The sequence below is a fragment of the Micromonospora haikouensis genome (genome assembly GCF_000876225.1).
In the GTDB taxonomy this organism is placed as follows: Bacteria; Actinomycetota; Actinomycetes; order Mycobacteriales; family Micromonosporaceae; genus Micromonospora; species Micromonospora haikouensis.
Window position 1 is genome coordinate 1,336,189 of sequence record NZ_JXSX01000003.1, and the last position, 922,746, is coordinate 2,258,934.

755 protein-coding genes, 10 pseudogenes and 2 riboswitches (2 of these 767 cut by a window edge) are annotated in these 922,746 nt (G+C 74.4%); of the genes and pseudogenes, 470 read left to right on the forward strand and 295 right to left on the reverse strand.

Going from position 1 to position 922,746, the window contains the following annotated elements; translation table 11 throughout:
- Positions 1–540, forward strand: partial view of a putative Ig domain-containing protein gene (locus TK50_RS27160; protein WP_043968226.1) — the 3' end only. It extends 2,850 nt beyond the left edge of the window; 540 of the gene's 3,390 nt are visible here — the last part of the coding sequence; the start codon falls outside the window, past its left edge; it ends in the stop codon at positions 538–540.
- A gap of 59 nt (positions 541–599) precedes the next feature.
- Here TK50_RS27160 and arfA read toward each other — a convergent pair whose 3' ends face one another.
- The 5 genes from arfA to TK50_RS27185 form a co-directional block, all read right to left on the reverse strand.
- Positions 600–2,117, reverse strand: a complete 1,518-nt coding sequence (gene arfA / locus TK50_RS27165; protein WP_043968229.1) for an arabinosylfuranosidase ArfA — start codon at positions 2,115–2,117, stop codon at positions 600–602.
- 33 nt (positions 2,118–2,150) lie between these two features.
- The gene (locus TK50_RS27170; RefSeq protein WP_144420414.1) at positions 2,151–2,771 is read right to left on the reverse strand and encodes a hypothetical protein; all 621 of its coding nucleotides are present in this window, start codon (positions 2,769–2,771) and stop codon (positions 2,151–2,153) included.
- A 29-nt stretch (positions 2,772–2,800) separates the two neighbouring features.
- Positions 2,801–3,679 carry a carbohydrate ABC transporter permease gene (locus TK50_RS27175; RefSeq protein WP_199486147.1) on the reverse strand — a complete coding sequence of 293 codons (879 nt, stop codon included), beginning with the start codon at positions 3,677–3,679 and terminating at the stop codon, positions 2,801–2,803.
- Complete coding sequence (locus TK50_RS27180) at positions 3,676–4,677, reverse strand: carbohydrate ABC transporter permease (protein ID WP_082106670.1); 1,002 nt, start codon at positions 4,675–4,677, stop codon at positions 3,676–3,678. The genes TK50_RS27175 and TK50_RS27180 overlap by 4 nt, the downstream gene beginning before the upstream one ends.
- Before the next feature lie 82 nt (positions 4,678–4,759).
- Positions 4,760–6,049 (reverse strand): ABC transporter substrate-binding protein, encoded by a 1,290-nt coding sequence (locus TK50_RS27185; RefSeq protein ID WP_199486148.1) that lies wholly within the window; start codon positions 6,047–6,049, stop codon positions 4,760–4,762.
- Between the two features lie 359 nt (positions 6,050–6,408).
- Between TK50_RS27185 and TK50_RS27190 the strand changes: the two genes are divergently transcribed.
- Complete coding sequence (locus TK50_RS27190) at positions 6,409–7,476, forward strand: LacI family DNA-binding transcriptional regulator (protein WP_043968238.1); 1,068 nt, start codon at positions 6,409–6,411, stop codon at positions 7,474–7,476.
- Positions 7,477–7,732: 256 nt separating this feature from the next.
- On the opposite strand, the gene TK50_RS27195 is transcribed toward TK50_RS27190, so the two are convergent.
- Positions 7,733–8,821 carry an IS630 family transposase gene (locus TK50_RS27195; RefSeq protein WP_043968239.1) on the reverse strand — a complete coding sequence of 363 codons (1,089 nt, stop codon included), beginning with the start codon at positions 8,819–8,821 and terminating at the stop codon, positions 7,733–7,735.
- 94 nt (positions 8,822–8,915) lie between these two features.
- Here TK50_RS27195 and TK50_RS27200 point away from each other — a divergent pair, with 94 nt between their 5' ends.
- The 7 genes and pseudogenes from TK50_RS27200 to TK50_RS35225 all read left to right on the forward strand — a co-directional run bounded on the left by TK50_RS27200 (position 8,916) and on the right by TK50_RS35225 (position 18,833).
- Complete coding sequence (locus tag TK50_RS27200; protein WP_082106342.1) at positions 8,916–9,695, forward strand: transposase family protein; 780 nt, start codon at positions 8,916–8,918, stop codon at positions 9,693–9,695.
- Between the two features lie 248 nt (positions 9,696–9,943).
- Positions 9,944–10,990: a right-handed parallel beta-helix repeat-containing protein gene (locus TK50_RS27205; RefSeq protein WP_043968240.1), complete on the forward strand. Its 1,047-nt coding sequence runs from the start codon at positions 9,944–9,946 to the stop codon at positions 10,988–10,990.
- Positions 10,991–11,051: 61 nt separating this feature from the next.
- On the forward strand, positions 11,052–11,708 hold the full coding sequence (locus tag TK50_RS27210) for a carbohydrate-binding protein (RefSeq protein ID WP_052503949.1): 657 nt from the start codon (positions 11,052–11,054) through the stop codon (positions 11,706–11,708).
- 1,171 nt (positions 11,709–12,879) lie between these two features.
- Positions 12,880–13,014, forward strand: a pseudogene (locus TK50_RS35760) (tyrosine-type recombinase/integrase); the annotation flags it as partial.
- A 796-nt stretch (positions 13,015–13,810) separates the two neighbouring features.
- On the forward strand, positions 13,811–14,830 hold the full coding sequence (locus TK50_RS27215; protein WP_199486150.1) for a CehA/McbA family metallohydrolase domain-containing protein: 1,020 nt from the start codon (positions 13,811–13,813) through the stop codon (positions 14,828–14,830).
- A gap of 391 nt (positions 14,831–15,221) precedes the next feature.
- Positions 15,222–17,876, forward strand: coding sequence for a M14 family zinc carboxypeptidase (locus tag TK50_RS27220; protein ID WP_241774125.1), 2,655 nt, complete (start codon positions 15,222–15,224; stop codon positions 17,874–17,876).
- Positions 17,877–18,125: 249 nt separating this feature from the next.
- On the forward strand, positions 18,126–18,833 hold the full coding sequence (locus tag TK50_RS35225; RefSeq protein WP_241774126.1) for a hypothetical protein: 708 nt from the start codon (positions 18,126–18,128) through the stop codon (positions 18,831–18,833).
- 507 nt (positions 18,834–19,340) lie between these two features.
- On the opposite strand, the gene TK50_RS27230 is transcribed toward TK50_RS35225, so the two are convergent.
- Positions 19,341–21,446: a HelD family protein gene (locus TK50_RS27230; RefSeq protein ID WP_043968243.1), complete on the reverse strand. Its 2,106-nt coding sequence runs from the start codon at positions 21,444–21,446 to the stop codon at positions 19,341–19,343.
- Positions 21,447–22,191: 745 nt separating this feature from the next.
- Between TK50_RS27230 and TK50_RS27235 the strand changes: the two genes are divergently transcribed.
- From TK50_RS27235 to TK50_RS27245, 3 genes are all read left to right on the forward strand, one after another.
- Entirely contained in the window at positions 22,192–22,527 is a 336-nt protein-coding gene (locus tag TK50_RS27235; RefSeq protein ID WP_043968244.1) for a hypothetical protein, read from the forward strand.
- A gap of 287 nt (positions 22,528–22,814) precedes the next feature.
- Positions 22,815–23,465 carry a hypothetical protein gene (locus TK50_RS27240; RefSeq protein WP_043968246.1) on the forward strand — a complete coding sequence of 217 codons (651 nt, stop codon included), beginning with the start codon at positions 22,815–22,817 and terminating at the stop codon, positions 23,463–23,465.
- A gap of 300 nt (positions 23,466–23,765) precedes the next feature.
- Positions 23,766–27,881 (forward strand): hypothetical protein, encoded by a 4,116-nt coding sequence (locus TK50_RS27245; RefSeq protein ID WP_043968247.1) that lies wholly within the window; start codon positions 23,766–23,768, stop codon positions 27,879–27,881.
- On the opposite strand, the gene TK50_RS27250 is transcribed toward TK50_RS27245, so the two are convergent.
- From TK50_RS27250 to TK50_RS34240, 3 genes are read right to left on the reverse strand one after another with little or no spacing between them, the layout of a single operon-like run.
- On the reverse strand, positions 27,870–28,142 hold the full coding sequence (locus TK50_RS27250; protein WP_043968248.1) for a DUF2610 domain-containing protein: 273 nt from the start codon (positions 28,140–28,142) through the stop codon (positions 27,870–27,872). The genes TK50_RS27245 and TK50_RS27250 overlap by 12 nt on opposite strands.
- A 1-nt stretch (position 28,143) precedes the next feature.
- Positions 28,144–28,965 carry a hypothetical protein gene (locus TK50_RS32390; RefSeq protein ID WP_052503950.1) on the reverse strand — a complete coding sequence of 274 codons (822 nt, stop codon included), beginning with the start codon at positions 28,963–28,965 and terminating at the stop codon, positions 28,144–28,146.
- Positions 28,966–28,968: 3 nt separating this feature from the next.
- Positions 28,969–29,340, reverse strand: a complete 372-nt coding sequence (locus tag TK50_RS34240) for a hypothetical protein (protein ID WP_158499198.1) — start codon at positions 29,338–29,340, stop codon at positions 28,969–28,971.
- Between the two features lie 54 nt (positions 29,341–29,394).
- On the opposite strand from TK50_RS34240, the gene TK50_RS27260 reads away from it, so the two are divergent.
- Positions 29,395–33,123 carry a CHAT domain-containing protein gene (locus TK50_RS27260; RefSeq protein ID WP_043968249.1) on the forward strand — a complete coding sequence of 1,243 codons (3,729 nt, stop codon included), beginning with the start codon at positions 29,395–29,397 and terminating at the stop codon, positions 33,121–33,123.
- 149 nt (positions 33,124–33,272) lie between these two features.
- On the opposite strand, the gene TK50_RS27265 is transcribed toward TK50_RS27260, so the two are convergent.
- Complete coding sequence (locus TK50_RS27265; protein ID WP_043969444.1) at positions 33,273–34,148, reverse strand: ATP-grasp domain-containing protein; 876 nt, start codon at positions 34,146–34,148, stop codon at positions 33,273–33,275.
- 146 nt (positions 34,149–34,294) lie between these two features.
- Entirely contained in the window at positions 34,295–35,143 is an 849-nt protein-coding gene (locus TK50_RS27270; RefSeq protein WP_043968250.1) for a helix-turn-helix transcriptional regulator, read from the reverse strand.
- A 129-nt stretch (positions 35,144–35,272) separates the two neighbouring features.
- Here TK50_RS27270 and TK50_RS27275 point away from each other — a divergent pair, with 129 nt between their 5' ends.
- From TK50_RS27275 to TK50_RS27285, 3 genes are all read left to right on the forward strand, one after another.
- Entirely contained in the window at positions 35,273–36,259 is a 987-nt protein-coding gene (locus tag TK50_RS27275; RefSeq protein WP_043968254.1) for an aldo/keto reductase, read from the forward strand.
- Positions 36,260–36,481: 222 nt separating this feature from the next.
- Positions 36,482–37,909, forward strand: a complete 1,428-nt coding sequence (locus TK50_RS27280; protein WP_043968256.1) for a hypothetical protein — start codon at positions 36,482–36,484, stop codon at positions 37,907–37,909.
- Positions 37,906–39,090 (forward strand): ARPP-2 domain-containing protein, encoded by a 1,185-nt coding sequence (locus TK50_RS27285; RefSeq protein WP_043968258.1) that lies wholly within the window; start codon positions 37,906–37,908, stop codon positions 39,088–39,090. The genes TK50_RS27280 and TK50_RS27285 overlap by 4 nt, the downstream gene beginning before the upstream one ends.
- Positions 39,091–39,106: 16 nt before the next feature.
- Here TK50_RS27285 and TK50_RS27290 read toward each other — a convergent pair whose 3' ends face one another.
- From TK50_RS27290 to TK50_RS27300, 3 genes are all read right to left on the reverse strand, one after another.
- Positions 39,107–40,555 (reverse strand): MFS transporter, encoded by a 1,449-nt coding sequence (locus tag TK50_RS27290; RefSeq protein WP_082106672.1) that lies wholly within the window; start codon positions 40,553–40,555, stop codon positions 39,107–39,109.
- Positions 40,556–40,575: 20 nt separating this feature from the next.
- Positions 40,576–41,364, reverse strand: coding sequence for a class I SAM-dependent DNA methyltransferase (locus TK50_RS32395; protein WP_082106674.1), 789 nt, complete (start codon positions 41,362–41,364; stop codon positions 40,576–40,578).
- A gap of 140 nt (positions 41,365–41,504) precedes the next feature.
- Complete coding sequence (locus TK50_RS27300; RefSeq protein ID WP_043968262.1) at positions 41,505–42,713, reverse strand: MFS transporter; 1,209 nt, start codon at positions 42,711–42,713, stop codon at positions 41,505–41,507.
- A gap of 527 nt (positions 42,714–43,240) precedes the next feature.
- Between TK50_RS27300 and TK50_RS27305 the strand changes: the two genes are divergently transcribed.
- From TK50_RS27305 to TK50_RS27340, 8 genes are all read left to right on the forward strand, one after another.
- Entirely contained in the window at positions 43,241–44,050 is an 810-nt protein-coding gene (locus TK50_RS27305; RefSeq protein WP_082106676.1) for a LuxR C-terminal-related transcriptional regulator, read from the forward strand.
- A 5-nt stretch (positions 44,051–44,055) separates the two neighbouring features.
- Positions 44,056–44,895, forward strand: coding sequence for an aminoglycoside phosphotransferase family protein (locus TK50_RS27310; protein WP_052503952.1), 840 nt, complete (start codon positions 44,056–44,058; stop codon positions 44,893–44,895).
- A 216-nt stretch (positions 44,896–45,111) separates the two neighbouring features.
- Positions 45,112–48,339, forward strand: a complete 3,228-nt coding sequence (locus TK50_RS27315; protein WP_043968263.1) for a non-ribosomal peptide synthetase — start codon at positions 45,112–45,114, stop codon at positions 48,337–48,339.
- Complete coding sequence (locus TK50_RS27320; RefSeq protein WP_158499199.1) at positions 48,332–50,626, forward strand: beta-ketoacyl synthase N-terminal-like domain-containing protein; 2,295 nt, start codon at positions 48,332–48,334, stop codon at positions 50,624–50,626. Before TK50_RS27315 ends, TK50_RS27320 begins: the two co-directional genes overlap by 8 nt.
- Entirely contained in the window at positions 50,626–50,892 is a 267-nt protein-coding gene (locus tag TK50_RS27325) for a phosphopantetheine-binding protein (RefSeq protein WP_043968264.1), read from the forward strand. Before TK50_RS27320 ends, TK50_RS27325 begins: the two co-directional genes overlap by 1 nt.
- Complete coding sequence (locus TK50_RS27330) at positions 50,892–54,356, forward strand: non-ribosomal peptide synthetase (protein ID WP_052503954.1); 3,465 nt, start codon at positions 50,892–50,894, stop codon at positions 54,354–54,356. Before TK50_RS27325 ends, TK50_RS27330 begins: the two co-directional genes overlap by 1 nt.
- A complete protein-coding gene (locus TK50_RS27335; protein ID WP_052503955.1) occupies positions 54,353–57,244 on the forward strand; it encodes a type I polyketide synthase in 2,892 nt (963 codons plus the stop codon). The genes TK50_RS27330 and TK50_RS27335 overlap by 4 nt, the downstream gene beginning before the upstream one ends.
- Positions 57,241–59,280: an amino acid adenylation domain-containing protein gene (locus TK50_RS27340; RefSeq protein WP_052503956.1), complete on the forward strand. Its 2,040-nt coding sequence runs from the start codon at positions 57,241–57,243 to the stop codon at positions 59,278–59,280. Before TK50_RS27335 ends, TK50_RS27340 begins: the two co-directional genes overlap by 4 nt.
- A 37-nt stretch (positions 59,281–59,317) precedes the next feature.
- Here the strand turns inward: TK50_RS27340 and TK50_RS33255 are convergent.
- The 3 genes and pseudogenes from TK50_RS33255 to TK50_RS27350 form a co-directional block, all read right to left on the reverse strand.
- Positions 59,318–59,443, reverse strand: a pseudogene (locus TK50_RS33255) (YnfA family protein); the annotation flags it as partial.
- A 15-nt stretch (positions 59,444–59,458) separates the two neighbouring features.
- Positions 59,459–60,403 (reverse strand): NADP-dependent oxidoreductase, encoded by a 945-nt coding sequence (locus TK50_RS27345; protein ID WP_043968266.1) that lies wholly within the window; start codon positions 60,401–60,403, stop codon positions 59,459–59,461.
- A 91-nt stretch (positions 60,404–60,494) separates the two neighbouring features.
- Entirely contained in the window at positions 60,495–60,863 is a 369-nt protein-coding gene (locus tag TK50_RS27350; RefSeq protein WP_043969452.1) for a MerR family transcriptional regulator, read from the reverse strand.
- 229 nt (positions 60,864–61,092) lie between these two features.
- Between TK50_RS27350 and TK50_RS27355 the strand changes: the two genes are divergently transcribed.
- The 11 genes from TK50_RS27355 to TK50_RS27405 all read left to right on the forward strand — a co-directional run bounded on the left by TK50_RS27355 (position 61,093) and on the right by TK50_RS27405 (position 82,647).
- Positions 61,093–61,839 carry a phosphotransferase family protein gene (locus tag TK50_RS27355; protein ID WP_043968268.1) on the forward strand — a complete coding sequence of 249 codons (747 nt, stop codon included), beginning with the start codon at positions 61,093–61,095 and terminating at the stop codon, positions 61,837–61,839.
- 423 nt (positions 61,840–62,262) lie between these two features.
- On the forward strand, positions 62,263–63,324 hold the full coding sequence (locus TK50_RS35640; protein WP_338390914.1) for a cellulose binding domain-containing protein: 1,062 nt from the start codon (positions 62,263–62,265) through the stop codon (positions 63,322–63,324).
- A gap of 563 nt (positions 63,325–63,887) precedes the next feature.
- Positions 63,888–65,186 (forward strand): ABC transporter substrate-binding protein, encoded by a 1,299-nt coding sequence (locus TK50_RS27365; protein WP_043968272.1) that lies wholly within the window; start codon positions 63,888–63,890, stop codon positions 65,184–65,186.
- Positions 65,187–65,298: 112 nt separating this feature from the next.
- Positions 65,299–66,216: a carbohydrate ABC transporter permease gene (locus tag TK50_RS27370; RefSeq protein ID WP_043968274.1), complete on the forward strand. Its 918-nt coding sequence runs from the start codon at positions 65,299–65,301 to the stop codon at positions 66,214–66,216.
- A gap of 4 nt (positions 66,217–66,220) precedes the next feature.
- On the forward strand, positions 66,221–67,141 hold the full coding sequence (locus TK50_RS27375; RefSeq protein WP_082106680.1) for a carbohydrate ABC transporter permease: 921 nt from the start codon (positions 66,221–66,223) through the stop codon (positions 67,139–67,141).
- Between the two features lie 2 nt (positions 67,142–67,143).
- On the forward strand, positions 67,144–69,132 hold the full coding sequence (locus TK50_RS27380) for a glycoside hydrolase family 127 protein (RefSeq protein ID WP_043968277.1): 1,989 nt from the start codon (positions 67,144–67,146) through the stop codon (positions 69,130–69,132).
- Positions 69,129–73,865: an Ig-like domain-containing protein gene (locus tag TK50_RS27385; protein WP_241774128.1), complete on the forward strand. Its 4,737-nt coding sequence runs from the start codon at positions 69,129–69,131 to the stop codon at positions 73,863–73,865. Before TK50_RS27380 ends, TK50_RS27385 begins: the two co-directional genes overlap by 4 nt.
- A 70-nt stretch (positions 73,866–73,935) precedes the next feature.
- Positions 73,936–77,109, forward strand: coding sequence for an OmpL47-type beta-barrel domain-containing protein (locus tag TK50_RS27390; RefSeq protein ID WP_241774129.1), 3,174 nt, complete (start codon positions 73,936–73,938; stop codon positions 77,107–77,109).
- Positions 77,110–77,150: 41 nt separating this feature from the next.
- A complete protein-coding gene (locus TK50_RS27395) occupies positions 77,151–77,780 on the forward strand; it encodes a hypothetical protein (RefSeq protein WP_043968278.1) in 630 nt (209 codons plus the stop codon).
- Between the two features lie 166 nt (positions 77,781–77,946).
- Positions 77,947–81,336, forward strand: coding sequence for a beta-L-arabinofuranosidase domain-containing protein (locus TK50_RS27400; RefSeq protein ID WP_043968279.1), 3,390 nt, complete (start codon positions 77,947–77,949; stop codon positions 81,334–81,336).
- 282 nt (positions 81,337–81,618) lie between these two features.
- The gene (locus TK50_RS27405; protein ID WP_043968282.1) at positions 81,619–82,647 is read left to right on the forward strand and encodes a LacI family DNA-binding transcriptional regulator; all 1,029 of its coding nucleotides are present in this window, start codon (positions 81,619–81,621) and stop codon (positions 82,645–82,647) included.
- Positions 82,648–82,719: 72 nt separating this feature from the next.
- On the opposite strand, the gene TK50_RS27410 is transcribed toward TK50_RS27405, so the two are convergent.
- From TK50_RS27410 to TK50_RS27425, 4 genes are all read right to left on the reverse strand, one after another.
- Entirely contained in the window at positions 82,720–83,712 is a 993-nt protein-coding gene (locus TK50_RS27410) for a LacI family DNA-binding transcriptional regulator (protein WP_199486151.1), read from the reverse strand.
- 23 nt (positions 83,713–83,735) lie between these two features.
- Positions 83,736–85,259, reverse strand: coding sequence for a family 43 glycosylhydrolase (locus tag TK50_RS27415; protein ID WP_043968287.1), 1,524 nt, complete (start codon positions 85,257–85,259; stop codon positions 83,736–83,738).
- A 64-nt stretch (positions 85,260–85,323) separates the two neighbouring features.
- A complete protein-coding gene (locus tag TK50_RS27420) occupies positions 85,324–88,614 on the reverse strand; it encodes an MGH1-like glycoside hydrolase domain-containing protein (RefSeq protein WP_052503957.1) in 3,291 nt (1,096 codons plus the stop codon).
- A gap of 810 nt (positions 88,615–89,424) precedes the next feature.
- Positions 89,425–90,675 (reverse strand): cellulose-binding domain-containing protein, encoded by a 1,251-nt coding sequence (locus TK50_RS27425; RefSeq protein WP_043968289.1) that lies wholly within the window; start codon positions 90,673–90,675, stop codon positions 89,425–89,427.
- 995 nt (positions 90,676–91,670) lie between these two features.
- Here TK50_RS27425 and TK50_RS35765 point away from each other — a divergent pair.
- Positions 91,671–92,090 carry a peptidase inhibitor family I36 protein gene (locus TK50_RS35765; RefSeq protein WP_422119969.1) on the forward strand — a complete coding sequence of 140 codons (420 nt, stop codon included), beginning with the start codon at positions 91,671–91,673 and terminating at the stop codon, positions 92,088–92,090.
- A gap of 147 nt (positions 92,091–92,237) precedes the next feature.
- Here TK50_RS35765 and TK50_RS27440 read toward each other — a convergent pair whose 3' ends face one another.
- From TK50_RS27440 to TK50_RS27460, 5 genes are all read right to left on the reverse strand, one after another.
- Positions 92,238–92,816: a hypothetical protein gene (locus TK50_RS27440; protein ID WP_043968296.1), complete on the reverse strand. Its 579-nt coding sequence runs from the start codon at positions 92,814–92,816 to the stop codon at positions 92,238–92,240.
- A 352-nt stretch (positions 92,817–93,168) separates the two neighbouring features.
- Complete coding sequence (locus TK50_RS34245) at positions 93,169–94,425, reverse strand: outer membrane protein assembly factor BamB family protein (protein ID WP_043968297.1); 1,257 nt, start codon at positions 94,423–94,425, stop codon at positions 93,169–93,171.
- Positions 94,426–94,688: 263 nt separating this feature from the next.
- Positions 94,689–96,152, reverse strand: coding sequence for a family 43 glycosylhydrolase (locus tag TK50_RS27450; RefSeq protein WP_082106857.1), 1,464 nt, complete (start codon positions 96,150–96,152; stop codon positions 94,689–94,691).
- 239 nt (positions 96,153–96,391) lie between these two features.
- Positions 96,392–96,781, reverse strand: coding sequence for a hypothetical protein (locus TK50_RS27455; RefSeq protein ID WP_043968298.1), 390 nt, complete (start codon positions 96,779–96,781; stop codon positions 96,392–96,394).
- Positions 96,782–97,120: 339 nt separating this feature from the next.
- Positions 97,121–97,381: a hypothetical protein gene (locus tag TK50_RS27460; RefSeq protein WP_043968300.1), complete on the reverse strand. Its 261-nt coding sequence runs from the start codon at positions 97,379–97,381 to the stop codon at positions 97,121–97,123.
- 386 nt (positions 97,382–97,767) lie between these two features.
- Between TK50_RS27460 and TK50_RS27465 the strand changes: the two genes are divergently transcribed.
- From TK50_RS27465 to TK50_RS27495, 7 genes are all read left to right on the forward strand, one after another.
- Positions 97,768–98,769 carry a LacI family DNA-binding transcriptional regulator gene (locus TK50_RS27465; RefSeq protein ID WP_043968302.1) on the forward strand — a complete coding sequence of 334 codons (1,002 nt, stop codon included), beginning with the start codon at positions 97,768–97,770 and terminating at the stop codon, positions 98,767–98,769.
- Between the two features lie 491 nt (positions 98,770–99,260).
- Positions 99,261–100,616 carry an ABC transporter substrate-binding protein gene (locus TK50_RS27470; protein ID WP_043968304.1) on the forward strand — a complete coding sequence of 452 codons (1,356 nt, stop codon included), beginning with the start codon at positions 99,261–99,263 and terminating at the stop codon, positions 100,614–100,616.
- A 74-nt stretch (positions 100,617–100,690) separates the two neighbouring features.
- Positions 100,691–101,602, forward strand: a complete 912-nt coding sequence (locus TK50_RS27475; RefSeq protein ID WP_052503958.1) for a carbohydrate ABC transporter permease — start codon at positions 100,691–100,693, stop codon at positions 101,600–101,602.
- 11 nt (positions 101,603–101,613) lie between these two features.
- Positions 101,614–102,588: a carbohydrate ABC transporter permease gene (locus TK50_RS27480; RefSeq protein ID WP_082106686.1), complete on the forward strand. Its 975-nt coding sequence runs from the start codon at positions 101,614–101,616 to the stop codon at positions 102,586–102,588.
- A gap of 59 nt (positions 102,589–102,647) precedes the next feature.
- Positions 102,648–104,297: a glycoside hydrolase family 13 protein gene (locus tag TK50_RS27485; RefSeq protein WP_199486152.1), complete on the forward strand. Its 1,650-nt coding sequence runs from the start codon at positions 102,648–102,650 to the stop codon at positions 104,295–104,297.
- 197 nt (positions 104,298–104,494) lie between these two features.
- Positions 104,495–107,368 carry a galactose-binding domain-containing protein gene (locus TK50_RS27490; protein ID WP_043968312.1) on the forward strand — a complete coding sequence of 958 codons (2,874 nt, stop codon included), beginning with the start codon at positions 104,495–104,497 and terminating at the stop codon, positions 107,366–107,368.
- Positions 107,369–107,523: 155 nt separating this feature from the next.
- Positions 107,524–111,186, forward strand: coding sequence for a discoidin domain-containing protein (locus TK50_RS27495; protein WP_043968314.1), 3,663 nt, complete (start codon positions 107,524–107,526; stop codon positions 111,184–111,186).
- A 341-nt stretch (positions 111,187–111,527) separates the two neighbouring features.
- Here TK50_RS27495 and TK50_RS27500 read toward each other — a convergent pair whose 3' ends face one another.
- From TK50_RS27500 to TK50_RS27530, 7 genes are read right to left on the reverse strand one after another with little or no spacing between them, the layout of a single operon-like run.
- A complete protein-coding gene (locus TK50_RS27500; protein WP_096761713.1) occupies positions 111,528–112,535 on the reverse strand; it encodes a sensor histidine kinase in 1,008 nt (335 codons plus the stop codon).
- A gap of 5 nt (positions 112,536–112,540) precedes the next feature.
- Positions 112,541–113,251 carry a response regulator transcription factor gene (locus TK50_RS27505; protein ID WP_052504056.1) on the reverse strand — a complete coding sequence of 237 codons (711 nt, stop codon included), beginning with the start codon at positions 113,249–113,251 and terminating at the stop codon, positions 112,541–112,543.
- A 10-nt stretch (positions 113,252–113,261) separates the two neighbouring features.
- Positions 113,262–113,753 (reverse strand): hypothetical protein, encoded by a 492-nt coding sequence (locus tag TK50_RS27510; RefSeq protein ID WP_144420418.1) that lies wholly within the window; start codon positions 113,751–113,753, stop codon positions 113,262–113,264.
- Positions 113,750–114,964, reverse strand: coding sequence for a molybdopterin-dependent oxidoreductase (locus tag TK50_RS27515; protein ID WP_241774130.1), 1,215 nt, complete (start codon positions 114,962–114,964; stop codon positions 113,750–113,752). Before TK50_RS27515 ends, TK50_RS27510 begins: the two co-directional genes overlap by 4 nt.
- On the reverse strand, positions 114,961–115,602 hold the full coding sequence (locus TK50_RS27520; RefSeq protein ID WP_043968318.1) for a methyltransferase domain-containing protein: 642 nt from the start codon (positions 115,600–115,602) through the stop codon (positions 114,961–114,963). Before TK50_RS27520 ends, TK50_RS27515 begins: the two co-directional genes overlap by 4 nt.
- Complete coding sequence (locus TK50_RS27525; RefSeq protein ID WP_043968319.1) at positions 115,599–116,294, reverse strand: TIGR04282 family arsenosugar biosynthesis glycosyltransferase; 696 nt, start codon at positions 116,292–116,294, stop codon at positions 115,599–115,601. The genes TK50_RS27520 and TK50_RS27525 overlap by 4 nt, the downstream gene beginning before the upstream one ends.
- Positions 116,291–116,950 (reverse strand): glycosyltransferase family 2 protein, encoded by a 660-nt coding sequence (locus TK50_RS27530; RefSeq protein ID WP_043968320.1) that lies wholly within the window; start codon positions 116,948–116,950, stop codon positions 116,291–116,293. The genes TK50_RS27525 and TK50_RS27530 overlap by 4 nt, the downstream gene beginning before the upstream one ends.
- A gap of 153 nt (positions 116,951–117,103) precedes the next feature.
- On the opposite strand from TK50_RS27530, the gene TK50_RS27535 reads away from it, so the two are divergent.
- Both TK50_RS27535 and TK50_RS34560 read left to right on the forward strand, forming a co-directional pair.
- Complete coding sequence (locus TK50_RS27535) at positions 117,104–118,153, forward strand: NAD-dependent epimerase/dehydratase family protein (RefSeq protein ID WP_043968321.1); 1,050 nt, start codon at positions 117,104–117,106, stop codon at positions 118,151–118,153.
- Positions 118,150–119,529: a hypothetical protein gene (locus TK50_RS34560; RefSeq protein WP_043968322.1), complete on the forward strand. Its 1,380-nt coding sequence runs from the start codon at positions 118,150–118,152 to the stop codon at positions 119,527–119,529. Before TK50_RS27535 ends, TK50_RS34560 begins: the two co-directional genes overlap by 4 nt.
- Positions 119,530–119,591: 62 nt before the next feature.
- On the opposite strand, the gene TK50_RS27545 is transcribed toward TK50_RS34560, so the two are convergent.
- Positions 119,592–119,963, reverse strand: coding sequence for an ArsR/SmtB family transcription factor (locus TK50_RS27545; RefSeq protein WP_043968323.1), 372 nt, complete (start codon positions 119,961–119,963; stop codon positions 119,592–119,594).
- A gap of 299 nt (positions 119,964–120,262) precedes the next feature.
- On the opposite strand from TK50_RS27545, the gene TK50_RS27550 reads away from it, so the two are divergent.
- The 10 genes from TK50_RS27550 (at position 120,263) to TK50_RS27595 (ending at position 132,119) form a co-directional block, all read left to right on the forward strand.
- On the forward strand, positions 120,263–122,974 hold the full coding sequence (locus TK50_RS27550; protein WP_158499202.1) for an alpha-L-rhamnosidase: 2,712 nt from the start codon (positions 120,263–120,265) through the stop codon (positions 122,972–122,974).
- Positions 122,971–123,951, forward strand: a complete 981-nt coding sequence (locus tag TK50_RS27555; RefSeq protein ID WP_052503960.1) for an ABC transporter permease — start codon at positions 122,971–122,973, stop codon at positions 123,949–123,951. Before TK50_RS27550 ends, TK50_RS27555 begins: the two co-directional genes overlap by 4 nt.
- Complete coding sequence (locus tag TK50_RS27560; RefSeq protein ID WP_043968326.1) at positions 123,948–124,838, forward strand: ABC transporter permease; 891 nt, start codon at positions 123,948–123,950, stop codon at positions 124,836–124,838. The genes TK50_RS27555 and TK50_RS27560 overlap by 4 nt, the downstream gene beginning before the upstream one ends.
- Positions 124,835–125,866, forward strand: coding sequence for an ABC transporter ATP-binding protein (locus tag TK50_RS27565; RefSeq protein WP_043968327.1), 1,032 nt, complete (start codon positions 124,835–124,837; stop codon positions 125,864–125,866). The genes TK50_RS27560 and TK50_RS27565 overlap by 4 nt, the downstream gene beginning before the upstream one ends.
- Positions 125,863–126,855, forward strand: a complete 993-nt coding sequence (locus TK50_RS27570; protein WP_043968329.1) for an ABC transporter ATP-binding protein — start codon at positions 125,863–125,865, stop codon at positions 126,853–126,855. Before TK50_RS27565 ends, TK50_RS27570 begins: the two co-directional genes overlap by 4 nt.
- 79 nt (positions 126,856–126,934) lie before the next feature.
- Positions 126,935–128,527 (forward strand): ABC transporter substrate-binding protein, encoded by a 1,593-nt coding sequence (locus TK50_RS27575; protein ID WP_144420420.1) that lies wholly within the window; start codon positions 126,935–126,937, stop codon positions 128,525–128,527.
- 47 nt (positions 128,528–128,574) lie between these two features.
- Positions 128,575–129,372 carry an SDR family oxidoreductase gene (locus TK50_RS27580; protein ID WP_043968334.1) on the forward strand — a complete coding sequence of 266 codons (798 nt, stop codon included), beginning with the start codon at positions 128,575–128,577 and terminating at the stop codon, positions 129,370–129,372.
- Between the two features lie 48 nt (positions 129,373–129,420).
- Positions 129,421–130,350, forward strand: coding sequence for an NAD(P)-dependent oxidoreductase (locus TK50_RS27585; protein WP_043968336.1), 930 nt, complete (start codon positions 129,421–129,423; stop codon positions 130,348–130,350).
- 3 nt (positions 130,351–130,353) lie between these two features.
- Positions 130,354–131,286: a zinc-dependent alcohol dehydrogenase gene (locus tag TK50_RS27590; protein ID WP_043968337.1), complete on the forward strand. Its 933-nt coding sequence runs from the start codon at positions 130,354–130,356 to the stop codon at positions 131,284–131,286.
- 113 nt (positions 131,287–131,399) lie between these two features.
- Positions 131,400–132,119, forward strand: coding sequence for an MBL fold metallo-hydrolase (locus TK50_RS27595; protein WP_228986735.1), 720 nt, complete (start codon positions 131,400–131,402; stop codon positions 132,117–132,119).
- Positions 132,120–132,177: 58 nt separating this feature from the next.
- Here TK50_RS27595 and TK50_RS27600 read toward each other — a convergent pair whose 3' ends face one another.
- Together TK50_RS27600 and TK50_RS27605 are read right to left on the reverse strand one after the other, a co-directional pair.
- On the reverse strand, positions 132,178–133,035 hold the full coding sequence (locus TK50_RS27600; RefSeq protein ID WP_043968340.1) for a fumarylacetoacetate hydrolase family protein: 858 nt from the start codon (positions 133,033–133,035) through the stop codon (positions 132,178–132,180).
- 1 nt (position 133,036) lies between these two features.
- Positions 133,037–133,825: an IclR family transcriptional regulator gene (locus tag TK50_RS27605; protein ID WP_052503961.1), complete on the reverse strand. Its 789-nt coding sequence runs from the start codon at positions 133,823–133,825 to the stop codon at positions 133,037–133,039.
- A gap of 169 nt (positions 133,826–133,994) precedes the next feature.
- Between TK50_RS27605 and TK50_RS27610 the strand changes: the two genes are divergently transcribed.
- Genes TK50_RS27610 through TK50_RS27620 form a run of 3 tightly spaced genes read left to right on the forward strand, consistent with a single transcriptional unit; the run spans position 133,995 to position 136,878 of the window.
- Positions 133,995–134,768 carry a (Fe-S)-binding protein gene (locus TK50_RS27610; protein WP_241774131.1) on the forward strand — a complete coding sequence of 258 codons (774 nt, stop codon included), beginning with the start codon at positions 133,995–133,997 and terminating at the stop codon, positions 134,766–134,768.
- On the forward strand, positions 134,765–136,213 hold the full coding sequence (locus TK50_RS27615; RefSeq protein ID WP_043969462.1) for a lactate utilization protein B: 1,449 nt from the start codon (positions 134,765–134,767) through the stop codon (positions 136,211–136,213). The genes TK50_RS27610 and TK50_RS27615 overlap by 4 nt, the downstream gene beginning before the upstream one ends.
- The gene (locus tag TK50_RS27620; protein WP_241774132.1) at positions 136,210–136,878 is read left to right on the forward strand and encodes a LutC/YkgG family protein; all 669 of its coding nucleotides are present in this window, start codon (positions 136,210–136,212) and stop codon (positions 136,876–136,878) included. The genes TK50_RS27615 and TK50_RS27620 overlap by 4 nt, the downstream gene beginning before the upstream one ends.
- A 46-nt stretch (positions 136,879–136,924) precedes the next feature.
- Here the strand turns inward: TK50_RS27620 and TK50_RS27625 are convergent, their stop codons facing one another.
- Positions 136,925–138,505, reverse strand: a complete 1,581-nt coding sequence (locus TK50_RS27625) for a long-chain-fatty-acid--CoA ligase (protein WP_043968345.1) — start codon at positions 138,503–138,505, stop codon at positions 136,925–136,927.
- Between the two features lie 74 nt (positions 138,506–138,579).
- A complete protein-coding gene (locus tag TK50_RS27630) occupies positions 138,580–139,236 on the reverse strand; it encodes a TetR/AcrR family transcriptional regulator (protein ID WP_199486153.1) in 657 nt (218 codons plus the stop codon).
- Between the two features lie 92 nt (positions 139,237–139,328).
- On the opposite strand from TK50_RS27630, the gene TK50_RS27635 reads away from it, so the two are divergent.
- A complete protein-coding gene (locus TK50_RS27635; RefSeq protein WP_043968348.1) occupies positions 139,329–140,546 on the forward strand; it encodes an acyl-CoA dehydrogenase family protein in 1,218 nt (405 codons plus the stop codon).
- On the forward strand, positions 140,543–141,562 hold the full coding sequence (locus TK50_RS27640; RefSeq protein WP_043968350.1) for a phosphotransferase family protein: 1,020 nt from the start codon (positions 140,543–140,545) through the stop codon (positions 141,560–141,562). The genes TK50_RS27635 and TK50_RS27640 overlap by 4 nt, the downstream gene beginning before the upstream one ends.
- A 12-nt stretch (positions 141,563–141,574) precedes the next feature.
- Here the strand turns inward: TK50_RS27640 and TK50_RS27645 are convergent, their stop codons facing one another.
- A complete protein-coding gene (locus TK50_RS27645) occupies positions 141,575–141,802 on the reverse strand; it encodes a hypothetical protein (protein ID WP_043968353.1) in 228 nt (75 codons plus the stop codon).
- 275 nt (positions 141,803–142,077) lie between these two features.
- Between TK50_RS27645 and TK50_RS27650 the strand changes: the two genes are divergently transcribed.
- The 3 genes from TK50_RS27650 to TK50_RS27660 all read left to right on the forward strand — a co-directional run bounded on the left by TK50_RS27650 (position 142,078) and on the right by TK50_RS27660 (position 149,138).
- On the forward strand, positions 142,078–145,212 hold the full coding sequence (locus TK50_RS27650) for a glycoside hydrolase family 2 TIM barrel-domain containing protein (protein ID WP_052503962.1): 3,135 nt from the start codon (positions 142,078–142,080) through the stop codon (positions 145,210–145,212).
- Between the two features lie 166 nt (positions 145,213–145,378).
- A riboswitch (cobalamin riboswitch) is annotated at positions 145,379–145,589 on the forward strand.
- 136 nt (positions 145,590–145,725) lie between these two features.
- Positions 145,726–148,101: a ribonucleoside-diphosphate reductase subunit alpha gene (locus TK50_RS27655; protein WP_043968355.1), complete on the forward strand. Its 2,376-nt coding sequence runs from the start codon at positions 145,726–145,728 to the stop codon at positions 148,099–148,101.
- A 59-nt stretch (positions 148,102–148,160) separates the two neighbouring features.
- Positions 148,161–149,138, forward strand: a complete 978-nt coding sequence (locus TK50_RS27660) for a ribonucleotide-diphosphate reductase subunit beta (protein WP_229406069.1) — start codon at positions 148,161–148,163, stop codon at positions 149,136–149,138.
- Positions 149,139–149,164: 26 nt separating this feature from the next.
- Here the strand turns inward: TK50_RS27660 and TK50_RS27665 are convergent, their stop codons facing one another.
- Positions 149,165–150,205 carry a LacI family DNA-binding transcriptional regulator gene (locus tag TK50_RS27665; protein WP_043968359.1) on the reverse strand — a complete coding sequence of 347 codons (1,041 nt, stop codon included), beginning with the start codon at positions 150,203–150,205 and terminating at the stop codon, positions 149,165–149,167.
- Positions 150,206–150,514: 309 nt separating this feature from the next.
- Between TK50_RS27665 and rhaI (TK50_RS27670) the strand changes: the two genes are divergently transcribed.
- Genes rhaI (TK50_RS27670) through TK50_RS27680 form a run of 3 tightly spaced genes read left to right on the forward strand, consistent with a single transcriptional unit; the run spans position 150,515 to position 154,501 of the window.
- The gene (gene rhaI / locus TK50_RS27670; protein ID WP_052503963.1) at positions 150,515–151,696 is read left to right on the forward strand and encodes an L-rhamnose isomerase; all 1,182 of its coding nucleotides are present in this window, start codon (positions 150,515–150,517) and stop codon (positions 151,694–151,696) included.
- Positions 151,689–153,488, forward strand: coding sequence for a D-apionate lactonase family protein (locus TK50_RS27675; protein WP_043968361.1), 1,800 nt, complete (start codon positions 151,689–151,691; stop codon positions 153,486–153,488). The genes rhaI (TK50_RS27670) and TK50_RS27675 overlap by 8 nt, the downstream gene beginning before the upstream one ends.
- The gene (locus TK50_RS27680; protein ID WP_043968364.1) at positions 153,485–154,501 is read left to right on the forward strand and encodes an aldo/keto reductase; all 1,017 of its coding nucleotides are present in this window, start codon (positions 153,485–153,487) and stop codon (positions 154,499–154,501) included. The genes TK50_RS27675 and TK50_RS27680 overlap by 4 nt, the downstream gene beginning before the upstream one ends.
- 81 nt (positions 154,502–154,582) lie before the next feature.
- Here the strand turns inward: TK50_RS27680 and TK50_RS27685 are convergent, their stop codons facing one another.
- Positions 154,583–157,192, reverse strand: coding sequence for a glycoside hydrolase family 78 protein (locus TK50_RS27685; RefSeq protein ID WP_043968366.1), 2,610 nt, complete (start codon positions 157,190–157,192; stop codon positions 154,583–154,585).
- 247 nt (positions 157,193–157,439) lie between these two features.
- Here TK50_RS27685 and TK50_RS27690 point away from each other — a divergent pair, with 247 nt between their 5' ends.
- Complete coding sequence (locus TK50_RS27690; protein ID WP_052503964.1) at positions 157,440–158,828, forward strand: hypothetical protein; 1,389 nt, start codon at positions 157,440–157,442, stop codon at positions 158,826–158,828.
- A gap of 69 nt (positions 158,829–158,897) precedes the next feature.
- On the opposite strand, the gene TK50_RS27695 is transcribed toward TK50_RS27690, so the two are convergent.
- From TK50_RS27695 to TK50_RS27725, 7 genes are read right to left on the reverse strand one after another with little or no spacing between them, the layout of a single operon-like run.
- Positions 158,898–159,284, reverse strand: a complete 387-nt coding sequence (locus TK50_RS27695; RefSeq protein WP_043968368.1) for a cupin domain-containing protein — start codon at positions 159,282–159,284, stop codon at positions 158,898–158,900.
- Positions 159,281–159,700 carry a cupin domain-containing protein gene (locus TK50_RS27700; RefSeq protein WP_043968369.1) on the reverse strand — a complete coding sequence of 140 codons (420 nt, stop codon included), beginning with the start codon at positions 159,698–159,700 and terminating at the stop codon, positions 159,281–159,283. Before TK50_RS27700 ends, TK50_RS27695 begins: the two co-directional genes overlap by 4 nt.
- A gap of 25 nt (positions 159,701–159,725) precedes the next feature.
- Positions 159,726–160,550 carry a phosphoenolpyruvate hydrolase family protein gene (locus TK50_RS27705; RefSeq protein ID WP_043968370.1) on the reverse strand — a complete coding sequence of 275 codons (825 nt, stop codon included), beginning with the start codon at positions 160,548–160,550 and terminating at the stop codon, positions 159,726–159,728.
- 1 nt (position 160,551) lies between these two features.
- Positions 160,552–161,802 (reverse strand): Tm-1-like ATP-binding domain-containing protein, encoded by a 1,251-nt coding sequence (locus tag TK50_RS27710; RefSeq protein ID WP_199486154.1) that lies wholly within the window; start codon positions 161,800–161,802, stop codon positions 160,552–160,554.
- 1 nt (position 161,803) lies between these two features.
- On the reverse strand, positions 161,804–162,262 hold the full coding sequence (locus TK50_RS27715; protein WP_043968372.1) for a carboxymuconolactone decarboxylase family protein: 459 nt from the start codon (positions 162,260–162,262) through the stop codon (positions 161,804–161,806).
- A complete protein-coding gene (locus tag TK50_RS27720) occupies positions 162,259–163,035 on the reverse strand; it encodes an SDR family NAD(P)-dependent oxidoreductase (RefSeq protein WP_052503965.1) in 777 nt (258 codons plus the stop codon). Before TK50_RS27720 ends, TK50_RS27715 begins: the two co-directional genes overlap by 4 nt.
- Before the next feature lie 40 nt (positions 163,036–163,075).
- Positions 163,076–164,014 carry an NAD(P)-dependent oxidoreductase gene (locus TK50_RS27725; protein ID WP_043968373.1) on the reverse strand — a complete coding sequence of 313 codons (939 nt, stop codon included), beginning with the start codon at positions 164,012–164,014 and terminating at the stop codon, positions 163,076–163,078.
- Positions 164,015–164,400: 386 nt separating this feature from the next.
- Between TK50_RS27725 and TK50_RS27730 the strand changes: the two genes are divergently transcribed.
- From TK50_RS27730 to TK50_RS27785, 12 genes are all read left to right on the forward strand, one after another.
- The gene (locus tag TK50_RS27730) at positions 164,401–165,735 is read left to right on the forward strand and encodes an ABC transporter substrate-binding protein (protein ID WP_199486155.1); all 1,335 of its coding nucleotides are present in this window, start codon (positions 164,401–164,403) and stop codon (positions 165,733–165,735) included.
- Between the two features lie 93 nt (positions 165,736–165,828).
- Entirely contained in the window at positions 165,829–166,713 is an 885-nt protein-coding gene (locus TK50_RS27735) for a carbohydrate ABC transporter permease (RefSeq protein WP_043968375.1), read from the forward strand.
- Positions 166,714–166,715: 2 nt separating this feature from the next.
- Positions 166,716–167,636 carry a carbohydrate ABC transporter permease gene (locus TK50_RS27740; protein WP_043968377.1) on the forward strand — a complete coding sequence of 307 codons (921 nt, stop codon included), beginning with the start codon at positions 166,716–166,718 and terminating at the stop codon, positions 167,634–167,636.
- 4 nt (positions 167,637–167,640) lie between these two features.
- Positions 167,641–168,495, forward strand: coding sequence for an amidohydrolase family protein (locus TK50_RS27745; RefSeq protein WP_043968378.1), 855 nt, complete (start codon positions 167,641–167,643; stop codon positions 168,493–168,495).
- Entirely contained in the window at positions 168,492–169,583 is a 1,092-nt protein-coding gene (locus TK50_RS27750) for a hydroxyacid dehydrogenase (protein WP_052503966.1), read from the forward strand. The genes TK50_RS27745 and TK50_RS27750 overlap by 4 nt, the downstream gene beginning before the upstream one ends.
- 88 nt (positions 169,584–169,671) lie before the next feature.
- Positions 169,672–171,243: a malate synthase A gene (gene aceB / locus TK50_RS27755; protein ID WP_043968379.1), complete on the forward strand. Its 1,572-nt coding sequence runs from the start codon at positions 169,672–169,674 to the stop codon at positions 171,241–171,243.
- Between the two features lie 163 nt (positions 171,244–171,406).
- Positions 171,407–172,270 (forward strand): phosphogluconate dehydrogenase C-terminal domain-containing protein, encoded by an 864-nt coding sequence (locus TK50_RS27760; RefSeq protein ID WP_043968380.1) that lies wholly within the window; start codon positions 171,407–171,409, stop codon positions 172,268–172,270.
- Positions 172,267–174,015, forward strand: coding sequence for a dihydroxyacetone kinase family protein (locus TK50_RS27765; protein ID WP_043968382.1), 1,749 nt, complete (start codon positions 172,267–172,269; stop codon positions 174,013–174,015). The genes TK50_RS27760 and TK50_RS27765 overlap by 4 nt, the downstream gene beginning before the upstream one ends.
- On the forward strand, positions 174,012–174,485 hold the full coding sequence (locus TK50_RS27770; protein ID WP_043968385.1) for a ribose-5-phosphate isomerase: 474 nt from the start codon (positions 174,012–174,014) through the stop codon (positions 174,483–174,485). Before TK50_RS27765 ends, TK50_RS27770 begins: the two co-directional genes overlap by 4 nt.
- 4 nt (positions 174,486–174,489) lie before the next feature.
- A complete protein-coding gene (locus TK50_RS27775; protein ID WP_063838630.1) occupies positions 174,490–175,341 on the forward strand; it encodes a triose-phosphate isomerase family protein in 852 nt (283 codons plus the stop codon).
- On the forward strand, positions 175,326–176,123 hold the full coding sequence (locus TK50_RS27780; protein ID WP_043968387.1) for a sugar phosphate isomerase/epimerase family protein: 798 nt from the start codon (positions 175,326–175,328) through the stop codon (positions 176,121–176,123). Before TK50_RS27775 ends, TK50_RS27780 begins: the two co-directional genes overlap by 16 nt.
- Positions 176,124–176,331: 208 nt before the next feature.
- Positions 176,332–176,652 carry a hypothetical protein gene (locus TK50_RS27785; protein WP_043968389.1) on the forward strand — a complete coding sequence of 107 codons (321 nt, stop codon included), beginning with the start codon at positions 176,332–176,334 and terminating at the stop codon, positions 176,650–176,652.
- A 99-nt stretch (positions 176,653–176,751) separates the two neighbouring features.
- On the opposite strand, the gene TK50_RS27790 is transcribed toward TK50_RS27785, so the two are convergent.
- Genes TK50_RS27790 through TK50_RS27800 form a run of 3 tightly spaced genes read right to left on the reverse strand, consistent with a single transcriptional unit; the run spans position 176,752 to position 178,739 of the window.
- Positions 176,752–177,381 carry a class I SAM-dependent methyltransferase gene (locus TK50_RS27790; RefSeq protein ID WP_043968391.1) on the reverse strand — a complete coding sequence of 210 codons (630 nt, stop codon included), beginning with the start codon at positions 177,379–177,381 and terminating at the stop codon, positions 176,752–176,754.
- Positions 177,378–178,382, reverse strand: coding sequence for an alpha/beta hydrolase (locus tag TK50_RS27795; RefSeq protein ID WP_043968393.1), 1,005 nt, complete (start codon positions 178,380–178,382; stop codon positions 177,378–177,380). The genes TK50_RS27790 and TK50_RS27795 overlap by 4 nt, the downstream gene beginning before the upstream one ends.
- 51 nt (positions 178,383–178,433) lie before the next feature.
- Complete coding sequence (locus TK50_RS27800; RefSeq protein ID WP_043968394.1) at positions 178,434–178,739, reverse strand: putative quinol monooxygenase; 306 nt, start codon at positions 178,737–178,739, stop codon at positions 178,434–178,436.
- A gap of 297 nt (positions 178,740–179,036) precedes the next feature.
- On the opposite strand from TK50_RS27800, the gene TK50_RS27805 reads away from it, so the two are divergent.
- Positions 179,037–179,639: a ferritin-like domain-containing protein gene (locus TK50_RS27805; RefSeq protein ID WP_144420422.1), complete on the forward strand. Its 603-nt coding sequence runs from the start codon at positions 179,037–179,039 to the stop codon at positions 179,637–179,639.
- Here the strand turns inward: TK50_RS27805 and TK50_RS27810 are convergent.
- The 5 genes from TK50_RS27810 to TK50_RS27830 form a co-directional block, all read right to left on the reverse strand.
- The gene (locus tag TK50_RS27810; protein ID WP_043968398.1) at positions 179,575–182,340 is read right to left on the reverse strand and encodes an ATP-binding protein; all 2,766 of its coding nucleotides are present in this window, start codon (positions 182,338–182,340) and stop codon (positions 179,575–179,577) included. The genes TK50_RS27805 and TK50_RS27810 overlap by 65 nt on opposite strands.
- 139 nt (positions 182,341–182,479) lie before the next feature.
- Complete coding sequence (locus tag TK50_RS27815) at positions 182,480–183,388, reverse strand: AraC family transcriptional regulator (protein WP_043968400.1); 909 nt, start codon at positions 183,386–183,388, stop codon at positions 182,480–182,482.
- Positions 183,389–183,513: 125 nt separating this feature from the next.
- Complete coding sequence (locus tag TK50_RS27820) at positions 183,514–184,038, reverse strand: sigma-70 family RNA polymerase sigma factor (protein ID WP_043968401.1); 525 nt, start codon at positions 184,036–184,038, stop codon at positions 183,514–183,516.
- Positions 184,039–184,148: 110 nt separating this feature from the next.
- The gene (locus TK50_RS27825) at positions 184,149–184,910 is read right to left on the reverse strand and encodes an SDR family oxidoreductase (protein WP_043968402.1); all 762 of its coding nucleotides are present in this window, start codon (positions 184,908–184,910) and stop codon (positions 184,149–184,151) included.
- A gap of 209 nt (positions 184,911–185,119) precedes the next feature.
- Positions 185,120–185,524 (reverse strand): ester cyclase, encoded by a 405-nt coding sequence (locus tag TK50_RS27830; protein WP_052503968.1) that lies wholly within the window; start codon positions 185,522–185,524, stop codon positions 185,120–185,122.
- Positions 185,525–186,025: 501 nt separating this feature from the next.
- On the opposite strand from TK50_RS27830, the gene rhaI (TK50_RS27835) reads away from it, so the two are divergent.
- From rhaI (TK50_RS27835) to TK50_RS27865, 7 genes are all read left to right on the forward strand, one after another.
- Positions 186,026–187,204 (forward strand): L-rhamnose isomerase, encoded by a 1,179-nt coding sequence (gene rhaI, locus TK50_RS27835; RefSeq protein ID WP_043968403.1) that lies wholly within the window; start codon positions 186,026–186,028, stop codon positions 187,202–187,204.
- Between the two features lie 36 nt (positions 187,205–187,240).
- Complete coding sequence (locus tag TK50_RS27840) at positions 187,241–189,274, forward strand: bifunctional rhamnulose-1-phosphate aldolase/short-chain dehydrogenase (RefSeq protein ID WP_043968404.1); 2,034 nt, start codon at positions 187,241–187,243, stop codon at positions 189,272–189,274.
- Positions 189,271–190,728 carry a rhamnulokinase gene (locus TK50_RS27845; protein ID WP_043968405.1) on the forward strand — a complete coding sequence of 486 codons (1,458 nt, stop codon included), beginning with the start codon at positions 189,271–189,273 and terminating at the stop codon, positions 190,726–190,728. Before TK50_RS27840 ends, TK50_RS27845 begins: the two co-directional genes overlap by 4 nt.
- Positions 190,707–191,486: a (Fe-S)-binding protein gene (locus tag TK50_RS27850; protein WP_043968407.1), complete on the forward strand. Its 780-nt coding sequence runs from the start codon at positions 190,707–190,709 to the stop codon at positions 191,484–191,486. Before TK50_RS27845 ends, TK50_RS27850 begins: the two co-directional genes overlap by 22 nt.
- Positions 191,483–192,913 carry a lactate utilization protein B gene (locus TK50_RS27855; RefSeq protein WP_043968409.1) on the forward strand — a complete coding sequence of 477 codons (1,431 nt, stop codon included), beginning with the start codon at positions 191,483–191,485 and terminating at the stop codon, positions 192,911–192,913. The genes TK50_RS27850 and TK50_RS27855 overlap by 4 nt, the downstream gene beginning before the upstream one ends.
- Entirely contained in the window at positions 192,910–193,527 is a 618-nt protein-coding gene (locus TK50_RS27860; RefSeq protein WP_043969474.1) for a LutC/YkgG family protein, read from the forward strand. The genes TK50_RS27855 and TK50_RS27860 overlap by 4 nt, the downstream gene beginning before the upstream one ends.
- 98 nt (positions 193,528–193,625) lie before the next feature.
- On the forward strand, positions 193,626–194,006 hold the full coding sequence (locus TK50_RS27865; protein WP_043969475.1) for a VOC family protein: 381 nt from the start codon (positions 193,626–193,628) through the stop codon (positions 194,004–194,006).
- 77 nt (positions 194,007–194,083) lie between these two features.
- Here the strand turns inward: TK50_RS27865 and TK50_RS27870 are convergent, their stop codons facing one another.
- Both TK50_RS27870 and TK50_RS35520 read right to left on the reverse strand, forming a co-directional pair.
- Positions 194,084–196,927 (reverse strand): glycosyl hydrolase family 95 catalytic domain-containing protein, encoded by a 2,844-nt coding sequence (locus tag TK50_RS27870; RefSeq protein ID WP_043968410.1) that lies wholly within the window; start codon positions 196,925–196,927, stop codon positions 194,084–194,086.
- 21 nt (positions 196,928–196,948) lie between these two features.
- Entirely contained in the window at positions 196,949–197,071 is a 123-nt protein-coding gene (locus TK50_RS35520; RefSeq protein WP_277814348.1) for a hypothetical protein, read from the reverse strand.
- A gap of 580 nt (positions 197,072–197,651) precedes the next feature.
- Here TK50_RS35520 and TK50_RS27875 point away from each other — a divergent pair.
- On the forward strand, positions 197,652–199,214 hold the full coding sequence (locus tag TK50_RS27875) for a glycoside hydrolase family 43 protein (RefSeq protein WP_241774133.1): 1,563 nt from the start codon (positions 197,652–197,654) through the stop codon (positions 199,212–199,214).
- Positions 199,215–199,246: 32 nt separating this feature from the next.
- Here the strand turns inward: TK50_RS27875 and TK50_RS27880 are convergent, their stop codons facing one another.
- Positions 199,247–200,641 (reverse strand): short-chain fatty acyl-CoA regulator family protein, encoded by a 1,395-nt coding sequence (locus TK50_RS27880; protein WP_199486157.1) that lies wholly within the window; start codon positions 200,639–200,641, stop codon positions 199,247–199,249.
- A 228-nt stretch (positions 200,642–200,869) separates the two neighbouring features.
- On the opposite strand from TK50_RS27880, the gene aceA reads away from it, so the two are divergent.
- Positions 200,870–202,141, forward strand: a complete 1,272-nt coding sequence (aceA, locus tag TK50_RS27885; RefSeq protein ID WP_043968411.1) for an isocitrate lyase — start codon at positions 200,870–200,872, stop codon at positions 202,139–202,141.
- The gene (aceB, locus tag TK50_RS27890) at positions 202,138–203,748 is read left to right on the forward strand and encodes a malate synthase A (RefSeq protein WP_043968413.1); all 1,611 of its coding nucleotides are present in this window, start codon (positions 202,138–202,140) and stop codon (positions 203,746–203,748) included. The genes aceA and aceB (TK50_RS27890) overlap by 4 nt, the downstream gene beginning before the upstream one ends.
- Positions 203,749–203,796: 48 nt before the next feature.
- Here aceB (TK50_RS27890) and TK50_RS27895 read toward each other — a convergent pair whose 3' ends face one another.
- The 9 genes from TK50_RS27895 to pcaH all read right to left on the reverse strand — a co-directional run bounded on the left by TK50_RS27895 (position 203,797) and on the right by pcaH (position 211,427).
- Complete coding sequence (locus TK50_RS27895) at positions 203,797–204,576, reverse strand: IclR family transcriptional regulator (protein WP_043968414.1); 780 nt, start codon at positions 204,574–204,576, stop codon at positions 203,797–203,799.
- A gap of 142 nt (positions 204,577–204,718) precedes the next feature.
- Positions 204,719–205,900: a thiolase family protein gene (locus tag TK50_RS27900; protein ID WP_043968416.1), complete on the reverse strand. Its 1,182-nt coding sequence runs from the start codon at positions 205,898–205,900 to the stop codon at positions 204,719–204,721.
- Positions 205,897–206,667, reverse strand: a complete 771-nt coding sequence (locus tag TK50_RS27905) for a CoA-transferase subunit beta (protein WP_043968417.1) — start codon at positions 206,665–206,667, stop codon at positions 205,897–205,899. Before TK50_RS27905 ends, TK50_RS27900 begins: the two co-directional genes overlap by 4 nt.
- Positions 206,664–207,482: a CoA transferase subunit A gene (locus tag TK50_RS27910; protein WP_043968418.1), complete on the reverse strand. Its 819-nt coding sequence runs from the start codon at positions 207,480–207,482 to the stop codon at positions 206,664–206,666. Before TK50_RS27910 ends, TK50_RS27905 begins: the two co-directional genes overlap by 4 nt.
- A 121-nt stretch (positions 207,483–207,603) precedes the next feature.
- On the reverse strand, positions 207,604–208,020 hold the full coding sequence (gene pcaC, locus TK50_RS34565) for a 4-carboxymuconolactone decarboxylase (RefSeq protein ID WP_077939722.1): 417 nt from the start codon (positions 208,018–208,020) through the stop codon (positions 207,604–207,606).
- Complete coding sequence (gene pcaD / locus TK50_RS27920) at positions 208,010–208,792, reverse strand: 3-oxoadipate enol-lactonase (protein ID WP_043968421.1); 783 nt, start codon at positions 208,790–208,792, stop codon at positions 208,010–208,012. The genes pcaC and pcaD overlap by 11 nt, the downstream gene beginning before the upstream one ends.
- A complete protein-coding gene (gene pcaB, locus TK50_RS27925) occupies positions 208,789–210,156 on the reverse strand; it encodes a 3-carboxy-cis,cis-muconate cycloisomerase (RefSeq protein ID WP_082106708.1) in 1,368 nt (455 codons plus the stop codon). The genes pcaD and pcaB overlap by 4 nt, the downstream gene beginning before the upstream one ends.
- The gene (gene pcaG, locus TK50_RS27930) at positions 210,131–210,703 is read right to left on the reverse strand and encodes a protocatechuate 3,4-dioxygenase subunit alpha (RefSeq protein WP_043968424.1); all 573 of its coding nucleotides are present in this window, start codon (positions 210,701–210,703) and stop codon (positions 210,131–210,133) included. Before pcaG ends, pcaB begins: the two co-directional genes overlap by 26 nt.
- Positions 210,696–211,427, reverse strand: coding sequence for a protocatechuate 3,4-dioxygenase subunit beta (gene pcaH / locus TK50_RS27935; protein ID WP_043968425.1), 732 nt, complete (start codon positions 211,425–211,427; stop codon positions 210,696–210,698). The genes pcaG and pcaH overlap by 8 nt, the downstream gene beginning before the upstream one ends.
- 137 nt (positions 211,428–211,564) lie before the next feature.
- On the opposite strand from pcaH, the gene TK50_RS27940 reads away from it, so the two are divergent.
- Both TK50_RS27940 and TK50_RS27945 read left to right on the forward strand, forming a co-directional pair.
- Entirely contained in the window at positions 211,565–213,100 is a 1,536-nt protein-coding gene (locus TK50_RS27940; protein WP_043968427.1) for a gamma-glutamyltransferase, read from the forward strand.
- A gap of 85 nt (positions 213,101–213,185) precedes the next feature.
- Complete coding sequence (locus tag TK50_RS27945) at positions 213,186–214,205, forward strand: phosphotriesterase family protein (RefSeq protein ID WP_043968429.1); 1,020 nt, start codon at positions 213,186–213,188, stop codon at positions 214,203–214,205.
- Positions 214,206–214,235: 30 nt separating this feature from the next.
- On the opposite strand, the gene TK50_RS27950 is transcribed toward TK50_RS27945, so the two are convergent.
- Together TK50_RS27950 and TK50_RS27955 are read right to left on the reverse strand one after the other, a co-directional pair.
- The gene (locus TK50_RS27950; RefSeq protein ID WP_144420423.1) at positions 214,236–215,492 is read right to left on the reverse strand and encodes an MFS transporter; all 1,257 of its coding nucleotides are present in this window, start codon (positions 215,490–215,492) and stop codon (positions 214,236–214,238) included.
- Positions 215,489–215,989: a RidA family protein gene (locus TK50_RS27955; RefSeq protein WP_043968433.1), complete on the reverse strand. Its 501-nt coding sequence runs from the start codon at positions 215,987–215,989 to the stop codon at positions 215,489–215,491. The genes TK50_RS27950 and TK50_RS27955 overlap by 4 nt, the downstream gene beginning before the upstream one ends.
- 64 nt (positions 215,990–216,053) lie before the next feature.
- On the opposite strand from TK50_RS27955, the gene TK50_RS27960 reads away from it, so the two are divergent.
- Positions 216,054–216,557: a RidA family protein gene (locus tag TK50_RS27960; protein ID WP_043968436.1), complete on the forward strand. Its 504-nt coding sequence runs from the start codon at positions 216,054–216,056 to the stop codon at positions 216,555–216,557.
- Positions 216,558–216,615: 58 nt separating this feature from the next.
- On the opposite strand, the gene TK50_RS27965 is transcribed toward TK50_RS27960, so the two are convergent.
- Positions 216,616–217,377 (reverse strand): sulfite exporter TauE/SafE family protein, encoded by a 762-nt coding sequence (locus tag TK50_RS27965; RefSeq protein WP_144420469.1) that lies wholly within the window; start codon positions 217,375–217,377, stop codon positions 216,616–216,618.
- A gap of 158 nt (positions 217,378–217,535) precedes the next feature.
- Between TK50_RS27965 and TK50_RS27970 the strand changes: the two genes are divergently transcribed.
- From TK50_RS27970 to TK50_RS28020, 11 genes are all read left to right on the forward strand, one after another.
- Complete coding sequence (locus TK50_RS27970; protein WP_043968440.1) at positions 217,536–219,263, forward strand: gamma-glutamyltransferase family protein; 1,728 nt, start codon at positions 217,536–217,538, stop codon at positions 219,261–219,263.
- Positions 219,264–219,296: 33 nt separating this feature from the next.
- Positions 219,297–220,652, forward strand: coding sequence for an amidohydrolase (locus TK50_RS27975; RefSeq protein ID WP_043968442.1), 1,356 nt, complete (start codon positions 219,297–219,299; stop codon positions 220,650–220,652).
- 226 nt (positions 220,653–220,878) lie between these two features.
- Positions 220,879–221,754: an ABC transporter permease gene (locus tag TK50_RS27980; protein WP_144082784.1), complete on the forward strand. Its 876-nt coding sequence runs from the start codon at positions 220,879–220,881 to the stop codon at positions 221,752–221,754.
- 1 nt (position 221,755) lies between these two features.
- The gene (locus TK50_RS27985) at positions 221,756–222,604 is read left to right on the forward strand and encodes an ABC transporter permease (RefSeq protein WP_052503969.1); all 849 of its coding nucleotides are present in this window, start codon (positions 221,756–221,758) and stop codon (positions 222,602–222,604) included.
- A complete protein-coding gene (locus TK50_RS27990; RefSeq protein ID WP_043968446.1) occupies positions 222,601–223,662 on the forward strand; it encodes an ABC transporter ATP-binding protein in 1,062 nt (353 codons plus the stop codon). Before TK50_RS27985 ends, TK50_RS27990 begins: the two co-directional genes overlap by 4 nt.
- A gap of 28 nt (positions 223,663–223,690) precedes the next feature.
- Complete coding sequence (locus tag TK50_RS27995) at positions 223,691–224,749, forward strand: phosphotriesterase family protein (protein WP_043968449.1); 1,059 nt, start codon at positions 223,691–223,693, stop codon at positions 224,747–224,749.
- The gene (locus TK50_RS28000) at positions 224,739–226,187 is read left to right on the forward strand and encodes an aldehyde dehydrogenase family protein (RefSeq protein WP_043968451.1); all 1,449 of its coding nucleotides are present in this window, start codon (positions 224,739–224,741) and stop codon (positions 226,185–226,187) included. Before TK50_RS27995 ends, TK50_RS28000 begins: the two co-directional genes overlap by 11 nt.
- A 136-nt stretch (positions 226,188–226,323) precedes the next feature.
- Complete coding sequence (locus TK50_RS28005; RefSeq protein ID WP_158499203.1) at positions 226,324–227,562, forward strand: aminotransferase class V-fold PLP-dependent enzyme; 1,239 nt, start codon at positions 226,324–226,326, stop codon at positions 227,560–227,562.
- On the forward strand, positions 227,559–228,671 hold the full coding sequence (locus tag TK50_RS28010) for an FAD-dependent oxidoreductase (protein WP_043968453.1): 1,113 nt from the start codon (positions 227,559–227,561) through the stop codon (positions 228,669–228,671). The genes TK50_RS28005 and TK50_RS28010 overlap by 4 nt, the downstream gene beginning before the upstream one ends.
- Before the next feature lie 79 nt (positions 228,672–228,750).
- Positions 228,751–230,667 carry a primary-amine oxidase gene (locus tag TK50_RS28015; protein WP_043968455.1) on the forward strand — a complete coding sequence of 639 codons (1,917 nt, stop codon included), beginning with the start codon at positions 228,751–228,753 and terminating at the stop codon, positions 230,665–230,667.
- A 10-nt stretch (positions 230,668–230,677) separates the two neighbouring features.
- The gene (locus TK50_RS28020) at positions 230,678–231,688 is read left to right on the forward strand and encodes a phosphotriesterase family protein (RefSeq protein WP_043968458.1); all 1,011 of its coding nucleotides are present in this window, start codon (positions 230,678–230,680) and stop codon (positions 231,686–231,688) included.
- Positions 231,689–231,737: 49 nt separating this feature from the next.
- Here TK50_RS28020 and TK50_RS28025 read toward each other — a convergent pair whose 3' ends face one another.
- The 3 genes from TK50_RS28025 to TK50_RS28035 form a co-directional block, all read right to left on the reverse strand.
- Entirely contained in the window at positions 231,738–232,406 is a 669-nt protein-coding gene (locus TK50_RS28025) for a cysteine hydrolase family protein (RefSeq protein WP_043968459.1), read from the reverse strand.
- Positions 232,403–232,759, reverse strand: coding sequence for a cupin domain-containing protein (locus TK50_RS28030; RefSeq protein WP_043968460.1), 357 nt, complete (start codon positions 232,757–232,759; stop codon positions 232,403–232,405). Before TK50_RS28030 ends, TK50_RS28025 begins: the two co-directional genes overlap by 4 nt.
- Before the next feature lie 73 nt (positions 232,760–232,832).
- Entirely contained in the window at positions 232,833–233,552 is a 720-nt protein-coding gene (locus TK50_RS28035) for a GntR family transcriptional regulator (RefSeq protein ID WP_198956737.1), read from the reverse strand.
- A gap of 216 nt (positions 233,553–233,768) precedes the next feature.
- Here TK50_RS28035 and TK50_RS28040 point away from each other — a divergent pair, with 216 nt between their 5' ends.
- The 7 genes from TK50_RS28040 (at position 233,769) to atzF (ending at position 242,155) form a co-directional block, all read left to right on the forward strand.
- Positions 233,769–234,716, forward strand: a complete 948-nt coding sequence (locus TK50_RS28040) for a PDR/VanB family oxidoreductase (protein WP_043968463.1) — start codon at positions 233,769–233,771, stop codon at positions 234,714–234,716.
- Positions 234,717–234,811: 95 nt separating this feature from the next.
- On the forward strand, positions 234,812–236,140 hold the full coding sequence (locus tag TK50_RS28045; RefSeq protein ID WP_043968464.1) for an aromatic ring-hydroxylating dioxygenase subunit alpha: 1,329 nt from the start codon (positions 234,812–234,814) through the stop codon (positions 236,138–236,140).
- The gene (locus TK50_RS28050; protein ID WP_199486159.1) at positions 236,133–237,659 is read left to right on the forward strand and encodes a glutamine synthetase family protein; all 1,527 of its coding nucleotides are present in this window, start codon (positions 236,133–236,135) and stop codon (positions 237,657–237,659) included. The genes TK50_RS28045 and TK50_RS28050 overlap by 8 nt, the downstream gene beginning before the upstream one ends.
- Before the next feature lie 284 nt (positions 237,660–237,943).
- Positions 237,944–239,005 (forward strand): extracellular solute-binding protein, encoded by a 1,062-nt coding sequence (locus tag TK50_RS28055; RefSeq protein WP_043968466.1) that lies wholly within the window; start codon positions 237,944–237,946, stop codon positions 239,003–239,005.
- 119 nt (positions 239,006–239,124) lie between these two features.
- On the forward strand, positions 239,125–239,841 hold the full coding sequence (locus TK50_RS28060) for an urea amidolyase associated protein UAAP1 (RefSeq protein ID WP_043968468.1): 717 nt from the start codon (positions 239,125–239,127) through the stop codon (positions 239,839–239,841).
- Positions 239,838–240,461: an urea amidolyase associated protein UAAP2 gene (locus TK50_RS28065; protein WP_043968469.1), complete on the forward strand. Its 624-nt coding sequence runs from the start codon at positions 239,838–239,840 to the stop codon at positions 240,459–240,461. The genes TK50_RS28060 and TK50_RS28065 overlap by 4 nt, the downstream gene beginning before the upstream one ends.
- Positions 240,458–242,155, forward strand: coding sequence for an allophanate hydrolase (atzF, locus tag TK50_RS28070; protein WP_199486160.1), 1,698 nt, complete (start codon positions 240,458–240,460; stop codon positions 242,153–242,155). Before TK50_RS28065 ends, atzF begins: the two co-directional genes overlap by 4 nt.
- 20 nt (positions 242,156–242,175) lie before the next feature.
- Here atzF and TK50_RS28075 read toward each other — a convergent pair whose 3' ends face one another.
- The 4 genes from TK50_RS28075 to TK50_RS28090 all read right to left on the reverse strand — a co-directional run bounded on the left by TK50_RS28075 (position 242,176) and on the right by TK50_RS28090 (position 246,425).
- Positions 242,176–242,775: a DUF5134 domain-containing protein gene (locus tag TK50_RS28075; protein WP_043968474.1), complete on the reverse strand. Its 600-nt coding sequence runs from the start codon at positions 242,773–242,775 to the stop codon at positions 242,176–242,178.
- 205 nt (positions 242,776–242,980) lie between these two features.
- Entirely contained in the window at positions 242,981–243,808 is an 828-nt protein-coding gene (locus tag TK50_RS28080) for a hypothetical protein (protein WP_082106862.1), read from the reverse strand.
- Positions 243,805–244,848, reverse strand: coding sequence for a WxL protein peptidoglycan domain-containing protein (locus TK50_RS35525; RefSeq protein ID WP_043968476.1), 1,044 nt, complete (start codon positions 244,846–244,848; stop codon positions 243,805–243,807). Before TK50_RS35525 ends, TK50_RS28080 begins: the two co-directional genes overlap by 4 nt.
- Before the next feature lie 68 nt (positions 244,849–244,916).
- Positions 244,917–246,425: an HtaA domain-containing protein gene (locus tag TK50_RS28090; RefSeq protein WP_043968478.1), complete on the reverse strand. Its 1,509-nt coding sequence runs from the start codon at positions 246,423–246,425 to the stop codon at positions 244,917–244,919.
- A gap of 193 nt (positions 246,426–246,618) precedes the next feature.
- On the opposite strand from TK50_RS28090, the gene TK50_RS28095 reads away from it, so the two are divergent.
- The 23 genes from TK50_RS28095 (at position 246,619) to TK50_RS28205 (ending at position 269,160) form a co-directional block, all read left to right on the forward strand.
- Positions 246,619–247,452, forward strand: coding sequence for a hypothetical protein (locus TK50_RS28095; RefSeq protein WP_043968480.1), 834 nt, complete (start codon positions 246,619–246,621; stop codon positions 247,450–247,452).
- Positions 247,449–248,504: a heme/hemin ABC transporter substrate-binding protein gene (locus TK50_RS28100; RefSeq protein ID WP_241774135.1), complete on the forward strand. Its 1,056-nt coding sequence runs from the start codon at positions 247,449–247,451 to the stop codon at positions 248,502–248,504. The genes TK50_RS28095 and TK50_RS28100 overlap by 4 nt, the downstream gene beginning before the upstream one ends.
- The gene (locus tag TK50_RS28105; RefSeq protein ID WP_241774136.1) at positions 248,501–249,598 is read left to right on the forward strand and encodes a FecCD family ABC transporter permease; all 1,098 of its coding nucleotides are present in this window, start codon (positions 248,501–248,503) and stop codon (positions 249,596–249,598) included. Before TK50_RS28100 ends, TK50_RS28105 begins: the two co-directional genes overlap by 4 nt.
- A complete protein-coding gene (locus TK50_RS35250) occupies positions 249,595–250,515 on the forward strand; it encodes a heme ABC transporter ATP-binding protein (RefSeq protein ID WP_229405992.1) in 921 nt (306 codons plus the stop codon). Before TK50_RS28105 ends, TK50_RS35250 begins: the two co-directional genes overlap by 4 nt.
- On the forward strand, positions 250,516–251,196 hold the full coding sequence (locus TK50_RS35255; protein WP_043968483.1) for a biliverdin-producing heme oxygenase: 681 nt from the start codon (positions 250,516–250,518) through the stop codon (positions 251,194–251,196).
- Positions 251,193–251,564, forward strand: a complete 372-nt coding sequence (locus TK50_RS28120; RefSeq protein ID WP_241774137.1) for a DUF2470 domain-containing protein — start codon at positions 251,193–251,195, stop codon at positions 251,562–251,564. The genes TK50_RS35255 and TK50_RS28120 overlap by 4 nt, the downstream gene beginning before the upstream one ends.
- A 129-nt stretch (positions 251,565–251,693) precedes the next feature.
- Positions 251,694–253,706, forward strand: coding sequence for an oxidoreductase (locus TK50_RS28125; RefSeq protein WP_043968484.1), 2,013 nt, complete (start codon positions 251,694–251,696; stop codon positions 253,704–253,706).
- A 94-nt stretch (positions 253,707–253,800) separates the two neighbouring features.
- A complete protein-coding gene (locus TK50_RS28130; protein ID WP_043968486.1) occupies positions 253,801–254,877 on the forward strand; it encodes a class I SAM-dependent methyltransferase in 1,077 nt (358 codons plus the stop codon).
- Positions 254,877–255,188 carry a hypothetical protein gene (locus TK50_RS28135; protein WP_043968488.1) on the forward strand — a complete coding sequence of 104 codons (312 nt, stop codon included), beginning with the start codon at positions 254,877–254,879 and terminating at the stop codon, positions 255,186–255,188. The genes TK50_RS28130 and TK50_RS28135 overlap by 1 nt, the downstream gene beginning before the upstream one ends.
- Positions 255,188–255,571, forward strand: coding sequence for a nuclear transport factor 2 family protein (locus tag TK50_RS28140; RefSeq protein ID WP_043968490.1), 384 nt, complete (start codon positions 255,188–255,190; stop codon positions 255,569–255,571). The genes TK50_RS28135 and TK50_RS28140 overlap by 1 nt, the downstream gene beginning before the upstream one ends.
- A gap of 126 nt (positions 255,572–255,697) precedes the next feature.
- Positions 255,698–256,810, forward strand: coding sequence for an ABC transporter substrate-binding protein (locus tag TK50_RS28145; RefSeq protein WP_043968491.1), 1,113 nt, complete (start codon positions 255,698–255,700; stop codon positions 256,808–256,810).
- Positions 256,811–256,836: 26 nt separating this feature from the next.
- Complete coding sequence (locus TK50_RS28150; protein ID WP_199486161.1) at positions 256,837–257,661, forward strand: ABC transporter ATP-binding protein; 825 nt, start codon at positions 256,837–256,839, stop codon at positions 257,659–257,661.
- A 12-nt stretch (positions 257,662–257,673) separates the two neighbouring features.
- Positions 257,674–258,528, forward strand: a complete 855-nt coding sequence (locus tag TK50_RS28155; protein ID WP_043968492.1) for an ABC transporter permease — start codon at positions 257,674–257,676, stop codon at positions 258,526–258,528.
- A complete protein-coding gene (locus TK50_RS28160) occupies positions 258,525–259,265 on the forward strand; it encodes an SDR family NAD(P)-dependent oxidoreductase (protein ID WP_043968494.1) in 741 nt (246 codons plus the stop codon). Before TK50_RS28155 ends, TK50_RS28160 begins: the two co-directional genes overlap by 4 nt.
- 17 nt (positions 259,266–259,282) lie before the next feature.
- Positions 259,283–260,647: a M20/M25/M40 family metallo-hydrolase gene (locus tag TK50_RS28165; protein WP_043968496.1), complete on the forward strand. Its 1,365-nt coding sequence runs from the start codon at positions 259,283–259,285 to the stop codon at positions 260,645–260,647.
- Positions 260,644–261,468 (forward strand): alpha/beta fold hydrolase, encoded by an 825-nt coding sequence (locus TK50_RS28170; protein WP_043968498.1) that lies wholly within the window; start codon positions 260,644–260,646, stop codon positions 261,466–261,468. The genes TK50_RS28165 and TK50_RS28170 overlap by 4 nt, the downstream gene beginning before the upstream one ends.
- A gap of 9 nt (positions 261,469–261,477) precedes the next feature.
- Positions 261,478–262,455 carry an EamA family transporter gene (locus TK50_RS28175; protein ID WP_043968500.1) on the forward strand — a complete coding sequence of 326 codons (978 nt, stop codon included), beginning with the start codon at positions 261,478–261,480 and terminating at the stop codon, positions 262,453–262,455.
- Positions 262,456–262,501: 46 nt separating this feature from the next.
- Positions 262,502–263,314, forward strand: a complete 813-nt coding sequence (locus TK50_RS28180) for an IclR family transcriptional regulator (RefSeq protein ID WP_043968503.1) — start codon at positions 262,502–262,504, stop codon at positions 263,312–263,314.
- Between the two features lie 5 nt (positions 263,315–263,319).
- On the forward strand, positions 263,320–264,534 hold the full coding sequence (locus tag TK50_RS28185; RefSeq protein WP_043969489.1) for a CaiB/BaiF CoA transferase family protein: 1,215 nt from the start codon (positions 263,320–263,322) through the stop codon (positions 264,532–264,534).
- Positions 264,535–264,567: 33 nt separating this feature from the next.
- Entirely contained in the window at positions 264,568–265,407 is an 840-nt protein-coding gene (locus tag TK50_RS28190; protein ID WP_043968505.1) for a cyclase family protein, read from the forward strand.
- A complete protein-coding gene (locus TK50_RS28195; protein WP_043968507.1) occupies positions 265,400–266,833 on the forward strand; it encodes an MmgE/PrpD family protein in 1,434 nt (477 codons plus the stop codon). The genes TK50_RS28190 and TK50_RS28195 overlap by 8 nt, the downstream gene beginning before the upstream one ends.
- Positions 266,834–266,837: 4 nt before the next feature.
- On the forward strand, positions 266,838–268,301 hold the full coding sequence (locus TK50_RS28200) for a dihydroorotase (RefSeq protein ID WP_043968509.1): 1,464 nt from the start codon (positions 266,838–266,840) through the stop codon (positions 268,299–268,301).
- Between the two features lie 4 nt (positions 268,302–268,305).
- A complete protein-coding gene (locus TK50_RS28205; protein ID WP_043968511.1) occupies positions 268,306–269,160 on the forward strand; it encodes an HpcH/HpaI aldolase/citrate lyase family protein in 855 nt (284 codons plus the stop codon).
- Between the two features lie 14 nt (positions 269,161–269,174).
- Here TK50_RS28205 and TK50_RS28210 read toward each other — a convergent pair whose 3' ends face one another.
- Positions 269,175–271,499: an exo-beta-d-1,3/1,6-glucosidase gene (locus TK50_RS28210; protein ID WP_241774138.1), complete on the reverse strand. Its 2,325-nt coding sequence runs from the start codon at positions 271,497–271,499 to the stop codon at positions 269,175–269,177.
- 142 nt (positions 271,500–271,641) lie between these two features.
- Between TK50_RS28210 and TK50_RS32400 the strand changes: the two genes are divergently transcribed.
- The 3 genes from TK50_RS32400 to TK50_RS28225 all read left to right on the forward strand — a co-directional run bounded on the left by TK50_RS32400 (position 271,642) and on the right by TK50_RS28225 (position 273,749).
- A complete protein-coding gene (locus tag TK50_RS32400) occupies positions 271,642–272,241 on the forward strand; it encodes a DUF5134 domain-containing protein (protein ID WP_052503972.1) in 600 nt (199 codons plus the stop codon).
- Between the two features lie 131 nt (positions 272,242–272,372).
- Positions 272,373–273,206 (forward strand): alpha/beta fold hydrolase, encoded by an 834-nt coding sequence (locus TK50_RS28220; protein WP_043968513.1) that lies wholly within the window; start codon positions 272,373–272,375, stop codon positions 273,204–273,206.
- A 75-nt stretch (positions 273,207–273,281) separates the two neighbouring features.
- A complete protein-coding gene (locus TK50_RS28225; protein ID WP_043968516.1) occupies positions 273,282–273,749 on the forward strand; it encodes a Dps family protein in 468 nt (155 codons plus the stop codon).
- A 149-nt stretch (positions 273,750–273,898) separates the two neighbouring features.
- On the opposite strand, the gene TK50_RS28230 is transcribed toward TK50_RS28225, so the two are convergent.
- Positions 273,899–274,621, reverse strand: a complete 723-nt coding sequence (locus TK50_RS28230) for a hypothetical protein (protein WP_043968518.1) — start codon at positions 274,619–274,621, stop codon at positions 273,899–273,901.
- 345 nt (positions 274,622–274,966) lie between these two features.
- Between TK50_RS28230 and TK50_RS28235 the strand changes: the two genes are divergently transcribed.
- From TK50_RS28235 to TK50_RS28255, 5 genes are all read left to right on the forward strand, one after another.
- Positions 274,967–275,821: an ABC transporter permease gene (locus tag TK50_RS28235; protein ID WP_199486162.1), complete on the forward strand. Its 855-nt coding sequence runs from the start codon at positions 274,967–274,969 to the stop codon at positions 275,819–275,821.
- Complete coding sequence (locus tag TK50_RS28240) at positions 275,818–276,540, forward strand: ABC transporter ATP-binding protein (RefSeq protein WP_043968520.1); 723 nt, start codon at positions 275,818–275,820, stop codon at positions 276,538–276,540. Before TK50_RS28235 ends, TK50_RS28240 begins: the two co-directional genes overlap by 4 nt.
- A 104-nt stretch (positions 276,541–276,644) precedes the next feature.
- The gene (locus TK50_RS28245; protein ID WP_043968521.1) at positions 276,645–277,667 is read left to right on the forward strand and encodes an ABC transporter substrate-binding protein; all 1,023 of its coding nucleotides are present in this window, start codon (positions 276,645–276,647) and stop codon (positions 277,665–277,667) included.
- 7 nt (positions 277,668–277,674) lie between these two features.
- Positions 277,675–279,162, forward strand: coding sequence for an MFS transporter (locus tag TK50_RS28250; RefSeq protein WP_052503973.1), 1,488 nt, complete (start codon positions 277,675–277,677; stop codon positions 279,160–279,162).
- A 33-nt stretch (positions 279,163–279,195) separates the two neighbouring features.
- On the forward strand, positions 279,196–280,098 hold the full coding sequence (locus TK50_RS28255; protein ID WP_043968523.1) for an ABC transporter substrate-binding protein: 903 nt from the start codon (positions 279,196–279,198) through the stop codon (positions 280,096–280,098).
- A 71-nt stretch (positions 280,099–280,169) separates the two neighbouring features.
- On the opposite strand, the gene TK50_RS28260 is transcribed toward TK50_RS28255, so the two are convergent.
- The 12 genes from TK50_RS28260 to TK50_RS28315 form a co-directional block, all read right to left on the reverse strand.
- Positions 280,170–282,227 carry a hypothetical protein gene (locus TK50_RS28260; RefSeq protein ID WP_199486163.1) on the reverse strand — a complete coding sequence of 686 codons (2,058 nt, stop codon included), beginning with the start codon at positions 282,225–282,227 and terminating at the stop codon, positions 280,170–280,172.
- A gap of 35 nt (positions 282,228–282,262) precedes the next feature.
- The gene (locus TK50_RS28265; RefSeq protein WP_043968525.1) at positions 282,263–283,333 is read right to left on the reverse strand and encodes a glycoside hydrolase family 130 protein; all 1,071 of its coding nucleotides are present in this window, start codon (positions 283,331–283,333) and stop codon (positions 282,263–282,265) included.
- Between the two features lie 2 nt (positions 283,334–283,335).
- Positions 283,336–284,196, reverse strand: coding sequence for a carbohydrate ABC transporter permease (locus TK50_RS28270; RefSeq protein WP_043968527.1), 861 nt, complete (start codon positions 284,194–284,196; stop codon positions 283,336–283,338).
- 1 nt (position 284,197) lies between these two features.
- Positions 284,198–285,160 (reverse strand): carbohydrate ABC transporter permease, encoded by a 963-nt coding sequence (locus tag TK50_RS28275; RefSeq protein ID WP_082106718.1) that lies wholly within the window; start codon positions 285,158–285,160, stop codon positions 284,198–284,200.
- Positions 285,160–286,443 (reverse strand): extracellular solute-binding protein, encoded by a 1,284-nt coding sequence (locus tag TK50_RS28280; protein ID WP_043968529.1) that lies wholly within the window; start codon positions 286,441–286,443, stop codon positions 285,160–285,162. Before TK50_RS28280 ends, TK50_RS28275 begins: the two co-directional genes overlap by 1 nt.
- A gap of 104 nt (positions 286,444–286,547) precedes the next feature.
- Positions 286,548–287,579: a LacI family DNA-binding transcriptional regulator gene (locus tag TK50_RS28285; RefSeq protein WP_229406014.1), complete on the reverse strand. Its 1,032-nt coding sequence runs from the start codon at positions 287,577–287,579 to the stop codon at positions 286,548–286,550.
- A 281-nt stretch (positions 287,580–287,860) separates the two neighbouring features.
- Positions 287,861–288,184, reverse strand: a complete 324-nt coding sequence (locus TK50_RS28290) for a CU044_2847 family protein (RefSeq protein WP_043968531.1) — start codon at positions 288,182–288,184, stop codon at positions 287,861–287,863.
- A 20-nt stretch (positions 288,185–288,204) separates the two neighbouring features.
- A complete protein-coding gene (locus TK50_RS28295) occupies positions 288,205–289,575 on the reverse strand; it encodes an ABC transporter substrate-binding protein (protein WP_043968532.1) in 1,371 nt (456 codons plus the stop codon).
- Complete coding sequence (locus TK50_RS28300) at positions 289,572–290,687, reverse strand: hypothetical protein (protein ID WP_052503974.1); 1,116 nt, start codon at positions 290,685–290,687, stop codon at positions 289,572–289,574. Before TK50_RS28300 ends, TK50_RS28295 begins: the two co-directional genes overlap by 4 nt.
- Positions 290,684–292,117, reverse strand: a complete 1,434-nt coding sequence (locus TK50_RS28305; protein ID WP_052503975.1) for a vWA domain-containing protein — start codon at positions 292,115–292,117, stop codon at positions 290,684–290,686. The genes TK50_RS28300 and TK50_RS28305 overlap by 4 nt, the downstream gene beginning before the upstream one ends.
- An 11-nt stretch (positions 292,118–292,128) precedes the next feature.
- Positions 292,129–294,345, reverse strand: coding sequence for a serine/threonine-protein kinase (locus TK50_RS28310; RefSeq protein ID WP_043968536.1), 2,217 nt, complete (start codon positions 294,343–294,345; stop codon positions 292,129–292,131).
- Complete coding sequence (locus tag TK50_RS28315) at positions 294,345–296,006, reverse strand: trypsin-like peptidase domain-containing protein (protein WP_082106720.1); 1,662 nt, start codon at positions 296,004–296,006, stop codon at positions 294,345–294,347. The genes TK50_RS28310 and TK50_RS28315 overlap by 1 nt, the downstream gene beginning before the upstream one ends.
- A 175-nt stretch (positions 296,007–296,181) precedes the next feature.
- Between TK50_RS28315 and TK50_RS28320 the strand changes: the two genes are divergently transcribed.
- The 5 genes from TK50_RS28320 (at position 296,182) to TK50_RS28340 (ending at position 304,412) form a co-directional block, all read left to right on the forward strand.
- Positions 296,182–297,423: an MFS transporter gene (locus TK50_RS28320; RefSeq protein ID WP_199486165.1), complete on the forward strand. Its 1,242-nt coding sequence runs from the start codon at positions 296,182–296,184 to the stop codon at positions 297,421–297,423.
- Between the two features lie 105 nt (positions 297,424–297,528).
- A complete protein-coding gene (locus TK50_RS28325) occupies positions 297,529–301,494 on the forward strand; it encodes a non-ribosomal peptide synthetase (RefSeq protein WP_052503976.1) in 3,966 nt (1,321 codons plus the stop codon).
- A gap of 2 nt (positions 301,495–301,496) precedes the next feature.
- Positions 301,497–302,876 (forward strand): serine hydroxymethyltransferase, encoded by a 1,380-nt coding sequence (locus tag TK50_RS28330; protein WP_082106724.1) that lies wholly within the window; start codon positions 301,497–301,499, stop codon positions 302,874–302,876.
- 82 nt (positions 302,877–302,958) lie between these two features.
- Positions 302,959–303,642 (forward strand): flavodoxin family protein, encoded by a 684-nt coding sequence (locus tag TK50_RS28335; RefSeq protein ID WP_043968539.1) that lies wholly within the window; start codon positions 302,959–302,961, stop codon positions 303,640–303,642.
- Positions 303,643–303,647: 5 nt separating this feature from the next.
- A complete protein-coding gene (locus tag TK50_RS28340) occupies positions 303,648–304,412 on the forward strand; it encodes a thioesterase II family protein (RefSeq protein ID WP_043968542.1) in 765 nt (254 codons plus the stop codon).
- A gap of 104 nt (positions 304,413–304,516) precedes the next feature.
- Here the strand turns inward: TK50_RS28340 and TK50_RS28345 are convergent, their stop codons facing one another.
- A complete protein-coding gene (locus tag TK50_RS28345; protein WP_082106726.1) occupies positions 304,517–305,431 on the reverse strand; it encodes an alpha/beta fold hydrolase in 915 nt (304 codons plus the stop codon).
- A 316-nt stretch (positions 305,432–305,747) separates the two neighbouring features.
- On the opposite strand from TK50_RS28345, the gene TK50_RS28355 reads away from it, so the two are divergent.
- The 5 genes from TK50_RS28355 to TK50_RS28375 all read left to right on the forward strand — a co-directional run bounded on the left by TK50_RS28355 (position 305,748) and on the right by TK50_RS28375 (position 317,101).
- Positions 305,748–311,624 (forward strand): non-ribosomal peptide synthetase, encoded by a 5,877-nt coding sequence (locus TK50_RS28355; protein WP_052503977.1) that lies wholly within the window; start codon positions 305,748–305,750, stop codon positions 311,622–311,624.
- A gap of 99 nt (positions 311,625–311,723) precedes the next feature.
- Positions 311,724–312,620 carry a VOC family protein gene (locus TK50_RS28360; RefSeq protein WP_043968547.1) on the forward strand — a complete coding sequence of 299 codons (897 nt, stop codon included), beginning with the start codon at positions 311,724–311,726 and terminating at the stop codon, positions 312,618–312,620.
- On the forward strand, positions 312,617–314,677 hold the full coding sequence (locus tag TK50_RS28365; RefSeq protein ID WP_052503978.1) for a prolyl oligopeptidase family serine peptidase: 2,061 nt from the start codon (positions 312,617–312,619) through the stop codon (positions 314,675–314,677). The genes TK50_RS28360 and TK50_RS28365 overlap by 4 nt, the downstream gene beginning before the upstream one ends.
- Positions 314,678–314,701: 24 nt before the next feature.
- Positions 314,702–316,048: an MFS transporter gene (locus tag TK50_RS28370; protein WP_043968548.1), complete on the forward strand. Its 1,347-nt coding sequence runs from the start codon at positions 314,702–314,704 to the stop codon at positions 316,046–316,048.
- Between the two features lie 105 nt (positions 316,049–316,153).
- Positions 316,154–317,101 carry an alpha/beta fold hydrolase gene (locus TK50_RS28375; RefSeq protein ID WP_052503979.1) on the forward strand — a complete coding sequence of 316 codons (948 nt, stop codon included), beginning with the start codon at positions 316,154–316,156 and terminating at the stop codon, positions 317,099–317,101.
- Between the two features lie 472 nt (positions 317,102–317,573).
- On the opposite strand, the gene TK50_RS28380 is transcribed toward TK50_RS28375, so the two are convergent.
- Positions 317,574–319,121 (reverse strand): MFS transporter, encoded by a 1,548-nt coding sequence (locus tag TK50_RS28380; RefSeq protein WP_158499204.1) that lies wholly within the window; start codon positions 319,119–319,121, stop codon positions 317,574–317,576.
- A 185-nt stretch (positions 319,122–319,306) separates the two neighbouring features.
- On the opposite strand from TK50_RS28380, the gene TK50_RS28385 reads away from it, so the two are divergent.
- Positions 319,307–320,278, forward strand: a complete 972-nt coding sequence (locus tag TK50_RS28385; RefSeq protein WP_043968549.1) for a LysR family transcriptional regulator — start codon at positions 319,307–319,309, stop codon at positions 320,276–320,278.
- A gap of 11 nt (positions 320,279–320,289) precedes the next feature.
- Here the strand turns inward: TK50_RS28385 and TK50_RS28390 are convergent, their stop codons facing one another.
- Positions 320,290–321,846, reverse strand: coding sequence for a condensation domain-containing protein (locus TK50_RS28390; RefSeq protein ID WP_052503981.1), 1,557 nt, complete (start codon positions 321,844–321,846; stop codon positions 320,290–320,292).
- 159 nt (positions 321,847–322,005) lie between these two features.
- Between TK50_RS28390 and TK50_RS28395 the strand changes: the two genes are divergently transcribed.
- Genes TK50_RS28395 through TK50_RS28405 form a run of 3 tightly spaced genes read left to right on the forward strand, consistent with a single transcriptional unit; the run spans position 322,006 to position 325,502 of the window.
- Complete coding sequence (locus TK50_RS28395) at positions 322,006–323,427, forward strand: phenylacetate--CoA ligase family protein (RefSeq protein ID WP_043968550.1); 1,422 nt, start codon at positions 322,006–322,008, stop codon at positions 323,425–323,427.
- Between the two features lie 33 nt (positions 323,428–323,460).
- Positions 323,461–324,915: an anthranilate synthase component I family protein gene (locus tag TK50_RS28400; RefSeq protein WP_043968551.1), complete on the forward strand. Its 1,455-nt coding sequence runs from the start codon at positions 323,461–323,463 to the stop codon at positions 324,913–324,915.
- Positions 324,912–325,502: an anthranilate synthase component II gene (locus TK50_RS28405; RefSeq protein ID WP_043968552.1), complete on the forward strand. Its 591-nt coding sequence runs from the start codon at positions 324,912–324,914 to the stop codon at positions 325,500–325,502. The genes TK50_RS28400 and TK50_RS28405 overlap by 4 nt, the downstream gene beginning before the upstream one ends.
- Before the next feature lie 128 nt (positions 325,503–325,630).
- Here TK50_RS28405 and TK50_RS28410 read toward each other — a convergent pair whose 3' ends face one another.
- Complete coding sequence (locus TK50_RS28410) at positions 325,631–326,749, reverse strand: AMP-binding protein (RefSeq protein WP_043968553.1); 1,119 nt, start codon at positions 326,747–326,749, stop codon at positions 325,631–325,633.
- Positions 326,750–327,037: 288 nt separating this feature from the next.
- Between TK50_RS28410 and TK50_RS28415 the strand changes: the two genes are divergently transcribed.
- Positions 327,038–330,514 carry a non-ribosomal peptide synthetase gene (locus tag TK50_RS28415; RefSeq protein ID WP_052503982.1) on the forward strand — a complete coding sequence of 1,159 codons (3,477 nt, stop codon included), beginning with the start codon at positions 327,038–327,040 and terminating at the stop codon, positions 330,512–330,514.
- A 94-nt stretch (positions 330,515–330,608) separates the two neighbouring features.
- Positions 330,609–331,706, forward strand: coding sequence for a 3-deoxy-7-phosphoheptulonate synthase (gene aroF / locus TK50_RS28420; protein ID WP_063838631.1), 1,098 nt, complete (start codon positions 330,609–330,611; stop codon positions 331,704–331,706).
- Between the two features lie 61 nt (positions 331,707–331,767).
- On the opposite strand, the gene TK50_RS28425 is transcribed toward aroF, so the two are convergent.
- Genes TK50_RS28425 through TK50_RS28435 form a run of 3 tightly spaced genes read right to left on the reverse strand, consistent with a single transcriptional unit; the run spans position 331,768 to position 334,490 of the window.
- On the reverse strand, positions 331,768–332,430 hold the full coding sequence (locus TK50_RS28425; protein ID WP_043968554.1) for a response regulator: 663 nt from the start codon (positions 332,428–332,430) through the stop codon (positions 331,768–331,770).
- A complete protein-coding gene (locus tag TK50_RS28430) occupies positions 332,427–333,512 on the reverse strand; it encodes a sensor histidine kinase (RefSeq protein WP_052503983.1) in 1,086 nt (361 codons plus the stop codon). Before TK50_RS28430 ends, TK50_RS28425 begins: the two co-directional genes overlap by 4 nt.
- Positions 333,513–333,536: 24 nt before the next feature.
- On the reverse strand, positions 333,537–334,490 hold the full coding sequence (locus tag TK50_RS28435; RefSeq protein ID WP_043968555.1) for a UbiA family prenyltransferase: 954 nt from the start codon (positions 334,488–334,490) through the stop codon (positions 333,537–333,539).
- 228 nt (positions 334,491–334,718) lie between these two features.
- On the opposite strand from TK50_RS28435, the gene TK50_RS28440 reads away from it, so the two are divergent.
- Together TK50_RS28440 and TK50_RS28445 are read left to right on the forward strand one after the other, a co-directional pair.
- Complete coding sequence (locus TK50_RS28440) at positions 334,719–335,573, forward strand: AfsR/SARP family transcriptional regulator (protein ID WP_052503984.1); 855 nt, start codon at positions 334,719–334,721, stop codon at positions 335,571–335,573.
- A gap of 101 nt (positions 335,574–335,674) precedes the next feature.
- Positions 335,675–336,628, forward strand: a pseudogene (locus tag TK50_RS28445) (hydroxyacid dehydrogenase); the annotation flags it as partial.
- A gap of 77 nt (positions 336,629–336,705) precedes the next feature.
- Here TK50_RS28445 and TK50_RS28450 read toward each other — a convergent pair.
- A complete protein-coding gene (locus tag TK50_RS28450; protein WP_043968557.1) occupies positions 336,706–337,938 on the reverse strand; it encodes a PucR family transcriptional regulator in 1,233 nt (410 codons plus the stop codon).
- A gap of 84 nt (positions 337,939–338,022) precedes the next feature.
- On the opposite strand from TK50_RS28450, the gene TK50_RS28455 reads away from it, so the two are divergent.
- The gene (locus TK50_RS28455; RefSeq protein ID WP_043968561.1) at positions 338,023–339,114 is read left to right on the forward strand and encodes a ferredoxin reductase; all 1,092 of its coding nucleotides are present in this window, start codon (positions 338,023–338,025) and stop codon (positions 339,112–339,114) included.
- A 14-nt stretch (positions 339,115–339,128) separates the two neighbouring features.
- Positions 339,129–340,298: a fatty acid desaturase family protein gene (locus TK50_RS28460; RefSeq protein ID WP_043968562.1), complete on the forward strand. Its 1,170-nt coding sequence runs from the start codon at positions 339,129–339,131 to the stop codon at positions 340,296–340,298.
- A gap of 53 nt (positions 340,299–340,351) precedes the next feature.
- Here the strand turns inward: TK50_RS28460 and TK50_RS28465 are convergent, their stop codons facing one another.
- The 4 genes from TK50_RS28465 to TK50_RS28480 form a co-directional block, all read right to left on the reverse strand.
- Positions 340,352–340,531, reverse strand: coding sequence for a hypothetical protein (locus TK50_RS28465; protein WP_043969511.1), 180 nt, complete (start codon positions 340,529–340,531; stop codon positions 340,352–340,354).
- A gap of 148 nt (positions 340,532–340,679) precedes the next feature.
- A complete protein-coding gene (locus TK50_RS28470) occupies positions 340,680–341,387 on the reverse strand; it encodes a polyamine aminopropyltransferase (protein WP_229406038.1) in 708 nt (235 codons plus the stop codon).
- A 124-nt stretch (positions 341,388–341,511) separates the two neighbouring features.
- Entirely contained in the window at positions 341,512–341,880 is a 369-nt protein-coding gene (locus tag TK50_RS28475; protein ID WP_043968564.1) for a DUF4180 domain-containing protein, read from the reverse strand.
- On the reverse strand, positions 341,873–342,334 hold the full coding sequence (locus tag TK50_RS28480; protein ID WP_229406039.1) for a helix-turn-helix domain-containing protein: 462 nt from the start codon (positions 342,332–342,334) through the stop codon (positions 341,873–341,875). Before TK50_RS28480 ends, TK50_RS28475 begins: the two co-directional genes overlap by 8 nt.
- Before the next feature lie 125 nt (positions 342,335–342,459).
- Here TK50_RS28480 and TK50_RS28485 point away from each other — a divergent pair, with 125 nt between their 5' ends.
- Positions 342,460–343,017 carry a histidine phosphatase family protein gene (locus tag TK50_RS28485; protein WP_043968567.1) on the forward strand — a complete coding sequence of 186 codons (558 nt, stop codon included), beginning with the start codon at positions 342,460–342,462 and terminating at the stop codon, positions 343,015–343,017.
- A gap of 36 nt (positions 343,018–343,053) precedes the next feature.
- Here TK50_RS28485 and TK50_RS28490 read toward each other — a convergent pair whose 3' ends face one another.
- Positions 343,054–343,323, reverse strand: a complete 270-nt coding sequence (locus TK50_RS28490; protein ID WP_043968569.1) for a metal-sensitive transcriptional regulator — start codon at positions 343,321–343,323, stop codon at positions 343,054–343,056.
- Positions 343,324–343,491: 168 nt separating this feature from the next.
- On the opposite strand from TK50_RS28490, the gene eccB reads away from it, so the two are divergent.
- On the forward strand, positions 343,492–344,880 hold the full coding sequence (gene eccB / locus TK50_RS28495; protein ID WP_043968572.1) for a type VII secretion protein EccB: 1,389 nt from the start codon (positions 343,492–343,494) through the stop codon (positions 344,878–344,880).
- 22 nt (positions 344,881–344,902) lie between these two features.
- Here eccB and TK50_RS28500 read toward each other — a convergent pair whose 3' ends face one another.
- Positions 344,903–345,505 (reverse strand): class I SAM-dependent methyltransferase, encoded by a 603-nt coding sequence (locus TK50_RS28500; RefSeq protein WP_043968573.1) that lies wholly within the window; start codon positions 345,503–345,505, stop codon positions 344,903–344,905.
- Between the two features lie 151 nt (positions 345,506–345,656).
- On the opposite strand from TK50_RS28500, the gene TK50_RS28505 reads away from it, so the two are divergent.
- Positions 345,657–346,487 (forward strand): sugar phosphate isomerase/epimerase family protein, encoded by an 831-nt coding sequence (locus TK50_RS28505; RefSeq protein WP_043968574.1) that lies wholly within the window; start codon positions 345,657–345,659, stop codon positions 346,485–346,487.
- A complete protein-coding gene (locus TK50_RS28510; RefSeq protein WP_043968577.1) occupies positions 346,484–347,833 on the forward strand; it encodes an MGH1-like glycoside hydrolase domain-containing protein in 1,350 nt (449 codons plus the stop codon). Before TK50_RS28505 ends, TK50_RS28510 begins: the two co-directional genes overlap by 4 nt.
- Positions 347,834–347,870: 37 nt before the next feature.
- Here the strand turns inward: TK50_RS28510 and TK50_RS28515 are convergent, their stop codons facing one another.
- The 4 genes from TK50_RS28515 to TK50_RS28530 all read right to left on the reverse strand — a co-directional run bounded on the left by TK50_RS28515 (position 347,871) and on the right by TK50_RS28530 (position 350,601).
- Positions 347,871–348,575, reverse strand: a complete 705-nt coding sequence (locus TK50_RS28515; protein ID WP_043968579.1) for a CBS domain-containing protein — start codon at positions 348,573–348,575, stop codon at positions 347,871–347,873.
- 127 nt (positions 348,576–348,702) lie between these two features.
- Positions 348,703–349,110, reverse strand: coding sequence for an arsenate reductase ArsC (locus tag TK50_RS28520; protein ID WP_043968581.1), 408 nt, complete (start codon positions 349,108–349,110; stop codon positions 348,703–348,705).
- Positions 349,111–349,135: 25 nt separating this feature from the next.
- On the reverse strand, positions 349,136–350,203 hold the full coding sequence (arsB, locus tag TK50_RS28525) for an ACR3 family arsenite efflux transporter (RefSeq protein ID WP_043968583.1): 1,068 nt from the start codon (positions 350,201–350,203) through the stop codon (positions 349,136–349,138).
- Positions 350,200–350,601 (reverse strand): ArsR/SmtB family transcription factor, encoded by a 402-nt coding sequence (locus TK50_RS28530; protein WP_043968585.1) that lies wholly within the window; start codon positions 350,599–350,601, stop codon positions 350,200–350,202. Before TK50_RS28530 ends, arsB begins: the two co-directional genes overlap by 4 nt.
- Before the next feature lie 88 nt (positions 350,602–350,689).
- Between TK50_RS28530 and TK50_RS28535 the strand changes: the two genes are divergently transcribed.
- Positions 350,690–351,163 (forward strand): GNAT family N-acetyltransferase, encoded by a 474-nt coding sequence (locus TK50_RS28535; RefSeq protein WP_043968587.1) that lies wholly within the window; start codon positions 350,690–350,692, stop codon positions 351,161–351,163.
- A gap of 40 nt (positions 351,164–351,203) precedes the next feature.
- Positions 351,204–352,598, forward strand: coding sequence for an FAD-dependent oxidoreductase (locus TK50_RS28540; protein WP_043968588.1), 1,395 nt, complete (start codon positions 351,204–351,206; stop codon positions 352,596–352,598).
- 71 nt (positions 352,599–352,669) lie between these two features.
- Here the strand turns inward: TK50_RS28540 and TK50_RS28545 are convergent, their stop codons facing one another.
- The 7 genes from TK50_RS28545 to TK50_RS28575 all read right to left on the reverse strand — a co-directional run bounded on the left by TK50_RS28545 (position 352,670) and on the right by TK50_RS28575 (position 359,183).
- Positions 352,670–353,149 (reverse strand): hypothetical protein, encoded by a 480-nt coding sequence (locus TK50_RS28545; protein WP_043968590.1) that lies wholly within the window; start codon positions 353,147–353,149, stop codon positions 352,670–352,672.
- Positions 353,150–353,261: 112 nt separating this feature from the next.
- Positions 353,262–354,119 carry a hypothetical protein gene (locus tag TK50_RS28550; RefSeq protein WP_043968593.1) on the reverse strand — a complete coding sequence of 286 codons (858 nt, stop codon included), beginning with the start codon at positions 354,117–354,119 and terminating at the stop codon, positions 353,262–353,264.
- Between the two features lie 50 nt (positions 354,120–354,169).
- On the reverse strand, positions 354,170–354,646 hold the full coding sequence (locus TK50_RS28555; protein ID WP_043968594.1) for a macro domain-containing protein: 477 nt from the start codon (positions 354,644–354,646) through the stop codon (positions 354,170–354,172).
- 400 nt (positions 354,647–355,046) lie between these two features.
- Positions 355,047–355,652 carry a response regulator transcription factor gene (locus tag TK50_RS28560; protein ID WP_043968596.1) on the reverse strand — a complete coding sequence of 202 codons (606 nt, stop codon included), beginning with the start codon at positions 355,650–355,652 and terminating at the stop codon, positions 355,047–355,049.
- Entirely contained in the window at positions 355,649–356,809 is a 1,161-nt protein-coding gene (locus TK50_RS28565; RefSeq protein WP_052503986.1) for a sensor histidine kinase, read from the reverse strand. Before TK50_RS28565 ends, TK50_RS28560 begins: the two co-directional genes overlap by 4 nt.
- A gap of 20 nt (positions 356,810–356,829) precedes the next feature.
- Positions 356,830–358,899 (reverse strand): carboxylesterase/lipase family protein, encoded by a 2,070-nt coding sequence (locus TK50_RS28570; RefSeq protein WP_063838632.1) that lies wholly within the window; start codon positions 358,897–358,899, stop codon positions 356,830–356,832.
- Positions 358,899–359,183, reverse strand: coding sequence for a hypothetical protein (locus tag TK50_RS28575; RefSeq protein WP_241774139.1), 285 nt, complete (start codon positions 359,181–359,183; stop codon positions 358,899–358,901). The genes TK50_RS28570 and TK50_RS28575 overlap by 1 nt, the downstream gene beginning before the upstream one ends.
- A gap of 323 nt (positions 359,184–359,506) precedes the next feature.
- Here TK50_RS28575 and TK50_RS28580 point away from each other — a divergent pair, with 323 nt between their 5' ends.
- From TK50_RS28580 to TK50_RS28630, 11 genes are all read left to right on the forward strand, one after another.
- The gene (locus tag TK50_RS28580) at positions 359,507–360,274 is read left to right on the forward strand and encodes a DUF5753 domain-containing protein (protein WP_043968599.1); all 768 of its coding nucleotides are present in this window, start codon (positions 359,507–359,509) and stop codon (positions 360,272–360,274) included.
- Positions 360,271–360,465 (forward strand): DUF397 domain-containing protein, encoded by a 195-nt coding sequence (locus TK50_RS28585; protein WP_199486166.1) that lies wholly within the window; start codon positions 360,271–360,273, stop codon positions 360,463–360,465. Before TK50_RS28580 ends, TK50_RS28585 begins: the two co-directional genes overlap by 4 nt.
- A gap of 743 nt (positions 360,466–361,208) precedes the next feature.
- On the forward strand, positions 361,209–364,931 hold the full coding sequence (locus TK50_RS28590) for an AMP-binding protein (protein ID WP_043968601.1): 3,723 nt from the start codon (positions 361,209–361,211) through the stop codon (positions 364,929–364,931).
- Positions 364,928–368,080 carry a thioesterase domain-containing protein gene (locus TK50_RS28595; protein ID WP_082106734.1) on the forward strand — a complete coding sequence of 1,051 codons (3,153 nt, stop codon included), beginning with the start codon at positions 364,928–364,930 and terminating at the stop codon, positions 368,078–368,080. The genes TK50_RS28590 and TK50_RS28595 overlap by 4 nt, the downstream gene beginning before the upstream one ends.
- Positions 368,077–370,386, forward strand: coding sequence for a lantibiotic dehydratase (locus TK50_RS28600; RefSeq protein WP_043969516.1), 2,310 nt, complete (start codon positions 368,077–368,079; stop codon positions 370,384–370,386). The genes TK50_RS28595 and TK50_RS28600 overlap by 4 nt, the downstream gene beginning before the upstream one ends.
- A complete protein-coding gene (locus TK50_RS28605) occupies positions 370,383–373,925 on the forward strand; it encodes a non-ribosomal peptide synthetase (RefSeq protein ID WP_043968604.1) in 3,543 nt (1,180 codons plus the stop codon). Before TK50_RS28600 ends, TK50_RS28605 begins: the two co-directional genes overlap by 4 nt.
- Positions 373,926–373,936: 11 nt before the next feature.
- Positions 373,937–379,444 carry a type I polyketide synthase gene (locus tag TK50_RS28610; RefSeq protein WP_043969517.1) on the forward strand — a complete coding sequence of 1,836 codons (5,508 nt, stop codon included), beginning with the start codon at positions 373,937–373,939 and terminating at the stop codon, positions 379,442–379,444.
- An 82-nt stretch (positions 379,445–379,526) separates the two neighbouring features.
- Positions 379,527–380,480 carry a TauD/TfdA family dioxygenase gene (locus TK50_RS28615; protein WP_043968606.1) on the forward strand — a complete coding sequence of 318 codons (954 nt, stop codon included), beginning with the start codon at positions 379,527–379,529 and terminating at the stop codon, positions 380,478–380,480.
- Positions 380,480–380,668, forward strand: a complete 189-nt coding sequence (locus tag TK50_RS28620; RefSeq protein WP_043968608.1) for an MbtH family protein — start codon at positions 380,480–380,482, stop codon at positions 380,666–380,668. Before TK50_RS28615 ends, TK50_RS28620 begins: the two co-directional genes overlap by 1 nt.
- Entirely contained in the window at positions 380,665–383,787 is a 3,123-nt protein-coding gene (locus tag TK50_RS28625) for a non-ribosomal peptide synthetase (RefSeq protein WP_043968610.1), read from the forward strand. Before TK50_RS28620 ends, TK50_RS28625 begins: the two co-directional genes overlap by 4 nt.
- Positions 383,784–389,354 carry a non-ribosomal peptide synthetase/MFS transporter gene (locus TK50_RS28630; protein ID WP_043968612.1) on the forward strand — a complete coding sequence of 1,857 codons (5,571 nt, stop codon included), beginning with the start codon at positions 383,784–383,786 and terminating at the stop codon, positions 389,352–389,354. The genes TK50_RS28625 and TK50_RS28630 overlap by 4 nt, the downstream gene beginning before the upstream one ends.
- 81 nt (positions 389,355–389,435) lie before the next feature.
- On the opposite strand, the gene TK50_RS28635 is transcribed toward TK50_RS28630, so the two are convergent.
- Complete coding sequence (locus TK50_RS28635) at positions 389,436–390,740, reverse strand: hypothetical protein (RefSeq protein WP_043968614.1); 1,305 nt, start codon at positions 390,738–390,740, stop codon at positions 389,436–389,438.
- A gap of 106 nt (positions 390,741–390,846) precedes the next feature.
- Between TK50_RS28635 and TK50_RS28640 the strand changes: the two genes are divergently transcribed.
- Positions 390,847–391,341, forward strand: a complete 495-nt coding sequence (locus TK50_RS28640) for a type II toxin-antitoxin system PemK/MazF family toxin (RefSeq protein ID WP_043968616.1) — start codon at positions 390,847–390,849, stop codon at positions 391,339–391,341.
- Positions 391,342–391,386: 45 nt separating this feature from the next.
- Here the strand turns inward: TK50_RS28640 and TK50_RS28645 are convergent, their stop codons facing one another.
- The gene (locus TK50_RS28645; RefSeq protein ID WP_043968618.1) at positions 391,387–392,037 is read right to left on the reverse strand and encodes a GGDEF domain-containing protein; all 651 of its coding nucleotides are present in this window, start codon (positions 392,035–392,037) and stop codon (positions 391,387–391,389) included.
- A 263-nt stretch (positions 392,038–392,300) separates the two neighbouring features.
- Between TK50_RS28645 and TK50_RS28650 the strand changes: the two genes are divergently transcribed.
- From TK50_RS28650 to TK50_RS28690, 9 genes are all read left to right on the forward strand, one after another.
- Positions 392,301–392,540 (forward strand): DUF397 domain-containing protein, encoded by a 240-nt coding sequence (locus tag TK50_RS28650; protein WP_043968620.1) that lies wholly within the window; start codon positions 392,301–392,303, stop codon positions 392,538–392,540.
- Between the two features lie 198 nt (positions 392,541–392,738).
- Positions 392,739–393,572 carry a helix-turn-helix domain-containing protein gene (locus TK50_RS28655; RefSeq protein ID WP_043969518.1) on the forward strand — a complete coding sequence of 278 codons (834 nt, stop codon included), beginning with the start codon at positions 392,739–392,741 and terminating at the stop codon, positions 393,570–393,572.
- Between the two features lie 110 nt (positions 393,573–393,682).
- Entirely contained in the window at positions 393,683–394,531 is an 849-nt protein-coding gene (locus tag TK50_RS28660; RefSeq protein WP_043968621.1) for an SAM-dependent methyltransferase, read from the forward strand.
- A 79-nt stretch (positions 394,532–394,610) separates the two neighbouring features.
- On the forward strand, positions 394,611–396,140 hold the full coding sequence (locus tag TK50_RS28665; RefSeq protein ID WP_043969519.1) for a serine/threonine-protein kinase: 1,530 nt from the start codon (positions 394,611–394,613) through the stop codon (positions 396,138–396,140).
- A gap of 119 nt (positions 396,141–396,259) precedes the next feature.
- Positions 396,260–397,120: a DedA family protein gene (locus tag TK50_RS28670; RefSeq protein ID WP_043968624.1), complete on the forward strand. Its 861-nt coding sequence runs from the start codon at positions 396,260–396,262 to the stop codon at positions 397,118–397,120.
- Between the two features lie 557 nt (positions 397,121–397,677).
- Positions 397,678–398,280, forward strand: a complete 603-nt coding sequence (locus TK50_RS28675; RefSeq protein ID WP_043968626.1) for a hypothetical protein — start codon at positions 397,678–397,680, stop codon at positions 398,278–398,280.
- 267 nt (positions 398,281–398,547) lie between these two features.
- Entirely contained in the window at positions 398,548–399,402 is an 855-nt protein-coding gene (locus TK50_RS28680; RefSeq protein ID WP_229406842.1) for a hypothetical protein, read from the forward strand.
- Positions 399,403–399,417: 15 nt separating this feature from the next.
- Positions 399,418–400,389: a pirin family protein gene (locus TK50_RS28685; protein ID WP_043968627.1), complete on the forward strand. Its 972-nt coding sequence runs from the start codon at positions 399,418–399,420 to the stop codon at positions 400,387–400,389.
- A 66-nt stretch (positions 400,390–400,455) separates the two neighbouring features.
- Positions 400,456–401,118 (forward strand): hypothetical protein, encoded by a 663-nt coding sequence (locus TK50_RS28690; protein WP_043968628.1) that lies wholly within the window; start codon positions 400,456–400,458, stop codon positions 401,116–401,118.
- Between the two features lie 215 nt (positions 401,119–401,333).
- Here TK50_RS28690 and TK50_RS28695 read toward each other — a convergent pair whose 3' ends face one another.
- The gene (locus tag TK50_RS28695) at positions 401,334–401,981 is read right to left on the reverse strand and encodes a DUF1345 domain-containing protein (protein ID WP_043968630.1); all 648 of its coding nucleotides are present in this window, start codon (positions 401,979–401,981) and stop codon (positions 401,334–401,336) included.
- 38 nt (positions 401,982–402,019) lie between these two features.
- On the reverse strand, positions 402,020–402,289 hold the full coding sequence (locus TK50_RS28700) for a DUF2795 domain-containing protein (RefSeq protein ID WP_043968632.1): 270 nt from the start codon (positions 402,287–402,289) through the stop codon (positions 402,020–402,022).
- A 186-nt stretch (positions 402,290–402,475) separates the two neighbouring features.
- Between TK50_RS28700 and TK50_RS28705 the strand changes: the two genes are divergently transcribed.
- Complete coding sequence (locus TK50_RS28705) at positions 402,476–402,889, forward strand: DUF2267 domain-containing protein (protein ID WP_043968634.1); 414 nt, start codon at positions 402,476–402,478, stop codon at positions 402,887–402,889.
- Positions 402,890–402,957: 68 nt separating this feature from the next.
- Here the strand turns inward: TK50_RS28705 and TK50_RS28710 are convergent, their stop codons facing one another.
- Positions 402,958–404,157 (reverse strand): CaiB/BaiF CoA transferase family protein, encoded by a 1,200-nt coding sequence (locus TK50_RS28710; protein ID WP_043968636.1) that lies wholly within the window; start codon positions 404,155–404,157, stop codon positions 402,958–402,960.
- 260 nt (positions 404,158–404,417) lie between these two features.
- On the opposite strand from TK50_RS28710, the gene TK50_RS28715 reads away from it, so the two are divergent.
- From TK50_RS28715 to TK50_RS28745, 7 genes are all read left to right on the forward strand, one after another.
- The gene (locus TK50_RS28715; RefSeq protein ID WP_043968637.1) at positions 404,418–405,437 is read left to right on the forward strand and encodes a TerC/Alx family metal homeostasis membrane protein; all 1,020 of its coding nucleotides are present in this window, start codon (positions 404,418–404,420) and stop codon (positions 405,435–405,437) included.
- Positions 405,438–405,513: 76 nt separating this feature from the next.
- The gene (locus tag TK50_RS28720; protein ID WP_199486167.1) at positions 405,514–406,104 is read left to right on the forward strand and encodes a sulfite oxidase-like oxidoreductase; all 591 of its coding nucleotides are present in this window, start codon (positions 405,514–405,516) and stop codon (positions 406,102–406,104) included.
- Positions 406,101–406,847 (forward strand): ferredoxin reductase, encoded by a 747-nt coding sequence (locus TK50_RS28725; RefSeq protein WP_229406846.1) that lies wholly within the window; start codon positions 406,101–406,103, stop codon positions 406,845–406,847. Before TK50_RS28720 ends, TK50_RS28725 begins: the two co-directional genes overlap by 4 nt.
- A gap of 19 nt (positions 406,848–406,866) precedes the next feature.
- The gene (locus TK50_RS28730) at positions 406,867–407,139 is read left to right on the forward strand and encodes a DUF6510 family protein (protein ID WP_043968643.1); all 273 of its coding nucleotides are present in this window, start codon (positions 406,867–406,869) and stop codon (positions 407,137–407,139) included.
- 135 nt (positions 407,140–407,274) lie between these two features.
- The gene (locus TK50_RS28735) at positions 407,275–408,432 is read left to right on the forward strand and encodes a ThiF family adenylyltransferase (protein WP_199486168.1); all 1,158 of its coding nucleotides are present in this window, start codon (positions 407,275–407,277) and stop codon (positions 408,430–408,432) included.
- Positions 408,429–409,694 carry a hypothetical protein gene (locus TK50_RS28740; RefSeq protein WP_043968648.1) on the forward strand — a complete coding sequence of 422 codons (1,266 nt, stop codon included), beginning with the start codon at positions 408,429–408,431 and terminating at the stop codon, positions 409,692–409,694. Before TK50_RS28735 ends, TK50_RS28740 begins: the two co-directional genes overlap by 4 nt.
- A 260-nt stretch (positions 409,695–409,954) precedes the next feature.
- On the forward strand, positions 409,955–411,154 hold the full coding sequence (locus tag TK50_RS28745) for an alpha/beta hydrolase-fold protein (protein ID WP_144420427.1): 1,200 nt from the start codon (positions 409,955–409,957) through the stop codon (positions 411,152–411,154).
- Positions 411,155–411,173: 19 nt separating this feature from the next.
- On the opposite strand, the gene TK50_RS28750 is transcribed toward TK50_RS28745, so the two are convergent.
- Positions 411,174–412,496, reverse strand: coding sequence for an FAD-dependent oxidoreductase (locus TK50_RS28750; RefSeq protein WP_043968649.1), 1,323 nt, complete (start codon positions 412,494–412,496; stop codon positions 411,174–411,176).
- A gap of 162 nt (positions 412,497–412,658) precedes the next feature.
- Here TK50_RS28750 and TK50_RS28755 point away from each other — a divergent pair, with 162 nt between their 5' ends.
- Both TK50_RS28755 and TK50_RS28760 read left to right on the forward strand, forming a co-directional pair.
- Positions 412,659–414,323 (forward strand): L-lactate permease, encoded by a 1,665-nt coding sequence (locus TK50_RS28755; protein WP_043968651.1) that lies wholly within the window; start codon positions 412,659–412,661, stop codon positions 414,321–414,323.
- 287 nt (positions 414,324–414,610) lie between these two features.
- Positions 414,611–415,912 (forward strand): NAD(P)/FAD-dependent oxidoreductase, encoded by a 1,302-nt coding sequence (locus TK50_RS28760; protein ID WP_043968653.1) that lies wholly within the window; start codon positions 414,611–414,613, stop codon positions 415,910–415,912.
- A 36-nt stretch (positions 415,913–415,948) separates the two neighbouring features.
- Here TK50_RS28760 and TK50_RS28765 read toward each other — a convergent pair whose 3' ends face one another.
- The 6 genes and pseudogenes from TK50_RS28765 to TK50_RS28790 form a co-directional block, all read right to left on the reverse strand.
- The gene (locus TK50_RS28765) at positions 415,949–416,983 is read right to left on the reverse strand and encodes an AI-2E family transporter (RefSeq protein WP_043969522.1); all 1,035 of its coding nucleotides are present in this window, start codon (positions 416,981–416,983) and stop codon (positions 415,949–415,951) included.
- Positions 416,984–417,109: 126 nt separating this feature from the next.
- Positions 417,110–417,901, reverse strand: a complete 792-nt coding sequence (locus tag TK50_RS28770) for a spermidine synthase (protein WP_043968654.1) — start codon at positions 417,899–417,901, stop codon at positions 417,110–417,112.
- An 85-nt stretch (positions 417,902–417,986) separates the two neighbouring features.
- Positions 417,987–418,661: pseudogene (locus TK50_RS28775) on the reverse strand (DUF2267 domain-containing protein); the annotation flags it as partial.
- Between the two features lie 371 nt (positions 418,662–419,032).
- Entirely contained in the window at positions 419,033–419,986 is a 954-nt protein-coding gene (bla, locus tag TK50_RS28780; RefSeq protein ID WP_422119960.1) for a class A beta-lactamase, read from the reverse strand.
- Positions 419,987–420,159: 173 nt separating this feature from the next.
- Complete coding sequence (locus TK50_RS28785) at positions 420,160–420,516, reverse strand: STAS domain-containing protein (protein WP_043968657.1); 357 nt, start codon at positions 420,514–420,516, stop codon at positions 420,160–420,162.
- Between the two features lie 46 nt (positions 420,517–420,562).
- The gene (locus TK50_RS28790; RefSeq protein ID WP_241774140.1) at positions 420,563–420,970 is read right to left on the reverse strand and encodes an STAS domain-containing protein; all 408 of its coding nucleotides are present in this window, start codon (positions 420,968–420,970) and stop codon (positions 420,563–420,565) included.
- Positions 420,971–421,187: 217 nt separating this feature from the next.
- On the opposite strand from TK50_RS28790, the gene TK50_RS28795 reads away from it, so the two are divergent.
- The 5 genes from TK50_RS28795 (at position 421,188) to TK50_RS28815 (ending at position 425,671) form a co-directional block, all read left to right on the forward strand.
- The gene (locus tag TK50_RS28795) at positions 421,188–422,927 is read left to right on the forward strand and encodes a PP2C family protein-serine/threonine phosphatase (protein WP_052503987.1); all 1,740 of its coding nucleotides are present in this window, start codon (positions 421,188–421,190) and stop codon (positions 422,925–422,927) included.
- Positions 422,928–422,968: 41 nt separating this feature from the next.
- Entirely contained in the window at positions 422,969–424,018 is a 1,050-nt protein-coding gene (locus TK50_RS28800) for a cobalamin B12-binding domain-containing protein (protein WP_043968662.1), read from the forward strand.
- A gap of 85 nt (positions 424,019–424,103) precedes the next feature.
- Positions 424,104–424,451 carry an STAS domain-containing protein gene (locus tag TK50_RS28805; RefSeq protein WP_043968663.1) on the forward strand — a complete coding sequence of 116 codons (348 nt, stop codon included), beginning with the start codon at positions 424,104–424,106 and terminating at the stop codon, positions 424,449–424,451.
- Positions 424,452–424,519: 68 nt separating this feature from the next.
- Positions 424,520–424,966 (forward strand): response regulator, encoded by a 447-nt coding sequence (locus TK50_RS28810; RefSeq protein ID WP_043968664.1) that lies wholly within the window; start codon positions 424,520–424,522, stop codon positions 424,964–424,966.
- Between the two features lie 165 nt (positions 424,967–425,131).
- Positions 425,132–425,671, forward strand: a complete 540-nt coding sequence (locus tag TK50_RS28815) for a hypothetical protein (RefSeq protein ID WP_043968666.1) — start codon at positions 425,132–425,134, stop codon at positions 425,669–425,671.
- A gap of 6 nt (positions 425,672–425,677) precedes the next feature.
- Here TK50_RS28815 and TK50_RS28820 read toward each other — a convergent pair whose 3' ends face one another.
- The 4 genes from TK50_RS28820 to TK50_RS28835 all read right to left on the reverse strand — a co-directional run bounded on the left by TK50_RS28820 (position 425,678) and on the right by TK50_RS28835 (position 429,202).
- On the reverse strand, positions 425,678–426,520 hold the full coding sequence (locus TK50_RS28820; protein ID WP_387160284.1) for a hypothetical protein: 843 nt from the start codon (positions 426,518–426,520) through the stop codon (positions 425,678–425,680).
- Between the two features lie 297 nt (positions 426,521–426,817).
- Positions 426,818–427,243: an OsmC family protein gene (locus TK50_RS28825; RefSeq protein WP_043968668.1), complete on the reverse strand. Its 426-nt coding sequence runs from the start codon at positions 427,241–427,243 to the stop codon at positions 426,818–426,820.
- An 11-nt stretch (positions 427,244–427,254) separates the two neighbouring features.
- The gene (locus TK50_RS28830) at positions 427,255–428,226 is read right to left on the reverse strand and encodes a serine/threonine-protein kinase (protein WP_043968670.1); all 972 of its coding nucleotides are present in this window, start codon (positions 428,224–428,226) and stop codon (positions 427,255–427,257) included.
- A 145-nt stretch (positions 428,227–428,371) separates the two neighbouring features.
- Positions 428,372–429,202, reverse strand: coding sequence for an FAD:protein FMN transferase (locus tag TK50_RS28835; RefSeq protein WP_052503988.1), 831 nt, complete (start codon positions 429,200–429,202; stop codon positions 428,372–428,374).
- Positions 429,203–429,355: 153 nt separating this feature from the next.
- Here TK50_RS28835 and TK50_RS28840 point away from each other — a divergent pair, with 153 nt between their 5' ends.
- The 4 genes and pseudogenes from TK50_RS28840 to TK50_RS28855 all read left to right on the forward strand — a co-directional run.
- Positions 429,356–430,096, forward strand: coding sequence for a response regulator transcription factor (locus tag TK50_RS28840; protein WP_091284281.1), 741 nt, complete (start codon positions 429,356–429,358; stop codon positions 430,094–430,096).
- Positions 430,074–431,567 carry a sensor histidine kinase gene (locus TK50_RS28845; RefSeq protein ID WP_043968674.1) on the forward strand — a complete coding sequence of 498 codons (1,494 nt, stop codon included), beginning with the start codon at positions 430,074–430,076 and terminating at the stop codon, positions 431,565–431,567. Before TK50_RS28840 ends, TK50_RS28845 begins: the two co-directional genes overlap by 23 nt.
- A gap of 44 nt (positions 431,568–431,611) precedes the next feature.
- Positions 431,612–433,753, forward strand: coding sequence for an ArnT family glycosyltransferase (locus TK50_RS28850; RefSeq protein WP_043968675.1), 2,142 nt, complete (start codon positions 431,612–431,614; stop codon positions 433,751–433,753).
- A 4-nt stretch (positions 433,754–433,757) separates the two neighbouring features.
- Positions 433,758–434,981, forward strand: a pseudogene (locus TK50_RS28855) (bifunctional glycosyltransferase family 2/GtrA family protein); the annotation flags it as partial.
- Positions 434,982–435,416: 435 nt separating this feature from the next.
- On the opposite strand, the gene TK50_RS28860 reads toward TK50_RS28855, so the two are convergent.
- From TK50_RS28860 to TK50_RS33270, 10 genes are read right to left on the reverse strand one after another with little or no spacing between them, the layout of a single operon-like run.
- A complete protein-coding gene (locus TK50_RS28860) occupies positions 435,417–436,451 on the reverse strand; it encodes a LacI family DNA-binding transcriptional regulator (protein WP_043968678.1) in 1,035 nt (344 codons plus the stop codon).
- A 40-nt stretch (positions 436,452–436,491) separates the two neighbouring features.
- Positions 436,492–437,154, reverse strand: a complete 663-nt coding sequence (locus TK50_RS28865) for an SDR family NAD(P)-dependent oxidoreductase (RefSeq protein ID WP_082106738.1) — start codon at positions 437,152–437,154, stop codon at positions 436,492–436,494.
- On the reverse strand, positions 437,151–437,933 hold the full coding sequence (locus TK50_RS28870) for an HpcH/HpaI aldolase family protein (RefSeq protein ID WP_052503990.1): 783 nt from the start codon (positions 437,931–437,933) through the stop codon (positions 437,151–437,153). Before TK50_RS28870 ends, TK50_RS28865 begins: the two co-directional genes overlap by 4 nt.
- Positions 437,933–439,015 (reverse strand): ABC transporter substrate-binding protein, encoded by a 1,083-nt coding sequence (locus TK50_RS28875; RefSeq protein WP_082106740.1) that lies wholly within the window; start codon positions 439,013–439,015, stop codon positions 437,933–437,935. The genes TK50_RS28870 and TK50_RS28875 overlap by 1 nt, the downstream gene beginning before the upstream one ends.
- Entirely contained in the window at positions 439,012–439,881 is an 870-nt protein-coding gene (locus tag TK50_RS28880; RefSeq protein WP_144420428.1) for an ABC transporter permease, read from the reverse strand. The genes TK50_RS28875 and TK50_RS28880 overlap by 4 nt, the downstream gene beginning before the upstream one ends.
- Positions 439,878–440,669, reverse strand: a complete 792-nt coding sequence (locus TK50_RS28885) for an ABC transporter ATP-binding protein (RefSeq protein ID WP_043968683.1) — start codon at positions 440,667–440,669, stop codon at positions 439,878–439,880. The genes TK50_RS28880 and TK50_RS28885 overlap by 4 nt, the downstream gene beginning before the upstream one ends.
- 1 nt (position 440,670) lies before the next feature.
- The gene (locus TK50_RS28890; RefSeq protein ID WP_043968684.1) at positions 440,671–441,609 is read right to left on the reverse strand and encodes a polysaccharide deacetylase family protein; all 939 of its coding nucleotides are present in this window, start codon (positions 441,607–441,609) and stop codon (positions 440,671–440,673) included.
- A complete protein-coding gene (locus TK50_RS28895) occupies positions 441,603–443,081 on the reverse strand; it encodes an MmgE/PrpD family protein (protein ID WP_043968685.1) in 1,479 nt (492 codons plus the stop codon). Before TK50_RS28895 ends, TK50_RS28890 begins: the two co-directional genes overlap by 7 nt.
- Positions 443,078–444,109: a zinc-binding dehydrogenase gene (locus tag TK50_RS28900; protein WP_052503992.1), complete on the reverse strand. Its 1,032-nt coding sequence runs from the start codon at positions 444,107–444,109 to the stop codon at positions 443,078–443,080. The genes TK50_RS28895 and TK50_RS28900 overlap by 4 nt, the downstream gene beginning before the upstream one ends.
- Positions 444,106–445,083, reverse strand: a complete 978-nt coding sequence (locus TK50_RS33270; RefSeq protein ID WP_052503993.1) for an asparaginase — start codon at positions 445,081–445,083, stop codon at positions 444,106–444,108. The genes TK50_RS28900 and TK50_RS33270 overlap by 4 nt, the downstream gene beginning before the upstream one ends.
- Before the next feature lie 228 nt (positions 445,084–445,311).
- On the opposite strand from TK50_RS33270, the gene TK50_RS28910 reads away from it, so the two are divergent.
- A complete protein-coding gene (locus tag TK50_RS28910; protein WP_043969531.1) occupies positions 445,312–445,992 on the forward strand; it encodes a helix-turn-helix domain-containing protein in 681 nt (226 codons plus the stop codon).
- A gap of 54 nt (positions 445,993–446,046) precedes the next feature.
- Here TK50_RS28910 and TK50_RS28915 read toward each other — a convergent pair whose 3' ends face one another.
- Positions 446,047–446,448: a VOC family protein gene (locus TK50_RS28915; protein WP_043968687.1), complete on the reverse strand. Its 402-nt coding sequence runs from the start codon at positions 446,446–446,448 to the stop codon at positions 446,047–446,049.
- A gap of 205 nt (positions 446,449–446,653) precedes the next feature.
- Here TK50_RS28915 and TK50_RS34575 point away from each other — a divergent pair, with 205 nt between their 5' ends.
- The 4 genes from TK50_RS34575 (at position 446,654) to TK50_RS28930 (ending at position 451,829) form a co-directional block, all read left to right on the forward strand.
- The gene (locus TK50_RS34575; protein ID WP_165949904.1) at positions 446,654–446,803 is read left to right on the forward strand and encodes a hypothetical protein; all 150 of its coding nucleotides are present in this window, start codon (positions 446,654–446,656) and stop codon (positions 446,801–446,803) included.
- A 17-nt stretch (positions 446,804–446,820) separates the two neighbouring features.
- On the forward strand, positions 446,821–448,251 hold the full coding sequence (locus TK50_RS28920) for a class I SAM-dependent methyltransferase (protein ID WP_043968688.1): 1,431 nt from the start codon (positions 446,821–446,823) through the stop codon (positions 448,249–448,251).
- Positions 448,244–450,304: a sulfatase-like hydrolase/transferase gene (locus TK50_RS28925; RefSeq protein ID WP_043968689.1), complete on the forward strand. Its 2,061-nt coding sequence runs from the start codon at positions 448,244–448,246 to the stop codon at positions 450,302–450,304. The genes TK50_RS28920 and TK50_RS28925 overlap by 8 nt, the downstream gene beginning before the upstream one ends.
- Positions 450,305–450,545: 241 nt before the next feature.
- Complete coding sequence (locus tag TK50_RS28930) at positions 450,546–451,829, forward strand: citrate synthase (protein ID WP_043968690.1); 1,284 nt, start codon at positions 450,546–450,548, stop codon at positions 451,827–451,829.
- A 72-nt stretch (positions 451,830–451,901) separates the two neighbouring features.
- On the opposite strand, the gene TK50_RS28935 is transcribed toward TK50_RS28930, so the two are convergent.
- Positions 451,902–453,320 carry a glycosyltransferase family 4 protein gene (locus tag TK50_RS28935; RefSeq protein ID WP_043968691.1) on the reverse strand — a complete coding sequence of 473 codons (1,419 nt, stop codon included), beginning with the start codon at positions 453,318–453,320 and terminating at the stop codon, positions 451,902–451,904.
- Positions 453,321–453,642: 322 nt separating this feature from the next.
- On the opposite strand from TK50_RS28935, the gene glgX reads away from it, so the two are divergent.
- The 3 genes from glgX to treZ are packed head-to-tail and all read left to right on the forward strand — an operon-like array spanning position 453,643 to position 459,864.
- Positions 453,643–455,763, forward strand: coding sequence for a glycogen debranching protein GlgX (gene glgX / locus TK50_RS28940; RefSeq protein WP_043968692.1), 2,121 nt, complete (start codon positions 453,643–453,645; stop codon positions 455,761–455,763).
- A gap of 4 nt (positions 455,764–455,767) precedes the next feature.
- Complete coding sequence (treY, locus tag TK50_RS28945; protein WP_043968693.1) at positions 455,768–458,134, forward strand: malto-oligosyltrehalose synthase; 2,367 nt, start codon at positions 455,768–455,770, stop codon at positions 458,132–458,134.
- Positions 458,131–459,864 (forward strand): malto-oligosyltrehalose trehalohydrolase, encoded by a 1,734-nt coding sequence (gene treZ, locus TK50_RS28950; RefSeq protein WP_043968694.1) that lies wholly within the window; start codon positions 458,131–458,133, stop codon positions 459,862–459,864. Before treY ends, treZ begins: the two co-directional genes overlap by 4 nt.
- Before the next feature lie 234 nt (positions 459,865–460,098).
- On the opposite strand, the gene TK50_RS28955 is transcribed toward treZ, so the two are convergent.
- Positions 460,099–460,332, reverse strand: coding sequence for a GntR family transcriptional regulator (locus TK50_RS28955; RefSeq protein WP_043968696.1), 234 nt, complete (start codon positions 460,330–460,332; stop codon positions 460,099–460,101).
- An 85-nt stretch (positions 460,333–460,417) separates the two neighbouring features.
- The gene (locus TK50_RS33275; RefSeq protein WP_082106744.1) at positions 460,418–460,654 is read right to left on the reverse strand and encodes a GntR family transcriptional regulator; all 237 of its coding nucleotides are present in this window, start codon (positions 460,652–460,654) and stop codon (positions 460,418–460,420) included.
- 390 nt (positions 460,655–461,044) lie between these two features.
- Here TK50_RS33275 and TK50_RS34580 point away from each other — a divergent pair, with 390 nt between their 5' ends.
- The 4 genes from TK50_RS34580 (at position 461,045) to TK50_RS28970 (ending at position 465,181) form a co-directional block, all read left to right on the forward strand.
- Complete coding sequence (locus TK50_RS34580; RefSeq protein WP_199486169.1) at positions 461,045–461,209, forward strand: hypothetical protein; 165 nt, start codon at positions 461,045–461,047, stop codon at positions 461,207–461,209.
- Positions 461,196–462,410 (forward strand): helix-turn-helix domain-containing protein, encoded by a 1,215-nt coding sequence (locus TK50_RS28960; RefSeq protein WP_043968699.1) that lies wholly within the window; start codon positions 461,196–461,198, stop codon positions 462,408–462,410. Before TK50_RS34580 ends, TK50_RS28960 begins: the two co-directional genes overlap by 14 nt.
- A 416-nt stretch (positions 462,411–462,826) precedes the next feature.
- The gene (locus TK50_RS28965) at positions 462,827–464,473 is read left to right on the forward strand and encodes a pentapeptide repeat-containing protein (protein ID WP_043968700.1); all 1,647 of its coding nucleotides are present in this window, start codon (positions 462,827–462,829) and stop codon (positions 464,471–464,473) included.
- A 144-nt stretch (positions 464,474–464,617) separates the two neighbouring features.
- A complete protein-coding gene (locus TK50_RS28970) occupies positions 464,618–465,181 on the forward strand; it encodes a hypothetical protein (protein WP_052503994.1) in 564 nt (187 codons plus the stop codon).
- 99 nt (positions 465,182–465,280) lie between these two features.
- On the opposite strand, the gene TK50_RS28975 is transcribed toward TK50_RS28970, so the two are convergent.
- A complete protein-coding gene (locus TK50_RS28975) occupies positions 465,281–465,703 on the reverse strand; it encodes an SUKH-4 family immunity protein (protein ID WP_052503995.1) in 423 nt (140 codons plus the stop codon).
- 76 nt (positions 465,704–465,779) lie between these two features.
- The gene (locus TK50_RS28980; protein ID WP_043968701.1) at positions 465,780–467,258 is read right to left on the reverse strand and encodes a glutamate-cysteine ligase family protein; all 1,479 of its coding nucleotides are present in this window, start codon (positions 467,256–467,258) and stop codon (positions 465,780–465,782) included.
- A gap of 181 nt (positions 467,259–467,439) precedes the next feature.
- Here TK50_RS28980 and TK50_RS28985 point away from each other — a divergent pair, with 181 nt between their 5' ends.
- Positions 467,440–467,778 carry a DUF3817 domain-containing protein gene (locus tag TK50_RS28985; RefSeq protein ID WP_043969534.1) on the forward strand — a complete coding sequence of 113 codons (339 nt, stop codon included), beginning with the start codon at positions 467,440–467,442 and terminating at the stop codon, positions 467,776–467,778.
- A 50-nt stretch (positions 467,779–467,828) separates the two neighbouring features.
- Here the strand turns inward: TK50_RS28985 and TK50_RS28990 are convergent, their stop codons facing one another.
- Positions 467,829–468,365 carry a hypothetical protein gene (locus tag TK50_RS28990; protein WP_043968703.1) on the reverse strand — a complete coding sequence of 179 codons (537 nt, stop codon included), beginning with the start codon at positions 468,363–468,365 and terminating at the stop codon, positions 467,829–467,831.
- Positions 468,366–468,554: 189 nt separating this feature from the next.
- Here TK50_RS28990 and TK50_RS28995 point away from each other — a divergent pair, with 189 nt between their 5' ends.
- The 4 genes from TK50_RS28995 to TK50_RS29010 all read left to right on the forward strand — a co-directional run bounded on the left by TK50_RS28995 (position 468,555) and on the right by TK50_RS29010 (position 474,201).
- On the forward strand, positions 468,555–469,679 hold the full coding sequence (locus TK50_RS28995) for a baeRF2 domain-containing protein (protein ID WP_043968705.1): 1,125 nt from the start codon (positions 468,555–468,557) through the stop codon (positions 469,677–469,679).
- The gene (locus TK50_RS29000; protein WP_043968707.1) at positions 469,672–471,432 is read left to right on the forward strand and encodes a thiamine pyrophosphate-binding protein; all 1,761 of its coding nucleotides are present in this window, start codon (positions 469,672–469,674) and stop codon (positions 471,430–471,432) included. Before TK50_RS28995 ends, TK50_RS29000 begins: the two co-directional genes overlap by 8 nt.
- A gap of 283 nt (positions 471,433–471,715) precedes the next feature.
- Positions 471,716–473,068, forward strand: a complete 1,353-nt coding sequence (locus TK50_RS29005) for a hypothetical protein (RefSeq protein WP_043969535.1) — start codon at positions 471,716–471,718, stop codon at positions 473,066–473,068.
- 278 nt (positions 473,069–473,346) lie between these two features.
- Entirely contained in the window at positions 473,347–474,201 is an 855-nt protein-coding gene (locus TK50_RS29010) for a SigB/SigF/SigG family RNA polymerase sigma factor (protein ID WP_043968709.1), read from the forward strand.
- Positions 474,202–474,284: 83 nt separating this feature from the next.
- Here TK50_RS29010 and ctaD read toward each other — a convergent pair whose 3' ends face one another.
- The 5 genes from ctaD to TK50_RS29035 all read right to left on the reverse strand — a co-directional run bounded on the left by ctaD (position 474,285) and on the right by TK50_RS29035 (position 480,143).
- On the reverse strand, positions 474,285–476,291 hold the full coding sequence (gene ctaD, locus TK50_RS29015) for an aa3-type cytochrome oxidase subunit I (RefSeq protein WP_043968710.1): 2,007 nt from the start codon (positions 476,289–476,291) through the stop codon (positions 474,285–474,287).
- A gap of 163 nt (positions 476,292–476,454) precedes the next feature.
- Positions 476,455–477,186: an ATP-binding protein gene (locus TK50_RS29020; RefSeq protein WP_043968711.1), complete on the reverse strand. Its 732-nt coding sequence runs from the start codon at positions 477,184–477,186 to the stop codon at positions 476,455–476,457.
- A gap of 78 nt (positions 477,187–477,264) precedes the next feature.
- A complete protein-coding gene (locus TK50_RS29025) occupies positions 477,265–477,717 on the reverse strand; it encodes a DUF4383 domain-containing protein (protein ID WP_043969536.1) in 453 nt (150 codons plus the stop codon).
- Positions 477,718–477,886: 169 nt separating this feature from the next.
- Complete coding sequence (locus TK50_RS29030; protein WP_043968713.1) at positions 477,887–479,041, reverse strand: glycosyltransferase; 1,155 nt, start codon at positions 479,039–479,041, stop codon at positions 477,887–477,889.
- Between the two features lie 121 nt (positions 479,042–479,162).
- On the reverse strand, positions 479,163–480,143 hold the full coding sequence (locus TK50_RS29035; protein ID WP_241774176.1) for a glucosyl-3-phosphoglycerate synthase: 981 nt from the start codon (positions 480,141–480,143) through the stop codon (positions 479,163–479,165).
- A 229-nt stretch (positions 480,144–480,372) separates the two neighbouring features.
- Here TK50_RS29035 and TK50_RS29040 point away from each other — a divergent pair, with 229 nt between their 5' ends.
- The 6 genes from TK50_RS29040 (at position 480,373) to TK50_RS29065 (ending at position 487,134) form a co-directional block, all read left to right on the forward strand.
- Positions 480,373–481,398, forward strand: coding sequence for a Gfo/Idh/MocA family protein (locus TK50_RS29040; protein ID WP_043969537.1), 1,026 nt, complete (start codon positions 480,373–480,375; stop codon positions 481,396–481,398).
- On the forward strand, positions 481,391–482,479 hold the full coding sequence (locus TK50_RS29045) for a zinc-dependent alcohol dehydrogenase (RefSeq protein WP_043968716.1): 1,089 nt from the start codon (positions 481,391–481,393) through the stop codon (positions 482,477–482,479). Before TK50_RS29040 ends, TK50_RS29045 begins: the two co-directional genes overlap by 8 nt.
- Before the next feature lie 43 nt (positions 482,480–482,522).
- Positions 482,523–484,817 carry an accessory Sec system translocase SecA2 gene (gene secA2 / locus TK50_RS29050; protein WP_043968718.1) on the forward strand — a complete coding sequence of 765 codons (2,295 nt, stop codon included), beginning with the start codon at positions 482,523–482,525 and terminating at the stop codon, positions 484,815–484,817.
- 142 nt (positions 484,818–484,959) lie between these two features.
- Positions 484,960–485,700 carry a GAF and ANTAR domain-containing protein gene (locus tag TK50_RS29055; protein ID WP_043969538.1) on the forward strand — a complete coding sequence of 247 codons (741 nt, stop codon included), beginning with the start codon at positions 484,960–484,962 and terminating at the stop codon, positions 485,698–485,700.
- Positions 485,701–485,827: 127 nt separating this feature from the next.
- A complete protein-coding gene (locus TK50_RS29060) occupies positions 485,828–486,328 on the forward strand; it encodes a DUF2231 domain-containing protein (protein WP_043968720.1) in 501 nt (166 codons plus the stop codon).
- 44 nt (positions 486,329–486,372) lie between these two features.
- Positions 486,373–487,134 carry a class I SAM-dependent methyltransferase gene (locus TK50_RS29065; RefSeq protein ID WP_043968721.1) on the forward strand — a complete coding sequence of 254 codons (762 nt, stop codon included), beginning with the start codon at positions 486,373–486,375 and terminating at the stop codon, positions 487,132–487,134.
- 89 nt (positions 487,135–487,223) lie between these two features.
- On the opposite strand, the gene TK50_RS29070 is transcribed toward TK50_RS29065, so the two are convergent.
- A complete protein-coding gene (locus TK50_RS29070) occupies positions 487,224–488,174 on the reverse strand; it encodes a DUF3500 domain-containing protein (protein WP_043968724.1) in 951 nt (316 codons plus the stop codon).
- A 92-nt stretch (positions 488,175–488,266) separates the two neighbouring features.
- On the opposite strand from TK50_RS29070, the gene TK50_RS29075 reads away from it, so the two are divergent.
- From TK50_RS29075 to TK50_RS29110, 8 genes are all read left to right on the forward strand, one after another.
- On the forward strand, positions 488,267–488,650 hold the full coding sequence (locus TK50_RS29075; protein WP_043968725.1) for a cupin domain-containing protein: 384 nt from the start codon (positions 488,267–488,269) through the stop codon (positions 488,648–488,650).
- A gap of 114 nt (positions 488,651–488,764) precedes the next feature.
- Positions 488,765–489,226, forward strand: coding sequence for a cysteine dioxygenase (locus TK50_RS29080; RefSeq protein WP_043968727.1), 462 nt, complete (start codon positions 488,765–488,767; stop codon positions 489,224–489,226).
- Positions 489,227–489,264: 38 nt separating this feature from the next.
- A complete protein-coding gene (locus tag TK50_RS29085; RefSeq protein ID WP_043968728.1) occupies positions 489,265–489,762 on the forward strand; it encodes a rhodanese-like domain-containing protein in 498 nt (165 codons plus the stop codon).
- Positions 489,763–489,814: 52 nt separating this feature from the next.
- The gene (locus tag TK50_RS29090; RefSeq protein ID WP_043968730.1) at positions 489,815–490,522 is read left to right on the forward strand and encodes a winged helix-turn-helix domain-containing protein; all 708 of its coding nucleotides are present in this window, start codon (positions 489,815–489,817) and stop codon (positions 490,520–490,522) included.
- A 331-nt stretch (positions 490,523–490,853) separates the two neighbouring features.
- Positions 490,854–491,459, forward strand: coding sequence for a winged helix-turn-helix domain-containing protein (locus TK50_RS29095; protein ID WP_043968732.1), 606 nt, complete (start codon positions 490,854–490,856; stop codon positions 491,457–491,459).
- 82 nt (positions 491,460–491,541) lie between these two features.
- Positions 491,542–492,180 carry a nucleoside/nucleotide kinase family protein gene (locus TK50_RS29100; RefSeq protein WP_043968733.1) on the forward strand — a complete coding sequence of 213 codons (639 nt, stop codon included), beginning with the start codon at positions 491,542–491,544 and terminating at the stop codon, positions 492,178–492,180.
- A gap of 187 nt (positions 492,181–492,367) precedes the next feature.
- Entirely contained in the window at positions 492,368–492,766 is a 399-nt protein-coding gene (locus TK50_RS29105) for a TraR/DksA family transcriptional regulator (RefSeq protein ID WP_043968735.1), read from the forward strand.
- Between the two features lie 50 nt (positions 492,767–492,816).
- On the forward strand, positions 492,817–493,692 hold the full coding sequence (locus TK50_RS29110; RefSeq protein WP_043968737.1) for a DUF72 domain-containing protein: 876 nt from the start codon (positions 492,817–492,819) through the stop codon (positions 493,690–493,692).
- 294 nt (positions 493,693–493,986) lie between these two features.
- Here TK50_RS29110 and TK50_RS29115 read toward each other — a convergent pair whose 3' ends face one another.
- Positions 493,987–494,229, reverse strand: a complete 243-nt coding sequence (locus tag TK50_RS29115) for a hypothetical protein (protein WP_043968738.1) — start codon at positions 494,227–494,229, stop codon at positions 493,987–493,989.
- A gap of 136 nt (positions 494,230–494,365) precedes the next feature.
- On the opposite strand from TK50_RS29115, the gene TK50_RS29120 reads away from it, so the two are divergent.
- A complete protein-coding gene (locus tag TK50_RS29120) occupies positions 494,366–494,989 on the forward strand; it encodes a hypothetical protein (protein WP_144420429.1) in 624 nt (207 codons plus the stop codon).
- 16 nt (positions 494,990–495,005) lie between these two features.
- Here TK50_RS29120 and TK50_RS29125 read toward each other — a convergent pair whose 3' ends face one another.
- From TK50_RS29125 to TK50_RS29140, 4 genes are read right to left on the reverse strand one after another with little or no spacing between them, the layout of a single operon-like run.
- Positions 495,006–495,716: an ABC transporter permease subunit gene (locus tag TK50_RS29125; RefSeq protein WP_043968740.1), complete on the reverse strand. Its 711-nt coding sequence runs from the start codon at positions 495,714–495,716 to the stop codon at positions 495,006–495,008.
- 5 nt (positions 495,717–495,721) lie between these two features.
- A complete protein-coding gene (locus tag TK50_RS29130; protein ID WP_043968741.1) occupies positions 495,722–496,681 on the reverse strand; it encodes an ABC transporter ATP-binding protein in 960 nt (319 codons plus the stop codon).
- Positions 496,678–497,559: a hypothetical protein gene (locus tag TK50_RS29135; RefSeq protein ID WP_043968742.1), complete on the reverse strand. Its 882-nt coding sequence runs from the start codon at positions 497,557–497,559 to the stop codon at positions 496,678–496,680. Before TK50_RS29135 ends, TK50_RS29130 begins: the two co-directional genes overlap by 4 nt.
- Complete coding sequence (locus tag TK50_RS29140) at positions 497,552–498,466, reverse strand: ABC transporter ATP-binding protein (RefSeq protein WP_043968743.1); 915 nt, start codon at positions 498,464–498,466, stop codon at positions 497,552–497,554. Before TK50_RS29140 ends, TK50_RS29135 begins: the two co-directional genes overlap by 8 nt.
- A gap of 192 nt (positions 498,467–498,658) precedes the next feature.
- Here TK50_RS29140 and TK50_RS29145 point away from each other — a divergent pair, with 192 nt between their 5' ends.
- Both TK50_RS29145 and TK50_RS29150 read left to right on the forward strand, forming a co-directional pair.
- Complete coding sequence (locus tag TK50_RS29145; protein WP_052503996.1) at positions 498,659–499,336, forward strand: hypothetical protein; 678 nt, start codon at positions 498,659–498,661, stop codon at positions 499,334–499,336.
- A 347-nt stretch (positions 499,337–499,683) separates the two neighbouring features.
- Complete coding sequence (locus TK50_RS29150) at positions 499,684–500,112, forward strand: DUF2267 domain-containing protein (protein ID WP_043968744.1); 429 nt, start codon at positions 499,684–499,686, stop codon at positions 500,110–500,112.
- Here the strand turns inward: TK50_RS29150 and TK50_RS29155 are convergent.
- The gene (locus TK50_RS29155) at positions 500,102–501,436 is read right to left on the reverse strand and encodes an MFS transporter (RefSeq protein ID WP_052503997.1); all 1,335 of its coding nucleotides are present in this window, start codon (positions 501,434–501,436) and stop codon (positions 500,102–500,104) included. The genes TK50_RS29150 and TK50_RS29155 overlap by 11 nt on opposite strands.
- A gap of 210 nt (positions 501,437–501,646) precedes the next feature.
- On the opposite strand from TK50_RS29155, the gene TK50_RS29160 reads away from it, so the two are divergent.
- The 3 genes from TK50_RS29160 to TK50_RS29170 all read left to right on the forward strand — a co-directional run bounded on the left by TK50_RS29160 (position 501,647) and on the right by TK50_RS29170 (position 504,879).
- A complete protein-coding gene (locus tag TK50_RS29160; protein WP_043968747.1) occupies positions 501,647–503,134 on the forward strand; it encodes a glycoside hydrolase family 10 protein in 1,488 nt (495 codons plus the stop codon).
- 155 nt (positions 503,135–503,289) lie between these two features.
- On the forward strand, positions 503,290–503,595 hold the full coding sequence (locus TK50_RS29165) for a hypothetical protein (RefSeq protein ID WP_043968749.1): 306 nt from the start codon (positions 503,290–503,292) through the stop codon (positions 503,593–503,595).
- Between the two features lie 9 nt (positions 503,596–503,604).
- Complete coding sequence (locus TK50_RS29170) at positions 503,605–504,879, forward strand: cupin domain-containing protein (protein WP_043968751.1); 1,275 nt, start codon at positions 503,605–503,607, stop codon at positions 504,877–504,879.
- A 14-nt stretch (positions 504,880–504,893) separates the two neighbouring features.
- Here TK50_RS29170 and TK50_RS29175 read toward each other — a convergent pair whose 3' ends face one another.
- The 5 genes from TK50_RS29175 to TK50_RS29195 form a co-directional block, all read right to left on the reverse strand.
- Positions 504,894–505,559 (reverse strand): hypothetical protein, encoded by a 666-nt coding sequence (locus TK50_RS29175; protein ID WP_043968752.1) that lies wholly within the window; start codon positions 505,557–505,559, stop codon positions 504,894–504,896.
- A complete protein-coding gene (locus TK50_RS29180; protein WP_043968754.1) occupies positions 505,556–508,240 on the reverse strand; it encodes an FtsK/SpoIIIE domain-containing protein in 2,685 nt (894 codons plus the stop codon). Before TK50_RS29180 ends, TK50_RS29175 begins: the two co-directional genes overlap by 4 nt.
- Positions 508,233–509,276, reverse strand: a complete 1,044-nt coding sequence (locus TK50_RS29185; protein ID WP_229406889.1) for a hypothetical protein — start codon at positions 509,274–509,276, stop codon at positions 508,233–508,235. Before TK50_RS29185 ends, TK50_RS29180 begins: the two co-directional genes overlap by 8 nt.
- A 9-nt stretch (positions 509,277–509,285) precedes the next feature.
- On the reverse strand, positions 509,286–509,546 hold the full coding sequence (locus TK50_RS29190; RefSeq protein WP_007076395.1) for a hypothetical protein: 261 nt from the start codon (positions 509,544–509,546) through the stop codon (positions 509,286–509,288).
- Positions 509,547–509,826: 280 nt separating this feature from the next.
- Positions 509,827–510,204, reverse strand: coding sequence for a PIN domain-containing protein (locus TK50_RS29195; RefSeq protein ID WP_043968756.1), 378 nt, complete (start codon positions 510,202–510,204; stop codon positions 509,827–509,829).
- A 276-nt stretch (positions 510,205–510,480) separates the two neighbouring features.
- On the opposite strand from TK50_RS29195, the gene TK50_RS29200 reads away from it, so the two are divergent.
- From TK50_RS29200 to TK50_RS29205, 3 genes are read left to right on the forward strand one after another with little or no spacing between them, the layout of a single operon-like run.
- Complete coding sequence (locus TK50_RS29200; RefSeq protein WP_043968758.1) at positions 510,481–513,036, forward strand: ATP-dependent Clp protease ATP-binding subunit; 2,556 nt, start codon at positions 510,481–510,483, stop codon at positions 513,034–513,036.
- A gap of 17 nt (positions 513,037–513,053) precedes the next feature.
- The gene (locus tag TK50_RS34255) at positions 513,054–513,227 is read left to right on the forward strand and encodes a hypothetical protein (protein ID WP_158229503.1); all 174 of its coding nucleotides are present in this window, start codon (positions 513,054–513,056) and stop codon (positions 513,225–513,227) included.
- Positions 513,227–513,577 carry a DUF3140 domain-containing protein gene (locus TK50_RS29205; protein ID WP_043968760.1) on the forward strand — a complete coding sequence of 117 codons (351 nt, stop codon included), beginning with the start codon at positions 513,227–513,229 and terminating at the stop codon, positions 513,575–513,577. Before TK50_RS34255 ends, TK50_RS29205 begins: the two co-directional genes overlap by 1 nt.
- A 97-nt stretch (positions 513,578–513,674) precedes the next feature.
- Here TK50_RS29205 and TK50_RS29210 read toward each other — a convergent pair whose 3' ends face one another.
- The 3 genes from TK50_RS29210 to TK50_RS29220 all read right to left on the reverse strand — a co-directional run bounded on the left by TK50_RS29210 (position 513,675) and on the right by TK50_RS29220 (position 515,682).
- A complete protein-coding gene (locus TK50_RS29210) occupies positions 513,675–513,911 on the reverse strand; it encodes a hypothetical protein (RefSeq protein ID WP_043968761.1) in 237 nt (78 codons plus the stop codon).
- Between the two features lie 19 nt (positions 513,912–513,930).
- Positions 513,931–514,944, reverse strand: a complete 1,014-nt coding sequence (locus TK50_RS29215; protein ID WP_043968762.1) for a LysR family transcriptional regulator — start codon at positions 514,942–514,944, stop codon at positions 513,931–513,933.
- Between the two features lie 123 nt (positions 514,945–515,067).
- Positions 515,068–515,682, reverse strand: a complete 615-nt coding sequence (locus TK50_RS29220; protein ID WP_043968763.1) for a hemerythrin domain-containing protein — start codon at positions 515,680–515,682, stop codon at positions 515,068–515,070.
- Positions 515,683–515,877: 195 nt separating this feature from the next.
- Between TK50_RS29220 and TK50_RS29225 the strand changes: the two genes are divergently transcribed.
- The gene (locus TK50_RS29225) at positions 515,878–517,206 is read left to right on the forward strand and encodes a M20/M25/M40 family metallo-hydrolase (protein WP_043968764.1); all 1,329 of its coding nucleotides are present in this window, start codon (positions 515,878–515,880) and stop codon (positions 517,204–517,206) included.
- A gap of 60 nt (positions 517,207–517,266) precedes the next feature.
- The gene (locus TK50_RS29230; protein WP_043968768.1) at positions 517,267–517,932 is read left to right on the forward strand and encodes a hypothetical protein; all 666 of its coding nucleotides are present in this window, start codon (positions 517,267–517,269) and stop codon (positions 517,930–517,932) included.
- Between the two features lie 66 nt (positions 517,933–517,998).
- Here TK50_RS29230 and TK50_RS29235 read toward each other — a convergent pair whose 3' ends face one another.
- Together TK50_RS29235 and TK50_RS29240 are read right to left on the reverse strand one after the other, a co-directional pair.
- Positions 517,999–518,190 carry a DUF5703 family protein gene (locus tag TK50_RS29235; protein ID WP_043969542.1) on the reverse strand — a complete coding sequence of 64 codons (192 nt, stop codon included), beginning with the start codon at positions 518,188–518,190 and terminating at the stop codon, positions 517,999–518,001.
- An 81-nt stretch (positions 518,191–518,271) separates the two neighbouring features.
- Positions 518,272–519,243 carry an aldo/keto reductase gene (locus TK50_RS29240; RefSeq protein ID WP_043968769.1) on the reverse strand — a complete coding sequence of 324 codons (972 nt, stop codon included), beginning with the start codon at positions 519,241–519,243 and terminating at the stop codon, positions 518,272–518,274.
- 183 nt (positions 519,244–519,426) lie between these two features.
- Between TK50_RS29240 and TK50_RS29245 the strand changes: the two genes are divergently transcribed.
- Entirely contained in the window at positions 519,427–520,479 is a 1,053-nt protein-coding gene (locus TK50_RS29245; RefSeq protein WP_043968772.1) for an LLM class F420-dependent oxidoreductase, read from the forward strand.
- Complete coding sequence (locus tag TK50_RS29250) at positions 520,476–521,312, forward strand: undecaprenyl-diphosphate phosphatase (RefSeq protein WP_043968773.1); 837 nt, start codon at positions 520,476–520,478, stop codon at positions 521,310–521,312. Before TK50_RS29245 ends, TK50_RS29250 begins: the two co-directional genes overlap by 4 nt.
- Before the next feature lie 124 nt (positions 521,313–521,436).
- On the opposite strand, the gene TK50_RS29255 is transcribed toward TK50_RS29250, so the two are convergent.
- Entirely contained in the window at positions 521,437–522,045 is a 609-nt protein-coding gene (locus TK50_RS29255; protein WP_043968775.1) for a hypothetical protein, read from the reverse strand.
- A 757-nt stretch (positions 522,046–522,802) separates the two neighbouring features.
- Here TK50_RS29255 and TK50_RS29260 point away from each other — a divergent pair.
- The 4 genes from TK50_RS29260 (at position 522,803) to mshC (ending at position 526,396) form a co-directional block, all read left to right on the forward strand.
- Entirely contained in the window at positions 522,803–523,516 is a 714-nt protein-coding gene (locus TK50_RS29260; RefSeq protein ID WP_043968776.1) for a histidine phosphatase family protein, read from the forward strand.
- A 121-nt stretch (positions 523,517–523,637) separates the two neighbouring features.
- Positions 523,638–524,222 carry a DUF3090 domain-containing protein gene (locus TK50_RS29265; RefSeq protein ID WP_043968778.1) on the forward strand — a complete coding sequence of 195 codons (585 nt, stop codon included), beginning with the start codon at positions 523,638–523,640 and terminating at the stop codon, positions 524,220–524,222.
- Positions 524,219–525,037: an SCO1664 family protein gene (locus TK50_RS29270; RefSeq protein ID WP_043968780.1), complete on the forward strand. Its 819-nt coding sequence runs from the start codon at positions 524,219–524,221 to the stop codon at positions 525,035–525,037. The genes TK50_RS29265 and TK50_RS29270 overlap by 4 nt, the downstream gene beginning before the upstream one ends.
- A 120-nt stretch (positions 525,038–525,157) precedes the next feature.
- Positions 525,158–526,396 (forward strand): cysteine--1-D-myo-inosityl 2-amino-2-deoxy-alpha-D-glucopyranoside ligase, encoded by a 1,239-nt coding sequence (gene mshC / locus TK50_RS29275; RefSeq protein ID WP_043968782.1) that lies wholly within the window; start codon positions 525,158–525,160, stop codon positions 526,394–526,396.
- A gap of 201 nt (positions 526,397–526,597) precedes the next feature.
- Here the strand turns inward: mshC and TK50_RS29280 are convergent, their stop codons facing one another.
- Positions 526,598–527,389 (reverse strand): GntR family transcriptional regulator, encoded by a 792-nt coding sequence (locus TK50_RS29280; protein WP_043968783.1) that lies wholly within the window; start codon positions 527,387–527,389, stop codon positions 526,598–526,600.
- Between the two features lie 119 nt (positions 527,390–527,508).
- On the reverse strand, positions 527,509–528,378 hold the full coding sequence (locus TK50_RS29285; protein WP_043968784.1) for a PAC2 family protein: 870 nt from the start codon (positions 528,376–528,378) through the stop codon (positions 527,509–527,511).
- A 212-nt stretch (positions 528,379–528,590) separates the two neighbouring features.
- Here TK50_RS29285 and metH (TK50_RS29290) point away from each other — a divergent pair, with 212 nt between their 5' ends.
- Positions 528,591–532,106, forward strand: coding sequence for a methionine synthase (gene metH / locus TK50_RS29290; RefSeq protein WP_199486170.1), 3,516 nt, complete (start codon positions 528,591–528,593; stop codon positions 532,104–532,106).
- On the opposite strand, the gene TK50_RS29295 is transcribed toward metH (TK50_RS29290), so the two are convergent.
- On the reverse strand, positions 532,088–533,041 hold the full coding sequence (locus TK50_RS29295; RefSeq protein ID WP_043968785.1) for a ketopantoate reductase family protein: 954 nt from the start codon (positions 533,039–533,041) through the stop codon (positions 532,088–532,090). The genes metH (TK50_RS29290) and TK50_RS29295 overlap by 19 nt on opposite strands.
- Positions 533,042–533,113: 72 nt before the next feature.
- Between TK50_RS29295 and TK50_RS29300 the strand changes: the two genes are divergently transcribed.
- The 7 genes from TK50_RS29300 (at position 533,114) to TK50_RS29325 (ending at position 537,449) form a co-directional block, all read left to right on the forward strand.
- A complete protein-coding gene (locus tag TK50_RS29300; RefSeq protein WP_241774141.1) occupies positions 533,114–533,701 on the forward strand; it encodes a TetR/AcrR family transcriptional regulator in 588 nt (195 codons plus the stop codon).
- 213 nt (positions 533,702–533,914) lie between these two features.
- The gene (locus TK50_RS29305; RefSeq protein ID WP_241774177.1) at positions 533,915–535,063 is read left to right on the forward strand and encodes a helix-turn-helix domain-containing protein; all 1,149 of its coding nucleotides are present in this window, start codon (positions 533,915–533,917) and stop codon (positions 535,061–535,063) included.
- A gap of 169 nt (positions 535,064–535,232) precedes the next feature.
- Positions 535,233–535,403, forward strand: coding sequence for a hypothetical protein (locus tag TK50_RS35260; RefSeq protein WP_229406898.1), 171 nt, complete (start codon positions 535,233–535,235; stop codon positions 535,401–535,403).
- On the forward strand, positions 535,390–535,764 hold the full coding sequence (locus TK50_RS35770; protein ID WP_043968788.1) for a helix-turn-helix domain-containing protein: 375 nt from the start codon (positions 535,390–535,392) through the stop codon (positions 535,762–535,764). The genes TK50_RS35260 and TK50_RS35770 overlap by 14 nt, the downstream gene beginning before the upstream one ends.
- Positions 535,765–535,768: 4 nt before the next feature.
- Complete coding sequence (locus TK50_RS29315; protein ID WP_043968789.1) at positions 535,769–536,014, forward strand: hypothetical protein; 246 nt, start codon at positions 535,769–535,771, stop codon at positions 536,012–536,014.
- A gap of 32 nt (positions 536,015–536,046) precedes the next feature.
- Positions 536,047–536,226 carry a 50S ribosomal protein L32 gene (gene rpmF / locus TK50_RS29320; RefSeq protein ID WP_043968791.1) on the forward strand — a complete coding sequence of 60 codons (180 nt, stop codon included), beginning with the start codon at positions 536,047–536,049 and terminating at the stop codon, positions 536,224–536,226.
- Positions 536,223–537,449, forward strand: coding sequence for a GTP-binding protein (locus TK50_RS29325; protein WP_043968792.1), 1,227 nt, complete (start codon positions 536,223–536,225; stop codon positions 537,447–537,449). Before rpmF ends, TK50_RS29325 begins: the two co-directional genes overlap by 4 nt.
- 93 nt (positions 537,450–537,542) lie before the next feature.
- Here the strand turns inward: TK50_RS29325 and TK50_RS29330 are convergent, their stop codons facing one another.
- Both TK50_RS29330 and TK50_RS29335 read right to left on the reverse strand, forming a co-directional pair.
- The gene (locus TK50_RS29330; protein ID WP_043968793.1) at positions 537,543–537,803 is read right to left on the reverse strand and encodes a type B 50S ribosomal protein L31; all 261 of its coding nucleotides are present in this window, start codon (positions 537,801–537,803) and stop codon (positions 537,543–537,545) included.
- The gene (locus TK50_RS29335; protein WP_043968795.1) at positions 537,800–539,113 is read right to left on the reverse strand and encodes a CobW family GTP-binding protein; all 1,314 of its coding nucleotides are present in this window, start codon (positions 539,111–539,113) and stop codon (positions 537,800–537,802) included. The genes TK50_RS29330 and TK50_RS29335 overlap by 4 nt, the downstream gene beginning before the upstream one ends.
- A gap of 272 nt (positions 539,114–539,385) precedes the next feature.
- On the opposite strand from TK50_RS29335, the gene rpmB reads away from it, so the two are divergent.
- The 4 genes from rpmB to TK50_RS29355 all read left to right on the forward strand — a co-directional run bounded on the left by rpmB (position 539,386) and on the right by TK50_RS29355 (position 540,994).
- Positions 539,386–539,622 (forward strand): 50S ribosomal protein L28, encoded by a 237-nt coding sequence (rpmB, locus tag TK50_RS29340; RefSeq protein ID WP_043968796.1) that lies wholly within the window; start codon positions 539,386–539,388, stop codon positions 539,620–539,622.
- A complete protein-coding gene (gene rpmG, locus TK50_RS29345; RefSeq protein ID WP_013287204.1) occupies positions 539,622–539,789 on the forward strand; it encodes a 50S ribosomal protein L33 in 168 nt (55 codons plus the stop codon). The genes rpmB and rpmG overlap by 1 nt, the downstream gene beginning before the upstream one ends.
- Entirely contained in the window at positions 539,789–540,094 is a 306-nt protein-coding gene (gene rpsN, locus TK50_RS29350; protein WP_043968797.1) for a 30S ribosomal protein S14, read from the forward strand. The genes rpmG and rpsN overlap by 1 nt, the downstream gene beginning before the upstream one ends.
- A gap of 63 nt (positions 540,095–540,157) precedes the next feature.
- Positions 540,158–540,994: a class I SAM-dependent methyltransferase gene (locus tag TK50_RS29355; protein WP_043968798.1), complete on the forward strand. Its 837-nt coding sequence runs from the start codon at positions 540,158–540,160 to the stop codon at positions 540,992–540,994.
- 63 nt (positions 540,995–541,057) lie between these two features.
- Here the strand turns inward: TK50_RS29355 and TK50_RS29360 are convergent, their stop codons facing one another.
- Complete coding sequence (locus TK50_RS29360; RefSeq protein WP_043968799.1) at positions 541,058–542,356, reverse strand: glycosyltransferase; 1,299 nt, start codon at positions 542,354–542,356, stop codon at positions 541,058–541,060.
- Between the two features lie 252 nt (positions 542,357–542,608).
- On the opposite strand from TK50_RS29360, the gene TK50_RS29365 reads away from it, so the two are divergent.
- From TK50_RS29365 to TK50_RS29380, 4 genes are all read left to right on the forward strand, one after another.
- On the forward strand, positions 542,609–543,715 hold the full coding sequence (locus TK50_RS29365) for a calcium:cation antiporter (RefSeq protein ID WP_043968801.1): 1,107 nt from the start codon (positions 542,609–542,611) through the stop codon (positions 543,713–543,715).
- 163 nt (positions 543,716–543,878) lie between these two features.
- Positions 543,879–544,628: a neutral zinc metallopeptidase gene (locus TK50_RS29370; protein ID WP_043968802.1), complete on the forward strand. Its 750-nt coding sequence runs from the start codon at positions 543,879–543,881 to the stop codon at positions 544,626–544,628.
- Between the two features lie 166 nt (positions 544,629–544,794).
- On the forward strand, positions 544,795–545,448 hold the full coding sequence (locus TK50_RS29375; protein ID WP_043968803.1) for an HAD family hydrolase: 654 nt from the start codon (positions 544,795–544,797) through the stop codon (positions 545,446–545,448).
- 375 nt (positions 545,449–545,823) lie between these two features.
- The gene (locus tag TK50_RS29380) at positions 545,824–547,002 is read left to right on the forward strand and encodes a Cmx/CmrA family chloramphenicol efflux MFS transporter (protein ID WP_043968805.1); all 1,179 of its coding nucleotides are present in this window, start codon (positions 545,824–545,826) and stop codon (positions 547,000–547,002) included.
- A gap of 147 nt (positions 547,003–547,149) precedes the next feature.
- Here the strand turns inward: TK50_RS29380 and TK50_RS29385 are convergent, their stop codons facing one another.
- The 5 genes from TK50_RS29385 to TK50_RS29405 all read right to left on the reverse strand — a co-directional run bounded on the left by TK50_RS29385 (position 547,150) and on the right by TK50_RS29405 (position 553,622).
- On the reverse strand, positions 547,150–549,708 hold the full coding sequence (locus tag TK50_RS29385; RefSeq protein WP_043968806.1) for an ABC transporter permease: 2,559 nt from the start codon (positions 549,706–549,708) through the stop codon (positions 547,150–547,152).
- Positions 549,708–550,481 (reverse strand): ABC transporter ATP-binding protein, encoded by a 774-nt coding sequence (locus TK50_RS29390; protein WP_043968807.1) that lies wholly within the window; start codon positions 550,479–550,481, stop codon positions 549,708–549,710. The genes TK50_RS29385 and TK50_RS29390 overlap by 1 nt, the downstream gene beginning before the upstream one ends.
- A 208-nt stretch (positions 550,482–550,689) precedes the next feature.
- On the reverse strand, positions 550,690–551,379 hold the full coding sequence (locus tag TK50_RS29395) for a response regulator (protein WP_043968808.1): 690 nt from the start codon (positions 551,377–551,379) through the stop codon (positions 550,690–550,692).
- 52 nt (positions 551,380–551,431) lie between these two features.
- Positions 551,432–552,628, reverse strand: a complete 1,197-nt coding sequence (locus TK50_RS35530) for a sensor histidine kinase (protein ID WP_043968810.1) — start codon at positions 552,626–552,628, stop codon at positions 551,432–551,434.
- A gap of 76 nt (positions 552,629–552,704) precedes the next feature.
- On the reverse strand, positions 552,705–553,622 hold the full coding sequence (locus tag TK50_RS29405) for a RecB family exonuclease (RefSeq protein WP_043968812.1): 918 nt from the start codon (positions 553,620–553,622) through the stop codon (positions 552,705–552,707).
- Positions 553,623–553,709: 87 nt separating this feature from the next.
- Here TK50_RS29405 and TK50_RS29410 point away from each other — a divergent pair, with 87 nt between their 5' ends.
- The 3 genes from TK50_RS29410 to TK50_RS29420 are packed head-to-tail and all read left to right on the forward strand — an operon-like array spanning position 553,710 to position 556,494.
- Positions 553,710–554,867, forward strand: a complete 1,158-nt coding sequence (locus TK50_RS29410; RefSeq protein ID WP_043968813.1) for a M50 family metallopeptidase — start codon at positions 553,710–553,712, stop codon at positions 554,865–554,867.
- On the forward strand, positions 554,864–555,925 hold the full coding sequence (locus tag TK50_RS29415) for a tRNA (adenine-N1)-methyltransferase (protein ID WP_422119962.1): 1,062 nt from the start codon (positions 554,864–554,866) through the stop codon (positions 555,923–555,925). Before TK50_RS29410 ends, TK50_RS29415 begins: the two co-directional genes overlap by 4 nt.
- Complete coding sequence (locus tag TK50_RS29420) at positions 555,922–556,494, forward strand: hypothetical protein (protein WP_043968814.1); 573 nt, start codon at positions 555,922–555,924, stop codon at positions 556,492–556,494. The genes TK50_RS29415 and TK50_RS29420 overlap by 4 nt, the downstream gene beginning before the upstream one ends.
- A gap of 93 nt (positions 556,495–556,587) precedes the next feature.
- Here the strand turns inward: TK50_RS29420 and TK50_RS29425 are convergent, their stop codons facing one another.
- Positions 556,588–556,881 (reverse strand): ferredoxin, encoded by a 294-nt coding sequence (locus TK50_RS29425; protein WP_043968816.1) that lies wholly within the window; start codon positions 556,879–556,881, stop codon positions 556,588–556,590.
- A gap of 177 nt (positions 556,882–557,058) precedes the next feature.
- Between TK50_RS29425 and arc the strand changes: the two genes are divergently transcribed.
- The 8 genes from arc to TK50_RS29465 all read left to right on the forward strand — a co-directional run bounded on the left by arc (position 557,059) and on the right by TK50_RS29465 (position 564,917).
- Positions 557,059–558,840: a proteasome ATPase gene (arc, locus tag TK50_RS29430; protein ID WP_043968817.1), complete on the forward strand. Its 1,782-nt coding sequence runs from the start codon at positions 557,059–557,061 to the stop codon at positions 558,838–558,840.
- Between the two features lie 175 nt (positions 558,841–559,015).
- Positions 559,016–560,533: a depupylase/deamidase Dop gene (gene dop / locus TK50_RS29435; RefSeq protein ID WP_043968818.1), complete on the forward strand. Its 1,518-nt coding sequence runs from the start codon at positions 559,016–559,018 to the stop codon at positions 560,531–560,533.
- 107 nt (positions 560,534–560,640) lie between these two features.
- Positions 560,641–560,856 carry a ubiquitin-like protein Pup gene (locus TK50_RS29440; protein ID WP_036375672.1) on the forward strand — a complete coding sequence of 72 codons (216 nt, stop codon included), beginning with the start codon at positions 560,641–560,643 and terminating at the stop codon, positions 560,854–560,856.
- Between the two features lie 6 nt (positions 560,857–560,862).
- Positions 560,863–561,531 carry an endonuclease VII domain-containing protein gene (locus TK50_RS33285; RefSeq protein WP_043968821.1) on the forward strand — a complete coding sequence of 223 codons (669 nt, stop codon included), beginning with the start codon at positions 560,863–560,865 and terminating at the stop codon, positions 561,529–561,531.
- On the forward strand, positions 561,450–562,289 hold the full coding sequence (prcB, locus tag TK50_RS29450) for a proteasome subunit beta (protein ID WP_043968823.1): 840 nt from the start codon (positions 561,450–561,452) through the stop codon (positions 562,287–562,289). The genes TK50_RS33285 and prcB overlap by 82 nt, the downstream gene beginning before the upstream one ends.
- A 62-nt stretch (positions 562,290–562,351) precedes the next feature.
- Entirely contained in the window at positions 562,352–563,164 is an 813-nt protein-coding gene (gene prcA / locus TK50_RS29455) for a proteasome subunit alpha (RefSeq protein WP_043968824.1), read from the forward strand.
- Positions 563,165–563,301: 137 nt separating this feature from the next.
- Positions 563,302–564,660, forward strand: a complete 1,359-nt coding sequence (pafA, locus tag TK50_RS29460; protein ID WP_043968825.1) for a Pup--protein ligase — start codon at positions 563,302–563,304, stop codon at positions 564,658–564,660.
- A gap of 68 nt (positions 564,661–564,728) precedes the next feature.
- Entirely contained in the window at positions 564,729–564,917 is a 189-nt protein-coding gene (locus TK50_RS29465) for a hypothetical protein (protein ID WP_043968826.1), read from the forward strand.
- 63 nt (positions 564,918–564,980) lie between these two features.
- On the opposite strand, the gene TK50_RS29470 is transcribed toward TK50_RS29465, so the two are convergent.
- Entirely contained in the window at positions 564,981–566,066 is a 1,086-nt protein-coding gene (locus TK50_RS29470) for a DUF3866 family protein (RefSeq protein ID WP_043968828.1), read from the reverse strand.
- 45 nt (positions 566,067–566,111) lie between these two features.
- Entirely contained in the window at positions 566,112–567,089 is a 978-nt protein-coding gene (locus TK50_RS29475) for a cation diffusion facilitator family transporter (protein ID WP_043968829.1), read from the reverse strand.
- A gap of 134 nt (positions 567,090–567,223) precedes the next feature.
- Here TK50_RS29475 and TK50_RS29480 point away from each other — a divergent pair, with 134 nt between their 5' ends.
- The 5 genes from TK50_RS29480 (at position 567,224) to tatC (ending at position 571,061) form a co-directional block, all read left to right on the forward strand.
- The gene (locus tag TK50_RS29480; protein WP_043968830.1) at positions 567,224–568,222 is read left to right on the forward strand and encodes a helix-turn-helix transcriptional regulator; all 999 of its coding nucleotides are present in this window, start codon (positions 567,224–567,226) and stop codon (positions 568,220–568,222) included.
- Positions 568,219–569,268 carry a helix-turn-helix transcriptional regulator gene (locus tag TK50_RS29485; RefSeq protein WP_043968831.1) on the forward strand — a complete coding sequence of 350 codons (1,050 nt, stop codon included), beginning with the start codon at positions 568,219–568,221 and terminating at the stop codon, positions 569,266–569,268. The genes TK50_RS29480 and TK50_RS29485 overlap by 4 nt, the downstream gene beginning before the upstream one ends.
- 10 nt (positions 569,269–569,278) lie before the next feature.
- Complete coding sequence (locus TK50_RS29490; RefSeq protein WP_043969546.1) at positions 569,279–569,527, forward strand: hypothetical protein; 249 nt, start codon at positions 569,279–569,281, stop codon at positions 569,525–569,527.
- 220 nt (positions 569,528–569,747) lie between these two features.
- Positions 569,748–570,089 (forward strand): Sec-independent protein translocase subunit TatA, encoded by a 342-nt coding sequence (gene tatA, locus TK50_RS29495; protein ID WP_043968833.1) that lies wholly within the window; start codon positions 569,748–569,750, stop codon positions 570,087–570,089.
- Positions 570,090–570,107: 18 nt separating this feature from the next.
- A complete protein-coding gene (tatC, locus tag TK50_RS29500; RefSeq protein WP_043968834.1) occupies positions 570,108–571,061 on the forward strand; it encodes a twin-arginine translocase subunit TatC in 954 nt (317 codons plus the stop codon).
- A gap of 103 nt (positions 571,062–571,164) precedes the next feature.
- On the opposite strand, the gene TK50_RS29505 is transcribed toward tatC, so the two are convergent.
- From TK50_RS29505 to TK50_RS29515, 3 genes are all read right to left on the reverse strand, one after another.
- A complete protein-coding gene (locus TK50_RS29505; protein WP_241774142.1) occupies positions 571,165–571,773 on the reverse strand; it encodes a Rieske (2Fe-2S) protein in 609 nt (202 codons plus the stop codon).
- Positions 571,770–572,282, reverse strand: coding sequence for a DUF6529 family protein (locus TK50_RS29510; RefSeq protein ID WP_228986843.1), 513 nt, complete (start codon positions 572,280–572,282; stop codon positions 571,770–571,772). Before TK50_RS29510 ends, TK50_RS29505 begins: the two co-directional genes overlap by 4 nt.
- Positions 572,283–572,815: 533 nt before the next feature.
- Positions 572,816–573,544, reverse strand: a complete 729-nt coding sequence (locus TK50_RS29515) for a hypothetical protein (RefSeq protein ID WP_043968835.1) — start codon at positions 573,542–573,544, stop codon at positions 572,816–572,818.
- 154 nt (positions 573,545–573,698) lie between these two features.
- Between TK50_RS29515 and TK50_RS29520 the strand changes: the two genes are divergently transcribed.
- A complete protein-coding gene (locus TK50_RS29520; protein WP_043968836.1) occupies positions 573,699–574,640 on the forward strand; it encodes a diacylglycerol kinase family protein in 942 nt (313 codons plus the stop codon).
- 43 nt (positions 574,641–574,683) lie between these two features.
- Here the strand turns inward: TK50_RS29520 and TK50_RS29525 are convergent, their stop codons facing one another.
- Both TK50_RS29525 and TK50_RS35280 read right to left on the reverse strand, forming a co-directional pair.
- Complete coding sequence (locus TK50_RS29525; protein ID WP_043968837.1) at positions 574,684–575,661, reverse strand: DUF2804 domain-containing protein; 978 nt, start codon at positions 575,659–575,661, stop codon at positions 574,684–574,686.
- Positions 575,662–575,729: 68 nt separating this feature from the next.
- Positions 575,730–577,430, reverse strand: a complete 1,701-nt coding sequence (locus TK50_RS35280; protein WP_144420430.1) for a pectinesterase family protein — start codon at positions 577,428–577,430, stop codon at positions 575,730–575,732.
- 197 nt (positions 577,431–577,627) lie between these two features.
- Here TK50_RS35280 and TK50_RS29535 point away from each other — a divergent pair, with 197 nt between their 5' ends.
- Positions 577,628–578,182 (forward strand): dihydrofolate reductase family protein, encoded by a 555-nt coding sequence (locus TK50_RS29535; protein WP_043968838.1) that lies wholly within the window; start codon positions 577,628–577,630, stop codon positions 578,180–578,182.
- On the opposite strand, the gene TK50_RS29540 is transcribed toward TK50_RS29535, so the two are convergent.
- The 8 genes from TK50_RS29540 to TK50_RS29575 form a co-directional block, all read right to left on the reverse strand.
- Positions 578,148–581,225, reverse strand: a complete 3,078-nt coding sequence (locus TK50_RS29540; protein WP_043969550.1) for an AfsR/SARP family transcriptional regulator — start codon at positions 581,223–581,225, stop codon at positions 578,148–578,150. The two genes, TK50_RS29535 and TK50_RS29540, sit on opposite strands and share 35 nt — an antisense overlap.
- A gap of 162 nt (positions 581,226–581,387) precedes the next feature.
- Positions 581,388–583,721, reverse strand: coding sequence for a beta-L-arabinofuranosidase domain-containing protein (locus TK50_RS29545; protein WP_043968839.1), 2,334 nt, complete (start codon positions 583,719–583,721; stop codon positions 581,388–581,390).
- Positions 583,722–584,071: 350 nt separating this feature from the next.
- Positions 584,072–585,079 carry a LacI family DNA-binding transcriptional regulator gene (locus TK50_RS29550; RefSeq protein WP_043968841.1) on the reverse strand — a complete coding sequence of 336 codons (1,008 nt, stop codon included), beginning with the start codon at positions 585,077–585,079 and terminating at the stop codon, positions 584,072–584,074.
- Between the two features lie 380 nt (positions 585,080–585,459).
- Positions 585,460–586,803 carry a LacI family DNA-binding transcriptional regulator gene (locus TK50_RS29555; RefSeq protein ID WP_082106747.1) on the reverse strand — a complete coding sequence of 448 codons (1,344 nt, stop codon included), beginning with the start codon at positions 586,801–586,803 and terminating at the stop codon, positions 585,460–585,462.
- Positions 586,804–586,922: 119 nt separating this feature from the next.
- A complete protein-coding gene (locus tag TK50_RS29560) occupies positions 586,923–589,652 on the reverse strand; it encodes a M48 family metalloprotease (RefSeq protein ID WP_144420431.1) in 2,730 nt (909 codons plus the stop codon).
- Positions 589,636–590,187, reverse strand: coding sequence for a hypothetical protein (locus TK50_RS29565; RefSeq protein ID WP_043968843.1), 552 nt, complete (start codon positions 590,185–590,187; stop codon positions 589,636–589,638). Before TK50_RS29565 ends, TK50_RS29560 begins: the two co-directional genes overlap by 17 nt.
- A 111-nt stretch (positions 590,188–590,298) precedes the next feature.
- Positions 590,299–591,186, reverse strand: coding sequence for a bifunctional helix-turn-helix transcriptional regulator/GNAT family N-acetyltransferase (locus TK50_RS29570; RefSeq protein WP_043968844.1), 888 nt, complete (start codon positions 591,184–591,186; stop codon positions 590,299–590,301).
- 71 nt (positions 591,187–591,257) lie between these two features.
- The gene (locus tag TK50_RS29575) at positions 591,258–591,857 is read right to left on the reverse strand and encodes a hypothetical protein (RefSeq protein WP_043968845.1); all 600 of its coding nucleotides are present in this window, start codon (positions 591,855–591,857) and stop codon (positions 591,258–591,260) included.
- Between the two features lie 173 nt (positions 591,858–592,030).
- Here TK50_RS29575 and TK50_RS29580 point away from each other — a divergent pair, with 173 nt between their 5' ends.
- The 4 genes from TK50_RS29580 to TK50_RS29595 all read left to right on the forward strand — a co-directional run bounded on the left by TK50_RS29580 (position 592,031) and on the right by TK50_RS29595 (position 595,152).
- The gene (locus tag TK50_RS29580; RefSeq protein ID WP_082106749.1) at positions 592,031–592,789 is read left to right on the forward strand and encodes an IclR family transcriptional regulator; all 759 of its coding nucleotides are present in this window, start codon (positions 592,031–592,033) and stop codon (positions 592,787–592,789) included.
- A gap of 256 nt (positions 592,790–593,045) precedes the next feature.
- Positions 593,046–593,738: an MOSC domain-containing protein gene (locus TK50_RS29585; RefSeq protein WP_043968846.1), complete on the forward strand. Its 693-nt coding sequence runs from the start codon at positions 593,046–593,048 to the stop codon at positions 593,736–593,738.
- Entirely contained in the window at positions 593,735–593,938 is a 204-nt protein-coding gene (locus TK50_RS29590; RefSeq protein ID WP_043968847.1) for a ferredoxin, read from the forward strand. Before TK50_RS29585 ends, TK50_RS29590 begins: the two co-directional genes overlap by 4 nt.
- On the forward strand, positions 593,935–595,152 hold the full coding sequence (locus tag TK50_RS29595) for an NAD(P)/FAD-dependent oxidoreductase (protein ID WP_052504000.1): 1,218 nt from the start codon (positions 593,935–593,937) through the stop codon (positions 595,150–595,152). Before TK50_RS29590 ends, TK50_RS29595 begins: the two co-directional genes overlap by 4 nt.
- A gap of 76 nt (positions 595,153–595,228) precedes the next feature.
- Here TK50_RS29595 and TK50_RS29600 read toward each other — a convergent pair whose 3' ends face one another.
- From TK50_RS29600 to TK50_RS29625, 6 genes are all read right to left on the reverse strand, one after another.
- Complete coding sequence (locus TK50_RS29600) at positions 595,229–596,260, reverse strand: nucleoside hydrolase (protein WP_043968848.1); 1,032 nt, start codon at positions 596,258–596,260, stop codon at positions 595,229–595,231.
- Complete coding sequence (locus tag TK50_RS29605) at positions 596,257–597,111, reverse strand: carbohydrate ABC transporter permease (protein ID WP_043968849.1); 855 nt, start codon at positions 597,109–597,111, stop codon at positions 596,257–596,259. Before TK50_RS29605 ends, TK50_RS29600 begins: the two co-directional genes overlap by 4 nt.
- A gap of 2 nt (positions 597,112–597,113) precedes the next feature.
- Positions 597,114–598,004, reverse strand: a complete 891-nt coding sequence (locus TK50_RS29610; protein WP_043968850.1) for a carbohydrate ABC transporter permease — start codon at positions 598,002–598,004, stop codon at positions 597,114–597,116.
- Positions 598,005–598,072: 68 nt separating this feature from the next.
- Positions 598,073–600,448 carry an extracellular solute-binding protein gene (locus TK50_RS32410; RefSeq protein WP_082106753.1) on the reverse strand — a complete coding sequence of 792 codons (2,376 nt, stop codon included), beginning with the start codon at positions 600,446–600,448 and terminating at the stop codon, positions 598,073–598,075.
- Positions 600,445–601,416 carry a ribokinase gene (locus tag TK50_RS29620; protein ID WP_043968851.1) on the reverse strand — a complete coding sequence of 324 codons (972 nt, stop codon included), beginning with the start codon at positions 601,414–601,416 and terminating at the stop codon, positions 600,445–600,447. The genes TK50_RS32410 and TK50_RS29620 overlap by 4 nt, the downstream gene beginning before the upstream one ends.
- 121 nt (positions 601,417–601,537) lie before the next feature.
- Complete coding sequence (locus TK50_RS29625; RefSeq protein WP_052504003.1) at positions 601,538–602,176, reverse strand: LOG family protein; 639 nt, start codon at positions 602,174–602,176, stop codon at positions 601,538–601,540.
- A gap of 174 nt (positions 602,177–602,350) precedes the next feature.
- Here TK50_RS29625 and TK50_RS29630 point away from each other — a divergent pair, with 174 nt between their 5' ends.
- From TK50_RS29630 to TK50_RS29650, 5 genes are all read left to right on the forward strand, one after another.
- On the forward strand, positions 602,351–603,322 hold the full coding sequence (locus TK50_RS29630) for a dihydroorotate dehydrogenase (protein ID WP_052504004.1): 972 nt from the start codon (positions 602,351–602,353) through the stop codon (positions 603,320–603,322).
- 82 nt (positions 603,323–603,404) lie between these two features.
- A complete protein-coding gene (locus tag TK50_RS29635) occupies positions 603,405–603,854 on the forward strand; it encodes a hypothetical protein (protein ID WP_043968852.1) in 450 nt (149 codons plus the stop codon).
- 24 nt (positions 603,855–603,878) lie between these two features.
- Positions 603,879–605,138 carry a Zn-dependent hydrolase gene (locus TK50_RS29640; RefSeq protein WP_043968853.1) on the forward strand — a complete coding sequence of 420 codons (1,260 nt, stop codon included), beginning with the start codon at positions 603,879–603,881 and terminating at the stop codon, positions 605,136–605,138.
- Positions 605,135–605,989, forward strand: coding sequence for an iron-sulfur cluster-binding protein (locus TK50_RS29645; RefSeq protein ID WP_043968854.1), 855 nt, complete (start codon positions 605,135–605,137; stop codon positions 605,987–605,989). The genes TK50_RS29640 and TK50_RS29645 overlap by 4 nt, the downstream gene beginning before the upstream one ends.
- Positions 605,976–607,220: a dihydroorotase gene (locus tag TK50_RS29650; RefSeq protein ID WP_043968855.1), complete on the forward strand. Its 1,245-nt coding sequence runs from the start codon at positions 605,976–605,978 to the stop codon at positions 607,218–607,220. The genes TK50_RS29645 and TK50_RS29650 overlap by 14 nt, the downstream gene beginning before the upstream one ends.
- Positions 607,221–607,258: 38 nt before the next feature.
- Here the strand turns inward: TK50_RS29650 and mmsB are convergent, their stop codons facing one another.
- The 3 genes from mmsB to chvE form a co-directional block, all read right to left on the reverse strand.
- Positions 607,259–608,512 (reverse strand): multiple monosaccharide ABC transporter permease, encoded by a 1,254-nt coding sequence (gene mmsB / locus TK50_RS29655; RefSeq protein WP_043968856.1) that lies wholly within the window; start codon positions 608,510–608,512, stop codon positions 607,259–607,261.
- On the reverse strand, positions 608,512–610,047 hold the full coding sequence (mmsA, locus tag TK50_RS29660) for a multiple monosaccharide ABC transporter ATP-binding protein (protein ID WP_043968857.1): 1,536 nt from the start codon (positions 610,045–610,047) through the stop codon (positions 608,512–608,514). The genes mmsB and mmsA overlap by 1 nt, the downstream gene beginning before the upstream one ends.
- Before the next feature lie 96 nt (positions 610,048–610,143).
- Positions 610,144–611,268: a multiple monosaccharide ABC transporter substrate-binding protein gene (gene chvE, locus TK50_RS29665; RefSeq protein ID WP_144420432.1), complete on the reverse strand. Its 1,125-nt coding sequence runs from the start codon at positions 611,266–611,268 to the stop codon at positions 610,144–610,146.
- A 249-nt stretch (positions 611,269–611,517) separates the two neighbouring features.
- On the opposite strand from chvE, the gene TK50_RS29670 reads away from it, so the two are divergent.
- On the forward strand, positions 611,518–612,546 hold the full coding sequence (locus TK50_RS29670; RefSeq protein ID WP_043968859.1) for a serine hydrolase: 1,029 nt from the start codon (positions 611,518–611,520) through the stop codon (positions 612,544–612,546).
- Between the two features lie 46 nt (positions 612,547–612,592).
- On the opposite strand, the gene metH (TK50_RS29675) is transcribed toward TK50_RS29670, so the two are convergent.
- Entirely contained in the window at positions 612,593–616,237 is a 3,645-nt protein-coding gene (gene metH / locus TK50_RS29675) for a methionine synthase (protein ID WP_277814349.1), read from the reverse strand.
- A gap of 150 nt (positions 616,238–616,387) precedes the next feature.
- Here metH (TK50_RS29675) and TK50_RS34590 point away from each other — a divergent pair, with 150 nt between their 5' ends.
- Complete coding sequence (locus TK50_RS34590; RefSeq protein ID WP_043968860.1) at positions 616,388–616,579, forward strand: hypothetical protein; 192 nt, start codon at positions 616,388–616,390, stop codon at positions 616,577–616,579.
- On the opposite strand, the gene TK50_RS29685 is transcribed toward TK50_RS34590, so the two are convergent.
- Positions 616,545–617,099, reverse strand: a complete 555-nt coding sequence (locus TK50_RS29685) for a dihydrofolate reductase family protein (RefSeq protein WP_043968861.1) — start codon at positions 617,097–617,099, stop codon at positions 616,545–616,547. The genes TK50_RS34590 and TK50_RS29685 overlap by 35 nt on opposite strands.
- A gap of 477 nt (positions 617,100–617,576) precedes the next feature.
- Between TK50_RS29685 and TK50_RS29690 the strand changes: the two genes are divergently transcribed.
- On the forward strand, positions 617,577–618,197 hold the full coding sequence (locus TK50_RS29690; RefSeq protein ID WP_158499206.1) for an FG-GAP repeat domain-containing protein: 621 nt from the start codon (positions 617,577–617,579) through the stop codon (positions 618,195–618,197).
- A gap of 116 nt (positions 618,198–618,313) precedes the next feature.
- Here TK50_RS29690 and TK50_RS29695 read toward each other — a convergent pair whose 3' ends face one another.
- Entirely contained in the window at positions 618,314–619,903 is a 1,590-nt protein-coding gene (locus tag TK50_RS29695) for a xylulokinase (protein WP_043968862.1), read from the reverse strand.
- 4 nt (positions 619,904–619,907) lie between these two features.
- The gene (locus tag TK50_RS29700; RefSeq protein WP_043968863.1) at positions 619,908–622,193 is read right to left on the reverse strand and encodes an aminotransferase class III-fold pyridoxal phosphate-dependent enzyme; all 2,286 of its coding nucleotides are present in this window, start codon (positions 622,191–622,193) and stop codon (positions 619,908–619,910) included.
- 141 nt (positions 622,194–622,334) lie between these two features.
- On the opposite strand from TK50_RS29700, the gene TK50_RS29705 reads away from it, so the two are divergent.
- Positions 622,335–623,501 (forward strand): PucR family transcriptional regulator, encoded by a 1,167-nt coding sequence (locus tag TK50_RS29705; RefSeq protein WP_043968864.1) that lies wholly within the window; start codon positions 622,335–622,337, stop codon positions 623,499–623,501.
- Between the two features lie 127 nt (positions 623,502–623,628).
- Here the strand turns inward: TK50_RS29705 and TK50_RS29710 are convergent, their stop codons facing one another.
- A complete protein-coding gene (locus TK50_RS29710) occupies positions 623,629–624,234 on the reverse strand; it encodes a TetR/AcrR family transcriptional regulator (RefSeq protein WP_043968865.1) in 606 nt (201 codons plus the stop codon).
- A 68-nt stretch (positions 624,235–624,302) separates the two neighbouring features.
- On the opposite strand from TK50_RS29710, the gene TK50_RS29715 reads away from it, so the two are divergent.
- Positions 624,303–624,794, forward strand: coding sequence for an FBP domain-containing protein (locus TK50_RS29715; protein WP_043968866.1), 492 nt, complete (start codon positions 624,303–624,305; stop codon positions 624,792–624,794).
- Positions 624,795–624,999: 205 nt separating this feature from the next.
- Here the strand turns inward: TK50_RS29715 and TK50_RS29720 are convergent, their stop codons facing one another.
- Positions 625,000–625,470: a hypothetical protein gene (locus TK50_RS29720; protein ID WP_043968867.1), complete on the reverse strand. Its 471-nt coding sequence runs from the start codon at positions 625,468–625,470 to the stop codon at positions 625,000–625,002.
- Positions 625,471–625,571: 101 nt separating this feature from the next.
- Between TK50_RS29720 and TK50_RS29725 the strand changes: the two genes are divergently transcribed.
- Positions 625,572–626,420 carry an alpha/beta fold hydrolase gene (locus TK50_RS29725; protein WP_043969559.1) on the forward strand — a complete coding sequence of 283 codons (849 nt, stop codon included), beginning with the start codon at positions 625,572–625,574 and terminating at the stop codon, positions 626,418–626,420.
- Here TK50_RS29725 and crcB read toward each other — a convergent pair.
- The 3 genes from crcB to TK50_RS29740 form a co-directional block, all read right to left on the reverse strand.
- Positions 626,417–626,779 carry a fluoride efflux transporter CrcB gene (gene crcB / locus TK50_RS29730; RefSeq protein ID WP_043968868.1) on the reverse strand — a complete coding sequence of 121 codons (363 nt, stop codon included), beginning with the start codon at positions 626,777–626,779 and terminating at the stop codon, positions 626,417–626,419. The two genes, TK50_RS29725 and crcB, sit on opposite strands and share 4 nt — an antisense overlap.
- Positions 626,776–627,315, reverse strand: coding sequence for a FluC/FEX family fluoride channel (locus TK50_RS29735; RefSeq protein ID WP_043968869.1), 540 nt, complete (start codon positions 627,313–627,315; stop codon positions 626,776–626,778). Before TK50_RS29735 ends, crcB begins: the two co-directional genes overlap by 4 nt.
- Before the next feature lie 246 nt (positions 627,316–627,561).
- Positions 627,562–628,254, reverse strand: coding sequence for a class I SAM-dependent methyltransferase (locus tag TK50_RS29740; RefSeq protein WP_043969560.1), 693 nt, complete (start codon positions 628,252–628,254; stop codon positions 627,562–627,564).
- A 341-nt stretch (positions 628,255–628,595) separates the two neighbouring features.
- Between TK50_RS29740 and TK50_RS29745 the strand changes: the two genes are divergently transcribed.
- On the forward strand, positions 628,596–629,030 hold the full coding sequence (locus TK50_RS29745; protein WP_198956763.1) for a DUF6766 family protein: 435 nt from the start codon (positions 628,596–628,598) through the stop codon (positions 629,028–629,030).
- A gap of 87 nt (positions 629,031–629,117) precedes the next feature.
- On the forward strand, positions 629,118–630,086 hold the full coding sequence (locus TK50_RS29750) for a zinc-binding dehydrogenase (protein ID WP_043968870.1): 969 nt from the start codon (positions 629,118–629,120) through the stop codon (positions 630,084–630,086).
- A 59-nt stretch (positions 630,087–630,145) separates the two neighbouring features.
- Here the strand turns inward: TK50_RS29750 and TK50_RS29755 are convergent, their stop codons facing one another.
- Entirely contained in the window at positions 630,146–631,258 is a 1,113-nt protein-coding gene (locus TK50_RS29755) for a hypothetical protein (RefSeq protein ID WP_144420433.1), read from the reverse strand.
- Positions 631,259–631,568: 310 nt separating this feature from the next.
- Here TK50_RS29755 and TK50_RS35645 point away from each other — a divergent pair, with 310 nt between their 5' ends.
- On the forward strand, positions 631,569–632,558 hold the full coding sequence (locus TK50_RS35645) for a glycosyltransferase (RefSeq protein ID WP_338390920.1): 990 nt from the start codon (positions 631,569–631,571) through the stop codon (positions 632,556–632,558).
- Positions 632,559–633,352: 794 nt separating this feature from the next.
- Here TK50_RS35645 and TK50_RS32415 read toward each other — a convergent pair.
- Positions 633,353–634,471 (reverse strand): annotated as a pseudogene (locus tag TK50_RS32415) (adenylate/guanylate cyclase domain-containing protein); the annotation flags it as partial.
- 188 nt (positions 634,472–634,659) lie between these two features.
- On the opposite strand from TK50_RS32415, the gene TK50_RS29765 reads away from it, so the two are divergent.
- The 5 genes from TK50_RS29765 (at position 634,660) to TK50_RS29785 (ending at position 643,323) form a co-directional block, all read left to right on the forward strand.
- A complete protein-coding gene (locus TK50_RS29765) occupies positions 634,660–637,581 on the forward strand; it encodes a helix-turn-helix transcriptional regulator (protein WP_043968871.1) in 2,922 nt (973 codons plus the stop codon).
- Positions 637,582–637,716: 135 nt separating this feature from the next.
- Complete coding sequence (locus TK50_RS29770; RefSeq protein ID WP_043968872.1) at positions 637,717–638,487, forward strand: DUF5995 family protein; 771 nt, start codon at positions 637,717–637,719, stop codon at positions 638,485–638,487.
- Between the two features lie 101 nt (positions 638,488–638,588).
- On the forward strand, positions 638,589–639,338 hold the full coding sequence (locus TK50_RS29775; protein ID WP_043968873.1) for a phosphotransferase: 750 nt from the start codon (positions 638,589–638,591) through the stop codon (positions 639,336–639,338).
- A 186-nt stretch (positions 639,339–639,524) separates the two neighbouring features.
- A complete protein-coding gene (locus tag TK50_RS29780; RefSeq protein ID WP_082106758.1) occupies positions 639,525–641,573 on the forward strand; it encodes an APC family permease in 2,049 nt (682 codons plus the stop codon).
- Between the two features lie 187 nt (positions 641,574–641,760).
- A complete protein-coding gene (locus tag TK50_RS29785) occupies positions 641,761–643,323 on the forward strand; it encodes a right-handed parallel beta-helix repeat-containing protein (RefSeq protein ID WP_043968874.1) in 1,563 nt (520 codons plus the stop codon).
- Between the two features lie 160 nt (positions 643,324–643,483).
- Here the strand turns inward: TK50_RS29785 and TK50_RS29790 are convergent, their stop codons facing one another.
- The 5 genes from TK50_RS29790 to TK50_RS29810 form a co-directional block, all read right to left on the reverse strand.
- Positions 643,484–643,693: a hypothetical protein gene (locus TK50_RS29790; RefSeq protein WP_043968875.1), complete on the reverse strand. Its 210-nt coding sequence runs from the start codon at positions 643,691–643,693 to the stop codon at positions 643,484–643,486.
- Between the two features lie 203 nt (positions 643,694–643,896).
- Entirely contained in the window at positions 643,897–644,946 is a 1,050-nt protein-coding gene (locus TK50_RS35650; protein WP_043968876.1) for a helix-hairpin-helix domain-containing protein, read from the reverse strand.
- Positions 644,947–645,112: 166 nt separating this feature from the next.
- On the reverse strand, positions 645,113–646,462 hold the full coding sequence (locus TK50_RS29800; RefSeq protein ID WP_043968877.1) for an FAD-dependent oxidoreductase: 1,350 nt from the start codon (positions 646,460–646,462) through the stop codon (positions 645,113–645,115).
- A gap of 17 nt (positions 646,463–646,479) precedes the next feature.
- Complete coding sequence (locus TK50_RS29805; RefSeq protein WP_043968878.1) at positions 646,480–646,830, reverse strand: TcmI family type II polyketide cyclase; 351 nt, start codon at positions 646,828–646,830, stop codon at positions 646,480–646,482.
- 94 nt (positions 646,831–646,924) lie between these two features.
- Positions 646,925–647,734 (reverse strand): AfsR/SARP family transcriptional regulator, encoded by an 810-nt coding sequence (locus TK50_RS29810; RefSeq protein WP_043968879.1) that lies wholly within the window; start codon positions 647,732–647,734, stop codon positions 646,925–646,927.
- A gap of 422 nt (positions 647,735–648,156) precedes the next feature.
- Between TK50_RS29810 and TK50_RS29815 the strand changes: the two genes are divergently transcribed.
- From TK50_RS29815 to TK50_RS29845, 7 genes and pseudogenes are all read left to right on the forward strand, one after another.
- Positions 648,157–648,489 (forward strand): TcmI family type II polyketide cyclase, encoded by a 333-nt coding sequence (locus TK50_RS29815; protein WP_043968880.1) that lies wholly within the window; start codon positions 648,157–648,159, stop codon positions 648,487–648,489.
- Between the two features lie 121 nt (positions 648,490–648,610).
- On the forward strand, positions 648,611–649,339 hold the full coding sequence (locus tag TK50_RS29820; RefSeq protein ID WP_043968881.1) for an SRPBCC family protein: 729 nt from the start codon (positions 648,611–648,613) through the stop codon (positions 649,337–649,339).
- Positions 649,332–649,763, forward strand: coding sequence for a cupin domain-containing protein (locus TK50_RS29825; RefSeq protein WP_043968882.1), 432 nt, complete (start codon positions 649,332–649,334; stop codon positions 649,761–649,763). Before TK50_RS29820 ends, TK50_RS29825 begins: the two co-directional genes overlap by 8 nt.
- Positions 649,760–651,013 (forward strand): annotated as a pseudogene (locus TK50_RS29830) (beta-ketoacyl-[acyl-carrier-protein] synthase family protein); the annotation flags it as partial. The gene TK50_RS29825 and the pseudogene TK50_RS29830, both read left to right, overlap by 4 nt.
- Positions 651,014–651,099: 86 nt before the next feature.
- The gene (locus TK50_RS29835; protein ID WP_043968883.1) at positions 651,100–652,389 is read left to right on the forward strand and encodes a beta-ketoacyl synthase N-terminal-like domain-containing protein; all 1,290 of its coding nucleotides are present in this window, start codon (positions 651,100–651,102) and stop codon (positions 652,387–652,389) included.
- Positions 652,386–652,703 (forward strand): antibiotic biosynthesis monooxygenase family protein, encoded by a 318-nt coding sequence (locus TK50_RS29840; protein ID WP_043968884.1) that lies wholly within the window; start codon positions 652,386–652,388, stop codon positions 652,701–652,703. The genes TK50_RS29835 and TK50_RS29840 overlap by 4 nt, the downstream gene beginning before the upstream one ends.
- A 401-nt stretch (positions 652,704–653,104) precedes the next feature.
- Positions 653,105–654,499: a class I adenylate-forming enzyme family protein gene (locus TK50_RS29845; protein ID WP_043968885.1), complete on the forward strand. Its 1,395-nt coding sequence runs from the start codon at positions 653,105–653,107 to the stop codon at positions 654,497–654,499.
- 50 nt (positions 654,500–654,549) lie between these two features.
- Here the strand turns inward: TK50_RS29845 and TK50_RS29850 are convergent, their stop codons facing one another.
- The gene (locus TK50_RS29850) at positions 654,550–655,215 is read right to left on the reverse strand and encodes a 4'-phosphopantetheinyl transferase family protein (RefSeq protein ID WP_043968886.1); all 666 of its coding nucleotides are present in this window, start codon (positions 655,213–655,215) and stop codon (positions 654,550–654,552) included.
- A gap of 15 nt (positions 655,216–655,230) precedes the next feature.
- Here TK50_RS29850 and TK50_RS29855 point away from each other — a divergent pair, with 15 nt between their 5' ends.
- From TK50_RS29855 to TK50_RS29910, 12 genes are read left to right on the forward strand one after another with little or no spacing between them, the layout of a single operon-like run.
- A complete protein-coding gene (locus tag TK50_RS29855; protein ID WP_043968887.1) occupies positions 655,231–655,497 on the forward strand; it encodes an acyl carrier protein in 267 nt (88 codons plus the stop codon).
- Positions 655,497–655,742 carry a hypothetical protein gene (locus TK50_RS29860; RefSeq protein ID WP_043968888.1) on the forward strand — a complete coding sequence of 82 codons (246 nt, stop codon included), beginning with the start codon at positions 655,497–655,499 and terminating at the stop codon, positions 655,740–655,742. The genes TK50_RS29855 and TK50_RS29860 overlap by 1 nt, the downstream gene beginning before the upstream one ends.
- A complete protein-coding gene (locus TK50_RS29865; RefSeq protein ID WP_043968889.1) occupies positions 655,735–656,829 on the forward strand; it encodes a beta-ketoacyl synthase N-terminal-like domain-containing protein in 1,095 nt (364 codons plus the stop codon). The genes TK50_RS29860 and TK50_RS29865 overlap by 8 nt, the downstream gene beginning before the upstream one ends.
- 44 nt (positions 656,830–656,873) lie before the next feature.
- Positions 656,874–657,410, forward strand: coding sequence for a beta-ketoacyl synthase chain length factor (locus TK50_RS29870; protein ID WP_144420476.1), 537 nt, complete (start codon positions 656,874–656,876; stop codon positions 657,408–657,410).
- A complete protein-coding gene (locus TK50_RS29875) occupies positions 657,407–659,023 on the forward strand; it encodes a class I adenylate-forming enzyme family protein (RefSeq protein ID WP_043968890.1) in 1,617 nt (538 codons plus the stop codon). Before TK50_RS29870 ends, TK50_RS29875 begins: the two co-directional genes overlap by 4 nt.
- Positions 659,020–660,288: a beta-ketoacyl-[acyl-carrier-protein] synthase family protein gene (locus TK50_RS29880; RefSeq protein WP_043968891.1), complete on the forward strand. Its 1,269-nt coding sequence runs from the start codon at positions 659,020–659,022 to the stop codon at positions 660,286–660,288. Before TK50_RS29875 ends, TK50_RS29880 begins: the two co-directional genes overlap by 4 nt.
- 59 nt (positions 660,289–660,347) lie before the next feature.
- Complete coding sequence (hppD, locus tag TK50_RS29885; protein WP_043968892.1) at positions 660,348–661,463, forward strand: 4-hydroxyphenylpyruvate dioxygenase; 1,116 nt, start codon at positions 660,348–660,350, stop codon at positions 661,461–661,463.
- Complete coding sequence (locus TK50_RS29890; protein ID WP_043968893.1) at positions 661,460–662,389, forward strand: phytanoyl-CoA dioxygenase family protein; 930 nt, start codon at positions 661,460–661,462, stop codon at positions 662,387–662,389. Before hppD ends, TK50_RS29890 begins: the two co-directional genes overlap by 4 nt.
- A gap of 2 nt (positions 662,390–662,391) precedes the next feature.
- Complete coding sequence (locus tag TK50_RS29895; RefSeq protein ID WP_043968895.1) at positions 662,392–663,189, forward strand: DUF3050 domain-containing protein; 798 nt, start codon at positions 662,392–662,394, stop codon at positions 663,187–663,189.
- Complete coding sequence (locus tag TK50_RS29900) at positions 663,186–664,157, forward strand: thiamine pyrophosphate-dependent dehydrogenase E1 component subunit alpha (protein WP_043968896.1); 972 nt, start codon at positions 663,186–663,188, stop codon at positions 664,155–664,157. The genes TK50_RS29895 and TK50_RS29900 overlap by 4 nt, the downstream gene beginning before the upstream one ends.
- Positions 664,157–665,128 carry an alpha-ketoacid dehydrogenase subunit beta gene (locus TK50_RS29905; RefSeq protein ID WP_043968898.1) on the forward strand — a complete coding sequence of 324 codons (972 nt, stop codon included), beginning with the start codon at positions 664,157–664,159 and terminating at the stop codon, positions 665,126–665,128. The genes TK50_RS29900 and TK50_RS29905 overlap by 1 nt, the downstream gene beginning before the upstream one ends.
- Complete coding sequence (locus tag TK50_RS29910; protein WP_043968899.1) at positions 665,128–666,486, forward strand: ATP-grasp domain-containing protein; 1,359 nt, start codon at positions 665,128–665,130, stop codon at positions 666,484–666,486. The genes TK50_RS29905 and TK50_RS29910 overlap by 1 nt, the downstream gene beginning before the upstream one ends.
- A gap of 46 nt (positions 666,487–666,532) precedes the next feature.
- Here the strand turns inward: TK50_RS29910 and TK50_RS29915 are convergent, their stop codons facing one another.
- The 4 genes from TK50_RS29915 to TK50_RS29930 all read right to left on the reverse strand — a co-directional run bounded on the left by TK50_RS29915 (position 666,533) and on the right by TK50_RS29930 (position 671,466).
- On the reverse strand, positions 666,533–667,216 hold the full coding sequence (locus TK50_RS29915) for an SGNH/GDSL hydrolase family protein (RefSeq protein ID WP_043969567.1): 684 nt from the start codon (positions 667,214–667,216) through the stop codon (positions 666,533–666,535).
- A 40-nt stretch (positions 667,217–667,256) separates the two neighbouring features.
- Complete coding sequence (locus tag TK50_RS29920; RefSeq protein WP_043968900.1) at positions 667,257–668,279, reverse strand: hypothetical protein; 1,023 nt, start codon at positions 668,277–668,279, stop codon at positions 667,257–667,259.
- 200 nt (positions 668,280–668,479) lie between these two features.
- Positions 668,480–669,748, reverse strand: coding sequence for an MFS transporter (locus tag TK50_RS29925; RefSeq protein WP_241774144.1), 1,269 nt, complete (start codon positions 669,746–669,748; stop codon positions 668,480–668,482).
- Between the two features lie 89 nt (positions 669,749–669,837).
- On the reverse strand, positions 669,838–671,466 hold the full coding sequence (locus TK50_RS29930; RefSeq protein ID WP_043968901.1) for a class I adenylate-forming enzyme family protein: 1,629 nt from the start codon (positions 671,464–671,466) through the stop codon (positions 669,838–669,840).
- 380 nt (positions 671,467–671,846) lie between these two features.
- On the opposite strand from TK50_RS29930, the gene TK50_RS29935 reads away from it, so the two are divergent.
- From TK50_RS29935 to TK50_RS29960, 6 genes are all read left to right on the forward strand, one after another.
- Entirely contained in the window at positions 671,847–673,118 is a 1,272-nt protein-coding gene (locus TK50_RS29935) for an SGNH/GDSL hydrolase family protein (protein WP_043969569.1), read from the forward strand.
- A gap of 69 nt (positions 673,119–673,187) precedes the next feature.
- Positions 673,188–674,405 carry a cytochrome P450 gene (locus TK50_RS29940; protein ID WP_043968902.1) on the forward strand — a complete coding sequence of 406 codons (1,218 nt, stop codon included), beginning with the start codon at positions 673,188–673,190 and terminating at the stop codon, positions 674,403–674,405.
- Between the two features lie 13 nt (positions 674,406–674,418).
- On the forward strand, positions 674,419–675,426 hold the full coding sequence (locus TK50_RS29945) for an alpha/beta hydrolase (RefSeq protein ID WP_043968903.1): 1,008 nt from the start codon (positions 674,419–674,421) through the stop codon (positions 675,424–675,426).
- Positions 675,419–676,567 carry an alpha-hydroxy acid oxidase gene (locus TK50_RS29950; RefSeq protein WP_082106762.1) on the forward strand — a complete coding sequence of 383 codons (1,149 nt, stop codon included), beginning with the start codon at positions 675,419–675,421 and terminating at the stop codon, positions 676,565–676,567. Before TK50_RS29945 ends, TK50_RS29950 begins: the two co-directional genes overlap by 8 nt.
- Before the next feature lie 20 nt (positions 676,568–676,587).
- Positions 676,588–677,946 (forward strand): aminotransferase-like domain-containing protein, encoded by a 1,359-nt coding sequence (locus TK50_RS29955; protein WP_043968904.1) that lies wholly within the window; start codon positions 676,588–676,590, stop codon positions 677,944–677,946.
- 61 nt (positions 677,947–678,007) lie between these two features.
- Entirely contained in the window at positions 678,008–678,268 is a 261-nt protein-coding gene (locus tag TK50_RS29960) for a hypothetical protein (protein ID WP_043968905.1), read from the forward strand.
- A gap of 131 nt (positions 678,269–678,399) precedes the next feature.
- On the opposite strand, the gene TK50_RS29965 is transcribed toward TK50_RS29960, so the two are convergent.
- On the reverse strand, positions 678,400–679,839 hold the full coding sequence (locus TK50_RS29965) for a glycine hydroxymethyltransferase (RefSeq protein WP_043968906.1): 1,440 nt from the start codon (positions 679,837–679,839) through the stop codon (positions 678,400–678,402).
- 18 nt (positions 679,840–679,857) lie between these two features.
- A riboswitch (ZMP/ZTP riboswitch) is annotated at positions 679,858–679,947 on the reverse strand.
- A gap of 84 nt (positions 679,948–680,031) precedes the next feature.
- Here TK50_RS29965 and TK50_RS29970 point away from each other — a divergent pair.
- Positions 680,032–680,880, forward strand: a complete 849-nt coding sequence (locus tag TK50_RS29970; protein ID WP_082106764.1) for a metallophosphoesterase family protein — start codon at positions 680,032–680,034, stop codon at positions 680,878–680,880.
- 78 nt (positions 680,881–680,958) lie between these two features.
- Here the strand turns inward: TK50_RS29970 and TK50_RS29975 are convergent, their stop codons facing one another.
- The 4 genes from TK50_RS29975 to TK50_RS29995 all read right to left on the reverse strand — a co-directional run bounded on the left by TK50_RS29975 (position 680,959) and on the right by TK50_RS29995 (position 687,028).
- A complete protein-coding gene (locus tag TK50_RS29975) occupies positions 680,959–681,459 on the reverse strand; it encodes a hemerythrin domain-containing protein (RefSeq protein ID WP_043968908.1) in 501 nt (166 codons plus the stop codon).
- A 189-nt stretch (positions 681,460–681,648) separates the two neighbouring features.
- Positions 681,649–683,133: a S8 family peptidase gene (locus TK50_RS29980; protein WP_043968909.1), complete on the reverse strand. Its 1,485-nt coding sequence runs from the start codon at positions 683,131–683,133 to the stop codon at positions 681,649–681,651.
- 134 nt (positions 683,134–683,267) lie between these two features.
- Positions 683,268–684,845 (reverse strand): NAD(P)H-hydrate dehydratase, encoded by a 1,578-nt coding sequence (locus tag TK50_RS35300; protein ID WP_082106766.1) that lies wholly within the window; start codon positions 684,843–684,845, stop codon positions 683,268–683,270.
- 68 nt (positions 684,846–684,913) lie between these two features.
- Positions 684,914–687,028, reverse strand: a complete 2,115-nt coding sequence (locus TK50_RS29995; protein WP_052504008.1) for an acyltransferase family protein — start codon at positions 687,026–687,028, stop codon at positions 684,914–684,916.
- A gap of 168 nt (positions 687,029–687,196) precedes the next feature.
- Here TK50_RS29995 and TK50_RS30000 point away from each other — a divergent pair, with 168 nt between their 5' ends.
- The 4 genes from TK50_RS30000 to TK50_RS30015 all read left to right on the forward strand — a co-directional run bounded on the left by TK50_RS30000 (position 687,197) and on the right by TK50_RS30015 (position 689,869).
- Positions 687,197–687,427, forward strand: a complete 231-nt coding sequence (locus TK50_RS30000; protein WP_043969572.1) for a hypothetical protein — start codon at positions 687,197–687,199, stop codon at positions 687,425–687,427.
- A gap of 171 nt (positions 687,428–687,598) precedes the next feature.
- Positions 687,599–687,925 carry a hypothetical protein gene (locus TK50_RS30005; protein ID WP_043969573.1) on the forward strand — a complete coding sequence of 109 codons (327 nt, stop codon included), beginning with the start codon at positions 687,599–687,601 and terminating at the stop codon, positions 687,923–687,925.
- A gap of 68 nt (positions 687,926–687,993) precedes the next feature.
- A complete protein-coding gene (locus TK50_RS30010) occupies positions 687,994–688,815 on the forward strand; it encodes an SAM-dependent methyltransferase (RefSeq protein WP_199486171.1) in 822 nt (273 codons plus the stop codon).
- 82 nt (positions 688,816–688,897) lie between these two features.
- On the forward strand, positions 688,898–689,869 hold the full coding sequence (locus TK50_RS30015) for a DNA polymerase domain-containing protein (protein ID WP_043968911.1): 972 nt from the start codon (positions 688,898–688,900) through the stop codon (positions 689,867–689,869).
- A 7-nt stretch (positions 689,870–689,876) separates the two neighbouring features.
- Here the strand turns inward: TK50_RS30015 and TK50_RS30020 are convergent, their stop codons facing one another.
- A complete protein-coding gene (locus TK50_RS30020) occupies positions 689,877–690,311 on the reverse strand; it encodes an Lrp/AsnC family transcriptional regulator (RefSeq protein WP_228986267.1) in 435 nt (144 codons plus the stop codon).
- A gap of 144 nt (positions 690,312–690,455) precedes the next feature.
- On the opposite strand from TK50_RS30020, the gene pdhA reads away from it, so the two are divergent.
- The 5 genes from pdhA (at position 690,456) to TK50_RS30045 (ending at position 697,525) form a co-directional block, all read left to right on the forward strand.
- Positions 690,456–691,682, forward strand: coding sequence for a pyruvate dehydrogenase (acetyl-transferring) E1 component subunit alpha (gene pdhA / locus TK50_RS30025; RefSeq protein ID WP_043969575.1), 1,227 nt, complete (start codon positions 690,456–690,458; stop codon positions 691,680–691,682).
- Positions 691,682–692,698: an alpha-ketoacid dehydrogenase subunit beta gene (locus TK50_RS30030; protein WP_043968913.1), complete on the forward strand. Its 1,017-nt coding sequence runs from the start codon at positions 691,682–691,684 to the stop codon at positions 692,696–692,698. Before pdhA ends, TK50_RS30030 begins: the two co-directional genes overlap by 1 nt.
- Entirely contained in the window at positions 692,695–694,095 is a 1,401-nt protein-coding gene (locus TK50_RS30035) for a dihydrolipoamide acetyltransferase family protein (protein ID WP_043968914.1), read from the forward strand. Before TK50_RS30030 ends, TK50_RS30035 begins: the two co-directional genes overlap by 4 nt.
- 278 nt (positions 694,096–694,373) lie before the next feature.
- A complete protein-coding gene (locus TK50_RS30040) occupies positions 694,374–696,053 on the forward strand; it encodes a right-handed parallel beta-helix repeat-containing protein (protein WP_043968916.1) in 1,680 nt (559 codons plus the stop codon).
- Positions 696,054–696,250: 197 nt separating this feature from the next.
- Positions 696,251–697,525, forward strand: a complete 1,275-nt coding sequence (locus TK50_RS30045) for a L,D-transpeptidase (protein ID WP_043969576.1) — start codon at positions 696,251–696,253, stop codon at positions 697,523–697,525.
- 163 nt (positions 697,526–697,688) lie between these two features.
- On the opposite strand, the gene TK50_RS30050 is transcribed toward TK50_RS30045, so the two are convergent.
- Positions 697,689–698,708 (reverse strand): SMP-30/gluconolactonase/LRE family protein, encoded by a 1,020-nt coding sequence (locus tag TK50_RS30050; protein WP_052504009.1) that lies wholly within the window; start codon positions 698,706–698,708, stop codon positions 697,689–697,691.
- A gap of 190 nt (positions 698,709–698,898) precedes the next feature.
- Here TK50_RS30050 and TK50_RS35655 point away from each other — a divergent pair.
- Positions 698,899–699,210, forward strand: a pseudogene (locus TK50_RS35655) (STAS domain-containing protein); the annotation flags it as partial.
- Positions 699,211–699,596: 386 nt separating this feature from the next.
- Here the strand turns inward: TK50_RS35655 and TK50_RS30060 are convergent.
- Positions 699,597–699,965, reverse strand: a complete 369-nt coding sequence (locus TK50_RS30060) for an FKBP-type peptidyl-prolyl cis-trans isomerase (protein WP_043969579.1) — start codon at positions 699,963–699,965, stop codon at positions 699,597–699,599.
- Positions 699,966–700,202: 237 nt separating this feature from the next.
- Positions 700,203–700,778 carry a DoxX family membrane protein gene (locus TK50_RS30065; protein WP_199486172.1) on the reverse strand — a complete coding sequence of 192 codons (576 nt, stop codon included), beginning with the start codon at positions 700,776–700,778 and terminating at the stop codon, positions 700,203–700,205.
- 216 nt (positions 700,779–700,994) lie between these two features.
- Here TK50_RS30065 and TK50_RS30070 point away from each other — a divergent pair, with 216 nt between their 5' ends.
- Positions 700,995–701,693 carry a CBS domain-containing protein gene (locus TK50_RS30070; protein WP_043968917.1) on the forward strand — a complete coding sequence of 233 codons (699 nt, stop codon included), beginning with the start codon at positions 700,995–700,997 and terminating at the stop codon, positions 701,691–701,693.
- 23 nt (positions 701,694–701,716) lie between these two features.
- On the opposite strand, the gene TK50_RS30075 is transcribed toward TK50_RS30070, so the two are convergent.
- Positions 701,717–702,844 carry a DICT sensory domain-containing protein gene (locus tag TK50_RS30075; protein WP_229405386.1) on the reverse strand — a complete coding sequence of 376 codons (1,128 nt, stop codon included), beginning with the start codon at positions 702,842–702,844 and terminating at the stop codon, positions 701,717–701,719.
- A gap of 191 nt (positions 702,845–703,035) precedes the next feature.
- Here TK50_RS30075 and TK50_RS30080 point away from each other — a divergent pair, with 191 nt between their 5' ends.
- Both TK50_RS30080 and TK50_RS30085 read left to right on the forward strand, forming a co-directional pair.
- Positions 703,036–703,929, forward strand: coding sequence for a DUF2726 domain-containing protein (locus tag TK50_RS30080; RefSeq protein WP_043968918.1), 894 nt, complete (start codon positions 703,036–703,038; stop codon positions 703,927–703,929).
- Positions 703,930–704,204: 275 nt separating this feature from the next.
- A complete protein-coding gene (locus TK50_RS30085; protein ID WP_043968920.1) occupies positions 704,205–705,491 on the forward strand; it encodes a hypothetical protein in 1,287 nt (428 codons plus the stop codon).
- A 212-nt stretch (positions 705,492–705,703) separates the two neighbouring features.
- On the opposite strand, the gene TK50_RS30090 is transcribed toward TK50_RS30085, so the two are convergent.
- Complete coding sequence (locus TK50_RS30090; protein ID WP_043968921.1) at positions 705,704–706,051, reverse strand: histone-like nucleoid-structuring protein Lsr2; 348 nt, start codon at positions 706,049–706,051, stop codon at positions 705,704–705,706.
- Between the two features lie 267 nt (positions 706,052–706,318).
- Between TK50_RS30090 and lon the strand changes: the two genes are divergently transcribed.
- Positions 706,319–708,649 (forward strand): endopeptidase La, encoded by a 2,331-nt coding sequence (gene lon / locus TK50_RS30095; protein WP_043968922.1) that lies wholly within the window; start codon positions 706,319–706,321, stop codon positions 708,647–708,649.
- A gap of 100 nt (positions 708,650–708,749) precedes the next feature.
- Here lon and TK50_RS30100 read toward each other — a convergent pair whose 3' ends face one another.
- Complete coding sequence (locus tag TK50_RS30100; RefSeq protein ID WP_043968923.1) at positions 708,750–709,259, reverse strand: MarR family winged helix-turn-helix transcriptional regulator; 510 nt, start codon at positions 709,257–709,259, stop codon at positions 708,750–708,752.
- A gap of 110 nt (positions 709,260–709,369) precedes the next feature.
- Between TK50_RS30100 and TK50_RS30105 the strand changes: the two genes are divergently transcribed.
- A complete protein-coding gene (locus TK50_RS30105; protein ID WP_043968925.1) occupies positions 709,370–709,741 on the forward strand; it encodes a DoxX family protein in 372 nt (123 codons plus the stop codon).
- A gap of 48 nt (positions 709,742–709,789) precedes the next feature.
- Here TK50_RS30105 and TK50_RS30110 read toward each other — a convergent pair whose 3' ends face one another.
- Entirely contained in the window at positions 709,790–711,514 is a 1,725-nt protein-coding gene (locus tag TK50_RS30110; RefSeq protein ID WP_043968926.1) for a DEAD/DEAH box helicase, read from the reverse strand.
- A 125-nt stretch (positions 711,515–711,639) separates the two neighbouring features.
- Here TK50_RS30110 and TK50_RS30115 point away from each other — a divergent pair, with 125 nt between their 5' ends.
- From TK50_RS30115 to TK50_RS30135, 5 genes are all read left to right on the forward strand, one after another.
- Positions 711,640–712,161 (forward strand): 2'-5' RNA ligase family protein, encoded by a 522-nt coding sequence (locus TK50_RS30115; protein ID WP_043968927.1) that lies wholly within the window; start codon positions 711,640–711,642, stop codon positions 712,159–712,161.
- Between the two features lie 175 nt (positions 712,162–712,336).
- Positions 712,337–714,565 carry a glycoside hydrolase family 9 protein gene (locus TK50_RS30120; RefSeq protein WP_043968928.1) on the forward strand — a complete coding sequence of 743 codons (2,229 nt, stop codon included), beginning with the start codon at positions 712,337–712,339 and terminating at the stop codon, positions 714,563–714,565.
- A gap of 421 nt (positions 714,566–714,986) precedes the next feature.
- On the forward strand, positions 714,987–715,952 hold the full coding sequence (locus TK50_RS30125; protein ID WP_043968929.1) for a DUF5715 family protein: 966 nt from the start codon (positions 714,987–714,989) through the stop codon (positions 715,950–715,952).
- A gap of 3 nt (positions 715,953–715,955) precedes the next feature.
- Complete coding sequence (locus TK50_RS30130; RefSeq protein WP_043968930.1) at positions 715,956–717,557, forward strand: asparagine synthetase B family protein; 1,602 nt, start codon at positions 715,956–715,958, stop codon at positions 717,555–717,557.
- A 126-nt stretch (positions 717,558–717,683) separates the two neighbouring features.
- A complete protein-coding gene (locus TK50_RS30135) occupies positions 717,684–717,917 on the forward strand; it encodes a DUF6289 family protein (protein WP_043968931.1) in 234 nt (77 codons plus the stop codon).
- Between the two features lie 49 nt (positions 717,918–717,966).
- Here TK50_RS30135 and TK50_RS30140 read toward each other — a convergent pair whose 3' ends face one another.
- Both TK50_RS30140 and TK50_RS30145 read right to left on the reverse strand, forming a co-directional pair.
- The gene (locus TK50_RS30140; protein ID WP_052504010.1) at positions 717,967–720,981 is read right to left on the reverse strand and encodes a carbohydrate binding domain-containing protein; all 3,015 of its coding nucleotides are present in this window, start codon (positions 720,979–720,981) and stop codon (positions 717,967–717,969) included.
- A 237-nt stretch (positions 720,982–721,218) separates the two neighbouring features.
- Positions 721,219–722,484 carry an ArsB/NhaD family transporter gene (locus TK50_RS30145; protein ID WP_241774145.1) on the reverse strand — a complete coding sequence of 422 codons (1,266 nt, stop codon included), beginning with the start codon at positions 722,482–722,484 and terminating at the stop codon, positions 721,219–721,221.
- A 150-nt stretch (positions 722,485–722,634) separates the two neighbouring features.
- Here TK50_RS30145 and TK50_RS30150 point away from each other — a divergent pair, with 150 nt between their 5' ends.
- Positions 722,635–723,636, forward strand: a complete 1,002-nt coding sequence (locus tag TK50_RS30150) for a linear amide C-N hydrolase (protein WP_043968933.1) — start codon at positions 722,635–722,637, stop codon at positions 723,634–723,636.
- Here TK50_RS30150 and TK50_RS30155 read toward each other — a convergent pair.
- Positions 723,633–725,036: an NsdA family TPR-like regulatory protein gene (locus TK50_RS30155; RefSeq protein WP_043968935.1), complete on the reverse strand. Its 1,404-nt coding sequence runs from the start codon at positions 725,034–725,036 to the stop codon at positions 723,633–723,635. The two genes, TK50_RS30150 and TK50_RS30155, sit on opposite strands and share 4 nt — an antisense overlap.
- A 258-nt stretch (positions 725,037–725,294) precedes the next feature.
- Between TK50_RS30155 and TK50_RS32420 the strand changes: the two genes are divergently transcribed.
- From TK50_RS32420 to TK50_RS30180, 5 genes are all read left to right on the forward strand, one after another.
- Complete coding sequence (locus TK50_RS32420) at positions 725,295–726,893, forward strand: glycoside hydrolase family 3 N-terminal domain-containing protein (protein WP_082106770.1); 1,599 nt, start codon at positions 725,295–725,297, stop codon at positions 726,891–726,893.
- A complete protein-coding gene (locus TK50_RS30165) occupies positions 726,890–727,936 on the forward strand; it encodes an Ldh family oxidoreductase (protein WP_158499207.1) in 1,047 nt (348 codons plus the stop codon). The genes TK50_RS32420 and TK50_RS30165 overlap by 4 nt, the downstream gene beginning before the upstream one ends.
- On the forward strand, positions 727,933–729,507 hold the full coding sequence (locus TK50_RS30170) for a radical SAM family protein (RefSeq protein WP_043968936.1): 1,575 nt from the start codon (positions 727,933–727,935) through the stop codon (positions 729,505–729,507). Before TK50_RS30165 ends, TK50_RS30170 begins: the two co-directional genes overlap by 4 nt.
- Entirely contained in the window at positions 729,504–731,594 is a 2,091-nt protein-coding gene (locus tag TK50_RS30175) for a glycosyltransferase family protein (protein WP_043968937.1), read from the forward strand. The genes TK50_RS30170 and TK50_RS30175 overlap by 4 nt, the downstream gene beginning before the upstream one ends.
- 206 nt (positions 731,595–731,800) lie before the next feature.
- Positions 731,801–732,634: a sugar phosphate nucleotidyltransferase gene (locus TK50_RS30180; protein ID WP_144420434.1), complete on the forward strand. Its 834-nt coding sequence runs from the start codon at positions 731,801–731,803 to the stop codon at positions 732,632–732,634.
- A 170-nt stretch (positions 732,635–732,804) separates the two neighbouring features.
- Here TK50_RS30180 and TK50_RS30185 read toward each other — a convergent pair whose 3' ends face one another.
- Positions 732,805–733,836: a hypothetical protein gene (locus TK50_RS30185; protein ID WP_052504013.1), complete on the reverse strand. Its 1,032-nt coding sequence runs from the start codon at positions 733,834–733,836 to the stop codon at positions 732,805–732,807.
- 270 nt (positions 733,837–734,106) lie between these two features.
- Between TK50_RS30185 and TK50_RS30190 the strand changes: the two genes are divergently transcribed.
- From TK50_RS30190 to TK50_RS30205, 4 genes are all read left to right on the forward strand, one after another.
- A complete protein-coding gene (locus TK50_RS30190) occupies positions 734,107–735,336 on the forward strand; it encodes a sensor histidine kinase (protein WP_043968939.1) in 1,230 nt (409 codons plus the stop codon).
- Positions 735,333–735,998 (forward strand): response regulator, encoded by a 666-nt coding sequence (locus TK50_RS30195; protein WP_043968940.1) that lies wholly within the window; start codon positions 735,333–735,335, stop codon positions 735,996–735,998. Before TK50_RS30190 ends, TK50_RS30195 begins: the two co-directional genes overlap by 4 nt.
- A gap of 151 nt (positions 735,999–736,149) precedes the next feature.
- Positions 736,150–736,938 carry an ABC transporter ATP-binding protein gene (locus TK50_RS30200; RefSeq protein WP_043969586.1) on the forward strand — a complete coding sequence of 263 codons (789 nt, stop codon included), beginning with the start codon at positions 736,150–736,152 and terminating at the stop codon, positions 736,936–736,938.
- The gene (locus TK50_RS30205; protein ID WP_144420435.1) at positions 736,935–739,415 is read left to right on the forward strand and encodes an FtsX-like permease family protein; all 2,481 of its coding nucleotides are present in this window, start codon (positions 736,935–736,937) and stop codon (positions 739,413–739,415) included. Before TK50_RS30200 ends, TK50_RS30205 begins: the two co-directional genes overlap by 4 nt.
- Positions 739,416–739,418: 3 nt before the next feature.
- Here the strand turns inward: TK50_RS30205 and TK50_RS30210 are convergent, their stop codons facing one another.
- Both TK50_RS30210 and TK50_RS30215 read right to left on the reverse strand, forming a co-directional pair.
- On the reverse strand, positions 739,419–740,681 hold the full coding sequence (locus tag TK50_RS30210) for a nucleotide sugar dehydrogenase (RefSeq protein ID WP_043968941.1): 1,263 nt from the start codon (positions 740,679–740,681) through the stop codon (positions 739,419–739,421).
- Positions 740,682–740,834: 153 nt separating this feature from the next.
- Positions 740,835–742,232 (reverse strand): serine/threonine-protein kinase, encoded by a 1,398-nt coding sequence (locus TK50_RS30215; RefSeq protein WP_199486173.1) that lies wholly within the window; start codon positions 742,230–742,232, stop codon positions 740,835–740,837.
- Between the two features lie 427 nt (positions 742,233–742,659).
- Here TK50_RS30215 and TK50_RS35535 point away from each other — a divergent pair, with 427 nt between their 5' ends.
- The 12 genes from TK50_RS35535 (at position 742,660) to TK50_RS30270 (ending at position 752,413) form a co-directional block, all read left to right on the forward strand.
- Positions 742,660–742,794, forward strand: coding sequence for a hypothetical protein (locus tag TK50_RS35535; RefSeq protein WP_255378751.1), 135 nt, complete (start codon positions 742,660–742,662; stop codon positions 742,792–742,794).
- Complete coding sequence (locus TK50_RS30220; protein WP_043968943.1) at positions 742,784–743,413, forward strand: RNA polymerase sigma factor; 630 nt, start codon at positions 742,784–742,786, stop codon at positions 743,411–743,413. The genes TK50_RS35535 and TK50_RS30220 overlap by 11 nt, the downstream gene beginning before the upstream one ends.
- A gap of 15 nt (positions 743,414–743,428) precedes the next feature.
- Positions 743,429–744,247, forward strand: a complete 819-nt coding sequence (locus TK50_RS30225) for a hypothetical protein (RefSeq protein ID WP_063838634.1) — start codon at positions 743,429–743,431, stop codon at positions 744,245–744,247.
- A 125-nt stretch (positions 744,248–744,372) separates the two neighbouring features.
- On the forward strand, positions 744,373–745,608 hold the full coding sequence (egtA, locus tag TK50_RS30230; RefSeq protein WP_043968944.1) for an ergothioneine biosynthesis glutamate--cysteine ligase EgtA: 1,236 nt from the start codon (positions 744,373–744,375) through the stop codon (positions 745,606–745,608).
- A complete protein-coding gene (gene egtB / locus TK50_RS30235; RefSeq protein ID WP_043968945.1) occupies positions 745,605–746,936 on the forward strand; it encodes an ergothioneine biosynthesis protein EgtB in 1,332 nt (443 codons plus the stop codon). The genes egtA and egtB overlap by 4 nt, the downstream gene beginning before the upstream one ends.
- 31 nt (positions 746,937–746,967) lie before the next feature.
- The gene (gene egtC / locus TK50_RS30240; protein ID WP_043968946.1) at positions 746,968–747,717 is read left to right on the forward strand and encodes an ergothioneine biosynthesis protein EgtC; all 750 of its coding nucleotides are present in this window, start codon (positions 746,968–746,970) and stop codon (positions 747,715–747,717) included.
- 55 nt (positions 747,718–747,772) lie between these two features.
- On the forward strand, positions 747,773–748,738 hold the full coding sequence (egtD, locus tag TK50_RS30245) for an L-histidine N(alpha)-methyltransferase (RefSeq protein ID WP_043968947.1): 966 nt from the start codon (positions 747,773–747,775) through the stop codon (positions 748,736–748,738).
- 231 nt (positions 748,739–748,969) lie between these two features.
- Positions 748,970–749,554 carry a TMEM165/GDT1 family protein gene (locus TK50_RS30250; RefSeq protein WP_043968948.1) on the forward strand — a complete coding sequence of 195 codons (585 nt, stop codon included), beginning with the start codon at positions 748,970–748,972 and terminating at the stop codon, positions 749,552–749,554.
- A 68-nt stretch (positions 749,555–749,622) separates the two neighbouring features.
- Entirely contained in the window at positions 749,623–750,060 is a 438-nt protein-coding gene (locus tag TK50_RS30255; RefSeq protein WP_043968949.1) for a DUF1622 domain-containing protein, read from the forward strand.
- Positions 750,057–750,362, forward strand: a complete 306-nt coding sequence (locus TK50_RS32425; RefSeq protein WP_052504014.1) for a hypothetical protein — start codon at positions 750,057–750,059, stop codon at positions 750,360–750,362. Before TK50_RS30255 ends, TK50_RS32425 begins: the two co-directional genes overlap by 4 nt.
- A gap of 41 nt (positions 750,363–750,403) precedes the next feature.
- Positions 750,404–750,610, forward strand: a complete 207-nt coding sequence (locus TK50_RS30265) for a hypothetical protein (RefSeq protein ID WP_043968950.1) — start codon at positions 750,404–750,406, stop codon at positions 750,608–750,610.
- Positions 750,611–750,937: 327 nt separating this feature from the next.
- On the forward strand, positions 750,938–752,413 hold the full coding sequence (locus tag TK50_RS30270) for a tyrosine-protein kinase domain-containing protein (RefSeq protein ID WP_043968952.1): 1,476 nt from the start codon (positions 750,938–750,940) through the stop codon (positions 752,411–752,413).
- Here TK50_RS30270 and TK50_RS30275 read toward each other — a convergent pair.
- Complete coding sequence (locus tag TK50_RS30275) at positions 752,394–752,948, reverse strand: arsenate reductase/protein-tyrosine-phosphatase family protein (RefSeq protein WP_043968954.1); 555 nt, start codon at positions 752,946–752,948, stop codon at positions 752,394–752,396. The genes TK50_RS30270 and TK50_RS30275 overlap by 20 nt on opposite strands.
- 114 nt (positions 752,949–753,062) lie before the next feature.
- On the opposite strand from TK50_RS30275, the gene TK50_RS30280 reads away from it, so the two are divergent.
- The 3 genes from TK50_RS30280 (at position 753,063) to TK50_RS30290 (ending at position 756,903) form a co-directional block, all read left to right on the forward strand.
- Positions 753,063–754,322 carry a glycosyltransferase family 4 protein gene (locus TK50_RS30280; RefSeq protein ID WP_043968955.1) on the forward strand — a complete coding sequence of 420 codons (1,260 nt, stop codon included), beginning with the start codon at positions 753,063–753,065 and terminating at the stop codon, positions 754,320–754,322.
- Positions 754,323–754,409: 87 nt separating this feature from the next.
- On the forward strand, positions 754,410–756,197 hold the full coding sequence (locus tag TK50_RS30285) for a DUF4012 domain-containing protein (protein ID WP_043969590.1): 1,788 nt from the start codon (positions 754,410–754,412) through the stop codon (positions 756,195–756,197).
- A gap of 16 nt (positions 756,198–756,213) precedes the next feature.
- Positions 756,214–756,903: a hypothetical protein gene (locus TK50_RS30290; RefSeq protein WP_043968956.1), complete on the forward strand. Its 690-nt coding sequence runs from the start codon at positions 756,214–756,216 to the stop codon at positions 756,901–756,903.
- 83 nt (positions 756,904–756,986) lie between these two features.
- On the opposite strand, the gene TK50_RS30295 is transcribed toward TK50_RS30290, so the two are convergent.
- Both TK50_RS30295 and TK50_RS30300 read right to left on the reverse strand, forming a co-directional pair.
- A complete protein-coding gene (locus tag TK50_RS30295; protein ID WP_255700149.1) occupies positions 756,987–758,417 on the reverse strand; it encodes an MFS transporter in 1,431 nt (476 codons plus the stop codon).
- Entirely contained in the window at positions 758,414–758,650 is a 237-nt protein-coding gene (locus tag TK50_RS30300) for a hypothetical protein (RefSeq protein ID WP_043969592.1), read from the reverse strand. The genes TK50_RS30295 and TK50_RS30300 overlap by 4 nt, the downstream gene beginning before the upstream one ends.
- 156 nt (positions 758,651–758,806) lie before the next feature.
- Here TK50_RS30300 and TK50_RS30305 point away from each other — a divergent pair, with 156 nt between their 5' ends.
- Both TK50_RS30305 and TK50_RS30310 read left to right on the forward strand, forming a co-directional pair.
- Positions 758,807–759,988, forward strand: coding sequence for a geranylgeranyl reductase family protein (locus TK50_RS30305; protein WP_043968957.1), 1,182 nt, complete (start codon positions 758,807–758,809; stop codon positions 759,986–759,988).
- Entirely contained in the window at positions 759,985–760,176 is a 192-nt protein-coding gene (locus TK50_RS30310; protein WP_043968958.1) for a hypothetical protein, read from the forward strand. The genes TK50_RS30305 and TK50_RS30310 overlap by 4 nt, the downstream gene beginning before the upstream one ends.
- 48 nt (positions 760,177–760,224) lie before the next feature.
- Here TK50_RS30310 and TK50_RS30315 read toward each other — a convergent pair whose 3' ends face one another.
- From TK50_RS30315 to TK50_RS30325, 3 genes are all read right to left on the reverse strand, one after another.
- Positions 760,225–762,048 (reverse strand): bifunctional metallophosphatase/5'-nucleotidase, encoded by a 1,824-nt coding sequence (locus TK50_RS30315; protein ID WP_043968959.1) that lies wholly within the window; start codon positions 762,046–762,048, stop codon positions 760,225–760,227.
- A gap of 142 nt (positions 762,049–762,190) precedes the next feature.
- The gene (locus TK50_RS30320; protein ID WP_043968960.1) at positions 762,191–762,853 is read right to left on the reverse strand and encodes a nucleotidyl transferase AbiEii/AbiGii toxin family protein; all 663 of its coding nucleotides are present in this window, start codon (positions 762,851–762,853) and stop codon (positions 762,191–762,193) included.
- On the reverse strand, positions 762,850–763,242 hold the full coding sequence (locus TK50_RS30325) for a hypothetical protein (protein ID WP_043968961.1): 393 nt from the start codon (positions 763,240–763,242) through the stop codon (positions 762,850–762,852). The genes TK50_RS30320 and TK50_RS30325 overlap by 4 nt, the downstream gene beginning before the upstream one ends.
- A gap of 566 nt (positions 763,243–763,808) precedes the next feature.
- On the opposite strand from TK50_RS30325, the gene TK50_RS30330 reads away from it, so the two are divergent.
- The gene (locus TK50_RS30330) at positions 763,809–764,408 is read left to right on the forward strand and encodes a hypothetical protein (RefSeq protein ID WP_043968962.1); all 600 of its coding nucleotides are present in this window, start codon (positions 763,809–763,811) and stop codon (positions 764,406–764,408) included.
- A 497-nt stretch (positions 764,409–764,905) separates the two neighbouring features.
- Positions 764,906–765,094: a hypothetical protein gene (locus TK50_RS30335; RefSeq protein WP_043968963.1), complete on the forward strand. Its 189-nt coding sequence runs from the start codon at positions 764,906–764,908 to the stop codon at positions 765,092–765,094.
- 69 nt (positions 765,095–765,163) lie between these two features.
- Here TK50_RS30335 and TK50_RS30340 read toward each other — a convergent pair whose 3' ends face one another.
- Together TK50_RS30340 and TK50_RS35310 are read right to left on the reverse strand one after the other, a co-directional pair.
- A complete protein-coding gene (locus TK50_RS30340) occupies positions 765,164–767,437 on the reverse strand; it encodes an ATP-binding cassette domain-containing protein (RefSeq protein ID WP_043968964.1) in 2,274 nt (757 codons plus the stop codon).
- A gap of 254 nt (positions 767,438–767,691) precedes the next feature.
- Entirely contained in the window at positions 767,692–768,906 is a 1,215-nt protein-coding gene (locus tag TK50_RS35310; protein WP_063838635.1) for a hypothetical protein, read from the reverse strand.
- Between the two features lie 364 nt (positions 768,907–769,270).
- Between TK50_RS35310 and TK50_RS30350 the strand changes: the two genes are divergently transcribed.
- The 6 genes from TK50_RS30350 (at position 769,271) to TK50_RS30375 (ending at position 775,178) form a co-directional block, all read left to right on the forward strand.
- The gene (locus TK50_RS30350; RefSeq protein ID WP_043968965.1) at positions 769,271–770,509 is read left to right on the forward strand and encodes a D-alanyl-D-alanine carboxypeptidase family protein; all 1,239 of its coding nucleotides are present in this window, start codon (positions 769,271–769,273) and stop codon (positions 770,507–770,509) included.
- Between the two features lie 65 nt (positions 770,510–770,574).
- Positions 770,575–771,771: an MGDG synthase family glycosyltransferase gene (locus TK50_RS30355; RefSeq protein WP_043968966.1), complete on the forward strand. Its 1,197-nt coding sequence runs from the start codon at positions 770,575–770,577 to the stop codon at positions 771,769–771,771.
- A complete protein-coding gene (locus tag TK50_RS30360; RefSeq protein WP_082106772.1) occupies positions 771,753–772,511 on the forward strand; it encodes a polysaccharide deacetylase family protein in 759 nt (252 codons plus the stop codon). The genes TK50_RS30355 and TK50_RS30360 overlap by 19 nt, the downstream gene beginning before the upstream one ends.
- Positions 772,508–773,398 carry a DMT family transporter gene (locus TK50_RS34260; RefSeq protein ID WP_043968967.1) on the forward strand — a complete coding sequence of 297 codons (891 nt, stop codon included), beginning with the start codon at positions 772,508–772,510 and terminating at the stop codon, positions 773,396–773,398. The genes TK50_RS30360 and TK50_RS34260 overlap by 4 nt, the downstream gene beginning before the upstream one ends.
- A 41-nt stretch (positions 773,399–773,439) precedes the next feature.
- The gene (locus TK50_RS30370; protein ID WP_241774146.1) at positions 773,440–774,252 is read left to right on the forward strand and encodes a peptidylprolyl isomerase; all 813 of its coding nucleotides are present in this window, start codon (positions 773,440–773,442) and stop codon (positions 774,250–774,252) included.
- Positions 774,253–774,320: 68 nt separating this feature from the next.
- A complete protein-coding gene (locus TK50_RS30375; protein ID WP_043968969.1) occupies positions 774,321–775,178 on the forward strand; it encodes a M15 family metallopeptidase in 858 nt (285 codons plus the stop codon).
- On the opposite strand, the gene TK50_RS30380 is transcribed toward TK50_RS30375, so the two are convergent.
- A complete protein-coding gene (locus TK50_RS30380) occupies positions 775,170–775,961 on the reverse strand; it encodes an alpha/beta hydrolase (protein ID WP_043968970.1) in 792 nt (263 codons plus the stop codon). The two genes, TK50_RS30375 and TK50_RS30380, sit on opposite strands and share 9 nt — an antisense overlap.
- 183 nt (positions 775,962–776,144) lie before the next feature.
- Between TK50_RS30380 and TK50_RS30385 the strand changes: the two genes are divergently transcribed.
- Positions 776,145–776,543: a hypothetical protein gene (locus tag TK50_RS30385; protein ID WP_043968971.1), complete on the forward strand. Its 399-nt coding sequence runs from the start codon at positions 776,145–776,147 to the stop codon at positions 776,541–776,543.
- Between the two features lie 104 nt (positions 776,544–776,647).
- Entirely contained in the window at positions 776,648–777,847 is a 1,200-nt protein-coding gene (locus TK50_RS30390; RefSeq protein ID WP_043968972.1) for an RtcB family protein, read from the forward strand.
- 29 nt (positions 777,848–777,876) lie between these two features.
- On the opposite strand, the gene smpB is transcribed toward TK50_RS30390, so the two are convergent.
- Entirely contained in the window at positions 777,877–778,365 is a 489-nt protein-coding gene (smpB, locus tag TK50_RS30395) for an SsrA-binding protein SmpB (RefSeq protein ID WP_043968973.1), read from the reverse strand.
- A 103-nt stretch (positions 778,366–778,468) separates the two neighbouring features.
- Between smpB and TK50_RS30400 the strand changes: the two genes are divergently transcribed.
- The 25 genes from TK50_RS30400 to htpG all read left to right on the forward strand — a co-directional run bounded on the left by TK50_RS30400 (position 778,469) and on the right by htpG (position 826,173).
- Positions 778,469–779,014, forward strand: a complete 546-nt coding sequence (locus tag TK50_RS30400) for an RNA 2'-phosphotransferase (RefSeq protein ID WP_043968974.1) — start codon at positions 778,469–778,471, stop codon at positions 779,012–779,014.
- 95 nt (positions 779,015–779,109) lie between these two features.
- Positions 779,110–780,414, forward strand: coding sequence for an MFS transporter (locus tag TK50_RS30405; protein WP_052504015.1), 1,305 nt, complete (start codon positions 779,110–779,112; stop codon positions 780,412–780,414).
- Positions 780,411–791,471 carry a hybrid non-ribosomal peptide synthetase/type I polyketide synthase gene (locus TK50_RS30410; protein WP_052504016.1) on the forward strand — a complete coding sequence of 3,687 codons (11,061 nt, stop codon included), beginning with the start codon at positions 780,411–780,413 and terminating at the stop codon, positions 791,469–791,471. The genes TK50_RS30405 and TK50_RS30410 overlap by 4 nt, the downstream gene beginning before the upstream one ends.
- A gap of 56 nt (positions 791,472–791,527) precedes the next feature.
- Entirely contained in the window at positions 791,528–791,941 is a 414-nt protein-coding gene (locus tag TK50_RS30415; protein WP_043968975.1) for a hypothetical protein, read from the forward strand.
- 254 nt (positions 791,942–792,195) lie between these two features.
- A complete protein-coding gene (locus TK50_RS30420; protein WP_043968976.1) occupies positions 792,196–792,762 on the forward strand; it encodes a GNAT family N-acetyltransferase in 567 nt (188 codons plus the stop codon).
- 527 nt (positions 792,763–793,289) lie between these two features.
- Positions 793,290–796,625: a non-ribosomal peptide synthetase gene (locus TK50_RS30425; RefSeq protein WP_052504017.1), complete on the forward strand. Its 3,336-nt coding sequence runs from the start codon at positions 793,290–793,292 to the stop codon at positions 796,623–796,625.
- Complete coding sequence (locus tag TK50_RS30430) at positions 796,618–797,718, forward strand: TauD/TfdA family dioxygenase (RefSeq protein ID WP_082106775.1); 1,101 nt, start codon at positions 796,618–796,620, stop codon at positions 797,716–797,718. The genes TK50_RS30425 and TK50_RS30430 overlap by 8 nt, the downstream gene beginning before the upstream one ends.
- Entirely contained in the window at positions 797,715–798,731 is a 1,017-nt protein-coding gene (locus TK50_RS30435; RefSeq protein ID WP_043969599.1) for a TauD/TfdA family dioxygenase, read from the forward strand. Before TK50_RS30430 ends, TK50_RS30435 begins: the two co-directional genes overlap by 4 nt.
- The gene (locus TK50_RS30440) at positions 798,728–804,124 is read left to right on the forward strand and encodes a non-ribosomal peptide synthetase (RefSeq protein WP_043968977.1); all 5,397 of its coding nucleotides are present in this window, start codon (positions 798,728–798,730) and stop codon (positions 804,122–804,124) included. The genes TK50_RS30435 and TK50_RS30440 overlap by 4 nt, the downstream gene beginning before the upstream one ends.
- Positions 804,117–804,872, forward strand: a complete 756-nt coding sequence (locus tag TK50_RS30445; protein ID WP_043968978.1) for a thioesterase II family protein — start codon at positions 804,117–804,119, stop codon at positions 804,870–804,872. Before TK50_RS30440 ends, TK50_RS30445 begins: the two co-directional genes overlap by 8 nt.
- A complete protein-coding gene (locus TK50_RS30450; protein ID WP_043968979.1) occupies positions 804,869–805,570 on the forward strand; it encodes a thioesterase II family protein in 702 nt (233 codons plus the stop codon). The genes TK50_RS30445 and TK50_RS30450 overlap by 4 nt, the downstream gene beginning before the upstream one ends.
- Positions 805,567–806,433, forward strand: a complete 867-nt coding sequence (locus TK50_RS30455; RefSeq protein WP_043968980.1) for an SDR family oxidoreductase — start codon at positions 805,567–805,569, stop codon at positions 806,431–806,433. Before TK50_RS30450 ends, TK50_RS30455 begins: the two co-directional genes overlap by 4 nt.
- On the forward strand, positions 806,430–809,372 hold the full coding sequence (locus TK50_RS30460) for an amino acid adenylation domain-containing protein (RefSeq protein ID WP_082106777.1): 2,943 nt from the start codon (positions 806,430–806,432) through the stop codon (positions 809,370–809,372). Before TK50_RS30455 ends, TK50_RS30460 begins: the two co-directional genes overlap by 4 nt.
- Positions 809,369–811,183 (forward strand): condensation domain-containing protein, encoded by a 1,815-nt coding sequence (locus tag TK50_RS30465; RefSeq protein WP_043968981.1) that lies wholly within the window; start codon positions 809,369–809,371, stop codon positions 811,181–811,183. The genes TK50_RS30460 and TK50_RS30465 overlap by 4 nt, the downstream gene beginning before the upstream one ends.
- Before the next feature lie 12 nt (positions 811,184–811,195).
- Positions 811,196–816,208, forward strand: coding sequence for a non-ribosomal peptide synthetase (locus TK50_RS30470; RefSeq protein WP_052504018.1), 5,013 nt, complete (start codon positions 811,196–811,198; stop codon positions 816,206–816,208).
- Positions 816,201–817,028 carry an AzlC family ABC transporter permease gene (locus TK50_RS30475; protein WP_052504019.1) on the forward strand — a complete coding sequence of 276 codons (828 nt, stop codon included), beginning with the start codon at positions 816,201–816,203 and terminating at the stop codon, positions 817,026–817,028. Before TK50_RS30470 ends, TK50_RS30475 begins: the two co-directional genes overlap by 8 nt.
- A 5-nt stretch (positions 817,029–817,033) precedes the next feature.
- Entirely contained in the window at positions 817,034–817,363 is a 330-nt protein-coding gene (locus TK50_RS32430) for an AzlD domain-containing protein (protein WP_141722304.1), read from the forward strand.
- Complete coding sequence (locus tag TK50_RS30485; protein ID WP_158499208.1) at positions 817,345–818,244, forward strand: carbon-nitrogen hydrolase family protein; 900 nt, start codon at positions 817,345–817,347, stop codon at positions 818,242–818,244. The genes TK50_RS32430 and TK50_RS30485 overlap by 19 nt, the downstream gene beginning before the upstream one ends.
- Complete coding sequence (locus tag TK50_RS30490; RefSeq protein WP_043968983.1) at positions 818,241–819,422, forward strand: trans-sulfuration enzyme family protein; 1,182 nt, start codon at positions 818,241–818,243, stop codon at positions 819,420–819,422. Before TK50_RS30485 ends, TK50_RS30490 begins: the two co-directional genes overlap by 4 nt.
- A complete protein-coding gene (gene pip / locus TK50_RS30495) occupies positions 819,422–820,414 on the forward strand; it encodes a prolyl aminopeptidase (RefSeq protein ID WP_043968984.1) in 993 nt (330 codons plus the stop codon). Before TK50_RS30490 ends, pip begins: the two co-directional genes overlap by 1 nt.
- Positions 820,415–820,497: 83 nt before the next feature.
- Entirely contained in the window at positions 820,498–821,295 is a 798-nt protein-coding gene (locus TK50_RS30500; protein ID WP_144420436.1) for a hypothetical protein, read from the forward strand.
- 125 nt (positions 821,296–821,420) lie between these two features.
- Positions 821,421–822,614, forward strand: a complete 1,194-nt coding sequence (locus TK50_RS30505; protein WP_043968986.1) for a helix-turn-helix domain-containing protein — start codon at positions 821,421–821,423, stop codon at positions 822,612–822,614.
- A 206-nt stretch (positions 822,615–822,820) separates the two neighbouring features.
- Positions 822,821–822,985 (forward strand): hypothetical protein, encoded by a 165-nt coding sequence (locus TK50_RS34600; protein ID WP_199486174.1) that lies wholly within the window; start codon positions 822,821–822,823, stop codon positions 822,983–822,985.
- A complete protein-coding gene (locus TK50_RS30510) occupies positions 822,972–824,171 on the forward strand; it encodes a helix-turn-helix domain-containing protein (protein ID WP_043968987.1) in 1,200 nt (399 codons plus the stop codon). The genes TK50_RS34600 and TK50_RS30510 overlap by 14 nt, the downstream gene beginning before the upstream one ends.
- Positions 824,172–824,259: 88 nt before the next feature.
- A complete protein-coding gene (htpG, locus tag TK50_RS30515) occupies positions 824,260–826,173 on the forward strand; it encodes a molecular chaperone HtpG (protein ID WP_043968988.1) in 1,914 nt (637 codons plus the stop codon).
- A 25-nt stretch (positions 826,174–826,198) separates the two neighbouring features.
- On the opposite strand, the gene TK50_RS30520 is transcribed toward htpG, so the two are convergent.
- The 4 genes from TK50_RS30520 to TK50_RS30535 all read right to left on the reverse strand — a co-directional run bounded on the left by TK50_RS30520 (position 826,199) and on the right by TK50_RS30535 (position 829,898).
- Complete coding sequence (locus tag TK50_RS30520) at positions 826,199–826,723, reverse strand: GNAT family N-acetyltransferase (protein ID WP_043968989.1); 525 nt, start codon at positions 826,721–826,723, stop codon at positions 826,199–826,201.
- 138 nt (positions 826,724–826,861) lie between these two features.
- The gene (locus TK50_RS30525; RefSeq protein WP_043968990.1) at positions 826,862–827,662 is read right to left on the reverse strand and encodes a polyphosphate polymerase domain-containing protein; all 801 of its coding nucleotides are present in this window, start codon (positions 827,660–827,662) and stop codon (positions 826,862–826,864) included.
- Positions 827,659–828,252, reverse strand: coding sequence for a DUF4956 domain-containing protein (locus TK50_RS30530; protein ID WP_043968991.1), 594 nt, complete (start codon positions 828,250–828,252; stop codon positions 827,659–827,661). The genes TK50_RS30525 and TK50_RS30530 overlap by 4 nt, the downstream gene beginning before the upstream one ends.
- A gap of 155 nt (positions 828,253–828,407) precedes the next feature.
- Complete coding sequence (locus TK50_RS30535) at positions 828,408–829,898, reverse strand: carbohydrate-binding domain-containing protein (protein ID WP_082106781.1); 1,491 nt, start codon at positions 829,896–829,898, stop codon at positions 828,408–828,410.
- Between the two features lie 645 nt (positions 829,899–830,543).
- Between TK50_RS30535 and TK50_RS30540 the strand changes: the two genes are divergently transcribed.
- The 3 genes from TK50_RS30540 to TK50_RS30550 all read left to right on the forward strand — a co-directional run bounded on the left by TK50_RS30540 (position 830,544) and on the right by TK50_RS30550 (position 832,484).
- Positions 830,544–831,017, forward strand: a complete 474-nt coding sequence (locus TK50_RS30540) for a TlpA family protein disulfide reductase (protein WP_229405449.1) — start codon at positions 830,544–830,546, stop codon at positions 831,015–831,017.
- 248 nt (positions 831,018–831,265) lie between these two features.
- Positions 831,266–831,706, forward strand: a complete 441-nt coding sequence (locus TK50_RS30545; protein ID WP_043968992.1) for a DUF4395 domain-containing protein — start codon at positions 831,266–831,268, stop codon at positions 831,704–831,706.
- Between the two features lie 250 nt (positions 831,707–831,956).
- Positions 831,957–832,484, forward strand: a complete 528-nt coding sequence (locus tag TK50_RS30550; protein ID WP_043968993.1) for a flavin reductase family protein — start codon at positions 831,957–831,959, stop codon at positions 832,482–832,484.
- Here TK50_RS30550 and TK50_RS30555 read toward each other — a convergent pair.
- Entirely contained in the window at positions 832,442–835,051 is a 2,610-nt protein-coding gene (locus TK50_RS30555) for an AMP-binding protein (protein ID WP_063838637.1), read from the reverse strand. The two genes, TK50_RS30550 and TK50_RS30555, sit on opposite strands and share 43 nt — an antisense overlap.
- A gap of 109 nt (positions 835,052–835,160) precedes the next feature.
- Between TK50_RS30555 and TK50_RS30560 the strand changes: the two genes are divergently transcribed.
- The 3 genes from TK50_RS30560 to TK50_RS30570 all read left to right on the forward strand — a co-directional run bounded on the left by TK50_RS30560 (position 835,161) and on the right by TK50_RS30570 (position 838,881).
- Positions 835,161–836,204, forward strand: coding sequence for an iron ABC transporter substrate-binding protein (locus TK50_RS30560; RefSeq protein WP_043968994.1), 1,044 nt, complete (start codon positions 835,161–835,163; stop codon positions 836,202–836,204).
- Positions 836,205–836,266: 62 nt separating this feature from the next.
- On the forward strand, positions 836,267–837,799 hold the full coding sequence (locus TK50_RS30565; RefSeq protein ID WP_043969607.1) for an ABC transporter permease: 1,533 nt from the start codon (positions 836,267–836,269) through the stop codon (positions 837,797–837,799).
- Positions 837,796–838,881 carry an ABC transporter ATP-binding protein gene (locus TK50_RS30570; protein ID WP_043968995.1) on the forward strand — a complete coding sequence of 362 codons (1,086 nt, stop codon included), beginning with the start codon at positions 837,796–837,798 and terminating at the stop codon, positions 838,879–838,881. Before TK50_RS30565 ends, TK50_RS30570 begins: the two co-directional genes overlap by 4 nt.
- 87 nt (positions 838,882–838,968) lie before the next feature.
- Here the strand turns inward: TK50_RS30570 and TK50_RS30575 are convergent, their stop codons facing one another.
- A complete protein-coding gene (locus TK50_RS30575; protein WP_043968996.1) occupies positions 838,969–839,547 on the reverse strand; it encodes a hypothetical protein in 579 nt (192 codons plus the stop codon).
- A gap of 226 nt (positions 839,548–839,773) precedes the next feature.
- Here TK50_RS30575 and TK50_RS30580 point away from each other — a divergent pair, with 226 nt between their 5' ends.
- The 9 genes from TK50_RS30580 (at position 839,774) to TK50_RS35315 (ending at position 851,317) form a co-directional block, all read left to right on the forward strand.
- Entirely contained in the window at positions 839,774–841,048 is a 1,275-nt protein-coding gene (locus tag TK50_RS30580) for an ATP-grasp domain-containing protein (RefSeq protein WP_043968997.1), read from the forward strand.
- Positions 841,045–841,896: a Rossmann-like domain-containing protein gene (locus TK50_RS30585; RefSeq protein WP_043968998.1), complete on the forward strand. Its 852-nt coding sequence runs from the start codon at positions 841,045–841,047 to the stop codon at positions 841,894–841,896. Before TK50_RS30580 ends, TK50_RS30585 begins: the two co-directional genes overlap by 4 nt.
- Entirely contained in the window at positions 841,893–842,966 is a 1,074-nt protein-coding gene (locus tag TK50_RS30590; RefSeq protein ID WP_043968999.1) for a PLP-dependent cysteine synthase family protein, read from the forward strand. Before TK50_RS30585 ends, TK50_RS30590 begins: the two co-directional genes overlap by 4 nt.
- The gene (locus tag TK50_RS30595; RefSeq protein WP_043969000.1) at positions 842,963–844,015 is read left to right on the forward strand and encodes an enolase C-terminal domain-like protein; all 1,053 of its coding nucleotides are present in this window, start codon (positions 842,963–842,965) and stop codon (positions 844,013–844,015) included. The genes TK50_RS30590 and TK50_RS30595 overlap by 4 nt, the downstream gene beginning before the upstream one ends.
- A complete protein-coding gene (locus tag TK50_RS30600) occupies positions 844,012–845,259 on the forward strand; it encodes an MFS transporter (protein WP_241774147.1) in 1,248 nt (415 codons plus the stop codon). Before TK50_RS30595 ends, TK50_RS30600 begins: the two co-directional genes overlap by 4 nt.
- Positions 845,256–846,083 (forward strand): methyltransferase domain-containing protein, encoded by an 828-nt coding sequence (locus TK50_RS30605; protein WP_043969001.1) that lies wholly within the window; start codon positions 845,256–845,258, stop codon positions 846,081–846,083. Before TK50_RS30600 ends, TK50_RS30605 begins: the two co-directional genes overlap by 4 nt.
- 121 nt (positions 846,084–846,204) lie before the next feature.
- Positions 846,205–847,770 carry an ABC transporter substrate-binding protein gene (locus TK50_RS30610; RefSeq protein WP_199486175.1) on the forward strand — a complete coding sequence of 522 codons (1,566 nt, stop codon included), beginning with the start codon at positions 846,205–846,207 and terminating at the stop codon, positions 847,768–847,770.
- The gene (locus tag TK50_RS30615; protein WP_199486176.1) at positions 847,767–848,717 is read left to right on the forward strand and encodes an ABC transporter permease; all 951 of its coding nucleotides are present in this window, start codon (positions 847,767–847,769) and stop codon (positions 848,715–848,717) included. The genes TK50_RS30610 and TK50_RS30615 overlap by 4 nt, the downstream gene beginning before the upstream one ends.
- Positions 848,714–851,317, forward strand: coding sequence for an ABC transporter ATP-binding protein/permease (locus tag TK50_RS35315; protein ID WP_241774148.1), 2,604 nt, complete (start codon positions 848,714–848,716; stop codon positions 851,315–851,317). The genes TK50_RS30615 and TK50_RS35315 overlap by 4 nt, the downstream gene beginning before the upstream one ends.
- Positions 851,318–851,439: 122 nt before the next feature.
- On the opposite strand, the gene TK50_RS30625 is transcribed toward TK50_RS35315, so the two are convergent.
- Both TK50_RS30625 and TK50_RS30630 read right to left on the reverse strand, forming a co-directional pair.
- The gene (locus TK50_RS30625; RefSeq protein WP_043969611.1) at positions 851,440–851,709 is read right to left on the reverse strand and encodes a transglycosylase; all 270 of its coding nucleotides are present in this window, start codon (positions 851,707–851,709) and stop codon (positions 851,440–851,442) included.
- Complete coding sequence (locus TK50_RS30630) at positions 851,706–852,161, reverse strand: STAS domain-containing protein (RefSeq protein WP_082106783.1); 456 nt, start codon at positions 852,159–852,161, stop codon at positions 851,706–851,708. The genes TK50_RS30625 and TK50_RS30630 overlap by 4 nt, the downstream gene beginning before the upstream one ends.
- A 152-nt stretch (positions 852,162–852,313) precedes the next feature.
- Here TK50_RS30630 and TK50_RS30635 point away from each other — a divergent pair, with 152 nt between their 5' ends.
- The 4 genes from TK50_RS30635 to TK50_RS30650 all read left to right on the forward strand — a co-directional run bounded on the left by TK50_RS30635 (position 852,314) and on the right by TK50_RS30650 (position 856,008).
- Positions 852,314–853,000: a response regulator transcription factor gene (locus TK50_RS30635; RefSeq protein ID WP_043969003.1), complete on the forward strand. Its 687-nt coding sequence runs from the start codon at positions 852,314–852,316 to the stop codon at positions 852,998–853,000.
- Positions 852,997–854,376 (forward strand): sensor histidine kinase, encoded by a 1,380-nt coding sequence (locus tag TK50_RS30640; protein WP_043969004.1) that lies wholly within the window; start codon positions 852,997–852,999, stop codon positions 854,374–854,376. The genes TK50_RS30635 and TK50_RS30640 overlap by 4 nt, the downstream gene beginning before the upstream one ends.
- Positions 854,373–854,948, forward strand: a complete 576-nt coding sequence (locus tag TK50_RS30645) for a GerMN domain-containing protein (protein WP_043969005.1) — start codon at positions 854,373–854,375, stop codon at positions 854,946–854,948. Before TK50_RS30640 ends, TK50_RS30645 begins: the two co-directional genes overlap by 4 nt.
- Positions 854,949–855,123: 175 nt before the next feature.
- Positions 855,124–856,008, forward strand: a complete 885-nt coding sequence (locus tag TK50_RS30650) for a ribosome-inactivating family protein (RefSeq protein ID WP_144420438.1) — start codon at positions 855,124–855,126, stop codon at positions 856,006–856,008.
- Positions 856,009–856,056: 48 nt separating this feature from the next.
- Here the strand turns inward: TK50_RS30650 and TK50_RS30655 are convergent, their stop codons facing one another.
- From TK50_RS30655 to TK50_RS30675, 5 genes are all read right to left on the reverse strand, one after another.
- Positions 856,057–858,345, reverse strand: coding sequence for an ATP-binding protein (locus tag TK50_RS30655; RefSeq protein ID WP_158499209.1), 2,289 nt, complete (start codon positions 858,343–858,345; stop codon positions 856,057–856,059).
- Positions 858,346–858,724: 379 nt separating this feature from the next.
- Positions 858,725–861,001, reverse strand: coding sequence for a glycosyl hydrolase family 95 catalytic domain-containing protein (locus tag TK50_RS30660; RefSeq protein WP_043969007.1), 2,277 nt, complete (start codon positions 860,999–861,001; stop codon positions 858,725–858,727).
- A gap of 50 nt (positions 861,002–861,051) precedes the next feature.
- The gene (locus TK50_RS30665; RefSeq protein WP_082106879.1) at positions 861,052–862,059 is read right to left on the reverse strand and encodes a LacI family DNA-binding transcriptional regulator; all 1,008 of its coding nucleotides are present in this window, start codon (positions 862,057–862,059) and stop codon (positions 861,052–861,054) included.
- Positions 862,060–862,108: 49 nt separating this feature from the next.
- Positions 862,109–864,592 carry a glycoside hydrolase family 3 C-terminal domain-containing protein gene (locus TK50_RS30670; RefSeq protein WP_043969008.1) on the reverse strand — a complete coding sequence of 828 codons (2,484 nt, stop codon included), beginning with the start codon at positions 864,590–864,592 and terminating at the stop codon, positions 862,109–862,111.
- 241 nt (positions 864,593–864,833) lie between these two features.
- On the reverse strand, positions 864,834–866,045 hold the full coding sequence (locus TK50_RS30675) for an ROK family transcriptional regulator (protein WP_241774179.1): 1,212 nt from the start codon (positions 866,043–866,045) through the stop codon (positions 864,834–864,836).
- Positions 866,046–866,283: 238 nt separating this feature from the next.
- Between TK50_RS30675 and TK50_RS30680 the strand changes: the two genes are divergently transcribed.
- The 9 genes from TK50_RS30680 (at position 866,284) to TK50_RS30720 (ending at position 878,789) form a co-directional block, all read left to right on the forward strand.
- Positions 866,284–867,945 carry an extracellular solute-binding protein gene (locus tag TK50_RS30680; protein WP_043969009.1) on the forward strand — a complete coding sequence of 554 codons (1,662 nt, stop codon included), beginning with the start codon at positions 866,284–866,286 and terminating at the stop codon, positions 867,943–867,945.
- Complete coding sequence (locus tag TK50_RS30685; protein WP_043969010.1) at positions 867,942–868,973, forward strand: ABC transporter permease; 1,032 nt, start codon at positions 867,942–867,944, stop codon at positions 868,971–868,973. The genes TK50_RS30680 and TK50_RS30685 overlap by 4 nt, the downstream gene beginning before the upstream one ends.
- Positions 868,970–869,944: a carbohydrate ABC transporter permease gene (locus tag TK50_RS30690; protein WP_229405463.1), complete on the forward strand. Its 975-nt coding sequence runs from the start codon at positions 868,970–868,972 to the stop codon at positions 869,942–869,944. Before TK50_RS30685 ends, TK50_RS30690 begins: the two co-directional genes overlap by 4 nt.
- A gap of 9 nt (positions 869,945–869,953) precedes the next feature.
- The gene (locus tag TK50_RS30695; protein ID WP_241774149.1) at positions 869,954–872,119 is read left to right on the forward strand and encodes a beta-galactosidase; all 2,166 of its coding nucleotides are present in this window, start codon (positions 869,954–869,956) and stop codon (positions 872,117–872,119) included.
- Between the two features lie 100 nt (positions 872,120–872,219).
- The gene (locus tag TK50_RS30700; RefSeq protein WP_338390915.1) at positions 872,220–873,653 is read left to right on the forward strand and encodes a cellulose binding domain-containing protein; all 1,434 of its coding nucleotides are present in this window, start codon (positions 872,220–872,222) and stop codon (positions 873,651–873,653) included.
- 122 nt (positions 873,654–873,775) lie between these two features.
- Positions 873,776–874,525, forward strand: coding sequence for an LmeA family phospholipid-binding protein (locus TK50_RS30705; RefSeq protein ID WP_158499210.1), 750 nt, complete (start codon positions 873,776–873,778; stop codon positions 874,523–874,525).
- Entirely contained in the window at positions 874,525–876,705 is a 2,181-nt protein-coding gene (locus tag TK50_RS30710; protein WP_052504025.1) for an MMPL family transporter, read from the forward strand. The genes TK50_RS30705 and TK50_RS30710 overlap by 1 nt, the downstream gene beginning before the upstream one ends.
- Before the next feature lie 9 nt (positions 876,706–876,714).
- Positions 876,715–877,410, forward strand: coding sequence for a response regulator transcription factor (locus TK50_RS30715; protein WP_043969013.1), 696 nt, complete (start codon positions 876,715–876,717; stop codon positions 877,408–877,410).
- Positions 877,407–878,789, forward strand: a complete 1,383-nt coding sequence (locus TK50_RS30720; protein WP_052504026.1) for a sensor histidine kinase — start codon at positions 877,407–877,409, stop codon at positions 878,787–878,789. Before TK50_RS30715 ends, TK50_RS30720 begins: the two co-directional genes overlap by 4 nt.
- On the opposite strand, the gene kynU is transcribed toward TK50_RS30720, so the two are convergent.
- Positions 878,782–880,041 (reverse strand): kynureninase, encoded by a 1,260-nt coding sequence (gene kynU, locus TK50_RS30725; protein ID WP_043969014.1) that lies wholly within the window; start codon positions 880,039–880,041, stop codon positions 878,782–878,784. The two genes, TK50_RS30720 and kynU, sit on opposite strands and share 8 nt — an antisense overlap.
- 217 nt (positions 880,042–880,258) lie before the next feature.
- Between kynU and TK50_RS32435 the strand changes: the two genes are divergently transcribed.
- Positions 880,259–881,251 (forward strand): helix-turn-helix domain-containing protein, encoded by a 993-nt coding sequence (locus TK50_RS32435; RefSeq protein WP_144420440.1) that lies wholly within the window; start codon positions 880,259–880,261, stop codon positions 881,249–881,251.
- Between the two features lie 48 nt (positions 881,252–881,299).
- Here TK50_RS32435 and TK50_RS30735 read toward each other — a convergent pair whose 3' ends face one another.
- From TK50_RS30735 to TK50_RS30760, 6 genes are read right to left on the reverse strand one after another with little or no spacing between them, the layout of a single operon-like run.
- Positions 881,300–882,199, reverse strand: a complete 900-nt coding sequence (locus TK50_RS30735) for an STM4011 family radical SAM protein (RefSeq protein WP_043969015.1) — start codon at positions 882,197–882,199, stop codon at positions 881,300–881,302.
- Complete coding sequence (locus tag TK50_RS30740) at positions 882,196–883,521, reverse strand: STM4012 family radical SAM protein (protein WP_241774150.1); 1,326 nt, start codon at positions 883,519–883,521, stop codon at positions 882,196–882,198. The genes TK50_RS30735 and TK50_RS30740 overlap by 4 nt, the downstream gene beginning before the upstream one ends.
- Complete coding sequence (locus TK50_RS30745) at positions 883,518–884,321, reverse strand: STM4013/SEN3800 family hydrolase (RefSeq protein WP_043969621.1); 804 nt, start codon at positions 884,319–884,321, stop codon at positions 883,518–883,520. The genes TK50_RS30740 and TK50_RS30745 overlap by 4 nt, the downstream gene beginning before the upstream one ends.
- Positions 884,309–885,427, reverse strand: coding sequence for an STM4014 family protein (locus TK50_RS30750; RefSeq protein ID WP_043969018.1), 1,119 nt, complete (start codon positions 885,425–885,427; stop codon positions 884,309–884,311). The genes TK50_RS30745 and TK50_RS30750 overlap by 13 nt, the downstream gene beginning before the upstream one ends.
- 1 nt (position 885,428) lies before the next feature.
- Positions 885,429–886,376, reverse strand: a complete 948-nt coding sequence (locus TK50_RS30755) for an STM4015 family protein (RefSeq protein WP_043969020.1) — start codon at positions 886,374–886,376, stop codon at positions 885,429–885,431.
- Positions 886,377–886,383: 7 nt separating this feature from the next.
- On the reverse strand, positions 886,384–887,316 hold the full coding sequence (locus TK50_RS30760; protein ID WP_043969021.1) for an STM4015 family protein: 933 nt from the start codon (positions 887,314–887,316) through the stop codon (positions 886,384–886,386).
- A gap of 184 nt (positions 887,317–887,500) precedes the next feature.
- Between TK50_RS30760 and TK50_RS30765 the strand changes: the two genes are divergently transcribed.
- On the forward strand, positions 887,501–888,004 hold the full coding sequence (locus tag TK50_RS30765) for a hypothetical protein (protein WP_043969022.1): 504 nt from the start codon (positions 887,501–887,503) through the stop codon (positions 888,002–888,004).
- Between the two features lie 85 nt (positions 888,005–888,089).
- On the opposite strand, the gene TK50_RS30770 is transcribed toward TK50_RS30765, so the two are convergent.
- The gene (locus tag TK50_RS30770; RefSeq protein ID WP_043969023.1) at positions 888,090–889,487 is read right to left on the reverse strand and encodes a coiled-coil domain-containing protein; all 1,398 of its coding nucleotides are present in this window, start codon (positions 889,485–889,487) and stop codon (positions 888,090–888,092) included.
- Between the two features lie 1,424 nt (positions 889,488–890,911).
- Here TK50_RS30770 and TK50_RS30775 point away from each other — a divergent pair.
- Both TK50_RS30775 and TK50_RS34265 read left to right on the forward strand, forming a co-directional pair.
- A complete protein-coding gene (locus TK50_RS30775; RefSeq protein ID WP_043969024.1) occupies positions 890,912–891,802 on the forward strand; it encodes a hypothetical protein in 891 nt (296 codons plus the stop codon).
- Positions 891,803–892,556: 754 nt separating this feature from the next.
- Complete coding sequence (locus TK50_RS34265) at positions 892,557–892,697, forward strand: hypothetical protein (protein ID WP_158499211.1); 141 nt, start codon at positions 892,557–892,559, stop codon at positions 892,695–892,697.
- Positions 892,698–892,727: 30 nt separating this feature from the next.
- Here TK50_RS34265 and TK50_RS30780 read toward each other — a convergent pair whose 3' ends face one another.
- The 4 genes and pseudogenes from TK50_RS30780 to TK50_RS35545 form a co-directional block, all read right to left on the reverse strand.
- The gene (locus TK50_RS30780; protein ID WP_229405477.1) at positions 892,728–893,684 is read right to left on the reverse strand and encodes a cyclase family protein; all 957 of its coding nucleotides are present in this window, start codon (positions 893,682–893,684) and stop codon (positions 892,728–892,730) included.
- Positions 893,685–893,810: 126 nt separating this feature from the next.
- A pseudogene (locus TK50_RS33320) lies at positions 893,811–893,909 on the reverse strand (DUF397 domain-containing protein); the annotation flags it as partial.
- A 101-nt stretch (positions 893,910–894,010) separates the two neighbouring features.
- Positions 894,011–894,109: pseudogene (locus TK50_RS35540) on the reverse strand (helix-turn-helix domain-containing protein); the annotation flags it as partial.
- A gap of 56 nt (positions 894,110–894,165) precedes the next feature.
- Complete coding sequence (locus tag TK50_RS35545) at positions 894,166–894,579, reverse strand: Scr1 family TA system antitoxin-like transcriptional regulator (RefSeq protein ID WP_052504028.1); 414 nt, start codon at positions 894,577–894,579, stop codon at positions 894,166–894,168.
- A gap of 480 nt (positions 894,580–895,059) precedes the next feature.
- Between TK50_RS35545 and TK50_RS30790 the strand changes: the two genes are divergently transcribed.
- The 3 genes from TK50_RS30790 (at position 895,060) to TK50_RS30800 (ending at position 897,581) form a co-directional block, all read left to right on the forward strand.
- Complete coding sequence (locus TK50_RS30790) at positions 895,060–895,854, forward strand: sodium:calcium antiporter (protein ID WP_277814351.1); 795 nt, start codon at positions 895,060–895,062, stop codon at positions 895,852–895,854.
- 83 nt (positions 895,855–895,937) lie between these two features.
- Positions 895,938–896,708, forward strand: coding sequence for a phytanoyl-CoA dioxygenase family protein (locus TK50_RS30795; protein ID WP_043969025.1), 771 nt, complete (start codon positions 895,938–895,940; stop codon positions 896,706–896,708).
- A 33-nt stretch (positions 896,709–896,741) separates the two neighbouring features.
- The gene (locus TK50_RS30800) at positions 896,742–897,581 is read left to right on the forward strand and encodes a TrmH family RNA methyltransferase (protein ID WP_043969026.1); all 840 of its coding nucleotides are present in this window, start codon (positions 896,742–896,744) and stop codon (positions 897,579–897,581) included.
- Here the strand turns inward: TK50_RS30800 and TK50_RS30805 are convergent.
- Both TK50_RS30805 and TK50_RS33325 read right to left on the reverse strand, forming a co-directional pair.
- Positions 897,566–897,976 (reverse strand): YkvA family protein, encoded by a 411-nt coding sequence (locus TK50_RS30805; RefSeq protein ID WP_043969623.1) that lies wholly within the window; start codon positions 897,974–897,976, stop codon positions 897,566–897,568. The genes TK50_RS30800 and TK50_RS30805 overlap by 16 nt on opposite strands.
- An 82-nt stretch (positions 897,977–898,058) precedes the next feature.
- On the reverse strand, positions 898,059–898,277 hold the full coding sequence (locus TK50_RS33325) for a hypothetical protein (protein ID WP_144420441.1): 219 nt from the start codon (positions 898,275–898,277) through the stop codon (positions 898,059–898,061).
- A 481-nt stretch (positions 898,278–898,758) separates the two neighbouring features.
- On the opposite strand from TK50_RS33325, the gene TK50_RS35775 reads away from it, so the two are divergent.
- The 3 genes from TK50_RS35775 to TK50_RS32570 all read left to right on the forward strand — a co-directional run bounded on the left by TK50_RS35775 (position 898,759) and on the right by TK50_RS32570 (position 902,069).
- Positions 898,759–899,271 carry a hypothetical protein gene (locus tag TK50_RS35775; RefSeq protein WP_199486178.1) on the forward strand — a complete coding sequence of 171 codons (513 nt, stop codon included), beginning with the start codon at positions 898,759–898,761 and terminating at the stop codon, positions 899,269–899,271.
- Between the two features lie 186 nt (positions 899,272–899,457).
- Positions 899,458–900,363, forward strand: coding sequence for a bile acid:sodium symporter family protein (locus TK50_RS30820; RefSeq protein ID WP_043969027.1), 906 nt, complete (start codon positions 899,458–899,460; stop codon positions 900,361–900,363).
- A gap of 515 nt (positions 900,364–900,878) precedes the next feature.
- Entirely contained in the window at positions 900,879–902,069 is a 1,191-nt protein-coding gene (locus TK50_RS32570; RefSeq protein WP_043969028.1) for a GH12 family glycosyl hydrolase domain-containing protein, read from the forward strand.
- A 78-nt stretch (positions 902,070–902,147) separates the two neighbouring features.
- Here the strand turns inward: TK50_RS32570 and TK50_RS30830 are convergent, their stop codons facing one another.
- Positions 902,148–903,878: an aminotransferase class V-fold PLP-dependent enzyme gene (locus TK50_RS30830; RefSeq protein ID WP_043969029.1), complete on the reverse strand. Its 1,731-nt coding sequence runs from the start codon at positions 903,876–903,878 to the stop codon at positions 902,148–902,150.
- A gap of 187 nt (positions 903,879–904,065) precedes the next feature.
- Here TK50_RS30830 and TK50_RS30835 point away from each other — a divergent pair, with 187 nt between their 5' ends.
- Positions 904,066–904,848, forward strand: coding sequence for an inositol monophosphatase family protein (locus tag TK50_RS30835; protein ID WP_043969030.1), 783 nt, complete (start codon positions 904,066–904,068; stop codon positions 904,846–904,848).
- A 139-nt stretch (positions 904,849–904,987) separates the two neighbouring features.
- On the opposite strand, the gene TK50_RS30840 is transcribed toward TK50_RS30835, so the two are convergent.
- Positions 904,988–906,172: an acyl-CoA dehydrogenase family protein gene (locus tag TK50_RS30840; protein ID WP_043969031.1), complete on the reverse strand. Its 1,185-nt coding sequence runs from the start codon at positions 906,170–906,172 to the stop codon at positions 904,988–904,990.
- Between the two features lie 238 nt (positions 906,173–906,410).
- Between TK50_RS30840 and TK50_RS30845 the strand changes: the two genes are divergently transcribed.
- Positions 906,411–907,160 carry a DUF899 domain-containing protein gene (locus TK50_RS30845; protein WP_043969032.1) on the forward strand — a complete coding sequence of 250 codons (750 nt, stop codon included), beginning with the start codon at positions 906,411–906,413 and terminating at the stop codon, positions 907,158–907,160.
- A gap of 162 nt (positions 907,161–907,322) precedes the next feature.
- Here the strand turns inward: TK50_RS30845 and TK50_RS30850 are convergent, their stop codons facing one another.
- A complete protein-coding gene (locus tag TK50_RS30850) occupies positions 907,323–908,186 on the reverse strand; it encodes a helix-turn-helix transcriptional regulator (protein ID WP_043969033.1) in 864 nt (287 codons plus the stop codon).
- Positions 908,187–908,315: 129 nt separating this feature from the next.
- On the reverse strand, positions 908,316–909,200 hold the full coding sequence (locus TK50_RS30855) for an alpha/beta fold hydrolase (RefSeq protein WP_043969034.1): 885 nt from the start codon (positions 909,198–909,200) through the stop codon (positions 908,316–908,318).
- Positions 909,201–909,310: 110 nt separating this feature from the next.
- Between TK50_RS30855 and TK50_RS30860 the strand changes: the two genes are divergently transcribed.
- The 4 genes from TK50_RS30860 to TK50_RS30875 all read left to right on the forward strand — a co-directional run bounded on the left by TK50_RS30860 (position 909,311) and on the right by TK50_RS30875 (position 913,474).
- Positions 909,311–909,649 (forward strand): YciI family protein, encoded by a 339-nt coding sequence (locus tag TK50_RS30860; protein ID WP_043969035.1) that lies wholly within the window; start codon positions 909,311–909,313, stop codon positions 909,647–909,649.
- Positions 909,646–910,905 (forward strand): RNA polymerase sigma factor, encoded by a 1,260-nt coding sequence (locus TK50_RS30865; RefSeq protein ID WP_043969036.1) that lies wholly within the window; start codon positions 909,646–909,648, stop codon positions 910,903–910,905. Before TK50_RS30860 ends, TK50_RS30865 begins: the two co-directional genes overlap by 4 nt.
- Positions 910,906–911,000: 95 nt before the next feature.
- The gene (locus TK50_RS30870) at positions 911,001–911,801 is read left to right on the forward strand and encodes an SDR family NAD(P)-dependent oxidoreductase (protein ID WP_043969037.1); all 801 of its coding nucleotides are present in this window, start codon (positions 911,001–911,003) and stop codon (positions 911,799–911,801) included.
- Positions 911,802–912,004: 203 nt separating this feature from the next.
- The gene (locus TK50_RS30875) at positions 912,005–913,474 is read left to right on the forward strand and encodes an MFS transporter (RefSeq protein ID WP_043969038.1); all 1,470 of its coding nucleotides are present in this window, start codon (positions 912,005–912,007) and stop codon (positions 913,472–913,474) included.
- A gap of 618 nt (positions 913,475–914,092) precedes the next feature.
- On the opposite strand, the gene TK50_RS30880 is transcribed toward TK50_RS30875, so the two are convergent.
- Both TK50_RS30880 and TK50_RS30885 read right to left on the reverse strand, forming a co-directional pair.
- A complete protein-coding gene (locus TK50_RS30880) occupies positions 914,093–915,634 on the reverse strand; it encodes a GMC family oxidoreductase (RefSeq protein ID WP_043969039.1) in 1,542 nt (513 codons plus the stop codon).
- 219 nt (positions 915,635–915,853) lie between these two features.
- Positions 915,854–916,504, reverse strand: a complete 651-nt coding sequence (locus tag TK50_RS30885; RefSeq protein ID WP_043969040.1) for a TetR-like C-terminal domain-containing protein — start codon at positions 916,502–916,504, stop codon at positions 915,854–915,856.
- Between the two features lie 96 nt (positions 916,505–916,600).
- Between TK50_RS30885 and TK50_RS30890 the strand changes: the two genes are divergently transcribed.
- From TK50_RS30890 to TK50_RS30900, 3 genes are all read left to right on the forward strand, one after another.
- Positions 916,601–917,947 (forward strand): carotenoid oxygenase family protein, encoded by a 1,347-nt coding sequence (locus tag TK50_RS30890; RefSeq protein WP_043969041.1) that lies wholly within the window; start codon positions 916,601–916,603, stop codon positions 917,945–917,947.
- A 170-nt stretch (positions 917,948–918,117) separates the two neighbouring features.
- Positions 918,118–918,711, forward strand: coding sequence for a hypothetical protein (locus TK50_RS30895; protein ID WP_043969043.1), 594 nt, complete (start codon positions 918,118–918,120; stop codon positions 918,709–918,711).
- Complete coding sequence (locus tag TK50_RS30900; RefSeq protein ID WP_052504031.1) at positions 918,701–919,306, forward strand: copper resistance CopC family protein; 606 nt, start codon at positions 918,701–918,703, stop codon at positions 919,304–919,306. The genes TK50_RS30895 and TK50_RS30900 overlap by 11 nt, the downstream gene beginning before the upstream one ends.
- Positions 919,307–919,385: 79 nt before the next feature.
- Here the strand turns inward: TK50_RS30900 and TK50_RS30905 are convergent, their stop codons facing one another.
- Complete coding sequence (locus TK50_RS30905) at positions 919,386–920,261, reverse strand: SDR family NAD(P)-dependent oxidoreductase (protein WP_043969044.1); 876 nt, start codon at positions 920,259–920,261, stop codon at positions 919,386–919,388.
- Positions 920,262–920,286: 25 nt separating this feature from the next.
- A complete protein-coding gene (locus TK50_RS30910; protein ID WP_228986231.1) occupies positions 920,287–920,847 on the reverse strand; it encodes a carboxymuconolactone decarboxylase family protein in 561 nt (186 codons plus the stop codon).
- Positions 920,848–921,212: 365 nt separating this feature from the next.
- Between TK50_RS30910 and TK50_RS30915 the strand changes: the two genes are divergently transcribed.
- Together TK50_RS30915 and TK50_RS30920 are read left to right on the forward strand one after the other, a co-directional pair.
- Complete coding sequence (locus tag TK50_RS30915; RefSeq protein WP_043969047.1) at positions 921,213–922,286, forward strand: carboxymuconolactone decarboxylase family protein; 1,074 nt, start codon at positions 921,213–921,215, stop codon at positions 922,284–922,286.
- Positions 922,287–922,739: 453 nt separating this feature from the next.
- A protein-coding gene (locus TK50_RS30920) for a helix-turn-helix transcriptional regulator (RefSeq protein ID WP_255700159.1) crosses the window boundary here: on the forward strand, positions 922,740–922,746 show its beginning. It continues 773 nt past the right edge of the window; only the first 7 of its 780 coding nucleotides appear in the window; the start codon lies at positions 922,740–922,742; the stop codon falls past the right edge of the window.

The following is a 922,746-nucleotide window of genomic DNA, read 5'->3' on the forward strand; positions in this document are numbered from 1 at the left end:
GACGTCACCGGAAGCGGCATCCTGCCGTTCACCATCGACTACATCACCGCCGGCGGCGTGACGGCGCCCTCGATCACCGCCAGCACCGACTTCACCGCCCTGTTCGCCTCGGACGACCGCAACCAGGTCAACCTCGCCACCGGCGGCACGTTGGTGACCGGCACCGGGACCGCGGACACGGCCAACGCCACACACGCCGCCCGGCTGTTCGACTCCAGCGTCACCACCTTCAGCGACGTGGCGCCGGTCAACGGGGCCGCGGCCCTCACCTGGGACCTCGGCGCCGGAAAGACGATCACGCTGGACCGGGCCGACGTGCTGGTCCGGCAGGACAACAACGGCCTCACCCGCCAGGTCGACCAGGCCCTCGAAGGGTCCAACGACCTGAGCACCTGGACCCGGCTCACCGGCACCACCGGCAAGTCACTGTCCTGGCAGAGCCTGCCCGCCACCGGCCACGGCCAGTACCGCTACCTGCGGATCCGCAACGGCAACTACCTGAACATCGCCGAACTGCGCGTCTTCGGCACCGTCCAGTAAGCCGAAAGGGCCGGGTGCCACCGACCTCCGCGAGGTTGGTGGCACCCGGCCTGCTGTGGTCAGACGGACAGCCGGATCGCGGTCCACGAGACCGGCGGCAGGACCGCGTGCAGCACCCCGTCGGTCACTGACACCTGGGCGGTCGGTCGCGGGACGACCCGGTCCGGCTGGTCGGCGGTGTTCACGGCGGCCGGGTCGTCGTCGGCCAGGGTCCACGATTCGGCCACCCGCAGCCCGGGGGCGAAGCCCGTCAACGGGACGCGGAGATCGGCGGATTCGCTCCGGCTCCGGTTGACCGCGAAGAAGACCAGCTCACCGTCCTCCGGATCGTGGGTGGCCACCGCATCCACCAGCGAGGCCTCGCCGTAGCGGGTCGTCTCGTAGGTGGGCGCGTCGATCTCCACGCGTAGCACTTCGCCCTTGGCCAGGCGTGACGTGATGGCGAACGGATGGAAGATGGTCTGCCGCCAGGCCGGGCCGCCAGGTTCGGTCATGATCGGGGCGATCACGTTGACCAGCTGCGCCTGGCAGGCCACGGTGACCCGGTCGCTGTGCCGCAGCAGCGAGATCAGCAGGCCGCCGACGACCACCGCGTCGGTGACGTTGTAGCGGTCCTCGATCACCCGCGGTGCGATCGGCCAGCCGGTCCGGTCTTCGGCGCGGCGGGCCGCGCCGAAGTCGGTCTGGTACCAGACGTTCCATTCGTCGAAGGAGATGTTGATGCGCTTGGTGTGCTTGAGGCGTGCTCCCACGCTGTCGGCCGTCGCCACCACCTTGTCCACGAACCGGTCCATGTCGACGGCCGAGGCCAGGAAGCTGTCGGCGTCGACCTTGGCGGGGTCGTAGTAGGCGTGTGCCGAGATGTAGTCGACCTGGTCGTAGGTGAGTGCGAGGACCTCGGACTCCCAGGCAGCGAAGGTGGGCATCCCGGAGTCCGAGCTGCCGCAGACGACCAGTTCCAGGTCCGGTTCGGCGTCGCGCATGGCTTGAGCCGTCTCGGCCGCGAGACGTCCGTACTCGTGGGCGGTCTTGTGCCCCGTCTGCCAGGGGCCGTCCATCTCGTTGCCGAGGCAGAACATCGTCACGCCGTACGGATTCGGTGAACCGTTGGCGGCGCGCAGCTCGGCGAGGCGGGTGCGATCCGGCTGGTTGAGGTACTCCTGCACGTCCAGGGCCTCCGGGAGGCCGCGGGTGCCGAGGTTGACCGCGTACATCACCTCGACGCCGGCCTTGCCCGCCCAGCGCATGAACTCGTCGATGCCGACCCTGTTGGTCTCCAGGCTGCGCCAGGCCAGGTCACGCCGTACGGGCCGGTCGACGACCGGCCCGATGCCGTCCTCCCAGCGGTAGCCGGAGACGAAGTTGCCGCCGGGGTAACGGACCAGCGAGACGCCGAGCTCGCGGGTGAGCGCCAGGACATCCTGTCGAAAACCGTCGGCGTCGGCCGTCGGGTGTTCCGGTTCGAAGATGCCGGTGTAGACGCAGCGGCCCATGTGCTCGACGAAGGAACCGAAGGTGCGGCGGGAGACGGGGGCGATGGTGAACGCCGGATGGATGCTGAGAAAGGCGGTGAACACGGTGCTCCAAGGCTTGCGTAGGTAGGGAATGGATCAACGGTTGACGATGCCTACCGCGGCCGCCCACGCGCCGGGCAGGAACAGGGTCAGGCTCGGGCCGAGCAACGGCGTCCGGCTGGCGGCGATCGCGACGACAAGCAGAAGGATCCATGCCATGGGTACGAGGGGACGCCGCCCGAGGGCACGAAGGACCGCCGTCACCAGGCCCGGCAGGTTGTCGCCCGGGGTCGGCGCCGACGTGGCCGATGCGCCGATGACGACGATGCCCACGATCGTCGCGGCCACTGCGACGGCCACCGTCGCGGCGGACGAGTCCGCGCCGTAGAGGGCGAGGTCGTAGGCCATCAGCAGGATCAGTACGGGAACCGTGTACCAGAGCGCCCGCAGCGCCGGCGTGGCATCGAGGACGGCGCGGTAGAAGCGGCGTATCGGCCGGCCCGGGTGCCCGCGCTCCGTCACGAGCGCCCGCGCGGACTCCATGAGCCCGCGCAGGGCCGGAGGCACCGGTGCCAGTGACAGCGTGCCGAGCCACAACGCGACATGGCTGGCCTGCCAGCCCACCACCGTCTCGAAGACGAAGTAGGGCAGGCAGGCCACGAGGAAGCAGAGCGAGATGACGAACACGTACCAGACCGCTATGGCGGTCTGCGCCACCGGGCCGTCAGGGGCGGACCACGCCCTGCTCATCCCTTCACGGCCCCGACCGAGATGCCCTTGATGAAGTACCGCTGGAACGCGGCGAAGATGACCATCGAGGGGATCAGCGCGAGGATCGCGCCGGTGTAGATCAGCTCCCACCGGGACGACAACAGGCCGACCATCCGGTTGATCGCGACGTTGATCGTGCCGGCCGAGGTGGAGTCCAGGAACACCAGGGGGATGAAGAACTCGTTCCAGAACGCCAGCGACTCGATGATGGCGAACGCGGAGGTCACCGGCAGCAGCATCGGGAAGACGATGGACCAGAAGGTGCGCAGGCGCCCGGCGCCGTCGATCTGGGCGGCCTCCTCCACCTCGATCGGGACGCCCTTGATGAAGCTGCAGTACAGCAGGATGCCGAAGGGCGCGGCGGTGCCCAGGTGGACCAGGATGACGCTGGTCAGGGTGCCGTACAGGCCGACGTCGTTCATTCCTTTGACCAGCGGGATCATGCGGACCTGGAACGGGATCATGAGCCCGACGATGAAGAACAGATAGAGCATCCGGGAGGACCGGCCGCCGAGCCGCTCGATGCCGTACGCGGCCATCGGTACCAGCACCAGCAGCAGCAGGACGGACGCGCCGGTGATGATCACCGTGTTGAGTACCGCCTGGCCGAAGTCGGTCTGCTGGAACAACTGCAGGTAGTTGGTGAACTCGAACGAGGTCGGCAGACCCATCGGGTCGCGGGTGATGTCGGCGTAGCTGCGGAAGGAGTTGAGAAACGCGTAGAGCACGGGGAAGGCGATGACCAGGATGAGGATCACCAGCACGGCCATCGAGGCGATCTCGCCGGCCGAGAAGCGTTTCCGTGCGGCACGACGCCTGCGCGTCTGCCGGGTGACAGCGATCTGGCTACTCATGCCTGAATCTCCCTGCGGCGCATGTAGTGGTTGGCGCCCACGGTGGTGGCCATGACGACGAGGAACAGCAGCACGGCGGCAGCGCTGCCGTAGCCGGCCCGGTATTCGCCGAAGCCGACCTTGTAGATGAAGAAGGCCATCGTCTCGCTGACGAAGCCGGGCCCGCCTGCGGTCAGGACCAGGATCTGGTCGAAGATCGTCCAGCCGGCGATGATGCCGAGCGTCATGTTGACGGTCACCGAGCCGGCCAGCATCGGCCAGGTCACGTAGCGGAAGACCTGCAGGCCGGAGGCGCCGTCGATGCGAGCCGCCTCGACCAGGTCCCGCGGGACCGACTGCAGGTTCGCGAGGTAGATGAGCGTCGTGTTGCCACCGAGGGTGAAGCAGAGGACGAACAGCAGAACCCAAATCACCAGCCCGCTGTCGCCGAACCAGTCCTTGGCCCAGGTCTCCATGCCGTGCTCGCGTAGCGTCGTGTTCACCACGCCGAAGTTGTAGTTGAGGATGTACTTCCAGATGGTGGCGGCGATGAAGCCGCTCATCAGCGACGGCAGGTAGACCAGTGTGCGGAACAGGCCCTGCCAGTGCCGCAACCGGTCGAGCAACAGCGCCACGCCCAGTGAGATCACGTTGATGATGACTGCGGAGCCGAAACCGAGCAGCAGCGTGTTGGTCACGGCGTTCCAGAACCGGTCGGCCTGCACGATGTCCGTGTAGTTGGCGAACCCGATGTAGTTGTAGGCCGCGTTCACGCCGTCCCAGTCGGTCAGGCTGATCTCGATCGACTGCAGCGACGGGGCGATGACCGTCGCGATGTACATGACAAGGGCGGGAACGATGAACAACCACAGCGCCATCCGCTGGCGCAGGCGTTCCGGCCGGGTATGGGGCGTCCGGGCGGTGTCGGGCGGCTGGCCCGCCGGTCCTGGCTCGGGCTCGGCACGCCGCGGATTCTCGAGCGCGGCAGTCGCCCCGGCCGCCGACTGTGGTTGCTGCATGTCCTCATGACCTCACGTTCATGCCGGGTGATGTACGGCGGAGCCGTCCTGGAGAGGACGACTCCGCCAGACCACCGGTTACTCAATTCTTGACGAGCTTGTTGAATTCGGTCTGGGACTTGGCCACGGCCTCGTCGAGCGTGATCTGGCCGGTCTGCATCTCGATCCGGGTCTGCCGGAAGAAGGTGTTGAACCCGCTGAAGGTGGTCGCCTTGGGGTCGTTCTGGTACCAGACCAGCTTCGGGTTCTTCAGCAGCGCGAAGTAGTCCTCGGCCCCGGGGATCGCGGTGTTGCGGGTGATCTGGTCGGCCAGCTTGATGTTCGGGGCCACCACGCCGGCCTTCTCCACGATGTTCGCGCCCTCGACGGAGTAGAAGAAGGTCAGGAAGTCCACCGCCGCGTCGTACTCTGCGCCGTTCTGTTTGGCCTGCGACGAGATGGCCAGGCCGGGTGCGGTGTCACCGTTGACCGCGTTCTTCAGCACGTCGATGTTGCCCGCGTCGTCCGGGATGATGAACAGGCCCGCCTTGAACTTCGGGTCGACCTTGTGGATGTCGTTGAGCCGGCCGATACCGGCCGACGATGTGGCCATGACAGCCTGGTGGTTGACCAGCAACGTCGAGGTCTGCGCGTCGGCGGTGGACTGCCAGCCCTTGAGCACGTAGTTGTTGGTGATGTCCTGCAGGCGGGTGAGAGGCTCACGGAGATCCTCGAGGGAGGCCGTCCCGTCCTGGACGGCGTTCCAGAACCCGCCCTTGTCGCTCCACTTGGCGAAGTAGGGGGCTGCCAGCGGCTTCCAGAGTTGGTCGCTGGGCCAGATGTCCCCTGCCGCGGTGGCCAGCGGCGTGTCGCCGTTGGCCTTGATCGCCTTGAGCAGGTCGATGAACTCGGTGTAGGTGGTCGGGACCTTCAGGTTGTGCTGGGCGAAGTAGTCCTTGTCGTAGACGATGTTGAGGCCGATCTCGCCGTTCAGCGCGCCCGAGGGGGTGATGTAGACGTTCCCGTCCTCGGACTTGGCGACGGCCTTGTCGTCGAGCAGGTCGGTGACCTCGCTCGGCAGCGGGGCCAGCTTGCCCGCCTCCACGTAGGTCTTGGTGTCGCGCATTTCGATGATCGCAGGCCACCTGCCGGTGCTGTCCAGCGTCTTCAAGGCGGTGGCATAGTCGGTTCCGGCAGGCAGCGGGTCGAGCTGCACCACGGCTGTCGTGCTCTTGGCGTTGAACGCGTCGGACACGGCCTTGACGGCCCCGTTCCAGGTCTCGTCGCCGGTGGCGTACGTGAAGCGGATCTTGGTCTTGCCCGATGCCGCGTCATCGCCGGATGAGCATGCGGCGGTGGTGGCAACCATGGCGGCAATGGCGACTGCCGCCACCGCACGTCTCGTCCGCGACTGCGGGACGGGTCGTTTCGTGTTCCCGTTTATCATCTCGTGCTCTCTCCTCAGCCTGCCGCTCTTCCGGATTGGCCTGGGCGTTGCCGTCCAGGCCATCACGTCACCGGGTACTCGCAGAAGCTCGTCCGGAAGGTCCATGTCCGGCCCATGTCCGTGCGTCGATCTGGGGCGCGGATGGAACTAGTTTCAGGCGACTGTAAACGCCCCCTACCAGGCCGTCAAGAGGCAGGCTTCATGTGCCTGCAACCTGTGCGAAACGTGCTGCCGGGACCGCGACCGCCGCCGGTGGAGGGCTCCTTGCCGTCAACACGGTGTGCGCATCGGCATACGATGGCCCCATGACAGCGCTTCCCAACGCCCCGCGGAACGGGAAGCGTGGTCCGAAGCCTGCCTCCCGGGCGAACCTGCGTGACGTGGCGAAAGCCGCTGGCGTGTCACTGACCACCGCCTCCCGGGTGTTCGCCGACCACCCCTCCGTGCGCCCCGCGACCCGGGACCGGGTCCTCGCTGCCGCCGACGACCTCGGGTACGTCGTCAACGCGCTGGCCCAGGCCATGATGGGCCTGGGCCGCCGCACAGTGGCCTTCGTCGCCGCCCACATGATCGGCTCGACCTTCGCCGACATGGCGGCCGGCGCGGAGAGCGTGGCCACGGCGGAGGGCAACCTCTTCCTGCTGAGCACCACGGGTGAGGACCCGGCACGTGAACGCGACCTGATGGAGACCCTCCGCGAGTACCGGCCGGCTGCGGTCCTGCTCGCCGGGTCGACACAGACCGGTGAGGAGTTCGAACAGCGGGCCGTGGCCTACGCCGAGGCGCTCGCGGCGGTCGGCGCCCGTCTCGTCCTGGTCGGTCACCCGGCCTGCCCGGGCTCGAAGAGCATCCTCTCTGTCGACTACGACCAGGTCGGCGGCGTCCGGCGGGCCGTCGAGCACCTCGTGACCGGCGGGCATCGACGGATCGCATTCCTCGGCCTGATCCCCGAGCGGACCACGCCGGCGGAACGCCTGCGCGGGTACGAACTGGGCCTGCAGGACGCTGGACTGCCGGTCGATCCGTCGCTGGTGATCGAGTGCGCCAACGACAGTGACGGTGCGCGGGTCGCCGCCCTGAGCCTGCTGAGCCGGCCGGACCGGCCGACGGCCTTGGTGTGCCTGACCGACGGCGTCGCCGTCGGCGTCTACCGCGCCGCGCGCAGCCTCGGCCTGGCAATTCCCGGTGACGTCGCCATCGTCGGATTCGACGACGCCCCGATCGTCGCTGACCTGACTCCGGCGCTCACCACGATCCGTGTCCCGTTCTGGGAGGTCGGCGTGCACGGGGCCCGGGTGGCGCTGGGGCTGGAGGAGTACGACGGACATGTGCAACTGCCGACCGAGCTGATCGTCCGCGAATCCTCGCCCTGACCGGGTCGCCGTCGCGTGGACGCTGACCGTGCGAGTGGTGGACGCTGCTTCAGCCGGCGATCTCGATCCCGTACGACAACGAGGCTGGTGCGGCCTCGAGTCCGGTCGCCCAGGATGGCCAGCGACGGGTCGTGCGAACGCCGGCAAGCTCGTGTGCCCGGATCGCCGTGGGTGGTGCAGATGATGCAGAGACGGCGCTGGGCGCTGCCACGGGTGGAGCTGTCCGGCCGGGCGGTGCTCGGCAGCGGCCGGGAACCTAGTGTCCTGAGTCGTTAATTCGGCCGCAGTATGTGGCGAGGCTGTTCAGGATCTCGTCGGCGGTTCTGGTCCAGGCGAACGGCCTCGGGTCGGTGTTCCATGCCTCGATCCAGGTCTGTACGTCGGTTTCGAGGTCGGCGAGGCTGCGGTGGCTGGATCGGCGGAGTTTGCGGTGGGTCAGTTCGGCGAACCAGCGCTCCACGAGGTTGAGCCACGACGCGGAGGTCGGGGTGAAGTGCAGGTGGAAGCGGGGATGCGCGGCCAGCCAGCGGTGCACGGCCGGGGTCTTGTGAGTGGCGTAGTTGTCCAGCACCAGGTGTAGATCCATCTCGGCGGGAGTGTTGGCGTCGATGACCTTCAGGAACTTGAGGAACTCCTGATGGCGGTGCCGCCGGTGCAGTTGCCCGATGACCTTGCCGGCGGCCGGGTCGAACGCGGCGAACAGGCTGGCCACGCCGTGACGGACGTAGTCATGGGTCTGCCTCGCCGCGACGGTGGGCATCATCGGCAGCATCGGTCGGGTCCGCTCCAGGGCCTGCATCTGCGACTTCTCATCGACGCACAGCATCATCGCCTTGACCGGCGGATCCAGGTACAGGCCCACGACGTCACGGACCTTCTCCACGAACATCGGATCAGCTGACAACTTCCAGGTGTCCACCAGATGCGGCTCAAGGCCGAACGCCCGCCAGATCCGCGACACCGCCGTCTGCGACAGCCCGGTCTCACGCGCCATCGACCGGGTCGACCAATGACTGTCCTGATTGGCCGGCTGCCGCTCGAGAGTCTTGACGATCACCTCATCGACCCGATCATCACTGATCCGGCGGGGCGCCCCCGGCCGCGGCTCGTCGACCAGGCCCTCCAACCGGCGGGCCAGGAACCGGCCACGCCACTTACCCACCATGTCCCGCGACACCCCAAGCCGCTGCGCGACATGCGTGTTCACCAGACCCTCGGCGCACAACAGCACGATCTTCGACCGCAACGCCAACGCCTGCGACGACTTACCCCGCCGTGCCCACCTGGTCAGGCACGCACGCTCATCATCAGTCAGTTCCACCACACCACGCGGACGACCAGCCACACCGACAGCCTACTATCTGACGGCGAATTAACGACTCAGGACACTAAGGGATGTCTCGTAACTCGGCGGTGGGTCCATGGTGGATCATGTTCTGGTGCAGGTGATCACGGCGGCTCGCCCGGAGTGGATCTTCCCGTTCACCGGGCTGCAGCCCGCCCAGTTCCGCAGGCTGGTCAGGCTGGTCGCCGAACGTGGCGGGGACGCCATCGCCGACGGGCGGCCGGGCCGGCAGTGGTCCCTCGACCTCGCCGACCGGGTGCTGCTGGTCGCCGCCTACTGGCGCACGAACCTGACCATGCGGCAGATCGGCCCGCTGTTCGGGGTGTCGCACTCCGCCGCCCACCGGGTCATCGACACCCTCGGCCCCCTGCTCGCCCTGGCCCCGGTCCGCCGACGCCGGATCGAACAGATCGCCATCGTCGACGGCACCCTGGTCCCGACCCGGGACCACCGGCTGGCCGCCCCGAGCAAGAACTACCGCTACTCGACGAACCTGCAGGTCGCCATCGACGCCCACACCCGCCTGGTCGTCGCGTTGGGTGACCCGCAGCCGGGCAACCGTAACGACACCATCGCCTACCGCACCTCCGGCATCGACCAGAAACTGGCCGGACGGCCCGTCATGGCCGACGGCGCCTACCGCGGCAACCCCGAGGTGATCATCCCGTACCGCAAACCCACCGACGGCACCGAACTACCCGACTGGAAGAAGGACCTGAACAAGCACCACCGCACGATCCGGGCGCAGGTCGAACACGCCCTGGCCCGCATGAAGACCTTCAAGATCCTCCGGGACTACCGACGCGCCGCCAGCACATTGACCGACACCGCTTCCGGCATCGCCCACCTCCACAACATCATCCTGCTCGGATGACACCGACACCGTTGACCGGCAACGCCATCACCGAGTTACGAGACATCCCTTAGCCTCCAGAAACGTTCTCTTTGTGGCCGATGTGTTGCGCCCAGCGGTCGATGTTACTAGTTTCATTGCTGCGGCCAGCGACCTTCGTCGTTTTTCGGGCGGCATGCCGCCTCGTGTGCTCATCCGTCCCGATTGTCACCCTGCAGGGCAAGCGATAGCGCCGCGATCCCCCACCCCCCACTGATCAGGGAGTATCTATGATCAAGAACAAACGCCGTCTGGCCGTCCTCTGCGTCGCCAGTGTCCTCGCGACCGCCGTACCTCTGCTGGTGACCGGCCCGGCGAGCGCGGCGACGGTGACCGTCTCCGCTGGCGCCGACCTCCAGGCGGCCATGGACCGGTTGCGGGACCTCGGTTGCGGAACACTGCTCGTCAACCCGGGCACGTACACGCTGGCCGCGAGCCTGAAGGTCTACGACGGCTGCACGGTGCAGGGAACGTCAGCCTCCGACCGCCCGGTCATCACCCTCGCAGTCGGCCGGGACGAGCCGGTCGTCACCAACGCCTCCGTGCCGTTCACCAATGTCGGCATCCGCAACGCGATCGTCCTGGGCGGCCTTGGCGGCGCCGAGCAGGCCTATCCCTCGTACTTCCACAAGGGCGGTGCCCAGTACAACGAGCGGATCAGCAGCGGCACGGAGACCAAGGCATCCCTGGACGCCCGGATCGAGGCCGCCCGGATCAACCGGATCGGCATCGACTTCTCCGACAAGCACCAGGACGTCGTCAACGTGGGGGCGGTGGTCGAGAACGTACTGGTCGAGCGCGCGGCCATGGGCATCATCATCGGCCGCGCCACCGGTGTGACGATTCGCGATACCGACGTGCAGTACAACGGTGCTGTCCAAGGCTACTTCCACGGCCTCTACCTGAGCATCGTCGACCAGGTCGTGATCGATGGCCTGAACGCGTCCCACAACGTGACCGGGATCGGCCTCAAGGTCACCGACTTCTACAACGCGAACACCGAGACCAGCGTCAGCATCCGCAACAGCGATTTCAACTACAACTACGACCGCGGCACGGCCGTCTACTACCTGCAGAACGCGGCAATCGTCGACAACGTGGCCCACCACAACGGCAGCTCCGGATTCAACATCCTCTGGAGCACGAACGGCTCACTGATCAACAACCAGGCATACGACAATCCGCTGGTGGCGAACGTTTCCTACGACATCTGGCTCAACGGCTGCAGCGGGTTCACGATCAGCGGCAACACCTACGGGTCCTCGCGAGGAATCTGACGATTCGCCGTTCCAGCAGCGACCGGGCCGGCGATCTCACCGCCGGCCCGGTGCCTCCGCAGTGATCTCCGGTGCGGTCACGGCCCCGGAGGTCTCCGAGTTCGTCGACGACGGTGCCCGACCCGGGAAACCCGACGTGCCCCCGCTGCCGGTCCGACGGCGGGGGCACGCTTCGGTGGCGGTGGAGAAGTTCACCTACCGGAGTGACGGCACGATCCCCAGCATGAACATGACCACGCAGGGGGCGCCGCAGGTCGGCACGCTGAACCCGTACGTGCGTCAGGAGGCCGAGACCATCGCCTGGTCCTCCGGCGTCGAGACGCAGCCCGCCAGCGGCGGCACGCAGAACGTGTGGTCGATCAACAACGGCGACTACATCAAGGTCAAGGGCGTGGCGTTCGGCACTGGGGCGGCCTCGTTCACCGCCCGGACCGCGTCCGCCGCCAGCGGCGGCACGATCGAGTTGCGTCTGGACAGCGCCACCGGGCCCCTGGTCGGGAATTGCCGGGTGTCGGGCACCGGGGGCTGGCAGACCTGGGCCAACACGTCGTGCGCGGTGACCGGCGCGACCGGCACCCGCGACCTGTACCTGCGCTTCACCGGCGGCAGCGGCGACCTGTTCAACCTCGACTGGTGGCAGTTCGCCACCGGCAGCACTCCCGCCACGTCCTACCGCGTCACCTGCCCCGCACCCAGGACGGCGGCGGCCTGCGCCTGACCATGCCGTCGTCCGGAGAAGTTGACCTTGACGGCGCGCGTTATGAGTGGTTTCGCCTTCATTGCGAGGACGGGCCGCTCCAGACTCTGTTCGTCTATAGGCATCGTCGTTTGCGTGGGTTGCTGTAAGTGTTGATGTCATCGGCTGCCGGACATCGAAATATTTCGCCTGACAGGGCGGTGATGCTGTTGGGGGTGGGGCTTTGGCCTACGGGTCTTGCGTCGGAAGACGCAGCATTTCAGACGTGGACCGGTAAGATGGAGCGAGAGCACGGATTTGCAGGCGTCCTTCCTGCGGACGCGGGTGGTAAAGGGTGGCGTCTCCGTTCGCCTTCAGTTCGGGCGTTCGAGGTGATCAGTGCAGCCGAATGGCGTCTTTTCCTACGTGTGATTGTGCAGTCTGGCGGTGACATTGTAGATGTCGCCAGGGCTATCCGTGCTAATGGGGGGCTGGTCAGCATATTCAGGCTGCTGCGGCGTTGCGTCAGGAGTTTGGCTTAGCGATCTCCGAAGCGCTTATAGTTGTTGGCTGGGCTGAGGGGACTGTTGACGACGATGAGTCTCTTGCGCGCCTTCGGGTCGAAGTTCAAACCCCGCTAAGGGCTGCCGACGCGAACCCGATGCCCGGTCGTGATGGTCAATCCGAGCCGGCTCGGCCCCCGTTTACCCCCCGAAAACCCCGGCCCAAGGATGTCGGTCAGTAACAACTAATGACTAGCGCTTGGCCGTGTTTGTGCAGCTCAGTGGCGGCTTGCGGCAAGCGATGACAAGTTCGATTTGGCTACGTTCCGTAACAAGGGGTCGTCGGTTCGAATCCGGCCGTCCCGACAGCACGTAGAGAGGCCGTCGACCGGGGCATATGCCCTGGCCAACGGCCTCTAATTCATTCTGGCCCGAACCGGCCGCTGCGCGAGATCACCGGTGATGAGCTCGGCCAGACCCTCACCCGGCTGTGGGGCACCGCCGCAGCGTCGACCTGGAACCAGCGCCGCGCCGCAGTCGGCTCGTTCCTCGCCTGGTGTGCCCGCAACGGGTACCCGGCGCCGATGCTGCCCGCCGGCGTCGAGCGCCAGCCCGAGCAGCGCGACGAGACCCGCGCCGTAGACCGCGCCGCCATCGAGCGGCTGCTGACCCGCCGGGACATCCCGCTACGGAAGAAGACCCTGTGGCGGATGCTCTACGAGACCGCTGCCCGCGCGAACGAGATCCTCGCACTGAACATCGAGAACCTGGAAGTGGACGCCCGCCGCGCCCGGATCACCGCCAAGGGTGGCGCCACCGAGTACGTGTACTGGGCCAGCGGTACGGCGCACCTGCTGCCCCGGCTCATTCGCGGTCGCGACCGCGGCCCGGTGTTCCTCTCCGAGCGCCGCCCGGGCCCGGCCCGCCGCCCCAGGCCAAAGACCTGTGCCCGCACACCGGCCGGGCCCGACTGGGCTACGACCGGGCCCGGATCCTGCTGGACCGCTCACCTCACCCGGCGAGGGTCGGCCAGGGTGGGATCTTCACCAGCTGCGCCACTCGGCCGCCACCCACCTCGGCGAAGCCAACGTCGGCCTCCAACTGATCATAGCCAAGGGGCGGTGGCGCAACCCCCGCACCGCCGTGCGCCACGTCAAGCCCGGCGGGGAAGCCGTCGCCGAGGTCACCGAACTACTCGACATCACCCCACCCCGACGCAGCTGAGCGGACCTACCCGCGTACCGCCGCGCGCCGGTGCCGGCTGCCCGGGTGTCGCCAACTGGCTAGCCAGAACGCCCGCACATCCGGCATCTGCCGACTGGTCACCCATCGGGCGATGAATCCGCTACCCCGCCCACAAGATCATCCTTAGCGCTAGTTCCTGTACGGATCTTCCAACCCCGGAGGCCTGCACGCGCTCAAGGACGAAGCGGCGTGGCCAACTGGCGAGTCTGATCCGAGTCGACCGTGCCGGTCGGCGGCTGGGCCGCTGGAGTACGAGACGTGGGCCCACACGTGGCTCTCGTCGACGTCCCCGACCCGCAGGCGTCGGCCGACGCTCTTGTCCCGACCGATCTCGCCGACTCGGGGTCGCGCCGCCGACGTTCGGGCGTTCCCGGATCCAGACCTGCTCATGCCCTGGTGATTCCCCGGCACGCCGACGAGGCGAAGCAGCTCTTCGAGCTGGAGAGCCGGTTCGCCAAGCGGGACCCGTTCCCGGCGGACCCGGGCCGCGACACCGAGGCCAAGATGGTGGAGTTCCTCCGGGTGACCCGGAACATGCCGCACAAGCCGCTGGTGATTGCCCACCACACCTCCCGCTCGGCGACCGGGCTCGGGGTGTACGGGCAGGATCTCCCGCACGAGTTCCGCAACGGCAACGATGCGGCCCCGGACGTGTACGTCGGTTTCGAGTGCGCCCCGGGCCACCAGGCGGGCCCGCTCAACGGCAGCGCGCGGGGCGGTTACGGCAACCACCCCACCTACGGCGGCTACGACCAGGCAACCGCCCGGGTCGGCGGGCTGTGGGACGCGCTGCTCGGCGAGGGGCGGCGCTGGTGGATCACCGCGATCTCCGACTCGCACGTGCACTGGACCCGGGGCGGCAGCGACTTCTGGCCGGGTGAGTACAGCAAGACCTACGTGCTGGCCCGCCAGGAGTATCACGACATCATGGACGGGCTGCGGCACGGGCGGATCTTCGTCACCACCGGTGACCTGATCACCCGGCTCGACGTCACCGCCAGCGGCCAGGGGCGAGCGGCCGGGGCGGGCGAGACCATCACCGTCAGCCGCCGTGACCGCACCGACGTGGACGTCGAGATCAGGTTCCGGCCGCCGGCCGGCACGAACGCCAACGGGGACCGGCCGCAGGTCCGCCGGGTGGACCTGATCGTCGGCCGGGTGACCGGCCCGAGCGCCGACCGGGACGCCGACACCAACCCGACCACCGCCGTGGTGGCCCGCTTCGGTCCGCGCGACTGGCGGCAGCAGGGTGCCCAGTACGTCATCCGGCACACCCTGCGCGACGTCGGGGCCGACAGCTACCTGCGGGTACGTGGCACCAGCACCGACGAGGCCGAGCCGCTGGCCGACGGGCTGGAGAGCCCGTGGAGCGATCTGTGGTTCTACTCCAACCCGGTGTTCGTCCGGGTGCGCTGACCGACCGGTCCCGGCCCGCCGTCGATGGGCCGGGACCGCCGGCACCGGGAAGCCGGGTCCACGGTGGACGCGCAGACTCGCCACCAAACGCCCACATTAGGCCGGGTGTGGGGCAGTTGACGAATCGTGTACCGGCCGCCGGTTGTGAATCTTGACCACCCGAAAGCGCAGGTCATACGCTCCGGGCACCCTTGATTCATTTCCCGGGAAGGGAAACGGGACACCCATGCGAACTGCCCCACTCCGCTCCACATTGCATTCCCGTAAACGGCTGGCGAGCGCCACCGCAATCGTACTACTGGCCGGAATGGCCCCTCTGGTGGTCGGCCCCTCGGCCGCCGCCGCGCCCCCGACAACCTGTAGTACCGATCCCACCGACCGGTTGGCCTCGGTGCCCAGCCCGGAGAGCTACCTCGGCTTCCCGCTCGGCACCGGCCAGGAACGGGTGGTCACCAACGAGGAGGTGCGGGGCTACCTCGACGCCGTGGACACCGCCTCCAAGCGGGTCGTCACCGGCGTGATGGGCACCAGCGTGCTCGGCCAGCCGCTGCCGTACGCGATCGTGTCGAACGAGCGCAACGTGCGGCCGGCCGTGCTCAAGGGTATCGCCGAGGACGTCCGCTCGCTGCGCGACCCCCGGGTGGTCAACCAGCAGCGGGCCGGGGAGATCGCCGAGGCGGCGCCGGCGATCGTCTGGGTCACCGCCAACGTGCACGGTGGCGAGAAGAGCGGCACCGACGCCGCCCTCAAGACGCTGTACGAGCTGGCCGCCGGGCTCTCCTGCGAGGTCCAGCAGCGCAACGACAACCTGATCACGATCATCGTGCCGACGCAGAACCCGGACGGCCGCGACGCCAGCCGCCGGCAGAACGAGTACGGCTTCGACATGAACCGGGACTGGTTCGCCCGGACCCAGCAGGAGACCGACGGCAAGCTCGAACTGATGCGCAGGTATCCGCCGCAGGTCTTCATCGACGCGCACGAGATGGGCGGCAGGCAGTACTTCTTCCCGCCCAACGCCGACCCGATCCACCACGAGATCTCCGGCGAGGCGGTCGACTGGATCAACCGGATCGGTGAGGCCAACAAGGCCGGCTTCGGCTACAACGGCGCGTGCGGCGGCGCGGTGACCACCGAGTGCTACTTCAACTACTCCACCTACGACCTGTTCTTCATGGGGTACGGCGACACGGTACCGGCCGCCGGCTTCGGTGCCGCCGGCATGACCTTCGAGAAGGGCAGTTCGTCGGCGGTGGCCGACCGGGTGCAGCAGCAGTTCCACACCCAGTGGTCGACGCTGGGTTGGGCGGCGACGCACAAGCAGGAGGTGCTCAACGGCTGGTTCAAGGTCTGGAAGGACGCCCTCGCCCAGGGGCGGGCCGGCACGTTGGAGCCCAACGAGGTGGTCCAGCCGACCAACACCGTCCAGTTCCCGGTGCCGAACCAGACCATCCGGTCGTACTTCCTGCTGCCCGACCGGCAGCTCGCCGACGCCCGGCAGCTCGTCGAGCGGCTGCGCCGGATGGACGTGGAGGTCTACCAGGTCCGCAAGGCCGTCAAGCTGCCCAGCGCGAAGATCTTCGGTGGCCGGTCGGCGACCAACCTGACCGTGCCGGTCGGGTCGTACTGGATTCCGATGAACCAGCCGCAGAAGCACTGGATCCAGGCGATCATGGGTGAGGACCCGTACACGCCGTTCCCGTACTTCTACGACGTGTCGTCGTGGAGCAACCCGCTGCTGATGGGCGTGAACGCCGTCTACACCGGCGCGGACGTCAAGCCCAACGCGGAGCTGATCGACAAGATCCAGAACACCGGTGGCGGCAAGATCCTGGCCGCGCCGCCGTTGAAGGGCTCCTACACCTACGAGCTGGACTCCGCCGCCGCGGCCGAGTTCACCTTCACCCTGCTGGGCCGGGGCGTGAACCTGGTCCGGGACCTCGACGACGGCCAGGTGGGGATGCCGGCCGGCGCGTTGACGCCGGAGCTGAACACCACGGCCAAGAAGTTGGGGGTGACCCTCACCCCGTACACCACGGCGGCCGTCGGCACCCCGATCAGCCGGCCGGACGTCGGCCTGTTCCAGGGCACCGGCATCTCCACCACCTCCGGCTCGCACGGCGAGGCCCGGTACGTGCTGGGTAAGCGGTGGGGCCTGGACCTCACCCCGGTCACCACCGCCGACATCAACGACAACACCCCCGCCTTCACCGGCCGGACGGTGCTGCTGGTGCCGGACGGCAGCAACGCGACAGGTGGGCTGACCGCGACCGGGCAGGCCAACCTGCGCAACTGGATCGCCCAGGGCCACACCTATCTGGGCCTGCGCAACGAGGGCACCCGGATGGCCCGCGCCGCCGGTCTCACCTCGACCACCGAGAAGCCGAAGCCGACCGGCTACACGGTGATCGGCTCGCACCTGCGGGTCGACGTGGACGCCGACAGCCCGGTCGGGCTGGGCCGGCCGGCGGAGGACTTCGAGTTCAACAACAACGACCCGATCCTCACCCCGAGCAGCACCGGCCGCAACGTGCTGCGCTACCCGAGCGGGGACACCTTCTGGGCCAACGGTTACACGGTGCAGGGTGACGCGCTCAAGGGCACGGTCGCGGTGGTGGACGAGCCGACCGGCGCCGGTCGGGCGGTGCTGTTCGCGTTCAACCCGCTGTTCCGGGCGTACAACGAGAGTGGCCTGCACCTGGTGGCCAACGCGCTGCTGTACCCGAGCAGCGGCACGGCGGCCCGGACCGCCTCGCCGGTCCGGGTCGACCCGGACCGCGCCGCCGCGGCGGCCACCCCGGTCGCCGAGAACCTCGGCGGCGAGTGGCGGCCGTTCACCATCCAGGTGGCGGCCGGCGACCTGGCCCGCACCGAGGCGGTCGTCGACCGGTACACCGACACCGCGCGGGTCTCGGTGGCACACGGCTCGGCGTACCTGGTGATCCCGAACCCGGAGGGTCTCCAGATCGACGAGCACCCGTTCCTGGGTGACCTGGTGCGGACCCTGCGGGCCGAACAGATCCCGCTGCGCTCCGTGGTGGGCTGACACCGGCGGGTGGGGGCGGCACCTGCGGGTGCCGCCCCCACCCACCCCGCGCGGAGCCGGGCGGGCCGCGTCGGCTAGGAACGGTGCATGCCCCGCTACCTGCTGTTTCCCGGCTGACATCACCTGCTGACCCGGTTCCAGGCCGACTATCTGCACCGGCTCGCCACCGCCGGTCACCACGACGCGCCGGACGGCGACCACGCCACCCCCGACGGCGGGCCGACCGCCACCTCCGGCGACGAGGAGACGGTGGTCTGGGCGGTCACCTCGGCCAACCACGAGAACACCCGCCGCAACCCGGTCCCCTACCACCGGCGGGAGGCGGTGATCGAACGGTTCAGCGTGCTGGCCGGGCTGCGCTCGGTGGTGGTGCCGGTCTTCGACACCGCCGAGACCGACCGGTGCGCCGAGGTGACCCTGAAGAACGTGGCGGCCACCGCCGGTCTGGAGCTGACCCCGGCGGACACCGTGGTCGCCTGTTCGACCCCGCAGGTCGCCGCGATGTACGCCCGACTGGGGTTCCCGATCGCCGGGGTGGAGGCCGACGTCGACCCACCTCCCGCCCGCCCGTGGGACGTGCTGCTGCGGCTGGCCGCCGACGACCCGACCTGGCGGGAGCTGGCCCACCCGGCGACCCTCGACGTCTACGCCCGCTACCGGCTCGACGACCTGGTCCGTGCGGTGGTGTCAGCCACTGCACCCCAACACCCCCGCCGCGCTGGTCCACTCCCTCGGCGTCCCGACCACCGCCGGCCGCGCCGCCGCGATCCGCCAGCACGTCCTCGACATGCCCGCCCCGATCGTCGCGACGGCGCTCGGCTACCACCATGCCACCACCGCCCGTCTCGCCACCGAGGCCGGCACCACCTGGTCCAGCTACGCCCCGGGCAACCACGGACAGTGAGAGCCATGACCATCCGACGGTGTTTTCACGACGAACTGGCGACGGTTGAATAGGCGGTCTTACCAGTCTCGACCCCGGCCCCCACGCGCGCGCCTCCTGGTCGTGTCCATCGACGGGCCCATCCGGCGCGGCCGGGGTGTGCAGCGACAGCGGAACGCCTCCGGCCGCGCGTCCCTGTCGACCGGCACGAGCGGCCCGACCGGGCCGCCTTGAGAATGTGCAGAAAGTCTGAACCACTTCTGAGCCTGACTCCGGGTGCCCAGGCGCAGTGCCGTACCCGGGCCGTCTGGTGGGCCGCTACCCGGGTGGGGTGTCGTCAAAATGGGCGAACCGAGCCGGGAGGATGTTGAGCGCGTCGGTGGGCAGTCGGTAAGGGCGCTGGTCAACTGGTCCACAAGGATCGTCGCGTCGTCGGTCCACTTGGCGTACGCGTCGGGGTAGGCCGAGACTTGGACCGTCTGGGCGGCCTGGGTGAGTGGCATCGATTCCCAGCCGGGGACGGTCAGGAGCTTGTCGAAGAACTTTCCTGCTTGGTAGCTGGGCTCTGAGAAGCAGCGTGGCTACGCAAGCACCAGCTGGCCGAGTTCCTGGGTGCAGCGGGTGAGTGCCACGTAGAGGCCGTTCCAGCCGCGTGGTTCGGCGGTGATGCCGTCGGGGTCGACGAGGAGGGTCGCGTCCCATTCGAGGCCCTTGGACTGGGCCGCGGACAGCACCGGCCCGTCGTCACCCACCGCGGCCTGCAGTTCGGCGATGCGACCGACCGGCGCGATGACGCCGACCGTGCCACCGTGCCATCGCTCGCGCAACTCGCGCACGGCTTCGGCGACCGCGTCGCTGAGCTCGGCGGGCGTCACCATGCGCTCCCAGGGCGAGATGCCGGAGGCGCGTACGGCCCGGGGCGGCTCATTGTGGCTGCCGGCTCGCCGCAGGAACGGTGCGGTGAGCTCCATGACCTCGCGTGGCGTCCGGTAGCAGATGGTGAGCTCCGCGGGGGTCCAGCGGTCGCCGAGAACGGCCTGTACCGCCTGGGCCCAGCTGGTGTGCCGGTGCGCCGCCTCCGCCTGGTCGATGTCGCCGACCGCAGTGATGGAGCGGCTGGGACACCGCCGCACGACCATGTGCCATTGCATCTCGGACAGCTCCTGCGCCTCGTCGACGGCGACGTGGCCGTACACCCAGCCGCGCTGCCGGCGGGCGCGGTCGGCGACGAACTCGCCCTCTTGCTGCGGGGCGTCGCTGTCGCCGAGCAGGTCGGCGACAGCGTCGAGCAGGGGGATGTCGCTCGACGCCCACGGCGCGGGCTCGGCCACGACGGCGGCGATCTCCGCCGCGGACAGCCGCGGGGCGAACCGGGCCACCAGGTCACCGTCGGCCAGGAGGTCGCGCAGCAGGGTCTCGGCGTCCAGGGTGGGCCACCAGGCCTCGACGAACCGGGCGATGGCCGCGTTCTCCGCGATGCGCCGGCGAAGGTCATCCACCTCCTCATCGGAGAGCAGGCCGTCGACGTCGCTGCCGGCGGCGGCATCGGGGTCGTAGTGCATGCTCCGGTCGACGCGGGCCAGGATGTCCTCGAAGCCCTCCTCCATCTCGTTCATCAGCGCCTCACGCTGCTCGACGACGGCATCGGCCAGGATGTGGTGCAGCTGCTCGGCGAAGACCCGGCGAGCCGGATGGTACGGCCGTCTGCGCACCGCGCCGAGCGCCTGTGCCACCGTCGCGGCGGGAATGACGTAGAACTCGCCCTCCCAACGCAGCTTGAGGTCGCGGGCCCGGGGCAGTAGCGACGCGACATAGTCCTCGAGCGCGGGCTGCCAGAGGGCGCGGCCCTTGATCTCGGCGAGCGCCCGGCTCTCGTCGCGGTCCACGCTGATCCCGGGCAGCAGGGTGTCGCAGGTCGCCGGGACGACAGCTGTCTCACCGAGCGCGGGCAGCACCTGGCCGATGTATTCCAGGAACCGCGGGGAGGGGCCGAGGACCAGGACCGCCTGCTCGGCCATCGTCGGGTGGGCGAAGAGCAGGTAGGCGACGCGGTGCAGGGCCACCACGGTCTTGCCGGTGCCGGGACCGCCCTGCACGATCAGCGGGCCGCTCGCCTCGGCCCGGATGATGTCGTCCTGCTCGCGTTGCAGCGTGGAGATCGCCGTGGACATGCGGCCGGTGCGCCGCTGGTTTAGGGCCGCCAGGAGGGCGCCCTCGCCGACGAGATCCGTCGTGATGGTCCCGTCGAGGGGCTCGTCGTCCACGCCGACGACGGCCGATCCCGTCGTACGGATGTGCCGGCGCCGGGCCTGACCTTGCGGGTCGACGGCGGTCGCGGTGTAGAACGGCCGCGCCGCCGGGGCGCGCCAGTCCACCAGCAGTGGCTCGTCGTCCTCGCTGCCCTCGTCGTCGCGGAGGCCGACCCGGCCGATGTGCCGCACGGTACCGTCGAGCCCGTCTAGGCGGCCGAAGACCAGCCCTTCGGTTGCTCGGCGCAGATCCTCGTACTGCTGGCGGAGCATGCGCAGCCGCGCCTGCTCCAGCGCGTCCAGAGCCGCCACCGAGAGCCCGGCCAGCAGGTGGTCGGCAAGCTTGTCGCGCCGGGCCGTGGCCTGGTCGAGAAACTCCTGTTCCTCGGCGATCGCGGCGGACGCCGTGCCGTTGTCCAGAGCAGAATTCCGGCGCATTCGCGAATCCTCGTATCGGCATCGGATCGGAGGTATTTCGCGGCCAGCATAGGGGCAGTTTTCCTGGGCCGCCCATGCTCACTCCCGGCGGAGACAAGAGTCTCACTGCCTTGCGACCGGCGCCTGGATGTGGCCTCGACAATGGTGGGAGCACCGAACGGCTACCCCGATCGAGCGGTCGTTGTAGCCACTCGATCGATCTATCTATAACGTGAATCTTCTGTCGAAGATTGAGTCGTCCGATCGCTATTGCCGGCGACAGCAAAGGAAGGGTCCATGAGCGTGCCCGAGCACTGGTGGGGTGCGAGTAGGAGTTACGTCTCGGAGGAGTTCTCCTGGAGCGGCCTGGCCGGCACCATGATCGAGGGCGGTCTCGACGGTGCCGCGTCCGCTGGTCTCGGGCGACTCGGGGGAGCGTTCGGGACCCGGGCGCTCGGCGGCGCCGCCGGCCGGCTGCCGAGCCTGGGCAGCCGGATGCCTGGCGGAAGCGCAGTGAAGGCCGGAGGCGGCTCCTCGGCCCGCGCCGCAGCGACCAAGAGCGGCGGAGGTCGGGGCGGGAGCGGTGGCGGTGGTTCGTCGGTGCGTACGGTCGACCGGTCCTCGGGTGGCGGCTCGCCGCAGGCGGGGTCGGGCCGCCGGCAGGAGAACTGCCACAGCTGCGACCCTTCGACCCGGGTCCTGGTCGAACGCCGGGCGCGGCGACGAGCCGGATGGCGGCGAGCGTGGCATCGCCGGACGAGGCTGGGTGACGCCGTCCGAGAACCGGACGGTCGCGAACCGCGTAGTCGCGCATCTGGTTCTACTCTGCTGGCACGGCCTGGTGATTGCCGCCTATCTCGCCGTCCTGGACCGGCAGTCGTCGCTGCGGGGGCCGTCGTACGGCAACTCGCCGTGGGAGGACATGGTGATCCTCGGCGTCTACAGTGCGCCGGTGTTCCTCGGCACCCTGCTGGCTGGGCTGTTCTGGCTCTGGAGTCTCCTGGCGGGAGACCGGATTAGGTCGGCCGTGGCGCTCGGCACCGTCGCCACGTCGCCGACGTTCCTGCTCGTGGCGATGGCCACGCTAGTGCACCTCTGGTGAGGATTGTTCCCACCCGATCGACATCCAACGATGCTGCGGCTTCAGCGGAAGGCCCACCTCGACTCCGTCGTGGAGCCTCACACCCGCCCGGTAGCAGTTCCGGCCGACGGCGGGCTCCTCGACCGGGGCGGTGACGGCCCCGCCAGAAGCACGCATGCTGTCGTGCACACGGCCAGGTCTGGTTTCGGCGGGCGTGGTCGTCCAGCGGATCGACCCGGTGCCGCACCGACGTGAGGCGGGAGGCTTGCGATACTCTGCGCCGACAACTGCTTCGGAGATCGGCACACATGATGGGAAGACCGTCGATCGACGGCGTACGACACACCGCGAGACTCGGCATCCTCGTCGTAGTGGCCGTGCTGAGCACAGTCGGGTGTTCGCGCTCTGCGGACACCGTCGAGTCGCGGACCTCGACCCAGCCCTCGCCTAGCCTCGGAACTGCGGCGATGCGCCTCGACAAGCCGGAGAGACTGCTCGGGCGCTGGAACGAGTCAGTCGATCGACGACTGATCGGGCTGGCCGAGAAGAACATGGGTTTCTTCAAGGGGTTTGTCCGGGGAGAGCCGACCAGTGCAGTAGGCACCGCCTATGTGGCAGCCAAGGAGCACTACTCTCCTGAACTCGGGGTCTATCGCGATGACGATCGGTTCATCCTCCTCAGCGGGGTGTCGGGAACCGTCACCGCTCCGGATGCCGTGTTGGACGCGGTGTTCGCCGGGCTGACGGCTGTCGACGATGTAGAGCCGGTCCCGTCCGGTCCGCTCGGAGGGAAGGCACGGTGCGGCGTCGGCCGGAGCAAGGATCTCCGCATCGATGTCTGCGTCTGGGCATCCGCACAGTCCCTCGGCATGATCCATTTCGGTGGCCTCACTGGAGCGGACGACCCAGGGGAGAAATTCAGGCAGATCCGCTCACAGACTGAGCACTCGGCAGGATAGAACCATCGGCCCGACGACGGCTGTCCGTTCGACCACAGGACCGGGCTGCACCGGGAGGCCGACCTGTGGGGCTGGCGATCAGGCTGATCGACTGCAGGAACGAGGCGACCACTGAGCCACCGTCGTGTGCGGCTGCGAGGGGGCCACCACGCACGGGGTCGCCGGGCGTACCCGGAGCGTGACGCTGGATCTCCCTGCCGCCGAGGCGGTAGCGTTCGGCTGGCATGCGCAGCTCACCGCGAGGCCCCTCAGGAGTTTGTCGCCGTGACATCGAGTTCCCATCCTGCCGCCATCGATCTCGTGACGGCACAGGAGCTGGATTCCGAGGACAACCACTGGCACGGGACCCGGACGCTGTACCGAGCCTCCCGGGACTGGCAGGACCGGATGCTGACCGGCCGGCGGGGTTCCGCGCGGCAGGTCGTCGAGGCCGTGGCCGGTCGGCTCCTGGAAGGGCGCATGCACGGGGTGCGCCAACTGCTGGAGAACGCCCGCGTCGAGCGGGCGCGGACGCCACCCGTCCTCCGGGTGTCGCCGTTCCTGCCGCCGTCGGTGCTGCCCCTGCGTGCGGCGCTGGCCGCGGATCCGGACGTCGCCGCCCGGATCATGGCCGAGCCGGCATGGAGCCGCGTCGTGCTGGTCCTCTACGGCGGTGTCCCGCTTCCCGAGGCGCGCCGACACGAGACCCTGCGGCTGCGCCTGACGGCGGACTTCGAGGACGAGGCCATGGGCAGTTCGCGGCGGGCACAGGCAGCTGTCGTCCTCGACCTGCTGACCGCCGGGGCCGACGGGTCGGATCCGGGCGTGGACGATGCGCGGATCGACCCCGCCGCGATCGTCGCCGACTCGCCGCTGACCTCCCGGCTCCTGGCCTGGTTGCGCGACGGCACCGACCTGGCCCTGGTGGGCGACAGCCTGATCGAGCTGGCGTCGGACACCGGCCAGGACGCCAGCCTGCGCGGGGACGCGCTGGTCGCGTGGGCGCTGCTCGGGCGACAGCCCGCGTCGTGGCCGCGGATGGTCGACGACGACGCCGTGATTCGGCGGGTGCGGTGGCGGCTGGGACGCGCGCTGCTGGTGCTCGGTGACGCGGCACGCCGGCTGACCCCGGGGCCGGTGGCCGGCGCGTTCGACGCGCTTCGGCTACCGGGTGCCCGCCAGCATGCGCTGGACAGTGCCGTCGTACGGGCGTTGACCGCGGTGAGCGGGCGGCGTAACGCCTGGACCGGGCTGATGGACGGGCATCTCCCGGTCGCGCTCGTCGAGAACGTCAACGGCCACTCCGAGGACCTGACCTACAACATGGCCGTCTACCTCGACAGCGCTGGCGCCGGGTTGGTCGAGGCGCAGGGGCAGGGTTTGGCGGCGCTGATCGCGACGATCGCCTTCCGGGCCGGCGGTGCTGGGGGCGCAGGCGTCCGCTGGCCGTTGGATCCCTTCGCGCCCCGTGCGGGGCATCCGCTGGCGGAGACGCTGACGGCTGTGCGGTCACTGCACCCGTCGCTTGCGTTCCTCCGCTGCTGGATCATCGACCGGCTGGCCGGCGAGCTGACGGAGGCCCAGTTCGTGGCCGAGGCGGCCTGCCTCGCGTTGCAGGATCTGGATCTCGATCCGGTCAGTGCGACCCGCACCCTCCACCGGCTGCGCCTGCACCCGGCGGGCGAGGGGCAGCCGGTGTCACCGCCGGCGGTCCTGCGGTCCGTCGAGTACCTGGCCGGCCGCGTCGCCGACAGCTACGCGAGGGCGAGGGTCCGGCTCCGGCTGGCGCAGTACACCGGGCAGCGGATCACCGCGGGCCGGCTGCTGGCCGACGCGGCGGAGATCGGCGACGTCCACGACCGCATACGGATGTGGGAGCTGGCCCTCGACCTCGGCGTGACCGACGAAGCCGCCGCGGTCGTCACCGCCCTCACGTCGCTGGTGCCGCAGCTCGTCTCGCCCACGGAGCGGGCACTCGCCGCGGTCCGGCTCGCCCGCCTCACCGGTGAGGACATCCTTACCCGCGCGGTGGCGCACCTGGGCCAGGTGCCGCCGGAGGAGGCTGCCGATCTGCTGTCCCGGCTGCCCGCCCCGCTCGACGACGACCAGGCGGCGGTGCGGGCCGCCGCCCTCGACAGACTGACGGCACCGCAGCTGCGGGCGCGCGCCGAGCAGCGCCTCGCCGAGCCGCTGCTGAGCGTCGAACGTGACCACCGTCCCCCACGGGGGTGGACGGAGAATCCGCACAACCGGCTGCCGCTGCGATGGAGCATCGTCAGCGCCGCGGCGGTGTGTGTCGACGGCCTGCGGGAGCTGGACCGGTCCGGGTCGGCGACCACCCTGCACGGTGATGCCGCCTGGCTGGCCCTGCTGACGCCGGGAACGCGGGCTGCCGCGCTGGCCGCCCTGACCCGGCGCGGCACGACGGAACTGCTCGCCCTCGGCCCGACGGCCGTCGCGGTTCTCGATCGGCTGCTGGCCAGCGGAGAGGCCGACACCGTCGCCGTGGTCCTGGCGCTGTCCCGGTCGTACGTACGCGAACCGGCGGTCCGCCGGTGGCGCGCCGACGCCACGACGGAGGTGGCCGATCTGGCCACCCTGATCAGCGTCGAGTGGGGCGAGGTCGACGCGGGGACGGCGGCGGCCGCCGCCCGGTTGTTCGCCCATCCCGACTCCGTGGTCCGCCGGCGGTTGGCGCAGGCGACCGGGCCGGTTCATGCCGGCCGACGGTCGGGCCCGTGGGCGCTGGCCGGCGCGGCCGGAGCCGTCGCTGTCGCCGCGCTCGCCCGGGCGCTCACCGCCGAGACGCGCCCCGCGGTGGCCGCCGGCCTGCAGATCATGCTGCGCAACGTCGGCCACGACGCCCCGTCGGTTCTGCACGACGCGCTGGGAGAGCTGTCCGACCAGCCGGAGGCACGGATCACGGTGCTGCGCGGGCTGCGCCGGTTCCGGGACTTTCCCGTGGACGCGCTGGTCGCGCTGGCCGCTTCGCTCACCGCCGGCGAGCGGTGGGCCCTGCTGGACGCGCTGCACGTCGTCGCCGAGGAGCCCCGGCGCTGCGGGGTGTCGCCGGAGTGGGTACGCGACCTGGCCTCCGTGGCGATCCACCTGGCAGCCGACGAGGACCCGGCCGTGGCGGGCTCGGCGATGGCACTTCTCGGCCGGTGTGCGCCCGGCGACGCCTCGGTGGTGGCCGCGCTCTGCACCGAGGCCGATGGCGCGGACCTCACCGACCGGCGCGCCGCGGGTGCCGCCACGGGCCTCGGGCATCTGCTCGCCGGCGGCGGGCTCGGACCCGACGAGCAGTCCCGGGCCGTCCAGGTGCTCTCCCAGCGGCTGAACTCGGCCCTGTCCGGGGCGAGCCCGCTGGCTGCGGGCATCCTGGCGGCTCTGGCGCACGCCGGCGCCGACGTCGCATCCCTGCCCGACGACGAACTCGCGGTCCGGGCCCTCGTCGTCGCGGCCAGCACCACGGCGTTCGCGGCCCACCAGCGGTGGCTTCCCGAAACGGCACGGCTCGTCACCCGCGACGCCGATCGGAGCCTGCGGCTGGCCGGCGTCCTGACCGACCTGGCCACCACGGCCGTGGACCGCACCGATCCGGCGGTGCTCGCCGGCACCGTACCGGCCCCGGAAACCCCGGATCTCGTGTCGGCGCTGGCCTCCCTCGCCGTGCTGGGCCAGCAGGCCCCCGACCTGGTACGACAGGCGATCGGCGACCGGGAGGGGCTGACCGGGCGGATCCGCGACGGGCTCACCGGCGGCAGCGTTGCCCTGGCCGAGCAGGCGGTGAGCCTGCTCGTCCTGCTGGAACCCGACGCGGCGACCATGACCGGAGTCCTGACGGCCGTCGCCGGGGCGCAGGCGCTGGAGGACGGGTTGGCGGACGCGGTCGCCGCGCTCGACCGGATCCCCGCGGACGCGGTCGCCGCGCTGGTCACCGCCGCCACCGGCCCGTCACCGACGATCGCGGTCCTGGCTGCCCGCCTGATCCGGGTGCTGGCATCCCGCGACCTGCTCGCCGGCGAAGCCCGGTTGGCGATCGCCGACGCGCTCGACCGGCCCGACCCGTCCACCGTGGCCGTTTCCCCGCAGGTCTTCGACGACGGTCTCCGTGACGCCGGCACCGTCGCCGAGGCGCTGGGCGACACCGCCGCGCAGTTGCGCGGCGGCAGCGTCGTCGGGCCAGAGATCCCGGTCGCCCGGCTGGTCGTGCCGCTCGGCGGCGAGCAGGCGCTCGAACTCGTCCTCCCGGACCGGGTGACGCCGCGGCGGGTCACGGTGGGTCGCCAGATGTCCGCTCTCGACGGACGCGTCGACGCCTCGGTGACCGGCGGGCTGTCCATCGTGATCGATTCCGTGGCGGCCGCGGCACACGAGCACGGTGTCGCGGTGCCCGAGGCGCTCGACGCCCTGCTCGCCTCGCTACGGCGGTGAGTCGGCGGCGGAGACGATCGCCGCCTCCCGCATGGCGTAGGCGACCAGGTCCTCCAACTTCGTGGACTGCTCCACCGCGAGCCGGTGGACCTGGGCGAGCGAGTCGACGACCTCCTGGGGTGCCTGGCCACCCCGCTCCCTGGCGAGCCACGCCAGCTGCTGTTCCAGCGGGTGGCTGTCGGCGCAGGGCTGCCCGACGACAAACGGGAACATCGCCGTCTCGCCGGTGTCGAACGTGCACGGCACCATCAGTCGCCGCACGTCACGCTCCCTTCGTGAGCCGGTCGTTGATCTGCCGGAAGTCCTCCCGGCTGATCCGACCCTCGACCAGAGCCACGCCGAACCGCTCCGCCAGCACGTGCTGCTGGCTGTCGACGGTCGACTCGGCGAGATCGGCGAGCGCACCCACCGCGGTGCGGGCCCGGTGCCGGGCCAGCAGCACCACGGCCAGCCCGATCAGCGCGGCCGGCCACCACCACCAGCCCAGCCCCACGAGCGCGGCGCCCCAGACGGCGAGAACGGCCGCGCTGTCCAGGCCCGCTCGGCTGAGCTCGATCGGGCCCCGCTCGTCGGGGGTGAGCATGAGCCACAGCCGGGGCCACAGCAGCCCGAGATGGGCCCCGTACTCGGCGTCGACCCGTTCGTGGGCCAGCCGGATCCGGTCCGCGACCTGGGTGGCCCGGGCCGGCAGGTAGCGGGCGGGCAACTCCCGCGTCCGGTCCGGCCACCGCCTACCGAAGTACGCCCGCCGGAGGCGGACGATGCCCTTCTCGATCCAGTGCAACGGCGGCGGCCACCGGTCGGTCCAGAGCCGCCGCAGCAGCGACCCCGCCATGTGCGCGGTCATGCCCACCAGATAGCCGAGCGCCGTGATCAGGACGGCGCGGATGATCAGCGCGGTGGTGCCGTCGATGCCGGCGACGAGGGCGTCGACACGGCTCAGCAGCAGACCGTGGTCGAGAGCGTGCCGCTGGCCGAGGGTGAGCGCCACCCACCCGACGCCGAGGAAGAGCACACCGGAGAGCGCGATCTGGATCCACTGCCCGGTCAGCCGTCTGCTGATCTCCCCGAGGATCGCGTCCATGGCCTAGTGATCCGCGCCGCGCCGCAGGCGGCGGTCGTACACGGCGCACTCCGGGACCACGCCCTCGCTGTCGCGCGGTTCGACCCGGCTGCACGCCGTGGCCGGACAGACATAGCTTCCGGGTGGCAGCCCGGCAAGCCCGCCGGGAAGTGGTGCGTACCCCGGATTCTGGTTCTGCGACTCCTCTCCCCGCTGGCTGCCGGCGGTCGGGTAGCCGATCGAGCGGCACACTTCCACCAGTGACGTGGTGCCCGACCGCAAGGACGCCAGGCCCGATTCCAGGAGCCGACGCCGACTCTCGGGAAGCTCCCGCCGCAGATGCGGTGTGTCCCGGCAGAAGGTCGCGAGAAACTCCCTTTCGGACGGACCGCTCATCAACCACCTCTTCGGTTGGCCACGCTCCCGATCGTGTATGCCAGCATAGGGGCCGTGAGCACGCCGGTGACCCGAGCCAGCGACGACGCGGCGCAGCGGTACGCCGCCACCGGCGAACGGTCCGAGCTGGACGAGTCGTCGCGCCGACACGGGGTCGCGGGCGATGCGAGTGCTGCCCTCGACGACCTGCACCGTGCGCTGTCCGCGCTGCGGGACACCGGTCGGGGCCCGTTGACCGCCGACGCCCTCGACGCCGCCGCCCACCAGTTGAACCGGGCCCTGGGGCGCGGGCCGGCACAGCTGCCCGACGGCTGGCTGGACGCGGTGGCCACCGCCTACCTGCGTCGCTACGAGCACAGTGGCGACGACCGTGACCTGCTTGGCGTCGCCGGATGCCTGCGCCGCCGCTCGGCGCCGCCCGCCGAACCCGCGCTGCGCCATGCCGCCGCATCGGCCTGGCTGCGGTCCTGGGAAGGGCGGGCCCCACCGGGCCGCCGGCACGGCGCGGGGATCCGGCGCACGGCCGAGTTGGTCGTGCAGGAGCTCGACGCCGTCCTGCGGGCGACGCCCGTGGACCACCCGCGCGGCGGGGCCCGAGCGATCGACGCGGGCGCCGCCCACCTGGCGCACTACGCGTTGACCGCCGACCGCTGGGATCCGGACCGGGCGACCGGGCCGCTCTGGCGGGGCATGCACAGCCCCGGTGACCTGCACCTGGTCGAGGTCCGCCGCGCGGCTGACGCCGTGTCGACGCTCTCGTCACATGTGCAACGCGACCGGGCCGGTGCGCTGACCGGGGCGCTCGTGGGCTTCCTGCGCCAGCAGACCGAGGCGCGGTCACCGCAGGACGCCGCGGTCGTACGGGCGCTTCTCGCCCGGGCGCTCGTCCTGCACCACGAACACGCCGGGGACCCCGCCCTGCTCGACGCGGCGGTGCACGCGGCAGACCAGGCCCTGTCGTCCGGGCAGCTCGGCGGCGACCTGGGTTGGCTGCTGGAGACCCGTGCGGGCTGCGCCGCGATACGCGGTCGGCAGCACGGCGACCCCGCCGACATCACCGCCGCTGTCGCGTTCGTCGAGCGGGCCCTGGCCGTGGCCTCCGGGCCCGACGAACGCGGGCTGCGCATGCAGATGGCCGGCGTGCTGCACCAGGAGCTGTTCGTCCTCACCGGGGACGAAGCCGACCTCGCCCGCGCCCTCGACTGGATCGACCAGGCGATCGACCAGGCCACGCCCGGCTCCTCCGAGCGCACCCACCGGCGCCTGATGCGCGCGGGTGTCCTCGCCCACCGGTTCCGCGTCTACCGGCGCACCGCCGACATCGACGAGGCGATCGGCCTCTATCTCGGCGGGCACTCCGCGGAACACGTCGGCGGCCTCGGCTCCGCCCTGCACGACCGGTTCGTCGCCACCGGCGACCTCGCCGACCTCGACGAGGCCGTCGCCGCGCTCCGGGAGGCCGCACGGCGCGAGCAGGACGTGCGGACGGTGCTCGGCCTGGCGCTGGCCGACCGCTTCTCCGTCACCGGCGACTCGGGTGACCTTGCGGAGGCCGTCGGGTTGTTCCGGGCGGCCCACACCCGCATCGACGTACCGCACCCCGGTGGCGACCAGTGCCGTCACCTGGCCGGCGCGCTGCTCACCGCCTTCGGGCGCACGCGCTCGGACGACGACCTGCGGCAGGCTCTCGCCTGCGCCCGGGCGGTCACCGCAGCCGCAGACCCCGCCGCACACGCCGGAGCGCACGGCGCGCTCCTGCTGGCCCGGACGCTCGGTGCGGCCGCCGCCGTGTGGGACAGGCCTGCCGACCTGACCGAGGCCCGTACGCTGCTGCTCGGCCTCCTCGGTCAAGACGATCTTCCCGACGACGTCCGTGGCACCGCCCTGCTGCTGCAGGCGGAGTTCGAAGCCGGACAGCACCGGACAGTCCCCATGGACATCGCCGTCACGATGCGGCTCGCCGAGCTGACCCGGTCGGCCCGTGGCCTGCTGCGCACCACCTCCGTCGACTGGGTCGAGGCCACCCTGCGCCTCGGCTCCCACCTCGGCGACATCGGGCTGCGCAGCGCCGACCCGGCGGCGCAGACCGAAGCGGCCCGCCTGTTCGGCGAGGTCGTCGGCCATGCCGCGGCGCGGCCCGCGCACCGACGCGAAGCCGCGATGTCGGCGGGTCGGCTGGCGTTGCGCGCCAACCCGCCCGACCTCGCCCGGTCGTTGGCCAACTATCGCCTGGCGGTCGACCTCACCGCCGATGTCGCCCACGGCTTGGCCGACCCCGACCGGCAGTTGCTCGCCGGGTCGGTCGCCAGCCTGCCCACCGAGGCCGCCAGCGCCGCACTGGAGGCAGGCGACGCCGCGCTGGCCCTCGAACTCTCCGAACGGGCCCGGTTCCTCAGCTGGGGCGCGGCGCTGCGCCGCCGGCATGCCCTGGCCGAGCTCGCCCGCATCGATCCCGACCTGGCGTCACGGATCGAGGCCATGACCCGCCAGCTGGACCGGCTGGCGCGGGTACGGCCGGCGGCCGAACCCCGCCGGTGGTGGGAACGCCCGGACGACGTCGTGGAGCCTGCCTCCGAACTGCGCTCCCGCGTCCGCCGCGTCCTCGCCGAGCTCCTGGACCAGGCCAGAGCCCTGCTCGGTCGTGACCTGTTCGGTGGCCCGGCCACGCTCGCGGAGCTGCGACAGTCGGTCGGCGCGGGTGCGGCCGTCCTGGTCAACGTCAGCCTGCAACGCTGTGATGCCCTGCTGGTCGACGCCGCCGGCCTGCGGGCGGTCCCGCTGCCCCGGCTCACCCTCCACGCCGCCGCCTCGATGGCGCAGCAGTACATCCAGGCGGTCCAGCAGTACGCGGAAGCCCTGAGCGGCCCCGCAGGCAACAGCCGGATGCCGATGTGGCGGGCACAGGAGGCGATGAGCGAGGTCCTGGCGTGGTTGTGGGAAACGACGGCCGAGCCGGTCCTGACCGCCCTAGGGCACTCGTCCGCCTCCGAGAACGAGCCACCACGCGTGTGGTGGTGCCTCACCGGCCCACTGACCATGCTCCCGATACACGCCGCGCAACGCGGGCACGGCTCGCCGGACGCCGTGCTGGAACGGGTGGTGTCGTCGTACACGCTGACCCTGACGCATCTCAGCCTCTCGGCCGGCCGCACGCCGACGAGAGCGGGCGTCACGGATGAACGGCCCTGCGTCATCACCATCGCGCAGCCGCCCGGCCTGCCGCCGCTGGTCGGCCCCGAACGCCAGGCCCGCCGGCTCGACGAGCTGCTCGACCCGGTGCCCGTGCGACTCGACGGCCGTGAGGTCACCCGCGACCGGCTCCTCCAGGCGTTGGGCAGCCACCGCATCGTCCACATCGCCGGCCACGGCCACCAGGATGTCAGCGAACCGCTACGCGGCGGCGTCGCCGCGTCCGACGGAGCCATGACCTTTCAGGACGTCGCCGCCCATCCCGTCGGCGCCGACCTCGTCTTCCTCGACGCCTGCCACACCGCCATCGGTGGCACCGACGTTCTCAACGAGGGAATCCACGTGGCCTCCGCGCTGCAACTGGCCGGCGGCCGCCATGTCATCGCCACGCTCTGGCAGGTCGTGGACCACGACCTCGTGACGCTCCCCGGCGAGGAGGAGTTCGTGACAGCCGTCTACCGGGATCTCGCGCCCGAGGGCACGGTGCTCGTCGACCGGGCGCCGTATGCGCTGCACCAGGCGCTTCGTCGGTGGCGCCGCGAGCGGCCGTCCGACGTCGGTGCGTGGGCGCCCTACCTGCACTACGGCCGGTAGGGCCGACGGAGCGCGGCCCCGACCGCTCGTCGACCGGGCCGTGCCCGAACTCAGGCGGGAGGTGTCGCCGGTGGGGACGGAATCCGCTCGTCGTCATGCGCGACGGCCGGCCCGATGTCCCGTGCCGGGCGTGTTCGTGGGCTTGATCCTCACCGGCCGATCCGGGAGCGGGCGTCGTCGGAGAGGCCGCCGTCGAGGAGTGTGGCGACGAAGTCGTACGGGCTGATGGAGTCGGGTCGGTCGCTGACCTGGCCGTCGCCGAGTTCGACGACGCGCCAGGTGCCGTCGTGGCGTTGCGCGAGATCGACGGTGACGAAGGGAAGGTCGAGGGCGGCGACCAGTGGCGTGAGCCTGGCCAGGTCGAGGGCAGGGGATGGCAGGTCGTCGGGGGTGTCGGGGTGGGCGCCGATCAGTGCGCAGGCGCCGTCGATCCACCAGGTGCGTACTTCGGCGGTGGTGAAGTGTTCGAAGGCACGCAGGACGAACCCGCCGGTGAAGTCGTCGGCGCGTAGTTCGAGGAAACGGGTGGCGACCTGCCAGGCGGCGGCGGAGTCGCCGAGGTCGGGGATGAAGGCCGCCTCGTTCCAGTGGTGCTTCATCGACTTGGTGTAGTCGCGCAGTACGGCGGCACCGGTGCCGAGTTGTGTCCGGGCGTGGTCGAAGGCGGCCCGCTCCGCGCTGGTGGTCCAGGTGGAGGTCGGCGTGACCGGGGCGAGCGGGTGGTACCAGCCGGGAAGTTCGTGGGCGCGGCGGTACTGGTCGCCGTTGGTGCGCAGGGACACGCCTCGGGCGGCGAGGGCTTCGGCGAAGGCGGCGTACTGGTCGCTGCGAAGCATCCAGCCGCGGTAGACCGCGACGCCGCCGGCGGGCACGGTGGCGACGGCGCGGTGCGGGTCGTCGCGGGTCAGCGCGTCGTGGTCGACCACCGCGACGGTGATCCCGGCCTCCCGGGCGGCGTGGGCTTCGGGCGCGAAGTGGTCGTCGGGCAGGCGCGGGCGTAGCGGGTTCGCGGGCACCAGCATCATCACCCGGGCATCGTGCCGGAGGAACGACGGCGGGATCCACCCGAAATCCGGCCGGGCGGTCGGGCAGGCGCTGAGCCGTCGGGAACGCCGGGGGATGCCGGCGGCGGGCCGGACCCGCCGGGAGGTGCCCACGACGGGCGTCTCCGTCAGTGGGGCACCCGGGCCGGGAACTCCTCGACCCCCAGCACGCGCAGCAGGTCGAGTTTCTCCCGGTCCCCGGCGTCGGCCGGGGTGAGCACCAGCAGTTGCTGGCCGAGGTCGGGGGTGACCAGGGTTTCGCAGTCCATCGTGACGCGGCCCACGCGCGGGTGCAGGAACGTCTTGCGGTCGGCCCGGCGTACCGCGACCTCGTGCTCGGCCCACAGCCGCCGGAAGTCGTCGCTCGCGGCCCGCAACCGTTCGATCAGGCCGGTCACGGCCGGGTCGCCGGCCCGCCGGCCGGCCACCGCGCGCAGGTCGGCGACCTGTTGGCGGGCGTGTCGCTGCCATTCATCGGGGCCGTGGAGGTCGCGGACGGCCGGGTCGGTGAAGTAGCGGTAGGCGACGTAGCGGCGGTCGCCGGTCAGCCCGGTGTGGTCGCCGCTGAGCAGGATCGACATGCGGTTCTGCGCCAGGATCTCGCCGAGGTCGGACAGGACCATGGCGGGGGTGTCGCCCACCAGGTCGAGCAGGCGGACCAGGCCGGCCCGGGCCAGGCGGGCGATGCCGTCGGCGGGCGGCGGCTGGTGGCCGGCCAGGTGGAACAGGTGGCTTCGCTCGTCGTCGGTCAGGCGCAGGGCCCGGGCCAGGGCGCCGAGCAGCTGGGTCGACGGCTGGCTGCTGCGGCCCTGCTCGAGGCGGACGACGTAGTCGACGGACATGCCGGCGAGCATGGCGACCTCCTCGCGGCGCAGGCCGGCGGTGCGGCGGCGGGGGCCGTCGGCGATGCCGGCCTCGGCGGGGCGGATGGCCTCGCGCCGGCGACGCAGGAAGTCGGCGAGCTGCTTGCGCTGCATGCCTCCATGCTGCCCCCGGGACCGGGCACGGAGCCAGGGAGCGGCGCTCCCACGACAAGCACTCCGCTGCCGGCGGGCCGGGAAACGGCGCAGGGTGGAGCCGAGATCGACCGACGAGGGAGAGTTTCGATGCAGACACGCACTCTGGGCGACACGGGTCCCACGGTTTCCGCGGTGGGGCTGGGGGCGATGAGCATGTCGGGCGCGTATGGCCCGGCCGATCGCGGGGAGAGCATCGCCACCGTGCGGGCCGCGCTGGACGCGGGGGTCACGCTGGTCGACACCGGTGACTTCTACGGCATGGGGCACAACGAGCTGCTGCTGTCGGAGGCGTTGCGGGGACGCGACCGGGACAGCTATCTGCTGAGCGTGAAGTTCGGGCAGCAGGTGGGGCCGGGCATGCGGTTCGCCGGTCAGGACTCCCGCCCGGCTTCGGTGCGGAACTTCCTGAGCTACTCGCTGACCCGGCTCGGCGTCGACCACGTGGACATCTACCGGCCGGCCCGGCTCGACCGGTCGGTGCCGATCGAGGACACGATCGGCGCGATCAAGGAGATGATCGACGCCGGTTACGTACGGTATGTGGGGCTCTCCGAGGTCGACGCGGAGACCGTCCGGCGGGCGCACGCCGTACACCCGGTTGCTGATCTTCAGATCGAGTACTCGCTGCTGTCGCGGGCGGTCGAGGCCGACGTGCTGCCCACGCTGCGGGAACTGGGCATCGGGCTGACCGCGTACGGGGTACTGGGTCGCGGCCTGCTCTCGGGGAACTGGGTGCCGGGGCGGGCGGACGACCCGCGTAACCACAGTCCCCGCTTCTCCACCGAGAACGCGTCACACAACCTCGCCCTGGTGGAGGCGTTGCGCCGGGTCGCCGACGCGAAGGGCTGCACGGTGGCGCAGCTGGCGATCGCGTGGGTGGCGGCGCAGGACCCGTCCATCGTACCGCTGGTCGGTGCGCGCACCCGGCAGCGGCTGGCCGAGGCGCTGCCGGCGCTGGCCGTGCAGCTGTCGGCCGACGACCTCGAAGACATCGAGGCGGCCGTGCCGAAGGGCGCCGCGCGCGGTGACCGTTACCCGGCGGCGTTCATGTCGAGCCTCGGCGTCGGCAACTAGCGCCTCGTCACGGCTTCGCCGGGGCGGTGGTGAGTGTCCCCACCTCGGGGCTCGGAGCGGTTTTCTCGTCGCGTCGTGGTGATCGTGGCGGGTATCGTGGCCGGGCCGGTCGCGGGACTTCGGTGCGACTTCCGGAACCCGCCTCTGAAGCGATGCTTCGCAGTTCGTGCCCCCAATCCCCGGCCGGCCCCATCAGCACCGTGTGGAAAGGCGGCTGCGGTCATGTCACGGGCGGATCGGGTCGCGTGCGAGGACGTGGTGATGTTCGTCAACGCCGCGATCGCCTCGACGGGCCAGCGTGAGTTCCGCTCCGGAGCCGCCACGCAGCGCCTGTCGTTGGCGTTCCTCCACGAGTACGTGCTGGGCAACTACCGTGACCTGTACGCCGCGACCCTGGCCCTGGACGTCAACCACTTCAACACCGGCATGGTCGTGACGAACCTGCTACGCACCGCCCGGGAGGCGAGCGACCAGCAGCGCGCGACGGAAGGGCGGCTGATCGCCGCACGGTTGCGGACGTTGCCGCCGCAGCGGGTGTACGGCGTGTTCCGCGAACTGCGCCGGCTGGGGATCAACAACCGGCGTACCCGCGCCATCGTGCGCGACTGGGTGGCCGCCCGGCCCGACCCGGCCTTCGACGCGGTCAAGTACCGCCGATCGTTGTCGGTCGCCGCCCGCCACGCCCACCTCCCACTTCCCGGCGAGGTCGGTACGGTGTTGTTCGACTGGCGCCGTCCGAAGCGCTACGAGACCCCGATCCTGGACGCGTGGCGACGCGCCCACTACGACCAGCGCGCCCTGTACGAGCTGCCGTACACCGTCGCCGAGGGACTGGCCGCCCAGCACGGCATCGACCGGACCCGGTTCCTGTCCGGCATCGCGCCCAAGCTCACCGACGGCGAACGGTTGCGTTTGCAGGGGGCCGCCGCACGGCACAAGGTCGCGGCGGTCGCCCTGGACCTGGCCACCGCGCCCCTGACGCGTCTCGCGATCTACGCGCTGTCACTGCCTCGCCCGGAACGCGCCCGGCGACGGGACGAGCTCACCGGAGCGCTGCGGGCCGCCGCGCGCCGCGCCGCCCGCCGGCAGGCGGGCACCTGGGGCCGGGTGGTGGCCGTCCTCGACGACAGCTACTCCGCTGCCGGCTCCGGCGTGAAGCGCGGCCGGCCGCTGGCCGTCGCCCTGGCCACGCACTATCTGCTGGAGGCCCTCGCCGCCGACTACGCCGGGCTGTGGCTGCACCACCGCGGCGAACCGTTGCTGGTACACCCCGTCGGCGCCACCGGGCTGGGCCTGCGCCTCGTCGACGCCCTCGAGCGTCGCCCCGACCGGCTCGTCATCGTCTCCGACGGCTGGGACAACGACCCACCCGGGCAGGCCGCCGAGGTGCTGCGGGTCTGGCGTACCCGCCTCGATCCCCACCAGGCCACGAGCGTCGTGCACCTCAACCCGGTCTACGACGCCGACACCTTCGACGTGCGTCGTCTCGCCGCCGGCGTGGCCACGGTAGGTGTCCGCGACGCCGAGGATGCCGCCGCGCTCGTCGAGCTGGCCCGCTTCGCCACCGGCAGTGCCGGCTTCGACGAGCTACGCCGCCACCTCGCCGACCGGGTCGAACGGTTCCTCAACGCCGAGCAGGCAGCGTCGTGACGGCCGTAGCCGGCGGAATCGATCTGACCGGGCTGGCCGCCGGCCCCGCCCAGACGTGGGGTGCGGTCCGCCTCGTCCCGCTACTGCGGCCGGTCCCCATCACCGACCTGCGTCTGCACGCCCGCCTCTACGACCCCGACGAACTGTCGATGGTTCGCACCGGGCCACGCACCGGGTACCTCTCCTACCTCCCGCACGCGTTCGTCGCCACCTGGACCACCGACGCCACCCCGGCCGCCGCGTACGGCACCCAGCTGCGTGACCCCGCCGACACCGGCGCTCCCACCGGCATCCGGCTGGCGTCGCGCCGCCGCATGGCTCGCCGTGAGGACAGGCAACGGCTGCGGTTCCTGCCGCTGCACCTGGCCATGGAGGGGTACCTCACGCTGCAGTTCGGCGGCCCGCCCGTCGCCTGGCAGGAATGGACCCGCGACGCCGTCACCCGAGGGCTGTCCCCCCGCGTGGAGGCCAGCTACACCGGCGCCACCATCACCGGCCTCGACGAGGCACTTCGCGTCTTCGAGATCCACCCCGACCAGTGCGGCATGCTGCTCTATGTCGCCGACGCGCTCGCCGCCGCGTTCGTCGTCCCGCACCCGGACGACTACCGCGCCCTGCACCCCACACTGTTGCAGGACTTCTACGGCGAACTGCTGTTCCACTACACCCAGCTGTATCCAGCCGTACCGGACTTCACCTTCCGTCTCGACGACACCCGCATCGCCAGCATCGCCGACCTGCGCGCCCAACTGGCCCGGGTGAACGCCGACTGGGCGGCGTCGCACGTCCTCATGGCCGACGGGCTGCTCACCGCCGAGCGACTCACCAGCACCCCGGTTCAGCGCATGGGCCGCTTCACCCTGTCCCGGTTCCTGCCCGCCTTCGACCCCGACGCCGAGAACCACATCGGCGAGACCATCACCGAAGAGGCCGGCGCGTTGGCGTACCTCAAGACGTTTCGGCTGTCGGCCGCGCAGACCCGCCGCGGACACCTGCTGTCCCAACTCGCCGCCACCGACTGGGACCTCGATGCCACCGCCGCCGCGCTCCGCACCGACCGGGACGGGCTGATCCGACGACTCGACCGCGCCGGATTCGGCCGCCTGCTCCGCCGCGACATCATCGATTCCAGTCGTCGGCATGAAGTCCCGGTGCGCGGCACCGGTAGGGGCGGGGCCTGACGGTGTCGCGCCGCCGTCAGGCTTCCGGTGCCCGTCGCGCCTCGCGCGGGGACCGCAGGGACGGCAGCGCCCAGAGGAACGCGAGCAGGCCACCGGCCGTCGCGAGGACGACCGCCGGCCGCAGCCCGACCGACTGCCCCACCAGCCCGCCGAGCACCGCGCCGACCGGGCGTACCCCGAAGCTGATCGTCTGGTAGGCCCCACGGACCTGGGCGCGCAGCGGCACCGGCACGGTGGCGACGAAGGTGGCGGCGACGCTGATGTCCTGCACCGAGCGGCCCACCCCGGACAGGAACGAGGCGACGAGGACGACGGTCACGATCACCACCGCCGGACCGGCCGCGACCGCGACGGCCGTCAGCGGCGCGGCGGAGAGCAGACTGCCGGCCACCAGACTCCGGGGCATCCCGAGGCGCCGGGCGACCGCCGGGAGTGCCATGGATCCCACCAGGGCCCCGGCGGCCTCGGCACCGAGCACGAGCCCGGTCACGGCTGCGGACAGGTGCAGCGTCCGGGTGAGGAACAGGACGAGGAGAGCGTGGAACATCAGGTTGAAGAAGTTGGCGGTGGTGGTGACGCCGAGCGCGCCACGTAGGGCTGGGCTGGCCATGATGAAGCGCAGCCCCGTGGTGGAGACCGGTGCGGTCCGTCGTGGCGGCGTCCGTGCCGCAGGGCGGTCGATCCTGGTCAGCAGGGCGGCCGACCAGAGGTAGGACAGCGCGTCCGCGGCCACCGCGACGGGGGCGGAGAGGACCGGGACCAGGAGACCGCCGGCACCGGATCCCGCCACGGACGCCACGGTGCGGGCGCTGTAGACCAGCGACTGGCCGGCGACGAGGCGGTCGTCGTCGAGGAGGGTGGGGAAGAGAGCGGCATCGGCCACGACGAACACCACGGACGCGCTCGCGACGACCGCGGTGAGCGCGTACAGGGCGGGCAGGTGCAACCAGCCCAGCCACCAGGCCGCCGGCAGCGACGCGGTCACCGCGAAGCGGACGACGTCGGCGCCGATCATGGGGGTCAGCGGGTGCCGGAAGCGGGCCACCCACCCTCCCGCCGGAATGGCGAACAGGACGCTCGGGATCCACGCCAGCGCCGTCAGCCAGCCCATCTGGGCCGGGCCCGCGCCGAGCAGCACTGCGGCGGCGACGGGCACCGCCACCGACAGCACCCCGTCCCCGGCGGTCGAGACGCTCACGGCGCCCCAGTAACGCCGGAACGCCGGCACCCGCAGCGGCGCCACGTGTGACGGGAGGTCGGTCCGCGTCCACCGGCGTCCCCTTCCCGGGGCACCCGGGGGCCCTGCGCGTGCCCGGTCCGTGGCGGGCCGCTCCTGCGGCCGGCGCGGGAGGCGACCCGCCACGGGACCGCGGGTCACTCGCTCCAGTCGGCGATCTTCATCGGACACCTCCTCTCGCCTCCAGGGGCTCCCCGGCACCGGCCCCGACCCGGTGCCGCACGGCATGCGGCGGCCTGGGCAAGCTTTCAGCCCGGCTTGCGCGCGACGACGAAACTCTTGCGGTGCAGCTCCTCGTCGGCGTTGTCGGTCAGCTCACCGAGGTGCAGCCCGTGGGTGGCCAGGTGCGTCAGGCCCACCTCGGCCAGCAGCCGCTCGACCACGTCCGGCGCGAAGTACGAGAACTCGTGCCGCTGGTGGAACCGCCGCCAGGTGATCCCGTCGTCGGTCGTGAACCGGTCGATCAGGTAGTCCGAGCCGTGCGGGTCGCGCCGCGACGACGCCCCGCGTACGACGGTGAACTCGTCCTCGCTGTCCTCCACGACCACGCGCGACGGGTGCCGCCGATGGAATCCGGCGGTGCCGAGGTCGAAGACGAACAGGGCGCCCGGCGCCAGCAGGGCGGACACCCCGCGCAGCGCGGCCGACAGCTCCTGCTCGTCGCGCAGGTAGATGAACGGCTCGCCCAGCGTCACCGCGACGTCGAACACCCCGAGGTCGGGCAGCTCCCGCAGGTCCGCGACGACGAGGCGGACCTGCTCGGCGCCCGGCTTCGCCCGTGCCTGCCGGAGCATCTCCGGCGAGACGTCGACCGCGGTGACCTGGTATCCCGCCTGCGCGAAGCGGATGGCGGCCTGGCCGGTGCCGGCGCCCAGGTCGAGCAGGCGTCGTCCGGCTGCGCCGTGGCGCCCGATCAGGTCCAGGTAGAGCGCGACCCAGCGGTCGTAGTCGTTGCGTCGGGTGACGTGGTCGTACGTGCTCGCGATCGAGTCGTAGATCGTCTGCACCGAGCGACCCGTCGAGCGTAGCTCTGTCACCGTGGGCCCCCTGTCGTCCGATGCCCTCGAAGCACTGGTGAAAGGCTAGGTGTGCCTTGTGGACAACGAGTGGACGACGGATCGGGGCAGCTCAGGAGAAGGGCGGGACGGTGCGGTGGCAGCCGCGCTGGCCGTGCCCGTCAGCGGCTGGTCGCCGGGGCGGGCTCGGGCTCGAGGGTGACCTGGCTGCGGTGCGCGACCGGGACGATCAACGCCGACGCGGCGAGCGCGGCGAGGGCGATGCCCAGCCACCCCCAGAACCCGAACGTGATGACCAGGCCGGAGAGCACCGCCGGGCCGACGATGTTCTGCGTGATGACGTGCAGGTCGAACGCGCCCAGGTATTCGCCCTGGGCGTGCTCGGGGGCGAGCCCGAAGGCGAGTCCCCAGCCGGAGGCGGCCTGCATCACCTCGGCCACCGAGAGGATCAGCACGCCGGCGACGATCGCCACGCAGGCGAGCGCCACGTTGTCCTCAAGCGCGGTCAGGGCGATGACCAGGCATCCGCCGGCGAGCCAGTAGCCGGAGCGCCGGGCGAGCCGGCCGGCTCCCGCCACGGTGTCCGCGCCGCGGCTGGCCCGGACCTGGAACAGGATGACGAACACGGTGTTGAAGATCAGCAGCAGTGGCACCAGGAAGTGCGGCAGCGTGGTGCGGTTGAGTGCCCAGAGCGGCATGGTGACCAGGATGACGCTGACGTGCGAGGCCAGGATCGTGGAGACGCCGATGACCGCGAGGAAGCGCGGATCGCGTACGGCGGCGAAGCGCTTGAAGCCCACCGGCACCGGCCGTGACGGCGCGTCGGGCAGGCGGGTGACCAGCAGCGCGGCGCCGACCATCAGCGCGGCGGTGGTGAGCGGGATGAGCACCAGCAGCCGCTGGCTGAGGGCGGCGACGGCGGCCACCCCGATGCCGATGCTGAAGCCGATGTTGAACACCGAGCGCATCATCGCCTTGAGCTTGACCCGTTCGTCGGCGGGCACGAGGTTGCCGACCAGGGCCCCGTTCGTCGGTCCGGTGCCGTACTCGATGAACCCGACGGCGACCACCAGGGCGTAGAACTGCGCCGCGCTGCCCACCAGGGTGTAGAGGCCGAAGCCGACCGCCAGGGTGGTGAACAGGACGATCAGCAGCCGCCGCGCGCCCACCCGGTCGGCGATCACCCCGAAGAGCACCGACGACACGAAGGCGGAGAGGCCGGCCGCGGAGAGGCCCAGGCCGACCTGCTTGGCGTCGAGCCCGACGCGGAGCGTGAAGTAGACGACGCTGCCGCTGAGGAAGACGCCCTTGCCGATCGACTCGGCCAGCCGGATCGCGATCAGTTTCCTGCGCAGCGGATCGGTCGGCACCAAACGGAACGAATAATCAATCAATCGCGAAAAGGGCATGTTCCCACATCCTGGTGTAATGGCGCGGTCGTCATCAATAATCGTGATCGGGGTGGCGGATGGACAGGGCCTGCGGGCGGCGGCGGGCGGGACGACTTCCCGGCCGTCCGGGAAGTTTTCCGCTGGACAACCCGGGGCCGCTGCGCTAGGCGTAGGCGCAGATCGGGGCGGATCCCGCCGGCCGGACGACCGTAGGCGCAGGTCGTGACCTTGGAATCCACCATCGGCGCTGAAATGTTTCTGACTGACAGTAGCTGCGATCCATCTTCGTTTACGTAATTGACCTCGGAAAATAGGTCGGATGATTGACAGGGGGGCCCGCCGATCGTGTATATGTGTTGTTCTAGTAGATGTAGGTAGCTGTTCACGCCGATGAGGCGATCCGTTCCCGCGACGCCCTCCCGCCGGGAGGCGTCGCGGGCTGCTTGGGGACGGGGTGAGGTGTGGCAATGGTCGGCGTTGGCTCGTCCACGGACCTGGCTCATACGATGAGTCGGGATCCGGAGGAGGTCGCGGACGGGGCACAACCCCGGGTCGTGACGGTGGTGCTGGCCGACGCTCAGCCGGTGGTGCGCAGGGGGCTGATCGCCCTGCTGTCCACCTCGACTGAGATCGACGTGGTGGCCGAGGCGGGATCGGCGCAGGCGGCGCTGCGGAGCGCGGCGTCGGCCCGCCCCGACGTGCTCGTGCTCGACATCGCGATGCCGGACTTCCAGGCCGGCACTCTTCAGGAGATCACCCGGGTCTCGCCGTCGACCGCGGTGCTGGTCTTCACCGCCGTCGAGGACGAGGCCGTCGTGGTCACCACCATGCGTGCCGGCGCCCGGGGGTACGTGCTCAAGAGCTGCCCCGGCGACGGCATCGTGCGGACGGTCCGGGGCCTGGCCACCGGCGAGGTGATCCTCGGTCCCCGGGTGGCCGACCTGCTCATCGGGCAGCTCGGCCGGGAGCCGCGCAACCAGCAGATGTTCCCGGAGCTGACGGAGCGCGAGCGGCAGGTGCTGGAGCTGATCGCGGCGGGCATGCGCAACGCCGCGATCGCCGCCCGGCTCAACCTGTCCCCGAAGACGATCAGCAACCACATCTCGACGATCTTCAACAAACTGAACGTGTCGGACCGGTACGAGGCGATCGAGGTGGCCCGCGAGGCCCGGTTCGCCCGCCCGCGGCCGTACCGGCCGGGGCTCGACCTGGTGGCCGGCGGCGGGAGTCCCCGCCTGCACGGCGCTGGCGCGATGCCGTTGCGCCGTGCGGGCGGCCCGGCGGCACTGGCCAGCCTGCGCTCGGTGGAGGGATGAACCGTATGACCCTGGACCTGGAGGCCATCGCCAACCGGCTGGAGCCGCGCTTCGGCAAGGCCGCCCACCGCTGGGCCGGCACCTTGCCGCAGCGGCTGACCGATCTCGTCGCCGAGTGGGGGCTCACCCTCGGTGAGCAGCTCAAGTCCGGCAACTCCTCGGTGGTGTTCCGCTGCACCGGCCCGCAGGGCGAGGCGGTGCTGAAGCTGTCACCGGACAGCTACGCGGTGCGCGAGGAGGTCGACATGCTGCGTCAGTTCGGGCCCAGCGGGCGGGTGCCGGTGGTGCTGGCGGCGGCCCGGGGCGCGGTGCTGCTGGAGTCGATCCGGCCGGGCACGCTGGTGGAGAAGATGGCGCAGCCGCCCACCCCCGCCGACTACGCCGGCTTCCTCACCGACCTGCACGCCGCCGGTGACCCGGCCGCCGCGCCCCGACAGCTCACCGACTGGATCGACGTGCTGTTCAACTCGGCGGTCCGGCGGGGCGCCGACCTCGCCGGGTCGAAGCGGCTGCGCGACGACCTCTTCGCGGTGCCCACCGAGACCGTGCTGCTCCACGGCGACCTGCACCTGGGCAACGTGCTCAGCGGCGGCGCCCGGGGGTTGGTGGCGATCGACCCGATGGCCTGCGCCGGCGACCCTTGCTTCGACGCCGTCGACTACGTGCTCGAGGGGCTGGATCGCGTGGAGATGGTACGCCGCCGCGACGAGCTGGCCGCCGCCGCCGGGATCGACGTCGACCGGCTCGACATGTGGTGCCGGGTCACCGCGCCGATCGGCGCCACGTACGTCAGCAACCCGGCGCACTCCGCCGAGCTGGCCGCCTTCGGGCGCGGCGAGTACTGACCCCCGGTCGGGTCCCAGGTCGGGGTGGCACCGCGCGCGGTGCCACCCCGACCTCGCGTAACCCTGGCTCCGCGGCGGTGGCCGGGACGGTGACCGTGGGCCCGCCGGCGGGCCGGGTCCGGCGGATCTGTCCGCCAGCCGACCGGGAGGTTTTCCCTGCCGGGGCGGGAAAGCCCGCTCTGTCGGGCGGGGTGCCCGGGCGGCCACGATCGGTGCATGGTTCGTACCGGTCGTGCTTCGTTCGCTCAGGAACGGCTCTACTTCCTCAACCAGCTGCAACCCGGCAACCCGGCCTACGTGGTGGCCTTCGGGGTGCACCTGCACGGCACGCTTCACCCCGAGGCGCTGCGCGCGGCCCTGCTGCGCGTCACCGCTCGGCACGAGGCGCTGCGTACCACGTTCGCGCTGGTGGACGGGGTGCTCGTCCAGCTGGTGGCGGACTCCCCGCAGGCGGAGATCGAGATCGAGGCCGGGGAGTGGGCCGACCGGGACACCCAGGAGGGGTTCCTGCGGACCCTGGTCGCCGAGCAGGCGCGTCGGGCGTTCGCGCTCGACGAGGGCCCGGTGCTGCGCGCGTACCTGCGTTCCTGGGGGCCCGACGAGCACACCCTGGCGGTGCTGGTCCACCACATCGCCTGCGACGGCTGGTCGGTCGGCCTGCTGCTGCGCGACCTCGCCGCCGAGTACAACGCCGCGCTGGCCGGGGCCGACGGCGCCGGCCACGCCGAACCCGCCGAGTCCTATCTGGCGTACGCGCAGCGGCAGCGCGCCGACTGGGAGCGGGACGGCTCCGGGCTGGACTTCTGGCGCACCACGCTGCGGGACGTCCCGCAGCTCGCGCTGCTCACCGACTTCCCCCGGCCGAGCGTGCTCGGCAACCGGGGCGCGGTGCTGCGCCGGCCGGTCGACGCCGGGCTGGTCGACCGGCTGACCGCGTGGGCACGGGAGCACGGCGCGACGCTGTTCGCGGTGACCCTGGCCGCCTACGCCGCGGTGCTGTCCCGCTACGCCCGCCAGGACGAGGTGGTGATCGGGGTCCCGGTGGCCAACCGGATGGACGAGGCCGAGGAGCGCCTGGTCGGCTGCCTGGTCAACACCCTGCCGATCCGGCTCGACCTGGCCGACCGGCCCCGCTTCGCCGAGCTGGTCGACCGGGCCCGCCGGGCCAGCATGGCCGCCTTCGCCAACCAGGACGTGCCGTTCGAGGAGATCGTGCGGGCCACCGTGGGGGAGCGGCAGCTCAGCCACGCGCCGCTGTTCCAGACCTCGCTGACCGTGCAGAACTTCCCGTTCGCCTTTCCCGAGTTCGACGGGGTGAAGCTGACCGAGGTGGACGTCGAGGTCGACGTCACGAAGTTCGACGTGGGGCTCACCCTCGACGTCTCCACCGACGCCCCGTTCCTGCGCGCCGAGTACAGCACCGAGCTGTTCACCGAGGAGACCGTCGCCACGCTGCTGCGGCACTACCTGACCTTCCTGCGCGCGATCGTGGACGAGCCGGACGCCGAGCCGTCCATGGTGGACGCGGCCGAGCACCGGCTGCTCGTCGAGGAGGTGAACCCGCCGCTGACCGCCGAGCCGATCGGCTACCCGTCGGTGCTGCGCCGCTTCGACGAGCACGTGGCGCGTACCCCGGACGCGGTGGCGGTGCGGCACCGCGACGCGACGGTGACCTACGCCGAGCTGGACCGCTGGGCCGGACGGATCGCCGCCGGCCTCGCGGACCTGGGGATCGGCCACGGCGACCGGGTCGGGCTGCTGCTCGGCCGCTCACCCGCGGTGATCGCGGCCATCGTCGGCGTGTGGCGGCTCGGCGCCGTCTACGTGCCGCTGGACCCGGAGTATCCCCGGCAGCGCCTCGACCTGATCACCGCCAGCGCCGGGCTGCGGATCATGCTGGCGGAGCCCGGCACCGCCGGGACCGCCGGGGCGCTCACCGCCGACCGGGGCATCCGGCTGGCCGACCCGCACACCCTCGACGGGGCCGCCGAGGTGCCACGGGCCTACCCCGCCGGGGACGACCCGGCCTACGTCATCTACACCTCCGGCTCGACCGGGGTGCCCAAGGGCGTGCTGGTCGGGCACGGCGGCCTGGACGCCCTGAACACCCCCACCCCCGGTGGTCTCGACGTCTCCGCCGACGACGTGTGGCTGGCGGCCAGCTCCTTCTCGTTCGACGCCTCGGTGTGGGAGATGTGGGGGGCGCTGACCACCGGCGGCCGGCTGGTCGTCGCCGACCAGGCGGACCTGGTCGACCGGGAGCGGCTCGCCGCCCTGGTGCACCGGGAGGCGGTCACGGCGGTGTTCCAGACCCCGGGCGCCCTCTACCGGCTGCTGCCGCCCTACCTGCGGCAGCTCGGCGGCGGGTGGTCCCGGCTGCGCTACGTCGTCCTCGGTGGCGAGGCGTTGAGCTGGGCCCGGCTCACCCAGCTGGTCGGCGGGGCGCCCCAGCTGGACACGGTCTTCGTGAACATGTACGGCATCACCGAGGGCACCATCCACTGCACGATCTTCGCCGCGCCCACCGCCGAGCTGGCCCGGGTCCGGGAGGGCACCATCGGCGTGCCGCTGCCCTCGGCCCGGTGCTACGTCCTCGACGAACGGCTGCGCCCGACCGGGGTGGACGTGCCCGGCGAGCTGTACTGCGGCGGGGTGCTCGTCGCGCACGGCTACGTGAACAACCCCGAGCTGACCGCCGCCCGCTTCCTGCCCGACCCGTACGGGCGGGGAGCCATGTACAAGACCGGCGACGTGGTCAAGTGGGGCACCGACGGCAACATGATCTACCTCGGCCGCAACGACACCCAGGTGCAGCTGCGCGGCTACCGGGTGGAGCTGGCCGAGGTCGAGAGCGCGTTCCTGAGCCACCCGGCGGTGCGCTCGTGCGCGGTGGCGGCCGAGGACGACCAACTGGTCGCCTTCGTCGTCGGCGGGACCGGCCCGGACACCGAACGCGAGCTGCGCGGCCACGTCCGGCAGACGCTGCCCGCCTACATGGTGCCGGCCCGGATCCTCACCGTCGAGGCGATCCCGCTCACCGCCCACGGCAAGGTGGACACCGCCCGCCTGCTGGCCGAGACCCGCGCGGCCCGGACGGCCGCCGCGCCGGCCCCGGCCGCCGACCGCGCCGCCGGCACGGACCTCCAGGAGCGGGTACGGGCCTGCTGGAGCGAGGTGCTCGGCCGCTCCGACGTGGGGCTGCACGACAACTTCTTCGACCTGGGTGGGCACAGCTTCGCGCTGATCGCGTTGCAGCAGCGGCTCGCCGACGAGGGGCTGGAGGTCTCCGTGACGGACCTGTTCCGGGCCGGCACGGTCGCCGGCTGCGCGGCGCGGCTGCGCGAGGCCGCCCCGGTGCTGGCCGACGCGCGGGTCGCCCAGCGCCACCAGGGGCGGGCCCTGCTCGCCGGTCGGCGGCGCGGTGCCGGAGGCGGCCGTGGTTGAGCCCGACGACGACGCCGCGGTGGCCGTGGTCGGCCTGGCCGTGCGCGTCCCCGGCGCGGACCGGGACCTGGACCGGTTCTGGCACCACGTGGTGCACGGCATCGACGCGGTCAGCTTCTTCACCCCGGAGCAGCTCCTCGGCTGGGGCGTGCCGAAGGACCTCGTCGAGCATCCCGACTTCGTGCCGGCCCGGGCGGTGCTGGAGAGCGCGGACCGCTTCGACCACCGGCTGTTCAGCTACTCGCCGTCGGACAGCGCGCTGATGGACCCCCAGCAGCGGGTCCTGCTGGAGTGCGCGTGGGCCGCGCTGGAGCACGCCGGCCAGCCACCGGTCGCCGCCGACGGCAACCGGATCGGGGTGTACGTGGGCACCGGGCTCAACGTCTACATGCTCGACAACGTCTGGCCCAACCAGCGCGCCGTCGAGGCGGCCGGCGGCCTCGGGCTGATCATCGGCAGCGACAAGGACTTCGCGGCCACCCGGATCGCGTACAAGCTGAACCTGCAGGGCCCGGCGGTCACGGTGCAGGCCGCCTGCTCGACCTCGCTGGTCGCGGTGCACCAGGCGGTGCAGGCGCTGCTGACGTACGACGCCGACGTGGCGCTGGCTGGGGCGGCGACGGTGGCGCCGCCGACGCGGCGCGGACACCGGTACGAGCCCGGCGGCATCTTCTCCGCCGACGGCCGGTGCCGGGCCTTCGACGCCGCCGCCGACGGGACCGTGCCCGGCGACGGGGCGGGCGTGGTGGTGCTCAAGCGCCTCGCCGACGCCCGCCGGGACGGGGACACCGTGCACGCCGTCGTCCGGGGGTCGGCGATCAACAACGACGGCCTGCGCAAGGCCGGCTTCACCGCGCCCGGCCCCACCGGCCAGGCGGCGGTGATCTCGGCGGCGCTGGAGGTGGCCGGCGTCGACCCGGACACCGTCGGGCTGATCGAGACGCACGGCACCGGCACCGCGCTGGGCGACCCGATCGAGGTGGCGGCCCTGCGGCAGGTCTTCGACAGCGACCGGCCCGACCGCGCCCCCTGCGCGCTCGGCGCGGTCAAGTCGGTCGTCGGGCACCTGGACACCGCGGCCGGCGTGATCGGGCTGGTCAAGACGGTGCTGGCGCTGAAACACCGGACCGTCCCGCCGATCGCCCACCTGAGCACCCCCAACCCCCGGGTCGAGCTGGCCGGCTCCGTCTTCGACCTGCCGGTGGCGGCGCGGCCCTGGACCCCGATCGACGGGGTGCTGCGGGCCGGGGTCAGCGCCTTCGGCATCGGCGGCACCAACGCGCACGTCGTCCTCGAAGCCGCCCCGGACCCCGCGTCCCGCCGCCGTCGGCACGTCACCGAGCTGGTCCTCGTCTCCGCGAAGACGGCCACCGCGGCCCAGGAGAGCGTCGACCGCGCGGTGGACTTCGTGGCCCGGACCGCCCCCGGCGACCTGGCCGACGTCGCGTACACGCTGCGGACCGGCCGCGCCGAGCTGCCCTGGCGGGCGGCGTTCCTCACCGGCCGGCACGCTCCGGCCGTCGGGGCCGGTGTGCCGGGGCCGGCGGCGCGGCAGGTCGACGCGAAGGCGCGGGCGCGGGGCGTGGGCCTGTACCTCACCGCGGCCGGCGAGCTGACCGGCAACCGGCCGAACTACGACGCCGACCCGGTCTACCGGGCCACCGCCGACGAGGGGGCGGCGCTGCTGCGCGGGCAGCCCCTCGACGAGCCGGCCCGGGAGCGGGTCAACCGGCTGGTCGCCTGCGTCGGCCTGGCCCGGTCGCTACACGGTCGGGGGATCGCGCCCCGCGAACTGGCCGGCACCGGCCTCGGCCTGCTGGCCGGCGCGGTGGTGGCCGGGGTGCTCACCCTGCTGGAGGCGGTGGCGCTGCTGCGCGGCGACCGCGACCCGGCCCGGCCCCGCCCCGCCGAGCTGCCGCTGCGGGCCGCCGGCGGGGAACCGCTCACCGACGCCGAGTGCGCCGATCCGACCCGCTGGCGGGCGGCGGCGCTCGCCCCGGCCGCGCCGCAGCCGCTCCCACCCGATGCGGACCGGCTGCTCTGGATCGAGGTCGGCACGAGCGTCACCCCCCGGTTCGGGCCGGACCCGTCGGCGCTGCCCACCGACCGGCACGCCCGGCTGCTGGCGACCGTCGGCGCGCTGTGGCAGCTCGGCCTGGCCGGCCCCTGGGATCCCGCGTACGACACGGGGCGGCGGCGGGTGCCCGCCCCCACCTACCCCTTCGCCGCCACCCGGCACTACCTGGACGCCCCCGCTACCCACCTGGACACAGAGAGGCACCACTGATGCGCGACGTAGACGACCGGACCTGGGTGGCCGAGTTCGAGGAGCTGTGGAAGGAGGTGCTCGGCGTCGACACGGTCGACGACGACGACGACTTCTTCGACCTCGGCGGCCACTCGCTGAGCGCGCTTCGGCTCAGCACCCTGATCCGCCAGGAGCTCAACCTCGCGGTGATGTTCGGTCACGTGCTGGAGAATCCCCGCTTCGCCGACCTGCGTGCGGTGGCGGGCCAGGTGTCGGCGGACCGGCCGGCGGCGGAGGCGGTGTGATGGACCGCCCCGACCTGGCCGCCTGGACGCCGCTGGCGGCCCAGGTGCTCGGCGTCGCGCCCGAGCACCTGCGTCAGGTGGCGGCCACCGAGTCCTTCGTCGGCCTGGGCGGCACCTCGTTGCAGGCCATCGCGCTGGTCGCGCTCGGCCAGCGGGAGCTGCGGGCGCACGTGGAGGCGGGCCGGCTGCTGTCCGCTCTGCCGCTGGCGCAGGTGCTCGCCGACGCGGTCGAGTACGTCGACACCGCCCCGCCGGTGCTCGCGCGGCGGCCCGCCGAACGGGACCTGCTGCCCGGCCAGCGGTCCATGCTCGCCGCGCACCTGCTCGACCGGGACGCGCCCTACCACCTGATGTTCACCCTGGAAGCGGACGGTCCGCTGGACCCGGCCCGCGTCCGCCGGGTGCTGGGGGAACTGGCCACCCGGCACGAGGCTCTGCGCACCCGCTTCGTCCACGAGCCCCGGCAGGTCCGGATCGTGCTGCCCGCGCCGTACCAGCCGCGGCTGCTGCACCAGGCGCTGCCCGGCGACGACGCGGTCCGCACCGTGCACGACCTGTACGGCACCGCGGCGGGGCGGCTGCTGCGCCCCTTCGAGGAGCCACCGGTCGTGTTCGTGCTGACCCGGGCGGGGGACCGGGACCTGCTGACCCTGCTGGTGCACCACGTGGTCAGCGACGGCTGGAGCATCGGGCTGCTCTGGCGGGAGTTCACCGCGCGTTACGCCGCCGACGCGGCGGGCGGCGCACCACCCGGCGACGACGTGGCGGCGACCGCGCCCGCGCCCTCCCCGGACTGGATCGGCAGCCGGCTGGCCGCGCGGGAGGCGGCCGGGGAGGTGGACGCCGCGCTGGCCCGGATCCGGGCCCGGCTGACGGGCGCGCCGGCCACGGTGGCCCTCGCCACCGACCTGCCCCCGCTGGCCGAGGCCGACGGGCGGGGCGCGCGCCTGCACTTCCACCTCGACCCGGCGACGGCCGGCGCGGTGACCGACCTGGCCCGCCGGTGCGGGGTGACCGTGACGTCGGTGGTCATGGCGGGCTGGGCGCTGGCCGCGTCCCGCCACGCCGGGCTGGACGACCTGGTCCTCGGGGTCCCCGCGGCGGGCCGCTTCGAGGCGGGCATGGCGGAGATCGTGGGCCTGTGCACCCGGGTCGTCCCGGTGCGCTGCGCGAGCGGCGACGCGCTGACCGTACGCGAGCACGTCCGGGGCGTGGCCGGGGCGCTGGGCGAGGCGGCGGCCGACGCCGACGTGCCGTTCGAGCGGGTCGTCGCGGCGCTCGACGTCCCCACCGACCCGGCGCGCAACCCGCTGGCGCAGCTCGGCTTCGCCGCCCACCACGAGCTGGTCCCCGACGAGCTGACCGGGGGCGGCCGGCGCTGGCGGCTGCACGAGGGGCACTGCCACGGGGCGGTCTTCGACGCCCTGCTCTACCTGCAGTCCTGGTCGGCGCGCCCGCGGCTGGCCCTGGAGTACGCGACGTCGGCGCTCACCGCCGCCGAGGCCGGCGAGCTGGTCGAGTCGTTCCGGGCGGCGCTGGCCGCGCTCGCCGCCGACCCCGACGCGCCCCTGGGCGAGGTCGGCACCCTCTCGCCGGCCCAGCGGGACCGGCTGCGCACCCTGGGCGGCGGTGGCCCCCACCACACCACCGACGACGTGTGGCACCGGTTCGCCCGCCACGCCCGCGCCGCGGGCGACCGGATCGCGCTGGTCGACCCGCAGGCCGGGCTCACCCTCACCTACCGCGAACTGCACGACCGGGCCGTCGCCCAGGCGGGCCTGCTGCACGCCCGCGGGGTACGGGCCGGCGACGGGGTGCTGCTGGAGCTGCCGCGCTCGGCGGCGGAGGCGGTGGCGGTGCTAAGCGTGCTGCGCCTCGGCGCGTACTACGTGGCGGTCGACCGCGACGCCACCGACGAGTGGCGGGCACACCTGGTCGAGGCGGTCGCACCCCGCGCCCGGCTCGGCGTGGACGCACCCGGACCGCACCGCTCCGGCGTGGCCGACTGCCCGCTGGTCGACCTCCACGACCCGGCCCCGGTCGTCGACGCCGGCCCCGAGGCGGCACCGGCCGGGCCGGACCGGACCGCGTACACCTCGTTCACCTCCGGCTCGACCGGCGTGCCGAAGGGCGTCGTCGTCCCGCACCGGGCGGTGCTGCGCCTCGCCGACGACCCGGGGCTCTTCGTCGACCGGCCGGGCATGCGGATGCTGCGCCTGTCGCCGCTGGCGTTCGACGCGTCCACCCTGGAGCTGCTGGTGCCGCTGGCCAACGGGGACACCGTGGTGGTCTTCCCCGCCGGGGAGCCGACGCCCAGCGCGTTGACCGGGTTCCTGCGCGCCGAGGCCGTCAGCCACGCCTGGCTCACCTCGGGCGTCTTTCACCTGGTGGCCGACCACCGGCCGGATGCCTTCGCCGGGCTGCGGCAGCTCTTCACGGGCGGCGGCGTGGTCTCCCCGGCGCACGTGCGCCGGGCGCTGGCCGCCTGCCCGGGGCTGCGGCTCACCAACGGCTACGGTCCGACCGAGAACACCACGTTCACCACCACGTACTCGGTCGACCACGCCGAGGCCACCCCGGACCCGCTGCCGATCGGCGGGCCGGTACGCGGCACCGACCTGCACGTCGTGGGTCCGGGCGGACGCCTCGTCCCGCCCGGGGCGGTCGGCGAGCTGTGGGCGGCGGGGACCGGGCTCGCCGACGGCTACCTCGACGACCCGGCCCGTACGGACGCCTCGTTCGTCCGCTCCGCGGAGCTGGGGACGCGCCTGTACCGCACGGGTGACCTGGTGCGCTGGGGCGCGGACGGGCAGCTGCGGTTCCTCGGCCGCAACGACCGCCAGGTGAAGATCGCCGGCCACCGGGTCGAGCTGGTCGACATCGAGCGCCGGCTGCGCGCCCGCCCCGGCGTACGCGACGCGGTGGTCTTCACCGTCGGCGACCCGGCGACCGGGGTGCGCCTGTGCGCCGCCCTGAAGCCCGACGCGGACGGCGTCGACGTGGCCGAGGTGCGCCGGGCGGTGGAGCCGGAGCTGGCCCCGTACGCCCGCCCGCAGCAGTGGCACACCGTGGCCGAGTTTCCGCTGGACCGCAACGGCAAGGTCGACCTGCGTGTGCTGGCCGCCCTGGTCGCCACCGCGCCCCCCACCGCGGCCGCCGCGGCGAACTCCCCGGCCTCCTCCTCGGCGTCGTCCCCGGCCTCGGCTTCGGCGTCGCTGACCGAGTTCGAGGAGCTGGTCGCGGGGGCGTGGGTGGAGGCCCTGGGCACCGACGACTTCGACCTCGACGAGGCCTTCTTCGACGTCGGCGGGGAGTCCCTGCGGCTGGCCGTGGTCCGCCGGCTGCTCCAGGAGCGGCTGTCCGGCCGGACCATCCCGCTGACCGACCTCTACCGCTTTCCGACCGTCCAGACGCTGGCCCGGCATCTGCACGCACAGACCGAAGGAGCAGGCGCACCCTCATGAACGGCGACATCGCGATCGTAGGCATGGCTGGCCGGTTCCCCGGCGCCGCCGACGTCTGGCAGTACTGGTCCAACCTGGCCGCCGGACGGATCACCATCAGCTCGCTGACCCGCAGCGAACTGCTGGCCGCCGGGGTGCCCGCCGACCGGCTGGACGACCCCGCGTACGTGCCGGCGCGCGGGATGCTGGCCGACCCGGAGCTCTTCGACGCCGCCTTCTTCGGCATCACCCCCCGGGAGGCGGAGACCACCGACCCGCAGCACCGCCTGCTGATGCAGACCGCCTGGGCCGCGCTGGAGTCGGCCGGGCTCACCACCGACGCGCCCTTCGGCCGGGTCGGCGTCTTCGCCGGCGCGGGCTTCAACTACTACGCGCTGAACCACGTCTTCGCGCGGCCCGGCCTGGTCGACGCGCAGGGGCTGCTGTCGGTGGTGCTCGGCAACGAGAAGGACCACCTGGCCGCGAAGATCGCCTACCGGCTGGGCCTGGGCGGGCCCGCCGTCACCGTGCAGACCGCCTGCTCGACCTCGCTCGTGGCGGTGCACCTGGCCGCGCAGAGCCTGCGCGCCGGTGACTCGGACGTCGCGCTGGCCGGCGGGGCCTGCGTGGCCGTGCCGCAGCACTCCGGCTACCTGTACGAGACCAAGGGCATCATGTCGGCCGACGGCACCTGTCGCCCGTTCGACGCCACCGCGGAGGGGACCGTGCCCGGCAACGGCGTCGCCCTGGTGGTGCTCAAGCGCGCCGAGGACGCCCGCCGCGACGGCGACACCGTCTACGCGGTGATCAGGGGCTCGGCGGTGAACAACGACGGCAACCTGAAGGTCGGCTACACCGCCCCCGGGGTCGCCGGCCAGATCGACGTGCTGACCCGCGCGTACGCCGCCGCCGGGGTGGAGCCCGCCACCGTCGGCTACCTGGAGGCGCACGGCACCGCCACCGAGGTCGGCGACGCCATCGAGCTGTCCGCGCTGACCGAGGTCTTCACCCGGGGCGCCCGGCCCTGCTCGCTCGGCTCGGTCAAGGCCAACGTCGGCCACCTCGACGCGGCGGCCGGCGTCGCCGGGCTCATCAAGGCCGCGCTGGCCCTGCACTTCCGCCAGATCCCGCCGCTGGCCGGCCTGAAGCAGGCCCGGCCCGAGCTGCTCGACGGCTCCACCCCGTTCACGGTGGACACCGTGGCCCGGCCCTGGGAGACCGACGGCACGCCGCGCCGGGCCGGGGTCAGCGCGTTCGGCCTCGGCGGCACCAACGTCCACGTGGTGCTGGAGGAGGGGGACGGGCCGGACGTGCCGGACCCGACCGTCCCGCCCGGGGAGCGCACCGAGCTGGTGGTGCTCTCCGGGCGTACCCCGGAGGCGGTCCGGGCCGCCGCCGAGCAGCTCGGCGAGCACCTGCGGCAGCGCCCCGACCTGCCGCTGGCCGACGTCGCCCGCACCCTGCAGTCGTACCGCCGGCACTTCCCGCACCGGCTCGCGGTGGCCGCCCGGGACCTCGCCGAGACGGCGACCCGGCTGCGCCGCGCCCCGGCCCGGGCGGCGGCCCGCCGGCCCAGCGTGGTCCTCCTCTTTCCCGGCCAGGGCACCGAGTTCCCCGCCATGTCCCGGGGCCTCTACGACCGTTACCCCTCGTTCCGGGCCGACCTCGACCAGGGGGCGCGGCTGCTCACCCCGATCCTCGGGCTGGACCCGCGCGACGTGCTGGTCGACGACGACCCGCACGACGTGGTGCACCGCACCGACGTGACCCAGCCCGTGCTGGCGCTGCACGAGCTGGCCCTCGGCCGGCTGCTGCTCTCCTGGGGGATACGCCCGGCCGCGCTGGTCGGCCACTCCGTCGGCGAGTTCGCCGCCGCCGCGCTGGCCGGGGAGCTGGCCGGCGACGACATGCTGCGCCTGGTGGCGACCCGGGGCCGGCTCATGCACGACGCACCCGAGGGCGGCATGCTGGCCGTCCTCGCCTCCCCACCCGTTCTCACCCCCCACCTGGCCGGCCTGGAGGAGCTCGACGTGGCCGCGCGCAACGCCCCCGACCTGACCGTGGTGGCCGGGCCGGTGGCGCAGCTCGACGCGCTGCGGGAGCGGCTGACCGGGGCGGGCGTGCACTGGCGGGCGCTGCCCGCCCGGCGGGCCTTCCACAGCCGGATGATGGCCGACGCGGCCCGGCGGTTCGGCGTCGAGGCCGACCGGGTGGACCGGCGTCCCCGCACCGTTCCGGTGATCAACACAGTGGACGGCGCGCTGCTCGGCAAGGGGCTGTCCCGCCCGGCGGGCTACTGGGCGACCCAGCTGCGCAGCCCGGTCGGCTACCACGACGCGCTGCTGACCGCGCTCGGCCTGCCCGACCCGGTCCTGGTCGAGGTGGGGCCGGGAAGCGCGCTGACCGGCGCCGCCCGGCAGACCCCGCAGGGCCGGCCGGTGCCCGGTTACGCCCTGCAGCCACGGCCGACGGCCCGCCCGGACGCCGGTGACGTGCTGGCCGGCATCGGCGCGCTCTGGACGGCCGGGGTGGGCGTGGACTGGCCGGCGCTGCGCGGCGACACCGGCAGCCGGCGGGTCGCGCTGCCCGGCTACCCGTTCGCCCCCACCCGGCACTGGCTCGACGCCGCACCGCCGGTCCCGGACGACCCGGCACCGGTCCCGGACCTCCCGGCGTCGCCGGCCGGCGGCGAGGACGGACTCGTGGGGGAGATCGTGGCGCTCTGGACCGACCTGCTCGGCGTCCCGGAGATCGGCCCGGACACGAACTTCTTCGCGGTCGGCGGCGACTCGCTGCTGCTCATCCGCATGATCAGCCAGGTGCGGCGCCGCTACGGGGTGCGGGTGCCGATCGACACCCTCACCGCGGACGCCACGCCGCGCGTGCTCGCCGGGCTGGTGACCGCGTGACCGGCCGTCACGACGACCTGGACCTCGCCGCCGCGGTGGCGGCCGTGCTCTGCCACCGGCTCGGCGGCGCGACCGAGGTCGCGGTGCACGGCCCGCGCGGCGAGCTGCGGCTGCGCGTGTGCCCCGAGCACACCCTCGACCAGGTACGCGCGCAGGCGCGCAGCCTGTCCCCGGCGGCGGCGGTGCCGGACGTGCTGCTGCCCGCAAGGGTGCCGGACGTGCTGCTGCCCGCACCGGCCGCCGCCGGCGGCGTCGCGGCCACCCTGGGCAGCCTACCGGTGCGCTTCCTGCGCCACCACGGCGACGCCCGGTGGCTGCCGGAGCGCCTGCGCACCCTGCACGCCTGGCTCACCGCCCACCCGGACCGGCCGGTACGGGAGGCGACGCTGGTCGGCCCCGAGGAACGCCGGACCCTGCTCGGCTTCAACCCCGCGCCGACGCCCGCCCCGCGCACCCCGGTGCACGAGCTGATCTGCCGGCAGGCGGCACGCACCCCGGACGCCGTCGCGCTGCGCGGCGACGGCCGCCACCTCAGCTACCGCGAGTTCCTGGACGAGGCGGCGGCGGTGGCCGGGCGGCTGCGCGCGGACGGGGTGGGGCCGGGGTCGGTGGTCGGGCTCTGCGCCGAGCGCAGCCCCGAGCTGGTGGTCGCGGTGCTCGGCGTGCTGCTGGCCGGTGCGGCGTACCTGCCGGTCGACCCGGCGCACCCGCGGCCCCGGCTGGACCTCATGCTCGGCACCGCCGGGGCGGCGCTGGTGCTGGCCGACCCGGCGGGGCAGGCCGCCCTCGGCGCCGAGCCGACCGTGCCCGTCCGCCCGCTGGACGGCGGCGACCGGCCTGCCCCGCCGGTCGACTGGCGCGGCCACCGGGCGCCGGAGGAGGTGGTCAACGGCCTCTCGTACGTGATCTTCACCTCCGGGTCGACGGGCGCGCCCAAGGGCGTGCAGATGACGCACCTGTCGCTGGCCAACCGCCTGGTCTGGATGCAGGACACCTATCGGATCGGCCCGGGTGACGTGGTGTTGCAGAAGACGCCGTACACCTTCGACGTCTCGGTGTGGGAGCTGCTCTGGCCCTTCCTCACCGGCGCCACCCTGGTGACGGCGCAGCCGCAGGCGCACCGCGACCCGCAGGAGATGGTCGAGGTGATCGCCCGGGAGTCGGTGACCACCGTCCACTTCGTGCCCTCCATGCTGGCCCTCTTCGTCGAGGAGGCGGGACTGGACCGCTGCGCCGACCTGCGCCGGGTGATCTGCAGCGGGGAGGCGCTGCCGCCGAAGCTGGTCAACAAGCTCACCGCCGTGCTACCCGGGGTGCGGGTGCACAACCTGTACGGCCCCACCGAGGCGGCCATCGACGTCACCGCCTGGCAGTGCCGCCGGCCCGAACCGGCGGACACCGTGCCGATCGGCCGGCCGATCAGCAACGTCGTCGCGTACGTGCTCGACGACCGGGACGATCTCGTCCCGCTGGGCCAGGTGGGGGAGCTGGTGGTCGGCGGGGACTGCCTCGCGCGCGGCTACGCCGGCCGGCCCGACCTGACCGCCGAGCGGTTCGTGGAGGTGACGGTCGCCGGCCGGCCGCAGCGGGTGTACCGGACCGGGGACCTGGTCTGGTGGTCGCCGGAGGGCCACCTCAACTACGTCGGCCGGGTCGACACCCAGGTCAAGATCCGCGGGCAGCGGGTGGAGCTGGGGGAGATCGAGTCGACCCTCAACCGGCACCCGCTCGTGGCCAACAGCGTCGTGCTGCTCCGCGAGGACCTGGGCGCCGCGCCGACCCTGGTGGCGTACCTGGTCGCCGAGCGCGACGCCGACCCGGCCCGGCTGACCGAGCCGGCGCTGCGCGCCTTCCTCGCCGAGGCGTTACCTGACCACATGGTGCCGGTACGCTACGTCCTCCTGCCCGAGCTGCCCGCCACGGCCAACGGCAAGGTCGACCGGCGGGCGCTGCCCCCTCCGCCGGCCCGGGTCCGCCGCCGCTCCGGCGTCCGTGCGGGCCGCCCCGATCACGTCGCCTCGCCGTCCGGCGCCTGATCCGTCGTGGTTCCGGCCCGTCATGGTCAGGTGTGCTGATCACGGCCGCCCCGATCGGGTGGATCGCCGCGCCGACGAGGTAGTGGCGTTCGGGCCGGAACCCTCCGATGAGCATCGCCCAGGCGAGTGACCCGGCGACGAAGACACCGCCGTAGGCGGTGAGAGGCGACGCCCGAAGCTACCGTGCCGGCTGGGGTGAGGCGGAGACGGTGAGGACCAGCTTTCCGGCGGTGTGACCGGTCTCCACGGCCGCTACCGCCTCCGCGCTCTGTTCGAAGGCGAACACGCGCGTGATGTGCGGGTCGACGGTGCCGTCCACCATCAGCGCGGCGACGGTCTCCAGCGATGCCCGGTCGAGGCGGCGGGGCAGGAACTCGCCGCCCAGTTCGCGCACGGTGTCGTCGGCGGCCGACAACAGCTGCCTGGGGTCCGTCGCCAGCGCGGCGACCGACCGCAGCGCGTCGCCGCCGACGAGGTCGATCAGGCCATCGACACCGGACGGGGCGAGCTGCCGTACCTGTCCGGGGACGTCACCGGCGGTGTAGCTGACGAAGGTCACGCCGAGAGCCTCGGCCCCGGCACGCTTGCTGTCGCTGCCGGTCCCGATCACCGTCAGACCCCGCGCACGCGCGAGCTGCGCGGTGATCTGGCCGGTGCTTCCCCCGACGCCGTTGACCAGCAGCGTCGCGCCCTCCGGCAGGTCGAGCCAGTCGAGTGCGTCGAGGGCGGTCGTGCCGGACACCGGTATGGTCGCCGCCCACTCGTAGGGCAGGGTCTCCGGCTTACGAGCCGCGTTCGCCGCCGGCAGGACCGTCGTCTCGGCGTACGTGCCGGCGCCGCTGAGCGCGAACCCGAACACCGCGTCGCCCACCACGAGGTCGGTGACGTCGGCACCGGTCGCGAGCACGTCCCCGGCGGCCTCCATGCCCATCACCTGCGGGAACGGTAGGTGTCCGTTCAGCGCCCGGACATGTCCGGACCGGAGAAGGGGATCGAGGCGCGCTACTCCCGCGGTCCGGACCCTGATGAGGACCTCCCCGACACCGGGCTGCGGATCGGGCCGGTCGAAGTGGAACTGGACCTCCGGGCCGCCGAAGGCGCGGTATCCAAAAGCGCGGCTCATTGTCGTACTCCCTCACTGGATGTCGACCGCCGACGCTAATTACTGACACCGGTGTCAGAAACAAGAGCGCGTGACCCGACTCACATCCGGCTCACGCGCTCGCGATCTCCCCACGGTGCGCCAGATTCGCGGCGATCAGATCGTCCAGCACCGCTCGGGTCCTGACCAGTTCATCGATGTGCTGATCGAGGCGGTCACGCTCCTGCCCCATGCGCTCCAGGGCCGCCTCGGAGGTGTCCGCACTCGGAGACTCGACGCAGGGCAGGAGGTCGACGATGGTCCGACTACTCAGGCCCGCCGAGAACAGCCGCTGGATCAAGCGGATCCGCTCGACCTGGCCCTCGAGGTAGCGGCGGTGACCGCGCGGACTGCGCAGGCTGGTGAGCAGCCCCTGCTCCTCGTAGTAGCGCAGGGATCGCACGCTGACTCCGGTACGGGCGGCGAGTTCACCGATCCGGATGGTGGCGGTCATCCTGACTTCCGTCCTGCCTCGCACATGGGTGAGGTCCAGGCTACCCACGCGTCGGAACGCGGCCAGTGACACCACGCGGCGGGCAGAGTTGCGTGGCCGACGCACCCGACAGCGCCGCCGACCTGGTGGCCGGGGTGGTCGACGACTCCGTTCGTGCGTTCGGGCAAACCCACGCCGGAGACGACGTCGGCGAGCATCCGCGGGATACTGGTCGCCCATGGATGAGGTCGAAGTCGTCGTCGCCCATTCCGAGCGTGCGACCCTGCGCGTCGGTGACGTGTTCCTGAAGGTCGACGCCGATCAGGCACGCATCGACGTCGAGGTCGAGGCGATGTCCCTCGCGCCCGTCCCGACCCCGGCGGTCCTGTGGCGCAAGCCGCCCGTGCTCGCGGTCGCCGCGCTCCCGGGGACGACGCTCGGGCGCCTCGGCGGTCCGTCGACCGGGTCGCCAGCGGCGTGGGCCGCGGCGGGCGCCACCATCCGAAAGCTGCACCAGGCACCCCTGCCGCCCCTGCCGGGCCGGGCCGGCCGGAGCGTCGTCGCGCTGGCGGCGGAACTCGACGACGAGTGCGAGTTGCTCGTGACGAGCGGTGTCCTTGCCGCTGACCTGGTCACCCGCAACCGCCAGGTCGCCGAGGCCGCGTTCCGGCCGTGGACCCCGGCGTTCACGCACGGCGACCTGCAGATCGCACACGTCTTCGTCGACGGCGACGAGGTCACCGGCATCATCGACTGGTCCGAGGCGGGCCAGGGCGACGCCCTGTACGACCTCGCCACCTTCACGCTCGGACACGAGGAGCACCTCGACGACGTCATCGCCGGCTACGGCACCGACGTCGACCTCGACGTGATCCACGCATGGTGGTCGTTGCGAAGCCTGCTGGCAGTGCGTTGGCTGATCGAGCACGGCTTCGACCCCTTCGCGCCGGGCTGTGAGGTCGACGTGCTGAGATCCCGAATGTGAGGCTGTGCAGGGCCGACCCGCGATGTAGCAGACGGTCGGGCCCGGGGGTCCACCGCTGTGGCGGGCCGGGCAGTCGGTTGCCGGGTGAGGCTGGGCAGGACTCGGTCCGGCAAACGGTGCTGCGCCTGGTCGCCGCGGCGGGCGAGGGTGGGCCGTAGCAGCAACCTGTGTGAGTGACAGACGCATGACGGGCCACCCGGTTGCGGCTTGCCGAAAACCTTTTCGTGAGGCATTGTGGGCGACATGCCCGCAGCTGTCGAGCGGGTGCCCTCCACCCTTCAATATCGATGGCTGTCGATGAAATGTGAGGGTGTCCGTACCGACAGCTGCGGTTGCGGCGACCGGCCGCAGCGTCCCCCTGGCCAGAGCTCGGAAAGGACAACGATGCGTCATCAACGATTCCGCGGCGGCTTGGCTGTCGCGATGGTGGCCACCGCGGCCGTGGCCGCGGCGGTCGGCACCGCGCCGGCCAGCGCCGCCGCCGCCGGCTGCAGAGTGTCGTACACGATCAGTTCGCAGTGGCAGGGCGGCTTCGGTGCCAACGTGACGGTCACCAATCTCGGCGATCCGGTCGACGGCTGGACCCTGCGCTGGTCGTTCGCCTCCGGGCAGGCGGTCACCCAGGCGTGGAACGCCACGGTCACCCAGAGCGGCGCCGCCGTGACGGCGGTCAGTGTGAGCCACAACGCCTCGCTGGCCACGGGCGCCACCACCTCGTTCGGCTTCAACGGTTCATGGACCGGCGCGAACCCGGTGCCGACCAGCTTCACGCTCAACAACACCGCGTGCACCGGGGGCGTGGGCCCGACGCCGACCCCGACCGTGAAGCCGCCGACGCCGAACCCCACGCCCACCGTGACGCCTGGTCCCACCGCCCCGCCGGCCACGCCCCCGGCCGGCACGGTCCGGGTCTTCTGGCTCAGGCCCACGGACGTCCCCTACGACCAGCGCTACCCCGACGGCATCGCGAACGTCGTGCGGGAGGCCCAGCGCTACTACAAGCAGGAGTTGGGCAAGACGTTCACCCTGAACAACCCGGTAGTCGAGGTGGTCACCGGTGAGCACGACTCCAACTGGTACATCAACACCAACTGCACGCCCGGCGGCGACCGCTACTGGTGCGTGGTGGGCAACATGCACCAGGAGCTGATGCGCAGGTTCGGCATCCGCAACCCGGACAACCGGTGGCTCAACGTGGGTGAGATCAGCGCCGAGGAGCCCGGTCAGTCCGGCGGCGGCGCCAGCACCGGCTGGGTGGTCCTCAGCGGCCACGACGCCGACGGCGCGGCGGGCATCAACGGCCCGATGAACCGCTGGTACGGCGGCATGGTCCACGAGATCGGCCACGGGCTCGGGCTGCCGGACTCCACCAGCACGGACGGCACGCCGATGTCCGGGTCGTTCTACAACTACCCGAACACCCACTTCACCCAGGCCCAGAAGAGCGCCATCCTGAACGGCCCCTACGGCAGCTTCTTCTCCTGACCCCGCGACCGTGAGGACGTGGCCGGCGGATCTTCCGCAGGCCACGTCCTTCGTTCTTTCGCCCGGGTGCCGCCGTCGGACGGGCCCCGCCGTCGGGCGCTGCCCGGTGACCGAAAGGCTTTCGCAAGCTTTTCAGTCCTGTCGTTGCTGCCCGCTCGTCGACTCTCCGCAGCAGCCATGCTGGCCAGACTGGGTACGGGCAGGCGCGAGGGCTCCGCCGAAGAATGATCGGGTTTCCTCCGTCCGGCATCTTGCCGAAATCGTTTTCGTGCGACACGCTATCCGCAGAACGGGACAGGCGCCACCTCGGCGGTAGCGACGTGCGGCACGGGCCGCGCCCCAGCCGGCGGACGACGGCAACGGGACGCACCCGGTACCGCGCCGAGGGGGCGCGCACCACGACGTCAACGAGTGAACCCGACCCCCTGCCGAGCGGTCAACGGATCGACGCCCTGACGACCCTCCACCCAGTTCAGCGGCCCGGCGTATGCCGACGCCGCAGCCCGGATACGTGGGCGTCGACAGCACCCGAGCGGTCCGACCGAACCCATCGAGGAGACATAATGAGGAGAATCCTGGGCAGACGCGTCGCCCTACGTGCGTTGGCCGGAGTCCTCGTGGCGACGCTGACCGTCGGCGTGGCCGCGTGCGGCGGCGACGAGCCGGGCGGCACCACCGCCGCGCAGGCCGGACCGAACGGCCTCGACGACGGCAGCGAGCTCACCATGTGGACCCGCGCCCCGCTGGAGCGGCAGGCGAAGCTGCTCGTCGAGGCGTACAACGCCAGCCACAAGAACAAGGTCAAGCTGACCGTGGTCCCCAACGACGACTATGTCGCGAAGGTCGGCGCGGCCGCCGGTTCGGGCGGCCTGCCGGATCTCTTCGCCGCGGACATCGTGTACGTGCCGAACTGGGTCAAGCAGGGGCTGTTCCAGGACATCAGCGCGAACATCGACGGCCTCGGGTTCAAGGACTCGATCAACAAGGGCCACCTCGCGGCTGGCACGGTGGACGGTAGGAAGCACGTCCTGCCCTTCGTGCTGGACCTGTCGATGCTGTTCTGGAACAAGCAGTTGTTCCGCGACGCCGGCCTGGACCCGGAGAAGGCCCCGGCCACGCTCGATGAGTACGCCGCGGCGGCCAAGGCGGTCCAGGCCCTCGGCAAGAAGGACGTCTACGGCACTGCGGCCGGCCTCAACTGCGGCGGATGCCTGGTCTTCACCTGGTTCCCCTCCATCTGGGCCGGCGGCGGTGAGGTGCTCAGCGAGGACGGCACCGAGGCCAAGCTCGCCGACGACACCGCCCAGAAGGTCTACGGCACCTGGCGTGAGCTGTGGAAGTCCGGTGCCGTGCTGCCCGCCTCGGCGGGCGAGACCGGCCCGACCTGGACCGCGGCGTTCACCGAGGGCAAGATCGGCCTGATGTTCTACCCGGCGACGCTGCTCTCGTCGACCAAGTTCGACGTCGGCGTCGCCGGCATCCCCGGCCCCAACGGCGGCGCCTCCACCTTCGTCGGCGGCGACGGGCTCGGGGTGTCCAAGGATTCGAAGAAGGCCGCCCAGGCCTGGAACTTCCTGAACTGGATGATGTCCGAGGACGCCCAGGTCGAGGTGCTCGCGAAGAACAAGGACGTGGTGTCGCGCGACGACCTCGCGAAGAACAAGTACGCCGCCGAGGACCCGCGGCTGGTCACCATCAACGAGGTGGCCGGCAAGGGCGACACCCCCGTCGCCCTCAACTTCCAGCAGGCGTTCAACGCGGCGAACAGCCCCTGGCTGACCCTCGTGCGCAACCAGGTGCTCAACGGCAGCGGTGACGTGCAGAAGGACAACGGCGAGATCACCGCCGTGCTCAAGCAGTAGTGGTTTCCCGCGGGCGTACGCCGACGGCTCCGCAAGGCCGGGGTACGCCCGCGGCCGAACCCGCCCCGGATCCGTCGACGCCTGCCCACCCCTCAACGGAAGGTCCGTTCCCATGAGCGTCACCGCACCGTCTCGCCCGTCCCGCGCGGCGAGGCGGGGCCGCGCCCGTCCCCGCGGACGTGAAGCCCTGCTCGGCTGGCTCTACGCGACACCGACAGCGGTGTTCGTGATCGCGCTGTTCGCCGTGCCACTGCTGCTGGTCTTCAGGATGTCGCTGTCGAAGTGGCCGCTGCTGGCCGGCGACCAGGGCGTCAACGCCCCCGACAACTTCGTCAAGGCGGTCGAGCACCGCTTCTTCGCCGACTCGGTGCTGTTCACTCTCAAGTACACGGCGCTCGCGACCGTGCTGCTGCTGGCGCTCGCGTTGGGGCTCGCCCTGCTCGTGCAGGAGTCGAGCCGGTGGAACAACCTGCTGCGGGCCTCGTTCCTGATCCCCAGCGCCCTCGGCCTGGCCTCGGCGTCGCTGCTGTTCTACGTGTTCTACTCGCCGTACGCCAGCCCGCTGTCGCCGGTGATGGAACGACTGGGCCTGAGCTTCCTCGACAGCCCGACCTCGGCGTTGCTCTCGACGACCTTTCTCATCGTGTGGCGGTATGCCGGCTTCTACATGGTGCTCATGCTGGTCGGCCTGCAGGGCATCCCGGCAGAGGTGTACGAGGCTGCCCGCACGGACGGTGCGAGCCGGTGGCAGACCTTCCGGAAGGTCACCCTGCCGTTGCTGCGTCCGACGCTGGCGCTGACCACGGTGCTCTGCGTGACCGGCTCCCTGCTCGCCTTCGAGCAGTTCTACATCCTGACCAAGGGCGGCCCGGACAACAGCACGATCACCGTCGTCCAGCTCATCTACATGGTGGCTTTCCAGGGGCAGAACGACCTCGGAGTGGCGGCCGCCATCTCCGTCATCGTCCTGGCGGCCCTCGTTTGCATCAATGCGTTGCAACTGCGCGCATTCCGGTCCGGGGAGAACTGAGCCGATGGTCTCCGTATCCAGCACCAGCCAGCCGACCACCGATCCGACCGTCGACCCGGCGCCGCCGGCACCCGCCGCCCCGACGCGGCGGCCGTCCGGCACGACCATCGCGGGCATCGCGCTGCGCACGCCGTACTGGGTGTTCACGGGCGCGCTCGGGCTGATCTTCCTCGCTCCGCTGCTCTGGACGGCGGTCGCCTCCGTCTCCCCGCACCCCGGCACGAACCAGGTGGAGGGCTGGGGACTGGGCAACTACGAGACCCTGGCCAACTACCAGGCCGGCGTCTGGCGCTACGTGGCGAACTCGGCGTTCGTCTCGCTGCTCACGGTCGCCCTGACGCTGCTCACCTCCTTCCTGGGCGGCTACGCGTTCGCGCGGTTCCGCTTCCCGGGCCGGAACCTGCTGTTCCTGGTCACGCTCGCCATCCTCATGGTGCCGTACGCGACGCTGCTGATCCCGCTGTACGTCCTGCTCAACGAGGTCGGGCTGCAGAACTCCCTGGTCGGGGTGGCCCTGGTGCTCACGATGTTCCAGCTGCCGTTCTCCACCTTCCTGATGCGGATCTCCTTCGAGGCGGTGCCGCGCGAACTCGACGAGGCCGCGCTGGTCGACGGATGCTCGTCGTTCGCCGCGCTGTGGCGGGTGCTGTTGCCGGCGGTGAAGCCGGGCCTGATCACCGTCGGGCTGTTCGCGTTCCTCAACGCCTGGAACGACTTCATGGCACCGCTGATCCTCATCAACGACACCGACCGCATGACCCTTCCGCTCGCGGTGTCCAACCTGCGTGGCCAGGTCCAGGGCGTCGTCGACTACGGGGCGACCGAGGCGGGTGTCGTGGTGCTCGCCCTGCCGTGCGTCCTGCTGTTCCTGCTGCTCCAACGACACTACGTGCGCGGCTTCATGTCCGGCGCGCTGAAGGGATGAACATGAGCGGGACCGCACCCACGGCCGCACCCGTCCTGCCGGCCCGGGGCCGGCTGCGGCCACTCGGCCTGGACGCAGTGCGGGTCACGGGCGGCTTCTGGGCCGAGCGTCAGTCGATCAACGCGGCTGCGACCTTCGCGCACATCGAGCACTGGCTCGACCGGGAGGGGTGGATCCGCAACTTCGACCTCGCCGTCCGGGGGGACGTGTCCGCGCAGCGCCGGGGCCGCGAGTTCTCCGACTCGGAGGTCTACAAGCTCCTGGAGGCGATGGCCTGGGAGATCGGCCGCACCGGTGACGCCGACCTGGAGTCGAGGTTCCGTGCCCTGGTGCGCCGGGTGGTGGCGGCGCAGGAGCCCGACGGGTACCTCAACACCAACTTCGGCCGGCCAGGGCAGGCACCCCGCTGGTCGGATCTGGAGTGGGGCCACGAGCTCTACTGCGCCGGTCACCTGATCCAGGCCGCGGTGGCCCGCGCCCGCACCCGGCCCGACACGGACGACGGACTGGTCGCAGCCGCCCGCCGTGTCGCCGATCTCGTGTGCGAGACGTTCGGGCCGGACGGCGTCGACGGCGTCTGCGGCCACCCGGAGATCGAGGTGGCGCTGGTGGAACTCGCCCGGACCACCGGCGAGGAGCGGTACCTCAACCAGGCGGCCCTCTTCGTCGACCGCCGCGGCCACGGCCGGCTGCGTGACGTGGAGTTCGGCCGGGAGTACTACCAGGACGACCTGCCGGTCCGGCAGGCGACGGCCCTACGGGGCCACGCGGTGCGGGCGAACTACCTCGCCGCCGGCGCGGTCGACGTCGCCGTCGAGCTGAAGGACGCCAGCCTGCTGGAGGCGGTGTGCCGCCAGTGGGAGACCACGGTGTCCCGCCGCACCTACGTCACCGGCGGGCAGGGCTCCCGGCACCAGGACGAGGCGTTCGGCGAGGACTGGGCGCTGCCGCCGGACCGGGCGTACTCGGAGACCTGCGCGGGGATCGGCTCGGTGATGCTCGCGTGGCGGCTGCTGCTGGCCGAGGGCGACCCCCGCTACGCCGACCTCATCGAGCGGACGCTGTTCAACGTGGTGTCGACCTCCCCGGCGGCGGACGGGCGCAGCTTCTTCTACACGAACACCCTGCACCGCCGTGAGCTGGGCACCCGGCCCGACCCCGACCGGCCCAGCCTGCGGGCGGCGGCCTCGCTGCGGGCGCCCTGGTTCGAGGTCTCCTGCTGCCCGACCAACGTCGCCCGCACCCTGGCCAGCCTGACGGCGTACGTCGCCACCGCCGACGACGCGGGCCTGCACCTGCACCAGTACCTGCCCGGCACGGTCACCCACCGGCTCGCCGACGGGCGGGACGTCGGCGTGCGTGTCGAGACCGGGTACCCCCACGACGGTCAGATCCGGGTGTGCGTCGACCGCGACGCCGACCTGCCGTGGTCGCTGTCGCTGCGGGTGCCGGGGTGGGCCACCGCCGGGGCGACGCTGACCGTCGACGGGCGGACCCGACCGGTCGGCCCGGGCTACGTCACCGAGCACCGGGCGTGGCGGCGCGGCGACGAGGTCGTGCTGTCCCTGCCGATGACGCCCCGGTTCAGCTACCCGGACACCCGCATCGACGCGGTCCGGGGCTGCGTCGCCGTGGAGCGTGGCCCGCTGGTGTACGCCCTGGAGTCGGTGGACGTGCCGGGCGTCGCCAGCGTCGACGAACTCCGGGTCGACACCGCCCGGCCGCCGCGCCTCGTCGACGGCCGGGTCACGGTGCGCTGCGTGCGAATCCGTCCGCCGGAGCCCGGGTGGCCCTACCGCGGCGACGCGGCCGAGGCGGTGTCGGCCGTCGACGAGCTGCTCGACGAGGTGGCGCTGGTGGAGTACCACGCCTGGGCCAACCGGGGCCCCTCCACGATGCGCGTCTGGCTCCCTACCGGCCCCGAGGCTTCGGGGTCGGCCGAGAACTCACGGGGTGTTAACGCTAACAACGACACTGAGGAGACGACATGACCCCTGGACGCGTGCGGAGGGGGCCCCTGTGGGCCGCCCTGGCCGCGCTGGTCGTGGGGACGGTCGCCGTACCGTCCCCGGCCCGGGCCGCCGGCCCGGTCCTGCCCGGCAACGAGGGGGACGTCGGCGTCTACACCGACGGCCAGAGCCACGCCATGGAGATCGGCGACCCGGTCTACGCCAACGTCGGCGACGTCGCCAACCAGCTCAAGCCCGGGGTGCCGTTCACCGCGGCGAGCATGCACCAGTCGATCTTCGAGAAGGACCTCGCCGCCGGCGGGACCGACTACTACCTCGACCGCGTCCTCGGCGTGAGCGGGACGCTGGGCTCGGCGGTGCTGATGACCCGGGGCCGCTCCCTGTACCTGCGGGGCGCGAGCAACAACAACTTCACCGTCATGGGCTTCGCCGGCAGCGCGTTCGTCGGCGGCCCGAACAACCTCGGCAACCTCTACACCGTCACCGTGCCCGGGCAGACCGTCACCGAGGTCAACGCGAACCGGTTCAACGCGCCGAGCCACGCCCGCAGCCACTACACGATCGGCACCACCGGCGTCACCGCCGACCTGACCAAGTTCATCACGTACGACAACGTCGCGGTCACCGCGGTCACCCTCACCAACCCCGGCGGCTCGGCGGCCAACCTCACCGTCCGCGCCGCCTCGCCGCTGGCCACCCAGGCCGGTACGGGCGACGCCACGCTCACCGGCACCCGCACCATCACCAGCGGCGCCAACAACGGCCTCGTCGACACCCCCTGGGACACGATCCGCGTCGACCTCACCGGCGCCGGATTCACCCGTACCGGCACCAACCTGGACCGGGAGGTCACCGTGCCCGCCGGCGGCTCGGTGTCGCTGTCGGTGGTCGGCGCGGTCTCCTCGCCCACGCTGCCCGCGACCGTGCAGAGCTTCCGCGAGTACGCCGAGCTGCCGCCGGCCACCGCCGTGCGCACCGGCATCACCGAGTTCCACCGCCGCTGGGCGCAGGACATCCCCTACATCGACGTGCCCGACCCGGCGCTGGAGAAGGCCATCGTCTACCGGTGGTGGGGCGAGCGCTACAACACCCTCGACGCCAACGCGTCCGGCCACGTCTACCAGTACCCGACGACGGTCGAGGGGTCGAACCTCTACCAGAACGCCGTCGCGCTGACCCAGCCGATGCACCTGCAGGACACCAAGTGGCTGCGCACCCCGTACCTGCCGTACGGGCAGATCCTCAACATCGGGGAGCTGTCCGGCTCGTCGGCGTTCCTGGACAGCCCGGGGCACACGAGCTGGAACAACCACTACTCGCAGTACCTCGGCACGGCCGGCCTCGAGGCGTACAACGTGCACGGCGGCGGCCGGGAGATCGCCCGCAAGTTCGCCGGGTACTTCGAGGGCGACGGCGTCGGCCAGCTCGAACACTACGACGGCAACGACGACAAGCTGATCGCCTACGACACCAACTACATGCCGGGCAACGACGCCGACGCGATCACCTTCGGCTACCCGAAGGCCAACGCCGGCGCGCCCGGGGCGCGCACCATCGAGCGCCCCGAGTCGGCGTACGTGTGGGGCGCGCTCGACGCCGCCCGGCAGCTCTACCAGCTCTCCGGCGCGGACCAGGCCAAGGTCGACCAGATGGGCGCCAAGGCCGACGAGGTCCGCAACGCGATCCTGACCCGGCTGTGGAGCCCGGACATGCGGATGTTCCTGGCGGGCACGTCGCACGGGGCCACCAGCGCGGCCAGCGCCAACGGCACGCCCAACCCGCTGCCCGAGTCGGCGCGCACCCTCATCCCGGCCAAGGAGTCGAACCTCTACGACATCTACGCCGAGAACCTCATCCCGACCGACCAGTGGCGGAAGTACGTCGACGGGTTCCGCTTCCTGACCTACGGCGACAACTTCCCGATCTTCCCGTTCTACACCGCCGACCAGTACGACCGGGCCGCCTACGGCATCGGTGGCTCCAACAACTTCTCCAACATCAACTTCACCGTGCAGTACCGGGGCGTCCGTTCCGCCCTGCGCCACTACGACCCGGAGCAGAAGTACGTCACCCCGGCGTACGCCAAGCGGCTCCTGGACTGGATGGCGTGGAGCGTCTACCCCAACGCGGACCTGCGGGCGCCCAACCAGGCCGAGTACTACTCGAACTGGAACCCGGCCACCAAGACCTACAACCGCAACAACCCGAACCACGTGATGCTCGGCAACATGAACTACATCTTCGTCGAGGACATGGCGGGCCTCCAGCCGCGTTCCGACGACAAGATCGAGCTGTGGCCCATCGACTTCGGCTACGGCCACTTCATGGTCAACAACCTTCGCTACCACGGCCAGGACGTCACCATCGTCTGGGACCCCGACGGCAGCGAGTACGGCCTGGGCGCCGGCTACAGCCTGTTCGTCAACGGCGCGAAGAAGGTCAGCACCGACAAGATCGGCAAGCTCACCTACGACCCGAAGACCAACCAGGTCCAGGCCGCGGCCGGCGTGACCGTCACCTTCACCGCCGCCACCGGGGCCGACCTGCCCAGCGCGGTGGACACCCCGATCGCCGACGACCGGGTCGTCGACTACCTCAGGACGGCCGGCGTCGACCTCACCGAGGACGCGCCGAACCTGGCCAAGGGCGCCCAGGTCACCTCGTCGTACACCCAGCAGGGCGTGCGGCCGACGCCGTGGCGGCAGTTCCACACCCCCGGCTGGAGCAGCACCTCGATGAACTACGCCCCCGGTGCCATCGCCCAGACCGAGCGGCCCGTGTCGCTGGCCGCCGTCACCGACGGTGTCACCGCCAACGAGCCGTACTGGGGCAACTACGGCACCACCGACCGCACCGGCTTCGTCGAGCTGGACCTGGGATCGGCCAAGTCGTTCGACAACGTCAAGGCGTTCTTCGTCAGCGACCGGCAGGCCGGCGGCTACCGCGAACCCGCCCGCTGGTGGGTCCAGGTGCCCGACGGCAACGGCGGCTGGAAGGAGGTCCCCGGCCAGTTCAAGAACCCGACCGTGCCGTCGGCGAAGTTCAACGAGGCCTTGTTCGGCACCGTGACCGCCAGCAAGGTGCGCATCGCGTTCACCAACAGCCCGACGTTCTTCACCGCGATCTCCGAGATCCAGGTGTTCGACTCCGGGCGGGACGTGCCGGAGGTCACCAACCAGGCTCCCGCCGTCACCGCCACCCGCGACGGCTCGGCCGACGGCAACCTGTCGACCCGGCTGGTCGGCACGGCCGCCGACGACGGCGTGCCCTACGACAGCGAGCTGACCTTCGGCTGGGAGACCGTCTCCGCGCCGCAGGGCGCGGGCGTCGTCTTCGCCGACCCCAAGGCGCTGGCCACCCGGGTCACCGGCACCGTCGCCGGCGACTACGTGTTCCGGTTCTTCGCCGACGACGGCGCGAAGCGGTCGACGGCCACCGTGGCGGTGAACCTCGCCAAGCGGGAGGTCAGCGCCGAGTTCGGCTCCTCGGCGACGATCAGCACCAGCGGCACCGCGTCCTGGGAGAACCACTCCCGGGTCAACGAGGCCACCACCCCCGCCAGCTCGAACCCGGGCGCGGGCAACGGCTGGGGCAACTGGGGGCAGACCCAGAACGGCACCAGCACCGAGCGGGAGGCGTGGATCCAGTACCGCTGGACCGCGCCGGTGCGGCTGTCGTCGACCGACATCTACTGGTACGACGACAACGGCGGCACCCGCCGCCCCACCGCCACCACGTACGTCGTGGAGAGCTCCACCGACGGCACCACCTGGACGCCGGTGAAGCTCGCCGCCGGGTCGTCATACGCGGACGCCCTGGCCACCAACACCTACAACCGCCTCACGTTCGAGCCGATCACCGCCAGCCACCTGCGCATCCGCATCTGGGGTCTGATGAGCGGCGGCGCGGGCACCGGCGTGCTGCGCTGGCGCGCCAACGGCGAGACCGTCGACTCGGTGCGCTCGCCGGTGCTCATCCGCACCGGCGTGGGCCAGATCCCGACCCTGCCGGCCACCCTCGACGCGGTCTACGCCAGCGGCGCGCGGGGCACCGTCGCCTTCAACTGGCAGGAGATCACCCCCGCGCAGGTCGCCGAGGCCAACGTGGACCCGTTCGTGGTCTACGGCACCAACGACGCGTACGGGCTGATCGCCGAGGCCCGCGTCTACGTGCGGCCGGAGATGTCCGACGGGGGCATCTCGATCCAGGGCGCGGAGACCTTCGCGCAGTCCGTCGAGGTGGGCGAGCTGCCGTACCTGCCGACGAAGGTGGAGGTCTCCTACAACGACGGCTCCCGGGACAACCAGGCCGTCGGGGTCCGCTGGAACTTCGACCGGGCCATCGTCGACAAGGCCGGTCGCTACACCGTCATCGGCGACCTGATCCTGCCCCCGTACGTCAGCCAGGCCGGCACCACCCGGACCACGCTGACCCTCACCGTGGGCGACCCCGGTCAGATCCCGACGTGGGACGTGCAGGTGCAGGCGCGCACCCAGTGCACCGGCGCCAGGGCGTACGTCGCGGTCAACGCGGTCAACGCCGACGACGTGCCGCTCACCATCGAGCTGGTCACCCCGTACGGATCACGCACGATGGCGAACGTCGCCCCCGGCAAGTCCGCCTTCCAGGCGTTCAACAGCCGGGCCGCGTCGGTGCCGGCCGGCACCACGACGGTGAGGGTCACCGGCACCGTCGACGGCAAGGCCGTCACGACCGAGATCCCCGCGCCGTACGGCGCGCTCTCCTGCGGCTAGCCCGCCCCGTGGTGGCGGCGTCGGCAGCGGCGCCGCCACCACCCTCTCCCCGAGCTAGGAGACAGACATCGTGAACACCACCGTGGGGCGCGGCACCGCCCCACCATCGCACCGGCCGGCGGGCCGCCTCCGCCGGGCGGTCGCCGCGGCGGCGGTAGCCGGGCTCGTCGCCGGTGGCGTGGCCGGCCCCGCCCCGGCTCACGCCGCCGAGCCCCCCTCGCGCACCTTCACCAACACCGTCAACCCGATCATCGGCGACGGCAGCTACTACTCGGCCGACCCGGCCCCGGTAGTCGTGCCGGCGGGCGCGCCCGGCAACGACACCGGCAAGGACCAGCTGTACGTCTACACCGGCCACGACGAGGCCGGGCCGTCCACCAACGACTTCATCATGAACGGGTGGGGGGCGTTGCGGACCACCGACGTCGCCTCGGGGCAGTGGACCCACTTCCCGTCGCTGATGCGCCCCGAGCAGGTCTTCTCCTGGGCCACCCCCGGCCGGGCGTACGCGGGTCAGGTCGTCCGGGGCGTCGACGGCCGCTACTACTGGTACGTCCCGATCCACGAGCGGGACAGCCCGGCGTCCGACAAGTTCGCCATCGGCGTGGCCGTCTCGGACAGCCCGACCGGCCCGTGGACCGATCACGCGGGTGGGCCGATCATCTCCCAGCGGGTGCCGACGGCCAACACCATCCACAACATCGACCCGACGATCCTCATCGACGGCGAGGCCCCCCACCAGCGGGTGTACGTCTGGTGGGGCTCGTTCGGCCAGCTGCGGATGCTCGAGTTCGGCCAGGACATGAAGACGCCGATCGGCACGCCGCGTACCGTCACCGGCCTGACCGGCTTCTTCGAGGGCGCGTGGGCGTTCGAGCGCAACGGCACCTACTACCTGGCGTACGCCGGCAACAACGCCGGCCCGACGTCGCCGTGCACCCCGGCGAACTACCACGCCTGCCTCGCCTACGGCACGGCGTCGTCGCCGGAGGGGCCGTGGACCTACCGGGGGACCTTCCTGCGGCCGGTCTCCTCCACGACGAGCCACCCGGGCGTCCTGGAGTTCGACGGCACGTGGTACCTCGCCTACCACACGGCCGACGCCGTGGGCGGCGGGCACTTCCGCCGGTCGGTGGCGATCGACCCGGTCGAATGGGACGACACCCAGACCCCGCCGCGGATCAAGCTGGTCACCCCGACCCCGGCCAAGGGGCGTGACCTCACCCCCCGGCCGAACATCGCCCAGGAGGCCCGGGTCACCGTCTCCAACGACCCGGTGCCCACCCAGTACTGGGTGAAAGCGCTCAACGACGAGATCGTCCGGTCCAACCCGCTGCCGCCGGACATGTGGGGCACCTGGACCGGCAACAACCCGCCGCAGCAGTGGGTGCAGTACACCTGGGACCAGCCGATGCGGATCTCCGGCTCGCAGATCGAGTTCTGGAACGACCAGCCGCAGGGCACCGGCGCGGGCGTCGCCGCGCCCGCCCGCTGGCGCATCCAGTATTGGAGGTCCGGCACCGGGCAGTGGGCCGACGTGCCCAACCCGAGCGGCTACCCGACCGGCACGCAGGGCTTCCAGAACACTACCTTCGACCCGGTCACCACCACCCAGGTCCGTGCCGTGTTCGACGCCTCGACCAACGGCAGCACCTACTCGGCCGTGGCGGTCGAGGAGTGGAAGGTCCTCGCCGCGCAGCCGCCGGCCGCGGTCGCCGCGCCGGCGGTGACCGTGGAGGTCGGCGAGACCGACCTGCCCGACACCGTCGCCGTGCCGTTCGGCGCGGAGACCCTGCGGGTGCCGGTCTTCTGGGACCCGGTGACGCCGCAGCAGGTCGCCGCGCCCGGCACGTTCAGCGTCGCGGGCACCGTGCTCGGCTACGCGGCGGGCCGGATCTCCGCACCGGTCACCGTCGTCTCCCCGGACGACGTCGAGGGTGACGAGACCGCGCCGACGCTGACCCTGACGCCGAGCGGCAGCGCCGGCAGCGCCGACTGGTTCCGGTCCGCGGTGCGGGTGCGGGCCGCCGGCGTCGACGACCGGGGCGGCCGGCTGACCATCTCGACGAAGGTCGACGACGGCGAGCCGGTCGTGGCGACCGACGTGCGGTACGCCGACGTCACCGTCACCGGGGACGGCCGGCACACCGTCACCGCCACCGCGACCGACCGCGCCGGCAACGTCTCGCCACAGGCGGTACGCGCCGTACGCATCGACGCCACCACGCCGGTCAGCACGGCGGCCGTGGGCGGCACCACCCGGGCGGTCACGGTCACCGCGACCGACGCGACCTCCGGAGTCGACCGCATCGAGTACGCCATCGACTCCGGCGCGTGGACCACCTACACGGGTGCCGTCGGGCCCCCCGACGCGAGCCGGCACACCGTGTCCTACCGGGCGCTCGACGTGGCCGGCAACGTGGAGACCGCCAGGACGGTCACCATTCCGGCCGACCTGTCCGGAGGGCTGACCGGCAACGTCGGCCCGATCGCCACGCCGACCGCCTCCTACACGGCGGGCTGGAACAGCGTCGCCGCGCTCAACGACGACGCCGACCCGACCAACCCGGGCCAGGCGCAGCTCTGGGGCACCTGGTCGGGCACCCGTCCGGCCAGCCAGTGGGTCCAGTACGACTGGGCCCGACCGGTGCGGATCACCGGCACGGCGCTGAAGTTCTGGCGGGACAGCGAGCAGGGCACCGGCAACGGCGTCGCCCAGCCCGACGGGTGGGTGCTGCAGTACTGGGACGAGGCCGGCTCAGCGTGGCGGGACGTGACCGGGGCGTCTGCCTACGGCACGAGCACCACCGCCTTCAACACGGTCTCGTTCGACCCCGTGACCACGTCCCGGGTGCGGGCCACGATCCGGGCCAACGGCAACGGCGACACCTACTCGGCGGTCGGGGCAACCGAGTGGCGGGTCTTCGCCGACGACCCGGGCGTCCAGGCCCGGGTGCCCGTCACGGCCACCGCGCAGGCGCGCTGCCTCGCCGGAAAGGCTTACGTCGCCGTGCAGGTGCGCAACGACCACGACAAGCCGGTGGACATCGCCTTGGAGTCGCCGTACGGCGAGCGGTCCTTCGTGGCCGTGGCGCCGAAGGCGAACGCGTACCAGTCGTTCGCCGTCCGTACCACCGCGGTGGCGGCCGGCTCGACGACGGTCCGCGCCAGCGGCCCCGTCGACGGGCGGGACGTGACCACGGTCCTCACCGCAACACACGCCGGCGTTACCTGCGCCGGCTGATCTCTCCGAGTTCAGCAACCACGAGAATCACGGAGCATCGAATGAACACATGGAATCGCACCCGGCTGGTCGCGGCGGGCGCCGCGAGCGCCCTGATGGTCACAGCGATGGCGCAGTCGCCCGCCGTGGCCGCGCCCGGCGACAACGCCGACGTGACGGTGACGGTCGAGATCGAGGAGCCCGACCAGCCGGGCGTGCTGGCCCTGTCGGTCGCCGCGGACTCGGTCGCGCTGTCCGAGGACGGCTCGACCCTGCTGGTGCGCCAGTTCGTCGGCACCCTGCCCAGGGTGACGGTCACCGACACCCGTACCGCCGAGGAGGTGCCCGCCGGCGCGGCCTGGGCCGTGCTGGGCAGCGCCACCGACTTCACCGGTGACGCCGGTCAGGCCCCGATCAGCGCCGCCCACCTGGGGTGGAAGCCGCGCCTGCTGGACGGCGACGACGACGGTCTGGTCAGCGAGGGCGAGGAGGTCGTGACCGTCCTCGACGAGCCGACCCAGCCGGGCAACAACGTGGGCCTGGTGGACCAGGAGCTGCTGGTGTCGACCTTCGACTCTCAGGCGGTGGCGAACGACGCGTACTCCGTCGACGCGGACCTGTTCCTGCGCACGCCGGCGGAGGTCGCGGCCGGCGCGTACACCTCGACGTTGACCCTGTCGCTGTTCGAGTGACGGTCCGGTGGGGGCCGTGGGAACACGGCCCCCACCTGTTCACCAGCCGACGACGTCGTCGGCGAATCGCCCAGCTTCTCGTCGACGCCCGCGACGAGGACCGGGCGGAAGCCCGTACCGCCCCAACGGCGCCGACCTCGGTGCCATCGTGGAAGGACGAAGCTGCATGACCGAGCTCGATCGACTGCCCGTCAGCCGCCGGCAGGTGCTGGCGGCATCCGCCATCGGGGCCACCGTGGCCGCCACCGCCGGTGGGCTGCCCGTCGGCGCGGCTGCGGCCGTGGCCCCCACCGGGGCGGCCGGCTCGACCCCCAGCGCCGCGATCCCGGCCGAGCCCGGTCCCGGCGGCACCGCGCCGGTGCGGCCGTTCCCGCTGCGGGACGTGACGTTGGGCAGCGGCCTGTTCCAGGAGAAGCGCGACCGGATGAAGAACTACCTGCGGCAGTTCGACGAGCGTCGCTTCCTCGTGCTGTTCAACAACCAGGCCGGGCGGCCGAACCCGGCGGGCGTCTCCGTCCCCGGGGGCTGGGAGGACGGCGGGCTGCTCAGCGGCCACTGGGCCGGGCACTTCCTGACGGCCCTGGCGCAGGGGTACGCCGATCTCGGCGAGCCGATCTTCAAGAGCAAGCTCGACTGGATGGTCGACGAGCTCGCCGCGTGCCAGGCGGCGATCACGGCCCGGATGGGCGCAGGTGGCCCGGGCGGCCCGGAGCCGGAGGAGCCGGCGATCGACCGGGTGCCGGGGCGCTTCGGCACCGGCCTTCGGCTCAACGGCCCGAGCCGGGCGCAGTACGTGACCCTGCCCCAGGAGGCGATCAGCCAGCTCACCGACTTCACCATCGCAGCCTGGGTGAACCTGGCCGGCACGGGAAGCTGGAGCCGGCTGTTCGATTTCGGGCAGAACACGACGGTCAACATGTTCCTGACCCCGCGGGCCGGGACCACCGGCAACGTGCCGAGGTTCGCGATCACGGTCGGCGGCAGCGGCGGGGAGCAGCGGATCGACGGCACCGCGGCGCTGCCCACCAACCAGTGGGTGCACCTGGCCGTCACGCTGACCCAGAACACCGGCACCCTGTACGTCAACGGCCAGCAGGCCGGCCGGAACACGGCCATGACGCTCAGCCCGGCCAACCTCGGCAATCCGGGCAACCGTTGGATCGGGCGGTCGCAGTACGGCGATCCGTACCTGGACGCCACGGTCGACGAGTTCCAGATCTTCGACCGGGCGCTCAGCCAGTCGGAGGTGCAGTCGCTGACGACCTCGGCGGCCGGAACCACCGGCGGCGGGTCGATCGCCTGGTACCGGTTCGAGGAGGCGGGCGGATCCACGATCCTCGACTCCTCACCCAACCGGCGTGACGGCGGCATCGTGGCGTCGCAGACCGGTCCGGGCACCATGTGGATCCCCACCCACCCGGGCTACCTGGGCGCGATCCCGGAGGACGCGGTGCTGCGGCTCGGGCCGCCGAGGTGGGCCGTCTACGGCAGTAACGCGGACACCAACACCTGGGCCCCGTGGTACACCCAGCACAAGATCATGCGCGGCCTGCTCGACGCGTACTACCACACCGACAACCGCAAGGCCCTCGACGTGGTCGTCCGGATGGCCGAGTGGGCGCACCTCGCCCTGACCGTCGGCGACAGGAACCACCCCGCGTACGGCGGCCCGATCACCCGGGACAACCTCAACTACATGTGGGACCTGTACATCGCCGGTGAGACCGGTGGCGCCAACGAGGTGTTTCCCGAGATCTACGCGCTCACCGGCGACGCGCGGCACCTCGTCACCGCCAAGCTCTTCGACAACCGGGAGTCGCTCTTCGGTGCCTGCGTCGCCAACCGTGACATTCTGGTCACCACGCCGCAGACCAACCCCGGACGTCGCCGCCCCGACCGGCTGCACGCCAACTCGCACGTGCCGCAGTTCATCGGCTACCTGCGCGTCTACGAGCACAGCGGTGAGGCCGACTACTTCCGGGCCGCCAAGAACTTCTACGGCATGGTCGTGCCGCACCGCATGTACGCCCACGGGGGGATCGGCGGCAACTACCCAGGGTCCAACAACAACACCGAGCTGTTCCAGAACCGGGGCAACATCGCCAACTCGATCGCTCAGGGCGGCGCGGAGACCTGCACGACGTACAACCTGCTCAAGCTGGCGCGCAACCTGTTCCTGCACGAGCAGGACCCGGCGTACCTGGACTACTACGAGCGGGGCCTGCTCAACCAGATCCTCGGCTCGCGCGCCGATACCACGAGCGTCGCCGACCCCCAGGTCACCTACTTCCAGCCCCTGACCCCGGGAACTGTGCGAAGCTACGGCAACATCGGTACCTGCTGCGGCGGGACGGGTTTCGAGAACCACACCAAATACCAGGAGACCATCTACTTCAAGTCGGCCGACGGCGGCACGCTCTGGGTCAACCTGTACGCGTCGTCGACCCTGGACTGGGCCGAGAAGGGCTTCGTCGTCACCCAGTCCACGGCCTATCCGCGCGAGGACCGCAGTACGTTGGTCGTCGACGGCAGCGGCCCGCTGGTCCTGAAGCTCCGTGTCCCGGACTGGGCGCGCAAGGGCTTCTCAGTCGCGGTCAACGGCGTGGCCCAGCAGGTCGACGCTGCACCCGGCAGCTACGCGACCGTGAACCGGAGTTGGCGGCCGGGGGACCGGGTGGAGATCCGCATGCCGTTCAGCATCCGGATCGAGCGGGCGCTGGACCGCCCCGACACCCAGTCGATCTTCTGGGGGCCGCTGCTGCTGCAGATCCTCGGCAACCCGGGCAGCGGCAACTACCGGCAACTCTCCCTGTACCGCCACCTCAAGCGGGATGGCGACTTCACCCGGGCGGCGATCACCCGCGCCGGCAGCACGGCGGCGGGGGACCCGCTCTTCGCCGTCCAGGGCCTGAGCCTGCGGCCCTACTACATCGCCGACACCCAGCCCGCCTCGTCCTACTTCCGCCGGGTGGAGCCGACGGTCGTGTTCGGGTCGATCGACACCGGGGTGCCCAACCGCAAGCGCGACGAGAACCTGCCGAACTACGACGTCCCGGTCACCGGCATCGTGTCGCCCGGTGACGACGGCCCCACGTTCCTCGACCTGCTCTGGGACGAGGCGCCCTTCGCCGACCACAGCAAGTTCGTCGCGGCCGTCACCCGGATCGCCCAAGCGTTCGCCGTGGCGGGCGTGTTCACCGAGGCGGAACGCGCGCTCGTCGTCACGCGCGCCGGGCAGGCGGACCGGGAACTGTCGCCTGCCCCGGGCTGGAACGTCGAGGTCGAGACCCGGATCCGGTGCACCGGCGGCAGCGCCTACCTCGCGATCAGCGCCCGCAACGCCGACGAGGTGCCGCTCACTATCGAGTTGATCACCCCGTACGGCTCCCGGACGGTGGTCGACGTGGCCCCCGGCGCCACCGCCTACCAGACGTTCAAGGCCCGCGCTACGTCGGTGGCGGCCGACACCGCGCTGGTCCGGGCCACCGGGACGGTCGACGGCAGTCCGGTGACCACGCAGGTCGGGTCCCCCTACGGCGTGACCAGTTGCGACTAGGTCGGGTGGTGGCGGCGGGACCAACTGCCGCCACCACCACGTCGCGATCTTTCGGTAACCCTTTCGGCCTGGCAGCCCGGAGGTGACCTTGCCGGCAACCGTCGGCGGGCCGTTCCGGTGTAGTGTTTGGCTACGTGAGAGGCTAGGTAGCGGTCGGCCTGAGCCATGATTAACCACACCGAAGCATCCTCGAAAAGGTTTGCCGGTCTACTCTTCCGTGAGGGAGTGCGCGGCGCTCGGGAGGCGGTGGGCCCCCGCGCGCTCGCCGGGAGGGAGCAGCACATGACCAACGAGCCGGAGGGCCCCGCCAACCGCACGCCCACGCTCACCGACGTCGCCAAACTGGCCGGGGTGTCGGTCGCGACCGCGTCCAAGGCCATCAACGGGCGCGGCGAGGTGCGGGCGACCACGAGAGTACGGGTGCTGGAGGCCGCGGAGCTGCTGTCCTTCGCACCGAATGCCCTCGCCCGTGGCCTGCTCAGCGGCCGCACCGGCACCGTCGGCCTGCTGACCAGCGACCTGGAGGGGCGCTTCTCGATTCCCATCCTGATGGGCGTGGAGGACGCCTTCGGGGCGGGGCAGGTCTCGGTCTTCCTCTGCGACGCCCGCGGCGACGCGATCCGGGAAAAGCATCATGTGCAGGCGCTGCTGTCCCGGCGCGTGGACGGCCTGATCGTGGTGGGTTCCCGCACCGATCCCCGCCCGCCGCTGGCCGGGAACATCCCGGTGCCGGTCGTGTACGTCTACGATCCCTCCGCCGATCCGGCCGACATCTCGCTCACCGTCGACAACGTCGGCGGTGGCCGGCTGGCCGTCGAGCACCTGCTGGCGTGCGGCCGGCGCAACATCGCCCACATCACCGGCGACGCGGTCTACCGGGCCGCCCGGGACCGCGCCGAGGGGGCGGCGGCCACGCTCGCCGCCGCCGGCCTGACCATGGTGGGCGACCGACCGTACTTCGGGTCGTGGGACGAGGCGTGGGGGCGCGCCGCGGCCCGCATGGTCGTCGAGCGGCATCCCGAGGTCGACGGGATCTTCTGCGGCAGCGACCAGATCGCCCGGGGCGTCCTGGAGACGTTGCGCGACCTCGGGCGTGACGTGCCGGGCACGACCTCGGTGATCGGGTTCGATAACTGGGAGGCGATCGCCGCGCACTCCCGTCCGCGTCTGACCAGCATCGACATGAACCTCAAGCACCTCGGCTCGGTGGCCGGCCAGCGGCTCTTCGCTGCCATCGGCGGCGCGGTGCCCACCTCGGAGCAGTTCCCCGGCCGCCTGGTGATGCGCGAGTCGTCCCTGCCGCTGGGCTGACCGTCGTGGCTCGACGGGCACCGCCGCCGGCGGGGCCCGTCGATGTCGGGCCCCGCCGGCCGGCGGCCCGGCTCAGCGCGGCGGCGGCGCCGTGCTGCCCCGGACGACGAGCCGGGGGAGCAGCAGGACCCGCTCGGGCGCTGCCTGGGGGCCCGCCGCGACCAGTCGGGCCAGCAGCATGTCGAGGCTGCGCCGGCCGAGTTCGGCGAAGTCCTGCCGGACGGTGGTCAGCGGCGGCAGGAAGTAACCCGCGTCGGGCATGTCGTCGAAGCCCACCACGCTGACCTCGTCCGGCACCCGCCGGCCCGCCTCGTGCAGGGCGCGGAGCACCCCCAGGGCGATCTGGTCGCTGGCGCAGAAGATCGCCGTGACGGACCGGTCCCGGGCCAGCCCCCGGCCCTGCGCGTAGCCGGCCCGGGCGGTCCACGCTCCCGGCGTGGCGTAGGGGGACGGGCGACCGGTGGCGTGCAGGGCGGCCCGCCATCCGTCGGACCGCTCGGTCGCCTCCGGCCAGTCGGCCGGACCCGCCACGTGGTGCACCGTGGCGTGCCCCAGGTCGAGGAGGTGCCGGGTGGCCAGCCCGGCGCCGGCGGCATTGTCGATCTGGACGCTCGGCACCGCCTTGTCCTGTCCGCCGCCCACCCCGACGACCGGCAGGTCGTCGGCCGCCTGCGCGAGCGTGTCGGCCACGACCGGCTTCGGGGCGATCGCGATGATTCCCTCGACCGACTGTTGCCGCAGCCGGTCGACAGCGTCCCGCACCGACCGGCTGTCCAGGTCACGCAGCCCCGCGACGGTGACGAAGTAGCCGGCGGACCGGGCCGCGCCCTCGATCGCGTACAGCAGGGAGGTCGGCCCGTACAGGGCGCTTTCGTACGCGATGATCCCCAGCGTCCCGGAGCGGCGGGTGACGAGCGTGCGGGCCGCCTGGTTCCGGCGGTAGTTCAGCGCCTGCACCGCCGCCAGCACCCGGCGGCGGGTGTCGTCCCGTACGTGCGGGTGCGCGTTCAGCACCCGGGAGACCGTCTGGTTCGACACCCCCGCCAGCCGCGCGACGTCGCGCATGATCGAGTGCCCCATGGGTCGGGTCAGCCGGTCGGCTCGCCGGACGGGGCCGGCAGCCGGACCCCGGCGGCGACCGGGGTGCCGAAGTTGGGTGTGCCGTCGGCGTTCCAGGTGAACTTCTGTGCCCGGGTGCTCCGGTTCATGTCGCAGCCGCCGGAGGCCGAGCTGTTCGCGTGGTAGACGATCCAGTCCTCGGTGCCGTCCGGGGACTTGAAGAACCCGTTGTGCCCGGGCCCGTACACGCGGTTGGCGTCACTGCGTTGGAAGACCGGTTGCGGCGACTTGACCCACGACGAGGAGTTGAGCGGATCGCCGCCGTTGTAGGTCAGCATCCCGAGCTTGTAGTCCGGGGTGCTGCAGTGACTGGCCGAGAAGATGATGAACGTCTTGCCGTTGCGTTGCAGGACCTCGGCGCCCTCGTTGACCGAGCCGCCGACGGTCTCCCAGCCGTAGGTGGCGGTGGAGAGCAGGTGGCGGGTGCCGGCGGCGGTCCACGGGTTGCTCAGCTCGCGGATGAAGTTGGGCTGTGCGCCGTTGTAGTAGGTGCCGAGCAGGTAGAGCTTGCCGTTGAGCCGCATGACGCTGGGGTCGAGCTCCCAGGTGTTGTCGGCCGTCGGGTCCAGCAGGTCGGCCTTGAAGGTGTACGGCCCCATCGGGTCGGTGCCGGCGCTCTCCAGCACGTGGATGCGTTGGGTGCCGAGGTCGAACGGTTCGCGGCCGGCGACGTAGTAGAGGTACCAGCGCTTGCCGTTGGGGCCGTCGAGCAGGTGGAACTCGGGGGCCCACATGGTGCCCGCCCCGTTGGGCCGGGTGAGGGTGAACAGCACGGTGTCGGCCGCGCTGGCCAGCCCGTCCAGCGTCCGGGACCGCCGCATGGTGACGGTGTTGTTCCAGGTCGTAGTCGCCAGGTAGTAGTAGCCCTCGTGGTAGGTCAGCCACGGATCGGGCCCGTTCGCCTTGATCGGGTTGGCGTACGTACGGGGAGCGGGGTTCGGTCCGCCACCCGGGTAGCCGGTGAGCCGCCAGGTCCGGTTCGTGGCGGTGGTGCAGGGCAGCTGGACGAGCGCGGTGTTGGCTGCGGGAGAGTCGTTGGCCGCGGCGACGCACTTGCCGCTGGCGACGGAGACCAGGTTCACGGTCCCGGCGGTGCCGTTGGCCGCGAGCCGGAACTGCTGGTTGGCGCCGCCGTGGCAGGTGTACTGGATGACCGCCGCGTTGTCGGCCGTGGACGCGCCGGAGATGTCGACGCAACTACCGGCGGTGAGGGTCGTGACGGTGTACCGGTCGGTCGTGCCGGCGACGGGCGTGACGGTGAAGGTCTGCCGGGTGCCCGCGTTGCAGCCGGCCTGGGTGAGTTGCAGTGCGTTCGTGGCGGCACCACCGGGCACCTCGACGCAGTTTCCGTTGGCCTGGTTGACGATGGTGGTGCCGAAGGCGTCGACGGCCTGGGCGGGTGTGCCGGATAGCAGGGGCAGGAGCGCGGTGACCAACAGCGCCGCGGCGGCGGCCCCACCGGTGCGCCGACGGGGGTGCCGGGACGGTTTCATGGCGTTCCTTTCGGTGGGGTGAGGAGGCGGGTGGGTGGGTGGTGGCCCCACCCACCCACCGCGGTCAGCCGATCTGGATCCGGTCGAGGTCGGGTGCCCAGCCGGCGGTGTTGCCGAAGGTGAGCGTGTTCGTTCCGGCGGCGAGGGTCACGGTCGCCGCGACCGTGCCGATGGTGTCCCAGCCGCCGCTGCCCGGTGCGTTCACGGTGACCGCGGTGCCGCCGTTGACGCTGATCTGCATCGACCTCGCCTCTGCCGAGGCGTAGGAGACGGTGACCGTGCGAGGGCCGGCCGTGTCCACGGTGACGTTGTTGAACCGCACCGTGTTGCCGGCGCCGTTGCCGACGTAACCGACCAGCGCGCCGCCCGACGCGCCGGCCGACGACCGCGTCGCGGCCTGGCCGGACAGCGTGTTGCCGGACGCCTCGGCCTCGTACGAGTTGCCGGCCGGTGGGGGTGGGGTGGTGCCGCCCCGGCGGTATGCCTGCACCTCGGTCAGGCCCGACCGGGAGCCGGCCGCATGGGTCAGCAGCACCCGGATCCGCTGGGCGGTCACGGCGGTGAACCTGACGTCGTTGTAGTTGCCCTGCGGCGTGGCCGGCGTGCCGACCTGCGAGGTGACGTTCACCCAGCCGCTGCCGTCGTGGTACTGGACCTGGTACGACGCCGGCGGTCGGTAGGTGGTGCTGGCCGGCCGGCTGTCCTTGACGTACAGCCGTAGTTCGTCCACCGTCTTCGCCGAGCCGAGGTTGATTTCGTACCAGTCCTGGGCGTTGGACCCGCCGGCACCCCAGAACGGCTCGTTGGTCGGGTAACCGTCGATCGCCGCGGTGGCGCTGGTGCCGCTCGCGGTGGTCGATGCCGTCACGGTGGCGCCGGCGGCCAGGTTGGGCAGGGCGGCGGTCAGGTCCACCCCGGCCTTGGCGAGCAGGTCCACCGTGCTGGCGTCGCTGAGGACCACCTGGTTGGGCGCCCGCATCCCGGGCACTGCGGTGCTGAAGGTGACGCCGGCGGTCGCGCCGGGGAAGCTCACCGTGCCGCCCGCCGGGTCGAAGACGAACGGGACCAGCCTGTCGACGGTGACGGCCCGGCTGCCGTTGACGTAGATCGAGTAGCCCTCGGGGACGCCGGGGTACTTCACGACGCCGTCGCCCGGGTCGTCCCAGACGATGGTCAGGTCGCTGTTGCGGTAGCGGACGTTGTTGACGGTGAAGTTGGGCCAGCCGATGGCGATGGGCGACAGCTCCACCTTGTTGTCGTTGCGCGGTCGCAGGCCGGCCACGTCCTCGATCACGGTCCAGTTGCTGCTGCCCAGGATGTTGTGGTGGATCCAGGAGCGGTAGTCGATGCGCTGGCTGCCCGGGTTCCAGTTGGCCCAGAACTCGTTGGCGTCGGGCCAGCGGGTGTCGCCGTTGACGTACTGCGCCCAGACGTTCCAGTAGAGCAGCTTCTTGTAGTCCTCGGCGCTCATCCACTGGTTGGGGTACTTGCGCAGCACCGAGGAGTAGAGCCGGAACTGCACGGTCGAGTTGATGGTGGAGAAGTTGTTGCTGCCCGGGTTGCCCGCGGCTGCTGCGGCGGCCTTGTCCCGCTGGTTGGCGGTGTAGAACGGGAAGATCGGGTACTCCGCCGGGTCGGCGAACAGCCGCAGCGCCTGCTTGTACTGGTCCGTCGCCGGCATCAGGCCGACCGCGTACGGGTAGTAGTTGTTGATCTCTTTCCACGGGACGTGGGCGTTGGTGGCCACGTGCCGGTGTTCCAGCAGGTTGTTCGACGGGTTCCAGAGCACGTTGACGATCGCGTTCTGGATCCGGGTGGCCAACGTGCGCATCTCGGCGGCCTTCGCGGCGTTGCCGACCGCGTCGTACGCCTGGGCGGCGGCCAGCGCGCCGCTGTACTGGTATGCGCCCTCGGCCCGGTCCAGGTTGCCGGAGCGCCAGTGGAACGAGACCGCGTCGGCGTCGTTGCCGGTCAACGCGCCCCAGTCGTACTCGATGATCCCATTGCCGTCGCGGTCGTAGTAGCCGAGCTGTCCCTTGACGTCGCCCTCGGCGTAGCGGGCCAGGCTCGCGGCGATGGCGGGTTGGCCGCCGTGCAACTGGTAGCTGCGCCAGGCCGCCTCGGCGATGTACTGGGTGTAGCTGTTGGACCAGTTCTCCGGGTCACCGGGGTTGTCCACGAAGCGGCCGCCCCGGGACACCTGGCCGACCGAGAGCCAGTCGCCGTAGGCGTACTTCGGATCGCGCAGGTACTTCAGGTCGTCGATGTGCATCGGCTGGGTCAGCGCGATCGCGTTGTTGTATCCCAGCGCGCCTTCGACCGACGTCGGGAACTGGAACGTCTGCCCCGGGATGTTGGCGTCGAGGCTGTTGAAGCGCATCAGCCACCAGCGGTAGTAGATGTTCTTCTTGATCGCCGGTTCCGGCACGTCGATGTAGGGGACGTTGTCGGCCCACCACTTGTGGTAGGCGCGGACGTGCGTGGCGAACGCCGCGTCGGGGGTGGCGTCGCGGTAGCTGGCGTAGTCGGTGGCCGACTGCGGGATCTCCCGCGCGGTGAACCCCATGACCACCTTCGTCTGCACGGTGGCGCCCGCGGCGATCGTGATCGAGCGGGTCAGCGCGCCGCCGGAGACGGCGAAGCCGTCTCCGGCGAGCCGGGTGGTGAGTGTGGTGAGACCGTTCTTCACCCCGGTCGACCCGGTCAGCTCGTTGCCGCTGCCCGACGAGGCGTACGGCGATGTGGCCCGCAGGGTGAGTGTGGTCGGCGCGCTGCCGCCGTTGCGGATGGCGAGGTTGGTGACCGCGACGTTGTTGTCGGTGATGAACTTCGTGACGGTGGCCTGCACCGAGCCGCTGGCGTAGACGCTCCGGAAGTGGCTGGGTGCCTGCCAGCGCTGGCTGCTCTGCTCGGTGAACGTCCCCGGGCTCAGCGCGATCGAGTACGCGGCGGCGTCGCTGATGCTCTCCCAGTACGCCACCCGGCCGCCGAAGCCGATCACCGCGGGGTCGTGCTGCTTCATGAACAGCGCCCGGCCGCGGGTCATCAGGATCCCGCCGTCCGCGTCGGACGGGTCGCTGCCGCCGGAGCGGGACAGGAGCCGGTCGATCCAGAAGTCGGTGCCCGACTTCTCCGCGTCGTAGATGGACCGCATCATGTCGCCGGTGGTGTACCCGACCGGCGGTGGCGGCACCGCCGGGCCGCCGAAGGTGGGATAGCCGATGGGCTGCGCGGCCTGTGCGGGGCTCGCGGTCACCGGGGTGAGCGCGGCGACGACCACCGTGGCGAGCGCCGCGCCGACGAGCCGCCGGGTCCGGGCGGGGGATGGCTTTCCGGGAGGATCCCACGTGTCCATGGGTACTCACCGAGACCTTTCGTTGTCGGGGTGGGAGGTGCGTCGTGACAGGTCGGACATCCGGTCCGTGACGGGGGTGGGGGTGGTGGTGACCTGCGGCGGCGGGAGGGGGCCGCCCTCCGGTGGTCGACGCCCGGCCGTCGACCACCGGCTCGCCCTGCCGGCTGCCCTACCGACCTGAGCCGAAAACCTTTTCAGGAAGATATCACTGGATCGGGAAGTGTCAACTCTTCACGCTGCTCGATGGCTGCTTCTGCTGCGCTCGACAACATGCCGAAGGTCCGCACTAGCCCGAAAACCTTTTGGTGTCGTGGATCAGCACGACTCCCGCGAGCGGCCGGTGTGGGTGATGCGAACGGATTCTCGAAACCCTCTTCAGAACCGGTCCTCCGGCTGCGGCGTCGTCCGGCATTTCGGCGGCGTGGTCGGCGGCGACTCCACCACCCCGGCCGGCGACCTCGGCGCCTTCGTGTCGTGCGCCGAACCGTGGGTGGCTGCCGGTCGCGCCCCTGAGGTGCGCAACGGTCCGGCCTCGACCGGCCCGACCCGCTCGGGGTCGGGCCGGTCGGCGGACAGCAGGTCAGGAAGGCGCCATGCGGGCCGGTGCGGGTCCGGGTACTCCCGTGCCCGGCGGTGTGCCGTCGCGGGGCAAGCGGCGCGGTCGGTGTGGGTGCCGGGTTGCCGGTCGGGCGCTGCGGGCTCGGCGAGGTGCCGCCGGACGCCACGTCGGCACCGGCCGGGACCACGGCGAGCGCCGCCGCCGCGGGACGGAAGGGATTCCTTCGGGTGCTATCGGTTGGCCGTCCTTCGTCAGTAGCCGTACCGGCTCTTGAGGTGCCGCCACCAGTCGCGCAACATCCAGGTGTCGAACTCGGTGATCGTGGTGGCGCTGCCGGCCTTCATGATGAACCCCTGGCCGGGCAGCGGATCCCAGTCGTAGAAGTCGTCGAGGCCGTAGGTGTGGCCGATCTCGTGCAGCAGGATGTGGATGTTGTCGCTGCCGAGGCTGCCCATGAAGTACTCGCGGCCGATCCGTTGCCCCCAGTCGCCGCCGGCACCACCGGCGAAGCCGTCGGTCAGCCAGAGCGAGTGGTCGTAGTGGTGGGCGGCGCCACCCGGGCAGTTCGGGTACTGGCCGTTCTGGTTGAAGTACCGGCCGCACGGCTCGCTGCACTGCGGCGCGTTCTCCCGGATGTTGTTGACGTAGATGTCGACCGAGTTGTCCGACCACTGCAACTGGTTGCGGTCCCGCACCGCCCAGCCCACCACCTTCACCGGCACGTCGGTGTAGGGGAAGCCGTTGTGGCCGACCATCACGCTGATCCACTTCTTGTACTGGCGGGCCAATGCGGCCTGGATCTGGTCGCGTTGGGCGGCCGTCACGGTGGCCGACGAGTCCCACCGGACGCAGTAGTTGATCGCGCCCCGGTTCGCGAAGAGCTGGTCCCAGCCGTAGTTGCGGAAGCCGAGCGGGTTGCCGTTGTTGTAGGTCTGCTCCACGTGCTGCCAGACCTGGTTGAGCGGGCCGGCCAGGTTCGCCGGCGGGTTCCAGCCGGAGGTGGGCGGTGGCGTCGTGGGGCCGGAGGTGGGAGTGGGTGTCGGTGTGGTCGGCGCAGGCGTGCTCGGCGTTGGCGTCGTCGGCGCTCCGGTGCACGTCGTGCCGTTCAGGGTGAACGAGGCGGGCGCCGGGTTGGTGCCGGAGAAGGTGCCGTTGAAGCCGAACGAGGTCGCGGCACCCGTGCCCAGGGAACCGTTGTAGGAGGCGTTCGTCGCGGTCACCCGGCTGCCACTCTGGCTGACGCTCGCGTTCCACGCCTGCGAAACCGTCTGGCCGGCTGTGTAGGACCAGGCGAGCGTCCAGCCGTCGACCCGGTCGCCGAGGTTGGTGACCGTCACGTCGGCGCCGAAACCGCCCGACCACTGGCTGGTCACTCGGTAGTCGACGCGGCAGCCGGCTGCGGCGGCCTGCGCTCCGGTGACCATGAGCGCCGCACCGGCGGTGGTGGCCAGCGTAGCGGCCAGGACGACCGCCAGCCGGGCGCCGTTCATCGGTGGAACCATGGGTTCTCCTCTCGGCCGGTGTGACGGCGAGGGGCGAACCGCCGTGCCGGCCAGGTTGAAAACGATGTGCATCGATTGACGTGTTCGTCGACCAGACTGGCCCCCGAAAAGGTTTTCGTCAAGACGTCGGCAGGGCCGCCAGGGGTGTTCGGCACGTACCTGCGGGCCGCGCACCTGCAGTTCCCGTACGGTCACGTCTCCTGGTTCGACGCCGGCCAGGTGCACGGGCAGCTGGGCCGGGCCGACCTGGCCGCCGAGTGCTACCGCCGGTCGCTCGCACACTGGCCGACCGGCGTGACGCCGCTGCGCCGGCTGCGCGACCTGCACCTGCGCGGCCGGCTGCCCGATGACGGGGGAGTGCTGGCAGTTGCCCCGCCTGGCCACCGCCATGCGGGCCGCCGCCGGTGCCGACGTGTGGCGGGCCCGGTCCGCCCCGGGCCCCCGAGCTGGTGTACACGCGGCCGAGCGGCCGTTCCCGGTGACCACGACGGGGCCGACATGCCGGCGGCTGGAGGTGGCCGGGGCGGCGCTCCGCGGCGTGGTGTACGCATCGATCGACTCGAACCGATGCCCGGGCCGTGATGGTCGGACCGCCGCCCCAGCCCCGATGAGGCGACCGTCCGAAGACCATCCACAAAAGTTGCGACTCGGCACCACATCGACTAGCAGCGATGATTGCGGAGCAATTGGTGCAAGTCCTGATTTACCGACACCGCAGACGCGCTGCCCGGAGCGTACTACTCCTACCCTCGGCAATCGTCAGTGGACGACTCGACTTTCTCGGACGTTGGTCCCGCACCCGATCAGGCGTCACCCGCGCACAACACTGAACGCAGTCCCTCAGCGACATGACGCCCGCCTTCCGTTGGAAGACCAACCTCAGCGCGTCTTCACTCGGCTTGAACCCGCCCGACCCGGGTTCGTCATCCGTCCGCGCCACCGCAGCCGAAGGTGCGGCATCGAGACCAGTCGGAGCAGAGAAAGGTATGGGGATGATGATTCAGTCTGTTCCACCGACCGTTCGGCGGCTGTCACACACCTTGGTGGTGTTCGGCCTCCTGGCAGCGCTTCTGGGTGCCGTCTCGGCCCCCGCCACGGCGAGTCCGGACCCCGTCGCACGTAGCACGCCAGCCGTTGACGCCTGCCCGTTCCCTAACACGCTCTGCCTCTTCGAGGGCACCAACTTCACCGGTGAGCAGCTCACCCTGAGCTCTCTGGTATCGCCCGGTACGTGCGTAAGTCTGGTGGACGCCGGTTGGGGAGACCGTGCGCGTTCCGCGATCAACACCAGCAGTCGGAGTGCTGCGATGTTCATGAACGACGACTGCGCCGGGGGGGCCTTCGAAGTCCCTGGCAACAGCTCCCTGCCGGACTTCGGAGGGTTCACGCCCGAAAGTGCCTGGGTGCCTCGGTAAGGCCACCACCGGGTGACACGCGACCGCGTGTCACCCGGTTCCTCCGGCTCAGCCGCACGGGTGTCGGTGCGACTGGTCAGCGAACGGGGCGCGTCCCCGGCGGCGGCCAGCGCGTACGTCAGCGCGGGCGGCGCCGGCGGGATGTGGTCACAGCCCGGCTGCGGCGTCGTACCGGCGGCGCAGGTCGGCCATCTCCTTGGCGGCCAGCGCCTCCTCCTGCGCCAACGTCGCGTACTTGGCCGGGAACATCTGCCACAGCCGGTCGATGAACCTGACGCCCTCTGTCGCCTCGACGACCTGGATGCCCAGGGGCTCGGTGGACATGTCCATGATCAAGGGTCCGGCCAGCTTGACCGCCACGTCCCAGGGGCGCTTCTGCTCGGCGATTCCGCAGAGGTGAAAGCCGTAGACCTTCTGGACGTCGGCGAGCGTCGTGGCCTCGGCCGGCTCGTAGCCGTAGACGCGGACCCCGCAGATCACCGGCGGCTTCTCCTCGGTGGCGCCCTGTTGGACGGTGTGTCCGGCGTGGTTGTGCTGCCCCGGGTCCGCCTGTTCGAGCGTGGTGCGCATCCGCGCCACGATCTGCGCTTGCAGATCCGCCGGCTCTGCCTCCTGACCGGCGGCCCGGTTGAGTGCGACCGCGCTGGCCGCCACCGCCAGCAGGATCACCGCCACCCACACCAGGCGGTGGCGATACCACCCCGCGAAGTTCGCTCGGGAAACCATGATCGCTTCTCACCTCGTTGCCGTTCGTGGTGTGCTGGCGGGCCGATCGGATGCCCCCGAGTGCCAGGCGTCGGGCGCGTCGGCCGTCGGGGGCATCTGCCGGGGACATGTGTGGCGGGCGGGAGCGCCCGCCCGGCATGGTGCCCTTCATCGGGGCGATGGCCCGGCGAGGTGACAGGCGAGCGTCCGCCGAAGCGGCGCACTGCCGACACTGCGATGCTCCCGTGCTGGCCGTGCTCAGCGCGGTTGCCCCCGCGCTGCGGCGATATGAGCTATTCCAACACGTATGGATCGGCCCTGGCAATATCGACGGGCGTCGGTGTGGGTTCGCTGGGCGGCACCGGCTGTTCGGTCAGAAGGCGCGCAGGTCCACCGCGAGGCCGTCGGGACCGGTGTGGCTGACCGCGACCCAGTCCTCTCCGGCTCCGGCGAGCCAGCCCGGATAGCGGCCGAGCTGACGGCCGGTGCGAGCCTCGTACACGAGCACGATCGGCCGGTCGTCCTCCGCCGCGCTCACCGCCACCAGCCCCTCGGTCACCGCCGACCGCCAGCTCGCCGACGCGCCCGACAGCATCGGATCCGGCGCTGTCCAGCGGGTCACGCCGGTGGACAGGTCCAGCAACGCCAGCCCACCCGTATCGGCGTTGCCCCGCACCAGCACCGACCGGTCGTCACCGTCGATCGGCACCCCGGCGGCGGCACCCTTCCAGACCGTCCGACCGGTGCGCAGGTCGACCAGTTGCGGCCGTCCGTCGGCGGTGACCGCGACAAGCCGGGTGCCGGTCCCGATCAGGGTCAGCCCGCTGTGGTGGTGGGCCAACCGCTTGCCGCACTCGCCGTCCTCCCTGCGTCCGCTGAAGACCACGCCGGACCAGCCCTTGTCTCCGGTGGCCGCGTTGACGGTGGCGATGCTGACCGTGCAACGCTGTTCACCCCGCGCAGGGTCGTTGTCGGTGGTCACCAGCAGGTCCCCGGCCACGAAGCCGTACCAGGCCCGGTTCGGCAGCCGTCCGGCGCCGACCCGACCGGTGGTGGGAGCGACCGGGGCGTAGGCGGCTGACCGGGGGGACGTGCTCAGCCGCACCGCGACGTACCGGCCGCTGACCGGCGCGTACGGCGTGCGGGCACCGAGGGTCACGTCGCTCACCCTGGCGAACCGGTCGGCGGGCCGTTCCCAGAGTTGGCGGCCGCTCGGCACGTCCCGGCCGACGATCGTGCACGTCGCGGAACCGCCGGTGCCGGCGCACTCCCTGGCGTAGACGGTCTGCTCGTGGACGACGACGTCCTGGCTCTCCGCCGTCCGCCACCGGGTGGCGCCGGTGGCCGCGTCGAGCACCTCCATGCCGCCGTCGTCGCTGTCGACGGCCACGATCGATTCATCGGCGATCACATACTGGTAGCCCGTGGTGAACGGATGACGCCACCGTTCCTGGCCGGTGGCGCGGTCCACGGCCCGCAGGTCCCTCGTGTCGGGGACCAGGATCACCGGACCGATCTCGCCCAGTTCCTGGTCGAGCCGCCGGAGCGGCACCGACCAGGCTGGCGGCGGGCCCTCGGCGGGCGACGTGACCCTGTGCCGCAGGCTCTCCTGGGTCTTCTCGACCCGCACGGATGGTCGATCCGTCCGCTCGGCCCCGGGCGCGGTGCAGCCGAGGAGCCCCGCGACCAGGCTCAGGACGAGGGCGGCGACACTCCAACGGGCTGGGTGGTGCGACGGCGACAACGTCTCTCCCTCGGTCGGCGGTCCGTGCCCACCGTAGGACCCGCCGGCACCCTCGCGCTGGACTCGCCGGCGGGCCCGCCGACGCCCAGCACGTTCGGGGCGAGCAGACGGAGCCGGCCCGCGCCGGGCACCGGGGGGCGGCTGCCGCGTCAGTACACGTAGGGCCAGGCGGCCGCGTCGTAGCCGATGCGGTTGATGCCGAGCAGCGACGCGCCGTTGTCGGCGTAGTAGTGGTAGAACAGGCAGTCGCCGTCGCTGTCGCCGAGGACCGCCTGGTGGCCGGGGCCGTGGATGCTGCCGTGCGAGGCGAGGATCTCGGTGCCCCCACCCGAGAGCATGGCGCGTCCGGCCCGGTCGACGAACGGCCCGGTCGGGCTCGCCGACCGGCCCACCATGACGCGGTAGGTGCTGCTGGCGCCCTGGCAGCAGCGGTCGAACGAGACGTACAGGTAGTACCAGGCACCACGCTTGACCATGACGGGCGCCTCGATGCCGGGACCGTAGCTGGCGAGGCTGTGCATCGACGTGCCGAGCCGGCGTCCGGTGGCCGGATCGATCTGGATCATCTTGATCCCGGACCAGAACGAACCGAAGCTCAGCCACCAGCGGCCCTGGTCGTCGACGATGAGGTTCGGGTCGATCGCGTTGAAGTCGTCCGACGTGCGCGACTCGATGACCAGTCCCTCGTTGGTCCAGCTTCCGGACGCGCCGGTGGTGCTGGTGGCCAGGAAGATGGCCGAGCGGTTGGAGCCGAAGGTCGACGCCGAGTAGTAGAGGTAGTAGCGGCCGTTGCGGTACGACAGGTCCGGCGCCCACAGGTTGCGTGAGCCGCCGGTGTAGGTGGTGGTCCAGGGCGCGCCACCGGGGAAGACCGTGCCGGCGTTGCGGAAGGTGGTCCGGTCGGGCGAGGTCTTCAGTGTGATGTCGTCACCGGTGTGCGCGACGAGGTAGGTGCCGTCGGGCCGCTTGACCACGGTCGGATCGTGGACGCCGACGTCCCCGGCGACCCTGCCGGGCTGCGGGTAGGCCGGCGGCGTGGTCGGCGTCCCGCCACCCGGGCGCACCAGCTGCCACTGCTGGTTGGCCCCGTCCACGTTGGAGTATCCGGCCAACCGGCCCCCGTCGGCCGTCGACCACTCCCACAGGTCGATCACCTTGCTCGACTGCCGGTTGACGAACCTCACGAACCCGCCGGCGGAGTCCTGCAACCGGAACTGCTGCGTGGCGGAGCCCCGGTCGGTGGTCTGCACCAACTGGGTGCCGTCGGCGGCGTTCGGCAACTCCAGCACCTTCCCGCTGTGCCGCGACCGCACCTTGTAGAAGCCGCCGCCGGCGTCGACGAACTGCCACTGCTGCACCGCGAGGTCGTTGCGCGTCCACTGGTTCACCGGCGCGTTCTCCGCCGTCGACCAGTCGTAGAGGTCCATCGCCTTGCCGCTGTGCCGGTTCACGAACACGTACGAGGCCGACGTGTCCACCGTCGCTGCCGAGGCCGACGGCAGGCCGAACACCGCAGTGCCCGCGAGCATCGTCGCCGCCGTGCCGGTGGCCAACCCGACCCGCCAGGCATGCCGCCGCGGGCCCACCCTCGGCAGTGGGTTCAACCTGGGCATCGAAGCCTCCTTCGAGTGGTCGGCCGGCCCGGGGCACTGCATGCGGGCGGCGACCGGTGCCACGACGGAACGAGCGGGAGCCGCTACTGGTTGCGTTCGGACGCAGTTCAAAGGGCTGCCCCGGGAAAGCGGGTCAGCCCTTTGTGGTGTGACGCCGATGATCGTCCGGCCGTCCGTGGACTGCTTCGCCGAAACAGCGGGGCGGGGCTCAGGTGCGGGACGTCAGCGCCCCGGCGGGATCAGCAGGTGCGCGGCTGCCAGGTCACCTTCGTCACGTACATGGGCACGTACAGGTCCCCGTCGCCGCCGGGGTAGACACAGATCGTGCCAGAGAGCGGCGATCCGAGATACGTGTAGGACCAGGTGATCTCGGCCTTCTTGGACGTGTAGTTGTAGAAGTTGAACGCCGGGACGTTGCCGGACCACTCGCTGTTGGTCGTCAGGGACGGGGTCGCCGTGGGGCCCTCCGGCGGGTGATTCCAGTTCGGCCAGATGCAGAGCATGCCCTGCGGGCAGTTGCCGGCTCCCCAGCTTTCGGCTGATACCTGAGAGGGTGCTGCCGAGGCGGCGGGGGCGGTGGCCAGCACGCCTGCGACGGACGCGGCGACGGCGATGGATTTCCACAGCATGGTCCACCTGCTTCGAGGGATATCGATCGATGGACATCAAAACTATCGCCGAAAAGTTGAGCGGTCAAGCACGTGGGAGGGCGCCTGCCGGGCGGTGACCGATCGGCGAGGTGGAACGGCTTCGTGCCCGGGTGTCCAGGGGGCGCGACCACCTGGCGCGGTGGTCTGGGCTGGGCGTCCTCGCGGGAGATCATCGGAAGGATTGCGGGGGCGTCCTCCCGTGTCGTGGCGGTCGCTCGGCGGGTGTGCCGGCTGCGGTCGACGGCCTCGGTGGCGGCAGGGCGGGACGCGCGAGCCCGGCCCGCGCTGCCGCCACCAGATCCGGTCGCCCCGGTGGTCCTACCCCGGCAGCCAGGCCCGGAAGTACCAGCCGTTGTATTCGCTGTCGGGCAGGGTGCGGTACTCGCAGCTGTTGCTTACCTCGCCCCAGTAGCTGGCCTGGATGCGGTAGGCCTCGCACTCTTCGTAGGTCGTGAAGTAGCCGTTCCAATCGAATGGCACGGCGACGGCCGGGGTCGGCTGGACTGTGAAGCTGACGGCTGCCGCGGCGGTGGCGACAATCGCGAGGCGGGTGAGCCGGCGGCGGAGCGGCTGGGGCATAGAGAGTCCTTCCGGAGCGGCGACTGACTGCCTGCCTACCGTAAATCCATAGCTGACGATTTGATGATCCGCCGTTCGGGTGGGCCGGAGCCGCCCAGATCCTCGGATGCTGCTGATGGGTGGACGAGGAGCACGCCATCGCCGACGCCGACCAGCCGGAGCTGGACGCGCGTTGATCGGCCCCGGGGCCGCCGCGCTGAACGTGCGCCCGGGGCTGCCGGAGTGCGGGTGGGGTTGCGTGACGCGCGGCGGCCCCGGGGGCCGATCAACCAATGCCGACCGCAAGCATGCGGGTCACCCGGAAATGGACGGATGACGTCAGGACGATGACTGCGCACGTCATCGGCTTGTTTATTTTTTGCAGCGCGATGTCGTAGCATTGCGGCGTGGCGAAGCGACTGACCGAGGTGGCCCGGAAGGCGGGCGTCAGCGAGGCGACGGTCAGCCGAGTGCTCAACGGCCGTGGCGGAGTCTCCGAGTCCACCCGCACCGCCGTGCTCACCGCGCTGGACGTGCTGGGCTACGAGCGGCCCACCAAGCTGCGGGGGGAGCGGGCGCGGCTGGTCGGGTTGGTGCTCCCGGAGCTGCAGAACCCGATCTTCCCGGCGCTGGCCGAGGTGGTCACCGGGACGCTCGCCCAGCGGGGCTACACCCCGGCGCTCTGCGCCCGCACCATCGGTGGCGTGTCCGAGTCGGACTACGTCGAGATGCTGCTCGATCACCAGGTGTCCGGCATCATCTTCGCGGGCGGTTCGTACGCGCTCGCCGCCGCCTCGCACGACCACTACCGGCGGCTGACCGATCGGGGGCTCCCGGTGGTGCTGGTGAACGCCGGCATCGACGAGCTGGACTTTCCCCGGGTCTCCACCGACGACGCGGTCGCGGTGGAACAGGCGTACGGGCATCTGCGGTCGCTCGGCCACGAGCGGATCGGCATGGTGCTGGGCCCGGAGGACCACGTGCCCTCCCGGCGCAAGCTGGCCGCGCTGGCCCGGATCGCCGGCTGGCGGGACCCGGACGAGTGTGTCGAGCGGTCCAGCTTCTCCATGGAAGGTGCCCGGGTGGCCGCCGCCAAGCTGGTGGACCGGGGCGTCACCGGCGTGATCTGCGCCAGCGACGTCGTGGCGCTTGGCACGATCCGCGCGGTGCGCCGGCTCGGGCTGTCGGTGCCCGACGACGTGTCGGTGGTCGGCTTCGACGACTCGGCGTTCATGACCTGCACCGACCCGCCGCTGACCACGGTGCGCCAGCCGATCGAGACGATGGGTCAGGCGGCGGTCGACCTGTTGGTCACCCAGATCGACGGCGCCGGCGTGCTGCGCGACGAGTTGCTCTTCGAGCCGGAGCTGGTGGTCCGCGGTTCGACGGGCCCGGCACCCGGGCGCTGACCCGCCGGGGGCGTTGACTTCGTGGCCCGGCGCTGAGCCCGACGGCGGCGGCCGGCGCTGACCCCGCCGCCGGGTAGTCCTGCCCCCGGTGCTGCCCGATCGCGTCCGCGCAGGGGCGTGCCCGGCGTCCCCCTGTGCGCGGCGTCCCCTCGCTGCCCGGCGTCCCGCCGGGCCGGCCCTCGCTGCCCGCCGTTCCGGCGTCAGCTCCCGGTGTTCCGGCGTCAGCTCCCGGTGTCCGGACCGGTGCCGCGGCACCCTGCGCGAACTCCGTGCGGTCGGGGCTGAGGCGACCGGACACTCGACAGGATCAATGCGACGAACCTGGTGGAGAGCCCGCGAATCCTCCCCGACGCGACCCAGGGTGAGCCCAGTCCTCTTTTTTCGCTTCGCCGTCTACTTCTTGCGGCAAGAGGTTCGACTTTGTATCGTCATCGCCACGAAACATGGCAGCTTTGAGAGTCGGATCACATTCGCCCAGGAAGGGTGTCTCCATGACCAGAACCAGCCTGCGCAGCGCGCTCGGGCTGCTCCTCGTCGCCGGGGTGGCGCTGTCGGCCGCCGGGTGCGGTGACGACGACGAGAAGTCGGCCTCCGGCGGCAAGGTCACCATCACGGTGAACGGGCTGCCGCCCGCCACCGAGGCGGCCAACCACCAGCGCTTCCTTGACAACGTCGCAGAGTTCGAGCGGCTGAACCCCGACATCGACATCGACGCCCGCGAGGGCAAGATGGACCCGCAGACCTTCTCCGCGAAGCTGGCCGGTGGGCAGCTCGAGGACGTCTTCTACGTCTACTTCACCGACCCGGCCAACCTGATCGCCAAGCGCCAGGTCGCGGACATCAGCACGTACGCCAAGGACTTCCCGGTCGTCGACCAGGTCAAGCCGGACCTGCGCAAGGTGTTCTCCGGCGCCGACGGCAAGCTGTACGGCCTGCCCTACAAGAACTACTCCTCCGGCCTGCTCTACAGCCGGCCCCTGTTCACCAGGGCCGGGCTGGACCCGGACAACCCGCCGAAGACGTGGGCCGACGTGCGCGTGGCGGCGAAGAAGATCGCGGCGCTCGGCAACGGCACCGTCGGCTACGGCGAGTACAGCAAGTCCAACACCGGCGGCTGGCACTTCACCACCGAGCTGTACTCCGTCGGCGGCGACGTCGCCGTCCACGACGGCGGCACCTGGAAGGCCGCGTTCAACAGCGACCAGGGCAGGCAGGTGCTGAACCAGCTCAAGGAGATGCGCTGGACCGACGACAGCATGGGTGCCCGGCAGTCCCTGGAGTGGGCCGACCTGCTCCAGCTGATGGGCTCCGGCAAGCTCGGCATGTACGTCGCGCCGGCCGACAACATCCCCACCATCGTCAACCAGTACAAGGGCAACTTCGCCGACTACGGCCTCGGCCCGATCCCCGACGGCAAGGGCACCCTCGGCGGCGGCGAGGGCTACATGTTCAACGCCAAGGCCACCCCGGAGAAGATCAGGGCCGGCCTGAAGTGGCTGACCTTCTGGTTCACCAGCGCCGAGCGGTTCGAGGCGGAGAACAAGTGGGCGGCGGAGAACAAGCTGCCGGTCGGGATCCCCGAGCCGCAGATCTTCACCGGGGAGGCCGCCGCGACCCAGGCCGCCGCGGACAAGAAGTACGCCAACGTGCCGCAGAAGAACTACGCGCCCTTCGTCGCCGCGATGGACTCCATCCCGGTGAAGTTCGAGCCGCCGAACGCACAGCAGGTCTACGCGGTGCTGGACGTGGCGATGCTCAAGGTGCTCACCGACCGTGACGCCAACGTCGACCAGTTGCTGGCCGACGCGGAGAAGCAGGTCAACACCATCCTGGCCGGCGTGAAGTAGCCGAGCCGACGACCGGTGAGGGCCCCCGCACGCAGCGGCTGGCTGGGGCCCTCCCGAGCACGAAAGGACATGGCATGGCGGTCGTCACGGCCGGTTCGCGCGGGCCGCGCGGCGCACGGCTCCGCCGCTCGATCTCCGACAACCTCCTGGCGTACGCCTTCCTGGCGGCCGGCATCGCCTGCTTCGCGTTGTTCTCCTGGTATCCGCTGGCGCGCGGGGTCCTGCTGAGCTTCCAGCAGGTCAACTTCGTCACCGACCCGTACTGGGTGGGGCTGGACAACTTCGAGGCGCTCTTCGCCGACCCGCTGTTCTGGACGGCGTGGAAGAACACCCTGGTCTTCACCGGGTTGGCGCTGGTGCTGGGCTACCTGGTGCCGCTGGCCCTGGCGATCCTGCTCAACGAGCTGCGCCACTTCAAGGGGTTCTTCCGGATCGCGGTGTACCTGCCGGTGATGCTGCCGCCGATCGTGGTGGTGCTGCTCTGGAAGTACTTCTACGACCCGGGCAACGGCCTGTTCAACACCCTGCTGCGTGGGGCGCACCTGCCGGAGTCGCAGTGGACCCAGTCCTCCGGCACCGCGATGATCTCCCTGGTCCTGGTCTCCACCTGGGCGAACCTCGGCGGTGCCACCCTGATGTACCTCGCGGCGTTGCAGAGCATCCCCGGCGAGCTGTACGAGGCGGCCGAGCTGGACGGCGCCTCGGTCTGGCAGCGGTTGCGGCACGTCACCATCCCGCAGCTGCGCTTCATCATGCTGGTCCTGCTGCTGCTCCAGGTCATCGCCACCATGCAGGTGTTCATCGAGCCGTACCAGCTCACCGGCACCACCAACCCGGACACGGTGACGGTGATGATCCTGATCTACCGGTACGCCTTCACCGTCAACAACGACTTCGGCCTCGCGGCGGCGATGAGCGTGCTGCTCTTCGTGGTGCTGGGCGCCTTCTCCGCCATCTACCTCCGGCTCACCCGCCGCGCCGACTGAGGGAGCCCGCCATGACACTCACCGCTCCGCCCGCGCCGCCGGTGCCGCCGGTCGCCGCGCCGGCCGACCAGAACCGGCGGGGCCGCCAGCGGCGCGGCGGGCCACCGGCCACCCGTACCCTGATCTCGGAAACCGAGCTGAGCCGGGGCCGGGGGAGGGTCGTCTACCTCGTCGTCCTCGGCGTGGTCACCGTCGTGTTCGCGCTGGTCTTCTTCTTCCCGCTCTACTGGATGGTGACCGGCGCGGTGAAGTCGCCGGCCGAGTTCGCCCAGACACCGCCGACCTTCGTGCCGGAGTCGTTCCACCCGCAGACCTACGCCGAGGCGTGGGACCACATGCAGATCCTGCGGTACTTCACCAACACCGTCTACTACGCCGTCGGCGGTTGGCTGATCCAGCTCGTCGTCGCGGTGACCGCCGCGTACGCGCTGTCCAAGCTGCGACCGCGCTTCGGCAACGTGGTGCTGGCCGGGATGCTGGCCAGCCTGATGCTGCCGGCCGCCGCCCTGCTGGTGCCGGCCTACCTCACGGTCACCGACGTGCCGATCCTCCACGTCAACCTGCTGAACACCCCGTGGGCGCTGTGGCTGCCGGGCGCGGCCAACGCGTTCAACGTCTACGTGCTGAAGCGGTTCTTCGACCAGATCCCCGACGACCTGCTCGACTCGGCGAGCCTGGACGGCGCGGGCCGGCTGCGGGTGCTCTGGTCGATCGTGCTGCCGCTGTCGCGTCCGGTGCTCGCCGTGGTCTCCATCTTCTCGATCATCGCGATCTGGAAGGACTTCCTCTGGCCGCTGCTGGTGCTCCAGGACACCGACGCCCAGACCCTCAGCGTCGCGCTGAGCCGCCTCTCCAACGTCAGCCAGGTGCCGCCCACCGAGATGATGGCCGGCCTGGTGATCGCTGGCATCCCGATGGTGGTGGTCTTCCTGGTCTTCCAGCGCAGCATCGTCAGCGGCCTGTCGGCCGGTGGCGTGAAGGGCTGACCCGCGCCGGCACCCCGACCCCACCGAGACAGCCGGTACGACTGAGAAAGCAGGTGTCCGTGTCCACATCAGCTGCTGGTCCGTGGTGGCGCAGTGCGGTGATCTACCAGATCTATCCGCGCAGCTTCGCCGACGGCAACGGCGACGGAATCGGCGACATCGAGGGGATCCGGGCACACCTGGACCACCTGTCCGGCCTCGGCGTCGACGCCGTGTGGCTGAGCCCCTGGTACCCCTCGCCGATGGCCGACGCCGGCTACGACGTCGCCGACTACCGGGACATCGACCCGGTCTTCGGCAGCCTCGCCGAGGCCGAGGAGTTGATCGCCGAGGCGCACGACCGGGGCATCCGGATCATCGTCGACGTGGTGCCCAACCACTGCTCCGACGCACACCCCTGGTTCCAGGCGGCGCTGGCCGGCGGCCCGGACGCCCCCGAGCGGGAGCTGTTCTGGTTCCGCCCCGGCGGCGGCCCCGGCGGCGACCGGCCACCCACCGAGTGGGTGTCCCAGTTCGGCGGGGGCACCTGGACCCGGACCACCAACCCGGATGGCACCCCCGGCGACTGGTACCTGCACCTGTTCGCTCCCGAGCAGCCCGACCTCAACTGGGACCACCCGAGGGTGCGTGCCGAGTTCGAGGACATCCTGCGCTTCTGGCTCGACCGGGGGGTGGACGGGATCCGGATCGACTCGGCCGCCCTGTTGATGAAGGATCCGGCGCTGCCCGAGGTGGTCGACGGCGCGCCCAGTCCCTTCGTCGACCTCGACGCGGTGCACGACGTCTACCGGGACTGGCGGCGGATCGCCGACGGGTACCCGGGCGACCGGGCGCTGATCGGCGAGGTGTGGCTGCCGGACCGGGAGCGGTTCGCCAACTACCTGCGCCCCGACGAGCTGCACTCGGCGTTCAACTTCGACTTCCTCGGCTGCGCCTGGGAGGCGGCGGCGCTGCGCCGGTGCGTCGACGACACCCTCGCCGCGCACGCCCCGGTCGGCGCACCCGCCACCTGGGTGCTGTCCAACCACGACGTGACCCGGCACGTCACCCGGTACGGCCGGGCGGACACCACGTTCAGTTTCGCCACCAAACGCGAGGGTGTCCCCACCGACCTGGAGCTGGGCACCGTACGGGCCCGCGCGGCGGCGCTGCTCACCCTGGCCCTGCCCGGCGCGGTCTACGTCTACCAGGGCGAGGAGCTGGGCCTGTGGGAGGTCGAGGACATCCCGACCGAGCTGCGCCAGGACCCGATGTGGGGCCGCTCCGGGCACGGCCGGGACGGCTGCCGGGTGCCGCTGCCCTGGTCCGCCGACGCGCCGCCGTTCGGGTTCAGCCCTGACGACGCGGTGCGGGCACCCTGGCTGCCGCAGCCCGCCGAATGGAAGGACCGCACGGTCCGGGCGCAGACCGGCGACCCGTACTCGATGTTGGAGTTGTACCGGGCGGCGATCGGCATCCGGCGTGCGGAGCCGGGCCTCGGCGACGGGGAGATGCGCTGGCTGGCCGCGCCGGACGGGGTGCTCGGCTTCGCCCGGGGGGCCGGCTTCGCCTGCCTGGTCAACCTGGGCGGGGCCCCGGTGCCGCTGCCCCCGCACGAGGCGCGGCTGCTCGCCAGCGGGCCGCTGGAGGGCGACCTGCTCCCGCCGGACACCGCCGTCTGGCTGCGTACCGCCGAGGATCCCGCCGCCGGTCCCACGTCGGCCGGCTGACCCGACCCGGCCATGGCCCCGGCCGGTCCGTCCCGCCCGGCCGGCGCCACCCACCCCCCACTTCGGCGTCCCGACCCGCCCTCGGCCTGCCGCCGCGGCCGGCGAGGACCACAAGCCCGACCCGAAGGAGAGGCAGCTACCGCGAACCGCCCAGTCCAGGGGGACCTGGCCTGATGACGAAACGGAGAACTTCCCGCATGGCCCACCACACCACCGGCACCACCGTCGCATCCCTCGGAAGACCCGCCCGTGCCGTGCTGGCCGCGTTCGCCGGCGTCGCGCTGGTGGCGGCGGCCGTATCGGTCGTCTCGTTCTCCACCGCCACCCCCGCCCGCGCCGCCGGGCTGTCCCCGTTCGACATCCCCGGACGGGGCGCGACCGTGCCGTTCGTCGAGCAGGAGGCGGAGCAGGCGGCGCACAACGGCACCCGAATCGGCCCGACCCGCTACTACGGCCAGCTGCCGTCCGAGGCGTCCGGCCGGGAGGCGGTCACCCTCGACGCCGTCGGCGAGTACGTCGAGTTCACCCTGACCGCCCCGGCCAACGCGGTGACCTTCCGCTACAGCCTGCCCGACAACGCCGCCGGCACCGGCCGGGACGCCAGCATCGACCTGCGGGCCAACGGCAGCCTGGTCAAGGCCGTGCCGGTGACCTCCCGGTACGGCTGGTACTACGGCGGCTACCCGTTCAACAACAATCCGGGCGACACCAACCCGCACCACTTCTACGACGAGACCCGGACCATGTTCGGGACCACCTACCCGGCGGGCACGAAGATCCGGTTGCAGGTCTCCTCGACCGCGCAGTCCCCGACGTTCACCATCGACCTGGCCGACTTCGAGCTGGTCGGCACGCCGATCGCCAAGCCCGCCGGGGTGCTCGACGTCGTCACGGACTTCGGCGCGGACCCGAGCGGGGCCACCGACTCCACGGCGAGGTTCCAGGCCGCCGTCGACGCCGGCAGGGCCCAGGGCCGCGCGGTCTGGATCCCGGCCGGGACCTTCACCCTCTGGGATCACGTCGTCGTCGACGGGGTGACCCTGCGCGGCGCCGGCCCGTGGTATTCGGTGCTCGGCGGCCGGCACCCCACCGACCGCAAGCGCGCCGCCGGCGTCTACGGCAAGTACGTCCCCGGCGGCGGCTACACGGGGGAGATCCGGCCGCACGAGGCCGGCGGCCCGAGCCGCAACGTCACGCTGCGGGACTTCGCGATCATCGGCGACGTCCGGGAGCGGATCGACGACGACCAGGTCAACGCCATCGGCGGGGCGATGACCGACTCGGTGGTCGACAACGTCTGGATGCAGCACACCAAGGTCGGGGCCTGGATGGACGGCCCGATGGACAACTTCACCATCCGCAACAGCCGGATCCTCGACCAGACCGCCGACGGGGTGAACTTCCACTGGGGCGTGACCAACTCGACGGTGACCAACACCTTCGTCCGCAACACCGGCGACGACGCGCTCGCCATGTGGGCGCAGAGCGTGCCGAACGTCAACAACTCGTTCACCCGCAACACCATCGGCGTCACCATCCTGGCCAACCACCTGGTCAGCTACGGCGGCCGGGACATCAAGATCACCGACAACGTGACGGCCGACTCGGTGACGAACGGCGGCGGCATCCACGTCGCGAACCGCTACCCCGGGGTGCAGGGCGACACCGCGGTCAAGGGCACCTGGACGATCGCCCGCAACACCCTGATCCGCAACGGAAACTCCGACTACAACTGGAACTTCGGCGTCGGCGCGATCTGGTTCTCCGCCCTCAACGAGGCGATCCAGGGCGCCACGGTCAACATCACCGACACCGACATCCTGGACAGCTCCTACGCGGCGCTGCACTGGATCGAGGGGCAGAGCAGCGGGATCAACCTCACCAACGTGCGCATCGACGGCGCGGGAACGTACGCGCTCCAGGTGCAGGCGCCGAGCCAGGTGTCGTTCACCGGCGTCCGGGCCACCGGGATCGCGCAGAGCAACCCGATGCACAACTGCGTGGGCAGCGGATTCCAGGTCACCCAGGGCTCCGGCAACTCCGGCTGGTACACCGCCACCCCGTACTGCGGGCCGTGGCCGACGCCGCAGTGGGGCAACGGGCCGACCACCCCGCCCACCGGCACCCCGACCACCCCGCCGCCCACCACGGCCCCGCCCACCACCCCGCCGCCCACCACGCCCCCGCCGGGCAACGGGAACCTGGCCCAGGGCCGGCCGGTGACCGCGTCGAGCGTGTCGCAGAACTACGTCGCCGGCAACGCGGTGGACGGCAACGCGGCAAGCTACTGGGAGAGCGCCAACGGCGCGTTCCCGCAGACGCTGACGGTCGACCTCGGCGCGGCGGTCAGCACCAACCGGATCGCGCTGAGGCTCCCGGCCGGCTGGGGGACCCGGACCCAGACCCTCGCGGTCGCCGGCTCGACGGACGGCTCGGCGTACGCGACGATCCTCGCCTCTGCCGGGTACACGTTCGACCCGGCCACCGGCAACACCGTGTCGATCACCCTGCCGGCCGGCAGCCGGCGGTTCCTGCGGCTGACCTTCACCGGCAACACCGGCTGGCCGGCGGGCCAGGTCTCCGAGTTCGAGGTGTACGGCGGCGGCTCGACTCCGCCGCCGACCACCGCCCCGCCCACGACGCCGCCGCCCACCGGGAACCTGGCGCAGGGACGTCCGGTCAGCGAGACCAGCCACGCCGACGTGTACGGCGGCGGCAACGCCGTCGACGGCAACGCCAACACCTACTGGGAGAGCGCCAACAACGCCTTCCCGCAGTCGCTGACCGTGGACCTGGGCGCCGCTCGGTCGGTGTCCCGGGTGGTGCTGAGGCTGCCCCCGGCGGCGGCCTGGCAGACCCGCACCCAGACCCTCTCCGTCCTCGGCTCCACCGACGGCTCGGCGTTCACCACGCTCAAGCCCTCGGCTGGGTACACGTTCGACCCGACCACCGGCAACACCGTGACCGTGACCTTCCCCGCCACCACCCGGCGGCACGTCCGGGTGACCTTCACCGGCAACACCGCCTGGCCGGCCGGCCAGCTCTCCGAGTTCGAGGTCCACTCGGCCTGACGGCGTCACCGGGCCCGACGGCGTCACCGCCAGCGCGCCAGCCCCGGCCGGTCGGTGCGTCCCCACGACCGACCGGCCCCGGCAGCCCCACCCCGCCGTGGCACCCCCGCCCACCGGCGGGCACCACCACCCCCGAAAGAAGGTGCAGCTCCGCCATGCCCGGAAACAGCACGAGACGACGTACCCCCGGCCGGATGTTGGCCGCCGGCCTGCTCGCCGCCGGCCTGCTGGTCCCCGGCGGGTCCGCCGGGGCCGCGCCCGCGACGGACGCCGAGGCCGCGCCGCGCGCCGGTGCCGCCGGGCCCGCGCCGGCCCCCGCGACGGCGGCGGCCCTCGCCGGCATCTCCGCCACCATGACCGCCAGCAGCGTCAGCCAGAACTACGGCCCGGGCAACGCCAACGACGGCAACGCCAGCACCTACTGGGAGAGCGCCAACAACGCCTTCCCGCAGTGGCTCCAGGCCGACCTCGGCTCGACCGTCACCGTGGACCGGGTGGTGCTGAAGCTCCCGCCGGCCGCCGCGTGGCAGACCCGCACCCAGACGCTGTCCGTGCAGGGCAGCACGAACGGCTCGACCTTCACCACCCTGAAGGCGTCCGCCGGCTACACCTTCGACCCGGCCACCGGCAACACGGTGACCATCACGTTCACCGCCGCCGCCAGCCGGTACGTCCGGCTGAACGTCACCGCCAACACGGGCTGGCCGGCCGGCCAGGTCTCCGAGTTCGAGGTCTACGGCAACACCTCCGGGGACACCCAGGCCCCGACCGCCCCGGCGAACCTGGCCTACACCCAGCCGGCCAGCGGCCAGATCCGGCTGACCTGGAGCGCCTCCTCCGACAACACCGGCGTCACCGGGTACGACGTCTACGCCAACGGTGCCCTGCGCGGCAGCGTCGCCGGGAACGTGCTCACCTACACCGACGACCAGCCGGCCAGCGCCACGGTCACGTACCACGTGCGGGCCCGCGACGCCGCCGGTAACCAGTCGGCGAACAGCAACCCGGTGACCCGCACGGGCACCGGCACCGCCGGCACCAACCTCGCCGTCGGCAAGCCGGTCACCGCCTCCGGGTACGTGCACACCTTCATGCCGGCCAACGCCAACGACAACGACACGGCGACGTACTGGGAGAGCAACGGCCTGCCGGGCACCCTGACCGTGCAGCTCGGGTCGAACGCCGCCGTCAGCGCCGTGGTGCTGAAGCTGAACCCCGACTCGACGTGGGGCGCCCGCACCCAGACCGTGCAGGTGCTCGGCCGCGAGCAGAGCGCCTCCGGGTTCACCGGCCTGGTCGGCGCGGCCGGCTACGCCTTCAACCCGGGCTCGGGCAACACGGTGACCATCCCGGTCTCCGCCACCGCCGCCGACGTGCGACTGACCTTCACCGCCAACTCCGGCGCCCCGGGCGGCCAGGTGGCCGAGTTCCAGGTGATCGGCGTCCCGGCGGCCAACCCGGACCTGACCGTCACCGGCATGTCGGCCAGCCCGGCCAGCCCGACCGAGACCGACGCGGTCACCGTGTCGGCCACGGTGCGCAACGCCGGCACGGCGACGTCCGCCGCCACCAACGTCAACCTGTACCTGGGCGGCGTCCGGGTGGGCACGGCCGCCGTCGGCGCCCTGGCCGCCGGCGCGTCGACCACCGTCTCGGCCGACATCGGCACCCGCGCGGCGGGCAGCTACCCGCTGAGCGCCAAGGCTGACGAGGCCAACGCCGTCATCGAGCAGGACGAGACGAACAACAGCTACACCCACCCCTCGGCGCTGGTGGTGAACCCGGTCGCCAGCTCGGACCTGGTCGCCTCGGTGGTCGGCTGGGCCCCGGGCAACCCGTCGGCGGGCAGCGTCGTCACGTTCTCGGTGACCCTGCGCAACGCCGGCTCCGTCGCCTCGGCGTCGGGCGCGCACGGCATCACGCTCACCGTGCTCAACGAGGCCGGCACCGTCGTGCGCACGCTGACCGGCTCGCACTCCGGTGTGATCAACGCCGGGGCCACGGTCGCCCCGGTCGACCTGGGCACCTGGACCGCCGCGAACGGCAAGTACACCGTGCGGGTGGCGCTCGCCGCCGACGGCAACGAGCTGCCGGTCAAGCAGGCCAACAACACCAGCGACCGGCCGCTGTTCGTCGGCCGGGGCGCGAACATGCCGTACGACATGTACGAGGCCGAGGACGGCGTGGTCGGCGGCGGCGCTGCCGTGGTCGGGCCGAACCGGACCGTCGGCGACCTGGCCGGCGAGGCGTCCGGCCGTCGCGCGGTCACCCTCAACTCGACCGGCAGCTACGTCGAGTGGACCACCCGGGCCAGCACCAACACGCTGGTCACCCGCTTCTCCATCCCGGACGCCCCGGGCGGCGGCGGGATCGACTCGACGCTGAACATCTACGTCAACGGCACGTTCCACAAGGCCATCGACCTGACCTCCCGTTACGCCTGGCTCTACGGGGCCGAGGCCAGCCCGGGCAACTCGCCGGGCGCGGGCGGCCCGCGGCACATCTACGACGAAGCCAACGTCATGCTCAACTCGACCGTCCCGGCCGGCAGCCGGATCCGGCTCCAGAAGGACCCGGCGAACACCACCACGTACGCGATCGACTTCATCAACACGGAGCAGGTCGCGCCGATCGCCAACCCGGACCCGGCGAGGTACACCACGCCGGCCGGCTTCACCCATTCCGACGTGCAGAACGCCCTGGACCGGGTGCGGATGGACACCACCGGCAACCTGGTCGGCGTCTACCTGCCCGCCGGCACCTACTCCACGGCGTCGAAGTTCCAGGTGTACGGCAAGGCGGTCAAGGTCACCGGGGCCGGCCCCTGGTACACCCGGTTCACCGCCCCGCCGGGCCAGGACAACACCGACATCGGCTTCCGCGCCGAGAACTCGGCGGCCGGCTCGTCCTTCGCGAACTTCGCCTACTTCGGCAACTACACCTCACGCATCGACGGCCCGGGCAAGGTGTTCGACTTCGCCAACGTGTCGAACATCGTGATCGACAACATCTGGAACGAGCACATGGTGTGCCTCTACTGGGGCGCGAACACCGACTACATGACCATCAAGAACTCCCGGATCCGCAACATGTTCGCCGACGGCGTCAACATGACCAACGGCAGCACCAACAACCTGGTCAGCAACAACGACGCGCGGGCCACCGGCGACGACAGCTTCGCGCTGTTCTCGGCGATCGACGCCGGCGGCGCCGACATGAAGGACAACGTCTACGAGAACCTGACCTCGACCCTGACCTGGCGGGCCGCCGGGGTGGCCGTCTACGGCGGCTACGGCAACACGTTCCGCAACATCTACATCGCCGACACGCTGGTCTACTCCGGCATCACGATCAGCTCGCTCGACTTCGGCTATCCGATGAACGGCTTCGGCGCCAACCCGCCCACCCGGTTCGAGAACATCTCCATCGTCCGGGCCGGCGGGCACTTCTGGGGCGCCCAGACCTTCCCCGCGATCTGGGTCTTCTCCGCGTCGAAGGTGTTCCAGGGCATCCGGGTCAGTGACGTCGACATCGTCGACCCGACCTACAGCGGCATCATGTTCCAGACCAACTACGTCGGCGGCCAGCCGCAGTTCCCGGTCACCGACACGGTCTTCACCAACATCTCGATCAGCGGCGCGCGTCGCAGCGGTGACGCGTTCGACGCCAAGTCCGGCTTCGGGATCTGGGTGAACGAGATGCCGGAAGCGGGCCAGGGTCCGGCCGTCGGTTCCGTCACCTTCACCAACCTGCGACTGAGCAACAACGCGCAGGACATCAAGAACACCACATCCACCTTCACGATCAACCGGAACTGACCCCACCATCGGGCGCCGCCGGAGGGCAACCACCCTTCGGCGGCGACCCGGCCTGCGGGTGTCGGTCCCCGTCTCCGGACAGACGTACGCGGAGACGATCGTCGAGGCGGGACCCGCGTCCGATGCGTCCGCCAGGTAGAACGCCCCACATGACGAATACGACAGCGGGCACTGATGGCCCAGACCACCTGCGCAGCGGCTCGGGTGTGAACGACAGGGAACCGGTTGAGCCCGCGCGGCTCGGCAGGCGCGGAACGCGAGCCCTCTGCCGGCGACCGTGATCCCACCGCCCGTACGCCGCTTCCGACACGGCCCTGCCCGGTAGCTTCGAGCACCCGGGATCAGGCTGCGGGGAGACGTACCTCGAACTGGCAGCCGCGGCCGGTGTTGCGCACGTCGACCCGGCCGCCGTGTGCCTCGACGAGGCCGCGCACGATCGCCAGGCCGAGCCCTCCGCCGCCACCGGAGCCGGCCGCGCCCGGGGTGCGCGCGCGCTCGCCGCGGAAGGCGACGTCGAACACCCGGTCCAGGTCCTCCTCCGGGATGCCGCCGCAGGTGTCGGAGACGGCGAGCCACACGGCGTCGCGCTCGTGGCCGGCCGCGATGTGCACGGTGCCGTCCTCCGGGGTGTACCGGACGGAGTTGATCAGCAGGTTGCTGACGACGCGGGCGAGTTCGCGTTCGCCGGCGCGGACGAGGGGCCAGCCGCTGTCCGCGGCGACCAGGTGGATCCGGCGGCGGGCGGCGAGCGGGGCGACGCCGGCGATCGCGTCGGACACGACGTCGCGCAGCGGCACGGTGGTGGGCGCGAGCCGCAGCGCGCCCGCGTTGATCCGGGACAGCTCGAACAGGTCGTCGACGAGCTGGGTCATCCGGTCGGTCTCGACCCGGATGCGCCGGTGGTATTCGTCGACGGTGGCCGGGTCGTCGATGATGCGGTCCTCGAGGGCCTCGGCCATCGCCCGCAGCCCGGCGAGCGGGGTACGCAGGTCGTGCGACACCCAGGCGACGAGTTCGCGCCGCCCGGCCTCCAGCCGCCGTTCCCGGTCCCGGGCCGCCTGCGCCCAGACCGCGGAGGCGGCCAGCCGGCTGCCGAAGACGGCGCCGACGGCGAGGCTGATCACCGCGGAGGCGCTCACGGTGACGAGGACGACCCACAGGTCGTGCGGGGACAGGAACATGGCCTGGGCGACCGTGGCGACGCCGACGACCACGGCGAGCACGGTGACGGTGAGCAGCACCAGCACGTGGACGAGGATGGACCGGCCGCGCAGCAGCCGCAGCGCCCCGGCGCCGGCCAGCCCGACGACGCCTCCGGCGACGAGGGCGTAGAGCCCGATGAGCAGCATGTCGGTCACCGCTGGGGTCCCCCGTCGAGCGGGTCGTAGCGATAGCCGACGCCCCAGATGGTGCGGATGCGGCGCGGCTCGGCCGGCTCGTACTCGATCTTCTCGCGCAGCCGGCGGACGTGGACGGTCACCGTCGACTGGTCGCCGAACTGCCAGCCCCACACCTTGTCCAGCAGATCGGCGCGGGACCACGCGCGCCCGGGGTGGCGCATGAGGAAGGCCAGCAGGTCGAACTCCCGGACGGTCAGCGCCAGCGGCGCGCCGTCGCGCTCGGCGACGCGGCGGGCGGTGTCGACGGTCAGCTCCGCATCGACGAGCCGGGTGAGGTCGGCCGGGCCGGTGGTGTGCCCGCTGGCGCGACGCAGCACCGAACGGATCCGCAGGACGAGTTCGCGGGGGGAGAACGGCTTGGTCACGTAGTCGTCGGCGCCGACCTCCAGCCCCAGGACCCGGTCGGCCTCCTCGCCGAGGGCGGTGAGCATGATCACCGGCAGGTCCGGCAGCTGCCTGCGGATCCGGCGGCACACCTCGAGGCCGTCGATGCCGGGCATCATGAGATCCAGCACCACGAGATCGGGCCGGTGGGTGGCGATCGCCGCGAGGCCGTCGGCGCCGTCGGCGGCCAGCCGGACCTCGCAGCCGTCCTGTTCCAGGTAGCGCCGCACGACGTCGCTGACCGTGGGGTCGTCGTCGACCACCAGCACCCGGTGTCCCATCCCGGCCACGCTACCGACCGGCGGGCGGCGGGCCGCCACCGCCGGGTCTTTCGGATTGCTTACGGCCCGCCGCCGGCCGGCCCCTCCCACGGCCCGCCGTCAACCGCCGTCGCCGGTCCGCCGTCAGGCCCCCCGCCAGTGCCGCGCCGGCGACGAGGAGCAGGACGGCGGCGAGGTTGCGGCCGTACGGCAGCGGCAGCACCGAGGGGTTGTCCGGGGGCCGGCCGAAGCCGAGGACGAGCGGCACCGCCACGACGGTGAGCGCGGCGGCGCTGACGGCGGCGGCACGCGCCACGGGCCGGTGCCGGCGCGGGACGAATCGGGCGACCGCCGCGCCCCCAGCCAGCAGCACGACCATCCAGACGAGGTCGTGACCGGCCAGCACCCCGGCCAGGAAGAGCAGCACGCCCGCCGGCTTCAGGTCGGGGTCGGCGCTGCCGCCCACGACGGCGTACCCCATCAGCAGGACGCCGACGGCGACGAGCACGCTGCGGACTCTCATCGCGGCTCCCGCACGGTGATCCTGGCGACCCACTTCGTCTGGAGCACGCCGGGCCGGTTCGGCGCGATCAGCCGCGCCGGGTAGCCGTGGTCCGGGTGCAGGGGCTCGCCGTCGAGCCGCAGGGCGATCAGCGTCAGCGGGTCGCGGGCGTGGGCCGGCGCGACGGTCGACGCGCGGTACCGGCCGGCGGCCTCCAGCGACTCGACGAGGACCTCCGCGCGGTCCGGGTCGCCGCCCACGAGGGCCACCAGGTCCCGCAGTCGCACGCCGGTCCACCGCCCGGTGGCGCTCCACCCCTCCACGCAGGCGATCGGCAGGTCGGCGGTGTGCTGCGCGAAGGCGTGCAGGGCGGCGAGATCCAGGTCGGCCCGCCCGGCGGGGCCGACGACCGCCAGCCGGTAGGACGGGTCGAGCGCCCGCGCGCGTACCCCGGCGTTGTCCGCGGTCTTGTTGACCGGCAGCCCCTGCGGCCCCACGTCCGGCCGGCGGGGCGCGAGCACCGCCAGGCCGGACAGCGGCCGGACGGTCTGCCCGACCGTGGTCAGGGTGATCAGCCCGGCCGCGGCGGCGACGCCGCCGAGCAGCCCGCGCCGGCTCAGCCGGTCCGGCGGCGTCCCGGCGGCGGTGCGGGCGAGCGCGCCGCGCACGGTCGGCAGGTGTACGCCGACGTGCACCAGCAGCGCGCCGACCGCCAGCCACGCCACCCAGTAGTGCCCGGCGGTGAAGAAGAACGGCATCGGCGCGTACCAGCGGGAGACGTTCAGGACGCCGCCGACCACCTGGAACAGCGCGGCGGCGACCAGGACGCCGACGCTGGCGCGTTCGAGCGCGTGGGCGACCGAGCGGACCGGCGGCCAGGCGAACAGGTGCGGGTAGGCCGACCACAGCTTGACGCCGAGCAGCGGCACCGTGGCGAGCCCGGTCGCCACGTGCAGGCCCTGGGTGAACCGGTAGAGCCCCACCGGGCGGGCCGGCCACCGGAACCAGCCCGGCGGATCCTGGACCAGGTGGCTGAGCAGCCCGGTGAGGAAGCAGACGGCGAACGCCACGCCGAGGGCGACGCCGAGCTGGCTGGTCAGCCGCGTCGACCGCAGCCGGGACGGGAACGCGCCGGCGCGCATGGGTCCCCGCCGCAGCGCCGCGGGCGGTGCCGGCAGCGGCGTCGACCACCAGCGGGCGAACCGCCGCAGCGCGGTCGGACGGCCGGTCACGCGGGGCCGAGGGTGGCGAACCATCGGCCCGCCGCCGTCCAGGTGTCGAGGATGCGCAGCGCCGTGGCGTCGGCCAGCGCGGGCAGGTCGTCGAGGGGCACGCAGGCCCAGCTCAGCGGGCTGCCGACGCCGCCGGGGGCCTGCACCATGGCGGTGCCGGACCAGGCGGGCGTGCCGGGCGGCGCGACCTCGGCGTGCAGCCGGCCGTCGGCCGTCAGGAGCCGGCGGCAGCGGCGCAGCAGCCGGTGCGGGTCACCACCGATGCCGATGTTGCCGTCGGCCAGCAGCAGATGCTGCCAGCGGCCGGTGCCCGGCACCGGGTCGAAGACGTCGCGTTGCAGCGCGACCGCGCCGCGGCCACGGGCCAGGCGGACGGCGGTGGCGCTGATGTCGATGCCGAGGGCGGGGCGGCCGGCGGCGATCAGCGCGCCGGTGAGCCGGCCGGGTCCGCAGCCGACGTCGAGGGTGGGCCCGGTGCAGCGGGCGAGCAGCGTCGAGTCCCCGGCGGTCGCGTCCCGGCACCAGACGGTCGGGTCGAACCGCAGCTCGCCGCCGCTGGAGTGCCGGGCCGTGAACGCGGCGGGGACGCCCGACGCGGCCCGGTCGAACACGGCGTCGAAGACCGCGACGGCGTTCACCGGCCGACCGCCGCCGCTGACGGCACGTCGGCGTCGACGGCGACGGCGAACCGGCTGCCCGGTGGGCACAGCGCGGCCACGGCGTGCGCGTCGGGCGCGGTGTCCACGTCGCGCAGGCGGGGGAGCAGGTGGACCCGCAGCCCGCGCTGGCGCAACGCGGCCAGGGTGAGCCGTCCGGTGTGCGCCGTCGAGGTGGGGATCGCGCGCAGGGCCTCGGCGTGGCCGGGCTCGCGCAGGCCCAGCGCCCACCAGCCGCCGTCGTCGGCCGGGCCGAGCACCGCGTCCGGCCCGTCCGCCGTGCCGAGCAGCCCCACGGCGGCGTCGAGGTGCGCGGCGGTGAGCTGCGGGGTGTCCATGCCGATCAGCAGGGTCGCCGCAGCCGTCCCGCAATGGTCGGCGACCAGGCGGGTGTCGGCGACCGGGCGGGTGTCGGCGAACGCGTTGGCGAGGCGGTCGCTGAGCGGGCCGCCGCGCTGGGCGAGCCGCGCCCAGCCCGCCGGGGCCGGATGGTCGCCGTCGACGACCAGGATCCGCGCGCCGGCCGTGGCCGCGGCGACGGTGTCGAGGGTGTCGGCCAGGGCCGCTGCGGCGATCCGGGCGGCCTGCTCGGGGGTGCAGGGCGGGCAGAGCCGCGTCTTGACCCGGCCGGGCTCCGGGGCCTTGGCCAGCACCAGCACCTGGGGGGCGCTCACCGGGCCAGCACCGCGCTCATGTCCCGGACGGCGCGGACGGTGCCGAGCACGGTACCGGTCACCTTCGAGCGGGTGCCGGCCGCCCGGGGGTGGTAGTCGACGTCGACCTCGACGACCCGCCAGCCGGCCCGGCCCGCCGCGATCAGCAGCTCCAACGGGTAGCCGAACCGGCGGTCGCGCAGCCCCAGCGCCAGCAGGTCGGCGCGGCGCACGGCCCGGATCGGCCCGATGTCGTGGATGTCGAGGCCGGTCGTGCGGCGCAGCCGACGGGCCAGGACGGCGTTGGCGACCCGGGCGTGCGCGGGCCACACCCCCCGCGCGGCCGGGCGGCGCCGCCCCGTGCCCAGGTGCGCCTCGCCGGCCAGCACCGGGTCGGCCAGCCGGGGCAGCTGCGCCGGGTCGAAGGACCCGTCGGCGTCCATCACGCACACCACGCCGTCGCCGGGGTCGGCCGCCAGGACACCGGCGTGTACGGCGGCGCCGTAGCCGGGCTCGGCGACGCTGATCACCTCGGCACCGCAGGCGCGGGCCACCTCCGCCGAGCCGTCGGTCGAGCCGTTGTCCACCACGATCGGCCGGTAGCCGGCCGGCATCCGGGCCAACAGGTCGGGCAGGGCCGGGGCCTCGTTGCGGCAGGGAAGAACCACATCGGTCATGCCGCGGACGCTAGGACCTGATCCGCCCGGAAATCCTTACCTGACGGTGACAGAGTCTTACGGAACGGTGACCCGGCCCGGAGTTCTTACGAACCGCTGACGGTAGGCCGCGGCCGGGGCGGATCGCCGCGTCCCGGCTCTACCGTCGGCGCCGTGACCCACGTACTCGTTACCGGCGGCGCCGGATTCATCGGAACCCACGTCGTGACCGCCCTGCACGACGCCGGCCACCGCGTGACCGTCGTGGACGCCGGCCATCCCGGCGCACACCGCCTGCCGCTGCCGGACACCGTGGCGGGGGCCCCGCTCGTCCGGCTCGACCTGCGGGACCGGCCCGCCGTCGCCGGCGTCCTGGCCGGCGTCGACGTGGTGGTCCACCAGGCGGCCATGGTGGGGCTCGGCGTCGACCTGGACGACCTGCCCGAGTACGTCGGCTGCAACGACCTCGGCAGCGCGGTCCTGCTCGCCGCGATGGCCCGCGCGGGCGTGCACCGGCTCGTGCTCGCCAGCTCCATGGTCGTCTACGGCGAGGGCGCTTACGCCTGCGCCGGGCACGGTGCGGTCCGCCCCGCGCCGCGAAGCGTCGCCGACCTGGCCGCCGGTCACTTCGAGCCGGTCTGCACGAGCTGCGGCGCCGCCGTCACCCCGGGACTGGTCGACGAGGAGGCCCCGCTGGACCCGCGCAGCGTGTACGCCGCCACGAAGGTCGCCCAGGAGCACCTCACGGCGGTCTGGGCCCGGCAGACCGGCGGCACCGTCGTGGCGCTGCGCTACCACAACGTGTACGGGCCCGGCATGCCCCGCGACACGCCGTACAGCGGGGTCGCGGCGATCTTCCGCTCCGCGCTGGAGGCCGGGCGGGCGCCGCGGGTGTTCGAGGACGGTGGCCAACGCCGCGACTTCGTGCACGTCCGCGACGTGGCGGCGGCCAACCTCGCCGCGCTGGAGGCGACCGGCACGCGCACGGGCTGGCGCGCGTACAACGTCGCCTCCGGTCGCCCGGCCACCGTCGGCCAGTTGGCCACGGAGCTGGCGCGGGCCGCCGGCGGGCCCCCGCCGGTGGTCACCGGCGAGTTCCGGCTCGGCGACGTGCGGCACGTGGTCGCCTCGCCCGCCCGGGCCGAGGCCGAACTCGGGTTCCGGGCCGCCGTGGGGCTCGCCGACGGGATCACGGAGTTCGCCCACGCGCCGCTGCGCGGATGAGCGTCCGGCTGCCGAGCGCGGTGTCGTCCCCCTCGACGGAGCGGGGGCGGCGTCCGCCGCGGGCCGACCTGATCGCCGCCGCCGTCGCGCTCGGCCTGTTCGCGGCGGCCGCCGTCACCGGCGGCGTGCTGTACGCGCTGGGCCGCCCGGTGTACGCCAGCGCGGCGCCGCTGTCGGCGCACTGGCTGCCGCACGCCGGCCCCGGCACACCGGCGGCGCTGCTGCTGGCCGCGCTGGTCTGCTGGCGCGGGCCGGCGCTGGCCGCCCGGCTGCCCTGGCGGCCGCTGCTGGCGCTGTCCTACGCCACCGCCGTGGCCTGGACGCTGTCGCTCGCCCTGGTCGACGGCTGGCGGCGCGGCGTCGCCGGCCGGCTGACCACCGTCCACGAGTATCTGCACGAGGTCCCCGGCGTCTCCGACATCCCCGCCATGCTGGGGGATTTCACCACCCGGATCCTCGACTTCCAGCCGGACTCCTGGACCACGCACGTGTCCGGCCACCCGCCGGGTGCGCTGCTCGTCTTCGTCTGGCTCGACCGGGTCGGGCTGGGCGGCGGCGGCTGGGCAGGGGTGCTGTGCATCCTGGCCGCGGCGCTCGTCGCCGTCGCCGTGCCGCACACCGTACGCCTGCTCGGCACCGGCGCGGCGGCCCGTGCCGTGCTGCCGTTTGTGGTGCTGTTCCCCGGTGCGGTCTGGTCCGGGGTGTCGGCCGACGGGCTGTTCGCCGGGGTGACCGCCACCGGCGTCGCCCTGCTGGCGCACGGCGTCACCCGGGGGCGTGCCGTGGGCGCGGTCGCCGGTGGCGCGCTGCTGGCCTTCGGCTGCTACCTCTCCTACGGGCTCGTCCTGATGGCCCCGGTCGCCCTGGCGGTCGTCGTGCTGGCGGGCCGGCACCGACGCACCGTGGGCTGGGCGTTCGCCGGGGCGGCACCGGTCGTGGCCGCGTTCACGGCCGCCGGCTTCTGGTGGCCCACCGGCTACCATCTCGTCGTCGAGCGCTACTACCAGGGCATCGCCGCCGACCGCGCGTACGGCTACTGGGTCTGGGCCAACCTGGCGCTCGTGGTCGCCGCGGCCGGTCCGGCGGCGGCCGTGCTGCTGCGCCGCGCGGCGCTGGCCGGCCGGCGGGCCGTCGCGCTGCGGCGGCCGGGTGCGGAGCAGGCGACCTGGCTGCTGCCCCTCGCCGCCACGGCGGCGATCGTCGCGGCGGACCTGTCCGGCTACAGCAAGGCCGAGGTCGAACGCATCTGGCTGCCGTTCACCGCCTGGCTCATGGCCGGGGCGGCGCTGATCCCGCCCGCCGACCGCCGCACGTGGCTCGCCGTGCAGGCGGGGGTGGCCCTGGCGATCAACCACCTGCTGCTGACGAGCTGGTAGGCGCGCCCGGCACCAGGTGCCGGCTGACGCCGGTTGCGCTCCGCCGCGGGCGGGTGCTCCGCTCAGCGGGTCTTCCGCGTCGCCCGCTTGCGGGGCGGGGTCAACAGGTCGGCGATCGCCGCGATCGCGGACGGCACCAGCCGGTAGTACGCCCAGACGCCGCGCTTCTCGCGTTCGAGCAGGCCGGCCTCGGTGAGGATCCGCAGGTGGTGGCTCACCGTCGGCTGGGAGAGCCCGAGCGGCGCGGTGAGGTCGCTGACGGACGCCTCGCCTTCCGGGGAAGACTGGATCAGGCTGAGCAGCCGCAGCCGGGCCGGGTCGGCGATCGCCTTCAGCACCCCCGCGAGCCGCTCGGCGTCGGCGCGCTTGATCGGCTCGCCGGTGAGCGGCGAGACGGCGGGCGGGGCGGTTCTCGGAGTTCCCACGCCTGTCATCGTCGCACCGACACCATCGATCGGGCGGTGGATCCGGAACTCGGGTGTCGCCACCAGCCTGCGGGGTGACGCCGGCCGGACATGCCGGCGACGGAGGGTGGCCGGGTCGGTCGGACGGTGGAGGCGCCTCCTGTCCGGTCGCGGAGCGCGGACGACGTTCCGGTGGAGTTCGGGAATGCGCTGGTCAGCGAGGAGCGGGGCGGGAGGTTCATGTATATGAACTTATGTTCTTATCCTTGACAGTCGAGCGCGGCCTGGCAGACGATGCCGGGCGTGTGCAAAATCCCTGTAAACAATCGGTGCCAACAACCGACATCGGCCGGCGCGCGATGACCGCCGAGCCGGGGTGCGGGCCGCGCGGGATGCGGGTCGGTGGGCGGGTCGCGCCACTCGGCGTGCCCGGCACGGCACCCCACCTGTCCTGGTCGGTGCCGGGCGGTGCGGAGATCGACCAGGATCGCGGGTTCCAGGTGTCCGTGGCGGCCTCCAGGCAGGCGGTCGAGTCGGACAGGGACCTCGCCTGGGCCACCACCTGCGCCCGGCCCTGGACGGTGTACGCGGGCCCGCCCCTGGCCTCGCGCGACCGCCGCTACTGGCGGGTCACCGCCACCGACCGCTCCGGCCGCCCGGTCAGCAGCGCGACGGCGGCCTTCGAGGTCGGGCTGACCGACCCGGGGGACTGGTCGGCCACCTGGATCAGCGCACCCGTGCCCACCTACCGGCGGGAGAGCTGGGACCCCTGCCCGTACCTGCGGCACGAGTTCGACGTCGACGAGGTGGGCACCGCCCGGGTCTACGCGAGCGCGCTCGGGCTGTACCGGCTGTGGCTCAACGGCGTCGAGCTGACCGCCGACGCGCTCTACCGCCCCGGCTGGACCGACTACCGCACCCGGGTCTACCACCAGACCTTCGACTGCGGGGCGGCACTGCGTCCGGGCCGCAACACCCTGGCGGCCGTCCTGGCCAACGGCTGGTACGCCGGACGCCTCGGACTGCTGCGCGAGCCCGGCTTCTACGGCGACCGGCCGGCACTGCTGGCCCAACTGGAGATCGACGGCAGGCCGGTCGCCTCGACCGGCGCCGGTTGGCGCGCCGGACACGGGGCCCTGCAGGCGACGGACCTGCTGCGCGGTGAGTCCCAGGACCTGCGGCAGGAGCCGCCGGGCTGGCGGCTGGCCGGCTTCGACGACGCCGGTTGGGCGCCGGCCGAACCCTTCGCCGGGGTCACGCCCCCGGTCGAACCGCAGCCCCACGACCCGATCACGACCTACCAGGTGCACACCGGCCGGCTCGTGCACGAACACGCCCGGGGCCCGGCCGTCTTCGACTTCGGGCAGAACCTGGTCGGTTGGACGAAGCTCACCACGAGATGCCTGCCGTCGGTCGAGTTGATCGTGCGCCACGGCGAGATCCTGACCCCCGAGCAGCTCGTCTACCGCGACAACCTGCGCGGGGCCTTCCAGGAGGACCGCTTCGTGGTGCCCGACGCCGGCCCGCACCAGCTCGCCACGTCGTTCACCATGCACGGGTTCCGCTACGCGGAGGTCTGGGGCCTGCCCAGCCAGCTGCCGCACCACAACTTCACCCTGCTGCCCGACACCTCGATCGAGGCGGTCTCCGTCACCGGACTGCCCAGCCCGGTCGGCGAGTTCGCCTGCTCCGACGAGCACCTGACCCGCCTCGCGGCCAACGTGGCGTGGACCATCCGTGACAACTTCCTCGAAGTGGCCACCGACTGTCCCCAGCGCGACGAACGCCTCGGCTGGCTGGGGGACGCGGGGGCGATCGCGCCGACCGCCGCGTACCACTTCGACGTGTCCGCCTTCCTGGCGAAGTTCGCCCGGGACGCGGCGGACACCCAGGGCCCCGACGGGGAGATCCGCAACTACGCCCCGGCGATTCCGCCCTCCAGCATGCGGCCCGGGGCGCCCGGCTGGTCCGACGGCTTCATCCGCCTCGTCCACCTGCTCGTGCAGCGGTACGGGGACCTGCCGACCGCCGAGCGGCTGTTCGCGTCGATGGTCCGCTTCCTCGACCACGTCGACCGGGCCAACCCGGCCGGGCTGCGGGTCAACGAGGTCGGGGCCGACTTCGGTGACTGGCTGTCGCTGCCGGAACGCGACGGCCTGGAGCTGCACCCGGGGTACGCCTACACCGGCGCCTACTCGACCACCCCGACCGCCATCGTCGACACCGCCCACAGCTACCGCTCCTTCGTCCAGCTCGCCCAGATCGCGGCCTGGCTGGGCAGGGACCGGGAGGCGGCCCGGCTGGCGGACCGGGCGGCGGAGATCCGCGCCGCGTACCGTGCCGCGTTCCCGCTCGCGACCGGCGGCGTCGAGGACGCGACCCAGGCCGCGTACGCGCAGGCGGTCGGATACGGGCTGCTCACCGGTGCCGAGGCCCAGGAGGCGGCGGACCGGTTGCGCGCGGCCATCGAACGGGTCGGTCACGTCACCACCGGCATCCACGGCGTGGAGCACGTCCTGCCCGTGCTCTGCGCGCACGGGCACGCGGACTTCGCGCTCGAACTCCTGCTGCGCAGGCAGATGCCGAGCTGGCTGTACATGGTCGACCAGGGCGCGACCACGATCTGGGAGAAGTGGGACGGCATCCGCCCCGACGGCACCCTCGCCACGGCCGAGATGAACTCCTTCAACCACTGCGCGCTCGGCGCCGTGGGCCGGTTCCTGTTCGAGCACGTCGCCGGCATCGACGCCACCGAGACCACCTGGACCGGGGAGATCACGGTGCGGGCCGCGTACTCCGCCGCGCTCGGCTGGGCCCGCGCCGCCTACGACAGCCCGGCGGGCCCGATCGGCAGCTCGTGGCGCTGGGCGGGCGACGTGGTCGAGCACGAGCTGCGGATCCCCGCGACCGCGTACGCCACCGTCCGGGCACCGGCCGGCGCCCGGCTCGTCGCGGCCGGCCAGGGCGGCGTCGGCGGCACCGAGCTGCGGCTCGGCCCCGGCCGGCACACCGTCGCCGTGCACGGGCTGGTGGCGCCGTGACCCCCGGGTGGCCGCTGGCCCGTACCGTGCTGCTGAAGCTCGTCCGGCTCGCGGCGGTGCTGTTCGTGGTGTCGCTGCTCTGCTTCCTCAGCCTCAGCCTGCTGCCCGGCGACCCCGCCCAGGCGATCCTCGGCGAGTCCGCGTCGCCGCAGGCGGTGGCCGCGCTGCACGAGCAGCTCGGGCTGGACCGGCCGTTCCTGGAACGCTTCCTCGGCTGGCTCGGCAACGCGTTGCAGGGTGACCTCGGCCGGTCCTACGCGACCAACCAGACGGTCGCCCAGATCATCGCCGAGCGGGCCCCGGTCACGATCGAGCTGATCGTGCTCAGCCAGCTCATCGCGATCGCCGCCGCGATCCCCGCCGCCGTGGCGGCCGCCGCCCGCCGCGGCTCGGCCGTCGACCGGGGGATGAGCCTGTGGGTCTTCACCGTCCTGTCGACGCCCAACTTCGTCGTCGGATTCGTCCTGATCTGGGTGTTCGCGGTCCAGCTCGGGCTCTACCCGGCGAACGGCTACGTCCCGGTCAGCGCGGGGATCGGCCAGCACCTCGGCTCCCTGCTGCTGCCCTCGCTCACGCTGGCCGCCGCACCGTTCGCGCTCTACCAGCGCGTGCTGCGCGCCGACCTGGTCGAGACGTACGGCCAGGAGTTCATGCAGGTCGCCCGGGCCAAGGGCATCTCGCCGCTCCGCGCCGCCATGCGGCACGCCTTCCGGCCGAGCCTGCTCAACCTCACCACCTCCGTCGGTGTCACCGTGGGGGTGCTGATCGGCTCGGACGTGATCGTGGAGACCCTGTTCAGCCTGCCCGGGCTCGGCGCCGAACTCGCCCACTCGGTCAGCGCCCGCGACTACGCGGAGGTGCAGGGCCTGGTGCTGGTGATCGCCGCCGCGTTCGTGCTGATCAACGCGGCGGTCGACCTGATCTACGGGCTGATCGACCCGCGGCTGCGGGCGCGGAGCAAGGCGGTGACCCGATGAGCCTCGACGTCGCACCCACGGCCCCGGCCACCGTCGCCCCGGCCCCGCCGAGGACCCCCGCGCGGTCCGGCCGACGGTGGCGGGTGACCGACCTGCTGTCCATGGCCTGGCTGGTGCTGCTGGTCCTGTCGATGCTGCTGCTGCCGACCGTGCTCGGCCTCGACGACCAGAAGATGGCGGCCACCGACCGGTTGAGCGGGCCGTCCGCCGCGCACCTGCTCGGCACGGACAACTACGGGCGCGATCTGCTCGCCCGGGCGCTGTCCGGGGCGCGGGTCTCCCTGTTCATCGGCTTCGGGTCGGTCGCCGCCGCCGCGCTCGTCGGGGTGCCGCTGGGCATGCTGGCGGGCTACCTGCGCGGCCGGTTCGACGCGGTCGTCTCGTTCGTGGTGGACGTGATCCTGGCCTTCCCGGGTCTCATCCTCGCCCTCGCCCTGGCGTCGTTCCTCGGCGCCTCGATCACCAACGTGCTGATCGCGATCACGGTGCCGATGACACCGGTGTTCGTCCGGTTGGCCAAGGCGCAGACCCTGGCGGTGGCCGGCCGCGAGTACGTGGAGGCCAGCCTGGTGATCGGCACACCGGCCCGGTCCATCCTCTGGCGGGACGTGCTGCCGAACATCCGCACCGCCGTGCTGTCGTACGCGCTGGTCAGCATCGGCACCGCGATCCTCATCGAGGGCGGTCTGAGCTTTCTGGGCCTGGGCGTGCCCTCGCCTCAACCCTCGTGGGGAAGCATGATCAATCTTGGCCGGTCCTTCATCGCGAACGACCCGTTGCTGATCGTGGTGCCGGCGGTGTTCATGCTGCTGACGATCCTCAGCCTGAACCTGCTCGCCGACCGGTTCCTGTCCGGGGCGGACGCCGTGACGGGCGGTGTGCGATGACCGGGGACGCCCTGCTGAGCATCCGTGACCTCGTGGTGGAGTTCCCGACCCCGGCCGGGCCGGTGCGCGCCGTCGACCAGGTCAGCCTCGACCTCGGCTTCGGCGAGCGGCTGGGGATCGTCGGTGAGTCCGGCTCGGGCAAGAGCGTCCTGGCGCGTACCGCGATGGGCCTCACCCGCACCAGGGTGGCCCGGGTCACCGGCCAGGTCCGGCTCGCCGGCCACGCCGTGCTCGATCTGAGCGAGCGGCGCCGCCGCGCCCTGTGGGGCCGGGAGGTCGCCATGGTGTTCCAGGATCCGCTCAGCGCCCTGCACCCCATCACCCCGATCGGGGAGCAGATCGCCGAGGCGGTGCGGCGCGATCCCCGGGTGACCCGCCGGCAGGCCGCCACCCGGGCCGTCGAACTGCTCGAAACGGTGGGCATCCCGTTGGCGGCGCAGCGGGCCCGGTCCCGGGCCCACGAGCTGTCCGGCGGGATGCGGCAGCGGGTGGCGATCGCCATGGCCGTCGCCGGTCGACCCAAGCTGATCTTCGCGGACGAGCCCACGACCGCTCTGGACGTCACCGTGCAGGCCCGCATCCTCGACCTGTTCGACGCCCTGTGCCGGGAGTTCGGCATCGGGCTGGTCATGGTGAGCCACGACCTGGGCGTGGTGGGCCGGCACACCGACCGGGTGGCGGTGATGTACGCCGGCCGGATCGCCGAGCGCGGTCCCGTCGCCGACGTCTTCGCCCGCCCCGGCATGCGCTACACCAGCGCCCTCATGGCCGCCATCCCGCGGGCGGACGTGGCGCGGCAGGTCCTGCCCAGGCCGATTCCGGGGCTGCCGCCGAACCTGCTGGACCCGCCGCCCGGCTGCCGGTTCGCGCCCCGCTGCGGCTTCGCGTCCGACCGGTGCCGCACGGCGCAGCCGCCGATGACGGCGCGTGCGGCGGGGGCCGGGCACGAGTTCGCCTGCTGGCACCCCGGCGAACCGGCGGTCGGCGCGGCGGTCGCGCCGCGCCAGGACAGGGAGGTGGCGGAATGACCGCCGAGCGCAGCGCCCCGGTGTTCGAACTCAGGGACGGCTCGGTCCGCTACGGCACCGGCTCGGTCGAGGCCGTCTCGCAGGTCTCGGTGCAACTGCACCGGGGCGAGATCCTCGGCCTGGTCGGCGAGTCCGGCTGCGGCAAGTCCACCACCGCCCGGGCCATGCTGGGCCTCGTCCCGCTCAGCGGCGGCACCCTGCTCCTGCACGGCGAGCCGGTGCGGCGTCACGACCGCCGGCTGCGCAGGTCCGTGCAGGCGATCTTCCAGAACCCGGCGGCGTCGTTCAACCCGAAGCGGTCCCTGCTCGACTCGGTCGCCGAGCCGTTGCGGGTGCACGGGCACGGCACCCCCGCCGAGCGGCGTCGGCGTGCCCTCGCCGAACTGGACCGGGTGGGCATCACCGAACAACTGGCCCACCGCCGGCCCCGGGAGGTCTCCGGCGGCCAGTGCCAGCGCGCGGCGATCGCCCGCGCCACCATCCTGCGCCCCGAGATCCTCGTCTGCGACGAGCCGGTCTCCGCGCTGGACGTCTCGATCCAGGCCCAGATCCTGGAACTGCTGGCCGAGCTGCGCGCCGAGCAGGGGCTGGCCATGCTGTTCATCTCGCACGACCTGGGCGTCGTCGCGTCGCTGTGCGACCGCACGGCGGTGATGTACGCCGGCCGGGTGGTGGAACAGGGCGGCGCCCTCGACATCGCGCACGACCCGCGCCACCCCTACTCCGTCATGTTGCAGGACTCCGTACCCTCCCTTGACCTGGCCGCCGCCCGGGCGCCCCGGGTCCAGCCCACCCCGGGCGCCGAGGACGTCGACGGCCGCCAGCTTGCCGGCTGCCGGTTCGCCACGCTGTGCCCGTCGGTGACCACCGCCTGCACCACGTCGTCGCCTCCGCTGCGGCAGATCGCGCCGCGCCACGAGGTGGCCTGCGTCCATCCCTTCCCGTCGACCACCCCGCGTGTCGCGGCGCAGCCGTCCAACACGGTCTGACCCAGCCTCCGGGCTGCCCGGTCGGCTCGCCGCGACACGGTTCCACCACCCCCGAACCCGTCATCCGAAAGGCCCCGACATGCCTTTTCCCCCAGCCCGCCGCCGCTTCGGCCGGGCGACAGCCCTGCTGCTGACCCCCCTGTTGGCGGTGGCCCTGACCAGTTGCACGACGAAGGCCGGCACCGGCGACACCGGTGGCGACACCGCGCCCCGGGCCGGCGGGACGCTGACGGTCGCCCTGGCGGTCGAGGTGACGACCCTCGACCCCAGCAAGGGATCCGCCAACGCGATGGCGCTGGTCGGCTCGTCGATCTACGACACCCTCATGGTCGTTCCCAAGCTCGGCGACCAGCCCCAGCCCAATCTCGCCAAGTCGCTGACCGCGAGCCCGGACAAGTTGACCTGGACGATGACCCTGCCCACGGGGGTCCAGTTCAGCGACGGCACGCCCTTCAACGCCGAGGCGGTGAAGTTCAACCTGGAGCGCGGCATGGCCAAGGGCTCCACGGCCGCGGCGCTGCTGTCGTCGGTCAAGTCGGTGGAGGCCCCCGACGAGACCACCGTGCTGCTGCGCCTGAAGGAACCCTTCGCCAGCCTGCCGTACGCCTTCGCCTACGACGGCTCCGGCACCGCGGGCTACATCGCCTCGCCCACCGCCCTCAAGCAGCACGGCGACGACTACACGGCCCACGCGGCCGGCGTCGGACCGTTCAAGCTGAAGTCCTGGTCGCCCGGCAAGCCGGTCGAGCTGGTGCGTAACCCGAACTACTGGAACAAGGACCGGCAGGTCTACCTGGACCAGGTCGTCATCAAGACGATCGCCGACCCGCAGAGCGCCTACCAGGCCCTGCAGGCGGGTGACATCGACCTGATGTCGACGGTCAACCCCACCCTGATGCAGACGGCCAAGGCCGACAGCCAGGTCAACTTCGTCCAGGGGGTGGGCGGCGACCAGGACGCCGTCATCCTCAACCTGACCCAGCCGCCGTTCGACGACCTGCGGCTGCGGCAGGCGGTGTCCAAGGCGCTCAACCGGCAGGAGATCGTCGACCTGACCACCGAGGGCTTCGGCAAGCCGGCGGTCAGCCTGTTCCCCGAGGGGAACGCCTTCCACGGCACGGCCGCCGACCCGGGCTTCGACCTGGCCGGAGCCAAGGCGCTGGTCAAGGAGTACGAGACGGCGACGGGCCGGAAGCCGAGCTTCTCCTACACGTGCAACACCATCCGCCCGGCCACGGACGTCATCGTCGCGCAGCTCAAGGCGGCCGGCTTCGACGTCAAGCTCGACGCGCTGGACTACTCGGCGTGGGTGGCCGCCTTCTTCGGCAAGAAGTACCAGGCGATCTGCTGGACCATGGCCGGCTTCCTGACGCCGGACCTGCTGCCCTACCGGTTCCTGTACTCCGGTGGCGACCTGAACACCGGCGGGTTCACCGACGCGACGTTCGACGCCCGGGTGACCGCGGCGCGCGCCGAGTCCGACCCGGCCAAGCGCAAGCAGCTGTGGAACGAGGCGGACACCGTGCTGACCACCCAACTGCCCTGGGTGTGGACGACCAGCGCGCCGATCGGCTTCATCTGGTCGAAGCGGATGCACAGCGCCGACTACGACGAGCCGAGCCGGCTGCGCTACAGCGTGCCCACCTTCGCCAACGCCTGGGTCACGAACTGACGCCGCCGCCGGTCACGCGACCGGCGGCCTGAGGAAGGGAACACCACATGGAGTGGATCGGTCGGGTCGGTGCCGTCACCGGGGCAGCCTCGGGCATCGGGGCCGCGACGGCGCAGGAGTTGGCGGCCCGCGGCGTGCACGTCGTCGCGATGGACATCGACCCGGCCGGTCTGTCCGCCACGGTCGCCGCGATCGAGGCCGCCGGGGGCGCCGCGACCGCCGCCGTCGTCGACGTCGCCGAGCGGGCCGCGGTGCAGGACGTGATCGCCGGTGTGGCGGCGGGGCACGGACGCCTCGACCTCGTCGTCAACTGCGCCGCGACGTTCCTGGCCCGTGGCCTCGACGTGACCGGCGCCGACTGGGACCACGTGCTGCGGGTCAACGTGCAGGGCATCAGCAACGTCGTGCAGGCGGCCCACCCCCTGCTGGCCCGCGCCCCGGGCGCGGCGGTCGTCAACACCGCCAGCATCTCGGCGCACGTCGCGCAGCGGTCCCGGTGGACGTACAACACGACGAAGGCCGCGATCGTCACGCTGACCAGGTGCATGGCGATGGACCTCGCCCCCGACGGCATCCGCGTCAACGTGGTCAGCCCCGGCTGGATCTGGACCCCCGAGGTCAGCCGGGCGGCGGGCGGCGACCGGGCCGCCTGGGAGCCGGTCTGGGGCCGGTTCCACCTGCTGCGCCGCCTCGGGGAGCCGGTGGAGGTGGCCCGCGCCATCGCCTTCCTGTGCTCCTCCGACGCCAGCTTCATCACCGGCACGGAACTGCCGGTGGACGGCGGCTACCTCGCCATGGGGCCCGAAGGGCTCGGGGACGACTCGTCCTTCGCCGGCTCCCGGTAGCACCGCCCGCCCCGCGGGGCGCATCGACTAGTGATTCGAGGAACGACAGTGACCACCAACATCGTCATCACCGACACCAACCTGGGGGACGGCTCGATCGAACGAGCCGTGCTGGCCGGCGACTTCGCGGTCAGCCGGTTCGACGCCAGGACCGAGGACGCCGTCCTCGACGTCGCCGGCGACGCCGACGGGCTGCTGGTGCAGTGGGCGCCCATCACCGACCGGGTGCTGGCCGGGCTGCCCCGGCTGCGTGCCGTAGTGCGCTACGGCATCGGCCTGGACAACATCGACCTGGCCGCCGCCGCCCGGCGGGGGGTCGAGGTGCGCAACGTCGACGACTACTGCCTGGCGGAGGTCGCCGACCACAGCATGGCGGCCGTCTACGCGCACAACCGCCGGCTCACCACGGCCAGCCGGTCGTGCGCCGACGTGGGGTGGACCACCGCGGGCATCGCCCCCGCGCTGCCGCCCGGGCAGGACCCCGTCGGTGTCGCCGGCTTCGGCCGCATCGGCCGCGAGGTCGCCTCGCGGGCCCTCGCCCTGGGTTTCCCGGTGCACGTGTGGGACCCGTTCGTCTCCGACGTGCCCGCCGGCGTCACGGCGCACCCGACGCTGGTCGAGCTCGCCGCTGCGGTCAACCACCTCACCCTGCACGTGCCCGCGACGCCACAGACGCGCGGGATCGTCGACCGCGCGGTGCTCGACGCGCTCGGGGCCGACGGCCACCTGGTGAACACGGCCCGGGGCGCCCTCGTGGTCGAGACCGACCTGCTGGCGGCGCTCGACGCCGGCACGCTGGGCTTCGCCTCGCTCGACGTGCTGGCCAGCGAGCCACCCGAGCAGACGTCCGCGAAGCTGGCCGGGCACCCGCGGGCCCTGGTGACCCCCCACCTCGCGTACCTGTCGACGGTGTCGCTGCCGCAGTTGCAGCGGCGGGCCGCCGAGATCCTGCGCGACCTGCTGACCACGGCGGGCTGACCGGTGCGCGCTCTCGTCTTCACCCGGCCGAACACGGTGGAACTGCTCGACGTCGCGCCGCCCGTACCCTCAGACGGTGAGGTCGTCGTCGCCGTCCGCGCCGTCGGCATCTGCGGCAGCGAGCTGCACGGCATCGGCGACTCCCACTTCCGCAGCCCGCCGCTGATCATGGGACACGAGTTCTCCGGCACCACGAGCGACGGGCGTCGGGTCACGGTGAACCCGCTGCTGAGCTGCGGCACCTGCGACCTGTGTGGCCTCGGCCGCGAGCAGTTGTGCCGCCGCCGGCAGATCCTCGGCATCCACCGGCCCGGCGCGTTCGCCGAGCACGTGGCGGTGCCCGAGCACGCGCTGCACCCGCTGGCGCCCACGATGTCGTTCGAGACGGCCGCGATGATCGAGCCGCTGGCGAACGCCGTGCACGCCCTGAACCTGGCCCGCCCGGCCGAGGGCGCGCGGATCGCGGTCCTGGGCGCCGGCACGATCGGCCTGGTCTCGCTGCTCGTCGCCCGTCAGTACTCGGACGAGGTGACGGTCTGCGACCTGTCCGAGGCCCGCCTGGCGGTGGCCGAGCGCCTCGGCGCGGCGGCCGTCGGCCCGACCCTGACGGGCGAGTTCGACGTGATCATCGACGCGGTGGGCGCCGCGGCCACGCACCGGCTGTCGGTGCAGCGCCTGCGTCCGGGCGGCACGGCCGTCTGGGTGGGCCTGCTCAGCGGCGACGCCGGCTTCGACGGACAGCAGATCGTCCGGGAGGAGAAGCACGTCGTGGGCTCGTACTGCTACACGGGTGCCGAGTTCGCCCACGCGGTCGCCCTCGCGGAGACGGTCGCGCTGGACTGGACCTCACCGTTCGACCTCGCCGACGGGGCCACCATCTTCACCGAGCTGATGCGGGGCCGCCAGGACGTGGTCAAGGCGGTGCTGCGGCCGTGACGGCGCGGCGACGACCCCAGCCGGCCGACCCCAAGGAAAGGAGGAACGCCATGTACGGCGTGCGGCTACTTCATCTCGGTGACGGTGACGTGCCGGGGCCCGAGGTGTACTGGATGTCGGACTGGGACCGCTGGTACCGGCTCGCCTTCCAGGCGGTCCTGATCCAGGGCCCGGGCGTCAACGCGCTGGTGAGCACCGGCCCGGCCCGGGATCTGGGCCCGATGAACGCGCGGTGGGCCACCTTCCTCGGCGAGCGGGCCGCCCTGCGGCGGGCCCCCGGGCAGTGGCTGCCCGACCAGTTGGCCGCCCATGGCCTCGCCCCCGAGGACATCACGCACGTCCTGCTCACTCCGTTGCAGCTCTACACCACGTCGAACGTGCCGTTCTTCCCCCGCGCGCAGATCTGCCTGACCGAGCGGGGGTGGACCCACTTCCACCGGACGACGAAGCACCCGCACGACGACCGCTGGTCCTCCCTGTCGCCGGAGGTGCTGCACCACCTCACCCACGAGGCGTGGGACCGGGTCCGGCTGCTCGCCGACGAGGACGAGGTCGTGCCCGGCATCCGTACCTGGTGGACCGGGTCGCACCACCGCGCCTCGATGGCCGTCGAGATCGACAGCACGGTTGGCGTCGTCACCGTCACCGACGCCTACTTCACCCGCCGCAACCTGGACTCCGACCATCCGATCGGGATCTGCGAGAACATCTACGAGGCCATGGCGGCGCACGAGCGGGTGCGACGGGTCGCCGACGTGCCGCTGACCCTCTACGACGCCGACCAGCTCACCGCGTACCCGGACGGGCTGGTCGCCGAGCCGCCCGGGCGGTGACGTGCCCGGGGTGCGCTTCCCGCTGTCCGGCCCGGCCGGACAGCGGGAAGCGGCGGGGTCAGCCGGCCGCCCGGTGCCCGACGACGGTCTGCTCCTGCCGGCCCAGGCCCTCGATCTCCAGGGCCACGACGTCGCCGACCCTGAGGTAGGGGAACCGGCCGGACAGCGCGACGCCCTCCGGGGTGCCGGTGTTGACGACGTCGCCCGGCATCAGCAGCATGTGCTGGCTGAGGTGGACGATCAGCTCGGGCACCGAGAAGATCATGTCGGCGGTGCTGGAATCCTGCCGGGGCTCACCGTTGACCCAGGACCGCAGCCGCAGCCGGCCGGGGTCGAGCTCGCTCGCCGGGCGCAGCACCGGCCCGAGCGGGTTGAACGTCTCCGCGCACTTGCCCTTGGACCACTGGCCGCCGGAGACCTCGATCTGGAAGGCGCGCTCGGACAGGTCGTTGGCGAGCGCGTAGCCGGCCACGTAGTCCAGGGCGTCGGCCGGGTCGGTGAGGTGGCGCGGCGTGCGCTTCATGACGACGGCCAGCTCGACCTCCCAGTCGGTCTTCGTCGACCCGAGCGGCAGGATGACGTCGTCGTCGGGGCCGACCACGCAGCCGGGGTGCTTGAGGAAGACCACCGGGTGCTGCGGCGGTGCGGCGCCGGACTCCGTGGCGTGGGCCGCGTAGTTCATTCCGATGCACACCACGGCGGGCGGTCGCGCGATCGGTGCGCCGATCCGCTGCCCGGCCGTGTCGACCGGGTCGAGCGTGCCGGCGGCGAGGGCGGCGGCCACCCGCTCGATGCCGTCGGTCTCGAAGAAGGAACCGTCCAGGTCGGCGGTCAGCCCGGTGAGGTCGTACTCCCGGCCCTCGTGGCGCACGGCCGGGCGTTCCTTGCCGGGAGCGCCGAAGCGGAACAACTCCATGTCAGTCCCTTCGTGTCGTGGGTGCGGCGCCGTCCCGGTAGCCCAGGCGCAGCGAGAGCTGGTGGGCCGTGGAGCAGAGCGTGTCGATGGTGCGCCGGATGAGTTCGGGTGTCTTGCGGACCTCGGGAATGGAGACGCTGATGGCGGCCCGGGTGGTGGCCCGCAGGCCGTTCAGCGGGGCGGCGACGCAGAAGACGCCCGGGGTGTACTCGCAGTTGTCGATCGCGTACCCGTGCGTGCGGGCCTGCCGGACGGCGGCGACGAGCTCGGGGAGCGAGGCGACGGTCTGCGGCGTGTACCGGACGAACTCCGTGTCGGCGAAGCGGTCCCGCAGGTCGTCCTCGTCGAGCTGGCTGAGCAGTGCCTTGCCGATGCCGGTCGCGTACGCCGGCAGGCGCACGCCGACCCGGGAGGCGAGGCGCAGGTGGTGATCCGGATCGACCTTGGCGATGTAGACGTTGTCGGTGCCGTCGAGGGTGGCGAGCTGGACCGTCTCGTTCAGCGTGTCCCGGAGGGTCTCCATGTACGGCAGCGCGACCTTCTCCAGGTCGTTGATCGCGACGTAGCTCTGGCCGGCCTGCCACAGTCGGATGCCGATGCGGAACCGGCGGGTGTCGGGGTCCTGTTCGAGGAAGCCCCGGGCCGTCATCGTCATGAGCAGCACGTAGGTGCTGCTCTTGGGGAACTCCAGGCGGCGCTGGACCTCGGTCAGGGTCAACCCGTCACGGTGCTCGGTCAGCAGGTCGAGGATCGCCAGCGTGCGGTCTGCCGACTTGACGAGAGTGCTCATAGGAACGGACCTGTTCATGTAGATGAACCGTGGTTTTGATACTGGTACCATACAACCTCGTCGCCGCCCGTGGGTCACCGGGTCGGGCGGCACGCCGAAAGGACATCGATTGGGCCAGGATGCCGGGCCTTGCGCCCGTACCGTCGCGTCAGCTCCGTCCCCGGTCCGGGTGGCGCTGTTCGTCACCTGCCTCGTGGACGGGCTGGTGCCCCGCGTCGGCGCCGCGACGGTCGCGGTGCTCGAACGGCTGGGCCTCGACGTGGCCGTGCCCCGGCGACAGACCTGCTGCGGTCAGCTCCATGTGAACTCCGGCTACCCGGACCAGGCGCTGGCCCTGGTCCGCAACCACGTCGCGGCGTTCGCCGACGCCGAGGCGATCGTCGTGGCCAGCGGCTCGTGTGTGGCGGCGATCCGGCACCAGCACGTCGAGCTCGCCCGGGCGGTCGGTGACGAGGGGCTGGCCGCCGAGGCGGCCGCCGTCGCGGCACGCACCTACGAGCTTTCCGAGTTCCTCGTCGACGTGCGCGGCGTGCTGGACGTCGGTGCGTGGTTCCCCCACCGGGTGACGCTGCACCAGGCGTGCCACGCGCTACGCCTGCTGCGCACCGGCGACCGGGCGCGACGACTGCTGGACCGGGTCGAGGGCATCGAGCTCGTGGACCTGCCCGACGCCGACTCCTGCTGCGGCTTCGGTGGCACCTTCGCGCTGAAGAACGCGTCGGTGTCCGCCGCCATGCTCGCCGACAAGCTGCGGGCGGTCGACGCGACCGGGGCGACCGTCGTCACCGCAGGGGACGCCTCGTGCCTCACCCACCTCGGCGGCGGGCTCTCCCGCGCGGCGGCGAGGGCCCGCACCGTGCACCTGGCCGAGATCCTGGCCGCGACCCGAGATCGACCGTGGGCACCGCCCGGTGCTCCGCCGCACCCGAGGAGACGACCGTGACGGTGTTCCTGGGCCTGCCCACCGCGTCGCCCGGCGTCGGCAACCTGCACGCCGCGACGCCGTTCCCGACCGCCGCCGCCGAGGCGCTGCGCGACGACCAACTGCGGCGCAACCTCTCGCACGCCACCCGCACCATCCGTGGCCGGCGACTGCAGACGGTCGCCGAGCTCGACGACTGGGAGCAGCTCCGGGCCGCCGGAGCCGCCATCAAGGACGACGTGCTCGACCACCTCGACCGCTACCTGCTCCAGCTCGAACGGGCGGTGACCGCCCGGGGCGGCACGGTGCACTGGGCCCGGGACGCGGCGGAAGCCAACGCCATCGTCGTCGACCTGGTCCGGCAGGCCGGCGCGACCGAGGTGGTCAAGGTCAAGTCGATGGTCACCGCCGAGATCGGCCTCAACGAGGCGCTGGCCCAAGGCGGCATCGGTGCCGTCGAGACCGACCTGGCCGAGCTGATCGTGCAACTCGGCCGGGACCACCCCAGTCACATCCTCGTGCCCGCCATCCACCGCAACCGGCGGGAGATCCGCGACATCTTCCGGCGCGAGATGGCCGGGGTGGACCCCGCGCTCGGCGACGAGCCGGCCGAGCTGGTCGAGGCGGCACGAGCCCACCTGCGGCAGCGGTTCCTCACGGCGCGGGTGGCCGTCTCCGGGGCGAACTTCGCGATCGCCGAGACGGGCACCCTGGCGGTCGTCGAGTCCGAGGGCAACGGGCGGATGTGCCTCACCCTGCCCCGCACCCTCATTACCGTCATGGGGATCGAGAAGGTCCTGCCGAGCTGGCGCGACCTCGAGGTGTTCCTGCAACTGCTGCCCCGCTCGTCGACCGCCGAGCGGATGAACCCGTACACGTCGATGTGGACCGGCGCGGTGGAGGGGCAGGAGTTCCACCTCGTGCTGCTCGACAACGGGCGCACCGCGACCCTGGCCGACCCGGCTGGTCGGGCGGCCCTGCGGTGCATCCGGTGCTCGGCGTGCCTGAACGTCTGCCCGGTCTACGAGCGCACGGGCGGACACGCGTACGGCTCGGTCTATCCCGGGCCGATCGGCGCGGTGCTCACCCCGCAACTGACCGGGGTGGCCGACCACCCCCACCTGCCGTTCGCGTCGACCCTGTGCGGGGCCTGCTTCGACGCGTGCCCGGTGGCGATCGACATCCCGCGCATGCTGGTGCACCTGCGGGCGCAGGCGGTGGCGGCGGGCGCGCGGCAGCGGCGGCTGCCGACGTCCGAGGCCGCCGCGATGTCGGTGCTCGGCTGGCTCATGTCCAGCCCGGGGCGCTGGTCCGCCGCCCTACGGGCGCTGTGGCTGGGGCGGGTCCTGGGCCGGCGTACCGGTTGGATCCGCCGGTTGCCGCCGCCGATGTCGGCGTGGACGAGGTCGCGGGACGCGCCCCGCCCGCCGCGCCGCCCGTTCCGGGCCCGGGGCAGGCGGCGGTGAGCCGCGACGTGTCCAGCGGCGGGACCGGACGCGACGCCGACGCCGCGCGGGCCGAGGTGCTGCGCCGGGTCCGGCTCGCCGTCGGGACGCAGCCGCCCGGCGTCGGGGTGCCCCGGGACTACCGGGGCGTCGGCGCGCGTCCGGCCGACGACCCGGTCGGGTTGTTCGTGGAGCGGCTGACCGACTACCGGGCGAGCGCGTACCGGTGCGGTGCGGACGAGGTCGGCGGGGCGATCGCCCGCATCCTGGGCGAGCGCGGCCGGACCCGCATCTGCGTCCCCCACGGCCTGCCCGCGCGGTGGACCGCGCCCGGTTGGCAGGTGATCGGCGGCGGCGCGCCACCGGACCCGGTCGCGCTCGACGCCTTCGACGGGGTGGTCTCCGGTTGCGCCCTGGCGATCGCGCTCACCGGCACGATCGTGCTGGACTCGGGGCCGGGCCAGGGCTGGCGCGCGGTCACCCTGGTTCCCGACTACCACCTGGTGGTGGTGCGTGCCGAGCAGATCGTGCCGGCCGTGCCGGACGCGGTCGCCCGACTCGACGCCACCCGGCCGATGACCTGGATCAGCGGGCCCAGTGCCACGAGCGACATCGAGTTCGACCGGGTCGAGGGGGTGCACGGTCCGCGCACGCTGGACGTGCTGGTGGTGGCCGAGGGCCGGTAGGCCCTCCCGGCCGGGCGGGGCCTGTCGAGTGCCGGCAGGCCCCGCCCTACCGGGCGGTGGCGCGCAGCTCGACCTTGCGAACCTTGCCGGAGGCCGTCTTGGGCAGGTCGCCGAACTCGATGCGGTCGGGCACCTTGAAGGCGGCCAGGTGGGCCCGCACGTGGGCGCGCAGCGCGTCCGGGTCGGCGGGCGCGCCGGGCCGCAGCGTCACGAAGGCCACCGGCCGCTCGCCCCAGCGCTCGTCGGGCACCGCGACCACGGCGGCCTCCAGCACCGCGGGATGACTGCACAGCACCGCCTCGACCTCTATGGACGAGATGTTCTCCCCGCCCGAGATGATCACGTCCTTGGCGCGGTCGCGCAGTTGGAGGTAGCCGTCGGGGTGCCGGACCCCGAGGTCGCCGGTGCGGAACCAGCCGCCCGGTCCGGCCGCCCGGGTCGCCGCCTCGTCCCGGTAGTAGCCGAGCATGACGTTGTTGCCGCGGATCGCGACCTCGCCGACCGTCTCGCCGTCGGCAGGGACGTCGCGGCCGTCGGCGTCCAGCACCCGCAGCTCGCACGAGACCACGTTGGCCACGCCCTGCCGGGCGCGCAGCGTCGCCTGCTCCGCGGCCGGCCGGTCATCCCACTCCGGCCGCCAGTCGCAGATCGCCGCCGGGCCGAAGGTCTCGGTCAGTCCGTACAGGTGCGTGACGTCGAAGCCGAGCGCCGCGCACCGGCGCAGCAGGCTGGGCGACGGCGGCGCGCCGCCGACCGCGACCGTGACCTGCCGGCCCGCGACGGCGCCGGCCGCGCCGGCCTCGGCGAGGGACACGAGCACCGTGGGCGCGGCGCACAGCATGGTGACCCGCTCGTCGCGGATCAGTTCCCAGACCCGGTCCGGCGCGACCCGGGGAAGGCAGACGTGGGTGCCGCCGGCCGCGGTCACCGCCCAGGTGAAGCACCAGCCGTTGCAGTGGAACATCGGCAGCGTCCACAGGTGGACGGTGTCGGCGCCCAGCCCGAAGTGAGCGACCATCGCCAGCGACTGGAGGTAGGCGCCCCGGTGGTGGTACATCACTCCCTTGGGGCGGCCGGTGGTGCCGCTGGTGTAGTTCAACGCCATCAGCGCACGCTCGTCGGTCACCGGCACCCGGCGCGGTGGCGCGGCGGCGAGCAGTCGCTCGTACTCCGCGCCGCCGTCGACCAGCCGCACCCCGGGCAGCGCCCGCACGATCGTGGCGGCGAACCCGGCGAGATCCGGGTCGTGCAGCAGGACCCGGCAGCCGGCGTGGTCGAGGATGTAGCGCAGTTCGTCGGCGGAGAGTCGGGTGTTCAGCGTGACGAGGACCGCGCCGCCGTAGAGGACCCCGAAGTGTGCCTCCAGCATGAGGTGCGTGTTCGGCGCCAGGACGGCGACCCGGTCACCCGGCCGGACGCCGAGGTCGGCCAGCGCGCCGGCCAGGCGCAGGCACCGGTCGTGGAACTGGTGGTACGTCAGCCGAAGCGCGCCGTCGACCACCGCCAAGCGGTCGGCGTGCACCGCCGCGGCCCGGTCGAGGAAGGCGGTCGGGGTCAGGGGTTCGAAGCTGAGGCTGCTGTGGGGCCCGTCCCGATCGGCACGGCCCGCTCGGGCGCTGCTCGCCATAACAGAGGGTTCCGTCTCGTTCGGCTGGAGAGTCCGGCCATTGTTTCCGCCTGTTCCAGATACTGTCAACAGGTTCAGATGTGTGAACCGGCCTGGTGGTCGTGCCCCGCGATCCGCAGGGCCATCTCCCCGTACTGGCGGACGACCTCGTCCTCGGTGAACTCGCCGTCGGGCCGGAACCACATCGCCACGCCGATGCCCATGTCGAGAATCGCGTACGAGGCGAGCCGGGCCGACGGGACCCGGAACCGGCCGAGGTCGACGCCGTCGGTGATGAGCTGGCGCAGCCGCCGCTCGTAGGTGGCGCGCCGGTCGAGAACGTCGCTGCGGTGCGGCTCGTCCAGGCTGTTGATCTCCCGGTTGCCGACGAACGCCTCCGCCGCGTGCCGGGCGTGGTAGCGCACGTGGGCCTCGGCGGCCCGGCGCAGCCGGCTCTCGACGTCGGTGCCGCCGTCCAGGGCGACCTGCTGGTCCTCCAGCAGCGCCGTCATGGTGCGCAGCATGATCCCGGCGAGCAGGTCCTGCTTCGAGCGCACGTGCTTGTACACGCTGGGTCCCCGGATCCCGGCGCGTTCGCCGATCTCGTCCATCGTGGTGAGCTGGTAGCCCCGGGCGGCGAACAGGTCGAGCGCCGCAGCCCGGACCCGCTCGCCCCGATCCGGTCGACCGCCCGCGGGGGTGGGGGCGGGGCCGTGCGGGCGTGCCTGGTCGTCCATCTTCCGGAATTCCACCGGCACATGTTGACACGCCCTCGCGAGCCTGCTTCCCTGTATCGGCTAGTGAGCGTTAGCTCAGTTTGATGGCACCGGAGGCAGCCTTGGCCGTGGATCTCACCCCCGACGACGCCGCCCGCTCCGTCGCCGAACGCACCCGGGCGTTCGTCCGGGACACGGTGCTCGCCGTCGAGCGCGAGCACCGGGGCAGCGCCCATGCGCTGCCGGAACAGGTGCGGCTCGACCTGCAGGCCGCGGCGAGACAGGCGGGGGTCTTCTGTCCGCACCTGCCCCCACGATGGGGCGGCCTGGGCATCGACCGGCGCGGACAGGCGCTCGTGTTCGAGGAGGCCGGCTACTCGCTGTTCGGCCCGCTGGCGCTCAACATCGCGGCCCCCGACGAGGGCAACATGCACCTGCTGGCGGCGGTTGCCGACCCCGAACAGCAGGAGCGATACCTCCGCCCGCTCGCGGCCGGGCTGATCCGGTCCTGCTTCGCCATGACCGAACCGGCGCCGGGGGCGGGATCCGACCCGAGCGCGCTCGCCACCACCGCCCGCCCGGTGCCGGGTGGGTGGGTCCTGAACGGGCGCAAGTGGTTCACCACCGGCGCCGACGGGGCGGCGTTCGCCATCGTCATGGCCCGCACCTCCGGCCAGCCCGGCGACCGGGGCGGCGCGACGATGTTCCTGGTCGACACCGACGTCCCCGGGCTGGAGCTGGTCCGGACGATCGAGACCCTCGACGAGGCGATGGTCGGCGGGCACGGCGAGCTCGTGCTACAGGACTGCTTCGTCCCGGCCGACCGGGTCCTCGGCGCGGTGGACCAGGGGTTCGACAACGCCCAGGTCCGGCTCGCGCCGGCACGCCTGACGCACTGCATGCGGTGGCTCGGCCTGGCCCGCCACGCCCAGGACATCGCGCTGGACCGCGCGGCCGGCCGGCGGGCCTTCGGGTCGGCGCTGGCCGACCTGGGCATGATCCAGCAGATGCTCGCCGACAGCGAGATCGAGATCGAGGCCAGCCGCGCCCTCATCCTGCGGGCGGCGTGGGAGCTCGACTCCGGGGGCCGCGCCGCGCAGTCCACCTCCGTCGCGAAGGCGTTCGTCGCGGAGGCGGTGTGGCGGATCGTCGACCGGTCGCTGCAGATCTGCGGCTCCCTCGGCGTCTCGGGCGACCTCATGCTCGGGCGCTACCTGCGGGAGGTGCGTCCGTTCCGGATCTACGACGGGCCGAGCGAGACCCATCGCTGGGCGATCTCCCGCCGGGCGGTCAAGCGCCGGGTCCAGGAGCGCGACGCGGCGGTGCGGGGAGCGCTGCCGGCATGACCGCCGATCTGCGTTCGCTGGACCTGCCCGCGCTGGGGGCGTACCTGGCCGACAAAATCCCGGGCCTCACCGGGGGCCTGCGGGTGGACTTCGTGGACGGCGGGCGTTCCAACCTGACGTACGCCGTCCACGCCGGCGACCGGTCGTGGGCGCTTCGGCGTCCTCCGTTCGGCACCATCGCGCCCTCGGCGAACGACATCCACCGCGAGTTCCGGGTCACCGCCGCCCTGGCCGGCTCGACCGTGCCGGTCGCGGCACCCGTGCTGTACTGCGCGGACCCGGCCGTGATCGGGGCGCCGTTCAGCCTCGCGGCCTGGGTGGACGGCGTGGTGATCCGCGACCCCGGGCAACTCGCCGTCCTCGCGCCGTCGACCGTGCGCGCCGTCGGGCATTCGATGATCGACCTGTTGCTGCGGCTGCACTCCGTGGCGCCCGCGAGCGTCGGCCTCGACGCCTTCGGCCGACCGGAGGGCTTCCTGCTGCGACAGGTGCACCGCTGGAAGCGGCAGTGGGACGTCGTCGCGACGCGGTCGTCCGCCGACGCCGACGAACTGCACCGACGCCTGGCGGCCGCCGTGCCGCCGCAGTCCGCGCCGGGCATCGTGCACGGCGACTTCCGGCTGGACAACATCATCTATTCGGCGGACCTGTCCGGGGCGGCCGCGCTGCTCGACTGGGAGATGGCCACGATCGGCGACCCGCTCACCGACCTGGGTCTGCTGCTGGTCTACACCGACCCGGTGTGCGCGCCCGTGCTGCCGCACGGCTGCCCGGTGACCGGCAGCGACCACTTCCCGACCCGCGACGAGCTGGTGGCGGGCTACGCCGCCGGCACGTCCCGCGACCTCACGCAGCTGACCTTCTACGAGGCGCTGGGCTACTACAAGCTGGCCGTGATCGCGGAGGGCGTGCACCGCCGGTTCGTGGAGGGGATGACCGTCGGCTCCGGTTTCGAGACGGTGGGTGGTGCCGTGCCCGGCCTGCTCGCCGCCGGGCTGGCCCGGCTCGGCGGGTGATCCGGGCATCCCTCAGGAGCAGGGGAACCGGATGTCCGTGCTGGCGGTCTCGGCGCCGCTGGCGACCGTCACCCGCACGACGTTGTCGACGTACGCCGAGCAGTGTCCGCTGCTCGCCGGGCCCTGGTCGTCGTAGAAGACCGTGATCGGGATCAGCGGCTGCCACGTGTAGTGGTAGCCGCTGGTGCCGCCGGTGGCCGACGCGGTGCAGTCGAAGTCGCACCGCAGGACGAGCCACACTATTCATCGACGTACTCCCATGTAACGATATTGACATCAGATGTCATACGAATTACGTTGGCCATGCTCCCGTCACCCTCCGCCGGGCGGGGGAGCGCACGTGCCGCAGCAGCCGTGCCTGCACCCGGACGGGCGTCGTCAAGCTGGCCGTCCCCGGTCAGGTCGGTGCTGGCGGCCACGCGGGGGTGAGGACGCCGATGTCAACTCCGGTGCCGGGCGCTGGTGCCCGGACGGCCCGGTTCTTCAACCCGCATTCCCGAGAGATGGGGAGGACAATGCGAAAGCTAGCCGCTGCCCTCACGGCGCTGGTCACCGCCGCCGCGCTCGTGCTGATCGGGCCGCCGGGACCGGCGTCCGCCGCCCCCTACGTTCCGCAGGGGTCCAACCGGTCCGTGCTCAACTTCAACACCAACTGGCTGTTCTCCGGTGACGTGTCCGGCGGCGCCGGGCAGGCCGTGGGGCTGGACGAGAGCGGGTTCGTCCCCGTGACCCTGCCCTACTACCGGACCCACCCGCACAAGGGCTTCCCCAAGGGCGACTTCGAGGTGCCCGCCTCGTGGTACCGCCGCCACTTCACGCTGCCCACCCAGTACGCCGGCCGCCGCATCGCCGTCGAGTTCCAGGGCGTCGCGAAGGTCGCCGACGTCTACGTCAACGGCACCTTCGTCGGCCAGCACAAGGGCGCCTACACGTCGTTCACGTACGACATCACGCCGTACCTCACCATCGGCGGCGCCGACAACGTGATCGCGGTGAAGGTCGACTCCATGACCCGCAACGACATCCCGCCGGAGGGCGGCGCGATCGACTACTACGTCTGGGGCGGGATCGTCCGCGACGTCAACATGATCGTCGCCGACCCGGTGCACGTGGACTGGACGTACCTCACCACCCCCACCACCAACACGGTCAACGCGCGGACCCGGGTGCGCAACGACAGCGCCCAGTCCCGGTCGGTCACCGTCGTCACCCAGGTCGTGGACGCCACCAACAACGTCGTGGCCACCGGCACGGCCACCCAGACCATCGGGGCGCAGTCGGCCGTCGAGTTCGCCTACGACACCAGCACGATCGCCAACCCCACCGCCTGGCACCCGGACCGCCCGTACCTCTACACCGTCTACACGCAGGTGCGCGACGGCTCCACCTATGTGGACGAGCACAAGACCCGGATCGGCATCCGGACCATCCAGTTCAACAAGAGCGACGGCAAGTTCTACATCAACGGCCAGGCGCTGAAGCTGCGCGGGCTCAACCGGCACGAGTCCTACCCCTACATCGGCCGGGCCGCGCCCAACCGGCTCCAGGCCAAGGACGCCGACATCATCAAGTACGAACTCGGCGCGAACATCGTGCGGACCTCGCACTACCCGCAGGACCCGGAGTTCCTCGACCGCGCCGACGAGATCGGCCTGCTGGTGATGGAGGAGATCCCCGGCTGGCAGCACATCGGCAACACCGCCTGGCAGGACATCGCGGTGGAGAACGTCCGCGAGATGGTGATGCGCGACCGCAACCACCCGTCGGTCGTGCTGTGGGGGGTGCGGATCAACGAGTCCGGCGACAACCACAACTTCTACACCCGCACCAACAACCTGGCCCGGCAGCTCGACCCGTCGCGTCCCACCGGCGGCGTGCGCAACTTCAAGGGCAGCGAGCTGCTGGAGGACGTCTACACCTACAACGACTTCTCCGGCACCGCCGAAGCGCCGACCGTGCTGCCGTGGCTGGTCACCGAGGCGGTCGGGCACACCTCCCCGCACAAGTCGTGGGACCCGGAGCAGACGCAGGTCAACACGATGCGGGTGCACCTGAACGTGCAGAACACCGCCGCCGGCAGGTCGAACATGGCCGGCGCGCTGGGCTGGGCGGCCTTCGACTACAACACCACGTTCGTGACCCCGCCGTCCTGCCAGGACTACACCTGCTACCACGGCGTCTCGGACATCTTCCGGATCCCGAAGATCGCCGCCGCCGCGTACGCCTCGCAGCGCGACCCCGCGCTGTACGGGCCGTACGTGTCGATCGCCAGCCAGTGGACGCCCGGCGTCTCCAGCGGCACCGTCTACGTCGGCGGCAACTGCCAGCAGGTCGAGCTGTTCGTCAACGGCGCGTCCCGGGGACGCATCAACCCCAACGCGTACACGAGCCTGCCGCACCCGATGTTCCAGTTCACCGGGATCACCGTGAGCACCGGGCAGCTGCGGGCCGACTGCTGGATCGGCGGGCAGGTCGTGGCCACCGACACCCGGCACACCCCGGGCGCGGCGACCCGGCTGACGCTGACGGCCGACGACTCCGCGATCAAGGCCGACGGCGGGGACATGACCCGCGTCGTGGTCAAGGCCCTCGACAGCAACAACCAGGTGGTACCCACCAACAGCGCCCCCGTGTCGTTCACCGTCACCGGGCCCGGGGCGGTCGTGGGGGAGAGCCCGCTGGCCCTGGAGGCCGGCACCGGCGCGGTGTACCTCAAGAGCGCGCTGGGCCAGACCGGCGCGGTGACGCTGACGGCGTCGGCGCCGGGCCTGACGTCGGCGAACGTCACCGTGAACACGACCGCGTCCACCGACCCGATCGTGCCGACCAGCGGCGCGTACACGTTCGGCTTCCCGGTCGACGTCAACGACCGGCAGAGCTTCACCTACGCGGGGAGCTGGCAGGCCGTCGGGGACAACCAGACCTTCAGCAAGGACTACACCCGCAGCGGCACGGCCGGTGACACGGCCACCCTCACCGTCACCGGCAACCGCGTGGTGCTGTTCGGGGTGCAGGACCCGTCGCACGGCTCGGCCGCCGTCTCGGTCGACGGCGGCCCGGAGCAGACGGTCAGCTTCCAGGCGTCCGCCCGTCGGGGCAACGTGGCGCTGTACAACAGCGGCACCCTCACGCAGGGGCAACACGTCGTGCGGGTACGGGTCGTCGGCAACGGCCCCGTCGCGCTGGACCGGGCCACCGTCGTGTCGGCCGCGCCGGCCGTGGTGGCGCCGCCGCCCCCGGCGAACGGCGGGAACGGCCAGCAGGGCACCATCGTCGGCACCCAGTCCAACCGCTGCGTGGACGTGCCGAACTCGACGACGACCAACGGCACCCAGGTGCAGCTCTTCGACTGTGGGGGCGGCAGCAACCAGCGGTGGACCTACACGTCGAGCCGCCAGCTCCAGGTGTACGGCAACAAGTGCCTGGACGCCTACGGCCAGGGCACCAGCAACGGCACCACGGTCGTGATCTGGGACTGCAACGGCGGCAGCAACCAGCAGTGGAACGTCAACGCCAACGGCACCATCACGGGCGTCGCGTCGGGGCTCTGCCTGGATGCCAGCGGCGCCGCCACCGCCAACGGCACGAAGATCGTCCTGTGGTCGTGCAACGGCGGCGCGAACCAGCAGTGGAGCCTGAAGACCTCCTAGCCGGCCGCAACCCCGGATCCGGGCCAGCCCGCGCACCTGCGGGCTGGCCCGTCGTCCGGCCGGTGGCCCGCGGTCGCCGCTCACCCGGCGCGAGGGTGGGGTCACGCTGCGCGGCGACTCGCCCGACACATCATCTGGTGTTGCCATCTTCGCCTTGCGCCCATATATGGTGTCACCCGTAGCTGGTTCGGCCATCGGTCCACGGTGGTCGAGGCAAGAGGGAACCCGGTGTGATTCCGGGGCTGCCCCGCAGCGGTGAGTGGGAACGACCGCCGTCAACGAAGCACTGGGCCCGGCCGGGCCTGGGAAGCGACGGCCAGTAGGCACCGAGCATGACGCCCGCGAGTCCGAAGACCTGCCAGCGTGCCGCACGCGACGCGTGCGGCGGTCGAAGGCCGCGTGGGACGGCCGACGCCATCAGCCGGCAGCGGCGGCGGGTTGTGCCGTCGCGGGTGTCCGGCGGCGTCCTCCCGCGCGCCCTCGACCTCGGGGACGGGCTTGAGGAGGGCGAACATGAGCGCGACGCGCGAACAGGCGGGGCCGGGGCAACGCCGGCACGTCATGCAGGTCCGTAAGCGGGACGGCGACACCGAGCCGGTGGACGTCAACAAGATCGTCGAGGCGGTGCAGCGCTGGGTCGCCGACCTGGACGAGGTCGACCCGCTGCGGGTGGCGACGAAGACGATCAGCGGCCTGTACGACGGGGCGACCACGGCCGAGCTGGACAAGCTGTCGATCCAGACGGCGGCGGAGCTGATCGGCGAGGAACCGCAGTACTCGAAGCTGGCGGCGCGGCTGCTGGCCGCGTACGTGGCCGAGGAGGTCCGCGGGCAGGAGGTGGACAGCTTCAGCCAGTCCATCCGGTACGCCCACGGCCTGGGCCTGATCGGCGACGGCACGGCCGCCTTCGTGGCCGCCCACGCCCGCGAGCTGGACGACGCCGTCGACCCGGCCGGGGACCTGCGGTTCGAGTACTTCGGCCTGCGCACGGTCGCCGACCGTTACCTGCTGCGGCACCCGCAGACCCGGCTGGTGGTGGAGACGCCGCAGTACTGGCTGCTGCGGGTGGCCTGCGGGCTGTCGCAGACGGCGGGGGAGGCGGTCGACTTCTACCGCCTGATGTCCGCCCTGGCGTACCTGCCCAGCTCGCCGACGCTGTTCAACTCCGGTACCCGGCACACCCAGATGTCGTCGTGCTTCCTGGTCGACTCGCCGCGCGACGAACTCGACTCCATCTACGAGCGCTACCACCAGGTGGCGAAGCTGTCGAAGTTCTCCGGCGGCATCGGCATCTCCTGGTCGCGGGTGCGCGGCCGGGGCGCGTTGATCCGGGGCACCAACGGCAGGTCGAACGGGATCGTGCCGTTCCTCAAGACGCTCGACGCCGGGGTGGCGGCGGTCAACCAGGGCGGCCGGCGCAAGGGCGCGGCCTGCGTCTACCTGGAGCCGTGGCACCCGGACGTCGAGGAGTTCCTGGAGCTGCGGGACAACACCGGCGAGGAGTCCCGGCGCACCCACAACCTGAACCTGGCCAACTGGATCCCCGACGAGTTCATGCGCCGGGTCGAGGCCGACGGCGACTGGTCGCTGATCGACCCGTCCGACGCCCCCGAGCTGCCCGACCTCTACGGGGAGGCGTTCGACGCCGCGTACCGGGCGGCGGAGAAGAAGGCCGTCCGCACGGTCCGCGCCCGCGACCTGTACGGGCGGATGATGCGCACGCTCGCGCAGACCGGCAACGGGTGGATGACGTTCAAGGACGCGTCCAACCGGCTGTCCAACCAGACCGGCGAGCCGGGCAACGTGATCCACCTGTCGAATCTGTGCACCGAGATCCTGGAGGTCAACGACGACGCCGAGACGGCGGTGTGCAACCTCGGCTCGGTCAACCTGGGCGCGCACGTCGGCCCCGACGGCGTCGACTGGGACCGGCTGCGCGCGACCGTCCGCACGGCGGTGGTGTTCCTCGACCGGGTGATCGACATCAACTACTACCCGGCCGAGCAGGCGGCGGCGTCGAACCCGCGCTGGCGGCCGGTCGGGCTCGGGCTGATGGGCTGGCAGGACGCGCTGTTCACCCTGCGCCTGCCGTTCGACTCGCCGGAGGCCCGCGAGCTGTCGACCCGGGTGCAGGAGGAGATCTTCCTGACCGCGCTGGAGACCTCCGCCGGGCTCGCCGAGCGGTTCGGCCCGCACCCGGCGTACGCCCAGACCCGGGCCGCCAAGGGCGAGCTGCACCCGGACCTGTGGGGAGCGCGGGTCACGCAGACGTCGCGGTGGGCCGCGCTGCGCGCGCGGATCGCCGCGCACGGCCTGCGCAACTCGCTGCTGGTCGCGATCGCGCCGACCGCCACCATCGCCTCGATCGCCGGCTGCTACGAGTGCATCGAGCCCCAGGTGTCCAACCTGTTCAAGCGCGAGACCATGTCCGGCGAGTTCCTCCAGGTCAACACGTACCTGGTCCGCGAGCTGAAGGCGCGCGGGCTGTGGACCCCGGCGATCCGCGAGCGGATCAAGCGGGACGAGGGCTCGGTGCAGGGCGTCACCGAGCTGCCCGAGGCGGTGCGGAGCCTGTTCCGCACGGCGTGGGAGCTGCCGCAGCGCGCGCTGATCGACCTGGCCGCCGCCCGCGCCCCGTACGTCGACCAGTCGCAGTCGCTCAACCTGTTCCTGAGCGCGCCGACCATCGGCAAGCTCTCCTCGATGTACCTGTACGCCTGGAAGTCCGGGCTCAAGACCACCTACTACCTGCGCTCGCGTCCCGCGACCCGCATCCAGCAGGCCACCGTCGCGGTCACCCCGGCCGCCGGGCCGGTCGTCGCCGTGAGCGCCGACGAGGCGCTGGCCTGCTCCCTGGAGAACCCCGAGAGCTGCGAGGCGTGCCAGTGACGACCGTTTCCGAACCCCGCTCCACCGCCGGCCAGCGGCACCTGCTGCTCGACCCCGGGATGGACCTGACCCTGCGGCCGATGCGCTACCCCCGGTTCTTCGACCGGTTCAAGGACGCGATCAAGAACACCTGGACCGTCGAGGAGGTCGACCTGCACTCCGACCTCGCCGACCTCGCCCGGCTCTCCCCGGCGGAGCAGCACCTGGTGTCCCGGCTGGTCGCGTTCTTCGCCACCGGCGACACGATCGTCGCCAACAACCTCGTGCTCAACCTCTACCAGCACGTCAACTCCCCGGAGGGCCGGCTCTACCTGTCCCGGCAGCTGTTCGAGGAGGCGGTGCACGTCCAGTTCTACCTGAACCTGCTGGACACCTACGTGCCGGACGAGCGGGAACGGTTCGCGGCGTTCGCGGCGGTGGAGAACATCCCGTCGATCGCCCGCAAGGCCGAGTTCTGCTTCACCTGGATCAACTCGATCCACGACCTGCGGGAGCTGCGGACGCGCGAGGACCGGCGGGCGTTCCTGCTCAACCTGATCTGCTTCGCCGCCTGCATCGAGGGGCTGTTCTTCTACGGCGCCTTCGCCTACGTGTACTTCCTGCGTTCCCGGGGGCTGCTGCACGGGCTGGCCTCCGGCACCAACTGGGTGTTCCGCGACGAGTCGATGCACATGGAGTTCGCCTTCGACGTGGTGGACACCGTACGCGCCGAGGAGCCGGAGCTGTTCGACGCGGAGCTGGAGCGGCAGGTGCGGCAGATGCTGGCCGAGGCCGTGGAGTGCGAGGTGCAGTTCGCCGCCGACCTGCTGGAGCAGGGGGTGTCCGGGCTGTCGCTGGCCGACATGCGCGAGTACCTGCAGCACGTGGCCGACCGGCGGCTGGCCACGCTCGGCATCGAGCCGATGTACCACAGCCGCAACCCGTTCGCGTTCATGGAGTTGCAGGACGTGCAGGAGCTGTCGAACTTCTTCGAACGACGGGTGTCGGCCTACCAGGTGGGGGTGACCGGGACGGTCGGCTTCGACGAGGACTTCTGACCGGGCCTGCGCGGCGGCGACCGCCGCTAGGAGGCGACCGACGGCTGCCGCGGTCGCCGCCGCGCAGGCCGGGCGCTGGACTCCCGCACGACGAGCTCCGGCTGGAAGACCACGTGCCGGTGCTGGTGCTGCCCGGCGTTGTCGACCTCCTCCAGGAGCAGCTGGGCGGCCGTGCGGCCGAGCTGCTCGCGGGGCTGCCGCACCGAGGACAGCGGCACCGCCGCGGCGGCGGCGTACTCGATGTCGTCGTAGCCGACGATGGCGATGTCCTGGGGGACCCGGATGCCCTGCCGGGTCAGCTCCTGGAGCACGCCGAGGGCGATCAGGTCGTTGGCGCACATCACGGCGGTGGGCCGGTCGGCCGCGGGCAGGGCGGTGAGCTCGCGGGCGGCGGACCGGCCCGCGCCGACGGTCAGGTTCGGGGTCGCGACGTTGATCAGCTCCGCGTTGCCCTCCAGCGCCTGGGTGACGCCCGCGCGCCGGTCGGCGACCTGCGCGATGCTGAGCGGACCGCCGACGAAGGCGATCCGCCGGTGCCCCTGCTCGACCAGGTGGTCGCCGGCGAGGCGACCGCCGAGCACGTCGTCGACCGCCACCGAGCACAGGCTGTGCCGGCCGGCTCCCCGGTCCACCAGCACGACGGGGGTGCCCCGGCGGATGAGCTGCTCCAGCCGGGAGCCGCGCGAGTCGTCCACGGGGGTGATCAGCACCCCGCGTACGCGCTGCTCCTCCAGCAGCTCCAGGTGCCGGCGCTCGCGCTCGTCGTCGTCGCCGCTGTTGCACACGACGACCATCACGCCGTGCTTGTCGACGGCGGCCTCGGCGCCCCGGATCACGTCGGTGAAGAACGGGTTGGTGACGTCGAGCACCACGATGGCGATCTGGCGGCTGCGCCCGGCGCGGAGCTGCCGCGCCGAGTCGTTGCGGACGTACCCCAGCTCGGCGATGGCGTCCAGGACGCGCCGCCGGGTGGCCTCGGCGACCAGGTCGGGCCGGTTCAGCACGTTGCTCACCGTGCCGATGGACACCCCGGCGTGGCGCGCGACCTCCTTGATGCTGGCCGTCATCGCCTCGCTCCTCGTCGCCTTGCCAGCCGGTCGCCGTCAGCCGGCGGCACCGGTGCGACCCCGGCAGGGAGCCGCCTTCTAAAACGTGTCAACTACGGTCGGGCGGGAAAACGCCGTCCCCCAGGTTACACGCAGGGCGAGTTGGCCGGACTCCTTGACGTGCCGTGCGTGGCGACCTACCGTGAGCGTAACAGGTGCATGAAACGTTTCACGACGCGTTTGCCGAGATCGGAGCGATGGTGGCCAATCCGCTGCTGCCCGGGACGGGCCCGGGATCCCCCGGCGCCCCCGCACCGGGGGAGGCACCCGATGCCTGAGCTGTCCCCGACCACCCGGGCCCGGGTGGCGGCGGCGCTGCGCGCCCAGCGCATCGAGACGGCGTCCTGGGCGTACGCCAACTCTGGTACGCGGTTCAAGGTGTTCGCGCAGGAGGGTGTGCCGCGGGATCCGTACGAGAAGATCGCGGATGCGGCGGTCGTGCATCGGTTCACCGGTGTCGCGCCTTCCGTCGCCCTGCACATTCCGTGGGACCGGGTCGGGGACTATGCGGATCTGGCCCGTCATGCGAAGGAGCTGGGCGTGGCCCTGGGCGCGATCAACGCGAACGTCTTCCAGGACGATGACTTCAAGCTCGGTAGCGTGACCAATCCGGACCCGGCGGTGCGCCGCAAGGCTGTCGCGCACCTGTTGGAGTGCGTCGATGTCATGGACGCGACCGGTTCGCGGGATTTGAAGTTGTGGTTCTCCGACGGCATCAACTATCCGGGTCAGGACGACGTGCGTGCTCGGCAGGATCGGCTGGCGGAGGCGTTGCGGGAGACGTACGGCCGGCTGGGCGGCGACCAGCGGATGTTGTTGGAGTACAAGTTGTTCGAGCCGGCGTTCTATGCCACGGATGTGCCGGACTGGGGCACGGCGTATGCGCACTGCCTCCAGCTCGGGCCGCGGGCGCAGGTGGTGATCGATACCGGGCATCATGCGCCGGGGACGAACATCGAGTTCATCGTGGCGGTTCTGTTGCGGGCCGGGAAGTTGGGTGGTTTCGACTTCAACTCGCGGTTCTACGCCGACGACGATCTGATGGTGGGTGCGGCGGATCCGTTCCAGTTGTTCCGGATCATGCACGAGATCGTGCTGGCCGATGCCCTGCGTCCGGAGGCTGGCGTCGCGTTCATGCTCGATCAGTGTCACAACATCGAGCCGAAGATCCCGGCGGTCATCCGGTCGGTGATGAACGTGCAGGAGGCCACCGCGAAGGCCCTGCTCGTCGATGCCGATGCGCTCGCCGCCGCCCAGCAGGCCGGTGATGTGCTCGCCGCCAACGCGGTGCTGATGGACGCCTACCACACCGACGTGCGGCCCGTGCTCGCCGAACTGCGCGCGGACGCGGGCCTGGACCCCGACCCGGTGGGCGCGTACGCCCGCTCCGGCTACTTCGAGAAGATCCGCGCCGAGCGGGTCGGCGGCCGGCAGGCCGGCTGGGGTGCCTGACACCGGCGGGGCCGACGAGCTGGCCTGGGGGGACCGGGAGTCGGCCGAACCGTGGCACGACCTCGCGCTGGGGCGGTGGTCGGCCCGGCTCACGGCGCGCGGGATCGAGGACGTCCGGCTCGACGGGCGGCGGGTGCTCACCCGCGTCCTGCACACCGTGCGGGCCACCGACTGGTCGACCGAGCGGGCGGCGCTGGCGTACACCCTCGCCCCGCCCGGCCGGGACGGGCCCGCCGCCACGTTCACGGCGCGCTACCCGGGGCACGGTCTCGACCTGCGCGGCGAGATCCGGGCCGTCCCCGACGGCTTCGACGTCGTGTTCGAGTCCCGGCCCGCCGGCCCCCGCACGGTGCGGGTCAACCGGGTCGGCCCGGCCGTCCTGCACCCCGGGGACCAGGCCGGACGCCCGGTGCGCGGGCACCCGGGCGGGCTCCCGGCCGGGTTCGCGTTCCCCCGGCACGTCGCCCGGTCGCCGGTGTTCGCCGCCGGCGCCCGGATGGAGCTGGGCCTCGCCCCCACCGGGGTCGTGCTGGAACTCGACGGCGGCGAGTTCGAGGTGGAGGACCACCGCGACTGGTCCGACGACGGCTTCAAGACCTACACGCCGCCGCTGGCCGCGCCCCGCCCGATCGTCCTGCGCCCCGGCGACGTGCTGCGCCACCGGCTCCGGATCACCGCCGCCCCGGGCCGGTCGAGCCCGGCCGGCGCCCGCCCCCGCCGGCCCGACGAGGCCACCCCGGCCGGCGTCATGCCCCCGCTGGGGCTGCAGCACTCCGGGGGAGCGCTGCCGCCGGCCGCCCTCGCGGCCGTCGCCGAGCTGCGGCCGGCCTTCCTCCACCTGACCACCGACCTCGCCCACCCCCGGTGGCGGGACCTGCTGGCCGCCGACGCCACGGCGGCCCGCGCCCTGGACGTGCCGGTCGTGCTCACCCTCGTCGCCGACCCCACCGACCCCGGGCCCGCCGCCGAGCTGCCCGGCCTGCTCGACGGCCGGCTGACCACCGTCCTCGCGTTCGACACGGGCACCGCCCGCACCTCCGCCGCGCTGGTGCGCGCCCTGCGCCCCCGCCTCGGCGCGGGCGTGACGATCGGCGGTGGCAGCCGCGCCCACCTGGCCGCCCTGCTCGCCGCGCCGCCGGTCGACGAACTGGACGTCGTCACGTTCCCGATCGCGTCCTGCGCGCACGACGTCGACCGGGCCGCCGTGCGATCGTCGCTCGACAGCCACCCCGCCGTGCTGGCCGCCGCCACCGAGCTGGCGGGCGGGCGGCCGCTGCTGGTCGGCCCGGTCGGTCACCTGCCGTACTGGGACTCGTGGGGGGCGGCCACGCCCGGCCCCGCGTACGGCTGGGGGCCGGGGCTGGCCCGGCAGCGGTCGGTGTTCCACGCCGCCTGGACGGTGGCCGCGCTCGCCGGCTTCGCCGCCGCCGGGGTGGCCCGCGTGTCGCTGTGCCACACCACCGGCCTGCGCGGCGTCGGCGAGCCGGCCGGCGACGTGTTCGCCGCGTACCCCGTGTGGTTCGCGCTGCGGGAGCTGGCCGGCACGGCCGGCTGGCGGCGGCTGCCCGGGGCGACGCCGCCGGGCACCACCGGGCTGCGGCTGCGCGGCCCGGCCGGCGGGCTGGACCTGCTGGCCTGCCTCGCCGACGACCCGCCCGCCGGCGGTTTCCCGCCCACCGCCGAGGTGCTGCACGCCGTGGCCGGCACGCTGCGCCGCGAACCGGCCCGCACCGCCGGCACGCCCACCCCCTGCGTGGTGGTCGACCGGCAGCCACGAGGAGGACAACCATGAGGTACGCGCTGCTCGGCCCGTCCGGTATCCGGGTCTCCCGGATCGCCCTGGGCACGGCGACCTTCGGCGTGGCGCCCGACGCCGCCCGCGCCGACGCCGTCGTCGGCGCCGCCCTCGACGCCGGCATCAACCTGGTCGACACCGCCAACGCGTACGGCAACCTGCCGCACTTCGACCGCCCCGGCGTGCCCCCGGCCGCCGAGCGGGAGTCGGCGGAGGAGATCCTCGGCCGGGCCCTGGCCGGCCGCCGCGACGACGTGGTGCTGTGCACCAAGGCGCAGGAGCCGGTCGGCCCGGGCGTCAACGACCGGGGACTGTCCCGCCGGCACCTGTTCGCCCAGCTCGACCGCAGCCTGCGCCGGCTGCGCACCGACCACGTCGACGTCTTCTACGCCCACCACCCCGACCCGGCCACCCCGTTGGAGACCACCCTCGCCGCGCTGGACGACCTGGTCCGCGCCGGCAAGGCCCGGCACTGCGCGCTGTCGACGTTCCCGGCCTGGCAGACCGTGCACGCGCTGTGGATCTGCGACGACCGGCGGCTGCACCCGCCCGTCGCCCTCCAGGTGCGCTACCACCTGTTCGCCCGGGGCGTGGAGGCGGAGATCGTCCCCCTCGCCGACAGGTTCGGGCTGTCGGTGGTGGCGTTCAGCCCGCTCGCCGGAGGGCTGCTCGCCGGGGCGGCGGCCCGCACCAGGGCGCACGCGGGGGAGTCCCGGTGGGGCGGCGGCGCGTTCACCCCGTCCCAGCAGGCCGCCGCCGCCCAGGTGGAGGAGATCGCCGCCGCCGCCGGGCACCGCGCCGACGAGCTGGCCGTCGCCTGGCTGCTGTCCCGGCCCACGGTGGCCGCCGCGATCGTCGGCGCGGAGAACCCCGAGGAGGTGGCCGCCGCCGGTCGCGCCGCCGCCCTGATCCCGGACGCGGAGGTGCTGGCCCGCCTCGACGCGATCGACGTGGCCGAGATCCGCGAGCCGAAGCCCCGGGTGGCGCGGCCCACCGCACCGGGCGTCTGACCGTCCCCCCGACCACGTGTCGGACCCGCCGGGCGCGGGGTGGCGGCCCGACCCCGCCCCCGGGGCCGGGCCGTGGGGCCGTCAGGCCGCCTCGCTCCAGGGCACGGTGAACCGGTGCGCGCCGGAGCCGACCTCCGTCGGCGCGGCACCGGGCAGCTCGACCCGCGCGGTCGCGCCGGCCGGCACCGTCACCTCGACGGCCAGCTCGCCGTCGGCCAGCCGCCAGCCCACCGCCGCCGGCCCGTACGGGGTCAGCAGCGCGGCGCGGGCGTGCCGCAGACCGCCGCCGGGCCGGGGCCGCACCAGCAGCCGGCGGTAGCCGGGCTCGGCCGGGGCGAGGCCGGCGACCGTGCGGTGCAGCCAGTCCGCCACCGCGCCCAGCGCGTAGTGGTTGAACGACGTCATCTGCCCCGGGTTCACCGTGCCGTCGGGCAGCAGGCTGTCCCAGCGCTCCCAGATCGTGGTCGCGCCGGTGGTCACCGGGTACAGCCAGGACGGGCAGTCGGTGCTCAGCAGCAGCCGGTACGCGGTCTCCACCTCGCCGTTGTCGGCGAGCGCGTCGCAGATGGCCGGGGTGCCGGCGAACCCGGTGGCGATGCGCCAGCCGGCCTCCTCGACCAGCTCGGCCAGCCGCCGGGCCGCCGCCCGGCGCGGGCCGCCGGCCGGCACGAGACCGAACCGCAGCGCCAGCGCGTACGACGTCTGCGCGTCGTTGTCGAGCAGCCCGGAGGGCAGCACGTACCGGCGCTGGAACGCCTCGGTGACGGCGGCGGCGAGGGCGGCGTAGCGCTGTGCGTCGGCGTGCCGCCCGAGCACCTCGGCCATCCGGGCGAGGACCCCGGTGGAGCGGGCGAAGTAGGCCGTGGCGACCAGGTAGCGGTCGGCCTTGGCGTCCTCCGGGTCGTCCGGCGGGGCGGTCGGGTCGAGCCAGTCGCCGAGCTGGTAGCCGCTGTCCCACAGGTGGTCCGCGCCGGCCCGCTGGTCGACCAGGTCGACGAACGCCTTCGCGCTGGCGTACTGCCGGGCCAGCACGTCGCGGTCGCCGTAGCGCTCGTAGAGCGTCCAGGGGGTGAGCACGGCGGCGTCGCCCCAGACCGCCGTCGGCTGCGGCGGCTCCCACCTCGGCGCGGGGATGCGGGGCACGAAGTACGGCACGGTCCCGTCGGGCAGCTGCTCGGCGGCCAGGTCGACCAGCCACGACGAGAGCATGCCCGCACAGTCGTACAGGAAGGCGGCGGTGGGGGCGAAGACCTGGATGTCGCCGGTCCAGCCCAGCCGCTCGTCGCGCTGCGGGCAGTCGGTCGGGATGTCCAGGAAGTTGCCCCGCATGCTCCACACGACGTTGTCGTGCAGCCGGTTGACCAGCGGGTCCGAGCACTCGAACGTGCCGGTGCGGACCATGTCGGTGTGGTGGACCCGGGCCACCACCGCCGCCGGATCGAACTCGCCGGGCCAGCCGGTGACCTCGGCGTAGCGGAAGCCGTGGAAGGTGAACCGGGGCTCCCACGTCTCGACGCCCCCGCCGCGCAGCGTGTACGAGTCGGTGGCCTTCGCCCCGCGCAGCGCCCGGACGAACAGCTCGCCGTCCTGGAGCACCTCGGCGTGGCGCAGCCGCACCGTCTGCCCGGCCGGGCCGGTGACCGTGATCCGCAGCCGGCCCACCAGGTTCTGCCCGAAGTCCAGGATGATCCGTCCGCCGGTGGCGTCGACCACCTCGGCCACGGGCACGTCCTGCACGCAACGCACGGGCGGGCCGGTCGGGGCGACCAGGGCCGACGCTGGGCGGGGCAGCACGCGCACCGGGGTCCAGCCGTCGGCGGCGAAGCCTGGCGAGGACCAGCCGGTGGGCTCGCGGCGGGCGTCGTGGTGCTCGCCGTCGAGCAGGCCGGAGGCGGTCAGCGGCCCGGTCGCGGCCCGCCAGGAGCCGTCGGTGGCGACGAGCTGCCGCCGGCCGTCGGCGTACTCGATCTCCAGCTGGGCGAGCAGGCCGATCCGGCTGCCGTAGACGGTGCGGTGGCCGCCGTGGAAGCCGAGGCGGCCCGCGTACCAGCCCTCGGCGAGCCAGCCGCCGACGGCGTTGCGGCCCGGCCGCAGCAGCCCCGTGACGTCGTAGGTCTGGTAGCGCAGCCGGTGGTGGTAGCTGGTCCAGCCCGGGGCGAGGATCTGGTCGCCGACGCGGGCGCCGTTGAGCTCCAGCTCGTAGACGCCGAGGGCGGTGGCGTAGACCCGGGCCCGGGTGACCTCGCCGGTGACGTCGAACTCGTGGCGCAGCAGCGGCGGGGGCTGCTCGACCGTGGGGTCGACCGCCCAGTCGCCGGAGACGAACTCCGCCTGCCAGTCGTCCGCGTCGAGGCCGGCCTCCACGGTGGTCGGGTCGCTGAACGGCGTGGGCTCGTCGGCGTCGGCACCCCAGACCCGTACGCGCACCTCGCACCGCTCGCGGGGGCGCAGCGGCGGCGCGGACCAGGGCACCAGCACGCAGTCGGCCGAGTCGAGGCGACCGCTGCGGTGGGCGGCCCGGTCCGGCCCGGTCACCTCGACCTCGTAGCCGACCTGCCGCCAGCCGGCGGGGGCGTCGGTGACGCGGAACGAGAGCCGGGGGGCGGGCTCGCCGATGCCGATCGCCGGGTCGACGTGCGCGACGCGGGGCGCCTGGACCGTCGTCCGGGGCGCGGGGTCGGCGTTGCTCATGGGCTTCCTCTCGACCGTCCGGTGGCACCGGGTACGTTACGAGTCAATGAAAGGTTTCACAAGTGTCTTGCCGCAGGGTGTCGAGTCGTAACGCCGCTTGACCGGCAGTGGTGACGGGCATAGCGTGGGCCCCAGATTGAAACGTCTCAGCCTCCGGTTCCGTCGCCGCCGTGCCGCTGACCCGCCCCGACGCGCGGTCCGCCCCACTGCGGGACGGCCGCGGGGCGCGCACCCCCGAGGAGAGCGTGTGGGGTCCCTGGTGGGAATCCAGATCGGTGCCATCTCCTTCGTCGACGAGGGCGTCGACCAGGTTCTCGACATCGTCGGCGAGGCCGCGGCGGTCGACGCCGTGTTCGTGGCGACCCAGTCCTTCGACCGTGGCCTGCAGGGCCGGCAGGTGGTGAGCCGCCCCTGGCCCGGCCACGGCGCCCGCGAACTCGACCACCACCACGTCGGCGGCTCGTACGTCACCCAGCACCCGGAGTTCTACGCCAACACCGCGCTCGGGCCGTTCCGCGCCCCGGACCGCGAGGTCGCCGGCTTCGACGTGCTGGAACAGGTCATCCCGGCCGCCCGGCGGCGCGGCATGAGGGTCTACTCGTTCGTCCTGGAGAACACCCACTCCGGGCTGACCCGGCACGTGCCGAACTGGCCGAAGGTCCTGCAGGTCGACGCCTGGGGCCGCGCCGACCCGTACGCCTGCGTGCGCAACCCCGACTACGTCGCCTGGTGGCTCGGCCTGATCGAGGACCAGCTCAAGAGCTACCCGCTGGACGGGCTCATGTTCGGCTCCGAGCGGCACGGCCCGCTCGGCAACGTCCTGGGCGACGGCGGCTTCGCCCGCGACGGCAACCCGTACTGCTTCTGCCCGCACTGCGAGGCCGCCGGCCACCGCCGCGGCATCGACGTGCGCCGGGCCCGCGAGGGGTACGTCGCGCTGCACCGGCTCGCCCACGGCGGGGCCGACCCCGGCGGCGACAGCGGCTTCGTGCGCTTCCTGCGCCTGCTCACCGAGTACCCGGAGATCCTCGCCTGGGAGCAGCTCTGGACCGACGGCTTCGAGGCCCTGCGCCGCCAGCTCTACGGCGCCGCGAAGTTCCTCGCCCCGCACGTGCAGGTCGGCTGGCACGTCTGGCACCACAACTCGTTCTCCCCGCTCTACCGGGCCCAGACCGACTTCACCGCCCTCGCCGAGTACGCCGACTTCGTCAAGCCGGTGCTCTACAACAACTGCGCCGGCTACCGGCTGCACCACCACATCCGGCAGGTGGCCCGGAGCATCTTCGCCGGGGTCGACGAGCAGACCCTCTACGACCTCTACCGGGGCGTGCTCGGCTACGACGAGGCCGTCCGGTTCGACGACCTGCCCGCCACCGGCCTGTCCGCCGACTACGTCACCCGGGAGACCCGCCGCACCGTGGCCGCCGTCGCCGGCCGGGCCGCCGTGTACCCGGGGCTGGACCTCGACGTGCCCACCCCGGAGCACGTCAAGAAGACCAGCCCCGAGGAGGTCCGCGCCTCGGTCACCGCGGCGCTCGACGGCGGCGCTGACGGCATCATCCTGTCCCGCAAGTACTCCGAGATGCGGCTGGACAACCTCGCCGCCGTCGGCGACACCCTGCGCGCCCGCGCCTGACCCGCTGCCGGACACGAATCGGGGCGGGGACCCGTGCAGGGTCCCCGCCCCGATCGTCGTGGCGACCGGTCAGCCGGCCGGCGGTCCGGGTCGCCCGACGTCGTGGCCCAGGGCGAACTCCGGCTCCCGGTGCAGGTGCCCGGCCGGCTCGCCCTCGGGAACGGCCGCGACGAAGAAGAACAGCCGCAGGTCGTCGGTGTACGCGCGCAGGATGTCGTGCTCCACCCCGGCCGGCGTGCAGACCAGGTCACCGGGGGCGACGTCGTACTCCTGCGCCCCGACGGCGACGCGGGCCCGGCCCTCGACCACCGCCCAGTACTCGGGGCAGGAGTGGTGATGCCGGTCGAACCGGAAGCCGGCCCGCTCCAGGCTGAACCAGCCGACCGCCGACAGGTCGCTCCAGGCCGGCCCGTCCACGGTCCACCGCTGGCCGGCGCCCAGCCGCAGGACGCTCACGCGCCCGGCCGCTGCCAGGCCACGACCTCACCCGCCGGGTGGCGGCAGAAGTCGGGCAGCCCGGTCAGCGCCTGCTCCTCGCCGCCCGGCGTGTACGTCACCAGCAGCCGCAGGGTGCGCCAGGTGGAGTTCATCGTCGAGTGCAGGGTGCCACGGGGGATGTAGACCATGTCGCCCTCGGCGATGGCGAACTCGTCGTCGCCGACGGTCTGCACCCCCGCCCCGGACACCACGTAGATCAGCTCGTCCGCGCCGGCGTGCAGGTGCCGGCCGTGGCCCTGCCCCGGGTTGATGATGACCTCGCCCTGGGAGTTGACGGCCCCGGGGATGGTCACCGGCGAGACGAACCACTTCATGGTGCCCCAGTCGAAGCTGAAGGTCTCCACGTCGTGCGCGGGGATGTGGGTGGGTGGCATGGGGGTCTCCGATCGGGGGTTGGCTTCAGGAGGTGGGCAGGGACTTGAAGGCGCGGACCTGGGCGGTCAGGGCGCGCTCCACCGGCAGGCGTTCCATCGACGAGGCGCCGAAGAAGCCGACCACGCCGGTGGTGTGGGCCAGCACGTACGCGGCGTCGTCCGGCTCGGCGATCGGGCCGCCGTGGCAGAGCACCAGCACGTCCGGGTTCACCGCCACGGCGGCGTCCCGCATGGCCTGGATCCGCTCGACCGACTCGTCGAGGGTCAGCGCGGTCCGCGCGCCGATGGTGCCGGACGTGGTCAGCCCCATGTGCGGCACCAGCACGTCCGCACCGGCCGCCGTCATGGCCGCCGCCTGCTCGGGGTCGAAGACGTACGGACAGGTGAGCAGGCCGCGTTCGGCGGCCAGCCGGATCATCTCGACCTCCAGGTCGAAGCCCATCCCGGTCTCGGCGAGGTTCTGCCCGAACACCCCGTCGATGAGGCCGACGGTGGGGAAGTTCTGCACCCCGGTGAAGCCGATCGCGGCCAGCTCGTCGAGGAACCGGGGCATCAGCCGGAACGGGTCGGTGCCGCAGACGCCCGCGAGCACCGGGGTGTCCCGCACGACCGGCAGCACCTCGGCGGCCATCTCGACCACGATCGCGTTCGCGTCGCCGTAGGGCAGCAGGCCGGCGAGCGAGCCGCGCCCGGCCATCCGGTAGCGGCCCGAGTTGTAGATGATGATCAGGTCGGCCCCGCCGGCCTCGGCGCACTTGGCCGACAGGCCGGTGCCGGCGCCCGCGCCGACGATCGGCCGGCCGGCGGCCGCCTGTTCCCGTAGCCGCCGCAGCGCCTCCGCGCGTTCCATCTCAGGCTCCCTTCTGGATCAGCCGGTGCAGGGTGTCGGCCATCGCCGCCGCGAACTCCGGTGCGTTGACGTGCGCGTCGACGCGGTGCAGCGTCCCGCCGTGCGCGGCGAGGGTCGCCGCGAGGGCGTCGCGGCACGCCGTGTCGGCCGCCGGGTCGGCGAACGGCTGACCGGGCGCGTCCAGCGCGCTCACCCCGCCGTCGGGCCAGAACACCTCGGTCGGGCCGGTCGCGGCGGCGGCCTTCGCGCCGATCCGCCGGCCCAGCTCGGCCATCTCGTCGGCGGTGGTGCGCATCAGGGTCACGGTCGGGTTGTGCACGAAGAACAGCCGGTCGGCGAAGCGCTCCGGCACGGTGTCGACCGGCCCGAAGTTGACCATGTCCAGCGCGCCGGGCGCGATCACCTGCGGCACACCGGCCGCCCCGGCGGCGGTGAGCCGGTCCGGCCCGGCGGTGAGCACCCCGCCCACCAGGTCGTCGGCCAGCTCGGTGGTGGTCAGGTCCAGCACCCCGGCGAGCAGTCCGGCCTGGGCCAGCCCCTCCAGGGCCCGGCCCCCGGCACCGGTGGCGTGGAAGACCAGCACCTCGTACCCCAGCTCCTCCAGCCGGGCCTTGGCGGCCTCGACGGCGGGGGTGGTGACGCCGAACATGCTGGCCGCGACGATCGGCCGGGCGTCGGTGGCGGTGTCGGCGCGGGACCGGTCGCGGGCCATGCCGGCCATCGCCGCGGCGGCGTTGCCGAGCACGAGCCGGGAGATCCGGTTGACCCCGGCGACGTCGACGACCGAATACATGATCGTGACGTCCTTCGCCCCGACGTACGGGGAGACGTCGCCGGAGGCCATGGTCGAGACCAGCAGCTTCGGCAGCCCGACCGGGCAGGCGGCCAGCACCGCCCCCGCGATCGACGACCCGCCGGAGCCGCCGGCGGCCAGCACGCCGTCGACCCGGCCCGCGGCGACCAGCCGGCCGACGACCGCCGCCGCGCCCCGGCCCATCGCGGTGACCGCCGCGCCCCGGTCGCCCGCCGCGAGCAGCTCGGCGACGGTGGTGCCGGCGGCCTCGGCGACCTCGTCGGCGGTGACGTCCGGGGTGAGGCCGCGCGGCGCGGCGGTGCCGGCGTCGACGACGAGGACGTCGACGCCGAGGGCACGCAGCCGCTCGGCCAGGTACGCGTAGTCGGGGCCCTTGGTGTCGAGGGTGCCGACGAGAACGACGGTGGGCATGCCGGCCTCCTTCGGGGCGGTGGACATGTCAGCTCCCTTCGGGCAGCGGTGGGGCGGGCGGGTCGGGGTCGTCGACGTCGACCCCGGCGTCGGCGAGCGCGGCGCGGACCACCGCGAGCGCGTTGATCGCCCGGGGGAACCCGACGAACTGCACGCAGTGGATCACCACCTCGACGATCTCGGCGGGGGTGAGGCCGACCCGCAGCGCGGCCTTGGTGTGCCCGGCGATCTGCGGGTCCGCGCCGCCCATGCCGATGAGCACGGCGAGGGTGGCGATCTCCCGGCGGGCCAGGTCGAGGCCGGGCCGGGAGTTGACGTCGCCGAAGTTGAACTCCAGCCCGAAGCGGGCCAGGTCGGCGCCGAGGCCGGAGCGGCGCTGCAGGAACACGTCGGCCGCGCCCGGCCCGTAGATCTCGTTGAACGCCCGCCGTCCCCGGTCGAGCCGGCTCTGTCCGGCCTCGGGCGTCCCGGTCGGTTCCGTGGTCAAATCGAGTGCCCTCCGTCCTGGGCGAGGGTGACGCCGGTGATGTACGCGGCCGACTCCTGGCACAGGAAGACCACCGAGGCGGCCAGGTCGTCGGGTTGGCCGAGGGTGCGGGTGGGGATCTGGGCGAGCAGCTCCTCCCGGCGCTGCGGGGTGTCCCGGTCCCGGCCCGGGGTGGCCTGCGCCCCGGGGGCGATGGCGTTGACGGTGATGCCGGTCTCGGCCAGCTCGATGGCCAGCGCCTTGGTCAGGCCGATCACCCCGGCCTTGGCCGCCGCGTACGCCGTGGCGTTGCGCACCAGCCGGCCGCCGCGCACGGCGGCGATGGACGACAGCGACACGATCCGCCCCCAGCCGCCGGGCAGCATGTGCGGCAGGACCGCCCGCGTGGAGGTGAACACGCTGGTGAGGTTGCGGTCGAGCTGGGTCTGCCACTCGTCGAGCGTCAGCTCGGCGAACGGCCGGACCAGGCCGCCACCGGCGGTGTTGACCAGGATGTCGATGCCGCCCCACTCGGCGGCGGTGCGGTCGGCCGCCGCGACGACGGCGGCGAAGTCGAGCAGGTCGACCGCGTCGTGCCGGGCGGTGGCCCCCCGGGCGGTGAGGTCGGCGGTGGTGGCCGCGGCGGCGTCGGCGGAGATGTCCAGGCCGGCCACGGCGGCGCCCTGGTCGGCGAGGGCCCGGCAGATGCGGCGGCCGAGGGCGCCGCCGGAGCCGGTGACGACGGCACGGCGGCCGGCCAGCGGGCGGGCCGACGGCGCGGGTGGGGCTGTCATGTCGCGGGAGGTTCCCTTCGGGTGGAGGTGTCCGGTTGGCTCAGGTGGGGTCGATGACCAGGTTGTCGGGTCGCCGGCCGTGGGCGAACAGGTCGATCTGCGCGGCGGCCACGGCCCAGGCGCGCGCCGCGATCCCCTCGGTCACCCCGGCGACGTGCGGGGTGAGCGTGACGTTCGGCGCGTCCCACAGCGGGTGGTCGGGCGGCAGTGGCTCGGGGTCGGTGACGTCCAGGATCGCGTGCAACCGGCCGCCGCCGGTCTCGCGCAGCAGCGCGTCGGTGTCGACCAGGGTGCCCCGGCCCGCGTTGACCAGCACCGCGCCGTCGCGCAGTCCGGCGAGGAACCGCGCGTCGGCGATCCGGTCGGTGTCCGGGCCGGCCGGCAGCGCGAGGACGACGACGTCCTGCTCGGCCGCGACGGCGGCGAACCCGGCGGTCGACAGGACGCCCGCGCGGGCGCGTCGCCCGACCAGGGTCACCTCGCAGCCGAAGGGGCGCAGCAGGCCCGCGACGTGCCGGCCGATGTCACCGGCGCCGAGGACGGCCACCCGGCTGCCGGCCAGCGACCGGCCGGTCCGGCGCTCCCAGCGCCGCCGGCGCTGCGCCTCGGCGAAGAAGGTCAGCTCCCGGTGGTGCGCGAGCAGCACCGCGACGACCCACTCGGCCACGACCGCGCCGTGCGCGCCACGGGCGTTGGACAGGCCCACGCCGGGTGGCAGCCGGCCGATCCAGCCGTCGTAGCCGGCGTTGAGGGTCTGCACGAGCCGGACGTGGGGGAGCCGGGGAAGCAGGGCGAGGGTGCGCTCCACCGGGTGGAAGCCGTGCACGAGGACGACGGCGTGGTCGCGCTGCCCGGCCGTCGGCTCCCCGCCGGGCCCGAGCAGCTGCGGGCGCAGCAGTGGGTACGCCGTCAGCGCCGCCGCGCCCTCTTCATCGGGCACGAGGACGCAGACACCTGCGTCGCCGTCACTGTCGGTCATGGCATCTGCACTCCGTGGTCGGTGGCGGGCAGGCGCGCCCGGACGGCGCGCGGCTGCTCCTCGTGGCCCCGGGGGCGGGACGAGGCCGACGGCGGCGGGCGGCGAGGGCCCTGCATGTATAACGTTTCAGAGCGGTGCTGGCAAGCCCGTCTGCCGGTGCGCCGCCCGCTGCCTGTCCGGCGTGCGCGCATTCCGCCCTGCTCCGTGTCGCTGTCGCCCCGTCGACCCGCGGAGCTGGGGCGGCGGCCGGGCCGCGTTACAAGCGGGAAACAGCCTGTTGACACTGCGGATGTGACGCAGGTAGCATCCGTCCGTTGAAACGATTTAAAGGCCGGCCGGCTATGCGCGTTGCTTCGCACGACCATCCCTGCCCCCGAGGAGCACCCGTGATCAGAACCTGGCGAGCCGCTCGCACGCACCCCACACTACGCACAGTAGCGGCTGTCAGCGCCGCCGCCCTGCTGGTTTCGGGATGCAGTGCGGCAGGCACCGGCACCAAGTCCGGTTCCGCCTCCAAGCCCACCGCGTTCTCGGCGCTGTTCACCACCGAGAACACCCAGATCCCCGCCGAGCTCAACCGGCTCGCCGCCGGCGAGTGCAAGGCCCAGAACGACGCGCTGCCGCTCAAGATCGAGCAGACCCCCAGCAGCAACATGCAGCAGAAGGTGCAGCTCCTCGCCGGCCAGGACGCGCTCCCGGTCCTGTTCGCCGGGGGTAACGCCCTGATCAACAAGGACGGGGCGCTGCAGAAGTCCGGTCAGCTCGTCGACGTCAAGAAGGCACTGACCGACCTCGGCGTCGCCGACAAGCTCACCCCGGCCGCGTCCGACACGATCGACAAGCTCTACGGCGGTGGCGTGTACCCGACCATCCCGTTCCAGTACAACATCGAAGGCATCTTCTACAACAAGAAGATCTTCGAGGAGCAGGGCATCGCCGTCCCCGCCACCTGGGACGAGCTGCTCGCCGCCGCCGCGAAGCTGAAGGCCGCCAAGATCACCCCGTTCACCGCCTCGGGCAAGACCGGCTGGACGATCAGCCGCTGGGTCGGCGCGTACATCCTGCGTGACCTGGGCCCCGACGCGCTGAAGAAGGTCGCCGACGGGCAGGCCAAGCTGACCGACCCCGAGTACGTCCGGGCCGCCCAGGCGATCGCCGACCTCGGCAAGGCCGGCTACTTCGTCGACGGGGTCACCTCCGTCGACTACGACACCGCCACGGCCAACCTGCTCAACGGCAAGGCCGCCATGATGTACATGGGCAGTTGGCTGCTGGCCAGCATCAACGACCCGAAGAAGAACCCCCTCGGCGACGCGATCGGGTTCATGCCCGTCCCCGCCGTCACCGGCGGCAGCGGCTCGATCGACCAGTACCCGGCCAACGTCGGCGCGCCGACGGCGATCTCCGCCAAGCAGTACAGCCCCGAGGTCGGCGGCTGGCTCAAGTGCATCGCCGAGAACTACGCCAGCGGGCTGATGGAGACCCAGGGCGCCTTCTCCGGCTTCAAGATGGGCAAGCCGGTGGCCAACGTCCCGCCGCTGACTCAGGACCTGCAGAAGCGCATCGACGCCAGCACCTCCACGGTCCTGTGGTTCGAGGCCCTGTTCAACACCAAGGCGACCGGCGACGCCAGCGCCAACGCCGCCCCGCTGCTCACCGGTGCCATGAAGCCCGAGCAGTACATGAGCCTGCTCCAGAACGACCTCTCTGCGGCACAGTAGTTCCGGCGGGCCGGTCCACCGGGCGGCGGCGGGTGACCGCCGCCCGGTGGACGGCCCCACCGGTCAGGCATCCTTGGTTGGGACGGGTAATCAATGGACCGAGTATTCGGTGACAAAAGGGCCATCGCGATCCTGCTCGGGCCCGCGTTGTTCATGTACACGGCGATCATGCTGGTGCCGTCGGTGTGGTCGCTGTTCTACGCCTTCTCCACCGGCAACGTGATCGAGGGCTTCCGCCCGGTCGGGCTCGACAACTTCCGCAAGCTCCTGGACGACCCGATCGTCCCGACCTCGCTGCGGTTCACCGTGACCTACGCCCTGGTCATCACGGTCGGGCAGATCCTGCTCGGCCTGGCGCTGGCCCTGTTCTACGTCTTCGTGCTGCGCCGGGCCTCCGCGCTCATCCGTACCCTGGTCTTCTTCCCGGTGGTGCTGCCCACCGTCGCGGTCGGCCTGCTGTTCTCCAAGATGTTCGCCATCGCGCCGCAGACCGGCCCGGCCAACAGCCTGCTCGACGTCCTGGGGTTCGGGGCGACCGACTGGTTCTCCACCGGCAGCAAGGCGTTCTGGGTCATCATCCTGATGGACCTGTGGCGCACCATGGGCTTCTACGCGGTGCTGCTCTACACCGGCCTGCTCGACATCCCCGGCGAGGTCCTGGAGTCCGCGCGGCTCGACGGGGCGGTCGGCTGGAGGCTGCTGCGGCACATCGTGCTGCCGCTGGCGCTGCCGGTGCTGATCTCCTCGATCATCTTCAGCCTGAACTCCTCGCTGAAGGTCTTCGACTCCGTGGTGGCGCTGACCAACGGCGGCCCCGGGACGTCGACCACCCCGCTGAACCTCTACATGTTCCAGACCTCGTTCTTCTACAGCGACTACGGCTACGGCAGCACCCTGGCGATCCTGATCACCACCATCTGCCTGACCGTCACGCTCTTCCTGTTCCGCTCCTCCCGACGAGACCTCACCAAGGGCTGACCATGGCGACACGTACGGACCCCTCCGCGCCGGTGGCGACCCGCGCGACCGCACCTGCCCCGCCCGCGCCGTCGCGCCGCCGCGGCGTCAACTGGCGTCGGGTGGGCAACCGCGCCTGGACCGGCCTGGTGATCGCCGTCCTGCTGGTGATCACCATCTACCCGCTGTTCTGGATGTTCGCCAGCTCGCTGAAGACCGAGAACGAGTTCATCACCGAGCCGCTGTGGTCGCTGCCCCGCGAGCTGAACTTCCAGAACTACGTCGACGCGTGGGAACTCGGCGGCATCGGCACCGTCATCCGCAACAGCCTGCTGGTGACCCTGCCGTCGCTGTTCTTCATCCTCGCCCTCGGCGCGGCGGCCGGGTTCGCCCTGGAGGTGATGGTCTGGAAGGGGCGCAACACCGTCCTGCTGCTCATCGTCGGCGGGATGATGCTGCCGCTGCAGCTGATCCTGCTGCCGCTGTTCACGATCTACTTCCGCCTCGGCCTCACCGACTCGCTGCTGCCGCTCATCCTCACCTACGTCGGGCACGGCCTGCCACTGACGGTGTTCCTGATGGCGGCCTACTTCCGGGCCGTGCCCCGGGAGCTGTTCGAGGCCTCGACGCTGGACGGGGCGGGGGTGTTCCGGGCGTTCTTCTCCGTCGGCCTGCCGATGGTCCGCAACGGCCTGCTCACCCTCGGCCTGCTGATGTTCTTCTCCGTCTGGAACGACCTGCTCATCGCGTTGACCTTCAACACCAGCAAGGAGCTGAGCACCATCCAGGTGGGCCTGCTCAACTTCAACGGCGAGTACGGCTCGACCCTCTACGGCCCGCTCTTCGCCGGCATCTGCACCACCGTGCTCGGCATCCTGGTCGTCTACGTGTTCATCAACAAGCAGATCATGAAGGGCCTGGCGGCCGGGTCGCTGAAGGGCTGAACCGGTGATCGTCGACGCGCACACCCACGCCTGGCCGCGCTGGCCGTACCGGCCGCCCGTGCCGGACGACGCCACCCGGGGCGGGGTCGAGGTGCTGCTGCACGAGATGGCCGCCGCCGGGGTGGACCGGGCGGTCGTGGTGGCCGCCGAGATCGACCGCAACGCCGACAACAACGACTACGTCGCGGCGGCGGTGGCCCGGCACCCCGGGCGGCTGCACCACTTCGCCGACCTGGACAGCCGGTGGAGCCCCCGGCACCACACGGCCGGGGCCGCCGACCGGCTCGCCGCGCTCGCCGACCGGTACCCGCTCGCCGGGATCAGCCACTACCTCGGCCCCGACAACGACGGGTGGCTGCGCTCGGCGGACGCCCGGGCGCTGTTCGCCGCCGCCGAGCGCCGGGGTCTGCTCATGGGACTGGCCGCCGGGCCGGCCTGGCACGCCGACCTGCGCGCGCTCGCCGCGACCGTGCCCGGCCTGCCCATCCTGTGCAACCACCTGGCGCTGGTGCCGGCCTGGCCCGGCGGCGTCGCCGACGCCCTGGCCCGGGTGCTCGACCCGGCCGCCCCCGCCAACCTGATCGTCAAGGTCTCCGGCCTCCAGTACGGCGCGGCCGACCCCTGGGACGTCCCGCACCGGGCGGCGCTGGACGTCGTCCGGGCGTACTACGAGACGTGGGGGCCCCGGCGCCTGGTGTGGGGCTCGGACCACCCGGCCTCCGGCGCGGCCATGACGTACCGGCAGTCGCTGGAGGCGGTGCGGCGGCACTGCGACTTCATCGCGCCGGCCGACCTGCCGCTGGTCCTCGGCGGCACCCTCGCCGGGCTGCTCGGCGACCCGGAAGGAGTCCGCGCGTGACCCCGCCGCCGCCCCGCCCGCGCGTGGCTCCGCCGCCCCGCCCCCGGGTGGGCGTCGCCTGCAACCGGGCGACCCGGGAACGCTTCGTCACCGAGGCCGCGCTGGCCCGCCTCGCCGGGGTCGCCGACGTGGCCTGGCTGGAGTTCGACGGACCGGACCGCTCCACCGCGCCGCCACCGACGGACCCGGCGACCGTCGCCCGGCTGACCGCCTTCGTGGCCGACCTCGACGCGCTGATCGTCAGCCACGGCTGCCCCCGGGTCACCGACGAGGTGCTGGCCGCCGCGCCCCGGCTGCGCCTCGTCGGCGACACCCACGGCGATCGCTTCGCCCACCGCGTCGACGTCGCCGCCGCCCGCGCCCGGGGGGTCTGGGCGGTGGACACCACCAACGGCTCCTCCGACCCGGTGGCCGAGTGGGCGCTCGCGCTGATGCTCGTCGGCCTGCGCAACGCCGGCGCGCTGTTCCGCCGCCTCGTCGCCGACGAGGTGCTCTGGCCCGACCGCAGCGTGTTCCTCGACGACCCCGGCTACCGCAACGGCGAGCTGACCGGCCGGACGGTCGGCATCATCGCGCTCGGCCACATCGGCCGGCGGCTGCTGGAACTGCTCGCCCCGTTCCACGTCAACGTCCTCGCCCACGACCCGTACGCGCCCCGGGTGCTCGCCGACGTCTACGACCTCACCCTGACCAGCCTCGACGGCGTGCTCTCCGGGTCCGACGTGGTGGTCTGCCTGGCCCCCCTGACCAGCGCCACCCGGGGCCTGCTCGGCGCCCGCGAGATCGCCCTGCTCAGGCCCGGCGCGGTCTTCGTCAACGTGTCCCGGGGCGCGGTCGTCGACTCGGCCGCGCTCCTCGACCGGCTCGCGACCGGCGACATCGTCGCCTGCCTCGACGTGTTCGACCCGGAGCCGATCCCGGCCGGGCACCCCGTTCGCGCCCTGCCCAACGTCTTCCTCAGCCCGCACATCGCCGGGGTCACCGCCGCCAGCGAGCCGCGCTTCTTCGACCTGATGGTGGACGAGGTGATCCGCGTGATCCGCGGCCACCACCCCCGCCACGAACTGGTCCCCCGCGAACCCGACTGAACCGCCCCGGCCGGGCGCCAGCGGCCCCGGCCGCCGAGAGCTGGTGCATGGCGGCCCTCTGGCCGCCGCCGAGACTGGAGGAGCCACCGTGACCGTTTCCTACTCCGCCGCGCCGCCGCTGAGCGAGCGTGCGCGGGCCGAGGTGCTCAGCCCGGCCGCCCTGGAATTCGTGGCCGAGCTGCACCGCCGCTTCGACCCGCGCCGGCGGGAGCTGCTGGCCGCCCGCACCGCCCGACCCGCGCCGACCGGCTTCCTGCCGGAGACCGCCGACGTGCGGGCCGGCGACTGGCGGGTCGCCGCGCCCCGCCCCGACTACGCCGACCGCCGTGTCGAGATCACCGGCCCCACGGACCGCAAGATGGTGATCAACGCCCTCAACTCGGGGGCCCGCGGCTTCATGGCCGACTTCGAGGACGCCAACAGCCCGACCTGGCGCAACCAGGTCGAGGGCCACCTCAACCTGACCGACGCGATCGACCGGACGATCACCCACGACGCCTCCGACGGCCGGCGGTACCGGCTGGTCGACTCGCCGGCCACGCTGCTGGTCCGCCCGCGCGGCTGGCACCTGGTCGACAAGCATCTGCTGGTCGACGGCGTCCCCGTCGCCGGGGCGCTGATGGACTTCGGGCTGTTCGCCTTCCACAACGCCCGCCGGCTGCTGGAGCGGGGCAGCGCACCCTACCTCTACCTGCCGAAGCTGGAGCACCACCTGGAGGCGCGGCTGTGGAACGACGTGTTCGTCCACGCCCAGGACGCGCTCGGGGTGCCCCGGGGCAGCATCCGGGCCACGGTGCTGATCGAGACGTTCCCGGCGGCGCTGCAGATGGACGAGATCCTGTTCGAGCTGCGGGAGCACTCGTACGGGCTCAACGCCGGCCGCTGGGACTACATCTTCTCGATGATCAAGACTTTTCGGGACCGGCCGGGGTTCGTGCTGCCGGACCGCACGGCGGTGACGATGACCGTGCCGTTCATGCGGGCGTACACGGAGCTGCTGGTGGCCACCTGTCACCGGCGCGGCGCGTTCGCGATGGGTGGCATGGCCGCCCTCATCCCGTCCCGCCGCGACCCGGAGGCCAACGCCCGGGCCGTGGCGGCGGTGGACGCGGACAAGCGCCGCGAGGCCGGCGACGGCTTCGACGGCACCTGGGTCGCCCACCCCGACGTGGTGCCGGTGGCCCGCGCGGCGTTCGACGCGGTGCTGGGGGAGCGGCCGAACCAGATCGACCGGCGGCGCGACGACGTCACGACCACCCCGGCCGACCTGCTCGACGTGGCGTCGACCCCGGGGTCGGTCACCGAAGCCGGGCTACGGGGCAACGTCAGTGTGACGTTTCAATACCTGTCGTTCTGGCTGACCGGTCGCGGCGCGGCCGGGATCGACAACCTGATGGAGGACGCCGCGACGGCCGAGATCGCCCGATCCCAGGTCTGGCAGTGGATCCGGCACGGCGCGCAGCTGCCCGACGGGCGGGTGGTCACCCGGGACCTGGTGGCCGGCATCCTCGCCGAGGAGACGGCGCGGATCGCCGCCGAGGTCGGCGACCGGGTGTGGCGACAGGGTCGCCCGGAGGACGCGCGGGAAGTCTTCGCGCGCGTCGCCCTCGCCGACGAGCTGCCGGAATTCCTCACCCTGGTGGCGTACGACCGGCTGTAGGTCGCCGTCGCGGGGCGGCCCGTTGACCGTCCCGCGCCATCTACTGTAACGTTTCATTTCGTCGGGCCGTGACCCCGTGGCATCCGCCCGGGACCGCCCGCCTCCCGCCGCCCGCCGGCCCCACCCTTCGCCAACCCTCTGCCACCCTCGTGAGGAGCCCCTCATGTCCACCTCGGACCTGGTCATCACCGTCGTCGGCGCCGGCGGCAAGATGGGCCTGCGGATCTCGGCCAACCTCCAGCGCAGCGGCCACACCGTCCGCTACTGCGAGAACCACCCGCCGGCCCAGGCCCGGGTGACCGCCGAGGGCCGCGAACTCAGCGACACGGCCACCGCCGCCGCCGACAGCGACGTCGTCGTCCTCGCCGTTCCCGACGTGCTGCTCGGGGAGATCTCCGCGCAGCTCGTGCCGCTGCTCAAGCCGGGCGCCGTCGTGCTCACGCTCGACCCGGCCGCCGCCTACGCCGGCGTCCTCGCCCGCCGCGACGACATCCACCTCGCCTGCGCCCACCCCTGCCACCCGTCGGTCTTCCTGGAGCGCACCACCGGCGAGGAGTACGCCGACACCTTCGGCGGGGTCGCCGCCGCCCAGGACGTCGTCGCCGCGCTCGAGTCCGGCGACGACGCCGTACGGGCGCGCGTCGAGGACGTCGTCCGCATCATGTACGGCCCGGTGCTCGACGTGCACTGGGTCACCGTCAAGCAGCTCGCCGTCCTGGAGCCGACCCTGGTCGAGACCGTCGCCTGCATGATCAGCGGCCTGCTCCGCGACGCGCTGCACGAGACCGTCCACACCGTCGGCGTGCCCGAGCCGGCCGCGAAGGCGATGCTCTTCGGCCACATCCAGGTGGCGCTGAGCAACTCGCTGCGCGGCTCCAACCCGTTCTCCGAGGCGTGCCTCATCGCCATGGACTACGGGCGGGAGACCATCGTGCGCGACGACTGGAAGCGCATCTTCGACGACGCCGAGCTGGACTCCGTCATCGCCCGGATGCTGCGTATCGACGCGGTGCGGCCGGCCCGATGACCCGCCTGTCCAACGACCCCGCCCGCTTCGCCGAGCAGGCCCTCGACGGCTTCGCCGCGGCCCACCCGGGGCTGGTGCGCCGGGTGAGCGGCGGCGTGGTCCGGGCGGCCGCCCCCGCACCGGGGCGGGTCGCCGTCGTCGTCGGCGGCGGCAGCGGACACTACCCGGCGTTCGCCGGCCTGGTCGGCGACGGCCTCGCCCACGGCGCGGCCGTCGGCAACGTCTTCGCGTCCCCGTCGGCCCGGCAGGTCCGGTCGGTGGCGCGGGCCGCGTCCGGCGGCGGCGGGATCCTGCTGGCGTACGGCAACTACGCCGGCGACGTCCTCAACTTCACCGCCGCCCGGGTGCACCTGGAGGCCGAGGGCGTCGACTGCCGCGCCGTCGCCGTCACCGACGACCTGGCCAGCGCCCCGGCCGAACAGGCCGACCGGCGGCGGGGGATCGCCGGGGGACTGGTGGTGTTCAAGGTGGCCGCTGCCGCCGCCGACCGGGGGCTCGACCTCGACGAGGTGGAGCGGATCGCCCGGCTGGCCAACGCCCGGACCCGTTCGTTCGGGGTCGCCCTGACCGGCTGCACCCTGCCCGGCGCGGCCGCCCCGCTGTTCGCGGTCCCCGGCGGGCGGATGGCCGTCGGCCTGGGCATCCACGGCGAGCCCGGCATCGACGAGCGGGACCGCCCCAGCGCCGACGGCCTGGCCGAGCTCCTCGTCGACACCGTCCTCGCCGAACTGCCGGCCGGGATCGACGCCCCCGCCGGCCAGCGGGCCGCCGTCCTGCTCAACGGGCTGGGCAGCGTCAAGTACGAGGAGCTGTTCGTCGTCTACCGGCGGGTCGCCGAGCTGCTCGCCGCCGCCGGTGTGCAGGTCGTCGCCCCGGCCGTCGGCGAGCTGGTGACCAGCTTCGAGATGGCCGGCGTCTCGCTGACCGTGTGCTGGCTGACCGACGAGCTGGTCCCGCTGTGGTGCGCCCCGGCCGACGCCCCCGGCTTCCGGCGCGGCCTGTCGGCCACCGCCGCCGCGCCGCCCGCGCCGGTCCTCGCCGAGGAGGCGGAGGAACCCGTGCCGCCCGCGAGCCCCGCGTCGCGGGCCGCCGGCCGCCGCCTGCTCGGCGCGCTCGTGGCGGCGCGGGACGCCGTCGACGCCCACGCCGACGAGCTGGGCCGCATCGACGCCCTGGCCGGCGACGGCGACCACGGCATCGGGATGAGCCGGGGCGTCAACGCCGCCGTGTCCGCCGCGGTGGCCGCCGTCGCCGCCGGAGCCGGGGTCGGCACCGCGCTGACCCGGGCCGGGGACGCCTGGGCCGACGCCGGCGGCGGCACCTCCGGCGCGCTGTGGGGGGTGGCCCTGCGCGGGGCGGCCGTGGCCCTCGGCGACGACCGCGAGCCGACCGCCGCGCGGGTGACCGGGGCGGTCTCCCGGGCGCTGGCCGACGTCACCCGGGTCGGCGGGGCCGCCGTCGGCGACAAGACCCTCGTCGACGCGTTCGCGCCCTTCGCCGCCACGCTGGCCGACCGCGTGCAGGCCGGACAGCCGGTCGCCGCCGCCTGGCGGGAGGCCGCCGCCGTGGCCGACGTGGCGGCCCGGGCCACCGCCGACCTGGTGCCCCGCGTCGGTCGGGCCCGCCCCCTGGCCCACCGCAGCGTCGGCGCCCCGGACGCGGGGGCGGTCTCGCTCGCCCTGATCCTGGCGGCCGTCGCCGACGCCGCCACCGCACCCACCCGTGAAGAGGAGACCGCGCGATGAGCGCCAGCAGACTGCGGATCGTCGTCGGCGCCGACGACGCCGGCTACCAGTACAAGGAGATGCTCAAGGCCGACCTGCGCGGCCACGAGCGGGTGGCCGAGGTGATCGACGTGGGCGTCGACGCGGACGGGCACACCGCGTACCCGATCGTCGCCATCGCCGCCGCCGAGATCGTCGCGGCGGGCCGGGCCGACCGGGCGCTGCTGGTCTGCGGCACCGGCCTGGGCGTGGCCATCGCCGCCAACAAGGTCGCCGGCATCCGCGCGGTCACCGCCCACGACAGCTACTCCGTCGAACGGGCCATCCTGAGCAACAACGCCCAGGTCCTCACCTTCGGCCAGCGCGTCATCGGGCCGGAGCTGGCCCGCCGGCTGGCCCGCGAGTGGCTGGGCTACGACTTCGACGACTCGTCGCCGTCGGGGGCGAAGGTCCGGCTGATGTCGACGTACGAGTCGACCGGGTCGTGCTGAGCCGATGCGCGACCGGCCGCTGACCGTCGGGGTCAGCCTCAAGATGTACTTCGGGCAACGCGAGACGCTGCGTTGGTGCGCGGACGTGGCGCGACTGGCCCGCGCCCACGACGCCGTCCAGGCCGGACGGGTCGAGCTGTTCGTGCTGCCGTCGACGCCGCTGATCGCCCCGGTCCGGGGCGTCCTCGCCGGCACCCGCGTCCACGTCGGCGCCCAGGACCTGCACCACACCGACCGGGGCGCGGTCACCGGCGGCACCAGCGGCGCGCTGCTCGCCGAGCTGGGCTGCCGCTACGCCGAGGTGGGGCACTTCGAGCGCCGTACCCTCTTCGGGGAGGACGACGCCGTCGTCGCCGCCAAGACCGCGGCGGCCCTGCGCAACGGCCTGACGCCGGTGCTCTGCGTCGGCGAGCCCGACCGGGTCGACGCCCCGGCGGCCGCCGCCGACTGCGTCGCCCAGGCCCGCGCCGCCCTCGCCGCCGCCCCGCCCGGTCCCGTGGTGTTGGCGTACGAGCCGTGGTGGGCCATCGGCCGGCCCGAGCCCGCCCCGCCGCAGCACATCGGGGCCGTCACCGGTCCCTTGCGCGACTGGATCGCCGACCAGCCGGGCCGGGCCGGCAGCCGGGTGATCTACGGCGGCAGCGCCGGACCGGGGCTGCTCGGCCGGCTCGGCGACCGGGTCGACGGGCTCTTCCTCGGCCGGTTCGCCCACGACCCGGCGGCCCTGGCCGCGATCCTCGACGAGGCGACCGCCCTCACCGGTGCCGCCGGGGACAGTGCCGCCACCGGGGACACCGCAGACACCGCCGGTGGCGCGCCGGCCCGCACCGGGGAGCCGCCGTGGCCATCGGCCTGAGCACGTACTCGTTCTTCTGGCGCTGGACGGCGGCGCAGCGCCCGCTGTCCCTGACCGACATGGTCGAGCGGACCGCCGAGGCCGGCGCGACCGTCTTCCAGGTCTGCGACTACCCGCCGATCGAGGAGGCGTCCGACGGGGAGCTGGAGCGGCTGCGCCGCCGGGCGTCCGCCCTCGGCGTCCGGCTGGAGCTGGGCACCCGGGGCGTCGCCGGCCCGCACCTGGCCCGCTACCTGGACCTGGCCGGCCGGCTCGACGTCGCCTTCGTGCGCACCATGCTGAACACCGCCGCGCACCGCCCGACCGTCGCCGAGGCCGTCGCCCTGCTCGCCGCCGCCCTGCCCGGGTACGCCGCCCGGGGCGTCACCATCGGCCTGGAGACCTACGAGCAGGTGGCCACCGACGACCTGCTCGCGGTGGTACGCGGAGTGGACGACCCGCACCTGGGGGTGTGCCTCGACCCGGCGAACTGCGTGGCCCGGCTCGAACTGCCCGCCACCACCGTGGAGCGCACCGCGCCGTACGTGGTGAACCTGCACGTCAAGGACTTCGCCTTCACCCGGGCCCCGGGCTGGGTGGGCTTCTCGCTGGTCGGCTGCCCGCTCGGCACCGGCCTGCTGGACTACGCCGCGATGGTGGCGTGGGTCCGTCCGGTCGAGCGCGGGATCAACCAGATCGTCGAGCACTGGCTGCCCCGGCAGGACTCGATCGAGCGCACCTGCGCGGTCGAGGACGAGTGGACCCGGCACAGCGTGGAGTTCCTGCGCCGGGCCGGGAGCTGAGCCCCCGGTCAACCCCCATGCGCCGGGTTCCCGCCGCAGGTGCTGCCCTCCGGCCGGGTGACACGTAGGCGAGCCCGTCGAATTCATCGGCTCGGGCAGATAGATCTGTCGAGTATCTCACCGGGCGCGATCGTTGAGAACTCATGCATCTCGATGGATGGTGGATCGGCAGCGCACAGACAGCTCGTCGAGCACAGGAGGCAGCAGCATGAGGAAGCGGATCATTCGTACCGTCATGGGCCTGGCCCTCGCTGCGGGGGCCACCGCCGCGATGGCGCTGCCGGCGCACGCAGCGCCGGCTGCGGGCCTTACCTTCTACCAGGGCACGTTCGCCACCCCGGTGCTGCACGTCGCCGAGCCCGACGGCGCCTGCACGGCGTTCCCGGCGGGCGCCGACTCCCTGGCCGCCGCCGGCGGTGTGGAGCAGGTCCTCGCGTTCCGCAGCGCCGACTGCGCGGGCGCGGCGGTGGGCCTGGGCACCCTGCGGACCTTCCCGGCCGGCGAGTACCACTCCTTCCGGGCGTTCTGAGCCGTTCCCGGGGGGTATGGCCACCGCCCCCTGGCGACCACCCCGCGCCGGACACGTCCGCTGCTCCCCATGGCCAACCCGTCTCTCGGGGTTCGGTTCTCAGCGGGCCAGGGACACCAGCGTGCGTGGCCGCGCGGTGGCCCGGGGCCGCCGGCAGAAGTACACGAAGGCCGGCGGTAGGTTGGCCCACACCGTGCGGCCGGTCACGACCTCCTCGAACCGGTCGCCCAGCGCCCGCCGCAGTCGTCGGGCTGCCGGGGCCCAGCGGGCGATCGTGTAGCCGAACGTGGTGAAGGCCCCGTCCGGGGTGAGCGCGTCGGTGACGGCGTGTAGAAGCTCGTCCTGCTGGCCCCCGGCGAACGCCGCCCACGGCAGCCCGCTCACGATCACGTCCGCCCGGCCGTGGCCCCGCTGCGCCAACACGTCGCCGAGGTCGCGTGCGTCGGCCACGGCGACGTCGAGCCGTGGGTGCCGGGCGGCCAGCAGGCCGGCGAACCGCTCGTTGACCTCGACCGCGAGGTGGCGGCCCCGGCCGGCGAGCCGACGCTGGATGGCAGCCGTGAACGCCCCGGTGCCGGGGCCGAGTTCGACCACCAGCGGCTCGCCGACGCCGGGCACGGGCGCGGTGACGAGATCGGCCAGCGGCCCACCGCTGGGGGCGACCGCGGCGACGGTGAACGGGTCACGCAGGAACTCGCGCAGGAACGCCACCCGGTGGTTGTCGTTCATCGCCCGGCTCGCTGCCCGGAGAGCTGCGGCCGGGCCGGCCCGGCGGCGGGGTCCAGGACCCGGGCGAGCCAGTCGGTGCGGGCGCGGCGGGCCTGGGCCGAGATCCGCGCCTGCGGGTACAGGGCGTCGAACCCGTGGAAGCCGCCCGCCCAGACGTGCAGCTCGGCCTGGCCGCCGTCGGCCCAGATGCGGGTGGCGTACGCGACGGCCTCGTCGCGGAACACCTCGGCGGTGCCGGCATCGACGTAGGCGTCCGGCAGGCCGGACAGGTCGTCGGCCGTCGCGGGGGAGACGTGACCGGGCACGGCGTCGTCGGCCAGGTCGCCGAGCACCGACCGCCAGCCGAACTCGTTCATCTCGCGCGTCCACACCCCGGGCTCGCCGGCGTACTGGCGGCTGGAGGTGGTGTCGTTGTGATGATCGAGCATGGGGCAGATGAGCACCTGGGCGGCGAGCGGCGGGCCGCCGCGATCGCGGGCCAGCAGGGCGATCCCGGCGGTGAGGCCGCCGCCGGCGCTGATCCCGGCGACGACGATCAGGCCCGGGTCGACGCCCAGCTCGTCGGCGTGCTCGGCCACCCACAGCAGGCCGTGGTAGCAGTCGTCGACCAGGCTGGTGCCGGTGGCTTCGGGGGCCAGCCGGTAGTCCACGGAGACCACGACGGCGCCGAACCGGTCGAGCCATTCCAGGGGGATGTCGAGCTGGGAGAAGCGGTCACCCATCACCATTCCGCCGCCGTGCATCCAGTAGACGCAGGGGGCCGGGGCGGTGTGTTCCGGGCCGGCGGGGCGGAAGACGGACAGCGGGATGTCCGTGCCGTCCGGGCCGGCGATGTCGACCTCGCGCCGGTCGATCGCCCGGCCTTCGAGCAGCGGCTCCACCGGCAGTGTCGAGAACTGCCGGATCTGCGGGAGCACCTCGCGGTTGAGCTCGGGTACGAGCGGCATGTCGGCCAGGAGCGCGCGCAGCTCGGGGTCGAAGGGGGGACGTGTCAGTGCCATGAGGGGTTTCCTGTCGTGTTCGATGTGGACGGACAGACGGGCGGGCGGGTTTCAGATGGCGGCCTTGCCGCCGACCGGCACCTCGTCGAGGTACGCCGGCTCGCCGACGATCAGCGGCTGGAGTTGCGCCACCAGGGCCTGTGCCTCGGCGGTGGCGAAGAACCGGTGGTGCGCCTCCTCGGTCGTCCAGCCCTCGGTGACGTGGACGATGTCGGAGGCGGTGGCGGACCGGCCGATCAGGAAGACGACGCAGTCCTCGTTCGCCAGCGACGGCGAGGCGAGCAGGAAGTCGACGAGGTCGTCGCCCTTGCCGGGCTGGGCGGTCATGGTGGCGTGGAATCCGTAGCTGATGCTCATCGGGCACTCTCCTCGGCGGCTGCCACCGGAGGTCGGCGGCGACGGTATTGCCTGCTGGGCTCCACTCTCGGTGCCAGCCGGTCGGCCTTCATCTGTCATCCGACTTCCGAAATGTGGGTCGCCGACCGTGGATGACCTAGCCGGTGGTGCCGCGCACGGCGGGCCCCGCCCCTGGGTGCGAGGGGTCACGCGATCCGGTCCGAAGCCGCGAGGGCCGCCCGGCGTCGATGCCTCAGCCCGTTGGTTAGGTCATTCGACAGATGCGCGGGCCGGGAGCCGCGCCGCACGATCGACGGCGTGACGCCACCAGGACGGGAACACCGCGCATCGCCGCCCACCGTGCTGCGGATGCGCGAGGTCCGCGACCGCGCCCTGTTCGACCTCGACGACGGGCCGGTCACGCCGTCGAACCGGGCCGACCTGACGGCGATCACGCGCCTGCTCAACGTGCTGCTGGCGAGCCTGGTCGTGTCCTCGTTGCAGTACGAGCAGCACGCGCTGGGCGTCCGCGCCCCGTCGGCCCGTCTGCTCGCGGAGCTTCTGTTCGCCGGGGCCGACCGCGACCGTGGCGACGCGCGGCTGGTCGCGACCCGGATCCGGCAACTCGGGTGCGTCGGCGACTACGACCCACAGCACCTGAGCGTCCGGTCGCGGGTCGCCTTCCGGGCGTTTCCCGACGGTGACGTCGTCGGTATCGTGACGCAGAACCTCGTCGGGGCGCGAATTCTCGTCCAGACGTTGCAGGAGGCGGTGCGCTGGATCGGCGACGACGACCCCACCACCCGCCGGCTCCTGGAGCGGCTGCTTGAGGCGAAGGAGACGCAGGCCGACGAGCTCAGCGCACAGTCTGCTCAGCAGCAGGCGACGACAGAGCGTCCCGGAGCGCGGCCCGCGACGTGACGCCCAGCTTGGGGAAGATCCGGTACAGGTGGGCGCCGACGGTCCGGTGGGACAGGAACAGGCGCTCGGCGATCTGCTTGTTCGTCATGCCGCTCGCCGCCAGCTCCGCGATCTGGAGTTCCTGCGCGGTCAGCGCGGTCAGGCCACCCCGCTGGCGAGGGACCGGTCGGTAGCCGCAGGCGCGCAGTTCCCCCTCCACCCGGGCGAGCCAGGGCTCGGCCGCCATGGCGGCGAACCCGTCCCGTGCGGCGAGCAGGTGCCGCCGCGCATCCGCCGACGACCGGGTCCGCCGCAGCCGCTCCCCGAGGGCCAACCGCACCCGGGCGCTGTCGAACAGCCACCGTCGGGTCGCGGCGTCGGCCAGCAGGACCTCCAGGCCGGCCACCGACTCGTCGTCGTCGAGGACGAGGGCCTCCGCGCCGGCCTGGAGCAGGGCCATCCGGGGCGACAATCCAGCCACGTCCGCGTCCCGCATCGCCTGGACGTGTGCCCGCGCCTCGGCCGTGCGCCCGGTGCGTACGGCCGCCTCGACCAGGTCGAACATGACCCAGGTGCAGTGCGGCACGTGGGAGGCGAGCACACCGGGCGGGCACATCGCGGCGGCGTGCCCGAAGGCGGCGTCGTAGTCACCCTGCCCCAAGGCGGCGAGCGCCCGGGGATGCTGCGCGAACAGCGCGGCGGCGGCCACCCCCCGGGGCAGCGCCCAGTGGGTGATCTCGTCGGCGAGCGCGTACGCCTCGTCGAACCGTCCCCGGCCGGCGGCGAGGATCGCCCGGTTGTACCGGAAGTACCACGCGAAGAACGAGAAGCCGGTGGTGTCGCAGACCCGCTGACCCTCGGCGGCGAGTTCCTCGGCCTCGTCCCACCGGCCGGTCAGGAAGTCGTCGAGGCACAGGTGCATCAGGGCCCCGAGGTGCCGGCGGGGCGCCCCGCCGTTGCGCCCGTGCTCGACCAGCCGCCAGGATGCCTCCCGCGAGTCGCCGAGACGATCGAGGTACACCGAGGCCGTGCCGATCCGCATGATGCGGGTGGGGTCCTCGTTCTCGGTCAGCGTGCGGAGCACCGCGTCGATCCGACCCAGCGCGGCCTTCCCGGTGCGCACCGGGTCGGCGAAGCTGTCGCTCGCCAGCGCGAGCACGTCCGGCGGCCGGGGCCGGATCCGGCGCAGCATCGCGAAGAACGGTTCCCAGTACTCCGGCGTGCTGCCGTACCAGCACAGCAGCAGCAGGGTGTGCATGGCCTCGACGAGCGCGGGGTCGTCGGCCCGGTAGCCGTGGTCGCCGGTCTCGATGGCACCCACCAGCAGCCGGTGGGCGGTGTTCACGTCGCCGTCCCCGTTGATCATGAGGAAGGCGGTCGCGTTGCCCGCGTGCAGCGAACCAGCCGAGTCGGGAGCCGCCCGACGCGCGTCGGTCAGCCAAGTCTTCGCGTCGTCGATGGTGCCGCTGGCCTCGGCGCCGATGTACGCGGCCTGGGCGAGCCGCCGTCCCCGGCCGGCGCTCGTGGTGCTCAGCTCGGCGGCGCGGACCAGGGCCGCCACCGCCGCGAACCCGTCCCCGCGCCCCATCACCCGGTGCGCCGCCTCTTCCAGGAGTTCCGCCACCGCCTCGTCCGGGCCGACGGAGGCCGCCGCGAGGTGCCACGCGCGGCGTTCCTCGTCGTCGACCAGGGCTCCGGCGAGGGCGACGTGTGCGGTGCGGCGCTCCTCGTGGGTGGACATGGCCACGATCGCCGAGCGGATCAGCGGATGCCGGAACGCGATCCGGGCCGTGGCGTCGTCCACCCGGACGAGCTGCGCCCGCTCCGCGGGGGCCAGGTCGGCCAGGCTGGACTGGTCGGGCAGCGCGGCGCGGAGCACCCGGACGTCGCCGGTGCCCTCGAAGGTGGCCAGCAGCAGCACCCGCCGAGTCGCCTCGGGCAGCCCCGTCAACCGGGCTGCGAAGATCGCCTGTAGCCGGTCGCTGAGGGGGACCACTTCGGGTTGCGTCCCCGTGCGCCGCACGGAACCCAGCAGCGCGGCGGGCAGCTCCATCAGCGCGAGGGGGTTGCCCTGGGCGAGGTCGAGCAGGCGGCGACGTACCCGCGCCGGCAGCTGCGGGTGGCAGGCGTCGACCAGCCGCCCCGCGGCCCCGTCGTCGAGCGGCCCGACGACGTGCTCGGACAGCCCTCGCAGGTCGAGGAAGCTCACCGATCCCGTCCTGGTCGACGCCAACAACCCGGCCCGGCGACCCGCCAGCCGCCGGGCGACGAAGCCGAGGACGACGGCGCTCGCGCGGTCGATCCAGTGCACGTCGTCGACCACCAGCACGACCGGCCCGTCGGCCGTGAGTTCGGTGACGAGCAGCAGGGCGGCGTTGCAGACCAGGAGGACGTCCGGTGGCGTGCCGACACCGAAGCCGAGCGCCACCGACAGGGCCTCGCGCGGACCGGGTGGGAGGCGGTCGAGGGCTGCGTGCACGGGCAGCAGCAGCTGGTGCAGGCCGGAGTAGCTGACGTCGGCCTCGAACTCCGACCCGGACGCCCGCAGCGCGCGCATACCGTCGGCGAGGGCGAGTTCCGTCGCGGCGGTCATCAGGGCGGACTTGCCGACCCCCGGCTCGCCGCAGATCAGTCGCGTGCCGCCGCCACGGCGCACTCCGTCGAGGAACTCGGCGAGCTGAGCCAGGTCGTCGTGGCGTCCGAACAGTTCGCTACCGGCCACCCGTACCTCACGCGCCCGTCGTTGTCCGTCGGCCCGGCCGACCTCGACCCTCTGCCCGGGCAGGCTACCGGCGGTGATCCGTCGTCCGGCCGTTCGTCGGGCAGGCGGGCAGGATCGGGCAAGAGAACGCGAGTTCCGGTCAACTGTCGCGGGGCGCGACCCGCGCGGCGGTGCCAGTGTGCAGGCGGGCCGCGTCCTGGCGGGGCGGGCCCCCGAACTGCCGGCGGTACTCGCGGCTGAACTGGGCGGGGCTCTCGTAGCCGACGCGGCGGCTGACCCCGGCGATGTCGCCGGGGTTGGCGGCGAGCAGCAGCCGGGCGCGTTGCAGGCGGATCTGCTTCTGGTACTGGATCGGGCTCATCGAGGTGACGGCCTGGAAGTTGCGGTGGAACGCGGAGACGCTCATGCCTGCCTGTTGCGCCACGTCCTCGACGCGGAAGGGCTGCGCGTAGTTGTCGCGGATCCACTGGACGGCCCGGGCGATGTGGCTGAGGCTGCTGTCGGGCAGGCCGAACTGGCGCAGGACGCCGCCCTGCTCGCCGGTGAGCAGCCGCCAGATGATCTCCCGCTTGATCAGGGGCGCGATCATGGGGATGTCGCGGGGCTGGTCGAGCAGGCGCAGCAGGCGGACGGCGGCGTCGAGCAGCTCGACGGGGGCCCTGCTGACGGCCAGGCCGGCCGGTGCGCCGGGGCCGGCTGCCGGCAGGCCCGCGGGGTCCGCCTGCAGCAGCACCTCGGCGACGGCGGCCGGCTGGAGGGTCAGGCCGAAGCCGAGCGCCGGCTCCTCCGGGCTGGCCCGGGCGAAGTGCGCGGTCACCGGCAGGTCGACCGAGGCGACGAGATAGTCGCCGGCCTGGTACTCGTACACGCGGTCGCCCAGTGCGAACCGTTTCGTGCCCTGCGCGACGAGGGCCAGCACCTTGCCGTAGGTGGTCGGCGTCGGCGGGTTGGGCCGATCGGCGCGGAAGATGCGCACGTCGGCGATGCCGGTGCTCAGGTCGGGGCGGGCGTGCCGGTCCAGCAGGGTGCGCAACTCGTCGAGCGGCATGGCCGCAATTGAACCACCGTGACCACGATCCGGGTTCCGGGCTCACCCGCCGCCGGCCAGCCGGGACCGCCGGCGACGGCAGTGCCGGGTACGCACCCGGGGGAGTGTGGCAGCCCCTGCCCCCGTCAGCCCTCTCCCATCGCGGCACGGAGGGCCCGCAGCGCGTAGTAGACACGGGAGCGCACGGTGCCGACCGGAATGCCCAGTTCGGCGGCGATCTCATCGACTGTCCGGTCACGGAAGTAGACCTCGTGCAACACCCGGCGGTGGTCTGCGCTGAGCCGAGCGACCGCCTGGCGTAGCGCCTGGCTCGCGATCGCCGTGCCGGCCGTCTCGTCGCCGGTCACGCCATACTCCTGGTCCGCCTGGGCGGCGACCTCGACCGGGCGAGCCTGCCGCCGCCGCGCCTCGTCGATGACCAGCCGCCGGGCGACGGTGAACAGCCAGCGCCGGCTGCTGCCCCCGCTGTCCGGCGGCAGCGAGTCGAGGTGGCGCCACGCCCGGATCAGGGTCTCCTGCACCACGTCCTCGGCGGTGTGCCGGTTGCCCATGGTCAGCCCCCGAACGAACCGGGCCAGCGGTGTGCCGTGCGCGGCGAGCAGCTCACGGATGCGGGTGTCGGTGTCGTGCTCACTGGCCAGGCAGCTCACAGGGTGGTCCTATCGCTGAGGCGGCGCGTCTTCGTGGTGCACGCGGTCCGACCCCGGACGCCGCGGGGCCGGACCGCCCGGACCGCGCCTCACCGCGCGGTCCGGCTGGATCACCTCGCCTGGTCGAGCCAGACGGCGTCGGGGCCGGCAGGGAACCGCAACTGGCCGGTGGTGTCGTGGACGGCCCGCCACACCGCCTCGGCGACGTCGCTCTCCCTGGTGAACAGGTCCTGGTTGACGAAGCCGCCGAGGGCCTTCTTCGCGAAGGGCTCGTAGGGCGCCGGGACCAGCCCGTCCAGCGACCCGGTGAGGTCGGCGTGACTCGTGGCCCCGGCGGCGAAGTTCGTCGTCAGGCAGGCGCCCGGCTCGACGGTCTTCGCCCGCACGCCGAACTCGGCGAGCTCCAGGGCGAGGGACGCGGTGAAGCCCTCGATGGCCATCTTGCTGGCCTTGTAGACCGCCGAGAGCGGCATGTGGCCGAGCACCACGCTGGAGGTCACGTTGACCACGACCCCGCAGCCGCGCTCGCGGAACTGGGGCAGCACCGCCTGGGTGGTGGCCATCACCCCGAAGGTGTTGGTCTCGAAGATCTCCCGTACCCGGGCCATGGGCGTGCCCTCGAACACGCCGATCAGCCCGACGCCGGCGTTGTTGACCAGGACGTCGACGGGCCCCGCCGCGGCGAACGCGGCGGTGATGGTGTCGGGCCTGGTCACGTCGAGTTCGAGGACGCGGAGCCGGTCCGACTCGGGCAGGACGTCCGCGCGCGGCGTCCGCATCGTGGCGATGACGTTCCACCCCTGCTCGAGGAAGTGCCGTGCGGTTTCCCGCCCGTATCCGGATGAGGCGCCGGTGATGAGAACTGTCTGCATGGCAAGGCTCCTGTCGCCCGTTCGGCTGATTGTCGAACCAATCCTGTTCGGCGAACTGGTGCCTCACATCGGTCATTCGACTTCCCGCCGGGGCCGTCACGGGAGCCGGTGACCTACGCGACGGCGGTCCTGTCTGTCCGGCTCCTGCGGGCGGCGGCCATGGTCGGGCCGGATGGTCGGCAGGACCCCGTCGTGGGCCGGTTGCCTGACTACGCCGGCAGGGCACCGATCTGCCGCATGATGGTCAACCGGTCCGGAGAGACCCAGAACTCCGCGATCCTGCCCGCCTCGATTCGCATGACGCCGATGCCGACCGCCGACACCCGCCGCCCGCTTGCGGGCACACCCAGCAGTTCCCCGTGGTGGGTGCCTTCGTATCGACAGCGCAGCGCCACGTGGTCGCCGTCCGCGATCAACTCGTCGAGGGGGTGCCGCAGATCGGGCATGCCGGCGAAGAACGCGTCGCCGAACTCCTTTACCCCCTGCCGGTCCATGGACGGCAGCCCGGCAGGGTGGAAGCGGTAGTCGTCGGTGCACAGGTGCAGCGGGGTCGTCCGGCCGCGGTCCAGTTCCCGGAAGTAGTCGCGGACGATCCGCTTGTTCTCCTCGGACATGGGGGTCCTCTCAGGTGGGGATCGGGATGTGCGGAGCCGGGGCGGAGCCCGCCGCGACGGCTCGCCGGTCAGTCTGGTGCGGAGGGCATCGTGGGGCCTCTGTCATTCGACTGCGTTTCGGGAGGACCGCGCGGTGGCCCGCCCCCCTTGCGGTGGCGGACCTGGGGCCTCCGCGCCGCCACCCCGACCCCCGGACACCTGAAGGTCCGCGCGGAGGTGCTGGAGATCGTCGGCCTAAAACGTTTTATGGGGTGCAAGGGTCTGCTGCCGGAATTGTGCTGACACGATCGGATCGCGAAGGCCGGCACCGCGGCGTGGGCCAGCCGGCCGTATGACGTCGGGAAAGCGCTTGAACCTCTTGACGTTCGCTGGCGCGCACCCTACGGTCCTATCTCGGGACGCGCATGAAACGATTCAGGTGCGTCGCGAGGCAGTCGGACGTGCCGTACGGCGGCTGGACCAACCCGGGGCGCAACTCGCCGCCCGGACGGGAGAAGCACCATGACGCAGACCGAAGCGACCCGCGACCGGGTCGAGCAGGCCCTGCGCGCCCAGCGCATCGAGACGGCGTCCTGGGCGTTCGGCAATTCCGGTACGCGGTTCAAGGTGTTCGCCCAGGAGGGCGTGCCGCGCGACCCGTACGAGAAGATCGCCGACGCGGCCACCGTGCATCGGTTCACCGGCGTCGCCCCCTCCGTCGCACTGCACATCCCCTGGGACCGGGTCGACGACTACGCGGATCTGGCCCGCCATGCGAAGGAGCAGGGCGTGGCCCTCGGTGCGATCAACGCCAACGTCTTCCAGGACGACGACTACCGGCTCGGTTCGGTCACCAACCCCGACCCGGCGGTGCGCCGCAAGGCGATCGACCACCTGCTGGAGTGCGTCGATGTCATGGACGCGACCGGTTCGCGGGATTTGAAGTTGTGGTTCTCCGACGGCATCAACTATCCCGGGCAGGACGACCTGCGCGCCCGGCAGGACCGTCTCGCGGAGGCGTTGCGGGAGACGTACGACCGGCTGGGCGGCGACCAGCGGATGTTGTTGGAGTACAAGTTGTTCGAGCCGGCGTTCTATGCCACGGATGTGCCGGACTGGGGCACCGCGTATGCGCACTGCCTCCAGCTCGGGCCGCGGGCGCAGGTGGTGATCGATACCGGGCATCATGCGCCGGGGACGAACATCGAGTTCATCGTGGCGGTTCTGTTGCGGGCTGGGAAGTTGGGTGGTTTCGACTTCAATTCGCGGTTCTACGCCGACGACGATCTGATGGTGGGTGCGGCGGATCCGTTCCAGTTGTTCCGGATCATGCACGAGATCGTGCTGGCCGATGCCCTGCGTCCGGAGGCCGGCGTCGCGTTCATGCTCGATCAGTGTCACAACATCGAGCCGAAGATCCCGGCGGTCATCCGGTCGGTGATGAACGTGCAGGAGGCCACTGCGAAGGCGCTGCTGGTCGACCGGGCCGCGTTGCGGGCCGCCCAGGACGCCGGTGACGTGCTCGCGGCGAACGCGGTGCTGATGGACGCGTACCACACCGACGTGCGGCCCGTGCTCGCCGAACTGCGCGCCGACGCGGGCCTGGACCCCGACCCGATGAGCGCGTACGCCCGCTCCGGCTACTTCGAGAAGATCCGCGCCGAACGCGTCGGCGGACAGCAGGCCGGCTGGGACGCCTGAGCGCCGGCCGAGAAACGCAGACAGGGGAAACAAGGAATGCACTCCGAGGTTCAGGCACTGGTGGCCCGCAGCAACCGGCTCGGTGCCGACCCGACCACGACCAACTACGCCGGTGGCAACACCTCGGCCAAGGGCGAGGCGACCGACCCGGTGACCGGCGGGCCCGTCGAGCTGCTGTGGGTCAAGGGCTCCGGCGGTGACCTCGGCACCCTGACCGAGGCCGGGCTGGCGGTGCTGCGGCTCGACCGGCTGCGCGCACTGGCCGACGTCTACCCCGGCGTCGACCGGGAGGACGAGATGGTCGCCGCGTTCGACTACTGCCTGCACGGGCGGGGCGGGGCGGCACCGTCGATCGACACGGCCATGCACGGGCTGGTCGACGCCGCGCACGTCGACCACCTGCACCCCGACGCCGGCATCGCCCTCGCCACCGCCGCCGACGGGCCCGCGCTCACCAAGGAGATCTTCGGCGACCGGGTGCTGTGGGTGCCGTGGCGGCGGCCCGGGTTCCAGCTCGGCCTCGACATCGCCGCCGTGGCCAGGGCCAACCCGCAGGCGATCGGGGTCGTTCTCGGCGGGCACGGCATCACCGCGTGGGGGGCCACCAGCGAGGAGTGCGAACGCCACTCTTTGGAGATCATCCGCACGGCGCAGGCGTACCTCGACCGGCACGGCCGACCCGAGCCGTTCGGCCCGGTGATCGCCGGGCACGAGCCGCTGCCGCCGGCGCAGCGGCGGGCCCGCGCCGCCGCGCTCGCGCCGGTCCTGCGCGGCCTGGCGTCGACCGACCGCCCGCAGGTCGGCCACTTCACCGACAGCGACGTCGTGCTCGACTTCGTCGCCAGGCAGCGGCACCCCGCCCTCGCGGCGCTGGGCACCTCCTGCCCCGACCACTTCCTGCGCACCAAGGTCCGCCCGATGGTGCTGGACCTGCCGCCGTCGGCGTCGCTGGACGAGACCGTCGCCCGGCTGAAGGAGCTGCACGCGGCCTACCGCGACGACTACCGCGCCTACTACGAGCGGCACGCGAGCCCGGACAGCCCGCCGATGCGCGGGGCCGACCCGGCGATCGTCCTCGTCCCCGGCGTCGGCATGTTCAGCTACGGCCCCAACAAGCAGACCGCCCGGGTCGCCGGCGAGTTCTACGTCAACGCCATCAACGTCATGCGCGGTGCCGAGTCCGTGTCGACGTACGCCCCGATCGACGAGGCGGAGAAGTTCCGCATCGAGTACTGGGCCCTGGAGGAGGCCAAGCTCGCCCGGATGCCGAAGCCGAAGCCCCTCGCCACCCGGATCGCGCTGGTCACCGGGGCCGGCTCCGGCATCGGCCGGGCCATCGCCCACCGCCTCGCCGCCGAGGGCGCCTGCGTGGTCGTCGCCGACCGCGACACCGCCGCCGCCGAGACCGTGGCCCGTGAGCTGGGCGGCGCCGACGTCGCGGTGGCCGTGCCGGTCGACGTCACCGACGCCGGGGCCGTGGCCGACGCGGTCGCTGCGGCGGTGCTCGCCTACGGCGGCCTGGACCTCGTGGTCAACAACGCCGGGCTGTCGCTGTCGAAGTCGCTGCTGGACACCACCGAGGCGGACTGGGACATCCAGCACGACGTGATGGCCAAGGGCTCCTTCCTGGTCTCGCGCGAGGCCGCCCGGGTGCTCGTCGACCAGGGCATGGGCGGCGACATCGTCTACATCTCCAGCAAGAACTCCCTGTTCGCCGGCCCCAACAACGTCGCCTACGGCGCGGCCAAGGCCGACCAGGCGCACCAGGTCCGGCTGCTCGCCGCCGAACTCGGGGGCCACGGCATCCGGGTCAACGGCATCAACCCCGACGGGGTGGTGCGCGGCTCCGGCATCTTCGCCGGCGGCTGGGGCGCGAAGCGGGCCGCCGTCTACGGGGTGCCCGAGGAGCGGCTGGGCGAGTACTACGCCCAGCGCACCCTGCTCAAGCGGGAGGTGCTGCCCGAGCACGTCGCCAACGCCGTCTTCGTGCTCACCGGCGGCGAGCTGTCCCACACGACGGGCCTGCACGTCCCGGTCGACGCCGGCGTCGCGGCGGCCTTCCTCCGGTGAGCGCCGTCGTCGATGTCGCCGCGGTCGACCTCGGCGCGTCCAGCGGCCGGGTCATGGTCGGCCGCGTCGGCCCGGGGCGGGTGGCGCTCACCGAGGCGCACCGGTTCCCCAACGTGCCCGTCCGCGTCGGCGGCACCCTGCACTGGGACATCCTCCGCCTGTGGCAGGGGGTCGTCGCCGGGCTGCGCGCCGCCGGCCCGGTGACGAGCGTCGGCGTCGACTCCTGGGCCGTGGACTACGGGCTGCTCGACGCCACCGGCGCGCTGCTGGGCAACCCCGTGCACTACCGCGACGCGCGCACCGACGGGGTCGCCGAGCGGGTCGAGGAGCACCTGGGCCGGGAGCGGCTGTACGCCACCACAGGGTTGCAGCGGCTGCCGTTCAACACCCTCTACCAGCTGGTCGCGGCGGCCGGCACGCCGCAGCTGGCCACCGCCGACCGGCTCCTGCTGATCCCGGACCTGATCACCTACTGGCTCACCGGCCGCCTCGGCGCGGAGGTCACCAACGCCTCGACCACCCAGCTGTACGACCTGCGCCGCCGGGCCTGGGCCACCGACCTGATGGCCGAGGCGGGGGTTCCCGCCGGACTGCTGCCGCCCCTGCACCCGCCGGGCACCCGGATCGGCCCGGTCCGGCCCGACCTGGGGCTGCCCGGCACCCCCGAGGTGGTGGCGGTCGGCTCCCACGACACCGCGTCCGCCGTCGTCGGCGTGCCCGCGGCCGGCGAGCGGTTCGCCTACGTCTCCTGCGGCACCTGGTCGCTGGTCGGCGTCGAACTCGACGCCCCGGTGCTCACCGAGGCGAGCCGGCGGGCCAACTTCACCAACGAGGCCGGTGTCGACGGCACCGTCCGCTACCTGCGCAACGTGATGGGCCTGTGGCTGCTGCAGGAGTCGGTGCGCACCTGGGGCGACGTCGACCTGCCCGCCCTGCTGCGCCAGGCGGCCGAACAGCCGGCGTTCCGGTCCGTGGTGGACCCCGACGACCCGGTGTTCCTGCCGCCCGGCGACATGCCGGCGCGGATCGCCGACGCCTGCCGGCGCGTCGGCGAGCCGGTGCCGGACACCCCGGCGGCCACGGTCCGCTGCGTCCTGGACAGCCTGGCGCTGGCCCACCGGCGGGCCGTGCGCCAGGCCCAGGAGCTGTCCGGCCGGTCGGTCGACGTCGTGCACGTGGTCGGCGGGGGTGCCCGCAACGAGCTGCTCTGCCAGTTGACCGCCGACGCCTGCGGGCTGCCGGTGGTCGCGGGGCCGGTCGAGGCCACCGCGCTGGGTAACATTCTCGTGCAGGCCCGGGCGGCCGGCGCGGTCGGCGGCGACCTGGCCGCGCTGCGGGGCCTGCTGCGTGCGACGCAGCGCCTCGTCCGGTACGAGCCGAGGGGCGACCAGGCGGCCTGGCGGGCCGCGCAGGAGCGGATGGGTGGTGGAGGATGCGCGTCGCGTTGTTCGTGACCTGCCTGGCCGACACCCTGTTCCCGCAGGCGGCGGTGGCGACGGTGCGGCTGCTGGAGCGCCTCGGGCACGAGGTCGTCTTCCCCGAGGACCAGACGTGCTGCGGGCAGATGCACGTCAACACCGGCTACCCGGACGACGCGCTGCGGCTGGTCCGCCGGCACGTGCGCGTCTTCGCCCCGTACGACGTGGTGGTGGCGCCCTCCGGGTCGTGCGTGGGATCGGTGCGGCACCAGCACGCCACGGTGGCCCGGCGGGCGGGCGACGAGCGGCTCGCCGGCCGGGCCGAGGAGGTCGCCGCGCGCACGTACGAGCTGTCCGAGTTCCTCGTCGACGTGGCCGGGGTCACCGACGTCGGGGCCTACTATCCGCACCGGGTGACGTACCACCCGACGTGCCACTCGCTGCGGATGCTGCGGGTGGGCGACCGGCCGCTGCGCCTGCTGCGCGCCGTACGCGGGCTGGAGCTGGTGGAGCTGCCGCAGGCGGAGCAGTGCTGCGGCTTCGGCGGCACCTTCGCGGTGAAGAACCCCGACACGTCGACGGCGATGCTCGCCGACAAGATGCGCCACGTGCTGGCCACCGGGGCCGACGTGTGCACCGCCGGCGACGCCTCCTGCCTCATGCACATCGGCGGTGGGCTGTCCCGGCTGCGCGCCGGCGTGCGCACCGTGCACCTGGCCGAGATCCTGGCCAGCACCGAGGCGAACCCGGCCGGCGGGGCGGTCGCGACGCCGGCCACCGGAGGTGCGCGATGACCGAGACCTTCCTCGGCATGCCGGCCACCGCCCCGCCCGGCGTCGGGCACCTGCGCGGCGACGAGCCGTTCCCGGTGGCCGCCCGGCGGGCGTTGGGTGACGCCCAGCTGCGCCGCAACGTGGGCCACGCCACCAGCACCATCCGCGCCAGGTCGGCGGCCGTGATCGGCGAGGTGCCCGACTGGCCGCAGCTGCGGGCCGCCGCCCGGGCGATCAAGACGGACACCATGGCCCGCCTGCCCGAGCTGCTGGAGCAGCTGGAGGCGGCGGTCGGTCGGGCCGGCGGGACGGTGCACTGGGCCGCCGACGCGGTCGAGGCCAACCGGATCGTCACCGACCTGGTCCGGGCGGCCGGCGCCGACCGGGTGATGAAGGTCAAGTCGATGGCCACCCAGGAGATCGGCCTCAACGAGGCCCTGGAAGCCGCCGGCATCGAGCCGGTCGAGACCGACCTCGCGGAGCTGATCGTGCAGCTCGGCGACGACCGGCCCAGCCACATCCTGGTGCCGGCGATCCACCGCAACCGGGCCGAGATCCGGGAGATCTTCCTGCGCACCATGCCCGGGGTGGACCCGGCGCTCACCGACGAGCCGGCGGCCCTGGCCGCCGCTGCGCGCCGGCACCTGCGCGAGACGTTCCTGAGCACCCGGGTCGCCGTGTCCGGGGCGAACTTCGCCGTCGCCGAGACCGGCACCCTCGCCGTTGTCGAGTCCGAGGGCAACGGGCGGATGTGCCTCACCCTGCCGGAGACCCTGATCACCGTCATGGGCATCGAGAAGGTCGTGCCCACCTGGCGCGACCTGGAGGTCTTCCTGCAACTGCTGCCCCGGGCGTCGACGGGTGAGCGGATGAACCCGTACACCTCGATGTGGACCGGCGTCACCCCCGGCGACGGCCCGCAGGCGTTCCACCTGGTGCTGCTCGACAACGGCCGCAGCGCCGTGCTCGCCGACCCGGTCGGCCGGGAGGCGCTGCACTGCATCCGCTGCTCGGCCTGCCTCAACGTCTGCCCCGTCTACGAGCGCACCGGCGGGCACGCCTACGGGTCGGTCTACCCGGGGCCCATCGGCGCGGTGCTCTCCCCGCAGCTCACCGGCGTCGCCGACAACGCCTCCCTGCCGTACGCGTCGTCGCTCTGCGGCGCCTGCTACGACGCCTGCCCGGTGATGATCGACATCCCGTCGATCCTCGTCCACCTGCGCGGCCAAGCGCCGCACCCGAGGGGCGAGGCGGCGGCGATGGCCGCCGCCGCGTACACGATGGACCATCCCGCGCTGTACGCGGCCGCGCAGCGCGGCGCGAAGCTGAGCCGGCTCGCCGGCCCGCGCGGGCGCGGCCTGCCCCCGCCGCTGTCGGGCTGGACGGCCAGCCGCGACCTGCCGGAGCCGCCGCCGCAGACCTTCCGCCAGTGGTGGGCCGACCGGTGACCGCCCGCGACCTGATCCTCGGCCGCCTGCGGGCCGCGCTGGCCGCACCCGCGCCCCCGCCGGCCGAGGTGCCCCGGGACTACCGGCCCGCCGGCGCCGTGGCCGCCGACCTGGACGTGCTCGCGGACCGGCTCACCGACTACCGGGCGACCGTGCACCGGTGCGCGGACGCCGACGTCGCCCGGGTCGTCGACGAGGTGCTCGGCGGCCGGCGGGTCGTGGTGCCGCCCGGGCTGCCCCCGCACTGGCTGCCGCCCGGAGTCACCGCCGTGACCGACGACGGCCTCGACGCCGCGCGGATCGCCGCGGTCGACGGCGTGGTCACCGCGGCGGCCGTGGCCGTCGCCGAGACCGGCACCATCGTGCTCGACGGGGCCCCGGACCAGGGCCGCCGGGTCGTCACCCTGCTGCCCGACGTGCACGTGTGCGTGCTGCGGGCCGACCAGGTCGTCGCCACCGTGCCGGACGCCCTCGCCCGCCTCGACCCGCGCCGCCCCCTGACCTGGATCAGCGGGCCGTCGGCCACCAGCGACATCGAACTCGACCGGGTCGAGGGCGTCCACGGGCCCCGCAACCTGCACGTGGTCCTCACCGGCGGGCCCGGCGAGGGCTGAAAACCCGTCGCGTCGGCCCACCCCGCCCGGTACGGTCTCCGGCGTGTTCCCGCCGTCGGGAGCGCGATGCTTGTTCCCCTCACTGTTAGGTGGCGTCGATGGCCTGTCGGATCAGCGAACTCGTGCTCAGTTGCCGCGACCCCGAGGTGCTGGCGCGGTTCTGGTGCGAGGTGCTGGACTACGTGGTGCTCGACCGCGAGGGCGACGGCAGCATCGAGATCGGGCCGCGCGAGGGGTTCGGCGGCCCGCAGCCGACGATCATCCTCGCCCCCACCGACGAGCCGGAGCGGGCGAAGCCCCGGCTGCACATCGACGTCAACGCCACCGACCGCGACCAGGACGCCGAGCTCGAACGACTGCTCGCGCTCGGGGCGCGCCGGGCCGACGTCGGCCAGACCGGCGAGGAGTCCTGGCACGTCCTCGCCGATCCCGAGGGCAACGAGTTCTGCCTGCTCAAGGCCCGCCTCAAGCCGCTCTGAGGGTGGGCGGGGCGGGGCGCGTCGTCGCGCCGGGCGGCGCCCAAGGCCGCCCGGCGCGACGACGCGCCCCGCGCCGGTCAGGTGGTGGTGCAGGTGAGGTTCGTCGGCGGGTTGTTGGTTCCGGTCGTCGTGGCGATGAAGCCGAACGTGGTGGAGGCGCCGGCGGCCAGCGCCCCGTTGTAGTCGACGTTGCGCACCGACACGTTCGACCCGCTCTGGGTGTGCGAGCCGCCCCAGATCTGGCTGATCACCTGGCCGTTGGGGAACGTCCAGGAGACCGTCCAGCCCCGGATCGCGGTCGCGCCGGCGGTGACGGTGACCTCGCCCTGGAAGCCGCCCGACCAGGACCCCGTCACCGCGTACGTCGCCCGCGCGCCGGACGACGGCGGCGAGCTGGTCGGCGGCGGGGTCGGCGTCGGCGTCGGTGACCCGGTGGGCGTGGTGGTGGGGGTGGGCGTGGTCGTCGGGGTGGGGGTCAGGGTCGGTGACGGCGTGACCCCGGGCCGCGCCGCCCGGTAGGTGTGGCCGGCGCGGACGGTGAGCGCGACGACGTCCGTCTCCGGGCGGGTGACGGCCGGCGTGCTGCCGTCGGTGACGTCGACGAGGGTGAAGCTGCCGGTGAGCAGCCGGGCGCGCAGCTTCAGCGTGCCGTCGCGGTCGGCGCGGATGGCGATCTCGTCGATCTGGCTGTTGGTCCAGGCCACGCCGACGGTGTAGCCGCCCCGGCCGCGCAGGCCCGCCACCTGCCCGGTGGGCCACGCCGTCGGCAGCGCGGGCAGCACGTGCAGCTCCCCGGCGTGGCTCTGCAGCAGCATCTCGGCGATGCCGGAGGTGGCCCCGAAGTTGCCGTCGATCTGGAACGGCGGGTGCAGGTCGAACATGTTCGGCGCGAGCCGGTCGGTGCGTACCAGGTCCTTGAAGAGCTTGTGGGCGCGGGCCGCGTCCTCCAGCCGGGCCCAGAAATTGATCTTCCAGGCGAGGGACCAGCCGGTGCCGTCGTCGCCGCGCAGCTCCAGCGTCTTGCGCGCGGCCTCGTGCAGGGCCGGGGTGCCGCGCTTGGTGATCTGGTTGCTGGGGTGCAGGCCGTACAGGTGGGAGACGTGGCGGTGGGTCCGCTCGGTCTCGACCCAGTCGGCCAGCCACTCCTGGACGTTGCCGCGCGAGCCGACGCGGCTCGGGGGCAGCCGGTCCTTCGCGGTACGCACCTGCGACCGGAAGGTGGTGTCGACGCCGAGTGCCTCGCTGGCCTTGGCCGCGGCGTCGAACAGGTCGCGCAGGATCTGGTTGTCCATCGTGGGGCCGGCGCAGACGCTGACGTTCGAGTGGTGCGGCAGCTCCGGCGAGTTCGACGGGTTCGTGACCAAGTAACCGAGCGTCGGGTGGGTGACCAGGGTGTCGAGGAAGAACTGCGCGGCGCCCTTCAGGGCCGGGTAGTTGGTCTGGAGGAACCCGAGGTCGCCGGTGAACAGGTAGTGCTCCCAGATGAGCGTGGCCAGCCACGCCCCGCCGGTCTGCCACATGCCCCACAGCGCCCCGTCGACGACCGACGCGCCCCGCCACGCGTCCGTGTTGTGGTGGGTGACCCAGCCGCCGGCGCCGTACTGGGCCTGGGCGACGCGCGCGCCGGTCACCGTCAGGTCCTTGATCATGTCGAAGACCGGCAGGAAGCACTCGGACAGGTTCGTCGTGTCGGCCGGCCAGTAGTTCATCGGCAGGTTGGCGTTGATGGTGTACTTCGAGTCCCAGGACGGCGCCAGGGAGTCGTTCCAGATGCCCTGCAGGTTCGCCGGCTGGGTGCCCGGCCGCGAGGAGGAGATCAGCAGGTAGCGCCCGAACTGGAACAGCAACGCGGCGAACTGCGGGTCGTTGGTGCTCGCGTGCTGGGCGATCCGCACGTCGGTGGGCTGGTCGGCGGCGGCCGTGCGCCCCAGGTCGATCGTCACCCGGTTGAACAGCGCCTGGTAGTCGGCGACGTGGCGGCTGCGCAGCTGGTCGATGGCCACGCCCTTGGCCGCGTTGAGCCGGGTGCGTGCGATGCCCTGGTAGTCGCCGTTGACGGTGCGGTAGTTGACGTAGCTGGACCCGATCGAGATCAGCACGGTCACGCTCGTGGCCCCGGAGACCCGCAGGGAGCCGCCGGAGCTGCTGACCGTGCCGCCCGTCGCGATCGCGTGGGCCAGGCCGAGGAACCGCACCGACCCGTTGATGCCCTCCATGTTGCCGGAGATGCCGTCGACGGCGATCGTGTTGGCGTCCGGGCTCGACATGGTCGTCCGTTGCGGACTGTCGAAGGTGGCGGTGAACGTGATCGAGTTCGCCCGATCGGCGGTCAGCCGCAGCACGATCACCTGGTCGGGGGCGCTGGCGAACACCTCACGCTGGTAGCGGACGCCGCCCAGCACGTACGTGGTGGTGACCGTGGCGGTGGTGAGGTCGAGGGTGCGGGTGTACTGCGACGCGCCGCTGGCCGAGCCGAAGGCGAGCCGGAGGTTGCCCACGGTCTGGTAGGCGAGCTGGCCGCCCGGCGTACCCATCATCGTCTGGTTGATCAGGTCCTGCGCCGAGGACCACTGGTCGGCGAAGACGCGGCGGCGGATCTCGGCCAGGTTGGCCGCGCCCCGGGTGTTGGCGGAGTCGTACGGGCCGCCGGCCCAGACGGTGTCCTCGTTGAGTTGCAGCCGCTCGGTGTCGACGTTGCCGAAGACCATGGCGCCGAGGCGTCCGTTGCCGATGGGCAACGCGCGCAGCCAGTCGGTGCCGGCCCCCTCGTCGTACCACAGCGCCATGTCACCGGCGGCCAGCGCCTGCGGCGGCACCGCCGAGTCGGCGCGGGCGACGGCGCTCCAGGCGGCCGGCACCAGCGCGGCCCCGGCCCCCGCCGCCCCGGCCTTGAGCACGTTCCTTCGGGTCACTTCAGACATGATCTCTCCAAGTCGTGCCGGTCAGAGGCTGACGCAGGTCAGGGACGTCGTCGTGGGCGTGCCGCCGACCATCGCAGCGCCTATGCCGAGGGTCAGCAGCACCGCGGCCGCGACGGATGTCGGCCGGGATCCAGGTGTGGACATCAGACGTCTCCTTCGTGCCGGGGCGGGCGGTGGTGTCGACGGCGAGCCGTTGTTGATAGCCCGGACGTGGCCGATCCGGCCGGGAGCGGTTCCCGGCAGGCTGACCTGCCCACGGTCGGGGCGTGTGTGGAGGGTGGCGTACCTGCCCGGTCGCTGGCGCTTCGAACTCGCGCTGACCCGGTGAAGCCCGTCGATCCGCCGACCGGTCACCCGTGCCGGTGCGGCGATCAGGACAGCGGGTGGAACGAAGCCGTTAACGTTAACAACGGCCACGTCCGGCGTCCTGACGCCGCCGTGCGCGGATGTCTGCCGGCGTCCGAGCTCCCGACGGCGCGCCAGCTTGCCCATATGGACTCTCGTGGATGCATGTGCCCGCCGTCAAGATATGACGTTTAGGTTTCGTGAAGTTCTTCCCCCGGCGGCGAGGGTGGCGGATGCCCTGGGTGCGGTCGGTGTCGCCGCGCTGGCAGGCGGCTCCACTTCGGCCAGGTGGCGCCCTAGGGCGCTTGAGTCCACCGGGGCTTTCTCGTAGCATCCAGTTTCCGAAATGTTATCGAGAACACTTTCGAAGGTGGTGCTCGTGCCCGGAGGCCCGTCCGCCGACCCGCACTACCGCAACCCGGTCGTCGCCGGCTTCTACCCCGACCCGAGCATCTGCCGCGTCGGCGACGACTACTACCTGGTCTGCTCCAGCTTCGAATACTTCCCGGGCGTGCCGCTGCTGCACAGCCGGGACCTGGTCAACTGGCGGCAGGTCGGCAACGTCCTCGACCGCCCGAGCCAGCTCGAACTCCCCGCGGACACCCCGGCCTCCCAGGGCGTCTACGCCCCGACCATCCGCCACCACGACGGCCGGTTCTGGGTGGTCACCACCAACGTCAGCCTGGGCCGGCACCTGATCGTCACCGCGCAGGACCCCGCCGGGCCGTGGTCCGACCCGGTCTACCTCGACCTGCCGCACGTCGACCCGTCGCTGGCCTGGGACGACGAGGGGAACTGCTGGCTGACCACCTCCGGGGTGAAGTCCTACCGGATCGACCCGGACACCGGTCGGGTGCTGGAGGGCCCGATTCCCCTCTGGTCGGGCACCGGCGGCCAGTATCCGGAGGCCCCGCACCTCTACCGCATCGACGGCTGGTGGTACCTGCTGCTCTCCGAGGGCGGCACGCACACCGGCCACGCCGTCTCGGTCGCCCGGTCGCGCAGCCCCCGGGGCCCCTTCGCACCCGCACCGACCAACCCGATCCTCACCCACCGGGGCAGCAACCTGCCGGTGCAGGCCACCGGGCACGCCGACCTGGTCCAGAGCCCCGACGGCAGCTGGTGGATGGTCCTGCTCGGCATCCGGGCCAAGGGCCAGTGGCCGCCCTACCACGTCCTGGGCCGGGAGACCTTCCTGGTGCCCGTGCGCTGGGTCGACGGGTGGCCCGTCGTCGACCCCGTCGAGGAGGTCACGGCCGCCCCGGCCGGCAGCGCCCCGGCGCTCGCCGCCCCGGCCGAGGCGGGCGCGTACCGCGACGACTTCGACGCGGCCGTCCTCGCCCCCGGCTGGGTCTCGCCGCGCTCGCGGCCCGACGCCGCCTGGTCGCTGACCGCGCGGCCCGGCTGGCTCACCCTGAACGCCACGGGGGCGACGCTGGACCGCGCCGGCGCGACCATCGTGGCCACCCGGCAGCGGCACCACGACTGCCGCGCCAGCGCGCGCCTGGACCCGGGCGGCGGCACCGCCGGGCTGACGATCCGCATCGACGAGGCGCACCACTACGACCTGGAGGTGTCCGCCGGCCGCGTGCGGGTCGTCGGCCGGGTCGGCCCGTTCCGGCAGGTCTTCGCCGAACTCGCCGTGCCCCCGGGGCCGCTCGTCCTGACGATCGCCACCCGGACCCACGACCTCCGGCCGCCGACCGTGACCTGCGCCGCCGACCTGTCGGCCGGGGCCGCGCCCTTCGGCGTACGCGCCGCCGCCTGCGACATGGTCGCCTTCGAGGTGCAGACCTCCGACGGCCCCCGGGTGCTGGCCGAGCTCGACGGGCGCTACCTGTCCACCGAGGTCGCCGCCGGCTTCACCGGCCGGGTCATCGGCATGTACGTCACCGAGGGCAGCGCGGCGTTCGACTGGTTCGACTACCGTCCGGCGGGCTGACGGCGTACGCCGGACCGGCCCGGCGGGCGGGGTCAGCCCTTCAGCGGGTACGGGATGAAGGTGCTGCGGTTCTCGTCGAGGTCGAGCCGGCCCGTGATCGGCGCGGCGGCGCGCTGCGGGCAGGTCATCCGCTCGCAGGTCTTGCAGCCGGGGCCGATCGAGGTGGTGGCGTCGGCCGCGTACAGGTCGATCCCGGCGGAGTAGACCAGCCGCTCGGCGTGCCGGGTCTCGCAGCCCAGCCCGATCGCGTAGACCTTCCCCGGCTGGTTGTAGCCGCCGTGGTGCCGGGTGATGGTGCGGGCGATCCACAGGTAGCGCTGCCCGTCGGGCATCGCGGCGACCTGCACGACGACCCGGCCGGGCGAGCTGAACGCCTCGTAGACGTTCCACAGTGGGCAGGTGCCGCCGGTCAGCGAGAACGGGAAGCCGGTGGCGGACTGACGCTTGGACAGGTTGCCGGCCCGGTCGACCCGGACGAACGAGAACGGCACGCCCCGCGCGCGGGGCCGCTGCAGGGTGCTGAGCCGGTGGCAGACCGTCTCCCAGCCCATCGCGAAGTGCTGCGTGAGCAGGTCGATGTCGTAGCGGCGCTGCTCCGCCGCCGCCAGGAAGCGCTCGTAGGGCAGGATCAGCGCGGCGGCGAAGTAGTTCGCCAGGCCGACCCGGGTGAGGATCTGGGTCTGCACGTCGTCGAAGCGTTCCTCCTCCACGATCTCGTCGATCACGTCGGCGAACTCCAGCAGCGCGATCTGCGCCGCCATCCGCATCGCCTCCTGCCCGGCCCGCAGCGAGGTCGACAGGTGCAGGGTGCGGGTCTGCGGGCGGTAGCGGTGCAGCTCGTCGCCGAGCAGGGTGGCGTCGTCGCGGCGCACCTGCACGCCGTGCCGCTCGGCGAGCCGGTCCTGCAACGCGGAGCGCACCTCGCCGCGGCGCAGCCCGATGGCCGCCGCCAGCCGCTCCGCCGCCTCGTCGAGGTCCGGCACGTAGTTCTGCCGCCGGTAGAAGAACTCGGTCACCCGGTCGTGCGGGCTGCGCCCGATCGTCTCCCGGTCGCCGAGCAGCTCGGCGAGCTGCTCGTCGGCCTGCCGGTAGCGCCGGTGCAGGTCGAGGACGGCCTCGGCGACCTCGGGCAGCCGGGTGGCCAGCTCGGTGAGGTCGGCGACGCTCGGCCGCCCCGGGAGCGCCTCGCGCAGCCCGGCGACCAGCCGCGGGGTGTCGCGCGGGGCGAACACCGTCGGGTCGACGCCGAAGACCTCGGTGATCCGCATCAGCACCGGCACGGTCAGCGGGCGCGCGTCGTGCTCGATCTGGTTGAGATAGCTGGGGGAGATGTTGAGCAGGCGGGCCAGGTGCGACTGGCTCAGCGCGCGGTCCTCGCGCATCCGGCGCAGCCGGGCGCCCGCGAAGGTCTTGCTGATCGCCCTCACCTCCTCGTCGGTCTTTCGGCAGCCCAGCGCCATTGGCAGGCTGCAAATATAACCCTTCGCAACTTCGCAAGACGGGGCGCGAACTTCTCAGAACTTGGCTTCTTCCGTCCCTCGACCGCACCGCCGACGCCGTGTGACCGTTGGCGACACGCCGGGACGGGCACCGCGGTCACGCCGCTGGGCGGCACGACGGAGCGCCGGCGTCACGACAGCCGAGGAGACGACATCATGCAGAACGCCGTGGAGAAGTTGCGGACCGAATGGGAGACCGACCCCCGCTGGCAGGGGGTGCGCCGCGGCTACCGCGCCGAGGACGTGGTGCGCCTGCGCGGGGCGATCCAGGAGGAGCACACCCTGGCCCGGCACGGGGCGCAGCGGCTGTGGCGGCTGCTGCACAGCGAGGACTACGTCCACGCCCTGGGCGCGCTCACCGGCAACCAGGCCGTGCAGATGGTCCGCGCCGGGCTCAAGGCGATCTACCTTTCCGGCTGGCAGGTGGCCGCCGACGCCAACCTCGCCGGGCACACCTACCCCGACCAGAGCCTCTACCCCGCCAACTCGGTGCCCGCCGTGGTGCGCCGGATCAACAACGCCCTGCTGCGCGCCGCCCAGATCACCACCGCCGAGGGCGACGAGAACGGGACCGACTGGCTGGCCCCGATCGTCGCCGACGCCGAGGCCGGCTTCGGCGGGCCGCTCAACGCGTACGAGCTGATGACCGCCATGATCGCGGCCGGCGCGGCGGGCGTGCACTGGGAGGACCAGCTCGCCGCCGAGAAGAAGTGCGGCCACCTCGGCGGCAAGGTGCTCGTCCCGACCGGGGCGCACATCCGCACCCTGGAGGCGGCGCGGCTCGCCGCCGACGTCGCCGGGGTGCCGTCGGTCATCATCGCCCGCACCGACGCCCAGGCCGCCACGCTGCTGACCACCGACGTCGACGAGCGGGACCGGCCCTTCGTCACTGGCGAGCGCACCGCCGAGGGCTTCTACCGGGTGCGCAACGGCGTCGAGCCGTGCATCGCCCGGGGCCTGGCCTACGCCCCGCACGCCGACCTGCTCTGGATGGAGACCTCCACCCCCGACCTGGAGATCGCCCGGCGCTTCGCCGAGGCGATCAAGGCGGAGCACCCGGACCAGCTCCTCGCCTACAACTGCTCGCCGTCGTTCAACTGGCGCAAGCACCTCGACGACGCCACCATCGCCAAGTTCCAGCGGGAACTCGGCCACATGGGCTACAAGTTCCAGTTCATCACCCTGGCCGGCTTCCACGCCCTCAACTACTCGATGTTCGACCTGGCCCGCGGCTACGCCGCCGACGGCATGTCCGCCTACGTGTCGCTGCAGGAGCGGGAGTTCGCCGCCGAGCCGGCCGGCTACACCGCCGTCAAGCACCAGCGCGAGGTCGGCACCGGCTACTTCGACCTGATCAGCACCGTGCTCAACCCGGCCGCCGAGACCACCGCCCTGCGCGGTTCCACCGAGGAGGAGCAGTTCGCATGAGGTACGAGATCATCGGCCCGATGGCCGACCGGTTCGACGAGGTCCTCACCCCGGCGGCGCTGGAGTTCCTGGTCGAGCTGGACAGCGAGTTCGCCGCCCGCCGGGTGGCCCTGCTGGACACCCGCCGGGCCCGCCGGGACCGGTACGCCACCGGTCAGCTCCCCGACTTCCTCCCCGAGACCGCCGCGATCCGCGCCGACCCGACCTGGCGGGTGGCCCCGCCCGCGCCCGGCCTTCTCGACCGGCGGGTCGAGATCACCGGGCCGCCCGACCGCAAGATGACCGTCAACGCGCTCAACTCCGGGGCGCGGGTGTGGCTCGCCGACTTCGAGGACGCCACCTCGCCGACCTGGCACAACGTGGTCTCCGGGCAGCTCAACCTCATCGACGCCCTGGACCGGCGCATCGACTTCACCGACGCGCGCGGCAAGCGCTACGCCCTCGGCGACGAACTGGCCACCATCGTCGTGCGGCCGCGCGGCTGGCACCTCGTGGAGAAGGGCATCGCGGTGGACGGGCGGCCCATCTCGGCCAGCCTGGTCGACTTCGGGCTCTACCTGTTCCACTGCGCGCGGCGGCAGCTCGACGCGGGCGCCGGACCCTACTTCTACCTGCCGAAGCTGGAGAGCCACCACGAGGCGCGGCTGTGGAACGACGTCTTCGTCTTCGCCCAGCAGCGCCTGGGCCTGCCGCGCGGCACCATCCGGGCCACCACCCTCATCGAGACGATCACCGCCGCCTTCGAGATGGAGGAGATCCTCTACGAGCTGCGCGAGCACTCGGCGGGCCTGAACGCCGGCCGGTGGGACTACATCTTCAGCGTGATCAGGAACTTCGGGCAGTGGTCGGACTTCGTCCTGCCCGACCGGTCCGAGGTCACCATGACGGTGCCGTTCATGCGGGCGTACACCGAGCTGCTGGTGGCGACCTGCCACCGGCGGGGCGCGCACGCGATCGGCGGGATGGCCGCGTTCGTCCCCAGCCGGGACCCGCAGGTCAACGAGGTGGCCCTGCACCGGGTGCGGGCGGACAAGCGGCGCGAGGCCGGCGACGGCTTCGACGGCTCGTGGGTCGCCCACCCGGGCCTGGTCGCCACCTGCCGGGAGGAGTTCGACGCGGTGCTGGGCGAGCGCCCGCACCAGCTCGACCGGCTCCGGGACGACGTCAGCGTCGCCGCCGCCGACCTGCTCGCCGTCGACAAGACCCCCGGCCAGGTCACCGCCGCCGGGGTGCGCGCCAACATCGCGGTCGCGCTGCGCTACATCGACGCGTGGCTCGGCGGCGCTGGTGCGGTCGCCCTGTGGAACCTGATGGAGGACGCGGCGACCGCCGAGATCGCCCGCTGCCAGGTGTGGCAGTGGCTGCACCACGGCACCCCGCTTGCCGACGGCGGCTGCGTCACCGACGAGCTGGTCCGGTCGATCCTCGCGCAGGAGCTGGCCGAGCTGGTGACGGGTCGCGGGGCGGCCGACCGGGAGCGCGCCGAGCGGGCCGCGCGCATCGTCGAGGACACGGCGTTCGGCGAGGACCTGCCGGCGTTCTTCACCACCGGCGCGTACGCCCGGCACCTCGGCCCGGGCCGCCGGCTCGCGGTGTCGGCGCGCTGAGGCGGAGCATCCGCCGCCGGCGCGGTGGCGGGCCGGTCCGGTGCCGGTTCACCGGCCCGGACCGGCCGCCAGGTCCTCCTCGACGCGCTTCGCGGTGGCCAGCAGGGGCGGCAGCAGCTCCGTGCGGATCGTCTCGGACGAGCCGCGGCTGGCGTGCGCGGAGACGTTGATCGCGGCGACCACCGACCCGTGCTCCCCGTGGATCGGCGCGGCCAGCGAGCGCAGCCCCTCCTCCAGCTCCTGGTCCACGATCGCGTAGCCCTGCGCGGCGATCGTGGTCAGGGCGGCGCGCAGCCGGGCCGGGTCGGTGACGGTGTGCCGGGTCAACGGCCGCAGCCGCGCCGTGGCGAGGTAGTCGTCCAGCCAGTCGGCGGGCTGCGCGGCGAGCAGCACCCGACCCATCGACGTCGCGTACGCGGGGAAGCGGCTGCCGACGCTGATCCCCACGGTCATGATGCGTCTGGTGGCGACGCGGGCGACGTAGACCACCTCGTCGCCGTCGAGGACCGACACCGAGCAGGACTCGCGCACCTGCGCGGCCAGCGCCTCCAGGTGCGGCCGGGCGACCTCCGGCAGGCCCAGGCCCGACAGGTAGGCGTAGCCGAGGTCGAGCACGCGTGGGCGCAGCGAGAACAGCCGCCCGTCGGTGTGCACGTAGCCCAGCTCGACCAGGGTGAGCAGGAAGCGCCGGGCGGCGGCCCGGGTCAGCCCGGTGGCCCGCGCCACCTCGCTGAGGGTGAGCCGGGGGTGCTCGGCGTCGAACGCGCGGATCACGGCCAGGCCGCGCTCCAGCGACTGGACGAACTCCCCGGATCGCGCCTCGGTCACTCGGTCTCCTGCCGCAGGGTCGCCCGGGGCGGCCTGGCGCACCCGGTCACCGTCGGTGGCCAGCGTAGCCGCGCCGCCCGCGGCGGCAGGCACCGGTGCCCCGTGGGTCGCGCGGCGTCGGCGCCCCGAACCGGTCGTCCCCTCACGCCTCCAGGACGACGGCCAAGCCCTGGCCCACCCCGATGCAGATGGCGGCGAGCCCCCGGCCCCCGCCGCGGCGGTGCAGCTGCCAGGCCAGCGACCCGAGGATGCGCGACCCGGAGGACCCGAGCGGATGGCCGAGGGCGATGGCGCCGCCCTGCGGGTTGACGATCGCCGGGTCGAGGTCGGGCCAGTGGGCCAGGCAGGCCAGGGACTGCGCGGCGAACGCCTCGTTGAGCTCGACCACGTCGAGGTCGGCCCAGCCGAGGCCGGCGCGGCGCAGTGCCTCCTCGGCGGCGGCCACCGGGCCGATGCCGAACAGGTGGGGCTCGATCCCGGTGACGGCCCGGGAGACGATCCGGGCCAGCGGCGCGCGCCCGATCTCCCGGGCGCCGGCCTCGTCGGCGATCAGCAGGACGCTCGCCCCGTCGTTCAGCGGCGACGAGTTGCCGGCGGTGACCGTGCCGGCGGGCCGGAAGACCGGCTTGAGCCGGCCCAGCGCCTCGGCGGTGGTCGTCGGCCGGATGCTCTCGTCCCGGTCGACGTCGGTGCCGGGCACCGGGACGACCTCGTCGGCGTACGTGCCGGCGCGCCAGGCCCGGTCGGCCCGCTGGTGGCTGCCCAGCGCGAACTCGTCCTGCCGCTCGCGGGTGATCCCGTGGCGCTCGGCGAGGATCTCCGCGCCCTCGCCCAGCGCCACCGTCCACTGCGGCGGCATTGCCGGGTTGACCATCCGCCAGCCCAGCGTGGTGGAGTGCAGCGTCTCGTGCCCCCGGGGGTAGGCCCCCTCGGGCTTGGGCAGCACCCACGGCGCGCGGCTCATCGACTCCACCCCGCCGGCGAGGCAGATCGACGCGTCGCCGAGGGCGACGGCCCGGGACGCGCCGATGACGGCCTCCAGGCCGGAGCCGCAGAGGCGGTTGACGGTCGCGCCGGGCACCGACGGCGGCAGGCCGGCCAGCAGGACGGCCATCCGGGCCACGTCCCGGTTGTCCTCACCGGCGCCGTTGGCGTCGCCGAGGAGCACGTCGTCGATGCGCGCCGGGTCGAGCCCGGGGCTGCGGGCGACGACCTCCCGCACCACGTGCGCGGCGAGGTCGTCGGGGCGTACGCCGGCCAGGCCGCCGCCGTGGCGGCCGATGGGGGTGCGGACGGCGTCGAGCACGTACACGTCGCGGGTCATGGCGTCGCCTTCAGCGTGGCCTGCAGGGCCCGCAGCGCGGCGAGCTCGTCGGGGGTGGGGGGCTCGTTGGTGGTCAGCCCGTCGGCGACGGCGAGTGGCCAGCCGGTGGCCGCCCGGGCCTGCTCGACGGTGACGCCGGGGTGCAGCCGGGTGAGGGTCAGCTCGCCGGTGGCCGGGTCGGCTTCGAGGACGCCGAGGTCGGTGATCACCGTCCGGGGGCCGCCGCCGCGCAGCCCGAGCCGGGCCCGGTCGCCCGGCCCCGCGCCGTAGCCGACGGAGGTGACGAAGTCGACGCGCTCGGTGAACGTGCGTCGGCTCTGCCGGACGATGACGACCACCTCGCCGCAGGACGCGGCGATCTCCGGGGCGCCGCCGGCACCGGGGAGGCGGACCGCCGGGTCGGCGTAGGAGCCGCCGATGACGGTGGTGTTGATGTTGCCGTGGCGGTCGAGCTGGGCCGCCCCGAGGAAACCGACGTCGATGCGGCCGGGCTGGAGCCAGTAGTTGAACACCTCCGGCACGGAGACGACCGCGTCGGCGGTGTCGGCGAGGATGCCGTCGCCGATGGACAGCGGCAGCCGGTCGGGCTTCGCGCCGAGGCAGCCCGACTCGTAGACCAGCACGAGGCCGGGGGCGTGGGTGACGCGGGCCAGGTTCGCCGCGGTGCTGGGCAGGCCGATCCCGACGAAGCAGACGGTGCCGTCGCGCAGCTGCCGGGCGGCGGCGACCGTCATCATCTCGTCGGCCGACCAGTCCGCCGCGCTCACGCCGGCACCTCCGTCGTCAGCACGTGCCGGGCGATCCAGGCCCGGAAGGTGTCGCGGTCCCGGCTGATCGCGTCCCAGTCGCGGTAGAAGTCGTTGTCGCGCACCGAATAGCCCTGCGTGTACGACGGGTGCGCGCCGCCGGGCACCCGGGCCACCGCCGTGATCGCCCACCCGGGCAGGACGACCTGCCCCGGCACCGGCGTCAGCTCGTCGACGAGCTCCTCGACGGTGACCAGGGACCGGCGGGCGGCCAGCACGGCCTCCTTCTGCACGCCGGTGATGCCCCACATCTGCACGTTGCCGGCCCGGTCGGCGCGCTGGGCGTGCACCACGGTCACGTCGGGACGCAGCGCGGGCAGCGCGGTCAGCGTCTCGCCGGTGAACGGGCAGTCGACGCTGCGGATGGTGGCGGTGTGGCGGGGCAGGTCGGTGCCGGTGTAGCCGCGCAGCACGGCGAACGGCAGGCCGGAGGCGCCCGCGACGTAGCGGTTGGCCATCCCCGCGTGGCTGTGTTCCTCCAGCTCCAGGGGCACCGGCCAGGAGTGCTGCACGGCGTCGCGGAAGCGGTGCAGCGAGCCCACGCCGGGGTTGCCGCCCCAGGAGAAGACGAGGCGGCTGGCGCAGCCGGCCCCGATGAGCTGGTCGTAGATGACGTCCGGGGTCATCCGCACCAGGGTCAGGCCGCGCCGCCCCTGCCGGATGATCTCGTGACCGGCGGCGAACGGGATGAGGTGGGTGAACCCCTCCAGGGCCACCACGTCCCCGTCGTGCACCAGCTCGGCGATCCCGTCGGCCAGTGAGACGATCTTCGCCATCGCCCTCCGCCTCCTGTGCTGTCGTCGTCCGCAAACGTGTTCGCTATGCGGACGGGTGTACTCATGTCGAACGTAGTGCCCGGCGGTGGAGGCCGTCAACGGGGACGTCGTGCCGCGTCGGTCACTCGTCCTCCTGCCGCAACGCCCGCCGGGCCACGGCGAACGCCCGGTTCGCCGCCGGCACCCCGGCGTAGACGCCGACCTGGAGCAGGACCTCGCTGATCTCCTGCGGGGTGAGGCCGTTGCGCAGGGCGGCCCGGACGTGCATGGCCAGCTCCTCGTCGTGGTGCAGGGTGGCGAGGACCGCGAGGGTGATCACGCTGCGGGTGCGCCGGTCCAGCCCGGGGCGCGACCAGATCTCGCCCCACGCGTAGCGGGTGATCAGGTCCTGGAAGTCGGCGGTGAACGCATCGGTGGCGGCGACGGCCCGGTCGACGTGGGCGTCGCCGAGGACCTGCCGGCGGACCGCCATGCCGGCGGCGTGCCGGTCGCGCTCGGGCGGGGGACCGGATGGCTCGGGTGCCGGTTCAGGCGTCACGGTGTGTCTCCTCGGCGAGGTGGTCGCGCAGCAGACGGCCGACCTGCCCGGGCTGCTGCACGTTGGCCAGGTGCGCGGCGTCGGCGACGATCGCCAGCCGGGCCCCGGGGATCCGTTCGGCGATCAGCCGGGCGTGCGGCACGGGGGTGGCCTGGTCGTCGGTCCCGGCGACGACCAGGGTGGGCGCCCGGATGCCGGTCAGGTCGTCGCGCAGGTCCATCGTGGAGATCGCCGCGCAGCACGCGGCGTACCCGTCGGCCGGCGTCGAGGTCAGCATGGCCCGCCAGGCGGCGACCGCCTCCGGCCGGGCGGCGGCGAAGCCGGGCGTGAACCAGCGGGCCACCACGGCGTCGGCAACGGCCGGCAGGCCGCCAGCGCGCACGGCCGCCGCCCGGTCGTGCCACATCCGCGCCGGGCCCAGGGCCGCCGACGTGCACAGCAGCGCGAGCCGGCCGACCCGCTCGGGCGCGTGGGCGGCCAGCCACATGCCGACCATCCCGCCGAGGGAGAGCCCGGCGTAGTGCACGCGCCGGGCGTCGAGGTCGTCGAGCAGGCGCAGCACCTCCCGGCCGAGCAGTTCGATGGTGTACGGGCCCGGCGGTACCGCCGAGCGGCCGTGGCCGAGGTGGTCGTACCGGACCACCCGGAAGTGGGCGGTCAGGGCGGCCAGTTGCGGTTCCCACATGGCGGCGGTGGTGCCCAGCGAGCTGCCGAGCAGGAGGACCGGCGCGTCGGGCGGGCCGTCGACGGTGGCGTGCAGGCGGGACGTCACGAGGGCCCGGCCCGGTGCGCGCGGTGGTCGGCCAGCGCCCGGTCGACGAGGAGCCCGGCGGAGCCGAGCCAGCCGTACGGGTCGAGCGCCTCGTCGATCTCGCGCGGACCCAGGTGCGCGCGGACCTCGGGGTCGGCCAGCAGCGCGGCGCGGAAGTCGGGCCCGGCCGCGGCCCGCGCGACGACGTCGTGCGCCGCGCCCCGGCCCAGGGCGGGCGTCAGCCGCGCGGCCACCGCCTCGGCCAGCACGAGGCCGCCGGTGGCGTCGAGGTTGGCCCGCATTCGGCGCGCGTCGACCCGCAGCCCGCCCAGCATCCGGGCGGTGCGGGCGGCCGCGCCGCCGGCCAGGTGCAGCAGGTCGAGCAGCGGCTCCCACTCGGCGTGCCAGGCTCCGGCGGCCCGCTCGTGTTCTTGCACGGCGGCGGCGTACAGGGTGGCGACCAGGCCGGGCCCGCGCCGCGCCGCTGCGCCGACGAGGACCGAGTCGACCGGGTTGCGCTTGTGCGGCATCGCCGACGAGCCACCCCGGCCCGGCCCGGCACCCGTGGCCGCGCCGCCCTCGGCCGCCTCGCCGACCTCGACCTGGGCGAGCAGCCCGACGTCCAGCGCGGTCTTGCCGGCGGCGGCGAGCAGCCCGCCGAGCGCGGCGGCGAGGTCGAGCAGCGGCTGGCGGCGGGTGTGCCAGGGCAGCGGGCTCGCGGCGAGGCCGAGGTGGGCGGCGAAGCGGGCGGCGACCGCCGGCCCGGCCGGGCCGAGCGCGGCGAGCGTGCCGACCGCGCCGCCGAGCTGCGCCGGCAGCGCCGCGCGGACCGCGTCGAGCCGGGTCCGGGCCTCGGCCAGGCCGACCAGCCAGCCGGCGGCCTTCAGGCCGAACGTGGTCGGCGCGGCCTGCTGGCCGAGGGTACGGGCGAGCATGACCGTGTCGCGGTGGGCGGCGGCCAGCCGGGCCGCGGCGTCGGCGGCCCGGTCCAGGTGGGCCAGCAGCGGCCCGGCCGCCCGCGCCGCGACCAGCATCAGCGCGGTGTCGAGGACGTCCTGGCTGGTCGCCCCGAGGTGCACCCAGGCGCGGGCCGGCTCGGGCAGGGCCGCGGTGAGCTGCCGCACGAGCGGCACCACCGGGTTGCCGGCGTCCTCGGCGGCCCGGCCGAGGGCCGCCGGGTCGAACAGGTCGGCCCGGCAGCACGCCCCGATCGCCTCGGCCGCCGCCCGGGGCAGCACCCCGCAGTCGGCCCCGGCGGCCGCGAGCGCGGCCTCGGCGTCCAGCAGCGCCCGCAGCAGCGCCCGGTCGGCGAGCTGCGCGTCGACCCCGGGGTCGCCGGACAGGCCCGAGAACAGGCCGTCAGACGGCGAAGAAGACGGTCTCATCGTCACCCTGGAGCCGGATGTCGAAGCGCACCCCGTCGGCGGATTCCCGGCCGACGAGGGTGCCCCGCCGGTCGGCGTCGACACCGCGCAGGACGGGGTCGGCGGCGTTGGCCGCCGGCTCGTCGGGGAAGTAGAGCCGGGTCACGACCCGGTGCAGCAGCCCGCGCCCGAACACCGACAGGTTCAGGTGCGGCGCCTCGGTCCCGCCGTCCGGCGCGGGCAGGGCCCCGGGCCGCACGGTCAGCAGCGCGTACCACCCCTGGTCGTCGGTCTCGCTGCGCCCGAACCCCCGGAAGCCGGCCACCGACGACGCCCGCGCGCCGCGTGGGTCGTCGGGGTGGTCGAACCGGCCGTCCGGGTCGGCCTGCCAGCTCTCGACCAGGGCGTCCACGACCGGCGCTCCCGCGCCGTCGGTGATCCGGCCGCGCACCCAGAAGGAGCCCGGGGTGCCGGGCGGGACCACGTGCGGGCCGTCGGGCCAGCGCAGGCCGATGCTCAGGTACGGCCCGACGGTCTGGGCCGGGGTCACGCCGTGGCGCTCACTCATCGTCGTCCCCGTCTTCGAAGGGCGTGCTCTCCCGACCCCGCAGCACGATGTCGAACTCGTACGCCAGGGCCCACTCGGGGCGGGTCGTCGCGTGGTCGTAGCGGGCGATCAGCCGCTGGCGCGCCGCCGGGTCGGGGATCGAGTTGAGCACCGGGTCCTGGAAGAACAGCGGGTCGCCGGGGAAGTACATCTGCGTCACCAGGCGCTGGGTGAACGCCCGGCCGAACAGCGAAAAGTGGATGTGCGCGGGCCGCCACGCGTTGTCGTGGTTGCGCCAGGGGTACGCGCCCGGCTGCACCGTGACGAACCGGTAGCGCCCCCGCTCGTCGGTGCGGACCCGGCCCACGCCGTCGAAGTGGGGGTCCAGCGGCGCCGCCCAGTTGTCCACCGCGTGCCGGTAGCGGCCGGCGGCGTTGGCCTGCCAGATCTCCACCAGGGTGTGCGGCACGGGCCGCCCGTCGCCGTCGTGGACCCGGCCGTGCACGATGATCCGCTGGCCGAGCGGCTCGCCGTCGTGCTGCCGGGTCAGGTCGTGGTCGAGCGGGCCGAGCCGGCCCTCGCCGAGCAGCGGCCCGGTGACCTCCGTGAGCCGCTGCGGCAGGTACACCAGCGGTTGGCTCGGCGCGCGGAGCACCGTCGACCGGTAGCCGGGGCTGAGCAGGGGCGGGTGGGCGTCGACGTCGTCACGCCGGTAGTTCGGCAGCGTGCTGACGTGGTGGTCCATGGGGCGGCTCCCCTCGCGGGTTGGATCCACGCATGCTACTTTTGGATCCCTTGATTGGAAAGTGGGGGCCGCGTGAGCAGACTCGACGACGTACCGCACGACGCTGCCACCGTCGCCGCGCGACGCAGGTCGGGGTCATGACCGTCGCCCTCGCCGCCCCGCACCACGAGGCCGTCCGCGCCGGCGAGCGCGCCGTCGCGGCCGGCGGCAACGCCCTCGACGCGGCCCTCGCCGCCGCCTGCATGCTCACCGTGGTCTACCCGCACCAGTGCGCCCTCGGCGGCGACCTCATCGCGGTGGTCCGCTCGCCCGAGGGGGAGACGACGGCGGTGGTGGCGGCGGGCACCGCGCCGCGCGGGATCGACCGGCCGGCGACGCGGTGGCGGACCATGCCGGGGCAGGGCGCGCACTCCGTCACCGTCCCCGGGGTCGTCGCGGGCTGGCTGGAGCTGGCCCGGCTCGGCGCGCTGCTCCCGCTCGCCGCGCCGCTGCGGGAGGCGGCGGCCGTCGCCGAGGCCGGCACCCGGGTCAGCGCGGGGCTCGAACGCGCGCTCGACAGCCGCCGCGACACCGTGTTGGCCGACCCGGGACTGCGGTCGGTGTTCGCGCCCGGCGGGCGGCCGCTGCGGCAGGGGGCGACGGTGCGCCAGCCGGCGCTCGCGGCCACGCTGCGCCGGCTCGCCGCCGACCCGCGTGATCTGTACGAGGGGGAGACGGCGCGGGCCATCGTACGGCTGCTGGGATCCCTGGGCGGTGCCCACACGCTCGCCGACTTCGCCGGCTACCGGCCGCAGACGGGCCCGGCGGTGACCCGGGAGATCGCCGGCCGCACCTGGTCGGTCGCGCCGCCCCCGTCCGTCGGGGCGGTCCTGCTCGGCGTCGCGGCTGCGGTGGCCGACGGCGACGGCGCACCCGACCCGGCGCGCCTGCTCGACGCCAGCCTGGCCGGGGTCGCCGCCCGGGCCGGGTTCCTCGGCGACCCCCGCACGGGCGGGGCCGACCTGGCGGCCCTGCTGCGGCTCGACGCCCCTGCGGCCGCCGCCGGCCCGGCCGAGCCGCCCGCCCACGGCGACACGGTCGCGGTGGTGGCCAGCGACGACGCCGGGTGGAGCGTCTCGCTCGTGCAGAGCGTCTACCAGACCTTCGGCGCGGGCCTGCTCGAACCGGAGACCGGCGTCGTGCTGCACAACCGGGGCTCGGCGTTCAGCCTCGACCCCGCGTCACCGGCGCGGCTCGTGCCCGGGGCCCGGCCCCCGCACACGCTCTGCCCGGTCATCGTCCACTCCGCCGAGGCCACGGTCGTCGCGGGCTGCCAGGGCGGCCGCGCCCAGCCGTGGATCCTGGCCCAGCTGGTCCCCGCGACGACGGACCTGGCCCGCCCGCTCGACGAGGTGCTGGCCCGGCCGCGCTGGGTGGTCGGCGACGTCGACCTGGGCCACGCCGACCTGACCCTGGTGGCCGAGCCGGGCGTGGACGACCGGGTGGTCGACGCGGCGCGGGCCGCCGGCCTGCCCGTCGCCTGGTTCCCGGGCCGGGCCGACGCCGCCGGCCACGTCCAGGTCGTGCGCAGCCGCGCCGGGCGCGACGGCGCGGCGTTGCAGGCCGCCAGCGACCCCCGCGCCGACGGCGCGGCCGTGGTGGCCCGGCCCCCGGGCCCCCACTCCCGAGCCTGAGCCCTGCCCGAGTCCGGGTCGAAGTCCGAGCCACCGTCCGGGTCGTAGTCCGAGCCACAGTCCGAGTCCGACCAGAAGGAGCATCATGCCGATCCACACCGTCCTCGGGCCGATCGCGCCGGAGCAGCTCGGGCCGACGTCCATGCACGAGCACCTGCTGAGCGATCTGCGCATCTGGTCGAAGCCGCCCCGGGAGCTGCCGCCCGTGGGCGTGCCGATGGGCCCGCAGCTCGCGTCGTACCTGCGGTGGAACGCGCTGTCGCTGGAGGAGAACCTGATCCTGCACGACCCCGACGTCGCCGCCGAGGAGCTCGCCCACGTGCGGGCGGCCGGCGGCTCGGCCGTCGTGGAGCTCACCCTGGAGGGGATGGGCCGGCGCGTCGGGGACCTGCCGGAGATCGCGCGTCGCGCCGGGGTGCACGTCTGCGTCGGCTCGGGCTTCTACGTGGAGGAGACGATGCCGGCGCACGTGCGGGCGGCGGGCGTCGACGAGCTCACCGAGCTGCTCGTGGCGCAGCTGACCGACGGCATCGGCGACACCGGCATCAGGCCCGCCCTGCTCGGCGAGATCGGCACGAGCTGGCCGATCACCGACGCCGAGTGGCGGATGGTGCGCGCCGCCGGCCGGGCCGGCGCCCGCACCGGCGCGGCCGTCTACATGCACCTGTCCTTCCGGGGCGCGGGCGGCGTACCGGTGCTGGCGGCGCTGCTGGAGGAGGGGATGCCGGCGGACCGCGTGGTCATCGGCCACCTCGACGAGCGGTGGGACCGCGGCTACCACCGCGAGATCGCCCAGGCGGGCGCCGTGCTCGCCTACGACACGTTCGGCTCGGACTTCTACTACGGCACGCCGGCCCTGCGCAATCCCACCGACGCGGAGCGGCTCGACATGGTCGGGTGGCTGTTGAGCGAGGGGTTCGGCGGGCAGCTCGTGATCGGCGCGGACGTCTGGACGCAGGCGAACCTCCGCCGCAACGGAGGCAACGGCTACGACCACCTCTTCCGCCGGATCGGCCCGGCGATCGCCGACCTCGCCGGGGGCGACCCCACCGTCGTCGACACGATCCTCGTCGGCAATCCCCGCCGCCTGCTGGACCGCCCCTGACCGCTGCCCGGCGGGGCCCGGGTCGCGTCGTCAGCCGGCGGCCGGCCCGGGTACCCCGTCGGCCAGGTCGGGTGCCGCGCCGGGCCGGCCAGGTGCCGCGCCGGGCCGGTCGGGCGGGGCTTCGCGGGCGAAGACCGCGACGACGACCAGCGCCGCCACCTGCAGCGCCGCGACGAGGAGGAACGCCCAGCCCGTCGAGGCGGCGGCGATGACGAGCCCGCCGACGAGCGCCCCACCGGCGTAGCCGAGGCCGGTGAAGCTGGAGAACAGGCCGAGGCCGAGGGCCTGGTTCGCGCCGTCCAGGCCCCGGGCGGCGAGCATCGTCAGCGACGGGTACAGCGGCGAGAACCCGATGCCGATCAGGACCTGGGCCGCTGCGGCCACCCAGAAGTTCGGTGCCAGGCCCATGGTGGTCAGGCCGGCCGCGAGCGCGCACAGCGAGACCGCGGTCGCGCGGACCGGGCCGATCCGGTCCGGCAGGCCCGCCAGGGCGATCCGTGCGCCGATGACGCTGACCGAGAAGACGGCGAACACGGAGGCCGCGCCCGTGACGCCGCCGGCCGGCACGCCCCGGGCCTGGAGGTGGACGAGGAGGAAGCCGAGCATCAGCCCCTCGCCGCACCAGGCCGCGGCGGCGACGACGCCCGGCACCCAGACCGCGCGGAAGGAGCCCCGCACCGCGCCCGCGCGCCGGCTGCGGGGGGCCTCCGGTGGCCGCGCCGGCCGGGGCAGCCAGGCGACGAGCACGACGGTGGCCACCTCCAGGGCGGCGCACAGCGCGAACACGCCGGCGGGCCCGACCGCCTGGTTCACCGCCACGCCGACCTGCGGGCCGACGGCGAGCCCGAGCCACACGCTCAGCCCGAAGACGCTCAACGCCCGGCCGCGTTGCCCGGTGGGCGCCAGCGCGACCAGCCAGGCCATGACGAGCGTCATCGCGGCGGCGTTGCCGAGGCCGAACAGCAGCCGGGCGGGGCCGGCGCCCCACAGGGAGGGCACCGCCGCCAGCAGGAGCATCCCGAGCGCCGCCGTGCCGCCGCCGGCCAACGCCACCGCCCGGTAGCCGCGCCGGTCGCCGAGCAGCCCGGCAACGGGCATGGCGACCATCGAGGCGACCGCGCTGAGCGAGATGAGCACGCCGGACAGGGACGCGTCGCCGCCGAGCACGCGTTCGACGTAGCCGGGGATGATCGGGGTGCTGGCGGAGTTGGTCATCGCGCCCAGGGTCGAGGCGGCGAAGAGGAGCCAGAAGGGTACGGTCCGGGTGACGTCGCGCGGCGACGTCATGACGCCGTCGGTTCCGGCGCGCACTCCAGGCTGAGCCACAGCTCGAAGCAGTTGCGCCGGGACAGCGCGGTCGCGCCGATCGACGCCCGGCCGACGCTGCCGATCTCGTCGCCGAACACCTCGACGAAGAGGTCGGTGGCGCCGTTGGACACCTCGTGCAGCGGCTCGAACCCCGGTGGGCAGGCCACGAAGCACAGGGCGCGGGACAGGCCCACCACGTTGTCGAGCGAGCCGAGCGCGAGCCGGATCATCCCGAGCGTGTGGATCGCGGTCAGCCGGGCCGCCTGGTAGCCCTGCGCGACGGTGACGTCGACTCCGACCACCCCGGGGTGCAGCCGCTCGCCGGCCCGGTTCTCGGGCGTGAGCCCGCTGAGTTCGAGCAGGTCGCCGATGCGGTGGAACGGCTTCAGCCGGCCGTAGCGCCGCCCGTACGGTGGGTCGGCGTAGTCGGGGATCTCCAGGCCGAGTTCCCGGACTCTCTGCTCCGCACTGGCCACAGACTCTCCCGCTTTGTATCCGAAGATGGTTAGAGTGGATCCACTTTAACCGGAGGAGGCTGGCATGACGACCCCGACCCCTGAGCAGCGCGTGGCCGAGCTGGGCCTGGTGATCCCCGACTACGCCGACCCGCCCTACGGCGAGCGGTACGGCGCGATGAAGCCGTTCCACCGGTCGGGCCGCACCCTCACGCTCGGCGGCATGACCCCGGAGGACCGGCAGGGCAACAAGGTGTTCCCGGGCCGGGTCGGCGCGACCGTCACGCCGGAGCAGGGCTACGAGGCGGCCCGCTACACCGCCGTCAACGTGCTCGGGCTGATCCGCTTCGCGGTGGGCTCCCTCGACGAGGTCACCTCCTTCGTGCGCACCCTCTGCCTGGTCGTGACGACCCCGGAGTTCAGCGACGTCAACCTGGTCGCCAACGGCGCGAACGACCTCTTCGTGGAGGTCTTCGGCGACCGGGTCGGGCGGGCCACCTCGGCGAGCGTCGGCGTGCTGAGCCTGTCGGGCGGCAACGTCTTCGAGATCCTCACCGTCGTCGAGACCCGCGGCGCGGCCGACTCCTGACCCGCCCTTCGGGTGGGGCACGCGGCCGGCGGCGGTCGCCCGCCCCGGCCGCGCGGGGTCAGAACGCCCGGACCAGCAGCACGCCGCCGACGACCGTGCCGAAGGCGATGATGACCGCGCGCAGCAGGGCGGGCGGCAGCCGGCGGGCGAGCCGGGCGCCGAGGAAGCCGCCGAGCATGGTCGCCGGCACCAGCACCCCGGTGGCGGCCCAGTTGACCGGCCCGAACGCGCCGTAGACCAGGATGGTCACCACGCCCACCGTCGCCGAGAGGACGTTCTTCAGCGCGCTGACCCGGCGCAGCGAGTCGTCGAGGACGAGCGCCAGGCCGGCGATGAGCAGCAGGCCGAGCGCCGCGTTGAAGTAGCCGCCGTACAGCCCGCAGCCGAAGACGGCCAGGTGCAGGGCCGCGCCGGCCCGGCGGGGGGAGTGGGCCCGGGGCTGCCCGGCGATCGCGCGCACCCGGCCCTGGAACGCCAGCAGCGCGGTCGCGCCGAGCACCAGGAACGGCACCACGACGTCGAAGACCGCGCGTGGCGTGACCAGCAGCAGCACGGTGCCGCAGAGCGCGCCGAGGACGGCCGTCGGCACCGCGCGGCGGATCCGCCGGCCCTGCCCGGCCAGGTCGGCGCGGCTGCCGAGGACGCTGGCGCCGTACCCGGGCGCGACGGCCAGCGCGTTGGTCACGTTCGCCGACACGGGCGGCAGGCCGATGCCCAGCAGCGCCGGGAAGGTGACCAGCGACCCGCCACCGGCGACGGCGTTGACGATGCCGCCGGCCAGGCCGGCGAGCAGCAGGAGGGCGGCCTGGGACGGGGTCACGATTGGCACTCGCGCATTGGATCCAATGTCATGTAGCATGGATACATCACTCGGGCGCGGAAGGCCACCCCGGCCTCCGGCGCCGGGCCCGCCCCCGCCGGGTCCCGCCGACCCGCCCTGTCCAGACGGCACAGGCGCCGCTGACGAAGAGGAGCCCGATGGGCCACGAGAGCGCTCCGGCTTGGCACGTACCCCACCCGACCGTCCTGGGCACCCGGCATGCCGTCTCGTCCGGGCACTACCTCGCCAGCTCCGCCGCCCTGGCGATCCTCGACGCCGGCGGCAACGCCGTCGATGCCGGCTGCTGCGCCGGCATGGCGCTGGCCGTCCTGCACGCCGACGAGGTCAACTTCGCGGGCGTGGCCCCCATCATGATCCGGATGGCCGACGGGACGACCGTCAGCATCGACGGCCTCGGCGTGTGGCCCGCGGGGATCCCGGCCGACCTCTTCCTGCGCGAGCACGCCGGCACGATCCCGCGAGGCCTGCTGCGCACCGTCGTGCCGGCGGCCCCCGACGCCTGGATCACGGCGCTGCGCGACTACGGCACGATGAGCTTCGGCCAGGTCGCCGAGGCCGCCATCCGGCTCGCCCGCGACGGGTTCGCGGCCTTCCCGCTGCTGGTTGAGGGGATCACCGCGCGGCAGCGCGGCTACCGCAACTGGCCGGCGAACGCGGCCATCTACCTGCCCGAGGGCCGGCCGCCCCGGGTCGGCGAGCGGTTCGTCCAGACCGATCTCGCCCGCAGCATCCAGCTCATGGCCGACGCGGAGGCGGCCACGACCGGCGGCCGGTTGGCGGGCCTGGAGGCCGCCCGCGCGGTCTTCTACGAGGGCGAGCTGGCCGAGCGGATGGTCGCCTACCACCGGGAGAACGGCGGCTACCTCACCGCGCGGGACCTCGCCGACTTCCGCTGCCGCCGCGAGCCCGTCCTGACCACCCGCTGGCGCGACTTCGCCGTGCTGACCTGCGGCGCCTGGTGCCAGGGACCCACGCTGGCCCAGACGTTGCAGATCCTCGAGGCGTACGGCCTGCAGGGGCTGGAGCACAACTCGCCCGGGTACGTGCACCTGGTCGTCGAGGCGCTCAAGGGCGTCTTCAGCGACCGCGAGCACCTCTACGGCGACCCGGCGTTCGTCGACGTCGACGTCGAGCGGCTGCTGTCGACCGCGCACGCGGCGGCCCGCGCGGCCGGCATCGACGCCGACCGGGCCCACCCGGGCCTGCCCGACCTGATCTTCGGCGCGCCGCAGCCGCTGCCCGAGCCCAAGGACTACGACGAGCTGCCGGTCGTCGGCGAGGGGGCGACCTCGTACGTCTGCGTGGTCGACGCCTGGGGCAACGCGTTCTCGGCGACGCCGTCGGACGGTGCCTCCACCTCGCCGGTGATCCCCGGCACCGGGTTCGTGCCGTCGCTGCGCGGCATGCAGTCGCGGCCCGACCCGGCGCACCCGTCGGGCGTCGCCCCGGGCAAGCGGCCCCGGCTCACCCCGAACCCGGCGATCGTGGTGCGCGACGACGGTTCGGTCATGCCGTTCGGCTGCCCCGGCGGCGACATGCAGGTGCAGGCGATGGTGCAGGTCTTCCTCAACGCCTTCCACTTCGGGATGCCGTTGCAGGAGGCCGTGAACGCGCCGCGCTTCTCCACCTGGAGCTTCCCCAACTCGTTCGCCCCCTTCGACTACCTGCCGTCCCGGCTGTTCCTGGAGGACCGGTTCCCCGCCGGGACCCTCGAGGCGCTGCGCGCCAGGGGGCACGACGTGCGGTCCTGGCCTCCGTTCACCCGGGACGCCGCGGCCGTGGAGGCGATCTACCGCAACGCCCGCACCGGCTTCCTGGAGGCGGCGGCCGACCCGCGCCAGCCGGCGGCGGCGTACGTGTCCTGACCGCCCTTCGAGCAGCTCCGTGAGGAGATCGTGGTGAACGTTGAACCCCCGTACGTGGTCGCCGGGCGGATCCACACGATGGACCCGGCGCGCCCGCTGGCCGAGGCGATGGCGGTGGACGGCGACCGGATCGCCGCCGTGGGCACCCTGGCCGAGGTGCTCGCCGCCTGCCCCGCCGGGGTCGGCGTCGAGGAGCTGGACGGCACGACGATCACCCCCGGCCTCATCGACACCCACCTGCACATGCAGCGCGGCGGCCTCAAGATCATCCATGACCTCGGCGACGCCACCCACGATCTCGACCTGGTGATCGCGACCATGCGGGAGAGGGGCTTCGAAGCCGGGTGGGGCCCGCAGCCACCGACCCCCGCCGACCGGGCCGCCGCCCTGCGGCTGGTGCAGCCGCTGATGCACCAGCTCGGCTTCACCGGGATCATCGACCCCGCGGCGACCCCCGAGGAGCTGCGTGGCTACCAGGAGAGCCGGCGGCGGGGCGAGCTGACCATGCGGGTGGTGGCCATGCCGTACCCCGAGGTGGGCGGGTTCGCCGACCCGGACGTCGACGGGGCGATCGACTGGCTCCGGGGCCTGGGCCTGCGCACCGGCGACGGCGACGACCTGCTGCGCGTCGGCGGCATCAAGGTCTACTTCGACGGCGAGGCGATGAAGGGCGAGGCGCTGCGGCGCACGCCGTGGCCGCACAACGGCTCCACCGGGCGGCAGCGCCTGCCCACCGCGCAGTTCCAGCGGCTGGTGGACTTCTGCGCCACCGAGGGCTGGTCGGTCGGGGTGCACGCGGTCGGTGGCGCCGCGATCGCCACGGTGCTCGACTGCTTCGCCGAGGCCGACCGCAAGCACCCCATCGCCGGCCGGCAGTGGCAGATCATCCACGGCTACCTGGAGGTCGAGCCGGAGTCGATGGCCCTCGCCGCCCGCCTCGGCGTCGTCCTGGCCGCCCAGCCGTCGATTCCGCTGCGCAACGCCGCCGGCCTCGTCGCGCAGCTCGGCGCGGGGGCGGAACGGATGAACCCGCTGCGCTCCTGGCTCGACGCGGGGGTCCCGGTGGTGCTCGGCTCCGACGGCCCGTTCTTCCCGTTCGACCCCCGCGAGCTGATCTGGTCGGCGGTCACCCGGCGGGTCCGGGGCCGGGCGGAGCCGCTCGCCCCGCAGGAGGCGATCACCGTGGCGGAGGCGCTGGCCGCGTACACCGCGACGGCCGCCGTGGCGGCCTTCGACGGCGACCGGCGGGGCCGCCTCGCGCCCGGCCGGCTGGCCGACTGGGTCGCCTTCGACCGGGACCCGTTGGGCGTGCCGCCCGACGAGCTGCCGACCCTGCGGGTGCTGCGCACGGTGGTCGGCGGCCGGACGGTCCACCGGGCGCCGGCATGAGCGCCGGGCCGGCACCCGCCGGGGCCCGCCACCTCCCGTCGACGGGACGGGTCGCGGTTGTTTACACATCGGCAACGCACGTGGGACGCTACGGGATCCATAAAGCAATACCGTGGATCCAATGCAGTTCGTTTCGGTGGAAGGGAAACCGGATGACTCATCGGCCGCAACCCCAGCTCGCAGCGTACGTCGGGGCAGCGCAGGCGGCGAAGCGGAGCGCGCCAAGATGACCATGGAACAGGCTCTCGCCGCGCCGGCCACCACCCGACGGCGCAGGCCCATGGCGGACGGCGCCGCCGCCGAGCGGCGCTGGCTGCTGTGGCCGCCGCTGGTGTTCTTCCTCCTCACCGTCGCCGGGCCCGTCGTCGCGCTGGTCCAGCAGGCGCTCTCCGGCGAGGGCAACGCCTTCGCCGAGTCCCTGCGGATGGAGGTCTTCGTCGACTCCGTGTGGCGCACCCTGCTGCTCGCGGCGGTGGTGACCGTGGCGACGGTCGTCGTCGGCACCTGCTACGCGTTCGCCATCGCCGTCGGGCCGGTGTGGGTCAAGGCGCTGCTCATGGGCGGCCTGCTGATCTCCCTCTGGACGTCGGTCATGGTGCGCACGATCGGCTGGATGCTCCTCGAACTCCCGACCGGCGCGCTCTTCTGGGTGCTGGAGCTGCTGCACCTGCGCAGCGAGCCGATCGACTTCTACCAGAGCACCGCGGCGATGTACCCGGCGATGATCGCCGTGATGCTGCCGTTCGCCGTGCTGCCGGTGCTGGCGTCCGTCATCGGCTTCGACCGCGAGCAGCTCAAGGCCGCCACCGTCTTCGGCGCGGGGCCGCTGCTCACCCTCGGCGCGGTCGTGCTGCCGGCGATCCGTCAGGCCATGATCAGCGGCGGCGTCCTGGTGTTCGTGATGAGCCTGGGCTTCTACGTGACCCCGCTGCTGCTCGGCGGGCCCGCCAACATGACCATGTCCGGCATCATCAACGCCCAGCTCAACACCGCCAACCGCGCCGACGTCGGCGCGGCGATGAGCCTGCTGCTCGTCGGCGGCACGGTGGCCATCTACCTGGTCGCCGACCGGCTGTTCAAGGTCAGCGAGAGGTGGGGCTGACATGACCGACTCCCCGCTGCGCCGCAGCCTCGGCTGGTACCGGCTGCCCATCCTGGTCGTCGCGCTCGTGACCAGCCTGCTGTTCTACGTGCCGTTCCTGGTCGTCGTGGCGACCAGCTGGACGGAGACCTCGTTCATCATCTTCCCGCCGGACGGCTTCTCCCTGCAGTCCTACTCCGGGGTGCTCAACGATCTGGAGTGGATGGACGCGTTCAAGGTGTCGCTGCGGGTGGCCGGGCTGGGCACCGTCATCTCGGTGGCGCTGGGCACCCTCGGCGCGCTGGCGCTGACCCGGCTGCGCTCGCGGGCGGCGCGCAGCTGGGTGCGCACGCTCTTCATCGTGCCGATGGCCATCCCGCCCGTCGCGTACGCCGTCGGCCTCTACTCGGTCAGCCTCCGGGCCGAGGCCCTGCAGGACAACCTCGCCCTGCTGGTCCTCGGCGAGGCGCTGCTCGCCGTGCCGTACGTCTTCGTGATGGTCTCCTCCGGCCTGAGCCAGGCCGACCCCGCGCTGCGGCCGGTGGCCAGCACGCTCGGCGCCTCGTGGCCGATGGTCATCTGGCGGGTCGACCTGCCGATGATCGTGGGCCACATGCTCGCCGGCGCGGTGTTCGCCTTCGCCGTGATCTTCGATGAGGTGGTCCTCTCGGTCTTCCTCACCCCGATCGGCGTCAAGACCCTCCCGTTGCAGATGCTTACCGCGTCGCAGGAGGAGCTGTCGCCGCAGCTCACCGCCGCCTCGACGCTGGTCTCGATGCTCGCCGTCGCGCTGCTCGGCGGCTACAGCCTGTTCTCCAACCGCCGGGCGGCCCGCGCCCGGCGTCTCTCCCGAAAGGCCGCGACCGCATGAGCATCGCGCTGTCGATCAAGGATGTCCACGTCACCCTCGGCCAGTTCGAGGTCCTGCGGGGGGTGAGCCTCGACGCCGAGCCGGGCACGTTCGTGACGCTGCTCGGTGCCAGCGGCAGCGGCAAGACCACGCTGCTCAACGTCATCGCCGGGCTGCAGCAGCTCGACTCCGGGCACGTGCTGTTCGACGGGGAGAACGTCGAGCGCCGGCCGCCGCGCAAGCGCCGGGTCGGGGTCGTCTTCCAGTCGTACGCCCTGTTCCCGCACATGAGCGTGGGGGAGAACGTCGCCTTCCCGCTGCGGGCGGCCCGCCGGCCGGCCGCCGAGCGGCGGCGCGTGGTCCAGGAGATGCTGGACCTGGTCGACCTCGGCGGCATGGTGGACCGGGCCCCGGCGTCGCTCTCCGGCGGCCAACGGCAGCGGGTGGCGCTGGCCCGCGCGCTCGCCTCGGACCCGAGCATCCTGCTGCTCGACGAGCCGATGGCCGCCCTCGACAAGCAGCTGCGCGAGCGGATGCAGGTCGAGATCAAGCGGATCCAGCAGCAGGTCGGCATCACCACCGTCGCGGTCACCCACGACCAGGCCGAGGCGATGACGATGTCGGACCTGGTGGCGATCATGCACGAGGGGCAGCTCGTGCAGGTCGACTCGCCGGAGAACCTCTACCGCCGGCCGGTCGACGAGTACGTCGCGAGCTTCCTCGGCGAGGCCAACCTCTTCCCGGCCGACCGGCAGGGGCCGCTGCCGGTCGACTCGGGCGCACCGGCGACCGGCACGGCGGTGGTCCGCCCGGAGGACCTGGTCGTGCTCGACGCCGGCCAGCTCGGCGACCGCTGGCACGTGCGCGGCGTGGTCCGCCTGCTCAGCTTCCAGGGCAGCCGCTTCCGGCTGGAGGTGACCACCCCGGCCGGGCGCAGCGTGGTCTGCTCGCTGCCGCCGCACACCGACGCCGGCGCGCTGCTGCCCGGCAGCGAGGTCACGCTCGGGTGCGCGGACTCCGACCGGGTCCACGTGATCCACCCGGCCGCCGTGGGTGAGCAGCTCAAGCTGGTCGCGTGATGGCGGCGGGCAGGCCGGGGCGGCGGCGATGATCGAGACGGTCCTCGGGCCCGTCGCGGCGGCCGGCGTCGGCCGGGTCAACATGCACCAGCATCTGCTCAGTGACGCCAGCGCGCTGAGCCGCCCCGGCGCGGAGCCGGCCCCCGCCGACCAGCGGGTGACGACGGCCAACCTGGGCTTCCTCCGGTGGAACGCCCTGGCCCTGGCCGACAACCTGCGGCTGGACGACCCGCGGCTCGCCGCCGCGGAGCTGCGGCACGCCGCCGGCGGCGTCGACCTCGTCGTCGAGGACACCAGCATCGGGCTGGGGCCGGACCACCCGGCCCTGCCGGCGATCTCGCGGGCCGCGGGCGTGCACGTCGCCGTGGCGTACGGCCTGTACGTGACGCCGACCCTGCCAGGCTGGGCGCGGGACCTCGACGAGGACGGGGTGCACCGCCTCCTGCACGGCGCGCTGACCGACCGGGTCCCGGGCACCGACTACCGCGCCGCCCTGCTCGGGATCATGGGCACCACCGCGGCGTTCCCCGCCGTCGAGCGGGCCCGGCTGCGGGCGGCGGCCGTCGCCGCCGCCGGTGCCGGGGCGAGCGTCGGCGTCCGGCTCGACGGCGACAGCCGCACCGGCGTCGAGGTGGTGGCCGAGCTGACCGGTGCCGGGCTGCCGGCCGACCGGATCCTGCTCACCAACGCCGACGAGTACCTCGACGCCGCCTACTGGCACGACCTGCTCGACACCGGTGCGACCCTGGAGATGTGCTTCGGCACCGAGTGCCAGCACGTCGGGCGGATGCGTAACCCGTCCGACGGGCAGCGGCTGGACTTCTTCGAGGCGTTCCTCGCCGCGCGCCCCGACGGCCGGTGGGTGCTCGGCGGCTCGGTGTGGACCAAGGCCCAGCTGCGCCGCTACGGCGGCGAGGGCTACGACCACCTCACCACCCGGGTCCTGCCGGAGCTGGTCCGCCGGGGCGTCGCCCCGGACCGGCTGGCGGCCATGGTGACCCACGAGCCGCGCCGGCTGCTGGACCGGCCGTCCCCGACCGTCGACCCGACCACCACCCCGGCCGAGGAGGCCCACCATGCGCGCTGAGCTGCCCGCCCTCGCTCCCACCCAGGCGCTGTTCGTCGACGGGGCGTGGCACCCCGGCGGCGAGCTGTTCGACGTCGTCGACCCGGCCACCGAGGAGGTGCTCACCCGGGCCGTCCAGGCCACCCCGGCTGACGTCGACGCGGCCGTGGGCGCGGCCCGGCGGAGCCTGGCCGACCGGCGCTGGGTGGGCCTGCCGCCGCTGGAGCGGACCCGGATCCTGCACCGGGTCGCCGACCTGATCGAGGCGGAGCTGGAGGAGCTCGCGATCCTGGAGACCCGCGACAACGGCAAGCCGATCGAGCGGTCCCGGGCCGACGTGGCCACCGCCGCGCGCACCTTCCGGCACTTCGCCGGCGCGCCGAGCCGGCTGCTGGGCAGCACCGTCCCGATCGACCCCGGCGCGCACCACGTCTACACCACGCTGGAGCCGGTGGGGGTGGCCGCGCTGATCCTGCCGTGGAACTTCCCGATCATGACCGGCGCTTTCAAGATCGCCCCGGCGCTGGCCGCCGGCTGTTCGGTGGTCGTCAAGCCGGCCGAGCAGACGCCGCTGACGATGCTGCGCCTCGCCGACCTGATCACCGCCGCCGGGGTCCCCGCCGGGGTGCTCAACGTGCTGACCGGCGACGGCCGCGTCGGCGCGGCCCTGGTCGACCACCCCGGCGTCGCCAAGGTCTCCTTCACCGGGAGCACGGAGGTCGGCCGGCTGGTCGGCGCCGCGGCCACCCGGCGGTTGGCGCGGGTCACCCTCGAACTGGGCGGCAAGAGCGCCAACATCGTCTTCGCCGACGCCGACCTGGACGCCGCCGTCACCACCGCGCTCCGCGCCTCGTTCGGGCACTCCGGGCAGATGTGCACGGCGGGCAGCCGGCTGCTGGTGCACCGCGCGGTCCTCGCCGAGTTCACGGGGCGGCTCGCCGAGGCGGCGGCGCGGGTGCCGGTCGGCGACGGGCTGGCCGGGGGCATCTCGGTGGGTCCTTTGGTCTCGGCGGAGCAGCGCGAGCGGGTCCTCGGCTACGTCGCGCAGGGGCGCGCCGAGGGGGCCGAGCTGCTCGTCGGCGGCGCGGCCCCGGCCGGCCCCGGCTTCTACGTGCCGCCCACCGTCTTCGCGGGGGTCACCAACGACATGGTCATCGCCCGGGAGGAGATCTTCGGGCCGGTGGTCGGCGTGCTGGCCTTCGACGACGAGGTTGAGGCGGTGCGGATCGCCAACGACTCGACGTACGGCCTCGCCGCCGGCGTCTGGACCACCGACCTGAGCCGGGCGCACCGCGTCGCGGCCCAGCTGGAGGTGGGGACGGTGTGGGTCAACAGCTACAACGTGTTCGACCCCGCGCTCTCCTTCGGCGGGCGCAAGGAGTCGGGCGTCGGCCGCGATCTCGGCGACGAGGCGTTGCACGGCTATCTGGAGTCGAAGGCCGTCGTCGTCAGCCTGTAGATCGTATCCATTCTGAGGGAGATAGTATCCATGAGGCTGGCGAGCGTGGGAAATCGTGCCGTACGATGGGATCCACATTCGGTCTTTCTGGATCCCATGTCGGGAGTTGGGGGAGCGGTCGACGGTGGAGCTCTCGGTGAACGCTGACCACGCGGACGTCGACCGGCTCGGCACCCTCGTGCGACCCGTGGACGTCGCCCGGGAACGGGCGCAGACGGTCGGGGTGCGCCACGCGCACCACCTCAACTCCGCGGGTTCCGCCCTGCCGACGGTCGCGGTGGTCGACGAGGTCGTCGCCCACCTGCGGCGCGAGGAGACCGAGGGCGGCTACGAGGCCGCCGCGGCCGTCGCCGGCCGCATCGAGGAGGTGTACGCCTCGGCGGCGCGTCTCGTCGGCGCCCGGGCCGAGGAGATCGCCCTGTCCGACAGCGCGAGCACCGGCCTGCGGGTCATCGTCGACGCGCTCCGCCTGGACGCGACCAGCCGCGTGCTGGTCGCCCGCTCGACCTACGTCAGCCACGCCCTGCACCTGCTCAGCCTGACCCGGGAGACCGGCGCGGAGCTCGTCGTCCTGCCCAGCGGCCCCGACGGCGCGGTCGACCTCGACCGGCTGGAGCGGGCGCTGACCGGCGGCCCGCGCGACGTCGTCTGCGTCGCCCAGGTGCCGACGTCGTCGGGCCTGGTCGAGCCGGCGCGCGACATCGGCGCGCTGACCCGCCGCTCCGGCGCGGTCTACCTGCTCGACGCGACCCAGTCGGTCGGGCAGCTGCGCATCGACGTCGACGAGATCGGCTGCGACGCCCTGGTGACGACCGGACGCAAGTTCCTCCGCGCCCCCCGGGGCACCGGCTTCGCGTACCTCCGCGGTGACTTCCTCGACCGGCTCACGCCCGTCGCGCCCGACGTGCGGGGCGCGGTGTGGACGGGGACGCACCAGTGGACCCTGGCGCCGACGGCCCGCCGCTTCGAGACCTGGGAGTCCTCCGTGGCCGGCCGGCTCGGCCTGGGGGTGGCGCTGACCCAGCTGCTCGACCGGGGCGTCGAGGCGACCGAGGCGTACCTGACCGCGTGCGGGGCCCGGCTGCGTCGGGGGCTCGCCGCCATCGACCGGGTGACCGTGCAGGACCCGCCGGCCAGCCGCTCGGGCATCGTCACGTTCACCGTCGACGGTCTCGGCAGCGACGCGGTCAGCCGGCGGCTGGCCGTGCGCGGCGTGCGCACGGTGTCGGTGCCGGCCAGCCACGGCCAGTGGGACCTCGGCCTGCGCGGCGTGCCCGCCGTGGTCCGGGCCTCGGTGCACGTCTACAACAACGACGCCGACCTCGACGCGCTGCTGGGCGCGGTGGCCGAGATCGCCCGGGGAGCGAACCCGTGAGCGGGCCGCCCGAGGTCGACGTCCTCGTCGTCGGGCTCGGCGTGCACGGCTCGGCCGCCGCCTACGAGCTCGCCCAGCGCGGCGCGGACGTCGTGGCGATCGACCAGTTCGCCGAGGACCACCACCGGGGCTCGTCGCACGGCCGGACCCGGATGATCCGCCGCGCGTACCCCAACCCGGTCTGGAACGACCTCGTCGCGCGGGCCTTCGCCGGCTGGGAGCGCTGGGAGCGGGCCAGCGGCGAGACCCTGGTGCGGCGCACCGGCGGCCTCTACGCCCACTGGGGGACGGCCCAGCTCCAGGGGCCCGGCTGCGAGGTCGTCGAGGACCGGGGCCGGCTGCGGGAGCTGATGCCCTCCTTCGCCGTGCCGGCCGGCTACCGGGCCGTGTACGACCCGTCCGCCGGGGTCGTCGAGGCCGGCACCGCCCTGGCGGTCGCCCGCGCCGGGGCCCGGGCGGCCGGCGCGGAGCTGGCCTTCGGCGAACGCATGCTGAGCTGGCAGGCGACCGGCGACGGGTGCCTGGTCGAGACCACCGCCCGCCGGATCCGGGCCCGCTCGCTGGTGCTCGCCACCGGCGCCTGGGTCGGCCGGGTCGTGCCCGAGCTCGCCGACCTGTTCGAGGTGTGGCGCATCGTCACCGCCACGCTCCGCCCCGACCAGCCGGCCGCCCTGCCGCCCCGGCTCGGCGCCTTCTCCGTGGACCGGCCCGAGGGCCTCGTCTTCGGCATCCCCGACGCCGCCGGCAACGGCTTCAAGGCCGGCGTCGACGCCGGTGAGGTCTGGGATCCGCAGCGGCCGGCCGCGCCGCCGACCGCCGACGAGATCGGCGACCTGTGCCACCTGATGGCGCGCTACGTCCCCGGCGTGGCCGCCGACCCGCGCCGCGACGTGGTCGAGGCCGCGTCCTGCCTCTACACGATGACCCGGGACCGGCGGTTCGTGCTCGGCCGGCTGCCCTGGGCCCCGCCGGTGGTCGTCGCCGCCGCGTGCTCCGGGCACGGGTTCAAGTTCGCCCCGGCGATCGGCGCGGCCGTCGCCGACCTGTGCGGCGGCGACGACCGCCGCGACCTCGACTTCGTCGGCGTACGACGCCGGCTCGACCCGTGACGCCCGCGCCGCCGGCCCCGGCGTCCCCCGCCGGTGGGCCGGTGCCCGCCGCCCGCATCCCGCACCCCGTGGAGGACTCATGACGACCGCAGCGCACTGGAACGACCCCCTCACCGCAGCCGAGATCGCCGAGGTCGTCGCGCTGGTCGGCGACGATCCGCGGATCGGCAAGCGCCCGCGCTACTGGGGGATCGCCGTCGAGGAGGGACTGGCCCGCGCCCTCGCCCCGGGGCAGGGCCGGCCGGTGCGGCTGGTGGTGATGAACCCCGACGCCCACGCCGCCTGGGAGGTCGGCGCGTGGACCTCCGGCACCGACCGGCCGGCGTCGATCGCCTCCTGGACGCCGGTCGACGCCGAGCGGCCCGGCGTCTCCAGCGAGGAGGCCCGGATGGTCGCCCAGGCGTGCCGCGAGGACGCCGCGTTCCAGGCGGCGCTGGCCCGGCGCGGCATCACCGACGTCTCGCTGGTCTGGGTCGACCCCGAGTCGATCACCGGCTTCGAGCCCGAGGACCTGGTCGGCCGGCGGCTGTCCTGGGGCACCGTCTGGCACCGGGTGAGCGAGGACGACAACGGCTACGCCCGGCCCGTCGCCGGGCTCGTGCCGATCATCGACCTGGAGACCCTCGAGGTGGTCCGGATCGAGGACCACGGGGTGCTCCCGATGGCCTCCGAGACGGGCAACTACCGCTCCGGCACCTGGGGGCCGGACCGGCACGTCGCGCCGCTGGAGATCGTCCAGCCCGAGGGGCCGGGCTTCACCATCGACGGGCAGCTCGTCACCTGGCAGAACTGGTCGTTCCGGGTCGGCTTCACCCACCGCGAGGGCCTGGTGCTGCACGACGTCGTCTACCACGACGGCGACGAGGCGCGACCGGTGGTGCGCCGGGCGGCCGTCAGCGAGATGTACGTGCCCTATCTCGACAGCGACCCGACCGCGTACCGCAAGAACTTCTTCGACTGGGGCGAGTACGGCGCCGGCCCGCTCACCGCGTCGCTGGAGCTGGGCTGCGACTGCCTGGGGGAGATCCGCTACTTCGACACCGCCGTGCTCAACGGCCACGGCGAGGCGCGCACCATCAAGAACGCGGTCTGCCTGCACGAGGAGGACTTCTCCATCCTGTGGAAGCACGTCAACACCCGCACCGGTGAGGCGGACGTGCGGCGCAGCCGCCGCCTGGTGATCTCCTTCTTCGCCACCGTGGCCAACTACGACTACGGCTTCTACTGGTCGTTCTACCAGGACGGCATGATCGACCTGGAGATCAAGCTGACCGGCGTCATGTCGGTCTCCGGCATCGACGACGGGCAGACGCCCCGCTACGGCCGGCTGGTCGCCCCCAACGTGCAGGCTCCCAACCACCAGCACTACTTCGGCCTGCGGCTGGACATGGGGGTCGACGGCCCGCTCAACCGGCTCTACGAGATCCACGCCGAGGTGGAGCCGGACGAGGCGCTCAACCCGTACGGCAACGCCTGCCGGATGGTGCGCACGCCGATCACCACGGAGGCCGAGGCGGCCCGCAACACCAACCCGGCGCAGGCGGTGCACTGGCTGGTCGAGAGCACCTCGCGGACGAACCGCTACGGCGACCAGACCGGCTACCGGCTCACCCTGCCCAACACCGCCCGGCTCTACGCCCGGCCCGGCAGCATCGTGGAACGGAAGGCGCCGTTCGTCGCCAAGCAGCTCTGGGCCACGCCGTACGAGCCGACGGAGCGGTTCATCGCCGGCGAGTACCCGAACCAGGCGCCGCTCGGCGCGGAGGGCATCACCGCCTGGCAGCAGGCGAACCGGTCGCTCGACGGCGTCGAACTCGTGCTGTGGCCGGTCGTCGGCGTGCACCACGACCCCCGCCCCGAGGAGTGGCCGATCATGGCGGTGCACCGCATCGGCATGCGGCTGGAGCCGGACGGCTTCTTCGACCGGAACCCGTCGCTGGACCTGCCGGCCCCACGCCGCCACGGTGCCGGCGCCGACGACGCCTGCTGTCACTAGGGGGCGCGGCATGGACCAGGTGTGGTCGGTCACCGGGCCCACCGGCCCGGAGGACCTCGGGCTGACCCTGCCCCACGAGCACGTCTTCGCCAACCTGACCCGCACCGAGTCGCGGGACGGGTTCATGACGGTGTGGGAGGAGCGGGAGCGCGACATCCGCCGGTTCGTCGAACGCGGCGGGAAGACCCTGTGGGACGTCACGAACGGTGAGCTGAGCGCGTACGCGGCGCCCGTCTACTACGACCGGGACCCGGCCCACCAGGTGCAGAACCCGGTCACCGGGTCGCGCTCGGTGGCCAACGTGCTGGCGACCAGGGAACTGGCCGAGCGCACCGGCGTCACCGTGGTGCTGGGCACGGGGCACTACTTCGAGGCGTACCTCGACCAGGGCTGGTGGGAGCGCACCAGCACCAACCAGATCGCCGACCACCTGGTCGCGGACCTGCTCGACGAGATCCCCGGCACCGGCGTGCGCGCCGGCCTGATCGGGGAGATCGCCTCCGACCAGCCGAGGATCACCGCCAACGAGGAGCGCTCGTTCCGGGCCGCCGGCCGGGCGGCGGTCGAGACCGGCGCGCTGGTGAGCACCCACGCGCCCACCTACCCCACCGGCGAGGCGCAGATCGACATCCTCACGGCCGAGGGCGTCGACCCGGAACGGATCGTGATCGGGCACACCGACACGGTCAAGGACGTGCGCTACTCGCTGGACCTGCTCCACCGGGGCGTCTACGTCCAGTACGACTGCATGATGGCCTGCAAGAGCGGCGGGCAGGTGGTCGTGCCGGAGCTGCGGCGGCGGGTGGACTACCTCCGGCACCTCGTCGACCGGGGCTTCGCCGCGAAGATCCTGCTGTCGCAGGACGTCAGCCAGCGGTCCCACCAGGCCGAGCTGGGCGGGCCGGGGATGTGCTTCCTGTTCGAGGAGTTCACCGAGTACGCGGTGGCGGCGGGCATCGAGCCCGAGGTGCTCACGATGATGACGGTGGACAATCCCCGGCGGGCGATGTTCGGCCGGTGAGGCCGGTGGCCGGGGCGCTCCTGCGGGGGCGCCCCGGCCACGTGCGTGCTCAGCCGGCGGCCGGCCCGCCTGCGACGTCGGCGGTCGGCCGCGTACCGTCGGCGGTCGGCTTGCCCGCGGCCAGCCAGGCGAAGACCTGGTCGCTGGTGACGAGGGCGTCGCGCTGGAGGTACCGCACGGCGCGCAGTGCGGCGTCGTGCGCCTCGCGGGAGGAGCCGCCGACGCAGTCGGTCAGCACCCGGACCCGGTAGTCGTGCTGGTGGGCGTCGACGGCCGTGTAGTGGATGCACACGTCGGTGAGCCCGCCGATCAGCAGCACCGTCCCGGCCCGGTACGCCTTGAGCACGATCTCCAGCTCGGTGCCGAAGAACGCCGAGTAGCGCCGCTTGCGGATGAGGAACTCCTCGGGGCGTGGCCGTACCCAGGGGGCGAGTTCCGTCTCGGGCCACCCCTCGACGCAGTGCGGGCCCTCGTCGCCGTCCAGTTCGCGGCCGATGTCGACCAGGCTCGGCTTGTGGACCTCCTGGATGAAGACGACCGGTACGTCGTGCTCGCGGCAGGCGTCGATGAGGCGTTCCACCCGGTCGGCGCGCTCCCGGCGGCCGCCCATGTGGGCGATCTCGGAGCGGGACTCCTCGTCGGGCACCGGGCCGCCCTGGATGTCGACCACGATGAGTACGGCGTTGCCCACGATCGCGGGCGGCGGCGGGTTCGTCATGGCTTGAACACCACGTAGACCTTGCGCAGCGTCTCGTGGACGGTCCACGTCCCGCACCAGCCGATCGGGAAGTACGCCGTGCTGCCGGCGGTCACCTCGGCCGGCTCCTCGCCGTCGCGCTGGACGGTCATCCGACCGGAGACGACGTGGATGATCTCGCCCCGGGTGAGGAACTCCCAGCGCGACGTGCCCGGGTCGCTCTCCCAGACGCCGGAGATCACGGTGCGCGCCTCGTTGGTGAAGTCCACCCGGCTGCGGACGAGGATCTCGCCGCTGAGCGGCTGCGCGCTCGGTGGCCCGAGGGGCTTCTCCTCGAGCCCCGTGGCCGTGCGGGGGACGGTGGTGAGCGTCATGTGACCTCCTGAGTGCGGGGAACAGGCCCAGGCTAACTCAGTGGATGCCATGACGGCTAGATTGTATCCAATCCTACCCGCGGAAGACGGTGGAGGAGCGCAGCTCGTACCAGCGGGCCAGCTGCTCGCCGGCCTTGATGACGTGCTCGCGCATCTGGTCGGCGGCCCGCTGGGCGTCGCCGTCGGCCAGCGCCTCCAGGATCCGCTCGTGCTCCTGGAAGTTCTCGTCGCGGTGCCGGCTGTCGTTGACGATCAACTGCGCCGACACGTTGCGCGGGAAGGTCTCGTTGATGTCGTTGATCGCCTTGCTCAGCCGGGCGTTGCCGGAGATGCTCGCGATCAGCGTGTGGAAGACGTCGTTGCTGCGCCGGTGGTCGTGCTGGGCGGGCACGCCGTCGCCGCGCCCGGCGACGGAGAGGTCGTACATCTCCTGGTTGGCCGCCCGGAGCTGGTCGATCTGGTCGCGGGTGATCCGGCGCACCGCGCGCGCGGCGGCCAGCGCCTCCAGCTCCGCGCGCACCTCGTAGGCCTCGCGGACGTCCCACGGCGCGGGGACGCTGACCACGGCGCCCTTGTTGGGCAGCACCTCGATCAGGCCGCTGGTCTGCAGCTGGCGCAGCGCCTCGCGGACCGGGGTGCGGGAGACGCCGAAGTTGCTGGCCAGCTCGGCCTGGCGCAGCTGGGCGCCGATCGGGATCTCGCCGGTCATGATCCGGTTGCGGATCTGCTCGGCGAGGTCGTCGACGAGGGCGGCGCCGGTCTTGCGGGTTGCCGCCAGTTCCTCGGTGGTCAACCGGCCACTCTCCCTCTGCGTCGATCGATCCGGGCCCCCCGGCCGCTCACCTGCGGCGGAGCATCGGAACGCCGCGTTGGCGACCAAACCTGCCCGTTGGGTCACACCACGATAGCAGGGTGGAGGATGCGTGGACCCACGTGACCCCGACATGGGTGTGTTTGCTTCCGTAACGGATCCGAAGAAAGTAACATTGGATCCAATGAGAGGGGGCCCGTGTCTACAGAACTACCCTTCGTCGTCCGCGCGCTCCGGTTGGAGGCGGCCGGTGTGCTGTCGGTCGAGCTGGTCCCGGCCGACGCCGCCGCGCCGCTGCCGGACTGGACCCCCGGGGCGCACGTCGACCTGGTGGTCGGCGACGGTTCCACCCGGCAGTACTCCCTGTGCGGCGAGCCCGGCGCCCCGTGGTGGCGGATCGCGGTCCTGCGCGAGCCCGCCGGCCGCGGCGGCTCGGCCTGGGTCCACGACCACCTGCGCCCCGGCGACCGGGTCCGGCTGCGCGGCCCGCGCAACCACTTCGCGCTGGAACCCGCCGGCAGCTACCTGTTCGTGGCCGGCGGCATCGGCATCACCCCGCTCCTGCCGCTGCTGGCCGAGGCGCGGCGGCGGGGGGCCGCCTCCCGGCTGCACTACTTCGGCCGGAGCCGGCGCGGCATGGCGTTCCTCGACGAGCTCGCCCCCTACGGCGACCGGATCCGGGTGCACGCCGCCGACGACGGGCCCCGGCCCGAGCTGCGCGACCTGCTCGACGGGCTGCCGCCCGACGCGCTGGTCTACGCCTGCGGCCCGAGCCGGCTGCTGGCCGGGCTGCGCGCCGCCACGGAGGCGGCCGGCCGCCCCGACCGGCTGCGCACCGAGCTGTTCTCCGCGCCCGTGCCGGCGCAGCCGCAGCCGGCCGGGGCCTTCACCGTCCGGCTCGACCGCAGCGGCGTCGAGGTGACGGTGCCCGCCGACCGGTCCGCGCTGGACGTCCTGCTGGAGGCCGGCGTCGAGATCGTCAACGACTGCCACGAGGGGATCTGCGGCAGCTGCGAGACCCGGGTCCTCGCGGGGGCCGTCGACCACCGGGACCACGTCCTCACGGCCCAGGAACGGGCGGCGGGGGACTGCCTGATGGTCTGCGTCTCCCGCGCCGCCGGCGACCGGCTGGTCCTGGACCTGTGAGCCGCCCCGAGGTGCCGCCCCTGCCGACCGCCGCCGGCGGGCGTCCGGCACCCGCTCCCCGCTCCACCCCCATTCCCCAACCGCGGAGGTAAGCAGTGCTGCGACAGGCAGACAACGAGAAGCTCACCCGGACCGGGCCCGGCACCCCGCTGGGCGGCCTCATGCGGGCCTACTGGCAGCCGGCCGCGCTGGTGTCGGAGATGCCCGACGACCGCCCGGTCAAGGCGATCCGGATGTTCGGCGAGGACCTGGTGCTGTTCCGGCGCGCCGACGGCTGGGGGCTGATCAGCCGCTTCTGCGCCCACCGCGGGGTCGACCTCTCCTACGGCCGGCTGGAGGACGGCGGGCTGCGCTGCCTCTACCACGGCTGGCTCTACGACGCGCAGGGACGCTGCGTGGAGCAGCCCGCCGAGCCCCCGCACAGCCAGTTCCTCGACAAGATCCGGATCGCCAACTACCCGTGCGTGGAGCGCAACGGCATCGTCTTCGCCTACCTGGGGGCCGGCGACCCGCCGCCCTTCCCGGCGTACGACTGCTTCACCGCGCCCGACGAGTACACGTTCGCCTTCAAGGGGCTGTGGGAGTGCAACTGGCTGCAGGGGCTGGAGGGCGGCATCGACCCGAGCCACGTCTCCTTCCTGCACCGGTTCGTCGGCGAGGACCCCCGCGACGTCTACGGCCAGCAGTTCAGCGAGGAGGTCGAGGGCACCGGCACCAAGCTGTCGAAGCTGGTCGGCGACCACTACCGCCCCGACATCGAGGTGGAGAGCGCCGAGCACGGGCTGCGGGTCTTCGCGATCCGCCAGCTCACCGAGCAGCTCAAGCACGTCCGGGTGACCAACCTGCTGTTCCCCAACGCCTTCGTGGTGCCGTTCGGCAACGACAAGGTCTTCACCCAGTGGCACGTGCCGATCGACGACGAGAACCACCACTGGTTCATGATCTTCTACGACTTCGCCGAGCGGACCGACAAGGAGACGCTGCTGCGCCAGCGGCTGGAGAACGTCTCCCTGCCCGACTACCGCCCGCTGCGCAACCGGTCGAACAACTGGGGATTCGACCCGGCCGAGCAGCGCGACCTCACGTACACGGGGATGGGGCTCGACATCAACGTCCACGACCAGTGGGCGGTGGAGAGCATGGGCCGCATCCAGGACCGGACCGTGGAGCGGCTCGGCGTGTCCGACCGCGCCGTCACCGCCAACCGGCGGCTGCTGCTGCGCGCGATCGACGCCTTCCAGGCCGGCGGCGCGCTGCCCGCGCACCCGCTCGACGAGGCGGAGGCGGCCGGGCTGGTCGGCCCGCTGGCCGTCGACATGGTCTCGCCCAGCGAGGGCTGGCAGGAGCGGTGGCGGGAGAAGGAGGCCGAACGCCGCAGCCGGTCGCCGTGGCACCGGCCGCAGCCGGAGGTGGCCGGTGCGTAACGCCGACGAGCGCGACGTCTCCGCCGGTGGCGGCGGGGCCAGCGCCCGACCGATGCTGGCCCAGGACCGGGGCGGCTTCGTCGACCGGCACGACCTGTGGTCCGAGGGGCAGTACGCCGCCGCCGCGCAGATGCGCCGGGTGATCGACGAACTCGGCATCGAGATGATCCGCTTCGGCTTCGTCGACCAGCACGGGATCGTCCGGGGCAAGACCATCGCCCGGTCCGCGGTCGCCGCGGTCATGCGTTCGGGCCTGACCGCCCCCAGCTCGCTGCTGCTCAAGGACACCTCGGGCAAGTCGGTCTTCCCGGTGTTCGCCGCCGACACCGGGGTCGGCGTCGCCGGCTTCGCCGGTGCCGGCGACATCGTCCTCGTGCCGGACCCGACCTCCTTCCGGGTCGTGCCGTGGGCCGAGCGCACCGGGTGGGTCCTGTGCGACGTCCGCTTCCCGGACGGCTCGCCGGTGCCCTTCTGCACCCGCAGCCTGCTGCGGGACCAGCTGGGCGCGCTGGCCGGGCGCGGCTACGGGATGACCGTCGGCGCCGAGCTGGAGTTCCACGTCTTCCGCGCGGCCGGCGCGGGGCTCACCGGTGACCGGGTCGGCCGGCCCGGCGCGCCCGGCGCGGCCGCCCCGGTCGGTCCGACGACGCCCGGCGCGCAACTCCTGCACGAGGAGGCGCTCGACGGCCTCGACGCGCTGGTGCAGGCGCTCTACACCGGGCTGACCTCGCTCGACCTGCCGCTGCGCTCGATCGAGCTGGAGTTCGGGCCGAGCCAGCTGGAGCTGACCATGGCGGCGGCCGACGCCGCGACGACCGCCGACGCGGTGGTGGTGTGCCGCAGCGCGGTGCGCCAGATCGCCCGGCGGCACGGCTTCCACGCGACGTTCATGTCCCGGCCGCAGGGGGCCGAGACGGCCTCCACCGGCTGGCACCTGCACCAGTCGCTGACCGACCTGCGCACCGGCCGGGCCGCGTTCGTGCCCGACGCCGACGACGCCGGGCCCCTGTCGGCGACCGGCCGGGCCTACCTGGAGGGGCTCCTGCGCCACGCCGCCGCGGCGGCGGCGTTCACCACGCCGACGGTCAACGGCTACAAGCGCTACCAGAGCCACTCGCTGGCCCCGGACCGGGTCGCCTGGGGGGTGGACAACAAGGGGGCCATGGTGCGGGCCGTCGGCGGCCCGGGTGACCCGGCCACCCGGCTGGAGAACCGCTCCGGGGAGCCGGCGGCCAACCCCTACCTCTACATCGCCGCGCAGGCGGTCAGCGGCCTCGACGGCATCACCCGCGACCTGGAGCTGCGGCCGCCGACCACGAACCCGTACGACGCCGCCGCGCCGCCGCTGCCCCGCTCGCTCGGCGAGGCGGTGGCCGCGCTGGAGGCCGACGGGGTGTTCCGGGCGGCGCTGGGCGACGTGGTGGTCGACTGGTACGCCCGCCTCAAGCGGGCCGAGTACGAGCGCTACCTGCTGCACGTCTCGGACTGGGAGCAGCGGGAGTACTTCGGGCTGTTCTGACTGTGCCCGGCCTGGCGGTGTCTGGCGGCCCCGGTCCGGCTGTGCTGCCGGCTCCGGTCCGTTGGCGCGGCCGACGGCGTCGCTGCGACGCCGCTGAGCTGGGCACGAAACACGTCCGTAGCCGTAGCGAGACCCGAGTTTAATGGATGCACATCTTGAGTTCGGGATCCAATCGGGTGTTCAATGGATCCACGGCGGCGGGGTGCCGGTGCGACAGCTGAACAAGCCACACCAAAGCACATGGAGGAACCTTGCGCATACTCCTGGTCCAGCCGGGTCGGCGAATGCGGGCGGCGCTTGTCGCCGGGGCAGCGCTGGCCCTCGTACTCAGCGGATGCTCGTCGGGCGGCTCCGACGACTCCGGCGACGCCTCGGGCTCCGGGTCGGACGGCCTGAGCGGTCAGGTCGTCTGGGCCGACTTCGGCGGCCCCACCAACAAGGCCCGGTACGGCACCTACTTCGACGACTTCACCAAGGACACCGGCGTCAAGGTCATCTCCGAGGTGGAGAGCGACGCCATCGCGAACACGATGCTCACCGGCGGCAAGGGCGCGTACGACGCGATCCATGTCGGCCTGGACACCGTCTACCAGAACAAGGCCAACATCGCCCGGCTCGACGACTCGGTCGGGCGCGACACCAACCTGCCCGAGAACATCCGCGATTACGCCTTCGGCACCTTCCTGGTCGGCCACGTCCAGGCGTACCTGACCGCGACCTTCCCCAACGGCGGGCCGAAGAACTGGGCCGACTTCTGGGACGTCGCGAAGTTCCCCGGCAAGCGGGGCTGGATGGGCAGCCCGGGCAGCTACGACGGGGCCTGTGAGATCGCCCTGCTGGCCTCCGGCGTCACCCCGGACAAGCTGTACCCGCTCGACCTGGACCGCTGCACCAAGAAGCTCGACGAGCTGCGGCCGAACATGGTCTTCTACACCTCGTACCCGCAGATCCAGCAGCTGCTGACCTCCAAGACCGCCGCGGTCGTGGCCGGCCCGTCCGGTCAGGCGGTCGCCCTCAAGAACCAGGGCGTGGACGTCACCATCTCGTTCGACCAGGCGCTCATCGCGCCCAACGTGATGGCCATCCCGGCCAGCGCGCCCAACATGAAGAACATCCAGGCGCTGGCCAAGGTCTTCAACGACCCGGAACGCCAGGCGGCGTTCGCCAAGCTGACCGGCTACGGCCCCGGCAACCCCGACGCGTTCAAGTACATGGACGCCGAGACCAAGGCGAAGGTCGTCAACGCCCCCGAGCACACCACGGTCGTCCCGTGGAACTCCGAGGAGCGGGCGAAGGTGAGCGACGAACTGCTGGCCTGGTACACGAAGTGGCTCGCAGGCAAGTGACCGACCGACCGGTGGGGCCCTGATCGCGGGCCCCACCGGCGTCGCCGGCCCGTCGACCAGAGAGGAAGTGACATGGACGTCGGACATCCCGTCCGCAGGGTCCGCGCGGCGGTGGCCGCGTGAGCGACCCCGGCGGCCACCGGCACGACGTGCCCGGCGGCGCCGCCTGGTCCCTCACCCTCGCCCGCGGCAGCACCCTGCGCCTGGAGGCGCTGGGCGCCGACGCGGTCGCCAGCATGCTGCTGTACGCGGCGGACGACCGGTGGGAACGGCTCAACGTGCCGGACACGCTGAAGGCGCAGATGTCGGCGCGGATCCACCCGCCGATGGTCCTGATGTCGGACATGGGCAGGGCGCTGGCCTCGGTGACCGGCTCCTCGTCGGACTGGCACGACGCGATCACCGGCCACAGCGTCGACGCCGACCTGGCCCGGTTCGGCCCGTCGGACTACGGGCGCGACCGCAACGGGTGGCGGCGCAGCGCCCGCAGCCTGCTGCTCGACGAGCTGTACGCGCACGGCCTCGGCGAGCGGGACCTGCACGCCACCGTCAACTGGTTCGTCAAGGTGCGCCCCGGCGGCGACGAGCGCGGCACCCTCGGCTATGTGCCCGGGCACACCACGGCCGGTGACTGGGTGTGCCTGCGGGCCGAGCAGGACCTGTTGGTGGTGTTCGCCACCGCCCCGCACCCGCTGGACCCGGTGGCGCACTGGCGGCCGGCCGGCGTACGGGCCGTGGTCGCCCCCGGCGCGCCCGCGCCCGCCGACGACCCCAGCCGGTCGTTCCGGGCCGAGTCCGCCCGGGCGCTGGCCGCCGCCGAGCGGAGCGCACGATGAGCGACACGGGGGACCCAGAGGTCCTGTTCGACGTGACCGTCGCGGCCGGCGACGGCTGGCTCGGCGAGATCCCGGCCGGCGGCCGGCTGCGCATCGTCGACCTGCACGGCAACCAGGCCGTGGACACCCTGCTGTACGACGCGCGGGACACCGCCAACCGGTACAGCGCCGTGGACACCGTCCGCGCCCAGGGCTCGGCGTACCTGACCACCGGCTCGGTGCTGCGCAGCGTGCGCCTCGACCCGCTGGCCACGATCGTCGACGACACCTGCGGCCGGCACGACACCCTCGGCGGCGCGTGCGCCAAGGAGAGCAACGTCGTGCGCTACGGCGAACACACCCGCCACCAGCACGCCTGCCGGAGCACGTTCCTGCGCTACGCCGTGGCCGGCGGGCTGGACAAGCGCGACCTCACCCACAACATCAACTTCTTCATGAACGTGCCGCTGACCGAGGCCGGCGGGCTCACCTTCGAAGACGGCGTCTCCGCCCCCGGCAAGCACGTCGAACTCCGCGCGGAGCGCGACATTCTGGTGCTGGTCAGCAACTGTCCACAGGTGAACAACCCGTGCAACGGCTACGACCCGACGCCGGTGCGGCTGCTCGGGTGGGCGTCGTGACGCCGCCACCGGAGCCCGCCGCCGGCCTGCCGTCCGCCGCCCCGGCCCCGGCCGACGTGGACCCCGACCAGCCGGTCTGGATCACCCGCTTCGCCCCGGAGGCGGTGGCGCGGTTCGCCGCCGAGGCGCCCGACGGGCCGCTGGCCGGCGTCCGGTTCGCCGTCAAGGACAACCTGGACGTCGCCGGCTACCCGACCACGGCGGCCTGCCCCGACCTGGCCGACCGGCCGGCGGCCACGTCCGCCACCGCCGTACGTCGCCTGGTGGCGGCCGGCGCGGCCCCGGCCGGCAAGACCAACATGGACCAGTTCGCCACCGGCCTCGTCGGCACCCGCAGCCCGTACGGCGCCTGCCACAGCGTCCACAGCCCGGCGCACGTCAGCGGCGGAAGCAGCTCCGGCAGCGCCGTCGCGGTGGCATCCGGCCTGGTGCCGCTGGCGCTGGGCACCGACACGGCCGGCTCCGGCCGGGTGCCGGCCGCGTTCAACGGCCTCGTCGGGCTCAAGCCGACCCGTGGGCTGGTCTCCACCCGTGGGCTGCTGCCGGCCTGCCGGTCGCTGGACTGCGTCACCACGTTCACCCGCACGGTGGCCGGGGCCGCGTCCGCCCTCGACGTGCTGGCCTGGGCCGACCCCGACGACCCGTGGTCGCGACCGGCTCCGCCCGCCCCGCCGCCCGGCGTGGCCACCCGGATGCGTACGGTCGCGGTGCCCGCCGGTGACCTGGACCTCGACCCGCCCCACCGGGCGGCCTGGGCGGCGGCGCTGCGCCGGCTCGACACGGTGGCCGCCCAGGTGGTGCCCGTCGACGTCGGCCCGTTCCTGGCCGCCGCCGCCCTGCTCTACGGCGGACCGTGGGTCGCCGAGCGGTGGGCCGGGTTCGGGACGCACCTGTCCGGTGCCGGCGTGGACCCGACCGTCCGGCGCATCGTGACACCCGGCCGGGACGTCGCCGGCCCCGACGTGTTCGCCGCGCTGGACCGGCTCGCCGCGCTGCGCCGAGCCACCGAACAGGTCTGGCTGGACGTGGACGCCCTGCTGCTGCCGGTCACTCCGGGGCACCCCACCCTCGCGGAGGTCGCCGCCGACCCGGTCGGCGTCAACAGCCGGCTCGGCACGTACACCAACTTCGTCAACCTGCTGGACCTGTGCGCGGTGGCCGTGCCGGCCGGAACCCGGGCCGACGGCCTGCCCTTCGGGGTGCAGTTCGTCGCGCCGGCCTTCGCGGACCTGCCGCTGCTCGACCTGGCCGCCCGCTGGTGCGGCGAGCCGCCGCGCACGGTGGACGCGCCGTCGCCGGGGACCGCGCTGGTCGCGGTCGCCGGGGCGCACCTGACCGGGATGCCGCTCAACCCGCAGCTCGTCGCGCTCGGCGGGCGGCTGCACGCCCGGGCCCGCACCGCCCCCGGGTACCGGCTCTACCGGCTGCCCGGCCCCGGGGTCGCCCGGCCCGGCCTGGTGTTCACCGGCGACGGACCCGACGGCGGCATCGCCGTCGAGGTGTGGCAGTTGCCGCAGCAGGCGGTCGGCGCGCTGCTGGGCAGCATCCCGCCGCCGCTCGGGCTCGGGCCGGTCGGCCTGGACGACGGCACGACCGTGACCGGCTTCTTGGCCAGCGAACACGGGGTACGCGACGCCCGGGACGTCAGCGCCGCCGGTGGATGGCGGGCCGCGCTGCGGGCGGACCGGGCCTGACCGCCTCCGCCGGGCCAGCCTCACACCATCGCCAGCAGCATCAGCCCCATCACCGCCCCCATCGTGGCGTGACAGAGGCCCTCCACCCGCACGGTGGGACCGGCCGGGGACGCGACCGCCCCGGCCTGGTCCGGCCACCGCGGCGTCAGCCGCAAGCCGCGACCGGCCCACCAGCCGGCGGTGAGCAGCAGGTATCCGCCCAGGGCGAGGCTGACCACCGAAGGCCACCAGGGTGGCCCCGCCGGGCCGCCGTGATGGCCCCCGCCCCCGGGGTGCCCGTTCGGCCAGGCCATCCAGGCCATCGCCGCCATGGAGACCGCGAAGTACCAGGTGACCGCCCGGGACCCGTGCGGCAGCCGGCCCGGCGAACGGGCGGCGAGCACCACGAACCACAGGGCGGCCGGCGCGAACACGGCCACCCACATCGCCCCGGGCACCGCGACCGTCCACACCATCGCCGTCATCGCCACCGCCATGAGCAGGTGCGCGGCGTCGCAGCCGCGGTGCCGGGCGGGGCGTGCCGGCCCGCCGCCGGCCGCCGGCCGCAGGAGCCGGGACGCGAAGTAGGGGGCCACGACGGCCAGCGCGAGCGTCATCGGCCAGCGCAGCGCTTCGCTCATCGGCGGGCGGTCCCTTCATCCGGCAGGGCGGGGGACAGTCAGGAAGGACGTCCGCCCGGGACCGTCGTGCCAACCGTCGTGGCCGCGCCCGGGACGGGTGCCGGGCGTGCGGTGCGCCGGGCTCTCCGACAGCCTTTCACCTCCCGCCCGCATTGGGAAGAGGCGAGTGACGCCGTCGGGACGGCACCCGAGCTGCGGAAACGGGTCACCGCGACGGTGTCCGGCCGCCCCGTCGGGCGAGCAGCAGCGCCGCCGTGAGGACCGCCGCGGCCACCGGCAGGCCCCAGGGCCGCCGGGCGGCCTGCACCGTGAACGCGACCGGGCGGCCGGGCACCTCGATCCGGCCGTCGATCTCGAACCTCCCGTACGGGGCCGCGCCCGTGGGCACCGTGATCAGGTAGTCGCGGGTCGCCCCGGCGGCGACGGTGCCGATCGCCGGGGCGGCCACGATGGTCCGGGCCCGGCCGGGCGGCCCGACGAGCAGCGTGAACGGCGGGTCGGTCACGTCCTCGGTGCCGGGATTGCGCAGGGTGAACCGCACGGCCAGCTCACCCGGCAGGCCGAACCACCCGCCCGGTCCGGACCGGTCGTCGGCGCGCAACGCGTCCAGGGCCAGCGCGGCCGGGACGCCCGGCGCGGCGGGCGGCGCGTCCACCCCGGTCAGCGGCAGGTCGGCGGTGGCGGCGGCCGTGCCGGTCGCCGTCCGGACGCGCAGCACGCAGGGGCAGGCCACCGGCGGGGCGGCCAGCAGCAGCGGCAGCCGGGCACGGCCGGACGGCGGCACCTGGGCGTGCGTGGCGTCGCCCGTCGCGCAGTCCAGCGCCCCGCGCCGGGCGGCGTTGCCGCACACCTCGGCCTGCACCGTGCCGGCGGGCCAGCCGTCGAGGCCGACCAGCACCCGCTGCCCGACGCGCAGCGGCCCGGCGGGCAGGGTGACGCCGGGCCCGTCCTCGGTGGCCCCGACCGCCCCGGGTGCCAGCGCCAGGGCCGCGACCAGGGCCAGCGGGGCGGTGGCGCGGGTCCGGGCGGTCATGCCGTCGCCCGGCCGGCGTCCACGGTGGCCCGCCCACCGTCGCCGGGGGCGCGGCGACGCCGCCACCACCGCAGCCCGCCCCAGCCGCCGGCGACCGCGAGCAGCGCCAGCGGCACCCACGGCGGGGCCCAGACCCCGGCGGAGCGCAGCACCGGTGGCAGGGCGGTGTCCGTGGTGGTCGCCGCGAGGTCGACCTCGGCGGTCAGCCGCAGCAGCGGGGGTACGCCGGTGATCCGCTCGGTGACGGTGAAGGTGCCCCCGGGCAGCAGCTCCGGCAGGTCGGTGGGGGAGGTGCGGGCCTGTTCCCAGCCGAAGGGCCCGGCGACGCGCACCGTGCCGCTGCCGGTGACCCGGACGTTGCCGGTGTTGCGCACCCGGTAGCGGACCACGAGGTCGCCGCCGGCGAACGGGTCGACCGGGTTGTCGTACGAGACGTCGACCGACTCGACGGTGACGGCGGGGCGGACCGGGCCGGTGACCCGCAGGTGGACCCGGGCGGCGAGGCGCTGGTCGACCAGGACCCGCTGCCCGTCGGCGGTGGTCCGGGCGCGGGCCACCGCGCCGATCACCCCGCCGGCGTGGTCGCCCGGGGTGGCGTCGGCCGGCACGGCGAGGCGGAACGGGATGTCGACCCGTTCGCCGGGCGGCACCGTCCAGGCCCGTCGCTCGAACCGGATCCACGAGCCCACGTCGGTGGCGGGCTGGTCGGCCGGCAGCAGCGCGAACGCGCCGTCGGCGGTGGTGTACGCGTCGGTGCCGTACACGTCGAAGGTGAGCGGGCGGTCGCCGAGGTTGGTGATGCCGACGTGGTCGGTCAGGGTGCTGCCCGGGGCCAGGTCGTAGATGAAGTAGTTGCGCCCGGTCGGTCCCTTGGCGCTGGACGGCTGCACCGCCCACCGGGCCGCGCCGGTGCGGTCGGCGCCGCCGGCGCTCGGTGACGGGGTGGGCGCGGCGTCGGCCGGCGCGGGCAGGGCCGCCGCCGCGAGCAGCGCGGCGGCGAGCGCGACGCTCGCCCGGGAAAGGGCGGTGGGCAGGGGCATGCCGGGCTCCGCATGTGGTCGGGCCGGTGGGACGGGCGCGGAGCCCGTCCCACCGGGTGGTGCCGTGATCAGGAGAGGGTGAGCGTCAGGACCGCGGTGTAGTCGCCCGCCGGGGCGGACGCCGGGATCCCGAGGTTGAGCTGGGCGCCGCAGCCGAAGGTGCCGTTGCTCGCGCCGCTGGCCGAGGTGCACAGCGCGCGCGCCGTGCCCAGGCCGGCCCCGGGCGCGGCGGTCGCGCCCGGGGTGACCACGCCGGGGGCGCCGGCGAGGCCGTCGGTGACGACGGACGCGCTCGGCACCCAGCCGAGGTTGTCCGCGTCGATGCTGCCGCCGCCGGCCGAGGTGAAGTCGGAGACCTGCCCGACCAGGCTCCAGCCGGCGTTGGTGCCGCGCAGGTCGGCCACCGTGGCGGTGTTCAGCGCCCCGCTGGCGACCTGCCCGTTGCTGACCGCCGGCAGCGCGACCGTGGAGCCGGCCACGCCGAGGGTCAGCGCGCCGCCGGTGACGGTGGCGGTGATCTGCTGGTCGGCGTCGCCGCCGCCCACCGGGGTGCTGCGGAACGTGACCGGGGTGAAGGTGTCCTGGCTCCGGTCGGCCGAGCCGCGGGCGGCGAAGGTGATCACGTAGCACTGCACCTGAGTGCAGTCGACCTGCGCGCCGGTGCGGTCGGTGTAGACCGCGCTGATCGGCAGGGTGGTGCGGAACGTGCCGTCGGCCTGGAGCCGGTCGCGGGCCTCCGTCGGCTCGTTCGTCTTGTTCACCCACTTGGTGACCTGGAGGACGCCGGCGTTCGTCCAGTGCTCGTCGACCTTCGGGCCGAACGAGACGTAGACGCCCGCCGCCCCGTTGGCCTCCGGGTCGAAGCCGCTGCCCTCGACCGTGATCGTCGCCCCGGCCGGGTCGACGCCGGTGGACGGGCTGACGGCGACCGCCGGGCCGGCCGGCTCGCCGCCGCCACCGGTGGAGAAGGTGAACGACAGCGGGTCGAGCGCCGCGCCGGCCGCGTAGAAGCCGTTGAACGCGCTGGCGCCCTCGGCGGTCAGCGTCGCCGCCAGGTCGGTCGCGGTCACCGTGCCGCCGCTGCCGCCCGGGTTGGCCCCGGTGACGGCGATGGTGGCGATGGTGGCCTGGCGGACCGAGACGGGCTCGGCGGCGGTGGTGGCCAGGTCGACGTCCGCCTTCAGGGCGGCGGTGCCGCCGGAGACGGCGACCGTCGGGTTGGCCAGGGTGATGGTGAACATGTGCGCCGGGTACGAGAAGACCACCGTCCCGCCGTACTCGGCGTTGATGGCGCCCGTGCCGGCGTCGTACGTGCCGCCCTTCGCGGGGAAGGTGAACGTGCCGTCGCTGTTGATGCTGGCCCCGTTGCTCGCCGCGATCGGCGGGTTGCCGTTGCCGGTGTTGACGTAGCTGCGGAACGACGACTTGAAGCCCCAGGTGAGGCTGCCGGTGCTGATGTCGGCCCCGGCCGCCGAGGCGGGTGCGGTGCCGACGAGTGCGGCCGAGGCACCGAGGAGGGCGACCGCCGCCCACCGCAGCGACCGCCACCGGCCGGCACCGGTTCTGGATCGGACCATGCTGTTCCTTTCTCACGCCCAATACGGACAGTGGTTGAGGTTAGGCAAACCTAACTGTCGCGGCACAGGGGCGAGGGGTCGAAGATCTTGGCCCGAAGAACCCCTTGTGAACTGGGGAAGTGTCGCTTAGGTTAGGCAAACCTTAGTCACGGTCGGTGCGTCAGCCGGCCGGACCCGTCATGTGGGGAGCCTGATGCGAGCACTGCGTCGCGCCGTCCTGACCGCAACACTGATCACCCTCGGTGTCGCCGCCGGCGCGGTGCCGGCCCACGCCGGAACCGGACGAGGGGCCGGCGGTCAGGCGCTCACCGTCACGCCCAGCAGCGGCATCGCCCGCTCGGGCGCGAGCGTCACCGTCTCCGGCACCGGCTACGACGTCACCAAGGGCATCTACGTCGCCTACTGCGTGGATAACGGCGCCGGTGCCGCGCCCAGCCCGTGCGGCGGCGGCGCCGACACCACCGGGAGCACCGGCGCCTCGCACTGGATCTCCTCCAACCCACCCTCCTACGGGGAGGGACTGGCCGTGCCGTACGGAGCGGGCGGGTCGTTCCGGGTCACCCTCACCGTCGGCACCCGCATCGGCGACGTGGACTGCACCGTCCGCCGGTGCGTGGTGGCCACCCGCGCCGACCACACCCGCCCCGCCGACCGGTCCCAGGACGTCCGGGTGCCGATCACCTTCGCCGCCGCGGCCACCCCGGCCCGTACCGGCGCCGCGCCGGCCACCACCGGGACCGCCGGCACGGGCGGCACCGGGCCCGCCGCGCGCGCCACCGCCCCGCCGGCCGCCACCACGGCCGCCGCCCCGGTCACCGCCGCGCCCGCCGGCAGCGCGGCACCGGCCGCCACCGGCGCCGACGCGGTCGCCGCCCCGGGCGGCACCGCCGACCCCGCCGCCCAGGTCACCCGGGTCAGCGCCGCCTCCGGCACCGGCGGCTGGTGGCTCGCCGCGCTGGTCCTGCCCCTGCTCGGGCTGACGCTGCTCGCCGGCCTGCGCCGCCGTCGGCGAAAGGCCACCCCGTGACCCGCCGTGCCGGGACCCACCACGCCATCGCGCCCGTCCGGGGCCTTGCGCCGCTGGCCGCCCTGCTGCTGCTCACCGGCACCCTGGCCGGCTGCACCGGCGCGGCGGCCGGCGGCGGAACCCCCTCGGCCACCTCCTGCGGCCCGGTCACCGCCGCCCTGCCCGACACCGACGTCACCCCGCTTCACCCCGCGCCGACCCCGGCCCTGCCGGTCACCGTCGCCTCCGCCGACGGCGTCGCCACCACGGTCACCGACGCGACGCGGATCCTGCCGGTCAACCTCTACGGCTCGATCGCCGAGATCGTGTTCAGCCTCGGGCTCGGCGGCAACGTCGTCGGCCGGGACACCTCGACCACCTTCCCGGCCGCCGCCCACCTGCCCGTGGTCACCCCCGCCGGGCACGACCTGTCCGCCGAGGCGGTGCTCGCCCTCGCCCCCACCGTGGTCCTCGCCGACGACAGCATCGGCCCACCCGAGACGCTGCGCCAGCTGCGCGCCGCCGGCATCCCCGTCGTCCTCGTCGCCGCCGAGCAGACCCTCGACGCCGTACCCGCGCACGTGCGGGCGATCGCCGCCGCGCTCGGCGTCGGCGAGGCCGGCGAGCGGCTCGTCGCCCGGGTCCAGGACGAGATCGCCGCCGCCCGCGACGGCGTGCCCGACGGCGCGTCGCCCCGCGTCGCCTTCCTCTACCTGCGCGGCACCGCCGGGGTCTACCTGATCGGCGGCCGGGGCGCCGGCTCCGACACGATGATCGAGGCGGCCGGCGGGGTGGACGCCGGCACCGCGATCGGCTTGGCGAAGTTCCGGCCGCTGACCAGCGAGGGCCTGATCAACGCGGCCCCCGACGTGATCCTGGTGATGAGCGGTGGGCTGGCGTCCGTCGGCGGCGTCGACGGCCTGCTCGCGCTCCCCGGGGTGGCGCAGACCCCCGCCGGGGCCACCCGCCGGATCGTCGACATGGACGACGGCGTCCTGCTCACCTTCGGCACCCGCTCCGGCCGGGTCGTGCGGGCCCTGGCCGACGCGCTGCACTGCCGGGACCGGACGTGACCGCCACCGACACCCCACCGGCCACCGTGGACGCCGCGCCGCAGGACGCCCGGCCCGGCGGGACCCGACGCGCTGCCCTCCTGCTCGCCGGGCTCACCGCCGGCCTGCTGCTGGTCGCCCTGCTCGCCGCCGGCCGGGGGCAGGTGGCAATCGCCCCGGCGGAGGTGCTCGGCTCGGTGCTGCACCGGCTCGGCCTCGACGTCGGCCCCCGACCCGCCGCCCCGCACGGCGAGAGCGCGCTGTGGCTCGTCCGCTTCCCCCGGGTGGCGCTCGCCGCCGTGGTCGGCGCGGCGCTCGGCTGCTCCGGGGCGGTGATGCAGGGCGTCTTCGGCAACCCGCTGGCCGAACCCGGCGTCATCGGCGTCTCCGCGGGCGCGGCCCTCGGCGCGGCCCTGGCCATCGTCACCGGCGTCACCGTCCTCGGTGGCTGGACGGTGCCGGCCGCCGCGTTCGCCGGCGGGCTCGCCACCACCTGGCTGGTCTACACCCTCGCCCGCTCCGGTGGCCGGACCGAGGTGGTCACCCTCGTGCTCACCGGCGTCGCCGTCAACGCCGTCGCCGGTGCCGCGATCGGGCTGCTGATGTTCGTCGCCGACGAGTCCGGCGTGCAGGCCATCGCGTTCTGGAACCTCGGCAGCCTCGCCCAGGCGAGCTGGTCGGCCGTCGGGCTGGCCGCCCCCTGCCTCGCGGTCGGCCTGGCCGCCACCCTCGCCGACGCCCGCCGGCTCGACCTGCTCGCCCTCGGCGAACGGTCCGCCCGCCACCTCGGCGTCGACGTGGAACGGCTGCGCGTGCGGATGATCGTGGTGACCGCGCTGCTCGGCGCTGCCGCGGTCGCCTTCACCGGCATCATCAGCTTCATCGGCCTGGTCGTGCCGCACCTGGTGCGGATGGTCGCCGGCCCCGGGCACCGGCTGCTGCTGCCGGCCAGCGCGCTCGGCGGCGCGATCGTGGTCGTCGCCGCCGACCTCGCCGCCCGCACCCTGGTCGACTACCAGGAACTGCCGCTGGGGGTGCTCACCGCGGTCGTCGGCGGGCCCGCGTTCTTCTGGCTGCTGCGGCGCACCCGGGACCGCGCGGGAGGCTGGGCGTGACCGGGCCCGGGAACCCGACCCCCTCCGGCGGCGCAGGACTCCCGCGTGGGCGAGCGCGGCTGCGCGTGCTCGCCCGGCGGTCGGCACCGCAGCCGCCGGCCCCGGCGACGCCGGGCAGCACCCGGATCCGGGTCGCCGGGCTGCGGGTCGAACGCGCCGGCCGGCCGGTCCTCGACGGCGTCGACCTCGCCGTCCGCGCCGGTGAGGTGCACGCCCTGGTCGGCCCCAACGGCGCCGGCAAGTCCACCCTGCTGGCCGCCGCCAGCGGCGACCTCCCGGCCGCGGCCGGGACCGTTGAGGTCGACGGCCGCCCCCTCGGCGGGTGGTCGGCCGTGGAACTGGCGATGCGCCGGGCGGTGCTGACCCAGCGGCACACCCTGAGCTTCCCGTTCGCCGTGGTCGACGTCGTCCGGATGGGGCGCGCGCCCTGGACCGGGCGGCCCGAACAGGCGCACGACGACGCGATCGTCGCCGAGAGCATGCGGCGTTGCGACGTGATCCGGTTCGCCGCCCGGCCGTTCCCCACCCTCTCCGGCGGCGAGCAGGCCCGCGCGGCGTTGGCCCGGGCGCTGGCGCAGCGGGCCGGGGTGCTGCTGCTCGACGAGCCGACCGCCGCCCTCGACCTGCACCACCAGGAGCTGGTCATGCGGATCGCCCGCGACCGCGCCGAGGCCGGGGACGCCGTCGTGGTGGTGCTGCACGACCTCGCCCTGGCCGGGGCGTACGCCGACCGGATGACCCTGCTCGCCGACGGGCGGGTACGGGCCACCGGGGCGCCGGCCGCCGTCCTGACCGCACCCCTGCTCAGCGAGGTCTACCGGCACGACATCGAGGTCGTGCCGCACCCGCGTACCCGCCTGCCGCTGGTCGTGCCCCGCCGGGGCCCGGCCCACCGCACCGCCGTTCCGGAGGAATAGATGAGCACGCCACCCATCCCGTTCTCGGCCCGGCTGCGGGCCGCCAGCCAGGGGGCCCACGCCGCCGCCGAGAGTCAGCGCTACGTCACGGCGCTGGTCGCCGGCGACGTGGACCTCGCCGGCTACGTCGACCTCGTGGTGCAGCACCACGCCCTGTACCAGGCGTTGGAGTCGGCCGCCGAGGCGATGCGCGACGACCCGCTCGCCGGGCCGTTCGTCGACGACGCGTTGACCCGGCTGCCCGCGCTGGAGGCGGACCTGACCCATCTGGTCGGGCCGGACTGGGCGCGGCGGAGCGCAGTGCATCCCGCGACGCTGGCCTACGCCGACCGGATCCGCGCCGTCGCCACCACGTCCCCGGAGCGCTTCGTCGCCCACCACTACACCCGCTACCTCGGCGACCTCTCCGGCGGTCGGCACATCGGCCGGGCCGTCGCCCGGCGATACGGGCTGAGCGGGCAGGCGGGGGCCGGCTTCTACGCGTTCGACCGGATCACCCGGCCGAAGGCGTACAAGGACGCCTACCGGGCGCGGCTGGACGCCCTGCCGCTCGACCCGGCGGCCGAGGTGGCCCTGCTGGAGGAGGTGCTGCTGGCGTACCGGCACAACACGGCGGTCTTCGCCGCGCTGGCCCGGCACGTGCCCGACGCCGACCCCGGGGCGACGGAGGCCGTGGCGTGACCGGCCGGCCGGACCGACCCGCGTCTCACGGTGCCGGGCAGCCGTTCGACGCCGACACCGTGCGCGCGGTCTGCCGGCACATGAACGCCGACCACGCCGACGACTCGCTGCTGATCTGCCGCACCCTCGGCGGCTGCCCGGACGCCACCCGGGCGCGGGCGACCGGGCTGGACGCCGACGGCATGGACTTCGCCGTCGCCGTCGCCGGCATCGAGGTGCCGGTGCGGATCCCGTTCGCCCGCCGGATCAGCGAGCGGGCCGAGATCCGCCAGGAGGTCGTCCGGATGTACGAGCAGGCGTGCGACGCGCTCGGCGTGCCGCCCCGTTCGGCTGAGAGAAACAGCAGGTCAAGGCAGGGTCTCAAGTGAAGTTACTGACTGGTAAGTCATTGACGGGAGATGAACGACAGCCCTAGCGTTCCTCTTGTTCGAACGGCGTACGGTTCACCCGAACGGTCTGCGGTCGGGGGTCGGTAGGTCCAGACAGGAGGCCCGCGCATGGTCGACGAGAAGCTGCGGCAGCTCCTCTCGCCAGTCCGCATCGCCTCGCTGACCCTGCGCAACCGGGTCTTCGTCCCGGGTCACACCACGAACTTCGGCCTGCACAACGAGCCCACGGCCCGACTCGCCGCCTACCACGCCGAGCGCGCCCGCGGCGGCGCCGGGCTGATCATCACCGAGGCGATCCGGGTGCACCCCACCAGCGCCGGACGCAGCATCAGCCTCGGCGCCTTCACCGACGCGTGCGTCCCGGCGTACCAGCGGGTCACCGACGCCGTGCACGAGCACGGCGCGCGGATCTTCGCCCAGATCATGCACGCCGGCCGGCAGGCCAACGGCGACGCCACCCGCACCGCCGCCTGGTCCTCCTCCCCGGTGGCGTGGGCCGCCGGGGCGCACGTGCCGCACGCCATGGGCCGGCGCGACCTGGCCACCGTCGTCGACGCGTTCGCCACCGCCGCCCGCCGGATGTGGCGGGCCGGCTTCGACGGGCTGGAGGTCCACGCCGGACACGGGCACCTGCTCCAGCAGTTCCTCTCCCCGCACACCAACCGCCGCGACGACGACTACGGCGGCGGCCTGGCCAACCGGATGCGGCTCACCCGGGAGGTGCTCGACGCCGTCCACGCCGCCACCGACCTGCCGGTCGGGCTGCGGATCAGCGCCGACGAGTTCCTCCCCGGTGGACTCGACCCCGACGCGATGGTGGAGATCGTCGCCCGGCTGCGCGCCGACCACCCGCTGGCCTACGTCCACGTCAGCCACTCCGCCTACCACGGCAGCTGGTCGCTGGCCACCCAGATGGCCGACATGAGCTTCGGGCACGCGCCCTTCCGCCACCACGCCGCCCGGTTCTCCCGGGAGTTCCCCGACCTGCCGGTGCTGGCGGTCTGCCGGCTGGACAGCCTGCCGGAGGCGGCCGAACTGATCGCGGCGGGCGAGGCGGACCTGGTCGGCCTCGCCCGCCCGCACATCGCCGACCCGCACCTGGTCCGCAAGGCCGCCGAGGGCCGGCAGCACGAGACCCGCTCCTGCCTGGCCTGCAACCAGGGCTGCATCGCCCGCGTCGAGGCCAGCCTGCCGATCACCTGCGTGGTCAACCCCGAGGTCGGCGCCGAACGGGAGTGGGCCTCGGCCCGGCGTCGGCCCGTGCCAGCCCGTCGGGTGCTGGTGGTCGACGGCGGCCCGGCCGGCCTGGCCGCCGCCACCGCCGCCCGCCGCGCCGGGCACCGGGTCACCCTCGCCGAGGCGGCTGACGACCTCGGCGGCCAGGTCCGCGTCGCGGCCCGGGTGCCCGGCCGGGAACGGCTCGGCCTGCTCACCCGCGACCTCGCCGCCGAGGCCCACGCCGCCGGCGTCGAGATCCTCCTCGGCCACCGCGTCACCGCCGCCGGGGTACGCGCCGGCGGCTACGACGACGTGGTGGTGGCCACCGGTTCCCGCCCTGCCCGCTGCGCCCTGCCCGGCGGGCCACCCGTGCTCGACCTGTGGCAGGCGGTCGACCTGCTCGACGCACCCGGTGCCGGCACCGGCGCGTACGTCGTCCTCGACGACGACGGCACCTGGGCAGCGTCCTCCGTCGCCGAGGCGCTGGCCCGGCGGGGCGCCCGGGTGCACCTGGTCTCCCCGACGGCGAGCCTCGCCGCCCGGATCACCACCTACTCCCGACTGGCGCTGCTGCGGCGCTTCACCGAACTCGGTGTCGTCGTCCATCCACTGCGGACCCCCCGCGTGGTGGGCGGCGACACGATCGCCCTGACCGGCCCACTGGCCGGCGCCGACGTTACCGTCGCCGGCGTCACCGCCGTCGTCGACGCCGGAGCGCCGGCCGCCGACGACACCCTGTTCCGCCACCTGGACGCGGCACCCGACGGACCCCGGATCCACCTCGTCGGTGACGCCAACGCACCCCGCACCACGCTGGAGGCGGTGTACGAGGGCCGGTTCGCCGGCGCGTTCCTCGGCCGCCACGACAGCCCCGACGCCGCCGCGGTGGCCCTCGCCTACTGACCACGTCGGTGGCGGACCCCCGCCGGCACCGACCCGAGCATCCCCTCACCGAGCCGCCCGCCTCACCGGGCCGGCGCGACGCAAGGAGATCCGCATGCTGGACATCGAGGATCGACTCACCCTGGACGAACGCTCCGCCGTGGACTTCGTCCTCGGCCTGCGCAAGCGCTGGGCGGACACCGTCTACCCCGCCCTGACGCGGGAGTACGCCGCCACCGGCGAACCGGCGGACACCATCGCCGACGCCGGCGCGACCCTGCGCGACCTGCCGCTCTACCCGTGGTTCAGCCACCTGGAGCGGGTGCAGCAGAAGATGCTGTGGAAGACCGCCGGGGAGGCCGTCCTGGGCCGCCGCGACCAGCTGGCCGCCCAGCTCGCCGAGGTGCCGGCGCAGCCGCTCGGCGCGCTCACCCTCGACCCCGACGTGGACCTGCCCGCCTGGTACACCGACTACGACATCCACATCCAGCCGGGCGGCTTCTTCTCCGACGACATGTCCGCCTACGTCTACGAGTTCGGCGCGCGCATCGTCATGCTGCGCGACAACGACGGCTACAAGTTCCACCGGCTGTTCACCGAGACCGCGCTGCCGGACCTGCCGGGGGCCACCCGGGTCGTCGACATCGGCTGCGGGTTCGGCAAGAGCACCCGCCCGCTGGTCGGCCGCTACCCGTCGGCGCAGGTCATCGGCGTCGACCTGGCCGCGCCCGGGCTGCGCCTGGCGCACGTCGAGGCCGAGGCGCAGGGGTTGGCCATCGACTACCGGCAGGCCGACGGGCGGGCCACCGGCCTCGACGACGCCTCCTGCGACGTGGTCACCGGCACGATGGTCCTGCACGAGATGCCCGCCGAGGCGATCCGGGAGACGATCGTCGAGGCGGCGCGCCTGCTCAAGCCCGGGGGCGCGCTGCGCTTCCTGGAGTTCCAGCTCACCGGCGACCCGCTGCGCGACGCCACCGTCTACGAGCACGCCGAGCGCAACAACGAGCCGTTCTTCCACGCGCTGTTCGGCTCCGACCTGCTCGCCGTCTGCGCCGAGGCCGGCCTGGTCGACGCGAGCTGGACCCCGTTCGACGAGCGCCGCGACGGCGTACGCCCCGAGGGCTGGGGCGACCGGGTCGAGTGGCACTTCCCCTGGGCCGTGCTGGCCGCGACGAAGCCGGAGGCGTGATGAGCACCGAGTTCGACTACTTCGGCGACCCCCGCTTCGGCAAGCTGCTCGACCTGGTGCTGCAGCTCTCCACCGAGCTGCACGTCGACCGGCAGCGGCTGCGGGCGCTGGAGCAGCTGCTCGTCCGCCGCGACGTGCTCGGTCCCGGCGACCTCGACGGCTTCACCGCCGACGCCGACGGGCAGGCCGTGCTCGACCGGGAACGCGACCTGCTGCTGACCCGGCTGATGCGCATCCTCACCGAGCAGGGCCCGGCCGAGCACCCGCTGCGCGACCAGTGGGAAGCGGCCCTCAGCGGCAAGAGCGGCTGATGGACGCCGCCCGGCTGGTCGACCACTACCTGCAACTCTGCGAGGACCGCGACCTCGACCGGGCCGGCCGACTGCTCGCCCCGGGGGCGCTGATCGTCTTTCCCGGCGGGCGTCGCTTCGCCACCCTGCCCGAGCTGGCGTCGGCGTCGAGGGGCACCTACCGGTGGGTGCGCAAGCACCGTGACCGGTACCTGGTCGGTGCCGCCGCCGACGGCGTCTCGGTGACCTCCCTCGGCCGCCTGTACGGGCAGTGGCCCGACGGCGAGCCGTTCGACGGGATCCGCTACGCCGACGTGTTCGTCCTGCGCGACGGGCTGATCGTCGAGCAGCACGTCTACAACGACCTCGCCATCGCCGTGGCGTCGCGGGACCCGTCCCGCTGACCCTCCCCGGGCCGCCCGGCCCACCGGCCGCACCACGGCCGGCATCACCGAACCGTCCCACCCGCCGCGTGGATCCCGCGCGGCCGATCTTCCCTACCCAAAGAACCCTGAGGACGAGGTGTCGATATGAAGCAGAAGTGGGGTGTGCTGCCGGCGGTGTTGGTCGCCGCGCTGGCCCTGGCCGGATGTGGGGGCTCCGGCGACGACGCGGCGGCCGAGGAGGGGGCGCCGACGAAGCTGACCTTCGCCATCGCCTCCGCGGTCATCGGTCCCAAGGAGGAGGTGGCCGTCTACGCGGTGGCCAAGGAGCTCGGCTACTTCGCGGAGGAGAAGCTCACCGTCGAGACGATCAACACCGACGGCTCCGTCGCCGCCCTGCAGGCCGTCGCCTCGGGCAGCGCCGACCTGACCGCCGCCGACAGCGGTTCCATCCTCGGCGCGGTCGAAAAGAACGTGCCGGTCAAGGCCATCGGCGGCCTGGTGCAGAACTGGCCGTGGGTGATGGCGGTGAAGCCGGACAGCACGCTCACCGGCGGCGCCGACCTCAAGGGCAAGAAGATCGGCGTGATCAGCCTGGCCTCCGGCTCCGCGCCGTACGCCCGGGCCTTCGTCGCCGCCGCCGGCCTCGACCCGGCCAAGGACGTGGAGCTGCTGCCGGTCGGCGTCGGCGCGCCGGCCGCCGCCGCGCTCAACGACGGCAAGGTCGACATGCTGGCGCTCTACACGCAGGCGTACGCGGTGATCGAGAACTCCGGGATCACGCTCAAGTACCTCGACAACCCCGACGCCTTCGACGGCATCCGGTCGCTGAGCTTCGCCGTCGGCGCCCGCAAGCTCGACGACAACAAGGACGTCTACACCCGGTTCCTGCGGGCGGCGTACAAGGCGATGCTCTTCTCCGCGAAGAACCCGGAGGCCGCCATGCGGATCGGCTACCAGGTGTTCCCGCAGATCCTCGCCGGCAAGCAGGCCGCCGACCAGTTGCCGGCTGACACCCGCAGCCTCACCGCCTGGCTGAAGACCGCCACCCCGGCGTCGGGCACGCCCGACCAGTTCGGCGACTGGGGCGCGATCAGCGACCAGGAGTGGACCAAGACCCAGGCGTACACCAAGGAGGCCGGCCAGATCACCGGGGACGTGCAGCTCGGCGACGTGTGGGAGCCGGGCCTGCTCGCCGGGGCCAACGACTTCGACAAGGCCGCGGTGCTCGACAAGGCCGCCAACTACCCCGCCAAGTAGCGGCAGCGGACGCGGAAGGGAATTCGATGGCCATCAAGGCGATGGGTCGCCGGACGCAGCAGCCGGCAACGGTGTCGGAGGACTCCTGGATCGAGGTCGCCGGGCTGGACAAGCAGTACCGGCCGCGCCGGTCGGCACCGACCCAGGCCCTGCACGACATCAACCTGACCGTACGCCGCGGCGAGTTCATCTCGGTCGTTGGCCCGTCGGGTTGCGGCAAGACCACCCTGCTCAAGATCCTCGCCGGGTTGAGCCCGAAGACGGCCGGCACGGTGCGGATCGCCGGCACCGAGGTGGCCCGCCCCCTCCGCGAGGTCGGGATGGTGTTCCAGGCTCCCACGCTGCTGCCCTGGCGCACCATCTTCGACAACGTCATGGTGCCGGCGGAGATCCAGAAGCTGGATCCCGCCCGGCACCGGGCCCGTGCCCAGGAGCTGCTGGACATGGTGGGCCTGACCGGCTTCGAGCGGAAGTACCCGCACGAGCTCAGCGGCGGCATGCAGCAGCGCGCCGGCATCTGCCGGGCGCTGGTGCACGACCCCGCCGTCCTGCTGATGGACGAGCCGTTCGGCGCGCTCGACGCGATGACCCGCGAGTACATGAACGTCGAGCTGCTGCGCATCTGGCGGGAGAGCGGACAGACCGCGGTGCTGGTCACCCACTCCATCCCGGAGGCGGTCTTCCTCTCCGACCGGGTGGTGGTGCTCAGCCCCCGCCCAGGCCGGATCGCCGAGATCCTCACCATCGACCTGGACCGGCCCCGCGACCTGGGCGTCATGTCCTCCGACCGGGCCGGCGTCTACGTCGAACGCATCCGCCGCCACTTCAACGCCGCCGGCGTCATCGACTGAGGAGGTGCCGCCATGACCGACACCGAGGTAGTGGACACCACGGCCCCGGCCCCGGCCCCGGGGCCGACGGCCACCCGGCGACGCCGGGTCGACCTGCGCGAACGCCCCCAGCTCTGGCTCGTCCCCACGGTCTTCGTCGTGGTCGTGCTCGCCTGGGAGTACGGCACTCGGCTGCTGGACGTCGACGAGTACGTGCTGCCCCGCCCCTCCCAGATCGTCGAGGCGCTGCACCGGCAGCTCACCGACGAGCAGTTCTGGGGCCACTTCTGGGTCACCACCCAGGAGGCGCTGCTCGGCTTCGCCATCGGCGTCGGCGCGGCCGTGCTACTGGGCACCTTCATCTCCCAGATCAAGGTGGTCGAGGCCACCCTGATGCCGTACATCGTGGCGTTCCAGACCGTGCCGAAGGTCGCCCTCGCGCCGCTGTTCGTGCTCTGGTTCGGCTTCGGGCTCACCAGCAAGGTGGTCATGGCCGCCGTCATCTCGTTCTTCCCGATGCTGGTCAACGTCATCGAGGGGCTGCGGGCCGCTGACGCCGACCGGATCCAGATGCTCACCGTATTCGGGGCCAGCCGGGCGCAGATCTTCCGGATGGTGCGGCTGCCCAGCGCGCTGCCGTTCATCTTCGCCGGCCTGGACATCGGCATCGTCTTCGCCATCCTCGGCGCGGTCGTCGGCGAGTTCATCGGCGCGAAGGAGGGCCTGGGCTACCTGCTGCTGCAGACCAACTACAACTTCGACATCGCCGGCATGTTCGCCGTGCTGGTGGTGCTGTCGGTGATGGGCCTGCTCGCGCACTTCGTCATCCGGCTGTTGCAGCGTCGGCTCGCCTTCTGGGCCGAGGACACCAAGGTGATCGGCGCATGACCGCCCCCGGCGACGTCAACCGCTTCGACGGCCGGGTCGCCCTGGTCACCGGCGCGGCGCGGGGCATCGGCGCGCGGATCGCCGCCACCCTCGCGGCCCGGGGCGCGGTCGTCGCCCACGCCGACCTGGCCGACGTCGACGACCCCGGCGGGCCGCACAGCCGCCACCGGGTCGACATTCGCTCGGCGCGCTCCTGCGCGGGCCTGGTCGCCGGGGTCATCGACCGGCACGGCCGGCTCGACCTGCTGGTCAACAACGCCGGCGTGGTCCGCCGGGGGCCGGCGGCCACGATGACCGAGGAGGACTTCACCACGGTCCTGGACGTCAACCTCACCGGCACGTTCCGGATGTGCCAGGCGGCGTACCCGGCGCTGCGCGCCGCCCGGGGCGCCGTGGTGAACCTCGGCTCCACCAACGGGCAGATCGCCGTGCTGAACACCGTCGGCTACTGCGTCAGCAAGGCCGGCGTGCTGCACCTGACCCGGGTGCTGGCCCTGGAGTGGGCGCGCGACGCCATCCGGGTCAACGCGGTCGGCCCGACCATCGTCCCCACCGACATGACCACCGACGTGCGCGGCGACGCCGCGTACCTCGCCGAGAAGCTGGCCACCATCCCGCTCGGACGGATGGCGCACCCCGACGACGTCGCCAACGCCGTCGCCTACCTGCTCAGCGACGCCGCCGCGATGGTCACCGGCCAGACCGTCTTCGTCGACGGCGGCGTCACCATCCACTGAGCCACGCGGAGGAACCCATGCCCCACCCGGACACCGCCGCCGCGCTCGCCGCGGTGGACACCCACTTCGACGAGTTCGTCGCCGAACTCCAGCAGCTCTGCCGCATCCGCAGCCGCCGGCAGGAGCCCGACCAGATGGCGGCCACCGCCCGGTTCATCGCCGACTCCGTGCACCGCTGGGGCGGCCAGGCCGAGATCATCGAGTGGGAGCAGTCCCACCCGTACGTGCTGGCCGAGATCCCCGGCTCGGGGCAGCGCCGGCTGCTGCACTTCACCCACTACGACGTCGAGGTCGAACCGGCCGGCGACGACGCCGACTGGATCAGCCCGCCGTACGCGGCCGAGATCCACGACGGCCGCCTCTACGCCCGGGGCGTCGCCGACGACAAGGGCGCGCTGATGTCGCGCATCCACGCGGTGGCCGCCTGGCGGCTGGCGGGCCTGACCCCGCCGGTCACCAGCCGGTTCATCTTCGAGGGCAAGCAGTGGCTGCACAGCCCCGGCCTCGGCTCGTTCTGCGCGGCGTACGCCGACCGGCTCGACAGCGACGCGGCGCTGTGGGAGAACTCCTGGCGCGACGGGCAGGACCGGCCGCTGCTCAAGCTCGCCGAGAAGGGCGTGCTCTACCTGCGGCTCACCGTCCGCACCCTGCCCCGCGACCTGACCAGCCAGAACACCGCGCTGCTGCCGGCCGCGACGGCCCGGCTCGCCGCCGCCCTGGCGCAGTTGCAGCGCCCCGACGGCACGGTCACCGTGCCCGGCTTCGCCGACGACGTACGCCCGCTCACCGACGCCGAACGCGACCTGCTCGCCGAGGTGGAGTTCGACGGTGACTTCCTGCGCGAGCGGGCCGGCGTGCGCGGCTTCACCGGCGGTCTCGACGACCGGCAGGCCGCCGTGGCGATCCGCACCGTGCCGACGCTGACCGTCGCGGGCATCGCCGGCGGCGACATGCGCGACGACGTCACCCTCGGCATCCCCGCCACCGCCGCCGCGAAGGTCGAGATCCGGCTGGTGCCCGGCCAGGACCCGCAGCGGGTCCTCGCCGCCGTCCGCGACCACCTCGCCGCCACCGGCTTCGGCGACGTCGACATCGAGGTGATGGCGACGAGCCGGCCGAACATGACCGACCACCGCGACCCGTTCGTCGCCCTGGTCGCCGACGCCGCCCGCCGCGCGTACGGCACCGAACCCGTGATCGAGCCGTACACCCAGTGGATCGGCAACCAGGGGGCCCTCGCCGCCCGGCCCATCGTCGGCGTCGGCGTGTCCCGCGCCGACTCCGGGGTGGACGGGCCCAACGAGAACATCCGCCTCGACGACTACCGCGACGGCATCAGGCACGTCATCGAGGTCATGGCCGCCCTGGCGGTGACCGAGTGACCCGGGTGCGGGGCCACGCCGCGCGCGGCTACGTCGACCTGCCCTGGGGCCAGGTCCACTACCGCCACGCCGGGACGCCGGGACACCCGACCCTGCTCGTCGTGCACCAGTCGCCGCTGTCGTCGGCGACCTACGACGTGGCGCTGGCCCCGCTGGCCCGGCGCGGGCTGCGCGTCGTCGCCGTGGACACCCCCGGCTTCGGGATGTCCGACGCCCCGCCGCAGCCGTGGACGATCCCGCAGTACGCCGCCGCGCTCTGGCAGACCGCCGACGCCCTCGGCCTGGACCGGGTGCACCTGCTCGGCCAGCACACCGGCGCGGTGATCGCCGCGGAGGCGGCCCTGCGGGCCCCGCACCGGGTCCGCCGGCTCATCCTGCAGGGGCTGCCGCTCTACGACGACGCCGAACGCGCCCAGAAGAAGGCGACGTACGCCCCCGGCTACACGCCGGAGCGCGACGGGTCGCACCTGCGGGTGATCTGGGACCGCGTCTGGGGGCTCTATCCCCGGCTCAGCCCCGACGAGGCGGACCGGCAGGTCGCCGAATACCTGCTGACCGGGCCGGACTACGCCACCGCGTACCGGGCCGTCTTCGACCACCGGCTGGACACGGCCGCCCTGGCGGCGGTGCCGACCGTGCTGCTGCACGGCGCCGACGACCTGGTCGACCGGATGACGCCGCAGGTGCGGGCCGCCCTGCCGCACGCCCCGCTGGTCACCATCCCCGGCGGCACCGACTTCGTGGCGGACGAGCAGCCCGAGGCGTTCGCCGACGCCGTGGCCGCCCAGTGCGACCTCGACGCCCCGGCGGTGACCCCGTGACCCGGTCCCATGTCCGGCGCTGAACCCACCGCCGCGGCGGCGCCGGTGGTGGGCCCACCACCGGTGGAACCGGCCGCGCTCGCCGCCGGGCTGGGCGCGGTCTACCTGCTGTGGGGCTCCACCTACCTGGGCAACCGGGTGGCCCTGGAGAGCCTGCCGCCGATGGTCTCCACCGCCGGCCGGTTCCTCGCCGCCGGGGCCCTGGTGCTGGCGGTGGTCGCGGCCCGCAACGGAGCGGACCGGCTGCGCCTGCCCCGCGACCGGTGGCCCGGCGTGCTGGCCGGTGGCCTTCTCATGGTCGGGGCGGGCAGTGCCCTGCTCGCCGTCGGCCAGCAGTACGTGTCGTCCGGCCTGGCCTCCCTGCTCGTCGCCGCGATGCCGCTGTGGGTGCTGGCGATCCGCCTCGGCGGCGGGCAGCGCCCCCGGCCGGCGGCCGTCGTGGGGGTCCTCGGCGGACTCGCCGGGCTGGCCCTGCTGGTGCTCGCCGGTGACCAGCGCCTGCACCTGGCCGGGATCGCCACCATCGTGGCGTCCACCATGGTCTGGGCGGCCGGCTCGACGCTGACCCAACGGCTGCCCGCCCCGGCCGACCACCTGGTCGGCACCGGCTGGCAGATGCTCGCCGGCGGCGCGGCCGTGGCGGTGGCCGCCCTGCCCGCCGGCGAGTGGCATCGCCTGCGCCTGGCCGAGGTCACCGGCCGCTCCTGGGTCGCCTGGACCTACCTGATGCTGGTCTGCACCGTCGTCGGGTTCAGCGTCTACACCTGGCTGCTGCGCCGCGCGCCGCTGCAACTCGTGGCCACGTACGCCTACGTGAACCCGGTGATCGCGGTGCTGCTGGGCATGGTGGTGCTCGACGAGCGGCTCGCCGGCCGGCAGGTGCTCGCCGGTGCCGTCGTGCTCGCCTCGGTGGCGCTCGTCGTCGCCGTGGAACGGCAGCGGCAGTTGCGAGGATTGCCGCCAGGCACCCCCGCGACACCACCGTGACCGGCGGTGACCCTTGCGCCCGCGTCCGCCCACAGTGAGGACAGACATGACCACCACCCACCTCGTCGCACCCGATGACCGGCGGGTCCGCTCCGGCCTCGGCCGGGCCCTCGACGTCATCAACATCATCGCCACCCGGGCACCGGAGACCCTCGGGGTGTCCACCATCGCCCGCGAGCTGGGGCTGCCGAAGGCGGTCGCGTACCGGATCCTGAAGGAGTTGGCCGCCGACGAATTCCTCGACTTCGACGAGGACACCAAGCGCTACCGGCTCGGCGCCGGGGCGCTCGCGGTGGGCCTGGCCGCCCTGCGCGCGCTGGACGTCCCGGAGATCGCCCGCCGGTACCTGGTCCGGCTGGTCCGTCGCACCGGCGAGACCGCCACCCTGTCGGTGCGGCAGGGCTCGATCCGGGTCTACATCGACCAGGTGCTCTCCCCGCACGAGGTCCGCATGTCGGTGTCTCTGGGCACCAGCCACCCGCTGCACTCCGGCTCGTCGTCCAAGGCGATCCTCGCGGCGCTGCCCGCCGTGGAGCTCGACGAGTACCTGGCCCAGCCGCTGGAGCGGGTCACCCCCTCGACCATCACCGACCCGGCCGTGCTGCGCGACGAGCTGGCCCACATCCGCCGGCAGGGCTACGCGGTGAGCATCGGGGAGCGGCAGAACGGCGCGGGCAGCGTCGCCGCCGCCATCCGGTACGGCACCGGCCAGGTCTTCGGCTCCATCTCCCTGTGCGGGCCGCAGGACCGGTTCACCCGGCAGGTCTGCGCCGACCACGGGGCGCTGGTGGCCGCCGCCGCCGCCGACATCTCCGCCGAGCTGGGCTACCACCCGCCGGCCGGCCGGGCAGAGGGGTGATCGCCGTGACCACACCGACCACGCCCGCCGACGGCCCGCTCGCCGGGCTGCGCGTGCTGGACGCCTCCACGATCCTCGCCGGGCCGCTGTGCTGCCAGATCCTCGGCGACTTCGGCGCCGACGTCGTGAAGATCGAGCACCCGACCGCCGGGGACAGCATGCGCGGGCACGGCAAGGCCAAGGACGGCCACCCGCTGTGGTGGAAGGAGATCTCCCGCAACAAGCGCACCATCGGGCTGAGCCTGTCCGCCCCGGAGGGCGCGGCGCTGCTGCTGCGCCTGGCCGCCCGGGCCGACGTGCTGGTGGAGAACTTCCGCCCCGGCACCCTGGAGCGCTGGGGGATCGGCCCGGCGCAACTGCACGCGGTCAACCCTGGCCTGGTCATCGCCCGGATCACCGGCTTCGGCCAGACCGGCCCGTACGCCTCCCGCGCCGGCTTCGGCACCCTCGCCGAGGCGATGAGCGGCTTCGCCCACCTCACCGGCGCCGCCGACGGCCCGCCCACCCTGCCCGCGTTCGGCCTGGCCGACAGCATCTGCGGCATCGCCGCCTCCTCGGCGGTGCTGATGGCGCTGCGCCACCGAGACCGCACCGGCGAGGGTCAGGTCGTCGACCTGAGCCTGCTGGAGCCGATCATGACGGCGGTCGGTCCCGGCCCGACCGTCTACGACCAGCTCGGCGTCGTCGAGCAGCGCAACGGCAACCGGTCGGTCAACAACGCGCCCCGCAACACCTACCGCACCAGCGACGGGGCGTGGGTCGCCGTCTCCACCAGCGCCCAGGCCATCGCCGAACGGGTGCTGCGCCTGGTGGGCCACCCCGAGGTCATCGACGAGCCCTGGTTCCGCACCGGCGCCGGCCGCGCCGGGCACGCCGACGAACTCGACGGGTACGTCGGCGGGTGGATCGCCCAACGTACCCGCGACGAGGTCAGCCGCGCGTTCACCGAGGCCGGCGCGGCCGTCGCCCCCGTCTACAGTGCCCGCGACATCGCCGAGGACCCGCACGTGCGGGCCACCGGGATGCTCACCACCGTCGACGACGCCGACCTCGGGCCGGTGCGGATGCACAACGTGATGTGGCGGATGTCCGCGACCCCCGGACGGATCCGCTTCACCGGGCGCGCCCTCGGGTCCGACACCGAATCCCTGCTGATCGACGAACTCGGCTGCGACCCGGCCGAGATCGCCGATCTCCGAGCCCGCCACATCGTCGCCTGACGGCGTGGCCGAACCGCTGAAACGTGAGGAACCGTGACGACCACCGCCCGCCACGCCGACCGGCTGCTCCACGCCGTCCGCGCCGGAGTCGAGATCTACGACCTCGGCCGGCTGCTCTCGATCGGCATGCCCCAGTCGCCGAACCACCCGCCGTTCTGGCTGACCATGCCGCGCCGGCACGGTGACATGGTCCGCGCCGACGGCGGCTCGGCGGCCAACGATCTGCTGGTGATGGGCACCCACGTCGGCACGCACGTCGACGCCCTCGCCCACGTCTCCCACGACGGGCTGCTGCACGGCGGCGCGGACGCCGCCGCCGCCCAGTCCGGCGGGCGGTTCACCGAACTCGGCGTGCACACCGTCGCGCCGATGGTCCGCCGGGGCGTCCTGCTCGACGTCCCCGCCGCCCTCGGTCGGCCCGACTGCCCGGCCGGCTACGAGATCACCCCGGCCGACCTGGACGCCGCCGTCGACCGGCAGGGCACCCCCGTGGAGCCCGGCGACGTGGTCCTGATCCGCAGCGGCTGGGGCCGGCACTTCGACGATCCCGACCGCACCCGCTACGTCGGCCACGACTCCGGCGTGCCGGGCGTGGGCGCCGACGGGGCGCGGTGGCTCGCCGCGCACGGCGTGCACGCCGCCGGGGCCGACACCATCGCCTTCGAGTGCCTGCGCCCCGGCCAGGGCCACAGCAGCCTGCCCGCGCACCGGATCCTCCTGGTCGAGCACGGCGTCTACCTGATCGAGGCGGTGGCGCTGGAGGAACTCGCCCGCGACGCGGTCCACGAGTTCACCTTCGTGCTGGCCCCGCTGCCCCTGTACGGGGCCACCGGCTCGCCGGTGCGCCCGCTGGCGGTGGTCGGCCGTGGCTGAGCCGACCCTCGGGCGGGCCCTGGCCGCGTTCGCCGCCGACACGCCCGCCGCCGCGCTGCCCGCCGCCGTCGTCGACAGCGTCCGCCAGCGGGTGCTCGACGTCGTCGGGCTCTGCGTGGCCGCCGTCGACCTGCCGAGCAGCCGGGCCGCCCTGGCGTACGTCCGCGACCAGGGCGGGCGGGGGCAGGCCCGGGCGATCGGGGTCGCCGACCCGGTGCCCGCCGCGCTGGCCGCGTTCGCCAACGGGGTGCTCGCGCACTCGCTGGACTACGACGACACCCACCTGCCGTCGGTGCTGCACCCGAGCGCGTCGGTGGTGCCGGCCGCGCTCGCCGCCGCCGAGTTCACCGGCGCGTCCGGCCGGGAGACCGTCGCCGCCGTCGCGGTGGGCCTGGAGGTGTGCGTGCGGCTCGGTATGGCCGGCTACGACCGCGCCGCCGGCAACTCGGTCTTCTTCGAGCACGGCCAGCACGCCACCTCCATCTGCGGCACCCTCGGCGGGGCGGTCGCCGCCGCCCGGCTGTTCGGGCTGGACGCCGGGCGCACCCTCGACGCGCTGGGCGTGGCCGCCTCCATGGCGGCCGGACTGATCGAGGCCAACCGCACCGGCGGCACCGTCAAGCGGATCCACTGCGGCTGGGCGGCGCACTCGGCGGTGAGCGCGGCGGCTCTGGCCCGGCACGGCATCACCGGCCCGCCCACCGTCCTGGAGGGCCGGTTCGGCTTCTTCGAGGCGTTCCTGCGCGGCGAGTACGACCCGGCGGAGATCACCGCGGGGCTGGGCGTCGACTGGGCGGTGCCGGACATCTTCTTCAAGCCCTACCCGGCCAACCACTTCACCCACGCGGCCATCGACGCGGCCCTGGCGCTGCGGCGACGCGGTGTACGCCCGCCCGACGTCGAGTCGGTCACCCTCGGCGTGCCCACCCCGGTCATCCGCACCATCGGGCAGCCCATCGACCGCAAGCGCCGCCCCAGCACCGGCTACGAGGCCCAGTTCAGTGGCCCGTACGCGGTCGCCGCCGGGCTGCACGGCGGCGGGGTGCTCGGCGTCGGCCCGGACGACTTCACCGACGTCCTCGCCGTCGAGGAGTCCCGCCGGGCCGTGATGGCCCGCGTCGACGTGGTCCCCGACGAGCGTTGCGACGAGATCTTCCCGCACCAGTTCCCGGCCGTGCTGCGCGTGGTCACCCGCGACGGCCGGGAGTGGACCGAGGAGGTCCTGGCCAACCGGGGCGGCCCGGCCCGCCCGCTGACCACCGCCGAGCTGGCCCTGAAGTTCCGGCACAACGTCGCCGGCCGGCTGCCCGCCGACGTCGCCGGGGCCGTCGAGCGGGAGATCGCCGCCCTCGACACCGCCCCCGACGTCCGACGGCTGGCCGGCCTGCTGGCCGCCGTCGCGGCATCCGACACCCCTGAGGAGTGAGCGCATGACCACCTTCGACCTGCTGCTGCGCAACGTGCGCCTGGTCCGGCACGACCGGCCCGACACCGAGACGGTGGACATCGGCGTCACCGCAGGCAAGGTCACCCGCGTCGCGCCGGGCCTCGACCCGGCCGACGCCGCGACCGTGCACGACGGGCAGGGGAAGCTGGCCTTCCCCGGCGTCGTCGACGCCCACCAGCACTGGGGCATCTACAATCCGCTCGCCGAGGACACCGCCTCGGAGAGCCGCGCCAGCGCCCAGGGCGGCGTCACCACCGCCCTGACCTACATGCGCACCGGGCAGTACTACCTCAACCGGGGCGGCCGGTACGAGGACTTCTTCCCCGACGTGCTCGCCGCCAGCGCCGGCCGGTCCCACATCGACTACGGCTTCCACCTGGCCCCGATGATGCGCGAGCACATCGACGAGCTGCCCGACCTGGTCGACCGGTTCGGGGTGACCTCCTTCAAGATCTTCATGTTCTACGGCGGGCACGGCCTGCACGGCCGCTCGGCCGACCAGAACTCGTTCCTGATGATCCCCGAGGGCGAACGCTACGACTACGCCCACTTCGAGTTCGTGATGCGCGGCGTGCAGGCGGCCCGGGAACGCTTCCCCGAGCTGGCCGACCAGATCTCCCTGTCGCTGCACTGCGAGACCGCCGAGATCATGAGCGCCTACACCCGGCAGGTGGAGCAGGAGGGCCGGCTGCGCGGGCTGGAGGCGTACCACGCCTCCCGGCCGCCGCACTCCGAGGGACTCGCCGTCTCCATCGCCTCGTACCTGGCCCACGAGACCGGCCTGCCCACCATCAACCTGCTGCACCTGTCCTCGGCCAAGGCGCTCGACGCGGCCCTGCGGATGGCCGAGGCGTTCCCGCACATCGACTTCCGCCGCGAGGTGACCATCGGGCACCTGCTGGCCGACATCACCACCGCGCACGGCCTCGGCGGCAAGGTGAACCCGCCCCTGCGCCCGCGCGCCGACGTCGAGGCGCTCTGGGCCCACCTCCTCGACGGCCACGTCGACTGGGTGGTCAGCGACCACGCCTGCTGCAGGGACGAGGTCAAGTTCGGCGAGCCCCGCGACGACGTCTTCGTCGCCAAGTCCGGCTTCGGCGGGGCCGAGTATCTGCTGCCCGGCCTGCTCACCGAGGGCCGCCGCCGGGGCCTGCCGCTGTCGCGGGTCGCGGAACTGACCTCGTGGAACCCGGCCCGCCGCTTCGGCCTGGCCGGCAAGGGCGCCGTCGCCGAGGGCTACGACGCCGACCTCTGCCTGGTCGACGATGACCACACCTGGACGGTACGGGCCGCGGACTCCGAGTCCAGCCAGGAGTACACGCCGTTCGAGGGATTCGAGCTGACCGCCCGGGTCACCGACACCTTCGTCCGGGGCGAGCACGTCCTCGTCGACGGCAAGGTCACCGGCAGCCCCCAGGGTCGCTACGTGCCCCGGGCCGGGCGGTAGCGCCGTGCCACCCGTCGCCCGCAGCTACCTCTACGTCCCCGGGGACCGGGAGGAACTACTGCGCAAGGCCCCCGGCCGGGGTGCCGACGCGCTCGTGCTCGACCTGGAGGACGCCGTCACCCCGGCCCGCAAGGCCGAGGCCCGCCGCGCGGTCGCCGCCGCGCTGGCCGCCCCGGCCACCACCGAGACCTGGGTACGGATCAACAGCGACCAGGTCGACGCCGACGTCGCGGTGCTCTCCCCGGCGGTGGCCGGGGTGTGGGTGCCGAAGGCGGAACCGGAGCTGCTGGCCGAGGTCGACCGGGCGCTGACCGGCGCGGAACGCCGGCTCGGGCTGGCCGAGGCCACCTTCGCGGTCGTCGCCCTGATCGAGACCGCCCGGGGGATCCTCACCTGCCCGCAGGTCGCCGCCGCGCCGAGGGTGCTGCGGCTCGGGCTCGGCGAGGCGGACCTGGCGGGGGAGCTGGGCCTGCAACCGGGGCCGGACCGGACCGAACTCGCCCCGATCCGCTCGCAGGTCGTGGTCGCCTCCGCCGGGGCGCGGATCGTCGCGCCGGTCGGCCCCGTCGAGACGACGCTGCGCGACCCGGACCGGCTGGAGGCCGGCACGCGGACGCTGCTGCGCCAGGGCTTCCGGGCGCGCAGCGCCATCCACCCCGGCCAGCTCGCGACCATCAACGCCGTCTTCACGCCCGGCCCGGCGGAGGTGGCCGCCGCCCGGGAGGTGGTCGACGCGCTGGACCGGGCGGCCCGCGACGGCTCCGGCGTGGCGACCGACGCCCACGGCAGGCTGCTGGACCGGGCGGTGATCCGCGCCGCCACGGAGGTGCTGCGCCGCGCCGAGCGGCACGCCGGCTGAGCCGCCCCGGGCGGTCAGCCCGCCGGCCGCACGGTGAACGGGGCCCGCAGCAGCGTCTCGTCCCGCGACGACGGGCCGACGAGCAGCGTGAAGTCGCCGGGCTCGACCACCCGCACGCCCCGGCCGTCGACGATGGCGCAGTCGGCGACGGGGACGTCGATCCGCACCGTGGCGGCCTGCCCGGGCTCCAGCTCCACCTGCCGGAACGCCTTCAGCTCCTTGTCCGCCCAGCTCACGGAGGTGACGTCGTCGCTGACGTACGCCTGGACGGTCTCCAGGACCGGCCGGGCCCCGGTGTTGCGGACGGTGACCTCGGCGCGGACGGTGTCCGTCGGCGCGAGGTCGCCCGGGGCGACCCGCAGGTCGGCGTACTCGACGGTGGTGTAGGACAGGCCGTCGCCGAAGGCGAAGGCGGGGCGCTGGGTCAGGTCGGCGTAGCGGGAGCCGTGCTGGCCACGGATCTGGTTGTAGTAGGTGGGCTGCTGCCCGACGTGCCGGGCGAACGAGATGGGCAGCCGCCCGGCGGGCTCGACGAGGCCGAGCAGCAGCTCGGCGACCGCCCGGCCGCCCCGCATGCCCGGGTTGGCCACCCAGAGCAGGGCGGCGGCGTCGAGCGCCGAGTCGGGCAGCACCAGCGGCTTGGACGCGAGCAGCACGACGACCATCGGCGTGCCGGTCGCGGCGAGGGCGTCCAGCAGGGCGATCTGCCCGCCGACCAGGTTGAGCGTCGCGGTGCTGCACCCCTCGCCGACCAGCTCGATGCGGTCGCCGACGACCGCGACGACGTAGTCGGCCCGCTCGGCGGCGGCGACCGCCCCGGCGATCAGCGCCGCGTCCGGCGGGCAGGGCAGGACGACCTGCGGGCGGGGCTGGCCGTCGGGGAACAGCTCCCCCTCGGGGTCGGGGGCCATGGTGAGGATGTCGGCGCCGCGCGCGTAAGTGACCGCCCAGCCGTCGGGCACGTGGGCGCGCAGCCCGTCGAGGACCGTGGTGATCATGTCGCGGGGCTGGCCGTCGCGCATCCAGTCGGCCTGCCCGGAGGAGCCGGCCCAGTCGCCGAGCTGGGTCTGCGCGTCGTCGGCAAGCGGGCCGACGACCGCGACCGTGCACGGCGGGCCGCCGTCGCCCCGGGCGCGGCCGGTGTCGTCGGCCGTGAACCCGCCAGCGAGCGGGAGCACCCCGTCGTTGCGCAGCAGCACCAGCGACCGGCGGGCGACCTCCAGGTTGAGCGCGGCGTGCGGCGCGCTGCCGATCACCGCGCGTTGCCGGGCGATGTCGGGCCGGCGGGGGTCCTCGAACAGGCCCAGCTCGAACTTCAGGGCCAGGATGCGGGAGACGGCGTCGTCGAGGTCCGACTCGACCAGCAGGCCCCGCGCGACCGCGTCCTGGGCGCCCTGGAAGAACTGCGGGGTCGTCATGATCATGTTGTTGCCGGCGCGGACGGCCGCGGCGGCGGCGTGCGCGTGGTCGGGCTGCACCCGCTGCTCCCAGACCATCCGGCCCACGTTGTCCCAGTCGGTGACGAGCATGCCCGTCCAGCCCCACTCGCCGCGCAGCACGTCGGTCAGGAGCCAGTCGTTGACGGTGATCGGCACGCCGTCGGTGCTCTGGTAGCCGAGCATGAACGTGCGGCACCCCTCGCGCGCCACCCGCTCGAACGGAGGCAGGAACCACGCGCGCAGCTTGCGCCGCGACAGGTCCGCCTCGGTGGCGTCCCGGCCGCCCTGGGTCTCGGAGTAGCCGGCGAAGTGCTTGGCGGTGGCCAGGACGGCGGTCGGGTCGGCCAGGTCCTCGCCCTGGTAGCCGCGCACCATCGCGGCGGCCAGCTCACCGATCAGGAACGGGTCCTCGCCGAACGTCTCGTCGACCCGGCCCCAACGCAGGTCCCGGGCGATGCACAGCACGGGGGAGAAGGTCCAGTGCACGCCGGTCGGGGCCACCTCGACGGCGGTGACGCGCCCGACCCGCTCGACGAGCTCCGGCGACCAGGTGGCGGCCATGCCGAGCTGGGTGGGGAAGATCGTCGCGCCGGGGAAGAACGAGTGCCCGTGGATGCAGTCCTCGCCGACCAGCAGCGGGATGCGCAGCCGGGTGCGCGCGGTCAGCTCGTGCGCCTCGACCACCCGCGCGGGGGAGGTGTGCAGGATGGACCCGACGTGCCTGCCCAGGATGTGGTCGGCCAGGTCGCCGTGGGAGTCGAGCTGCATCATCTGGCCGACCTTCTCCGCCAGGCTCATCCGCCCGAGCAGGTGGGCCACCCGCTGCGCGGTCGGCCGGGTCGGGTCGAGGTGGGGCAGGTCGTCGCCGATCGGGTCTGCGATGCTCCGGGACGCGGTCACCGCCCGACCGTACACACCTCGGCCGGTCCCGTGTGGACGCAGAGGGCAACTTCGCGCACAGACGCCGGCTCCCGCGCCGACTACCGTCGGCCCTGACCGCCTGCCCACGGGCCCGGACCGGTCGGACGAGGGGAGCAAGCCCATGGTCTTCCCGGCGCTGCAATGGCCGATGACGCTGGCCCTGATGGCCGTGACGTCCTACCACGGGTTCCGGTTCCTGGGCCCGGCGTCCGCGCGGGCGGGGTCGGGCCGGGCCGCCCGGTGCCGGATCGCCGAGGGCGTGCACCTGCTCATGGGCGTGGCGATGACCGCGATGGTGTGGGCGCTCGGGGTGCCGCAGGCGGTGTGGCTCGTCCTGTTCGTGCCGGCCGGGGTCTGGTTCGCGGCGCTGACCGCACGCCGCCCGTCGGCGCCCGGTTCGCGGGCGGCCACCGGATACTTCGCCCTCTCGTCGGCGGCGATGGTGTGGATGACCGGCCTGCCGGGCGGCCACGCCGGGCCGCACGGCCAGCACGGCGCGGCCACGTCGGCGGGCTGGTGGCCGCCGCTGGTCAGCCTGGCCCTGGGCGGGTACCTGCTGCTCGCCGCGGGTTGGTGGGCGGCCCGGGGCGTACGCCTGACCCCGGCCTGGCGCGACCACGTGCCCGCCGGCCGACCGGGGGTGGCCGGGGCGCGGGCCGAGGGCCTCTGCCACGCCACGATGGGCGTGGTGATGGGCCTCATGCTGCTGGCGACGGTGTAGGGCCGCAGTTTCTGCGTGTCTTCTTCGTGGTGTGGGCCGCGCCGCGCCGGTTGACTCGACGGCAGGTCACGCACGGCGCGACGGGGGCGTCGACGGGCCTGCGGTCCCCCACTCATCACCAGGAGCGGCACATGCCCTACGTCAAGGTCGGCGAAGAGAACAGCGGCGACATCGACATCTACTACGAGGACCACGGCGCCGGCGCGCCCGTCGTGCTCATCCACGGCTACCCGCTCGACGGGGCGTCCTGGGAGAAGCAGTCGCGGGAGCTGCTCGCGGCCGGCTACCGGGTGATCACGTACGACCGGCGCGGCTTCGGCAAGTCGAGCCAGCCGGCCGTCGGCTACGACTACGACACCTTCACCGCCGACCTGCACACCCTGCTGGAGCACCTGGACCTGCGCGACGTCGTGCTGGTCGGCTTCTCGATGGGCACCGGCGAGGTGACCCGCTACCTCGGCACCCACGGCTCGGGCCGGGTGCGCAAGGCGGTGCTGATGGGCGCGGTGCCGCCGTTCCTGCTCAAGACCGACGACAACCCCGAGGGCGTCGACGCGCAGGTCTTCGCCGACATCAAGGCGGCGGTGGTGGCCGACCGGCCCGCGTACTTCAAGAGCTTCCTCGACAACTTCTACAACGTCGACGTGCTGGGCGGCACCCGGATCAGCGACGAGGCGTGGCAGAACAGCTTCATCACCGCGGTCGGCGCGTCGGCGTACGCCGCGTACGCCTGCGTCGACACCTGGCTGACCGACTTCCGCGCCGACCTCGGCAAGATCGACGTGCCGACGCTGCTGCTGCACGGCGACGCCGACCGGATCCTGCCGATCGACGCCACCGCCAACCGGCTGCCGGAGCTGATCGCCGACCTGCGCTACGAGGTGATCCCGGGCGGCCCGCACAACATCGCCTGGACCCACCCGGAGCTGGTCAACCGCTACCTGCTCGACTTCATCGCCGCGTGAACGGTCCGGTCACGCCCACGGTGGTGCCGGCGCACGGCGCGTTCGCTGTCCCGCTTACCTGAACGGAGAACAACCATGGCCGTTGTCGACGGCATCCTCGACTCCACGGACCGCAAGACCACCGGCGAGGCGCTGCAGCAGGCGCTGGCCGACCTGATCAACCTGGGGATGCTGGCCAAGCAGGCGCACTGGAACCTGGTCGGCCCGCACTTCCGCAGCCTGCACCTGCAACTCGACGAGCTGGCCGACCTCGCCCGCCGGCACGCCGACGAGGTGGCCGAGCGGGCCGCCGCCGTCGGGTTCAACCCCGACGGGCGGGCCGCGACGGTCGCCGCCCAGTCGGCGCTGCCGACCCTCGACCACGGCGACGTCGAGGAGGGCACCGCCGTCGAGGTCGTGGTCGACGCGCTGTTCGCCCTGATCCGCACGCTGCGTCAGGCGGTGGCCGACACCGCGACCAGCGACCCGATCTCGCAGGACCTGCTCATCGGGGTCACCGCCGCCGTGGAGCAGCAGCACTGGCTGTTCCGCGCCCAGCGCTGACCCCACCCGCCGCGCCCGCCTCCGCTCCCGGGGGCGGGCGCGGTCGTCGTCAGTCCTCGTCGGCTGGGCTGGGGCGGTTCTGCGCGCGGAAGCCGGGGTGAATCTTGGAAGATTCCGGCCCCCAGAGGGCCCATTGCTTCCAAGATCTCCTACCTCCGGCCCGCGCCAGCCCGCGTCGGCGTCGGCACGGCGTCGGGCTGCGCGGTCGCGCCGGCACGGGCCGCGCGGGCCTGGCGTCGCCGCAGCACCAGCCACGTGCCGAGGACGATCAGGGAGATCAGCGGCGCCGGGTGGCCGAGCAGCGCGGCGACGGCGAGGTCGGCGGCCACGCCGACGACGGTGGCCACGAAGACCCAGCGCGGCGCGGTCCCGGCGACCTGCCGCCGGTCCGCCGGCATCCAGCGGGTCGTCGACCAGGGCTTGGCCACGGACACCCAGGCCTGGAAGGCGATGGCACCGGCCATCAGCGCCGAGCCGACGGCCAGCGGCACGGCGGGGCCCCGCCCGCCCGTGGTGGCCGCCGCCGCCGAGTCGGCCAGCGCCGAGCCGAGGACGAAGATCCCGAGGTGGAGCTGGACCAGGGTGATCACGAACTTCACCAGCACCCAGCGGTAGCGGAAGAAGCCCCACGGGGTGGCGGCGGCGAGCATGAACCCGGTGAACGCCGAGGCGTTGGCCAGCGGCGCGAGCAGGCGTCCGTCGAGCACCTGCGCCATGGACGTGGCGGCGACGGCCACGTCCCGGTCGGGCGTGGTGAGGCTGGTGGTGAGCAGCACGCAGAGGGCGAGGGCCTGCGCCATCCAGCCCACCGACGTCGTGACGTGCAGCCACAGCGCGAGCTGACGCCAGCGCCGTACGGAGAGTGAAGCCATGGGCCCACGCTCGCAGCGGGCCGCCCACCCGGCCAGGGGAGAAAACCCGGGACCGGCGGGCCGGCCGCCCCGGACCCTCCTCAGGGGACCCCCTACGGACGCCGGGTGGGAGCGCAGGTCCGGGCGCGGGCGAGCCGTCGCGGCCGGGGCGCGCGGTCGACGGACGGTCACGGATCACGCGCTGTCGGCTACCCGACACCCGATGTCCCGATGGGTGAGACGCGTCTTGCTACCCTACTAATCCTACCGGCAGGATAGGGAATCGAAGATCGGCGCGTACGCACTGGTCAACGATCTGCCGCAGTCGAGGACGACGCGGCCCGCGTACCGAAAGATGGGATGTCGATGACCGTCACGCACCCTGTCGTCGCCGAGGAGGTCGCGCTCGGCGGCGGGCGGTCGCCCGCCCCGCCGGGCCGCCCGCCCGCCACCGACGTCGTAGGACGCCTCACCCGGCCGCTGCCCGCGCTGCTGCTCGTCGGCCTGCTCGCGGCCGGCTGGCAGCTCATGGCCGACGCCTCCGGCAGCGCGCTGATCCCCGGCCTCGGCGACGTCGCCCGCAACCTGGTCGACATCGCCGCCAGCGGCGCGCTGTGGGACAACGTCCGGGTCACCCTCACCCGCGTCGCGCTGGGCTTCGCGGCGGCGTTCGTCGTCTCCGTCGCCGCCGGCATCGCGATGGGCCGCAGCGAGTGGCTGCGCCGCTTCCTGGAGCCCGCCGTCCTCATCGGACTGGCCACCCCCGGACTGGTCAAGGCCCTGCTGTGCGTGATCTGGTTCGGGGTGAGCCTGCTCAACCCGATCCTCACCGTGGCGCTCGCGGCGGCCCCCGCGCTGACCATCAACGTCGCGCAGGGCGTCCGCTCGGTCGACCCGGCGCTGGGCGAGATGGCGCACGTCTACCGCCTCGACGCGTGGACCCGGCTGCGGTACGTGTGGCTGCCCGCCATCGTCCCCGACCTGTTCACCGGGGCGCGGCTGGGCATCGCGATGGCCTGGAAGGTCATCGTGCTGGTGGAGATCTTCGGCCTCGCCGACGGCGTCGGCTACCAGCTCAACCTGGAGTTCTCCCAGCACAACGTGGCCGGCGTGCTCGCCTGGACCGTCGCCTTCGCCCTGGTCATGGCCGCCATCGAGTACGGGCTGCTGCAGACCCTGGAGCGCCGCGCGGTGCGCTGGCGGCGGGTGGCGCTGCGATGAGCGTCCGGATCAGCCTCGACGGCGTCGACAAGGCGTTCACCAACCGGCGCACCGGCGAGCGGCAGCAGATCTTCCGCGACTTCTCCCTCACCCTCGCGCCCGACGAGCTGGTCGCCGTCGTCGGCGGCTCCGGCACCGGCAAGACGACCCTGATGCACCTGATCGCCGGCCTGGAACGCCCCGATGCGGGCACCGTCTCCACCGGCGGCGGGCGGCCCCGCCTCGGCATGGTGTTCCAGCAGCCCCGCCTGCTGGACTGGACCTCCGTCGAGACCAACGTGCGGCTCGCCGCGACCGCAGCCGGCGTCGACGCCGCCGAGGTCGCCCCGATCCTCGACGCCGTCGGCCTGACCGAGTACGCCCGGTCGTACCCGTCGGTGCTCTCCGGCGGGCAGCGCCAGCGCGTCGCCGTGGCCCGCGCGTTCGTCGTACGCCCCGAGGTGCTGCTGCTCGACGAGCCGTTCAGCGCGCTGGACGAGCTGACCGCCCGCCGCCTGCGGCTGCTGCTGCAACAGCTCTGGCTGCGCACCCCGCGCACCGGCCTGCTGGTCACCCACAACGCGCTGGAGGCGGCCTTCCTCGCCGACCGGGTGGTGGTCCTCGGTGGACGCCCCGCCGAGGTGGTACGGGAGTACCGCATCGACCGCCCGCGCCCCCGCAGCCCCGAGGACCCCGAACTGTTCGACGTGCACCGCCGCATCGTCGCCGCCCTCACCTGAGCCGCCCTGACCTGCATCGGCCCCACCCGCACGGCGCGGCCAAAGGCCCGCCGCCGTCATCCCGCAAGCGGGCCACCCACCTGATTCACCCGGAAGGAACCCCCGTGTCCACGACACCCCTCACCCGACGATCCCTGCTGCGCGCCGCCGGGCTCCTCGCCGGCGGCGCCGGCGCGGCCACCCTGCTGACCGCCTGCGGCGCCGACGAGCCGGCCGCCGCCGGTGGCGGGGGCACCCGCAGCGCCAAGGTGCAGCCCCGCAGCCCCGGCACGGCGGGGGCGATCCGCGACTCCGTCGCCGAGCAGTTCGGCCTGGAGGCCAAGCACGGGCTCCGCCTCGACCGCAAGGCCGGCGGCGGCCCCGGCGCGGGGCAGGAGCAGCTGCTCACCGGCGTGCTCGACATCTACGCGTTCGGCCCGCTGGGCGCGACCGAGGTGAACACCAGCGGCCACGACGTGGTCATCGTCGGGCCGTCGCTGTGGAACCACGGCCGCTGGATCGTCCCGGCCGACAGCCCGTACCAGAGCATCGCCGACCTCAAGGGCAAGAAGGTCGGCGTGCAGCCGCCCAGCAGCGACACCTACCGGGCGGCGGCGCTCGCCTCGGCGGTCAACGGCATCCGCTTCGACCGGGAGTTCAAGCTGTTCACCGGGCAGCCCATCGCCAACCTCGCGCTGTACGAGCGCGGCGACCTCGACGCGATCATCGCGATCGAGCCCAACGCCACCCGCCTGGTCGGCTCCGGCAACCGGCAGCTCGCCTCCGTCGGCGAGCTGTGGCAGAAGGGCACCGGCGACAGCAGCCCGCTGTTCCTCAACGGCACCGCCGTGCGCCGCGACTGGCTGGCCGCCAACCGGGAGACCGCGAAGGCGTACGTCGACTTCACCCTGGAGGCCTGGCGGCTGATCAAGCAGGACCCGACCCTGATCGCCAAGTACCACGCCGACTACGGCGTCCCCGCCGAGGAGAAGAAGGCGATCGAGCTGCTGCCGGAGCGGCTCGCCCCCGTCTACGCCGACGTGTGGGACGACACCGTCTTCGCCAACCTGGAGAAGCAGATCGACCTGGCCATCGAGGTCGGCGTGCTGAAGAAGCGGGCCGACAAGCCGGTGTACGAGAAGCTCTGAGCCGGCGATGACCCTCACCTGGCGCAGCCGCGCCGCCCTGCTGGTCTGCTGCGGGACGCTGTTCCTCGGCGTCCTCGACGGCGCGGCGCTGAACCTGGCCCTGCCCTCGGTGCAACGCGACCTGCGCCTGAGCACGGTCGAGCTGCAGTGGGTGGCGACCAGCAACGCGCTGGTGCGGGCCAGCCTCACCCTGCTGTGCGGCGCGGTCGCCGACCGGTACGGGCGGCGGCGGATGTTCCGGGTCGGGCTGCTGGTCTTCGTCGCGGGGTCGCTGCTGTGCGGGGTGGCCCCGCACGCCGCCGCCCTGGTCGCCGCCCGGGGCGTGCAGGGCGTCGGGGGCGCGCTGATGGCCCCGCCCGCCCTCGCCCTCATCGCCAACCTGTTCCCCGACGCGCTGCGCCGCGGCCGGGCGCTGGGCACCTGGAGCGCGACGGCCGGGGTCTCCGCCGCCTGCGGGCCCCTCGTCGGCGGGGTGCTGGTGCAGGCCGCCGGCTGGCGCAGCCTCTTCGCCGTCAGCGTGGCCGGCGCGGCGGTGCTCTATGCGGGCACCCGGCTGCTGCCGCCGGGCGTCGTCGACGGCCCGCCCCGCCGCCTCGACGGGCTGGGCAACACCCTGGCCGCCCTGGTGCTGGTCGGCTTCACGTTCGCGCTGATCGACGGCCCGAGCCGGGGCTGGCTGAGCGGGCCCGTCCTGGTCGCCGTGGCCGTGGCGGTGGCCGCCGCCGTCGGCTACGTGCCGGCCGCCCGCCGCCGCCCCGACCCCGTGCTCGACCCGCGCCACCTGGCGATCCCCGCGCTGCGCGGCGCGGTGCTCACCGCGGTCGTGGCGTACCTGGCGCTGGGCGGGTTCACCTTCGTCAACACGTTCTACCTGCAACAGGTGCGCGGGTTCAGCCCGCTGGCCACCGGCCTGCTCACCCTGCCCACCACCCTCGGCACGCTCGTGCTCGCCAACGTCTCCGGCCGGATCGTCGGCCGGCACGGCGGCCGGCTGCCCGCCACCGTCGGGCACCTGTCGTTCGTGGCGTCGATGACCCTGCTCGCCCTGACCGTCACCACCGACGCGGGCCTGGCCCCGCTGCTCGTCGGCTACCTCCTGCTCGGCGCCGGCATGGGCCTGGTCAACCCGCCGGCCACCAACACGGCCGTGAACAGCCTGCCCCGCGAGCGGGCCGGGGTGGCCAGCGCCATCACCAGCGCCTCCCGGCAGATCGGCACCAACCTCGGGGTCGCCGTCCTCGGCGCGGTGGTGGTGTCGGTGCTGGCCCTCACCGGCCAGCCGACCGACGACATCGCCCGGGTCGCCGCCGAGGCCGGCGACGACTTCACCACCGCCCTGCGCGTCGCGTACGCGCTGGTGGCGGCGACCGCCGCGTACTGCGCGTACGCGACGTGGCGGCTGTTCCGGCCGCCGCCTGACCGGCCGGTGGGAGAGGAGGTGGTGGGGATCGAGGACGCGCCGACGGCACCACCGACCGCTACCCCCGCCAGATAACGCACACAGCACAGCACAGAAGGGACCACCCCGGTGACACTCAAGAAGGTCAAGAGCGTCCGCAGCGGCGCCATCTTCACCCTGCCGTACCTCGTCGGCCTGGAACACGGCTACTTCGCCGAGGAGGGCATCGACCTGGAGCTGGTCGCCCCCGGCTCGTACGACGCGGTGCTCAAGCCGATCGAGGAGCACGAGCTGGTCAGCTCGTTCGGCGGCATCTCCAAGCCGTTCGAGAGCGGCGACGTCTCCCTCTACCGGGCCTGCGAGTGGGGGCAGATCCGTCGCTCCCACGACAGCGAGCGCGGCGGGCAGATCATCGCCAAGCGGGCCTCCGTGGCCAGCCAGGCGATCTTCGTGCGGCCCGACTCCGACATCAAGCACCCGCAGGGCCTGGCCAACCGGACCGTCGGCGTCAACTTCCACCACGGCTCGCACTACCTGGCCATCCAGTCCCTCGAAGGCTTCCTCGAGCAGGACGAGATCAAGGTGGTGCACGCCGGCGGGCCGGCCGAGCGGTTCCGCAAGCTGCGCGACGGCGAGGTCGACGCCGTGGCCCTGATGGAGCCGTGGACGACCGCCGCCGAGAAGCTCGGCTACGTGCTGGTCACCGAGGCGTTCTACGTCGGCTCGGAGATCGCCAGCGCCGACGTCGACCCGGAGACCTTCGCCGCCGTCGACCGGGCCGTCCGCCGGGCCGTCAAGAAGATCAACGAGGACATCCGGCCGTACCTGCACCACTTCGTCGCCGAGGTCCCCGAGGACCTGGTGAAGCTGGAGCCGGCGGACTTCCGGCTCGGCCGGCTGCGCTACATCGACCCCGAGCCCTACCCGGAGGCCGAGTTCGAGCGCACCTACCGGTGGATGGTGAAGTGGGGCCTCATCGCGCCCGAGTCGACGTTCAGCTCCATCGTGGACAACCGCGTCGTCACGGTCTGACCCGCGTGCGGGGGCCGGCCCGGCCGACGACGTCCGGGCCGGCCCCGCGCCACGGTCAGCGCCGCCGAGGGTCAGCGGCGCACGACGGTGAAGCCGCCGGGCAGCACCGCCGCCGGCACGGCCGCGCCGGACACCACCGTCCGCGACCGGCGCACCCCCGCCGAGTCGTACGCCTCGACGACCGCCCGCCCCGCGCCCGGCAGGGTGACCGTGGCGGTGCGCGGCGTGCGGGCGGCGCTGCGCAGCACCGCCGTGGCGTGGCCGTCCCCGGCGACGACGAACCGGGACAGCAGCGGCTCCAGCATGACCGCGTCGACCACCGCGCCGTCCCCGGCGGCCGTGGCCACCAGCGCGGTGACGCCCGCCGGCAGCTCGCCCGGCCCGGACGGGGTCACCGGCAGCAGCACCCCCGGCGCGGGGGAGGTGCCCTGCGCGCCGGCCTGCCCGTGCCGCACCTGGCCCAGCGTCAGCTCCCGGCCGTCGCCGGCGACGCCCGCCCAGCGGGTGACCGCCGACGCGCCGGGGGTCAGGTCGACCACCGGCAGCACCAGCTCCGGCTGGGTCGACGGCGGCAGCTCCCAGCGCATGGTCGACCCGGCGGGCATCCGCACGAGGCTGCCGCCGCTGATCGACGACTCCCCGGTCCACGAGGACGGCGGGGTCACCACGGCGGCCCCGCCGTCGCGGGTGCCCTGCTCCGCCTCGACCACGCGGGTGCCGACCCGCTCCACGATCCGGCCCTGCCGGGCCGCCTCCGCCACCTGCGGCCGGGCGTCCAGGGCGAGCATGCTGAGCAGGCCGTGGATGGTCGACTCGGCCCCGGAGTTGCGGTTGACGGCCCCGTCGCCCGAGATGCCGTCGATCGTGCGCCCGGTCGCCGGGTCGTACGCCGGCACGCCGGCCGCGTTCGCGCCGAAGTACCAGGCGGCGACGACCCCGGCGAGCTGGTCGAAGCCGCCGCGCCCGGTGGCGTCGGCGACGGCGAGCAGCGACTGCAGGCGGGAGTCCACGCCGTAGGCGATCTGGCTGCGGTCCACCGGCGTGGGGATCCGCCCGTTGTCCGGGCCGCCGGAGGTCAGCAGCCACGGCGTGAACGTGGCGGAGTCGGCGACCGCCGGGTCGAGCAGCCGCCGGTCGCCGAGCACCCGCGCGGCGGCGGCCAGCGCCGCCGGCATCTGCGAGCCCCAGCCGTGCCACATCGACCGCGACAGCGCCCACGGGCGCACCGCCCCGAACGGCCAGTGCCGGGCGTCGCCGCCGGCCAGGGCGGCGACGCCCTCGGCGAAGCGGCGCAGGGCCCGGCGGGCCGCCGACCCGCCGCCGGCCCGCACGTACGCGGCCAGCCCGAGGACCGCCTCGGCGGTGGCGTCGGCCCCGTCGGCGATCAGCCACGCGGGGGTGCGCTCGCCGTCGACGGTCTGGTAGGTGCCGTACCGGGACAGGACCTGCCGCTCCAGCGCCCCGACGGCCAGGTCGAGCCGCTGGCGCAGGAAACCGGCGAACCCGGCGTCGGCGGTGCGCCAGGCCGCGTACCCCTCGCCGAGCGCCCACACGGTGCGGGCCAGCCAGTACGACGGGCCGCTGTCGGACGGGTCCGGCAGCTCCACCGGCTCGGCGCTCGGGTTGAGCGTGCCGTCGGGCTGCGCCCACAGCACCACGTTGCCGGCGTGCGGCCCGGTCGTCGTCTGCAGGTAGGTCAGGCCGCGCAGCAGCTCCCGGGAGGCGTCCCGGCTGCCCGCCGCCCCGGTCTGCGCCCAGTGCCGCAGGTAGACCACGGCGGCCCGGGACACGTCGTCGGCGTTGTACGCGCCCTGCCCCCAGGTGTCGGTGGCCGCGTCGTACGCGCCGCCGCCGACGCGGCGCAGGTTCCCGTCCGGCCCCGGCTCCGCGTACGTCCACAGCATGCCGACCTCGGGGGACTCGGCGAGCCGGTAGGTGGTGTGCCCGTCCTGGGCGGGCGGGGCGACGGCCTGGCGCAGGAAGTCCAGGTGCGCCAGGTTCGTCAGCGGCCCGCCGGCCGGGCCCGTGGCGGTGGACGGCGCGGCGGCGGGGGCGGCCCCGGCGGGGGAGCCGGCGAGCAGGGGAGTGGTCAGGGCGAGCCCGCCCAGCATCAGGGTGCGGCGCTTCACGGTGGCTCCTCGGTGCGGTCGGGACAGGGGTGTCGTCACGGCAGCCGGTCCAGCCGGGCCACGCCGATGCGGGAGTCGGCCATGCCGTAGAAGACGTAGTGGACGCCGTCGACCTCCTCGATGGCGGTCGGGAAGACCACGTTCGGCACGGTGCCGCTGCGCTCCTCGGCCAGCTCCGGCACGAGGATCGGCTCGGCGGTGCGGGCCAGCACCCGCGACGGGTCGGCGGGGTCGAGCAGCATCGCCCCGGCGGCGTACTCGACGCGCTGGGTGGTGGGGTCGAAGCCCTCGGGGATCTCGCCGGTGACCCCGTGGTGGATCAGCAGCCAGCCCTCGGGCACCCGCAGCGGCGGCGGGCCCGCGCCGATCTTCAGCTCCTCGTACGGGAACTCCGACAGCGCCACGCAGCGGTGCCCGCGCAGCCGCACGAGCGCACCGACGTCGGCGCGCACCTCGTCGACCGGCACGTAGGAGATCCAGATGCCGGGCCGCTCGTCGGTGACGCCGGCCGGCAGGTGCACCCCCTCGCCGGGGCGGAACCAGCCCAGGTCCCACATCGGCCGGTGCAGCATCGCGAAGCAGTCCCGCCCGTCCGGGCCGGGCACCGGCTCGGGGAAGAACACGGCGTCCTTGTTGGGGAACATGTTCAGGTCGGTGTCCAGGTCGGGCTGATAGCCGAACTGCACCGGCCCGAGCCGCCGCCAGTGCCGCAGGTCCTCCGACACCGCCAGGGCCAGGCGCGGGCCCAGCGGCCCGTACGCGACGTACGTCATCAGGTGCCTGCCGAGGTCCGGCACCCAGGTCGTGCGGGGGTCCTCGACCCCGGCGTTGTTCTTGCCCCGCTCCCAGCCCTCGTCGGGGGCCAGGACGACGCCCTCGCGGCGGACCCCGGCCGGTACGCCGTCGCGCAGCTCGACCTCGGCGAGGCCGACCCGGGACACGTTGCCCTCGGCCACGAGGCGGGGCAGCAGGTGCAGCCGCCCGTCGGGGGTGCGGCCGCTGGCCGGGTTCAACACCCCCTCGGCCTCCAGGGGCTGGCCGGGCTCGGGCGTCATCACGACGCCGACCCTGGTCAGGGTGTAGGGGACGGTGGTGGAGACGGTCATCGTCAACCTTTCACGCCGGAACCGATGTCGGTGGAGACGAAGTGCTTCTGGAAGGCCAGGAACAGCCCGACCGCCGGGGCGGCCAGGACGCACGCCCCGGCCAGCACCGCCCCGTACGGGTTGGCGGCGCGGGCCGCCACATTGCTGATGTAGTTGGCCAGCGAGACCGCCAGCGGCTGCATGTCCGCCTGCTTGGTCACCAGGAACGGCCACAGGAACTCGTTCCACGGGCCGATGAACGTCAGCAGGACGACGGTCAGCAGCGCCGGGCGCACCAGCGGCAGCGCCACCGACCAGAGCACCCGCAGCTCGCCCGCGCCGTCGACGCGGGCGGCGGCGAACAGCTCGTCGGGCAGCTGCAGGAAGAACTGCCGGAACACGAACACGGCCGTGGTGTTGATCGCGAACGGCAGGATCATCCCGAGGTACGAGTCGGCCAGCCCGTAGCCGCGCACGATCAGCACGTACAGCGGGATCAGCAGGAGCTGGAACGGGATCACCTGCACCAGCAGCACGAGCGCGAACAGCGTGCCCCGGCCGCGGAAGCGCAGCCGGGCCAGCGCGTAGCCGGCGAGGACGCCGAAGACGACCGTGCAGGCGATCACCCCGCCGGTGAAGATCCCCGAGTTGACCAGGGAGCCGAGCAGGTCGACCCGGGCGTTGATGTCCCGGTAGTTGTCCAGGGTCAGCCCCGAGGTGGGGAACGCCCCGGCCGGGGAGGTGTCCGGCTCGGCCTGCAACGAGCCGACGAACATGTAGTAGAAGGGGAACAGGAAGACCAGCGCGCCGCCGAACAGCGCGACGGCGCGCAGCGCCGTGGCCAGCCGGCCGCCGGTGGTGGGCTTCGCGGGGGTGCGTGGCATGTCAGTCCCTCTCCAGCAGCCGCCGGTTGATCGCCGAGACCACCAGCACGCCGATCACCAGCAGCACGCCGATGGCGGCGGCCACGTCGGGCTGGCCCTGCTGGATGCCGCGCTGGTACATGACCAGCACCGGCGACGCCGACGACCCGTTCGGCCCCCCGCCGCCGGTGAGCAGGTACGGCTCGGTGAACAGGTTCGCGCCGGTGATGGTGGCCAGGATGACCACCAGGGCGGTCGCCGGGCGCACCGCCGGCACGGTCACCGACCGGAACCGGGCCCACGCGGACGCGCCGTCGACGGCCGCCGACTCGTAGAGCTCCTTCGGCACGTTCTGCAGCGCGGCGAGGTAGAGCAGGATGAAGAAGCCGAGCTGCTTCCAGGCCACGAACACGGCGATGACCGGCATCGCGAGGCCCTCGTTGACCAGCCAGGACGGGTCGGGCGCCAGCGGACCGAGCACCCGGTTGACCAGCCCGTCGGTGTTGAACAGGAACAGCCACACCCCGACGACCGCGACGCTCGCGGTGACGTACGGGACGTAGAAGGCGACCCGCAGGAACGCCCGCGCCCGCACCACCTTGTTGAGCGCCACCGCCAGCAGCAGCGCCAGCCCGGCGGTGAGCGGCACGTTGATGACGAGGAAGACGCCGATGTTGCCGAACGCCTGCCGCACCTGCGGGTCGGTCAGCACCGCGCGGTAGTTGTCGAGCCCGACGAAGGGCCGGTCCACCACCGCGCCGGGGGCGGCGAAGAAGTAGTCGTGGAAGCTCATCCAGACCGCGAACCCGAGCGGGTAGGCGAAGACCGCGGCGACGAACACGGCGTACGGCGCGGCCAGGAGCAGGCCCACCGGGTGGCGGCCGAGCACCGCCGCCACCCGGCCGCGCGGCGCGCGGCGTCCGGCGCCGTCGCCGCCGGCCACCGGCCCGGCCTTGGCGGCGGCTGCGGCGTGGGCGGCGGCCATCAGGAGGCCGCGAGCTGCTCGGCCTTCTCCGCGGCGGCGGAGAGGGCGTCGGGCACCGGCTTCTTACCGAAGATCACCGACTCGGTGTACGCGTCGCGGAACGCCTGCCAGATCGCCACCGAGTTCGGCACGTTGGGCACCTCGACGGTGCGCGCGGCCTGCTGGGCGAAGCCCTGGTAGGCCGGGTTCTTCGCGAAGTAGTCGGGGTAGGCGGCCGGCAGGTCGGCCCGCAGCGGCATCTGGCCGGTGGCGGTGAGCAGCGCGCCGTCCTGCTCCTTGCTGGTGGCGAACGTCAGCACGTCCCAGGCGGTGGCGCGGTTCTGGCAGGCCGAGTACATGGCGACGTTCTTGGCGTCGCTGAACGTCCGCACCTGGTCGGCGGGGATGCCGGTGGAGGTGGGCACCGGCACGGCGCCCCAGGAGACCTTGTCCCGGTAGACCGAGATGGCCCACGGGCCGACGATGGCCATGGCGGCCTTGCCGTCGGCGAAGGAGTCCCCGTTGTACTTCTCCTTGGGGGCGAGCCCCTCGGCGTAGAGGGTCTTCCAGAACTCCGCCACCCGCTGCCCCTCGGGGGAGGCGAACTGCGGCTTGCCGCCGTCGAGGAGCTGCTTGCCGCCGGTCTCGGCGGCGAACAGCGGGTAGAAGTCGAACCAGGACTGGAAGAACTCGCTGGTCGGCGCGGGGTAGATGGCGGCCGGGGCGGCACCGGAGGACTTGATCTTGCGGGCGGCGGCGAGGAACTGGTCGTACGTGGCCAGCTGCGGCTTCTCCGGGTCGAGGCCCGCCTTGGCGAAGACCTTCTTGTTGTAGAAGATCATCACCGGGTTCGACTTCCACGGCAGCTGGTAGAACTTGCCGTCCGGCGACTTGTACTGCCCGGCCGTCTCGCCCGTGCGTTCGGTGATGTAGTCGGTGGCGCCGGCGAAGGAGTCGAGCGCGACGAGGCCGCCCTGCTTCTGGAACTGCGGCACGGCGGCGGGGGCGGTGTTGAAGATCAGGCACGGGGCGTTGCCGGCGGTGATGGCCGCCCCGATGACCTCCTCGGAGCTGGTGCCGGCCGGGATCTCCTGGGCGGTGATCGTCTGGTCGGCGTGCTGGGCGTTCCACGCCTGCACCATCGCCTTGCCCCAGGCGACCTCCTCGGCGTTGTTGGACAGCCAGATGGTGATCGGGCCGCGGGCGGCGTTGGCCTTGCCGGCGTCGCCGCCGCCGGAGTCGCCGCAGCCGGCGGTGGCGGCCAGGGCGACGGTCAGCAGGGCGGCGGGAAGGGTCCGTCTCATGTCTTCTCCGATCCGGGACGGGGTCAGGTTCGTCCGCCCGCCGGGCCGGTGGCCGTCGGCGGTGCGGGTGAGGCGGTGCTGGGTCGGGGTGTGGTGGGCTCTGTTCAGGGGTGTCGGGTGGGCGGTGGTGCCGTCGATCCGCGCACGACCAGCGGCGCGGGTGGGGTGGGGATGTCCGCGCCCGGCCGGCCGTCGATGAGGTCGAGCAGGGCGTCCGCGGCAGCCCGGCCCCAGCCGAAGGGGTCGGTGCGGACGGTGGTGAGGGTGGGGGTGACGTAGCCGGCGAGCTCCGTGTCGTCGAAGCCGGTGATCGACAGCTCGTCGGGCACCCGGATGCCGAGCTGGACGGCGACCGAGAGGCCGGCGATCGCCATCAGGTCGTTGCCGTAGACGATCGCGGTGGGCGGGTCGCCGGTGTCCAGCAGCGCGCGGGTGGCCTGCGCGCCGCCGGCCGCCGAGAAGTCCGACTCGACGCACGGGCCGGCGGTCAGGCCGGCGTCGGCGAGGGCCTGCTCCCATGCCTGGCGGCGCACGGAGCCGTGCAGGAAGTGCAGCGGCCCCGAGACGTGGGCGATGCGGCGGTGCCCGAGCCCCGCCAGGTGGGCCACGGCCGCCGTGACCCCGGGCCGGTCGTCGACCAGCAGCGCGGGATGGTTGCTGGGCACGTCCGGCCGGCCGATGGTGACCGCCGGCAGCCCCAGCTCGGCCAGCAGGGCGATCCGCGGGTCGCCGAGCCGCAGGTCGAGCACGAACACCCCGTCGACCCGCTCGGCCGTGGCGAGCCGGCGGTAGCTGGCCTCCTCCACCGACAGGTCCGGCACCACCTGGAGCACCAGCGACTGCCCCCGGTCGGACAGGGTCCGCTCCACGCCGGCGATGAACGACGGGTAGAACGGGTCGGCCCCGAGCAGCTCGGGCGGCCGCGCGATCACCATGCCGACGCTGAACGCCCGCGACGCGGACAGGGCCCGGGCCCGGTGGCTCGGGGTCCAGCCCAGCGAAGCGGCCACGGCCAGGATGCGGGCGCGGGTCTCCTCGGCCACCCCGGGACGCCCGTTGAGGGCGAAGGACACCGCGCCCTTGGACACTCCGGCCGCCTTCGCGACGTCGGTGATGGTCGGTCGGCTCGGTCCCACGCGCGGCATCCTCTCGGCCATAGTCCGGCAATGCTCGGTTCACACCGCTGCAACAAACGCCCCCCGTTGGAGAGGGACGCTAGACCGGTTTAGTAGCCCGCGCAAGCCCAGCGCCGATCCCGTTCGCCCGGTCCCGACGCGCTCACGCAGCGTGCCCGGGATGGACTCCGGGCACGCGAAGGGCCGCCCGGCGGATTGCCGGGCGGCCCGATGTCGCCGCGTACGCGCAGGTCAGGACGGGGTGTGAGCGCAGGCGGGCGACGTCACCCCGACGGCGCCGGTCAGGCGATCGGCTCCCGGTGCCAGCGCACGGTCACCTGGAGCTGCCCCTGCACGCCGGTGCGGGCGATCAGCGCGCCCGCGTCGGCCGTCAGCTGGATCCCGAAGCTGATCTCCACCTCGTCCGGCCGGTCCACCATGGACCGGAACTCGGTCAGCGCGGCCGACGCGGCGTCCCGCGCCTGGCCGATCGCCTTGTTGAAGCTCACCCCGGCCCGGCGGAGCACGTCGTCGGCGACGGACGCCGGGGCGATCCCCGGCGTCTCGTCCACGGCCACGAGCACGGTCCCCCCGCCGTCGAGGGCGAACTCGACCACCTCGCTCATCCACTGTCCCTTCTCGATGGCTACCCCGGCGGGCTGAGGCACGGCAGCCCCAGCCACTCCTGCGGCGGCGTCCGCTTCCGCACGCTATCCAACTCCTTCAACAGGCTGCCGAGCAGCGTGGGATCGGCCAGGTACTGCAGGACGGCCGAGTGGAACGCGGCGGTCATCGCCGCCGGCATCATGTCCGAGGCGTCCCGGCACAGCGTGCCGGTGGCGAGGGTCCGCGCGATGCGGCGCGGCAGACCGTCCGGGTACGCCGCCGCGTCGGTGGCCGCGTTCAGGGTGAACGCCAGGTGGCCGCTCGCCTCCCGCCACACCCGGCGGGCCGGCTCGCCGGCCAGGAAACGGATCAGCGCCCGGGCCTGCGGCGAGTCGGCGAACATGCCCACCACGTCCTCGGAGACCTCCCGCACCGGCGCGTCCGTCGCGCCGAACGCCGGTGAGGGGAAGAAGTCGAACTCCGGCGACCGGCCCGGCTCGGACCTCTCGGGGTGCTCGGCCAGGAACTTCCGGTAGGACCCGACGATGAACGAGGCCTGATGGTCGAGGAAGCACGTCGGGGGCGAGACGAGCATCCCCGGCCCCGCCACGTCGAAGTTGGTCAGCAACGGGTTGGGGCTGCCCCGCCCCGCCCCCACCAGCGCGCCCCACTCCTGCCAGGCGCCCCGCACCTCCGGCGACGTCCACGCCTGCTGCCCGGCCGCCCACCGCTGGTAGACGGTCTGCCCGGAGCGGTGCAGCAGGATGTCCTCGATCCAGTCGGTGCCCGGCCACCCGGACTGCGGCTGCGACCCCATCCCGAGGCACCACGGCGCGCCCCCACGGGTGTCGAGGGCGCGGGTCAGCGCCACCAGCTCCGCCCACGTCGCCGGCGGTGACGTCACGGTGGGACCGCCCGGTGGGTTCGTGCGGTACCAGATCAGGCTCTTGGCGTGCACGGCGACGGACAGCCCGTACACCCGGGCATCCGTGGCCCCCGGGGGTGGCAGCCGGAGCAGCTGCGGGGCGAGACCCGCCTCGTCGGCCGGGACGACGTCGTCGAGCGGGAACAGGTCGCCGCTGCGCACGTACGCCTTCAGGTCGTTGAGCCGGGGCAGCACCGCCACGTCGGGCGGCCGGCCCCGGTCGACCCCGGACCGCAGCACCTGGCTGACGTCCCGGGTGCCCTGGTAGCTGACCTCGATCCCGGTCTCCGCCGTGAAGGCGTCCAGCACCGCCAGGAAGGGCCAGGCCTCGCTGCGCCGCCTGCGCTCCTGCGCGGTGTCGCCGACGCCGTCCTCCGACCAGGACGCGACGACGCTCAGGGCGCGCGGCCGTGGAGGATCGGCGCAGGCGGCCGGGCCGGCGCCGACGAGCAGGACCGGGATCAGGGCGAGCGCGCCGCGTCTCATCGCTGCCGATACCTGTATTCCTCTAGTCGGGGCAGGAAACCGACGACCACCAGCGCGGCGGCGAGCAGGGCCGCCGCCGGCAGGACGACCTCGCCGCCGCGACTGTTGGCGGCCCGCGCCGCGAGCCCGGTGGCGTCCTGGCCGTGCCGCCACGCCGTGCGGCCGGCGGCCCCGACCTGGTCCGCCGCCTCGGCCGGCCCCCGATCGCCGTCGCGCTGGGCGAGGACCTGCTCGATCGTGTCCGCGCACGGCGTCGGGGTGCAGGCGGTGGTGAGCAGGCCGGCCAACTGCGTGGCGTTGCGGTCGGCCAGCGCCGCCAGCTGGAGCCCCCGGGCGTCGGCCGCCCGGTCCGTCGCGGCCCTGGCGTCGCCGAGCTGGCCCGTCGAGTGCAGGCTCGTCGCCGTCGTGCCGCCCAGCGTCAGCACCGCGAGCGTCGCCAGCAGCAGCGGCGCGTTCAGCACCCGCCGGAACCGGCGGCGCAGGAACAGTTGGGCGGCGACCAGCAGCGCGCCGAGGGCGAGCACCGGCAGCAGCCAGAGCAGGATCGTCGCCCGGCCCGTCCAGGCCCCGTCGACCTGCCGGTCCAGCGCCGCGTCCTGCTTCCCCACCAGCCCGTCGAGGCGCACCAGGATCTCCTCCAGCAGGCCCGACGCGTCGCGCAGCGCGGCGGCGCCCAGCGCCCCGCCGCCGGGCTGGGCGAAGTGCGCGTGGGCCCGCTCGATCAGGCCGGTGTAGGTGACCAGCGACGCCTCGACGACCTGGATGTCGCGGCTGCCCTCGTCGCCGGCGGCGTTGTCCTCCGCGACCTCGGCCAGGTGCTGGCCCGCGCGGGCGATCTGGTTCTGGTAGTCCTCGCCCGGGCCGGCGAGCAGCCGGGTGCCGGCGGCGAAGCTGGCCACCGCCGCGCCGTGGGCCTCCCGCAGGGCGACCTGGGTGTCGTACACGGCCAGGATCGCCGGCACGGAACGGTCGTACGCGGCCTCCGTGGTGCGCTGCACCCCGAGGAAGACCGCGAGGCAGCCGGCCAGCGCGACCGCGTTCGCGGCGAGCAGCGCCCACAGCAGCCGCAGCAGCGTCCGCCGGGTGGTGCTGGTCAGCGCCGTGCCGCTCACGTCGGCACCGGGCCGGCGTCGGCGGGGTCGGTGAACTCGTGGCGGCACCGCTGGCAGAACCGGGCGTCCGGCGGCGAGCGGTGGCCGGCCGGGCAGACCCGGGGCGGGGCGTCCACGGCCGGCACGGGCCCCGACGCCGCCCGCGGTCCCTGGTCGCGCACCGTGACCGACGACCGCACGGCCACGCTGATCACGTCGAGCCGGGGCAGGTCGTCGCGCAGGCGTACCGAGGTGGCGTCGACGTCCTCGACGAGCAGCCGAAGCTGCTCCAGGTGGAACGCGTCGCCGGCGGCGGTGGCCAGCTCCACCGCGCGGCCGAGCAGCTGCGCGGCGGTCGCCCGGTCGCCCGTGTCGTACGCGTCGCAGCCGTCGGCGATGAGCCGGCTCAGCTCCTCCTGCCCCGTGTAGTGGGCCACCCGCGGGTCGATCCGGCTGGACAGGGCCAGGTCCTCCGTCCAGTGCGCCAGGACGTTCACCGGCCGGGCGGCCGGGGCGTCGGCCACCAGCAGGTCGACGCGGGCGACCCGCAGGTCCTCGCCCGTCGGCCGGCCCGCCGGGTCCACCTCGAGGCACAGGTGGTATTCCCGGCTCTCCGCCCCCCAGGAGCCGGTCGCGCAGGCCACGGACCGGTCGTCGAGCGGCATCACGGGCAGCTCCATGATCGTGGGATGCACCTGCCGGCAGGACAGCACCCGCGTCGGCGGCACCACGGCGATCCGCAGGCCCGCCCGGGCCACCCGCTTGGCCATCGTGGACCGCATGGTCGCCCGGAAGTCGGCCTCCAACTCCTCGGGCCGGCGGACCGCGTCGGCGGTGCCGTGCAGCGCCTCGGCGACGCGCGTCAGCTCGCGGGGCTCCCAGGCGTCGCCGACGCCCCGGGCGTCACAGACGAACTGCCCCGCGCAGGCCGCCAGCACCTCCGCCAGCCGCTGCGGCGTCTCGTGCTCGTTGCGGCCGTCGGTGAGCAGCAGGGCGTGCCGGATCGCCTCGGGGTGCTCCGCCAGCAGCTCCCGGGCCAGCTCCAGCCAGCTGCCGATCGCCGTGCCGCCGGCTGCGGCGAGCCGGCCTAGCTCGCGCCGGGCCGCGTCCCGGGTGGCCGGTGCGGCGGCGGCCAGGCCCCGGTGGGCCGGGTAGACCATCCGGGCCTCGTGGGTGCCCTCCACCACGGCGAAGCGGACCCCGTCCGGCAGCATCTCGACGGCCGCAGCGGTGGCCCGCCGGGCCGCGCCGAGCTTCGTCGGCGGGTGCGCCATGGACCCGGAGCAGTCGACGACGATCACCTCCGCGAAGCGGGCCCCGTCGGCCTCCGCCGGGGCGTCGCCCGCCCCGGCGGAGGCGGTGACGGTGAGGATCGCGTGCAACTGGCGGTCTCTCGTGGACAGGAACCGGTCGTGGTCGATCCGCAGGTCGAAGTCGAGCGCGCTGGACACCGGGTCGCTCCTCACCGTGATCGCAGGAAGGTCAGCGGCCGGACCGCGTTCGCCCGGTCGACGAGGACACCGTGGTCGTTGGCCGTGCGCGCCTGCCGGGCCAGGTCCCGCAGGGAGCTCTCCAGCAGCCGCCGCAGCGACCGCTCCGACGGCGCGTCGCCCATCGTCTCGCCGCCGGCCAGGCCGGCGGCGCCGTGCACGAGGACCCGGCCCAGGGCGGCCTGCCGGAGCACCGCCGTCATCCGGTCGCGGGCCTCCCCGTGCCGGGCGCCCCCGTCCAGCCGCAGCCGGCCGAGGCGGCGCACCGCCTCGTTGAGGTGCTCCGCGCCGGGCGGGTCGTCGCCGAGCCGGGTGGCCAGCACCCGCACGGCCGCGACCTGGGCGGCGTCGTAGTGCCGGGACACGCGGGGAACGCCGTCGAGGAACCGCACCGCCGCCGCCCGGTCGCCGTCGGCCAGCCGCAGCCGGGCCAGCCCGAACGCGGCGCTGGCGGCCGACCGGTCCCGACGCCACACCGCCCGGTAGTAGCGGGTCGCCTCGCCGGCGTCGCCCCGCTGCTCCGCGCAGTAGCCGAGCGCCAGCTTCGGGGCCACCTCGCCCGGCAGCTCCGCGTACGCCCGGTCGAACCGCTCGGTGGCCTCGGCCACGGCGGAACGGGCGAGCGCCAGGAGGCCGTGGTGCCAGACCAGCCGCCAGTCGGCCGCCGCGTCCTCGGCGAGCAGCCCGGCCGCGACGGCCAGGGCCTCCTCGGCCGGGCCCGCCCCGGCCAGCTCCAGGTGCGCCCGGCAGCGCGACAGCTGGACCTCGACCGAGGCCGTCTCGAACGCCGCGAGCCGGGCCAGCAGGCTGCGGGGGTCGAGCGCGCCGATCAGGTGCAGGGCGGGGGTGGCGGGGTCGCCGGCCGCGGGGCGGGGCACCGGCAGGCCGGTGGCCACCGAGGGCGGCACCGGGCGGCCGTGGTGCGGCAGGTCGGCGGCGGCCGGGTCCGTCCACGCGGCCAGCCCCGGCACCGCGCCGAGCCCGGCGTCGAGCAGCGCCGCCGTGGGGGCGAACACGGTGGACGGCTCCTGGCCACGGTCGGCCGGGGGAGCCGGCAACAGCTCCCGCAGCACGCCCTTGAGCTGCTCGGACATCTCGGAGGCGGACGCGAAGCGGCGACGCCACTCGGGGTGGGCGGCCCGGGTGACCAGCCGCCCGAAGGACTCCGCCCCGAGGTCGGTCTCGCGGCCAGGGGAGTCGAGCGGGGGACGGCTCAGCTCCCGCAGCATGACCCCGACCGCGTAGAGGTCCGAGCGCACCGTGAACCCGTGCGCGGCCAGCTCCGTCGGGCTCACCCCGTAGGTCTCGGTGCGCACCTTCGGGCTGTGCCGGTCGTCGGCCCGGCGCACCCCGCCGAGGTCGATCAGCTTGACCCGGTCGGCGGTGCGGATGACGTTGCCCGGGTGCAGGTCGGTGTAGAGCAGCCCCTTGCCGTGCAGGTGGTCCAGCGCGGTCAGGATCTCGTGGCCGTACGCCAGCACCTCCACCAGGGGCAGCGTGACCGCCGGCCGGGCCGGGTCGACCGCCGCCTGCCACAGCTCGTGCAGCGGCATCCCCTCCAGGTATTCCATCACGATGTAGCTGGTCTGCCCACCGAAGAGGCGGTCCTCCGCGCTGACGAAGTTGAAGATCCGGACGATGTTCGGGTGGTCCAGGGTGGTCAGGAACTGCCGCTCGGAGACCTCGATCGCCAGGGCGTTGGGCTCGGTCTTGTTGATCAGCCGCTTCAGGGCCATGGGCTTTCGGTCGAGGTGGACGTCCTCGGCGAGGTAGACCTGCCCCAGGCCGCCCCGGGCCAGGTAGCCGACCACTTCGTACTGCCCGGCCACCACGTCGCCGGGTGCGAGGGCGGAGACGAACGCGAAGGGCGTGCCACAGTGCGGGCAGTAGCCGTGGTCGAGCCGCTCGGCCCCGCCCCGGCCGACCTCCCGCCGGCAGGCGGGGTTGGCGCAGAACCGCTCGTGCTCGGGCACCGTCAGGCCGGCCGTCGTGCGCCGGTGGCCGGTGAAGTCGCGTACCGGCAGGGACACCAGCCCCGCCACCGGCCAGGTCTCGTGCCCGACCGGCGCCCCGGCCGTCGGCGTCGCGGCGCGCGCCGGCCGCGCCGGCCAGGGCGCGAGGCCGCAGACCTCGCAGAAGCCGTCGGCGTCGACGACGCCCGGACAGTCAGGGGTACGCGCACAGCGCATCAGGACGGCGCCCCTTCCCGCCGGTCGTCGAGGGCACGGCGGACCGCCTCGGCGTAGGCGTGCACGGCGTCGGTGGCGTCGGTGAGGTCGCAGGGGCCGGCCCAGAGCAGGTCGTGGGCCCGCCGGTAGGACCGCCCGGTGCCCCGGTGCTCGGTCAGCCCGCCGGCGACGGCGCGGGCCCGGTGCGCGTCCAGCAGCCCCCGCAGCTGCTGGTGCTCGGTGGCCCGCGCGGTCAGCTCGCGCCGCAGCACTGTCACCTCGTGCAGGGCCCGGTCGGTGCCCTGCTCCATGGCGGCCAGGTGCTCCAGCAACGGGCCGGGGTCGGGCTCCCGGGCCGCGGCCAGCAGCGCGGTGAGCCGGATCCGCAGCAGGCTGGCCCGCGGCTTCGCCGGTGGCAGCCCGCGCACGCGTGCCTCGAGCCGGCGGCGGTGCTCGCGGGCCAGGTGCTCGGCCTCGCGCAACCCGGCGATCCGGCGGGCCAGCAGCGCGAGCCGCAGACCGACCGCGGGGCTGCGGAAGCCCACCAGGATCCGCAGGTCGCGTTCGGCGGCGCGGTCGACGATCGGGCCGACGACATCGTCGACCAGCGCCTTGGGGTCGCTCGACTCGTCCACGCCGTCGATCAGCAGCGACCGGGGCGACGCGTCGCCGAGCAGGTCGCCCGCCGCGGCCTCCGCCGGGGGCCCGGTGGAGCCGACGAATCCCAGGATCCGGGCGGCCAGCTCCCGGGGTGGCTTGCCGGCGGCGTCCAGCGCCAGGTCGATGCTGCCCAGCGGCGGCAGCGACGGGTCCCGTTCGGCGGCGGCCGGATCGACCGACGACGGCCGGAGCTGCCGGTTGGACAGCACCACGGCCCGGCGCACGGTGGCCGAGGCCGTCGACGTGGGCGGACCGGTGACGACCACCAGGACGTTCTGCGGTGAGCGGCGGGCGAAGAAGTCGGCCGTGCGCCGGGCGACCTCGCCGTCCTCCCGGCCGCCGCCCACCGACGTCAACTCCTGGTCGACGGAGGAGTCGCCGACCACCCACGCCTGGAGCAGGGGCAGATGGTGGAGCAGCGTCTCCACGGGGATCATGAACGAACGGCCGGAGGCGGGGCCGCTGTAGTAGGAGACCACCATGCCCACCACGTAGCCGGTCTCGTTGTCGACCGCCGCCGCGCCGCTGAACCCGCTGCGCACCCGGAGCCCGGGGCTCGCCGGGCTCGGATCCATCTGCATCCACTCGTTGGCCGGGCCCGTGCCCCCGTGCAGGACGGCGTGGACGGTCTCGCCGTCGCGGAACTCCTTCGGGAACCCGAAGGCGTAGACGTGCTTCTCCCACAGCGGCAGCCGCCGCAGCTCGGCCCCGGGGCGGCCGGGGACCGGATCGGAGAGTTCGAGCAGGGCGATGTCGCCCTGGCCCTCCCTGCCCGCCGGCACCCAGCCGCCGGCCACGACCCCGGCGGACCGGGCGGGCAGCCGGGGCAGGCGGACCAGCTCGACCTGGACCCGGTCGGCGGGCGGGGTGGCCCCCGCCGTCGCGCGGCCGACCGCACGGTCGACGACGTGGGCGCAGGTGAGGACGTGCCGGTCGCCCAGCAGCGTCCCACTGCCGAGGATCAGGCCGCCGACGCCACGGATGCGCACCACCCATGGCTGACGGCCGTGATTCTCCTTCACCTGTGCATGGTATTCGCAGATCCTTTCGGGGGTGGGGCGCGGAATTGACCGTTGTAAGAAAGACGACTCGGCCGCGAAACGCGAAAGCGACGGCGGCCGGCACTATTCGGGAATTGCCGCCACCGCGATTCCCAGGGCCCGCGCGGACGCCTCCCGGTGGGCTACCCTCTGCCCGGTGACGGTGAGCGCGGGGGTGCCGGTCGCGCCCGCGCCGCCGGGGGGAGGCCGGGGCTTCCGCGCGCTCTGGGCGGCGCAGGTCCTCTCCGTGCTCGGCGACTCCTTCTCCCAGCTCGCCGTGCCGCTGCTGGTGCTCGACGCGACCGGTTCGATCGCCACCGCCGGCCTGCTCACCGGCGCGTCCGGCGCGGCCGCGGTGGTCGCCGGCCTGTTCGCCGGCGTCGTCGTGGACCGCGTCGACCGGCGGGCGCTGCTGGTCGGCGCGGACGCGGCGCGGATGCTGCTGTTCGCGGTGGTCCCGCTGGTGTGGTGGCTGGCCCCGACCCCACCGGTCTGGCCGCTGTTCGTGCTGCTGCCGCTGGCCGCGGCGATCGGGATGGTGTTCCAGGTCGCCGCCGTCACGGCGGTGCGCGGCCTGGTCGACGGCGCGGAGCTGACCCGGGCGAACGGCCGGCTGCACGCCGGCACCGCCCTCGCGGCGGTCGTGGGGCCCGCGCTGGCCGGTGCCGTGTCCGGCTGGTGGGGCCCGGCCGGCGCGCTCGCCGTCGACGCCGCCAGCTTCGGCGTCTCCGGGGCGCTGCTGACGCTGGTACGCCTTCCCGCCCGTTGCGCCGCGACCGCCGACGCGGCGGGCCGCGCCGGGCCGTGGGCGGAGTTCCTCGCCGGGGCGCGGTTCCTGTGGCGTCACCGGGTGCTGCGCCCGCTGACCGCGCTGCTGACCGTCTTCCTCCTGCTCACCTACGGCATGGACGACGTGGTCGTCTACCACCTCAAGCACGGCCTGCACCAGCCCGACGGCACGGTCGGCCTGGTGCTCGCCGCCGGCGCCGCGGGCACGGTCACCGGGTCGCTGGTCGTCGCGCGGCTGCGCCGGCGGTTCGGCTTCGGGGCGTGCTGGATCGGCGCGACCGCGGCCACCGGCGGCGCGGTCGCGGCCCTCGCGTCGACCCGCCGGCCCGCCGAGGTCGGCGCGCTCGTGGCCGTCTACTTCGGCTGCCTCAGCGTCGGCGGCATCTGCTCGCTGTCGCTGCGCCAGGAGGTGACGCCGGAGCACCTGCTCGGCCGGGTCACCGCCGCGTTCTGGACGATCCACTTCTCCCTCGGCGGCGTCGGCGCGGCGGCGTTCACCTGGCTGGCCCAGCGCCACGGCGCGCCGGTGACCTTCGTCGTGGCCGGGGCCGGCGGGGTCGCGGTGGCCGTCGCCGCCCTGTGCACCGCCGTGCGCCGGGCCGGCGCGTAACCCGACGCGAACCGGCGCTTCCTACCGTCGCCTCACTCACATCCGACCGGTCCGATGGTGCCCAACCGCCGTGCGGAGATCCAGGGAGTGGAGGTCGCGACAGACATGACTGAGGTGTACGAACCGACGCGTCAGCCGGCCCGGTCCGGCCCCGACCCGGACGGGTCCCGCCGGGCCCCCACCTCGTTCGCCCAGGGGCGGCTGTGGCTGCTCAGCCAACTGGAGGGGGAGCGCAGCGCGTACAACGTGCTGGTGCCGCTGCGGTTCCGGGGTGACCTCGACGCGGCGGCCCTGACCGACGCGGTCACCGCGCTGGTCGCCCGGCACGAGGTGCTGCGCACGGTCTACCGGGCCGAGGCCGGCGAGCCGGTGCAGGTGGTCCGCCCCGCCGAGGTGGTGCCGGTGCCGCTGACCGACCTGTCCGCGCTGACCGACGACGACCGCGAGGAGGCCCTCGACGCCGCCTTCGAAGACGCCGAGACCCGCCCCTTCGACCTGGCCGAGGGCCCGGTGCTGCGCGCCCGGCTGCTGCGCGTCGCCGCCGACGAGCACGTCCTGCTGCTGAGCGTGCACCACATCGCCATCGACGCCCCGTCCACCCCGGTGCTCTACCGCGACCTCGCGGCCCTCTACCGGGCCGCCGCGACCGGTGCGCCGGCCGACCTGCCGCCGCTGGCCGTCCAGTACGCCGACCACGCCGCGCGGGAACGGGCGGCGCTGGCCGGCCCGCTGCGCGAACGGCAGCTCGCGTACTGGCGGGAGCGGCTGCGCGACCTGCCGGCCCTGGACCTGCCGACGGACCGGCCCGCCGCCGGCGCCTCCTCCACCGACGGCGGCTTCCGGCGCGCCGCCGTCGACCCGGCCCTGCTGCGCCGGGTCCGTGCCCTCGCCGACGCGTGCGGCGCGACCCTCCTCGACGCCGTGGTGGCCGGGGCGGGGCTGCTCATGCAGCGCTACGGCGGCCAGGACGACATCGTCCTCGGCACCGTGCACTCGCCCCGCGACCGCGCCGAGCTGGCCGACCTGATCGGCTTCTTCCCCAACACGGTGGTGCTGCGCGCCGACCTGTCCGGCGCGCCCTCGTTCACCGACCTGCTACGCCGGGCCGCCGCGACCACCCGCGACGCGTTCGCCCACGCCGACCTGCCGTTCGACGTGCTCGTCCAGGAACTGGCCCCGGCCCGCGAGGCCGGCCAGGCGCCGTTCTTCCGGGTGTACGTCAACGTCGACGACGCCACCGAGGGGCTGCCGGAGTTCGCCGGGCTGACCGCCGAGGCGATCCAGCCGGAGTTCACCACCGCCCGGTTCGACCTCGGCTTCGTGCTGCGCTGCGGCGGCGCCGAACCCGAGGTCGACAGCGTCTACCGCAGCGACCTGTTCGACGACGACACGATCGCCCGGATGCTCGACCACCTGGTGCGGCTCTGGGCGGCGGCGGTCGCCGAGCCCGACCGGCCGGTCACCGAGCTGACCATGCTCACCGACGCCGAGATCGACGACGCCGTGTGGCGGTGGAACGACACCGCCACCGACCTGCCCACCGACCGCTGCCTGCACCACCTGTTCGAGGAGCGTGCCGGCCGGCAGCCCGACCACCCCGCCGTCGTCTGCGGCGACACCACCCTCAGCTACGCCGAGCTGGAGCGGCGGGCCAACCGGCTCGCCCACCGGCTCGTCGCCGCCGGTGTGGGACCCGACACCCTGGTCGGCATCTGCCTGCGCCGCAGCCCGGCCCAGCCGGTGGCGGTGCTCGCCGTGCTCAAGGCCGGCGCGGCGTTCGTGCCGCTGGACCCGGACTACCCGGCGCGGCGGCTGGAGTTCATGTGCCGCGACGCCGGCCTGTGGGGCGTGGTCACCGAGCCCGACCTCACCGACCGGCTCGCCGCCGCCGAACTCGACGCGGCCCGCCTCGTCGACGTGCACGACGACTCCGGCGACTGGCCGGCGACCCGCCCCGACACCCGCGTCACCCCGGACAACCTCGCGTACGTCATCTACACCTCCGGCTCCACCGGCGACCCGAAGGGCATCGCCCTGCGGCACCGGGGCGCGGTCAACAACTTCACCGACTTCAACACCCGCTTCGCCGTCGGCGCCGGCGACGCCCTGCTCGCCGTCTCCTCGCCCAGCTTCGACATGTCCGTCTACGACCTGCTCGGCACCGTCGGCGCGGGCGGCACCACCGTGCTGCCCACCCCCGACGAGATCCGCCAACCGGCGGCCTGGGCGCGGCTGGTCCGCGACCACCGGGTCACCGTGTGGCACTCCGCCCCGGCCCTGCTCGACCTGCTGCTGGAGCACCTGGAACGGCACGGCGAGACGGTGCCGACGGTGCGGCTGGCCCTGCTCGGCGGCGACTGGATCCCCGTCGGCCAGCCGGCCCGGCTGTGCGCCGTCGCCCCCGACGTGCGGTTCGTCGCCCTCGGCGGGGCCACCGAGGCGTCCATGGACTCGATCATCTTCGAGGTCGACGAGGTCGACCCGGCGTGGGCCAGCATCCCGTACGGCCGGCCCATGGCCAATCAGCGGGCGTACGTGCTGGACCGGTTCGGCCACCCGCAGCCCGTCGGCGTCCCCGGCGAGCTGCACCTGGCCGGGGCGGGGCTGGCCCGCGGCTACCTGGACCGGCCGGAGCTGACCGCCGAGCGGTTCGTCGTGCGTGACCTGCCCGGCGGCCGCCGCGAGCGGCTCTACCGCACCGGCGACCTGGCCCGGTACCGCCGCGACGGGGTGATCGAGCTGCTCGGCCGGATGGACTTCCAGGTGAAGATCCACGGCCTGCGGATCGAGGCCGGCGAGATCGAGTCGGCGCTGCGCCGCTGCCCGGAGGTCACCGAGGCGGTCGTGGTGGCCCGGGGCACCCCCGGCCACACCACCCTCGCCGCGTACCTCACCGCCGCCGCGCCGGTGGACACCGAGGCCCTGCGCGCGGCACTCGGCGAGCGGCTGCCCGCCCACATGGTGCCCGCCGCCATCGTCGTGCTCGACGCGTTCCCCACCACCCCCAACGGCAAGGTCGACCGCCGGGCCCTCGCCACCCGGGACGTCGCCGGCCCGGCCGCCGGGGGCGGCGAGGCGCCGCGCGACGACTGCGAGCGGCGCATCGCCGCCGTGTGGCGCGACGTCCTCGGCGTCGACGACGTCACCATCGACGACAGCTTCTTCGCCCTCGGCGGGGACTCCTTCGCCGCCGTGCGCACCATGGTCGCCCTGGACAACCCGGTGCCCGTGGTGGAGCTGTTCAAGAACCCGACGATCCGGGGCCTCGCCGAGCGGATCCGAACCGGCGCCGGCGGCGGCACCGGCGAGCTGCTGCACGAGCTGACCCCGCCCGGCCGCCCCGCCACCACCACCGTGGTCTGCCTGCCGTACGGCGGGGGCAACGCGATCGCGTACCGGCCGCTGGCGCAGGCGCTGCCCGAGCGGTTCCGGCTGCTCGCCCTCAACCAGCCCGGCTACGACACCGGCGGCGACCCGGCCGACTTCCTCGACTTCGACGAGGTGGTGCGGCGGTGCGTCGACGAGGTCACCCGCCGCGTCGACGGTCCCGTCGTCGTCTACGGCCACTGCGCCGGCACGGTCATGGCCACCGCCGTGGCCCGGGGCCTGGAGGCCGCCGGGGCGGACCTGCGCGGGCTGTACCTGGCCGCGTCGCTGCCCGCCGAGGACCCCGACGCCGCCCTCGCCGCCGAGCGGGCCACCTCCGACGAGGAGTGGGCCGGCTACCTGACCCGCCTCGGCGGGTTCTCCGGCGCGCTGGACTGGGCGGCCGTGGAACACATGATGACCGCCGGCCGGCACGACCACGTCGGCGCGATGAACCACCTGCGCCGCTGCTGGGCCGAGCCCCCCGCCCCGGTACGGGCCCCCACCGTCGCCATCTTCGGCGACGCCGACCCCGCCACCGAGGGCTTCACCGAGCGTCACCGCGACTGGTGCCGCCTCGTGCGCGACGTCTCCGTGGCGGTCGTCCCCGGCGGCGAGCACTACTTCGTCCGGGACCGGGCCCCGGAGATCGCCGTGCTCATCGACCGCGACCACCCGGCCACCGGCCGGACCGAGGAGGTCTGAGAATGTCCACCACCGACCCGATGGGCGAGCTGCTCGACGCCGGGCTGCACCAGCTCGCCACCACCGACCCCCGGCTGCACGAGGTGCTCGTCGGCGAGCAGCTGCGCCAGGCCGGCACCCTGTCCCTCGTCGCGTCCTGCTCCCCGGTCGACCCGTCGGTGCTGGCCAGCCAGGCGTCCGCCGCCGTCAACGTCACCGCCGAGGGCTACCCGGGCCGCCGCTACCACGCCGGCTGCGAGGTGATCGACGGCATCGAGCAGCTCGCCATCGACCGGGCCCGGCGGGCCTTCGGCGCGCGCTACGCCAACGTGCAGCCGCACTCGGCGACGACCGCCAACTACGCGGTGCTGTCCAGTCTCCTGGAGCCCGGCGACACCCTGCTCGGCATGGCCCTCGACAAGGGCGGCCACCTCACCCACGGCAGCCCCGCCGCGTACGCGGGCCGGTACTTCCGGGCCGTCGGGTACGGCCTCGACGACGCCGGCCTCATCGACTACGCCGAGGTGGAGCGCCTCGCCAGGGAGCACCGGCCGAAGGTGATCGTGTGCGGGGCGACCGCGTACCCCCGGCAGATCGACTTCGCCCGGTTCCGCCGCATCGCCGACCGGGTCGGCGCGTACCTGCTGGCCGACATCTCGCACACCGCCGGGCTGGTCGTCGCCGGCCTGCACCCCAGCCCGATCGACCACGCCCACCTGACCACCACCTGCACCCACAAGCAGCTCTACGGCCCGCGCGGGGGGCTGATCCTCGCCGGCCGGGACGCCGACGCCCCCGCCCCACGGGGCAAGGGCACCCTCGCCCAGTTCGTCCAGCGCACCGTGTTCCCGTACTTCCAGGGGGCCCCGGTGCTCAACGCCATCGCGGCGAAGGCCCGCGCCCTGGACATCGCCACCGGCCCCGAGTTCCGGGCCACCGCCCGGCGGATCGTCGCCGACGCCCGGGCGATGGCGGCGGCCCTGGCCGACCTCGGCTACGCGGTGGTCTCCGGCGGCACCGACAACCACATCGTCCTGATCGACCTGTCCGCCCGCCGGATGACCGGCCTGGTGGCCGAGCTGGCGCTGGAGGAGTGCCACATCGTCGTGAACAAGAACCGGGTGCCCCGGGACACCACCCCGGCGCTGGTCACCGCCGGCCTGCGGCTGGGCACCAACAGCATCGCCGCCCGGGGCATGGGCACCGACGCGGCCGTGGCCTGCGCCGAGCTGATCGACCTGGTGCTGTCGGCCGTCGAGCCGTACTCCGACCGCGAGTACCACCTGCCGGCGGCCGTGCGGGAGCTGGCCCGGCAGCGGGTGGCGCGGCTCTGCGCCGCCCACCCCATCCCCGGCTACCCGATCCCGGCCCCGCAGCGGGAGCTGACCGTCGCCGGCCGCTGAGCGGCCCCCGGCGGCGGGCCGGCCGTACGTCGACCCCAGGCCGGCCCGCCGCCACCCCACGCCCTACGGAAGGAGAGTCGAGATGCACAAGCGGATGAGGTTCGTGGCCGTCAACGGCTCGGAGCGCACCGACGGCAACACCCGTGAGGTGCTGGGCCACGCCGCCGAGCTGCTGGCCGGCCACGGCGTCGACCTGGAGGTGATCAACCTCGGCGAGAAGAAGCTGACCGGCTGCGGCCCCTGCGGCGACTGCAACTCCCGCTGCGAGCCGTGCGTCGTCACCGGCGACGACGTGCCCGAGATCGTCGACCGGATGGCGCTGGCCGACGGGATCATCTGGGCCGCGCCCGTGCACGGCTTCGGCCCGGCCACCACCATGCAGGCGTTCATCGAGCGGGCCGGGGTCGGCTACCTGCGGTTCCAGCGCCCCCTGACCAACAAGGTCGGCGGGGTGGTGGTGATCGGCCGCCGGTACAGCCACACCGAGGTCTACAACCAGCTCGTCGCCAACGTGCTGCTCAACCGGATGGTCATGGTGGGGAGCGGCTTCCCGGCCATCCTCTACGGCAACCACCGGGGCGAGGCGCTCGCCGACACCGAGGGCGTGGAGATGCTCGACCGGATGCTGCACCGGATGGTGGCGATGGCCCGGCTGCTCGCCGAGCACCGCGAGCTGACCGGCCGCGACGCGCTCGCCACCGACCACGCCAACGAGCGCGACGACCGCTGGTTCGCCCGCCGCTACGCCACCGCGGGGCAGGCGTGAGGACCATGGCGCCGCCCCGGGGCTGGGCGTCCTGCGCCCGGCGCCGGCCCACCGCGCGGGTCCGGCTCTACTGCTTCCCGTACGCCGGGGGCGGGCTGGCCGCGTACCAGCCGTGGGCGGCCCGGCTGCCCGACTCGGTCGAGGTGTGGACGGTCTGCCTGCCGGGGCGGGAACACCGCCTCGACGAGGCCGCCCGCACCGACCTGACCGGCCTCGTCGACGAGCTGCGCGCGGCGCTCGCCCCGCAGCTCGCCGGGCCGCCCGCCCCGGTGGCGTTCTTCGGGCACAGCCTCGGGGCGCTGCTGGCGTACGAGCTGGCCCGCGACCTGCGCGCGCACGGCGACCGGGAACCGGCGGCGCTGGTGCTCTCCGGCCGCGCCGCCGCCCACCATCCGCCCCGGCGGCGCATGCACACCCTCGACGACGACGCCTTCGTCGCCGCCGTGCGGTCGCTCGGCGGGGCGCCCTCGGCGGCCCTGGAGCACCCGGAGCTGCGCGAGTTGTGCCTGCCGACGCTGCGCGCGGACATCACCGCCGCCGAGACGTACCGGCACCGGCCCGGCCCGCCGCTGGACTGCGCGATCACGAGCTGGGCCGGCGACGCCGACGAGGGGGTGCCGCCGGACGCGGTCGCCGAGTGGGCCCGGCACACCCGGGGGCCGACCCGGCACCGGCTGTTCCCCGGCGGCCACTTCTTCCCCTGGTCCGCCCCCGGGGTCCTGGCCGCGCTCGCCGAGGACATCGGCGTGCAAGGAAGGGCCCCCTGTTAACGCCTACGGTAGAGAAGGGTCCCCTTCTCACGCGCGTCCGACACCCGCCGGCTCCCGCAGGACATCCTGCGGGGAACCGGCGCGTAGGTCGGGTGGCGGCGGGCTCAGGCCGGCCACGCCCGAGCGGCCGACAACGCCGCGGTGGTCGGCCGCGCCGGGGCGGGCGACAGCGCGCCGGGCGCGGGGGCCCCGACGGACAGGAACTCCTCGACGAGGGCGTGGAAGCAGGCCGGACGGTCGATCTCGACGTGGTGTCCGGCGCCGGGCAGCACCGCCACCCGCGCCGACGGCAGGCCCGCGCCGAACGCCGCCATCCGGTCGCCGGCCAGCAGCGTGCCCGCGACGTCCGGGTCGCCGGCCACGGCGAGGGTGGGGGTGGCGATCCGCCGCAGCAGGCCGACCCAGGCGACCTCGCCCTGCTCGGCGTCCACCATCGCCCGGAACACCCCGTCGGCGGTGCCGGCGAGGGACTCGGCGATCATCCGTCGCCAGCCCGGGGTACGGGTCGCGGTGGCCGGCAGCGCGGCGACGATCTCGTCCAGCGGCCGGCGGGCCAGCCGCCAGGACCGGGCCATGTCGGCGCGCACGGGCGGCCAGTCGCCGGGGAGCAGCACCGGCGGCTCCACGGCCACCAGCCGCCGGATCCGGGCCGGCCGGCCCGCGTCGCCCCCGCCGGTCGTCCCGGCGGCGACGTGCAGCGCCACCGCCGCGCCGAGGGAGTGCCCCAGCAGGTCCACCTCCGGCCCGATCGCGGCCAGCGCCACCCGTACGTCCGCCGCGTAGTCGACGAACCGGTACCCGGTCGACGGGCGGTCGCTGTCGCCGTGTCCCCGCAGGTCGAGGCAGTAGACGGTGCGGTCGGCGGACCAGCGGCGGGCGCAGTCGGCGAACGTGCGCCACGACTCCCAGATGCCGTGCAGCACCACCAGGGGTGGCCGGTGCTCCGGCCCCGGCCAGCGCGCGGCGTGCAGCCGTACGCCCGCGCCGGGCAGGCGCACGTGTCTCGTCCCGTCAGCCATCGGTTTCTCCTTCGCCTCGGTCCCGCCGGGCCGCCGCGCGGTCGCGCTCAGCCGCGCGGGGCGGTCGCGGTTCGCTGCGCGGGACACCTGCCCGCGCGGTGCGTCAGGGTGCCCCCGCCGGGTGCGCCACCGGTTACGCGGCCGGCCCGGGGCCCGGCAGCCGGCCAGGTCAACCGGCCCCGGGGCGGGAGGCGGGCGCACACCGCGCGGGCGTAACCGGGGCCTAACTGCCCCTTCCTACCGTGGCCGGATCATCCGCACCGGTGCGTGCACCCACGCCTTCCGGCCCGGCCGGCGAGGCGAGAGAGGAGTTACGGTGACGACTTCGCTGCCCATCGGCGACACGTCCCCCGGTCGTCCGGGGACCGAGCGGCCCGGGACGGCGGCCGGGTCGGCCCGCGAGCTTTGGCGACAGCACCTGGCCGGCGCCACCGCCGCCGTGGAGCTGCCGCTGGACCGGCTACGCCCACCCGAGCGGGAGTACACCCCCGCCCGGGTGCCGGTGCCGGTCGCCCCGCGTACCCTCGCCGCGCTGGCCGACCTCGACGTCACACCGCCGGTCGGCTGGCTCGCGGCGCTCGTCGCGCTGCTGGTCCGCTACGGCGCCGAGACCGACCTGGTCGTGGGGATGCCCGCTGGCGACGCGGAGGCGACGGCCCGTCGGGTGCGCGTCCCGGTCGGCGCGAGCTACCGGGCCCTCATCCGGCAGGTCGAGTCCGCCGAGGCCAACGCCAACCGGCTGCCGCCCCTGCCGCTGGCCGAGGTGGGCCGGCTGGTCCGGCCCGACGACGTGCCCGGCGCCGCGGCCCCGTTCCCGGTCGGCTTCCACCCCGCCGCCGCGGGCGGTCCGGTCCCGGTCTGGCCGGGCGCGGACCTGACCCTGGCGCTCGGCCCGGACGGCGCGCCGAGTTTGCACTACGACGCGACGCTGTTCACCGCCGCCACCGCCGGCCGGCTCGCCGACCACCTGGCGACCCTGCTCGGCTCCCTGGTGGCCGCCCCCGACCGCCCGGTGTCCCGGGCCACCCTGCTGCCCGCCGCCGAACGCCGGCGGATGCTCGTCGACTGGAACGACACCCGCGTCGACTTCACCGACGAGCGGCCCTGGGCCGACCGGGTCGCCGACCTGGCGGCCCGCCGACCGGACGCGCCGGCCGTGCGCGACCGGGGCGTACGCCTCAGCTTCGCCCAGCTCGACGCGGCGGCGAACCGGCTCGCCCGGCACCTGCGCGCCGGCGGCCTGCCCGACGGGGGCCGGGTCGGGCTCTACCTGGAGCGCGGCACCGCCGCCGTGGTCGCCACCCTGGCCGTGCACCGCGCCGCCGCAGCGGTGGTGCTGCTCGACCCCGGGCAGCCGGGCAGCCGCACCGAGCTGATGCTCGCCGAGACCCGCCCCGACGTCGTGGTCACCCTCGACGGCCTCCTCGACGACCTGCCCGGCCAGGTGGCCCGGCGGGCCGTGTGCCTGGACCGCGACGCCGCCGACATCGACGCCGGGGAGGCGACCGCCCCGGAGGTGGCCGCCCCGGGGCCCGACGCGGTGTGCCAGATCGCCTACACCTCCGGCTCCACGGGCGCGCCGAAGGCCGTCCGGCAGCGCCACCGCACCCTGGTCAACCTGGCCAACTGGACGTGCCGGGCGTACGGGGTGGGCCCCGAGGACCGGGCCAGCTGGGTCTCCGCGCCCGGCTTCGGCATCGGACTGCTGGAGTGGATGCCGTTCCTCGCCTGCGGCGCGGAGATCACCATCGCCGACGCGCGCACCACGGCCAGCCCCACCCGGCTGCGGGACTGGCTGGTGGCCCGGGGCGTCACCCACGCCCTGGTGCTCAACCGGCTGGCCGAGCGCCTCGCCGGGTTGTTCTGGCCGGACCGGTCCGCGCTGCGGTTCCTCGTCGCGGTCGGCGAGCCGCTGCGCCACTGGCCGAGCCCGGCCCTGCCGTTCGAGGTGGTCGCCTGCTACGGGGCCACCGAGGTCGGCGCGGCCACGAGCTGCTACGACCGGGGCTCCGGGGTGCGGTGCACCTCCCGCGGCGTCGCCGAGGACGAGCGGGCCGTCCGGCTGCCCAGCGCCGGCCGCCCCATCGCCAACATGCGGCTGTACGTGCTGGACCGGCACCGCGAGCCCGTGCCCGCCGGCGTGGCCGGCGAGCTGCACGTGGCCGGCGCCGGCCTGGCCGCCGGCTACCTGGCCCGCCCCGAGTGCGACGCCGAGGCGTTCGTGCGCAACCCGCTGCCGGAGGAGCCGGAGCCGGTGTTGTACCGCACCGGCGACCTGGCCCGCTACCGGCCCGACGGCACCGTGGAGATCCTCGGCCGGGCCGACGCCGTGGTCCGCGTCGCCGGCCGCCGGGTGACCCTCACCGAGGTGGAGGCCGCGCTGACCGCCGACGGGACGGTCCGGGAGGCGGCCGTGCTGGCCCGCCCCGGCCGGGACGGGCGACCCCGGCTCGTCGCGTACGTCGTGCCCGCCGACGAGGCCGCGTTCTCCACCCGGGAGTTGCGCGAGGGGCTGGCCAACCGGCTCCCGTCGCACCTGCTGCCGGGCGCGATCGTGCGGCTCGCCGGCCTGCCCTGCCTGCCCAACGGCAAGCTGGACCGGGCCGCCCTGCCCGCCCCGCCCGCCCCGGTCAGCGACGCCCCGTACGTGGCGCCGCGCAGCGAGCTGGAATGCGACCTCGCCGACCTGTGCGCGGAGGTGCTCGGCGTGGAGCGGATCGGCGTCGAGGACGACCTGACCGGCGCGGCCACGCCGCAGCGGCTCCGCCAGGCGGTGTCCGCCCTGGCCGCCAGCCGCTACGGCGTCGACCTCGCGCCCGACCGGGTCGCCTCGGTGGCCCGCGCGGCGGCGCTGATCGAGGCCGCCCGGGTCGACCAGCCGACCGACGGCGGAGACGACGACGGCGACGAGGGCTACGACGGCGACGACGAACCGTTCGGCGACCTGCCGCCGATGGCACACCACCCCGACGACCGGTACGAGCCGTTCCCGCTCACCGACACGCAGCAGGCGTACTGGATCGGCCGCAGCGACGCCGTCGAGCTGGGCAGCGTCGGCTGCCACGGCTACTGGGAGTGGTGCAGCGGCGACCTGGACGTCGACCGGTTCCGGGCGGCGTGGGCGCGGGTGCTGCAACGGCACGACATGCTGCGCGCGGTGATCCGCCCCGACGGCACCCAGCGGGTGCTGGCCGACCCCCCGGCGTACGAGATCCCGGTGCTGGACCTGCGCGACCGTGACCCGGCCGACGCCGACCGGGCGGTGGCCGAGCTGCGCGATCACCTGTCCCACCACGTGGCCCCGGCGGACACGTTCCCGCTGTGGGACGTGCGGCTCACCCTGCTGCCCGACGGGCGGGGACTGATCCACCTCGGCCTGGACCTGCTCATCATCGACGCCTGGAGCTACTTCCAGATCCTCGTGCCCGACCTGGTCACGTGCTACGAGGACCCGGCGGCCGAGCTGCCCGAGCCGGGGCTGTCCTTCCGTGACTACGTGCTCGCCGCCGAGGTGGCGCTGGAGCGGTCGGAGGCGTACCAGCGGTCGAAGCGGTACTGGCTGGACCGGATCGAGCGGGGCCTGCCTGCCGCGCCGGAGCTGCCCCGCGCCGCCGGGGCGGCCGAGGTGACCGACGTGCGGTTCACCCGCCGGGAGCACCGGCTCGACCCGGCCGCCTGGGCGACGCTGAAGGAGCGGGCGCACGCCGTCGGGGCCACCCCGTCGGGCGTCGTCGTCGCCGCGTTCGCCGAGGTGCTGCGGGCGTGGAGCGCCAACGACCAGTTCACGATCAACTTCCCGCTGTTCAACCGGCTGCCGCTGCACCCCGACGTGGACAAGCTGATCGGCGACTTCACCACCACCAGCCTGCTGGCCGTCGAGAAGGTCGACGGCACGTTCGCCGACCGGGCCCGCTCCCTGCAGCAGCAGCTCTTCGAGGACCTGGAACACCGCCACTTCGGCGGCGTACGGGTGATGCGGGAGCTGGCCCGACGCCAGCGCGGTCAGGTGCGGGCCGCGTTCCCGGTCGTGGTGACCAGCCTGCTGGGGCAGCCGCCCCGGCACTTCACCACCGCCCTCGGCGAGGCCAGCCACACCAGCACCCAGACCCCGCAGGTGACGCTGGACTTCCAGGTCTCCGAGGTGGCCGGGGCGCTGCACTTCAGCTGGGACACCATCGACGAGGTGTTCCCCGCCGGGATGCTCGCGAACATGTTCGGCGCGTACTGCGGGCTGCTGGACCGGCTCGTCGCCGAGCCGCGCAGCTGGCGCAGCGAGCACTTCGCGCTGGTGCCCGAGCACCAGCTCGCCGTGCGCCGGGAGGCCAACCGCACCGACGCGCCGGTGCCAGACACGCTGCTGCACGCACCGGTCGCCGCGCACGCCGCCGCCCGCCCCGACGCCCCGGCGGTGATCTGCGGCGACACCGTGCTCACGTACCGGGAGCTGGACCGGCGGGTCAACCAGGTCGGCCGGCTGCTGCGCGACGGCGGGGCCCGGCCGAACGAGCTGGTCGCCGTCGTGATGGAGAAGGGCTGGGAGCAGATCGTCGCCGCGCACGGAGTGCTCGCCGCCGGGGCGGCGTACCTGCCGATCGACGCGCAGGTGCCCACCGAGCGGCTGCACCACCTGCTGCGCGACGGCGAGGTGTCCACCGTCCTCACCCAGGCGGCCGTCGACCCGGGCGTCGAATGGCCCGACGGGGTGCGCCGGCTGCGCGTCGACGCCGACTTCGACGACGTCGACCCAACCCCGCTCGCCCCCGTCCAGGCGGTCACCGACCTGGCGTACGTCATCTACACCTCCGGCTCCACGGGGAAGCCGAAGGGGGTGATGGTCGACCACCGGGGCGCGGCGAACACCATCTGCGACGTCAACCGCCGCTTCGGCGTCGGCCCGGACGACCGGTGCCTGGCCGTGTCCGGCCTGCACTTCGACCTGTCCGTCTACGACGTGTTCGGCATCGTCGCGGCCGGCGGCACGGTGGTCGTGCCCACGCCGACGCCGAACCCCGACCCGCAGCAGTGGGCCGAGCTGGTCCGCCGGCACGGGGTCACCTTCTGGAACTCGGTGCCGGCCCTGCTGGAGATCCTGGTCAGCCACGTCGAGGGCACCGGGGAGACCCTGGCCCCGCTGGCGCTGACCGTGCTGGCCGGCGACTGGATCCCGCTGACCCTGCCCGACCGGGTGCGCGCCGTCGCACCGGGCATCCGGGTGATCGGCTCCGGCGGGCCGACGGAGACCTGCGTCTGGTCGGTGATCAACCCGATCGGCGAGGTCGACCCGGCCTGGCCGAGCATCCCGTACGGGCGGCCGATGAGCAACCAGCGCTACCACGTGCTGGACGCCCGTGGCGACCACCGTCCCGTGTGGGTGCCCGGGGAGATCCACATCGCCAGCGAGGTCGGCCTGGCGCGCGGCTACTGGCGCGACCCGGAGCGCACCGACGCCCAGTTCGTCCGGGACCCGGCCACCGGGGAACGCAGGTACGCCTCCGGAGACCTCGGCCGCTACCTGCCCGACGGCAGCATCGAGATCCTCGGCCGCACCGACTTCCAGGTGAAGATCCAGGGCCACCGGATCGAGCTGGGCGAGGTCGAGGCGGCGCTGGCCGAGCATCCGGCGGTGGACCGGGCGGTCGCCGTGGCCGCCGGGGCCACCCCGCAGACGCTGCGGCTGGTCGCGTACGTGACCCCGGCGCAGCCGGACGCGCCGCCGGAGCCGGCGGACGTGCTGGCCCACGTCGGCGCGAAGCTGCCCCGGTACCTGGTGCCGGGCGCCCTGACCGTGCTGGAGCGGCTGCCGCTGACCGGCAACGGCAAGGTGGACCGGCGGGCGCTGACCGAGGCGACCGTCGGCCGCGACGACGAGCAGGACTTCACCGCCCCCGAGGGGCCGGTCGAGCAGCTGCTCGCCGAGGTGTGGGCCGAGCTGCTCGGCGTCGACCGGGTCGGCCGGCACGACCACTTCTTCGCCCTCGGCGGCAACTCCGTCATCGCCACCCAGCTGGTGTCCCGGATCCGGGAGCTGACCGGCGGCGAGCTGCCGCTGCGGGCCGTGTTCACCGGCCCGACGGTGGCCGAGGTGGCCGCCACCCTGCTCGACGACCCGGAGCAGGGCGAGGGGGTGGCCGCCGCCGCGCGGCTGCTCGCCGAGCTGGGCGAGGCCGACGACCTGGCCGAGTTCCTGGAGTGACCGCCCGGGCGGGCGCGCCGCGCCGGCGGCGCGTCCGCCCCGGGTCCGTCGTACCCACCCCTGCCGGCCCACGGCCGGCCGACCAGCCTGGAGCCACCCATGCCCATCACCGGCGTCGACCACGTCATGCTCGCCGTACCCGACCTCGACGCGGCCCGGGCCGCGTTCACCGCCTGCTTCGACCGCCCGTCGCGCCCCGGCAGCCGCCACCCCGGCTGGGGTACGACCAACGCGGTCCTCCGCTTCGCCGACAGCTACCTCGAACTGATCACCGTCGTGGACCGCGCCGAGGCGGCGGGCCGGCCGGCGAGCCGGCGGATGACCGGGGTGAGCGACGCCGGTGGCGGCTGGGTGTCCGCCGTCCTGGCCGCCGAGGACCTGCCGGCGACCTGCGCCGCCCTGGCCGACCGGGGCGTGCCGGTCAGCCCGCCCCTGGACGGCGTGTCGGTGCGCCCCGACGGCCGGCGTCGCCGCTGGCGGGTCGGCGCGCACGGGGAGGAGTTCCGCAGCGGCCGGCTGCCGTCGCTCATCGAGTACCTCGACCCGTGGCCCGGGGCGGACCCCGACCCGGCCGAGCTGCGCCACGGCGGCGTGCACGGCGTGGCCGGGGTGGACATCGCCGTCACCGACCTGCCCGCCGCCGCGGCCGAGTACGCCGTCCTGCTCGGCGGCCCGCCCGCCCTCGGCGACCGGTCCGCGACGTGGACGCTGCCCGACGGGCGGGTGCTGCGACTGCTCGCCCCCGTCGGTTCTGCCGGACCCGCCGGCGCCGGCGACCCGGTCGCCGCCCACCTCGACCGGCTCGGCCCCGGCCTGTGCGCCGTCGCCCTCGCCGTCGACTCACCCGCCGCCGTGGCCGCCGCCGTGGCCGGTCGCGGCGTCGCCGTGCGGCCCGGCATCGACGGGGAGCCCGTGGTCGACCCGGCGGGGTGCGCCCCGATCCGGCTGGTCGCCGCCCGCCCCGCCCCGTCGCTGACCGCCGGGGCGACCCGGTGACCGCCCCGACGGCGGCCGAGGCGTGCTCCGCTGCCACCGGCACGCCTGTCACCACCTCGGCCCCCGCCGGTGCCGGCACGCCGCCGCCCGGCGCGTGGCCCTCGCCGTTCCGCCCGCAGGACGCGGCGGCGGCCGGCGGGGAGCCCCGCTGGCTGATCGAGCAGTGGGTGGTCGCCCACGGCGACACCGTCTGGTTCACCGACCTGCGCCCCGCCGAGGGCGGCCGGGCCGTGCTGTGCCGGTGGACCGCCGCGAGCGGCGTCGTCGACGCCGTCCCCGCCGGGTTCAGCGCCCGCAGCCGGTTCCAGGAGTACGGCGGCCGACCGTTCACCGTCGTCTCCGCCGACGCGGCCGTCGTCTCCCGCGACACCGACCAGCGGCTGTACCTGGTGGCCGTCGGCCCCGACGCGGCGCCGCCGCGCCCGCTCACCCCGTGCTCCGACGGCCGCCACCGGTACGCCGAGGGCACCGTCGTCGGCGACGAGGTGTGGTGCGTGCGGGAGCGGCGCACCGGCCCCCGCACCACCGACGTGCTCCGCGACCTCGTCGCGGTGCCGCTGACCGGCCACGGCGACGCCGAGCCCCGGGTGCTGGGCGGCGGCGGCCACCGGTTCCTCGCCGGCCTGCGGGTCGCCCCGGACGGCCGGCACGCCGCGTGGCTCGGCTGGGACCACCCCGACATGCCGTGGGACGCGGCCCGGTTGCAGGTCGCCCCGATCGTCGACGGGCGGCTCGGCGGGCACCGGGTGCTGGCCGGCGGGGACGCCGAGGCGGTGTGCCAGGCCGAGTGGCTCGATGCCGGCACCCTGCTGGCGCTCACCGACTCCGACGGCTGGTGGAACCCGTACGCCATCGGGTTGGACGGCGACCGCCGGCCGCTGTGGCGCGGCGACCGCGAGGCCGGCGGCGCGCTGTGGCGGCCCGGGCAGACCTGGGCCGCGCCGCTGGCCGACGGCCGGATCGCCCTGGCCGTCACCGGCTGGTACGGGGACGGGGCCCGGCGACCCGACCCGGCCGCCCCGCGACCGGACGCAGACGGGCCCCGGCACGGCACCCGGCTCGCGGTGCTCGACCCGGCCCGGGGCGTCCTCGACGAGCTGGACCTGCCGTACACGGTGTGGGGGCCCGTCAGCGCCACCGGCACGACGGTGGCCGCGATGGCCGCCTCGCCCGACCGGCAGCCCGCCCTGGTCCGCGTCGACACGGCGACCGGGCGGGCCGACGCGGTGACCGGTGACCGCTACCACACCCCCGGCCCCGGCTGGCTGCCCGTCGGGGAGCACCGCCGGTTCCCGGTGCCCGGCGGCGAGGTGCACGCCGTCGTCTACCCGCCCCGCAACCCCGCCGTCGCCGCCGACCCGGGACACCGGCCGCCGCTGCTCGTCGTCGCCCACGGCGGCCCCACCGGGCGGGTCACCGACGCCCTCGACCCCGAGACGCTCCTGTTCACCAGCCGCGGGTACGCGGTCGCGCTGGTCGACTACGGCGGCTCCACCGGCTTCGGGCGGGCCTGGCGGGACCGGCTGCGCGGCGGCTGGGGCGTCGTCGACGTGGCCGACTGCGCGGCCGTCGCGCGGGCCCTGGCCGCCGAGGGGGCGGTCGACGGCGACCGGGTCGCCCTGCGTGGCGGCTCGGCCGGCGGCTGGACCACCTGCGCGGCGCTGACCAGCGTCGACACGTTCCGCTGCGGGGCCGCGTACTTCCCCGTGCTGGACCCGCTGGCGTGGGCCGAGGGGGAGACCCACGACCTGGAGTCGCACTACCTGCACGGCCTGATCGGGCCGCTGCCGGCCGCCCGGCCCACCTACGCCGACCGCGCGCCCGTCCACCGTGCCGCCCGCCTCGCCGGGCCGCTGCTGCTGCTTCAGGGAGAGGAGGACACCGTCTGCCCGCTCGCGCCGGCCGAACGGTTCGTCGCCGCGCTGGCCGACGCCGGGGCGCCCCACACCTACCTGCGGTTCCCCGGGGAGGGGCACGTGTTCCGGCAGGTCGGCTCGATCACCCGCGCCCTCGACGCCGAGCTGGCCCTGTACGCCTCGGCCCTGCGACCCCGCTGAGCCGACCCATCCGGAGGTACGACCATGACCACTCACGCGGTACCGACCGCCACCACGCCCCGACGGCGGGCGCGCACCGTCGCCACCACCGTCGCCGGGAACTTCATCGAGTACTTCGACTGGCTGATCTTCGGCCTGTACGCGCCGCTGATCGCCCAGCACTTCTTCCCCTCCGCCGACCCGCTCACCGCCCTGCTCGCGGTCTTCGTCGCGTACGCGACGGGCATGCTGTTCCGCCCGCTCGGCGGCATCCTGATGGGCGCGCTGGCCGACCGGCAGGGCCGCCGCCTCGCCCTGCTGCTGTCGATCACGCTGATGGGCGGCGGCAGCCTGGTCATCGGCCTGCTGCCCACGTACGCCGCCATCGGGGTGGCCGCCCCCGTGCTGCTGTTCCTCGCGCGGGCCGCCCAGGGGCTGTCGGCCGGCGGCGAGTGGCCGGCCGCCGTGTCGTACCTGATGGAGCTGGCCCCGCGCAGCCGGCGCTGCCTGTTCGGCAGCATCTTCGCGGTCAGCTCCGCCGCCGGCGGCCTCGCGGCGTCGGCGCTCGGCCTGGCGCTCAGCGCGACCGTCGGGTCGCAGGCCATGGCCGACTGGGCGTGGCGGGTGCCGTTCCTGGCCGGGGCGGCCCTGTCGGCGGTGCTGCTGGTGCTGCGCCGCCAGCTCGGGGAGAGCGAGGCGTTCGTCCGGGCCCGGCGCAGCGGCCCGCCGCCCGGCCTGCGCCGGCTCTGGCGCGACCACAAGGGTGCCGTCGTGGTCGCCGCGCTGTTCGTGGTCGGGGTGACCGTGCAGACGACCACCTGGACCACCGTCGCCCCGGCGCTGGCCCAGAGCCAGGCCGGGATGCCCGCCGACGCCGTCTACGCGGCGGTCACCGCCGCCATCGCCCTGTCCATCGTGGTGCTGATCCCGTTGGGCCTGCTCGCCGACCGGGTGGGCGTGCTGCCGATGCTCGGCGTCAGCGTCCTCGGCTTCGCGGTGGCCGGCCCGCTCGCCCTGAACGCCGCGTCCGGCGGCACCGGGCGGTTGGTGCTCTGCCTGTGCACGGGGCTGTTCTTCATGTCCTGCCTGACCGCGGTCCTGCCGAAGATCATGGCGTCGATGTTCCCCACCCACCTGCGGGCCAGCGGCATCGGCCTGCCGCACGCCGTGGCCAGCTCGCTGGCCGGCGGGCTCACCCCGGCCCTAGCGACCTGGCTGGCCGGGGCCGGTCGGCTCGACTGGTACCTGGGCCTGCTCACCGTGACCGCGCTGCTCGCCGGGGCGGCCGGCGTCCGGGCGGTCCGGCGGGCCCGACCGGACGACGAACTGCCGCAGACCCCGGCGCCGCCGGCGCCGCAGGACCGCGTCCTGGTCGGCTCGGCCCGCACCTGAGCCCGCGTGGGACGCGGCGCGTGCCGTACGGCGGGAGGTCACCCGATCGGGTGACCTCCCGCCGTACCGGCTCCCCGGCCGCCGCCCGCTGTCAGACTCGGCCGCATGTCCAGCACCGGGGAGATCATCACGCTCAGGGACGGTCGCCGGGCGGTGGTGCACCGCCACGGTGCGGACACCGGCCGGCGGGTGGTCGTGTTCTGCCATCCCGCCCCGGGCTCCGGCGCGTTCGACCCCGACCCGGCGGCCACCCGGCTCGCCGGGGTCACCCTCCTCGCCCTCGACCGGCCCGGCTACGGTGGCTCCGACCCGGCTACCGACTGGGCCGACGTGCCGACGGCCGCCGACGACCTCGCCGAGCTGATCGACCAGCGCCGCCTCGGGCGGGTGGCGGTCGCGGGCTGGTCGGCCGGCGGCCGGGTCGCCCTCGCCCTCGCGGCTCGCCGGCCCGACCTGGTGCGCCGGGTGGCCGTGCTGGCCACGCCCGCCCCCGACGAGGAGGTGCCCTGGCTCGACCCGGGCCAGCGCGACCTGACCGCAGGGCTGCGCGACCGGCCGCCCGCCGACGTCCGCGCCCAGCTGGACGCCGCGCTGGCCGGCCTGGTGCCGCCGGATCCCCGGGACCCGGCGGCGTTGCGGCTGCTCGGCGCGAACCCGGCCGACCGGGCCGCGCCGGCCGACCCCGGCGCCGGGACGCGGATCGGCGACATGCTCGCCGAGGCGTTCGCCCAGGGCGTGCGGGGGATGGCGGACGACATCGCCGGCTACTCGCTGCGCCCGTGGGGCTTCACCCCCGACCAGGTCGGGGCGGCCACCCTGTTGCTGTACGGCGCCGACGACGCCCTCGCCGGCCCCGAGCACGGCCGGTGGTGGCGCGACGCCCTGCCCGACGCCCGGCTGGAGGTCGTGCCGAACGCCGGCCACCTGCTGGTGGTGCCGTCCTGGCCCCGGGTCCTCGACCACCTGGTCGGCCCGCCGATGCGGGCGACCTCCGCCCGGGAGGCGGTCGCGTTCATCCGCCGCGCGTCGGGCCCGCCGCGCCCGGTGCGCTAGGCGCGGGCCGGGACTGCCCTGCCCCGCCTCGCCCTGCCCGCCGCTCCACCCCGCCCCGCCCCCGCCGCTCACCTGACGTGACGGCCCGTGGGGGCCGGCTGTCCGGCCCGACCAACGTGACTCTGCGTCATGTCCGGCCGCCCCCGCCAGAGCTGACGCGCCCCCTTTGCTCTGCACCCATACCCGCAACAGCCCGCCCGAGCTGCCCGGATGTTCGGCGGCGAGGGGTGGGGGAGCAGGAGATACGTCACGCAGCGTGGAATGTTGCGTCCTTGGGTGCAGAGCAAAGGGGGCGGTGGGAGTGCTTGCCCGTGGCCGAGAGGGATTGCGCCCCGTCACCGGCCCGCCGGCGCGGAGCGGGCGTGGGCAGACCGCACCCCGCGCCCGGTTGCCCTCGGCGCGTCCTGCGGGGCCGGACACGGCGGTGGCCGGGACGGATCGCTCCGCCCCGGCCACCGCGTCGGGCGGCGGGTCAGCCCCGCGCGCCCTGCCCCACCGGACGCCGCCTGTGGTCGGCGTCGGCGAGGTCGTCGAGCTGCTGCTCCGCGCCGTCGTCCACGGCCGCGGCCGGGTCGACCTGTTGCGGGGCGGTCGGCCGCACGCCGCGCAGGATCACCAGCGCCGCGACCGCGCCCACCGCGAGGGCCCCGGCGGCGATGCCGAACGCGTGGTCGTACCCGCGCACGACGGCCAGGTTCTCGGCCACCCCGGCGGCCTGCTGCCCCCGCTGGTGGCTCAGCGCCAGGGAGACGAAGACGGTCAGCCCCAGGGCGCTGCCCATCTGCAGCACCGTGGTGACGATCCCGGAGCCCAGGCCGGCGTCGGCCTCGGACACCTCGTGCAGGGCGGCGTTCTGCATGGCCGGGTTGGTCATGCCGAAGCCCAGCGCGGTCACCACCATGGCCGGCAGCAGGTCGGTCAGGTACGAGCCGTCGACCGAGATCCGGGTGAACAGGGCCACCCCGATCGCCGAGACGGCCAGGCCGGCGGCCAGCGTCGACCGGGGGCCCACCTTCATGATCAGCTTGGTGGAGAGGAACAGGCCGGGCATGAACGCCACGCAGAACGGCAGCCAGGCCAGGCCGCTGGCGAGCGGCGAGTAGCCCAGGACGTTCTGGGTGTAGAGGACGATCAGGAAGAACACCGCGGCCGAGCTGCTGGCCACGAACACGGTCGCCACGTTCGCGGTGGCGCGTACCCGGTTGGCGAAGAAGCCCAGCGGCACCAGCGGCTGCGCCACCTTCGTCTCCACCACCACGAACAGGGCCAGGGCGGCGATGCCGACCAGCAGCGGAACGAGCACCGGCGCGGAGTCCCAGCCGTTGCGGGCGGCGTTCAGCACGGCGTTGAGGATCGCGATCAGACCGCCGGTGACCAGCACCGCGCCCAGCCAGTCCGGGCGCCGCCGGCCCTGGGCCGGTGCCCGGCTCTCGTCGGCCAGCTTCGGCAGGAGCAGCATCGGGATCACGGCCAGCGGAATGTTCACCAGGAACACCCACCGCCAGCTCGCCAGGTCGGTCAGCACGCCCGAGAGCAGCACACCGGCGGCGGAGCCCAGCCCGGCCAGGCCGCCCCAGATGCCGAACGCCTTCGCCCGCTCCTTCGGGTCGGTGAAGAGCAGGGCCACCATGGACATCGCGGCCGGCGCGGAGAGCGCCTCGGCGACGCCCTGCAACGACCGGCCGGCCAGCAGCACCTCGCTGTTCTGGGCCAGGCCGGCGGTCGCGGAGGCCACCGCGAACAGGCCGGCGCCGAGGCAGAACACCTTCCGGCGGCCGACCAGATCGGCGATCCGGCCGCCGAGCAGCAGCAGGCCACCGGCGGTGATCAGGTACGCGTTCACCACCCAGGTCAGCGTCGCCTCGGAAAAGCCGAGATCACGCTGGATGGACGGCAGCGCGACATTGACGATGGTGGCGTCCAGGAAAATGATGAACTGGACGAGCGCGAGCAGCGCCAATGCTTTCCAGCGGCGCGGATCGGCCTTCGGGAGATCCTGTTGCGACAGCGTGGCAGCCATTCTGCCGCCTCCTTCCACTTCTTGTTCATGTGTTCCGCCGGCCCGGTTCCGGTGTCGACGGCGAGGGTTTTCGCATTTACCCACCGGCATGCGCCGGTATGTTCATTCCATAACTTCCGGCGAGCGCGGTCCAACAACCGCCCGGTGCGTTTGACAACGATTGGTTGTCACCACAGGATGGCGGCATGGATCTCGACCTCGCGCTGGTAAGAGCCTTCGTGGTCACCGCCGAGGAGTTGCATTTCGGCCGGGCCGGCGAGCGCCTCGGCCTGTCCCAGCAGGCGCTGTCGAAGCGGATCCAGCGGCTGGAGGAGCTGCTCGACCGGCCGCTGTTCGAACGCTCCACCCGCACCAGCGCGCTCACCGAGGCGGGCCGGCGCTTCCTGGGCCCGGCCCGCGACCTGCTCGCCGCCGGCGACGCGGCGGTGGCCGCGGTGCACCGCCCGGCCACCCCGCTGCGCGTCGACGTCCTGCACGACCGGCTCGGCCCGGCCCGGCTCGTCGCGGCGGTGCTGGCCGGCAACCCCCGGCTGCGCCTGGAGATCAGCGCCCGGCGAGGGCTCTCCCTGGCGTTGCCGGCGTTGCGCCGGGCCGAGATCGACGCCGTCTTCGGCCGGGTCGCCGGTGCCGCAGCCGCGACCGCCGTGGCGCACCGGCTGATCCGGCTGGAGCCCTTGGTCGCCGTCGTGGACGCCGGGCACCCACTGGCCGGGCGGTCGACGGTGCGCCCCGCCGACCTGGTCGACCACGGCGTCTGGGTGCCCAGCCCGGGCAGCGCCGTGGAGTGGGGCACCTACCTGCAGCTCTTCGCCGACCGGTTCGGCATCCCGCTCACCTTCGAGCAGGTCGACAACGTCGGGGCGGACGAGCTGCTGCGCCGGGGCCGGGCCCTGGGGCGGGTCTTCCTCTCCGCCGCCGACGTGGCCAACCCGCAGGCCGACGACCTGGTCACCCTGCCGCTGGTCGAGCCGCGACCGGTGTACCCGTGGTCGCTGCTGTGGCGGCGTAACGACCGGCGGCCCGTCCTGCACGACTTCGTCGACCTGCTGCACGACTACGGCGCGCTGGAGGGGTGGCGGGCCCACGACCTGGCCGACTGCTGGCTGCCCGACGAGGACCGGGAGGCCCTCGCGGCCGGGCCGCCGGCCGGCGGCTGACCGGGGCCGGGTCACCGGCTCCACGCCCGGGTCCGCCGGGCCGCGGTGCGGGCCGGGCGCAGCGGGGCGGCGTCGCCGCCGGCCGCGCGGGCCGCTGCGGCGAGCCGCCGCCGGCGCGCGCCGGGCACCTCGAGCGCCGACCGGCGGGTGGTCGGGTCGGCGGCGAGCTGCCCGACCACCAGCCGGACGTCGTCGAGCAGGGCGCCGGCCGTGGCCTCGTCGAACAGGTCGGCGTTGTACTCGAGCCGGCCGGTCAGCGCCTGCGGTGTGTGCTCGGCGGTCAGCTCCAGGTCGAGGCGGACCGTCCCGTTCGGACAGCCGCGCACCTCCAGCCGGGTCTGCCCGCCCAGGTCGGCGCGGTCGCTGCCCGGCGGCAGGTTGCCCAGGTTGAACAGCACGTCGAACAGCGGGTTGCGGCGGGCGTCCCGGTCGCCGCGCACCGCGTCGGCGAGCCTGCTGAACGGCACGTCCTGCCCCGACACCGCGTCGAGCATCGCGTCGTTGGCGCGGGTCAGCACCTCGGCCCCGGTCGGGTCGCCGGACAGGTCGACGCGCAGCGGCAGGGTGTTGGAGAACGGGCCGACCACCGCGTCCAGCTCCGGGCGGCCCCGCCCGGCCAGCGGCGCGCCGACCACCGCCGCGTCCGACCCGGCGTACGCGGCCACGACCAGCGCGTACGCGCCCAGCAGCACGGCGAACGGGGTGACCCGCAGCCGGTCGGCGACGGCGGCGACCCCGGCGGCGGCGTCGGCGCCGAAGTCGAAGCGGAGCATCCCGCCGCGGAACGTCTGCGCGGCGCCCCGGGGCCGGTCGGTGGGCAGCTCCGCCGGGGCGGGCCCGGCCAGCCGCCGCTGCCAGCGGTCCAGCAGCCGGTCCAGGGTCGGCCCGGTCATCCGTTCCCGCTGCCAGTGCGCGACGTCGCGGAACTGCAGTCGCACCTCGGGCAGGTCCGGTTCCCGCCCCGCGCACCGGGCCCGGTACGCCCCGGCCAGCTCGGTCAGCAGGATGCCGAACGACCAGCCGTCGACCAGGGTGTGGTGGGCGATCCACGCCAGCGCGTGCCGGGTGGGGGAGATGCGCAGCAGCTCCAGCCGCAGCGGCGGCCGGGCGGCCAGGTCGAACGCGGTGCGGGACAGCGCGGCGACGCGCTCCTGCGCGGCCCGCTGCGGGTCGGGCGCGCCGGTCAGGTCGCGCACCGGCACCCGCGGGTCGGCGTCGGTGACCTCTTGGACGAGCCGGCCGTCGGCGAGCACCAGCCGGCTGCGCAGCACGTCGTGCCGCCGGACCACGTCGCGGACCGCCGCCAGCAGCGCGTCGGCGTCGAGCGGCCCGGTCAGGTGGAACGCGAACGACACGTTGTACGCCGGAACGCCCTGCGCGAGCTGGCTGACGAACCAGAGCTGCTCCTGCACGAACGACGCCGGCCCCCGCCCCGCCGGGCAGGCCCCGGGGGCCAGCCGGGGTTCCCCGGTGCCCGCCGGGCCGCCCGCGGCGCCCCGGACCTTCGCCAGCACCCTGGCCCGGTCCTCCTCCGACATGGCGGCCAGTCGGCCCATCAGCGTCCCCATGACTCCTCCTCGCCCGACGGTGCGGCCATCGGTGCGCACCGTACGAGCGGCCGGTTACGCGGCGGTCCCGCCCGCGCGTAACCGGCGGCCAACCGGGGCCGCCTAGCGTCGCCGACGACCTTGGCGACGTACCAGCGCACACACCGGGAGCGGACAGTCATGACCAACGCGACCACCGGAGAAGACTTCTGGCGCGACTACCCGCTCGTCAGCGAGCGGTACCAGGCCGGCCTGCTCGACGCGGCCGACTGGGCCACCTGGCGGGCCAACCGGCTGCGGGCGGTGCTGCGGCACGTGACGGCCCGGTCGCCGTTCTACGCCCGGCACCTCGCCGGGGTCGACCTCGACGCGGTCACCCCGGACACCCTGGGCCGGCTGCCGTTCACCACGAAGGACGACCTGCGCCGGGAGATGCACGACGTGCTCGCCGGCACCCCCGCCGACGCGCTGATCTACTACGAGACCACCGGCACCACCGGGGCGTCCACGCCCTGCCCCCGCGACGCGAAGGACGTCATGTCCAGCAACGTGCACGTGGAGTGGGCGTGGCGGCGGCTGTTCGACCACTACTTCGACGGCCGCCGCCCGGTGGTCGGGCTGATGGGCCCCTCGGAGCTGTACGCCTTCGGCGACACTTTCGGCGACGTCGCCCAGCGCCTCGGCGCCTGCCACGTCAAGATCTGGCCGGAGTCGCCCCGGGTGGGCTTCCGCAAGGCGCTGCGGCTGATCCGGGAGCTGAACGTGGAGGTCCTCGTGGCCGCCCCGGCGCTCTGCCTGAACCTGGCCAAGGCGGCCCTGCAGAACGGGCTCGACCCGGCGCGGGACCTGCCGGTGAAGCTGTTCACCGTGCTGGGGGAGATCTGCACCCCGGCGTTCGGGGCGAACGTGCGCTCGATCTGGGGCGCGGACGTGCGCCCCGCCCTGTACGGGTCGCAGGAGGCCATGGCGATCGGCACCGGCTGCCACCTGGACCGGCTGCACATCTCCGGGCCGAACTACCTGGTCGAGGTGCTGGACCCCGACTCGGAGGCCAGCCTCGGCGCGTACGGCACCGGCGAGCTGTGCCTGACCATGCTCGTCGACGGCATCAAGCCGCTGATCCGCTACCGCACCGGTGACCTGGTGACCGTCGCGCCGAACTCCTGCGGCTGCGGTGGCCCCGGCGACGTGGTGGAGGTGCTGGGCCGGGTCGCCGACCGGGTCGCGATCGGCGCCGGGCGGTACCGTCCCGCGCAGATCGAGTCGGCCGTGCTCGGCGGCCTGTCCCGCTGCCTCGGCTACCAGGTGGTCATCGACACCGCGCCCAACGGCACCGACGCCCTCACCGTCTACGTGGAACTGCTGCGCGACGGTGCCGCCGACGCCGACGGCTCCGCCGAGCGGGCCGCGCTCGCCACCCGGCTCACCGAGCACTTCGGCGTGCCGACGCGGGTGGAGGTCACCACCGAACTCGACCCGATCACCAACACCGGGGCGTTCGTGAGCTGGAAGGCCGCCCGGATCAAGGACAACCGGGCCGGGGCCGACCAGGACGTCGCCGCCGCCCGGGCCGCCGCCGGCGCGCACTCGCTGCGCAGCTGACCCGCCCCGACACGGTCCAGGCAAGGAGCAGAGATGACACTCGCACCAGCCCGACCGGACACCGTCGTGCCGGTCGCCACCGAGCGCCACCGGGTCCGCGTCGCCGACCCGTTCGCCGCGCACCTCGCGCTGCGCCGCAGGTTCGGCGCCGACCAGGTCTACCTGCTGGAGTCGCCGGCGGGCCCGGCCGGCGACACCCGCCACGCGTACGTCGGTTTCGGGGAGCTGCTGTCGGTCGCGGTGACCGGCCGCGCGGTGACCGTCACCGGCCGGCCCGCCCTGGCCGACGCCGCCCGGGCGCGGGCCGCCGGGGTCGACGGCCTGGAGGAGGTGCTGCGCGTCGTGCAGGAGCTGTTCGACGCCCCCGCCGGGCCGGGTGACTTCTCCTTCGGCTTCCTGGCGTTCCTCGGCTACGACGCGGCCCGGCACTTCGAGCGGCTGCCGTACCTGATCGAGGGCGGCCCCCGGCTGCCGCACGCCTGCCTGGTGCTGCACCGGGGCCTGGTCCGCTTCGACCTGACGGCCGGGACGGCGGAGCTGCTGCTGCACCGGTCCCCGGCCTGGCCGGACGACCCGGCCGGCGACCTGGTCGCGCTGCTGGACGCCGCCGCCGACGGGCCGCCGGGCGACCGGGCGGCGGACGGGGCGATGCCGCCGTTCGCGGTCACCGACGACGTCGCCGAGGACGACTACCGCCGGGCCGTCGACCGCTGCCTCGGGCACATCGCGGCCGGCGACATCTACCAGGTGCAGATCGGCCACGAGCTGACCATCCGCAGCGACGCCGACCCGGTCCGGGTGTACGAGCGGCTGCGCCGACGCAACCCGTCGCCGTACATGTACCTGGCCCCGCTGGCCGGGCAGACCGTCATCGGGGCGAGCCCCGAGCTGTTCGTGCGGGTCGAGGACGGCACGGCCACGATGCGGCCGATCGCGGGCACGGCCGCGCGCACCGGCGACCCGGCGCGGGACCGGGAGGCGGGCCGGCGGCTCGCCGCCGATCCGAAGGAGATCGCCGAGCACATCATGCTGGTGGACCTGTGCCGCAACGACATCGGCCGGATCTGCCGACCGGACACCCTGGACGTGCCGGAGACCCTGGTCGTCGAGCGCTACTCGCACGTGCTGCACCTGGTCTCCACGGTCACCGGCGCGGTGTCGACGGAACTGGACAGCTACGACGTGCTCGCCGCGCTGTTCCCGTCGGGCACCATGACCGGCGCGCCGAAGATCCGCGCCATGGAGATCATCGAGTCGACGGAGGCCAGCCGCCGGGGCCTCTACGCCGGGGCGATCGGCCTGATCGGCGTCGGCGGGTACGTCAACCTCGCCCTGTGCATCCGCACCGTGCTGCACGACGGGCAGAGCTACCACACGCGGGCGTCCGCCGGCGTGGTCGCCGACTCCCGGCCCGAGCGGGAGTGGCGCGAGACCCTGGCCAAGCTGAGCGCCGGCTACTGGGCGGTCACCGGAGAGGAGTTGCTGTGAAGGTCCTGCTCGTCGACGCGTACGACAGTTTCGTGCACATCATCCGCCAGTACCTGCTCAGCGCCGGCATGGAGGCCGAGGTGGTGCGCTCCGACGCGATCGGCGTCGCCGACGTGCCGGGCACGGGGGCCGACGCGCTGCTGCTCGGCCCCGGCCCCGGGCACCCGGCGGAGAGCGGCCACGTCGAGCTGGTCGAGGCGTACGCGGGGCGGCTGCCGATCTTCGGGGTCTGCCTCGGCCACCAGGCGATCGGGCTGGCCTTCGGCGCGCGGGTGCTACGCGCCCGGCACCTGATGCACGGCAAGACCAGCGAGATCCGCCACGACGGCCGGGGCGTCTTCGCCGGCCTGCCCCGCCCGTTGACCGCCACCCGCTACCACTCGCTCATCGTGGACGGGGCGAGCCTCGCCGGCACCGACCTGGTGCCGACGGCGCACGCCGCCGACGACGGGTACGTGATGGCGCTGCGGCACCGCCGCCTGCCGGTGGAGTCGGTGCAGTTCCACCCGGAGAGCGTCCGTACCCAGCACGGCCTGGCGATGCTGACGAACTTCCTCGCCGCCTCGCGGCTGCCCGCCCCGGCGTGACCCCGGTCGTGCCCGTGCCCCGCCACCCAGCCGACGTGGCGGGGCACGGGCACGACCGGCGGGCCGCCGGCCCACCGGACGGGCGGCCCGGGGGCACCTCCCGGCCACCGACCGGGCCGCCGGCCTCGTCAGGTCGCCGGGCCGAGCAGCCGGAGCCGGCCGTCCGGGGCGCGCACGGCCCGCCAGGCGGTCGCCACCAGCACCGAGTTCCCGCCCGGGTCGGACGGGTCGGGCACCAGCCATCCGGCCGAGCGCAGCGGGCTGTCGGCGACCACCCCCGCCAGCCAGGGCACCCCGACGTACAGCCGCCCCACGGCGGCGGGAACGAGGCCGTCGTCGAGCACCTGCCAGTCGCCGCCGGGCAGCGCCCCGGCGGGCGGGGCATCCGCGCCCGTCGGACCGAGGGCGAGCGGGTCGCCGCGCAGCAGCGGGCCCCACACGGCGGCCTCGACCGCGCCGGGCGCCACGGGAGCGTCGTCAGCCGGGTTCCCGTCGGTCGCCCCCGACCGGGCGGCCAGCACGAGGTGACGGTGGGCCAGCAGCAGGCCCCCGAGCGGGGTCACCCCGCTCAGTACGTACGCCGGGTCCTCCGCCCGCACCGGGCGGACCAGCGCCCGGCCTGAGCCGTGACGGCGTCGCCAGGGCAGCACGCGGACGCCGTGACGACGGGCCGATCCGGCCCACTCGGGTTCGGCGAGCACCAGGCCCAGCCCGACCCGCGCCGCGCCGCGCCCGTCCCCGGACGGCAGCGGCAGGTACGCGGCCCCGCTCTTGAGCGCGGCGAGCCGCCCGACGACGGCGTCCACCCCGCCGCGCAGCAGCAGTCCGACCGTGTCGCCGGGGCGCACCCCGTGCTCGGCGAGCAGCCGGGCCAGGTCGCCGGAGCGGCGGTCGAGGTCCCGGAAGCTCGTCCGGTGTCCCTCGTGGACGACGGCGGGGGCGTCCGGGGTGGCGGCCGCGACCGTGGCCAGCAGGCCGGGCAGGGTCTGCACCGTGGGGTCGGCGACGGCGACCTGCCCCGACGCCCCGGCCGGCAGCCGCACCGGCAGGTGCGCCGGTGGGTGGGCGGGCGGGCCGGTGGCGGGGACGCCCCGGGTCCGGCTGAGCTCACCGATCTGGGCCAGGCAGCGCAGCCGGCTGCCGATGAAGTGGGTGTCGGCCCAGCCGGCCGGCGTGGGGTGGGCGTGTGGCCACAACGCGTACCGCCCGGCCCGGTTGACGACGACGCGGAGGAAGTGTGGTGCCATGGCCGGCCTCCCCTTCCGTCGGCGGACCGGTCCGCCATATCCGGCACGGACCGGCTCCGGTGGATTGAGTGGGAAATGATACGTCGCGTCGGTTGCCTCCCGGTTACCCGCGACCGCCGCCCGGCGCACCGGGTCCGCCGTCGGGACGCCCGTAACCGGGGTCTAACCCGGCCTGCCTACCGTCCGCCGGAGACCGACAACCAGCGACGGGGGCGGGGCCGCACCGATCCGGGCGCGACGCCCGCCGACCCGAGACCGAGATCCGTCGACCACCTGAAGGAGGCGGCCGTGCCCGACACCGCTGCTTGGGAGCGACATCTGCAGGACGTCCCGCGGGCGGTCAACCTGCCCGCCGACCGGACCGCCGCCGCGCGCGACGCGGCGCCCGTCGTCCGGGAGGTGCCGGGCGGGCCGTACCCGGCCGCCGACCTCCTCGCCGGGGTCGGCGCGCTGCTGCACCGCTACGGCGGCGAGCCGCGCCTGCTCGTCGGCCGGTCCGTGGCCGCGACCGGGCGCCTGCTCGCCGTCCGGGTGACGGTCGAGGGTGGACAGACCGTCGCCGAGCTGCGCGCCGCCGCCGCCGGGGCCGTCCGGGCGGCCGTCGACCTCGGCGAGGTCACACCGGCCGAGCTGGCGCGGCTGCGCGGCGTGGCCCCGGCCGGCGGGCAGCGGCCCTGCCACGCGGTGGTGGTCGACGGGCCGCCGGAGGCCGCCGACCCGGCCGCCGCCGAGCTGACCGTCACCAGCGCCGACGGACGGACGTGCCTCGTCGCGGACCCGCGCTTCGCCCCCGGCACCGTCGCGCGCATCGCCGCGCACCTCGGCCGGCTGCTCACCGCCCTCGCCGGTGACCCGGACGCGCGCGTCGCCGAGCTGCCCCTGCTCGGCCCGGACGAGCGGTCGGCCATCCTCTACGGGTGGAACGACACCGCCCGGCAGTTCCCGCCGGAGCAGTTCCCCGAACTGGTCGCCCGCGTGGCCCGCGAGGCCCCCGGTCGTCCCGCCGTCGTGGCCGGCGACCGCATCCTCAGCTACGGCGACCTCGACGCCGACGCCAACCGGCTCGCGCAGCACCTGGCGGGCCTCGGCGTGGGCCGGGGCGACCGGGTCGGCGTCTGCCTGGAACGCTCCCCGGAGAGCATCCTCGCCCAGCTCGCCGCGTTCCGGCTGGCCGCCACGGCGGTGCTGCTCGACCCCGAGTACCCGCAGGAGCGGCTGGAGTTCATGGTCGACGACTCGCGGGCCGTGGCCGTGCTGACCCGCGCCGGCCTGCGCGCCCGCCTCGGCGCGGCGGCCTGCCCCGTCGTGGAGGTCGAGGGCGACGCGTGGCGGGCCGCCCCCGCCGTCGACCCCGGCTGCCCGGTTGCCGACGAGGAGGTCTGCCACATCGCCTACACCTCCGGGTCCACGGGCAAGCCGAAGGCGGTGCTGCTGCGCCACGGCCCGCTGCGCAACACCGTGCACGTCCTGCGCGAGCAGTGCGGCCTCGCGCCGGGGCAGCGCGGCACCTGGCTCTGCTCGCCCGGCTTCGGCCTGGTGCAGGTGGACTGCTTCCCGATCCTGGCCGTCGGCGGCACCGTGCACATCCCGGAGCCGGCCGTCGCCGCGTCCCCGGAGCAGCTGCGGGACTGGCTGGTCGAGCAGCGCATCGAGCAGTCGCTGGTGCTCACCGCGATGGCCGAGCGGCTGTGGCGGCTCGACTGGCCCGCCGGCACCGCGCTGCGCTGGATGCGCATCGCCGGCGAGCGGGTGCGGTCCTGGCCCGACCCGGAGCTGCCGTTCCGGGTGCTCAACGTCTACGGCTCCGCCGAGGCCACCGTGGTGGGCACCTGCGACCTGTCCACCCTGGCCGCCGAGGCGCCCGACGGCCGCCCCGACCGGATGCCGCCGGTGGGCCGCCCGGTGGCCAACGTCCGGGCGTACGTGCTGGACGCGAACCGCCAGCCGGTGCCCCCGGGGGTGCTCGGCGAGCTGTACGTCTCCGGCGAGAGCCTGTCGCGCGGCTACCTCAACCGGCCGGAGGTCAACGGCGAAAAGTTCCTGCCCAACGAGCTGCCCGGCGACCCGTACCCCGTGCTGTACCGCAGCGGCGACGTCGCCCGGTACTGGCCCGACGGCACCGTGGAGATCGTCGGCCGCACCGACAACGAGGTGAAGATCCGCGGCTACCGGGTGCACCTCGGCGAGATCGAGAGCGTCCTGGCCGAGCAGCCGGGGGTGCGCCAGTGCGCGGTGCTGGCCCGCGAGGACACCCCGGGGGAGCGGCGGCTCGTCGCGTACGTCGAGCCGGACCGCGCCCGGCCGCCGGAGCTGACGGCGGTCCGGGCCGCGCTGCGGCGGCGGCTGCCGGGCTACATGGTGCCGGCGGCGTACGTCGTCGACGACCTGCCCACCACGGCCAACGGCAAGATCGACCGGGCGGTGCTGCCGCCCCCGCCGCGCACCCGCCCCGAGCTGGACACGCCGTACCGGGCGCCGGAGAACCCGGCGCAGGAGCGGGTGGCCCGGATCTGGGCCGAGGTGCTCGACCTCGACGACATCGGCGTCGACGACGACTTCTTCGAGCTGGGCGGCGACTCGCTGCGGGCGATGCGGCTGCTGGCCCGGCTGCGCGACGAGGCGCGGCTGCGGCTGAAGATGTCCGAGCTGTTCCGCGCGCCCACCGTGGCCGCCCTCGCCGAGCGGGCCGGCACCTCCCGGCGGGCCCCCGGGGTCGTGACGCACGACGCGGCGGGCCGCTACGCGCCGTTCGGCCTCGGCGCGGCCCAGGCCGGCCTGGCCGGCGCACCCGGCGTGCGGTACGTCGAGTGGCAGCGCGACTGGCTCGACGTGGACCGGTTCGTCGCCGCGTGGCAGCGGCTGGTCACGCAGCAGGACGCCCTGCGGCTGGTCCTCGCCGCCGACGGCACCCAGCGGGTCGCCGAGCGCGCGCCCGCCCCGCCGCCGGTGCGCGACCTGACCGACGCCGCCGACGCCGCCGACCGGCTCGACCGGGTCCGCGCCGAGCTGCTGGCCACGCCGTTCGACCTGGCCGAGGGGCCACCGTACCGGCTGCGGTTGACGCTGCTGCCCGACGACGTCGTCGCCGTCCACCTGGCCGTGCACCCGGCGGTCGCCGACGACCGCAGCCTCGACGAGGTGCTGCCCCGGCTGCTCGCCGCCGGCTACGAGGACCCGGACCTGCCCGCGCCCGCGCTGACCGTCCGGGACCTGCTGCGCGCCGAGCCCGCGCCGGCGGTGGCGCCCGCCGCGCCGGCGGGGCCCGTCGCCGCCGATCCGGTCCGGTGGCACCGCGCCGTCGGCGACGGCTGGTCCGCGCTGGCCGCCGCAGCCCGGCGGGCCGGCACCGGCCCCGAGGAGCTGCTCGGCGCGCTCGCCGTGGACGCGTACGCCGAGGTGACCGGGGCCCCGGCGGCCCTGGCCCTGGCCCCGGCCCCGGCCGGCGCGCCGGCGGCGGCCCGGGACGTCGTGGGCCCGCTGACCGCCGGCCCGACCGGCGGGGGGCCCGCCGTCGCCGTGCGCGTGCTGCGCGCCGACGACGACGGCGAGGACTGGCTGCCGGTACGCCGGGCGAACCTGCTGCCCGGCGTCGCGGCCGACCTGACCGCGCGGGTGACCGGCCCCCGGCTGGAGCTGGACTGGACCTGTCCGGGCGGCGAAGTGGCCCGGGCGACGCTCGACCGCGTCGACGCCGCCCTGCGCGCCCGGCTCGCCGACCCGGCCGTCGACCCGACCGCCCCCGCCACCGTCGCGGTGGGCGGCTGACCTCCACCGGTGGCGGCGGCGTCGGTCGCCGCCACCGGCTCAGGGCCCGCGCCGGCCGGCGCGGACCCCCGTCGAAGATTCAGCGAGGTGAACCATGACCGTGATCATCGTGCTCCGGGAGACGGCCACCGAAAGCGAACTGTCCCAGGTGCTCAACCTGGCCGACCGGATCGGCTCCGGCGTGCGCCGGCACAGCCCCCACCTGCTCTCCCTCACCGGCGACCTGGCGACGGTGGACCAGGCGGTCGCGCACCTGCCCCAGGTCCGGCACGTCGCCGGGGTGCCGGGGCAGTACCCGTGCGCGTCCGCCCAGGCCCGCATCGGGCTGCCCAGCAGCGTGCGGCTCGGCGACGCCACGGTCGGCCCGGGCGGGTTCACCGTCATCGCCGGCCCCTGCTCCGTGGAGAGCCGCGACCAACTGCTGGAGGTGGCGCACGCCGTACGCGACTGCGGCGCGCACGCCCTGCGCGGCGGCGCGTTCAAGCCGCGCAGTTCCCCGTACGCCTTCCAGGGGCTGGGCCGGCGCGGCCTGGCCCTGCTGGCGGAGGCCCGCCGCGCCACCGGCCTGCCGGTCGTCTCCGAGGCCCTCGACGTCCGCGACCTCGACGCGATGCTGCCGGCGGTGGACATGCTCCAGGTGGGGGCGCGCAACATGCAGAACTACGCGCTGCTGCGGGAGCTGGGCCGGTTGCGGGTGCCGGTGCTGCTCAAGCGCGGCCTGGCCGCCACGATCGACGAGACGCTGATGGCCGCCGAGTACATCCTCGACGGCGGCAACCCCGACGTCGTCCTCTGCGAGCGCGGCATCCGCACCTTCGAGACGGGCTACCGCTTCACCCTCGACATCGCCGCCGTGCCGGTGTTCAAGGAACGCAGCCACCTGCCGGTGATCATCGACCCGAGCCACGCCGCCGGGGAGACCAGCCGGGTGCTGCCGCTGGCCCTGGCCGCCGCGGCCTGCGGCGCGGACGGGATCATCGTGGAGACCCACTGCGACCCCGCCGCGGCGCTCTGCGACGGCAAGCAGGCCCTGCCCACGCACCGCCTGCCGGAGCTCGTCGACGGGGTGCTCCAGGTGGCGCGCGCCGCCGGGCGGCTCACCGCCGACCGGCGGGCCGGCGAGGATCGGGAACTGGTGCTGGCGGGAGCGCCGGCCGGGCCGGTGGCGGCGGCCCGGGTCGTCCGGCGCTGACCGCCGGGCCTGAGCTGACCGGCCGGCCCCGGCCCGGTGCCACCCGGGGCGGCCCGGTCGGTCAGCTGGTCTCCTCGGCGGAGAGCAGCCGTGCGGCCACGGCCTTGCGGATGGCGTCCACCCGGGACACCGCGTCGAGCTTGGCGTAGATGTTGGTCAGGTGCCGCTTCACGGTGCCCTCGGTGATCCCGAGCCGATGGGCGATCTGCCCGTTGCTGTACGCCTGCGCGACCAGCCGCAGCACGTCCAGCTCCCGCTGCGACAGCAGCGGCGGCGTGCCCTCCTGGTGGCTCTCCAACTGGCCGATCGTCTCCCGGGACACCGACAGCAGCACGTTGTCCCGCCCCCGGCCGACGGAGTGCACGGCGGCGATCAGCTCCTCCCCGGCGATGTTTTTCACCAGGTAGGCGTACGCGCCCCGGGCCAGCAGGTCCTGCACGATGGCCGCGCTCTCGTGCATGGTGAGCACGATGACCCGGGTGTGCGGGAACTCCCGGCGCACCCGGTCGATGACGACCGGCGTGCCGGGGCCGGGCATCTCGACGTCGAGCAGCAGCACGTCCGGGTGCAGGTGGGCGACGAGCGCGAGGGCCTCGTCGGAGGTGGCCGCCTCGCCCACCACGGCGCAGCCCGGGTCGGTCTCCAGCAGCTCGCGCAGGCCGTCGCGGAACAGCATGTGGTCGTCGGCGACGACCACCCGGGTCTGCCCCGCGCCGTGGGTCATCGGGACTCCCCGGACAACGGCACGCAAATGGCGACCGTGGTGCCCCCGGCGGGGCCGGGGCAGATGGACAACGACCCCCCGACCAGCTCGACGCGTTCCCGCATGGACAGCAGGCCGCCGCCGGAGAGGTCCTGGGGGCTCGGCGTGAAGCCGCGGCCGTGGTCGCGGACGGCCGCCGTGAGCGCCGTGCCGCACACCTCGACCGAGACGTCCAGCCGGCCGCTGCCGGAGTGCAGCAGGGCGTTGCGGACCGCCTCGCGCAGCACGAGGTAGATCTCCTCGGCGATGGCCTGCGGGACGGTGCGGGTGTCGCCGGTGACGGTGCAGGTGATCGCGACGCTCGACGGGACGCTCGCCTTCAGGTAGCCGCGCAGCGCGTCCTCCAGCCCGGCCGGCCCCACCGAGTGCCGCAGCTCCTCGGACAGGGCCCGGGTCAGCGACAGCGCGTCCCGCATGGCGCGCCCGGCCTGGTCGAGCTTGCCCTCGGCCCGGTCCGACCGGCGTTTCTGGTAGATGCGGTGCAGGTCGAGGTGTTGCAGCCCCACGCCGATGGCGTGCGCCACCCGGTCGTGCAGCTCCCGGCCGATCCGGCGGCGCTCGGCCAGGTGCGAGGTGAACACCCGTTCCAGCAGGAAGCCCACGTAGGACAGGGCGCCCGTCTCGATCCGGGCCATGATCGTGCGGTGCAGCGTGGCGGCGACGTTGGCGGTTACCGCGCCGTCGTCGGCGTCCCCGCGGGCGTACTCGCGGATCAGCGGGGGCAGGGCGGCCTCGAAGAGCAGGGTCGCGGCGCGCAGCGACTGGACGGGGTGGATGCCGCGCTGGGCGCGGTCGCGGCCGACGCTGAGCGTGAACGGGGTCGCCACCGGCGCCATCTCGGCGGTGCCGCTGGCCCCGTACCGGTCGACGTCGTCGATGACCGCGTTGGCCTGGCACAGCGCCTGCCGGCGCGCCTCCGGGTCGGCGAAGATCGCGTTGCCGGTGGTCCGTAGTCGCTGCTCGTACGCGTCGAGGATCTCGGCCCGGACCGCGGGTGGCAGGCCGCGTCCGGTCGTGCCCGCATCTGTCCTCGTGTCCCCCACCGCACCTCTCAGCCCAGCGCCGGCTCATGGTCCGAGTTGACCCCCGCACACGTAGTGTCCCTGAGTGCCGACACAGGTCGCAACCGGACCGAGCAGCGCCAGGTGGGCCAGGTACTGGGTGGCCATGAACACCCGGTACGGGCGGCGCCGACGCGCCGGCGTGCCGTCCCCGACGGGCCCGCAGGTCAACCCGGTCAGCACCAGCGCCCCGGCCACGGTGAGCCAGGACGCGACCCGGACGGCCGGCCACGCGTCGTGGGCCGCGAGCAGGAAGGCGAGCGCGACGGTGAGCGCGACGGCCGCCACGGACCGGCGGGCCCACGGCACGCCCCGCGTGACGGGCAGGGTGCGTCGCCCGGCGAGCCGGTCGCCGGGCACGTCGGAGAGGTCCTTGGCGAGGGCCCCGACGGCCATCCACAGGGCCATCGCGACGCAGAAGACCCACAGGTGCGGCACCGGCCGGGCCCCGGCGCTGTCCGCCCCGGCCAGGTAGGTGAGTAGGCCGGCGATCACCACCGCGCCGGCGGTCCCGGCGACCCGGCGCTTCAACGGCGCCCGGCCCATCGAGTACCACCAGCCGAGCGCGAGCTGCCCCGCGCCGAGCAGCACCAGCGTCAAGCCGACGGTCGCGGCCACCAGCAGGCCGGCCGCCGCCAGCCCGTGTGCGGTCCGCAGGGCGACACCCCGGTCGAGCCGGCCCCGGGCGATCGGACGGCGGGAGCCGTTGGCCCGGTCCTCGGTGACGTCGGCGACGCCGTTGAGCAGGTAGACGCTCCAGGTCAGCAGCAGCCAGGCCAGCGCGCCCCGGCCGAGGGCGCCGTCGAGGTCCGCCCCGGACAACGCGCCGGCCGCCGCGCCCGCGGCGAACCGGAGCAGGAAGATCACCTGTACCACCGGCCGGGCCTCCACGAAGGACAGGCCGAGGGTCCGCCACCACCGGTCCGACGGCCGGGTCGCCGTCAGCGTGCTCATGGTCATCGTCACCAGCTCCCCTCGGTCGTCGTCGGACCGATCGTCCGGTGTGGACGACGGTGCGGTCGTCTGTCGCAGGTCACAGCGTCCGGGCGCGGTAGGTCGTAGTGCGACTGTCACCTTGGTCGTAGGGGAAGTACCCAGTTGCGAACGGTTCCCTTGTGGACTCGGGAGGTCCTTTTAGCGTCGGAGGTGTCGATGAAGGTTTCCGTCACCGCCTGAGAAGGGACACCCATGCTGCCGAACCCTCCCGCCGCCGTCACCGTTCGTTTCCTCGGTGACTTCGCGGTCACCATCGACGGCGTGCCCGTCGAACGCTGGCGCGCCGGCAAGGCGCGCAACCTCTTCCAGTTCCTCGTGCTCAACCGGGGCCACGTGGTGCCCCGGGAGCGGCTCTACGAGGTGCTCTGGCCCGACAGCGACACGGACCGGTCGACCTCGCTGAAGGTGGCCGCCCACGCGCTGCGGCAGATCCTCGGCAGCTGCCCCGGCGGCACCGGGGTCGAGATCGTCTACCAGGACGTCGGATACCTGCTGCGGTGCGCCGAGATCTGCATCGACACCGAGGAGTTCGAGGCGGCCGTCGACGCCGCGCGGGAGGCCGAGCGGACCGGCGACACCGGCGCGGCCCTGGCCGCCCACCACCGGGCGATCAGCCTCTACCAGGGCGACTTCCTCAACGGCGAGACCGCCGACTGGGTCGACGAACAGCGCCAGTGGACCCGGGCCATGGTGCTGCGGTCGCTGCACCACCTGCGCGCCGACGCCATGCTCCGCGACGATCCCCGCGCGGTGGTCACCTGGTGCCGGCGCATCCTGTCGGTCGACCCGTACCAGGAGGAGGCGTACCAGAACCTGCTGGTGGTGCACGGCATGCTCGGCGAGCTGGGTCAGGTCCGCAGCTGGTACGACCTGTGCGTGCAGCGGCTGCGCGACGGCCTCGACGTCGGCCCGACCGGGCGTACCCGGCAGATCCGTGACCTCGCCCTCACCGGGCGGCTGCGCGGGCGGCGGGCCTCGGCCCCTCGCCCGGCGTCGCCCCGCCGCCCCGCCGCCCGGGGCCTGCAGCCGCTGTCGCTGACCGCGTAACCACCGGCTAACGCCCACGGTCCATCGTCGGCGCACCGGCGCGTCGCGTGCCGGGGGAGATCCGGACGTCCCCGAGGAGAGCGAAGATGAGCGAGCAGACCATGACGACCGGGGCCGGCGCCCGGCAGCGGGTGCTGGTCACCGAGGAGCTGGCCGGGGAGGCGCTGCGCCTGCTGGCCGACGAGTTCGACGTACGTCAGGTCGACGGCGCCGACCGGGCGGCGCTGCTGGCGGCCCTGCCCGACGCCGACGCCGTCGTCATCCGCAGCGCCACCCGCGTCGACGCCGAGGCCCTCGACGCGGCGGCACGCCTGCGGGTGGTGGCCCGCGCCGGCGTCGGCGTGGACAACGTCGACGTGCCGGCGGCGACCGCCCGGGGCGTGCTGGTGGTCAACGCGCCCACCTCGAACGTCGTGTCCGCCGCCGAGCAGGCCGTCGCCCTGCTGCTCGCCGTGGCCCGGCACACCGCCACCGCCAGCGCCGCGCTCAAGCAGGGGCGCTGGCAGCGGTCCCGGTTCACGGGCGTGGAGATCGCCGGGAAGACCGTGGGCGTGATCGGCCTGGGCCGCGTCGGTGTGCTCTTCGCCCAGCGGATGGCCGCGTTCGGCACCCGGGTCGTCGCCTACGACCCGTACGCCACCTGCGAGCGGGCGGCCCGGGTCGGCGTCGCCCTCGTCGGCCTCGACCAGCTCCTGGCCACCAGCGACTTCATCTCCCTGCACCTGCCGCGCACCCCGCAGACCGTCGGGCTGATCGGCCGGGCGGAGCTGGCGCGGGTCAAGCCGGGGGTACGGATCGTCAACTGCGCCCGGGGCGGCCTGGTCGACGAGGAGGCGCTGGCCGAGGCGATCGCCGCCGGCCGGGTGGCCGGGGCCGGCGTCGACGTGTTCGCCACCGAGCCCTGCGTGGCCTCACCGCTGTTCGCCCTCGACGAGGTGGTGGTCACCCCGCACCTGGGCGCGTCCACCGCCGAAGCACAGGTCAAGGCGGGCGTCGCCGCCGCCGAGAGCGTCCGGGCGGCCCTGCGCGGCGACGACGTCCCCGACGCGGTCAACCGGCCCGGCCCGCGCCGCGCCGCCGTGCCGGCCTGAGCGGGCGGTCCGACCCGTCCCACGCCCACCGACACCGGCCGTCAGCCCGGCTCCGGCGGTGGCGGCAGCACCGCCAGGGCGAGCGTCAGGTCCAGCACGGTCTGCGGGTCGAGCAGCCGGTCGCCGTACAGCTCCCGCACCTGCGCCATCCGGTAGCGCACCGTCTGCGGGTGCACGAACAGGGCCGCCGCCACGTCGTCGCGGCGGCCCTGGTGCAGCAGCCAGGCCCGCAGCGTCTCGGCGAGCCGGTGGGCGGTGGCCGACGGCAGCGCGGCGAAGGGCTCCAGCACCTGCGCCCGCAGGTCGGCCAGGGCCTCCGGGTCCGTGCTGAGCAGCAGCCGCGCCAGGTGCCGCTCGGTGTCCAGGGGCGCGTCGGCGTCGTCGCGGGGCAGCCCGAGCAGCAGCGCGCGGGTGGCCCGCTCGTACGACCCGGCCACCCGGTGCCACGGCCGGGCCGGCCCCAGCACCGCCCGGTGGCCGCGCAGCACCCGGGCCAGCTGCCGCCGCCGGCCGCCGTGGACGTCGGGCACCAGCAGCACGGCCAGCTCCTCGGCCGGCTCCGGCCCCGGCATGTCCTCCCCGCTCTCCAGCGTGTGCGGGCTCAGCGCGGTCAGCACCGTGCGCAGGCCGCTGCGGGGCAGCAGCACGACGGTCAGCGTCTGCGGCGGGGGCCAGTCCGCCCGGGCGGCGCTGCGGCGCAGCACGTCCTCGGCCTCGCCGGCCAGCAGCTGCTGGGTGAGCCGCTCCAGGTACCGCTGCCGCGCCCGGCCCACGCTGGCCAGCTCGTCGGCGTGCCCCGCCACGCTGGCGGCGGAGAGCTCGTCGATGTAGGCGAACATCAGCTCGGCGAACTCGGCGACGGTCGTCGCCGCGAGCCCGGCGCGCACGGTGGTGGTGGAGACCTCCCGCCAGGCCACCCGCGCCCCCACCCGGTACGCCGCCAGCAGCGCGTCCATGCTGCGGCCGGAGCGGGCCTCCCCGCTGCCCAGGGCGTACGCCGCCTCCAGCGCGGGGGCCAGCGGGGTGCTCGGGTCGGCCGCAGCATGGGGACGCCCGACGAGCTGGAGGAAGGTGCCCAACGCGATGCGTACCGCGTTTTCGATCTTGGCCCGCATCTGCCCGGTGAGGGTGCCCGAGTAGGCCGGCACCTCGGCCGTGATCGCGGTGACCGTGCGCTCGGCGACCGCCGGCAGCACCCCGAGCAACCGGGCGGCCATCGGCGCGTCCAGTTCGAGGTGGGCCGCGCGGTGGCCGGTCCCGGACTCTTCCGACATGTTGTTCTCCCGGAACAAAACCGTGCGGGTCTTTCATCTTTCTTGGCCAAGATGTTATGCGATCGTGTCCGTCACCCTGGTCCTATGACCACCACCGTCCCGCGCCCGTCCGGCCGCCGCACCGTCCGGGACAGGCTGTTCCGGCTCGCCGAGACGGTCACCACCCCGCTGCTGCCCGACGACTACCTCGACATGGTCGCCCCGCTGCGCTCCGGCGCCGCCCTGCGCGGGCGGATCCTCGACGTCCGGCCGGAGACCCGGGACGCCGCGACGGTGACCATCCGGCCCGGCCGGGGCTGGCGGGGGCACACCCCCGGGCAGTACGTCCGCCTCGGCGTGGACGTCGACGGGGTCCGCCAGTGGCGGGCCTACTCCCTCACCTCCGCCCCCGGCCGCCGCGACGGGCTGATCTCGGTCACCGTGAAGGCGATCCCGGACGGCCGGGTCAGCAACCACCTGGTCCGCCGGGTCCGGCCCGGCACCCTGGTCCAGCTCGACCAGGCCCAGGGCGACTTCGTCGCGCCCGCGACCGCGCCGCGGAAGGTCCTCTTCCTCACCGCCGGCAGCGGCATCACCCCCGTCATGGGGATGCTGCGCGCCGGCGTGCCCGCCTCGGCGGACGTCGTGCTGGTGCACTCCGCGCCGACCCCCGACGACGTGATCTTCGCCGCCGAGCTGCGCGGCCTCGCCGCCCGGGGCGCGATCCGCCTCGTCGAGCGGCACACCGACACCGACGGCGTGCTCGGCGTGGCCGAGCTGGCCGACCTGGTGCCCGACCACCTCGACCGGCAGACCTGGGCGTGCGGCCCGGTCGGCCTGCTCGACGCGGTCGAGGCCCACTGGGCCGCCCACGGGGCGGCCGACCGGCTGCACACCGAGCGGTTCCGGCCCACGGTGATCTCCCCGGGCACGGGCGGCGACGTCACCTTCACCCGCGCCGGGGTCACCGTCGCCGCCGACGGTGGCACCGCCCTGCTGGACGCGGGGGAGGACGCGGGGGTGCTCATGCCGTCCGGGTGCCGGATGGGCATCTGCTTCGGCTGCGTGGTGCCGCTGCGCCAGGGCGCGGTCCGGGACCTGCGCACCGGGGAGATCACCACCGCCGTCCCCGGCGACGGCGTGCTCATCCAGACCTGCGTGTCGGCGGCGGCCGGTACCTGCGACATCGACCTCTGACAGGAGAACCGGACGTGACCGCGATCCAGAAGAAGGCCCACAACCCGATCGCCCACCTCACCGCCGCCGACATCGAGGAGCTGGGCCGGGAGCTCGACGCCATCCGCGACCGGGTGCTCGCCAGCCGCGGCGAGGCCGACGCCGCCTACATCCGCAAGGTGATCACCACCCAGCGCCGGCTGGAGCTGGGCAGCCGGGCCGTGCTGCTGTTCTCGCTGTTCCCGCCGGCCTGGGTGGTCGGCACCCTCGGCCTCGCCGTGGCCAAGATCCTGGAGAACATGGAGATCGGCCACAACGTCCTGCACGGCCAGTACGACTTCATGCGCGACCCGAAGATCCACTCGACGACCTGGGAGTGGGACCACGTCTCCCCGGCCGAGCAGTGGAAGCACTCGCACAACCAGCTGCACCACACGTACACCAACGTGCTCGGCAAGGACAACGACCTCGGGTACGGCATCATGCGCGTCGACGAGGACCAGCCGTGGCACCCGGTCCACCTCGGCCAGCCGCTGTGGAACCTGGTCAACGCCTGCTTCTTCGAGTACGGCATCGCCGCGTACGACCTGGAGCTGGGCCGCAACCTGCGCAAGGGCCGGCACAAGGCCCCCGAGTTCCGGGCCCGGGCCCGCGCGGTCGGCCGCAAGATCCGCCGCCAGTTCCTCAAGGACTACGTCATCCACCCGCTGCTGTCGGGGCCGTCGTTCCTCAGCACCCTCGCGGCCACGTTCACCGCGAACCTGATCCGCAACCTGTGGAGCCACTCGGTGATCATGTGCGGGCACTTCCCGGAGGGGGTCGAGACCTTCGAGAAGACCTCCATCGAGGGGGAGACCCGGGGCGAGTGGTACCTGCGGCAGATGCTCGGCTCGGCCAACATCAGCGGCAGCCGGCTGCTGCACATCATGACCGGCAACCTGTCGTTCCAGATCGAGCACCACCTCTTCCCGGACCTGCCGAGCTGCCGCTACTCCGAGGTCGCGCCCGAGGTGCGGGCGCTGTTCGCCAGGTACGGGCTGACGTACACCACCGGGGCGCTGCCGAAGCAGGTCGCCTCCGCGTGGTGGAAGGTCATCCGGCTCTCCCTGCCCAACCGCGCCACCGAGCCCCCCGCCGCCGTCTCCGCCCCGTCGGCCGCCGAGCCGCAGGAGCGGACGGAAGCCCTGGCGACCTCTTCGGCCTGACCGGGGGCGTCCGGAAGCCCCGGAGAGCGCTGCCGTGCTCGCCCGCAGCGGGTTCAGCGCCGCGCCGAGTGTCGGTGCTGCACCGCCTGCCGGCCCTTGACGAACGCGAACACGATGACCGCGAGCAGCGCGATCACCCCGATGATCACCAGCCAGCGGACCGCCTCGAGCAGCAGCCCCAGCAGGATGAGCGCGCCGGCGACGACGCCGACGACCCAGAGCATGGCGCGCATGTCCACCTCCCGTTGGCCGGACGGTCCCGCCGACCGGGGCGTCCGCCGGACACGCCTTTCCCGGTTCGGCCGCCGCCATGCCCGCCGCCGCCATGCCCGTGGGCCGGGCCGAGTTCGTCGGCCCGGCGTCGCTGGCCGGTGTCGGCGGCTACCGGCGGGCGACGTAGACGGTGTTGGCCGACTCCCGGCCCTGCAACGGGTTGGGGAAGCGGACGACGTGGGCCAGGGAGGTCGGGAACACCCCGGTCAGCACCTGCTGGAAGTCCCGGTCCGGAGGGTCGTTGGACCAGAGCGCGAACACCCCGTCCGGGTGCAGCAGGCCGGCGAGGCGGCGCAGGCCCTCGTCGGTGTAGAACGGGGCGTGGCTCGGGTGCAGCACGTGCCGGGGCGAGTGGTCCACGTCGAGCAGGATCGCGTCGAACCGGCGGCCGGGGGAGTCCGGGTCGAAGCCCGCCCCGTCGGCCACGGCCGCGAAGAAGTCCGCCTGGACGAACCGGGTGCGCGGGTCGTCGGCCAGGCCCGCCGCGAACGGCAGCAGGCCCTGCCGGTGCCAGCCGATGACATCCTCGATCGCCTCCACCACCAGCAGCGAGGCCACCCGGGGGTCCTCCAGGGCGGTGCGGGCCGTGTAGCCGAGGCCGAGTCCGCCGACCACGACGTCGAGCGCCGTGCCGCGCAGCGGGGCCAGCCCGAGCCGGGCCAGCTCGATCTCCGCGACGGGGAAGAGGCTGGACATCAGGAACTCGTCGTCGAGCTTGACCTCGTAGACCTCGCGGTCCAGTGCGGGGTCGTGCCGACGGCGCAGGCTGATCTCGCCGATCGGGGTCTCCCGCCAGGCCAGTTCCTCGAATCGCACGCCCACGCGGGTCCTCACTTCGGCCGGGTCCGAGCGGATGTTACCGCCCGCGCGGGCCCGGCCGCCGCAACAACCGCCATCCGGTACGGGCGCGCCGCGCCCGCGTCCGGCTGCCGGGGACCGGTCAGGACCCGGCGCGCAGCCGGGCGTCGAGCGCGTCGAGGTCGGGCAGGAACCACACGTGGTCGGCCCGGTTGGACTCGTGCACCAGGGCGCGCAGCGCCGGGCTGGCCGCCAGGTGCCCGGAGATGTCGCCGACGACGGCCAGGCGCAGCCGGTAGTTGACGAACTTCTGCATCACGTCGCCGGCGAACCGGGTGCCGAGCGAGAAGAACCCCTCGGCCAGCCGGTCCACGGGCACGGCCACCACCTGCGCGCCGAGGAAGGCCGCGCCGATCAGGTCCAGCGCGTCCTGCTCGGTGGCCACCACGGGGCCGACCGCGTCGCACACCAGCACCGGCACCCCGGCCAGCTCCCGCACCTCGTCAGGCATCTTTCGTCTCCCCGTCCTGGCGGCCGAGCAGGCCGCCGTCGGCGTCGAGCACAGCGTCGATCATGCGCAGCAGGTCGGCCGTGGCGGCGGTGCCGCCCAGGATCACGACCTTCATCCGGTTCCGTTCCTCGTCGTGGACGGTCTGCACCCGCAGCGGGTGCGCGAGGTCGTACCCGCTGTTCGCCCCGGCCAGGACGAACGTGCCGAGCCGGTCGGCCGTGGCCCGGTCGACGCCGTCGACCTGCACGATGCTCGACACCTCCACCGAGGTGCTCCGCGCCGGCGGCGTCGGCGGGTGGCCGGTGAGCGCGTCGAGGTCGGCGCGGGCGATCCGGTACTGCTTGCCGATCCGGGTGGCCCGGAGCCGGCCGGCACGGATGTAACCGCGCACGGTGCGCACGTGCAGGCCGAGGAGGTCGGCCACCTGCTCGACCGAGTACATTTCTTCCCTCATCGCTCCCTACCGTACCCCAAAAGGGTGTTGATAGGGAATGTTGGGTCGTAACCGGGGGCGGTTTCGCTCACAGGGCTGTCACGCGACGGCAACCTCTGCCGCCGTCGGGCCCCTAGCCTTGATCCATGTCGACGCGGATCGTCTTCGAGACCCATTCGTGGAGTGAGGACAACGACCGGGGAGTGGCGACCGGCTGGCTGCCGGGGCGGCTGTCCGCGCGCGGCCGGGCGTTGGCCGCCGAGCTCGGTGACCGCAGGCGCCACGACGGCCTCGCGGCCGTCTTCACCTCGGACCTGCGCCGGGCGGTAGAGACCGCCGAGGTGGCCTTCGGCGGCACCGGCATCCCGGTCCTGCACGACTGGCGGCTGCGCGAGTGCGACTACGGCGACCGCAACGGCACCTCCGCCGCGGAGCTGCACCAGGGCCGGGCCCGCCACCTCGACTCGCCCTATCCGGGTGGCGAGAGCTGGCGGCAGGCCGTGCTGCGGGCCGGGCGCTTCCTCGACGACGTCCCGCTACGGTGGTCCGGGCGTCGGATCCTGGTGATCGGGCACGTCGCCACCCGGTGGGCGCTGGACCACCTGCTCGACGGCCTCCCGCTGGAGGAGTTGATCACCGCGGACTTCGCCTGGCGCGAGGGCTGGGAGTATGACACCGACGCCCGCCACCCCGCCCGCGCCTGACCCCGCGCCCACGGGTGACCCGCCGGGCGCGAGGGCTCAGGAGAGCGCCAGGAAGAGCTTCTCCAGCTCCTCCTCGGTCATCTCCGGGTCCTCGCCCCGGTCGCGGGCGGCGTTGCAGTGCCGCATCCCGGACGCGATCAGCTTGTAGCCGGCCCGGTCGAGGGCCTTGGAGACCGCGGCGAGCTGGGTCAGCGTCGCCCGGCAGTCCTCCCCCGACTCGATCATGTCGATCACGGCGTTGAGCTGGCCCCGGGCCCGCTTCAGGCGGGTCAGGGCGTCGGCGGTCATCTCCGGTCGCAGCTTCACCTCGCGTCACCTCCGGAGAGAAGGGTACCCCGGGGGGTACGAAGCGGCCACCGTTTCGCGGCCCGCCCGGGCATCTTCCCGGGAGCCCCGCCCCCGGTGGCGGAGGGTCTCCGGGGTGTCGACGCAGCGTCTATCCTGTGCCCCGACCGACCCGTCGGAGGGGACCGCATGCCGTCGCGGCAGGACCAGCTTCACTCGTACCAGTTCACCGTGCAGCGGGCGGTCGCCGCCCTGGTGATGCGGGAAACCGACCCCGCACGGTCGCCGTTTCGGCGGCTGGCCGGGGCCGGGCTGGCCAGTGTCCTGGTCGCCGCGATCGCCCTCGGCGGCTTCGCCCTCTACGGGCTGTTCGCCGGCGGCGGCACCAAGTGGCGCGACGCCGGCGCGGTGATCGTGGAGAAGGAGTCCGGCGCCCGGTTCGTCTACCGCGAGCAGAAGCTGCACCCGGTGCTCAACTACGCCTCCGCCCTGCTGATCATCGGCGCCGAGCGGGCGAAGACCGTGCTGGTCTCCCGCCGCTCGATCGAGGGCGTGCCGCGCGGGCTGCCGCTGGGCATCCCCGACGCCCCCGACTCGCTGCCCGACCGGGCCCGGCTGTCCACCGCCGGGTGGACGGTCTGCTCGGCCGCCGGGGCCGAGCGCGCCGCCGCCGGGGCGGAACCCGCCGCCCCCCGGTCGGTCGTGCTGATCGGCACGGCGGCCACCGGCGGCCGGGCCCTGGGCGACGACGCGATCCTGCTGCAACACCCGGACGGCGGGTTGCACCTGGTCTGGCGCGCCCGCCGCTACCTGCTGCGCGACACCGGGCGGGTGCTCGCCGCGCTCGCCGCCACCCGGCAGCGGGCGGTGCCGGCCGCGCCCGCCCTGATCAACAGCATCCCGGCCGGGGCCGACCTCGCCCCGCTCGACCTGCCCGGCCTCGGCCAACCGTCGCCCCGGGTGACCGGCGCGACGGTCGGCGACGTCTTCCTCGTCCGCAACTCCGGCGGCGGCCGCCAGTACGCCGTCGCCCTCACCGGCGGCCTGGCCGGCGTCACCGAGTTGCAGGCCACCCTGCTGCTGGCCCGCACCGGCCAGGGGGAGCCGGAGGCGATGACCCTCGGCCGGTTCGCCGCCCTGCCCAAGCTGCCGGACCTGGTGCCGACCGGGCCGGCCGCCCCGCCGCCGACCCCGCCCCGGCTCGCCGCGGCGGACCCGGGGGCGCTCTGCGTCCGCGTCGGCGACGACGCGGGAGCGGGCGACGTGCGGCTGGGCGCGACCCTGCCCGACCTGGCGGACAGCCCGCAGGCGACGGGCGGGACGGCGGTCGCCGACCACGTCGTGGTCGAACCCGGGCACGGCGCCGTGGTGGAGTCGGTCGCCGCACCGGGTGCCACCGGCGGCGCGCTGAGCGTGGTCACCGATCTCGGCCGCCGGTACGTGCTGGCCGACCCCACCGTGCTCGGCATGCTCGGCTACCGCGACGTGCGCCCCGTCCGGCTGCCCGCCGGCCTGGTGAGTCTCGTGCCGGCCGGCAGCCCGCTCGACCCGGCGGCGGCCCGCTCGGCCGGCGAGTAGGGGAGGCCCCCGGGGAGGCCGGTCAGGCGGGGCGGCGCAGCACGGTGACCGCGAAGTCGGCGTCGTCGCGCCACGGCCGCAGGTCCCAGGTGGCGAAGCGGTGCTCCAGCCGGAGGCCGGCGGCGACCGCGTCGGCGTCGAAGTCGGTGAGCCGGTAGCCCCGGTCGGTGCCGAAGCCGACCACCACCGCCCCGTCGGGGCGCACGTGCGCGGCGACCCGGCCGAGCACCCGCCGCTCGGTGCCGGGGGCGACGAACGCCATCACGTTGCCGGCCAGCACGGCGGCGTCGAACGGCTCGGGCTCCCCGGCCGCCGCGAGGTCCAGCTCCGCCAGGTCGGCGACGAGCCAGCGGGGACCGGGGTGGTCGACACCGGCCGCCTCGACCAGCACCGGGTCGGCGTCGACGCCCACCACCGTGTGGCCCCGGGCGTGCAGCGCCGCGCCCACCCGGCCGGTGCCGCAGCCGGCGTCGAGGACGCGGGCGCGCGGCGGCACCATCGCGTCCAGCAGCCGGGCCTCGCCGGCCAGGTCGGCGCCCTCGGCCGCGAGCCGGCGGAACCGGTCGACGTACCACTGCGAGTGTTCGGGGCCGGTGTCGGTCACCCATCGGGTCGGGTCTGCCATCGCCCCACGCTAGCCGAGCCGACCCGTCACGCTCGCGGTCAGCCCTTCTCCGCCCCACCGGAAGGGTGCCGATTGATCAATAACAAGACATATGCCGATTTTTAGCTCTATACTGAAGCCTGGTGCTACCGGGATGCGTGCTGAGGTGCCCATGACCATTCCGCCGACCCTTCCGCTGGCCTGCCAGGAGCAGCTGCTCCCCGGCGACGACCTGATCCGCAAGCACGCCCTCGCCGCCGCGCTCGGCTTCGCCGGCATCGAGCTGCGCGGCCGGGGCGAGCTGGCCCTCGCCCGCCGGCTGCCGGAGCTGCGCCGCGCCCGCGCCGCCGGGGTGGTCATGCCGACCGTCCGCGTCGAGCCGGGCCCCCTCATCGGCGACGTCGACCCCGAGCGCTCCGCCGACGCGGTACGCGACCTGCGCTCCCAGCTCTCCGTCGTCGCCGAGCTGGGCGGCGTCGGGGTGACGACCCCCGCCGCCCGGGCGACGCCCGCCCGCCGGCTGCCGCCGTTCCAGCCGCCCCGCCCGCCGGCCGGCGACCGCCAGGCCCTCCTGGACGCCCTCGGCACCCTGGGCGAACACGCCCGCGCCGAGGGTGTCACCCTGTTCCTCGCACCGCTCAACCGGTACGAGGACCACCTGGTCAACCGGCTCGACGAGGCGGTGGCGCTCTGCGCGGCCGTCGGCCTGCCCTCGGTGCGGGTCGCCGCCGACACGTTCCACATGAACATCGAGGAGGACGACGTGCACGCCGCCCTGCGGGCCGCCGCCCCCTACCTCGGGCACGTGCAGGTCAGCGACACCAACCGGCACCAGCCCGGCGCCGGCCACCTCGACTGGCCGGAGCTCGTGCGCACCCTGCGCGACCTCGGCTACCCGGGCTGGCTGGCGCTGGGGTGCCGGCTGCGCGGCGAGCCGGTGCAGGCGCTGCACCAAGCGGTCACCGTGCTGCGGCACGCCGAGCCCCGGCGGATGGCCGCGTGAGCACGGGCACCGCCGCCGAAGGCGGCGCACCGGCCCGAGCCCGGGAGGCGGGGGCGCTGTGGCGGCTGGCGGCGGCCACCCTCGACGGCAACTGGGAGCACGACCACACCGTCCCGTCGCGCACCCTCTACCCGCACCAGTGGAGCTGGGACTCGGCGTTCGTCGCCGTGGGCCTGGCCCACGTGCGCCCCGACCGGGCCTGGCGGGAGCTGCGCACCCTGTTCGCCGCCCAGTGGGCCGACGGGCGGGTGCCGCACATCGTGTTCAACCCCGCCCTGCGCGCCGGGTCGTATTTCCCGGGGCCCGAGTTCTGGGATTCCGCGCGGGCGCCCGGCGCGCCCGACGTGGCCACCTCCGGCATCGTCCAGCCGCCCGTGCACGCCCTCGCCGCGTGGCTGGTGCACCGCCGGGCGCCGTCGGAGCGCAGCCGGGCCGAGCTGGCCTGGCTCTACCCCCGGCTGGTCGCCTGGCAGCGCTACCTCACCGACCGGCGCGACGTCGGCGGGGCCGGGCTCGCCAGCATCGTGCACCCGTGGGAGTCCGGGCTGGACAACAGCCCCGCCTGGGACCCGCCGCTGGCCGCGGTGCCCGCCGACGCGGCGGTCATGCGGGCGTACCGGCGGCACGACACCGCGCACGCCGACGCCGCGCACCGCCCCACCGACCTGGACTACGCGCGCTACGTCGCGCTGGTCGACGCCTACCGGGCCGGCGGATACCGCGACGACGGGCTGGACGGGCGGCACCCGTTCCTGGTGGAGTGCCCGCTGCTGAACACGGCGCTGGGGCTCGCCGAGCACGCGCTCGCCGCGATCGCCCGCGAGACCGGGGCCGACCCGGGCCCGCACCGCGAGCGCGCGGTCCGCATCACCGCCGCCCTGGTGGACCGGCTGTACGACCCGGTCGGCGGCACCTTCCACCCCCGGGACCTGCGCACCGGCCGGCTCGTCCCGGCCCGCACCGCGCTGGGCCTCATGCCCCTGGCGCTGCCCGGCCTGCCCGCCCGGCCGGTCGCGGCGCTGCTCGCCGAGGCCTGCTCGCCCCGGTTCGGGCTGGCGGCCCGGATGGACCGGCCGCTGCCCAGCCACGACCGCACCGCGCCCGACTTCGAGCCGCTGCGCTACTGGCGGGGCCCGAGCTGGCAGAACCTCAACTGGCTGCTGTGGCGGGGGCTGCGCGCCCACCACCGGTTCGACCTGGCCGCCGGGCTGCGCGACTCGATGATCGACCTCGTCGCGACCGCCGGCTGCCACGAGTACTTCCACCCCGACACCGGGGCCGGGCTCGGCTCGCCCGCGTTCGGCTGGACCGCCGCGCTGCTGCTCGACGTCCTCGCCGAAACCTGAGCGGCGGCCCACGGGCGGGCCGGCCGGCCGCCGGAGCTCAGGCCACGCCCGCCGGGGTTCCGCCGCCCACCCGCAGCGCGGACAGCGGGATGTCGTCGACGGCGTACCCGAGCGCGTCGACCACCTCGACGACCCCGCTGACCTGCGCGGCCAGCCGCAGCGCCAGGCGCACCGTGGACCGGCGTTCGAGCTGGCCGGTGAGGGTGACCACGCCCTCGTGCACGGTGACGTCGACGACGTCGTCGCGGACGCCCAGCGTCCGGCGCAGCACCTCGCCCACCACGTCGGCGCGGATGTCGCCGTCGGGGCGCAGGTGCACCCGGAGCAGGTCGCCACGGGTCACGATGCCCACCAACCGGCCCAGGTCGTCGACCACCGGCAGCCGCTTGACGTGCCGCTGGGTCATGAGCCGCGCCGCCTCCACGCAGGACGCGTCCGGCCCGACGGTGACCGCCGGGGCGCTCATCAGGTCGGCGGCGAGCGTCGCCCCGGCCTTGACCTGCGCCTCGCGGTGCCGGCGGCCGACGAACACCCGCCGCTCGTGCGGCTGCCCGAGCAGCTCCACCTTGTGCAGCAGGTCCGCCTCGGAGACCACCCCGAGGACCCGCCGCGCGCCGTCCACCACCGGCGCCGCGGTGACGCGCCAGCCGGTGAGCACGTCGACGATCTCGCGGTACGCCGTGCCCTCCCGTACCGCCGCGACGTCCGTCGTCATCACGTCCCGCACCTGCCACGCCCGCATGGCGACCTCCCTCGTTCCACCCCGACCGTAGGAGCGGGCGGGTGGTGGCGGGCAGGGCCGGCCGGCCCGGCGAACGCGGGGACCTCCTGCCCGTACCCCACGGGCCGGAGGTCCCGGCGGGTGGACCTCAGCGGGCGGGGGACAGCTCGCGCAGCAGCGCCTCCACCCGGGAACGGATCTCGTCGCGGATGGGCCGCACGGCCTCGACCCCCTGCCCGGCCGGGTCGTCGAGCTTCCAGTCCTCGTAGCGCTTGCCGGGGAAGACGGGGCAGGCGTCGCCGCAGCCCATGGTGACGATCACGTCGGAGGACTCGGCGGTGGCGTACTCCAGCAGCTTGGGCCGCTGGTCGGTGATGTCGATGCCCACCTCGGCCATGGCCTCGACGGCGGCCGGGTTGACCGTGTCGGCGGGGGCGGAGCCGGCGGAGCGGACCTCGACGGCGTCGCCCGCGAGGTGGCGCAGCCAGCCGGCGGCCATCTGGGAGCGGCCCGCGTTGTGCACGCAGACGAACAGGACGCTGGGCTTGTCGGCCACGGTGGTTTCCTCCGAGGTGGTGGGGTCAGTGGGTGAAGTGCCGGCGCAGCCACAGCGAGACGTAGACCAGGCCGACGAGGACGGGCACCTCGATCAGCGGGCCGACGACCCCGGCGAGGGCCTGGCCGGAGGCGACGCCGAAGGTGCCGATGGCCACGGCGATGGCCAGCTCGAAGTTGTTGCCGGCGGCGGTGAAGGCGAGGGTGGTGGTGCGCGCGTAGCCGAGGCCGATCGCCCGGCCGAGCAGGTACGCCCCGGCCCACATGAGCGCGAAGTAGACCAGCAACGGCACCGCGATGCGGGCCACGTCGAGCGGCCGGCCGGTGATCGCGTCGCCCTGCAACGCGAAGAGCACGACGATGGTGAACAGCAGCCCGTACAGGGCGGCGGGGCCGATCCGGGGCAGCAGCCGCGACTCGTACCACTCGCGGCCCCGGGCGCGTTCGCCGAGGCGGCGGGTGAGCCAGCCGGCGAGCAGCGGCACGCCGAGGAAGATGAGCACATTGCGGGCGATGTCCCAGCCCGAGACCGCAAGCTCCGCACCGGACAGGCCGAGCCAGCCGGGGAGCACGGCCAGGTAGAACCAGCCGAGCAGCCCGAAGGCGAGCACCTGGAACACCGAGTTCAGGGCGACCAGCACGGCGGCGGCCTCCCGGTCGCCGCAGGCGAGGTCGTTCCAGATGATCACCATGGCGATGCAGCGGGCCAGGCCGACGATGATCAGCCCGGTGCGGTAGGCGGGCTGATCGGCCAGGAAGATCCAGGCGAGGGCGAACATCAGCGCGGGGCCGACGATCCAGTTGAGCGCCAGCGAGGAGACGAGGAGCCGGCGGTTGCCGGTGACCGTGTCGAGGCGGTCGTAGCGGACCTTGGCCAGCACCGGATACATCATGACCAGCAGGCCGAGGGCGATCGGCAGCGAGATGCCGCCGAGCTGCACCGCGTCGAGCGCCCGGTCCAGGCCGGGGACGGCCCGGCCCAGCAGCAGGCCGGCGGCCATGGCCAGACCGATCCAGACGGGCAGGAACCGGTCGAGGCGGGACAGCCGGGCGACCACCGCGGTCTCGGCGGCGTCGGCGTGGGTGGTGCTCACGCGCACTCCCGGGAGGTGCCGGTGGCCGGGGCGGCCCCGCCGGTGCCGGCGGCCGGCTCGACGGTGAGCAGCGCCGCGAGCTGGCCCAGCAGCGCCGGCCGGGCCCGGTACCAGACCCAGGTGCCGCGCCGCTCGGCGTCGACCAGGCCCGCCTCGCGCAGCACCCGCAGGTGGTGGGAGATCGTCGGCCCGGTCAGGTCGAAGGCGGGGGTGAGGTCGCACACGCAGATCTCGCCGCCCTCGGCGGAGGCGATCATCGACAGCAGTTGCAGCCGCACCGGGTCGCCCAGCGCCTTGAACGCCGGGGCGAGCGCCGCCGCCGCCTCGGTCGGCACCCGACGCTGCATGAGGGGCGCACAGCAGGGGCTGGCGATGCGGTCCGGCGCTTGTTTCGACATCGCTCTAGGTTGACAGATGTCTAATCAGCGTGCAAGCCTCTGCTTCGACGGATGTCGAGACAGGGAGGCTGCATTGCTGATCCGCGCCATGGTCGCCGCCGACGCCGCACCGGTCCTCGCCATCTACCAGGCCGGCCTCGACGGCGGCGACGCCAGCTTCGAGACCGTCGCCCCCACCTGGGAAGCGTTCGACGCGTCCCGGCTGGCCGCCCACCGCCTCGTCGCCGTCGACGACGCCGACACCGTGCTCGGCTGGGTCGCGGTGTCGCCCACCTCGACCCGCCCCGTCTACGCGGGCGTCGTCGAGCACTCCGTCTACGTCGACCCGGCGGCCCGGGGCAGAGGTGTCGCCCGGCTCCTGCTCGACGCGTTGATCACCGGCACCGAGGCCGCCGGGATCTGGACCATCCAGTCCGGGATCTTCCCGGAGAACGCCGCCAGCCTCGCCCTGCACGCGCGGGCCGGCTTCCGGACCGTCGGCGTACGGGAGCGGGTCGGCCGGCACCACGGCCGCTGGCGCGACGTGGTGCTGCTGGAACGCCGCAGCACCGTCGTCGGCTGACCGCCACATCCCGCTGATCCGACCCACCTGGAGGAAACCCGTGACCGTCCTCGACGACCTGCCCGTCGTGGTGATCGGCGCCGGCCCCGTCGGCCTCGCCGCCGCCGCGCACCTGCACGAGCGCGGCCTGCCCTGCACCGTCCTGGAGGCGGGGGAGAGCGTCGGCGCGGCCGTGCGCCGGTGGGGGCACGTGCGCGCCTTCTCGCCCTGGCGCTACGACATCGACGACGCCGCCCGCCGCCTGCTCGCCGACAGCGGCTGGGCGGCACCGGACCCCGACGCGCTGCCCACCGGCGACGAGCTGGTCGACGCGTACCTGCGGCCCCTCGCGGAGCTGCCGCAGATCGCGCCGAAGGTGCGGCTGAGCGCCCGGGTGGTGGCGATCAGCCGGCTCGGCCTCGACCGGTTGCGCACCGCCGGCCGCGAGCAGGCCCCGTTCCTCGTCCGGCTCGCCGACGGCGAGGAGCTGCTGGCCCGCGCGGTGATCGACGCCTCCGGCACCTGGGACACCCCGAACGTGCTCGGGGCCTCCGGCCTGCCGGCCCGGGGCGAGGCGAGCGCCGGGGCGTACCTGGACCATGCGTTGCCGGACGTGCTCGGCGCGCACCGCGACCGGTTCGCCGGCCGGCACACCCTCGTCGTCGGCGCCGGCCACTCCGCCGCCAACACGCTGCTCTCCCTCGCCGAGCTGGCCGCCGACGCGCCCGGCACGGAGGTGACCTGGGCGATCCGCGCGGCCTCGCCGACCCGCGCCTACGGCGGCGGCGACGCCGACGCGCTGCCCGCCCGGGGCGCCCTCGGCTCCCGGCTACGCGCCCACGTCGAGGCGGGCCGGATCCGGCTGCTCACCGGCTTCTCCGTGCACGCCCTCGACCCGGCCGGCGACCGCGTCACCGTCACCGTGCGCCGCCCCGACGGCGGGCAGGAGTCGGTGACCGTCGACCGGATCGTCGCCGCCACCGGCTTCCGCCCCGACCACGGCATCGCCGCCGAGCTGCGCCTCGACCTCGACCCGGTGCTCGGCGCGACCCGGGCCCTGGCCCCGCTGATCGACCCCAACGAGCACTCCTGCGGCACCGTCCCGCCGCACGGCGTCGACGAGCTGAGCCACCCCGAGCCCGGCTACTACGCGGTCGGCATGAAGAGCTACGGGCGCGCGCCGACGTTCCTCATGGCCACCGGCTACGAGCAGGTCCGCTCGGTCGTCGCCGCCCTCGCCGGTGACTGGGCGGCGGCCCGCGACGTACGGCTGGAACTGCCCGAGACCGGGGTGTGCAGCAGCGACCCGGCCGACTCCGTCGACGGGGAGAACTGCTGCGGCCCCGCCCCGCAGCCGGCCGCCCGGGGCCTGGCCACCGGCCTGTCCGGCGGGCTGCTCGCCGCGCTGCCACCGGCCACCGTGGACTCCGGCGCGGGCGGGTGCTGCGCCGGCTGACCCGGCCGCTGTTGGCCGCCACCTCGATCTGGGGGCGGCCGGGGCGCGGCGGCACCGCGCCCCGGCCGCGGTCACATCACGTAGCTCAGGCTGACCCAGAAGACGAGGGCGGACGCGGCCAGCAGCCCGCCGAGCGTGGTGCCCGTCAGGATCACCGCCTGGCTGATCCGCAGCCGGTCCCGGGCCAGGAGGTAGACGCCGACGGCGACGACGAAGGCGATCACCGCGAGGTAGACCACGAACAGGAAGCCCGCGGCGACGAAGGCCCCCGCCCCGGACGCGGCCAGCGCGGCCCGTCGCCGGCCGAGGTCGCGCCGGAACGCCAGGTAGGCGACCAGGCCGGCGAGGAACGCGACGAGCCCCACCGTGGCGGGCAGGGCGACCGTCGCGAGGTACAGCATGAGGAGGAAGCTCGCGGCGACGCCGCCGGCCGCCCCGACGGCGGCCAGGCCGGCACGCCGCCGGTCGGCGTCCCGACGGGCCACCAGGTAGCCGACGCCGCCGGCGAAGACCGCCGTGCCGCCGATGAGGATCGCAAGGGACGAGTCCACGGTTCCTCTTCCGAGCCTGAGAACGGGCGATGGCCGTACCCGATGGATCGTAGGGTGTCGGGTCATCCGGGCCGCGGTGACCGGCCGGCGTGCCCCGGCAGCGGCCCCCGGCTCAGGGGATCGGCGCGACGGGGCGCACCGGCGTCTCCCCGATCAGGCCGCCGTCGTGCACGGTCTCCGCCAGCTCCCGCTCCCGGTAGGCGGTGGCGAGGACGATCCAGCTCAGGAAGCTGCCGTAGCCCCCGCAGAGCGCCGCGCCGCCGTCGCCGCCGCACAGGACCGCCGGGTCGGCGGTGAACTCGGCGCGGTACGGGTCGTCGCCGATGAACAGCCCGAACAGGTTCGGCTCCTGGATGAGCGGCACCGTGCCGTAGGGCAGGCCCTCGGGATACCCGTCGCCCCACCGGAACAGGGTGGTGGCCCCGGCCCCGCAGGCGTACTCCCACTCGTCGGGAGTCGGCGGTCGCAGGCCGAGGCGGTCGAGCCCGCCCATCAGCCACGCGTGACCGTCGTCCTCGTCGCCGTCCTCGGGGCCGTCCTCGCCCTCGGAATCGTCATCGTCATCGTCGTCGGCGGGCAGCAGCGCGTCGGCCTCCACGGAGCGGACCGCGACGAGACGGGCCGGCAGGGACACGCGACGCGGCGGCGAGGTCACCTCGGCCAGGAAGCGGTCGAGCGGCTCGGTGAGGGCCCACTCCGTGCTGGCCTGGGCGAAGTCGGCGCGCAGCCGGGCGTCGGGAACGAAGCGGTCGGGGTCGTGGCCGAGCTGTGCGGTGCCGCCCGGCACGAGGGCGAAGCTGGCCCCGTCCCGGTCGAAGAAGGCGACCCGGCCGCTTCGGCCGGCGTACGCGTGCGGCCCGACGCTGGTCAGGCGCGTTCCGGTGCTCCGCGCGATGGCGGCGGCGGTGCGGGCCGCGGCATCGTCGGACAGACTCGACCAGGCGGACAACGTGAGATCGGCATGCGACACGGGGGCATTATGTCTGCGGGCCCTGACATGTCCGCACCGGCGGGCACCGGTCAGTCGTGGTCGTAGACGGTGGTGGTGATGTCGCGGTCGCACAGGGCCGCGACGACGAGCGGCTCGATGCGCTCCCACCGGCCGCCGGCCAGGCCACAGCCGATGCGCGGCAGGTGGACGCTGGCGGACAGCCGCGTGGCGTGCGCGGCGACGGCGTCGAGGCAGCGCTCGACGGCGTCGTACCGGATCGGGGGCCCGTTGCTGCCGGTGCGGATGCCGCGCTGGGCGACCATGTTGGCCACCCAGGTGTCGGGCCGGACCTGGACCAACTGGGTCGCGCCGAGGCCGAAGTCGTTGCCGGAACGCTCGCGGTGCCACCGCCGGTAGGCGCGTTCGGGCTCCGGCCACCGGCGGGACACGGCCAGGACGAAGCCCTTGCCCCACCCGCCGATGTCGTTGCACACGTGGGCGATGATCTTCGGGCCCCTGGCCTGCGGGCTGGTCGCGTCGCCCCTGATGATCTGCAGTGGTGCCACCCGGTGATGCTCCCACCGGTGCTGGCTGCCGTCGACTTCGTTATCCAACGACCATGACCGGGGAGAGGAGACAGGCCGTGCTGAGCATCCGGCAGTTCCGCTGGAGCGACTACGACGCCGTCGCGGCGGTGTGGACCGCGGCCGGCCGCGACGTCGTGCCCCGGGCCGAGCTGGCCGCCAGGCTCACCCCGGGACCCCGAGCTGTTCCTCGTCGGCGAGGCGTTCGGCGATGTGGTGGCCGTGGTGCTGGGCTGCCCGAGGGTGAACCTGCTGGTCATGCCGGACAACGCGGCCGGGCTGCGGTTCTGGCAGGCGCTCGGCTACCTGCCATGCCCGACGTGCTGTGCACCAAGCCGATGTCGCCCGTCCCGCGCTGACCGCCCGCGCGGCCCGCCGGGCCTCAGATCCAGCCGTTCGCCCGGGCGCTGAGGGCTGCCTCGATCCGGTTACGGGTGCCGGTCTTGCCGATGGCGGCCGACAGGTAGTTGCGGATGGTGCTCTCCGACAGGTGCAGGCGCGCGGCGATGTCGGCGATCGTGGCGCCGTCTGCGGCGGCGGTCAGCACGTGCCGCTCCCGGCAGGTGAGCGGGTTCGGGCCGGCCGCCAGCGCCGCCGCCGCGAGCGCCGGATCGATCACCCGATGACCGGCCAGCACCCGTCGGACGGCCACCGCGAGCTGCTCGACGGGGCCGTCCTTGACCAGGAACCCCGCCGCGCCGGCTTCCATCGCCTGTCGCAGATAGCCGGGCCGGCCGAACGTGGTGAGGATCAGCACCCGGCAGTCGGGCACCTGTTCCCGCAGCATCGCCGCGGTGTCCAGGCCGCTGCCGTCGGGCATCTCGATGTCCAGCAGCGCCACGTCCGGACGAACTTCGCGGGCAGCCTCCATCGCCTCGGCGGCGGTTCCGGCCTGGGCCACCACCTCGATGTCGGGTTCGAGGTTCAACAGCAGGGCCAGCGCGCCACGCATCATTCCCTGGTCCTCCGCGAGCAGCAGCCGGATCATTCGGACCCCGTCGCCCTCGGGCGCGCGGGAACCCGGCCGGTGAGCAGCAGACCGCCACCGGGAGCCGGGCCGACCTGCAACGTCCCGCCCACCTGCGAGAGCCGTTCGGTGAGGCCACGCAGGCCGTTGCCAAGGTCCGGTCGACCGCCCACCCCGTTGTCCCGGATGGTCAGCACCGCCCCGTCGGCGTCGATGTCGACCCCGATGTCGCATCGCGAGGCCCGGCTGTGCCGCAGCACGTTCGTCACTCCCTCCCGGAGCACCCAGCCGAACGCGTCGTCGGCCTCGACGTCGAGTCGACGGACATCTCCTCGTACGGTGACGGTGATGCCGACGCCGGCCAGGACGGTCCGGGCGTTGTCCAGTTCCCTGCCGAAGCTGTGCTCCCGGTAGCCGGTGACCGCCTCGCGTACCTCGGTGAGCGCGGTGCGGCCGATGCGCTCGATGTCGGCCGCCTCCGCCGCGGCCCGGTGCGGGTCCGTCGAGGCGAGCCGGCGGGCCACCTCGGCTTTCACCACCATCAGCGACAGCGTGTGACCGAGCAGGTCGTGCAGGTCCTTGGCGAACCGGAGCCGCTCCCGTTCCACCACCGCGCGGGCCAGTTCCCGCTGGGTGCGGCGCAACTCGTCCACCAGGCGGGCCACCCGGGCGAACGCCAGCGTCATGGCACCCGCGAGCAGGGTGATCAGCGCGATCCTGGCGGTGTCGTCAGCGGGCAACCGTCGCGCGGCCCCGATCACCAGCACGGCGGCGACGCTGCCGCCGACCCAGGCGAAGGCCCAGTTCGCCCGGATCAGCCCCACGGCGCCCGCGGAGCAGACGTACATCAGCAGGGCCAGCCACCCCTGCGGGGCACCGGCATACGTCGCGGCGAGCGCGACCCCGAGCAGCGCGAGCAGGACCAGCCCGGCGTGGTGCAGAGCCGGCCGGACGGCCAGGCCGGCCACCGGCACCGCCACCAGCGCGAGATAGAGCAGCGCGAAGACGACCAGCCCGGTCGCCGCCACCGGCGCGGGCCGAACCTGCCCCCGCGCGATCGCGGCGGCCGGCGGCAGCAGCAGCCACAGCCACAGCGTGTGGGCCGCCACGAGGACGAACCCACGGCGTCGCGTGCTGCGGTCGACGGGAATCGTCGCGTCGACCGCAGCACCGGACATGACGGACACCGTAGCGGCGGTCAGGGGCGCAGGGCCGAGCGCGGGTGGGCGGACCGGGGGCCGACGGGCGTGGGCGTGGCACCCGGGGCGGATCGACCACCTGCCGAGGCCTCCGTGGCGATCGTGTCCCAGAACGCGCACTGGTGCTCGGCGGCCAGGTCGACACTGCCGCCTCGGCCGACCGCGAACACCCGGGCGTAGGGTGCCGCCTCGGTCGGGCGTACGGCAGGCCATGGCGCCCGCCCGGTGGCCGCGAAGCGCGCCCATGAATCGATCATGTCGGCGGCCAGTTCGGGCTGTACCGTGCCGACCGTCAGGAAGTTGGCGACGTCGAAGAGGTACGGAAGTTCGTATCCGTGCGCGGCGCCCCAGGGGTAGTCCGCGGTCAGCGCCGGCCCGTGCTCCTCGGCGAACTCGTACGCGTAGGTCGGCGCGTGCCGGGCGAGCAGGCGTTGGGCGGTGCGGGTCGGGCAGGCCCAGATCCGGTCGGTCGCCGCCGCTGCCCACGCCAGGCCCGGAGTCGGGTAGGCGTCGACCGGATAGCGCGCGGCCACCCGGGCAGCCTGGTCGCCGAACGCCGCCCCCAGCGCCGCCTCGTAGTCGGCTGCGGTGTAGGCCCCCCGCGTGATCTCCATGAACCCGATGAACGCCCGGTGCTCGTGGCGGTTGTTGCCGACCAGCGCCGGGACCCGCAGCGCCCTCCCGGCCCGCAACGCCGCCGCCGGTGAGACCGGCAACAGCGCCGTCCCGTACGCCGGGGTGGTGAGCGCCTCGATGCCGGTCCCGGTCGTCGCGGCGAGCAGCGCGGCCGGGTCCTGGCCGCGCAGGCAGGCGAGCGCCTGCCCAGCCGGGCAGCCGAGCGTGGCGGCGAGGGCCGAGCCGGCCCGTTCGACCGTCGTGCGGGGACTGAACTGCGCCCCGGCCTCGGTCCCCGGAAGGAACAGCGCGTCCGGCCAGTCGGTCAGGCACGAACCGGACTCCATGATCGCCTTGTCGAACAGGCCGCGAGCCGACGGCGAGGTGAGCTGCGCGCAGACGCTTGCCGCACCCGCCGATTCGCCGTCGAGGGTGACGTTGCCCGGATCCCCGCCGAACGCGGCCGCGTTGCGTCGCACCCAGCGCAGCGCGGCCTGCTGGTCCGCAAGCCCGAAGGTGCCGGACCCGGCCAGCCCGGGCAGCCCCAGATAGCCGAACACCCCGAGCCGGTAGTTGATGGTCACCACGACCAGGCCGCCCCGGGTGGCGAGCCGGGCCGGGTCGTAGTCGACGCCCGATCCGTTCTGGAAGCTGCCGCCGTGCACGAAGACCAGGACCGGGTGTGGGCCCGGCGTGGTGGGCGCGGTGACGTTCAGGTAGAGGCAGTCCTCGACCCCGGCCGGCGGGCCGCCGACCATGTTCTGCGCGCACCTCTCGGGCGGCGCGGTCGCGTCGCGGACCCCGGACCAGGCGGGCACGGGCTGCGGGGCCCGCCAGCGGCCCTCGCCCGTCGGGGGCGCCGCGTACGGCACGCCGTGGAAGGCCCGGAAGCCGGTGCCGGTCACCCCGCGGACGAGTCCGCTGTCGGTCCGGACGACCGGCCCGGCGCTCGCCGGCGACGCCGGGGCGGCCAGCGCCGCAGCGGCCTGCGCCGCGAGCACCGCGGCCAGGATCAGGGCACCGAATCTGAGTGTGCGGGACAGAACGAGGTCAGCCATGCCCAGCACGCTACGAACGGCCAGGCCGGCGCTGGCAGAACCGCCGGTACCCGGTGCGCGGTGACAATTGTCCTGGCGGGCAGCGCCGAGCCCCGCCTCGGGCCGGTCCTCTTCACCCGGAACCGGCCCGAGGCGGGGCGCTCCGGAGGGCGGTCGCGGCGCGCGTACCCAGGACAGGAAGCGGTTGGTGAGGTCGCCGGGCGGGCTCGCCGGGTTCAGCGCCGTCAGGTGCGCCGTCGCCTCCTGCATGAGCAGCGCCAGGTAGAACAGCAGGGCGGTGCGGTCGCCCCGGTACTCGACGAGCAGCGACAGCCGCGCCGGGCCGCACGGCCACGGGGCCCCGCAGCGGCGGCACAGCCAGAGGGGGCGCATCGGCAGGTGCGGGCCTCCCGACATCAGCGGTACCGCAGCGCGGTCGCCCGCGCCTCCTCGTCGGTCATCGGCAGGAACCACAGGAACCGCCGCACGATCTGCGGCGGCGTCGGGCCCTCCGGGCGGCCCCGCAGGTCGTGGATCGCCGGGCGCAGGAAGAGCGTGAAGCCCGCCAGCAGCGCACCGCGCAGGCGGTCGTCCAGGGGCAGGCTGCGCCATGCGGCGCAGGGGAACGGCTCGCCGTCGGCCGCGCACCGCCAGGTGGGCCCGGCCGCGCAGTGCCGCTCCAGCGCGAGCGCGGGCCTCACCAGCGGCCTCCGTCTCTCCGCCGGCCTTCGATCGGGGTACGCGGCGCAGCGGGCCGCCGTGCGCGAGGCGGGTCGCCCGGTCACGTGCTCGTCGGTGGGGCATGGCTCTCCCTCGGTGCGTGTCGGCAATGGAGCAGTGGAGAGGGGGCCGCCCGTCCGACTGGTGCGGAAGGACCGCGACGGCCCCCTCGGCGAACACGGGTCGAGACGTCTGTCGACCGACCCGCGCCGCCCCGACACCAGCTTGCTGAGGGTTGTGAGACGAATACACCCTGTAGCAGGATGAAGTTGAGGTGCACGGGACAATCCAGAAAGGAAGCCGGATGAACCACGCGGTGATCGAGGCGATGGCGACTGCCGGTCTGACTGCCGAAGCCCTTGCAGCTCAGGTTGAGGTGGACCCGAAGACGGCAGGGCGGTGGGCAAACCCTGGACATATCCCGCAGTCCCGCCACCGGGCAAAGGTTGCCGCCCTGCTCGGCCGAGAAGTCTCGGAGTTGTGGCCGGAGGTCGGCAGGCGGCGCGAGCCGGCGTGGTTCCGGCGGTGGGCCGACGTCGAGCGCGAGGCGCTCTCGCTGCGATGGTTCGAGCTGGCCTGGGTCCCGGGCCTACTTCAGACCGAGGCATACGCGCGAGCCACCCTCGCGGGCGAGGCGTTGTCCAGTGGTGAGGTCGACCGACTCGTCGCCGCTCGTCTGGCCCGACAGGCGGTCCTGCGCCGCGACCCGCCCATGCTGCTGGTCGCGGTCATCGATGAGATGGTGCTCAGGCGCACGGCTGGTGGGGACCGGTCCATGATGCGCGACCAGTGCGAGCACCTGGCGGACTGCGCGACCCTGCCGTTCGTGCAGGTCCATGTCGTTCCTGCGGAGGTGGGCATGTATGCCGGGCTCGGCGGGCCGTTCATTCTCGCCGAACTGGACGGCGGCGCGCGCCTCCTGCACGTGGATGGTCAGGCCCACGCGCAGATCCTCGAACAGGCGGCTGACCTTGTTACGCTGGATCGGCGGTGGGCTCGCATCTGTGGTGATGCCCTGCCGCGGGCGCAATCCCTAGAACTCATCAGGAAAGCGGCGGCAGCATGGACATGAGCCAGGCTCGGTGGCGCAAGAGCACGAGGAGCGGCAACAACGGCGGTGCGTGTGTCGAGGTCGCCGACAACCTGCCTGGTGTCGTTCTCGTCCGGGACACGAAGGACCGTGACGGCGGGACGCTGACCTTCGCGCCGGATGCCTGGGCCGGGTTCGTGAGTCTCGCCAAGCGGATCGGCCCCCTCGGCTGACCAGGCCCGCCCCGGCCCGTGCATGAGTCGACCACGACGTGACCTGACGGCCGACAACGTGCTCGCCACCGGTGTTGCGACGTCGCGCGGAGGCGTTGACGGATCTTGGTAGGTTTCGGCCCCTCTGGGGGCCGTTTCGTACCAAGATCTCTCGATCTCGTTCAGGTGCCTCGTGGGGTGGTGGGGGTCGGGGCGTCGAGCGCTCGGGTTGGTCCCGGCCCGGTCGGGTTCGCCGCATGTGGCTCGCCCTGGTGGTGTGGGTCGTCGGGTGGCGCGGGGTGAGCGTTCGGTGGCCGGTTGCGGTGGAATCGCGTCGGCGTGTCGTGTCGCGGAGGCGGCCAGGGTTCGGGGCGGTCGACGCGGGGCGCGGTGGGGCGGTGGGGGCCGCCTTTGCGGCGTACGATGGTCGGCGTCCGGCCCGCCCGGCATTGCCCTTCCTGAGCTGCCGTTAAGGATCGCCCACATAGGAAAAACGCCGGTCACCAGGCACTTCGGCCGCAAGATTACTTGCTGGTACACCTCTAGGCCGAAACTCATGTGCGCGCTAGGGGGATGATCGGGTGAATCTTGCCGACCGTCCCGGGTCGCGTCCGTCGGCTGTTCGGTCCGACTCTGATCGATGATCTTGCCGCCCAGGCATCGAGTCCTATGCTGCATCCATTGTGAAGTCCTGGGGGGGATCGTGATCACGATGCTTGGATGCTGCGCGCCCGTCGGCGTGGCGACGACCCGCGCCCACTGACATGGAAATATACAACGTCGTCCATCGTTTCGCTGACCGTTCGGCCATCTTCGCCGGCCGGCCGGCCCTGCTCGGCGACGGCCAACCGGTCAGCTACGCGGCCCTCGCCGCCTCGGCGGGCGGTCACGCCGCGCTGCTCGCCGCCGCCGGTGTCCGCCCCGGCGACCGGGTCGCCCTGCTGACCCCGCACGGCGTGCCCACCGTCGCCGCGATCCTCGGCACGCTCGCCGCCGGGGCCGCGTACGTGCCGCTGGACCCGGGCTTCCCCGCCGACCGGCTGCGCCACATGCTCGCCGCCGCGCGGGTGCGCGCCGTGCTGACCGCCCCCGAACACCGGGACCTTGCCGACCGGCTGACCGCAGACCACCGGGAACCGGCCAAATTGCCTGGGACCGAGCGCCAGACCGGATCCGGCCACCGGGAACAGGTGGACCGGCCCGGGACCGCCGAGCCGGCCAGCGTCGTGCTGACCACCGACGCGGTCACCTCCGCGCCGCTGCGCCCCGTGCCGGTCGACCCCGACGCCCTCGCCTACGTGCTGTTCACCTCCGGCTCGACCGGGCTGCCGAAGGCCGTCGGGCAGACCCACCGCAACCTCGCCCACGTCGTCGACAACCAGATCGCCACCCTCGGCATCGGCCCCGACGACCGGCTCAGCCTGCTCGCCTCGTTCAGCTTCGACGCGGCCATCCCCGACCTGTACCCGGCGCTGCTCACCGGCGCCGCCGTCGTCCCCGTCGACCTGCGCCGGCACGGGCTGGCCCACGCCGTCGACCAGATCGAGAAGCACCGGGTCACCGTCTACCACTCCACCCCGACCGTCTACCGGTTCCTGCTCGACGCCCTCGGCGACCGGCGGCTGGACAGCGTCCGGGCGGTGCTGCTCGGCGGCGAGCAGGCCACCCACGCCGACGCCGCCCGGGGCCGGGACCGGTTCGCCCCGGGCTGCGTGCTGGTCAACGGGTACGGCGCGACGGAGATGACGTTCGCCGCCCGGTACGCGCTGCCACTGGCCGAGGCCGACCCGGCGGCCACCGGCCCGCTGCCGATCGGCACCGCGCTGCCCGGCTACGAGCTGCACCTCACCACCGCCGAAACCACCGCCGAAGCCACTGCCGAAACCACCGACGCAGCCACCGCGAAGGCCGCCGACGCAGCCGAAGCCGCCGGGACCGGCGACTACGAAACCGGGGAGATCGTCGTGCGGGGGCGGCATGTCGCGCCCGGCTACCTCGACCGGGCCGACGACCGGTTCAGCCGCGACGCCGACGGCGTGTGGTCGTACCGGACCGGGGACCTCGGGGCGCGGCTGCCCGGCGGCGACCTCGTCTGCCTCGGCCGGCTCGACCGGCAGGTCAAGGTGCGGGGCTTCCGCGTCGAGCTGACCGAGATCGAGGCCGTGCTCGCCGCCGAGCCGGGCGTCGGCGCGGTCCGGGCGATCGCCCGCGGCGGCGAGCTGCTCGCGTACGCCCGACCGGCCGGCGGGGGCCTCGACCCGGCGGCCCTGCGCGCCGCCCTCGCCCGGCGGCTGCCGGACTACGCCCTGCCCCGGGCCGTCGTCGTGGTCGACGAGTTCCCGCTCACCGTCACCGGCAAGATCGACGAGCGGGCGCTGCCCGACCCGGCCGCCGAAGCCACCACCGGCAGGGAGGCAGCCGACCAGGAGCCGGCCACCGCCACCGAGCGGGCCGTGCACGACATCTGGTGCGCGGTGCTCGGCCGCGAGACGGTCGCCCGCACCGCCGGCTTCTTCGACGTCGGCGGCCAGTCACTGCTGCTCGGCGTCGTCCAGCAGCGGCTCGCCGCCCGATTCGGGGTGCGGCTGCCCCTGCTGCGGCTGTTCGAGAACCCGACGATCGAGGCGCAGGCCCGCCTGGTCGACGCGCCGGTCGCGCCCGACCGCGCGCCCGTCGGGCCGGCGCCGGCCGCGCCCGCCACGGCCGCCCGCGAGTACACCGGCGACGAGATCGTCGTCGTCGGGCTCGCCGGCCGCTTCCCCGGCGCGCCCGACCCCGCCACCTTCTGGTGGAACCTCTGCGCCGGCGTCGACGCCATCCACGACCACACCGACGCCGAGCTGGCCGCGCTGGGCATCGGCCCCCGGCTGCTCGCCGACCCCCGGCACGTGCGGGCCGCCGGCCGGCTCGACGACGTGGCCGACTTCGACGCCGACTTCTTCGCCTTCGGCGCGCAGGAGGCCGCCCGCACCGACCCGCAGCACCGGCTGTTCCTGGAGACGGCGTGGGAGGCCCTGGAGGACGCCGGGCACGACCCCTCCCGGTTCCCCGGCCTGGTCGGCGTCTACGCCGCGACCTCCGCCAACCGGTACTTCCTGTTCCACCTCATGGACAACCCGGCGGTGGTCGGCGACGTCGACCCCGACGACTGGGAGGCCCGGCTGGTCGGCCGGCAGTTCACCGACCACCTGCCCGGCCAGGTCGCCTACCGCCTCGGGCTGACCGGGCCGGCGCTGGCCGTGCAGAGCGCCTGCTCCAGTTCGCTGGTCGCGGTCTGCGTCGCCGCCCAGAGCCTCGCCGACTACCAGTGCGACATCGCCCTGGCCGGCGGCGTCAACGTGACCTGGCCCCGCTACCGGCACACCCCCGGCGGCATGGCGTCCCCGGACGGGCGGTGCCGCGCCTTCGACGAGGCCGCCAACGGCTCCGGCTTCGGCTCCGGCGTCGGGGTCGTCGCGCTGCGCCGGCTCGCCGACGCGCAGGCCGACGGGGACCGGATCTACGCGGTGCTGCCCGGCTGGGCGGTCACCAACGACGGCGCGGACCGCGCCGGCTTCGCCGTCCCCGGCCCGTCGGGGCAGGCCGCCGCCGTGGCCGGCGCGCTCGCCGCCGCCGAGGTCGCCCCCGGCGAGGTACGCCTCATCGAGGCGCACGGCAGCGGCACCCCGCTCGGCGACGCCCTGGAGGTCGCCGCCCTGCACGAGGTGTACGGGGGCGCGGCGCCCGCCGAGAGCTGCGCGCTCGGCTCGGTGAAGACCAACATCGGCCACCTCGACGCCGCCGCCGGCATCGCCGGCCTGATCAAGACGGTGCTCGCCGTCCAGCACGGGGTCATCCCGCCGAACCTGCACTTCACCCGCCCGCACCCCGAGATCGACCTGGCCGGCGGCCCGTTCTACGTGCCGACGAAGGCCCGGGACTGGCCGCAGGCGGCCCGCCGGGTGGCCGGGGTCAGCTCGTTCGGGCTCGGCGGCACCAACGCCCACGTCGTCGTCGAGCAGCCGCCCCCGGCCGAGCCGCCGGCCACCCCCGACGCGGTCGCGCACCTGCTGCCGGTGTCGGCGCGTACCCCCGTGGCGTTGCGGGCGGCGCTGCGCCGGCTGCGGCAGCACCTGGCCGGGGCGTCCCCGGCGCTGGCCGAGGTCGCCGCCACCCTCGCGCTGGGCCGCAGGGAGTTCGGCTGCCGGGCGGCGGTCGTCGCCACCGACCTCGCCGCCGCCCTCGCCGGCCTGGACGAACTGCTCGACTCCGTCGGCCCGGACGAGCTGTTCGCCGCCGCCGGGCCGGCCGAGCTGCCCGCCGCCGACGCCCGGGTCGCCGGCCCGGACGGCGAGCTGCGGGAGCTGGCCCTCGACTGGGTAGCCGGCCGCGACGTCGACTGGTCGGCCCTGCACCCCGAGGGCGGCGTGCGGCGCACCGGGCTGCCCACGTACCCCTTCCAACGTCAGCGGCACTGGATCGACCCCCCTCAGAAAGGTGCGCGGTGAACTGGTTCGTCTCCGCCGGAAGCCGACCCCAGGCGCCGGTGCGGTTGTTCTGCCTGCCCTACGCCGGGGCCGGGGCCAGCGCGTTCCGCGAGTGGCAGCGGGCCTTCGGCGCGGACGTCGAGGTGCTGCCGGTGCAGCTGCCCGGGCGGGAGAACCGGATCAGCGAGGACCCGAACTTCACCGTCGCCGACGTCGCCGCCGCGATCGCCGGGCGGGCCGACCGCCCGTACGCGATCTACGGCCACTCGATGGGCGGGCGGGTCGGCTTCGAGGTGGTCCGCGAGCTGCGCCGCACCGGCGGGCCGCTGCCGCTGCGGCTGTACGTCGGCGGGGCCCGCGCCCCGCACGTCGACGACGCGAGCCTGTTCGACGGGCTGTCCACGGTGGACGACGAGGAGCTGCTGCGCCGCCTCGGCGACGGCGGCGGGCTGCCGCCGGAGGTGCTGGCCCACCCCGAGCTGGTGGAGCTGCTGCTGCCGCTGCTGCGCGCCGACTTCGGCCGGGTCGACAGCTACCGGTACGTCCCGGGCGAGCCGCTGCCGGTGCCGGTCGTGGCGTTCAGCGGCCGGTCCGACCGGGCCGTCAGCCACGCCCAGAGCGCCGCCTGGGAGCGGCACACCGCCGCCGGGTTCACCCTCCACGAGATCGACGGCGGGCACTTCTTCCTGCAGGACTGCCTGCCCGAACTGGTCGCCGCGATCCGCGCCGACCTCACCGACGCCCTCCGGGGTGCCGCCGCCGTCCGGGTCGCCGGCGCACACGGGACCGTGCCGGCCCCGGACGGCCCGGCGGAGCCAACGGCGATCGACACGACGGGGGACGGGGCCGACGAGGCCGGCGCGCACCGGGTGCCGCTGGGCGACACCGGCTGGTCGGTGTGGCGTGACGCGATCCTGCGTACCACCGGGTTTCCCGCCGACGGGCTCACCGCGCTCTCCGCCCCGCAGGCCGCCGCCGCGGCCGACGACCTGCTCGCCACCGGCGACGGCGCGGAACGGTTCGACAAGGAGTTCGCCGAGGCGCTCACCGCCGCCGCCGGCCGGCTCAACGAGCTCGCCGCCGACCCGCTGCTGCGCGAGGCCGTCACCTGGCAGAACCGCAACGCCCTGCTCGCCCTCGACGGGCTGGCCCGCGCCGGGGCCGACGCGCCGCGTAACGTGCGCCGCCGCGACCGCGAGCGGGCGCTGCTGAAGTACTGGCAGCGCTACTGCGGCAAGAACGAGACCGTCGGCTTCTTCGGCCCGAGCTGCTGGGTCACCCTCGACCCCGAGCAGGCCGACACCGCCCGGGTGCGCCCCGGGCCGGCCCTGACCCGGCGGCGCTGGGTGTGGTTCGAGTCGTGGGCGCTGTCCGCGTACGCCGACACCGTCGGGGCGGACCTGGCCGTGCGGCAGTGGTGGCCGCCGCTGCTCCAGCCGCACCTGAGCCTGCGCGACCGGTCGGTGCTGCGCCCCGGCCGCCCGCCGGTGACCCTCACGCCCGTCGAGGCGGCCCTGCTCGCCGCCGCCGACGGCCACCGCAGCGCCCGCGACCTGGTCGCCGACCCGGCGATCGGGCTGCGCCGCCCCGACGACGGCTACGCCCTGCTCGACCGCCTCGTCGAGCGGGAACTGATCACCTGGGACGCCAACCTGCCCGTCGCCCCCGACGCCGAGGCGGCGCTGGCCGCCCGCATCGACGCCATCGGCGACGAGCCGGCCCGGCTCGCGGCCCGCGCCGGCCTCGACCGGCTGCAAGCCGCCCGCGACGAGGTGGCCGACGCCGCCGGCGACCCCGACCGGCTGCGCGCCGCCCTCGACCGGCTCGACGCCACGTTCACCGAGCTGACCGGCCAGCCGGCCCGCCGCCGCGCCGGCCAGATGTACGCCGGGCGCACCCTCTGCTACGAGGACACCGCCCGCGACCTCGACGTGAGCTTCGGCGCGCCGCTGCTGGCCGACCTCGCCGCCCCGCTCGCTGTGCTGCTGCGGGCCGCCCGGTGGCTGGCCGGCGAGCTGGAGCAGGCGTACGGGGCGACGTTCCGCGAGCTGTACGAGGAGTTGCGCGCCGACGCCGGCGACGCCCCCGTCGGCCTGGCCGACCTGTGGTTCCTCGTGCAGGGCCTGTTTTGGGGCACCGGCGAGCGGCCCGTCGACGCCGTCGCCGCCGAGTTCGCCGCCCGCTGGGCGGGACTGTTCGGCCTCGCCGACCTGCCCGAGGGCGCCACCGAGGTGCGGCTGGCCGTGGCCGACCTGGTCGACCGGGTCGCGCAGGTGTTCCCCGACCGCCCCAGCGACTGGACCAGCGGCCGGCTGCACAGCCCCGACCTGCAGCTCTGCGCCGCCGACGCCGACGCGCTCGCCCGGGGCGACTACACCGCCGTGCTCGGCGAACTGCACGCCGCCTGGCCGTCGTTCGACTGCCAGGTGTTCACCCCGTCCCACCCGGACGTGGCGCGGCTGCGCGCGGCGCTCGCCGCCGACCTCGGCGAGCACCGGATCCGGCTGCTGTTCCCCGCCGACTGGCCCCGGCGCACCAGCCGCACCGCCGAGGCGCTCACCGGCCCCACCGACCGGCAGCTCGCGTTCCTGCCCGCCCCCGGCGTCGACCCCGACCGGGTGCTGCCCACCGTCGACCTCACCGTCACCGACGAGGACGGCCGGCTCGTCGTCACCGCCCGCGACGGGGCGCGCTGGCCGCTGACCGAGGTGTTCGCCGGGCTGCTCAGCGCCCACGCCGTGGACGGGTTCAAGCTGGTCGCCGCCGCCCCGTACACGCCCCGGATCACCCTGGACCGGCTCGTGGTGGCCCGGCAGACGTGGCGTACCACGGTGGCCGGGTGCGGCCTGGCCGACGTCACCGCCGAGCGGGACCGGTTCCTCGCCGTGCGCCGCTGGCGGCGCGACCTCGGCCTGCCCGAGCGGGTCTACGTCAAGCTCGGCACCGAGACCAAGCCCTGCTTCGTCGACCTGTCCAGCCCCGCGTACGCCGCCATGTTCGCCGCGATGGTGCGGGCCGCCCGCACCGACGGCGGCGACGCCGTGTCGCTGACCGTCAGCGAGATGCTGCCGACACCCGACGACGCGTGGGTGCCCGACGCCGCCGGCCGCCGCTACTTCAGCGAGCTGCGGCTGCACATCGTCGACGACCAGTGGCGGGCCGCGGAGTGAGCCACCTGCTGCCACTGGGCGACACCGGCTGGTCGGTGTGGCGGGACGTGCTGCTGCGTACCGCCGGGTTCCCCGCCGCCGGCCTCGACCTGCTCGCCGCGCCCGAGGCCGCCGCGGCGGCCGACGCGCTGCTGGCCGGCGAGGCCACCCCCGAGGTGTACGACAAGGAGCTGGCCGCCGCCCTGGCCCGCTCCTCCGCCGTGCTCGCCGGGATCTGCGCCGACCCGGCCGTGCGGGAGGCGGTCACCTGGCAGAACCCGGAGATGCTCGTCGCCCTCGACGGGCTGCTGCGCACCGACCCGGCCGTGCGCAACAAGCCCCGCCGCAAGCGGGAGATCGCGGTGCTGCGCTACTGGCAGCGCTACTGCGGCAAGGCCGAGACCATCGGCTTCTTCGGGCCGGTCTGCTGGGGCACCGTCGACCCGGACAGCCCGCACACCCGGCTCGCCCCGGGCACCGGGCTGGTGGCCCGCCGCGAGGTGCACCTGGAGGCGTGGGCGCTGTCCGCGTACGCCGACCGGCTCGCCGCCGACCCGGCGGTGCGCCGCTGGTGGGCCCCGGTGCTCCCGCCCCACCTGCGGCTCGACGGCCGCCGGCTGTGCCCGCCGCTGGCCCCGGCGGTGGAGCTGACCGCCGTGGAGGCCCGGCTGCTCGCCGGCTGCGACGGCCGCACCCCGGCCCGGGAGATCGTGGCGCGGCTGTGCGAAGACGGCGACGCCGGCCTGCGCCGCGCCGACGACGGCTTCCTGCTGCTCGACCGGCTCGTCGAGCGGGGCCTGCTGACCTGGGACGCCGGCCTGCCCAACAACCCGCAGGCGGTGCGGGTGCTCGCCGCGCGGATCGCCGCCGTCGGCGACCCCGAGCTGCGCGCCGACCTGACCGCCGGCCTCGACCGGCTCACCGCCGCCCGCGACGCCGTGGCCGCCGCTGCCGGCGACCCGGACCGGCTCGCCGCCGCCCTCGCCGCCCTCAACGCCGCGTTCACCGCCGCCACCGGGGAGTCGGCGACCCGGCACGGTGGGCAGATGTACACGGGTCGCACCGTCGTCTACGAGGAGACGACGCGGGACCTGGAGGTCGCCGTCGGGTCGGCCGTCCTCGACGCCCTCGCCGCGCCCCTGGCGATCGTGCTGCGGGCCGCCCGTTGGCTCACCGCCGAGATCGGCGCGGCCTGCGAGCGGGTCCTCGGCGAGCTGCACGCCGAGCTGGCCGCCGACGGGCCGGTGCGGCTGGCCGACATGTGGTCCCTCGCGCAGGGGCTCATCCTCGCCCCGGACGGCCCCGTCGCCGTGGCCAGCGCCGGGTTCACCGCCCGCTGGGCGGAGCTGTTCGGGCTCGCCGACGTCGCCGCCGACCAGCCGGAGCTGCGGCTGCGCAGCGCCGACCTGGCCGGGCGGGCCGCGGCGCTGTTTCCGGCCACCGCGCCGGGCTGGCCCACCGCCCGCGTGCACAGCCCCGACGTGCAGGTCGCCGCGGCCGGCGTCGACGCGCTCAACCGGGGCGAGTTCCAGCTCGTCCTGGGCGAGCTGCACCCGGCGACGACGCCGTTCGACAGCGCCGTGTTCGCCCCGTTCCACCCCGACCCGGCCGCGCTGCGCGCCGCCGTGGACGCCGACCTGGGACCGGCCCGGCTGCGGCTGCTGCCGCCGGCCGGGTTCCCCCGGCAGACCACCCGCACCACCTGGCACCTGCGGGGCCCGGCCGACCGGCAGGTCGGCATCGACACGGCCAGGGGCGCGGACGTCACCGACCTCGTCGCCGCGAGCGCCGTACGGGTGGAGTCCGTCGCGGGCCGGCTCGTCGCGGTGCTGCCCGACGGGGCCCGCTGGCCGCTGGTCGAGGTGTTCGCCAACCTCCTCGGCGCGCTGCTGCTGGACAGCTTCAAGCTGCTCGCCCCCGCGCCGACGACGCCCCGGATCACCATCGACCGGCTGGTGGTGGCCCGGCGCACCTGGCGCACCACCGTCGCCGACAGCGGCCTGGCCGGGGCCACCGGGGAGTCCGCGCGCTACCTCGCGGTGCGCCGCTGGCGGGCCCGCCTCGGCCTGCCCGAGCGGGTCTTCGTGAAGGTCGGCACCGAGGTCAAGCCCTGCTACGTCGACCTCACCGGCCCGCTGTACGCCCAGTCGCTGTGCGCCATGGCCGACGCCGCCGCCCGGACCGACCCGGCCGTCACGCTCACCGTCAGCGAGCTGCTGCCGGCCCCCGCCGACGCCTGGGTGACCGACGCCGCCGGGCGCGGCTACGTCAGCGAGCTGCGCCTGCAGATCACCGATCCAGCCACCTACCGGGGGGAACACGGGTGACCGACATCCTGTCCATCAGCGCCGCGCACGGCGAGCCGCTGCCGTGGCCCGACGCGACGCTGGCCGAGCTGGTCGCCGCGCAGGCCGCGCGGACCCCGGGCGCGGTGGCGGTGCGCCAGTGGGACGAGCGGCTCACCTACCGGGAGCTGGTCGGCCGGGCCGCCGGCGTCGCCGCCGCGCTGCGCGAGCGCGGCGTGGGCCGGCACAGCCGGGTCGGGGTGTGCGGGCACCGCCGCCCGGACCTGGTGGTCACCGTCCTCGGCGTGCTGCTCGCCGGCGCGTGCTACGTGCCGCTGGAGCCCGGCGGCCCCCGCCGCCGGCTGCGGGAGATCGCCGCCGACGCCGGGGTGCGCGTCGTCGTCGGCGACGCCGCCGAGGCCGAGTTCGGGGACGTTTCCGGCGTGACGGCGCTCGGGCTGCCCGGCCCCGCGCCGCTGGCCCCCTGCCCGGCCCGGCCCGGCGACCCCGCGTACGTGCTGTTCACCTCCGGCTCCACCGGCCGGCCCAAGGGCGTGCTCACCACCCACCGCAACGTCGTCGAGTTCGTCACCGGCTGCGCGGCCCTGACCGGGGCCGACGCGTCGGTGCGCAGCCTCGGCATCGCCTCCCTCGGATTCGACGCCGCCACCATGGACCTGTTCGTGCCGCTGCTGTTCGGCGGCACGGTGCAGCTCGTCGGCGCCGACGACCGGTCCGACCCGGCGCGGCTGGCCCGGTTCGTCGCCGCCCACGAGGTCAACTGGGGCTTCATCACCCCGACGGTGCTGTCCATGCTGGACCCGGCCGAGCTGCCCGGCTGGCGCACCGTGCTCTGCGGCGGCGAGGCCGTGCCCGCCGAGCTGGCCGCCCGCTGGGCCCCCGGCCGGCGCTTCGTCAACGGCTACGGCCCCACCGAGACCACCGTGCTGGCCGTCACCGCCGAGCTGACCGCCGCCGAGACCGACCCGGTGCCGATCGGCCTGCCGCTGCCCAACCACCGGGCGTACGTCGTCGACGCCGACCTGCGCCCCGTGCCGCCCGGCGAGACCGGCGAGCTGCTGATCGGCGGCCCCGGCCTGGCCGACGGCTACCTCAACCGGCCCGGCCTGACCGCCGAGCGGTTCGTGCCCGACCCGTTCTCCGGCCTGCCCGGCGAGCGGCTCTACCGCACCGGTGACCTGGTCACCCAGGCCCCCGACGGGCGGATCGTCTACCTCGGCCGCGCCGACCGGCAGGTGAAGATCAGGGGGCAGCGCATCGAGCTGGGCGAGGTCGAGGCCGTCCTCGCCGGGCTGCCCGGCGTCGACCGGGTCGTGGCGGAGGCCGTCGACGCCCCCGCCGGGGCCGAGCTGGTCGCGTTCCTCACCCCCGCCGACGCGCCCGACGACGCGGCGCTGCGCGCGTACGCCGAGCCGAGGCTGACCGCCGCGATGCGCCCCGCCCGGGTGCTGCGCCTGGCGGAGCTGCCGGTCAGCCCGACCACCGGCAAGCTGGACCGGCCGGCGCTGCGGGCCCTGGCCGCCGCCGCCCGCCCCGCGCCCGGGGCCGCCGACGTCGACGGCCCGGCCGACGGCGACCCGGTCACCCGGGCGGTGGCCCGGGCGTGGGCGCGGCTGCTCGGCGCGGCCCCCGGCCCCGACACCGACTTCCTCGCCGCCGGCGGCAACTCCATCGCCGCGATGCGGCTGGTCGCGGCGCTGCGCGCCGAGCTGGGCCGCGCCGTGGACACCCGGGACGTGTTCGCCGGCCGCACCCTCGCCGGCCTGGTGCAGCGGATCACCGCCGCCCCCGCCGCCGCCGACGGGCTGACCACCGGCAACCCGCCCACGCTGTCCCCGCCGCAGCGGCGGCTGTGGTTCGTCGACCAGCTCGCCCCGTCCAGCGCCCCCTACAACATCGCGGTGGCCCACCGGCTGCGCGGCGAGCTGGACGTGCCCGCCCTCGGCGCGGCTCTGCGGGCGGTGGCCGAACGGCACGACGTGCTGCGCTGGCGCATCCCGCAGACCGCCGGGGTGCCGTACGCGGTCTGCGCGGAACCCACCGACGTGGCGGTGCCCGTGGTGGACCTGACCGGCGGCGGCGACCCCGCCGCGGAGCTGGCCCGGATGCTCGCCGACGGGGCGGCCCACGCGTTCGACCTGGCCACCGGTCCGCCCTGGCAGGTGACCGTCTACCGGCTCGGCGCGGCGGAGCACGTGCTCGCCGTCACCTGGCACCACGCCGTGTTCGACGGCTGGTCGGAGGCGGTGTTCTACGCCGACCTCGCCGCCGCGTACGCCCGCGCGGTGGCCGGCGACGACCCGGCGCTGCCCGCCCCGGCGGCCCGGTACGCCGACTACGCCGTGTGGCGGGCCGAGCGGGACCGCCGCCGGGGCGCCGACGACCTCGCCTGGTGGTCCGCGCACCTGGCCGGCGCGCCGACGGTGCTGGAGCTGCCCCGCGACGGCCCCCGCCCCGCCGTGCAGACGTACGCCGGGGTGGAGGCCGCCGTCACGTTCTCCGCCGAGGCGGACCGGGCGGTGCGGGCGCTGGCCGAGCGGCGCTCGACGACCGTGGCGGCGGTGCTGCTGGCCGGGTTCGGCGAGCTGCTGAGCCGGCTCACCGGCGGCGACGACCACGTCGTCGGCGCGATCGTCGCCGACCGGCGGCTGGCCGCGTTCGACGACGTCGTCGGGTTCTTCATCGACACCGTCCCGGTGCGGGTCCGCACGGCCGGGGCGAGCTTCGCCGAGCTGGTCGACCGCTGCGCCGCCGAGCTGCACGACGCCACCGCCCACCCCGGCGCGCCGCTGGAGCGGATCGTGGAGGCCCTCGGCGTGGGCCGGGACACCTCCCGCGCCCCGCTGGTGCAGGTGCTGTTCAACGTGCTCAACTTCGCCGAGCCCCGGCTGGCGCTGGCCGGGCTGGCCGGCGAGCCGGTGCCGGTGCCCAAGCCGGGCTCCCCGTTCGACCTCACCGTGTACGTGGTGGAGCGGGCGGTCACCGGGGCGGACGGGCCGGGCCGGCTCGGCGTCGAGGTGGTGTTCAACCCCGACCTGTTCGACGCCGACCGCGTCGAGGCGATGCTGGCCGACCTGGCCGCCCTCGTCGGCGCGCTGGCCGCCGCACCGCAGTCCCCGGCCGGGGAGGTGGCCGCCGAGCTGCCCCGGCCGACGGTGCGCACCGCCGGGCTCGGCGCGATGACCGTCGCCGCGTCCGCCGAGCCCGCCCGGCCGGTGGCGCTGCCGGCGGGGCCCGACGCGCTCACCGACACCGAGGAGCTGGTCGCCGGCATCTGGCGGGAGGTCCTCGGCCGCGACCGCGTCGGCGTGGCCGACAACTTCTTCGACATCGGCGGGCACTCGCTCGCCCTGGCCGCCGTGCACGCCCGGCTGACCGCCGCCACCGGCCGGTCGATCGCGATGCTCGACCTGTTCCGCCACCCCACCGTCCGGGCCCTCGCCGCGCACCTCGACGGCGCGGCCGACCGGCCGGAGCTGGCCCGCGCCGCGCTGCGGGCCGCCGCCCGCCGCAGCCGCGCCCGACGTATCCCTCCCCGCCGCCCCGGCGGCACCGCATGAAGGACGACCTGATGGACAACGCGATCGACACCGACCACCCCGCCGACGACGGCATCGAGCCGATCGCGATCGTCGGGTTGGCCGCCCGGCTGCCCGGCGCGGCCGACGTGCACGAGTTCTGGCGCAACCTGGTCGACGGCGTGGAGTCGGTGACCGAGCTGACCCGCGAGGAGCAGATCGCCCGGGGCGTGCCGCCCGAGGAGGTCGACGACCCGGGCTGGGTCAGCCGCGCCCCCCTCGTCGACGGCTACGACGAGTTCGACGCCGGCCTGTTCGGGATGACCGCCCGGGAGGCCGAGGTCACCGACCCGCAGCATCGGCTGTTCCTGGAGACCTGCTACACGGCCCTGCAGGACGCCGGCTACGACCCGGCCCGCTACGACGGGGCCGTCGGCGTGTACGCGGGCACCGGCGCGGCGTCGTACCTCAACCGCAACGTGCTGCGCAACAGGAAGGTCGGCGGCAACCCGCACAGCGCCGTCTCCATCGCCACCAGCAACTCGCCGAACTACGTGGCGACGAACGTGTCGTACCGGCTGGACCTGCGGGGGCCGAGCCTGACCGTGCACACCGCCTGCTCCACCTCGCTGGTCGCGTTCCACCTGGCGTGCGAGGCGCTGCGCAACGGCGAGTGCGACATGGCCCTGGCCGGCGGCGTCAACATCGAGCTGCCGCAGGCCGGCTACCTCGGCATGGACGGCTTCACCTCGCCCGACGGGCGGTGCCGGCCGTTCGACGCCGCCGCGAACGGCACCGTGTGGGGCAGCGGCGTGGGGGTGACGCTGCTCAAGCGGCTCTCCGACGCGATCGCCGACGGCGACCACATCCGCGCCGTGGTGCTCGGCAACGCCATCAACAACGACGGGGCGGGCAAGGTCGGCTTCACCGCGCCCAGCGTGGACGGGCAGATGGAGGCCGTCGCCCAGGCCGTCGGGATGGCCGGGATCGACCCGCGCACCATCAGCTACGTCGAGGCGCACGGCACCGGCACCGCGATGGGCGACCCGATCGAGGTGGCCGCCCTGTCGGCGGTCTACACGAAGGACACCGACGACCGGGGCTGGTGCGGCATCGGCTCCGTCAAGTCCAACATCGGCCACCTCAGCCAGCCCTCCGGCATCGTCAGCGTGATCAAGACGGTGCTGGCGATGGAGCACGGGCTGATCCCGCCGACGATCAACTACGAGACCCCGAACCCGGCGATCGAGTTCGCCGACACCCCGTTCTACGTGGCGAACACCCTCACCAAGTGGGACACCGACGGCGCGCCGCGCCGCGCCGGGGTCAGCTCCTTCGGCATCGGCGGCACCAACGCCCACGTGGTGCTGGAGGAGGCGCCCCCGGCGCACCGGGCCGACCGGCGGGTGCGCCCGGCGCAGCTGCTGCACGTCTCGGCGAAGACCGCCACCGCCCTGGACGCCGCCGTGGACCGGCTCGCCGAGCACCTCGCCGGCAACCCCGACGGCGGGGCCGCGCACCTCGCCGACGTCGCGCACACCCTGCGGGTGGGCCGCCAGCAGTACGCCCACCGCCTCGCCGTGGCCGCCACCGACCTGCCCGACGCGGTCGCCGCGCTGCGCAACCCCCGGCGCGCGACGCGCGGGGTGACCGACGGGCCCGCCCCGAAGGTGGGCTTCCTCTTCTCCGGCCAGGGTTCCCAGTTCGCCGGCATGGGCGCGCAGCTCTACGCCGAGGAGCCCGCCTACGCCTCCGTGGTCGACGAGTGCGCCGAGCTGCTCCGCGCCGAGCTGGGCCTGGACCTGCGGGAGCTGATCCTCGGCCGGCACCCGGAGGCGGCCGAGCTGCTGGCGCAGACCCGCTACACCCAGCCCGCCCTGTTCGTCGTGGAATACGCCCTGGCCGTCGCCTGGCAGCGCTTCGGCGTGCGGCCGGCGGCGATGGTCGGGCACTCCATCGGCGAGTACGTCGCCGCGACCGTCGCCGGGGTGCTGGACCTGCCCGACGCGCTGAAGGTGGTGGCCGCCCGGGGCCGGCTCATGCAGTCCCTGCCGGCCGGGTCGATGCTGGCCGTGCCGCTGGACGAGTCGGTGGTCGCCGGGCTGCTGCCCGAGGGCGTGTCGATCGCCACGGTCAACGGGCCGGGCACCTGCGTGGTGGCCGGCGAGGCCGACGCGGTGGCCGCGTTCGCCGAGACGCTGAAGGCCACCCGCAAGGTCAAGAGCAAGGCGCTGCGCACCTCGCACGCGTTCCACTCGCCGATGATGGAGCCGATCCTCGCCGAGTTCACCGCGCTGATGGCCACCGTGGCGCTGCGCGCGCCGCGCATCCCGTTCGTGTCGAACGTCTCCGGCACCTGGATCACCGACGCGCAGGCCACCGACCCGGCGTACTGGGCGGCGCACCTGCGCCAGCCGGTGCGCTTCGGCGACGCGGTGGCCGCCCTGCTCGCCGAGGGCACCTGGGCCCTGGTGGAGTGCGGCCCTGGCCGGCAGCTGGCCAACCTGGCCCGGATGCAGGTCGCCAAGGGCTCGGCGCAGCAGCGGGCCCTGGTGCCGCTGGGCAGCCTCCCGGGCCCGGGGGAGCCGGCCGGCGACCTGGCGACGCTGCTGGCCACCGCCGGGGCGCTGTGGTGCGCCGGCCTGCCCGTGCGCACCGGCTCCGACCCGGCGGCCCGGCGGGTGCCGCTGCCGACGTACCCGTTCGAGCGCCGCCGCTACTGGGTCGACCCGGACCCGGTGGAGGCGGTCGCCGCCGCGCCGGCCGAGACGGGCCCGCGGCCGCTGCCGGAGTGGTTCGCCGTGCCGGTGTGGCGGCAGGCCGCGCCCGCGCCGGCCACCGCGCCGCTCGGCCGGTGCCTGGTGCTGGCCGACGGCCCGCGCGGGGAGGCGCTCGTCGCCGGCCTGCGCGCCGCGGGCGCCGACACCGTCGTGGTACGCCCCGGCGACGCGTTCGCCGCCGTCGACGATGGCTTCGCGCTGCGCCCCGCCGCGCGGGAGGACTTCGACGCGCTGGTCGCCGCCCTCGGCGACGACCTGCCGGCGCGGCTGGTGCACGCCCTCGCCCTCGACGGCGAGCCCACCGGCACCGACATCGCCGCCACCCTCGCCGCCCAGGACCGGGGCTTCTTCAGCGCCCTGCACCTGGTGCAGGCCCTCGCCGGGGCCGGCCGCACCGGCGACGAGCGCCCGCTGGCCCTGGACCTGGTGACCGCCGGCATCGGCGACGTGACCGGCGCGGACCTGACCCGCCCCGAGCACGCCACCCTCGCCGGCCTGGCCCGGGTGCTGCCGGTCGAGCTGCCCGGGCTGACGGTGCGGCTGCTCGACGCCGACCCCGCCGCGCCCGGCGCGGACGCCCTGGTCGCCGAGCTGCGCCGCCCCGTCGACCCGGCGCACCCGGAGGTGGCGCTGCGCGGGTCCCGCCGCTGGGTCACCGGCTACGAGCAGGTGACGGTCGACGCCGAGGCCGAGCCGGGCGCGCTGCGCGACGGCGGCCGGTACGTCATCACCGGCGGCCTCGGCGGCATCGGCATCACCCTCGCCGAGGACTTCGCCGCCCGCGTGAAGGCGAAGCTGGTGCTGTTGGCCCGCTCGGGCCTGCCGCCGCGCGAGCGGTGGGACGACCACCTCGCAGTGCACGGCGCGGACGACCGGGCGGGCCGGGCCATCGCCGCGATCCGCCGGATGGAGGCCGCCGGCGCGTCGGTGCTGGTCCTCGCCGCCGACGTCACCGACCCGGCCGACCTGCGCCGGGTGCGGGCCGCCGCCGAGGCCGAGTTCGGCGGGATCGACGGGATCGTGCACGCCGCCGGCCTGCCCGGCGGCGGCATGGCCGAGGTGAAGGACCGCGCCGAGGCCGACCGGGTGCTCGCCCCGAAGCTCGCCGGCACCCTCGCCCTGGCCCAGGTCTTCGGCGACCTGCCGCTGGACTTCGTGGTGCTCTGCTCCTCGATCACCGCCGTGATCGGCGGCTTCGGCCAGGTCGACTACTGCGCGGCCAACAACTTCCTCGACGCGCACGCCCGCGCCGGGGCCGGCTGGGCCGCGCCGGTGGTGTCGCAGAACTGGGGCGGCTGGGCCGAGGTCGGCATGGCGGCGGAGAGCACCGCGCCGGCCGGGTTCCGGGCGGTGACCCGGGACGCCGTCACCGCCACGGTCGACCACCCGGTGCTCACCACGCGGGTGACCGGCCCGGAGGGCACGGTGCTGCACGGGCTGGTCTCCGCCGCGACCCACTGGCTGCTCGACGAGCACCGCATCGGCGGGGTGCCGGTGGTGCCGGGCACCGCCCACCTGGAGTCGGTGCGTGCCGCCGTGGTCGCCGCCGTCGCGGCCCCCGGCCCCGACGCGGCGGTGGAGCTGCGCGACGTGGTGTTCCTGGAGCCGTTCTCGGTGCCCGACGGCACGATCGCCCAGTACCGGGTGGCGCTCACCCCCGCCGAGGACGGGGCCACGGAGTTCGTGGTGCAGAGCCTCGCCGCCGGGGTGCTGCGCACCCACGTGCGCGGCGCGGCCGGCTGGACCACCGAGCCCGCCCCGGCGGCGGCCGACGTGGCGGCGGTGGCCGCCCGCTCCCGCCGGGTCGACGACGACGCGTCGTTCGGCCGGGGCCGCACCAGCATGCTCACCTTCGGGCCGCGCTGGCGGTCGCTGACCGCGCACCACCTCGCCGACGGCGAGGAGCTGGCGCTGGTGACCGCACCCGCCGAGGCCGCCGCCGACCTCGGCGCGTGGGGCCTGCACCCGGCCCTGCTGGACGTGGCCACCGCGTTCGGCCGGGGGCAGGGCTCCGGCACCTACCTGCCGCTGTCGTACGGGCGGATCGTGGTGCGCGGGCCGCTGCCCGGGCGGTTCCACAGCCACCTGCGCCACCGCGACGGCGGCACCGACGAGGTCGTCTCCGCCGACCTGACCCTCACCGACCCGGACGGGCGGGAGCTGGTCTCGATCAGCGACTTCGTGCTGCGCCGGGTGGACGCGTCGGCGGTCACCGGCGGGCTCGCCGCCGACGGCACGCCAGCCGCCGCCGACGGCCCGGCGGCGGGTGCGCCCAGCGAGGACATCCGCCCGGTCGACGGCGCGGAGGCGTTCCGCCGCAGCCTCACCGCCGGCCTCGGCGCCCAGGTGGTGATCACCACCCGGTCGGTGGCCGACATCCGGGCCCGCGCCGCCCGGGTCACCACCGGGAGCCTGGAGTCGGAGGCCGACCCGGCGGTGTCGGCCGCCACTGTGGAGGCCGGCGCGTCGGCCGCGCCGCGCACCGAGCTGGAGGCCACCATCGCCCAGGTGTGGCGCGACGGCCTCGGCGTGCCGGTCGTCGGCGTGGACGACGACTTCTTCGCCCTCGGCGGCAACTCCCTCGTCGCGGTGCAGCTCATCGCGTCGATGCGCAAGGCGACCGGGGTGCGGCTGCCGATGCGCAGCCTCTTCGAGACGCCCACCGTCGCCGGGCTCGCCGCCCGCATCGAGGAGCTGCGCGCCGAGGCGTCCGCCGCCGACGAGCCCCCGGCCCCGGCCCCGGCCCCGGCCACGAGCATCCCGCGGCTGCCCCGCGCGTGAGCACCAAGGAAGCGGTCCCGCCCGTGAGCACCGAGGAAGCACCAGGAGTCGTGGCTTCAAGCAAGCAAGGGAGTACAGAGCAATGAGCGACACGATCGCCACGCTGCCGGTGGTCGTCGAAAGCGACGGCCGGGCACTGACCGACCTGATCGGCGCGCGCCGTGCCGAGCTGCGGGCCGCCCTCGTCGACCACGGCGGGCTGCTGTTCCGCGGCTTCGACGTCGGCGGCGTCGACGGCTTCGACGCGGTGGTGCGGGCGCTGGCCGGGGAGCCGCTGGTCTACACCGAGCGGTCCTCGCCCCGGCACGCCATCAAGGGCCGGGTCTACACCTCGACCGACTACCCGCCGGACGAGGAGATCTTCCTGCACAACGAGAACTCGTACCAGGCGCGCTGGCCGTTGACGCTGTTCTTCTGGTGCGTCACCCCGCCCGACACCCTCGGCGCGACGCCCCTGGCGGACGTGCGCCGGGTGTACGAGCTGATCGACCCGGCCGTGCGGGAGGAGTTCGTGCGCCGCCGGTGGATGCTGGTGCGCAACTTCCACGCCGACTTCGGCACCCGCTGGCAGGACGTGTTCAACACCGACGACCGCGCCGAGGTCGAGGCGTACGCGGCGGCGAACCGGATCAGCCTGGAGTGGGTGGGCGCGGACGGGCTGCGCACCCGCGCCGTGCGCGAGCCGGTGCACTACCGGCCCGGCTCGGACACCCCGCGCTGGTTCAACCACGCCACGTTCTTCCACCTGAGCACCCTGCCGCAGGAATACCAGGAGGGGCTGCTGGCGATGTTCGGCCCCGACGGGCTGCCGTCGAACACCTACTACGGCGACGGCGGCGAGATCCCCGCCGACGTGCTGGACCACCTGCGGGCCGCGTACCGGGCCGCCAGCGTCCGCTTCGACTACCAGCGCGACGACGTGCTGGTGGTCGACAACATGACGGCCGCGCACGCGCGGGAGCCGTTCACCGGCCCCCGCAAGATCGCCGTCGCGATGGCCGAGCCGCACACCCCCGAGAGCACTGGAGACAACTGATGGCCGAAACCCGATTCCTGGTCGTGCGCAACGACGAGGAGCAGTACTCGATCTGGTCGGCCGACCGGGAGCTCCCCGCGGGCTGGCACGACACCGGCTTCGCCGGCACGCGCTCCGAGTGCCTCGCCCACATCGACACCGTCTGGACCGACATGCGCCCCCGCTCCGTACGCGAGGCAGCCTCATGACGCGGGAGTGGACCTTCCCCGCCTCCTTCGCCCAGGAGCGGGTGTGGCTGGCCAACCAGCTCGACCCCGGCTCGCCGGTCTACAACGTGTCCAACCCGTGGCCCTTCCCGCCCGAGCTGGACGCCGACGCCGTGACCGAGGTGTTCAACCAGGTCGTCGCCCGGCACGAGGCGCTGCGCACCCACCTGCGCTCCGACGACGGGACGCTGGTGCAGGTGGTCCGCGAGCACGAGCCGGTCCGCCTGCCGGCCGAGGACCTGTCGGGCCTGCCCGAGGCCGAGCGGCTCGCCCGCTACCACGCGATCCGCGAGGAGCTGGCGCGCACCCCGATCCCGCTGGACGTTCCGCCGCTGTGGCGGGCCCGGCTGGTCAAGGTCAACGAGGCGTGGTCGGTGCAGTTCGTGGTGCACCACGCCGTCTTCGACGCCCACTCGGCGGTGCTGTTCACCACCGAGCTGTCCGCGTTCACCACGGCCGCGCTGACCGGCGCGCCCGCCGCCGTGCCCGAGCTGCCCATCCAGTACGCCGACTTCGCCGCCTGGCAGCGCGACCAGCTCGCCGGCCCGGAGCTGGACCGGCAGCTCGACTTCTGGAAGGCGCACCTGGCCGGCGCCCCCGCCGTGACCGGCCTGCCGCTGGACCGGCCCCGCCCGGCCCAGCTCGGCTTCGCGGGCGACGAGGTCCGCTTCGACCTGCCCGACGGGCTGCTCGACGCCGTCGGCGCCCTCGCCACCGCGTCGGCGGCCACCCCGTACATGGTGCTGCTGACCGGGTTCGCCGCGCTGCTGTCGCGGATCTCCGGCGACGACACCGTGGTCGTGGGCGTCTCCACCGCCGGCCGGGACACCGCCGAGGTGGCCCCGCTGATCGGCATGTTCGTCAACCCGGTGGCGCTGCGCTGCGACCTGACCGGCGACCCCACCGTCGCCGAACTGCTCGGCCGGGTCAAGGGCGGCCTGCTCGACGCGATGGAGCACGGGCAGACCCCGTTCCAGAAGATCGTCGAAGCGGTCGCCCCGCAGCGGGACCCGTCGGTGCAGCCGATCTTCCAGACCGCGCTGAACTTCATCCCCGACTCCGGCCTGGACCCGGTGCCGCTGGGCACCACGAAGGACGACCTGGCCTTCGACGTCACCGCGGGGGAGAGCCGGCTGGTCTACCGCACCGACCTGTTCGACCGGGCCACCGCCGAGGCGGTCGTCGCCCGCTACGTGCGGCTGCTCGCCGCCGCCGTCGCCGACCCCGGCCGGCGGGTCAGCGAGCTGCCCCTGCTCGACGACGCCGAGCGGCGGCTGGTCCTCGACGCCTGGAACGCCACCGACCACGCCCGGCCGGCCGGCACCGTCGTCGACGAGGTGCAGCGGCAGGCCGCCGCCACCCCGCACGCCACCGCGCTGGTCAGCGACGGCGTCGAGCTGACGTACGCCGAGCTGAACGCCGCCGCGAACCGGCTGGCCCGGCTGCTGGTGGCGCGCGGGGCCGGCCCGGAGACCCGGGTCGCGCTGGCCCTGCCCCGCTCGGCCGACCTGCTGGTGGCCGTCCTCGCGGTGCTCAAGTCCGGGGCCGCGTACGTGCCGGTCGACACCGGCTACCCGGCGGCCCGGATCGCCTATCTCCTCGACGACGCCGAGCCGGCGCTGGTGCTCGCCGCCGCCGACACGGCGGCCCTGGTGCCCGGCGACGCGCTGGTGCTCGACCCGGGCACCGCCGCCGACCTCGACGCGGCCGACCTGACCGACGCCGACCGGGTCGCCCCGCTGCGCCCCGAACACCCGGCGTACGTGCTCTACACCTCCGGCTCCACCGGCCGCCCCAAGGGCGTCGTGGTGGAGCACCGGGCGGTGGCGGCCTACCTGGCCTGGGCCCGGGACGCCTACCCGGGGCTGGCCGGCACGGCGCTGCTGCACTCGCCGGTGTCGTTCGACCTGACCGTCACCGGGCTGCTCGGCCCGCTGACCGCCGGCGGCACCGTCCGGCTCGCCGCGATCGACGAGCCGGCCGCCCGCGCGGGCGGGAAGCCGGCGTTCCTGAAGGTCACCCCGAGCCACCTGCCGCTGCTCGACGACGCCCTGTCCCCGACGGCGGACCTGGTCATCGGCGGCGAGGCGCTCACCGGCGAACAGCTCGCCGCCTGGCGGGCCGCCCACCCGGGCGTGGCCGTCACCAACGAGTACGGCCCGACCGAGGCCACCGTCGGCTGCGTCGCCGCCCGCATCGCACCCGGGCAGGAGCTGGCCGCCGGGGCGGTGCCGATCGGCACGCCCACCTGGAACACCCGGGCGCTGCTGCTCGACGCCGCGCTGCACCCGGTGCCCCCGGGCGTGGCCGGCGAGCTGTACGTGGCCGGCGACCAGCTCGCCCGCGGCTATCTGCGCCGCCCCGGCCTGACCGCCGAGCGGTTCCTGCCCTGCCCGTACGGGCCGCCGGGGCAGCGCATGTACCGCACCGGCGACCTGGCCCGCTGGCGGGCCGACGGGACGCTGGAGTACCTGGGCCGCCGCGACGACCAGGTGAAGGTGCGCGGGATGCGCATCGAGCTGGGCGAGGTCGAGTCGGCCCTGCTGGCCCGGCCGGGCGTGCGGGCGGCGGCGGCGGCCGTGCGCGCCGACTCCGGCGAGCCGGCGCTGGTCGGCTACCTCGTCGGCGACGCCGACCCGGCGACGCTGGCGGCCGACCTGGCCCGGGAGCTGCCCGCGCACCTGGTGCCGGCCGCGTTCGTCACGCTCGACGCGCTGCCGCTGACCCCCAACGGCAAGCTGGACCGGGCCGCGCTGCCCGCCCCGGCCGCCCCGGCGGCGGTCGACGACGCGTACGTCGCCCCGCGCACCGACGCCGAGGCCCTGGTGGCCGAGGTGTACGCCGACATCCTCGGCGTGGAGAAGGTCGGCGCGGCCGACGACTTCTTCGCCCTCGGCGGCAACTCGCTGCGCGGCATGCGGGCGATGGCCCGCATCCGGGCCGAGGTGGACGTGGACCTGCCCATGCGGGCGCTGTTCGGCAGCCCGGTGGTGGCCGACCTGGCCGCCCAGATCGAGAAGCTGATCGCCGCGGAACTCGACGAGCTCTCCGACGCCGAGGTCGCCGAGCTGCTGGCGACGGAAGAGGGACCCACCGCATGACCGACCTGAAGGATCCGGCCCGGGAGGCGGCCCGGCAGGCGCTGATCGCCAAGCGCCTGCGCAAGCGGGCCGCCGCCCCCGCCGCCCGGATCACCCCCCGACCCGCCGGCGCGCAGGTGCCGCTGTCGTACGCCCAGGAGCGGGTCTGGTTCATGGACCAGATCGCCCCGGGCGAGGCGGCGTACCACATCGCGGTGCCGCTGCGGGTGCGCGGGCCGCTCGACGTCGCGGCCCTGCGCGGCGCGCTGGCCGCCCTGACCGCGCGGCACGAGTCGCTGCGCACCCGGTTCCCCGCCGACGCCGACGGCCGCCCCACGGTGGTGGTCGAGGAGTCCGTCGAGGTGCCGCTGACGGTGACGGAGGCGGCCGACGCCGACGCCGCGCAGGCGCTGGTGGAGGCCGCGTCGGCGGAGCCGTTCGACCTGGCCACCGGGCCGCTGCTGCGCGCCCTGCTGATCCGCCTCGCCCCCGATGACCACGTGCTGTTCCTGAGCAAGCACCACATCGTCGGCGACGGCTGGTCGGTGGACGTGCTGCTGCGCGACCTGATCACCCTCTACCACGGCGGCGAGCCGCCCGCCCTGCCCGTGCAGTACGGCGACTTCGCCGTGTGGGAGGGCAAGGAGCTGGACGGCCCGGCGGCCCGGGGGCACCTGGACTGGTGGAAGTCCCGGCTGGCCGGGATCACCCCGCTGGAGCTGCCGCTGGACGCGCCGCGCCCGGCCACCCAGACCTACCGGGGCGACTTCGTCGAGTTCCAGCTCGACCCGGCCGAGACCGAGCGGCTCAACGCGCTCACCCGCACGTCCGGCGCGACGCTGTTCATGACGCTGCTCGCCGCCTACCAGGTGCTGCTGTCCCGGCACGCCGGGCAGGAGGACTTCGCCGTCGGCGCGTCCGTGGCCGGCCGGTCCGTCCCCGAGCTGGAGAACGTCGTCGGCATGTTCATCAACATGCTGCCGCTGCGCGCCGAACTGGCCGGCGACCCGACGTTCACCGAGCTGCTGGAGCGCACCCGGCGCGGCGTGCTGGACGGCTTCGAGCACGCCGACGTGCCGTTCGCCAAGGTCGTGCACGAGCTGGGCCTGCCCCGCGACGTGAGCCGGTCCCCGGTGTTCCAGGCCATGTTCGTGTTGCAGAACTACGAGATGGGCCGGTTCACCGGGGTCTCCGACGCCGCCGACGTGCGCTTCGAGTGGACGCCGATGGAGCTGCGGGCCACCCGGTTCGACTTCGAGCTGCACGCCGTGGAGACCACCGAGGGGCTCTGGGGCAAGCTCGTCTTCAACACCGACCTGTTCACCCGGGCCACCGTCGAGCGGATCGCCCGCCGGTGGACCACCCTGCTGCGGGCGGTCGTCGCCGCACCGGACACCCCGGTCTCGGCCCTGCCGATGGTCGACCCCGCCGAGCGGGAGCTGCTGGCCGCCTGGAACGACACTGCAGCCGGGTTCCCGCAGGAGCAGACCCTGCACGGGCCGTTCGAGGCGCGGGCCGCCGCCACCCCCGACGCGGTGGCGCTGACCTTCGAGGGCCGCCCGGTGACGTACGCCGGGCTGAACGCCGCCGCGAACCGCGTCGCCCACCGGCTGCGCGCGGCCGGCGTCGGCCCGGAGACCCTGGTCGGCGTGTGCGCCGAGCGGTCGGTGGAGCTGGTCGCCGGGCTGCTCGGCGTGCTCAAGGCCGGCGGCGCGTACCTGCCGCTGGACCCGGAGTATCCCGCCGACCGGCTGTCGTTCATGGTCACCGACGCGGCCGCGCCCGTCGTGCTGGTGCAGGAGCACCTGCGCGACGTGCTGCCCGACACCGGCGCGACGGTGCTCGCCCTCGACGACACCGCGACGTGGGCCGACCAGCCCACCACCGACCCCGCGCCGACGGCCGGGCCCGGCAACCTCGCGTACGTCATCTACACCTCCGGCTCCACCGGCCGGCCCAAGGGCGTGCCGAACACCCACCGGGGCATCGTCAACCGGCTGCACTGGAAGCAGGAGACCTACCGGCTCGCCGCCGACGACGCGGTGCTGCAGAAGACCCCCGCCAGCTTCGACGTGTCGGTGTGGGAGTTCTTCTGGCCGCTGCGCGAGGGCGCGCGGTTGGTGCTGGCGAAGCCCGGCGGCCACAAGGACGCCGGCTACCTGCGGGACCTGCTGGTGGCCGAGCGGATCACCACCGCCCACTTCGTGCCGTCGATGCTGACGGTCTTCCTCGGCGAGGACGGCATCGAGGCGGCCACCGGGCTGCGTCAGGTGATCTGCTCCGGCGAGGAGCTGCCGCTGGCCTCGGCGGTGGAGTTCACCACCCGGCTGCCCTGGTGCGAGCTGCACAACCTGTACGGCCCCACCGAGGCGGCCATCGACGTCAGTGCCTGGCACTGCGACCGGGCGGCGCTCGCCGGGCTGTCCGGCGTGCCGATCGGCGGGCCGATCGCCAACCTGCGGCTGCACGTGCTCGACGCGGCCGGCAACGAGTGCCCGGTCGGCGTGGCGGGGGAGCTGCACATCGGCGGCGTCGGCCTGGCCCGGGGCTACCACCGCCGGCCGGCGCTGACCGCCGAGCGGTTCGTGCCCGACCCGTTCTCCGGCGAGCCGGGGGCCCGGCTGTACCGCACCGGCGACCTGGCCCGCTGGGTCGTCTCCCCGGCCGGCAACGGCAACGGCGACGCGGCCGGCAACGCTGACGCGGCCGGCGGCGGAGTGGCGGCCGGCGACGGCCCGCACGGGGTGATCGAGTTCCTCGGCCGCATCGACCACCAGGTGAAGCTGCGCGGCCTGCGCATCGAGCTGGGCGAGATCGAGAGCGCCCTGCGGGAGCAGCCGGGCGTCACCGAGGCGGCCGTCATCGTCCGCGAGGACACCCCGGGCGACAAGCGGCTCACCGCGTACCTGGTGGGCGACGCCGAGCACGCCGCGTTGAAGGCGGCGCTGAAGGAGACGCTGCCCGAATACATGGTGCCGACCGCGTTCGTCACCCTCGACGCGCTGCCGCTGAGCCCCAACGGCAAGCTCGACCGGCGGGCGCTGCCCGCGCCCGTGGTGACCCGAGAGGCGTCGGTGGCGCTGGTCGAGCCGCGCGACGACACCGAGCGGCTGCTGGCCGGGATCTGGTCGGAGGTGCTGGGCGTCGACACGCTCGGCATCGACGACGACTTCTTCGACCTGGGCGGGCACTCGATGCTCGCCACCCAGGTCGTCGCGAAGATCCGCAAGGCCGAGCACGGCGGGCGGCCCGTCGGCGTGATGGACCTGTTCCAGCAGCGGACCATCCGCGAGCTGGCCGCGTTCATGACCGGCGACGCCGCCGACGACGGCCCGCGCCGGCTGCTCTACGAGCTGACCAAGCCGATCCCGGCGGGCAAGCGGGTCCGCACGTACGTCTGCGTCCCCTACGGCGGCGGCAGCGCCATCGTCTACCAGCCCCTCGCCGACGCCCTGCCCGCCGGCAACGCCCTGTACTCGCTGGCGATCCCCGGCCACGACGTGGGCCTCAGCGAGGAGGGCCTGCCGTTCGAGGAGCTGACCCGGCGGGTCGCCGACGAGATCGTCGAGCGGATCTCCGGCCCGATCGTCCTGTACGGCCACTGCGGCGTCGGCAGCGCCATCGTCGCCGAGGTGGCCCGCAAGGTCGAGGCGGCCGGCCGGGAGCTGGAGGCGCTCTACATCGGCGCGATGTTCCCGTTCGCCCGCCCGAAGGGCCTCTTCGCCGCTGCCCGCAACCGTCTCGAACGGCTGCGCAGCAACAAGCACTACGCGAGCTGGCTCAAGTCGATGGGCGTCGACACCGACGAGCTGGACCCGGAGCAGGCCGACCGGATCATCAGCAACATGCGGGCCGACTCCCGCGCCTCCGAGGAGTACTTCACCGGGCTGCTCGACGCCGGTGCGGCGAAGCTGCGCGCCCCGATCGTCTCGGTGGTCGGCTCCGAGGACCCGGTGACCGACTACTTCACCGAGCGGTACGCCGAGTGGCAGTTCCTCACCGACACCGTCGGGCTGGTCGTGCTCGACCAGGCGGGGCACTTCTTCCTCAAGTACCGGGCCGACGAGCTGGCGGAGATCGTCACGTCGGTGCACCCGGCGGTGCGCGCCGGCGACACGACCGCCCTGGAGGCGGCGGCCCGGGGCGAGGACGCCGGCTGGGTCGTCGCCGACCACCAGCGCGTCGGCGCGGACCGGAGCCCCGAGCGGGCCGTGGTCAAGCCGAGCATGGGCCGGTTCGTCGCGGTCACCGCCGGCCAGCTCGTCTCCACCACCGGCTCGGCGTTGACCGCGTTCGCCCTGCCGATCTGGCTGTTCACCCAGACCGGCTCGGTGGCGAACCTGGGCCTGCTGTGGGCGCTGGCGCTGATCTGCGGCGTGCTGATGCTGCCCATCGCGGGCGCGATCACCGACCGGGTCAGCCGCCGTCGCATCATGATGATCGCCAGCTCCGCCGCCGGGTCGATCCAGCTGGTGCTGGCCGCCCTGCTCTGGACGGACAACCTGCGGCTGTGGATGATCTACGCCCTGGTGGCGCTCAGCCAGGTCGCCGGGTCGTTCCAGCGCATCGCGTTCCAGTCGGCGGTGCCGCAGCTCGTGCCGAAGCGCTACCTCGGCCACGCGATGGGCGTCACCCAGCTCACCAACGGCTTCGCGATGCTGCTGATGCCGGTCTTCGCCGCCGGCCTGCTGGCCGCCATCGAGCTCAAGGGCATCCTGCTCATCGACGTGGCCAGCTACGTGGTGGCGGTGACGACCCTGGCGGTGGTCCGCTTCCCCGACCTGCTCGGCTGGCGGCCCCGGGAACGGCTGCTCGTCGCGATCGCCAACGGGCTGCGCTACTCGTGGCAGCACCGGGGCTTCCGGCTCATGCTGGGCTACTTCGCGATCGGCAACATCTTCCTGGCCCCGGCGCTGGTGCTGACCACCCCGCTGGTGCTCTCCTTCGCCACGGCGACGCAGGTGGCGCAGGTGGCCCTGGCGGAGGCGCTCGGCGCGGTGGCCGGCGGCGTGCTGATGTCGCTGTGGGGCGGCCCCCGCCACCGGCGGATGATCGGCGTCCTGATCGGCAACCTCGGCACCGCGCTCGGCTGCGTCGTGATCGGCCTGGACGCCTCCGTGGTGGTCATCTGCGTCGGGGCGTTCTGGCTGGCCATGTCCATGACCACCGCCCAGTCGATCTACGCGACGATCGTCCAGGTGAAGGTGCCGCAGCGCTACCACGGCCGGGTGTTCAGCCTCAACCAGACCATCTCCTGGTCGACGCTGCCCATCGGGTTCGCGCTGCTCGCCCCGGCGGCCACCGGCCTGTTCGAGCCGATGCTCGCCGAGGGCGGGGCGCTCGCCGGGTCGGTGGGCGCGGTCATCGGCACCGGTCCGGGCCGGGGCATCGGCTTCGCGTACGTCTGCTTCGGCGCGGCGCTGGTGCTGGTCACCCTCGGCGGCTTCGCGATCCGGCTGCTGCGCCGCTTCGACGTGGAGGTGCCGGACTCGCTGCCCGACGACCTGATCGGCGCGCAGGAGCGCGAGCGGCGGCTCGCCGCCCGGGCCGCCGAGCGGCAGGAGGAGAAGGTGCCCGTGGCGGCCTGACCCGCCCGGCCGGCCCGTGGGCCGGCCACCACCCGGGCCGAGGGGCCTGCGGCGGTCCACCGCCGCAGGCCCCTCGCGCGTTCAGGCCCCCGGCGGGTCGGCCAGGTCGGCGTCGGCGACGTCGTCGGGCTCGGCGACCCAGCCGGAGAAGACCGGCACCCCGTGCCACGGGCCGGTGCCGCCGCCGCGCCGGTCGGTGGCGACGGCCACCACGGCGTACGGGTGGCCGAAGCGCAGCTCCGCGACGCGGGCCACCCCGAGCGGGGGCAGGCTGACCCGCGCGAACATCCCGGTGACGGCCGCCGCGGCGAACCCGTACCGGTCGTAGCGGGCGGCGACCGCCTGCCGGGCCCGTACGTCGCCCGCGCCGACCAGCGGGGCGAGCACCCGGCCGGCGGCGGCGAACCCGATCCCGGTCGGGTCGTGCTCGTCGCGGGCCGACCAGCAGGGCAGCGTCGCCGTGTGCCGCTGCTCCCGGCGGTCGGGGGCGAACGTGCGCACGGCCTCCTCGCGTAGCGTCCACAGCGGAGTGTCGCCCAGCGGCAGGTCGAACAGCGACCGCCGGCCGGCGGGCTCGTCGGCGTCGGCGTCGGCGGCGATCCGGTACGCGGCGGCGAGCACGTCGGCCGGGGCCACCCCGGGGGCGGCGGCCACCGAGACCACCGACAGCCCCGCCCCGGCGGTGTCGGTTCCGCCGCCGTTCGCGCCGCCCGCCGCGTGCCCGCCGGTGCCGTCCCCGGCCGGCTGCGCCGCCGCCACGTGCACGGCGACGTCCCCGGCCTCCGGTGTCGCGGCGATCCACGCGCGGTGCCCGTGCGCCGGGGTGCGCAGCACCCGGGTCAGCCGCCCGGCCCACGGGCTGTCCGGGCCGAGCGCCCCGGCCGGGGCGAGGTCGAACGGGGTGGCCCAGGAGATCCGGGTGGCCACGGCCGAGGCCAGGGCGAGCGCCACGCGGGGGGTGAGCGTCAGCGGGAACCGCTCGACCAGCCCGAGGCTGTGCTCGCGGGCCCACGCGTCGAGGCCGGCCTGGTCCGGCAGCGGGCCGGTTCCGGTGGCGCGGGGGAGGGTGGCCCGCCAGGCGTCCAGCCCGGCGGTCTTCGTGCCGGGCCGGTGCCAGACGGCCGTCGCCGACGGCACCAGAGGATGCGGCGCGTCCAGCAGGTCGGCGGCGATCCGGGCGGCCCGCGCCGGTGCGATGCCCAGCGCGTCGGCGAGGTCGGCGGCGTCCCCGTCGAGCCCGGCGGCGTCGCCGTCGGGAGCGGCCGACGCGCAGAGGGCGAGCAGCAGCCACGCGCCCAGCGGGGACGCGACGTGGTGCCGGTCGCCGGCCGAGGCGTGCAGCCGGGCGGCGTAGCGGGCCAGCGGGGCGTGGAGGTTCGTCGTCATGCCCCTACTGTGCCCGGCGGGGTCCCGTTCGCCCGGCGGTGGCTGCGCCGCGTCTCCTCCCGCCGTGGGTGGGCGGCGGGCCGGGGGACGGGTTAGGCTGCCCGCCGTGGCAGGTCTGTTGAGGAGTGTGGCGTCCCGGCTGGGGCGGGTGGCCCGCGGCGGGGCCGCGCCGACGCGTACCCCCGGTCCGATCCCGGCCCAGGTGGCGCGGCGCCGGCAGGTCTCCGCGCTGCAGCGCCGGGAGCTCAGCTACGCACCGGAGCCCGACGGTCAGGCCGACCCGGGTGAGGTCGTCTGGACGTGGGTCCCCTACGAGGACGACCCCCGGCAGGGCAAGGACCGCCCGGTGCTGGTGGTCGGGCGGTCCAGCCGGACCCTGTTCGGCCTGATGCTGTCCAGCCAGGGCGAGCGGGACGGCCAGCGGCACTGGCTGGCGCTGGGCCCGGGCGCCTGGGACCGGGACAACCGGCCCAGCTGGGTGCGGCTCGACCGCGTCCTCACCATGCGGGAGGACAGCATCCGCCGCGAGGGCGCGGTGCTGGACCGGGCGCGTTTCGACCGGGTCGGCCAGGCCCTGCGCGCCGGCTACGGCTGGCGCTGACCCCGGCGGCCGGTCCCGGGCGCGGGGGCGTGCCGGGGCCGGGCGTCAGCACTCGGCGAGGCGCGCGCTGTCGACGAGCTGGCGGGCGGAGCGGGAGGTGCCGACGCTCTTCGCCCGGTACATCGCCGCGTCGGCGCGGTCGAGCGCCTCGGTGAGCTGGGTCGGGCAGGTGACCGGGGCGAGCCCGACGGAGGCGGTGACCCGCAGGCTCAGGCCGCCGAGGGGGATCGGCGCGGCGAGTGACTCGCAGAGCCGGCGGGAGGCGTGCTCGATCCACCGTCGGTCGACGGTCGGGGTGACCAGCAGACCCGCGAACTCGTCGCCGCCGAGGCGGGCCACGAGGTTGTCCCCGGCGAAGGCGGCCAGCCGTTCGGCCACGCTGACCAGCACCTGGTCCCCGGCGGCGTGCCCGTAGCGGTCGTTGACCTGCTTGAAGTCGTCCAGGTCCAGCACGATGGCGATCAGTGGCTGGCCGGCGGTGTCGGTGAGCAGGGTCGCGGCCAGCCGGAAGAAGGCGCGCCGGTTGGGCAGCCCGGTGAGCGGGTCGTGGCTGGCGGCGTGCCGTTCGGCGGCCAGCTCGGCCTGGAGGTGCTCGATCTCCGCCTCGGCGAGCATGGCCCGGCGGCGCAGTTGCCATGCGGAGACCAGGGCTCCGGCGGCCGAGATGCCGGACGCGATGGTCAACGGATCCGGCACGAACCCTCCTCACCGCGTCTGCCCACGCGCCCGGCCGTGCCGGCCAGGTGCCCGTGGGGACTCCTGTTTTCCCTGGTGCAGCCCCAGGTGAGGTAACCCAAAGTGAACACCTAGGTACACCCTCGTTGGGCTATCATGCTCGCTGTCCGGTGCAGATGCAATAGCAGATGCACGTGCAGCAAATCCCGTCGTAAGCCCCGACCCCTCGCCAGCACACCGCTCCTCCCGCGGCATCGGCAGGCTCTTGACAAGAAAGATGCCCCATGCAGCAGCCCCGCAACGGCGTTCCCACTGCACAGCTCCCCCCGTTGACCTGGATGAAGAGTCGACGGAGCAATCCCAGCGGCAACTGCGTCGAACTCGCCGAGCTTCCCGGTGGCGCCGGCATCGCCGTCCGTAACTCCCGCTACCCCGACGGTCCGGCGCTGATCTACACGATCGACGAGATCGCGGCCTTCGTCCTCGGCGCCAGGGACGGCGACTTCGACCACCTGATCGGCTGACCCTGGGTCACCCCTCGGCTGCGTCCCGTCAACGGGACCGAAACGCCGACCGGCCGGGTTCACCTCACTGTCGGTTCATGGCATGCTTACACGTCGGCCGGGGTGGGGCCCGGTGCGACGAAGGCAGCAAGCGGAGGTCGGCGCGTGACGATGGTTCCCACGGAAGGTGGCCCGGCCACCGGCCCAACCGTGCTGCGCATGCTGCTCGGCGCGCAGCTGCGCCGCCTGCGGGAGGCCAGCGGGGTGACCCGGGAGGGCGCCGGCTGGGAGATCCGGGCCTCCGAGTCGAAGATCAGCCGGATGGAGCTCGGGCGGGTCGGCTTCAAGGAGCGCGACGTCGCCGACCTGCTCAGCCTCTACGGGGTCACCGACACCACCGAGCGGGAGGCCCTGCTCAAGCTCGCCCGCGACGCCAACAGCCCCGGCTGGTGGCACCGCTACGGCGACGTGCTGCCGTCGTGGTTCCAGTCCTACCTGGGCCTGGAGGCGGCCGCCGCGCTGATCCGCAGCTACGAGGTGCAGTTCGTGCCGGGCCTGCTCCAGACCCCGGAGTACGCCCGGGCCGTCGTCCTGCTCGGTCACCGTGGGGCCGGGGCGGACGAGATCGACCGCCGGGTGGGCCTGCGCATGCAGCGCCAGGAGCTGCTCCGTCGCCCGCGGCCGCCGCAACTGTGGGCCGTCGTGGACGAGGCGGCGCTGCGCCGGCCGATCGGCGGCCCCCAGGTCATGCGCGACCAGCTCACCGCCCTGATCGAGGCGACCCGGGCGCCGCACGTGCGGTTGCAGATCATCCCGTTCGACGCGGGCGGCCACGCCGCGGCCGGCGGCGCGTTCACCATCCTGCGCTTCGGCGACCAGGACCTGCCCGACATCGTCTACATCGAGCAGCTCACCAGCGCGATCTACCTCGACAAGCGCGAGGACCTCGACTACTACGCGGCGGCCATGGAACGGCTCTGCGTCGAGGCCGAGCCCCCGGAGCGCACCCCGGAACTCCTCACCCGGCTGCGCGACGAGCTCTACCCGGGATAGCGGGTTCCCTGGTCGGGGCGGCGGCGCGCGCTGCCTCTACGATGGTCGACATCGGCGACAGTGGACGGACGCCGGCGTAACAGGTCAGCGCAGAGCCATGGAGGCACCCCTTGACCACCGATGCCCCCGGCACCTCGACCGGTCCCGCCCACCCCAGCGACCGGATCGACACCTCGGTGGCGCATCCCGCCCGCCGCTACAACTACCTGCTGGGCGGCAAGGACAACTTCCAGGCCGACCGGGACTCCGGCGACGCGATGGCCGCGGCCTTCCCGACCATCCGCACCGCCGCCCTGGAGAACCGCCGCTTCCTCAAGCGAACCGTCGGTTACCTCGCCCGCGAGGCCGGCGTCCGGCAGTTCCTCGACATCGGCACCGGCATCCCCACCGCCGACAACACCCACGAGGTCGCCCAGGCCGCCGACCCGCAGGCCCGGGTGGTGTACGTCGACAACGACCCCATCGTGCTCGCCCACGCCCGGGCGCTGCTGACCAGCTCGCCCGAGGGCGCCACCGCCTACATCGACGCCGACCTGCGGGACCCGGAGAAGATCCTGCGCCACCCCGACCTGCTCCGCACCATCGACCTGGGGCAGCCGGTGGCGCTGATGCTGGTCGCGATCCTGCACTTCCTGCCCGACCCCGACGACCCGTACGCGGTGGTCCGTCGGTTGCTGGACGCGCTGCCCCCCGGCAGCTACCTGGCCGCCTCGCACGCCACCTACGACCACCTGCCCGAGCAGGTGGCGCAGGAATCCAGGGTGGCGACGCGGACCGGCAGCTCGCGCGACGTGATCAGCCTGCGCAGCCGGGAGGAGTTCGCCGGCTTCTTCGCCGGGCTGGAGCTCGTCGACCCGGGCATCGCCTCGATCGCCCAGTGGCGCGCCGAGCGGGAGCCGCAGCCCCGGCCCTCGGTGGTCGACGTCAGCATGTACGGGGCCGTGGCCCGCAAGCCCTGACCCACCGCCACCGGCCCGGCCCCGGCGCCGGCCACCGCGACTGGTGCCCGGCGCCGGCCGGCAGGCAGACTGGACCACCATGTCGCCGTTCACGCCCACCCTGCGGCTGCACGACCGCTACGTCCTGCGCGAGCGCATCGGCCTCGGCGGAATGTCCGAGGTGTGGCGCGCCGACGACGAGGTCCTGCACCGTCCCGTCGCGGTCAAGGCGCTCGCGGCCCAGCTCGCCGCCGACCCGCACCTGCGCGCCACCCTGCAGCGCGAGGCCCGCGCCGCCGCCCGGCTCACCCACCCGCACGTCACCCAGGTGTACGACTACGGCGAGGCGGTCCTCGGCGGCGGGACGGTGGTGCCGTACCTGGTGATGGAACTGGTCGAGGGGCGCAGCCTCGCCGACCGGCTCGCCGCCGGCCCGCTGCCCTGGCCCGACGCCGTCCGGCTGGCCGGTCAGGTCGCCGCCGCGCTCGCCGCCGCGCACCGCATCGGCGTGGTGCACCGCGACATCAAGCCCGCCAACATCATGCTCACCGAGAGTGGCGCGAAGGTGCTCGACTTCGGCATCGCCGCCCCGGCCGGGCCGCACCAGCCCCGCACGGGTCCGCACCAGCCTCGCGTCGGGCCGGGCGACGAGCCGATGATGGGCACCCCCGCCTACTTCGCCCCCGAGCGGTTCGACCCCGGGCCGCCGAACCCCGCCAGCGACGTGTACGCCCTCGGGGCCCTGCTCTACCGCGCCCTCGCCGGCCGGGCCCCGCTGCCTGTGCAGACCTGGGAGGACGCCATCGAGGCGCACGCGCAGCGCCGGCAGGCCCCGCCGCTGCGCGTCCCCGGGCTGCCCCCGGACGTCGCCGCGCTCACCCTCGCCTGTCTGAGCGCCGACCCGGCCCGGCGACCCACCGCCGCCCACCTGGCCCGCCGGCTCGGCGCGACGCCGGCCGCCGAATCCCCGGCCGGAATCCGGCCTGCCGCCTCGGCCCCGACCCGGCCCGCCGCCTCGCCGCCCCCGGAGCACCCGCCGACCCTGGTCGATCGCGCGGGGCCGTGGGCGTCTCCCGCCCGCCCCGGGCGGTCGTCCGTTCCGGTGGCTGAGCCCCGTCCGGTGGCCGAGCCCGTCCGGCGCGCGCCGCGCGGCCCGGGCCAGGGCAACCGCCTGCTCGGCGTCCTCGTCGCCGCAGGGTTGGCGCTGCTCGTCGGCGTGGTCGCGCTGCTCGCCCTCGACGACGATGCCCCGGCCCCGCCGGCCGGGGCGCCCGCAACCGTCACGCCCGCCGACGGGCGCAAGGCCGAACCGCCCCCGTCGGCCGCCGCCCCGCCGACGACCGCACGATCGCGGCCGGTCACGTTGCGCCAGCTCGCCGCCGAGTTCACCGCCCTGGTCGACGAGGCGCAGGCGCGCGGCGACATCGACCGCAAGACCGCCGACGAGCTGCGCGAGGAGGTCGCCGAGCTGAACCGGGGCAAGCTCAAGGACCGGGCCAAGCACCTGCGGGAGCTGCGCGAGGACATCGCCGAGGCGATCGAGCGCGACCGGATCGGCGCGGAGACCGCCGCCCGGCTGCGGGAGCTGCTCACCGGCTTCCCGGGGGCGCGCGGCGACGCGGCGGGCTGACGGGCCGCACCGACACGGACCATCCACGATGTACGGCCTGCCCGCTGCCCGCCTTGCCCGCCCCCGGCCCGCCGGCCCGGGGCGTGGCAGCCGGCGGGAACGGTCACTAACGTTGTCGGATGATCAGCACGCAGCCGCTCCTGCCCTTCCCTCGTACGGTCGCCGCCGGTCCCGAACCCGGGTCCGACGGACCGGTCGGATTCGTCACGGGCCTGGTCGAACGGCTGGGTGGCCCCGGCGCCGGGCTGGCGGTCGCGCTGGAGAACCTCTTCCCGCCCATCCCCAGCGAGGTGATCCTGCCGCTGGCCGGATTCGTCGCCAGCCAGGGACGGATGAGCCTGGTCGGGGCGATCGGCTGGACCACCCTCGGCTCGGTGGTCGGCGCGCTGGCGCTCTACTGGATCGGCGCCATGCTGGGCCGGGACCGGATGCGGGCCATCGCCGCCAAGCTGCCGCTGGTCAAGCTCGAGGACGTCGACCGCACGGAGGCGTGGTTCCTCCGGCACGGCGTCAAGGCGGTGTTCTTCGGCCGGATGATCCCGGTGTTCCGGAGTCTCATCTCGATCCCGGCCGGCGTGGAGCGGATGCCGGTCCTGACGTTCCTGCTGTACACGACGCTGGGCAGCCTCATCTGGAACACGGTCTTCGTCATGGCGGGCTACCTGCTCGGCGAGAACTGGCACGTGGTCGAGTCCTACGTCGGCACGTTCCAGAACGTGGTCATCGCCGTGTCCGCGCTGGCGGTCGCGTGGTTCGTCGCCACCCGGGTACGCCGGTCCCGCGCCGCGCGGCGGGACGCCCCGGCCTCCCCGTCCGTCGATGGCCCGTCCCTGGGCGGTGTGTCCGCCGACGGCGCGTCTGCGCAGGGGCCGTCCGCCGGTGCCGATCAGGTGCTGCCGGCCGGGTCGGAACGCGGCACGGGGGAGTACCGGGGAACGGTCTACCGCAGCGGCTCCTGGCGCGGCGGGCCTGAGCACTGACGGGTCGGCGCGTCCCGCCCGCCCGGTTGATCGACTTCATGTCGGTGACATGGGGGTATCCCGCGCCGTTGATACCCCCATCTGCCCGGCATCCCGTCACCCCTCCACCGGAATGGGCGGTTTGTCCGACCCGGCGGGGCGCGTGTGGGGCGGGGTGGGTCGAGCCGGGCCGGGCCGGGGTCGGGGTGGTGACGGGCGGCACCCGCGGGTCGGAATCCTGGCCGGGGCGGGGGCGTTACACCTGACGGACGACCGCAGCAGCACCCCGGATCCCCCGTTCCGGCAGGCCCCGGGCCGCTCGCGTGCTGGCTCACCCGACGCGCCTGCCTCACCGACGCCCGGTCCGCCCCGCGGCGTGCCGGCCGCCTCGGCATCAGGCCCCGGGGAATGGGGACGGGTCGCCGGTCGTTACACCCGGACCCGGCGCCGCACGGCAGCCGCCCCCTCCTCCTTCTTCTTCTTTCCCCCTTTGTTCGTTGTTCGGGCGCCTCGACGTGGTGCTCACACCCGCCCACCCCTGACGGGCCGGTGTCGACCCCCCGATAGGAGTCACCCTCATGAACACGACCATCCTGCGTAAGAGCGTCCTCGGCATCGCCGGACTCGCGTTCGCCGGTGGCCTCGCCGCCGGCCCCCTCCACCACGCCACCACCACCGGCACCGGCACTGTTGACGCGCGGCCCGTCGCCGCCGTGCAGGCCGACAAGACCGTGGACGCCGGGAAGCTGATCCCGCACGGTGTGCAGGGCACGCAGTCGCGCATCGACCTCGACGCCGAGCAGACCGCCAACGCCAAGGCCATCATCGCCGCCACCAAGAAGACCGGCCTCGACGAACGCGCCGCGGTCCTCTCCATCGGCACAGCCCTGCAGGAATCGAAGCTGCAGAACCTCGGCCACCTCGGCGACCGCAACGACCACGTCTCCCTCGGCCTGTTCCAGCAACGCCCCTCCAGCGGCTGGGGTTCGCCGGAGCAGATCACCGACCCGCAGTACGCCACCACCGCGTTCCTCAAGGGCCTGCGACAGGTCGACGGCTGGCACGACATGCCCCTGACCGACGCCGCCCAGACCGTCCAGGTCTCCGCCTACCCCGACGCCTACGCGCAGTGGGAGCAGCAGGCCGCCGACCTCGTCACCCAGCACTGGAACAACAGCTGACCCAGCGAACAGACGCCACCGGCCGGGCCCCGACAACAGGGGCCCGGCCGGTGGCGTCCCCGGCCCCCGGCGGCCCCGCCCAGCGGGGTGTCAACAAGGGGCCCTTCCTCTACAGAAAGCGTTGACAAGGTGCCCTTCCCTGCAAGCCGAGGGGCGGACTGATCCGAACCCGGGTCGGGTACGTACTGCCTGGCGGGGACCGCGAAAGGGGAGCACATGCCGGGTTCGGAGCATGACGCGTACCGCCGCCCGGGGGTCGCTCCTCCGGTGCCCGCACCGGTCGTCGAGGTGACCGGGGACCCTGTCCCGGAGCCGCCCGCCCCGGCCTGGCCGCGCGGCGTACGCCTCATGGTCGCCGCCGCGGTCGTGGTGCTGGCGTTGGGCGCGGGCGCGGTGGCGGTGACCCTGGCCAACCCGGACCGGCTGGGGGTGGCGTTCTCCGGGGGTCGGCCGGACGTCGGGTCGACGGTGCCGCTGGCGGCCGAGCCCGGCGGCGGGGGAGCGTCGGCGGACGGCCGGGTGCTCACCGCGCCCCTGGCCGGGCGGACCCGGGCGAGTTTCGAGCTGGTCGACGGGCTGACCACGTTCGACCTGCGGATCGACGACCTCGGCGAGGACCTGTACCGGATCGCCAGCCCCGCCGACGGTGGGGTGGATCCCCGGCCGGAGCTCGTCGGCGACCGGCTGCGGCTGCGGATGGCGCCGAGCGGGCGGCGCGGCCCGGCCGTCGCGGAGGTCGTGTTGAACTCCCGGGTGACCTGGCGGCTGCGGCTGGCCGGCGGGGTGACCGAGCAGGTGCTGGACCTGACCCGGGGGCGGCTCGCCGGGCTGGAGCTGGCCGCCGGGGCCACCCGCGTCGACCTGCGCCTGCCCCGGGTCGTCGGCACGCTGACGGTGCGGCTGACCGGCGGGATCAACCAGCTGGTGGTCCGGGTGCCCGGGGCGCTGCCGACGCGGGTCCGTTCGGGTGCCGGCGCGGGCGCGGTCACCGTCTACGACCGGCACCGTCAGGGGGTGGCGGCCGGCGCGGTGATCAGCTCGCCGGACTGGGACCGCCGGGCCGACCGGGTGTACGTCGACATGGTGGCCGGGGCCAACACGGTGACCGTCGAGGGGGCCTGAGCGTACAGTCGGGCGGTGGATCGTACGGAATCTCTGCCGGCGCAGACCCGCCCGCCGGGCGTGGCGCCCGCCGACCCGGGCAGCGTGCTGCTGCCGGGCCACGACGTGCCGCTCGGCCGCTACACGACGGTGCGTCGGCTGCTGCCGCAGCGCCAGCGGCGGATGGTCGGGGCCTGGTGCTTCGTCGACCACTTCGGCCCGGACGACGTCGCGCAGCGGCCCGGCATGGAGGTGCCGCCCCACCCGCACACCGGCCTGCAGACGGTGACCTGGCTGCTCGACGGGGAGATCGTGCACCGGGACAGCCTCGGCAACGTGCAGCCGATCCGCCCGGGGCAACTCAACGTGATGACCTCCGGCCACGGCATCGCGCACTCGGAGCGGTCGCCGGCGCAGCATCCGCCGGTGATGCACGGGGTGCAGCTGTGGGTGGCCCTGCCGGACCCGGCGCGGGCCGGTGGGCCGGGCTTCGCCCACCACGAGGACCTGCCGGTGTGGCGCGACGGGGACACCGACGTCACGCTGCTGGTAGGCGAGCTGGGCGGGGAGCGTTCCCCGGCCGTCGTGCACACCCCACTGCTCGGCGCGCAGCTCACCGCCCGGGGCGCGGCGCCGGCCCGGCTGCCGCTGCGCCGCGACTTCGAGTACGCGCTGCTGGCGATGTCCGGTGCCGCCGAGGTGGGTGACGTGTCGGTGGAGCCGGGCGCGCTGCTCTATCTCGGCCTGGGACGGGAGAGCCTGACCCTGGCCGCCGCCCCGGGCAGCCGCCTGCTGCTGCTCGGCGGGGAGCCGTTCGAGGAGCCGCTGGTGATGTGGTGGAACTTCGTCGGCCGGTCGCACGAGGAGATCGCCGCGGCGCGCGAGGACTGGACGGCGGGCCGCCGCTTCGGGGTGGTGGCGGACGACGCGGCCCCGCCGCTGCCGGCGCCCGCCCTGCCGACCACCCGGCTGCTGGCCCGCACCCGGCACGGCGAGATCCTGCGCTGAGCCGGTGCCGCCCACCCCACCGCCGGCCGCCAGGCGTGGCCGGCGGCGACGCGGGTAGTCGCGGGCATGCCGACCACCGCGATCTCCAACATCGAGGACAAGAAGCGCCTGGTACGCCGCCTGGCGGGCGACGGGCGCGGTTTCGCCGAGCAGTACGGCTTCCGGGTCACCAACAACCCGTCCAGCCTGTTCCAGTTGCTCACCCTGTCGGTCCTGCTGGCCCGCCGGGGTGACTTCCGGTGCGCCGTGGCCGCCGCGGCGGCGCTGCGTGACTCCGGTTGGGACAGCGCCGCCCGGCTGGCCCGGTCGCTGCACGCCGACCGGGTGCGCGTGTTGCGCGGGGCCGGGGTGCGCGGCGACGTCGACGCGCTCGCCGACGGTCTCGGCGACCTCGCCCGTACCGTCGTGGAGCGCTACCGGGGCGACCTGCGCCGGCTGCGTGGGGCGGCCCACCACGACCCGGCCGTCGAGCGGACGCTGCTGGCCGGGTTGCCGGGCGTCGACGGCGAGGCGGTGGCGTTGTTCCTGCGTGAGGCGCAGGCGTTGTGGCGGGAGGTGGCCCCGGTGGCGGACCGCCGGGCGCTGGCGGCGGCCCGCCGGCTGGGGCTGGGCGGGTCGGCGGCCGACCTGGCGGTCCTGGCGGGCGGCGGCGAGTCGGAGCGGCTCGCCTGGCTGGTCGGCGCGCTCGCCCGGGTGGACCTGGAGCAGCGGTACGCCGAGCTCACCTGAGGTGCGCTGGCCCACAGTTTTCCCGAGAACTGACCGTTCGGACGATGGTGCCGGTAGGATGATCTCGGCAGTTGACTCCCGGCCTCATCGGGTGGGAGTGGCCGCCCGGCGGTGCGGTCCGGTTCGGGCCGCGTTCACCGCCGGGGCACAGGTTCTGCGTGGCGCCCCGGGTCGCGGTTCGCGGCCCGGGGCGCCCGTCTGTCGGGCCAGCCTGGTCACCTGGCCAGCCCCGCCACCAGGTTCACCGTCGCGGCGATGATCACCGCCCCGAACAGGTACGACAGCAGCGAGTGCCGCAGCACGGTGGTGCGCATCTCGTTGCTGGTCAGGTTCGTGTCGGAGACCTGGAAGGTCATCCCCACGGTGAACGCCAGGTAGGCGAAGTCCGAGTAGCGGGGGCGCTCCCGCTGGTGGAACACCACTCCACCGTCGGGCCCCGTGTAGTAGATCCGCGCGTACCGAGCGGTGTGGACGGTGTGCACCACCAGCCAGGACAGCAGCACGCTCACCACGCCCAGCCCGCCGTACGCGTCGCGGCGGGGCCCCGGCGGGGCGCTGTGCGCGTACAGCAGCACGACCGCCACCGCCAGCAGGCTGGCGAGGCAGGCGACCAGCAGCAGCACGTCGCGCACGGCGCGGCTCGGGTCCTCCCGGCCGGCGAGCCGGGCGGTGCCCTCGCCGTCCAGCGGCCACAGCGTGCGCCACACCAGCACCAGCCAGCTCAGCGTCGCCGCGTCCCAGCCGACGAGCGGGCCGAGCCGCGGCGAGCCGACGAGCGCGAACAGGCCGCCGGCCAGCAGCCCGACCAGCGCCATCACGAGCAGCTGTGCCGCCGCCGGGAGGTGGCCGTCCGCGCGCCGCACCGGCCGCGTACCCACTCGCCCGCGCCGCCGGCGGGCGGTCAGATGCGCCGCAGGTGCTGCGAGACCCGGGTGTGCGGCTCCCGGGCCTGCGCCGCCCGCCGCGCCGGGCCGGCCTCGGGGGCGGCCTCGATGCCGGCGGACCGGGCCACCTCGGTGCCGTTGGCGTAGTCCACGGGGGGCAGGGCCCGCAGGGCGCGCAGCACGTCCGGCGGGGCGCCCTCCCGTTCCGCCTCGCGGACCACGTCGGCCTTGTCCGCCGGGTAGTCGAGGCTGGACAGGTACTGCAGGACGTCGTCGTAGCTCGCCATGGGTGCGCTCCTCGTCGCCGCGATCGGGGTTCCCGACCGGCGGCGGTTACCCACCGTGCGGCCGCCCACGCCCGCGCGGGGGCCTGCGATCGTCCCCGCCCGGCCGCCGTTTCCACCCCCGTCCGGCGGGTACGCGACCCCCTCCTGCGGGCGCGACCGGCCCGAGGCAGCGGAAGGAGCGCCGTCATGAACTACGACACCTTCGTCGACCAGGTGGCCCTGCGGGCGCGGGTCCCCGGCGAGCGGGCCGTCGAGCTGACCCGGGCCACGCTGGAGACGCTCGCCGAGCGGTTGACCGGCGGCGAGGTGCTCGACCTCGCGGCGCAGCTGCCGAAGCCGTTGCAGCTGGTCCTGCGGCCCAGCCCGGACACCGAGGCCGCCGACCGGTTCGGCGCGGCCGAGTTCGTCGCCCGGGTCGGCCAGCGGGCCGGGCTCGACGAGCGGGCCGCCCGGGAGGCCGTCCGGGCGGTGTTCACCACGCTGCGCGAGGCGGTGACCGGTGGGGAGTTCGACGACATCGTGGTGCAGATGCCGCGCGACTACCGGGACATGGTGGAGCCGGCGCTCGCCCCGGGCGCGGCCGTCCCGCGCCGGCCCTGACCGACCGGCGTGGTGAGGAAAGGACCCCTGCACAACAGAATCCGTTGACGGGGGCCCTTCCTTGCACCTCAGGCGACCGCGCCGGCGGCGCGCAGGGCGGCGATCCGGTCGGCGGCGAAGCCGGCCTCCGCCAGGATCTCGTCGGTGTGCTCGCCGGGGTGCGGGGGCGGCCGGCGCAGGGCCGTCGGCGTGCCGGAGAACCGGGGCGCCGGGGCCGGCTGGGTCGCACCGGCGTGCTCCACGAACACCCGCCGGGCCGTCAGGTGCGGATGCCGCGGGGCCTCCCGCCAGTCGAGCACCGGCGCGACGCAGGCGTCCGAGTCGCCGAGCAGGGCCGTCCACTCGTCGCGGGTGCGGGTGCGGAACAGCCGCGCCCACGCGGCCCGCAGGGCCGGCCAGTTCGCCGGGTCGGTGCGCTCCGGCGCGTCGTCGCCGGGCAGCGGGAACCCGGTGCGGCGCACCAGCTCGTCGTAGAAGCGGGGCTCCAGGGCGCCGACCGCGAGGTGCCGGCCGTCGGCGCACTCGTACGTGTCGTAGAACGGCGCGCCGCCGTCGAGCAGGTTCACCCCGCGCGGGTCCTGCCACCTGCCGACCCCGCGCAGCGAGTGGATCATCGTGGTGAGCACCGAGACGCCGTCCACGATGGCCGCGTCGACGACCTGGCCCGGCGCGCCGGCGCGGACGGCGTACAGGGCGGCGACGACGCCCAGGGCCAGCATCATCCCGCCGCCGCCGAAGTCGCCGAGCAGGTTCATCGGCGGCACCGGGCGCTCCCCGGCCCGGCCGACGCCGTGCAGCGCCCCGGTCAGCGCCAGGTAGTCGATGTCGTGCCCGGCGTACGGGGCCAGCGGGCCGTCCTGCCCCCAGCCGGTCATCCGCCCGTACACCAGGCGGGGGTTGGCCGCGAGGCAGTCGGCGGGGCCGAGGCCCAGGCGTTCGGTCACCCCGGGGCGGAAACCCTCGATCAGCGCGTCCGCGCCGCCGGCCAGGGCCCGCACCGCCTCCCGGCCCCCGGCCGACTTGAGGTCCACGGCGATGGAGCGGCGGCCCCGGTTGAGCAGGTCCGGGTGCGGGGTGCCGAAGGCGGCCGGGTCGACGTCGGTGGCCCGGTCCACCCGGATCACGTCGGCGCCCAGGTCGGCCAGCATCATCGCGGCGAACGGGCCGGGCCCGATGCCGGCCAGTTCGATCACGCGTACCCCGGTGAGGGGGCCGACCGGGCCGCCGGCCGCCGGGTCCGCGTCGGGGTGGTGCGCGCGCTCGCTCACCCGGACACCATAGGCGCGCGCGGGCGTCCCGGGACAGGCCGCACGGACCGCCACAGCCACCAGGGCATCACCCCTGGTGACAGGTTGGTGTCGGCTTGGCGAGTCGCCCGGGACTGGCCTAACCTTGGTCCCACGAGGGGAGTACTTCCCACGAACCATTCCGGTCAGTACGGCGTGCCCCGGGCGCGCCTCGGGTGGTTGCCCACGGAATCGTGGGTGAAGGAGACCTCGAACATGACACGGTGTTCGAGGAGACCCATATGACCGAATCATCCCTTCTTGCTGCCGGCGCGCTGTCCTCGATCGGCACCCCCACCCTCTGGGCGGTGACCATCGCCGGGGTGCTCGCGCTGCTCGTGCTGGACTTCCTCGTCACCCGCCGTCCGCACGAGGTGTCGATCAGGGAGGCGCTCGGCTGGTCGGCGTTCTACGTCGCCCTCCCGCTCGCCTTCGGCGCGTGGATCTGGTCGCGCTACGGCTCCCAGCAGGGCGTGGAATACCTCACCGGTTACCTGGTGGAGAAGTCGCTCTCGGTCGACAACCTCTTCGTCTTCATGCTGCTGCTGGCCGCGTTCGCCGTGCCGGCCGTGCTCGCCCAGCGCGTGCTGCTCTACGGCATCGCCGGGGCGCTGGTGCTGCGTGCCGTCTTCATCGCCCTCGGCGCGGCGGCGCTGCAGACCCTGGACTTCGCCTTCCTGCTCTTCGCCGTCATCCTGATCGCCACCGCCGTCAAGCTGCTCCGCGACGCCCTCTCCGGCCACGAGCAGGAGGTGGACATCAACAAGATGCGGTCGGTGAAGCTGCTGCGCAGGTTCATGCCGGTCGTCGACGAATACCAGGGCACGAAGATGACCGTCCGGCTGAACGGCCGCCGGGCGCTCACCCCCCTCGCGCTCGTGGTGGTTGCGGTCCTCGCCACCGACGTGGTCTTCGCCGTCGACTCGGTGCCGGCCGTCTACGGCATCACCGAGGACCCGTACCTGGTCTTCGCCACCAACGCCTTCGCACTGCTCGGGCTGCGGGCGCTCTACTTCGTGCTGCACGCCGCGCTCAGCCGGCTCGTGCACCTCAGCTACGGCCTGGCGATCATCCTCGCCTTCATCGGCGTCAAGCTCTGCCTGCACTGGGCGCACGGCATCTGGTCCGGCGTGCCGGAGATCCCGACCCTGGCCTCGCTCGGCGTGATCATCGGCGTGCTGGTCGTCGTCACGCTCACCAGCCTCCGGGCCACCCGCCACGCCTCGCCGGGCGACAAGGAGGTCGTCGCCGACCGGCACTGACCGCGCGGGCGCACGTCGGTCCGGGCGAACGGTACCGCCGTACTCCCACAGGTGGTACGACTGACGGGTGGGAATCGTGTCACCAGGCTTCCAGGGCCGGCGCCGCTCCGCGGGGCCGGCCCTGCCGCCCGGGCAATACCTCACCGAGGACTTCCCGGTGCTCTCCGCCGGCCCGACGCCGCGGGTGCGGCCGGACGCCTGGGAGCTCGTCGTCACCACCGAGACCGGCGCGGAACACCGCTGGACGTGGGCCGAGTTCACCGCCCTGCCGCAGGAGACCCCGACGGTCGACATCCACTGCGTGACCCGCTGGTCCAAGCTCGGCACCACCTGGCAGGGCGTCTCGCTCGACGTGCTGCTCGACGGCGTCGACACCGACGCGGCGTACGCGCTGGTCCACTCCTACGGCGGGTACACCACGAACCTGCCGCTGGCCGACCTGCGCGGCGGACGCGCCTGGGTGGTGCACGGCTACGACGGCCGGGACCTGCCCGCCGAGCACGGCGGACCGGCCCGGCTGCTGGTGCCCCACCTCTACCTGTGGAAGTCCGCGAAATGGGTGCGCGGCATCCGGCTCGGCGTCACCGACACCCCCGGCTTCTGGGAGACCGCCGGCTACCACGACTACGGCGACCCGTGGCGCGAGCAGCGCTACGCCGGCGATTGAGCGCCCCGCTGGCCGCCCCGCTGGGCTGGCGGGTGGCCCGGCTCGTCGAACGCCGCACCGAGACGCCGACCGCGCAGACCCTCGTGCTCGACGTCCCCGGCTGGCCCGGCCACCTGCCCGGCCAGCACGTCGACGTCCGGCTCACCGCCCCCGACGGCTACCAGGCCGCCCGGTCGTACTCCCTCGCCGGGCCCGCCGAGGGCGACCGCGTCGCGCTGACCGTGCAGCGCGTGCCCGACGGGGAGGTCTCGCCGTACCTCATCGACACCTGGGCGACCGGCGACCCGGTGGAGGTGCGCGGCCCGGTCGGCGGGTGGTTCGTGTGGCGGCCGACGGAGACGGCGCCGGTGCTGCTGGTCGCCGGCGGCTCGGGCGTGGTGCCGCTGATGGCGATGGTCCGCGCGCGCCGCGCCGCCGGCAGCCGGGCCCCGTTCCGGCTGATCTACTCAGCGCGCACGCAGGCCGACGTGATCTACGCCGACGAGCTGCGCCGCCGGGCCCGCGACGACCGGGGCCTCGACGTGGCGTACGTCTACACCCGCGCCGCCCCGGACGGCTGGCGGGGCGAGCCGCACCGCATCGGGCTGGCCGACGTGAACACCCACGGCTGGCCGGCCGAGCTGGAGCCGCTGTGCTACGTCTGCGGCCCGACCGGTTTCGTGGAGACGGTGGCGGACCTGCTGGTGGGGCTGGGCCACCCGCCGCGCCGCGTCCGCACCGAACGCTTCGGCCCCACCGGCTGACCGCCGACGAGGAGACCCCATGACCGACATGTCCTACCTGGACGGCAACATGCTCGACGGCCCGCTGCGGGAGGTCTTCGCGGTGGACGTCAGCGGGGCCACCGGGCGCTGCGCGTCGTGCGGCGCGACCGGCCCGATGGCGGGCCTGCGGGTCTACTCCCACGCGCCCGGCCTGGTGGCCCGCTGCCCGGCCTGCGCCGAGGTGATGCTGCGCCTGGTGCGCGGGCCCGATCGGGCCTGGCTGGACCTGCGCGGGACCACCTTCCTCCAGGTGCCGCTGCCGCCGGCCTAGCCAGACCCGCGCCGGCCCGTGGGCAGCGCGGTTCTACCGCCCGGTAGCCATTCGGGCACAGGGTGTTGCATTCGCCGTCGCCGTCCGCCACGCTGATCGCCAAGACAGCGATCTGCCGTACGGGGGCGAGGATCGATGGCTTCACTCATCACGTCCGGGTGGTATCCGCAGGTGAAACCCGAGCACGGTCTGCACCGGCTGCCCGGCGGGCGGGTCCGCATCGGTGGCTCGGTCTACGGCATCGCCGCCGAGGTGCTCGACACCACCGGCGCGATCTGGACGACGCTGCGCGCCGCCGACGGCACCCGCAGCGCCGAGGAGATCGTCGCCCGGGTCCTCGCCGCGCACCCCACCGAGACGGCGCGGGCGGTGCGGGCCGCGCTGGACCAGTTCGCCGCCGCCGGCTACCTCGACGACGCGGCGGCCCCCGACCCGCCGGAGCTCACCGACCGAGACCGGGAACGCTACGACCGCAGCCGCCGCTTCCACCGGTGGATCGACCTGGTCCCGCGCGCCACCTCCTGGGAGCCGCAGGTCGCCCTGAAGCGGGCCCGGGCGGTCGTCGTCGGGCTGGGCGGCACCGGCGGGGCCGTCGCGCTCGCCCTCGCCGCGAGCGGCGTGGGGCGGCTGCACTGCGTCGACCCCGACGTGGTCGAGCTGTCCAACCTCAACCGACAGACCGTGTACGTCGAGGACGACATCGGCCGGCCCAAGGTGGACGCCGCCGTCGCCCGGCTGCGCCGGCTCAACTCCGACATCGAGGTCACCGGCGAGCGGGCGGAGGTGCGCGGGCCGGCCGACCTGCGGCGGCTGGTCGCCGACCGCGACGTGCTGGTGCTCTGCGCCGACCGGCCGGGCGCCATCCGGGCCTGGGCCAACCGGGTCTGCCTGGACACCGGCACCCCGTGGGTCGACGCCGGCTACCACGGGCCGGTGGTGACGGCGGCGGCCTACCTGCCCGGGCTCGGGCCCTGCTACGAGTGCTTCTGGCTGGCCGAGCACGACAAGCGCCGCCGCGACGACCCGGCCGCCGAGTACACGGTGGAGCGGGAGAGCAGCAGCGCCGTCAGCGCCGCCTCCGCCGGGCTCTCCGGTCACCTCGCCGCCCACCTGGCGTCGGCGCTGCTCACCGGCGTGCCGGCCGTGCGCCCCGGCCAGCTCCAAGGGATCAACCTGGTCGCCGCCGACCAGCACTTCCTCATCGCCCACCCGCCGCACCCGCGCTGCCCGGCCGGCTGCGGCGGCGAGCAGGTCGACGCGGTGGTCGCCACCGGCCGGGCGCAGCGCCGGTGAGCGTCGAGGTGGCCGGCTCCTGCCGGGTCCTGCTGCACGAGCTGCGCAGCCGCCCCGACGGCGACGACTGGATCGTCGGGCGGGTCGACACCGGTGACTTCGTCGCCGTGCCGGAGATCGCGGCGGCCGCCCTGCGGCTGCTCGGGGCGGGGCACAGCATCGACGAGACCCACCGGCGGCTGCGCGCCGAGCGGGGGCGCGAGATCGACGTCGCCGGTTTCGTCCGCGACCTGGTCGGGCTGGGCTTCGTCGCCGCCGTCGACGGCCGGCCGGTGCCCGGCGCGCCGGTGCCCGCGCCGACCCTGCCCCGGCTGCGCCCGCGGCACGTGCGGTGGCTCGTCGCCCGCCCCGTCGCCGTCGCGGTGCTGGCGGTGACCGGGGCCGCCGCGGTGACGGCGCTGCTGACCCCCGGCGTCCTGCCGAGCCACCGCGACCTGCTCTGGAGCCCGCACGCCAGCCTCGTGCTGGCCGGCAACGCGGCCGTCGCCTGGTCGATCGTCCTGCTGCACGAGCTGGCGCACCTGCTGACCGCGCGGGCCCACGGGGTGCCGGGCCGGCTGGGGCTGGGCACCCGGCTGCAGTTCCTGGTCGCCCAGACCGACGTGAGCGGCATCTGGGCCGCGCCCCGGTCGGCCCGGCTCACCGTCTACCTCGCCGGCATGGCGGTCAACGTCGTCGTCGCGTCCGTGGCCGTGCTCGTCCGGGCCGCCGCCGCGCCGGGCACCCCGGTCGACCGGGCCGCCGCCGTGGTGCTGCTGCTCGCCGTGCTGCCGCTGCCGGTGCAGTTCCTCGTCTTCATGCGCACCGACGTCTACTTCGTCCTGCAGGACGTGGCGGGCGCGCGCAACCTCTACGCCGACGGCGCCGCGTACGCCCGGTGGTGGCTGCGGCGGGCGGCCCGCCGGCCCGGCGTCGACCCGAGCCTGGCGCTGCCCGCCCGGGAACGCCGGGCCGTCCGCTGGTACGCGCTGCTGCTGGTCGTCGGCACCGCCGCGTGCCTCGCCGTGGCCGCCACCGTCACCGTGCCGTTCACCCTCGCGCTGCTCGTCGACGCCGCCGGCGGCCTGCGCCCGGGCGGCGACCCGGTCGACCGGTTCGACGCCGCCGTCACCGCCGCCGTGTTCGGCGGCTCCTGGGCGGTGTGGGGCTGGGCGTGGTGGCGGCGGCACGGGCGGCGGCTGCGCGCCCGTCGCCGCGCCCGCCGGGCCGGGCCGCAGGCGGTGGCGGGGATGGCCGGTCACGAGTCGACGGGAGGGAGGTGAGAGACGTGGAGCAGATCGTCATCCGGAAGCTGGACAAGGTGGAGACGACCAGTGCGAGCAACCCCAGCGGCAACTGAGCCGGGGCCCCGCCGGCGCGCCGTCGGCGTGCCGGTGTCGGCGGCGCGGCGGCGACGGCTGCCGTCGGCCGCCCCGCCGCCGCGCCCGCCCCCGCCCCCGCTACCGGCCCCCCGACCCGAGCCGACGCCCTGAGCCACCACCCGCCCCTCCGACCCGATCGACCAGAAAGACAGGGACCAGCCGTGCCGGAGACCAGCCCCCGCATCGCCCGCCTGCTGCACGACCTGCGCGCCGGCGGCGCGCAGGTGCTCGCCGACTTCTGGCGGGAGGTCGCCGCCCGGGGCACGCCCCTGATCGAGCGGGTCGACGGCGACAGCGCCCTGGTGACCTTCCTGTGGCGGGGCGAGGCGGCCCAGACCACCACCGGCTGGGGCATCGACCTGACGCTGCGCCGCGTCCCGGGCACCGACCTGTGGCACGGATCCCAGCGGCTGCCGGTCGACCTGCGCACCATCTACTTCCTGCGGCACGGCTCGCCGGAGCTGCCGACCGACCCCACCGGCCGGGGCCCCACCCACCTCGACGTGCTCAACCACCACCCGTTCCGGTTGCCCGCCGACCCCGCCGACCCCAACGACCGGGAGCTGTGGGCGTCCCTGCTGGAGCTGCCGAAGGCCCCCGACGAGCCGTGGATCCGGCACCGCCCCGGCGTGCCCCGGGGCACCGTGCTGAGCACGGGCGTGCGCACCGCCGCGTGGGGCGGCCGGCGACGCGTCGCGGTCTACCGGCCGGCGGTCCCGGCCGCCGGGCCGCTGCCCCTGCTGGTGGTCTTCGACGGCTACCTGTCCCGGGCGCTGCTGCGGGTGCCCGCGACGCTGGACAACCTCATCGCCGCCGGGCGGATCCCGCCGACCCTGGCGCTGTTCGTCTCGGCCCCCAGCGGGGCGCGCCGGATGGCCGAGCTGCGCCCGTCGGCCGCGCTGCGCGCGTTCGTCACCCGGGAGCTGCTGCCCTGGGCCCGGCGGCGCTGGGCGGTCACCGACGACCCCGCCCGGCGGGTCATCGCGGGCTCGTCGCTGGGCGGGCTCGCCGCCGCGTACGTGGCGCTGGCCGCCCCCGGGGCGTTCGGCGCGGTGATCGCCCAGTCCGGCAGCTTCTGGTGGCCGGCGTCGCCGCAGCCCGACGAGCGGGAGTGGCTGACCCGCGCGTACGCCGGCTGGCCCGCCGCGCCCGTGCGGTTCTACCTGGACGTGGGGGACCGGGAGAACACCTGGCCCCGCCCCGGGCAGGTCGACCAGCTCTCCGTCAACCGCCGGTTCCGGGACCTGCTGGTCGCGCGCGGCCACCAGGTGGCCTACGCCGAATACCGGGGCGGGCACGACTACGTCAACTGGCGGCGCACCTTCGCCGAGGGGCTGCTCGCCGTCCTCGGCGGGCCCTGACGCCCAGCCGGCCTGACGCTCACCCGGCCCGGGCGCCACCCCGCAGCACCCGGGCGACGATCGCCGGCCGCAGCAGCCGGTGCGGCGGGTCGACGAGGTTGAGCACCCGCAGGAACGCGGTGCCCAGGACCGCGTCGGTGCGCGCCGCCGCGTGCAGCCGGTGCACGTACGCGTTGACGAGCCGGACCCGCGGCGTGCGGGGCCCGGCCACTTCGGGGAACCGCAGGTCCGTGCCGACCGCGATGGACCACGGCCCGTCGATCAGCCGGCCGGCGCCGCGGAAGAACCGCCGCCACAACCGACGCCGGTCGCCGGCCAGCAGCCGCCGCAGCAGCAGCCCCTCGCCGGCCGCGACCGTCATGCCCTGACCGTAGACGGGGTTGAAGCTGCACAGCGCGTCGCCGAACACCAGGTACCCGTCGGGGAAGCGGCGCAGCCGCTCGTAGCGCCGCCGCACGCTCGCCGGGTAGCGCATCAGCGCCGGCCCGCCCACCGGGGTGGCCTCGCGCACCACCTGGCTGATCAGCGGCTGGCCCAGCGACTCGGCGAACCGGGCGTAGCCCTCGTCGTCCAGGGGCGGCTGCTCACCGAGCACGCCGCTCAGCGCCACCGCGAAGCGGCCGTCCTCCTGCGCGGCGACGATCCCGGTGCGCGGGCGTCCCGGTACGGCGTTGGTCAACGCGCCGAGCAGGCCGTCGAGGTGGCGGGGGTCCCGCTCGTAGGTGCGGGTGACGTAGGTGACGTCGACGGCGACCCGCTGCTCGGCCGGGGCCGGGTAGCCGAGCGCGGCCAGCCAGGTGGGGCTGCGCGACGCCCGGCCGCAGGCGTCGACCACCAGGTCGGCGTCGAGCCGGTACGCCGCCCCGCCGCGCGGCGTCAGCAGGACCCCGGTGACCCGGCGACGGTCGTCGGAGCCGCACAGGGCGGTCGCCTCCGCGGGCGGGCGGAAGCGGACGTTGGCCAGCCTCTCCACCCGGGCCCGCACCGTGCGCTCCAGCAAGGGGCGGCTCACGCCCACCCCGACCAGGTCGGACGCGGACCGGCGCATCAGGTAGCCGTCGTTGCACCAGTGCACCTGCCCGTTGAGGTCGACCAGGGGCGCACCGGCGGCGTGCAGCTCGTCGCTGAGGCCGTCGAACAGCTCGTCGAGCGCCGCCCGGCCCCGGGCCAGCAGCACGTGCAGCTGCCGCGACTGGGGCACCCCGCGCCGGTGCGCGACCGCGTCGGGCAGCGCGTCGCGGTCGACGAGAGTGACGCTGTCGTACGCCTCGCTGAGCACCCGGGCGGCGACCAGCCCGGCCATGCTGGCGCCCAGCACCACGGCGTTGCCCGCTCGGCTCATGCTGCGACGGTAGGCGGCCCGGGGCGGGTCGTCCTCTCCGAGGTTGCGCAACCGGCCCGGCGGCAGGGCAACCTCGAAGAAGCGTCGCGCGGGGGTCTTGGGTGGGATGAGCCCTACTCCACGCCGCCGGGACCGGGGGGCGTCGCACCCGAGGTGGTCTCGATGTATCAGCAGCCCCTGCAACCGGTGGCCGGGTCGCTGGCGCTGAGCGCCGCCTGCGCCGCGCTGCCCCTGCTGACCCTCTTCCTCCTGCTCGGCGTCGTGCGCGCGCGGGCCTGGGTGGCGGCGTTCGGCGCGCTGGCCGTGGCGGTCGTGCTGGCCTGGGCGCTGTGGCGGATGCCGCTGGCACAGACGCTGCTGGCCGCCGGCCAGGGCGCGACGTTCGCACTCTTCCCTCTCGTGTGGACGTTCGGCACGGCGATCTGGATCTACCGGATGACCGTGCACACGGGACACTTCGACACGCTGCGGCGCGGCTTCGCCCGGATCAGCGACGACCGCCGCGTCCAGGCCATGGTGATCGCGTTCTGCTTCGGGTCGCTGCTGGAGGCGCTGGCCGGCCAGGGCACGCCGGTGGCCGTCACCACGGTCATGCTGCTGGCCCTCGGGTTCACCCCGGTCCGGGCGGCCACCGTGGCGCTGGTCGCCAACACGGTGCCGGCCGCGTTCGGCCCGCTCGGGCTGCCGATCACCACGCTGGCCGGGGTGACCGGGCTGCCCGCGACGGAGCTGGGCATGATGGCCGGCCGGCAGGTCCCCGTGGTGGCGGTCGTCGTCCCGCTCGTGCTGCTCGTCGTCGTCGACGGCCGCCGGGGCGTGCGGGAGCTGTGGCGTCCGGCGCTGGCCTGCGGCGCCGCGTTCGCGCTGGCCCAGTTCGCCACCGCGAACTTCCTGACGGCCGCGCTCGCCGACATCGCGGCCGCCTTCGCGGGGGCGGGCGTCCTGCTGCTCGTCACCCGCCGGGCGCGCCGGCCGGTGCCCGCACCGGCCGGCGACGGCCCGCCGGAGCCCGCCGCGTCGTCGGGGTCCGCCGCGTCGCCGGCGGGCGGACCGGGGCCCGCCGGGTCGCCGCAGGGCGTCACGCCGCCGCCGGGCCGGGCGTGGCTGGCGTACGCGCCGTACGTGACCATCGTGGCCGTCTTCGCCGTCTCCCAGGTGCCGGCCGTCAAGCGCCTGCTGGACGCCGGCACGCTCGCGGTCTCCTGGCCCGGCCTGCACGTGCTCACCGCCGCCGGCACCCCGTCGCCCCTGTCGACCTTCCGCTTCGCCTGGCTCGCCGCGCCGGGCTCGCTGCTGCTGGTGGCCGGCCTGGTCACGATGGCGCTGCTGCGGGTGTCCCCGCGCGAGGCCGGGCGGCTCTACGGGCGCACCCTGTACGAGCTGCGGTGGGCCGTGCTGACGGTGGTCGGGCTGTTGGCGCTGTCGTTCACGATGAACGCGTCCGGGCAGATCGCCACCCTCGGCGTCTGGATGGCCGGCGCGGGCACCCTGTTCGCCGTCCTGGCGCCCGTCCTCGGCTGGCTCGGGGTCGCCCTGACCGGCTCGGACACGTCGTCGAACTCGCTGTTCGGCGCGCTGCAGGTCGCGGCGGCGCAGCGGGCCGGCCTCGACCCGGTCCTGCTCGCCGCCGCCAACGCCTCGGGCGGCACGCTGGGCAAGATGATCAGCCTGCAGAACCTCACCATCGCCGCCGCGGCCGTCGGCCTCACCGGCCGGGAGGGCGACCTGTTCCGGCGGATGTTCGGCTGGAGCGTGCTGCTGCTCGCCCTGATGTGCCTGCTGGTGGGGCTGCAGGCCACGCCGCTGCTGTCCTGGATGGTGCCCTAGCCCGGCCCCACCGCCCGCGGCGGCGTACCCCGTCGGGGTTGGTTGTCGGGTGCCGGCCCGGGGCGTCGCCGCGCCCCGGGCCGGTCTCGGCGGCGGTCAGCGGCGGACGCGACGCCGGTCGGCGGCGATCAGGTAACGAATGGTGTTTTACGTGGTGTATGCACCGATTCGCGCACCCCCCGATCGCGTGAAGCACGTTCCGGCGGGTCGCGGCCGCCAAAGCGCGACGGGTGAGCCCGTACGCTCTGCCACGTTTGTCCCCGGCGAGGGCGGGAACGGCACCCGTCATGACGAAACCTCGTGTGGTGATCGTGGGGGCCGGGTTCGCCGGTTACCACGCGGCGAAGACGTTGAGCCGGACCGCCCGCAACAAGGCCGAGATCGTGCTGCTGAACTCGACCGACTACTTCCTCTACCTGCCGCTGCTGCCCGAGGTGGCCGCCGGCGTGGTCGAACCCGGGCGGCTCAGCGTGCCGCTCAGCGGCACCCTCGACGGCGTGCGGGTGGTCGTCGGCGAGGCCGACCGGGTCGACCTGCAGAACCGTTGGGTCGGCTACCGGATGCCGGAGGGCGACGGCGGCCGGCTCGCCTACGACCGGCTGGTGCTCGCCGTCGGCAGCGTCAACAAGCTGCTGCCCATCCCCGGCGTGACCGAGTACGCCCACGGGTTCCGCGGCCTGCCCGAGGCGCTCTACCTGCACGACCACGTGGTACGCCAGGTCGAGCTGGCGGAGCTGACCGACGACCCGGCCGAGCAGCGGGCCCACACCACCTTCGTGGTCGTCGGCGCCGGCTACACCGGCACGGAGGTCGCCGCCCACGGGCAGCTGTTCACCGACCGCCTGGTCGCCCAGCGCCCGCACCTCGACGTCCGCCCCCGCTGGATGCTGCTCGACGTGGCCCCCCGGGTGCTACCGGAGCTGGACGAGCGGATGTCCCGCACCGCCGACCGGGTGCTGCGGCGGCGCGGCGTCGACGTGCGGATGGGCACCTCCGTGGCGGAGGCCACCCCCGACGGGGTGATGCTCACCGACGGCGAGTACGTGCCCACGTGCAGCCTCATCTGGTGCGTCGGCGTGCGCCCCGACCCGTTCGTCGCCGAGCTCGGCCTGCGCACCGAGAAGGGCCGCCTCGTCGTGGACGAGTACCTCACCGTGCCGGGCTTCCCCGAGGTGTACGCCTGCGGGGACGCGGCGGCGGTGCCCGACCTGACCCGACCCGGCAAGATCTGCACGATGACGGCCCAGCACGCCCAGCGGCAGGGCAAGCTCGTGGCGCACAACATCGCCGCCTCCTACGGGCAGGGCCGGCGCCGCCCGTACAAGCACCACGACCTGGGCTGGGTGGTCGACCTCGGCGGCAAGGACGCGGCGGCGAACCCGCTGAAGGTCTCGCTGGCCGGCCTGCCGGCCAAGGCCGTCACCCGGGGCTACCACCTGCTGGCGATGCCGGGCAACCGGGCCCGGGTCGGGGCGGACTGGCTGCTCGACGCCGCCCTGCCCCGCCCGGCGATGCAGCTCGGCCTGGTGCCGGCCAACGCGGTGCCGCTGGAGAGTTCGTCGCCGGAGGTCCCGGCCTACCCCCGTTGACGCGCTCCCGCCCGCGCGAGTTCGCGCCGCGCCCGCCTAACCCCGGCGCGGGGCGAGCTCGCGCAGCAGCACCTGCCCCACCCCGACGACGGGGATGGCCAGCAGCGCACCGACCAGCCCGGCCAGCTCGGCCGCGAACAGCACGCTGACCAGGACCGTGAGCGGGTTCAGCCGGACCGCCCGGGACATGATCAGCGGCTGCAGCAGGTGGTTCTCCACCTGCTGGTAGACCACGAAGAAGACCAGCACCACGATGCCGGCGGTGGGGGAGTGCAGGAAACCGGCGCCGCCGGCGAGGATGGCGCCGATGGTCGCCCCGACCAGCGGCACGAGGTCGGCGATCGCCACCAGCAGCGCGATCACCCCGGCGAACGGCACCCCGGTCAGGACGAGCACCAGGAACGTCAGCGCGCCGCAGATCACGCTGATCAGCAGGTTCCCGCTCAGGTATCCGGTGACCACCCGGGAGATGCCCTGACCGACCCGCCGCGCCCGCCGCGCCGGCCCGTCGCCGAGCCGCCCCAGCCCCGCCGAGATGATCTTCGGGGCCTCCAGCACCATCAGGTACGCCAGCACGACCACGGTGACCAGCCCGGCGAGGGTCTCCAGCACGCTGCGGACCAGCCCCACCGTCGGATCGCGCAGCCGGCTGCCGTACTGCTGCACCTGCGCCGAGTGGCCGACCACGTACTGCCGTAGCCGCAGCCGTTCGAGGGCCTCGCCGAACGGCCCCCGGCCGGCCCGGGTCTCCCGCAGCACGTCCGGGGCGCGGTCGGCCGCGCGGCCCAGCTCGTCCAGCAGGGGCAGGACGATCCCCGCCACCAGCGCGGCGAGCAGGCCGAACGCGGCGAGGAAGACCAGCAGCGTGGCCACCGCGCGGCGCCGTACGAGGCGTCGTTGCAGGGCATCGACGGGCGGCTTCAGCGCGACGGCGAAGAAGACGGCGACGACCGTCCAGGTCAGCACCCGCCGGGTGGCCCAGGCCAGGGCCAGCACGACCAGGGTCGCCAGCACCAGGCCGATGACGATGGCCGCCCGCCGGGCGGTCGCCTGGTCCTCGGCGTTCCTCATCCGGCGCGGCTACCCCGGCCGGCGCGGCGGAAACCCCGACGAGACGCCCCGGCCCGCCCGGTGCCGCGGTCACCCGTCCGGGCCGGCCCCGCCACCCCATCCGCCCGCGGGCGCTCCCATGCCGCGTCAGCCGACGCCGAGGGCCGCATCGGTGCCCGGGCGTGCCCCGCCGACGAACTCGTCGAGGGCCGCGCCGTGCAGCACCTGCCCCGGCACCGCGTCGCGGGCCGCCCGCGTCGCCAGCCGGTCCACCGGCAGCCGGCCCGGCCGGCGCGCTGCGGCGAGCACCAGGTTGCCGTAGCGCCGCCCGCGCAGCATCCGCCGGTCGGCGAGCAGGCAGACGTCGGCGAACTCGGCCCGCAGGGTGGCCACCCGGGCGCGGGTGAACACCAGCGGCGGCAGGTCGGTGACGTTGACCAGGAGGATCCCGTCGGGGCGCAGCACCCGGGCCACCTCGGCGGCGAACTCGACGCTCGCCACGTGCCCCGGCATCCGGGCGGCCCGGTAGACGTCGGCGAGGACCAGGTCGTACGCCTGCGCCGGGGCCGCCCGCACCGCCGCGCGGGCGTCGGCGACGTCGACGCGTACCCCCGGCGGTGGCGCGGGAAGTTCCCGGCGGACCAGGTCGACGACGGCCGGATCGCGCTCCACCACCAGCTGGGCCGAGCCGGGCCGGGTCGCCCCGACGTAGCGGGGCAGGGTCAGCGCGCCCCCGCCGAGGTGCAGCGCGGCGACCGGCGCGCCGGGCGGCGCGGCGAGATCGACCACGGCGGCCATCCGGCGGACGTACTCGAAGTGCAGGTGGCGGGGGTCGGCGACGTCGACGTAGGACTGGGCGACGCCTCCGGCGAGCAGGGTGCGCCCGGTGCGGCGGGCCGGGTCGGCCACGAGTTCCGGCCCCTCGGCGGCGGAGTGCATCCCGGCACCGTAGCCGGCGGGCGCACCGGCACCGAAGCCGCCGGCCGGGCCGGCGGGCGCCTCGGCCCGCCGGCCCGCGCGCTCAACCGCCGGCCGCCGGGCCGAGCAGGTCGCGCAGCCCGTCCGGTACGTGCAGCGCGGCGACGAGGTCGCCGTCGTGGTCGGCCAGCGCGGCGAGCGTCGCCTCCGCCTGCCGCCGGGCCTGTTCCGGGGTACGCCCGCTGATCCGGGCCACCTCGCCGACGAAGCCCGGCAGGTCCCGGTGGCGTTCGATGCCGTCGACGGGCACCACGTCGTGCAGCTTCACGGGCACCGCCCGCAGCAGCTGCTCCCGCGCCCCCTGGTCCAGCGCCCAGGCCAGGGCGAGCACCGTCGCCTCGGCCGCGACCTTCGCCGTGTCGAAGTCGACACCGGCCCGCCGGCCCACGTCGCCGACCAGTTCCCGGTAGCCGATCCCGGCCGCCGCCCGCGTCGCGCCGGGGCGGCGCTCGGACCGCGGCGTCGCGCCGGGGACACGCTCGGACCGGGGCCCAGTGGCGGGCGGCGGGGCGGCGGGCGGCGGGGCGGGACCACCCCGGGTGCTGTCCGGCTTGTGCCGCCCGGCCGGCGGCGGCCCGGCCCGCTTGCCCTGGTCCAGGTGGGTGAGCTGCTTGGAGGCGCTCAGGCTCGCACCGGTCTCGCTGGCCTGGCGGCCGCGCTCCCGGGCCTGACGTGCGAGTGCCCGGCGGCGCTGGTTGTCCCCCTCCATCTGCTTGCGCATGACACACCTCGCTCCTTCTCCGGTCCGCTGTCTCCGTCTCCTGTCTCGGCGGTCGCGTTCCCGGCCCGGTCGGGCCCGAAACGGCCCGGGAGCCCCGCCACGGACCCGCGGGTGCCGCTCACCCGGCCCGGGTGAGGGCACCCGAACCCGGCGCCACCCACGAGCGGCCGGGCTGTCGGCTTTCGCCGGCCGTAGGCTCCGCGTCCCGCCGCTCACCCACTTCCGCGATCTTGCAGTTGCGGCCCCGAAAAAGCGGCTGAAAACGCCCATCGTAGGGGCCCGAAGTGCAAGATCGGCGCACAGCACAGCACAGCACCAGGGCAGGGCAGCACAGGGCGGGTCGGCACAGGCCCCGTACTCGTGCCGCCGCGTCAGGAGCCGGGGCCGCGCAGCGCGTCGATCGTCACCCGGGCGGCCTCGGCGATCAGGGCGTCGTCGGGCTGCGCGTCCTTCGCGTCGCGGCGGGACAGCACGGCGAGCACGATCGGGGCACCCTCGGGCGGCCACAGCACGGCGATGTCGTTGCGGGTGCCGTATCCACCCGCGCCGGTCTTGTCGCCGACCTGCCAGCCGGCGGGCACCCCGGCCCGGATCAGCGTCGACCCGGTGGTGTTGCGCCGGAGCCAGTCGACCAGCACGCCGCGGTCGGCCGCGGACAGGGCGTCGCCGAGCGCGTACGCCCGCAGGGAGCCGGCCATGGCGCGGGGCGTGCTGGTGTCGCGGAGGTCGCCCGGTGCGGCCTCGTTGAGGCTCGTCTCGGTGCGCGCCGGATTGGTGACGGTGTCGCCGATGCCGCGCAGCGCCCGCCCGAGCCCGGCGGGGCCGCCGAGTTCGGTGAACATCAGGTTCGCGGCGGTGTTGTCGCTGTGGCGCACGGCCGCGTCGGCGACCGCGCGCAGGGTCATCCCGTCCGCGACGTGTCGCTGCGTGACCGGTGAGTGGGACACGAGGTCGGCGCGGTCGTAGCGGACGACGCGGTCCAGCTCCGCCTCCGACGTCGCGGCGAGCAGCGCGCCGGCCGCGAGGGCCTTGATCGTCGAGGCGTACGCGAACCGCTCGTCGGCCCGGTGGGCGAGCGTGCGTCCGGTGCCGGTGTCGACCGCGTAGACGCCCAGCCGCGCGTCGAACCGCCGCTCCAGGGCGGTCAGCTCGGCGGGTGGGGGAACCGGGGAGGCGGTGGCCCCGGACGCGGCGCCGCCAGGCGCGGAGGTGGCCCCGGACGTGGCGGCACCGGGCGTGGCCGTGTCCGGGGCCGACGTGCATCCGGCCGCGAGACCCACCACGAGCACCGCCCCCAGGGACACCCTCCAACGGATCCAGATCACGCGACTCCCTCCCATACACCGACAAAACCAACTCCCCACCCCCACCCCCACCCCCCGCCTCGGCCCGGTGATCAAGAGAAAAGCGTCAAGGTTGATCTTTTTGATGACGCAAACCTCTTGATCACCGAGGCGAGCGGCGGGCGGCGGCGGGCGGCGGGCGGGCGGGGCGGGGGTCAGGCTGTGTCGGTGGTGGTGGCGGCGGCGGGGTTTGCGGGGTGGTGGGTGGTGGCGAGCACCTCGGCGAGGCCCGTGCGGTCGAGCAGTTGCTGGAGCATCCCGCCCGTCCCGGTCAGTCGGATCGGCCCGGTGCCGTTGCGGTGGATCACCACGAGCGCGCTCAGGCCGGAGGAGTCGCAGAGGGTGATCCCGCCGAGGTCGATCTCCAGCTCGGTGCAGCCGTCCCGGCGCAACCGGTCGGCGGCTTCCACCAGCTCCGGCGCGGTGTCGTAGTCCAGCTCGCCGGCCAGCCGAAGCCGGGCGCGCCCGGGGGCGGGCCGGCTCACCTCGATGGTCAACAGTGGGGCTGGCATGCCTCCATGTTCCCAGCCTTCGGTGATCGACAAACGCCGGGGGGCTTCAGGCGGACGCCGCCGACCGGTGCGAACCGGGCGGTCCGGCGGACTGCTCGCCGTCGGGCAGCGGGCGGGCGAGCAGCCCGGTGACGCCGGTCATGTCGAGGATGGTGTCCAGGAACCGGGGCGTCGAGCGCAGCCGGAGGGTGGTGCCGCTCTGCTGCCCCTCCCGCCAGGCGTGCACGATCACCGAAAGCCCGGTGCTGTCGATGAACTGCAGGTCGGCGAAGTCGAGCACGAGCACCGGCGGGTGCTCGGCGAGCTGCCGGTCCACCTCGTGCCGCAGCGGCGCGGCGGTGGTGAAGGCGAGGTCACCGCCGACCCGGATGAGGGGCGCGCCGGGATCGGTCAGATCGACGGACATGGTCAGCGGCGTCGCCTCGGGCTTCCTCCCGTGGGGTACCACGATCACGCCTTTCCGCAGGGCTGCCGGTCGGGCAGGTTCGCCTCGGATCGTAACAATCCCCGGCGGATGTCGCCCGTCGAGACCGATTCGGCAGCTCAGGGCAGCGTGGGGTGGCGGTACCGGCGGACCGGCGTAGGGTGGGGTGAGGAGATTGGACCACATACGCCGTTTCCGGTGGCCCGCGGGTGTCGGGCGGTTGTCGAGAAGGAGTGGGGCTCAGCTGGTGACTGCTGCCGACGTCAGGGACTGGGACCCGGGCGACGGACGGATCTCCACGCCGAGTGCCGCCCGGGCCCCGGCGTGGTCCGCCGACGTGCCGGTGCGTCCGCCCGCTGCGCTGCCACCCCTGGCCCCCGACCGGGGCCCGCCCGCGCCCGACTGGGCGGAGGTCGTCGAGCACTTCCGCGAGGGCCTGATCGTCTGCGACGCCGCCGGCGTGGTGCGCCAACTGAGCCCGGTCGCCGAGCGGCTGCTGCCCGAGGTGGCCGTCGGCGAGCTGCTCGCCGCGTCCGGGGTGGCGGGCCTGCGGACGCCACCGGCCGGGGGCGAGTTCGGCCACCGGGGCCGCCGGCTGCGCGTCCGCGAGGTGCCGCTGTCCGCCGGCCGGAGCTGCCGTTACGTCGAGGACGTCACCGAGAGCGTCACCCGGGCCGACGCGCTGCTGGCCGAGCGGGCCCGTTCGGCCTTCCTGGCCGTGGTGGGGGAGAAGCTCGGCAACCCGCTGCACCCGGACCGCGCGGCCGCCGCCGTGGTCCGGCTCGCCGTGCCGACCCTCGCCGAGGTGGCCGTGCTGGTGCTCGCCCCCCGGTCCGGCCGGGCCCGCTGGTGGCGGGCCACCCGGGCCGACGACGAGGCCCCGGGCGTGGACAGCGGCGTGCTCAACGCCGTCGACCTGCCGGCGGCGATCGACGAGGGGCTCGCCGGCGCCGAGCCGCACACGCTGGACTGGCTCGTCGAGCAGGCGGTCGAGGCGGGCTGGCTGCCCGGCCTGGACGCCGTCGACGTCAGCGTCCGCGTGGTGCCGCTGCCCGGACGGGACCTGCCGGCGGGCGCGCTGCTCGTCGCCCGGCGCTCGGCCCGCTACTACGACGAGGCCGACGTCGACCTGCTCCGTGCGTTCGCGGCCCGGGCCGGCGCGGCGCTGACCACGGCCGTGCTCTACCGCGACCAGGCCGAGGTCGCCGACACCCTCCAGGCCAGCCTGCTGCCGGTGGAGCCGGCCGAGGTGCCCGGCGTGCAGTGGGGCACGGCCTACCGGCCGGCGCAGGCGGGGCTGCGCATCGGCGGCGACTTCTACGGGTCGCACCGGCTGCCCGACGGCGGCGCGGTGTTCTTCCTCGGCGACGTCGCCGGCAAGGGCGTCGAGGCGGCCGTCTTCACCGGCCAGCTGCGCCAGTGCCTGCAGGCGCTGCACCGGGTGGAGTCGCACCCCGGCCGGCTGCTGCGGCTGCTCAACGACGCGCTGCTGGAGACCACCCTGGCGCACGGGCAGGGCCGCTTCGCCACCATGGTGCTCGGCGTGGTGCGTCCCCGGCGCGACGGTGGCCTCACCCTGACCATGTCCGGCGGCGGCCACCTGCCGCCGCTCGTGCTGCGCTCCTCCGGCGAGGTGGAGACGGTCGGCCTGAGCGGCATGTTGATCGGCGTGGTGCCCGACCCGCGCATCGGGGAGGTGACCGTCGAGCTGGCACCGGGCGAGACGTGCCTGCTCTACAGCGACGGGGTGACCGAGGCCCGGGGCGGCCGGCGCGGCGACGAGCAGTTCGGCGTCGACCGGCTGCTGCACGCGCTCGGCGGCTGCCACCGGATGCCGGCCCCGGCGCTGGCCGAACGGATCGAGCAGGTGACCTGCGACTGGCTGGCCCACGGCGACCACGACGACATCGCGGTGCTCGCGCTGCGGGCGACCGGGCCGCACAGCCGCCCGACCCGGCACCTGCACGCGGTGCCGACGCTGCCCTGACCGCCCGCCCGACCGCCCCACCGCCCGAAGGAGACCGCCGCGTGACCGTCCCCGCCGCCGTCGGCTCGCCGGCCGACGCCTGCCCCGGCTTCCTGCTGGCGTTGGAGTCCGCCGACGAGTACGCGGCGATCGAGACCGCCCTCGGGCTGGTCGACGCCGGGGTGCCGGCCGAACGGGTGCTGCTGGAGCTGGTGGCCCCCGCGCAGGTCGAGGTGGGCCAGCGGTGGGCCAGCAACGAGTGGAGCGTCGCCCAGGAGCACGCGGCCACCCACATCAGCGAGCGGGTGGTGGCGGCCGTCGCGGCCCGAGCCAACCCCCGTCCGACCCGGGGGCGGATCGTGGTGGCGTGCATGGACGGCGAGTGGCACGCGCTGCCGCCCCGGCTGGTCGCCGAGGTGCTGCGGCTGCGCGGCTGGCAGGTCACGTTCCTCGGGGCCAGCGTCCCGGCGGCGCACCTGGTGTCGTACCTGCACCGGCACGACGCGCACGCCGTGGCGCTGGCCTGCGCGCTGCCGATGCGGCTGCCGCACGCGTACCGCATGGTCGAGGCGTGCCGCCGCTCCGACGTGCCGGTGGTGGTCGGCGGGCGCGGCTTCGGCCGGGACGGGCGGTGGGCCCGCCGCCTCGGGGTGGCGTGGGCGCCCGACGCGCCGGCGGCGGCCGACCTGGTGGCCGACGAGCGGGCCCTGCGCCGCGTCCCCCCGGTCGACCTGGCCCACCTCGCCGACGACGAGTACGCGAGCCTCGTCAAGCGGCGGGCTGCGCTGATCGACAGCGCCCTGGCCGATCTGCGCGCGCGGGTGCCGGGCGTGCGGGAGTACGACGCGGTCCAGCTCGACTCGACCGTCAGCGACCTCGGCCACATCGTCGACTTCCTCGCCGCCGCCGTCTTCGTCGACGACGGCACGCTGTTCACCGAGTTCGTCGAGTGGCTGACCGGCATCCTGGTCAGCAGGGGGGTGCCGGCCGCGGCGGTCGCCCTCACCCTCGACCATTTCGCGGGTGAGCTGCGGGACTTCCCGCGCGCCGCGGGCTTCCTGGCCGGTGGGCTGGCGCTGCTCGCCCAGCAGGCGGGCGCGTCGGCGCGGTGACCGTGGCGTGCCGGCCTCCGGCGGCCCCCTGCTTATACTTGCTGCACTGCAAGCATTCGGCTGCGATGGAGCGAGAGGGACCACGTTGACGTTCACCGTCACGTACGCCCAGCGGGACGGCGGTGGGGCGTGCCTGCGACTCGCCGGCGAGCTCGACATGAGCACCGCGCCGGAGCTCACGGCGGTGCTCGACCGGCTCACCGAGCAGGGGGAGCGGCACCTGCTGGTCGACCTCGCCGAGCTGACCTTCTGCGACTCCACCGGCATCGCCGCCTTCGTCCGGGGCGACAACCGGGCCACGGCTCGGGGCGGGTGGCTGCGGGTCACCGGCGCCACCGGCCGGGTGGAGCGGGTGCTGCGGTTGACAGGGCTGGCGGAGGTGCTGGGCTACCCGCCCGACACGGGCCACCCGACAGCGCGGTCCGCTCCGTGATGGGCTAGATTTCCCCGCCAGCAGGCGATCGTGAGGTCGCCGTCCGCGTCGACCCGAGGCAGGTTCCCATGGCTGGAAGCACCCCCGGCCCCGTTCGTATCCTCGTGGTCGACGACGACCCGGGCGACGTCCTGATGATCGAGGAGGCCCTCGCCGACTCCGACGTCGACAAGGTGATCGACGTGGTCAGCGACGGCCAGGAGGCGATGGAGTTCCTGCGCCAGTCCGGCCGGCACACCGAGGCCCGCCGGCCGGACGTGATCCTGCTCGACCTGAACATGCCCCGGATGGACGGGCGGCAGGTGCTCGGCGAGGTCAAGCAGGACGACGACCTGCGGACGATCCCGATCGTGGTGCTCACCACCTCCAACGCCGACACCGACATCGTGGGCAGCTACACGCTCCAGGCCAACGCGTACGTGACCAAGCCGATCGACCTGGACGACTTCAACGACGTGGTGCGCCGCATCGACGAGTTCTTCGGCCGGGTCGTCGTGCTGCCCAAGCGGGTCTGACGCCCGCGCCCCGGGCTGATGCCCCACCCCGCGCCCCCGGGCTGACGCCCGCCCGGGGCGTCGCCGCTCGGATGCTGAACATTTTTCCCGAACGCCCTCGCCGCCCGCCCGCGCCGCCGAGGATCTCAGGTGGGGAAGAAACATCGGCTGCCTGGGGGCGACAGTATGAGGTTCTCCGTCGTGGAGTTCGGCTACGACCGGCGGCAGGTCGACTCCTGCCTCGATCAGCTGGCGGTCCGGTTGAGCCGGCTGGCGGCGTGCGCGGAGGGCGCCGCCGGGGCGGGCCGGGACTGGGACCGGTTCCGGGACGAGGCGGCCCGCCTGTGCGAGCTGGTCGAGCACCGGCCCGAGCTGGCCGCCGGGCCCGACGGCGCGCGGGCGGCGCTGGGCGACGTCGAGCGGGAGGCCGCCGGGATCCTGGCGCAGGCCCGGTTCGAGCTGGACGCGGCCCGCGAGGAGGCCCGGCGCGTCCGCGAGCAGGTGTACGCCGAGGCGCTGAGCGCCCGCCGGGACTTCGAGGCCGCCCTGGCCGCGCGCCGACGCCGGGAGGCCCGGGTGGACGAGATCCTCGCCGGGCCGGCCGTGGCGGTGGACACGCCCACGGCCGCGGCGGCCGTGCCGAACGGCGGCGTGCCGAGCACCCGGGTCGGCGCGGCCGGCGTCACCGTCGAGCCGCCGGGCGACTGGGGCAGCCGGGTCGCCTGAGCCGGCTCAGGTCAGCGCCGCGACGACCGTGGTGGCCCGCTCCTCGTGCTGCGCGTACGCGTCGGGGAATGCCGAGATCTGCACGGCCTGGGCCGCGGCGGTCAGGCTCATCTCCTCCCAGCCGGGCACCTCCAGCAGCGCCTCGTAGAAGACGCGGGCCGCGTACGCGGGGCGCATCAGGTCCCGGACGGTGCCCCAGCCGCTGCTGGGCCGCTGCTGGAACAGCCCGACCGAGTCGTGGTCGGAGCCGCTGCCCTGGTGCGGGTAGTTCGCGGACTCGGGGAGCACGTCGCTGGCCAGGTTGTGCAGGTCGCTCTCCTGCATGGCGGTGGCCACCGCGACGACGAGGCCCCGCCGGGGCAGCTTCATGTCCCGGCCCACGTCGACGATGGTCTTCGCGTTGTCCATCTGAAGCTGGCTGAGCCCGGCGACGGGGCGGGGGCGCGCCGGTCTGACGGGCTTCGGCTTCGGCTTGCGGGTGGCGCTCGGGCTGGGCTTCGCCGTCGGGCTGGGCGAGACGGTGACCGGGACCGCCGGGGAGCGGTCGAGGGAGCGGGAGGCGCGCTGCTCGGCCTCGGCGGCGGCCGCGGCCCGATCGACGAGGGCCCCCTGGACCGGCTCCGCGGGGCCGTCGGCCTGGCGGGTGCCGGCGAACGCGGCGACGCCGAGGCAGCAGCTCACCCCCGTGACCAGGGCCGCGCGCACCCGGGTGGACCTCAGCAGCGCGCGCCGGGGCGGTTCGGGACGCCGGTGCCGGCCCACCACCCTTTCGGCGGAGGCGGCATCGGCCGGTCGGCCATCCGGTCGGTCGTGGGCCTGATTCGGTTCGGCGGAGTCGTAGGGATGCACCCGCCGAGGCTAGATAGTCGACCGCGCCCTGCCACCGGGGTGGTTGGTGGCATGCGTCACAGATTGCGGGTTTCCCCCCGGACGATCACCCCGAGAATGGCGGCAACCCGGTCCAACCTCGCCAATGCCCTGTTTACGGTATGACCGATTCGCCGTGTGGAAAGGCGCCGAGTCGGCGGGCCTGCCATGCGATCGCGCGGCGACGTCCGGCTCGGGCGTTCGGCCGATGGCCTGATGCCCGACCGGACGGGCCGATCCGGGGTCGACCGGCGTCGGTCCCGGCGGTCGTCGAGGAGGTCAGCCGCGCCCGTTCTCCGCCGGCGTGACCGTCAGCCGGTGCCGGCTGTTGTCACCGCTGGAGAACGGCCACAACTCGTCGGCGTGCGCGACCAGCTCGGCGAGTTGCTGACGGCTCAGCCCGGCGGAGGAGATCGAGGCGCGCACGTCGGCGCGGTAGCGTCCGTCGTCGTCGCGACCCAGCCGCGCCTCCGCGCGTACCTGCACGGTGTGCGCCTCGTCGGTGATCTGCCCGGCCGCCTCCACCGCGGCGTGGTGCAGGCAGGACGCGAACGCCGCCGCCAGCAGTTGCTCCGGCGTCAGCCCCGTGCAGTGCGGCGCCAGCGGGGACGCCAGCGCGGTGGACAACCCGCCGTCGTCGGTGCGGACGTGACCGCCCTCGGCGGTGGCGGTGGCCTCGTGCAGCCAGGAACTCGGATCCGGCATCGCGTCCCCCCTCAGTCACCCGCCCGGCTACCCGGCGCGCGCCCGGCGAAACCGGGGCTTGTGCCCACCGTCGCCGCCTGGGTCGCCTCGGCCGCCGCCTCCCGGGTCCACGGGGACACCCCGGCGCCGCCGCGCTGCCTCGGCGGGGCCGTGGCGAGCATCGGCACGTACACCCGGGCGTCGACGGCCTCGGCCAGCAGCAGCGCCGCCATCAGGCTGCTCGGCCGCTGTGCCGGGTCGTCGGCCATCAGCTGCCGGCACAGCCCGGCCACCTCCGCCGGCAGGCCGTCGATCGGCGGCAGCGGCTCGGCCGGTCGCCGGCGGCGCGCCCCCAGCAGCTCGGTGGTGCTGTCGGCCGGGTACGGCAGCCGCCCGGCGAGGCAGTAGTAGAGCAGCACCCCGAGGGCGTACATATCGGCTGCCGGGGTCGCCGGCTGCCGGTCGAGCTGCTCGGGGGCCAGGTACGCGGGGGTGCCCACCACGATGCCGGCCGGTGCCTCGTCCGGCACCCCGGCCGGGGTGGCGATGCCGAAGTCCAGCACCTTCACCCCGCACGGGGTGAGGATCACGTTGGCCGGCTTCACGTCCCGGTGGACGATCCCGTGCGCGTGGGCGGCGGCCAGCGCCGCGGCGATCTCGGCGCAGACGCGTACCGCGATGCGCCAGTCCAGTGGCCCGGCGCGCAGGTGCGCCGCGAGGGTCTCCCCCTCGGCCAGCTCCATCACGATGTACGGCACCGGCCGGCCCGGCAGGGTCGAGGACGTGCCGAAGTCGTGCACGCTGGCCACGTTCGGGTGCACCAGCCGGGCCGCCGAGCGGGCCTCGGCCCGGATCCGCTCGACCGGGACCTCCTCGCGCCCGGGGGAGATGAGCTTCACCGCGACCGGCCGGTCCAGCACGCTGTCGTGGGCCCGCCACACCTCGGACATCCCGCCGACGCCGATGCGCTGTTCGAGCTGGTACCGCCCGTCCAGCGTCCTCATCGACCGCTCCTCGTCGCTCGCGCCCCGGCGCCGCCCGTCGACGGCGGCGCTGCCTGCCCCGATACCCGGCCCCCGAGCTGGGCAAACCGCCGGGGGTGTCGCCCCGGCGCCCCCGGCGGGACCGGTCCCGCCCGCCGACGACCGCTCAGCCGGGGGCAGCCGCCATCGGGTGGCCGAGCGCCGGGTACGCGGCCCCGTCGCCGATCCGCTCGGCGAGCCAGTCCGGGCCGTGCGGGCCGTGGGCCAGCGCCCCGACGGCGAGCATCGCGGCGCGGACCGCGTCCGGGGCGACCACCGTGACCGACGTCCACGGCGAGACCGGCGCCGCGCCCGTGCGCGGATCCAGCACGCCGCCGTCGACCCGCACGTCGGCGGTGGCCAGGCCACCGCCGGTGAGCGAAACGACGCGGTCGCCGACGGCGACCGGCCAGCCGCCCGGCGGGGCGGGACCGGCGACGGCGGCCCGGTTCCCGACGCCGACCAGCACCCCCGCCCCGGTCCGGGCCGCGATCCGCTGCGCGCAGCGCCGGGCGAGCTGGGCGGTCGCCGTGGCGGCCAGGCCCAGCGGCAGGGTCGGCGGCAGGGCCAGCAGGTCCCCGGCGAGCGTCACCGCCCGCCAGTTCGCCACCGGGACCGGGCCGGCCGCCACGCCGCCGCAGACCGGCAGCAGCCCCGGCACCCGTCGGCGGCGCAGCCGGGCCGCCTCGACGGTGGGATCCACCGCCCCGTCGCTGGCCTCGGCCGCGCTGAGCGCGACGCCGACGAGGTCCCGCAGCAGCGGGCCGACCGGCACCGGTCGGCCGGCGGCCCGCAGCGCCCGAGCCAGCGTGGCATCGCCGCGACGCAGGCCGGCCAGCAGCAGCGTCAGCTCCCGGCGGGCCGCCGGCAGCACGTGTCGGCCGGTCACCGCCACCCGCACCGGCCGGCCCCGGTGCGTCCAGCGGCTCTCCCAGGTGTGGCGCGGTTCCCTGTCCATGCCGGGCAGCCTGCCGGGCGCGGCTGGACCGGGCTTGGGGCACGGCTGTGCCCGTGCTGTGCGGTGAGAGGGCACCGGGTCGCTCCCACAGCTGGTACACAGGATCTGCTGGGGTGGGGCACAGCGGGCGTGCCCACGATGGGGGGCATGGTCATGGAGGGGCAGGCCGCGCAGGGCCGCATCGAGCTGCGCCGACCGGACGGCGAGCCCGTCCGGGTGCTGGTGGTCGACGACGAGCCCACGCTCACCGACCTGCTCTCGATGGCCCTGCGCTACGAGGGCTGGCAGGTGCGCACGGCCGGCAACGGGATGGCGGCGCTGAGCACCGCCCGCCAGTTCCAGCCGGACGCGGTGGTGCTCGACGTGATGCTGCCCGACCTCGACGGCTTCCAGGTGCTGCGCCGGCTGCGCGAGCACACCCCGACCGTGCCGGTGCTCTTCCTCACCGCCCGTGACGCGGTGGAGGAGCGCATCGCCGGGCTCACCGTCGGCGGCGACGACTACGTCACCAAGCCGTTCAGCCTGGAGGAGGTGATCGCCCGCCTGCGGGCGCTGCTGCGCCGCTCGGGCTTCGCGATCGCCACCCGGGAGGACGCCGTGCTGACCGTCGGCGACCTCAGCCTCGACGAGGACAGCCACGAGGTGCGCCGCGGCGACCAGTTGATCACCCTGACCGCCACCGAGTTCGAGCTGCTGCGCTACCTGATGCGCAACCCCCGCCGGGTGTTGAGCAAGGCGCAGATCCTCGACCACGTCTGGAACTACGACTTCGGCGGGCAGGCCAACGTCGTCGAGCTCTACATCTCGTACCTGCGGAAGAAGATCGACGCCGGGCGGGCGCCGATGATCCACACGCTGCGCGGCGCGGGGTATGTCCTCAAACCCGCCGACTGACCGCGCGCGCCGGTGGCTGGCCGGCTGGTCCCTGCGCACCCGGCTGGTGGTGACCGTGGTGGCGCTGCTCGCCTTCGTCAGCGTCGGCATCGGCGCGCTGACCACGGTGGCGCTGCACCACTTCCTGATCGCCCAGGTCGACGACCAGCTCACCTTCGACCAGCGCCGCCGCCCCGGGGACCGGCCGCCGTGGTTCACCAACCCGCCCCCGTCGTCGCAGCGTCCCGTCGACCTGCCGCCCGGCTTCCCGGCCGGCTCGATCGCCGCCCGGGTCGTCGACGGCCGCGTCCAGTCGGCGACCACCCGCACCGCGGCCGACGCGACCGAACAGCTCGGCGCCGACGCGGCCGCCCCGCTGGCCGGGCTCACGCCCGACGGCCGCCCCCGCACCATCGACCTCGGCGAACGGGGCGACTACCGGGCGGTGGCCCGCCAGTACGTCGACGGCCAGACGCTGGTCTTCGCCCTGCCGCTGGAGGGCGTCGAGGAGACGGTCTGGTGGATGGTGCTGGCCCAGGCGGGCGTCGCCACCGCCGGCCTGCTCGTCGCCGGCAGCCTCGGCGCGCTCATCGTCCAGGCCACCCTGCGCCCGCTGCGCCGGGTCGCCGCCACTGCCACCCGCGTCACCGAGCTGCCGCTGGACCGCGGCGAGGTGGCCCTGTCGGTGCGGGTGCCGGCCGCCGACACCGACCCGCGCACCGAGGTCGGCCAGGTCGGCGGCGCCCTCAACCGGATGCTCGGGCACGTCGCCGCCGCGCTCGCCGCCCGGCAGGCCAGCGAGACGCGGGTACGCCAGTTCGTCGCCGACGCCAGCCACGAGCTGCGCACCCCCCTCGCCGCCATCCGGGGGTACGCCGAGGTCGCCCGCCGGGGTCGCGACCGCGTCCCGCCGGACGTGGCGCACGCGCTGCGCCGGGTCGAGTCGGAGAGCACCCGGATGACCAGCCTCGTCGACGACCTGCTGCTGCTGGCCCGGCTCGACTCCGGCCGGCCCCTAGCCGTCGAGCCGGTGGACCTGACCGCCCTCGTCGTCGACGCGGTCAGCGACGCCCACGTCGCCGGCCCCGAGCACCACTGGCAGCTCGACCTGCCCGAGGCGGAGCTGGTGGTGCCGGGCGACGCGGCCCGGCTGCACCAGGTGGTGGCGAACCTGCTGGCCAACGCCCGGGTGCACACCCCGCCCGGCACGACCGTCACCGCCCGGCTCGCCGCCCAGCCCGACGGGGTCGTGCTCACCGTCACCGACGACGGCCCCGGCATCCCGCCCGACCTGCAGGGCGAGGTCTTCGAACGCTTCGCCCGGGGCGACAGCTCCCGCTCGCGCGCCCACGGCAGCACCGGCCTCGGTCTGGCCATCGTGGCGGCCGTGGTGGACGCCCACCACGGCCGGGTCGAGGTCGCCAGCCGCCCTGGTCGCACGGCGTTCACCGTCGTGTTGCCGGCGTTCACGGACCCCACAGCCACCGCATAGGCCGCCCACGGCCCGTCGCCAGTGGGGTCGCGCAGAGTGGCGGCATGGACAAGACAGAGAGCCTGCTGACCCTGCCCCCGCCGGCCTCGACCGGCCCCACGCCGACGGGCGCCACGGCCGCCGCCGGCCCGCCCGCGCGTGGGCGGCGGGACCCGGCCTGGGTACGCCCGGCGCTGGCGGCCCTGCTGCTGGCCACCGCGCTGCTCTACCTGTGGGGGCTGGGCGCGTCCGGCTGGGCCAACTCGTTCTACTCGGCCGCCGTCCAGGCCGGATCGGAGAGCTGGAAGGCGTTCTTCTACGGCTCGTCGGACGCGGCGAACTCGATCACCGTCGACAAGACGCCGGCGTCGCTGTGGCTGATGGCGCTGTCGGTGCGCGTCTTCGGCCTCAACAGCTGGGCGATCCTCGTCCCGCAGGCCCTGCTCGGCGTCGCCTCCGTCGGCGTGCTGTTCGCCACCGTCCGCCGCTGGTACGGCCCGGCGGCCGGCCTGATCGCCGGCGCGGTCCTCGCCGTCACCCCGGTGGCGACGCTGATGTTCCGGTTCAACAACCCCGACGCCCTGCTCGTGCTGCTGCTGATCGGCGCCGCGTACGCCACCGTCCGGGCCGTGGAGACCGCCAGCACCCGGTGGATCGTCCTCGCGGGAGCGCTGGTCGGCTTCGGCTTCCTCACCAAGATGCTCCAGGCGTTCCTGGTGATCCCGGTCTTCGCGGGGGTGTACCTGCTGGCCGCGCCCACCGGCTTCTGGCGGCGGGTACGGCAGGTGCTGGCCGCCGGCCTCGGCGTCGTGGTCGCCGCCGGCTGGTGGGTGGCGGTCGTCGAGCTGGTGCCGGCCAGCGCCCGCCCGTACATCGGCGGCTCGCAGGGCAACAGCATCCTGGAGCTGACCCTCGGCTACAACGGGCTGGGCCGGATCACCGGTGCGGAGGAGGGCAGCGTCGGCGGTCGCGGGCCGGCGTCCGGGCAGACGGGGCTCGGGCGGCTGTTCGACACCGAGAACGGCGGGCAGATCTCCTGGCTGCTGCCGGCCGCGCTGATCCTGCTGGTCGCCGGCCTGCTGCTGGCCGGGCGGGCGGCGCGCACCGACCGCCGGCGGGCCGGGCTGCTGCTGTGGGGCGGCTGGCTGCTGGTCACCGGCGTCATCTTCAGCTTCATGTCCGGGATCTTCCACGCGTACTACTCGGTGGCGCTGGCCCCGGCCGTCGGCGCGCTCGTCGGCATCGGCGTCACCCTGCTGTGGCAGCGCCGGGCGCCGGGCGTGCCCCGCTGGCAGGCGCTGGCGGCGACCGTCACCCTGGCCGCCACCCTCGCCGTCACCGCCTGGTGGTCGTGGCGGCTGCTCGGCCGCAGCCCCGACTGGTACCCCTGGCTGCGCACGGCCGTGCTGGCCGGCGGCCTGGCCGCAGCGGTGCTGCTGGTCGTCGCCGACCGGCTGGCCCGGCGGGCCGTCCCGGTGCTCGTGGCGCTGGGCGCGACGGCGGCGCTCGCCGGCCCGGTGGCGTACTCGCTCCAGACCGCCGCGACCCCGCACACCGGGTCGATCCCCAGCGCCGGTCCCGCCGTGGAGGGTGGCTCCGGCCCGGGCCGGGGCGGCTTCCCCGGCGGCGGCCGGATGCGCGACGGCGGCCAGAACGCGCCGGGCGGCCAGAACCGGACCGACGGCCAGCTCGCCTTCCCCGGCGGCGCCCAGGCACCGGGCGGTCAGTTCCCCGGCTTCCCCGGCGGCGGCCAGGCCCAGGGCGGCGGCCAGGCCCAAAGCGGCGGCCAACTGCCCGGCGGGGGCGGCCAGGGCCGTGGCCCGGCCGGCGGCGGCATGGGCGGCCTGCTGGACTCCCGGGAGCCCAGCGCCGAGCTGCGCAGCCTGCTGGAGGCCAACGCCGTCGACTACACCTGGGTGGCGGCCACCATCGGCTCCCAGAACGCCTCCGGCTACCAGCTCGCCACGGGCGAACCGGTCATGTCGATCGGCGGGTTCAACGGCAGCGACCCGTCCCCGACGCTCGCGCAGTTCCAGCGGTACGTGGCCGAGGGCAAGATCCACTACTTCGTCGGCGGCGGCGGGTTCCGCGCCAACGGCGGCAGCTCCGCCTCGCAGGAGATCGCCGCCTGGGTCGCCGAGACCTTCGAGGCGACCACCGTCGACGGCGTCACCGTCTACGACCTGACCAGCGGACAGGAGGGCTGAACCGATGACCGCATCCACCGAGCCGCGCCCCACCGTGGACGCCCGCGTCGCCGCCCCGCCCGCGGTGCTCGACGTGGTGATCCCCGTCTACAACGAGGAGACCGACCTCGGGCCCTGCGTGCGGCGGCTGCACGCGCACCTCACCGCGCACTTCCCGTATCCGTTCCGGATCACCGTCGCCGACAACGCCAGCACCGACGGCACCCTGGCCGTGGCCGACGGCCTCGCCGCCGAGCTGCCGCAGGTCACGGTGCGGCACCTGGACGCCAAGGGCCGGGGCCGGGCGCTGCGGGCGGCCTGGTCGGCGTCGGACGCGCCGGTGCTGGCGTACATGGACGTGGACCTGTCCACCGACCTGGCCGCGCTGCTGCCGCTGGTCGCGCCGCTCATCTCCGGCCACTCCGACCTGGCGATCGGCACCCGGCTGGCCCGCACCTCCCGGGTCGTGCGGGGCGCGAAGCGGGAGGTCATCTCGCGCGGCTACAACCTGCTGCTGCGCGGCACCCTCGCGGTGAGCTTCTCCGACGCCCAGTGCGGGTTCAAGGCGATCCGTGCCGACGTGGCCGCCGGGCTGCTGCCGCTCGTGCGCGACACCGGGTGGTTCTTCGACACCGAACTGCTGGTGCTGGCCCAGCGGGCCGGGTTGCGCATCCACGAGGTGCCGGTCGACTGGGTGGACGACCCGGACAGTCGGGTGGACATCGTCGCCACCGCCTTGGCCGACCTGCGGGGCATCTGGCGGCTGGGTCGGGCCCTGCTGACCGGGTCGCTGCCCCTGGCGGAGCTGCGCGCGCAGCTCGGCCGGGCCCCGCTGGCCCCGCCGCCGGCCCGGGTGCCGGTCGGGCTGCCGCGCCAGCTCGTCCGGTTCGCCGCGGTGGGCGTGGCGAGCACGCTGGCGTACCTCGTGCTCTTCGTCGCCACCCGGGGAGCGCTCGGCCCCCAGTGGGCGAACCTGGCGGCGTTGCTGGTGACGGCCGTGGCGAACACGGCGGCGAACCGGCGGCTGACCTTCGGCATCAGCGGCGGCCGGCACGCCGGCCGCCACCACCTGCAGGGCCTGCTGGCGTTCGGCCTGGGCCTGGCGCTGACCAGCGGCTCCCTGGCGGCCCTGCACGCCGTCGCGGCGGCGCCGCCCCGCGCGGTCGAGCTCACGGTGCTGGTGGCGGCCAACCTGGCCGCCACGGCCCTGCGCTTCGTCCTGCTGCGCGCCGCGATGCACCACCGCCGACCGACGACGCCGCAGCGGACCGCCCCGGCCGCGCCCGACGCCGCCCGCCCGCCGGCGCGTGGCGACGCCGGCCGCCCACCGGCGCGTGACGCGGCGTGATCGACGGCCGGCGCGTGCCGTGGGTGTGCTCGACGGCTGGCGTGCTCGACGGCCGGTGTGTGACGCCGTGCGATCGGCCGCCCCGGCCGGCGGCACCCCGGGCCCGCCCTTTGCTCTGCACCCGGATACGCAACGGTTCACCGAGCGCAACCGGTGACCACCCTGCCCGCGTCCGGCGGCCACGAGGATGCCCAGGTCGCCGCCCTGTTGCGGATATGGGTGCAGAGCAAAGGGGACGGGAGGGCAGTGGCCGCGCGTGAGGGCCGTGACACGGGGTGACGCGAGAGTCCGTCCGCGCGCCGGCCGTCCAGCTGCGGCACACGGTGCGGAACGTGCTCAGGGCGTGGCGGCTTCCGGCGCTCCGGCGGCCTGCGGGACGAAGTCGCCGGTCGTGGCCCGCACGATCAGCTCGGGCGCGAGGCGCACCGACCCGGCTTCGCCCGACCCCAGCAGGGTCAGGAGCGCGTGCAGCGCCTGTGCGCCCATGTCGCGCAGGGGCTGCCGGATGGAGGTGAGCGGCACCAGCAGCTGGGCGTCCACGTCGATGTCGTTGTAGCCGACGACCGCCACCTGCCGGCCGACCCACAGCCCGTGGTCACGCAGGGTGCCCATCGCGCCGATGGCGGCGAAGTCGTTGACGGCGAAGACGCCGTCGGGCTGCCCTACCTCCAGCAACCGGGCCATCGCCGACGCCCCGCCGGCCACGTCGAAGCTCGACGGGGCCACCCGCCGCGGGTCCACCGGCACCCCCCGGGCCTTCGCCGCCGCGAGGAAGCCGGCGACCCGGTCGGCCGAGGTGCTCGCGTGGTCGGGGCCGGCCACGACCGCCAGCCGCCGGCACCCGATGTCGATCAGATGGTCGGCGGCCAGCCGGCCGCCGAAGCGGTCCCGGCCGGTAACCGAGGGATGCCCCCGGGAGGCGCGGCTGACCAGCACGAACGGCACCTGTTCGGCGGCGAGCCGGTCCAGGGCGGGGTCGCTGCGCCGGGCGTCGCCGATGATGAGCCCGTCCACCCGTTCCCCGATGAAGCGCCGGATCCGCACTGCCCGCGCCTCGTCGTCGTCCCAGGAACTGCTGACCACCGCCTGGTAGCCGGCGCTCGCGGCGGCGGCGTCGATGCCCTCGAACACCGTGGCCAGCACGATGTCGGTGATCCGGGGGACCAGCACCCCGATCACCCCGGTCTTGCCGCTGCGCAGGCTCGCCGCCCACCGGTCCCGGTGGAAACCGAGCTCCTTCGCCGCGTCGACGATCCGGGTCGCCGTGGCGGGGCTGACCCGGACGTCGTCGCCGCGCAGGACGCGGGAGACCGTGGAGACGTGCACGCCGGTGAAGCTGGCGACATCCCGCAACGTCACCCGTTTGTTCACAGTGCCTCCCGCGCCGCGCGTCGAACCGGTCCCCGGCAACCTAGCTGAGATGACTGCCGCCGTTCACATCGAAGGTCATCCCGGTGACCGTGGCGCAGGAGTCCGACAGCAGGAACAGCACGATGTCGGCGATCTCCTCCGCCGCGGCGACCCGGCCCAGCGGCATCCGTCCCCGCAGGGCCGCCTTCTGTTGCGCGGTCAGCCGGTCGTGCATCGGGGTCGCCACCGGGCCGGGCGCGACGGCGTTCACCCGTACCCCGCGTGGCCCGTAGTCGACGGCCAGGTGCCGCATCAGGCCGAGCACCCCGGCCTTCGCCGCCGCGTACGCGGTGCCGGAGAGCCGGGTCCCGCCGTCGCGGGCGTTGAGGCTGCTCATCAGCACCAGCGACCCACCGCCCCGGGCCGCCATCCGGGGCACCACCGCCTGACTCACCACGAAGGCGGACGTCAGGTTGTTGCGCAGCGTCCGCTCCCACTCGGCGAGGCTGGTCTCCTCGATGCCGCCCGCGCTGACCACCCCGGCGAGGTGCGCCACGCGGTCCGGGGTGCCGACCGCGTCGACGAACTCGCCCACCGCCACCGGGTCGGCGGCGTCCACCCCGGTCGTCACGTCGATGACGTGCACCGTCTCGCCCCGGCTGCGCGCCGCCGCGACCACGGCCGCGCCGATTCCGCTGGCCCCGCCGGTCACCAGGAGGCTCATGCCGCACCCCCCAGGATCTGTTCGCGTGCCTGCCGGTACATGGTGGACAGCAGCATCTCCGGCTGCGAGTAGACGACGAACCGTACGCCCCGGTCGATCCACCGGCGGGCCTCCTCAGGGGAGTAGGCCAGCATCCCGGCGACCCGGCCGGCGGCGACCACCCGGTCGACGAACTCGACCGCGTGCTTCTCCACCTCGGGATGGGTCGGCTGGTAGCCCAGGCCCAGCTTGACCGACAGGTCGGCGCGGCCGAGCATGAGCACGTCCAGGTCGGCGGCGAGGATGTCGTCCAGGCTGGCCAGCCCGGCGGGCGTCTCGACCAGGGCGACGGTGGTCGTGTTCTCCGCCGCCCACGCCAGGTACCGGTCGAAGTCGCCCCGGGCGGTGCCGTGCCCGGCGGCGCGGGCCGCCGAGCACAGTGTCCGGTCCCCCGCCGGGGGGTAGCGGGTCAGCCGGGCCGCCTCGGCGGCCTGCGCCCCGGTCTCCACCAGGGGCAGCACCACCCCGCCGGCCCCGCTGTCCAGGGACCACAGGAGGTCCTTCTCCTCGATCCGGCGCAGCCGGACCAACGGGGTGGTCCCCGCCGAGCCGGCCGCCCGCACCATCGCCAGCACGCTCTGCTCGTCGGCGGCGGCGTGCTCGGTGTCGATGACGAGGAAGTCGTAACCGAGGACGCCGAGGATCTCGCCGAGCGCCGGTTCCTGGAGCAGGGTGAGGCTGCCCAGGGCGACCCCGCCGTCGCGCAGGACGGTGGCCAGCCGGCTCGGACGGGGGTACATCAGGACTCCAGCTTCTTCACCGAGGAGCAGTCCCGGTTCACCGGCACCTCACCGACGATCTTCAGGGCGGCGTCGACGACGGAGCCGTCGTGCCACCCGGAGACCTCCGGCAGCTTCTCGATGATCTTGTTGTCGAGCAGCCACTTGCCGTCCTCGGCGACCACCGTCGCGGTGTCCACCCGCCCGTTGGGGTCCATGTAGGGCCACTGGTCGGTGCCGTAGAGCCTGCCGATCGTCTCCGCCGGGACCTTGGTCCGCTCGGAGACGATCTTGACGACCTCGTCCCGGTTGGCCGGGTCCTGGTAGTAGCGGACGCCCTCCAGCCAGCCGGCCATCCACCGGGCCGCGACCTCGGGACGCTTGTCGATGAAGTCCTGGGACATGGTGATGAGGCCCTGCTCCTGGTTGGGGGCCACCTCGTTCATCGCCAGCACCCGCTTGGCCTGCCCGTCGCTGATGAGCTGGTACGCCAGCGGCTCCACGAGGAAGCCGGCGTCGACCGCCCCGCTCTTGAGCGCGTTGGCGGTGTCCGGGTAGCTCAACGTCACGACCTGCCCGAGGTCCGACTGCTTCAACCCGACCTGCCCCAGCGCCCGGTCCAGCCAGTACTCGGTGCTCGACCCCTTGGCCAGGATGGCCACCTTCTTGCCCTTGAGGTCGGCGACGCCCTTGAGCCCGCCGTCGTACGCGGCGGTCCGGGCCAGCAGCATGTTGTCCGACGCGCACCGGTACTGCTGCCGGTCGGCGACCACCCGCACCCGCAGGCCCTGGTTGACCGCGTTGAACAGCGCGCCGCCGGTGCCGGGGATGTTCACGTCCAGCTTGCCCTGCCCCTGCACCGCCAGCCGGGAGTAGATGTCGGCGTTGCTGAACTCCACCTCGACGTCGTGCTTGCCGAAGAAGCCCTTCGCGTCGGCCACCATCATCGGCGCCAACGACAGGATCTCCAGCGAGTTCACCGTCACCTTTGCGGGACCGCCGGACCCGGCCGACTCCGCCGCGTCGTCACCGCACGCGGCGGTGCCGAGCAGCAGCGAGACGCCCAGGACCCCGGCGACCACACCCGCCTTCGTCAATCTCATTTCTGACCCTCCGTCCAGCCGAAGAAGCGTCGCTGCACCCGCAACGTCACCGTGGTGAGCAGGAAGCCCATCGCCGCGATGACCGCGAGCGTGGCGTACATGTTGTCGATCTGATAGATCTGCCAGTAACGCCAGGTCATCGACCCGATCCCGTCACTGGCGGCGAGGAACTCGCCGGCGATGGTGCCCAGCAGGGCCAGCCCGGCGGCCAGCCGGATGCCGGCGAAGATGGACGGCAGCGCGCCGGGCAGGATGATCTTCCACAGGATCTGCTGCCGGCCGGCGCCGAGGTTGCGGGCCATCAGGATGAGCCGCTCGTCGACCTGGAGCACCCCGGACATCGCGTTCACCACCGCGGGGAAGAACGAGATGATCCCGGCGAGCACCACGATCGGCCGCCCGCCGGTGCCGAAGATGACCAGCAGCAGCGGCAGGATGGCCACCACCGGGATCGGGTAGGTGATCGCGATCAGCGGGTCGACCAGCACCCGGATCCAGCGGGACCGGCCCATCGCGATGCCCAGCAGGGTCGCCGGGACCACGCCGAGCAGGAACCCGAGCAGGATCCGCCGCGCCGTGATGCCGACGTTCGGCAGCAGCTCACCGGAGGAGACGAGCCCGACCAGGGCCCGGACGCACTCCGACGGGGCGGGGAAGAACGTCTTGTCGATCAGTCCCGCCATGCTGCCGGCCTGCCACAGCAGCAACACCACGGCCACCGGGACGATGCTGCCCGCGCCGCTGCTGAGCAGCCGGAACAGCCGGCCCGGTGGGCGTTCCGCCCGCGGGTCCACCGCGTAGCGGACCACCGGCGGCGCGGGCTGCCCGGCCGCCCGGTCGCGGGTCGGCACACTGCTCTCGCTCATCGTTCCCCCTTCGCTTCGGCCCACTCGGCGGCCAGGGTGGCGTCCCGCAGTTGCGCCCACAGGTGGCGCTTCAGCTCCGTGAAGCGCGGGTCCAGCTCCACGTCGCGGTCGCGGGGCCGGGGGAACGGCACCCGGATCTCCTCCACCACCCGGGTGGGCCGGGGGCCGAGGACGATGATCCGGTCCGCCAGCAGCAGCGCCTCCTCGATGCTGTGCGTGATGAACAGGACCGTCTTGCGGTTGCGCGACCAGACCTGGAGCAGTTCGTCCTGCAGCAGGGTCCGGGTCTGCGCGTCGACGGCCGCGAACGGCTCGTCCATCAGCAGCACCTCGGGGTCGCTGGCCAGCGCCCGGGCGATGCCGGCCCGCTGGCGCATCCCGCCGGAGAGCTCGTGCGGCTTGGCGTCGGCGAACGCCTCGATGCCCATCATCGCCAGGTGCTCCCGGGCGACCTCCCGACGCCGCCGGGCCGAGACCCCCCGCAGCTCCAGCCCGAACGCGACGTTGTCCACGATGGAGCGCCAGGGGATCAGCGCGTAGTCCTGCCAGACGATCGAGGTGAGGGGGCCGTCGGCGCCGCGTTCCCCGACGAACCGGATCTCCCCGCTGTCGGGCCGGCGCAGGCCGCCCAGCAGGCCCAGCAGCGTCGACTTGCCGCACCCGCTCGGCCCGATGACGCAGACGAACTCCTGCGCCTCCACGGCCGTGCTCAGGTTGCCGACCACCGACAGTCGCGAGCCGTCGGCGCGCGGGTAGCCCTTGGCCACGTTGTCGATCTCGATACGCATCTCATCGCCCCCCGTGCGCGGGCAGGTCCGGGTAGTTGGCGTGCCACCAGTCGGCGATGTCGCGGCGGCGGGCGAACCAGACCCCGGGCAGTTCCTGCGCCCAGGCGATGAGGTCGCGTAGCGCCGAGGCGCGGCCGGCCTGGCCGATCAGCCGGGCGTGCAGGCCGATGGAGATCATCTTGGGCGAGGTCTCGCCCTCCTCCCACAGGTACTCGATGCCGCGGCGGCAGTTCTCGAAGAAGTCCGTGGGGTTGGCGTAGCCGGGGCTGAAGGCGAACCGGCCGTCGTTGTACGTGTGGGTGTAGGGCACGACGAGATGCCGCGTGCCCGCCACGTCCACCCAGTACGGCAGGTCGTCGTTGTAGGCGTTGGAGTCGTACCGGAAGCCGCCCTCCTCGACGAGCAGCCGCCGGGTCCGCTCCGACGGCGCGTACCGGGAGTACCAGCCGACGGGCCGCTCGCCGCACAGCTCGCCGATCAGCTCCACCGCCCGCCGGATCTCCGCGCGCTCCTGCTCCTCGGTCATGCCCGACGGCTCCCGCCAGCGCAGCCCGTGCGAGCAGATCTCGTGACCGGCCTCGACGAACGCCTTCGTCAGGGGCCGGTTGCGGGCCAGCGCCTCGGCGCAGCCGTACACCGTGACCGGCGTGCCCATCCGCTCGAACAGCCGCAGCAGCCGCCACGCCCCGGCCCGGCTGCCGTACTCGTACACGGACTCCTGGGACAGGTCGCGGTGTGTCGCGCTGGTCGGGGTGTACGAGATCTCGCCCACCCACTCGTTGACGTCGTCGCCGTCGAGGAGGCTGTGCTCCGCACCCTCCTCGTAGTTGAGGCACAGGCTGACCGCGACCCGCGCGCCGCCGGGCCACTCGACGCGGGGCAGGTCCGCCCCGTAGCCGAGGAAGTCCCGCTCGGTGCCGGGTTCCACTCTGCTCACCATGAAGCCGTGTCCTTTCTGCGGGAGGTGCCCGGCGCGGCGGGGGTCGGCCCCGGACCGCCGGTGGGGGACGGCGCCTCGCCGCGCACCGGCGCGGTGAGGTGCCGCAGGGAAACGGAGCCGGGCGCCTGGGCCAGCGCGCGCAGCAGCTCCGTGGCGCCGGTCGGCGGACCGGCCGTGCGCAGCAGCGCGGCGTCCACGGCGGCCAGCTCGTCCGCAGACAGCGGGGCCTCGCGGTCGCCGGGGTGGAAGCGGGCCCGGGCGGTGTGGCACCGGCCGGCCCGGTCGCGCAGCTCGACCACGGCCGGGCGGCCGTACGGGTAGCCGTCGTCCAGGCCGGGGTCGTGGCGGACGGTGACCCGCGCGGCGATCCGGGCCGCCTCGGCGTGCCGGACCGTCTCGGTCCGCCCGTCGGCGACGCCGGGGTCCAGGCCCAGCAGCCCGCAGGCCACGGCCCAGGGGATGCTGAACTGCCGGGCCAGCCGGTTGGCGGGAAACCGCTCGGCGAGCAGGGCGGCACCGGCGTAGGTGTGCACGGTGACCGTGGCGACGTCGGCGCCCGGGACGTCGCGGGCCAGCGATCTCGCCGCCGTCCAGCTGGTGAGGGCGTGCGCGCACACCCCGACCGGCTTGAAGTAGGCGTCGGGCAGCAGCGGCCGGGTCGCCAGGGCGGCGTCGACCGCCACCGGGGTCGGCGGGCCCTGGTGGGCGGTGCGGCCGAGGTGGGCCGCCGCCGGCCCGGTCGCCGGGAAGCCGTCGCGCACCAGGTACGCGACCGTCAGGCCGGCGGCGGTGCCGAGGGCGGGCAGGAGGTGGTGGGCCGGCGCCCCCCGCCGGGTCGACTCGTCGGGGCCGGCCAGCGCGACGGTCAGCGCCAGGTTCACCGCGTCGGCGAGGCCGGCGGTGTCCAGCCCCGCCGCCACCCCGGCGGCGGCCGCCGCCGCGGCGGTGCCCCAGCCGCCGTGCGGGTGCACCCCGTCACGCAGGGGACCCAGCAGCAGGCCGAGGCGGGCGCCCACCTCCCAGCCGACGGCCAGGGCGCGCAGCAGCGTCCGCAGGTCGCCGTCGGCGTCCTCGGTCGCGGCCAGGGCGGCGGCGTACGCGTGCAGGCCGGGGTGCCCGCGGGCCTCCCGGAGCCCTTCGTCGCACTGGGTGGTGGTGATCGCCGCCGCCGTCACCGCGGCGGCCCGGTCGGGGGAGTCCGTCGCACCGTGGGCCGCCAGCAGGGTGCACCGCCCGTCCCGGTGGCCCGGCGGGGCGAGGCCGGCCGGCAGGTGGCCGCGGGCGGCGACCGCGTTGGCGGTCAGCCGGGCCGCGACGCGCCGGGCCTGTTGCTGTCCGGCGGCGGTGGCCAGCAGCGCGTCGGCGGCGGCGACGCCCGTGGCCACCAGCTCGGGCAGCACCTCGCCGTCGGGCGCGACGGCCGCCCGGCCGACGTGGGCCGGGTCGCCGGGGCGGCCGGTCCGGGGGGTCATGGGGTGATCACCTGCTTGCCGAGCACCCGACGCTGGGCCAGCGCCCGGTGGGCGTGCGCGGCGTCGGCCAGCGGGAGGACCGCGTCGACGCGGGGGCTGAGCCGTCCCGCCGCGACCAGCGCCAGCACCCGGGCGATCTCGTCGGGCCGCTGGCTGCGGGAGCCGCGCAGCTCGTACTCGTTGCGGAACGTCTCGATCACGTCCAGGCGCGGGTGCTCGCCGGCGTGCCCACCGGCGACGACCATCCGGCCGGTCGGCGCGAGGGTGCCGAGGGCGGCCTCGAACACGTCGCCGCCGATGTGCTCGACGATCACGTCGAACCCGGCACCCCCGGTCGCCGCGCGGGCCCGCTGCGGCCAGTCGTCGTCGCGGGTGCTCAGCACCGCGTCGGCGCCGAGGGCGGAGACGAAGTCGGCCTTCGCCGGGTCGCCGACGAGTCCGACGACGTGGGCGCCGCCGAGCTTGGCGAGCTGGACCACGGCGTGTCCCAGCCCACCGGCGGCGCCGGGGGCGAGGACCCACTCGCCGGGGGCCAGCCGCCCGATCGAGTAGAGGGTGCGCCAGGCCGTGCCGAAGGAGATGGGCGTCGACGCGGCCAGCACCGGGTCGAGGTCACCGATGTCCAGCAGGCCCCGGCCGGCGACGACGGCGTGCCGCGCGTAGCCGCCCCACCGGGTGATCCCCGGCATGTCCGCCCGGGGGCAGAGGTTCGCCCGCCCGGCCAGGCACCGTTCGCACCTGCCGCAGGGGGTGTTCGGCAGCGCCAGGACGCGGTCGCCGGGCCGGCGGTCGACGACCGCGTCACCGACCGCCTCCACCACCCCGACGATCTCCCGGCCGAGCACGTGGGGCAGGCGCAGGTCCATCCGGGACACGCCGCTGCGCAGGTCGGCGTCGAGGTGGTTGACGGCGACGGCGAGCACGCGCAGCCGGACCTCGTCCGGACGTGGCTCGGCAAGCTCCGGCTCGGCGAGGGCGAGCACGTCCGGGCCGCCGTACTCGTTCATCATCACGGCTTCGGTCTTCACGGTCGGCGTCCTTCCACCAGGTTCGACAGCGCCTGCGGCACCGCGTCGGGTCCATCGAGGGCCAGGGCCAGGGCCAGGGCGACCCGCGCCTGGCTGCCGGTGAGGTCCCCGGCGAAGAGCGCGCCGGCCTGGGCCAGGTCGGCCCCGCCGCCGGAGTAGATGGGGCGGACCCGTCCTGCCCCCGTCCGGCTGGTGATGACCACCGGCACGCCCTGCTTGTCCGCCTCGCGGACGGCCTCGGCCACGGAGGGCGGGGCGTTGCCGGCCCCGAACGCCTCGACGACGACGCCCGCGGCCCCGGCCCGCAGCGAGGCGCGCAGGTGGGTGCCGTCGGCCCCGGCCACGAGCTTGACCAGGTCGACCCGGGGCAGGCGGTCGGGCACGGGGCGGCCCGCGTAGTGGCCGCCCCGCACCGGGGCCGACAGCCGCAGGACCCCGTCGGGGTCCACCAGCGCCAGCGCGCCGGCCGGGCCGCCGGAGAACGCCGAGACCGCCGAGGTGTGCACCTTGCGACCCTCCACGGCGGCGCAGGCCACCCCGCCGAGCACGATCGCCGCGCCGACCGGCTCCGGCGCGCTGACCACCCGGATCGCGTCGAGGAGGTTGCGTGCGGCGTCGGAGTCCGGCTCGTCGGCCCCGCGTTGCGCGCCGGTCAGCACCACGCGGGCGTCCCGGCTGGTCAGTTGGCCGGTGAGGTAGGCGGCCTCCTCCAGCGTGTCGGTGCCGTGGGTGACCACCACCCCGGCGAAGCCGCCGGCGAGCTTGGCGCGCACCGCCCGGACGGTGCCGAGCATGTCGTCGAGGGTCAGCGTGAAGCTCGGCCGGCGGGAGAGGTCGAAGCCGCAGATCTCGACGTCGGCCAGGTCCGGGACGTTCCCGAGCAGCTCGGCGACGGAGTCGGTCACCGCCAGGGTCCCGTCGGGAGCCAGGCGGGACGCGATCGTCCCACCGGTTGCCAACACCGCGATCCGCACCGGACCACCCTCCTGCGCAAACGATTGCTCACTTGGCTGGAGAGCGTTGCACAAACGTTCGCCCTGCACAAGAGCTGCGACAACGCCAGGGCGTGGAAATTTCGGGTTCGGCTGCCGGTGTGTGGCGGCGTGGTTTCCGGCGCGTTGCCGAAGGGCGTTTCGCCCGATCTGCGCGGGGCGCGGGGGCGGATTCCCCAGGCGGCGCGGCGGCGTGGAATGCTGGTCCGGGTGTACCAGGAACGGCCGGCGGCGCTGCCCGGCGCGGTGCTGTGGACCGCCACCAGCGACGGCACCCCGAGCCGGGTGCTGCCCGACGGCTGCCTCGACCTGCTCTGGTCCAGCCGCGCCGGGCTGCTGGTCGCCGGCCCCGACCGCACGGCGCAGTTGAGCGTCTCCGCGCCGGGGGAGCGGTGGCTGGGGCTGCGCCTGCCGCCCGGCGTCGGGCCTGCGGTCTTCGGCGTCCCCGCCGACGAGCTGCGCGACGCCCGGGTGCCGCTGGAGGCGCTGTGGGGCCGGGCGGCCCGGGAGGCCGCCGAGCGGCTGGGCGAACCGCCCACGGGCGTCGGGCTGGCGGCGCTCGCGGCCGACCGGCTCGCCGCGGCCGGCGGCCCCGACCCGCTCGGCGCGCGCGTCGCCGGGCTGCTCGCCGCAGGGCGGCCGGTCGCCGGGGCCGCCGCCGAGGTCGGCCTGACCCCCCGGGCGCTGCACCGACGCTGCCAGGCCCTGTTCGGGTACGGCCCGAAGACCCTCGCCCGCATCCTGCGGATGCGCCGGGCCCTCGCCCTGGCCAGGGCCGGGACGCCGCTGGCGGAGGTGGCCGCCGCCAGCGGCTACGCCGACCAGGCGCACCTGAGCCGGGACGTGCGCGACCTGGCCGGCGTCGCGCCCGCCGCCCTGCTGCGCGGCTGAACCGCCCGGCCGCCCGGCCCCGGTCGGCCCGGCTGCCGCGGCGAGGCGGCCCGGTCAGCCGGCCGTCGGCAGCGGGGCGAACAGGTCCACCCCGTTGCCCTCGGGGTCGTGCAGGACGGCGTACCGCTGCCCCCAGACCGCGTCCCACGGCGGCAGGTGACCGTGGAACCCGGCCCCGGTCAGCTCGGCCCAGCGGCGGTCCACCTCCGCCGGGTCCGCGCACCGGAACGCCAGGCTCATCCGGGGCGAGCCGGTCGGCGGCGTCCAGCCCGGGTCGAAGGAACGGATCGTCTCCACCGTGTCCCAGGCCAGCCGTAGCCCGTTGTCCAACGTGAGCTCCACGTGCGGTTCGGCCTCCGCGCCGGCCGGGATGTCCAGCCCGAGGCGGCGGTAGAAGTCGAGGGTGCGGGCCATGTCGGCGACCGTCGTGCCGACGAGATCGAACTGAGGTGTCATACCGCCGACCGTACGGCCGGGATGGCCGGGCGTCTTGAACGGAACGGACACCGCGCCGATCGGCGGGCCGGAGTGGCCGGTGTTGCCTCGACGGGACGGAGCGTCGCGTACGGTGGCAATGAGACAAGTCCGGCTTTTGGGCACGAACACCCCAGAGTGGCGGGTGCCCGGGTCGGCTCCGAGACGGCGAGGGGAAGGAGCGGCCGTGATGCACCTGGCCTACCTGGATGCGGGATCCGGCAGCCTGATCGTGCAGGCGGTGGTCGGCGGGGTGGCCGGAGCGGCGGTGGCCGCGAAGCTCTACTGGCGCCGGCTGACGGCCCGGTACCGCCGCCAGCGCACCGACCGTTCCTGAGCGGGGGCACACCGCCGATGACCGTCCCGCACACCGACGTCCGGACCGATCCGGGCTCGTTCCGCGACCCGGCCAACCGGGTCTTCTACGCCGACGGGGAGGTGCTGCGCGGCCTCGACGCCCGGGCGGCGCGCGACTGGCGGGCCCTGTCCGCCAGCGACTTCTTCCCGCCGCTGCTCGCGGCCGGCAAGGTCTGCGGCACCGAGGCCGTCGAACCGGCCCGGTTCGCCGCCGCGGCCGGCGCGCAGTGGGCGGCGGTGCTGCGCCACGAACGCATCCCGTTCGTCTCCCACCCGTACGAGTGGTCGTTCGGCATGCTGCGCGACGCCGCCCTGCTGCACCTGGAGATCCTGCGCGCCGCGCTGACCGCCGGCTTCACCACCAAGGACGGCTCGGCCTACAACCTGCAGTGGCGCGGCGTCGAGCCGGTCTTCATCGACGTCGGCTCGTTCGAGCCGGCCCGCGACGGCGAGCCCTGGGCCGGCTACCGGCAGTTCTGCCAGACCATGCTCTACCCACTGCTGCTCACCGCGCACCTCGGCGTGGACTTCCAGCCCTGGCTGCGGGCCCAGGTCGACGGCATCCCACCGGAGCAGATGCGCCGGCTGTTCACCGGCGTCCGGCGGCTGCTGCCCGGCGTGCCCACCCACGTGCACCTGCATTCGGCGATGCAGCAGCGCAACGCCGACGCCGCCAGCGGCGAGGTACGCGAGCAACTGCGCGGTGCAGGCTTCTCCCGGGATCTGGCGTTGGCCGCCGTCCGCCGGATCGAGCGGCTGGTCCGGCGGCTGCGCCCCCGCCACGTGCGCAGCCACTGGGCCGACTACCAGCGCACGTGCAGCTATTCCGCCGCCGACCGCGCGGCCAAGGAGCGCTTCGTCGAGCTGGCGTTGACCGCCGCGGGACCGCCCGGCCTGGTGCTCGACCTCGGCGCCAACGACGGCCGGTACGCCCGCCTCGCCGCCCGGTACGCCGGCTACGTCGTCGCCGTCGAGCAGGACCCGGCCGTGGTCGACGAGGTGTACGCGGCGCTGCGCGCCGACGAACAGCGACGGGTGCTGCCGCTGGTGATGGACCTGGCCGACCCGTCGCCCGGCGGCGGCTGGCGCGGCGTCGAGCGGGCCGCGTTCGCCACCCGGGCGCGGGCCGACCTGGTGCTGGCCCTCGCCGTCGTGCACCACCTGGCGATCGGGCGCAACGTGCCGCTGACGCAGGTCGTCGACCAGCTCGCCGACGCCTGCCTCCCCGGCGGCCGGCTGGTGGTCGAGTTCGTCCACCCCGAGGACCCGATGGCCCGGCGGCTGCTGGCCAACAAGCCGGCCGGTCTCTTCCCCGACTACCGGCCCGACGAGTTCGCCCGGCTGCTCGCCGCCCGGTGCCGCGTCGAGCGGCGGGTCGAGCTGCCCGGCGGCACCCGGACGCTCTACCAGGCGGTGGTGGGTGGCTGACGTGACCGTCGCGCCGCCGGCCGCCCCCGCGCCGCCCGCCGCCGGCACGACCCCGGACCGCCCCGCCGGCCCGGTCGGGTGGCGGGCCGAGCTGCGCCGGCTGCTGGAGGTGACGGCCCTGGTCGGGCTGGTGGTCACCCAGCCGATGCTGGACGTGCTGGGCCGCAGCCCCGACTTCTTCCTGTTCCACCGGGCCACCCGGGGCGAGATCCTGGCCCTCGTCGCGCTGATCGCCGTCGCGCCCACGGTGGCGCTGGCGCTGCTCGGGGCGGCGAGCCGGCTGGCGGGGCGGTCCGCCCGCACGGCCGTGCACACGGTGCTCGTCGGCCTGCTGCTGGCCGCCCTCGCCGTGCAGGTGGGCCGGCACGTCACGCCGCTGCGGGGCGTACCGCTGCTGGTGGTCGCCGTGCTGGCCGGCGCGGCCGGGGTGGCGGCGCACCGGCGGTGGCGCGGGCCGGGCCTGGCGCTGCGGGTGGCCGCGGCCGGGCCGGCGGCCTTCGTGGCGCTGTTCCTGTTCGCCTCACCGGCCTCGGCGGTGGTGCTGCCGCGTGGCGACGCCGGCGCGGCCGGGGTGGCCGCCCCGGGCGGGCACCCGCCGGTGGTCATGCTGATCCTCGACGAGCTGCCGCTGGTCTCCCTGCTCGGCCCCGACGGGCGGATCGACGCCGCCCGCTACCCGCACTTCGCCGAGCTGGCCGGCGGCTCCACCTGGTACCGCAACGCCACCGGGGTCAGCGGCTGGACGCCGTACGCGCTGCCGGCCATGCTCACCGGCCGCTACCCGGCGAAGCCGGTCGCCCCGCACTACTCGCAGTACCCGGACAACCTGTTCACCGCCCTCGGCGGCCTGTACGACATCCGGGCCGAGGAGAGCATCACGCGGCTCTGCCCGCCCAGCCGGTGCGACCAGCCGGTCAGCCCCCGGCAGGGGCTCGGCACCCTGGTCCGGGAGAGCGGGAAGCTGCTGCGTCAGGTCACCGCCCCGGTCGACAGCCACGTCGACCCGGAGGAGTCCTACCGCGAGCAGACCGCCGCCGAGGCGGGCCTGGACGCCGCCGAGCCCGTCCCCGCCGACCCGAAGTTCCGCTGGGACCGGCTGAACGCCAACCAGCCGGCCCGGTTCGCCAGCTTCCTGGCCGGGCTGCGCCCCAGCGACCGGCCCACCCTGCACTTCCTGCACCTGCTGATGCCGCACGCGCCGTGGCAGTTCCTGCCCTCGGGGGCCCGCTACGCCGCCCCGGAGGACCTGCCCAACGACGGCGCGGGCTGGGTCGACCTGGCCCGGCGGAGGCACCTGGCCCAACTGGAGTACACCGACCGGCTGATCGGCGAGACGCTGCGTACGCTGCGCGCCACCGGCCTGTACGACCGGGCCCTGGTGATGGTCACCGCCGACCACGGGGTCAGCTTCGACAACGGCGCCCAGGGGCGGGGGATGGACGCGATCCGCGCGGCGGCCGGGCAGGTGGCCTGGGTGCCGATGTTCGTCAAGGAGCCCGGGCAGCGCGCCGGCCGGGTCGACGACCGCAACTGGGAGCACGTCGACCTGCTGCCCACCGTCGCCGACTACGCACACGTGCGGATCCCCTGGCAGGTCGACGGGCGCTCGGCCCGGCAGGCCCCGCGCGAGCGCGCCGACAAGCGCTTCTACGACCAGCCGGCGGAGCCGGTCACGATCTCCGGCGGGGTGCCCGCGCCGCCGCCGCTGCCGAAGCCGCACCCGCTGGTCGGCACGACCGTGGGCCAGCGGCCGGCCGGCGGGTCGGCGCGGGTCGCCGACCTCGCCGCGTTCCGCGCCGTCGACCCGGACACCGGCGAGCTGCCGGCCCTGGTCTGGGGCACGGTCCCGGCCTCGGTACGCGACGGCACGCTGCTCGCCGTCGCCGTCAACGGGCGGATCGGGGCGGTCGTCCCGGTGGTGCCGCCGGATGTCGGCGGTCGCCGGTTCGCGGCCTTCCTCACCGACGACCGGTTGTTCCGCGCCGGGGACAACCGCGTGGACCTGTACCAGATCGGCCCGGGCGGCGAGCTGCGTCACCTGAGTATTTCCTGAGAGTTTCGTTCCCGCTGCCCACCGGGCCCCCGGTCACGCTTCGTGCGCGATCGGGGGCCTTTTGTCACATTGGCCCCGTTCGAGGTCGGTCCCCGGCCCCCGGGTTTCCGCGCCCACCTCCCGGGAATCGGGTGACGCATACCTCACCTGCGGAACCACGACGGGCGGTGTCCCCGCAACCGTGTTTACGGTAAAAGCGAAGGCAATTTCAACGTAGATCTGCCGGCGAAGCGAGGAACACATGACGGAAGTCAAGCTCGATCACCCCGGTGGGCAGCTGTCGATGCCGGTGCAGTCGGCGGTCGAGGGCCCCGCCGGCATCGGCGTGAGCAAGCTCCTCAAGGAAACCGGGATGACAACGTACGATCCCGGTTTCGTGAACACCGCGGCCTGCTCCTCCGCGATCACCTACATCGACGGCGACGCGGGCATCCTGCGGTACCGGGGCTACCCGATCGAGCAGCTGGCCGAGAAGTCCTCCTTCCTGGAGGTCTCGTACCTGCTCATCTACGGTGAGCTGCCCGGCCAGCAGCAACTCGACGAGTTCAGCGAGCGGATCCGGCGGCACTCCCTGCTGCACGAGGAGATGCGTCGCTTCTTCGACGGCTTCCCGCGCGACGCGCACCCGATGGCCGTGCTCTCCTCGGCCGTCAGCGCCATCTCGACCTTCTACCAGGACAGCCTGGACCCGTTCGACTCCGACCACGTCGAGATGTCCACGGTCCGGCTGATGGCGAAGGTCCCCACCATCGCCTCGTACGCGTACAAGAAGTCGATCGGGCAGCCGCTGCTGTACCCGGACAACTCCCTGGGCTACGTGGAGAACTTCCTGCGGATGACGTTCGGCGTGCCGGCGGAGCCGTACGAGGTCGACCCGGTCATGGCCAAGGTGCTGGACATGCTGTTCATCCTGCACGCCGACCACGAGCAGAACTGCTCCACGTCGACCGTGCGGCTGGTCGGCTCCAGCAACGCCAACCTCTTCGCCTCGGTCTCGGCCGGGGTGAACGCCCTGTTCGGCCCGTTGCACGGCGGCGCCAACCAGGCCGTGCTGGAGATGCTGGAGAAGATCCAGCTCGACGGCGGCGACGTGCGGTCCTTCGTCCGCAAGGTCAAGGACAAGCAGGACGGCGTGAAGCTGATGGGCTTCGGCCACCGGGTCTACAAGAACTACGACCCCCGGGCCGCGATCGTGAAGAAGGCCGCGCAGGACGTCCTCGGCCGGATGGCCAAGCCGGACCCGCTGCTGGACATCGCGATGCAGCTGGAGGAGATCGCCCTCGCGGACGACTTCTTCGTCTCCCGCCGGCTCTACCCGAACGTGGACTTCTACACCGGCCTGATCTACAAGGCCATGGGCTTTCCGACGAAGATGTTCACCGTGCTGTTCGCCCTCGGCCGGCTCCCCGGCTGGATCGCCCAGTACCGCGAGATGCTCGGTGACCCGGAGACCAAGATCGGCCGCCCGCGGCAGCTCTACACCGGTTACCCGGAGCGCGCGTACGAGCGGCCCGCCGACCGCTGACGCGCCCCGTGCGTGGTTAAGAAGGGCCCCCTGCTATGCGGAATGCGATGGCAGGGGGCCCTTCCTTGTGCCTCAGCGCAGGCCGGCGGCGGCCAGCAGGTTGCCCTCGGCGACCCGCAGCGGGGTGCCCCCGCCGCTCATCCGCCGCTCGGCGCGCTCGGCGGTGAACGCCGGGGCCTTGGCGATCGCCGAGGCGTACGCGTCGGCCGTGCGGCGCGCGATGGCGGCCCAGCCGTACTGCTCGTGGACCATCCTCCGGGCCCGGCGGGCCAGCGCCCGGGCGCGCTCGGTGTCCGACAGCAGGGCGTGCACCGCCTCGGTCAGCCCCGCCGGGTCCTGCGGGGCGAACGTCATCCCGGTCACGCCCGGCTCGACGATCTCGGCCAGGCCGCCCGTCGAGGCGACCGCGAGGGGCGCGCCGGCCGCCGCCCCCTCCAGGGCGACCATGCCGAACGGCTCGTAGATGCTCGGCACCGCGAAGCAGTCCGAGGCGGCCATCACCGCGGGCAGGTCGGTGCCGCCGAGGAAGCCCGGCATGCTGACCGTGCCGCCGAGGCCGAGCCGGTGCACCTCGGCCTCCAGCGCCGGCTTGTACGGCCCGTCGCCGACGATCACCGCGCGCAGCCCCGGGTGCCGCTCCCGCAGCCGGGGCAGCCCGGCCAGCAGGTGCTGCACGCCCTTCTCGTAGACCAGCCGGCCGGCGAAGGTGACCAGCGGGCCGTCCCCGGCGAACCGCGCCCGCGCCGAGGCGACCGCCGACGTCGGCACCTTCCAGCGGTGCGGCTCCACCCCGTTGGGCACCACGTCGACCCGGGCGGCCGGCACGTCGAACAGCGCGCCGACCTCGTCGCGCATGTACGCCGAGCAGACGATCACCCGGTTGGACTCGCCGCTGAGCCACTGCTCGACGCCGTGGATGGTGCGGTTCATCTCCTCCGGCAGCCAGCCCTGGTGCCGGCCCGCCTCCGTCGCGTGGATCGTGCTGACCAGCGGGATGTCGAGGTGGTCCCGCAGGGTCATCGCGGTGTGCGCGACGAGCCAGTCGTGGGCGTGGATGACGTCGTAGGAGCCGGATTCGGTGGCGCGCAGGGCGGCGCGGGTGAGGGTGTGGTTGAAGGCCATGGTCCAGGCCAGGAGGCTGCCGGTGGCCAGGGGGAAGGCGACGGGGTCCTCGGCGGCGCGCAGGACGCGGACGCCGTCGGCGTACTCCTCCAGGGGTGCGCCGTCGGCGTGGCGGGTGACGACGGTGACCTCGTGGCCCGCGGCGGCGAGGGCGACGGAGAGGGCGTGCACGTGGCGGCCGAGGCCGCCGACGAGCACCGGCGGGTACTCCCAGGAGAGCATGAGGATGCGGCGGGTCTGCGGGGGCACCCCGCAGCCGTGGGGCTGCGGGAGCGCGGGCTGCGGGGTCTGGGACCGTGAGGTGGTGCTGGGCCGGCAGAGCCGGTCCGCGGCGGTGGCGGTCTGCTCGCCGGCCCGCAGGGTCGTCACATCGAACTCCGTCCGTGCAGGGTGGAACGCGCCGGCAACGATGGCGGCGTGACAGGACATGGTGGGGTGGCCGAGGGCCGAGCGGGAACGCGCGCTTCCGCACGCCCCCGCATCAAGGAAAGGGCATCCGGGCCCGAACCGCATCCTGAGAGGGCCCAAGGTGACGGACACCACCCAAAGGTCTAGTCGGTATCAGGTGGGTGGAAATGGTTACGGCACCAACGGGTGGATTGGGCCGACCGACGGCGGGGCATTAGCGGCGTGCGCACCCGGCGGGCACGGCCCCGTCCGGGGCGCTCATCATCATGGGCTGAGGAGCGACATGCAGGTCTGGCCGGGCGAGCGTTACCCGCTGGGAGCCACCCACGACGGGATGGGCACGAACTTCGCGATCTTTTCCGAGGTGGCCGAGCGCGTCGAGCTCTGCCTGTTCGACGAGTGGGACACCGGCGCCGAGCGCCGCGTCGAGCTGCGCGAGGTCGACGCGTACGTCTGGCACTGCTACATCCCGGGCATCGAGCCGGGGCAGCGCTACGGCTACCGCGTCCACGGCCCGTGGGACCCGGCGAACGGCATCCGCTGCAACCCGAACAAGCTGCTGCTCGACCCGTACGCGAAGGCCGTCGACGGTGACGTCGAGTGGAATCCGGCCGTCTACGACTACGAGGTGGGCGGCGACGAGAACCGGATGTCGGAGACCGACTCGGCCCCGTTCATGCCGAAGTCGGTGGTGGTGAACCCGTACTTCGACTGGGGCAACGACCGGCCGCCGCGCACCCCGTACCACCACTCGGTGATCTACGAGGCGCACGTGCGCGGGCTGACCATGCGCCACCCCGGCATCCCGGAGGAGCTGCGCGGCACGTACGCGGCCATCGCCTCCCCGGTCATGATCGAATACTTCCAGCGGCTCGGGGTCACCGCCGTGGAGCTGATGCCGGTGCACCAGTTCGTGCACGACCACCGGCTGGCCGACCTGGGGCTGCGCAACTACTGGGGCTACAACACGATCGGCTTCTTCGCCCCCCACCACGGGTACGCGGCCCTCGGCGGCCTCGGCCAGCAGGTGCAGGAGTTCCGGGGCATGGTCAAGACGCTGCACGCCGCCGGCATCGAGGTCATCCTCGACGTGGTCTACAACCACACCGCCGAGGGCAACCACCTCGGCCCGACGCTGAGCTTCAAGGGCGTCGACAACCCCAGCTACTACCGGCTGTCCGAGGAGGACCGGCGCTACTTCGTCGACTACACCGGCACCGGCAACAGCCTCAACGTCCGCAGCCCCCACTCCCTCCAACTGATCATGGACTCGCTGCGCTACTGGGTCACCGAGATGCACGTCGACGGCTTCCGGTTCGACCTCGCCGCGACCCTGGCCCGCGAGTTCTACGAGGTCGACCGGCTGTCGACGTTCTTCGAGGTGGTCCAGCAGGACCCGGTGGTCAGCCAGGTCAAGCTCATCGCCGAGCCGTGGGACGTCGGCCCCGGCGGCTACCAGGTGGGCAACTTCCCGCCGCTGTGGACCGAGTGGAACGGAAAGTACCGCGACACGGTGCGCGACTTCTGGCGCGGCGAGCCCGCCACCCTCGCCGAGTTCGCCTCCCGCATCTCCGGCTCCGCCGACCTCTACCAGGACGACGGCCGCCGCCCGTTCCACAGCATCAACTTCGTCACCTGCCACGACGGGTTCACCCTCAACGACCTGGTGTCGTACAACGACAAGCACAACGAGGCCAACGGCGAGGACAACCGCGACGGCGAGGGCCACAACCGGTCCTGGAACTGCGGCGTCGAGGGGGAGACCGACGACCCCGGCGTGCTGGCCCTGCGCCAGCGGCAGCGGCGCAACTTCCTGGCCACCCTGATCCTGTCGCAGGGCGTGCCGATGCTCGGCCACGGCGACGAGCTGGGCCGCACCCAGCGCGGCAACAACAACGCCTACTGCCAGGACAGCGAGCTGGCCTGGGTCGACTGGGACGACGCCGACGAGCCGCTGCTGGACTTCGTCCGGCGGCTGGTCGACTTCCGCCGCCGCCACCAGGTGTTCCGCCGCCGCCGCTTCTTCACCGGCCTGCCCGTCGGCGGTCGGGCCGCCGGCTCCGGGCTGCCCGACCTGGCCTGGTACACCCCCGACGGCCGGGAGATGAGCGGCGAGGACTGGGGCAACGACTTCGGCCGCTCGGTGGCCCTGTTCGTCAACGGCGACGGCATCCGCGAACGCGGCCAGTACGGCCAGCGCCACCACGACTCGTCCTTCGTCCTCTGCTTCAACGCCCACGACGCCCCGCTCGACTTCACCCTGCCCGGGGAGGAGTTCGGCCAGCGCTGGGAACAGGTGATCAGCACCGCCGACCCGGACCCGGAGAAGCCGACCCTCGTCGAGGCGGGCGGCAGCATCTGCGTGCCCGACCGCTGCCTCGTGGTCCTGGAGAGGATGGTTTGAGCCGATGCCCGACACCCCCGACACCCCTACCCGCCGGGTCGGCTCGACCTACCGGGTGCAGGTCCGCCCCGGCTTCGACCTCGACACCACCGCCGGCCTCGCCGGCTACCTGGCCGACCTCGGCGTCACCCACCTCTACAGCGCCCCGCTGCTCACCGCGACCCCCGGCTCGCAACACGGCTACGACGTGGTCGACCACCGGGCGGTCAACCCCGAACTGGGCGGCGAGGCCGCCCGGGTGCGGCTGGTGCGGGCGCTGCGCGCCGTCGGGCTCGGCCTCGTCGTCGACATCGTGCCCAACCACGCCGGGGTGGCCCGGCCGGCGGCCAACCCCGCCTGGTGGGACGTGCTGCGCCGGGGCCGCGACTCGGCGTACGCGCGCTGGTTCGACATCGACTGGGACCGGGGCCGGCTGCTGCTGCCCGTGCTCGCCGACACCCCCGATGCCCTCGACGACCTCAAGATCGCCGACGGGGAGCTGCGCTACCACGAGCACCGCTTCCCGATCGCCGACGGCACCGGCGACGGCAGCCCCCGGCAGGTGCACGACCGGCAGCACTACGAGCTGGTCTCCTGGCGGCGCGGCGACCGCGAGCTGACGTACCGCCGGTTCTTCGCCGTCGCCGACCTCGCCGGCCTGCGGGTGGAGGACCCGGAGGTCTTCGCCGCGACCCACGCGGAGGTCCTGCGGTGGGCGGCGGCCGGCGAGGTCGACGGCATCCGCGTCGACCACCCCGACGGGCTGCGCGACCCCGCCGGCTACCTGGCCCGGCTGCGCGCCGCCGCCCCGCAGGCGTGGCTGCTGGTGGAGAAGATCCTGGAGTACGGCGAGGAGCTGCCCGACTGGCCGGTCGACGGCACCACCGGCTACGACGCCCTCGCCGCCGTGGGCGGCCTGTTCGTCGACGGCGCCGCCGAGGCCGACTTCACCGCCCTCGACGCCCGCCTCACCGGCCGGCACACCTCCTGGCAGGACCTCACCCACGACACCAAGCTGGCCGCCGCCACCCGGCTGCTCGCCGCCGAGCTGACCCGCCTCGCCGCGCTCGCCCCCGAGCTGACCCCCGACTCCGCCCGCGCCGCCCTGGCGGAGCTGGCCGCCTGCTTCCCGGTCTACCGGGGCTACCCGCCGCACGGGGCCCGCCACCTCGCCGCCGCCCGCGCCGAGGCTGGCCGCCGCCGCCCCGACCTGGCCCCCGCCCTCGACGCGGTCACCCGCCGGCTGCGCGACCCCGACGACGAGCTGGGCGTACGCTTCCCGCAGCTCTCCGGCGCGGTGATGGCCAAGGGCGTCGAGGACACCGCCTACTACCGGTGGAGCCGGTTCGTCGCCCTCAACGAGGTCGGCGGCAGCCCCGCCCACTTCGGCACCCCGGCGGCCGAGTTCCACCGGTTCGCCGCCGCCCGCCAGGTGCGCTGGCCGGCGGCCATGACCACCCTCTCCACCCACGACACCAAGCGCGGCGAGGACGTCCGGGCCCGCCTCGCGGTGCTCTCCGAGCTGCCCGACCGCTGGGCCGAGCGCGTCACCCGGTGGACGGCCGCCGCGCCGCTGCCCGACCCGGCGTTCGCCCACCTGCTCTGGCAGACCGCCGTCGGCGCGTGGCCCATCGAGCGCGAGCGGCTGCACGCGTACGCGGAGAAGGCCGCCCGGGAGGCGTCGGTGGCCACCAGCTGGGCCGACCCCGACCCCGGCTTCGAACGCGCCATGCACGCCCTGGTCGACCGCATGTACGACGACCCGGAGCTGCACGCCGAGCTGACCGCGTTCGCCACCGAGATCACCCCCGCCGGCTGGTCCAACTCGCTGGGGCAGAAGCTCGTCCAGCTCGCCATGCCCGGGGTGCCCGATACCTACCAGGGCACCGAGCTGTGGGACAACTCCCTCGTCGACCCCGACAACCGCCGCCCGGTCGACTTCGGCGTACGCCGGGAGAAGCTGGCGCGGCTCGACGCCGGCCTGCCCCCGGCGGTGGACGCGTCGGGCGCGGCGAAGCTGCTCGTGGTGTCGCGGACGCTGCGGCTGCGCCGCGACCACCCGGAGCTGTTCGCCGGCTACCGCCCGGTGCCCGCGCACGGCCCCGCCGCCGCCCACGTCGTCGCCTTCGACCGGGGAGCCGCCGACCGGGGCGGCTCTCCTCCTGCCGGGCTGCACTGCGCCGGGGCGGTCGCCGTGGCCACCCGGCTGCCGCTGCGGCTGGCCCGCGCCGGCGGCTGGCGGGGCACCCGGCTGTCGCTGGGCGGCAACAGTGTTACCGACGTGTTCACCGGACGGGTCTACAGTGGGGCTGAGCTGCTGTTGGACGATCTGCTCGCCACTCTCCCCGTCGCCCTCCTCGCACCCACCGACTCCGTGGAGGCTGCCGCATGACCGAGTTCACCGTGTGGGCGCCCCAGGCCGCCCGGGTCCGGCTGCGGCTGGCCGGTGACGACGACCACGAGATGCGCCCCGAGCCGGGCGGCTGGTGGCGGGCCGAGGTGCCCGGCGCGGGCCCCGGCACCGACTACGCGTTCGTCCTCGGCGACGACGGCCGGGCCCTGCCCGACCCCCGCTCGTCCTGGCAGCCCGCCGGGGTGCACGGGCCGAGCCGGCGCTACGACCACGCCGCCTACCGCTGGGGCGACGCCGGCTGGACCGGCCGGCAACTGCCCGGCAGCATCCTCTACGAGCTGCACATCGGCACGTTCACCCCCGAGGGCACCTTCGACGCGGCGATCGAGCGCCTCGACCACCTCGTCGACCTCGGCGTCGACCTGGTCGAGCTGCTGCCGGTCAACGCCTTCAACGGCGAGCACAACTGGGGGTACGACGGGGTCTGCTGGTTCGCCCCGCACGAACCCTACGGCGGCCCCGACGGGCTGAAACGGTTCGTCGACGCCGCCCACGCCAGAGGGCTGGGGGTGATCCTCGACGTCGTCTACAACCATTTCGGGCCCTCCGGGGCCTACGCGCCGATGTTCGCGCCGTACCTGACCGAGCGGAGCAACACCTGGGGCCGCACCGTCAACCTCGACGGCCCCCACTCCGACGAGGTACGCCGCTACATCGTCGACAGCATCGTGATGTGGCTGCGCGACTACCACGTCGACGGCCTGCGCCTCGACGCCGTGCACGCCATGCCCGACACCCGCGCCACCCACCTGCTGGAGGAGATCGCGGTCGCGGTGGAGGCCCTGTCGACCCGGCTGGGCCGGCCGCTGTCGCTGATCGCCGAGTCCGACCTCAACGACCCGAGGCTGGTCACGCCCCGCGAGGCCGGCGGGTACGGCCTGCACGCCCAGTGGAACGACGACGCCCACCACGCCCTGCACACCCTGCTCACCGGGGAACGGCAGGGCTACTACGCCGACTTCGGCTCGCTGGAGTGCCTGGCGCAGGTGCTGACCGGCGGGTTCTACCACGCCGGCACCTGGTCCAGCTTCCGCCAGCGCAGCCACGGCCGGCCCGTCGACCGGCAGCGCGTGCCGGGGCACCGCTTCGTGGCGTACCTGCAGAACCACGACCAGATCGGCAACCGGGCCACCGGCGACCGGATCTCCGCGACGCTCTCCCCGGCGCTGCTGCGCGTCGGCGCGACGCTGCTGCTCACCGGCCCGTTCACCCCGATGCTGTTCATGGGGGAGGAGTGGGCGGCCAGCACCCCGTGGCAGTTCTTCACCAGCCACCCGGAGCCGGAGCTGGCCACCGCCGTGGCCACCGGGCGCAGGCGCGAGTTCGCCGCGCACGGCTGGCCGCCCGGCGACGTGCCGGACCCGCAGGACCGGCAGACGTTCCTGCGCTCCCGGCTCGACTGGGCCGAGCTGGACAAGCCCGAACACCGCCGGATGTACGACTTCTACCGGCGGCTCATCGCCCTGCGCAAGAGCGACCCCGACCTGTCCGATCCCCGGCTCGACGCTGTCGACGTCCGGCACGGCGACCAGTTCCTGGTGATGCACCGGGGCGAGCGGATGGTGGTGGCGAACCTGGCCGGCCGGCCGCAGCGGATCACCCTGCCGGGAGTGGCGCGGCGGGTGCTGCTGGCCACGGAGGAGGGCGTCTCGGTCACCCGCGACCGCATCGAACTCCCCCCGGAATCGGCAGCGGTGGTCGCCCTGTGAGGGGGAGCGGGGCTGGCTGGCATGATCGTCTGCTGATTAATGAGACGACACGCCGGACAATTTCTCCATAACCAGCAGACGATCATGTCAGCCTGCGCCTCCTCGGCAACCGGGGCCGCCCGCCCTCGTGATCAAGAGAAATGCGTCATCGTCGAGATCGACTCTGACGCTTTTCTCTTGATCACCGCGTTGTGCCTGACGGGACCAGGCGGCGACGGACACACCAATGTCGGTTCATGAGCGGTCAACGACATAGGTGCCGCGCCCGGTGGAGGTCACGACCAGTCCGCGGTCGCGAAGCAGTCGGATGGCGGCCCGGACGGTTCCCCGGCTGACTCCGTACTGCTGTTGAAGGTGGCTCTCGCTGGGCAGAGGCTGGCGCGGCTTGAGTTTGCCTGCCTCCATCTCCTTGGTCAGAAGCCCTGCGAGCTGTACGTAGAACGCCACCGGGGACATCTCGTCAACCATGTGTCGGACCTTAACGTGGGCGGCGTTGCAGATCCGACTCCATCGGTGGACCATCGGATCGCGCATTCGGGCTCGAACGAGGAAGTCAGGATCCCTCTGCCAGTTTTCCGGTCACGTAGGTTCCTTTGCCCTGTCGGCCCTGAAGCTCCCCGGTTATTTGAAGATGTTCGATCGCGCGTCTTACCGTTCCGATGGAGCAATCGTACTTTTCCGCGAGTTCCGGCAGGGAGGGGAGCTTGTCTCCCTCCTTGAGTTGCCCCGAGGCTATCGACTTCCTGATGTCGTTGATGACGACTCGGAAGGTCGGGATGTAGCCGCTCATCGCTCTAGTAGATCAGTCTGCACCGATGACCATGTCCAGTATGTCACTTCTTTCAACAGTGCTCACTCTGTCAACTCTGTCAGTAGAGTGGGCTGCGCCAGGATGGATCCTCAGCAAGGAGCGGTATGCCCAGATGGAAGTGGTACCAGCGCCCCGGTAGGCCCGTTGACTACGTGGCAGGTGAACCGAGCGGCGAAAGGCAGTCGGGCGACCCCCGACGGGCGCGGCGGGACCAGCCCTTGCCGCTGGGACGGGCACGTGAGGGCCGCAACCAGAGGTGGGCCGTGGCGCCTCCGCAGAGGCGACCAGGGTCATCGTTCGGGGCGGAAGCCCCGCAGCGGGATCTGCCGCCATCGAATCCCCTGATGCGCCGCCCTGACGGAGGCACCCATGCGCGGTGACGAACCTATGGTGAGCCGGGGCGAGCAGGCCGAGGAGGTTGAGCGGGAGGCGGCCAGGCAGCGGCTGCTCGCCTTGGCCGAAGCGGAGCGCGTACCCGTGGAGGACACCACGCGGGCGGTCCCCGACCGGCGGTGGCGGCGTGACCAGCGGTGAAGAGCCGATTGGTCGCCGGGTCGCCCGGTGGCGGGCGCGGCGGCGGCTGACCCAGCAGATGTTCGCCGACCGGCTCGGCCGGTCGAAGAGCTGGGTGGACAAGGTCGAGCGGGGCGTGCGCGCGCTCGACCGGTACGCGGTGATCCAGCAGGTCGCCGAGGTGCTGCGGGTCGACCCGCTGGTGCTGCTCGGCGAGCGCCGTAAGTCGTCATCGACCGGGGCCGGCCGGCTGGACGGGGTGGACGGGATCCGGGCGGCCCTGGCCCGCTATGACGTGCCCCATCCAACGGCGTCGGTGGCGGAGGTGGGGCGACACGTGGCGAACGCCTGGTTGACGTACCAGCACGCGCGGTACGCCCAGGTGGTGCGCCTGCTGCCTAGGCTGCTGCACGCCGCTCAGAGCGTGCGGGAGGCGCAGCCGGAGCTGCTGGTGCAGGCGTACCGGATCACGTCGTCGGTGCTGGTGAAGCTCGGCGAGGCCGACCTCGGCTGGCTGGCCGCCGACCGGGCGGTGGCCGTGGCCGGCGGCGATCCCGTGCTGGCCGGGGCGGCGACCATCTCGGCCGCCCAGGCGCTGCGCGCGCTGGGCTACGACCGGCTGGCGCTGGTGGCGGCGCTGGCCGCCGCCCACCGCATCGCGCCCGCGCCCGTGTCCGCGCCCACGTCCGCCGCCGAGCCGCAGACGTCAGGGGTGTCGGAGGCGGTGCCGCCGGCAGCGACGGCGGTTCACGGGGCGCTGCTGCTCCAGGCCGCGCTCGCCGCCGCCGGCTGCGGCGACGCCCACCGCGCCGGAGAGCTGACCGGCCGGGCCGCCGAGGTTGCCGCCCGGGTCGTCGCCGACGACCCGCACCGCACCGGCTTCGGGCCGGTCGCCGTTGAACTGGCCGAGGTGGTGGCGGCGGTCGAGCTGGGCGACGCCCGGGCGGCCGTGGTCCGGCACGAGCAGGTGGTACGGCGGGACGCGTGGCGGCTGCTGCCCGCTGAGCACCGCGCGGCGTACCTGGTGGACGCCGCGCGGGCGTACCTCCGGGTTGGTGACCCGGGCGGGGCCGGGCGGGTGCTGGTCGACGCGGACGGCGTCGCGCCGGACGAGGTCCGGTGCCGGCCGGTGGCGCGTACCGTGCTCGCCGAGGTCGCGTCGGCACGCTTGGCACCGGCCGGCGTGGCGCGCCTGGCGGCGCTGGTCGGCCTGTCCCGTTGACCGCTGAGGCCCGGTGGCCTCCGCGCACGCCGAGCGCAGCCCTCGCTGGGCCCGGCCGTGACCGCCCTGCGGCCCACGGCGCGTCACCTGCGTGACACCAGGCCGACCGGAAGCCGGGCCAGCACGCGGTGATGCCCCGGAAAGAGGGCTGCCGACCGGCTGCGGCCTGCAAGATCGTGCTCGATCCCGGGTCGGGTGGCATCTCAAGCGGAGTGAGGCCACTCTTTCCCTGATCGAGTGTGGCCTTCTCCCGACACCGGCGCTCGACCCGACCGCGTGCCGACGAACGCGGCACAGGTCCCGTTTCCCTGGGCCTCCGCCGAGGTCGGTCGTTGCGGTTATCCTGCGCCGGCGCGTCGGGGTCGGCCGGCGTCGGGGCCGGGTGGCAGCCACCGGGGTACGGGAGGGGGCGCGTAATGGTCGATGCGGCGGGCGTCGAGGAGTGCCGGGCGGTCGGCCGGCGGGTGCTGGCTGCGGAGGGTGGGCAGCGGGAGGCCGCCCTGCGGCGGCTGGCGCAGCTCGGCGCGGCCGATCCCGCGCTGCGGCAGGACGCCGCCGACGCGGTGTGCGCCTACCTGCGTACCCCGGTGGACGGCTCCGACGGGCCGGACGCCGACGGTCGGCGGGAGGCGGTGCGGGTGCTCGCCGGGCTACTGCGCTTCGGCGGAGACCCCGGCGCGTCGGCGGTCGGCGTCGACCTGGCAGGGGCGACCCTCGTCGACGCCGACCTCGGCGGCTGTGCGCTGGCCGGGGCCCGGTTCGACGACGCCCGGTTCCTCGGGACGACCTCGTTCGCCGGGGCCCGGTTCGCCGGCGAGGCGATCTTCGCCCGCGCGTTATTCCACGGAGCGGCCCGCTTCGATGAGGCGCACTTTGCGGCCGACGCCGTGTTCGGGCGGGCCCGGTTCCGGGGGCCGGCCAGCTTCGCGGGCGCGGTCTTCGGCGGGATGGCCTGGTTCGGGCGCGGCGAGGAGGAGCTCTGGGAGGACGACCCGGCCTGGGACACCATCGAGGAGGTCCGGCCCGCCGAGTGGGACGAGCCGAACGAGGACGACCCCGGCTGGCCCGTGGCGGTGCTGATGGGCGACTACCAGGAGTGGACCGAGGGCGGCGACGGGGCCCGCTTCGTCGGCCCGGTGTCGTTCCGCCGGGCCCGCCTCGCCGGCCCGGCCTGGTTCTACAAGGCGCGCTTCGGCGCGGAGGCGACCTTCGGCGGGGCGTGGTTCGGCGGGCCGGTGCACCTGGACCAGCCGGCCGTGGACCTCACCGACGCGCGGTGGGCCGGCTCGGCCGACGACGAGCCGGTGTGCTGGCCCCTCGGCTGGACCCAGGGCCCCGCCCCGGACGGCGCGAACGGCCTGGCCAGGGCGGAGGAACTGGCCGCCGCGCCGGCCGGTCCGGAGGGTTCGGCCGCCCGGGGCGGCGGGGCGATGCTGCTGCCCGACGGCTCCGTCGCGCCGTACGCCCGCCAGCTCGCCGACCCCGACCCCGACGTGCGCCGGGTCGGCCTGCGGGTCCTCGGCGAGTTGGGCGACGCGCGACCGGAGCTGCGCCAGCGGGTCGTGGACGCCGTCTGCGGCTACCTGCGCGCCCCGTTGCCGTTCCCCGTGACCGGCGAGTTGACCGCCGCGCAGGCCGGCGAGGTGGAACTGCGCCGCGCCGCCCAGCGACTCCTCGCCGCACGCCTGCGCCCGGGGCCCGGGGCACCGGAGGAGCCGGGCGGGTCGGGCGGGCTAGGCGAGCAGGGCGGGCCGGTTTCCGGGGCGGTGCACTGGGCGGGCTTGAGCCTGTCGCTGTGCGGCGCGACCCTCGTCGACCTCGACCTCAGCGGCTGCGCGGTGGACTACGCCGACTTCACGGCCGCCCAGTTCCACGGCGTCACCCGGTTCGACGGGTCAACGTTCGAGGGGGCCGCGTTCCGGCTCGGCGGCTCCGAGGGGCGCGCCTCGTTCCACGGCGACGTCACCTTCGCCGGGGCACGCCTCGACAGGTTCCGCGCCCCGGCGGAGGTCCTCGGCGCGGTCGTCTTCCACGCCACCCACGACCTCCCCACCCCGTCCTGACCCCCGCCCCGACCCCCGTTCTTCGCGATCTTGCAGTTTCGGCCCCCGCATAACGGTGATAACGGGCGAACCGAGGGCCGCAAGTGCAAGATCGCGGCCCTGCCCGGCCCGGCCGGGCGGAGCGGGGGTGGGTATCGTCGCGGCGTGAAGGACGAGAGGGCCGAGGGGCTGTTGTTGGGGCGGATCTTCGGCGACCCGTGGATCGTCGACCTGCTGCGCCGGTTCGACTTCGACCTGGACCGGGTGGCCGACGGGCCGCCGGAGGCGGTGCACCTGCCCAGCGGCGAGCCCCTGGAGATGATCGCCGGGGATGCCTCGGGTGGGGCCTTCATACTGGTGGGCGCCGGCGTCACCCGGCCCGTGCTGTACGTCGGCTCGGAGGGCGAGGGCGGGTTGATCGCGACCGACCTGCGCGCCGCGCTCGCCCTCGTCGTCGGGCTCCCCAGCATCCACGACGCGACGTCGGTCCCGTACGGCGACGACGGCGGCGCGCGGCTGCGGGAGTGGCTGGCCCGCGCCGACGAGGAGATCCGCGAGGACTGGCCGGAGTTGGACGCCGACCGGGCGCGGCTGCGGCGGGCGCTCGACCTGCCGGAGGCCGACGGGCTGCTGGAGGCGCTGCACCGCTTGGCGGCCGACGAGGACTACCGCCCGGTCAGCGACGCCGGTGACCGGTACGAGGCGATGGTCGACGCGCGCGGGGCGTAGCCACCGGAGGGTGCCGACCCGGCGAATCCCCCCGCGCCGTCAGGCCGTCGAAGCGCCGACCGTCAGGCCGGCCCGTGGCCACCTGGGAAGGTCGATCCGTCAGGTCATTCCGTAGCCGAGTTCCTCGGCGGCCACCGACCAGAAGCGGTTCTCGTGGCCGACGGACGCCGGGTCGAGCTGCCGGAACCGGTCGGTGAGCCGCTCCCCGACCGCCTCGAGGTCGTCGTCGGCGTCGTCGGGCAGCGCGTCGGCCTCGGCGCGGGCCGCCAGGTACGCCTCCGCGCAGGCGACGAGCGCGTCCAGCGTGGAGTTCACCGGCTCTGCGCCGTCGGCGTCGACGAGGGACACCGCACCCGTGGCCGGGTCGACGACGAGGCGGGACAGCCCTTCGTCCTCGGCGAGGACGACCCCGGTCGAGTCGGCGCGGGCGGCCGGGAGCCAGTCCCCGGGGTAGGGAAGCTGCTCCCCGAGGGAGCGCAACCGGGCGAGGGCGGCGTCGATCGCCGCGTCGGTGGTCGGCACCGGCCCACCCTAGCCCCGGGCACCGGCCCACCCTGGCCTTGGGCACCGGCCCGTCGGCCGGGGACTCCTGGCCCGGTCAGGGGATCGGCCACTCGTGGACGGGGCGGTTGCTGTGCATCAGCTCCACGTAGTGGCGGACGACCTCGCGCAGCGCCTCGGGCCGGTCCAGGTGGTCGGCGGACTCCAGCCGGTGCAGGGTCTCCACCTGCCAGGTCGCGCCGTTGCGGCCGGTGAGGCAGCGCTGCTCGATGATCCCGAGCAGTCGGTCCCGCTCGGCCGGGTCGAGCCCCCAGCGGTCGAGGCCGTGGTGGGCCAGCGGCAGCAGCCGGCGCAGCACCAGCTCGGTGACCGGCAGGTAGCCGAGGCCGGGCCAGAACACCTGGGCGTCGATGCCGTGCCGGGCGCAGGCGTTGAAGTTCTCCTCGGCGGCGCTGAACGACATCTGCGACCACAGTGGCCGGTCCGACTCGGCGAGGGCCCGGACCAGCCCGAAGTAGAACGCGCCGTTGGCGACGGTGTCGAGCACGGTCGGGCCGGCGGGCAGCACCCGGTTCTCCACCCGCAGGTGGGGGCGGCCCTTGTAGACGTCGTAGACCGGCCGGTTCCAGCGGTAGACGGTGCCGTTGTGCAGCCGCAGCTCGGCGAGCTTCGGCACGTCGCCCCGGGCCAGGGCCTCGGCCGGGTCCTCCGGGTCGCACACCGGCAGCAGCGCGGGGAAGTAGCGCACGTTCTCCTCGAACAGGTCGAACACGCTGGTGATCCAGCGTTCGCCGAACCACACCCGGGGGCGTACCCCCTGGGCCTTGATCTCCTCCGCCCGGGTGTCGGTGGCCTGCTGGAACAGCGGGATGCGGGTCTCGCGCCACAGTTCCCTGCCGAAGAGCAGCGGCGAGTTCGCGCCGAGGGCGACCTGGATGCCGGCGACGGCCTGGGCGGCGTTCCAGTGGTCGGCGAACTGCGCGGGGCTGACCTGGAGGTGGAACTGGGTGCTGGTGCAGGCCGCCTCCGGGGTGATGGTGTCGGCGGTGGTCGCGAGCCGCTCCACCCCGCTGATGGAGATCCGCAGGTCCTCGCCGCGGGCGGCGAAGATCTGCTCGTTGAGCAGTTGGTAGCGCGGGTTGGCCGACAGCGTCTCGGCGGTCAGGTGCTCGGGGCGCAGCGTCGGCAGGATGCCGATCATGACCATGTGCGCGCCGACGCCCCGGGCCTTGGTCTCGGCGGCGTTGAGGCTGGCCCGCACGTGTTCCTCGAACGCGGCGGTGCCCGTGCCGGCCAGCCGGCGCGGCGCGACGTTGATCTCCACGTTGAACTGCCCCAGCTCGGTCTGGAAGCTGGGGTCGGCGATCGCGGCGAGCACGTCGGCGTTGCGCATCGCCGGCATGGACTCCTCGTCGACCAGGTTCAGCTCGATCTCCAGCCCGGTCATCGGCCGCTCGACGTCGAACCGGGACTCCCGGAGCATCTCGGCGAAGACGTCCAGACACCGGTGCACCTTCTCCCGGTAGCGGGCCCGGTCCTCCCGACTGAAGGTGCGCGCCCCGACTTCCTCGCCCATGGTCACCGCCCTGTCACCGTTGGTTCCCCCAACCTCGCACGCCTCGGCGGCCCGGGGGAAGACCCGAAGGTCCCTCTACGTACCCACCTGCGGCCCGCGTGATCCCCGTCGCCTCCGCCTCCCGCGCCGCCGAGGTGTCGGACGGGCTGGCTAGCATGGCCGGCAACCGGTGGGGGAGACGATGCGCGAGAAGATCACGAAGCTGTTCGTCGCGGCGGCGGTCGCCGAGGCGTGCTCCTGGCTGGCCCTGCTGGTCGGCATGGCCGTGAAGTACGGGCCGCCGGGCAACGAGATCGGCGTGAAGATCTTCGGCCCGATCCACGGCGGCCTGTTCGTCGCGTACGGTGTGCTCGTGCTGGCCGTCGCCCGGCTGCACCGGTGGCGGACGTGGCCGACCCTCGTGGCGCTGGCCTGCTCCGTGCCGCCGTTCGCCACCCTGGTCTTCGAACGCTGGGCGGCCCGCCGGGGCATGCTGCGCACCGCGCCCGACCCCGACCGCCCCCTCACCCCGGTCGGCTGACCGCCCGTCGCGCCCCGTGTCGGGTGCCGGGTGCCGGGTGCCGCAAAGCCTCAGATGAGCAGGATCGCCGCGGCGACCACGAGGACCAGCAGTGCGCCCAGGATGGCCTGGAGCAGCAGCGGCGGCCCGAGGTGGCTCCACAGGGTGGCGTGGCGGGGGCGCAGCAGTTGCCCGGTGGTGAGGTTGACGATCTGCTCGACCCGGGGCGGCAGGTCCGGATCCTGCGGCTTGAGCGTGATCTGCACCCAGTCGGCCGGGTGCAGCGCGCTCTGCGCCAGGTGCCCGTGCAGCTCCACCTCGCACAGCTGATCGTTGGAGTCGCGCAGCCGCAGCGGGGTGACCAGGAACTCCGGCCCCTTGCGCAGTTCCTTCCAGGTGCGCCGGGCGCCGCCACCGCCGCTGGACAGCAGCGAACGGAACGCCAGCAGCAGCAGCCCCATCACGCTGGCGGCCGTGACCACGGCGACGAGCACGGGCTGGCCGATCTTCAGCTCACGCGGATAGCCGTCGAGCAACCGGACGACGCGGCCGGTGACGATCCGCTGCGTCGGGCGAGCGATCCGCCGGTAGTCGAGGTCGCCGTCCATTGTCCACCACCGAGAGTCGTTCACCACGGAGAGTCCGATTCGCTGCACCGATCGTATCCGGCGGCGCGGCCGAACGACATGAATGAACGCGAGTCATGTTCGTGGCGCGCTTGCGTACGGGACCGCCGGGTGAGGTGACAAGGCGACCGGCGCGGGTAAGCGGGGGGCCGAGCCGGAAAGGGGTCGAGCATGCAGCTGTCCTTCCTGCGCCCGCTCTACGACCGTCCCGGGCCGTGGTGCTCGGTCTACCTGGACGCCTCCCGGGACACCCACGACGCCCGACCCGCGCTGGACCTGCGCTGGCGGGCCCTCAAGGGGCGACTGCTGGAGCAGGGCGCCGACGCGCCGACCGTGGACGCCGTCGAACGGGTCGTCCGCGGCCACGACCCGATGGCGGGCGACTACGGCATCGCCGTGTTCGCCACCCGGGGCCGCGCGGTGCTCACCGAGTACCTGTCCGCCCCGCCGCTGCGGGACCTGGCGACCGTGTCGGAGCTGCCGCACACCATGCCGCTGCTCGCCCAGCGCGGCGAACAGGTCGCCTGGGTGCGGGTGCTGGCCGACCGCAGGGGCGCGGACGCCGTGGCCGTCAGCGCCGGCGGGGTGCCCCGCCGCGCCCACGTCACCGGCCGGGAGGACTTCCCGCTGCGCCGCGTCAGCCCGGGCGGCTGGTCGCAGTCGCGCTACCAGCGGGCCGCCATGGAGGCCTGGCACCACAACGCCGGCGACGCGGCGGCGGCCACCGTGGAGCTGGCCGAGAAGGTCGGCGCGGAGGTGGTGGTGGTCGCCGGCGACGTGCGGGCCACCGGCATGATCGCCGCCCAGCTTCCGGAGCGCTGGCAGGACGTGCTGGTGCGTACCGACGCCGGGTCGCGGCACGCCGGGGCGGACCCGGCGCTGATGGACGACGTCACCGTGCAGACCATCGCCGAGGTGGCCGACCAGCGGGTCACCGCGACGCTGGACCGCTTCGGTGTGCAGGAGGACGTCGGGGCGGGCCTCGACGCGGTCGTGTCGGCGCTGCGCCGCAACCAGGTGGACACGATGCTGATCGTGGACGACCCGTCGTCGACGGCGCAGCTGTGGGTCGGCCCCGAGCCGACCGACATCGCCACCGACCCGGGCCAGCTCACCGCCGTGTCGGTGGCCGACCCCCGGCGGGTACGCGCCGACGCGGCCCTGGTCCGGGCGCTCGTCGGCACCGACGCCGAGCTGACCGTGCTCGCGCCGGACGAGGCGCCCGAGCTGACCGACGGGGTGGGCGCGGTGCTGCGCTACGTCGACGCCGCCACCCCCGGCCGGTCACATGGCTGAGCGTACGGTCGCCGACCTGGTGGTGGAGCGGCTACGGGCGTGGCGGGTGCCGCGCGCCTTCGGGTGCCCGGGCGCCGCCGTAGCCCCGCTCGTCGCCGCCCTGGACCGTGCGGGCGGGGACCCGGCGTTCGTCCCCGCCCGGCACGAGGAGACGGCCTCGTTCATGGCCAGCGGGCACGCCAAGTTCACCGGCGAGATCGGGGTCTGCCTGGCCACCCAGGGCCCCAGCGCCGTGCACCTGCTCAACGGCCTGTACGACGCCAAGCTGGACAGCAAGCCGGTGGTGGCGATCGTCGGCGAGGACATCGGCGGCCCGCTCGGCGGCGCCCACGAGGAGATCGGCCTGAGCCGCCTCTTCGGCGACGTCTGCAACCAGTTCGTCCGCTACGGGCGCACCCCCGGTCAGGTGCCCGCCGTGCTGGACCAGGCGTTCCGCACCGCCGCCGCCACGCGCAGCCCCACCTGCGTGGTGCTGCCCCGCGAGTTGCAGGTGGCCCCGGTGCCCGACCTGGTCCCGCAGTTCGCCGGGGTGATGTCGGCGACGCCGGGGGAGCCCCTGGCGCGGGTGCTGCCGCACGACGCCGACCTGGCCGCCGCCGCGTCGGTGCTCGGCATCGGCGACCGGGTGGCGATCCTGGTCGGGCAGGGCGGCCACGGCGCGGGCGACGAGATCGTGGCGCTGGCCGACCGGCTCGGCGCGGGGGTGGCCGCCAGCCTGCTCGGCAAGCCGGTGCTCGACGAGCGGCTACCCTTCCACGCCGGGGTGCTCGGCGAGGTGGGCACCACCGCCGCGGCCCAGCTCATGGGCGGCTGCGACACCCTGCTGCTGGTCGGCACCAACGACCCGTGGACCGACTACTATCCGCTGCCCGGCCAGGTCCGCACCGTCCAGATCGACATCGACGGCCGGCGGATCGGCAACCGTTACCCGGTGGACGTGCCGCTGGTCGGCGACGCCACCGAGACGCTGCGGGCCCTGCTGACCCGCGTTGCGGACCGGCCCCGGCGGGCGTGGCGGGAGACGGTGGAGGCGTCGGTGGACCGGTGGCGGCAGGCGGCGGCGGCCCGCGCCGCCGAGCCCGCCGGGCCGGTGAACCCGCAGCTCGTGCTGCACGAGCTGTCCGCCCGGCTGCCCCGGGAGGCGGCCGTCGCGGTCGACGTCGGCTCGATCGTCTACTGGTACGCCCGCCATCTGGAGCTGCCGCCCGGCGTCACCGCCCACCTCTGCGGCACCCTCGGGTCGACCGGCTGCGCCCTGCCGTACGCGGTGGCGGCGAAGCTCGCCCGCCCCGATCGGCCGGTGCTCGCCCTCGCCGGCGACGGCGCGATGCAGCTCAACGGGCTGGCCGAGCTGATCACGGTGGCCCACCACTGGCGGGAGTGGCCGGACCCCCGGCTGGTCGTGCTCGTGCTCAACAACCGGGACAACTCCGGGGTGGGCGACGGCCGCCCGCCGGCCGGCGTGGCCGGCCGGCGCCCCGACGTCCCGTACGCCGGTTGGGCCCGCCTGCTGGGCCTGCACGGGGTCCGGGTGGACCGGCCGGAGCTGGTCGGCGCGGCGTGGGACGAGGTCCTCGCGGCGGACCGGCCGAGCGTGCTGGAGGCCGTGGTCGACCCGACCGTCGCGCTGCGCCCCCCGGAACCGGCCCTGGCGGACCTGCGCGGCCTGTTCGCCGGCGGCGACGCGGCCCGGCAGGTCCGCGGGCGGATGCTCGACAACCGGGTCGCCGTCGAGGCGGAGGACCTCGTGTAGCCCCGGGCCAGGGCGCGTGACCCACCTACGGCACGCCGGGCGGCGTGGCGGTCTCGGGATTCCGGGGGCCGCCACGCCGCCCGCGCGTACGCCCCGGTCCGGCTCGCGGTCCGGCTCCGGACGACCCGCCCAGCGGGCACGCGCGAGGGCGGACGCCCCGTTTAGACCCCATCGGGACGGGAAGCCGGGCCGCGTGGTGAGCGAACGAGGCGGGTCCGGACCGGCGCACACGGTGCGCCCGGACCTCACGGCGGACGGGGCCGGACTTGCCGGCGACCGGGTGATGACGGCAGGCAGCACGGCCCGGATCATGGTCGCCGCCGCGGTGCGCGCCCTGCGCGGGGAGGACTGCGCCGACCTGCGGAACCCGGGCGTGCCGTCCCGTTTCCCGGGCGCCCCCGAGCCGGTGCGCCGGGGCGCGGCCGTGCGGGTGGCCGGGCGGGTCGCCCTCACCCCCGACCAGGCGGCCGAGGTCGACGCCGACCGGGTCGCCCGGTGGATCGTCGACCAGTACCCGCGCCGGTGCTACCCGGGCGTGGTGCTCGGCTCGCCGCACGGCGCGGCCGTGCACCTGGCGGTCGCCCTCGGGGTGCCCTGGCTGCCCGCCGCCTTCGAGACGACGGTGCACTGGGGCGGCGGCGCGGTGGACCGGCCCGGCGCCGCCCTCGACCACGGCGCGGCGCTCGCCGGCCGGCTGCTGGCCGGCAACCCGGACGTGCACGTGCGCCAGGTGCACTGCCCGGCGAGCCGGGGCCCGCTGTCCGGGGCGACCGTCTCCCTCACGGTGCGCTGGCAGTCGCTGCCGACGGCGTACGCCCGGTTCCTCGCCGACCGCCTCGCGCCCGGCGCCCCGGTGCTGCTGCTGCGCGACGCCCGCACCTGGCCGGTCTACGACGCCGGACGGGGGCACAGCTTCCAGGCCGGCTCCCCGGCCAGCGGCCTGGACCCGGTGGACTTCCACCCGGACTCGCACGTCCTGCGCCAGGTGCTCCGCTGCGTCGGCGGCGACGGGGCCCGTTGGCAGCCCCCGGAGGTCTCCTGCCCCCAGGGCTACGCCGAGCACGGCGTGGAGCCCGGTTTCGAACTCGCCGTCCGGGACTGGGCCGGGCGGCGGGGCAACGACGTGCACCGGGTGCTCTTCCCTCGGCCGGAGGCGCTCAGCGCCGCCGTCGCCGACCTGTACCGGGGGTGGCTGCGGCGGGCCGGCAAGACCGGCGACCGCCTCGTCGTGGAGTGCGGGCGGCTGCTCGACCCGTGGCAGGTGGTGCGGGCGGGGCTGGTGCCGTACTGGTGCGAGAACGCCACCCGGCGCACCGTCGACGCCGCCGAGTGGTGGCTGGCCGGCAGCGAGCCGTTCAGCTCCGTGGACGTGCTCCCGGAGTCGCCGGGGATGCGCTCGCCGGCTCTCGCGGGCCTGCCGCAGTGGCTGGCCGTCGCCGCCTTCGGCCGTCGCCGCCGGGCCCTGGACCGCACCGCCGCCCGCGGTTACCCGGTCGCGCCGGTGCCGACCCGCCGGGCCACCGAGGTGCTCCGTGCCCAGCCGTACGACCTGCCGGCGCCGCCGCCGCTGCCCGCCGCGACCGCCGTCGAGGCGTTCCGGGCCGGCGGCGCCCGGCACGGCCTGGTGGTCGGCTGACCGGTTCGTCCGCCGTGCCGCCGGGCGTCCCGGGCGGCGTGCCGCAGTCGGTCGTACCGACCGGCCGAAACATCCTCGCGAACCCGGGCCGGCGTGATTGAGTACCTACGGAGCGGGAACACCGCTGGCTGCGACGGCCGGGCAAGGCTGCGCAGCCCGCTGTCGCCGCTCCTCGACGGATCCCGTCATGTGACCCACTTCCGGCCCGGTGCGTGGCTCGACCACGCGCACGTCCGGTTTCCCGACCCGGGCGGGGGACCTTCCTGAGGGAGGCGCGGATGTTCGGACAGCCCAGCACGACCACGGCACCACCCCCCACCGACCGGGGGCTGGAGGATCTCGACGCGGCGGCGCTGGCGTACGCGGCGCGGATCGAGGGCCTGCCCCCCGAGCGGCGGCAGGAGGCCCGCGACGACCTGGTGCGCTTCGCGTTGCCGTTCGCCGGGCGGCTCGCCCGCCGCTACCGGGGTCGGGGCGAGCCGCTGGAGGACCTGGAGCAGGTGGCCCGGCTCGGGCTGGTCAACGCGGTCGACCGGTACGACCCGGAGCGGGGCTCGTTCACCGCGTACGCGGCGATCACCATCGTCGGGGAGATCAAACGCCACTTCCGGGACCGCACCTGGGGGGTGCACGTGCCCCGCCGGCTGCGCGACCTGATCCTGGAGGTGGGGCAGGCCACCGCCGCGCTGACCAGCGAGCTGTCCCGGGCCCCCACCGTCGCCGAGCTGGCCGAGCGGCTGGAGACGCCGCAGGAGGAGATCCTCGCGGCCCTGGAGTCGGCGGCCGGCTACAGCCCGGCCTCGCTCAACGCGCCCGTCGGCGGGGAGAGCTCCGCCGAGTTCGGCGACCTGGTCGGCGAGAGCGACAACGCGCTGGAGTCGGTCGACGACCGGGTGACCGTCAGCGGGCTGCTGCACCGGCTGCCCTGGCGGGAGCGGCGGATCCTGGCCATGCGCTTCTACGGCAACCAGACCCAGGCCGAGATCGCCGCCCGGTTCGGCATCTCCCAGATGCACGTCTCCCGGCTGCTGTCGCGGGCGCTGACCTGGCTGCGGCAGGCGATGCTGGCCGACGCCCCGCCGCCGTGGCAGAACGGCCCGGCCGAGACGGAACCGGCGACGAAGCGCCGGTGAGGCGCAAGGAAGGGCCCCCTGTCGACGCCTGAGGCAGAGAGGGGTGCCCTTCTCACACCCCGGAGCCCGTCGCGTGGGCGGGCTCAGTGCTCCGTCGAGTTGCCACGGCTGTGCGGGTGCCGCCACCGCTCGTTCTCCTGCGGGGCCCGCCGCCCCGCGTCCGGCCCGCCCGGCTCCGGGGCGTCGGACTCGTCGAAGCTGGGCCGGCGGACCTCCTCCGGCTCCGGCACGTCCACCGGCCGGGCGCCCGACTGCGGCGCCGGCTGGTACTCGACGGCCTCCCGGGCGCCGTGCGCGCCCTCCGCCGCCGGTGACTCGGGCGCGTGCCGCTCGTGGTGCATCTCCGAGGCGAAGCTCTGCGGCGGCTTCGTGGTGCGCTGGGGCAGGTCCCGGCCCAGGTCGGAGACGAGGTGGCCGTACTTGGCGTCGAAGGCGGGGCGCTCGGAGCGGATCCGGGGCATCCGGTCGAAGTTGCGCAGCGGGGGCGGGCAGGTCGTCGCCCACTCCAGCGAGTTGCCGAAGCCCCACGGGTCGTCGACCGACACCATCGCCCCGTACCGCCAGGACTTCCACACGTTGTAGATGAAGAACAACGTGGACGCGCCGAGCACGAACGACCCGACCGTGGAGATCATGTTGAGCGTGGTGAAGCCGTCGCCGGGCAGGTAGTCGGCGTACCGGCGGGGCATGCCCTCGTTGCCGAGCCAGTGCTGCACCAGGAAGGTGGCGTGGAAGCCGACGAACATCGTCCAGAAGTGCAGCTTGCCCAGCCGCTCGTCGAGCAGCCGCCCGGTCATCTTCGGGAACCAGAAGTAGACCCCGCCGAACGCGGCGAAGACGATGGTGCCGAACAGCACGTAGTGGAAGTGCGCCACCACGAAGTACGAGTCGGTGACGTGGAAGTCGACCGGCGGGCTGGCCAGCAGGACCCCGGTGAGCCCGCCGAGCAGGAACGTGACCAGGAAGCCGACGGCGAACAGCATCGGCGTCTCGAAGGTGAGCTGCCCCTTCCACATGGTGCCGATCCAGTTGAAGAACTTCACCCCGGTGGGCACGGCGATCAGGTAGCTCAGGATGCTGAAGAACGGCAGCAGCACCTGGCCGGTGGCGAACATGTGGTGCGCCCAGACGCTCATCGACAGCACGGTGATGGCGACGGTGGCCAGCACCAGCCCGGTGTAGCCGAAGATCGGCTTGCGGGAGAAGACCGGGATGATCTCGGTGATGATGCCGAAGAACGGCAACGCCACGATGTAGACCTCGGGGTGGCCGAAGAACCAGAACAGGTGCTGCCACAGCATCATCCCGCCGGTGGCGGGGTCGAACACGTGCGCGTCGAGCAGCCGGTCGGCGGCCAGGGCGAACAGGGCGGCGGCCAGCAGCGGGAAGACCAGGATCACCAGGACGCTGGTCAGCAGCATGTTCCAGGTGAAGATCGGCATCCGGAACATGGTCATGCCGGGGGCGCGCAGGGTCAGGGTGGTGGTGATCAGGTTGACCGCGCCGAGGATGGTGCCGAGGCCGGAGATGGCCAGGCCGACGATCCACAGGTTCCCGCCGATGCCGGGGGAGTGCTCCATCCGGCTCAGCGGCGTGTACGCCGTCCAGCCGAAGTCGGCGGCCCCGCCCGGGGTGGCGTAGCCGCCGACGACCAGGGTCCCGCCGAACAGGTAGAGCCAGTACGCGAAGGCGTTGAGCCGGGGGAACGCCACGTCCGGCGCGCCGATCTGCAACGGGACGATGTAGTTGCCGAACGCGAACACCAGTGGCGTCGCGAACAGCAGCAGCATGATCGTGCCGTGCATGGTGAACGCCTGGTTGTACTGCTCCGGGGAGAGGAACTGCAGGCGCGGCCGGGCCAGCTCGGCCCGCAGCAGCAGGGCCAGCACCCCGCCGATGAGGAAGAAGACGAACGAGGTGACCAGGTAGAGCAGGCCGATCTGCTTGGCGTCGGTGGTCCCGATCAGCTTGATCAGCTTGGCCCCGGGCAGGGCCGGGCGGACCGGGCCGGGAAAGCCGCCGAAGCGGGCCGGCGCGAGGATCGCGGGCCCCCGGTCTCGGGCAGGCTCCGTGGTTACCCGCTTGGGCATGCTTCTCACCCCGTCGTGGCGACAGAAAGGGACGGGCGTGCCTACCCGCCCCTCTCCCTATGTAACCAGGCGAGAGCGGTAATTTCGGTCGATTCGCGGGTGGGCGGGTCTCCGCCACCGTGAACACGACCGCGTTCACCGACAGCCGGGCGACACGGCGGGGTCAGGTGGCGGGCAGCATCGCCCAGACCACCTTGCCGTCGACCACCGGCGCGCTGCCCCAGCGCTGGGTCAGCTCCCGCACCAGCAGCAGGCCCCGGCCGCCCTCGGCCCGCAGGTCCGTCCGGGTCGCCGCGCGGGCCGCGGCGCGGCTGCCGTCGGCAACGGCCAGCTGCAGGTACGGCCGGCGCAGGGTCAGCGTGACCTGCATCGGGGTGCCGGCGTGCCGCACCACGTTGCCGACCAGCTCGCTGAGCACCACCGAGGCCGGGCCGACCAGCTCCGGCAGGTGCCACCGGCCGCAGGCGTCGGCGACCAGCTCCCGGGCCCGTCGGCACGCGCCCGCCACCGGTTCCAGGCGGACCCGCAGCCGGGGCGCGGCGGCGGCCCCCGCCGTCCGGGCCGCCTCGGCGCAGTCCCGCTGCACCGGCAGCCCCCGGCACACCCTCGACTGGGTCAGCCAGCTGGCCGTTCGCGCCGGTGGCGCGCAGAGCACGACGGGCACCGCCGGCCAACCGGCCGCCTGGCGGGCGGCGGCGGCGAAGACCGACAGCGCGAGCCCGTCACGGACGGTGAGGTCGTGGAGGTCGACCACCAGCGCGTCCGGCTGGGCGGTGAGGCAGCGGTCGAGCACCCGGTGCACCGTCCGCATGGTCGCCAGGTCGAGCGCGCCGGCGATGCGTACGACGGTCACGGGCGACTCGTCGCGGACCTCGCAGGTGATCCGGCTCGGCATGCGTGGTCCTCGTTTCCGTCTCGGGGTGACCCCGACGTACCCGGCGCGGTGCCGGGTGAAACGGAACGACGGGCGCGCTCAGCGGGGACGACGGTCACGCGTCGTGAGCACGCCCAGCGCGATCATGCCGGCGCCGAGGACCAGGTGCAGCCAGTTGTCGGCGTTGTTGACCGGGATGAAGTTGGCGCCGCTGCCGTGGTCGACGACCAGGCCGTAGAGCCACAGCACGAGGTAGATCGCCCCGCCGCCGATCAGGAACGTCCGCGCCCCGTCCCACGTGCGCGACAGCGCCAGGCCGGCCAGCCCGAAGGCCAGGTGTACGGCGTTGTGCAGGACCGAGACCTGGAACACCCCGAGCAGCTTCGCCCCGGAGCCGTGGCCGGCGAAGCGCAGGTCGCCGAAGTCGGTGGTGATCCCCGGGACGAAGCCGAGCAGACCGACCAGGAGGAAGACCACACCGACGGTGGCTGCGGCACGCCGCACCGGCGCCCGGCCGTCGGCCGGGTTGCGTCGGGCCCGCGCGTGGGCCATCGGACCGGCCACCACGACCTCCTCACCGCCACTGTCTGACCGCCGGGCGGGAGCCCCCCCGGCCGGGCGACGCGTTCCCGCCACCGCCCCGCGCAAACGCGGGCGGTCCGCGCGGGCGGTCTCAGCAGGGGCCCGGCGGCGTTGACAGGTGCCCCTCCGTGCGCCGCCGTCAGGCGGGTTGCAGGGGGCGGGAGGCGGTCTGCCGGACCTGCTCGTACAGCCCGACGTACGCGCGCGCCATCACCGCCGGGGTGAACCGCCTGGCGGCCTCCCGGCGGCACTCGTCGCCGTCGAGCACGCTCGCGGCCAGCAGCAGGTCGGCCAGCTCGTCCTCGTCGGCGGTGAGCAGCCCGGTGCGGCCGTGCTCGATCAGCTCCGGCAGGCAGCCCCGGGCCGTCGCCACGACCGGGGTGCCCAGCGCCAGGGACTCGACCACGGCCGTGCCGCCGGGCTCCTCCCAGCGCAGCGGGAACAGCGCGGCGCGGGCCCCGGCCAGCAGGTCGTCGCGCTCCTGCCCGGCGACCGTGCCCACCCAGCGGACCAGGTCGCCGTCGACGTGCGGGGCCACCTCGTCGTAGAAGAACCGCACGTCCGGGTTCTGCCGGGCCTCGTCGCCCGCCGCGGCCAGGTCCTGCGGCCGGTGGTAGGGCCCGACCGGCCCGGCGAGCACCAGCGGCACGCCGACCCGCCGCGCCAGCCGGGCGCCGACGTCCTGGCCCTTGCCCGGGTTGATCCGGCCCAGGATGATCAGGTAGTCGCCCTTGTCCGGCCGGGGCCGCCGGTCGGCGTCGACGGCGAGCGGAGTGGACAGGTGCACGTGGCCGACGGAGTGTTCCCGCAGCGCCCGGGGGGCACGGGCCAGCTGCGCGGCGGACACGCCGTTGACCCGGACCCGGTCGCCGCCGTCGAGGTTGCCGTACAGGTCGGGGTGCTTGGCCAGGTCCCAGTGCAGGGTGTGCAGCACCGGCGGGGCCTGCGGGCCCATCGCCGCGAGGGTGGCCAGGCCGACGGCCTCCACGTGGTCGTGCACCAGGTCGATGTCGTCGCGGGCGTGCAGCGCGCGCACCACGCCGCCCAGGTGCGCCTGGGAGATGCCGCAGACCTGGTTGTACGGCCGTTGCAGGGCGTGGAACTGGCCGTCGCCGAAGACGGTGATCTTCTCGTCGACGGGCAGGGTGCTGCTGTCCACGGAGGCGAGGACCACCCGCACGCCCAGCCTGCGCAGCTCCGGCACGAGGGTGGCGATGACGTTCTCGATCCCCCCGTAGCCGGGCGGCGGCACGGACAGCCACGGGCCGGCGTTCATCAGGACGGTGAGGCTCATGCGGGATTCCTTCCCTCGGCGGGCCGTCGGGTCGCGCCGGCGGACGCTGCGTCGCGCCGCCACCCCGTCCGTGTCGTCGTACCGGCATCCGGCTTCGGCACGCCGGTTTCCGGCGGCTTCGTCACGCGGGCACCCGGCGCCGGGACACCCGGTGCCGCAGCTCCGCCAGGGGCGGGCGCTCCTCGACCGAGACGTCGCTGACGACGATCTCCCGGTCGAGGTTCGGCAGCGCGTCGGAGCCGCCCCGCCGGAACTGGGTCAGCAGGGCGGCCGGCACGGCGCCCGGGTTGGCCCAGCCCCGGCGCTGCAACCGGGACCAGGCGGTCAGCATGATCTGCGCCGACATCCGGCCCAGCGCCGCCGTGTCCTGGTGGCGGTGCCGGCGCTCACCCAGGTCCACCTGGGCCAGCGCGTCCAGGCCGACCAGGTCGAGCAGGTCGATCAGCATCGCCGTCTCCACCCCGTACCCGGAGACGAACGGCACCCGTTCCAGCACGTCGCGGCGGCCGGCGTACTCACCGGCGAGGGGCTGGACGAAGCCGGCCAGCTCCGGCCAGAACAGGTTGAGCAGGGGGCGGGCCATCAGCTCGGTGACCCGGCCGCCCCCGTCGGCCTCCACGCTGGCCGCCCCCACCAGCGGCCGGTGGTAGAACCCCTTGACGAAGTCGACCGACGGGTCGGTCAGCAGCGGCCCGATCAGGCCGGTGACGAAGTGCGGGCGGAACTCGTGCAGGTCGGCGTCGACGAACGCGACCACGTCGCCCTCGGCCGCCGCCAGCCCGGCCCACAGCGCGTCGCCCTTGCCGGTCAGCCGGGGCAGCCCCCGCGTCATCTCGTCCTGGCCGACCACCTCCGCGCCGGCGGACCGGGCCACCTGCGCGGTCCGGTCCGTCGACCGGGAGTCGACCACGATCAGCTCGTCGACCAGGGGCACCCGGTCCATCAGGTGCTCGCGGATGGTCGACACGATCGCGCCGACCGTCGCCTCCTCGTTACGCGCCGGCAGGACCACGCTGACCCGGCTGTCGCCCTTGGCGCGCAGCAGCCGCCGCGACGTCCACTCGGCCGCCGAACTGGTCCGATATGTCGCCCATGCCTCCACCACCGGTGTCACACTCGCCTCTGCATCCCGCACTGACGCACCCCCAGATCGTGGTGGAAAACGCGGAGTACGGAATTCCCAATTCCGCCCGCACGCTAACCGGATTGTCGCTAACAGCTTGATCACGGGCCGCGCCCCCACCGGTTTTCGGCAGGTGAACGTTTGATTGCGCGCCCCACCGGGGAGTGTGCATCGCGCGAATGCGAAAGCGTGGCGAAAGGGTGTGCCGATGCGCGGGTGCCGGGTGGGACTGGTCGGGGCCGGCGGGGTGGCGCAGCGCCACGCCCGGGTGCTGGACGGCTTCGACGACGTCGAGATCCTCGGCGTGACCGACGTGGCGCGCGACGCCGCGACCGCCCTGGCCGACGCGCACGGGGCGCGGACCTTCGCCGACGTCGACGAGCTGCTCGCCGCCGGCCCCGACGCGGTGTACGTGTGCGTGCCGCCGTTCGCGCACGGGCCGGTGGAGGAGGCGGTGATCGCCGCCGGGGTGCCGATGTTCGTGGAGAAGCCCGTCGCGGTGGACCTGGACACCGCCGAGCGGATCGCCGACCTGGTCGCCCGGCGCGGGCTGCTCACCGGCGTCGGCCACCACTGGCGGTACCTGCATGTGGTCCGGCACGCCCGCGAGCTGCTCGCCGACCGGCCGGTGCGGATGGTCGGCGGCGCGTGGCTGGACAAGGTGCCCCCGGTCGCCTGGTGGGCGCGGCGGGACCGCTCCGGCGGCCCCGTGGTCGAGCAGGCCGCGCACGTGCTGGACCTGATGCGGGTGCTCGTCGGGGAGGTGACGGAGGTGACCGCGTACGGCGACGGCACCCCGCCGCCGGTCGACGGCGCCGACGTCGACTCGGTGACCACCGCCGCCCTGCGCTTCGCGGCCGGCGCGGTCGGCACCGTCTCCGCCGCCTGCGTCCTGGGCTGGAAACACCGGGCCGGGCTGGAGATCCTGGCCGACGGCCTCGCCCTGAGCCTGACCGAGGACGGCCTGACCGTCCGCGACGCCGACGGCGAGCGCCACCTGGCGGCCGATCCCGACGCCGCCCGCACCGCCGTCGACCGGGCCTTCGTCGACGCGGTCCGGCGCGTGGGCGACGACGTGCGGGTCCCGTACGCCGAGGCGCTGCGCACCCAGCGGCTGGCCCTCGCGATCGCCGAGTCCGCCCGCACGGGGCGGCCGGTGTCCCTGCCGACCGGTCCCGCCGCGTCCCCCCACGCCGTCGTGCCGACCGCGACGCGGGTGGGCGTCGATGCGTGACCGGGTGGTGGTGGTGAGCGGCCCGGGGCGGGTCGAACTGGTCGAGCAGGACGCCGACGAGCTGCGCGACGGCACGTTCCGGGTGCGGACCCTCTACAGCGGGGTCTCCGCCGGCACCGAGCTGAGCTTCGTCAAGGGCACCAACCCCTACCTCCACGTCACCTGGAACTCCGGGCTGGGGCTGTTCCAGCCGGGCGAGGCGAGCACCCCGTACCCGGTGGCCCGGCTGGGCTACATGCAGGTGGGGCGGGTGGTCGAGAGCCGCACGCCGGCGGTCGCCGTCGGCACGGTCGGCGCGATGACGTACGGCCACCGCACCGGCCACGTCGCCGACCCGCTCGCCGAGCGGTTCGTCCCGCTGCCCGACGACCTCGACCCCCTGCTCGGCGTCTACGTCGCGCACATGGGCCCGATCTGCGCCAACGGGCTGCTGCACGCCGCCGCCGACCTGCGCGGCACCGACGTGCGCTCCCTCGGCGACGGGGTGGCCGGCCGCCGGGTCGCGGTGGTCGGCAGCGGCGTGGTGGCCCTGCTCACGGCCCTGTTCGCCCGGCACCACGGCGCGGCGTCGGTGGTGGTGCTCGACCCGACCCCGCAGCGGCGGGCGGTCGCCGAGGCGCTCGGCCTGCAGACCCTCGACCCGGGCGCCGACGACCCGGCGGTGGTGCTGAAGACCCGGTGGAACCACGCCGCGGGCGACCGGGGCGCCGACGTCGTCTTCCAGTGCCGGGGGCAGGCGTGGGCGTTGCAGCTCGCGCTGCGCCTGCTGCGCCCCCAGGGCACCGTGATCGACCTGGCCTTCTACCAGGCGGGCGCGGACGCGGTCCGCTTCGGCGAGGAGTTCCACCACAACGGGCTGTCGCTGCGCTGCGCCCAGATCGGCCGGGTGCCGCGCGGGCTCGCCCCGACCTGGGACCGGGAGCGGCTGTCGGCCGAGACCATCGACCTGCTGCGGGCGTACGGTGATCGGATCCGCACGCATCTCGTGTCGGCGGTGGTGCCCTTCGATCAGGCTCCGGAGCTGCTCACCGACCTGGCCGAACGCCGCCGACAGGAGTTGCAGGTGGTGTTGACCGGCTGACCGGGCCGCACGATCCGGCCCGGGTCGCGTACCGTTGCGGCTCATGGGTGTGTCGCAACGGTTGAAGAGCAGGTTCCGTCGGTTCCTCCAGCGCCCGGGCACCACGGTCGACCTGGGCCCGCTGGAGAAGCTGCTGCCGGCCATCGAGGGCCGTGAGGAGGAGCTGTCGGCGCTGACCGACGCCGAGCTCACCGAGGCCGCCGGCTCCGCCACGGGCTACGAGGAGATCTGCGCGATCGGCCGCGAGGCCGCCCGGCGCGGGCTGGACCAGCGGCCGTACGACGTGCAGCTGCTCGGCGCGATGGCCCTGCTCTCCGGCAAGGTCGCCGAGATGGCCACCGGTGAGGGCAAGACCCTGACCGCCACGATCGCCGCGTACGGGCACGTCCGGCTCGGCAACGGCCCGGTGCACGTGCTCACCGTCAACGACTACCTGGCCCGCCGCGACGCCCGCTGGATGGAGCCGGTCTACGCCCTGCTCGGGCTGACCGTCGGCTCGGTCAGCGAGGCGTCCACCCCGCAGGAGCGCCGCGACGCGTACGCGTGCGACGTCACGTACGTCTCGGTCAGCGAGGCCGGTTTCGACTACCTGCGCGACCAGCTCGTCACCGACCTCGACGACCGGGTCCAGCCGGCGCTGCGCACGGCGATCGTCGACGAGGCCGACTCCATCCTGATCGACGAGGCCCGGGTGCCGATGGTCCTCGCGGGCGCGGTCGGCGGCGAGCAGGACCCGGTGCACGCCGCCGCGGCCCTGGTGCGCGGCCTGCGCAAGGGCAAGCACTACACCGTCGCCGAGGACGGCCGCAGCGTCGCCTTCACCTCCGCCGGCCTGGCCGCCGTGGAGGCCAAGCTGGGCGGCATCGACCTGTACGACACCGAGCACGTGGGGCAGCTCTCGGCCGTCAACGTGGCCCTGCACGCGCACGCCCTGCTGCACCGCGACGTCGACTACATCGTGCGGGACGGCTCGGTGGAGCTGATCGACGAGATGCGCGGCCGGGTGGCCCAGCGCCGCCGCTGGCCCGACGGCCTCCAGGCCGCCGTGGAGGCGAAGGAGGGGCTCGACGCCACCGCCGAGGGTGAGGTGCTGGGCACCATCGCCGTGCAGGCGTACATCGCGCTCTACCCGAAGGTGTGCGGCATGACCGCCACGGCGGTGCTGGTCGGCGACCAGCTGCGCGAGTTCTTCGGCCTGGAGGTGGCGGTGATCCCGCCGAACACCCCCTGCGTGCGCGAGGACGAGCCGGACCGCATCTACGCCACCCGGGCCGAGAAGGACGAGGCGCTGGTCGACGAGATCAGGCGCTGCCACGACAAGGGCCGGCCGGTGCTGGTCGGCACCCTCGACGTCAAGGAGTCCGAGCAGCTCGCCGTCGGGCTGGAGGCCGCCGGGGTGCCCTGCGTGGTGCTCAACGCCAAGAACGACGACGACGAGGCGGCGATCATCGCCGAGGCCGGCGCGTACGGCGCGGTCACCGTCTCCACCCAGATGGCCGGGCGGGGCGTCGACATCCGGCTCGGCGGCAGCGACTCCGCCGACCGGGACCGGGTCGCCGAGCTGGGCGGCCTCTACGTCATCGGCAGCGGCCGGCACGACAGCCGCCGCGTCGACGACCAGCTGCGCGGCCGGGCCGGCCGGCAGGGCGACCCGGGCGGGTCGGTGTTCTTCGTCAGCCTGGAGGACGACCTCGTGGTCCGGCACGCCGGCGACGCGGTCCCCGCCTCGCCCCGGATGAACGCCGACGGCCTGGTCACCGACCCGCAGGTCGACTACGCCGTGGAGCACGCCCAGCGGGTCGCCGAGGGCGTCAACCACGAGATCCACCGCAACACCTGGCGCTACAGCGTGGTGATCGAGCAGCAGCGCAAGGCCCTCGCCGAGCGGCGGGAGCGGCTGCTGACCAGCGACATCGCCGCGCTGATGCTGCTGGAGCGGGTGCCGGAGAAGGCCGAGGAGATGGACGAGGACCTGCTCGCCCGGGCGGCCCGGTCGATCGCACTCTTCCATCTCGACCGGCTGTGGGCCGAGCACCTCGCCGAGCTGTCCGAGGTGCGCGAGGGCGTGCACCTGCGCGCCCTGGGCCGGCTCGACCCGCTCGACGAGTTCCACCGGGCGGCCGTGCCGGCGTTCAACGCGCTGGTGCCGGAGATCGAGGCCCGCACCATCGCCACGTTCACCGAGACCGAGTTCGACGAGGACTGGGAGCCGGACGCCTCGACGCTGGTGCGGCCGTCGGCGACGTGGACGTACCTCGTCCACGACAACCCGTTCGGCTCGGAGCTGGACCGGCTCATCGCCTCGGTGGGGCGTCGGCTCAGCGCCGCCCCGCGCTGAGGCGCGACTTTTCGGCCGTTTCGACCCGGCTTGCCGGGGGTACTAGCGCGCGTCGAAAGAATCGGGAGAGCAAGACGATGAGACAGCGCAGGGGCGGTACGGGGCGCCGGTGGCCGGCGTTCCCGGCGGGGGCAGTGGCCCGGTGAACCTGGAGGCGCAGGTCGCCGGCACCGAGACCCTGAGCGTGCTGGAGACGGCGGCGCTGCTGCGGGAGCTCACCGCCGGCCTGATCGAGGTGACGGATTTCGACGCGGCGCTCGTCCAGTTGGTCGGGCTCGCCCAGGCGGCTGTCGCCGGGGTCGCCTGGTGCGGTTTCACGGCGCTGCGGGCCGGCGAGCCGGCCGGGGTGGCCGCCTCCGACCCGGCCCTCGCCGGCCTGGACGACCTCAGCGACGGCCCCGACACGCCGGCGATGAGCGCCATCCACCGCCGCGAGATGATCATCGCCGAGGACCTCGGGCGGGAGTCGCGCTGGCCGGGCTGGACGGCCCGGGCCCGGCAGGCGGGGGTGCGTGGCGTCATCTCCGCGCCGGTCGACGTCGACGAGCAGGTCATCGGGGCGATCAACCTGTACGCTTCGACGCCGGACGCGCTGACCACCCGTCACCAGCTCACGGCGATGCTCCTCGCCGAGCACGCCGGGCTGCTGCTGGCCGCCGTCCGGGGCCGGGAGCGGCGGGCCGCCGAGGCCACCGAGCGGGACGCCGCGCTGCTCGGCGAGGGGGTGGTCGGGCAGGCGATCGGCGTCATCATGACCCAGCGTGGCTGCCCCGCCCCGGAGGCCCTGGAGGTGCTGCGCAGCGCGGCGACGTCGCTGGACATCCCGCTGCGCGAGGTCGCCGAACGCCTGGTGGCCACGGTCGCCCGCCCCCGGGAGGGCTAGCTGCGGGCCGGGCCGCCGGCACCGCCGGCCACCAGCCTGTCGGCGATCCGACGGCCGGCCGTTTCCCCATGGCGACCTGCGGGTAGCACCCTGGACTGGTGAGCTGAAGCGACCAGGGGAGGGCGCGATGGAGAGCCGACTGCGGGTGCACGGGCATCCCATCCAACCGATGCTGGTGACGTTCCCGTTCGGGCTCTTCGTCAGCGCCACCGTCTTCGACCTGGCCGACGTCGCGGGCGGTCCCGCGTTCCTCGGCGAGGTCGGCTACTGGACCTCGGTCGCCGCCCTGGTGGCGGCCGCGCTGTCCACCGTCGCGGGGATGGTCGACCTGTGGGACGCCGCGGGCGAGCGGACCCGCCGCACCAAGATCACCTTCAACCTGGTCAACGCGGCGATGGCCGCGCTGTTCCTGCTGACCTGCCTCATCCGGGCGCACTCGCCGCAGCGGGGCGCGACCGGCGTCATGCTCGCCGCCGAACTGGTCGCGCTCGGGCTGGGCGGGGCCGGCGTGTGGCTCGGCGCCCGCCTGATGCGTCAGTTCGAGGCCGGGCGCGCCGAGACGGGCACCCTCGACGCGCTGGGCCCGGTGGCGGGCTCCACCGTGGAGATCGTCCGGCCCCGCGTCTGAAACCCGGTTGTCCCGGCGCGGTGGGTGCGACGATGCTTCCGCCCATGAGCGGAAAGCGGGGATTCGAGGAGCTGATCGCCGAGGGCGCGTCCGTGCCCGTGCAGGGCTGGGACTTCTCCTGGCTGCGCGGGCGGGCCAGCGAGGAACGACCGCCGTGGGGCTACGCCCGGCTCGTGGCCGACCGGATGGCCCGGGCTGACGCGGCGCTGGACGTCGACACCGGCGGCGGGGAGGTCCTCGCCGAGGTGCCCCGCCCGCCCCGGGTCCTGCTGGCCACCGAGGCGTGGCCGCCCAACGTGGAGGTGGCCCGGCGCAACCTGCGCGCGGTCGGCGCGACGGTGCTCCAGGTCGCCGAGGGCGGCGGCCTGCCGGTGGCCGACGCCGCCCTGGACCTCGTGGTGAGCCGACACCCCGTGCATACCCCCTGGGACGAGATCGCCCGCGTGCTGCGGCCCGGCGGGACGTTCCTGTCCCAGCAGATCCGCGGCGGCACCATGCGGGAGCTGAGCGAGGCGATGCTGGGTCCGCTGCCCCCGCCGCAGCGGCAGCTCCCCGGCCAGGCCGTCGCCGCCGCCGAGGCGGCCGGGCTGACGGTGCTCGACCTGCGCGAGGCGACCCTGCGCACCGTGTTCCACGACGTCGCGGCGGTGGTCTACTTCCTGCGCAAGGTGGTCTGGACGGTCCCCGGGTTCACCGTCGAGCGTTACCGACCCCAGCTCGCCCGCCTGCACGACCGGATCGAGGCCGACGGCCCGTTCGTGGCCCACGCCCGGCGCTTCCTGATCGAGGCGGTCCGGCCCGCCTGAGCCGGCCTGGACCGACCCGCGGCCGGCGTCGCCCGCGCCGGCCGCGGGGACCGCCGCCGTGCCCCTGCCCGCGGTCGGCGTGGCTCCGGTCAGCCGTGCGCCTCGGCGTGGTGCGCGGCGAGCACGTCCGCGCCGAAGTCGCTGGCCGGGCGGCGCAGCACGGTGTGGGCGTGGTTGCCGTCGTCGGCGGTGTTGTCGTACTCGATGAGCAGGTCGTCGCCCTGCACCCGGTAGTAGTGGCGCTGCCCGGGCCCGGTGGGGCCGGCCCAGGCGAAGTGCAGCGGCCCACCGGCGAGCCGGCGGGCCTCCCGGGCGGCCAGCTGCGGCGGCAACCGGTCCAGGTACACGGCGACGAGCTGGTCCAGCAGGGCCCGGCCGGTGGGGCCGAGCCGGTCGGCCGGCACCCCCAGCGGCGCGATCTGCCCGGCGACGCGGGGACGGGTGGCGCTGACGATGTCGGCGGGGGCGTCGTCGGCGACGATCGCCGCCGCCCGTCCCGCCGGGCCGATGGCGTCGAGCAGGGCCCGGCCCAGGTCCTCCTCGACCCCGAGCGGCCGGGACACCGGGTGCCCGGCGTGCCGGACGGCGGCCGGGTTCGCGCCGAGGAAGACGGGCGCGGGGGAGACCTGGTCGTCGACCACGGTCATGCTCACCGACAGGTGGTGCCCCTCGAACCGCCAGGCCCACCGGTCGTCGCGGGCCGGGTCGCCGAAGACCGCGACCCAGTAGTCGCCGCTGTGCCGCCCGCGCCGCCAGCCCTCGGCCCGGTCGAGCACCTCCTCCAGCGCGACGACGGCCATCGCCTGCGCGTACGCCGCCGGGCTCAGGGCCGTGGCCAGCAGCCGGTGCGCGGCCTTGCGGCCGGCCCGGTCCAGGTCGGCCAGGCACACCCCGGGGCGCGGCCGGGGACGGTACTCCAGCCACCGCCGGGCCGCGTCGTCGTCGAACCGGTGCGTGGCGCGGGTCCGCGCCGAGTCGTCCAGCGCGCCGAGCAACGTGGTGCCGGCCGCGCGCATCTGTTCGGGTAGGGGATCGTCCACCGACCCTGTATACCCGGCCGGGCGCGGCCAGCGCGCCGCGAGCGGGGCCGGCGCGCCGCCTGGTAGCTTGCCGGGCCGGCGCGGGAGGGGCGATGGGCGACGACAGGGTGTACGTGGGCAAGGCGGACGTGGACGGCCCCCGGGAGGGCGGCTGGCTGCTGGGCCACTTCATGCCGGAGGGCGACCCGCGGCGCAGCGGCGACGTGGAGGTGAAGTGGGGCGTGCACGCGGCGGGGGAGGCCCGCTCGCGGTGGGCCACCGGCGAACGGCGTACGGCGCTGCTGGTGCTGGTCAGCGGCGGCCGGTTCCGGGTCGAGCTGCCGGACCGCACGGTGCTGCTCGCCGAGCCGGGTGACTACGTGGTGTGGGGGCGGGGCGTGGACCACTCCTGGTACGCCGAGCGCGAGTCGGTGCTGCTGACCGTGCGTTGGCCGTCGGTACCGGGCTACCGGGTGGAGCCACCGGTGCGCCGCTGAGGCGCGCGCCAAGCCCACGCGGCTTCCCATCATGTGGTATTACCTACTAAACCTATAGGCTTTACCTCCTATGCTGGTGGTCGCACGCTCCGCACCGATCCCGTGAGGTCCCGCATGGTAGTCAGCCGCCGTCCCGAGCCCGACCTGCTCGCCGTCGCCGCCCGGTACGCCGCCGACCCGGCCGGCTGGCCGGTGCCGCTGCGCTTCCATCCCGAACACCGGTGGTACGCGCGCCTCGCGGTCGCCGCCGACCACGAGGTCTGGGCGCTGAGCTGGCTTCCCGGCCAGGGCACCGACCTGCACGACCACGGCGGCTCCTCCGGGGCCTTCCTGGTCGTGGACGGCGTCCTCACCGAGGAGACCGTCAGCGGCGGCCGGCTGCGCCCGCACCGCCTCGCCGCCGGCGCCGGCCGCCGCTTCGGCGCCCGCCACGTGCACGTGGTCACCAACCGCGACGACCAGCCGGCGGTCAGCGTGCACGTCTACCGTCCCGCGTTGACCCGGATGACCCGCTACCGCCTCGTCGACGGCCTGCTGCGGGTGGCCGAGGTCGCCGAGGCCGGCGTCGCGTGGTGACATCGTTGACCACCTCGACTCCCTGGAAGGACCCGACCATGCCGCACCACCCCGCCCGCGCCGAGAGCTGTCCACGTCCCGTGCCACCCCCCGGCTCCCGGGGCATCGACGAGATCCTCGCCGAGGCGCGCTCCCGGCTGCGGCGGCTCGACCCCGAGCAGGCGCACCTGGCGTACCGCGAGGGCGCCCTGCTGGTCGACATCCGGCCGGCCGCGCAACGCGCCGCGCACGGCACTGTGCCCGGCGCCCTGGCGATCGAGCGCAACGTGCTCGAGTGGCGCTTCGACCCCCGGTGCGCGGCCCGGCTGCCCCAGGCCGTCGGCTACGACGTGCCCGTGGTGGTGCTGTGCCAGGAGGGCTACACCTCCTCGCTCGCCGCCGCCGCGCTCCAGGACATCGGCCTGCATTGCGCCACCGACGTCGTCGGCGGCTTCGCGGCCTGGCGCATCGCCGGCCTGCCCACGCTCGGCCCCACGCCCCCGCCCCGTTCCCCGTCCGTCGCGCCGCCGGTGACCGCCGGCCGGGCGCACCACTGACCGCCGCGCCCCACCGGACGCGGCGGTCGGCACCGCCATCTGAGGAGGCACCATGTCCGTCGTCGCCATCTCCTCGCGCCCCCACCCGCCGGGCCGGGCCGAGCGGGCCCCCCAGTGCCGCCCCGACCGTGCGCCGGCAGGCCGGGTCGACCGGGTCCCGTCGCCGGGACACGCCCGGTCCGTGCCGACACTGACCGTCACCGTCGAACTCGCCCCCGGCCAGCTGACGCCCCGCCTCGCCCGGCTGGTCGAGCTGCTGGGGGAGCTGGCCGAGTCCGGCGAGGGCACGCTGCTGGCGGGCTCCACGGAACAGGGCCGCCGCGCACCGGAGCCGTGGGCCCCGGCGGAGCGCCGGCCCCGCCCGGTCGAGTTCCGGTCGGCGCAGGCCGACCCGGCGGGGCCGCGACCGCTCGTGCCCCGGGTCTCCGCCGCCGCCCCGCCGCCCCCCGAGGACCCCGAGGAGGTACGCATCCTGGCCGCCTCGCGGGTGGTGCGGCAGGGCCCCCGGGTCATCCCGCTGACCCGCATCGAATTCGACCTGCTGCACTTCCTGGCCGAGAACCCCCGCCGGGTCTTCACCCGGTTGCAGCTGCTCAGCAACGTCTGGGGCTACGAGCACGCCATCGCCCGCACCGTCGACGTCCACGTCCGACGGCTGCGCGCGAAGCTCGGCGCCGCCACCCCGTTGGTCACCACCGTCTACGGGGTCGGCTACCGGCTCGCCGACGAGGCGCGGGTCAGCGTCGACCCGCATCGCTGAGACGTCCGCCGCGCAGCCGGCGACGCGGCGCACCCCGGAACCGGGGTGCGCCGCGTCCGCGTGTCGGACGTCCGCGCCGCCTGGCCGGTCACCCTGCGGCCCGACCGCGAACGGCGGGCCGCGCGGGTACCCCCCCGTATCCCACGATCATGGTGACTCTGCTGTAATCATCAGGCCTCGTACGCAGAGCGAGCATCCGGCTCCGATGTGTTCGTCAATTGTCACATTCATGCAACGTAGCCGCCCCTTGACCGCCAGGTGGGCGCCGGGAAGCATCGATGCAGCGGCGTCCCGGGCCGTGGGGAGATACCCGGACCAGCCAAGGAGGACCATGTCGGTCAGCCCCGCATCGCCGCGCGCCGGATGGCATACGTCCCAACCCGCGGTTCCCGGTCGGCCCCCCGGCGGTCAGCGCCGTCCCGTCAACGGCACCACGCCCGTGCTCACCGTGACCCTCAGCATCCCGCTCGTGGCCGAGGAGACCCTGACCCCGGCGGCCCGCCGCCTTCTCGACGCCGCCCGCGAGATGCTGGAGCGGGGCGAGGGGGTCGTCACCGCCGGCCCCGCCCCCGAACGGCGGCCCGACCAGGTGCCCGCCGGGCGCACGCCGCCCCGCCCCCTGGCCCCGACCATCCCGGCGCTGCACATCCTTGCGTCGTCCCGGTCGGTGCTGCGCGACAACGAGCCGCTGCCCCTGACCCGGCTGGAGTTCGACCTCCTGCTGCACCTGGTCGCCCACCCCCGGCGGGTGTTCACCCGGCTGCAACTGCTCAACGCCGTCTGGGGCTACGAACACGCCGGGGTCCGCACCGTCGACGTGCACGTGCGCCGGCTGCGCGGCAAGGTCGGCGTGGACGTGCCGCTGGTCACCACCGTCTACGGCGTCGGCTACCGGCTCGCCGACGACGCCCGGGTGACCATCGACCGCAGCGGCTGACGACCCCACCGGCCGGGCCCGTCAGCGCCGGCCCCGCCGCCCGGCCCGCGTCGCGCGCCCGACGACCGGGCACGATGGTCGGATGCGCGTGCGCCCCATCACCCCCGAGCGGCTCGTCACCGAGCTGACCGAGCGGCTCGTCGCCGCCGACCCGCCCGGCCGGCTCCGCGTCGCGGTGGATGGCGCCCCGGCGGCGGGCCCCGACGAACTGGCCGCCGCGCTGGTCGACCCGCTGCGCGCCCTCGGCCGCCCCGTGCTGCACGTGCGGGCCGCGGACTTCCTCCGTCCGGCCTCCGTGCGGCTGGAGTTCGGCCGGACCAATCCCGACGCCTACTACGAGGGGTGGGTCGACGAGCCTGGCCTGCGCCGCGAGGTCCTCGACCCGGCGGGGCCCGGCGGCTCGGGCCGGATCCTGCCGTCCCTCTGGGACCCCCGCACCGACCGGGCCAGCCGGGCCGGCTACGTCACGCTGCCGCCCCACGGCGTCGTCCTCGTCAGCGGGGCGCTCCTGCTCGGCGGCGGGCTCCCCGTCGACCTCGCCGTGCACCTGGAACTCTCCCCGGCCGCCCTGGCCCGGCGCACCGACCCCGCGCTGCGCTGGACGCTGCCTGCCTTCGCCCGCTATGCCGAGGAGGTCGCCCCGGCCAGCTTCGCCGACGTGGTGGTGCGCGTCGACGACCCCCGCCGCCCCGCCCTCGTGGAGCCCGACGCCGCCCGGTGACCCCGGGCCGCACGCCCCCTGGGGCGCCGCCCCGGGAGGCGGGCTGGAGATTCCAGAATTCGGTGGTTTGGCGCGGCTGCACCCGGGGTAATCGCCCGGCTCACAGAGCGCGAGTGATCTCCACCCGCGTCACGCAGCGACCGGGCCGGGCACCACCCCGGCGCACAGCCAGGAAAGGCAGGCAGCGATGCTCGTCCACGACACGGTAGCCACCGGCCGATCGCAGGCGGACACCGACCAGATCCGGGCGTCCCTGCGGGCTCGCTACGAGGAGCTCTCCGCCGAGTACGAGCAGGCGGTGCTGCAGAGCCAGGTGCTGCGCCTGGTGGAGGTCGGCGACACCGCCGGCGACGACCAGGCCGACAGCGGCACCAAGACGGCCGAGCGGGACACCGCGCAGTCGCTGCTGCGCACCATCCTCGACCGCCGCGCCCAGTTCGAGCGGGCCCTGGGCCGGCTCGACGAGGGCACGTACGGCTTCTGCGAGGGCTGCTCGGCCCCGATCCCGGTGGAGCGGCTGGAAATCTTCCCCTCCGCCACCGCCTGCGTCACCTGCAAGCAGAGCCGGGAGCGGCGGGCCGCCTGAGGCGGCCCCCTCCGGTCGCCGGTCGGTAGCGGACGCGGTGCACTCCACCCATGGGTGAGATCAAGGTGGGCACCGCGTCCTGGACCGACCGGACCCTGCTCGACTCCGGGTGGTATCCGCAGACGGCGGACACCCCGGAGAAGCGGCTGTCGTACTACGCGAAGCAGTTCCCGCTGGTCGAGGTCGACGCCACCTACTACTCGCCGCCGGCCGAACGCACGGCGCGGCTGTGGGCCGAGCGCACCCCGGCCGGGTTCACCTTCAACGTCAAGGCGTTCAGCCTGCTGACCGGGCACCCGACGCGGGTCTCCGCGCTCTACAAGGACCTGCGGCCGGACACCGACAAGCGCAACGTCTACCCCGGCGACCTGCCCGCGCAGGCGTACGAGGAGGTGTGGACCCGGTTCCTGTCCGCCCTCGACCCGCTCGTCGAGGCGGGCCGGCTCGGCGCGCTGCTGTTCCAGTTCCCGCCGTGGTTCACCATCAAGCGGGACAACAAGCAGTACCTGCTGGAGGTGGCCCGCCGGTGCGCGCCCCTGCGGCCGGTGTTCGAGTTCCGGCACGCCTCCTGGTTCGCCGGGGACAACCGCGACGAGACGCTCGGCTTCCTGCGCGAGCACGAGCTGGCGTACGTCTGCGTGGACATGCCGCAGGGCCACCGCTCGTCGGTGCCGCCGGTGCTGGCGGCCACCGCCGACCTGGCCGTGGTCCGCTTCCACGGCCACAGTGCCAAGTGGACCAGCAAGGACATCCACGAGAAGTTCGGCTACGACTATTCCGACCGGGAACTGCGCGACTGGGCCCCGAAGCTGCGCACGCTCGCCGACGACGCGGGCGAGACCCACGTGCTCATGAACAACTGCTACCGGGACTACGCCCAGCGCAACGGCCAGCGCCTCCAGTCCCTCCTGGACGCCGGCCCCTGACGCGGGCCTGAGCTCTCGCGCGGGGGACCGGGTTCGAGATCGCGCTCAATCAGGGAATGAGTGCCCTCACGGGGGCGCGGAGGCCACTCTCTCCGCGATCGAGCACGATCTCTCCCGTGCTGCCCCGCCTCGACGCCGCCGGCCACGCCGCGAATAGGAGATCTTGGAAGCGGACGGCCCCTCCAGGGGCCGAAATCTTCCAAGATCTGCCCCGGTCACGGCTCGTCGCCGTAGGCGGTGCGCTTGCAGTCGCGGGGCACACGCTGTGTCTCTTCCCACGCCCCGGCAAGGGTCCTAGTCGGGCTCGACGCCGGCCTGGCGGAGGAGGGTGCGGATCCACTCGCGGGACAGGCCCGTGGCGGCGACGAGGTCCCGCATGCGGGTGCCGGCCCGTGCTTCCGCCACGATCGCTTCGCCGAGGTCTCGCCGCGCTTGACGCAGCGCGTCCTGGCTTGTGCGCACCTGAGCCTTGGCGGCGTCCACGGCGCTCTGGGCAGACCGGTAGGCCGCCGTCGCCGAAGCCAGATCCTGTGCCACGTCGTCACACTGTCACACCGGCGATCTTGGCCATTTTCCGGCCGAGAAACTGGCCAGCAAACTATCTATATGTTGGCCAGTAAGGCGGTATGGTGTCGGCATGGAGAGGTTGGGTTCGACAGGGGAGGTTCGGGTCGTGAGTGTGTTGCCGCCGTTGCCCGGGTGCGGGGAGTTGGCCACCGTCCGGATCGAGGTGTACGGGGCAGGCGGCCTCGACGCCGCCGCGTACGCGTGCGCCGGGCACGCGGCCCCGATCGTCGCGACGATCGAGGCCGCCGGGTGGTCCGCTTGTCCGGTGCCGCGCGTTCCCGAGTCGGGCCGGCCCTGCGGGCACGTCTACCGGTACCCGACCGGCGGGTTGGCCGACCCGCCCGGCGACGCCCATCCCCGCTGGTGCGACCGGGACGGCTGCGCCGCGAGACGACGGCACCGCTCCACGCGGCTCCCGCTGACGCCGCGCTCGCCGGAGCCGCCCGCCGGCTTCCTGGCCGCCGACGACCCGGCCGCCGAAGGCCTGGCCGCTAGAGCCCGAACCGAAGTCGCCGCCGACGTGGCGCTGGCGCAGGCGCTCGTGCCCGGCGCTGGCCCGGTGCTCGTGGTCGCCGTGGGTGGGGCCGAGCCCGGCGAGCTGATGTTCACCCTCGACCAGGGGCGGGTCCTGTCCTACCGGCTCCGCCGCCTGCTCGACCTGGCCGCCGCCACCCACGCCCGCCGCGCCGGCCCCGGGGTCCGCCCCCGCAACCGGCGCGGCTGCCCCTGACCGGGCAGGGGAGGGGTCAGCTCGTCTCGCCGGCCATGCTGAACGAGCGGAGCCGGTCGATCGCCAGCACGGTGAAGCCCACGCTGATCAGCGCGCTCATCACCGCCGCCACCGGCACCGACACGTCAGCCAGCAGCAGGTCCGTGGGGGCGATCCGGTCGGCGAGGGTGATCACGTACTGCTGGATGGAGAGCACCCGCGTGCCGCTCACGACGCTGCCGAGCAACCCCTCCCAGATCAGCACGTAGACCAGGCCGAGCAGCACCGGCCGGCGGGTGAGCAGGCTGAGCGCCAGGAACAGCGCCGAGTACGCCAACGCACCGACCGCCGACGCGGCGGCCAGCGCCAGGCCGAGCCGTGCGGAGTCGGCCAGCAGGCCGGCGGCGTAGAGCGGCAGGGCGACGGTGACGCCGGTGACGGCGGTGGCCACCGCCAGCTTGGGCAGCACGATCTGCCAGCGGGGCAGCGGCTTGGTCAGGATGTGCACGACCGTGCCGTCGTCGATCTCGGCGCCGAGCACGCCGGTGCCGACGATCAGGGCCACGACCGGGAGCACCACGGCCAGGCCGAGGCCGACCAGCACCGGCGGCCCCCAGTCGCGCGGGGTGACCCCGAGCCACCGGGAGAGCACCGCCAGGCCGACCAGCACCATGGGCAGCGGCAGCAGGAGGAGGAAGCGGCGACGCCCGAACAGCCCGCGCAGGGTGAGCCAGGAAACGGTAGACATGGGGTTCAGGCCTCCACCAGGTAGGAGAAGACGCTCTCCAGGGACTCGTCCTCGGGCACCAGCTGGCGCACCCGGACACCCTCCCGCAGGGCGATCTTCGGCAGCACGCGGGTGAACGCGCCGTAGTCGCCGGCGCGCACCGTCAACCCGGCGCGGCCCAGCTCGACGCCCGTCACCGACGCCTCGGCCATCAGCGCCACGGCGAGCGCCCGGTCGTCGGTGGAGCGCACGGTGAACACGTGCGGCCGGTTGGTCATCAGCCGGCGGATGGTGCGGAAGTCACCGGAGGCGGCCAGCCGGCCGGCGACCATCACCTGGACGGTGCCGGAGACCTGCTCGACCTCCTCCAGGATGTGCGAGCTGAACAGGATGGTGCGGCCGGCGTCGCCGAGGCGGTGCAGCAGCTCCATCATGTGCAGCCGCTGCCGCGGGTCCATCCCGTTGAACGGCTCGTCGAGCAGCAGCACCTGGGGCTCGTGCACCAGCGCGGCGGCCACCCGGGCCCGCTGCCGCATGCCCTTGGAGTACGTGCCGATCCGGCGGTCCTGCGCGCCCTCCAACTCCACCAGGGCGATCGCCCGGCGGGCCGCCGCGGCCGGCTCCGCCAGCCGGTGCAGCTTCGCGCTGGCCAGCACGAACTCGTACGCCGTGAGGTAGGTCTGCACCGCCTCGCGCTCGCTGACCAGGCCGAGCCGGCGGTAGACCTCGGGGTTGCGCCAGGTGGGCCGCCCGCCGAGGGTCACCACCCCGCGCGACGGGGCCAGGAAGCCCGCCATCATGTGCAGCAGGGTCGTCTTGCCCGCGCCGTTGGGGCCGAGCAGCCCGGTGACCCCGGGGCCGAGGCTCATGCTGACGTCGTTGACGGCCACCACGTTGCCGTACCAGCGGGAGACGCCCGCGAGGTCGAGGGCGCGGGTGGCGGCCGTGGGCGTCCCCGTCGCCGGGGCGGCGCTGGTCGTGGTCATCGGGCGGCCACCTTCCGGTATCGACGCAGCAGCAGGGCGACGCAGCCGGCCACGAGCAGCACGGCGGCGACCGCGTAGACGGGGCCGAAGCCGCCGATGGGGACTCCGCTCTGGCCCTCGAACGTCAGCAGGTCGCCGAGCGCCCAGGAGCCCACGCCGCCCACCAGCGTCGACGGCGAGGCGAGGAAGGCCAGCTCGTTGACCGTCCGCGACGGCATGACCGACAGGGTGCCGACGATCGGCGTGGTCATCAGGAACACGGCGACGATCCCACCGGCCGCGAACGCCCGCTTGCCGGTGAGGGAGGCGACCAGCAGCCCGACCGAGGCGAAGACCGCCGCCCACAGCCCGGCGTAGAGCAGGCTCGGCAGCAGGTCGAGCAGCTCCTCGGCGACGCCGCTCATGCCGTCGCCGGTGCTGAACGCGGCGCCAAGGAACATCACGAACTGCGGCCCGCCGAGCAGCAGCCAGAGCGCGGTCGCCAGCGCCAGCAGCTTGGCCAGCGGGTAGTCCGCGCGCGGCAGCGGCCGGGAGAAGTAGAGCGGCAGCACCCCGCTGCGCAGGTCACGGGAGACCAGTTCGGGCGCGGCCACCGCGACGAAGAAGATGACCAGCCAGCTCATGTTGTCGGCGAACTGGGCGTACGTCATCACCGCCTCGCCGATCTGGGCGCGGATGGCGGTGAGGGCGGCGGCGACCGCCGTGACGATGCCGACCACCAGCCACGGGAAGATCTTGGCCTTCGCGCTGCGCCCCAGGCCGAACGCCGTCCGCAGGCCGTGCAGGTAGAGCGCACCGAAGACGGCCCGGCGGCCCAGCCGGGGGCCGGTGTACCGCTGGTAGCCGATGTCGTGGATGACGCCGGTCGGCTCAGGCATGGCTGGGCTCCCTCGTGGCGAAGAGTTCGGCCACTCGGTGCCGGCGCTGGTCCAGCCGGTGCAGCGGCAGGTCCAGCTCGGCGACCGCGCCGAGGATCAGGTCGTAGGTGGCGTCGTCGACGAGTTCGACGAGCAGCAGCCGGCCGTCCCGGCGCACCGGCAGGCCGAACGCGCCCAGCCGGGCGGCCAGCTCCTCGGTGCCCTCGCTGACCTCCACGGCGAGCACGTCGGTCGCGGAGGTCATGGCGGAGATGTGGTCGGCGCGCAGCAGTCGCCCGCCGTCGATGGCGACGAGGGTGTCGCAGATCCGTTCCACCTCGCCGAGCAGGTGCGAGCAGACCAGCACGGAGATGCCGAACTCGGTGCCGATGCGGTGCACCAGCGTCAGCATCGCGTCCCGGCCGGCCGGGTCGAGGCCGTTGGTCGGCTCGTCGAGCAGCAGCAGGTCGGGGTCGTGCACGAGGGCCTGGGCGAGCTTGACCCGCTGCTTCATGCCGGTGGAGTAGCCGCCGACGGGGCGGTAGCGCTCCTCGTAGAGCCCGACGTGCCGCAGCGCCTCCGAGGCCCGTTCCCGGGCGACCGTGCGCGGCAGGCCGCTGATCCGGCCGAGGTGGGTGACCAGTTCCGCGGCGGAGAGGTCCGGTGGCAGGGCGTCGTGCTCGGGCATGTAGCCGACCCGGGCGCGCACCCGGGCGGAGTCGGTGGTCGGGTCGAGGCCGAGCACCCGGGCCCGGCCGCTGGTCGGGGTGAGGAGGCCGAGCAGGATCTTGATCAGGGTGGACTTGCCGGCGCCGTTGGCGCCGACCAGCCCGATGATGCCCGGTTCGACCGCGACGGTCAGGTCGGCCAACGCCGTGACCCCGCCCCCGTACGTCTTGGTCAGCGACTCGGTCGCGATGAGTGTCACGCCGTACAGCGTAGGGACCGGGGGTCGCCTGTGGCCGGCGGCCCGTCCCGGGTGGATCCCTGAACTTCCTGGCCGGCTACCCCTAGGGTCCCGGGCCGACGTGGGCGGCATCAGCCCGGCAGCGGACTATCGACTAGGGCCAGCGGAGAAAGCTACGCTGCGACCGAACTTTCGTCGGCCCGAGGAGAAGTCGTGTCGCGCCGTACCGGCAAGCCCTCCTACCTGCTGGCGGCGTCTGACACGCGCCGCCGCAGCAAGGCCCGTCTGGCCGCCGTCGTGGCGGCGATCGGGCTCACGGGCGTTCTCGTGGGCGGTGCCACCGGCTACACGGCCAGCCGACCGGACGGCGTCGAATCGGCTGTGGCGGACATGCGCAGGGCCGAGGTGGAGCGTGACACCCAGCAGGTGGCCGAGCTGACGACGACGGCCCGACGCCTTCGTGACGAGATCTCTCCCATTCTCGGCGCCATCCGGGCGGCTCCGTCGGACGGTGGGCAGCCGGGCCCGGAGCAGGCCCGCCAGTGGCGACAGACCCTGCTTCGGGCCGCGGAGCCGTTCGCCAACCCTCCGTCGGGCACCACCGCCACCAACGTGGCGCGCGCAGGGCTGCAGGGCGCTGTGGAGCAGGCGTCCCTGGCTGTCGAGTCGTATCTCCTCGCTGTCACCGGGCCGCCGACCCAGCGGGGCGCTCTGACGGAGCTGGCGAAACGACAGGCGGCGCAGGCGGTGGCCGCTTGGTCGGTCGCGGCCACCCAGCTCGATCAGGTCAACATCGACACCGGCCAGGGCCACCAGCACGTCCACCTGGACGCCGGTCCGGGCGACGACGCCTTCGCCCCCGACGGCGCGGCGGAGGGCTCCGGCGGCTGACCGTTGCCCGTGCCCTGCGAGCTGCCGGCGGCCGGTCTCACCCCCACGGGGTGAGGCGGCCTCACCCGGGCGGGGCGCAGGGTGGGCGGTGTGCGTGGCCCGTCGGTGGGCCACCCGAGCTGGGTAGGGGGTGCGCACGATGACGGTTCGGGACGTGCCGGATCGACGGCGCGGCGGCGTGTTGCACGTGGTCGGGTCGGCCGGCGACCGCCCGCGCGCGGTGGCGCGGCCCGGTCGGGTCAGCCCCGTTCGGCATTGGCGCGGCCCGGCCGGACCGCCGCGCCGCGAAGACGACCGACGGTGAGGGTCACCGACACCGGACACGACCGACCTACGGGGGTGGGCAGATGGCTGAGCAGCTGATCTCGGCGTTCGAGAGTTCGCTGGACAAGACCAACCTGATCCTGAAGGACATCGAGGCGGCGTACGGCTGGCCGAAGGAGCAGCGCAACCAGTCGTACGGGGCCCTGCGCACGGTGCTGCACCTGCTGCGCGACCGGATGCCGGTGCAGGAGAGCGTGGAGTTCGCCGCGCAGTTGCCGGTGCTGCTGCGGGGCATCTACTTCGACGGCTGGCAGCCGTCGGACGTGCCGATCAAGCTGAACCGGGACGACTTCCTCTACGAGGTCCGCCAGGGCTTCCCGTACGACGTCGAGGGCGGCCCGGAGCGCGTGGTCCAGGTGGTGCTGGACACCCTGCGCCGGCACGTCACCCAGGGGGAGTGGGACGACGTCCGCTCCACCATGCCCCGCGACCTGGCCCAGCTCATTCCCTGACGCCCGGACGCCGGCCGGCCGATCCCGACAGGGGTCGGCCGGCCCCGTCGGCTCCGGCGGCGGTGCCCGGGTCGGGTGGGCGGGTGGACGGGCGACCGTCGACGGTGAGGCCGTGCAGCACCGCCACTGCGGCCAGCGGGAACAGGGCGGCGACGGCGAACCCCGGCCCGAAGCCCAGCCCCGCCACGGCCAGCCCGAACAGCGGCGGGGTGGCCGTGGCGGCCACGTTCTGCAGCACGGTCTGTGCGCTGGTCGCCCGACCCGCCCAGCTCGCCGGGGCCACGTCCGCGACGGCCGCGTACGCGACGCCGTGCCAGCTGACCGTGGCGATGAGGGCGACCAGCAGCAGCGGGGCCGCCGGCGGGGCGTGCAGCGTCTCGGCCACGGCGAGGGCCCCGAGGGCGGCGGCGGTGCCGGCGGCGATGACCCGCAGCGGCCGGAGCCGCTGGGCGGACCGGTCCGACCAGCGGCCGGCGAGCACCCGCGCCGCCGCCGCGACGAGCTGCGCCCCCGCGATCAACGGCCCGGCGGTACGCACCGGCCAGCCGCGTTCGGTGACGAGGTAGTCCAGCGCGTACGCGCCGACGACGAACTGCGCCACGACCAGCAGGGCGCTCGCCCCGTGCACCCGCCACAGCGTCGGCGACCGGTACGGCGACCGCGCGTGGGTCGCGCCGGCACCGGAGCCTGGCGAGGCGGCGGGCTCTGCGGTGGTGGGCGAGCCACTGGCGGGCGAGGCGGCGGCGGTCCGGCCGGCGGTGGGCCTCGGCCCGTCGACCAGCAGCAGGGCGGCCACGATCCCGGTCAGCGCGGAGACCGCGGCGGCGACCAGCAGCGCCAGCCGGGGGCCGCCGGAGTCGGCCAGCACCGGCAGGACCGCCGAGGCCGCCGCCACGCCCAGCGGCTGCGACGTCTGCCGGATGCCCATCGCCAGGCCCCGCTCGCCGGGCGCGAACCAGCCGGTCACCACCCGGCCGCTGGCGGCGTACACGGCGGAACCGGCGGCCCCGGCGAGGGCCAGGAGCACGAACAGGGCCGGCCCGGCGGCGGAGGCGGCCCCGGCCAGGAACGCGGCCCCGCCGGTCAGGCCCAGGCCGATGACGAAGCGCTCGCCCCGCCGGTCGGCCAGGACGCCCCAGCCGATGAGGGCGAGCACCATGCCGAGGCTGGGGCAGGCCACCAGCAGGCCCAGCTCCCACAGCGGCAGGTCGGTGGTGCGGCGTAGCGCGGGCAGCAGGAACGGCAGCCCGTACAGGTAGAGGGTGCCTGCGGTCTGCGCGGCGGTGCCGATGCCGAGCATGACCCACCGGCGGGAGTCGGCCATGGCCAGAGGCTAGCTGCCATCCCGATATGAGAGACGATTATCTTGCTATCTGGGAAGCCGGTCCGGGCTCGGCAGTGGCCCTTCGCCGGGCGCCGCATGCGGCGGGCCGGTCGGTTGACGACGGGTGTCGATGCTGACAGGATGTCGGGAGCGCTCCCATCGTCTCGTCGTCGCCGTGGCTGGCGACCCGTAACGAAGGACAGGGAACGCATGCGCATCCACCACCACATCGGTCGGCGCACCAGGTCGGGCCTGCTGGCCGGCCTGCTCGCCGCCACGAGCGCGCTCGCCATGGGCATCGCCGTCGCCCAACCCGGCACCGCCGAGGCCGCCGCCAGCCTGAGGAGCCTCGCCGACGCCAAGGGCCGCGACATCGGCTTCGCCCTGGACCCCAACCGGCTCTCCGAGAGCCCGTACAAGCAGATCGCCGACGCCGAGTTCAACCTCGTCGTCGCCGAGAACGCGATGAAGTGGGAAGTCACCGAGCCCAACCGCAACCAGTTCTCCTTCGGGCAGGGCGACGCGGTCGTCAACTACGCCGTGGGCAGCAACAAGAAGGTGTACGGCCACACCCTCGTCTGGCACAACCAGATGCCCGGCTGGACGTCGAACCTCTCCGGCTCCGACCTGCTCGCGGCGATGAAGAACCACATCGCCGGGGTCGCCGGCCACTACAAGGGCAAGGTCTTCGCCTGGGATGTCGTCAACGAGGCGTTCGCCGACGGCGGCTCCGGCGGACGCCGCGACAGCATCCTCCAGCAGCGCATCGGCAACAGCTGGATCGAGGAGGCGTTCCGCGCCGCCCGCGCCGCCGACCCGGACGCGAAGCTGTGCATCAACGACTACAGCACCGACGGGATCAACGCCAAGAGCACCGCGATCTACAACCTGGTGAAGGACTTCAAGTCCCGGGGCGTGCCGATCGACTGCGTCGGCTTCCAGGCGCACCTGATCATCGGGCAGGTCCCCGGCGACATGCAGGCCAACCTCCAGCGCTTCACCGACCTCGGCGTCGACGTGCGGGTCACCGAGCTGGACATCCGGATGTCCACCCCGGCGAACTCCTCGAAGCTGGCCACGCAGGCCGCCGACTACAAGAAGGTCATGAACATCTGCCTCGCCGTGGCCCGGTGCCAGGGCGTCACCGTCTGGGGCATCACCGACAAGTACTCCTGGATCCCGGGGACCTTCCCCGGTGAGGGCGCCGCGCTGATCTGGGACGAGAACTACGCGCCGAAGCCCGCGTACCAGGCGGTCGCCGAGGCCCTCGGCAGCGGCACCACCCCGACCACGCCCGCACCGACCACGCCGGTCCCGACCACCCCCGTGCCCACCACGCCCGCGCCCACCACGCCGGCCCCGACCACGCCCGCCCCGAACGGCAGCTGCACGGTGACGTACGTGCCGAACTCCTGGGGCAACGGCTTCACCGCCGAGATCCGGATCCGCAACGACGGCCCCGACCCCGTCAACGCCTGGAGCTTCGGCTTCTACTTCACCGCCGGGCAGCAGGTCACCAACGCCTGGAACGCCACCGTCAGCCAGTCCGGCACCCAGGTGCTGGCCCGCAACGCCAGCTACAACGGTGCCGTGGCCGTCGGCGGCACGGTGAGCTTCGGCTTCCAGGGCACCCACACCGGGTCCAACCCGTCGCCTACCAGCTTCACGTTCAACGGCAAGGTCTGCGCCAACGGCTGACCGCCCGCGTCCCGCCGGCACACCGGGCGAACCGGACGTGCCGGCGGGACGCGCCGTCTACGGTGGGGTTAGAGAAGATCGTGCCGGGGGTACCACCCGTCGCACGACGAACCCCCGCCGCGCGGCGGGGCGGGAACTTGGCGAGGGAGCACCGCATGGCACTCAACGACGACGACATCCAGACGACCAGCGGCGGCGGCCTGGAGGGCCCGGCCGACGGCGGTGCCACCCCCGGTCAGCAGGACGGCGGTGCCGACGGTGGCGCGGAGGGTCCGGCTGACGGCGGGGCCACCCCGGGCCAGCAGGACGGCGGTGCCGACGGCGGTGCCGAGGGCCCAGCCGACGGCGGCGCGACCCCGGGTCAGCAGGACGGCGGTGCCGACGGTGGCGCGGAGGGTCCGGCTGACGGCGGGGCCACCCCGGGCCACCGGGACGGCGGTGCCGACGGCAGCGCCGTCTGACGCCTCGCGATGACGATCACCGACCCGCCGGGCGGCCACGGCCGCCCGGCGGTCCCGGCTGCCGCCGCCCGCGCCCTCGCGCGCTGCGTCGCCGTCGAGCCGGGCAAGTTCGCCGCCGCCCACTGGGGCCGGGCGCCGCTGCTGTCCCGCGCCGCCGAGCTGCCCAACGCCGACGGCTTCACCGACCTGCTCGGCCCCGCCGACGCCGACGAGCTGCTCAGCCGGCGCGGGCTGCGTACCCCCTTCCTGCGCATCGCCAAGGACGGCCAGCTCGTGCCGGCGGCACGCTGGACCGGCGGCGGCGGCGCGGGCGCCGAGATCGGCGACCAGGTCCTCGACGAGCGGGTCCTGGAGCTGTACGCCTCCGGCGCGACCCTCGTGCTCCAGGGCCTGCACCGCACCTGGCCCGCCCTCATCGACTTCGCCCGCGACCTCGGCACCGCCCTCGCGCAGCCGCTGCAGGTCAACGCCTACCTGACCCCGGCCGGCAGCCAGGGCTTCGCCACCCACTACGACACCCACGACGTCTTCGTGCTCCAGGTCGACGGGCGCAAGCACTGGCGCATCCACCCGCCGGTGCTGCCCGACCCCCTCGAACGGCAGCCCTGGGGCGGCCGGGCCGACGAGGTCTCCGCGACCGCCCAGGGGCCCGCCGCGCTCGACGTGGTCCTCGAACCGGGCGACGCGCTCTACCTGCCGCGCGGCTGGCTGCACAGCGCCCAGGCCCAGGAGACCAGCTCCCTGCACCTGACCGTCGGCATCCGGGCCCTGACCCGGTACGCCATCGTCGAGGAGCTGCTGGCCCTCGCCGCCGCCGATGCCCGGCTGCGCGCCGGCCTGCCGTTCGGCACCGACGTGGCCGACCCCGACGCGATCGAGCCGGAGCTGACCGAGACCGTCGAGGCGCTGCGGGACTGGCTGCTGCGCGCCGACCCGGCGGCCGTGGCCGCGCGGCTGCGCCAACGCGCCTGGCCGGCCGCCCGTCCCGCCCCGATCCGGCCCCTGGCCCAGGCTGCCGCGCTCGCCGCCGTCGCCGCCGACACCCGGCTCGCGCCCCGGCCGGGACTGCGCTGGCGGCTCGACCCGACCGGGGACGACAAGGTCGCGCTGCGCCTGTTCGACCGGGTGCTCACCCTGCCCGCCGGCTGCGAGCCGGCGCTGCGCGCGCTGCTCACGGGCGCGGTGAGCCGGGTCGGCGACCTGCCCGGTCTCGACGACGACGCCGACCGGGTCGTCCTCGCCCGCCGCCTGCTGCGCGAGGCGATCGCGGTTCCTGCGGAGTAAGGAAGGGCACCTTCTCAGCGGGCGAGGACCAGCAGCACCCCGGTCGTCACCAGGCCCGCCACCAGGACGACCGTGACCGGCCGGGGCGACAGCACCGCGTGCCGACGGTCCGCGAGCCGCTTGGCCAGGGCCAACCCGACCAGCGGGCCGAGCAGGGTCACCACCAGCGCCAACACCGGCAGGCCCACCGCCAGGTCCCCGCCGTTGCGGGCCCCCAACACCCGGGCACCCAGGCCGAGCGCGAACATCAGCGCCGCGCCCACCACCCCGCACAGCGCCAGCAGCGGGTTCGCCGAGGCGGGCAGCTCGCCGGGCTGCCGGGTGCGGTCCAGCAGCCCGCGCACCCCGTGCAACAGCAGCAGCGGGTCGCCCGAGGCGTCCCGGGCCGGGCCGGGCGGGTCGCCGAGCCGGCGGGCACCCGCGCCCAACCGGGCCCGCAACTGCTGCCACAGGTGGGCCGCCTCGGCGTCCACCCGCTCCACCAGCTCGCGGGCGTCGGCCGCCTCCCGCTCGGCCTCGCGCAACTGCTCGGCGGCCTCGGCGACGGCCCGCTCGGCGGCGGCGCACTGCTGCTCGTGCCAGGCGTGGGCCTCGGCGCGCTGGGTGCGCACCCGGTCGGTCAGCTCGGCCAGCCGCCGCACCTGCGCCGCGTACGTCTCACTGGTCACCGGTTCGTTCACGCCGACGGTCCGTAGGGGATGATGACCTGCCCGGTGCGGTGCGCCGCCCGGTCGAAGAAGAGCCCCCGCCACGGCCGGGGATACCAGTCGGGGCCGCCGCTGCCCGGGTACAGCGACGAGCCCAGCTCGCCGCCCTGCACGTCGAGGGCCACCCACGCGCCGATCTGGTCGGTGCGGGCGGCCGGCCCGCCGAGGTCGACCCGCATCCGGGCCACGCCGCGCCACCAGGCCAGCACGTGGGTGCGCCGCTCCGGGCCGTCGTGCAGGATGCGCCGCAGGTGCTCCAGCCCGGTGCGCCCGCCGACCCGTGCGGCCAGCCGCCCCGCCGCCGCGTCGACCGCGTACAGCAGCAGGTAGTGCGGGGTGGCGGGGGTGCCCGGCCGGTCCAGGGCCGCCGCCGTCTCGGCCATCAGCTCCGGTACGGTCTCGTCGTCGTACCAGGCGGCGTCGTCGGCCAGGTCGGCGTAGAGCTCCCGGGCGGCCGGGTCGGCGTCGGGGTCGAGGCAGGCGATGGAGTACCGGGCGGTGCCGGGGCGGTGCTGGCGGGCCAGCGACCGGGCGGCGGCGTCCAGCACGGCGCACGCCTCGTCGACGCGGGTGCCCAGCACGGCGAGGTTACGCCCGGGCGCCCGGGGCAGCCGCAGCGCCGCCGAGCGGGCCTGCACGTCGATGATCTCCCCGAGCAGGGCCACCGGGCTGCGCGGCACCCCGTCGCCCTCGGGCGGGGTGAGCGCCCGGAAGTCCGGGGCGTCGGCGAGCCGGGGGATCGCGTCGCCGTCGAAGAGCCGGGCCGGCTTCGCGTCGGCGGGGCGCATCCGCCACAGCCGGTGCTGCAGCTCGCTCCACGCGTCCCAGTCGCTGGCCGACGGGATGCGCGCCACCTCGTTGCCCTCGACCAGGCCCGACTCGGCGTTGACCACCGCGTGGTGGCGGGGCAGGGACTGGGCGGCGTCGTTGCGTTCGGCGAGGATGCGCAGCGCCTTGGGCAGCGCGATGCGCAGGGTGAACTGGGCGACCAGCGCCGGCCGCCCCCACAGCGCCTCGATGCCGCGCACGTCCTGCGAGGCCAGCACCAGGTGGATGCCCTGGGAACGGCCCCGGCGGGCCAGGTCTTCGAGCAGGTCGGCGGCCTCCCGGGCGACCACGTCCCGGCCGGCCAGCAGCGCCTGGAACTCGTCGACCACCGCGACGATGCGGGGCCAGTGCCCGGTCGGGTCGACCGCCCGCAGCTCGGCGAGCTTGGTCACCTCGTGCTTCTTCGCCGCGTCGGCGCGCCGACGCAGCTCCTCGGCGAGGAACCGCAGCAGCGCCAGCCCGAACTCCCGGTCGGTGTTGACGTTGATCCCGACGAGCCGCATGTGCGGCAGCCAGCTCGGGTCCCGCCGGCCCTGGGCGAACCGGGCGAAGGACACCCCCTCCTTGAAGTCGAGCAGGTAGAACTCCAGCTCGGCGGGGGAGTAGCGGGAGGCCAGCGCCCCGATCCAGGCGAAGATCAGGTTGGTCTTGCCGGTGCCGGACGGCCCGCCGATCAGCGCGTGCGGCGGGTAGTCGCCGAGATTGAGCAGCACCGGGCGGCCGTGCGGGCCCTCGCCGATGGGCGCGGTCAGCCCCGTCGAGGAATCCTCCCGCCACATCTGCTCCGGCGGCGGCAGCAGGTCGGTGAACGGGGCCGGCGGGGGGCCGGCGTTGACCCGGGCGGCGACCTGCCGGCACGTCTCGGTGACCAGCGTGGCCGGCGGCGGCGGGTCCAGGGTCACCGGCAGGCCGGGCGGGCCGCCCACCCGGGCGCCGTCGGGGCCCACCACGACCCGGGTCACCGTCGGGTCGTCCGGCACCGGCACGCCGCGTACGACCAGGTGCACCCCGCACGCCGCGCCGGTGCGTACGACCCGGTCGAGCTGGCCGCGCTCGTGCCGGGACAGCTCGTCGCCGCCGAGCAGCACCGCCACCCGCCACGGCTCCGGACGGCGGCCGGTCGCGGCGGCCAGCTCCCGCAGCGAGCGGTATTCCCCGGCGAGCACGGTCTCGTTGATCCGGCGGATCTGCTCCACCAGGTCGTCGAGCAGCCGGCCCAGCCCGCCCGGGCCGACGAAGGTGAGCAGCCCGGCGGTGCCCAGCGGGGCGAAACCGGCCAGCCCCCCGCCGAGGTGCTCCGGGTCGTAGCCGAACAGCCGCACCGCGCCCGGGTCGGCCCGACCCAGGCTGCGCAGCAGCAGCGCCGGCACCACGGCAGCCCCGCCGTCGGCCCCGTCCCCGCTCAGGTGCACGTGCCCGGCGTCGAGCAGCGGCACCAGCGCCGGCACCGGCTCCGCGCCGGGGATGCGCACGGTGCCGACGCGTACGGCGCCGGGGGTCTCGCCGCGACCGGCCGGCGTCGCGGTCCACTGCGCCCAGTCGGCGCTGGCCGCGCCGGGCGCCTCGCGGCGGGCGGCGTCGACGGCCCGGCGGGCCAGCTCGGCGATCCGGGCGGTGTGCCGGGCGTCGATCTCGGCGAGCCGCCGGTCCCGCTGCGCCCCCACCTTCTCCGGCACGGCCGCCGCGGCGTGCTGCACCCTGGCCAGCCGGTCCCGGGCGGCGGCCAGCTCGGCGTCGGCGACGGCGAGCCGGTGCCGGGTGGCGCCCAGCGCCTCGGAGAGCATGCCCCGCACCCGGGTCACCAGCTGGGCGCGGCGGTCAGCCATCGGACCCCCGGCCGGCGCGCCCGGTGGGCGGCGCGGGCCGCACGGGGGGCAGGCCCTGCGCGGCCCGCTCCCGGGCGGCGCGCTCGCGGTCCGCCCGCTGCCGCGTCGCCTCGTCCCAGGCGTCGCGTTCGGCCTCGCGACGCTTCTGCTGCGCGGGCCCGCTCTCCTTGTCGGCCTGCCCCTCGTCGTGGGGCAGGTCCTTGCCGAGGCGGGCCAGCAGCACGGCGGTGACCACGCCGGCGGTGACGGCCGCGTCGGCGGCGTGCGGCTGCTCCTCGCCGCTGCCGCGCGGCGGCGGGGGCATCCGGCAGACCCGGGTCAGCAGCGTCTCCAGCACCGGCGGGGGCAGCCCGGGCAGCAGGTCGCGCACCCGGCCGTCCAGCTCCCGACGCAGCCGGGGCAGGTCGTCGGCGCGGGGCGGGTGCCCGAGCAGCTCCCCGGCCAGCTCGCGCAGCAGCGGCGGGGCGAGCGCGGCCAGGCCGAGGCCGACGTCGGCGTGTGCGGCGCGCAGCTCGCGGTGCAGCCGGTCCCGGTCGCCGCCACGGACCCCGTCGGCGACCCGGCGCAGCAGCTCCCGGGAATCGCCGATCCGCTCGTCCGGCTCGTCCGGCGCGCCCTCCCGGCCGCCGGTCAGCTCCGCTACCCGCACCGCCCACCAGCGGCGCAGCACCGGGTTGTCGTCGCGGGCCGGGGGCGGTCCGTCGCCGGCGGCGGGCGGCGCGTCGCGCGGGGCGTCGTGCACCTGCCGGTCGCCGGCCGGGCGGGCCGGCGGCGCGCCGTCGGGGGCCAGGCCGATGGCCGAGAGGTACGTCGACAGTTGCTCCTGGGCCACCCGCAGCGCGTGCCCGGCGGACTCGGCGTGCTCGACGGCCGCGGACAGCTCCGGCACCCCCATCGGGTTGGCCGACTCCTGCCGCACCCAGCGCAGCCGCTCGGTGGCCTGACCGAACTTCTCCAGCGCGAGGGCGAGCTGGGCCAGCGGGAACTCCTCCGCGGCGGCCCGCACCTGGGCCCCGACGTCCTCGATGATGGACACGCCCGCCCCTTACAGGGTCGAGACGTAGAGTTGCGCCTGCTCCACCGCGACGAGGGTCGCCGCGAGGCATTCCTCCAGCTCCTGGCTGGCCTGGGTCAGTGACGCCTGCGCCGCCTCGACGGTCTCGTGCCCGCTGCCCTCCAGCGCCCCGGCCAGTGTCTGCTGCGCCTCGGCCAGCTTCTCACCGGCCGCCTGCACCGCGGTCTGCCCGTCGCCGATCTGTTGGAGGGCGACATCGATGGCTGCCTTCAGCTCGGCGACGCTCGCCACGGGGACCTCCTGGGGGCGGGGAGATCTCCATTACAACCCATCCCCCGTGGGGAGAGAACATCCGCCCTGTCGGTGTTGCTGCCCGGCTGTCCGATTACGTCACTGACGTGCGCAAACCCCGCCCGAATGTCTCGTCCGCGCGTCACCCGATCCCACCCACAGGACTCACCCCCCTCGGCCGGGCGTCCGGTGATCAAGAGGTTTGCGTCACCGTCGAGATCAACCCTGACACTTTTCTCTTGATCACCGGCCGGGGTGGGTGGGTGGGGTGGGGTGGGGGTCAGGTGGGGAGCCAGCGGGGGCCCTGGACCTCGGCGCCCAGCGCGCCCACCCGGGAGCGCAGCTCACGGTCGGCGGTGACCACGAGGCGGCGGCGGCCCGGGGCGGCCCCGACGAGGCCGACGATGGTGTCGTCGCCCGACCCCGGGGCGGCGACCACCCGCACGCCCGGCACGGCCGGGACGCCCCGCGCGGCGCCCTCCACCACCAGCACCACCTCCGCCGGCCCGGGCAGGTGCGGCGGGACCCCGGACTCGGCCAGCGGGACGAGGGCGTCGCGCAGCCGGGCGGTGGCCCCGGCCCGGTCCCGCCACCACCCGTCGGGGCGCGAGCCCACCACGTTGGCGGCGTCCACGATCAGCAGCGGCGTCGGCTCCATGCCCCCAGCCTGCCACCGCCGTGCGGTCGTCCCCGCCCGGCCCGCCGGGGCACCCGCCCGCGTCGCCGCCCCGGTGCCGGCCCGCCGCCCCGTGCCCCACGCCTCCTCCCCGTGCCGCCCCGTGCCCTGCGCCTCCTCCCGCTCTGCTCCCGCCCGGCCCGTCCGGCCCGTCCCCGCCTCCGGCCGCGTTTGTCGCGCCGGCCGCCGGGTAGCCACCGCCGACCGTGCCGGCGGCGACCGCACCGGCGAGCGTGCCCGACCCGCGGGAGGACAACGATGATGGGACCCGGCGACCTCGGCTCCGACCCGTGGGACGAGTTCCTGGCCCGGTACTTCGGCCGGGGCGAGGGGGGACGCCGGCCGGCGCACCGGGTCGACATCACCCGGCTGATGACCGCCGACGCCCGGGAGATGCTCGCCGACGCGGCCCGCCGGGCGGCGCAGCGGCACAGCAACGACCTCGACACCGACCACCTGCTCTGGGCGGCGTTGCAGCGCGACGCGCTGCGCGACCTGGTACGCCGGGCCGGCGCCGACCCGGACGCCCTGGTCAACGCCCTCGGCGGGCGCGGCGAGGGCAAGCCCGGGGGGGAGGTGCCGCCGAACCTGTCCCTGACCCCGGCCGCGAAGCGGGCGCTGCTCGACGCCCACCAGCTCTCCCGCGCGATGGGCGCCAACTACATCGGCCCCGAGCACATCCTGATGGCGCTGCCGCTGAACCCGGAGTCGCCGGCGGGCCGGATGCTGGCCGCCGGCCGGATCCAGCCCGAGTCGTTGCAGGCGGCCAGCGCCGAGCGCGGCCCGATGTCCGGCCCGAAGCCCGACCACGGCACCCCGACCCTCGACCAGTACGGCCAGGACCTCACCGAGCTGGCGCGCAACGACCAGATCGACCCGGTGATCGGGCGGGCCGCCGAGATCGAGCAGGCCGTGGAGATCCTGTCCCGGCGGACGAAGAACAACCCGGTGCTCATCGGCGAGGCCGGCGTCGGCAAGACCGCGATCGTGGAGGGCCTGGCCGAGCGGATCTGCGACGGCGACGTGCCGCAGACGCTGATCGGCAAGCGGGTGGTGCAGCTCGACCTGGCGGGCCTGGTCGCCGGCACCCGTTACCGGGGCGACTTCGAGGAGCGGCTCAAGAAGGTCATCGAGGAGATCCGCGCCCACCGCGACGAGCTGATCATCTTCCTCGACGAGATCCACACCCTGGTCGGCGCGGGCGGGGCGGGCAGCGAGGGCGGCATGGACGCGTCCAACATGCTCAAGCCGGCGCTGGCCCGCGGTGAACTGCGGGTGATCGGCGCGACCACCCTGGACGAGCACCGCCGCAGCATCGAGAAGGACGCCGCGCTCGCCCGCCGGTTCCAGCCGGTGCTGGTGCCCGAGCCCACCGTCGAGGACACCGTCGCCATCCTGCGCGGCCTGCGGGACCGTTACGAGGCACACCACCAGGTCCGGTTCACCGACGAGGCGCTGGTCGCCGCCGCCGAGCTGTCCGACCGGTACGTCACCGACCGGTACCTGCCCGACAAGGCCATCGACCTGATCGACCAGGCCGGGGCCCGGGTGCGGCTGCGCAACCGCACCCCCGCCTCCGACGTGCGGGAGCTGGAGCAGCAGCTCGACGAGGTACGCCGGGACAAGGAGCAGGCGGTCGCCGACGAGCAGTACGAGCGGGCGTCGGCCCTGCGCGACCGGCTCGCCGAGCTGGAGGCGCAGATCAGCCGGGCCAAGGGCGACGACGGCAGCGGCTCCCAGGTCCCGGCCGTCGGCCCGCAGGAGATCGCCGAGGTGGTGTCCCGGGCCACCGGCATCCCGGTCGCCCAGCTCACCGAGGAGGAACGCGACCGGCTGCTGCGCCTGGAGGGGCACCTGCACCAGAAGGTCGTCGGCCAGGACGACGCGGTCGGCGCGGTCGCCGAGGCGGTGCGCCGCTCCCGCACCGGGCTGGCCGACCCGAACCGGCCGATGGGCAGCTTCCTCTTCCTCGGCCCCACGGGCGTGGGCAAGACGGAGCTGGGCCGGGCCCTGGCGGAGGCGCTGTTCGGCGAGGCCGACCGGATGATCCGGCTGGACATGAGCGAGTTCCAGGAGCGGCACACCGTCGCCCGGCTCGTCGGCGCGCCCCCCGGCTACGTCGGCTACGAGGAGGCCGGCCAGCTCACCGAGGCGGTGCGCCGCCGCCCGTACGCGGTGGTGCTGCTCGACGAGATCGAGAAGGCCCACCCCGACGTGTTCAACATCCTGCTCCAGGTGCTCGACGACGGCCGGCTCACCGACAGCCAGGGCCGGACGGTGAACTTCAAGAACACCGTACTGATCATGACGAGCAACCTCGGTTCGGAGCTGATCACGGGCGCCCAGCGGGCCGTGGGCTTCGGCGCGGGCGAGCCCGGCACCGAACGGGAGAGCGACGAGCTGCGCGATCGGCTGATGCGTCGGCTCCAGGAGAACTTCCGCCCGGAGTTCCTCAACCGCATCGACGAGGTGATCATCTTCCGGCGGCTGGAGCAGCAGCAGCTGCGCCAGATCACCGAGCTGCTGCTGGAGGAGACCCGCCGCCGCCTGCACGCCCAGGACATCGACGTCGCGTTCACCGTCGCCGGGATCGACTGGCTCGCCGAGCACGGCTACCAGCCGGAGTTCGGGGCCCGCCCGCTGCGCCGGGTGATCCAGCGCGAGGTGGACAACCGGCTGTCCCGGATGCTGCTGGAGAGCGCCGTCTCGCCCGGGCAGCGGGTCACCGTGGACGCCCGCGACGGCGCGCTGGCCTTCGAGGTGGGCGCCGGCGACCGGGGCTACACCGCCGCCACGACGTCCCACCCCCGGTGAAGGGGCGGAGGCCGCAGATGACCGAGCCCGAGGAGGCCGCCGAGGAGGCCGGGACCGACCCGGACCGCAGCGAGCCGATCGAGGCACCGCCGACGGCCAACCCCGCGCGGGTGCGGGTGCCGCCGGAGGGCCTGGGTTCCCACACCGGCGATCCGGAGCCGTCCGGGCCGCCGCCCGGAGAGGAGGCGTGATGGTACGCGAGGCGCGACTCGATCCCGAGGTCGAGGTGCTCTGGGAGGACTTCCACGCCGAGGTGAACGTGACCTCCGAGCAGCTGCGCAGCTGGCTGCTGACCCGCGGCTCCGGCACGGAGTCGTTCGGGGCGGGGCCCGACCTCGACCTGCCCGAGCCGGGCCGGCAGATCCTGGCCGTGCTGCGCAAGCGCAAGGTCGACCTCACCCGCGAGGACATCGAGGTGATGCGGGAGGCGGTCGACCGGATCCGGTCCCTGACCGCCGCCCGCCCGGCCGACGGCGTCGCCGACGACGAGTGGCGGCGTGCCCTGCTCGACCTGGGCCACGACGCCCTCGTGGAACGCTGACCTCCCGCCCGTCGGCCCGCCGGGCCCGCGTGCGACGGCCCGACCGGTGAAGGCCCCGCTGCCCGGCGACGGCGGCGGGGCCTCGGCCGGGCCGGGCTCACTCCGATTCCATGCTGCCGATCTGCAGGCCGAAGGCATCGGCGGCGGCCTGGCGTTCCCCGCGCGCCCGCTCCTCCCGGCTGAGCAGTGTGGCGTACTCGGTCACGTCGGCGGGGCCGGGGACCTCGGGCAGGCGGCGCAGGAACGCCTCCACGTCCCGGGCGGCGGCGCTGTGCGCGGCGGCCGCCACGCGCAGGGTCTCCCGGTCGTCGGCGGTCGGTTGGGCATCGGTCATGGGCCCGTGATACCCACCGTCAGGCGGTTCGCACCCCGGAACCGGCGCCCCCGGCGAGCGGCCCGGCCGGTGCCGACCGGCGTACCCCGAAGTCGGGGTGCCGCAGCAGCCAGGCCAGGTAGTCGGGGTGCGTGGCGAGCGAGTCGTCGTACACGGCCACCGCCGCCTCCAGCACCTCCTCGGCGAAGCTCGCGCCGGCCGAGTCGGGGTGCCAGCCCAGCAGCAGCCGCCAGCGCAGCGGCGCCCCGGCCAGCCGGCGGGTCACCAGGCCGGGGACCGGGCGGAAGGTGGCCTGGCACAGGGCCACCGCCGCGCCGGCCTCCACCAGGTCGATGCAGCCGCGCACGTCGGCCTCGTACACCTTGCGGGGGGTGAAGCCGGCGCGGGCGCAGGCGGCGGCGAAGCAGTCGCCGAAGCAGCCGTCGCCGGGTGCGGCGACCCACTGCTCGGCGCGCAGGTCCACCAGCCGCACCTCGTCGTGGTCGGCCATCGGGTGCTGCTCGGGCAGCAGCACCTGCACCGGCTCCAACGCCACCTCCCGCCAGGTCAGCCCGTACCCGGCCGGCGGAACGGCGTCGCCGCAGACCCCGACCAGCGCGTAGTCCAGCCGGCCGCCGCCGACGAGCTGGGCCAGCTCGTCGGCGGACCAGGAGGCGTACGTGGTGATCTGGGCCTGTGGGTGCGCGGCGGCGAGCCGGTGCACCAGGCGGCCGAGGATGGGGCTGTTCACCCCGCCGAAGCGGTACCGGGCGGGGGTCGGGCCCGCGCCGGCCAGCCGGGCCGCCTCGTCCTGGAGGCCCTGCATGGCCGGCAGCAGCACCCGGGCCCGGGCCAGCACCAGCTCGCCGAGCGCGGTGGGCCGGGCGCCCCGGCGGTCCCGTTCGAACAGCGGCCCACCGAGTGCCCGCTCGATGCGTTGGAGCTGGGCGGTCAGCGCCGGCTGGGCCAGGCCGAGCGTGGACGCCGCCTTCGTCACGCTCCCCGTCTCCGCGATGGCGCAGACCACCCGCAGGTGTCTCAGCTCCAGATTCATACGGTGACGGTATGACCACGGAAGGATCGATGGAAGGGCTCTGGCGGATAGGAGTTGGCCAATGTCTATTGGTGACCGCCCGGTATCCGGTCGGTGACCCCGTCGTAACCGTCCGGTATCCGGTCAGTCGCCGGGTGGAAGCAGGTCCGACGCGTACGTGGGCCGCCCCGTCACGGCGTCGCGGACCTTGTCCACCACCCCCACCGCCGGCTCGACGATCCGGTTCCACGGCGGGCTCGCCGGCGTCCCCGGGTGCGGCCGGGTCGGCGCGGCCTCCTCGGCGATCTCCCACCGGTTGCCCAGCCGGATCAACTCGGCGGCGGTGGCCACCTCGCGCAGCGACGCCAGCAGCGCCGCCGTCCCGGCGACGTGCCGGCGCACCCGGTCGGCAACGTCGGCCAACGCCGGATCCGCCGGCCCGGCCAGCGACTTCAGGGCGGCCAGCAGCTCGGCCGCCGCCCCGACCTCCCGGTCGACCGCCGCGGCCGCCCCGGGCACCGCCGCCCGGACGGCGGGGAACAGGTACTGCTCCTCCGCCGACAGGTGCCGCGACACCACGGCGGTCAGCACCTCGACGACCTCGGCGAGCCGCTGCGGCGCGGCGTCCGGGCCGGTGACCCGGTCGACCAGGTCGAGCAGCTGCCGGTGCTCGCGGCCGACGAGGTCGACCACGCTCGGGCCGCCGGGTCGGTAGCCCTCCTCGGGCACGGGCGGCAGCGGCGGCAGGGGAACGGTCATGGTGCCCTCCTCGGCGGGCGGGCGCGCGCTGCGAGGAGGAGGCGGCCCGGTGAGCGGTGCGGGACGGCAGCGGCGGTACCCAGACCGCGTACCGCCGAAACGGCGGGCCCGCGCGACGAGGCCGCCCGGGGCGCCGGCGGCGGTGTCGGGCGGCCGGGGGAGCTGCCCGACCGGCGCGGCTGGTATGAAGAACCGATGACGAGCGACGCCGCCTCCGCCCCGCCCGACCCCACCGCCGAGGTCGTCGACCTCTGCCGCGACCTGCTGCGCATCGACACCACCAACACCGGGGACAACGCCACCAGCGCGGGCGAGCGCTTCGCCGCGGAGTACGTCGCGGAGAAGCTCGCCGAGGTGGGCGTCGAGTCCCGCATCCACGAGTCCGCCCCCGGCCGGGCCAGCCTCGTCGCCCGCATCCCCGGCGCCGACCCCGGCCGGGACGCCCTGCTCGTCCACGGCCACCTCGACGTCGTCCCGGCCGACGCCGACGAGTGGTCGGTGCACCCGTTCTCCGGCGAGCTGCGCGACGGCTACCTGTGGGGCCGGGGCGCGATCGACATGAAGGACTTCGACGCCATGGTGCTGGCCGTGGTGCGGAACTGGCAACGCACCGGCGTCCGGCCCGCCCGCGACATCGTGCTGGCGTTCACCGCCGACGAGGAGGCCGGCAGCGACTACGGGGCGCACTACCTCGTCCAGCACCACCGCGACGCCTTCGACGGCTGCACCGAGGCCATCGGCGAGGTCGGCGGCTTCTCCTACACCGTCGACGCGTCGCAGCGGCTCTACCTCATCGAGACCGCCGAGAAGGGCATCGACTGGCTGCGGCTGCACGCCAAGGGCCGCCCCGGCCACGGCTCGATGGTGCACGACGACAACGCCGTCACCGCGCTCGCCGAGGCCGTCGCCCGCATCGGCCGGCACCGCTTCCCCGTGGTCGTCACCGACACCGTGCGGGCCTTCCTGGAGGAGGTCTCCGACCTGCTCGGCGTCGAACTCGACCCCGAGGACCCGGAGGCGGCCATCGCCAAGCTCGGCCCCATCGCCAACATCATCGGCGCGACCATCCGCAACACCGCCAACCCGACCCGGCTCGCCGCCGGCTACAAGGACAACGTCATCCCCGGCCGGGCCACCGCCACCATCGACTGCCGCAGCCTGCCCGGCCAGTCCGAGCTCCTCGAACAGCAGCTGCGCGAGCTGGTCGGCCCCGACATCGCCATCGAGTACGTCCACCGCCAGCCCGCCCTGGAGACCACCTTCGACGGCGACCTCGTCGAGGCCATGTCGGCGGCGCTGCGGGCGGAGGACCCGGGCGCCCGGCCCGTGCCCTACATGCTCTCCGGCGGCACCGACGCCAAGGCGTTTTCCCAGCTCGGCATCCGCTGCTTCGGCTTCGCCCCGCTGCGGCTGCCGCCCGACCTCAACTTCTCCGGCCTGTTCCACGGCATCGACGAGCGGGTGCCGGTGGACGGACTACAGTTCGGCGTGCGGGTTCTCGACCGCTTCCTCCGGAATTGCTGACCGTGTCCGCCGCCCCATCCCGCCCGGCACGGATCGTCCCCCATCGCGAAGGGAACGCACATGACCGACCAGCACGGTGAGCTGGACGCCGCCCTAGAGCGGGTGATCGACGCCGCCCGCCACCACCTGGCCGCCGTCCGCGCCGCACAGGGCCGCATCGACGACGACGACGTCTGGCAGGCGTACGTCGCCCTGAACAACGCCTCGTTCGCCTACGACGAGCAGCTGCTCGACGCGTTCGGCGAGGTCACACCCTGGGATGTCGAGTCCATCGACCCCGACGAGGCCGACGAGCGCTTCGGCGCGGCCGAGGGCGTCGAGGCGACCGACCCGCACCCCCGGGTCATCTCGGTGCGCCAGCGCCGCGACTACCGGGTGCCCAGCGTCGCCGCGCTGATCCGGGCCGCCGAGGCCGCCCGCCGCGAGGGCACCCCCGAGGAGGACGAGGCCGCACCCGTCGAGGGCGTCGGCGAGGCGGTGCTGGAGCTGCTGCAGAGCGGCGACGGCTCGCTGTCCGCGCTGGACGTGCCGGAGCTGGAGCCGCTCGACGGGGTCGTGATGGTCAGCGAGGTCGGCACCCCCGTCGACCTGGAGTCCTTCGACGACGACGATCCGGTGGGCCCGTTCCAGCCGGCCGCCGACGACCGCCTCGTGGGCCGCCTCGACGAGCACCCGTTCCTCGACCTGACCGACGAGGAGCACGACCACGCGGGGCACCACCACTAGGCCGGGCTCGTCCCGGGGCCCGGCCAGCCGGCGGGGCCCCGGGACGCCGGGCTCGTGCCGCCCGGGTCAGTACGACAGGCCGGGCTGCGGCTGGTTCACCACACGGCGCCGCAGCACCACCTGCCGCGTGCCGTCCCGGTACAACCGCACCCGGGCCAGCTCCCACCCGGAGAACTCCGCCTGGATCGCCAACTGCGCCGCGGCGGTCAGCCGGTCGACGTTCGAGGGCAGCCGCAGCGGCGCGTATTCGTAGTCCATGCGTTCCATGCTGCCCAGCCCGGCGGCCGTCCGCCACCCTCCGCGCCCCGCCCGGCAGCGCGGGGGCCTGGCCGGATCCGCTCAGCCGTCCCGCTCGGGATAGCCCACCGGCACCGCCGACACGTCGTCGAGCGCGACGATGATCTCCGCCGGCAGCGTCATCCGCTCCACCTGGAGCGCGCCGAGCAACTGCCCGACCGTCCGCGCGCCGAGAATCGGCGCCGTCACGCCCGGCCGGTCCCGGATCCACGCGAGCGCCACCTCCAGCGGCGACACGCCCAACCCCCCGGCCGCCGTGGCCACCGCCTCCACGATGCTGGAGCAGCGCGGCTCCAGGTACGTCGCCACGAACGGCTCGAAGTGCGGCGACGCCGCCCGCGAGTCCGCCGGCCGGCCGTGCCGGTACTTGCCGGTGAGCACCCCCCGCCCCAGCGGCGACCAGGGCAGCACCCCCAGCCCCAGCGCCGCGCACGCCGGCAGCACCTCCCGCTCGACGCCCCGCTCCAGCAGCGAGTACTCCACCTGGGCGGCCACCACCGGCGCGCGCCCCGGCCAGGCCGCCTGCCAGGCCGCCGCCCGGGCCGTCTGCCAGCCCGAGAAGTTCGACACCCCGACGTAGCGGACCCGGCCGCTGGCCACCGCGTGGTCCAGCGCCGCGAGGGTCTCCTCCAGGGGCGTGTCCGGGTCGTACCCGTGGACCTGCCACAGGTCGACGTGGTCCGTGCCGAGCCGGCGCAGCGAGGCGTCCAGGGTGCGCAGCAGGTGACCCCGGGAGCCGTCTCGGCGCCGGCCGCTGCCCGGCCGCAGCCCCGCCTTCGTCGCGATCAGCAGCTCGTCGCGGGGAACCAGGCTGCCCAGCAGCGACCCGATGACCGACTCCGCGTCCCCGTCGCCGTACACGTCGGCGGTGTCCACCAGGTTGCCGCCCGCGTCGAGAAAGCTCTTCAGCTGGGCGGCCGCGTCGTCGGCGTCGGTGTCCCGGCCCCAGGTCATGGTGCCGAGCGCGAGCCGGGAAACCGCCAGCCCGCTTCGGCCGAGCGGTCGCTGTTGCATGGGTGAACCTTATTTCGAACCCGCCGCCACGGATATCCTCGCTCCCGTCAAGTTCCTGCTCGCCCTCCGGGCGACACGCTGCACCCGGCCGGGCGGCGGGTTCGGGGGTGAGCCGGTGATCGGCCGGGCCGCCCGCATTGCGTAACCTGATGCGACCTGTGGTGCGCCGATGGGGGAGGACCAGTGCGACTCGGGCTCAGTCTCGGATACCAGACGGCGTGGAGCACACCCGCCGACCATTTGGCGCTCGCCCAGGAGGCCGACCGGCTCGGCTACTCGGTGGTGTGGGCGGCGGAGGCGTACGGCTCCGACTCGCCGAGCATGCTGGCCTGGATCGCCGGCCAGACCGAACGGATCGACGTCGGCAGCGCGGTGATGCAGATCCCCGCCCGGACCCCGGCCATGACCGCCATGACGGCGGCGACCATCGACACGCTCTCCGGCGGCCGGTTCCGGCTCGGCCTGGGCGTCTCCGGCCCCCAGGTCTCCGAGGGCTGGCACGGGGTGCGCTTCGCCAAGCCCCTCGCCCGCACCCGCGAGTACGTCGACATCGTCAAGCTCGCCATCGCCCGCAAGGAGGTCGCGTACGACGGCGAGTTCTACACCCTGCCGCTGCCCGACGGTCCCGGCAAGGCGCTGCGGCTGGGCTTCCACCCGCCGCGCGAGCAGGTCCCGATCTACCTCGCCGCCGTCGGCCCGAAGAACCTGGAGCTGGCCGGCGAGATCGCCGACGGCTGGCTGGCCGTCTTCTACGCCCCGGAGTTCGCCGACGAGCAGCTCGCCGCCGTGGCCGCCGGCCGGGCGAAGGCCGGCAAGGAACTGGCCGGCTTCGACGTCGTGCCGTCGGTGCCGGTGGTCGTCGGCGACGACGTCGCGACCTGCGCCGAGCTGGTCCGCTGGTACGCCGCCCTCTACGTCGGCGGCATGGGCAGCCGGCAGCAGAACTTCTACAACCAGCTCGCCACCCGGATGGGCTACGGCGACGCCGCCCGCGAGGTGCAGGACCTCTACCTGGCCAAGCGGCAGCGCGACGCGGCCGCCGCCGTGCCGATGGAGTTCATCGACCGCACCTCGCTGCTCGGGCCCAAGGAGCGCATCGCCGAGCGCCTGCGCGAGTACGCCGCCGCCGGCGTCACCACCCTGTCGGTGACCCTCTTCGTCGCCGACCGCGACAGCGGCGTGCAGACGCTGCGCACCGTCGCCGAGGCCCTCGAGATGTCCGGGGTCGGCGAGTGACCTGGATCGAGGCCATCGTCCTGGGCGTCGTCCAGGGGCTCACGGAGTTTCTCCCGGTCAGCTCGTCGGGGCACCTGCGGATCACCTCGGCGATCTTCTTCGGCCGGGACGCCGGCGCGTCGTTCACCGCCGTCACCCAGCTCGGCACCGAGGCGGCGGTGCTCATCTACTTCGCCAAGGACATCTGGCGGATCACCCGGACCTGGATCGTCGGGCTCTGGGACCGCTCGGTGCGTGCCAGCCTCGACTACCGGATGGGCTGGTACGTCATCGTCGGCTCGATCCCGATCGGGCTGTTCGGCTTCCTGTTCAAGGACCAGATCCGCACCGCCGGGCGCAACCTGTGGCTGGTCGCCACCACCCTGATCGTCTTCGCGTTCGTGCTGGCCTTCGCCGAGTACTGGGGGCGGCAGCACCGCACCCTGGAGAACTTCCGGATGCGCGACGGCATCGTCATGGGCTTCGCCCAGGCGATGGCGCTGATCCCCGGGGTGTCCCGCTCCGGCGGCACGCTCACCGCCGGACTGCTGCTCAACCTCACCCGGGAGGCAGCGGCCCGGTACTCGTTCCTGCTCGCCATCCCGGCGGTCGTGATGTCCGGCATCTTCAGCGTCGGGGACGTCTTCGAGCCGTCCGCGCCGGGGACGTCCACGCCGAGCGGGGCGCAGATGGTGGTGGCCACGCTCATCGCCTTCGTCATCGGCTACGCGGCCATCGCCTGGCTGCTGCGCTACGTCGCCCACCACACCCTCTACGTCTTCGTGCTGTACCGGGTGGCCCTGGGCACCCTCGTGCTCGCCCTCCTGATGACGGGCACCATCGCCGCCACCTAGGAGCGCTTGCAAGGAAGGGCACCTTCTAACGGAGCCCTTTCCCTGCGCTCGGCTGGGTGAGGTGGAGACGCCGCCGGCCGGGCCCCGGTGATCGGGGCCCGGCCGGCGGCGTGTGTTCGCTGGGTCAGCTGTTGTTCCAGTGCTGGGTGACGAGGTCGGCGGCCTGCTGCTCCCACTGCGCGTACGCGTCGGGGTAGGCCGAGACCTGCACCGTCTGGGCGGCGTCGGTCAGCGGCATGTCGTGCCAGCCGTCGACCTGTCGCAGGCCCTTGAGGAACGCGGTGGTGGCGTACTGCGGGTCGGTGATCTGCTCCGGCGAACCCCAGCCGCTGGAGGGGCGTTGCTGGAACAGGCCGAGGGAGTCGTGGTCGTTGCGGTCGCCGAGGTGGCCGAGGTTCTGCAGCTTCGATTCCTGCAGGGCGGTGCCGATGGAGATGACCGCGGCGCGTTCGTCGAGGCCGGTCTTCTTGGTGGCGGCGATGATGGCCTTGGCGTTGGCGGTCTGCTCGGCGTCGAGGTCGATGCGCGACTGCGTGCCCTGCACGCCGTGCGGGATCAGCTTGGCCGTGTCCACGGCGGCGGTCGTGTCGGCCTGTACGGCGGCGACGGGCCGCGCGTCAACAGTGCCGGTGTCGGTGGTGGTGGCGTGGTGGAGGGGGCCGGCGGCGAGGCCACCGGCGAACGCGAGTCCGGCGATGCCGAGGACGCTCTTACGCAGGATGGTCGTGTTCATGAGGGGTGTCTCCTATCGGGGGGGTCGACACCGGCCCGTAGGGGTGGGCGGGTGTGAGCACCACGTCGAGGCGCCCGAACAACGAACAAAGGGGGAAAGAAAAAGATGAGGGAGGGCCGGGGCGGCTGCCGTGAGGTACCGCGCCGGGTCCGGGTGTAACGACCGGCGACCGGCCCCCATTCCCCGGGGCCTGATGCCGAGGCGGCCGGCACGCCGCGGGGCGGACCGGGCGTCGGTGGGGCAGGCGCGTCGGGTGAGCCAGCACGCGAGCGGCCCGGGGCCTGCCGGATCGGGGGATCCGGGGTGCTGCTGCGGTCGTCCGTCAGGTGTAACGCCCCCGCCCCGGCCAGGATTCCGGCCGCGGGGTGCCGCCGGTCACCCCGCCCCGCCCCCTCGCCGCCCCACCGGGGCGGACAATCCGCCCATTCCGGTGGAGGGGTGACGGGATGTCGGGCAGGTGGCGGTATCAACGACGCGGGATACCCCCACCTTCCCGACATGAAGTCGATCAACCCAGCCACGCCCCGCCGGCCCGCCCGCCCCGGGGTCCGTCGGTCACCCCGGCCCCGCCCCGCCCCACGTCGCGCCCACGCCGGACCCGTCCCACGCCACCGCGCCGGGTCGGACAAACCACCCAATCGGGCGGTCGCGTGGTGGGATGCCGGGCAGGTGGGGGTATCCCGGCGCGTTGATGCCGCCATGTCACCGACACGGAGTCGATCAACCTCTCGCCGCGGTCCGGTCCGTACCGCCTAGGGTGGGCAGCGTGGCGACTCTTCTCCTCCTGCGGCACGGCCGCACCACCGCGAACGCCGACGGCGGTCTCGCCGGACGGCAGCCCGTCGAGCTGGACGACACGGGCCGGGCCCAGGCGACGGCGGTGGGTGAGCGGCTGCGCGGGCTGCCCCTCGCAGCGGTGGTGACCAGCCCGCTGGTCCGGTGCCGGCAGACCCTGGAACTGGCCCTGCCGCAGGCCGCGCCGACGGTGGACGAGGGGCTGATCGAGTGCGGGTACGGCAGTTGGGAGGGACAGCCGCTCAAGAAGCTCGCCAAGGAACCGCTCTGGCCGGTGGTCCAGCAGCACCCGAGCGCCGTCGTCTTTCCCGACGGGGAGGCCATGGCGGCGATGGCGGCCCGAGCTGTCGCCACGGTGCGTTCCTGGGACGCCCGGATCACCGCCGAGCACGGGCCCGAGGCGGTCTGGTTGGCGTGCAGCCACGGCGATGTGATCAAGGCCATCGTCGCGGACGCGCTCGGCGTACACCTTGATCTTTTTCAGCGCATCGTCGCGGACCCGGCGTCGGTCACGGCGATCCGGTACACGCCGCTGCGGCCCTTCCTGCTGCGGCTCAACGACACCGGCGGTGACCTGGCCGGGCTGGTGCCGCCGCCGCGCCGGCGCCGACGGCGGGCCACGCGGCCGGCGGAGTCCGACGCGGCGGTCGGCGGGGGAGCGGGGGCCACGCGGTGAGGCCGGCGGCGGGCGTCCTCCCGGTCGGTCGGCCCGGGTGGCAGGACGGGTGCGGCGCGGGCGCGCGATTCCGGGTCGGTGGGGTGCGCGACGCTGTGGCACGCCGGATAGGGTCGTGGGTATGACCCACCAGGTGCACGCCTTCGAGCCGCCGGAGCGGTTCGTCGCCGGGACCGTCGGGCCGCCCGGGGAGCGCACGTTCTTCTTGCAGGCCCGCGGCGGAGGCCGGCTGGTCAGCGTCGCGCTGGAGAAGGTCCAGGTGTCGTTGCTCGCCGAGAAGCTGGAGGAGTTGCTCACCGAGGCGCAGCGCCGCTTCGGCGTGCAGTTGCCCGAGGCGGTGACGTCGGTGGGCGACAACGACCCGCTGGACACGCCGGTCGACGAGGAGTTCCGCGTCGGCACCCTCGGCCTGGCCTTCGACGTCGACACCGCGACCGTCGTGATCGAGGCGATCGCCGCCGGCGAGGCGGAGACCGAGGTCGAGCTGGGCGGCGACGAGGACGAGGACGACGACGATGAGGACGACGAGGAGCCGGACGAGGACCTGGACCGGCTGCGCGTCCGGTTGACCCCCGAGGCGACCCGCGAGTTCATCGAGCGGGCCCGCCGGGTGGTCAACGCCGGTCGCCCGCCCTGCCCGCTCTGCGGCCAGCCGCTGGATCCCGCCGGGCACCTCTGCCCGCGGCACAACGGTTATCACCGGTGACCTCGTCGGACCTCGAACGTCGGCAGGACGACGCGGCGACGCTACGGCTGCTCCGTGACGGTGAGCTGACCGTCGAAGGCCGCCTGGTCGACGCGTCGAACGCGACGCTGCTCGGTGCGCTCACCCTCGACGGGGTGAGCGCCCGCTGCGTCTACAAGCCGGTGCGCGGCGAGCGTCCCCTCTGGGACTTCCCGGACGGCACCCTCGCCGGCCGGGAGGTCTCGGCGTACCTGGTCTCCCGCGCCACCGGCTGGGACCTGGTCCCGCCGACGGTGCTGCGCGACGGCCCGTTCGGGCCGGGCTCCTGTCAACTGTGGATCGACGAGCCCGACGACGCCGAGCCGCTGGTCGGCTTCGTGCCGGCGGAGGCGGTGCCGCCGCGTTGGTTCCCGGTCGCGGCGGCCCGGGACGACGACGGTGCCGCGTACGCCCTGGCCCACGCCGACGATCCGCGCCTGGCCCGGCTGGCGGTGCTCGACGCGGTCATCAACAACGCGGACCGCAAGGGCGGCCACGTGCTGCTCGGCGCGGACGACCGGCTCTACGGCGTCGACCACGGGGTGAGCTTCCACGTGGAGGACAAGCTGCGCACCGTGCTCTGGGGTTGGGCCGGCCGGGAGCTGCCGCCGGACGCCCTGGAGATGCTCGCCGACCTGACCGTCCGGCTCGGCGGGGAGCTGGGCGGGGAGCTGGCCGAGCACCTGACGATCCGCGAGGTCGCCGAGCTGACGGCCCGGGTGGGCCGGCTGCGCGACGGTGGCCGGTTCCCCCAGCCGCCGCAAGATTGGCCGGCGATGCCCTGGCCGCCGATGTAGCCGTCGGTCCGACCGTCCGGCAGGCCCGACCGCGCCGCCCACCAGGGGCGTGAGCGGTTGTCGCGTTGGTCACCCGTGGGGTGGGTCCGGCGCGCGGGGCGGCTGGCTAGGCTGACGGTCATGGAGTCTTGGACGGGACATGAGGTGCCACGGCTGCCCGGCAGGGGCGGCCCGCTGACATTGTTCGACTCGGCGCGACGCGGTGCCCATCCCAGTCGACCTGGCGACGTGGCCACCATGTACGTCTGCGGCATCACCCCGTACGACGCCACGCACCTCGGCCACGCCGCCACCATGATCACCTTTGACCTGGTGCAGCGGATGTGGCTCGACGCCGGCCTGACGGTGCGCTACGTGCAGAACGTCACCGACATCGACGATCCGCTGCTGGAGCGGGCCGAGCGCGACGGCGAGGACTGGAAGGTCCTGGCCATGCGGGAGACCGCGCTGTTCCGCGAGGACATGGAGGCGCTGCGGATGATCCCGCCGGCGCACTACGTCGGCGCGGTCGAGTCGATCCCCGACATCGCCGACAAGGTTCTCACCCTGCTCAAGGACGGGGCCGCGTACCGGCTCGACGACGGCACCGGGGACGTCTACTTCGACATCGCCGCCGCGCCCGAGTTCGGCTACGAGTCCAACCTGTCCCGGGCCGAGATGCTGGAGATCTTCCCGGAGCGCGGGGGCGACCCGGAGCGGGCCGGCAAGCGCGACCCCCTCGATCCGCTGCTGTGGCGCGGCGCCCGCGAGGGCGAGCCGTCCTGGCCCGGCGGCGACCTCGGCCCGGGCCGGCCCGGCTGGCACATCGAGTGCGCGGTGATCGCGCTGAACCTGCTCGGCGAGTCGATCGACGTGCAGGGCGGCGGCAACGACCTGCTCTTCCCGCACCACGAGTGTTCCGCCGCGCACGCCGAGCGGCTCACCGGCCGGTCGCCGTTCGCGACCCACTACGTGCACGCCGGCATGATCGGCCTGAACGGCGAGAAGATGTCGAAGTCCAAGGGCAACCTGGTCTTCGTCTCCCGGCTGCGCGCCGACCGGGTGGATCCGATGGCGGTGCGGCTCGGGCTGATGGCCGGCCACTACCGCGCCGACCGCACCTGGACCGACGAGCTGCTCGCGGCCGCGCAGGAGCGCCTGGCCCGTTGGCGGCGGGCCGCCACCGCGCCGTCCGGGCCGTCCGGCGACGACTTCCTGGCGGGGGTACGCGAGCGCCTCGGCGACGACCTGGACACCCCGGGCGCGCTCGCGCTCGCCGACGACTGGGCAGAGCGTGCCCTCGCCGGCACGGGCACGGACCCCGAGGCCCCGGCCCTCTTCGCCACGACCGTCGACGCCCTCCTCGGCCTCCGCCTCTAACCCCACCCCCACCCCCACCCCCACCCCCACCCCCACCCCCACCCCCACCCCGCCCCACCCCGCCCCCGCTCTGGTCGGTGATCAAGAGAAAAGCGTCAAAGTTGATCTCGACGATGACGCAAACCTCTTGATCACCGGGGCGGGCGGCGGGGGCGGGGGCGCGGGGGGGAGCAGGGGGCGCGGGGCGGGGGCAGGGTGGGGTCAGCCCAGGATCAGGCCCGGGTCCGGGTCGGGGGCCGGGGTGGGGGCCGGGATCTTGTATTCCTCGGTGAGCGTCGTCATCGGGCCGGGCCAGGTGGCCTGGGCGACCTCGATGGGCTTGCGCCGGGCGTCGTAGGCGACGTGCAGCAGGTGTAGCACGGGGGTGTCGGGGCGGATCTGGAGGGTCTCCGCCTCCTCCCGGCTGGGCTGGCGGGCGGTGATGGTGTCGGTGGCGGTGACGTACTGCCGGCCGGTGGCCTCCTCCGCCTCCTGGTAGAGGGGCCGGCCGAACGCCTCGCCCCGCTCCAGGGTGGTGCCGGCGGTGTCGGCCGGCAGGAACCAGGAGGCACCCACCTCGACGGGGGAGTCCTCGGTGCGCACGAGGTGGCGGCGGCAGAGCAGCTCGGTGCCGTCGGCGACGCCGAACGCGTCGGCCACCTCCGGCGGGGCGGGGGCGCGGCCGACCGAGACGAGCTGCTGACGGTACCGGGCGGCCAGGTCGGTGTGGTAGCCGCGGAAGCCGCCGTACCGGCCCCGGGAGAGGCGGTTGAGCCGGCGTCGGGTGCCTCTGACGTACGTACCGGAGCCGGGTTTGGTGATCAGGATGCCCTCGACCCGCAGCTGGTCGACGGCGCGCTGCACGGTCTGCTTGGCGACGCCGAACATCTCGGCGATGGCCGGGATGGACGGCAGGCGCTCGCCCGGCCCCCAGTCGCCGCGGCGCACCTGGGCCTTGAGCTGCGCGGCGATCTGCCGGTGCGGGAACTCGGCCGCACCCGGGTTGATCTGCATGGCTCCTCCTGGAGATCACAGCTAGGTTCCTAGGATGCCCTAGGGGATGTGAGCGCGCCACCCCGGACACGCGAAAGCCCCCGGACCAGGCGATCCAGGGGCTTTCGGAAGAAACCCGGCTACCAGGAGCCGGCCGTCGGGCCGGCGGAGCCGCCGCGCCGGCGCAGATACTTCTCGAACTCCTGGGCGATCTCGTCGCCGGTCAGCGGGGTGATGCCCGCGTCGCCGACGCGTTCCTCCAGCTCACGCACGTATTCCCCCAGCTCGGCGTCCTGCTCGGCGGCCCCGCGCACCCGCTGCTCCCACTCCGCCGCCTCCTCCGCCAGGTCGGCCATCGGCACCGGCAGGTCGAGCACCTCCTCGACCCGGTGCAGCAGCGCGAGGGTGGCCTTGGGGCAGGGCGGGTTGTTGGCGTAGTGCGGCACGTGCACCCAGAACGACACCGCGTCGACCTCGGCGCGCGTGCAGGCGTCGTGCAGCACCCCGACGATGCCCGTGGGACCGTCGTAGCGGGTGGGGGTGAGCTGGTAGCGCCGCGCGGCCTCCGCGTCGGAGGCGCTGCCGCTGATCGGCAACGGCCGGGTGTACGGCACGTCGGCCAGCAGCGCGCCGAGCAGCACCACCCGTTCGACCTCCAGGCTGTGGCAGATCTCCAGCACCTGCTCGCAGAACGTGCGCCAGCGCATGCTCGGCTCGATGCCCCGGATCAGCACCACGTCCCGCTCGGTGCCCTCCGGGCTGGCCACCATGAACCGGGTGGTGGGCCACTCGACGCGGCGGGTCTCGCCGTCGGCCATCGTGATCGTCGGCCGGCTGACCTGGAAGTCGTAGAAGTCTTCCGGGTCCAGCTCGGTGACCTGCCGCGCCTGCCAGACCTGTTCCAGGTGCTCGACCGCCGCGGTGGAGGCGTCCGCGGCGTCGTTCCAGCCCTCGAAAGCGGCGATGGCCACGGGGGACCGCAGCACCGGCAGTCCGTCGAACTCGGTCATGCCGTCACCTCACCCTGTCGTCGGCGGGCGGTCCCGGGCTGCGGCCCGGTCGTCCGCCTGCCGGGCCCGGTGACGTCCCTGATGTCCTTCACGTCCGTCAGCCTACGTGTCGGGGCCGGATGCGGCCCGTCGGCCGCGCCGGTCCGGCCCGCGGGCCCCCGGTGCGTCGCGGCCCGCCCCCACCGTCGGATCCTCGCACTACCCTGAGTGGGGTGGGGACTTCGCTGCTGGACGTGCTGGCGGAGCGGGTTCTCGTCGCCGACGGCGCGATGGGGACGATGCTCCAGGCGGCCGAGCTGACCCTGGACGACTTCGAGGGGCACGAGGGTTGCAACGAGATCCTCAACGTCACCCGCCCGGACGTCGTCCGCGGGGTGCACGACGCCTACCTCGCGGCGGGCGCGGACTGCGTCGAGACGAACACCTTCGGCGCCAACCTGGCCAACCTCGGCGAATACGGCATCGAGCACCGGATCGGGGAGCTGTCCGAGGCCGGCGCGCGGATCGCCCGGGAGGCCGCCGACGCGTGGGGCACCGCCGAGCGGCCCCGGTTCGTGCTCGGTGCGATCGGCCCCGGCACGAAGCTGCCCACCCTGGGGCACGCCGCGTACGCGACGCTGCGCGACGCGTACCAGCAGAACGCGGCGGGCCTGCTCGCCGGTGGCGTGGACGCGCTGATCGTCGAGACCTGCCAGGACCTGCTGCAGGTGAAGGCGGCGGTGGTCGGGTCCCACCGGGCGATGGCCGAGGCCGGGCGGCGCGTGCCGCTGATCTGCCACGTCACGGTGGAGACCACCGGCACGATGCTGCTGGGCAGCGAGATCGGCGCGGCGCTGACCGCACTGGAGCCGTTGGGCATCGACCTGATCGGGCTGAACTGCGCGACGGGCCCGGCGGAGATGACCGAGCACCTGCGCTACCTGTCCCGGCACGCCCGGGTGCCGCTGTCGGTGATGCCGAACGCCGGCCTGCCGCAGCTCACCGCCGACGGCGCGGTCTACCCGCTGACCCCGGTGGAGCTGGCCGACGCGCTGGAGCGGTTCGTCGCCGAGTACGGGGTGGCGGTGGTCGGCGGCTGCTGCGGGACGACGCCGGAGCACATCCGGCTGGTCGCCGAGCGGCTGCGCGGGGCGCGGCCGGGCGCCCGCGAGCCGCGCCCCGAGGCCGGGGTCTCCTCGATCTACCACCACGTGCCGTTCGCCCAGGACGCCAGCGTCCTGATGGTGGGGGAGCGCACCAACGCCAACGGGTCGAAGGCGTTCCGGGAGGCGATGCTCGCCGGCGACTGGCAGGCGTGCGTGGAGATCGCCCGCAGCCAGGCCCGGGACGGCTCGCACCTGCTGGACCTGTGCGTGGACTACGTGGGCCGCGACGGCACCCGGGACATGCGGGAGCTGGCCGGGCGGTTCGCCACCGCGTCCACGCTGCCGGTCATGCTGGACTCGACCGAGCCGGCGGTGATCGAGGCCGGGCTGGAGATGCTCGGCGGGCGGTGCGTGGTCAACTCGGTCAACTTCGAGGACGGCGACGGGCCGGGTTCCCGCTACGCCCGGGTGATGCCGGTCGTCGTCGAGCACGGGGCGGCGGTGGTGGCGCTGCTCATCGACGAGGAGGGGCAGGCCCGCACGGCCGAGTGGAAGGTGCGGGTCGCGCAGCGGCTGATCGAGGACCTGACCGGCCGGTGGGGGCTGCGCCGGTCCGACATCCTGATCGACGCGTTGACCTTCCCGATCGCCACCGGCCAGGAGGAGACCCGCCGCGACGGCGTCGAGACGATCGAGGCGATCCGGGAGATCGCGCGGCGCTGGCCGGGGGTCAACTTCACCCTCGGTGTGTCGAACGTGTCGTTCGGGCTGAACCCGGCTGCCCGGCAGGTGCTCAACTCGGTCTTCCTGCACGAGTGCGTGCGGGCGGGGCTGACGTCGGCGATCGTGCACGCCAGCAAGATCCTGCCGATGTCGAAGATCCCCGACGAGCAGCGGGAGGCCGCGCTGGACCTGGTGTACGACCGGCGGCGCGCCGGCCACGACCCGGTGCAGCGGTTCATCGAGATCTTCGAGGGGGTGGACGCCTCGTCGGCGCGGGCCACCCGGGCGCAGGAGCTGGCGGCGCTGCCGCTGGAGGAGCGGCTGCGGCGGCGGATCGTCGACGGCGAGCGCAACGGCTTGGAGGCCGACCTCGACGCGGCGATGGCCGGGGGCCGGTCGCCGTTGTCGATCATCAACGACCTGCTGCTGGACGGCATGCGGGTGGTCGGGGAGCTGTTCGGCTCGGGCCAGATGCAGCTTCCGTTCGTGCTGCAGTCGGCCGAGGTGATGAAGACGGCGGTGGCCTACCTGGAGCCGCACATGGAGAAGGCCGACGACGGCGGCAAGGGCCGGATCGTGCTGGCCACCGTCAAGGGCGACGTGCACGACATCGGCAAGAACCTGGTGGACATCATCCTGTCCAACAACGGCTACGAGGTGGTCAACATCGGCATCAAGCAGCCGATCTCGGCGATCCTCGACGCGGCCGAGCAGCACCGGGCCGACGCGATCGGGATGTCGGGGCTGCTGGTCAAGAGCACGGTGATCATGAAGGAGAACCTGGCCGAGATGGCCGAGCGCGGGGTGGCGCAGCGCTGGCCGGTGCTGCTCGGCGGGGCGGCGCTGACCCGGGCGTACGTGGAGGACGACCTGCGGGCGGCGTTCCCCGGCCAGGTGCACTACGCCCGGGACGCGTTCGAGGGGCTGTCGCTGATGGACCGGGTGATGACGGCCAAGCGGGGCGGCGCGCCGGTGGTGGATCCGCAGCGGGAGGCGGCCCTGGCGGCGCGGCGGCAGCGTCGGGAGCGGCAGCGGGCGACGGTCGGGCAGGCGCTGCCGGGGCTGGACGACGCGTCGGTGCGCTCGGACGTGGCGGTCGACGTGGAGGTGCCGACGCCGCCGTTCCTCGGCACGCGGGTGGTGCGGGGGGTGCCGCTGGCGGATTATGCGGCGCTGCTGGACGAGCGGGCGACGTTCCTGGGGCAGTGGGGGCTGCGGGGGGCGCGGGGCGGCAAGGGCCCGTCGTACGAGGAGCTGGTCGAGACCGAGGGGCGGCCCCGGCTGCGGTACTGGCTGGACCGGCTGACCGCCGACAAGGTCCTCGAGGCGGCCGTGGTGTACGGATACTTCCCGGCGTACTCGGAGGGCAACGACCTGATGGTGCTCGACGAGGACGGGCGCACCGAGCGGACCCGGTTCTCGTTCCCGAGGCAGCGGCAGGAGCGGCGGCTGTGCCTGGCCGACTTCTTCCGGCCGCGCGGCGACGGCCTGGACGTGGTGGCGTTGCAGCTCGTGACCGTGGGGCAGCCGATCAGCGACTACACGGCGAAGATGTTCGCCGGGAACTCCTACCGGGACTACCTGGAGGTGCACGGCCTGTCGGTGCAGCTCACCGAGGCACTGGCGGAGTACTGGCACCGGCGGATCCGCGCGGAGCTGACGCTGCCGGGCGGGCGCACGGTGGCCGACGACGACCCGGCAGACCTGGCGGGCCTGCTGCGCACCGACTACCGGGGCTGCCGGTACGCGTTCGGCTACCCGGCCTGCCCGGACCTGGAGGACCGGGCGAAGATCGTGGACCTGCTGGGCGCGGAGCGGATCGGGGTGCAGTTGTCGGAGGAGTTCCAGCTCGTGCCGGAGCAGGCGACCGACGCGATCGTGGTGCACCACCCGGAGGCGAGCTACTTCAACGCCAGATGACCGTCGGTGAAGTAGGGCTCGGCTGCCTCCAGCCTGGGCACCTTCACCCCCAGCCTGCGCGCTTCCGCCAGAGTGTCGCGGCAGATCGCGCGCAGCTCCTCGGGGTTGGCGTGCGCCGCCGTCACCCGGCGCATCGGCGGGAACCGGGCGAGCAGCCAGGAGAGGGTCGGCGCGGCCAGCCAGACGGGCACGGTGAACGGCAGCAGGTCGGCCCGGTGCCGCCGCAGCTCGACGCCGCGCGCCTCGACCAGCGGCAGCAGCTCGCGGACGGCGAGGATCGCCTCGCGTACGTCGCCGCGCGTCATCGTGGACAGGGAACCAAGCCGCAGGCTCTGCGTGTGCAGACCCGCGTTCTGGACGAAGTGGATCGCCAGCCACCCCCGGAAGTCGGAGTTCTCCCGGACCCTGAGCCCGGCCCCGCGGAACAGCCCGCGTGCGGCCTGCTCGCGTGCGGTCGGCGGCCGGTCGAGCGTGCCGAGGAAGACGGCGGGCAGCAGCGCCGCGCGCAGCACACCGTCGTCGCCGAAACCGCCACCGGCCCCGGGGAAGCCCCAGGCCACCTGCTCCGTGGGGAGATGGTCGATCGCGGCCAGCGGATCGACCCACAGGTTGTTGAAGACGAGCACCGTGGCCCCGCCCACCCGGGGCCCGAGGAAGGCCGTGGCCTCCGCGAAGCTGTAGTGCTGCACGCTCAGCACGATCAGCTCGAAGTCGTGGTCCGGCTCCAGCGACTCGCGGTAGCGCACCGGCCACTTCTCGGTGACGCGCTTTCCCCACGGCAGCCGTCGCGCGTCGAGCAGGTCGAGGTCGATCGCATCCCCGTACGCCGCCGCCCGCCCCGGCCGGACGTAGAACTCGACGTGGTGTCCGGCCCGTTCCAGGGCCCACCCGTAGACCGCGCCGATCACGCCCCGGCCGAACATCAAGATCTTCACGCGCCGCCCCGTAGGCTATAATTGGAGACCATCTCCACTTCCAACATATGGAGACGGTCTCCACTTGTCAACATGGGATCTCACGTGACCGACGCCAAGCCGCTGCGCGCCGACGCCCGCCGCAACCGCGACGCCCTGCTCGCCAAGGCGCGCGAACTCTTCGCCAACAACTGCTTCGACCTGCGCTTCGACGACTTCGCCAAGCTGGCCGGCGTGGGCACCGGCACGCTCTACCGGCACTTCCCGACCCGGGAGGCCCTGGCCGAGGCGGTCTACCGCGAAGAACTCGCCGCACTGTGCGACCGCGCCCGCGCCCTGCACGCCACCCTCCCCGCCGACGAGGCGCTGGAGTCCTTCCTGCGTGGCCTCGTCGCCCACCTGCACGCCCACCAGGGTCTCGCCCGCACCCTCGCGGCGCTCATGGCCACCCGCCCGGACGCGATGGCCGAGGGCGCCCAGGCCCTGCAACAGGTCGTCGCCGACCTGCTGGCCTCCGCCGCCGAGGCGGGAACCGTCCGCGACGACGTGAGCGCCGGCGCCGTCATGATCGCCCTCCAGGGCATCTGCGCGGCGTACGACCACCCGGACTTCCGCGCCGACGCGGACCAGGTCGTCACCCTCGTCCTCGCGGGCCTCCGCCACCCCGCGCCCGCGCCATGAGCGACGCCGCCCGGCACCGCCCCTGATTGACCGCGACGGGAGCGACAGTGGCGGTTGGCCGCCGACGTGAAGCTCCGCCGGGTAACACTGCGGTCAGTGCGTTCGAGTGTACCGTCCGAAATGGCCGCTGGTTGATGCCAGCGGGCATGCCGGTCAGCCCTCGACCTGGGAGTGTCGCTGATGCCCCGTCGTCCCATACCCGTCGATCCGTCGATCGGTGATCGCATCCGGATCCGTCGCGAGCTGCGCGGTTGGAGCATCCGGCATGCCGCCAGCCGTGCCGGCATCTCCCATACATCGTGGTCGCGGATCGAGCGTGGCCAGCAGCGCACCGATCGGTACATGGTGGTGGACCTTGCTGCGGCGCTGGAGTGCTCGGTGGTCGATCTGACCGGGCAGGCGTACACGCCGGCCGATCGGCAGCTCGATGCGGCGCGGATCGATGCCGAACGGGTGTGGCGGATCATGATGGACACGCCGATGGCCGGCAGGCGGGAGCTGCCAGCCACCGTCGAGCAGGTGCGTCGGGAGGCAGGGCTCGTGCGCGCCCTGTACGGGCGGTGTGACTACGCGGGTGCCCTGCGCAGGCTTGTCGACTTGGTGCCGGCGATGAATGGCCTGACCGATCGGCGGGCGGCGTTGGCGGAGATGGTGTCGGTCTACGGGGTTGCGATGGGTTCCCTGCTCAACGTCGGCTATCCGGCTCACGCGTGGCTCGCGGCGGAACGCTGTGCGGAGGCGGCGGGACTGCTGGACGATCCGGTGGCGGCAGGGGTGGCAGCGGCCAACCGGGCGCGGGTGTCGGCCTACTCGGGCGCGTACGGGCCGGCGCGGGCGTGGTGCGACGCGGCGGGTGCCGACCTGGCGGGCAGCGGGGCGGACGGGGCCCTGGACGTGCTCGGGTTCCTGCATCTCGCGCGGGCCCATCACCTTGCCGGCCTGCGTGACCGGGCGGGCGCGGAGGAGCACCTCGCCGAGGCGGCGCGGATCGCCGCGTACACGGGGGAGACCGAGAGCTGGGATCTTGCCTGGGGCCCACGCAACGTGGCGCTGTGGCGGATGGCGTTTCAGCTCGACACGGGCCGACCGGAGGAGGCGATCCGGACGGTCGCCGGTGTGGACGTGCGCGGCCTGCCGGCGGTGCGGCAGGTGTACTTCTGGCTGGACATGAGCCGGGCCGCCGAGGCGGTCGGGCGGGACCGGGACGCGGTGCGGATGCTGCTCGCGGCGGAACGGGTCGGCCCACAGCACGCGCGTTCGTCGACGTCGGCGCGGGAGACGGCCCGGTCGTTGCTGCGCCGGGGTGTCGCCTCGCCGGAGTTGCGCGGCCTGTGCGAGCGGATGAGCATGGCCGCACAGTAGTCGCCCGGTAGTGGTGCGTAGTCGTTCCAGCGACCGTGTGCGTCTTCCGTAGCGTCCTGATCACGGGTGCGGCTGCCCGCGTCTGACTGCCGCCGTGCCCTTGAGCCGGCGCGGTGGTGGCGGTCCTTCCCGGAGCCCACCGCCGCGCCCCTTCCCGAAGGGGTTGCAGGTGGGCGACGCGCAACACGATCCAGGGTCGAGCTGGGGCGAGCAGGCGGACGCGGAGGAGCGGGAGGCGGCGAGGCAGCGGATCCTCGCGCAGGCCGAGGCCGAACGGATACCGGTCGAGGAGACGACCCGGGCGGTGCCGGACCGGCGGTGGCGTCGTGGGCAGCGGTGAGCCGGCGATAGGTCGGCGGGTGGCGCAGTGGCGGGCGCGGCGGCGGATGACGCAGCAGATGCTCGCCGACCGGCTGGGCAAGTCCAAGAGCTGGGTGGACAAGGTCGAACGTGGCGTTCGCGCCTTGGACCGGTTCTCCGTCATCCGGGACGTCGCCGAGGTGCTGCGGGTGGATGCGACAATCCTGCTGGGCGGTGACGTGCGGCCGGCGGGAACCACCGGGACCGAGGGCGTGGAGGGGGTCCGGGCGGCCCTCGCCTGCTATGACATCCGCCCGGTCGGGCCCGATGTGCGGCCGGTGGGGTCGACGGGCGAGTTGCACCGGCCGGCGTCGCCCACCTGGCCACGGCGATCGGCCTGATCCGATGACCGCGCCGTTCCTGTCCCTGGCGCAGATCCGCAACCGGCTCATCCTCACCGCCCGCTGGGTCCTACGCGACCACCGACCCGCCCCCGACGGCCGCTGCCCGATCTGCCGCACGGCGGGCTGCCCGGCGGCCGCCGCCGCCCGCGACGTTCTCCGCGCGGCCACGGAGGTGCAGCTGTGGAATGCGCCGGCCCATCCGGCCGACGACCGAGGGGTTATGCGAAACGAAAACCACTTCCGTTAAGCTGGCGTCGACCTCTCGACGAAGGAGAACCCATGGCCGTACCGAAGCGGAAGATGTCGCGGTCGAACACCCGGCACCGGCGGGCGCAGTGGAAGGCGGCGGTGCCGCAGCTGACCCCCTGCCCGTGCCCGCGCAAGGAGATGGTGGTGCCGCACCGGGCCTGCGCGCACTGCGGGCTGTACAAGGGGCGTCAGGTGGTGGAGCGGCCGTGACCGGACGGCTCCCGGTGACGGTGCTGTCCGGGTTTCTCGGTGCCGGCAAGACGAGCCTGCTCAACCACGTGCTGGCCAACCGGGACGGGCTGCGGGTGGCGGTGATCGTCAACGACATGAGCGAGGTGAACGTCGACGCCGCGCTGGTCCGTGGCGGCGGCGCGCTGTCGCGGACGCAGGAGCGGCTGGTCGAGCTGACCAACGGCTGTATCTGCTGCACGCTGCGCGACGACCTGCTCGCCGAGGTGGCCCGGCTGGCCCGGCAGGGCCGTTTCGACTACCTGCTGATCGAGTCCAGCGGCATCTCCGAGCCGATGCCGGTCGCCGCGACGTTCGCCTTCGGCGTGGAGGGCGGGCAGGTGCTCGACGATCTGGCCCGCCTGGACACCACGGTCACGGTGGTCGACACGGCGGGCCTGCTGGCCATGATCGAGGCGGGGGAGAGCCTGGAAGCGCGAGGGCTGGCCGCGTACGAGGGTGACGACCGTGGCATCGCGGATCTGCTGGTCGACCAGATCGAGTTCGCCGACGTGCTGGTGGTCAACAAGACCGACCTGGTCGGCGCGGAGGACCTGGTGGTGGCCGAGGCGCTGCTGACCCGGCTGAACCCGGCCGCCCGGCAGGTGCGTGCCGTGCACGGTCGGGTCCCGCCGGCGGAGGTCCTCGACACCGGCCGGTTCGACCTGGAGCGGGCGGAGACCGCGCCCGGCTGGGTCGCCGAGCTCAACGGCGGGCACGTGCCGGAGACGGAGGAGTATGGCATCTCCAGCATCGTGTTCCGTGACCACCGGCCGTTTCATCCGCAGCGACTCTGGGACCTGCTCGCCGGTGGCGTGGACGGCTACGGGGTCGTGCGGTCGAAGGGCTTCCTGTGGCTGGCCAGCCGCCCCGGTGTCCAGGCGTTGTGGTCGCAGGCCGGCCCGACGGGGCGGTGCGACCCGGTCGGGGTCCCGGTGGTGGCGTCGGGGGAGTGGCCGCAGGACCCCGACGAGCGGGCCGAGTTGGAGTCCCGCTGGCATCCGGTCTTCGGTGACCGGCAGCAGGAACTCGTCCTCATCGGCGTGCACCTCGACGGTGACGGCCTGCGGGCGGCCCTCGCGGCCTGCCTGCTCACCGACACCGAGATCGCCGCCGGGGAGGACGTGTGGCGGGCGTTGCCCGACCCGTTCCCCGCCTGGGACCTCGGCGACCTGCACGACCACGCGGACCCGGTCCCGGCCTGACGAGGGCCGCCCCTGGCAGCCGGGGACGTCGCCCGGTGGCGGCGCGAATGGTGAGCCACTCGCGCCGCCACCGGGAGGCGGGCGGCCCGGTGTTCACCCGCCCCGGGGCCCGCGGCGGGCGTACTTCTGGCGGAACTTCTCCACCCGGCCGGCGGTGTCGAGCAGGCGCTGCCTGCCGGTCCAGAACGGGTGGCTGGCCGAGGAGATCTGCACGTCGATGACGGGATAGGTGTTGCCGTCGCTCCACTCGATCGTCTGGTCGCTGGTGGCGGTGGAGCGGGTGAGGAAGGCGAAGTCGGCGCCCCTGTCGCGGTAGACGACGGGCCGGTACTCGGGGTGGATGCCGGGCTTCATGCGGGTCGTGCTCCTTCGGTGTCGGTGTCGGTGTCGGTGTCGGATCCGGCCGGTTCCGCCGTGCCGAGGGGGAAGCAGCCGGCGAACGGGTCGGGGTAGGTGCACCAGGTGTCTTCGCCGTCGGCGAGTTCGGCGTCGGTGAGCAGGCAGCCGGCGAGGGTGCGGTGCAGGTCGACGGGGTCGATGTCGACGCCGATGAAGACGAGGTGCTGGTGCCGGTCGCCGTAGTAGGGGTCCCAGTCCAGGGCGGCGGCGATGCGCCGCTGGTCGTCGACGTGTTCCCAGCGGTCCTCGGGCAGGCTGACCAGCCAGTGCCCGAGGGATCCCATGGCCAGGCCGCCGCCGGCGAACTCCCAGGCCACCACGGTGTCGGGTTGGCTGGCCAGCCAGAGGTGCCCGCGGGAGCGGATGATCTCGGCGTTCACGTCCTCCAGCACGTCGTGCAGGCGCTGGGGGTGAAACGGCCGGCGGGCGCGGAAGACGGCGGAGACCACTCCGCAGTCGGGTTCCGGCTCGTGTGCGCCGAGGGCGTAGCCCTGCAGGCCGCGGGCGAAGATCCCCGGGGTTCCCGGACGGTGCCGACGGGTGTGGCGTAGCTGGCGGGTCAACGCGCCGGCGTCGACGACGTCGCCGTCGACGCGGAGGTGGGCCGCCCACGGGGCCATCCTCCGTAGCAGCACCGACAGCCTGCTCGTGTCGAACGCGCCTTCGCGCGACCGCCCCCAGAGCACCAGCGTGTCGGCGTACTCGATCTGCCGGACCACGACGTCGGCGAGCGCGCGGTGGTCGTCCTCGGCGGCCTGGATGCCGAGCGCGCGGAGGTCCTCGGTGCTGGCCAGGCCGTCGAGCAGATGTTCGGCGTCGAGGACGGTCACGTAGGAGTCGACGCGGACGAGGTCGGTGATCGGCGCGCCGTCGACGAGGCAGTGGGCGCAGGCGGCGGCGACGGCCTCGGGCTCCACCACCTCCGGCAGCATCAGCACCAGGTCCCGGCCGGGACGGGTGCGGGCGAGACGGGCGATGGTGGGCAGCACGTCCTCGCGCAGCGTGCAGGAGATGCAGCCGTGCCGCAGGGTGATCTGTTCGTCCTCGACGATGCCGGCGTCGGAGCGGACCACCCGACGGACGACGCCGTCGCGGATCCGGGCGAGGTCGTGCCGCACGAGCAGCAGCGACTCGTCGGCGGCGAGCAGCGTGCGGGCGACGGCGAAGGTTGCCGCCGGCCAGAACCCGGACAGGACGGTCAGCGACGGGCGGGTATCGACGTCGGTTGTCGCGGCGTGGGACGGGGCCTGTGGTGACGACGACATCGGACTCCTCTCGACCTAGTTGAAAACGATTGTCATTCTAAGCACACGGCGCGGCCGGGTGAACGACGGCCTGTGGGTCGGGTGGTCGGGGTCGAGCCGGGGTGAGGCCCGCCGCCCGGCGTCCGCGCCGGGCCCTCGCCCGGCGTCCGCTCCGGACCCTCGCCCGGCGGTGAGTCGACGCCAGTGGCCCGGTGTGGATGTGGCCGGGCGGCTGGCGTAGAACTGAAAATCATTGTCGTTATCGTTACGGCTACCACGAAGGAGAGAGCACCGTGTCCCGACGCTGTGACGTCACCGGCGCGAAGCCGAGCTTCGGCAACGCCGTGTCCCACTCCCACCGGCGCACCCGCCGCCGGTGGAACCCCAACCTGCAGCACCACCGCTACTGGCTCCCGTCGGAGCGGCGCTGGATCAGCCTCACCCTGACGGCCAGGGCCCTGCGGACCGTGGACCGCAAGGGCATCGAGAAGGTCGTCGCCGAGCTGCGTAACCGGGGGGTGAAGGTCTGATGGCCCGCCAGACCGACGTCCGTCCGATCGTGCGGCTGCGCAGCACCGCCGGCACCGGCTACACGTACGTGACCCGCAAGAACCGTCGCAACGACCCGGACCGCCTGGTCCTGCGCAAGTACGACCCCGTCGTGCGCCGGCACGTCGAGTTCCGCGAGGCGCGCTGATGGCCAAGAAGAGCATGGTCGACCGGCAGGCGCGTCGACAGGAGCTGGTGACCCGACACGCCCGGACGCGGGCGGAGCTGAAGCGGCTGGTCGCCCACCCGGGGACCGACCCCGGCGCGCGGGGCGAGGCGGTCCGCCGGCTCAGCCGGCTTCCGCGCGACTCCAGCCCGGTGCGGCTGCGGTCGCGCGACCAGATCGACGGCCGCCCCCGCGGAGTGCTGACCCGGTTCGGGCTCTCCCGGGTGCGGTTCCGCGAGCTTGCCCTGCGCGGCGAGCTGCCCGGGGTGCGCAAGGCGTCGTGCTGAGGCCGCCACGTGCGATCCGGTGATCGTACCGCTGGTCGTCTCGGCGGCCGGTAGGGTGCGGCCGTGACGGACGGGTGGACGTGGGACGAGTCGCTGTTCGAGGGTGCCGCCGCGCACTACGAGCGGGGCCGCCTGCCCTACGCGGCGGGATTCGTGGCGGCGCTGGCCGACGAGCTGGGGCTCGATGGGTCGGGCCGGCTGCTGGACGTGGGGTGTGGCCCGGGGACGGTGACCGTGCCGCTGGCGGGCTGCTTCGCCGAGGCGGTGGGCGTGGACCCCGACGCCGGGATGCTGGCCCGGGCGCGGCTGCGGGCCGCGCGCGACGGCGTGGACAACCTCCAATGGGTACGCGCGCGGGCCGAGGACCTGCCCGCCGGGCTGGGCGTGTTCCGGGTGGTGGTGTTCGCGCAGTCGTTCCACTGGACGGTGCAGGACACCGTCGCCGCGGCGGTGCGGGGGATGCTGCCGCCGGGCGGGGCGTTCGTGCACGTCGCCGAGGTCAAGGAGCTGCCGTCGGCGGAGGGGTTGCCGCATCCGGTGCCCCCGTACGCGGCGGTCGCCGAGCTGGTGCGCCGCTGGCTCGGGCCGGTGCGGCGGGCCGGTCGGGGGGTCCTGCCGGACGGGACGCCCGGCGGCGAGGAGCGGGTCCTGGCCGGGGCGGGGTTCGCGGGCCCCACGCGGCTGCGGGTGCCCTCCGGCGCGGTGGTGCGGCGGTCGGTCGACGACGTGGTGGCGTGGGTGCACTCGCGCTCGGACGGGGCCCCGCACCTGTTCGGGTCGCGGCTGGGGGAGTTCGACGCCGACCTACGGGCCCTGCTCTCGGCGGCGTCGTCCGGAGGATGGTTCGCCGAGCGGGTGCCGGACACGGAGCTGCGGATCTGGCGTACGCCCCGGGGTTGAGGGCGGGCGTGGCCGGGTGGCGTGCCGCCGGCCGGCGCGGGGCCGGCCGGCGGCACGCGGCGGTCAGCCGGCCGCGATGGACGCGGCGGCGGCCACCTGCACCAGCGGCCCCTGCACCAGTGGGCCCTGCACGGAGCCGCCGATGCGGCGGGCCTCGGCGAGGAGGTGGGCGCGCCAGCGCCGCCACAGCGGGGTCATCCGGGAGGTCAGCCAGACGACGTCGACGGCGTCGTCGGGCAGGACGGTGCGGATGCCGAGGGCGTGGTGGGCGGGGCGCGTCGGATCCTCGGGGAGCCTGGCGATCAGCGTCTCGTCGTAGTCGAACAGGTGGGCGGGCGGGAAGCCGGGCGGTAGTTCGCCCCCGCAGCCGAACACGGCGATGCGGGCGCCGGGCGGCACGGTGTCGCGCAGCCGGGCCAGTTCGGCGGTGACGTCGAGGGCGCGGACCCGGTTGACGGCCCGGCGGATGGCGGGCAGTTCCTGGCGCAGGTGCCAGGCGCGGGTGTCCTCCAGCTGGGGCAGGTGCCGGGCGAACCAGGCCCAGAGCAGCTCCAGCACCGGTTCGGGGTGCTTGCGCAGGATGGTCAGGACGTTGCTGGGGTCGTCGCCGGTGTCGACGGTGGCCTCCCGGGGGTGGGGGCTGTCCACCGCCCACGCCTCGCGGCTGACCTCGAAGGCGAGCCCGTGGCGGTCCAGGCGCAGCCCGAGTTCGATGTCCTCGCCGCCCCACGAGCGGAAGTCCTCGTCGAAGCCGCCGACGGCGTGGAAGTCGGCGGCCGGCACGGAGCAGTTGAGCGACCAGAACAGCTGCCAGGCCAGGGGGACGCGGGACAGGTCGAAGGCGGTGCTGGCGAAGGTGGCGTGCCGGCCGTCCTGGAAGGAGGGCAGCGCGCCGAACGTGCGGACGATCTCCTCGGGGGTGCGGTCGCGGGTCGCGGCCTCCAGCCCGGGGACGGGGTCGCCGGGCTGGTAGCCGAAGGTGTAGCCGAGGACGGCGCGGGGCGGCCCGGGGCGGGCGTGGGCGGCGAGATGGGCGGCCAGGAAGTCGGGGCCGGGCAGCACGCCGGTGTCGACGAACGCGAGGACGTCGCCGGTGGCCAGCCGGGCGCCGGCGTTGCGGGCGGCGGCGGCGCGGAAGCCGAGGTCGGGCTGGAAGTGGTAGCGCAGGCGTAGCCGGTCGGCGAACGCGTCGACGGTCTGCCGGGTGTCGTCGGTGGAGCCGTCGTCGGCGACGACGACCTCGTACCGCTCGGCGGGCATCCGCTGGTCGGCGAGCGCGGTCAGGGTGCCGCGCAGCAGGGGCGAACGGTTGTAGGTGGGGACGATGACGGAGATCAGTGGCGTTGCGGCGCCAGATGACATGGTGTGACTCCGGTACTCGGGGGCGTCACAACCTATCGACCGGCGGCGGTGCCGTACATCAGTCGTGAGGCTTGTTCATCTCCTGCTTCCGGAATGCGGGAAGCCCCGACCCGAGGGACATTCCCGTATTGTCGGGCATCATTGCCGGGTATCCAGGGTGACCGAAACAGCCCAGCTGCGGCGGTGCGGCACGGGGCCGGGCCGCGTCCCGAACTGTGGGCGATGATCGCGATTTCTGGCAGGGTTGACCCCATGCTCGCCCTCCTGCGCTCCCGCGTCACCGACTGGACCCTCACCGTGCCCGTGCTGGCCGTGGTGATCCTGGCTCTGACCTGGGGCAGGGAGCTGCCCCCGCTGGTCGTGGGGGTGGTCGCGACGTTCCTCGCCGGGGCGGTGCTCGCCGCCGTGCACCACGCGGAGGTGGTCGCCCACAAGGTGGGGGAGCCGTTCGGCTCGCTGGTCCTCGCCGTCGCGGTCACGGTGATCGAGGTGGCCCTGATCGTCACCCTGATGATCAGCGGCGGCGACAAGACGGTCTCGCTGGCCCGGGACACGGTCTTCGCCGCCGTCATGATCACCTGCAACGGCATCCTCGGCCTGTCCCTGCTGCTCGCGGCGCTGCGTCGCCGGGTGGCGGTGTTCAACCCCGAGGGCACCGGCGGTGCCCTGGCCACCGTGGCCACCCTGGCCACCCTCAGCCTGGTCGTGCCGACCTTCACCACCAGCCGGCCCGGCCCCGAGTTCTCCCCGCCGCAGCTCGTCTTCGCCGCCGTGGCCTCGCTCGCCCTGTACGGGCTGTTCGTGCTCGTGCAGACCGGCCGGCACCGCGACTACTTCCTGCCGGTCACCTCCGACGGGACCGTCGCCGACGCCGACGGCGACGGGCACGCCGACCCGCCGTCGGCCGGCGCCGCCCTGGCCAGCCTGATCATGCTGCTGGTGGCGCTGATCGCCGTGGTGGGCCTCGCGAAGATGGTGTCCCCGGCGATCGAGGCCGGGGTGTCGGCGGCGAACCTGCCGCAGGCGTTCGTCGGTGTGGTGATCGCGCTGCTGGTGCTGCTGCCCGAGACCCTCGCCGCCGCCCGCGCCGCGCGCCGCGACCGGGTGCAGATCAGCCTCAACCTGGCCCTCGGCTCGGCCATGGCCAGCATCGGCCTGACCATCCCCGCCATCGCGATCGCCTCCATCTGGCTCGACGGGCCGCTGCTGCTCGGGCTCGGCGGCACCCAGTTGACCCTGCTGGCGCTGACCGTCGTCACCGGCGTGCTGACCGTGGTGCCGGGCCGGGCCACCCTGCTGCAGGGCGGCGTGCACCTGGTCCTGCTGGCCGCGTTCGTCTTCCTCGCCGCCAGCCCTTGATCCCTCGCCGCCGGCTCCTGACGGCCGCGCGCCGGCCCGGCCCGGTGCGGCCCACGGGTGCGGTCCGGTCGACCGCGATCGGGGATGGTCACCGTGTCGCCGGCCGGGCATGATCGACAGGGAGCCGGGGTAGTGGACCGGTCGGACGAGCCGGGGAGGCACTGTGACGGCACGGTCGGGACGTCGGCCCGGCGGCCCGCTGGCCGGGCTGCTGGCCGCGTTGGTGCTGGCCAGCGGCTGCGTGGTCGGCGGGGTGAACGAGGGCGCGCCGCAGCAACCCCTGCCCCGGTCGACCCGCCAGCCCAGCTCGCCGCAGGGGGAGCAGACCCGCGCCGACGGCACCACCAGCGTGGCCGAGTTCCAGGAGGACATGGCCGTCGCGGTGGACAAGGCCGAGATCTACTGGACCGCGCAGTTCCGGGCGTCGGGCCGGCGGTTCCAGCCGGTGCGTCGGGTCGTGCCCTACCAGCGGGAGGGCGAGGTCTCCTGCGCCGGGCAGGCCCTGCCCCGCAACAACGCCGTGTACTGCTCGGCGGGCGACTTCATCGCCTACGACGTCCGCTGGTCCGTGGCGGCGTTCCGGCAGGTCGGCGACGCGTTCCTCTACTACCTGCTCGGCCACGAGTACGCCCACGGCATCCAGGTGCGCCTCGGCATCCGCGCCCAGTTCACCATCCAGCAGGAGCTGCAGGCCGACTGCATGGCCGGGGCGTACATCGGCGGCTCGATCGAGGCCGGTCACCTGCGGCTGGAGGACGGCGACCTCGACGAGTTCCGGGAAGGGCTGCTCGCCGTCGGCGACGACCCCGACCAGCCGTGGTTCGCCGAGGGGGCGCACGGCACCGCCGAGCAACGCACCGACCACTTCTTCCGCGGGTACGAACAGGGCCTCGCGGCCTGCAACCTCGGCTGACGGCGAACCCGGCGGGCCGGCCGACGGCGCGCCGCCGGGTGGCAACGGGACCGCCGGGCGTGGACAGGGGCGGGGACCGGGTCCCGGCCGGGGCGGGCCGGCTGCGAGGATCGGGTCGACCCCGCGACGCCTGGAGGACCCCCTGAGCAGCCACCACCCCGCCGCCGTGCTCTTCGACATGGACGGCACCCTGGTCGACAGCGAGAAACTGTGGGACGTCGCGCTGCGCGAGCTCGCCGCCGAATACGGCGCCACCCTCTCCGACGCCGGCCGCAAGGCGCTCATCGGCACCAGCATGGCCGACGCGATGCGGATCCTGCACGACGACCTCGGCCAGCCGTACCGCGACCCGCAGGTCAGCGCGGCGTGGATCGACGCCCGGATCCTGGAGCTGTTCCGCACCGGGCTGCGCTGGCGGCCCGGCGCGCTGGCGCTGCTGCGCGCGGTCCGCGCGGCGGGCATCCCCACCGCCCTGGTCACCTCCAGCGGCCGCCCGCTCGTGGAGGTGGCGCTGGACACCCTGGGCCGGGACAGCTTCGACGCGGTCGTCTGCGGCGACGAGGTGGACGCGGCGAAGCCGCACCCGGAGCCGTACCTGACGGCCGCCCGGCTGCTCGGCGTGCCGATCGCCCGGTGCGTGGCGATCGAGGACTCCCCGACCGGGGTGGCCAGTGCCCTCGCCGCCGGCGCGGCCGTGCTGGCGGTGCCGGCGGAGGTGCCGATCGCGCCGACCGACGGCGTACACCAGCTCGACAGCCTGACCGGCGCGGACCTGGAACTGCTCGCCGCCCTGCTCGGCGAGCCGCCCGCGCGCGCCTGAACGCCGGCGGATCCGGCCGCCGTGGGCCCGCCCCGCGCGGCGATTGACGCTGCCGCACGTGGCGACTAGCCTTCGCTGCGTGTCCGGCCCCGAGGCGTCCAGACGCCAGCCACCGTTGTCCGGTGGCTGGCCCCTGATGATGTCGCGCTGAGCCTCAGCTCACGCTGAGGCGGCACGCCCGTCGCCGCGTCGCCACCGACTCCACGGTTTCCCGGGGCGCGCCTGCCCGCCGTCGCCACGCAGTGGCGGGGCCCGTAGCGCTGCCCGCCCGGAAGTCCTCTCGCGGTGGCACCCGCGCGGCCGGCTGGACGAATCCGCCGCCCCGTGGCCCGCCGCGTCCCCGCCATCCACCCACGACGCGGTTGTGGAGTCGTCATGCCAATCGTGATCTACATTCTCGGGCTCGCCGTCTTCGCCCAGGGAACCTCCGAGTTCATGCTGGCCGGCCTGATCCCGGACATCGCCGCCGACCTGCGGGTCTCCGTCCCGGCAGCCGGCACGCTCACCTCGACCTTCGCCGCCGGAATGATCATCGGGGCGCCGCTGATGGCCGTGCTCAGCCTGCGCTGGCCCAGACGATGGGCGCTGCTGGTCTTCCTGACCGCCTTCATCGCCGCCCACGTCGTCGGGGCGGTCACCGCCAGCTTCGGTGTCCTGTTGGCCACCCGCGTCGTCGGTGCCGTGGCCAACGCCGGGTTCCTGGCCGTGGGGCTCGCCACGGCGGTCGGCCTGGCCGGGCCACACGCCAAGGGCCGGGCCGCCTCCGTGCTGCTCGGTGGCGTCACCCTCGCCTGCGTCGCGGGGGTGCCCGCCGGCGCCGTGCTCGGAAACCTGTGGGGCTGGCGGTCGGCGTTCTGGGCGGTGGCCGCCGTCTCGGTGCCCGCCGCCGTCGCGATCCTGCGCTCCGTGCCGCCCACGCCCCTGGGCGCGCCCGTGCCCGACGCGCGGCGGGAACTGCGCGCGCTGCGCCGTCCCCGACTGGCTGTGACCCTGGTCCTGGCCGCGCTGGTCAACGGCGCGACCTTCTGCACCTTCACCTACCTGGCCCCGCTGGCCACCGACGTCAGCGGGTACGACAGGGCGTGGGTGCCGGCGCTGCTCGCGGTCTTCTGCCTGGGATCCTTCGTCGGCGTCACCGTCGCCGGCCGGCTGTCGGACACCCGGCCGATGCGGATCCTGGTGCCCGGCGGCCTGGCCCTGCTCGCCGGCTGGCTGCTGTTCGCGGCGACCGCAGCGATCGCCCCGGTGGCGTTGCTGCTCGTCCTCGTCCAGGGGACGCTGTCGTTCGCCGTCGGGGCCACGCTGATCACGCTGGTGCTCTACCGGGCCGCCGACGCGCCGTCGCTGGGTGGCTCCTTCGCGACCGCCGCCCTCAACGTGGGCGCGGCCGCCGGCCCCCTGCTGGGCGGTGCCGCGATCGGCGCGGGCCTCGGCTACCGGTCCCCGCTGTGGGTCAGCGCGCTGCTGGTGGCGCTGGCCCTCACGGTGGGACTGGTCCCGGCGCTGCGGCGTCGGGGCCGCGCGGACGCCCCGGGGCAGCCGGTCCCGTCGTAACCCGGGCGGGCCCGGCCCGCCGCCCGTCGCCTCGGTTCGTCGCCCGCCGCCTCGGCCCGCCGAGGGCGACCCGACCCGGTGCCCGGCGTCAAGAAGGGCCCCCTGCCAGGCCGAAGGCGTTGACAGGGGGCCCTTCCTTGCACCACGTCAGTCGTGGGCGATCGCGCCCAGGACGTTGATCCGGGCGGCGCGGACCGCCGGCAGCGCCGCCGCGACCACCCCGATCAGCGCGGCCAGGCCGAGGAAGATCCCCATCTGCGACCACGGCAGCACCAGGTCGGTGATCCCCTCGTCCTTCAGCGCCCGGACCACCGCCGCGCCGAGGCCGGTGCCGACCGCGACGCCGAGCAGCGCGCCGAACACGGAGATCACCACGGCCTCCACGGTGATCATCCGCATGGTCTGCGCCCGGCGCAGCCCGATCGCCCGCAGCAGCCCCAGCTCCCGGGTGCGTTCCAGCACCGACAGCGCCAGGGTGTTGACGATGCCCAGCACGGCGATCACGATGGCCAGCGCCAACAGGATCTGGATCATCGTGAGCAGGGTGTCGAAGCCGCTGGTCTGCTGCTCGATGTAGCTGGCCCGGTCGGCCACCGACACCTCCGGGTTGTCGGCCACCAGCGCGTCGAGCTGCGGCTGCACCTGCGACACCGGCGTGCCCGGGGTCAGCCGCACCAGGGCCGAGAACGGCTCCGGATTGGTGAACTCCGGCCCCGCCTGCCTGGGCAGGATGATCGACCCGATGGACCGCTCGTCGGGCAGCACCGCTGCCACCGTGTACGTGTGCGGCGACTCGCTCCGGGCGAACTGCGCGGTCAGCCGGTCACCCACCGACTTGCCCAGCTCCTTCGCCCCGGACACGCTCAGCGCCACCTGGTCCGGCTTGAGGGTGGCGGCCGTGCCCGACTGCGGCACGGTGCCGTAGATGCGGGCCATCGCGGCCAGGTCGGTCAGCGCCACCACGTACGTCCGGTCGCCGTCGACGATCGCGTTGTCGTTGTAGACGCCCAGCACCGCGTCCACCCCCGGCAGCGCGGCGGCCTTGTCCACCACCGACGCGTCGAACGTGGGCGGCCGGGGCCCCGTCTGCTCCCCGGAGATCACCAGCTGCGCGTCGACGGTGCGTGCCGCCGAGGCGGAGATGCTCGACTTCGCCGAGTCCAGGATCACCGTCACCCCGGTCACCAGGGCGATGCCGACCATCAGCGCGGCGGCGGTGATCGCCGTGCGGCGCGGGTTGCGCCCCGAGTTCAGCCGGCCCAGCCGGCCCGGCACCGACCAGGCGAACAAGGCTCCGAGCAGCGACACCACCGGGCGGCTGATCAGCGGGGTCAGCAGCGCCACCCCGATGAACGTGAACAGCACCCCGGCCAGGATCACCGTCAGCGTGGCCCCGCCCGCGTTGCCGGTCAGCCCGACCGCCAGCAGCCCGCCGCCGAGGGCGGTGACCACCGCCCCGGACACCGTGACCTTCGTCAGCGGCCGGTCCGGCGTGGCCACGTCCTGCATCGCCGCGATCGGCGGGATCCGCGCCGCCCGCAGCGCCGGCAGCAGCGCCGCGACGACCGTGATCAGCATGCCGACGGCGAACGCGCCGACCACCGCCTGCGGGGGCACCCCGATCCCGGCCAGCTCCAGCCCCCCGGCGAACCTGCCGAACGCCCAGGCCAGCAGCGCGCCCACCCCGACGCCCGCGCCCAGCCCGAGGACCGAGGCGACCAGGCCGATTGCGAGGGCCTCCAGCACCACCGAACCGATGATCTGCCGCCCGCTCGCGCCGATCGCCCGCATCAGCGCCAACTCCCGGGTCCGCTGCGCCACGATGATCGAGAACGTGTTGAGGATCAGGAACGTGCCCACCAGCAGCGCCACCGCGGCGAAGCCGAGCAGCACCTTGTTGAAGAACGACAGCCCCTCCTTCAGGCTGGCCGACGAGGCGGCGGAGAGCTCCTCGCCGGTCTTCACGTCAAAGCCGGCGCCCAGCGTGCGGGCCACGTCGTCGCGCACCGTCTCCGGGCGTACCCCGTCGGCGACCCGCACGGTCACGTTGTTGAACGTGCCGGGTGCGCCGAGCATCAGCCGCTGGGCGGCGGGCGTGGTGAACGCGACCTCGTTCGCGCCGCCGATGGTGTCCCGGCCGCTGCTGTAGCCGAAGACCCCCACCAGGGTGAACTCGCGCCGCTTCGACTCGAACGCGGTCAGCGCGCCGACCCGGTCACCCACCTTCACCTTCGCGGCCTTCGCCAGCGCCGCATTCACCGCGATCTCGTCGTCGGCCTGCGGGCCGCGCCCCTCGCGCAGCCGCACCAGGTCGGACTCGCCCGTCCAGTTCACGCCGAGCTGCGGCGGACCGAACGAGGTGACCACCTTGCCGTTGCTGCCGATCAGCCGGGCCCCGTCGGCGTTGACCAGGCCCGTGGCCGATGCCACCCCGGGCACCGCCCGCACCCGGTCCACCACGTCCGTGGGGAACGGCAGGGCCACCTGCTCGCCCTCACCCTCGCCCACCTCCAGCTTCGGCTTCGCGGCCACGTTGACGTCGACGCCGGCGAACGCGTCGGCGAACACCGCGTCGAAGGACCGGCCGAGGGTGTCGGTGAGCACGAACGCGCCGGAGACGAACATGACGCCGAGCACCACCGCCAGGCCGGACAGGACCAGGCGCACCTTGCGCGCCAGCAGGCTCTTCATGGTCGCCCGGAACATCAGTTGCCCACCTCGGTCGCGGCGGGGACGTCCAGCTTCTTCATCGTGTCCAGCACCGTGTCGGCCGTCGGCTCGATCAGCTCCGACACGATCTCCCCGTCGGCGAGGAACACCACCCGGTCGGCGTACGCGGCGGCCGTCGGGTCGTGGGTCACCATGACGATCGTCTGGCCGTGCTCGCGCACCGAGTTGCGCAGGAAGCTCAGCACCTCCGCGCCGGAGCGGGAGTCCAGGTTGCCCGTCGGCTCGTCGGCGAAGATCACCTCGGGGCGGGCGACCAGCGCCCGCGCGCACGCCACCCGCTGCTGCTGACCGCCGGAGAGCTGCGCCGGGCGGTGGTCGAGCCGGTCGCGCAACCCCACCGTCCCGATCACCACGTCGTACCAGGCCGGATCCGGCTTGCGCCCGGCGATCGACAACGGCAGCAGGATGTTCTCCTTCGCCGTCAGCGTCGGCAGCAGGTTGAACTGCTGGAAGATGAAGCCCACCTTGTCGCGGCGCAGCTTCGTCAGCCCCGCGTCGCCGAGCCCCGTCACCGTCGTGTCGCCGATCGCCACCGTGCCCCGGGTCACCGAGTCCAGGCCCGCCAGGCAGTGCATCAGCGTCGACTTGCCCGACCCCGACGGGCCCATGATCGCGGTGAACCTGCCCCGCTCGAACTCGGCGCTCACCCCCCGCAGCGCGACGACCTGCGCCTCGCCGCTGCCGTACACCTTCCACACGTCGCTTGCGCGGGCCGCGGCCTGCGCCTGGCGGCCTGTCGTCGCGGTCACGTCATCTACCTCTTCCGTCGGGTGGGCCGCACCGGCCCCCGCTGGCCCGGTGCGGGCATGTGCCCATCCTCAGGCCCCCGCGGCGCCGGACCCTCCGACTTCGGGCGGACCCACGGCGGATTTCCCGCTGCGGGTGGGCCCCGATGCCGGCTCAGGGTTGCCCCTGACCGCTACGCCGTGCCCGCGCCGCCCCCCGGCGACGGCCCGGCTACCCCCGGGGCCGCACCAGACCCGACTCGTACGCGAGCACCACGGCCTGCACCCGGTCGCGCAGCCCCAACTTCGTCAGCACGTGCCCGACGTGGGTCTTCACCGTCGTCTCGCTGACCGTCAACTCCCGGGCGATCTCCGCGTTGGACAGCCCCCGCGCCACCTGCACCAGCACCTCCCGCTCGCGCTCGGTGAGCGTGCTGAGCGCCCGCGGCGGCGTCGCTGCCGGATCAGGCAGCGAGTCGGCGAAGCGGTCCAGCAGCCGCTTGAGGATCCGTGGGGCGACCACCGCCTCCCCGGCGGCGACCGTGCGGATCGCGGTCACCAGGTCCTCCGCCGGCACGTCCTTGGCCAGGAAACCGCTGGCCCCGGCGCGCAACGCCCCCACCACGTACTCGTCGAGGTCGAACGTCGTCAGGATCAGCACCCGCACCGGCAGCCGGGCCTCGACGATGGCCCGGGTCGCGGCCACCCCGTCCATCCGGGGCATCCGGATGTCCATCAGCACCACGTCCGGCAGCAGCCGGCGGGACAGGTCCACCGCCTCCACGCCGTCGCCGGCCTCGGCCACGATGTCCAGCCCCTCCTCGGAGCCCAACACCATCCGGAACCCGGTGCGCAGCAGCGGCTGGTCGTCGGCGAGCAGGATCCGCACCGGCCGCGGCGGCGTCGCGCCCTCTTCGGTCATCTGGGGTCCCCCCGTCGCGCCGGCCCGGCCGGCTGGTCGTGACGCGGCCCGGTCACACCGGCACCGCCCCGAGCTGCTCCACCGGAATCCTCGCGTACACCCGGTAGCCGCCGCCGGGCCGGGCCCCGGTGCGCAGCGTCCCGCCGTAGAGACCCACCCGCTCCCGCATGCCCACCAGCCCGTGCCCGACCCGGACCGCGCCCGGCGCCGGCCCCCGACCGGTGTCGGTTACCTCCACCGCCAGGTACGCCGCGCCGAACGTCAACCGCACCACCGCCGTCGCCTCCCCGGCGTGCTTGAGGGCGTTGGTCAGGGCCTCCTGCACGATCCGGTAGACCGTCAACGCCACCCCCTCCTCCAACGACCCCGGCTCGCCCTCGACCCGCAACGTCACCGGCAGCCCCGCCTCGCGCACCTGCTCCACCAGCGGCTCGATGCCCGCCAGCCCCGGCTGCGGGGCCAGGTCGGCCGCCGGCTCCGCGTCGGTGCGCAGCACGTCCAGCAGCCGGCGCAGCTCCCGCAGCGTCGCCCGGCCGGTGTCCTCGATCGTGGCGATCGCCTCGTCGGCGGCGTCCGGGTCGCGGCGCAGCACCCGCCGGGCCCCGGTGGCGAGAACCCCCATCACGCTCACGTGGTGGGCCACCACGTCGTGCAGCTCCCGGGCGATGCGCCGCCGCTCGTCGGCCACCGCCTGCTCGGCCAGGGACCGCTGGTTCTGCTCGGCCACCCGGGCCCGCTCCCGCAGCGCCTCGGTGGAGGCGCGGCGGGCGTGCACCGCCCGGCCCACCGCGTACGCCACCACGGCGACGAGCAGGTTGTTGAGCACCAGGTAGGCCGGGCCCACCTCGAAGACCGTGTCGGCGATCGGGGCGAGGACGTTGACCGCCGCCACCGGCACCCACAGCACCACGGTGGCCAGCACCGCCGGGCGGGCCCGGTGGTGCGCCGCCATCGTGTACGTCAACGCCATGAAGGTGAGGCTCTGCGTGGTCGGGGCGTGCCCGAACACCACCGGCACCGCCAGGGTCGCCACGGCGGCGGCCACCGCCGGCCACGGCGCCGCCCGGCGCAGCGCCACCGGGGCGGCGCACAGCACGCTCCAGCCCAGCGCCGCCGGCAGCGGACCGGGCCGGAAGTCGACCGGGGTGAGCAGGACGAAGACGGCGTCCACCAGCACCACGGCGACGGCGAGCAGCGCGTCGGCGGCCAGCCGGTGGCGGCGCAGCCACGCCCTCAACCCTGCGGTCATACGGGAACGCTAGCCGCCGCCACACGCGATCGATCGTCGCCGACGGTGAACCCGGTCTCCTCCTCAGGGAGGACGCTCACTCGTCCGCGCCGGGCGGGCTGGGCCGCGACCGGGCGTCGACCAGCGGATCCGCCGAGGCGGCCGCCGCCGGGAACGGCGGCGGGGTCCCGCCGAAACTCGGGCACAGCGCCCGGTGGTTGCACCAGTCACACAGCCGGCTCGGCCGGGGCCGGAAATCCTGCCGCGCCGTCGCCGCCTCGATCGCCTGCCACAACGCCACCACGGTGCGCTCGAACCGCGCCAGCTCCTCCGCGTCGGGGGTGTAGTCGCAGACCTCCGCGTCCTTGAGGTAGAGCAGCCGAAGCACCCGCGGCACCACCCCGCGGGTGCGCCACAGCACCAGCGCGTAGAACTTCAGCTGGAACAACGCCCGCGCCTCGAACGCCTCCCGGGGCGCGCCGCCGGTCTTGTAGTCGACCACCCGCAGCGCCCCGTCGGGGGCCACGTCCAGACGGTCGAGATAACCCCGGATCAGCAGCTCGTCGTCGACCACCGCCGAGATCAACGCCTCCCGCTCGGCCGGCTCCAATCGGCGCGGGTCTTCCACCGCGAAGTAGCCCCCCAGCAGCCCGGACGCCGACCGCAGGAACTCCGCCGTGCCGTCGGGATCGTCGGCGTCGAACAGGGCCGCCAGCTCCGGCTGCTCGGTGACCAGCCGGTCCCACTGCGGGGCCACCAGGTCACCGGCCGCCTCCGGGGTGCGCCCGGCCGCCGGCAGGTCGAACAGCCGCTCCAGCACCGCGTGCACCAGCGTGCCCCGGGCCTGCTCCACGCTCGGCCGCTCGGGCAGCCGGTCGATGCTGCGGAACCGGTAGAGCAGCGGACACGTCTTGAAGTCGGCCGCCCGCGACGGCGACAGCGACGCCCGGACCGTCGCCGGCACCTCCGCCGTGGCCCGCGCCTGCTGCTGGTCGATCACCGGTTCCGCCGTCATGTCCGGAAGGTTAGGCCACCGGTCCGACAAGCCCACCGCGCCGCTCCGGCAGGTGCCCGTCGGCGGCGGGTCCGTAGCATCGGGACGATGGAGCAGCCGCAGACCGACCGACCGCCGCGCCGCCCCACCCGCCCCGGTCTCACCGTCGGCCGGGTCTTCGGCGTGCCCCTGCACCTCAACGGGTCGATGCTGCTGCTGGCCCTCCTGGTCACCGTGACCTACGCCGAGTTCGCCCGCCGCCAGCTCGACCTGTCCCAGCTCGGCGCGTACCTGATCGGCGTCGGGTTCGTCGTGTCGCTGCTCGGCTCGGTGCTGCTGCACGAGCTCGGCCACGCCCTCACCGCCCGCCGCTACGGCATCGGCGTGCGGGGCATCACCCTGGAGCTGCTCGGCGGATACACGGAGATGGACCGTGACGCCCCCAGCCCCCGCGTCGACCTGCTGGTGTCGCTGGCCGGCCCGGCCGTCTCCGCGGTGCTCGGCGCCGCCGCCGTCGCCGCCACCCTCGCGCTGCCCGACGGCACCCTGACCAACCAGCTCGCCTTCCAGCTCGCGGTCAGCAACGTCATCGTCGCGCTGTTCAACCTGCTGCCCGGCCTGCCGCTCGACGGCGGCCGGGCCCTGCGGGCCGCCGTGTGGGCGCTCACCCGCGACCGGCACACCGGCACGGAGGTCGCCGGCTGGGTCGGCCGGGCCGTCGCCGTCGGCACCGCCGCGGTGACGCTCGTGCTGACCGTCAACCGGCTGCTGGCGCCCCTGGCCCTGCCGCTGATGCTGCTCGTCGCGGTCACCCTGTGGCGCGGGGCGGGCCAGTCCATCCGGCTGGCCCGGATCAGCCGCCGGTTCCCGCTGATCGACCTGCGCCGACTGGCCCGCCCCGTCCTCGCCGTACCCACCGGCACACCGCTGGCCGAGGCGCAGCGCCGCCGCGCCGAGGGCGACCGCCCCGACGCCGCGCTCGCCGTCACCGACGGCGCCGGCCGGCCCGTCGCGCTCGTCGACCCGGTCGCCGCCGACGCCGTGCCGCCGGCCCGCCGGCCCTGGATCGCCGTCGACGCCGTCGCCCGCGCCCTCGCCGGCCTGCCCGTCCTGCCGGCCGGCCTCGACGGGGAACGGGTCATGGAGGCCGTGCGGACCCACCCGGGCGCACAGTACGTGGTGACGGCAGGCGAAGATGTCGTCGGCGTTCTGCACATCGCGGACCTGGCGCAGCTCCTGGAACCCAAACGGAAGATGAACACGTGACCGCACATCCCCCCACCCTCCCGGCCGACCCCGACGCGCCGGCGACCGCCGACACCGGGGCGTCGCCGCCCGTGCCGGCGGCCCACGGCAGCGACGCGCCGGGCCTCCGCCACGCCAGGGGGCCGTTCCGCCCCGGCGACCGGGTGCAGCTGACCGACCCGAAGGGGCGGATGCACACGGTCACCCTGGAGCACGGCAAGGAGTTCCACACCCACCGCGGGATCCTCGCCCACGACGCGCTGATCGGGCTGCCCGACGGCAGCGTGGTCACCACCTCCGGCGGCGGCACCGCGTTCCTCGCGCTGCGCCCCCTGCTGTCGGACTACGTCCTGTCCATGCCGCGCGGCGCCCAGGTGATCTACCCGAAGGACTCGGCGCAGATCGTCGCCATGGGCGACATCTTCCCCGGCGCGAAGGTCCTCGAGGCCGGCGCCGGCTCCGGCGCGCTGAGCTGCTCCCTGCTGCGGGCCGTCGGCACCACCGGCGAACTGCACTCCTACGAACTGCGCGACGACTTCGCCCAGATCGCCCGCCGCAACGTCGAGGCGTTCTTCCACGGCCCGCACCCGGCGTGGCGGCTGCACGTCGGCGACGTCGCCGACTGCGCGGAGACCGGCTTCGACCGGATCATCCTGGACATGCTCACCCCCTGGGAAGCCCTCGACATGGTCGAGCGGGCCCTCGTGCCCGGCGGGGTGTTCATCGGCTACGTCGCCACCACCCCCCAGCTGTCGGAGCTGGTGGAGGCGCTGCGCGAGCGCGGCGGCTGGACCGAGCCGCGCGCCTGGGAGTCCCTGGTGCGCGACTGGCACGCCGAAGGGCTCGCCGTGCGCCCCGACCACCGGATGATCGCGCACACCGCGTTCCTCGTCTCCGCCCGCCGGCTCGCCCCCGGCGTCACCGCCCCGCCCCGGCGGCGCAAACCCAGCAAGGGCGCCGAGGCGTACGCCGAACGCAAGCAGGCGCTGCGCGCGGCCGCCGAGGCCCGCCAGGCCGCCGCCGCCCAGGCCGCCGGGGCGCTGCCCGACACGGCGGAGGAGCGTGGGGTGGCCGAATGAGCCAGCCGGGCTTCGGCGGTCAGGACGTGCCGGCGGTCTTCCCCGACTGGTCGCCCTACCCCGACCTCGAATCGGCGGCGCGGGCCTACCTGCGGGACCCGGACGTCGCCCTGGAGGCCCTGGGCGGGGTGCTGCGCGGCGCGTCCGTGCTCGGCTTCACCCTCGAACGGTTCGTCAACGAGGTCAACGGCGTGTGGCAGGAGGTGGTGGTCTGCGACGGCAGCCGCCTCGTGCTCTGGCACGGCGAGGACGTGCCGCCGGGGGAGGGGCCGCCCGGCTCGATGACCTCGTCGCTGCGGGTGGTGCCGGTCTCCACCGTCACCGAGGTCGGCTGCCGGCGGCGGCTCACCCGCACCGACGACGGCCGGATCCGGGTCGACAGCATCGACGTCTACCTGCTGCTCACCTCGCTCGACGAGGCACCGCCCGGCGACGAGATCGGCGGGGTGCCCCGGCACGACGCGCTGCGCTTCGGCAAGACCCTCGACGACGGCGGGGCCGGGCAGATCGCCCGGCTGGAGGAGTTCGCCCGGACGGTCGCCGCCGTGGTGGGCCGGCCGCTGCTCTGAGCCCGGCCCGCCGGGCGCCACCGCCAGGGTCGCCCCGCCCGGGGCGGCCCGGCGGGTGCCCGGTCGGCGGTCGGTCGTCCGCGGCGTCCGGGCTCAGTCGTCCTCGGCGTCCGGGCCGGCGACCTCGACGCCGTCGCCCCGCACCACGTGGATGCACTCGCCCGGGCACTCCTTCGCCGAGTCGATCACCTCAAGGCGCAGGTGCTCGGGCACCCCCACCCGGCTGCCCGGGGCGAGCTGCAACTCGCCGTCGGCACCCTTGACGTAGGCCAGCCCGTCGACGTCGAACTCGAAGACCTCCGGCGCGTACTGCACGCACAGGCCGTCGCCCGTGCACAGATCCTGGTCCACCCAGACCTGCAACTGGTCGGTCGCGACCTCGCTCACCGGCGCACCCCCATGCTCTCCCGTCCCACGACACGACGGTACCCGAACGCCCCGACCCGCCCCCGCGGCCACCCTTGGCGATCAAGGTTCAGTGACGAGGGCGTTGCGTGGGACCGAATCGGCCTCATAGCGGCTAGTGTTAGGGCAGAACGTTCAAGCCCCCCGGGGAGGTGGGACGTGGCACGCAGCGACGACGCGGACTCGCGCGCCGCACGGTGGGAGAAGGAGGCCCACGATCTCTCCACGCAGGTCGCGTTCCTTCAAGAGGAACTCGCTCTGGTGCGGCGCAAGTTGACCGAAAGCCCCCGACACGTCCGGCAGCTCGAAGAGCGGCTGGCGGCCACCCAGGCACAGTTGGCGCGGCTGACCGAGAACAACGAACGGCTCGTGAGCACTCTCAAGGAGGCCCGAGCGCAGATCGTGACGCTCAAGGAGGAGATCGACCGCCTCGCGCAACCGCCGAGTGGCTACGGTGTCTTCCTGGCAGCGCACGAGGACGGCACGGTGGACGTGTTCACCGGTGGGCGCAAGCTCCGGGTGGCCGTCTCACCCTCGCTGGACGTCGCGGAGCTGCGACGTGGCCAGGAGGTCCTGCTCAACGACGCGCTCAACATCGTCGACGCGTTCGGCTTCGAGCGGGTCGGCGAGGTGGTGATGCTCAAGGAGATCCTCGCGGGTCCCGAGGGCGCTCCGGGCGACCGGGCGCTGGTGGTCTCGCACTCCGACGAGGAGCGCATCGTGCACCTCGCCGAGACCCTGATCGGCTCGCCGATCCGGGCCGGCGACTCGCTCATGATCGAGCCCCGCTCGGCGTACGCGTACGAGCGGATCCCGAAGAGCGAGGTCGAGGAGCTGGTCCTGGAGGAGGTGCCCGACGTCGACTACACCGACATCGGTGGCCTCCAGTCGCAGATCGAGCAGATCCGCGACGCGGTGGAGCTGCCCTTCCTGCACGCGGACCTGTTCCGTGAGCACCAGCTCCGCCCGCCCAAGGGCATCCTGCTCTACGGCCCGCCCGGCTGCGGCAAGACGCTCATCGCCAAGGCGGTGGCGAACTCGCTGGCCAAGAAGATCGCCGAGCGGCTCGGCAAGGAGAGGCACACCAGCTTCTTCCTCAACATCAAGGGCCCCGAGCTGCTCAACAAGTACGTCGGCGAAACCGAGCGGCACATCCGGTTGATCTTCCAGCGGGCCCGCGAGAAGGCCGGCGAGGGCACGCCGGTCATCGTGTTCTTCGACGAGATGGACTCCATCTTCCGCACCCGCGGCTCCGGCGTCTCCTCCGACGTGGAGAACACGATCGTCCCCCAGCTGCTCAGCGAGATCGACGGCGTGGAGGGGCTGGAGAACGTCATCGTCATCGGCGCCTCCAACCGGGAGGACATGATCGACCCGGCCATCCTGCGCCCCGGCCGGCTCGACGTGAAGATCAAGATCGAGCGGCCGGACGCCGAGGCGGCCAAGGACATCTTCTCCAAGTACATCCTCTCCGGGCTGCCGCTGCACCCGGACGACCTGGCCGAACACGGAGGCGACGCCCAGGCCACCGTCGCCGCCATGATCGACGCGGTCGTGCTGCGGATGTACTCCGAGACCGAGGAGAACCGCTTCCTCGAGGTGACCTACGCCAACGGCGACAAGGAAGTCCTCTACTTCAAGGACTTCAACTCCGGCGCGATGATCCAGAACATCGTCGACCGGGGCAAGAAGATGGCGATCAAGGAGTTCCTCACCTCCGGCCGCAAGGGCCTGCGCCTGCAGCACCTCCTCGACGCCTGCGTCGACGAGTTCCGCGAGAACGAGGACCTCCCCAACACCACCAACCCCGACGACTGGGCCCGCATCTCCGGCAAGAAGGGCGAACGGATCGTCTACATCCGCACGCTCGTCTCCGGCGGCAAGGGCACCGAGGCCGGCCGGTCGATCGAGACCGCCAGCAACACCGGCCAGTACCTGTAACCACCCCCGACGACACGACCGGGGCCCGCGACAGCGACGTCGCGGGCCCCGCCGCGTCCCCGCATCCGGCACGACACCGCCCCGCCGCGGCCGCCCGCCGCGCCCCCGCACCGCGCAACGCGGACTACGCTCGACGTGACGGGGGACCGGGTCGGCGAGCGAAGCGGGTAGGTTGATGAGCGTAAGACGGATCATGGGCACCGAGGTCGAGTACGGCATCTCCGTGCCCGGCCAGGCGGGGGCCAACCCGATGGTCACCTCCTCCCAGGTGGTCAACGCCTACGGGGCACGCCCCGAACTCAACCGGGGCGGCCGGGCCCGCTGGGACTACGAGGAGGAGTCGCCGCTGCGCGACGCCCGCGGCTTCACCTACTCCGGCGCCGCGTACGACCCCGCCGAGGCCCTCGCCGACGAGGACCTCGGGCTGGCCAACGTCATACTCACCAACGGCGCCCGCCTCTACGTCGACCACGCCCACCCCGAATACTCCACCCCCGAGGTCACCAACCCCCTCGACGTGGTGAAGTGGGACAAGGCCGGCGAGCGGGTGATGGCCGAGGCCGCCCGCCGGGCCGCCACCATCCCGGGCACCCAGCCCATCCACCTCTACAAGAACAACACCGACAACAAGGGCGCCAGCTACGGCGCGCACGAGAACTACCTGATGCGCCGGCAGACGCCGTTCGCCGACATCGTCGCCTACCTGACGCCGTTCTTCGTCACCCGGCAGATCGTCTGCGGCGCCGGCCGCGTCGGCATCGGCCAGGACGGCGGCGCCAGCGGCTTCCAGATCTCCCAGCGCGCCGACTTCTTCGAGGTCGAGGTCGGTCTGGAGACGACGCTCAAGCGGCCCATCATCAACACCCGCGACGAGCCGCACGCCGACGCCGACAAGTACCGCCGGCTGCACGTCATCATCGGCGACGCCAACCTGTCGGAGATCTCCACGTACCTCAAGGTCGGCACCACCGCCCTGATCCTCACCATGATCGAGCAGAAGGCCCTCGGGCCGGACCTGGGCATCGCCGACCCGGTGAGCGAGCTGCGCGCCGTCAGCCACGACCCGTCGCTGAAGCACCTGATGCGGCTGCGCGACGGGCGTCGGCTGACCGCCCTGGACGTGCAGTGGGCCTACTTCGAGCGGGTCAGCTCCTTCGTGGACGACCGGTACGGCGCCGACGTCGACGAGCAGACCGCCGACGTGCTCGACCGCTGGGAGAGCGTGCTCGACCGGCTCGGCCGCGACGCGTTCGAATGCGCCGACGAGCTGGACTGGGTGGCGAAGCTGCGGCTGCTGGAGGGCTACCGGGAGCGGGAGAAGCTCGGCTGGGGCTCGCACAAGCTCCAGTTGGTCGACCTCCAGTACTCCGACGTGCGGCCGGAGAAGGGCCTCTACCACCGCCTCGTGCAGCGCGGGTCGATGAAGACGCTGCTGACCGACGAGCAGACCCGCACGGCGATGACCGAGCCGCCGGAGGACACCCGGGCCTACTTCCGGGGCCGCTGCCTGGCCCAGTACGCCTCCGAGGTGGTCGCCGCGAGCTGGGACTCGGTGATCTTCGACGTGGGCCGGGAGTCGCTGGTGCGGGTGCCGATGATGGAGCCGGAGCGGGGCACCCGCAAGCACGTCGGTGCCCTGTTCGACCGGTGCGTCAGCGCGAAGGACCTGCTGGAGACGCTGACCGGCGGCTGACCCTGCCGTAGGCCCGAAAGCCCGCCCCGCGCCAAGCCGGCGCGCGGCGGGCTTTTCGTCGCCTCCGCGAGGTAAGTTCATCGGAGACGATCGTGGAGGAGGCAGCAATGGCCACTCGTGACAGCGGCGGGCAGTCGCAGTCGGGCAAGGCCCGGCAGGGCGAGGAGATCGAGGACGTCACCACCGAGGCGAACCCGGAGGTCGCCGAGCGGCACGCCGAGATCACCGAGGACGTCGACGACCTGCTCGACGAGATCGACTCCGTCCTGGAGGAGAACGCAGAAGAGTTCGTGAGGGGATACGTCCAGAAAGGGGGTGAATGACACTATATGTCCGATTTGCCCAGCGCATCGGACAAGAGGTGTCCCCAGTGTGAGCGCCTGCTGCCCACGACCGAGTTCCACCGCAACCGGCGGCGCGCGGACGGGCTGGCTTTCTACTGCAAGAGCTGCGCGGCGGCCCGCTCGGAGGCGAGCCGCCGCAAGCGCGGGATCAGCGCGCCGAAGAGGGCTCCGGTTCCGGTCCCCACCGGGCTGAAGTGGTGCCCCGACTGCGGAGACATCAAGCCGCTTGAGGACTTTCCGCGTACCAGGAAGGCCAGTGGGCGGCACTCGTACTGCAAACCGTGTCACAACGTCCGTGGCAGGGAAACGGTGCAGCGGCTCTACGGCGGCACCCGCGAATACCACCTCCGTCGCCGCTACGGGGTGGGGCAGAAGGAGTTCGACGAGCTCCTGGCCGAGCAGGGCGGGGTCTGCGCGATCTGCGGCGGCGCGGACCCGCAACATCTGGACCACGATCATCGCACCGGCTGGGTGCGCGGGATACTCTGCTTCAACTGCAACGGCGGTCTTGGCCAGTTCCGTGACAGTCCTACGAGACTGGCCAGGGCGATCACGTACCTGAGAGGAACCACGTGGCAGCGGGCTTTGATCCATCCGGGCGTCTACCAGATGCGTTCACCAACGCGGGGACGTCGTCCTTCACGTCTTTCCTGAGCAGGGTGGCCCCCGAGATGCTGCCCGGCCGTCGGCCGTTGCCGCCCGGCATGGCCGCCGACCTGGCGCCGCACGCGACCACCATCGTGGCCATCTCGGCCGCCGGTGGCGTGGTGATGGCGGGCGACCGACGGGCCACCATGGGCAACCTGATCGCCCAGCGGGACATCGAGAAGGTGCACCCGGCCGACGCGTACTCGCTGGTCGGCATCGCGGGCACCGCGGGCATCGGCATCGAGCTGATGCGACTGTTCCAGGTGGAGCTGGAGCACTACGAGAAGATCGAGGGCGCGATGCTCTCGCTCGACGGCAAGGCCAACCGGCTGGCGTCGATGATCCGGGGCAACCTGGGCGCGGCCATGCAGGGCCTCGCGGTGATCCCGCTGTTCGCCGGGTTCGACCTGGCCGCCGCCGACCCGGCGCGGGCCGGGCGGATCTTCAGCTTCGACGTCACCGGCGGCCCCTACGAGGAGACCGGCTACGACGCGATCGGCTCCGGTTCGATCTTCGCGCGATCGGCGTTGAAGAAGCGGTTCCGGGCGGGCCTGTCGGTCGACGACGCGGTGCGGCTCGCGGTGGAGGCGCTCTACGACGCGGCCGACGACGACACGGCCACCGGTGGCCCGGACCTGACCCGCCGGATCTACCCGGTGGTGATGACGGCGACGGCGGAGGGCACGCACCGGCTCACCGACGCCGAGACGGCCGCGATCGCCGAGGCCGTGGTGGCCGGCCGGATGGAGAACCCGGGCGGCTGAGCCCCGCCTCCGCCCCAGTCAGCAGTCGTCGTCAGCACAGCGCCCAAAGGAGAACCGCCGCCGTGGCCATGCAGTTCTACGCCTCGCCCGAGCAGATCATGCGCGACCGCTCCGAGCTGGCCCGCAAGGGCATCGCCCGGGGCCGCAGCGCGGTGGTCGTGAGCTACTCCGGCGGGGTGCTTTTCGTCGCGGAGAACCTCTCCAGCACCCTGCACAAGGTCAGTGAGATCTACGACCGGATCGGCTTCGCCGCCGTGGGCCGGTACAACGAGTTCGAGAATCTGCGTCGCGCCGGGGTCCGGATGGCCGACCTCAACGGCCTGAGCTACGACCGGCGGGACGTGACGGGTCTGGCGTTGGCCAACGCGTACGCGCAGACCCTCGGCGCCATCTTCACCGAGCAGTCGAAGCCGTTCGAGGTGGAGATCTGCGTGGCGGAGGTGGGGGCGACGCCGGAGGCCGACGCGCTCTACCGGTTGACCTACGACGGTTCGGTCAACGACGAGCCGGGCCGGATGGCGATGGGTGGGCAGGCCGAGGCGATCTCCGGTGTGCTCAAGTCGCAGCACCGGCCGGACATGTCGCTGGGCGAGGCGGTCCGGGTGGCCGTGGCGGCGTTGGGCAGCGTCGGCGGTGAGGGTGGGGCGGCGCGGACGATCGCGGCGAACCAGCTGGAGGTGGCGGTCCTGGACCGGCACCGTAAGGGCCGGACGTTCCGGCGGATCACCGGTGCGGCCCTGACCGCGCTGCTGGACGCCGAGGCGGAGGAGTCGAAGGAGCCGGCGACCGAGGAGCGTCCGGAGACCCCGGCGACGCCGACGCAGGAGGCGGGGAAGCCGACGACGTCGGCGGGCTCGGCGGACCTGGAGGGGTAGCGCGGGTCCGACACGCCCGGGGCGTGACCGTTCGGCAACAGTGATCACCTGGCCGGCCACCCAGATGGGTGGCCGGTCGCGTGTGTCCGGGTGGTCAGCCCTGCCCATTCGGGGCCGGAGAGGACTAATGTCAACTCATGGAGCGGCGAATCTTCGGCCTTGAGACCGAGTACGGCGTCACCTGTACCTACCGTGGGCAGCGGCGGCTGTCCCCCGACGAGGTCGCGCGGTACCTGTTCCGTCGGGTGGTGTCGTGGGGCCGGTCGAGCAACGTGTTCCTGCGCAACGGTGCCCGGCTCTACCTGGACGTGGGGTCCCACCCGGAGTACGCGACGCCGGAGTGTGACTCGGTGGTGGACCTGGTGGCCCATGACCGGGCGGGGGAGCGGATCCTGGAAGGGCTGCTCATCGACGCGGAGAAGCGGCTGCACGACGAGGGCATCGCGGGTGAGATCTACCTGTTCAAGAACAACACGGATTCGGCGGGGAACTCGTACGGCTGTCACGAGAACTACCTGGTCTCCCGGCACGGCGAGTTCGGCCGGCTGGCGGACGTGCTGATTCCGTTCCTGGTGACGCGGCAGTTGATCTGTGGGGCGGGCAAGGTGTTGCAGACGCCCCGGGGTGCGGTCTACTGCCTGTCGCAGCGGGCGGAGCACATCTGGGAGGGGGTGTCGTCGGCGACGACCCGGAGCCGGCCGATCATCAACACCCGCGACGAGCCGCACGCGGACGCGGAGCGGTACCGGCGGCTGCACGTCATCGTGGGTGACTCGAACATGAACGAGGTCACCACGCTGCTGAAGGTCGGTTCCGCGGACATCGTGCTGCGGATGATCGAGGCGGGGGTGGTGATGCGGGACCTGTCGCTGGAGAACCCGATCCGGGCGATCCGCGAGGTGTCGCACGACATCACCGGCCGGCGGAAGGTGCGGCTGGCCTCCGGCAAGGAGGTCAGCGCGCTGGAGATCCAGCAGGAATACCTGGCGAAGGCGACGGAGTTCGTGGAGCGCCGGGGCGGGGACCAGACGGCCAAGCGGGTGGTGGAGCTGTGGGGCCGGGTGCTGCGGGCGGTGGAGACCGGTGACCTGGAGCCGGTGTCGAGGGAGATCGACTGGGTGTCGAAACTGCGGCTGATCGAGCGGTACCAGCGCAAGCACGACCTGCCGTTGTCGCATCCCCGGGTGGCGCAGATGGACCTGGCGTATCACGACCTGCGGCGTGGGCGGGGCCTGTACGGGCTGCTGGAGCGGCGCGGGGAGGTGGACCGGGTGGCGACGGATCCGGAGATCTTCGAGGCGAAGGAGACGCCGCCGCAGACGACGCGGGCGCGGCTGCGGGGGGAGTTCATCCGGCACGCGCAGGAGAAGCGGCGTGACTTCACGGTCGACTGGGTGCACCTGAAGCTCAACGACCAGGCGCAGCGCACCGTGCTGTGCAAGGACCCGTTCCGGGCGTACGACGAGCGGGTGGAGCGGTTGATCGCGAGCATGTGATCCGGTGGGCCCCCTCGTGCGGCGCTGGTCGCGGCGGGAGGGGGCCGTCCGGGTAGGCTGGCGCTGCCATGATGTCTGAACCTCCGGGGCGCGAGCGCGGCGCCGAGAAGTTGAACTGGATCGACCGCCGCCGGGAGAAGATCCGCGCGGAGGTGGAGCGGAACCGGCGCGGCGAGTACACGGTGCCGACGTGGGTGTTGGCCGTGGCGCTGGTGGTGATCGTCGGCGGCTGGCTGGCGTTGATCTTCCTGGCCTGAGGGGCACCCGCGCCGCCCGGCCGTAGCCGCGCCGCCCGGCCGTGACCGGGACGCGGCGGTGGCTCAGCGGGCCAGGGCGGCGGCGTGCCGGCCGGCGGCTGCGGCGGCGAGGAAGTAGGCGTGGTCGGCGTCGAGGCCGCGGCCCATGGTGGACAGGGGCACGGGGCTGGCGCGCAGCGCGGCGTCGAGCCCGTCGGTGGGGACCCGGACGATGCGGTGCCGCCCGGCGAGGGGGGCGAGCGCGGTGTCGACGTCGTCGGCCAGGGCGGCGGGCAGGCCGTCGGGCACGACGAGGTCGGCGGGGGCGAGCGCGACCCGGCCGTACGCGGTGAGGCTGTGGTGGGACACGCCACGGTGCCGGGGGCGGGGGTCGGCGTCGGAGATGCGCAGGGAGCCGACGGGTTTCCCGCCGAGGGCGGCGACGGCGTTGACGGCCTCGCCGACGGCCACGCCGGAGTAGCCCCACCGGGTGCCGGTGCCGAGGTTGCCGGGGCCTTGGGCGCAGATGACCACGTCGGCGGCGAGCACGTGCCGGGCGGCGAGCAGGCCGCTGTGCACCGTGGTGGCCTCCAGGTCGCCGCCGAACGCCTGCCCGACGCTGACGGTGCCGGCGAGCCGGCCGCGCAGCCCGTCGAGGGCGCGGGAGAACCAGGCGGGCAGCGCGCCGCCGTCGGTGAGCAGGTAGGCGACGCGGGCGTCGGGGGCGTCGGCGTGGATGCCGGCGAGGATGGCGGGCAGGGCGGAGTGCAGGTCGGCGGTGACGACGGGCAGGCCGGCGACGTCCTCGGCGGCGGCGAGCACCTCGCGGTGGGGGCTGGCCTCCTCGTCGACGCCGAGCAGGATGGGTTGCAGGGGCGTGTAGCGGGCCTTGACGAGGTGCCCGGCGTCGCGGGTGTCGCCGGCCTGCGGCGGGTCGGGCGGCAGCCGGTCGGGCAGGGCCACGACGAGCGCGTATCCGCCGGTGCCGAGGCCCATGAGCAGCGCCCCGGCGTTGAGCAGCACCCGGTCGCCGGGCGCGGGGCGGCCGACGAGGTGCGGGTAGGCCAGGGCCCGCATGGTGGTGCCGTCGGCGAGTGTGACGTCCAGCTCGATCGCGCCGGTCCACTCCCGCCGCAGCGCCGTCACGGTTCCCGCCCGCCATCGCACCATGCGGTGCACGCTAGCGGTTGCCGGGCGCGGGGCGCGGCGGCGGGGTCAGCGTGGCGGCTCGTCCTGGATGTGTCGGGTGCGCCGGTTGCGGGTCTCGGGGCGCGACGGGGTGGGGTCGAGGAAGACGTACCCGATCTCGGGGTAGCGGGCGGTGAGGCGGCGCTCGGCCTCGTCGGCGGCGGCCTCGATGTCGGCGCCGGTGGCGTCGTCGCGGAAGTCGACCTTGGCGGCGACCAGCATGTCCTCGGGGCCGAGCTGCATGGTGAGCAGGGTGTCGATGCGTTCGACGGCGGGCAGCCCGTCGAGTTCCGCCGCGATCTCGTGGCGCAGCCGCTCGGGCACGGAGCGCCCGACGAGCAGCGAGATGTTGGCCTTGGCGAGGGTGATCGCGACGACCAGCAGCAGCAGGCCGATGGCGATGGAGGCGAGGCCGTCGTAGAGTTCGTCGCCGGTGAGGTGGGACAGGCCGAGGCCGACGGCGGCGAGCAGCAGGCCGATCAGGGCGGCGCTGTCCTCCAGGAAGACGGCCTTGACGGTGGTGTCGGCGGTGAGCCGCAGGAAGCGCCGCGGCGTGGTGTTCCAGCGGCGTGACTCGGCGCGGATCTGCCGGGTCGCCCGGGCCAGGGAGACCGACTCGACGGCGAACGACACGGCCAGCACGACGTACGCGACGAGGTAGTTGCCGCTGTGTTCGTGCACGAGGATGGTGGTGACGCCGTGGGTGATGGCGAAGCCGGCCCCGGCGACGAAGGTGAACAGCGCGGCGAGGAACGCCCAGACGTAGCTCTCCTTGCCGTACCCGAAGGGGTGGCGGACGTCGGCGGGCCGTGCGCCGCGGCGCAGCGCGAGGTAGAGCAGCGCCTCGGTGGTGGTGTCGGCGACGGAGTGCGCGGCCTCGGAGAGCATCGCCGCGGAGCCGGAGATCAGCCCGGCGACGAGCTTGGCCACGGCGATGGCGAGGTTGGCCGCGCCGGCCACGACGACGGTGCCCACGCTCTCGGTCTTGACGTCCGCTTCGGGCATGGGGCCACCCTATGGCCGCCCGGCGGGGCCCGCAGCGGTGCCGTTGCGGTCACCCAGGGTGAGTGTTGTGGCGTTGCCGCGACGCGCCCGGATTGGGTGCACGCCCGCGCGGCGCGGGCTGCTAGCGTGCACACGTGTCGCGGACCCGCACCGAACGCCTGGTCAACCTGGTGATCTGCCTGTTGTCGACGCGACGGTTCCTGACCGCCGCGCAGATCGCCGCGACCGTGCCCGGTTACGAGCACGATCCGGACGACGCGAAGGATCACGAAGCGTTCCAGCGCAAGTTCGAGCGGGACAAGGCCGAGCTGCGTGAGCTGGGGGTGCCGCTGGAGACGGGCACGGCGAGCGTCTTCGACTCGGAGCCGGGTTACCGCATCGCCCACCGGGAATACGCGCTGCCGGACATCCCGCTGGAGCCGGACGAGGCCGCGGCGGTCGGCATCGCCGCCCGGTTGTGGCAGCACGCGGGGCTGGCGGCCGCCGCGTCGTCGGGGCTGGCGAAGCTGCGTGCCGCCGGGGTGGACGTGGACCCGCAGGCGACCCTGGGCCTGGAGCCGATGGTGACGGTCGATCCGGCGTTCGCGCCGTTGACGGCCGCCGCGCGGGACCGCCGCGAGGTGAGCTTCGACTACCGGGCGCCCGACCGTGACGACCCGACCCGCCGCCGTGTGCAGCCGTGGGGCGTGGTCTGCTGGCGGGGCCGGTGGTATGTGGTGGGGCACGACCTGGACCGGGCGGCGACCCGCTGTTTCCGGCTGTCGCGGGTGGTGGGCGCGGTCCGGGTGGCCGGCGCCCCGGGCGGCTTCGAGCCGCCGCCGGGGCTGGATCTGATCAGCCATGTGGCGCGCTGGTCGGGGCCGGTGGAGCGCACGGGCCGGGCGACGGTCCTGGTCCGTCCGGGCCGCGCGGCGGGGCTGCGTCGCTGGGCGGTCGACAGCGGCTCCGGGCCCGCGGGGGACCGGCTGGTCCTGCCGTACGCGGACGCGGAGTCCCTGGCCGCCAAGTTGGTGGGGTACGGCCCGGACGTGCGGGTGCTCGACCCGCCGGAGGTGCGCGAGGCGGTCATCCAGCGGCTCAAGGAGATCGCCGCCCGGCACGACGAGCTGACCGTGACCGGAGGTGCCCGATGACCCGCCCGGCGACCCGTCCCGCCGCCCGCCCGACCGGCCCGCGCGCCGCCGGCAACCGGGCGTCGGCCGACCGGCTGGCCCGGCTGCTCAACCTGGTGCCCTATCTGCTGGCCCGGCCGGGGATCGAGATCGCCGAGGCGGCCGGCGACCTGGGGGTGACCGAGCGGCAGCTGCGGGAGGATCTGGAGCTGCTGTGGGTGTGCGGGCTGCCCGGTTACGGCCCGGGTGACCTGATCGACATGGCGTTCGACGGCGACCGGGTGACCATCACCTACGACGCGGGGATCGACCGGCCGCTGCGGTTGACCCCCGACGAGGCGCTGGCGCTGGTGGTGGCGTTGCGGATGCTCGCCGAGACGCCGGGGGTGGCCAACCGGGAGGCGGTGGAGCGGGCCCTCGCGAAGATCGAGAACGCGGCGGGCGACCTGGTCGGCGCCCCGGTGGAGGTGCGCCTGCAGGCGGACGGCCGGCGGGTGGAGCAACTGCGGGCCGCCGTGGGGCGGGGCCGGGCGCTGCGGATCACCTACTACACGCCGGCCCGGGACGAGACGACCGAGCGGGTCATCGACCCGCTGCGGATGCTGATGGTGGGCGGCCGGGCGTACGTGGAGGCGTGGTGCCGCCGCGCGGAGGAGGTCCGGTTGTTCCGGGCCGACCGGATCGACGCGGTCGTCGAGCTGGACGAGCCGGCGGTGGTGCCGCCGCAGGCCCGGCCGCACGACCTCACCGAGGGGGTGTTCCGCCCGTCGCCGGACCTGCCGTTGATCACGTTGCGGATCGGCCGGGGCGAGCGGTGGATCACGGAATACTATCCGTGCGAGCGGGTCGAGCGCGGCGACGGCGACCAGTGGCTGGTGTCGCTGCGGGTGACCGACCTGGGCTGGGCCCGCCGGTTCGTGCTGGGGCTGGGCCCCGGGGTGGCCGTGGTCGCCCCGGCGGAGCTGGCCGAGCAGGTCCGGGCGCAGGCGGTCGCCGCGCTGGAGGCGTACGCCAGCCCGGACGGCGCGCCGTCGGGTGACCCGGCGGGGTCCGCGTCGCCCCGGTAGGCTGGCCGCCGTGGTGAAGTGGATCGTGGTCGCGGTGGTGCTGTTCGCGTTCGTGGTGCTGGGGCTGGCCGTGCGGCCGGTGCTGGTCCGGCTGCCCCGGCTGCGGCGGGCGGCCATGGCGTTGCAGGGCCGCCAGGCGGAGGCGGAGGCGCTGCGGGTGTCGGCCGAGGCGCTGCAGGAGCGCGCGGAGGCGATGCAGGGGCAGGTGGAGCTCACCCAGCGTCGCCTGGCCGTGATCAAGGCGAAGCGCGGCCACTAGATCGACCCGGGCCGCTGCGCCCTGTCCCCGCTGGTCGGCGCGGGGCGGGTATCCGCAGGTGGGATCCGGGTCCGGGTGGTTGACGGGACGCGCGGAGTTGGTCAACACTTCACCAGCCGGTCGAAACCACCAGCGTCCGGCGGGTGGCATCGGCCCTCGACGGACGTACGATGGGCTCCGGTAACACCCCCACGACGACACAGAGCGACTGGAGCTTCCCATGGGTGCCCTCAAGCCGTGGCACATCGCCGTACTCGTGGTCGTGATGATCCTGCTCTTCGGCGCGAAGCGGCTTCCCGACGCGGCCCGCTCGCTGGGCCGTTCGCTGCGGATCATCAAGGCCGAGACGAAGAGCCTGCACGACGACGACCGCGATCTGGCCGAGAAGGCCGACGCCCAGGCCGGCTACCAGCCGCTGCAGCCGAACGCCGCGCAGCCTCAGCAGCAGTATGCGCAGCAGCCGCAGCAGTCGTACGTGCAGCCTCAGCAGCAGCCGTACGCCCCGCCGCAGGCTCCGCAGCAGCCGGTCATCGACCCGGTGCAGCGCGTCCGCGACCACTGACCGAGGGGCCCGACCACCGTGGCCTTCGCCCTTCGTAAACGCGGACCGAGCAAGTTCGAGCAGGCCGCCGACGGCTCCATGACGCTCATGGACCACATCCGTGAGCTGCGCTCCCGGTTGTTCCGGGCGTCGCTGGCGATCGTGGTCGGCTTCGGCTTCGGCATCTGGCTGGCGACTCCGGTGCGGCTGCTGTTGTCGAAGCCGTACTGCGACCTGCCGGCCTCGATCGACCCCGACACGGGCAAGTGCAACTTCGTCCAGCTCGGTGTCGCCGACGTCTTCCTGCTCAACCTGAAGATCGGCCTCTGGGTCGGGTTGGTCATCGCCGCCCCGGTCTGGCTCTACCAGCTGTGGGCGTTCATCGCGCCGGGTCTGCACCGGCACGAGCGGCGGTACGCCTACGTCTTCACATCGCTTGCGGCGCCGCTTTTCGCCGCAGGCGCGGTACTGGCCTTCTTCGTCACCACCAAGGGGCTGGAGTTCCTGCTCAACGTCTCCGGTGACGACATCTCGACCAACCTCGAGGTAACCCGCTACATCTCGTTCGTCACCAACCTGATCCTGTTGTTCGGGGTGGCGTTCGAGTTCCCGCTGATCGTGCTGATGCTCAACTTCGTGGGGCTGGCCAGCGCCAAGCGTCTGCTCAGCTGGTGGCGGGTCGCGATCTTCGTGTTCTTCGCCTTCTCGGCGGTGGTCACCCCGACGCCGGATCCGTTCGGTATGACGGCTCTGGCAGTCTGCCTGTCCGCCCTGTACTTCGCCGCCGTGGGTGTCGCGTTCCTCAACGACAGGCGGCGCGGGCGGGGCAAGGAGATCTACGCCGGGATCGCCGACGACGAGGTGTCGCCGTTGGAGCTCAACGACGACCGGGTCCCGCCCAGCCAGCGGATCGAGGCCTCGGCCCCGATCGGGGCTCCGGAGCCGGTGGCCGCGCCGGCGCCGATCGACCGGCGCTACGACGACATGACCTGACGAGGCTGACGACGCGAAGGCCCGCCCCGAGAGTTCGGGGCGGGCCTTCGTCGTGCCGGGGGTGCGGCCCGTCGGGCCGGCAGTGGCGTCGTGGGGTCCGCCGTCAGGCGAGCAGGACCTGACCGTCGCGCACCGACACCGCGACCGGTGGCAGCGGCGAGCCGGCCGGGCCGCCGCGCACCGACCCGTCGGCGATGTCGAATTTGCTGTTGTGGCAGCCGCAGACGATGGTGCCGCCGTCGACGCGGGTGACGGTGCAGCCGGCGTGGGTGCAGGTGGCGGAGTACGCCTTGACGGTCTCCTGCGTCGGCCGGGTCAGCACCACGCCCCGGTCGGCGAGGATCCGACCGCCGCCGACGGGCAGGTCGGCCACGGCGGCCAGCGCTGCCGCCTGCCCACCGGCGGGGGCGTCGGCGTCGGCCGAATCGCCGCTGCCGGCGGGTTCGGCCACCGGGTCCCCGCTGGCCGGCGCGCCGCCGCCGGGCGGGTCGGCCGCCACCGGGGCGGCGACGGGCTCCCCGTACGTCTGGCAGCCGGTCAGCAGGGCGGTGACGCCCGCCGCGCCGGTGGCGCACAGGACGGCCCGGCGGGACGGGCAGGGCCGCTGCTCGTCGGTCATCGCGTTGCTCTCCTCGCTGCGTTCGGTGCCGACGGGCGGCCCGCTGCCAGTGCTGCCGGACGGCCTGCTGGCGGTGCCGGCGGGCGGCGTCACCGGGTGATCCCGAAGGTGGTGAAGTACCACAGCGACGAGGTCAGCCAGATCGCCGTGAGGGCGACGAAGACCGCCCCGCCGGTGACGGGCAGGACCCAGCCGGCCAGTCCCGGTTTCGGCAGGGCCAGCATCTTCGTGGTGAACATGCCGAAGAAGAAGCAGCCGAACAGGGAGTGCGCCAGGGTGCGCAGGTCGTAGGCGGCGAAGCCGAGGGCGTACAGGCAGTGCACGGCCACGGGCACGGCGAGCAGGAACGCCACCCGGCCGGACCAACGGTGGGCGACGCCCGCCCAGGACGGGCGGAAGCCGCCGAGCCGTCCCCACATCGCCAGCGCCGACAGCACCTGCACCACGGCGAGCGCCATCGCGCCGCTGCCCAGCCACACCTTGACCTGCATCGGCCCGGTGAAGCCGGCGACGTTGACGGCGATGCCGGTGGGCTGGTGCAGTTTGGCGTAGACGCCGGTGGCCACGGCGACCGCCGCGCCGGCGAGCACCGGCAGCAGCAGCGAGGCCGTCCGGGCCGGTTCGGTCTCGGCGGCGAGCCGCGCCGCGAACGCGGCGGGATCGGGCAGCACCCGCAGGCCCCGATCGTCGCCGGGGTCCCGGTCGTCGCGGGACCGGTCGGCGTCCGACCCGCCGTCACGGCCGGCGCGCCAGGTGTCGACCTCGGGCCGGGCCTTCTTGCGGCCGGCGTCCCACCGGTCGCCACCGGGGCGGGCACCCGTCCCGGTGCCCCACACGTCGACCTCGGGCCCCGTGTCCGGGCCGGCGTCCCACGCCCCGGCGCGGGGGGCGTCGTCGCGGCCCGGCCTGCCGGCGCGGGGCGCGTCGCCGCCGTCGCCGATCCACCCGCCGGCCCGGGGGCCGTCGTCGTTCCCGCCGTCCCAGGCACCGGCCCGGGGCGCGCTGTCCGCGTCGCCGCCCCACACGTCGACCTCGGGCGGGGTGTCCCAGTCGACGCGGGGCGGGGCCTTCGTGCCGCTGTCCCAGGCGCCGCCGGCCGGGGCGACGTCCGTGCCGGCGCGCCAGTCGCCGGTGGTCACCGGCCGGGCTCCGGCGCGGGGATCACCGGCCGGGCGGTGACGGTCAGCCCCTCGACGATCGTGGTGCCGAACGCGGGGTCCAGCGGCGGTGCCGGGATCGGCCGGCCGTTCCAGGTGAGCACGCCGATCTGGGTGCCGTCGGGCCGCAGGATCCAGCCGCCGTCGACCCCGGCGTCCCGCAGCTGCGGGGTCGCCCGGTAGACCACGGGGGCGGTGCCGGCCGTGGCCTTCGCGGTGAACGTGGTCGTGTCGCCGCCGATGGTCAGCTTGCCGGTCGCCTCGGAGCCGTCGAACGTCCCGGTGAGCGTGGCGTCCTTGCCGTCGAGGTCGAGCTTGCCGTCGGTGGCCGTGCCGCGCAGCCACAGCTCCATGTCCTTGCCGTCGCACACGTACGCCTCGGCGGCGCCGTCGCGGGAGGTGATGGCGATGGTGGCGCCGTTGTTCAGGCGGCCGGTCCAGCTCGCGTCCACCTTCTGTTCGGGCGTCCCGGCGGCCGGGACGTCCGTCGCGCCGGGGGCCGCCGCCGGGGGCGCCGAGGCGCCCGGGGACAGCTCGGGCGGTTGGCTCCCGGACGGTGCCGGCGGCGCGTCGGCGGCGCTGGCCGGGGGCGCGGCGTCCACCTTCGGCGGTGCGGCCGTCGGTGCCGCCTGCGCGCTCATCGCGAACAGCACGGCCGCCATTCCGGCTCCGGTCACCAGCGTCAGCAGCGGGGTCATGCGCTTCATGGGGCAGCTCCCTTCACCGGAACGTACGGGGTTGGCCCGCCGGTCGTTCAACGCGACGGCAGATTGGTTCGGCGACGATTCCCGCCCGCCCGACGCGAGGGCCGTCCCGCGCGGGCCGGCAGGCCGGTGCCGGGGCGGGCGAGCGGGCGGTACGGTGCTCGCCGTGACCGCAGCCGACCACCCCGCCCCCGGGCCGCGTCCCGACGGTCCCGTCGCCGTGCTCGCCAACCCCACGGCCGGGCGCGGGCGGCACGGGAGCCTGCTGCCGCGCCTGCTGGACCGGCTCGCGACGGCCGGCCGCCCGGTGCGGCTGCTGGAGGCGGGCACGGGCGCGCAGGCCGAGGCGGCGTGCCGGGCCGCCGTCGCCGACGGGGCCGCCGCCCTGGTCACCGTCGGCGGCGACGGCACGGTGCACCGCGGCCTGCAGGCGGTGGCCGGCACGGGCGTGCCGTTCGCTCCGGTGCCGGCCGGCACCGGCAACGACTTCGCGGCCGACACCGGCTTTCCCGCCGACCCGCTCGCCGCCGTCGAGACCGTCGCCGCCGCGCTGCGCGAGGGCCGGACCCGGCCGGTGGACCTGGCCCGGCTGACCGGCCCCGGCGGCGACACCCGGTGGTACGGGGCGGTGCTCGCCGCCGGCTTCGACGCGATCGTCAACGAGCGGGCCAACCGGATGCGCCGCCCGCGCGGCCCCCGCCGCTACGACCTGGCGATCCTGGTGGAGCTGGCCCGGCTGCGCCCGCGCCGCTACACCCTGCGGCTCGACGGCGAGCCGCTGGAGTGCGACGCGGTGCTGGTGGCGGTCGGCAACTGCGCCAGCTACGGCGGCGGCATGCGGATCTGCCCCGACGCGGACCCGACGGACGGCCTGCTGGACGTGGTGGTCGGCGGCCGGTTCGACCGGCGCACCCTGATCCGGGTGAAGCCGCGCATCTACCGGGGCACCCACGTGCGGCATCCGCTGGTGAGCACCCACCGGGCCCGCACCGTGGAGCTGGCCGCCGAGGGGATCACCACGTACGCCGACGGGGAGCGGTGCCTCGACCTGCCGGTGACGGTGACCGCCGTGCCGGGCGCGGTGCGCCTGCTGCGCTGAACGGGACGTGGGCGCGGTGTGGGGCAGGCCGGTGTCGGCGTGGCTACCAGCGGTTGCGGGCCTCCTCGGCCCACCCGACCAGCCCGTCGAGGTCGACCCGCTCGCCGTCGTCGGTGGCCGCCCAGCCGGTGAAGTGCCCGAAGCACTGGTGCGTCTCGTTGGCCACCACGCCGAGGTTGGTGCGGGCGGCCCGCTCGTGGAACGGGTGCAGCGTCACGTCCACCCGGTCGCCGGTGATCCGCCACGGGCGTAGCCAGTCGGACCGGTCGTACGTCCAGCGCAGCTCGTCGCCGATCTTGTGGAGCCGGCCGGCGACGAACAGCCCGTTCTCGGTGCTGCCGGTGCCGTCGGTCCACTTCCCGCCGAGCTGGACGGCCCGGCCGGGCCCGCTGCCCGCCGCCCAGTTCCAGGCGATCGAGTACGGCCACCGTCCGCGGCCGTGGTCGAGCACGGCGAACGAGCCGTCGGCGGGGACGTCGTGCCACGTGCCGCCGACGCGCAGCCGGCCGTGCACGGGCCGTCCGACGTCCTTGACGGTGTACTGGAACCGTCGTTGGCCCCACGGCACGACCACCCCGAGCGACTCGTGGCCGGCGGGCAGCGGCATGGCCAGGTCGACCTCGACGTCGCCGGCGGTGGCGCGCAGGGTGGTCCCGTCGGGGCGCTGGTCGACGTCGACGGTCACCGGCCCGCGCGCGGTGACGGGGCCGACGCCGCTGCGCTCGGGCAGCGTCACCCCGCGGGCCAGCGGCACCACCGCCTCGGTGACGACCTCCTCGCCGGTGGCGCGGTCGAGCACGTAGACGCTGTGTACGCCGGCGTAGTCCAGCGACGACACGACGACCCCGATCACGTGGGCGGGGGTGACGACGCCCCAGTACTCCCAGCGCTTGGTCCGCCCCCAGCCCCGCAGGTTCGCCCGGTGCAGGGGGCGGCGGGTCCAGCCGACCGCCGCCGGGTCGAGCCGCCCGTCGGGCAGGCAGAGGTCGACGGGGGCGGTGATCTCGCGTTCGTGCGTCATGGCGGGAGGTTACCCGCCGGTACGCGGGGGTGGTGCGTGGTCCCGCCGCCCCCGCGTACCGGGGCCGGTCAGTGGATCGGGTTCCAGCCGTCCGAGCCGGCCAGGTACTGCTGCGCCGTGTAGGTGGGCGCCTGGGCGTCGGTCAGCTGCGGGCGGTCGGCGGTGACCGTCGCGCCGGGGCCGCTGTTGCGGTACTCGAAGAACCGGGCGTCGCGCCACGAGAACCCGGACATGTCGGTCCACGGGGAGTCCTTGACGTGCGCCCCGAGGACGCTGTCGCGGAACACGACCTGGCCGATCGCGTTGACGTCGCCGCTGGGGTGCCACGGCCGGCCGAGGTGCACGCTCTGGGCGGCGGCCGAGTCGGTGGTCAGGGTGCAGCCGACGAACAGGAAGCCGTACGGGTTGCCGATCATCGTGGACGGCGCGGTGACGTACCCGTTGTTGCTCGACGACCCACGGTCGAGCGACCTGATCTCGCAGCGGTCGAAGACCCCGGTGCCCCGGCCGAAGATGAAGTCGACGTCGCCCTCGACGTAGCAGTTGCGGAAGTACGCGCGGCCGATGGTGCTGCTGTTGGCGCTGTTGTGGTAGAGGGTGTCCTGGTTGCCGAGGAACCGGACGTTGTCGAAGACCAGCCGGTCGGCGCGGGTGAGCACGGCGACGGCCTGCTCGGCGCTGTAGTCGTGCGCGGCCTCGTCGAAGCTGTTGGCGAAGGTCAGGTGCCGGGCGGTGAAGTCGCTGCCGTCGATGGTCACCGAGGCGCTGCCCGAGGTGCCGTAGGTGCCGCCGTCCGGCTTCGGGGTGCCCGAGGCGTTGTCGTAGGTGATGACCACGTCGCGGGCGTCGCCGGTGGAGCCGACGAAGGTGAGGTGGGGCTTGTCGGCGGGGATGGTGACCAGTTCCCGGTAGGTGCCGGGCCGGATGACGATGGTGCGCGGGATGGTGTTGCCGGCGGGCACGGCGTCCACCGCCGCCTGCACGCTGGTGTAGGTGCCGCTGCCGTCCTTGGCGACGACCACCGTGCCGGTGGCCGGCGGGGTGCCGGTGGGCGTCGGGGTCGGCGAGGCGGGGGGTGTGGTCGTCGGCGTCGCGGTGGGGGTGGCCGTCGGGGGAGTGCCGGTCGGTGGCGTGGTGGGGGTGGTGGTGCCGCTGGTGACCGTCACGTCGTCGTAGCGGGCGGTCGCGTAGCGGGTCTGCACGCCGATGCGGCCGGTGGCGATGCTGCCGCTGCCGGAGCCGACCTGGACGCCGTCGACCCACCCGCGCACGGTCGACCCGGCGGCCTCGATGCGCAGCGTGTACCAGGTGTCGGTGGCGACGGTCCGGGAGAGCGTGCCCAGGGTGGTCGCCGCGCCGCTGCGTACCGCCTCCAGCCGGACCTGGTTGCCGGGCAGCAGGGCCAGCCGGTAGTAGGTGGTCGAGCCGGAGGCCCGGGCGAGCAGGGCCACGGCCCCGTCGGCCGGCAGGGTCAGGGCCTTGACCCGGGCCTGGACGGTGTAGTCGGCCCAGGACGACGTGCCGGCGAACAGGCGCGCGTTGTCGGTGTCGGCCTTGGCCTGTTGCAGGGCGGGGCTGTCGTCGGCGACGACCGACCAGGTCCCGCCGGACTTCGACCAGCCGGCGGTGTCGCCGTCGGCGAAGTCGTCGCTGAACAGCGTGGCGGCGTACGCGGACTGGGCGCCGCCGAGCTGGGTCAGGCCGAGCAGGGCGGTGGTGAGGGCGGCGGTGGCGACGGCGAGCAGGGACCGTCGGCGGCTTCTGCGCATGGTGGAGGAACCTCCGGGGGACGGGTGGGGAGGCCGGCGGGTGCCGTGCGTGAAAGCGCTTTCCTGGCGCACCGTAGTTCGGGTTCTCATGCCTGTCAATGAACGCGTCGCCCCCGCGCGCGGACCTGAAGCGAACCGTAAGCGGGATCCGGCAGGGTGTCGGTGTCACCACGAGCGCCACCGACACGGGAGCCCCGATGCGCAAGCTGATCAACTCGACCTACGTCACCCTCGACGGCGTGATCGAGAACCCGATGTGGACCATGCCGTACTTCGACGACGAGGCCAGCGCCTTCGCCGGGGCGCAGACCGACGCCGCCGACGCGGTGCTGATGGGCCGCGTCACGTACGACGGCATGTCCGTCGCCTGGCCGGCCCAGGACGAGAGCGACCCGACCACCGGCGCCGCCTACTTCAACAACGTCCGCAAGTATGTCGCCTCGACCACGCTGACCGACCCCACCTGGAACAACACCCGGGTGCTCCGGGGCGACCTGGTGGCGGAGGTCCGCAAGCTCAAGGCCCAGGAGGGCAGGGACATCATCCAGTACGGCTTCGGCTCGGTCACCGCGCAGCTGGTCAGGGCGGGCCTGGTGGACGAGGTGCGGTTCTGGATCCACCCCGTCCTCACCGGCGGCGCCAGCATGACGGCGCCCCTGGCCGACTTCACGGCATCGTTCGAGCTGATCGACACCAGGGTCATGAAGAGCGGCGTGGTCATCGCCTCGTACCGGCCAGGGCCGGTCGGGTGACGGCCGCCCGGGCCTGGGCCCGCGCCTCGACCGGGTCCAGCCGCCCACCCTCGGCGAACAGCGCGTCGAAGCGTTCCCGCCCGAGCGTGGCGGCGAGGCGCCCGGCCACCCGGTCGGTCTCGGCGCGCTCCGCGGGCGCGGCCGGGGCCTGCGCGGCCAGCCGGGCAGCGGCGGCGGCCCCCAGCAGCGCGGCGCCGGCCTCGGGCGGCCCCACCGCCGACGCCATCCCCTCCAGGGCGGCGGCGGCATCCCGGGGCGAACCCATCGCCCGCGCGGCGTCGAACGCCTCCAGGTGCAGGGCCAGCCCGGCGGCCCGGTCACCGCCCTGCTCGGCGGCGTAGCCCAGCTCGACGAGCACCATCGGCAGGTAGAGCGCGGGCCGCGCCTCGCGGCGACCCCGTTCGGCGACGCGCGTCAGGTGACCGGTGGCCACGTCCAGGTCGCCCGCCCGGCGGGCGGCGACGCCGAGGGTGGTCTCGGCGAAGACCAGCGCGGCCGGGGCGTCCTGCTCCGCCGCCAGCGCGTACGCGCGACCGGCCAGCTCCCGGGCGCGCCCGTGGTCGCCGGTCTGCACCGCGAGCCACGCGAGCCAGGACAGCTTGCTGCCCACCTCCGGCCGCAGGGACAGCTCCTCGGCGCAGCGCAGCCCTTCCCGGTGCAGGGACGCCGCGCGCTCGTGCTCGCCGCGCATCTCGGCCAGGCCGCCCACCCAGTCGGTGGCCTGCAACCGGCCCCACCGGTCGCCGATCGCGGCGAACAGCGCCGCGCTGCGGCCTCCGGCGCGTTCCAGCACGGCGAGATCACCGGTGGCGTGCGCCAGCTTGGCCCGGGAGCAGAGCACCGCGGCCTCGACCCAGGGGTCGGCGCAGGCGACGGGCAGCAGCTCCGCCGCCAACGCCAGCTCGCTGCGGTCGATCAGCGCGTGCGCGACGAACCACGCTGCCCGGCCGTCGACCGCGCCGGCCAGCGCGGCGCGGACCTCGCCCGGCGCGATCCGCTCGCCCCGCAACAGCGCGAAGCCGACCCGCCAGGGCGCGGCGCGGGCCTCCTGCGCCGGCTCGCCGCGCGCCGTCAGCGCCCGCCCCGCCTCGGTGAGTCGGCCCCGCAGGAACCAGTACCAGCTCAGGGCGGTGGCCAGCCGCAGCCCGCCGCCGTGCGTCAGCGCCACCGCCAGGTTGCCGGCCTCGGCGTCGAGCCGGGACAGCCACCGCCGCTGGTCGGCGTCGCGCAGCTGCGGGTCCGCGCGTTCGGCCAACTCCGTGTAGTACGCCGCGTGCCGTGCCCGGACGTCGTCGGCGTCCGTGAGCCGCTCGGCGCAGAACGCGGCGACGGACTCGAGCAGCCGGTAGCGCGGGCCGTCGGGCGTCTCGTCCAGCACCACCAGCGAACGGTCCACCAGCCGGGTCAGCGTGTCGACGTCGGCCCCGCACACCCGTTCGGCCGCCTCCGCCGGGCAGCCGTCGCAAAACACGACGAGCCGGGCCAGCACGTGCCGGTCGGCCTCGGCCAGCAGGTCCCAGCTCCAGCCGATCACCGCCGCCAGCGTGCGCTGCCGCGCCGGCACGTCGCGCTGCTGTGTGGTGAGCAGCCGGAACCGGTCGTCGAGGCGGTCCACGACGCCCCACAGGCCGAGCGCGCGCACCCGGGTCGCGGCCAGCTCGAGGGCCAACGGCAGGCCGTCCAGCCGACGACAGAGCTGGGCCACGGCGGGTGCGGTCCGCTCGTCGAGGCGGAATCCGCGCTGCCGCGCGGCGGCCCGGACGGCGAACAGCCGGGCCGCCGCCGAGCGCCGGACCGCGTCGACGTCGCCGTCGTCCTCGGGCAGGGCCAGCGGCGGCACCTCCCACAGCAGCTCGCCGGTCAGGCCGAGGGGTTCCCTGCTGGTGGCCAGCACGGTGACCGCGGGCGCGTCCCGCAGCAGCCGGGCCACCAGCGTGGCGACCGCGTCGACCACGTGCTCACAGTTGTCGAGCACGAGCAGCACCCGCCGGTGCCGCAGCGCGGCGCAGAGCCGGTCGGCGGCGGGGACGGCGGCGCCCGGCGGCTCCCGCAGGCCCAGCGCGTCGAGCACCCGGTCGGCGACGCGCGGGTCACCGGCCGGCAGCGGGGCCAGCTCGACCAGGCAGCCGCCGTCGGGCCCCGCCGGCTCGCGGGCCACCTCGGTGGCCAGCCGGGTCTTGCCGACGCCACCCGGCCCGACCAGCGTGACCAGGCGCCGCCCCGGCAGCACGGCGCGCAGCTCCGCCAGGGCCCCGGCCCGCCCGACCAGCTCGTCGAGCCGAGCCGGCAGGCTGTCGCGCACGATCGCGGCGCGCGGCGGCGCGCTCAGGCCGGAATCCTGGGCGAGGATCCGGCGGTGCAGGGCGACCAGCTCCGGCCCCGGGTCGAGCCCCAGCTCCGTGGCGAGCCGGTCGCGCAGGTCGGCGTAGCTGTCCAGGGCTTCGGACTGCCGGCCCGCCGCGTACAACGCGCGCAGGTGCAGCGCCCGCAGGCCCTCCCGCAGCGGGTGCCGGGTCACCAGCTCCGCGAGGTCGGCGGCGACGAGGTCGTGCTCGCCCCGGGCCAGGCGGGCGGCGGCGAGCCGCTCGTGCACGGCGAGGCGCTGCTCGGCCAGCCGGGTCGCCTCGGCGTGGACGAACCCGGCGTCGGCCACGTCGGCGTACGCGTCGCCGCGCCACAGCGCGAGCGCGGCGGCCAGCCGTTCGACGTCGGTCGACCCGGCCAGCCCGGCGAACCGGTCGGCGTCCACCGCCCGGGTGCGCAGCAGGTAGCCGGGCGGGCGGGACTCGACCAGGCCGCGGGCGCCCGGCTCGGCGTCGTTGAGCGCCCGGCGCAACTGGGACACCCGTACCTGCAGCGCGCCGCCCGGGTTGGCCGGCGCGTCGGCGCCCCAGACGTCGTCGATCAGGCGGTCCGCCGACACCACCCGGTTGCGGTTGGTCAGCAGCACGGCCAGCAGCACCCGGACCTTCGCGCCGGGAACGAGGACCGGCTCGCCGGCGTCGGTGGTGACGGCGAGCGGCCCGAGCACCCCGAACTGCACGGCGGCCATCGTAGCGGCGCAGGCCGACAGGAAGCGGACCGTCAGCGCCGGGGCGCACCGTCGGGCCGGCGAGGTCCGACCGGCCCGCACCGCGCGTGGGGGAGCGGGCCACGCCGGCGACGACGCCACCGGCGCGACCCGCTCACGATCCGCGGGCGGGACCTAGCCGTTGGCGACGAGCCGCCAGCGGTTGTCGGCGCTGCCGTTGTCGGAATCCTGTACGGCCTGCGCCCCCTGGGCCGTGGAGCCATTGAGGATGCCGAGCAGCTTGCCGCTGTTGACGTTGCGGATCTTGTAGGTGCCGTCGCCCTGGCTCAGCAGGGTCCAGAGGTGGTCGGCGGTGCCGTTGTCGGCCCACTGCAGGACGCGGGCGTTGTCGGCGGTGGACATGTTCTCGACGCCGAGGACCTTGCCGCTGTTGACGTTGCGGAACTTGACGTTGCCGCCCTCGGTCACGACGACCCAGTTGTGGTCGGCGGTGCCGGTGTCGCCCCACTGGAGGGCGAGCCCGCCGTCGGCGGTGGACATGTTCTGGATGCCGAGCACCAGGCCGCTGCCGACGTTGACCAGCTTGTGGGTGGTGGTGCCGGTGCCGCCGCTGACGCTCCAGTAGACGGTGTAGTTGTAGCCGTGCGCGTCCTGGAACGGCGCGAGGTTGACCGTGGCGCCGTTGGCGGTCGCGGTGAACGCGAGCGAGCTGGTGCTGGTCCGGGTGACCGACGTGGCGTTGAGCGAGGGCAGGGCGTTCAGGGTGGTGTTGCCGTAGTTGCCGGCCAGCACCATCGGGCCGTAGGTGACGGCGGCCACGGCGGCGTTGTCGTTGGCGGGCGAGAGCACGACCCGCATCGGCAGCCGTACGGTGACGGTGTCGCCCGCGGCCCAGGTGCGGGTGACCGTGGCGTAGCTGCCGGGCGTGGTGTCCACGCTCTGCGTCGCGCCGTTGACGGCGACCGTCGCGCCGGTGGCCCACGCCGGGATGCGCACCCGGATGCTCCACGAGCCGCTCATGGTGCCGGAAAGGCTCAGGGTGGTGGTGTCACCGACCGGGTAGTTGGTGCTCTGGGTGACCGTGATGCCGCGCTGGGACCAGTTCAGCGTCGACGGCGCGAACAGGTTCACGGTGAGCGTGGTGCCGTTGTAGAAGTAGATCGAGTCCATCAGCCTGGTGTTGACCTCCAGGCCGGTGCCCTGGCAGCACCAGAACGAGTTGTAGTCGGTGCTCCAGGTGCCGCCGCCCCACGCGGGGCCCACGCCCCGCCGGCCACCCGGCTTGAGCGGGGTGAAGTAGGTGACGTGGCCGTGGCCGTCGGCCGGGTTCTGGGCGCCGATGACGTGGTTGGCCAGCGCGCGCTCGAAGAAGTCGAAGTACGCCGCCCGGTTGGGGTCGATCAGCCACAGCTCCCGGGTCAGCTTCAGCATGTTGACCGTGTTGCAGTGCTCGCACGTGTCGTTGGTGAGATAGCCGGAGATCGCGTTGGGCGGGCGGAAGTGCTCGGCCTGGCTGTTGCCGCCGATGACGTACGTGTGCGCGTTGACGGTCATGTTCCACGCGTTGCTGGCGATGTCGCGGTACCGCGTGGTGCCGGTCGCCTTGAACTCGCGCGCCGCGCCGATCCACTTGGGCACCTGCGTGTTGGCGTGCAGCCCGTTGAGCTGGTCGGAGTTGCTGGCGAGCGGGTTGAACACGGCGGCGTGGTCGAACCGCTGGGCGACGGTGAGCCAGCGGCCGTCGCCGGTGTACTGGTAGAGGTCGGCCAGCGCCTCGTTCATGCCGCCGAACTCGGTGCCCAGCATGTTCTGCATCTGGCTGGAGCTCAGCCGGGACGTGCGGGTGTCGACCCAGCCGGCCAGGGCCAGCAGGACGGTGCGGGCCTGGGTGTTGCCGATGTAGCGCCAGACGTCCAGCAGCCCGATGAGGGTCTTGTGGATGCAGTAGTAGGGCACGTTGCCGTTGGACAGCGTGCGCGCCTCCAGCGCCGCGAAGTCCGACTCGGGGAACCCGGACAGGTAGCCCGCGGTGAACCCGGCCGCGCCGTTGTTCGCCTGGCACTTGGCCAGCTCGGCGACCATGTAGTTCGCCTTGTCGCGGCAGGTGGTGTCGCCGAGGACCGCGTACGCCTGGGCCCAGGCGGTCAGGAAGTGCCCCTGCATGTGCGTGCGGAACGGGAACGACGGGGCGTCCCAGCCGCCGTTGGACGCGGCGCCGTTGGTGGACAGCCGGTGGTTGGCGCGGAAGTTGTACAGCAGCCGGTCGACGTCGACGAACCGCAGGTAGCTCAGCGTCCGGTTCTGGTTGTCCAGCCAGCGGCCGGCGGTCAGCCGCACCTGGCCCAGCTCGAACGGGTACGCCGAGACGCCGGTGTCCGGTCGGGCCGGCGGGACCACCAGCGCCGCGGCGGCCGGTTGTGCGTCGGCGAACGTGGTGCCGGCCGCGGAGGCGACCGCGGTCGCGCCGGCGGCCTGCAACAGCCGTCGTCGGTTGATGGACAGGGACATCGGACCTCCAAGGGGTGCCGGGCCAGGGACGGGGGACTGCGGCCCGAGGACAGGTTGTCGGGCCGGCACGCCGCCGGGCCCGACTGGAACAGCTCGCGTTAACGTTCACATGCGACGACAGACATATTACGTTCGACGCCTGGATTGATTCAAGGTGATGACTATATCGAGGTTCTTACGGCTACGATGTGGGCGCGTTTGCGCGGGTAGAAGGCCACCTTGCGCGGCTGTGAGGGCTGACGCCGCCGACGCGGGCCAGGCCGCTGGGGGCTCGCCGTCGGGCGGGCCGGCATGTTACCGCTATCAACCCGTGGTGGAGGGGCGCCGCCGCGGCACGGCCGGCGTCGGGGTCACTCGGGCGGCGGGGCCACGCTGCTGCGCGTGATCAGCGTCGGGGAGACGGTCTGCCGCAGCGTGCGGTCGACGCCGGACTCGATCTGTGCCAGCAGCAGGGTGAGGCTGGCCTTCGCCACGGTGTCGAAGTCGGGGCGGACGGTGGTCAGGGGCGGGATGAAGTAGGCCGCGTCCGGCACGTCGTCGAACCCGACGACGCTGACCTCCTCCGGCACCCGTCGGCCGTGCTCGTGCAGCGCGTGCAGCACGCCCAGGGCGAGATCGTCGTTGGCGGTGAAGATGGCGGTCACTCCCGGCGTCCGCGCCAGCATCTGCCCGCAGCGGTACCCCGACGCCGCCGACCAGTCCGCCTGCAACACGGGGGGCGCCTCCGCCCCCGCCGCCCGCAACGTCTCCCGCCACCCCGCGATCCGGCCGGCGCTGTCGAACCAGTCGCCCGGGCCGGAGACGTGCCAGACCGTCCGGTGGCCCGCGTCGAGCAGATGCTGGGTGGCCAGCCGGCCCCCCTCCACCTGGTCGATGGTGACCAGCGGCTCCGGCCGGCGCGGATCGCCGTCGACGGTGACCAGCGGGATGTCGGTGGGCAGGCAGTCCAATGCCTCGGCGGCGGACTCCACGGGCGCGATCACCACGATCCCGGCGACCCGGTGCGCCAGGTGTCGTTCGACGACAGCGGTGATGGAATCGCGGTCCAGGTTGCGCACGCTGCCCACGCTGACGGCGAAGCCCGCCTCGGCCGCGGCGAGCTCGAAGGCCGACAGCAGGGACGCCGGGCCGTAGAGGGTGGTGTTGAGCGCCACGACGCCCAGCACCTGGGACCGCCCGGTGACCAGCGCGCGGGCCGCCCGGTTGGGGCGGTAGCCGAGCTGGCTGATCGCGGCCTGCACCCGCAGCCGGGTCTGTTCCCGGACGTTGGGGTGCCCGTTGAGGACGCGCGACACGGTCTGGTGCGACACCCCGGCGAGGCGGGCCACGTCCCTCATCGCAGGACCGCGTGCGGTCATCCCACCCACCTCTCCGTGCGCCCGTCCGGCCCGTGGGGGCCGGTTGGCCGGACCGATGCTTCGTCGGGCATCGACCTCGGGGCACGCAGACATACCGCCGTGGACAACGCCAAATCAGCGAGAGTCTACGCGGCGGTGGTGTCGGGTGGGCTGGAGAAAACGGCCGGACTACGGCGGCAAACCGTGATGTTCGTCATCACGGATCGCGGACGGGCGCCGAGCCGGTGGCGGGTGGCCTGGAGAGGCACCTTCCTTCTTCGCCGTGCCGCCGTGCTCGGCGGCCTGTGCGCATGGGACGGGTGGTATCGATCGGTTCGGATGCTACCGAAACAAGTCGGCGACGACAAGGAGAGGTTTCCGAGGAACCGCCGGGGCGTCGGTTACCAGGTGCCGGGAGCGGCGGTGCTGTCGCGTACGACGAGCGTGGTCGCCAGCTCGACGCGGGTCTGGGGGAGGCGCTGGTTGGTGGCCAGGGCCAGCACCATCCGGGCCGCGGCGGCCCCCATGTCCGTCAGCGGCTGCTGCACCGACGTCATCGTCGGGCCGCACAGCCTGGTGTGCGGGATGTCGTCGAAGCCCACGACGCTGAGATCCTGCGGGATGCGTCGGCCGGTCAGGCGGGCGGCCTCGTAGACCCCCAGCGCCTGCAGGTCGTTGCCGCACAGCACCGCCGTCGGGGTCGGGTTGAGGCGCAGCAGGTCCTGGCCGAGGCTGAGACCGTCCTCGAAGGAGAACCAGGTGCCCGTGCGCAGCAGCCTCGGCTCCAGCCCGACCCCGGCGGCCTCCATCGCCGCCCGGGCCCCGTCCAGCCTCGCCCGGGCGCAGAGCCGCTCGGTCGGGCCGGTGATCACGGCGATCCGGCGATGGCCCAGGTCGAGCAGGTGCCGGGCGGCCTCGAAGCCGCCGCTCCAGTTCGTCGCCGTCACCGAGGGGACGGTGTGCAACGGCAGCTCGTCCGTGGGATCCAGCACCACCAGCGGGATCGCGCTCGCCCGCAGCAGGGCGTGCTGCTCGGAGGTGAAGCCGAGGTGCACCGCGATCACCCCGGTCGGTCGCCGCGCCAGCAGGTCGCGGGACCAGAAGCGGCCCTGCGACAACTGCCGCCGGGCGTCGGTGAAGCCGACGGCCAGCCGGTGCTCGCCGGCGACCTGCTCCACCCCGTGCATGATCGCCACCGCCAGGTTGCTCTGCATCCCGTAGAAGACCACCTCCACGATGGCGCTCGGGGTGCCCAGCTCCGGCCGGCGGTAGCCGTGCTCCCGCAGCAGGGCCTCCACCCGGGACCGGGTCTGGGCGGCGACCCCCGACCGCCCGTTGAGCACCTTCGACACCGTCGGCACCGACACGTCCGCGAGGCGCGCGATGGTGGTGAGCGTGTGTTCCCCCCGCCTTCGCCCGCGCCGTTCGGCACCCGCCGTGCCGCCCGTCCGCTGCGGCACGGGCGCGGCGGCCGGCGGGCGGGCGGCCGGCGAACCGACCGCCGCCGGGCCGGCCTGCGCGCGGACGCTCGGCCGGTGCTGCCGGCCTGCCGTGTCGAGCAGCTCGGCCCGCACCGTCTCGGCCGTCTCGGCCGCGCCCGGCCCGGCCGGCACGGTCCGGGTGAGATAGCGGCGTCGCTTCGACACGGGGTCGATCCCGGCGTACACCCGGACCCGCAGTGACCCGCTGGGCAGCTCCTCGATCTCGCCACGCGCTCGCCGGCGGGGCCCGGGTTCGTCCGACATGGAGCCAGACTACTCCGTGCCGTCTCCACGTCGATGCCATGGCTCCACGGCTCCATGCGGGTCCGCGTCCGGCGGCCGCGCCGCCCTCTCGACCCGCCGCCGCGCAGCCCCGTCCCGACTCAGGCGGGACTGCGCACGAACGACTCCTCGCTCCACGCCCCGTCGTCGTACTCCAGGCGGACGGTCAGCCGGTCGTCGTCGCAGCGGTAGGTGCCCGTGTTCTCCTCCGGCCACACAGGCAGGTCCGCCTCGCGGTCACCGACCCGTACCACCGTCTCGACGCCCGGGTTGACCTGGTCGTACTGGCGGTACCGCCCGCCGGCGGTCGACCAGCGGTAGGTCTGCACGCCCCGCTGCGTGTATCGCACGGGGTTTCCGCCGAGCGTGCCGCGGGCGGCGGTCAGGTCGTAGAGGTCCGTCGCCGTGCCGTCGGCGCGGTAGGCGGTGGCGAAGCCGTCCTCGGCCCCGCTGGCGAGGTCGAGGGTGGCGTCGCGGGTGAGGCCGGCCAGGCCGCCGAGCAGCGAGTCGGCCGGGACGAGCAGGTGGTAGCGGCCGTCCGTGAGCCGCCACACCCCGACCAGGCAGGGGTCCCGGCTCACGGTCGCCGTGGCCGTCGGGCGGAAGAGCACCGGCGCGACCGTGCCGGCGGCGGCGAGCCCGACGGCGAGCCCGGCCGCCGTCCCGCGCCGGCGGCGCGCGGAGCCGGCCAGCCCGGCGGCCAGGGCGGCCCCGACGGTGGCGGCGAGCACCGCCACCGTCGGGGCGACGACGAGGGCGTGGGTGAGGATCCGGTCGACGGCGACCCGGTCGACGACCGGGCCGCAGCCGATCGCGGCGCCGGTCACGCAGGACACCAGGGTGTCGGCGGTCAGGATGGCCGGGGCCAGCAGCAGCCCCGCCGTGAGGGCGGCGAGCAAAGCGTGCGGCACCGACAGGCGTCGGGTGGCGACCGCGGCGACGGCGATGGTCAGCTCGACGAACGTGACCGGGACCAGGGTGTGCCCGTCGACCACGGCCGCCGTGGTCGTGGCGCTGAGCCCCGGGTCGCGCGCGACCAGGCCGAGGCCGAGCGGCGCCAGCGGCACCAGCAGGGCGCCGACGCCGCCGGCCACGACACCCAGGCGCACCGCCCGCCGGCTGGCGCGGCGGGCGGCCAGCGCCGGGTACAGCAGCGCGAGCAGCGGCAGGACGAACACGTACGGCGCCTGGGCGGAGACGGTACGCAGGAGGAAGCCGAACAGGTCCACCAGGGTCAGCGGGGTGACCGTGTCCGGATGCCCCTCGCGTGCGGCGACCAGACGCAGCATGGTGGTCGCACCGTCGAGGGTCGCCGTGTCCAGCACGAGCAGGGACGCCACGTAGCCGGCGGTGAGCACCGAGGTGGCCGACACCGCGCCGGCCCAGGCCAGCCGGGTCCGGCGGGTGTCCGTCGGCGCGACGCGTCGCAGGTACGCCCGCGCGCCGCCGGCGACCCAGCGGCCGAGCAGCGCCCCGCCGACGATCCACAGCAGACCGAGGGTGATCTCGATCCACCAGGCCCGGTGCTGGTCGGTGTACGCGGTGACCCAGGACAGCCGGCGGCCGACGGCCAGGCCGCAGGCCAGGGCCGCGCCGAACGTCGTGCCCGTGGCGGCGGCGGTGCCGGTGTGCCGCGCCCACCAGGCGCAGCGCCACAGCGCGCCGGTGGTGACCAGCGCGAGCGGCACGCCGAGCAGCAGCCCGGCGACGGCGGCCCCGCCGGTCAGCCGGTCCAGCCCCGGCAGCTGCCGGGGCAGGCTGGACATCAGGTCCACCAGGGGCGGCGCGGCGATCCCGGCGGCGAGGCCCGCGCCGAGCGCCTCCACCGGGCGGGCGGCGAACCGGCGTCCGGGGTGTGCCAACGTGTCGACCCGGGCCTGGGCGAGCGGATGGAACCGGAACACCGAGCCGAGGCGGGCCCACCGGCCGCTCCGGCGGCGGTCGCCGGCGAGCAGCGCCCGCGCGGCCGCCCGGTCGTCGCCGGTGAGGCGGGCGTCGGCGGCGAACTCCCGGGCGCGCAGCACCGACCACACCGACACCTGCACGATCAGCGCGAAGGCGGCGAGTCTCCAGCCGTCGTCGAGCAGCCGTCGCACGGGCACGGAGCCGACGTAGTTGACCGCGACCGGGACGAGGACGGCCAGGGGGAACGCCCAGGACTGGGCGATGGCCAGCCGGGTGAGGTGGACGTCGGCGTTGCGCACGTGGGCCAGCTCGTGCAGGACGACGGCCCGGAACAGCGGTGGCGCGGTCCGGTGGGCGTGCACGAGGCCGAGGTCCAGCCGGACGTACCGCAGGGGACCGGCGCCGAAGGTGTTGCCGCTGACCCGGGCGGACCGGGACACCACGAACACCGGCGGCCGGCGTAGGCCCGCCTCCCGGACCAGGCCGGCCAGCGCGGACCGCAGCGCCCCGGTGCCGGGGACCCGGTCGAGTCGGCGCAGGTCGCGCAGCCAACGCTCGCACCAGGGCGCGGCGAGGTAGACGGCGGCGGTCGCCGCCGCGAGCACGGCGAGCCCCACGGCCATCTGGCGCAGCGAGTCCCCCCGCAGGGTGCCGAGGCACTGCTGCACCGCGGCCAGGCTCTCCTCGTTGACCGTGCCCGTGCGCACGTCGACGGGGGCCGGAAGGTCGCTGAGCCCGGCGACGCACTCCGCGCGCTGGCGGGTGGCCTCCCTGTCGACGAGCACGGTCTGCCAACCGAACATGCTCGTGCCCACCACCGCGGTCACCGCGGCGACGAACCGGCCGAGGGTGGCCGAGGGCAGCGGGGGTGCGACCGCGCCGGCCGGCCCGGCGGGCGGGCCGGCGCCCTCAGTCGCCGTCGGCATCGCCACCGTCGACGCCGAAGCGCTGGGCGAACGCGTCGCGCACCGCGTCGCGCAGCAGCGCGACCTGGTCCTCGGTCAGCTCCCAGGCCGGGTCGCGGGCGGCGGCGGTGACGACCTCCTCGATGCGCAGCAACTGCCCGGGCCGCAGCCGCAGCGCCGCCGGCGGCGGGGGGAGCGCGGTGGACCGCCGGGCCCGCCAGCGCAGGCGCAGGGTGCGCAGGCCGCCGCGGACGGCGTCGGTGGCGTGCTCCCGCACGCCGTCGCGCAGGGCCTCCAGCGCGATGCCGGTGAGGACCAGCACGTACGGCAGCAGCGGCGCGACGGCCTCGTCGAAGCCGCCGCCCCCGGCCTCGCCGCCGCCCACCCGCACCAGCCGGGCCGGGTCCCGCCGCCAGTGGCCCGGACGGCGTCGGTAGGCGGGCGCGAGGAAGGCCAGCAGCGGCTCCTCGTCGGGGGCCACCGCCCGGATCGCCAGCCGGACCAGCTCGTCCTCGATCCCGTCGGCGGTGGCGTGCCACTGCGGGGTGCCGGTCATCGTGCTCCCGTCCTCCGGCGGATCACCCGCCGGTTTCCCGCGCCCACCGTACGGGGATTCGCGGCGGTCGGGGGTCGGCTACCGGACAGCGTGGGCGGTCGGCCCGGCCGGTCAGGGGACGAGGCGCTTCTCGAACCAGTGGTGGGCGTAGCGCTCGGTGTTGAACGGCTCGACCTCGCGGTACCCGGCGGAGCGGTACAGGGCGAGCGCCTCGGTGAGGTTGCGGTTGGTGTCCAACCGGACGGCGGTCCAGCCACGCGTGGCGGCGTACCGCTCCAGCTCGTCGAGCAGCCGCCGGCCGACGCCGAGGCCGCGCACCGCCTCGGAGACCCACACGCGTTTGATCTCGGCCGGCGCGCCGGGGTGCAGCTTCACCGCGCCGCAGCCGACGGGCTCGGCGTCGAGGGTGGCCAGCAGGAACACCCCGGCGGGTGGGCTCAGCTCGTCGTCGCCGAGCGGGCTGCTCAGCGCGGGGTCGAAGCCGTCGTCGAAGCGCCGGGCGACGTCGCGGGCGTAGGCCCGCACGCACACCCGCGCCCGCGGGTCGCCCGGCGGGCACGGTTCGATGGTCACCATCGACGCGACGAGCAACCGCTCCACCTCGGCCATCGCCGCGACGAGCCGGGTGCGGCGGGGCCCGGTGAGCGGTTCGAGGATCGACCAGGCGAACGCGTCGGAACGCTCGTCGAGCGTGGACCACTCGGCCCGGCCGGCGTCGGTGAGGGTGGCCTGCCGGACGCGGCCGTCGCCGCCGGCCGGCGCGACGGTGACGAGCCCGTCGCCCTCCAGGGCGCGCAGGAGCCGGCTGAGGTGCCCGGAGTCCAGGCCGAGTCGGCTCCGCAGCGCCGCGACCTCGGCGCCGTCCGGGCCGATCTCCCACAGCAGGCGCGCCTGGGCGAGGGGCCGCCCGCGCGCCATGTACGCGTCGTCCAGCGCGCCCACCCGTTGGGTCACGGTCCGGTTGAACCGCCGTACCGTCGCGACAAGCTCCGTGTCCATGTGCCTGACTTTAGTCAGGTAAATCTCGGGCGATCCGTCGGGGTCCGCCCGCTGCCGCCGGGTGGACCGGGTCACTGCGGCGGCCCCGCGACGGCGGCCAGGACGAGGAAGCCCACGCCCAGCGGCACGTCCAGCAGCATGCAGAACTCCGCCAGCGACCGCGGCACGACCGCGGCCCGCCGGTAGTGGATCGCGTCCCAGATCCCGTGCCCGGCCAGCGCGAGCCCGGCCAGCACCAGCCCGACGCGCGGGTCGACGAGGACGGCGGTGACGGCGAGCCCCCCGTAACCGAGCAGGGCCGCCGCCTGGGCGGCCAGCGGCGCACGCGGCACCCCGCCGGCCAGGCCGGCGACGACCAGCAGCGCCGCGACGACGCCCACGCCGGCCCACCACGGCGCCCCCGCCAGTTCGCTCGCCGCCACCACCATCCCGCCGCCGCCGACGCCGGCCCAGGCCACCCAGGGGCGGCCCAGCGCGGCGGCGCCCAGGTAGCACAGGGCCGCGACGGCGACCGTGATCGACAGCCCCTCCCGGTCGGCCCCGGCCGCCAGTGTCGCCGTGGCCACGGCCAGGCCGAGCAGGCTCGGCCAGCGGCGGAGCAGAGCCGGTCGGCGTGCCGCGCCGGCCCGGGTGTCGGTCGGGGGCGCGGCACTGCGGTCGGAGATGCCCATGGCTGCGATGGTGGCGCAGGACGCGGGCCGGACCCGAGCGGCGCGGGTGCGTCCGTCCGGATTCCTGCGGCCCGTGTCCGATCGCCTGGGCCGTGCGGGGTCTGCCGCCCGGTCTGCCGCAGACCCGGCCACCCCCGCACGGCCGGCCGCCGTGTGCTCCATAGGGTGGGGGGATGCAACCCGTCGTGCGCGCGCTCCAGGTCCTCCAGGCGCTGTCCGGCCGGCCTGACGGCATGACCCTCCAGGAACTCCACCTGGCGCTCGACATCCCACTGGGGAGCATGCACCGCATCCTCGCCGTGCTGCGCGAACAGCGGTTCGTCAGCCGCTCGCCGATCGATCTGCGCTACTTCCTCGGTCCGGCCGTACGCGATCTGACCGAGAAGAACGTGAGCGGTGCCGGCGGCATGCAGTCGCTCACGACCGTCGTGCGCGAGCTGTCCCAGGCCACCGGCGAGACGGTCTTCCTGACCGAGTTGCACGGCAGCGAGGCCGTCTGCGTCTCGTTGGTGGAGGGCACCTATCCGCTCCGGCTCTTCGTGCGACTGGGGCAGGTCATGCCGCTGAACGCGGCCGCGGCGGCCCGGGTGCTCCTTGCGTACCTGCCGCCGACGGTCGCCGCGGAGCTGCTCGGCGGGAGCGCGCTCGGCGAGTTCACGCCGTCGAGCCCGCACACCGTCGACGCCGTCCTGGAGCGCCTGCCGGTCATCCGGGACCGGGGCTACGACATCGCCGCCGACGAGCTCGACGAGGGCGTCTGGGCGGTCGCCGCCCCGGTCTTCACCTCGACCGGTCGGGCGACCGCCAGCGTGACGCTCGCCGGTTCGTCCGGCCGGTTCGCCGCCGACGCCGTCCGGAGCGCGACCATCCGGAGCGTGACCGAGGCCGCCGCCCGGATGTCGGCGCACCTCGGCTGGACCCCCGGGGAGTAGCCGGCCCGCTCTCTCGCCGCCTTCCGGCCGTCGTGGCCGGCGGCGCGCGCCCGTGCCTCGCCGCCGGGTGGTGTGCTGCCTCCCGCGCTGCCGGCACGCCCGCAGCGGCCCGGTCCGCCACGCCGGTGTCGGACGACACAGCCCCGATCGGTGCCCAGGAGGGGCGGGATCGGGGCGAAGGGGATTCATCGCCTCTGGTGCGCGGGCGCGATTCTGTGGAAACATGCCTTCCATGGGATGGAAGGAGGGTGCGGCGATGGAGAGTCCTGACCCCCCGGTGGAAGACCTCTCGGGACGCATCGTGTGGCTCTGCGTGGGCGGCGCGTCCCTGCTGCGCAGCGGCGACCAGGAGATCCGCACGGGATACCTCAAGACCCCGGTCGACGAGGTCCGGGTGTGCCGCGCCGGGTTGCCGGGCGACGAGCAGGTGTACGAGACCCACGGCGGCCCGGACCGGGTGGTCCTGAGCTACTCCACCGAGAACTACGGGTTCTGGCGTGACACCCTCGGGCTCGACCTGCCGCAGTACGCGGCCCTCGGGGAGAACTTCACCACCACGGGCCTGACCGAGTTCGACGTGCACGTGGGCGACGTCTTCGCCGTCGGCGAGGCCGTCGTCCAGGCGGCGCAGCCCCGGTCCCCCTGCCACAAGGTGGCCGCCCGCCACCGCCGACCCAGGTTCACGATCGAGGTCGCCCGCAGCCACCGGACGGGCATCCTCTACCGGGTGCTCCGCGAAGGCGTCGTCCGCGTCGGCGACACCATGCGCCTCGTCGCCCGCGAGCCGCACGGCTACTCGATCGCCGACGCCAACCGCATCCTCATCGACCGCAGGGACATCAGCGGCGCCCACGCCCTGCTGCGGGTCGACTCACTCGCCGAGGCGAAGAAGGCCGAACTCCGGGACCGGATCGCCGCCGCACCCACCGACCGCAAGGAGCTGTCATGATCCGCGTGCACGTCGACCTCGACCTCTGTCAGGGCTTCGCCAACTGCGTGATGGTCGCGCCGGACCTCGTCGATCTCGACGCCAACGGCAAGGCGGTGGCGCTGCGGGAGACCTTCCCCGACACGGACGAGGGCGAGCTGCGCGAGGCGGCCGAGTCCTGCCCGGCGGTCGCGATCCGACTCGAACGGACCACGCCGTGACGGGCGGAACGGTCATCGTCGGCGCCTCCCTGGCCGGGCTGCGGACCGCGCAGCACCTTCGGGCCCTCGGCTACGCCGGCCCGGTGACGCTGGTCGGCGCGGAGCCGCACCTGCCGTACGACCGACCGCCGCTGTCCAAGCAGGTGCTCCTGGGGGAGTGGCCCGCGAGCCGCACGCACCTGGTGACCGAGGGGCAACTCGCCGAGCTGCGGGTCGACGCCCGGCTCGGCGCTGCGGCCACGGGCCTGGACCGCGACCGCAGGCTCGTCACGCTCGCCGACGGCAGCCTGATCCCGTACGACTTCCTCGTCGTCGCGACCGGCTCGCGCCCCCGCGAGCTGTCCGCCCCGAACGGCGGCCCGCACGTGCACACGCTGCGCACCCTCGACGACGCCCGGCTGATCGCGGCCAGGCTCGGCCCGGGGCGGCGCCTGGTGGTCATCGGCGCCGGCTTCATCGGCTGCGAGGTCACCTGCGCCGCCGTGGCCCGCGGCACCACCGTGACCCTGGTGTCCCGCGAGCCCGCCCTGCTGCCGCAGTTCGGCCCGGACGTCTCCAGCTACCTGGCCCGGCTGCACCGCGACGCCGGGGTGCGGCTGCTGCTCGACGCGCACGTCCGTTCGGTCGAGCCGGCCGGCGGCGACGCCGCCTCGGTGGTGCTCGCCGACGGGACGGCCCTCGACGCGGACGTGGTCGTCGTCGGCATCGGCGGCGTCCCGAACGTCGAGTGGCTGGCCGGCAGCGGCCTGGCCGGGCCGGACGGCGTGCCGGTGTCGCCGCACGGACAGACGGCCGACCCGGCGATCCTCGCCCTCGGCGACGTCGCGGCCTGGCCGGGCCCCGCCGGCCGGGGCCGCCGACGTTCGGAGCACTGGTCGCACGCCGTCGAGCAAGCCAAGACCGTCGCCCGGGTCCTGGTCGAGGGGGCGTCCTTCGACCCCGGGACCTTCGTGCCGTACGCGTGGTCCGACCAGTACGGCCACAAGCTCCAGACCGTCGGCGAGGTCCCGGCCCGGCCGGGCCGGATCGTGTCGGACAACTGGCACCCGACGGACGGCCGGCGGCACTGCCTCTACCTCGACGACCGGGGCGAGGTGGTGGGCGGGCTCTTCGTGGACGATCCCCGGGGCGCGGGGCAGCTGCGCCGGGCCCTGCAGCGGGCCGGCGCGCCGTCCGGTCCCGGCGCCCACGGCCTCCGGCCCGCGCCGGCCTGAGGGGTCCCGCGACGCACACCGGCCCGGGGCCGACGGACCTGCACCGCAGGCGCCGTCGACCCCGGGCCGGTGACCGCTACGCCCGGGATCCGTGGTCCGACCAGCCGCGGTACGCCGCGAACATGGTCCGCAGGAGCCGGTCGTTGTCGACCGTCTTCACGATCCGCACGGGCTTGGCCCGGGAGATGTCGAGCCCGACGTGCAGCCGCAGGTTCTCCCGCGTCCAGGCGACCGGGCGGCCCCGGGTGAGCGTGCCCCGGGTCTCGACGTCGACCATCATCTCCTCGACGGTGACGATGCCCGGATCGACGAGCAGCGCCACCGCGAGGGGATCGTGCAGCAGGCAGCCGCCGATGCCGCGCCAGGCCGCGGCCAGGTCGATCCAGGGGCGGGTCGTCTGGACCACGTAGCGGGCCAGCGCGGAGCGCTCCGCATCCACGAGGTCGAGGTCCTCGTGGCGCAGCAGCGTCTGCGACGTCGCGTCCAGCGGGAGCAGCGTGACCGGGCACCCCGAGGTCAGCACGGCCCGGGCCGCGTCCGGGTCGATGCCGAAGTTCAGCTCCTGCAGGAACCCGGGAACGTCGAACGCGCCTCCCATGACGACGATCTCCCGGACGACCTCCGGCAGGCCCGGGTCGAGCTGCAGGGCCTGCGCCACGTTCGTCAGCGGACCGATCGCCACGATGGTGATCTCACCCGGGTGGGCGCGGACGTGCCGGACGATCTCCGCCGCGGCGCCGAACGCCGCGCCGGGGTCGTGGGGGTCCGGCGGCGGCACGGCGGACCACGCGGCGCGGACCGCGTCGCTGCGGGTGACCTGGTCCTGCCGGCTGCGCCAGGGGCCGCTCGGCTCCAGCAGCGCGGTGCCCGCACCGGCGTACACCGGGATGTCGAGCCCGACCAGGTCGACGAAGGTGCGGGCGACGGCGTAGCCCTGGTCGCGATGGGTGTTGCCGGACACGACGGTGATCATGTCGAGTCCGATGGCGTCGGAGGCGACGGCGAGCGCCAGGGCGAGCCCGTCGTCGATGTCCGCGCCGGGGACGCCGTTGCCCGGGTCGCAGTCGACGATGATCCGTCGCCGCGACGGCGGGTGGCCGGCGCTCACTCCCGCTCCCCGGTGGAGGCGAGCGACGAGGCGAACTGCCGCTGGGCGAAGAGGAGCACGAGCAGCGGGACCACGGCGGTGAGGGTGGCGGCGGCGAACATCTGGCCGTAGTCGACGCCGGACTCCTGGGCGAAGTCGGCGATGGCCACGGGCGCGACCCGCACGGCCGGCGCCGGGGCGATGAGCAGCGGCCACAGGAACGACTGCCACTGGAAGACGAACAGGATCAGGCCGGCGCCGACCATCGACGCCCGCGACAGCGGCAGGTAGATCCGCAGGTAGATGCCGAACCAGGACAACCCGTCCATCCGGGCGGCCTCGCTGAGCGAGGTCGGGATGCCGAGGAAGAACTGCCGCAGCAGGAAGATGGCCAGGCCGTTGCCGACCGCCGGCAGGATCAGCCCGACGAGCGTGTTCTGCAGGTCGGCCTCGCGGAACGTCGACGCGAGCGGGATGGCGATCGCCTCGAACGGCACCAGGAAGCTGACGACCATGACGCCGAACAGCGCCGCGCGCCCGGGGAACGGGATCATCGCCAGCGCGAACGCGGCCAGCGACGACACGGCCAGCCCGAGGGCCACGCTGACCGTGGTGACCAGCACCGAGTTCAGCAGCGCGAGGGTGAAGCTGCTCTCCAGCACCGCGCGGTAGTTGTCCAGCGAGACCGTGGAGGGGACCACCGTCCGCACCGAGACGGGGGAGAGGTAGCGGAAGATCTCCTCGCCGGGGCGCAGCGAGGAGACGACGGCCCAGAGCAGGGGCGCGACGGCCAGGGCGGCGACCGGTACGACGAGCCAGAGCGTGCGGCGTCCGGTACGCCGCTCGTTGCGTCTTGCGACGATGTCGGCCATGTCTAGTCCCTCCCGGGCAGCAGTCGGAACTGCGCGGCGACCACCACGATGACGATGCTGACGAGGACGACCGTCGCCGCGGCGGAACTGCCGGTGTCGGCCAGCGTGTAGGCGCGTTCGAAGATGAAGTTCATGATGAGGTTGGTCGACCCCTCCGGCCCGCCCTGGGTCAGGATCCGCACCGGGGCGAAGACCAGGAAGTTGGCGACCGTGTCGGCGACGAGGACGAACAGCAGGGGCCGGCGGATGCCGGGCAGGGTGATGTGGACGAACTGCTTCCACCCGCCGGCGCCGTCGAGGTCGGAGGCCTCGTAGAGGCTGCGGGGGATCTCGTGGATGCCGGCGACCAGGAAGGTCATCCAGTAGCCGACCCCGACCCAGCTGCACAGGATGACGATCGACATCAGCGCGGTGTCCGGGCTCACCAGCCATGGCACGGCCGGGATGCCGAGGGTGCCGAGGAGGCCGTTGAGCGGGCCGTCCGGGCGGAACAGCACGCCCCAGACGATGGCCGACACGGTCTGCGGGATCGCGATGGGCAGCAGGATCAGCGTGCGCCAGAGGCCCACCAGCGGGATGTGCCGGGTGAGCAGGACGGCCAGGAACAACGCCACCGCGATCTGGAACGGGTTGATGACCAGCGAGAACAGCAGGGTGACCTTCAGCGAGCCGAGGAACGCGGGGTCGCCGAACAGGTAGGTGAAGTTCGTCAGCGAGAACTCGCCGAGCCGGTTCGTCACCGCCGAGGTGACCGCCTCGACGGACGGGACGAGTCGTAGGAAGACCAGGCCGGTCAGGGCCGGCAGGAGAAACAGTCCGGCGGTGCCGAGCGTCCGCAGGCGCGCGCGGTTGCGGCTGCGACCACCTCGGGGGCGCGGGGGTGCTTGTGTCACGTTCGTGTCTTTCCGACTAGGGCCTGCCGGGCCCCGGGCGGCGCGACCCGCCGCCCGGGGCGGGCGCGCTACTTGTACTGGGACAGCTGCCGGGCGAGGGCGTCCTGCGCGGTGGCGAGGATCTGCGCCGGGTCGCCGCCGTTGCGGATGTCGGCGAACGCCTTGTTCACGATCGTCTCGAAGTCCACGTACCCCACCGAGGACGGCCGCCGGACCGCGTGCTCGTCGGTGTCGGTGGTCAGCAGGGTGCCGTACTGGGTGGTCTGCCGGGGGGCGATGCCGTCGATGTAGTGGATGTACTTCGGGTACGCCTTCTGGTTCACCGGGGGCAGGTTGAACTTCGTCGACGCGGACGTCGCGCCGTCCGTGGACAGCGACAGGTAGCGGGCGAACTCCTGCGCCGCGGTCGGGTGCTCGCTGACGTTGCTGACCCCGACGGCCCACGAGTCGGTCGGCGTGACGACCTTCCCACCCGCGGCGTACGGCAGCGGGGCCATGCCCCACTTGTCGGCGAGGCCGCTCTTCTGCAGGTCGGTGATGCGGGCCGGTCCGGCGACGTAGAAGGCGACGGAGCCGTTCTTGAACAGGTCGGGCATCTGGGCGGACGCCAGGCCACGGGGGGACAGGCCGGAGGAGTAGAGCTTGCCGTACCAGTCGCCGAAGGCGCGCCACTGCGCGGTGTCGACGGCCGGGGTGAGGTTGCCGTCGCCGGACAGCCCGGCGCCGCCGCCCATCGACATGATCACGGGCTGGAGGGCGTAGTAGGCGTCGACCTGCTCGAAGGCGAAGCCGTACTGGGCGCCGGCGGCCTTGGCCTTCGTGGCGGCGGCCAGGGTCTGGTCCCACGTCCAGCGGCTGGCGTTGTCCGGCCCGGGCTCGGCGATCCCGGCCTTGGCGAGCAGGGCCTTGTTGTAGAAGAGGAAGTTGTCGCTGGTCCACAGCGGGTAGCCGTACTGCTTGCCGTCCCAGGTGACCGAGGAGATGCCGCCCGCGGTCAGGCTCTCCTTCATGGCCGGGGCGTCGGCGGAGACGTCCTTGAGGAAGCCCTGGGCGGCGAGGCTGGGCAGGCGCGGCGGGTCCACCGCGATGACGTCGATGGAGGTGTCCTTCGAGCCGAGCCGCGCCTGGGTCTGCGCCGCGATCTCGGCGAACGGGATGATCTGCACCTCGACGGTGATGTTCGGGTGCTCCTCGTGGAACGCCGCCACCGCCTCGTCGAAGACGCCCTTGTGCGGGGTGACGAACGTGATGGTGACGTCCGCGTTGGGATCGTCGTTGGCGGAGGCGCCGCAGGCGCTCAGCGCCAGGGCGGCGACCGCCAACGAAGCGCCGGCGAGCCGGCCGACCTTCTTTGTCATGGTATGGTCCTCTTTCGATAGGGGGCCCCGGGTGTCGCCACCGACTGCCATCTGAGTCGACACCTGGTGGTTCTCTCTGTGGTGCGTGGTGCAGCCGCAGGAGCGGCGACGGAGGAGTTCGGTGTCGCACACGATGTGCCGCCGCTCCTCCGGGCTCGTGGGTCGGGTCAGGGCGACCGCGTGCCGCGCGATCTCGGCCAGTGGCTGGCTGACGGTGGTCAGCGGCGGCACGCTGAACATGGCCTGTTCGGTGCCGTCGAACGTCACGACGGCCAGGCCGCTCGGCACCGCCACCCCGGCGTCGGCCGCTGCGGCCAGGACGCCGAGGGCCTGCATCTCGTCGGTGACGAGCACCGCGTCGGCCGTGCCGCGCTCGAACAGGGCGACGGCCGCCTGGTAGCCGCCGGCCCGGGAGAACGGCGCCTCGAAGAAGAGGCTCTCGTCGTTGGGCAGGCCGTGCGCCTTGAGGGCCTTGCGCCACCCGCCGATCCGCTCGACGGAGGTGAACAGGTGCGACGGGCCGGCGATGACGGCGATGCGGCGGTGGCCGTGCGCGATGAGGTGCTCGGTGGCCATGGCGGCGCCGTCGAAGTTGTCGACGACGACCGAGGCGATGTCGGAGAACCTGTCCCGTCGGTCGAGGGCGACGACCGGTATCCCGGCCCGGATCGCCGCCTCGACCGGCGAGTGGTGGCCCACCCCGACGTACAGCAGGCCGTCGACCTGACGCTCGACGAAGCTGGTGATCAGCCGGGCCTCGCGTACGGCGCTCTCGGCGGAGTTGCCCACGAGGAGGACCTGCCCCTCCCGGAAGACCTCGTCCTCGATCGCCCTGGCCAGGGCGGAGAAGAACGGGTTGGACACGTCCGGCACGACCAGGCCGAGCACGCCGGATCGGCCGCCGGCCAGTGCCTGGGCGATGGCGTTGGGTCGGTAGCCGGTGCGCTCGATCGCATCGAGGACGCGCTGGCGGGTGGCCGGCGCGACCGCGCGCGGCCCGTCGTTGACGACGTAGCTGACGACCGCCACCGAGGTGCCCGCCTCGCGGGCGACGTCCTGCCGGGTCACCCGGCGTGGTCCGGTCATCGCGGTGCCGCCTCGCGGCGCAGCACGTCGGCGGCCTGCTCCCGGGTCGGGTAGGCCGAGGCGGCGCCGGGCCGGCCCACCGCCAGGGAGGCCGCCGCCAGGCCCCAGCGGGTGGCCTCCGCCAGGGAGTGCCCGTTCGCGAGCGCGGCGGCCAGCGTCCCGGTGAAGCAGTCGCCGGCGCCCGTGGTGTCGGCGACCGTGGCGGGGAACGCCGCCAGGTGGCGTGCCGTCGGCCCGTCCGCGAGGACCGCGCCCCCGGCCCCGAGGGTGACGACGACCGACCGGGCGCCGGCGGCGACGAGCCGGCGGGCCACCCCGATCGCGTCGTCGACGTCGACGACGCGGGCCGGCCCGCCGTCGAGCAGTTCGAGCAGGTCGCCGGCCTCGTGCTCGTTGACCACGAGCGGATCGGCCTGGCGCAGCGTCTCGGGGGCGACCGGGACGACCGGGGCCAGGTTCAGCACGAACCTCGTGCCGGCCGCGCCGGCCGAGTCCGCCGCCCACGCGAGGACCCGGGGCGGCACCTCGCCCTGGACCACCACGACCGTCGGCGGTGCCGCGTGGTCGCGGAGGTTCGCGTCGACCGTGGCCCGGTCGATCCGGTCCACCGGCCCGGGCTCGACGACGATCAGGTTCTCGCCCGTCGCCTCGACCACGACGGTGGCCCGCCCGGTGTGCCGGCCGGGAACGACGCCGACCTGCGCGACCGAGACGCCGTGGGCGACCAGTTGGTCCCGGACGAATGCCGCGCTGGTGTCGTCGCCGACGGCGCCGAGGAGCGCGCAGGACACGCCCATCCGGGCGATGGCCACCGCCTGGTTGGCTCCCTTGCCGCCGAGCCCGTCGCGGGCACCGCCGGAGAGCACCGTCTCGCCCCGCCTCGGCAGTCGGGGGACGTCCAGCGAACGGTCGTGGTGGACCGAGCCGATGACCAGGGCTTTTGGTGTCGCCCGCACCAAGTTGATCATTAGGGCGTTCCTTCCGGCCGGCGTGAGGTCCCGTAATCTACGCGCGTTGAATCGGTGCCGTCAACGGTTGTGGAAGAGTGGTTTCCAAACTGGTTTCGGCTGCTGGCGCGCCGGCCGAAGGTCAGGAGCCGGCGGGCGGCCGGGCGGCCCCGGGTGCTCCCGGCCCGCCGTCGAGGCCGGTCGGCGACCCGGCGCCGGCGCACCCACCCCCGCGCCCGTCCTGCCCGGCCTCGCCATCGCACAGGGCGGCGACGTCGCGGGCGGTGGCGACGGTGGCGACGAGGGCGGCGCGCGGCTGCCGGAGGAATCCCTGGGCGGCCATCTGGTCGAGCTGCCGCAGGAACGGGTCGAAGAAGCCCTGCGCGTCGAGCACCGCGCACCTGGCCCGGGTGAGGCCGAGCCGCCGCAGGTTGACCGCCTCGGTGATCTCCTCCAGCGTGCCGGGGCCGCCGGGCAGGGCGACGACGACGTCCGACAGGCCCAGGATGCGGGCCCGCCGGGCGGGGCGGGAGGTGGCGACCTCCACCCGGGTCAGCCCCGGATGCGGGGTCTCGTCGCCCTCGCCGGGCGGGGCCAGGATGCCGGTCACCCGGGCGCCGTGAGCCAGCGCCGTCCGGGCGGCGAGCCCCATGATGCCGTCCGCGCCACCGCCGTAGACGAACTCGCAACCGGAGTCGGCGAGTGCCGAGACCAGCGACGCCACGGCGGGGTGCAGCTCCTCGCGTCCGCCGGCCGCGCCGCCGTACAGGCCGACCCGCACGGGTCCTCCAAGGGGGTGAGTGGGTGGGGGTGGCCGGGCGGGCGGTCCTGAGGGGCCTGCCGGCGCTGGGCTTGACACGCCCGACGGGGCGGTCGATACTCCGTAGCCTACTTGTGGAAGCAGACTTTCCGCTAGACGGAAAGCTGCGGCGATTGTGTGACCGAGGGAGTTGGAGTGCAGCCACCAGCCCGGGAACCGGGTCCGTCCGACGCCCCCACGGACCCCCTCGGTGCCGACCCCGGCGTCGACCTGTCCGTGCGTATCCGGGGCCTCGCCCTGGCCTCCCCGGTGATGCCCGCCTCGGGCTGTTTCGGCCCGGAACTGGGCCGGCTGCTCCCCATGCGGGAGCTCGCCGCCGCCGTCACCAAGACGGTCTTCCTCCAGGCCCGCGCCGGCAACCCGGCGCACCGGCTCACCGAGATCCCGGCCGGCGTCGTCAACAGCGTCGGCATCCCCAGCCGAGGCCCGCGCGGCTTCCTCACCCACCAGTACCCCGACTACCAGGCGCTGCCCGCGCCGACGATCGTCAGCATCGGCGGCCACGCGCCCGCGGAGTACGAACAGGTCGCGGAGCAGCTCGGCGGGGCCGGAGCCGGATACGAGCTCAACGTCTCCTGCCCCAACCTCGACACCGACGGCCGGGACATCGGGTCCGATCCTGCCGCGCTCTTCGAGACCGTGGCCCGGGTACGGGCGGTCACCGACAAACCGGTCATCGCGAAGCTGCCCGTCATGGTGGCCTCCATCGCCGAGTGCGCCCGCGCCGCCCAGGAAGCGGGCGCCGACGCGGTCTGCGTGGCCAACTCGGTCCCGTCGCTTCCCCTCGAACCCGGCAGCCTGCGGCCGGCGCTCGGCAACCGCGTCGGCGGCCTCACCGGCCCACACATCCGCCCCATCGTCCTGCGGCTCGTCTGGCTCGCGGCCAAGGCCGTCGACGTGCCCGTCATCGCCTGCGGCGGGATCGCCACCGCGGACCACGCCCTGGAGTACCTCTCCGTCGGCGCGTCGGCCGTGCAGGTCGGCACCGCCAACTTCAGCCGCCCCACCGCGATGGTCGACGTCGTCCGTGGCCTGCGCTCCCGGTGCCACGCGGCGGGCGTCACCACGCTGTCCGCCCTGCTGCGCACCGATCTCACGCTCGCCTGACCCAGGGCCGGCGACGTCACGCCCGCCAGCGCAGCCCGCCGCGCCCGGCCGCCGCCGCGCGCCGACCAGGAACGAGGAGACCATGCCCGAACTCGCCGACCTCTCCGCCCTCACCGCGCCGCTGACCCGAACCGACGGCGTCGAACGGTGGTTCGACCTCGGCCACGACCCGTCGGCGTCCATCCGACTCGGCGACGCGCTCGCCGCCGTCCTCTCCGCCCGCGCCGTGACCGCCGTCCTGCACTGGGAAGGCGAGGAGGAGGCGGTGCTCGCCCACGTCGTCGCGGCCGCGATGCGCTCCCGCCGGGTCACCGTCGTCCAGGAACGCGGCCTCCTCTTCACCTCCGCCGACCTGCCCGCCAGCTCGACCGTCGCCCTGGTCACCACGGCGTTCACCAGCGTCCGGGCCCTGGCGCCGGTCGACGCGATGATGCGCGAGCGGGGACACCGGCTCGACTGCGCCATCACCCTGCACCCGCCCCGACTGCACCTGCCGGCCCCGCCGCACGGGCCCGCGCCCGACGGTCACTAGCCCTCTCCGACAGCCAGGAGCACCATGTCCACCCTCGCCACCGTCCCCGCCCTGCAACCGGCCCGGCTGGAGGAGACGCTGCGGCGGTTCGCCGCCCTGTCCGAACCCGGGCCGGGGGTCTCCCGCCTGGCGTACACGCGCCTCGAACGCCAGGCCCACGACCTCTTCGCGTCTCTCCTCGCCGACCTCGGCATCGCCTCGTACACCGACGCCGCCGGCAACACCATCGGTGAGCTGGCACCCGACGCCGAGCCCCGCCCCGGCGCGATCGGCACCGGCTCCCACCTCGACAGCGTCCCGCACGGCGGCGCGTACGACGGGACCGTCGGGGTCGTGGCCGCCCTCGCCGTGGCCGCCGCCGCGAGCGCCGGCCGCCCCCGGCACCGCCCGTGGCGCTTCGTCGCCTTCGCCGCCGAGGAGGGCGCCCGGTTCGGGCAGGCGTGCAACGGCAGCCGCATCGTCGCCGGCCTCACCGGCGCCGCCGACCTGCGCCAGCTCACCGACCGCACCGGCACGACCATGGCCGCCGCCATGACCGAGTGCGGCCTCGCACCGGAGCGGGTCGAGACGGCGCGGTGGGACCCCCGGGACTGGCGGGCCTTCGTGGAGCTGCACATCGAACAGGGCACCGTGCTGGAACACCGGCGGGTGCCCGTCGGGGTGGTCGACACCGTCTCCGGCTCGACCCGGCTGCGCGTCTGCCTGACCGGGGTGGCCTCGCACACCGGCGGCACCCCGATGGAGAACCGCCGCGACGCGCTCGCCGCCGCCGCGGAGTGCGTGCTCGACTGCGAACGGCTGGCGGTGGCCGCCGCCGACGTCAACACCCGGATCACCGTGGGCGCCCTCACCGTGGAACCCGGCGCGATCACCATCATCCCCGGCCGGGTGGTGTTCACCGTCGACGTCCGCGAGACCGACTACGGCCGGCAACGTGCGGCGGCGCACGCCGTCGGCCAGCGGTGCCGCACCGTCGCGGCGCGGCGCGGCGTCGACGTCGAGGTGGAGGAGCTGGCCGACACCCCGCCGGTGGTCCTGTCCCGCGAGGTGGCGGCGGCGGCCCGCGCCGCGGCGACCGCGCTGGGACTGCCCGCCGAGGTGCTGGCCAGCGGCGCGAGCCACGACACCCAGCAGATCAGCCGGCTCATGCCGGCCGGGATCGTCTTCGTCCCCAGCCGCGGCGGACTGTCCCACTCGCCCGGGGAGTTCAGCACCGCCGACCAGATCGCCGCCGGCGCGGCCGTGCTCCTGGAGACCATGTACCGACTGGACGCGACCGCATGACCACGCTGCCACCGGCGGCCGTCCTGGACGTGCTGCCCACCCGTGACCGGCCGACGCCCGCCTGCGATCCGGCCGTCGTCGTCGGCCACACGCCGCTCGCGCCGGCCATCCACCGGCTGGTGCTGCGCGCCGCCCGCGTCGCCGCGACCGCCCAGGCCGGCCAGTTCGTGATGCTCAGCGTGCCACAGGCGGCCGGGGAGCTGATCCAGTTGCCCCGGCCGATGGCCGTGCACCGCCGCCGGCCCGGCGGCGACATCGAGGTGGTCTACAACGTCCAGGGGCGGGGCACCGAGGCGCTCAGCCGGGTCCGGCCCGGCGACAGCCTCCTGGTAACCGGCCCCCTCGGCCGTGGCTTCGACCTTCCCGCCACCGCCGGCCCGTTGCTGGCGATCGGCCGGGGGATCGGGGTGTGTTCGTTCATGACCCTCGTCGAGGACGCCAGCGCCGCCGGCATCCCCAGCACCGTGGTCCTGAGCGCCCGCACCGACGATCGCGTCATCGGCCGGTCCGACTGCGCGGAGCTCGGTGCCGAGGCCCTCGCCGTGACCGACCTCGACGGCACCAGCGCCGTCGAGGCCCTCGACCGCAGGCTGGCCGCCCGGTTCGCCGACCGGGCACCCGGGCTGGTCGTGGTGTGCGGCTCCCACCGGCTGACCGCACTCGCCATGACCCTCGCCAGGCGGTGGCGGGTGCCGCTGCAGGTGTCCGTCGAGGCGCACATGGCGTGCGGCCTCGGCTACTGCCACGGCTGCGCGCTGCCCCGCCCGGCCGACCCGGGGCGGGAGGGCCCCCTCGTCTGTTTCGACGGGCCCGTCTTCGCGGTGCAGGGGAGCCCCGGTGCACCGGCTTGAGGGCGTCCGGCTGACGCCGGACGGGCCGCTGGTCGACGTCACCGTCGCCGACGGTGCGATCGGCGCGATCGAGCCGAGCGGCGGCGGGCCGCCGGCCATCGAACGGATCGTCCTGCCCGCCCTGGTCGACCTGCACACCCACCTGCGGGACCCCGGCCACCCCGAGGCCGAGGACCTCCGCTCGGGTACGGCCGCCGCGGCGGCGGGCGGGTACTCGGACGTGTTCGCCATGGCCAACACCGCACCACCCACCGACCGCGTCTCCCGGGTCGCCGACCTGCTGGCGCGCGTGCCACGGGGGACCACCCGCGTCCACCCGGTCTCCGCGGTGACGCGTGACCTCGCCGGCCGGCGGCTCGTGGACGTGCCGGCGCTCGTCGCGGCCGGGGTGCGGGTCTTCTCCGACGACGGCCGCTGCGTCGCCGACCCCGCCCTGGTCCGGGCGATGCTGGAGGCCTCCCGGGAGCTCGGCGTCGTCTTCGCCCAGCACGCCCAGGACCCCCTCGCCGTCGGGGCCGGCGTCGTCAACGCCCGGGTCGCGGCCCGGGCGGGCGCGGCACCGTGGCCGGCGGCCGGCGAGGAACGCGTCGTCGACCGGGACCTGTCGATCGCCGCCGACACCGGCGGACACCTGCACGTCTGCCACCTCTCCACTGCGGGATCGGTCGAGCTGATCCGGCAGGCGAAACGGTCGGGCGTCCGGGTCACCTGCGAGGTGACACCGCACCACCTCGTCCTGGACGACGAGGCGGCGCTGCGCGCGGGCGGCGCGCTCAAGGTGAACCCGCCGCTACGGGCCGCCGCCGACGTGCTGGCCCTGCGCGCTGCGCTCGCCGACGGCACCATCGACGTCGTCGCCACCGACCACGCGCCGCACCCGCAGGCGACGAAGACGCGCGGGTGGGCCGACTCGGCGTTCGGGCTGACCGGGCTGGAGACGGCCCTGTCCGTCGTCGCCACGGTGCTGCGCGCACCCGACACCGGCCGGGTCGACTGGGCGCGGCTCACCGAGGTGCTCTCCGTCGTGCCGGCCCGCATCGGCGGGATCGCGCACCGGGCGGGGCGGCCCGTGCGGGTGGGGGAGCCCGCCGACCTGTGCGTGGTCGAGACGGGCGTCCGGCCCATCCGCGTCGACCGGCACCGCAGCCGGTCCCGGAACAACCCGTTCGGCGGCTGGACCGTACGCGAGCGGGTCGTCCGTACCCTCGTCGGCGGTCGCGTCGCACACTGACCGCGGCGACCGCCGACGTGACCCCGGGCCCGCAGGCGTCAGCGGGCCGACCCGGCGCGGCGCTTGTTGTAGACGTCGAACGCGACGGCGACGAGCAGCACCAGGCCCTTCACCACCGACTGCATCGACTGGTCGACGCCCATGAGCTGCATGCCGTTGCTCATCACGGCCATGATGAGGCCGCCGACCATCGCGCCCACGACCGTGCCGACCCCGCCGGTGACCGCCGCGCCGCCGATGAACGCCGCCGCGATCGCGTCCAGCTCGAACATGTTGCCGGCGGCCGGCTGCGCCCCGTTGGAGCGCGACGAGTAGATGATCCCCGCCACGGCCGACAGGAAGCCCATGTTGACGAAGACCCAGAAGTTGACGGTCTTCACCTTCACCCCGGAGAGCATGGCGGCGGGAAGGTTGCCGCCGATCGCGTAGACCTGGCGGCCGAACACGGTGCGCCGGGTCAGCAGCCCGTACGCGAGGACGAGCACCGCGAGGACGATCAGCACGATCGGCAGGCCCCGGGCGTGCGCCAGCTGCCAGGCGAAGTACATGACGACCGCGCCCACCAGCACGACCCGGGCGACGAACAGCGGGAACGACTCGACCGGCTGCTGGTAGCGGATGCGCGCCACCCGGGTGCGGAAGCCGCCGACCGCGTACCCGGCGACCGCCACCGCGCCGATGAGCAGAGTGAACGCGTCGAAGCCCTGCCCGCCGAGCAGCCCGTTGAGGAAGCCCGCCGCGATCTGCTGGTATTCGGCCGGGAACGGCGACAGCGAGATGTTGTCCAGCACCCGCAGGGTGAGGCCGCGGAACAGCAGCATGCCGGCGAGGGTCACGATGAAGGCGGGAATGCCGGCGTAGGCGACCCAGAAGCCGTGCCAGGCACCGACGGCGAGGCCGACGGCCAACGCGGCCAGCACGCCGAGCCACCACGGGTGGCCCTGCTGGATGACGAGCACCGCGGAGACCGCGCCGGTGAGCGCGACCACCGAGCCGACCGACAGGTCGATGTGCCCGCCGATGATCACGATGACCATGCCGATGGCGAGCACGAGGATGTAGGAGTACTGCAGGACGATGTTGGTGATGTTGCCCGGGCTCAGCGAGACGCCGTCGGTCAGCACCGCGAAGAGCGCGACGATGACCACGAGGGCGACGAAGATGCCGCTCTGGCGCAGGTTGCGCATGATCAGCGTACGCGGGTCGCTGATGCCGGTGTGCAGGGCGCGGGCGGGGGCGGCCTCGTCGGCCGACGGGCGCTGCCCGGGGGAGGAGGATTTGATGTCGGTCATCAGGCCGGTTCCTTGTCCTTCGCCATGAGCTGCATGAGCTTCTCCTGGGTGGCCTCGCCCGCCGGCAGTTCGCCGGTGAGCCGGCCCGCCGCGAGCGTGTAGATGCGGTCGCACATCCCGAGCAGCTCCGGCAGCTCGGAGGAGATGAGCACGACCGCCTTGCCCTGCGCCACGAGCCGGTTGACGATCGTGTAGATCTCGAACTTCGCCCCGACGTCGATGCCGCGCGTCGGCTCGTCGAGGATCAGCACGTCCGGGTCGGTGAACAGCCACTTCGACAGGACGACCTTCTGCTGGTTGCCGCCGGAGAGCTTGCCGACCGTCGCCATGACGCTGGGCGCCTTGATGTTCATGTCGCGGCGGCTGGCCTCGGCGACCCGGATCTCCTCGTTGTCGTGCACCCAGCCGAGGCGGGCGAGCTTGCGCAGCGCCGCCGCCGAGACGTTGTGGCGGATGTCGTCGATCAGGTTGAGGCCGTACCGCTTGCGGTCCTCCGTGGCGTACGCGATGCCGTTGCCGATCGCCTCGGCGACCGTGCGCGCCCGGATCGGGCGGCCGCGCAGGAAGAGCCGGCCGCTGATGTCGCGCCCGTACGACCGGCCGAAGATGCTCATGGCCAGCTCGGTGCGCCCGGCCCCCATGAGCCCGGCGATGCCGACGACCTCGCCGGCGCGGACGGTGAAGCCGACGTCGTCGACCACCGTGCGGTCCTGGGTGGGGTGGCGCACCGTCCAGTTCTCCACCCGCAGCACCTCCTCGCCGGGGGACGACACCCGGTCGGGGTAGAAGCTGTGCAGGTCGCGCCCGACCATGCCGCGGATGATCCGGTCCTGGGTCACCTCGCCGGAGCGCACGTCGAGCCGCTCGACCGTGCGCCCGTCGCGCAGGACGGTGATCGAGTCGGCGATCGCGGTGATCTCGCCCAGCTTGTGCGAGATCATGATGCAGGTGATGCCCTGGTCGCGCAGCCGTCGCAGCAGGTCGAGCAGGTGCGCCGAGTCGACGTCGTTGAGGGCGGCGGTCGGCTCGTCCAGGATGAGCAGCTTCACCTTCTTCGACAGCGCCTTGGCGATCTCGACGAGCTGCTGCTTGCCGACGCCGAGCGCCGCGATCGGCGTCACGGCGTTCTCGCGCAGGCCGACGGATTCCAGCAGGGCCGTCGCGTCGGCGTTGGCGCGGTTCCAGTCGATGAGGCCGCTGCGTCCGCGCCGCTCGTTGCCGAGGAAGATGTTCTCGGCGATCGACAGGTGCGGCACCAGGGCGAGTTCCTGGTGGATGATGACGATGCCGTGGGCCTCGCTGTCGCGGATGCCGCGGAAGTGCACGGGGTGGCCGTCGAAGACGATCTCGCCGTCGTAGCTGCCCGACGGGTACACCCCCGACAGCACCTTCATCAGGGTGGACTTGCCGGCGCCGTTCTCGCCGCAGATGGCGTGGATCTCGCCGCGCCGCACGGTGATCGAGACGTCCTGGAGCGCCGCCACCCCGGGGAACGTCTTGGTGATGGTGCGCATCTCGAGGATGGTGTCGCTCACGGGCATCCTCCCGCTGTTCGGGTTCGTCGGGGGCGTCGCCGGCCGGGCCGGCGTCCGTCGGGCCCGGGCGACCGCCCGGGCCCGACGGAGACCGGGTTACTTCTTGGCCTGCCCGGCGGCGACCTCCTCGGCCGTCCAGTAGCCGGAGTCGACGAGGACGGACTTGATGTCGTCCTTGAAGACGGTCTGGATCGGTAGCAGGTACGCCGGGACGACCTTGACCTTGTTGTTGTAGGTGGTGGTGTCGTTGGCCTGCGGCTGCTTCTCCTGCAGGAACGCCTCGGCGGCGATGGCGGCCTGCTCGGCCAGCAGCCGGGTGTCCTTGAAGACGGTGGAGCTCTGCACGCCGTCGTTGATGAGCTTGATCGAGGCGATCTCGGCGTCCTGACCGGTCACCACCGGCAGCTTCTTCTTGCCCGAGCCGTAGCCGGCGTTCTGCAGGGCGGTGATGATGCCCCGGGAGATCCCGTCGTACGGCGACAGCACGCCGTCCACCGTGGACCCGTCGTTGTAGCTCGACGTCAGCAGGTCCTCCATCCGCGTCTGGGCGACCCCCTGCTGCCACCGGAGGGTGGCGGCCTGCTCGATCTTCGTCTGGCCGGACTTCACCTTCAGCGTGCCGTTGTCGAAGAACGGCTTGAGGGTGTCCATCGCCCCGCCGAAGAAGTACTGCGTGTTGTTGTCGTCGAGCGAGCCGGCGAACAGCTCGATGGTGAACGGACCGGTCGCCGTGCCCTTGGATCCGTCCTTGTTCTGCAGGCCGAGGCCGACGAGCAGCGCGGTGGCCTGGGCGACGCCGACCTTGTAGTTGTCGAAGCTGACGTAGAAGTCGACGTTGGGGCTGCCGAGGATGAGCCGGTCGTAGGAGATGACCGGGATCTTGGCCTGGGCGGCGGCCTGGAGCTGGCCGGTGAGCGCCGTGCCGTCGATCGCCGCGATGATCAGGACGTCCGCGCCCTGCGTGATCATCTGGTCGATCTGCTGCGACTGGGTGGGGATGTCGTCCCCGGCGTACTGCAGGTCGACCTTGTAGCCCTTGGCCTGCAGTTTCTCCTTCACCGAGTTGCCGTCGGCGATCCACCGCTCCGAGGTCTGCGTCGGCATCGAGACGCCGATGGTCAGGTCGGTGGGCTTCTTGTCGGCGGTGTCGCCGCCTCCGCCGGCCCCCTCGCCGCTGCACGCCGCGATGCTGAGCGCCAGCACGGCGCTGCCGAGTGCCATCAAGAATCTTCTGGACACAGGCTTCCCTCCCAGGACCTCGTGCCGAAAGTGCGGAGCGTGTCCACGCCCCGGTCAGTGTTAGCGCTCACATCAGCCTTGGTCAACATGTTTCGGGAAATGCCGGGGTCACGTTCTCGTAACAGCTCCGACCACTTCGGACCCGGGCCCGCCGGCAGGGTGCCGGCCTGCCGGGACGCCGGCCGATCGACACGTCTGAGACCATCGTGGCCGACCACTGGGGAGGTTCACATGACCAGCAACGTCACCCGTCGGGCCGCGATCGGGCTGGGCGCGGCCGCCGCCGCGCTCGCCGCCACCGGCCGACCCGCCGCCGCCGAGAGCCGGGCGCCGGCCGACCCGGCCACGGGGATCCGCACCCGCAGCAGAGCCGAGGTGATCCGGCAGACCTATCTGCAGCAGAAGGCCGCGGCCGGCGGCGTATGGCACTCGCACATCGCGATGGTCGACGGCTCCGGCGCGCTCGCCACGGTCGTGGCCGACGACGCCGACCGCGTCACGCACGGCTACAGCGTGCAGAAGCTCGCCGTCGCCGTCGCGGTGATGGACAAGATCGATCGCGGGCAGCTGCAGCTGGACCAGCGGCTCGACCTGACCGCCGACATCATCCTCGGCGGCAGCGGCATCTACTTCCTGCAGACCGTCTGGGGCGACCAGGTCACCGTCGCCAACTTCCTCACCGCGATGCTGCTCGTCTCCGACAACACGGCGGTGCGGATGTGCGGCCGGGTGGTGCCGGCGCTGGAGATCAACGACATCCTCGCCGCGAAGGGATTCACCCACACCCGGGTCGAGCCCGTCGCCAACCCGAACCGGTTCTACCTCGGCGTCACCACGCCCCGCGAGACCCACGACCTGCTGTGGCGGTTGGCCAACAAGACCATCGTGAGCCCCCGGTCCGCCGACTTCCTGCTCGGCATCCTGCGCTGGATCAACGGCTACCACGACGGCATCCGGCACACCATGTCCTCGGCCGAGCGCAGCCGGGTCGCCACCAAGTACGGCGCCGACTACGACGACCTGGGCGCGGCCCGGCACGAGGCCGGCATCATGTTCGACCCGGCGGGCGCGCCCACCCTGACGTACGCGCTGTTCGCCGACTCCCTCGGCGACCTGGACAACTACGGGTCGACCCACCCGGCGGTGCGGGCGCACGCGGTCCTCGGCCGGACCATGTTCGACGCGATCTGCACCACCACCAACCGCACCGCCCGCGCCCGGCACCACGTCCCGCCGTTCCGCCCGGTCGACGGCGGCTGACCCCGCGCCGGCCGGGCCCGCTCGACGGCGGGCCCGGCCGCGCCGGTCACGGCTCGTAGGCGAGGTTCGGGCGCAGCCAGCGTTCGACCTCGGCGAGGGCGACGCGACGCCGCGCCGCGTAGTCCTCGGCCTGGTCGCGGCCGATCCGCCCGACCGTGAAGTACCGCGAGTCGGGGTGGGCGAAGATGAGTCCGCTGACGGCGGCCGCGGGCGTCATCGCGTACGACTCCGTCAGGCCGATGCCCAGCGTCTCCGCGCCGAGCAGGTCGAACAGGTCCCGCTTCTCGCTGTGGTCCGGGCTGGCCGGGTAGCCCAGCGCGGGTCGGATGCCCCGGAACCGCTCGGCGTGCAGGTCCGCCAGCGCCGGGGCGGCGTCGGGCTCGAACCAGTCGCGGCGGGCCCGCAGGTGCAGGTGCTCGGCGAACGCCTCGGCGAGCCGGTCGGCCAGCGCCTTGACCATGATGGCGCGGTAGTCGTCGTGCTCGGCCTCGTAGCGGGCGGCCAGCTCCTCCGCGCCGTGCACCGCCACCGCGAAGCCGCCCAGGTGGTCGCCGGCCGGCGCGACGTAGTCGGCGAGGCACCGGTTGGCCCGGCCGGTGGGCTTGGCGGTCTGCTGCCGCAGCATCGGCAGGCGCACCCCGGCGTCGTCGAGGACGATGTCGTCGCCCTCGGCGTGCGCCGTCCAGAAGCCGTACGCGCCCCGGGCGCGCAGCGACCCGTCGGCGATGATCGCGTCCAGCAGGGTGTTGGCGTCGTCGTACAGCTCGCGGGCGACGGGCTGGTCGAGGATCGCCGGGAACTTGCCCTTCAGCTCCCAGGCCAGGAACAGGAACTGCCAGTCGATCATCTCGCGCAGCTCGGTGAGGGACGGCTCGACGACGCGTACGCCGGTGAACGCGGGCACCGGCAGGTCGGCGAAGTCGACCCGCTCGCGGTTGGCGCGGGCCTCGGCGAGGGTGAGCAGCGGCTGGGCGTGCCGGTTGGCGTGCTGCTCGCGTAGCCGCTCCTGCTCGGCCCGGTTGGCCGTGTCGAGGGTCTGCGCCCGGTCGGCGTCGAGCAGGTCGGAGACCACGCCGACGACCCGGGACGCGTCGAGCACGTGGACCGTCGGCCCCTCGTACGCGGGGGCGATGCGCACCGCCGTGTGCTGCCGGGACGTGGTCGCGCCGCCGATGAGCAGCGGGACCCGCAGCCCTCGGCGCTGCATCTCGCCCGCGACGGCGACCATCTCGTCCAGCGACGGCGTGATCAGCCCCGACAGGCCGATCGCGTCGGCGCCCTCGGCCACGGCGGTGTCCAGGATCCGCGCGGCCGGCACCATCACGCCCAGGTCGACGACCTCGTAGTTGTTGCAGCCGAGCACGACGCCGACGATGTTCTTTCCGATGTCGTGCACGTCGCCCTTGACGGTGGCGAGGACGACCTTGCCCTGGCCCTGCCCGGCGGCCCGCTCCTTGGTCATGTACGGCTCGAGGTAGGCCACCGACCGCTTCATCACCCGGGCGCTCTTGACCACCTGCGGCAGGAACATCTTGCCCGCGCCGAACAGGTCGCCGACGACCTTCATGCCGTCCATCAGCGGGCCCTCGATGACGTCGAGGGGCCGGTCGAACAGCAGCCGGGCCTCCTCGGTGTCGGCCTCGACGTGGTCGACGATGCCGTGCACCAGCGCGTGCGTGAGCCGCTCGGCGACGGGCGCGGCCCGCCAGGACAGGTCGACCTCCCGCTTGGTGCCCGACCCGGTCACCGTGGACGCGAAGGTGACCAGCCGGTCGGTGGCGTCGGGCCGGCGGTCGAAGATGACGTCCTCGACCAGTTCGAGCAGGTCCGCCGGGATGTTCTCGTAGACGCCGAGCTGGCCGGCGTTGACGATGCCCATGTCCAGCCCCGCCCGCACGGCGTGGAACAGGAACGCCGAGTGCATCGCCTCGCGCACCACGTCGTTGCCGCGGAACGCGAACGACAGGTTGGAGATGCCGCCGCTGGTGCGCGCGCCGGGGCAGCGGGCCTTGATCAGCGGCAGGGCGTCGATGAACGCCTTCGCGTAGCCGTTGTGCTCGGCGATGCCGGTGGCCACGGCCAGCACGTTCGGGTCGAAGATGATGTCCTCGGGGGCGAAGCCGGCCTTGCCCACCAGCAGGTCGTACGCCCGCCCGCAGATCTGGACCTTGCGCTCGGTGGTGTCGGCCTGGCCCTGCTCGTCGAAGGCCATCACCACGACGCCCGCGCCGTAGTCGCGGATCGTCCGGGCCTGGGCGAGGAACGGCTCCTCGCCCTCCTTCAGGCTGATCGAGTTGACCACGCCCTTGCCCTGCACGCACTTCAGGCCCGCTTCGAGCACGCTCCACCGGGAGCTGTCGATCATGATGGGGATCCGGGCCACCTCGGGCTCGGTGGCGATCAGGTTGAGGAACGTGGTCATCGCCCGCTCGCTGTCGAGCAGGTCGGCGTCCATGTTGACGTCCAGCAGGTTCGCGCCGCCGCGCACCTGCTCGACGGCCACGTCGACCGCGCCCTGGTGGTCGTCGGCCTCGATGAGCCGGCGGAACCGCGCCGAGCCGGTCACGTTGGTGCGCTCGCCGATCATCACGAACCCGGTGTCCGGCCCGATGGTGAACGGCTCCAGGCCGCTGAACCGGGTCGCCGGGGTCTCCCGGGCGACCGGCCGTGGCGACATGCCCCGCACCGCCGCCGCGATCCCGGCGATGTGCGGCGGGGTCGTCCCGCAGCAGCCGCCGACGATGTTGACCAGGCCGTCACCGGCGAAGCCGCCGAGCAGCGCGCCGATCTCCTCCGGCGTCTGGTCGTAGCCGCCGAACGCGTTGGGCAGCCCGGCGTTGGGGTGCGCGGCGACATAGGTGCCGGCCAGCCGGGACAGCTCCGCCACGTGCGGGCGCATCTCCGCCGCGCCGAGCGCGCAGTTGACGCCGACGACCAGCGGCTCGGCGTGCGCGACGGAGCGCCAGAACGCCTCCACCGTCTGCCCCGACAGCGTGCGGCCGCTCAGGTCCACCACCGTGACGGAGATCCACAGCGGCAGGTGGGGGGCCGCCTCGCGGGCCGCCGCGATCGCCGCCTTCGCGTTGAGCGTGTCGAAGATCGTCTCCACCAGCAGCAGGTCGACCCCGCCCTCGGTCAGCGCCGCCATCTGCTCCGCGTACGCGGCCTTGACGTCGTCGAACGTGACCGCCCGGTACGCCGGATCCTCCACCCGCGGCGACAGCGACAGGGTGACGTTGAGCGGGCCGACGGAGCCGGCGACGAACCGCCCGCCCGCCTCGTCCGCGGCCTGCCGGGCGAGCTGCGCGCCGCGCACGTTCATTTCGCGTGCCAGCGCCTCCAGGCCATAGTCGGCCTGCCCGATGCTCGTGGCGGTGAACGTGTTGGTGGTGGTGATGTCGGCCCCGGCCGCGAGGTATTGCCGGTGCACGTCCAGGATCAGGTCGGGGCGGGTCAGGTTGAGCAGGTCGGGGTCGCCGGTGACGTCGCGGGGATGGTCGTCGCCGATCAGGTCGCCCCGGTAGTCGGCGGGGGAGAGCTTCGCGCCCTGCAGCATCGTGCCCCAGGCGCCGTCGAGCACCACGATGCGCTCGGCCAGCAGCCGCCGCAGCGCCGCAACCGCACCTGAACCGTCGACGGACGAAACCACACCGACCACCCCCGAAGTCTCGGAGGCGCCCTTGGTCCACATGCTCCCAGGTCGAGCGTGGCGGGCCGGGCCCGTCGCAGCGCCTCTCGGCCTGGTAACGGGAGACTACCGGATACCGGCCCAGAACCGTCGAATCGTTCCCACCCAGTGCGACGGCTCGGTCGCCACTAGGCTCGACCCGGAGGTGTGGAGATGAAACTCGGGCTGCACTACTGGACGTTCTCGACCCCGGCCGACCCGGCGGCGATCGCGCCGACCCTGGCCGAGACCGACCGGGTGGCCGGGCACCTTTTCGCCGAGGGTGGGCGGCTGGGCCCGGGCGAGGCCCGGGCCCAGGCCGGGGCGGCCGTCACCCGACCGGCCCTGGCCGGTACGAGGCGATGACCACGCCGCTCTTCATGACCCTGGTGTCGATCAGCTCGAACGACGCCGTGAAGTCGGCCAGGGGCGTCGTCATGCTGGCACCGCCGGTGAGGACGGGGTGGATCCAGAACCGCACCTCGTCCACCAGCCCCGCCGCGACCAGCTGCGCGGTGACCGAGCCGAAGCCGTACTGGATGATGTCCCTGCCCTCCTGGGCCTTGAGCTTGCGGACCTCCGCCACCAGGTCGCCCCGGAGCACCCGCGTGTCGTTCCAGGCGGGGTCGGTCAGCGTGGTCGAGGCGACATACTTGCGGACGTTGTTGAAGTAGGCGGCGCCGGGGGTCGGGTCGCTCTCGTCCTGGGCCGGCCAGGCGACGGACATGCCGTCGTACGTGACGCGACCCATCAGCACCGCGTCGGCGGCGTCGGTCTGCGCCCCGGCGAAGGCGCTGGCCTCGTCGTCGAAGTACGGCATGGTCCACATCGGGTTCTCGATCACGCCGTCGAGGGTGACGTAGGTCGAGTTGATCAGCTTGCGCATCGGGGCTCCCGTGTCGGTGGCGCTCGTGGTGACACCCCACACCCTGCCGGATCGCGCTTACGGTTCGCTTCAGGTCCCCTGCGCGCGGCCGAGGGCGCTGCGGCGGGGTTCCCGCGAACACGGGCCACGTTGCCGTCGGACTGCCGCACGGCGCTGACGGCGGCCCCGAATTGTCCGGGCCGGGACGTGCGAACGCCGCCTGTGGCCAGTTGCCCAACGGTTTCCCACCTTTCCGGGAAACCGCCGGACAGTCGCCGGACGCTCACGCTGGGAGTCGGGTTGCGGGAGTGGTACCCGTTGCCTTCGAATCCTCGGGAGGTGCTTGTGAGACGACTCACACATGGGAGAAGCGGGCGACTCGCTCACGTCCTGGCACGTGCTGTTCTCGCCGCTGTTCTCGGTGGCACGTTCGTAGCCGCGCCGGCGAATGCTGCCGACCGTGCCCAGACCGCTGAGACCGAGAACACCATGGCGGCCTTGTCTGGGTCCTACACGCCGTTCGGGATCGCCGATTGGGATCGTGATGGTCATCAGGACATCGTGGCGAGGGATGGGGCTGGTTACCTGTGGCTCTACCCGGGTGAGAGTGTGCGTGGCATGAGTAGTGCCTGGCGGGTGCAGATTGGTGTGGGCTGGAGTGGTTACACGCCGTTCGGGATCGCGGACTGGGATCGTGATGGTCATCAGGACATCGTGGCGAAGGACACCGCCGGTTACCTGTGGCTCTACCCGGGTGAGAGTGTGCGTGGCATGAGTAGTGCCTGGCGGGTGCAGATTGGTGTGGGCTGGAATGGTTACACGCCGTTCGGGATCGCCGATTGGGATCGTGATGGTCATCAGGACATCGTGGCGAAGGACACCGCCGGTTACCTGTGGCTCTACCCGGGTGAGAGTGTGCGTGGCATGAGTAGCGCTGCGCGGGCGCAGATCGGTGTGGGCTGGAACGGTTACACGCCGTTCGACGTGGCCGATTGGGATCGTGATGGTCATCAGGACATCGTGGCGAGGGATGCGGCTGGCTACCTTTGGCTCTACCTGGGCGAGAGCGTGCGTGGCATGAGCAGCGGCTGGCGGGTGCAGATCGGCTTGGGCTGGTAGACACTCCGGGAGTGCGCGCACAGGCAGGGCCGGGCCCGAAGGCTCGGCCCTGCCCCTGGTGGCCGCCCGGGAACCCGTCCCGGGAAATACCTCCGCCCTGCGGGGCGGAGAGGAGGTCACCGGTGCAGCCGCCGGTAGACCGGGGCCAGCCGCTCGTGCAACTGGCGGTAGACGGCGAAGATCTCGTCGTACGTGGCCCGGTGCGCGGGCGTCGGCGCGAAGACGCGGTCGCTGCGCATCAGGCCGGGCAGGTCGGCGAAGTCGACCATCCCGGCGCCGACCGCGCCGATCCAGCCCGCCCCCCGGGCGTTGACCGCCAGGGGGTTCGCGTCGCGCCGGATCTCGACGCCGAGCACGTCGGCGAAGATCTGGCACCACGAGTCCGACAGCGCGCCGCCGCCGGTGATCGCCAGCGAGGTGACCGGCGCGCCGAGGAACCGGTCGACCGCCCGGAACAGCCAGCGGGTGTTGAACGCGACGCCCTCGAAGACCGCCCGCAGCAGGTCGGAGCGGTTGGTGTCCAGCGAGATGTTGAGGAACGCCGCGCGCAGGTGCGGGTCGTCGACCGGGGCGCGTTCGCCGTAGAGCCACGGGGTGTAGATGACGCCGTTCGCCCCCGGCGGCACCGTCGGGATGATCCGGTCGAACGCGTCGAAGATCGTGCCCTCGTCCCGGCTGACGTGCCCCGCGCCCAGCAGTGGGTCGTCGTACTCGACGACCTTGTCGCGCAGCCAGGTCAGGTTCGCCCCGGCGGTGGCCTGCAGCGCGGTCATCAAATAGCGGTCGGGGATGGCGCACGGCACCGAGGCGATCCCGGCGACCACGTCGGTCTTCTTCGCCGGCACGTGCGCGGCGACCCACGACGAGGTGCCGAGATACAGGTGCGGCTCGTTGTCGCCGGTCGTGCCCGCCCCGATCGCGGCGGCCGTGTTGTCGATGGCCCCGGCGACCACCCGCACCGACTCCGGCAGGCCCAGGTGCGCGGCGGCGGCCGGCGACAGCGTGCCGATCACGTCGGTGCAGGCGACGATCGGCGGCAGCTTGTCCCGGTCGATGCCGCAGTCGGCGACCAGGGCGGGGGAGTAGCGGACGTCGCCCGGCCGCCGGTTGTCGGTCACCCACGAGGTGAGGATCGAGTCGACGGTGGCCACCGTCCGCCCGGTCAGCTTCAGGTTGATCCAGTCGAGCACGTTGAGGAACGACGCGGTGCGCGCGTACACCTGCGGCATCTCGTCGCGGACCAGCAGCATGTGCGCCGCCGGGTCCTTGCCGGTCGGCGACGGCATGCCGCCGGTGAGCCGCAGCCAGCGCGCGATCCGGCGCACCGACATCCCGTGGTACGCGGGGAAGCCGCCGAACTGGCGGCGCAGGTTCGCCGCGCCCCGCATGTCCAGCCAGCTGATGCACGCCGTCAGCGGCTCCCCGGCCGCGTCGACGGCGATGGTCCCCTCGCCCTGGGTGGAGGCGCACACCACGGTGACCGCCCGCAGGTGGTCGGGGTGGGCGCGGCCCAGGTCGGCGACCACCTGCCCGAGCGCGTCCCACCAGGCGCGGGGATCCTGCTCGGCCCCGCCGCCGGGCAGCACCCGCAGCGGCACGGCCCGCTCGGCCCAGCCGGTGACGGTGCCGTCGGCGGCGACGAGGGCCGCCTTCATCCCCGAGGTGCCCAGGTCGATCGCGAGCACCTGCGGTGCCGTGCCTGCCACCGGCTCAGACCCCTTCGACCAGCGCGAACACCTGGTCGAACCGCGCGAGCGCGTCGTCGATGACCTCGTCGGTGTCGGCCATCGAGGTGTACATCCGCGAGCCGGCCAGGGTGATGATGCCGTGCGCAGCGTACGCCGCGCCCATCTGCTCCATCAGCCGCTTGCGGGCCTTGTTCTCCTTGAGCAGCTTCACCGGGTGGCGCATGTCCAGCAGCATGACGCCGCTGCACTCCAGGTGCACGATCGAGCCCTGGTTGTAGGCGACGTACGGCAGGCCGTAGCGGTCGATGAGCCGTTGCAGGCCCCGGGTGAGCCGGTCGCCGGCCCGCCCGGCGATGACCGGCGCGTTCGTGCGGGCCATCTCCTCGATGGCGAAGTAGCCGGCCGCGCAGGACAGCGGGTTCGCCGACAGGGTCCCGCCGACCTGGATGTGCGCGCCGCTCTTGCCGTCCAGGCCGGAGCCGAAGACCGCCATCACGTCGGCGCGACCGCCGACGCCGCCGGCCATCGGGTACCCGCCGGAGACCGCCTTGCCCAGCACCGTCAGGTCGGGGGTGACGCCGAAGTAGCCGGCCGCGCCGCCCAGACCGAGGCGGAACCCGGTGACCACCTCGTCGAAGATCAGCAGCGCACCGAACTCGTCGCAGAGTTGGCGTACCTTGGCGTTGAAGTCGCGCGGCACCGGCCGGGTGCCGGACTCCGGGCCGACGGGCTCGACCACGACGGCGGCCGTGCCGCCCCGCAGCCGGTTCTCGATCAGCTTGCGCCGCAGCTGCCCCAGGTCGTGCGGGAACGCCTCCCGGGTGCGGCTGGTCGCGCCGAAGGGGATGCCCTTGGCGTTCATCCGGTAGGTGCCGGGCACCCGCAGGCCGTAGACCATCGTGTCGGACCACCCGTGGTACGCGCCGCCGACCTTGATCACCATCTTCTTGCCGGTGAACGCCCGCGCCCCGCGCACGGCGGCCATCACCGCCTCGGTGCCCGAGCCGAGCGACCGGTACATCTCCACGTGCGGCAGGTACCGGTGGATGATCTCGGCGAGCTTCAGCTCGTACTCGTGGAACAGGCCGGTGACCGGCCCGGACGCCCGCACCACCTCCGCGACGCGCTCGTTGACCGGCCCGTAGTTGCTGCCCAGGATCGTCGGGCCGCCGGCCTGCAGGAAGTCGATGTAGGTGTTGCCGTCGCGGTCGACCAGGTGCGCGCCCTCGGCCCGCTCGATGGCGAGGGGGAACGGATAGTTGAACGCCAGGTTGTGCTGCACGCCGCCCGGGATGCGCCGCTTCGCCCGGTCGGTGATCTCCCGGCTGGCGCGGCACTTGGTGTCGTAGTAGTTGAGCACGTCGAGCAGCGCGTCGTGGCGCAGCCCGCGGATCGGCTGGGCGACCAGCGCCTTCAGGCGGCGCATGACGTCGTCGACGTCGGGGTACTCGCTGATCGCGTACCCGAGCCGGGCCGCCTCGCCGCCGTTCACCGTGCCGGCGCTGTCCTCGCCGTTGTTCTCCGTGCCGGCGGCGGTGTTCCTGCCGGCGGCGGCGAGCGCGGCGGCCGTCGCGTCGGCGCTGGGCGGCTCCTCGTCGGTGGGCACCCGCAGCGGCGGCACCGCCTCGGTGATCTGCGCGGCGATCCGCTTCTCGTCGGCGCGCAGCTTGCCGAAGGCGACCTCGCGGATCGCCGTCGGGATCGTGTAGACCTTGCCGGTCTCGGTGGTCAGCGCCAGCAGGTAGGCGATCGACACCTTCTCCAGCAACGCCATGTTGAACACCGCCCGGTCCGGGTCGGTGCCGAGGGCGACGATCCCGTGGTTGGCGATGATGAACGCGTTGTCGCCGCCGGCGACCTTCTTCTGCACGTTGCGCGCCAGGAACCCGGTGCCCGACGGGGCGTAGTCGACGATGGCGACCCGCTTGCCGAGGAAGCGCACCTGCTCGTCGGTCAGCGCCGGGATCGGCCGGCGCAGGAAGGCCAGCGCCGAGGCGTACGGCTGGTGGGTGTGCACGATCGCGTTGACGTCCGGCCGCTGCCGGTAGATGTTGGCGTGCATCCCGCACTCGATCGACGGCGCGAGACCGGTGCCGGAGTCGTCGGGCACGTGCTTGCCGGCGAAGTCGACGATGCAGACGTCCTCGACGCGCATCCGGTCGTAGTCGTAGTTGCTGGGGGTGACCGCGTACAGCTCGTGGCCGGGGACGCGGACCGATACGTTGCCCTCCGTGGCCTTGAGGTAGCCGCGGGCGAGCATGGTGCGGCACATGTCGACGACGTGCTGGCGGGACGTGCGGTGCTCCACGGCGCTCTCCTCGGTCGGGCCACGGCGGATCGGCGGGGGTGCCCGTCGCGGTCCATCGTCGCCGGGTGACCGAGGCGGAACACCGTCCCGCCGGACGCGAGAATCGGGCCCCCGATTGTCACCCCGTGACAAAATCGCGGGATGACCGCGTCCGCCACGCCCTGGCAGCGGCTCCCCGCCGACCTGTCCGCCGCGATGCGCCCCCACCTGCCCGCCACCGTCGGGGCGGTCGCCGCGGCGGTCACCGAGGCCACCCCGGCCTTCGCCGCCATCTCCGACGCCAAGTTCGCCCGGGACGTGCGCACCGCCGTGCAGGTCGCGTTCGAGCGCTTCGTCGACCTCGTCGGCACCGCCGAGCCCGCCCTGCCGCCGCGCGTGCGGGACGTCTTCGTCGCGCTCGGCGCGGGCGAGGCGCGCGAGGACCGTGGGCCGGAGGCGCTGCTGGCGGCACAACGGACGGCGGCGCGGCTGATGCTGCGCACCGCGTCGGAGTCGCTGGCCCGGCTACGCCCCGTCGACACCGCCGAGCTGATCGACCTGTCCGACGCGATCACCGCGTACGTCGACGAGCTGGCCGCCGCGAGCACCGACGGCTACGCCCTGCAACTGCGCGAGCAGGCCGGGGAGGGCGACCGGCGGCGTCGGCAGCTCGCCGAGCTGCTGCTGCGCGGCGACGGCCTGCCCGCCGCCGTCGGGGCCGCCGCCGCCCGGATCGGCTGGCCGCACCTCGACGAGGTGGTGCCGGTGCTGCTGCCGCTGGAGCAGGCCCGCGACGCCCGGTTCCGCTACGGCGCGGACGGCCTCGTGGTCGAACGCGGACGCGACGCGGTGCTGCTGCTGCGGGCCGGCCCGCGCTCCGCCCGACCGCAGCTCGCCGAGGCCCTCGCGGGGCGCGGGGCGGTGGTGGGGCCGGCCCTGGGCTGGGCGCAGGTGCCGGCGGCCCTCCGGCTCGCCGAGCTGACCGCCGGACCGGCCGGGGCCGACCCGGGGCCGGTCTTCGTCGACGACCACCTGATCGCGCTGACCCTACGCGGGGAGGCCGGCGCGCTGGCCGTGCTCACCGCCCGCCGACTGGCGCCCCTGGCGCACCTGCGCCCGGCGCAGCGGGAGAGCCTGCTGGCCACCCTGCACAGCTGGCTGCGGCACTGGGGCTCGCGCGCGGAGGTGGCCACGGAGCTGTACGTGCACCCGCAGACCGTCAGCTACCGCATCCGACGCCTGCGCGAGCTGTACGGCGACGACCTGACCGACCCGACCGCCCGCACGGAACTCCTCCTGGTCCTGGCCGCCCGCCCCACCCCACCCTGACCCACCAGACCCTGCCCCCCCACCCGCCCCCGCCCCCACCCGCCCCCGCCCCGCGTCGCCCCGCCCCGCGTCGGTGATCAAGAGGAAAGTGTCAAAGGTGATCTCGACGGTGACGCAAACCTCTTGATCACCGGGGTGTGGGCGGGGGTGGGGCGGGGCGAGGGCCAGGTGGGGGCCAGGTGTGTAGGAGGGCGTCGAGGGCGTCCAGGATGCGGGTCCAGGTCTCCTGCGTGTCGGGGGCGCTGTGGTCGAACCCGCCCCCCAGCTCCAGGCTGACGTAGCCGTGGAAGACGCTGCCCAGCAGGCGAACGGCGTGCGTCTGGTCGGGCTCTGTCAGGTCGTACCCGCGCAGGACCGACCGGACCATCCGCGCGTGCCGGACGCCGGCGCTGGCGGCGGCCGTGGCCGGGTCGAGCCGGAGCTGGGCGGCGGCGTAGCGGCCCGGGTGCTCCCGGGCGTAGTCGCGGTAGACGTTCGCCAGGGCGGTCAGCGCGTCCTTGCCGGACCGCCCGGCCAGGGCGTCGGCGGCGCGGGCGGCGAGCTCGTCCAGGGCGAGCAGGGCGATCCGGGTCCGGAGGTCCTGGGAGTTTCGCAGGTGCGAGTAGAGGCTGGCGACCGTGACGCCGAACCGCCTGGCGACCGCCGAGACGGTCACCTGCTCGAAGCCGACCTCGTCGGCCAGCTCCGCCCCGGCCAGGGTCAGGCGTGCTGCGGTGAGTCCGGCGCGGACCATGGTCCTCCTCGTTGCCTAAACCGATTATGCGTTTGCCTAAAGGTTTTAGGAAGCCTAGCGTGCCGGCCATGGAGCCACTGACCGAACAACAGATCCGCGCCGCGTTCGTCAACTGCACCAAGGGCGAGTCGAAGCGCCTCTCCGTGCCGCGTGACCTCGCCGAACGCCCCTGGAGCGACCTGGACTACCTCGGCTGGCGGGACCCGCAGGCCCCCGACCGCGCCTACCTCGCCACCGTCCTCGACGGCCGCCCGACGGCCCTCGCGCTGCGCTGCCCCAGCCCCACCGCCGCGCAGCGACCGCGCGGCATGTGCTCGATCTGCCTGACCACCCCGGCCGGCGGCGTCTCTCTGATGGTCGCGCGCCGGGCGGGCAAGCCCGGACAGCAGGGCAACACCGTGGGTACGTACATCTGCAGCGACCTGGCCTGCTCCCTGTACGTGCGCGGCAGGAAGGACGCGGGGCCCGGCGCGCGCCTCCAGGAGTCGATCACCCTGGAGGAGAAGATCCAGCGGACCGTGGCCCACCTCGCCGCGTTCGTCGCCAAGGTGACCAGCTGACCGGCTGACCGGCTGACCGGGTGGCCGGGTGGCCGGCGTGATCCGCACCCGCGGCGGCGGGGCGACCACTCGACCGCTGTCCGGCGAGCCGTGACATCGGGCGGAGGGAGTCCGGACGCCCCGCGCGAGCAGCTCCGGCACCTCGACGCCGCGCGGCAGGCCCGCCGGCAGGCGGGACGGGGTGGTCGGCCGAGGCCCCGGGCAGTCAGGGGATCGAGAAGAGACGGTCCGCAGGGACGACGGTGGCGGGCAGCGTCGCGCCGGGCGCGAGGGCCGGGTCGACGGGGCGGTTCACGTCCGCCTCGAACGCGGCGAACCCGGGCCCGCTGATGCGCAGGCGGAGCGTCAGCCCCGGGTCCTCTCCGTCCACGCGGTCCGCCACGGAGAGGATCTCCGCCGTCGCGGCGACACCCGCGGCGGACAGGTGACGCGCGTCGCGTCGCGACCGGGCGACCAGCCGCAAGCCGAGGACGCCGAAACCGACGCCGACAACCGTCATGAACGCGTCACCGGCGAGCAGGCCCCAGAAGTCCTTGGTCGACGGTGGCGGCTCCACCGTCAGGCCGGCGACGAACAGGGCCGGCCCGGGCAGGCAGATGGCGAGGAACGCCAGCCGGCACAACAGCGCGCCGATCGGACCGATGCGGGCTTCCGCTTGCCGGGGCGTGCTCGTCACCTGATCATCCTAGTTGGTCTCCCGCGCCATGATCGCCGCCGGTTGAACCGTAGGTCGGTAACCCCATGGACGGTGAACCGGCCATCCGGGAGGGTGGGGGTGTGGAACACGAGATCACCGTCGCGCCCGGCGTCCGGCTGTGGGCCGAGGAACGCGGCGACCCGCGCGCACCGGCACTGCTGCTCGTCATGGGTGCGAACGCCTCGGGCCTGACCTGGCCGGAAGCCCTCCTGGACGCGCTGGCCCGCCGGCACCGGGTCGTGCGCTACGACCACCGCGACACCGGGCGGTCGACGTGGTCCTTCGACGAGGACCCCTACCCGCTCACCGCGCTCGCCGCCGACGCCGTGCGGGTCCTCGACGCCCTGGGGATCGACCGTGCCCACATGGTCGGCATGTCGCTGGGCGGCACGCTGACGCAACTGCTGCTGCTCGACCACCCGGAACGCGTGGCGACGGCCACCCTCGTCGGCACCACCCCCCTCGACGGTGGCCCGGCCGACGGGCCCGGGATCGCCCCCGAGCTGCTGGCGTTGTGGGAGACCATGCTCGAACCACGGGACCGCGACGCCGAACTGGCCTGGCGCGTGCGGCACTGGCGTGTCCTCAACGGCGGCGAGTCGCCCTTCGACGCCGAGGAGTTCCGGCGTCGGGAGGAGCGCATCATGGCGCACGCGGGGCGGCACGAGAACCCGGCCGCGCACGCCCGCGCGGACCAGGGTGGCCTCGACCGCGCCGGCGAACTGGCGGCGGTCACCACCCCCGTCCTCGTGGTCGACTCCCCGGCCGACCCGGTCGCCGGCACCGCCTCCGCGCGGCACCTCGCGACGCTGCTGGGCAACGCCCGGCTCGTCACCGTCCCCGGGCTCGGCCACGCCCTGCCGGAGGCGATCGCGCCCCGGCTGGCCGAGGTGATCCTCGACCACACGACCACCCCCGGGGGCGGCTAGCCGACCAGCGCGCGGGTCGCCGCGTAACCCAGCGTCGCCGCGCCCAGCCCAGCGGCGACGCTGGTCAGCGCGTTCACCAGCGCGAGCAGGCGGGAGCCGTCGCGGGCCAGGCGCAGCGTCTCGTACCCGAAGGTGGAGTAGGTGGTGAGCGCGCCGCAGAAGCCGGTGCCGAGCAGCGCGCTCACCGCCGGCCCGACCGGCGCGGCGACCAGGGCGCCGAGCACCAGCGAGCCGACCACGTTCACGGTCAGGGTGCCCCAGGGGAACGGCGAGGCGTGCCGGGACTGCACGGCCCGGTCGGTGAGGTACCGCAGCGGCGCCCCGACGGCCGCGCCGAGGGCGATCAGCAGGACCGTCACGACGGCCCGCCGTCGGCCCGTGCCCCGTCTGCACCCGGGCGCCCCGTCGCCGTCTCGCCTTCTCGCGCGCCGGTCGCGCGGCCGAGCAGCCGGCCGGCGGCGGCGTCGCCGACCCAGACCGCGGCGACCGCCCCCAGCAGGGTGGCGGCGAGGTACGCCAGCGCGGTGCCCGCCGCACCGGCGGCCGCAGCCTGCCGCACGTCCACCACGTACGTGGAGAAGGTGGTGTAGCCGCCGAGCACGCCCACGCCCAGGAACGGTCGGGTGAGCGGCGGGACGCGGCCGGTGGTGACCACCGCCATCAGGGCGCCGATCAGCAGGCACCCGGACACGTTGACGCCGAACGTCGCCCAGCCGAACCCGGTCGGCGGGTGTGGGAACGCCGCCTGGACACCCGCCCGGGCGAGCGCGCCGAGCACGCCCCCGGCCGCGATGACACCGAGCACGACCGCCGGGTGGGCGCGCAGTTCGCCCCGGTCGGCCGGCACCCGCAGGTCGACGTCGGGGTCGACCCGGCGCGGGGTCGGTCCTGTCACCCTCGCCCTCCCACCAGCCGCCTGGGCGTACGAGCGCGAGCCTACCCCCGCCGCCCCGCCGGAGGGCCCCTCGATCGTCTGCGGGAAACGGAGAGTGCGGCCGGCGTGTCGTCTCCTTTCCGCGCAGACGATCAAGCGGCGGCGCGGAGCGGCGCAAGGGGCAGCGCGGGGGCGGCGCGGAGCAAGGGGTGGCGCGGGGGAGCGAGGGGTGGCGCGGCGGAGCGAGGGGTGGCGCGGGGTGGCGCTTCAGCGCAGGGCGGCCACCGCCGCGTCCGCGCCGCCCCGCCACAGCGTGCCGGCCTCGGTGAAGCCGGCGGCGGTCAGCGCGCCGAGGTGCCAGGAGACCGGCGGGTTCCACTCGGGGCTGTGCCCGGTCGGGTAGATCTCGTGGCGGCGCCGCACCAGCGGGCCCAGGACCGGGTCGGCGCCGGCCCGCGCCCACCAGTCGGACCAGGACAGGGCCGCGCCTGCGGCGTGCCGGGCGGCGCGCCGCTCGCGGGCCCGGGCCGTCAACCGGTCGGTCAGCGTCGGCAGCGCGTCGTCGGGCATCCGGTCGGCGTTGACGAACAGCCCGCCCGGGCGCAGCAGGTCCCGCAGCTCGCCGTAGAGCTCGGTGAGGCGCTCGGCGGGCAGCCAGTGCAGGGCGGTGGCGGTGAGCACGGCGTCGTAGTCGCGGTGCGGCAGCCGGCCGGGCCAGTCGGGACGGGCCAGGTCGGCGGCGAGCACGACGGCCCGGTCGCCCAGCGACGCGCGGGCCAGGGCGAGCAGGGCCGGGTCGAGGTCGACCAGGGTGACCCGGGCCCGGGGGAAGCGGGCCAGGGCGCGCAGCGTGATCGTGCCGGTGCCACCGGCGAGGTCGAGCAGGCGGGGCGAGTCCGTGTCGACCACGGCCTCGACGGCGTCGAGCATGGCGGCGAGGCGTTCCTCCCGGTCCGGCATGAACCCCTCCTGCTGCCGGTCCCAGCTCTCCTGCCAGGCCGCCGCCGTCGTGGCGAGCCCGGAAACGGCGGGGTCGGAGTCGGCAGGGTCGGCAGGGTCGGCGGGACCCTCGGTGATCGTCGCGGGGCGCCCGGCGGTCGCCTCGGCCACACCCTCGCTGATGTAAGGAGTCATGCGCATCAGGCTAGTTACGCCGCCGGTCGACGTCCAGACCTTGTTGCCAACTATTGGCAACAAGAGGGGAGTGTCGTTCGCGGCCTCCGTCCCTGTTCAGCACGGTTTCGACCGGGTCGGCGCGGGGCACATCACGGGTGAGATCGACTACCGGGAGGGGGATCGTGATGGCGGAGACCAGCACACCGACCGGCACGCGCCCGTCCGTCAGCGCCGACACCGGGGGTGGCCGCAGCCGCGGCCCGGCGGCCGGCCCACCGTTCCGCAAGCCGCGATGGCCCAAGGCGTACGCCTTCGCGCTGGTCACCGGCGCGCTCTTCCTCTTCTCGTGGGTCGGCCAGTTCCTCTTCCAGTTGGTGGTGCAGCGCAACGAGGCGAGCCAGCACGGCCAGGCGTTCGCCTGGTCCGAGTTCCTGCCGCAGTTCTTCGCGAGCACCTTCGAGAACTGGCAGTCGGAGTTCCTCCAGCTGATCTGGCAGGCCGCCGGGCTGGCCCTCTTCTACTACTGGGGCTCGTCCCAGTCGCGGGAGTCCGACGACCGGATCGAGGCCAAGCTGGACGCGCTGCTGCGCGAGCGCAACCTGGACCCGGAGAATCCGTGACCCGGCCCACCCCGCGCGCCGGTTGACCTCAACCCCGCTTCACCTCCGAGGCTGTCCGCACACCGTCGAGCGACGCGGAGGCGCGGGATGCGAGTGATCGAGGTGGCCCGGTTCGGCGGGCCGGAGGTGCTGACCCTGACGGAGGCCCCCGACCCGTCGCCCGGGCCGGGCGAGGTGGTCGTCGAGACGGCGTACGCCAACGTGCTCTGGATCGACACGGCGATCCGCGCGGGCCGGGCCGGGCAGTGGTTCCCGGTCCGGCCCCCGTACCGTCCCGGGTCGGGGGTTTCCGGCACGGTGAGCGCGGTGGGGCCCGGCGTCGATCCGGCCTGGGCCGGCCGGCGGGTGGTCGCGCGGACCGGAGCGGTCGGCGGCTACCTGGACCGGACCCCGGTGCCGGTCGACGACGTCCTCCCCGTGCCCGCGGCGGTGTCGCTGCGGGACGCCGCGGCCCTGCTCACCGACGGCGCCACCGCGTTCGCCGTGCTCGACCTGGCCGGCGTGCGCCCCGGCGACCGGGTGCTGGTCACCGCCGCCGCCGGGGGAGCGGGCGCGCTGCTGGTCCAGGCGGCGCGGGCCGCGGGGGCCCGGGTGGTCGCGGCGGCGCGGGGGACGGCCAAGGGGGACGCGCTGCGTCGCCTCGGCGTCACCGACGTCGTGGACTACTCCGCCCCGGACTGGACCGACCGGGTACGCGCCGTCCTCGGCGGCGTCGACGTGCTCCTCGACGGCGCCGGCGGCGCGTACGGCCGGGCCGCGCACGACCTGGTGGCACCGGGCGGACGGGTCTGCGCGTACGGCGCGCCGGCCGGCGGCTTCGCCGTCCCCGAACCCGCCTCGGCCCGCACCAGGGGCATCACGGTCACCGACATCGAGGCGCTGCGGACGGCCGGGCCGCAGGTCAGGCGGGCGCACCTGCTGGCCGCCCTGGACGCCGCCGCGACCGGCCGGGTGACGCCGCTGGTGGGGCAGACGTTCCCGCTGGACCGCGCCGCCGACGCGCACCGCGCCGTCGAGGACCGGGCGGCGGTCGGCAAGACCCTGCTCACCCCGTGAGCGGGACCGCCGGGCGAGCCGCCGCGCTGCCCCGCGTCCCGCCCGACCGGCCGGGCCGGTCACCGCCTGCCGAGCGGGATCGCCTGGGCCGGGACCGCCGGCGTCGGTGCCGCCGGGACCGGTGCGGGCCCGGCGGGGCGGGCGGCCAGGCCGCCGAGCAGGGCACCCAGCAGCGCGGCGAGGACGACGACGCCGCCGGTCACCTCCGGCGTCCAGCGGACCCCGGCGGCCAGGCCGAGGCCGGTCAGGTGCCCGGCGACCAGCAGCCCGCCGAGCAGCGCCCCGGCCAGCGGCAGCCGCAGCGGCGCGGCCGGGCCGCGTACCGCGTCGAGCCGCCAGAGCAGCGCGTCGGCGAGGGCCGCCCCGCCCAGCGCCCCCAGCGCGGCCCACGTCTGCGTCGTCGGGAACTCGTGCATCACCAGGTCGTACAGCGCCACCCCGGCGACCAGGGCGGCGCCCGTCCCGACGGTCGCGCGCCGCCGGTGGACCAGCAGGAACGGTCCGACCAGCAGCAGCGTCGTGAGCAGGTACGCGTCGACGCCGAGCACCGCCTGCTGCTGGGCGCCCAGGCCGATCGTCCGGGTCGGGGCGAGGGTGAGGAACGCCGACGCGTAGGTGAGCAGGATCGACGGCGCCATCGCGCCGAGCACGAGCGACGCGACGCCCGTGGCCGAGCGCGCGCCGCCCTCGCCGCCGGCCCACCACGAACGCAGGGGGCTGGTCACCAGCAGCACCGCCGAGGCGTCGAGCAGCAGGTGGCTGGGGCTGAACGCGGCGTCGAGGCCGACCTCCACTCCCAGCGTCTCGTGCCAGGCCAGGTCGGCCAGCCCGGCGAGCAGGAAGGTCACCGCCGCGATCGCACCCACCCGGTAGCCGGCGGGCCAGCCGTCCCGCCACCACCGGGGCGCGCCGCCGCGCCGCCGGTACGCCAGCCAGAACGTCCACGCCGCCGTGGCGACGAAGCCCGCGTAGAGCAGCCCGTGCCACGGGGTGAAGAAGCCCTCGATGGTCTCGATGATGTTGGTGTGCGCCCAGCCGTCGGACATCGCCCCGGCGGTGAGCACCGCGCCGAACAGGACGGTGACGAGGTCCTCCCGGCGGGTGGCGGGTGGCACACCGGGGGAGGTGACTGCGGACGGTGAGGTGTCGTGGCGGACTCCGCTGCTGGTCATCGGCGGTCCTCTCGGGAGAAGGCAACTCAGCGTCATTGTGCGGCTCCCGTGGGCGACGGCCCGGGATCGGCGGCCGTTCGCGTCGGGCGCGTCGCGCCACCGTCCACATGCTGGGAAGCTGACGTGTCGGCGGCGGCCCGTCGCCCGCGTTCGCCGCCCCCACCGCCGCCCGGCGGCCGCCTACCATCGGCGGATGCGCGTCCTGGTGGTCTCCGCACCGTTGATCGGGCACGTCTTCCCGCTGCTGCCGCTGGCCCTCGCGCTGCGCAACGCCGGTCACGAGGTGCTCGTCGCCACGGGCGCCGAGGGGATGGCCGCCGCCCGCAGCGGCCTGCCGGTGCGCGACGTCGTGCCGGGCTTCGACTTCGGCCGGATCGCCCGGTCGGTGCTGCTGCGCCATCCGCTGGTCGGCCGCGCCGAGGTCGCCGGCACGGCCGGCACCCGGGGCGCCGCGCTGCTCTTCGGGCAGGTCAACGACGAGCTGGCCGACGGCCTCGTGGCGCTCGCGGAAAGCTGGCGGCCCGACCTGGTGCTCTACGAGCCCTTCGCGGTGGCCGGCGCGCTCGCCGCCGCCCGGCTCGACGTCCCCGCCGTACGCCACGAGAACTCCCTGTTCGACGGCCGGGAGCTGGTCCGGGTGACCACCGCCCGGCTGACCGGGGCACTGCGCCGGCACGGCCTCGCCGGGCTGCCGCCCCCCGTCGCCGCCCTGGCCATCGCCCCGCCCAGCGTGGCCACCCAGGACGGCTGGCCGCTGCGCCACGTCGCCTGGTCCGGCGGCGGGGAGCTGCCGCGCTGGCTCGCCGAGCCCGGCCCCCGGCCCCGCGTGCTGGTCACCCGCAGCACGATCGCCGGCCCGGTCGGCGCCGGCCTCATGCGCGCCGTGCTGGCCGCCGCCGGCCGGGTGGACGCCGAGTTCGTCCTGGTCCGGCCCGGTCTCCGGCGGGCCCGGCGACTGCCGGCCAACGTCCGGGCGGTGGGTTGGATCCCGCTGGCGGCCGCCCTGCCGGCGAGCGCGGCGCTGGTGCACCACGGCGGCTCGGGCAGCGCGTACGGTGCGCTCGTCGCCGGCATCCCGCAGTTGGCGACCACGGGGCCGGGGGACCGCCGGCACAACGCCGGGCTCATCGCCGCCCGGGGGGCCGGCCTCGCCGTTCCGGCCCGGCGGATCACCGCCGAACTGCTCACCCGGCTGGTCACCGACCCGGCGCTGGCCGGGGCCGCCCGCGAGGTCAGCGGCGAGATCGCCGCCATGCCGGCCCCGGCGGACCTGGTGTCCCGGCTGGAGACGCTGCGCTGATCCCGGGCCCGGCCGGCGTCCGTGCCCCGGCCCGGCCGGGGGCTGCTCCGGCCCTGCTCCCGACCCCCGTGCGGCCGCAGGCTGCCGCCGGGTGACCGGTCGCGCGGGCCCGGGGGCGCCGGCCGGGCCGGGGTCGTCGGCCGGAGCCGCGCCGGGGCCGGGTGCGTCGCGGGCCGCGCCGGCCGCACCGGTGCCGTCGCGCCGGCGCGGCGGACGACGGCCGCCAGGACCGCCCGGGGCAGCCGGTCGTGCGCCACCCGACGCAGCGCCGGGTCGGCGACGTCGTACCCGCCGCGCGTCGCGCGACGCAGCAGCCCGCGCGCGGTGAGCCGGCACATGGTCCGCTCGGCGTGGCCCGCCGGCCAGCCGAGGGCCCGGTCGACCGCCGCGGCGGCGACCCCCGGGCCCAGCGCGGCGGCGACCATCAGCGCGGCCCGCTCCCGGCCGTCGCAGGCGTCCAGGCCGGCCGCGGCGGCCGCGAGCACCGGCTGCGGCGGCTGTGCCGGGTCCAGGTCGTCGGCCAGGTGCCGCACGTACGCCTCGGCGCGCCCCGGCAAGCCGGCGACCAGCGGCAGCAGCCGGGTCGCCAGGGTCGCCGGCCGCCCGGCCCGGACCAGCAGGCGGCGCAGCAGCCGCCCGGTCTCCACCGCCGCCAGCGGGGGCAGCGGCACCTCGTCGTGCCTGCCCTCGGGGCCGGGGCGGTCGCCGCTCCACTGCGGACGCCGCGTCGTCACCACCGCCAGCGGCACCCGCCGGGCGACGGCCGCCGCGAACAGGGCGCGCAGGAACCGGTCCGTCGCCGGGGCGGCCCGGTCGGCGTCGTCGACCGCCAGTACGACGGGCTGCCGGTCGGCCAGGCGCAGCAGCACCCGCTGCCACACCGCCGCGCCGACCGGCGACGCCCCGTCGAGCAGCCCCTCCAGCGCGACCACCGTGGACAGCACCCGACCCGGGGGGACCACGCCGTCGAGCGCCGCCAGCAGCCGTCGGCGTACGGTCGCCGGCGTCTCGTCGGCGCGCAGGCCCGCGAACGCGCGCAGCAGGTCGGCGACGGGCTCCAATGGCCCCTCGGCGCGCGGCGGGCAGGCGGCGGCGTACCAGCGCACCGGCGCGCCGTCGACGGTGGCGACCGCGCGGCGCAGTTCGTGCAGCACCCGGCTTCGGCCGCTGCCGGCCGCGCCGACCAGCGACAGCCAGCGCGGGTCGCGTTCGCGGGCGGCCCGGACCACCCGGTCCCGGGCGGCGGCGAGCTGCCGGCGGCGGCCGACCAGCCCGCCGTGGTGGCGGACCGGCTCGGGACGGGCGGCACCGACGGCGAGCGCCACGTCCATGGGCAGCGACTTGCCGGCGACGCTCAGCGGGCCCAGTGCCCGGTGGACGATCACCCCGGCGGTGGCGCGGCGGGTGGCCGCGCAGACCACGACGCCGCCGGGCGGGGCGTGTTCCTGGAGGCGGGCGGCGGCGGTGATCACCGCGCCGCTGGCCATGCCGTGCGCGCCGTCGCGGATGGCCGCGACGTCCACCAGCGCCTCGCCGGTGGCGACACCGACCCGCGTGCGCAGGGCCGCGACGCCGGGCAGGGCCCGCCCGTCCAGGGCGCGCTGGATCTCCAACCCGGCCCGCACCGCCCGGTACGCGTCGTGGCCGTCGGACTCGCGGGCCCCGAACAGGGCCATCACGGCGTCGCCGACGTACTTCTCGACCACGCCGCCCCAGCGGGCCAGCACCCCGACGACGGTGTCGAAGTAGGCGCTCTGCAGGGCCCGGACCTCCTCCGGGTCGAGTCGGTCGATCAGCGCGGTCGAGCCGACGATGTCGGCGAAGAGCACGCTGACCGTTCGTCGTTCCTCGGGCACCGGCCAGTCGGCCGGCGTCGACGACTGGGTTCCCGTGACGATCGTGGACATGGGCATCGCACCGCCTTTCCCCCCGCTTGGTGCCTGACGACCTCAGGAGACTCCCACCACCGGTCCGACGGGGGATCGGCAGAACGACGTATGTCGGCCTACCGCAACCTTTAGTCGCAATGTCGACGCGAGGCGTACCAGTGGGGGCGAAGACCCGTAGAACGGTCCGGGGACCTGTGACTAGGCTGCGAACCATGGCCAGCGATGTGGACCTCGCACCACTCGTCGGCCGTGCCGACCACCTCGCGACGCTGCGGTCCGCGCTGCTCGACGGCGTGGGTCCGGGGCAGACGGCGGCGGTGTTCGTCACGGGCGAGAGCGGGGTGGGCAAGACCCGGCTGTTGCGTGAGGCGGGTGACCGGTTCCGCGCCGGGGGCGCGCTCGTGCTCACCGGCACGTGCCTCGACATCGGCGACTCGTCTCCCCTGCATCCGTTGCTGCAGGCGTTGCGGCGTTTCGACGCCGAGCTGACGGCCTCGCACGCGCGGACGTCGTCGGCGGTGCGCGGGCTGTTGCAGATGTTCGCCGCGGAGACGGCCGGTCCGGACGGGGCGGGCGCCCTGCTGGAGCGGGTCTCCCGGGGGTTGCACCTGGTGGCGCAGGGGCGCCCGTTGGTGCTGGTGCTGGATGATCTGCAGTGGGTCGACCGCAGCACCCGGCAGTTGCTGCTCTATCTGTTGGCCGGGCTCGGTGACCTGCAGTTGTCGGTGTTGGCGGCGGTGCGGGCGGAGTCGTTGCAGGGCGCGCATCCGTTGCGGCGGGTGTTGACCGAGCTGCGTCGCCTGCGGTCGGTGCGGGTGGTCGACCTCGCCCCGCTGGACCGGGCGGGCACGGAGCAGCTCTCCGCGGCGGTGCTGGGCGGGCCGCTGGGCGCGGAGGCGGCGGAGTCGTTGTGGCAGCGCAGTGGTGGGAACCCGTTCGTGGTGGAGGAGCTGGCGCGGGACCTGCGCGAGGGGCGCGACGGGTTGTCGGAGACGCTGCGGGAGGTGTTCCTGGCCCGGGTGGACGCGTTGCCGCAGGCCGCGCACGCGGTGGTGCACGCGGTGGCGGCCGGGGTGGAGCCGGTGGCGCACTGGCTGTTGGCGGAGGTGACCCGGCTGCCGGAGGGGGAGCTGATCGAGGCGGTGCGGGCGGCGGTGGCGCACCGGTTGCTGGTGGGTGACGACGACGGCTACCGGCTGCGGCACCGGTTGGTGGCGGAGGTGCTCGCCCACGAGCTGCTGCCCGCGGAGCGCTCGGCGCTGCACCGCCGGTACGCGGAGGCGCTCACCATGGCCCCGGCGGAGTTGCACCAGGCGCGGCTGGCGCACCACTGGCGGTTGGCGGGGGAGCCGGCGCGGGCGCTGCCGGCGGCGGTCGCCGCGGCGCAGGAGGCCGAGCGGCTGCACGGCTACGCCGAGGCGCACCGCCACTGGTCGGTCGCCCTGCAACTGGCCGGCCCGCCGGCCGCCGGGGTCGCCCCGGCCGACGGCGGGCTCACTCCCGACCGGGCGGAGCTGCTGCGCCACGCCGCCGAGGCGGCGCACCACTGCGGCGAGCACGCCCGCGCGCTGTCCCTGCTGGAGGAGCTGGCCGACGCCGAGGACGCGCCCCCGGCCTGCGCGTTGCACATCCGGCGGGCCCGCTACCTGGCTGCCGCCGGCCGGTCCGCGCCCGCCGAGGCGGAGTACCGGCGGGCCCTGGCCGCCGCCGACTGCACCTCCCGGGAGCGGGCCACCGCCGCCGCGCACCTGGCCGAGCTGCTGCTGCACCTGGGCCGCTACGCCGACGCCGGAGAGCGGGCCCGGGAGGCCCTGGAGCTGGCCGCCGAGGTGGAGGGGTCCGTCTCCGAGGTGGTGCTGGCCAGCATGGCGCTGGGCTTCAGCGAGGCATACCTGGAGGACCCGGACGCCGGGCTGGCGGTCATGCGGGAGGCCCTCGACACCGCCGAGCGGGCCGGCCGGCCCGAGGACGTGGCGTGCGCCTACCTGCACCTGGCGGAGCTGCTGACCGGGCCGCTGAACATCCTGGAGGAGGGGGTGGTGGTGGCCCGCCGGGGCGCCGAGCGGGTCGCCGAGCTGGGGCTGGGCCGCACGTACGAGACGCGGCTGCTGGCCATCGCCACGAACGGGCTGTTCCGGGTGGGGCAGTGGGCGGAGGCGGAGAAGGTGGTCGCGGCGGCGCTGCGGCACCGCCCGTCGGGCGCGGACGCCGTCGAGCTGCTGCTGGCCCGCTGCCGGCTCTGGGTCGGGTACGGCGACATCGAGGCCGCCGACCGCGACCTGGAGGCCGTCGCCACCGTGCTGGCCGGCGGCGGCGCCCGGCACGTCATCCCGCTGCTGACCCTGCGCGCCGGGCTGGCCATGTGGCAGGGCCGGCACGACCTGGCCCGGCAGGCGGTGCAGCGCGGCCTCACCGAGGTCCGCTCCGACGACGTCGGCATCCTCGCCGCCCTGGTCTGGCACGGGCTGCGCGCCGAGGCCGAGGCGCACGCCGCCCGCGCCAGCGTCGACACCACGGCGGTGCGCCGGCTGCGCGAGGTGGCCGAGCGGGTGGCCCGCAAGAGCGAACACGCCGCCCGGCCGGTGCGCGACGTCGTCGGCGGGTTCCTGGCCCTATGCGAGGCCGAGGTCAGCCGCCTCGACGGCAGCGACCCGCAGCTGTGGGCCCGCTCGGTGACCGAGTGGGACCGCCGCCACCACCCCTACCCGGCGGCGTACTCGCGGCTGCGGCAGGCCGAGGCGCTGCTGGCCCGCCGCACCCGCACGGCCACCGCCGGCAAGCTGCTGCGCGAGGCGTACCAGGTGGCGCAGGGGCTCGGCGCGGAACCGCTGAGCACCGAGATCCGCACGCTGGCGACCCGGGCCCGGGTGACGTTGGAGGAGCGGGGCGCGTCGGCCGAGGGGCGGTCCGTGGCCGGGGCCGAGCTGTCCGGCGACGAGCTGGCGATGCTGACGGCCCGGGAACGCGAGGTGCTCGCCGCCGTGGCCGAGGGGCTGACCAACAAGGAGATCGGCCAACGGCTGTTCATCAGCGAACGCACCATCGGCGTGCACGTGTCGCACATCTTCGACAAGCTCCAGGTGCGCACCCGCGTGCAGGCCAGCGCGATCTTCCTGCGCAACCGTCCCGAGTAGATCCTCCACGACGTACGCCCGTCGCCCGTTTATACGTCGTTCTACTGATCCGCCACACGGACCACGGCTGAGAGGCTGTGCCCCGACGCCGCGGCACGGGAATGGCGCGGCGCGCAGGGGGGAGGACGAATGGGGATGGGCGAACCGGTCTGGGGCCCGGTACACCAGGACATCGTGGGGCTACTCGCCGACCACCCGGCGGACGTGCCGGCGGTGGTCGACCACCTCACCAAGCTCCAGGACCTGCTGGTGCGGCTGCCCCCGCTGGAGCGCAGCTGCCCCCTGGCGGACTTCAACGAGCTGTACCTGACCATCACCACCAGCGTGCTGAACGGCCTGTACGACGACCGCTTCGCCGACCCGGTCTTCCTTGCCCGGCTCGACGTGGAGTTCGCCGCCCGCTACTTCGACGCGCTGCGCTACTGGACGGAGTCCAGCCCGGCCACCCCCCGGGCCTGGGCCTGCCTGTTCCGGCGGATGCGCGGCCCGGACGCCCGGCCGCTGCCGTCGGCCGCGGCCGGCGTGAACGCCCACATCAACTTCGATCTGCCGTTTGCGCTGGTGACCACGTTCGACAGCCTGGAGTCCGAGCCGGTCGACGGCACCGACCAGCACCGCGACTACCTGGAGATCAACCAGATCTTCGCCGAACGGATCCCGGAGCTGCGACGCGGCTACCTGGACAACTGGCAGCTCATGATCGACATGCTCAACGGCGACATCGACGACTGGTACCAGGGCGAACTGGTCGAGTACACCCGCAACGTGGCCTGGCGCAACGCCCAGAAGATCTGGCGCTGCCGGCACGATCCGGAGGCCCGCGAGTGTGAGCGCGTACGGCTGGACGACAACGCCGCCGCGCTCGGTCGGCTGCTGCTCTCGCCCCTCGGGGCGTTCCTGCAGTAGCCGGGTACGGGGGGTCCCCGCGCTACCGGGGGGGAAGCGCGGGGACACCCCCTGTCCGTAACGAGGTGGCCCGGTGGTGGGCCGGCCGGCAGGATGGCGGGGTGAGCAACCACGAGGAGCCGCTGCCCGGCAACGCCACCGCCGGGGTGGTGCGGGTGGGCGACACCGTCCGCCGGCCGGCCGGCCCGTGGACCGACACCGTCGACGCCCTGCTGGCTCACCTGCACGACGCGGGGTTTCCCGGCGCGCCCCGCCCGCTGGGCCGCGACGACCGGGGCCGCCAGGTGCTGGAGTATGTGCCCGGCGCGGTCGGCGACGTCACCGGCACGTACCCCCTGGGGGAGCTGGCCGAGGTCGGGGCGCTCCTGGCCGACCTGCACCGCGCGGTGGCCGGCTTCGTGCCGCCACAGCCGGCGGTGTGGCAGCGGGTGATCCCGCCGGACCGCGAGGATCTCGTCTGCCATCACGATGCCGCGCCGTGGAACCTGATCCGCTCGCCCCGGGGCTGGGTCCTGATCGACTGGGACTGTGCCGGGCCCGGGTCGCGGCCGTGGGAGCTGGCGTACGCGGCGCAGAGCATGGCCGGGATGCGGGCGGACCGGCCGGTGCCCGAGTCGGCGGCGCGGCTGCGGGCCCTCGTCGACGGCTACGGCCTCGACGGCCCGGAGCGGGCCGAGCTGCCCCGGATGCTCGGTCGACGGGCCCGCGCCATGTACGACCTGCTCGCGGCCGGTGCCCGGGAGGGCCGGCAGCCGTGGGCGCGGATCTGGGTGGACGACGGACCCTACTGGCGGGCCACCGCCGACCACCTCGACGCCCACGTGGCCGCCTGGTCCGCCGCGCTGAGCTGACCGGCCACGGGCCGGCCGGGTCCGCCGCGTCGGGGTTGCCGGCGCCGCAGGGCCGGCCGGGTCCCCGCCGGCCGCGTCGAGCTGCCGGGCCGGCGGTCGTGGACCCGGCCGACCTTCCTCGCCGGTTCGGGCGGAGCGGGCGGCGGGTTGCGCCTACGGTCGGGGCAGGGCGTGGAGGGGGCGCGCATGGCGCAGCGGCGGGACGGCGGGCAGCCGAGGCGGGTCCGGGGCCATCGGCGTGCGACGGCCCCGGGCGACGGGGTGGTGGTGCCGGCCTGCGTCGACCGGGCGACCAGCCCCGAGCAGCCCGCCGGCCGGTTCGGGCGCTGGCTGTTCCAGCACCGGGTGCCGCCCGTCGGGCCGGAGACCGGGGAGGCGCAGGTCCGGGCGCACCCGTGGTGGCAGGTGATGTGCCTGACCGGGGTGGACTACTTCTCCACCCTGTCGTACCTGCCCGGCATCGCCGCGCTGGCGGCCGGGGCGCTCTCCCCGGTGGCGACGCTGCTGATCGTGGCGCTGACCCTGTTCGGGATGCTGCCGATGTACCGGCGGGTGGCCCGGGAGAGCCCGCACGGGCAGGGCTCGGTGGCGATGCTGGAGCGGCTGCTGCCGTTCTGGCGGGGCAAGGTCTTCGTCCTCGTCCTGCTCGGCTTCGTGGCCACCTCGTGGATCATCACGATCACGCTGTCCGCCGCCGACGCCACCGTCCACCTGCTGGAGAACCCGTACCTGCCGGCGTCGTTCCCGCGCGGCACCCTCGCCGCGGTGGCGGTGACCGTGCTGCTGCTGCTGGTTCTCTGCGGGGTCTTCCTGCTCGGGTTCCGTGAGGCGGTGACGGTGGCCGTGCCCCTGGTGGTGGTCTTCCTGGGGCTGAACGCGGTGATCGTCGCGGCGGGCGTGGCGGCGATCGTGGCGGACCCGGCCACGCTGGGGGACTGGACCGCCGCCCTGACGGCCGGCGGCGGTGGGGTCGCCGGCCTGCTCGGTCCGGCGGTGCTGGCGTTCCCGCTGCTGGTCCTGGGCCTGTCGGGTTTCGAGACCGGGGTGAGCATGATGCCGCTGGTGCGCGGTGACGGCCCGGACGCCGAGCGTCGGCTCGCCGCCCGGATCCGCAACACGCGCCGGTTGCTCGCCGCCGCCGCGTTGATCATGTCGGTGTACCTGGTGGCCACGACCCTCGTCACCACCGTGCTGATCCCCGCGCGGGAGTTCCGGCCGGGCGGAGCGGCCAACGGCCGGGCGCTGGCGTGGCTGGCGCACGAGCGGCTCGGCGAGGCGTTCGGCACGGTCTACGACGTCAGCAGCGTGCTGATCCTCTGGTTCGCCGGCGCCTCGGCGATGGCCGGTCTGATCAACATCGTGCCGCGCTACCTGCCCTCGTACGGGATGGCGCCGGAGTGGGGCCGGGCGGTGCGCCCCGTGGTGATCGTCTACACGCTGATCAGCGTCTTGATCACCGTGGCCTTCCGCGCGGACGTCAACGCCCAGGCCGGCGCGTACGCGACCGGGATCCTGGCGATGATGGTCTCCGCCTCGGTGGCGGTGACGATCGCGACGGCCCGGGCCCGCCACCGGTTCGCGGCGGTCGGCTTCGCCGTGCTCACCGTCGTCCTGCTCTACGCCCTCACGGAGAACGTGGTCGCCAAGCCGGACGGCATCGCCATCTCCGGCATGTTCATCGCGGGCATCATCGGCGTCTCGCTGATCTCCCGGGTCACCCGCACCACGGAGCTGCGCGCCGACCGGATCGAGTTCGACGACGCCGCGCGCCGGTTCGTCGCCGAGTCCCTCGCCCACGACGGGCGGCTGCACCTGATCGCCAACAAGCGCGACAGCGGGGCGGTGAAGGAGTACACGGTCAAGGAACGCGCGCAGCGCGGCATGAACCCGGTCCCGGGTGCCGCCGACGTGCTGTTCCTGGAGGTCGACGTGGTCGACCCGTCGGAGTTCAGCCGGGTGCTGCGGGTGCACGGGGTGGAGGTCGGCGGCTATCGGGTGCTGCGGGCGGCCAGCCCGGCCGTGCCGAACGCGATCGCCGCGATCCTGCTCGCGCTGCGCGACGCCACCGGGGTCCGCCCGCACGCGCACTTCGAGTGGTCCGAGGGCAACCCCATCGCCCACCTGCTGCGCTATCTGATCCTCGGGCGCGGCGACACCCCGCCGGTGGTGCGGGAGATCATCCGCAAGTCGGAGCGGGACCCGTCGCGCCGCCCCGGCATCCACGTCGGCGGCTGAGCGGCGGGGGACCTCCCCGGGGCCGATCGAATCACCCTCTCGACGTGAATCATACGTTTATTCACGTACACCTGACTTGCCCGTTTCCTCTCCGTATCGTGACCTTCGGTGGCCCCCGCGAGGTACGCCACCCGGCGCCCCGTTCCGGTGCCGCCGCGTCATTTCGTGCAGGAGAGGCAGGACCGTGATGTTCACGTACCAGGGCAACCGGCGAGCGACGCCCAGCAGGCGACGGTCCCGGTGGTTCTTAGCCGGCGGCGTGGTGGCCGGCAGCCTGGTGGTCGGCGCGGCCGGTGTCACCGGCGTCGCCGCCCTGGCCGCCGACCGCGCTCCCGGCGTCACCGACCAGGGGCAACAGGCGGCGGCCGTGCGCGACGACGGCCCCGACGGGGGGCGGTGGACCGACGAGGGCGCCCCGGGCGGTCCCCGCCGGCCCGAGGGCGGGACGGACGGGGCGGCCGCCCCGGACGGCAAGCCGGAGGGCAAGCCGGACGGGCCGGGCACGCACCGGCCGCCGCTGCTCACCGTGCCCTGCGACTCGGCCCGGCTCGTCGCCGCGCTCGTGCAGGCCAACGCGGAGGGCGGGGCGACGGTGCGGCTCGCGCCGAAGTGCACCTACACGCTCAGCCACGCCTTCCAGCAGCCCGACGAGTACGACGGCGGCATCCGCGACGCCCGGGAGGCCGCCGACGCCGCCGAGACCCCCGGGGACGCCGAACTGCCGCCGCGCCAGCCGGGCGACGACAACAGCGGCCTGCCGGTGATCTACCAGGCGATCACCGTCGAGGGTTCCGGGGCGACCATCGCCCGGGGCGAGAACGCCGAGACCTTCCGCTTCTTCACGGTGCGCGACGGCGGCGAGCTGACACTGCGCGACGTCACCCTGCGCAACGGCCGGTCCACCTCGGAGGGGGGCAGCGTCCACGTCGTGCACGGGGCCACGGCCGTCCTCGAACGCACCACGGTCGTCGGCAGCACGTCCGTCTCGCCGAAGGAGGGCGGCGGCGGGGTCTTCAACGACGGCAACATGGTGGTCCGCGAGAGCCGGTTCGTCGGCAACTCGGCCGCCGGCGCCGAGGGCAAGGGCGGCGGCATGCTCAACGGCGGCGTGCTGACCATGACGAAGACCGAGTTCCGCGACAACAGCGCCAACGGCTACGGCGGTGGGCTCGCCAACTACCGGGGCGCGGCCGACGTCGCCACCACCATCCTCGCGCACAACATCGCCGGGCAGGGCGGCGGCCTGGCCAGCTTCTCGGCCCGGACGAAGGTCGAGGACACCCGGGTCGTGGACAACACCGCCAAGATCGGCGGCGGCATCGCCAACTCCGACGCGGTGCTGGTCCTGCGCGGCCTGGTCGTGCAGGGCAACACCGCCAGCGGCAACGGCGGGGGCATCTCCAGCGTCCAGGGCCTGCTGCCGATGGACGACAGCGTCGTCAGCGGCAACCACGCCCGGGGCAACGGCGGCGGCATCTTCGCCGACCGCTCCAACACGCTGGTACGCACCAGCGAGGTGAGCGGCAACGCCGCGGTCGGCGCGAAGTCCACCGGCGGCGGCATCTACACTGTCGCCGGGCAGCTCTCGCTGTTCAAGAGCAAGGTGGTCGACAACAGCGCGACCCTGCCCCCGGGTGGGATCTTCGCCGACCGGGCCCAGGTCAGGATCGACGACGCCAGCGTCGTCATCGAGAACCGGCCCACCAACTGCGTGGGCAGCAAGGTCACGATCGCCCACTGCTTCCGCTGACCCACGCTCTCGGCTCGCCCCGCTCGACGCGCACCGCTGCAGATCTTGGACGGTTCGTGTTCGCTCCTGACGGCAACTGTCCAAGAAGCTCGCAGCAGACGCGAAGCGAAAGCGGCCCGCCCCCGCAAGGGGGCGGGCCGCTCGTGCCGTGCCGCCCGTCCTACTTGGACGGCTCGGGAAGCTCGCAGTCGACCTTCGGGTTGGCGCCGATGTAGTTCAACGGCCCGGCGACGATGGTCACCAGGATGGTGCCCGCCTCGGCGCAGTTCGTGTCGTCGCCGTTGTAGTAGCCCCGCTGTCCAGCGGCGATGGCGCCGATGACCAGCCAGATGACAAGGATGATTCCCAGAATCGACGGGCCGCGCCGCATGGCTTCCTCCCGGGTAGTGGTGTTTTCGAGGTGAGCCCGATGTACCCAACCGCCACGAGCGGCTAAACGGCCGCTGCCCCGTCCGCACCTGCACGGACGGGGCAGCGATGTCGGCGGCACGCGGGGATCCCGGTGTCACCCGGAGCGTGGCCCGCAACCCGCTGGCCAGCCCCGACTGGTGCTACGCCTTCGGGGCGGCCCCGTCAGGCGTCGGCGCCACCCGCCGGGAGCACCCGGTCGGCCTCGGCCGGCGCGCCGGCGAGGACCTTGGCCTGCTGGGGCCACGTGGCCAGGCTGGGCGCGGCCCGCAGGCCGGCGGCGCGGATCGTCTCCCGCAGGGCCGCCTCGTCGAGGTCGGCGAGCTGCCGGTAGGTGCGGATGCCGGCGTCCTGGAGCGCAGCGGCCATCTTCGGGCCGATGCCCTGGATGCGACGGAAGTCGTCGGCCGACCCGGTGGTCGCCGCCCCGGCGGCGACCGGCGCGGGCTCGGGCTCGACCGGGGCGTCCTGCGCCTCGGACCCGTCGGCGGTCGGCGGCAGGGCGTCGTCGACCGGGGTACGCGGCGCGGGGACGACGGGCGTCGCGGCCCCGGCTGCGGGCTCCGACACGGGCTCGGCCACGGATTCGGCCGGCAGGACGGGCTCGGCCGGCGCGCTCTCGGCCACCGGCGGGACGGCCTCGGCCTCCGCCACCGGCGGGACCTGCGCGGTCTCCACCGGCTCGACAGCCCTGGCCACCGGCTCGGCGTCCGCGGTCTCCGCCGCCGGCTCGGCGGGCGTCACGTCCACCGGCTCGGCGGGCGTCACGGAGACGGGCTCGGTGGGGGTCGTGTCCGTCGGCTCGTCGGGGGTCGCGGCGACCGGCTCGGGCTCCGTCACCGTCGCCGGCTCCGGGGCGTCGACGGTGGTGGGGGCGTCGGCGGAGGAGGCAGGGGCGGTGGGGGTGAAGGCGGCCGGGTCGGCGTCGCCGAGGACCCCACCGGTCGGGGTGGGGGAGGCGGTGTCCGGGGTCGGCTGGTCGAGGACGGCGACCGGGGCCGACGCCGGCGCGACGGTCGCCTCCGGCCGCTGCTCGTCGACGGTGGCCTCGGGGGCGGGGCTGGACACCACCGCCACACCGGCGACCGGGTCACCCTCCACGATGGGCGTCGCGCCGGAGGGCGTCTCCTGCCGGCCACGCAGCGCCCATCCGGCCGCCGCACCCACCAGCAGTGCCAGGATCACGATCAGCCATTGCCCGAAACTCGACGGCACGGCGAACCTCCCTCTTTGAGAGCATCGGTGAAAAGTCGCGAGAAAAATCCGTCGCAGCTTCGCACACGCGCCGTGTCGGCGACAGGGAGGTCCGGTGGCTTCCGGTGCTGGTGGGGCACTTCGAACCCGGGGTGGCGCCGGGGTTACCGAGAGTGAGACGACGTCCTCAGTCCTCCTCGCCGCGATAGGTGTAGAAGTCGTCGACGAACTTGCGCCGCAGCCGGGGCACCCGACTGGTGATGCCGAAGTAGCCGCGCGCCCCGAGCAGCGCGAGCCGCCCGATCACCGGACGGTAGATCCGGTCGTCGCCGCTGGTGCCGCTGCGGTGCAGCGAGTCGTGCACGCGGGCGAACCCGTACGGCAGCATGGCGGCCTCGTAGTCGGCGACGGCCTGCACCAGGGTCTTCTCCCCGGCGGCGGCCAGCCTGACCTGCCGGCAGAGCAGGGCGGCGTCGCGCAGGGCGGTGTTCGCGCCGACCCCGCGCCCCGGGGTCATGGTGTGGATGGCGTCGCCGAGCAGGGTGACGGTGCTGCTCTTCCAGGCCGGCACGGGCTCGGAGGTGGACACCCTGATGGGCAGGGCGCTGCCGGGGTCGCTGCGGGCCAGCAGTTCCCGCAGGTGGGGGTGCCAGTTGCGGGTGAGTTCCTGGGCGATCCGGACGAGGTCCTCGCCGCGGCGGGTCATGACGTCGGCGGGGAACCGGCGGGCCGTGCTCCAGATGATGAAGTTGATGTTGTCGCGGGTGGTGTCGTGGCGCAGGCCGGGCCAGCGGCGCAACAGGTCGGCGTCGGCGGCGGCGACGCCGAGCTTGACGTCGCCGTTGCGGTCCCACTTGAACTCCATCACGTGCAGCACGCCCATCGTCCCGCCCGCGCCGAAGACCAGCGAGATGCCCTGCGCGACGCGTTCGGGCAGCAGCGAGCGGGTGTGTTCGGTCAGCGGGATCCGGGTGGCGATGTTGATGGTGCCGGCGTCGCGGATCACCGCGTGCGGCAGGTACTGGCGGCGGACGGCGGAGTGCGTGCCGTCGGCGGCGACCAGCAGGTCGCCGGTCGCCGTGGTGCCGTCGGCGAAGTGCGCGGTGACCGTGCCGTCGTCGCGCTGGTCGTAGTGGGTGAACGTCTTGCCGAACTCGACGGCGTCCTCCAGGCCGGTGAGCAGGACCTGGCGCAGGGTCATCCGGGCGACCGAGCGTTCGGTGCCGACGTCGTCGGTGTCCGGGCGCAGCGGAAACGAGGCGGTCTGCCGCAGTCGCTCGGTGACGACGTTGAAGTAGCGGGGGCCGCGGGCGCAGGTGACGGCGAAGATGTCGAACAGCTCCGGCGGGAGGCACTCCCGCAGCGCCCTGCTGCCGGTGGGTCCGATGCCGACCCGGTAACCGAGCAGCCCGTCGGCGCGGGTGGTGTGCCGTTCGTGGACGGAGACGCCGATCCCGGCCCGGCGCAGCCCGTGGGCCAGGCAGAGGCCGCCGGTGCCGGCCCCGATGATCACCACGTGCGGTGGGTTGGCCACCATGGTCGCGGCCCTCCCGCTCAGCCGGCCGTGCCGGTGGCACCGACCGACGAGGTGGCGTCCCAGCTGTAGAAGCAGCCGGCGATCGCGTCGCGCGGCGAGCGCCAGGTCGGCAGGTACGGCGAGGTGTGCGCGGAGAGCCGCTCGTTGACCTGGAGGTAGAGCGGGTGGTTGCGGGCCGCGGCGAGGGCGTCGGCGTCGACGTCGGCGGTCTCCATCAGGTGTACGCACAGGTCGTGCAGGCAGTACAGGGAGCGGTGCCGGACGCCGGTGAGGCCCGGCAGCTCCGTCGCGTCGGACTCGGCGAAGATCTGCGCCACGCGTCCCTCCGCGCCGGGGATGATCCTGCTGACGATCAGTAGACGACTCATGGGTCCCTCCCGCCGGCGGTGCTCCTGGATCAAGGTCGGGCGACCGTGGCACCGCTTCTGCGACCACCATGCCGACCGATCTGTCACGTTGCCGTCACCGTGGGTGTGTTTGCGGTGACGCGCCCGGCCTGCGCGGCTCGGGGGGCGTCGGGCGGCTGGCCTGCCGGATGGGCGCGAGCGTGTCGTGCAGCAGGGCGGTCATCGCCGGGGACGGCTCCAGGCGCAGTTCCCGCAGGAGCAGGTCGCGGTAGGCGTAGAAGGCGTGCACGGCCTCGAAGACGTTGCCCTCGGCGAGGTGGACGCGCACCACCAGCCGGTGCGGGGTCTCGCGCAGTGGTTCCGCCGCCATGGCCTCCAGCGCGGCCTCCAGGGCCTCGCCGTGCCGTCCCGCCGCGAGGTGGTTGCGGGCCACCTGTTCGAGCATGTGCAGCCGCAGTTGGCGCAGGCGTTCCCGTTCCAGCAGCACCCAGTCGTCGTACCAGCCGGGGAGCAGGTCGTGCCGGCCGGCGGTGAGGGCGGTGCCGGTGCTGCCGGGGTCGTCGCCGTCGCGGACGCGGGCGGCGGTGCTGGTCAGGTCGTCGACGTCGAGCCGTACGCGGGGGTCGAGGCGGGTGGTGTCGCCGGTGGCGACCAGGGGGCAGCACGGGTCCTGGCGCAGCCGCCACAGCGCGGTACGCAGCGAGGACAGCGCCCGTTCCTCCGGTGCCTCGGGCCAGAGCAGGCCGGCGAGGTGGCTGCGGGTGGCGCCGGGGCGCAGTCCGATGAGCGCGAGGACCCGTTGCAGGCCGCGCGGCACGACGACGGGGGTCTCGTCGTGCAGCAGGCGGAAGCCGCCGAGCAGGTGCAGCGAGACGTCCGGGGTGGGGCCGCCGCCCGTGGTCGGCGTGGGCGGATCAGCGGTCACGGCGGCACCCCCTGCACCGGACCTCGTCCGGACTCCTCGTGCGTCCCGGCGCGCTCGCCCGGGGGCGCCACTGTCTCCGGTGGCGTCACGCGGCGCGGCTCGGGCGTCGCGACCGCCGGGCTGGCCCGCTCGAAGATTAACAACAGTGATTACGGTGAGTCAACATGGGGTTGGGCGTGGCTGCTGCCATCGTGGACGGCAAAGTGCCCGCCAACTGCGAATATTTGTCGCCATCGGGGTCGCCTTCTCAGGCGGAGCATGGATTGTCCACAGGATTCATCAACGCAGCGTCACTGTCGGTCGTGTCGGGGGGTGGGCCGGCGGTGACGCCTCGGTGACGGCGGTGCGCGCACCGTGGCGGCAGTCGTCCCGCGTGACGGCGAGTTCACGCCGCGCCGCTGCGCGCCCGAGGGAGGCAGTCCATGGATCGTTCGCTGATCGTCGCCAAGGTGGCACCCGACGCCGAGGAGCGGGTCGCCGAGATCTTCGCCGAGTCCGACGCGACGGAGCTGCCGCACCTGGCCGGGGTCCGGCACCGGTCGCTGTACCGGCTGGGTGACCTCTACGTCCACCTACTGGAGACCGAGCGGCCGGGGGAGACGGCGGTGGAGGGCATCCGGGAGCACCCCGAGTTCGCCCGGGTCAGCGCGCGGCTGCAGCCGTACGTCTCGCCGTACCTGCCGACCTGGCGCTCGCCCCGGGACGCCATGGCGCGCTGCTTCTACCGCTGGGACCACGGCGGGCGGCGGCCGTGACCCCCACCGTCGGCGGGCGGGTGTGGCCGCGCTGCGCCGGATGCGCCGCACCGGACGACGGGAGGAGTCCCGTTCGCGTCCCCGCCGCCGGCCCGCCCGGCCCCGACCAGAGGAGAAACTGATGACCGTCACCCACGGCCGCCCGCTCACCGCCGAGATCACCGAGATCCTGGTGGCGCACTGCGGCTTGGACACCGAGGCCGCGGCCCGGGAGCCCGAAGCGTCCCTGGAGGACCTCGGCATGGACTCCCTCGCCCTGCTCGAACTGTCCGCGGTGGTCGCCGACCGGTACCGGGTGCGCCTGCCCGAGGACGCCGCGCGGCTGAGCATCGCCGAGGTCGCCGACCTGGTGACCCGGGCGACCGACCCGCCCGGGCACACCGAGAACAGCATCGTCATCGCCGCGCCGCTGCGGCTGGTCTGGGAGCTGACCAACGACGTGGCGAACTGGCCGAACCTGTTCACCGAGTACGCCTCCGCGCAGATCCTCGAACGCGACGGCCGCACCGTGCGGTTCCGCCTCACCATGCACCCCGACGAGAACGGCGCGGTGTGGAGCTGGGTGAGCGAACGCACCACCGACTGGGAGAACCGCGAGGTGCGGGCGCACCGGGTGGAGACCGGCCCGTTCGAGTACATGCGCATCCACTGGCGCTACGACACCGAGCCGGAGGGCACCCGGATGACCTGGGTGCAGGACTTCGCGATGCACCCGAGCGCTCCGCTGGACAACGCCGGGATGACCGAGCGGATCAACACCAACAGCCGCGTCCAGCTCGCGGTCATCAAGGAACGGATCGAGCGGGCGGCGCGGGCCGGCTCCGCCACCACGGGAGGCGACGATGAGTGAGACCACCGCCCAGCGTACGGCGGACGACCCGGCGTACCGGACGGTTGCCGCCCGCGACGTGCCGGCGGACCGGCGGCGCGGCGGCGAGCTGCGGGTGCTGCTCGGTCCGAGGACGGTCGGCAGCACCTCGGGGTTCATGGGGGTCGCCGCCCTCGCTCCCGGCGAGCGCATCGCCGAGCACTACCACCCGTACAGCGAGGAGTTCCTGTACGTGGCGCGGGGGGCGATCACCGTGGACCTGGACGACCGGCCGGTGCCGGTGGTCGCCGGGGAGGCGCTGTTCGTGCCGGTCAACGTGCGGCACCGGCTGCGCAACACCGGCGAGGAGCCGGCCGAGGTGGTGTTCCACCTGGGCCCCCTCGCGCCCCGGCCGGAGCTGGGGCACGTCGACACCGAACCGGCGGAACAGCGGGGCGCGTCGTGACCGCGCGCCGCACGGTGGTGACCGGCATCGGGGTGGTCGCCCCGGGCGGCGTGACCCGGGACCGGTTCTGGAAGACGATCACGGAGGGGCGCACGGCGACGCGGCGGATCACGTTCTTCGACCCGGCGCCGTTCCGCTCCCGCATCGCCGCCGAGTGCGACTTCGACCCGGTCGCCGCCGGGCTCACCGAGGCCGAGCGGCGCCGCGCCGACCGGTACGTGCAGTTCGCGCTCGCCTGCTCGATCGAGGCGGTCGCCGACAGCGGCCTGGAGCTGACCGACGCGCAGCGCGACCGCGCCGGGGTGGTGCTGGGCACCGCCGTCGGCGGCACCATGGCCCTGGAGCAGGAGTACGTGACCGTCAGCGACTCCGGCAGCCGCTGGCTGGTCGACCACGACCGGGGCGGGCCGTACCTGTACCAGGCGCTCGTGCCCAGCAGCCTCGCCGCCGACGTGGCGTGCCGGCACGGGCTGCACGGCCCGGCGCAGGTGGTCTCCACCGGCTGCACCTCCGGCATCGACGCCATCGGGTACGCCCACCAGCTCATCGCCGACGGCGAGGCCGACATCGTCCTCGCGGGGGCGGCGGACTCGCCGATCTCCCCGGTCACCGTGGCCTCGTTCGACGCGATCAAGGCGACCAGCCCCGACAACGACGACCCGGCGCACGCGTCGCGCCCGTTCGACGCCGACCGGCACGGTTTCGTCCTCGCCGAGGGCGCGGCGGTGCTGGTGCTGGAGGAGTACGGGCACGCCCGCCGCCGGGGGGCGCACGTCTACTGCGAGGTCGCCGGGTACGCCAGCCGCAGCAACGGTTACCACATGACGGGGCTGCGCCCGGACGGGCTGGAGATGGGGCTGGCCATCTCGGCGACCCTGAAGCAGGCGCGGCTCATCCCGCAGCAGGTCTCCTACATCAGCGCGCACGGCTCCGGCACCCGGCAGAACGACCGGCACGAGACGGCGGCGTTCAAGCGGGCCCTCGGCGAGGCGGCCCACCGGGTGCCGATCAGCTCCATCAAGTCCATGGTGGGGCACTCCCTCGGCGCGATCGGTTCCATCGAGATGGCCGCCTGCGCCCTCGCCATCGAGTACGGCGTGGTGCCGCCGACGGCCAACTGGGCCACCCGCGACCCGGAGTGCGACCTGGACTACGTGCCGAACGTGGCCCGGGAGGTGCCGGTGGACGTGGCGCTGTCGGTGGGCAGCGGCTTCGGCGGCTTCCAGTCGGCGATGGTGTTCCGCCGGCTGGGCGGGACGGGGCACGGCGGGGTGACGCACGGCGGCACCGCACAGGGCGGCACCGCGCACGGCGGGGCGGCGTCGGGCGGGGCGGCGTGACCACCCGCGCGGTGGTCACCGGGATCGGGGTGGTCGCCCCGAGCGGCATCGGTGCCGAGGCGCACTGGGCCACGGTGGTGTCGCGGACCCGGCGCACCGGCCCGATCACCCTGTTCGACCCGGCGTCCTACCCCACCCGCGTCGCCGGTCAGGTGCCCGACTTCGAGGCGCTGACCTGGGCGGACAACCGCCGGCTGGTGCAGACCGACCGGTGGACGCACCTGGGGTTCGCGGCCACCCGGCTGGCGCTGGCCGACGCCGGGCTGCCCGAGCACGCCCCCGAGCCCTACGGGTACGCCGTGACCCTGGCCAGCTCGTCGGGCGGGAACCTGTTCGGGCAGCGGGAGCTGCAACGGCTGTGGGGCGGGCCGTCGCGCACCGTCGGGGCGTACCAGTCGATCGCCTGGTTCTACGCTGCCAGCGTCGGGCAGCTCTCCATCCACCACCAGTTCAAGGGCCCCTGCGGGGTGCTGGTCAGCGAGTCCGCCGGCGGGCTGGACAGCCTCGCGCACGCGGTGCGTACCGTGCGGCGGGGCACCCCCGTGGTGATCGCCGGGGCCACCGAGTGCCCGCTGAGCCCGTACGCGCTGGCCTGCCAGCTGCGGTCCGGGCTGCTCAGCGTCGCCGACGACCCCGCCCGGGCGTACCAGCCGTTCGACGCCGACGCCGCGGGGTACGTGCCGGCGGAGGGCGGCGCGGTGTTCGTGGTGGAGGAGCTGTCGCACGCCCTGGCCCGGGGGGCCCGCATCTACGGGGAGGTCACCGGCTGGGGGGCCACCCACGACGCGGTGCACACCGGCCCCGGCCGGGCCGGGGACCCCGTCCAGTACGCGCGGGCGATGCGGCTGGCCCTGGACCGGGCCGGCGTCACCCCCGACGACGTGGACGTGGTGCTGCCCGACGCGCTGGGTACGCCGGGCCACGACCGGGCCGAGGCCGACGCGCTGCGCGCGGTGTTCGGGGCCCGTCCCGTGCCGGTGACCACGGCCAAGCCGCTGACCGGCCGGGCGCACCAGGGCGGGTCGGCGCTGGACGTGGCCACGGCGCTGCTGGCCTTCGCCCACGACACGCTGCCCGCCTCCGCCGGCCCGGACCGGCCGGCCGACGGCTGCGAGCTGGACTTCCTGCGGGAGCCCCGCCGGCCCGCGTCCCGGGTGGCGCTGGTGGCCGCCCGGGGGTTCGACGGTTTCAACAGCGCGCTGGTGCTGCGGGGCGCGGCGGCCCGCCCGGCACCGGCGCCCCGCCGGGCGGCCGAGCCCGGCCCGACCCAAGGAGTGGCACGATGATCGAACAGCGGGCGCGGGTGGTCTTCCTGGTCCGGGTGCCGCAGCAGCGCACCGGGGACTTCCTGCGCGCCTACGAGGCCATCCGGCACCTGGTCGCCGAGGGGGTGCCGGGGCACCTGGTGGACCAGGTGTGCCGCTCGTCGGCCGACCCGGAGCAGTGGCTGATCACCAGCGAGTGGGTGAACCTGGCCGCGTTCGAGGCGTGGGAGCGCAGCCCGGAGCACCGGGACCTGGTCAAGCCGATGCGGGAGTGCTTCACCGACGCCCGGTCGCTGCGGTTCGTCGTCTACGCGCAGACGCCGGCCCTGGCCTGATTTCGCGGGCGGGGCACCCCGTCGCCATAAGATCGTGTATCTTCGATGGGTGGCTGCCGGTCGGCAGTCACCCATCGGCGTCAGGCCGACGTGGGGAGCCGTCAGGCCTCACGCGGGCAGGCGTTCGGGCCGAATCTGGGCAGGCTGCCGCCCGGGTGTGCCGGCTCCACGGTGGGCAGGCTCCCGCCCTGCGCCGGCGGCGCGCCGACGGCCTCGCGGCCCCCGATCCTGCCCGGCGAACCGGCTGACCGGCAATCGGGCCGCACGACCTTTTTGATCTAGCCATTTGCATCTAGTAATGGTCTCGGCGGCTGTCGTAGTGTTCCGTCAGCACCCCGGAGGACGCACCACATTGGGCAGTTATGCCCATTTTCGATGCTGGGCGGTAGACCACAGTGACCATGGATCGTTCGGCAGCAGAATCTACAGTAGACCACCCTACCTGGGTTGACGACCTCTTGCTGGCCGGTCCGTCGGCCGAAGTTTGTCTGCGGCTGCCCGACCCGGTGGACCGGGGCACGCTGCGCCGGCTCGTCGCCGAGGCGCAGGCCCGGCTCACCGGCGCCGGGCTGCGTCCCGGGGGCGCCGCCGCGCTGCGCCTGCCGCCGTCGCTGGCGTACGTGGTGAACCTCCTCGCCACCTGGCGCACCGGGGCCCAGGCGATCCTGCTCGACCACCGGCTCACCGACCACGAGGTGCAGGGCGCGCTCGCGCGGCTCACCCCGCAGGTCGTCGTCGCCCCGGTGCGCAGCGGCGGCGCCGCGCTGAAGATCTTCGTCGACGTCACCGAGGGCGTCACCGCCTACTCGGACCGGCCCGCCGGCAGCCCGCACGCGGTGATCCAGCTCAGCTCCGGCTCCACCGGACCGTCCAAGGTGATCGGTCGCAGCGCCGCGTCCCTCGTCGCCGAGGTGCGCCGCTACACGCGCATCGACGGCGTGGCCCTGCCCGGCGAGCGGATCATCCTGCTGCCGTCCATGGTGCACGTGCTCGGTCTCGTCGGCGGGCTGCTCTACGGCCTGCACGCCCACGTGACGCTGGTGCCGCCGGACCGGCTCAGCGGCGACGCGGTCCTGGCCGCCATCGCCGCCGACGACACCCCCGCCACCGTGCTCGGCGTGCCGTTCCACATCGGACTGCTCGCCTCCACCCGGCCGACCGGCCCGCTGCCGCAGTTCAAGCGGATGACCACCGGCGGCGAGCTGGTCCCGCCGGCCGTCGTCAATGCGTTCGTCGACCGCTTCGGCGTGCCGCTGGGCAACATGTACGGGATGACCGAGGTCGGCGTCATCGGCACCGACCTGCACGGCTGGCACCGGCCCTCGATCGCCCCCGCCCCCGGGATCACCGTCCGCGAGTCGGCCACCGGCGAGCTGTGGGTGAGCTGCCCGGACTCGCCGTACGTCGGGCTGTCCGACCCGGACCGCTGGGCCGACGGCTGGCTGCACACCCGCGACGCCGGCACCGTCGACCCCGACACCGGCCTGGTCACCGTGCGCGGCCGGCTCGACTCGCAGGTCTCCGTCGGCGGGCTGAAGGTCGACCTCACCGAGGTGGAGGCCACCCTCGCCGGGCTGCCCGGCGTCGCCGCCGCCGTGGTCGTGCACGACGGCGACATCACCGCGTACGTGCAGCCGGACGGGCCGCTGTCGGAGGAGGTGCTGGAGAAGCTGCTCGCCGAGCGGCTCGCCGCCTACAAGCGGCCCCGCGTCCTGCACCTGCTCGATCGGCTGCCCCGGACCACCACCGGCAAGCTGGTCCGCTCGACCGAGGCGCTGCGGGCGGCCACGCCGTGACCGGCCCGCTCCGGCGGCCCGTCGCGGTGCCCGCCGACCTGACTGATCGATCAGTCGATCACCAGCTCGACGCCGTCCGCCGGCCCGTCGACCGCCAGGGCCAGCACCAGGTCACCGGCCAGCACCAGGCCGCCGGCCGGAACCGGCCCGTCGCCGGCCGGGCCGCCGCCTGCGGGCAGCCGGGGGTGGCCGACCCGCAGCCCACCGGTCCCCGGGACGGGGCGCAGCAGCTCACCCGGCCCGCCGGGGACCGGCATCGGCCGGCGCAGGCCGCCGTCGCGCAGGCCGCGCCCGAGCGCCTTGCCGACCGCCTCCTTGGCCGTCCACAGCAGCAGGAACGCCTCGACGCGGTGCCCGGGAGGGCGTCCGCGCAGCCAGGCCGCCTCCTGCGGGGCGTACCAGCGGCGGGCCAGCGCCAGCGCGGGCAGCTCCCGGCGGCGCTCGACGTCGACGCCGACCCCGCCGCCGCGGCGGGCCGCCACCACCACGACCCCGCCGGTGTGGCTGACGCTCACCGGCAGCTCCACCGCGTCACCGGCGTCGACGAGCGGCCGCCCGGCCGCGTCGCGTCCCACCCGGATCTCCGCCTCCGCCCGGCCGAGCAGCGTGCCACCCGCGCGCCGCAGCAGCCGCCGGGCCGCCGCCGGCCGATCGCCGTCGGTACGGCCGAGGAACACGTACACGGTGTCCCGACCGGGCACCGCTGACTGGCTCACGGAAAGAGGTTAACCATGCGCGACGAGGTCCGTGCCTTCGTCATCTCCCAGCTCGACGACATGAACTACGACGTCGACGGCATCGACGACGACACCACCCTCGGCCCGGCCGGCGTCGACCTGGAGTCGCTGGCCCTGGCGGACCTGGCCGTCCGCGTCGAGGACCGCTACGGCCTGAAGTTCGCCGACGACGAGTCCGAGAAGCTGGCGCTGATGACGGTCGGCGAGTTCACCACGATGGTCGCCGACCGGGTCGCCGCGACGGCCGACGGCAACTCCTGATGGCCGGTCAGCCCGACCTGGGGCGAGCTGACCTGCTGACCATGCTCGCCGAGATGACCGCGAAGCCCGTCGACCAGGTGTCCGACCGGGTGGGCTCGATGGAGCTCGCCTGGCTGGTCCACCTCGTCGAACAGCGCTACGACCGCCGGCTCGACCTCACCGACGACCAGCTCGCCGGCATCCGGACGGTCGACGACGCCCTGGCGGTGTTCCACACCTGCCTGACCGCCCCCGCAGATGGCTGAGCGGGCCCCCGTACGGATCACCGGTGTCCACGCGCTCAGCGCCCTCGGCAGGGGCGCCGACGCCCAGCTCGCCGGGGTGCTCGCCGGCGCCCCCGCGTTCCGGCCCGTCGGCCGCTTCGACACCAGCGCCCGGCGGGTCGGCGTGGCGGCCACCCTGGCGGACGCCGGCCCGCTGGCCGACGAGCTGACCGGGGCGGTGCACGCCGCGTGCGCCGCCGCCGGGCTCGACGCGGCCGGCCGGGCCGCCGCGCCGCTGCTGCTCGCCGCCCACGGTGGGGCGGGCGTGCCGGCGCTGGCCGGGGAGCTGGCCCGCCGGTGCGGGCTGGCCGGTGCGTCCCGGGTCTACACGAGTGCCTGCGTGTCGGCGTCCACCGCGGTCGCCGACGCCGCCGCGCTGATCGGCCGCGGCGACGTCGACCGGATCGTCGTCGCCGCCGGGTACCTGGTCGAACCCGACCAGTACGCGCTCTTCGACGCCGGCCGGGCCCTCGCCACCGACGGCGCGGTCCGCCCGTTCAGCGCCGGGCGGCGCGGGCTGCTGCTCGGCGACGGCGTGGCCGCCGTGGTGCTGGAGTCCGCCGCCGCGGCGGCCCGGCGGGACGCGCCGACGCTGGCCTCGGTGCTCGGCTGGGGCCGGGCCGGCGACGCCTACCACCCCTGCCAGCCCGACCCGCAGGGGCGCGGCCTGGCGCGCGCGCTCGGCGCGGCCCTGCGCCGCGCCGGCCTGCGCCCCGAGGACATCGGGTACGTCAACGCCAACGCCACCGGCACCGGCTACAGCGACGCGGCCGAAGCGGCGGCGCTGCGGCTGGCCTGGGGCGAGCACGCCCACCGGGTGCCGGTCAGCTCGACCAAGGCGCTGCACGGGCACGCGCTGGAGGCGTCCGGGCTGCTGGAGCTGGTGGTGACCGTGCTGGCCGTACGGCACGGGAAGCTGCCGGTCAACGCCGGCTGGCTCGGCCCGGACGAGGCGTGCCCGCTCGACGTCATCCGCGACGCGCCCCGCCCGGCCGCCACCGGTTACGCGGTGAGCCTCAACGCCGCGTTCGGCGGCGCCAACACCGCCCTGCTGGTCGGTGCGGCGTGACCGGCACCGGGGAGCTGCCGACGGCGACGGACGGCCGGCTGCGGGTGCTCGCGCAGGCGCGCTGGCCGGAGCCGGGCGACGCCGCCCCGCCGACCCTGCCCGGGTTCGTGCACTCGCAGTTCAGCCCGGTCGTCGCGGCCGTCGCCGACCGGTGCCTCACCCGACGCCACGGCGAGCGACCGGCCCCGGAACCGGCCGGCGGGCGGACCGCGGTGGTGCTGGTCAGCGCCGCCGGGGACCGGGCCAGCGCCGACCACGTGCACGCCACGGTCGCCGCCGGGGGACGACCGGGCCCGCTGTTCTTCTTCCAGTCGGTGCCCAACAGCGTGGCCGGGCACGTCGCCGCGCGCTGGGGGCTGGGCGGGCCGGTGGTCTGCCTCGCCCCGACCGGGGACCCGCTGGCCGAGGGAACGGCCGAGGCGGAACTGCTGCTGAGCGACGGCGACGCCGACGAGGCACTACTGATCCTGATCGAACAGGCACCCGACGACGCCGGTGCGGGCGTCCAGGCCGCGGCACCGGGCTCCCTGCCCGGGACCGCCGCCGTCGCGGTGCTGCTGGGGCGAGGAGACGCACGATGAAGACCAAGGGACTGCGCGGCGTGCTGGCCGCCGACACCGAGCTGGGCGCCGGCAACGTGCTGGCCCGGGTGCTGGCGCACGGCGCCGACCCGGACGGCCCCGGCCTGACCTTCGACACGGAGGTCGACGGGCACCCCGCCGAGCGCCCGCTGACGCTCGGGCAGCTCGACGAGCGGGTCGCCGCCCGCGCCGCCTGGCTGCGCGCCCGGGGCGTCAAGCCCCGCGACCCCGTCGCCGTCTGGGCCACCGCCGCCGCCGACATGGTGCTCAGCTTCCTGGCCCTGACCCGCCTCGGCGCGATCCCCGCGCTGATGAACGGCAGGCTGCGCCCGGAGATCGCCGCCGAGTACATCCGCCGGCTGCGCGGCGCGGGCGTCCTCGCCGACGCCGCGCACACCGAGCTGCTGGCCGGGCACGACCTCGGCGCGCCGCTGCTCGGCACGCCCGCCGACGCCGGCACGGGCGACCCGGCCGCCGCCGGGGCCCACTACCGGCACCACCCCGACGACCCGATCGTCATCACCCACACCTCCGGCACCACCGGCGTGCCCAAGGCGGTGCTGCACTCGCACGCGAGCCTGTTCGCCGCCACCCGGCACCTGCTGTCCATGCCGCAGGCGCAGGGCACCCGCCGCATCCTCAACGCGCTGCCCGCCCCGCACACCGCGACCGTGCTCATGGTCAACCAGGCGCTGGGCAACCGGGCGGAGATGTTCCTGCTGTCCGACCAGGGCGGCGAGCGGGTCCTCGACGCGATCCAGCGGTGGCGGCCCGACGGCGTGTTCGGGTTCTCCGTCACCTGGGCGGAGCTGGCCCGGTTCGACCTGTCCGCGTACGACCTGGACTCGGTGCGGCTGTGGTTCAACACCGGCGACTGCTCGCACGAGCCGCACGTGCGCCGGCTCGTCGCGGTCGGCTCGCGGGACACCGTGACCCGCCAGGGCGTGGTGCGGGTGCCCGGGTCCGTGTTCATCGACGGGCTGGGCTCCAGCGAGATGGGCCACTCGATGTTCCACATCACCCACACCGCCGACACCGACCGGTACGGCCGCTGCGTGGGCCGCCCGTACCAGTTCACGAAGGTCGCCGTGCTCGACGCCGACGGCAACGAGCTGCCCCCGGGGCAGGTCGGCTTCCTCGGCATCGACTCGCCGTCGCTGTTCCGGGGCTACTGGAACGACTCGGTCACCACCTACCGGTTCCGGCTGCGCGGCTGGTACCTCACCGGCGACCTGGTCTACGCCGACGCCGACGGGCGCTACTACCACCTGGACCGGGCCGTCGACTCCGTCGAGGTCGGCGACGGCCGGCGGTTCTTCACCGCCCTGTCCGAGGAGCGGGTCCTCGCCGCCTGCCCCGACGTCACCGACTGCACCGTGGTGATCGTCAAGGAGGACGACCGCGTCGTCACCGACGTGCTGCTGGAGCTGGCGGCCGGGGCCGACCCGGGCGTCGACCGCACCGAGGCGGTGCGCGCCGCGCTCGGCGCGGACGTCGGGGCGACCCTGCGCCGGGTGGTGCCGGTGCGCTCCGAGGACATCCCGGTCACCGTCACCGGCAAGGTCCGCAAGGTGGTGCTGCGCGAGCGCTACCTGACCGAGTCGTCGTCGTGACCGCCCTCATCACCGGGATGGGCCTGCTGACCCCGGCCGGGCGGGGGACGGGGGAGACCCTCGACGCCCTGCTCGCCGGCCGGTCCGGGCTGGTCCGCCCGCCGCAGGACCACCCGGCCCACGGGTCGCTGGAGGCCGCCGGGCTGCTGCCGGACATCGACCCGCGCACGGTCGCGTCCGGCCCGGAGACCCGGGTGCTGGACCGGATCGTCGTGCTCGCCCTGCTCGCCGCCGCCGACGCGCTCGCCGACGCCGGCATCGAGGTGGGCCGCGACGTCGACCCCGCCCGGATCGGCGTGATCGTCGGCGGCGTCGGCGGGATGGCCACCCTGGAGCGGCAGGTGCTGGCGCGGGCCGAGCGGGGCCGGGCGGCGGTCAGCCCGTACCTGCTCACCGGGATCCTGCCGAACATGCCGGCGGCGCGCATCGCCATCGCCCACGGCATCCGCGGCTACAGCTCGTCGGTCGGCACGGCGTGCGCCTCCGGCGCGCAGGCCGTCGCCGACGCGGTCCGGCTGATCCGGGCCGGGGAGGCCGACGTGGTGGTCTGCGGGGCCAGCGAGGCCCCCCTGTTCCCCACCTTCGCCGACACCTTCGGCAACGCCCGGGCCCTCGCCCGGGGCTGGGCCGACCCGGCCGAGGCGAGCCGGCCGTTCGACGCCCGCCGCAACGGCTTCGTCCTCGCCGAGGGCGCGGCGCTGCTGGTGCTGGAACGTGCCGAGCACGCCGCCGCCCGGGGCGTGGCCGGCTACGCCGAGGTGGCCGGGTACGGGGCGAACACCGACGCCCACCACCCCACCGCGCCCCGGCCCGACGGGGCGGGAGCGGCCGAGTGCATGCGCCAGGCCCTGGCCGGCGGCGCGGTGACGGCCGGCGACGTCGGCTACGTCAACGCCCACGGCACCGGCACCAAGCTCGGCGACATCGCCGAGATCACCGCCCTGACCGACGTGTTCGGCGAGGGCCGGGTGCCGGTCAGCTCCACCAAGGCGCTCACCGGGCACCTGCTCGGCGCGTCCGGGGTGCTGGAGGCCGCCGCCACCGCGCTGGCGCTGGGCCGGGGGCTGCTGCCGCCGACCTGGAACCTCGACGACCCGGACCCGGCCTGCCCGGCGGACCACATCCGCAAAGAGGCCAGGCGGGCCGACGTGGAACACGCGCTGACCAACTCGTTCGGCTTCGGGGGGCAGAACGTGAGCCTGCTGCTGCGGCGCACCGCCGGTGCGGGTGCGCGCGCCGCCGCGCCGGGAGGTGATCTCGCGTAACACCCCGGGCGGGGGAGCCCGGACGGCAGTCACGGGGGGACATGGGGAAGGGCTGGTAAATGGACATCCGTTCTATAGATCACATCGAACTCTTCGTGGGGGACGCCCGGCAGGCCGCCTTCTACTTCGGCACCGCCGTCGGGTTCCGCCTGGCCGGGCAGGGCGGCCCCGAGACCGGGCTGGCGGGGCAGCGGTCGCTGCTGCTGCGCCAGGCCGACATCCGGATGGTGCTCACCTCCGGGCTGACCGCCGGGCACCGGGCGTCGACGTACGTGCAGCGGCACGGCGACGGCATCGCCGTGGTGGCGCTGGAGGTCGACGACGCCGCCGGTGCGTACGCGGAGCTGGTGGGCCGGGGGGCGACGCCGGTGACGCCGCCGGTCACCTTCACCGGCGCGGACGCCGAGGTCGTCACCGCCGAGGTGGCCGGCTTCGGCGACGTGCTGCACCGGCTGGTGGAGCGCCGGGGCGCCCGGCGCGACTTCCTGCCCGGCGCGTTCGAGACCACCGAGCCCACCGAGCCGGCCGGCGACGACGGCCTGCTCGCCGAGATCGACCACCTGGCGATCTGCGTGCCGCCGGGGCAGCTCGACGCGACCGTCGCCCACTACGAGCGGGTCTTCGGCTTCGCGCAGATCTTCACCGAGCACGTCGAGGTCGCCGGGCAGGCGATGAACTCCACCGTGGTGCAGAGCCCGTCCGGGCGGGTCACCCTGGTGCTGCTGGAGCCGGACCGCAGCCACCGGCCCGGGCAGATCGACGCGTTCCTCACCGAGCACGCCGGGGCCGGCGTGCAGCACCTGGGGCTGCGCACCGACGACATCGTCACCGCCGTCGGCGCGCTGCGTTCCCGGGGCGTCCGGTTCGCTGGCACCCCGGGGGCCTACTACGACGACCTGGAGCGGCGGGTCGGCCCGGTCGACGCGCCGCTGGACCGGCTGCGCGAGCTGAGCATCCTGGTCGACCGCGACCACGGCGGCCAGCTCCTGCAGATCTTCACCGAGTCGATGCACGTGCGACGCACCCTCTTCCTCGAACTCATCGAGCGACGCGGGGCGCTGACCTTCGGCAGCGGCAACATCAAGGCCCTCTACGAGGCCAAGGAACGGGAGCTGGCCGCGGCGGGGGCGACCCCCGCCGTCGCGGCTGGCACGGCACAAGGGGTTGGGGCATGACCACCACACAGATCCACCCGGCGCTGACCGCGCAGGAGGAGGCGCTGCTGCCGTCCGACGAGGACGTGCGGCACTACGCCGAGCACGGCTGGTACCTGTCGAAGAAGCTGTTCACCGACGAGGAGGTGGACGCCCTCGTGGCGGCCACCGACCGGTACTACGACGGCGAGCGGGACCGCACCCTGCCGGTGCGCCCGCCGAAGCTCGCCTACTGGGACCCGTCGAAGGGCCCGGTGCAGCGGCACAACGACTACGTCCACTACGAGCACGACGGGATCGCCGCGATCCTGCGCAAGCCGCTGCTCGGGGCGGTCGCCGCCCGGCTCGCGCGGGCCGCCGAGATCCGGGTGTTCCAGTCCACGCTGATCTACAAGCCGCCGATCGACGGCGAGCCGTCGAACATCGTGCCCTGGCACTTCGACAAGCACTACTGGTCGTCCTCGTCGTCGGAGGACATGCTCACCGCGTTCATCCCGTTCCACGACTGCGGTGAGGAGATGGGCACGATCACCATGGTCGACGGGTCGCACCGGTGGAAGGAGATCGGCGCCGACGACACCGTCGTGCGGCACTTCGCCGAGCGCGACCGCGACCAGCTCGAGGAGATGCTGGCCCGCAACGCCGCGCACAACGGGGCCCAGATCCGCAAGATCCCCATGGTGATCCCGAAGGGACACGTGAGTTTCCACCACTGCCGCACCTACCACGGCAGCGGTGCGAACGTCAGCGGTCGCCCGCGCCGGGCGATCTCGCTGCACCTGCAGGACGGCGCGAACGCCTACCGGGAGTTCCCGCTCTCCGACGGCACCCTCGCCGCGTACAACCACGACGTGCTGGTCCGCCGCACCCACGACGGGCGGCCGGACTACGCGGACCCCGACTTCTGCCCGGTCATCTGGCGCGACCGCGCCCAGCAGGGAGGCTGACAATGTCACGGTACGACTGGGGTAAGACGCACCCGGGCATCGAGCGGTTGGAGCAGGCGGTGACCGACCGCCGCGACGTGGTGGTCAAGCACCCCCTCTACGCCAACCTGGACACCCACGAGGCGCTGGTGACCTTCATGGAGCACCACGTCTTCGCCGTGTGGGACTTCATGTCCCTGCTGAAGTCGCTGCAGCGGCAGCTCACCTGCGTGGACGTGCCGTGGATCCCCACCGGCCCGACCGGCAGCCGGCGGCTGATCAACGACATCGTGATGGTCGAGGAGAGCGACGAGCTCGGCGAGGGCTACATCAGCCACTTCGAGCTGTACGTGCGGGGCATGGCCGAGGCGGGGGCCGACACCGGCGCCGTGGAGGCGCTGATCGACCTGCTGCGCGCCGGCACGCCGGTGACCGAGGCGCTGGCGAAGGCCGGCGTGCCCGGCCCGTCGGCGGCGTTCGCCGCCACCACCTGGAAGATCATCGAGTCGACGCCGGTGCACTGCCAGGCGGCGGCCTTCGCGTTCGGCCGCGAGGACCTGATCCCCGACATGTTCACCCAGGTCGTCGCCGTCAACGAGCGCAGCCAGAAGCTGCACACGTTCGTCGACTACCTGGAGCGGCACATCGAGGTCGACGGGGAGCAGCACACCCCGATGGCCATGCAGATGCTCGCCGACCTGTGCGGTGACGACGACACCAAGTGGCAGGAGTGCGCCGACACTGTCAACCTGGCGCTCGCCGCCCGCGCGCAGCTCTGGGACGACATCCTCGCCGCGATCAAGGAGGGTCGCCCGGCGTGACCCGCGACGATCCCGTCCGGCTGTACCGCACGGTGCGGCTGATCCGCCGGTTCGAGGAGCGGGCCGTCGACCTGGTCCGCGCCGGGGCGATCGTCGGCGGCATCCATCCGTACCTCGGTCAGGAGGGGATCGCCGCCGGGGTCTGCGCGGCGCTGCGCGACGACGACCTGGTCACCGGCACCCACCGCGGGCACGGCCACGTGCTCGCCAAGGGGGCCGACCCGGCCCGCATGCTCGCCGAGCTGCTGGGCCGCGAGACCGGGCTCAACCGGGGCCGTGGCGGCTCCATGCACGCCGCCGACCTCGCCGTCGGGGTGCTCGGCGCGAACGCCATCGTCGGTGCCGCCGGCGCGATCCTCACCGGAGCGGTGTGGGCGCGTCGGCGGCGCGGCGACGACCTCGTCGGGGCCACCTTCTTCGGCGACGGCGCGGTCAACGAGGGGATGCTGCTGGAGGCGTTCAACCTGGCCGCGCTGTGGCGGGTGCCGGTGCTGTTCGTCTGCGAGAACAACGGCTACGCCACCACCATGCCCGTCGAGGGCGCGGTGGCCGGCACGATCCCCGGCCGCGCCGAGGCGTTCGGCATGCCGGCGGCCGTCGTCGACGGCCAGGACCCCGAGGCGGTACGCGACGCCACGGCCGCCGCCGTCGCCCGGATGCGCGCCGGGGGCGGGCCGGAGCTGATCGAGGCCCGCACCTACCGGTTCGACGCCCACCACACCTTCGAGCACGCGGTACGTCTCGACTACCGCGCGCCGCAGGAGGTGGCCGCCGGCCGGTCCCGCGACCCGGTCGACATCCAGGGCGCCCGGCTGTCCGGGGTGGACCGGGCCGCCGTCGACGCCGAGGTCGAGGCGACCCTCGACGCGGCGGAGGAGTTCGCCCTGGCCAGCCCCGAGCCCGACCCGGCCGGCGCGCTGGAGCACCTGTACGCCAGCGGGCTGGTCGCCCGGACGGGAGGTGGCTGATGCCACGGCTGTCGTACCGCAAGGCCCTCACCCGGGCCCTGGCCGACGAGATGAGCCGCGACGAGTCGGTGTTCCTGCTCGGCGAGGACATCCGGGTGGCCGCCTCGAACGTCACCGCCGGGCTGCTGAAGCGGTTCGGGCCGGACCGGGTGGTGGACACCCCGCTGTCGGAGCAGGCGTTCACCAGCTTCGCCACCGGCGCGGCCCTGGCCGGGCTGCGCCCGGTGGTGGAGTTCCAGATCCCGTCCCTGCTGTTCCTGGTCTTCGAGCAGATCGTCAACCACGCGCACAAGTTCCCGCTGATGACGGGCGGGCAGGCCGAGGTGCCGGTCACCTACCTGGTGCCGGGCTCCGGCTCGCGGACGGGGTGGGCGGGGCAGCACTCCGACCACCCGTACAGCCTCTTCGCCCACGTCGGGGTGACCACCGTGGTCCCGGCCACCCCGGCCGACGCGTACGGGCTGCTGGTCTCGGCGATCCGGCACGTCGACCCGGTGGTGGTGTTCGCGCCGGCCGGGGCGATGGACGTGCGCGCCGACGTGGACTTCGCCGCCCTGGCCCCGGTGCCGATCGGGCGGGGGCGGGTGCACCGGGCCGGCGACGACGTGACGGTGGTCGCCGTCGGGCACCTGGTGCACGACGCGCTCGCCGTGGCCGAGGAGCTGGCCGACCAGGTGTCGGTGGAGGTCTTCGACCCGCGCACGCTCTATCCGTTCGACTGGGACGGGCTGACCGCGTCCGTGGCCCGCACCGGGCGGCTGGTCGTGGTCGACGACTCCAACCGGTCCTGCGGGATCGCCGGGGAGATCATCGCGACCGTGGTGGAACGGGTGCGGCTGCTCGCGCCGCCCCGGCGGGTCACCCGCCCCGACGGCGCGGTGCTGCCGTTCGCCCCGGCGCTGGACCGGGCCGTGCAGCCCGGCCGCGAGCAGCTCACCGCCGCCATCCAACTCACCATGAAGGACGAGTGATGATCGACCCCAACTACCCCTGGCCGCCGCTGGACCAGGCGTGGAACGACCTGCCGGAGTCGACCCGCGCGGCGATGGTGGCCGCCGGGGCGGGCGCGTGGAAGGAGGTCTTCTACGGCTGCGCGACGTACAACCAGACGTGGCGGCTGGCCCGGCCCCCGGTGATGCCGGCGGACGCGTTCCGCGAGCTGAACGAGGTGTGCGACCGGCTCGCCCAGCTCATCCTCGAGGCGTGTCAGCGGCGGGCCCGCACCGCCGGGGAGCTGACCCGGCTGCTCGGGGTGCCGGCGGAGGAGACGAAGCTGCTCGACACCGACGAGGTGCTGTCGGAGGCGCTGCTGGCCGCGTACCGGCCGGACGTGCTGATCTCCGGCGGGGTGCCGAAGTTCGTCGAGTACAACATCGACAGCAGCCTCGGTGGCGGCTTCGACGCCGACACGGTCGTCTACCGGTACGCGAAGCTCTACGCCGAGCGGGGCATCCTCGACGGGCTGGCGGTGCGGCCCGCCCCGTCCCTGCTGGACCAGCGGTTCGTGGCGATCCGCGACGAGCTGGGCCTGGCCGACGGGGCCCGGGTGGCGCTGCTGCTGGACTTCGACGCCGACTACCCGGGCCTGGAGACGCCGGACGACTTCATCCGGATCCTGTCCCCGCTGGCCGACCGGGCCCGCCACTTCGGCATCGACCTGGTCATCGCCCAGCTCAAGCTGGCGACCCTGGACGAGGACAAGCGGCTCGTCGTCGACGGCGCCCCGGTGGACGCGCTGTTCCGGCTCTTCGTGCCCAACCGGGTGCACGCCAGCGCGGGCCTGGACGCGGTCGCCGGTGCCCTCGCCGCCGGGACCCTGCCCATGTTCGTCAGCTCCGCCGCCTGGCTGCTCGGCAACAAGATCAACTTCGCCTGGCTGTGGGAGGACCTCGACACCCTGCCCGAGCCCGACCAGGCGCTCGTGCGCCGGTACGTCCCCCGCACCACCGCCCTCACCGCCGCCGAGCTGCCCCGGGCGCTGGCCGACCAGCACGACCTGGTCGCCAAGCCCGCCGACGGCTCCGCCGGCATCGGCGTGCTGTTGGGCCGCGAGACCGACCCGCAGAAGTGGGAGGAGGGACTGCGCGCCGCCCTCGACGAGGGCGGCTACATCCTGCAGGAGTACATGCCGGCCGACCGGGTGGCGATGGACTTCGTGCGGATGGAGACGGGAGAGACGGTCACCGCCGACGTCCCGTACAGCCTCGCGCCCTACCTGTTCGGCCGCACCGGCTCGGGTGGCCTGGCCCGGGTGGGCTTCCCCGGCTGCGACAGCGTGCTCAACCTCGCGCGCGGGGTCCTGCTCACCGGCATCCTGCTCACCGACTGACCGCCTCCCCGGCGGCGGTCTCCCCGAGGGCCGCCGCCGGGGGAGGTCACCGGCGCGCGGCGAGGTGCGCGCCGAGGCGGCGGACCGTCTCGGCGGCGGCGATGGCGTCGCTGCGGGCGCTGCCGTGCCGGCCGTCGCCGCTGTACAGCGTCGGGTCGGCCACCGCCGGGTGGTCGGTCAGGTGCACGTGCAGGGTGCCGAGCCGCTCGCCCAGGGCCCGGGTGTGCGCCGCCAGCCGGCGCATCCGCTCGCCCAGGCCCTCCCGCAGCCGCGCCGGCACCGCCGGGCTGTGCGACACGTCGAACATGCCCACCGTGACCACGTCCGCCCCCGCCGCCTGAAGGCCGGTGACCATCGCGGCCAGCTCCGCGTCAACGGCGTCCGCGTCGTAGGCGGAGCGGAACGCGTCGTTGCCGCCGCACACCACCAGCGCCAGGTCCGGGGCGAACTCCACCGCCGGGGCGAGCTGGGTGGCGCGGACCTCGTGCGCCCGCAGCCCCCGCAACCCCAGATTGAGGTACGCCAGCCCGGGGCGGGCCGCGTCCAGCTCGGCGGCGATCCGGTCGGCCCACTGCACGTCCGGGTACCCGTCGACGGGCTCGCACAGCCCCTCGGCGACACTGTCGCCGAGCACCACGAACCGCCGCCACGGGTGCCCGGCGAGCAGCCGCGCGCTCTCGCCCGCGCGCAGGCAGTACGGGTCGGTGGCTTCGGTGCGGCTCGACGGCATGATCGGCACGCTAGCCGACCCGCCCGCCGCGTCGACACCCCTACCCGTCGAGCGTCACCTCGGCCAGGTACACGCAGGTCCGCTCCTCGTGGGAGGAGTAGTAGCTGACCCGCAGCACCCCGTCGTGCCAGTCCAGCCCCGGGTAGCCGCAGTCGCCGCCGGAGGGCAGCGCCACCAGCTCGGTCAGGACGCCCCGGTGCGGGTCGACGGCGCAGACGGCGGTGCGCGGGCCGCCGTCGAGCAGGCGTAGCCCGGCGACGAGGCGGCCGTCGGGCAGCCCGAGCAGGGCCGGCCCGCCCACCCGCACCCCGAGGTCGGTCCACGTCCAGTGCCGGTACGGCGGGCGGGCCCGCCCGAGCTGGGCGGTGGCCGCCTCCCGGTCGCGGCGCAGCAGGCAGGTGGCGGTGCCGTCGGGGCCGAAGACCAGCCCGGACTCGTTGGGGTAACCGCCGAGGAAGAGGGTGTCGACGACCGGTTGCAGGTCGAGCCCGTCGCCGCTGCGGTAGAGCCGGACGAACCGGGGCTCCCGGGTGGCGTACCCGATGCCATACATGGCCCCGCCGTGCCAGACCGCCTGCCACACCCAGATGTCGCGCTCGCCGACCGGCATCGGCTCGCCCCAGCGCTGCCCGTCGGCCGACAGCCAGGTCAGCGTGCGGAACGTCGCCGGCCCCGCCTCGCGCCCGGTGGCCCGTCCTGCGGCCTGCCCGGCCACGTCGCCGGTGCCCGCGTCGCCGGTGCCCGCGTCGTCTCCCGTTGCGGTGACCGCCGCGGCGAGCAGTTGCAGCCGGCCGTCGGGCCGGGTCACGAACCGGGGATCGCGCAAGTCGGTGGCCGCCCGCTCCAGCCGGGCGACCGGGGACCAGTCCCGCCCGTCGGCGGAGGCGAGCACCCGGATCGCGCCGTCGGCGGAGAGGTGCCCGGCGCCCTCCCGGTACGCGCACAGCCACCGGCCCCGATGACGGACCAGGTCGGTGAAGGCGTTGTGCCCGGCGGCGTCGCCGATCCGGCGCACGGTGCCGAGCCGGGCGGTGGCCACCGGGCTGTCGGTCGATGACGGCATGGTTCTCCTCGCGGGTCGCCGGTCCGGTCGCGCCCGGGGAGGCAGTCGGTGCGACCCGACCGGCCACGGTAGGCGCACCACCCGACGCGACGCGGGCCCGCCGGAGAACACGGGGCGAACATGCGAGGAAGCCATGTCGGGCGGGTGGGGGTATCCCGGCGCGCGGATACCCCCACCCGCCCGACATGCCGAGCAGGCCCCTACCCGGCGGGCGGCGCGGCCGGCGGGGTCGGGGCCGGGCGCGACCGGCCCGCGCGCAGCGGCCCGGCGAGCAGCGGCCCCACGGTCAGCACCGCGCACAGCACCGCCATCACCAGCAGCGCCGGCTTGAGGCCCAGCACGGCCACCGACCAGCCGCCCAGCAGCGCGCCGACGGGCAGGCCGACGAACGCCAGCGAGCCGGCGATGCCGAGCACCCGGGTCTGCAACGCGTCGGGCACCCGCTCGTAGAGCGTCGCCCCCAGCAGCGGGTTGACGGCGGCGATGCCGATGCCGGACAGGAACGTCACCACCAGCACCACCACGAGGTGGTCGGTGACCGCCATGGTCAGCAGCCGGGGCGCGCCGCTCATCGCCGCGCCGACGGCGAAGACGAGCGTGCGGGGCAGCCTCGGGCCGACCATCGTGAACACCACGTTGCCCAGCAGCGCCCCCGCGCCGAACACCCCCAGCACCAGGCCGAAGCCGGCCGGGTCGCCGAGCACGTCGCGTACCCAGACGGGGATCCACACGGCGGTGTTGGCGGCGGCCATCATGTTCAGCGCGGAGACCACCAGCAGCATGGCCAGCAGCACCCGGTCGGTGCGCAGGTAGGCGAACCCGGTGCGCAGGGCCCGGAAGTAGCTCTCCCGGGGCGCGGCCGGCGCGTCGGCGGCCGGCGGGCGCACCAGCAGCCCGACCAGCAGCGCGCAGAGCGCGAAGGTGCCCGCGTCGATCCAGATGGCCCGGGTCACCCCGACCCAGTCGATGAGCAGGCCCCCGATCACCGCGCCGAAGAGGGTGACGCCCCGGGCCAGCCCGTCGTAGGCGGAGGTGAGCCGGATCAGCTGCACCCCGGCGCGCTGCGCCGCCGGCCGGAACATGACGTGCTTGACGCGGTCGCCGATGCCGCGCAGCCCGCCGGCCACCGCGACGAGGGCGACCAGCGCCCCGAAGCCGAGCCACGGGGTCATCGCCACCACCGCCACGGCCGCCGCGCTCGCGGCGTCCACCACGATGGACGTACGGCGCACCCCGAACCGGTCCGCCCACGGCGTGGCCAGGGAACTCGACAGCATGTACGGCAGGAACTCCGCCGCCGCGACGATGCCCATCTTCGCCGGGCTGCCCGTGGTGGTCAGCACCAGCCACGGGATCGCGATGACGGAGATGCGGCTGCCCAGGTTGGAGATCAGGTCGGCGGCGACGAGCGTGACCAGTTCCCGCCGCGCGGCGGCCCGCTCCCGGTCCACGCCGCCTTCCTCCGCCACGGCGCCTTCCTTCGCCACGGCCGCCGGGCCGGCCGCGGAACCGGCCGTCGAGCCGGCCTCTGCCCCGGTCTCGGGGACGGCCTCGGTCGTCACGCCGGGCTGCCGACCTGGTCGGCGGGGTGGCCGGCGGCGTACCGGGCCCGCAGCGCCAGCTTGTCGACCTTGGCCGACCGGTTCAGCGGCAGCGCGTCGACGAACTCCACCGCGCCCGGCGCCCACGTCTCGCTCAGCTCGGCGATGACCAGGTCGATCAGCTCCGCCTCTGTCACCGTCGCGCCCGGCGCCGCCACCACGTACGCGTACGGCAGCTCGCCGGCCACCTCGTCGGGCACCCCGATCACGGCGGCGGCGCGCACCTGCGGGTGCCCGGCAAGCACGTCCTCGATGGGCCGGGAGTAGATCGGCCAGCTCCGCTGCCGGGTGAGGATCCGGTCGGCGAGCCGGTCGACGAGGTAGAGGTAGCCGTCGGCGTCGAGGTGGCCGACGTCGCGGGTGCGTACCCAGCCGTCGACGAGGGTCTCGGCGGTCAGCTCGGGCTGGCCGTGGTAGCCGGCGAAGCTGAGCTTCGTGCGCACCCACACCTCCCCGTCGACGCCCGCCGGCAGCACCGCCCCGTCGGCGTCGCGGATCTCCACGGCCACGTCCCCGTACGCCCTGCCGCAGGAACGCAGCCGCTCCGGGTGCTCCGGGTCCTCGGTCAGCCCCGGCTGGGCGGTGATCACGACGGCCTCGCTGAGCCCGTACACGATGCGCAGGACCGGGCCGAAGCGGGCGATCGCCTGGCGCAGGCGGGCGGGCGCGGCGGGCCCGGCGCCCACGTTGAACATGAACATGGCGGAGAAGTCCGCGCCGGGCAGGTCGGGGTGGTCGAGCACCTCGTAGAGCATCGGCGGGGTGACGAACGTCGAGTTGATCCGCTCCCGCCCGACGGTGGCGATGAACGCCGCCGGGTCCCACCGCTCGCGCAGGAACAGCACGCCGCCGCTGAACAGGTTGACCAGGGTGGTGATCTGGCCGCTGGCCAGCCACATCGGCGAGTGGGACAGGTGCCGCAGCAGCGGGATCCCGCCGGAGCGGAAGCCGGCGGCGAGGGCGAGGACCTGGCGGTAGAAGCTTTCCCGGTGGTGCACCAGCTTCGGGGTGCCGGTGGTGCCGCTGGTCTGCAGGAACGACTCCGGCTCCGGCACGTCGACGGGCAGCCCGGCGCCCGCGTCGAGGTCGGCGGCGGCGAGGCCCGGGCCCGGCGAGGCGCTGGTGGCGTCGGGACCCGGCGAGGCGGTGGTGAGGTCGGGACCCGCGCCGCCGGGGCCGAGGCAGAACACGGGCACGCCGGCCAGGTCGGCGGCGATCCGCGGGCCGAGCCCGTCGCCGTCGCGGGCGTCGTAGACGAACGCCTCCGGCCGGGACAGCCGGACGAAGTCGTCGACCTCGCGGCGGGAGGTGACCGGGGCGACCCACATCGTCCGGCAGCCCAGCAGGTGCAGGGCGAGCTGCAGCAGCGGCCCCTCGACCGCGTTGCCGAGCATCACCAGCACGGCCGCGCCCGGGCGGACCCCGCCCCGCGTCAGCGCGCCGGCCATGCCGCGCACCTGCGCGGCCACGTCCAGGTAGGTCAGTCGGCGTCCGCCGCCCACCAGGGCCTCCCGGTCGCCGAAGCCGGCGAACAGCTCCAGCGCCTCGTGCACATAGGTGGTCGGTCGGTCGGCACCGTCGGTCATCGCCAGCCCCCATCAGCTTCCGGCGGCGGTCGGCGGCGGCCCGGCGGGGCGCCCGCGTCGACCGGCCGCGAGCGGCGTCCCGGCAGCTCAGGGCCGGGACGCGGCGACGGCGGCGCGCTTCGGCGACCGCACCGCCGCCAGCTTCGAGCGTAGGCCGCCCGGCCGCGCCGGGCACCGGGCCGATCGGTGCGCGGCCGCAGCTCGACGTCATTTGATCTTGTCGATCAGGTTGATTGACGCCTGTCAGGGGCGCGGCTAGGTTTCTGGACCATCGTCCAGGAGGCTGTCGTCAGTGGACGACCCTGGGCTGCCAACATGGAGGTTCAATGTCGACTCCGAACAAGTGGCGCTTGATAACGGCCCCGAAGAGATGGCAGGTGATCGCCGCTGCGGCCACGGCGCTGGTCGTGGGAGCGCCGGCCGTGGTGGCCACCGCCGGCCCGGACACCGGGAAGCGCCCCGGCGCACCCGTGTGGGCGGGCAGCTGGGCCGCCGCGGTGACCCGGGGCAACACGGTCGGTCTGACCAACACCGGCCTCAACAACCAGAGCATCCGGATGATCGTGCACACCACGGTGGGCGGTCCCCGGCTGCGCGTGCGGCTGAGCAACCTCTACGGCGAGCAGGCCGTGAAGGTCGGCCGGGCCACCATCGCCCGGCCGGACGCGTCCACCCCGACGGACCTGTCGGACGTGGCCGCGCCGACCGTGAAGGAGCTGACCTTCAACGGCTCCGCGTCGGTCACCATGAACAAGGGCGGGGAGCTGCTCAGCGACCCGGTCGACCTCCCGGTCGGTGACCAGGAGGACCTGGTCGTCACGCTGTACTTCCCCGAGCTGACCGGGCCGGTGACCTTCCACGGCCAGTCGCGGCAGACCACGTTCATCGGCGCCACCGACCTCACCGGTGCCGCCGGCGGGACGGGCTTCACCATCCGCCCCGACTGCTGCTGGATGTTCCTGTCCGGTGTGGACGTGCAGCGCAAGCTCAGCCCCGGCTCGGTCGTCGTCCTCGGCGACTCCATCGCCGACGGCAACGGCAGCACGGTCAACACCAACCGGCGCTGGCCCGACCTGCTCGCCGACCGGCTGATCGACGCCCGCCCCGAGGTGCGTACCCCGGGCGTGCTCAACCTCAGCCTGGCCGGCAACCGGCTCAACCACGAGGGCACCGAGCCCGGCGCGGGCGGCTTCCCCGGCTACTACGAGCTGGGCCCGAACGCCCTGGCCCGGCTCAACGAGGACGTCTTCCCGCAGACCGGCGTGCGGACCGTCGTGACCCACCTGGGCATCAACGACATCTGGATGTCGGACGACTCCGCCGAGAAGATCATCGCCTCGCTGCGGCAGGTCAACCAGCAGGTCAAGGCCCGCGGCCTGACCAGCCTGGTGGCCACGCTCACCCCGTACGAGGGGCACGGCAACCCGGGGGTGTGGACGCCGGAGAAGGAGGCCACCCGCCAGGCGGTCAACGCGTACCTGCGTGGCAGCCACGAGTTCGACGGGGTGCTCGACTTCGACAAGGTGCTGCGCGACCCGGCCCAGCCGAGCCGGCTGCTGCCGGCGTACGACTCGGGTGACCACATCCACCCGAACGACCTGGGCAACCAGGCGATGGCCGACGCGGTGCCGCTGCGCCTGCTCGGTCTGTGACACCGGCGGGGCGGCGGGGGTGTTCCTCCCGTCGCCCCGTCGCCAACTTCCTGGGGAGGAAGCACCACCGTGGACGTCAAAGAGCTGCTCTCCGGCCTGTACAGCGACCAGGGCCGGCAGAACCCGTACCCCTTCTACGCCGCCCTGCACGAGCTGGGCCCGATCCGCGAGATCCCGAACCGCCCCGAGCACAGCACCGTCAGCGCCGTCGCCGGCGGGTACGACGTCGTCGACCAGGTGCTGCGCGACCCGGAGTGGCTCAAGCAGTCCCCGCCCGGCTGGGAACAGCACGAGATCCTGCGCACCTTCGAGTCGTCGATGATGTTCATCAACCCGCCCGACCACACCCGGATGCGGGCGGTGTTCGCCAAGACGTTCACCCCGCGCCGGCTGGGCGCCCTGGAACCGGTGATCACCCGGGTCACCGACACGCTGCTGGACCGGATGGCCGAGGCGGGGGCCGGCGGCGCCGAGGTCGACTTCGTGGCCGACTTCGCATACCCGATCCCGGCGCTGGTGATGGCCGAGTTCATCGGCCTGCCCGAGGCCGACCTGCCCTGGTACCGCGAGCGGGTCGACTGGATCGACGACTTCCTCGACGTGGCCGGGGCGACCCCGGAGCGGCTGGCCAAGGCCAACACCGCCGCCGCCGAGCTGCGCGGCTACTACCGGGAGCGGATCGCCGAGCGCCGCCGCGCCCCCGGCGAGGACCTGATCAGCGGCCTCGTCGAGGCGCTCGACGCCGGCGGCGTCGACCTCACCGAGGACGAGCTGATCAGCAACCTCATCGTCCTGTTCAACGCCAGCTTCGTCACCACCGTCTACATGTTCAGCAACGGCCTGCCGCTGCTGCTGGAGCACCCCGAGGTGACCGCCGCCCTGCCCGGCGACGCCGAGCTGACCCGGGGCTGCGTGGACGAGGTGCTGCGCATGCAGAGCCCGGTGCACTTCCTGGCCCGGGCCGCGCCCCGCGACACCGTCCTGCACGGGGTCAAGGTCGCCGAGGGCGAGAACGTGATGCTGCTGATCGCCGCCGCCAACCGTGACCCGGCCCGCTTTACCGACCCCGACCGGTTCGACCCGCGCCGCGCCGGTCCGCCGTCGCTGGCCTTCGGCGTCGGCCTGCACTTCTGCCTCGGCTCGGCGGTGTCCCGGCTGGAGGGCCAGCTCGCCCTGCCCCGGCTGTTCGCCCGCTTCCCCGGGCTGCGCATCACCCAGCAGCCCGTCTACAGCGGCAGCCTGTTCCTGCGCGGCATCGACAAGCTGTTCGTCACCACCGGCGAATAAAGGAGACCCACCCATGCCCCTGGACCCGCAGGTGGTCGCGTACCGGGCCGCGCGCGCGGCGGCCGGCGTCGCGCCGCTGTACACCCAGACCCTCGCCGAGGCGCGCGCGGCCGACCTGGCGGCCATCCGGGCCGGGGGCGGCGACGTCGAGCCGGTGCACGAGGTACGCGACACGGTCGTCCCCGGCCCCGCCGGTGACCTTCCGGTACGCGTGCACCGGCCGGCCGGGGACGGCCCGCTGCCGACCCTGGTCTACTTCTTCGGCGGTGGTTGGACCCTCGGCAGCGTCGACACCGCCGACGGGATCTGCCGCCGGCTGGCCAACGCCACGGGCTGCCAGGTCGTCACGGTCGGCTACCGGCTCGCCCCCGAGCACCCGTTCCCGGCGGCGGTGCACGACTGTCACGCCGCCGTGGCCTGGCTCGCCGCGCACGCCGACGAGTTCGGGGCCGACCCGGACCGGTTGGCCGTCGGCGGGGACAGCGCCGGCGGCAACCTCGCCGCCGCCGTGACCCTGCTGTCCCGCGACGGCGGCGGGCCGGCGCTGGCCGCCCAGCTGCTGGTCTACCCCAACACCGACCAGCGCGAGCGCGCCGAGCCGGCGGGGTCCGCCGATCCCGCCGAGTCCGCCGGGCCCGGCGGGGAGCAGGACCCGCTGCTGTTCAACCGGCACTCGGTGGCCTGGTACCGGGGGCACTACCTGCCCGAGCCGGCCGACGCGGCCAACCCGCTCGCGTCGCCGCTGCTCGCCGAGGACCTGACCGGCCTGCCGCCGGCCCTGGTGATCACCGCCGAGTACGACCCGCTGCGCGAGGAGGGGGAGCGCTACGCCGACCGGCTGCGCGCGGCGGGGGTGCCGGTGGAGCTGGCCCGCTACCCCGGGATGATCCACGGGTTCTTCGCCATGCCGGGGGCGTTCGACGCCGGTCGGCACGCCCAGGACCGGGCCGCCGCGTTCCTGCGCGACCGGCTCGGCGTCGCCCCGGCGGTGCCGGCCGACGCGGGCGCGGTCGATGGCTGAACCGCTCGCCCCGCCCGCGCCCGCCCCGCCCGGCACCGTGACCGCGCCCGCCGGTGCGGTGCCGTTCGCGGCGAGCCTCGCCGACTTCGCCGCGCTGGCCCGCGAGGTGCTGCCGCCCGAGGTGTACGACTTCGTGGCCGGCGGCAGCGGCGCCGAGACGGCCCTCGCCGCGAACCGGGCCGCCCTGGACCGGGTGGCCGTGCTGCCCCGGATGCTGCGCGGGATCGACCGGCCCCGCACCGACGCCCCGCTGCTCGGCCGGGCGCAGGCCCTGCCGGTGGCGGTCGCGCCGATGGCGTACCAGCGGCTCGTGCACCCCGACGGCGAGCCCGCGCTCGCGGCGGCGGCCGGCGCGGCCGGGGTGCCCTACGTGGCGAGCACCCTGAGCAGCGCCACCATCGAGCAGATCGCGGCGGCCGGCGGGCCGGTGTGGTTCCAGCTCTACTGGCTGCGGGACCGGGGGATGGTCCGCGAGCTGGTGGACCGGGCACAGCGGGCCGGGTGCACCGCGCTCATGCTCACCGTCGACGTGCCGATCCTCGGCCCCCGGCTGCGCGACGTACGCAACGGGTTCGCCCTGCCCCCGCACGTGGCCGCCGCGAACCTGCCCGGCAGCCGCGACGACCTGGCGCACGCCGGCACGCCCGGCACCTCGGCCGTGGCCCGGCACACCAGCGCCGCGTTCGCCTCGGCCCTCACCTGGTCCGACGTCGCCTGGCTGCGGGGGCGCACGGACCTGCCGCTGGTGGTCAAGGGCGTCCTCGACCCCCGCGACGCGGTGCTGGCCGCCGACGCGGGCGCGGACGCGGTGGTGGTGTCCAACCACGGCGGGCGGCAGCTCGACGCCGCCCCCGCCGGGCTGACCATGCTGCCGCAGGTGCGCACCGCCGTCGGCGACCGGTGCGAGGTGCTGGTCGACGGCGGCATCAGCGGCGGCGTCGACGTGCTGCGCGCCCTGGCGCTCGGCGCGTCGGGGGTGCTGGTGGGCCGGCCCCTGCTGTGGGCGCTGGCCGTCGGCGGGCGGGCCGGCGCCGACGCCGCGTTCGCGCTGCTCGCGGCCGAGCTGCGCGACGCCCTCACCCTCGCCGGGTGCGCCGACCCGGCGGAGGCCCGCGACCTGCGTACGATCACGGAAGGCTGAACGTGGACGGTGGACGACCGGTGGACCTGAGCGCGGGCGTGGCCCCGGACGACGTGCGCGTCGACTGCGACCTCGACGTGGCCGACCTGCACCCGGCGGTCGGCGACCCCGCGCTGAACTCGATGAACTTCCTCAACGAGGTCGCCCAGCGCTATCCCGACGCGGTGTCGCTGGCCGCCGGCCGCCCGTACGAGGAGTTCTTCGACGTCGCCGACCTGCACCGGCACCTGGAGGCGTTCCGCGCCCACCTGGCCGACGACCTCGGCTACGGGCCGGCGCAGGTGCACCGCGCCCTGTTCCAGTACGGCCGCACCAAGGGCATCATCCACGACCTCGTCGCCCGCAACCTCGCCGTCGACGAGGAGATCACCGTCGACCCGGAGTCGATCGTGGTGACGGTCGGCTGCCAGGAGGCGATGCTGCTGGTGCTGCGGGCGCTGCGCGCCGGCCCCGCCGACGTGCTGCTCGCCGTCGCCCCCACGTACGTCGGGCTGACCGGCGCGGCCCGGCTCGTGGACCTGCCGGTGCGCCCGGTGGCCGGCGGCCCGGCCGGGGTCGACCTGGCGGACCTGCGCGAGCAGGTGCGCCGGGCCCGCGCCGAGGGGCTGCGCCCGCGCGCCTGCTACGTGATGCCCGACTTCGCCAACCCGTCCGGGGCGAGCATCGACCTGGCCGACCGGCGGCGGCTGCTGGACCTCGCCGCAGCCGAGGACCTGCTGCTGATCGAGGACAACCCGTACGGGCTGTTCCACGCCGACGGGGCGGGGCGGGTGCCGACGCTCAAGGCCCTCGACACCGGGCGCCGGGTGGTCTACCTCGGCTCGTTCGCCAAGACCGTGCTGCCCGGGGCGCGGGTCGGCTACGTGGTCGCCGACCAGCGGGTGCGCGACGCCGACGGGACCGTCGGGCCGCTCGCCGACCAGCTCGCCAAGATCAAGAGCATGGTCACGGTGAACACCTCGGCCATCGCCCAGGCCGTCGTCGGCGGGGCGCTGCTCGCCCACGGGTGCAGCCTCGTCGCCGCCAACACCCGCGAGCGCGCCGCGTACGCCCGCAACCTGCGCCACCTCGTCAACGGCCTCGCCCGGCGGTTCCCCGATCCGTCGCCGGTGCGGTGGAACGTCCCGGCGGGCGGCTTCTTCGCCGTGGTGAGCGTCCCGTTCCCGGTCGACGACGCGCTGCTGCGCCGCTCCGCCGAGGACTACGGCGTGCTGTGGACGCCGATGGCCCACTTCTACGACGACACCGCGCCGGTGGCCGCGCTGCGGCTGTCGATCAGCGCCGTGACGCCCGGGCAGATCGACGCCGGCCTCGACCGGCTCGCCGCGCTGATCGCCGACGAGCTGACCCGGTCGCCCGTCCCGGCGGCGCGCCGCTGACCCCGCACTGTCGTCGTTCCGCCACCCCCCGTGCGCCACGCGCCCGGGCGGACCGGCCATAATGGACCGCATGGTCGCATGGGAGTACGCACTGTTGGTCCGCCGCTACCAGGGGCAGGGGCGCAATTTCCACGTCTCGTTCGTGTGGTACGGCCCGGACGGGTCCCGCACCGACATCACCGCGTACGGCGACACCGCGATCGCGCACCTCAACCGGGCCGGCCGGGAGGGCTGGGAGCTGGTCTCCGCCGCCGAGGACGTGAACAACGTCCAGGGCAGCACCGAGGTCCACCGCTACCACCTCAAGCGCCCCATGGCCTGACACCGACCGCCCGCCCTCCGGGCCGGCCCGGCGTCCCGCCGTGCCGCCCCGCCCCGGTGATCAAGAGAAAAGCGTCAAAGTCGATCTCGACGATGACGCTTTTCTCTTGATCACCGAGCAGGTGGGGGTGGTCAGGCCAGGGTGACCGAGGGGTAGAGGGGGTGGGTCGACAGGAGGTCGGTGGCCTGACGGCTGACCTTGTCGGCCAGGGCCGGGTCCAGGACGTACTTGGCCTTCGACGGCGTGCCGTCGGCGTTCGACCCCGGCGTGGTCTGGCTGAGCACGGTGTGGATCAGCTCGGCCGTCGCGTCCATCTCGGCGGTGCCCAGGCCCCGGGTGGTCAGGGCGGGGGTGCCGATCCGGATGCCCGAGGTGTACCACGCGCCGTTCGGGTCCTGCGGGACCGCGTTGCGGTTGGTGACGATGCCCGAGTCCAGCAGCGCCTGCTCGGCCTGCCGGCCGGTCAGCCCGTACCCGGAGACGTCGATGAGCACCAGGTGGTTGTCGGTGCCGCCGGTGACCAGCGTCGCGCCCCGGCGCAGCAGCCCCTCGGCGAGGGCCTGGGCGTTGTCGACGATGCGCTGCGCGTAGTCGGCGAAGTCGGGGCGACGCGCCTCGGCCAGGGCGACCGCCTTGGCGGCCATCACGTGCGGCAGCGGGCCGCCGAGCACCATCGGGCAGCCCCGGTCGACCTGGTCGGCCAGCTCCGGGCCGCACAGCACCATGCCGCCGCGCGGGCCGCGCAGCGACTTGTGGGTGGTGGTGGTGACGATGTGCGCGTGCGGCACCGGGTCGAAGTCGCCGGTGAAGACCTTGCCGGCCACCAGGCCGGCGAAGTGCGCCATGTCGACCATGAACGTCGCGCCCACCGAGTCGGCGATCTCCCGCATGATCCGGAAGTTGACCTTCCTCGGGTACGCCGAGTAGCCGGCGACCAGGATCAACGGCCGGAACTCGCGGGCCGCCTCGGCGACCCGGTCGTAGTCGATCAGGCCGGTGGCCGGGTCGGTGCCGTAGCTGCGCTGGTCGAACATCTTGCCGGAGATGTTCGGCCGGAAACCGTGGGTGAGGTGGCCGCCCGCGTCCAGCGACATGCCGAGCATCCGCTGGTCGCCCAGCTCGCGGCGCAGCGCGAACCAGTCCTCCTCGGTCAGGTCGTTGACCTGACGCACCTGCGCCCTCTTCAGGGCCGGGGACTCCACCCGGTCGGCCAGGATCGCCCAGAACGCCACCAGGTTCGCGTCGATGCCCGAGTGCGGCTGCACGTACGCGTGCGACGCGCCGAACAGCTCCCGGGCGTGCTCGGCGGCGAGCGCCTCGACGGTGTCCACGTTCTGGCAGCCCGCGTAGAAGCGGCGGCCGACCGTGCCCTCGGCGTACTTGTCGCTGAACCAGTTGCCCATCGCCAGCAGCGTGGCGGGGGAGGCGTAGTTCTCGCTCGCGATCAACTTCAGCGACTCGCGCTGGTCGGCCAGCTCCGCCCCGATCGCGTCGGCGACCCGGGGCTCGACGGCGCGGATCACCTCGAGGGCGCTGCGGAAGGCGGTGGACTCGGCGTTCGGCGACGACATGCGACCTCCTGGTGACGTGCGGAAGGCCCAGGCGCTCGGCAGACGTCCTGATGACGGGACCGCTTCCCGATGGTTGTCCATCCCCACGCGCCAGTCACGGCCCGGCCCGATCCTACCCGGTCCGCCCGGGGGCGGGCCGGGCCGGACCACCTTCGGCGGTCTCCGCGCCTCCGGCGGCTCCCGTAGGATCGACTGGTGGTGGGGGAGGACGACGGGGCGCTGCTCGCGATCAGCGACCTGCATGTGACATACGCGGAGAACCGGGCGATCGTCGAGGGCCTGCGCCCCCGTTCACCGGGCGACTGGCTGCTGGTCGCGGGCGACGTCGCCGACACCGTGGCCGACATCGAATGGGCGCTGGGCCTGCTCAGCCGGCGCTTCGCGAAGGTGGTGTGGGCCCCGGGCAACCACGACCTGTGGACGCCGTCGAGCGACCCGGTCACCTTGCGCGGGGTGGCCCGCTACCGGCACCTGGTGGACGTCTGCCGCGCCCTGGGGGTGGTCACCCCGGAGGATCCGTACCCGGTGTGGCGGGGCCCCGGCGGGCCGGCGCTGGTCGTGCCGCTGTTCCTGCTCTACGACTACACCTGGCGACCCGAGGGCCTCGACACCCGCGAGGCGGCCCTGGCCGAGGCGTACGCCACCGGCATCGTCTGCACCGACGAATACCTGCTGCACCCGGACCCGTACCCGAGCCGGCAGGACTGGTGCGCGGCCCGGCTCGCCGAGACGGCCGCGCGGCTCGACGCCCGCGACCCGGCGCTGCCGACGGTGCTGGTCAGCCACTGGCCGCTGGTGCGCGAGCCGACCCGGATCCTGCGCTATCCGATCTTCGCCCAGTGGTGCGGCACCGACGCCACCGCCGACTGGCACGTGCGCTACGGGGCCGCCGCGGCCGTCTACGGCCACCTGCACATCCCCCGCACGACCTGGCACGACGGGGTGCGCTTCGAGGAGGTGTCGGTCGGCTACCCCCGCGAGTGGCGACGCCGTTCCGTCCCACCGGGGCAACTCCGCCAGATCCTCCCGCCCCCGACTTGATCCCGCCCCCTCCGGATCTTGGACGGTTGTCGTCCGCTCGTGACGACAACCGTCCAAGAATCGCGTGCGGGGGCGCGGTCAGGCGGTGACCGCGTCCAGCGCCTTCTTGATCGCCTTCGGGGCGGTGGGGCTGCGCGGGGCGTCGGCGCGCAGCGCGAGCATCCGCTCGCCGATCTCCTGCAACTGCTTGCGGCCGAGCGCCTCCCGCACCTTCGGGAACCACTCCTGCTCCTCCTCCTCGACGTGGTGCTCCACGTTCTCGATCAGCACCGTGGTCTTGGCGTTGAAGTGGTCGTCGTCGGCGTCCATGGTGGCCAGCTCGGCGCAGAGCAGATCGGCCACGTGGTGCTCCTCGTACGACTCGAGGATGTCGTCCTCCAGGTCCGGCAGCAGCTTGCGGACCTCCGGGTACATCACCTCGTTCTCCAGGCAGGTGTGCACCGTGAGGGCCTCCAGGATCTGCCCCACCAGCTTCTGCCGCTGACTCGCCAGCCCGTCCTGGGCATCCTGGAAGGCCCTGAACAGGCGGCGCATCTCCTTGTGGTCCTCCTTGAGCACGACGATGGCATCGGTCGACACCGGTGACCTCCTAGGTTCGGCTGATGATCGTCCGATACCCCGAGGTCACCAGCGGAAACGGCCGCCACCCGATCGGTGTACGGGCCCGCCGCCCCGGCCGGGGGCGCGCTCGGCCGGCGGCGCGCAGGTCCCCGAACAGGGAGGTGGGGCCCTGCGCGCGCCGGGCCCCACCGATTCGCCGTCAGGCGGTCACTTGACCGCGTTGTACGCGTTGACGACGCCCGCGCCGTAGAACCCGTTGCGGGCCCCGCCGGAGCAGGCCGCGTCGTACGCGTGCGGGCCCGTCGGGATCAGCGGGACCGGGTTGTACACGCCCGCCGGGCAGGAGCGGGCGACGGCGGTGCGCTCCAGGAACGACGCGAGCTGCCCCGGCGTCATCCCCGGGTGGGCCGACAGGGCCAGGGCGGCGACGCCGGTCGCGTGCGGACCGGACATCGAGGTGCCCTGCTTGTAGCCCCACCCGTTGGTGCGGGTGGCGGTGTTGAAGGTGGTGGACAGGATCGCGTCGGTGCTGGTCGAGCGGGTGCCCTGGGTGCGGAACCGGGTGTCGCCGCCCGGGGCCGTCACGTCGACGACGCCCTGCCCGTACGAGGAGTAGTAGCTCTTGTCCCCGGTCGGGCCGACCGCCGACACGGTCACCACGCCCGGCGCCTCGGCCGGCAGGTCGAGGCAGGCGTTGGTGAGGTTCTCGCGGGTCTCGGGCGTCCCGTTGTTCGGGCTGCCCTCGTCGGTGATCTTGTGCGCGAGGTCGTAGTTGGAGTTGCCCGCGGACGCCACGTTGAGCACGCCCTTGCTCTGCGAGTACCGGATGGCCCGCTGCACGGCCTGCCACACCGGACGCTGGCGCGCGTCGTTGCGGCAGTTCAGCTCCCACGGGTCGATGTAGTAGCTGTTGTTGGTCAGCTGCATGCCGTGCTCGGCGGCCCACACGAACCCGCAGACCGCGGCCTCCGGGAAGATGTAGCCGTCGTCGTTGACCACCTTGACGGCGGCCACCTTGACGCCCGGGGCGACGCCGGTCACCCCGACGCCGTTGATCGCGGCGGCGATGGTGCCGGCCACGTGGGTGCCGTGGTCGGAGGTGGTCGGGTTCCAGGCGGCCTCGGTGGTGTCGGTGACACCGCCGACGCAGGACGTGCTCTTGTCCCTGGCGATCTGGCTGGCCAGGTCCGGGTGGCTGGAGGAGATGCCGCTGTCGAGCACGCCGACGACCACGTCCGGGCTGCCGGTCGTGATCGCGTGGGCCTGCGGGACGCCGATCATCGGCATGTCCCACTGCTGCCCGTACAGCGGCTCGGTGGTCGGGTCGCCGCTGGCCGCGGCGGCGTCGGCCGCCGAGACCTCCACGGTCTCGCCCTCGTCGAGGGCGCTGCCGAGGCCGGTGGTGGCGGCCACCGACTCGACGCCGGCACCCTTCACCGCCGAGGCGAAGTCGGGGTTGGCCGACCGGGCGACGAGCACGCCGATCTGGTGGTAGCTGGCCACCACCGTGCCGTTCGCGGCGGCGACCCGGGCCGCCGCGGCGTCGGTCGTCGCACCCTGCGGGGCGAGGACCAGGAAGGTGGTGTCGGGGCCGACGGCCGCCGCCGGGGCCAGTCCGCCGGTGAGGGCGAGACCGACGCCGAGCGTCACGGCGGACGCGGCGGCCAGGGTCTTGCGACGCAGGTTCTTCACACAGACTCCCAGGGGCTGTTCCAGCCGGCTCCGCGCCCCTGGTGGGGACGCGGCCGGCGGGAGGCGGACGGACGCCCGCCTCCGCTGGATGAGCGTCGGGAGCCCGGGCGGCGTTACACCGCCCAGGGGTGTGGTCAGACCGTGGCGAGGGTGTGCGGGATCTCGTCGAGCAGCTCGCGGGCGAGGAAGCCGATCCGGCCGAACCGGGGCACCAGACGCTGCCCGCTGACCGCGTGCGCGAACGCCGCCCAGCAGGCCGCCTGCGCCGGCTCGGCCCCCCGGGACAGCAGGCCCGCCAGCAGCCCGGCGCGCACGTCCCCGCTGCCGGAGGTGCCCAGCCCCGCGTCGCCGCTCTCCTCCCGCCAGCACCGCCCGTCCGGTGCGGCGATGTGGCCGTAGAGAGAGACCACGGCGTCGTACCGGCGGGCCAGCTCGGCCGCCTCGGCGTCCAGGTCGTCGCCGGGGTCGCGGCCCAGCAGGTGCGTCGCCTCGGTCAGGTTGGGGGTCAGCACCACCGGGCGGCCCGAGCCGACCAGCAGGTCCGGTGCGTGGCTGAGCGCGCCGAGGGCGTACGCGTCGAGGACCAGCGCGGTCTGCTTCGGCGCGGCGTCGAGCACCCCGCGCAGCAGTTCCCCGGTCGCGTCGATGTCCGTGAGCCCGGGGCCGACGGCCACCACGTCGGCGTCGGCCACCAGCCCGTCCAGCGGGTCGCCGGGGCGGCCCGCCACGGCCCCGTCGCCGGTCTCGGGCAGGCCCACGACCAGCGCCTCCGGCACCTGGATGCTCAGCGCGGCGGCGGTGGACTCGGCGGCGGCCAGTTGCAGCACCCCCGCGCCGGCCCGCAGCGCGGCCACCCCGGCCAGCAGCACCGCGCCGGGGGTGAACCGGGAGCCGCCGACGACCAGCACCGTGCCCCTGGCCTCCTTGCCCCCGGTCGGCACGGGCAGCGCCCACCGGCGCAGCAGTGCGGGGGTGATCACCTCAGACCGGTTCGGCATGGACCTCGTCCTCCCTGGTCGGGCGGCACCCTGCCGGTGCAGGTGGGTGACGTCGTTGAACGTGTCGGGGACGAGCCGGCCCCCGGCGTCGGCGGTCCAGCCGGTGACCGAGCAGTTGGCGATCACGTGCCGGCCGGTCAGCGCCATCAGCTCCGGCTCGGTCAGCCCCTCCACGAGGTAGCGCAGCAGGAACACCAGCGCGTCGTGGCCGAAGAGCAGCACCCGCTGGCCGGCGTGGTCCCGGCGCAGGTCGCCCAGCAGGCCGCGCAGCCGCAGCGCCACGTCCGTCCACGACTCGCCGCCGGGCGGCCGGTAGTAGAACTTGCCCAGCCGGGCCCGGCGCTGCGCCTCGTCGGGGAACCGGCGGGCGACGCCGTGCCCGGTCAGTCCGTCGAGGACGCCCAGCTCCCGGTCGCGCAGCCGCTCGTCGCGGCTGACCGGGATGCCGGTCCCGTCGAGGGCCAGCTCGGCGGTGCGCATGGCCCGCAGGTACGGCGACACGACCGCCACGTCCGGCCGCCGCCGCGGCGGCAGCTCGGCCAGCCAGCGCCCGGTCGCCCGGGCCTGCTGCTCGCCGGTGGGGGACAGCGGCACGTCCGCGTCGCGGTGGGTCAGCCCGATCAGCTCCGCCCCGGTGCTCTCCGCCTCGGTCGCCGCGACGTTCGCCGTGCTCTCGCCGTGGCGCACGATCCACAGCGCTGCCAGTTCCGCCATGCGCCGCACCGTACCCGGCCGCCCAGACCGGTAACCCTGGCCCGCGTCAGCCGAAGCGGCCCCGTGGCCTACTTCAACAGCCTGGTCAGGTGGGGACGGAGGCGGTCGGCGAGGGTGGCAATGTAGGTGGCGGTGAGGTGGTGCTGGTCCCGGTAGATGAGGACTCCGCCGATGACCGGTGCGCAGGGGTCGGTGGGGCAGATCGCATCGTTCAGGTCGACCAGGTGCACGTCGCGCTGGCGAGCTGCGGCCGCCTCCTGGATGTCCCCGCTCCCCGCCGCTAGAGCCTCCTTGCGGGGTGTGGCGCACCGGGTCAGTTTGCGCGGGTTCGCCGCGACACAGTCGGGCGTCGCCTTGTCCTGGTAGGGGGTGTCGCGGAGCACGACGACGGGCACCCCCGCGTCGGTCAGCTCATGCCACGTTGAGCGCAGGGCCGAGGTGATCCGTTCGTCGATCTCGTCGGCCGGGACCTCGTCGGCTCCGGCAGGATGATAGTCGGCGGTGTTGCTGGTCAGCAGCAGAGCTGGTTTCCCGGGACCTGTGAGTGCGCTTCGCACAGCCCGGTTCCATCGGGTGCACTCGGTGTCGGGGCCAGGATTGCGCGACACCTCGATGTTGATCAACGGGCAGTTGTACCTGGTGTAAGACACCACGCGCCACCCGTCGGCGGGGGCGATGCGGCGCAGTGCCGTCAGCCACTGCTCGGCGTGGGAGTCCCCGGCCAGGGCGACGGTCACGGGTGAGTTCGGGTCGCCGTAGCTGCATGGCTCCACCACGTCATCGTGCTGGGCGGCCCGGCATTCACCAGGGGTCCCGCCCGGCCCGTCATACGCGGCCACCTGCGGGTCGGGGACGATCGAGGCCACCTGGTTGACCGCCCGACCCGCCGGGTCGCCGGCCGGCTGTGCCCGCAGCACGGCTGCTCCGGGCGGACCGGCCGGCGCTGCGGGGTCGCTGGAGGAGGTGAGCGGCGGCAGGGTCGTCGCCAGCGCGGGTCGCTGCCGGGGCGGCCACACCGTGAGCTGGAACAGCAGGCCGGCGGCGACGGCGGCGCCCGTGCAGAGGGCGCCGACGCGCAGGGCGGCGGCCGGTTCCCACCGCAGGGCCTCGGACATCCGGATCGGGTTCTCCACGAACCGGTAGGTGAGCACGGCCGGCACGGCGGACAACGCCACCACGCCGAGGGCCGCCTGCGTGCTGAGTTCGCCGAACCGTGCCTCGGCGGCGATCAGCAGCGGCCAGTGCCACAGGTAGAGCGAGTAGGACAACGCGCCGACGGCGCGGATCGGCCGCCACCCGAGCGCCCCGGCAGGGCCGAACCGACCGGCGGCCTGCGCGCCCGCGATCACGGCGGCGGTGCCGACCGTCGGCAGCAGCGCCTGGTAGCCGGGGAAGGCCCGGTCGGGGTCGACGAGGAAGGCGGACGCGGCCACCGTGGCCAGTCCGGCCCAGGCGATCACGGCGGCCAGCGGCCGGGGCAGCCGGTGCACGCGGGTGCCGGCGATGGCGACGGCCCCGCCGAGGGCGAGTTCCCACAGCCGGGTGGTGGTGACGAAGTAGGCCGGGCCGGGGTCGGTCTGGCTCGTGTGGACCGACCAGGCGAACGAGGGCAGCGCGACGAGGGCGAAGCCGGCCATCAGGGCGCCCCGGCGCAGCCGGCGACGGCCGCCGAGCACGGCGAGGCCGAGCAGGAGCAGCGGCCAGCCGAGGTAGAACTGCTCCTCGACGCCGAGGGACCAGAAGTGCTGGACGATGCTGGGCGCCGCGTCGGCGGCCCAGTAGTCGGTGGCCTGGACGGCGAGCCGCCAGTTCAGCCCGTAGGCGGCGCTGGCCACCACGTCCCAGGCGGTGTCGGCCCAGCGGGTGCGGGGCAGCAGGAGCCAGGTGAGCAGGAGGCTGGCCACCAGCACGACGGCCGCGGCGGGCAGCAGGCGCTTGGCCCGGCGGGCGTAGAAGCCGGGCAGGGAGATCCGGCCGGTGCGTTCGAGTTCGGCGACGAGCAGGCCGGTGATGAGGAATCCGGAGATGACGAAGAAGACGTCGACGCCGGCGAAGCCGCCCGGTACGAGGTCGCGCCCGGCATGGCCGACGAGGACCATGACCACGGCTAGGGCGCGCAGCCCTTCGATGTCTCCCCGGAAGGTCGACCGCGCGGACCCTTCCGGCGTGACTGGTAAGCGCATCCGATGCCCCGTTTCCCCTGATATCGACCAGTTGGCGACGTGTACAACGGGGCGGGACGGCGGAGGTTATCCCCGCCCGCCGCGCGGGGGTGGGCGCGTACGACCGGGCCCGGCGGGTAAGCGGGACCGAACGGTAGCCGAGACACGGGGAGGTTGGCCGTGGCCACGATGGTCAGGGAGATCAGCAGTCCGGTGCGGGACAAGAACTACGACCTGATCCACGCGCTGCAGATGTCGCTGGAGCACGTCTACCGGATGGAGATCTACATCTCCGACGCCGAGGAGCGCGGCGACAAGGAACTCGCCACCTGGTTCCGCAAGATCCAGGAGAACAACCGCAAGGCGGGCGAGCAGGGCAAGCAGATGCTGATGGATCGGCTCCAGCGCGAGAAGAGCTGAGTCGGCCGCGCCGGCCGGGTGGACCGCGTCCACCCGGCCGGCGCGCACCTGCGGCACGGGGCAGCGCCGTGGCCGTACGCCCGGCAGAATGTCACCCGCGCCGCCGGTGGCCCCGGCGGCGCGGGTGTCGACGGGCGCCGGCCGCGGGCCGGCCGAGAGGGGTGCGCGGCGATGACGGTGGTCCGGGGTCTGCGCGAGGCGCTCGTGCTGTTCGTCGTCGCGCTGGTGGCGGTCGCCGCCGCCGCGGGCGTGTGGACGGCGGTCAGCGGCGGCGAGTTCGTCTTCCGGCTCGGCGTCGCGCTCATCGTCGTCGGCACCCTGCTCGGGCTCACCGGCGACCTGACCCTGAGCCGGATCGGCATGCTGCCCGCCCGGGCGGCCTTCGGGTTGGCCCCCGAGCGGGAGGACGCGGGCGGCGGGCGGGTGCTCACCGGGGTCGGCATCTTCCTGTTCGTCTCGCTGCCGCTGATGGCCGTCGGGGTGGCGCTGCTGTCCTGACCCGGCCCGATCGTCCGCCCGGCGCGGAGCTAGGCTGACCGGACATCCGCGACAGCCGAGGAGTTTTCGTGTCAGAGTCCGGCGACGTCGGGGTTCGCGACGGCGAACGGGTCGAGCCCATCGACACCTCGGTGGCGCACAACGCCCGGGTGTGGAACTACTGGCTCGGCGGCAAGGACAACTTCGAGCCGGACCGTCGGGTCGGCGACCACGTCCGCGCGATGTTCCCGGTCATCGGGGAGGTCGCCCGTGCCGACCGGCGCTTCCTCGCCCGCGCCGTGCGGCACCTGGCCGGCGAGGCGGGCGTGCGGCAGTTCCTCGACATCGGCACCGGCCTGCCGACCGCCGACAACACCCACCAGGTCGCGCAGGCCGTCGCCCCCGACGCGCGGATCGTCTACGTCGACAACGACCCGATGGTCCTCGTGCACGCCCGCGCCCTGCTGACCAGCTCCGCCGAGGGCGCCACGGACTACGTCGAGGCGGACGTCCACGACCCGGCGTCCATCCTGACCGCCGCCGCCCGGACGCTGGACTTCGACCGGCCGGTGGCCGTGATGATGCTGGGCATCCTCAACTTCGTCCTCGACACCGACGAGGCGGTGGCGATAGTGCGCCGGCTGATGGATGCGATGCCCCCGGGCAGCTACCTGGCGCTCACCCATCCCACCGTCGAGCTGGGCGGCGAGGCGAACGTGCCCGCCATGGAGTTCTGGAACGCCAACGCCGCGCCCCCGATCCGCGCGCGCACCGGGGCGGAGATCGCCCGGTTCCTCGACGGCCTGGAGCTGGTGGAGCCGGGCCTGGTGTCGTGCGCGCGGTGGCGGCCGGACGACGGCGAGGATCCGGCCATCGTCCCGCAGTACGGCTGCGTGGCCCGCAGGCCCTGACCGCGCCGGGCCGCGCCGCACGCCCGCCGCACCGCCCCCGACCTGCCTGCGCCCGTCGGCGCGGCGTCGTACGGTGGCAGTCGTGGCCACGGCGGCGCAGGAGATCAGGGTCGGGGAGCGGGTGGTCCGCGTCTCCAGCCCCGACAAGCCGTACTTTCCGGAGCGCGGCCTGACCAAGCTCGACGTGGTGCGCTACTTCCTCGCCGTCGGCGACGGGATCCTGCGCGCCCTGCGGGACCGCCCGACCATGCTGGAGCGGTGGCCCCGGGGCGTGTTCGAGGGCGCGCGGATCGCCACCCGGCAGAGCAACCGGGGCGACGCGTTCTACCAGAAGCGGCTGCCGGCCGGCGCGCCCGACTGGGTGCGCACCGCCCACCTGACGTTCCCCAGCGGACGCACGGCCGACGAGGTCGCGCCCGGCGAGCTGGCGGTGGTGATCTGGGCGGCCAACCTCGGCACGCTGCGCTTCCACCCGTGGCCGGTCACCGCCGCCGACACCGAACGCCCCGACCAGCTCCGCGTCGACCTCGACCCCATGCCCGGGGTCGACTTCGCGCAGGTGGTCCCGGTCGCCCGCGAGCTGCGGGCGGTGCTGGCCGAGCTGGGGCTGGTCGGCTACCCGAAGACCACCGGCGGGCGGGGCCTGCACGTCTACCTGTCGATCGAGCCGAGGTGGGGCTTCGGCGACTGCCGCCGGGCGGTGCTGGCGCTGGGCCGCGAGCTGCAGCGCCGCCTGCCGCACCTGGTCACCACCACCTGGTGGCGCGAGCAGCGGGACCGGCCGGTCTTCGTCGACTACAACCAGATGTCGCGGGACCACACGATGGCCTCGGCGTACTCGATCCGGCCCACCCCGGCGGCGCTGGTCTCCGCGCCGCTGGACTGGGCGGAGCTGGACGACGCCCGGCCGGAGGACTTCGACGTGCTCACCCTGCCCGCGCGCTTCGCCGAGCGCGGCGACCCGCACGCCGGCCTGGACGGCCCGCGCTTCTCGCTGGAGCCGCTGCTGGAGCTGGCCGACCGCGCCGGCCTCGCGGCCCCGCCGCCACACTGAGTCCGGCTCACGCCCACGGGCTGCGGGTGCCCTCGAACTCGTCGAAGACGAGCCAGCTGCGGGTGGACAGCACCCCGGCGATGCCCTGCACGCGGTCCAGCACCACGTCCCGCAGGGTGGCGTTGTCCGGCGCCCGGACCAGGGCGAGGACGTCGTGCTCGCCGCTGAGCAGCGCGACGTGCTCGACGTAGCGCACCCGGGCCAGCTCGGCCGACACCTCCCGCCAGGTGTTCTGCTGGATGGTCAGCGCGATGTACGCCGACGTGCCCAGCCCGGCCGGCTCGGGCGCGACCCGGGCCCGGAAGCCCGTGATCACGCCGTCGCGCAGCAGCCGCTCCACCCGCGCGTACGCGTTGGTCCGGGAGACGTGCACCCGCTCGGCGAGGGTACGGATGGAGATCCGCCCGTCGCGGGCCAGCTCGTCGAGGATGCGCCGGTCCACCTCGTCGAGCGGCCCGGCCGAACGTCCCGTACCGCCCTCCGTGCCCGGCTCCCCGGTGGCCTGCTGGCTCACATCCGCCCCCTTCCCCTGCCATTCGTCCCGCGTTCATCGCGCGTGTTGAGTCAATCATCCATCGGCAGGAGCATAGGTCCACCACAAGTCCAGGAGGTCCCCGCCGTGACGACCACACCCCAGGCGGTCCGCAGGGCATCCCCGCGCACCCGCCCGCCGGCCAAGAAGCCCACCAAGGCACCCGCCCGCGAGCAGGCGGCGACCGACCCGGCCGCCGCCCTGCTGCCGCAGACCGACCCGGTGCGGCTGCTCGACCCCGACGGCACGCCCCGGCCGGCCCGCGCCGACTACCCCGAGCCGCCCGTCGAGGCCCTGCGCGAGATGTACCGCCGCATGGTGGTCGGCCGGCGCTTCGACACCCAGGCCACCGCCCTGACCAAGCAGGGCCGGCTCGCCGTCTACCCGTCCTCGCGCGGCCAGGAGGCCTGCCAGGTCGGCGCGGTGCTCGCCGTCCGCGACACCGACTGGGTCTTCCCGACCTACCGCGAGTCGATGGCGCTGGTCTCCCGGGGCATCGACCCCGTCGAGGTGCTCACCCTGCTGCGCGGCGACTGGCACTGCGGGTACGACCCCACCCGGGTGCACACCGCCCCGCAGTGCACCCCCCTGGCCACCCAGTGCGTGCACGCCGCCGGCCTCGCCTACGGGGAGGCCCACCAGGGCCGCGACACCGTGGCCCTGGCCTTCATCGGCGACGGTGCCACCAGCGAGGGCGACTTCCACGAGGGCGTCAACTTCGCCGCCGTGTTCAAGGCCCCCGTCGTGTTCTTCGTGCAGAACAACAAGTACGCCATCAGCGTCCCGCTGTCGCGGCAGACCGCCGCCCCGTCGCTGGCGTACAAGGGCGTCGGCTACGGCGTGCCCAGCGAGCAGGTCGACGGCAACGACCCCGTCGCCGTGCTCGCCGTGCTCACCCGCGCGGTGGCGCACGCCCGCGCCGGCAACGGCCCCTACCTGGTCGAGGCGCACACCTACCGGATGGAGCCGCACACCAACGCCGACGACGCCACCCGCTACCGCGACGGCGCCGAGGTCGACACCTGGCGCGACCGCGACCCGGTCGCCCGGCTGGAGACGTACCTGCGCACGCGCGGCGCGCTCGACGACGCGGCCGTCGCCGCGATCGCCGAACAGGCCGAGGCGTACGCGGCCGACCTGCGCGAGCGGATGCACACCCAGCCCGAGGTCGACCCGCTGAGCCTCTTCGACCACGTCTACGCCACGCCCACCCCGCAACTGGTCGAGCAGCGGGAACTGGTGCGCGCCGAGCTGGCCGCCGACCGCGAGGACGCGCGCTGATGGCGACCACCACCATGGCGAAGGCGCTCAACGCCGCGCTCGCCGACGCGCTGGCCGACGACGAGCGGGTGCTCGTCTTCGGCGAGGACGTCGGCAAGCTCGGCGGCGTCTTCCGGATCACCGACGGCCTGCAGGCCCGGTTCGGCGACAAGCGCTGCTTCGACACCCCGCTCGCCGAGGCCGGCATCGTCGGCTTCGCCGTCGGCCTGGCCATGTCCGGCCTGCGGCCGGTGGTGGAGATGCAGTTCGACGCGTTCGCGTACCCGGCGTTCGAGCAGATCGCCTCGCACGTGGCGAAGCTGCGCAACCGCACCCGGGGCGCGCTCGGCGTGCCCATGGTCATCCGGGTGCCGTACGCGGGCGGCATCGGCGGCGTCGAGCACCACTGCGACTCGTCCGAGGCGTACTACGCGCACACCCCGGGCCTGAAGGTCGTCACCCCGGCGACGGTCGCCGACGCGTACTCGCTGCTGCGCGAGGCCATCGCGGACCCGGACCCGGTCGTGTTCCTGGAGCCGAAGAAGCTCTACTTCTCCAGCGCCGAGGCCGAGCTGCCGGCGGCCACCGAGCCGTTCGGCCGCGCCGTCGTGCGCCGGCCGGGCACCGACGCCACCCTGATCGCGTACGGGCCGGCGGTGCCGGTCGCCCTGGAGGCCGCCGAGGCCGCCCGCGAGGAGGGCTGGGACCTGGAGGTGGTGGACGTGCGCACGATCGTCCCCCTCGACGACGCGACCATCGCCGCGTCGGTGCGCCGCACCGGCCGGTGCGTGGTGGTCAGCGAGGCGCAGGGCTTCGCCGGGGTCGGCGCGGAGATCGCCGCCCGGGTGCAGGAGCGCTGCTTCCACGCCCTGCACGCCCCGGTGCTGCGGGTGTCCGGCCTGGACATCCCGTACCCCGCGCCGATGCTGGAGCACACCCACCTGCCCGGCGTGGACCGGGTGCTCGACACGGTGGCGCGGCTCCAGTGGGACGACCGGCCCGACGCGCGCTGGCTGCCGCAGGGGAGCGCGGCATGAGCGAGCAGGTGTTCCTCCTGCCCGACCTCGGCGAGGGGCTGACCGAGGCGGAGATCGTCGAATGGCGGGTCGCCGTCGGCGACACCGTGACGGTGGACCAGAGCGTGGTCGAGGTGGAGACCGCGAAGGCCGTCGTGGACGTGCCCTGCCCGTACGCCGGGCGGGTCGTGGCCCTGCACGGGGCGGCGGGCGAGACGCGCCCGGTCGGCCAGCCGCTGATCACCATCGCGCCCGCCGACGGCGGCGAGCCCGCCGGCCACGCCACCTACCGGGAGGAGGAGCGCGCCGGCAGCGGCAACGTCCTCATCGGGTACGGCACCGGGCACGGCGCGGCGGGCCGGCGCCGCCGCCGGCCCCGGCTCACGGTCGCCCCCGAACCCGCACCGGTCCCCGACTCCGCGCCCGCCCCGGCCCCCGCGCCCGTCGCGGCGGCTTCCGGGCCGGCAGCGGTGCCCGGGGGCGCGGTCGCCCTGGTGATCTCCCCGATCGTGCGGCGGCTGGCCCGGGAGCACGGCATCGACCCGGCCACCCTGCGCGGCACCGGCCCGGGCGGGGTGGTGCGCCGCGCCGACGTCGAGGCGGCCCTCGCCGGCCCGGCCCCGGCGCCCCGGCCCACCCCGGTGCCCGACCGCCTCGACGCGGCCCCGACCGGCGGGGCCGACGGCCCGACCGCGGTGGGCCGGGTCGCCGTGCCGGTGGGCGAGGAGGACCTGGTCGTCCCGCTCACCGGTGTCCGCAGGGTGATCGCCGACAAGCTCTCCCGCAGCCGGCGGGAGATCCCCGAGGTGACCATCTGGGTCGACGCGGACGCCACCGCCCTGGTGGAGACCCGCCGGGCGATCAACGCCGCGACCCCGGACGCGCCGGTGAGCCTGCTGGCCCTGCTGGCCCGGATCTGCCTCAGCGGCCTGCGCCGCTTCCCGCAGCTCAACGCGCGCGTCGACACCGAGGGGCAGCGGATCGTCCAGTCCCGCGGGGTGCACCTGGGCATCGCCGCGCAGACCGACCGGGGCCTGGTCGTCCCGGTGCTGCGCGACGCGCACCTGCTGACCACCCGGGAGCTGGCCGCGGCGCTGGCCGGGACCACCGCCGCCGCCCGGGCCGGCACCCTGCCGCCGGCCCGCCTCACCGGCGGCACGTTCACCCTCAACAACTACGGCGTGTTCGGCGTCGACGGCTCCACCCCGATCATCAACCACCCGGAGGCGGCGCTGCTCGGCGTGGGACGGATCGTGGACAAGCCGTGGGTCGTCGACGGGCAGCTCGCCGTGCGCAAGGTGACGCAGCTCAGCCTCACCTTCGACCACCGGGTCTGCGACGGCGGGGTGGCCGGCGGCTTCCTGCGGCACGTCGCGGACTGCGTGGAGCAGCCCGCCCTGCTGGTCGCCAACGTGTGAGCCGGTCCCGGCGGCAGCGCGCCGCCGGGACCGGAAACGTCCCTTTCCGTCCGCCCCCGCGCTCCTGCCGTCCCCTTTTGCTCGCGCCCCGCCGAATGGGCCGGAAATACGTTCCCGATCCGGATCGCCGCTCATTCGACCGAGCATCCGGTCAGCTCGATCCGATCCTTTTCCCCTCCCGTTTCTCCCCGCCCTTGCCGGGAAATCCGTGCGGGCGACGACCGCCGGTCGACCGCCCGCGACCGCCCGGTCGCCCGCCCGCGCGAGGGGAGAGCGCAGTGCCGTACCAGGGCCTGCCCGCCGCCGTCCGAGACCGTCGCCCGGCCGTCGCCGGGGCGCCGCTGCACTGCGACGCCACCCAGTACGGGCTGCGCGGCGACGGGGTGACCAACGACCAGCCGGCGCTCGCCGCCCTCGTGGACCGCCTCGGCGACGGCTACGCTGCCGACGGGCGGGCCCGGGTCATCTACTGCCCGCCCGGCATCTACTCCATCCGCGACGCGGGCACGGTCTGGCGCAGCGGGGTGTCTCTGATCGGGGCCGGCCCCGGCGCGACCCGGTTCCTGCTCAGCAACGAGGGCAACCGGGCCGACCCGACGCCGCTGGCGTTCTGGACCACCCTCCAGCACGGCGCGGACCGCGACCGGCACATCGCCGACTGCACCTTCGCCGACTTCGAGATCGACGGCTCCGGCGTGGCCATGGCCGAGTACAACTACCTCGCCAAGGGCCTCGGCCTGCAGTACGTGGTGCGCGGCGTCTTCCGCAACCTCTACATCCACCACACGGCGGCCACCGGCCTGGGCTGCGACTTCCTCCAGGACAGCCTGATCGAGGGGGTGGTGGTCGTCGGCTGCGGCCGCCTCGACAACGGCCAGGAGATGGGCGGCGCCGGGATCGGCGTCGGCATCGGCGGTTGGGGCACCGTGGAGCGGCTCACCATCGCCAACTGCACCGCGCTGGGCAACGGCACCAACGGCATCTTCCTGGAACTCCAGAAGGCCAACTGGCCGCCGCCGCGCGGCTACCGGATCGTCGGCTGCCACAGCCAGGGCAACCGGTTCGGCATCTCCGACTGGGGCGCCGACGGGCTGATCGTCTCCGCGTGCACGATGACGGGCAACCTGGAGGCCGGCTTCGACGTCTCCGCCGAGGGCACCTCCGGGGTCGCCGGCCGGGGCGGCCTGCTGGCCGACTGCGTCATCGACGGCAACGTCCGCGACGGCGTCAGCATGGGCAACACCCCGGGCCCGTACACGGTGCGCGGCAACCGGATCAGCGGCAACGGGGCGTACGGCTACCACGAGCACGACCTCGGGCGCGGCTACCACGGCGCGGCGACGGACGTGGTGATCGACAGCAACGACTTCTGGGGCAACGGCCTCGACGCCATCCGGATCGACCGGCCGATGGTCGACGCCGTGCTGCTGCACAACCGCATCCGCAACAACGGCCGCCAGTGCGCCGGCGCGTACGGCGGGGGCGGCGAGTCCGTCCGCTACAACGAGCGGTCGCTGGTCGACCGGACCGCCGGCTGGCAGCACGACGGTCACCGGGGCAAGGTGCTGCGGGTCGGCAAGCGGGTCGCCCTGGTCGCCGCCAACGACGACACCGGGCTCACCCTCGCCCCCGTACGCCCCGACGCGTACACCGCCTGGAGCGGGGACATCCCGCTGCCGGGGACGGCGTACGAGCTGCCGCCCGCGCCGCAGTGCCGGGCCGGGATCACGGTCAACGCGCACGTCGACTCGGCCACCATCCGGGGCAACCGGATCTGGGACAACCACGACGAGCGCACCCAGACGCACGGACTCTGGATCACCGAGCGGGGCAGCTGCGTGGGCTGCCGGGTCGAGGACAACGACCTGGCCGGCAACGCCGTGGCCGCCACCCGCCTGGACACCCCTCCCGTGGGCGGCCGGTGGGACCGCAACCACGGCGACCAGGACTGGGACTGACGGCGGGGCGAACCGGTCGTCCGTCGGCGGAAGGGCCGATCGGTGACACCGGGCCCTCCGGGCGCGGTTCACCATTTTCGACCCGCCGTCGCCGAAACTGCCGACAATAGCTCCGCGCCTTTTTCGGAAACTGCACCGGGCCTCCCGTAACGCCGTACAGAATGTGGCCAAAGGGGAGCGGAAAAGGGGTGCGGAACATGGACGTGAGGCGGCGATTGACGCTATTGGCGGTAACCATCGCAGCCACACCACTGGTCCTCGGCGGATGCACCGCCGGGGAGAGGAAGGCCGCCGAGCGGGCCGCGCGGGTCACGCCGCCGCCAGCGGTCGAGCTGACGCCCGCCGACCGGACCCGGGACGTCCCGGTCAGTGCCGAGATCGGCACGAGCGTGGCCCATGGCAGGGTCACCGGCGTCCGGCTCACCGACGACAAGGGCCGGCAGGTCGCGGGGGAGCCCCGGGAGGACGGGACGAGCTGGGTGCCCGGCGCTCCGCTGGCCGGCGGGCGGACGTACACCGCCGAGGTGACGGTGACGGGGGACGGCGGGAGGACCGCCACCCGCACGACGACGTTCACCACCGCGCCGAAGCCGACGAAGCCGGCGATCACCAGCACGCTCTACTTCACGGGCAACCAGACGTACGGCACCGCGATGCCCGTGACGGTGGCGTTCGACCCGGGGGTGCCGAAGGAGGCCCGCGCGGCGGTGCAGAAGCGGCTGTTCGTCAAGACCGACCCGCCGCAGCCGGGTACCTGGTCCTGGCTGGAGGACGGCAGCCAGGCCTACTACCGGGCGCCCGACTTCTGGCGGCCGGGCACGAAGATCAGCGTCCGCGCGGCGCTGGAGGGGCTGCCGATCGGCAAGGACCTGGTGGGCGACGCCGAGCACCGGGCCACCTCGAAGATCGGCCGGCAGGTCTCGGTCGACATCGACAACGCCAGCAAGCAGATGTCGGTCTTCCGCGACGGCAAGCTGGTCCGCCGGATCCCGGTCAGCCTCGGCAAGCCGAGCACGCCCAGCTCCAGCGGCAAGATGGTGATCATGGAGAAGCACGAGCGGACGACGTTCGACACCCGCGGCGAGCCCGACGGCGGCTACGTCGTCGACGTCGACGACGCCCAGCGGCTCACCTGGGGCGGGGAGTTCATCCACTCCGCGCCGTGGTCGGAGGGCGACCAGGGCTTCACCAACGTCTCGCACGGCTGCGCCAACGTCTCCGCCGCCGCCGCGGACTGGCTGATGGGCATCACCCAGGTCGGCGACCTCGTCACCGTCACGGGCACCGAGGTGCCGCTGCGGGCCGGCAACGGCTGGACGGCCTGGAACGTCAGCTGGGACGAGTTCGCCAAGGGCAGCGCCCTGCCCGTCCCGGCCGGGCTGCGGCCCAGCCCGCACACCGCGTCGCCGCACCCGGGGGCGGTGGCCGGCGGGGGTTCGCCCGCGCCGACGCCGTCGGCCAGCGGCGGCTGACCATCGGGAGGAACGGCCGCGGGTCGGCCCGTCACCGCACGGTGGCGGGCCGACCCCTGTCGCGAGCGCGGACGGGGTACGTCGCCCGACACGTGGCGTGCCGGCCGCTCCGGGCACGCGCCGCGCCGGACGGGGCACGCGCCGGGCGCGGCCGGCCCCGGCTTCAGCCGAGCGGCACCCGGGCCACGCCGGTGCCGACCAGGGAGCCCAGCCAGAGCCGGTCGCCGTGCTGGCGTACCCCGGTGATCATCCAGTAGGCGCCGCGCGGGCCGTGCAGGGTCCGCAGCACCGCGCCCGCGCCGTCGACCAGCGCGACCAGCCCGTAGCGGCGCGGCTGCGGCCGGACCGCGTCGGGCAGCAGCGCGACCAGCTGCCGCAGCCGCGGGTGCGGCAGCAGCCGCTCCACCACCGGCAGCCGGGGGCTGGGCAGGGCGATCCAGTACGTCCCGTCGCCGACCCCGCAGAGGTTGTCCGGATACGCCGGCAGGTCCGCCAGCACGGTGGCCGCCCCGCCGGGCAGGTCGACCCGGAGCAGCCGGTGGGTGGTCGTCTCCACCAGGATCAGCGCGGACTCGTCGGGGGTGAGCGCGATCCCGTTGGGGAAGTAGAGCCCCGCGGTCACCACGTCCGTCCGCCCGGTGCCCGGATGGTAGGCGAGCACCCGCCCGTTGGGCCGGTGCTCCAGCAGGTCGTGCTTCCAGTGCGACAGGGGGAAGCGGTCCGAGCTGTCGGTGAAGTAGATCGTGCCGTCGCGGGCCACGGCGGCGTTGTTGGCCAGGTGCACCGGCGGGGCCGTGCCGGTCAGCTCGCGTACCGCCCCGTCGGGGGTGACCCGCAGCAACCCCCGGTACGCGTCGCAGACGACCAGGCTGCCGTCGCGCGGGTCGAGTTCGATGCCGAGCGGCCGGCCCCCGGTCTCCGCCAGCAGCCTTGCCGGGGTGCCCGCCGGCGCGTCGGCCGCCCACCACCAGAGCCGACCGTCCTCGTCCCCGCTGACCACCCGGCCGGCCGGGTCGACCACGACGTCCTCGGGCCCGTGCGCGCCGTCGGGCAGCGGCAGCAGCTCCACCTCGTCGAGCCGACGGTCGTGGGGCGCCCACGGCCCGGTCAGCGGGGGCGGCACGGTGGCCGGCTCGCGGACGGGACGGATGGGCCGGGGCGCGCGGGGGCGGGGTACCACCATCGGCCCATTCTCACCCCGCCACCGCCGGCCGGGGCGCGTCGTCCGGCGGCGTGTCGAGCGGTCCCGCGCAGCGCCCCCCGGCCTCCTGCCAGGGGAGGATCCGGGGCGGCTCAGGGTCAGACCCTGGGTGTACCCGGAGTCACTCCCGGGCAGGGCGGAAATGTCGGTGGGTGGGGCTAGATTCGTGGTCATGGAGCAGCGCAGCGATCGGTTCCACGTGCAGGTCGACGTGGGTGACGACGTGGTGGAGATGAGGGCGACCGGCGAGGTCGACATCGCCACGGTCGGCGTGCTGCGCTCCGCGCTCTGGGCCGCCCCCGCCCGGCCGCTGCTGCGGCTCGACCTCTCCGGCGTCCGGTTGCTCTCCGCCGCCGGCGTGCGGGCGCTGGTCGCCGCGCACCGCCGGGCCCGCGCGCGGGGCGGCGAGTTGGTGCTCGTCGACCCGGCCCCGATGGTGGCCCGGGTGCTGCACGTGACCGGCCTGGACCGGGTCATCCCGGTCCGGGCGGGCGCCACCGCCGCCGCTACCGGTCCGCTCGCCCCCGCGCCGTCCGGGTCCGCCGCGGCGGTGCCCGTCGGCGCGGCGACGCCCCGTGCCGCGGCAGCACCCGTCGCCGCCGCGACGCCCGCGCCGCTGGCGTTGCCGCCGGGGCTGCTGGTGCCGCTCGTCGCCGAGCGGGGCGGCGCGTCCGCCCCGCTGGTTCCGGCCGCGTGACCCACCCGCCGATGCGGGTCTGATCCCCGCCGACTGATCCGCGCCGGCCGGGCCTGCGGGTACGCCGTTCTGATTCGCGCCGGTGCGCGGCGGGGCCCGCCGACGGGGCCCCGCCGTTGCCCGGCCGGGGCCGTCGGCGGGTGCCGACGCCCCCGGCCGGGGGAGCTGACGGGTCAGCGCACGCCGAGCAGGTCCACGACGAAGACGAGCGTCTCGCCCGGCGCGATCACGCCACCGGCGCCCTGGTTGCCGTACCCGAGGTGCGGCGGGATGGTCAGCTTGCGCCGGCCGCCGACCCGCATGCCGACGACGCCCTGGTCCCAGCCGGCGATGACCCGCCCGCCGCCGAGCGGGAACTCGAACGCGTCGCCCCGGTTCCACGACGCGTCGAACTCACGACCCGTCGAGTGGGCCACGCCCACGTAGTGCACGGTGGCCCGCTGGCCCCGCTGGGCCTCCGGGCCGTCGCCGACGACGATGTCCTCGACGACGAGATCGGCGGGCGGCGCGCCCTCGATCGGGCCGATTTCAGGCTTGTCCATGCCGTACGCCTCCTGCTCGGTGGTGCGTCCACTGCGGTCGTCGTCGATCCTGCCGGATCGTGATCCGCCGATCTCCATCGGTCCCTCGGCCGGCGCCCGGCAGGCCCGCCCGCCGCGACGAAACGAAGCGGGCCCGCCCGCCGCGACGAAGCGGGCGGGCGGTGACCCGGCCGGGCACACGTGCCGGCGGGCGTCACCTTCGGAAGGTGACGCCCGCCGGCACGTGCTGTCTGCCGTTCACCTCAGCCAGGGGAACCGCTGGACGATGGCCAGTCGCTTCCAGGTCCGCCCGAGGCCGAGGGTGTCGCCCGCGCCGACCAGGGCGAGGACCGCCAGCACCGCGGCGTAGATGAGGTGGTCGTCCATGAACGGGTTGTTCTCGGGGGGCAGGACGGCCGTCCACATCATCACCAGGAGCAGGCCGCCGGCGGTGGCGGCGATCCGCGTGCCGACGCCCAGCAGCAGGGCCACGCCGATCGCGGCCAGGCCGACCATGAACAGCCAGTCCGCCCAGGCGGCGCCGGCGATCCCGTTGTAGAACCCCTTGAACGGGCCGGCCGCGCCGAAGCTCAGGAAGCCCTTGGTGGGGCTGCCGCCGTTGATCCAGGCGTTCTTCGCGGCGGTCTCGTGACCGAGGCCGAACATCTTGTCGAGGAAGGCCCAGAGGAAGGTCCAACCCAGCGCGAGGCGGATGCCGCCGAGGACGTACCGGGTGGCCCGCTCCCGGGTGGTCTCGGTCGTCCTGGTGGTCTCGGCCGCCGGCGCGGTGGTCCTGGCGGTGGTCCGCTCGATCGTCGCGGTCATGGTGTCCACGTCCCTTCCTGTCCTCGCACCGCGCTTCCCGGTGGCAGTTCCATTGGACATCCGGCACCCGTGGGACCGTCAGGGCCGATGGGTCCGCTTCGGGCCGGGACCTTCGACCCCGGTCCACCCGGTCCGTCGGCCGTCCCGGCACCGGCCCACGGCCTCTGCCGGCCGCCCCCGCGTGCCCATAGCGTCGGGCGTGACGACGGCGGCAGGGAGGTCGCGATGAGGACCTGGCAGGTGGGCGACGTGATGACCAAGGACGTCGCGACGGTGGGGGAGGAGACCCCGTACCGGCAGATCGTGGACGTGCTCGTCCGTCGGGGCATCAGCGGCGTGCCGGTGGTCGACGGGTTCCGCCGGGTGCTGGGCGTGGTCTCCGAGACGGACCTGCTGCACCGGATCGAACGGGTCGGGCACCCCGACGAGCGGCGGGTCTTCGAGGGCCGGCGTCGCCGGGTGGCCCGGGAGAAGGCCGCCGCCCTGGTCGCCGGGGACCTGATGACCGCGCCGGCGGTGACGACGTACCCGCAGGCGTCCCTGCCGGCCGCGGCGCGGCAGCTGGACCGGGACGCGGTCCGGCGGCTGCCCGTCCTGGACGACCTCGGCCGGCTGGTCGGCATCGTCACCCGTGGCGACCTGCTGCGGGTGCACCTGCGCACCGACGCCGAGATCCGTGAGGAGGTGGTGCGGGAGGTCCTGCGGCGGGTCCTCGCCGTGCGGGACGGACTGGTGACCGTGCGGGTGCGCGACGGCGAGGTCACCCTGGACGGGCGGCTGGACCGGCGCAGCGAGGTCGACCTCGCCGGCCGGCTCGCCGCGCAGGTCGGCGGCGTCGTCCGCGTCGTCAACACCATCGCGTACGACGTCGACGACGACGCGCTCGTCGAGCTCGCCGACGGCCAGGTCACCCCGGTGGCCTGACCGTCGGCCCCGTCCCGCCGCGCCTACGGCTGCCCGACGGGCACCTCGGCCGACTCGGGGGCCAACCGGGCGACGGGCACCCCCTCCCGGGCGGCCCACCCGACGGCGTGTCGGACGTCGCCCACGGGCAACGGCCGGCGGCTGGTCACGGTGACCGCGGCGTGCACCGCGAAGGCCACGAACGGGTACGACCGGGCCAGGCCGGCGACCGCCTCGTGCACCTGACCGGCGACCGCCACCGCCTGCTCCTCGGTCAACGCCGGCAGGATCAGCAGGTACTCCTGGTCGGACAGGCGCACCGCCCGGTCCACGGGGCGCAGCGGCGCGGTCACCGCCCCGATCACCGCCTGCGCCTCCCGGGCGGCGCTGCGGCGGCCGAAGCGCTCCGGCGCGCCCGCCGGCTCGTCCACCCGTACGCCGACCAGCGCCACCGGCAGCGTGCCCGAGGCGGTGACCCCGTCCGCGCCTGCCCACCGGCGCATCCCCGGCTCGTCCAGCAGCGGGGCCGGTTCCAGGGGCGTGCCGGTGCCGCGGTCCCGCCCGCCCGGCCGGTGGGCCCGGGCGGCTCGTTCGGCGCGGGAGAACATCAGCCGCAACGCCGCCTCGCCCCGTGCCTCGCCGGGCGTGGCGGGCAGGTCCCGGACCCGGGCCAGCGTCTCCTCCACGGCGAGCCGGACCGCGCCGGGGAGCCGGTCGGCGAGCCGGTCGCGCAGCCGGACGACCTCGTGCAGCGCCTCGTCGCGGCGGAACCCCCACCGCCCGTCGAAGAGCCGACCCGACTCCAGCGTGGTCGCCTGCTCGACCTCCGCCCGGTCGTGGGCGACCAGGGCCGCGCCGAACCGGGGGGTCAGTGCGACCACGCTCCACTCCCGGGCGAGGTCCTCGGTCTCGTCCAGGGCCACGCCGCACGCGCCGGCCGGCAGCGCCTCCGGGCGCTGCCCGACCACGCCCACCACGGTCGCCGCCGCCGTGGCCGCGATCCGCTCGTAGACCGCCCGCTCGCGGTCGAAGTAGGGCATCCGCTGGAAGAGCGCGATCACCACGAGCGGGCCGTCCTCGGCGGTGGCCAGGGCGGCGCTCTCGATGGCGTGGGAGACAGCGACGAGGCTGCGCTTGGTCAGAAGTTCCGGAGCCCGTCCACTGTGCAGCACGCGCTGAGCCTAGAGAATCGGATCTCCGGTCGCATCCGTCGGGCCCCGGGCGGACCGGCGGGGCGGAAGCGTCTCCGCCGGGCCCGCGGTGGCCCGGACCGGTGACCCCGCGCGGGCCGCACCGGCGAGGTGGGCGTTGCGCTCGGCGGCCTAGACTCGGCCGTCGACGGCCCGACGGACGGAACAGGCGGATGACGCGCACCGGTAGTGATCACGGCTCCCTGCTGCGCCCGGTCGCGGCGTCGACCGGGCGGGCCCCGGTCCTCACCCGCGCCGGTCAGGTCGTGTTCGGCCCCCGCCGGCTGGGGGAGCTGGTGCACGGCCGTCCGCCGGGCGTCACGGGCCACCAGTGGAACTCGGCCGGCCGGGAGGGCTTCGACCACGTGGTGTGTGCCGGCGACAGCGGCCGTCCGCTGTTCGTCGTCGAGATCGGTCCGCCGGCCCCGGCCGGCTCCGCCGCGCAGCGCGCCGAGCGGATGAAGAACGCGGTCTGCGCGGCCGTCGGCCTGCCGGTGCTGCGGATCGTCTCGCCCACGTTGCGGGCCGCCGACCACGGCCGCCGGATCGTGGAGTACGTCATCGACGCGCGCGCCTACGCCGACGCCGTCTCGCCTCCGCCGGGGCAGGACGACCCGGCGGAGGCGATGCCCGTGCAGTTCCGGGAGATCGTCGGCCGGCTGCCGGACGGGCGCAGCGGCCACGTCAACGACCTCGGCGCCCTCGCCCGGGCGGCGGCCGTGGAGGCGTACGTGTCGCGCCGGCTGGTCGACCCGATCGTGCGGGGTCTGCACGTGCGCTGGACCGACGGCCCGGTGGAGGGCTGGAGCTGGGTGGAGGTGCGTCCCGGCCGCTGCCTGGTGGAACGGGTGCAGGTCGTCCAGCAGCGCTTCTCCTGCGGCGTGGACGCCGGCCGTCTCGCCGAGGACCTGGCGGCCGTGGCGGTCGGCGAGCGGCTGCGCGACGTCGAGGCGGCCGGACCGGATCTGGTGGCGCGCGACGAGTTGGACCGGGACATCCGCCGGCTGCGGGAGCGTCGCGACGAGATGCGCGACGGCTTCGCCTTCGACCACCTCTGCGCCGGCTGACCGGCCCGGTCCACCGGGTGACCAGCTCTTCCCGGCTCTCCATAAATTTCCCGTATCCGGGTTGAACCGTGGCCGTCGCGGGTCCGTACTCCAGCCCGAATGGACACGGATCTCCCCGCCGCGCCGGCCGGCGCGACGACGATGAGGAAAGGGCATCGTCGGTCATCGACACGCGACCGGAACGTCGCAGTGATCCTCGCCGAGGCGTCCCACCCGAATTCATCGGTCCGACGGGGTCACGAGTCAACTACCGGATCGAGAAGGAGAGCAATTCGATGCGCAGGTCCCCACGGGCGCGCCGGTCATCCGGTAACGCACGGAGCAAGCGGCTGCTGGCCGTTGTCGGCACGCTTGCGGTCTTCGGTGGAATCGTCGCCGTGACCCAGATCTCGTCCGCCGGGGACCGGCGGACGACCACCCGCGCCGCGGCGGCGTCGTGCGTGGCGCCCAGCCCCGGCGCGACCTCGAACATCGGCAGCAGCACGACCCAGACGTGGCAGAACGGCCGGTGGGTGCGCAACCACTGGGGTGACGGGCAGATGTCGGTCGCGGAGTGCCAGTCGGTCAAGGCCGGCGGCACCGCCACGAACGCCAACACCAACGCCGCCCCGGCCGGCTCGACGATCGCCTGCCCCGACGTCGCCAGCAAGCTGCCCCAGGTCCCGGCCGCCGCCAAGGCCGAGGTGGACCGCAACCTCGAGCTGCTCAAGACGCAGATCGACGAGGCGAACAAGCGGCTGGTCGCCGAGGGCCGCAACGGCGGGCAGTTCATCCAGAACGCGATCCTCGGGCCGCTGGCGGACAAGCGCCGGGCGACCCTGAGCCGCATCGCGACCGCCATCGGCCGGGTGGCGCAGCGGCCGCAGGGCCTCGAACAGCTCGCCACCTGCCAGCTCGCGGTCGGCGCCAACCCCAACGCCGGCAACAACAACGGTGGCAACAACAACGGCGGCCAGAACGGCGGGAACAACAACGGCGGCCAGAACGGCAACAACGGCGGCAACAACAACGGCAACGGCCTCGGCGTCCTCGCCAAGGACTGCGGCAACAGCCGGCTGCAGCCGCACGACGGCTTCCAGAACGGCAACCGGTGCGTCAGCACCGCGTTCGGCGAGGTCGGCGCGGCGGCGAACAACCCGTCGCTGCTGATCACGCAGTTCCCCAACCAGGTCCAGCGCAACCAGGCGTTCCAGCTGCGGGTCACCACCCGCAACCTGGTCCGGGACCGGTTCCTCGCCGCGGGTCAGGGCGGCTACTACCTGGAGAGCTCCCTGCTCAACGGGCAGGGCCTGGTGCGGGGGCACTTCCACACCGCCTGCCGGATGCTGAACAGCACCCGGCAGCCCCCGAACCCGCAGGACGTGCCGGCGTTCTTCGTGGCCACCGAGGACGGCCGGGGCGGCTCGCAGCCGGACGACGTCATCATCCAGGTGCCGGGCCTGCCGCAGGCCGGCACGGCGCAGTGCTCCGTCTGGGCCGGTGACGGTTCGCACCGTATCCCGATGATGGAGCGGGCCAACCAGACCCCGGCGATCGACGTGGTGCGGATCCAGGTCAACTGACCCGCCGGCCGCGCGCCGTACGTACATCCGGGCCGCCCGGGGCAGCAACCGCCCCGGGCGGCCCCGCGTCGTGCGCCGGGTCGTGGGCGGCGTGACCGGCAGGCGGTACGCCGCCGGAGCGGGACCGTGGGAATTGCTACCGGAAAAGCTCCGGGGCCACCGCCGAATCTCGGCGTGGCCCCGGTGTTCCGCGTGGTGGGCGCGGTGTCGGCTCAGCGGTTCTTGAAGGCCTCGACGACGGACACGGGGATCCGGCCCCGGTCGGAAATCTCGTAGCCGTTCTTGGTGGCCCATTCCCGGATCGCCCGGTTCTGCTCGCGGTCCATTCCCGAGACCGGAGCCCGGCCGGGGCGGCGGACGGTCCGGCCGGCCTCGACCGGCCCTCGGCCGATTCGCCGGCCAGCGTTGATGTAGGGGTCGAGCGCCTTCCGGAGGGTGCCGGCGTTCTCGTCGGACACATCGATGGTGTACGCCACGCCGTCCAGGCTGAACTCGACGGTCCGATCCGCCTTCCCGCCATCGAGGTCGTCAGTCAAGACGGTGATTACTTTCCGGGCCATCGCCAATTACTCCTTGTGTGGGGCGGGGTGTGTTACGAGTTTGACGTATCCCTGGGTAAATCCGCAAGAATATGCCCCGTTTGCATTCGGCGCGTCGACTTGTCGGTGATGCAATCCCGCTCCCGACGGTGGAATTTGCCAGTACGGGTTCACCCCGGGCGGCCCGCGCGGCGGGGTTCGGCGTGTCCCGGGTCACATTCCGGAACAACGGGAGTCGGCCCGGACTTGAGCCTGACACGCTCAAGTCAACGCGATGGCAGGTGTTCGATGGCAACTCTTCCGGTACTACCCCTCACCGACGCCGTCCTGCTGCCCGGCATGGTCGTCCCGGTGACCCTCGACCCCACCACCCAGGCCGCGGTCGACGCCGCGCGCGCCACCGGCGACAAGAAGGTCCTCGCCGTGCCCCGCATCGACGGCGAGTACGGCTCCGTCGGCGTGATCGCCACCATCGAGAAGGTCGGCCGGCTGCCCGACGGCGAGCCGGCAGCCGTGGTCCGCGGCCTGTCCCGGGCCCGGATCGGCTCCGGCGTCCCCGGGCCCGGCGCCGCCCTCTGGGTCGAGGCGACCGAGCTCGACGAGCCCGCCCCGGCCGGCAGGGCCCGGGAGCTGGCCCGCGAGTACCGCGCCCTGATGACCTCGGTCCTGCAGCAGCGCGGCGCCTGGCAGGTCATCGACGCCATGGAGCGCATGACCGACCTCTCCGAGCTGGCCGACGCGGCCGGCTACGCGCCCTGGCTCACCCTGGCGCAGAAGACCGAGCTGCTCGCCGCCGCCGACGTGACCGCCCGGCTGGAGCTGCTGGTCGGTTGGGTGCGTGAGCACCTGGCCGAGCAGGAGGTCACCGAGCAGATCAACAGCGACGTGCGCGAGGGCCTGGAGAAGACCCAGCGCGAGTTCCTGCTCCGCCAGCAACTCGCCGCGATCCGCAAGGAGCTCGGCGAGGACTCCCCGGACGGCTCCGCCGACTACCGGGCCCGGGTGGAGGCCGCCACGCTGCCGGAGAAGGTCCGCGAGGCGGCGCTGCGCGAGGTCGGCAAGCTGGAGCGCGCCAGCGACGCCTCCCCGGAGGCGGGCTGGATCCGCACCTGGCTCGACACGGTCCTCGAGATGCCGTGGACCACGCGTACCGAGGACAACACCGACCTGGCCGCAGCCCGCGCCGTACTAGACGCCGACCACGCCGGCCTGGCCGACGTCAAGGACCGCATCCTGGAGTACCTCGCGGTGCGCAACCGCCGCGCCGAGCGCAACCTCGGCGTGGTCGGCGGGCGCGGGTCCGGGGCGGTGCTCGCCCTCGCCGGCCCGCCCGGCGTCGGCAAGACCAGCCTCGGCGAGTCCGTGGCCCGGGCGCTCGGGCGCAACTTCGTCCGGGTCTCCCTCGGCGGCGTCCGCGACGAGGCGGAGATCCGCGGCCACCGGCGCACGTACGTCGGCGCGCTGCCCGGCCGGATCGTCCGCGCCCTGCGCGAGGCCGGCTCGATGAACCCGGTCGTGCTCCTCGACGAGGTCGACAAGCTGGCCGTCGGGTATTCCGGCGACCCCGCCGCCGCCCTGCTGGAGGTGCTCGACCCGGCGCAGAACCACACGTTCCGCGACCACTACCTGGAGGTCGACCTCGACCTGTCCGACGTGCTCTTCCTGGCCACCGCCAACGTGGTGGAGACCATCCCCGGCCCGCTGCTGGACCGGATGGAGCTGGTCACCCTCGACGGCTACACCGAGGACGAGAAGGTCGCCATCGCCCGCGACCACCTGCTGCCCCGGCAGCTCCAGCGGGCCGGGCTGACCGCCGAGGAGGTCACCGTCGCCGACGACGCCCTCACCCTGATCGCGGGGGAGCACACCCGGGAGGCCGGTGTCCGGCAGCTCGAACGGGCCCTGGCGAAGATCCTGCGCAAGGTCGCCGTCGCGCTGGCCGACGACCCGACCCCGGTGCGGGTGGACGCGGACAACCTGGCCCGCTACCTGGGGCGGCCCCGGTTCACCCCGGAGTCGGCGGAGCGGACGGCGGTGCCCGGTGTGGCGACCGGCCTCGCCGTGACCGGCGCGGGCGGCGACGTGCTCTTCATCGAGGCCACCAGCATGGAGGGCGAGCCGGGACTGACGCTCACGGGCCAGCTCGGCGACGTGATGAAGGAGTCCGCCCAGATCGCGCTGTCGTACCTGCGCTCCAACGGGCGTCGGCTCGGCATCGACCCCAACGCCCTCGCCGGGCGGCGGATCCACCTGCACGTCCCGGCGGGCGCGGTGCCGAAGGACGGGCCGAGCGCCGGCATCACCATGGTCACCGCGCTGGCGTCGCTGGTGACCGGCCGGCCGGTGCGCCCGGAGTTCGGGATGACCGGCGAGGTGACCCTTTCCGGGCGGGTGCTGCCCATCGGCGGGGTGAAGCAGAAGCTGCTCGCCGCGCACCGGGCCGGCCTGACCGAGGTGATCATCCCGGCGCGTAACGAGCCGGACCTGGACGACCTGCCGGCCGAGGTGCGCGAGGCGCTGACCGTGCACACCCTCGCCGACGTGGCCGACGTGCTCGCCCTGGCGCTGCGCCCGGCCGACGCCGACACCCGCACCGACCCGGCCCTCACGGCCGCCTGAGGGGTAAGCAGGGGCCCCTTGTCATCGCTTTTCGGATGACAAGGGGCCCTGCTTGCGTCCTCGCCGGAGCAGCCGACCACCGGACGTGGGGTGGCCGGGGTCAGCGCCCGTCGGCGTTGCTCCCGCCGTGGTCGGACGACGCCGGGCAGTCGCCGGGCGGGGCGAGGCGGGTCAGCAGCGCGGCGGTGATCTCGCCGAGCTGCGTGACCTGGGTCGGGGTCAGCGCGTCGAAGACGAGCGAGCGGACGAGAGCCACGTGCCCCGGGGCGGCCGCGGCGAGGTGCGCGTACCCGGCGTCGGTGAGCACGGCCACGCACCCGCGGCCGTCGTCGTCGGCGCGCTCGCGGCGTACCCAGCCCCGGCGTTCCAACCGGCCCACGAGGTGGGACAGGCGGGACTGCGAGCCGTTGACGAGGGCGGCCAACTCGCTCATCCGGCGGGACCGGGTCGGGGCCTCCGACAGCATCGCCAGCACCCCGTAGCCGAAGCGGGTCAGGTCGGCGTCGCGCTGCAACTGCCCCTCGAGCTCGTTCGGCAGCAGGGTGAGCACGGCGAGCGTCCGTCGCCAGATCTCCTGCTCGCCGTCGGTCAGCCAGCGGGTGGGTTCCATGCCGCCAGCCTACCGAATGCTTGACGCTTCAAGTATCTGCTCGTACGGTGGTCCTTGAAGCGTCAAGTATCTCACCCGCCCACGCGGCGGTCCGCCATGGAGGCACCCCCATGAACATCGCCCTCTGGGCCCTGCAGATCCTGCTCGCCCTGGTCTTCGCCGGGGCCGGGCTCACCAAGGTCACCCAGCCCAAGGAGAAGCTGCGCGAGAAGATGAGCTTCGTCGAGGGTGTGCCGGAAGGCGCGGTCAAGGCCCTCGGCGCGCTGGAGGTCCTCGCCGCGATCGGCCTGGTCCTGCCCGCCCTCACCGGCATCGCCACCGTGCTGACGCCGCTGGCCGCCGTGGGCGCGGCGATCGTGATGGCCGGCGCCGTCGTCGTGCACGTCCGGGCCAAGGAGTACCCGCCGGCCGCGTTCACCGCGCTGCTGCTGGTCGCCGCGCTCGTCGTCGCCTGGGGCCGGTTCGGCCCGTACGCGTTCTGACCGGCCCCGGCCGGCCCGCGCCCACGGCGCGGGCCGGCCGCCTGCTCGTCAGGGGCGGTCGCGGTCGCGGCGTACCGTCGTCTTGCGGCCCTTGATGGTGCTGTTGCGCAGCCCGGCGATCACCTCGTCCACCACGGCCGCCGGCACCTCGACCAGCGAGAACCGGTCGGCGATCTCGATCGAGCCGATGTCGCGCCCGCTGACCCGGGTCTCCCCGGTGATCGCACCGACCAGGTCCTGTGGGCGCACCCCGGCGCGCCGGCCCAGCCCGATGAACACCTGCGTGGTGCCCCCGGAACGGGGCCGCCCGGGCCGCCGCTCGCCGCCGCGCCCCTCCTGCCCGGGGCGCCCCTCGCGCTGCGGGCGGACGGCGACCTGCGGGATCTCCTCCTCGTCGTCGTCCGAGCCCGGGGAGGCGGCCTCGTGGGCCAGCTTCACCGCCGCGAGCGCCACCTCCATCATGTCGAACTCGTCCGACAGTGACTCCACGATGACCCGGAACGGCTCCAGGTCGTCCTCCAGAAGGCTCTCCCGCAGCGCCGCCTGGGTCAGCTCCAGCCGCCGGGTGCGCAGGTCGGCCACCGTGGGGATCTTGTCGATGGCGATGCGCTGGCCGGTCACCCGCTCGATGGTCTTGAGCATCCGGTGCTCGCGCGGCTCGGCGAGGGTGATCGCCACGCCTTCCCGGCCCGCCCGCCCCACCCGGCCGATGCGGTGCACGTACGACTCCGGGGCCGACGGCACGTCGTAGTTGACCACGTGGGTGAGCTGCTCGACGTCCAGCCCCCGGGCCGCCACGTCGGTGGCCACCAGCAGGTCGGCCGTGCCGGCGCGCAGCCGGCCCATCACCCGGTCCCGCTGCTCCTGGCTCATCCCGCCGTGCAGCGCCTCGGCGCGGTAGCCCCGGCCGTTCATCGTCTCGGTGAGCCGGTCCACCTCCTCCCGGCTGCGGCAGAAGACGATCGCCGCGGTCGGCGACTCCACGTCCAGCACCCGGCCCAGCGCCGCCGGCTTGTGCGCCCGCGCCACGATGTACGCGCTCTGCCGCACCCGGGGCGTCTCGCCGGCCACCGGCTGCTCCCGGCCGATCTGGATCCGCACCGGGTCGGTCAGGTGCTGCCGGGCCATCCCGTCGATGCGCGACGGCATGGTGGCCGAGAACAGCACCGTCTGCCGCTGCTGCGGGGCGTGCTCCAGGATCGCCTCGATGTCCTCGGCGAAGCCCATGTCGAGCATCTCGTCGGCCTCGTCGAGCACCACCGTGGCCAGGCCGCCCAGCCGCAGGGTGCCCCGGGCGATGTGGTCCAGCGCCCGGCCCGGGGTCGCCACGACCACGTCCACCCCCAGGTCGAGGGCGCGCAGCTGCCGGCCGATCGGCTGGCCGCCGTAGATCGGCAGCACCCGGGCGCCCAGGTCCTTGCCGTAGCGGTGGAACGCCTCCGACACCTGCACCGCCAGTTCCCGGGTGGGCACCAGCACCAGGGCCACCGGCTCCCCGCCGGTCCGCCCGTCCGGCATCCGCTGCAGCAGCGGCAACGCGAACGCGGCCGTCTTGCCGGTGCCGGTGGCCGCCTGACCGAGCAGGTCCCTGCCGGCCAGCAGGGGCGGGATCGCCTCCCGCTGGATCGGGGTCGGCTCCTCGTAGCCGAGGGCGGACAGCGCGCCGAGCAGTTCGGCGCGTAGCCCGAGGTCGGTGAAGGCGCTTGCCTCGTCATCGACGCCGGGGGAGTGCGGGTCGGTCGGTGGATCCTGCCGTGCGGGTGCGGAGCTCATGCGACAAGCTTTTCATTCCCGCCCCGCGCGGGTTCCGCCGACCGGCGCAAACCGCGCCGCGCGTCACGTCCGACGCCGGCCGGAAGGTCCTCCGGGGCACACGCCCGGCGGTTAGCCTGGCCGTCGTGCGTACCGTCGAACTGCTCTGCTGCCCACAGCTGGAGGCCGCGGTACGTGCCGGATGGGACCGGCTCGCCGCCGCCGGCCTGCCCAGCCTGGCCCGCAACACCCATCCCACCAACCGCCCGCACCTGACGCTCGCGGCGGTCGACGAGTTCCCGCCGGGCGCCCGCCGCCGGCTCGCCGCGCTCGTCGGGCGGGCCCTGCCCCTGCCGGTACGCCTCGACCGGATCGCCGTCCTCGACGGCAGCGCCCCGCTGGTCTGGCTGCTGCGCCCGGAGCCGGCCCTGACCGCCCTGCACGCGGCGGTCTGGGACGTCCTCGCCGGGGCCGACGGGCAGCGCCCCTGGCACGCCCCGGGGCGGTGGGTCCCGCACCTGAGCCTGGCGCTGCGCTTCCGCGCCGCCGACCGCCGGCTGGCCCGGGCAGTGGTCGGCGTGGACCGGCCGGCCGGGGAGTTCGTGGCCGCCCGCAGCTACGACGGCGCCACGAGGACGGTCGGCCCGCTCGGTTCCGCCGGGAGCTGATCTCGACGAGGCTCGCGGCAGGCAAGTGCGACGGTGGCTGGCCGATCGCCTTCCCGTGCGGTGATGGCCTAGGGTTGGCCCAGCGCTCCCGTCGGCGGTCTGCCCGACCGCCCGGCGGCTTCGTGCTGGGCCGGTCCGGCAGGTGGTCAACCCGACGCACCCCGGAAGAGGAACGATGCCCCTCCGCAAGCGCCCGGCCGCCATGGCGGCCGCCACCCTGCTCACCCTGAGTGCCCTGGCCGTCGTGCCGTCCATCGCGGCCGCCGCTCCCGACCCGGGCGGCCCCGTGAAGGTGAACCAGGTCGCGTACGTGCCCGGCACCCCCAAGCAGGCCACCGTGGTCAGCACGTCGACCAGCCCGCTGGCCTGGACCCTGCGCAACGCCGCCGGCGCGACCGTCGCCTCCGGCCAGACCACCGTACGCGGCGCGGACGCCCTCTCCGGCGACAGCGTCCACGTCGCCGACTTCTCCGCCTACGACACCGTGGGCAGCGGCTACGTGCTCACGGTCGGTGGGAACAGCAGCCACCCCTTCGACATCTCCGCCGACGCGGTGCGCCGGCTGCGCACCGACGCGCTGGCGTTCTTCTACCACCAGCGCAGCGGCACGCCGATCGAGTCGCGGTACGTCGGCTCCCGCTACTCCCGCCCCGCCGGGCACGTCAACGTCGCCCCGAACCAGGGCGACAACGCGGTGCCCTGCCGCACCTCCTGCGGCTACACCCTCGACGTGCGGGGCGGCTGGTACGACGCCGGCGACCACGGCAAGTACGTCGTCAACGGCGGCCTGGCCACCTGGCAGCTGCAGAACATCCACGAGCGCGCCCTGCACGTGACCGGGGCCGACCGGGCCGGGCTCGCCGACGGCACGCTGGCGATCCCCGAGCAGGCCAACGGGGTGCCCGACGTGCTGGACGAGGCGCGCTGGGAGCTGGAATTCATGCTGAAGATGCAGGTGCCCGACGGCCGCACGAACGCCGGCATGGTGCACCACAAGATCCACGACCAGAACTGGACCGCGCTGCCGACCCGGCCGGAGCTGGACAGCCAGCCCCGGCTCCTCGCGCCGGTCAGCACCGCCGCGACCCTGAACCTGGCGGCGACCGCCGCGCAGGCGTCCCGGCTGTGGAAGTCCTACGACGCGACCTTCGCCGCCCGGGCGCTCGCCGCCGCCGAGAAGGCGTACGCCGCGGCGAAGGCCAACCCGAACCGGCTGGCGCCGGCCACGGACAACACCGGCGGCGGCGCGTACGAGGACAACAGCGTGGGTGACGAGTTCTACTGGGCGGCGGCCGAGCTGTACGCCACCACGGGGGCGGCCGGCTACCGGGCCGACGTGACGGGTTCGTCCTACTACAAGGGCACCAGCTTCACCAACCGCGGCTACGACTGGAGCTGGACCGCCGGGCTCGGCGACACCACCCTGGCCCTGGTGCCCAACGGCCTGCCGGCCGCCGACCTGGCCGCCACCCGGGCCGCGATCGTGGCCTTCGCCGATCGGCTGCTGACCCAGACCGCCACGCAGGGCTACCCCGCCCCGGGCAGCGGCGACGGGACGTACTACTGGGGCTCCAACGGCGCCGTCGCCAACAACGGCAACGTCCTGGCCCTCGCCTTCGACTTCACCGGCCAGCAGAAGTACCGCGCCGGGGCCTACGCAGCCTACGACTACCTGCTCGGCCGCAACCCGCTGAACCAGTCCTACGTGGCCGGTTACGGCGAGAAGCCGGTGCGCAACGTGCACCACCGGTTCTGGGCCAACCAGAACGACTCCTCGCTGCCCACCGCGCCGCCCGGCTCGCTCTCCGGCGGGCCGAACAGCCAGTTGCAGGACCCGGTGGCCGTGGCCCAGCTCTCCGGTTGCAAGCCGCAGAAGTGCTTCGTCGACGACATCGAGGCGTACTCGGTCAACGAGGTGGCGATCAACTGGAACTCGGCGCTGGCCTGGCTGGCGAACTGGGCGGCGGAGCGGGCGGGCACCGGCGGCACGACGCCGGAGCCCACCCCGTCGCCGACCGTCTCGCCCTCGCCGACGGCCTCGCCCACCCCGACCGTCTCGCCCACGCCTACGACCACGCCGCCGGCGGGCGGCTGCGCGGTGACGTACACGTCGAACAACTGGAGCAACGGCTTCAGCGGCAACCTGACCGTCACCAACAGCTCGGCCGCGACGTGGCCGTCGTGGAGCCTGACCTTCAGGTTCACCGCCGGCCAGCAGATCAGCCAGGGCTGGTCCGGAAAGTTCAGCCAGAGCGGCGCCGAGGTCACGGTGACCAACGAGAGCTGGAACGCCGTCGTCGCCCCGGGCGGCTCGGTGAGCCTCGGCTTCAACGCCTCCCACACCGGCGCCAACCCGACCCCGGTGGGCTTCGCCGTCAACGGCACCACCTGCACGCTGCGGTGACCGGGTGACCCGGTGACGAGGATGCCGGCCCCGCCGGCCTGATCCGGGTCCGTCGCCGATCCCGCCCTTCGCGTGTGCAGTCGGTGAAGGGGGCTGCGGGATCGACGACGTTCGGCGAAACTGGTCAGGGGCCTCTTCCCACCGGAATCGAGGCCCGGGCGGACGGCCGGGGTGCCGCACCCACCCCGGCCGTCCTGCTCCACCCGGCGCCGCACCATCACCGAAGCGGCGTGGCAGCAGCGGCGGCTCAGCGGCGGACGCGCGCAGGTAACCGGATCCGGCGGTCCCCGTGGCTCCGCGCCGCCGTGGTACGGCGCGCATTCGGGGGAGATGGGAAGAATGTTCGGCCTGTCCCGGCTACTCGTGGTTACGGTGCTTTTGACAGCAACCGCGCCGTGTCGTACCGGGAGAGGACCCGACCATGCGAGTGCCCAGCCGAAGCTCCGGCCAGCAGCCCGGCACCTCCGTGGCGTCCACCGCCCCGGCGCGGCGCGTGCCGCGGGGCGTCGCCCCCCGCCCGGCCCCGCCGACGCCCGACCTCGACGCCTACCGGGCCGCCGTGACGGACCTGCTCGTCGAGGTCGGCGCGTTGGCCGACCCGGACTCGGCGGGGGCCCGCCAGGTGCTGCTCGACGAGCGGTTGCGCGAGCCGGCGATCGCCGCGGTGCTCGACGCCACCGCCCAGGGCCTCGTCGGCGCCCGGGAGACGCTGCTGCTGGAGATGGCCCGCTACCAGCCCAGTCCGCGCAACTCCGCCGGTGACCTGGCCGCCCTGGTCCGGATCTACCTGCTCTCCCGCATCGACGTCATGTGGTGGCGCGACGCCACCACCTTCATGACCGACGCGCAGGTCCACGCCAGCAACGAGCTGGTCGACCTGGAGTGGCTGCGCCGCCGCGACCTGCTCCGCTTCCGCTACCAGGAACAGCCCGCCACCGTCGTCGGGCGGGGCGTGCGGGCGGTACGCCGCCGGCTGCTGCCGGACGCCCGGCCGCGCACCGCCGGCCTGAAGTTCCGCCGGGCCCGGCGCGAGGTGATCGGCCTGCTCAACGACATCGGCCGCGAGTTCGCCCGCAGCGCCCCGCCCGGCACGCCGCCGCTGTGGGTGACCAGTCTGGTGCGCAGCGCCGAGCACCAGCACCGGCTGCGCCGCCTCGGCTACGCCGCGATGGTGCCCAGCGGCCACTGCCTCGGCTACGCCGTCGACGTGGAGATGTCCTGGTTCCAGCGGTTCGGCGCCCGGGACGTGCTGGCCGGCCTGCTGCTGGCCCGCCAGCAGGCCGGGGAGATCAACGTGGTCGACGAGGGGCAGGCCTGGCACGTGTGCCTCGCGCCCGCCGCCCGGGCGCGGTTCCGCCGCGCGTACGAGGCCGAGATGGGGGTCTGAGCCGTGTGCGGCATCGCCCTGAGCCTCGGCCCCGAGGCCGACCCGGCCACCTTCCGGCGGATGCTGGCCGTCCTCGCCCCGCGCGGCGAGGTGACCGAGACCCGTCGGGAGGCGGGCCTGCTCGCCGGCACCCGCCGGCTGCGGATCGTCGACCGGGAACGGGCGGTGCAGCCCTGGGTCTCCGCCGACGAGCGCCTCCTGCTCTGCTACAACGGCGAGGTCTTCAACCACCGGGAGCTGCGCGCGGAGCTGACCCGCCTGGGGCACGCGTTCCGCAGCGAGAGCGACACCGAGGTGGTGCTCGCCGCCTTCGAACGCTGGGGCGAGGACGCGGTGCGGCGGCTGCGCGGCGAGTACGCCTTCGTCGTGGTCGAGCGGGCCACCGGCCGGGCCTACCTGGCCCGCGACCCGCTCGGGGTGAAGCCGCTGTACTGGTCCCGGGTGCCGGGCTGCCTGCACCTGGCCAGCGAGGTCAAGGCCCTGGTGGGGCACGGCGCCCCCGTCGCCGAGGTGCCCCCGGGGCACCACGGCTGGGCCGAGCCGGGCGGCCACGTCCGGCTGCGCCCGTACGTCGACCTGCTCACGCTCGGCGACGGGCTGCCCGTGGTGGACGACCCGGACGAGGCCGCCCTGCTCGTCCGGGCCGCCCTCACCGACAGCATCCGGATGCGGCTGGACACCGACCTCACCGTCGGCGTGGTGCTCTCGGGCGGGCTGGACAGCTCGCTCGCCCTGCTGCACACCCACCAGCTGCACCCCGACTGCGTGGCGGTGACCGTCGGGGCGCCGGGCAGCCCCGACGTGGCGTACGCCCGGCGGCTCGCCGCCGACCTCGGGGTGCCGCACGAGGTGATCGAGCTGCGTCCGCGCGACATCCGGCTCGCCGACGTGCGGGAGGCCATCCGGATCTCCGAGCTGACCGAGTACGGGGACATCATCAACGCCGTGGTCTCGGTGCCGATCTTCCGGCGGCTGCGTGACCTGGGCGTCAAGGTGGTGCTCACCGGAGACGGCTCCGACGAGCTGTTCGGCGGCTACCCCATGTACCACCAGGTCGGCCCCGAGCGGGCCCGCCGGCTGTTCCTGCACAAGATCCGCAACCTGTGCCGTACGGAGTTGCAGCGGGTGGACCGCGCGAGCATGGCCCACGGAGTGGAGGCGCGGGTGCCGTTCCTCGACCTGAGCGTGGTGGAGCTGGCGATGCGGCTGCCGCTGGAGCTGAAGCTGCGGGAGGGCCAGGAGAAGTGGATCGTCCGCCGGGCGTTCGCCGACGTGCTGCCCGACTACGTGCGGCGGCGGCCGAAGAACCCGATGTCGTACTCGTCGGGGCTGCACGAGCGGGCCCGGCTCTACAAGCCGCTCTTCGCCCGGCTGCACCGCTCCTTCGGCTACCCCCTGCTCGACCCGGTGCGCCGGGACTTCGACAGCGTGCTCACCCGCTGCGGCAACGACCTGGACCGGGCCATCGCCGACGGGCTGGCCCGGCCGGACTACACGGTGCTGGAACACGCCCGGGACCTGGTGGGCGCGGCGAAGTGGAACGCCGCGCCGGTGGTCCGCCGGCTGGTCGGCCCGCGGGCCACCCGCCGGACCCCGGTCGGCTGAGGGCCCACCCCTACCGTCGTTGCCCCGCCCACTGTGGACCACTACGTTGATCGATACACAGGCGGCCGGTGGGACGACGAGTCACCCCGGGCGTGACGCCCCACCCGTCGCCGGAAGGGGACTCCCGTGATCCGCCGCGTGCTGCTGACCGCCGCCCTGGTGGGCGCCTCCGTGCTCGTCGTGCCGGGCTCGCCCGCGCAGGCCCGCGCCTGCCGCATCGACCACGAGTGCGTGACCACCTACTACGCCGACTCCAGCCACACCACCGTGCTGGGGGAGAAGTACGAGAGCTGCTCCGGCACGGTCTACACCTGGGGCGTCCGCTCCGGCTACCCGACGTTCGTCGAGAGCCCCTGCTGAGTCCGGCTGCCTGTGGTGGGGCGGCCAGGCGGCCGCCCCACCACACCCGTCACCGCAGGTAGGGGCCGGCCTCGCCGATCTTGCCCGGGGCCGGGTTGCCCGGCAGGTCGAGCACGTACACCCGCATGTTGCCCTGGCCGCTGACGGTCGCGGTCAGCGTCCCGTTACCGACGGTCTGCACGTCGCCGGTGACCGCGTCGACGTACCGGCCGTTGGGCACGCCGGTGAACGTCGCGCTGCCGGAGACCGTGACCAGCGCGAAGCTGTCGACCGCGCCGGAGGTGAACCGGCGCTTGTACGCCATGGAGCCGCTGATCCCCTCGGTCGAGTACTGCCCCTTCTGCAGGGCCGGCACCGCCCGGCGGATCCGGTTGAGCCGCTGCACGTGCTTGACCAGCGGCTTGTCGAGGGTCGTGGCGACGGCCCCGGTCGCGGAGCCGACCCTGCCGAAGTCCGTCGCGGTGACCGTGCCCTGGAGGTGGCCGCCGTAGTAGGCCCGGCCGGTGGTCGCCAGGGGGCAGGTCGGCCCACAGTCGATCTTCGCGCCCTTCTGGAACTCGATCTCTGAGCCGTAGTAGAGCGTCGGGATGCCCCGGAACGTCCACATCAGGCTCATGTTCTCCGCCCAGGCGTCGGTGCCCCCGGTGTAGCGGGTGTTCGACTTGTTCGGTCCGTAGTCGTGGCTGTCGACGTAGACGACGTTGTAGGTGGCGTCGTTGTAGCTGTCGTCGGAGTCCTTGCCGTTGCCGTACGCGTTGTGGGCGTCGCCGAAGTTCATGTGCATCCGCATGTCGATGACGTTCATGCCGGAGAACTTCGAGTGGTCCGGCGCGTGGTAGGTGTTGCCGCGCAGGAACGCGTTGTCGCTGGTGGGCTGCCCGGCGGGGCCGGCGAGCTGCTCGTAGTCGTACTGCTCGATCGCGGCCTTGACGTCGTCGGGGCTGTATTCCTTGCGCTCCTTCCAGGTGAAGAACTGCGCGGAGTGGTTGACCGAGCCCCGGTTCCACTTGTCGTTGACGAACGCGGCGACCTCACCGAAGACGTAGAAGTCCTTGCCCTTCTCGCCGTGCCTGGCCAGGGCGTGCTGCTGGATCGCCGGCAGGAAGCGGCGGTTCCAGGTCACCCGGGGGATGTGCACGGCCGTGTCGATGCGGAAGCCGTCCACCCCCATGTCGATGTACCGGTTGTACGCGTCGATCAGGTACTTCTGCACGGTCGGGTTCTCGGTGTTGAAGTCGGCCAGGTCCTCGTGCAGCCAGCAGCTGCGCGCGTCCTCGCCCTCCCAGTTGCCGATCCAGCACTGGTGGTAGAGGTCGGCCGGGAACAGCTTGCTGGTCGGGGTGGGCCACTGGCACTCGTACAGCTTGAAGCCCTCGGGGCTGGTGCCGTTGGGTGTGCCCCAGCGGGGGCACTGGTTGCCGGCCGGCGCGGCGGTGGACCAGACGTCCCCGTTGTACGGGCGGCCCTTGGCCAGGGCGTTCTGCGCGGGGGTCAGCTCCGGGTCGGTGCCGGGGTGCTCGATCATGGGGTCGTACTCGCGGCCCGCCTCGGGCGTGCTGTACATCCACTTCCACTGCTCGTCGCGCACCCCGTACACGGTGGGGGTGAACAGGCCCTTGGCGCCCCAGCGGGAGCTGTGGTTGTAGACGACGTCCTGGAAGATCTTGATGCCCTTGCCGTGCGCGGCGTTGATCAGGTCCTGGTAGCTCGCGCCGGGGCTCTCCAAGCGCGGGTCGACCCGGTAGAAGTCCCAGCCGTGGTAGCCGTGGAAGTCGTAGTCGGAGCGGTTCAGCACGACCGGGGTGATCCACAGGGCGGAGAAGCCAAGCCCCTTGATGTAGTCCAGCTTGTCGATCAGGCCCTTGAAGTCGCCCCGGAACATCGGGTCGTCGTTAGCCGCGTTGCCGGACTTCACGTGCTGGCTGCCGCCCCGGTTGTTGGTGCTGTCGCCGTCGGCGAACCGGGCGGTCATCACGAAGTAGATGGTGTCCTCGCGGGGGTCGCCGCCCAGGGGGGTGCCGGCCGCAGCCGGGGGCGGGGTGTCGCCGGTGGTCGCCGCCGCCGGTGCGCTGGCGGCGGAGGTGTTGCCCGCCGCGTCGTACGCCCGCACCGTGTACTCGTACCGGGTGTTGGCGGTCAGCGTGCCGTCGACGTGGCTGGTGCCGGTGGTGGTCACCGTGACCGTGCCTTCCGGCCCGCCGGTGCGGGTGAGCCGGTAGCCGGTGACGGCCCGGTCGTCGGTGGCCGCCGCCCAGGACACCGCCACCCGCAGGCCGTTGGCGGTCGCGCCCAGCCCGGTGGGGGTGGACGGGGCGGTGGTGTCGGGGGTCTGCGGGGCGCACGGCGCGCTCGCCCCGGCCGTCACGACGCCGGCCTTGACGGTGCTCACCCCGGCGCCGATGGTGTAGTCCGCGCCGTTGTTGTTGTCCCAGGCCCCGGCGCCGTTGTTGAACGCCGCCTTCAGGGTCGCGGCGCTGCCGAGGTCGACCACGCGGCGGGCCCATCCGGTGCAGCCGGCCTCCATCGGGACCCCGGGGACGGCGGTCCAGGCCCCGCCGGCCGGCTGGTAGTGGATGTTGCCACCCGTCCAGCCCCGGGTGGCGAGGTGGTACCAGACCTCGGCGGTGCGGGTGGACGGCGTGCCGGTCGGCGCGGGGGTCGCCGTCGGCGAGGGCGTGCCGGCGCACGGGTCGGACGTGCCGACCACGCCGCCGGAGACGGTCACCGTCCCGGTGCCGGTGCGGTAGTTCGCGCCGTTGTTGTTGTCCCAGGTGCCGGCGTTGTTGTTGAACACCACCTGCAGGCCGGTGGCCGAACCGGCGTCGATGGTGCGCTTGCGCCAGCCGGTGCAGGCGGCCTCCATCGCCACGCCGGGCACGGCGGTCCAGGCGCCGCCGTCCGGGGCGTAGTGGATGTTGACGGTCCCGGTCCAGGCGGTGGGGGGTCGGTAGTAGACGGTCACAGTGTTCGCGGCGGCGGCCGTGCTGAACGGCGCAAGCCCGACGATGAGCCCGGCGGCCAGCGCGGCCCCGGTCATCCGTCGTCGTCCGGTGCGGCGGGGCATCGGACCTCCTCGGGGGTGGGCGTCGGCGTGACCGACGGGGGTGATGGGGTGCGGAAAGCCGTCGGCCCGGGGGAGGGCCTGTCCGATCCGAGCAAGCGGATGACGTCATCCGTCATGGATCGGCGAATCCTTCTGCAAGTTCTTGCAAGTGGCGAGAAAGTTACCACCATCAACCTGTGGACACCAGATGTTCACAACTGCTGCGCGCCGAACCACCGGCGTGGGGGTGCCCCCGGGTCAGCCGGTGAGCAGCAGCGCGCCCACGCCGGCGGCCGTCGCGGCCACGGCGAGCAGGGCACCGGCGGCCAGGAACCGGCCCAGCGGCACGGCCACCCCGGCGGCCCGGCAGCGCTCGTACCACAGCAGGGTGGCCAGCGACGCCCACGGTGTGACCAGCGGGCCGGCGTTCGTGCCGATCAACAGGGCCAGCAGCCGGGTCGCGTCGCCGGGCGGGAGCACCGCCTCGCCCGCCACGTACGCGGGCAGGTTGTTGACGACGTTGGACAGCAGCGCGCCCGTGCCGCCGGCCCGCAGCGCGCCGAGCGCCCCGCCGTCCGGGCCGAGCAGCACGCCGACGACGTCGTCCAGCCCGTACCGGCCGAGGGTCTGCACCACCAGGAACAGCCCGGTGACGAAGACCAGCAGCCGCCACGGCACCAGCGCCGGGCGCAGCGCGGCCCGGTTGCGCGCGGCGAAGCCGACCAGCACCAGCCCGGCGGCCGCCGCGGAGGCGATCCCCACCTCCACCCCGGCGAGGATCCCGGCCACGAGGAGCAGGCATCCGGCGAGCGCGATCCGGTACAGCACCCGGTCGGCGGGGACGTGCGGCCCGGGCGCGACGAACCGGTCGACCCCGCGCCGCCCCCGGCGCCAGTAGCCGACCCAGAGCAGCGCCATGGTGGCCGCGATCGTGGCGGCCTGCGGCAGCGCCATCCGCGCCGCGTACGGCAGCGGGTCGAGGTCGACCCGGTCGGCGGCCAGCAGGTTGGTCAGGTTCGACACCGGCAGCAGCAGGCTCGCCGTGTTGGCCAGCCACACCGTGGTCAGCGCCAGCGGCAGCGGCGGCATGCCCAGCCGACGCGCCAGCGCCAGCATCACCGGCGTGAGCAGCACCGCCGTGGTATCGAGGTTCAGCGCGATCGTGGTGGCGGAGGCGAAGCCGACGCAGAGCACGAACAGCGCCGGATAGCTGCCCCGGGCGGCGCGGGCCAGCCGCCCGGCCAGCACGTCGAACACGCCGGCCACCGCCGTCAGCTCGGCCAGCACCACCACCGTGCCGAGGAACAGCAGCAGCGGCAGGATGCGCCCCAGGGTGGCCACGGTCTCGGCGCGCGGCAGCAGGCCGGTCAGCGCGCAGGCCGCCCCGACCAGGGCCAGCGCCAGCGCGACCCGGTCGAGCGGGTGCAGCCGGCGCAGCCGCTCCAGCGGCCGGCGTGGGGCGCGGCCGGCCGGTGCGGTCGGCTCGCCGCCGGTGCGTGCGGTCGGTTCGCCGTCAGGGTCCACGGCGGCTGATCCTCGCACGCCCGCCGGGCGGCCCCGGCGGTCCGCCACGCCGCTGTGACCGGGCCCTCCCGCCGCCGTCCGGCGAACCGCCCCGCCGGCCGTCGAACCGTGGTGGACAACGGTCGATGGCTGACCTAGCGTTCAGCCATCATGCGTAGGACCTTCCTGGGGGCCGGCCTGGCCCTGCTGCTCGCCGCCACCGCCTGCTCCGCCCCCGAGACCGCCGCCACCCCGCCCCCGACGCCGGCCGGCACGCCCACCGCGTCCCGGCAGGACCCGGCGCAGGCCGACCGGACCCTGGCCAGCCTGCGCCGGGTCGACGACCTGCCGATGTGGGAGATGACCTACGTCGGCGACTACGACCCGACCGTCGGCACCGACGCCGCGCCGCCCAGCCCGTTCGGCTGCTCGCTCTTCGCCGCCTCCGGTGACCGCAGCCGCCCGCTGTTCGCCCGCAACTTCGACTGGGACGCCAACCCGGCCCTGGTGCTGCGCACCGATCCGCCGGACGGGTACGCCGCGGTCTCGCTGGTGGACATGTCCTACCTGGGCGTCGGTGCCGACCCCACCGGCGACCGCCGGCTGCTCAACGCGCCGCTGCTGCCGTTCGACGGGATGAACGAGCGTGGGCTGGCCGTCGGGCTGGCCGCCGACGACGGGGCCACCGTCCGCGCCGAGGCGGGCAAGCCCACGGTCGGTTCGGTACGCATCCTGCGGCTGGTGCTCGACCAGGCCGCCACGGTCGACGAGGCCGTCGCCGTCTTCGGCCGGCACAACCTCGACTTCGACGGCGGGCCCCCGCTGCACTACCTGCTCGCCGACGCCACCGGGGCCTCGGCCGTGGTCGAGTTCGTCGACGGCGCGATGCGGGTGGAGAAGGGGCAGGGCGGCTGGCAGGCGCTGACCAACGTGCCCGTGGTCGGCGTACCCGAAGAACGCCGGCGCACCGACCACCGCTACGGCGTGCTCGCCGCCGCCCTGACGAAGGCCGGCGGGGTGGTCGACGACCGGGCGGCGCTGGAACTGCTCAACGACGTGCGGCAGGGCCACACCCGCTGGTCGGTCACCTACGGGCTGCGCACCGGCGAGATCCACCTGCGCACGGCCACGGGCACCGAGCGTGAATACTACCTCCCGGTGACCCTGCCCTAGCTCGGCGTGGGGAGGCGCCGCAGATCGTTGAGGAGGTCCCGCACGGCTGGGGAGCGGGGGCCGGCGGGGGTGAGTTCGTCGTGGAGGCGGCGTAGGAGCGCGACGCTGCGTGCGGAGCTGACGGCGGGCAGGCGGCGCAGGGCGAGTTGGGCGGCGTCGACGGCGAGGTCGAGGTCGCCGGCGGCGTGGTGGGCGAGGCTGAGCCAGGCCCCGTGGCGTAGGGCGGAGCGTTGCGGCGGGGCTTCGGGGCTGGTGTGGGCGCGGGCGTGTAGCAGTCGCTCGGCGTGGCGCAGAAGCCTGCGCCGTTGTTGGGGCAGTTGCTCGGCGAGGACGACCAGTCCGCGGCCGGTGATCGCGTCGAGTTCGACCCGGTCGATGTAGGAGGCCCAGCGGGGAAGTGGTGTGTCGGGTGGGGTGTCGAGGAGGGTGAGGGTGTCCTCGCGGGTGCGGTGGAAGCTGGTCAGGTCGCCGGCGACGGCGTGGGCGAGGCTGCTGCGGGCGGCGACCAGGGAGCGGACGGCCGGTGGGGCGGTCGCTGCGGATTCTTGGGCGGCTGCGGAGAGTTGCAGGGCGTCGAGGGCGTGGCCGCGGTCGGCGGATTGGTTGGACATGAGGGCCAGGATGCTGGCGGCGAGACCAGGGTCGGCGGCGGCGTGGGCGGTGCGGAGGGCGGTGAGGTACCAGCGTTGCGCGAGGCCGTCTTCGTGGGCGTCGAAGGCCATGAACCCGGCGGTTTGGGCGAGCTGCGCGAGGGCGGCGGCGAGCCGGCGGCCGGCGGCGGCGTTGTAGGAGGCGCGGCGTAGGAGCCGGGCCACGGCGGTGAACTGGTCGTGGACGAAGTCGCGGGCGGCGCCGCCCTGATGGTCGTCGAGTTGCTGCGCGTGGGCGACGAGGTTGTCGATCATGCCCAGCAGGGGTGGGCTGACGGGCCCGCCCTCGGTTGCGGTGGAGAAGAGGTCCGGGGCGGGTTGATGGAGCGCGGCCCATGCGGGGGCGGTAAGCGCGGCGCCGGTGACGGCGATGATGGTGCGACGGGTCGGCACGGGTCCTCCTACGAGGCTGAGCAGTCCGCTGCTGTCCCAGGGTAGATCCATCGCGTGGTTCGCCGGCAGCGCCGAACGCGGACGCGGGGCGGTCACGCCCCAGACGTCTTCGAACGCCAGCTCTGTCTTGAGCTGGGAGGACAGGACCTCGACGACGAGTTCGGGGATGTCGCCGTGCGGTAGTGCGCCGTCGGAGATCCACTTGTAGGGGGTCTTGGGGTGGACTCTGCGGCTGCTGCCGCGTGCCATCAGGGCGGCGTTGAGCCGTCGGGCCAGGGCCTCGGGCCGCCATTGCGCATCGCTGAGCAGGCCGGCCAGCCGCCGGTTACCGCGGGCAGCAGTGGGGTCGCCTTGCACGGTTGGAGCCCCCTTCCGCGTGGCGCAGGTGCAGCCGCGACTGACAGTAGCGGCCCTTACCGGTGGCGGAGAAGCAAGCGCACCAACCGCACCAGGTTTTGAGCGGACCGCACCGATGGCACCTCGCCGAGGCCTGCCCCCGCTGTCCGGTTCCGGCGAAGGTCGATGTGTGGGCACCGGCCGGACCTCGACGGCTGTGCCCGCTGCCCTGCAGGTGATTCCCGCTCGCCGGGTTCACGGCCGTGAGGGAGAGCTTCCATGCCGCGTCCGCTTCGCGGTAAGCCGGTCGAGGTCGATCCTGGCCTCGCCGCTGACATCGACCTACTGGTGCGTCCTGGCCGGATGTCGCTTCATCCCGGTGGCGGGTGCGGCCCGTCACGACGCGAGCCACTGATGGCGGAGCCGGGTCGGATCAGCAAAGCCATCGTCGGCAGTCCGGTGGTGCTGGATGAGGTCACCCGCTGGGCGAGCGAGAACTCCGCTGGCCGGCTTCCGCTGCTGCTGAGCGTCAACCAGGAGGGCGGCCGGTTGAACGCGCTGGACTGGCCGGGCGTGGCCCAGTTGCCCGGGAATCTGGCGCTCGGGGCAGCGGGGAACGAGGACCTGGCCGAGATGGCCGGCGCGGCGATCGGCGGGCAACTGCGGGCGGTGGGGATGGCCTGGAACCTGGCGCCGGTGTGCGACACCACGGCCTGGCCGGCGCCTGCCGCGGTGGGTACCCGTTCCTTCGGCTCGGACCCCGAGCGGGTTGCGCTGCTGGCGGCGGCGTTCGTGCGCGGATTGCAGGCCGCGGGCGTCGCGGCGACCGCCAAGCACTTCCCCGGGCTGGGTGGGATCCGCATTGACCCGCACCACGCCGCGCCGGTGCTCGACCGGCTTGGCCCCGGTGCGTTGCTTCCATTCCAGGCCGCGATCGACGCGCAGGTCGCGTGCGTGATGGTCGGCAGTCAGACCGTGCTCGCGCTCGACGACCGGCCGGCGTTGGCATCTCCGCGCGTGCTCGACCTGCTGCGCGACGAGTTGGGTTTCGGCGGCGTGGTGGTCAGCGAGAACCTGTCTATCCCCGCGGTACACGATCCGCTGGGCGGCGTGGCCCGGGCGGCGATCGCCGCCGTAGCGGCCGGCGTGGACGTCGTGATGCTGGACTCGGAGGTCTCTCGGGGACGAAGCCCCGTGGCGCACCAGGCGACGGCACAGCAGCGCCGCGCGGAGGTGGTGCGGGCGCTGACGGCCGCAGTCGAGCACGGCGTGATCGACCGTCAACGCATCGGCGAGGCCGTCGCCCGCGTACGAGCGCTGCACCAGTGGTACGGCCTGACTCCCGGCGCGCACCGACCGCAGTGGCCGCAGGCGCACGCCTCAGCCCTACAGGTGGCGGACCGGATCGCGGACCGGTCGGTGGCGGTCGTACGCGGCGGCCATCTTCTTCCGCTGAACATGCCACCCGGCACGGTCCTGACCCTGGTACGAGTGCCCGACGTCGGACAGCGACGGGCCGACAGCGCTCGCCACACACCGGACTATCTGCCCATCCAGCTCGCCGCGCACCATCGTGTGTTGCAGGTGCCGGCCGGAGCTCCGGTGCCGACAGCAGGCGCGGTCATCGTCTACGGCTACGACACCCGCGCCACGGCGGACTCCAGCCGGGCCGCCGAGGAGGCCACGCGACTCGCCGCAAACGGACGGACCGTGGTTCAGGTCGCGTTCGGCGACGTCGACGACCTGGCCGGCTCGTCCGCGACGGTGCTGATCGCCGCCTTCAGTCCGCACCGGGCCAGCGTCGCGGCGGTGGACCGGATCCTGCTCGGCGACGGACGCGCCCATGGGGCCGTACCGGTGGGCGGGGCGTCGTGGTGACCCCAGTTCCCGCCCGGCAGCTCGCCAACTACCTGCAATGCCTGTACGAGGCGGCGGGAATGACCCGGGTCGGGGCGAGGGTGATGGCCGATGCCCAGGTTGAGGCTGACCTGCGCGGCATCTTCGGCCACGGCAGCCGCTTGGCCCCCACCTACCTCGACAAGCTGCGCACCGGCCGCTTGAACCCGCGTCCGCTCATCCGGGCCGTCCGTGACGAGGACGCGATCCGGGTCGTGGACGCCGACCTGGCTCCGGGGCCGTTGGCTGCCCAGATGGCGGCGGCCTCGGCGATGTTGCGCGCCCGCCGCTGGGGGATCGCTGCCGTGACCGTTCGTCGGGCCGGTCATGTCGGCGCGCTCGGCATTCCCGCCGCGAAGGTCGCCCGACGTGGGCTGGTGGGTGTGGTCGCCGCTCAGGCGTCGGCGCGCAGCGTCGCCCTGCACGGTGGCACCAGCACGCCGGTATTGGGCAGTAGCGCGCTGGCGGTCGCGGTGCCTGGGCCGGACCGGCAGCGCCCCGTGCTGGTGGACCTGGCCGCCGCCGCGATGTCCTGGGGCCGCCTGCACCAGCTCGCCCGCACCGGCCAGGCCCTTCCCGACGGGACGGCCCTCGACGCGAACGGCCGAGCAACCCACGATCCGACTCACGCCACCGTTCTGTTGCCTGCCGGCGAGCGCGGTCAAGCCCTCGCGATCGTCCTGGAGCTGCTCGTCGGCGTGCTGACCGGCAGCCCACCCGCGCCAACAGGAGATGACGGACGTGGTCTGCTGGTCATGGCCATCGACCCGCGCCGCCTGGGCACCGCCGATTTACTCCCCACCGGGATAGCCGCGCTCGCCGACGCGGTGCGTCAGCAGGGTGCCCGAATGCCCGGTGACCGTGCCTGGTCCCACCGCGACCGGGCCCTCCACGACGGCGTCCGCCTCAACGCCAGCGACCTCGCCGCACTCCTCGACGCCGGCCGCCGCCTGAACATCCCCGCACCCCACGGATGGGCACGACCGGCACCGTCTCGCCTCAGACCACCAAAGGAGAAAATGTGAGCCTCCCGACCAGCCAACCGATCCTCGGCAGCCCGCCGCTCCTCTACCGCGGCTCGGCGCGAGCTGCCGTCGCCCGCGACCTGCAGGCTGTCCTCGACCTCACCGACCCCTACCGGGTCGTGGACGCGGCACGCCAACTCGCCGACGGACCCCTGAAGCGTGCCTTGACCGACGTCCACGCGGATCGACTGCTGCACGAACCCACCGGCCGTCGTATCCCGCTGCAGGAACTCCCCGCCCGCACCATCGCCGCGCTGACCCGCACCCATCACCTCGACGCCGCCCAGAGCGACGCCCTGGGATTCGCGCTGCGCTGCACCTTCGCCTGGCCGGGCGTCGTCGGCACCCCGGACGCCCCGTACGCGCTCAAGGCGCAACTGCCAGCCGGATTCACGCCGATCGCCACCGTCGAGCAGATCGCCGCGAGCCAGGCCACCGCCGGCCCCGACGGGTTGAACACCAGTTACATGATCTCGCAGATGAAGGGCGGCATGTCCGCCGACTTCGGCATCGGCTGTCCTCTGATGTGCGCCTACTGCTACCGGCGCGAAGGCGACACCGTTGACGGCTACCTCGGCGCCTGGGAACCCACCGGCTTCCTCGAACCCGAGGACGTCGTCGCGCGGCTGCTGTCGCACCCCTGGTTCACCCCGCACCACACACCCATCGGCCTGCACATGTCCACCTCCGAGGCGTTCCTGCCGAAGCTGTGGCCCCGGACCTGGCGTGCGCTGCAACTACTCGACGACCTCGGCCTGACCAACCGCGTCTCGTGCATCACCAAATACACCCTGTCCGACGAGCAGATCGACTGCCTGGAATCCCTCGTCCACGTCGACCTCGACGTCAACGTCTGCTACGCCGCCATGCCCGAGTCGATCGAACCGCCCCACCGAGAGCGCCGACTACGCTTCCTGCGCCGCATCCTGCAATCGGAAAAGATCAACGTACTGGCGTACTACCGGCCGATCGCCGAAGGGCTCAACACCACCGACGCCCACCTGCGGCACGTCTGGCAGGCCTTCCGAGACGCCGGCGCCCGGACCGTCGTCCTCGGCGGGCTGAAGTTCGCCGACGACCACATCCAATCCTTCATGTCCTACGGCCTGTCCCTGCCCACGGGCTCGTTCACGCCGGGCAAAAAGCTGCTCACCGCCGGCACCGAGTCGCGAATCATGGCCGCGTTCGACGAGGTGTACGCCGACGTCCCCACCCACCAGCGGCCCGCGGTCCTGAAACGCTCCTCGTGCGGGCGCACCGTGGAGCGCGGCAGCCACCTCCCCGACTACAACGGCCACTACGACCAGCCCACCACCAACTGCCGCCTGCGTTGTCCCACCGCCCAGCACCAGATGTGCGCGGCAGCACAGCCACCGGACGAGGAAACCGTGCGGCACCTGCTGGAACGCATCGGAAAGCACGACGCACGCGTGGACATCACTGCCGTCACGACCGTCGTGCACGCAGCCTTGAGCCCGTTCGAACGCACGTTCCTGCGCCAGAACCTGCTCTTCCCCGTGCACACCGCCCAGCAGACCGCCGAACTCGTCGCCGCAAGGATCACCCGATGACAGCCGCCGCCCGCGTCTTCCTCCCCCTGACCGACTCGCCGCTGCTGAACAACGACCACGACGCCGACGCCGAACTCGCGATACGACTGGCCGCAACCGCCGACCCGGACCCGGCCACCATACGGGCGCTACTGTCGATCACCGCGGCGCCAACTGCCGGCCGGATCACCCGGAGGCTCGACGACCGCACGGACCTACCACTGGCCGCGCTCGCGCTGCTGGTCGCCCACCGCCCCGAGGCCAAGCGGGCGACCAGGGCCCTGCGAGACAGGCTCTTCTTTCCCGACGATGCCACACCCGGGATGTGTCACACCTTCGCCCGCACCATCGCAGCGCTCGCCCACCGTCCCGAAACCATCGACGACGCCTACCTGGCCAGCGAACGATTCCGACAGTCAGCCAGGGCGGCGAATCCCGCGGTACTCGGTGAACTGCTGGCCCTGCTGCTACACGCCGACATCCTGGCCGGCCCCGCAGAGACCGCGCTGCACGCCCTGCTCACCGCCCGCGCCGACCACGCCCCGGTCGACCTGGCCGGCGCCGCCGCCCTCCAACGCGCCCACCGCCGTCGGGTACGCGCCGAGCTGCTCACCCGGCGAGAGCAGACGATTCACGACCTCGCCCACCACACCCGCGGGCTGACCCTGGCCGCCGAGCGGTGGTTCGACGCGCTCACCGCCGCCGCCGACACCCCAGCCCAGGCCGGCCAAGCCCTCGCCCTGGCCGAGACCGCCGCCGCTCATCTCTCCTCAGACGACGACCCGGACTGCGCATCGCCCTCCGTCCGCCGCCACTGGCAGCAGGTCACTGCCACCGCCCACGCCGCCCGCGCTCACCCTCCCGTCTGGGAGCAGGCGTGGCGGGCCGCCGAGGCCACCGAAGACGGCGCACGCTGGGACGACACCCAGCGCTCCCTTGTGGCCGGCTACGACCTACTCCGCGAGCACGTCCGCACCGCCTGGGCAAACGCCGACGCCCCGCCCACTCCCGACCAGTGTTGGGCCGCCGACCCGGCCGGGCGCGCCCTGCTGCACCTGGTCGCCGACCACCTCACCGGCCACCAGACACACAGCCCTCTCCCGCACTACAACGACCGGCTCCTCATCGCCTTCGTGCACAGCCTCGCCAAGAACCGCCGCGACCACCTCCCGGCAGACCTTCACCTGCACGGCTTGATCGCCGCCATCAAGGCGGCCCGCTCCAAAGCCGCCGTCCTGGCCCGGCACGACCGCATCGACCTCGGCATCGTCGTACCGATGCGCGACGAAACCCACCGCCTCAACCCAGAGCACGGCGACGACGCGCTCACCGTCAAGATCGCCCAACTGACCTGGCTGCTGCAGGCGTGCCCCGACGCTCGCGCCGATCTCCTCCTGGTCGACGAAAGCATCGACCACGCCGCCCGCCCCACCGGGGTCGAGCACCCGCAGATCCGCGTGACCATCACGGCCCGACCCGACGACGCCAGCGCCAAGGGCGGCGCGGTGCTGTGGGGACTTGCCCAACTCCTCGGCACCGGCTCCAGCGTCCTCGCCTACACCGACCTCGACCTCACCTATCCCCTGGAACAACTCGGTCTGCACGTCGCCGCCCTCGACGAACCCGGCGTTGGCGCCGTCATCGGCTCCCGCCGCCGCCCCGACTCCCACGGCTACTATCCGTCCACCGGCCCTACTCCCACTGCCCTGCTCTACCAGCGAGCCGTGCGCGATCTTCTCCAGCTCGACGTCGGCGATCCCCAGGCCGGCTTCAAAGCCTTCCCGGCCGCCGTTCTGCGCACCGCACTACCCCTCGTCACCGACCACAGCCTCGCCTTCGACACCGACCTCCTCGCCGCCATCGCGCGCAGCGGACACACACTGGCCGAAGTCGGCGTCGCCGCCCTCCACCACTACGTCGAGGACCACCGCGGCACCCCGCGCGACTACGACGCCATGCTCGCCGCGGTCCATCGGCAGGCCCTGCGCCACGGCTTCGGCTCCGGCACACGCCGGACACCGGCCTGGGACCGCATCCGACACGCCGGCTCCCTGGCCGCAGCCGCCGCCGAGCCCGCTGTCAAGTCCACCTCACCCACCTCGCGTTGACGCAGGCAGCGGATCGCCGGCACTCGAAGGCCGGCGATCCGCTGCCGTCGGACGCTTTCACCAACTGCTCCGGAATCCGGCCGGGGCGATGCGTAAACTGCACGGGTCCGCCCGGCTCACTCGAAGCGCTGCACAAGCGAGTGGTCGCCTTCGAAGGCGGCGTCGCCGCACTTTGACAGCCGGGCAACCAACCGAAAGGTGTACGCGTGAGGGCCGTCATCGCTGTCGCCGGAATGGGCAGCAGGTTCTTCCCCATCGGCAAGACGATCAACAAGTGCATGCTGCCGATCCTCAACCAGCCGGTAGTGGCCTACGCCGTCGCCGACTGCGTCGCCGCCGGAGCACGCGACATTGCCATCGTTACCGCCCCGGGTGAGCCTGGCCGCCAAGTACGCCATTACTTCAGCGAAGACCGCGACCTCAAGGACTACTTCACCACACGAGGCTGGCAGGACAAGTACGCCTCCGTCGCCGACCTGCACACCCAGGCCACCTTCACGTTCCTCGAACAGCCCCGCGACGACCGGTACGGCACCGCACTGCCCGCCATCGTCGCTGCGGAATTCATCGCCGGCGACGACTTCCTCCTGGTCGCCGGCGACGACCTACTTCTCCGCCGCGACGGCGGATCGGACCTGGCCGACCTCAGCGCCGCCCGGACCGCCGCCGCAGTGCCGGCCGCGCTCGCCGCCGCCACGGTGCCCGGCACCGAGGCCCACCGCTATGGCATCCTGCACCCACGCGCGGGCGGCCACCAACTGCTCGACGAACTGCTTGAGAAGCCGAACAACTACGGCGAGCCGACCGCCTACATCAACATCAGCCGCACCCTGCTACCCGCCCACGCGCTGGCCTACTTCCAGAAGCTGACCCCAGCGCCCAACGGCGAATACCAGGCCACCGACGCCGTGATCGCCTTCGCACGCGACCACGACGTGCTGATCCACCCCGTCACAGGCGAGTACCACGACTGCGGCAACCCCGCCGGCTGGCTCGCAGCCAACAACGCTGCAGCCCAGAGCAGTGCCCTTGCAGGCTAAGTCACCCGGTCAGACTTGTCGAAGGAACCTGGAGTTCGGGTTCCCCGCTGTTGGTGCGGCTGACCGCCGCCACGATCGCTCGTGGCGGCGGTCAGCCGGTCGTACCGGTGTGGCCGGCGGGCCGGAGGGGATCCCGGCCCCCCGGCCCTCCGGTCCGCCGGCCTGCCCGGTCAGCCCTTGCGGGGCTCGAAGGTGTAGTCGACCCCGCCGACGTCGAAGCTCTCCCCGAGCTTGCTCGCCGGGCCGACCTGGACGACCTGGAGGGTGTACGCCTTCTGGAGCGTCTGGCTGGTGGTGAAGCTGAGCTTGACCACCGGCCGCTCCTCCGGCTTGATCAGCAGGCCCTTGATCTGCGCCTTGTACGGGTCGACGATCTGCACGGCGCTGCGGCCGACGACCTCGATGCCCTCACCCTTACCGCCGGCGGCCCGCCAGCGCTCGAACAGCTCCGGCCCGAGGTCGGCGACGACCTTGACACCCGGGGCCGGCTCGCCGAGCGGCCGGAACGCGAGGTCGAACGGGGCCGGCTCGGCCAGGGCGTTCGCCATGGCGTACGGGCGGTCGGTGACCACGCCGCCGCCCGCCGGGACGGTGTTGGCGTTCTTCCAGGCGATGTTGTTGTTGTACTGCGTGTTGATGGAGGTCGCGGTGCCCTCGAACAGCATCGGGTCGGTCGCCGACTCCCAGCGCAGCAGCAGGCAGAAGTGCCCGATGGAGGGCACGTTCGGCCACGCGATCGACGTCGTGGTGACCCCGGGCGCGACCGGCAGGGTCTTGGAGCCGATCGGCGTCCAGTGCGTCGGCCAGTTCGCCGCGCCACCGGAGGTGGTGTAGTACGCCTTCAGCGTCCCGTTGCCGATTCCGGAACCGTACGGGCCATTGTTCCGCAGGTTCACGAAAATGTAGCTCGTCGATCCGATGATCGGGTTCGTGTGCGACGCGCACTCGACCGCGGTGGGGCAGATCTTGATATCCGGGCTGTTGAAGAACGACGAGTAGATGGCCCCGTGCGGCTCGAACCCGGTGTCCGACGCGATGTCCCGCATGTAGACGTCGGTGCGGGCGTTCGCGGTGAAGTCGCCCTTGTCGATCGCGGCCGTGGCGGTGCCGCTCACGGAGAACGCGAGCGCGGCGGTCAGCAGGGCACCGAACAGCAGTCGGGCCGTACGCCGCGGGCGTGGACGTGCCAGCGCGATTCTCATGTGCTGATTCCCCTTCGATGGTGGTGGTGGGTCGAGTGGCGGAGAATTGCTCCGGCGACCCGGCGCGACAACTGTATTGCAGTGGCTGCCGTAAATGGAATGGTCGAGATTGACGATTACTCAAAGGGCGTCCGCATTTGCCGGGGAGGTGGCAATTCCCGGATACGGCGGAACGTGAATCTGAGAAGTCTGCACCGCGAGGTATCAACGGCGGCGCAGGCGACTCCTGTACACCCTGGCCCTTCGCCGGACCCTCGCCCCGTACGCTCGGTGACCGTGAGGCGGATCCTGTTCGGCCGGCCGTTGCGCAGCGTGGCCTTCGACGTGGCGGTCTCCGGCTTCGTCGTGCTGGTCGGCCTCGCCGGGGGCGTCAACCAGCCCGGCGGGTGGCGGGCCACGGGCGTCGGGGCGGCGATGGCCGTCGCCCTGCTGTTCCGGCGCGCCCATCCCTCGGCGGTGGGGGCGGCGGTCGCCGTGCTCGCCGGGGTCCAGGTGGTCGCCGGGTGGGGCCCGTTGGCCTTCGACGTGGCCGTGCTGATCGCCCTGTACAGCGTGGTGAAGTATGCCGAGCGGCTGCGTGACGGCATCGTCGCCGGTGTCGTCGCCGCCGTCGGCGTGGTGCTCGCCGCGCTCCAGATCGAGGCGGCCGTCGCCTGGTGGGCCTCGGCGATCTGGTTCGCGCTGATGACCGGCGCGGTCTGGCTGATGGGACTGAACGTGCGTACCCGCAGGCTCTACGTGCTGAGCCTGGAGGAGCGCGCCGCGACCCTGGAGCGGGAGCGGGAGGCCGAGGCCCGCGCGGCGGTGGCCGAGGAACGCACCCGCATCGCCCGCGAGCTGCACGACGTGGTGGCGCACAGCATGGCCGTGATGATCGTGCAGGCCGACGGGGCCCGTTACCTGTTCGACCGGGACCCGCAGACCGCCCGGGAGGCGGTGCGCGTGGTCGCCGACACCGGCCGGCAGGCGCTGGAGGAGATGCGCCGCCTGGTCGGGGTGCTGCGGGAGACGAGCAGCCCCGGGCCGGCGGACGGGCCGGACGGCGCGGCGGCCCCGGCGCTGGCAGCGGAGCCGACGCACCGCCGGCCGGCCCTGGTGGAGCTGCCCGAGCTGCTGGACCGGTTCCGGGCCGCCGGGCTGCGGGTCGACGCGACGGTCACCGGCGAGCCGCCGGCCCTGCCGCCCGGCCTGGAGCTGACCGTCTACCGGGTGGTGCAGGAGGCGCTCACCAACGCCCTCAAGCACGCCGGGGTCGGCGCGACCGTCACGCTGGGCCTGACCCACACCCCCGACGCCGTCGTGGTCCGGGTCGTCGACGACGGGCGGGGCCGCCCCGTGGTCCGCCCCGCGCCGTCCGGCGGTCACGGCCTGGTCGGCATGCGCGAGCGGGTGACCGTGTACGACGGCAGCCTCACCGCCGGCCCGACGCCGGCCGGGGGCTGGCAGGTCGAGGCGCGGCTGCCGCTACGGTCGAGCACCGGGACGGAGGTGGCGGCATGACGGTCCGCGTGGTGATCGTGGACGACCAGGCGCTGGTGCGCGCGGGGTTCCGGATGGTGCTGGGCTCCCAGCCCGACCTGACCGTGGTCGGCGAGGCCATCGACGGGGCGGACGCGCTGCGGGTGCTCGACCGCGTCGAGGCCGACGTGGTGGTCATGGACATCCGGATGCCGACGATGGACGGGGTGGAGGCCACCCGGCGGATCTGCGCCGACCGGCCCGGTGACCGGCCCCGGGTGCTGGTGCTCACCACCTTCGACACCGAGGCCGACGCGTTCGCCGCCCTCCAGGCCGGGGCGAGCGGCTTCCTGCTGAAGAACGTGCCGCCGGAAGAGCTGCTGGCCGCGATCCGGGTGGTCGCCGAGGGCGACTCCGTGGTGGCCCCGTCGATCACCCGCCGGCTGCTCGACCGGTTCGCCGGCCAGCTCGGCCCCGGCCCCGCCGCCGACCCCCGGCTCGCCCAGCTCACCGAACGGGAACGCGAGATCCTGCTGCTGGTGGCCCAGGGCCTGTCCAACGCGGAGATCGCCGCCCGGGTGCACGTCGCCGAGGCGACCGTGAAGACCCACGTGGGGCGGATCCTGGCCAAGCTGGGGCTGCGCGACCGGGTGCAGGCGGTGGTGCTGGCGTACGAGAGCGGTCTGGTCACCCCCGGCGGCTGAGGAGCGGGTACGCCTCAGGTCGTACGGGGCCGTGCCGCGGGGACGCCTCCGGGCGCAGGCGGGTCGAGCGTGCGGGCGGACGCGGCGGGGCCGGTGCCGCCCATAGCGTCGACAGGTGTCCGGAACCACCGCCTGCACGGGGAGCACCAACGTGTCCGTTCCACCTCCCGCGTTCGCCACCGCCGGCGTCGCGGTCACCGCCCGCGGCCTGCGCAAGGAGTACGGCGCCGGCCAGGCGCGGGTCGTCGCCCTCGACGGCGTCGACGTCGACTTCGCCGCCGGCCGGTTCACCGCCATCATGGGCCCGTCCGGGTCCGGCAAGTCCACGCTCATGCACTGCCTCGCCGGCCTCGATAGGCCCACCGCCGGCACCGTACGCATCGGCGACGCCGACACCGGCGGGCTCGACGACCGGCGGCTCACCCTGCTGCGTCGCGACCGGATCGGCTTCGTCTTCCAGAAGTTCAACCTGCTGCCGGCGCTGACCGCCGAGGAGAACGTCGTGCTGCCGCTGGCCATCGCCGGCCGTCGCCCCGACCCGGCCTGGCTGCGCCAGGTCGTCGCCGCCGTCGGGCTGGCCGACCGGCTGCGGCACCGGCCCGCCGAGCTCTCCGGCGGCCAGCAGCAACGCGTCGCCGTCGCCCGCGCCCTGATCACCAAGCCGTGGGTGATCTTCGCCGACGAGCCCACCGGCAACCTCGACTCCCGCTCTGGCGCGGAGGTGCTGCGGCTGCTGCGCGAGGCCGTCGACACCCTCGGCCAGACCGTCGTGATGGTGACCCACGACCCGACCGCCGCGAGCCACGCCGACCGGGTGGTCTTCCTCGCCGACGGCCGGTTGGTCCGCGAACTGACCGCGCCCACCGCGGAGGCCGTCCTCGACGCCCTCGCCCACCTCGACCAGGCCCCGGCCGGCGCGGCGACGGGGCTCCGGCGGTGACCGGGCTGACCCTGCGCACCATGCGCGCCGACGCGCTGCGGCTGCTGCTGTCGGCGCTGGCCGTGGTGCTCGGCGTCGCGTTCGTCGCCGGCACCCTGATCCTCACCGACGGGATGAAGCGCCGCGCCTACGAGAGCGCCGGCGTCTTCGACCGGCACACCGACGTCGCCGTGTACGCCGGGCGGGACCCGATCCCGCCCGCCCTCGTGGAGCGGGTGCGCGCGGTCGACGGGGTGCGGGCCGCCGCCGGGGAGCTGACCGGCTCCGCCGGGGTCGTCGGCTCCGACGGCCGGCCCGTCCTCGGCTACGCCGTCGCCGCCGCGATCCCCACCGAGGCGGCCCTGCAGTCGTACGACGTGGTGGCCGGGCGGCTGCCGCAGCGCCCCGGCGAGGTGGTCCTCGACGCGCCGACCGTCGCCGAGGAGGGGTTCACCCTCGGCGGACCGGTGCGCGTGGGCGGCGGCGGGGGCGCGGCCCGCGCGTACACCCTGGTCGGCACGGTCGACGTGGCCGGCACCGCCCGGGACGTCGGCGGGCCGTTCATCGGCCTGGCCGGGCCCGACGCCCTGGCCGTGACCCAACAGGAGGGCTACGGGCGGATCATGGTGGCCGCCGCGCCGGGCGTGTCGGCGGCGGAGCTGGCCGGGCGGGTGGCGGCCGTGGCCGGCGGCGACGTGACGGTGAAGGACCGCCAGGCGGTCCTCGACGCCGCCGTCGACGACGCGGTCCGCGACCTGAGGCAGTTCAACCTGCTCCTGCTCACCTTCGCGGCGGTGGCCGTGGTGGTGGCCGGGTTCGTCATCGCCAACACCTTCGCCATCGTGCTCGCCCAGCGCACCCGGCGCACCGCGCTGCTGCGGCTGGTCGGGGCGACCCGGGGGCAGGTGCTGCGGGCGACGCTGCTGGAGGCGGCGGCGACCGGGCTGGCCGCCTCGGCGCTCGGGGTGGCGGTCGGCGCGGGCGTCGCGGTCGGCCTGGACGCCCTGCTGGCCGCGTTCGACGTGCCGATGGCCGGCGGCGGGATCGCCGTCACGGCGCGCACCGTGCTGGTCTGCCTGCTGCTGGGCACCGTCCTCACCGTGGCCTCGGCCGCCGTGCCGGCCTGGCGGGGCACCCGCGTCGCGCCGGTGGCCGCGCTCACCGACGCGGCGGTGCAGCCCACCCGCCGGGCCGGCCGGGTCCGGCTGGCCGCGGGCGCGCTGGTCCTCGCCGCCGGGGTGGCGGCCCTGGGGTCGGCTGGGGCCGTCGGCCAGCTGCCGCTGGTCGCGGCCGGCGGGATGCTGGCGTTCTTCGGCATCGTGCTGTTCGGGCCGGTGCTGGTGCCGGCGCTGGTGCGGCTCCTCGGCGTTCCCGCGCGTCGGCTGTTCGGGGCGACCGCCGGCCTGGCCGTGGCGAACGCCGTGCGCAACCCGCGCCGGATCGCCGCGACCGCCACCGCCCTGGTCATCGGCATCGGCCTGGTGTCGGCGTTCGTGGTGGGCGCGGGCAGCGCCAAGGCCAGCATCGAGCGGGCCGTGGACCGGCAGATCGGGGTCGACTTCGTGGTCGTCGGCGTGGGCGGGAAACTGCCCGGGCCGCTGGTCGACGAGTTGGCCGCCCGCGACGAGCTGGGCGTCGTGCACGAGCAGCGCGGCCGGGTCAGCGACGCCGTCGAGCTGCGGGCCGCCCACCCGGCGCTGGTCGGGCGCACCCTGACGGCCGTGGACGCCGGTGACGCGGGTCGGCTCGGGCCGGGCCGGGTGCTGGTGCACCGGGAGCTGGCCCGGGCGCGGGGCTGGTCGGTCGGCGACTCCGTCACCCTGGCCGGGCGGCCGTTCACCGTCGCTGCCGTCGTCGCCGCCGACGGGCCGGCGCTGGCCGGCGGCCCCGTGCCGGCCGGGCACGTGGTCGACGTGGCCGACGCCGACTTCGACCGCCTTTTCCCGGCCGAGCGCGGCTTCCTCGCCGAGGTCGACCCGGCCGCCGGGGTGAGCGCCGAGCGGGCCCGGGCGGCCGTCGAATCGGTGGTGGCCCGCTACCCGACGGCGAACCTGGTGGACCAGGCGACGTACAAGGAGTCGCTCACCGGCACGATCGACATGGTGCTGGCGTTCGTCGTGGCCCTGCTCGGCCTGGCCGTGGTCATCGCCCTCGTCGGCGTCGCCAACACGCTCAGCCTGTCGGTGGTGGAGCGCACCCGGGAGAACGCGGTGCTGCGCGCCGTCGGGCTGACCCGGGGCCGGATGCGGGCGATGCTCGCCGTGGAGGCGGCGCTGATGGCGCTGGTCGGCGCGGTGCTCGGGGTCGGCCTCGGCATCGGTGTCGGCGCGGGCGCGATGGCGGTGGTCACCCGGCTCAGCGGCGAGTTCACGCTGGTGCTGCCGTGGGGACGGCTCGGGCTGATCATCGCGGTGGCGGTGCTGGCCGCGCTGGCCGCGTCGGTGCTGCCGGCCCGCCGCGCCCTCGCCCGCCCGATCGTCGCCAGCCTCGGCGACTGAGCGTCAGAGGCGCTCGACCGTCGGGCCGTGGCAGCGGTTGCGGGTGTCGAAGACGTACCGGGCGTGCCGCACCACCAGGTCGTAGTCGAGGCAGTCGTGGTCGGTCACCACCACCACGGCGTCGGCCTCGCGGAGCTCGCGTTCGGTCAGGCCGACCACGACCACGCCGCCGGGCAGGTGGTGCGGCTCGGCGTACGGCTCGACCGCCCGGACCTCGGCGCCGAGGTCCTGTAGGCGGCGGGCCACGTCGACGGCGGGGGAGTCCCGCATGTCGCCGGTGTTCGGCTTGTACGCCAACCCGAGCAGCAGCAGTCGGGCCCCGCTGACCGCCCGGCCGGCCCGGTTGAGCCCGTTCATGATCCGTCGGACGACGTGCTCGGGCATCTCGTGGTTGACGTCGTTGGCCAGCTCGATGAACCGGAACTGGCGGCCCAGCCGGCGCTTGACCTGCCAGGACAGGTAGCACGGGTCGATCGGCAGGCAGTGCCCGCCGACGCCGGGGCCCGGGCGGAACGGCATGAACCCGAACGGCTTGGTCTCGGCGGCCTCGATCGCCTGCCACACGTCGATGTCGAGGTGGTGGCTGAGCATCGTCAGCTCGTTGATCAGCGCGATGTTGACCTGGCGGAAGGTGTTCTCGATCAGCTTGGTCAGCTCCGCGACCCGGGTGGAGTCCACCGGCACGGTCCGCTCGACCAGCCGCCGGTAGAACGCGTCGACGCGCTCCCGGGAGGCCGCGTCGACGCCGGAGACCACCTTCGGGGTGTTCTCCAGCTTCCACACCGGGTTGCCGGGGTCGATCCGTTCCGGGCTGTAGCCGAGGTGGAAGTCGCCGGGGGCGGTCAGCCCGCTGGCCGACTCCAGCAGCGGCCGGAGCAGCTCCTCGGTGGTGCCGGGGTACGTGGTCGACTCGAGGATCACCGCGCAGCCCGGCCGCAGGTACGGCCCGATGCCACCGCCGGCCTGCTCGACGTAGCTCAGGTCGGGCACGCCGTCGCGCAGCGGGGTGGGCACGGTGATCACGCAGATGTCGAAGCCCTCGGCGTCGGCGTACTCGGTGCTCGGGCGGTACCGCCCGCTGCCCAGCGCCCGGCCGAGCCGGTCGGCGGGGATGTCCTCGACGAAGGACTCGCCCGAGGCGAGGCGCTTGACCCGGTCGGCGTTGACGTCGAGGCCGACGACGTCCATGCCCGCCTCGACGGCGCGCATGGCCAGCGGCAGACCCACGTATCCCTGGCCGATGACGACCAACTTCTCAGCGCTCACCCATGGCTCCCGCAGCAGACGACGGAACGTGCCTCATCGTTAGCGTAAGTGAGGTTCTGGGTTTTAAGTCCGATTTGGTGAAGGTGGGACCGGTGGGGCGGCCACCCGGCCGGCCCTCGGACCCGGCCGGGGTCGTCCCGACCGGGGGCCGGGTCAGTCGCCCTGGGCCGGCGGGTCGGCGGGGGTGCTGGCCGTGGTGGGCGGCGGGTCGGCCGGCGTGCTGGCCGTGGTGGGCGGCGGGTCGGCCGGGGTGCTGGCGGTGGTGGGCGGCGGGTCGGCGGGCTTGGTGGGCGGTGCGCCCGTCGGTTCCGGCGCGGCCGACTCGCTCGGCTGCGGGGTCGGCGTCGGGGTGACCGACGCCGAGGGGCGGCCCCCGCCGGGCCGGAACGTGCGGTCCGGGTCGACCACGGCCTCCTCGCTGGCGGCCGAGTCGTCGGAGCCCGGCGTCGGGTCGGCCGCCGGGGCGGTCGGCCCGTACTTCGTGGCGGGGGCGTCCGCGTTCGTCGCGGCGCCGAGCGCCGCGGCCAGCGCGATCCCCGCGACCGCCACCGCCGCGAGCGCGCCGACCAGGGTGCCGCGCCGGCCCGTGCGGCCGACGAAGGCGCGCGCCGGCGTGGCCGTCGGCCGCACCGGCGGCAGGTCGTCGCGGGTGCTGTCCAGCCCGTCCCGGGTGCCGACCGGAATGCGCGGCGACACCGGCACGGTGCTGGTGGGTGCGGAACTGTCGGCGATGGTGGCCCGCGCGGCCTCCGCCATCGCCGCGCCGGTGGCGTACCGCGCCGCCGGGTCCTTGGCCAGGGCGCGGGACACCAGGTCCCGCACCGGCCCGGGGATGTCGGTCGGCAGCTCCGGAGGCTCGTCGTCCAGGTGCCGCACGGCGACCTGCAGGGGGTTGTCGCCGGTGAACGGCGGCCCGCCGGTCAGGCAGCAGTAGGCCACCGCGCCGAGGGCGTAGATGTCGGTGGCCCCGGAGACCGGTCGGCCCGCCGCCTGCTCGGGAGCCATGTAGAGGGCGGTGCCCGGCACCGCGTTGGTGCTGGTGATGCTCGTGACGTTGGTGGACCGGGCGACCCCGAAGTCGACCAGGACGACGGTGCCGTCCTCCTGCACCAGCAGGTTGCTCGGCTTGACGTCGCGGTGGACGATGCCGCCGGCGTGCGCCGCGTGCAGCGCCTGGGCGGCCTGGGCGACGATCGACATGGTCTCGGCCACGCCGAGGTGCCCCGCCGCCTCGATCCGCTTGGACAGCGGCTCGCCCTCGACGAACTCCATCACCAGGTAGTCGGCCCGCCCGCCGGTGGGCAGGTCGTCCTCGCCGCAGTCGTAGACCTGCACGATGCCCGGGTGCCGCAGGGCGGCCATGATGCGGGCCTCGGCGCGGAACCGGGCGATGAAGTCCGGGTCGGAGACCAGCGCCGGCAGCAGGACCTTGACCGCGACCCGCCGGCCGAGGACCTGGTCCGTGGCCCGCCAGACGTCACCCATGCCGCCGGTGGCGACACGGTCGTCCAGGCGGTACCGACCGCTGAGTACGACTCCCGAAGACAACACAGCAATACCGTACCCAGAGCGCGCCCGGCGCACCTCTCGTGCTCCGGCCGGACCGACCGGAGCGACGGGGCGGCCGGGGCGGTCGGGCGGCCGTCGGGCCGGCTCGCCCGTGATCGACTCGCGACCACGTGTCACACGTTGCCCGACCCGGTGCCGTGGCCTGGCCGAACGGCGGAGGGGTCCGAATGCCGCACTCGGCCTGCGCAGACAGTGGCGTCCGTGGCCCGCGCCGTGTCACATCGACTCGCCGTGTTCACCGTTTGATAATTCTCACTCTTTCTCAGGGAAGCATTGACTTGTCCGCCCGGCACCCCGCTCCTAGCGTTAGCGCGGCTCCGGCCAGCCCGGCTCCCCGGGCGGGAACCCCCGCCGACGGCCGCGCCGGGTGGTGGTCGCACGCGCCGTCCGGGCGCGTACGGTGTCGGGCGTGATCAGGGTCAGCGGGGGGCTGGTGGTGCGGGAGGAGGTCCGGCTGCCGGGCCAGGTCGGTGCCGTGCGCGTCGCTGCCGACGTGCCGCCCACCGACGCCGGGCAGGGGGAACGGCGTACCCATGACGAGTGAACTGAACGAGGCGGTCGTCGCGGCGCAGGCCGGCGACGAGGACGCCTTCCGGTTCCTCTACCGCACTCTCCAGCCCGGCCTGCTGCGCTACCTGACCGCGCTGGTCGGCGCCGACGCCGAGGACGTGGCCTCGGAGACCTGGCTGCAGATCTCCCGGGACCTGCCCACCTTCACGGGCGGGGAGTTCCGGGCCTGGACCGTCACCATCGCCCGGAACCGGGCCATGGACCACCTGCGCCGGCAGCGCCGCCGGCCCTCGCTGCCCGTGCCGGTGCAGGCGCTCGCCGACCTGGCCGGCGACGCCGACACGGCCGAGCGGGCCGGCGAGACCCTCGGCACCGAGGCCGCGCTGGCGCTGATCGCCACCCTCCCGCCCCGGGAGGCCGAGGCGGTGCTGCTGCGCGCGGTGATCGGCCTGGACGCCGAGAGCGCCGGACGGGTGCTCGGCCGGCGGGCCGGCGCGGTGCGCACCGCCGCTCACCGGGGCCTGCGCCGCCTCGCCACGCTCCTGCAGCGCCAGGACCCGACCTCGGAGGCCGCTCCGTCCGCGACGCCGCCCCGCCCCCGCCCCGGCCGGCCGACGCCCGGCGCGCCGTACGTCGAGCAGGCGGACGGCTGACGTGAGGGGAAACCGATGAGCTTCCGGCAGCCCGACCGGCCGGACCTGCCCGCCGACCGGGCGGAGTCCGACCGGCTCCTCGACTCCGCGCGCCACGGCCGCGCGGGTGACGACGGCCGTCCCGCCGACCCCCTGGCCGACCTGCTCGCCGCGGCGGCGGCACCGGCCCGCCCCGGTGAACTCGCCGGCGAGGAGGCGGCGCTCGCCGCGTTCCGGGCCGCCCGTGCCGCGCCGGCGACGCCCCCGGCGCGCGCGCCCCGGCGGCGCCGCCGCACGATCGGGGCGGTCGCCTGGATCGGGGCGGTCGCCGCCACCGCGACCGCCGGTGTCGCCGTCGCGGCGGTCGGCCTGGACCGCGCCGACGAGCCCGCGCCCGCGCCCGCCCCGAGCACCGCGCCGGCCGACCCCAGCGCCTCGGGCCCCACCGCCGCCGGCCCCACCGCCTCGGGCCCGGCCGGCGCCCCGTCCGCCCCCGGCGGCGGGACCGCGACGCCGGGCACCGCCGGGCCGAGCGCGTCCGCCGGGGCCGCGCCGCCGCCGACGCCCGGCGTCACCCCCGGCCCGGGCCGCTCCGGGGCCGCCGCGAACCTGCCCGGACTGTGCCGGGCGTACCTGGCCAAGCCGGCCCCGCAGCGGGCGAAGGCGCTGACCACCCCGGGGTACGCGCCCCTGGTCGCCGCCGCCGGCGGGGCCACCGAGGTGGACGACTTCTGCCGACGCCTGGTCCCCGACGCCGACCCCGCAGCCACGCCCGCGGCCCGCCCCACGCACACCGGCCGACCGGCGTCGAAGGCCACCCCCACCTCGGGCACGGACACCGCCGTCGAGGACTGATCCCGAAACATCTGTTACGGCAAGGCGAGCGGAATTCGTCTGCTAGACAGAAGATGGTCGCAGCGCGGACGCCGGGGCCGGTAAGGGTCACGCTGTTCCGCCCCGACCGAGGGAGGGATCGTCTCGTGGTGACGTCACCGGAGCTGGACCGGACCACCCCGCTGCGGGGGGTGGACGACGCGGTCCGGCACATCGCCCGGATCTGCTTCAAGACCGGCCCACCGACCCGCACGGGTGTCGAACTGGAATGGACCGTGCACGACGCCGCCGACCCCGCCCGCCCGGTGGACCGGGAGCGGCTCCGGGCGGCCCTCGGGCCGCACAGCCCCACCACCATCCACGACTCCAGCCCCGCCGCACCGCTCCGGCACGGCAGCACCGTGACCGTCGAGCCCGGCGGCCAGCTCGAGATCTCGACCGCGCCGCGAACCTCGGTCGCCGCGTTGGTCGACGCCACGAACGCCGACATCGCCCAGGTCACCGACCTGCTCCGCGCCGCCGGCCTGGCGCTCGGGCGCACCGGCATCGACCCGTGGCGGCCGCCCCGGCCGGTCGTCGACACCCCGCGCTACCACGCCATGCGGTGCGTCTTCGACCGCCGCGGCCCCGCCGGCCGGACCATGATGTACAGCACCGCCGGGCTCCAGGTCTGCCTGGACGCCGGCGAACCGGACCAGGTCGCCGCCCGCTGGGCGGCGGCCCACGCGGTCGGCCCGCCGCTGCTCGCGGCGTTCGCCACCGCCGACCGGCACGCCGGGCGGCGCACCGGGTGGGCGTCCGCCCGGATGGCCGCGTGGCTGGCCATCGACCCGGCCCGCACCCGCCCCGTCTGGTCGCCGCAGCAGCCCGACGCCGACCCGGTCGCGGCGTGGACGGCGTACGCGCTGGCGGCCCCGCTGCTGTGCCTGCGCGACGACGCCGCCGACTGGACGCCGCCGCCCGGGGTGACCTTCGGCGACTGGATCACCGGCGCGCTGCCCCGGCCGCCCACTACCGACGACCTGGACTACCACCTGAGCACGCTGTTCCCGGTGGTACGCCCCCGCGGCTATCTGGAGATCCGCTACCTGGACGCCCAGCCGGGGCCGGACTGGCGGCTGCCGCTGGCGGTGCTCGCCGCCCTGCTCGCCGACCCGGCCACGGTGCGCCAGGCGGTGGCGACGGCCACGCCGGTCGCCGACCGGTGGCACGAGGCGGCCCGCCACGGCCTCGGCGACCCGCCGTTGGCGCGGGCCGCCGCCGACCTGCTCGACCTGGCGCTGGCCGCCCTGCCCCGGCTGGACCTGCCGGACGACCTGCACGACGAGATGACCCGAGGACTACGGCGGCGGCTGGCCGCCACGGAGAGGGGATCGCGGTGACGACCATCCACGAGCTCGGCGCGGAACAGCTGCGCACCCGCATCGCCGCCGAGCTGGAGCGCACCCGGGCCAGGACCGCCGGGCTCACCGCGGCAGTCGACGACGCCGACCTGATGCGCCAGCACTCGCCGATCATGTCGCCGCTGGTCTGGGACCTCGCCCACGTCGGCAACCAGGAGGAGCTCTGGCTGGTCCGGGACGTCGGCGGGCGCGAGCCCGTCCGCCGGGACATCGACGACCTGTACGACGCGTTCAAGCAGCCCCGCCGCGACCGCCCGGCGCTGCCGCTGCTGCCGCCCGCCGAGGCCCGCGCCTACCTGGCCACCGTGCGCGACAAGGTGCACGACCTGCTCGACCGGGTGCCGTTCACCGACCGGCCGCTCGTCGCCGACGGGTTCGCCTTCGGCATGATCGTCCAGCACGAGCAGCAGCACGACGAGACCATGCTCGCCACCCACCAGCTGCGCGTCGGCCCGCCGGTGCTGCACGCCCCGGACCCGCCGCAGCCGCGCGTGCGGGTGGCCGACGAGGTCCTGGTCCCGGCCGGCGAGTTCACCATGGGCACCTCCACCGACCCGTGGGCGTTGGACAACGAGCGCCCCGCGCACCCGGTGCGCCTGCCCGCGTACGTCATCGACGCCGCCCCCGTCACCAACGGCCGCTACCGCGAGTTCATCGCCGACGGCGGGTACGACGACCCGCGCTGGTGGAGCGAGGCCGGCTGGGCGCACCGCACCGAGGCCGGGCTGACCGCCCCGATGCACTGGCGGCGCGACGGCGACGGCTGGGCGTACCAGCGGTTCGGCCGGTGGTCGCCGGTGCGCGACGACGAGCCGGTGGTGCACGTGTGCTGGTACGAGGCGCAGGCGTACGCGGCGTGGGCCGGCAAGCGGCTGCCCACCGAGGCGGAGTGGGAAAAGGCGGCCCGCTGGGACCCGGCCACCGGCCGGTCCCGCCGCTACCCGTGGGGCGACGGGGAGCCGACCGCCGAGCACGCGAACCTCGGGCAGCGGCACCTGTGGCCCGCGCCGGTGGGCGCGTATCCGGCCGGGGCGTCGCCGCTGGGCGTGCACCAGCTGATCGGCGACGTGTGGGAGTGGACGTCCAGCCCGTTCCGGGGCTATCCGGGGTTCGCCGCGTTCCCGTACCGCGAGTACTCGGAGGTGTTCTTCGGCGACGACCACCGGGTGCTGCGCGGTGGCTCCTTCGGCACCGACCGGGCCGCCTGCCGGGGGACGTTCCGCAACTGGGACTACCCGATCCGGCGGCAGATCTTCAGCGGCTTCCGCTGCGCCCGCGACGCCCGCCCGGACGAGTCGGGCCGGTGAGGGCCGGCCACGTCGCCGCCGGGGCCGCCTGATGTGCCGGCACCTGGCGTACGTCGGGCCGCCGGTGAGCCTGCGCGCCCTGCTGTACGACCCGACGCACTCCCTGGTGCGGCAGTCCTGGGCGCCCCGGGACATGCGCGGCGGCGGGACCGTCAACGCCGACGGCTTCGGCGTCGGCTGGTACCCGCCCGGAGGCGGCGAGCCGGTGCGCTACCGGCGGGGCACGCCGATCTGGGGCGACGTGACCCTGCCGGGGCTGGCGGCGGCGACCACCAGCGGCGCGGTGCTGGCGGCCGTCCGCTCCGCCACGGTCGGCATGCCGGTGCTCGACACCGCCGTCGCCCCGTTCGCCGAGGGGCCGTGGCTGTTCAGCCACAACGGGGTGGTGCGCGGCTGGCCCGACGCGGTGGCCGCGCTCGCCGGCCGGCTGCCCGTACGCGACCTGCTCACCCTCGACGCGCCGACCGACTCCGCGCTGCTGTGGGCCCTGGTGCGGCACCGGCTGCGGGCGGGGGAGGACCCGGCGGCGGCGGTCGCCGCGACGGTGGCCGAGGTCGCGGCGGCGGCCCCCCGGTCCCGGCTCAACCTGCTGCTCACCGACGGGCGCACCGTCGTGGCCACCGCCGCCGGCCACGCCCTGTCGCTGCGGCAGGCCCCGGGGGCGGTGCTGCTGGCCTCGGAACCGCACGACGACGACCCCGGCTGGCAGGCGGTGCCGGACGGGCGGCTGGTGGTGGCCACGACGGCCGGGGCGCGCGTGGCCGCCCTGCCCGCCGGCTGAGCGGCGACCGGCCCGCACAGGTGGGAAACGACACGACCGACGGAGGGGACACCCGATGAGCGCGGAACCGCTGGAAATCTACCTGGAGGAGCAGGACCTGGGTCGCAGCCTGCGCGACGACGTCCGCACGGGGCTGACCGCGCGGCCGAAGTGGCTGCCGCCGAAGTGGTTCTACGACGCGCGGGGCAGCGAGCTGTTCGAGGAGATCACCCGCCTGCCGGAGTACTACCCGACCCGGGCCGAGCGGTCCGTGCTGCAGCGGCGGGCCGGCGAGATCGCCGAGCTGACCGGGGCGAAGACCCTGATCGAGCTGGGCTCCGGCTCGTCGGAGAAGACCCGGCTGCTGCTGGACGCGTTCACCCGGCGCGGCGGGCTGGGCACCTTCGTGCCGCTGGACGTCTCGGTCAGCGCCCTGCGGCAGTCCACCGCGCAGATCGCCACCGACTATCCCGGCCTGCGGGTGCGCGGCATCGTCGGTGACTTCACCCGCCACCTCGACCGGCTGCCCACCGGAGGCCGACGGTTGGTGATCTTCCTCGGCGGCACGATCGGCAACCTGCTGCCCGCCGAACGGGCCGGCTTCCTCGCCGCCATGCGCGCGTCCCTGGAGCCCGGCGACTGGCTGCTGATCGGCACCGACCTGGTCAAGGACCCGTCGATCGTCGTACCCGCCTACGACGACGCCGCCGGGGTGACCGCCGAGTTCAACCGCAACGTGCTGCGGGTGGTCAACCGGGAGCTGGGCGCCGACTTCGACCCGGAGGCGTTCGCGCACGTCGCCCTCTGGGATCCGGAGCGGGAGTGGATCGAGATGCGGCTGCGCGCCGAGCGTCCGGTCCGGGCCCGGGTGCTCGACCTCGACGTGGAGTTCGCCGCCGGGGAGGAACTGCGCACCGAGGTGTCGGCGAAGTTCCGCCCCGAGGGCATCGCCGCGGAGCTCGTCGCGGCCGGCTTCACCGCCCGGGAGTTCTGGACCGACGCCGACGGGCTGTTCGGCGTGACCCTGGCCCGCGCCGCCTGAGCAGCGGGCCCGCGCCGGCCCGGTGCTCAGGCGGCGCCCCTGGTGGGGTAGGGTGGCGGCGCGAAGGGGAGTAGCCCCCAATGTCGTGGTCGACACACTGGTGCGTTCCGCATCCGGCCACGCGGCCCCACCTTCGGGTGGGGCGGGCGAGACCTTCGACCCAGGCTGTCTACAACAGCCGGGTCGAGGGCGCCCCACACCCCCCGGCCCGGCGTTATCGGGAAGGGTGTCATGGAAGGTTTCCTCGTCGCGCTGGCGGTCAGCTTCGGCGTCATCTTCGTCGCCGAACTCGGCGACAAGTCCCAGCTGATGGCGCTGACGTTCGCCACGCGGTTCAAGCCGATCCCGGTGCTCGTCGGCATCACGGTCGCCACCGCCGTCGTCCACCTGGCCTCGGTCGCCATCGGCTACGGGCTGGGCGCCGCCCTGCCCACCGGCTGGATCTCGCTGATCGCCGGCCTCGCGTTCCTCGGGTTCGGCGCCTGGACGCTGCGCGGGGACAAACTCACCGAGGAGGAGAAGCGCAAGGCCGAACGCGGTGGCAAGTCCGCCGTCGTCGCGGTCGGCGTGGCCTTCTTCCTCGCCGAGCTGGGCGACAAGACGATGCTCGCCACCATCACCCTCGCCACCAAGTACGGCTGGTTCGGCACCTGGCTCGGCTCGACCCTCGGCATGGTGGCCGCCGACGCGCTGGCGATCCTGGTCGGGCGGCTGCTCGGCCGGCACCTGCCCGAGCGCACCATCCGCTACGGCGCGGCGATCCTCTTCGCCATCTGCGGTCTGTGGCTGATCTTGGAGGCCGTCGCCGAGCTCTGACCTTCGAGGCCGTCAGCCGAGCTCGGCTGACGGCGACTACCCGCCGGCGGGCCGGGTAACGGCCCCGGGTGAGCTGGGACGACATCCTGCGTACCGGCGACCACCTGGCGGTCGCCGTCGTGGAGGTCGCCGGCGCGGCGGTCATCTTCGTCGGCGCGGTCTGGGCGGCGCTGCGGTTCGTGGCCGAAGGGCTGCGGCACCGCAGCGCCGCCGTCTTCACCCCCATCCGGTTGACCCTCGGCCGGTTCCTCACCCTCGGGCTGGAGTTCCAGCTCGCCGCGGACATCCTGCGTACCGCCGTGTCGCCGACCTTCGACCAGATCGGCAAGCTCGCGGCCATCGCCACCATCCGGACCGCGCTGAACTTCTTCCTGCGCCGCGAGATCGCCCAGGAGCAGCGCCAGATCGATCCCGAGCGACCGTCGTCGCCGGCACCCGGCCCGTCCGGCACGGCGCAGCCGGCGACTCCCGATCCGTCCGCCGTCGCCCCCGGGGACCGGTCGTGACCGCCCCGCTGCCGTCGGTCGTGACCGCCGCGGCGCTGCTCACCGGCCTGGTGACCCTGGCGACCACCCGGTCGTGGCGGCGCGCGCTGCGCGTGCTGCTGGACCTGTTGACGGCGGCCGGGCTGCTCCGGCTCGCCGGCGACCAGGGCTGGACGCAGCTGGCGGGGGCCGCCGCGGTCGTGGCGCTGCGCACCGCGTTGTGGCGGGTGGTGGTGCTCACCGCGCCGGCGGCCGGGGCGCGGCGGCCCGCCGTCGGACAACACCGAGCGCGCTACGGAGCGGACGATCACGCCTTACGGTGAGCGACAAGAGGCGATTCTGGCGATATCTGGAGGTAAAAGGCATGAGTCGGCACGACGAGCCCAACGAGTACGGTTTCGCCGGCGGCGCCACCGCCCCCGAGCCGCCGGCCGGCGGCCGATCCGACGAGCAGGACCTGGCCGAGGAGGTCGCGGTGCCCGGCGACGACCTCACCGAGCCGTTCAGCGACGCGGTGACCGAGGAGACGGAGCAGGCCGAGGAGGACGAGCCGGCCGAGCGTCGCCGCTGAGACGTCAGCCGGGGGCCGCCGGGTGTGCCCGGCGGCCCCCGGCCGTCCGTCCGGAGGCCGTTAGCGCGCCCTCGTCCGCCCGGCCGTCCCCGCGTCACCCCGGCTGTCCGAATCGAGTTGGTCCGCCGTACGGAGAAGTCCGCGATAACTGGGCGAGTGCCGATTTCATCATTATTGCCGTCTTTGGGGGTTTGAATCCTCTACAGTCGGTTCGACCGGATGCGCTGGTGGGGTCGACCGACTGCACAGGATCGCCCCGTGACTGCTGAGGGAGCTTTGGGTGCTTGACATGTCGACCGCACGGACCGGACGGGGGCTCAGCGGCTGATGGACGTTCGTGATTTCCTCCGGACCGTCCGGCGCAGCTGGTGGGTGGTCCTGCTCTCCGTCATGGTGGGCCTCGCGGTGGCCGCGCTTGTCACGGTCCGGACCGAGCCCCGCTACGCGGCCTCGGTGACCTTCTTCGTCACCACCCCCAACCAGGGCGTCTCCGACGCCTACCAGGGCAACGTCTTCATGCAGCAGCGCGTCAAGTCGTACGCCGACCTGCTGCAGAGCGACCGGCTGGCGCAGAAGGTCGTGGGCAAGACCCCGCTGGGGCTGACCGCCGAGGACGTCCAGGCGCGGGTCACCGCCGCCACCCTCCCCGACACCGTCCTGCTGCGGGGCACCGTCACCGACACCGACGCCACCCGCGCGCTGCGGCTGACCGAGGCGCTCACCGCCCAGTTCGTCGAACTGGTCAAGGAAATCGAGACGTCCGGCGAGGGGCGGCCGGCCCCGGTCAAGGTCGAGGTGATCAGCGGCCCCCGGGTCGGCTCCAGCCCGGTGTCGCCCAATCCGGCCCGCAACCTGGCCCTCGGCGCGCTCGCCGGCCTGCTCGGCGGCATTGGCCTGGCGCTGTTGCGGACCAGGCTGGACACCCGGCTGCGGGACTCGGTCACCCTCCAGCGCGCCACCGGCAGCCCGCTGCTCGGTGAGATCCCGTTCGACGCCGCCGCCCGCACCGCCCCGCTGATCGTCGGCGACGCCGCCACCACCCCCCGGGCCGAGGCGGTGCGCAAGCTGCGGACGAACCTGCGCTTCGTCGACGTCCACGAGCCCGCCCGGGTGATCGCGGTGACCAGCGCGTTGCAGGGGGAGGGGAAGACCACCCTCTCCTGCAACCTCGCCATCGCCCTCGCCGAGGCCGGCTGGCGGGTCGCCCTGGTCGACGCGGACCTGCGCCGGCCGAAGGTGGCCGAGTACCTGGGCATGGAGGCCGGCGTCGGGCTGACCGACGTCCTGCTCGGCGACGTCAACGTGGGCGACGTGGTGCAGCGGTGGGGCGACAAGTCCCTGCTCGTGCTGCCCGCCGGCTCGGTTCCGCCCAACCCCAGCGAGCTGCTCGGCTCCAAGGCGATGGCGGACCTGCTGCTGGTGCTGCGGGAGTCGGCGGACATCGTGGTCATCGACACCGCTCCGCTGCGTACCGTCACCGACGGGGTGGTCGTCGCCGTCCAGGCCGACGGGGCCCTGATGGTCAGCCGTTACGGCCGCACCGACCGCGGTCAGGTCGGCGCTGCCGCGCAGGCGCTCCAGGCGGTCTCCGTGCGGCTGCTCGGCTGCGTGTTGAACATGGCCAAGCTCGGTCGCGCCGAGACCTACCAGTACGAGAGCTACCGGGTGGAGGTGCCGGCCGGACCGGCGGCCGCCCCGCCGAGCCGCATGGACGCCGCACCGGCCGCCCACAGCGGCGGGTTCCCCGGCCCCGAGCAGACGATCCCCGACCCGACGCAGGAACTCACCCGGCTGCCTCGATGAGTGCCGCAACCGGTGCCAGCGACCGCTCGATCTCCTGCGCGCAGCGCCGGAAGTCGGCTGGCCTGCCGCCGATCGGGTCGACCAGGTCGTCCTCGGCCGGGGCCGCCGGTTGCAGCAGCCCTCGGGCCAGGGCCGCGGCCCGCACCGCCGCCCGCAGCGCACCGACGTCCGCGCCGTCCGGCGTCCCGGCTGCCCCGGCGAGCCGGCCGAACTGGCGCAGGGTGAAGGTGCGGTGCAGGGCGGCGGGAAGCCGGGAGACGCAGGCCGACCGTTGGCGTCGGGTGGAGGTCAGCACCAGCGCGGCGTCGACCAGGTGGGCGGTGGTCAGCGCCCGACTGCGGAACTCGGCCGGGTCGCGCCCCGTCTCGGCGGCCACCTCGGCCGCGTACGGGTGCATGGGCCGCCCGTCCACGGCGTCGGTGCCGGCGCTGGCCACCTCGACCGGCAGCTTTGCCATGAGCTGCCCGGCCAGGTATTCGGCCATGGGCGAGCGGCACAGGTTGGCGTGGCAGACGAACAGGATGCGGTCGGCCATCGGTGGTTCTCCCGGCGTTCTGGTCGCGGTGGGACCCGTGGAATCGTATGCGCTCGCCGGCACGTTCCGTGTCCACGCCGCGCCGGTGGGTCATCGTCGGGCCGGGAGGGTCCGGTGAGGATCGGCATCCTGTCCTACCACTTCCCGCCGGAGCCGGCGTTCGTCCCCGGCAGCCTCGCCGAGCAGTTGGCCGCGCGCGGCCACGAGGTCCGCGTGCTGACCGGCTTCCCGGACTATCCCGGCGGTCAGGTCTATCCGGGCTGGCGGCAGCGGTGGCGCTACGAGACCCGCAGCGAGCGGCTCACGGTGCGGCGGGTGCCGCGCTGGTCGGCCGGGGACGCCTCCGTGCGCGCCCGCGTGGCGGGATGGCTCTCCTTCGCCGCGAGCGCCGGCACGATCGGGCGGGGCCACCTGGCCGGCGTCGACGTGCTCTACGTCCACCAGCTTCCTGCCGCGACCTTCGCGGCGGCCGGCCTGCTGCGGCTGCTGGGCGCGGTGCCGACGGTGTTGCACGTGCAGGACGTACACCCGGAGTTGGAGGCACAGGGCACGACGCCGACGCCGTGGGCCGCCCGGGTGGCCGCCGCCACCCGGTGGCTCTACCGCTCGGCGGACCTGGTCGCGGTCGCCGCGCCCGGCATGCGCGACCTGGTGGTCGCCGGCGGCGCCGATCCGGGGCGGGTGCGGCTGCTGCTCAACTGGACCGACGAGCGGCTGTTCCATCCGGCCGAGCCGACCCGGGAGGCCCGCCGCCTCGTCCGGGGCGACGGCCGTTGCGTGGTGATGCACGCCGGCACCATCGGCGCCCGGCACGGGCTGGAGACGGCCGTGCGCGCCGCCGCGCCGCTGCGCGGCACGATGGACCTGGTCCTGGTCGGCTCGGGCCCGGGCGAGGAGCGGGTCCGCCGGCTCGCCGCGGAGCTGGGCACCGACAACGTCCGGTTCGTCGCGCGGCGCTCGCCGCTGGAGATGGCCGACCTGTACGCCGCCGCCGACTATCAGCTGGTGATGCTGCGCGACCTGCCGGAGCTGCGCGGGACGATTCCCGGCAAGCTGCAGGCCGCGTTCGGCTGCGCGGCGCCGGTGGTGGCGTCGGCGGGCGGCGACACCGTCGAGATCGTGGAGCGCGCCCGGGCCGGGCTGTCCTGCCCGCCGGAGGACTGGGCCACGCTGGCCGACCGCTTCTGGCTGGCCGCCACCATCCCGTCGGCGGCCCGGCTGGAGATGGGCCGTCGCGGCCGGGAGGCGTACTTGCGGGACATGTCGCTGCACGGCGGGGTGGACACCGTCGAGCGGCTGCTCCACGACGCGGTCGCCGCGCGGCGCAGCCGCGGGGCCGCCGCGCGGACGCGCCGGCCGGAACCCCCGGCCTAAATCCACCATAACGGCGCGAAGTGGGCGAAGCGCGTGCTAGAAAATGATGAATCGTCATTTCTGTCCGTTTTCTGAGTGGAGTGGGCGTTGAGTGAAACCGAACAGCCTCGCCGCCGAGGGCGACGGTCCCGGCGGCGAGCCAGGGCCCGCGCCCGTCGTGCCCTGCTCGCCGGCCTGGTCGTCGGTTCGCTGGCGCTGCTGAGCGCCGGCTGGGTGGGCTTCCGGGGCTGGCAGGCCCGCACCCACCTGCTCAACGCCGCCGCCCTGGCCCAGCAGCTCAGCTCCGAGGTGGTGAGCGCCGACACCGAGCGGGCCCAACGCACCCTGTCGGCCCTGCAGGTGCAGGCCGGCGCGGCGCGTGACGCCACCGACGACCTGGGCTGGCGGGCGGGGCAGCACACCCCGTTCGCCGGCAACGACCTGACGGCGGTACGCCAGATCGCGGTGGTCATCGACGACCTCGCCCGGGAGGCCTTCCCCACCCTGCTGCGCACCGACCTGTCGACCCTGCTGCCCGGCAAGGGGCGGCTGGACGTGCCCCGGCTCAAGGCGGTCGCGGCGGAACTCACCGCCACCGACCAGGTGGTCCAGCGCACCCACGCCCGCCTCGCCGCCGTACCCACCGACGCCCTGGTCGCGCCGGTGCGCGACGCCGTGGCCGAGCTGCGTAAACAGCTCGACCAGCTGGCCACCCTCACCCGGGCGGCCGACGGCGCCGCCCGGCTGCTGCCGCCCCTGCTCGGCGCGGCCGGCCCCCGCAGCTACCTGATGGTGTCCCAGAACCCGGCGGAGCTGCGCGCCACCGGCGGGATGTTCGGCGCGTACGTCGTGATCGAGGCCAAGGACGGCCAGCTCCGGACGGGCACCCAGGGCACCAGCGCCCAGCTGGGCCTGTTCGACCCGCCCCTGAAGCTGAAGCCGGAGATCCGCAACCTCTACACCGACCTGCCGGGCATGTACCCGGCGGACGTCAACCTGACCCCGCACTTCCCGACCGCCGCCGCCCTGTTCCGCCAGATGTACCGCGAACGCACCGGCGACACCGTCGACGGCGTCCTCGCGGTCGACCCGGTGGTGCTGTCCTACCTGCTCAAGGTCACCGGCCCCGTCCCGGTGCCGGGCCACACCACCCTGGTCGGCGACAAGGCGGTGCGGACGCTGCTCTCCGACGCCTACCAACGGATGGACGCGGTGGAGCAGGACGAGTTCTTCGCCGCCTCGGCGACGGCCGCCTTCGACACCTTCTTCACCCGCGAGGTGGACCCCCGGGCGTACCTGTCGGTGCTGGACCGGGCCATCACCGAACGGCGCGTGCTGTTCTGGAGCGCCCACCCCGAGGAACAGCGGGTCATCGAGGGCAACCGGCTCGCCGGCTCGCTGCCGGAGAAGGAGGACGTGCCCACCGTCGGCGTCTTCCTCAACGACGGCAGCGGCGCGAAGCTCGGCTACTACCTGCGCCCGGCCGCGACGCTAACCGTCGGGGGGTGCCGCCCCGACGGCCGCCGCGAGCTGCGGCTGCGGTTCACGCTGCACTCGACCGCGCCGGAGCGGGGGCTGTCGACGTCCGTGCTCGGCCTCGGCCTGGCCGGCGACCCGTACACCGCCCGCACCCTGGTCTCCGTCCACAGCCCGGCCGGCGGCGCGGTGCTGCGCACCCGGCTCGACGGAACGGAAGTGCCCGTCGGCAGCGGCACCGAGCGCCGCCGGCAGGTCGCCGTCGCCAACGTCGAGGTGCGCCCCGGCGCCACCCGGACCCTCGAGGTCGACGTGCTGACCGGCAGGACCGGCAGCGCCACCGGCGACGCCGACCTCTGGCTCACACCGACCGCCACCCCATGGACCACCCACATTGATCCCGCACCACACTGCGATTAGTAGGAGGGAACCCATCATGCGGCTATCCCGCATCATCATGGCGCTCACGATCGGCCTTGCCGTCGTGGCCGCGCCGACCGCGGCGGGGGCGGCGCAGCCGCAGCCGACACCGTCGCCGACCGGCTCACCACAGCCGACGCCGTATCCGCCGCAGCCCCCCGTGCTGACGGTCAACCCGTCGACGATCTACGTCGGCGACACGACCACCCTCAGCGGTTTCGGGTTCGGGCCGAACGAGGTCGTCGACATCACCGTCACGATCACGCCGTTGGCCGCCGGCCTGCCCGGCCAGTCCACGGTGCGGCGCAGCGACGGCAGCACCGTCGCGATGGCGCCGGTGGCGTTCCGGGCTGCGGCCCCGACGCACTTCACGGTCGTGACCGACGCGGCGGGGAACTTCACCACCACCTACACGCCGGACACGCCCGGGCAGTACCTGTTCACCGCGGTCGGCCAGACCACGGGCCGGACGGCGAGCGCCACGCTGACCGTGCTCGCGCGGCCCCAGCCGTCGCCGTCGCCGACCAAGACGCACTACCCGACGCACAAGCCCTGGCCGCCGCACGGCGGCAAGCTGCCCGTCACGGGCGACAAGCTGGGCACCCCGCTCGCGGTCGGTGGCGGCCTCGTCGGGGTCGGTGTGGTGCTGATGATCGCCGGCCTGGCCTGGCGTCGCCGGGGACGCTTCGGCGGGTCGACGCGCTGACCACGCTGAGCCGGGCAGTGCCCGAGCAGTGAGGACGACGGTGCCCGTCCGGGGAGAACCCCGGGCGGGCACCGCCGCTGCCGTCACCCTCGCCTGCCGTCGTCCCGGGCGTGCCTGCGGTCGAACAGGGCGGCGAACAGGCCGAGCGAGATGATCCCGATGGCCAGCAGCAGCGCGTGCCGCACCGCTGGCGACCAGTCCCCGCCGCTGCCGGCCAGCGCCGAGAACAGCACCGAGCCGACGGCGGCGATGCCGGCCGCCGAGCCGATCCGCTGGCCCGTCTGGAGCATGCCGGCGGCGCTGCCCGCCTGCGGCACCGGCACCTGGGCCAGGGTGAGGGTCTGGTTGGGAGTGATGACCAGGCCGCTGCCCAGCCCCGCGACCAGCAGCGGCACGGCCATCAGCAGCGGCACCGACCCGCGCGGGTCACCGCGCAGCACGAACACCACCGCGCCCAGGCCGAGCAGCACGACCAGCAGGCCGGTGGCGACGAGCGGGCGGCCGTACCGGTCGACGATCCGGCCGCCGACCGCCGACGCGGCGGCCGAGCCGAGGGCGAACGGCGTGATCGCCAGGCCCGCGACGAGGGGGCGGTAGCCGAGGCCGTTCTGCAGGTAGAGCGTGAGCACGAAGAAGATCGCGGTGAACCCGCCGAAGTAGAGCAGCGCGATCAGCGAGCCCAGGGCGTACGAGCGGAACCCGAACAGCCGCAGGTCGAACAGCGGCGCGCCGCGTCGGGCGTACCGGCGTTCCCAGAGCCCGAAGGCGGCCAGCACCGCGAGCCCGGCGGGGACCAGGAGCCACTTCCACGGGCTGTGCCACTGCTCGCGCTGCACCAGCGGCAGCAGCACGAGCACGACACCGACGCCGAGCAGCAGCACCCCGACCGGGTCGAGCCGCCGCCCCTGCGCCGCCCCCGCCGGCTGCGCCGGCAGCAGCCGCCAGCCGAGCACGATCGCGACGATCCCCACCGGGACGTTGACGAAGAAGACCCACCGCCAGCCGTCCTGCTCGCCGCCGGCCTGGATCAGCAGCCCGCCGAGCAGCGGTCCGATCGCGGTGGAGATGCCGATGGTCGCGCCGAGCAGCCCGAACGGCCGGCCGCGCTCGGGGCCCTGGAACAGCTGCTGGATCAGGCCGGTGACCTGCGGGTTGACGATCCCGGCGGCCACCCCCTGCAGCAGCCGGGCGGCGACCAGCCAGCCGGGGGACTGGGCCAGCCCGGCCAGGGCGCTGGTCAGCGTGAACAGGGCGATCCCGACGACGAACGCGGTGCGCCGGCCCCGGGCGTCGCCGAACCGCCCGGCGGGCACCAGCACCAGCCCGAACGTGAGGGCGTAGCCGGACAGCACCCACTGCAGGTCGCTCGGCGTCGCGCCGAGCGCCCGGTCGATCGACGGGACCGCCACGTTGACGATGCTCACGTCGAGCAGCGTCATGAAGGCGGCGACCAGGCCGACCCCCAGCGCCTGCCACCGACGTCGCTCGTCGGCCCGGCCCCCCGGCGGGCTCACGCCATCTGACGGGCGCACCAGCGCGGGCCGAAGTCCAACCCGGCCATGGGGGAGTCCTCCCGGTGCAGCAGGTTCTTCTCCGTCAGCAGCCGCAGGGGAGCGTGCACCTCCTCCTCGGTCAGCCCGGACTCCTGCGCGATCAGGTCCGGGTAGGGCACCTGCCCGCGGATCTCCAGCGCCGCCACCGCCTCGTACACCCGTTCCTCGACGTCCGACAGACGCACCTGCTGCATGGCTTCCTCCTCGGTCACCGCCCGCGCGCGGGCGGGGCTGCGCTGCGCGGTTACCCGCCGGCCCGCCGTTGATGCCCGCCCGCACACCGGATTCGGCGCGCGGCGTACCGGATGCGCCACCCGGCCTTCCGACCGACCGTGCCCTAGGCTGCAACGGTGATCAACTGGGACCTTGTCGTCGTCGGCGGCGGCCCCGCCGGGCTCTCCGCCGCCCACGTCGCGGCCACCGCCGGGCTGCGCACCCTGGTCGTCGAGCGCGCCGCGCACCCTCGGTACAAGACGTGCGGCGGCGGGCTGATCGGCACCTCCCTCGCGGCCGTCGCCGGCCGGATCGACGTGCCGGCGCACGACCGGGTGGACCGGGTGACGTTCACCCGCGACGGGCGGCGCGAGTTCACCCGCCGGCACGCCGCCGGGCCGCTGATCGCGATGGTGCGCCGCGACGAGTTCGACGACCGGCTGCGGGCCGCGGCCGTCTCCGCCGGGGCTCAGCTGCGCGAGCGGGTCGCGGTCCGCGCCGTGGAGCAGGACCCCGACGGGGTACGCCTGCGGCTCGCCGACGGCGACGTCGTGCACGCCCGCACGGTGATCGGCGCCGACGGCTCCTCCGGGGTGACCGCCCGGCACGTCGGCGTGCGGTACCGGCAGGTCGACCTCGGCCTCGAACTGGAACTGCCGGTGCCCGAGCCGGAACGGCGTCGCTGGCGCGGCCGGCTGCTGCTGGACTGGGGGGCGATCCCCGGCTCCTACGCGTGGGTGTTCCCCAAGGGCGACACGTTGACCGTCGGGGTCATCGCCGCCCGGGGCGCGGGGGAGCGGACCCGGGCCTACCTGCGCGACTTCGTCGACCGCCTCGGCCTGTCCGGGGTGCACCCGCAGCACGACTCCGGGCACCTGACCCGGTGCCGGGCCGACGACTCGCCGCTGCGCCACGGGCGGGTGCTGGTGGCCGGCGACGCGGCCGGCCTGCTGGAGCCGTGGAGCCGGGAGGGCATCAGCTACGCGCTGCGCTCCGGCGCGCTCGCCGGAGCCGCCGTCGTCGGCGGCGACCTGGACGGCTACCAGCGGGCCGTGGACCGCGACCTGACGCCGTCGATGCGCGCCGGGCACCGGCTGCTGGAGGTGTTCTCCCGTCGGCCGGACGTCTTCCACGCCCTGCTGGCCACCCCCGCCGGGTGGCGGATGTTCGTCCGGTTCTGCCTGGGCCGGGCGAGCTTCGACGAGACGCTGACCCGCGCCCCGGTGCGGGCGGCGCTGGCGCTGCTGGACCGGCTCCCGCAGGCTCGCCCGGTGGGGCCGCGACGAGGCATCCTGGGTCGGAGGAGGGCCGAGCCATGAGCGAGTCCGAACCCCCGTTCACCGACGAGGAGTTGGCGTTCCTGCGGCACGTCCGCTTCGGCGAGCTGCCGCCCGCGGTACGCCCCGAGGAGCGCACCGCGGCGACCGAGACCGACCCCCGCCGGGACCGGCCCGACCCGGCGACCAACGCCGACCAGTGGGTCCTGCGCCTCGGCCCCGGCGGCTGAGCGGGCGGCCCCGTCCCCTCGGGACGGGGCCCCCGACCCGGGCCGGGCTCAGGCGTTCGGGAACTCCACCGGGACGCCCGCCCGCACCAGCCGCCAGTTCGGCACGAAGAAGTCGGCCGGGTCGATGGTGCCCCGCTCCTGCGCCCAGTCGATGAGCAACTGCCGGATCTCCTGCTGCGCGTTGTAGACCTGCGGCTTCACGATGCCCGGGAAGTTGCCGCCGCCGCTGCGCCGGTAGTTGTTCACCGCGACCACGAACCGGGCGTCGTCGGCGACCGGGGCGCCGGTGCCGGGCAGGACCAGGCGGGTGATCCGCTGACCGACCGGCCGGCTGACGTCGATGTCGTAGTCGAGCCCGGAGAAGACGTCGTAGTTGTAGTCCGGCACGGCCGGATCGCTGATCGTCGCCGGGTCCACCGGCGCACCCACCGCGAGGGTCGTGAAGTACTTCGCCGAGTACTCCAGGTAGGCGCGGACCTCCGCGCCGGTGAGGACCACGGCCTCCAGGGTGTTGTCGTAGACGTACAGCCCGGCCACGTCGCGGATGCGCACGTCACCGGCCGGGAATACCGCCGTGCGGCTGAACGGCGCCGCGATCGACAGCACCGGCAGGGCCGCGTGCTCCGTGCCGGCCAGCGCCGCCGTGACGACCTCGGTCTGCACGTGGTTGATGAAGTCCAGGATCGGGGTGTCCTTGTACCGCGACTCGGCGGCCGACAGCTCCACCGTCGACCGGGCGACCACCGTGTTGACGTACGAGACGGTCTTGGTGTGCTGGCCGCGCACGGCCGCGAGCACCGCCGGATCCTCGACCACCGTGTTGGTGTTCAGCATGGTCGCGTGCTTCGACACGACCTTCCAGCAGCCCCGCTCGCGGGTGAGCGTGAAGTCCATCCGGGTCAGCCGCTGCCCCCACTTGGACGGCTCGGAGAGCAGCACCTGCGCGCCCGTGCGCGCGTTCGTCACGAACTTCTCGACGACCTCGTTGTGCGCGTGGCCGAAGAGGATCGCGTCGATGCCCGGGACCTGCTCGGCGATCATCGTGCACGGGTTCTCGTTCGGCAGCTCCGGGCCGTAGCTGGAGGTGCCGCTGTCGCCGCCGTGCGCGGAGACGATGACGAGGTCCGCGCCGCGCGCCCGCATCACCGGCACCCACTTCGCGGCGGTCTCCACCATGTCGGCGAAGACCAGCCTGCCCTCGACGTTGCCCTTGTCCCAGATCGCCACGCCCGGGTTGGTGAGGCCGAGGATCCCGACCTTCAGCTTCGGCGCGCCGTGCCCGCCGAGCCGGACCTCCTTGATCACGTACGGCAGGTACGCCGGCTTGCCCGTCGCCTCGTTGACCGCGTTCGCGGCGAGAGCCGGGAAGCCGAGCTGGCCGATCCACTTCGCCAGCAGCGGCAGGCCGTAGTTGAACTCGTGGTTGCCCAGCGTCACCGCGTCGTACTTCAGGATGTTCATCGCGTTCGCCATCGGGTGCGTCTCACCGGTGGTGGTGATCGGCTCCTGCTTGGCGTAGTACGTCGCCAGGGGGGTGCCCTGGATCGTGTCACCCGCGTCGAGGACCAGGGTCGCCCTGCCCGTGCGCTCGGCGCGGATCTGGTTGACCAGGGTGGCCAGCTTCGCGACGCCGACGTCGTTGTGCTTGCTGTCGTCGTACTCCGCGTCCCGGTAGTAGTCCCAGTTGTAGACGTTTCCGTGGGTGTCCGAGGTGCCCAGGACGGTCAGGTCCCAGGTCTTCGGTCCCCTCGACGGCTTCGGGTCCGTCGACCCGGCCGCCCGGGCCGGGGCGGCGGCGATCAGGGGCGCGGTCGCGGCGGCGGCCGCGACGGCCAGCACCTGGCGGCGCGAAGCGCCGGAGGAGAAGGTCATGAGGTGCCTTTCCAGGGGAAGGGACGCGCCTCGTGGGCGCCGTTGCGCACCATAACGAGCCCCCGTCACTCCTGCCACAGCGGCCCGACGCGCCGCGGGTCCGTCGGGCTCCCGGTTCGCCGGGCTCCGCGCGCGGCGGGCGTCAGCGGGGCCAGTCCGCCAGCCGGGCCCGCAGCCGGGCGACCTGCGCCCCGTCCAGCCCGTAGCGGACGAAGCGACGATCCGGCAGGCGGTCCAGGTAGTGGCCGGCGGCCCGCACGTCCTCCGGCTCCAGCGCGGGGTCGAGCTGCCGGGCCAGGTCGAGCACCTCCGCGACCGAATAGTGTTCGAGCACCGCCGCCACGTCGATGAAGTCCCGGACCTCCCGCCGGTTGACCAGCGCCGCCGTCTTGTTGGCGACCAGGTCCCGGACGTCCATCACCGGCCCGAGGTCCATCACCACCGGGCTGCGGTTGCGGTCGAGCCGACCCAGACTCAACCGGATCCGGCGCGGCCCCCGGCTCACCACGAAGTCCTTCATGTCCCGGTCGAACCCGGCGAACAACTCCGCGAGGTCGCTGTCCGGGTCGGCGTCGCCCACCTCGAACCCGGCGCGCTCCAACGCCGTACGCACCCCGGCCGCCGCCGCGGCGGCGGCCCCCTCGACGTCGGCGAAGAGGTCCACGTCCTCCGTCGGGCGGGAGAACAGCCCGTGCGCGGCCCAGGCGACGCCGCCGCCGAGCACGAACCGGTGCCGCCCGGCGACCGACAGGGCCACCCGGGCGACCTCACGATAGAAGTCGTCCGGCGGCGCGGCCCCGGTCACGCCGCCGGCAGGGCCCGGTCGCCGGCCCGGACCGCCGGCCCGCCGCCTTCGTGGCGCAGGACCCGGTGGCGTCGCTCCCACGCCTCGCGTACGCCACGGGGCAGGTTGAGCAGGCACCAGACCTGGCGCAGCAGGTGACCGTTGACCAACTGGCGCAGGTCGGCCGCGCGGGTGGTCTCGCGCAGGACGTTCTCGTACATCCAGAGCAGGTCGTCCGGGTCGCCGAGGTCGAAGGTGCGGTCCGCGCTCCACATCAGGCGTACGGGCAGCTCTACGACGCCCCGGGTCGGACCCGTCAACTCGGTCAGGGTGGCGGTGACGACAGCGGGGCGGCCCGGACGGGCCAGGAAGGCCCCGCCGGTCATGGTGGGGGAGACGACGCCCTGCATGGTGTCAGGGTAGCGCCTGGCCGGGCCGACGCGGCACGACAGGCGCTGCGCGGTCGGCCCGACCGCCTCGGCGCCGCCTGCGCCTGCGCGGCTGGTTGGCCTGGTGATCGACTTCATGTCGGTGACATGGGGGTATCCCGCGCCGTTGATACCCCCATCTGCCCGGCATCCCGTCACCCCTCCACCCGAATGGGCGGATTGTCTGACCCGGCGGGGCGCGTGTGGGGCGGGGTGGGTCGAGGTGGGCGGGGCCGGGGTCGGGGTGGTGACCGGCGGCACCTCCGGGTCGGAATCCTGGCCGGGGCGGGGGCGTTACACCTGACGGACGACCGCAGCAGCACCCCGGATCCCCCCGGATCCAGCAGGCCCCTGCCACCGCCCCCGGGTTGTCATCTCCCCCGGAATGCGGGCCGGCCGCCGGTCGTTACACCCGGACCCGGCGCCGCACAGCCGCCGCCGGCCCTCACTTTGTCTTCCTGAGTTCGTTGTTCGGGCGCCTCGACGTGGTGCTCACACCCGCCCACCCCTGACGGGCCGGTGTCGACCCCCCGATTGGAGTCACCCCCATGAACACGACCATCCTGCGTAAGAGCGTCCTCGGTATCGCCGGCCTCGCGTTCGCCGGTGGCCTCGCCGCCGGCCCCCTGAACCACCACACCACCACCGACACCGACGCCCGGCCCGTCGCCGCCGTACAGGCCGACAAGCCCGCCAGCGTGGACACGGCCAAGCTGATCCCGCACGGCGTGCAGGGCGCGCAGTCGCGCATCGACCTCGACGCCGAGCAGACCGCCAACGCCAAGGCCATCATCGCCGCCACCAAGAAGGCCGGCCTCGACGAACGCGCCGCGGTGATCTCGATCGGCACCGCCCTGCAGGAGTCGAAGCTGCAGAACCTGGGTCACCTGGGTGACCGCAACGACCACGACTCCCTCGGCCTGTTCCAGCAACGCCCCTCCAGCGGCTGGGGTTCGCCGGAGCAGATCACCGACCCGCAGTACGCCACCACCGCGTTCCTCAAGGGCCTCAAGCAGGTCGACGGCTGGCAGGACATGCCGCTGACCGACGCCGCCCAGACCGTCCAGGTCTCCGCCTACCCCGACGCCTACGCCCAGTGGGAGCAGCAGGCCGCCGACCTCGTCACCCAGCACTGGAACAACAGCTGACCCAGCGAACACCCCGCACGCACACGCCACCGGCCGGGCCCCTGACATCGGGGCCCGGCCGGTGGCATCCCCGCGCCCGGCCGTGGGCCGCGATGCCGAAAGGGATAGGTTTCCCTTTCGGCATCGCGGCATTTCTGTGGAAGTCGCGGAAGGTCGGGTGGGTCGGAGTGGCCGCAGGAATTTGGGACCTCATCGTTCGGCCCTTATCGTGCGAATTCCGTCGGCATTGCACCGCGTACGTGAATCGCATTCCTGTGCTCTGCTGCCGTTTCTCCCAATGACTGTGAATGGCTCCGGGCTGCTCGGGAACCGGAGGCTGGAGAGGTTACCCACGATCGGACACGGGCCGCACGCCCGCGCACGGCAAGCCGTCGGAGAAGACGCCGTGCCACGGCCACGCGAGCTGTGCGCCCCGGACGGCGCGCCACCGCCCCGGCTGACAGTCATCGTGCCGACCCGCAACGAAGCGGAGAACTCCCGATACCACGGCGACGTCGGTGCCCTGCGCCGGCAACGTGGTCACCGGCAACGTGGCGGCCGACTCCCAGGACGTCAGGGCCCAGCGGTACGGCCTGAACATCGCCTCCCCGGGCTGCGTGGCGACGGTCGTGGGGCCGGGCAACAACCTCACCGGTAACCTGTCCGGCGCCATCCGCGACGCCGGGACGGCGACGGTCTACCGGTAGCCCCGCACGCCCGCCCAGGGGCGGGTCGGGTCCACCGGGGTCGACGGCGGCGGTGGACCCGACCCGGCCTCACCGGCCGACGTACTCGCGCAGGTGGGTGGCGGTGAGCGTGTCCCCGTGGGCGACCAGGTCGGCCGGGGTGCCGGTGAACACGATCCGCCCGCCGTCGTGCCCGGCACCCGGGCCGAGGTCGACGATCCAGTCCGCGTGCGCCATCACCGCCTGGTGGTGCTCGATGACGACCACGGTGTTGCCGGCGTCGACCAGCCGGTCCAGCAGGGCCAGCAGCTTGTCGACGTCGGCCAGGTGCAGGCCGGTGGTGGGCTCGTCCAGCACGTAGGTGTGCGCCTTCTCGCCCATGTGGATGGCCAGCTTGAGTCGCTGCCGTTCGCCGCCGGAGAGGGTGGTCAGCGGCTGGCCGAGACTCAGGTAGCCCAGGCCCACGTCGGTCAGGCGGTCCAGCACCGACCGGGCCGGCCCGCTCGGGAAGAAGTCGCGCGCCTCGGTCACCGACATGCCGAGCACCTCGCTGATGTTCTTGCCGCGCAGCGTGTACGCGAGCACCTGCGGGGTGAACCGGCGGCCCTCGCACTCCTCGCACACCGAGGCGACCCCGGCCATCATCGCGAGGTCGGTGTAGACGACGCCGATGCCCCGGCACTTCGGGCAGGCGCCCTCGGAGTTGGCGCTGAACAGGGCCGGCCTGACCTTGTTGGCCTTGGCGAAGGCGGCCCGGACCGGGTCGAGCAGGCCGGTGTAGGTGGCCGGGTTGCTGCGCCGGGAGCCGCGGATGGGGGACTGGTCGACGACGACCACCCCCTCCCGGCGGGGCAGCGAGCCGTGGATCAGCGAACTCTTGCCGGAGCCGGCCACGCCGGTGACGACGGTCAGCACGCCGAGCGGCACGTCGACGTCGACGTCGCGCAGGTTGTGCAGGTCGGCGCCGCGGATCGGCAGGTGCCCGGTGGGCGTGCGGACGCGCTCCCGCAGGCGCGCCCGGTGGTCGAGGTGCCGGCCGGTCAGGCAGTCGGCGCGGCGTAGGCCGGCGACGTCTCCGGCGTAGCAGATCCGGCCGCCGTCCGGGCCGGCCCCCGGGCCGAGGTCGACCACGTGGTCGGCGATCGCGATCGTCTCCGGCTTGTGCTCGACCACCAGCACCGTGTTGCCCTTGTCCCGCAGGCGCAGCAGCAGGTCGTTCATCCGGGCGATGTCGTGCGGGTGCAGCCCGACCGTCGGCTCGTCGAAGACGTACGTGACGTCGGTGAGGCTGGAGCCGAGGTGCCGGACCATCTTGACCCGCTGGGCCTCACCACCGGAGAGACTGCCCGACTCGCGGTCGAGGCTGAGGTATCCCAGGCCGATCTCGACCAGCGAGTCGAGCAGTTCCCGCAGGTTGCCCACCAGCGGCGCCACCGACGGGTCGTCGATGCCGCGCACGAACGCGGCGAGGTCGCTGATCTGCATCGCGCTGCACTCGGCGATGTTGCGGCCGGCGATCCGCGCGGACAGGGCGGCCCGGTTGAGCCGGGTGCCGGCGCAGTCGCCGCAGGTCGCGAACGTCACCGCCCGCTCGACGAACGCCTTGATGTGCGGCTGCGTCGGCTCCTTGTCCTTGCTCAGGTAGAGCCGGCGGACCTTCACCGCCAGGCCCTCGTAGGTGATGGTGTGGTTGCCGACCTTCATCTTGGTGGCCGGCTTGTGCAGGAAGTCCTGCCACTGCTGGGCGGTGAAGTCCTGGAGCTTGACGTCGGGGTCGAACAGGCCGGAGCCGACGATGCTCTGCCAGTACCAGGAGTCGACCGCGAAGTTCGGCACGGTGATCGCCCCGTCGTTGAGCGAGCGCTCCACGTCGACCAGCTGGTCGACGGCGAGGTCGGAGACCCGGCCGAGCCCCTCGCAGGTGGGGCACATTCCCTCGGCCAGGTTGAAGCTGAACGCGCCGGCCGGGCCGACGTGCGGCTGCCCCAGCCGGCTGAAGACGATGCGCAGCATCGCGTACGCGTCGGTCGCGGTGCCGACGGTGGACCGCGAGTTCGCCCCCATCCGCTCCTGGTCGACGACGATCGCGGCGCTGAGGTTGCGCAGCGAGTCGACGTCGGGCCGGGACAGGCTGGGCATGAACGACTGGAGGAAGGCGCTGTACGTCTCGTTGATCATCCGCTGCGACTCGGCGGCGATGGTGCCGAACACGAGCGAGGACTTCCCCGAGCCGGAGACGCCCGTGAAGGCGGTCAGGCGGCGCTTGGGGATGTCCACCGAGACGGCGGCGAGGTTGTTCTCCCGGGCGCCGCGTACCTCGATCATGTCGTGGCTGTCGGCGATGGACCGTGCTGGCTGCGTCATGCGAACCCTTCACGCGAGCGACGGGCGGGGCGAATCCGACCGGCGGTCGCCCCGTGGCCTGGTCGCTTCAATTGTCTCATTCGACCGTCCGTGAAGACTTTTCTCGACGCTGTTCCCGTTCGGCGGCTTTCGAGGGTGGAAAGGTCTCAAAGCGCAGACATCCGGCCGGGAGGCCCGGCACCCGGCGGACGCGGCGGGCCCCGCCCGGTGGGGGTCCACCGGGCGGGGCCCGCGGAAGTGCGCCTGCCCGTCGGTCAGTTCAGGCCGCAGGTGGCCAGGTCCAGGCGCGGGTCGGGGCGCTGGCCGGTGACGCGGCCGATGTCGGTGGCGATCCGGTTGAGCACCGCCACCCGCTTGTCCTTCAGCGGGCCGAGGATGGCGTTGTTGACGAAGTTCGGGCCGCCCTCCGGCCGGACCGCGAGCTGGGCGAGGCGGGCGTTGGCCTCGGCGATCTGCTGGTCGAGCTGGTTCAGCTCGTTCTGCACCTGGCCGGCGGCGGCAGCGGGCACGGCGCCGAGCTGGTTGCGCACGTTCGGGCAGTTCACCGTCTGCGCCACGCCGGCGTTGCCGCCGTTGTTGCCGTTGCCCGCGTTGCCGCCGTTGTTGCCCGCGTTGTTGCCGGCCCCCGCGTTGCCGCCGTTGTTGCCCGCGTTGCCGTTGCCCGCGTTGTTGCCGCCGGCCGCGTTGCCCGCTCCGGCGGCGTTGAGGCCGCAGGTGGCGAGGCTGGACAGGTCGGGGCGCTGCCCGCCGGCCCGCGCGATGTTGAGCGCGATCCGGTCGAGCACGGCGATCCGCTTGCTCTTCAGCGGGCCGAGGATGGCGTTGTTGACGAAGTTCGGGCCGCCCTCGGGCTTCACGGCGAGCTGGGCGAGGCGGGCGTTCGCGGCGGCGATCTCCCGGTCCAGGTTCGCCAGCTCCTGCTGGACCCCCGCCGCCGCGCCGGCCGGCACGGCGGGCAGCTGGCCGCGCACGTCCGGGCAGTTCACGGTCTGCGCGCCAGCGGCCGCGACCGCGCCGTTGTTGCCGGAGTTGCCGGCGTTGCCGTTGTTGGCGCCCGCGTTGGCCGGGGCCGCGCCGTTGCGCAGCGTGCAGGTGGCGAGCTGGTCGAGGCCGGCGGGGGCGGTGCCGCCGACCCGGGTGATGTTCAGCCGGATCCGGTCGAGCACGGCCCGGCGCTTGCCGGCGATGTCGTTGAGCTGGCCGGACGCGGCCCCCGGCTCGCGGGCCAGCCGGGCGTTGACGTTGGCGATCTGGGTCTCCAGGTTGCGCAGCTCCTGGTCCACCCCCGCCTTCGCGGCCGCCGGCACCGCGCCCAGCTTGTCGGCCACGGTCGGACAGGTGACCGACACCGCCGTCGCCGTGTTCTCGCCGGCGGAGGCCAGCGACAGCCCGGCACCGAGCACCAGTGCCGCGAAGGCACCGACCCCGCCGAGCTTCAGGACGGCATTCTTTCGCGTGCGCCTGACCATGCACCTCTCCTTGTCCTGACCGCCGCAGCGTCCGGCGTCAATTACCGAACGCGTCGTCGGCGGTGTGCCGTGACGATTGAAAGAAACCGGAGACCGGCCGGTGGGAACGGCGTCACGCCCGTTCCCGGAATGGTTCCGGACGGTTCCACGGACAAGCGGACACGTCGTGACCGCCCCGGCATGGCGATCGTGGACGACCCGTTTTCCTTCGCCGGTGAGTACGGATCTTCGGCGGCGATCGTTCAACCCTTTCCCCGGCGATTTTTTCGACGACCGTCGGCCCGCCCGCGCCGAACGCGAGAGCGCCCCGACTCTGACGCCGGTCCGCCGGACAGCGACTGGCCGCACCGTTAGGGTGCAGGGCATGAGAGCACCGGTGCTGGCCCTCGCCGCCGCCGTCGTCCTCGGCGCGGCCGGGGCACCCGCGCCGGCCCACGCCGACCCGAGCGGCCGGGCCGCCGCACTCGCCGCCCCGGTGCCGTGCCCCAGGGCGCAGGCGCCGCAGGTGGAGCGCTCCCCACGGCCCACGCCCCCGCCGTCGGTGCCGCTGCAGCAGGCGGTGGGCGGGCAGGCGCTGGCGACGCCGGCCCTCGTCGTGCCGGCCGACGCGCCCAAGCCGCCGGCGGTCACCGCCACCTCCTGGCTGGTCGCCGACCTGGACACCGGGGCGGTGCTCGGCGGTTGTGGCCCACACGAGTACGCCACGCCGGCCAGCGTGCAGAAGCTCCTGCTGACCGCCACCGCGCTGCCGAAGCTCGACCCGAAGCGGGTCGTCACGGTGACCCACGAGGACCTGGACATCGCCCCCGGCAGCTCGGCGGTGGGCCTGCTGGAGGGCGGCCGCTACACCGTCGAGACCGTCTTCCTGGGGCTGCTGCTGCAGTCGGGGAACGAAGCGGCGAACGTGCTGGCCCGGTTGATCGGTGGCCCCGACGGCGCGGCCGGCGGGGTGCAAGCGATGAACGCGGAGGCCCGCCACCTCGGCGCCCTGCAGACCCACGCGGTGACCCCGTCCGGCCTGGACGGGCCCGGCCAGTTCACCAGCGCGTACGACCTGGCGCTGATCGCCCGGGCCTGCTTCGCCGACCCCACCTTCCGTCGGTACGCGCTGACCGAGCAGGCCCGGATCCCCGACCAGCCCGCGCTGCGCCAGAAGGGCTTCCAGATCCAGAACGAGAACCAGCTCATCTACCGCTACCCCGGGGCGCTGGGCGGCAAGACCGGCTTCACCGACTACGCCCGGCACACCTACGTGGGCGCGGCGCAGCGTGGCGGCCGGCGGCTCGTGGTCACCCTGCTCGGCGCCGAGCCCCGGCCGATGCGCGGCTGGGAACAGGGCGCCACGCTGCTGGACTGGGGTTTCTCGCTGCCCCGCGACGCCTCGGTGGGTCGCCTCGTCGCGCCGGGGGAGACGGCCGCCAACGGTGCGCCCGTGGCGTCCCCGACGGTCGGCGCGGCGATCACCCCCGAGCCCCGCGCGGTGGCCGCCCACCGGGTCGCCCCGCCGGGCTGGGCGGCGTCCTGGCCGTTCGTCGCCGTGGCCGCCGCGTTGGCCGGTCTGCTCGCCGCCGTTCTCCTGCACCGCCGCCGACGCCGGGCCTGACGCTCCCGCGCCGACCCGGGACGCCGGACGGGAGTCAAGCCGCGCCGAACGGGTAAGCGCGCGCGGTGAACGCGCAGCACCGGGGGACGATCGTCGTCGTGTCGGCGGACGTGGGGGCCGGGCACGACTCGGCCGCCGCCGAGCTGACCCGTCGGCTCGCCGACCGGGGCTTCGCGGTGCACCGGGTGAACTTCCTCGACCTCCTGCCGCGCCCGGCGCGGTGGATGTTCCGCGAGGCGTACCGGGGCGTGCTGCGCTGGGCGCCGTGGGGATACGACGCGCTGTTCACCATCACCGGCCGGTCCCGGCTCGTGGTGGCCGTCCTGCGGGGCGCGCTCGCGCCGCTGCGCGGGCGCGCCCGGCGCGCCGTCCCACCCGGCACCCGCGCGGTCGTCACCACGTACCCGTTCGCGAACCAGCTGCTGGGGCCGCTGCGCCGCAGCGGGCTGCTCCCCGTCCCACTGGTCACCTACGTCACCGACTTCGTCGTGCACCCCACCTGGGTCGCGCCCGGCGTCGACATCTACTGCACCCTGCGGCACGCCCGCCACCACGCGTCGGGAGCCGGCGGGCCGCTCGACGTGCGCACGGTCGCCCCACTGGTCTCGGTCGACTTCCCGGCGGCGACGGGGACGAGTCGCCGCGCGGCGCGGCGGCGCTTCGGGCTGCCGGAGCGGGAACGGCTCGTGCTGATCGTGGCCGGGGCGTGGGGGACGGGCGACATCGAGGCGACCGTCGCCGACGTGGCCGCGGCCGACGGAGTGCGCACCGTGGTCGTCTGCGGCCGCAACGCCACCCTGCGTCAGCGGCTGCGGGGGCTCACCCCGCACGTCCTCGGCTGGGTCGACGACATGCCCACGCTGATGCGGGCCGTGGACGTGGTGGTGGAGAACGCGGGCGGGCTGACCTGCCAGGAGGCGCTGAGCTGCGGGGTGCCGGTGATCACCTACCGCCCCCTGCCGGGACACGGCCGGGCCAACGCCACGGTCCTCGCCGCCGCCGGGCTGACCCACTGGGCCCCGTCCGCCGAGCAGCTGCGGCGGGCGGTGGCCGCGCTGGCCGCGTCGCAGCCGCCGGCCCCCGACGGGTGGACGGGCGGCTGGGCGGACCCCGCCGGCCTGGTCGCCGACGAGGTGGGGCGGCAGGCCGGCACCGGCTGCGCCGCGTACCGCAGGAGGAGGGCCGTGCTCGACGCGGTGGACGAGGCGGTCGGCGTGCTGGCCACGGTGCTGCCCTCGATCCGGTGGACGGGCGGACGGTGACCGCGCCGTGCGGGCCTCGCCGGCCCGCCCTCGCGCTCGCCGGTGCCGCGGCGGTCGCGCTCGCCGCCCACCTCGGCCCCACGACCACCGCCGTGGGGCCGGTGCGCCGCCGGCTCTTCCCCCGACTCGGCGGCGCGGGCCGGCCCGGACGGATCGCCCTGACCTTCGACGACGGGCCCGACCCCGAGTCCACCCCCCGGTTCCTCGACGTGCTCGCCGAGCATCGGACGCGGGCCACGTTCTTCGTGCTGGGCACGATGCTCGTGCGGTCGCCCTGGCTGGCGGCGGACCTCGTCGCCGCCGGGCACGAGGTCGCCGTGCACGGCTGGGACCACCGCAACCTGCTGGGCCGGGGCCCGCTGGCCACCTACCGGGACCTGGCCCGGGCCCGGGCGCTGGTCGAGGCCACCACCGGCCGGGCCCCCCGCTTCTTCCGCCCACCGTACGGGGTGCTGACCGGCCCGGCGCTGCTGGCGAGCGCGCGGCTCGGGCTGACGCCCGTGCTGTGGGCCCGCTGGGGCCGCGACTGGACGGCGTCGGCGACCCCCGACTCGGTCTTCGACACCGTCACCGCCCGGCTGGCCGGCGGCGACACCGTCCTGCTGCACGACGCGGACTGCGCCGCGGCCCCCGGCGCGTGGCGGGCCACCCTCGCCGCCCTGCCCCGGCTGCTGGCGGAGTGCCGCCGCCGGGGCTGGACCGTGGGCCCGCTCGGCGAGCACCGGGTGCCGGGGCCGTGACCCTGGCGGTGGCGTGCGCCCTGGGCGCCGCGTTCTGCTTCGCGGTGTCCACGACCATGCACCAGCGGGCCGCGAAGCGCCAGCGGCGGCACCACCCGCTCGACCCCCGGCTGCTGCTGCGGCTGCTGCGCACGCGCCTGTGGCGGCTCGGCTGGGCACCCGACGTCGCCGGCGTCGGCCTGCAGGCGGTGGCGCTGCGGTTCGGGCCGCTGGCGCTCGTCCAGCCGCTGATGGCCAGCGGCCTGTTCATGGCGATCCTGATCGAGGCCGGCTGGAACCGGCGCCGGGCGGGGGCGCGGGACCTGCTCGGCGCGACGGTGGGCCTGGTCGGCCTGGCGGCCTTCCTGACGGCCGCCGAGCCGCAGGCCGGCATCCCGGCGCCGACGGCGGGCGCCTGGTGGCGGGTGGCGCTGGGCGTGGGCGGGGTCGTCGCGGTCGCGCTGGCGCTGTCGGCGCTGGTCACCGGGGCGGCCCGGGGTGCGCTGCTCGGCTTCGCCGCCGGCACCCTCTACGGCGTCGCCGCGGCCCTGGTCAAGGCGCTGACCGGCGGCTTCCACGGCGATCTGCGCGCCCTCGTGGTCGACCCGCTGCTGCCCGCCTCGGCCGTGGTCGCCGTGACGGGCCTGGTGATCAACCAGAGCGCCTTCCAGAGCGGCCGGATCGCCGCCCCGCTCACCGCGCTCACCCTCGCCGACCCGGTGGTGAGCGTGGTGCTCGGGGTGACCGCGTTCCGGGAGACGATCACCCTGGGCGGGCCCCGGGTCGCCGTGCTGGCCCTGGCGGTGGTGGCCATCGTGGTCGGGGTCTGGCTCGCCGGCACCGCCTCGCCGTCGTCGTCGGGCACCGGGCGCGTGTCGCCGTCGACAGGAGGGCGACCCGATCCATAGACTGCGATCTTTCTGGAGTCACGAGCCCAGGAGGACGCCACGTGTCGAGGTCATCCCGCCGGCAGCCGGTCCCGCCGCCCCCGGCCCGTCCCCGCAGGCCACGGGCGTTGCCCCGGCTCGCCGGGGTCGCGCTGCTCGCCACGGGCCTGGTCGGCGGCAGCGCCGCCGTCGCCGTCGCCGCGCCGCGGTCGGCCACCGGGAGCACCGTCGCCGAGGTGCCGCCGCAGACGACCCCCGGGCCGTGCGCGTACACCGAGACCCCCGACGAGCCGCCGGCCCGGCCCGTCCCGCTGCCGCCCGACCCCCGCCGGACGCCCGACCACGGCACCGTACGGGTCACGCTGCGCACCAAACACGGCCCGATCGGGCTGACCCTCGACCGCGAGCAGGCCCCCTGCACCGTGCAGAGCTTCCTGCACCTGGCCCGGCACCGGTTCTACGACCGCACGCCGTGCCACCGGCTCACCGCGTACCCGACGCTGAGCGTGCTGCAGTGCGGCGACCCGTCGGGCACCGGCGAGGGCGGGCCGGGCTACCGGTACGCCGACGAGCTGCCCACCGACCTGCCGCCCGCGCCGACGGACCCGACGGGCGCGCGCCGCGTCTACGCCCGGGGCCTGCTCGCCATGGCCAACGCCGGCCCCGACACCAACGGCAGCCAGTTCTTCCTGGTGTACGCGGACTCGGCGCTGCGCCCGAACTACACGGTCTTCGGCGAGGTGGACGCCGCCGGCCTGGCCACCCTGGACCGGATCGCCGCCGGCGGGATCGCCCCCACGCCCGAGGACCCGGCCCCGGTCGACGGCGCGCCCGCGCTGCCGGTGGAGATCCGTCGGGCGGTGCGCGGGCGCTGACCCCCGCGCCGGGCGCGGATCCGGCAGGTTGCCGCGAACCGGGCGTAGCTGCTGCTAGAACGGTGGGTATGGGGCGGCGGCGCGGGGCGGATCGGTCCATCCGGTCCCTCCGCGCCGCCGCCCCGGCCGCGGTCGTCGTGGCCGTCGCCGCGCTGCTGCCCGGCTGCCCCGCGCCGCAGCGCCCGGAGCCGACCCCGTCCGCCCCGGTCACCCCGACGGCCACCGAGCCACGCGCCCCGGCCGGGTTCGTCGACCTGTCCGACGTGGACCCGACCGTCGTCACCGACATCCGGTACGCGACCGCCCACAACTTCGTCGGCCGGCCGATCGCCGGCTACCGGGAGCCGCTGTGCCTGCTCACCCGGCCCGCCGCCGAGGCGCTGCGCCGGGTGCAGCAGGCCGCCCGCGCCACCGGTCACCGGCTGAAGGTGTACGACTGCTACCGGCCCCAACGCGCCGTCGACGACTTCGTCGACTGGGCGGGGCGGCCCGGCGAGCAGAAGATGAAGGCCGAGTTCTATCCCGACGTGGCCAAGTCGCGGCTGTTCGCCGACGGCTACCTCGGCGCGCCCACCGCACACAGCCGGGGCAGCACGGTCGACGTGACGCTCGTGCCCGACCCGCCGCCCGAGCAGCCCCCGTACGCGCCCGACGCGCCGCTGGTCGCGTGCACCGCCCCGGCGGGGGAGCGCTTCGCGGACAACAGCGTCGACATGGGCACCGGCTTCGACTGCTTCGACCCGCGCGCCCACACCGCCGACCGCCGGATCACCGGCGTCGCCCGGGACAACCGAGGGCTGCTGGTGCGGCTGATGGCCGACGCCGGCTTCACCAACTATCCGCGCGAGTGGTGGCACTACCGGTACGCCGACGAGCCGTACCCCGACACGTACTTCGACTTCCCGGTGGCCCGCTCGTCACTGTGACCGGGTGGCGGGGGCGCGCAGCGGCAGCCAGGCCAGGACGTCCTGAATCTTCGCGTCCCAGTACGCCCAGTCGTGGTCGCCGGGGGAGAAGTCCACGGTCAGCGGCACGCCCCGCCGCCGGGCCGTCTCGACGAACCGGGTGTTGTCGTCGAACAGGAAGTCCTCGGTGCCGCAGGCGACGTAGAGGGCCGGCAGGTCGTCGCCGGCGCGTTCCAGCAGCGCCACCGTGTCGTCGTCGCTGCCGGGCACCGCCCGGTCGCCGAAGACGGTGTGCCACACCGTCGGGTCCATCGGGTGGGCCGGGTGGTGCTGCCGATGGGCGACGTTCAGCGCCCCCGACAGGCTCGCCGCCGCCGCGAACCGCCCCGGCTCGCGCAGCGCCCACTTCACCGCGCCGTAGCCGCCCATCGACAGGCCGGCGACGAAGGTGTCCTCCCGCCGGTCGGACAGCCGGAAGAACGAGCGGCAGACCTCGGGCAGCTCCTCGCTGAGGAACGTCCAGTACCGGTTGCCGTTCTCCTCGTCGGTGTAGAAGCTCCGCCCCACCTGCGGCATTACCACGGCCAGGCCGAGCGGCGCGACGTACCGCTCGACGGAGGTGCGCCGGGTCCAGATCGTGTCGTCGTCGCTGAGGCCGTGCAGCAGGTACAGCACGGGCGGGTCGCCGGCCGGCGCGCCGCCGGCCAGCCCGATCCCGGCACCGGCCGGGTCCGGCAGGAGCACCGTCATCGAGGTGCCCATGCCCAGCGCCTCGGAGTGGAAGTTGCACCGGATCAATGCCATGGGCGTGGATGCTACGCGCCGGAAGGCCGCGGCGACGCGGGCGGAGCCCGCCGGCCGGGGGCGGGACCTTGGTCCGGTCGGCGCAGGAATTTCGTCCCGAGTCGTCCGCGAGGGTAGCTGCCGGGTTTACCAGGCTGTAACGTCCGCGCTGCTGGATCCGTCACAGAGAAGTGGGAGTCAGTGGTGACCGACGTGTCGACGGCGCTGGGTGTGCGCCTCTACCCCGACCTGGTCGAGCTGGGCGGACTCGCGTCCGCGCTGGCCCTGGCCGCGACCCGGTGCCAGGCCGACGTGGGCCGCATCAGCGCCCCCGAGCAGGGGCGGGGCCGGTTCACGTGCGCCGAGCTGCGCTCCGAGCGGGGCACCATCTGCGTGGGCCTGGGCTCGCAGGCCCGCTACTTCATGGTCGACATCGCGGGCGCGGACGGCTGCCGGGCCGACGGCGACACCACCGACCTGGACCAGGTCGTGCGGATCGCCGACGCCTGGCGCGGCGGGGCGAGCCTCGGCGAGCTGCGGGCCCGCTTCCCGTTCCTCGACCACGTCTCCGAGCCGGTCGGCGAGCACCCGACCCACGCCTGACGCCGGGCGTCGGTCGCCGATTATCCGTTGCCGGTCGTCCCGCCCCCGGCCTACCTTTCCTCATCCGACGGGGAGGGACTCCTCGTCCGACGAGGAGAGACACGATGGCCTTCACCCCGCTGCACGGCACCCGCGCACCCGTCCGGGTCTGGACCGACCCGTACGCGATCGAGCCGCAGGCCGCCCAGCAGCTGCGCAACATCGGCGCGCTGCCGTGGGTCGAGGGCGTCGCCGTCATGCCCGACGTCCACTTCGGCAAGGGCGCGACGGTCGGCTCGGTGATCGCGATGCGGCAGGCGGTCTCCCCGGCCGCCGTCGGCGTGGACATCGGCTGCGGCATGTCGGCCGTGCGCACCTCACTGACCGCCGCCGACCTGCCCGACGACCTCGCCGGCCTGCGCTCGGCGATCGAGGCCGCGATCCCGGTCGGCTTCGCCCGGCACGACGACCCGGTCGACCCGCGCCGGGTGCGGGGGCTGGAGCAGCGCGGCTGGGCCGACTTCTGGGCGCGCTTCGCCACCCTCGACGAGCGGGTGGCCCCGCTGGAGGGCCGCGCCCGGCAGCAGCTGGGCACCCTCGGCGGCGGCAACCACTTCATCGAGGTCTGCCTCGAGTCCGGCGGGCCCGACGCCGGCCGGGTCTGGCTGATGCTGCACTCCGGCTCCCGCAACATCGGCAAGGAGCTGGCGGAGCGGCACATGGGCATCGCGCGGCGGCTGCCGCACAACGCCGGGCTGCCCGACCGGGACCTCGCGGTCTTCCTCGCCGGCACCCCCGAGATGGCGGCGTACCGGCGGGACCTGTGGTGGGCGCAGGAGTACGCCCGGCGCAACCGTGCGCTGATGCTGGCCCTGCTCTGCGGGGTGGTCCGCGACGCGGTCGGCCACGTCGGCTTCGACGAGCCGATCAGCTGCCACCACAACTACGTCGCCGAGGAGACCTACGGCGGGGTGGACGTGCTGGTCACCCGCAAGGGCGCGATCCGGGCCGGCGCGGGGGACCTGGGCATCATCCCCGGGTCGATGGGCACCGGGTCGTACATCGTGCGCGGCAAGGGCAACCCCGACGCATACTGCTCCGCCTCGCACGGGGCGGGGCGGCGGATGTCGCGCGGGCAGGCGAAGCGGACGTACAGCACCGCCGACCTGGCGGCGCAGACCGCCGGGGTGGAGTGCCGCAAGGACGCCGGGGTGGTCGACGAGATCCCGGCCGCGTACAAGGACATCACGCAGGTGATGGCGCAGCAGGAGGACCTGGTCGAGGTCGTCGCCCACCTCAGGCAGGTGGTCTGCGTGAAGGGCTGACCGGGCTCGCCGCCGGGGGCTGTCCGTGCCTACCGGCGGCGAGCCTGGGCGCCCTTGAGGCGGCGGCCCAGCTCCCGGGCGATCTCCCGCTTGGCGTCGCGCTCGGCGAGGGCCTGCCGCTTGTCGTACGACCGCCGGCCCCGGGCCAGCCCCAGCTCCACCTTCGCCCAGCCGTTGGAGAAGTACAGCGACAGCGGCACGAGCGTCAGCCCGCCCTCGCGTACCCGGTCGAGGATCCGGTCGATCTCGATGCGGCGCAGCAGCAGCTTGCGGGTGCGCCGGGGCTGGTGGTTGGTCCAGCTGCCGAAGCCGTACTCGGCGATGTGCAGGCCGTGCAGCATCAGCTCGCCGTCGTGCTCCTGGGCGAAGGCGTCGACCAGGGACACGTACCCGGCGCGCAGCGACTTCACCTCCGTGCCGGCGAGCACCAGCCCCGCCTCGTACGTCTTGAGGATGTCGTAGTCGTGGCGGGCCTTCTTGTTCGACGCGACGAGGGTGCGTCCGGTCTCCCTGGGCACGGTCGGCCTCCCGCTGCTGGTTGCGCCCCGACGGCGAGAGGCTAGCAGCCGCCCGCCCGGTAATCGGGTGGAGCCGCGCGGCGGCGACGACCACAATGCCGCCATGGACCACCGCACCATGGTCAAGTTGAGCAAGCGGATGTCGAAGGCGCTGCGGCACGAGCCGTACCGCCTCGGCCTCACCCCGGACGGGGCCGGCTGGGTGCCGGTCGACGACCTCCTCGCCGCCCTGCGGGTGGGGCGGCCCGACCTCGACGCGGTCGTGGCCGGCAACGACAAGCAGCGCTTCGCGGTGGAACGCGGCCCCGACGGGGTCGAGCGGATCCGCGCCAACCAGGGCCACTCGATCCCCGTCGAGCTGGGGCTGCCGACGGTCGAGCCGCCCCCGCTGCTCTACCACGGCACCGCCGCCGCTGTCCTCGACTCGATCCGGGCCACCGGGCTGCACCGGGGCGGCCGGCACCACGTACACCTGTCGGCCGACGTCGAGACGGCCCGCCGGGTCGGTGCCCGACGCGGCGGCCCGGTCGTGGTGCTCACCGTGGACGCGGCGGCGATGGCCCGCGACGGGCACGCGTTCCACCGCAGCGCCAACGGCGTGTGGCTGACCGACGCGGTCCCGGCCCGGTACCTGAGCCCGGGCGGGTAGGGGCACCCCGCAAACCCCGGCGCGCCATTGAAACTCGTTGCTCCGCCCGGCAAGATCGTCGGCACCGGGGGAGACGACAGTGACGGGGACACTCAGTGGCGAAGGCGGCCGACGCGGGGCGCGCGGCGCGTGACCTGCGGCTGGTGGTGGCCGCCCACGCGGTCTCCACCTACGGCAGCTACCTGAACCTGGTGGCGCTGGGCCTGTTCACCCTGGAGCTCACCGGCTCCGCCGCGCAGACCGGCCTGTTCATGGCCGTCCGGCTGGCCGCCGGGTTCCTCATGGGGCCGGTCAGCGGGCTGCTCGCCGGCCGCTACCGCCGCACCCGCCTGATGATCGGCGCGGACGTGCTCTCGGCGGCGACCCTGGCGCTGCTGGTGGCCGCCCCCGCCGGGGCCCGCCTGGCGGCGCTCTACGCGCTCGCGGTCGTGCTCGGCTGCGGGCAGACCCTGTGGGGGGTCGCGCTGCGCAGCGAGCTGCCCGACCTGGCCGGGCCGCAGCGGCGGGCCCGCGCGAACGCCCGGCTCGTCGCGGCCCGGTCGGTGGCGATGCTGCTCGGCTTCGCCTCGGCCGGCGTCCTGGTCGCAGGGCTCGGCTACGAGGTGGCGTTCCTGCTCGACGCGGGCACCTACGCCCTCTCCGCCGGGCTGCTGGCCCGGGTGCCGGCCCGCCGGCCGGTCGCCGCCGCGCCGGAGGCCGCCGGGCCCGCCGCGCCCACCGGGCCCCGGGCCTGGGCGGGCGTCGGGGTGCTGCGGTCGGTCGCGCCGGTCGTGGTGGCGATGATCGGGGTACGCGCCGCCGACGCGTTCGGCTCGGCGGCCCACAACGTCGGCATCCCGGTGCAGGCCAGCCTGGTCCGCCCCGACTCGCCGGCCGCGTACGCCGCCGTGTTCCTGACCTCGTGGGCGGTGGGCAGCCTCGCCGCCGGCCGGTGGTGCGCCCGGCTGGCCGCCCGCACCGGTCAGGTGGGCTCGCCGCGCGCCTTCGGCGTGGCCACCTGCCTCATGTCGCTGTTCTTCGTGCTCGCCTTCACCGATCCGCCGCTGTGGCTGCTGATCCCCCTGACACTCGCGGCGGGGGCGGCCGACGGCTACGCCGAGATCAGCTACACCACGCGGCTGCAGGGCGTCGACGAGTCCCGGCGGGCCCGGCTGTTCGGGTTCGCCAGCGCGGCGCAGAACGCCGGCTTCGGCCTGGGCATGATCGGCTGCTCGGCCGCGCTCGACCGGGCGGCCCCGTTCACGGTCGTCGCCGTCGCCCACGGGGTGGCCTGCGCCGTGGCCCTCGCCTTCCTGCTCGCCCAGACGGTGCGCCCCTCCGACCGACGCGACCCGCCGGCCGACCGCGCCGACCGGCACGACGGCCCGTCGACCCCCCGAACCGCCGAGGTGACGCCGTGACGACCGCCAGCCCGCCCCGCCGCCCCGCCGTCAGTCACGGCGGCGAGCTGCCCGTCGACCCGGAGCACCCCCGGACGCTGGGCGCGGCCCTGCGGCGCGCGGCGCGGGACTTCCCCGACGCCGGCATCCGCGTGGTGGCCGAGGACGGCACCGACACCCTGCTCGACCACGCGACGCTGCTCGCCCGGGCCCGCGCCGTGCGGGCCGGCCTGCGGGCGCGGGGGGTGGCCCCCGGCTCGCCGGCGATCCTGCGGGTCGACGCGGGCGTGGACTACTGGCCGGCGTTCTGGGGCTGCGTGCTCGGCGGCGTCGTGCCGCTGACCGTCGGCGCGCCGACCGGGTACGACGCGGACGGCCCGGCCGTCGCCGCGCTGCTGCACGCCTGGCGGGCCCTCGACGCCCCGGTGGTGCTCGCCGGGGCGACGGACGCGGCGGGGCTGGCCGGGCTGCCGCTGGCCGGCCGGGTGATCGACGTCGCGGAGCTGGCGGCGGCCACCCCGGCGGGTCCTGCGGCGGGTCACCCGGCGGCGGATCCGGCGGGGGAGCCGCCCGCCGCCGACGCCGAGCCCGGGCCCGACGCGGTGGCGCTGCTGCAACTGTCGTCGGGCAGCACCGGCACCCCGAAGATCATCCCGCTGACCCACCGGGGCCTGTCCGAGTACGCCGTCGGCGCCCGCGTGCTGCTCGACGTGCGCCCCGGCGACGTGCTGCTCAACTGGCTGCCCCTGGACCACGTCGCCGGCCTGCTCCTCTATCACCTCGGCGGGGTGTTCCTCGGCGCGTCCTCCGTGCACGTCGCCACCGGGCTGGTCCTGGCGGACCCGACGCGCTGGCTCGACCTCATGGCCCGCCACGAGGTAACCCACGGCTGGTCGCCCAACTTCGGCCTGCGGCTGGTGGCCGACGCGGTGGCCCGCGCCCCGGGCGGCCGGCGCTGGGAGCTGGGCGGGATCCGGCGCATGGTCAGCGGCGGCGAGCAGTGCCTGCCGGAGACCTTCCGCGCGTTCGTCGCCGCGACCGGGGTGCCGGCGGCGGCGATGACCCCGGCCTGGGGGATGTCGGAGACGTCCACGGGGATCACCTTCGCGTCGTTCACCGAGCCGGGCTGCCGGCAGGTGGTCCGCACCACCAGCCTGGACGGCGACGTCGAATGGGTCGAGGACGGGGCCGGCGAGGGGGAGGACGTCACCGAACTGCTCTCCGTCGGCCGGCCCGCGCCCGGGGCGACCCTGCGGATCGTCGACACGGACGGTGTGGTGCAGCCCGAGGGCCGCGTCGGCCGGGTGCAGGTGCGCTCGGCCCGGGTCACCCCCGGCTACCTCGGCGACCCCGAGGCCGACCGCGCCGCGTTCCCCGACGGGGACTGGCTGGACACCGGGGACCTGGGCTACCTGCGCGACGGCGCGCTGACCGTCACCGGCCGCGCCAAGGACCTGCTCATCCTCAACGGGCAGAACATCCCCTGCCACGAGATCGAGCGCGTCGCCGCCACCGTCGCGGGGGTGCGCGCCGGGCTCGTCGCCGCCGTCGGGGTGCCCGACGCCCGTACCGGCACCGAGGCCCTCGTGGTCTTCGCCGTCACCGACCCCGAGGGGGACGACGCCGTCGCTCCCGCTGATCCGCACGCGGCGACCGGGCCGGCGGCGGGGCGGGTGGCCGGGGCAGTGGCGGCGGCGGTGGCCCGGCGCTGGCAGCTCACCCCGCGACGGGTGGTGATCGTCGGCGAGGCCGACCTTCCCCGTACCACCGGGGGCAAGATCCGGCGCGCGGAGCTGCGCCGCCGGTTCCTCGCCGACGCCTTCCCCGCGCCGGGCCGGCCGGGCGACGCCGCCGCCGACGGGCCGGCGGCGGCCCCGGCGGGGGAGGCGGACCCGGCGGCCCCCGGCCGGGCGGCGGTCCGCGCCGTCGTGCACGCCGTGCTCGCCGACGTCCTCGGCCGACCGGTCGAGGCCGACCGGCCCTTCTACGAGCTGGGCGTCGGCTCGGTCGAGATCGTCGCGCTGCGGGCCAGGCTGGAGGAGGCGCTGGGCCGCCCGGTGCCGCAGCCCGTGCTGTTCGCCCACCCGACCGTCGACGCCCTCGCCGCGCACCTCTCCGCCGCCGGCCCGGCCCCCGCCCCCGCCCCCGCCCCCGCCCCCGAGGCGGCGCGGCGACCGGCGGACCGGCGGGTCGCCGTCGTCGGGATGGCCGCCCGCTTCCCCGGCGCGGCGGACGTCGACGAGTTCTGGGCGGCGCTGCTGGCCGGGGTGGAGAGCGTCCGCACGTTCACCCCGGCGGAGCTGGCCGCCGCCGGGGTGCCCGAACACCTCGCGCGGGACCCGGGATACGTCGCGGCCAGCGGCGTGCTGGACGACGTCGCCGGCTTCGACGCCGGCTACTTCGGCATCAGCCCCCGCGAGGCCGAGCTGCTGGACCCGCAGCACCGGCTGTTCCTGGAGACCTGCCAGCACGCCCTGGAGGACGCCGGCTGCCCCGGCGAGGCCGCCGGCCGGCGGATCGGTGTCTTCGCCGGGGGCGGGATGAACCTGTACCCGCACCACACCTACCTGCGCCACCAGCTCCCGCAGGCCGTCGCCTCCGCCGACCCGGCCACCGCCATCGGCGCGGCCCTGGGCAACCAGCCCGACTTCCTGGCCACCCGGGTCGCGTACCGGCTGGGGCTGACCGGACCCGCCGTGACCGTGCAGACCGCCTGCTCCACCTCGCTGGTCGCGGTGCACCTGGCCGCCCGCGCCCTGCTCGCCGGTGACGCCGACGTCGCCGTCGCGGGCGCGGTGGCGGTGCACGTCCCGCAGGTCACCGGCTACCGGCACACCCCCGGGTCGATCCTGTCGGCGTCCGGCCGGTGCCGGCCCTTCGACGCCGACGCCGACGGCACGGTCGGCGGCAACGGGGTCGCCGCGGTGGTGCTCAAGCCGCTGGACCGGGCGCTCGCCGACGGCGACCGCATCCACGCGGTGCTGCTCGGCTCGGCCGTCAACAACGACGGGGCGGGCAAGGTCGGCTGGACCGCACCCGGGGTGCCGGGGCAGGTCGACGCCGTCCGGCGGGCGTTGCGCGACGCCGGGGTGCCGGCCGCCTCCATCGGATACGTCGAGGCGCACGGCACCGGCACCACCCTCGGCGACCCCGTCGAGCACCACGCGCTGGCCGAGGCGTACGCGTCCGCGCGGGCGTTCCTCGGCTCGGTGAAGGCCAACATCGGTCACCTGGACAGCTGCGCCGGCATGGCCGGGCTGATCAAGGCCGTGCTCGCCGTCCGCTCCGGCCGGGTGCCGCCGCAGATCAACTTCGCCCGGCCGAACCCCGCGCTGGGCCTGGCCGACGGGCCGTTCACGGTGACCACCGCCGCCGTCGACTGGCCAGCGAGCGGGGTGCCCCGGCGCGCCGCCGTCAGCGCCCTCGGCGTCGGCGGCACCAACGCCCACGTCATCGTCGAGCAGCCGCCGCCCCCGTCGCCGCGCGCCGCCGACCGGTCGGACCGGGTCCCCGGGCTGCTCCCGATCTCCGCCGCCGACCCCGCCGCGCTGGCCGCGCTCGCCCTGCGCCACCGGGACCGGCTGCGCGCCGACCCCGAGCCGGCCCTGGCCGACGTGGTGCGCACCGCCGGCACCGGCCGCCGGCACCTGCGCCACCGGCTCGTCGCCCTCGGCGGCTCGACCGCCGCGCTCGCCGACGCCCTGGACCGGCACGCCGCCGGCCTGCCCGCCGACGTGGTGACGGGCGAGGTCGGCGGGGACGCCGCCGGACCGGTCGCCCTCGCCTTCCCTGGCCAGGGCGACGTCCGCGACGCGCTGATCCCGCTGGCCGCCCGCTTCCCGGTCGTCCGGGCGGTGCTCGACGAGGCCGCCGACGCGTACCGGGAGGCGGTCGGCGGCGACCTCGTCGCCCTGCTGCGCGCGGACCGCCCGGCGACCGGCCGGCCCACCGACGTCGCCCAGCCGGCGCTGGTCGTCGCCGGGGTGGCGCTGGCCGAGCTGTGGCGCTCGTGGGGGCTGCCCGTGGACCACGTCCTCGGCCACAGCGTCGGCGAGTACGCTGCCCTGGTCGTCGCGGGCGCGCTCTCCCTCGCCGACGCCGTGCGGCTTGCCGCCCACCGGGGCCGCCTGATGGCCGACCACCTGCCGCCCGGCGCGATGCTGGCGGTGCTGGCCGACCGGCCGACCGTGGACGCGCTGGCCACCGGGTCGCCGCTGGAGCTGGCGGCGGTCAACGGGCCGACGCAGCACGTCCTCGCCGGCCCGCCCGACGCCGTCGCCGCCGCCGCCGACCGGGCCGCCCGGCTCGGGGTGGCGACCCGGCGGCTATCCGTCGACCGGGCGTTCCACTCGGCGGCGGTCGCGCCGGTGCTGGGCCCGCTGCGCCAGCTGGCCGCCGCGGTCGAGTTCCGGCCGACCCGGCTGCCGCTGGTCAGCGCCCTGGACGGCCGGGTCCGCCCGCCCGGCTGGCGACCCGACGCCGAGCACCTGTGCCGGCACGCCCGCGAGCCGGTGCGCTGGCACGACGCGGTGTCCACCCTGGCTGTCGAGGGGGTCGCGACGGTGGTCGAGGCGGGCGCGGACGGCGTGCTCACCGCCCTCGCCGGCACGACCGGAGCCGTCGCCGGCACGACCGGAGCCGTCGCCGGCACGACCGGAGCCGCCGTCGGTGCGAGCGGCGCGGGGCCGCGCTGGGTGCCGTCGCAACGGCGGGGGCTCGACCCGGCGGCCGGGCTGTGGCGGGCCGTGGCGGAGCTGCACGTCGCGGGCGTGCCGCTGGACTGGTCGGCGCTCGCGGACGGCCACGGCGGACGCCGGGTGACGCTGCCCAGCTACCCCTTCCAGCGCCGCCGCTTCTGGGCCACCCCGGAGGTCACCGCCGCCCCGGTTCCTGCCGCCGCCCCGGCATTCGTCGGTGACCCGAGCGCGGACGCGGCGGTGGCGGCATCTCCGGCATCTCCGGTATCTCCGGCGTCCCCGGCGGGGTCGGCGGACGGCGCGGTGCTGGAGCGGGTGCGGGCGCTGACGGCCGAGCGGCTCGGCCTGGCTGCCGCCGAGGTCGATCCGGACACCGGCTTCTTCGCCCTGGGCGCCGACTCGCTCCTGCTGATCACCATGTCCCGGGAGATCGAGCGCGACTTCGCCGTCCGGGTGCCGGTGCGGGACCTGTTCACCACCGTCGACACGCCACGCCGGCTGGCCACGGCGATCACCGCCGCCGCCGCGCCGCCGACCCGCCCGGACGCCACGGGGCCGGCGGCGTCCCCACCCGCCGCCGAGGGCGGACCGGCCGGGGACGGCGACCGGCCGGCGCCGGGCGAGCTGGTCGGCGTCGTCCGGCAGCAGCTCGACCTGATGCGGCAGCAGCTCGCCCTGCTCGGCGTCGCCGCCGGCCTGCCGGCGAACCCGCCCGCCGCCACGCCGCCACCGGCCCCCGAGCCACCGGCTCCGGCACCCGCGCCCCCGGCTCCGGCCCCTGCACCGCCGCCCCCCGCGCCCGCGCCGGTCGCCGCGCGCCCGCGTCCCGCCGCCGTCGCGGCGGCGACGGTGCCCGACACCGTCGACTTCAGCCTCTACTTCTTCGGCGACTACCCCAACCAGGACCGCGACGACAAGTACGCCGTCATCGTCGATGCGGCGGAGTTCGCCGACGCGCACGGCTTCCACGCCGTGTGGCTGCCCGAGCGGCACTTCCACTCCTTCGGCGGCCTCTTCCCCAACCCGTCCGTCCTCGCCGCCGCCCTCGCGACCCGTACCCGGCGGGTACGGCTCAACGCCGGCTCGGTCGTGCTGCCGCTGCACCACCCCGTCCGGGTCGCCGAGGAGTGGTCCATGGTGGACAACCTCTCCGGCGGCCGGATCGGGCTCGGCTGCGCGCCGGGCTGGCACGCCAACGACTTCGTCTTCCACCCCGAGCACTTCGGCCGGCACAAGCAGGTGATGTACGAGCACCTGGAGACCGTCCGGCGGTTGTGGCGGGGGGAGGCGGTGCCGGCGCGCTCCGGCAGCGGCGAGGCGCTCGACGTGCGCCTGTTCCCCCGCCCGGTGCAGCCCGAGCCGCCGGTGTTCACCGCGATCGTCGGCAACCCCGACAGCTACCGGGAGGCCGCCCGCCGCGACGTCGGCGTGGTGACGAACCTGATGACGCAGGACGTGGCGAGCCTCGCCGAGAACGTGGCGCTCTACCGGCGTACCCGCGCCGAGCACGGCCTCGACCCGGCCGGCGGGCGCGTGGTGGTGCTGCTGCACACCTACCTCGGGGAGGACGCCGAGCGGGCCCGCGACGAGGCGTTCGAACCGTTCTGCGCGTACCTGCGCTCCTCGTTCAGCCTGCTCGGGCAGGTGGTCAACAGCCTCGGCATGAACATCGACCTGGCCGGCACCCCCGACGAGGACGTGCGGTTCGTGCTGTCGCGGGCGTACGAGCGCTACTGCGCGCAGCGGGCCCTCATCGGCTCACCGGAGAGCTGCCGGTCCGTGGTGGAGGCGGTGCTCGACGCGGGGGCCGACGAGATCGCCTGCTTCGTCGACTTCGGACTGCCCGCCGACGCCGTCCGCGCCGGCCTGCCCGTGCTCGACGCGCTGCGCCGGGCCACCCCGCGCCGGCCCGCCGCCGGGCCGACCGCCGCCGACCCGGCGCGGGAGCCCGCCGCCGCACGGGCGTGGCGGCCCGCCGACCCACCGCACCGGGGCGGCGAGCGGACCGCGCCGCTGTCGTCGGCGCAGCGCCGGCTGTGGCTGATGGAGCGGCTGCACCCGGGCACCCCCGCCTACAACGAGGCGGCGGCCGTGCGGCTCGTCGGCCCGCTCGACCACGCCGCGCTGCGGGGCGCGCTGCGCGACGTGGTCGACCGGCACGCCCCGCTGCGCACCCACTACGCGCAGGTCGACGGGGAGCCCCGGCAGGTCGTCCGCGACCGGGTGCCGGTCGAACTGCCGGTGCGCGAGCACACCGGCGGGGCCGAGGACGAGGCGGTCCGCGCCGCGCTGGCCGCCGAGAGCCGCCGGGTGTTCGACCTGGCGGCCGGGCCGGTGTTCGCCTTCACCCTGCTGCGCTTCTCCGCCACCCGGCACGTGTTGGTGCTGGCCTTCCACCACCTGGCCACCGACGGCGGCTCGTACGCCGTGCTGACGGACGAGGTCTCGGCCCGCTACCGGGCCCGGCTGACCGGCGTCGCGGCGGAGCTGCCCCCGCTGCCGGTGACCTACCCGGAGCTGGCGGCGGCCGGCGACGGCGGACCCGACGACAGGGACCTGGCCTACTGGCGGGCCCAGCTCGACCCGGCCCCGCCCACCCTCGTCCTGCCCTCCGACCTGACCCGCCCGGCGCTGCCGTCGGCGGCCGGCGAGAGCGTCTTCCGCGAGCTGCCCGCCGAGCTGGCGCAGCGGGTCCGGCGGTTCGGCCGCGCCGAGGGGGTCACCCCGTTCACCACCCTGCTGGGCGCGTTCGGGGTGCTGCTGTCCCGGTTCACCGGCCAGCACGACCTGGTGATCGGCACCGGCACGAGCGGCCGGGACGAGCGGACCGCCGGCCTGGTCGGGTTCTTCGTGCGGACCCTCCCGCTGCGGCTGGACCTCACCGGCGACCCGAGCTTCCGCGAGCTGCTGGCCCGGGTGCGGGTCACCGCCGCCGACGGGTACGAGCACGACGGCGTCCCGTTCGACGCGCTGGTCGAGGCGGTGGCCCCGCACCGGGAGGCCGGCCGGCACCCCCTGTTCGACGTGGTGGTCGAGTACGAGAGCGGCCCCGGGGCGTTCGCCTTCGACCTGCCGGGCGTCACCGCCGAGCCGCTGCCGCTGGGCCTGGCCAAGGCCCCCGTCGACCTGATGGTCTACGTGTCGCACGGCGAGACGCTGCGCTGCCACGTGGAGTACCGCACCGACGTGCTCGACCGGGCGACCGTGGACCGGCTGCTCGACCACCTGCACCGGCTGCTCGACGTGTCGACCCGCGCGCCGGGCGAGCCCCTGTCCCGGCTGGCCGCCCGGCTCGACGACCCCGCCGCCCGGCCGGTCGGCCCGTGTCCCGCCCCCGCCGCCGACCGGCTGCACGACCTGTTCCTCCGGCAGGCCGACCGGACCCCCGACGCGGTGGCCGTGGTCGACGGGCCGCGGCGGTGGACGTACCGGGAACTGCGGGAGCGTGCGCGGGAGCTGGCCCGCCGGGTCGCGGCGCACGGCGTCGGCCCGGACGACCTGGTGGCGGTGCTGCTGCCGCGCCGGGCGGAGCTGGTCGCGGCGCAGCTCGGCGCGCTGCTGGCCGGAGCGGCGTTCCTGCCGCTGGACCCGGACCTGCCGGCGGCCCGGCTGCGCGACCTGCTCGCCGACAGCGGTGCCCGCCTGCTGCTGACCGCCGCCGACGTCGCCGACCCGTTCGCGGAGACCGGCGCCGGCGAACCCGCCCCGGGGGCCGCCGACGCCGGGGCCGCCCTGGTGGCGCGGCTGCTGGTGGACCGGCCCGGCGACCCCGGCCCGCCCGACCCCGATCCCGGCCTGCCCGACCCCGCTGACGCCGCCGGTCCCGGCCACCTCGCCTGGTGCGTGTACACCTCCGGCTCCACCGGCCGCCCCCGGCTGGTCGGCGTGCCGCACCGCGCCGCCGTGGACGTCGTGGACTGGCACGTCCGCGCCCTGGCCCTCACCGGCGCCGACACCGTGGCGCACGCGCTCGGCCTCGGGTTCGACGCGAACCTCGCCGAGATCCATCCGACGCTGGCCGCCGGGGCGACCCTGCACCTCGTACCGTCGCGAATGCGCGCGGACCCGGCGCGGCTCGTCGACTGGTGGCGGCGGGCCGGGGTGACCGTTGCCTACCTGCCGGCGCCCCTGGCGGAGCTGGTGTTCGCGGTGCCGCCGGCCCCGGCCGTCCGGGCCCTGGTGGTCGGGGGCAGCCAGCTGCGCCGCCGGCCGCCCGCCGGGTACCCGGCGGAGGTCCTCAACGCCTACGGCCCGACCGAGGCCGCGATCGTCACCACCGCCGGCCCGGTGCCGTCCGCCGGGACCGGCCCCATCGACATCGGCCGTCCCGTGGACCACCGCCGCCTCTACGTGCTGGGCCGCGACGGGACGCCGGTGCCGGCCGGCGCGGTCGGCGAGCTGCACGTCGGCGGCACCGGCCTCGCCCGGGGCTACCTGGGGCGGCCCGGCGCGACGGCGGCGGCGTTCCTGCCGGACCCGAACGCCGCCGAGCCGGGGGCCCGGATGTACCGGACCGGCGACCTGGTGCGGCTGCGCGGCGACGGCACGGTCGAGTTCCGCGGCCGGGTCGACGACCAGGTGAAGATCGCCGGGCACCGGGTGGAGCCGGGCGAGGCGGCCGCCGCGCTGGCCCTGCTGCCGGGGGTACGGCAGGCCGCCGTCGTCGCCCGGCACGACCGGGCCGAGCCGTACCTCGTCGGGTACGTCGTCCCCGACACCGCTGGCACCGGCACCGCTGACGGCACCGGACCGCCGGCCGCCCGCACCGCTCGGCTGGCCGCCGAGCTGGGGGAGCGGCTGCCGGAGCACCTGGTGCCCCGCGCCTGGGTGGTACTGGACGCGCTGCCCGTCGGCGACACCGGCAAGGTCGACGTGTCCCGGCTGCCCCCGCCCGCCGCGCCGCCCGCCGGCCAGGAGCCGCAGCCGGGCGTGGAACGGCTCGTCCACGACGCGTGGTGCGCGGAGCTGGGCGTGTCCCGGGTGCCGCTGGACGTCTCGTACTTCGCCGCCGGAGGCGACTCCCTGGGCGCGGTGCGGCTGGCCAACCGGCTGCGCGAGACGCTCGGCGTCGACGTCGGCGTGGACCGGGTGCTGCGCAGCCCGGGGGTGCGGGCGATGGCCGCGGCCCTCGACCCGGCCGGCCGGGCGCCGGCGACGTACCAGCAGGAGCTGATGTGGCACCGCCAGCGCCAGGCCCCGAACCCGGCGGCCGTGCACATGGCCGTACGCGTCGACCTCACCGGCCCGCTCGACGTCCCCGCCCTCACGGCGGCGGTCGACGCCCTGGTGGCCCGGCACGAGGCGCTGCGTACCCGGGTCGTGGCCGGCGACGGCGGGGCGGTGCAGGAGGTGCTGGCGCACCGCCCGGTCGCGGTGCCCGTGGTCGACCTCGCGGCCACCGACGCCGACGCGGTGCGGGCCTGGTGCGTGGCGGTCGGCCGGGAGTCGTTCCCGCCCGACGGGCCGTGGCTGCGGGCCCGGCTCGCCCGGCTGGCCGACGACCGGTGGGTGCTGGCGATGGTCGTGCACCACCTGTGCGGGGACGGCTGGTCCATGCTCCAGCTCCTCGACGAGCTGGCGCGGGCCTACGCGGGTGCGCCGCCTGGGCGTGTCCCTGCCCTGCGCTACGTCGAGCACGCGCGCCGGCAGCGCCGGGCCGAGGTGCCGCCGGAGGTGCTGCGGCACTGGCGGGAGACGCTAGCCGACCTGCCCCCGGCCGCCGCGCTGCCCACCGACAGGCCCCGCCCGGCCGTGCCCTCGGGCGTCGGCGCGGAGTACGCCTTCACGCTGCCGGCCGCGCTGACCGGCCGGCTCACCCGGCTCGCCGCCGACGCGGGCCTGACGCTGTTCCCGCTGCTCGCCGCCGCCTACGCGCGGTTCGTCGGCGCGCTGACCGGCACCAGTGACGTCCTGCTGACCTGCCCGTACGCGCACCGGGACCGCCGGGAGTTGGAGGCGGTGGTCGGCCTGTTCACCGGCACCCTGCCGGTGCGGTTGGTGCTGCGCGACGGCGAGCCCCTGACCGAGCTGGCGGCCCGGTTCGACGCGGTGTTCCTGGCCGCCGTGCGGCACCAACCGGCCCCGTTGCCGGCCCTCTACGCCGCCGTGGACGCCGGCTGGCGGATGGGTGACCCGCCGCCGTTCGCCGGTGCGCTGTTTACCTGGAACCCGGGGATGCCGTCGCTGCGCCTGCCGGGGCTGGCGGCGGAGGTCACCGACCAGGGGCTGGACTGCGCCCGGCGGGACTGGTCGATCATGCTCACCCCCGCCGGCGGCGGCCTGCTCGGCGTCGTCGAGTACTCGACGGACCTGTACGACGAGTCGACCGTCGCCGAGCGGTGCCGCCGGTACGTCGACATCCTCGTCCGGGCGGCCGGGTAGCCCTCCACCGGCCACCGTGGACGGTTCTTGTCATACCCCGGTCGCAGTATGGAGTCATGGCTGCTCCCGCACTGGCTCACGAGCCCACCCCGCCGCGTGCCCTGTCGCTGCGCGAGACCCGCACCCGGCTGACCCAGCTCGTCGCGATGGCCGAGCTGACCGACACGGTCACCCTGGTCACCCGCGACGGCGACCCCCGCCCGATCGCCGCGATCGTGCCCGCCTCCGCCGCCCGCAGCGCGGCCCAGGCGCGGGCCGACGCCGACCGGCTCGCCACGGTGACGGCGGGCTGGGCCCGCCGCCTGGAGGAGTCGCACCGGCAGAGCAGCCGGCGGCACGCCGCCGAGCTGCGGGCCGTCACCGAGGCGCTCGCCGAGGTCTGGGCCGAGCTCGACCGCCGGGTCGCCCCCGGCAGCGACCCGGCGCTGGCCCGGCTCCGCGCCGCCCACGCCGACCTGCTGCGCGACTGACCCGCTGCACGACTGACGCTGCGTGGTGTGCCCGGCCCTCGGCGGCCCGGGGGCCGGCACCGGCGGTCGTTCCCGCGGCCGAGGCGTCGGGCCGGTGGTCGTCTCCGAGGCGCGAGCGCCGGGGCGGCGTTGCCCCCCGCTGCCGGCTGCTCCGGCCGTTCCTGCTGTTCCGGCCGTTCCGGGTGGGCCGGGTGTGGCCGCGCGCCCGGGTATGGTCTGCTGGACCGGTCCGCCCCGCGCCCCCCGGAGGTTCGGTGTTCGCTCGCCCCCTGACCGCCGACGCCGAGCTGCGTCCGCTGGAGCCGTGGCGCGCCGAGGAGTTCCTCGGCCACCTCGACCGGGCCCGGGAGCACATCGCGCCCTGGGTGGGACCGTCGTTCGTGGCCACCGACCTCGCGTCCGCGCGGGCCGTCCTGCAGCGTTACGCCGACGCGCGGGCCCGCGACGCCGGCGGGATCTGGGGGATCTGGCTCACGGGGCCGGCCCCGCAGCAGCCGACGCTGGTCGGCGGGGTCATGTTCGTCTCGTTCGACACCGCGCTCGGTGTGTGCGAGGCGGGCTGCTGGCTGGAGCCGGCCGCGCAGGGGCGGGGCCTGATCACCTGTGCCGCCGGCCTGATCGTCGACTGGGCGGTGCGGGAGCGGGGCATCCACCGGGTCGAGTGGCGCACGAACCCGCGCAACGCCCGCAGCATCGCCGTCGCCCGCCGCCTGGGCATGCGCCGCGACGGCACGCTGCGCCAGGCGGTCCCCGGGCCGGGCGGGCGCGTCGACATCGACATCTGGTCGGTCCTCGCCGACGAGTGGCGGCGGCCGGCCTGACGGCCTGACGGATGCCCGCCGGCGCTGCCCGGCGGACCGGCCGCGTGACCGCCGACGGCCCGGAGCCCGAGGCGCCGGTCGACGGCCCGGCCACGCCCGTTCAGAGGCCCGGCCACGCCCGTCGACGGCCTGCAGCGCCCGTCAACGGGCGGCGCGGCCGGGCTCCTTCGGAGGGCGTGGCGGCTTCCCGACAGCCACGGGCCGGCGGGGCCGGCGGCTGGCGGTCGCGCCCGGGGCATCGGCCCTGTTCAGTGCCGCGCCGCCCGATGCGCAGGTCACATAACGGGCGGGAGTGGCCGGTCCGAGTTTCGCCACTGGTGTCCCGCATCTTGGGAGGGCCCTTGGCATTCCCATCGGCGCTCGTGGAATCTCTCAGCGGAGAGCAAGCGATCGATCGCTGTAAGTAGCACAGCGTGAGGGGCTCGGGGCGCTGACCTGCCGAAGGGTCATTTAGGGCACACGTACCGTTACGATCTTGGGGGCCGTTCGGTGTCTGGCTGCACGCGCACGACGAATCGCGGGCGGAAGTGACCATCTCCGCCCGGCCCGCCGGACCGGTGCGCCGGGCCGGCGCACCCCGCGTCCCCGACGTCCCGCTCACCGGCGTCTGCCTGCACCGCCTGGTCGAAGCCCAGGTGGAGCGGACGCCCGACGCCGAGGCGGTGCGCGCCGGCGACCGGGCGCTGACATACCGGCAACTCGACGAGGCGGCCAACCGGCTCGCCCGGGTCCTGCTGGCGCACGGCGTCACCGGCCAGGACCGGGTCGGCGTCTGCCTGCCCCGCGACGTCGACCTGGTGGTCGCCCTGCTGGCGGTGCTCAAGGCCGGCGCGGCGTACGTGCCCCTCGACCCGGCGTACCCACCGGCGCGGGTGGCGTTCATGACCGAGGACTCCGGCGCCCGGCTGGTGCTCACCCGCACCGGCCTGGCCGACCGCTTCGGCCGCGCCGCGTTGCCCCTGGACACTCTCGACGTGGCCGCGGCACCCGCCGACCGCCCCGACACCGACGCCGATCCCGCCGGCCTCGCCTACGTCATCTACACCTCCGGCTCCACCGGCCGGCCGAAGGGCGTGGCCATCGAGCACCGCTCCGCCTCGGTGCTGATGGGCTGGACCCGGTCCGCCTTCTGCGCGCAGGAGCTGGGCGGCGTGCTGGCCGCCACCAGCGTCTGCTTCGACCTGTCGGTGTTCGAGATCTTCGGCCCGCTGTGCTGGGGCGGGCGGGTGCTGCTGGTCGACAACGTCCTCGCCCTCGCCGGCCCCGACGCCGCCGCGCTGCCGGTCACGCTGGTCAACACCGTCCCCTCGGCGATGAGCGAGCTGCTCGCCGCCGACGCCCTGCCGGCCGGCGTACGCACCGTGTGCCTGGCCGGCGAACCGCTGACCGCGGCCCTCGCCGCCCGCGTCCTGGCCCGCCCCGGGGTGCGCCGGCTGCTCAACCTCTACGGCCCGTCCGAGGACACCACCTACTCGACCTGGGCGGAGATCACCGCCGACGGGGGCGTACCGCCGATCGGCCGGCCGCTGCCGCACACCCGGGCGTACGTGCTGGCCACCGACGGCATGCCGGTGCCGCCCGGCACCCCGGGGGAGCTGTACCTGGCGGGCGCGGGCCTGGCCCGGGGCTACCTCGACCGGCCGGAGGAGACCGCCGCCCGGTTCCTGCGCGACCCGTTCCGCCCCGGCGAGCGGATGTACCGCACCGGGGACCGGGTCCGGCTGCGCCCCGACGGTCAACTGGAGTTCCTGGGCCGCCTCGACGACCAGGTGAAGCTGCGCGGCTACCGCATCGAACTGGGCGAGGTCGCGGCGGCCCTGGCCGACCTGCCCGGCGTGCGGGAGGCCGCCGCCGCCGTGCGTACCGGGCCCAGCGGCGACCCGCTCCTGGTCGGCTACCTGGTCGGCGCGCGCCGCGACGACGTGCCGGCCCGGCTGCGCGAGCGGCTGCCCGCCCCGCTGGTGCCGGCGACGGTGGTGTGGCTGGACCGGATGCCGACCACCCCGAGCGGCAAGGTGGACCGGGCGGCCCTGCCGGACCCCGAGTGGGAGGCGGCCGACGCGCCGCACCCGACCGCCGCCCTCGACGCGACCCACGCCGCCGACGCCACTCCCGCTGCCGGTGCCGCACCTGCCGCCGACGCGTTCGACCCCGCCGACGCCGGGCTCGCCCGGGAGGTCGCCGCCGTCTGGCGGGACGTGCTCGGCGTGCCGGTCGCCGGGCCGCAGGCCGACTTCTTCGACCTCGGCGGCGACTCCCTGCTCGCCCTGCGCTGCGCGGCCCGGCTCGCGGCGGCCACCGGCGTGCCCGTGCCGCCGGCCGCGCTCTTCGACCATCCCACCCTGGCCGCCCTCGCCGCCCACCTGTGGGCCGCCGCGGTCGCCGCCCCACCGGCCCCGCCCGCCGCCACCCCGCCCGCCACCGGCCCCTCCCGCGCCGACGCCGCCCCGCCCGCCGTCGCCGACGGAGCCGCGCCGCTGTCGGCGGCGCAGCGCCGGCTGTGGTTCCTGCACCAGCTCGACCCGACCGACACCTCCTACCTGGTGTCCTACGTGGTCGAGCTGGACGGCGCCGTGGACCGGGCGGCGCTGGCCCGGGCGCTGCGCCGGGTCGTCGCCCGGCACCCCGCGCTGCGCACCGTGTTTCCCAGCTCCGACGCCGGCCCGGTCCAGCGGGTGCACGACGACCCGCAGGTCGAGCTGGTCCTGGAGCGGCCCGTGCCGGGGGAGCCGCTGGCGGAGCGGGTCGCGCGGGTGGCCGCCGCGAGTGCCCGTACCCCGATGGACCTGGCCGCCGGGCCGCTGCTGCGCGCGCACCTCGTCGCCGACGACCGCCGGCGCCACGCGCTGCTGCTGGTGGCCCACCACATCGTCTGCGACGACTGGTCGTTCAGCGTGCTCGTGCGCGACCTCGGCCGCTGCTACGACAGCGAACGGGAGGCCGCCGTGCGGGTCACCCGGCCCCGCCCGCCGTGGCCGGCGCGGCCCGTGCCGGGGCCGGCGGCGTTCGCGCTGGCCCAGCGGGAGTGGCTGGCCGGCCCCGCCGGCCGCCGCGCCCTGGACGAGGTGGTCGCCGGGTTGCGTGACGCGCCCACCCTGCTCGACCTGGCCGCCCCGGCCCTCGCGTCGCCTCCGCCCGGCCCCGCCGGCTCGCCCACGCGTGCCCCGCGCGCCGCCGACCGCCCGCAGGGGGCCAGCCTGCGGGTGACCGTGGACGCCGCCGACGCCGAGGCCGTGCGGCGGCTCGCCCGCGCCCACCGGGCCAGCCTCTACATGGTCGGGCTGGCCGCGTTCGCCGCCCTGCTCGGCGCCCGTACGGGGCGCACCGACCTGCTCGTCGGCACCGCGTTCGCCGGGCGCACCAGCGTCGCGGCCGAGGAGAGCGTCGGCTGCTTCGTCAACACGATGCCGCTGCGGCTGCGCCCCGCGCCGCGGCGCGGCTTCGCCGACCTGCTCGCCGAGGCCCGCGCCGCCGCGCTGTTCGCCGGCGAACGGCAGGGCGTGCCGTTCGACGCGGTGGTGGAGCGGCTGCGTCCGGCCCGCCACCCGCACCGCAACCCGCTGGTGCAGGTCGCCTTCGGCGTGCAGAACGCCCCGGCGGCCACCTGGCGGGGGGCCCAGGGGCTGGACCTCGCGGGGGTGGAACTCGCGCCGGACGCCGCCCGGCTCGACCTCACCTGCTGGCTCGACGAGCGCCGGGGTGGCCTGGAGGCGCTCTGGACCTACCGCACCGACCTGTTCGACGGTCCACGCGCGCAGGCGTGGCACCACGACTTCGTCGGGGTCCTCCGCCGGGCGGCGGCCGACCCCGCGCGCAGCCTCGCCGAGTGTGTCGACGACTCCTGGGGGACGAGAGATGACTGAGCAGAGCCGGGTGGCGCCGGCCATCGGACGCCGCCGACGGGACCGCTCCCTGGTCGACGTACGCCCCGACTGGCCGGGCGGTCCGCTGCCCGCCCTGGTCGAGGCCACCGTGCCCGACCTGGACCTGGCGGCCTGGCTGGCCGGCAACCGGGACACCGTCGACGAGCTGGCCCGCCGGCACGCCGCCGTGCTGCTGCGGGGCTTCGCCGTGGCCGGTCCCGCCGACTTCCGGGCCGCGATGGCCGCCCTCTCCGACGACGTGCTCAGCTACGGCGAGCGGTCCTCGCCGCGCAGCGAGGTCACCGAGGGCGTCTACACCTCCACCGAACACCCCGCCGACCAGCCGATCGTGCTGCACAACGAGCAGTCGTACACGCTGAACTGGCCGCTGCGGATCGTGTTCTTTTGCGAGACCGAGCCCGCCGCGGGCGGGCGGACGCCGCTGGCCGACAGCCGGCGGGTGCTGGCCCGGCTGCGCCCCGAGACCGTCGCCGGGTTCGAACGCCGTGGCGGCGTGTGCTACCAGCGCAACTACCTGCCCGGGATCAGCCTGTCCTGGCAGACGGCGTTCCAGACCGACAGCCGCGCCGAGGTCGAGGCATACTGCGCCCGCGCCCGCATCGAGGCGCAGTGGGTGGGCGAGGAGCAGCTGCGCACCCGGCAGGTCCGGCCCGCCGTGCGCGAGCACCCGGTGACGGGGGAGCGCACCTGGTTCAACCACGCCCTGTTCTTCCACGTCACCTCCCTGCCCGACGAGGTCAGCGCGGGACTGCGCCGGGCGCTGGCCGAGGAGGACCTGCCCTACCAGACCGCGTACGGCGACGGCACGCCGATCGGCGCGGACGTGCTCGCCGAGCTGCGGGCCGCGTACGCGGCGGAGACCCGGTCGTTCCCGTGGCGGCGTGGCGACGTGCTGCTGGTGGAGAACATGCTGGCCGCGCACGCCCGGGAGCCGTTCACCCCGCCCCGGCGCATCCTCACCGCCATGTCCGACCCGGTCACCGCGCCCGAGCTGGCGGCGGCACCGCCCGACGGGGCGTGGGCGGGCGACGGCGCGACGGCGGGGGCGGCGACCGCCGGGGGCCGGTCGTGAGCGGGCCGGGGCCGCGTCGGCGCGGGGCCGCGCCGGCCGCCGCGCCGGTCACCCGCAGGGTGCTGGTCGACGACTCCTTCGTGCTGCTGGTCGAGGCCGCGGTGGCCGACCTCGACCTCGCCGGTTGGCTCGCCGGCCGCCGCGACGAGCTGCTGCGCGACCTGGACGCCCACGGCGCGGTGCTGTTCCGCGGCTTCGAGGTGGCCACCGCCGACGACTTCAGCCGGGCGGCCCGCGCGGTCACCCCGGACCTGCTCGGTTACCTGGAGCGGGCCGCGCCGCGCACCGAGGTCGCCGACCGGGTGTTCACCTCCACCGAGTTCAACGCCGAGCAGTGGATCCCGCTGCACCACGAGATGTCGTACTCGCACAACTGGCCGACCCACCTCTACTTCTGGTGCGCCCAGCCGGCCACCGGCAGCGGCGGGGCCACCCCGCTGGCCAGCGAGCGGGTGGTGACCCCCCGGATCCCGGCGCAGGTGCGCGAGCGGTTCACCCGCGACGGGGTGTGCTACGTGCGCAACTACGGCCCGCACCTGGACCTGCCGTGGCAGGAGGCGTTCCAGACGACCGACCGGGCGGAGGTGGAGGCCTACTGCGCGGCGTCGGCGACCGAGTTCACCTGGCTCGGCGGCGACGGGCTGCGCACCCGGGCCCGGCGGCAGGCCGTGGCCACCCACCCGCGCACCGGCGAGACGTTCTGGTTCAACCACGCCCACCTGTTCCACAGCTCCAACCTGCCGGCCGAGGTGTCCGCCGCGCTGCTGCGCGAGTACGGCCCCGAGGGGCTGCCGCGCAACGCGTACCACGGCGACGGCAGCCCGATCGACGACGAGGTGGTCGCCGGCATCCGGGACCTCTACCGGGAGCACGCCGTGTCGGTGCCGTGGCAGCGCGGCGACGTGCTGGTGGTGGACAACTTCCTCGCCACCCACGGGCGGGAGCCCTTCTCCGGCGACCGGCAGATCCTCGTCGCCATGTCCGACCTCTACGTCAACCGGAGCGTGGTGTGAACGGCTACCGACTCTCCCCGGTCCAGCGGCTCGCCTACACCGGGGCGCGGGAACTCGTGCGGGCCCGGGTCCGGCTCGACCGCCCGCTGGACGCCGCCCGCCTCCAGGCCGCCGTCGACGCGGTGGTCGCCCGGCACGAGGCACTGCGGCTGACCCTGGTGCACCATCCCGGCCTGCGGGTGCCGCTGCAGGACGTCGACGACGCCCGCTCGGTGACCGTCGGCGCGGCCGGCGAGCTGTCCGTGACCCTCACCGACGACGCCCTGGAGCTGGCCGCCGCCCCGCTGGTCGCCGACCCGGCGAGCCTGCGGCTGGTGCTGGCCGACCTGGCGACCGCGTACGCCGGCGGGTCCCTCGCCGACGACCCGGACGCCCTGCAGTTCCTCGACGTCTCGGAGTGGCAGTTCGACGAGCGGCAGCAGGCGGGCCTGCCGGCGACCCCCGACGTCCCGGCCGCCCGGCTGGTCACCCCGCACGGCGACGACGCGGCCGAGGAGTCGGTGGCCGAGGTGCCGCTGGGCCCGCTGACCGCCGCCGCCGACGCGGCCGGGGTGACGGTGCCCAGCCTGCTGCTGGCCGCCTGGGCGCTGACCCTGTCCCGCCGGGCCGAGCCGCCCGCCGGGGCCGACGACGCCGAGCTGGTGCTGGCCCGCTGGAGCGACGGCCGGCACGCCGACGGCACCGCCGCCGTGGTCGGACCGCTGGGCGGCTACGCGCCGCTGCGGCTGCGCCTGCCGCTGCCGGCCGCGCCGAAACAGCTCCTCGACGAGGTACGCGGCGCGGAGCGCCCCGCCGAGGAGACGTTCCACCTGCTGGAGCCGGTGGGCGTCGACTCCGCGGCGGTGGCCGGCTTCGCCGCCGTGCCGGCCGTCGACCCGGCGACCCTGGCCGCCCTCGGGGCCACCGACGTGCGGGTGAGCGCCCCACCGCCGGTGGGCGGGCCGCACCTGACCGCCGTGCTCGACGCCGGCACGGCGACCCTGCGGGTCACCGGCGGGCGGCAGCTGCGCGAGGGGCTGCTCGCCGTGCTCGGCACCCTGCCCGCCGCGCTGACCGACGGGGCCCCGCTGGCCCTGCTCGGCGCGGCGGAGACGCGCTGGCTGGTCGAGGCCGCCGGGCCGGCGTCCGACGCGCCGACGCGTACCCTCGCCGACCTGCTCCACGGCGGGCTGGCCGCCGCCGACCCGGACGCCGAGGCGGTGGTCGCCGCCGACGGGGCGTACACCTTCGGCGAGCTGCGCCGGCTCGCCGACGGGGTGGCCGCCGGCCTGGTCGAGCGCGGCCTGCACGGCGGCCGGCGGGTCGGGGTGCTGGCCACCCGCTCCCGGGACACGGTGGTGGCGTTCCTCGGCGTGCTGCGCGCCGGCGCGGTGTTCGTTCCGCTGGACCCGGCCGCGCCCCCGCGTCGCCTCGCCGAGCTGGCCCGCGCGGTCGACGCCGGCCTGGTCCTCGGCGACCGGCCCGTGGCGGGCGTGCCGCACGCGGGCGTCGCCGAGCTGGCCGCCACCGCCGCCACCGCCGCGCTGCCCGAGACGCGGCCGACCGACCCGGCGTACGTGATCTTCACCTCGGGGTCGACCGGCACGCCGCGCCCGGTGCTGGTCTCGCACGGCAGCGCCGCGCACCTGGCGCACGCCCTGGAGCGCGTCGTCTACCCCAACGCCCCGGCCGGGGCGCGGGTGGCGGTCAACGCCCCGCTGACCTTCGACGCCTCCGTCAAGCAGCTCGTCCAGCTCGGGCACGGCCGCAGCCTCTACCTGGTGCCGGAGGCGGCCCGCCGCGACGGCGTCGAGCTGGCCGCCCTGCTCGCCGCGCACCGCGTCGACGTGCTGGACCTGACCCCGTCGCAGCTGCGCATCCTGCTCGCCGCCGACGGGGTGGCCGCCGGCCGGGCCGCGCTGCCGGGGGTGCTGCTGCTCGGCGGCGAGCCGGTGCCGGCGGACCTGTGGGACGCCGTGGCGGCCCTGCCCGGGGTGCGCGCGGTCAACCTGTACGGCCCGACCGAGGCCACCGTGGACGCCACCAGCGCCGAGATCACCGCCGGTGACCCGCCGACGATCGGCCGGCCGCTGCCGGGGACGGGGGCGTGGGTGCTCGACGGCCAGCTCCGCCCGGTGCCGCCCGGGGCGGCCGGGGAGCTGTGCCTGACCGGCCCCCAGCTCGCCGACGGCTACCTCGGCGACCCGGAGGCCACCGCCCGCCGGTTCGTGCCGGCGGCGCTGCCGTCGGGCCGCGTCGAGCGGGTGTACCGCACCGGCGACCGGGTGCGCTTCGACGCGCGGGGCCGGCTGACCTACCTGGGCCGCCTCGACGACCAGGTCAAGGTCAACGGCTTCCGGATCGAGCCGGGGGAGGTCGCCGCCGTCCTGCGCGAGCACCCCGGGGTGGCCGACGCGGCGGTGGTGGCCCGCGACGACGACGGGCACGGCGCGCGGCTCGTCGCGTACGTGACGCCCGCCGGGGGTCCGCCGGCGGTCGACGTGGACCGGGTCGTGGGCATCAACCCCCACGAGACCCGCTACCTGTACGACGAGATCTTCCGCCAGCAGGTCTACCTGCGCGACGGGGTGGTGCTGCGGGCCGGGGCGACGGTGTTCGACGTCGGCGCGAACATCGGCATGTTCTCGCTGTTCGTGCACGCCGTGTGCCCGGACGCCACGATCCACGCGTTCGAGCCGGTGCCGTCGGTGGTCGAGGCGTTGCGCCGCAACGTGGCCACCTTCGGGGTGCCCGCCACCGTGCACCCGCACGGGCTCGCGGCGACCCCCGGCGAGGTGGACTTCACCTACTATCCCGGCTACGCCATGATGTCCGGCCACGCCGAGTACGCCGACCCGGCCGCCGAACAGGCCGTCATCCGCCGCTTCCTGGCCAACGAGCGGGACCGGGGCGAGGCCGACCGGGGCGCCCTGCTCGACCGGGTCGACGAGCTGCTGACGGAGCGCTTCGCGCCGGACCGGCTCAGCGTGGCCGTCCGGCCGCTGTCCGACGTCATCGACGAGGTGGCCCCCGAGCGCATCGACCTGCTCAAGATCGACGTGCAGCGGGCCGAGGCCGACGTCCTCGCCGGAATCCGGGAGGTCCACTGGCCGCTGGTCGCGCAGGTGGCGATGGAGGTGCACGACGGCGTCGGTACCGCCACCGAGGGCCGCCTCGACGAGCTGATCGCGTTCTTCGAGGAACGCGGCTTCACCGTCCTCACCCGCCAGGACGACCTGCTCGAGGGCACCGACCGGTACACCCTGCACGCGGTGCGCCCCGAGTACGCCGACGACCCCCGCCCCGCGGTGACCGCCGCCCCGGCCGACGGCGAGCCGCTGGACGCCCGCCTCGCCGCCTGGCTGCCCGAGCGGCTGCCGGCGCACCTGGTCCCCGCAGCCGTGGTGGTGCTCGACGCGCTGCCGCTGACCGGCAACGGCAAGCTGGACCGCGCCGCCCTGCCCGCCCCCGAGCGGGGCCGCCGCGCCGCCGGCCCTGGCGTCGCCCCCGCCAACCGGGCCGAGGAGATCCTCGCCGAGGCGTGGCGGGAGGTGCTCGGCCTGGAGACCGTCGGCGTGACCGACAGCTTCTTCGCCCTCGGCGGCGACTCGATCCGCAGCATCCAGATGCAGGTCGCCGCCGCCCGGCGGGGCCTGTCGTTCCGGCTGCGCGACATCTTCGCCCACCAGTCGATCCGGGAGCTGGTCGACCACGGCGAGATCACCCTCGCCGACCCGGACGCCGGCGAGCCGACGGCCGGGGCGGCGCCGGCCGCCGCGTCGCCGGTCGACGGGGCGCGGCCGGTCGACGGCGACCGGTCCACCGGGCCCGCCGCCGCTCGGCCCGAGCGGGGCGCGGACACGCTCCTGGCCGCCGCCGACCGGGACCGGCTGCCCGCGTCGGTGGTCGACGCGTACCCGATGACCGCCCTGCAACAGGGCATGGTCTACCACTGCGAGCTGACCGGCGACCCGGCGATGTACCACAACGTCACCGCGCACCGGGTCGACGCGCCGCTGGATCCGGCCGCGCTGCGCGCCGCGTTCGCCGCGCTGGTGGCCGCGCACCCGGTGCTGCGCACCGGCTTCGCCCTCGACGGGTACGCCGAGCCGCTGCAGCTGGTGCACGCCGACGCGCCCGCCGACGTGCCGGTCGACGCGCTGGCCGCCGCCGACCCGGCCGCCCGCGCGGCCCACGTCGACGCGCTGATCGCCGCCGAACGGGCCCGCCCGTTCGACTGGGAACGCCCGCCGCTGGTCCGGCTGCACGCCGTCGACGAGGGCGCCGACGGGTTCACCCTCGTCGTCGCCGAGCACCACGCCGTCCTCGACGGCTGGAGCCTGGACCTGTTCCTGCGCGCCCTGCTGGCCGACCACGAGCGGCGGCGCGCGGGCCGGCCCGCCCCGCCCGCCCCGGCGGCCCTGCCGCCGCACCACCACGTCGCCGCCGAGCGGGCCGCCCTCGCCGATCCGGCCACCCGCCGGTTCTGGCTCGACGGCCCCGGCGCGGCGACCCCGCTGCTGCTCGGCGGGCCCGGCCCCCGGATCACCGTCACCCGGCCGGTGCCGCTGGACGACGACGTCACCGACCGGGTCGCCGAGGCGGCGCGCGCGGCCGGGGTGCCGGTGAAGTCGTACCTGCTGGCGGTGCACCTGCGGGCGCTCGGCGAGACCGCCGGCCGCGACGACGTGGTCTCCGGCCTGGTCGTCGGCGGTCGGCCCGAGGGCGCGGGCAGCGACGCCACCCTCGGGCTGTTCCTCAACACCCTGCCGGTCACGGCGACCCTGCGCGGCCGGCCGCTGGCCGAGCTGGCCGGGGACGCCTGGCACGCCGAGCGGTCCCTGATGGGCCACCACCGGTTCCCGCTGGCCGAGATCGTCCGGGCCGGCGGGGCGGGGCCCCGCTTCGACAGCTTCTTCAACTACACCCACTTCCACGCCGACGACCGTGCCGGCCCCCGCGTCGTGGCCAGCCGGGTGACCACGGTCGACGTCGGGTTCAGCCTCGCCGTCGACGTGGCGGTGGCTCCCGACACCGGTCGGCTCGCCCTCGCCCTGCAGTACGACGGCCGCCGCTTCGACGCGGACTGGGCCGACCGGCTCGCCGCGACCTTCACCCGGCTGCTGGCCACCGAGCCGACCGCCGCGCTGCCGCCGGCCGGGCCGCCGGCGGACCCGCCCACCGACGCCCGCTCCCGCTGGTCGGCGCGGGTCGCCGGGGCGTGGCGGGACGTCCTCGGGGTGACGCCGCGTTCGGCCGCCACCACGTTCGCCGCCGCCGGCGGGGACTCGCTGCGGGCGCTGCGTCTGGTCCGCACGCTGCGCCAGCGGTACGGCACCGGGCTGACCCTGGCCGAGTTCGCCGACCTGGCCGACTTCGGGGCGCTGGTGGAGCGGGTGGCCCGCGATGGCTGACCGCGACCCGTGGCTGGTGGTCCGCGCGCCGGTGCCCCGCCCCGCGCTGCGGCTGTTCTGCCTGCCCTACGCCGGCGGCAACGCGGGCGCGTTCGAGAGCTGGCGCACCGGGCTGCCCCGGTCGGTCGAGGTCAACGCCGTGCAGTACCCGGGCCGGCGGGAACGCGCCGCCGAGGCCGCCCCGCGCCGGATGACCCCGCTGGTGCAGGCCCTGGAGGCGGCGCTCGCGCCCCACCTCGACCGCCCGTACGCCGTCTACGGCGACTGCCTCGGCGCGTACGTGGCGTTCGAGCTGGTCCGGCGGTTGGCCCGGCGCGGCCACCGGCCCGCCGACGCGCTGGTGGTCTCCTCGGCGGTGCCGCCGCACCGGTCCACCGTCGAGCCGGACTACTCCACCCTGGACGATGCCGCGTTCCTCGCCGAGCTGGTCGCGCTGGGCACCCTGCCCCCGGCGGTGGCCGGGCACCCGGACCTGGCCGCGGCGGCCCTGCCGGCGGCCCGCGCCGACTTCGAGCTGGGCCGCAGCTACCGGCTTCGCGACGCCGACCCGGTGGCCACCCCGGTCACCGTCGTCGTCGGCGACGCCGACCCGCACGTGTCGGCGGTGGACGCGGCGGCCTGGGCCGACCTGACCACCGCCGGCTGCACCACGTTGACCGTTCCCGGCGGGCACGACCTGCTCGCCCGGGCCGACGCCGGGCTGCTGCGCGCCGTCCGGACCGCCCTGACCGGCAAGGAGCCGTCTTGACCCGCACGACACTGCTCTGCTTCCCGTACGCCGGCGCGGGCCCGTCGGTGTACCAACCGTGGCGGCGCGTCGCCCCGCCCGAGCTGGACGTCGTCCCGGTGTCGCTGCCGGGGCGGGAGAAGCGGTTCGTCGAGGAGCCGTACCGCCGCCTGGAGCAGGCGGTCGACGGGCTGCTCGACGAGGTCCTCGAACTGGTCGCCGGCCGCGACCGGGTCGCCCTGTTCGGGCACAGCATGGGCGCGGTGCTCGCCTACGAGATGACCCGCCGGCTCACCGGGGCCGCCGGGGTGGCCGTGTCCCACCTGTTCGTCAGCGGCTCCCCGGACCCGTGGTCCGGGCGCGAGCGCACCGCCGCCGGGCTGCCCGACGACGAGTTCGTCGCCCGGGTGGAGGAGTTCGCCGGGTACACCCACCCGGCGCTGGCCGACCCCGACATGCGGGAGCTGCTGCTGCCGGTGCTGCGCGCCGACGTGGAGCTGCACGAGGCGTACCGGCCGGCGGGGGAGAAGCGCGTCGACGTGCCGGTCACCGCCCTGCGCGGCGCGGACGACACCCTCGTCGCCGACGAGGCGCTCGCCGGCTGGGGGCGGGTCACCTCGGCCACCTTCGCCGTGCGGCGGCTGCCCGGCGGCCACATGTACCTGACCGACTCCCCGGCGGCCGTGCTCGACCTGGTCGGCGCGGAGCTGGCGCGATGACCGACGCGCCGACCCGCCCCGCACCGGTGGTCACCGGCGACCGGCTGGCCGGCAAGACCGCCATCGTCACCGGTGCCGCCCGGGGGCTGGGCCGGTCCTGCGCGGTGACGTTCGCCGCCCAGGGGGCCGACGTGGTCCTCGTCGACCTCGCCGGGGACCTGCCCGGCGTGCCGTACCCGCTGGGCTCGGCGAGCCAGCTCGCGCACACCGCCGACCTGTGCGCCGGGTACGGGGTGGCCGCGTACCCGGTCGAGGCCGACGTGCGGGACCTGGCCGCCGTCCGGGCCGCCGTCGCGCTGGTGGTGGCGCGCTTCGGCCGGGTCGACGTGCTGGTCAACAACGCCGGCATCGCCGCGCCGTCGGGCAAGCCGACGCACGAGATCACCGAGGCCGAGTGGCAGCTCATGCTGGACGTCGACCTGTCCGGGCCGTGGCGGATGATCAGCGCGGTCGGCGAGGTGATGTGCCGCCAGCGCGGCGGCAGCATCGTCAACGTCGCGTCCACCGCCGGGCTGGTCGGCTACCGGCACTTCGCCGGCTACGTGGCGGCCAAGCACGGCCTGGTCGGGCTGACCCGGGCCGCCGCGCTCGACTACGCCCCGCTGCGGGTGCGGGTCAACGCGCTGTGCCCCGGCTCGGTGCGCGACGACCCGCACGTCGAGGGCCGGATGCTCGCTGAGATCGCCCGGTCGCTGGAGGTGCCGGTCGCCGAGCACGAGGAGACGTTCGTGCAGGCCCAGCCGATGAACGCGCTGATCGAGCCCGGCGCGGTGGCCCAGGCGGCGCTCTGGCTCGCCTCGGACGAGTCCGCGCAGGTCACCGGCTCGGTCATCACCGTCGACGGAGGGTTCACCACCCGATGAGCGCCCCGCACACCCCCCACCTGAGCGAGGCGGCCCGGTTCTGCCACGCCGCGAGCGCCCGGGTCGCCCCCGACGCCGACGCCGACGGCCTCGGCGAGGCGTACGCCGTGCTCACCCGGCGGCACGGCCTGGCCGGCGGGCGGCTGTGGGTGGAGCGGGTGCCGGCCGGGCTGGCCGCGCGCCGCCGCGACGCCGAACTGGCCCGGCCGCTGCCGGTCGGCGGCCCGGTCCTGCGGGCGGTGCTGCTGCGCCACGAGGACGGGGCCGACCTGGTGCTGGTCGCCCGCCGGCACGCCGTGGGCCGGCACCGCCTCGGCACCCTGCTGGCCGAGCTGACCGACCCGGCCGCCCCGGCGGTCCCGGTCGTCGTCCCGGGTCGGCTCGTCGCGCCGGGTCGACCCGTGCCCGCCACCACGACCGCCGCGCACCCGGCCGCCGCCGGGAGCGACGGGTCGGAGGCCGACGCCGCACCGAACGCTGCCGCCGCAGACGCCGCCTCCGGCTCCGCCGCCTCCGACGACGTTGCCGACGCCGACGTTGCCGACGCCGACGTGGACGCCGGGGACACCGGCTGGCTGCGCGGCGACCCCGGGCCGGACCGCCCCGCCGCGCACACCGTCGCCGTGCCGGCCGGGACCGACCTGGCCGCCCTCGTCGCGGCGGTCGGCGCGGTGCTGGCCCGGTACCGGGGCGTGCGCCGGGCCCGGGTCGGCGCGGTCGTCGACGAGCGGCTGGCCGTCGTCGGGGTGCCGGTCGACGGCGGGGCCCGCGACCTGCTCGCCACCGCCGCCGCGACCGGGTCGCCCTGGCCGGCCCCCGGCGGCGCGCCGCCCGCCGGGCTCCTCGACGTCGAGGCCGGCGTGCTCGACGCGACCAGCCCCGCCGACGCGTACCGGCCCTGCCTGGCCCCCCTGTGGCCGCTGACCCTGGCGCTGGCCGGCACCACGCTGACCTGCCACCACCGCACCGCCGGGTGGTCCGGCGACCTGGTCGCGGCGTTCGCCCGCCAGGTCGTCCGGGTGCTCGGGCAGGTCCTCGCCGACCCGGACCGACCGCTGGCCGGTCACGACCTGTTCGACGACGCCGAGCGGGCCGCGATCGTCGCCCTCGGCCGGGGCCCCGGCGGGCCGCCCCCGGCGGTCGACACGATCGCCCACCGCGTCGCCCGGCACGCCAGGCGGCGACCTGACGCGCCGGCCGTGTCCTGCGCCGGCCAGCGGCTGACGTACGCGCAACTGGACGCCCGCGCCACCCGGGTGGCCCGCGCCCTCGCCGCGCACGGGGTGGCCCCCGGCGACCGGGTGGGCGTCTGCCTGGACCGGTCGGTCGACCTGATCGCGGTGCTGCTCGGCGTGCTGCGGGCGGGGGCCGCGTACGTGCCGGTCGACCCGGCGTACCCGGCCGAGCGGATCCGCTACACCGTCGAGGACTCCGGCGTCGCCCTGCTCGTCGGCGGTGGCGGGATCGACCCGGCCGGGCTGACCGCCGGGCCGGACGACGCGGCGGGGGAGGAGCCGGCGGCGGGCGGGCCCGACGACACCGCGTACGTCATCTACACCTCCGGCTCCACGGGCCGGCCCAAGGGGGTGTGCGTCCCGCACCGCAACGTGCTCGCCCTCGTGGACGCCACCGCCGGGGACTTCGGGCTCGGCCCGGCCGACGTGTGGACGATGTTCCACTCCAGCGCCTTCGACTTCTCCGTGTGGGAGATCTGGGGCTGCCTGCTCACCGGCGGGCACCTGGTGGTCGTCCCGCACCTGGTCACCCGCTCCCCGCAGGAGTTCCACGCCCTGCTGGCCGCCGAGCGGGTGACCGTGCTCAACCAGACCCCGTCGGCGTTCGCGCAGCTCCTCGACGTCGACCGGCGGGCCGCCGACCGGCTCGCCGTGCGGCTGGTCGTCTTCGGCGGCGAGCCGCTGGACGCCCGGATGCTCACCGGCTGGTTCGACCGGCACCCGGAGCGGGAGTGCCGGGTGGTGAACATGTTCGGCATCACCGAGACCACGGTGCACGTCACCGCGCAGACCCTCGACCGGGGGCTGGCGCTGGCCGGCAGCCGGTCGGTGGGGCGTGCCCTGCCCGGCTGGCGGGTGTACGTGCTCGACCCGGACGGCCGGCTGCTGCCGCCCGGCGCGGCGGGGGAGATCCACGTCGGCGGCGCGGGGGTGGCCGACGGCTACCTGCACCGCCCCGAGCTGACCGCGCAGCGGTTCCGGCCCGACCCGTGGGCGGGCGGGCGGATGTACCGCAGCGGCGACCGGGGCCGGCTGCTGCCCGACGGGCGGCTGGAGCACCTGGGCCGCCTCGACGACCAGGTGAAGGTGCGCGGCTACCGCATCGAGCTGGACGAGATCCGCCAGGTGCTGCTGGACGACCCGGGGGTGCTGGCCGTGGCCGTGGTGGTGCAGACCGGCGTGGAGTCGGCCGACACCCGGCTGCACGCCTACGTCGTGCTCGCCGACCCCGCCGCCGCCGACGCCGCAACGGCCGCCGACGCCGAAACGGCCGCCGGGACCGCCACCGCCGTCGGGGCCCGTGCCGCCACCGGCGCGCTCGCCGAGGTGCGCCGCCGCGCGGCCCGGATGCTGCCCGACTACATGGTCCCGGCGACGGTCACCGCGCTGCCCGCCCTGCCGCTGACCGGCAACGGCAAGCTCGACACCGCCCGGCTGCCCGCCCCGGCCGAGCCGCCCGCGCCGGCCCCCGCGCCCGCCGCCGACGCGGCGTTGGACGAGCGGATCCGGGCGGTGTGGCAGCGGGTCCTCGGCGCGGAGGTCGGGCCGGAGGACAACTTCTTCGACCTGGGCGGCAACTCGCTGCTGGCCCTGCGGCTGCTCAACGAGCTGCGCGACCAGGGCCTCGCCGACCTCACCCCCCGCCACCTGTACGTGCACCAGACCGTGCGCGGGCTGGCCGAGGCGATCGGAGCCGCCCGATGACCCCCGACGTGGACACCCTCGCCCGGCTCTGGCCGCAGGTCGACCGGGTCGCCGTCAAGGACGGCTGCGTGTACGTCGTCGCCGACGACCACCTCGACCCGCTGGCGCTGCGCGGGCAGCTCGCCCGGGAACTGCCCGACGGGGAGCTGCCCCGGCACATCGTCCAGGTCGACTCGCTCGACCCGGCCGACCTGATCGCCCCCGACGACCGGTACGGGGCGTACCAGCCGCCGCGCGACGACACCGAACGGCAGCTCGTGCGGGTGTGGGAGGGGGTGCTGGGGGTGCCCAAGCTCGGCGTGCTCGACGACTTCTACGCCGCCGGCGGGGACTCCCTGGCCGCCGTCGCGCTGGCCGTGGAGGCCCAGCGGGTCTTCGGCACGGCCCTGTCGCCGGCCGCCGTGCTGCGCCACCCGACCGTGGCCGCCCTCGCCGCCGAGGTACGCCAGGCCCGCGCCGCCACGCCGCTGCCCCGGGCCGCCGCCGCGCGGGCGTACCCGCTGTCGCCGCAGCAGCGGCGGGTGTTCCTGGCCCAGTCCCGCGACCCCGCCTCGGTGGCCTACCACCTGCCGCTGCTGCTGCCGCTGCCCGCCGACACCGACGCCGCCCGGCTGGGCCAGGCGCTGCGGCACGTGGTGGCCCGGCACGACATCCTGCGCACCGCGTTCGGCACCGAGGCGGGCCGGCCGGTGCAGCGGGTGCTGCCCGGCGTGGTGTGTGAGCTGCCCGAGGTGGCCCGCGCCGCCGACGAGCCGGTCGCGGTGACCCCGTTCGACCTGGCCGCCCCGCCGCTGCTGCGCGCCGAGCTGCGGCGCACCCCGACCGGGGCGGCGCTGGCCCTGGAGCTGCACCACATCGTCACCGACGGGCTCTCCCTGGCCCTGCTGCTGCGCGAGGTCGACGCCCGCTACGCCGGCCGCGACCTGCCGCCCGTGCCCGCCCAGTACGCCGACTACGCGGTGTGGACGCACGCGCAGGAGCCGCCGGGGCGCGACTGGTGGCTGGCCCGGTTCGCCGACCCGCCCGCGCCGCCGCGCCTGCCCACCGACGCCGACCGCGTCACGGGGCCCGACGCGGGCGACCCGTCGACCGCCGCCGCCGGTGTCGTGGAGTTCGCCGTGGACGCCGCCCGCACCGCCGCGCTGCGCGCGCTGGCCCGCCGCGAGGGCGTCACCCTGTTCCACCTCCTGCTCGCCGGGTACGCGACGTTCCTCGCCGCCGCCACGGGCGGCCCCGGCGGGGCCGACGGCGTCGACGTGACCGTCGGCACGCCGGTGGCCGGGCGGGGCGCACCCGGGCTGGATGCCACCATGGGCATGTTCGTCAACACCGTCTGCCTGCGCCACCGGGTCCGCCCCGACGTGCCGTTCCGGGCGCTGCTGGCCGAGGTGGCCCGGGACGCGGTGGACGCCTTCGCCCACCAGGACTTCCCGTTCGACAGCCTGGTCGAGGCGGTGCTGCCGGTGCGCGACCCGCACCGGCACCCGCTGTTCGACACCCTGTTCGCGATGCAGCACGCCGAGGTGGCCCGGGTCGAGTTCCTCGGCCGGCCGGTGGAGCTGGCCGTCGCCCCGACCGGGCAGGCCATGTTCGACCTGGACATGCAGGTCTACGAGCGGCCCGACGGGCTCACCGTGCACTGGGCGTACCACGCCGGGTTGTTCCTGCCGCAGACCGTGCGCGCGTTCGCCGACCTGTACCTCGACCTGCTCGACGCCGTGCTCGCCGACCCGGGCCGCCCGGTCGGCGAGCTGACCGGCGCGCCGGCCCCCGTGGCCGCCGCCCCGACCACCATCGACATCGACCTGTAGCCGGGAGAGCTCATGCAGTCGCTGATGACCCGGGGCCAGCTCAGGATCGCCGCCGCGCGGCGGCCCGACCACGCCCGGCACTGGCACGGCGTGCTCGCCGCCGGGGCGGAGCGGGTGGGCTTCCCCGACGACCACGCCGCCGCACCGGGCACCCCGCCGCGCCCGGAGGCGGTCACCGTCCCGCTGGGCGACGCGCTGGCCGACCGGCTCGCCGCCGCCAGCCGGGGCGCCGAGGCGGCCCGGTTCGTGCTGGTCGCCGCCGCCGTGGCGGCCCTGCTGCGCCGCTGGACCGGCGCGACCGAGGTGCTGGTCGGCCGCCCCGCCGGCGCAGACGCGCTGGCCGGGCTGCTGCCGCTGCGGGTGGCCGCCGGCCCGGACCGCAGCTACCGGGACCTCGTCGGGCAGGTGCGCGCCGCGCTGCCCGAGGCCGAACGCTACGCCGACTACCCCGTCGAGCTGCTCGCCGAGGACCTCGCCCCGCACGCGGAGGAGGGCCGGCACCCGTTCCTCGACGTCGCCGTGCACACCGCCGACGCGGCCGTCGACCCCCGCGTCGGGATCACCGTGGCCGTCGCCGACGCCGACCTGACCGTGCACCACGACGCCGCCCGCCACGACCGGGCCACCGCCGAGCGGATCGCCGCCCACCTGCTGCTCCTGCTCGCCGCCGCGCTCGCCGCCCCGGACGGCCCCGTCGACGACGTCGACCTGGTGACCCCGGCCGACCGGGCGGTGCTCGCCGCCATGAACGACACGGCCGTGGACGTCGCCGCCGGCCCGCGCCCCGACGCGTGGGTGGCGCGGCGGGCCGCCGACACGCCCGACGGCGTCGCCGTGCGTACCGACGAGGGCGCCTGGACCTGGGCGGAGCTGGAGCGGCGGGTCGCGGCGCTGGCGGCGGACCTGCGCGCGGCCGGCGCGGGCCCGGAGACGGTCGTCGCGGTCCTGGCCGCGCGGTCGCCCGCGCAGCTCGCGGCGATCCTGGCCGTGCACCGGGCCGGCGCGGCCTACCTGCCGGTGGACCCCGGCTACCCGCCGGCCCGCGTCGGCTACCTGCTGCGCGACAGCGGCGCGGCCCTGGTGGTGGCCGCCGACGCCACGGCGGTGCCCGACGGCGTGCCGGTGGTCGCGCTGCCCCCGGCCGACGCCGACCCGGCGGCGACCGCCGACCCCGCGCCCGCGCCGACCGGCGGCCCGCCGACGGCCCCGGCCGCCGACGGCGACGACCTCGCCTACGTCATCTACACCTCCGGCTCCACCGGCGAGCCGAAGGGGGCGATGATCGCGCACCGGGCCCTGGCCAACCGGCTCGCCTGGATGCAGCGGCACTACCCGATCGGCCCGGACGACGTCGTGCTGCACAAGACCCCCACCACGTTCGACGTGTCGGTGTGGGAGCTGTTCTGGTGGGCCCGCGAGGGCGCGTCGGTGTGCCTGCTGCCGCCGGGCGCGGAACGCGACCCGCGCGCCATCGTCGCCGCCGTCGCCGCCCACGGCGTGACCGTCCTGCACTTCGTGCCGTCGATGCTGGGCGCGTTCCTCGACTGGCTGGCCACCGCCGACACCGCCGGCCTGGCCGGGCTGCGGCGGATCTTCGCCAGCGGCGAGGCCCTCGGCACCCACCACGTCGACCGGCTCGCCGCGCTGCTGCCCCACGTCGAGCTGGTCAACCTGTACGGGCCGACCGAGGCGACCGTCGACGTCACCCACCACCCGTGCGCGCCCGGCGCGGCGCGGGTGCCGATCGGCCGCCCGGTGGACAACACCCGGCTGCACGTGCTCGACGGGCGGCTGCGGGCGCAGCCCGTCGGCGTGCCCGGCGAGCTGTGCATCGCCGGGGTGCAACTGGCCCGGGGCTACCTCAACCGGCCCGAGCTGACCCGGGACCGGTTCGTCGCCGCCCCCGCCGTCGGGGAGGACCGCGTCTACCGCACCGGCGACCTCGCCCGGGTGCTGCCCGACGGCACCATCGACTACCTGGGCCGCCTCGACCACCAGGTGAAGGTGCGCGGCTACCGGGTCGAGCTGGGCGAGGTGGAGGAGGCGCTGCGCGGCCACCCGGCCGTCAAGGACGCCGTGGTCGTCGCCCGCGACGGCAACCTGCTCGGCTACGTGCGCACCGCCTCCCCGGTGGCCGAACGGGCGCTCACCGACCACCTGGCCGGGGTGCTGCCCGGCTACCTGGTGCCCGCCCGGGTGGTGGAGCTGGCCGAGTTCCCGCTGTCGGCCAACGGCAAGCTGGACCGGCGGGCGCTGCCCGACCCGCCCGCCGACGACCGGCCGTACGTGCCGCCGCGCACCGACGCCGAGCGGATCCTCGCCCAGGTGTGGGCCGACGTGCTCGGCGTCGACCGGGTGGGGGTGGAGGACAACCTGTTCGCCCTCGGCGGCAACTCCATCCACTTCGTCACCGTCCTGGCCCGGGTGCACGCCGCCGGCCTGGACCTCAGCTTCCAGCAGATGTTCCGGCACCCCACGATCGCCGCGCTCGCCGCCGCCCCCGCCGACGGGCAGCGACCCCCGGCGTACGCGCCGTTCGACCTGGTGTCGCCGGCCGACCGGGCGCTGCTGCCCGACACGGTGGTCGACGCGTACCCGCTGGGTCAGCTCCAGGCCGGGCTGATCTTCCAGAACGAGCTGGCCCGGGGCGCGGCCCAGTACCACGACATCATCAGCTTCCTGATCAGCGCCCCGTTCGACGAGGCCGCGTTCGCGGCGGCCGTGCGCCGGCTGGTCGCCGACCACCCGATCTTCCGCACCAGCTACCACCTCACCGGCTACTCGGAGCAGCTCCAGCTCGTGCACGCCGACGCGCCCACCCCGCTGTGGGTGACCGACCTGCGCGGGCTCACCCCCGCCGAGCAGGAGCGCCGGTACGCCGAATGGCACGACCGGGAGCAGTCGTACCGGTTCGTCTGGCAGGAGCCGGGGCTGGTCCGCATCCACGTGCACGTGCTCGCCGACGACCTGTACCGCTACAGCCTCAGCCAGCACAACTCGGCCCTCGACGGGTGGAGCATCACCCTGCTGCACACCCGGCTGTTCGACACGTACCACCGGCTGCGCGCCGGCCGCCCGCTGCCCGAGCCGCCGGCCGGCAACCACTTCCGCGACTACATCGGCCTGGAACGGCGGGCCGTCGCCTCGGCCGGGGACCGGGAGTTCTGGCGAGGCGTCCTGGCCGCCGGCGGGGTCACCGAGCTGCCCCGCTGGGAGCCGCCCGCCGAGCCCGCCGCCCACCCGGTGGTGTTCCACGAGGTGGACATCCCCGCCGCGCTGTCCGAGCGGCTGCTGCGGCTGGCCGACCGGCTCGCCGTGCCGCTGAAGACCCTGCTGCTCGCCGCGCACGTCAAGGTGGTCGGCGCGCTCGCCGCCGAACCGGCCGTCGTCACCGGGTACGAGCAGAGCGGCCGGCCCGAGGCCGAGGGCGCCACCGCCGCGCTGGGCCTGTTCCTCAACACCGTGCCGCTGCGCGTCGACACCGGCGACGGGAGCTGGGCCGACCTGGTGGGCCGCGTCTACCGGGCCGAGGCGGACCTGCTGCCGCACCGCCGCTACCCGATGGCGCAGATGAAGGCCGACGCCGCCACCACCGACACGCTGTTCGAGACGGTCTTCAACTACACCCACTTCTACCTGCTCAAGCAGCTGCGCGAGCTGCCCGGCTTCGACCTGCTCGACGTGCGGGTCAGCACGGAGACCGAGTTCGCACTGCGCGCCGAGTTCATGCGGGACTTCTTCACCGACCAGGTCCGGCTCAGCCTGCACTACCACAGCGCCGAGTTCACCGCCGGGCAGGCCGCCGGCCTCGGCGCGGCGTACCGGCGGGCCCTGGTGGCCCTGGTCGACGACCCGGACGCCCCGCACGGCGGCTACGATCCGGGCCTGCCGCCGCCCCGCCTCGTCCCCGCCCGCCGGGCGTTCGCCCGCCCCGCGCCGGCCGCGCCCGCCGCCCCGGCCGGGCGCACCCCGCCCGGCACCGACACGGCCCGCCGCATCGCCCGCGCGTGGGCCGACACCCTCGACGTGCCGGTGGCCGACATCGCCGAGGAGGACAACTTCTTCGACCTCGGCGGGAACTCCCTGGCCGCGATGCGGGTCGTCGCCGCGCTGCGCCCGCTGGTCACCCTCCGGCAGCTCATGACCCACTCCGACCTGGGCCCCCTGGCCCGCGCCGTCGACGCCGCCGCCACCCCGGCCGCCGCCGTCACCGACACCGCCGCGCCGCCGCCGCTGCTGCAGCCGCTGTCGCCGCCCGGCGTCGCCGCCGACCGGGTCCTGGTCTGCTTCCCGTACGCCGCCGGCAACCCGCTCGCCTTCCGGCCCCTGGCCGAGGCGCTCGCCGCACGCGGCGTGGCCGTGCTCGCGGTGGCCCTGCCGGGGCACGACCCGGGCCGCCCCGAGCCGCTGGCCGACCTCGACGAGGTGGCCCGCCGGGTCGTCGCCGAGCTGCGCGCCGCGGCCGGGGGCGAGGTGCTGCTGTGGGGGCACTGCGTCGGCGCGGCCCTCGCCGTGGAGGTCACCCGGCTGCTCGCCGCCGCCGGGTCCCCGCCCGCGCGGCTGTTCCTCGGCGGCAAGCTGCTGCGCGACGCCGCCGACATCGACGCCAGCATCGCCGAGGTACGCGCCCTCGACGAGGCCGGGGTCGTGGACTGGCTCGTCGGGCAGACCGGCTTCACCGACCTCGACGGCCTCGACGCCGGGCACACCTCGGCGCTGGTCGCCGCGTTCCGGCACGACGCCCTCGGCTCGCACACCTACCTGCGGGACCGGCTCGACCCCTTGGCCGACCGCCCGCTGACCGTGCCGGTGACGGTGGTGCTCGCCGCCGACGACCCGCTCACCGCCGAGCCGGGCGACGCGCCCGCCGCGTGGCGGCGCATTGCCACCGACGTGACCCTCGCGGAGATCGACGGTGGGGGACACTACTTCTGCCGCACCCGCGCCGGGGAGGTGGCCGACCTCGTCGCCGGCGCCGGCCCGGCCATGCCGCGCGACAGCCGCCCCGGGGAGGACCATGTCTGACCGCACGCCCACCAGCGCCCCCGAGCGCCCCGCCACGCCGCGCGGCGAGTTCGTCGCCGGGGCCCGCTCGATGGTGCCGTTCCTGCTGTCCGCGTTCCCCCTCGGCGTGATCGGCGGGACACTCGGCCTGGCCAGCGGGCTGTCCTACCTGGAGACGTTCGGGCTGGCCATGGTGGTCAACTCCGGCACCGCCCAGTTCATCGGCTTCAAGCTGATCGCCGAGGGCGCGGCGTGGCCGGTGATCGTCCTGACCACACTGATCCTCAGCCTGCGCATGCTGATCTACTCCACGCTGCTCGCCCCGCACGTGCGGGAGCTGCCGCAACGGTGGCGGCTGCTGCTCGGCTTCGGGCTGATCGACGCGGTCTTCTTCGTCGCGTTCGACCGGATGAAGGGCGGCGAGCCGGCCCGCCGCAAGAGCATGTTCTACTTCGGCGCTTCCGCCGTCATGTACGTCAACTGGGCCGTCGCCACCGTCGTCGGCATGGTCGCCGGGCACCTGCTGCCCGAGCGGTGGCGCGCCGGCCTCGACTTCCCGATGACCGCCGTCTTCCTCGTCGTGCTCGCCGGGGCGCTGGCCGGCTGGAAGATCTGGAGCGCCGCCGTGTCGGCCGGCGCGCTGGCGATGTTGTTCCTCGGGCTGCCGTACAACCTGGGGTTGATCGTGGCCGCCCTCGGCGGCGCGTGCGTGGGGATGGCCTGCGAGCGGATCGAACGCCGCTGGTTCCCGCCGAAGCCGCAGGAGCCGACGCCCGCCGAGGAGCCGGCGCGCGACGACGACCCGGCGGTCGCGCCCGCCACCGACGGCGACGGAAGGTGACCACGATGTCCATGCTGCTGCTCATCCTCGGCATGGGGCTGGCGACCTTCGCCCCCCGCTACGTCCCGCTGCTGGTCTTCCGCGACCGGGAGCTGCCCGCCGACGTCAAGACGTTCCTCGGCTACCTGCCGGCGGCCCTGCTCGCCGCCATCGCCGTGCCGTCCGTGCTCGCCCCGGTCGACAACCGGGTCGAGATCACCGTGGTCACGATCCCCTACCTGGTGGCCGGTTTGGTCACCCTGGTGACCGGTCTGTTCGTCGAACGGTTCATGATCGTGTGGACGGTCGGGCTGGCGGTCTTCTTCGGGCTGCGCTGGTGGTTGGGGGCGATGTGACGGGCGACGACGACCCGGTGCGGGAGCCGCTGCGGGTCGCCGCCGCGCAGATCGAGGCGGTCGGCGGCGACCTGGCCGGCAACGCGGCGGCCCACGTCGCGGCCGTCGCCGAGGCCGCCGCCCTCGGCGCCCGCGTGGTCGTCTTTCCCGAGCTGTCGCTGTGCGGGTACGACTACCCGCTGCTGGCCGCCGACGTCGCCCGCTGCGAGGTCGAGGTGGGCGACGCGGTCCTGCGGACGGTGGGTGGGGCCTGCCGGGCGCACCGGGTGACCGCCGTGGTCGGCGGCTGCGCCCGACGCGCCGACGGCTGGGCCATCGCCGCGTTCGTCGTCGGCCCCGACGGCGCGGTGGCCGCCACCTACCACAAGCGGCACCTCGACGCCGACGAGCGCGCGGTGTTCGTCGCCGGCCACACCGACACCATGGTGCAGATCGGCGGCTGGCGGCTCGGCCTCGGCGTCTGCTACGACGCGAGCTTCCCCGAGCACGCCCGGGGCCTGGCCCTGGCCGGCGCGGACGCCTACCTGGTGCCCGGCGCGTTCACCGTCGGCGACTCCGACCACCGGCGCGGCGTCTACTTCCCGGCCCGCGCCCTGGAGAACACCAGCTACGTGCTGTTCGCCAACTACGCGGGCGCGCACGGCGGCTGGCGCTTCGCCGGCCACAGCGCCGTGTACGGCCCCGACGGCCGGGCCCTGGCCGCCGCCGGCACCGCCGCCGGACTCGCCGTCGCCGACCTCGACGACGCGGTGCTGCGCCGCCAGCGCGACAGCCAGCGGATGCTGCGCGACCGGGCCGCCCCCGCGCCCGCGCCGAGCCCCGTCGTCATCCCCCCGCCCGACCCCGGGCAACGATCCGACCAGCGTGAGGAGCACCGGTGACCGGCATCGGCACGACCGCGATCCACGGCGACGACGACCTGCACCCGCCGGGCGCGGTGTCGCCCCCGATCGTGCAGAGCGCCACGTTCGGCGCCGAGAGCGACGAGCGGTTCACCGAGGTCGCCACGCAGGTGCGCCCCGACGCCTTCTACACCCGCTACGGCAACCCCAACCACGCCCAGGTGGCCGCCGTGGTCGCCGAGCTGGAGGGCGTCGAGACGGGCCTGGTCACCGCCTCCGGCATGGGCGCGGTCACCACGATCGCGCTGGCCCTGCTCAGCGCCGGGGACCACGTGATCGTGCAGCGCAGCACGTACGGCGGCACCACCTCGCTGGCCACCGGGCTGCTCACCCGGTTCGGGGTGACCTGCACCCAGGTCGACCAGACCGACGTCGACGCGTTCGCCCGCGCCCTGACCCCGCGCACCCGGCTGCTGCTCGTGGAGACCCCCAGCAACCCGCTGCTGGAGCTGACCGACCTGACCGCCGTGATCGAGCTGGCCCACGCCCACGGCGCGTACGCCGTCGTGGACAACACGTTCGCCACCCCGGTCAACCAGCGGCCGGCGGCCCTCGGCGCGGACCTGGTCTGGCACAGCGCCACGAAGTTCCTCGGCGGCCACTCCGACGTCACCGCCGGGGTGGTCGTCGGCTCCGCCGAGCTGGTCGACCGGGTCTGGCAGACCGCCATCGTCACCGGCGCGACGCTGGGCCCGATCGACTCCTGGCTGCTGCTGCGCGGCATCCGCACGCTGCCGCTGCGGATGGCCCGGCACAACGACAACGCCCTCGCCCTGGCCCGGGAGCTGGAGGCGCACCCGGCGGTCGCCCGGGTCCGCTACCCGGGGCTGCCCAGCCACCCCCAGCACGACCTGGCCACCAAGCAGATGAGCGGGTACGGCGGCGTCTTCAGCCTCGACCTGGCCGGCGGCCAGCCGGCGGCGGCCACCCTCCTCGCCGAGCTGCGGCTGGCCAAGCGGGCCGCCAGCCTCGGCAGCGTGAGCACCCTCGTGGTGCACCCGCGTTCCATGTGGGCGGGGATCGTCGACACCGCGCAGCTCGCCGCCACCGGCATCGGGGAGGGCCTCGTGCGGGTCTCCACCGGCATCGAGGACACCGCCGACCTGCTCGCCGACTTCACCCGCGCCCTCGACGCCGTGGCCGGGCAGGCCGGCTGATGGAGCACCCGCCGGCGGAGCCGTACGACCAGGGGATGCTCGACGTGGGCGACGGCCACCGCGTCTACTGGGAGGTGTCCGGCAACCCGGACGGCATGCCGGCCGTGACCGTGCACGGCGGCCCCGGCGGCAGCTCGTCGCCCGGCACGCGCCGCCTGTTCGACCCGTCCCGCTACCGCATCGTCCAGTTCGACCAGCGCGGCTGCGGGCGCAGCACCCCGCACGCCAGCGACCCGGCCGCCGACCTGCGGCACAACACCACCGACCACCTGCTGGCCGACATGGAACGGCTGCGCGAGCACCTCGGCGTCGACCGGTGGCTGCTGTTCGGCAACTCGTGGGGCTCCACCCTGGGCCTCGCGTACGCCCAGCGCCACCCGCAGCGGGTCAGCGCGATCGTCCTCGTCGGGGTCACGATGAGCCGCCGGTCGGAGATCGACTGGCTGTACCGGGGCGTCGGCCGGTTCTTCCCCGAGCAGTGGCGGCGGTTCGTCGACGCCGTGCCCGCCGCCGACCGCCCGGCGATCGCACCGGGCCGGGGGTCGGCCGCCGAGCTGCTCGCCGCGTACGCCCGGCTGTTGGAACACCCGGACGCCCAGGTCCGCCAGCGGGCGGCGATCGCCTGGCTCACCTGGGAGGACACCGTCGTCTCCCTCGAACCGAACGGCACGCCCGACGTCTACCGCGACCAGCCGCCGGACGACCAGGTCGCGTTCGTCCGGCTCTGCGCGCACTACTTCTCCCACGGCATGTGGCTCGCCGACGACGCCCTGCTGCGCGACGCCCACCGGCTCGCCGGCATCCCCGGGGTGCTCGTGCACGGGCGTTTCGACCTCGGCGCGCCGCTGGAGACGCCGTGGTCGCTGGCCCGCGCCTGGCCCGACGCGGAGCTGATCGTGGTCGACGACTCCGGGCACACCGGCAGCGAGACCCTGCGTGGGCACCTGCGCGCCGCGCTCGACCGGTTCGCCCCGGTGCCACGGGCCGGGTGAGCGGTGTCGGCCACCGCCTATGATCCACAGTGCCGTGACCCGTGGTGGCGGCTTCGTCCTTCCACCGTGAGGTGACCCCCTTCATGCATGCTCGACGTCTGGTCGCCGTCCTGGCGACCCTGACCGCCGTTCTCGCTGCCACCGGTTGTGGTCCGGGCGACTCCGAACAGGATTCGGCCTCGACGACGGAGGCGTCGTGCGGCCGATCCGATGCCTCCCCGGTCGGGCGGCAGGGCGAGAGCGAGGAACTGGCTGCCGCCGTCGGTTGGATCTCGCGGGAGCCGGTCCGGGTCACCACCGACTCGGCGGAGGCCACCGGTCAGGGGGTGATGGACGCGCGGAGACGCACCGCAACGATGTCCTACACCCTCAAGAAGAACGACCGGATGATCCTCGTGACGCTAGAAGAGGACGACGTGTACTTCGCCATGCTCAACGTGCCGGGGATCAGCTTCGGGACGATGTACTCGCTGTCCAGGACCGAGGTGCCCGCAGGCAGCTACGTGGACGTCGACCCCACCGACCTGGGCGGCGCGCGCCGGTTGGTCGACGCGGCGGTGAGTGTGCAGAGCGGAGGCGAGCAGGCGGCCACGGGCAAGCGCCGGCTCGCCGGTGCCGTCGACCTGACGGCCACCTGGTATGCGAACGAGGAACTGTGCCGGAAGTTCGGCGACAAGGTCCGGGCGGTCCCGTTCACCGCGACCGTCGACGACCAGGGCCGGCTGGTCGAGTTCGTCGTCGAGCTGCACGCCCTCGCGCCCGAACTGGGCGACGCGCGCACGAACTGGGAGGCGCTGGGAATGCCGACGAATCCCCAGCGGCCCGGTGCGAGCCAGCCGGCCGGCGACGTCCGCGCCTTGTTGGAGGCGTTCGAAAGCTGACCACACGGCCCTGCACCAACACGTTCGCCTGCGCCCTGTGTTGGACTGGCCGCGAAGCGTGACTGCACGTACCGTCCGGTGTGCAACTCAACGCCGAACGTCGTCGATCTCGTGCAGGAGGAGTCATGGCCGACTACATCGGGCTGCGCGTCGCCAGGTGGCGGGACGTCGCCGGGATGACGCAGCAGCAACTGGCCGATCGGGTCGGTGTGACCGCCTCCTACATCTCGATGATCGAGTCAGGTCGGCGGCCGGTGACGAAGCGGTCACGGCTCATCGCCCTGGCGAGTGCTCTCGGCGTCAGCGTCACCGACCTCACCGGGCAGCCGCACGCGCCGCGCAGCGAGGACGACCTCGCCATCTACACCACCGTTCCGGCGCTGCGCGGCGCTCTCGACGACGACCCCGAGGGACCGGGACGGCCGCTGGACCCAGCCGGCCTGCGGGCGTCCGTGGATCAGGCGATGGCGGCCCGGATGGCCTGCGACTACAAGGCATTGGCTCGACTGCTGCCCGATCTGGTCGCCGCCACGCGGCAGCTCGCCGACTCCGGGCACCCGGAGGGACCGCGACTGTTCGTCCGGGCGGCGGTGACCACTGTGCTCGCCATCAAGCCGTTCGGCTACATCGACTTGGCGGCGCGGTACGCCGAGCGCGCGGAGCTGGTCGCCGCGCTGGCCGGGCCGGCGGAGGTCGCAGCCGCCGCGTTCGCCGCCGCGCAGAGTGCCCTGTCGTCGGGCACCCACGGCGGCCGGCGGCGGTCGCTGGCGGTGGCGACGCGCGCGGCGGAACGGCTGGGCGACACGGGCGACGACGCGGCGTTGACCTGGTACGGGATGCTCCACCTGCACTCTGCGATGTCGGCGGCATCGTTGGGCACCGGCGACCCGGACGGGCACCTGGCGGAGGCCGAGAACGCCGCGCGTCGGGCCGGGTCCGACCCCTGGCGAATGGAGTTCACTCCGGCGAACTGCGGCATCTGGCGGGTGGGCGTGGCCGTCGAGAACGGCACCCCTGAGCGTGCGCCGGAGCGGGCTCGGCGCGTCGACCGGTCTCAGATCCGCAGTGCGAACCGTCGATGCCGCTTGCACCTGGACGCGGGGCGCGGGTGGTATGCGGCTGGCGACCAGGATCGGGCGATCCTGGCGTTCCTGGAGGCGGACAACGCGTCGCCCGCGGAACTGCGGTCACGGCCGAGCGTGCGGGAGATCGTCGGACAGATGGTCCGGGACGCCCGCAGGCGGGGCACACCCGAGCTGCGGGATCTCGCAACCCGGATCGGCGTCGACCCGCTCGACCCGGAACCCCACGCAATCTAACTTTCGGTTATCTTGCCGTCACTCCGCCTGCTCTACCGTTCGGACAGGGACGCGCTGGAGATCTTGGAAGATGGTGGCCCCTCCAGGGGCCGTTTCATTCCAAGATCTCCCACTGGCACTGCCGTTGCGCCCTGATCAACCGGGTGTGGCGGTGGCGGTCCTTCCCTGGACCCCTGCGCCGCGCCCCTGGCAACGGAGGCGGGACGATGAGCGACGACAGGCCGGTCGAGGGCCGGGGCGAGCAGATCCAACAGGCGGAGCGGGAGGTGGCCCGGCAACGGCTGCTCGCGCAGGCCGAGGCGGAGCGGATACCGGCCGAGGAGACGACCCGGGCGGTGCCGGACCGGCGGTGGCGGCGTGGACAGCGGTGATCTCCTGCCCGTCGGCCGGCGGGTCGCGTACTGGCGGGGGCGGCGGAGACTGTCGCAGCAGATGCTGGCCGACCGGCTGGGCAAGTCCAAGAGCTGGGTCGACAAGGTCGAGCGGGGCGTTCGCGCCCTCGACCGGGTCTCCACCCTGCACGACATCGCCGCCGTGCTGCGCATCGACGCGGCGGTGCTGCTCGGCCGCGACGCCCGGCCCGCCGAGGCGACCGAACGCACCGAGGGCGTCGAGCGGATCCGGGCGGCCCTGTCGGCGTACGAGATCACGCTCGGCCGCGCCACCCAGCGGCCCGCCGTGCTCGCCGACCGGCTGACGCGGCAGGTGGGGCACGGGTGGGTCACCTACCAGCATGCCCGGTACCCGCAGCTCGTCGACCTGCTCCCGCCGCTGCTGGCCGACGCGCAGCGCACCCACGCCCGCGATCCCGCGACGGGGCGCGGGCCGCTGGTCGAGGCGTACCGGATCACCGCCGCGCTGCTGGTCAAGGTCGGCGAGGCCGACCTGGCCTGGCTGGCCGCCGACCGGGCGGTGGCCGTCGCGACCGGCGACCGGGCGCTGGTGGCCGCCGCCGTGGTGCAACTCGGCCAGGCGCTGCGCGCGTCCGGCCGGGCGCGGGCGGCGAGGTCGGCGGCGCTGGCCGCCGCGTACCGGATCGCCCCGGCCGACCCCGACGACGGTACGCCGCAGGAGCTGTCGCTGTGCGGGGCGCTGCTGGTCCAGGCGGCCCTGGCCGCCGCCCGCCACGGTGACGAGGCTTCCGCCACCGAACTGCTCGGCGAGGCCGCCGCGATGGCGGACCGGGTGGGGGAGGGGCACGACCACCACCGGACGGGATTCGGGCCGACGACGGTCGGCTCGGCGCGGGTCGCGGTGGCCGTGGAGCTGGGCGCGGCCCGCGCGGCCGTGACCTGGCACGAGCGGACGACCCGGCGGGACGCCTGGCGGTGGCTGCCCGCCGAGCACCGGGCGGCGCACCTGCTCGACGCCGCCCGCGCGTACCTCCAGGCCGACGACCCGGCCAGTGCCGGCCGGGCCCTGGTCGACGCCGAACGCACGGCACCGGCCGAGGTGCGCCACCGCCCGGCCGCCCGGTCGGTGCTGGCCCAGGTGGTACGCGACCCGCACGCCCCGGCCACGATCGTGCAGCTCGCGCTCGCCCTCGGCGTCACGTGAGCGGGCGGGTGTCGCGACGGGCAGCGACGGCTCGTATCCTGTGCGCGAAGGCACCACAAGGCGTGTGAAGTCACTGAAGGGGGTCGGTGTGAGCAACCGGATCGAGACGCTGGAGTTCCAGGCGGAGGCGCGCCAACTGCTCCAGCTGATGGTCCATTCGATCTACTCGAACAAGGACGTCTTCCTGCGGGAGCTGATCTCCAACGCCTCCGACGCGTTGGACAAGCTCCGCCTGGAGTCCCTGGTCGACAAGGATCTCGCAGCCGACGTCTCCGACCTGCACATCGAGATCGAGGTCGACCGCGACGCGCGCACCCTCACCGTCCGGGACAACGGCATCGGCATGTCCCGCGAGGACGTCGTCCGCCTGATCGGCACGATCGCCAAGTCGGGCACCGCCGAGCTGCTGGCGAAGCTGCGCGAGTCGAAGGACTCGGCGGCGTCGGCGGACCTGATCGGGCAGTTCGGCGTCGGGTTCTACGCCACGTTCATGGTCGCCGACCGGGTCACCCTGCTCACCCGCCGCGCCGGGGAGAGCGAGGGCACCCGCTGGGAGTCGACCGGCGAGGGCACCTACAGCGTGGAGACCGTCGACGACGCGCCGCAGGGCACCGCCGTCACCGTGCACCTCAAGCCCGAGGACAGCGACGACCACCTCTACGACTACACCGCCGAGTGGAAGATCCGCGAGATCGTCAAGCGATACTCCGACTTCATCGCCTGGCCGATCCGGATGACGGTCGAGCGCAAGGGCGAGGGCGACGAGACCACCCGCGAGGCGCAGACCCTCAACTCGATGAAGGCGCTGTGGGCCCGGCCGCGCAGCGAGGTCGACGAGGCCGAGTACAAGGAGTTCTACAAGCACGTCAGCCACGACTGGGCCGACCCGCTGGAGACCATCCACATGCGGGGCGAGGGCACCTTCGAGTACGAGGCGCTGCTGTTCCTGCCGTCGCACGCGCCCGTGGACCTGTTCGCCCCGCAGGCCCGCCGGGGCGTGCAGCTCTACGTCAAGCGCGTGTTCATCATGGACGACTGCGAAGCGCTGATGCCCAACTACCTGCGCTTCGTCAAGGGCGTCGTCGACGCGCACGACCTGTCGCTCAACATCTCCCGGGAGATCCTCCAGCAGGACCGCCAGATCCAGGCGGTGCGCCGGCGGCTGGTGAAGAAGATCCTCGCCACCGTCAAGGAGCTGAAGGCCAACGAGGCCGAGAAGTACCGCACCTTCTGGTCGGAGTTCGGCCCGGCGCTGAAGGAGGGCCTGCTCGACGACCCGGACAACACCGACGCGATCCTCGACGTCGTCTCGGTCGCCTCCACCCACGACCCGGCCGAGCTGACCGGCCTGCGCGACTACGTGGAGCGGATGAAGGACGGCCAGTCCGACATCTACTACATGACCGGCGAGTCCCGGTCGATGATCGAGAACTCGCCGCACATGGAGGCGTTCCGCGCCAAGGGCTACGAGGTGCTGATCCTCACCGACCCGGTCGACGAGGTCTGGGTCGAGCGGGTCGGCCAGTTCGACGGCAAGCCGCTGCGCTCCATCGCCAAGGGCCAGGTCGACCTGGACACCGAGGAGGAGAAGAAGGAGGCCGAGTCCGCCCGCGAGCAGCAGCGCCAGGAGTACGCCGACCTGCTGACCTGGATGTCGGAGAAGCTCGCCGACAGCGTCAAGGAGGTCCGGCTCTCCACCCGCCTGACCACCTCCCCGGCGTGCGTCGTCGGCGACGCCCACGACATCACCCCGACGCTGGAGAAGATGTACCGGGCGATGGGGCACGAGGTGCCGCAGGTCAAGCGGATCCTGGAGCTCAACCCGGGGCACCCGCTGGTGGAGGGGCTGCGCAAGGCCCACGAGCAGGACGCCACCGCCGACGGGCTCGCCGACACGGCCGAGCTGCTGTACGGCATGGCGCTGCTGGCCGAGGGCGGGGAACTGGCCGACCCGTCCCGGTTCACCCGCGTCCTCGCCGACCGGCTGGCCCGTACCCTCTGACGGCGCGAGGCCCCGTGCGGCGGTGCTACAGCGTCACCCAGTACCGCCGCACGGGGCCCAGCTCGGTGTCCCGCACGTCGTCGAGGACGCCGCCGTGGCGTTCGATGGTCCTCGCCGAGGCCACGTTGTCCGGCTGGCACGTGATCAGCACCCGGTCCAGGCCGAGCGTCCGTGCCTCGTCGAGCATCCGGCCCAACGCCCACGTTGCCAGGCCGCGACGGCGCGCCGACGGCCGGATGCCGTAGCCGATCTGGCCGGCGACACGCAGCAGGAAGCCGGTGAGCTCGTGCCGCAGCGCGATCCCACCGAGCACCCGGTCGTCCTCGACGATCCACCGGTACGTGCACCGCACCCGTTCGGCGGCCGGCGGCTTGTCGGGGGCCGGGGCCTCGACCAACCGGGCCACCCAGGCCGCGAACCCGGCGGGGGAGTCCACGTCGTCGTTCGGCCGCAGCCCGAAGCCGTCCTCGTGGAGGCCGGGGCCCCACTCGCGATGGGCGTCGAGCCAGGCGTCGTGCAGGCGGACGGTGGGCGCGATCAGCTCGGCCATGGGGCGACGATAGCCCCCGGCGTCGGCACGTGCGGTGCGGGCCGAGCGGTGCTGTCGGCGACGCTGCGGCTGCCCTGGGAGCCCGACGAGTGACCCGTCCGGCGGCACGGCAGCCGCGCCGCCGGACGTCGCGGGGGCTCAGACCGACGGCGGTGCCTCCGTGCCCGCGTCCGGCGCGAAGTGTCGCCGCAGGGTGCGTCGCCAGCGGGCGCAGGGCAGCTCGGGGCGCAGGGCGGCCAGTCCGGTCGCGTACTTGGAGACGGCCACCGGGCGGTGGCCGTGGCTCCACAGCAGGCGGTCGACGTGCGAGGCGGTCGACCCGGTCTTCGTTTCGACGATGGCCAGCCCGGGCAGCTCCAGCCGCGCGCCGTGGCCGCCTTCCCAGCACAGGCCGAGGTCGATGGTCGCCCGGCTCGCGGTCGTCGGCAGGAACAGTGTGCTGCGCAGGTATCTGGTGGTGAGCGTCGAGGCGAACGCCAGGCCGGTCCCGCCGCCGGTGCCGAGCGTCGCGAGGATGCTGTCGACGAACGTCCGACCGGGCGACAGGGTGCCGCTGTCGCCGGGGTGGTAGGGCAGCCGGTGCTTGACCGTGCCGCCGCGCGTGCCCTCGGTCTTCACCTCCAGCCAGCACAGGTCCGAGTCGACGTACGTCCGGGTTCTGATCTTGAAACGGCGGCGGCGTCGGTGGGCGGTGAGCCGGTAGCTGACGAGGTCGGGGGTGTCGAAGTACACCGACTCGTACCGGAACGACCGCCGGCCGTCGATCTCCAGCACCTGCGTGCCGGGGTCGAGCCCGGCGAGCAGGCCCGGCACCTCGGCGGCCGGGAGCAGGTACTTGCGGTCGAACCGGGTCTGCAGGGCGGCGCGTCCGGTCAGCTCCGTGAGGTCGATCGGCGCGAGGTCGGCCAGCGCCGTGGTGGGCGTGGCGAGGGGGATCATCGCGTCGCGCCCGTCTCGACGGGTCGCCGGGCGGCGCCCGTGGTGGCCTTCGGCCGGGAGTAGCGGACGTCGACGACGGTGGTGTCGTTGACCAGGTCGATCCGTTCCACGTTGGCGGCGTGCACCCGCGCGCCGAGCTGTTGTTCGAGGTGGGCGGTGAGGGCGACCGGGTCGGTCAGCACGGTGTCGAGCACCATGACGTGTCGCCGGTAGCGGCGCAGCAGCCGGGGGTGGTCGCCGACGTACATCACCGCGAGGATCAGCGCCGTCAGGCCGGCGACCGTCCAGATCGAGGTGCCGGAGAGCGGGCCGAGGATGCCGAGCGCGAGGGCGGAGAAATAGTACGCCACCTCGTGCTGGTCGAGTTCGGTCGAGCGGAGCCGGATGATCGAGAGTACGCCGAACAGGCCCAGCCCGAGGCCGGCCCCGACGGTGCCGCTGCTGAGCGAGCTGGCCACGGCGAAGACGCCGACGTTGACGCCGAGGTAGGCGACCACCAGGTCCCGCCGCCGATGACGGGGGAAGTACAGGGCGAAGACGAGCAGGCCCACGGCGACCAGGTTCATCCCGGTCAGGACCAACCGTGACATTGATGCTCCTCTGAGGTTTACCCGGCGTCGCGGGGTACGGGGTCGACGCGCGGGCTGCGGATCGGTGCGGGGCGAGGTGGGGAGGGCTGCCGGCGAGGGGGCGGGCCAGGGCCGCCCGGCCAGGACCGCGCGGTCCTGGCCGGGCGCACCGGAGATCAGGAGCGGATCATGCCGCCGCTGTACTGGCCGGCGGTCACCCCGGTCAACACCCGGGTCGCGCCCGAGATGCTGCCGCTGGTGTACAGGCCGCCGACGTTCGTGCCGCTGACGCTGCCGCCGGTGTAGACGTCGTACCGCTGGCCGTTGGCGATGCGGTTCGACGAGATGACGACCTCCCGGAAGCTCTTCGACGCCCGGAACGAGGCCAGCACGGTGCTGCCGGAGACGACGTGCACGATCGTGTTGGCGGCGTAGGTGGTGCTGAACCGGGGGGCGACCCAGCCCTGGCCGGTGTTCGGCACCGCCTTGAACACGGCCATCGAGGTCAGGCCGGCGCCCACCACCGTGCCGCCGGTGAAGGTGAGCGTCGCGTCGGTGTCGAGCGCGCCCTCGCCGCCGCCCCGGGTGCTGGAGCCGTTGGCGACCACCGTGCCGCCGGCGAAGGTGAGTTCGCCGTTGGAGTCGAATCCGTCGGTGCCGCCGGTGGCCACGACCGTGCCCCCGGTGACCCGGATGAACGCGTTCGGGGAGGGCTCCATGTGGCCGAGGCCCTCCTCGGCGGCGTTGACGGCGTCGTCGCTGGCCACGACGGTGGAGTTACCGCCGCTGATCGTCAGCTTCAGCGCCTCCAGCGCCTCGTACGACCGGGTCACGTTGATGGTGCCGCCGGAGATGTTCAGCGCGTTCTCGCCCTTGATGCCGTCGTCGGCGACGGAGACCGAGATCGTGCCGTTGGTGATGTTGACGACGCCCTTCCCGGCCTCCGTGTCGTTGGACTTGAGCCCGTCGCCGGCGGTCGAGGTGACGGTGATGGCGCCGCCGTTGACGGTGAGCGAGTCCTTGCCCCGGATGGCGTCGTCCACCGCGTTCACGGTGATCGTGCCGGACTGGATGACCAGGTCGTCCTTGCTGACGATGCCGTCCTGGTAGCGGGCCTGCACGGTCAGCGCCCCGGTGCCGCCGATGGTCAGGTCGGCGGCGCTGAACAGCGCGGCGTCCGGCTCGCCGGTGTTGGTGTAGGCGGTCGCGTCGGTGAGCCTGTTGGTGGTCCCGGCGGCCAACGTGACGGTGACGGCGTCGGCGTTGGTCACGTACAGCGGCGAGGACGTCGAGTTCGTGATCGAGGCGCCGCTGAGAATGAGCTCGACCGTTCCGGCGGCGGCGGTGTCCACCTTGACGTAGCCGTTGTTCAGCGTGCCGCTGATCTGGTACGAGCCGGGTGCCGTGATGGTGATGGCGCTGCCGGAGACGGTGACGTTGCTGCCCGATACGCTCGCGCTGGATCCGTTGAGGGTGATCGTGGCGGTCGGGGCGGCGATGGCGGCACCGGCGAGCGGGCCGGCCAGCAGGGTGGCCGTGAGCCCGGCGAGGACGGCGGTTCTGCGGGTGGTCGAGGTCATGGTGATCCCGTTCTTCGAGGGCAGGTGGATGCGGTCCTGAACGCCGGCTGTTCGGTAGGTGAACGGCCGGTGAATGTGCCATGGCATCGAGAATCATAAATAGGTGTTCGGTGGGGCAATAGGTCTCGCGGCGGAAAAGCGGGCCGTCGCCCCGAATGACAGGTGGCTGACAGCAAACGCTGACGGAATTCTGAGCTGCGGGCGCTTGACGCCACCCGGAACTCGCCTTCGGCGGCACCGTCGCCCCGGACGGCGTGCGAATCTTGGACAGTCCCGTCCGGGACGGACAGGAACTGTCCAAGAATCAGAGGACGGCCGGCGGTGGTCCGGCGCCCGGCGAGGGCGATGCGCCATCCGGCCGGCTCTGGTCGGGCGGGATCGGCTCTGGCCGGATGGGTTGGCTCTGGCCGGGTGGGGCCGGCATCCGCCCACCCCTTTGCTCTGCACCCAAGGACGCAACGCTTCACGCAGCGCAGCCGCGCGTCGACCCCCGCCACCCCTCGCTTCTCGCGTACGCACAGCTCAGGCTGCCTGCTGCGCGGATGGGTGCAGAGCAAAGGGGATGCGAGGCGTCAGGCGGGGTCGGGTGGATGTCACACAGAGTGATCATGGCTGCCCCTGCTGAGCCCGCCGTGGCCGACGCGGCGGCGGAACGGGCCGGGCGGCGGTGCCGGCGTTCCGCCATCCGGACCGCCGATGGGCGCTGACCTGGGCCTGTGGCACTCTGGACCGGTGCGGGACCAGACTCTGACCGGCGTGCTGCTGGTCGTCGGCGTGCTCGGCCTCGCCACCTGCTTCGGCTGGTGGCGACGCCGCCGCGACGGCCGCCTCCGGTCGGTCGCCCCCGCCCCCGGGGCCGGCACCGGCCCCGGCGCGCCACAGGACGCGCACCGGGCCCTGCTCGCGCGGCTGGGCGCGCGCCCCGGCGCGGTGACGATGGTCCAGTTCTCCTCGGCCGTGTGCGCCCCGTGCCGCGCGACCCGCCGGGTCCTCGAGCAGGTCGAGGCGGCCGTCCCGGGCGTCGTGCTGGTCGAGGTCGACGCCGAGCAGCACCTCGACGCCGTCCGTGAGCTGGACGTCTGGCGGACGCCGACGGTGCTGGTGGTCGACCCGGCCGGGCACGTGGTGCTCCGGGCGTCCGGGGTGCCCGTCCGGGACGACCTGGTGGCGGCCGTCGCGCCGCTGCTGGCCGGGGCCGACCGGTGACGATCACGCGGTCTTCCGCGCGCCGGTCGTCCGGGCCGCCGTCGGGGTCCGCGCTGCCGTCGGGGTTCGTACCGCCGTCAGGGTCCGTGCCGCCGTCGGGGGCCGGTTCCGCGCGCGGGGCGCGACTGACCCGACGGCGGGCGGTGGACCACGGGCGGCTCGCGGCGAGCCTCTGTCCGGCGTGCCACGCCGCCTGACAGTCGCCCGCGCGCCACGGCGCGCCCCCTCGCCGAACGGACCCTTACGCCATGCTGCTCGACCCTCGCGGCCCCCGGTTCGCCGCCGCCGTCACCACCGTCGTCCTCGCCGCCGCGCTGATCGCCGGCTCACTCGCCCTGGTGCTCACCCAGGCGGTGGTCTTCGCCGTCACGGCGGCGAGCCCGCGCCTCGGCCCGTACACCCTGGCCTACCGGGCGCTGGTCGCGCCCCGGCTCGACCCGCCCGCCGAGCGGGAGCCGGCCGCCCCGGTGCGGTTCGCCCAGCTCGTCGGGTTGGCGTTCATGCTGCTGGCGGCCGTCGGGCACCTCGCCGGCCTGCCGGCGCTCGCCCTGACCGCCACGGCGGCGGCCCTGGCCGCGGCCTTCCTCAACGCGGCGTTCGACTTCTGCCTCGGCTGCGAGGCGTACCTCGCGCTGCGTCGGCTCACCGGGCGGCCCGTGCCCGCCCGGGTGCCGACCGGCCCGGCCTGATCGACTGCCCGCGCGGGGTCCGCTCCGGAGCCGGCGCGCGGCGGCCCGTGGCCGGGCGACCCGGCCGGCTCGGGGGCGTCCTGGCCGGCGTCGACGCGGCGGTGCCGAAATCCCTACTTTTCAAGTAGGGTTTGCGGGTGGTGGGGGTGGTCGGTTAGCGTCGGAGGCACCGGACGCCGCATCGATGTGCGTCCCGGCCGATCCGGGGCGGCCCACCCCGGGCTGCACCGTGCGATCCTGGGAGCCTCCGATGACCGCCGACCCGCAGCAGGGACCCATCGTCGATGCCGACACGACCTCGCTGCGGAGCGTCCTGCGCCAGCAGGCCAGCACCGTCACCGTGGTGACGGCCCCCGGGGCCACGCCGGTCGGCTTCACCGCGACGTCGTTCACGTCGGTGTCGCTGGAGCCGCCCGTGGTGTCCTTCTGCCTCGGTCTCGCCTCGTCGGCGTGGCCCACGGTGGCGCGCGCCCGGCACGTCGCGGTGCACCTGCTCGCCCAGCACCAACGGGATTTGGCGCGCACGTTCGCCGCCACCGGGATCGACCGCTTCGCCCACCCGACCCGGTGGCGGGTCGGCCCCGAGGCGGTGCCGATCCTCGACGACGCCCCGGCGTGGCTGCTCTGCCGCGTGGTGGACCGGGTGGTCGTCGGCGACCACGCGATCGTGCTCGCCGAGCCCGAACTGCTGCGGCACGCCGAGGTCGGCTCGCCGCTGCTCTACCACCGGGGCGGCTACGCCGGCGTCGACCCGGCAGACCGGGCCGCCGTGGCCTGAACGGCCCCGTCGAGCGGCGGCACCCGGCCGACGGGCGCGTCGCGTGTTGCCGCCCGGCCCCACGACCGCGCGACGTGCGGCAACCGCCGGGCCGCCATCCGGGCCAGCGCCGCGACGCCGACGCCGGCGACGAGCGACACCACCAGGGCGGCACCGCGCGAGACCGGCCCGACCACCGCCAGCACCTGCCAGTGGATCAGGTAGATGGCGAGCGAGCTGGTGGCCAGCACTCCGGCGACCCGGTTGAGCGTGCCCCGGCTGGGCAGCCGGGGCACCCAGACGAGCAGTCCGAAGCCGGCCGCGATCAACGCCTCCCGCCACGGCTCGCCGAAGAAGCCGGGCAGCGCGAGCAGGGCGGCCCCGGTCAACACGAGCCGCTGACCCGTCCCGCGGGCCCGCGCCGTCGCCCAGCCGAGCGCGAACAGCCAGAACACCACGACGGCGGACGGGACGTGGCCGTGCGTCGCCAGGCCGGGCAGGTCGTACCGGAAGGCCAGGCCGAGCGCGGCGACGGCGAGCGGCAGCCCGAACGGGTACCGCCGCTCGACGCGGTCGACGGCCGGCACGGCCAGCAGCACGACCGCGCCGAGCAGGATGAACACCAGCGCCTCGACGAACCAGAAGTGCCACTGCGTGGCCCCGTCGTGCGGCCCGAGGACGCTGTTGAGCAGCAGCACGTTGGTCAGCGTGTAGTCGCCGGTGACCGCGCCCGCCGCGGCGATCCACAGCGCCGACGGCAGCACGACCCGGCCGATGCCGCGCCCGACGGCGCGCAGCCGCCGGGCCCGCGGGACGTCGGTGAGCTGGAACCGGGCGAAGTTGAACCCGGCGACCGCCAGCAGCAGGTGCGCGCCGCCCTTGACGGTGAACAGCGGGATGTGCGACCCGACGATCACGACGATCGCCGCCGCGCGCAGTGCCACGCTGGTCTCCAGCACGGCCCGCCGGCCGGGCCGGGGCGCGGCGGTCGGCCGGGGCAGGTCCCGGATCGCGGTGGTGTGCCAGCCGGCGGGCAGGTCGCCGAGGGCCTCCTCCAGCCGCACCGACATCTCCACGTATGACAGCGAGTCGCCGCCGAGGGAGACGAAGCTGTCGTCCGGGGTGACGTCGTCGGTGCCCAGCACCCGCGCGTACAGCCGGCACAGGTCGGTGCCGTCGTCGCCGGACGGCGCGGCGGGCGCGGGGGCGGCGGCCAGGGCGCGCAGCGCGCCGCGGTCCGGCTTGCCGTTGCCCAGCCGGGGCAGCTCGGCGACCGGGTGCACCCGTACGGCCCGCGCCGGCAGCCCGGCCGCCGCGGCGGCGAGCCGGCGTACCCGCTGCGGGTCGGCGCCGTCGGTGGTCGCCACGACCAGCTCGCGGTCCGTGCCCACGCAGTACGCGGCGACGCTCCGCGCGGCCAGCCGCTCCTCCACCCGCGCCAGGTCGATGCGCAGCCCGAAGACCTTCGCGTACCCGCCGACCCGGCCCACGATCTCGTAGAGTCCGTCGGGGGCCCGGCGGGCCACGTCGCCGGTGCTCAGCTCCTCGACGGTGCGACCCAGCGCCAGGTCGGCCGGGGTCCGCGCGTAGCCGAGCATCACGTTGGGGCCCGTGTAGACCAGCTCGCCGGTGTCGGGCTCCGGCCGGTCGGGCAGCGGGCGCAACCGGAACGCGCCGCCGGGCACCGGCACGCCGATCGCCTCGGGCCGGGTCGCGGCCAGGTGCGGCGGCAGGTACGCCATCCGCGCCGTCGCCTCGGTCTGCCCGTACATGACGAACAGGTCGAAGCCCCGGCGCCGGCCGAGTTCCGCGTACCGGGTCACCCGCTCGGGATCGAGCCGCCCGCCGGCCTGGGTGACGTAGCGCAGGTGGGGCAGGCGCAGCTGCGCGAAGCCGACCCGGTCCAGCAGCTCGAACGTGTACGGCACGCCGGCCAGGGCGGTGCCCCGGGCGGCGCAAAACAGCTCCCAGAAGGACGCGTCGGCCACCGACCGGTCGGTGAGCAGCAGCGCGGCCCCACGCAGCAGGTGGCTGTTGACCACGGACAGGCCGTAGCAGTAGTGCAGCGGCAGGGTGGTGGCCGCCCGGTCGGTGTCCCGGATGCCGAGGTAGTCGGCGATGGCCTCCGCGTTGGCCTGGAGGTTCGCCCGGGACAGCCGGACCAGCTTCGGCGACCCGGTCGAGCCGGAGGTGCTCAGCAGCAGCGCCAGCTCGGGGTGCAGCTCGTGCCGGCTGACGGGCCGCCGCTCGTCGACCGTGAGCGTCCCGCCGACGCGGCGCAGCACCACGTCCGGGTCGTACGCCCGCTCCAGCGCGGCCGTCGCCGCGTCGTTGTCGCCGGGCGTCAGCAGCAGCGGGTGCCCGGCGGTGAGCGCGGCGAGGTACGCGACCAGCTCGTCGACCCGGTTGGCCCCGGCGAGCAGCACCAGCCGCCGGGCGGTGCCGAGGCGGGCGGCGAGCGCGGCGACCCGGTCGGCCAGCTCCCGGTAGCTGAGCCGACCGTCGGCGGTGAGCACCGCGGGGCGGTCGCCGTGGTCGGCCAGGGCGGCGGCGAAGGGCACCGGCTCGACGGCGGGGGAGGCACGCATGGCGGCCAGGTTAGGGCAGCCAAACCTCAGTGAAAATCGGGGGAGGTGGACATCACTCCTGGTCACGGCGAAGATGGATTTGCCTCACGACTGCCAAGTAAGGTAATCCTTGCCTGTGCAAAAGCGTCTGAGCGTCGTACTGGCCACCGCCCTGGCGGGTCTGCTCTCCCTTGCCGCCTGCGGCGGCGACGAGGGCGACCCGGGCAAACCGGGCGACAAGCGGCTGACCATCTACAGCGGCCGCAGCGAGACCCTCGTCAAGCCGGTGCTGGAGAAGTTCGAGAAGTCCTCCGGCATCACCGTGGACGTCCGCTACGGCAGCACCGCCCAGATGGCGGCCCAGCTCCTCGAGGAGGGCGGGCGCAGCCCCGCTGACGTCTTCTTCGCCCAGGACGCGGGCGCGCTCGGCGCGGTCACCAAGGCCGGCCTGTTCGCCGCCCTGCCGCAGGACCTGCTCGACCGGGTGCCGGCCGCCTACCGGGCCGCCGGCGGCCAGTGGGTCGGCGTCAGCGGCCGGTCCCGGGTGCTGGCCTACAACGCCGACCAGGTGACGAAGGGCCAGCTCCCGAAGTCGGTGTTCGAACTGACCGACCCGACGTGGAAGGGCAAGGTCGGCGTCGCCCCGACCAACGGCTCCTTCCAGGCGTTCGTCACCGCCCTGCGGGTGCAGCACGGCGACGCGAAGGCCAAGGAGTTCCTGACCGGGCTGAAGGCCAACGAGCCGCAGATCCGCGAGGGCAACGTGCAGATCGTCGCCGACATCGACGCCGGGAAGCTGGCGGCCGGCCTGGTCAACCACTACTACGTCTACGAGCTGGCCAAGGAGCGCGGCGGCGACCCGGCCACCCTCAAGGCGCAGCTGCACTTCTTCCCCGACGGCGACACCGGCGGGCTGGTCAACGCCGCCGGCGTCGGCCTGCTCACCCGCGCCGGCACCGACCCCGACGCCCGGGCGCTGGTCGACTACCTGCTCGGCACCGAGGCGCAGACCCACTTCGCCACCCAGACGTTCGAGTATCCGCTGACCGCCGGGGTGCCGGCCGCGCCGGGCCTGCCGCAGCTCGCCGACCTCGCCGCCCCGAAGATCGACCTCAACGACCTCGACACGCTCGACGCCACCGTCACCATGATCAAGGAAACGGGGCTGGCCTGAACGGCGTGGCCACCGCCGACCGCCGGGCCCCCACCGGGTCCCGGCGGTCGGCGCGTCGTGTCCTGCCCCGGCCGGGGCTGACCGCCGCGTCGGCCGCCGCCGTCGCGGTCGCCCTGCTGCCCCTGGTCTACCTCGCCGTGCGGGCCGGCGAGGCGGGCGGCGACCGGATCGCCGCCGAGCTGTTCACCCACCGGGTCGCCGTGCTCGCCGGGCGCAGCCTGGCCCTGGCGGCCGTGGTCACCGCCGCCTGCGTCGTCGTCGGCGTCGCCGCCGCGTTCCTGGTCGCCCGCACCGACCTGCCGGGCCGCCGCGCCCTCGGCGTCGTCGCGGCGCTGCCGCTGGCCGTGCCCACGTACGTCGCCGGGTTCGCCTGGACGGCCACCGTGGACGGGTTCGAGGGCTTCTGGGCTGCGGCGCTGCTGCTGACCGTCTGCTCCTACCCGTACGTCTACCTGCCGGCCGTCGCGGCGCTGCGCCGGGCCGACCCCGGGCAGGAGGAGGTGTCCCGTTCGCTGGGCCGGGGCCCGTGGGCGACCCTGGTCGGGGTGACGCTGCGCCAGATCCGGCCGGCCGTGGCCGCCGGCGCGCTGCTCGTCGCCCTCTACGTCCTGTCCGACTTCGGCGCGGTGTCGATCGTGCGGGTGGACACCTTCACCCGGGCCATCTTCACCGCGTTCAACCTGGGCTTCGACCGTACCGGCGCGCTGGTGCTCTCCACCGTGCTGGTGGTGCTCACTGTGCTGCTGATCGGCGCGGAGCTGGGCACCCGCACCCGCGACGCCCGCTACGCCAGCACCGCCGTGCGCCCGCCCGCGCGGCTGGCGCTGCGCCGCTGGCGGTGGCCGGCCCTGGCCGCCCTGCTCGCCGTCGACGCGCTGGCCCTCGGCGTGCCGGCGTACGGGCTGGCCCGCTGGCTCGGCGCGGGCGTGTCCCGCCCCGGCTCCCTCGCCGAGGTCGCGGCCGCCGCCGGCGGGTCGCTGTCGGTGTCACTGGCCGGCGCGGCGTTCACCATGCTGCTCGCCCTGCCGCTGGGGCTGCTCGCCGCCCGGGCGCCCGGCCCGGTGGCCACCGTGCTGGAGCGGCTCACCTACGTCGCGCACGCCCTGCCCGGCGTGGTGATCGGGCTGTCCCTGGTGTTCTTCGCCGTGAACGTGGCGTACCCGCTCTACCAGAGCGTCTGGCTGCTCGCGCTGGCGTACGCGACGTTGTTCCTGCCGCTGGCCGTCGGGGCGGTGGCGTCCGCCGCCGCGCAGAGCCCGCCCGCCGTGGAGGAGGCCGCCCGGTCGCTGGGCCGGGGCCCGTTCGCCGTGTTCCGCACGGTCACGCTGCCACTGACCCTGCCCGGCATCGGCGCCGGGGCGGCCCTGACGTTCCTCACCTGCATGAAGGAACTGCCCGCCACGCTGCTGCTGCGGCCGACCGGGATGGACACCCTGGCCACCGAGCTGTGGACGCACACCTCGACCGCCGCGTACGCCGCTGCCGCACCGTACGCGGCGCTGCTCGTCGCGCTCGCGGCCGTGCCGACCTGGCTGCTCGCGGCGCGCACCGGACTGACCGACGCCGGCCGGACCGCCCCCGGAGGCACCCGATGACCGAGACGATGCTGGCCGTGGCCGGGCTGACCAAGTCGTACGGGACGGTGCCCGCGCTGGCCGGCGTCGACCTCGCCGTGCCCTCGGGCACCCTGCTGGCCGTGCTCGGCCCGTCCGGCTGCGGCAAGACCACGCTGCTGCGCTGCGTCGCCGGGTTCGAGCGGGCCGACTCGGGCGCCGTCGCCGTCGCCGGCCGACCGGTCGCCGCCGACCGGGTGCACGTGCCGCCGCACCGCCGCCGGGTCGCCGTCGTGCCGCAGGAGGGGGCGCTGTTCCCGCACCTGTCGGTGGCCGACAACGTCGGCTACGGGCTGGACCGGGCGGCCCGCCGCAGCGGCCGGGTCGAGGAGGTCCTCGCGCTGGTGGGGCTCGCCGGCTACGGCCCCCGGATGCCGCACCAGCTCTCCGGCGGCCAGCAGCAGCGGGTCGCGGTGGCCCGGGCGCTCGCGCCCCGGCCGCCGCTGGTGCTGCTCGACGAGCCGTTCAGCGCCCTCGACGCGCAGCTGCGCACCGAGCTGCGCGCCGACGTGCGGCAGGCGCTGCGCGCCGACGGGGCCACGGCCGTCCTGGTCACCCACGACCAGGGCGAGGCGCTGTCCATGGCCGACGCGGTCGCCGTGATGGACGCGGGGCGCATCGTGCAGTGCGCGCCGCCCGCCGAGGTCTACCGCGACCCGGCGACGCCCTGGGTGGCCCGGTTCGTGGGCGACGCCGTGCTGCTGCCGGCCACCGTGGACGACGCGGTCGCGCTCACCCCGCTGGGCCGGCTGCCGCTGCGCGGCCCGGTGCCGGGCGGAGCCACGGCCGGCGCGGCGGCCCGCAGCGCCTCGGCGAGCGGGGCGGGGGGCGGTCGCGCGGTGACGGTGCTCATCCGGCCGGAGCAGATCCGGCTCGCCGCCAGCGGCGGGCCGCTGGCCACCGTGGTCCGGCAGGACTTCCACGGCCACGACGCGCTGACCACCTTGCGGCTCGACGACGGCACGGTGCTCACCGCGCGGACCCTCGACGAGGGGGTCGCGCTCGCCCCCGGCGCGCAGGTCGCGGTGACGGTGCGCGGCGAGGTCCGCGCGTACGCGGGCTGACGCCTGTGGAGCGCAGGGTTCGGTGGCCGGTTGTGGTGGAATCGCGTCGGCGTGTCGTGCACCGGAGGCAGCCAGCGCCGCCGGTCGCTATCTCCTGGTGAGGTCGGCGTCGAAGTGGACGCCGGTGTCCGTGATCGCGGTGCCCTTGGTGGCGACGCGCAGGGCGTTCGGGCCCGTCGCCGTCACCGTGGCGGTCAATCCTTCCGAGCAGGTGATCGGCTCGCCGTTGGCCCCCTGCCCCTCGTCGATGGTGTGGTGCTTGTGGAGGTAGAGCTCGCCGTCGCCGTCGCCGACCTCGGTGAGGGTCCACGAGGATCGGCACAGGAGCCGGCCGTCCAGCTCCGATGACGTCTCGACGGCCTGTTGGCCCTGCTTCGCGCGCCTGATCGTCAGGGTGAGCGTGTGCTTCGGGTGCACGCACGCGGCGAGGATCGTGCCTGAGCAGGTCTCCTCGCCGGTCCAGGTGCCGAGGAAGTCGGCGGGGACGTCGTTGCAGCGGACGAACCGCCGGTCCGTCTTGTCGCAGATCCAGTCGCCCGAGTCCGGCATCAGCCAGGCCCCGACCGAGACGAGCAGGGCGGTGACGCTGACCGCCGCGGCGATCCACTCCCACGGCGGCCGGCTCCGTCGGCCGGTGTCCGGGGTGCCGTTGTCGTTCTCCGACATGGTGAGGGGCGACTCCTGTCCTGGTGCGCGGGCCGATCGGGCACGTTCCCCGCCGTCGGCGACGGCGCGTGACGGGGAAACCTGCTCCGGAGTTTCTCATTCTCGCGGGCTCCCGGCTGTCCGCGCGGCGACGGACGGGCGGGCGGCGGCGCGGCGGACTTTACAACGAAAACCGTTTCCAACAAGATGTACGCGGGACGCCACCGCAACAGGACGGGAGTCGTTGATGGGTCACCTGCTGGTCATCGAGAGCTGGGTGGGCGCGATGAGCGCCCTGCTGCCGAGGGCGATCCGGGAGGACGGTCACCGGTTCACGTTCCTCACCCGCGACCTGCACCACTATCTGCGGGCGACGCCGCCCGGCGAGGTCCACCCGCTGCTTGCCGCCGACAACGTGGTCACCGCCGAGACCAACGACCCGGCGGCGCTCGCCGCACACGTCGCCCGGCTGCACACCGCCCTGCGCTTCGACGGGGTGCTCACCTCCTGCGACTACTACCTGCACACCGCCGCCGAGGTCGCCGCCCACCTCGGGCTGCCCGGCCCCGACCCGGCGGCGGTGCGCCGCGCGTACCGCAAGGACCTGGCCCGAGAGGCGATGCGCCGGGCGGGCCTGCCCGGGCCGGCGTTCGCGGTCACCGACGGCTGGGCGGACACCCTCGCCGCCGCCGAGCGGCTCGGCTTCCCGCTGGTGGCCAAGCCCGTCGACCTGTGCGCCGGCATGTACGTGCGCGCCGTCGCCGACCCGACGCAGCTGCGCTCGGCGTACGACGCGCTGGCCGGCTTCGGCGTCAACGCCCGCCGGCAGCCCCGGGTGCCGCTGGTGCTGCTGGAGGAGCTGCTCACCGGCCCGGAGGTGAGCGTCGAGACGGTCACCTGCGACGGCGTCACCACGGTCGTCGGGGTCACCGACAAGAGCCTCGCCGGCGCGCCCGCGTTCGTCGAGAGCGGGCACATGTTCCCCGCCGACCTGCCCGCCGGCGACGCCCGCGCCGCCGCCGACGCGGCCGTCGCCGCGCTCGCCGCCGTCGGCCTCACCCACGGCGTCGCCCACACCGAGCTGCGCCTGACCCCGGCCGGGCCCCGGGTGGTCGAGGTCAACCCCCGGCCCGCCGGCAACCAGATCACCGAACTCGTCCGCCGGGTCACCGGCATCGACCTGCCGATGGCGTACGCGCGCCTCGCCCTCGGCGAGCGCCCCGACACCACGCCGGTCGACACCGGGGTACGCAGCGCCGCCATCGCGTTCCTGCTGCCGCCCCGGGCCGGCACCGTCGACACGATCACCGGCACCGACCGGCTCGCCGACGACGGTGGCGTCGTGGACTGGGCGGTCAGGCCCGCCGGGCACCGCACCGGCGACGCCAGCAGCAACAACAGCTACCTCGGCCACGTCATGACCGTCGACACCGACGGGCCGGGCGCGCGGGCCCGCGCCGAGGCGCACGTCGCCGCCCTCGACGTCCGGTACGCCGACCAGCTCGCCGGGGCCGCCGCGTGACCGCCCCGGCCGCCGGCCCCACCGTCACCGCCCCGGCCCACGACAGCCTCGACGACCTGGTGGCGGCGGTACTCGCCGGTCGCCTCGGCCCCGACCCGGCGGGGGAGCGGGTCAGCGTCGGGTTCGTCACCCGGCAGGGCGCCCGCCACCCCGGTCGCGCCCGGGGCTACCGCAACCACGTGCTCGGCCTGCGGGTCGACGCCGCCGTCGGCTCCTGCGCCGTCGAGCCCGACGAGCTGCCCGACGACGTCGCGTACGACTGCGTGGGCGCCACCGTGGCGGAGCTGCTGGCCCACCCGAGCCTGCCGGTGCGCGTCGCCGCGCTCGACGCGTACCTGATGGGGGTGCGCCCGCACGCGGGCGCGGCGACCGACGTGGTGACCGTGCCCGCCGGCACGTCGCTGGCCAAGTCGGCCGCCCGCGCCGCCGCCGTGGTCGACCTGCTCCCCGCCGAACCCGGGCGGACCGTGCTCGTCGTCGGCGTGGTCAACTCCCTGCTCGACCAGCTGCGCCGGCGCGGCCTGCGCTACCTGCCGTGCGACCTGGCCGGCGGGCGCACCGAGTGGGACGAGCCGTGCCTGCCCGACGCGGCGGCGCTGCTGGAGCGCTGCGACGCGATCCTCGCCTCCGGCATGACCCTCGGCAACGGCACCTTCGCGCCGCTGCTGCGCCACGCCCGGGCCACCGGGGTCCCGCTGGTGGCGTTCGCCCAGTCCGGCAGCGCGGTCCTGCCGTGCTTCCTCGGGGCCGGGCTGACCGCCGTGTCGGCGGAGCCGTACCCGTTCTTCTGGCTCGACGGCGGCCCCACGCCGCTCTACCGCTACCGCGCCGACCGGGAGGGCCGATGACCGCGCCGCAGCTGCTCGACCTCGTCGGCGGCACGCCGGTGGTGCTCGTGGACGCCCCGCTGCCGCACCCGCACCCCGGCTTCCTGGCCAAGGTGGAGTGCCTGAGCCCCGGCGGAATGAAGGCCCGCGCGGCGGTGTCCATGCTGGCCGGCGCGCGCTCGCGCGGCGAGCTGGTCCCGGGGGCCCCGGTGGTGGAGTCGACCAGCGGCACCATGGGCGTCGGCCTCGCCTTCGCCGGGCAGGCCCTCGGCCACCCGGTGGTGCTGGTCGTCGACCGGGAGCTGGAGCCGTCCATGCGGGCGCTGCTGCGCGCCCACGGGGCCCGGCTGGAGGTGGTGGACGCCCCGCACCCCGCCGGCGGCTGGCAGCAGGCCCGCCTCGACCGGCTGCTCCGCGTGCGGGCCGCGCTGCCCGGGGCGTACTGGCCCGACCAGTACCGCAACCCCGACAACGCGGCCGGCTACGCCGGGCTCGCCGACGAGATCGTCGCCCAGGTCGACGCCGTGGACACGCTGGTGTGCAGCGTCGGCACCGGCGGGCACAGCGCCGGCCTGGCCCGCGCGCTGCGCCGGCACTGGCCCCGGCTGCGCCTGATCGGGGTGGACACCGTCGGCTCCACCATCTTCGGCCAGCCCGCCCGCGCCCGGCTGATGCGCGGCCTCGGCAGCAGCATCCACCCCCGCAACGTCGACTACGCCGCCTTCGACGAGGTGCACTGGGTCGGCCCGGCCGAGGCCGTCCAGACCTGCCGGCGGCTGGCCCGGCACGCGTTCGTCACCGGCGGGTGGAGCACCGGCGCGACCGCCCGGGTCGCCGCCTGGGCGGCGCGGACCCGGCCCGGGGACCGGGTCCTCGCCGTGTTCCCCGACGGGCCGCACCGCTACCTCGACTCCATCTTCGACGACGACTACTGCGCCCTGCGGGGGCTGCTCGGCCCCACCCGGGGCCACCCCGTCGAGATCCCGCACCCCCGGGCGGTGGAGGTCACCCGGTGGAGCCGGTGCCGCACCGTCGTCGACCCCCGCCGCCGGCCTGCCGAGCCGGCCCGAGGGCAGCGGGTGCCGGCGTGAACCTCGACTGGCGGGCCTACCCGCTGCCGCTCGCCGAGCCGCTGCGCATCTCCCGGTCGGTCATGGCCCGTCGCGACGCGGTGGCCGTGCGGCTGACCCACGACGGCGGCACCGGCCACGGCGAGGTCGTCACCAGCGCGTACCAGCGTCTCGACCTGGGCCGCATCGACGCGCTGCTGACCGCCCTGCGTCCCCGGGTCACCGGGTACGCCGACCCGGAGGCGCTGCGTGCCGACCTACCGGCCCTCGCCGCCGACCTGGCCGACGCGCCGGGGGTGCTGGGCGCGCTCGACGCGGCCGTGCACGACCTCGTCGGGCGGCGCGCCGGGGTGCCCGTGTGGCGGCTCGTCGACGCCCCCGCGCGGGAGGCGGCCTCGACCGCGTACACGATCGGGCTGGTGCCGCCCGCCGACGCCGCGGCCACCGCGCGGCGGCTCGTGGCGGCCGGCTTCACGGTGCTGAAGGTCAAGGCCGGGGCGGACGACGACGTCGCCCGGGTCGCCGCCGTGCGGACCGCCGCCCCGGCGGCCCGGCTGCTGCTCGACCCCAACGGGGCGTGGACGCCCGAGCGGACCGTCCGGGTCCTCGACGCCGTCGCCGCCTGCGCCGTGGACGCCGTCGAGCAGCCCGTCCCGCCCGGCGACCCGGACGCGCTGGCCTGGATCGGCGCGCGGGTCGCGGTGCCCGTCGTCGCCGACGAGGACGTCGCCACCGTCGCCGACGTGCACCGCCTCGCCGGGGCCGTCGCCGGCATCAACGTCAAGCTCGCCCGCTGCGGCGGGATCGACGCCGCGCGCCGGCTGATCGACACCGCGACCGGGTACGGCATGGACGTCATGCTCGGCTGCCTGGTCGCCAGCACGCTCGGCATCGCCCCGGCGCTGCACCTGGCCGGGCACGCCCGCTGGGTGGACCTCGACGGGCACCTGCTGCTCGCCGACGACCCCTGGACCGGCATCGGCGGCGCCGACGGCACCCTGCGTACGCCCGGCGGGCCCGGTCTCGGCGTGCGCCCGGCGTGGGCCGACCGGCAGGCGGTGGCCCGATGATCGCGACCTGGACGACGCTGCGCGGCTTCCCCCCGGCGATCCGGTTGCTGGTGGTCAACCAGCTCGGCGTGAACGTCGGCTTCTACATGCTGCTGCCCTACCTCGCCGGCTACCTCGCCGACGACCTCGGGCTGTCCGCCGCCGTGATCGGCCTGGTCCTGGGCGTGCGCAACCTCAGCCAGCAGGGAATGTTCCTGCTCGGCGGCTCCGCCTCCGACCGGCTCGGCGCGCGCGGGGTGATCATCGTCGGGTGCGCGCTGCGCGCCGTCGGCTTCGGCGTCTTCGCGGTGGGGGTGTCGCTGCCGGCGTTGCTGGCCGCCTCCGTGCTCTCCGGCCTGGCCGGTGCGCTGTTCAACCCGGCGGTGCGGGCCTACCTCGCCCAGGCCGCCCCGGACCGGCGGGCCGAGGCGTTCGCGCTGTTCAACGTGTTCGCCAGCGCCGGGTCCCTGCTCGGGCCGCTGATCGGCAGCGCGCTGCTGCTGGTCGACTTCCGGGCCGCCGCCCTCGCCGCGGCCGGCGTGTTCGCGGCGCTGACCGTGGCCCAGGCCCTGGTGCTGCCGCCGCAGCCGGCCCGCAGCAGCGGGCAGGGCGTGCTGGGGGACTGGCGCGAGGCCGTCACCGACCGCCGCTTCCTCGCCTTCACGCTCGCGCTCAGCGCGATGTTCGCCCTGCAGAACCAGCTCTACCTGGTGTTGCCCGTGCGGGCGGAGGAGGCCGGCGGGCATCCGCTGGCCGTGGCGTCGCTGTTCGTCGTGTCCACGGTGGTGACCCTCGCGTGGCAGGTGCCGGTGACCCGCTGGCTGCACCGCCGCCTCGCCCGGGGCCCGGCCATCGCGCTCGGGCTGGCGGTGATGGGCGGGGGCTTCGTGCTGCCGCTCGCGCCGGTCGGCGGCCCCGCCGGCCCCGTCCGGCTCGCGCCGGTGCTCGGCGCGGCCGTGCTGCTCGCCGTCGGGGTGCTGGTCGCCCAGCCGTTCGTGCTGGAGCTGATCCCGGCGTTCGCCCGCGACGGGCTCACCGGCACCTACTTCGGGCTGTTCTACCTGGTCTCCGGGGTGGTCGCGGCGGCCGGCACGACCGCCGTCGGCCGCGCCATGGACGACGGGTCCGGCTCCGGGGTGCCGGCGGTGGCGTGGCTGCTCTGCGCCGCGCTCGGGCTGGCCTCCGCGGCGGCCGTGTGGGTGCTGCACCGCCGGGGCACGCTCGACCCGACGCCCGCGCCCGCCCCGTCGGCGGTGCCCGCATGAGCGGGGGAGCCGGCGGCACCGGACCGGCCGCCGCCGGGGCCAACCTGCTCACCGACAACCCCGAGCTGTACGAGGCGCAGTTCCCCGACCCGCAGCACGCCGCCGCCGGCTTCGTCGACGACCTGCTGCGCCGCCACGGGCCCCCCGGCCGCCGGCTGCTCGACGTCGGCTGCGGCACGGGCCGCGACGCCGGGCGGCTCGCGCAGCTCGGCTGGGCCGCCACGGGCATCGACACGTCGGCGGCGATGCTCGCCCATGCCCGCCGTCGGCACCCGCACGTCCGGTTCGTGGCCGCCGACATGCGCGGCTTCGACCTCGCCGACCGGTTCGACGCGGTGACCTGCCTGGACAGCGCCATGCTCTACTGCCACACCAACGCCGACCTCACCGCGTTCCTGGCCCGGTGCCACGCGCACCTGGCCCCGGGCGGGCTGCTGCTGGCCGAGATGCGCAACGGCGCGTTCTTCCTCGGCAACACCGAGCTGCTCGACGGCACGTCGGTGCGCACCGTGCCGTGGCGGGGCGTCGCGTACACGTCGCGGACCCGGCTGTGGATCGACCACGCGGAGCAGCTGCTGCGCCGGGAACGCGCCTGGAGCTGGCCGGGCGCGCCCGAGCCGCTGGTGCAGACCTCGGCCTGGCGGCTGCTGTTCCCCCAGGAACTGCGGCACCTGCTCGACACCGCCGGCTTCGACGTGTTGACGTTGTTCGATGGACCGGGTCCGCGTACCGCGCCGCCGTGGCGGCCCGGCGCGGCGCTGTCCACCGCCCTGCGCGGCGACCGGCTGCACCTGCTGGCCCGCCGCCGCCCCGATCCGGCCTGACCTGCACCGATCCGACCCGGCCCGCCCTGCGCAGCTCGGGCCCGGCCCGACCCCACCCGTTGTCCGGCGTCGCCGCCGGACCGGCCGCACCCCGACCGACCCGCTTCCCTGGAGGGACCCCGTGACATCCGTCATCCCCATGCCCGCCGCCCGGCTGACCCGGCGCGGCCTGCTCGGCGGCGCAGCCGCCGCCGTGTCGGCCACCCTGCTGGCCGGGTGCGGCGACAGCCCCGCCGACACCGCCTCCGACCAGCCGCGCCGGGGCGGCCGGCTGCGGGCCGTGTTCGCCGGCGGCGGCGCGCAGGAGACCCTCGACCCGCACCTGGCGAACCTGTTCAACGAGGCGTCCCGGGCCAAGGCGATGTTCGACAAGCTCGCCGACTACGGCCCCGACGTGTCGATCCGGCCCCGCCTGGCCAGCGGGTGGGAGCCCGACGCCGGCCTCACCCGGTGGCGGATCACCCTGCGCGAGGCCACCTTCCACGACGGAGGCCCCGTGCGCGCCGCCGACGTGCTGTACAGCTACGCCCGGATCACCGACCCCAAGCGCGCCTTCCGGGCCAGGGCCAGCCTGGAGCTGATCGACCTGCGCGCCAGCCGGGCGGTCGACGACCGGACCGTCGAACTCGCGCTGCGCCGGCCGTTCGCCGAGTTCCCCAACGTCCTGGCGGCCTTCGGCGCGTACGTGGTGCCCGAGGGCGCCGACGCCTTCGACCGGCCCGTCGGCTCCGGCCCGTTCGCGTTCGACGCGTTCCAGCCGGGCCGGTCCCTGCTGCTCAAGCGGTACGCCGACCACTGGGACGGTGCGCCGCACCTGGACGAGCTGGAGTACCTCGTGGCCAACGAGGAGTCCGCCCGGATCAACGCGCTGCTCGGCGGGCAGGCCGACTACGCACACGACGTCACGCCCACCACCGCCCGCACTTACGCGGGCGACGCGCGGGTGCGGATCACCCGGATGGCCAACAGCACCATGCAGGCCCTCGCCATGAAGGTCGACCGGCCGCCGTTCGACAACCGGGACCTGCGCGAGGCGATGTTCCTGCTCACCGACCGCCAGCAGCTCGTCGACACGGTGCTGTCCGGCGCCGGCCAGGTCGGCAACGACCTGTTCGGCAAGGGCTACGAGCACTACGCCGACGACATCGCCCAGCGCGTGCCCGACCTCGACCGGGCCCGCTTCCTCGTCGACCGGGCCGGCGCCCGGGGGCTGCGCATCCCGCTGGACACCGCCCCCGTGGCCAGCGGCTTCGTGGAGACCGCGAGCGTCTTCGCCGAGCAGGCCCGGCAGGTCGGGTTGACCGTCGAGGCGCGCAGCGGCAACAAGGACACCTACTGGAAGGACATCCTGACGGGCGGGGTGCTCGCCTGCTACCGTTCGGGAGCCATGCCCATCGAGACCCATGTATCTCAGCGGCTGCTGAGCACGTCCACCACCAACGCCACCCGGTGGCGGCGGCCCGACTTCGACGCGCTCTACGCCCGCGCCGTGTCCAGCCCCGACGAGCAGACCCGCCGGCAGGCGTACGGCGACATGCAGCGCGTCCTGCACGCCGAGGGCGGCTTCCTGGTCTGGGGCTTCGCCGACTTCCTCGTCGCGACCAGCCCCCGCGTCGGCGGGGTGTCCGCCGCCGCGCCGGCCAACACCCTCGACTGGGCGCGCTTCGACAAGGTCTGGCTGGGTTGAGCCTGCCCCGCTATGCCGCCCGGCGGGCCCTGGTCGGGGCCGGGCAGGTCGTCGGCGTCGCCACCGTCGTGTTCGTCCTCACCGAGGCGCTGCCCGGGGACGCCGCCGTGGTGATCGCCGGCGACCAGCCCGACCCCGCGCGCATCGCCCTTCTGCGCGACCAGCTCGACCTGGACCGGCCCGCCTGGCAGCGCTACCTCGACTGGCTCGCCGACCTCGCCGTCGGCGACCTCGGCGTCTCGCTGGTCTCCCAGCGGCCGGTCGCCGGGGTCCTCGCCGCCGGGGCCGCGCCCACCGTGCTGCTCGCCGCCGCGACCCTGCTGCTGCTCGTCCCGCTCTCCGTCGGGCTGGGGATGCTCGCGGCCCGGCGGGAGGGCGGCCGCCTCGACCGGGCGCTGTCCGCCACCGCCGTCGGCCTGTACGCGGTGCCCGAGTTCGCCCTGGCCCTACTGCTCGTCGCGGTGTTCGGCGTACGGCTGGCCTGGCTCCCGCCCACCGCCGTGGGCACCGGCGGCGACCTGCTGTCCCGGCCCGCCGTGCTGGTGCTGCCCCTGGTGGTGCTGCTGGCCCGGCCGTTCTGCTCGCTGAGCCGGCTGACCCGCGCCGGCATGATCGAGGCGATGCGGGCGGAACACGTCGCGCACGCCCGGCGGCTCGGCGTGCCCGAGCGCCGGCTGCGGCTGGTCCACGCGCTGCCCAACGCCCTCGCGCCCGTCGCCCAGCAGCTCGCCCGCACCACCGACTGGCTGCTCGGCGGGGTGATCGTCGTCGAGGCGGTGTTCGTCGTCCCCGGCCTGGGCACCGCCCTGGTCGACGCGGTGACCGCCCGCGACGTGCCCACCGTGCAGGGGCTGTGCGTGCTGGTCGCCGTGACCACGGTGACGGTGAACCTCGCCGCCGACCTGGTGGCGTTCCGGCTCGCCCCGCGCGCCGGGGCCGCCGCGTGAGCCCCCTGCGCCGGGGCCGCGCCGTGGGCCCCGGGCGGCTCGCGGGTGCCCGCCGCCCGGCGCGGTCGCGGCTGCGCCTCGCCGTCGGCGTCGCGCTGCTCGCCGTACCCCTGCTGGTCGCCGTGGTGGGGCCGGCCCTGGCCGGCGACGCGGCGCCGCGCGGCCGGCCGTTCGACCCGGGCGGCGCGTTCGGCACCGACTTCGTCGGGCGCGACGTGCTGCGCCAGGTGCTGCTCGGCGGGCGCTCCGTGGTCGGCGTGGCGCTCGCCGCGACCGCCCTGGCGTACCTGGTGGGGGTGCCGCTGGGGCTGCTGGCCGCGCTGACCCGCCGTCGGTGGCTCGACGAGCTGGTCATGCGCCCGCTGGACCTGCTGCTCGCCGTGCCGTCGCTGATCCTGTTGATCCTGCTGGCGGCCGCCGCGCCGCGCGGGCCGGCCACCCTCGTCGGCATCGTCGCGGTGATCGGCCTGCCCGAGGTCGCCCGGATCAGCCGCGCCGCGGCGCTTCCGCTGGCGCACGGCCCCGCCATGGAGGCGATGCGGCTGTACCGGGAGACGTGGTGGCGGCGCGCCGTCGGCCACGTCGTGACCGGCAGCCGCCGGGTGCTGCTCGCCGACGCGGGCGTGCGGTTCATCGGCGCGTTGTACCTCGTCGCCACGGCCAGCTTCCTCGGCGTCGGCGTCGCCCCCGACGCCGCCGACTGGGCGGTCATGGTGGACCGCAACCGCGCCGGGCTGCTGCTGCAACCCTGGTCGGTGCTGGTGCCCGCCGCGCTCCTCGTCGCCCTCGCCGTCGGCGTCAACCTCGTCGCCGACCGGCTGCTCGCCGACCGCGACGCGGCGGCCGGCGCGGGGGCCGCCCGGGACGCGGCATCCCGGTGCGGGGCCGCCCACCGGGTCGCGCCCGGGGCACGCGTCCCCGCCGCCCGGGCGCCGCTCGACGACGCCGCCGCCGGGCCGGCCGTCGCCGCCGGCACGCCGATGCCGCCGGTGGACGCCTGCGCGGTCCGGGTGGTCGGCCTCGACGCCGAGGTCGCCGGGCGTCGCCTGCTCGCCGGGGTCTCCTTCACGGTGGCGGCGGGCGAGGTGCTGGCCCTCGTCGGCCGCTCCGGCAGCGGCAAGACCACCGCCGGCCGGGCGCTGCTGGGGGAGGCCGGCCCCGGCGTGCGGCTCGCCGGCCGGGTGGAGGTGGCCGGTCGTCCCGTGTCCCCGGCGACCCCACCGCCCCCGGGCGTCGTCGGCTACGTCCCGCAGCAGCCGTCGGCGGCACTCAACCCCGTCCGCCGGATCGGCGCGGTGCTGCGCGAGGTCGCGCTGCGCCACACCCGGCCGGAGCGGCGGACGCCCGGCGGCCCCCCGGGCGACGCGACGGCCCGCGCGACGGTGAACCGGCGGTCGGCGGTGCGCCGGGCGGTGGCCGACGTGCTGGCCCGCGTCGACCTGCCCGCCGACCGGGAGTTCCTGCGGCGCTTCCCGCACCAGCTCTCCGGCGGCCAGCAGCAGCGCCTCGTCGTCGCCCACGCGCTGCTGGCCAGGGCACGCGTCCTGGTCGCCGACGAACCGACCACCGGGCAGGACAGCCTCACCCGCCGCGACGTCGCCCACGAGCTGCGGACCCTCGCCGACGCCGGGATGGCGGTGGTGCTGCTCAGCCACGACCTGCACCTGGTGCGCGCCGTGGCCGACCGGCTGGTCGTCCTGGACGCCGGCGCGGTCGTCGAGGCCGGCCCGGCGGCCGACGTGCTCGCCGCGCCCCGGGACGAGCGCACGCGCCGCCTGCTCGCCGCCGCCCCGGCCGCGCCGCGCGCCGCCGCCCCCGCCGCGGCACCGGCGCTGCGCGTGGGCGACCTGGTCGCCGCCCACCGTGCCGGCGCCCGCCGCCGTACCGTGCTGCGCGGCGTCACCGCCGCCGTCGCCCCCGGCGGATGCCTTGCCGTGGTCGGCCGCTCCGGCAGCGGCAAGACGACGCTCGCCCGCTGCGTCGCCGGGCTGCACCCGCCGCGCGGCGGAACCGTCGGCCTCGGCGGCCGGCCGCTGGCCGGGACCCTGGACCGGCGAACCCGCGCGGACCTCGCCGCCGTCCAGTACGTCTTCCAGGACGCCCGGGCCAGCTTCGACCCCCACCGGTCGGTCCTGGAGCAGGTGTCGAGGGCCGCCGTGCGGCTGCGCGCCCTGCCGCCGACCCGGGCCCGCGACGCCGCGCGCCGCGTCCTCGGCGAGGTCGGCCTCGCGGCGGACGTCGTCGCGCGCCGCCCCGACCGGCTCTCCGGCGGCGAGCTGCAACGCGCCGCCCTGGCCCGGGCGCTGCTGGCCGAACCCCGCGTGGTGATCTGCGACGAGATCACCTCAGGACTGGACACCGTCAGCCGGGACCGGATCGTGGCCCTCGTCGACCGGCTGCGCCGCGCCCACGGGCTGGCCCTCGTGGTGATCAGCCACGACCGCGACGTCGTCGCCCGCCTCGCCGACCACGTCGTCGTCCTGGACTCGGGGCAGGTCGTCGAGGCCGGGCCCGCGTCCGCCCTGCTCACCGCCGCCCGGCACCCGCTGACCCGGGCGCTGCTGCACCCGTCGGAGACCGGGACCGGCCCGCGGCCGTGATCGACGCGCGTCGAACGGCGGCGGGCGGTTGGTGGCCGGTTGCGGTGGAATCGCGTCGGCGTGTCGTGCACGGGAGGCGGCCGCGTTTCCCGGCCCGGCCCGGGCCGACGCGGACCGACCCGTCAGGCGGAGTCGGAACGGCCGGCGGTGGCCGCGACGAGGACGACACCGACCCCGGCCATCCCCGCCTGCACGACCACGTCGACCAGGCGGAACCCCTGCCCGTTCGCGCCGGCGAGACGGGCGACGACGCTGCCGGCCAGGGCGGCGACCACACCGACGACGAGGGTGAGCCACAGCGGCGCGGTCGGTCGGCCCGGCACGGCGAGCCGGCCGAGCGCCCCCACGACGAGCCCGACGACGACGGCGCTGACCAGCGCGGCGACGGTCACGCCCACTCCGCCGACCGGCGGGCGCGCCCCTGGCCGGCCGGTGCCGGGCGACGGCTGCCACCCCCGCCGCCCGGCACGACCGCCCGGCCGACCGGCGGTGCCACCGGACCGGGCCGTTCGGGGGACCCGGTCGCCGCGTCGCCGACGACGACCGGCAGCACCTGGTCCAGCCGGGCCGACTGCAGGATGCGCCGGATCCGGGGGTTCGGTTCGCGGACGGTGAGCACCCCGTCGGCGCGGGTCAGCCGCCGGTGCACGTCCAGCAGGAACCCGATGGCGGCGGCGTCGATGTGCCGGCAGGCGGACAGGTCCACCACGATCTGGGCGGGACGCAGCGCGAGCAGCCGGTCGAACACGGCGCCGGTCTCCGGCAGGCAGGCCAGGTCGAACTCGGTCACGGCCACCTCGACCAGGGGGATCGTGCACTCCCGGCGTGCCAGCGGCGTCGTCACGGCCGTACCCCTTCCTCTCGCCCGACCGGTCCCCGCCACCGTGCCGGTCGGGGTTGGCGGGCACCGCGCGGACGTGTGACAGTTGCGTGACAAATCCGTCGTACGCGGGACACGATTGGCCGCCGGGCGACGGCCTTGGGGATGATGCCGTCATGACGGCCGTACTGGTGATCGAGGACGACGACCGCATCCGGCTGGCGCTGCTGCTCGCCCTGGAGGACGAGGGTTACGACGCCCGGGGCGCGGCGACCGCCGAGGAGGGGCTGCGCGCCCAGCGCCGTGACCCGGCCGACTACGTCCTGGTCGACCTGATGCTGCCCGGCCTCGACGGTTTCGAGTGCATCCGCCAACTGCGCCGCGACGACGACGTGCCGATCGTGGTGGTGAGCGCCCGCGACGACACCCACGACATCGTCGCCGCCCTGGAGGCCGGCGCGGACGACTACCTGGTCAAACCGGTGGCGATCAAGGAACTCACCGCCCGGCTGCGGGCCCTGCGCCGCCGCGCCCGCGCCGCCGCCCCGGTCCCCGCCGAGCCGGTGCCGGTCCTGGCGTTCGGCGACCTGGAGGTCAGCCCCGAGGCGGGCGAGGTACGCCGCGCCGGGCAGCGGGTGCCGGTGACCCGCACCGAGTTCCGGCTGCTGTGCGAGCTGGCCGAGCACGCCGGCCGGGTGCTGTCGCGCCAGCAACTGCTGCAACGGGTCTGGGGCTACGACACCGGCGACGAGCGGCTGGTCGACGTGCACGTCGGCCGGCTGCGGCAGAAGATCGAGTCGGATCCGGCCAATCCCGAACACCTGGTGACCCTGCGCGGGCTCGGCTACAAGCTGCGCCGATGAGCCCGCTGCGCCGCCCGCCCCGGCTCCGCCTCGGCCTGCGCGCCCGGGTCATGGCCGCGTTCGCCCTGGGCGCGCTGCTGCTGGCCGCGTCGATGGCCCTGATCTCCTACGAGCTGACCCGCCAGTCGCTGATCGACGAGCGGGAACGCACCGCCGTGCGGGCCGCGTACTTCGACGCCGCCGTGGTGCGCAGCGGCCTGGACACCGACGCCCCCGACGTGGTGGAGGTGCTGCGGTCGCTGGACACCGGCAGCAGCAGGCGGGCCCTGCTGCACCTCGACGGCAGGTGGCACGCCCGCATCGCCGACTCGGGCCTCACCGCCGCCGTCCCGCCGGAGCTGCAACAGCTCGTCGGCTCGGGGCAGCCGGCCGTGCAGCGGGTCCGCGTCGACGGCCAGACCGCCCTGCTGGTCGGGGTGCCGCTGTCTGGCTCGGCGACGTACTACGAGGTCAACTCGCTGTGGGAGCTGGAACGGACCTTCCAGGCGCTGGCCCTGGCTCTGACGGCGGTGGCCATCCTCGTGGCCGGCTCCGGGGCGGCCCTGGGCTGGTATGCGACGCGGCACGGGCTGCGCCCCCTCACGGCGGTCGCGGACGCCGCGGAGAAGATCGCCGCCGGTGACGTCACCGCCCGCCTCGACCCGGCCACCGACCCGGACCTGACCCGGCTGTCCACCTCGTTCAACCACATGGTCGACCAACTGGCCCGCCGGATCGAGCGGGACCGCCGCTTCGCCGCCGACGTCAGCCACGAGCTGCGCTCGCCGCTGCAGACCCTCGCCGCGGCGGCCAGCGTCCTGCAGCGGCGGCGGGAACACCACGACGAGCGCACCGCCGTGGCCGCCGGCCTCGTCGCCGACGAGATCGACCGCTTCCAGCGGCTGGTCAACGACCTCATCGACCTGGCCCGCAGCGACCAGCCCGCCCACCGCGCCCCGGTCGACGTGGCCGACCTTGCCCGGCGCGCCTGCGCCGGCCACGACCTGCCGCCCACGCTGGTCCGCCTCGCGGCCGGCACCCCGGCCACCTGGCGGGTGGAGCGGCGTCGCGTCGCGCAGGTGCTGGCCAACCTGCTCGACAACGCGGTGCGCTACGGGGCGGGCCCGGTGGCGGTGCGGCTGTCACGCGACGGCGACACCGGCGTCATCGAGGTGGACGACGACGGCCCCGGCGTGCCGGTCGAGGACCGGGCCGCCATCTTCGACCGGTTCGTCCGGGGCCGGGCCGCCCACGCCCGGGGCGCCGGCGACGGGACCGGCCTCGGCCTGGCGCTGGTCGCCCAGCACGCCGCCGCCCACGGCGGCACGGCCGGCGTCGACGACCGCCCCGGCGGGGGAGCGCGGTTCCGGGTGGCCCTGCCGGGGAGCCTCGCGTGAGTCGCCGTGCGGCGCGGGCGCTGCTGTCGGCCCTCGTGGTGGCCTGCACGGTGGCGGCCTGCGGGGTGCCGGCCGAGGACACGCCCCGGGCCGTCGAGGCCCCACCCGGGCCGTTCCCGTCCCCCGCGACCGTCGACGGCCCCGCGACGGTCGGCCCGGTCACCGTGACGCTGTGCTTCGTGCGGGACGACCGGCTGGTCCCGGTGGACCGGCGGGTGGGCCGCCCCCTCGACGCCGAGGCCCAGCTGCGGGACCTGCTCGCCGGACCCAGCGCCGTCGAGCGGGACAGCGGTCTGACCAGCGCGTTGCCGGGGGCGATCGGTGCCGGCGTGGTGGGCGTCGCCGACGGCCAGGCACGCGTACGGGTCGACGGGACCGGCGACGACACCGGCCGCAGCGACGAGGTGCTCGCGTTCGGTCAGATCGTCTGCACGCTGGCCGCCCGCGACGACGTCGACGCCGTGGCGTTCCTGCGTGACGGCCGCCCCCTCGGGGTGCCGCGCGCGGACGGCTCGCTGTCGGCCCAGCCGCTGACCCCCGCCGACTACGCCGCGCTGACCGCGACCCGCTGACCGTCGGCCCCGATGGCCGTCGCATGTGGACGGTGAAGGTGTGGACGGTCACTGTCGCCGAGTTCTGCGTGTCTTCTGCGTGGTGCCCCGCCCGGCGCGCCGGTTGGATCGACGTTGCCCGCCAGACAGCGTCGCGGCGTCGGCCGCCGACCGCACCTGCGAAAGGACCACGATCGTGTCACTGCTCCATGCGTGCAGAGGAAGCGGACGGCGGATCAGCGCCCTGTTCGTCGCCCTCGTCATGATGCTCGGCATCGCCACGGTGCCGCAGTCGCCCGCCCACGCCCAACCCGGCGACAGTCTGTCGATCATCGACTGGAACATCTCCAGGATCACCGACGGCGGCGACGTCCACGAGAGCCGCTACTTCAACATGATCGCCGCCATCCACACCTACAGCGGCAACTACATCGCCAACGAGGTGATGCAGACCAACGGCAACTACCGCGGCATGATCCAGGTGCGGGTGCTCGACACCAACAACGCCCACCTGGTCTCGCTCTACTTCTGGGTCGACAACCTGTACCTGGCGGCGTGGTACTCCCCGACGAACAACCGGCACTACCTGTTCAGCCAGGGCGACCGGTGGCGAAACGTCGTCAGCGTCCTCGGCCTCGACGTCAGCCGGATCACGGTGTACAACATGGACGGCAACTACAACGAGCTGGTGGGTGGCAACTCCCGCAGCACGCTGGTGACGAACCCGCAGCGGATGTACGACAGCCTGCGCACCCTCGGGCGGACCACCACGCTCAACAACGACGTCAGCGCGGCGCTGGTCCAGGCGATCACGATGACCTCCGAGGCGGCGCGGTATTCCCCGATCCTGGACACCATCCGGTACAACATCCGTTACGCCAACCGGCTGCAGTCCCTGCCGCTCAACGACGACAACGTCTGGCTGACCACGCACTGGGGGACGGTGTCCGCGTTCGTCCACCGGGTGCTGATGAACCCGTCCGGGCAGATGATCGTGCTCTACGGACGGATCGTCATCACCACCCTCGCCGGGCTGATCAGCTGGCTCAAGTGGGTGGAGATCAACGGGTACATCGTCTGACCCTGGTCCGGGCCCTGCGACCCGCCGACGGCGGGTCGCGGGGTGTCGCTAACGTGCCGAAGCGCCCAGCGCGTCGAGCTGCTGCGCCGTCTCCCGCTGGCCCGCCTCGTCGCCGAGCTCCCGCTGCAACCGCATCGTCGCGCGCAGGTCGGCCGCCGCGGCCGGCCGGTCGCCCAGCCCCTCGTGGGCGGTGGCCCGCAACCGCAGGACGGCGACGGTGAACTTCTGGTGCCGCAGCTCCTCGTTGAGGCGCAGCGCCTCGTCGGCCAGCTCGACCATGCGTTGCCACTGGTCCAGCCCGCCGTGCAGCTCGATCATCGCCTGCATCGCCGACAGCTGGCTGATCAGCACGATGTGCCGGGGCAGGGCGGTCTCCGGCGTGGTGACGATCTCGATCACCTCGGCGTACGCGGCGAGGGCCTCCTCGTACCGGCCGGCGTCGCGTAGCGTCCGGCCGAGTATCACCAGCGACTGCGGCAGGCCCTGCCAGTCCCGCACCGACCGGAACAGGGCGACCGACTCCTGCGCGTGCCGCATCGCGACGTCGAACCGGCCCAGCCGGGCGCTCGCGTACGAGCAGTAGAACCGCGCCCAGCCCTGCTGGTCCTCATCGCCGGCCCGGCGGGCGTGCTCGTACGCCAGTTCGGCCTGGCGCAGCCCCTCCTCCGGCTCGCTGCGCGGGTAGATGTACGCCCAGGCCAGGTAGCCCCGGTGCACCGCCCGCAGGTGGTCGTCGTCGAGCCCGTCGGCGGCGGCGCTGGACAGCGCGAACACCTCCGCCCAGTGCTCCCAGTGCGCCCACAGGTCGGAGAACCAGTGCAGGGACTCGGCGACGTCGACGACCCGCTGGTGGGCGCCCTCGGCGGCGGCCCGGCGCAGGGCGGGCAGCCAGTTGTCGCCCTCGGCCTGGAGCCACTCGCGGGCGGTGTCGGCCGAGTCCAGCTCGACGTACCGGGTCGCGCCGGGCGCGGGAGCGCCGTACGCGGGCTCGAACCACCGGCCGGCGACGATCGTCGTGTCGAGCAGCCAGTCCGCCGCGCGCCGGTCCGCGTTCGCCCGGTCCTGGGCGGACTCCTCCCGCTCCAGTTCCCCCTGGGCGTAGAGGCGCAGCAGGTCGTGCAGGAAGAACCGCCCGTCGCCGCTCTGCTGGAGCAGGCCCAGGTCGATCAGCTCGTCGAGCGCGTCCTCGGTGCGCACCGGCGTCTCCTCCACCAGCACGGCGGCCAGCTCCACCGCCGTGCTGGGGCCGGGCACGGCCGCGAGCCGCCGGAACAGCCGTCGGCCGATGCCCGAAAGCTGCTGGTACGACAGCGCGAACGCCGCCTTCACCTGGAGGTCGCCGACGGCGAGCGCGTCGAGCCGGTGCTCGTGCGCGGACAGCCGGGTGACCAGGTCACCGGCCGTCCAGGCGGGGCGGCTGGCCAGCCGGTTGCCGGCGATCCGCAACGCCAGCGGCACGTGGGCGCACAGGCGGGCGAGCTGCCGCAGCCCGTCGGCGTCGGCGGTCCGGTGGGTGACGATCCCGGCGAGCAGCGCGACGGAGGCGGCCTCCGGCAGCGGCTCCAGCGGCAGCCGGTGCACGCCCTCCAGTCCTCCGAGGGTGCGACGGCTGGTCACCACGACCGCCGCCGGTCCCTCCGCCGGCAGGGCCGGGCGCACCTGCCCCTCGTGCGCGGCGTTGTCCAGCAGCACCAGGATCCGCCGCCCCCCGACGACGGTACGCCACAGCGCGGCGGCGTCGTCGACGTCCCGGGGGGTCGGGCCGGCGCCCGGCTCGACGGCGTGCACGAGCCGGTCGAGCACGGCCGTGGGGGTCAGTGGCCGGGCGTCGAGGCCCCGCAGGTCGAGGAAGAACTGGCCGTCGGGGAAGGCGTCGGCGGTCTGGGCGGCGGCCTGCACGGCCAGGGACGTCTTGCCGAGCCCGGGCGCCCCGCTGACCAGCACCACCGGGGCCGGCAGCCCGGCGCGGGCCGCCTCGACCAGGGCCCGGACGCTGTCGAGTTCCGCGCGGCGGCCGGTGAAGTCCGCGACCCGCCGGGGCAGCGGACACCGCCCCTGGGCGGCCGGCTGCCCGCGGCGTCGCCCGGCCCGGGCCGCGCCGGTCAGCGCCGCGTGCTGTTCGGGGCTGAGGGCCAGGGCGTCGGCGATCGCCGTGACGGTGCGGGCCTGCGGGCCCTGGCTGACGCCGCGCTCCATGTCGCTGATCGCCCGGTCGCTGACGCCGGACCGCTCGGCGAGCTGCTCCAGGGTCAGGTCCGCGGCGAGTCGCAGCGTGCGCAGCAGCGGCCCGAAGGCAAGGCCCTCCACCGGCGGGTCTTCCCGAGGAACTGCGGTCACCGCCCCATGCTCGCACGCCGGGAGCGGGCCGCCGCTGTCGCGTCCGGTGGCTCCCGCGGCGAGCCGCGCGTGGTGCCTCAGGGGGTGGTGCTCAGGTCTGTGCCCGTGCGGTCGATCGCATTCCGTGACGGTGCGGGGTCGGTCGGGAGGAACGCTCGATGTTGCTCTGGGTGACGAACTGCCGACCCCAGCGCACCGCTTGTCGGCCCTTTGCTCTGCACCCACCCGCGCAACACCGCGCCCGAGCTGCTCCTACCGGGGGCGGAGCGGGGCTCGGGGCGCGGCATCGGGTTGCGCTGCGTGAAGCGTTGCGTCCGTGGGTGCAGAGCAAAGGAGGCGGTGGGAGTGGTGGGGGCAGGCCCGGCGCAACCGCGTTGCGTCACGTGCCGTCGGTGCGGGGACCGAAGACCAGTTCCACCGGTCGGCCGGCGCGCAGCTCGACCGCCACGTCCCCGTACGGGCTGGACACCGTGAGCCGCTGGTCGACGGGGGAGAGCAGCCGGGCCCGCACCGACGAGGCGTCCCAGGCCAGCTCCTCGACGGTGACCCGGCCCCGGCAGGTCGCCCCGCGCAGCACCCCCCGGTCCAGGCCGGGCAGCGGGGCCGGGAGCAGCCGTACGCGGCCGGGCCGGGAGTGCACCAGCGACTCGATCAACACGCCGGGCAGGGCGTGCGCGGCATCGGCGTTGTAGGTCTCCCGGCCCGGGTTGTGCGAGCTCATCAGCGACCGGAAGAACATGTCGTTGCCGAGGATCTTGGCCACGTTCTCCCCGGCCAGCGCGCCGTCGCGCAGGCGTGCCGCGACGAGCGCCCGGTGCAGGCTGCCGTGGGCGGAGAGGTTCTCGTCGCCGCGCAGGACCAGCGCGCGGCGCGCGGCGGCGGCCAGCTCGGGGGTGTCGTCCGGGTTGATCTCGCCCAACGGCCACACGGGGTAGAGGTGGCTGACGTGCCGGTGGTCCTCGTCGCTGCGGTAGCCCGGCCAGGCCCACTCCGCCAGCGCGCCCCGCTCGTCGACCCGGTACGCGGGCAGTCGTCCCCGCAGCGCCGCCCACCGGTCGGTGCCGGTGACGGCGTCGGCGGTGGCCAGGGCGTGCCGGGCGGCGGCGATGTCCATCGTGGCGTTGACCGCCAGGTGCACCGGCCGGCCGTCGTCGTCCAGCGGGCCGGTCTCGGCCGAGTACGACGGCACCACGACCACCGTGCCGTCGGCGGCGGATACGGTGAGCACGTCGGCGAAGAACGCGGCGGCCTCCGTCAGCCAGCCGGCCAGCTCGCCGAGCGGCTCCCCGGTCACCAGGTGGTGCTCGTACAGCGGGAAGAGCAGCCAGTCCGCGCCGGGCAGCCACGCGGCGAACGGCCAGTCGTCGTGCATGTGGAACAGGTGCCCGTGCTCCCCGTCGGTGCGGCTCGGCGCGAGCAGGCCCCGCGCGCCGTAGATCGCCTCGGCGTTGCGCCGCCAGTCGTCGACCTGCGACCCGATCAGCCGCGCGTACGCCTCGCTCACCTCGGGCAGGGCCCCGATGTTGGCCCCCGCCAGTTGCAGGTTGAGGTTGGCGTCGGTGGTGAAGTCGCCCGCCCAGGCCGCGTCCCAGGAGCCTAGCCACAGCCCGGTCAGCCGGGGCGGCAGGACGCCGCTGGCACTCAGCAGCAGGTACCGCCCCGCGTGGAACAGCCGCTCCACCAGCGCCGGGTAGGGCCGCTGCGGGTCGGCGGCCTGCCGGGCGAGCAGCTCGCCGACGGGCAGCTCCCGCTCGGCGGCCGGCACGGCCAGGTCCAGGCTCGCCCGGTCGTAGGCGGGGGAGTGCCGGGCGGCGTGCCGGGCGAGGAGGTCGGCGTACCCGGCGGGGGAGCGGACGCGCAGCGTCTCCTCCAGCTCGGCGGTGCGCCACGGCGGCGTGCCGGGCCGGTCGAGCATCATGGTGAGCAGCGCCGGCCCGCGCACCGCCACCCGGTCGCCGAGCACCCGCACGTCGCCGGTGAGCAGGGCCAGGCCCTCGAAGCCGTACGCGCCGCCCACCGGCGGGTAGTGGCCGCGGATGCGCAGGAAGACGTCCTGGCCGTGCTGGTACGCCGCGGTCTCGTAGCGGACGTCCGCCGGGCGGCCGGGCAGGTCGCCGGTGAGCCCCACCACGCAGTCGCCCGCCTCCAGCCGCAGCACCACCAGGCCGTCGGCGCGGGAGACGAAGCCGCGCCGCTCGCCGCCGGCCCACTCGACGACGACCTCCCCGGTGCGGAAGTCGGTGCTCCGCCGGTACCCGGCCGGCAGCGCCGCCGCGCCCGCCCCCGCTGCTCCGCCCGGCTCCACTGCTCCGCCCGGCCCCGCCGCGTCGATCGTCAGCGCGAAGCCCGGGTGGAACGACTGGGTCCAGCGCAGCTCCCGGCCGCCGCCGAGCAGCCGGCTCGCCTCCGCCCGCCGGCCGGCGAGCGCCAGCTCGCGGACCCGGGGCAGCAGGTGGGCCAGCCGGGGCGGCCGGGCGTCGTGGGTGCCGTTGGGCAGCACGAACCGGTGGTGGTTGACGACGACCCGCTCGGCGTGCGGATCACCGAGCACCATGATCCCGTACTCGCCGTTGCCGGACAGGAAGGCGTCCTCCCAGCCGGCGGCGGGGGCGTCGTCCCAGATCCCGTGGGCGGACGCGGGCAGGGCAGCCGTCATCGACGGTCCTCTCTGGGGAGGGGCGAGGTGGGCAGTGGGCGGCGGTGCGGTCAGCGGGGGGCGGCGGCCGTGCTGTCCCGGATCGTCAACCGGGGTTCGAGCAGCGTCGCGTCGGGCACCGGCTCGCCGTGCACCTTGCGCATGAGCAGCGACACCGCCTGCTGGCCGACCTCCTCGGCCGGCAGGGGCACCGACGTGAGCCGGGGACTGGCCTGCTCGGCGAACTGGTCGGGGCAGATGCCGACCACCGACACGTCTTCCGGCACGCGCCGGCCGAGGGTGGGCAGCGTCGCCAGCACGGGACCGACGGCCGACTCGTTCTGCACGATCAGCCCCGACAGGTCCGGCCACCGCTCGAACAGCTCCACCAGCTCCCGGCGTACGGCCGCCGTGCCCTCCTCGCAGGGCCGGACCACGGTGTCGACGCCGAGCCGCGCGGCGGCGTCGAGGATGCCGTTGCGGGTGCGGTGCGCGAATCCGGTGCCCCGGTCGTAGACGGCGGCCGGGGCGCCGAGCAGGGCGATCCGCCGGTGGCCCAACCCGGCCAGGTGCTCGACGCAGACCACGCCGGCCCGGTGGAAGTCCAGGTCGACGCAGGTCAGGCCGGTGGGGTCGGCCGGGAAGCCGATCAGCACGCTGGGCCGGCCCAGCTCCCGCAGCAGCGGCACCCGCGAGTCGTGCATCTCCACGTCCATCAGCAACAGACCGTCCACCATGGCGCTGGCCGCGATGCGGCGCAGCCCCGCCGGCCCCTCGTCGGAGGTGACCAGCAGCACGTCGTGCTCGACGGTGCGGGCGGTGGTCACCACCGCCATCGCGAACTGCATCACCACCGGCACCTGCATCCCGGAGCGCAGCGGCAGCACCAGCGCGACGACGTTGGCCCGCCGGCTGGCCAGGGCGCGTGCGCCGGCGTTCGGGTGGTAGCCGAGCATCCGGATGCTGGCCAGCACCCGGTTGCGGGTCACCTCGGAGATCGCCCGCTTGCCGCTGAGCACGTACGACACGGTGCTGACGGCGACCCCGGCGTGCCGGGCGACGTCGGAGATGGTGACCAGGTCGGGTGACTTCGCCGGCCGCGCCGCCGTGGGCAGGCGCGGGCCGTGGTCACCGGGACCGGCCGGCACCCGTGGCCTCCCGCGCCGGGGCGTCGGCGGCGGACGCCGCCCGGACGCGGAGCGTGCCGACGAGCCGGATGTCGGTGGCGGACCGGCCGACCAGCACGGTGTGCGCGGCGTCCTCCACGACCCGGGCGCCCCGGGTCTCGTCCCACCAGCCCAGGTCGGCGGCGCGCAGCCGCAGCCGGACCACCCGACGCTCGCCGGGGGCGAGGGCGACCCGCGCGAAGCCCCGCAGCTGGCGCAGGGGCTGCTTGACCCGGGAGCGCCGCTGCCGGGTGTAGAGCTGCACGACGTCCTCCCCCGGCCGGTCGCCGCTGTTGGTGACCTCGACGCGCACCTCGACCTCCCCGTCGGCGGCCACCGACGCCGCGCTGAGTCGCAGGTCAGCGTAGTCGAAGCGGGTGTAGCCGAGCCCGTGGCCGAGCGGGTACAGGGGGTCGCCCCGGTGGTAGAGGTAGGTGGCGTCGGCGTCGATGATGTCGTAGTCGAGCAGGTCGGGCAGCTCGGTGGCGTCGGCGTACCAGGTCTGGGTGAGCCGGCCGCCCGGCTCGGCGTCGCCGAGGAGCACCGCGGCCAGCGCCGCGCCGTGCTCCTGGCCGCCGTGCGCCGACCACAGCACCGCCGGCAGGTGGGCGTCGGCCCACCCGATCGCGTACGGGTAGCTGCTGGTCAGCGCGAGGACGGTGCGGGGGTTGGCGGCGTACGCGGCGCGCAGCAGCGCCTCCTGCCCGGCCGGCAGCGCCAGGTCCACTCGGTCCTCGGTCTCCCGCCCGTTGACCATCGGGTGGTTGCCGAGGGTCACCACCACCACGTCGGCGTCGGCGGCCAGGGCGGCCGCCTCGGCGGCGCCGTCGGCGATCAGCTCCACGGCGAACGGGGTGGCCGCGCCCGGCTCGGCGGCGTCGGCGCGCAGCCGCCCGTCGGGGCCGACGGCGACGTACCGGCCGGTGGCGAGGTGGTGCAGCAGCACCGTGCCGTCGGGGCCGGGCCGGAACCGGAAGGTCTCCCGGACGATCCAGCCGCCGGGGCCGGTGCGGTCGTTGACCAGACCGGCGTCGTCGTCGCCCCCGACGTGCCGGCCGTTGGCGACGGCGCGCAGCGCCACCGCGTCCCCGCCCCAGTCGAACACGTCGAACCAGGTCGCCTCGGTGGCGGCGGTGGCGTCGAGGGCGAGCGGGCCGCCGTCGGGGTCGGTCGCGCAGCGCACGTACCGGTCCCCGGCGCGCAGGGCGATCCGGTCGGCGCCGCTGTGGGTGGTGACGGTGTCGACCCGCGCGGTCAGGGCGTCGAGGGTGCTGACCGCGTACGGCAACGTGCCGCTGTACCAGTCGGTGTGCACCGCGTCGGCGAGCGGGCCGAGCACGGCGACCCGCAGCCCCGGCCGCGGGGTCAGGGGCAGCAGGCCGTCGTTGCGCAGCAGCACGACGCACTGCCGGGCGGCCTCGCGGGCCAGTTCCCGGTGCGCGGGGCAGTCGACGACGTCGGGCGTCACCCCGGCCCACGGGTCCTCGTGCGCCGGGTCGAGGTCGCCGAGGCGCAGCCGGACGCCGAGGATCCGCCGGACCGCCCGGTCCACGTGGGCGGTGGTGATCAGGCCCCGCTCCAGCGCCTCGGCGATCCGGCCGGTGGTCAGGGCGCTGTTCGTGTCGTCCTCGGTGAAGTTGTCGATGCCGGCGCGTAGCGCGGCGGCGAAGCCGTGCACGTGGTCGGGCTCGCGGCCCTGCACCCCGGCGATGTTGGTGGCCGCCCCGGCGTCGCCGACGACCATGATCTCGTCGGCGGCCATCGGGCGCAGCTCGCCCTCGATCAGCGGGCTCAGGTGCGCCGGAGTGCCGTTGACCAGGTTGTACGAGGCCATCACGGCCACCGCCGCCCCGGCGGCCAGGGGCGCCCGGAACGCCGGCAGCTCGTATTCGTGCAGCACCCGTGGGGGCAGGTCGCTGGAGGTGGTGGCGCGGTCGGTCTCGTTGTTGTAGCCCAGGAAGTGCTTGAGCGTCGGCGCGGTCCGCAGCCGGTCGGGGTGGTCGCCGCGCAGACCCCGGGCGTACGCGGTGGCGAGGTGCCCGGTGAGCCACGGGTCCTCGGACCAGCCCTCCTCGTTGCGCCCCCAGCGGGGGTCGCGCAGCGGGTTGACCACGGGAGCCCAGACGTTCAGCCCGACCCGTTCGGGGTCGGCGTGGTGCTTGGCGCGCACCTCGGCGCCGACGGCGGCGCCCACCGACCGCACCAGCTCGGCGTTCCAGCTGCTGGCCAGCCCGATCACCTGCGGGAAGACCGTGGCCGTGCCGAGCCAGGCCACGCCGTGCAGCGCCTCGGTGCCGGTGCGGAACGGCGGCAGCCCGAGCCGGTCGACCGGGGCCTGCCACTGGTGCAGCAGCCCGATCTTCTCGGTCAGGGTGAGGCGGGCCAGCAGGTCGTCGACGCGGGCGGCGGGGGACGGGCCGGGCGTCCGGCCGGTGCTGTCGGTCATGGTGGATCGGTTACCTTCCATGGGCTAGCGATGCCCGGGCGGCAGGTCGAAGCGCTTCGACGACCGTCGTGACGGGTGGCATCGCGGGGTGGTGGTGTGCGGGTGTCGACCCGGACGCGGTGAAGCGCTTCGACAACCGACGAGGAACCAGGCCGCCTCGTCTGCCCGGACGGGACGGCTGCTCCGAGGTTGGCACCACCGGGCCGATGCGGTCAAGGCCTGACGGTGACGGGTTCCGGCGTCAGCGGGCGGGCAGGCGGCCACTCTCGACGGTGGCCAGGGCGGCGGTGGCGCCGCCGAGCGCGGCGGCGGTGCCCCCCAGCGTGGACGCCTCCAGCCGGCACCCGCCGGCCTCCGGGGCGAGCGTGCGGGCGGCCAGCTCGGCCCGGGCCGCCGGCAGCAGCCACGGACCCAGCGTCGCGAGATGGCCTCCGACCAGCACCGCCTCGGGGTTGAGCAGGTCGGCCAGCACGGCGACCGCGTGGCCGAGGTGGCGGCCGGTCTCGGCCAGCCCGGCGCGTACGGTCGGGTCGTCCTGCCCGGCCAGGGCCTTCAGCCGGTCGAGCTCGGGCAGGAAGTCGGTGACGGGGCCGTCCTCGGCGGTGTCGGGCAGCAGCCGGCGCACCACGGCCGGCAGGCCGACCAGCGCCTCCAGGCAGCCGGAGCGCCCGCAGGCGCAGGCGGGGCCGGTCGGGTCGAGGCACAGGTGCCCGATCTCGCCGGCGAAGCCCCGGCTGCCGCGCAGCAGCCGGCCGTCGACGATCGCCCCGCCGCCGATCCCCGCGCCGCCGGTGAGGTGGACCAGGTCGGTGGCCCCGGCCTGGGCGCCGTGCCGCTGCTCGGCCAGGGCGGCGAGGTTGGCCTCGTTGTCCACGGCGACGGTGAAGTCCGGGTCACGCAGCGCGGCGCGCAACTGGTCGGCGAGGGGCACGTCGCGCCAGCCGAGCGCGGGGGACAGGGGCACGCAGCCGGCCGCGTCGACCAGGCCCGGCACGCCGACGGTCAGGCCGAGCACGGCCCGCCCCTCGCCGGCGACGCGGGCGGTGGCCCGACGGGCCAACGCGGCGAGGGCGCGGACCGTCTCGGCCGGGGTCGCGGCCGGCGCGGCGAAGGCGCGCCGCCAGGTGAGCAGCCGGTTGCCGCCGAGGTCGACCGCGACCGCCGCGAGCTCGTCGGCGCCGACCTGGAGGCCGAGGGCGGCGTACGGCTCGCCGTCGAGGACGAGCATGGTGGCGGGGCGGCCGATCCGGTTCTCGGTCAGCCCGGTCTCGCGCACCAGCCGGCGCTCGATCAGCTCGCCGACGAGGCTGGAGACGGTGGCCTTGTTGAGCCCGGTGCGGGCCGCGATGTCGGCCCGGGAGCAGGGGGCGTGCACCCGGACGTGCCGCAGCACCACGGCCCGGTTGGCGACCCGCACGTCGCCGAGGTCCGTCGGCTGCGGGTCGTTCTGCATGCTGATCAAGATGTGCCCGCTCCCTGCGCTGCCGGTGCGCGATCCCCGGTCGGTCCGCGCGTCCATCATCGCGCACCGCGGCACCCCAGCGGACCACCGCGCGCGGCACGTCGCCTCGCGGTCGCCGCTCCCTTGTGGGTCGGATCACCGTCGATTAGTTTATTCGGCTAGTAACCCAACTAATCCTAGCCGGGCGCGCGTGCTCCGCAAGCCCCGCGTGTCAGATGAAGGGAACGCCGTGAAGCCGTCCCTGCCAGGCGTATCCACCGATCGCCGGACCCTGCTGCGTCTCGCCGGTCTCGGCGCCGCCGCGACGATGGGTGGCGCCACCCTCGCCGGCTGCAGCAAGGAGGCCGGAAGCAAGGGCAGCGCCACCCAGGCCGACGCGGTCCGGGCCGTCCTGCCCAACTACAAGCCGGCCGCGGTCGGCAAGCCGGACATCCCGGGGGAGGGGCCGATCCCGGACGGCTACCTCAGCTACCCCAAGGACCTCGTCGACGCGGTCACCGAACAGCCCGGCAAGGGCGGCGCGGCGATCCGCACCATGAGCCCCTGGTGGGGGCCGACCCCGCCGACGCTGGGCAGCAACTCCTACCTCGCCGCGATCAACACCAAGCTGGGCGTCGAGATCAACCCCAGCCTCCAGGACGGCACCACGTTCGCCGACAAGCTCAACGCCATGCTCGGCGCCCGCGACGTGCCCGACCTGCTCATGGCGCCCAACTGGGAGGTCGACAAGGTCGCCCGGTTCTCCGACGCGGTCAAGGCACTCTTCGAGGACCTCACCGACCACCTCAAGGGCGACGCCGCCGCGAAGTACCCGTACCTGGCCGCGCTGCCCACCGGGTCCTGGGAGTACTCGGTCTGGGGCGGGCGGCTGGCCGCCGTGCCGTACCCCACCGACGGCCCCTTCGCGTGGGCCCTGTTCCACCGCAAGGACCTGTTCGACAAGGCCGGCCTGGCCGCGCCGACCTCGCCCGAGGAGCTCTACGAGCTGGGCAAGAAGGCGACCGACCCGGCCAAGGGCGTCTGGGCCTTCGGCACCATCTTCGACATGGTGCAGCAGTTCTACGGCTGCCAGCAGACCTGGCGCAAGAAGCCCGGCGGCGGCCTGGAGCACAAGTTCGAGAACCCCGCCTTCAAGGCCGCCCTGGAGTTCACGGCGAAGCTGTTCAAGGAGGGGCTGGTCCACCCGGACACGGTGTCCAGCAAGGGCGCCGACGAGAAGCAGCTGTTCAAGGCCGGCAAGATCCTGATGTTCCAGGACGGGCTCGGCGCGTGGCAGGGCCTGCAGGGCGAGCAGTCCAAGGTGCTGGCGAGCTTCAACATGCAGCCGCTGCCGGTGTTCGGCGCGGCCGGCGCCCAGCCGGTCATCTGGGGCAGCGAGAAGCCGATCTTCTTCACGTTCGTCAAGAAGGGCCTCGGCGCCGACCGGGTCGACGAGATCCTGCGGGTGCTCAACTGGTGCGCCGCGCCATTCGGCAGCCGCGAGTTCGAGCTGCGCGAGTACGGCGTGGAGGGCAAGCACTTCACCCGCGCGGCCGACGGCAGCCCGATCCCGACCGAGCTGGGCCGCAAGGAGCTGGGCGGCCAGTACAACTTCTGCCGGGTCGCGGTGAAGGTCAAGAGCGGCGACACCCCGGACTACGTCCAGCAGTACCTGGACTACCTGAAGAAGAACGTCGCCCTGCTGGAGAAGGACCTGTTCGCCGGGATCAAGCTGGAGCTGCCCGCCAACTGGTCGAAGATCATCCAGCCGACCGACGACAAGATCCGCGACATCCTGCGCGGCCGCCGCCCGATCAGCGACCTCGACCAGGTGACGAAGGAATTCCTCGCCTCCGGCGGCGAAGAGGGGCGCGCCTTCCACGAGAAGGCGCTCGCCGACAACGGCCGATGAGCGGCCCGGGCACCGCCGGCGCGGTGGACGCGCCGGCGGCGGCCGGGCAGGCCCCGCCGCCGACCCGAAAGCCCCGGGGCGCCGGCCGGCGCCGGCCCCGGGCCAGCCTGGCGGCGCGGCTGCGCCGGGACTGGCCGCTGCTGGCGATGACCGCGCCGGCCGCCGCGCTGCTGCTGGTCTTCCACTACCTGCCGACCCTCGGCAACGTCATCGCCTTCCAGGACTACAACCCCTTCGTCGGCGACGACCCGGTGGAGGCGTTCCTCTACAGCGAGTGGATCGGCTTCGGCAACTTCGAGGCGCTCTTCGCCGACCCCCTGTTCTGGGACGCGGTGCGCAACACCCTCACCATCACCGCGTTCCAACTGGTGTTCTTCTTCCCGCTGCCGATCCTGCTGGCGATCCTGCTCAACAGCCTGGTCTCCGGGCGGGTGCGCGGCTTCGTGCAGAGCGTGGTCTACCTGCCGCACTTCTTCAGCTGGGTGCTGGTGGTCACGTTCTTCGTGCAGATGCTCGGCGGGGCCGGACTGCTCGCCCAGGAAATGCGCGAGGCCGGGATGCAGCCGTGGAACATCATGACCAACCCGGACACGTTCATCGTGCTGGTCACCGCCGAGGCGGTGTGGAAGGACATCGGCTGGGGCGCGATCGTCTTCCTGGCCGCGCTGGCCGCGATCGACCCCAACCTGTACGAGGCGGCGGCGGCCGACGGCGCCGGGCGGTGGCGGCGCATGTGGCACATCACGCTGCCCGGGCTGCGGCCCGTGATCGTGCTGCTGCTCATCATGCGGCTGGGCGACGCGCTGTCGGTCGGTTTCGAGCAGTTCATCCTGCAACGGGAGGCGGTCGGCCGCGACGCCGCCGAGGTCCTCGACACCTTCGTCTACTACCAGGCCATCGCCACCCAGCAGTGGGGCCTGGGCGCGGCGGCCGGGCTGTTCAAGGCGGTGGTGGGCCTGATCCTCATCCTCGCGGCCAACAAGCTCGCGCACCGGCTCGGCGAGCAGGGGGTGTACTCCAAGTCATGACCGCACAGCTCAGTGGCATTTCACCGGTGCCGGCCGCCCCCGCGACGGCCGGCAAGCCGAGGCGGCGGCGCGGCAGCCCGCGACCCCCGTGGGAGGAGCCGCCCTCGCCGGTCGGCCTGTTCGGCAAGGGCGTCGTGCTCGTCCTGCTCGTCGCGGCGGTGCTCGTGCCCCTGTGGGCGGTGCTGGTGACCAGCCTCGCCTCCCGGGAGACGATCGACGCGGCCGGCGGCATGGTGATGGTGCCCCGGGAGTTCGACCCGTCGGCGTACATCACGATCTTCAACGGCGGGCAGATCACCCGGGCCGTCTGGATCAGCACCCTGGTCACCGTCCTCGGCACGACGGTGAGCCTGGTGCTCACCGTGCTGGCCGCGTACGGGCTGTCCCGGCCGGGCTCGGTGGGGCACCGGGGCCTGCTGTTCTTCTTCCTGCTGACCTTCCTGATCTTCCCGGGGCTGGTGCCCAGCTATCTCGTGGTCACCGGGCTGGGGCTCAAGGACAGCATCTGGTCGCTGATCCTGCCCAGCGCGATCAGCGTGTTCAACCTCGTGGTCATCCGGGCGTTCTTCATGGGCGTGCCCGGTGAGCTGCTCGACAGCGCCCGCATCGACGGGGCGGGCGAGTTCCGCATCCTCACCCGGATCATGCTGCCGCTGTCGAAGGCGGTGATCGCGGTGGTCGGCCTGTTCTACGCCGTCGGCTACTGGAACGCCTACTTCAACTCGGTGCTCTACATCGACGACAACGACAAGTTCCCCATCCAGCGGGTGCTGCAGAGCTACATCCTGGCCGGCCAGTCGCCGAACGTCTCCGGCGCCGCGGTCAGCCTGCCCGGGATCACCGCGTACCCGCCGACGCTGGCGGTGAAGATGGCCGTGGTGGTGGTGACCGTCGTCCCGGCGATCATCGTCTACCCGTTCGTGCAGCGGCACTTCACCAAGGGTGTCATCACCGGCGCGGTGAAGGGCTGACGTCGACCGGTGGGCGTCCCGCGCGGGGCGCCCACCGGCGCGTACGGGAACATCACCACCTCGACGAACGGACGGTGCGGCATGTGGGACGAGGCCCGGCTCCGCTTCGGCGGCGACTGGAACCCCGAGCAGTGGCCCGAGCGGGTCTGGGCCGAGGACGTGGCCCTGATGCGCCGGGCGCGGGTCAACCTCGTCACCGTCGGCGTGTTCGCCTGGTCCCGCCTCGAACCCGCGCCCGGCCGGTACGACTTCGGCTGGCTCGACCGGGTGCTGGACCTGCTCGCCGACAACGGCGTCGGCGCGGCGCTGGCCACCCCGACCGCGTCGCCGCCGCCCTGGTTCTCCCTGGCCCACCCGGGCGCGCTGCCGGTGACCGCCGACGGAGTACGGCTGCACCACGGCAGCCGGGACACCTACTGCGCCGCCGCGCCGGCGTACCGGGCCGCCGCCCGGCGGATCGCCGGGGTCCTCGCCGACCGCTACGCGCACCACCCGGCGCTGGCGCTGTGGCACGTGCACAACGAGTACGGCACCGTCTGCCACTGCGAGCACGCAGCGGTGGCGTTCCGGGCGTGGCTGGCCGGGCGGCACGGCAGCCTGGACGCCCTCAACGACGCCTGGACCACCAGCTTCTGGAGCCAGCACTACTCCGACTGGGCGCAGATCAGCACCCCCCGGGCGACGCAGTACCTGGCCAACCCCGGCCAGCTGCTCGACTTCCGCCGGTTCTGGTCCGACACCCTGCTCGCCGCGTACGCCGAGCAGCGGGACCTGCTGCGGGCGGCGAACCCGGCGGTGCCCGTCACCACCAACTACGTCCTCGGCGACTGGGTGCCCGTCGACCACGCCCGCTGGGCCGCCGAGGTCGACCTGGTGTCCATCGACCACTACCCGTCGGCTGTCGACGGGGCAGCCGAGGAGCAGACGGCGCTGGCCGCGGACCTGGCCCGGGGCTGGGCCCGCCACGGCGCGCGCGCCCGGGCCGCCGCCGACCCGACGGCGGACGCCTCCGCCCACCGCGCTCGCGCCGACGGCGACGGACGGCGGCCGGTGCCCGGCGACGCCGCCGACGGCAGCGCCTGGCTGCTCATGGAGAGCGCCCCGAACCTGATCTACACGGCCGGACGGATGCACACCAAGGAGCCCGGCCGGATGGCCCGGCACAGCCTGGCCCACGTCGCCCGGGGTTCGCGCGGCGCGATGTACTTCCAGTGGCGCGCCCCCGTCGGCGGGGCGGAACGCTTCCACTCCGCGCTCGTGCCGCACGCCGGCCCCGACAGCCGGGTCTTCCGCGAGACGGTGGAGCTGGGCGCGATCCTGGACCGGATCGCCGAGACCGACGGCGCGAGGGTCGAGGCGTCCGTGGCGATCGGCTGGGACGCGGCCAGCGGGTGGGCCCTGCAGCACCCCGGCCTGCCCTCGCAGCGGCTGCACCACCACGGGGAGGTCGCGGCGGCGCACCGCGCGCTGTGGCGGGCCGGCTTCGGCTGCGACGTGGTGCTGCCCGGCGACCCCGTCGACCGGTACGCGCTGCTGGTGCTCCCGGCGCTCTACCTCGCCTCCGACGACGCCGCCGCGTGGGCCCGTTCCTACGTCGCCGGCGGCGGCCACCTCGTGGTGACCTGGCTCAGCGGTGTCGCCGACGAGCACGCCCGGGTGCGCACCGGCGGCTACCCCGGCGCGTTCCGCGACGTGCTCGGCGTCCGGGTGGAGGAGTTCCACCCGCTCGCCGACGGCGACGAGGTCCCCCTGGGCGGGGGTGGCGTCGGGCGGATCTGGGCCGAGAGCGTCGGGCTCGCCGGGGCGGAGGTCGTCCGGGCGTACGCCGCCGGGGTGCTCGCCGGGCAGCCGGCGGTGACCCGCCACCGCCACGGCGCCGGCACCGCCTGGTACGTCTCCACGCGACCCGACGACGAGACGTACCGGCGGCTGCTGACCGACGCGGCCCTCGCCGCCGGCGCGGCGCCGACCTGCCCCGCCGCGCCGGCCGGGGTGGAGGCGGTGCGCCGCCGGGGTACGGCGGCGAGCTGGCTGTTCCTGCTCAACCACACCGACCGGGCGCACCGGGTGCCGGCCGCCGGCGTGGAGCTGCTCACCGGCGCGCTCGTCGACACCGCCGTGGAGGTGCCCGCCGGGGGCGTCGCCGTGGTCCGGGAGGCCCCCGCCGCCCGCTGACCGTCGGCATCCTTGCGCGTACTCACGACCGTCGATTAGTTTGTTTGGATATCAGACTAACGGTCGACTCGACCGCCGTCGGACCAGCGAGGGGAAACGCGTGGGAACCAGGGGAGCGACCGCGGTGCTGACCGCGTTGATGCTCGGCGCGACCGCCGCCGTCACCGCCGCCGTGCCCGCGCAGGCCGCGGCGGCCGGCTGCGCCGTCACCTACCGCGTCGGCGGGCAGTGGTCCGGGGGTTTCACCGCCGACGTCACCGTCACCAACCTGGGCGCCCCGGTCGCCGCCTGGACGCTGACCTGGTCCTACCCCTCGGGCCAGCGGGTGACGCAGGCGTGGAACGCCACCGTCACCCAGACCGGCGCGCAGGTGACGGCCCGCAACGCGGCGTGGAACGGCGGCCTGGCCACCGGCGGCAGCACCACCTTCGGGGTGATGGGCTCGTTCACCGCCGGTAACCCCGCCCCGACCGGCTTCGCCCTCAACGGCACCACCTGCGGCGGCGACGACCCGGGCGACCCGGGTGGGCCGTCCGGCGTGCTGGCGCAGACCCACACCGCCGGCCGGGTCGTGACCGCCGGGCAGACCGTGCAGTACAGCTGGCCCGGCATCTACTTCGAGGGCCGCTTCCGGGGCACCGGCGTCGGGCTCGTCTTCGACGACGCCGCCAACGACTACGACGTCGCGGTCGACGGGCAGGTCGTCGCCACCCTGGTCAAGCCCGGCACGACCACCCGCTGGATCGACGGGCTCGCCGCCGGCGAGCACAGCGTACGGCTCGTCAAGCGCACCGAGAGCCCGTGGAGCGCCAGCGCGTTCGGCGGCCTCGTCGCCGCCGCAGGCGGGGCGATCCTCGACCGGCCCGCCGCCCGCACCCGGCAGGTCGAGTTCATCGGCGACTCGCTGACCGTCGGCTACGGCAACACCTCCGGCACCCGCGACTGCACCGGCGACCAGGTCACCCGCACCACCAACACCGACCTCAGCTTCGGCGCGCTCACCGCCCGCGAGCTCGACGCCGACTACCAGGTCAACGCCTACTCCGGCATCGGCATGGTGCGCAACTACAACGGCGGCTCGCCGGGCGTCAGCTACGGCACCTACTACGACCGGGCGCTGCTGCACGTCGATGGCGACGTCTGGGACCGGCCCGCCACGTGGCGTCCGCAGCTCGTCGTGGTCGACCTCGGCACCAACGACTTCTCCACCCCGATCAACAGCGGCGAGCCGTGGACGGACGCGAGCCTGGCCGCCGCCTACCGCGCCACGTACGTGGCGTTCCTGGAGAAGCTGCGGGCCCGCTACGGCGCGGGCACGACGATCGTGGTCGTCGGCACGAGCCTCTTCGGGGACAAGGCCCGGCAGGTCGTCGGTGACCGCAACGCCGCCGGTGACGCCAAGGTCCGCTACTGGCACCTCGACGACGCCGGCCTGGACCTCCTGGGCTGCCACTGGCACTACTCGGTCGCCGACGACCGGCTCATCGCCGACCGGCTCGGCGACTACGTCGCCACCCTCGGCATCGACTGGTAGCCTCCCCACCCCCCGGCGGTCAGCCCTCGCCGGGCGGCCCCGCAGGTGGGCCACCCCGAACTCCCACGTTTCTCTCATCGTCCTCGGGTGGTGGGTCCAGACCGGCCTGTTCTGCTCTACCGGTGCGATTGCGAATCATCCGGCGGCGACGAGCCGCCCTGCTGGCCGCCGCCTGCGTGGCGGTCCTTGCGACGGTAGCGGTGGTGGCCGACCGGTGGGTCGCGCGGACGGCGGCGCAGCGGCTGTCCGACCGGCTGGCCTGCGCCGCCGGCCTCGACCGGTCGCCCACGGTCGACCTCGGCGGGTTCCCCGTGCTGCCCGGCGTGCTCACCGGTGAGCTCGGCCGGGTGAGCGTGCGGGCCGCCGACGTCACGCGCGGCGACGTGCGGGCCGCCGAGGTGGACGCCGAGCTGTCCCAGGTGCGGCTGCCCGGCGAGCAGCCGGCCCGCGTCGGCGCGCTGGACCTGCGGATCCGCGTCGGCTTCGACGCGCTGCCTGGCACGGTCGGCGAGCGCCCGGTGCACTACCGGGGCGTCGGCGGGCTGCTCGCCGTCGAGACCACCGCGCCGATGGCCGGGCAGCAGCTCCCGGTCACCGTGCTCGCCCGGCCCGCGATCGACGCCGGCCGGCTGACCGTCACCCCCACCGAGATCGAGGTGTTGGGCATGCGGCGGCCCGCGGGTGCCAAGCTGGTGGAGCGGCTCACCGGTGGCCGCGACCTGTCCCGGCCGCTGCCCGCGCTGCCCGCCGGCCTGAGCTGGCAGGGCGTCGACGTCGCCGACGACGGCCTGCGGCTGCGCCTGACCGGACACGACCTGACCCTGCCCGGGGGCGGCGACGGCCGCCGCGCCGGCACCTGCGGAGGAAACTGATGCACGCCCGTACCGACGGTTGGACCCACCGGACGCTGGAGCGGCTGGGCGGCTGGTGCGTACGCCGGCCGTGGCGGGTCCTCGCCGCCTGGCTGCTGCTCGCGGTCGCCCTGGTCGGCGGCGTCGCCGCCTTCGGCCGGCCGGTCGACAACGACGTGGCCCTGCCCGGCAGCGACGCCCAGCTCGCCCGCGAGCTGAGTGAACGCGGCGGCGGTCCCGCCAGCAGCGGCCAGGTCGTGGTGCACGTCGACACCGGCCGCCTCGACGAGCCGGACCGCCGGGCGGCGCTGGAGCGCAGCGCCGCCGCGCTCGCCGCCGTGGAGCACGTGACCCGGGTCGACGGCGTCGACGCCCGCTCCGGCACCCTCAGCCCCGACGGCCGCACCGGCTACCTCACCGTCCGCCTCGACGTGCCCGCCCGCGAGGTGGACAAGGCGCTCAGCGGAGCGGTGCTGGACGCGGCGCAGCCGGCCCGCGACGCGGGCGTCGAGACGGTGCCGGGCGGGGTGCTCGCCACGGCGGCCGAGCGGGGCGGCTCGCACACCGCCGAGACCGTCGGGCTGCTCGTCGCCGCCGTGGTGCTGCTGTTCGCCTTCGGCGGCCTGGTCGCCGCGGCCGTCCCGTTGGTCACCGCGCTGTTCACCCTGGGTTGCGCGCTCGCCACGGTCGGGCTCGCCGGCCACCTGGTGTCCGTGCCGTCGGTGGCCGGCAACCTGGCCACGATGATCGGGCTGGGCGTCGGCATCGACTACGCCCTGTTCCTGATCACCCGCTACCGGGCGCTGCGGGCCGCCGGCACGCCGGCCGACGAGGCGCTGGTCGCCGCCATGGGCACCGCCGGCGCGGCGGTCGTGTTCGCCGGCGGCACGGTGGTCATCGCCCTCGGCGGCCTCGCCGTGGCCGGCGTGCCCATCCTCGGCACGCTGGGCTGGACCGCCGGCCTGGTGGTCGTGGTGGCCGTGCTCGGCGCGGTGCCCCTCCTGCCGGCCCTGCTGGCCGTGCTCGGCCCCCGCCTCGACGCGCTGCCGCTGCGCCTGCGCCGCCGCGCCGCCGACGGCGGCTCCGGCTGGGCCCGGCAGGCCGAGCGGGTGACCCGTCGCCCTTGGCGGTGGGCCCTGCTCGCCGCCGCGCTGCTCGCCGTGCTCGCCGCACCCGCCGCCACGCTCACCCTCGGTCAGCTCGACGCCGGCGACGACCCGCCGGGCAGCGCCACCCGCACCAGCTTCGACCTGCTCGCCGAGGGCTTCGGCCCCGGCGTCAACGGCCCGCTCAACGTGGTCGCCGCCGTCGACCCGCCGGCCGCCGGCACCGCCGACCCCCGGCTCGTCGAGCTGACCCGCGAGCTGGCCGCCGCGCCCGGTGTCGCGTCGGTGGCCCCGGTGCGCCTCGCCGACGGCGGCCGGGTCGCCACGGCCAGCGTGCAACCGGACACCGGTCCCAGCGACCCCGCCACCGCCGCCCTGGTCGCCGACCTGCGCGACGTGCGGGTCGACGGCGTGCAGGTGCACGTCGGCGGGGCCACCGCCACCCGCGCCGACCTGGCCGACCGCGTCCGGGACCGGATGCCGTGGGTGATCGCCGTGGTCGTCGGGCTGTCCACCGTCCTGCTGTACGTGGCGTTCCGCGCCCCCGTGGTGGCGGTCAAGGCCGCCGTGATGAACCTGGTCTCGATCGGCGCCGCGTACGGGGTGCTGACGGCCGTCTTCTCCTGGGGCTGGGGGGTGGAGCTGACCGGCCTGTCCGGGCCGGTGCCCGTGGAGAGCTACGTGCCGATGATGCTGTTCGCCCTGCTGTTCGGCCTCTCCATGGACTACGAGGTGTTCCTGCTCAGCGCCGTGCAGGAGGCGTGGCGGGCGACCGGCGACAACCGGGTCGCCGTCCGCGACGGGCTCGCCGGCACGGGCCGCGTGATCACCTCCGCCGCGCTGATCATGGTGACCGTCTTCGCCGGCTTCGTCCTGCACACCGACCCGGTGATCAAGATGTTCGGCCTCGGCATGGCGGTCGCCGTGGCGGTGGACGCCACCGTGGTCCGGGGGCTGCTGGTGCCGGCCACGATGGCGCTGCTCGGCCGGGCCAACTGGTGGCACCCCGGCCGCCGGCGCCGGCCCGCCCCCGAGCCGGACGAGGCGCAGGCTCTCGCCGGACTCTCATCGAATTCCCAGCCGCCCGTGGTCTGATCCGTCGAGATGAACGCCGCCGCCGTCCGGGTCCTGGTCGTCGACGACCAGCCCAACATCGTCGACATGCTCGCCACCGTGCTGCGGTTCCACGGCTTCGACGTGGTGACCGCGACCACCGCGGCCGAGGCGCTGCGCCGCGCCGGGGAGAGCCGCCCCCGGCTCGTCGTCCTCGACGTGCTGCTGCCCGACGGCGACGGGTTCGAGGTGTGCCGGTCGCTGCGGGCCGCCGGCCACGAGATCGGCATCGTCTTCCTCACCGCCCGCGACGCCCCGCGCGACCGGATCGCCGGCCTCACCTACGGCGGCGACGACTACGTCACCAAGCCGTTCTCGGTCGAGGAACTGGTCGCGCGGGTGCGGGCGGTGCTGCGCCGCATCGGCTCCGCCCCCGTGCCCGCCACCGGCGTGCTCCGCTACGCCGACCTCGAACTCGACGAGGAGACCTGCGAGGTCCGCCGGGGCGGCCGGCTGCTGTCGCTGTCGCCGACGGAGTTCAAACTGCTGCGCCACCTCATGCTCAACCCCGGCCGGGTGCTCTCCCGCGCCCAGATCCTCGACGCCGTGTGGCGCTACGACTTCGACGGCGCGTCGAACGTCGTCGACACCTACATCGGCTACCTGCGGCGCAAGCTGGACCCGCTCGGGCCGCCCCTGATCGAGACCCGGCGCGGCTTCGGCTACGCCCTGCGTGCGCCCGGGTGAACCGGCTGCCACTGCGCCGCAGCCTGCTGCTCGGCCTGGTCGGGCTCACCGCGACCGCGTTGGTGTCCGCCGGGCTGGTCAGCGCGCTGGCGCTGCAGGCGTACCTGATGCAGCGCACCGACGACCAGCTGCGCTCCGCCGCCGCCGTCGTCGCCACCCGGGTGAAGCAGCTCGCCGGCCAGCCCCCCGGCACGGTCCGGGCCGCCGTCGCGCCGTCGGACTACCTGGTGGAGATCCGCCACCGCGGCACGCTCACCCGGTTCTCGGCGGCCACCCCGCCGGCCACCCCGCTGCTCGACCTGTCGCCGGCGCCGCCCGCCGACGGCCCGTCGGCGCCGGTCACCCTGGCCGGCCGGTGGCGGGTGGTCACCGTACGCGCCGGCGAGGCCGTCGTGCTCATCGCGCTGCCGCTGGCCCCGGTGACGCAGACCGTGCGCCGGCTGGTGCTGGTGGAGCTGGCCGGCGGCGCGGCCGTGCTGCTCCTGCTGGCCGGCTCCGCGCGGCTGCTGCTGGTGCGGGGGCTGCGCCCGCTGGACCGGATCACCGCCACCGCGACCGCCATCTCCGACGGCGACCTCGACCGCCGGGTCCCCCTGGACGGCGTGCGGGTCGCCGATCCGCGCACGGAGGTGGACCGGCTCACCCTCGCGGTCAACGGCATGCTCACCCGGCTCCAGGCGGCGATCGCCGCCCGCACCCGCTCGGAGCAGCGGCTGCGGGACTTCGCCGCCGACGCCTCCCACGAGCTGCGCACCCCGCTGACCTCGATCCGCGGCTACCTGCAGATCCTGCGGCACGACATGGTCGAGCCCGGCCGTCGGGCGGAGGTGCTGGCCCGCAGCGAGGACGAGGCCGTCCGGATGGGCCGCATCCTCGACGACCTGTTCTACCTGGCCCGCCTCGACGCCGAGCCGCAGCTGCGGCACGACCGGGTGGACCTGGCGGTGCTGGCCCGCGACTCCGTCGCCGACCTGCTCGCCGCCCAGCCCGGCCGGCCCGCCCGGCTGCTGGCGCCCACGCCCGTGCCGGTCACCGGCGACGAGCACGCCCTGCGGCAGGTGCTGGCCAACCTGCTGGCCAACGTGCGCGCCCACACCCCGGCCGACGCCCCCGTCACCGTCGCCGTCGAGCCCGACGCCGACGGCGTCACGGTCCGGGTCACCGACGGCGGGCCGGGCGTCGACGCCGCGCTCGCCGAGCGGGCGTTCGACCGGTTCACCCAGGCCGAGCCGGGGCGCGGCGGCGGCAGCGGGCTGGGCCTGGCCATCGTCGCCGGCATCGTCGCCGCCCACGGCGGCAGGGTCGGCATCGAGTCCCCGCCGGGCGGCGGGACCGAGGTCTGGTTCGCCCTGCCCCGTGCCACCGACGCGCTCAGGTGACCCGCGACGGCCCGCCCGGCACCCGTTCCCAGCCGCGCCGCTCGGCCAGGTCCCGCAGCCGGTCCAGGGCATCCCACACGTCGACATAGCGGGTGTAGAGCGGCGCGGGCCCCAGCCGCAGCCGGTCGGGGGCCCGGTAGTCGCCCACCACGCCCGCCTCGGCCAGGGCGCGGGAGATCCGCAGCGCCTCCGGGTGGTGCAGGCAGACGTGGCTGCCGCGCCGGTCGGCCCCGCGCGGGGAGGCGACCCGGAAGCCGTACGGGGTCAGCCACGCGTCGGCCAGCGTCACGATCAGCTCGCCGAGGCGGCGGCCCTTGGCGCGTACCCGCTCGATGCCGGCCTCGGCGAGCACGTCCAGCGCAGGGTCGAGCGGCGCGAGGGCGAGGATCGACGGGGTGCCGACCAGGAACCGGTCCAGGTCGGGGGCCGGGTCGTAGCCGGGACCCATGCCGAACTGGTCGCGCCGGCCGAACCAGCCCTGGATCGGCTGGCGCAGCCGGGACTGCAGCTCGCGGCGGACGTACAGGAAGGCCGGCGCGCCCGGGCCGCCGTTGAGGTACTTGTACGTGCAGCCGACCGCGAGGTCCGCGCCGGTGGCGGCCAGCTCGATCGGCACCGCCCCGACGGCGTGCGACAGGTCCCACAGCACCGTCGCGCCGACCTGCCGGGCGGCGGCGTTGACGGCCGCCATGTCCAGCAGCGCCCCCGACCGGTAGGCCACCGCCGACAGCACCACCAGCGCGACGTCCCCGTCGAGCGCGGCGCGCAGCTCGTCGAGCCGCAGCCCCTCGTCGAGGTCGGAGGGGAGCAGCCGCAGCGTCAGCCCGCGCGCGGCGGCCAGCCCCTCCAGGACGTACCGGTCGGTGGGGAAGTCCTCGGCGTCCACCAGCACCGTCCGGCGGTCGCCGGCGGCGTCCAGCGCGGCGGCGGCGAGCTTGTAGAGGTTCACCGACGTGGAGTCGGAGACCACCACCTCGCCGGGACGCGCGCCGAGGGCGTGCGCGGCGAGCCGGTCGCCGATGCGCCGGCTCCACTCGATCCAGGTGGGCCAGGACCGGACGAGCCCGTCGCCCCAGCCCTGGCGGACCAGCCGGTCCAGGTGCGCCGGGGTGGCCGCCGGCAGCCGACCCAGGGAGTTGCCGTCGAGGTAGATCAGGTCGTCGTCGGCGATCACGAACCGGTCGCGCAGGTCCGCGAGCGGGTCCGCGGCGTCCAGCTCCTTGGCCAGGTGGCGCGGGAAGTCGTCTCGCACGTGTTACCCCTTCCCGACCTGCCGGCCCCCGGCGACGCCGGCCGGCGTCCGCACCGGCCGCCCAAGCTAGCCGGCCTGCCTGCGGCACCGGCCGGCGGCGGGTCGCCGTCCCGGCCGGTGGACTGGTCTCACGTTCCCGACACCGGTGCCCGGCCACCCGTAACGCCGCTCGGAAACGGCGCGTTGTGGACGTGAAACGCGGCGATGGGGAGGCGACGTGCGTACAGACGACGGGGTGGATGCCGGGAGTTCGGCGCCGGTGATCCGCGACGAGGTCGCGACCCGGGATCCCGACCTCGCCCACCACACCATCGCCGCGCAGTACTCCGCCCACCGCCCCCGGTTCGCCGGCAGCGCCCTCGGCTTCCGGTTCCGGCTCGCCACCACCCAGGCGGGAGAGCTCGGTGTCGACCAGATCGTGCACTCGATGGACGCCCGGTCCTGGACGGAGCCCTACTCGGGCTTCCTGGCGGTGCACGTCCGGCGCGGCTGGTACCACTGGCAGTCCGGCCGCGACGAGCTGGCCCTGCCGCCGGGCGCGGTGGGCCGGTTCAACGACTCGCCCATGGCGCTGCAGTGGAGCGACGTCACCGCCAGCCTGGTGCGCCTGTCGACCGCACACGTCGCCCGCGTCGCCGCCACCCGCACCGACGCCGCCGTGGCCGACTTCCGGTTCGAGGGGATGGCCCCCGTCTCCGCCGCCATGGCGCGCGTCTGGGCGGGGCTGTCGGGGTTCCTCGACGCGCAGGCCGCGGCGGCGGGCGAGACGCTGGCGCACCCGCTGATCCGGGCCAGCCTCGCCGAGCATGTGGCGACGACCGCGCTGGCCGTGTTCCCCAACACCACCATGACGGCCGGCTACGTGCCGGGGCCGCGCCGGGTGGAGCCGGCCGTGGTCCGGCGGGCCGTGGCCTACATCGAGGCCCACACCGCCGAGCCGATCTCCGTGGCGCAGATCGCGCAGGTCTGCGGGGTCGGCCCGCGCGGGCTCCAGGCCGCGTTCGCACGGCACCTCGGCGTCAGCCCCACGACCCACCTGCGCCGGGTCCGGCTGGACCGCGCGCACCGGGATCTCATCGACGCCGACCCGACCGGGGGCGCGTCGGTCGCGGCGATCGCCCGCCGGTGGGGCTGGGGCAACCCGGGCCGCTTCGCCGAGGCGTACCGGCGGGCCTACGGCCGGCCACCCAGCCACACCCTGCGGGCCTGACCGCCGGCCGGGCCGGCTGCGCTGGGCGGTCGCCCCGGCCCGGCCCGGTCAGCCGGGCGGCCAGCCGGCGGGGATGCGTTCCAGCAGCCCACCGGCGAACACGTCGCGCAGCCCGAGCGGCTTGAGGTGGACATACCCGATGTGGCAGTCGCAGGCTCCGTTCACGCAGGTGCGGGGCCGCAGCGCGGCCCGCCACGAACCGTCGTACAGGTTGCCGATGGGCTCGTCGACGAAGTGGCAGCGGCGCACCGTGCCGTCGCCCCGCACCGAGATCGCCGTCTCCCCGGCGTGGCAGGGCCGGTCCAGCGACAGGTGCGGGCGCACGCTGTAGCCGAACAGCGGGTCCAGCGCCGTCCAGGTCGCCTCCTGCGCGGCGTCGTAGCGGTGGCCCTCGGCGGCGTTGACCCACAGGTAGACGTGCGGCGGCAGCGCCGCGCGCAGCGCCCGCGCCTCGTCGAGGTGCTCCGGCAGCCCCACCACGCCGACGGAGAACCGCACGCCCAGCTCCGTCAGGCGGGCGCAGCGGGCCAGGAACCGCTCCCGGGTGACCTGCGCCGGGTGGTACGTCGTCCACAGCGCCGCCCGTGCCGGGTCGGCCTCGGCCAGCCAGTCCACCCGGGCGGCCAGGTTGGTCTGGATGACCACCCGGTCGACGTGCGGCAGGTGCGACAGCCCCACCATCGCCTCCCGGTACCAGCGCCGGGTCAGCCCCTCGCCCCACGGGGTGAACAGCACCGACAGCCGCAGGTCGGTGGTCGCGGCCACCCAGCCGGTGAACCGCTCCAGGGCCGCCCGGTCGGCGGCCAGCACGTCCGGCGGGTCGCGCCGCTTCGCGAACGGGCAGTACGGGCAGTCGTAGTTGCAGCTGGCGAGGGGACCCCGGTAGAGGATCGCCAGGCCGCTGCTGCCGCCGCCTCCGCCCCTGCCACACCGGTCGGCCGTGCTCACCGGGGCACGTACCCGGTCATCGCCCGGCGCACCCGGGCGGAGGTCAGCCACGGGCCGACGGCGTCGGAGCGGGCCAGCCCGGCCGGGGTGAGCCGCAGCCCGCCGTCGGTGGCCCAGCCCCGCTCGACCAGCCGCCCCAGCTCGGGGAAGTCGTCGCCCGGCGCGACCCCGAACCGGGCCGCGTAGGCGGCCGCGTCGACGCCCTCGGCGCGCAGCAGCGACTTGAGCAGCCACCGGCGGCGCTGCTCCGTGCCGTCGAGGGCGAAACCGAACTCGGCGTACGCGAAGTCGCCGGCCGGACGCGCCAGGTAGTCGTCCAGCACCGCCCGCACCTCGGACACGCTGACCGCGTAGTCGAACGAGTAGTGCAGGCCCGTCGTGTACGACCGCGCGCCGCAGCCCAGCCCCACCATCCCGTCGTCCTGGCAGCAGTAGTCCGGCCCGTCCGGCGCGGGCACGTCGGCGCGGCGGAACTGCCGCATCGACTCCTGCCGGTACCCGGCCGCGCCGAGCACCTCCACCGCCTGCGCGTACAGGGCGAGACGCTGGGCGTCCCAGTCGGCGCGGGCGTGCGCCCGCCGGCCCAGCCCGGTCAGCGGGCGCACGTACAGCGGGTAGAGGTACAGCTCCTCCGGCCGCCAGACCAGGGCCGCCTCCAGGCTCTGCCGCCACGTGTCGGCGGTCTGCCCGTCGATGCCGTAGATCAGGTCGACGTTGAGCAGCGGGATCGCCGCGTCGCGGATCGCGCCGAGCGCCGCCTCCACCTCCGCCCGCCGCTGCGGGCGGCCGGCGGCGCGGGCCTCGGCGTCGAGGAAGCTCTGCACGCCGATGCTCACCCGCGTCGTGCCGTGCGCGGCGAGCACCGCGAGCCGCTCCGGCGTCGCGGTGGCCGGCGACGTCTCCACCGACAGCGGTACGCCGGGCAGCCGCGCGCCCAGCGTCGACGTCGCGATGTCGAACAGTTCGGTCAGCTCGCCGGCCGTCAGGTACGTCGGCGTGCCGCCGCCGAACGCCACGCGGGCGTAGCCGGCGTCGCCGCCGAGGGCGTCGGCGACCCGCTCGGCCTGCCGGCGCAGCTGCCGCAGGTACGCCGTGACCTGCTCGGCGGGCGCGCCGGTGCGGGTGAACAGGTTGCAGAAGCCGCAGCGCATCTCGCAGAACGGCACGTGCGCGTAGAGGAACAGCGCGTCGCGGGGCTCGGCCCGCCACACGTCGGCGAGCAGCGGCCGGGGCCGCAGCGCCCGGTACGACGTCTTGTGCGGGTACGCGTACAGGTACTGCTGGTACGGCGAGCCGTCGAGGCCCGCGAGGTTGCTGGTCACCATTCTCCCGGTCGCAGCGTGAAGTGGGCGTACGGGACGGTCCACACCACGTCGTGGCCGATCCGGTGGCCGGTGTGGCCGTCCTCCCCGTACGCGGTGCCGTGGTCGGAGCACACGATCGTGAACACCGGTCGCCCGCGCCCGGTGAGCAGGGCGAACAGTCGTCCGACGCGGCTGTCGACGTACTCCAGGGCGGCGGCGTGGCTGGCCAGGTCGTCGGCGTCGGCGCCGGGCAGGTAGTGCCGGTTGGGCTGGTGCAGCGCCGCGACGTTGAGGAACGTGAACAGCGGCTGCCGCGCCGGGACCCGGGGCAGCGTCTCGGCGAGCCGGTCGAGCTGGGCGTCCAGGCAGCCGGGGGCGGTGACGCCGAACTCCGGCTCCCAGTGCGCCTCGGCGAACAGGCCGGGCAGCACCGACCCGAGCGCGCCGCGCCGGTTGAAGAAGCCGACCCCGCCCACGCAGAGCGTGTGGTAGCCCTCCTGCGCGAGGGCGGTCGGCAGGTCCGCCGCGTCGAACACCCACGTCCGCTCGCCGGAGGTCTCGCTGCCGGGGAACGCCGCCGCGTACAGCCGCTCGTGCCGCCCCGGCGCGGCCGGGGTGGGCAGGAAACCGGCGAAGAAGGCGTGGTGCGCGGCGTAGGTGAAGCTGGCGGGGGAGTGCCGCCGCTCCCACCGGCCGCCAGGCAGCACCCGGGCGAGGGCGGGGGTACGCCCGGCGGCGGCCAGGTCGTCGGCCACGTCGAAGCGCAGCGTGTCCAGGGTGACCAGGCAGACGTCGTGACTTCCGATCAGCTCCCGCACGCCACCACCTCCGCCGCCCGCGTGCCGGTGGCCGTCGCTGCCGTGGCGGTGGCCCGCCAGCGTTCCCACCGGCCGCTGGTCAGCGCGTGCACCTGCTCGGCGTAGGTGTCCCGGCCGTCGGCCAGCACCCCGGGCAGCAGGTCCCCGAACGCGTTGACCTCCGCCACCGCGTGCCGCCGCCAGCCGAGCAGGAACATCAGGTCCACCCCGACGTGCAGGCTGCGCGGGAAGCACGCGGCGGCCCGTACGCAGGTCTCCATCGCCGCCGACCACGCCGCGGGCCCGGCGGCGGCCCGCAGCTCGGCCAGGTCGCCACGCGCGTTGCCCAGGTGCAGGTTGGTCAGCGGCCCGGCGGCGGCCCGCACCACCGCGTGGGTGGGCCGCCCGGCGACGACCACCACCCGCACGTCGACGACCCGGTCGCCGAGACCCGCCTTGGGCAGCCACCGCTCCACGTGCAGCCCCTCGACGGCGAGCCGGTCGACGAGCGCGGCCACGGTCGCCTCGTCGTCGTAGGTGCGCACCCGCAGCGAGTTGAACAGCCCGTCCGGGGCGACCTCGATCGGGGTGACCGCCCGCACGCCGCGCGGGCCGACGGCCAGGGCCATCACCCCGGCCGCCGACGAGCCGTGCGCCGGCTTGACGAACACCCGCGCCCACCCGGCGGCGGCCATCGCGGCCCGCAGGGACGCGTACCCGTCGACTGCGGGCAGCGCCGCCGGGACCGCGACCCCGGCGGCGGACAGCCGCGCGTGGCAGCGGCGCTTGTCGCACAGCGCCGCCACGTCGCCGGGGTCGTTGAGCAGCTCCGCGCCGCCGGCGGCGACCCGGGCCAGGCCGTCGACCAATCCGGTGTACGTGTCGGCGAGGCCGATCAGCTCGCCGTGCCGCGCCGGGGCGGCCGCCCGCCGCAGCAGCCGGTCCACCTGCGGGTCCTCGCCGGGGGAGTCGACGCGCACCAGCGCGCCGGCCGGCGGCGGGGCCGCCCCGGTGAGCACGTCGGCCCAGGGCAGCACCGCCGGGCGGGGCAGCCCGGCGGCGAGCACGGCGGCGGTGAACAGGCCGACGCGACGGTTGTCGGGGTTGCCGACGACGGTCAGGCGCATGTCACTCCGACACCGCCGTGTACCGGTACTCCTCGTCGTCGTCGATGTCGGGCTCCTGCGGGTCGGACAGGTCCACCGTCACGCCGGGCAGGGCGGCCCGGACCGCCGCGACGACCTCGTCGGAGACGTAGTGGTGGCTCAGGTCCAGCTTCGTGAGGTGGGTCAGCGGCTGCCCGCCGGCCAGGGCGAGCGCGCCCCGGTCGGACAGCGTGCCCAGCGACAGGTCCAGCAGCTCCAGCCGCCGCACCACCGGCGCGGCGGCCAGGGCCTCGGCGATCTCGTCGGCGTGCTCGGCGTTGCACAGCCCGAGCCGGCGCAGCGCGGGAAACCGCTGCCCGGCCAGCAGCGGGGCCAGATCGTCGACGGTCGTGTCGCCGCAGTATTCCTCGACTCCGAGCCACAGCTCCAGGTCGGTCAGCGCGGGCAGCTCGGAGTCGAGCACCGCGCGGACGAAGTCCCCGCTCAGGCCGCCGCTCTCCACCTCAAGGCGGCGCAGCCGCTCGTGGCGCACCGGCGAGAACCGGAAGTCCTCGCCGCCGCGCACCCGCAGCACCTCCAGCTTCGGGTACGCGGTCAGCAGCCGGCTGACGTCGCCGACCCGCATCCAGGAGATCTCGCACTCCTCGCTGACGATGTCGCCGAGGAACAGCGCCGTCAGGTTCGGCAGGCGCGGCGCGGCGGCGCAGAGCTGGTCGATCGGGGCGACGTTGAACGCCGCGTATCCCCAGGCGCCGACGACGAGGGCCTGCACCGACTCGCCGGCGGCGTCGACGAACCGGTCGAACGCGTCGCGGAAGCCGAGGCAGGGCTGGTGTTCGGTGCTGCTGTCCCAGTCGGGGTGGTCGATGCGCCAGGCGACGGGCCCGTCGATGGCGGGCAGCGGGCCGTCGGCGGGGACCTGGACGACCCGGAGGCCGGCGAAGGACTCGGCGTGCGACAGGACGCTCATCGCAGGCTCACTCCCCGACCGCGGTGAAGCGGTATTCGCGGCCGTTGTAGACGTCGGCCTTCTGCGGCTCCGACAGGTCGACCTCGACGCCGGGCAGGGCGGCGACGACCCGCTCGGCGGCGGCCTCGGACAGGAAGTGGTGGTGCAGGTCGAGGCGGCGCAGGTGGGCCAGCGGCCGACCGGCCAGCAGCGCCTCGGCCCCGGCGTCGGTGAGCACCCCCTTGGACAGGTCGAGCACCTCCAGCCGGTCGACCACCGGCGCGGCGGCGACGGCCGCGGCGACCCGGTCGGCGCCCTCGGCGTTGCAGACCGCGAGGTGGCGCAGCGCCGGCAGCCGGGTGCCGGCGAGCACGTCGGCGAGGTCGTCGGTGGTCGTGTCGCCGCCGTAGTCGGACCGGCCGAGCCACAGCTCCAGGCGCTCCAGCGCGGGCAGGTCGCAGCCGCCGACCGCGCGGACCACCGCACCGGGCAGCCCGCCGGTCTGGAAGGCCAGCTCCCGCAGGCCGGTGTGGCGCACCGGGGTCAGGTGCAGCTCGTTGGCCCCGCGCACCCACAGCACCTCCAGCGACGGGTACGCCGTCAGCAGCCCGGTGACGTCACCGTGCGTGAGCCAGGAGACCTCGCACTGTTCGACGGTCAGGTCGGCGAGGAAGACCGCCCGCAGGGACGTCCACCGCTGCGCCGCGTCGACCAGCAGCTCCACGGGCAGTGCCCGCTCGTACGCCGAGCCCCACTCGCCGATCACCAGGGCCCGGACCGAGTCGGCGGGCACCTCGTCGCGCAGGGCCGTGACCAGGGCCGCGAACTCCTCGGGGTCGGCCTCGAAGTCCTCGACCTCCAGCCGCCAGGCGACGGCCGACGGATCGTCGGGCAGTTTCATCCCCGGGGTGAAGGGCAGCACGGGCAGCCCGGCGAACGACGACAAGTGGGAGCGGAACACGCCAACCTCCGGCTCGACTGGTGCAGCGGCGGCGCGACCGTAACAGGCCGTACCGACAAGCTGATCACCGACCGGCCCGCCGAGGCCCGCATCTAGTCATGGGCGTCAATGTCTGGTAGAAATCCTGCAAGGCCGGCCCCCTGAATCGCAAAAATCCAACCCCCAACGGCGATACGGGAGAACCATGTCCACGACCCGCCCCACGCTGCGCCGCCGAGCGGTGACCCTGCTCGTCGCCGCGCTCGCGGCCCTCGGCGTCACGCTCGGCTTCGCCAGCCCCGCCCTGGCGATCGCCCACTCCAGCGCCGCGTCCCAGCTGTCGGCCGCCGGCATCTCCTGGACCTCCAGCGGCAACTGCAGCGACCGCTACACCGCCACCTGCACGTCGTTCGACGGCATCCGGCAGGCCACCATCGACGGGATCATCACGTTCAAGCGGGTCAGCGGCTGCGCGATCACCATCACCGCCGGCACCGAGGTCGGCCACGCCGACGGCGCCTACAGCCACTGGACCGGCTACAAGCTCGACATCGGCCTGACCACCTGCGTGCAGAACTACATCTCGGCGCACTTCGCCTACGTCGGCTACATCGCCGGCTTCGGCTACCAGTACCGGTCCGCCTCCGGGAACCTGTACACCAAGGAAGGCAACCACTGGGACATCCTGTACTACACCTGCGGCTGCTGACCTCGTAGGCCGACAGCCGCCGCCCGGCACGACGTCCCGCCGAGGCGGCGGCTGTCCGGCTACGACGCCCGCGCCGCCGGGCACCTCACCTGACGGCCGTCTCCGGGGCCGCCGCCGCGACGTCCTCGGCGGGCTGCTCGGCTGCCCCGGCCAGCTCGTTCAGCTCGCCGATCTCGGCGGCGAGGCGGTCCACGCCGACCTGCTGCCGCGGCTTCACCGTCGGAAACTCGGCGGTCTCCCCGCCACCGGCCGCGGCGGCCATCACGGCGGCGGCGGCCAGGTCGGCCACCCGCTTCGCCTCCCGCTGCACCCGGGCCCGCACGTCCTTGGCGTGCCGCTCGGCCGAGTCGGCGGCGTTGCGCGCCTCCTCCAGCCGGTTCGCCTCCGCCGTGAGCTCCTGACGGACCTCGACCAGGCGCTGCTGCAACTGGTTGACCTCGTTCTCCAGCGCCGCGCCCTCCCGGCGGATCTGGGCGAGCTGCTGCTGGGCGGTGTCCAGCTCGGTGTGCAGCTGCGTCAACGCCTGCCGCTGGCTGCCCACCTCCTGCTGCACGGCGGTGAGCTGCTCCTGGTGCGCGGTCGCCTGCTCGTCGGCGCGCTTGCGCACCTCCGTCGAGTACTGCTGCGCCTCGGCGATCAGGGTGGCGATCTTCTCCTCGGCGGCGGTGAGCTGCCCGGCGACGTCCCGCTCGGCCGCCGCCCGGTGCTCGGCCAGCTCCTGCTCGGCCGCCGCCCGCCGCTCGTTGATCTCCCGCTCCACGTTGACCCGCCACTGCGCCAGCTCCTGCTGGCTCTGCGCGCGCGCCGCCTGGACCTCCTGCTGGATCTGGGTGCGGGCCGCCTTGGTCAGCGCCTCGGCCGCCGCCCGCGCCTGCTCCACCTGCTGGGCGGTCAGCTCGTTGATCCGCTTCGCCTCCTGCTGGGCCTGCTCGTGCGCGGCCTCACCGTCGGTCCGGAGCTGCTCCACCAGCTCCTGCACGTCCGCGAGCTGCGCCTCCGCCGCCGAACGCCGCTCCTCGTACGCCTTCTCCTGCTCGGCGCGCCGCGCCGACAGCTCCGCCTCCAGGTCGTGCAGCGCCTGGGCGGCGTGCTCCCGCGCCTCCACCAGGATCCGCTCCGCCTCGGCCTGCAGGTCGCCGGCCCGCTGCGCGGCGGTGTCCGTGATCGCTGCGGCCTGCTTCTCGGCGAGCGCGAGGATCTGGTCGACCATCGGCCCCAGGTCCCGGAACGACGCCTTGTCCACCTGCGCCGGCCGCTGGCGCAGCTCGGACACCTCCGCCTGCAGCGCCTGGAACTGGAGGGTCAGGTTGCGCAACTGGTGCTGCGCCCGGTCCCGGTCGGCGGTCAGTGCCGAGGCCGAGGCCTCGACCTGCTCGACGTACCGGTCGACCTGGCGCTTGTCGTAGCCGCGCAACGCCTGCTCGAAGCTCGGCCGCCCGTTCGGCTCGTTGCGTACCGCGAAGGTTTCCCCGCCGTGGGACATCCGGCATCCTCCGTAGAGTCGGACCTATCCGAGAGCCGGCGGTGCGGCCGCCGGGCGTGATGGGGCGCAACGTTACCGGCGTCGCCGCTCGCCGCACACCCCACCCCGCCCGGACCCGGTGTCGCGGCCGGCCGCGACGGCCCTGGCCGGGGGCCGGCTGCCCCCGCCGGGTCCGCCGCCAGGCCGGGCCGCCGCGTCCCGCGCGTGAACCCGCCCGTTGTACGTGACACAACGCGATGGTCCGCCCCGGCGGCACCACCCCCCTGCCATGGTCCCTTTGCTCTGCACCCACGGACGCAACGCTCCACGCAGCGCGACGGTCCGACGTGGCCCTCGGCCATCCGCGATCTCGCATGTGCACAGGTAGGCGGCGGTGTTGCGGATATAGGTGCAGAGCAAAGGGGATGCGGGATGCCCTGCGAGGTCGACGGGACATGACGCAGAGTCACGCCGACCGGCACGGGGAAGCGCCCGCCGGAGCTAGTCACGGAACGTCATCGGCTGCTGGCCTCGCCCTGCCTCGCGGAAAGAGGCGAGGTGAGGCGCGGCGGTTGCTCAGGTCATCCCACTGACGGCGCTGGGGCCGGATCCGCTGTCACCGCAGGCGAAGCGGTCGGGGGCGGTCGAGCCTGTAAGGGACGCGGTGGGGTCGAGCGGGCGATCGTTCACAGCATTCCTCCTTGTCTCCGATCGGTGGGTACCCAGGGGCCGTCAGTCGGTCGGGATGCCACGCCGTCGTTGTGCAGCGACCCATGGCCTGGTAGAGCGTTACCTGGACGAAGAGATCACCGCCGGGGAACTGGCCCGCACCGGCGTACTCGAACTCATCGGGCCGTTCCGGGCCACCTGCGTGCAGGGGATGCCGCTCGCCCTCGGCGACGTGGTGGTGCCGATGGTCGCTCGGCAGCTCACGTCCCGGTCCGTCACCGTCACAGGGAACTGCTCGCGCTACCACCACCTGCTGCGTCCCCACCCACCGCGCACCTCCGCCAATGAGCGGCGGGCCTCCAGCCTGTCGGGAATGCTGCGCTTCGACATGCGGCGGGCGTACGTGCGGCGGCTGCCGGTGGCGGAGCGGCGAGCGCTGGGGAAGGCGTTCCGGCGGCTCGGCGCTTTCGAGTCGGCAATCCGACAGGCCGCCGAGCTGGAGCAGAGCTGGTGGAATTGGCCGTCGGCGGCGTGGCCAGCGGCGTTGTTTGCTCTGACCAGCCGGGGCAGCACCGTACGAATTGGCCGGCAACGGCCCGAAAGTCCATCGCCGCCGACGAAACGGACCAGCATCCCGCTGGTCGACGAGCTCGCCCGGCGCGGAGCGGCGGACATAATCCTTTGTCCGCAGGCAACCAGTTCGCCCGCAAGCGGCGTACCAGATGATCCGCCGCCGCAAGGGCATCGCCTAACTTCAAGCTTGGAGAGGAGGACGGTTGTCCCCGTCCGACCACCCCTTCCACCTCTGGATCGCCCGCGATGCGCAGGTGACCGCTGTCGCCCTGACCGAGATGCGGATGAGCGGCAGGGCGAACGTGCATGAGTGGGGCAGCATCACGGAGGTGACCCCCGGCAAACAGATCACCGGGAGCGCGGCGAGCAAGCGCGTCACCATCCAGCTCATCGCGGTGGCCATCGTCTCCCTGTACGTCTGCGGCCTGGCGTCCGCCGCCTACTGGTGGTTGCTCCTGATCGTGGACCTGGCCCTCGTTCTGCTGGCGGTTGCCGCCGGGTTCAAGGCGGCCAGGCGGAGCACCGTGGTCGCCCCCGACATCGACCTCTACCCAGGCATCCACCGCCTGCTCACCACGCACGAGGAACGGCTGTCGTTCCGGGATCTGCAGGCCCTGGCGGAGCGGATCGGCAGAACCCTCCCCGCTCTGGACAGTCTGGTCGACCCGAGCGACGCCGCCGAGTTGGTGGCGGAGAGCCTCTGGGAGGGCGCGGCGGTTCTGGCGCGCAGGCAGGAGATCCGCGAGGTGCGCGACGAACTGGGCCGGCACGCGTCGGACGGCACCGTCGAGACGAACCGTGCCCGCCTCGACCTTCAGAGTCAGCAGCAGCGGGCCGGCGACCTGTGGGAAGAGGTCAATGCGGACCTCGCGAGGCTGACGTCCCATCTGATGGCGACCGCAGCGGCGGGGGAGATGTTCGTCCGCGACCAGGATCTTGATGACACGTTGCAGCGCACGGGGGCGGCCCTCGACAAGCTGTCGCTCGACGGCTCCCACGCCGGGGCCTACGCGGGCGAGCAGCTCGCCGACGAGACGACGGCCGTGTTGACGGCCTACCGCGAGCTGAACGACCTGTACGGCGGCAAGTCCTAGCAGCACCGACAACCGAATCGACCGCGACGAACACTGGGGGCTTGATGCGGGCGCAGGAACGCGTGGTCCGCGCGCCGACCTGTACGCGCTCGGCTGCGTCCTGTTCGAACTGTTGACCGGCCGACCGCTGTACCGGGCGGAGAGCGTGCTCGGCGTCCTGCACCGGCACCTGAGCGATCCGTACCGTCGGTCGCCGACCACCGGGCCGGCGTGCCCGACGACCGGGTCCGGCTCGTCGCGCGGCTGCTCGCGAAGGACCCGCAGGACCGACCGGCGTCAGCCATCGAGGTGTACGAGGTGCTGGCCCCCTTCGGGGCGGTCGAGGCCGGCATCGCCTCCGACGTCCCGATGACGATGGCCGACGGCCGGCAGGTCGACCCGACGATGCCCTTGCCGTCACCCGTTCGGCCTGCTGCCGCCGAGGGAACCCGCTGCCCCGGGCGGCGCGGGGGTCGTCCGGCCGCGCGCCGTGCCGGAGGTCGTCGAGCCGCCTTCGCTCGACGAGTTGGCGCAGCTCCAGGAGCGCGTCCCGCCGGGCGCTGCCCGAGTTCCTGCGGCTCGCCGCCGACCTCGCCGGGCGGCCGAGACCCGACCGGGAACTCATCTGGAACTGCCGCCAGCAGGCAGCCGTGTGTCAGGTTGAGCTGGCGAGGGCGCGGCGGCCCTGGCCGAGCTGCGGGCGCTGCCGGCTGGGGCCGGCGAACTGTTCGCCCTGCGGCAACACATCGCCATGCTCGCCGCCGGGTTGGGCGAGGTGGCCGACGCCAGGCGGCAGCTCCGGGCCCCGCTGGGCGACGTGACACGCGCGCACGGCAGCGGATCCCCGGCCGCCGAGGAGATCGAGGCGCCTTTGCTCCACCTGGACCGGCTGGAGGACGACCGGCGAGGTGAGTGAGCCACCGACGACGACAGGCGTGAACTGCGGTCAGAACGTGGCGATCGGGTTGACCGGGCTGCCGGAGGTGCCGGCGAAGCGGACCGGTGCGACTGCGAGGTGGAAGTCCCACTGGCCGAGCTCGGCGGCCGTTGCCGCGCACGCCTCCAGGTCGCAGTTGTCGAGCAGCCACAGACCCATCGCGACAAGGCCAACAGCGTGAACCGGCATCAACACGTCGTCGTACCCCGACGGCTGAACGTCCTGCGGGGTGTCGGCGGCGATCAGCGCGACGCCGCGTTCGTGCAGCCACGGCAGGCAGGACGCGTGCCAGCCGGCCTGCGTGAAACCGATGGACTCGCCGGCCTCGTGTCGGGCGCGGCCATAGCCGGTCCGTAGGAGCACCGCATCGCCGGAGCGCACCCGCACACCCTGGCGGCGCTCGGCCTCCTCGAGATCGTCGGGAAACACACCCTGCCCCGGTGCCAACCACGGCACACCCCGGGCCCTCGCGACGTCCAGCAGGACGCCACGCGTGATGATGCCGTTCGCCGCCGCCGTGACGGCCGCCCACGCCGATCCCGTCGCGGGGTCGACCAACGAGTGCGACCGTCCGTTGTACATCGTGCCGTCCCAGAAGACGTGGCACGGCGAGTCGACGTGGGTGAGCGTGTTGCCGTGGAACGTGATGCCGATCCGCTCGGACGAGAAGCCCCAGCGCCGGTCGGCGTGGAAGCCGGGCACGGGCATGTTCTCGGCACCCGGCATGTCGGCGGCGCACGGGCACGACGTCGTCGCCCGTTCCATCTCTTCCGGTGCGGCAACCTCCCACGCGCACGACACGCTCCTACCGTGGCGCACGGCCCGCGCCGCCGCCAGCCGGACGTCGTCGGTGATGTGGTTCAGGGTGCCGAGCTGGTCTTCGTCGCCCCACCGTCCCCAGTTCGACAGCAGGTTGAAATACCCGAGCACGTCGTCCTGTGTCGGTATCGCTCGCCCTGCCGTCATCCCAGCATCGCTCCTCCGGTCATGCGGTGTGAAACACCGCAGGCAGGGTATCCCGCCGTCGGATCGAAGACCGTGGTGACCGGCCGATCAAAAGAATCGTCTGCTCCGCCGGCCGCGCACCCGGCATACGTGGCCGGGCAGATTGTCGGCGACTTCCACGCACGCTCCGCCGTTGTCGCCGCTGCGGGTGCTCTTACGCCACTGGGCGCGGGCCAGTTCAGCCATGGTGGACCTCTCCAATGATCTTGTTGATCAGCTCTCTCGATTTGCTCATCGAGAGCCAGTCGACCCAAGCTCGCCCACACCTTCTCGTATGCGGCGATCTCGTCTGGCCTGTCCAGGTAGAGAGCGCCGGTCAGTGACTCGCTGTAGATGACGGAGGGATCGGGCTCGGCCCTGTTGCGGAGGGGAAAGTCGAGCATCATGAAGGTTCCGGCGAGTGCGCCGTAGCTGAACTGCCGATCTGCTTGAGCAGCAGCGCCTAGGCGAGCACCGAACTGACCACGGGGGCCTTCGGTAGCCGTCGCCGCAGGATCCCTTGCCGCTGAAGCCGAACGCTGATGAACTGATCCAACTCCTCTTCGCTCATGTCGGTGCGATGCTGGAAGACGCCTCGGGCGTATGCCTCGGTTTGGAGCAGGCCCGGGATCAGCGAGTCGTCATGGCCGCGTAGCCGGGATGCGGCGGACTCCAGCCCCACGTACATCTCGAACCAGTCGGGGATGGCGTCGCCGTACGAGTGCCACCAGCCCTTGGCCCTGGTCTTGGCCGCCAGGGCGGTCAGGGCCTTGGTCAGCTCGCGCGTCGCTCCGTACACCTGGCACATGCCCTGGACGTCGACGGGCCGGACGGCGCCCAGGCCGCTCTCGATTCCCGGCTTCTCTCGGTGTTGCATTTTGTTACCTGCATCTTGGCTTCGGTGAAACATCGGAATGGTGCTTTGGGAGTGATTCGGGAGGCGGGCGACCATTCGATCGGTCTGCGTTTCCGACCCTACAAGACGCCTCCGACGAGAGCTGTCACCGTGCAATTCCCACGCGGTGCCGGGTAGAGCCGATCGGGCCGGGATCTTACCCCTGGCCTGCGCGGCATCGATGTGCAACGATGACGCCTCGAAGTGCCGAATGGCTGTTGTCGACCAGTGGCGCAATGCGCCGACCCGGCCGATCGTCGTGGAAAGGGGGCGCCCGGCTCTTGTCGTCGATACTTCTCTTCGTCGTCGGTGCCGCGCTGCTGGTCTACAGTGCGGAAAAGCTGATCTCCTATCTCGTCGGTGCCGCGTCGGGCCTGCGCGTCTCGGTCTTTCTGCTCGCGATCATCTTCACCGGAATAGAGTTCGACGACGTCGCCTTCGGGGTGGCGCTCAACATGGAGGATCTCAGCGGGCGTCGCGCTCGGCACCGTCTTCGGCACGGCGATCTCGATGATCGGGGTGGTGCTCGCCCTCGCCGCGATCATCTCGCCCACCCGGGTCGCCGTCCCGGGCCGCTACCTCGCCCTGTTCGCCGTCGCGCCGCTGGTGCTGATCCCCTTCCTCGTGTTCGGGCCCCTCACCCCGCTCTACGGCGTGCTGCTCCTGCTGCTGTTCGCGCTCTTCCTCGGCTACGTGGCCAGGCGGGAGCTTCGGCGGGGCACACCGGCCGCCGGCAGGGCACCCTTCGTCGTGCCGATGCCGTTCGACCGGGCCCGGCCGCTTCCCGGCTGGGCGGCGATCGGGCTGGCCGTCGTCGCGCTCGTCGGCCTCGTCGTCGGTGCGGCCATGACCAGCATCGGCACCGAGGGCCTGCTGGAGGAGTTCCGGATCCAGGGGGCCCTGTTCGGTGCCACCATCGCCACCCTCGTCCTCACCCTCGAGGACGTGCTCCTGACCGTCGAGCCCACCCGCAGGGGCGCCGCCGACATCGGCATCGCGAACGTCGTCGGCAGCGTCGTGTTCGGTGTGACCGGGAAGCTCGGCATCATCCTGCTCGCCGGGGGCAGCGTCGTCGTCGGCGACGAGGTGCTCGCCTGGCACCTCCCGGTGCTCGTCGGCATGACCGCCCTCGCCGCCGGCTTCCTCTCCACCGGCCGGCTGCGGCGCTGGCACGGGTACGTGCTGCTCGCCGCCTACGTCGCCTACTGGGTCGTCAGCTTCGCCGTCTTCGGTGAAGCGCCGGTCGAGTCCGACTGACCGGCGCTGTCGCGGCCACACCCGACAGAAGTGGCACGCGAAGTGTCGGGTGCCCGGCACCGGTGTCGCCGCACGATGGGGGCATGGACGACACGACCCTGGTATCCCGGTTCCTCCGCGACGGCTTCGTGAAGCTGCCGGGCGCCGTCGCACCGCGCGTCGCCGCGGACTGCGCCCGGCTGCTGTGGCGGGAGACGGGCTGTGACCCGGACGACCCGGCCACGTGGACGAAGCCCGTGCACTGGGTGCCCGGCCTGGCGCAGGGGCCGTTCGCCGCCGCACCCAACTCGCCGTTCCTCCACCACGCGTACGACCTGCTCGTCGGGCCGGGACGCTGGGAGCCGCGTTACTCGCTGGGCACGTTCCCGCTGCGTTTCCCGCACCCCGACGAGCCGAACGACGCCGGCTGGCACATCGAGGGCAGCTACCTGCCGGAGGGGGCGAACTGGTACTTCACGAACCTGCGCTCCCAGGGGCGGGCGCTGCTGATGCTGTTCCTGTTCAGCGAGGTAGGCCAGGAGGACGCACCGACCCGGATCCGGGTCGGCTCGCACCTCGACGTGCCGAAGGTGCTCGAGAAGTACGGCGAGGACGGGGCGAGCGGGCTGGACATCGCGCCCGACCTGGTGGCCGCCTCCGACCACCGGCCCCTCGCCCTGGCCACCGGCTCCCCGGGCGACGTGTTCCTGTGCCACCCGTTCCTGGTGCACGCGGCGCAACCCCACCACGGGACGCGGCCCCGCTTCCTGGCCCAGCCGCCCCTGATGCCGGCCGCGCCGTACGAGCTGGAGCGGGCCGACGGCGCGTACTCTCCCGTGGAGATCGCGATCCGCCAGGGCCTCGGGTGGGCATAGGCGGCTGACGAAGACGAGGGAGGCGGGACAACGGTGGCTCTGCGGGTGACCGGCCGCAACGCGCGGTTCCAGCAGTGGGAGGCCCTCCTGCGCAACCGGACCAAGCGGCAGCGCCGCGGCGAGTTCCTCGTGCAGGGCGTACGCCCGATCGCCGTGGCCATCGAGCACGGCTGGCAGATCCGGGAGCTGCTCTACGACGCCGACGTCCAGCTGTCCGGCTGGGCACGCGAGACGCTGGACACCGTCCGGGCCGAGAGGTTCGCCGTCTCCGGTGAGCTGATGCACGAACTGGGCGGCAAGGCGGACGCGGTTCCCGAGCTGCTGGCCGTGGTCGCGCTGCCGGAGGACGACCTGTCCCGCATCCCGGCCGGGCCGACCACGCTCACCGTCGTGTTCGACCGGCCCACCAGCCCCGGCAACATCGGCACCCTCATCCGGTCCGCGGACGCCTTCGGCGCGTCCGGCGTCATCGTCACCGGCCACGCCGCCGACGTGTACGACCCGAAGGCGGTGCGGGCGAGCACCGGCTCGCTCTTCGCGCTGCCCGTGGTCCGGGCGCCCGCACCCCAGGCCGTCCTGTCCTGGGTCGCCGGACTTCGCGCCGACGGAATCGGCGTCGGCGTGGTGGGCACCGACGAGCACGGCCCACTGGAGGCCGCCGAGTACGACTTCACGCAGCCCACGCTGCTCCTGATCGGCAACGAGACCACCGGTCTCAGCGCCGGCTGGCGGGCGGCCTGCGACCAGCTCGTCCGGATCCCGATGACCGGGGCCGCCAGTTCCCTGAACGCGGCGGCCGCCGCGACCGTCGTGCTCTACGAGTCGGCACGCCAGCGCAGCGGTGCCGCTCGTGGGTGTCAGGCGGTGCCCTGACTGGCCGAGGGCGTGCCGAGGAGCCGCTCGATGAGCCGGGTCTCGCCCGGCCAGGCGGCCAACAGGACGTCCCGGGGCACCTGCCGGCCGGCGTAGCGCAGGGCGAGCGCCACCACGACGATGTCGTCGAGGGGGCCGATGACGGGCAGGAACTCGGGGATCAGGTCGACGGGGCTGGCCACCCACAGGCCGGCGAGCAGGATGGCGAGCTTCGCCCGGCGGGGCACCCGGGGATCCCGGCGCAGCCGCCGGACCATGGTGACGCAGTCCGGGACGAAGGCGGCGAGGTCCCGCAGCAGGCCGGGCGGGAGCCGGCGGGCCAGCAGGATCAGCAGCGCCCAGGAGGCGACCAGCAGCGCGACCGCGCCGGCCAGGGCGACGGCCCAGTCGCGCAAGGCCAGGTCGTGATCGAGTACGGGGTGCACGACTGGTCAACGTAGTCGCGACCCCCGGGGACGTGGGCAGGAGGTGCGGGTGTCAGCAGGGGCCCTCGTGCCAGCTGAGCTGCGTCACCGTCACCGGAAGATAGAAGATGTTGCCACCGGGGGGCGTGCAGAGCGTGTAGTAGCTCGTCGACCCGTCCGGCCAGGTGTAGGAGTAGCTCATGTCGACGTTGCGGGGCGTGTAGTTGTAGTAGGTCTTCGCCGGGGCGCTGCCGGACCACTCGCCGGCGCTCACCAGGGACGGAGTCTCCACGGGGGCGGGGTTCGGGTACGCCCAGTTGGGCCAGACGCAGAACGTGCCCTGCGCGCAGTTCCCAGGCGGCCATGCTTCTGCCGCCCCGGAAGGCGCCGCCGACGCGGCGGGCGCGGTGGCCAGCAGGCTCGCGGCGGATACGGCAAGGGCAAGGGACCTCAGCAGCACGGCATTCCTCCCAAAAATCATTGACGTACGTCAAATTAACGGCGGAAAGTTGAGTGGTCAAGAACTTGGTCATGATCCCTGGTCGAGCAGGCTTTCGACCGTTCCGAAAACAGCGGCCACACCGGCTCGTCCACAAGGGATAAACTGTTGTCTCACCGGAGCCCGGCGGCCCGGGCCCCATCGGAGGACGGGATGTCTGGACCGACCTGTTCGTAGGCCTGCTCAGGCTGCCGTCCCCGTCACCTGCGTGCCCGCGGAGGGGCCCGATCCCGCCCGCACGCGTTTCGACTTCCGCCGTCGCCTCCCGCACCTGGTGAGCATGCTCTGGCTCGGGCTCATGGCTGGGCTGACGGCCGGCAGCATTCTCGCCTGGCTCATCGGGCCCCCGATCGGGTCCTCGTTCGTGATCGCATTCGGATTGGCCCTCGGGTTGTCGATGGCGGTCACGGCCGCATCGCACAGCTGGATCGACATCGACACGGAGGTCAGCCCCGCGAGCGCCCTGTCCGGTGATCGGAGGCACACGATCCTGACCCTGCTCCAACTGGGCTGCGCGGTGTCCGTGTTCGCGTCGTTCATCTCCGGGCCGGTGTATGGCGTCGTGGTCGGGCTCGCGACCGGGCTCATGTGGGCACTCACGAGCGCGTGGGGGCAATGGCTGGTCCTGATACGACTCTGGCTGCCCCTGCGGGGCCGCCTGCCGTGGCGCACGTTCGCCTTCCTGTCGGACGCGCGAGACCGGGGTGTGCTGCGTCAGGTCGGAGCTGTCTACCAGTTCCGCCACGCACGGCTCCAGCATTACCTGTCGGGGGCTGACCGGGCCTGATCCGGGCTCCTGGCCCCTGGCCCCGCACCCGTGCCCGGCGGCCACCTTCGGCCTGACCGAGGACGTCTTGCGTCACTGTGCAGCTGACGCCGACAAGGGCTGCGCATAGGGCAATCTTCGAGAACCGGGGTGGTGGCCGGCGGTGTGAAACTCATGGATCTCTTACTCCCGGAAGGCGGAGTCATCATGAGTAACGACACCGTGCTCATACTTTTTCCCATCGCTGTCGGCATCGTCATGCTCGGGCTCGGCCTCACGCTGACCCTCGACGACTTCCGCCGCGTGGTGCGCTACCCCAAGGCGATGGTCGTCTGTCTGGTCTCCCAGATGCTGATCCTGCCGGCGATCTGCCTGGGCCTGGTCGTCGCGTTCGACCTGCGGCCCGAGCTGGCGGTCGGCATGATGCTGCTCGCCGCCTCGCCTGGCGGCAGCACCGCCAGCCTCTACAGTCACCTGTTCAAGGGTGACCTCGCGCTCAACATCTCGCTGACCGCCGTCAACTCCGTGCTCGCGCTGTTCACCCTGCCGGTCATCGTGAACCTGTCGGTCGCGGGCTTCGTCGGCTCGGACAGCTCGATCGGCCTCCAGTTCGACAAGGTGATCCAGGTGTTCGCCCTGGTGCTGATCCCGATCGCGATCGGCATGGCCATCCGGGCGAGATTCACCGACGCCGCCCTGCGGCTGGAGCGCGCCGTCAAGGTCCTGTCGGTGGTGGTGCTGATCCTGATGATCTCCAGTGTGATCGCCGGCCTCGGCTCGGAGGTGTTCGACATCCTCGGCGAGATCATCCTCGCGGTGGTGGCGTTCAACCTGATCAGCATGGGCCTCGGCTACTTCGGCCCCCGGCTGCTGCGCGTCGGCGAGCGGGAGTCGATCGCCTCGGCCTTCGAGATCGGCCTGCACAACGCCAGCCTGGCCATCACCATCGGGATGAGCCCGACGCTGCTCGACAACTCGACGATGGCGATGCCGTCGGTGACGTACGGCTTCGTCATGTTCTTCACCGCCGCCGTCTTCGGTGTCGTCGTCTCCCGGCGGGTGCGCGCGGGCACCGCCACCGGCGACTTCTCGGCGGCCCCGAGCCGGGTGTGACGCCGCTGCCGCGCCGGATCCGATCCCGGTCGGGTCCGGCGCGGCCGTGGTCGCGCCCGTCGCCCTGGCCGGTGCTGGTGCGGGCGTGCGCCGGGACGCGGGGCGGCGGCGTTGACGGTGGCTGACGGCTGCCGTAACGTCATAGCGACGCATGTCGATGGATGGTCGGGTCGTCCGGGTCTGAGGCCGCATCCACCTGGCGATTCCGGGCAGTTCGCCATGCGGGTCGCCGCGTCCGTCAGCAACCGGGCCATGGGAGGCCGCCGGCCCGCCGGGGACTGTTAACGCTAACACCACCACCCGCCCCTCGCCCCTCTCCACCACGCCCCACCCTGCCCCGCCGCCACCCCGCTCCGCCCATCTCCACGCTCGCCGATCTTGCAGTTCGGGCCCCTCGCATGGGCGGTCGGCGCCATGTGTCGGGGCCGCAGGTGCAAGATCGGCGGACGGGCGTGGCGGAGGTGAGGCGGAAGCGGAGAGGGACACGGGGGTGGCCGGACCGAAGGAGAGAAGTCATGGGGAATCGAAAGCGGCTGGCCCTGCTGGCCGTCAGCACGGCCGCGACCGTCACCGTCGCGGCCGCCGGGGTGGCCGTGGCGCAGGCGGCGGCGGCCGGGTGCGCCGTGCGCTACGCGGTGTCGTCGCAGTGGTCGGGCGGCTTCAACGCCGACGTCACCGTCACCAATCTCGGTGACCCGCTGACCTCCTGGCGGCTCACCTGGACCTACGCCGCGGGCCAGCAGGCGACCCAGGCGTGGAACGCCACCGTGACCCAGAGCGGCGCCCAGGTGACCGCGACCAACGTCGCGTACAACGGCGCGATCGCCACCAACGGCACCGTCGGTTTCGGCTTCACCGGTTCGTGGAGCGGCGCGAACCCGGTGCCCACCAACTTCGCGGTCAACGGGGTGACCTGCAACGGCCCGACGACCCCGACGACCCCGCCGCCCACCACCACTGCGCCGCCCACGACGCCGCCGCCCACCACGCCGCCGCCGATCGGCGACTACCCGCCGTCGGGCCGGCTGTGCAACAGCACCGACGCGATCGACATCGGCAAGTACTGGATCCCCAACAACCAGTGGGGCGCCGGCACCGGCTCGGGCAGCCAGTGCATCTGGACCAGCGGCGGCTCCGGTGACCGCATCTCGTGGGGCACCAGCTACAACTGGAGCGGCCAGGCCGGCACCGTCAAGTCGTTCGCGGCGGCGATCCTGGGCTGGCACTGGGGCTGGCGGCGGCAGAACACCGGGCTGCCCGTGCAGCTGTCCGCCAACCGCAACGTCAACACCAGCTGGCAGTTCACCGTCACGCAGAACGGCACCGTCAACCAGAACGTCGCCTACGACTGCTGGCTGCACCCGATCGCCAACCCGGGCTCCGCCGACCAGCCCTCGGACGAGCTGATGATCTGGCTCTACCGCTCCAACGCGTCCCCCGCCGGCAGCCGCCAGGGCACGGTCACCATCGCCGGCACGACCTGGGAGATCTGGCGCGGCTACGTCGGCACGTGGAACGTCTACTCGTACGTGCGGACCAGCAACACCACCAACGCGAACCTCAACATCCGCGACTTCACCAACGACCTGGTCGCCCGGGGCTGGATGAGCAGCTCCAAGTACCTGACCAGCGTCCAGGCGGGGCCGGAGATCTTCACCGGCAACGGCCAGGTCACCACCAGCACCTACTCGGTGACCATCAACTGACGCGGGCGGCCGGTCGGGCGTGACTGCCCGGCCGGCCGCGCCCGGCCACCCGGGCCTGCGCCACCGGAACCGCCCCGGTCAGGGCGACGACGGCGCGTCCGGGGGTGCCGTGCAGGCCGGCGGAAGGTGGAACCAGCGCAGCGCCTCGACGCCCGACGGCAGGCCGGTCGAGCCCTCGTCGAGGCGGTCGTCGCGGCCGGCGAGAATCCGCCGCGCCTCGCGCAGGTGTCCGGCCAAGGCCTCCTCGCCGACCCGTTCCCGCCGGCCGACGGCCATCGGGCCGCCGGTCAGCAGGGGTCCCAGGTCGGCCAGGCGCAGCGGCCGCCCCGGGCCGCGGTGGTGCCGCCACAGGCCGCTGCCGACGTCGAACCGGTAGTCGGTCAGCAGCCGGTGCCCGTGCCGGGCGATCAGGTCGACCGCGTCGACGAGATAGTCGGCGACCACGTCGGAGATGAAGTAGGTGAAGGTGATCCGCGCCCAGCCGGGCTTGATCCCCTCGCAGCCGAGGGCGATCTCCTCCCGGAACGCGCGGGAGCGCTCCTCGTCGATCGCCAGCAGGCGGTGCCCGTAGGGCCCCGCGCAGGAGCAGCCCCCGCGCGCCTGGATGCCGAACAGGTCGTTGAGCAGCGCGACGACGAAGTTGTGGTGCAGGTGACGGTCGCCGTGGCGGATCTGCACCGACACGATGGGCAGCCGCCGGGCCCGGGTGCCGCCCAGGACCTCGATCCCCGGGTTCGCCGACCAGCGGCGCAGCGCCCGCGCCCACAGCCGCTCCTCGCGGGCCCGGATGACCTCGGTGCCGACGGCCTGCTTGAGGGCGAACACCAGCCCCGCCCGGATCGACTCGACGATCGCCGGCGTGCCGCCCTCCTCCCGGGCGACCGGGTCGTCGAGGTACCGGTGCCCGACCGGGTCGACGAACGCCACCGTGCCGCCGCCCGGGGTCGTCGGCACCCGGTTGCGGGCCAGGTCCCGGCGCACCACCAGGACGCCGGGCGTCTGTGGGCCGCCGACGAACTTGTGCGGCGACAGGAAGACCGCGTCCTTGCCGTCGGCGGCCCCCGGCGCCGACTCGCCCATCCGGATCGGCACGTACGGGCCGGCGGCGGCGTAGTCCCAGCACGACAGGGCGCCGTGGGCGTGCAGCAGCGCGGCGATCGCGTCGGTGTCGGAGAGGATGCCGGTGACGTTGGAGGCGGCGGAGAAGCTGCCGATGCGCAGCGGCCGGTCCGCGTACCGGGCCAGTTGCGCGGCGAGCTCCGCCCGGTCGATGTGCCCTTCGGCGTCCGCGCCGATGACGACCACCTCGGCGTACGTCTCGCGCCACGGCAGCTCGTTGGAGTGGTGCTCGTAGGGGCCCACGAACACCACCGGACGCTGCCCCGGCGGGACGCGGTCGAGCAGACCGTGGCGGTGGGTCGGCCCGTGCGGCAGCCGCAGTTCGAGCATCCCGATCAGCTTGTCGACCGCCGCCGTGGCCCCCGAACCGCAGAAGACGACGACGTGCTCGTCGGTGCCGCCGACGGCGTCGTGGACGATCCGCCGGGCGTCCTCGCGCAGCCGCCCCGTGGCCAGGCCGGTGGCGGAGCTCTCGGTGTGGGTGTTGGCGTAGCGGGGCAGCACCCAGTCCCGGACGGCGTCCTCCACGAAGTCCAGGGCCCGACCCGAGGCGGTGTAGTCGGCGTACGTGATCCGGCGCGGCCCGTAGGGGCCGTCCAGCACCTCGCCCTCGCCGACGATCCCGTCCCGGATCCGGGCCAACAGCCGGTCTGCCGTGCTTGACGCGCCCAACGTGCCCAACGTGCCCATGGCGAACTGCCTCCCCGTGGCGGTGTCGGGGCAGGTCGGCGGGCGTCGATGTCCCGAGCGCCGACCCCAGTGTGCCCCATCCGGCCAAGGGACGGCGCGGCGGCCGGCCGTCCGCGTGAGCTGGTGCCGGGACCGCCTCCGGTGCGACGATCGCGACCGTCCCTGCGGCCGACACGAGGAGAACACGATGGTCAGCGGTGCCGAGTTGGACGACTGCCGGCGGGTCGCCGAGGAGGCGGCGCGGCTCGGCGGCCGGGAGCTGCTGCGGCGCTTCGGCGACCACGGGCGGGTCGACCACAAGACGGCCTCCACCGACCTGGTGAGCGAGGCGGACCGGGCCAGCGAGGCGCACATCGTCGAGCTGCTGCGCGCCCGTCGGCCCGACGACGGCATCCTCGCCGAGGAGGGCAGCGGCCACACCGGCAGCTCCGGGCTGCGCTGGGTGCTGGACCCCCTCGACGGCACCGTCAACTACGTCTCCGGAATGCCGTTCTGGTGCGTGAGCGTGGCCTGCGAGGAGGAGACGCCGGACGGCTGGCGGCCGGTCGTCGGGGTGGTCCTCGACCCGGTGCACGACGAGCTGTTCCACGCCGTCCGGGGCCGGGGCGCGTTCCGCGACGACGTCCCGCTGGCCCGGCCCGCCGGCGCCGCGCTCGACGAGGTCATCCTCGCCACCGGGTACGCCTACGACGTGGCCCACCGCAGGGTGCAGGCGGCCGTGGTCGCCGACCTGGCCGGCGACGTGCGCGGGGTGCGGATGCTCGGCTCCACCGCGCTGGCCCTGGCCTGGATCGCGGCGGGCCGCTGCGACGCGTACGTCGAGGACCGAGCCTTCCGGTGGGACTGGGCGGCCGGGCTGGTGATCGCCGTCGAGGCCGGCGCGGCCGTCGAGGTGAGCGGCAGCCGGGTGCTTGCCGCCCCGCCGGAGCTGATCGACGGGCTGCGGCCCCGGGTCGCCGCGCTGGGCTGACGCCGTCGTGGGCCGCGTCACGGTGGTGCGCCGATGGTGCGACGGGCCGCCCGGCGAGGGGGTGCGCCGGGCGGCCCGCCACGTGTGGGGAACGCTCAGGACAGAGCGCGGCGGGGCTGGGGGAGCCGCGCGGGACGGCTCAGACGAACAGGGTGTTCGGGCCGAGGCCGCAGACGACCCGCCCGTACAGCTCGGTGTTGGTGTCGGGGTTGATCAACCCGTGCAGGCTCATCGCGTTGACGTCCCGGACGATCCGCTGGATCGGCACGTCCCGGTAGATGGAGGTGCCGCCGCTGGCGGAGGCGAAGATGTCCACCGCCTCCTTGGCCAGCCGGGTCGCCCAGCCGTGGTCGGCGCGCACCCGGGCCCGCTCCTCGAGGGTCCACTCGGCGCCGGTGGCCGCCTTGGTGTCGACCAGGTCGGCGGCGTGGTACGCGTGGAACTCGGCCTGCTCGATCTTCATGAGCGCGGTGCCGACCTTCAGGTGGGTGACCGGGGCCTCGCTCTGGTTCTCGTACTCCGTGTAGGTGATCTTCCGGCCGGGCAGCCGGTCGAAGAACTCGTCGCGGGCGGACTTGGCCACGCCGACGGCCGCGCCCACGCCCGACGCCGCCGCGTTCAGCGCGGCCGGGGTACGCCAGACGGGGGAGTCGGCGTTGCCCTGCGACAGGCCCTGCGGGATCATCGCCGCGCTCATCGGGATGATGTGGCTGCTCGGGATGAACAGGTCCCGGGCCACGGTGGTGACGCTGCCGGTGGCGGTCAGGCCGGTGGTGTACCAGTCGTCCACGATCTCCAGGCTGCCGATCGGCACCAGCGCCATGATCGGCTCCGGCTCCGCGTCCGGGCGCACCACGACCACCGCGATCTCCTGCCACTGCGCGTGGTGGGCCCCGCTGATGAAGTGCCAGCTGCCGTTGACGACGAAGCCCCCGTCGGTGGGCACGGCCGTGCCGCCGACGCTGTTGGTGCCGCACACCCGGGCGTGGGGGACGGCGAACACCTCGTCCTGGGCCTCGTCGGGGAACAGGCCGGCGAGCCAGGTCGGGATCCACAGCACCGAGGTGACCCAGGCGGTGCTGGCGTCGCCCCGGCCCAGCTCGGTGGCGACCGCCACGAGCGTGCGGGTGTCCACCTCGTACCCGCCGTAGCGGCGGGGCGTGCGGAGCTTGAACAGCCCCGCCTCCTCGATCGCGGCTACCGTCTCGTCGTGCAGCCGACGATTCTCCTCCTGCCACGCCGCGTGCTTGCGGATCAGCGGGACGAGACCCGCCGCCCGCTGGACCAGCTCCTCGCGGGTGGGTGCTTCGGTGGTCGTGGACACGTGTCCTCCTCAACGGGGCGACCGGATCGACCGGGGTCGTGTCGGCCAGGCGCCCTCGACGCTGTCACACTCCGCGTGCCGCAACCTCTTCCGGATTGCCCGGCGTCATTGCCCGGCGTCCACACAGGACGGGCGGGGAAGGGCACGAGGGGAGAAGTCGGCATGCGGGGCCCGTGCCAGGCTCGCAGGTGTCGCCCGGCCTCCCCCCGGCCCGGCGGCGACCGTTGAGGGAGGAACGATGGCTTTTCCGCAGATCGTCTCGCGTGAGGAATGGACCACCGCCAGGGAGCAGCTCCTGGAGGAGGAGAAGGCGCTGACCCGCGCCCGCGACCAGCTCAGCGCCGCCCGTCGGGCCATGCCCGTGGTGCCGGTGGAGAAGGAGTACGTGTTCGACTCGCCCTCGGGCCGGGTGACGCTGCTCGACCTGTTCCAGGGCCGCCGCCAGCTCATCGTGCGGCACTTCATGTTCGCCCCGGAGGCGAAGGAGGGCTGCGTCGGCTGCTCGATGCAGGCTGACAACGTCGGGAACCTGTCGCACATGCACGCGCGGGACACCTCGTTCGTCATGATCGCCCGCGCGCCGATCGAGAAGATCGAGCAGTTCAAGGCCCGGATGGGCTGGAGCCACATCCCGTGGGTCTCGTCGTTCGGCAGCGACTTCAACTACGACTTCAACGTCTCGATGGAGAAGGGCGAGCTGCCGGCGGTCAGCTCGTTCATCCGCGACGGCGAGAAGATCTACCACGCCAGCTCGGTGTTCGACCGGGGCGGCGAGGTGTTCATCAACACCTACAACTACCTCGACGTCACCCCGCTGGGGCGGCAGGAGGAGGGGCTGGCCCACCCGTGGGACTGGTGGCGTCACCACGACCGCTACGACTCCGACGAGGCCGTCAACCCGGGCGAGAACTGGTGGACCGGGGTCAACAAGTTCCGGGTGCGCCAGGACGGCGCGCCCGCGCAGCCGGCGGAGGCCGGGACGCAGTGACGCCGGTGTGGTGGGGCGCGGCGGCGCTCCACCCGTCGGGGCGGCCGGTTCCCGGCCGGGCGGCGCAGGCCGTCCCCGGGGAGCCGGCCGCCGCCGTGTGCGCGGGCGGCCCCGCGGGGGTGGCTTCCCGCGGGCGCGGGCGGCACCGGGCGCGCGGACGACTCAGGGGACGGTGACGCTGTGCCGGGGCGGGGGCGCCGGGGCGGGGGCGCGGCGGGGGATGCCGCCGAGCATCCGCAGCGCCGCCGCCGACGGCGAGCCGGCCTCGACCGTGAAGGTGACCAGCATCAGGTCGGGGGTGTCCTCCAGCCGCAGCGTGTGCTGGTTGACCGTCAGCGCCCCGACGACCGGGTGGGCCATGTCGTAGGTCATCGTCTCGCAGGTGCTCACCGGGTGCTCGGCCCACATGCCGGCGAACTCGGGGCTGCGCGACAGCAGCTCCTCGACCAGCCCGACGACCCGGCGGTCGCCCCGGTAGCGCCCCACGGCCATCCGCAGGTAGGCCACCACCGAGCGGGCCTTGCCCGGCCAGTCGGCGTACAGCTCGCGCATGCGCGGGTCGAGGAAGACCGACCTGCTCATGTTGGGCGCCTCGTCGAGGTGCCAGGCGAGCAGCGCGTGGCCCAGCGGGTTCCAGGCGTGCACGTCGGTCGCGGCGCCGAGCACCATCGCCGGCACGTCGGGCATCATCGCGAGCATCTGGTGCAGGGCCGGCGGCGTGGTGTGGGACCGGGCGGCCCGGCCAGTCGTCGCCCGGCCGGGGCGGGCCAGCACGAACAGGTGGGCCCGCTCGTCGCCGTCGAGCTGCAGCGCCCGGGCGACCGCGTCGAGCACCTCGTCGGACACGTTGTGCGCTTGGCCCTGCTCCAGCCGGGTGTAGTAGGAGACGCTGACCCCGGCGAGCTGGGCCAGCTCCTCGCGGCGCAGCCCGGAAACCCGCCGGCGCTCGCCGTAGCGGGTCAGGCCGGCGTCCTGCGGGCGGATGACGCCGCGTCGAGATCGGAGGAACTCGCCCAGCGGATTCATGCGACTCAGTATGACCGACGAGCATGACACTGTCAGTGGTACCCACCGTAGGAGTACCAACGGTTTCCGGCCGGGCGGGCGGAGTCCGCCGGACCCGGCCGGAGCCGGACTAGTGTCCTGATCGGACGGTCAGGCCGTCTCGGTCAGGAAGCGCAGGATGTGGGCGTTGGTGATCTCCGGCTGCTCGGTGAGCGGGACGTGCCGCGAGTCGGGGACCAGCGCGCCGGCCGACCCCTTCGGCAGGGCCTCGACGATCCGGGCGAGCTTCTCCTCGTTCATCGCGAAGGCGACGTCCTGCACGCCGAAGATGTTCAGCGTCGGCTGCGTCGGCAGGGCGCCCCACAGCGCCCCCTGCTCGGCCCCCCACTCGGGGGTGCCGAACGTCGCCGGCGGGAAGTTGGTCCGGTACATGCCCAGGGCGGCGTGCAGGTTCTCCGGCTTGCCCAGGGCGGCCCGGATGTCGGCCAGGTCCTGCGTGACGTCGTAGCCGTCGCGGGAGTACTTGTGCAGCATGAACTCCAGGAAGGCCAGGTCGTTGGCGGCGACCAGCTCGTCGGCGGCGGCCATCTGGAAGAACCAGAAGTGGGCCTGGACGTTGATGCCCCGGGGGTCGAGCAGGTACTCGCCGAAGAACTGGAACGGCGGCACGTCACAGGCGACCAGCCGCGACCAGCGCTCCGGCGCCTGCACGGCCGCGGCCCACGAGACGGCGGCCCCGAAGTCGTGCCCGATCAGCACCGCCCGCTCGTCGCCGCCGAGCACCTCGTGCAGGGCGTTGACGTCGGCCACCATGTCGCGGATGTGCTCGCGGCCCGGCGGCGGGACGGAGCTGGGGGCGAAGCCGCGGGTCCACGGCGTCACCACCCGGTAGCCGGCGTCGACCAGCACCGGCACCAGGTACCGGAACGAGTTGGGGGTGAACGGGAAACCGTGCACCAGCAGGGCCAGGGGGCCCTCGCCGAACTCACGGTATGCGATGTCGACACCGTTGACGGTGACCTGTGATTGACGCATGGGATGCCTCCTCGGCGGGCATGGATTGCACCAAGACTGGCCGAGCCGAACACCCCCCGCTTCTTCCTGCGTGCTGCCTCGTTGTAATGCGCGGACCTGGGAGGGCGAGGGTGGAGTACGCACTGGTGATCTATCACGACGAGGCCGGCGAGCTGAGCCCCGCGGAGATCGACGACCACCCCCGGCACCGGGCCTGGCTCGACGAGGTGCGCCGGCGCGGGGCGTTCGCGGGCGGGCAGCGGCTCCGCCCCGGCCGCGCCGGCCGCACGGTGCGCTCCCGGGCCGGTGCCACGCTGGTCTCCGACGGGCCGTTCGTCGAGGCCCGGGAGCAGGTGGGCGGGTTCGTCCTGCTGCGCTGCGCCGACCTCGACGAGGCGACGGAGCTGGCCGCCCTGCACCCGTTCGCCGAGCTGGGCGCCATCGAGGTGAGGCCGGTCTGGAGCCGGTGACCTTCACGGTCGACGCCGCGGTGGCCGCGGCGTTCCGCCGGGAATACCGCCAGCTCGTCGGCACACTGGTCGCCCTCACCGGGGACCGGGCCCTGGCCGAGGACTGCGTGCAGGACGCGTTCGCCGCCGCGGTGCAGCGCTGGCGCGGTGAGGGCGTGCCACGCCGGCCCGGGGCCTGGCTGACGACCGTGGCGCGCAACCGGGCCGTCGACCGGCTGCGGCACGAGAGCATGGCCGCCGCCCGGCTGCGCGAGGCCGCGGTCACCCTGTCGGCGTACGACGACGCCCCGCCGGTGCCGCCGGTGATCCGCGACGCCCAGCTCCGGCTGATCTTCACCTGCTGCCATCCCGCGCTGTCGCTGACGTCGCAGGTCGCGCTGACCCTGCGTACCGTCGTGGGGTTCGGCCCGGCCGAGATCGCCCGCGCCCTCCTGGTCACGCCGGGGACCCTCGCGCAGCGGCTGGTGCGGGCCCGGCGCGGCGTCCGCGAGGCCGGCCTGCGCGGCGAGTTGCCGCCGGCCGCCGAGCTGCCCGGCCGGGCCGCGGCGGTGCGCGCGGTGCTGTACCTGCTGTTCACCGAGGGGTACGCCGCCACGGCCGGCGCGGACCTGCTGCGGCGCGGGCTGTGCGCGGAGGCCGTGCGACTGGCCCGCCTGCTGGCCCGGCTGCTGCCCGACGATCCGGAGACCCTCGGGCTGCTCGCGCTGATGCTGTTGCACGACGCCCGGCGCGACGCCCGCACGGACGCGCACGGCGACCTGGTGCCGCTGGAGCGGCAGGACCGCCGGCGGTGGGACCGGGGCCGCATCGCCGAGGGGGTGGACCTGCTGGAGCGGGCGCTGCGCCACGGGCGGCCGGGCCCCTACCAGGTGCAGGCGGCGATCGCGGCCTGCCACGCGAGCGCCCCCGACGCCGCGCGCACCGACTGGGCCCAGATCGCCGGGCTCTACGCCGAGCTGGCCGAGCTGACGCCCTCGGCCGTGGTGCTGCTCAACCGGGCGGTGGCGGTCGCGATGGCGCACGGCCCGCTGCGCGGGCTGGAGCTGCTGGAGCAGGTGGAGCGCTCCGGCGAGCTGGCCGGTCACCACCTCGTCCCGGCCGTCCGCGCCGACCTGCTGCGCCGGCTGGACCGGCGGGCCGACGCGGCCGGGGCGTACCGGCGGGCACTCGGGCTCGCCGGCAACGACGTCGAGCGCCGCTACCTGCGGGACCGTCTGGCGGAGGTGACCGGCACCTCTGCGGATCAAGCCAAATAAATCGGCAGCAAATGTATATTTCCCCGAGGGTCGCCCGTCGGTCTGACGAACCTGGTCCGGCGCCGCCGGACCCGCCCACGACGAGGGGATCAGACATGCTGCTGGAGAACAGGACGGCGATCGTCTACGGCGCCGCGGGCGCGCTGGGCAGCGCGGTGTCGCGCGCCTACGCCCGGGAGGGCGCCACCGTGTACCTGGCCGGCCACCGCCTGGACCGGGTCGAGATGCTCGCCAAGGAGATCGCCGCCGACGGCGGCCGGGCGTACGCCCACCAGGTCGACGCGCTCGACCCGGAGGCGGTCGACGCCCACGCGGAGCTGGTCGCCGAGCGGGCCGGGGGCATCGACGTGTCGTTCAACGCCGTCGGCCTGGACCACGTGCAGGGCGTCCCGCTGCGCGAGCTGTCCCTGGACGACTTCCTGCTGCCGATGAACACCTTCGTGCGCACCCAGTTCCTCACCACTGCGGCGGCGGCGCGGCGGATGGTGGAGCAGCGCAGCGGCGTCATCGTGGTGCTGTCGACGTCCGCCGCGCGGGCGCCCATGCCCTCGGGCGGCTTCGGCGTAGCCTGCGCCGGCATCGAGTCGCTGGCCCGGGAACTGGCCGGCGAGGTGGGCCCGTTCGGGGTGCGGGTGGTCTGCCTGCGTCCCGATGCGATCCCGGAGAGCGTGCAGCACGGCTCGTACGTCCGCGAGACGTGGCGGCGCGCGGCCGAGGCCAACGGGGCGACGCTGGAGGACATGCTCGCCGCCAAGCCGGGCATGCCGAACCCGCTGCTGGGCCGGGCGGTGACCCTGGCCGACGTGGCCGGCACCGCCGTGTACCTCGCCTCGGACCTGTCCAGCGGCCTCACCGGTTCGATCACCACCGTCGGATGCGGAGTGCTCGTCGACTGATCGCCCGCCGGCTGCCCGGGGCCGCGGTCCCCGGGCAGCCGGTGCCTCTCGACGGCGGGCGGGAAATAGAGCAAGCTCGAAGAGAGCGCCGTGCGGGTAGCGTGGAACGGGACCGGCACGGCGGGTGCCGAGGGTGCCACTGCCAGTGGTACGCATGGCAGGGAGATGGGTAGCAGGGCCGCGGCTACCTAGGGTTCGTGGTCATGGCGGAGAACCAGAGCACGTCGGAGCAGCTCAGCTCCGCGCAGAAACTTGCCCTATTCGTCCTGCTCGGCGCGCAGTTCATGCTGTCGGTCGACTTCTCGATCCTCAACGTGGCGCTGCCCCGCATGGGGGAGGGCGTCGGCCTCTCGCTGGCCGACCTGCCGTGGGTGGCCAGCGCGTACGCGCTGCCCGCCGCCGGCTTCACGCTCCTGTTCGGCCGGATCGCCGACCTGTTCGGCCGGCGGCGGCTGTTCCTGACCGGCATCGCGCTGCTCACCGTGGCCTCGCTGCTCGGCGGCTTCGCGACCAACGCGGCGATGCTGCTCAGCGCCCGCGTGCTGCAGGGCTTCGCCAACGCGATCGCCATCCCGGCCGCGATGGCGCTGCTGATCACGACCGTCTCCGACGAGCGGGCCCGGGCCCGGGTGCTCGGCCTCAACGGCGCGCTGCTCTCCGGTGGCTTCACCGTCGGCGCCCTGGTCGGCGGCAGCCTGGTCAGCGCCCTGGACTGGCGTTGGGCGTTCTGGATCAACGTGCCGGTGGCGGTCGCCATCATGGTGCTGACCCCGCTGGTGATCAAGGAGAGCGTCCGTCCCGCCGGCGTCAAGCTCGACGTGCCGGGCGCCGTCACGGTCACCGCCGGCCTGCTCGCCCTGGTCTACGGCGTGAGCATGCAGAGCTGGATCGCCCTCGTGGTCGGCGCGGTGCTCATCGCGGCCTTCTGGTTCGTCGAGCTGAAGGCCAAGGCGCCCCTGGTGTCGCTCACCCTGCTCAACCGGCCGAACATCAAGTGGGGCAACTACGGCGGCATCGTCGCCTTCGTGATGGCCAGCGGCGTCAACTTCGGCCTCACCCTCTACATGCAGGACGTGCTCAAGATGGCCCCGTTCACCACCGGTCTGGTGTTCGGCGGGCCGGGCCTGGTGGCCGTCGTCGCCGGCGTCATCGCCGGCCGCATGATCGGCAGGTACGGCTACCGCAACGTCCTCGCCGTCGGCCTGCTGGCGCAGGGCCTGACCACCGTCCCGCTGCTGCTGACCGGCACGTCGACCACGCCGAGCCTGGCCCTGATCGTGCCGTCGCTGTTCCTGATGTACTTCGGGCACGTCACGGCCGTCGTCGCCTACACGGTGACCGCCACCTCCGGCCTTGACGACTCGCAGCAGGGCCTGGCGACCGGCCTGGCCACCCTGGCCCAGCAGATCGCGGTCACCATCGGCATCCCGATCTTCGGGGCGCTCGTGGCCGCCCGCACGGACGTGCTGGATGGCGTCCACTTCGCCATGCAGGTGCAGATCGTGGTGATCCTGGTGTCCGTGGCGCTGATCTGGATCGGCCTGCGGGACCGGGGCGTCCCGGCCGGGCCGTCGTCGTCCGCCGCCGAGCGGCAGGAGCCGGTGCCCACGGCCGAGGCGCAGCAGCCCGCGCCGGTGCCGGTGCCGCGAAAGGTCAGCGAGAACACGGTCTAGGCGCCCCCAGCGCGCCTGTCGACCGCGGTGTACGGAGCGTCGGTCCCACACCCCCCTGGGCGCTCCGTACACCGCGTGGTCGCGCCTCGGGCCGTCCGCCATCCGGCGGGCGGCCCGCGGCGCGTCGGGCGGCGGCTGTCGGGGCGCTGCCTGTCTCAGGCGGCTGGGGCGCCGGCCTGCCGGCGGTGCCGGCGCGAGGGCGCGCGGGGAACCCGCGCGCGGCGGTCGGTCCCGCCTGCAGCGGTCGGTAGAGGTTGGTCCCGCCGGCGCCTACGCAGCTGAGTCAGCTACGACATCACCGGCCAGCGCAGTGCCTGTCGGCGAGCCGAGCGGCACCGGCCCGGCCCCCGGGGCGCCGCGCTGGCCGGCGTGATCCGACGTGATGTCGTAGCTGACTCAGCTCCCTAGTCGGCACGCGAGTGTGCCGGGAAGCGGCACGCGCCGCGCCGCGCCGCCGGCCACCGTGCCCGCTCCCGGACCGCCCCAGGTCGCGAGACCCCAGGCCACGAGACCCCAGGCAGGCCCCGAAACCCCAGGCCCGGCCCCCCCAGGACCCACAGTGAGACGGGCGCCCCGCGGGGTTTCGCACCGCGGGACGCCCGTGTCGGTGGGGACCGGTCAGGACTGCCGGAGCCAGTCGGCGAGCCGCTCACCGATCATGATGGAGGTGAGGTTGGTGTTGCAGTTGACGATCGACGGCATGACGGAGGCGTCGCAGACGTAGAGGCCCTCGGTGCCGTGCACCCGCAGCCGCTCGTCGACGACCGCGCCCTCGTCGCCGGCCGCGCCCATCCGGGCGGTGCCCACGGGGTGGTAGCCGCTGTCGAGGCTGAGCCTGACGTAGTGGCGCATCAGCTCGTCGTCGGCGACCATGTCCTCGCCGAGCACCACGAACCGCTGCCCCTGGTCGTTGATGCCCGCCGTCTGCATGAACTGCCAGCACTGGCGCACGGCGTCGACGAGGGTCTGGATGTCGCGCTCGGTGTCGAGGAAGTTGAGCACGACGTCCGGCGGGGCGGTGGGGTCGGCCGACGTGAGGGTGAGCCGTCCCCGGGACTCGGGCCGCTGGTGCACGACCATCACCCCGAAGATCGTCTTCGCGGCGGCCAGCATCTGCAGCTCGGGGAAGAGCGTCAGGTCGAAGTGGTTGATCATGTAGTACTGGAGGTCGTTGAACTCCGTCGACCCCGGCGCGGTGGTCCGCAGGATCGTCTGCAGGAACGGGTCCTCGGGGCTGAAGCTCCCCTCCTGCGGCACCATGAACGCGCCGGTACGTGGGTGGTCGATCAGGTCCGCGCCCACCCCGGGCCGGTCCAGCACCACGTCGATGCCCAGCCGCCGCAGGTCACCGGCCGGGCCGATGCCCGAGCGCATGAGGATGGCGGGCGAGTTGACCGCCCCGGCGGCCAGCACGACGGTGCCGGCCTCGATCACCTCCGTGCCGCCGCCGGCCTTGGCGACCTCGACGCCGCGCGCCCGGTTGCCGGTGAACAGCACCCGGTTGACCTGGACCCCGGAGCGGATCTCCAGGTTCTCCCGGCCGCGCGCCTCGGCCAGGTACCCCATCGCGGTGGAGAACCGGTGGCTGCCCTGGCGGTTGGACGGGATGGGGCCGACGCCGGTGGCCTCCGGGTGGTTGTGGTCCTCGACCTCGGGGAAGCCGGCCTTGACGCAGGCGTCGCGGAACACGTGCTGCACCGGGGTCATCTCGTCGGGCGTGAACCGGTGGATCGGGATGGGGCCGCCCTTGCCGTGGTACTCGTTGTCGAAGTCCTGGTCGTCCTCGAGCCGCTTGTAGAACGGCAGCACCTCGTCCCAGGCCCAGGCCGGGTTGCCCAGCTCGGCCCACTCGTCGAAGTTGTTCGGGGTGCCGCGCAGCGCGATGGTCGCGCCGACGGCGGAGGAACCGCCGGTGACCTTCCCGCGCGGGAAGATGATCCGCCGCCGGTCGGTGATCTCGGCCTTGAAGTGCCAGTCGTGGCGGTCCATCGACATGGCGCTGCCATCGAGCAGGTCGGTCGGCGTCTCGGCCACCGTCGCGAAGTCGGGGCCCGCCTCCAGCAGCAGCACCCGGCGGGCGGGGTCCTCACTGAGCCGGGCGGCCAGCGCGGCTCCGGCGGAGCCGGATCCGACCACCAGATAATCGATTCCGTGCATCATCGGCGTCCTTCGGTGCGTGGGGGATGGGCGATCCTGCCGGCGTGGGCGGACAGGAGTGGATGCGCTTCCATTGCGGACGTGCTCGGGACCCGTCCTGAGCATCACACCGGGGGATGCGCGTCGCTTCTCCGCGGTTGCCGTGCGCCGTCGCGGGGCGCAGGACCGCCGTGCGCCGTCGCCGCGCGGTCTCCGCCGCGCCGTGTCGCCGTCGGCGTGCTGTCAGGCGCGGGGGGAGCGCCGCCGGCGGGCCCGGGCCAGCGAGGCGGCGGTCGCCTCGTAGTCGTCGCCCGCGCCGACCATCAGCGAGCGCAGTTGCGCCTCGAAGCAGACGTCGGCGTCGTACGGGTCGATCAGGTAGCCGCCGAGTTCGAGGCTCACCAGCCCGTGCAGGGCGATCCACATGTTCTGCGCGACCAGCAGCGGGTCCCCGGCCCGGAACCGGTCCTGCTCGGTGGCCCGGGCCACCGCGTCGACCAGCGGCTGGAGCGTGTACTTGCCGTGCTGCCGGTCGCCTTCGGACAGAGCGAACCCGCCGAGCGCGGCGCTGCCGAACATGACCTGGTAGAGCTGCGGGTGGTCGAGGGAGTTGGCCCGGTACGCGTAGCCGAGCGCCATCACGTCGGCGACCGCGTCGGAGGTGGCCCGCACGGTCGACATCCGCCGGTGCAGCCGGGCGAAGCCCTCGTGCACCATCGCCCGGACCAGGTTGTCCATGCCGCCGAAGTGCGTGTAGACGGCCGTGGTCGAGGCGCCCACGGCGGCGGCGAGGCGACGCGTGGTGAGGCCGGCGGCGCCCTCCTCGGCCAGCAGTCTGGCCGCGGCCTCCAGCAGGGCGGTCGCCAGGGTCGGGTCGATTCGGCGCGGACTCACGTTGACATGATCTCACGCCCGGCGTACCTTCGATGAAGTAACGCTGTTACGTAACCGCGATACGCAAAAAGATCGCCCCAGCTCGTGGAGGCCGCAATGAGCGTCGTCGCCCTCGCCCCCAGAACCCCCTACCGCAACGACAACCGGCGCCCCGTCGCCACCGAGGCGACGGAGCTCGACCTGACGGTCACCGGGCGGCTGCCCGCCGAGCTGGACGGCTGCTTCGTGCGCATCGGGCCCAACCCGGTGGGCGGCGACCGGCCCGGCCACGCCCTCGTCGGCGACGGCATGGTGCACGGCGTGCGCCTGCGCTCCGGCCGCGCGCTGTGGTATCGCAACCGGTGGATCCGCACCGACCGCACCACCCGAGCCCTGGGCGAGCTCGCCCTTCCCGGCCCGCGGCACGGGCTGTCCGACAATGCCAACGCCAACGTCATCCGGCACGGCGGGCGCACCCTCGCCCTCGGCGAGGCCGGCGTGCTGCCGGTCGAGCTGGACGACGAGCTGGGCTCCGTGGCCCGCATCGACTTCGACGCCACCCTGCCGCACGGCTTCGCCGCCCACGCCGAGTGCGACCCGGTCACCGGCGAGCTGTTCGCCGTGGCCTACTACCACGAGCTGCCCTACGTCGAGCACCTCGTGCTGACCCCCGAGGGGCGGGTGCGCCGCAGCGAGCGCATCGAGGTCGCCGGGCCGCCGCTGATGCACTCGCTGGCGCTGACCGACCGGCACTCGGTGCTGTTCGACCTCCCGGTCACCTTCTCGCCGACGCTGGCCCGGGCGGGCTCCCGCTTCCCGTACGCGTGGCAGCGCGGGCGTGCGGCGCGGCTCGGGCTGCTGCCCCGCGAGGGGCGCGGCGCCGACGTGCGCTGGTTCGACGTCGACCCCTGCTACGTCTTCCACCCCGTCAACGCCTACGAGGTCGACGACACCTGCGTGGTCGACGTGGTGCGCCACGACCGGGTCTTCGACCGCGACCTGCACGCCCCGGGAGAGTCCGCGCCGACGTTGTGGCGCTGGACGCTGGACCTGACCCGGGGCACCGTCGCCGCCGAGCAGCTCGACGACATTCCCCAGGAGTTCCCCCGCATCGACGAGCGCCGCAAGACGATGCGGCACCGGTACGCCTACACGGTGGCCATGCAGTCCGGCGCGGGGGTGCTGGGCGGCTCGGCGCTGCTGCGTCACGACCTGCTGCGTCGGGAGGTGGCGGTGCACGACTTCGGGCCGCACCGGGAGGCGGGGGAGGCGGTGTTCGTCCCGCGCGGGCCGCTCTCGGCCGAGGACGACGGCTGGCTGTTGACGTACGTCCACGACGGGCGCACCGGCCGCAGCGACCTGGTCGTGCTCGACGCCGGCGACTTCACCGGGGAGCCGGTGGCCGTCGTGCACCTGCCCGGCCGGGTGCCCAGCGGATTCCACGCCAACTGGATCGGTTCCTGACCCGACGCCCGGAGAACGGACGGGTTTCCGACAGCACCTGGGCAATCTGGAGGAACTGCGGCGCGGGTCGGGCGGTTAGCTTCGCGGCAGCCGCTGTCTCGTTTCGCACGGGCCGTCTGGCGATTCTCCCGCGTTTCCACTCTCCCGCGTCATTACGGAAGGTGCAAAAGATGTCCCAACCCCTCTCCACCGCTGCTCCGTCCTCGGGGCTGCTCGGCCGGCTCAACGGGGCCCACCACCGGGCCGCCCTCAACGTCTTCCTCTTCGTCGTGCTGGCGCACTGGGCCGAGCACCTGGTCCAGGCGTACCAGATCTGGGTGCTCGGCATGCCCCGGCCGAAGGCGCGGGGGGTGCTCGGGCAGTTCTACCCGTGGCTGGTCTCCTCCGAGTGGCTGCACTACGGCTACGCCATCGTGATGCTGGTCTTCCTCTTCGCGCTGCGCCGGGGCTTCGTCGGCCGCGCCCGCACCTGGTGGACCGTGGCGCTGGCCATCCAGTTCTGGCACCACATCGAGCACTTCCTGCTGCTGTGGCAGGTGCAGTCCGGCACCATGTTCTTCGGCCAGAAGGTGCCGACCAGCATCCTGCAGCTCGTGCTGCCGCGGGTGGAGCTGCACCTGTTCTACAACTCCGTGGTCTTCATCCCCATGGTGATCGCGATGTACCTGCACCTGCGGCCGAACCGGCAGGAGCAGGAGCTGATGACGTGCAGCTGCGTCGGGCACCGCGTCGCCGGCCGGTCCCTCGCCCCCCATGCCGCGTGAGCTGAGCCGCCCGTCCGGTGGCCGTCGCCGGGCGGCGGCCACCGCCGTGGCGGCGGCGGTCGCCGGGCTGCTCGCGCTCACCCCCGGTGCGGCCCGGGCCGCCGATGGCCCGGTCTCCGCCGAACCGTCGGCCGGCGCGGTGCTCACCACCGCGCCGGCCGAGGTGACCCTGGGCTTCGACGCCGAGGTCGACGAGGGACAGTCGCACGTGGCGGTGCTCGACGCCGCCGGCGGGCGGCTCACCGACGCCGAGCCGACCCGCGTCGGCTCCACCCGGCTGCGGCTGCCGCTGCGCGTCGACGCCGCCGGCGACTACACCGTGGCCTACCACGTCACCTTCGCCGACGGCACGACCAGCACCGGGGCGTACCGGTTCAGCGCGGGCACCGGCGTCGCGCCGGCCCCCCTGGACGACGCGGCGCGCCAGGCCAGCACCAATGTCGTGGTCGACGCGCACGGGCACGGCATCGACGGCTTCAGCGCCTTCCTGCTGTTCGTCGACGGCGTGGTGCTGGTCGTGGTCGTCGCCCTGCTGTGGCTGCGCCCGCGCGGCGGGCGGGCGCGGTCTCTGCGCATCGACGAGTCCCGGGCCTGACGGGCGACCGCACGTGACGGCACCCCGGGCGACGCGCAGCGGCGCCGACGAGATTCGTCGGCGCCGCTCGTGCGGGCGGTCAGGGGATGGGGAAGAACGCGCGGACGAACTTCTCCCACCCGCGCTCACCGATCATCGCCCGCATCTTCGGCAGCAGGCGCGGCGGCATGCCGAGCCGGTAGCGGATGCGCGGGTTCGGGGTGGACACCGCCGTCTCCAGGACCTTGGCGACGTTCTCGGCGCGGACGGCGATCTTGCCGCGCAGCGGCGGGTTGTCGCTGAGCCGGTACGCCTGGTGCCAGTCGACGAAGTGCTCCCAGAAGTCCCGGTACAGGGCGGGGTTGTCGTGGGTGTCCATGCCCAGGTCGGCGACGCTGTCGGGGACGAAGCCGCCCAGGATGGGCGCCGGCTGGAGCACCACCACCTTGATGCCGAACGGGGCGACCTCCAGGCGCAGCGAGTCGCTGATGGCCTCCAGCGCGTGCTTGGTGGCCTGGTAGTAGCCCCGGCCCGGGGTGGCGAACATGCCGAAGATCGACGACATCATGATGATCCGGCCGCCGCCCTGCTCCCGCATGCCGGGCAGGACCAGCTGGGTGAGCCGGCACAGCCCGAAGACGTTCGTCTCGAACTGGGCGCGGACCTCGTCCATCGGGGTCTCGCCGATGGTGCCGTTGAGGCTGTACGCGGCGTTGTTGATCAGCGTGCCGACCGCGCCGTGCTCGTCGGTGATCCGCTTGACCGCGGCGGTCATCGACTCCTCGTCGTTGACGTCGAGGTAGAGCACCGTGATGCCCTCGTCGGCCAGGTCGGCCAGGGCCTCCACGTTGCGTCCGGTGGCGTAGACCGGCCAGCCGGCCCGGTGCAGCCGCAGCGCGGTGGCCTTGCCGCTGCCCGAGGACATGCCGGTGCCCGACGAGGCGCCGGTCAGCAGGATGGCGCGTGACTGGGTCATGATGGCGTCCCTTCCCGGCCGCGGGTCACTCGTCGCCCAGCCGCGCGATGCGGCTGCGGTCGACCGAGGAGCCCAGTCCGGTGGCGTCGACCAGCCGGTTGATGAACGCGAACAGGCAGGCGCAGAAGACCGCCTCGAGCATCTCGGCGTCGCTCCAGCCGGCGGCGGCGGCCTGCTCCCAGTCCGCGTCGGTGATCTTGTACGCGCCGGTGCTCACCTTCGTCACCAGCCGCATGAGCGGCATGGTGCGCTCGTCGACGGGCAGGTCCTCGACGCTGTCGGCGTCCGACACCGCCTCCAGCAGCTCGTCGCTGCCGCCGAACTGGCTCAGGAACCAGCTGTGCGTCCCGACGCAGTACGGGCAGCCGTTCAGCTTGGACGTCCAGGCCGAGATCAGCTCCTTGAGCTGCCGGGGCAGGGTGTCCCCGCCGAAGATGCCGCCGTAGCCGGCGAGCACCACCGCGAGCAGCCGCGGATTGGTGGAGGTGAGCCGGAACATGTCGGGCACGAATGGCAACCCGGTGACCGCCTTGATTTCTTCGTAGAGTTCGGCGGTGCGGCCCTGCGCCTGATCCTCGTCAATCATCGGGACTCTGATTCCCGGCTGTCTCGTCGTCGTTTCCATGAGCCATCTCCTCGTTGCTCGGGCGATCTGAGGCCAGGCGGACGACGGTGCGTTCCACGACGAAGTAGGGCCGCTGTCGGTGCTGGCCGCAGCAATCTCCGACGGGGCTGCGGGGCGACACGGAAACGCTGGCGACGGCGGTCGGGCAGCGATTCCGCTGGCCCATGATGGCACGTCGTCGCTGCTGGAGTGCTCTCCCAGATTGCCTACTGCGGGAACTGTCCTGCGGTTGAACCGACGGCGCGGTTGGACCGTACTGCCTACTGGCTGAAGGCACTTTTCGCCGATAACCTGTTTTCAATTCACAGAGACGGATGAGGTACGTGATGCCGGCAAGTGTTCTACGACCGGTGCTGGGCGCGCTCGGGTTGACGCAGATCCGTTACGTCGACCCGGTGCGGCGGGGGCGGGCCAGCGGTCTGGTGGCCGAGGTGTACAGGCAGGTGGAAAGGGACTTCGGTGTGCTGGCCCCACCGATGGCCCTGCACGCCCCGGCGCCGGAGGTGCTGGCCGCCGCGTGGCTGCTGCTGCGGGAGACGATGGTCGTCCCCGGGGCCGCCTCGCGCGCGGCCAAGGAGGCGGTGGCGACCGCGGTCTCCCTGGGCAACACCTGCCCCTACTGCGCGACCATCCACAACAACGCGTTGGGTCTGCTCACCGGCGTCGGTGTGGGCGTCGGCGTGGACGGCCGTACCCGGCCCGACCCGGGGTCCGGCGCGGGCGCGGCGGAGCTGGAGGGGATCGTCGGCTGGGCGATGCCGGCCGGCGGGAACCCGCCGCAGCCGCCGCCGTTCCCCGCCGCCCAGACGCCGGAGCTGGTCGGGGTGGCGGTGCTGCTGCACTACCTCAACCGGGTGGTGAACGTGTTCCTGCGCGACGTGCCGCTGCCGCCCGGGGTGCCGGAGATGGCGCTGCCCATGGTGCTGCGGGTGCTCGGCTGGGCCATGATGAGCGCGTCGCGACGCCCGCACGGTCCGGGTCTCTCGCTGGACCTGCTGCCCGCCGCGCCGCTGCCGGCGGACCTGTCCTGGGCGGCCGGCAGCCCGACGATCGCGGAGGCGTTCGGCCGGTCCTGCGCCGCGATCGAGGAGGCGGGCCGGCGCTCGGTGCCCGAGGCGGTCCGCGACCTGGTGCTGGTCAACCTGGTCGGCTGGCACGGCGGTCCGCGGGGGATCAGCCGGGCCTGGGTGGAGGGGCTGGTCGAGGGGCTGCCCGAACCCCAGCGGCCCGTCGCCCGGCTGGCCCTGCTGGTCGCCTTCGCGTCCTACCAGGTGGACGCGACGGTCGTGCGCGGCTGCCGGCTGGCCGGCCTGGACGACCGGGCGCTGGTCGAGGTCTCCGCCTGGTCGGCCATGGCCGCGGCCCGGTGGCTGGGCGGCCAGCTCACGGCCCCGCGGTGATCAACTGCGGACAGGGCTGGCATCGCCGACCAATTCGGATAATCGCTGCGTCTGTCAGATTAAATCGCCTCGCCGCCTCTGGGAACATTCGAAAGTTCCGTATTGATTGATCTCCATGCATGGTATCGTCCTACTCCATCCGGACCACTTAGGACACTCACAGTAAGCGCGGCCCGATGTGTTTCGGTCCGCACTGGCGCCACCCGGCAAGGCCGGTGGACTGGCATTTCTCCACAATTCAAGCCGGGTGATCGAACACCTGTTCCGTCACGGTGCGACAACGAAGTCGTGGCGACCCAGGGCAGGGCAACGTCGCCGGTCGCGGGGGACCCCCGCGACCGGCGGCACCATACCCGGGCAGGTCTTGCCCGGATGTGGCCGGAGTGTCCCCAACGTGTTCACCGAATGGAGTGATTGGCCGTGCACAACGCCGTCGAAAGAGCCATCTCGATCATGTGGG

What these genes read in the sequence shown, in the direction of transcription:
- TK50_RS27175 (WP_199486147.1), bottom strand. Translation starts at nt 3,679, where the DNA reads ATGAGTAGCCAGATCGCTGTCACCCGGCAGACGCGCAGGCGTCGTGCC.
- TK50_RS27180 (WP_082106670.1), bottom strand. Translation starts at nt 4,677, where the DNA reads ATGCAGCAACCACAGTCGGCGGCCGGGGCGACTGCCGCGCTCGAGAAT.
- TK50_RS27190 (WP_043968238.1), top strand. Translation starts at nt 6,409, where the DNA reads ATGACAGCGCTTCCCAACGCCCCGCGGAACGGGAAGCGTGGTCCGAAG.
- TK50_RS27205 (WP_043968240.1), top strand. Translation starts at nt 9,944, where the DNA reads ATGATCAAGAACAAACGCCGTCTGGCCGTCCTCTGCGTCGCCAGTGTC.
- TK50_RS27230 (WP_043968243.1), bottom strand. Translation starts at nt 21,446, where the DNA reads ATGCGCCGGAATTCTGCTCTGGACAACGGCACGGCGTCCGCCGCGATC.
- TK50_RS27240 (WP_043968246.1), top strand. Translation starts at nt 22,815, where the DNA reads ATGATGGGAAGACCGTCGATCGACGGCGTACGACACACCGCGAGACTC.
- TK50_RS32390 (WP_052503950.1), bottom strand. Translation starts at nt 28,965, where the DNA reads ATGGACGCGATCCTCGGGGAGATCAGCAGACGGCTGACCGGGCAGTGG.
- TK50_RS34240 (WP_158499198.1), bottom strand. Translation starts at nt 29,340, where the DNA reads ATGAGCGGTCCGTCCGAAAGGGAGTTTCTCGCGACCTTCTGCCGGGAC.
- TK50_RS27265 (WP_043969444.1), bottom strand. Translation starts at nt 34,148, where the DNA reads ATGATGCTGGTGCCCGCGAACCCGCTACGCCCGCGCCTGCCCGACGAC.
- TK50_RS27270 (WP_043968250.1), bottom strand. Translation starts at nt 35,143, where the DNA reads ATGCAGCGCAAGCAGCTCGCCGACTTCCTGCGTCGCCGGCGCGAGGCC.
- TK50_RS27275 (WP_043968254.1), top strand. Translation starts at nt 35,273, where the DNA reads ATGCAGACACGCACTCTGGGCGACACGGGTCCCACGGTTTCCGCGGTG.
- TK50_RS27280 (WP_043968256.1), top strand. Translation starts at nt 36,482, where the DNA reads ATGTCACGGGCGGATCGGGTCGCGTGCGAGGACGTGGTGATGTTCGTC.
- TK50_RS27290 (WP_082106672.1), bottom strand. Translation starts at nt 40,555, where the DNA reads ATGCCGTGCGGCACCGGGTCGGGGCCGGTGCCGGGGAGCCCCTGGAGG.
- TK50_RS27305 (WP_082106676.1), top strand. Translation starts at nt 43,241, where the DNA reads ATGAGTCGGGATCCGGAGGAGGTCGCGGACGGGGCACAACCCCGGGTC.
- TK50_RS27310 (WP_052503952.1), top strand. Translation starts at nt 44,056, where the DNA reads ATGACCCTGGACCTGGAGGCCATCGCCAACCGGCTGGAGCCGCGCTTC.
- TK50_RS27315 (WP_043968263.1), top strand. Translation starts at nt 45,112, where the DNA reads ATGGTTCGTACCGGTCGTGCTTCGTTCGCTCAGGAACGGCTCTACTTC.
- TK50_RS27325 (WP_043968264.1), top strand. Translation starts at nt 50,626, where the DNA reads ATGCGCGACGTAGACGACCGGACCTGGGTGGCCGAGTTCGAGGAGCTG.
- TK50_RS27330 (WP_052503954.1), top strand. Translation starts at nt 50,892, where the DNA reads ATGGACCGCCCCGACCTGGCCGCCTGGACGCCGCTGGCGGCCCAGGTG.
- TK50_RS27335 (WP_052503955.1), top strand. Translation starts at nt 54,353, where the DNA reads ATGAACGGCGACATCGCGATCGTAGGCATGGCTGGCCGGTTCCCCGGC.
- TK50_RS27345 (WP_043968266.1), bottom strand. Translation starts at nt 60,403, where the DNA reads ATGAGCCGCGCTTTTGGATACCGCGCCTTCGGCGGCCCGGAGGTCCAG.
- TK50_RS27355 (WP_043968268.1), top strand. Translation starts at nt 61,093, where the DNA reads ATGGATGAGGTCGAAGTCGTCGTCGCCCATTCCGAGCGTGCGACCCTG.
- TK50_RS35640 (WP_338390914.1), top strand. Translation starts at nt 62,263, where the DNA reads ATGGTGGCCACCGCGGCCGTGGCCGCGGCGGTCGGCACCGCGCCGGCC.
- TK50_RS27365 (WP_043968272.1), top strand. Translation starts at nt 63,888, where the DNA reads ATGAGGAGAATCCTGGGCAGACGCGTCGCCCTACGTGCGTTGGCCGGA.
- TK50_RS27370 (WP_043968274.1), top strand. Translation starts at nt 65,299, where the DNA reads ATGAGCGTCACCGCACCGTCTCGCCCGTCCCGCGCGGCGAGGCGGGGC.
- TK50_RS27375 (WP_082106680.1), top strand. Translation starts at nt 66,221, where the DNA reads ATGGTCTCCGTATCCAGCACCAGCCAGCCGACCACCGATCCGACCGTC.
- TK50_RS27380 (WP_043968277.1), top strand. Translation starts at nt 67,144, where the DNA reads ATGAGCGGGACCGCACCCACGGCCGCACCCGTCCTGCCGGCCCGGGGC.
- TK50_RS27385 (WP_241774128.1), top strand. Translation starts at nt 69,129, where the DNA reads ATGACCCCTGGACGCGTGCGGAGGGGGCCCCTGTGGGCCGCCCTGGCC.
- TK50_RS27395 (WP_043968278.1), top strand. Translation starts at nt 77,151, where the DNA reads ATGAACACATGGAATCGCACCCGGCTGGTCGCGGCGGGCGCCGCGAGC.
- TK50_RS27400 (WP_043968279.1), top strand. Translation starts at nt 77,947, where the DNA reads ATGACCGAGCTCGATCGACTGCCCGTCAGCCGCCGGCAGGTGCTGGCG.
- TK50_RS27405 (WP_043968282.1), top strand. Translation starts at nt 81,619, where the DNA reads ATGACCAACGAGCCGGAGGGCCCCGCCAACCGCACGCCCACGCTCACC.
- TK50_RS27410 (WP_199486151.1), bottom strand. Translation starts at nt 83,712, where the DNA reads ATGCGCGACGTCGCGCGGCTGGCGGGGGTGTCGAACCAGACGGTCTCC.
- TK50_RS27415 (WP_043968287.1), bottom strand. Translation starts at nt 85,259, where the DNA reads ATGAAACCGTCCCGGCACCCCCGTCGGCGCACCGGTGGGGCCGCCGCC.
- TK50_RS27420 (WP_052503957.1), bottom strand. Translation starts at nt 88,614, where the DNA reads ATGGACACGTGGGATCCTCCCGGAAAGCCATCCCCCGCCCGGACCCGG.
- TK50_RS27425 (WP_043968289.1), bottom strand. Translation starts at nt 90,675, where the DNA reads ATGGTTCCACCGATGAACGGCGCCCGGCTGGCGGTCGTCCTGGCCGCT.
- TK50_RS35765 (WP_422119969.1), top strand. Translation starts at nt 91,671, where the DNA reads ATGATTCAGTCTGTTCCACCGACCGTTCGGCGGCTGTCACACACCTTG.
- TK50_RS27440 (WP_043968296.1), bottom strand. Translation starts at nt 92,816, where the DNA reads ATGGTTTCCCGAGCGAACTTCGCGGGGTGGTATCGCCACCGCCTGGTG.
- TK50_RS27450 (WP_082106857.1), bottom strand. Translation starts at nt 96,152, where the DNA reads ATGCCCAGGTTGAACCCACTGCCGAGGGTGGGCCCGCGGCGGCATGCC.
- TK50_RS27455 (WP_043968298.1), bottom strand. Translation starts at nt 96,781, where the DNA reads ATGCTGTGGAAATCCATCGCCGTCGCCGCGTCCGTCGCAGGCGTGCTG.
- TK50_RS27460 (WP_043968300.1), bottom strand. Translation starts at nt 97,381, where the DNA reads ATGCCCCAGCCGCTCCGCCGCCGGCTCACCCGCCTCGCGATTGTCGCC.
- TK50_RS27470 (WP_043968304.1), top strand. Translation starts at nt 99,261, where the DNA reads ATGACCAGAACCAGCCTGCGCAGCGCGCTCGGGCTGCTCCTCGTCGCC.
- TK50_RS27475 (WP_052503958.1), top strand. Translation starts at nt 100,691, where the DNA reads ATGGCGGTCGTCACGGCCGGTTCGCGCGGGCCGCGCGGCGCACGGCTC.
- TK50_RS27480 (WP_082106686.1), top strand. Translation starts at nt 101,614, where the DNA reads ATGACACTCACCGCTCCGCCCGCGCCGCCGGTGCCGCCGGTCGCCGCG.
- TK50_RS27490 (WP_043968312.1), top strand. Translation starts at nt 104,495, where the DNA reads ATGGCCCACCACACCACCGGCACCACCGTCGCATCCCTCGGAAGACCC.
- TK50_RS27495 (WP_043968314.1), top strand. Translation starts at nt 107,524, where the DNA reads ATGCCCGGAAACAGCACGAGACGACGTACCCCCGGCCGGATGTTGGCC.
- TK50_RS27500 (WP_096761713.1), bottom strand. Translation starts at nt 112,535, where the DNA reads ATGCTGCTCATCGGGCTCTACGCCCTCGTCGCCGGAGGCGTCGTCGGG.
- TK50_RS27505 (WP_052504056.1), bottom strand. Translation starts at nt 113,251, where the DNA reads ATGGGACACCGGGTGCTGGTGGTCGACGACGACCCCACGGTCAGCGAC.
- TK50_RS27510 (WP_144420418.1), bottom strand. Translation starts at nt 113,753, where the DNA reads ATGAGAGTCCGCAGCGTGCTCGTCGCCGTCGGCGTCCTGCTGATGGGG.
- TK50_RS27530 (WP_043968320.1), bottom strand. Translation starts at nt 116,950, where the DNA reads ATGACCGATGTGGTTCTTCCCTGCCGCAACGAGGCCCCGGCCCTGCCC.
- TK50_RS34560 (WP_043968322.1), top strand. Translation starts at nt 118,150, where the DNA reads ATGAGCGTCCGGCTGCCGAGCGCGGTGTCGTCCCCCTCGACGGAGCGG.
- TK50_RS27545 (WP_043968323.1), bottom strand. Translation starts at nt 119,963, where the DNA reads ATGACAGGCGTGGGAACTCCGAGAACCGCCCCGCCCGCCGTCTCGCCG.
- TK50_RS27560 (WP_043968326.1), top strand. Translation starts at nt 123,948, where the DNA reads ATGAGCCTCGACGTCGCACCCACGGCCCCGGCCACCGTCGCCCCGGCC.
- TK50_RS27565 (WP_043968327.1), top strand. Translation starts at nt 124,835, where the DNA reads ATGACCGGGGACGCCCTGCTGAGCATCCGTGACCTCGTGGTGGAGTTC.
- TK50_RS27570 (WP_043968329.1), top strand. Translation starts at nt 125,863, where the DNA reads ATGACCGCCGAGCGCAGCGCCCCGGTGTTCGAACTCAGGGACGGCTCG.
- TK50_RS27575 (WP_144420420.1), top strand. Translation starts at nt 126,935, where the DNA reads ATGCCTTTTCCCCCAGCCCGCCGCCGCTTCGGCCGGGCGACAGCCCTG.
- TK50_RS27580 (WP_043968334.1), top strand. Translation starts at nt 128,575, where the DNA reads ATGGAGTGGATCGGTCGGGTCGGTGCCGTCACCGGGGCAGCCTCGGGC.
- TK50_RS27595 (WP_228986735.1), top strand. Translation starts at nt 131,400, where the DNA reads ATGTCGGACTGGGACCGCTGGTACCGGCTCGCCTTCCAGGCGGTCCTG.
- TK50_RS27600 (WP_043968340.1), bottom strand. Translation starts at nt 133,035, where the DNA reads ATGGAGTTGTTCCGCTTCGGCGCTCCCGGCAAGGAACGCCCGGCCGTG.
- TK50_RS27605 (WP_052503961.1), bottom strand. Translation starts at nt 133,825, where the DNA reads ATGAGCACTCTCGTCAAGTCGGCAGACCGCACGCTGGCGATCCTCGAC.
- TK50_RS27625 (WP_043968345.1), bottom strand. Translation starts at nt 138,505, where the DNA reads ATGGCGAGCAGCGCCCGAGCGGGCCGTGCCGATCGGGACGGGCCCCAC.
- TK50_RS27640 (WP_043968350.1), top strand. Translation starts at nt 140,543, where the DNA reads ATGACCGCCGATCTGCGTTCGCTGGACCTGCCCGCGCTGGGGGCGTAC.
- TK50_RS27650 (WP_052503962.1), top strand. Translation starts at nt 142,078, where the DNA reads ATGCGAAAGCTAGCCGCTGCCCTCACGGCGCTGGTCACCGCCGCCGCG.
- TK50_RS27655 (WP_043968355.1), top strand. Translation starts at nt 145,726, where the DNA reads ATGAGCGCGACGCGCGAACAGGCGGGGCCGGGGCAACGCCGGCACGTC.
- TK50_RS27660 (WP_229406069.1), top strand. Translation starts at nt 148,161, where the DNA reads ATGGACCTGACCCTGCGGCCGATGCGCTACCCCCGGTTCTTCGACCGG.
- TK50_RS27665 (WP_043968359.1), bottom strand. Translation starts at nt 150,205, where the DNA reads ATGACGGCCAGCATCAAGGAGGTCGCGCGCCACGCCGGGGTGTCCATC.
- rhaI (WP_052503963.1), top strand. Translation starts at nt 150,515, where the DNA reads ATGCCTGAGCTGTCCCCGACCACCCGGGCCCGGGTGGCGGCGGCGCTG.
- TK50_RS27680 (WP_043968364.1), top strand. Translation starts at nt 153,485, where the DNA reads ATGAGGTACGCGCTGCTCGGCCCGTCCGGTATCCGGGTCTCCCGGATC.
- TK50_RS27685 (WP_043968366.1), bottom strand. Translation starts at nt 157,192, where the DNA reads ATGAGCAACGCCGACCCCGCGCCCCGGACGACGGTCCAGGCGCCCCGC.
- TK50_RS27700 (WP_043968369.1), bottom strand. Translation starts at nt 159,700, where the DNA reads ATGCCACCCACCCACATCCCCGCGCACGACGTGGAGACCTTCAGCTTC.
- TK50_RS27705 (WP_043968370.1), bottom strand. Translation starts at nt 160,550, where the DNA reads ATGGAACGCGCGGAGGCGCTGCGGCGGCTACGGGAACAGGCGGCCGCC.
- TK50_RS27710 (WP_199486154.1), bottom strand. Translation starts at nt 161,802, where the DNA reads ATGTCCACCGCCCCGAAGGAGGCCGGCATGCCCACCGTCGTTCTCGTC.
- TK50_RS27720 (WP_052503965.1), bottom strand. Translation starts at nt 163,035, where the DNA reads ATGACAGCCCCACCCGCGCCGTCGGCCCGCCCGCTGGCCGGCCGCCGT.
- TK50_RS27725 (WP_043968373.1), bottom strand. Translation starts at nt 164,014, where the DNA reads ATGACCGACAGTGACGGCGACGCAGGTGTCTGCGTCCTCGTGCCCGAT.
- TK50_RS27735 (WP_043968375.1), top strand. Translation starts at nt 165,829, where the DNA reads ATGGACCGAGTATTCGGTGACAAAAGGGCCATCGCGATCCTGCTCGGG.
- TK50_RS27740 (WP_043968377.1), top strand. Translation starts at nt 166,716, where the DNA reads ATGGCGACACGTACGGACCCCTCCGCGCCGGTGGCGACCCGCGCGACC.
- TK50_RS27760 (WP_043968380.1), top strand. Translation starts at nt 171,407, where the DNA reads ATGTCCACCTCGGACCTGGTCATCACCGTCGTCGGCGCCGGCGGCAAG.
- TK50_RS27765 (WP_043968382.1), top strand. Translation starts at nt 172,267, where the DNA reads ATGACCCGCCTGTCCAACGACCCCGCCCGCTTCGCCGAGCAGGCCCTC.
- TK50_RS27770 (WP_043968385.1), top strand. Translation starts at nt 174,012, where the DNA reads ATGAGCGCCAGCAGACTGCGGATCGTCGTCGGCGCCGACGACGCCGGC.
- TK50_RS27775 (WP_063838630.1), top strand. Translation starts at nt 174,490, where the DNA reads ATGCGCGACCGGCCGCTGACCGTCGGGGTCAGCCTCAAGATGTACTTC.
- TK50_RS27785 (WP_043968389.1), top strand. Translation starts at nt 176,332, where the DNA reads ATGAGGAAGCGGATCATTCGTACCGTCATGGGCCTGGCCCTCGCTGCG.
- TK50_RS27790 (WP_043968391.1), bottom strand. Translation starts at nt 177,381, where the DNA reads ATGAACGACAACCACCGGGTGGCGTTCCTGCGCGAGTTCCTGCGTGAC.
- TK50_RS27795 (WP_043968393.1), bottom strand. Translation starts at nt 178,382, where the DNA reads ATGGCACTGACACGTCCCCCCTTCGACCCCGAGCTGCGCGCGCTCCTG.
- TK50_RS27800 (WP_043968394.1), bottom strand. Translation starts at nt 178,739, where the DNA reads ATGAGCATCAGCTACGGATTCCACGCCACCATGACCGCCCAGCCCGGC.
- TK50_RS27815 (WP_043968400.1), bottom strand. Translation starts at nt 183,388, where the DNA reads ATGCCGCTCGACGAGTTGCGCACCCTGCTGGACCGGCACGCCCGCCCC.
- TK50_RS27825 (WP_043968402.1), bottom strand. Translation starts at nt 184,910, where the DNA reads ATGCAGACAGTTCTCATCACCGGCGCCTCATCCGGATACGGGCGGGAA.
- TK50_RS27830 (WP_052503968.1), bottom strand. Translation starts at nt 185,524, where the DNA reads ATGTCCGAGGAGAACAAGCGGATCGTCCGCGACTACTTCCGGGAACTG.
- rhaI (WP_043968403.1), top strand. Translation starts at nt 186,026, where the DNA reads ATGACGCAGACCGAAGCGACCCGCGACCGGGTCGAGCAGGCCCTGCGC.
- TK50_RS27840 (WP_043968404.1), top strand. Translation starts at nt 187,241, where the DNA reads ATGCACTCCGAGGTTCAGGCACTGGTGGCCCGCAGCAACCGGCTCGGT.
- TK50_RS27850 (WP_043968407.1), top strand. Translation starts at nt 190,707, where the DNA reads ATGCGCGTCGCGTTGTTCGTGACCTGCCTGGCCGACACCCTGTTCCCG.
- TK50_RS27855 (WP_043968409.1), top strand. Translation starts at nt 191,483, where the DNA reads ATGACCGAGACCTTCCTCGGCATGCCGGCCACCGCCCCGCCCGGCGTC.
- TK50_RS27865 (WP_043969475.1), top strand. Translation starts at nt 193,626, where the DNA reads ATGGCCTGTCGGATCAGCGAACTCGTGCTCAGTTGCCGCGACCCCGAG.
- TK50_RS27870 (WP_043968410.1), bottom strand. Translation starts at nt 196,927, where the DNA reads ATGTCTGAAGTGACCCGAAGGAACGTGCTCAAGGCCGGGGCGGCGGGG.
- TK50_RS35520 (WP_277814348.1), bottom strand. Translation starts at nt 197,071, where the DNA reads ATGTCCACACCTGGATCCCGGCCGACATCCGTCGCGGCCGCGGTGCTG.
- aceA (WP_043968411.1), top strand. Translation starts at nt 200,870, where the DNA reads ATGCAGAACGCCGTGGAGAAGTTGCGGACCGAATGGGAGACCGACCCC.
- aceB (WP_043968413.1), top strand. Translation starts at nt 202,138, where the DNA reads ATGAGGTACGAGATCATCGGCCCGATGGCCGACCGGTTCGACGAGGTC.
- TK50_RS27900 (WP_043968416.1), bottom strand. Translation starts at nt 205,900, where the DNA reads ATGACCCGCGACGTGTACGTGCTCGACGCCGTCCGCACCCCCATCGGC.
- TK50_RS27910 (WP_043968418.1), bottom strand. Translation starts at nt 207,482, where the DNA reads ATGGCGAAGATCGTCTCACTGGCCGACGGGATCGCCGAGCTGGTGCAC.
- pcaB (WP_082106708.1), bottom strand. Translation starts at nt 210,156, where the DNA reads ATGAGACCGTCTTCTTCGCCGTCTGACGGCCTGTTCTCGGGCCTGTCC.
- pcaG (WP_043968424.1), bottom strand. Translation starts at nt 210,703, where the DNA reads ATGAGTGAGCGCCACGGCGTGACCCCGGCCCAGACCGTCGGGCCGTAC.
- pcaH (WP_043968425.1), bottom strand. Translation starts at nt 211,427, where the DNA reads ATGGACCACCACGTCAGCACGCTGCCGAACTACCGGCGTGACGACGTC.
- TK50_RS27940 (WP_043968427.1), top strand. Translation starts at nt 211,565, where the DNA reads ATGACCGTCGCCCTCGCCGCCCCGCACCACGAGGCCGTCCGCGCCGGC.
- TK50_RS27945 (WP_043968429.1), top strand. Translation starts at nt 213,186, where the DNA reads ATGCCGATCCACACCGTCCTCGGGCCGATCGCGCCGGAGCAGCTCGGG.
- TK50_RS27950 (WP_144420423.1), bottom strand. Translation starts at nt 215,492, where the DNA reads ATGACGTCGCCGCGCGACGTCACCCGGACCGTACCCTTCTGGCTCCTC.
- TK50_RS27960 (WP_043968436.1), top strand. Translation starts at nt 216,054, where the DNA reads ATGACGACCCCGACCCCTGAGCAGCGCGTGGCCGAGCTGGGCCTGGTG.
- TK50_RS27970 (WP_043968440.1), top strand. Translation starts at nt 217,536, where the DNA reads ATGGGCCACGAGAGCGCTCCGGCTTGGCACGTACCCCACCCGACCGTC.
- TK50_RS27980 (WP_144082784.1), top strand. Translation starts at nt 220,879, where the DNA reads ATGACCATGGAACAGGCTCTCGCCGCGCCGGCCACCACCCGACGGCGC.
- TK50_RS27985 (WP_052503969.1), top strand. Translation starts at nt 221,756, where the DNA reads ATGACCGACTCCCCGCTGCGCCGCAGCCTCGGCTGGTACCGGCTGCCC.
- TK50_RS27990 (WP_043968446.1), top strand. Translation starts at nt 222,601, where the DNA reads ATGAGCATCGCGCTGTCGATCAAGGATGTCCACGTCACCCTCGGCCAG.
- TK50_RS27995 (WP_043968449.1), top strand. Translation starts at nt 223,691, where the DNA reads ATGATCGAGACGGTCCTCGGGCCCGTCGCGGCGGCCGGCGTCGGCCGG.
- TK50_RS28000 (WP_043968451.1), top strand. Translation starts at nt 224,739, where the DNA reads ATGCGCGCTGAGCTGCCCGCCCTCGCTCCCACCCAGGCGCTGTTCGTC.
- TK50_RS28015 (WP_043968455.1), top strand. Translation starts at nt 228,751, where the DNA reads ATGACGACCGCAGCGCACTGGAACGACCCCCTCACCGCAGCCGAGATC.
- TK50_RS28020 (WP_043968458.1), top strand. Translation starts at nt 230,678, where the DNA reads ATGGACCAGGTGTGGTCGGTCACCGGGCCCACCGGCCCGGAGGACCTC.
- TK50_RS28025 (WP_043968459.1), bottom strand. Translation starts at nt 232,406, where the DNA reads ATGACGAACCCGCCGCCGCCCGCGATCGTGGGCAACGCCGTACTCATC.
- TK50_RS28030 (WP_043968460.1), bottom strand. Translation starts at nt 232,759, where the DNA reads ATGACGCTCACCACCGTCCCCCGCACGGCCACGGGGCTCGAGGAGAAG.
- TK50_RS28055 (WP_043968466.1), top strand. Translation starts at nt 237,944, where the DNA reads ATGCGGGCGGCGCTTGTCGCCGGGGCAGCGCTGGCCCTCGTACTCAGC.
- TK50_RS28065 (WP_043968469.1), top strand. Translation starts at nt 239,838, where the DNA reads ATGAGCGACACGGGGGACCCAGAGGTCCTGTTCGACGTGACCGTCGCG.
- TK50_RS28075 (WP_043968474.1), bottom strand. Translation starts at nt 242,775, where the DNA reads ATGAGCGAAGCGCTGCGCTGGCCGATGACGCTCGCGCTGGCCGTCGTG.
- TK50_RS28080 (WP_082106862.1), bottom strand. Translation starts at nt 243,808, where the DNA reads ATGACCGCCCGGACCCGCGCCACCGCCCCGCTGGCCCTGGTCGCGGCC.
- TK50_RS35525 (WP_043968476.1), bottom strand. Translation starts at nt 244,848, where the DNA reads ATGCCCCTGCCCACCGCCCTTTCCCGGGCGAGCGTCGCGCTCGCCGCC.
- TK50_RS28090 (WP_043968478.1), bottom strand. Translation starts at nt 246,425, where the DNA reads ATGGTCCGATCCAGAACCGGTGCCGGCCGGTGGCGGTCGCTGCGGTGG.
- TK50_RS28095 (WP_043968480.1), top strand. Translation starts at nt 246,619, where the DNA reads ATGCGAGCACTGCGTCGCGCCGTCCTGACCGCAACACTGATCACCCTC.
- TK50_RS35255 (WP_043968483.1), top strand. Translation starts at nt 250,516, where the DNA reads ATGAGCACGCCACCCATCCCGTTCTCGGCCCGGCTGCGGGCCGCCAGC.
- TK50_RS28125 (WP_043968484.1), top strand. Translation starts at nt 251,694, where the DNA reads ATGGTCGACGAGAAGCTGCGGCAGCTCCTCTCGCCAGTCCGCATCGCC.
- TK50_RS28130 (WP_043968486.1), top strand. Translation starts at nt 253,801, where the DNA reads ATGCTGGACATCGAGGATCGACTCACCCTGGACGAACGCTCCGCCGTG.
- TK50_RS28135 (WP_043968488.1), top strand. Translation starts at nt 254,877, where the DNA reads ATGAGCACCGAGTTCGACTACTTCGGCGACCCCCGCTTCGGCAAGCTG.
- TK50_RS28140 (WP_043968490.1), top strand. Translation starts at nt 255,188, where the DNA reads ATGGACGCCGCCCGGCTGGTCGACCACTACCTGCAACTCTGCGAGGAC.
- TK50_RS28145 (WP_043968491.1), top strand. Translation starts at nt 255,698, where the DNA reads ATGAAGCAGAAGTGGGGTGTGCTGCCGGCGGTGTTGGTCGCCGCGCTG.
- TK50_RS28150 (WP_199486161.1), top strand. Translation starts at nt 256,837, where the DNA reads ATGGCCATCAAGGCGATGGGTCGCCGGACGCAGCAGCCGGCAACGGTG.
- TK50_RS28155 (WP_043968492.1), top strand. Translation starts at nt 257,674, where the DNA reads ATGACCGACACCGAGGTAGTGGACACCACGGCCCCGGCCCCGGCCCCG.
- TK50_RS28160 (WP_043968494.1), top strand. Translation starts at nt 258,525, where the DNA reads ATGACCGCCCCCGGCGACGTCAACCGCTTCGACGGCCGGGTCGCCCTG.
- TK50_RS28165 (WP_043968496.1), top strand. Translation starts at nt 259,283, where the DNA reads ATGCCCCACCCGGACACCGCCGCCGCGCTCGCCGCGGTGGACACCCAC.
- TK50_RS28175 (WP_043968500.1), top strand. Translation starts at nt 261,478, where the DNA reads ATGTCCGGCGCTGAACCCACCGCCGCGGCGGCGCCGGTGGTGGGCCCA.
- TK50_RS28180 (WP_043968503.1), top strand. Translation starts at nt 262,502, where the DNA reads ATGACCACCACCCACCTCGTCGCACCCGATGACCGGCGGGTCCGCTCC.
- TK50_RS28200 (WP_043968509.1), top strand. Translation starts at nt 266,838, where the DNA reads ATGACCACCTTCGACCTGCTGCTGCGCAACGTGCGCCTGGTCCGGCAC.
- TK50_RS32400 (WP_052503972.1), top strand. Translation starts at nt 271,642, where the DNA reads ATGGTCTTCCCGGCGCTGCAATGGCCGATGACGCTGGCCCTGATGGCC.
- TK50_RS28220 (WP_043968513.1), top strand. Translation starts at nt 272,373, where the DNA reads ATGCCCTACGTCAAGGTCGGCGAAGAGAACAGCGGCGACATCGACATC.
- TK50_RS28225 (WP_043968516.1), top strand. Translation starts at nt 273,282, where the DNA reads ATGGCCGTTGTCGACGGCATCCTCGACTCCACGGACCGCAAGACCACC.
- TK50_RS28230 (WP_043968518.1), bottom strand. Translation starts at nt 274,621, where the DNA reads ATGGCTTCACTCTCCGTACGGCGCTGGCGTCAGCTCGCGCTGTGGCTG.
- TK50_RS28235 (WP_199486162.1), top strand. Translation starts at nt 274,967, where the DNA reads ATGACCGTCACGCACCCTGTCGTCGCCGAGGAGGTCGCGCTCGGCGGC.
- TK50_RS28240 (WP_043968520.1), top strand. Translation starts at nt 275,818, where the DNA reads ATGAGCGTCCGGATCAGCCTCGACGGCGTCGACAAGGCGTTCACCAAC.
- TK50_RS28250 (WP_052503973.1), top strand. Translation starts at nt 277,675, where the DNA reads ATGACCCTCACCTGGCGCAGCCGCGCCGCCCTGCTGGTCTGCTGCGGG.
- TK50_RS28265 (WP_043968525.1), bottom strand. Translation starts at nt 283,333, where the DNA reads ATGACCGTCTCCACCACCGTCCCCTACACCCTGACCAGGGTCGGCGTC.
- TK50_RS28270 (WP_043968527.1), bottom strand. Translation starts at nt 284,196, where the DNA reads ATGCCACGCACCCCCGCGAAGCCCACCACCGGCGGCCGGCTGGCCACG.
- TK50_RS28275 (WP_082106718.1), bottom strand. Translation starts at nt 285,160, where the DNA reads ATGGCCGCCGCCCACGCCGCAGCCGCCGCCAAGGCCGGGCCGGTGGCC.
- TK50_RS28280 (WP_043968529.1), bottom strand. Translation starts at nt 286,443, where the DNA reads ATGAGACGGACCCTTCCCGCCGCCCTGCTGACCGTCGCCCTGGCCGCC.
- TK50_RS28290 (WP_043968531.1), bottom strand. Translation starts at nt 288,184, where the DNA reads ATGAGCGAGGTGGTCGAGTTCGCCCTCGACGGCGGGGGGACCGTGCTC.
- TK50_RS28295 (WP_043968532.1), bottom strand. Translation starts at nt 289,575, where the DNA reads ATGAGACGCGGCGCGCTCGCCCTGATCCCGGTCCTGCTCGTCGGCGCC.
- TK50_RS28310 (WP_043968536.1), bottom strand. Translation starts at nt 294,345, where the DNA reads ATGCGCTGTGCGCGTACCCCTGACTGTCCGGGCGTCGTCGACGCCGAC.
- TK50_RS28325 (WP_052503976.1), top strand. Translation starts at nt 297,529, where the DNA reads ATGACTGAGGTGTACGAACCGACGCGTCAGCCGGCCCGGTCCGGCCCC.
- TK50_RS28330 (WP_082106724.1), top strand. Translation starts at nt 301,497, where the DNA reads ATGTCCACCACCGACCCGATGGGCGAGCTGCTCGACGCCGGGCTGCAC.
- TK50_RS28335 (WP_043968539.1), top strand. Translation starts at nt 302,959, where the DNA reads ATGCACAAGCGGATGAGGTTCGTGGCCGTCAACGGCTCGGAGCGCACC.
- TK50_RS28340 (WP_043968542.1), top strand. Translation starts at nt 303,648, where the DNA reads ATGGCGCCGCCCCGGGGCTGGGCGTCCTGCGCCCGGCGCCGGCCCACC.
- TK50_RS28345 (WP_082106726.1), bottom strand. Translation starts at nt 305,431, where the DNA reads ATGGCTGACGGGACGAGACACGTGCGCCTGCCCGGCGCGGGCGTACGG.
- TK50_RS28360 (WP_043968547.1), top strand. Translation starts at nt 311,724, where the DNA reads ATGCCCATCACCGGCGTCGACCACGTCATGCTCGCCGTACCCGACCTC.
- TK50_RS28370 (WP_043968548.1), top strand. Translation starts at nt 314,702, where the DNA reads ATGACCACTCACGCGGTACCGACCGCCACCACGCCCCGACGGCGGGCG.
- TK50_RS28375 (WP_052503979.1), top strand. Translation starts at nt 316,154, where the DNA reads ATGTCCAGCACCGGGGAGATCATCACGCTCAGGGACGGTCGCCGGGCG.
- TK50_RS28380 (WP_158499204.1), bottom strand. Translation starts at nt 319,121, where the DNA reads ATGGCTGCCACGCTGTCGCAACAGGATCTCCCGAAGGCCGATCCGCGC.
- TK50_RS28385 (WP_043968549.1), top strand. Translation starts at nt 319,307, where the DNA reads ATGGATCTCGACCTCGCGCTGGTAAGAGCCTTCGTGGTCACCGCCGAG.
- TK50_RS28390 (WP_052503981.1), bottom strand. Translation starts at nt 321,846, where the DNA reads ATGGGGACGCTGATGGGCCGACTGGCCGCCATGTCGGAGGAGGACCGG.
- TK50_RS28395 (WP_043968550.1), top strand. Translation starts at nt 322,006, where the DNA reads ATGACCAACGCGACCACCGGAGAAGACTTCTGGCGCGACTACCCGCTC.
- TK50_RS28400 (WP_043968551.1), top strand. Translation starts at nt 323,461, where the DNA reads ATGACACTCGCACCAGCCCGACCGGACACCGTCGTGCCGGTCGCCACC.
- TK50_RS28410 (WP_043968553.1), bottom strand. Translation starts at nt 326,749, where the DNA reads ATGGCACCACACTTCCTCCGCGTCGTCGTCAACCGGGCCGGGCGGTAC.
- aroF (WP_063838631.1), top strand. Translation starts at nt 330,609, where the DNA reads ATGACCGTGATCATCGTGCTCCGGGAGACGGCCACCGAAAGCGAACTG.
- TK50_RS28425 (WP_043968554.1), bottom strand. Translation starts at nt 332,430, where the DNA reads ATGACCCACGGCGCGGGGCAGACCCGGGTGGTCGTCGCCGACGACCAC.
- TK50_RS28435 (WP_043968555.1), bottom strand. Translation starts at nt 334,490, where the DNA reads ATGACCATGAGCACGCTGACGGCGACCCGGCCGTCGGACCGGTGGTGG.
- TK50_RS28440 (WP_052503984.1), top strand. Translation starts at nt 334,719, where the DNA reads ATGCTGCCGAACCCTCCCGCCGCCGTCACCGTTCGTTTCCTCGGTGAC.
- TK50_RS28450 (WP_043968557.1), bottom strand. Translation starts at nt 337,938, where the DNA reads ATGTCGGAAGAGTCCGGGACCGGCCACCGCGCGGCCCACCTCGAACTG.
- TK50_RS28455 (WP_043968561.1), top strand. Translation starts at nt 338,023, where the DNA reads ATGACCACCACCGTCCCGCGCCCGTCCGGCCGCCGCACCGTCCGGGAC.
- TK50_RS28465 (WP_043969511.1), bottom strand. Translation starts at nt 340,531, where the DNA reads ATGCGCGCCATGCTCTGGGTCGTCGGCGTCGTCGCCGGCGCGCTCATC.
- TK50_RS28475 (WP_043968564.1), bottom strand. Translation starts at nt 341,880, where the DNA reads ATGCCTGACGAGGTGCGGGAGCTGGCCGGGGTGCCGGTGCTGGTGTGC.
- TK50_RS28480 (WP_229406039.1), bottom strand. Translation starts at nt 342,334, where the DNA reads ATGAGGGAAGAAATGTACTCGGTCGAGCAGGTGGCCGACCTCCTCGGC.
- TK50_RS28485 (WP_043968567.1), top strand. Translation starts at nt 342,460, where the DNA reads ATGTCGACGCGGATCGTCTTCGAGACCCATTCGTGGAGTGAGGACAAC.
- eccB (WP_043968572.1), top strand. Translation starts at nt 343,492, where the DNA reads ATGCCGTCGCGGCAGGACCAGCTTCACTCGTACCAGTTCACCGTGCAG.
- TK50_RS28500 (WP_043968573.1), bottom strand. Translation starts at nt 345,505, where the DNA reads ATGGCAGACCCGACCCGATGGGTGACCGACACCGGCCCCGAACACTCG.
- TK50_RS28505 (WP_043968574.1), top strand. Translation starts at nt 345,657, where the DNA reads ATGACCATTCCGCCGACCCTTCCGCTGGCCTGCCAGGAGCAGCTGCTC.
- TK50_RS28515 (WP_043968579.1), bottom strand. Translation starts at nt 348,575, where the DNA reads ATGCGGGCGTGGCAGGTGCGGGACGTGATGACGACGGACGTCGCGGCG.
- TK50_RS28530 (WP_043968585.1), bottom strand. Translation starts at nt 350,601, where the DNA reads ATGTCGAAACAAGCGCCGGACCGCATCGCCAGCCCCTGCTGTGCGCCC.
- TK50_RS28535 (WP_043968587.1), top strand. Translation starts at nt 350,690, where the DNA reads ATGGTCGCCGCCGACGCCGCACCGGTCCTCGCCATCTACCAGGCCGGC.
- TK50_RS28560 (WP_043968596.1), bottom strand. Translation starts at nt 355,652, where the DNA reads ATGATCCGGCTGCTGCTCGCGGAGGACCAGGGAATGATGCGTGGCGCG.
- TK50_RS28565 (WP_052503986.1), bottom strand. Translation starts at nt 356,809, where the DNA reads ATGTCCGGTGCTGCGGTCGACGCGACGATTCCCGTCGACCGCAGCACG.
- TK50_RS28570 (WP_063838632.1), bottom strand. Translation starts at nt 358,899, where the DNA reads ATGTCGGGAGGCCCGCACCTGCCGATGCGCCCCCTCTGGCTGTGCCGC.
- TK50_RS28580 (WP_043968599.1), top strand. Translation starts at nt 359,507, where the DNA reads ATGAACCACGCGGTGATCGAGGCGATGGCGACTGCCGGTCTGACTGCC.
- TK50_RS28585 (WP_199486166.1), top strand. Translation starts at nt 360,271, where the DNA reads ATGAGCCAGGCTCGGTGGCGCAAGAGCACGAGGAGCGGCAACAACGGC.
- TK50_RS28590 (WP_043968601.1), top strand. Translation starts at nt 361,209, where the DNA reads ATGGAAATATACAACGTCGTCCATCGTTTCGCTGACCGTTCGGCCATC.
- TK50_RS28610 (WP_043969517.1), top strand. Translation starts at nt 373,937, where the DNA reads ATGGACAACGCGATCGACACCGACCACCCCGCCGACGACGGCATCGAG.
- TK50_RS28615 (WP_043968606.1), top strand. Translation starts at nt 379,527, where the DNA reads ATGAGCGACACGATCGCCACGCTGCCGGTGGTCGTCGAAAGCGACGGC.
- TK50_RS28620 (WP_043968608.1), top strand. Translation starts at nt 380,480, where the DNA reads ATGGCCGAAACCCGATTCCTGGTCGTGCGCAACGACGAGGAGCAGTAC.
- TK50_RS28625 (WP_043968610.1), top strand. Translation starts at nt 380,665, where the DNA reads ATGACGCGGGAGTGGACCTTCCCCGCCTCCTTCGCCCAGGAGCGGGTG.
- TK50_RS28630 (WP_043968612.1), top strand. Translation starts at nt 383,784, where the DNA reads ATGACCGACCTGAAGGATCCGGCCCGGGAGGCGGCCCGGCAGGCGCTG.
- TK50_RS28635 (WP_043968614.1), bottom strand. Translation starts at nt 390,740, where the DNA reads ATGACGACGAACCTCCACGCCCCGCTGGCCCGCTACGCCGCCCGGCTG.
- TK50_RS28650 (WP_043968620.1), top strand. Translation starts at nt 392,301, where the DNA reads ATGCAGCAGCCCCGCAACGGCGTTCCCACTGCACAGCTCCCCCCGTTG.
- TK50_RS28655 (WP_043969518.1), top strand. Translation starts at nt 392,739, where the DNA reads ATGCTGCTCGGCGCGCAGCTGCGCCGCCTGCGGGAGGCCAGCGGGGTG.
- TK50_RS28665 (WP_043969519.1), top strand. Translation starts at nt 394,611, where the DNA reads ATGTCGCCGTTCACGCCCACCCTGCGGCTGCACGACCGCTACGTCCTG.
- TK50_RS28670 (WP_043968624.1), top strand. Translation starts at nt 396,260, where the DNA reads ATGATCAGCACGCAGCCGCTCCTGCCCTTCCCTCGTACGGTCGCCGCC.
- TK50_RS28675 (WP_043968626.1), top strand. Translation starts at nt 397,678, where the DNA reads ATGAACACGACCATCCTGCGTAAGAGCGTCCTCGGCATCGCCGGACTC.
- TK50_RS28690 (WP_043968628.1), top strand. Translation starts at nt 400,456, where the DNA reads ATGCCGACCACCGCGATCTCCAACATCGAGGACAAGAAGCGCCTGGTA.
- TK50_RS28700 (WP_043968632.1), bottom strand. Translation starts at nt 402,289, where the DNA reads ATGGCGAGCTACGACGACGTCCTGCAGTACCTGTCCAGCCTCGACTAC.
- TK50_RS28705 (WP_043968634.1), top strand. Translation starts at nt 402,476, where the DNA reads ATGAACTACGACACCTTCGTCGACCAGGTGGCCCTGCGGGCGCGGGTC.
- TK50_RS28715 (WP_043968637.1), top strand. Translation starts at nt 404,418, where the DNA reads ATGACCGAATCATCCCTTCTTGCTGCCGGCGCGCTGTCCTCGATCGGC.
- TK50_RS28730 (WP_043968643.1), top strand. Translation starts at nt 406,867, where the DNA reads ATGACCGACATGTCCTACCTGGACGGCAACATGCTCGACGGCCCGCTG.
- TK50_RS28735 (WP_199486168.1), top strand. Translation starts at nt 407,275, where the DNA reads ATGGCTTCACTCATCACGTCCGGGTGGTATCCGCAGGTGAAACCCGAG.
- TK50_RS28750 (WP_043968649.1), bottom strand. Translation starts at nt 412,496, where the DNA reads ATGAGCCGAGCGGGCAACGCCGTGGTGCTGGGCGCCAGCATGGCCGGG.
- TK50_RS28755 (WP_043968651.1), top strand. Translation starts at nt 412,659, where the DNA reads ATGTATCAGCAGCCCCTGCAACCGGTGGCCGGGTCGCTGGCGCTGAGC.
- TK50_RS28760 (WP_043968653.1), top strand. Translation starts at nt 414,611, where the DNA reads ATGACGAAACCTCGTGTGGTGATCGTGGGGGCCGGGTTCGCCGGTTAC.
- TK50_RS28765 (WP_043969522.1), bottom strand. Translation starts at nt 416,983, where the DNA reads ATGAGGAACGCCGAGGACCAGGCGACCGCCCGGCGGGCGGCCATCGTC.
- TK50_RS28770 (WP_043968654.1), bottom strand. Translation starts at nt 417,901, where the DNA reads ATGCACTCCGCCGCCGAGGGGCCGGAACTCGTGGCCGACCCGGCCCGC.
- TK50_RS28785 (WP_043968657.1), bottom strand. Translation starts at nt 420,516, where the DNA reads ATGCCAGCCCCACTGTTGACCATCGAGGTGAGCCGGCCCGCCCCCGGG.
- TK50_RS28810 (WP_043968664.1), top strand. Translation starts at nt 424,520, where the DNA reads ATGGCTGGAAGCACCCCCGGCCCCGTTCGTATCCTCGTGGTCGACGAC.
- TK50_RS28815 (WP_043968666.1), top strand. Translation starts at nt 425,132, where the DNA reads ATGAGGTTCTCCGTCGTGGAGTTCGGCTACGACCGGCGGCAGGTCGAC.
- TK50_RS28825 (WP_043968668.1), bottom strand. Translation starts at nt 427,243, where the DNA reads ATGCCGGATCCGAGTTCCTGGCTGCACGAGGCCACCGCCACCGCCGAG.
- TK50_RS28830 (WP_043968670.1), bottom strand. Translation starts at nt 428,226, where the DNA reads ATGAGGACGCTGGACGGGCGGTACCAGCTCGAACAGCGCATCGGCGTC.
- TK50_RS28835 (WP_052503988.1), bottom strand. Translation starts at nt 429,202, where the DNA reads ATGGACAGGGAACCGCGCCACACCTGGGAGAGCCGCTGGACGCACCGG.
- TK50_RS28840 (WP_091284281.1), top strand. Translation starts at nt 429,356, where the DNA reads ATGGAGGGGCAGGCCGCGCAGGGCCGCATCGAGCTGCGCCGACCGGAC.
- TK50_RS28845 (WP_043968674.1), top strand. Translation starts at nt 430,074, where the DNA reads ATGTCCTCAAACCCGCCGACTGACCGCGCGCGCCGGTGGCTGGCCGGC.
- TK50_RS28850 (WP_043968675.1), top strand. Translation starts at nt 431,612, where the DNA reads ATGGACAAGACAGAGAGCCTGCTGACCCTGCCCCCGCCGGCCTCGACC.
- TK50_RS28865 (WP_082106738.1), bottom strand. Translation starts at nt 437,154, where the DNA reads ATGAGCCTCCTGGTGACCGGCGGGGCCAGCGGAATCGGCGCGGCCGTG.
- TK50_RS28870 (WP_052503990.1), bottom strand. Translation starts at nt 437,933, where the DNA reads ATGTACCCCCGTCCGAGCCGGCTGGCCACCGTCCTGCGCGACGGCGGG.
- TK50_RS28875 (WP_082106740.1), bottom strand. Translation starts at nt 439,015, where the DNA reads ATGAGATTGACGAAGGCGGGTGTGGTCGCCGGGGTCCTGGGCGTCTCG.
- TK50_RS28880 (WP_144420428.1), bottom strand. Translation starts at nt 439,881, where the DNA reads ATGAGCGAGAGCAGTGTGCCGACCCGCGACCGGGCGGCCGGGCAGCCC.
- TK50_RS28885 (WP_043968683.1), bottom strand. Translation starts at nt 440,669, where the DNA reads ATGCGTATCGAGATCGACAACGTGGCCAAGGGCTACCCGCGCGCCGAC.
- TK50_RS28890 (WP_043968684.1), bottom strand. Translation starts at nt 441,609, where the DNA reads ATGGTGAGCAGAGTGGAACCCGGCACCGAGCGGGACTTCCTCGGCTAC.
- TK50_RS28895 (WP_043968685.1), bottom strand. Translation starts at nt 443,081, where the DNA reads ATGACCCCCCGGACCGGCCGCCCCGGCGACCCGGCCCACGTCGGCCGG.
- TK50_RS28915 (WP_043968687.1), bottom strand. Translation starts at nt 446,448, where the DNA reads ATGACACCTCAGTTCGATCTCGTCGGCACGACGGTCGCCGACATGGCC.
- TK50_RS28920 (WP_043968688.1), top strand. Translation starts at nt 446,821, where the DNA reads ATGACCGTCCCGCACACCGACGTCCGGACCGATCCGGGCTCGTTCCGC.
- TK50_RS28930 (WP_043968690.1), top strand. Translation starts at nt 450,546, where the DNA reads ATGACGGAAGTCAAGCTCGATCACCCCGGTGGGCAGCTGTCGATGCCG.
- glgX (WP_043968692.1), top strand. Translation starts at nt 453,643, where the DNA reads ATGCAGGTCTGGCCGGGCGAGCGTTACCCGCTGGGAGCCACCCACGAC.
- treY (WP_043968693.1), top strand. Translation starts at nt 455,768, where the DNA reads ATGCCCGACACCCCCGACACCCCTACCCGCCGGGTCGGCTCGACCTAC.
- treZ (WP_043968694.1), top strand. Translation starts at nt 458,131, where the DNA reads ATGACCGAGTTCACCGTGTGGGCGCCCCAGGCCGCCCGGGTCCGGCTG.
- TK50_RS28955 (WP_043968696.1), bottom strand. Translation starts at nt 460,332, where the DNA reads ATGGTTGACGAGATGTCCCCGGTGGCGTTCTACGTACAGCTCGCAGGG.
- TK50_RS33275 (WP_082106744.1), bottom strand. Translation starts at nt 460,654, where the DNA reads ATGAGCGGCTACATCCCGACCTTCCGAGTCGTCATCAACGACATCAGG.
- TK50_RS34580 (WP_199486169.1), top strand. Translation starts at nt 461,045, where the DNA reads ATGCGCGGTGACGAACCTATGGTGAGCCGGGGCGAGCAGGCCGAGGAG.
- TK50_RS28965 (WP_043968700.1), top strand. Translation starts at nt 462,827, where the DNA reads ATGGTCGATGCGGCGGGCGTCGAGGAGTGCCGGGCGGTCGGCCGGCGG.
- TK50_RS28980 (WP_043968701.1), bottom strand. Translation starts at nt 467,258, where the DNA reads ATGGGCGAGGAAGTCGGGGCGCGCACCTTCAGTCGGGAGGACCGGGCC.
- TK50_RS28985 (WP_043969534.1), top strand. Translation starts at nt 467,440, where the DNA reads ATGCGCGAGAAGATCACGAAGCTGTTCGTCGCGGCGGCGGTCGCCGAG.
- TK50_RS28990 (WP_043968703.1), bottom strand. Translation starts at nt 468,365, where the DNA reads ATGGACGGCGACCTCGACTACCGGCGGATCGCTCGCCCGACGCAGCGG.
- TK50_RS28995 (WP_043968705.1), top strand. Translation starts at nt 468,555, where the DNA reads ATGCAGCTGTCCTTCCTGCGCCCGCTCTACGACCGTCCCGGGCCGTGG.
- TK50_RS29000 (WP_043968707.1), top strand. Translation starts at nt 469,672, where the DNA reads ATGGCTGAGCGTACGGTCGCCGACCTGGTGGTGGAGCGGCTACGGGCG.
- TK50_RS29005 (WP_043969535.1), top strand. Translation starts at nt 471,716, where the DNA reads ATGACGGCAGGCAGCACGGCCCGGATCATGGTCGCCGCCGCGGTGCGC.
- TK50_RS29010 (WP_043968709.1), top strand. Translation starts at nt 473,347, where the DNA reads ATGTTCGGACAGCCCAGCACGACCACGGCACCACCCCCCACCGACCGG.
- ctaD (WP_043968710.1), bottom strand. Translation starts at nt 476,291, where the DNA reads ATGCCCAAGCGGGTAACCACGGAGCCTGCCCGAGACCGGGGGCCCGCG.
- TK50_RS29020 (WP_043968711.1), bottom strand. Translation starts at nt 477,186, where the DNA reads ATGCCGAGCCGGATCACCTGCGAGGTCCGCGACGAGTCGCCCGTGACC.
- TK50_RS29025 (WP_043969536.1), bottom strand. Translation starts at nt 477,717, where the DNA reads ATGGCCCACGCGCGGGCCCGACGCAACCCGGCCGACGGCCGGGCGCCG.
- TK50_RS29030 (WP_043968713.1), bottom strand. Translation starts at nt 479,041, where the DNA reads ATGAGCCTCACCGTCCTGATGAACGCCGGCCCGTGGCTGTCCGTGCCG.
- TK50_RS29040 (WP_043969537.1), top strand. Translation starts at nt 480,373, where the DNA reads ATGCGCGGGTGCCGGGTGGGACTGGTCGGGGCCGGCGGGGTGGCGCAG.
- TK50_RS29045 (WP_043968716.1), top strand. Translation starts at nt 481,391, where the DNA reads ATGCGTGACCGGGTGGTGGTGGTGAGCGGCCCGGGGCGGGTCGAACTG.
- secA2 (WP_043968718.1), top strand. Translation starts at nt 482,523, where the DNA reads ATGGGTGTGTCGCAACGGTTGAAGAGCAGGTTCCGTCGGTTCCTCCAG.
- TK50_RS29060 (WP_043968720.1), top strand. Translation starts at nt 485,828, where the DNA reads ATGGAGAGCCGACTGCGGGTGCACGGGCATCCCATCCAACCGATGCTG.
- TK50_RS29065 (WP_043968721.1), top strand. Translation starts at nt 486,373, where the DNA reads ATGAGCGGAAAGCGGGGATTCGAGGAGCTGATCGCCGAGGGCGCGTCC.
- TK50_RS29075 (WP_043968725.1), top strand. Translation starts at nt 488,267, where the DNA reads ATGGGCGACGACAGGGTGTACGTGGGCAAGGCGGACGTGGACGGCCCC.
- TK50_RS29080 (WP_043968727.1), top strand. Translation starts at nt 488,765, where the DNA reads ATGGTAGTCAGCCGCCGTCCCGAGCCCGACCTGCTCGCCGTCGCCGCC.
- TK50_RS29085 (WP_043968728.1), top strand. Translation starts at nt 489,265, where the DNA reads ATGCCGCACCACCCCGCCCGCGCCGAGAGCTGTCCACGTCCCGTGCCA.
- TK50_RS29090 (WP_043968730.1), top strand. Translation starts at nt 489,815, where the DNA reads ATGTCCGTCGTCGCCATCTCCTCGCGCCCCCACCCGCCGGGCCGGGCC.
- TK50_RS29095 (WP_043968732.1), top strand. Translation starts at nt 490,854, where the DNA reads ATGTCGGTCAGCCCCGCATCGCCGCGCGCCGGATGGCATACGTCCCAA.
- TK50_RS29100 (WP_043968733.1), top strand. Translation starts at nt 491,542, where the DNA reads ATGCGCGTGCGCCCCATCACCCCCGAGCGGCTCGTCACCGAGCTGACC.
- TK50_RS29105 (WP_043968735.1), top strand. Translation starts at nt 492,368, where the DNA reads ATGCTCGTCCACGACACGGTAGCCACCGGCCGATCGCAGGCGGACACC.
- TK50_RS29110 (WP_043968737.1), top strand. Translation starts at nt 492,817, where the DNA reads ATGGGTGAGATCAAGGTGGGCACCGCGTCCTGGACCGACCGGACCCTG.
- TK50_RS29125 (WP_043968740.1), bottom strand. Translation starts at nt 495,716, where the DNA reads ATGTCTACCGTTTCCTGGCTCACCCTGCGCGGGCTGTTCGGGCGTCGC.
- TK50_RS29130 (WP_043968741.1), bottom strand. Translation starts at nt 496,681, where the DNA reads ATGACCACGACCAGCGCCGCCCCGGCGACGGGGACGCCCACGGCCGCC.
- TK50_RS29135 (WP_043968742.1), bottom strand. Translation starts at nt 497,559, where the DNA reads ATGCCTGAGCCGACCGGCGTCATCCACGACATCGGCTACCAGCGGTAC.
- TK50_RS29150 (WP_043968744.1), top strand. Translation starts at nt 499,684, where the DNA reads ATGGCTGAGCAGCTGATCTCGGCGTTCGAGAGTTCGCTGGACAAGACC.
- TK50_RS29155 (WP_052503997.1), bottom strand. Translation starts at nt 501,436, where the DNA reads ATGGCCGACTCCCGCCGGTGGGTCATGCTCGGCATCGGCACCGCCGCG.
- TK50_RS29160 (WP_043968747.1), top strand. Translation starts at nt 501,647, where the DNA reads ATGCGCATCCACCACCACATCGGTCGGCGCACCAGGTCGGGCCTGCTG.
- TK50_RS29165 (WP_043968749.1), top strand. Translation starts at nt 503,290, where the DNA reads ATGGCACTCAACGACGACGACATCCAGACGACCAGCGGCGGCGGCCTG.
- TK50_RS29170 (WP_043968751.1), top strand. Translation starts at nt 503,605, where the DNA reads ATGACGATCACCGACCCGCCGGGCGGCCACGGCCGCCCGGCGGTCCCG.
- TK50_RS29180 (WP_043968754.1), bottom strand. Translation starts at nt 508,240, where the DNA reads ATGGCTGACCGCCGCGCCCAGCTGGTGACCCGGGTGCGGGGCATGCTC.
- TK50_RS29195 (WP_043968756.1), bottom strand. Translation starts at nt 510,204, where the DNA reads ATGGAGCCGACGCCGCTGCTGATCGTGGACGCCGCCAACGTGGTGGGC.
- TK50_RS29200 (WP_043968758.1), top strand. Translation starts at nt 510,481, where the DNA reads ATGATGGGACCCGGCGACCTCGGCTCCGACCCGTGGGACGAGTTCCTG.
- TK50_RS34255 (WP_158229503.1), top strand. Translation starts at nt 513,054, where the DNA reads ATGACCGAGCCCGAGGAGGCCGCCGAGGAGGCCGGGACCGACCCGGAC.
- TK50_RS29205 (WP_043968760.1), top strand. Translation starts at nt 513,227, where the DNA reads ATGGTACGCGAGGCGCGACTCGATCCCGAGGTCGAGGTGCTCTGGGAG.
- TK50_RS29210 (WP_043968761.1), bottom strand. Translation starts at nt 513,911, where the DNA reads ATGACCGATGCCCAACCGACCGCCGACGACCGGGAGACCCTGCGCGTG.
- TK50_RS29215 (WP_043968762.1), bottom strand. Translation starts at nt 514,944, where the DNA reads ATGAATCTGGAGCTGAGACACCTGCGGGTGGTCTGCGCCATCGCGGAG.
- TK50_RS29220 (WP_043968763.1), bottom strand. Translation starts at nt 515,682, where the DNA reads ATGACCGTTCCCCTGCCGCCGCTGCCGCCCGTGCCCGAGGAGGGCTAC.
- TK50_RS29225 (WP_043968764.1), top strand. Translation starts at nt 515,878, where the DNA reads ATGACGAGCGACGCCGCCTCCGCCCCGCCCGACCCCACCGCCGAGGTC.
- TK50_RS29230 (WP_043968768.1), top strand. Translation starts at nt 517,267, where the DNA reads ATGACCGACCAGCACGGTGAGCTGGACGCCGCCCTAGAGCGGGTGATC.
- TK50_RS29235 (WP_043969542.1), bottom strand. Translation starts at nt 518,190, where the DNA reads ATGGACTACGAATACGCGCCGCTGCGGCTGCCCTCGAACGTCGACCGG.
- TK50_RS29240 (WP_043968769.1), bottom strand. Translation starts at nt 519,243, where the DNA reads ATGCAACAGCGACCGCTCGGCCGAAGCGGGCTGGCGGTTTCCCGGCTC.
- TK50_RS29255 (WP_043968775.1), bottom strand. Translation starts at nt 522,045, where the DNA reads ATGAACACGACCATCCTGCGTAAGAGCGTCCTCGGCATCGCCGGACTC.
- TK50_RS29265 (WP_043968778.1), top strand. Translation starts at nt 523,638, where the DNA reads ATGACCCACCAGGTGCACGCCTTCGAGCCGCCGGAGCGGTTCGTCGCC.
- mshC (WP_043968782.1), top strand. Translation starts at nt 525,158, where the DNA reads ATGGAGTCTTGGACGGGACATGAGGTGCCACGGCTGCCCGGCAGGGGC.
- TK50_RS29280 (WP_043968783.1), bottom strand. Translation starts at nt 527,389, where the DNA reads ATGCAGATCAACCCGGGTGCGGCCGAGTTCCCGCACCGGCAGATCGCC.
- TK50_RS29285 (WP_043968784.1), bottom strand. Translation starts at nt 528,378, where the DNA reads ATGACCGAGTTCGACGGACTGCCGGTGCTGCGGTCCCCCGTGGCCATC.
- TK50_RS29300 (WP_241774141.1), top strand. Translation starts at nt 533,114, where the DNA reads ATGGGATCTCACGTGACCGACGCCAAGCCGCTGCGCGCCGACGCCCGC.
- TK50_RS29315 (WP_043968789.1), top strand. Translation starts at nt 535,769, where the DNA reads ATGACCGCGCCGTTCCTGTCCCTGGCGCAGATCCGCAACCGGCTCATC.
- rpmF (WP_043968791.1), top strand. Translation starts at nt 536,047, where the DNA reads ATGGCCGTACCGAAGCGGAAGATGTCGCGGTCGAACACCCGGCACCGG.
- TK50_RS29330 (WP_043968793.1), bottom strand. Translation starts at nt 537,803, where the DNA reads ATGAAGCCCGGCATCCACCCCGAGTACCGGCCCGTCGTCTACCGCGAC.
- TK50_RS29335 (WP_043968795.1), bottom strand. Translation starts at nt 539,113, where the DNA reads ATGTCGTCGTCACCACAGGCCCCGTCCCACGCCGCGACAACCGACGTC.
- rpmG (WP_013287204.1), top strand. Translation starts at nt 539,622, where the DNA reads ATGGCCCGCCAGACCGACGTCCGTCCGATCGTGCGGCTGCGCAGCACC.
- rpsN (WP_043968797.1), top strand. Translation starts at nt 539,789, where the DNA reads ATGGCCAAGAAGAGCATGGTCGACCGGCAGGCGCGTCGACAGGAGCTG.
- TK50_RS29360 (WP_043968799.1), bottom strand. Translation starts at nt 542,356, where the DNA reads ATGTCATCTGGCGCCGCAACGCCACTGATCTCCGTCATCGTCCCCACC.
- TK50_RS29365 (WP_043968801.1), top strand. Translation starts at nt 542,609, where the DNA reads ATGCTCGCCCTCCTGCGCTCCCGCGTCACCGACTGGACCCTCACCGTG.
- TK50_RS29380 (WP_043968805.1), top strand. Translation starts at nt 545,824, where the DNA reads ATGCCAATCGTGATCTACATTCTCGGGCTCGCCGTCTTCGCCCAGGGA.
- TK50_RS29385 (WP_043968806.1), bottom strand. Translation starts at nt 549,708, where the DNA reads ATGTTCCGGGCGACCATGAAGAGCCTGCTGGCGCGCAAGGTGCGCCTG.
- TK50_RS29395 (WP_043968808.1), bottom strand. Translation starts at nt 551,379, where the DNA reads ATGACCGAAGAGGGCGCGACGCCGCCGCGGCCGGTGCGGATCCTGCTC.
- TK50_RS35530 (WP_043968810.1), bottom strand. Translation starts at nt 552,628, where the DNA reads ATGACCGCAGGGTTGAGGGCGTGGCTGCGCCGCCACCGGCTGGCCGCC.
- TK50_RS29405 (WP_043968812.1), bottom strand. Translation starts at nt 553,622, where the DNA reads ATGACGGCGGAACCGGTGATCGACCAGCAGCAGGCGCGGGCCACGGCG.
- TK50_RS29410 (WP_043968813.1), top strand. Translation starts at nt 553,710, where the DNA reads ATGGAGCAGCCGCAGACCGACCGACCGCCGCGCCGCCCCACCCGCCCC.
- TK50_RS29420 (WP_043968814.1), top strand. Translation starts at nt 555,922, where the DNA reads ATGAGCCAGCCGGGCTTCGGCGGTCAGGACGTGCCGGCGGTCTTCCCC.
- dop (WP_043968818.1), top strand. Translation starts at nt 559,016, where the DNA reads ATGAGCGTAAGACGGATCATGGGCACCGAGGTCGAGTACGGCATCTCC.
- TK50_RS29440 (WP_036375672.1), top strand. Translation starts at nt 560,641, where the DNA reads ATGGCCACTCGTGACAGCGGCGGGCAGTCGCAGTCGGGCAAGGCCCGG.
- TK50_RS33285 (WP_043968821.1), top strand. Translation starts at nt 560,863, where the DNA reads ATGTCCGATTTGCCCAGCGCATCGGACAAGAGGTGTCCCCAGTGTGAG.
- pafA (WP_043968825.1), top strand. Translation starts at nt 563,302, where the DNA reads ATGGAGCGGCGAATCTTCGGCCTTGAGACCGAGTACGGCGTCACCTGT.
- TK50_RS29465 (WP_043968826.1), top strand. Translation starts at nt 564,729, where the DNA reads ATGATGTCTGAACCTCCGGGGCGCGAGCGCGGCGCCGAGAAGTTGAAC.
- TK50_RS29470 (WP_043968828.1), bottom strand. Translation starts at nt 566,066, where the DNA reads ATGGTGCGATGGCGGGCGGGAACCGTGACGGCGCTGCGGCGGGAGTGG.
- TK50_RS29475 (WP_043968829.1), bottom strand. Translation starts at nt 567,089, where the DNA reads ATGCCCGAAGCGGACGTCAAGACCGAGAGCGTGGGCACCGTCGTCGTG.
- TK50_RS29485 (WP_043968831.1), top strand. Translation starts at nt 568,219, where the DNA reads ATGACCCGCCCGGCGACCCGTCCCGCCGCCCGCCCGACCGGCCCGCGC.
- tatA (WP_043968833.1), top strand. Translation starts at nt 569,748, where the DNA reads ATGGGTGCCCTCAAGCCGTGGCACATCGCCGTACTCGTGGTCGTGATG.
- TK50_RS29515 (WP_043968835.1), bottom strand. Translation starts at nt 573,544, where the DNA reads ATGAAGCGCATGACCCCGCTGCTGACGCTGGTGACCGGAGCCGGAATG.
- TK50_RS29525 (WP_043968837.1), bottom strand. Translation starts at nt 575,661, where the DNA reads ATGACGCACGAACGCGAGATCACCGCCCCCGTCGACCTCTGCCTGCCC.
- TK50_RS35280 (WP_144420430.1), bottom strand. Translation starts at nt 577,430, where the DNA reads ATGCGCAGAAGCCGCCGACGGTCCCTGCTCGCCGTCGCCACCGCCGCC.
- TK50_RS29535 (WP_043968838.1), top strand. Translation starts at nt 577,628, where the DNA reads ATGCGCAAGCTGATCAACTCGACCTACGTCACCCTCGACGGCGTGATC.
- TK50_RS29545 (WP_043968839.1), bottom strand. Translation starts at nt 583,721, where the DNA reads ATGTCCCTGTCCATCAACCGACGACGGCTGTTGCAGGCCGCCGGCGCG.
- TK50_RS29550 (WP_043968841.1), bottom strand. Translation starts at nt 585,079, where the DNA reads ATGACCGCACGCGGTCCTGCGATGAGGGACGTGGCCCGCCTCGCCGGG.
- TK50_RS29555 (WP_082106747.1), bottom strand. Translation starts at nt 586,803, where the DNA reads ATGTCGGACGAACCCGGGCCCCGCCGGCGAGCGCGTGGCGAGATCGAG.
- TK50_RS29560 (WP_144420431.1), bottom strand. Translation starts at nt 589,652, where the DNA reads ATGCCGACGGCGACTGAGGGCGCCGGCCCGCCCGCCGGGCCGGCCGGC.
- TK50_RS29565 (WP_043968843.1), bottom strand. Translation starts at nt 590,187, where the DNA reads ATGACCGGCACCCCGCAGTGGCACGCCACCGCCGACGGGATCGAGGAC.
- TK50_RS29570 (WP_043968844.1), bottom strand. Translation starts at nt 591,186, where the DNA reads ATGGACACGGAGCTTGTCGCGACGGTACGGCGGTTCAACCGGACCGTG.
- TK50_RS29575 (WP_043968845.1), bottom strand. Translation starts at nt 591,857, where the DNA reads ATGGGCATCTCCGACCGCAGTGCCGCGCCCCCGACCGACACCCGGGCC.
- TK50_RS29580 (WP_082106749.1), top strand. Translation starts at nt 592,031, where the DNA reads ATGCAACCCGTCGTGCGCGCGCTCCAGGTCCTCCAGGCGCTGTCCGGC.
- TK50_RS29585 (WP_043968846.1), top strand. Translation starts at nt 593,046, where the DNA reads ATGGAGAGTCCTGACCCCCCGGTGGAAGACCTCTCGGGACGCATCGTG.
- TK50_RS29590 (WP_043968847.1), top strand. Translation starts at nt 593,735, where the DNA reads ATGATCCGCGTGCACGTCGACCTCGACCTCTGTCAGGGCTTCGCCAAC.
- TK50_RS29605 (WP_043968849.1), bottom strand. Translation starts at nt 597,111, where the DNA reads ATGGCCGACATCGTCGCAAGACGCAACGAGCGGCGTACCGGACGCCGC.
- TK50_RS32410 (WP_082106753.1), bottom strand. Translation starts at nt 600,448, where the DNA reads ATGACCGGACCACGCCGGGTGACCCGGCAGGACGTCGCCCGCGAGGCG.
- TK50_RS29620 (WP_043968851.1), bottom strand. Translation starts at nt 601,416, where the DNA reads ATGATCAACTTGGTGCGGGCGACACCAAAAGCCCTGGTCATCGGCTCG.
- TK50_RS29635 (WP_043968852.1), top strand. Translation starts at nt 603,405, where the DNA reads ATGCCCGAACTCGCCGACCTCTCCGCCCTCACCGCGCCGCTGACCCGA.
- TK50_RS29640 (WP_043968853.1), top strand. Translation starts at nt 603,879, where the DNA reads ATGTCCACCCTCGCCACCGTCCCCGCCCTGCAACCGGCCCGGCTGGAG.
- TK50_RS29645 (WP_043968854.1), top strand. Translation starts at nt 605,135, where the DNA reads ATGACCACGCTGCCACCGGCGGCCGTCCTGGACGTGCTGCCCACCCGT.
- mmsB (WP_043968856.1), bottom strand. Translation starts at nt 608,512, where the DNA reads ATGACCGACATCAAATCCTCCTCCCCCGGGCAGCGCCCGTCGGCCGAC.
- chvE (WP_144420432.1), bottom strand. Translation starts at nt 611,268, where the DNA reads ATGGCACTCGGCAGCGCCGTGCTGGCGCTCAGCATCGCGGCGTGCAGC.
- TK50_RS29670 (WP_043968859.1), top strand. Translation starts at nt 611,518, where the DNA reads ATGACCAGCAACGTCACCCGTCGGGCCGCGATCGGGCTGGGCGCGGCC.
- metH (WP_277814349.1), bottom strand. Translation starts at nt 616,237, where the DNA reads ATGTGGACCAAGGGCGCCTCCGAGACTTCGGGGGTGGTCGGTGTGGTT.
- TK50_RS34590 (WP_043968860.1), top strand. Translation starts at nt 616,388, where the DNA reads ATGAAACTCGGGCTGCACTACTGGACGTTCTCGACCCCGGCCGACCCG.
- TK50_RS29685 (WP_043968861.1), bottom strand. Translation starts at nt 617,099, where the DNA reads ATGCGCAAGCTGATCAACTCGACCTACGTCACCCTCGACGGCGTGATC.
- TK50_RS29705 (WP_043968864.1), top strand. Translation starts at nt 622,335, where the DNA reads ATGACCGCGTCCGCCACGCCCTGGCAGCGGCTCCCCGCCGACCTGTCC.
- TK50_RS29710 (WP_043968865.1), bottom strand. Translation starts at nt 624,234, where the DNA reads ATGGTCCGCGCCGGACTCACCGCAGCACGCCTGACCCTGGCCGGGGCG.
- TK50_RS29715 (WP_043968866.1), top strand. Translation starts at nt 624,303, where the DNA reads ATGGAGCCACTGACCGAACAACAGATCCGCGCCGCGTTCGTCAACTGC.
- TK50_RS29740 (WP_043969560.1), bottom strand. Translation starts at nt 628,254, where the DNA reads ATGCCGGACCGGGAGGAACGCCTCGCCGCCATGCTCGACGCCGTCGAG.
- TK50_RS29745 (WP_198956763.1), top strand. Translation starts at nt 628,596, where the DNA reads ATGGCGGAGACCAGCACACCGACCGGCACGCGCCCGTCCGTCAGCGCC.
- TK50_RS29750 (WP_043968870.1), top strand. Translation starts at nt 629,118, where the DNA reads ATGCGAGTGATCGAGGTGGCCCGGTTCGGCGGGCCGGAGGTGCTGACC.
- TK50_RS29755 (WP_144420433.1), bottom strand. Translation starts at nt 631,258, where the DNA reads ATGACCAGCAGCGGAGTCCGCCACGACACCTCACCGTCCGCAGTCACC.
- TK50_RS35645 (WP_338390920.1), top strand. Translation starts at nt 631,569, where the DNA reads ATGGCCGCCGCCCGCAGCGGCCTGCCGGTGCGCGACGTCGTGCCGGGC.
- TK50_RS29765 (WP_043968871.1), top strand. Translation starts at nt 634,660, where the DNA reads ATGGCCAGCGATGTGGACCTCGCACCACTCGTCGGCCGTGCCGACCAC.
- TK50_RS29770 (WP_043968872.1), top strand. Translation starts at nt 637,717, where the DNA reads ATGGGCGAACCGGTCTGGGGCCCGGTACACCAGGACATCGTGGGGCTA.
- TK50_RS29780 (WP_082106758.1), top strand. Translation starts at nt 639,525, where the DNA reads ATGGCGCAGCGGCGGGACGGCGGGCAGCCGAGGCGGGTCCGGGGCCAT.
- TK50_RS29785 (WP_043968874.1), top strand. Translation starts at nt 641,761, where the DNA reads ATGTTCACGTACCAGGGCAACCGGCGAGCGACGCCCAGCAGGCGACGG.
- TK50_RS29790 (WP_043968875.1), bottom strand. Translation starts at nt 643,693, where the DNA reads ATGCGGCGCGGCCCGTCGATTCTGGGAATCATCCTTGTCATCTGGCTG.
- TK50_RS29800 (WP_043968877.1), bottom strand. Translation starts at nt 646,462, where the DNA reads ATGGTGGCCAACCCACCGCACGTGGTGATCATCGGGGCCGGCACCGGC.
- TK50_RS29805 (WP_043968878.1), bottom strand. Translation starts at nt 646,830, where the DNA reads ATGAGTCGTCTACTGATCGTCAGCAGGATCATCCCCGGCGCGGAGGGA.
- TK50_RS29815 (WP_043968880.1), top strand. Translation starts at nt 648,157, where the DNA reads ATGGATCGTTCGCTGATCGTCGCCAAGGTGGCACCCGACGCCGAGGAG.
- TK50_RS29820 (WP_043968881.1), top strand. Translation starts at nt 648,611, where the DNA reads ATGACCGTCACCCACGGCCGCCCGCTCACCGCCGAGATCACCGAGATC.
- TK50_RS29825 (WP_043968882.1), top strand. Translation starts at nt 649,332, where the DNA reads ATGAGTGAGACCACCGCCCAGCGTACGGCGGACGACCCGGCGTACCGG.
- TK50_RS29840 (WP_043968884.1), top strand. Translation starts at nt 652,386, where the DNA reads ATGATCGAACAGCGGGCGCGGGTGGTCTTCCTGGTCCGGGTGCCGCAG.
- TK50_RS29845 (WP_043968885.1), top strand. Translation starts at nt 653,105, where the DNA reads ATGGATCGTTCGGCAGCAGAATCTACAGTAGACCACCCTACCTGGGTT.
- TK50_RS29855 (WP_043968887.1), top strand. Translation starts at nt 655,231, where the DNA reads ATGCGCGACGAGGTCCGTGCCTTCGTCATCTCCCAGCTCGACGACATG.
- TK50_RS29860 (WP_043968888.1), top strand. Translation starts at nt 655,497, where the DNA reads ATGGCCGGTCAGCCCGACCTGGGGCGAGCTGACCTGCTGACCATGCTC.
- TK50_RS29865 (WP_043968889.1), top strand. Translation starts at nt 655,735, where the DNA reads ATGGCTGAGCGGGCCCCCGTACGGATCACCGGTGTCCACGCGCTCAGC.
- TK50_RS29875 (WP_043968890.1), top strand. Translation starts at nt 657,407, where the DNA reads ATGAAGACCAAGGGACTGCGCGGCGTGCTGGCCGCCGACACCGAGCTG.
- hppD (WP_043968892.1), top strand. Translation starts at nt 660,348, where the DNA reads ATGGACATCCGTTCTATAGATCACATCGAACTCTTCGTGGGGGACGCC.
- TK50_RS29890 (WP_043968893.1), top strand. Translation starts at nt 661,460, where the DNA reads ATGACCACCACACAGATCCACCCGGCGCTGACCGCGCAGGAGGAGGCG.
- TK50_RS29895 (WP_043968895.1), top strand. Translation starts at nt 662,392, where the DNA reads ATGTCACGGTACGACTGGGGTAAGACGCACCCGGGCATCGAGCGGTTG.
- TK50_RS29905 (WP_043968898.1), top strand. Translation starts at nt 664,157, where the DNA reads ATGCCACGGCTGTCGTACCGCAAGGCCCTCACCCGGGCCCTGGCCGAC.
- TK50_RS29910 (WP_043968899.1), top strand. Translation starts at nt 665,128, where the DNA reads ATGATCGACCCCAACTACCCCTGGCCGCCGCTGGACCAGGCGTGGAAC.
- TK50_RS29915 (WP_043969567.1), bottom strand. Translation starts at nt 667,216, where the DNA reads ATGCCGTCGAGCCGCACCGAAGCCACCGACCCGTACTGCCTGCGCGCG.
- TK50_RS29920 (WP_043968900.1), bottom strand. Translation starts at nt 668,279, where the DNA reads ATGCCGTCATCGACCGACAGCCCGGTGGCCACCGCCCGGCTCGGCACC.
- TK50_RS29930 (WP_043968901.1), bottom strand. Translation starts at nt 671,466, where the DNA reads ATGACCGACGGTGCCGACCGACCGACCACCTATGTGCACGAGGCGCTG.
- TK50_RS29945 (WP_043968903.1), top strand. Translation starts at nt 674,419, where the DNA reads ATGCCCCTGGACCCGCAGGTGGTCGCGTACCGGGCCGCGCGCGCGGCG.
- TK50_RS29950 (WP_082106762.1), top strand. Translation starts at nt 675,419, where the DNA reads ATGGCTGAACCGCTCGCCCCGCCCGCGCCCGCCCCGCCCGGCACCGTG.
- TK50_RS29960 (WP_043968905.1), top strand. Translation starts at nt 678,008, where the DNA reads ATGGACCGCATGGTCGCATGGGAGTACGCACTGTTGGTCCGCCGCTAC.
- TK50_RS29965 (WP_043968906.1), bottom strand. Translation starts at nt 679,839, where the DNA reads ATGTCGTCGCCGAACGCCGAGTCCACCGCCTTCCGCAGCGCCCTCGAG.
- TK50_RS35300 (WP_082106766.1), bottom strand. Translation starts at nt 684,845, where the DNA reads ATGGCGGAACTGGCAGCGCTGTGGATCGTGCGCCACGGCGAGAGCACG.
- TK50_RS29995 (WP_052504008.1), bottom strand. Translation starts at nt 687,028, where the DNA reads ATGCGCTTACCAGTCACGCCGGAAGGGTCCGCGCGGTCGACCTTCCGG.
- TK50_RS30000 (WP_043969572.1), top strand. Translation starts at nt 687,197, where the DNA reads ATGGTCAGGGAGATCAGCAGTCCGGTGCGGGACAAGAACTACGACCTG.
- TK50_RS30005 (WP_043969573.1), top strand. Translation starts at nt 687,599, where the DNA reads ATGACGGTGGTCCGGGGTCTGCGCGAGGCGCTCGTGCTGTTCGTCGTC.
- TK50_RS30030 (WP_043968913.1), top strand. Translation starts at nt 691,682, where the DNA reads ATGGCGACCACCACCATGGCGAAGGCGCTCAACGCCGCGCTCGCCGAC.
- TK50_RS30035 (WP_043968914.1), top strand. Translation starts at nt 692,695, where the DNA reads ATGAGCGAGCAGGTGTTCCTCCTGCCCGACCTCGGCGAGGGGCTGACC.
- TK50_RS30045 (WP_043969576.1), top strand. Translation starts at nt 696,251, where the DNA reads ATGGACGTGAGGCGGCGATTGACGCTATTGGCGGTAACCATCGCAGCC.
- TK50_RS30050 (WP_052504009.1), bottom strand. Translation starts at nt 698,708, where the DNA reads ATGGTGGTACCCCGCCCCCGCGCGCCCCGGCCCATCCGTCCCGTCCGC.
- TK50_RS30060 (WP_043969579.1), bottom strand. Translation starts at nt 699,965, where the DNA reads ATGGACAAGCCTGAAATCGGCCCGATCGAGGGCGCGCCGCCCGCCGAT.
- TK50_RS30070 (WP_043968917.1), top strand. Translation starts at nt 700,995, where the DNA reads ATGAGGACCTGGCAGGTGGGCGACGTGATGACCAAGGACGTCGCGACG.
- TK50_RS30080 (WP_043968918.1), top strand. Translation starts at nt 703,036, where the DNA reads ATGACGCGCACCGGTAGTGATCACGGCTCCCTGCTGCGCCCGGTCGCG.
- TK50_RS30085 (WP_043968920.1), top strand. Translation starts at nt 704,205, where the DNA reads ATGCGCAGGTCCCCACGGGCGCGCCGGTCATCCGGTAACGCACGGAGC.
- TK50_RS30090 (WP_043968921.1), bottom strand. Translation starts at nt 706,051, where the DNA reads ATGGCCCGGAAAGTAATCACCGTCTTGACTGACGACCTCGATGGCGGG.
- lon (WP_043968922.1), top strand. Translation starts at nt 706,319, where the DNA reads ATGGCAACTCTTCCGGTACTACCCCTCACCGACGCCGTCCTGCTGCCC.
- TK50_RS30100 (WP_043968923.1), bottom strand. Translation starts at nt 709,259, where the DNA reads ATGGAACCCACCCGCTGGCTGACCGACGGCGAGCAGGAGATCTGGCGA.
- TK50_RS30105 (WP_043968925.1), top strand. Translation starts at nt 709,370, where the DNA reads ATGAACATCGCCCTCTGGGCCCTGCAGATCCTGCTCGCCCTGGTCTTC.
- TK50_RS30110 (WP_043968926.1), bottom strand. Translation starts at nt 711,514, where the DNA reads ATGAGCTCCGCACCCGCACGGCAGGATCCACCGACCGACCCGCACTCC.
- TK50_RS30120 (WP_043968928.1), top strand. Translation starts at nt 712,337, where the DNA reads ATGCCCCTCCGCAAGCGCCCGGCCGCCATGGCGGCCGCCACCCTGCTC.
- TK50_RS30125 (WP_043968929.1), top strand. Translation starts at nt 714,987, where the DNA reads ATGCGAGTGCCCAGCCGAAGCTCCGGCCAGCAGCCCGGCACCTCCGTG.
- TK50_RS30140 (WP_052504010.1), bottom strand. Translation starts at nt 720,981, where the DNA reads ATGCCCCGCCGCACCGGACGACGACGGATGACCGGGGCCGCGCTGGCC.
- TK50_RS30150 (WP_043968933.1), top strand. Translation starts at nt 722,635, where the DNA reads ATGCGTAGGACCTTCCTGGGGGCCGGCCTGGCCCTGCTGCTCGCCGCC.
- TK50_RS32420 (WP_082106770.1), top strand. Translation starts at nt 725,295, where the DNA reads ATGCCGCGTCCGCTTCGCGGTAAGCCGGTCGAGGTCGATCCTGGCCTC.
- TK50_RS30175 (WP_043968937.1), top strand. Translation starts at nt 729,504, where the DNA reads ATGACAGCCGCCGCCCGCGTCTTCCTCCCCCTGACCGACTCGCCGCTG.
- TK50_RS30185 (WP_052504013.1), bottom strand. Translation starts at nt 733,836, where the DNA reads ATGAGAATCGCGCTGGCACGTCCACGCCCGCGGCGTACGGCCCGACTG.
- TK50_RS30195 (WP_043968940.1), top strand. Translation starts at nt 735,333, where the DNA reads ATGACGGTCCGCGTGGTGATCGTGGACGACCAGGCGCTGGTGCGCGCG.
- TK50_RS30220 (WP_043968943.1), top strand. Translation starts at nt 742,784, where the DNA reads ATGACGAGTGAACTGAACGAGGCGGTCGTCGCGGCGCAGGCCGGCGAC.
- TK50_RS30225 (WP_063838634.1), top strand. Translation starts at nt 743,429, where the DNA reads ATGAGCTTCCGGCAGCCCGACCGGCCGGACCTGCCCGCCGACCGGGCG.
- egtC (WP_043968946.1), top strand. Translation starts at nt 746,968, where the DNA reads ATGTGCCGGCACCTGGCGTACGTCGGGCCGCCGGTGAGCCTGCGCGCC.
- egtD (WP_043968947.1), top strand. Translation starts at nt 747,773, where the DNA reads ATGAGCGCGGAACCGCTGGAAATCTACCTGGAGGAGCAGGACCTGGGT.
- TK50_RS30250 (WP_043968948.1), top strand. Translation starts at nt 748,970, where the DNA reads ATGGAAGGTTTCCTCGTCGCGCTGGCGGTCAGCTTCGGCGTCATCTTC.
- TK50_RS30265 (WP_043968950.1), top strand. Translation starts at nt 750,404, where the DNA reads ATGAGTCGGCACGACGAGCCCAACGAGTACGGTTTCGCCGGCGGCGCC.
- TK50_RS30270 (WP_043968952.1), top strand. Translation starts at nt 750,938, where the DNA reads ATGGACGTTCGTGATTTCCTCCGGACCGTCCGGCGCAGCTGGTGGGTG.
- TK50_RS30275 (WP_043968954.1), bottom strand. Translation starts at nt 752,948, where the DNA reads ATGGCCGACCGCATCCTGTTCGTCTGCCACGCCAACCTGTGCCGCTCG.
- TK50_RS30290 (WP_043968956.1), top strand. Translation starts at nt 756,214, where the DNA reads ATGCGGCTATCCCGCATCATCATGGCGCTCACGATCGGCCTTGCCGTC.
- TK50_RS30300 (WP_043969592.1), bottom strand. Translation starts at nt 758,650, where the DNA reads ATGCAGCAGGTGCGTCTGTCGGACGTCGAGGAACGGGTGTACGAGGCG.
- TK50_RS30310 (WP_043968958.1), top strand. Translation starts at nt 759,985, where the DNA reads ATGAGCGAGTCCGAACCCCCGTTCACCGACGAGGAGTTGGCGTTCCTG.
- TK50_RS30315 (WP_043968959.1), bottom strand. Translation starts at nt 762,048, where the DNA reads ATGACCTTCTCCTCCGGCGCTTCGCGCCGCCAGGTGCTGGCCGTCGCG.
- TK50_RS30325 (WP_043968961.1), bottom strand. Translation starts at nt 763,242, where the DNA reads ATGCAGGGCGTCGTCTCCCCCACCATGACCGGCGGGGCCTTCCTGGCC.
- TK50_RS30330 (WP_043968962.1), top strand. Translation starts at nt 763,809, where the DNA reads ATGAACACGACCATCCTGCGTAAGAGCGTCCTCGGTATCGCCGGCCTC.
- TK50_RS30340 (WP_043968964.1), bottom strand. Translation starts at nt 767,437, where the DNA reads ATGACGCAGCCAGCACGGTCCATCGCCGACAGCCACGACATGATCGAG.
- TK50_RS35310 (WP_063838635.1), bottom strand. Translation starts at nt 768,906, where the DNA reads ATGGTCAGGCGCACGCGAAAGAATGCCGTCCTGAAGCTCGGCGGGGTC.
- TK50_RS30350 (WP_043968965.1), top strand. Translation starts at nt 769,271, where the DNA reads ATGAGAGCACCGGTGCTGGCCCTCGCCGCCGCCGTCGTCCTCGGCGCG.
- TK50_RS30375 (WP_043968969.1), top strand. Translation starts at nt 774,321, where the DNA reads ATGGGGCGGCGGCGCGGGGCGGATCGGTCCATCCGGTCCCTCCGCGCC.
- TK50_RS30380 (WP_043968970.1), bottom strand. Translation starts at nt 775,961, where the DNA reads ATGGCATTGATCCGGTGCAACTTCCACTCCGAGGCGCTGGGCATGGGC.
- TK50_RS30390 (WP_043968972.1), top strand. Translation starts at nt 776,648, where the DNA reads ATGGCCTTCACCCCGCTGCACGGCACCCGCGCACCCGTCCGGGTCTGG.
- TK50_RS30400 (WP_043968974.1), top strand. Translation starts at nt 778,469, where the DNA reads ATGGACCACCGCACCATGGTCAAGTTGAGCAAGCGGATGTCGAAGGCG.
- TK50_RS30415 (WP_043968975.1), top strand. Translation starts at nt 791,528, where the DNA reads ATGGCTGCTCCCGCACTGGCTCACGAGCCCACCCCGCCGCGTGCCCTG.
- TK50_RS30430 (WP_082106775.1), top strand. Translation starts at nt 796,618, where the DNA reads ATGACTGAGCAGAGCCGGGTGGCGCCGGCCATCGGACGCCGCCGACGG.
- TK50_RS30445 (WP_043968978.1), top strand. Translation starts at nt 804,117, where the DNA reads ATGGCTGACCGCGACCCGTGGCTGGTGGTCCGCGCGCCGGTGCCCCGC.
- TK50_RS30455 (WP_043968980.1), top strand. Translation starts at nt 805,567, where the DNA reads ATGACCGACGCGCCGACCCGCCCCGCACCGGTGGTCACCGGCGACCGG.
- TK50_RS30460 (WP_082106777.1), top strand. Translation starts at nt 806,430, where the DNA reads ATGAGCGCCCCGCACACCCCCCACCTGAGCGAGGCGGCCCGGTTCTGC.
- TK50_RS30465 (WP_043968981.1), top strand. Translation starts at nt 809,369, where the DNA reads ATGACCCCCGACGTGGACACCCTCGCCCGGCTCTGGCCGCAGGTCGAC.
- TK50_RS30470 (WP_052504018.1), top strand. Translation starts at nt 811,196, where the DNA reads ATGCAGTCGCTGATGACCCGGGGCCAGCTCAGGATCGCCGCCGCGCGG.
- TK50_RS30475 (WP_052504019.1), top strand. Translation starts at nt 816,201, where the DNA reads ATGTCTGACCGCACGCCCACCAGCGCCCCCGAGCGCCCCGCCACGCCG.
- TK50_RS32430 (WP_141722304.1), top strand. Translation starts at nt 817,034, where the DNA reads ATGTCCATGCTGCTGCTCATCCTCGGCATGGGGCTGGCGACCTTCGCC.
- pip (WP_043968984.1), top strand. Translation starts at nt 819,422, where the DNA reads ATGGAGCACCCGCCGGCGGAGCCGTACGACCAGGGGATGCTCGACGTG.
- TK50_RS30500 (WP_144420436.1), top strand. Translation starts at nt 820,498, where the DNA reads ATGCATGCTCGACGTCTGGTCGCCGTCCTGGCGACCCTGACCGCCGTT.
- TK50_RS30505 (WP_043968986.1), top strand. Translation starts at nt 821,421, where the DNA reads ATGGCCGACTACATCGGGCTGCGCGTCGCCAGGTGGCGGGACGTCGCC.
- TK50_RS34600 (WP_199486174.1), top strand. Translation starts at nt 822,821, where the DNA reads ATGAGCGACGACAGGCCGGTCGAGGGCCGGGGCGAGCAGATCCAACAG.
- TK50_RS30520 (WP_043968989.1), bottom strand. Translation starts at nt 826,723, where the DNA reads ATGGCCGAGCTGATCGCGCCCACCGTCCGCCTGCACGACGCCTGGCTC.
- TK50_RS30525 (WP_043968990.1), bottom strand. Translation starts at nt 827,662, where the DNA reads ATGATCCCCCTCGCCACGCCCACCACGGCGCTGGCCGACCTCGCGCCG.
- TK50_RS30530 (WP_043968991.1), bottom strand. Translation starts at nt 828,252, where the DNA reads ATGTCACGGTTGGTCCTGACCGGGATGAACCTGGTCGCCGTGGGCCTG.
- TK50_RS30535 (WP_082106781.1), bottom strand. Translation starts at nt 829,898, where the DNA reads ATGCCATGGCACATTCACCGGCCGTTCACCTACCGAACAGCCGGCGTT.
- TK50_RS30545 (WP_043968992.1), top strand. Translation starts at nt 831,266, where the DNA reads ATGCTGCTCGACCCTCGCGGCCCCCGGTTCGCCGCCGCCGTCACCACC.
- TK50_RS30550 (WP_043968993.1), top strand. Translation starts at nt 831,957, where the DNA reads ATGACCGCCGACCCGCAGCAGGGACCCATCGTCGATGCCGACACGACC.
- TK50_RS30555 (WP_063838637.1), bottom strand. Translation starts at nt 835,051, where the DNA reads ATGCGTGCCTCCCCCGCCGTCGAGCCGGTGCCCTTCGCCGCCGCCCTG.
- TK50_RS30570 (WP_043968995.1), top strand. Translation starts at nt 837,796, where the DNA reads ATGACCGAGACGATGCTGGCCGTGGCCGGGCTGACCAAGTCGTACGGG.
- TK50_RS30575 (WP_043968996.1), bottom strand. Translation starts at nt 839,547, where the DNA reads ATGTCGGAGAACGACAACGGCACCCCGGACACCGGCCGACGGAGCCGG.
- TK50_RS30580 (WP_043968997.1), top strand. Translation starts at nt 839,774, where the DNA reads ATGGGTCACCTGCTGGTCATCGAGAGCTGGGTGGGCGCGATGAGCGCC.
- TK50_RS30590 (WP_043968999.1), top strand. Translation starts at nt 841,893, where the DNA reads ATGACCGCGCCGCAGCTGCTCGACCTCGTCGGCGGCACGCCGGTGGTG.
- TK50_RS30600 (WP_241774147.1), top strand. Translation starts at nt 844,012, where the DNA reads ATGATCGCGACCTGGACGACGCTGCGCGGCTTCCCCCCGGCGATCCGG.
- TK50_RS30605 (WP_043969001.1), top strand. Translation starts at nt 845,256, where the DNA reads ATGAGCGGGGGAGCCGGCGGCACCGGACCGGCCGCCGCCGGGGCCAAC.
- TK50_RS30635 (WP_043969003.1), top strand. Translation starts at nt 852,314, where the DNA reads ATGACGGCCGTACTGGTGATCGAGGACGACGACCGCATCCGGCTGGCG.
- TK50_RS30640 (WP_043969004.1), top strand. Translation starts at nt 852,997, where the DNA reads ATGAGCCCGCTGCGCCGCCCGCCCCGGCTCCGCCTCGGCCTGCGCGCC.
- TK50_RS30660 (WP_043969007.1), bottom strand. Translation starts at nt 861,001, where the DNA reads ATGACGGCTGCCCTGCCCGCGTCCGCCCACGGGATCTGGGACGACGCC.
- TK50_RS30670 (WP_043969008.1), bottom strand. Translation starts at nt 864,592, where the DNA reads ATGACCGACAGCACCGGCCGGACGCCCGGCCCGTCCCCCGCCGCCCGC.
- TK50_RS30675 (WP_241774179.1), bottom strand. Translation starts at nt 866,045, where the DNA reads ATGCAGAACGACCCGCAGCCGACGGACCTCGGCGACGTGCGGGTCGCC.
- TK50_RS30685 (WP_043969010.1), top strand. Translation starts at nt 867,942, where the DNA reads ATGAGCGGCCCGGGCACCGCCGGCGCGGTGGACGCGCCGGCGGCGGCC.
- TK50_RS30690 (WP_229405463.1), top strand. Translation starts at nt 868,970, where the DNA reads ATGACCGCACAGCTCAGTGGCATTTCACCGGTGCCGGCCGCCCCCGCG.
- TK50_RS30710 (WP_052504025.1), top strand. Translation starts at nt 874,525, where the DNA reads ATGCACGCCCGTACCGACGGTTGGACCCACCGGACGCTGGAGCGGCTG.
- TK50_RS30715 (WP_043969013.1), top strand. Translation starts at nt 876,715, where the DNA reads ATGAACGCCGCCGCCGTCCGGGTCCTGGTCGTCGACGACCAGCCCAAC.
- TK50_RS30750 (WP_043969018.1), bottom strand. Translation starts at nt 885,427, where the DNA reads ATGCGCCTGACCGTCGTCGGCAACCCCGACAACCGTCGCGTCGGCCTG.
- TK50_RS30755 (WP_043969020.1), bottom strand. Translation starts at nt 886,376, where the DNA reads ATGAGCGTCCTGTCGCACGCCGAGTCCTTCGCCGGCCTCCGGGTCGTC.
- TK50_RS30765 (WP_043969022.1), top strand. Translation starts at nt 887,501, where the DNA reads ATGTCCACGACCCGCCCCACGCTGCGCCGCCGAGCGGTGACCCTGCTC.
- TK50_RS30770 (WP_043969023.1), bottom strand. Translation starts at nt 889,487, where the DNA reads ATGTCCCACGGCGGGGAAACCTTCGCGGTACGCAACGAGCCGAACGGG.
- TK50_RS30780 (WP_229405477.1), bottom strand. Translation starts at nt 893,684, where the DNA reads ATGACGGCAGGGCGAGCGATACCGACACAGGACGACGTGCTCGGGTAT.
- TK50_RS35545 (WP_052504028.1), bottom strand. Translation starts at nt 894,579, where the DNA reads ATGCAACACCGAGAGAAGCCGGGAATCGAGAGCGGCCTGGGCGCCGTC.
- TK50_RS30795 (WP_043969025.1), top strand. Translation starts at nt 895,938, where the DNA reads ATGGACGACACGACCCTGGTATCCCGGTTCCTCCGCGACGGCTTCGTG.
- TK50_RS30820 (WP_043969027.1), top strand. Translation starts at nt 899,458, where the DNA reads ATGAGTAACGACACCGTGCTCATACTTTTTCCCATCGCTGTCGGCATC.
- TK50_RS32570 (WP_043969028.1), top strand. Translation starts at nt 900,879, where the DNA reads ATGGGGAATCGAAAGCGGCTGGCCCTGCTGGCCGTCAGCACGGCCGCG.
- TK50_RS30830 (WP_043969029.1), bottom strand. Translation starts at nt 903,878, where the DNA reads ATGGGCACGTTGGGCACGTTGGGCGCGTCAAGCACGGCAGACCGGCTG.
- TK50_RS30835 (WP_043969030.1), top strand. Translation starts at nt 904,066, where the DNA reads ATGGTCAGCGGTGCCGAGTTGGACGACTGCCGGCGGGTCGCCGAGGAG.
- TK50_RS30845 (WP_043969032.1), top strand. Translation starts at nt 906,411, where the DNA reads ATGGCTTTTCCGCAGATCGTCTCGCGTGAGGAATGGACCACCGCCAGG.
- TK50_RS30850 (WP_043969033.1), bottom strand. Translation starts at nt 908,186, where the DNA reads ATGAATCCGCTGGGCGAGTTCCTCCGATCTCGACGCGGCGTCATCCGC.
- TK50_RS30855 (WP_043969034.1), bottom strand. Translation starts at nt 909,200, where the DNA reads ATGCGTCAATCACAGGTCACCGTCAACGGTGTCGACATCGCATACCGT.
- TK50_RS30870 (WP_043969037.1), top strand. Translation starts at nt 911,001, where the DNA reads ATGCTGCTGGAGAACAGGACGGCGATCGTCTACGGCGCCGCGGGCGCG.
- TK50_RS30875 (WP_043969038.1), top strand. Translation starts at nt 912,005, where the DNA reads ATGGCGGAGAACCAGAGCACGTCGGAGCAGCTCAGCTCCGCGCAGAAA.
- TK50_RS30880 (WP_043969039.1), bottom strand. Translation starts at nt 915,634, where the DNA reads ATGATGCACGGAATCGATTATCTGGTGGTCGGATCCGGCTCCGCCGGA.
- TK50_RS30890 (WP_043969041.1), top strand. Translation starts at nt 916,601, where the DNA reads ATGAGCGTCGTCGCCCTCGCCCCCAGAACCCCCTACCGCAACGACAAC.
- TK50_RS30895 (WP_043969043.1), top strand. Translation starts at nt 918,118, where the DNA reads ATGTCCCAACCCCTCTCCACCGCTGCTCCGTCCTCGGGGCTGCTCGGC.
- TK50_RS30900 (WP_052504031.1), top strand. Translation starts at nt 918,701, where the DNA reads ATGCCGCGTGAGCTGAGCCGCCCGTCCGGTGGCCGTCGCCGGGCGGCG.
- TK50_RS30905 (WP_043969044.1), bottom strand. Translation starts at nt 920,261, where the DNA reads ATGACCCAGTCACGCGCCATCCTGCTGACCGGCGCCTCGTCGGGCACC.
- TK50_RS30910 (WP_228986231.1), bottom strand. Translation starts at nt 920,847, where the DNA reads ATGATTGACGAGGATCAGGCGCAGGGCCGCACCGCCGAACTCTACGAA.
- TK50_RS30915 (WP_043969047.1), top strand. Translation starts at nt 921,213, where the DNA reads ATGCCGGCAAGTGTTCTACGACCGGTGCTGGGCGCGCTCGGGTTGACG.